This is a genomic window from Bradyrhizobium sp. LB13.1 (assembly GCF_054056815.1).
On the sequence record NZ_JBSRYQ010000001.1, the window covers coordinates 1,483,825 to 2,391,553 of the forward strand.

769 protein-coding genes, 4 tRNA genes, 1 other RNA gene and 103 pseudogenes (2 of these 877 running past the window's edge) are annotated in these 907,729 nt (G+C 63.1%); 495 read left to right on the forward strand and 382 right to left on the reverse strand.

All coding sequences use genetic code 11. The features are described 5' to 3' along the window. The 3 genes from ACVWYI_RS06935 to ACVWYI_RS06945 form a co-directional block, all read right to left on the reverse strand. On the reverse strand, nucleotides 1–240 hold the 5' end (the start) of the coding sequence (locus ACVWYI_RS06935; protein ID WP_247343720.1) for a sulfite exporter TauE/SafE family protein. It extends 585 nt beyond the left edge of the window; the window shows 240 of its 825 coding nt (coding positions 1–240); its start codon is at nucleotides 238–240; its stop codon lies off the left edge, out of view. Between the two features lie 197 nt (nucleotides 241–437). Further along, nucleotides 438–1,805, reverse strand: a complete 1,368-nt coding sequence (locus ACVWYI_RS06940) for a flippase (RefSeq protein WP_456661574.1) — start codon at nucleotides 1,803–1,805, stop codon at nucleotides 438–440. Nucleotides 1,806–1,946: 141 nt separating this feature from the next. After that, the gene (locus ACVWYI_RS06945; protein ID WP_247343715.1) at nucleotides 1,947–2,786 is read right to left on the reverse strand and encodes a protein-disulfide reductase DsbD domain-containing protein; all 840 of its coding nucleotides are present in this window, start codon (nucleotides 2,784–2,786) and stop codon (nucleotides 1,947–1,949) included. 151 nt (nucleotides 2,787–2,937) lie between these two features. On the opposite strand from ACVWYI_RS06945, the gene ACVWYI_RS06950 reads away from it, so the two are divergent. Continuing rightward, the gene (locus tag ACVWYI_RS06950; protein ID WP_247343712.1) at nucleotides 2,938–3,582 is read left to right on the forward strand and encodes a YqgE/AlgH family protein; all 645 of its coding nucleotides are present in this window, start codon (nucleotides 2,938–2,940) and stop codon (nucleotides 3,580–3,582) included. Nucleotides 3,583–3,751: 169 nt separating this feature from the next. On the opposite strand, the gene ACVWYI_RS06955 is transcribed toward ACVWYI_RS06950, so the two are convergent. Both ACVWYI_RS06955 and ACVWYI_RS06960 read right to left on the reverse strand, forming a co-directional pair. After that, nucleotides 3,752–4,639 (reverse strand): TauD/TfdA dioxygenase family protein, encoded by an 888-nt coding sequence (locus ACVWYI_RS06955; protein WP_456661575.1) that lies wholly within the window; start codon nucleotides 4,637–4,639, stop codon nucleotides 3,752–3,754. 141 nt (nucleotides 4,640–4,780) lie between these two features. Further along, nucleotides 4,781–5,560, reverse strand: coding sequence for an SDR family NAD(P)-dependent oxidoreductase (locus ACVWYI_RS06960; protein ID WP_354103025.1), 780 nt, complete (start codon nucleotides 5,558–5,560; stop codon nucleotides 4,781–4,783). A 99-nt stretch (nucleotides 5,561–5,659) separates the two neighbouring features. Here ACVWYI_RS06960 and ACVWYI_RS06965 point away from each other — a divergent pair, with 99 nt between their 5' ends. Beyond that, on the forward strand, nucleotides 5,660–6,397 hold the full coding sequence (locus tag ACVWYI_RS06965; RefSeq protein ID WP_456661576.1) for an SDR family NAD(P)-dependent oxidoreductase: 738 nt from the start codon (nucleotides 5,660–5,662) through the stop codon (nucleotides 6,395–6,397). A gap of 60 nt (nucleotides 6,398–6,457) precedes the next feature. Continuing rightward, complete coding sequence (locus ACVWYI_RS06970) at nucleotides 6,458–6,826, forward strand: CsbD family protein (protein ID WP_247446321.1); 369 nt, start codon at nucleotides 6,458–6,460, stop codon at nucleotides 6,824–6,826. Between the two features lie 123 nt (nucleotides 6,827–6,949). Here the strand turns inward: ACVWYI_RS06970 and ACVWYI_RS06975 are convergent, their stop codons facing one another. Beyond that, complete coding sequence (locus ACVWYI_RS06975) at nucleotides 6,950–8,644, reverse strand: SGNH/GDSL hydrolase family protein (protein ID WP_247446322.1); 1,695 nt, start codon at nucleotides 8,642–8,644, stop codon at nucleotides 6,950–6,952. Nucleotides 8,645–8,824: 180 nt separating this feature from the next. Continuing rightward, nucleotides 8,825–10,222, reverse strand: a complete 1,398-nt coding sequence (locus ACVWYI_RS06980) for a lytic murein transglycosylase (RefSeq protein ID WP_456661577.1) — start codon at nucleotides 10,220–10,222, stop codon at nucleotides 8,825–8,827. Nucleotides 10,223–10,424: 202 nt separating this feature from the next. Between ACVWYI_RS06980 and ACVWYI_RS06985 the strand changes: the two genes are divergently transcribed. Further along, nucleotides 10,425–11,300 (forward strand): UTP--glucose-1-phosphate uridylyltransferase, encoded by an 876-nt coding sequence (locus tag ACVWYI_RS06985; RefSeq protein ID WP_456661578.1) that lies wholly within the window; start codon nucleotides 10,425–10,427, stop codon nucleotides 11,298–11,300. Nucleotides 11,301–11,400: 100 nt separating this feature from the next. On the opposite strand, the pseudogene ACVWYI_RS06990 reads toward ACVWYI_RS06985, so the two are convergent. After that, nucleotides 11,401–12,823, reverse strand: a pseudogene (locus ACVWYI_RS06990) (sensor domain-containing diguanylate cyclase). Between ACVWYI_RS06990 and ACVWYI_RS06995 the strand changes: the two are divergent. Together ACVWYI_RS06995 and ACVWYI_RS07000 are read left to right on the forward strand one after the other, a co-directional pair. Then, on the forward strand, nucleotides 12,795–12,920 hold the full coding sequence (locus ACVWYI_RS06995) for a hypothetical protein (protein WP_456664624.1): 126 nt from the start codon (nucleotides 12,795–12,797) through the stop codon (nucleotides 12,918–12,920). The pseudogene ACVWYI_RS06990 and the gene ACVWYI_RS06995 sit on opposite strands and share 29 nt — an antisense overlap. A 122-nt stretch (nucleotides 12,921–13,042) precedes the next feature. Next, nucleotides 13,043–13,312, forward strand: coding sequence for a DUF7662 domain-containing protein (locus tag ACVWYI_RS07000; RefSeq protein ID WP_456661579.1), 270 nt, complete (start codon nucleotides 13,043–13,045; stop codon nucleotides 13,310–13,312). A 12-nt stretch (nucleotides 13,313–13,324) separates the two neighbouring features. Here the strand turns inward: ACVWYI_RS07000 and ACVWYI_RS07005 are convergent, their stop codons facing one another. Both ACVWYI_RS07005 and ACVWYI_RS07010 read right to left on the reverse strand, forming a co-directional pair. After that, complete coding sequence (locus tag ACVWYI_RS07005) at nucleotides 13,325–16,201, reverse strand: EAL domain-containing protein (RefSeq protein ID WP_247341849.1); 2,877 nt, start codon at nucleotides 16,199–16,201, stop codon at nucleotides 13,325–13,327. Nucleotides 16,202–16,354: 153 nt separating this feature from the next. After that, nucleotides 16,355–17,353 carry an NAD(P)H-quinone oxidoreductase gene (locus ACVWYI_RS07010; RefSeq protein WP_456661580.1) on the reverse strand — a complete coding sequence of 333 codons (999 nt, stop codon included), beginning with the start codon at nucleotides 17,351–17,353 and terminating at the stop codon, nucleotides 16,355–16,357. A 111-nt stretch (nucleotides 17,354–17,464) separates the two neighbouring features. On the opposite strand from ACVWYI_RS07010, the gene ACVWYI_RS07015 reads away from it, so the two are divergent. Continuing rightward, nucleotides 17,465–17,656, forward strand: a complete 192-nt coding sequence (locus ACVWYI_RS07015) for a DUF1192 domain-containing protein (RefSeq protein ID WP_247341843.1) — start codon at nucleotides 17,465–17,467, stop codon at nucleotides 17,654–17,656. A 588-nt stretch (nucleotides 17,657–18,244) separates the two neighbouring features. After that, on the forward strand, nucleotides 18,245–18,754 hold the full coding sequence (gene rcdA, locus ACVWYI_RS07020) for a protease adaptor protein RcdA (RefSeq protein WP_247341840.1): 510 nt from the start codon (nucleotides 18,245–18,247) through the stop codon (nucleotides 18,752–18,754). Between the two features lie 92 nt (nucleotides 18,755–18,846). On the opposite strand, the gene rpmE is transcribed toward rcdA, so the two are convergent. Next, nucleotides 18,847–19,074 carry a 50S ribosomal protein L31 gene (gene rpmE, locus ACVWYI_RS07025; protein WP_247341837.1) on the reverse strand — a complete coding sequence of 76 codons (228 nt, stop codon included), beginning with the start codon at nucleotides 19,072–19,074 and terminating at the stop codon, nucleotides 18,847–18,849. Between the two features lie 248 nt (nucleotides 19,075–19,322). Here rpmE and ACVWYI_RS07030 point away from each other — a divergent pair, with 248 nt between their 5' ends. Beyond that, nucleotides 19,323–21,149: an ABC transporter ATP-binding protein/permease gene (locus ACVWYI_RS07030; protein WP_247341834.1), complete on the forward strand. Its 1,827-nt coding sequence runs from the start codon at nucleotides 19,323–19,325 to the stop codon at nucleotides 21,147–21,149. A gap of 287 nt (nucleotides 21,150–21,436) precedes the next feature. Here ACVWYI_RS07030 and ACVWYI_RS07035 read toward each other — a convergent pair whose 3' ends face one another. The 4 genes from ACVWYI_RS07035 to ACVWYI_RS07050 form a co-directional block, all read right to left on the reverse strand. After that, nucleotides 21,437–21,664 (reverse strand): hypothetical protein, encoded by a 228-nt coding sequence (locus tag ACVWYI_RS07035; RefSeq protein ID WP_456661581.1) that lies wholly within the window; start codon nucleotides 21,662–21,664, stop codon nucleotides 21,437–21,439. Between the two features lie 109 nt (nucleotides 21,665–21,773). Then, entirely contained in the window at nucleotides 21,774–22,220 is a 447-nt protein-coding gene (locus tag ACVWYI_RS07040) for a GNAT family N-acetyltransferase (RefSeq protein ID WP_456661582.1), read from the reverse strand. After that, the gene (locus tag ACVWYI_RS07045; RefSeq protein ID WP_007599914.1) at nucleotides 22,220–23,248 is read right to left on the reverse strand and encodes a peptidoglycan -binding protein; all 1,029 of its coding nucleotides are present in this window, start codon (nucleotides 23,246–23,248) and stop codon (nucleotides 22,220–22,222) included. The genes ACVWYI_RS07040 and ACVWYI_RS07045 overlap by 1 nt, the downstream gene beginning before the upstream one ends. A 4-nt stretch (nucleotides 23,249–23,252) precedes the next feature. Then, nucleotides 23,253–24,272: a flagellar motor protein MotA gene (locus ACVWYI_RS07050; RefSeq protein ID WP_247341821.1), complete on the reverse strand. Its 1,020-nt coding sequence runs from the start codon at nucleotides 24,270–24,272 to the stop codon at nucleotides 23,253–23,255. A 211-nt stretch (nucleotides 24,273–24,483) separates the two neighbouring features. Between ACVWYI_RS07050 and ACVWYI_RS07055 the strand changes: the two genes are divergently transcribed. The 4 genes from ACVWYI_RS07055 (at nucleotide 24,484) to ACVWYI_RS07070 (ending at nucleotide 31,350) form a co-directional block, all read left to right on the forward strand. Continuing rightward, the gene (locus tag ACVWYI_RS07055) at nucleotides 24,484–25,503 is read left to right on the forward strand and encodes an SAM-dependent methyltransferase (protein WP_456661583.1); all 1,020 of its coding nucleotides are present in this window, start codon (nucleotides 24,484–24,486) and stop codon (nucleotides 25,501–25,503) included. Nucleotides 25,504–25,731: 228 nt separating this feature from the next. Further along, nucleotides 25,732–26,925: an efflux RND transporter periplasmic adaptor subunit gene (locus tag ACVWYI_RS07060; protein ID WP_456661584.1), complete on the forward strand. Its 1,194-nt coding sequence runs from the start codon at nucleotides 25,732–25,734 to the stop codon at nucleotides 26,923–26,925. 6 nt (nucleotides 26,926–26,931) lie between these two features. Further along, nucleotides 26,932–30,093, forward strand: a complete 3,162-nt coding sequence (locus ACVWYI_RS07065; protein WP_456661585.1) for a multidrug efflux RND transporter permease subunit — start codon at nucleotides 26,932–26,934, stop codon at nucleotides 30,091–30,093. 129 nt (nucleotides 30,094–30,222) lie between these two features. Further along, a complete protein-coding gene (locus tag ACVWYI_RS07070) occupies nucleotides 30,223–31,350 on the forward strand; it encodes an AAA family ATPase (protein ID WP_456661586.1) in 1,128 nt (375 codons plus the stop codon). A 32-nt stretch (nucleotides 31,351–31,382) separates the two neighbouring features. On the opposite strand, the pseudogene ACVWYI_RS07075 reads toward ACVWYI_RS07070, so the two are convergent. From ACVWYI_RS07075 to tkt (ACVWYI_RS07110), 8 genes and pseudogenes are all read right to left on the reverse strand, one after another. After that, nucleotides 31,383–32,169 (reverse strand): annotated as a pseudogene (locus ACVWYI_RS07075) (inositol monophosphatase family protein). 97 nt (nucleotides 32,170–32,266) lie between these two features. Further along, a pseudogene (locus ACVWYI_RS07080) lies at nucleotides 32,267–33,332 on the reverse strand (tetratricopeptide repeat protein). Between the two features lie 8 nt (nucleotides 33,333–33,340). Next, on the reverse strand, nucleotides 33,341–34,045 hold the full coding sequence (locus tag ACVWYI_RS07085; RefSeq protein ID WP_456661587.1) for a thiamine phosphate synthase: 705 nt from the start codon (nucleotides 34,043–34,045) through the stop codon (nucleotides 33,341–33,343). A gap of 3 nt (nucleotides 34,046–34,048) precedes the next feature. Further along, nucleotides 34,049–35,074, reverse strand: coding sequence for a class I fructose-bisphosphate aldolase (locus ACVWYI_RS07090; protein WP_456661588.1), 1,026 nt, complete (start codon nucleotides 35,072–35,074; stop codon nucleotides 34,049–34,051). Nucleotides 35,075–35,330: 256 nt separating this feature from the next. Next, nucleotides 35,331–36,399 (reverse strand): annotated as a pseudogene (gene fba, locus ACVWYI_RS07095) (class II fructose-bisphosphate aldolase). A gap of 63 nt (nucleotides 36,400–36,462) precedes the next feature. Continuing rightward, nucleotides 36,463–37,659, reverse strand: coding sequence for a phosphoglycerate kinase (locus ACVWYI_RS07100; RefSeq protein WP_456661589.1), 1,197 nt, complete (start codon nucleotides 37,657–37,659; stop codon nucleotides 36,463–36,465). A 141-nt stretch (nucleotides 37,660–37,800) separates the two neighbouring features. Then, a pseudogene (gene gap / locus ACVWYI_RS07105) lies at nucleotides 37,801–38,809 on the reverse strand (type I glyceraldehyde-3-phosphate dehydrogenase). 171 nt (nucleotides 38,810–38,980) lie between these two features. Next, on the reverse strand, nucleotides 38,981–40,966 hold the full coding sequence (tkt, locus tag ACVWYI_RS07110; protein WP_456661590.1) for a transketolase: 1,986 nt from the start codon (nucleotides 40,964–40,966) through the stop codon (nucleotides 38,981–38,983). Between the two features lie 310 nt (nucleotides 40,967–41,276). On the opposite strand from tkt (ACVWYI_RS07110), the gene ACVWYI_RS07115 reads away from it, so the two are divergent. The 6 genes and pseudogenes from ACVWYI_RS07115 (at nucleotide 41,277) to ACVWYI_RS07140 (ending at nucleotide 45,380) form a co-directional block, all read left to right on the forward strand. Then, nucleotides 41,277–41,597 carry a DUF4164 domain-containing protein gene (locus tag ACVWYI_RS07115; protein ID WP_456664490.1) on the forward strand — a complete coding sequence of 107 codons (321 nt, stop codon included), beginning with the start codon at nucleotides 41,277–41,279 and terminating at the stop codon, nucleotides 41,595–41,597. After that, entirely contained in the window at nucleotides 41,594–41,977 is a 384-nt protein-coding gene (locus ACVWYI_RS07120; RefSeq protein WP_247341779.1) for a cell division protein ZapA, read from the forward strand. The genes ACVWYI_RS07115 and ACVWYI_RS07120 overlap by 4 nt, the downstream gene beginning before the upstream one ends. Nucleotides 41,978–42,078: 101 nt before the next feature. Then, nucleotides 42,079–42,239: non-coding RNA, 6S RNA (ssrS, locus tag ACVWYI_RS07125), on the forward strand. Between the two features lie 198 nt (nucleotides 42,240–42,437). After that, the gene (locus ACVWYI_RS07130; RefSeq protein WP_456661591.1) at nucleotides 42,438–43,034 is read left to right on the forward strand and encodes a 5-formyltetrahydrofolate cyclo-ligase; all 597 of its coding nucleotides are present in this window, start codon (nucleotides 42,438–42,440) and stop codon (nucleotides 43,032–43,034) included. After that, nucleotides 43,012–43,838: pseudogene (locus tag ACVWYI_RS07135) on the forward strand (TIGR00282 family metallophosphoesterase). The gene ACVWYI_RS07130 and the pseudogene ACVWYI_RS07135 overlap by 23 nt, the downstream one beginning before the upstream one ends. A 261-nt stretch (nucleotides 43,839–44,099) precedes the next feature. Next, nucleotides 44,100–45,380, forward strand: a complete 1,281-nt coding sequence (locus ACVWYI_RS07140; protein ID WP_456661592.1) for a hypothetical protein — start codon at nucleotides 44,100–44,102, stop codon at nucleotides 45,378–45,380. A gap of 98 nt (nucleotides 45,381–45,478) precedes the next feature. Here the strand turns inward: ACVWYI_RS07140 and ACVWYI_RS07145 are convergent. From ACVWYI_RS07145 to ACVWYI_RS07170, 6 genes and pseudogenes are all read right to left on the reverse strand, one after another. Next, nucleotides 45,479–46,824, reverse strand: a pseudogene (locus ACVWYI_RS07145) (c-type cytochrome). Beyond that, on the reverse strand, nucleotides 46,821–48,998 hold the full coding sequence (locus ACVWYI_RS07150; protein ID WP_456661593.1) for a molybdopterin cofactor-binding domain-containing protein: 2,178 nt from the start codon (nucleotides 48,996–48,998) through the stop codon (nucleotides 46,821–46,823). The pseudogene ACVWYI_RS07145 and the gene ACVWYI_RS07150 overlap by 4 nt, the downstream one beginning before the upstream one ends. A gap of 8 nt (nucleotides 48,999–49,006) precedes the next feature. Continuing rightward, nucleotides 49,007–49,471, reverse strand: coding sequence for a (2Fe-2S)-binding protein (locus ACVWYI_RS07155; RefSeq protein ID WP_456661594.1), 465 nt, complete (start codon nucleotides 49,469–49,471; stop codon nucleotides 49,007–49,009). Nucleotides 49,472–50,040: 569 nt separating this feature from the next. After that, nucleotides 50,041–51,126: an IS5 family transposase gene (locus ACVWYI_RS07160; RefSeq protein ID WP_456661595.1), complete on the reverse strand. Its 1,086-nt coding sequence runs from the start codon at nucleotides 51,124–51,126 to the stop codon at nucleotides 50,041–50,043. A 210-nt stretch (nucleotides 51,127–51,336) separates the two neighbouring features. Next, nucleotides 51,337–52,761 carry a methyl-accepting chemotaxis protein gene (locus ACVWYI_RS07165; RefSeq protein ID WP_456661596.1) on the reverse strand — a complete coding sequence of 475 codons (1,425 nt, stop codon included), beginning with the start codon at nucleotides 52,759–52,761 and terminating at the stop codon, nucleotides 51,337–51,339. Between the two features lie 109 nt (nucleotides 52,762–52,870). Next, entirely contained in the window at nucleotides 52,871–54,616 is a 1,746-nt protein-coding gene (locus ACVWYI_RS07170) for a methyl-accepting chemotaxis protein (protein WP_456661597.1), read from the reverse strand. A 205-nt stretch (nucleotides 54,617–54,821) separates the two neighbouring features. Here ACVWYI_RS07170 and ACVWYI_RS07175 point away from each other — a divergent pair, with 205 nt between their 5' ends. From ACVWYI_RS07175 to ACVWYI_RS07210, 8 genes and pseudogenes are all read left to right on the forward strand, one after another. Beyond that, entirely contained in the window at nucleotides 54,822–55,568 is a 747-nt protein-coding gene (locus ACVWYI_RS07175; RefSeq protein ID WP_247341753.1) for a YebC/PmpR family DNA-binding transcriptional regulator, read from the forward strand. Nucleotides 55,569–55,638: 70 nt separating this feature from the next. Further along, a pseudogene (gene ruvC, locus ACVWYI_RS07180) lies at nucleotides 55,639–56,167 on the forward strand (crossover junction endodeoxyribonuclease RuvC). Beyond that, the gene (gene ruvA / locus ACVWYI_RS07185) at nucleotides 56,164–56,781 is read left to right on the forward strand and encodes a Holliday junction branch migration protein RuvA (protein WP_354102994.1); all 618 of its coding nucleotides are present in this window, start codon (nucleotides 56,164–56,166) and stop codon (nucleotides 56,779–56,781) included. Before ruvC ends, ruvA begins: the two are co-directional and overlap by 4 nt. A 20-nt stretch (nucleotides 56,782–56,801) precedes the next feature. After that, entirely contained in the window at nucleotides 56,802–57,836 is a 1,035-nt protein-coding gene (ruvB, locus tag ACVWYI_RS07190; RefSeq protein WP_456664491.1) for a Holliday junction branch migration DNA helicase RuvB, read from the forward strand. 129 nt (nucleotides 57,837–57,965) lie between these two features. Next, entirely contained in the window at nucleotides 57,966–58,886 is a 921-nt protein-coding gene (locus ACVWYI_RS07195) for a metallophosphoesterase (RefSeq protein ID WP_247341740.1), read from the forward strand. A gap of 111 nt (nucleotides 58,887–58,997) precedes the next feature. Next, nucleotides 58,998–59,402, forward strand: a complete 405-nt coding sequence (ybgC, locus tag ACVWYI_RS07200) for a tol-pal system-associated acyl-CoA thioesterase (RefSeq protein WP_456664492.1) — start codon at nucleotides 58,998–59,000, stop codon at nucleotides 59,400–59,402. Nucleotides 59,403–59,479: 77 nt separating this feature from the next. After that, nucleotides 59,480–59,947, forward strand: a complete 468-nt coding sequence (locus tag ACVWYI_RS07205; RefSeq protein ID WP_456661598.1) for a nuclear transport factor 2 family protein — start codon at nucleotides 59,480–59,482, stop codon at nucleotides 59,945–59,947. A gap of 145 nt (nucleotides 59,948–60,092) precedes the next feature. Then, nucleotides 60,093–60,478 (forward strand): annotated as a pseudogene (locus ACVWYI_RS07210) (amidohydrolase family protein); the annotation flags it as partial. On the opposite strand, the gene ACVWYI_RS07215 reads toward ACVWYI_RS07210, so the two are convergent. Beyond that, nucleotides 60,468–61,385 carry a LysR substrate-binding domain-containing protein gene (locus tag ACVWYI_RS07215; RefSeq protein WP_456661599.1) on the reverse strand — a complete coding sequence of 306 codons (918 nt, stop codon included), beginning with the start codon at nucleotides 61,383–61,385 and terminating at the stop codon, nucleotides 60,468–60,470. The pseudogene ACVWYI_RS07210 and the gene ACVWYI_RS07215 sit on opposite strands and share 11 nt — an antisense overlap. A gap of 275 nt (nucleotides 61,386–61,660) precedes the next feature. Here ACVWYI_RS07215 and ACVWYI_RS07220 point away from each other — a divergent pair, with 275 nt between their 5' ends. From ACVWYI_RS07220 to ACVWYI_RS07265, 10 genes and pseudogenes are all read left to right on the forward strand, one after another. Then, complete coding sequence (locus tag ACVWYI_RS07220) at nucleotides 61,661–62,695, forward strand: ABC transporter substrate-binding protein (RefSeq protein WP_456648408.1); 1,035 nt, start codon at nucleotides 61,661–61,663, stop codon at nucleotides 62,693–62,695. Between the two features lie 23 nt (nucleotides 62,696–62,718). Then, nucleotides 62,719–63,760 (forward strand): annotated as a pseudogene (locus ACVWYI_RS07225) (ABC transporter ATP-binding protein). Continuing rightward, nucleotides 63,757–64,632: an ABC transporter permease gene (locus tag ACVWYI_RS07230; protein ID WP_247447453.1), complete on the forward strand. Its 876-nt coding sequence runs from the start codon at nucleotides 63,757–63,759 to the stop codon at nucleotides 64,630–64,632. Before ACVWYI_RS07225 ends, ACVWYI_RS07230 begins: the two are co-directional and overlap by 4 nt. Then, the gene (locus ACVWYI_RS07235) at nucleotides 64,629–65,435 is read left to right on the forward strand and encodes an ABC transporter permease (RefSeq protein ID WP_456661600.1); all 807 of its coding nucleotides are present in this window, start codon (nucleotides 64,629–64,631) and stop codon (nucleotides 65,433–65,435) included. The genes ACVWYI_RS07230 and ACVWYI_RS07235 overlap by 4 nt, the downstream gene beginning before the upstream one ends. An 8-nt stretch (nucleotides 65,436–65,443) precedes the next feature. Next, a pseudogene (locus ACVWYI_RS07240) lies at nucleotides 65,444–66,581 on the forward strand (NAD(P)/FAD-dependent oxidoreductase). Nucleotides 66,582–66,600: 19 nt separating this feature from the next. After that, nucleotides 66,601–66,897 (forward strand): (2Fe-2S)-binding protein, encoded by a 297-nt coding sequence (locus tag ACVWYI_RS07245; RefSeq protein ID WP_456661601.1) that lies wholly within the window; start codon nucleotides 66,601–66,603, stop codon nucleotides 66,895–66,897. Beyond that, complete coding sequence (locus tag ACVWYI_RS07250; protein WP_456661602.1) at nucleotides 66,894–68,312, forward strand: FAD/NAD(P)-dependent oxidoreductase; 1,419 nt, start codon at nucleotides 66,894–66,896, stop codon at nucleotides 68,310–68,312. Before ACVWYI_RS07245 ends, ACVWYI_RS07250 begins: the two co-directional genes overlap by 4 nt. Further along, nucleotides 68,309–69,430 (forward strand): NAD(P)/FAD-dependent oxidoreductase, encoded by a 1,122-nt coding sequence (locus ACVWYI_RS07255; protein WP_247342918.1) that lies wholly within the window; start codon nucleotides 68,309–68,311, stop codon nucleotides 69,428–69,430. Before ACVWYI_RS07250 ends, ACVWYI_RS07255 begins: the two co-directional genes overlap by 4 nt. 15 nt (nucleotides 69,431–69,445) lie before the next feature. Then, nucleotides 69,446–69,795, forward strand: a pseudogene (locus tag ACVWYI_RS07260) (RidA family protein). Nucleotides 69,796–69,965: 170 nt separating this feature from the next. Next, the gene (locus ACVWYI_RS07265) at nucleotides 69,966–71,549 is read left to right on the forward strand and encodes an ABC-F family ATP-binding cassette domain-containing protein (RefSeq protein ID WP_456661603.1); all 1,584 of its coding nucleotides are present in this window, start codon (nucleotides 69,966–69,968) and stop codon (nucleotides 71,547–71,549) included. 169 nt (nucleotides 71,550–71,718) lie between these two features. On the opposite strand, the gene ACVWYI_RS07270 is transcribed toward ACVWYI_RS07265, so the two are convergent. Continuing rightward, nucleotides 71,719–73,047, reverse strand: coding sequence for a dicarboxylate/amino acid:cation symporter (locus ACVWYI_RS07270; protein WP_247342926.1), 1,329 nt, complete (start codon nucleotides 73,045–73,047; stop codon nucleotides 71,719–71,721). Between the two features lie 126 nt (nucleotides 73,048–73,173). On the opposite strand from ACVWYI_RS07270, the gene ACVWYI_RS07275 reads away from it, so the two are divergent. From ACVWYI_RS07275 to ACVWYI_RS07325, 11 genes and pseudogenes are all read left to right on the forward strand, one after another. Next, nucleotides 73,174–74,493 (forward strand): solute carrier family 23 protein, encoded by a 1,320-nt coding sequence (locus tag ACVWYI_RS07275; RefSeq protein ID WP_456648417.1) that lies wholly within the window; start codon nucleotides 73,174–73,176, stop codon nucleotides 74,491–74,493. A gap of 72 nt (nucleotides 74,494–74,565) precedes the next feature. Continuing rightward, complete coding sequence (locus ACVWYI_RS07280; RefSeq protein WP_456661604.1) at nucleotides 74,566–75,402, forward strand: SDR family oxidoreductase; 837 nt, start codon at nucleotides 74,566–74,568, stop codon at nucleotides 75,400–75,402. Between the two features lie 141 nt (nucleotides 75,403–75,543). Further along, nucleotides 75,544–76,350, forward strand: a complete 807-nt coding sequence (locus ACVWYI_RS07285) for an NAD-dependent protein deacetylase (protein WP_247342936.1) — start codon at nucleotides 75,544–75,546, stop codon at nucleotides 76,348–76,350. Between the two features lie 140 nt (nucleotides 76,351–76,490). Next, on the forward strand, nucleotides 76,491–78,575 hold the full coding sequence (locus ACVWYI_RS07290; RefSeq protein ID WP_456661605.1) for a hydantoinase/oxoprolinase family protein: 2,085 nt from the start codon (nucleotides 76,491–76,493) through the stop codon (nucleotides 78,573–78,575). Between the two features lie 2 nt (nucleotides 78,576–78,577). After that, nucleotides 78,578–80,238 (forward strand): annotated as a pseudogene (locus ACVWYI_RS07295) (hydantoinase B/oxoprolinase family protein). A 39-nt stretch (nucleotides 80,239–80,277) separates the two neighbouring features. After that, nucleotides 80,278–81,276, forward strand: a complete 999-nt coding sequence (locus tag ACVWYI_RS07300; RefSeq protein ID WP_456661606.1) for a TRAP transporter substrate-binding protein — start codon at nucleotides 80,278–80,280, stop codon at nucleotides 81,274–81,276. A 9-nt stretch (nucleotides 81,277–81,285) separates the two neighbouring features. Continuing rightward, entirely contained in the window at nucleotides 81,286–81,879 is a 594-nt protein-coding gene (locus ACVWYI_RS07305) for a TRAP transporter small permease subunit (protein WP_456661607.1), read from the forward strand. Nucleotides 81,880–81,910: 31 nt separating this feature from the next. After that, nucleotides 81,911–83,216 (forward strand): annotated as a pseudogene (locus ACVWYI_RS07310) (TRAP transporter large permease). A 422-nt stretch (nucleotides 83,217–83,638) separates the two neighbouring features. Further along, complete coding sequence (locus ACVWYI_RS07315) at nucleotides 83,639–85,357, forward strand: pyrroloquinoline quinone-dependent dehydrogenase (RefSeq protein ID WP_247342953.1); 1,719 nt, start codon at nucleotides 83,639–83,641, stop codon at nucleotides 85,355–85,357. 88 nt (nucleotides 85,358–85,445) lie between these two features. Next, the gene (locus ACVWYI_RS07320) at nucleotides 85,446–85,796 is read left to right on the forward strand and encodes a c-type cytochrome (protein WP_247447470.1); all 351 of its coding nucleotides are present in this window, start codon (nucleotides 85,446–85,448) and stop codon (nucleotides 85,794–85,796) included. 37 nt (nucleotides 85,797–85,833) lie between these two features. Further along, on the forward strand, nucleotides 85,834–86,601 hold the full coding sequence (locus tag ACVWYI_RS07325) for a substrate-binding periplasmic protein (RefSeq protein WP_456661608.1): 768 nt from the start codon (nucleotides 85,834–85,836) through the stop codon (nucleotides 86,599–86,601). 110 nt (nucleotides 86,602–86,711) lie between these two features. On the opposite strand, the gene ACVWYI_RS07330 is transcribed toward ACVWYI_RS07325, so the two are convergent. Next, the gene (locus ACVWYI_RS07330) at nucleotides 86,712–87,356 is read right to left on the reverse strand and encodes a glutathione binding-like protein (protein WP_247342962.1); all 645 of its coding nucleotides are present in this window, start codon (nucleotides 87,354–87,356) and stop codon (nucleotides 86,712–86,714) included. Nucleotides 87,357–87,461: 105 nt separating this feature from the next. On the opposite strand from ACVWYI_RS07330, the gene ACVWYI_RS07335 reads away from it, so the two are divergent. Beyond that, a complete protein-coding gene (locus ACVWYI_RS07335; protein ID WP_456661609.1) occupies nucleotides 87,462–88,106 on the forward strand; it encodes a TetR/AcrR family transcriptional regulator in 645 nt (214 codons plus the stop codon). Between the two features lie 32 nt (nucleotides 88,107–88,138). On the opposite strand, the gene ACVWYI_RS07340 is transcribed toward ACVWYI_RS07335, so the two are convergent. Beyond that, entirely contained in the window at nucleotides 88,139–90,106 is a 1,968-nt protein-coding gene (locus ACVWYI_RS07340) for a cache domain-containing protein (protein ID WP_456661610.1), read from the reverse strand. A gap of 117 nt (nucleotides 90,107–90,223) precedes the next feature. Beyond that, nucleotides 90,224–91,189, reverse strand: coding sequence for a 2-hydroxyacid dehydrogenase (locus ACVWYI_RS07345; protein ID WP_456661611.1), 966 nt, complete (start codon nucleotides 91,187–91,189; stop codon nucleotides 90,224–90,226). Nucleotides 91,190–91,333: 144 nt separating this feature from the next. Here ACVWYI_RS07345 and ACVWYI_RS07350 point away from each other — a divergent pair, with 144 nt between their 5' ends. The 4 genes from ACVWYI_RS07350 to ACVWYI_RS07365 all read left to right on the forward strand — a co-directional run bounded on the left by ACVWYI_RS07350 (nucleotide 91,334) and on the right by ACVWYI_RS07365 (nucleotide 94,231). Then, nucleotides 91,334–91,702: a YciI family protein gene (locus ACVWYI_RS07350; RefSeq protein ID WP_211394665.1), complete on the forward strand. Its 369-nt coding sequence runs from the start codon at nucleotides 91,334–91,336 to the stop codon at nucleotides 91,700–91,702. Further along, nucleotides 91,699–93,000, forward strand: coding sequence for an RNA polymerase sigma factor (locus ACVWYI_RS07355; protein ID WP_456661612.1), 1,302 nt, complete (start codon nucleotides 91,699–91,701; stop codon nucleotides 92,998–93,000). Before ACVWYI_RS07350 ends, ACVWYI_RS07355 begins: the two co-directional genes overlap by 4 nt. A gap of 220 nt (nucleotides 93,001–93,220) precedes the next feature. After that, nucleotides 93,221–93,757, forward strand: coding sequence for an SRPBCC family protein (locus ACVWYI_RS07360; RefSeq protein ID WP_247447476.1), 537 nt, complete (start codon nucleotides 93,221–93,223; stop codon nucleotides 93,755–93,757). Between the two features lie 60 nt (nucleotides 93,758–93,817). Continuing rightward, on the forward strand, nucleotides 93,818–94,231 hold the full coding sequence (locus tag ACVWYI_RS07365; protein ID WP_456661613.1) for a VOC family protein: 414 nt from the start codon (nucleotides 93,818–93,820) through the stop codon (nucleotides 94,229–94,231). A 109-nt stretch (nucleotides 94,232–94,340) separates the two neighbouring features. Here the strand turns inward: ACVWYI_RS07365 and ACVWYI_RS07370 are convergent, their stop codons facing one another. The 3 genes from ACVWYI_RS07370 to ACVWYI_RS07380 form a co-directional block, all read right to left on the reverse strand. Beyond that, a complete protein-coding gene (locus ACVWYI_RS07370; protein ID WP_456661614.1) occupies nucleotides 94,341–94,694 on the reverse strand; it encodes a hypothetical protein in 354 nt (117 codons plus the stop codon). Nucleotides 94,695–95,206: 512 nt separating this feature from the next. Next, complete coding sequence (locus tag ACVWYI_RS07375; RefSeq protein ID WP_456661615.1) at nucleotides 95,207–95,614, reverse strand: hypothetical protein; 408 nt, start codon at nucleotides 95,612–95,614, stop codon at nucleotides 95,207–95,209. Nucleotides 95,615–95,670: 56 nt separating this feature from the next. After that, entirely contained in the window at nucleotides 95,671–96,459 is a 789-nt protein-coding gene (locus ACVWYI_RS07380; protein ID WP_354044888.1) for an SDR family NAD(P)-dependent oxidoreductase, read from the reverse strand. Nucleotides 96,460–96,552: 93 nt separating this feature from the next. Here ACVWYI_RS07380 and ACVWYI_RS07385 point away from each other — a divergent pair, with 93 nt between their 5' ends. The 6 genes from ACVWYI_RS07385 to ACVWYI_RS07410 all read left to right on the forward strand — a co-directional run bounded on the left by ACVWYI_RS07385 (nucleotide 96,553) and on the right by ACVWYI_RS07410 (nucleotide 99,765). Continuing rightward, a complete protein-coding gene (locus tag ACVWYI_RS07385) occupies nucleotides 96,553–96,933 on the forward strand; it encodes a cupin domain-containing protein (protein WP_247342989.1) in 381 nt (126 codons plus the stop codon). 96 nt (nucleotides 96,934–97,029) lie between these two features. Beyond that, the gene (locus ACVWYI_RS07390; RefSeq protein ID WP_456661616.1) at nucleotides 97,030–97,395 is read left to right on the forward strand and encodes a nuclear transport factor 2 family protein; all 366 of its coding nucleotides are present in this window, start codon (nucleotides 97,030–97,032) and stop codon (nucleotides 97,393–97,395) included. Nucleotides 97,396–97,491: 96 nt separating this feature from the next. Then, a complete protein-coding gene (locus tag ACVWYI_RS07395) occupies nucleotides 97,492–97,899 on the forward strand; it encodes a YciI family protein (protein WP_247447481.1) in 408 nt (135 codons plus the stop codon). A gap of 59 nt (nucleotides 97,900–97,958) precedes the next feature. Continuing rightward, on the forward strand, nucleotides 97,959–98,324 hold the full coding sequence (locus tag ACVWYI_RS07400) for a hypothetical protein (protein ID WP_247342997.1): 366 nt from the start codon (nucleotides 97,959–97,961) through the stop codon (nucleotides 98,322–98,324). 88 nt (nucleotides 98,325–98,412) lie between these two features. Then, on the forward strand, nucleotides 98,413–99,153 hold the full coding sequence (locus tag ACVWYI_RS07405) for a TetR/AcrR family transcriptional regulator (protein ID WP_456661617.1): 741 nt from the start codon (nucleotides 98,413–98,415) through the stop codon (nucleotides 99,151–99,153). 120 nt (nucleotides 99,154–99,273) lie between these two features. Then, nucleotides 99,274–99,765, forward strand: coding sequence for a DUF2852 domain-containing protein (locus tag ACVWYI_RS07410; RefSeq protein WP_354102955.1), 492 nt, complete (start codon nucleotides 99,274–99,276; stop codon nucleotides 99,763–99,765). A gap of 232 nt (nucleotides 99,766–99,997) precedes the next feature. On the opposite strand, the gene ACVWYI_RS07415 is transcribed toward ACVWYI_RS07410, so the two are convergent. Continuing rightward, on the reverse strand, nucleotides 99,998–101,161 hold the full coding sequence (locus ACVWYI_RS07415) for an acyl-CoA desaturase (RefSeq protein ID WP_247447484.1): 1,164 nt from the start codon (nucleotides 101,159–101,161) through the stop codon (nucleotides 99,998–100,000). 303 nt (nucleotides 101,162–101,464) lie between these two features. Between ACVWYI_RS07415 and ACVWYI_RS07420 the strand changes: the two genes are divergently transcribed. Continuing rightward, a complete protein-coding gene (locus ACVWYI_RS07420; RefSeq protein WP_247447583.1) occupies nucleotides 101,465–102,232 on the forward strand; it encodes a serine O-acetyltransferase in 768 nt (255 codons plus the stop codon). A 35-nt stretch (nucleotides 102,233–102,267) separates the two neighbouring features. Here ACVWYI_RS07420 and ACVWYI_RS07425 read toward each other — a convergent pair whose 3' ends face one another. Further along, a complete protein-coding gene (locus ACVWYI_RS07425; protein ID WP_354102954.1) occupies nucleotides 102,268–102,786 on the reverse strand; it encodes a DUF2231 domain-containing protein in 519 nt (172 codons plus the stop codon). A 461-nt stretch (nucleotides 102,787–103,247) separates the two neighbouring features. On the opposite strand from ACVWYI_RS07425, the gene tolQ reads away from it, so the two are divergent. From tolQ to ftsH, 10 genes and pseudogenes are all read left to right on the forward strand, one after another. Continuing rightward, nucleotides 103,248–103,964, forward strand: a complete 717-nt coding sequence (gene tolQ, locus ACVWYI_RS07430; RefSeq protein WP_247343015.1) for a protein TolQ — start codon at nucleotides 103,248–103,250, stop codon at nucleotides 103,962–103,964. A 43-nt stretch (nucleotides 103,965–104,007) separates the two neighbouring features. Beyond that, nucleotides 104,008–104,458, forward strand: a pseudogene (gene tolR / locus ACVWYI_RS07435) (protein TolR). Between the two features lie 3 nt (nucleotides 104,459–104,461). Beyond that, entirely contained in the window at nucleotides 104,462–105,421 is a 960-nt protein-coding gene (locus ACVWYI_RS07440; RefSeq protein ID WP_247343022.1) for a protein TolA, read from the forward strand. A gap of 23 nt (nucleotides 105,422–105,444) precedes the next feature. Beyond that, nucleotides 105,445–106,810: pseudogene (tolB, locus tag ACVWYI_RS07445) on the forward strand (Tol-Pal system beta propeller repeat protein TolB). Between the two features lie 254 nt (nucleotides 106,811–107,064). Beyond that, on the forward strand, nucleotides 107,065–109,395 hold the full coding sequence (locus tag ACVWYI_RS07450) for a putative bifunctional diguanylate cyclase/phosphodiesterase (RefSeq protein WP_247343029.1): 2,331 nt from the start codon (nucleotides 107,065–107,067) through the stop codon (nucleotides 109,393–109,395). A gap of 160 nt (nucleotides 109,396–109,555) precedes the next feature. Further along, the gene (locus ACVWYI_RS07455; protein WP_247343032.1) at nucleotides 109,556–110,320 is read left to right on the forward strand and encodes an N-acyl amino acid synthase FeeM domain-containing protein; all 765 of its coding nucleotides are present in this window, start codon (nucleotides 109,556–109,558) and stop codon (nucleotides 110,318–110,320) included. 262 nt (nucleotides 110,321–110,582) lie between these two features. Beyond that, the gene (gene pal / locus ACVWYI_RS07460) at nucleotides 110,583–111,071 is read left to right on the forward strand and encodes a peptidoglycan-associated lipoprotein Pal (RefSeq protein WP_247319754.1); all 489 of its coding nucleotides are present in this window, start codon (nucleotides 110,583–110,585) and stop codon (nucleotides 111,069–111,071) included. Nucleotides 111,072–111,258: 187 nt separating this feature from the next. Next, nucleotides 111,259–112,305, forward strand: a complete 1,047-nt coding sequence (gene ybgF, locus ACVWYI_RS07465; protein WP_456661618.1) for a tol-pal system protein YbgF — start codon at nucleotides 111,259–111,261, stop codon at nucleotides 112,303–112,305. 76 nt (nucleotides 112,306–112,381) lie between these two features. Continuing rightward, complete coding sequence (gene tilS / locus ACVWYI_RS07470) at nucleotides 112,382–113,467, forward strand: tRNA lysidine(34) synthetase TilS (RefSeq protein WP_247343039.1); 1,086 nt, start codon at nucleotides 112,382–112,384, stop codon at nucleotides 113,465–113,467. 282 nt (nucleotides 113,468–113,749) lie between these two features. Continuing rightward, nucleotides 113,750–115,673 (forward strand): annotated as a pseudogene (gene ftsH / locus ACVWYI_RS07475) (ATP-dependent zinc metalloprotease FtsH). 302 nt (nucleotides 115,674–115,975) lie between these two features. Here the strand turns inward: ftsH and ACVWYI_RS07480 are convergent. From ACVWYI_RS07480 to ACVWYI_RS07490, 3 genes and pseudogenes are all read right to left on the reverse strand, one after another. After that, nucleotides 115,976–116,727 (reverse strand): annotated as a pseudogene (locus ACVWYI_RS07480) (IS5 family transposase). Nucleotides 116,728–116,830: 103 nt separating this feature from the next. Continuing rightward, the gene (locus ACVWYI_RS07485) at nucleotides 116,831–117,937 is read right to left on the reverse strand and encodes an acyltransferase family protein (RefSeq protein WP_247343044.1); all 1,107 of its coding nucleotides are present in this window, start codon (nucleotides 117,935–117,937) and stop codon (nucleotides 116,831–116,833) included. 322 nt (nucleotides 117,938–118,259) lie between these two features. After that, nucleotides 118,260–119,751 (reverse strand): annotated as a pseudogene (locus ACVWYI_RS07490) (hypothetical protein). Nucleotides 119,752–120,133: 382 nt separating this feature from the next. Here ACVWYI_RS07490 and ACVWYI_RS07495 point away from each other — a divergent pair. Beyond that, nucleotides 120,134–120,298 carry a Flp family type IVb pilin gene (locus ACVWYI_RS07495; RefSeq protein WP_247343049.1) on the forward strand — a complete coding sequence of 55 codons (165 nt, stop codon included), beginning with the start codon at nucleotides 120,134–120,136 and terminating at the stop codon, nucleotides 120,296–120,298. A gap of 233 nt (nucleotides 120,299–120,531) precedes the next feature. Here the strand turns inward: ACVWYI_RS07495 and ACVWYI_RS07500 are convergent, their stop codons facing one another. Together ACVWYI_RS07500 and ACVWYI_RS07505 are read right to left on the reverse strand one after the other, a co-directional pair. Continuing rightward, the gene (locus tag ACVWYI_RS07500) at nucleotides 120,532–121,515 is read right to left on the reverse strand and encodes a phosphatase PAP2 family protein (RefSeq protein WP_247343052.1); all 984 of its coding nucleotides are present in this window, start codon (nucleotides 121,513–121,515) and stop codon (nucleotides 120,532–120,534) included. Further along, a complete protein-coding gene (locus tag ACVWYI_RS07505; protein ID WP_247343055.1) occupies nucleotides 121,470–121,787 on the reverse strand; it encodes a hypothetical protein in 318 nt (105 codons plus the stop codon). The genes ACVWYI_RS07500 and ACVWYI_RS07505 overlap by 46 nt, the downstream gene beginning before the upstream one ends. Here ACVWYI_RS07505 and ACVWYI_RS07510 point away from each other — a divergent pair. After that, complete coding sequence (locus tag ACVWYI_RS07510) at nucleotides 121,786–122,466, forward strand: TetR family transcriptional regulator (RefSeq protein ID WP_247343058.1); 681 nt, start codon at nucleotides 121,786–121,788, stop codon at nucleotides 122,464–122,466. The two genes, ACVWYI_RS07505 and ACVWYI_RS07510, sit on opposite strands and share 2 nt — an antisense overlap. A gap of 151 nt (nucleotides 122,467–122,617) precedes the next feature. Here ACVWYI_RS07510 and pyk read toward each other — a convergent pair whose 3' ends face one another. Then, on the reverse strand, nucleotides 122,618–124,054 hold the full coding sequence (gene pyk / locus ACVWYI_RS07515; protein WP_456661619.1) for a pyruvate kinase: 1,437 nt from the start codon (nucleotides 124,052–124,054) through the stop codon (nucleotides 122,618–122,620). After that, nucleotides 124,051–124,645: pseudogene (locus ACVWYI_RS07520) on the reverse strand (DUF1036 domain-containing protein). Before ACVWYI_RS07520 ends, pyk begins: the two are co-directional and overlap by 4 nt. Before the next feature lie 179 nt (nucleotides 124,646–124,824). Here ACVWYI_RS07520 and ACVWYI_RS07525 point away from each other — a divergent pair. From ACVWYI_RS07525 to ACVWYI_RS07540, 4 genes are all read left to right on the forward strand, one after another. Further along, on the forward strand, nucleotides 124,825–125,127 hold the full coding sequence (locus ACVWYI_RS07525) for a DUF1244 domain-containing protein (RefSeq protein ID WP_247343067.1): 303 nt from the start codon (nucleotides 124,825–124,827) through the stop codon (nucleotides 125,125–125,127). A 211-nt stretch (nucleotides 125,128–125,338) separates the two neighbouring features. Then, entirely contained in the window at nucleotides 125,339–125,611 is a 273-nt protein-coding gene (locus ACVWYI_RS07530; RefSeq protein ID WP_247343070.1) for a DUF2312 domain-containing protein, read from the forward strand. Between the two features lie 116 nt (nucleotides 125,612–125,727). After that, nucleotides 125,728–127,491 (forward strand): adenylate/guanylate cyclase domain-containing protein, encoded by a 1,764-nt coding sequence (locus tag ACVWYI_RS07535; RefSeq protein WP_247343074.1) that lies wholly within the window; start codon nucleotides 125,728–125,730, stop codon nucleotides 127,489–127,491. A 47-nt stretch (nucleotides 127,492–127,538) separates the two neighbouring features. Further along, nucleotides 127,539–127,964: a DUF1801 domain-containing protein gene (locus tag ACVWYI_RS07540; protein WP_456661620.1), complete on the forward strand. Its 426-nt coding sequence runs from the start codon at nucleotides 127,539–127,541 to the stop codon at nucleotides 127,962–127,964. Nucleotides 127,965–128,507: 543 nt separating this feature from the next. Here ACVWYI_RS07540 and ACVWYI_RS07545 read toward each other — a convergent pair. The 4 genes from ACVWYI_RS07545 to ACVWYI_RS07560 all read right to left on the reverse strand — a co-directional run bounded on the left by ACVWYI_RS07545 (nucleotide 128,508) and on the right by ACVWYI_RS07560 (nucleotide 135,674). Further along, nucleotides 128,508–129,593 carry an IS5 family transposase gene (locus tag ACVWYI_RS07545; RefSeq protein WP_456661595.1) on the reverse strand — a complete coding sequence of 362 codons (1,086 nt, stop codon included), beginning with the start codon at nucleotides 129,591–129,593 and terminating at the stop codon, nucleotides 128,508–128,510. Between the two features lie 133 nt (nucleotides 129,594–129,726). Continuing rightward, nucleotides 129,727–131,349, reverse strand: coding sequence for a DUF882 domain-containing protein (locus ACVWYI_RS07550; RefSeq protein WP_456661621.1), 1,623 nt, complete (start codon nucleotides 131,347–131,349; stop codon nucleotides 129,727–129,729). A gap of 288 nt (nucleotides 131,350–131,637) precedes the next feature. Beyond that, nucleotides 131,638–133,830, reverse strand: coding sequence for a L,D-transpeptidase family protein (locus ACVWYI_RS07555; RefSeq protein WP_456661622.1), 2,193 nt, complete (start codon nucleotides 133,828–133,830; stop codon nucleotides 131,638–131,640). Between the two features lie 347 nt (nucleotides 133,831–134,177). Further along, complete coding sequence (locus ACVWYI_RS07560) at nucleotides 134,178–135,674, reverse strand: sigma-54-dependent transcriptional regulator (RefSeq protein WP_247343085.1); 1,497 nt, start codon at nucleotides 135,672–135,674, stop codon at nucleotides 134,178–134,180. 127 nt (nucleotides 135,675–135,801) lie between these two features. On the opposite strand from ACVWYI_RS07560, the gene ACVWYI_RS07565 reads away from it, so the two are divergent. From ACVWYI_RS07565 to ACVWYI_RS07620, 12 genes and pseudogenes are all read left to right on the forward strand, one after another. Beyond that, on the forward strand, nucleotides 135,802–137,739 hold the full coding sequence (locus ACVWYI_RS07565) for a M3 family oligoendopeptidase (protein WP_456661623.1): 1,938 nt from the start codon (nucleotides 135,802–135,804) through the stop codon (nucleotides 137,737–137,739). A gap of 95 nt (nucleotides 137,740–137,834) precedes the next feature. Beyond that, nucleotides 137,835–138,059, forward strand: a complete 225-nt coding sequence (locus ACVWYI_RS07570) for an AbrB/MazE/SpoVT family DNA-binding domain-containing protein (RefSeq protein ID WP_247343091.1) — start codon at nucleotides 137,835–137,837, stop codon at nucleotides 138,057–138,059. An 8-nt stretch (nucleotides 138,060–138,067) separates the two neighbouring features. Then, a complete protein-coding gene (locus tag ACVWYI_RS07575) occupies nucleotides 138,068–138,463 on the forward strand; it encodes a type II toxin-antitoxin system death-on-curing family toxin (protein ID WP_247343093.1) in 396 nt (131 codons plus the stop codon). A gap of 96 nt (nucleotides 138,464–138,559) precedes the next feature. Continuing rightward, the gene (locus tag ACVWYI_RS07580) at nucleotides 138,560–138,712 is read left to right on the forward strand and encodes an aa3-type cytochrome c oxidase subunit IV (protein WP_247343096.1); all 153 of its coding nucleotides are present in this window, start codon (nucleotides 138,560–138,562) and stop codon (nucleotides 138,710–138,712) included. Nucleotides 138,713–138,849: 137 nt separating this feature from the next. After that, the gene (locus ACVWYI_RS07585; RefSeq protein WP_247343101.1) at nucleotides 138,850–139,977 is read left to right on the forward strand and encodes a Re/Si-specific NAD(P)(+) transhydrogenase subunit alpha; all 1,128 of its coding nucleotides are present in this window, start codon (nucleotides 138,850–138,852) and stop codon (nucleotides 139,975–139,977) included. 11 nt (nucleotides 139,978–139,988) lie between these two features. Beyond that, nucleotides 139,989–140,306 (forward strand): proton-translocating transhydrogenase family protein, encoded by a 318-nt coding sequence (locus ACVWYI_RS07590; RefSeq protein WP_247343104.1) that lies wholly within the window; start codon nucleotides 139,989–139,991, stop codon nucleotides 140,304–140,306. Between the two features lie 39 nt (nucleotides 140,307–140,345). Next, the gene (locus tag ACVWYI_RS07595) at nucleotides 140,346–141,746 is read left to right on the forward strand and encodes an NAD(P)(+) transhydrogenase (Re/Si-specific) subunit beta (protein ID WP_247343107.1); all 1,401 of its coding nucleotides are present in this window, start codon (nucleotides 140,346–140,348) and stop codon (nucleotides 141,744–141,746) included. 173 nt (nucleotides 141,747–141,919) lie between these two features. Continuing rightward, nucleotides 141,920–142,717, forward strand: coding sequence for an alpha/beta hydrolase (locus ACVWYI_RS07600; protein ID WP_247343110.1), 798 nt, complete (start codon nucleotides 141,920–141,922; stop codon nucleotides 142,715–142,717). Next, a complete protein-coding gene (locus ACVWYI_RS07605) occupies nucleotides 142,671–144,152 on the forward strand; it encodes a sodium:proton antiporter (protein WP_247343112.1) in 1,482 nt (493 codons plus the stop codon). Before ACVWYI_RS07600 ends, ACVWYI_RS07605 begins: the two co-directional genes overlap by 47 nt. Before the next feature lie 139 nt (nucleotides 144,153–144,291). Continuing rightward, nucleotides 144,292–145,389 carry a calcium:proton antiporter gene (locus ACVWYI_RS07610; RefSeq protein WP_247447505.1) on the forward strand — a complete coding sequence of 366 codons (1,098 nt, stop codon included), beginning with the start codon at nucleotides 144,292–144,294 and terminating at the stop codon, nucleotides 145,387–145,389. Between the two features lie 35 nt (nucleotides 145,390–145,424). Beyond that, nucleotides 145,425–145,709, forward strand: a complete 285-nt coding sequence (locus ACVWYI_RS07615; RefSeq protein ID WP_247343119.1) for a cupin domain-containing protein — start codon at nucleotides 145,425–145,427, stop codon at nucleotides 145,707–145,709. Between the two features lie 92 nt (nucleotides 145,710–145,801). Further along, nucleotides 145,802–146,804 (forward strand): annotated as a pseudogene (locus ACVWYI_RS07620) (hypothetical protein). A gap of 27 nt (nucleotides 146,805–146,831) precedes the next feature. Here the strand turns inward: ACVWYI_RS07620 and ACVWYI_RS07625 are convergent. Continuing rightward, nucleotides 146,832–147,482 carry a tetratricopeptide repeat protein gene (locus ACVWYI_RS07625; RefSeq protein WP_247343125.1) on the reverse strand — a complete coding sequence of 217 codons (651 nt, stop codon included), beginning with the start codon at nucleotides 147,480–147,482 and terminating at the stop codon, nucleotides 146,832–146,834. 125 nt (nucleotides 147,483–147,607) lie between these two features. Continuing rightward, on the reverse strand, nucleotides 147,608–147,922 hold the full coding sequence (gene rpsU / locus ACVWYI_RS07630) for a 30S ribosomal protein S21 (RefSeq protein ID WP_007614218.1): 315 nt from the start codon (nucleotides 147,920–147,922) through the stop codon (nucleotides 147,608–147,610). A gap of 259 nt (nucleotides 147,923–148,181) precedes the next feature. Here rpsU and aqpZ point away from each other — a divergent pair, with 259 nt between their 5' ends. Then, the gene (gene aqpZ / locus ACVWYI_RS07635) at nucleotides 148,182–148,904 is read left to right on the forward strand and encodes an aquaporin Z (RefSeq protein ID WP_247343127.1); all 723 of its coding nucleotides are present in this window, start codon (nucleotides 148,182–148,184) and stop codon (nucleotides 148,902–148,904) included. Nucleotides 148,905–148,940: 36 nt separating this feature from the next. Here aqpZ and ACVWYI_RS07640 read toward each other — a convergent pair whose 3' ends face one another. Further along, nucleotides 148,941–150,047, reverse strand: a complete 1,107-nt coding sequence (locus tag ACVWYI_RS07640; RefSeq protein WP_247343130.1) for a 5-(carboxyamino)imidazole ribonucleotide synthase — start codon at nucleotides 150,045–150,047, stop codon at nucleotides 148,941–148,943. Beyond that, nucleotides 150,044–150,532 carry a 5-(carboxyamino)imidazole ribonucleotide mutase gene (purE, locus tag ACVWYI_RS07645; RefSeq protein ID WP_247343133.1) on the reverse strand — a complete coding sequence of 163 codons (489 nt, stop codon included), beginning with the start codon at nucleotides 150,530–150,532 and terminating at the stop codon, nucleotides 150,044–150,046. Before purE ends, ACVWYI_RS07640 begins: the two co-directional genes overlap by 4 nt. Nucleotides 150,533–150,673: 141 nt before the next feature. Between purE and ACVWYI_RS07650 the strand changes: the two genes are divergently transcribed. Further along, nucleotides 150,674–151,411 carry a GGDEF domain-containing protein gene (locus tag ACVWYI_RS07650; protein WP_247343138.1) on the forward strand — a complete coding sequence of 246 codons (738 nt, stop codon included), beginning with the start codon at nucleotides 150,674–150,676 and terminating at the stop codon, nucleotides 151,409–151,411. 2 nt (nucleotides 151,412–151,413) lie between these two features. On the opposite strand, the gene ACVWYI_RS07655 is transcribed toward ACVWYI_RS07650, so the two are convergent. The 3 genes from ACVWYI_RS07655 to ACVWYI_RS07665 form a co-directional block, all read right to left on the reverse strand. Beyond that, nucleotides 151,414–151,665, reverse strand: coding sequence for a hypothetical protein (locus ACVWYI_RS07655; protein WP_247343141.1), 252 nt, complete (start codon nucleotides 151,663–151,665; stop codon nucleotides 151,414–151,416). Nucleotides 151,666–151,688: 23 nt separating this feature from the next. Continuing rightward, the gene (locus ACVWYI_RS07660; protein ID WP_247343144.1) at nucleotides 151,689–151,907 is read right to left on the reverse strand and encodes a hypothetical protein; all 219 of its coding nucleotides are present in this window, start codon (nucleotides 151,905–151,907) and stop codon (nucleotides 151,689–151,691) included. Nucleotides 151,908–152,023: 116 nt separating this feature from the next. After that, nucleotides 152,024–152,230, reverse strand: coding sequence for a YdcH family protein (locus tag ACVWYI_RS07665; RefSeq protein ID WP_247343148.1), 207 nt, complete (start codon nucleotides 152,228–152,230; stop codon nucleotides 152,024–152,026). A gap of 334 nt (nucleotides 152,231–152,564) precedes the next feature. On the opposite strand from ACVWYI_RS07665, the gene ACVWYI_RS07670 reads away from it, so the two are divergent. Beyond that, nucleotides 152,565–152,744 (forward strand): YdcH family protein, encoded by a 180-nt coding sequence (locus ACVWYI_RS07670; RefSeq protein WP_247343151.1) that lies wholly within the window; start codon nucleotides 152,565–152,567, stop codon nucleotides 152,742–152,744. Between the two features lie 92 nt (nucleotides 152,745–152,836). Here the strand turns inward: ACVWYI_RS07670 and ACVWYI_RS07675 are convergent, their stop codons facing one another. Next, complete coding sequence (locus ACVWYI_RS07675; protein ID WP_247343154.1) at nucleotides 152,837–153,952, reverse strand: NAD(P)/FAD-dependent oxidoreductase; 1,116 nt, start codon at nucleotides 153,950–153,952, stop codon at nucleotides 152,837–152,839. 202 nt (nucleotides 153,953–154,154) lie between these two features. Between ACVWYI_RS07675 and ACVWYI_RS07680 the strand changes: the two genes are divergently transcribed. Together ACVWYI_RS07680 and ACVWYI_RS07685 are read left to right on the forward strand one after the other, a co-directional pair. After that, nucleotides 154,155–156,842 (forward strand): sensor domain-containing protein, encoded by a 2,688-nt coding sequence (locus ACVWYI_RS07680; protein WP_456661624.1) that lies wholly within the window; start codon nucleotides 154,155–154,157, stop codon nucleotides 156,840–156,842. Between the two features lie 35 nt (nucleotides 156,843–156,877). Then, nucleotides 156,878–158,338, forward strand: a complete 1,461-nt coding sequence (locus ACVWYI_RS07685; protein WP_247343326.1) for a glycerol-3-phosphate dehydrogenase — start codon at nucleotides 156,878–156,880, stop codon at nucleotides 158,336–158,338. Here the strand turns inward: ACVWYI_RS07685 and ACVWYI_RS07690 are convergent. Then, entirely contained in the window at nucleotides 158,335–158,637 is a 303-nt protein-coding gene (locus ACVWYI_RS07690) for a type II toxin-antitoxin system RelE/ParE family toxin (RefSeq protein WP_247343160.1), read from the reverse strand. The two genes, ACVWYI_RS07685 and ACVWYI_RS07690, sit on opposite strands and share 4 nt — an antisense overlap. Next, complete coding sequence (locus ACVWYI_RS07695) at nucleotides 158,634–158,864, reverse strand: hypothetical protein (protein ID WP_247343162.1); 231 nt, start codon at nucleotides 158,862–158,864, stop codon at nucleotides 158,634–158,636. The genes ACVWYI_RS07690 and ACVWYI_RS07695 overlap by 4 nt, the downstream gene beginning before the upstream one ends. Before the next feature lie 123 nt (nucleotides 158,865–158,987). On the opposite strand from ACVWYI_RS07695, the gene ACVWYI_RS07700 reads away from it, so the two are divergent. Genes ACVWYI_RS07700 through ACVWYI_RS07715 form a run of 4 tightly spaced genes read left to right on the forward strand, consistent with a single transcriptional unit; the run spans nucleotide 158,988 to nucleotide 162,149 of the window. Next, a complete protein-coding gene (locus ACVWYI_RS07700) occupies nucleotides 158,988–160,160 on the forward strand; it encodes an ABC transporter ATP-binding protein (protein ID WP_247343165.1) in 1,173 nt (390 codons plus the stop codon). After that, nucleotides 160,157–161,071, forward strand: coding sequence for an ABC transporter permease (locus ACVWYI_RS07705; RefSeq protein ID WP_247343167.1), 915 nt, complete (start codon nucleotides 160,157–160,159; stop codon nucleotides 161,069–161,071). Before ACVWYI_RS07700 ends, ACVWYI_RS07705 begins: the two co-directional genes overlap by 4 nt. Nucleotides 161,072–161,075: 4 nt before the next feature. Further along, nucleotides 161,076–161,888 carry an ABC transporter permease gene (locus ACVWYI_RS07710; protein ID WP_247343170.1) on the forward strand — a complete coding sequence of 271 codons (813 nt, stop codon included), beginning with the start codon at nucleotides 161,076–161,078 and terminating at the stop codon, nucleotides 161,886–161,888. 18 nt (nucleotides 161,889–161,906) lie between these two features. Next, entirely contained in the window at nucleotides 161,907–162,149 is a 243-nt protein-coding gene (locus ACVWYI_RS07715; protein ID WP_456661625.1) for a hypothetical protein, read from the forward strand. Nucleotides 162,150–162,197: 48 nt separating this feature from the next. Here ACVWYI_RS07715 and ACVWYI_RS07720 read toward each other — a convergent pair whose 3' ends face one another. The 4 genes from ACVWYI_RS07720 to ACVWYI_RS07735 all read right to left on the reverse strand — a co-directional run bounded on the left by ACVWYI_RS07720 (nucleotide 162,198) and on the right by ACVWYI_RS07735 (nucleotide 167,535). Further along, the gene (locus ACVWYI_RS07720; RefSeq protein ID WP_247343175.1) at nucleotides 162,198–163,049 is read right to left on the reverse strand and encodes a carbohydrate ABC transporter permease; all 852 of its coding nucleotides are present in this window, start codon (nucleotides 163,047–163,049) and stop codon (nucleotides 162,198–162,200) included. Further along, the gene (locus tag ACVWYI_RS07725; protein WP_247343177.1) at nucleotides 163,046–163,918 is read right to left on the reverse strand and encodes a carbohydrate ABC transporter permease; all 873 of its coding nucleotides are present in this window, start codon (nucleotides 163,916–163,918) and stop codon (nucleotides 163,046–163,048) included. The genes ACVWYI_RS07720 and ACVWYI_RS07725 overlap by 4 nt, the downstream gene beginning before the upstream one ends. A 95-nt stretch (nucleotides 163,919–164,013) precedes the next feature. After that, on the reverse strand, nucleotides 164,014–165,399 hold the full coding sequence (locus ACVWYI_RS07730; protein WP_247343179.1) for an ABC transporter substrate-binding protein: 1,386 nt from the start codon (nucleotides 165,397–165,399) through the stop codon (nucleotides 164,014–164,016). A 207-nt stretch (nucleotides 165,400–165,606) separates the two neighbouring features. Next, nucleotides 165,607–167,535, reverse strand: a complete 1,929-nt coding sequence (locus ACVWYI_RS07735) for an AsmA family protein (RefSeq protein ID WP_247343181.1) — start codon at nucleotides 167,533–167,535, stop codon at nucleotides 165,607–165,609. 273 nt (nucleotides 167,536–167,808) lie between these two features. On the opposite strand from ACVWYI_RS07735, the gene ACVWYI_RS07740 reads away from it, so the two are divergent. From ACVWYI_RS07740 to ACVWYI_RS07750, 3 genes and pseudogenes are all read left to right on the forward strand, one after another. Continuing rightward, the gene (locus ACVWYI_RS07740) at nucleotides 167,809–168,516 is read left to right on the forward strand and encodes a CoA transferase subunit A (RefSeq protein WP_247343184.1); all 708 of its coding nucleotides are present in this window, start codon (nucleotides 167,809–167,811) and stop codon (nucleotides 168,514–168,516) included. A gap of 18 nt (nucleotides 168,517–168,534) precedes the next feature. After that, nucleotides 168,535–169,186 (forward strand): annotated as a pseudogene (locus ACVWYI_RS07745) (CoA transferase subunit B). A 23-nt stretch (nucleotides 169,187–169,209) separates the two neighbouring features. Next, nucleotides 169,210–169,845, forward strand: a complete 636-nt coding sequence (locus tag ACVWYI_RS07750; protein WP_247343191.1) for a GNAT family N-acetyltransferase — start codon at nucleotides 169,210–169,212, stop codon at nucleotides 169,843–169,845. Between the two features lie 13 nt (nucleotides 169,846–169,858). Here ACVWYI_RS07750 and ACVWYI_RS07755 read toward each other — a convergent pair whose 3' ends face one another. Next, nucleotides 169,859–170,875: an AraC family transcriptional regulator gene (locus tag ACVWYI_RS07755; RefSeq protein ID WP_247343194.1), complete on the reverse strand. Its 1,017-nt coding sequence runs from the start codon at nucleotides 170,873–170,875 to the stop codon at nucleotides 169,859–169,861. Nucleotides 170,876–171,075: 200 nt separating this feature from the next. On the opposite strand from ACVWYI_RS07755, the gene ACVWYI_RS07760 reads away from it, so the two are divergent. Then, the gene (locus ACVWYI_RS07760; protein ID WP_247343196.1) at nucleotides 171,076–171,696 is read left to right on the forward strand and encodes a response regulator transcription factor; all 621 of its coding nucleotides are present in this window, start codon (nucleotides 171,076–171,078) and stop codon (nucleotides 171,694–171,696) included. A 179-nt stretch (nucleotides 171,697–171,875) separates the two neighbouring features. Then, nucleotides 171,876–173,558, forward strand: coding sequence for a mucoidy inhibitor MuiA family protein (locus ACVWYI_RS07765; RefSeq protein ID WP_247343199.1), 1,683 nt, complete (start codon nucleotides 171,876–171,878; stop codon nucleotides 173,556–173,558). Between the two features lie 252 nt (nucleotides 173,559–173,810). On the opposite strand, the gene ACVWYI_RS07770 is transcribed toward ACVWYI_RS07765, so the two are convergent. From ACVWYI_RS07770 to ACVWYI_RS07785, 4 genes are all read right to left on the reverse strand, one after another. Then, on the reverse strand, nucleotides 173,811–174,710 hold the full coding sequence (locus ACVWYI_RS07770) for a carbohydrate ABC transporter permease (RefSeq protein WP_456661626.1): 900 nt from the start codon (nucleotides 174,708–174,710) through the stop codon (nucleotides 173,811–173,813). Further along, nucleotides 174,703–175,659 carry a carbohydrate ABC transporter permease gene (locus ACVWYI_RS07775; RefSeq protein WP_247343201.1) on the reverse strand — a complete coding sequence of 319 codons (957 nt, stop codon included), beginning with the start codon at nucleotides 175,657–175,659 and terminating at the stop codon, nucleotides 174,703–174,705. Before ACVWYI_RS07775 ends, ACVWYI_RS07770 begins: the two co-directional genes overlap by 8 nt. Nucleotides 175,660–175,798: 139 nt before the next feature. Beyond that, complete coding sequence (locus tag ACVWYI_RS07780; protein ID WP_247343205.1) at nucleotides 175,799–177,142, reverse strand: ABC transporter substrate-binding protein; 1,344 nt, start codon at nucleotides 177,140–177,142, stop codon at nucleotides 175,799–175,801. Between the two features lie 86 nt (nucleotides 177,143–177,228). Then, nucleotides 177,229–178,272 (reverse strand): C-terminal binding protein, encoded by a 1,044-nt coding sequence (locus ACVWYI_RS07785; RefSeq protein WP_354044981.1) that lies wholly within the window; start codon nucleotides 178,270–178,272, stop codon nucleotides 177,229–177,231. 251 nt (nucleotides 178,273–178,523) lie between these two features. Between ACVWYI_RS07785 and ACVWYI_RS07790 the strand changes: the two genes are divergently transcribed. Next, nucleotides 178,524–180,209, forward strand: a complete 1,686-nt coding sequence (locus ACVWYI_RS07790; RefSeq protein ID WP_247343211.1) for a methyl-accepting chemotaxis protein — start codon at nucleotides 178,524–178,526, stop codon at nucleotides 180,207–180,209. Nucleotides 180,210–180,351: 142 nt separating this feature from the next. On the opposite strand, the pseudogene ACVWYI_RS07795 reads toward ACVWYI_RS07790, so the two are convergent. Together ACVWYI_RS07795 and ACVWYI_RS07800 are read right to left on the reverse strand one after the other, a co-directional pair. Beyond that, nucleotides 180,352–181,327 (reverse strand): annotated as a pseudogene (locus tag ACVWYI_RS07795) (Bug family tripartite tricarboxylate transporter substrate binding protein). A 98-nt stretch (nucleotides 181,328–181,425) separates the two neighbouring features. Continuing rightward, nucleotides 181,426–182,361: a DMT family transporter gene (locus ACVWYI_RS07800; protein WP_247343218.1), complete on the reverse strand. Its 936-nt coding sequence runs from the start codon at nucleotides 182,359–182,361 to the stop codon at nucleotides 181,426–181,428. Nucleotides 182,362–182,466: 105 nt separating this feature from the next. On the opposite strand from ACVWYI_RS07800, the gene ACVWYI_RS07805 reads away from it, so the two are divergent. Further along, the gene (locus ACVWYI_RS07805) at nucleotides 182,467–182,856 is read left to right on the forward strand and encodes a DUF1330 domain-containing protein (RefSeq protein ID WP_456661627.1); all 390 of its coding nucleotides are present in this window, start codon (nucleotides 182,467–182,469) and stop codon (nucleotides 182,854–182,856) included. Between the two features lie 13 nt (nucleotides 182,857–182,869). Here the strand turns inward: ACVWYI_RS07805 and ACVWYI_RS07810 are convergent, their stop codons facing one another. After that, the gene (locus tag ACVWYI_RS07810) at nucleotides 182,870–183,802 is read right to left on the reverse strand and encodes a DMT family transporter (protein ID WP_456661628.1); all 933 of its coding nucleotides are present in this window, start codon (nucleotides 183,800–183,802) and stop codon (nucleotides 182,870–182,872) included. A 426-nt stretch (nucleotides 183,803–184,228) separates the two neighbouring features. Between ACVWYI_RS07810 and ACVWYI_RS07815 the strand changes: the two genes are divergently transcribed. Together ACVWYI_RS07815 and ACVWYI_RS07820 are read left to right on the forward strand one after the other, a co-directional pair. Continuing rightward, complete coding sequence (locus ACVWYI_RS07815) at nucleotides 184,229–185,521, forward strand: adenylosuccinate synthase (protein ID WP_247343225.1); 1,293 nt, start codon at nucleotides 184,229–184,231, stop codon at nucleotides 185,519–185,521. A 36-nt stretch (nucleotides 185,522–185,557) separates the two neighbouring features. Continuing rightward, nucleotides 185,558–187,177, forward strand: coding sequence for a hypothetical protein (locus tag ACVWYI_RS07820; RefSeq protein WP_247343228.1), 1,620 nt, complete (start codon nucleotides 185,558–185,560; stop codon nucleotides 187,175–187,177). Nucleotides 187,178–187,258: 81 nt separating this feature from the next. Here ACVWYI_RS07820 and ACVWYI_RS07825 read toward each other — a convergent pair whose 3' ends face one another. The 3 genes from ACVWYI_RS07825 to ACVWYI_RS07835 all read right to left on the reverse strand — a co-directional run bounded on the left by ACVWYI_RS07825 (nucleotide 187,259) and on the right by ACVWYI_RS07835 (nucleotide 188,308). Beyond that, nucleotides 187,259–187,534, reverse strand: coding sequence for a hypothetical protein (locus ACVWYI_RS07825; RefSeq protein WP_247343230.1), 276 nt, complete (start codon nucleotides 187,532–187,534; stop codon nucleotides 187,259–187,261). 260 nt (nucleotides 187,535–187,794) lie between these two features. Next, nucleotides 187,795–188,025, reverse strand: coding sequence for a hypothetical protein (locus ACVWYI_RS07830; protein ID WP_247343232.1), 231 nt, complete (start codon nucleotides 188,023–188,025; stop codon nucleotides 187,795–187,797). A 37-nt stretch (nucleotides 188,026–188,062) separates the two neighbouring features. Beyond that, entirely contained in the window at nucleotides 188,063–188,308 is a 246-nt protein-coding gene (locus ACVWYI_RS07835; protein ID WP_247343234.1) for a hypothetical protein, read from the reverse strand. A gap of 143 nt (nucleotides 188,309–188,451) precedes the next feature. On the opposite strand from ACVWYI_RS07835, the gene ACVWYI_RS07840 reads away from it, so the two are divergent. Both ACVWYI_RS07840 and ACVWYI_RS07845 read left to right on the forward strand, forming a co-directional pair. Then, nucleotides 188,452–188,877 (forward strand): DUF5413 family protein, encoded by a 426-nt coding sequence (locus ACVWYI_RS07840; protein WP_247343236.1) that lies wholly within the window; start codon nucleotides 188,452–188,454, stop codon nucleotides 188,875–188,877. A 62-nt stretch (nucleotides 188,878–188,939) separates the two neighbouring features. Next, nucleotides 188,940–189,497, forward strand: coding sequence for a DUF4112 domain-containing protein (locus ACVWYI_RS07845; RefSeq protein WP_247343238.1), 558 nt, complete (start codon nucleotides 188,940–188,942; stop codon nucleotides 189,495–189,497). A 98-nt stretch (nucleotides 189,498–189,595) separates the two neighbouring features. Here ACVWYI_RS07845 and ACVWYI_RS07850 read toward each other — a convergent pair whose 3' ends face one another. From ACVWYI_RS07850 to msrA, 4 genes are all read right to left on the reverse strand, one after another. Beyond that, on the reverse strand, nucleotides 189,596–189,889 hold the full coding sequence (locus tag ACVWYI_RS07850; RefSeq protein WP_247343240.1) for a hypothetical protein: 294 nt from the start codon (nucleotides 189,887–189,889) through the stop codon (nucleotides 189,596–189,598). 213 nt (nucleotides 189,890–190,102) lie between these two features. After that, a complete protein-coding gene (locus tag ACVWYI_RS07855) occupies nucleotides 190,103–190,267 on the reverse strand; it encodes a DUF3309 family protein (protein ID WP_211394774.1) in 165 nt (54 codons plus the stop codon). A 108-nt stretch (nucleotides 190,268–190,375) separates the two neighbouring features. Further along, on the reverse strand, nucleotides 190,376–190,795 hold the full coding sequence (gene msrB, locus ACVWYI_RS07860) for a peptide-methionine (R)-S-oxide reductase MsrB (RefSeq protein ID WP_247343242.1): 420 nt from the start codon (nucleotides 190,793–190,795) through the stop codon (nucleotides 190,376–190,378). A 31-nt stretch (nucleotides 190,796–190,826) separates the two neighbouring features. Further along, nucleotides 190,827–191,531, reverse strand: a complete 705-nt coding sequence (gene msrA / locus ACVWYI_RS07865; RefSeq protein WP_247343245.1) for a peptide-methionine (S)-S-oxide reductase MsrA — start codon at nucleotides 191,529–191,531, stop codon at nucleotides 190,827–190,829. A gap of 244 nt (nucleotides 191,532–191,775) precedes the next feature. Between msrA and ACVWYI_RS07870 the strand changes: the two are divergent. Beyond that, nucleotides 191,776–193,474 (forward strand): annotated as a pseudogene (locus ACVWYI_RS07870) (caspase family protein). A 104-nt stretch (nucleotides 193,475–193,578) separates the two neighbouring features. On the opposite strand, the gene ACVWYI_RS07875 reads toward ACVWYI_RS07870, so the two are convergent. After that, nucleotides 193,579–194,694: an ATP-dependent DNA helicase gene (locus ACVWYI_RS07875; RefSeq protein WP_247343252.1), complete on the reverse strand. Its 1,116-nt coding sequence runs from the start codon at nucleotides 194,692–194,694 to the stop codon at nucleotides 193,579–193,581. A gap of 419 nt (nucleotides 194,695–195,113) precedes the next feature. On the opposite strand from ACVWYI_RS07875, the gene ACVWYI_RS07880 reads away from it, so the two are divergent. The 5 genes from ACVWYI_RS07880 to ACVWYI_RS07900 all read left to right on the forward strand — a co-directional run bounded on the left by ACVWYI_RS07880 (nucleotide 195,114) and on the right by ACVWYI_RS07900 (nucleotide 199,839). Then, a complete protein-coding gene (locus tag ACVWYI_RS07880; protein WP_456661629.1) occupies nucleotides 195,114–196,319 on the forward strand; it encodes an LLM class flavin-dependent oxidoreductase in 1,206 nt (401 codons plus the stop codon). 62 nt (nucleotides 196,320–196,381) lie between these two features. After that, a complete protein-coding gene (locus tag ACVWYI_RS07885; protein ID WP_247343258.1) occupies nucleotides 196,382–197,173 on the forward strand; it encodes a helix-turn-helix transcriptional regulator in 792 nt (263 codons plus the stop codon). 116 nt (nucleotides 197,174–197,289) lie between these two features. Then, nucleotides 197,290–197,565 (forward strand): hypothetical protein, encoded by a 276-nt coding sequence (locus tag ACVWYI_RS07890; protein WP_456661630.1) that lies wholly within the window; start codon nucleotides 197,290–197,292, stop codon nucleotides 197,563–197,565. 154 nt (nucleotides 197,566–197,719) lie between these two features. Then, nucleotides 197,720–198,574 carry a L,D-transpeptidase gene (locus ACVWYI_RS07895; protein ID WP_247343260.1) on the forward strand — a complete coding sequence of 285 codons (855 nt, stop codon included), beginning with the start codon at nucleotides 197,720–197,722 and terminating at the stop codon, nucleotides 198,572–198,574. Between the two features lie 95 nt (nucleotides 198,575–198,669). Next, a complete protein-coding gene (locus ACVWYI_RS07900) occupies nucleotides 198,670–199,839 on the forward strand; it encodes a cytochrome P450 (RefSeq protein ID WP_247343263.1) in 1,170 nt (389 codons plus the stop codon). A gap of 186 nt (nucleotides 199,840–200,025) precedes the next feature. Here the strand turns inward: ACVWYI_RS07900 and ACVWYI_RS07905 are convergent, their stop codons facing one another. Beyond that, nucleotides 200,026–200,190, reverse strand: a complete 165-nt coding sequence (locus tag ACVWYI_RS07905) for a hypothetical protein (RefSeq protein ID WP_456661631.1) — start codon at nucleotides 200,188–200,190, stop codon at nucleotides 200,026–200,028. 19 nt (nucleotides 200,191–200,209) lie between these two features. On the opposite strand from ACVWYI_RS07905, the gene ACVWYI_RS07910 reads away from it, so the two are divergent. The 7 genes from ACVWYI_RS07910 to ACVWYI_RS07940 all read left to right on the forward strand — a co-directional run bounded on the left by ACVWYI_RS07910 (nucleotide 200,210) and on the right by ACVWYI_RS07940 (nucleotide 205,850). Beyond that, the gene (locus ACVWYI_RS07910) at nucleotides 200,210–201,172 is read left to right on the forward strand and encodes a sulfonate ABC transporter substrate-binding protein (protein ID WP_247343266.1); all 963 of its coding nucleotides are present in this window, start codon (nucleotides 200,210–200,212) and stop codon (nucleotides 201,170–201,172) included. Between the two features lie 38 nt (nucleotides 201,173–201,210). After that, entirely contained in the window at nucleotides 201,211–202,164 is a 954-nt protein-coding gene (locus ACVWYI_RS07915; protein ID WP_247343269.1) for a sulfonate ABC transporter substrate-binding protein, read from the forward strand. 8 nt (nucleotides 202,165–202,172) lie between these two features. Next, entirely contained in the window at nucleotides 202,173–203,339 is a 1,167-nt protein-coding gene (ssuD, locus tag ACVWYI_RS07920) for an FMNH2-dependent alkanesulfonate monooxygenase (RefSeq protein WP_247343272.1), read from the forward strand. Continuing rightward, on the forward strand, nucleotides 203,336–204,142 hold the full coding sequence (gene ssuC / locus ACVWYI_RS07925) for an aliphatic sulfonate ABC transporter permease SsuC (protein ID WP_247343275.1): 807 nt from the start codon (nucleotides 203,336–203,338) through the stop codon (nucleotides 204,140–204,142). The genes ssuD and ssuC overlap by 4 nt, the downstream gene beginning before the upstream one ends. Before the next feature lie 7 nt (nucleotides 204,143–204,149). Further along, nucleotides 204,150–204,986 (forward strand): ATP-binding cassette domain-containing protein, encoded by an 837-nt coding sequence (locus ACVWYI_RS07930; RefSeq protein ID WP_247343279.1) that lies wholly within the window; start codon nucleotides 204,150–204,152, stop codon nucleotides 204,984–204,986. 31 nt (nucleotides 204,987–205,017) lie between these two features. Next, a complete protein-coding gene (locus ACVWYI_RS07935; protein ID WP_247343282.1) occupies nucleotides 205,018–205,599 on the forward strand; it encodes a flavin reductase family protein in 582 nt (193 codons plus the stop codon). Between the two features lie 92 nt (nucleotides 205,600–205,691). After that, nucleotides 205,692–205,850, forward strand: coding sequence for a hypothetical protein (locus tag ACVWYI_RS07940; protein WP_247343332.1), 159 nt, complete (start codon nucleotides 205,692–205,694; stop codon nucleotides 205,848–205,850). Between the two features lie 110 nt (nucleotides 205,851–205,960). On the opposite strand, the pseudogene ACVWYI_RS07945 reads toward ACVWYI_RS07940, so the two are convergent. From ACVWYI_RS07945 to ACVWYI_RS07985, 9 genes and pseudogenes are all read right to left on the reverse strand, one after another. Beyond that, nucleotides 205,961–207,112 (reverse strand): annotated as a pseudogene (locus tag ACVWYI_RS07945) (M20 family metallopeptidase). 259 nt (nucleotides 207,113–207,371) lie between these two features. After that, nucleotides 207,372–208,757 (reverse strand): sigma-54-dependent transcriptional regulator FlbD, encoded by a 1,386-nt coding sequence (flbD, locus tag ACVWYI_RS07950; protein WP_247343288.1) that lies wholly within the window; start codon nucleotides 208,755–208,757, stop codon nucleotides 207,372–207,374. Between the two features lie 44 nt (nucleotides 208,758–208,801). Continuing rightward, a pseudogene (gene fliN / locus ACVWYI_RS07955) lies at nucleotides 208,802–209,153 on the reverse strand (flagellar motor switch protein FliN). A gap of 3 nt (nucleotides 209,154–209,156) precedes the next feature. After that, on the reverse strand, nucleotides 209,157–209,777 hold the full coding sequence (locus ACVWYI_RS07960) for a FliH/SctL family protein (protein WP_247343294.1): 621 nt from the start codon (nucleotides 209,775–209,777) through the stop codon (nucleotides 209,157–209,159). Further along, a complete protein-coding gene (gene fliG, locus ACVWYI_RS07965; RefSeq protein ID WP_247343297.1) occupies nucleotides 209,777–210,868 on the reverse strand; it encodes a flagellar motor switch protein FliG in 1,092 nt (363 codons plus the stop codon). Before fliG ends, ACVWYI_RS07960 begins: the two co-directional genes overlap by 1 nt. Nucleotides 210,869–210,900: 32 nt before the next feature. After that, nucleotides 210,901–212,511, reverse strand: coding sequence for a flagellar basal-body MS-ring/collar protein FliF (gene fliF / locus ACVWYI_RS07970; RefSeq protein ID WP_247343301.1), 1,611 nt, complete (start codon nucleotides 212,509–212,511; stop codon nucleotides 210,901–210,903). 182 nt (nucleotides 212,512–212,693) lie between these two features. Continuing rightward, nucleotides 212,694–212,969 carry a CtrA inhibitor SciP gene (sciP, locus tag ACVWYI_RS07975; RefSeq protein WP_002714638.1) on the reverse strand — a complete coding sequence of 92 codons (276 nt, stop codon included), beginning with the start codon at nucleotides 212,967–212,969 and terminating at the stop codon, nucleotides 212,694–212,696. A 236-nt stretch (nucleotides 212,970–213,205) separates the two neighbouring features. Continuing rightward, a pseudogene (locus tag ACVWYI_RS07980) lies at nucleotides 213,206–213,917 on the reverse strand (flagellar hook assembly protein FlgD). Between the two features lie 13 nt (nucleotides 213,918–213,930). Beyond that, nucleotides 213,931–215,517: a flagellar hook-length control protein FliK gene (locus ACVWYI_RS07985; protein ID WP_247343307.1), complete on the reverse strand. Its 1,587-nt coding sequence runs from the start codon at nucleotides 215,515–215,517 to the stop codon at nucleotides 213,931–213,933. 343 nt (nucleotides 215,518–215,860) lie between these two features. Here ACVWYI_RS07985 and mnmA point away from each other — a divergent pair, with 343 nt between their 5' ends. The 5 genes from mnmA (at nucleotide 215,861) to ACVWYI_RS08010 (ending at nucleotide 219,156) form a co-directional block, all read left to right on the forward strand. Beyond that, a complete protein-coding gene (gene mnmA, locus ACVWYI_RS07990) occupies nucleotides 215,861–217,042 on the forward strand; it encodes a tRNA 2-thiouridine(34) synthase MnmA (RefSeq protein WP_247343310.1) in 1,182 nt (393 codons plus the stop codon). Between the two features lie 240 nt (nucleotides 217,043–217,282). Then, nucleotides 217,283–217,921, forward strand: a complete 639-nt coding sequence (locus tag ACVWYI_RS07995) for a class I SAM-dependent methyltransferase (protein ID WP_247343313.1) — start codon at nucleotides 217,283–217,285, stop codon at nucleotides 217,919–217,921. A gap of 45 nt (nucleotides 217,922–217,966) precedes the next feature. Next, on the forward strand, nucleotides 217,967–218,326 hold the full coding sequence (locus ACVWYI_RS08000; RefSeq protein WP_456661632.1) for a hypothetical protein: 360 nt from the start codon (nucleotides 217,967–217,969) through the stop codon (nucleotides 218,324–218,326). A gap of 239 nt (nucleotides 218,327–218,565) precedes the next feature. Further along, nucleotides 218,566–218,642, forward strand: a tRNA-Met gene (locus tag ACVWYI_RS08005). 241 nt (nucleotides 218,643–218,883) lie between these two features. Beyond that, nucleotides 218,884–219,156 carry a hypothetical protein gene (locus tag ACVWYI_RS08010; protein WP_354045037.1) on the forward strand — a complete coding sequence of 91 codons (273 nt, stop codon included), beginning with the start codon at nucleotides 218,884–218,886 and terminating at the stop codon, nucleotides 219,154–219,156. 27 nt (nucleotides 219,157–219,183) lie between these two features. On the opposite strand, the pseudogene ACVWYI_RS08015 reads toward ACVWYI_RS08010, so the two are convergent. Beyond that, nucleotides 219,184–220,269: pseudogene (locus ACVWYI_RS08015) on the reverse strand (recombinase family protein); the annotation flags it as partial. Between ACVWYI_RS08015 and ACVWYI_RS08020 the strand changes: the two are divergent. From ACVWYI_RS08020 to ACVWYI_RS08030, 3 genes are all read left to right on the forward strand, one after another. After that, the gene (locus ACVWYI_RS08020; RefSeq protein WP_456661633.1) at nucleotides 220,232–220,789 is read left to right on the forward strand and encodes a hypothetical protein; all 558 of its coding nucleotides are present in this window, start codon (nucleotides 220,232–220,234) and stop codon (nucleotides 220,787–220,789) included. The pseudogene ACVWYI_RS08015 and the gene ACVWYI_RS08020 sit on opposite strands and share 38 nt — an antisense overlap. A gap of 185 nt (nucleotides 220,790–220,974) precedes the next feature. Continuing rightward, nucleotides 220,975–222,723, forward strand: a complete 1,749-nt coding sequence (locus ACVWYI_RS08025; RefSeq protein ID WP_456661634.1) for a DUF6538 domain-containing protein — start codon at nucleotides 220,975–220,977, stop codon at nucleotides 222,721–222,723. 319 nt (nucleotides 222,724–223,042) lie between these two features. Beyond that, nucleotides 223,043–223,498 carry a YybH family protein gene (locus ACVWYI_RS08030; RefSeq protein WP_456661635.1) on the forward strand — a complete coding sequence of 152 codons (456 nt, stop codon included), beginning with the start codon at nucleotides 223,043–223,045 and terminating at the stop codon, nucleotides 223,496–223,498. 179 nt (nucleotides 223,499–223,677) lie between these two features. Here ACVWYI_RS08030 and ACVWYI_RS08035 read toward each other — a convergent pair whose 3' ends face one another. The 4 genes from ACVWYI_RS08035 to ACVWYI_RS08050 all read right to left on the reverse strand — a co-directional run bounded on the left by ACVWYI_RS08035 (nucleotide 223,678) and on the right by ACVWYI_RS08050 (nucleotide 228,375). Continuing rightward, nucleotides 223,678–225,624, reverse strand: a complete 1,947-nt coding sequence (locus ACVWYI_RS08035; RefSeq protein ID WP_456661636.1) for a hypothetical protein — start codon at nucleotides 225,622–225,624, stop codon at nucleotides 223,678–223,680. 478 nt (nucleotides 225,625–226,102) lie between these two features. Further along, on the reverse strand, nucleotides 226,103–226,684 hold the full coding sequence (locus ACVWYI_RS08040) for a hypothetical protein (RefSeq protein ID WP_456661637.1): 582 nt from the start codon (nucleotides 226,682–226,684) through the stop codon (nucleotides 226,103–226,105). 378 nt (nucleotides 226,685–227,062) lie between these two features. Further along, nucleotides 227,063–227,770: a recombinase family protein gene (locus ACVWYI_RS08045; RefSeq protein ID WP_456661638.1), complete on the reverse strand. Its 708-nt coding sequence runs from the start codon at nucleotides 227,768–227,770 to the stop codon at nucleotides 227,063–227,065. A 356-nt stretch (nucleotides 227,771–228,126) separates the two neighbouring features. Next, nucleotides 228,127–228,375, reverse strand: coding sequence for a hypothetical protein (locus ACVWYI_RS08050; protein WP_456661639.1), 249 nt, complete (start codon nucleotides 228,373–228,375; stop codon nucleotides 228,127–228,129). Nucleotides 228,376–228,513: 138 nt separating this feature from the next. Here ACVWYI_RS08050 and ACVWYI_RS08055 point away from each other — a divergent pair, with 138 nt between their 5' ends. The 7 genes and pseudogenes from ACVWYI_RS08055 to ACVWYI_RS08085 all read left to right on the forward strand — a co-directional run bounded on the left by ACVWYI_RS08055 (nucleotide 228,514) and on the right by ACVWYI_RS08085 (nucleotide 236,897). Further along, on the forward strand, nucleotides 228,514–229,269 hold the full coding sequence (locus ACVWYI_RS08055) for a hypothetical protein (RefSeq protein WP_456661640.1): 756 nt from the start codon (nucleotides 228,514–228,516) through the stop codon (nucleotides 229,267–229,269). A gap of 49 nt (nucleotides 229,270–229,318) precedes the next feature. Then, nucleotides 229,319–230,038 carry a TIR domain-containing protein gene (locus ACVWYI_RS08060; protein WP_456661641.1) on the forward strand — a complete coding sequence of 240 codons (720 nt, stop codon included), beginning with the start codon at nucleotides 229,319–229,321 and terminating at the stop codon, nucleotides 230,036–230,038. Between the two features lie 83 nt (nucleotides 230,039–230,121). Further along, nucleotides 230,122–231,612, forward strand: a pseudogene (gene istA, locus ACVWYI_RS08065) (IS21 family transposase); the annotation flags it as partial. Nucleotides 231,613–231,620: 8 nt separating this feature from the next. Further along, a complete protein-coding gene (istB, locus tag ACVWYI_RS08070; protein WP_456661642.1) occupies nucleotides 231,621–232,484 on the forward strand; it encodes an IS21-like element helper ATPase IstB in 864 nt (287 codons plus the stop codon). A gap of 296 nt (nucleotides 232,485–232,780) precedes the next feature. Beyond that, complete coding sequence (locus ACVWYI_RS08075; protein WP_456661643.1) at nucleotides 232,781–235,018, forward strand: hypothetical protein; 2,238 nt, start codon at nucleotides 232,781–232,783, stop codon at nucleotides 235,016–235,018. A gap of 330 nt (nucleotides 235,019–235,348) precedes the next feature. Beyond that, the gene (locus ACVWYI_RS08080; RefSeq protein WP_456661644.1) at nucleotides 235,349–236,245 is read left to right on the forward strand and encodes a hypothetical protein; all 897 of its coding nucleotides are present in this window, start codon (nucleotides 235,349–235,351) and stop codon (nucleotides 236,243–236,245) included. Then, nucleotides 236,226–236,897, forward strand: coding sequence for a hypothetical protein (locus ACVWYI_RS08085; RefSeq protein WP_456661645.1), 672 nt, complete (start codon nucleotides 236,226–236,228; stop codon nucleotides 236,895–236,897). The genes ACVWYI_RS08080 and ACVWYI_RS08085 overlap by 20 nt, the downstream gene beginning before the upstream one ends. 376 nt (nucleotides 236,898–237,273) lie before the next feature. On the opposite strand, the gene ACVWYI_RS08090 is transcribed toward ACVWYI_RS08085, so the two are convergent. Beyond that, nucleotides 237,274–238,299, reverse strand: a complete 1,026-nt coding sequence (locus tag ACVWYI_RS08090) for an alpha/beta hydrolase (protein WP_354105370.1) — start codon at nucleotides 238,297–238,299, stop codon at nucleotides 237,274–237,276. A gap of 251 nt (nucleotides 238,300–238,550) precedes the next feature. Further along, a complete protein-coding gene (locus ACVWYI_RS08095; RefSeq protein WP_456648332.1) occupies nucleotides 238,551–239,252 on the reverse strand; it encodes an SEC-C metal-binding domain-containing protein in 702 nt (233 codons plus the stop codon). 774 nt (nucleotides 239,253–240,026) lie between these two features. On the opposite strand from ACVWYI_RS08095, the gene ACVWYI_RS08100 reads away from it, so the two are divergent. Together ACVWYI_RS08100 and ACVWYI_RS08105 are read left to right on the forward strand one after the other, a co-directional pair. Then, nucleotides 240,027–241,517, forward strand: a complete 1,491-nt coding sequence (locus ACVWYI_RS08100) for an amidohydrolase family protein (protein ID WP_456661646.1) — start codon at nucleotides 240,027–240,029, stop codon at nucleotides 241,515–241,517. Nucleotides 241,518–241,520: 3 nt separating this feature from the next. Further along, a complete protein-coding gene (locus ACVWYI_RS08105; protein WP_456661647.1) occupies nucleotides 241,521–242,471 on the forward strand; it encodes a CobW family GTP-binding protein in 951 nt (316 codons plus the stop codon). Between the two features lie 10 nt (nucleotides 242,472–242,481). Here ACVWYI_RS08105 and ACVWYI_RS08110 read toward each other — a convergent pair whose 3' ends face one another. Continuing rightward, the gene (locus ACVWYI_RS08110) at nucleotides 242,482–242,859 is read right to left on the reverse strand and encodes a tautomerase family protein (protein WP_247339363.1); all 378 of its coding nucleotides are present in this window, start codon (nucleotides 242,857–242,859) and stop codon (nucleotides 242,482–242,484) included. A 110-nt stretch (nucleotides 242,860–242,969) separates the two neighbouring features. Between ACVWYI_RS08110 and ACVWYI_RS08115 the strand changes: the two genes are divergently transcribed. The 5 genes from ACVWYI_RS08115 to ACVWYI_RS08135 all read left to right on the forward strand — a co-directional run bounded on the left by ACVWYI_RS08115 (nucleotide 242,970) and on the right by ACVWYI_RS08135 (nucleotide 251,659). Next, complete coding sequence (locus tag ACVWYI_RS08115) at nucleotides 242,970–243,569, forward strand: TetR/AcrR family transcriptional regulator (RefSeq protein ID WP_456661648.1); 600 nt, start codon at nucleotides 242,970–242,972, stop codon at nucleotides 243,567–243,569. Nucleotides 243,570–243,756: 187 nt separating this feature from the next. Beyond that, nucleotides 243,757–247,062, forward strand: a complete 3,306-nt coding sequence (locus ACVWYI_RS08120) for a carboxyl transferase domain-containing protein (protein WP_456661649.1) — start codon at nucleotides 243,757–243,759, stop codon at nucleotides 247,060–247,062. Nucleotides 247,063–247,169: 107 nt separating this feature from the next. Further along, entirely contained in the window at nucleotides 247,170–249,041 is a 1,872-nt protein-coding gene (locus ACVWYI_RS08125; RefSeq protein WP_247339366.1) for a sigma-54-dependent Fis family transcriptional regulator, read from the forward strand. 123 nt (nucleotides 249,042–249,164) lie between these two features. Beyond that, a complete protein-coding gene (locus ACVWYI_RS08130) occupies nucleotides 249,165–250,052 on the forward strand; it encodes a LysR family transcriptional regulator (protein WP_247339372.1) in 888 nt (295 codons plus the stop codon). A gap of 176 nt (nucleotides 250,053–250,228) precedes the next feature. Continuing rightward, nucleotides 250,229–251,659 carry an FAD-binding protein gene (locus tag ACVWYI_RS08135; RefSeq protein ID WP_247339373.1) on the forward strand — a complete coding sequence of 477 codons (1,431 nt, stop codon included), beginning with the start codon at nucleotides 250,229–250,231 and terminating at the stop codon, nucleotides 251,657–251,659. Between the two features lie 43 nt (nucleotides 251,660–251,702). On the opposite strand, the gene ACVWYI_RS08140 is transcribed toward ACVWYI_RS08135, so the two are convergent. Genes ACVWYI_RS08140 through ACVWYI_RS08150 form a run of 3 tightly spaced genes read right to left on the reverse strand, consistent with a single transcriptional unit; the run spans nucleotide 251,703 to nucleotide 253,411 of the window. Continuing rightward, nucleotides 251,703–252,257 carry a flavin reductase family protein gene (locus ACVWYI_RS08140; RefSeq protein ID WP_247339374.1) on the reverse strand — a complete coding sequence of 185 codons (555 nt, stop codon included), beginning with the start codon at nucleotides 252,255–252,257 and terminating at the stop codon, nucleotides 251,703–251,705. Nucleotides 252,258–252,312: 55 nt separating this feature from the next. After that, nucleotides 252,313–253,065 (reverse strand): LLM class flavin-dependent oxidoreductase, encoded by a 753-nt coding sequence (locus tag ACVWYI_RS08145; protein ID WP_456661650.1) that lies wholly within the window; start codon nucleotides 253,063–253,065, stop codon nucleotides 252,313–252,315. After that, nucleotides 252,956–253,411, reverse strand: a complete 456-nt coding sequence (locus ACVWYI_RS08150; protein ID WP_456661651.1) for an LLM class flavin-dependent oxidoreductase — start codon at nucleotides 253,409–253,411, stop codon at nucleotides 252,956–252,958. Before ACVWYI_RS08150 ends, ACVWYI_RS08145 begins: the two co-directional genes overlap by 110 nt. A 240-nt stretch (nucleotides 253,412–253,651) precedes the next feature. On the opposite strand from ACVWYI_RS08150, the pseudogene ACVWYI_RS08155 reads away from it, so the two are divergent. The 3 genes and pseudogenes from ACVWYI_RS08155 to poxB (ACVWYI_RS08165) all read left to right on the forward strand — a co-directional run bounded on the left by ACVWYI_RS08155 (nucleotide 253,652) and on the right by poxB (ACVWYI_RS08165) (nucleotide 257,032). Beyond that, nucleotides 253,652–254,568: pseudogene (locus ACVWYI_RS08155) on the forward strand (2-dehydro-3-deoxygalactonokinase). A gap of 13 nt (nucleotides 254,569–254,581) precedes the next feature. Then, a pseudogene (locus tag ACVWYI_RS08160) lies at nucleotides 254,582–255,215 on the forward strand (2-dehydro-3-deoxy-6-phosphogalactonate aldolase). An 80-nt stretch (nucleotides 255,216–255,295) separates the two neighbouring features. Continuing rightward, entirely contained in the window at nucleotides 255,296–257,032 is a 1,737-nt protein-coding gene (gene poxB / locus ACVWYI_RS08165) for a ubiquinone-dependent pyruvate dehydrogenase (RefSeq protein WP_456661652.1), read from the forward strand. On the opposite strand, the gene ACVWYI_RS08170 is transcribed toward poxB (ACVWYI_RS08165), so the two are convergent. Both ACVWYI_RS08170 and ACVWYI_RS08175 read right to left on the reverse strand, forming a co-directional pair. Beyond that, on the reverse strand, nucleotides 257,029–257,394 hold the full coding sequence (locus ACVWYI_RS08170; RefSeq protein WP_247339388.1) for a hypothetical protein: 366 nt from the start codon (nucleotides 257,392–257,394) through the stop codon (nucleotides 257,029–257,031). The genes poxB (ACVWYI_RS08165) and ACVWYI_RS08170 overlap by 4 nt on opposite strands. A 67-nt stretch (nucleotides 257,395–257,461) precedes the next feature. After that, entirely contained in the window at nucleotides 257,462–258,370 is a 909-nt protein-coding gene (locus tag ACVWYI_RS08175; protein ID WP_456661653.1) for a PaaI family thioesterase, read from the reverse strand. A 144-nt stretch (nucleotides 258,371–258,514) separates the two neighbouring features. Between ACVWYI_RS08175 and ACVWYI_RS08180 the strand changes: the two genes are divergently transcribed. From ACVWYI_RS08180 to ACVWYI_RS08190, 3 genes and pseudogenes are all read left to right on the forward strand, one after another. Next, complete coding sequence (locus tag ACVWYI_RS08180; RefSeq protein ID WP_247339390.1) at nucleotides 258,515–258,832, forward strand: hypothetical protein; 318 nt, start codon at nucleotides 258,515–258,517, stop codon at nucleotides 258,830–258,832. Between the two features lie 209 nt (nucleotides 258,833–259,041). Continuing rightward, nucleotides 259,042–259,726: pseudogene (locus tag ACVWYI_RS08185) on the forward strand (LON peptidase substrate-binding domain-containing protein); the annotation flags it as partial. Nucleotides 259,727–259,789: 63 nt separating this feature from the next. Continuing rightward, on the forward strand, nucleotides 259,790–260,248 hold the full coding sequence (locus ACVWYI_RS08190; RefSeq protein ID WP_456664493.1) for a Clp protease N-terminal domain-containing protein: 459 nt from the start codon (nucleotides 259,790–259,792) through the stop codon (nucleotides 260,246–260,248). Nucleotides 260,249–260,277: 29 nt separating this feature from the next. On the opposite strand, the pseudogene ACVWYI_RS08195 reads toward ACVWYI_RS08190, so the two are convergent. Together ACVWYI_RS08195 and atzD are read right to left on the reverse strand one after the other, a co-directional pair. Next, nucleotides 260,278–261,748 (reverse strand): annotated as a pseudogene (locus tag ACVWYI_RS08195) (amidase). Nucleotides 261,749–261,880: 132 nt separating this feature from the next. Then, a pseudogene (gene atzD / locus ACVWYI_RS08200) lies at nucleotides 261,881–262,985 on the reverse strand (cyanuric acid amidohydrolase). A 306-nt stretch (nucleotides 262,986–263,291) separates the two neighbouring features. On the opposite strand from atzD, the gene ACVWYI_RS08205 reads away from it, so the two are divergent. The 4 genes from ACVWYI_RS08205 to ACVWYI_RS08220 all read left to right on the forward strand — a co-directional run bounded on the left by ACVWYI_RS08205 (nucleotide 263,292) and on the right by ACVWYI_RS08220 (nucleotide 268,325). Then, entirely contained in the window at nucleotides 263,292–265,625 is a 2,334-nt protein-coding gene (locus tag ACVWYI_RS08205; protein ID WP_456661654.1) for a Tex family protein, read from the forward strand. 298 nt (nucleotides 265,626–265,923) lie between these two features. Then, nucleotides 265,924–266,472 (forward strand): hypothetical protein, encoded by a 549-nt coding sequence (locus tag ACVWYI_RS08210; RefSeq protein ID WP_456661655.1) that lies wholly within the window; start codon nucleotides 265,924–265,926, stop codon nucleotides 266,470–266,472. Between the two features lie 97 nt (nucleotides 266,473–266,569). Further along, nucleotides 266,570–267,262, forward strand: a complete 693-nt coding sequence (locus ACVWYI_RS08215) for a response regulator transcription factor (protein ID WP_354047650.1) — start codon at nucleotides 266,570–266,572, stop codon at nucleotides 267,260–267,262. Next, nucleotides 267,249–268,325, forward strand: coding sequence for a sensor histidine kinase (locus ACVWYI_RS08220; protein ID WP_247339403.1), 1,077 nt, complete (start codon nucleotides 267,249–267,251; stop codon nucleotides 268,323–268,325). Before ACVWYI_RS08215 ends, ACVWYI_RS08220 begins: the two co-directional genes overlap by 14 nt. 12 nt (nucleotides 268,326–268,337) lie before the next feature. Here ACVWYI_RS08220 and ACVWYI_RS08225 read toward each other — a convergent pair whose 3' ends face one another. Then, nucleotides 268,338–268,709 (reverse strand): response regulator transcription factor, encoded by a 372-nt coding sequence (locus tag ACVWYI_RS08225; protein WP_247339405.1) that lies wholly within the window; start codon nucleotides 268,707–268,709, stop codon nucleotides 268,338–268,340. Next, on the reverse strand, nucleotides 268,706–269,572 hold the full coding sequence (locus tag ACVWYI_RS08230) for a S1C family serine protease (RefSeq protein WP_247339408.1): 867 nt from the start codon (nucleotides 269,570–269,572) through the stop codon (nucleotides 268,706–268,708). Before ACVWYI_RS08230 ends, ACVWYI_RS08225 begins: the two co-directional genes overlap by 4 nt. A gap of 183 nt (nucleotides 269,573–269,755) precedes the next feature. On the opposite strand from ACVWYI_RS08230, the pseudogene ACVWYI_RS08235 reads away from it, so the two are divergent. The 3 genes and pseudogenes from ACVWYI_RS08235 to ACVWYI_RS08245 form a co-directional block, all read left to right on the forward strand. After that, nucleotides 269,756–269,967, forward strand: a pseudogene (locus ACVWYI_RS08235) (VOC family protein); the annotation flags it as partial. Nucleotides 269,968–270,061: 94 nt separating this feature from the next. Beyond that, entirely contained in the window at nucleotides 270,062–270,937 is an 876-nt protein-coding gene (locus ACVWYI_RS08240) for a dihydrodipicolinate synthase family protein (protein ID WP_247339410.1), read from the forward strand. A 115-nt stretch (nucleotides 270,938–271,052) separates the two neighbouring features. Further along, complete coding sequence (locus tag ACVWYI_RS08245; RefSeq protein ID WP_456661656.1) at nucleotides 271,053–273,377, forward strand: xanthine dehydrogenase family protein molybdopterin-binding subunit; 2,325 nt, start codon at nucleotides 271,053–271,055, stop codon at nucleotides 273,375–273,377. Between the two features lie 107 nt (nucleotides 273,378–273,484). Here the strand turns inward: ACVWYI_RS08245 and ACVWYI_RS08250 are convergent, their stop codons facing one another. From ACVWYI_RS08250 to ACVWYI_RS08260, 3 genes are read right to left on the reverse strand one after another with little or no spacing between them, the layout of a single operon-like run. Beyond that, the gene (locus ACVWYI_RS08250; RefSeq protein ID WP_247339414.1) at nucleotides 273,485–274,681 is read right to left on the reverse strand and encodes an acyl-CoA dehydrogenase family protein; all 1,197 of its coding nucleotides are present in this window, start codon (nucleotides 274,679–274,681) and stop codon (nucleotides 273,485–273,487) included. Nucleotides 274,682–274,696: 15 nt separating this feature from the next. Then, nucleotides 274,697–275,845, reverse strand: coding sequence for an acyl-CoA dehydrogenase family protein (locus ACVWYI_RS08255; protein ID WP_247339416.1), 1,149 nt, complete (start codon nucleotides 275,843–275,845; stop codon nucleotides 274,697–274,699). A gap of 5 nt (nucleotides 275,846–275,850) precedes the next feature. Further along, nucleotides 275,851–276,705, reverse strand: coding sequence for an enoyl-CoA hydratase (locus tag ACVWYI_RS08260; RefSeq protein WP_247339418.1), 855 nt, complete (start codon nucleotides 276,703–276,705; stop codon nucleotides 275,851–275,853). A gap of 185 nt (nucleotides 276,706–276,890) precedes the next feature. On the opposite strand from ACVWYI_RS08260, the gene ACVWYI_RS08265 reads away from it, so the two are divergent. Genes ACVWYI_RS08265 through ACVWYI_RS08275 form a run of 3 tightly spaced genes read left to right on the forward strand, consistent with a single transcriptional unit; the run spans nucleotide 276,891 to nucleotide 278,888 of the window. Further along, a complete protein-coding gene (locus tag ACVWYI_RS08265; RefSeq protein WP_247339419.1) occupies nucleotides 276,891–277,493 on the forward strand; it encodes a LemA family protein in 603 nt (200 codons plus the stop codon). Nucleotides 277,494–277,508: 15 nt separating this feature from the next. Then, nucleotides 277,509–278,387 (forward strand): TPM domain-containing protein, encoded by an 879-nt coding sequence (locus tag ACVWYI_RS08270; RefSeq protein WP_247339420.1) that lies wholly within the window; start codon nucleotides 277,509–277,511, stop codon nucleotides 278,385–278,387. 3 nt (nucleotides 278,388–278,390) lie between these two features. Then, on the forward strand, nucleotides 278,391–278,888 hold the full coding sequence (locus tag ACVWYI_RS08275) for a TPM domain-containing protein (RefSeq protein WP_247339421.1): 498 nt from the start codon (nucleotides 278,391–278,393) through the stop codon (nucleotides 278,886–278,888). 157 nt (nucleotides 278,889–279,045) lie between these two features. Here the strand turns inward: ACVWYI_RS08275 and ACVWYI_RS08280 are convergent, their stop codons facing one another. Both ACVWYI_RS08280 and ACVWYI_RS08285 read right to left on the reverse strand, forming a co-directional pair. Continuing rightward, complete coding sequence (locus ACVWYI_RS08280; RefSeq protein ID WP_247348749.1) at nucleotides 279,046–279,858, reverse strand: MBL fold metallo-hydrolase; 813 nt, start codon at nucleotides 279,856–279,858, stop codon at nucleotides 279,046–279,048. Then, the gene (locus ACVWYI_RS08285; RefSeq protein WP_247348750.1) at nucleotides 279,855–280,226 is read right to left on the reverse strand and encodes a Crp/Fnr family transcriptional regulator; all 372 of its coding nucleotides are present in this window, start codon (nucleotides 280,224–280,226) and stop codon (nucleotides 279,855–279,857) included. The genes ACVWYI_RS08280 and ACVWYI_RS08285 overlap by 4 nt, the downstream gene beginning before the upstream one ends. Nucleotides 280,227–280,515: 289 nt before the next feature. Between ACVWYI_RS08285 and ACVWYI_RS08290 the strand changes: the two genes are divergently transcribed. From ACVWYI_RS08290 to ACVWYI_RS08300, 3 genes and pseudogenes are all read left to right on the forward strand, one after another. Continuing rightward, complete coding sequence (locus ACVWYI_RS08290; protein WP_247348857.1) at nucleotides 280,516–281,514, forward strand: hypothetical protein; 999 nt, start codon at nucleotides 280,516–280,518, stop codon at nucleotides 281,512–281,514. Nucleotides 281,515–281,608: 94 nt separating this feature from the next. Next, a pseudogene (locus ACVWYI_RS08295) lies at nucleotides 281,609–283,160 on the forward strand (hypothetical protein). Nucleotides 283,161–283,187: 27 nt separating this feature from the next. Further along, the gene (locus ACVWYI_RS08300; protein WP_354105337.1) at nucleotides 283,188–283,352 is read left to right on the forward strand and encodes a hypothetical protein; all 165 of its coding nucleotides are present in this window, start codon (nucleotides 283,188–283,190) and stop codon (nucleotides 283,350–283,352) included. Nucleotides 283,353–283,361: 9 nt separating this feature from the next. Here the strand turns inward: ACVWYI_RS08300 and ACVWYI_RS08305 are convergent, their stop codons facing one another. The 5 genes and pseudogenes from ACVWYI_RS08305 to ACVWYI_RS08325 form a co-directional block, all read right to left on the reverse strand. Continuing rightward, nucleotides 283,362–284,009 (reverse strand): glutathione S-transferase family protein, encoded by a 648-nt coding sequence (locus ACVWYI_RS08305; protein ID WP_247348754.1) that lies wholly within the window; start codon nucleotides 284,007–284,009, stop codon nucleotides 283,362–283,364. Between the two features lie 144 nt (nucleotides 284,010–284,153). Further along, nucleotides 284,154–285,359, reverse strand: a complete 1,206-nt coding sequence (locus tag ACVWYI_RS08310) for a CaiB/BaiF CoA transferase family protein (RefSeq protein WP_247348755.1) — start codon at nucleotides 285,357–285,359, stop codon at nucleotides 284,154–284,156. Between the two features lie 300 nt (nucleotides 285,360–285,659). Further along, a pseudogene (putA, locus tag ACVWYI_RS08315) lies at nucleotides 285,660–287,556 on the reverse strand (bifunctional proline dehydrogenase/L-glutamate gamma-semialdehyde dehydrogenase PutA). Beyond that, nucleotides 287,553–288,083: a proline dehydrogenase family protein gene (locus tag ACVWYI_RS08320; RefSeq protein WP_456661657.1), complete on the reverse strand. Its 531-nt coding sequence runs from the start codon at nucleotides 288,081–288,083 to the stop codon at nucleotides 287,553–287,555. Before ACVWYI_RS08320 ends, putA begins: the two are co-directional and overlap by 4 nt. Next, a complete protein-coding gene (locus ACVWYI_RS08325; protein WP_456661658.1) occupies nucleotides 288,052–288,663 on the reverse strand; it encodes a hypothetical protein in 612 nt (203 codons plus the stop codon). The genes ACVWYI_RS08320 and ACVWYI_RS08325 overlap by 32 nt, the downstream gene beginning before the upstream one ends. Before the next feature lie 114 nt (nucleotides 288,664–288,777). Between ACVWYI_RS08325 and ACVWYI_RS08330 the strand changes: the two genes are divergently transcribed. After that, a complete protein-coding gene (locus tag ACVWYI_RS08330; RefSeq protein WP_247348759.1) occupies nucleotides 288,778–289,239 on the forward strand; it encodes an Lrp/AsnC ligand binding domain-containing protein in 462 nt (153 codons plus the stop codon). Between the two features lie 171 nt (nucleotides 289,240–289,410). Here ACVWYI_RS08330 and ACVWYI_RS08335 read toward each other — a convergent pair whose 3' ends face one another. From ACVWYI_RS08335 to ACVWYI_RS08350, 4 genes are all read right to left on the reverse strand, one after another. Continuing rightward, the gene (locus tag ACVWYI_RS08335) at nucleotides 289,411–289,611 is read right to left on the reverse strand and encodes a cold-shock protein (protein WP_007596519.1); all 201 of its coding nucleotides are present in this window, start codon (nucleotides 289,609–289,611) and stop codon (nucleotides 289,411–289,413) included. A gap of 208 nt (nucleotides 289,612–289,819) precedes the next feature. Further along, nucleotides 289,820–290,128 (reverse strand): SorB family sulfite dehydrogenase c-type cytochrome subunit, encoded by a 309-nt coding sequence (sorB, locus tag ACVWYI_RS08340; protein WP_247348761.1) that lies wholly within the window; start codon nucleotides 290,126–290,128, stop codon nucleotides 289,820–289,822. Nucleotides 290,129–290,139: 11 nt separating this feature from the next. Beyond that, entirely contained in the window at nucleotides 290,140–291,339 is a 1,200-nt protein-coding gene (gene sorA / locus ACVWYI_RS08345) for a SorA family sulfite dehydrogenase catalytic subunit (RefSeq protein WP_247348762.1), read from the reverse strand. A gap of 327 nt (nucleotides 291,340–291,666) precedes the next feature. Next, nucleotides 291,667–293,400, reverse strand: coding sequence for an adenylate/guanylate cyclase domain-containing protein (locus ACVWYI_RS08350; protein WP_247348763.1), 1,734 nt, complete (start codon nucleotides 293,398–293,400; stop codon nucleotides 291,667–291,669). A gap of 343 nt (nucleotides 293,401–293,743) precedes the next feature. Here ACVWYI_RS08350 and ACVWYI_RS08355 point away from each other — a divergent pair, with 343 nt between their 5' ends. Then, nucleotides 293,744–295,273 (forward strand): glycosyltransferase family 39 protein, encoded by a 1,530-nt coding sequence (locus ACVWYI_RS08355; protein ID WP_247348858.1) that lies wholly within the window; start codon nucleotides 293,744–293,746, stop codon nucleotides 295,271–295,273. A gap of 33 nt (nucleotides 295,274–295,306) precedes the next feature. On the opposite strand, the gene ACVWYI_RS08360 is transcribed toward ACVWYI_RS08355, so the two are convergent. Both ACVWYI_RS08360 and ACVWYI_RS08365 read right to left on the reverse strand, forming a co-directional pair. After that, entirely contained in the window at nucleotides 295,307–296,335 is a 1,029-nt protein-coding gene (locus ACVWYI_RS08360) for a YcjF family protein (protein ID WP_247348764.1), read from the reverse strand. Then, a complete protein-coding gene (locus tag ACVWYI_RS08365; RefSeq protein WP_456661659.1) occupies nucleotides 296,332–297,801 on the reverse strand; it encodes a YcjX family protein in 1,470 nt (489 codons plus the stop codon). Before ACVWYI_RS08365 ends, ACVWYI_RS08360 begins: the two co-directional genes overlap by 4 nt. A 184-nt stretch (nucleotides 297,802–297,985) precedes the next feature. Between ACVWYI_RS08365 and trhA the strand changes: the two genes are divergently transcribed. After that, the gene (gene trhA / locus ACVWYI_RS08370; RefSeq protein ID WP_247348766.1) at nucleotides 297,986–298,681 is read left to right on the forward strand and encodes a PAQR family membrane homeostasis protein TrhA; all 696 of its coding nucleotides are present in this window, start codon (nucleotides 297,986–297,988) and stop codon (nucleotides 298,679–298,681) included. 55 nt (nucleotides 298,682–298,736) lie between these two features. Then, nucleotides 298,737–299,531, forward strand: coding sequence for an SDR family oxidoreductase (locus ACVWYI_RS08375; RefSeq protein ID WP_247348767.1), 795 nt, complete (start codon nucleotides 298,737–298,739; stop codon nucleotides 299,529–299,531). A 172-nt stretch (nucleotides 299,532–299,703) separates the two neighbouring features. Here ACVWYI_RS08375 and mdlC read toward each other — a convergent pair. The 4 genes and pseudogenes from mdlC to ACVWYI_RS08395 all read right to left on the reverse strand — a co-directional run bounded on the left by mdlC (nucleotide 299,704) and on the right by ACVWYI_RS08395 (nucleotide 304,611). Further along, nucleotides 299,704–301,327: pseudogene (mdlC, locus tag ACVWYI_RS08380) on the reverse strand (benzoylformate decarboxylase). A 133-nt stretch (nucleotides 301,328–301,460) separates the two neighbouring features. Further along, the gene (locus ACVWYI_RS08385) at nucleotides 301,461–302,312 is read right to left on the reverse strand and encodes an FAS1-like dehydratase domain-containing protein (RefSeq protein WP_247348770.1); all 852 of its coding nucleotides are present in this window, start codon (nucleotides 302,310–302,312) and stop codon (nucleotides 301,461–301,463) included. Between the two features lie 15 nt (nucleotides 302,313–302,327). After that, nucleotides 302,328–303,431 (reverse strand): CaiB/BaiF CoA transferase family protein, encoded by a 1,104-nt coding sequence (locus tag ACVWYI_RS08390; RefSeq protein ID WP_247348772.1) that lies wholly within the window; start codon nucleotides 303,429–303,431, stop codon nucleotides 302,328–302,330. Nucleotides 303,432–303,440: 9 nt separating this feature from the next. Next, a pseudogene (locus ACVWYI_RS08395) lies at nucleotides 303,441–304,611 on the reverse strand (acyl-CoA dehydrogenase family protein). 125 nt (nucleotides 304,612–304,736) lie between these two features. Between ACVWYI_RS08395 and ACVWYI_RS08400 the strand changes: the two are divergent. Beyond that, nucleotides 304,737–305,657, forward strand: coding sequence for a LysR substrate-binding domain-containing protein (locus tag ACVWYI_RS08400; RefSeq protein WP_247348776.1), 921 nt, complete (start codon nucleotides 304,737–304,739; stop codon nucleotides 305,655–305,657). A gap of 242 nt (nucleotides 305,658–305,899) precedes the next feature. Here ACVWYI_RS08400 and ACVWYI_RS08405 read toward each other — a convergent pair whose 3' ends face one another. Both ACVWYI_RS08405 and ACVWYI_RS08410 read right to left on the reverse strand, forming a co-directional pair. Continuing rightward, nucleotides 305,900–307,174, reverse strand: coding sequence for a cytochrome P450 (locus tag ACVWYI_RS08405; protein ID WP_456661660.1), 1,275 nt, complete (start codon nucleotides 307,172–307,174; stop codon nucleotides 305,900–305,902). Between the two features lie 31 nt (nucleotides 307,175–307,205). After that, entirely contained in the window at nucleotides 307,206–308,471 is a 1,266-nt protein-coding gene (locus tag ACVWYI_RS08410) for a cytochrome P450 (protein WP_247441615.1), read from the reverse strand. A 311-nt stretch (nucleotides 308,472–308,782) separates the two neighbouring features. Between ACVWYI_RS08410 and ACVWYI_RS08415 the strand changes: the two genes are divergently transcribed. Continuing rightward, a complete protein-coding gene (locus ACVWYI_RS08415) occupies nucleotides 308,783–309,928 on the forward strand; it encodes a YjgN family protein (RefSeq protein ID WP_456664494.1) in 1,146 nt (381 codons plus the stop codon). A 3-nt stretch (nucleotides 309,929–309,931) separates the two neighbouring features. After that, nucleotides 309,932–311,041 (forward strand): M48 family metallopeptidase, encoded by a 1,110-nt coding sequence (locus tag ACVWYI_RS08420; protein ID WP_456661661.1) that lies wholly within the window; start codon nucleotides 309,932–309,934, stop codon nucleotides 311,039–311,041. An 8-nt stretch (nucleotides 311,042–311,049) separates the two neighbouring features. On the opposite strand, the gene upp is transcribed toward ACVWYI_RS08420, so the two are convergent. From upp to ACVWYI_RS08440, 4 genes are all read right to left on the reverse strand, one after another. Then, nucleotides 311,050–311,679 carry a uracil phosphoribosyltransferase gene (gene upp, locus ACVWYI_RS08425; RefSeq protein WP_456661662.1) on the reverse strand — a complete coding sequence of 210 codons (630 nt, stop codon included), beginning with the start codon at nucleotides 311,677–311,679 and terminating at the stop codon, nucleotides 311,050–311,052. Nucleotides 311,680–311,778: 99 nt separating this feature from the next. Next, nucleotides 311,779–313,017, reverse strand: a complete 1,239-nt coding sequence (locus ACVWYI_RS08430; RefSeq protein WP_456661663.1) for a URC4/urg3 family protein — start codon at nucleotides 313,015–313,017, stop codon at nucleotides 311,779–311,781. A gap of 7 nt (nucleotides 313,018–313,024) precedes the next feature. After that, nucleotides 313,025–314,281 (reverse strand): GTP cyclohydrolase II, encoded by a 1,257-nt coding sequence (locus tag ACVWYI_RS08435; protein ID WP_456661664.1) that lies wholly within the window; start codon nucleotides 314,279–314,281, stop codon nucleotides 313,025–313,027. A 282-nt stretch (nucleotides 314,282–314,563) separates the two neighbouring features. Next, a complete protein-coding gene (locus ACVWYI_RS08440; RefSeq protein ID WP_456661665.1) occupies nucleotides 314,564–315,199 on the reverse strand; it encodes a VOC family protein in 636 nt (211 codons plus the stop codon). A 110-nt stretch (nucleotides 315,200–315,309) separates the two neighbouring features. On the opposite strand from ACVWYI_RS08440, the gene ACVWYI_RS08445 reads away from it, so the two are divergent. After that, complete coding sequence (locus tag ACVWYI_RS08445) at nucleotides 315,310–316,437, forward strand: threonine synthase (protein WP_456661666.1); 1,128 nt, start codon at nucleotides 315,310–315,312, stop codon at nucleotides 316,435–316,437. Between the two features lie 195 nt (nucleotides 316,438–316,632). Then, nucleotides 316,633–317,334, forward strand: a complete 702-nt coding sequence (locus ACVWYI_RS08450; RefSeq protein ID WP_456661667.1) for a class I SAM-dependent methyltransferase — start codon at nucleotides 316,633–316,635, stop codon at nucleotides 317,332–317,334. A 34-nt stretch (nucleotides 317,335–317,368) separates the two neighbouring features. Here the strand turns inward: ACVWYI_RS08450 and ACVWYI_RS08455 are convergent, their stop codons facing one another. Further along, nucleotides 317,369–318,184, reverse strand: coding sequence for a DUF2927 domain-containing protein (locus ACVWYI_RS08455; RefSeq protein WP_456661668.1), 816 nt, complete (start codon nucleotides 318,182–318,184; stop codon nucleotides 317,369–317,371). Between the two features lie 83 nt (nucleotides 318,185–318,267). Next, nucleotides 318,268–318,846 (reverse strand): L,D-transpeptidase, encoded by a 579-nt coding sequence (locus ACVWYI_RS08460; protein ID WP_456661669.1) that lies wholly within the window; start codon nucleotides 318,844–318,846, stop codon nucleotides 318,268–318,270. A gap of 93 nt (nucleotides 318,847–318,939) precedes the next feature. Here ACVWYI_RS08460 and ACVWYI_RS08465 point away from each other — a divergent pair, with 93 nt between their 5' ends. The 4 genes and pseudogenes from ACVWYI_RS08465 to ACVWYI_RS08480 all read left to right on the forward strand — a co-directional run. Beyond that, the gene (locus ACVWYI_RS08465) at nucleotides 318,940–319,065 is read left to right on the forward strand and encodes a hypothetical protein (protein WP_256467659.1); all 126 of its coding nucleotides are present in this window, start codon (nucleotides 318,940–318,942) and stop codon (nucleotides 319,063–319,065) included. Nucleotides 319,066–319,112: 47 nt separating this feature from the next. Continuing rightward, on the forward strand, nucleotides 319,113–320,660 hold the full coding sequence (locus ACVWYI_RS08470; RefSeq protein WP_456661670.1) for an acetolactate synthase large subunit: 1,548 nt from the start codon (nucleotides 319,113–319,115) through the stop codon (nucleotides 320,658–320,660). A gap of 183 nt (nucleotides 320,661–320,843) precedes the next feature. Then, a complete protein-coding gene (locus ACVWYI_RS08475; RefSeq protein ID WP_456661671.1) occupies nucleotides 320,844–321,362 on the forward strand; it encodes a hypothetical protein in 519 nt (172 codons plus the stop codon). A gap of 43 nt (nucleotides 321,363–321,405) precedes the next feature. Continuing rightward, nucleotides 321,406–321,592, forward strand: a pseudogene (locus ACVWYI_RS08480) (hypothetical protein); the annotation flags it as partial. Between the two features lie 32 nt (nucleotides 321,593–321,624). Here ACVWYI_RS08480 and ACVWYI_RS08485 read toward each other — a convergent pair. The 4 genes from ACVWYI_RS08485 to ACVWYI_RS08500 form a co-directional block, all read right to left on the reverse strand. Further along, nucleotides 321,625–322,152 carry a hypothetical protein gene (locus tag ACVWYI_RS08485; protein WP_247441637.1) on the reverse strand — a complete coding sequence of 176 codons (528 nt, stop codon included), beginning with the start codon at nucleotides 322,150–322,152 and terminating at the stop codon, nucleotides 321,625–321,627. A 106-nt stretch (nucleotides 322,153–322,258) separates the two neighbouring features. After that, the gene (locus tag ACVWYI_RS08490) at nucleotides 322,259–322,753 is read right to left on the reverse strand and encodes a DUF302 domain-containing protein (protein ID WP_247441638.1); all 495 of its coding nucleotides are present in this window, start codon (nucleotides 322,751–322,753) and stop codon (nucleotides 322,259–322,261) included. 51 nt (nucleotides 322,754–322,804) lie between these two features. After that, a complete protein-coding gene (locus ACVWYI_RS08495) occupies nucleotides 322,805–323,680 on the reverse strand; it encodes an alpha/beta fold hydrolase (RefSeq protein ID WP_456661672.1) in 876 nt (291 codons plus the stop codon). Nucleotides 323,681–323,811: 131 nt separating this feature from the next. After that, on the reverse strand, nucleotides 323,812–324,582 hold the full coding sequence (locus ACVWYI_RS08500; RefSeq protein ID WP_247441643.1) for an alpha/beta fold hydrolase: 771 nt from the start codon (nucleotides 324,580–324,582) through the stop codon (nucleotides 323,812–323,814). A gap of 215 nt (nucleotides 324,583–324,797) precedes the next feature. Here ACVWYI_RS08500 and ACVWYI_RS08505 point away from each other — a divergent pair, with 215 nt between their 5' ends. Beyond that, a complete protein-coding gene (locus ACVWYI_RS08505; protein ID WP_456649752.1) occupies nucleotides 324,798–325,757 on the forward strand; it encodes a cupin domain-containing protein in 960 nt (319 codons plus the stop codon). A 90-nt stretch (nucleotides 325,758–325,847) separates the two neighbouring features. Here the strand turns inward: ACVWYI_RS08505 and ACVWYI_RS08510 are convergent, their stop codons facing one another. Both ACVWYI_RS08510 and ACVWYI_RS08515 read right to left on the reverse strand, forming a co-directional pair. Continuing rightward, nucleotides 325,848–327,383, reverse strand: a complete 1,536-nt coding sequence (locus ACVWYI_RS08510; RefSeq protein ID WP_456661673.1) for a peroxidase family protein — start codon at nucleotides 327,381–327,383, stop codon at nucleotides 325,848–325,850. A gap of 317 nt (nucleotides 327,384–327,700) precedes the next feature. After that, the gene (locus tag ACVWYI_RS08515) at nucleotides 327,701–327,934 is read right to left on the reverse strand and encodes a DUF3551 domain-containing protein (RefSeq protein ID WP_247348800.1); all 234 of its coding nucleotides are present in this window, start codon (nucleotides 327,932–327,934) and stop codon (nucleotides 327,701–327,703) included. 245 nt (nucleotides 327,935–328,179) lie between these two features. On the opposite strand from ACVWYI_RS08515, the gene ACVWYI_RS08520 reads away from it, so the two are divergent. From ACVWYI_RS08520 to ACVWYI_RS08550, 7 genes and pseudogenes are all read left to right on the forward strand, one after another. Beyond that, on the forward strand, nucleotides 328,180–328,518 hold the full coding sequence (locus tag ACVWYI_RS08520) for a hypothetical protein (RefSeq protein ID WP_456661674.1): 339 nt from the start codon (nucleotides 328,180–328,182) through the stop codon (nucleotides 328,516–328,518). 159 nt (nucleotides 328,519–328,677) lie between these two features. Then, the gene (locus ACVWYI_RS08525) at nucleotides 328,678–329,166 is read left to right on the forward strand and encodes a hypothetical protein (protein WP_456661675.1); all 489 of its coding nucleotides are present in this window, start codon (nucleotides 328,678–328,680) and stop codon (nucleotides 329,164–329,166) included. Between the two features lie 90 nt (nucleotides 329,167–329,256). Beyond that, complete coding sequence (gene greA / locus ACVWYI_RS08530) at nucleotides 329,257–329,739, forward strand: transcription elongation factor GreA (RefSeq protein ID WP_456661676.1); 483 nt, start codon at nucleotides 329,257–329,259, stop codon at nucleotides 329,737–329,739. A gap of 200 nt (nucleotides 329,740–329,939) precedes the next feature. Further along, nucleotides 329,940–331,526 carry a hypothetical protein gene (locus ACVWYI_RS08535; protein WP_456661677.1) on the forward strand — a complete coding sequence of 529 codons (1,587 nt, stop codon included), beginning with the start codon at nucleotides 329,940–329,942 and terminating at the stop codon, nucleotides 331,524–331,526. 23 nt (nucleotides 331,527–331,549) lie between these two features. Then, complete coding sequence (locus ACVWYI_RS08540; RefSeq protein WP_456661678.1) at nucleotides 331,550–332,110, forward strand: hypothetical protein; 561 nt, start codon at nucleotides 331,550–331,552, stop codon at nucleotides 332,108–332,110. 180 nt (nucleotides 332,111–332,290) lie between these two features. Beyond that, nucleotides 332,291–332,968 carry a hypothetical protein gene (locus ACVWYI_RS08545; RefSeq protein ID WP_354105472.1) on the forward strand — a complete coding sequence of 226 codons (678 nt, stop codon included), beginning with the start codon at nucleotides 332,291–332,293 and terminating at the stop codon, nucleotides 332,966–332,968. Nucleotides 332,969–333,090: 122 nt separating this feature from the next. After that, nucleotides 333,091–334,942, forward strand: a pseudogene (locus ACVWYI_RS08550) (caspase family protein). 506 nt (nucleotides 334,943–335,448) lie between these two features. Here the strand turns inward: ACVWYI_RS08550 and ACVWYI_RS08555 are convergent. From ACVWYI_RS08555 to ACVWYI_RS08565, 3 genes are all read right to left on the reverse strand, one after another. After that, nucleotides 335,449–335,523, reverse strand: a tRNA-Val gene (locus ACVWYI_RS08555). 155 nt (nucleotides 335,524–335,678) lie between these two features. Further along, nucleotides 335,679–336,977, reverse strand: coding sequence for a hypothetical protein (locus ACVWYI_RS08560; protein ID WP_456661679.1), 1,299 nt, complete (start codon nucleotides 336,975–336,977; stop codon nucleotides 335,679–335,681). Between the two features lie 119 nt (nucleotides 336,978–337,096). Further along, nucleotides 337,097–337,702, reverse strand: coding sequence for a DUF1134 domain-containing protein (locus tag ACVWYI_RS08565; protein WP_247344767.1), 606 nt, complete (start codon nucleotides 337,700–337,702; stop codon nucleotides 337,097–337,099). Between the two features lie 139 nt (nucleotides 337,703–337,841). Here ACVWYI_RS08565 and ACVWYI_RS08570 point away from each other — a divergent pair, with 139 nt between their 5' ends. Then, entirely contained in the window at nucleotides 337,842–338,327 is a 486-nt protein-coding gene (locus ACVWYI_RS08570; RefSeq protein ID WP_354047712.1) for a YHS domain-containing (seleno)protein, read from the forward strand. Here ACVWYI_RS08570 and ACVWYI_RS08575 read toward each other — a convergent pair. After that, complete coding sequence (locus ACVWYI_RS08575) at nucleotides 338,317–339,150, reverse strand: 3'(2'),5'-bisphosphate nucleotidase CysQ family protein (RefSeq protein ID WP_456661680.1); 834 nt, start codon at nucleotides 339,148–339,150, stop codon at nucleotides 338,317–338,319. The two genes, ACVWYI_RS08570 and ACVWYI_RS08575, sit on opposite strands and share 11 nt — an antisense overlap. A gap of 171 nt (nucleotides 339,151–339,321) precedes the next feature. Here ACVWYI_RS08575 and chpT point away from each other — a divergent pair, with 171 nt between their 5' ends. The 6 genes from chpT (at nucleotide 339,322) to ACVWYI_RS08605 (ending at nucleotide 346,148) form a co-directional block, all read left to right on the forward strand. Then, nucleotides 339,322–339,975: a histidine phosphotransferase ChpT gene (gene chpT, locus ACVWYI_RS08580; RefSeq protein ID WP_456661681.1), complete on the forward strand. Its 654-nt coding sequence runs from the start codon at nucleotides 339,322–339,324 to the stop codon at nucleotides 339,973–339,975. A gap of 195 nt (nucleotides 339,976–340,170) precedes the next feature. Then, a complete protein-coding gene (locus ACVWYI_RS08585) occupies nucleotides 340,171–342,987 on the forward strand; it encodes a hybrid sensor histidine kinase/response regulator (RefSeq protein ID WP_456661682.1) in 2,817 nt (938 codons plus the stop codon). Nucleotides 342,988–343,095: 108 nt separating this feature from the next. After that, nucleotides 343,096–343,566, forward strand: coding sequence for a chemotaxis protein CheW (locus ACVWYI_RS08590; RefSeq protein WP_354047561.1), 471 nt, complete (start codon nucleotides 343,096–343,098; stop codon nucleotides 343,564–343,566). Nucleotides 343,567–343,638: 72 nt separating this feature from the next. Continuing rightward, entirely contained in the window at nucleotides 343,639–344,004 is a 366-nt protein-coding gene (locus tag ACVWYI_RS08595) for a response regulator (RefSeq protein ID WP_007600538.1), read from the forward strand. A 75-nt stretch (nucleotides 344,005–344,079) separates the two neighbouring features. Then, nucleotides 344,080–345,279 carry a protein-glutamate methylesterase/protein-glutamine glutaminase gene (locus ACVWYI_RS08600; protein WP_456661683.1) on the forward strand — a complete coding sequence of 400 codons (1,200 nt, stop codon included), beginning with the start codon at nucleotides 344,080–344,082 and terminating at the stop codon, nucleotides 345,277–345,279. Then, on the forward strand, nucleotides 345,276–346,148 hold the full coding sequence (locus ACVWYI_RS08605) for a CheR family methyltransferase (protein WP_354047557.1): 873 nt from the start codon (nucleotides 345,276–345,278) through the stop codon (nucleotides 346,146–346,148). Before ACVWYI_RS08600 ends, ACVWYI_RS08605 begins: the two co-directional genes overlap by 4 nt. 43 nt (nucleotides 346,149–346,191) lie before the next feature. On the opposite strand, the gene ACVWYI_RS08610 is transcribed toward ACVWYI_RS08605, so the two are convergent. From ACVWYI_RS08610 to ctrA, 4 genes and pseudogenes are all read right to left on the reverse strand, one after another. Further along, the gene (locus ACVWYI_RS08610) at nucleotides 346,192–347,352 is read right to left on the reverse strand and encodes a glutathionylspermidine synthase family protein (RefSeq protein ID WP_456661684.1); all 1,161 of its coding nucleotides are present in this window, start codon (nucleotides 347,350–347,352) and stop codon (nucleotides 346,192–346,194) included. Between the two features lie 3 nt (nucleotides 347,353–347,355). Then, nucleotides 347,356–347,757 (reverse strand): annotated as a pseudogene (locus ACVWYI_RS08615) (hypothetical protein). 1 nt (nucleotide 347,758) lies between these two features. Then, a complete protein-coding gene (locus ACVWYI_RS08620; RefSeq protein WP_247348967.1) occupies nucleotides 347,759–348,163 on the reverse strand; it encodes a DUF350 domain-containing protein in 405 nt (134 codons plus the stop codon). Between the two features lie 167 nt (nucleotides 348,164–348,330). Further along, entirely contained in the window at nucleotides 348,331–349,032 is a 702-nt protein-coding gene (gene ctrA, locus ACVWYI_RS08625) for a response regulator transcription factor CtrA (protein WP_007600544.1), read from the reverse strand. 450 nt (nucleotides 349,033–349,482) lie between these two features. On the opposite strand from ctrA, the gene fliI reads away from it, so the two are divergent. The 7 genes and pseudogenes from fliI to ACVWYI_RS08660 all read left to right on the forward strand — a co-directional run bounded on the left by fliI (nucleotide 349,483) and on the right by ACVWYI_RS08660 (nucleotide 355,685). After that, nucleotides 349,483–350,808 carry a flagellar protein export ATPase FliI gene (gene fliI, locus ACVWYI_RS08630; RefSeq protein ID WP_247348966.1) on the forward strand — a complete coding sequence of 442 codons (1,326 nt, stop codon included), beginning with the start codon at nucleotides 349,483–349,485 and terminating at the stop codon, nucleotides 350,806–350,808. 121 nt (nucleotides 350,809–350,929) lie between these two features. Beyond that, nucleotides 350,930–351,349, forward strand: coding sequence for a flagellar export protein FliJ (fliJ, locus tag ACVWYI_RS08635; RefSeq protein WP_007606301.1), 420 nt, complete (start codon nucleotides 350,930–350,932; stop codon nucleotides 351,347–351,349). Between the two features lie 180 nt (nucleotides 351,350–351,529). Then, nucleotides 351,530–352,075, forward strand: a complete 546-nt coding sequence (locus ACVWYI_RS08640) for a sigma-70 family RNA polymerase sigma factor (protein ID WP_247348965.1) — start codon at nucleotides 351,530–351,532, stop codon at nucleotides 352,073–352,075. A gap of 66 nt (nucleotides 352,076–352,141) precedes the next feature. Next, complete coding sequence (locus ACVWYI_RS08645; protein ID WP_354106957.1) at nucleotides 352,142–353,206, forward strand: anti-sigma factor; 1,065 nt, start codon at nucleotides 352,142–352,144, stop codon at nucleotides 353,204–353,206. 155 nt (nucleotides 353,207–353,361) lie between these two features. Next, a pseudogene (locus tag ACVWYI_RS08650) lies at nucleotides 353,362–353,892 on the forward strand (AraC-like ligand-binding domain-containing protein); the annotation flags it as partial. Nucleotides 353,893–354,152: 260 nt separating this feature from the next. Beyond that, a complete protein-coding gene (locus ACVWYI_RS08655) occupies nucleotides 354,153–354,323 on the forward strand; it encodes a helix-turn-helix domain-containing protein (RefSeq protein WP_456664495.1) in 171 nt (56 codons plus the stop codon). A gap of 141 nt (nucleotides 354,324–354,464) precedes the next feature. Continuing rightward, nucleotides 354,465–355,685 carry an NAD(P)/FAD-dependent oxidoreductase gene (locus tag ACVWYI_RS08660; protein WP_354047544.1) on the forward strand — a complete coding sequence of 407 codons (1,221 nt, stop codon included), beginning with the start codon at nucleotides 354,465–354,467 and terminating at the stop codon, nucleotides 355,683–355,685. A gap of 986 nt (nucleotides 355,686–356,671) precedes the next feature. Here ACVWYI_RS08660 and ACVWYI_RS08665 read toward each other — a convergent pair. The 8 genes from ACVWYI_RS08665 to ACVWYI_RS08700 form a co-directional block, all read right to left on the reverse strand. Next, on the reverse strand, nucleotides 356,672–356,872 hold the full coding sequence (locus ACVWYI_RS08665; protein WP_247348961.1) for a hypothetical protein: 201 nt from the start codon (nucleotides 356,870–356,872) through the stop codon (nucleotides 356,672–356,674). Nucleotides 356,873–357,167: 295 nt separating this feature from the next. Next, on the reverse strand, nucleotides 357,168–359,309 hold the full coding sequence (flhA, locus tag ACVWYI_RS08670) for a flagellar biosynthesis protein FlhA (protein ID WP_354047542.1): 2,142 nt from the start codon (nucleotides 359,307–359,309) through the stop codon (nucleotides 357,168–357,170). A 299-nt stretch (nucleotides 359,310–359,608) separates the two neighbouring features. Continuing rightward, nucleotides 359,609–359,911: a copper-binding protein gene (locus ACVWYI_RS08675; RefSeq protein WP_456661685.1), complete on the reverse strand. Its 303-nt coding sequence runs from the start codon at nucleotides 359,909–359,911 to the stop codon at nucleotides 359,609–359,611. Nucleotides 359,912–359,922: 11 nt separating this feature from the next. After that, nucleotides 359,923–360,381: a cupredoxin domain-containing protein gene (locus ACVWYI_RS08680; RefSeq protein ID WP_456661686.1), complete on the reverse strand. Its 459-nt coding sequence runs from the start codon at nucleotides 360,379–360,381 to the stop codon at nucleotides 359,923–359,925. 35 nt (nucleotides 360,382–360,416) lie between these two features. Then, a complete protein-coding gene (locus tag ACVWYI_RS08685; protein WP_456661687.1) occupies nucleotides 360,417–361,748 on the reverse strand; it encodes a copper oxidase in 1,332 nt (443 codons plus the stop codon). A gap of 13 nt (nucleotides 361,749–361,761) precedes the next feature. Beyond that, nucleotides 361,762–363,186: a TolC family protein gene (locus ACVWYI_RS08690; protein ID WP_456661688.1), complete on the reverse strand. Its 1,425-nt coding sequence runs from the start codon at nucleotides 363,184–363,186 to the stop codon at nucleotides 361,762–361,764. Between the two features lie 8 nt (nucleotides 363,187–363,194). Then, a complete protein-coding gene (locus ACVWYI_RS08695; RefSeq protein ID WP_456661689.1) occupies nucleotides 363,195–363,479 on the reverse strand; it encodes a hypothetical protein in 285 nt (94 codons plus the stop codon). A 79-nt stretch (nucleotides 363,480–363,558) separates the two neighbouring features. Then, a complete protein-coding gene (locus ACVWYI_RS08700) occupies nucleotides 363,559–363,978 on the reverse strand; it encodes a hypothetical protein (protein ID WP_456661690.1) in 420 nt (139 codons plus the stop codon). A gap of 251 nt (nucleotides 363,979–364,229) precedes the next feature. Between ACVWYI_RS08700 and ACVWYI_RS08705 the strand changes: the two genes are divergently transcribed. Further along, entirely contained in the window at nucleotides 364,230–365,417 is a 1,188-nt protein-coding gene (locus ACVWYI_RS08705; protein ID WP_247348959.1) for an MFS transporter, read from the forward strand. On the opposite strand, the gene ACVWYI_RS08710 is transcribed toward ACVWYI_RS08705, so the two are convergent. Beyond that, nucleotides 365,414–365,821 (reverse strand): DUF4864 domain-containing protein, encoded by a 408-nt coding sequence (locus ACVWYI_RS08710; protein WP_456661691.1) that lies wholly within the window; start codon nucleotides 365,819–365,821, stop codon nucleotides 365,414–365,416. The genes ACVWYI_RS08705 and ACVWYI_RS08710 overlap by 4 nt on opposite strands. A gap of 52 nt (nucleotides 365,822–365,873) precedes the next feature. Continuing rightward, the gene (locus tag ACVWYI_RS08715; RefSeq protein ID WP_456664496.1) at nucleotides 365,874–366,512 is read right to left on the reverse strand and encodes a TetR/AcrR family transcriptional regulator; all 639 of its coding nucleotides are present in this window, start codon (nucleotides 366,510–366,512) and stop codon (nucleotides 365,874–365,876) included. Nucleotides 366,513–366,752: 240 nt separating this feature from the next. On the opposite strand from ACVWYI_RS08715, the gene ACVWYI_RS08720 reads away from it, so the two are divergent. Genes ACVWYI_RS08720 through ACVWYI_RS08730 form a run of 3 tightly spaced genes read left to right on the forward strand, consistent with a single transcriptional unit; the run spans nucleotide 366,753 to nucleotide 370,556 of the window. Continuing rightward, on the forward strand, nucleotides 366,753–367,250 hold the full coding sequence (locus tag ACVWYI_RS08720) for a (2Fe-2S)-binding protein (RefSeq protein WP_456661692.1): 498 nt from the start codon (nucleotides 366,753–366,755) through the stop codon (nucleotides 367,248–367,250). After that, nucleotides 367,247–368,302, forward strand: a complete 1,056-nt coding sequence (locus ACVWYI_RS08725) for an FAD binding domain-containing protein (RefSeq protein WP_456661693.1) — start codon at nucleotides 367,247–367,249, stop codon at nucleotides 368,300–368,302. Before ACVWYI_RS08720 ends, ACVWYI_RS08725 begins: the two co-directional genes overlap by 4 nt. Then, nucleotides 368,295–370,556: a xanthine dehydrogenase family protein molybdopterin-binding subunit gene (locus ACVWYI_RS08730; protein ID WP_456661694.1), complete on the forward strand. Its 2,262-nt coding sequence runs from the start codon at nucleotides 368,295–368,297 to the stop codon at nucleotides 370,554–370,556. Before ACVWYI_RS08725 ends, ACVWYI_RS08730 begins: the two co-directional genes overlap by 8 nt. Nucleotides 370,557–370,578: 22 nt before the next feature. Here the strand turns inward: ACVWYI_RS08730 and ACVWYI_RS08735 are convergent, their stop codons facing one another. After that, nucleotides 370,579–371,127, reverse strand: coding sequence for a cupin domain-containing protein (locus tag ACVWYI_RS08735; RefSeq protein ID WP_135176788.1), 549 nt, complete (start codon nucleotides 371,125–371,127; stop codon nucleotides 370,579–370,581). Between the two features lie 161 nt (nucleotides 371,128–371,288). Between ACVWYI_RS08735 and ACVWYI_RS08740 the strand changes: the two genes are divergently transcribed. After that, a complete protein-coding gene (locus ACVWYI_RS08740) occupies nucleotides 371,289–372,617 on the forward strand; it encodes an aspartate aminotransferase family protein (RefSeq protein WP_247348951.1) in 1,329 nt (442 codons plus the stop codon). 71 nt (nucleotides 372,618–372,688) lie between these two features. Then, nucleotides 372,689–373,954, forward strand: a complete 1,266-nt coding sequence (locus ACVWYI_RS08745) for a D-amino acid dehydrogenase (protein ID WP_456661695.1) — start codon at nucleotides 372,689–372,691, stop codon at nucleotides 373,952–373,954. Between the two features lie 275 nt (nucleotides 373,955–374,229). On the opposite strand, the gene ACVWYI_RS08750 is transcribed toward ACVWYI_RS08745, so the two are convergent. Beyond that, nucleotides 374,230–374,886, reverse strand: a complete 657-nt coding sequence (locus tag ACVWYI_RS08750) for a helix-turn-helix domain-containing protein (RefSeq protein WP_456661696.1) — start codon at nucleotides 374,884–374,886, stop codon at nucleotides 374,230–374,232. A gap of 181 nt (nucleotides 374,887–375,067) precedes the next feature. On the opposite strand from ACVWYI_RS08750, the gene ACVWYI_RS08755 reads away from it, so the two are divergent. Genes ACVWYI_RS08755 through ACVWYI_RS08770 form a run of 4 tightly spaced genes read left to right on the forward strand, consistent with a single transcriptional unit; the run spans nucleotide 375,068 to nucleotide 378,537 of the window. Further along, a complete protein-coding gene (locus ACVWYI_RS08755; protein ID WP_456661697.1) occupies nucleotides 375,068–375,826 on the forward strand; it encodes an ABC transporter substrate-binding protein in 759 nt (252 codons plus the stop codon). A gap of 30 nt (nucleotides 375,827–375,856) precedes the next feature. Then, nucleotides 375,857–376,510, forward strand: a complete 654-nt coding sequence (locus ACVWYI_RS08760; protein WP_247348947.1) for an amino acid ABC transporter permease — start codon at nucleotides 375,857–375,859, stop codon at nucleotides 376,508–376,510. After that, a complete protein-coding gene (locus ACVWYI_RS08765) occupies nucleotides 376,507–377,238 on the forward strand; it encodes an amino acid ABC transporter ATP-binding protein (RefSeq protein ID WP_247441149.1) in 732 nt (243 codons plus the stop codon). The genes ACVWYI_RS08760 and ACVWYI_RS08765 overlap by 4 nt, the downstream gene beginning before the upstream one ends. A gap of 12 nt (nucleotides 377,239–377,250) precedes the next feature. Continuing rightward, entirely contained in the window at nucleotides 377,251–378,537 is a 1,287-nt protein-coding gene (locus ACVWYI_RS08770) for an NAD(P)/FAD-dependent oxidoreductase (protein WP_456661698.1), read from the forward strand. Between the two features lie 2 nt (nucleotides 378,538–378,539). Here the strand turns inward: ACVWYI_RS08770 and ACVWYI_RS08775 are convergent, their stop codons facing one another. From ACVWYI_RS08775 to ACVWYI_RS08785, 3 genes are all read right to left on the reverse strand, one after another. Continuing rightward, complete coding sequence (locus ACVWYI_RS08775) at nucleotides 378,540–380,129, reverse strand: gamma-glutamyltransferase (RefSeq protein ID WP_456661699.1); 1,590 nt, start codon at nucleotides 380,127–380,129, stop codon at nucleotides 378,540–378,542. 268 nt (nucleotides 380,130–380,397) lie between these two features. Next, nucleotides 380,398–380,574: a hypothetical protein gene (locus tag ACVWYI_RS08780; protein ID WP_354047521.1), complete on the reverse strand. Its 177-nt coding sequence runs from the start codon at nucleotides 380,572–380,574 to the stop codon at nucleotides 380,398–380,400. 9 nt (nucleotides 380,575–380,583) lie between these two features. After that, nucleotides 380,584–380,817, reverse strand: coding sequence for a DUF6894 family protein (locus ACVWYI_RS08785; RefSeq protein ID WP_354106946.1), 234 nt, complete (start codon nucleotides 380,815–380,817; stop codon nucleotides 380,584–380,586). Between the two features lie 205 nt (nucleotides 380,818–381,022). Between ACVWYI_RS08785 and ACVWYI_RS08790 the strand changes: the two are divergent. The 3 genes and pseudogenes from ACVWYI_RS08790 to ACVWYI_RS08800 all read left to right on the forward strand — a co-directional run bounded on the left by ACVWYI_RS08790 (nucleotide 381,023) and on the right by ACVWYI_RS08800 (nucleotide 385,144). Then, nucleotides 381,023–383,096, forward strand: a pseudogene (locus ACVWYI_RS08790) (PQQ-dependent sugar dehydrogenase). After that, the gene (locus ACVWYI_RS08795; protein ID WP_456661700.1) at nucleotides 383,053–383,994 is read left to right on the forward strand and encodes an SMP-30/gluconolactonase/LRE family protein; all 942 of its coding nucleotides are present in this window, start codon (nucleotides 383,053–383,055) and stop codon (nucleotides 383,992–383,994) included. Before ACVWYI_RS08790 ends, ACVWYI_RS08795 begins: the two are co-directional and overlap by 44 nt. Nucleotides 383,995–384,118: 124 nt before the next feature. After that, the gene (locus tag ACVWYI_RS08800; RefSeq protein WP_456661701.1) at nucleotides 384,119–385,144 is read left to right on the forward strand and encodes a histone deacetylase family protein; all 1,026 of its coding nucleotides are present in this window, start codon (nucleotides 384,119–384,121) and stop codon (nucleotides 385,142–385,144) included. Between the two features lie 12 nt (nucleotides 385,145–385,156). On the opposite strand, the gene ACVWYI_RS08805 is transcribed toward ACVWYI_RS08800, so the two are convergent. Continuing rightward, a complete protein-coding gene (locus tag ACVWYI_RS08805) occupies nucleotides 385,157–385,996 on the reverse strand; it encodes a Crp/Fnr family transcriptional regulator (protein WP_456661702.1) in 840 nt (279 codons plus the stop codon). A 327-nt stretch (nucleotides 385,997–386,323) separates the two neighbouring features. On the opposite strand from ACVWYI_RS08805, the gene ACVWYI_RS08810 reads away from it, so the two are divergent. Genes ACVWYI_RS08810 through ACVWYI_RS08820 form a run of 3 tightly spaced genes read left to right on the forward strand, consistent with a single transcriptional unit; the run spans nucleotide 386,324 to nucleotide 389,373 of the window. Next, a complete protein-coding gene (locus ACVWYI_RS08810; protein WP_456661703.1) occupies nucleotides 386,324–387,721 on the forward strand; it encodes an ABC transporter substrate-binding protein in 1,398 nt (465 codons plus the stop codon). 4 nt (nucleotides 387,722–387,725) lie between these two features. After that, on the forward strand, nucleotides 387,726–388,526 hold the full coding sequence (locus tag ACVWYI_RS08815; RefSeq protein ID WP_247441134.1) for an ABC transporter permease: 801 nt from the start codon (nucleotides 387,726–387,728) through the stop codon (nucleotides 388,524–388,526). A 13-nt stretch (nucleotides 388,527–388,539) separates the two neighbouring features. Continuing rightward, nucleotides 388,540–389,373, forward strand: coding sequence for an ABC transporter ATP-binding protein (locus ACVWYI_RS08820; protein ID WP_456661704.1), 834 nt, complete (start codon nucleotides 388,540–388,542; stop codon nucleotides 389,371–389,373). A gap of 2 nt (nucleotides 389,374–389,375) precedes the next feature. Here ACVWYI_RS08820 and ACVWYI_RS08825 read toward each other — a convergent pair whose 3' ends face one another. The 4 genes and pseudogenes from ACVWYI_RS08825 to ACVWYI_RS08840 form a co-directional block, all read right to left on the reverse strand. Continuing rightward, nucleotides 389,376–390,356: an LLM class flavin-dependent oxidoreductase gene (locus ACVWYI_RS08825; protein WP_247441132.1), complete on the reverse strand. Its 981-nt coding sequence runs from the start codon at nucleotides 390,354–390,356 to the stop codon at nucleotides 389,376–389,378. Beyond that, nucleotides 390,353–391,087 (reverse strand): 4'-phosphopantetheinyl transferase family protein, encoded by a 735-nt coding sequence (locus tag ACVWYI_RS08830; protein WP_456661705.1) that lies wholly within the window; start codon nucleotides 391,085–391,087, stop codon nucleotides 390,353–390,355. Before ACVWYI_RS08830 ends, ACVWYI_RS08825 begins: the two co-directional genes overlap by 4 nt. A gap of 232 nt (nucleotides 391,088–391,319) precedes the next feature. Beyond that, nucleotides 391,320–391,490, reverse strand: a complete 171-nt coding sequence (locus ACVWYI_RS08835; RefSeq protein ID WP_247348931.1) for a hypothetical protein — start codon at nucleotides 391,488–391,490, stop codon at nucleotides 391,320–391,322. A 142-nt stretch (nucleotides 391,491–391,632) separates the two neighbouring features. Further along, nucleotides 391,633–398,086: pseudogene (locus tag ACVWYI_RS08840) on the reverse strand (amino acid adenylation domain-containing protein). Nucleotides 398,087–398,228: 142 nt separating this feature from the next. Here ACVWYI_RS08840 and ACVWYI_RS08845 point away from each other — a divergent pair. The 5 genes and pseudogenes from ACVWYI_RS08845 (at nucleotide 398,229) to ACVWYI_RS08865 (ending at nucleotide 404,626) form a co-directional block, all read left to right on the forward strand. After that, a pseudogene (locus ACVWYI_RS08845) lies at nucleotides 398,229–401,700 on the forward strand (ATP-binding protein). Next, entirely contained in the window at nucleotides 401,697–402,488 is a 792-nt protein-coding gene (locus ACVWYI_RS08850) for a protein-L-isoaspartate O-methyltransferase family protein (protein ID WP_247441128.1), read from the forward strand. The pseudogene ACVWYI_RS08845 and the gene ACVWYI_RS08850 overlap by 4 nt, the downstream one beginning before the upstream one ends. 92 nt (nucleotides 402,489–402,580) lie before the next feature. Further along, nucleotides 402,581–402,961: a hypothetical protein gene (locus ACVWYI_RS08855; RefSeq protein WP_354106934.1), complete on the forward strand. Its 381-nt coding sequence runs from the start codon at nucleotides 402,581–402,583 to the stop codon at nucleotides 402,959–402,961. Then, nucleotides 402,961–403,563, forward strand: a complete 603-nt coding sequence (locus ACVWYI_RS08860) for a DUF6036 family nucleotidyltransferase (RefSeq protein WP_247441127.1) — start codon at nucleotides 402,961–402,963, stop codon at nucleotides 403,561–403,563. The genes ACVWYI_RS08855 and ACVWYI_RS08860 overlap by 1 nt, the downstream gene beginning before the upstream one ends. Before the next feature lie 109 nt (nucleotides 403,564–403,672). After that, nucleotides 403,673–404,626, forward strand: a complete 954-nt coding sequence (locus ACVWYI_RS08865; RefSeq protein ID WP_456661706.1) for a DUF6492 family protein — start codon at nucleotides 403,673–403,675, stop codon at nucleotides 404,624–404,626. Between the two features lie 12 nt (nucleotides 404,627–404,638). On the opposite strand, the gene ACVWYI_RS08870 is transcribed toward ACVWYI_RS08865, so the two are convergent. Beyond that, entirely contained in the window at nucleotides 404,639–405,706 is a 1,068-nt protein-coding gene (locus tag ACVWYI_RS08870; RefSeq protein ID WP_456661707.1) for an endo-1,4-beta-xylanase, read from the reverse strand. Between the two features lie 306 nt (nucleotides 405,707–406,012). On the opposite strand from ACVWYI_RS08870, the gene ACVWYI_RS08875 reads away from it, so the two are divergent. Continuing rightward, entirely contained in the window at nucleotides 406,013–407,449 is a 1,437-nt protein-coding gene (locus tag ACVWYI_RS08875; RefSeq protein ID WP_456661708.1) for a lipopolysaccharide biosynthesis protein, read from the forward strand. A gap of 283 nt (nucleotides 407,450–407,732) precedes the next feature. After that, nucleotides 407,733–409,296: pseudogene (locus ACVWYI_RS08880) on the forward strand (L,D-transpeptidase family protein). Between the two features lie 25 nt (nucleotides 409,297–409,321). Here ACVWYI_RS08880 and ACVWYI_RS08885 read toward each other — a convergent pair. The 5 genes from ACVWYI_RS08885 to ACVWYI_RS08905 form a co-directional block, all read right to left on the reverse strand. Next, nucleotides 409,322–410,134 carry a class I SAM-dependent methyltransferase gene (locus ACVWYI_RS08885; RefSeq protein ID WP_456661709.1) on the reverse strand — a complete coding sequence of 271 codons (813 nt, stop codon included), beginning with the start codon at nucleotides 410,132–410,134 and terminating at the stop codon, nucleotides 409,322–409,324. 95 nt (nucleotides 410,135–410,229) lie between these two features. Further along, the gene (locus ACVWYI_RS08890; protein WP_456661710.1) at nucleotides 410,230–410,769 is read right to left on the reverse strand and encodes a VOC family protein; all 540 of its coding nucleotides are present in this window, start codon (nucleotides 410,767–410,769) and stop codon (nucleotides 410,230–410,232) included. A 223-nt stretch (nucleotides 410,770–410,992) separates the two neighbouring features. Continuing rightward, nucleotides 410,993–411,961, reverse strand: a complete 969-nt coding sequence (locus ACVWYI_RS08895; RefSeq protein WP_456661711.1) for a Bug family tripartite tricarboxylate transporter substrate binding protein — start codon at nucleotides 411,959–411,961, stop codon at nucleotides 410,993–410,995. Between the two features lie 10 nt (nucleotides 411,962–411,971). Further along, entirely contained in the window at nucleotides 411,972–412,865 is an 894-nt protein-coding gene (locus ACVWYI_RS08900) for an MBL fold metallo-hydrolase (RefSeq protein WP_456661712.1), read from the reverse strand. Between the two features lie 4 nt (nucleotides 412,866–412,869). After that, nucleotides 412,870–414,072 carry an ABC transporter substrate-binding protein gene (locus tag ACVWYI_RS08905; RefSeq protein WP_456661713.1) on the reverse strand — a complete coding sequence of 401 codons (1,203 nt, stop codon included), beginning with the start codon at nucleotides 414,070–414,072 and terminating at the stop codon, nucleotides 412,870–412,872. A gap of 106 nt (nucleotides 414,073–414,178) precedes the next feature. On the opposite strand from ACVWYI_RS08905, the gene ACVWYI_RS08910 reads away from it, so the two are divergent. The 3 genes from ACVWYI_RS08910 to ACVWYI_RS08920 are packed head-to-tail and all read left to right on the forward strand — an operon-like array spanning nucleotide 414,179 to nucleotide 416,265. After that, the gene (locus tag ACVWYI_RS08910) at nucleotides 414,179–414,880 is read left to right on the forward strand and encodes a TetR/AcrR family transcriptional regulator (RefSeq protein WP_456661714.1); all 702 of its coding nucleotides are present in this window, start codon (nucleotides 414,179–414,181) and stop codon (nucleotides 414,878–414,880) included. After that, complete coding sequence (locus tag ACVWYI_RS08915; RefSeq protein ID WP_456661715.1) at nucleotides 414,858–415,418, forward strand: carboxymuconolactone decarboxylase family protein; 561 nt, start codon at nucleotides 414,858–414,860, stop codon at nucleotides 415,416–415,418. Before ACVWYI_RS08910 ends, ACVWYI_RS08915 begins: the two co-directional genes overlap by 23 nt. 1 nt (nucleotide 415,419) lies before the next feature. Then, nucleotides 415,420–416,265, forward strand: coding sequence for an SDR family NAD(P)-dependent oxidoreductase (locus ACVWYI_RS08920; RefSeq protein ID WP_456661716.1), 846 nt, complete (start codon nucleotides 415,420–415,422; stop codon nucleotides 416,263–416,265). Between the two features lie 60 nt (nucleotides 416,266–416,325). Here ACVWYI_RS08920 and ACVWYI_RS08925 read toward each other — a convergent pair whose 3' ends face one another. Then, on the reverse strand, nucleotides 416,326–416,625 hold the full coding sequence (locus tag ACVWYI_RS08925; RefSeq protein WP_354047485.1) for a hypothetical protein: 300 nt from the start codon (nucleotides 416,623–416,625) through the stop codon (nucleotides 416,326–416,328). Between the two features lie 564 nt (nucleotides 416,626–417,189). On the opposite strand from ACVWYI_RS08925, the gene ACVWYI_RS08930 reads away from it, so the two are divergent. From ACVWYI_RS08930 to ACVWYI_RS08960, 7 genes and pseudogenes are all read left to right on the forward strand, one after another. After that, nucleotides 417,190–418,032, forward strand: coding sequence for a shikimate dehydrogenase (locus ACVWYI_RS08930; RefSeq protein WP_456661717.1), 843 nt, complete (start codon nucleotides 417,190–417,192; stop codon nucleotides 418,030–418,032). Between the two features lie 25 nt (nucleotides 418,033–418,057). Then, nucleotides 418,058–418,903, forward strand: coding sequence for an amidohydrolase family protein (locus ACVWYI_RS08935; RefSeq protein ID WP_456661718.1), 846 nt, complete (start codon nucleotides 418,058–418,060; stop codon nucleotides 418,901–418,903). Nucleotides 418,904–418,929: 26 nt separating this feature from the next. Continuing rightward, nucleotides 418,930–420,084, forward strand: coding sequence for an ABC transporter substrate-binding protein (locus ACVWYI_RS08940; RefSeq protein ID WP_456661719.1), 1,155 nt, complete (start codon nucleotides 418,930–418,932; stop codon nucleotides 420,082–420,084). Nucleotides 420,085–420,279: 195 nt separating this feature from the next. Beyond that, nucleotides 420,280–420,795, forward strand: a complete 516-nt coding sequence (locus tag ACVWYI_RS08945; RefSeq protein WP_456661720.1) for a hypothetical protein — start codon at nucleotides 420,280–420,282, stop codon at nucleotides 420,793–420,795. A 45-nt stretch (nucleotides 420,796–420,840) separates the two neighbouring features. Continuing rightward, nucleotides 420,841–421,425, forward strand: a complete 585-nt coding sequence (locus tag ACVWYI_RS08950) for a HutD/Ves family protein (RefSeq protein WP_456661721.1) — start codon at nucleotides 420,841–420,843, stop codon at nucleotides 421,423–421,425. A 114-nt stretch (nucleotides 421,426–421,539) separates the two neighbouring features. Further along, nucleotides 421,540–422,730, forward strand: a complete 1,191-nt coding sequence (locus ACVWYI_RS08955) for an adenylate/guanylate cyclase domain-containing protein (RefSeq protein ID WP_456661722.1) — start codon at nucleotides 421,540–421,542, stop codon at nucleotides 422,728–422,730. Between the two features lie 159 nt (nucleotides 422,731–422,889). Continuing rightward, nucleotides 422,890–423,688, forward strand: a pseudogene (locus ACVWYI_RS08960) (adenylate/guanylate cyclase domain-containing protein). Between the two features lie 362 nt (nucleotides 423,689–424,050). Here ACVWYI_RS08960 and ACVWYI_RS08965 read toward each other — a convergent pair. Together ACVWYI_RS08965 and ACVWYI_RS08970 are read right to left on the reverse strand one after the other, a co-directional pair. Beyond that, nucleotides 424,051–424,179 carry a hypothetical protein gene (locus tag ACVWYI_RS08965; protein WP_007600646.1) on the reverse strand — a complete coding sequence of 43 codons (129 nt, stop codon included), beginning with the start codon at nucleotides 424,177–424,179 and terminating at the stop codon, nucleotides 424,051–424,053. A gap of 72 nt (nucleotides 424,180–424,251) precedes the next feature. Then, nucleotides 424,252–424,719 carry a universal stress protein gene (locus tag ACVWYI_RS08970; protein ID WP_456664497.1) on the reverse strand — a complete coding sequence of 156 codons (468 nt, stop codon included), beginning with the start codon at nucleotides 424,717–424,719 and terminating at the stop codon, nucleotides 424,252–424,254. 314 nt (nucleotides 424,720–425,033) lie between these two features. On the opposite strand from ACVWYI_RS08970, the gene ACVWYI_RS08975 reads away from it, so the two are divergent. After that, a complete protein-coding gene (locus ACVWYI_RS08975) occupies nucleotides 425,034–425,273 on the forward strand; it encodes a DUF3551 domain-containing protein (protein WP_456661723.1) in 240 nt (79 codons plus the stop codon). A 131-nt stretch (nucleotides 425,274–425,404) separates the two neighbouring features. Here ACVWYI_RS08975 and ACVWYI_RS08980 read toward each other — a convergent pair whose 3' ends face one another. Beyond that, a complete protein-coding gene (locus ACVWYI_RS08980) occupies nucleotides 425,405–425,530 on the reverse strand; it encodes a hypothetical protein (protein WP_256467604.1) in 126 nt (41 codons plus the stop codon). A 197-nt stretch (nucleotides 425,531–425,727) separates the two neighbouring features. Between ACVWYI_RS08980 and ACVWYI_RS08985 the strand changes: the two genes are divergently transcribed. Beyond that, on the forward strand, nucleotides 425,728–426,069 hold the full coding sequence (locus tag ACVWYI_RS08985) for a PLDc N-terminal domain-containing protein (protein ID WP_456661724.1): 342 nt from the start codon (nucleotides 425,728–425,730) through the stop codon (nucleotides 426,067–426,069). A gap of 1,021 nt (nucleotides 426,070–427,090) precedes the next feature. Here the strand turns inward: ACVWYI_RS08985 and ACVWYI_RS08990 are convergent. The 5 genes and pseudogenes from ACVWYI_RS08990 to ACVWYI_RS09010 form a co-directional block, all read right to left on the reverse strand. Next, a complete protein-coding gene (locus ACVWYI_RS08990; protein ID WP_456661725.1) occupies nucleotides 427,091–428,689 on the reverse strand; it encodes an AAA family ATPase in 1,599 nt (532 codons plus the stop codon). Further along, nucleotides 428,686–429,240 carry a hypothetical protein gene (locus tag ACVWYI_RS08995; protein WP_456661726.1) on the reverse strand — a complete coding sequence of 185 codons (555 nt, stop codon included), beginning with the start codon at nucleotides 429,238–429,240 and terminating at the stop codon, nucleotides 428,686–428,688. The genes ACVWYI_RS08990 and ACVWYI_RS08995 overlap by 4 nt, the downstream gene beginning before the upstream one ends. Beyond that, the gene (locus ACVWYI_RS09000) at nucleotides 429,237–430,553 is read right to left on the reverse strand and encodes an SIR2 family protein (RefSeq protein ID WP_456661727.1); all 1,317 of its coding nucleotides are present in this window, start codon (nucleotides 430,551–430,553) and stop codon (nucleotides 429,237–429,239) included. Before ACVWYI_RS09000 ends, ACVWYI_RS08995 begins: the two co-directional genes overlap by 4 nt. A gap of 245 nt (nucleotides 430,554–430,798) precedes the next feature. Next, nucleotides 430,799–430,874: transfer RNA gene (locus tag ACVWYI_RS09005), tRNA-Ile, on the reverse strand. Nucleotides 430,875–431,222: 348 nt separating this feature from the next. Then, nucleotides 431,223–432,201 (reverse strand): annotated as a pseudogene (locus ACVWYI_RS09010) (Bug family tripartite tricarboxylate transporter substrate binding protein). Between the two features lie 111 nt (nucleotides 432,202–432,312). On the opposite strand from ACVWYI_RS09010, the gene ACVWYI_RS09015 reads away from it, so the two are divergent. Beyond that, nucleotides 432,313–433,290, forward strand: coding sequence for a TAXI family TRAP transporter solute-binding subunit (locus ACVWYI_RS09015; RefSeq protein WP_456661728.1), 978 nt, complete (start codon nucleotides 432,313–432,315; stop codon nucleotides 433,288–433,290). Between the two features lie 124 nt (nucleotides 433,291–433,414). Here ACVWYI_RS09015 and ACVWYI_RS09020 read toward each other — a convergent pair. Together ACVWYI_RS09020 and ACVWYI_RS09025 are read right to left on the reverse strand one after the other, a co-directional pair. Further along, a pseudogene (locus ACVWYI_RS09020) lies at nucleotides 433,415–434,646 on the reverse strand (ABC transporter substrate-binding protein). 101 nt (nucleotides 434,647–434,747) lie between these two features. Further along, nucleotides 434,748–435,123: pseudogene (locus ACVWYI_RS09025) on the reverse strand (substrate-binding domain-containing protein); the annotation flags it as partial. Nucleotides 435,124–435,216: 93 nt separating this feature from the next. Between ACVWYI_RS09025 and ACVWYI_RS09030 the strand changes: the two are divergent. From ACVWYI_RS09030 to ACVWYI_RS09040, 3 genes and pseudogenes are all read left to right on the forward strand, one after another. After that, nucleotides 435,217–436,050, forward strand: a complete 834-nt coding sequence (locus ACVWYI_RS09030; protein WP_247347360.1) for a substrate-binding domain-containing protein — start codon at nucleotides 435,217–435,219, stop codon at nucleotides 436,048–436,050. Between the two features lie 54 nt (nucleotides 436,051–436,104). After that, nucleotides 436,105–437,212: pseudogene (locus ACVWYI_RS09035) on the forward strand (molybdopterin-binding protein). 13 nt (nucleotides 437,213–437,225) lie between these two features. Further along, on the forward strand, nucleotides 437,226–439,175 hold the full coding sequence (locus ACVWYI_RS09040; protein ID WP_456661729.1) for a molybdopterin biosynthesis protein: 1,950 nt from the start codon (nucleotides 437,226–437,228) through the stop codon (nucleotides 439,173–439,175). A gap of 7 nt (nucleotides 439,176–439,182) precedes the next feature. Here the strand turns inward: ACVWYI_RS09040 and mobA are convergent, their stop codons facing one another. Both mobA and fdhD read right to left on the reverse strand, forming a co-directional pair. Continuing rightward, complete coding sequence (gene mobA / locus ACVWYI_RS09045) at nucleotides 439,183–439,818, reverse strand: molybdenum cofactor guanylyltransferase MobA (RefSeq protein ID WP_354047448.1); 636 nt, start codon at nucleotides 439,816–439,818, stop codon at nucleotides 439,183–439,185. Continuing rightward, nucleotides 439,805–440,695 carry a formate dehydrogenase accessory sulfurtransferase FdhD gene (gene fdhD, locus ACVWYI_RS09050; RefSeq protein ID WP_456661730.1) on the reverse strand — a complete coding sequence of 297 codons (891 nt, stop codon included), beginning with the start codon at nucleotides 440,693–440,695 and terminating at the stop codon, nucleotides 439,805–439,807. Before fdhD ends, mobA begins: the two co-directional genes overlap by 14 nt. A gap of 204 nt (nucleotides 440,696–440,899) precedes the next feature. Between fdhD and mobB the strand changes: the two genes are divergently transcribed. From mobB to ybaK, 8 genes are all read left to right on the forward strand, one after another. Further along, nucleotides 440,900–441,427 (forward strand): molybdopterin-guanine dinucleotide biosynthesis protein B, encoded by a 528-nt coding sequence (mobB, locus tag ACVWYI_RS09055; RefSeq protein ID WP_456664498.1) that lies wholly within the window; start codon nucleotides 440,900–440,902, stop codon nucleotides 441,425–441,427. A 9-nt stretch (nucleotides 441,428–441,436) separates the two neighbouring features. After that, nucleotides 441,437–442,693, forward strand: a complete 1,257-nt coding sequence (locus ACVWYI_RS09060; RefSeq protein ID WP_247441087.1) for a molybdopterin molybdotransferase MoeA — start codon at nucleotides 441,437–441,439, stop codon at nucleotides 442,691–442,693. Nucleotides 442,694–442,759: 66 nt separating this feature from the next. Further along, entirely contained in the window at nucleotides 442,760–443,023 is a 264-nt protein-coding gene (locus ACVWYI_RS09065) for a sulfurtransferase TusA family protein (RefSeq protein WP_247441085.1), read from the forward strand. Between the two features lie 317 nt (nucleotides 443,024–443,340). Further along, nucleotides 443,341–444,993: an OFA family MFS transporter gene (locus ACVWYI_RS09070; RefSeq protein WP_456661731.1), complete on the forward strand. Its 1,653-nt coding sequence runs from the start codon at nucleotides 443,341–443,343 to the stop codon at nucleotides 444,991–444,993. A gap of 91 nt (nucleotides 444,994–445,084) precedes the next feature. Further along, on the forward strand, nucleotides 445,085–445,369 hold the full coding sequence (locus ACVWYI_RS09075) for a hypothetical protein (RefSeq protein WP_456661732.1): 285 nt from the start codon (nucleotides 445,085–445,087) through the stop codon (nucleotides 445,367–445,369). A 236-nt stretch (nucleotides 445,370–445,605) separates the two neighbouring features. After that, on the forward strand, nucleotides 445,606–447,315 hold the full coding sequence (locus tag ACVWYI_RS09080) for an NADH-ubiquinone oxidoreductase-F iron-sulfur binding region domain-containing protein (RefSeq protein ID WP_456661733.1): 1,710 nt from the start codon (nucleotides 445,606–445,608) through the stop codon (nucleotides 447,313–447,315). Continuing rightward, the gene (fdhF, locus tag ACVWYI_RS09085; protein WP_354107371.1) at nucleotides 447,312–450,080 is read left to right on the forward strand and encodes a formate dehydrogenase subunit alpha; all 2,769 of its coding nucleotides are present in this window, start codon (nucleotides 447,312–447,314) and stop codon (nucleotides 450,078–450,080) included. The genes ACVWYI_RS09080 and fdhF overlap by 4 nt, the downstream gene beginning before the upstream one ends. A 139-nt stretch (nucleotides 450,081–450,219) precedes the next feature. Beyond that, entirely contained in the window at nucleotides 450,220–450,693 is a 474-nt protein-coding gene (gene ybaK, locus ACVWYI_RS09090) for a Cys-tRNA(Pro) deacylase (RefSeq protein WP_456661734.1), read from the forward strand. Between the two features lie 11 nt (nucleotides 450,694–450,704). Here ybaK and ACVWYI_RS09095 read toward each other — a convergent pair whose 3' ends face one another. After that, nucleotides 450,705–451,400: a GntR family transcriptional regulator gene (locus ACVWYI_RS09095; protein ID WP_456661735.1), complete on the reverse strand. Its 696-nt coding sequence runs from the start codon at nucleotides 451,398–451,400 to the stop codon at nucleotides 450,705–450,707. Here ACVWYI_RS09095 and ACVWYI_RS09100 point away from each other — a divergent pair. The 3 genes from ACVWYI_RS09100 to tcuB are packed head-to-tail and all read left to right on the forward strand — an operon-like array spanning nucleotide 451,399 to nucleotide 454,038. Continuing rightward, the gene (locus tag ACVWYI_RS09100; RefSeq protein WP_247441071.1) at nucleotides 451,399–451,557 is read left to right on the forward strand and encodes a hypothetical protein; all 159 of its coding nucleotides are present in this window, start codon (nucleotides 451,399–451,401) and stop codon (nucleotides 451,555–451,557) included. The two genes, ACVWYI_RS09095 and ACVWYI_RS09100, sit on opposite strands and share 2 nt — an antisense overlap. Continuing rightward, on the forward strand, nucleotides 451,554–452,945 hold the full coding sequence (tcuA, locus tag ACVWYI_RS09105) for an FAD-dependent tricarballylate dehydrogenase TcuA (RefSeq protein WP_456661736.1): 1,392 nt from the start codon (nucleotides 451,554–451,556) through the stop codon (nucleotides 452,943–452,945). The genes ACVWYI_RS09100 and tcuA overlap by 4 nt, the downstream gene beginning before the upstream one ends. Next, entirely contained in the window at nucleotides 452,932–454,038 is a 1,107-nt protein-coding gene (tcuB, locus tag ACVWYI_RS09110) for a tricarballylate utilization 4Fe-4S protein TcuB (protein WP_456661737.1), read from the forward strand. The genes tcuA and tcuB overlap by 14 nt, the downstream gene beginning before the upstream one ends. A gap of 3 nt (nucleotides 454,039–454,041) precedes the next feature. Here tcuB and ACVWYI_RS09115 read toward each other — a convergent pair whose 3' ends face one another. After that, nucleotides 454,042–454,716, reverse strand: coding sequence for an esterase/lipase family protein (locus tag ACVWYI_RS09115; RefSeq protein ID WP_456661738.1), 675 nt, complete (start codon nucleotides 454,714–454,716; stop codon nucleotides 454,042–454,044). 4 nt (nucleotides 454,717–454,720) lie between these two features. Then, on the reverse strand, nucleotides 454,721–458,125 hold the full coding sequence (locus ACVWYI_RS09120; RefSeq protein ID WP_456661739.1) for an acyl-[ACP]--phospholipid O-acyltransferase: 3,405 nt from the start codon (nucleotides 458,123–458,125) through the stop codon (nucleotides 454,721–454,723). 546 nt (nucleotides 458,126–458,671) lie between these two features. Between ACVWYI_RS09120 and ACVWYI_RS09125 the strand changes: the two genes are divergently transcribed. Continuing rightward, nucleotides 458,672–459,292 carry a TetR/AcrR family transcriptional regulator gene (locus ACVWYI_RS09125; RefSeq protein ID WP_456664499.1) on the forward strand — a complete coding sequence of 207 codons (621 nt, stop codon included), beginning with the start codon at nucleotides 458,672–458,674 and terminating at the stop codon, nucleotides 459,290–459,292. Nucleotides 459,293–459,304: 12 nt separating this feature from the next. On the opposite strand, the gene ACVWYI_RS09130 is transcribed toward ACVWYI_RS09125, so the two are convergent. The 5 genes from ACVWYI_RS09130 to ACVWYI_RS09150 form a co-directional block, all read right to left on the reverse strand. After that, the gene (locus ACVWYI_RS09130; RefSeq protein WP_456661740.1) at nucleotides 459,305–460,591 is read right to left on the reverse strand and encodes a GGDEF domain-containing protein; all 1,287 of its coding nucleotides are present in this window, start codon (nucleotides 460,589–460,591) and stop codon (nucleotides 459,305–459,307) included. Between the two features lie 246 nt (nucleotides 460,592–460,837). After that, nucleotides 460,838–462,142 carry a nicotinate phosphoribosyltransferase gene (gene pncB, locus ACVWYI_RS09135; protein WP_456661741.1) on the reverse strand — a complete coding sequence of 435 codons (1,305 nt, stop codon included), beginning with the start codon at nucleotides 462,140–462,142 and terminating at the stop codon, nucleotides 460,838–460,840. 158 nt (nucleotides 462,143–462,300) lie between these two features. Next, nucleotides 462,301–464,451 (reverse strand): CHASE2 domain-containing protein, encoded by a 2,151-nt coding sequence (locus tag ACVWYI_RS09140; protein WP_456661742.1) that lies wholly within the window; start codon nucleotides 464,449–464,451, stop codon nucleotides 462,301–462,303. A gap of 18 nt (nucleotides 464,452–464,469) precedes the next feature. Next, nucleotides 464,470–465,138: a hypothetical protein gene (locus tag ACVWYI_RS09145; RefSeq protein ID WP_456661743.1), complete on the reverse strand. Its 669-nt coding sequence runs from the start codon at nucleotides 465,136–465,138 to the stop codon at nucleotides 464,470–464,472. A gap of 187 nt (nucleotides 465,139–465,325) precedes the next feature. Next, entirely contained in the window at nucleotides 465,326–465,547 is a 222-nt protein-coding gene (locus ACVWYI_RS09150; RefSeq protein WP_456661744.1) for a hypothetical protein, read from the reverse strand. 213 nt (nucleotides 465,548–465,760) lie between these two features. On the opposite strand from ACVWYI_RS09150, the gene ACVWYI_RS09155 reads away from it, so the two are divergent. Beyond that, nucleotides 465,761–466,213: a hypothetical protein gene (locus ACVWYI_RS09155; RefSeq protein WP_354047408.1), complete on the forward strand. Its 453-nt coding sequence runs from the start codon at nucleotides 465,761–465,763 to the stop codon at nucleotides 466,211–466,213. Nucleotides 466,214–466,266: 53 nt separating this feature from the next. On the opposite strand, the gene galE is transcribed toward ACVWYI_RS09155, so the two are convergent. Further along, nucleotides 466,267–467,259: a UDP-glucose 4-epimerase GalE gene (gene galE, locus ACVWYI_RS09160; protein WP_456661745.1), complete on the reverse strand. Its 993-nt coding sequence runs from the start codon at nucleotides 467,257–467,259 to the stop codon at nucleotides 466,267–466,269. 509 nt (nucleotides 467,260–467,768) lie between these two features. Between galE and ACVWYI_RS09165 the strand changes: the two genes are divergently transcribed. Both ACVWYI_RS09165 and ACVWYI_RS09170 read left to right on the forward strand, forming a co-directional pair. Beyond that, complete coding sequence (locus ACVWYI_RS09165) at nucleotides 467,769–467,984, forward strand: hypothetical protein (protein ID WP_247347300.1); 216 nt, start codon at nucleotides 467,769–467,771, stop codon at nucleotides 467,982–467,984. 156 nt (nucleotides 467,985–468,140) lie between these two features. Beyond that, nucleotides 468,141–468,587 (forward strand): CHRD domain-containing protein, encoded by a 447-nt coding sequence (locus ACVWYI_RS09170; RefSeq protein ID WP_354047404.1) that lies wholly within the window; start codon nucleotides 468,141–468,143, stop codon nucleotides 468,585–468,587. 43 nt (nucleotides 468,588–468,630) lie between these two features. Here the strand turns inward: ACVWYI_RS09170 and ACVWYI_RS09175 are convergent, their stop codons facing one another. From ACVWYI_RS09175 to ACVWYI_RS09185, 3 genes are all read right to left on the reverse strand, one after another. Then, the gene (locus ACVWYI_RS09175) at nucleotides 468,631–468,996 is read right to left on the reverse strand and encodes a VanZ family protein (RefSeq protein WP_345946813.1); all 366 of its coding nucleotides are present in this window, start codon (nucleotides 468,994–468,996) and stop codon (nucleotides 468,631–468,633) included. 157 nt (nucleotides 468,997–469,153) lie between these two features. Continuing rightward, complete coding sequence (locus ACVWYI_RS09180) at nucleotides 469,154–470,746, reverse strand: EAL domain-containing protein (RefSeq protein ID WP_456661746.1); 1,593 nt, start codon at nucleotides 470,744–470,746, stop codon at nucleotides 469,154–469,156. 231 nt (nucleotides 470,747–470,977) lie between these two features. Further along, entirely contained in the window at nucleotides 470,978–471,151 is a 174-nt protein-coding gene (locus ACVWYI_RS09185; RefSeq protein ID WP_354047400.1) for a hypothetical protein, read from the reverse strand. A 479-nt stretch (nucleotides 471,152–471,630) separates the two neighbouring features. Between ACVWYI_RS09185 and ACVWYI_RS09190 the strand changes: the two genes are divergently transcribed. From ACVWYI_RS09190 to ACVWYI_RS09205, 4 genes are all read left to right on the forward strand, one after another. Then, nucleotides 471,631–471,999 (forward strand): hypothetical protein, encoded by a 369-nt coding sequence (locus ACVWYI_RS09190; protein WP_456661747.1) that lies wholly within the window; start codon nucleotides 471,631–471,633, stop codon nucleotides 471,997–471,999. Nucleotides 472,000–472,226: 227 nt separating this feature from the next. Beyond that, nucleotides 472,227–472,514, forward strand: a complete 288-nt coding sequence (locus ACVWYI_RS09195; RefSeq protein ID WP_354107346.1) for a hypothetical protein — start codon at nucleotides 472,227–472,229, stop codon at nucleotides 472,512–472,514. 42 nt (nucleotides 472,515–472,556) lie between these two features. Next, nucleotides 472,557–472,973, forward strand: coding sequence for a hypothetical protein (locus tag ACVWYI_RS09200; protein ID WP_247347289.1), 417 nt, complete (start codon nucleotides 472,557–472,559; stop codon nucleotides 472,971–472,973). 134 nt (nucleotides 472,974–473,107) lie between these two features. Next, nucleotides 473,108–473,458, forward strand: coding sequence for a hypothetical protein (locus ACVWYI_RS09205; RefSeq protein WP_456661748.1), 351 nt, complete (start codon nucleotides 473,108–473,110; stop codon nucleotides 473,456–473,458). A 39-nt stretch (nucleotides 473,459–473,497) separates the two neighbouring features. Here ACVWYI_RS09205 and ACVWYI_RS09210 read toward each other — a convergent pair whose 3' ends face one another. From ACVWYI_RS09210 to ACVWYI_RS09220, 3 genes are all read right to left on the reverse strand, one after another. Then, nucleotides 473,498–474,703 (reverse strand): hypothetical protein, encoded by a 1,206-nt coding sequence (locus ACVWYI_RS09210; protein WP_456661749.1) that lies wholly within the window; start codon nucleotides 474,701–474,703, stop codon nucleotides 473,498–473,500. Further along, nucleotides 474,703–474,930 carry a hypothetical protein gene (locus ACVWYI_RS09215; protein ID WP_456661750.1) on the reverse strand — a complete coding sequence of 76 codons (228 nt, stop codon included), beginning with the start codon at nucleotides 474,928–474,930 and terminating at the stop codon, nucleotides 474,703–474,705. Before ACVWYI_RS09215 ends, ACVWYI_RS09210 begins: the two co-directional genes overlap by 1 nt. Before the next feature lie 814 nt (nucleotides 474,931–475,744). Continuing rightward, the gene (locus tag ACVWYI_RS09220) at nucleotides 475,745–476,137 is read right to left on the reverse strand and encodes a hypothetical protein (protein WP_456661751.1); all 393 of its coding nucleotides are present in this window, start codon (nucleotides 476,135–476,137) and stop codon (nucleotides 475,745–475,747) included. 308 nt (nucleotides 476,138–476,445) lie between these two features. On the opposite strand from ACVWYI_RS09220, the gene ACVWYI_RS09225 reads away from it, so the two are divergent. After that, the gene (locus tag ACVWYI_RS09225; protein ID WP_456661752.1) at nucleotides 476,446–476,700 is read left to right on the forward strand and encodes a hypothetical protein; all 255 of its coding nucleotides are present in this window, start codon (nucleotides 476,446–476,448) and stop codon (nucleotides 476,698–476,700) included. Between the two features lie 46 nt (nucleotides 476,701–476,746). On the opposite strand, the gene ACVWYI_RS09230 is transcribed toward ACVWYI_RS09225, so the two are convergent. Continuing rightward, the gene (locus ACVWYI_RS09230; RefSeq protein ID WP_456661753.1) at nucleotides 476,747–477,409 is read right to left on the reverse strand and encodes a hypothetical protein; all 663 of its coding nucleotides are present in this window, start codon (nucleotides 477,407–477,409) and stop codon (nucleotides 476,747–476,749) included. 60 nt (nucleotides 477,410–477,469) lie between these two features. Next, nucleotides 477,470–478,208, reverse strand: a pseudogene (locus tag ACVWYI_RS09235) (metallophosphoesterase family protein). A 194-nt stretch (nucleotides 478,209–478,402) separates the two neighbouring features. Between ACVWYI_RS09235 and ACVWYI_RS09240 the strand changes: the two are divergent. Then, nucleotides 478,403–479,029: a transglutaminase-like cysteine peptidase gene (locus tag ACVWYI_RS09240; protein WP_456661754.1), complete on the forward strand. Its 627-nt coding sequence runs from the start codon at nucleotides 478,403–478,405 to the stop codon at nucleotides 479,027–479,029. Nucleotides 479,030–479,039: 10 nt separating this feature from the next. On the opposite strand, the gene ACVWYI_RS09245 is transcribed toward ACVWYI_RS09240, so the two are convergent. From ACVWYI_RS09245 to ACVWYI_RS09255, 3 genes are all read right to left on the reverse strand, one after another. Continuing rightward, entirely contained in the window at nucleotides 479,040–480,308 is a 1,269-nt protein-coding gene (locus tag ACVWYI_RS09245) for a hypothetical protein (RefSeq protein ID WP_456661755.1), read from the reverse strand. A gap of 160 nt (nucleotides 480,309–480,468) precedes the next feature. Continuing rightward, complete coding sequence (locus ACVWYI_RS09250; protein WP_456661756.1) at nucleotides 480,469–480,744, reverse strand: hypothetical protein; 276 nt, start codon at nucleotides 480,742–480,744, stop codon at nucleotides 480,469–480,471. 74 nt (nucleotides 480,745–480,818) lie between these two features. Further along, nucleotides 480,819–481,181 carry a hypothetical protein gene (locus ACVWYI_RS09255; RefSeq protein WP_456661757.1) on the reverse strand — a complete coding sequence of 121 codons (363 nt, stop codon included), beginning with the start codon at nucleotides 481,179–481,181 and terminating at the stop codon, nucleotides 480,819–480,821. Between the two features lie 463 nt (nucleotides 481,182–481,644). On the opposite strand from ACVWYI_RS09255, the gene ACVWYI_RS09260 reads away from it, so the two are divergent. The 6 genes from ACVWYI_RS09260 to ACVWYI_RS09285 all read left to right on the forward strand — a co-directional run bounded on the left by ACVWYI_RS09260 (nucleotide 481,645) and on the right by ACVWYI_RS09285 (nucleotide 489,132). Next, nucleotides 481,645–482,868, forward strand: coding sequence for a polysaccharide biosynthesis/export family protein (locus tag ACVWYI_RS09260; RefSeq protein ID WP_456661758.1), 1,224 nt, complete (start codon nucleotides 481,645–481,647; stop codon nucleotides 482,866–482,868). A gap of 155 nt (nucleotides 482,869–483,023) precedes the next feature. Beyond that, a complete protein-coding gene (locus tag ACVWYI_RS09265) occupies nucleotides 483,024–483,551 on the forward strand; it encodes a hypothetical protein (protein WP_456661759.1) in 528 nt (175 codons plus the stop codon). Between the two features lie 38 nt (nucleotides 483,552–483,589). Then, complete coding sequence (locus tag ACVWYI_RS09270; RefSeq protein WP_456661760.1) at nucleotides 483,590–485,059, forward strand: O-antigen ligase family protein; 1,470 nt, start codon at nucleotides 483,590–483,592, stop codon at nucleotides 485,057–485,059. Nucleotides 485,060–485,277: 218 nt separating this feature from the next. After that, nucleotides 485,278–485,838, forward strand: coding sequence for a hypothetical protein (locus tag ACVWYI_RS09275; protein WP_456661761.1), 561 nt, complete (start codon nucleotides 485,278–485,280; stop codon nucleotides 485,836–485,838). A gap of 285 nt (nucleotides 485,839–486,123) precedes the next feature. After that, the gene (locus ACVWYI_RS09280) at nucleotides 486,124–488,376 is read left to right on the forward strand and encodes a polysaccharide biosynthesis tyrosine autokinase (protein WP_456661762.1); all 2,253 of its coding nucleotides are present in this window, start codon (nucleotides 486,124–486,126) and stop codon (nucleotides 488,374–488,376) included. Between the two features lie 30 nt (nucleotides 488,377–488,406). After that, nucleotides 488,407–489,132: a hypothetical protein gene (locus ACVWYI_RS09285; RefSeq protein WP_456661763.1), complete on the forward strand. Its 726-nt coding sequence runs from the start codon at nucleotides 488,407–488,409 to the stop codon at nucleotides 489,130–489,132. A 263-nt stretch (nucleotides 489,133–489,395) separates the two neighbouring features. On the opposite strand, the gene ACVWYI_RS09290 is transcribed toward ACVWYI_RS09285, so the two are convergent. Both ACVWYI_RS09290 and ACVWYI_RS09295 read right to left on the reverse strand, forming a co-directional pair. After that, nucleotides 489,396–490,091: an exopolysaccharide biosynthesis polyprenyl glycosylphosphotransferase gene (locus tag ACVWYI_RS09290; protein WP_456661764.1), complete on the reverse strand. Its 696-nt coding sequence runs from the start codon at nucleotides 490,089–490,091 to the stop codon at nucleotides 489,396–489,398. Beyond that, entirely contained in the window at nucleotides 490,012–490,770 is a 759-nt protein-coding gene (locus tag ACVWYI_RS09295) for a hypothetical protein (protein WP_456661765.1), read from the reverse strand. The genes ACVWYI_RS09290 and ACVWYI_RS09295 overlap by 80 nt, the downstream gene beginning before the upstream one ends. 461 nt (nucleotides 490,771–491,231) lie before the next feature. On the opposite strand from ACVWYI_RS09295, the gene ACVWYI_RS09300 reads away from it, so the two are divergent. From ACVWYI_RS09300 to ACVWYI_RS09310, 3 genes are all read left to right on the forward strand, one after another. Beyond that, a complete protein-coding gene (locus tag ACVWYI_RS09300; RefSeq protein WP_456661766.1) occupies nucleotides 491,232–492,161 on the forward strand; it encodes an ABC transporter substrate-binding protein in 930 nt (309 codons plus the stop codon). 989 nt (nucleotides 492,162–493,150) lie between these two features. Continuing rightward, a complete protein-coding gene (locus tag ACVWYI_RS09305) occupies nucleotides 493,151–493,852 on the forward strand; it encodes a WecB/TagA/CpsF family glycosyltransferase (RefSeq protein ID WP_456661767.1) in 702 nt (233 codons plus the stop codon). Nucleotides 493,853–493,956: 104 nt separating this feature from the next. Beyond that, entirely contained in the window at nucleotides 493,957–495,081 is a 1,125-nt protein-coding gene (locus ACVWYI_RS09310) for a glycosyltransferase family 4 protein (protein WP_456661768.1), read from the forward strand. 380 nt (nucleotides 495,082–495,461) lie between these two features. Here ACVWYI_RS09310 and ACVWYI_RS09315 read toward each other — a convergent pair whose 3' ends face one another. Together ACVWYI_RS09315 and ACVWYI_RS09320 are read right to left on the reverse strand one after the other, a co-directional pair. Then, on the reverse strand, nucleotides 495,462–497,078 hold the full coding sequence (locus tag ACVWYI_RS09315; RefSeq protein WP_456661769.1) for a lipopolysaccharide biosynthesis protein: 1,617 nt from the start codon (nucleotides 497,076–497,078) through the stop codon (nucleotides 495,462–495,464). Continuing rightward, complete coding sequence (locus tag ACVWYI_RS09320) at nucleotides 497,068–498,192, reverse strand: glycosyltransferase family 4 protein (RefSeq protein WP_456664500.1); 1,125 nt, start codon at nucleotides 498,190–498,192, stop codon at nucleotides 497,068–497,070. Before ACVWYI_RS09320 ends, ACVWYI_RS09315 begins: the two co-directional genes overlap by 11 nt. 765 nt (nucleotides 498,193–498,957) lie before the next feature. Here ACVWYI_RS09320 and ACVWYI_RS09325 point away from each other — a divergent pair. The 11 genes and pseudogenes from ACVWYI_RS09325 to ACVWYI_RS09375 form a co-directional block, all read left to right on the forward strand. Then, nucleotides 498,958–499,881, forward strand: a complete 924-nt coding sequence (locus ACVWYI_RS09325; protein ID WP_456661770.1) for an O-antigen ligase family protein — start codon at nucleotides 498,958–498,960, stop codon at nucleotides 499,879–499,881. 172 nt (nucleotides 499,882–500,053) lie between these two features. Continuing rightward, on the forward strand, nucleotides 500,054–502,903 hold the full coding sequence (locus tag ACVWYI_RS09330; protein WP_456661771.1) for an AMP-binding protein: 2,850 nt from the start codon (nucleotides 500,054–500,056) through the stop codon (nucleotides 502,901–502,903). Nucleotides 502,904–502,999: 96 nt separating this feature from the next. Beyond that, nucleotides 503,000–503,986, forward strand: coding sequence for a Gfo/Idh/MocA family protein (locus ACVWYI_RS09335; protein ID WP_456661772.1), 987 nt, complete (start codon nucleotides 503,000–503,002; stop codon nucleotides 503,984–503,986). Nucleotides 503,987–503,995: 9 nt separating this feature from the next. Next, entirely contained in the window at nucleotides 503,996–505,042 is a 1,047-nt protein-coding gene (locus ACVWYI_RS09340) for an NAD-dependent epimerase/dehydratase family protein (RefSeq protein WP_456661773.1), read from the forward strand. Continuing rightward, nucleotides 505,012–506,415: a cellulase family glycosylhydrolase gene (locus ACVWYI_RS09345; protein ID WP_456661774.1), complete on the forward strand. Its 1,404-nt coding sequence runs from the start codon at nucleotides 505,012–505,014 to the stop codon at nucleotides 506,413–506,415. The genes ACVWYI_RS09340 and ACVWYI_RS09345 overlap by 31 nt, the downstream gene beginning before the upstream one ends. 207 nt (nucleotides 506,416–506,622) lie before the next feature. Continuing rightward, complete coding sequence (locus ACVWYI_RS09350; RefSeq protein WP_456661775.1) at nucleotides 506,623–507,633, forward strand: glycoside hydrolase family 5 protein; 1,011 nt, start codon at nucleotides 506,623–506,625, stop codon at nucleotides 507,631–507,633. After that, the gene (locus ACVWYI_RS09355) at nucleotides 507,566–510,493 is read left to right on the forward strand and encodes an Ig-like domain-containing protein (RefSeq protein WP_456661776.1); all 2,928 of its coding nucleotides are present in this window, start codon (nucleotides 507,566–507,568) and stop codon (nucleotides 510,491–510,493) included. The genes ACVWYI_RS09350 and ACVWYI_RS09355 overlap by 68 nt, the downstream gene beginning before the upstream one ends. 556 nt (nucleotides 510,494–511,049) lie before the next feature. Then, a pseudogene (gene gmd / locus ACVWYI_RS09360) lies at nucleotides 511,050–512,121 on the forward strand (GDP-mannose 4,6-dehydratase). Continuing rightward, a complete protein-coding gene (locus ACVWYI_RS09365) occupies nucleotides 512,102–513,043 on the forward strand; it encodes a GDP-L-fucose synthase family protein (RefSeq protein ID WP_456661777.1) in 942 nt (313 codons plus the stop codon). The pseudogene gmd and the gene ACVWYI_RS09365 overlap by 20 nt, the downstream one beginning before the upstream one ends. 1,318 nt (nucleotides 513,044–514,361) lie before the next feature. Then, nucleotides 514,362–514,502, forward strand: a complete 141-nt coding sequence (locus ACVWYI_RS09370) for a hypothetical protein (RefSeq protein WP_456661778.1) — start codon at nucleotides 514,362–514,364, stop codon at nucleotides 514,500–514,502. Between the two features lie 540 nt (nucleotides 514,503–515,042). After that, a pseudogene (locus tag ACVWYI_RS09375) lies at nucleotides 515,043–515,481 on the forward strand (transposase); the annotation flags it as partial. Nucleotides 515,482–516,327: 846 nt separating this feature from the next. Here the strand turns inward: ACVWYI_RS09375 and ACVWYI_RS09380 are convergent. Beyond that, the gene (locus ACVWYI_RS09380) at nucleotides 516,328–516,624 is read right to left on the reverse strand and encodes a hypothetical protein (RefSeq protein ID WP_456661779.1); all 297 of its coding nucleotides are present in this window, start codon (nucleotides 516,622–516,624) and stop codon (nucleotides 516,328–516,330) included. Nucleotides 516,625–517,643: 1,019 nt separating this feature from the next. Here ACVWYI_RS09380 and ACVWYI_RS09385 point away from each other — a divergent pair. After that, a complete protein-coding gene (locus tag ACVWYI_RS09385; protein WP_247448005.1) occupies nucleotides 517,644–517,907 on the forward strand; it encodes a hypothetical protein in 264 nt (87 codons plus the stop codon). 55 nt (nucleotides 517,908–517,962) lie between these two features. On the opposite strand, the gene ACVWYI_RS09390 is transcribed toward ACVWYI_RS09385, so the two are convergent. Together ACVWYI_RS09390 and ACVWYI_RS09395 are read right to left on the reverse strand one after the other, a co-directional pair. Next, on the reverse strand, nucleotides 517,963–518,709 hold the full coding sequence (locus tag ACVWYI_RS09390) for a metallophosphoesterase family protein (protein ID WP_456651145.1): 747 nt from the start codon (nucleotides 518,707–518,709) through the stop codon (nucleotides 517,963–517,965). Nucleotides 518,710–519,107: 398 nt separating this feature from the next. Continuing rightward, complete coding sequence (locus ACVWYI_RS09395; RefSeq protein WP_456661780.1) at nucleotides 519,108–519,236, reverse strand: hypothetical protein; 129 nt, start codon at nucleotides 519,234–519,236, stop codon at nucleotides 519,108–519,110. 40 nt (nucleotides 519,237–519,276) lie between these two features. Here ACVWYI_RS09395 and ACVWYI_RS09400 point away from each other — a divergent pair, with 40 nt between their 5' ends. After that, nucleotides 519,277–520,707, forward strand: a complete 1,431-nt coding sequence (locus tag ACVWYI_RS09400) for an undecaprenyl-phosphate glucose phosphotransferase (RefSeq protein ID WP_456661781.1) — start codon at nucleotides 519,277–519,279, stop codon at nucleotides 520,705–520,707. Nucleotides 520,708–520,743: 36 nt separating this feature from the next. On the opposite strand, the gene ACVWYI_RS09405 is transcribed toward ACVWYI_RS09400, so the two are convergent. The 5 genes from ACVWYI_RS09405 to ACVWYI_RS09425 form a co-directional block, all read right to left on the reverse strand. After that, on the reverse strand, nucleotides 520,744–521,028 hold the full coding sequence (locus tag ACVWYI_RS09405) for a hypothetical protein (RefSeq protein ID WP_456661782.1): 285 nt from the start codon (nucleotides 521,026–521,028) through the stop codon (nucleotides 520,744–520,746). A 497-nt stretch (nucleotides 521,029–521,525) separates the two neighbouring features. Next, entirely contained in the window at nucleotides 521,526–523,007 is a 1,482-nt protein-coding gene (locus ACVWYI_RS09410; protein WP_456661783.1) for an AAA family ATPase, read from the reverse strand. A gap of 79 nt (nucleotides 523,008–523,086) precedes the next feature. Beyond that, entirely contained in the window at nucleotides 523,087–523,758 is a 672-nt protein-coding gene (locus ACVWYI_RS09415) for a Wzz/FepE/Etk N-terminal domain-containing protein (RefSeq protein WP_456661784.1), read from the reverse strand. A 30-nt stretch (nucleotides 523,759–523,788) separates the two neighbouring features. Continuing rightward, nucleotides 523,789–524,547, reverse strand: coding sequence for a hypothetical protein (locus ACVWYI_RS09420; RefSeq protein WP_456661785.1), 759 nt, complete (start codon nucleotides 524,545–524,547; stop codon nucleotides 523,789–523,791). A gap of 108 nt (nucleotides 524,548–524,655) precedes the next feature. Beyond that, nucleotides 524,656–524,829, reverse strand: coding sequence for a hypothetical protein (locus ACVWYI_RS09425; protein ID WP_456661786.1), 174 nt, complete (start codon nucleotides 524,827–524,829; stop codon nucleotides 524,656–524,658). 81 nt (nucleotides 524,830–524,910) lie between these two features. On the opposite strand from ACVWYI_RS09425, the gene ACVWYI_RS09430 reads away from it, so the two are divergent. The 5 genes from ACVWYI_RS09430 to ACVWYI_RS09450 are packed head-to-tail and all read left to right on the forward strand — an operon-like array spanning nucleotide 524,911 to nucleotide 529,682. Next, nucleotides 524,911–526,134, forward strand: a complete 1,224-nt coding sequence (locus ACVWYI_RS09430; protein WP_456661787.1) for an acyltransferase family protein — start codon at nucleotides 524,911–524,913, stop codon at nucleotides 526,132–526,134. Next, entirely contained in the window at nucleotides 526,131–527,474 is a 1,344-nt protein-coding gene (locus ACVWYI_RS09435) for a hypothetical protein (protein ID WP_456661788.1), read from the forward strand. Before ACVWYI_RS09430 ends, ACVWYI_RS09435 begins: the two co-directional genes overlap by 4 nt. A gap of 9 nt (nucleotides 527,475–527,483) precedes the next feature. After that, complete coding sequence (locus ACVWYI_RS09440) at nucleotides 527,484–527,705, forward strand: hypothetical protein (RefSeq protein WP_456661789.1); 222 nt, start codon at nucleotides 527,484–527,486, stop codon at nucleotides 527,703–527,705. Next, entirely contained in the window at nucleotides 527,629–528,591 is a 963-nt protein-coding gene (locus tag ACVWYI_RS09445; protein ID WP_456661790.1) for an acyltransferase family protein, read from the forward strand. The genes ACVWYI_RS09440 and ACVWYI_RS09445 overlap by 77 nt, the downstream gene beginning before the upstream one ends. Beyond that, nucleotides 528,588–529,682: an acyltransferase family protein gene (locus ACVWYI_RS09450; protein WP_456661791.1), complete on the forward strand. Its 1,095-nt coding sequence runs from the start codon at nucleotides 528,588–528,590 to the stop codon at nucleotides 529,680–529,682. The genes ACVWYI_RS09445 and ACVWYI_RS09450 overlap by 4 nt, the downstream gene beginning before the upstream one ends. Nucleotides 529,683–529,704: 22 nt before the next feature. Here ACVWYI_RS09450 and ACVWYI_RS09455 read toward each other — a convergent pair whose 3' ends face one another. Beyond that, nucleotides 529,705–530,850, reverse strand: coding sequence for a glycosyltransferase family 4 protein (locus ACVWYI_RS09455; protein WP_456661792.1), 1,146 nt, complete (start codon nucleotides 530,848–530,850; stop codon nucleotides 529,705–529,707). A gap of 239 nt (nucleotides 530,851–531,089) precedes the next feature. Between ACVWYI_RS09455 and ACVWYI_RS09460 the strand changes: the two genes are divergently transcribed. Both ACVWYI_RS09460 and ACVWYI_RS09465 read left to right on the forward strand, forming a co-directional pair. Further along, nucleotides 531,090–532,547: a lipopolysaccharide biosynthesis protein gene (locus ACVWYI_RS09460; protein ID WP_456661793.1), complete on the forward strand. Its 1,458-nt coding sequence runs from the start codon at nucleotides 531,090–531,092 to the stop codon at nucleotides 532,545–532,547. Between the two features lie 18 nt (nucleotides 532,548–532,565). Further along, the gene (locus tag ACVWYI_RS09465) at nucleotides 532,566–533,927 is read left to right on the forward strand and encodes a polysaccharide pyruvyl transferase family protein (RefSeq protein ID WP_456661794.1); all 1,362 of its coding nucleotides are present in this window, start codon (nucleotides 532,566–532,568) and stop codon (nucleotides 533,925–533,927) included. An 18-nt stretch (nucleotides 533,928–533,945) separates the two neighbouring features. Here the strand turns inward: ACVWYI_RS09465 and ACVWYI_RS09470 are convergent, their stop codons facing one another. The 8 genes from ACVWYI_RS09470 to ACVWYI_RS09505 form a co-directional block, all read right to left on the reverse strand. Continuing rightward, complete coding sequence (locus ACVWYI_RS09470) at nucleotides 533,946–535,070, reverse strand: acyltransferase family protein (RefSeq protein ID WP_456661795.1); 1,125 nt, start codon at nucleotides 535,068–535,070, stop codon at nucleotides 533,946–533,948. Between the two features lie 270 nt (nucleotides 535,071–535,340). After that, on the reverse strand, nucleotides 535,341–539,252 hold the full coding sequence (locus tag ACVWYI_RS09475; protein WP_456661796.1) for an RHS repeat protein: 3,912 nt from the start codon (nucleotides 539,250–539,252) through the stop codon (nucleotides 535,341–535,343). A gap of 360 nt (nucleotides 539,253–539,612) precedes the next feature. After that, nucleotides 539,613–541,004 carry a hypothetical protein gene (locus tag ACVWYI_RS09480; RefSeq protein WP_456661797.1) on the reverse strand — a complete coding sequence of 464 codons (1,392 nt, stop codon included), beginning with the start codon at nucleotides 541,002–541,004 and terminating at the stop codon, nucleotides 539,613–539,615. Beyond that, on the reverse strand, nucleotides 541,001–542,080 hold the full coding sequence (locus ACVWYI_RS09485) for a glycosyltransferase family 4 protein (RefSeq protein ID WP_456661798.1): 1,080 nt from the start codon (nucleotides 542,078–542,080) through the stop codon (nucleotides 541,001–541,003). Before ACVWYI_RS09485 ends, ACVWYI_RS09480 begins: the two co-directional genes overlap by 4 nt. A 34-nt stretch (nucleotides 542,081–542,114) precedes the next feature. Beyond that, nucleotides 542,115–542,276 carry a hypothetical protein gene (locus tag ACVWYI_RS09490; protein ID WP_456661799.1) on the reverse strand — a complete coding sequence of 54 codons (162 nt, stop codon included), beginning with the start codon at nucleotides 542,274–542,276 and terminating at the stop codon, nucleotides 542,115–542,117. A gap of 28 nt (nucleotides 542,277–542,304) precedes the next feature. Next, nucleotides 542,305–543,639, reverse strand: coding sequence for a cellulase family glycosylhydrolase (locus ACVWYI_RS09495; RefSeq protein WP_456661800.1), 1,335 nt, complete (start codon nucleotides 543,637–543,639; stop codon nucleotides 542,305–542,307). 46 nt (nucleotides 543,640–543,685) lie between these two features. Continuing rightward, on the reverse strand, nucleotides 543,686–544,867 hold the full coding sequence (locus tag ACVWYI_RS09500; protein ID WP_456661801.1) for a glycosyltransferase: 1,182 nt from the start codon (nucleotides 544,865–544,867) through the stop codon (nucleotides 543,686–543,688). A gap of 61 nt (nucleotides 544,868–544,928) precedes the next feature. After that, the gene (locus ACVWYI_RS09505) at nucleotides 544,929–546,143 is read right to left on the reverse strand and encodes a glycosyltransferase family 4 protein (RefSeq protein ID WP_456661802.1); all 1,215 of its coding nucleotides are present in this window, start codon (nucleotides 546,141–546,143) and stop codon (nucleotides 544,929–544,931) included. 333 nt (nucleotides 546,144–546,476) lie between these two features. Between ACVWYI_RS09505 and ACVWYI_RS09510 the strand changes: the two are divergent. Both ACVWYI_RS09510 and ACVWYI_RS09515 read left to right on the forward strand, forming a co-directional pair. Further along, nucleotides 546,477–546,611 (forward strand): annotated as a pseudogene (locus ACVWYI_RS09510) (UDP-glucuronate 5-epimerase); the annotation flags it as partial. A gap of 7 nt (nucleotides 546,612–546,618) precedes the next feature. Further along, entirely contained in the window at nucleotides 546,619–548,031 is a 1,413-nt protein-coding gene (locus tag ACVWYI_RS09515) for a mannose-1-phosphate guanylyltransferase/mannose-6-phosphate isomerase (RefSeq protein WP_456661803.1), read from the forward strand. A gap of 675 nt (nucleotides 548,032–548,706) precedes the next feature. Here the strand turns inward: ACVWYI_RS09515 and ACVWYI_RS09520 are convergent. The 7 genes and pseudogenes from ACVWYI_RS09520 to ACVWYI_RS09550 form a co-directional block, all read right to left on the reverse strand. Then, nucleotides 548,707–549,870 (reverse strand): ERF family protein, encoded by a 1,164-nt coding sequence (locus ACVWYI_RS09520; RefSeq protein ID WP_456661804.1) that lies wholly within the window; start codon nucleotides 549,868–549,870, stop codon nucleotides 548,707–548,709. Then, nucleotides 549,854–550,686, reverse strand: a pseudogene (locus ACVWYI_RS09525) (YqaJ viral recombinase family protein). The gene ACVWYI_RS09520 and the pseudogene ACVWYI_RS09525 overlap by 17 nt, the downstream one beginning before the upstream one ends. A gap of 416 nt (nucleotides 550,687–551,102) precedes the next feature. Beyond that, nucleotides 551,103–552,527 (reverse strand): phage terminase large subunit, encoded by a 1,425-nt coding sequence (gene terL, locus ACVWYI_RS09530; protein ID WP_456661805.1) that lies wholly within the window; start codon nucleotides 552,525–552,527, stop codon nucleotides 551,103–551,105. Continuing rightward, nucleotides 552,524–553,078 carry a DUF5681 domain-containing protein gene (locus ACVWYI_RS09535; protein WP_456661806.1) on the reverse strand — a complete coding sequence of 185 codons (555 nt, stop codon included), beginning with the start codon at nucleotides 553,076–553,078 and terminating at the stop codon, nucleotides 552,524–552,526. Before ACVWYI_RS09535 ends, terL begins: the two co-directional genes overlap by 4 nt. 14 nt (nucleotides 553,079–553,092) lie before the next feature. After that, entirely contained in the window at nucleotides 553,093–554,379 is a 1,287-nt protein-coding gene (locus ACVWYI_RS09540; protein WP_456661807.1) for a site-specific DNA-methyltransferase, read from the reverse strand. A 215-nt stretch (nucleotides 554,380–554,594) separates the two neighbouring features. After that, nucleotides 554,595–555,227: a hypothetical protein gene (locus ACVWYI_RS09545; protein WP_456661808.1), complete on the reverse strand. Its 633-nt coding sequence runs from the start codon at nucleotides 555,225–555,227 to the stop codon at nucleotides 554,595–554,597. A gap of 299 nt (nucleotides 555,228–555,526) precedes the next feature. Then, nucleotides 555,527–556,278: pseudogene (locus ACVWYI_RS09550) on the reverse strand (IS5 family transposase). 280 nt (nucleotides 556,279–556,558) lie between these two features. On the opposite strand from ACVWYI_RS09550, the gene ACVWYI_RS09555 reads away from it, so the two are divergent. Next, a complete protein-coding gene (locus ACVWYI_RS09555; RefSeq protein WP_456661809.1) occupies nucleotides 556,559–557,458 on the forward strand; it encodes an aldose 1-epimerase family protein in 900 nt (299 codons plus the stop codon). Nucleotides 557,459–557,503: 45 nt separating this feature from the next. Here the strand turns inward: ACVWYI_RS09555 and ACVWYI_RS09560 are convergent, their stop codons facing one another. Then, nucleotides 557,504–558,121, reverse strand: a complete 618-nt coding sequence (locus ACVWYI_RS09560; RefSeq protein ID WP_456664625.1) for an MBL fold metallo-hydrolase — start codon at nucleotides 558,119–558,121, stop codon at nucleotides 557,504–557,506. Between the two features lie 70 nt (nucleotides 558,122–558,191). Further along, a pseudogene (locus tag ACVWYI_RS09565) lies at nucleotides 558,192–558,353 on the reverse strand (MBL fold metallo-hydrolase); the annotation flags it as partial. Between the two features lie 234 nt (nucleotides 558,354–558,587). Here ACVWYI_RS09565 and ACVWYI_RS09570 point away from each other — a divergent pair. Continuing rightward, nucleotides 558,588–559,403 carry a response regulator gene (locus ACVWYI_RS09570; RefSeq protein ID WP_247440652.1) on the forward strand — a complete coding sequence of 272 codons (816 nt, stop codon included), beginning with the start codon at nucleotides 558,588–558,590 and terminating at the stop codon, nucleotides 559,401–559,403. Nucleotides 559,404–559,616: 213 nt separating this feature from the next. On the opposite strand, the gene ACVWYI_RS09575 is transcribed toward ACVWYI_RS09570, so the two are convergent. Continuing rightward, on the reverse strand, nucleotides 559,617–560,417 hold the full coding sequence (locus ACVWYI_RS09575) for a transglycosylase SLT domain-containing protein (protein ID WP_456661810.1): 801 nt from the start codon (nucleotides 560,415–560,417) through the stop codon (nucleotides 559,617–559,619). A gap of 98 nt (nucleotides 560,418–560,515) precedes the next feature. Further along, nucleotides 560,516–561,659 (reverse strand): annotated as a pseudogene (locus ACVWYI_RS09580) (alpha/beta hydrolase family protein). A 142-nt stretch (nucleotides 561,660–561,801) separates the two neighbouring features. Between ACVWYI_RS09580 and pgm the strand changes: the two are divergent. The 4 genes and pseudogenes from pgm (at nucleotide 561,802) to ACVWYI_RS09600 (ending at nucleotide 566,533) form a co-directional block, all read left to right on the forward strand. Continuing rightward, nucleotides 561,802–563,457 (forward strand): phosphoglucomutase (alpha-D-glucose-1,6-bisphosphate-dependent), encoded by a 1,656-nt coding sequence (gene pgm / locus ACVWYI_RS09585; protein WP_456661811.1) that lies wholly within the window; start codon nucleotides 561,802–561,804, stop codon nucleotides 563,455–563,457. A gap of 264 nt (nucleotides 563,458–563,721) precedes the next feature. Continuing rightward, nucleotides 563,722–564,784 (forward strand): annotated as a pseudogene (locus ACVWYI_RS09590) (aromatic ring-hydroxylating dioxygenase subunit alpha). A 4-nt stretch (nucleotides 564,785–564,788) separates the two neighbouring features. After that, nucleotides 564,789–565,541, forward strand: coding sequence for a GntR family transcriptional regulator (locus ACVWYI_RS09595; RefSeq protein WP_456661812.1), 753 nt, complete (start codon nucleotides 564,789–564,791; stop codon nucleotides 565,539–565,541). Between the two features lie 11 nt (nucleotides 565,542–565,552). Continuing rightward, the gene (locus tag ACVWYI_RS09600; RefSeq protein WP_456661813.1) at nucleotides 565,553–566,533 is read left to right on the forward strand and encodes a PDR/VanB family oxidoreductase; all 981 of its coding nucleotides are present in this window, start codon (nucleotides 565,553–565,555) and stop codon (nucleotides 566,531–566,533) included. A gap of 220 nt (nucleotides 566,534–566,753) precedes the next feature. Here ACVWYI_RS09600 and ACVWYI_RS09605 read toward each other — a convergent pair whose 3' ends face one another. Then, complete coding sequence (locus tag ACVWYI_RS09605) at nucleotides 566,754–568,715, reverse strand: putative bifunctional diguanylate cyclase/phosphodiesterase (RefSeq protein ID WP_456661814.1); 1,962 nt, start codon at nucleotides 568,713–568,715, stop codon at nucleotides 566,754–566,756. Nucleotides 568,716–569,025: 310 nt separating this feature from the next. Continuing rightward, complete coding sequence (locus ACVWYI_RS09610) at nucleotides 569,026–570,519, reverse strand: FAD-dependent oxidoreductase (protein ID WP_456661815.1); 1,494 nt, start codon at nucleotides 570,517–570,519, stop codon at nucleotides 569,026–569,028. A 50-nt stretch (nucleotides 570,520–570,569) separates the two neighbouring features. Here ACVWYI_RS09610 and ACVWYI_RS09615 point away from each other — a divergent pair, with 50 nt between their 5' ends. Beyond that, a complete protein-coding gene (locus ACVWYI_RS09615) occupies nucleotides 570,570–571,049 on the forward strand; it encodes a MarR family winged helix-turn-helix transcriptional regulator (protein WP_456661816.1) in 480 nt (159 codons plus the stop codon). Between the two features lie 24 nt (nucleotides 571,050–571,073). Beyond that, complete coding sequence (locus ACVWYI_RS09620; protein ID WP_456661817.1) at nucleotides 571,074–571,517, forward strand: arsenate-mycothiol transferase ArsC; 444 nt, start codon at nucleotides 571,074–571,076, stop codon at nucleotides 571,515–571,517. 143 nt (nucleotides 571,518–571,660) lie between these two features. Here the strand turns inward: ACVWYI_RS09620 and ACVWYI_RS09625 are convergent, their stop codons facing one another. Next, nucleotides 571,661–572,026 carry a nuclear transport factor 2 family protein gene (locus ACVWYI_RS09625; protein WP_456661818.1) on the reverse strand — a complete coding sequence of 122 codons (366 nt, stop codon included), beginning with the start codon at nucleotides 572,024–572,026 and terminating at the stop codon, nucleotides 571,661–571,663. A 99-nt stretch (nucleotides 572,027–572,125) separates the two neighbouring features. Between ACVWYI_RS09625 and ACVWYI_RS09630 the strand changes: the two genes are divergently transcribed. The 3 genes from ACVWYI_RS09630 to hemC all read left to right on the forward strand — a co-directional run bounded on the left by ACVWYI_RS09630 (nucleotide 572,126) and on the right by hemC (nucleotide 575,464). After that, nucleotides 572,126–572,716: a TetR/AcrR family transcriptional regulator gene (locus ACVWYI_RS09630; protein ID WP_456661819.1), complete on the forward strand. Its 591-nt coding sequence runs from the start codon at nucleotides 572,126–572,128 to the stop codon at nucleotides 572,714–572,716. A 54-nt stretch (nucleotides 572,717–572,770) separates the two neighbouring features. After that, nucleotides 572,771–574,396 carry a GMC family oxidoreductase gene (locus ACVWYI_RS09635; protein WP_456661820.1) on the forward strand — a complete coding sequence of 542 codons (1,626 nt, stop codon included), beginning with the start codon at nucleotides 572,771–572,773 and terminating at the stop codon, nucleotides 574,394–574,396. Between the two features lie 87 nt (nucleotides 574,397–574,483). Next, the gene (hemC, locus tag ACVWYI_RS09640) at nucleotides 574,484–575,464 is read left to right on the forward strand and encodes a hydroxymethylbilane synthase (protein WP_456661821.1); all 981 of its coding nucleotides are present in this window, start codon (nucleotides 574,484–574,486) and stop codon (nucleotides 575,462–575,464) included. A gap of 197 nt (nucleotides 575,465–575,661) precedes the next feature. Here hemC and hemE read toward each other — a convergent pair whose 3' ends face one another. Continuing rightward, nucleotides 575,662–576,696, reverse strand: a complete 1,035-nt coding sequence (gene hemE, locus ACVWYI_RS09645) for a uroporphyrinogen decarboxylase (RefSeq protein ID WP_456661822.1) — start codon at nucleotides 576,694–576,696, stop codon at nucleotides 575,662–575,664. 109 nt (nucleotides 576,697–576,805) lie between these two features. Between hemE and ACVWYI_RS09650 the strand changes: the two genes are divergently transcribed. Both ACVWYI_RS09650 and ACVWYI_RS09655 read left to right on the forward strand, forming a co-directional pair. Next, nucleotides 576,806–577,021, forward strand: coding sequence for a hypothetical protein (locus ACVWYI_RS09650; RefSeq protein ID WP_247340543.1), 216 nt, complete (start codon nucleotides 576,806–576,808; stop codon nucleotides 577,019–577,021). 171 nt (nucleotides 577,022–577,192) lie between these two features. Next, the gene (locus ACVWYI_RS09655) at nucleotides 577,193–579,103 is read left to right on the forward strand and encodes a sensor domain-containing diguanylate cyclase (RefSeq protein ID WP_456661823.1); all 1,911 of its coding nucleotides are present in this window, start codon (nucleotides 577,193–577,195) and stop codon (nucleotides 579,101–579,103) included. 11 nt (nucleotides 579,104–579,114) lie between these two features. Here the strand turns inward: ACVWYI_RS09655 and ACVWYI_RS09660 are convergent, their stop codons facing one another. Together ACVWYI_RS09660 and trhO are read right to left on the reverse strand one after the other, a co-directional pair. Beyond that, on the reverse strand, nucleotides 579,115–579,333 hold the full coding sequence (locus ACVWYI_RS09660) for a SlyX family protein (protein ID WP_247440677.1): 219 nt from the start codon (nucleotides 579,331–579,333) through the stop codon (nucleotides 579,115–579,117). Then, complete coding sequence (trhO, locus tag ACVWYI_RS09665) at nucleotides 579,323–580,135, reverse strand: oxygen-dependent tRNA uridine(34) hydroxylase TrhO (protein ID WP_247440679.1); 813 nt, start codon at nucleotides 580,133–580,135, stop codon at nucleotides 579,323–579,325. The genes ACVWYI_RS09660 and trhO overlap by 11 nt, the downstream gene beginning before the upstream one ends. A 186-nt stretch (nucleotides 580,136–580,321) precedes the next feature. On the opposite strand from trhO, the gene ggt reads away from it, so the two are divergent. From ggt to ACVWYI_RS09690, 5 genes are all read left to right on the forward strand, one after another. Beyond that, nucleotides 580,322–581,908, forward strand: coding sequence for a gamma-glutamyltransferase (gene ggt, locus ACVWYI_RS09670; RefSeq protein ID WP_354045686.1), 1,587 nt, complete (start codon nucleotides 580,322–580,324; stop codon nucleotides 581,906–581,908). Nucleotides 581,909–582,077: 169 nt separating this feature from the next. Further along, nucleotides 582,078–582,692, forward strand: coding sequence for a (2Fe-2S)-binding protein (locus ACVWYI_RS09675; protein WP_247340533.1), 615 nt, complete (start codon nucleotides 582,078–582,080; stop codon nucleotides 582,690–582,692). A 4-nt stretch (nucleotides 582,693–582,696) separates the two neighbouring features. Next, nucleotides 582,697–583,719: an FAD binding domain-containing protein gene (locus ACVWYI_RS09680; RefSeq protein WP_456661824.1), complete on the forward strand. Its 1,023-nt coding sequence runs from the start codon at nucleotides 582,697–582,699 to the stop codon at nucleotides 583,717–583,719. After that, nucleotides 583,716–586,007, forward strand: a complete 2,292-nt coding sequence (locus ACVWYI_RS09685) for a xanthine dehydrogenase family protein molybdopterin-binding subunit (RefSeq protein ID WP_456661825.1) — start codon at nucleotides 583,716–583,718, stop codon at nucleotides 586,005–586,007. The genes ACVWYI_RS09680 and ACVWYI_RS09685 overlap by 4 nt, the downstream gene beginning before the upstream one ends. Nucleotides 586,008–586,067: 60 nt before the next feature. Beyond that, entirely contained in the window at nucleotides 586,068–586,532 is a 465-nt protein-coding gene (locus ACVWYI_RS09690) for an FKBP-type peptidyl-prolyl cis-trans isomerase (protein ID WP_456651104.1), read from the forward strand. A 72-nt stretch (nucleotides 586,533–586,604) separates the two neighbouring features. On the opposite strand, the gene ACVWYI_RS09695 is transcribed toward ACVWYI_RS09690, so the two are convergent. Further along, complete coding sequence (locus ACVWYI_RS09695) at nucleotides 586,605–586,823, reverse strand: CsbD family protein (protein WP_456661826.1); 219 nt, start codon at nucleotides 586,821–586,823, stop codon at nucleotides 586,605–586,607. Between the two features lie 128 nt (nucleotides 586,824–586,951). On the opposite strand from ACVWYI_RS09695, the gene ACVWYI_RS09700 reads away from it, so the two are divergent. From ACVWYI_RS09700 to ACVWYI_RS09710, 3 genes are all read left to right on the forward strand, one after another. Continuing rightward, nucleotides 586,952–587,464, forward strand: a complete 513-nt coding sequence (locus ACVWYI_RS09700; RefSeq protein WP_354105217.1) for a cupin domain-containing protein — start codon at nucleotides 586,952–586,954, stop codon at nucleotides 587,462–587,464. A 132-nt stretch (nucleotides 587,465–587,596) separates the two neighbouring features. Then, nucleotides 587,597–588,025 (forward strand): VOC family protein, encoded by a 429-nt coding sequence (locus tag ACVWYI_RS09705; RefSeq protein WP_456661827.1) that lies wholly within the window; start codon nucleotides 587,597–587,599, stop codon nucleotides 588,023–588,025. Between the two features lie 42 nt (nucleotides 588,026–588,067). Then, a complete protein-coding gene (locus ACVWYI_RS09710) occupies nucleotides 588,068–588,556 on the forward strand; it encodes a VOC family protein (RefSeq protein WP_456661828.1) in 489 nt (162 codons plus the stop codon). 145 nt (nucleotides 588,557–588,701) lie between these two features. On the opposite strand, the gene ACVWYI_RS09715 is transcribed toward ACVWYI_RS09710, so the two are convergent. After that, the gene (locus tag ACVWYI_RS09715) at nucleotides 588,702–589,862 is read right to left on the reverse strand and encodes a hypothetical protein (RefSeq protein ID WP_456661829.1); all 1,161 of its coding nucleotides are present in this window, start codon (nucleotides 589,860–589,862) and stop codon (nucleotides 588,702–588,704) included. A gap of 2 nt (nucleotides 589,863–589,864) precedes the next feature. Then, nucleotides 589,865–590,566: a FecR family protein gene (locus ACVWYI_RS09720; protein WP_247440693.1), complete on the reverse strand. Its 702-nt coding sequence runs from the start codon at nucleotides 590,564–590,566 to the stop codon at nucleotides 589,865–589,867. A 51-nt stretch (nucleotides 590,567–590,617) separates the two neighbouring features. Between ACVWYI_RS09720 and ACVWYI_RS09725 the strand changes: the two genes are divergently transcribed. Then, nucleotides 590,618–592,048, forward strand: coding sequence for a phospholipid carrier-dependent glycosyltransferase (locus ACVWYI_RS09725; RefSeq protein WP_456661830.1), 1,431 nt, complete (start codon nucleotides 590,618–590,620; stop codon nucleotides 592,046–592,048). Nucleotides 592,049–592,105: 57 nt separating this feature from the next. Here ACVWYI_RS09725 and ACVWYI_RS09730 read toward each other — a convergent pair whose 3' ends face one another. After that, complete coding sequence (locus ACVWYI_RS09730; RefSeq protein WP_456661831.1) at nucleotides 592,106–592,747, reverse strand: OmpA family protein; 642 nt, start codon at nucleotides 592,745–592,747, stop codon at nucleotides 592,106–592,108. Between the two features lie 320 nt (nucleotides 592,748–593,067). Between ACVWYI_RS09730 and ACVWYI_RS09735 the strand changes: the two genes are divergently transcribed. Beyond that, nucleotides 593,068–593,313: a hypothetical protein gene (locus ACVWYI_RS09735; protein ID WP_247440700.1), complete on the forward strand. Its 246-nt coding sequence runs from the start codon at nucleotides 593,068–593,070 to the stop codon at nucleotides 593,311–593,313. Nucleotides 593,314–593,574: 261 nt separating this feature from the next. Further along, nucleotides 593,575–594,739 (forward strand): annotated as a pseudogene (locus ACVWYI_RS09740) (winged helix-turn-helix domain-containing protein). Nucleotides 594,740–594,812: 73 nt separating this feature from the next. Here ACVWYI_RS09740 and ACVWYI_RS09745 read toward each other — a convergent pair. After that, the gene (locus ACVWYI_RS09745; RefSeq protein WP_354105222.1) at nucleotides 594,813–595,253 is read right to left on the reverse strand and encodes a ribosomal maturation YjgA family protein; all 441 of its coding nucleotides are present in this window, start codon (nucleotides 595,251–595,253) and stop codon (nucleotides 594,813–594,815) included. A gap of 79 nt (nucleotides 595,254–595,332) precedes the next feature. Here ACVWYI_RS09745 and ACVWYI_RS09750 point away from each other — a divergent pair, with 79 nt between their 5' ends. Next, nucleotides 595,333–596,673, forward strand: coding sequence for an MFS transporter (locus tag ACVWYI_RS09750; protein ID WP_456661832.1), 1,341 nt, complete (start codon nucleotides 595,333–595,335; stop codon nucleotides 596,671–596,673). Between the two features lie 61 nt (nucleotides 596,674–596,734). On the opposite strand, the gene ACVWYI_RS09755 is transcribed toward ACVWYI_RS09750, so the two are convergent. Both ACVWYI_RS09755 and ACVWYI_RS09760 read right to left on the reverse strand, forming a co-directional pair. Then, nucleotides 596,735–597,088 carry a type II toxin-antitoxin system PemK/MazF family toxin gene (locus ACVWYI_RS09755; protein ID WP_456661833.1) on the reverse strand — a complete coding sequence of 118 codons (354 nt, stop codon included), beginning with the start codon at nucleotides 597,086–597,088 and terminating at the stop codon, nucleotides 596,735–596,737. Nucleotides 597,089–597,243: 155 nt separating this feature from the next. Beyond that, nucleotides 597,244–597,546: an antitoxin MazE family protein gene (locus ACVWYI_RS09760; protein ID WP_456661834.1), complete on the reverse strand. Its 303-nt coding sequence runs from the start codon at nucleotides 597,544–597,546 to the stop codon at nucleotides 597,244–597,246. Between the two features lie 98 nt (nucleotides 597,547–597,644). Between ACVWYI_RS09760 and ACVWYI_RS09765 the strand changes: the two genes are divergently transcribed. The 9 genes and pseudogenes from ACVWYI_RS09765 (at nucleotide 597,645) to ACVWYI_RS09805 (ending at nucleotide 610,060) form a co-directional block, all read left to right on the forward strand. Then, complete coding sequence (locus tag ACVWYI_RS09765) at nucleotides 597,645–598,751, forward strand: efflux RND transporter periplasmic adaptor subunit (protein WP_456661835.1); 1,107 nt, start codon at nucleotides 597,645–597,647, stop codon at nucleotides 598,749–598,751. 179 nt (nucleotides 598,752–598,930) lie between these two features. Continuing rightward, a pseudogene (locus ACVWYI_RS09770) lies at nucleotides 598,931–602,069 on the forward strand (efflux RND transporter permease subunit). Between the two features lie 35 nt (nucleotides 602,070–602,104). Then, nucleotides 602,105–602,704, forward strand: coding sequence for a TetR/AcrR family transcriptional regulator (locus tag ACVWYI_RS09775; RefSeq protein WP_456661836.1), 600 nt, complete (start codon nucleotides 602,105–602,107; stop codon nucleotides 602,702–602,704). Nucleotides 602,705–602,793: 89 nt separating this feature from the next. Continuing rightward, nucleotides 602,794–603,417 carry a flavin reductase family protein gene (locus tag ACVWYI_RS09780; protein WP_247340480.1) on the forward strand — a complete coding sequence of 208 codons (624 nt, stop codon included), beginning with the start codon at nucleotides 602,794–602,796 and terminating at the stop codon, nucleotides 603,415–603,417. Between the two features lie 177 nt (nucleotides 603,418–603,594). Next, a pseudogene (locus tag ACVWYI_RS09785) lies at nucleotides 603,595–605,863 on the forward strand (acyl-CoA dehydrogenase). Beyond that, nucleotides 605,863–607,146, forward strand: coding sequence for an acetyl-CoA C-acetyltransferase (locus ACVWYI_RS09790; protein WP_456661837.1), 1,284 nt, complete (start codon nucleotides 605,863–605,865; stop codon nucleotides 607,144–607,146). The pseudogene ACVWYI_RS09785 and the gene ACVWYI_RS09790 overlap by 1 nt, the downstream one beginning before the upstream one ends. A gap of 2 nt (nucleotides 607,147–607,148) precedes the next feature. Then, nucleotides 607,149–609,245 (forward strand): 3-hydroxyacyl-CoA dehydrogenase NAD-binding domain-containing protein, encoded by a 2,097-nt coding sequence (locus ACVWYI_RS09795; RefSeq protein WP_456661838.1) that lies wholly within the window; start codon nucleotides 607,149–607,151, stop codon nucleotides 609,243–609,245. A 22-nt stretch (nucleotides 609,246–609,267) separates the two neighbouring features. Further along, nucleotides 609,268–609,678, forward strand: coding sequence for an acyl-CoA thioesterase (locus tag ACVWYI_RS09800; protein ID WP_247440721.1), 411 nt, complete (start codon nucleotides 609,268–609,270; stop codon nucleotides 609,676–609,678). Nucleotides 609,679–609,868: 190 nt separating this feature from the next. Continuing rightward, on the forward strand, nucleotides 609,869–610,060 hold the full coding sequence (locus tag ACVWYI_RS09805) for a hypothetical protein (protein WP_024341426.1): 192 nt from the start codon (nucleotides 609,869–609,871) through the stop codon (nucleotides 610,058–610,060). Between the two features lie 229 nt (nucleotides 610,061–610,289). Here ACVWYI_RS09805 and ACVWYI_RS09810 read toward each other — a convergent pair whose 3' ends face one another. Next, nucleotides 610,290–610,751 carry a nuclear transport factor 2 family protein gene (locus tag ACVWYI_RS09810; protein WP_247340470.1) on the reverse strand — a complete coding sequence of 154 codons (462 nt, stop codon included), beginning with the start codon at nucleotides 610,749–610,751 and terminating at the stop codon, nucleotides 610,290–610,292. A gap of 154 nt (nucleotides 610,752–610,905) precedes the next feature. On the opposite strand from ACVWYI_RS09810, the gene ACVWYI_RS09815 reads away from it, so the two are divergent. Continuing rightward, a complete protein-coding gene (locus ACVWYI_RS09815) occupies nucleotides 610,906–611,580 on the forward strand; it encodes an HAD family hydrolase (protein WP_456661839.1) in 675 nt (224 codons plus the stop codon). 93 nt (nucleotides 611,581–611,673) lie between these two features. Then, nucleotides 611,674–612,507 (forward strand): DeoR/GlpR family DNA-binding transcription regulator, encoded by an 834-nt coding sequence (locus ACVWYI_RS09820; protein ID WP_456661840.1) that lies wholly within the window; start codon nucleotides 611,674–611,676, stop codon nucleotides 612,505–612,507. A gap of 39 nt (nucleotides 612,508–612,546) precedes the next feature. Here ACVWYI_RS09820 and ACVWYI_RS09825 read toward each other — a convergent pair whose 3' ends face one another. Further along, the gene (locus tag ACVWYI_RS09825) at nucleotides 612,547–613,233 is read right to left on the reverse strand and encodes a glutathione S-transferase family protein (RefSeq protein ID WP_456661841.1); all 687 of its coding nucleotides are present in this window, start codon (nucleotides 613,231–613,233) and stop codon (nucleotides 612,547–612,549) included. A gap of 103 nt (nucleotides 613,234–613,336) precedes the next feature. On the opposite strand from ACVWYI_RS09825, the gene ACVWYI_RS09830 reads away from it, so the two are divergent. Then, nucleotides 613,337–613,897, forward strand: a complete 561-nt coding sequence (locus ACVWYI_RS09830; RefSeq protein WP_456661842.1) for a TetR/AcrR family transcriptional regulator — start codon at nucleotides 613,337–613,339, stop codon at nucleotides 613,895–613,897. 20 nt (nucleotides 613,898–613,917) lie between these two features. On the opposite strand, the gene ACVWYI_RS09835 is transcribed toward ACVWYI_RS09830, so the two are convergent. Both ACVWYI_RS09835 and ACVWYI_RS09840 read right to left on the reverse strand, forming a co-directional pair. Continuing rightward, nucleotides 613,918–614,343, reverse strand: a complete 426-nt coding sequence (locus ACVWYI_RS09835; RefSeq protein WP_456661843.1) for a PIN domain-containing protein — start codon at nucleotides 614,341–614,343, stop codon at nucleotides 613,918–613,920. Next, the gene (locus ACVWYI_RS09840) at nucleotides 614,340–614,624 is read right to left on the reverse strand and encodes a type II toxin-antitoxin system Phd/YefM family antitoxin (RefSeq protein WP_456661844.1); all 285 of its coding nucleotides are present in this window, start codon (nucleotides 614,622–614,624) and stop codon (nucleotides 614,340–614,342) included. Before ACVWYI_RS09840 ends, ACVWYI_RS09835 begins: the two co-directional genes overlap by 4 nt. A gap of 233 nt (nucleotides 614,625–614,857) precedes the next feature. On the opposite strand from ACVWYI_RS09840, the gene glpD reads away from it, so the two are divergent. The 7 genes from glpD to ACVWYI_RS09875 all read left to right on the forward strand — a co-directional run bounded on the left by glpD (nucleotide 614,858) and on the right by ACVWYI_RS09875 (nucleotide 622,499). Further along, the gene (gene glpD, locus ACVWYI_RS09845; RefSeq protein WP_456661845.1) at nucleotides 614,858–616,408 is read left to right on the forward strand and encodes a glycerol-3-phosphate dehydrogenase; all 1,551 of its coding nucleotides are present in this window, start codon (nucleotides 614,858–614,860) and stop codon (nucleotides 616,406–616,408) included. Continuing rightward, entirely contained in the window at nucleotides 616,405–617,484 is a 1,080-nt protein-coding gene (locus ACVWYI_RS09850) for an ABC transporter ATP-binding protein (RefSeq protein WP_456661846.1), read from the forward strand. The genes glpD and ACVWYI_RS09850 overlap by 4 nt, the downstream gene beginning before the upstream one ends. A gap of 12 nt (nucleotides 617,485–617,496) precedes the next feature. After that, the gene (locus tag ACVWYI_RS09855; protein ID WP_456661847.1) at nucleotides 617,497–618,582 is read left to right on the forward strand and encodes an ABC transporter ATP-binding protein; all 1,086 of its coding nucleotides are present in this window, start codon (nucleotides 617,497–617,499) and stop codon (nucleotides 618,580–618,582) included. Beyond that, on the forward strand, nucleotides 618,582–619,484 hold the full coding sequence (locus ACVWYI_RS09860; RefSeq protein WP_247340449.1) for a carbohydrate ABC transporter permease: 903 nt from the start codon (nucleotides 618,582–618,584) through the stop codon (nucleotides 619,482–619,484). Before ACVWYI_RS09855 ends, ACVWYI_RS09860 begins: the two co-directional genes overlap by 1 nt. Then, nucleotides 619,484–620,290 carry a carbohydrate ABC transporter permease gene (locus ACVWYI_RS09865; RefSeq protein WP_007606994.1) on the forward strand — a complete coding sequence of 269 codons (807 nt, stop codon included), beginning with the start codon at nucleotides 619,484–619,486 and terminating at the stop codon, nucleotides 620,288–620,290. The genes ACVWYI_RS09860 and ACVWYI_RS09865 overlap by 1 nt, the downstream gene beginning before the upstream one ends. A 9-nt stretch (nucleotides 620,291–620,299) precedes the next feature. Next, nucleotides 620,300–620,629 (forward strand): DUF2160 domain-containing protein, encoded by a 330-nt coding sequence (locus tag ACVWYI_RS09870; protein ID WP_456661848.1) that lies wholly within the window; start codon nucleotides 620,300–620,302, stop codon nucleotides 620,627–620,629. A 127-nt stretch (nucleotides 620,630–620,756) separates the two neighbouring features. Then, complete coding sequence (locus ACVWYI_RS09875; protein ID WP_247440916.1) at nucleotides 620,757–622,499, forward strand: ABC transporter substrate-binding protein; 1,743 nt, start codon at nucleotides 620,757–620,759, stop codon at nucleotides 622,497–622,499. Nucleotides 622,500–622,686: 187 nt separating this feature from the next. Here ACVWYI_RS09875 and ACVWYI_RS09880 read toward each other — a convergent pair whose 3' ends face one another. The 3 genes from ACVWYI_RS09880 to ACVWYI_RS09890 all read right to left on the reverse strand — a co-directional run bounded on the left by ACVWYI_RS09880 (nucleotide 622,687) and on the right by ACVWYI_RS09890 (nucleotide 626,009). After that, entirely contained in the window at nucleotides 622,687–623,787 is a 1,101-nt protein-coding gene (locus ACVWYI_RS09880; RefSeq protein WP_456661849.1) for an alkene reductase, read from the reverse strand. 170 nt (nucleotides 623,788–623,957) lie between these two features. Beyond that, on the reverse strand, nucleotides 623,958–624,461 hold the full coding sequence (locus ACVWYI_RS09885; RefSeq protein ID WP_247340442.1) for a DUF1993 domain-containing protein: 504 nt from the start codon (nucleotides 624,459–624,461) through the stop codon (nucleotides 623,958–623,960). A 246-nt stretch (nucleotides 624,462–624,707) separates the two neighbouring features. Continuing rightward, entirely contained in the window at nucleotides 624,708–626,009 is a 1,302-nt protein-coding gene (locus tag ACVWYI_RS09890) for a lytic murein transglycosylase (protein WP_456661850.1), read from the reverse strand. A 186-nt stretch (nucleotides 626,010–626,195) separates the two neighbouring features. Here ACVWYI_RS09890 and htpX point away from each other — a divergent pair, with 186 nt between their 5' ends. Together htpX and ACVWYI_RS09900 are read left to right on the forward strand one after the other, a co-directional pair. Next, nucleotides 626,196–627,128 (forward strand): zinc metalloprotease HtpX, encoded by a 933-nt coding sequence (htpX, locus tag ACVWYI_RS09895; protein WP_456661851.1) that lies wholly within the window; start codon nucleotides 626,196–626,198, stop codon nucleotides 627,126–627,128. A gap of 134 nt (nucleotides 627,129–627,262) precedes the next feature. Further along, the gene (locus ACVWYI_RS09900) at nucleotides 627,263–627,907 is read left to right on the forward strand and encodes a tetratricopeptide repeat protein (RefSeq protein ID WP_456651079.1); all 645 of its coding nucleotides are present in this window, start codon (nucleotides 627,263–627,265) and stop codon (nucleotides 627,905–627,907) included. A gap of 5 nt (nucleotides 627,908–627,912) precedes the next feature. Here the strand turns inward: ACVWYI_RS09900 and ACVWYI_RS09905 are convergent, their stop codons facing one another. Both ACVWYI_RS09905 and ACVWYI_RS09910 read right to left on the reverse strand, forming a co-directional pair. Continuing rightward, entirely contained in the window at nucleotides 627,913–628,260 is a 348-nt protein-coding gene (locus ACVWYI_RS09905) for a hypothetical protein (protein WP_247340437.1), read from the reverse strand. A gap of 164 nt (nucleotides 628,261–628,424) precedes the next feature. Next, complete coding sequence (locus ACVWYI_RS09910; RefSeq protein WP_247440749.1) at nucleotides 628,425–629,231, reverse strand: hypothetical protein; 807 nt, start codon at nucleotides 629,229–629,231, stop codon at nucleotides 628,425–628,427. Between the two features lie 229 nt (nucleotides 629,232–629,460). Here ACVWYI_RS09910 and ACVWYI_RS09915 point away from each other — a divergent pair, with 229 nt between their 5' ends. After that, nucleotides 629,461–629,754 carry an antibiotic biosynthesis monooxygenase gene (locus ACVWYI_RS09915; protein WP_027543691.1) on the forward strand — a complete coding sequence of 98 codons (294 nt, stop codon included), beginning with the start codon at nucleotides 629,461–629,463 and terminating at the stop codon, nucleotides 629,752–629,754. A gap of 138 nt (nucleotides 629,755–629,892) precedes the next feature. Here the strand turns inward: ACVWYI_RS09915 and ACVWYI_RS09920 are convergent. Beyond that, a pseudogene (locus tag ACVWYI_RS09920) lies at nucleotides 629,893–631,339 on the reverse strand (helix-turn-helix domain-containing protein). A 229-nt stretch (nucleotides 631,340–631,568) separates the two neighbouring features. On the opposite strand from ACVWYI_RS09920, the gene ACVWYI_RS09925 reads away from it, so the two are divergent. The 3 genes and pseudogenes from ACVWYI_RS09925 (at nucleotide 631,569) to ACVWYI_RS09935 (ending at nucleotide 634,178) form a co-directional block, all read left to right on the forward strand. Further along, on the forward strand, nucleotides 631,569–633,200 hold the full coding sequence (locus tag ACVWYI_RS09925; protein WP_456661852.1) for an isocitrate lyase: 1,632 nt from the start codon (nucleotides 631,569–631,571) through the stop codon (nucleotides 633,198–633,200). Nucleotides 633,201–633,230: 30 nt separating this feature from the next. Further along, nucleotides 633,231–633,437, forward strand: a complete 207-nt coding sequence (locus ACVWYI_RS09930) for a DUF4170 domain-containing protein (RefSeq protein WP_247325711.1) — start codon at nucleotides 633,231–633,233, stop codon at nucleotides 633,435–633,437. A 185-nt stretch (nucleotides 633,438–633,622) separates the two neighbouring features. Next, nucleotides 633,623–634,178, forward strand: a pseudogene (locus ACVWYI_RS09935) (hypothetical protein). 31 nt (nucleotides 634,179–634,209) lie between these two features. On the opposite strand, the gene ACVWYI_RS09940 reads toward ACVWYI_RS09935, so the two are convergent. Then, nucleotides 634,210–635,091 carry a metallophosphoesterase family protein gene (locus ACVWYI_RS09940; protein WP_456661853.1) on the reverse strand — a complete coding sequence of 294 codons (882 nt, stop codon included), beginning with the start codon at nucleotides 635,089–635,091 and terminating at the stop codon, nucleotides 634,210–634,212. Nucleotides 635,092–635,183: 92 nt separating this feature from the next. Between ACVWYI_RS09940 and ACVWYI_RS09945 the strand changes: the two genes are divergently transcribed. The 5 genes from ACVWYI_RS09945 (at nucleotide 635,184) to ACVWYI_RS09965 (ending at nucleotide 639,239) form a co-directional block, all read left to right on the forward strand. Further along, nucleotides 635,184–635,675, forward strand: a complete 492-nt coding sequence (locus ACVWYI_RS09945) for an NUDIX domain-containing protein (protein WP_456651076.1) — start codon at nucleotides 635,184–635,186, stop codon at nucleotides 635,673–635,675. A 59-nt stretch (nucleotides 635,676–635,734) separates the two neighbouring features. Beyond that, complete coding sequence (locus ACVWYI_RS09950) at nucleotides 635,735–636,682, forward strand: glycosyltransferase family 2 protein (protein WP_456661854.1); 948 nt, start codon at nucleotides 635,735–635,737, stop codon at nucleotides 636,680–636,682. 123 nt (nucleotides 636,683–636,805) lie between these two features. Then, nucleotides 636,806–637,321 carry a GNAT family N-acetyltransferase gene (locus tag ACVWYI_RS09955; protein ID WP_456661855.1) on the forward strand — a complete coding sequence of 172 codons (516 nt, stop codon included), beginning with the start codon at nucleotides 636,806–636,808 and terminating at the stop codon, nucleotides 637,319–637,321. Nucleotides 637,322–637,358: 37 nt separating this feature from the next. Then, entirely contained in the window at nucleotides 637,359–638,045 is a 687-nt protein-coding gene (locus tag ACVWYI_RS09960) for a methyltransferase domain-containing protein (protein WP_456661856.1), read from the forward strand. A 36-nt stretch (nucleotides 638,046–638,081) separates the two neighbouring features. After that, nucleotides 638,082–639,239 carry a hypothetical protein gene (locus ACVWYI_RS09965; RefSeq protein WP_247340420.1) on the forward strand — a complete coding sequence of 386 codons (1,158 nt, stop codon included), beginning with the start codon at nucleotides 638,082–638,084 and terminating at the stop codon, nucleotides 639,237–639,239. Between the two features lie 180 nt (nucleotides 639,240–639,419). Here the strand turns inward: ACVWYI_RS09965 and ACVWYI_RS09970 are convergent, their stop codons facing one another. The 6 genes and pseudogenes from ACVWYI_RS09970 to ACVWYI_RS09995 form a co-directional block, all read right to left on the reverse strand. Further along, nucleotides 639,420–641,783, reverse strand: coding sequence for a TonB-dependent receptor (locus ACVWYI_RS09970; RefSeq protein WP_456661857.1), 2,364 nt, complete (start codon nucleotides 641,781–641,783; stop codon nucleotides 639,420–639,422). Nucleotides 641,784–641,931: 148 nt separating this feature from the next. Beyond that, a complete protein-coding gene (locus tag ACVWYI_RS09975; protein WP_247440769.1) occupies nucleotides 641,932–642,336 on the reverse strand; it encodes a DUF2946 domain-containing protein in 405 nt (134 codons plus the stop codon). A gap of 150 nt (nucleotides 642,337–642,486) precedes the next feature. Further along, nucleotides 642,487–644,550, reverse strand: a complete 2,064-nt coding sequence (locus ACVWYI_RS09980; protein ID WP_456661858.1) for a hypothetical protein — start codon at nucleotides 644,548–644,550, stop codon at nucleotides 642,487–642,489. A gap of 67 nt (nucleotides 644,551–644,617) precedes the next feature. Beyond that, a pseudogene (locus tag ACVWYI_RS09985) lies at nucleotides 644,618–647,432 on the reverse strand (DUF4159 domain-containing protein). Next, nucleotides 647,429–648,377 (reverse strand): annotated as a pseudogene (locus ACVWYI_RS09990) (DUF58 domain-containing protein). The pseudogenes ACVWYI_RS09985 and ACVWYI_RS09990 overlap by 4 nt, the downstream one beginning before the upstream one ends. Next, nucleotides 648,377–649,375, reverse strand: a complete 999-nt coding sequence (locus ACVWYI_RS09995) for an AAA family ATPase (protein ID WP_247340414.1) — start codon at nucleotides 649,373–649,375, stop codon at nucleotides 648,377–648,379. Before ACVWYI_RS09995 ends, ACVWYI_RS09990 begins: the two are co-directional and overlap by 1 nt. A gap of 260 nt (nucleotides 649,376–649,635) precedes the next feature. Here ACVWYI_RS09995 and ACVWYI_RS10000 point away from each other — a divergent pair. The 10 genes and pseudogenes from ACVWYI_RS10000 (at nucleotide 649,636) to ACVWYI_RS10045 (ending at nucleotide 656,338) form a co-directional block, all read left to right on the forward strand. Further along, nucleotides 649,636–650,249, forward strand: a pseudogene (locus ACVWYI_RS10000) (DUF1285 domain-containing protein). After that, nucleotides 650,246–650,917, forward strand: coding sequence for a CoA pyrophosphatase (locus tag ACVWYI_RS10005; protein ID WP_456661859.1), 672 nt, complete (start codon nucleotides 650,246–650,248; stop codon nucleotides 650,915–650,917). The pseudogene ACVWYI_RS10000 and the gene ACVWYI_RS10005 overlap by 4 nt, the downstream one beginning before the upstream one ends. Continuing rightward, nucleotides 650,914–651,177 carry a DUF6111 family protein gene (locus ACVWYI_RS10010; protein WP_247340410.1) on the forward strand — a complete coding sequence of 88 codons (264 nt, stop codon included), beginning with the start codon at nucleotides 650,914–650,916 and terminating at the stop codon, nucleotides 651,175–651,177. The genes ACVWYI_RS10005 and ACVWYI_RS10010 overlap by 4 nt, the downstream gene beginning before the upstream one ends. Nucleotides 651,178–651,187: 10 nt before the next feature. Further along, entirely contained in the window at nucleotides 651,188–652,444 is a 1,257-nt protein-coding gene (locus ACVWYI_RS10015) for a CCA tRNA nucleotidyltransferase (protein WP_456661860.1), read from the forward strand. After that, a pseudogene (locus ACVWYI_RS10020) lies at nucleotides 652,441–653,212 on the forward strand (sulfite exporter TauE/SafE family protein). Before ACVWYI_RS10015 ends, ACVWYI_RS10020 begins: the two are co-directional and overlap by 4 nt. A gap of 289 nt (nucleotides 653,213–653,501) precedes the next feature. After that, the gene (locus ACVWYI_RS10025) at nucleotides 653,502–653,849 is read left to right on the forward strand and encodes a DUF6894 family protein (RefSeq protein ID WP_456661861.1); all 348 of its coding nucleotides are present in this window, start codon (nucleotides 653,502–653,504) and stop codon (nucleotides 653,847–653,849) included. Further along, nucleotides 653,734–654,288: a glycosyltransferase family 2 protein gene (locus ACVWYI_RS10030; protein WP_456661862.1), complete on the forward strand. Its 555-nt coding sequence runs from the start codon at nucleotides 653,734–653,736 to the stop codon at nucleotides 654,286–654,288. Before ACVWYI_RS10025 ends, ACVWYI_RS10030 begins: the two co-directional genes overlap by 116 nt. A 1-nt stretch (nucleotide 654,289) precedes the next feature. Then, a complete protein-coding gene (locus tag ACVWYI_RS10035; protein ID WP_456661863.1) occupies nucleotides 654,290–654,736 on the forward strand; it encodes a hypothetical protein in 447 nt (148 codons plus the stop codon). A gap of 117 nt (nucleotides 654,737–654,853) precedes the next feature. Continuing rightward, complete coding sequence (locus ACVWYI_RS10040; RefSeq protein WP_456661864.1) at nucleotides 654,854–655,030, forward strand: hypothetical protein; 177 nt, start codon at nucleotides 654,854–654,856, stop codon at nucleotides 655,028–655,030. Nucleotides 655,031–655,264: 234 nt separating this feature from the next. Next, nucleotides 655,265–656,338 (forward strand): TauD/TfdA family dioxygenase, encoded by a 1,074-nt coding sequence (locus ACVWYI_RS10045; RefSeq protein WP_456661865.1) that lies wholly within the window; start codon nucleotides 655,265–655,267, stop codon nucleotides 656,336–656,338. A 113-nt stretch (nucleotides 656,339–656,451) separates the two neighbouring features. On the opposite strand, the gene ACVWYI_RS10050 is transcribed toward ACVWYI_RS10045, so the two are convergent. The 6 genes and pseudogenes from ACVWYI_RS10050 to ACVWYI_RS10075 all read right to left on the reverse strand — a co-directional run bounded on the left by ACVWYI_RS10050 (nucleotide 656,452) and on the right by ACVWYI_RS10075 (nucleotide 660,163). Then, nucleotides 656,452–656,655 (reverse strand): YodC family protein, encoded by a 204-nt coding sequence (locus ACVWYI_RS10050; RefSeq protein ID WP_247340403.1) that lies wholly within the window; start codon nucleotides 656,653–656,655, stop codon nucleotides 656,452–656,454. A 336-nt stretch (nucleotides 656,656–656,991) separates the two neighbouring features. Continuing rightward, on the reverse strand, nucleotides 656,992–657,744 hold the full coding sequence (locus tag ACVWYI_RS10055; RefSeq protein ID WP_354045788.1) for an HAD family hydrolase: 753 nt from the start codon (nucleotides 657,742–657,744) through the stop codon (nucleotides 656,992–656,994). After that, a complete protein-coding gene (gene hemF, locus ACVWYI_RS10060; protein WP_456661866.1) occupies nucleotides 657,735–658,634 on the reverse strand; it encodes an oxygen-dependent coproporphyrinogen oxidase in 900 nt (299 codons plus the stop codon). Before hemF ends, ACVWYI_RS10055 begins: the two co-directional genes overlap by 10 nt. 4 nt (nucleotides 658,635–658,638) lie before the next feature. After that, on the reverse strand, nucleotides 658,639–659,004 hold the full coding sequence (locus ACVWYI_RS10065) for a 6-pyruvoyl trahydropterin synthase family protein (protein ID WP_247340587.1): 366 nt from the start codon (nucleotides 659,002–659,004) through the stop codon (nucleotides 658,639–658,641). 17 nt (nucleotides 659,005–659,021) lie between these two features. After that, the gene (gene queE / locus ACVWYI_RS10070) at nucleotides 659,022–659,654 is read right to left on the reverse strand and encodes a 7-carboxy-7-deazaguanine synthase (protein ID WP_456661867.1); all 633 of its coding nucleotides are present in this window, start codon (nucleotides 659,652–659,654) and stop codon (nucleotides 659,022–659,024) included. A gap of 39 nt (nucleotides 659,655–659,693) precedes the next feature. Continuing rightward, nucleotides 659,694–660,163: pseudogene (locus tag ACVWYI_RS10075) on the reverse strand (tRNA (cytidine(34)-2'-O)-methyltransferase). A gap of 278 nt (nucleotides 660,164–660,441) precedes the next feature. Here ACVWYI_RS10075 and petA point away from each other — a divergent pair. The 6 genes and pseudogenes from petA to ACVWYI_RS10105 all read left to right on the forward strand — a co-directional run bounded on the left by petA (nucleotide 660,442) and on the right by ACVWYI_RS10105 (nucleotide 668,174). After that, a pseudogene (gene petA, locus ACVWYI_RS10080) lies at nucleotides 660,442–660,973 on the forward strand (ubiquinol-cytochrome c reductase iron-sulfur subunit). Between the two features lie 62 nt (nucleotides 660,974–661,035). After that, nucleotides 661,036–663,108 carry a cytochrome b/c1 gene (gene fbcH, locus ACVWYI_RS10085; RefSeq protein ID WP_456661868.1) on the forward strand — a complete coding sequence of 691 codons (2,073 nt, stop codon included), beginning with the start codon at nucleotides 661,036–661,038 and terminating at the stop codon, nucleotides 663,106–663,108. A gap of 150 nt (nucleotides 663,109–663,258) precedes the next feature. Further along, the gene (locus ACVWYI_RS10090) at nucleotides 663,259–663,933 is read left to right on the forward strand and encodes a dienelactone hydrolase family protein (protein WP_456661869.1); all 675 of its coding nucleotides are present in this window, start codon (nucleotides 663,259–663,261) and stop codon (nucleotides 663,931–663,933) included. 82 nt (nucleotides 663,934–664,015) lie between these two features. Next, nucleotides 664,016–665,344 carry a DMP19 family protein gene (locus ACVWYI_RS10095; RefSeq protein ID WP_456661870.1) on the forward strand — a complete coding sequence of 443 codons (1,329 nt, stop codon included), beginning with the start codon at nucleotides 664,016–664,018 and terminating at the stop codon, nucleotides 665,342–665,344. A 115-nt stretch (nucleotides 665,345–665,459) separates the two neighbouring features. Continuing rightward, nucleotides 665,460–667,625 (forward strand): anthranilate synthase component I, encoded by a 2,166-nt coding sequence (locus ACVWYI_RS10100; RefSeq protein ID WP_456661871.1) that lies wholly within the window; start codon nucleotides 665,460–665,462, stop codon nucleotides 667,623–667,625. Nucleotides 667,626–667,634: 9 nt separating this feature from the next. After that, complete coding sequence (locus tag ACVWYI_RS10105; RefSeq protein ID WP_045005226.1) at nucleotides 667,635–668,174, forward strand: adenine phosphoribosyltransferase; 540 nt, start codon at nucleotides 667,635–667,637, stop codon at nucleotides 668,172–668,174. Nucleotides 668,175–668,199: 25 nt separating this feature from the next. On the opposite strand, the gene ACVWYI_RS10110 is transcribed toward ACVWYI_RS10105, so the two are convergent. From ACVWYI_RS10110 to ACVWYI_RS10150, 9 genes and pseudogenes are all read right to left on the reverse strand, one after another. Then, complete coding sequence (locus ACVWYI_RS10110) at nucleotides 668,200–668,532, reverse strand: GIY-YIG nuclease family protein (RefSeq protein ID WP_456661872.1); 333 nt, start codon at nucleotides 668,530–668,532, stop codon at nucleotides 668,200–668,202. Between the two features lie 85 nt (nucleotides 668,533–668,617). Beyond that, nucleotides 668,618–669,286, reverse strand: coding sequence for a hypothetical protein (locus ACVWYI_RS10115; protein ID WP_247440802.1), 669 nt, complete (start codon nucleotides 669,284–669,286; stop codon nucleotides 668,618–668,620). A gap of 62 nt (nucleotides 669,287–669,348) precedes the next feature. Further along, nucleotides 669,349–670,101 carry a P-loop NTPase family protein gene (locus ACVWYI_RS10120; RefSeq protein WP_247340374.1) on the reverse strand — a complete coding sequence of 251 codons (753 nt, stop codon included), beginning with the start codon at nucleotides 670,099–670,101 and terminating at the stop codon, nucleotides 669,349–669,351. Between the two features lie 205 nt (nucleotides 670,102–670,306). Beyond that, nucleotides 670,307–671,551, reverse strand: a complete 1,245-nt coding sequence (locus ACVWYI_RS10125; RefSeq protein ID WP_456661873.1) for a M48 family metallopeptidase — start codon at nucleotides 671,549–671,551, stop codon at nucleotides 670,307–670,309. A 32-nt stretch (nucleotides 671,552–671,583) separates the two neighbouring features. Then, the gene (locus ACVWYI_RS10130; protein WP_247340369.1) at nucleotides 671,584–672,144 is read right to left on the reverse strand and encodes a LemA family protein; all 561 of its coding nucleotides are present in this window, start codon (nucleotides 672,142–672,144) and stop codon (nucleotides 671,584–671,586) included. A 136-nt stretch (nucleotides 672,145–672,280) separates the two neighbouring features. After that, nucleotides 672,281–673,262, reverse strand: a pseudogene (locus ACVWYI_RS10135) (small ribosomal subunit Rsm22 family protein). A 79-nt stretch (nucleotides 673,263–673,341) separates the two neighbouring features. After that, complete coding sequence (gene smc / locus ACVWYI_RS10140) at nucleotides 673,342–676,806, reverse strand: chromosome segregation protein SMC (protein ID WP_456661874.1); 3,465 nt, start codon at nucleotides 676,804–676,806, stop codon at nucleotides 673,342–673,344. Nucleotides 676,807–677,024: 218 nt separating this feature from the next. Further along, entirely contained in the window at nucleotides 677,025–677,681 is a 657-nt protein-coding gene (locus ACVWYI_RS10145; protein WP_247340362.1) for a DsbA family protein, read from the reverse strand. Nucleotides 677,682–677,808: 127 nt separating this feature from the next. Next, nucleotides 677,809–678,303, reverse strand: coding sequence for a DUF721 domain-containing protein (locus ACVWYI_RS10150; RefSeq protein ID WP_354105265.1), 495 nt, complete (start codon nucleotides 678,301–678,303; stop codon nucleotides 677,809–677,811). Nucleotides 678,304–678,425: 122 nt separating this feature from the next. Between ACVWYI_RS10150 and mutY the strand changes: the two genes are divergently transcribed. Then, entirely contained in the window at nucleotides 678,426–679,526 is a 1,101-nt protein-coding gene (gene mutY, locus ACVWYI_RS10155) for an A/G-specific adenine glycosylase (protein WP_354105266.1), read from the forward strand. A gap of 68 nt (nucleotides 679,527–679,594) precedes the next feature. Next, on the forward strand, nucleotides 679,595–680,023 hold the full coding sequence (locus tag ACVWYI_RS10160) for a PaaI family thioesterase (protein ID WP_456661875.1): 429 nt from the start codon (nucleotides 679,595–679,597) through the stop codon (nucleotides 680,021–680,023). A gap of 206 nt (nucleotides 680,024–680,229) precedes the next feature. Here the strand turns inward: ACVWYI_RS10160 and ACVWYI_RS10165 are convergent, their stop codons facing one another. Continuing rightward, nucleotides 680,230–681,510: a flavin-dependent oxidoreductase gene (locus ACVWYI_RS10165; RefSeq protein WP_456661876.1), complete on the reverse strand. Its 1,281-nt coding sequence runs from the start codon at nucleotides 681,508–681,510 to the stop codon at nucleotides 680,230–680,232. A gap of 128 nt (nucleotides 681,511–681,638) precedes the next feature. Here ACVWYI_RS10165 and ACVWYI_RS10170 point away from each other — a divergent pair, with 128 nt between their 5' ends. Next, nucleotides 681,639–682,259 (forward strand): glutathione S-transferase family protein, encoded by a 621-nt coding sequence (locus ACVWYI_RS10170; RefSeq protein ID WP_354105268.1) that lies wholly within the window; start codon nucleotides 681,639–681,641, stop codon nucleotides 682,257–682,259. Between the two features lie 108 nt (nucleotides 682,260–682,367). Here the strand turns inward: ACVWYI_RS10170 and ACVWYI_RS10175 are convergent. Beyond that, nucleotides 682,368–683,286: pseudogene (locus tag ACVWYI_RS10175) on the reverse strand (LysR family transcriptional regulator). A 90-nt stretch (nucleotides 683,287–683,376) separates the two neighbouring features. Between ACVWYI_RS10175 and ACVWYI_RS10180 the strand changes: the two are divergent. Together ACVWYI_RS10180 and ACVWYI_RS10185 are read left to right on the forward strand one after the other, a co-directional pair. Beyond that, on the forward strand, nucleotides 683,377–683,811 hold the full coding sequence (locus tag ACVWYI_RS10180) for a nuclear transport factor 2 family protein (protein WP_456661877.1): 435 nt from the start codon (nucleotides 683,377–683,379) through the stop codon (nucleotides 683,809–683,811). Nucleotides 683,812–684,151: 340 nt separating this feature from the next. Continuing rightward, complete coding sequence (locus ACVWYI_RS10185; protein WP_456661878.1) at nucleotides 684,152–686,161, forward strand: methyl-accepting chemotaxis protein; 2,010 nt, start codon at nucleotides 684,152–684,154, stop codon at nucleotides 686,159–686,161. A 56-nt stretch (nucleotides 686,162–686,217) separates the two neighbouring features. On the opposite strand, the gene ACVWYI_RS10190 is transcribed toward ACVWYI_RS10185, so the two are convergent. After that, on the reverse strand, nucleotides 686,218–686,904 hold the full coding sequence (locus tag ACVWYI_RS10190) for a glutathione S-transferase family protein (RefSeq protein ID WP_456661879.1): 687 nt from the start codon (nucleotides 686,902–686,904) through the stop codon (nucleotides 686,218–686,220). A gap of 269 nt (nucleotides 686,905–687,173) precedes the next feature. On the opposite strand from ACVWYI_RS10190, the gene ACVWYI_RS10195 reads away from it, so the two are divergent. Beyond that, nucleotides 687,174–687,329, forward strand: a complete 156-nt coding sequence (locus ACVWYI_RS10195) for a hypothetical protein (protein ID WP_456661880.1) — start codon at nucleotides 687,174–687,176, stop codon at nucleotides 687,327–687,329. A gap of 212 nt (nucleotides 687,330–687,541) precedes the next feature. Here ACVWYI_RS10195 and ACVWYI_RS10200 read toward each other — a convergent pair whose 3' ends face one another. Next, nucleotides 687,542–688,672, reverse strand: a complete 1,131-nt coding sequence (locus ACVWYI_RS10200; protein ID WP_456661881.1) for a DNA methyltransferase — start codon at nucleotides 688,670–688,672, stop codon at nucleotides 687,542–687,544. 404 nt (nucleotides 688,673–689,076) lie between these two features. Between ACVWYI_RS10200 and ypfJ the strand changes: the two genes are divergently transcribed. Then, complete coding sequence (gene ypfJ, locus ACVWYI_RS10205) at nucleotides 689,077–690,012, forward strand: KPN_02809 family neutral zinc metallopeptidase (protein WP_354105274.1); 936 nt, start codon at nucleotides 689,077–689,079, stop codon at nucleotides 690,010–690,012. 140 nt (nucleotides 690,013–690,152) lie between these two features. Beyond that, nucleotides 690,153–690,716 carry a molybdenum cofactor biosynthesis protein B gene (gene moaB / locus ACVWYI_RS10210; RefSeq protein WP_247340341.1) on the forward strand — a complete coding sequence of 188 codons (564 nt, stop codon included), beginning with the start codon at nucleotides 690,153–690,155 and terminating at the stop codon, nucleotides 690,714–690,716. 100 nt (nucleotides 690,717–690,816) lie between these two features. Here the strand turns inward: moaB and ACVWYI_RS10215 are convergent. Together ACVWYI_RS10215 and ACVWYI_RS10220 are read right to left on the reverse strand one after the other, a co-directional pair. Further along, a pseudogene (locus ACVWYI_RS10215) lies at nucleotides 690,817–691,747 on the reverse strand (bifunctional helix-turn-helix transcriptional regulator/GNAT family N-acetyltransferase). A 62-nt stretch (nucleotides 691,748–691,809) separates the two neighbouring features. Continuing rightward, entirely contained in the window at nucleotides 691,810–692,385 is a 576-nt protein-coding gene (locus tag ACVWYI_RS10220; RefSeq protein WP_247340335.1) for a glycosyltransferase family protein, read from the reverse strand. A gap of 331 nt (nucleotides 692,386–692,716) precedes the next feature. Here ACVWYI_RS10220 and ACVWYI_RS10225 point away from each other — a divergent pair. Next, nucleotides 692,717–693,557, forward strand: a pseudogene (locus tag ACVWYI_RS10225) (RMD1 family protein). Between the two features lie 166 nt (nucleotides 693,558–693,723). Here the strand turns inward: ACVWYI_RS10225 and ACVWYI_RS10230 are convergent. Together ACVWYI_RS10230 and ACVWYI_RS10235 are read right to left on the reverse strand one after the other, a co-directional pair. Continuing rightward, a complete protein-coding gene (locus tag ACVWYI_RS10230; RefSeq protein WP_456661882.1) occupies nucleotides 693,724–694,914 on the reverse strand; it encodes an acetate/propionate family kinase in 1,191 nt (396 codons plus the stop codon). Nucleotides 694,915–694,922: 8 nt separating this feature from the next. Next, nucleotides 694,923–697,338: pseudogene (locus tag ACVWYI_RS10235) on the reverse strand (phosphoketolase family protein). Between the two features lie 210 nt (nucleotides 697,339–697,548). Here ACVWYI_RS10235 and ACVWYI_RS10240 point away from each other — a divergent pair. From ACVWYI_RS10240 to ACVWYI_RS10255, 4 genes and pseudogenes are all read left to right on the forward strand, one after another. Continuing rightward, nucleotides 697,549–698,712 carry a PA0069 family radical SAM protein gene (locus ACVWYI_RS10240; protein WP_247340329.1) on the forward strand — a complete coding sequence of 388 codons (1,164 nt, stop codon included), beginning with the start codon at nucleotides 697,549–697,551 and terminating at the stop codon, nucleotides 698,710–698,712. A gap of 24 nt (nucleotides 698,713–698,736) precedes the next feature. Then, nucleotides 698,737–699,195, forward strand: a complete 459-nt coding sequence (locus ACVWYI_RS10245) for a VOC family protein (protein ID WP_456661883.1) — start codon at nucleotides 698,737–698,739, stop codon at nucleotides 699,193–699,195. A 77-nt stretch (nucleotides 699,196–699,272) separates the two neighbouring features. Beyond that, nucleotides 699,273–700,109, forward strand: a complete 837-nt coding sequence (locus ACVWYI_RS10250; RefSeq protein ID WP_456661884.1) for a ribonuclease HII — start codon at nucleotides 699,273–699,275, stop codon at nucleotides 700,107–700,109. A gap of 98 nt (nucleotides 700,110–700,207) precedes the next feature. Next, nucleotides 700,208–701,717 (forward strand): annotated as a pseudogene (locus ACVWYI_RS10255) (glycosyltransferase family 39 protein). A gap of 137 nt (nucleotides 701,718–701,854) precedes the next feature. Here the strand turns inward: ACVWYI_RS10255 and ACVWYI_RS10260 are convergent. Beyond that, on the reverse strand, nucleotides 701,855–702,661 hold the full coding sequence (locus ACVWYI_RS10260; RefSeq protein ID WP_247440830.1) for a uracil-DNA glycosylase: 807 nt from the start codon (nucleotides 702,659–702,661) through the stop codon (nucleotides 701,855–701,857). Nucleotides 702,662–702,797: 136 nt separating this feature from the next. Here ACVWYI_RS10260 and ACVWYI_RS10265 point away from each other — a divergent pair. From ACVWYI_RS10265 to ACVWYI_RS10275, 3 genes and pseudogenes are all read left to right on the forward strand, one after another. After that, nucleotides 702,798–704,461, forward strand: a pseudogene (locus ACVWYI_RS10265) (electron transfer flavoprotein-ubiquinone oxidoreductase). Between the two features lie 338 nt (nucleotides 704,462–704,799). Next, nucleotides 704,800–706,605, forward strand: a complete 1,806-nt coding sequence (locus ACVWYI_RS10270) for a tetratricopeptide repeat protein (RefSeq protein ID WP_456661885.1) — start codon at nucleotides 704,800–704,802, stop codon at nucleotides 706,603–706,605. An 87-nt stretch (nucleotides 706,606–706,692) separates the two neighbouring features. Next, on the forward strand, nucleotides 706,693–707,577 hold the full coding sequence (locus tag ACVWYI_RS10275; protein ID WP_247440836.1) for a 4-(cytidine 5'-diphospho)-2-C-methyl-D-erythritol kinase: 885 nt from the start codon (nucleotides 706,693–706,695) through the stop codon (nucleotides 707,575–707,577). Here ACVWYI_RS10275 and ACVWYI_RS10280 read toward each other — a convergent pair. From ACVWYI_RS10280 to ACVWYI_RS10295, 4 genes and pseudogenes are all read right to left on the reverse strand, one after another. Next, the gene (locus ACVWYI_RS10280) at nucleotides 707,574–708,449 is read right to left on the reverse strand and encodes an alpha/beta fold hydrolase (RefSeq protein WP_456661886.1); all 876 of its coding nucleotides are present in this window, start codon (nucleotides 708,447–708,449) and stop codon (nucleotides 707,574–707,576) included. The two genes, ACVWYI_RS10275 and ACVWYI_RS10280, sit on opposite strands and share 4 nt — an antisense overlap. After that, the gene (locus ACVWYI_RS10285; RefSeq protein WP_456661887.1) at nucleotides 708,442–709,074 is read right to left on the reverse strand and encodes a LysE family translocator; all 633 of its coding nucleotides are present in this window, start codon (nucleotides 709,072–709,074) and stop codon (nucleotides 708,442–708,444) included. The genes ACVWYI_RS10280 and ACVWYI_RS10285 overlap by 8 nt, the downstream gene beginning before the upstream one ends. 43 nt (nucleotides 709,075–709,117) lie before the next feature. Further along, nucleotides 709,118–710,381 (reverse strand): annotated as a pseudogene (gene fabF, locus ACVWYI_RS10290) (beta-ketoacyl-ACP synthase II). A 1-nt stretch (nucleotide 710,382) separates the two neighbouring features. After that, entirely contained in the window at nucleotides 710,383–710,898 is a 516-nt protein-coding gene (locus ACVWYI_RS10295; protein WP_456661888.1) for a winged helix-turn-helix transcriptional regulator, read from the reverse strand. Between the two features lie 126 nt (nucleotides 710,899–711,024). Here ACVWYI_RS10295 and tnpC point away from each other — a divergent pair. Further along, a pseudogene (gene tnpC / locus ACVWYI_RS10300) lies at nucleotides 711,025–712,484 on the forward strand (IS66 family transposase). A 171-nt stretch (nucleotides 712,485–712,655) separates the two neighbouring features. Here tnpC and ACVWYI_RS10305 read toward each other — a convergent pair. Beyond that, nucleotides 712,656–713,663 (reverse strand): polyprenyl synthetase family protein, encoded by a 1,008-nt coding sequence (locus ACVWYI_RS10305; RefSeq protein ID WP_247440845.1) that lies wholly within the window; start codon nucleotides 713,661–713,663, stop codon nucleotides 712,656–712,658. Between the two features lie 132 nt (nucleotides 713,664–713,795). On the opposite strand from ACVWYI_RS10305, the gene ACVWYI_RS10310 reads away from it, so the two are divergent. From ACVWYI_RS10310 to glyS, 6 genes are all read left to right on the forward strand, one after another. Next, complete coding sequence (locus ACVWYI_RS10310) at nucleotides 713,796–714,023, forward strand: putative signal transducing protein (protein WP_247340307.1); 228 nt, start codon at nucleotides 713,796–713,798, stop codon at nucleotides 714,021–714,023. Continuing rightward, nucleotides 714,016–714,783 carry a tRNA1(Val) (adenine(37)-N6)-methyltransferase gene (locus ACVWYI_RS10315; protein ID WP_456664501.1) on the forward strand — a complete coding sequence of 256 codons (768 nt, stop codon included), beginning with the start codon at nucleotides 714,016–714,018 and terminating at the stop codon, nucleotides 714,781–714,783. Before ACVWYI_RS10310 ends, ACVWYI_RS10315 begins: the two co-directional genes overlap by 8 nt. Before the next feature lie 214 nt (nucleotides 714,784–714,997). Further along, on the forward strand, nucleotides 714,998–715,906 hold the full coding sequence (locus tag ACVWYI_RS10320) for a S49 family peptidase (protein WP_354045846.1): 909 nt from the start codon (nucleotides 714,998–715,000) through the stop codon (nucleotides 715,904–715,906). A 106-nt stretch (nucleotides 715,907–716,012) separates the two neighbouring features. Continuing rightward, nucleotides 716,013–716,204, forward strand: a complete 192-nt coding sequence (locus ACVWYI_RS10325) for a hypothetical protein (protein ID WP_247440924.1) — start codon at nucleotides 716,013–716,015, stop codon at nucleotides 716,202–716,204. A 257-nt stretch (nucleotides 716,205–716,461) separates the two neighbouring features. Then, complete coding sequence (locus ACVWYI_RS10330) at nucleotides 716,462–717,397, forward strand: glycine--tRNA ligase subunit alpha (protein WP_247340297.1); 936 nt, start codon at nucleotides 716,462–716,464, stop codon at nucleotides 717,395–717,397. Next, nucleotides 717,397–719,496, forward strand: coding sequence for a glycine--tRNA ligase subunit beta (glyS, locus tag ACVWYI_RS10335; RefSeq protein ID WP_456661889.1), 2,100 nt, complete (start codon nucleotides 717,397–717,399; stop codon nucleotides 719,494–719,496). The genes ACVWYI_RS10330 and glyS overlap by 1 nt, the downstream gene beginning before the upstream one ends. 251 nt (nucleotides 719,497–719,747) lie before the next feature. Here the strand turns inward: glyS and ACVWYI_RS10340 are convergent, their stop codons facing one another. Continuing rightward, nucleotides 719,748–720,098: a DUF1236 domain-containing protein gene (locus ACVWYI_RS10340; RefSeq protein ID WP_247340295.1), complete on the reverse strand. Its 351-nt coding sequence runs from the start codon at nucleotides 720,096–720,098 to the stop codon at nucleotides 719,748–719,750. A gap of 221 nt (nucleotides 720,099–720,319) precedes the next feature. On the opposite strand from ACVWYI_RS10340, the gene ACVWYI_RS10345 reads away from it, so the two are divergent. The 3 genes and pseudogenes from ACVWYI_RS10345 (at nucleotide 720,320) to ACVWYI_RS10355 (ending at nucleotide 725,341) form a co-directional block, all read left to right on the forward strand. Next, nucleotides 720,320–720,475 (forward strand): DUF3096 domain-containing protein, encoded by a 156-nt coding sequence (locus ACVWYI_RS10345; protein ID WP_007594951.1) that lies wholly within the window; start codon nucleotides 720,320–720,322, stop codon nucleotides 720,473–720,475. Between the two features lie 96 nt (nucleotides 720,476–720,571). Next, nucleotides 720,572–723,540: pseudogene (gene ppdK / locus ACVWYI_RS10350) on the forward strand (pyruvate, phosphate dikinase). Between the two features lie 345 nt (nucleotides 723,541–723,885). Next, nucleotides 723,886–725,341: pseudogene (locus tag ACVWYI_RS10355) on the forward strand (cell wall hydrolase). Between the two features lie 3 nt (nucleotides 725,342–725,344). Here the strand turns inward: ACVWYI_RS10355 and nadC are convergent. The 3 genes from nadC to nadA are packed head-to-tail and all read right to left on the reverse strand — an operon-like array spanning nucleotide 725,345 to nucleotide 728,952. Further along, nucleotides 725,345–726,223 carry a carboxylating nicotinate-nucleotide diphosphorylase gene (gene nadC / locus ACVWYI_RS10360; RefSeq protein WP_456661890.1) on the reverse strand — a complete coding sequence of 293 codons (879 nt, stop codon included), beginning with the start codon at nucleotides 726,221–726,223 and terminating at the stop codon, nucleotides 725,345–725,347. 11 nt (nucleotides 726,224–726,234) lie between these two features. Further along, on the reverse strand, nucleotides 726,235–727,836 hold the full coding sequence (locus ACVWYI_RS10365) for an L-aspartate oxidase (protein ID WP_456661891.1): 1,602 nt from the start codon (nucleotides 727,834–727,836) through the stop codon (nucleotides 726,235–726,237). Nucleotides 727,837–727,845: 9 nt separating this feature from the next. Next, nucleotides 727,846–728,952 (reverse strand): quinolinate synthase NadA, encoded by a 1,107-nt coding sequence (gene nadA, locus ACVWYI_RS10370; RefSeq protein WP_456661892.1) that lies wholly within the window; start codon nucleotides 728,950–728,952, stop codon nucleotides 727,846–727,848. Nucleotides 728,953–729,280: 328 nt separating this feature from the next. Here nadA and ACVWYI_RS10375 point away from each other — a divergent pair, with 328 nt between their 5' ends. From ACVWYI_RS10375 to ACVWYI_RS10405, 7 genes and pseudogenes are all read left to right on the forward strand, one after another. Next, the gene (locus tag ACVWYI_RS10375; protein ID WP_456661893.1) at nucleotides 729,281–730,534 is read left to right on the forward strand and encodes an MFS transporter; all 1,254 of its coding nucleotides are present in this window, start codon (nucleotides 729,281–729,283) and stop codon (nucleotides 730,532–730,534) included. Between the two features lie 39 nt (nucleotides 730,535–730,573). Next, a complete protein-coding gene (acuI, locus tag ACVWYI_RS10380) occupies nucleotides 730,574–731,560 on the forward strand; it encodes an acrylyl-CoA reductase (NADPH) (protein WP_456661894.1) in 987 nt (328 codons plus the stop codon). Between the two features lie 112 nt (nucleotides 731,561–731,672). Continuing rightward, on the forward strand, nucleotides 731,673–732,272 hold the full coding sequence (locus tag ACVWYI_RS10385) for a hypothetical protein (protein ID WP_456661895.1): 600 nt from the start codon (nucleotides 731,673–731,675) through the stop codon (nucleotides 732,270–732,272). 158 nt (nucleotides 732,273–732,430) lie between these two features. Next, a complete protein-coding gene (locus ACVWYI_RS10390; RefSeq protein WP_247340271.1) occupies nucleotides 732,431–732,682 on the forward strand; it encodes a DUF6894 family protein in 252 nt (83 codons plus the stop codon). A 348-nt stretch (nucleotides 732,683–733,030) separates the two neighbouring features. Next, nucleotides 733,031–734,773: a methyl-accepting chemotaxis protein gene (locus tag ACVWYI_RS10395; protein ID WP_456661896.1), complete on the forward strand. Its 1,743-nt coding sequence runs from the start codon at nucleotides 733,031–733,033 to the stop codon at nucleotides 734,771–734,773. A 193-nt stretch (nucleotides 734,774–734,966) separates the two neighbouring features. Beyond that, nucleotides 734,967–736,938, forward strand: a pseudogene (locus ACVWYI_RS10400) (methyl-accepting chemotaxis protein). Nucleotides 736,939–737,220: 282 nt separating this feature from the next. Next, nucleotides 737,221–738,909, forward strand: a complete 1,689-nt coding sequence (locus tag ACVWYI_RS10405) for a methyl-accepting chemotaxis protein (RefSeq protein ID WP_456661897.1) — start codon at nucleotides 737,221–737,223, stop codon at nucleotides 738,907–738,909. Between the two features lie 3 nt (nucleotides 738,910–738,912). Here ACVWYI_RS10405 and ACVWYI_RS10410 read toward each other — a convergent pair whose 3' ends face one another. The 6 genes from ACVWYI_RS10410 to ygfZ all read right to left on the reverse strand — a co-directional run bounded on the left by ACVWYI_RS10410 (nucleotide 738,913) and on the right by ygfZ (nucleotide 745,621). After that, nucleotides 738,913–741,609 (reverse strand): DUF2339 domain-containing protein, encoded by a 2,697-nt coding sequence (locus ACVWYI_RS10410; protein ID WP_456661898.1) that lies wholly within the window; start codon nucleotides 741,607–741,609, stop codon nucleotides 738,913–738,915. A 49-nt stretch (nucleotides 741,610–741,658) separates the two neighbouring features. Then, the gene (locus ACVWYI_RS10415) at nucleotides 741,659–742,627 is read right to left on the reverse strand and encodes an NUDIX hydrolase (RefSeq protein ID WP_456661899.1); all 969 of its coding nucleotides are present in this window, start codon (nucleotides 742,625–742,627) and stop codon (nucleotides 741,659–741,661) included. 220 nt (nucleotides 742,628–742,847) lie between these two features. Next, entirely contained in the window at nucleotides 742,848–743,354 is a 507-nt protein-coding gene (locus tag ACVWYI_RS10420) for a tyrosine phosphatase family protein (protein WP_456661900.1), read from the reverse strand. Nucleotides 743,355–743,505: 151 nt separating this feature from the next. Next, a complete protein-coding gene (locus ACVWYI_RS10425; protein ID WP_456661901.1) occupies nucleotides 743,506–744,120 on the reverse strand; it encodes a YfbR-like 5'-deoxynucleotidase in 615 nt (204 codons plus the stop codon). After that, a complete protein-coding gene (locus tag ACVWYI_RS10430; RefSeq protein WP_247340249.1) occupies nucleotides 744,117–744,743 on the reverse strand; it encodes a DNA-3-methyladenine glycosylase I in 627 nt (208 codons plus the stop codon). The genes ACVWYI_RS10425 and ACVWYI_RS10430 overlap by 4 nt, the downstream gene beginning before the upstream one ends. After that, nucleotides 744,740–745,621 (reverse strand): CAF17-like 4Fe-4S cluster assembly/insertion protein YgfZ, encoded by an 882-nt coding sequence (gene ygfZ, locus ACVWYI_RS10435; RefSeq protein WP_456661902.1) that lies wholly within the window; start codon nucleotides 745,619–745,621, stop codon nucleotides 744,740–744,742. The genes ACVWYI_RS10430 and ygfZ overlap by 4 nt, the downstream gene beginning before the upstream one ends. Nucleotides 745,622–745,722: 101 nt before the next feature. Between ygfZ and ACVWYI_RS10440 the strand changes: the two genes are divergently transcribed. From ACVWYI_RS10440 to ACVWYI_RS10460, 5 genes are all read left to right on the forward strand, one after another. Then, the gene (locus tag ACVWYI_RS10440; RefSeq protein WP_456651025.1) at nucleotides 745,723–747,057 is read left to right on the forward strand and encodes a dihydroorotase; all 1,335 of its coding nucleotides are present in this window, start codon (nucleotides 745,723–745,725) and stop codon (nucleotides 747,055–747,057) included. Nucleotides 747,058–747,205: 148 nt separating this feature from the next. Then, the gene (locus tag ACVWYI_RS10445) at nucleotides 747,206–748,075 is read left to right on the forward strand and encodes a sulfurtransferase (protein ID WP_456661903.1); all 870 of its coding nucleotides are present in this window, start codon (nucleotides 747,206–747,208) and stop codon (nucleotides 748,073–748,075) included. Between the two features lie 112 nt (nucleotides 748,076–748,187). Further along, nucleotides 748,188–748,892, forward strand: coding sequence for an RNA polymerase sigma factor (locus tag ACVWYI_RS10450; RefSeq protein ID WP_456661904.1), 705 nt, complete (start codon nucleotides 748,188–748,190; stop codon nucleotides 748,890–748,892). Between the two features lie 91 nt (nucleotides 748,893–748,983). Continuing rightward, the gene (locus ACVWYI_RS10455; RefSeq protein ID WP_456661905.1) at nucleotides 748,984–749,517 is read left to right on the forward strand and encodes a DUF4142 domain-containing protein; all 534 of its coding nucleotides are present in this window, start codon (nucleotides 748,984–748,986) and stop codon (nucleotides 749,515–749,517) included. Nucleotides 749,518–749,529: 12 nt separating this feature from the next. Continuing rightward, nucleotides 749,530–749,847: a cupredoxin domain-containing protein gene (locus ACVWYI_RS10460; RefSeq protein WP_354046116.1), complete on the forward strand. Its 318-nt coding sequence runs from the start codon at nucleotides 749,530–749,532 to the stop codon at nucleotides 749,845–749,847. Nucleotides 749,848–750,059: 212 nt separating this feature from the next. On the opposite strand, the gene ACVWYI_RS10465 is transcribed toward ACVWYI_RS10460, so the two are convergent. The 4 genes from ACVWYI_RS10465 to ACVWYI_RS10480 all read right to left on the reverse strand — a co-directional run bounded on the left by ACVWYI_RS10465 (nucleotide 750,060) and on the right by ACVWYI_RS10480 (nucleotide 751,987). Continuing rightward, complete coding sequence (locus tag ACVWYI_RS10465) at nucleotides 750,060–750,326, reverse strand: hypothetical protein (protein WP_007594892.1); 267 nt, start codon at nucleotides 750,324–750,326, stop codon at nucleotides 750,060–750,062. A 285-nt stretch (nucleotides 750,327–750,611) separates the two neighbouring features. Continuing rightward, nucleotides 750,612–750,989: a TIGR02301 family protein gene (locus ACVWYI_RS10470; protein WP_247440890.1), complete on the reverse strand. Its 378-nt coding sequence runs from the start codon at nucleotides 750,987–750,989 to the stop codon at nucleotides 750,612–750,614. 44 nt (nucleotides 750,990–751,033) lie between these two features. Beyond that, nucleotides 751,034–751,468: an NUDIX hydrolase gene (locus tag ACVWYI_RS10475; protein ID WP_247440892.1), complete on the reverse strand. Its 435-nt coding sequence runs from the start codon at nucleotides 751,466–751,468 to the stop codon at nucleotides 751,034–751,036. Between the two features lie 18 nt (nucleotides 751,469–751,486). Beyond that, on the reverse strand, nucleotides 751,487–751,987 hold the full coding sequence (locus tag ACVWYI_RS10480) for a hypothetical protein (protein WP_456661906.1): 501 nt from the start codon (nucleotides 751,985–751,987) through the stop codon (nucleotides 751,487–751,489). A gap of 63 nt (nucleotides 751,988–752,050) precedes the next feature. Here ACVWYI_RS10480 and ACVWYI_RS10485 point away from each other — a divergent pair, with 63 nt between their 5' ends. After that, the gene (locus tag ACVWYI_RS10485; protein ID WP_247340215.1) at nucleotides 752,051–752,806 is read left to right on the forward strand and encodes an SOS response-associated peptidase; all 756 of its coding nucleotides are present in this window, start codon (nucleotides 752,051–752,053) and stop codon (nucleotides 752,804–752,806) included. A gap of 12 nt (nucleotides 752,807–752,818) precedes the next feature. On the opposite strand, the gene ACVWYI_RS10490 is transcribed toward ACVWYI_RS10485, so the two are convergent. The 6 genes and pseudogenes from ACVWYI_RS10490 to ACVWYI_RS10515 all read right to left on the reverse strand — a co-directional run bounded on the left by ACVWYI_RS10490 (nucleotide 752,819) and on the right by ACVWYI_RS10515 (nucleotide 758,619). Then, complete coding sequence (locus ACVWYI_RS10490; protein ID WP_456661907.1) at nucleotides 752,819–754,012, reverse strand: CaiB/BaiF CoA transferase family protein; 1,194 nt, start codon at nucleotides 754,010–754,012, stop codon at nucleotides 752,819–752,821. 36 nt (nucleotides 754,013–754,048) lie between these two features. Then, nucleotides 754,049–754,979 (reverse strand): annotated as a pseudogene (locus ACVWYI_RS10495) (glycine reductase). Between the two features lie 156 nt (nucleotides 754,980–755,135). Then, nucleotides 755,136–755,717, reverse strand: coding sequence for a GDP-mannose pyrophosphatase (locus ACVWYI_RS10500; RefSeq protein WP_456661908.1), 582 nt, complete (start codon nucleotides 755,715–755,717; stop codon nucleotides 755,136–755,138). 21 nt (nucleotides 755,718–755,738) lie between these two features. Beyond that, the gene (locus tag ACVWYI_RS10505; protein ID WP_456661909.1) at nucleotides 755,739–756,182 is read right to left on the reverse strand and encodes a GNAT family acetyltransferase; all 444 of its coding nucleotides are present in this window, start codon (nucleotides 756,180–756,182) and stop codon (nucleotides 755,739–755,741) included. Then, the gene (locus tag ACVWYI_RS10510) at nucleotides 756,179–757,606 is read right to left on the reverse strand and encodes an FAD-binding oxidoreductase (RefSeq protein WP_456661910.1); all 1,428 of its coding nucleotides are present in this window, start codon (nucleotides 757,604–757,606) and stop codon (nucleotides 756,179–756,181) included. The genes ACVWYI_RS10505 and ACVWYI_RS10510 overlap by 4 nt, the downstream gene beginning before the upstream one ends. A 23-nt stretch (nucleotides 757,607–757,629) precedes the next feature. Then, nucleotides 757,630–758,619, reverse strand: a complete 990-nt coding sequence (locus ACVWYI_RS10515; protein ID WP_456661911.1) for an L-threonylcarbamoyladenylate synthase — start codon at nucleotides 758,617–758,619, stop codon at nucleotides 757,630–757,632. 68 nt (nucleotides 758,620–758,687) lie between these two features. Between ACVWYI_RS10515 and ACVWYI_RS10520 the strand changes: the two genes are divergently transcribed. Next, a tRNA-Pro gene (locus ACVWYI_RS10520) sits at nucleotides 758,688–758,764 on the forward strand. A gap of 183 nt (nucleotides 758,765–758,947) precedes the next feature. On the opposite strand, the pseudogene ACVWYI_RS10525 reads toward ACVWYI_RS10520, so the two are convergent. Then, nucleotides 758,948–759,064, reverse strand: a pseudogene (locus tag ACVWYI_RS10525) (tyrosine-type recombinase/integrase); the annotation flags it as partial. A 44-nt stretch (nucleotides 759,065–759,108) separates the two neighbouring features. Next, nucleotides 759,109–759,981 (reverse strand): site-specific integrase, encoded by an 873-nt coding sequence (locus tag ACVWYI_RS10530; protein WP_456661912.1) that lies wholly within the window; start codon nucleotides 759,979–759,981, stop codon nucleotides 759,109–759,111. A gap of 1,023 nt (nucleotides 759,982–761,004) precedes the next feature. On the opposite strand from ACVWYI_RS10530, the gene ACVWYI_RS10535 reads away from it, so the two are divergent. The 5 genes from ACVWYI_RS10535 (at nucleotide 761,005) to ACVWYI_RS10555 (ending at nucleotide 763,769) form a co-directional block, all read left to right on the forward strand. After that, the gene (locus tag ACVWYI_RS10535) at nucleotides 761,005–761,214 is read left to right on the forward strand and encodes a hypothetical protein (RefSeq protein WP_456661913.1); all 210 of its coding nucleotides are present in this window, start codon (nucleotides 761,005–761,007) and stop codon (nucleotides 761,212–761,214) included. Beyond that, complete coding sequence (locus ACVWYI_RS10540; RefSeq protein ID WP_456661914.1) at nucleotides 761,207–761,581, forward strand: hypothetical protein; 375 nt, start codon at nucleotides 761,207–761,209, stop codon at nucleotides 761,579–761,581. The genes ACVWYI_RS10535 and ACVWYI_RS10540 overlap by 8 nt, the downstream gene beginning before the upstream one ends. Then, entirely contained in the window at nucleotides 761,520–761,942 is a 423-nt protein-coding gene (locus tag ACVWYI_RS10545) for a hypothetical protein (protein ID WP_456661915.1), read from the forward strand. Before ACVWYI_RS10540 ends, ACVWYI_RS10545 begins: the two co-directional genes overlap by 62 nt. A gap of 312 nt (nucleotides 761,943–762,254) precedes the next feature. Next, nucleotides 762,255–763,190: a hypothetical protein gene (locus ACVWYI_RS10550; RefSeq protein ID WP_456661916.1), complete on the forward strand. Its 936-nt coding sequence runs from the start codon at nucleotides 762,255–762,257 to the stop codon at nucleotides 763,188–763,190. A gap of 177 nt (nucleotides 763,191–763,367) precedes the next feature. Then, a complete protein-coding gene (locus tag ACVWYI_RS10555) occupies nucleotides 763,368–763,769 on the forward strand; it encodes a hypothetical protein (RefSeq protein ID WP_456661917.1) in 402 nt (133 codons plus the stop codon). 174 nt (nucleotides 763,770–763,943) lie between these two features. On the opposite strand, the gene ACVWYI_RS10560 is transcribed toward ACVWYI_RS10555, so the two are convergent. The 3 genes from ACVWYI_RS10560 to ACVWYI_RS10570 all read right to left on the reverse strand — a co-directional run bounded on the left by ACVWYI_RS10560 (nucleotide 763,944) and on the right by ACVWYI_RS10570 (nucleotide 765,887). After that, nucleotides 763,944–764,483 carry a hypothetical protein gene (locus ACVWYI_RS10560; RefSeq protein WP_456661918.1) on the reverse strand — a complete coding sequence of 180 codons (540 nt, stop codon included), beginning with the start codon at nucleotides 764,481–764,483 and terminating at the stop codon, nucleotides 763,944–763,946. Between the two features lie 137 nt (nucleotides 764,484–764,620). Further along, complete coding sequence (locus ACVWYI_RS10565) at nucleotides 764,621–764,962, reverse strand: hypothetical protein (RefSeq protein WP_456661919.1); 342 nt, start codon at nucleotides 764,960–764,962, stop codon at nucleotides 764,621–764,623. Nucleotides 764,963–764,984: 22 nt separating this feature from the next. After that, entirely contained in the window at nucleotides 764,985–765,887 is a 903-nt protein-coding gene (locus ACVWYI_RS10570; RefSeq protein ID WP_456661920.1) for a dienelactone hydrolase family protein, read from the reverse strand. A gap of 160 nt (nucleotides 765,888–766,047) precedes the next feature. On the opposite strand from ACVWYI_RS10570, the gene ACVWYI_RS10575 reads away from it, so the two are divergent. After that, nucleotides 766,048–766,263: a helix-turn-helix transcriptional regulator gene (locus tag ACVWYI_RS10575; RefSeq protein WP_456661921.1), complete on the forward strand. Its 216-nt coding sequence runs from the start codon at nucleotides 766,048–766,050 to the stop codon at nucleotides 766,261–766,263. Between the two features lie 29 nt (nucleotides 766,264–766,292). On the opposite strand, the gene ACVWYI_RS10580 is transcribed toward ACVWYI_RS10575, so the two are convergent. From ACVWYI_RS10580 to ACVWYI_RS10600, 5 genes and pseudogenes are all read right to left on the reverse strand, one after another. Beyond that, entirely contained in the window at nucleotides 766,293–766,628 is a 336-nt protein-coding gene (locus tag ACVWYI_RS10580; RefSeq protein WP_456661922.1) for a DUF3768 domain-containing protein, read from the reverse strand. A gap of 119 nt (nucleotides 766,629–766,747) precedes the next feature. Continuing rightward, the gene (locus tag ACVWYI_RS10585; protein WP_456661923.1) at nucleotides 766,748–767,317 is read right to left on the reverse strand and encodes a hypothetical protein; all 570 of its coding nucleotides are present in this window, start codon (nucleotides 767,315–767,317) and stop codon (nucleotides 766,748–766,750) included. Nucleotides 767,318–767,560: 243 nt separating this feature from the next. Beyond that, the gene (locus ACVWYI_RS10590; protein ID WP_456661924.1) at nucleotides 767,561–768,490 is read right to left on the reverse strand and encodes a hypothetical protein; all 930 of its coding nucleotides are present in this window, start codon (nucleotides 768,488–768,490) and stop codon (nucleotides 767,561–767,563) included. A 128-nt stretch (nucleotides 768,491–768,618) separates the two neighbouring features. Continuing rightward, nucleotides 768,619–769,194 carry a tyrosine-type recombinase/integrase gene (locus ACVWYI_RS10595; protein ID WP_456661925.1) on the reverse strand — a complete coding sequence of 192 codons (576 nt, stop codon included), beginning with the start codon at nucleotides 769,192–769,194 and terminating at the stop codon, nucleotides 768,619–768,621. 328 nt (nucleotides 769,195–769,522) lie between these two features. Next, a pseudogene (locus ACVWYI_RS10600) lies at nucleotides 769,523–770,710 on the reverse strand (IS3 family transposase). A 126-nt stretch (nucleotides 770,711–770,836) separates the two neighbouring features. Here ACVWYI_RS10600 and ACVWYI_RS10605 point away from each other — a divergent pair. Then, nucleotides 770,837–771,130 carry a hypothetical protein gene (locus ACVWYI_RS10605; protein WP_456661926.1) on the forward strand — a complete coding sequence of 98 codons (294 nt, stop codon included), beginning with the start codon at nucleotides 770,837–770,839 and terminating at the stop codon, nucleotides 771,128–771,130. Between the two features lie 666 nt (nucleotides 771,131–771,796). Further along, on the forward strand, nucleotides 771,797–772,555 hold the full coding sequence (locus ACVWYI_RS10610; protein WP_456661927.1) for a lysozyme inhibitor LprI family protein: 759 nt from the start codon (nucleotides 771,797–771,799) through the stop codon (nucleotides 772,553–772,555). A 6-nt stretch (nucleotides 772,556–772,561) separates the two neighbouring features. Here ACVWYI_RS10610 and ACVWYI_RS10615 read toward each other — a convergent pair whose 3' ends face one another. Next, nucleotides 772,562–773,071, reverse strand: coding sequence for a helix-hairpin-helix domain-containing protein (locus ACVWYI_RS10615; RefSeq protein WP_456661928.1), 510 nt, complete (start codon nucleotides 773,069–773,071; stop codon nucleotides 772,562–772,564). Between the two features lie 258 nt (nucleotides 773,072–773,329). On the opposite strand from ACVWYI_RS10615, the pseudogene istA (ACVWYI_RS10620) reads away from it, so the two are divergent. Then, nucleotides 773,330–774,820, forward strand: a pseudogene (istA, locus tag ACVWYI_RS10620) (IS21 family transposase); the annotation flags it as partial. 8 nt (nucleotides 774,821–774,828) lie between these two features. Then, complete coding sequence (istB, locus tag ACVWYI_RS10625; RefSeq protein WP_456661642.1) at nucleotides 774,829–775,692, forward strand: IS21-like element helper ATPase IstB; 864 nt, start codon at nucleotides 774,829–774,831, stop codon at nucleotides 775,690–775,692. Here the strand turns inward: istB (ACVWYI_RS10625) and ACVWYI_RS10630 are convergent. Next, nucleotides 775,619–776,059, reverse strand: coding sequence for a hypothetical protein (locus ACVWYI_RS10630; protein WP_456661929.1), 441 nt, complete (start codon nucleotides 776,057–776,059; stop codon nucleotides 775,619–775,621). The genes istB (ACVWYI_RS10625) and ACVWYI_RS10630 overlap by 74 nt on opposite strands. A 40-nt stretch (nucleotides 776,060–776,099) precedes the next feature. Then, the gene (locus tag ACVWYI_RS10635) at nucleotides 776,100–776,765 is read right to left on the reverse strand and encodes a hypothetical protein (protein WP_456661930.1); all 666 of its coding nucleotides are present in this window, start codon (nucleotides 776,763–776,765) and stop codon (nucleotides 776,100–776,102) included. A 597-nt stretch (nucleotides 776,766–777,362) separates the two neighbouring features. Here ACVWYI_RS10635 and hxsA2 point away from each other — a divergent pair. From hxsA2 to ACVWYI_RS10665, 6 genes are all read left to right on the forward strand, one after another. Beyond that, on the forward strand, nucleotides 777,363–777,641 hold the full coding sequence (gene hxsA2 / locus ACVWYI_RS10640; protein WP_247288179.1) for a His-Xaa-Ser repeat protein HxsA2: 279 nt from the start codon (nucleotides 777,363–777,365) through the stop codon (nucleotides 777,639–777,641). Between the two features lie 178 nt (nucleotides 777,642–777,819). Continuing rightward, nucleotides 777,820–777,975 carry a hypothetical protein gene (locus tag ACVWYI_RS10645; protein ID WP_456661931.1) on the forward strand — a complete coding sequence of 52 codons (156 nt, stop codon included), beginning with the start codon at nucleotides 777,820–777,822 and terminating at the stop codon, nucleotides 777,973–777,975. A gap of 17 nt (nucleotides 777,976–777,992) precedes the next feature. After that, nucleotides 777,993–779,441: a His-Xaa-Ser system radical SAM maturase HxsB gene (gene hxsB / locus ACVWYI_RS10650; protein ID WP_456661932.1), complete on the forward strand. Its 1,449-nt coding sequence runs from the start codon at nucleotides 777,993–777,995 to the stop codon at nucleotides 779,439–779,441. Nucleotides 779,442–779,630: 189 nt separating this feature from the next. Beyond that, nucleotides 779,631–780,647 (forward strand): His-Xaa-Ser system radical SAM maturase HxsC, encoded by a 1,017-nt coding sequence (hxsC, locus tag ACVWYI_RS10655; protein ID WP_456661933.1) that lies wholly within the window; start codon nucleotides 779,631–779,633, stop codon nucleotides 780,645–780,647. 346 nt (nucleotides 780,648–780,993) lie between these two features. Beyond that, nucleotides 780,994–781,446: a hypothetical protein gene (locus ACVWYI_RS10660; protein WP_456661934.1), complete on the forward strand. Its 453-nt coding sequence runs from the start codon at nucleotides 780,994–780,996 to the stop codon at nucleotides 781,444–781,446. A 1,144-nt stretch (nucleotides 781,447–782,590) separates the two neighbouring features. Then, nucleotides 782,591–786,001, forward strand: coding sequence for a hypothetical protein (locus tag ACVWYI_RS10665; protein ID WP_456661935.1), 3,411 nt, complete (start codon nucleotides 782,591–782,593; stop codon nucleotides 785,999–786,001). Between the two features lie 773 nt (nucleotides 786,002–786,774). Here ACVWYI_RS10665 and ACVWYI_RS10670 read toward each other — a convergent pair. The 4 genes and pseudogenes from ACVWYI_RS10670 to ACVWYI_RS10685 all read right to left on the reverse strand — a co-directional run. Further along, nucleotides 786,775–787,488 carry a class II aldolase/adducin family protein gene (locus ACVWYI_RS10670; RefSeq protein WP_456661936.1) on the reverse strand — a complete coding sequence of 238 codons (714 nt, stop codon included), beginning with the start codon at nucleotides 787,486–787,488 and terminating at the stop codon, nucleotides 786,775–786,777. Nucleotides 787,489–787,578: 90 nt separating this feature from the next. Next, complete coding sequence (locus ACVWYI_RS10675) at nucleotides 787,579–788,904, reverse strand: carbohydrate kinase (protein WP_456661937.1); 1,326 nt, start codon at nucleotides 788,902–788,904, stop codon at nucleotides 787,579–787,581. 6 nt (nucleotides 788,905–788,910) lie between these two features. Continuing rightward, nucleotides 788,911–789,919, reverse strand: a pseudogene (locus ACVWYI_RS10680) (ABC transporter permease). Continuing rightward, nucleotides 789,916–790,113: pseudogene (locus tag ACVWYI_RS10685) on the reverse strand (ABC transporter permease); the annotation flags it as partial. The pseudogenes ACVWYI_RS10680 and ACVWYI_RS10685, both read right to left, overlap by 4 nt. Nucleotides 790,114–790,141: 28 nt before the next feature. Here ACVWYI_RS10685 and ACVWYI_RS10690 point away from each other — a divergent pair. Then, a pseudogene (locus ACVWYI_RS10690) lies at nucleotides 790,142–790,831 on the forward strand (IS3 family transposase); the annotation flags it as partial. Nucleotides 790,832–790,862: 31 nt separating this feature from the next. Here the strand turns inward: ACVWYI_RS10690 and ACVWYI_RS10695 are convergent. From ACVWYI_RS10695 to ACVWYI_RS10720, 6 genes and pseudogenes are all read right to left on the reverse strand, one after another. Then, on the reverse strand, nucleotides 790,863–791,003 hold the full coding sequence (locus ACVWYI_RS10695) for a DUF2474 domain-containing protein (protein ID WP_247343311.1): 141 nt from the start codon (nucleotides 791,001–791,003) through the stop codon (nucleotides 790,863–790,865). After that, nucleotides 791,003–792,010, reverse strand: a complete 1,008-nt coding sequence (cydB, locus tag ACVWYI_RS10700; RefSeq protein WP_247446062.1) for a cytochrome d ubiquinol oxidase subunit II — start codon at nucleotides 792,008–792,010, stop codon at nucleotides 791,003–791,005. Before cydB ends, ACVWYI_RS10695 begins: the two co-directional genes overlap by 1 nt. Nucleotides 792,011–792,020: 10 nt before the next feature. Continuing rightward, nucleotides 792,021–793,451 carry a cytochrome ubiquinol oxidase subunit I gene (locus tag ACVWYI_RS10705; protein WP_456661938.1) on the reverse strand — a complete coding sequence of 477 codons (1,431 nt, stop codon included), beginning with the start codon at nucleotides 793,449–793,451 and terminating at the stop codon, nucleotides 792,021–792,023. Next, the gene (locus ACVWYI_RS10710; protein ID WP_456661939.1) at nucleotides 793,439–794,398 is read right to left on the reverse strand and encodes an RNA polymerase factor sigma-32; all 960 of its coding nucleotides are present in this window, start codon (nucleotides 794,396–794,398) and stop codon (nucleotides 793,439–793,441) included. Before ACVWYI_RS10710 ends, ACVWYI_RS10705 begins: the two co-directional genes overlap by 13 nt. A gap of 190 nt (nucleotides 794,399–794,588) precedes the next feature. Beyond that, a pseudogene (locus ACVWYI_RS10715) lies at nucleotides 794,589–797,691 on the reverse strand (efflux RND transporter permease subunit). Beyond that, the gene (locus tag ACVWYI_RS10720) at nucleotides 797,688–798,857 is read right to left on the reverse strand and encodes an efflux RND transporter periplasmic adaptor subunit (RefSeq protein ID WP_456661940.1); all 1,170 of its coding nucleotides are present in this window, start codon (nucleotides 798,855–798,857) and stop codon (nucleotides 797,688–797,690) included. The pseudogene ACVWYI_RS10715 and the gene ACVWYI_RS10720 overlap by 4 nt, the downstream one beginning before the upstream one ends. Before the next feature lie 45 nt (nucleotides 798,858–798,902). Between ACVWYI_RS10720 and ACVWYI_RS10725 the strand changes: the two genes are divergently transcribed. After that, the gene (locus ACVWYI_RS10725) at nucleotides 798,903–799,412 is read left to right on the forward strand and encodes a hypothetical protein (RefSeq protein ID WP_456661941.1); all 510 of its coding nucleotides are present in this window, start codon (nucleotides 798,903–798,905) and stop codon (nucleotides 799,410–799,412) included. 365 nt (nucleotides 799,413–799,777) lie between these two features. On the opposite strand, the gene ACVWYI_RS10730 is transcribed toward ACVWYI_RS10725, so the two are convergent. The 5 genes and pseudogenes from ACVWYI_RS10730 to poxB (ACVWYI_RS10750) all read right to left on the reverse strand — a co-directional run bounded on the left by ACVWYI_RS10730 (nucleotide 799,778) and on the right by poxB (ACVWYI_RS10750) (nucleotide 806,055). Continuing rightward, a complete protein-coding gene (locus ACVWYI_RS10730; protein WP_456661942.1) occupies nucleotides 799,778–801,151 on the reverse strand; it encodes a sensor histidine kinase in 1,374 nt (457 codons plus the stop codon). Next, nucleotides 801,138–801,815 carry a response regulator transcription factor gene (locus ACVWYI_RS10735; protein ID WP_354049473.1) on the reverse strand — a complete coding sequence of 226 codons (678 nt, stop codon included), beginning with the start codon at nucleotides 801,813–801,815 and terminating at the stop codon, nucleotides 801,138–801,140. The genes ACVWYI_RS10730 and ACVWYI_RS10735 overlap by 14 nt, the downstream gene beginning before the upstream one ends. A gap of 177 nt (nucleotides 801,816–801,992) precedes the next feature. Further along, nucleotides 801,993–803,622: pseudogene (locus tag ACVWYI_RS10740) on the reverse strand (NAD-dependent malic enzyme). A gap of 65 nt (nucleotides 803,623–803,687) precedes the next feature. After that, complete coding sequence (locus ACVWYI_RS10745; RefSeq protein WP_354049471.1) at nucleotides 803,688–804,296, reverse strand: FUSC family protein; 609 nt, start codon at nucleotides 804,294–804,296, stop codon at nucleotides 803,688–803,690. A gap of 25 nt (nucleotides 804,297–804,321) precedes the next feature. Further along, nucleotides 804,322–806,055 carry a ubiquinone-dependent pyruvate dehydrogenase gene (poxB, locus tag ACVWYI_RS10750; RefSeq protein ID WP_354049470.1) on the reverse strand — a complete coding sequence of 578 codons (1,734 nt, stop codon included), beginning with the start codon at nucleotides 806,053–806,055 and terminating at the stop codon, nucleotides 804,322–804,324. Between the two features lie 333 nt (nucleotides 806,056–806,388). Here poxB (ACVWYI_RS10750) and ACVWYI_RS10755 point away from each other — a divergent pair, with 333 nt between their 5' ends. Beyond that, the gene (locus ACVWYI_RS10755) at nucleotides 806,389–806,877 is read left to right on the forward strand and encodes a DUF305 domain-containing protein (RefSeq protein WP_456661943.1); all 489 of its coding nucleotides are present in this window, start codon (nucleotides 806,389–806,391) and stop codon (nucleotides 806,875–806,877) included. 621 nt (nucleotides 806,878–807,498) lie between these two features. On the opposite strand, the gene ACVWYI_RS10760 is transcribed toward ACVWYI_RS10755, so the two are convergent. Next, nucleotides 807,499–807,894, reverse strand: coding sequence for a hypothetical protein (locus tag ACVWYI_RS10760; RefSeq protein ID WP_456661944.1), 396 nt, complete (start codon nucleotides 807,892–807,894; stop codon nucleotides 807,499–807,501). Nucleotides 807,895–808,166: 272 nt separating this feature from the next. Here ACVWYI_RS10760 and ACVWYI_RS10765 point away from each other — a divergent pair, with 272 nt between their 5' ends. From ACVWYI_RS10765 to ACVWYI_RS10820, 12 genes and pseudogenes are all read left to right on the forward strand, one after another. After that, nucleotides 808,167–809,096 carry an HpcH/HpaI aldolase/citrate lyase family protein gene (locus tag ACVWYI_RS10765; RefSeq protein ID WP_354069054.1) on the forward strand — a complete coding sequence of 310 codons (930 nt, stop codon included), beginning with the start codon at nucleotides 808,167–808,169 and terminating at the stop codon, nucleotides 809,094–809,096. 34 nt (nucleotides 809,097–809,130) lie between these two features. Further along, nucleotides 809,131–810,078, forward strand: a complete 948-nt coding sequence (locus tag ACVWYI_RS10770; protein WP_354069056.1) for an AEC family transporter — start codon at nucleotides 809,131–809,133, stop codon at nucleotides 810,076–810,078. A gap of 14 nt (nucleotides 810,079–810,092) precedes the next feature. After that, nucleotides 810,093–811,148 carry a [citrate (pro-3S)-lyase] ligase gene (gene citC / locus ACVWYI_RS10775; RefSeq protein ID WP_456661945.1) on the forward strand — a complete coding sequence of 352 codons (1,056 nt, stop codon included), beginning with the start codon at nucleotides 810,093–810,095 and terminating at the stop codon, nucleotides 811,146–811,148. After that, complete coding sequence (gene citD, locus ACVWYI_RS10780; RefSeq protein ID WP_456661946.1) at nucleotides 811,145–811,441, forward strand: citrate lyase acyl carrier protein; 297 nt, start codon at nucleotides 811,145–811,147, stop codon at nucleotides 811,439–811,441. The genes citC and citD overlap by 4 nt, the downstream gene beginning before the upstream one ends. Further along, a complete protein-coding gene (locus ACVWYI_RS10785) occupies nucleotides 811,438–812,304 on the forward strand; it encodes an aldolase/citrate lyase family protein (RefSeq protein WP_456661947.1) in 867 nt (288 codons plus the stop codon). The genes citD and ACVWYI_RS10785 overlap by 4 nt, the downstream gene beginning before the upstream one ends. A gap of 205 nt (nucleotides 812,305–812,509) precedes the next feature. Continuing rightward, nucleotides 812,510–812,575, forward strand: a pseudogene (locus ACVWYI_RS10790) (citrate lyase subunit alpha); the annotation flags it as partial. Nucleotides 812,576–812,645: 70 nt separating this feature from the next. Then, nucleotides 812,646–813,857 carry a citrate lyase subunit alpha gene (gene citF / locus ACVWYI_RS10795; protein ID WP_456661948.1) on the forward strand — a complete coding sequence of 404 codons (1,212 nt, stop codon included), beginning with the start codon at nucleotides 812,646–812,648 and terminating at the stop codon, nucleotides 813,855–813,857. Between the two features lie 2 nt (nucleotides 813,858–813,859). After that, complete coding sequence (gene citX / locus ACVWYI_RS10800) at nucleotides 813,860–814,411, forward strand: citrate lyase holo-[acyl-carrier protein] synthase (RefSeq protein ID WP_247313984.1); 552 nt, start codon at nucleotides 813,860–813,862, stop codon at nucleotides 814,409–814,411. Nucleotides 814,412–814,502: 91 nt separating this feature from the next. Beyond that, nucleotides 814,503–814,733 (forward strand): triphosphoribosyl-dephospho-CoA synthase, encoded by a 231-nt coding sequence (locus tag ACVWYI_RS10805; protein ID WP_456664502.1) that lies wholly within the window; start codon nucleotides 814,503–814,505, stop codon nucleotides 814,731–814,733. Then, nucleotides 814,639–815,187 carry a triphosphoribosyl-dephospho-CoA synthase gene (locus ACVWYI_RS10810; protein ID WP_456661949.1) on the forward strand — a complete coding sequence of 183 codons (549 nt, stop codon included), beginning with the start codon at nucleotides 814,639–814,641 and terminating at the stop codon, nucleotides 815,185–815,187. The genes ACVWYI_RS10805 and ACVWYI_RS10810 overlap by 95 nt, the downstream gene beginning before the upstream one ends. A gap of 1 nt (nucleotide 815,188) precedes the next feature. Further along, on the forward strand, nucleotides 815,189–815,311 hold the full coding sequence (locus tag ACVWYI_RS10815) for a triphosphoribosyl-dephospho-CoA synthase (protein ID WP_456661950.1): 123 nt from the start codon (nucleotides 815,189–815,191) through the stop codon (nucleotides 815,309–815,311). Nucleotides 815,312–815,384: 73 nt separating this feature from the next. Then, nucleotides 815,385–816,215 (forward strand): N-acyl homoserine lactonase family protein, encoded by an 831-nt coding sequence (locus ACVWYI_RS10820; protein ID WP_456661951.1) that lies wholly within the window; start codon nucleotides 815,385–815,387, stop codon nucleotides 816,213–816,215. 430 nt (nucleotides 816,216–816,645) lie between these two features. On the opposite strand, the gene ACVWYI_RS10825 is transcribed toward ACVWYI_RS10820, so the two are convergent. Beyond that, the gene (locus ACVWYI_RS10825; protein ID WP_456661952.1) at nucleotides 816,646–816,927 is read right to left on the reverse strand and encodes a hypothetical protein; all 282 of its coding nucleotides are present in this window, start codon (nucleotides 816,925–816,927) and stop codon (nucleotides 816,646–816,648) included. 45 nt (nucleotides 816,928–816,972) lie between these two features. Next, complete coding sequence (locus tag ACVWYI_RS10830; protein ID WP_247446038.1) at nucleotides 816,973–817,227, reverse strand: DUF3551 domain-containing protein; 255 nt, start codon at nucleotides 817,225–817,227, stop codon at nucleotides 816,973–816,975. Between the two features lie 887 nt (nucleotides 817,228–818,114). Between ACVWYI_RS10830 and ACVWYI_RS10835 the strand changes: the two genes are divergently transcribed. The 5 genes and pseudogenes from ACVWYI_RS10835 (at nucleotide 818,115) to ACVWYI_RS10855 (ending at nucleotide 824,460) form a co-directional block, all read left to right on the forward strand. Continuing rightward, nucleotides 818,115–818,360, forward strand: coding sequence for a hypothetical protein (locus ACVWYI_RS10835; protein WP_456661953.1), 246 nt, complete (start codon nucleotides 818,115–818,117; stop codon nucleotides 818,358–818,360). A 276-nt stretch (nucleotides 818,361–818,636) separates the two neighbouring features. Continuing rightward, nucleotides 818,637–818,741: a BA14K family protein gene (locus tag ACVWYI_RS10840; RefSeq protein ID WP_456664503.1), complete on the forward strand. Its 105-nt coding sequence runs from the start codon at nucleotides 818,637–818,639 to the stop codon at nucleotides 818,739–818,741. Nucleotides 818,742–819,126: 385 nt separating this feature from the next. Further along, a complete protein-coding gene (locus ACVWYI_RS10845) occupies nucleotides 819,127–819,345 on the forward strand; it encodes a hypothetical protein (RefSeq protein ID WP_456661954.1) in 219 nt (72 codons plus the stop codon). A 647-nt stretch (nucleotides 819,346–819,992) separates the two neighbouring features. Next, a pseudogene (locus ACVWYI_RS10850) lies at nucleotides 819,993–823,183 on the forward strand (efflux RND transporter permease subunit). A gap of 5 nt (nucleotides 823,184–823,188) precedes the next feature. Next, complete coding sequence (locus ACVWYI_RS10855; protein ID WP_456664504.1) at nucleotides 823,189–824,460, forward strand: efflux RND transporter periplasmic adaptor subunit; 1,272 nt, start codon at nucleotides 823,189–823,191, stop codon at nucleotides 824,458–824,460. A gap of 155 nt (nucleotides 824,461–824,615) precedes the next feature. Here the strand turns inward: ACVWYI_RS10855 and ACVWYI_RS10860 are convergent, their stop codons facing one another. Both ACVWYI_RS10860 and ACVWYI_RS10865 read right to left on the reverse strand, forming a co-directional pair. After that, entirely contained in the window at nucleotides 824,616–824,993 is a 378-nt protein-coding gene (locus ACVWYI_RS10860) for a hypothetical protein (protein WP_456661955.1), read from the reverse strand. 96 nt (nucleotides 824,994–825,089) lie between these two features. Then, complete coding sequence (locus ACVWYI_RS10865) at nucleotides 825,090–825,278, reverse strand: hypothetical protein (protein ID WP_247446032.1); 189 nt, start codon at nucleotides 825,276–825,278, stop codon at nucleotides 825,090–825,092. A 290-nt stretch (nucleotides 825,279–825,568) separates the two neighbouring features. Here ACVWYI_RS10865 and ACVWYI_RS10870 point away from each other — a divergent pair, with 290 nt between their 5' ends. From ACVWYI_RS10870 to ACVWYI_RS10880, 3 genes are all read left to right on the forward strand, one after another. Beyond that, the gene (locus ACVWYI_RS10870) at nucleotides 825,569–825,790 is read left to right on the forward strand and encodes a hypothetical protein (RefSeq protein WP_456661956.1); all 222 of its coding nucleotides are present in this window, start codon (nucleotides 825,569–825,571) and stop codon (nucleotides 825,788–825,790) included. Nucleotides 825,791–825,947: 157 nt separating this feature from the next. Next, nucleotides 825,948–826,157, forward strand: a complete 210-nt coding sequence (locus ACVWYI_RS10875; RefSeq protein ID WP_456661957.1) for a hypothetical protein — start codon at nucleotides 825,948–825,950, stop codon at nucleotides 826,155–826,157. 350 nt (nucleotides 826,158–826,507) lie between these two features. Next, on the forward strand, nucleotides 826,508–826,756 hold the full coding sequence (locus ACVWYI_RS10880) for a hypothetical protein (RefSeq protein ID WP_456661958.1): 249 nt from the start codon (nucleotides 826,508–826,510) through the stop codon (nucleotides 826,754–826,756). A 1,144-nt stretch (nucleotides 826,757–827,900) separates the two neighbouring features. Here the strand turns inward: ACVWYI_RS10880 and ACVWYI_RS10885 are convergent. The 3 genes from ACVWYI_RS10885 to ACVWYI_RS10895 form a co-directional block, all read right to left on the reverse strand. Then, nucleotides 827,901–828,341: a molybdopterin-dependent oxidoreductase gene (locus ACVWYI_RS10885; protein WP_456661959.1), complete on the reverse strand. Its 441-nt coding sequence runs from the start codon at nucleotides 828,339–828,341 to the stop codon at nucleotides 827,901–827,903. A gap of 134 nt (nucleotides 828,342–828,475) precedes the next feature. Beyond that, a complete protein-coding gene (locus ACVWYI_RS10890) occupies nucleotides 828,476–828,835 on the reverse strand; it encodes a DUF202 domain-containing protein (RefSeq protein WP_456661960.1) in 360 nt (119 codons plus the stop codon). Nucleotides 828,836–828,844: 9 nt separating this feature from the next. Then, on the reverse strand, nucleotides 828,845–829,249 hold the full coding sequence (locus ACVWYI_RS10895; RefSeq protein WP_456661961.1) for a cupin domain-containing protein: 405 nt from the start codon (nucleotides 829,247–829,249) through the stop codon (nucleotides 828,845–828,847). 721 nt (nucleotides 829,250–829,970) lie between these two features. Here ACVWYI_RS10895 and ACVWYI_RS10900 point away from each other — a divergent pair. Then, complete coding sequence (locus ACVWYI_RS10900) at nucleotides 829,971–831,341, forward strand: sensor histidine kinase (RefSeq protein WP_456661962.1); 1,371 nt, start codon at nucleotides 829,971–829,973, stop codon at nucleotides 831,339–831,341. Nucleotides 831,342–831,675: 334 nt separating this feature from the next. Then, nucleotides 831,676–831,849 (forward strand): helix-turn-helix domain-containing protein, encoded by a 174-nt coding sequence (locus tag ACVWYI_RS10905; RefSeq protein WP_456661963.1) that lies wholly within the window; start codon nucleotides 831,676–831,678, stop codon nucleotides 831,847–831,849. A gap of 32 nt (nucleotides 831,850–831,881) precedes the next feature. Here the strand turns inward: ACVWYI_RS10905 and ACVWYI_RS10910 are convergent, their stop codons facing one another. Then, on the reverse strand, nucleotides 831,882–834,029 hold the full coding sequence (locus ACVWYI_RS10910; protein WP_456661964.1) for a PAS domain S-box protein: 2,148 nt from the start codon (nucleotides 834,027–834,029) through the stop codon (nucleotides 831,882–831,884). A 397-nt stretch (nucleotides 834,030–834,426) separates the two neighbouring features. Between ACVWYI_RS10910 and ACVWYI_RS10915 the strand changes: the two genes are divergently transcribed. The 6 genes and pseudogenes from ACVWYI_RS10915 to ACVWYI_RS10940 all read left to right on the forward strand — a co-directional run bounded on the left by ACVWYI_RS10915 (nucleotide 834,427) and on the right by ACVWYI_RS10940 (nucleotide 838,303). After that, nucleotides 834,427–835,095: a response regulator transcription factor gene (locus tag ACVWYI_RS10915; RefSeq protein ID WP_456661965.1), complete on the forward strand. Its 669-nt coding sequence runs from the start codon at nucleotides 834,427–834,429 to the stop codon at nucleotides 835,093–835,095. 126 nt (nucleotides 835,096–835,221) lie between these two features. After that, nucleotides 835,222–835,614, forward strand: coding sequence for a response regulator transcription factor (locus ACVWYI_RS10920; protein ID WP_456661966.1), 393 nt, complete (start codon nucleotides 835,222–835,224; stop codon nucleotides 835,612–835,614). Between the two features lie 421 nt (nucleotides 835,615–836,035). Further along, nucleotides 836,036–836,113: pseudogene (gene pqqA, locus ACVWYI_RS10925) on the forward strand (pyrroloquinoline quinone precursor peptide PqqA); the annotation flags it as partial. Nucleotides 836,114–836,239: 126 nt separating this feature from the next. After that, on the forward strand, nucleotides 836,240–836,887 hold the full coding sequence (locus tag ACVWYI_RS10930; RefSeq protein WP_456661967.1) for a KUP/HAK/KT family potassium transporter: 648 nt from the start codon (nucleotides 836,240–836,242) through the stop codon (nucleotides 836,885–836,887). After that, on the forward strand, nucleotides 836,776–838,122 hold the full coding sequence (locus ACVWYI_RS10935) for a KUP/HAK/KT family potassium transporter (RefSeq protein ID WP_456661968.1): 1,347 nt from the start codon (nucleotides 836,776–836,778) through the stop codon (nucleotides 838,120–838,122). Before ACVWYI_RS10930 ends, ACVWYI_RS10935 begins: the two co-directional genes overlap by 112 nt. Before the next feature lie 22 nt (nucleotides 838,123–838,144). Continuing rightward, nucleotides 838,145–838,303, forward strand: a complete 159-nt coding sequence (locus tag ACVWYI_RS10940; RefSeq protein ID WP_456661969.1) for a hypothetical protein — start codon at nucleotides 838,145–838,147, stop codon at nucleotides 838,301–838,303. Between the two features lie 129 nt (nucleotides 838,304–838,432). Here ACVWYI_RS10940 and ACVWYI_RS10945 read toward each other — a convergent pair whose 3' ends face one another. Next, nucleotides 838,433–839,446 (reverse strand): malonate decarboxylase subunit epsilon, encoded by a 1,014-nt coding sequence (locus tag ACVWYI_RS10945; RefSeq protein ID WP_456661970.1) that lies wholly within the window; start codon nucleotides 839,444–839,446, stop codon nucleotides 838,433–838,435. Further along, on the reverse strand, nucleotides 839,382–840,371 hold the full coding sequence (locus ACVWYI_RS10950; RefSeq protein ID WP_456661971.1) for an AEC family transporter: 990 nt from the start codon (nucleotides 840,369–840,371) through the stop codon (nucleotides 839,382–839,384). The genes ACVWYI_RS10945 and ACVWYI_RS10950 overlap by 65 nt, the downstream gene beginning before the upstream one ends. Before the next feature lie 201 nt (nucleotides 840,372–840,572). On the opposite strand from ACVWYI_RS10950, the gene ACVWYI_RS10955 reads away from it, so the two are divergent. Both ACVWYI_RS10955 and ACVWYI_RS10960 read left to right on the forward strand, forming a co-directional pair. After that, nucleotides 840,573–840,719 carry a hypothetical protein gene (locus tag ACVWYI_RS10955; RefSeq protein WP_456661972.1) on the forward strand — a complete coding sequence of 49 codons (147 nt, stop codon included), beginning with the start codon at nucleotides 840,573–840,575 and terminating at the stop codon, nucleotides 840,717–840,719. A gap of 39 nt (nucleotides 840,720–840,758) precedes the next feature. Continuing rightward, a complete protein-coding gene (locus tag ACVWYI_RS10960; protein WP_247376741.1) occupies nucleotides 840,759–841,166 on the forward strand; it encodes a thioesterase family protein in 408 nt (135 codons plus the stop codon). Between the two features lie 116 nt (nucleotides 841,167–841,282). Here ACVWYI_RS10960 and ACVWYI_RS10965 read toward each other — a convergent pair whose 3' ends face one another. Both ACVWYI_RS10965 and ACVWYI_RS10970 read right to left on the reverse strand, forming a co-directional pair. After that, complete coding sequence (locus ACVWYI_RS10965) at nucleotides 841,283–841,960, reverse strand: helix-turn-helix transcriptional regulator (protein ID WP_247821126.1); 678 nt, start codon at nucleotides 841,958–841,960, stop codon at nucleotides 841,283–841,285. 59 nt (nucleotides 841,961–842,019) lie between these two features. Beyond that, entirely contained in the window at nucleotides 842,020–842,337 is a 318-nt protein-coding gene (locus ACVWYI_RS10970; RefSeq protein WP_456661973.1) for a DUF305 domain-containing protein, read from the reverse strand. A gap of 361 nt (nucleotides 842,338–842,698) precedes the next feature. On the opposite strand from ACVWYI_RS10970, the gene rpoH reads away from it, so the two are divergent. The 12 genes and pseudogenes from rpoH (at nucleotide 842,699) to ACVWYI_RS11030 (ending at nucleotide 855,022) form a co-directional block, all read left to right on the forward strand. Continuing rightward, nucleotides 842,699–843,604, forward strand: a complete 906-nt coding sequence (gene rpoH / locus ACVWYI_RS10975) for an RNA polymerase sigma factor RpoH (RefSeq protein WP_456661974.1) — start codon at nucleotides 842,699–842,701, stop codon at nucleotides 843,602–843,604. A 229-nt stretch (nucleotides 843,605–843,833) separates the two neighbouring features. Then, nucleotides 843,834–847,014: pseudogene (locus ACVWYI_RS10980) on the forward strand (efflux RND transporter permease subunit). Next, nucleotides 847,011–848,276 carry an efflux RND transporter periplasmic adaptor subunit gene (locus ACVWYI_RS10985; protein ID WP_456661975.1) on the forward strand — a complete coding sequence of 422 codons (1,266 nt, stop codon included), beginning with the start codon at nucleotides 847,011–847,013 and terminating at the stop codon, nucleotides 848,274–848,276. Before ACVWYI_RS10980 ends, ACVWYI_RS10985 begins: the two are co-directional and overlap by 4 nt. Before the next feature lie 300 nt (nucleotides 848,277–848,576). Then, complete coding sequence (locus ACVWYI_RS10990; RefSeq protein ID WP_247376753.1) at nucleotides 848,577–848,798, forward strand: hypothetical protein; 222 nt, start codon at nucleotides 848,577–848,579, stop codon at nucleotides 848,796–848,798. Nucleotides 848,799–849,398: 600 nt separating this feature from the next. After that, complete coding sequence (locus ACVWYI_RS10995; protein WP_456661976.1) at nucleotides 849,399–849,902, forward strand: hypothetical protein; 504 nt, start codon at nucleotides 849,399–849,401, stop codon at nucleotides 849,900–849,902. A 397-nt stretch (nucleotides 849,903–850,299) separates the two neighbouring features. Next, nucleotides 850,300–850,599, forward strand: a complete 300-nt coding sequence (locus tag ACVWYI_RS11000; protein WP_247376757.1) for a hypothetical protein — start codon at nucleotides 850,300–850,302, stop codon at nucleotides 850,597–850,599. A 118-nt stretch (nucleotides 850,600–850,717) separates the two neighbouring features. Further along, entirely contained in the window at nucleotides 850,718–851,008 is a 291-nt protein-coding gene (locus ACVWYI_RS11005; RefSeq protein WP_247376759.1) for a hypothetical protein, read from the forward strand. A 26-nt stretch (nucleotides 851,009–851,034) separates the two neighbouring features. After that, a complete protein-coding gene (locus tag ACVWYI_RS11010; RefSeq protein WP_256474587.1) occupies nucleotides 851,035–851,439 on the forward strand; it encodes a CidA/LrgA family protein in 405 nt (134 codons plus the stop codon). 20 nt (nucleotides 851,440–851,459) lie between these two features. Continuing rightward, entirely contained in the window at nucleotides 851,460–852,179 is a 720-nt protein-coding gene (locus ACVWYI_RS11015; protein ID WP_456661977.1) for an LrgB family protein, read from the forward strand. Between the two features lie 234 nt (nucleotides 852,180–852,413). After that, nucleotides 852,414–852,545 (forward strand): hypothetical protein, encoded by a 132-nt coding sequence (locus tag ACVWYI_RS11020; protein ID WP_456661978.1) that lies wholly within the window; start codon nucleotides 852,414–852,416, stop codon nucleotides 852,543–852,545. A gap of 374 nt (nucleotides 852,546–852,919) precedes the next feature. Further along, nucleotides 852,920–853,213: a hypothetical protein gene (locus ACVWYI_RS11025; protein WP_247376767.1), complete on the forward strand. Its 294-nt coding sequence runs from the start codon at nucleotides 852,920–852,922 to the stop codon at nucleotides 853,211–853,213. Between the two features lie 798 nt (nucleotides 853,214–854,011). Continuing rightward, on the forward strand, nucleotides 854,012–855,022 hold the full coding sequence (locus ACVWYI_RS11030; protein ID WP_456661979.1) for a bile acid:sodium symporter family protein: 1,011 nt from the start codon (nucleotides 854,012–854,014) through the stop codon (nucleotides 855,020–855,022). 41 nt (nucleotides 855,023–855,063) lie between these two features. Here the strand turns inward: ACVWYI_RS11030 and ACVWYI_RS11035 are convergent. Then, a pseudogene (locus ACVWYI_RS11035) lies at nucleotides 855,064–855,815 on the reverse strand (IS5 family transposase). 800 nt (nucleotides 855,816–856,615) lie between these two features. Here ACVWYI_RS11035 and tcmP point away from each other — a divergent pair. Next, complete coding sequence (gene tcmP, locus ACVWYI_RS11040; protein ID WP_456661980.1) at nucleotides 856,616–857,446, forward strand: three-Cys-motif partner protein TcmP; 831 nt, start codon at nucleotides 856,616–856,618, stop codon at nucleotides 857,444–857,446. A 1-nt stretch (nucleotide 857,447) separates the two neighbouring features. Next, entirely contained in the window at nucleotides 857,448–858,212 is a 765-nt protein-coding gene (locus tag ACVWYI_RS11045; RefSeq protein ID WP_456661981.1) for a DUF5131 family protein, read from the forward strand. 11 nt (nucleotides 858,213–858,223) lie between these two features. On the opposite strand, the gene ACVWYI_RS11050 is transcribed toward ACVWYI_RS11045, so the two are convergent. Together ACVWYI_RS11050 and ACVWYI_RS11055 are read right to left on the reverse strand one after the other, a co-directional pair. Then, a complete protein-coding gene (locus ACVWYI_RS11050; RefSeq protein WP_456661982.1) occupies nucleotides 858,224–858,550 on the reverse strand; it encodes a hypothetical protein in 327 nt (108 codons plus the stop codon). 222 nt (nucleotides 858,551–858,772) lie between these two features. Continuing rightward, nucleotides 858,773–858,997: a hypothetical protein gene (locus tag ACVWYI_RS11055; RefSeq protein ID WP_247347940.1), complete on the reverse strand. Its 225-nt coding sequence runs from the start codon at nucleotides 858,995–858,997 to the stop codon at nucleotides 858,773–858,775. A 1,240-nt stretch (nucleotides 858,998–860,237) separates the two neighbouring features. Between ACVWYI_RS11055 and ACVWYI_RS11060 the strand changes: the two genes are divergently transcribed. From ACVWYI_RS11060 to ACVWYI_RS11075, 4 genes are all read left to right on the forward strand, one after another. After that, a complete protein-coding gene (locus ACVWYI_RS11060; protein WP_247347941.1) occupies nucleotides 860,238–860,792 on the forward strand; it encodes a TetR/AcrR family transcriptional regulator in 555 nt (184 codons plus the stop codon). Nucleotides 860,793–860,844: 52 nt separating this feature from the next. Then, nucleotides 860,845–862,038 carry an MFS transporter gene (locus tag ACVWYI_RS11065; RefSeq protein ID WP_456661983.1) on the forward strand — a complete coding sequence of 398 codons (1,194 nt, stop codon included), beginning with the start codon at nucleotides 860,845–860,847 and terminating at the stop codon, nucleotides 862,036–862,038. A gap of 151 nt (nucleotides 862,039–862,189) precedes the next feature. After that, the gene (locus ACVWYI_RS11070) at nucleotides 862,190–862,609 is read left to right on the forward strand and encodes a DUF4118 domain-containing protein (protein WP_354107694.1); all 420 of its coding nucleotides are present in this window, start codon (nucleotides 862,190–862,192) and stop codon (nucleotides 862,607–862,609) included. A 138-nt stretch (nucleotides 862,610–862,747) separates the two neighbouring features. After that, nucleotides 862,748–862,957, forward strand: a complete 210-nt coding sequence (locus ACVWYI_RS11075) for a hypothetical protein (protein WP_247347946.1) — start codon at nucleotides 862,748–862,750, stop codon at nucleotides 862,955–862,957. Between the two features lie 248 nt (nucleotides 862,958–863,205). On the opposite strand, the gene ACVWYI_RS11080 is transcribed toward ACVWYI_RS11075, so the two are convergent. Continuing rightward, the gene (locus ACVWYI_RS11080) at nucleotides 863,206–864,180 is read right to left on the reverse strand and encodes a LysR family transcriptional regulator (protein WP_456661984.1); all 975 of its coding nucleotides are present in this window, start codon (nucleotides 864,178–864,180) and stop codon (nucleotides 863,206–863,208) included. Nucleotides 864,181–864,299: 119 nt separating this feature from the next. On the opposite strand from ACVWYI_RS11080, the gene ACVWYI_RS11085 reads away from it, so the two are divergent. The 12 genes from ACVWYI_RS11085 to ACVWYI_RS11140 all read left to right on the forward strand — a co-directional run bounded on the left by ACVWYI_RS11085 (nucleotide 864,300) and on the right by ACVWYI_RS11140 (nucleotide 877,881). Then, complete coding sequence (locus ACVWYI_RS11085; protein ID WP_456661985.1) at nucleotides 864,300–865,337, forward strand: class 1 fructose-bisphosphatase; 1,038 nt, start codon at nucleotides 864,300–864,302, stop codon at nucleotides 865,335–865,337. A gap of 12 nt (nucleotides 865,338–865,349) precedes the next feature. Beyond that, complete coding sequence (locus tag ACVWYI_RS11090; protein WP_063993396.1) at nucleotides 865,350–866,225, forward strand: phosphoribulokinase; 876 nt, start codon at nucleotides 865,350–865,352, stop codon at nucleotides 866,223–866,225. A gap of 16 nt (nucleotides 866,226–866,241) precedes the next feature. After that, nucleotides 866,242–868,263, forward strand: coding sequence for a transketolase (gene tkt, locus ACVWYI_RS11095; protein WP_456661986.1), 2,022 nt, complete (start codon nucleotides 866,242–866,244; stop codon nucleotides 868,261–868,263). Between the two features lie 14 nt (nucleotides 868,264–868,277). After that, nucleotides 868,278–869,363, forward strand: coding sequence for a class II fructose-bisphosphate aldolase (gene fba / locus ACVWYI_RS11100; protein WP_456661987.1), 1,086 nt, complete (start codon nucleotides 868,278–868,280; stop codon nucleotides 869,361–869,363). A 33-nt stretch (nucleotides 869,364–869,396) separates the two neighbouring features. Continuing rightward, nucleotides 869,397–870,857, forward strand: a complete 1,461-nt coding sequence (locus ACVWYI_RS11105) for a form I ribulose bisphosphate carboxylase large subunit (protein WP_247347957.1) — start codon at nucleotides 869,397–869,399, stop codon at nucleotides 870,855–870,857. Between the two features lie 11 nt (nucleotides 870,858–870,868). After that, on the forward strand, nucleotides 870,869–871,276 hold the full coding sequence (locus ACVWYI_RS11110; protein ID WP_456661988.1) for a ribulose bisphosphate carboxylase small subunit: 408 nt from the start codon (nucleotides 870,869–870,871) through the stop codon (nucleotides 871,274–871,276). Between the two features lie 99 nt (nucleotides 871,277–871,375). Beyond that, nucleotides 871,376–872,311 (forward strand): CbbX protein, encoded by a 936-nt coding sequence (gene cbbX, locus ACVWYI_RS11115; protein ID WP_456661989.1) that lies wholly within the window; start codon nucleotides 871,376–871,378, stop codon nucleotides 872,309–872,311. Continuing rightward, entirely contained in the window at nucleotides 872,308–873,045 is a 738-nt protein-coding gene (gene rpe, locus ACVWYI_RS11120) for a ribulose-phosphate 3-epimerase (protein ID WP_456661990.1), read from the forward strand. Before cbbX ends, rpe begins: the two co-directional genes overlap by 4 nt. A 278-nt stretch (nucleotides 873,046–873,323) precedes the next feature. After that, nucleotides 873,324–875,180: a putative bifunctional diguanylate cyclase/phosphodiesterase gene (locus ACVWYI_RS11125; RefSeq protein ID WP_456661991.1), complete on the forward strand. Its 1,857-nt coding sequence runs from the start codon at nucleotides 873,324–873,326 to the stop codon at nucleotides 875,178–875,180. Nucleotides 875,181–875,362: 182 nt separating this feature from the next. Then, complete coding sequence (locus ACVWYI_RS11130) at nucleotides 875,363–875,575, forward strand: hypothetical protein (RefSeq protein ID WP_354045930.1); 213 nt, start codon at nucleotides 875,363–875,365, stop codon at nucleotides 875,573–875,575. Nucleotides 875,576–875,692: 117 nt separating this feature from the next. Next, a complete protein-coding gene (locus ACVWYI_RS11135) occupies nucleotides 875,693–877,228 on the forward strand; it encodes a Do family serine endopeptidase (RefSeq protein ID WP_354107702.1) in 1,536 nt (511 codons plus the stop codon). Between the two features lie 272 nt (nucleotides 877,229–877,500). Then, the gene (locus tag ACVWYI_RS11140; protein WP_456661992.1) at nucleotides 877,501–877,881 is read left to right on the forward strand and encodes a hypothetical protein; all 381 of its coding nucleotides are present in this window, start codon (nucleotides 877,501–877,503) and stop codon (nucleotides 877,879–877,881) included. Between the two features lie 6 nt (nucleotides 877,882–877,887). Here the strand turns inward: ACVWYI_RS11140 and ACVWYI_RS11145 are convergent, their stop codons facing one another. Further along, nucleotides 877,888–878,214: a DUF6496 domain-containing protein gene (locus tag ACVWYI_RS11145; protein ID WP_456661993.1), complete on the reverse strand. Its 327-nt coding sequence runs from the start codon at nucleotides 878,212–878,214 to the stop codon at nucleotides 877,888–877,890. Between the two features lie 87 nt (nucleotides 878,215–878,301). Next, a complete protein-coding gene (locus ACVWYI_RS11150; protein WP_247327823.1) occupies nucleotides 878,302–878,496 on the reverse strand; it encodes a DUF3072 domain-containing protein in 195 nt (64 codons plus the stop codon). A 116-nt stretch (nucleotides 878,497–878,612) separates the two neighbouring features. Here ACVWYI_RS11150 and ACVWYI_RS11155 point away from each other — a divergent pair, with 116 nt between their 5' ends. Beyond that, nucleotides 878,613–878,834, forward strand: a complete 222-nt coding sequence (locus ACVWYI_RS11155) for a hypothetical protein (protein WP_456664505.1) — start codon at nucleotides 878,613–878,615, stop codon at nucleotides 878,832–878,834. Between the two features lie 18 nt (nucleotides 878,835–878,852). Next, complete coding sequence (locus ACVWYI_RS11160) at nucleotides 878,853–879,059, forward strand: hypothetical protein (protein ID WP_456661994.1); 207 nt, start codon at nucleotides 878,853–878,855, stop codon at nucleotides 879,057–879,059. Between the two features lie 134 nt (nucleotides 879,060–879,193). Here the strand turns inward: ACVWYI_RS11160 and ACVWYI_RS11165 are convergent, their stop codons facing one another. Further along, a complete protein-coding gene (locus tag ACVWYI_RS11165) occupies nucleotides 879,194–879,439 on the reverse strand; it encodes a hypothetical protein (RefSeq protein WP_247347973.1) in 246 nt (81 codons plus the stop codon). Nucleotides 879,440–879,532: 93 nt separating this feature from the next. Beyond that, nucleotides 879,533–879,790: a hypothetical protein gene (locus ACVWYI_RS11170; protein ID WP_247347974.1), complete on the reverse strand. Its 258-nt coding sequence runs from the start codon at nucleotides 879,788–879,790 to the stop codon at nucleotides 879,533–879,535. A 141-nt stretch (nucleotides 879,791–879,931) separates the two neighbouring features. On the opposite strand from ACVWYI_RS11170, the gene ACVWYI_RS11175 reads away from it, so the two are divergent. Then, nucleotides 879,932–880,153, forward strand: coding sequence for a hypothetical protein (locus tag ACVWYI_RS11175; protein WP_247347975.1), 222 nt, complete (start codon nucleotides 879,932–879,934; stop codon nucleotides 880,151–880,153). On the opposite strand, the gene ACVWYI_RS11180 is transcribed toward ACVWYI_RS11175, so the two are convergent. Both ACVWYI_RS11180 and ACVWYI_RS11185 read right to left on the reverse strand, forming a co-directional pair. Further along, entirely contained in the window at nucleotides 880,150–881,640 is a 1,491-nt protein-coding gene (locus tag ACVWYI_RS11180) for an HWE histidine kinase domain-containing protein (RefSeq protein WP_247441916.1), read from the reverse strand. The genes ACVWYI_RS11175 and ACVWYI_RS11180 overlap by 4 nt on opposite strands. 13 nt (nucleotides 881,641–881,653) lie before the next feature. Next, entirely contained in the window at nucleotides 881,654–887,944 is a 6,291-nt protein-coding gene (locus ACVWYI_RS11185; RefSeq protein ID WP_456661995.1) for a HAMP domain-containing protein, read from the reverse strand. A 282-nt stretch (nucleotides 887,945–888,226) separates the two neighbouring features. On the opposite strand from ACVWYI_RS11185, the gene ACVWYI_RS11190 reads away from it, so the two are divergent. Further along, nucleotides 888,227–888,523, forward strand: a complete 297-nt coding sequence (locus tag ACVWYI_RS11190) for a hypothetical protein (RefSeq protein WP_456661996.1) — start codon at nucleotides 888,227–888,229, stop codon at nucleotides 888,521–888,523. Nucleotides 888,524–888,528: 5 nt separating this feature from the next. Here the strand turns inward: ACVWYI_RS11190 and ACVWYI_RS11195 are convergent, their stop codons facing one another. After that, nucleotides 888,529–889,041, reverse strand: a complete 513-nt coding sequence (locus tag ACVWYI_RS11195) for a DUF4142 domain-containing protein (RefSeq protein ID WP_456661997.1) — start codon at nucleotides 889,039–889,041, stop codon at nucleotides 888,529–888,531. A gap of 96 nt (nucleotides 889,042–889,137) precedes the next feature. Between ACVWYI_RS11195 and ACVWYI_RS11200 the strand changes: the two genes are divergently transcribed. Together ACVWYI_RS11200 and ACVWYI_RS11205 are read left to right on the forward strand one after the other, a co-directional pair. Then, a complete protein-coding gene (locus tag ACVWYI_RS11200; protein WP_247347985.1) occupies nucleotides 889,138–889,332 on the forward strand; it encodes a hypothetical protein in 195 nt (64 codons plus the stop codon). Nucleotides 889,333–889,680: 348 nt separating this feature from the next. Continuing rightward, nucleotides 889,681–889,887 (forward strand): hypothetical protein, encoded by a 207-nt coding sequence (locus ACVWYI_RS11205; protein WP_247347987.1) that lies wholly within the window; start codon nucleotides 889,681–889,683, stop codon nucleotides 889,885–889,887. A gap of 138 nt (nucleotides 889,888–890,025) precedes the next feature. On the opposite strand, the pseudogene ACVWYI_RS11210 reads toward ACVWYI_RS11205, so the two are convergent. From ACVWYI_RS11210 to ACVWYI_RS11240, 7 genes and pseudogenes are all read right to left on the reverse strand, one after another. Next, nucleotides 890,026–890,275 (reverse strand): annotated as a pseudogene (locus ACVWYI_RS11210) (hypothetical protein). A 169-nt stretch (nucleotides 890,276–890,444) separates the two neighbouring features. After that, nucleotides 890,445–890,933, reverse strand: coding sequence for a DUF3147 family protein (locus tag ACVWYI_RS11215; protein ID WP_456661998.1), 489 nt, complete (start codon nucleotides 890,931–890,933; stop codon nucleotides 890,445–890,447). Beyond that, complete coding sequence (locus tag ACVWYI_RS11220; RefSeq protein ID WP_456661999.1) at nucleotides 890,933–891,280, reverse strand: DUF3147 family protein; 348 nt, start codon at nucleotides 891,278–891,280, stop codon at nucleotides 890,933–890,935. Before ACVWYI_RS11220 ends, ACVWYI_RS11215 begins: the two co-directional genes overlap by 1 nt. After that, nucleotides 891,277–891,861: a phosphatase PAP2 family protein gene (locus ACVWYI_RS11225; protein WP_456650932.1), complete on the reverse strand. Its 585-nt coding sequence runs from the start codon at nucleotides 891,859–891,861 to the stop codon at nucleotides 891,277–891,279. The genes ACVWYI_RS11220 and ACVWYI_RS11225 overlap by 4 nt, the downstream gene beginning before the upstream one ends. Before the next feature lie 108 nt (nucleotides 891,862–891,969). After that, nucleotides 891,970–892,521: a DUF4142 domain-containing protein gene (locus ACVWYI_RS11230; protein WP_456662000.1), complete on the reverse strand. Its 552-nt coding sequence runs from the start codon at nucleotides 892,519–892,521 to the stop codon at nucleotides 891,970–891,972. Nucleotides 892,522–892,605: 84 nt separating this feature from the next. Continuing rightward, a complete protein-coding gene (locus ACVWYI_RS11235; protein ID WP_456662001.1) occupies nucleotides 892,606–892,833 on the reverse strand; it encodes a hypothetical protein in 228 nt (75 codons plus the stop codon). 8 nt (nucleotides 892,834–892,841) lie between these two features. Beyond that, nucleotides 892,842–894,629: pseudogene (locus ACVWYI_RS11240) on the reverse strand (thiamine pyrophosphate-requiring protein). 155 nt (nucleotides 894,630–894,784) lie between these two features. On the opposite strand from ACVWYI_RS11240, the gene ACVWYI_RS11245 reads away from it, so the two are divergent. The 8 genes and pseudogenes from ACVWYI_RS11245 to ACVWYI_RS11280 all read left to right on the forward strand — a co-directional run bounded on the left by ACVWYI_RS11245 (nucleotide 894,785) and on the right by ACVWYI_RS11280 (nucleotide 901,639). Then, the gene (locus ACVWYI_RS11245) at nucleotides 894,785–895,159 is read left to right on the forward strand and encodes a PRC-barrel domain-containing protein (protein ID WP_456662002.1); all 375 of its coding nucleotides are present in this window, start codon (nucleotides 894,785–894,787) and stop codon (nucleotides 895,157–895,159) included. Between the two features lie 21 nt (nucleotides 895,160–895,180). Continuing rightward, the gene (locus ACVWYI_RS11250) at nucleotides 895,181–895,339 is read left to right on the forward strand and encodes a hypothetical protein (protein ID WP_247348003.1); all 159 of its coding nucleotides are present in this window, start codon (nucleotides 895,181–895,183) and stop codon (nucleotides 895,337–895,339) included. Nucleotides 895,340–895,522: 183 nt separating this feature from the next. Continuing rightward, nucleotides 895,523–896,677: an HlyD family secretion protein gene (locus ACVWYI_RS11255; RefSeq protein ID WP_456662003.1), complete on the forward strand. Its 1,155-nt coding sequence runs from the start codon at nucleotides 895,523–895,525 to the stop codon at nucleotides 896,675–896,677. After that, nucleotides 896,674–898,294, forward strand: a pseudogene (locus ACVWYI_RS11260) (DHA2 family efflux MFS transporter permease subunit). The gene ACVWYI_RS11255 and the pseudogene ACVWYI_RS11260 overlap by 4 nt, the downstream one beginning before the upstream one ends. A gap of 93 nt (nucleotides 898,295–898,387) precedes the next feature. Then, nucleotides 898,388–899,389, forward strand: a complete 1,002-nt coding sequence (locus tag ACVWYI_RS11265; protein WP_456662004.1) for an NAD(P)H-dependent flavin oxidoreductase — start codon at nucleotides 898,388–898,390, stop codon at nucleotides 899,387–899,389. A 106-nt stretch (nucleotides 899,390–899,495) separates the two neighbouring features. Further along, nucleotides 899,496–899,945, forward strand: a complete 450-nt coding sequence (locus ACVWYI_RS11270) for a hypothetical protein (RefSeq protein WP_456662005.1) — start codon at nucleotides 899,496–899,498, stop codon at nucleotides 899,943–899,945. A gap of 118 nt (nucleotides 899,946–900,063) precedes the next feature. Beyond that, nucleotides 900,064–900,668: pseudogene (locus tag ACVWYI_RS11275) on the forward strand (alkaline phosphatase D family protein); the annotation flags it as partial. Between the two features lie 152 nt (nucleotides 900,669–900,820). After that, entirely contained in the window at nucleotides 900,821–901,639 is an 819-nt protein-coding gene (locus ACVWYI_RS11280; RefSeq protein WP_456662006.1) for an aldo/keto reductase, read from the forward strand. 69 nt (nucleotides 901,640–901,708) lie between these two features. Here the strand turns inward: ACVWYI_RS11280 and ACVWYI_RS11285 are convergent, their stop codons facing one another. The 4 genes from ACVWYI_RS11285 to ACVWYI_RS11300 form a co-directional block, all read right to left on the reverse strand. Beyond that, nucleotides 901,709–901,933 carry a hypothetical protein gene (locus ACVWYI_RS11285; RefSeq protein WP_354068475.1) on the reverse strand — a complete coding sequence of 75 codons (225 nt, stop codon included), beginning with the start codon at nucleotides 901,931–901,933 and terminating at the stop codon, nucleotides 901,709–901,711. A 140-nt stretch (nucleotides 901,934–902,073) separates the two neighbouring features. Beyond that, nucleotides 902,074–902,526 carry a hypothetical protein gene (locus tag ACVWYI_RS11290; RefSeq protein WP_456650924.1) on the reverse strand — a complete coding sequence of 151 codons (453 nt, stop codon included), beginning with the start codon at nucleotides 902,524–902,526 and terminating at the stop codon, nucleotides 902,074–902,076. Nucleotides 902,527–902,693: 167 nt separating this feature from the next. Beyond that, nucleotides 902,694–903,926 carry an aminotransferase-like domain-containing protein gene (locus ACVWYI_RS11295; RefSeq protein ID WP_456662007.1) on the reverse strand — a complete coding sequence of 411 codons (1,233 nt, stop codon included), beginning with the start codon at nucleotides 903,924–903,926 and terminating at the stop codon, nucleotides 902,694–902,696. 64 nt (nucleotides 903,927–903,990) lie between these two features. Further along, the gene (locus tag ACVWYI_RS11300) at nucleotides 903,991–904,518 is read right to left on the reverse strand and encodes a DUF3124 domain-containing protein (RefSeq protein WP_456662008.1); all 528 of its coding nucleotides are present in this window, start codon (nucleotides 904,516–904,518) and stop codon (nucleotides 903,991–903,993) included. Between the two features lie 67 nt (nucleotides 904,519–904,585). Between ACVWYI_RS11300 and ACVWYI_RS11305 the strand changes: the two are divergent. The 3 genes and pseudogenes from ACVWYI_RS11305 to ACVWYI_RS11315 form a co-directional block, all read left to right on the forward strand. Further along, nucleotides 904,586–906,318: pseudogene (locus ACVWYI_RS11305) on the forward strand (cation:proton antiporter). Between the two features lie 176 nt (nucleotides 906,319–906,494). After that, nucleotides 906,495–907,571, forward strand: a complete 1,077-nt coding sequence (gene ribB / locus ACVWYI_RS11310) for a 3,4-dihydroxy-2-butanone-4-phosphate synthase (protein WP_247348021.1) — start codon at nucleotides 906,495–906,497, stop codon at nucleotides 907,569–907,571. 136 nt (nucleotides 907,572–907,707) lie between these two features. Next, nucleotides 907,708–907,729, forward strand: partial view of an acyl-CoA dehydrogenase gene (locus ACVWYI_RS11315; RefSeq protein WP_247441882.1) — the 5' portion only. The gene runs 1,193 nt beyond the window's last position; 22 of the gene's 1,215 nt are visible here — the first part of the coding sequence; its start codon is at nucleotides 907,708–907,710; its stop codon lies off the right edge, out of view.

The following is a 907,729-nucleotide window of genomic DNA, read 5'->3' on the forward strand; positions in this document are numbered from 1 at the left end:
GCTGCCGCAGGCGAGCCGCAGCACGGCCGGCCAGTGCACGCTGCGCGACCAGCCATGCACCACGCTGCCGCCGGTCTTGGTGGCGGCCGCATAGAGCAGGTCGGTGCCGACCGCGGTCGATGGATGAATGCCGAACAGCAGGATCAGCAGCGGCGTCATCAACGAACCGCCGCCGACGCCGGTCATCCCGACCAGCAGGCCGACGCCGAAACCGGAGGCGACGTAGAGTGGATCGATCATGTCCGGGGAATCTTAGGTTTATCTCGTCAGTTGGGCAATATGACGTAGAATAAAATTTCCCTGAGGCGCAACCGGTTGGGAGCAATAAGAAAAATCGTGCTGCATGCCGACGATAGGTAGGCATTTCTCTTTGTTCCCGGGCCTGCTGCGAAACAGCCGTTCCCCGAGGGCAGCACGCGAGGGCAGGTGTGAAGCGCCTATTTACCGAACGCCAGCACGTGCAGGCCGAGGCGCTGTCGCACGATCCAGAACAGCAGCACCGTCTCGAAGCAGAGCGAGATCGAGGTCGCGGTGGCGGCGCCATGACCGCCGTAGCGCGGCACCAGCGCGATGCAGAGTACCAAGTTCATCACAAAGGCCAGCGCATAGGCCAGCGCGCAGATCTTCTGCTGCCCGAGCATGTTGAGCAGGCGTTCGACCGGGCCGATCGCGGAGCGCACCACGAGCCCGATCGCGGCGACGAACATGATGTCGTAGCCGACCACGAATTGCGGCCCGAACAGCCAGAGCAGCGGCTTGCCGAGCGCGAGCAGCACGATGGTCGCCGCCAGCGACGGCCAGAACGTCCAGTTGATGGCATGCGCCACGTAAGCCGACAGCCGCACCTTGTCGCCAGCTGCGTTGTATTCAGCGAAGCGATGCGCGGTGGTCGCCGACATCGCGTAGTGGATGAAGGAGACCAGCGCCAGCGTCTTCACCACGGCGAAATAGACGCCGACCTCGTCGGAGGGGCGGAACTGCTGAAGCACCAGCACGTCGGTATAGGACAAGAGCAAGTAGAAGCTTTCGACCAGCAGGATCGGCAGCGAGACGGCGAGCCAGCCGCCGATGTCATAAGCCTTGGGGCCCGGCTCGATGTGATTGGCAAGCTTGCGGTTCAGCACCATCATCTGCCCGGTCATCGCGATCCACACCGCGCCGGCGCTCGCGACCATCGCGGCGACCGCGCCGAGATGATACCCGAGCAGAAAGGCGCAGGCCGTGATGCCGATGATCAGCGCCTGGCGGATGATGAATTGCGGCATCAGGCCGAGCTGCATCCAGTCATGCGAGCGCGCGATGCCGTCCTGGGTGTTGGCGACGACGAAAGCGGGCAGCGTCATGCAGCCGATATAGAGCGGCAGCACCTCGGCCGGATCGATCCAGGGCGACAGCAATTTGACGATACCGGCAAGGCCGAGCGACGCCAGCGCGGAGACGGCAAAGGTCAGCCAGCGGCTGCCGGAGAGAAAGCCGCGCAGCAGCGCCTGCTCGCCGCTGGTGCGGTACTCCGGAATGATTTTTTGTGCGGAGGCCGAGATGCCAAAATCCATCATGCTGCCGAGCAGCAGCACCCAGGTCCAGACATAGACGTAGACGCCGTAGTCGGACGTGCCCATCCAGCGCGCGAGGAGGACCTGCGAGAAATATGCAAGGCCCGCGCTGATCACCCGGATGATGAAGATGGTGCCTGCCAGCCGCCGCGTCAGCGACGCCTCGCTCGATCCGCCCGTCAATTTTTCGCGCAGCCGCGCGATCAGGCCGGCAGGTCCGGTCGTTGCGGGTTCTGCATCCATCACGGCCAATTCGAAGGATCCCCGGGGCGCACGCGCATGCTGCGGCAGCCTTGCTGCAGTAGCCTTGGGGATTAGCAACCATTCGTTAAGATTCGGTTGGGTGTTTCCGTCGTCTCCCCCGTGCGCAATTGCGCACGGGGAGGACGACGACTACTCCAAATTCGTATTGAACTCGTACGACTTCTGCGGCCCGACCAGCGTGAACTTCAGCGCGGCGCCGTCGGGCTTGGCGCCCGGTGGCAGTCCGTCGAGCTCGAAAGAAAATCGCTTCACGCCGGGCGGGCTGGGCTCGACCGGCGCGGGGATCGGCAACGACCAATCCGGCGTCGGGCCTTCCACGAACAAATTGACGTTGCCCGCATCCGGCGTCACCACGTCGACCACCACATTCTTGGGCCCGTCACGCTTGACGTCGCGGATGGTGATCGGGTTGGGATCGCCGATATTGGCGGGCTTGGGCACGGTGTCGAGCGCCGCACGCAGATTGGCGTCCTCGGTCGACGCGACGCTGTTGAAGCCAAGCTCGGCCTTGGCCTCGACCGGAATGCAAAGCTTTTCGCACACGGCGTAATTGATCTCGGCGCGCAGCGTCACCGGCTTGTCGGCCGCCTTGGCGATGATGCGCAGCGGCAGCACGATCTGGTCGTGATAGCCGATCGAATGGCCGCCGGCGCCGTCGTCGAACTTCAGCGGCGCCGGCCACATCACCGTCACCGCTTCGACATTGTCAGACTTCGAGAAATCGAAGCGCGGCGGAACGCCGGAATCGCCCGGCATGCGCCAATAGGTTTTCCAGCCGGGCTGGATCTGGAAGGCGATACCGCCGAGCAGGACGGCGCCGCTGCGCGATCCCGCGAGCAACCGCACCGCGGAATGTCCGTCGCGCTGCCACGGCGATGCGTCGTCGGCATGGGCCGCAAGCGCCAGCGATGACACAAGCAGGGTTGTCGCGACGCCAATCGCCGCATGCAGGGGAACTCTTGTCAGCATGATACGTCTTTACAGGGTCACCCCGGGGCAAACCATTGAATTGCTTGTGATGACTTGAATCAAGTCCTGCAAGTCTTGACCTTGCAAGCCTTGATTTGACAGCGGACCGGCCCGACATCAGGATAGGAATTGAAACCGGAGTGCTTCACCGATGGCTCCCACAGGAAAGAGGATGGGCGAAAGCACCCGCAAGCCCGGCCCCGCGCTCCCCAGTTCGGCGGGTTACCTCGACGGCCGCCTCCTCATCGCGATGCCGGTGATGGGCGATGAGCGCTTCGAGCGCTCGGTGATCTACCTCTGCGCTCACTCCGCCGAAGGCGCCATGGGCATCATCGTCAACCATCCGGCCGGCAGCATCGACTTCCCAGAGCTGTTGCAACAGCTCGGCATCATCAAGAAGGGCGAGCACATCAAGCTGCCGGAGAACGCCGAAAGCATGAAGGTGCTGCGCGGCGGTCCGGTTGATACCGGCCGCGGCTTTGTGCTGCACTCCAGCGATTTCTACATCGAGAACGCGACGCTCCGGATCGACGACGGCGTCTGCCTCACCGCGACCGTCGACATCCTGCGCGCGATCGCCGACGGCTCCGGCCCCAAGCACGCCATCCTCGCGCTCGGCTACGCCGGCTGGGCGCCGGGCCAGCTCGAGACCGAAATCCAGAGCAATGGCTGGCTGCATTGCGACGCGGATTCGGATTTGATCTTCGGCGATGACGTCGATGAAAAATACGGCCGCGCGCTGCGCAAGATCGGCATCGATCCCGGCATGCTCTCGAACGAGGCGGGCCACGCGTAGCTGTTGGTATCGCAACACCCTCCGGTGTCGTCCCGGCGAAGGCCGGGACCCATACCCACAGGAAGTGATTGTTGAAGCGAGCTGACGCCACTAGCCTTCGTCAAACTACATTCAGTGGTTATGGATCCCGGCCTTCGCCGGGACGACGGTGGAATGTGTGGCTGTATCCCTACTCCGCCGCCTGCTGCTGCACCGTCGGCTCGGTCCCCGCCACTGTCGCGCGGCGCATGTCGCGGGGCTGGGACTGGTCGTAGCGGCGGACGCGGTGCATAGTCTGGCGGTTGTCCCACATCACGAGATCATGCAGCTTCCATTTGTGGACGTAGACGAACTCCGCGCTGGTCGCGTGCTCGTTGAGATCGCGCAGCAGTACCCGGCCCTCCGGCACGTTCATGCTGACAATCTTGCCGGCATGCGATGAGAGATAAAGCGACTTGCGACGATGCACGGGATGGGTGCGCACGAGACGTTGCAGCACCGGTTTGAACATCGTCTTCTCGTCGTCGGTGTATTCGGTAAAGCCGAGCGATCCCCGCGAATACATCAGCGAGTGCTCGCACACGAGGTCCTCGATCTCCGCCTTGGTGTCGTCGTCGAGCGCGTCATAGGCCGCGCGCATATCGGCGAATTCGGTGTTGCCGCCCTTCGGGTTGAGCACGCGGGCCGACAGCAGCGAGAATTTTGCCGGGATCGGGCGGAACGAGCTGTCGGAATGCCACAGGCAGTTGCCCAGATTGAACAGATGCGCCCGGCTGTCTTTCGCCAGCGGCTTGCCGTCCTTGCCGAGGTTGGAGACGTCGTTCAGTCCGGACTGGAGCCGGTAGTCCTTCTCCTTCGTCACTGTGCCGCCGCGCGTGTCTTCGCGCCGGCCGAAATTCAGCGCAAAAGCCATCTGCTGCTCGTCGGTGATGTCCTGGTCGTGGAAGACCAGCACCGCATATTTGTCCATGGCAGCCTCGACCTCGCGGGCCTGGTCCTGTGTGAGAGGCTGTCTCAGGTCGAGGCCCGAGACCTCCCCGACAAAATGCTTCTGAAGCTGCCGGATGGCGATCGTCATGACGTTTTCTCCCGCGAACCGCGAGCGGTTGGTCCCGCTCTGTCGCTGAAAAAGCTACTCCCGTAACAGGCGTTGTCAACGCTCGGTGCGCATAGCTGCCCGCAGCCCGGATTGCGCTACGCTCCATCCGGGCCACAGCTCTTACGCGTTGCGCGCCATCAGGCCGCCGTCGACGGGGATGACCGCGCCGGTGAGGAAGGACGCTGCCGGCAGGCACAGGCTCAGCGTCATGTGCGCGACCTCTTCGGGATCGCCGTAGCGGCCCAGTGCGGTGCGGCGCTTGGCGTAGATCGTCTTGTGCTCTTCCGATATCCGGTCGGTGATGGCTGTGCGGATCGGACCCGGGCAGATGCAGTTGACGGTAATGCCTTCGCGGCCGAGCTCCACCGCCAGCGAGCGGGTGAGGCTGGCGACGCCGCCCTTCGCCGCCGAATAAGGGCTGTGCAACGCGGTGGCGCCGAGCGCCTCGGTGGAAGCGATGTTGACGATGCGCGGGCTGTTTGACTTGCGCAAGTGAGGCAGCGCGGCGCGGACGATGCGCGGATGCGCCGTCAGCATCACCGCGATGCCCCTGGCCCAGGCGTCTTCATAGGCCTCGTCGTCGATCGCGACGCGCACGGAGATGCCGGCATTGTTGACGATGATGTCGAGCCCGCCGAAATGCGCGGCGACGTCGCCAACCACGCGCTTGATCTCGGCGCCGTCGGCAACGTCGAGCTTCCAGGCTTTCGCCGATCCGCCGGCTGTCGCGATGTCCCTCGCGACGGCTTGCGCGCCTTGCTCGTCATAATCGGTGACGGCGACGTTCGCGCCCTCAGCGGCGAACACGCGCGCCGTCGCGCGCCCCATGCCGCTGGCCGCGCCGGTGACGAGAACGGTCAGACCCTTCACGGATCGGCTGAGCTGTTTGAACTCGGACATGCTGTTTCCTCAGGGCTTTTTGTTTCTTGTTGTGAGATTGACAAGGCTGGCATCGATCCGCAGACAGGTCAAACAAGCAAAACAAAACGGGAGGACGTGATGACGAACGAGCTCGATTTCTCAGGCAGGCAAGTGCTGGTCGTCGGCGGTTCCAGCGGCATCGGCAACGGCATCGCGCAAGCCTTTCGCATCAGGGGCGCGCAAGTTGCGGTCTGCGGTACGCGTGCTCACGCCAAGGAATATTCGCAGGAGGAAGGCTCGGATCTCACCGGTCTCTCCTACGCGCAGCTCGACGTTGGCAATGCCGGGGCGGTCGAAGCGTTCAAGCCGTCGTTCGACAGGCTCGACGTGCTGGTGCTCGCGCAGGGCGCGGTGCTCTATCGCCGCGGCGAGTTCGAGATGGCCGGCTTCCGCAAGGTCGTCGAGGTCAATCTGATGAGCCTGATGGCCTGCGCCACGCGGTTTCATTCCATGCTGCGGGACTCGCAAGGGTCGCTGATCATGGTGTCCTCGACCGCGGCCTATCATTCCACTATGGGCAATCCCGCTTACAACGCGTCGAAGACCGGCGCGGTCGGATTGACGCGGACGCTGGGCGAGGCCTGGGCCGAGGACGGCATCCGCGTCAACGGCATCGCGCCCGGTCTCGTCGACACCAAGATGACCAAGGTGACGACCGAAAATCCCAAGCGGCTCGAAGGTGCACTTTCACGCATTCCGCTGCGGCGATTGGGCACCCCGGCTGACATGGCGGGCGCGGCGCTGTTTTTGGCATCGCCGCTGTCGTCCTACATCATCGGCCAAACATTGGTCGTCGACGGCGGGCTTATTCTCTAGCGCGAAGGAACCGTGCCGCTCCTGATCGGTTACTTGGGCTGACCCCCGAGGAGGAGCATCATGGATAAGGATCGGATTGTCGGATCGGCCAAGGAATTCGCCGGACGCGCGGAAGGCGCTGTCGGTGATCTCGCAGGCGATGCGCAGACACAGGCGTCGGGCAACGCGCGGGAAGCCGCAGGCACCGTGCAAAATCTCTACGGCCAGGCCAAGGATGCCGTCCGTGACGCTGGTGAAACGGCGGCGGGTTACGCCAAGGACGCCTACGAGAACAGCGGCGACACTTTCCGCGATGGTTCGCAGGCAATTGCCCAGAAGGTGCAGGACAACCCGCTCGGCGCGCTGCTGGTCGCCGGCGGCATCGGCTTTGCACTCGCGCTGTTGATGGCGCGGCCTACGCGCCGCCCGCCGCCGCGCTGGCGCTATTAGGGCTCGGCTAAACGCCATCCAACGTGCCCCGGACGCAATGCGGCGTGTAGCGCCACATTGCGTCCGGGGTCCATTTTTTGGGGATGCCGCGAGAGCCAGGACACGAGGGCTCAGCTCGGTAAACTACCGAGCCACTTCCGCCGACCGCCCGACATTGCCCGGCGGTCGCGGGATCGCGGGGTTCTGATTGGGATTGCGCGGCCCTGGCGCGGGCGTCAATTGACGCGGCGGTGCTTGCGGAGAGCCGAAGCCGAAGAAATCACGAATTGACGGCGTTGCCTGTGCCGGCTGCTGCGGCACCGACGGCTTCTTCGGCGCGAGCTTTTGCGGCGCGATCGCTGCGGCGGCTCCCGGTGAACCCGGAGCAGCATTGCCCTCGGGCGACGTCGCGGCCATCGGCGCATCGCCTTTGGCCTGCTCGCGGCCGACTTCGCGGCGCGGCCAGGCATAATCGTCGGCACGGCCCGCGGGCGCAGCCAATGGCTCGCCCTTCACCATTGTTCTCGCAGCGAGCGCATCGACGGCGGCAGGGCGCGAGCCCGGTCCGCCCAGCAATTGATCGGTCGAGATCGAGGCCGCAACCAGCGGCACGATCGGGCCGGCCAGCGGCCGCGGCGCGGGCTTGCCGGGTTCGGCACTGGTGTCGGGCGTTGCGGGTTCGCTCGGCAGCGCGATCGGGCCGGAGCGCCCGGCGAGCAGGCGCGTGATCTCGCGTTCGACATAGTGAGCGAGCTTGCGCGCGCCGGGTTTTGTGAAATAGACGCCGTCATAGCTGCGGAGCTGACGGATCTGGCCTTCGAAGTCCGGGCCCTTCTGGAGGAAGCGGCCGGCCTCGTCGACAAAGCCGTCCCAGACATCGACGTAAGTTATGCCGGCCTTGGCCGCGCCTTCGCGATAGAGCGAATCCAGGAACAGCATGTCCGCGGTGCCCTTGGGGCCGCGGATCGCGGGCAGGCCGACCCAGAGCACCGGCACGCCCTTGCTCTTGAGCACGTTGGCGAGCTCCTCGATCTTCTTGCCGTAGAGCTCGACCCAGCGCTCGTCGCGGAATTCGTAGAGGCCGTTCGGGTTGCGTGCGCTCTTCTCGGGCGTTGCGACCGCCGGTGTGTCAGCGTTGTCGGCATCATCCTGCGGCAGGTCGGCGTCGTCCGGCTTGGCCGCGCTGTCGTTGGGCTTGGCATCGCCGGGCTTGGCCGGTGGTTTGCCACGCGCGCCCTTGTCGTTCTTCTTGTCCTTGTCCGTCGCCTTGTCCGACTTATCGGGGGCTGCTGCCTCGCGGATGGCGATGCGGTCGTTGAGGCCGAGCATGACCACGATCACGTCGGGCTTTTCGGTTTCGAGGATGCCCTTCGCGGCTGCCGCCCAGTCCGAAGGCTCACCCTTGGGCTGGTACTTGATCAGGCCGGACGTGGTTTTGTGCTTGCGGATCACGCCCATGTCGGGCTGCTCGGTGTAGGCGTCTTCGAGGCCGTAGGCGAGCCAGTCGGCCATGGCGTCGCCGATCACCAGCACGTTCTTGTCAGGCGTCGTGTCGTGCTTGGCCGGCGCCGGTGCGCGCGAAAAATCCTGGCGCGGCGCCTGCTGCTGCTGTTGCTGCTGCTGGAACGGCGCGAAGAAGTCGCCGCCGAACCATCCGCCACGTTCACCGCCGCTTCGCGGTGGCGGGGCCTGGCGCTGCGGCGGGCCGCCGAAGCCAGGGAAATTGAAGAATTGCGCCGAGGCCGGCCCCGCGATCAAGACCAGAATCGCAAGCGCCGTCCCCAGCGCGATCAGCGGGCCGGTCTCGGTCAGCGCCTTGAACAGGGACTTCTTCGACATGCGATCTCGGGCACGCGCAATGGGGATCGGGACTAGTTCAATATAATAACGGAATCAGGCGCCAAACGGGCAGATTCTCTTTTCAGATTCTCTTCAGATACTGGCCCATACACGGGGAACAGCCGCCCCCGTCAAGGCTGCCTGCCAGAATCCTTGTTCAGGGTTACTTTCGGCGCGATTTTACCGCCCGCGCAGCCGGTCCAGCGCGTCTGAGGAGGCAAATCCGTCCGCGGGGACCCCGATCGAGGCCTGGAAGTTGCGCAGGGCTTCCCGGGTCTGGCCGCCGAACTGGCCGTCGGGGGTGCCCTTGTAGAAGCCGCGCTGGGCCAGCAGCTGCTGGAGTTCCAGCCGCTCGGTGCGGGACAGCTCGCGTTCCTGCCGCGGCCAGGGCTGCACGAAGGGCTGGCCGCCGCGCAGGCGGTCGGCGAAATGGCCGATCGCCATCGCATAGGCCTCGGCAGGGTTGTACTTCATGATGACACGGAAGTTCTGCAGCATCAGGAAGCCCGGCCCCTGCGCGCCGGCGGGCGCCAGCAGATAGGCTTTCTCCGCCGGGTGCGGCAACGGCTGGTTGGCCGGGCGCTTGAGCCCGAGCTTCTCCCATTGCGCCATCGTCATCGCCTTGGCGCGATCGGCCAGCATGTAGTTGAATCCCTCCGGCACCACGACCTCGTAGCCCCAGGTCTGGCCGGCCTGCCAACCGTCCTTCTTCAGATTGTTGGCGGTCGAGGCGATCAGGTCGGAGGGATTGTCGACGACGTCGCGCCGTCCGTCACCGTCGCCGTCCACGGCAAAGCGCTTGAACGCGGTCGGCATGAATTGGGTCGGGCCGAAGGCGCCGGCCCAGGAGCCGCGCAACTGTTCGGGCCTGAGGTCGCCGCGGTTCAGGATCTCCAGTGCCGAGAGGAACTCGTCCTTGAAATAGGCCTGGCGGCGGCCGATGCAGGCGAGCGTTGCGGTCGATTGCAGCACGCTGCGGTCGCCCATCTGGGTCGAGTAGTTGGACTCGATGCCCCAGATCGACGCGATGATATAACGATCGACGCCGGTGGCCTTTTCGGTGGCGTCGAACTGCGCCTTGTATTTGGCGAGGACCTCGCGGCCCTTGGCGAGGCGGTTGTCGTTCACGAGGATGTCGAGATAGTCCCAGATCGACTTGGTGAACTCCGGCTGCGAGTCCATGAGGTCCATGATACGCAGGTCGGGCGCAAGGCCTGCCGTGAAGCGCTGGAAATTTTCCTGCGTGATGTTGCGCCGCGCGGCATCGGGCCACATGCCTGCGACGCAATTGTTGAAGTTACCCGCGGCCTCGCGGATCGCGGCGGCCGTCATCAGCGGATGACCGGAGGCGCCGTCCTCGCCGGTCCAAGGTTGAGCTCCCGTTTGAGCGTCCCCGGGGCCGGGCATTGCTTGCGAGGGCGCCGGGTTCGGACCGGAAAAAATGCCGCCGAACAGATTTGACAGACCGTTCTGAGTCTGCGCGCCGGCGGGGAGCGGGAACAGCAGGACGGCCGCAATCATCATCGCACCGGTCACGGACCCGCCCCGTTTTGCCAGCCCTGCCATTGATTGCATCATGTCCTCACCTGTCCGGCCAAATCCGCCCTCAGGAGGCCTGGTTACGGTTGCCAACTGCTTAACAAAGGTGAAATTTTGATGACGGCCTTTTTCTTAACTCTGTGAGGACGAGGCCCCACATCCGCCTTTGTTGGCGGCTGCAAACAAGCTAGCAAGATGCCATTGCTTCCTTCACGTGTTCCTCAGGTATTCGATCAATCCCATGAAAATCCGCAAAGCCGTATTTCCCGTTGCCGGCCTCGGCACCCGCGTCCTGCCCGCCACCAAGGCGATGCCGAAGGAAATGCTGACGATCGTCGACAAGCCGCTGATCCAGTATGTCTATGACGAGGCCAGGGAAGCCGGCATCGAGCACTTCATCTTCGTCACCGGCCGCAACAAAAGTGTCATCGAAGATCATTTCGACCGGATGTTCGAGCTCGATGCGACGCTGGCCGCCCGCGGCAAGAAGACCGAGCAGGACGTTCTGGCGCAGAACCAGCCCGAAGCCGGCGCCGTCAGCTTCACCCGCCAGCAGGCGCCGCTCGGCCTCGGTCATGCGGTCTGGTGCGCGCGCGACATCGTCGGCAACGAACCGTTCGCGGTCGTGCTGCCCGACGAACTCGTGCTCAATTCGCCCGGCTGCCTGAAGCAGATGATCGAGACCGCCAGCAAGCTCGACGAAAAATCCAACATCATCGCGGTCGAGGCGGTGCCCGACCATCTCACCCATCAATACGGCATCTGCGGCGTCGGCAAACGCACCGGCAAGATGTTCGAGGTCGACGGCATGATCGAGAAGCCGGCCAAGGGCACCGCGCCCTCCAACCTCTCGATCACCGGCCGCTACATCCTCCAGCCGGAGATATTCAAGATCCTGGAGACCCAGGAGCGCGGCGCCGGCGGAGAGATCCAGCTCACCGACGCCATGATCGGACTCGCCAAATCGCAAAAATTCTACGGCGTCGAATTCGAGGGCGAGCGCCACGATTGCGGCTCCAAGCCCGGCTTCCTCCGCGCCAACATCGCCTACGGCCTGAAGCGGCCCGAACTGCGCGATGGCCTGATCGCGGAAATGAAGAAGTATCTGGGGGAATAGACGTCGGCTGTTTCTACTCGTCACGGCGAGCGAAGCGAAGCGATCCGGAATGCTTCGTCGCAAGAGCTTCCCGCAATGACGGCGGTAAGCAGCATAGCCCTCACGCCACCAGCGCCAGCTTCGGCAAGCTCGCGACCACCGACTGGTTGCGGCCGCCGGCTTTCGCGGCATAGAGCGCCTTGTCGGCGGCGGCGACCAGGATCGGCCAGTCCATGCCGGTGGTGGGAACGAAGCTCGCGATGCCGCAGGAGACCGTCGAGGCCGTCTGGTCGTCGGACCAGCCCTGCACCTTGATGCGGATCGCCTCGGCGACCTCTAAGGCGTCGGTGACCGAGGTGCCCGGCAGCAGCACGGCGAATTCCTCGCCGCCATAGCGCGCGGCGCAGTCGCCGGCGCGGCTCACCGAGTCGGAAATGCAGATGGCGATGCCGACCAGCACCTGGTCGCCGGCCTGATGGCCGAACGTGTCGTTGTAGGCCTTGAAGTGATCGGCATCGATCATCAGCAGCGCGACCGGCGTCTTCTGGCGCATGGCGCGGCGCCATTCGACGTCGATGACCTGGTCGAACTTGCGGCGGTTCCTCAGGCCGGTGAGCGCATCCGTCGTCGCCATCTCCTCGAGCTTGCGCTCGGCTTCGGCGCGCCGGCCGATCTCGCGCGCGAGCACCAGCGTCGAGGCCAGCATGAACAGGATAAGCGCCAGGACCACGGCGCCGATGCGGTAGGCTTCCTTCTGCCAGAGCTCGAACACGGCGTTCAGCGGCTTGCCTGCCACCACGAACAGCGGACCGCTGTCGGTGCTGCGTACATAGAGCCGCCGGCGTCGGATCGACCGGGCCCTGGCCTGCATAGGAGGCGCCGGCCCGGAGATTGTCGGCGCTCCAGGTCCGGCGATCATTCAGGTTCGTGCCGATCACGTCGAGGTCGAACGGCCGCCGCATCATGATGGTGCGATCGCGCTTGAGCACGGTGATGGTGTCATCGGGGTTGAGGTTCAGCCGCTCGAACAATTCGTGGAAATAGCTGAAGCGGATCGAGCCGGCGACGACGCCGAGGAAGCCGCCGTCAGTGTCGCTGATGCGCCGGCTCAGCACGATCGCGTAGGCGCCGCGGAACAGCATGGGACGGCTGATGTAGAGCCCGGCTCCAGGATTGTCGCGATGAATCCTGAAGTAGTCCTCCTCGCTGCGGTTCTCCGGCAGGGGATCGAGCGTGGAGGCATCGATGGTCAGCCTGCCCTCGGCATCGAACACCTGGATCGCGCCGAAGTTCCTCGCCGTGGTCGCATGGTCGAACAGGATCAGGTGCCGGATCGGCTTTGAGACCGTCGCGATCTCCGGCAGCAGCATGTTGCCGGCGACCGCCTTCAGAGACAAATCGTAGATCTCGATGTTACGGGTGACGTCGGACTCGATGGTCGTTGCGAGGTTTTCCAGGGTCTGGCGGGCGAGCGCCTCCTCGCCGCGGCGCATGTCCAGCATGACGTTGACGCAAATGGCGGAAAAGCCGATCACCGTCACCACGGACGAGATGATCAGCAGCTTCGCCGAAAGCCGCCACGGCCGGCGGGCCATGACTTCGCGCCATCCAGACAACATCATTCGCTCCCGACATCACTGAATGCGCCCGAAAGCTTGAGTAGTGTTTAAGCCGGGACGGCGCTGCCGTAATGAGTTAAAAATTGGTTTCCGCGGCTGACGTTTTTTGGCAAAGCGGGGCTTCGACCAGCGAAGAGGACAGCGGTGAACGATTACGACGCGTTGCGCGATTATCTGATGCGGCACAAGCAGGCGGAATTCGTGCTGACCTATGAGCAGATCGAGGAGATCATCGGCGCGGCCCTGCCGCGCGCGGCGAATCGTGCCTCATGGTGGGACAGCCGGCGCAGCCCCGACATCAAGATGCCGCAGCGCGAAGCCTGCCTCGCCGCGGGCTTCGTGGCAATGCGAATGCCGGATGGCCAGAGCGTGCGGTTCACGAAGCGGAAGAGCGACCGGCGGCGGCCGGGGTGAGGCGAAGGAAAGTCAGCTCGCCGCTTCCAGCCGCACTTCCGTGAGCAGCCGCATCGCGGCGTCGGCGTCCATGGGCTCGCCGAAGGCGAAGCCCTGCGCGTATTCGCAGCCCATCTGGTAGAGCTCGACCGCGTCGGAATCGGTCTCGGCGCCTTCGGCGACCACGTCCATGCCGAGGTCGTGCGCGAGCGCGATGATCGATTTCAGGATCACCGGCCGCGTGCCGCGATTGGTGGTGCGCACGAACGACTGGTCGATCTTGATGGTATCGAACGGGAAGCGCTGGAGATAGGCCAGCGACGAATGGCCGGTGCCGAAATCGTCGAGCGAGAGCCCGGTGCCGAGCTCGCGGATCCGCGTCAGCATCTGCGCCGCGTGCTCCGGATTTTCCATCACCATCGATTCCGTCAATTCCAGCTTGAGCGTGCCGCGGGCGACCGACGAGCGCGACAGCACGGTGCGGATGTCGTGGATGAGGTCGTGGCGCAGCAATTGCCGCGAGGAGACGTTGACGCTGGCGAAGATCGGCTCGCGCGAGCGCATCGCACGCTGCCAGATCGAGAGCTGCTTGGCGGTCTGGTCGAGCACGAACATGCCGAGGTCGATGATGAGACCGGTCTCTTCCGCGATGGCGATGAATTCCGACGGCGCCATGCGCCCGAGCTTCGGATGATCCCAGCGCACCAGCGCCTCGAAACCGGCGATCGAACGATCTTCCAGCCGCACGATCGGCTGGTATAGGATCGTGAGCTCCTGCCGCTCGATGGCGCGGCGCAGCTCGCTCTCCAGCGTCAGCCGGTCGGTTTTTCGCGCGCGCATCGCGGGCTTGTAGACGTCGATGCGGTCGCCGCCGATGCGCTTGGAATGATACATCGCAAGCTCGGCGTCCTTGATGATCTCGTCCGTGAGCTGCACTTGCGGATCGGACAAGGCGAGACCGATCGAGGCGGTGAGAAAAATCTCACGTTCGTTGAAGGCGATCGGCGCGCGGATAGTCTTGCGGATGGTCTCGGCGAAAGCGGTGATGCGCGCAGGGTCTTGCTCCGATAGCAGGATCAGGCCGAACTGATCGCCGGCAAGCCGCGCCAGCGTGTCCTGCGGTTTCAGGATGCGGGTGAGGCGGCGGGCGAGCGTCAGCAGAATCGAGTCGCCGACCGCGATGCCGACGGAATCGTTGACCTGCTTGAAGCGGTCGAGATCGATCACCATTAGCGTCGGCCGTAGCGTCGGCATGGTCTTGGCGAAATGCGCGACTGCGCCGAGCCGGTCCATGAACAGTTTGCGGTTGGGCAGGCCGGTGAGGTTGTCATGCACGGAATCGTGCAGCAGGCGCTCTTCGGCATTGCGCAGTTCGGTGACGTCGGTGAGGGTGCCGACGACGCGCGAGACCTCGCCGTCGGAGCCGACCACCGGGCGCGCCTTCAGCGCAAACCACATGAAGTGACCGTCCGGCGTACGCAGACGGAAATCCTGCACCAGGCGGCCGCGGCGCTGATCCAGCACGCTGTCGAGCGCGGCGCGGAAGCGGTCCTGGTCGAGCGGGTGCAGCACTTCCAGCCAGGACGCGGCCGGGCCTTCCAGCGTGCCGCGTTTGAGACCGAGCAGGGCTTCGGTCTCCGGGCTGGTGAACACCTTGTCGGCGGAAACGTCCCAGTCCCAGATCAGATCGCCGGAGCCGGCCAGTGCCAGCGCGCGCCGCTCAATGTCGGAGACCACGCCGGTGGTGGCGCCGCCGCCCGCGAACGCGTGCTGCATCACCGTGAAGCCGATCAGCATCACGATCAGCACGAGACCGCCGAGCAGCGCCGGGCCGACGATGTCGTTGGTGACGGAGCCCGCGACCGCCATGCCGGCCGCGATCACCCAGATCACCAGCAGGAACCAGGTCGGGATCAACAGCACCGCGCGGTCGAAGCCGTGGGTCGAGAGATAGACGATCAGCGCGAAGCCGGCGAAGGCGATCAGCACCAGCGAGATGCGCGCGATGCCGGAGGCGACCGCAGGGTCGAACAGAGCGAGCGCAACCAGCGAGCCCAGGAACGCGAGCCAGCCCACCGTAATGTGCGAATAGCGCACGTGCCATCGACTGAGGTTGAGATAGGCGAACAGGAACACCAGCAGCGTTGCCGCCAAAATCGCCTCACCCGCCGCGCGCCAGATGCGTTCGGCGTTGTTCGACATGTCGAGCACCTTGCCCCAGAAGCCGAAATCGACGCCGATATAGACCAGCACCGCCCAGGCCAGCGCCGCGGCGGCCGGGAACATGATGCTGCCCTTGACCACGAACAGGATGGTCAGCACCAGTGCGAGCAAGCCGGAGATGCCGATCACGATGCCCTGGTAGAGCGTGAACGAGTTGACCTTGTCCTTGTAGGCCTCCGGCTCCCACAGATAGAGCTGCGGCAGCTTGTCGGTGCGCAGCTCCGCGACGAAGGTGACGACGGCGCCGGGGTCGAGGGTGACGCGGAAGACGTCGGCGGTCGGGCTCTCCTGCCGCTCCGGCCGGTCGCCGGTCGAGGGCGTGATGGTTGCGATGCGCGACAGCCCGAGGTCGGGCCACAACAGCCCCGAGGAGACGATGCGGTAATGCGGGGCGACGATCAGGCGGTCGAGCTGGTCGTCGGTGTTGTTGGCGAGCGCGAACACCACCCAGTTCTGGCCGCCTTCGCGGGCGCGCACCTCGATGCGGCGGACGATGCCGTCGGTTCCGGGCGCGGTAGAGACCTGAATGCGGTCGGCGTCGCTGCGCTGATGCTCGAGCACGCCGGTGAGGTCGATCGCGGGCGCGTCACCGCGGACGCTGACAGCGTCCAGCGCGCGCGCCGGGAACGCGCAGACGAGAATCATGAGGCCCAGCGCTATGGGCGCGAGGCGCCTGATCAGACGCAAGGTCAGTTCTCCGCGTTCGACGCAAACTCTTCAGTGCAGGCTCTTCGGTGCACGGCGTTTTCCGAACGGAACAAGATAGTTCGGTGCGTCGCGATAGATGCCACGAAAGCGAGGAAAATCAAAGGGTTTCCGGCCCGCCTGTGGGTCGCTGGCCTAGACCTCCAACACAATTTTGCCAATATGTGCCGAGGTTTCCATCCGCCGGTGTGCATCGGATGCCTTTTCCAGCGGGAAAGTGCTGTCCATCAGCGGCTTGACCCGGCCTTCGCGCAAAAGCGGCATCACTTTCGCCTCGATCGCGGCCACCATTGCCGCCTTGTCCGCATTACTACGGGGGCGCAGCGTCGAGCCGGTATGGGTGAGGCGTTTGACCATCACCTTGGCGATGTTGACGGTGACCTTGGGCCCGTTGAGGGTCGCGATCTGCACGATGCGTCCGTCGACCGCGGCGGCATCATAGTTGCGGTCGACATAGTCGCCGGCGACCATGTCGAGGATCAGATTGGCGCCGGTATTGTTCGTCTCCGTCTTGACCACGGCGACGAAGTCTTCGTTCTTGTAGTTGATGGCCCGATCCGCGCCGAGCTTGAGGCAGGCGTCGATCTTGTCCTGCGATCCCACGGTGACGATTACCTTCGCGCCGAACGCTTTCGCGAGCTGGATGGCCATGGTGCCGATGCCCGACGAGCCGCCATGGATCAGCAGCGTCTCCCCGGCCTTGAGGCCGCCGCGCTCGAACACATTGTGCCAGACCGTCATCAGGGTTTCCGGCAGCGCGCCGGCTTCCTTCATCGACAGCGACGGCGGCACTCTCATAGCCTGGGCGTCCTGGGCGATGCAGTACTGCGCATAACCGCCACCGGCGACCAGCGACATCACCTTGTCGCCGATCTTGTGCCGCTTGGCATTGCTGCCGACGGCGACCACTTCGCCCGCAATCTCGAGGCCGGGCAGGTCGCTCGCGCCGGGCGGCGGCGGATAGGCGCCGGAGCGCTGCGCGACGTCGGGCCGGTTGACGCCCGCGGCCTGCACCTTGACCAGGATCTCGTCGGGGCCGGGCTGCGGCAGCGCTCGCTGTTCCGGCACCAGCACTTCCGGTCCGCCGGGTTTGGAGATGGCGACCACCGTCATTTGCGCGGGCAGCTTGTCCATGATGTGTCCTTGAGCAAAGGTGCGGGATGGAAACGAGGCCATTGCTTATCCAGCGCGGTCCACGCTGGCAACCTTGGCTTGGCTCGCCGTGCGAACGCAGGAGGAACAAGGATGGCGATGGAAGACGACGACCGTCCGCGCAAGAAGATCAGCCACGAGATCGGACAGGATCTCTCACTGTTGTCGGTCGAGGAACTGACCGAGCGCATCGCGCTGCTCAAGGGCGAGATCACAAGGCTTGAGGAAGCCGCCACCAAGAAGCGCGCCTCGCGCGATGCGGCGAATAGCGTTTTCAAGTCGTAGAGCCCGACGCTGGAGCGGGGTGGCCCCACACGATAGTCCTCATCCTGAGGAGACCGCGCAGCGGTGTTCTCGAAGGATGGCCGCGGGCGAGAGCGGGGCCTTTATGGTTCGAGACGCGCGCGATGCGCGCTCCCTCACCATGAGGGAATAGTCTTTGTCCCTGCCGCTGAGCCTGGATTGTTCCGCAGCACCCTCGGCCACTGACCGACATGGCTAATGAACTCTCAAAATAATCGCTCGTTTACTCCACATTAAGCTTTCGAGTTTATGACTGGAACTGTCCTTGTTTGGACACCGAGTGGCTCCTGTCCACTCTGTTTGACGCCTCCCTGTTATCAACTTTCAAGCCGCCGGTTTTCCGGCGGCTCTTTTTTTGCTTCGAAAGCGTTTCCGAGCGAAGTGGGTACCGGTTCGCGTGAAGAAACCGCGTCAAAAAAGAGACTGGTTTCGGTTGAATTCCGAGGAAAGACCCGCGGAAACCATATCCGCGCTTGCCGCTGGACTCGGCGTCCCGCCCGCGCAATGATTTATTCATCATAAGCCGGCGCCAAGCCGGGCAGTCAGACAGTTGCGTAAGGGGCGTTAACCATGGAACGTTTGCAAGCCGACGGCGCTCTCGTTCAACTCAGCGAGCGGTTCACCAATTCTGCGGCGTTCGGCGTCCTGTTCCGCGAGGGGATGGATCTGGTCGAGGAGACCGCCGCCTATCTCGACGGCGCCGGCCGCACCGAGGCCAAGGCGCTCGATCGCGCCGTCAGCCTCACCTACGCGACCGAGAGCATGCGCCTCACCACCCGCCTGATGCAGCTCGCCTCGTGGCTGCTGCTGCACCGCGCGGTCAAGGAAGGCGAGATGACGCTCGGCCAGGCCAGCCGCGAGAAGACGAAGGTCAAGCTCTCGGCCGCCGATCCCGGCCCCACCGATACGGTCGAGAAGCTGCCCTCGCAGCTCCAGGATCTGATCCATCGCTCGATGAGCCTCCAGACCCGCGTGCGCCGCCTGGACACCACCATCCACACCCCGCCGGTCGATCATCCCTCGATCGGCAACCCGCTGGTGCCGCACCTCAACGCGCTGAAAGCGGCGTTCGAGCGGTAAGGTCCGGCTGGCAGCTACGCGACAGACTCCCACAAACAAAAACGCCCCCGGCTCTCCGGGGGCGTTTTTCATCTCCAGCCTCAAGGGCCGGATCAATCCTTCTTGAGGAAGCCCGAAAACTTCTTCTGGAAGCGCGAGACGCGGCCGCCGCGATCCATCAGCTGGGCGTTGCCGCCGGTCCAGGCCGGGTGCGACTTGGGGTCGATATCGAGGTTCAGCGTGTCGCCTTCCTTGCCCCAGGTCGAGCGGGTCTGATACTCGGTTCCGTCGGTCATCACGACCTTAATCGTATGATAATCCGGATGAATTTCGGCTTTCATGGCAATTCCTAGGGCGCCCCGGCGCCTCGCTTGAGTGGCTATCGAATGACGGATTTGGCCGGGTCTATACCCCACGAGCCCCTGTAAAACAAGCCACCGGACGGTCTTGGGATGGCCTTGGGACCGCTTTGGGAGCGCCTTCGCGGTGCCTGAAGGACCGGCGGTCCTCCTAAGGGACATCCCGGATTTGCCACTCCCGCTCGCCAGGCCTATTTGGAGCGGACTCCTCTCTTTTTTGGTCAGATCTCATGAGCGCAGTAGAACGGCTTGAAACCGGGCCCGCAGAAGCCCCGTCGATCGAAGCCGAATTGATGGAGGCGCCGGCGAAGAGCCGCGCGAAGCTGCGGCCGCTGCTGGCGCTCGCGCCCTATGTGGCCCGCTACCGCGGCCGCGCGGCGCTCGCTTTCGTCGCGCTGACGGTTGCGGCGTTGACCACGCTGCTGGTGCCGGTGGCCGTGCGCCGGATGATCGATTTCGGCCTGACGCCCGAGGGCATCGCGCTGATCAACAGCTACTTCTCGGTGATGATCGCGGTGGTCGCCGTGCTCGCGCTCGCAAGCGCGGCGCGCTACTACCTCGTGATGACGATCGGCGAGCGCATCGTCACCGATCTCAGGCGCGACGTCTTCGCCCATCTCTTGTCGCTCTCGCCGGCCTTCTTCGATTCCGCGCGCAGTGGCGAGCTGGTGTCGCGTCTCACGGCGGATACCACCCAGATCAAATCCGCCGTCGGTGCTTCCGTCTCGATCGCGCTGCGCAATCTGATGATGTTCTTCGGCGCCGCCGCGATGATGGTGTTCACCAGCCCGCGGCTATCGGGCTTCGTGCTGCTTGCCATTCCCCTGATCGTGTTGCCGCTGGTCGCCTTCGGGCGCTGGGTGCGGCGTCTGTCGCGCAACGCGCAGGACACGCTGGCCGAGGCCTCTGCCTATGCGGGCGAGCTGATCGGTGCGATCCGTACCGTGCAGGCCTATACCAGCGAAGGGTTGGCTGCGAAGCGCTTCGGCGGCGAGGTCGAGCAGGCCTATGAAGCTGCGCGCACCTCGACCCAGGCCCGCGCCGTGCTGACCGCCATCATCATCTTCATCGTGTTCGCAAGCGTGGTCGCGATCCTCTGGATCGGCTCGCACGACGTGCTGACCGGCGCCATCTCGCCGGGCCGGCTCGGCCAGTTCGTGCTCTATGCGGCCTTCGCAGCGGCGGGCCTCGGCCAGCTCAGCGAGGTCTGGGGCGAGGTTTCGGCAGCGTCCGGCGCTGCCGAGCGGCTGTTCGAGATCCTGCATGTGCAGCCTGACATCAAGGCGCCCGCGGCGCCGCGCGCGCTGCCGGTGCCGGCACGCGGCGAAGTCGGTTTCGACCAGGTCAGCTTCGCCTATCCGGCGCGGCGCGACGTCAATGTGCTCGATGCCGTGTCGTTCACCGTGCGCCCCGGCGAGAAGGTCGCGATCGTCGGTCCCTCCGGTGCCGGCAAGAGCACGATCTTTCATCTGCTGCTGCGCTTCTACGATCCGCGGAGCGGCGCGATCTCGCTCGACGGCGTGCCGGTCAAATCCGCCGATCCGCGCGATTTCCGCTCCCGTATCGCGCTGGTGCCGCAGGAATCGAACGTGTTCGCGACAAGCGCCCGCGACAACATCCGCTTCGGCCGGCCCGATGCGACCGACGCCGAGGTCGAGCGCGCCGCCGAGCTCGCGCACGCCGCCGAGTTCATCCGCCGCCTGCCCGAAGGTTTCGAGACGCCGCTCGGCGAGCGCGGCGTGACGCTATCAGGCGGCCAGCGTCAGCGCATCGCGATCGCCCGCGCGATCCTGCGCGATGCGCCGCTCCTGCTGCTCGACGAAGCCACCTCCGCGCTCGACGCCGAAAGCGAGACGCTGGTGCAGACCGCGCTGGAAGAGCTGATGCGCCACCGCACCACGCTCGTCATCGCGCATCGCCTCGCCACCGTGCTGTCCTGCGACCGCATCCTGGTGATGGACCAGGGCAAGATCGTCGAGCAGGGCACACATGCCGAGCTCGTCGCTGCGAACGGACTCTATGCGAGGCTGGCGAGATTGCAGTTCGAGGGGGCGTGAGGCAGCGCCTCATGCACAGTGTCATCGCCCGCAAAAGTGTTTAGACTGGACAGATCACTGACAGGTGTTCGGAGACATAGCTGACACATCAAAATGGGCGATCCAGTACGCCGAGACAGCAGTGATTAATCGAGAAGCCCCGGTGTACTGGATGCCGCGGTCAAGCCGGGGCACGACAGCGGAGTTTGTGGGAGGAGCTTCAGGCTCCCACGTAAGCCATTGATTTCACATTCACCGGCTACTGTGCATGGGGTTGTTTTCGACGTTTTTGGTTTTGGAGCGCTCTATCACTTGCACTTCGGTGAGAGCGCCGGCACGTTCGGCCAGGGCCAGTTCTTCCAGCTGCCGTCCTCTTCGACGCAGGCTGATGGCGCGGGGCCGTTCGTCGGAGCAGGAAGGCTCGTCGTCTTGACCGGCGTGGCGAAGCGCTGGTCGACATAATTCGTCGAGACATATCCGGCGACGATGACGCCCAGCAGGACCGAACACCCCTTGGCCAGATCGCTCAGTTTCATCGGCCATCTCCATCCGCTTGCCGGCCCAACTTTCGGGCACAACGAATAGGTGACGTCCTGGATCCCGACGTGACGGGGGTCACGCCCGCCAGAATCAAACCCGCCAGAATCACGCCCGCCATGCCATCTTCAGCACCGGCCGGCCCGAGGTCGGGTTCACCTCGTCGCCGGCATGGGCAAAGCCGTTGCGTTCGTAGAAGCGGATGGCGCGGGTGTTGTCCTTGTTGACGAGGAGCGTCACGCCCGCCGGCGACAGGCGCTTGGCCTCATCCACCAGCAGCCTTGCGGCGTCCGAGCCCCAGTGACCGGGATCGACCACGAGCTGGTCAAGATAGCCGTCGCCGTCGATGGTGACGAAGCCGGCCAGCGCGCCATCCTGCTCCGCCACCACGATCGAGGCTTTTGGCACCAGATCCGTGCGCCAGCGCTCGCGCCACCATTCCAGGCGGGCGGCGAAGTCGATCTGCGGATAGGCCTGCTGCCAGGTGCGATGCCAGAGCTCGATCGAGGCTGCCTCGTCCTCGGGACGGTAAGGGCGGAGGTGGACGGCGCTCACTACCGCTCCGTCAGCTTCAGCTCGATGCGGCGGTTGCGCTTATAGGCTTCTTCCGTGTTGGCGGTGTCGAGCGGCTGGAATTCGCCGAAGCCGGCGGCGACCAGGCGCTGGGCGGGCACGCCGAGCGAGATCAGATACTGCACCACCGAGATGGAGCGGGCGGCCGAGAGGTCCCAGTTCGACTTGAAGTTCGGCCCGTTGACCGGACGCACGTCGGTATGGCCGTCGACGCGCAGCACCCAGGGGATCTCGTTCGGGATCTTCTTGTCGAGGTCGATCAGCGCGGTCGCCAGGGTGTCGAGCTCGGCGCGGCCTTCAGGCAACAGCACCGCCTGTCCGGTGTCGAAGAACACTTCGGACTGGAACACGAAGCGGTCGCCGACGATGCGGATGTCGGGGCGGTTGCCGAGGATGGCGCGCAGGCGGCCGAAGAATTCCGAGCGGTAGCGCGACAATTCCTGCACGCGCTGCGCCAGGGCAACATTCAGGCGAGACCCCAGATCGGCAATTCGATTTTGCGATTCCTTGTCGCGCTTCTCGGAGACGTCGAGCGCTTCTTCCAGCGCCGCCAATTGCCGCCGCAGCGCGCTGATCTGCTGGTTCAGCACCTCGATCTGCGCCAGCGCCCGCGCCGAAACCGCCTTCTCCGAGTCCAGCGCCTTGCCGAGTTCGGAGGACTTGCCTTGCGCGTCGTTGCCGGCGGCGGCTAAGCCCTCATAGAGGCCCTTGATGCGGTCGCGCTCGGACTCGGCCGAAGCAAGGCCGGCTTTCAGTGACGAGACCTGGTCGTCGAGCGTGAGCTTGCCGAGCTTTTCCAGCGACAGCAGCTCGTTGAGCTGCGCGATCTTGGCGTTGAGCAGCTCCAGCGCCTTGTCCTTGCCGGTGACCTCCTGCGACAGGAAGAATTGCACGACCAGGAATACCGACAGCAGGAACACGATCGACAGCACCAGCGTCGACAGCGCGTCGACGAAGCCGGGCCAATAGTTGAAAGAGGTGTCGCCGCGACGGCCGCGCGCCAGAGCCATGTTGCTAGCCCTTCTCGGGTTGACGCGCGATGCGCTCCAGCAGGCGCCGGATCTCGCGGTTCTGCTCGCCCTGGCCGTCGGCCCATTCGCGGATCATCTGCTGCTCGGTCCGCATATGGGAGACCAGCGCCTGGATGGCTTCGGCAAGGCCTGCCATTGACGCGGTGGTGCTGCGGCTGGCCGTGCCCTCCTCGAGCACGATGCGCAGCCGCTCGACCGCGGCCTGAAGTTCGCCGCTGGCAACACCGCCGCCGCCGGAGGCCGCCGCGACCTCACCGCTTCCGTACTCGCGCACGGTGGTGGCGAGCCAGTCTTCGAGGTCGGTGTAGAAGCGGTTCTGCGCCTGGCTCGATTGCAGGTCGAGAAAGCCGAGGATCAGCGAGCCGGCGAGGCCGAACAGCGAGCTCGAGAACGAGATGCCCATGCCGCCGAGCGGCGCGGCGAGACCCTCCTTCAGCGTGTCGAACAGGGCGCCGGAATCGCCACCGACCTTGAGCCCGTCGATCACCTTGCCCACCGAGCCGACCGTCTCGATCAGACCCCAGAAGGTGCCGAGCAGGCCGAGGAACACGAGAAGGCCGGTCATGTAGCGGGAGATGTCGCGGGCCTCGTCGAGGCGGGTCGCGATCGAATCGAGCAGGTGCCGCATGGTGGTCTGGGTGATCGACATCCGCCCGGAGCGCTCGCCGCCGAGGATCATCGCCATCGGCGCCAGCAGCTTGGGGTGGCGGGCGGGCGCCAGGCCGGGATCGGCGATGCGGAAATTGTTGACCCAGGAGACTTCAGGATAGAGCCGGATCACCTGGCGGAAGGCCAGGATGATGCCGATGAACATCACACCTCCGATCAGCGCATTGAGCCCGGGATTGGCGAAGAAGGCCTGGATGATCTGCTTGTAGAGCACCACGCCGACCAGGGTGCAGAGCACCAGGAAGACCAGCATCCGCACCAGGAAAACGCTGGGCGAGGATAGCTTGGTGTATTCGATGTCGATGGGGGAGCGAGGCGAGGCGCCTGACGGCATGGTCGGTATCATCCGTTACGAAACTTGCTTGCGGGCGCACTATGGCACAGCGCCAGCCCAAAAAAAGCGCCGGATGCGGCGATTTCGGGGAGGGTTGTGGAACCCAATGCCGAAACGGGGCTTTGATACCCGCGCATCTTGCAGAACTTCGGTATTCCACAGGCTTAGCTCGGATTTTTGGCCCCCTGCCGCCCAGAGACGGAGTGATCGCATGAGCGTCGTTTCCGCGATCATCGGGACTGCCGAACGGGTGCCGCTGCCCGATGTCGTGATCCGCGCGGCGATCCAGCGCCTGTGTTCGCGCACGGCGACGCGCCTGTCCGCGCTGGACGCGGCCGACGATGCCGCCTTCGCAGGAAGGATGATGCTGCGGCCGATCGCCGAGGACGCGGATGCCGGGCATGACGAGATGCCCGCTTCGTTCCTTGCGAAGGTGCTCGGTCCCAACCGCAAATACTCGTCCTGCTTCTACAAGACCGGCGCGACCACCTTGCGGGAGGCCGAGGAGGAGGCGCTGCGCCAGACCGTCGAGCATGCCGCTCTCGCCGACGGTCAGAACATCCTCGAACTCGGCTGCGGCGGGGGTTCGCTGTCGTTGTGGATGGCGCGTCAGTTTCCGCACGCGAAGGTGACGGCGGTGTCGAGCACGCAGGCGCAGCGCGCCTATGTCGAGGAAGAGGCGCGGCTGCGCGGTCTCCTCAACCTGTGCGTGGTCACTGCGGACATGAACGTGTTCGCGCCCGACGGGCAATTCGACCGCATCGTCTCGGTCGAGACCTTCGAGCACGTGATGAACTGGCGCAAGCTGATGACGCGCCTGCGCGCGTGGCTCGCGCCGGAGGGGCGGTTCTTCATGCACATCGTTGCCCATCGCTCCGGCTCACACCTGTTCGACCGGGCCAATCGCGAAGACTGGATCGCGCAGCATGTCTTCACGGGCGGGCTGATGCCGAGCCATCACCTCGTCAGGCAATTCGGCGACATCTTCACGATCGAGAAGGAATGGTGCTGGAGCGGCACGCATTATCAGCGCACCGCCAGCGACTGGCTCGCCAATTTCGACGCGCATCGCGGTTCCATCGAGACGGCCTTGCGCAACATCCATGGCGAGGAGACCGGCCTATGGCTGCGACGCTGGCGCTGGCTCTTCCTCGCGACGTCGGGCCTGTTCGGCCACGCCGATGGAACCGAGTGGGGTGTCAGCCACTACCGGATGAAGGCCGCCGGGTAATTGCGATCTTCTGTCGCAGCACGCCGCGATGGAACCCGATTCACAATCGGGTGAGGCGTGAAAACCGCCATGACCTCAGCATGATAGGCCGTGTGACATTGAGCCGCCGCAACGTGCGTTGCGTCGCAGCAAGTCCCCTTTATGTTGACGACATCGGCCGCGCGGAATCACCCGGAACAGGCCCCGCGGAGCGTGATCGGTTTCAACAATATCGGGGCACCCCACTTCATGTCAGGACTTCGCGCGCGATCGGCATGCGTTGCAATGATGCTCGCGGCCTTTACGCCGCTGTTGGCAGGCTGCGACGAATCCAGCTCTGCCATTTCAGCCGCCCAGCCCAACGACCCCGACGTCAGCATTGTCATCGTCAAGCCGCAGCCGCGCGCCGTGGTGCGCGAACTGCCGGGCCGCATTGCGCCGACGCGTGTGTCCGACGTGAGGCCGCGCGTCTCCGGCATCGTGGTCGAGCGCCTGTTCCGACAGGGCAGCGAGGTGAAGGCGGGCGATGCACTGTACCGCATCGATCCGCGTCCGTTCGAGGTCGAAGTGATGGCCAACGACGCCGCGCTCGCCAAGGCCGAGGCTGCGTTGATGCAGACCCAGCAGCAGGCGCGCCGCATCGCCACGCTCACCGCCCAGCGCGCCGCGCCCGAAGCCGAGAACGAGAAGGCGATCGCGGCCGAGCGCCAGGCCCATGCCGAGGTCGAGGGCCGCAAGGCCGACCTCGCGCGCGCAAAGCTCAATCTCGACTATGCCACCGTGCGCGCGCCGATCGACGGCGTCGTCGGTGCTGCCCTGGTCAGCGAGGGCGCGCTCGCGGTCCAGAACGAGACCAACCTTGCCACGATCCAGCAGCTCGATCCGATCTATGCCGACTTCACCCAGTCGGTGAACGAGCTCAACCAGCTCCGCCGCGCCTTCGAGAGCGGCGACCTCGAGCGTATCGCGCCTGATGCCGCCAAGGTGCATCTCGTGCTCGACGACAACACCCTCTACTCGCTCGACGGCAAGTTGCTGTTCTCGGACGCCAAGGTCGATGCCAACACCGGTCAGGTGACCTTGCGCGGTGAGTTCCGCAATCCCAAGCGCGAGCTGCTGCCGGGCATGTATGTCCGGGTCCGCATCGACCAGGGCCTCGATAGCGACGCGATCGCGGTGCCGCAACAGGCGATCCAGCGCAACGGCGGCGGCGGCAGCGAGGTGTTCGTCGTCAAGGACGACAACCACATCGCGGTGCAGCCGGTGCGTACCGGCTCGGCACAGGACGGAATCTGGTTCGTTACCGACGGCCTGAAGGCGGGCGACAAGGTCGTGGTCGAAGGTTTCCAGAAATTCGCCGCCGGCGACAGGGTCAAGCCGCAATCCTGGTCGGAAGCGGATGCAACCGCGGACAATCGGCACGCCCAGAAGCTCTCGCGGTAACAGGCCATGGCGAGCTTCTTCATCGACAGGCCGATCTTCGCCTGGGTGGTCGCGCTGTTCATCTGTCTGGTCGGCGCAATTTCGATTCCGCTGTTGCCGATCGCGCAGTATCCGATCATCGCCCCGCCCTCGATCTCGATCTCGACCAGCTATCCCGGCGCCTCGCCCGAAAACCTCTACAACAGCGTCACGCGGCTGATCGAGGAGGAGCTCAACGGCGCTTCCGGCATCCTCAATTTCGAATCCACCAGCGACTCGCTCGGCCAGGTCGAGATCATCGCCAATTTCCAGCCGGGCACCGACACCAGCGCCGCCTCGGTCGAGGTGCAGAACCGCATCAAGCGCGTCGAGGCGCGGCTGCCGCGCGCGGTGATGCAGCAAGGCATCCTGATCGAGGAAGCATCCAGCGCGGTGCTCCAGATCATCACGCTGAACTCGACCGACGGCAGCCTCGACGAGGTGGGCCTGGGCGACTTCATGATCCGCAACGTGCTCGGCGAGATCCGCCGCATCCCCGGCGTCGGCCGCGCCACGCTTTACTCGACCGAGCGTTCTTTGCGCGTCTGGGTCGATCCGGCAAAGCTGGTCGGCTATGGGCTGACGGCGGACGACGTCAACAAGGCGATCACCGCGCAGAACGCGCAGGTGGCATCGGGCAGCATCGGCGCCGAGCCGTCGACGTCGAGCCAGCGCACCTCCGCGCTGGTGCTGGTCAAGGGCCAGCTCTCGTCACCGGACGAATTCGGTTCCATCATCCTGCGCGCCAATGCCGATGGCTCGACCGTGCGTCTGCGCGACGTCGCGCGCATCGAGGTCGGTGGTCTCAGCTATCAGTTCAACACGCGTCTCGACGGCAAGCCGACCGCCGGTCTCTCGGTGCTGATGTCGCCGACCGGCAATGCGCTGGCGACTGCGAGCGCCGTCGAAGAGAAGATGAAGGAGCTGTCGCGCTTCTTCCCGGCCAATATCTCCTACGAGATTCCCTACAACATCACGCCGGTGGTCGAGGCCTCGATCAAGAAGGTGCTGACAACGCTGGTCGAAGCCATCGTGCTGGTGTTCGTGGTGATGTTCGTGTTCCTGCAGAACATCCGCTACACCATCATTCCGACCATCGTGGTGCCGGTGGCGTTGCTGGGCGCCTGTACCACGCTGCTGCTCGCCGGCTACTCCATCAACATGCTCTCGATGTTCGGCATGGTGCTCGCGGTCGGAATCCTCGTCGACGACGCCATCGTCGTGGTCGAGAACGTCGAGCGCATCATGGCCGAGGAAGGGTTGCCGCCGAAGGAGGCGACGCGGAAAGCGATGTCGCAGATCACCGGCGCCATCATCGGCATCACGCTGGTGCTGATGGCGGTGTTCGTGCCGATGGCGTTTTTCCCGGGCTCGGTCGGCATCATCTACCGCCAGTTCTCGGTGACCATGGTCGCCGCGATCGGCTTCTCCGCCTTCCTGGCGCTGTCGCTGACGCCGGCGCTGTGCGCGACCTTGCTCAAGCCCGTCGCGGCCGGCCACGGTCATGCCAAGAAGGGCGTGTTCGGCTGGTTCAACCGCATGCTCGACGGCAGCAAGGAGGGCTATTCGCGCACTGTCGGCTTCTCGCTGAAGCGCACCGGCCGCTTGATGCTGGTTTACGTCGCGCTGCTCGCCGGCCTGTCATGGGCCTTCGTCAACCTGCCCGGCGGCTTCCTGCCCGTCGACGACCAGGGCTTCGTCACCACCGACGTGCAGACACCGTCGGATTCGTCCTATGCCCGCACCGAGGCGGTGATCGAGAAGGTCGAGAAATATCTGGCGGAGCGGCCGGGCGTCGACAACGTCACCTTCCTCACCGGCTTCAGCTTCTCCGGCCAGGGCATGAACACCGCGCAGGCCTTCATCACCCTGAAGGACTGGTCGGAGCGCGGGCCGAAGGATTCGGCAGCGGCGATCGTCACGGACATCAACCGCGATCTGTCGTCGTCAATCCGCGACGCAAAGATCGCCGCGCTGCAGCCACCGCCGATCGACAATCTCGGCAATTCCTCGGGCTTCTCGTTCCGCCTCCAGGACCGTGGCCAGAAGGGCTATCCGGCCCTGATGCGTGCCGCCGACCAGTTGATCGCGGAGGCCAACGCGAGTTCTGTGCTGCAGAAGGTCTATGTCGAGGGCCTGCCCGAGGCCGGCGTGGTCAATCTCGTGGTCGACCGCGAAAAGGCCGGCGCCTTCGGCGTCACCTTCGAGGACATCAACAACACGATCTCGACCAATCTCGGCTCGAACTACATCAACGACTTCCCGAACCGCGGCCGCATGCAGCGCGTCGTGGTGCAGGCCGATGCCCGCGACCGCATGCGGACCGAGGACATCCTCAACTACAACGTCAAGAACAGCCGCGGCCAGCTCGTGCCGTTCTCGTCCTTTACCACCGTGGAATGGGCACGCGGACCAACCCAGATCGCCGGCTTCAACTATTATCCGGCGGTGCGCATCTCGGGCGAGGCCAAGCCCGGCTTCACCTCGGGCGACGCCATCGCCGAGATGGAGCGGCTTTCCGGCAAGCTGCCGCGCGGCTTCGGCTATGAATGGACCGGACAATCGCTGCAGGAAAAGCTGTCCGGCTCGCAGGCGCCGTTCCTGCTGGCGCTGTCGGTGTTCGTGGTGTTCCTGTGTCTGGCCGCGCTGTACGAGAGCTGGACCATTCCGCTCGCGGTGCTGCTCACCGTGCCGCTCGGTATCGTCGGCGCCGTGATCGCGGCGATGCTGCGCGGCCTGCCGAACGACGTCTATTTCACCGTCGGCCTGATCACCATCATCGGACTAGCGGCAAAGGACGCGATCCTGATCATCGAATTCGCCAAGGATCTGCGGAAAGAAGGCAAGCCGCTGGTGGACGCCACCATCGAAGCCTGCCGCCTGCGCTTCCGCCCGATCCTGATGACCGGTCTCGCTTTCATCTGCGGCGTGCTGCCGATGGCCATCGCCCACGGCGCCGGCGGCGCCAGCCAGCAATCGCTCGGCTCCATCGTGATGGGCGGCATGATCGCGGTGGTGATCCTGGCCCTGCTGATGGTGCCGGTGTTCTTCGTCTCCGTGCAGCGCGTGCTGGGCGGGGATCGGGAGCCGAAGGCTGCCAAGGAAGGCGAGGCGTATGGCCCACCGGCCCCGTCAAGAGCCGGCCCCTGAACGCCAGATCGGTTTTGCCTTCGGCTTGCTTTCTTGGGAGCATCAATCCAGACTGCATCCCTGGATTGAAAAAACGTGTATTCGCGCTGCACCGCGAATGCACGGTAGCCTGCCGATTGAGAGCATGCGATGCGTCCGATTGAAATTGCGATCTCGAACTATCGCTCCATTCGGCGGCTCTCCGTACCCATCCACCCCTTATCCGTGTTTGTCGGCGAGAATGGTGTCGGCAAATCCAATCTCTACAAGTCCTTGTCGCTGTTGCGCGACGCGGCGACCGGTCAAATCACCCGCACGATCGCCGATGAAGGCGGATTGAATTCGGTCTGCTGGTCCGGCATTCGCAAGCGAGGCGAAGACGGGCGGCTGCGCCTCTCGGCCACATTCGACAGCATGAGGTATTCCATCGAGCTGGGGTTTCCAAGCCCGGCTCAGGCCGCGTTTTCCGGCGAGCCGATGATCAAGGCCGAAGGTATCGAGGCGACGCACGGCAAACGAACGGTCAAGCTGATGGAGCGGATTAATTCGCTCATCAGCGTCCGCGGCGAGAGCGGCGCCTGGAACGCTCACAAGGATGCGGTGCTGCCGTCAGAGACCGCGCTTGCGGCTTTTTCCAATGGCAAGCAATGCCCGGAAATCGACCTGATCAGAAATGCGATGCTGGGCTGGCGATTCTATCATGACTTTCGCACTGATCCGGCGTCACCGATACGAAAGCCTTGTCTGGCGATCGCAACGCCCTCGCTCAGCGCCGATGGAACCGATTTGGCTGCCGCCCTCGCGACCCTCTATGTCATTCGGGAAGACGCCAACGACCTGCAGGACGCAATCCAGGATGCATTCCCGGGCGCCGAACTCCGCGCATGGGAGGAAAACGGCTTCTGTCAATTTGATCTGCAATTGGCGGATATGCCGCGACCGTTCAGGGCTCATGAACTATCCGATGGCACGCTGAAATACATCTGCCTGCTCGCGGTGTTCATGGGTTACCGGCTTCCGCCCTTCATCGCGCTGAACGAGCCCGAGACCAGCCTGCATCCGTCGCTGCTGGCGCCATTGGCCCGGCTGATCGCCAAGGCATCACGCCGCGCCGACATCTGGATCGTCACCCATTCGGAACAATTGATGGAGGCGTTGCGAAGCGAGAGTTCGGTCCCACTTCGCCGGGTGATCAAGTCGAAAGGCGCCACGGCTATCGAGGGCCTGACCATCGGCGGTGAATATCGCGACGAGGAATCGGAAGACGACGACGCTTAGCCGTTGCAGATCGAGCCGTCGCGATACCGTCCCTACTTCCTTAAAATCTTCACCAGCTCCCCGTGCACGAACTCGTTCCCGCACGCGACATTGCCCGTCACCAGGGCGTCGCCCGGCGTGTCCGTATCGCTCACCGTTCCGCCGGCCTCGCGCACCATGATCATGCCCGCCGCGATGTCCCAGGACTGGAGGTTGCGCTCCCAGTAGCCGTCGAGACGGCCGGCGGCGACGAAGGCGAGATCGAGGGAGGCGGCGCCGAAGCGACGGAAGGCCGGCGACGCGGTCCTGGATCGCCGTCATCTCGCGGCGGAATTCCTCGTGGTCGCCGCGGCCGATATGGGGCAGGCCGCAGGCCACCACGCATTCGTTGAGCTGGCGCCGGCCGGCAACGCGCAGGCGCTGGTCGTTGAGGAAGGCGCCCTTGCCGCGCTCGGCGATATAGAGCTCGTCATTGGCGGGGTTGTAGATCACGCCTGCGATGATCGTGCCCTCGCGCGAAAGCCCGATCGAGATCGCGAATTGCGGGATGCCGTGCAGGAAGTTGGTGGTGCCGTCGAGCGGATCGACGATCCAGGTGTGGCTCTTGTCGGAGCCCTCGCGCATTCCCCCTTCCTCGCCGATGAAGCCGTAGCCGGGGCGGGCCTTGGCGAGGTCCTGGTAGACGATTTCCTCAGCGCGCTTGTCGGCGAGCGAGACGTAATTCGCCGGTCCCTTCAGCGAGACCTGGAGATGCTCGATCTCGCCGAGATCGCGCTTGAGGCTGCGGCCGGCGCGGCGCGCGGCCTTGACCATGACGTTGATAGTTGCGGAATACAGCATGAGCTCTGGTCTTGAACGGGGGAAATGGCGCGAAATCGCGCCTGTTTGAGAGATTGGGTGCCCTGCGAGGGGCCCAACGTCAAGTCATTGCGTCAAGTCATTTGGTCCCGAGCCATTTCCTGGCGGCGGCCTCGACCTTGGCGCGCTCCTCGGCCGGCAAATCGGACAATTGCTTGTCCAGCTCCGGATCGCCTTTGCCGCCGGTCTTGGCCACAAGATGCCATTTAAAGCCTTCGACCTTGTCCACGGATGTACCCATGCCGTTGATCAGGACCCAGGCCAGCCGATTCTGAGCGATCGCGCTGCCCTGGCGGGAGGCCTTGCGCAGCAGGGCCACGGCCGCCGGCTGGTTCTTCGGCGTACCGGTGCCGTTGAACAACGCGATGGCGTATTCGACCTCGGCATCGACATTGTCCGTCAGCGTGGCGGCCTGGAGCAGACGCACCGCTCTTTCGGCGTCCTTGGGCACGCCGGTGCCTTCCTTGTAGAAGGTCGCGAGCGCGTATTGCGCCTCGGGCAGGCCGGCATCGGCGGCCTGGCGCAACAGCTCGGCGGAGCGCTTGACGTCCTGCGGCAGGGTCTGGCCGTCGAGATAGAGCAGCGCGAGGTTATAGGCCGCCTTGGGCTCGCCGAGCTTGGCGGCGGAGGCCATCAGCTTGACCGCCTCACCCTTATCGACCGCGCCGCCGCGGCCGGAAATCCTGAGCATGGCGAGCGCGAACATCGCCTCACGGTCGCCGGCATCGGCGGCGCGCTTGTACCATTGCAGCGCCTTGGCGTAGTCGCGCCGGATGCCCATGGCGTTGGAATAGAGTTCACCCAGCATGGTCATCGCCTTGGCATCGCCGGTCGCGGCTCGGGCGGTGGCGAGATCGAGGGCGGTCTTGTACTGGCCGCGCTGATAGGCGCCGAACACCAGATCGACGTTGGAATTGTCGGTCGGAGGCGCCCGGGATCACGGTTGCTGCCGGGGCCGGCTTGGGGGACGCCGAAGGTTTGGGGGCCGGCGCGGCCTCCTTTTTCTTGGCGACCGGGGGCGGCTTGGGCTTCTGTTTCTCGGCGGGCGGGCTCGGCGTCGCCGCAGGCGGCGTGATCTGGAGCTGCGCGGCCGCAGGCATCGTGAGCAGCAACGTGGCCAGGATGGTGATGCGTGGGAGCTTCATGTCGGGCGCTAGCCGTGCTCTTGACCCGCAGGCTTCCGGCCCGCAGGATCTTGGCCGGCAAGCGCTGTCGCATAGGCCTTCCTGATCGCAGCGTCGATCTCGATCAGCGCGGCCTTGGGTCCGCGCGGATCGGCCCAGATGAACTCGCCGACCAGCACGAAATCGGCGCCGCTGGCGGCGAATTCGTGGGCCTCTTCCAGCGACATGGCAAAGCCGACGCAGGGCGGCTCGAACAACTCGGCCCACCAATCCAGCCGCTCGGCAATCGCCTGGGACGACGGCCGCTGGCCTTTCTCGTCGGGCTCGCCGAACAGCACGTAGTCGGCGCCCAGCTCGCCCGCGCTCATGGAATCGTGGCGCGTCTCAAGCCCGCCGACGCCGGCGATACGATCGGGCTTGAGCGAGGGTGCGGCCTCTTCCAGCGCAGCGAGGCTCGCAAGATGCGCGCCGTCGGCGCCACCGCGCGCGACCAGTTCGGCATGGCCTTCAATGAGCAGCGCGGCGCCCGCTTTCTGAACCGGCGGCGCCAGAGCCTTGATCCGCGAGATCATGGTGCGTTGGTCGGTCTCCTTCAGCCGCAGCAGCACGGCCGCGACGTCGGCGGAAGCAAGCAGGCCGGGCAGCTCGGCCAGAAGCGAAGCGTGATCATCGACGACAGGCGTCGCGAGATAAAGGCGCGGCGCAGGGCGCGGCGGAGGAGATTTGTTCGACAAGATCTAGGCTGCCTTCTGTTCCAGGCTGCTTTGCCATTCGCCTCTGGAGGCGAGCCCATTCATACGCGCGCGGTGACTGAATGCGTTTTGTCCGGCTGCGACGTTCTCGGCCTTGCCCGACCAGGCCTTCTGCGGTGCAGCCTGGAGCGCGCGGCCGTAGGAGAAGGTCAGGCCCCAGGGCAGCGGACCGAGCTTGTGCATGGCGTTGAGATGCGCGGTCGCCTCTTCATCCGACTGGCCGCCGGAGAGGAAGGCGATGCCGGGCACCGCCGCGGGCACGCAGGCCCTGAGCAGCCGTATCGTTTTCTCCGCGACCTCCTCGACGGAAGCCTGCTTCGCGGACTTCTTGCCGGAGACTGCCATGTTCGGCTTCAGCACCATGCCCTCGAGCGCGACCCGCTGCACGCGCAATTCCTGGAAGGTCTTGTTGAGCACGCGGTTCGTCACCTCATAGCAGCGATCGATGTCGTGATCGCCGTCCATCAGCACTTCCGGCTCGACGATCGGTACGATCTGCGCAGCCTGGCACAGCGCCGCATAGCGCGCCAGCCCATGGGCGTTGACGCTGATCGCGGTCATCGAGGGAATACCGCTGCCGATGTCGATCACCGCGCGCCATTTGGCGAAGCGCGCGCCGCGCTCGTAATATTTCTTCAGCCGCTCGGCGAGCTTGTCGAGCCCGACGGTGACGAACTCGCCCGGGCACATCGGCAGGGCTTGGGTGCCTTCGTCGACCTTGATGCCGGGAATGGCGCCGCTGCTCTCGATCAGCTTGACCAGGGGCGTGCCGTCCTTCGCGTCCTGCCAGATCGTCTCGTCATAAAGGATGACGCCGGAGATGTACCGGCTCATGGCTTCCTTCGAGCGGAACAGCATCTCACGATAGTCGCGGCGGTTCTCTTCGGTCGATTCCACGCCGATCGCGTCGAAACGCTTCTTGATGGTGCCGGAGGATTCGTCGGCGGCAAGGATGCCCTTGCCGGGTGCGACCATGGCGGTCGCGATCCTGTTGAGCTCAGTCAGATTCATCGAGAGGTCCTCCCAAAACGATTCTGCCCTTGCCTGTGAAAATAGACCGTTCTCGGGCAAATGCCGAGTTAACGTTCGTCGCAGGGGAAGGGGGGTAGGAGGGGGCGTCTCTTACCTCGCCCCGCTTGCGGGGAGAGGATGGGGTGAGGGGGAGTCTCCGCGAGTCCGTCTGTCACCGTCCACATGGAAGCAGCCCCTCACCCCATCCTCTCCCCGCAAAGGGCGGGGCGAGGGAGGGATAGAGCATGCGCCTTGCTTAGGCCACCTTCGGGGCGAGCTCGCCCTTGGCGTAGCGCTTGGCCATTTCGGCCGTCGTAAGCACCTTCTTGATCTTGGCGGCCTGGCCTGCGGTATTGAATTCCTGGAGCCGCTGCTTGCACAGCCTGGTCATGGCCTCCATCGCGGGCTTCAGGTACTTGCGCGGGTCGAACTCTTCCGGATTGTCCTTGAGCACTTTCCGGATCTGGCCGGTCATCGCCATGCGGTTGTCGGTGTCGATGTTGATCTTGCGAACGCCGTTCTTGATGCCGCGCTGGATCTCGGCGACCGGAACGCCCCAGGTCGGCTTCATCTTGCCGCCATAGGCGTTGATGATGTCCTGGAGGTCCTGCGGCACCGACGAGGAGCCGTGCATGACGAGATGGGTGTTCGGCAGCTTGCGGTGGATCTCCTCGATCACGTTCATGGCGAGGATGTCGCCGTCGGGCTTGCGGGTGAATTTGTAGGCGCCGTGAGAAGTCCCCATCGCGATCGCGAGCGCGTCGACCTGGGTCTCCTGGACGAACTTCACGGCTTCGTCCGGATTGGTCAGGAGCTGGTCGTGGCTTAGCTTGCCCTCGGCGCCGTGGCCGTCTTCCTTGTCGCCCATGCCGGTCTCGAGCGAGCCGAGCACGCCGAGCTCGCCCTCGACCGAGATGCCGCCGAGATGGGCCATGTCGGTCACGATCCTGGTGACGCCGACATTGTAGCCCCAGTCGCCGGGGGTCTTGCCGTCAGCCTTGAGCGAGCCGTCCATCATGACCGAGGTGAAGCCGGCCTGGATCGCGGGTCATGCAGGTTGCGGCTTCATTGCCGTGGTCGAGATGCACGCAGACCGGGATGTGCGGATAGATCTCGGTCACCGCGTCCATCATGTGCTTGAGCATGATGTCGTTGGCGTAGGACCGCGCGCCGCGCGAGGCCTGGATGATGACGGGCGCGTCGACCTGATTGGCCGCGTCCATGATCGCCAGCGCCTGCTCCATATTGTTGATGTTGAAGGCCGGTACGCCGTAATCGTTCTCTGCCGCATGGTCGAGCAATTGACGCAACGTGATCCGAGCCATGTGTCTTCTTCTCCCGTTTGGGCCTGCAAGGCCACTTGAAGGCCGCTAATTATTCGCGACTGATTATTTGGTGCGCAGAACTTCGACGCCGGGCAGGGGCTTGCCTTCCATCCATTCAAGAAATGCGCCACCGGCGGTCGAGACATAGGTGAACTGACCGGCCACATGGGCCTGGTTGAGGGCCGCGACGGTGTCGCCACCGCCCGCGATCGAGATCAGCTTCTTGGCCTTGGTGCGCTCCGCGGCATGCTTGGCGGCTGCCATCGTGCCGCGATCGAAGGGTTGCATCTCGAAGGCACCGAGCGGTCCGTTCCAGACCAGCGTCGCCGCGTCGTCGATAGCGGCATGGACGCGTGCGATCGACTGCGGACCGACGTCGAGGATCATGCCGTCGGCCGGGATCGCGTCGAGGCCATAGGCATGCGACGGCGCGTTGGCGGCGAAATGATAGGCGACGACCGCGTCCACCGGCAGGATGATCGCGCAGTTGGCGGCTTCCGCCTTCTCCATGATGCGCAGCGCAGTCGCGGCGAGATCCTTCTCGGCCAGCGACTTGCCGATCCCGACGCCCTGGGCGTGCATGAAGGTGTTGGCCATGCCGCCGCCGATCACGAGCGCGTCGACCTTGGTCACGAGGTTTTCGAGCAGGTCGATCTTGGTCGAGACCTTGGCACCGCCGATGATCGCGATGACGGGCTTGGCCGGTGAGCCCAGCGCCTTCTCCAGCGCAATCAGTTCGGCCTGCATGGTGCGGCCGGCATAGCCCGGCAGCTTGTGGCCGAGGCCTTCGGTCGAGGCATGGGCGCGGTGCGCGGCCGAGAACGCGTCATTGACCCAGATGTCGCCGAGCTTGGCCAGCTCCGCGACGAAGGCGGGATCGTTCTTTTCCTCTTCCTTGTGGAAGCGGGTGTTTTCCAGGCAGAGGATGTCGCCGTCCTTCAAGCCGGCAACGGCCGTGGCCGCGGGCTCGCCGATGCAGTCGTCGGCGAAGGCGACGGGCTTCTTCACGACCTTGGTGAGCGCCTCGGCGACGGGCTTGAGCGAGTCCTTGGCATCGCGCCCTTTGGGCCGGCCGAAATGCGCGAGCAGGATGACCTTGCCGCCCTTGTCGGAGATTTCGGTGATGGTCGGCGCGACGCGCTCGAGCCGGGTCGCATCAGTGACGCGCCCGTTGTCCATGGGCACGTTGAGATCGACGCGCAGCAGCACGCGTTTGCCCTTCACGTCGACGTCGTCGAGGGTGCGGAATTTGTTGGTCATCTCTGGGCTCTCTTGTCCCGGGCGCACTGCGGCGCGAAGTGCCGCTGTGCAGAACCGGGACCTACGCGGGGAACATGGGTCCCGGCTCTGCGGAGCAGCGCACGCGCGCTGCACCGCGTCCGGGACATGGGACCTACGTTCTTAGATCACCTTCGCCATCGCAACGGCGGTGTCCGCCATGCGGTTCGAGAAACCCCATTCGTTGTCGTACCAGGACATCACGCGTACCAGCGTGCCGTTCTGCACCTTGGTCTGGTCCTCGTGGAAGGTCGAGGAGTGCGGGTCGTGGTTGAAATCGATCGAGACGTTTGGCGCCGTGGTGTAGCCGAGAATGCCCTTGAGCTGCTGCTCGGAGGCGCGCTTCATCGCCGCGTTGATTTCCTTCGGATCGGTGGCGCGCTTGGCGACGATCTTGAGGTCGATGACCGAGACGTTCGGGGTCGGCACGCGGATCGCGACGCCCGTCGAGCTTGCCCTTCAACTCCGGCAGCACGAGACCGATCGCCTTGGCGGCGCCGGTCGAGGTCGGGATCATCGACATCGCAGCCGCGCGGCCGCGGTAGAGATCCTTGTGCATGGTGTCGAGCGTCGGCTGGTCGCCGGTGTAGGCGTGGATCGTGGTCATGAAGCCGGTCTCGATGCCGACGAGGTCGTTCAGCACCTTGACGACCGGAGCGAGGCAGTTGGTCGTGCAAGAGCCGTTGGAGACGACCAGATGATCCCTGGTCAGCGTGTCGTGGTTGACGCCGTAGACGATGGTGGCATCAGCGCCGTCGGCGGGCGCGGAGACCAGCACGCGCTTGGCGCCGGCGGTCAGATGCGCAGAGGCCTTGTCCTTCGAGGCGAAGATGCCGGTGCACTCCATCGCGATGTCGATGCCGAGGTCCTTCCAGGGCAGCTTCGAGGGATCGCGCTCCGCGGTCACCTTGATCTTGTTGCCGCCGAGGCTGATCGTGTCGCCTTCGACGGTCACCGCGCCGGGGAAGCGGCCATGGACGCTGTCGAAGCGAAGCAGATGGGCGTTGGTCTCGACCGGGCCGAGGTCGTTGATGCCGACGACCTCGATGTCCTTGCGGCCGGACTCAGCGATGGCCCGCAGGATGTTGCGGCCGATGCGGCCAAAACCGTTAATTCCGACGCGGACCACCATGTTTCGTCTCCTTATGACCGTTCAATGACGGGTGTTCGATAACGCCGATCTTCCCGCACAACGCGCTTAGCGCGCCTGCGAGGGTTTTTTTAGGGCGGACGCCCGGTTCATCCGGGCGGTGCTTGATCATATGAGAGCTTAGGTAACCCCTTTTTTTGGCAAGCTCAACTCTCACGAAACGCGCTTCAGCACGGCGTTCACCGCAGCCTCGGCGGTAATGCCGAAATGCTTGTAAAGCTCCTTCGCCGGACCGCTTTCGCCGAAGGAATGCATGCCGATGAATTCGCCATCATGGCCGATCACGGCATCCCAGCCCCAGCGTACCGCCGCCTCGATCGCGACCTTCACCGGCGCGTTGCCGATGATGGCGGCACGCTTGGCCTCTGGTTGCGCTAACAACAGCTCGAGCGAGGGCACCGAGACCACCCGCGACGGGATGCCGCGTTCGGCGAGCTGCTTCTGGGCCGCGACCGCGATCTCGACCTCGGAGCCGGAGGCGAACAGCGTTGCCTTGGCTTCGCCCTGGGCGGCCACCAGCTCGTAGGCACCCTGAGCGCAAGGGCTGTCGTTCGGCGCGGTGGTGCGGAGCTGCGGCACGTTCTGCCGTGTCAGCGCCAGCACGGTCGGGCCGTCGAGGCGGTTCAGCGCGAGCTCCCAGCATTCGGCGACCTCGACGGAATCACAGGGGCGGAACACACGCATGTTCGGGATGGCGCGGAGCGCTGCGAGATGCTCGACCGGCTGATGGGTCGGGCCGTCTTCGCCGAGGCCGATGGAGTCGTGCGTCATCACGTAGACGACGCCGGCGCCCATCAACGCGGCAAGGCGCATCGCAGGGCGCGCATAGTCGGTGAACACCAGGAAGGTCGCGCCATTCGGCGCGAAACCGCCGTGCAGGAAGATGCCGTTCATGGCCGCGCACATGCCGTGCTCGCGGATGCCGTAATGGATGAAGCGGCCCTTCGGCGTCTTGGCGGAGAAGGCGGTCGCCGACTTCGCCTTGTTGTTGTTGGAGCCCGTGAGGTCGGCCGAGCCTGCCAAAAATTCCATCGGCATGGCGCCGGCAATGACTTCGATCACCGCTTCCGAGGATTTGCGGGTCGCCGCTGTCATCGGCTTTTCCAGCAGCTCCTTCTTGTAGGCGCGCACTGCCTTCACGAGCGAGGCCGGACGCTCATGGCGCAGGCGGCGCTCGAACTCGGCGCGCTTGCGGCTGCCGAGTTCACCGAGACGGCCTTCCCATTCCTGGCGAGCTGCAGCGCCGCGGCTGCCGGCCGCGCGCCACGCCTTCAGCACGTCGTCGGGCACGGCGAACGGCTCGAGCGAGATGCCGAGATTTTCCTTGGCGGCCTTGAGCTCGTCGGCGCCGAGCGCTTCGCCATGGGCCTTCGCCGTACCGGCCTTATGCGGTGCGCCGAAGCCAATGGTGGTGCGGCAGGCGATCAGCGTCGGCTTGCTCGACTTCTGCGCCCGCGTGATCGCGGCCGATATCGCGGCCTGGTCGTGGCCGTCGATCTTCTCGGCGGCCCAGCCCGCCGACTTGAAACGCTTCACCTGGTCCACGGAATCGGAAATCGAGGTCGGGCCGTCGATCGAGATGCCGTTGTCGTCGTAGAGAACGATCATCTTGCTGAGCTTCCAGTGCCCGGCCATCGCGATCGCTTCCTGCGACACGCCTTCCATCAGGTCGCCGTCCGAGGCGAGCACGTAAGTGTGGTGGTCGACGATCTTCTTGCCGAACTCGGCGGCGAGCATTTTTTCGGCGAGCGCCATACCGACGGCGGTGGAGATGCCCTGGCCCAGCGGGCCTGTGGTGGTCTCGATGCCCTTGGTGCGGAAATTTTCGGGATGTCCGGGGGTCAGCGAGTCGACCTGGCGGAATTGCTTGATCTGGTCCAGCGTCATGTCGGAATTGCCGGTCAGGTACAGCAGCGAATACAGCAGCATCGAGCCGTGGCCGGCCGAGAGCACGAAGCGGTCGCGGTCGGGCCAGGCGGGCGCTGCCGCATCGAATTTCAGGAACTGCGTGAACAGCACCGTGGCCATGTCGGCCGCGCCCATCGGCAAACCGGGATGGCCGGATTTCGCCTTCTCGACGGCGTCCATTGCGAGGCCGCGGATCGCGTTGGCCATGCGGGTGTGATCGACTTGCGTCATGTCTGAAATCCGTCTGAAATGAGGCGCTTGGCGGCGGTGCGGACCGCATGGGAGGAGCCTGGCGGCCACTGAAGGTCGGGGGCTGAAATAGCATCTCGGTTCCGGGAGTCCAAGGCAATCAAACGTCGGTTTGGCCGTAAAAGTTGCTTAGCGGTGCATAGTTTCGCGGCGGCGTTGCGCTTCCCTGGCTTGCCACGTAAATTTCTGCTTCTAACCGCTTGCCGAACCGAGTCTTTTGCCGGGCGGCAAGCCCCAGGAAAAGCCCAAGGAAAAGCCCAAGGGCAAGGCCACAGGTTCCGCCGCTGACTGCATGAACGATCGCGTTTCCAACAGCTCTGCCATGACCGAGTCCTCTGCCGCCGAGATCGAGATCGCGACCCGCAGACTCATGGCGGCGCTCGACTCGCTCGAAAGCGCGGTGGAGCGGCGGCGCGATGCCGACCGCGACGAGAACGAGCTCGCGGCGCGGATCCAGGCGCTGGGCGCGGACCGCTCGCGGCTTGCCGACGAGCTCGACGGCGCGCTGGTGAAGGCGCGCAAGCTCGAACGCTCCAGCCGCGAGATCTCCGATCGGCTGGATTCCGCGATCGTCACGATACGCTCGGTGCTCGATACCGGAGAGGACGGATGAGCCACATCAACGTCACCATCAACGGCCGGCAATACCGCATGGCCTGCGAGGAGGGCCAGGAGGTGCGGCTGCTCAAGCTCGCCGAAAGCCTGGAGACGCGGATCCAGTCCCTGCGCGGAAAGTTCGGCGAGATCGGCGATGCCAGGCTCACGGTGATGGCGGCGCTGACCGTCTGCGACGAGCTGGTCGACGCCGGCAACCGCATCCGTACCATGGAGCAGGAGCTGACCGAGCTGCGGGATTTCCGCAACGCAGCCGTCGAGCGCGCCCGGTTGACCCAGACGGCGGTCGTGACCGCACTGAACTCTGCGGCCGAGCGCATCGAGAAATCGACCCAGGTCCTGAACCGGACCGTCGGCAACGGGATCGCCATCGGGTAGAGGCCCGCGAAGCCGCTGCGCACCCTCTCCCGCAAGCGGGAGAAGTGGAGCAACTGCAAGCGGGGCTGGCGATTCGTCAGCATCGTTGTTACATTGCCCGAGCGAGGCTGCGACGCGCGTCAGGAGCCATAATCCCCGGGGCCCTTATCGATCCTTTAGGGAACTGTCCCTGGCCGGGCCCGTGGGCTCGGACATATGGTGCCCACCTACTTTCGTAGGGAACTCCGGGATCGAGTGCTTCAACGGCGTTCGCGGCTTCGTACTGTTTCTTTCTGGTTGTGCCTGTCGAATTGCGTCCCCGACACGCTTGCGGTTCAATTTCGATGTCATGCCCGCGTAGGCGGGCATCCAGTACTCCGCGGCGTCGAGGTTCTTGCACTGGCGTCTCTGGAATACTCGATCGTCCGCCTTCGCGGACGATGACGGCAGAGCAAGGCTCCGCCTCGGGGAAAGCGCGCGCATGTCGAATTCGAAAGCCGAACTCCGTGCCAAGGCCCTCGCGGCGCGCGATGCGCTGAGCGAAAAGAAGCGCACCGCCGCCGCCGCCAAGCTCGCCAAGCGCGGGCTGCCGTTCCAGCTCCTGCCTGGCAGCATCGTGTCCGGCTATTCGCCGATTCGCAGCGAGATCGATCCGATGCCGCTGATGAAGAAGCTGGCCGAGGAGGGCGCCAGGCTCGCGCTGCCCTGTGTCACCGCGCGCGGCCAGTCGCTGATCTTCCGCATCTTCCATCCGAACGATCGCCTCATGCTCGGCCCGCTCGGCATTCCCGAGCCGTCGCCTGGGGCCGCTGAAGTCATTCCGGATATCATGCTGACGCCGCTCGCTGCCTTCGATCGTCTCGGCCATCGCATCGGCTATGGCGCCGGGCACTACGACCACACCTTCGCGCATCTGCGAAAAGCCAAGAACATCGTCGCTGTCGGGCTCGCTTTTGCAGCGCAGGAGATCAAGGCGATTCCGGCACTATCCCACGACGTGGCGCTGGATTATGTGCTAACGGAATCGGACGTATTCGATTTCCGGAGTTCTGAAGTTGCGCATTCTATTCGTGGGTGATGTCGTCGGCCGTTCCGGGCGCAACGCCATCGCCGAATATCTGCCCGGCATGGTCAAGGACTGGTCGCTCGATTTCGTCGTCGTCAACGGCGAGAATTCCGCCGGCGGCTTCGGCATCACGGAAGCGATCTATCAGGAATTTCTCGACGCCGGCGCCGACGCAGTGACGCTCGGCAATCACTCCTGGGACCAGCGCGAAGCGCTGGTGTTCATCGAGCGCGCGGAGCGTTTGGTGCGGCCGGCGAACTATCCGCGCGGCACGCCCGGCCGCGGCGCAGCGCTGGTCGAGACCAAGAACGGCAAGCACGCGCTCGTCGTCAACGCGCTCGGCCGCGTCTTCATGACCCCGTTCGACGATCCCTTCGCAGCCCTGGAGCGCGAGCTCGGCGCCTGCCCTCTCGGCGTTGCCGCGGACGCCATCGTCGTCGATTTCCATTGCGAGGCGACCAGCGAGAAGCAGGGCATCGGCTTCTTCTGTGACGGCCGCGCCAGCCTCGTCGTCGGCACGCACACCCATGTGCCGACCGCTGACCACCAGATCCTGTCAGGCGGCACTGCCTACATGACCGATGCCGGCATGACCGGCGGGACTACGACTCCATCATCGGCATGCAGAAGGAGGAGCCGTTGCGGAGGTTCACCTCCGGGATCCCGTCAGGCCGCTTCGAGCCGGCAGCGGGCGCTGCGACGCTGAGCGGCGTTGCCGTGGAGACGGATGACGCGACGGGCCTCGCGCTGCGGATTGCACCGGTGCGCGCGGGCGGAAGGCTGGAGCCGACGACGCCGAAATTCTGGCTGAGCTGAGTTTTCGCACGGCGCAGACGGTGCACCCACGCCCCTTGTGGGAGAGGGTAGCTCGCCGCGCAGCGGCGAGACGGGTGAGGGGTCCCCTCCGCACGCGAGTCTCTCACATTGGAATTCGCGGAGACAACCCCTCATCCGGCGCTTCGCGCCACTTCGTGACAGCAAGGTGGCAAAAAATCGCAAGAACCTTTTGGAGGCATTCGATCGGATGGCCCTCATTGATCCGCGTAAGGTCCGAATTTCCAGTTTATTCAAGCAATAATGAGAATCGATTCCAAACTCATCGCTGGACTGCCGATTAAGACGGCCCGCGGCTTGATGCGTGAGCTGCACGAACCCTATCGCGTCAACGTGGAGGCCGTACTCGACTTCCTTAACGACGAGCATTGGCGCAGCACGGTGGATGCCGCTTGCAAGAACGACCTTAGAATCCCGAGAATCCTTCGCCAGCAGTCCGATGCTGATGATCGTAAGCAGTATTGCAAGATTTGGGGCTTCAAGTTCAAGCCGATCAAGATGGCTGAGGCTCAGCACGTCTTCGCACAGCTACTATCGGAAGGGTACTTTGAGCCACATCAACCAGAAAGCGACTGGGACAAGGCTCAATATGAGACTAGCCAGAAGGGTAGGCAGCTTGCGGCAATGAATCTGACGAAGCGCTTTGACCGTGCAAAAGCCGACAAGGAAGTCGCCGCCCTGATCAGGCGCGCCAACGAGATTAACAGACGAGATGAACTGGTCTTCTTCGTAAGTAAGATTAGCGCGTTCGGCTCGTACGTCACTGACAGTGATGATCTTGGCGATATAGATCTCGTCGTCGAGACCGTGCCGCGTCGAGATAATCACACAGGCGAGTCGCACTATCGTGCCAATAACAGCGGTAAGGTGTTGGATTGGTCGTCGAGCCTATACTATGGTCAACGCGAGGTTCTTCAGGTGCTGCGGGCACGCAAGTCTCGTTTGTCTTTCGTATATGCATCGACGGTTGAGCGACTAAATACTAAGACTCGAGTTCTGTTCGAATGGCACCCCGGCGCAGAGCGTCGCGCCGAGATGGAGGCCTTCGATTGGCGACTGCACGAACCGTTGCGCCAAGTAAGCGAATGGTTAGGATCGAATCCTGGGATCAATGCCGATCCTGTCGAGATTGCACGTTGGTGTCAGGACTTTGCTGTCATGTTGTCGAAACCTCGGTCGCACCCGCTGTTTCGCGACTGGGGCGAGAATACCGCACACGATCTTTTGTCTTACTGGGGCGTGACAGCTTCCGAGGCTGCCGCCGAGAAGGCGCACAGAATGGAGTGGGAGGAGTACCGCGAACGCGTCAGCTGCTACATTACTGAATATTACGAAAGATCGGTCAACACCCAGATCGAATCGGAGATCTATGCGGATTTTGTGAGAGGCTCCGGCGAAATGGATGCCGCGATCCTGATCGCCAAGCGCGCACGATGGAATTTGATCAAGGTCAGAAGCGGATGGATCTCGCCGCTGCAACAGCGCATCGGCGAAATCGAGGGGGACGAAACAAACGATGCGTAGGTCTCTCACATTGAAATTCGCGGAGACAACCCCTCATCCGGCGCTTCGCGCCACCTTCTACCACAAGGGGGGAAGTGCTGCAGTCCTCGCCGCGATACCTACTCCGCCGTCTGCTCCCTCAACTCCGCCACATCCTTCGCCGTCAGCTTCGAGCCCTTCGTGCCGAACCGTGCCGTAACGTAATTCGCCACCGCCGCGATCTCGTCGTCGCTATACGCGTTGCCGAACGCGGGCATCGACAGCGCCCCGTCCGGGGTGTGGCGCTTGGTGCCTGACAGCACGATCTGCGCGACGTTGGTGGCGGCGGGATCGTTGACGGCCCAGGTGCCGGTCAGCGTTGCCATCGGCGAGACCGGGCTCTCGCCGCTCCAGCCGTGGCAACTGGCGCAGGCGCTGGCGAACATTTGCTTGCCGCGCGCGTCCGCCGTGACACCGTCCTTGTGCGAGGCGGGCGCGACGGGCGCCGTGGTTGCGGGCAGGTCGGGCGAGGGCACCGGCGGCACGCTACGCAAGTAAGCAACAACGGCGTGGATGTCTTCGGGGGCGAACTGGCTAAAGCTGTGGTCGACCGCTTCACCCATCGGCCCCGACGCCGAGCCGTGACCCGGCGCATGGCCTACGGAAAGATAGGAGATCAAATCCTCATCACGCCAATTGCCGAGGCCGGTGGCCTTGTCCGAGGAGATGTTGAAGGCGCGCCAACCGGCCGTGATCGCGCCTGCAAACTTCTTGCGGTTGTCCAGCGCGCGAAGCCGAGATTGCGCGGGGTGTGGCACTCACCGCAATGCGCGAGCGCCTCCGCGAGATACGCACCCCTGTTCCACTCCGGGCTCTTGGAGGTGTCGGGCGCAAAGCGCGTGTCCGGATTGAACACGGCTGACCAGAAGATCATGGCCCAGCGCTGGTTGAACGGGAACGAAAGCGTGTTCTCCTGCGGCTTCGCGCGCACCGCCGGCAGGCTGAACAGATACGCCTTCACCGCCAGCACGTCCTCGTCGGTCATGGTGGTGTAGGACGTGTACGGCATCGCCGGATAGAGCCGGGCGCCGTCATGGCGCTTGCCGCGCTGGACCGCGTTGAGAAAATCCTGGTCGCTGTAATTGCCGATGCCGGTGTCCTTGTCCGGCGTGATGTTGGTGGAATAGAGGGTGCCGAACGGCAGCTTGAAGCCGAGCCCGCCGGAATAGTCCTTCTCGCCGGGCTTGGAGTGGCAGACCATGCAGTCGGCCGCCTTCGCGAGATATTCGCCGCGCTCGACCAGGCTGGCCTTCTCCAGCCTCGCCGGCACGCCGGTCGGCTTGCCGGCACGGTAGTCCGCCAGCGCCACCTTGGGGCCGCCGGCGAAGTCGAGCGGGCCGGGCCCGCGGATGATCCAGACGCCGAGCGCCACCACGACAATGGAGATCACGACCAGGCTCGTGAGGATACGCATCTTGCCGCTCATGCCTTTTTCCCCGCAGCCAGCAGTTTCCGGTCGATCGGCAGGCGCCGCAGCGCGATGCCGGTTGCCGCATAAATGGCGTTGCGCAGCGCCGGCGGGCCGGCATTGACGCCGGCCTCACCGATGCCCCCGGGCGCCTCGCCGCTCTTGACCACGATGACCTCGATCTTCGGTGTCTCGTTGATGCGCATCATGCGGTAGTCGTGGAAGTTCGACTGCTGCACGCGGCCTTGGTCGATGGTGATCTCGCCATAAAGCGCGGCGGTAAGGCCGAACACCAGGCCGCCCTCGATCTGCGCTTTCACCGTGTCGGGATTGACCGCGATGCCGGTGTCGACCACCGAAATGATGCGGCGTAGCGTGATTTCGCCGATATCGTCGATCTCCGCTTCCACCACGGTCGCAATGAAGCTTGCGAACGACGGCTGCACGCAAACGCCGCGGCCGACGCGTGGTGGCAGTGGTTGCCCCCAGCCCGATTTTTCAGCGACGTGGTTGAGTACCGCAAGCATGCGCGGGTTCTTGGTCAGCATGGACCTTCGGAATTCAATCGGATCCTTGCCGGCCTTGCGCGCGAGCTCGTCCATCGCGCATTCGACCGCGAACACGTTGTTGTTCGGGCCGACGCCGCGCCAGAAACCAGTCGGCACCGACAGCGGTTCGGCGCGGACATATTCAACATGGAAGTTGGCGAAGTCGTACGGCGTATCGATCGCCGCGTCGATGGCGTCTATGTCGACCCCCTTCTGGAACGCCGGCGGAAACCAGCGTGCCATTACCGAGGAGCCCGCGACCTTGTACTTCCAGGCCGCGACCTTGCCGTCGACCAGCGACGCGGTGATCTGGTCGCGATAGACCGGGCGGTAGACGTCGTGCTGGATGTCCTCCTCGCGGGTCCACACCACCTTCACGGGATAGTCGACCTGCTTGGCGATCTTGACCGCCGCGATCACCATGTCCGGCTCGAGCTTGCGGCCGAAGCCGCCGCCGAGCAGATGATTGTTGACGATCACCTTGTCGATGGGAAGGCCCGCGGCCTTCGCCGCTTCGGACTGCACGCGCGTCATGATCTGCGTGCCGGTCCATATCTCGCAAGAGTCTGGCTTGACGTGGACGGTAGCGTTGATCGGCTCCATCGAGGCGTGCGCCAGGAACGGCAACTCGTAGGCCGCCTCGAACTTGTCGCCGCTCGCGAGCGCTTTGACGATATCGCCGTCGGACTTCGCGACCGCACCGTCCTTCTCGCTGGCCTTGCGCAGATCCTCCCAGATGTCCTTGGTGGTGATTTTGGCGTTCGGGCCCTCGTTCCACTCGATCTGGAGCGCTTCGAGGCCCTTCTTCGCCGCCCACATATGATCGCCGATCACGGCGACCATGTCGTCGAGCACGACGACCTTGCGCACGCCGGGGAGTTTGACCGCGGCGCTGTCGTCGACCTTGCCGACCTTGCCGCCGAACACGGGGCAGGCAGCGACGGTTGCGAACTTCATGCCGGGCAGGATCGCGTCAATGCCGTAGACGGCCTTGCCGTTGACCTTGTCAGGCGTGTCGAGCCGCTTCAGGGGCTGGCCGATGATAACGAAGTCCTTGGGGTCCTTGACCGCGACATCCTTCGGCGGCGTCTGGCCCTGCGCGGCGAGCGCCACCGCGCCATAGCCGAGCTTGCGGCCGCTCGCGGCATGCGCGACCTCGCCCTTCGCGGCCGAGCAGCTTGCGGGCTCGACACCCCATTGGCTGGCTGCGGCCTGCACCAGCATCGCGCGCGCGGTGGCGCCGGCCTTGCGCAGCGGCGTCCACCAGGCACGGATCGAGTTGGAGTTGCCGGTCGCCTGCAGGCCGAAAGCCGGATTGCCGTAGAGCTTGTCGTTCGGCGGCGCGTGCTGGACCTCGACCTTGCTCCAGTCGGCGTCGAGCTCTTCGGCGAGCACCGCCGAGATCGAGGTGTAGGTGCCCTGGCCCATCTCGACCTGCGGCATGATCAGGATCGTGCGGCCGGTCTCGTCGATGCGGATGAAGGCGTTCGGTGCGAACTTGCCGTCGGTCGTGTCAACCGGCTGCACCGGCTCGTTGACGGCGGCGCGCAGCGGCAGATGGAAGGCGAGCAGGAAACCGGTGGCGAGACCGCCAGTTAGCAGCGAGCGGCGGGAAACGGCGGGAAGTGTCTTGTCTATCATCATGGCGGACCTCACGACTGCCGGCCGGAGGCGGCCTGCTTGATGGCCTCGCGGATGCGCACATAGGTGCCGCAGCGACAGATATTGCCGGCCATCGCGGCGTCGATGTCGGAGTCGTCGGGGTTTGGCGTTGCCGCCAGCAGCGCCGCGGCCGCCATGATCTGGCCGGACTGGCAGTAACCGCACTGGATCACTTCGGCATCGAGCCAGGCCTTCTGCACCTTTGCGCCCGCTGGCGTGCTTCCGACATGCTCGATCGTGGTGATGGCGCGGTTCGCGACCGCGCTGACCGACAATACGCAGGAGCGCACTGCCTTGCCGTCGACGTGCACGGTGCAGGCGCCGCACTGCGCGATGCCGCAGCCGAACTTGGTGCCGGTCATTCCGAGGACGTCGCGCAGTACCCACAGCAGCGGCATTTCAGGTGGCGCGTCGAACGATTTCGTTTCGCCGTTGATGGTGAGAACAGTTGCCATATGCATCCCCTTGCTCGCTCGATCGCTTACGGCGATCTAGTCAGCGAATTTGCGCGCGACAATAATCATATCGATGCGAAACGATGAAGCGTCGACATTTCCGGCAATGCATATTTGCGCAACGAGCGCGTCAGGCCATGACGTTCACGAATTTGTGCGGCGATCGCTGCAGTGATTTTGGGCTAATTGATATGATAAGCGTCATTTTCTGACGCGTTTTCGTCGCGTGCGTCATCGATCGCCGCAGATGATCGTGCAAATGCGCAAAATCATGCGATGACGAAAGTCGTGCGATTGTGGAAGTCGACCGACGGCGAGCACGGTGCAGTTCTGACGCGATCGATCGCAACGGCCAGCCGCCGGATCAACGATGCGATAGCCAACATGCGCGATGATGCCATCGTGCGCCTGTTTTGCCCGACGAGGCAACCGCTTCGGAGGCGCCTAGCAGTCTGCTGAAAAACCTTGAAATGGAGAATTTTCATTTTTCCGCCGGTCGTTTTGGAACGGCGCGGTAGAGTTGGATGTAATTTCGAGCTTGTTATTGAGTGTGCCCCGGCGCGGGGTGGCTATGCGGCGAGCAGTTTGGGAATTCGGATCAGGTTATAGGCGATCAGATTAAGCAGGAAGTCGGCGGCGACGCGAGCGATGCCCCGATGTTTGGTCTTGCGCATGGTGCCATGCTGCTTGCCCCATCCGAAAATGCACTCGACCATCGCCCGGCGCGATTGCGACATGCCGTATCCCGGATGCCGCGTGGTTCGTTCGTCGATCGCGCTGTTACGGTTCTTGCCGGTTTTGGTGATGGCCTGGTTCTGTGTCACATGCGGCGTCACGCCGATGGCGCGAAGGTTGGCGACATGATCGGCCGTATCGTATGCCTTGTCCTCACCAGCCGTGATGCGGCGACCTGCGGCTTTGCGTCTCGCCTTCAGCATGACCTCCGCAGCCCGGCGTTCGGCGGTGCCATTGGCATGCGTGACCCTGCCGGCCACCGCCAGCCCATGCCGGTTCTCCATGGTGGCGTGGCCCATATAGCAAAGCTTGGCCTCCCGTCCGGCCGCCTTGCGATAAAGCCTGCTGTCCGGGTCACTGGTGCTCGCATGGGTGTCGTTCTTGCGTTTCTGGCCATGGAAGTTGGCGCCGTCATCATCGTCGCCGCTGCCGTCCTTGGGGCGAAAACTCTTCTGCGAAGCCCAGGCTTCGATCAGCGTTCCGTCCACCGAAAAATGCTCGTCCGACAATAGCGGCTTGACCTGAGAATGGTTCAGAAGCCTGGTCATGAACTTCGTGAACACATCGCCGTTCTGCAGCCGCTCCCGGTTCTTGGTAAAGGTGGTCGGGTCCCAGACCGGATCGTCCGGCGACAGTCCCACGAACCAGCGATACAAAAGATTGTAGTCCAGCTGCTCCATCAGCTGGCGTTCCGAGCGGATGCCGTAGAACACCTGCAGCAGCAAGGCGCTCAGCAATTGCTCCGGAGGGATCGAAGGACGTCCCTCGCTGGCGTATAGCTTTCCAAGGCTGCGGTTCAAATCATTCAAAACATCCCGGACAAGTTCCCGGACCTTCCGCAGCGGATGGTTCGCTGGCACACGTTTATCCGGCGCGATGTACGAAAACAGGCCGCCCTGATCCGTAAACCTGCCGCGCATGATCGTCTCCGCCGATTCGAGATGATAAAGTGAATCATCAAGTCCCCTCCCTGGCGAGGGGGTTTTTCAGCAGACTGCTAGATCGACGGATTCATCAGGGGCTTAAGCCATTGATTCTGCTTGCCCCGGCTACTGTGCATGGGGTTGTTTTCGAGGTTTTCGATTCAGGGACGCCAGAGCGCCGTCGCGGCAGGCGCGTCGCGACGACCGTCAGCCCTGCCGAAAGCCCATCCGGAAGGCGCCCCAGTGCTTGCCGCGGATCATGATCGGTGAGGACAGATCCTTCATCAGCACGAACTGCCCGCCGCCCATGTCGCGGCGATAGGTCTGGAGCAGGAACGGCTTGGTGTTGGCCGCGACCTTCTGCACCGCGCGATCGGTGAACAGGCGGCGGTTGCGGCAATTGGCGTTATTCCAGACCGGGTCCTTGCCCTGGGGCAGGCGATAGTTCGGGTTGTGCGTCGGCAGATAGCCGCCCTTGGCCCATGCGACGCAGAACACGATCCGGGAATCGGATTTCTGGATCGGATCCTGGATCGCGGGCAGCAGGCGGTCGGTGAACTCGACATAGCTGGTATTGTACTGCTTGGGATCGCTGCCGGAGATTTCCCGGTAGTTCTCGTCCATGAACCGATCGAGCGTCATCTCGCCGCGGTCGATTGCGGCTTCGAACTCATCCGAGATCCGCTTTGCGGTCTCGACGACGACGCGGATCAGCGGCGCATCCGATGTCTCGACGCCGCTGTCGGCGATCATTGCGATCAGGCCTTCGGACGTGTCGAGCAGTTTGGTCACGCGCTGATCCGCGTTCTTGAGATCGCGCGAGGACAGGTCAACGCCCTTGGCAAGCTCGTTGAGCTCGCTGATGACGGTGTCGCAGTGTCCGAGATTGGAGGTCGCCGCGCGCGTGACGCTGCCGATTTCCGCTTCCACGGAGGCGAAGCCCTGCTGGACCCGCGAGATGATGCCGGAGATCTGCTGGGCGCCTTCGCCGGCAGTCTTTGCGCGCTGCGAGGCGTCGCTGCTCTCCCCGATCAGGCCTTCGATCTGGCCGTCGAGATCACGCACGGTCTCGGAGATCTGGTGCGTGGCCTGGCGGGTGGCTTCCGCGAGGTTCTTCACCTCGCTTGCGACCACCGCGAAGCCGCGGCCGGCATTGCCGGCGCGTGCCGCCTCGATGGTGGCGTTGAGCGCAAGCAGATTGGTCTGCTTCGCGATCGCCTCGATCGAGCCGGACACTTTTGCGACTTGTGCCAGCGCTGAGCCGACCGCGCTGAGCCGCGCCTCGATGCGTTCGACGGCTGCGACGAGCTCGGAAATGTGGTTGACCGCAGTGTCGACGGCATTGCGCGACTGCGCGATCTCGCCGACCGCCGCTGACGTGGTCGTTTGCACCGCCTGTGACGCATTGGCGATGTCGTGGTTGGCCGACACCATCGTCTCGGCGGTTTCCTGGAGGTGATGGAATCGTTCCGACTGGTTCGCGACGCGGTGTGCGACTTCCTGGACGTTGCCGGCAATGTCGGCGAGTTCCACGCCGAGGCCGCCGATGCGGTCGGCGAGCTGATCGATCAGCCGTTCGGCAAGCGTTCGGTTGCAGCCGGTGTCCAGTACTGCAAATTGTACGACGGACATGTCTTGAGAGTCCTCCAGTCAGAGCCGTTCGCCGGCTCTCCGCGGCATTCCCATTCCAGTTTCGATCTTAAGAGGTGATTCGCGCTTTGATGTCTTGCCTGAGCGCGCACTAGAGCTTGTAGGCCGTCCTGAATCCGCCCCAGTGCCGGCCCTGCACGCGGATCGGGACGTCGATCTCGCGCATCATCACCGTATTTCCGTTGCCCATGTCGCGCGCATAGCTCTGGACCAGATACGAGCGCAGGTTGTGCGCGGCGGCCAACCCCGCCGGATCGTTGAACATCCGCCGGTTGCGGCCGTTGGCGGTGTTCCAGGCGACATCGCCCGGTCGCTGCAGATGCGAATAGATTTTGTTGTGGACCGGCAGGAAGCCGTTGCGATCGACCATGGCGCAGAACGCCAGGCGCGGATCCTTCGCCAGAAACGCTTCCTGGAACGGCGGCAACGCGCGGTCGGCCCAGTCCAGATATCTGGTGCGGTATTGCTGCGGATCGGTCCCGGCGATTTCGGCATAATCGGTGTCGAAGAGGTCGTTGATGCCGACATCGCCGCGTGCAACCGCCTGCTCGAAGATTCCGGTCAGCGCGTTACCCGCCGCCATGGCACGGGTGACGAACTCCGTGTTTTCTTCGTGGATCGACCAGAGCCTGTCCTCGATCTTTTCGTTGAGCGCGGCATTGGGAGCAACGAATTGCGCGCGGGCGCCGGCCTTGGATTGCTCGACCACGCGCAGGCGGCAGGCCCCGACGTCCTCGAGAGTACCTTCGATCATTGCTTGCGGTGCAAGGCGGCCCGCGTCCGCGCCGCCGATCAGCACGCCGTCCATCGATATCTCGTAGACCGGCAGCACCCCGCGAGCGGTTTCGAGCTTGAGATGGCAGGGCAGCCGCTCGGTCTTGCGGCGGTCGTCATGCTCGCTCTGGCGGAGCAGCACGGCGCAACGCGATTTCAGTTTCTGTGCGAAGGCGGTCACGGCCTTGCCGGCGCTGGCGACGTTCTCGCCGTGGGTCTCGGCCGCCTTGGTCGCAGCATCGATCTCGGCCGCGCTTTCGCCGACCGAGACGATGAACTCTGACGCACTTGTCGCGTTGCCGGAGACTTCGCTGGTGGTGGCGTTCTGTTCGGCGACCGCGCCGTTGACCGTCTCGAATACCGGGCGGATAGCCTCGATCGCCTGCGAGATGCGGTGCACCGCGTCCGCGGAGCCGGCGGCATCGCGTTGGAGCGCGTCGATCTTCCTGGTGATCTCCTCCGTCGCGCCCTGGGTCTGTACCGCGAGAGCCTTGACCTCGGTGGCGACGACCGCAAAGCCTTTTCCCGCATCACCCGCACGCGCAGCCTCGATGGTCGAGTTGAGGGCGAGCAGCGTCGTCTGCCGCGCGATCTGTGCGATCAGATTGACGACGTTGCCGATGGCGGCCGAGGACTCGCGCAAGCGATCGACATTGGCGCGGGCTTCCTGAGCCGCGGCGCTGGCCTCGTCGGCGAGCTTGCCGGCTTCGCGAACCTGTGCGCCGATTCCGTGCGCAGACTGGGTGAACTTGTCGGCGGCATGGGCGAAGGTCGAGGCGTTCGATTGCGCGGCATTGGTCCGGCCGGTCAGCGCGTCGGTGCGGTCGCGGATGGCGGCAAGCGTCGTGGCGGTCGCCCCGGCGCCGTCGGCCACCGAATTGGCGGCGCGCTCAAGCTGGCGAATCATCGCTCCCAGCTCGAGTTCCAGCAGTTCCAGGATTTCCTTGGCGGAATCGCCCTCGACGGCCGGAGCGGGCTCGGAATTGACCGGCTGCGCAGCCTGCGGGGTTGCCGCAGGCGCAGCCATGTCCGGCAGACGCTTCCGAAATAGTCCGAACACCATCAGGTCTCTCTTGTCGGGGAACGGTCGGACGCGATTTTCGCAGGCTGGAATGAAATCAGGGTTAACGATGCCTGACATCTAGGCAGGGGCCACTACGCTATTACCTTAAAGTCGTAGAGCCTCTTTCATTCCAGTGGGGTGGCGGCCTATAAGGCCGCGCTTCCCACGCTCATCTTGGCGCACGATTCCCTAGAGAAGATCACGCATGGCCGGACATTCCCAATTCAAGAACATCATGCACCGCAAGGGGCGGCAGGATGCCCAGAAGTCGAAATTATTCGGCAAGCTGGCGCGGGAAATCACCGTCGCGGCCAAGCTGGGGACGCCAGACCCCAACATGAACCCGCGCCTGCGTGCGGCCATCATCGCGGCGCGCCAGGAGAACATGCCGAAGGACAATATCGAGCGCGCCGTCAAGAAGGCGCTCGGCAATGACGGCGAGCATTATGACGAGATCCGCTACGAGGGTTACGGCCCCGGCGGCGTCGCCGTCGTCGTGGAGGCGCTGACCGACAACCGCAACCGTGCCGCTTCCGACATCCGCTCCTTCTTCACCAAGTCCGGCGGCAATCTCGGCGAAACCGGCTCGGTGTCCTTCATGTTCGACCGCACCGGCATCATCGAATACGACCGCAGCGTCGCCTCCGACGATGCGGTGCTGGATGCCGCGATCGAAGCCGGCGCCGACGACGTGATATCGAGCGAAGGCGGCCACGAGATTTACGCCTCGACCGAAGGCTATCGCGACGTCGCCAAGGCGCTCGAAGCCAAGTTCGGCGAGCCGCGCAAGGCGGCGCTGATCTGGAAGCCGCAGAACACGATCGCGGTGGACGACGAGACCGGCGAGAAGCTGATCAAGCTGATGGATTTGCTCAACGAGCATGACGACGTCCAGCACGTCTACGCCAATTTCGAGGTGTCGGACGCGCTGCTGGCGAAGATGGGCGGGTAGGGCCCACTTCCCCTGTTACTTCCGTTCTGTTTCTGTTTCCCCCACGGCAGCCAGCCGCTATCAATGGCCCATGACTGCGCTCCCGATTCGCGTCCCCGTTCGCATCATCGGCATCGACCCCGGCCTGCGCCGCACCGGCTGGGGCGTGATCGAGGCCGAGGGCAACCGCCTGATCTACGTCGCCTGCGGCTCGGTGGAACCGCCGGACGATTTGCCGCTCGCAAGCCGGCTGCTCGCGATCCATGAAGGGCTCGCCGCGATCTTGTCCGTTCACAAGCCGATGGAAGCGGCAGTCGAACAGACTTTCATCAACAAGGACGGCGCTGCGACATTGAAGCTTGGTCAGGCCCGCGGCGTCGCCATGCTGGCGCCCGCAATATTCGGCATCAGCGTTGCCGAATACGCGCCGAACCAGGTGAAAAAGACGGTGGTCGGCGCCGGCCATGCCGACAAGCACCAGATCGCGATGATGCTCAAGATCTTGCTGCCCAAGTCCGATCCGCCGTCCGCGGACGCCGCCGACGCGCTCGCCATCGCCATCACCCACGCCCATTCATCGCACGAGCACGGCGCTCAGGCTGAAGGTGGTGGGGTTATGATCGGCAAGCTCAAGGGCCTGATCGATTCCTACGGCGAGGATTTCGTCATTCTCGATGTCGGCGGTGTCGGTTATCAAGTGCATTGCTCGTCGCGCACGCTGCAGCATCTGCCGTCGCCGGGCGAGGCCGCCGTGCTCTCGATCGAGACCTATGTCCGCGAGGACCAGATCAAACTGTTCGGCTTCCGCAGCGACCACGAGCGCGAATGGTTTCGCCTGCTCCAGACCGTGCAGGGCGTCGGCGCCAAGGTCGCGCTTGCCGTGCTCGGCACGCTGCAGCCTTCCGACCTCGCCAACGCGATCGCGTTGCGCGACAAGGCCGCGGTGGTGCGCACGCCCGGCGTCGGCCCCAAGGTTGCCGAGCGCATCGTCACCGAACTGAAGGACAAGGCGCCGGCCTTCGCAACTATTGACCCGGCCGTGGTGCATCTTGCCGGTGCCGTTGACGACCAGCGCGCGCCGCGGCCCGTCGCGGATGCGATCTCCGCGCTGGTCAATCTCGGCTACGGCCAGCCGCAGGCGGCTGCGGCCATTGCATCGGCATCGCGCAGCGCCGGCGAGAGCGCCGAGACCGCGCAGCTCATCCGGCTAGGCCTGAAGGAGCTGTCGAAGTGAGCGACCCGAAGGCCAACCGCATGGTCACGCCCGAGCGCCGCAGCGATGATGTCGGCGATACCGCGCTGCGCCCGCAATCGCTGTCTGACTTCGTCGGCCAGCAGCAGGCGCGCAAGAACCTCTCGATCTTCATCGAGGCGGCACGCAAGCGCGGCGAGGCGCTGGATCATGTGCTGTTCGTCGGCCCGCCCGGCCTCGGCAAGACCACGCTGGCGCAGATCGTGGCCAAGGAGCTCGGCGTCGGCTTTCGCGCGACGTCGGGCCCGGTGATCGCCAAGGCCGGCGATCTCGCAGCACTCCTCACTAATCTCGAAGAGCGCGATGTGCTGTTCATCGACGAGATTCATCGCCTGAGCCCGGCGGTGGAAGAAGTGCTCTATCCCGCGATGGAGGACTTTCAGCTCGACCTCATTATCGGCGAAGGCCCGGCGGCACGCTCGGTGAAGATCGAACTGTCGAAATTCACCCTTGTCGGCGCCACCACGCGTGCCGGCCTTCTAACCAATCCCTTGCGCGACCGCTTCGGCATTCCGATCCGGTTGAATTTCTACACGATCGAAGAGCTCGAGAGCATCGTCACCCGTGGTGCGCGCGTGCTCAATGTCGGCATGAGCGCGGATGGCGCCAACGAGATCGCGCGCCGCGCCCGCGGCACGCCGCGCATCGCCGGCCGGCTGTTGCGCCGCGTACGCGATTTCGCCTCGGCGGTCGATGCCGACAGGATCGATCGCAAGATTGCCGACCACGCGCTGAGCGCGCTCGAGGTCGACGCCGCGGGCCTCGACGCCATGGACCGCCGCTACCTCACGACCATCGCGCAGAACTATGGCGGCGGCCCGGTCGGCGTGGAGACGATGGCAGCCGCTCTGTCCGAGCCGCGCGATGCGATCGAAGACATCATCGAGCCCTATCTGATCCAGTGCGGCTATCTGCAGCGCACCCCGCGCGGCCGCCTGCTCACTTCGCACGCCTTCCGCCATCTCGGCATCAGCGAGCCCTCGCGCGATGCGGCGGCACAGTTCGGCCTGTTCGGCACCGACGAAAGCGACGACTGACCTGCGCAAGTGCTGAGTGCTCGGGCCATCATGAATTTCCGGTAATCTCGTGCAGAGGGTCTGCACAAACGCACCCCATTTTCGCTCCAATCGGATCGCATCAAGAAGCTGCATCACGATCGGTCTTCCATGATCACGCGTCGTCACCTCATCCGTTCCATCGGTGGTCTGTCCGCCCTCGGCCTCTCGACCGCTGCCTATGGCTTTGCCGTCGAACCGGTGGTGCGACTTAGCGTCACCCGCTATCATCCAACCCCGCGGCAATGGCCTGCGGATTTTCCGCTGAAGATCGCCGTGATCGCCGACATCCATGCCTGCGATCCCTGGATGTCGCTGGAGCGGATCGAGGCCATCGTCGATCGCACCAACGCCCTGAACGCGGATATTATCGTGCTGCTCGGCGACTATGTCGCCGGTCTGCACCAGGTCACGCGCATCATTCCGGCGAGCGAATGGGCCAAGGTACTGGCCGGCCTCAGGGCGCCGCTCGGCGTCCATGCCGTCATGGGCAATCATGACTATTGGGCCGACAGGACCGTGCAGCAGGCCGGGCAGGGGCCGACGGTCGCGCATCGCGCGTTGGAGGCGGCCGGCATTCCCGTCTACGAGAACGACGCCGTGCGGATCACCAAGGACGGCCGCGCGTTCTGGCTCGCGGGGCTGGGCGATCAACTCGCTTTTCTGCCGGCGCGACGCTTCCGGAGCACGGGACACTTCGGCGCCGACGATCTCGCCGCGACGCTTGCCAAGGTCACCGACGACGCGCCGATCATCCTGCTCGCGCATGAGCCTAACGTCGCGCTGCGCGTGCCCGCCCGCGTCGCGTTGCAACTGTCCGGCCACACCCATGGCGGCCAGGTCCGTCTGCTCGGCTGGTCGCCGGCCGTTCCGCCGCAGCATGGCCTACGGCTCGCCTATGGTCATGTCCGGCTGAAATGCGACGTCATCATCTCCGGCGGCCTCGGTTGCAGCATCCTGCCGCTCCGCGTCGGCGTGCCGCCTGAGATCGTCGAGGTGACGCTGGGGCGGACGGGCGCGGTTGTGTCCTAGCCGCGCTTGCGTGTCCGGCCGTTTTTGCGCAAAACGGGCCTCTATCTGAAACAAGAGGCTCGCGACGTGACAGCTCATCTCGACGGCGAGATCCGCGACGGCCGCCATCATATGCAGGTCCGGGTCTATTACGAGGACACGGATTTTTCCGGCATCGTCTATCACGCCAATTATTTGCGCTTCATGGAGCGCGGGCGGACCAATCATCTGCGGCTGATGGGTGCCGAGCAGCAGGCGCTGTTCGAGCAAGCCGAGACGGAAGAGGCGAGCTTCGCCTTCGTGGTGCGATCGATGCATCTGGATTTCCTCAAGCCCGCCCGGATGGACGACGTGCTCGACGTCGTGACCTGGCCGGTCGCGGTGAAGGGCGCCTCGATCATGCTGGCGCAGGAGGTGCGGCGCGGGGAGGACGTGCTGGTGAAAGCCGAGGTGCGCGTCGCCTTCATCAGCGGCGGCCGCGCCCAGCCGATCCCGAAGTCGATCCGCGCCATGATGAAGGCTGATCTGATTTCGTGATCGTGCGATAGCGGACGGCCTCTCGACTCCGCGGCATGCAGGCGTAGATTGCGCTCCCGTCAACCGATGAGGCCATCATGTCGCGCCCGCCGCTTCCGCCCTTCACCCGTGAGACCGCCGCGCAGAAGGCCCGCATGGCCGAGGACGCCTGGAATTCGCGCGACCCGGTGCGCGTCTCGCTCGCCTATACCGAGGACAGTCGCTGGCGCAATCGTTCGGAATTGTTTCAGGGCCGCGAGGCCATCGTCGCATTCCTCACCCGCAAATGGGAGAAGGAGCAGGAGTACCGCCTGATTAAGGACCTCTGGGGCTTCGACGGCAACCGTATCGCGGTGCGCTTCCAGTACGAATGGCACGACGCGAGCGGCCAATGGTATCGCTCCTACGGCAACGAACAGTGGGAGTTCGACGAGCACGGGTTGATGAGGCGGCGCGAGGCCTCGATCAACGACATCGCGATTGCGGAGAAGGACCGGCGGTTTCACTGGCCGGCGCCGGGGCCGAGGCCGGCGGATGTGCCGGGGTTAGGGACCGATCCGTTCTGAGATTTCAACCCTCATGGTGAGGAGCCGTGAAGCGGCGTCTCGAACCACGCAGGCCCTGCTGCTGCACCTCGGCCTCTATCCTTCGAGACGCGCGCAACGGGCGCGCTCCTCAGGATGAGGGGTTGGACTTGCGCACCAGAAACCGCTCGGCGAACTCAATGCAGCTTCGCTGATCTCCAAGATCACCTCAGCGCGCGCCGTCGCGAACTCGCCCGAACTGATCGAGGCGAACACGGCGGTCGCCGCTGACGTCATCAAGCGGCCTGACCTCGGCCGCATCGAGCCGGGGGCGACCGCCGATCTCACCGTCGCCGATCTGATCCATCCGGATCTTCAGCCGCTGTTCGATCCGCGCCGCGCGCTGATCGCGCTCGCCAACCGCGCCAATATCGATCAGGTCATGGTCGACGGCCGCATGCTGATCGATGCCGGCCGTTATCTCGGCGCCGACGAGGCGGCGATCATGGCCGCCGGCACCGCTGCGATCGGCAAGATCTGGGACCTGAGGCGCAAGCCGCATTCAACGGCTGAGCGTCGCTTCGTCCTCGAATTCGGCGAGCGACTTGCGCATGGTCTCGACGAGATCCAGTGCCACCGGCGACGGGCTGCGCTGTGCGGGGAAAACGGCTGAGAACTCGAAGTCGATGCGCGGCAGGAAGCGGCGCGCGATGACGCCGCGGGTTGAAAATTCCTGCGCGGTGAAGGGATCGCAGATCGCGACCCCGAGGCCCGACGACACCATGCCGCACATGATTTCCGACAGTGTGGTCTCGACCCTGAGCACGCGGCGGACGTCGCTGCGGTGGAAGACCTGATCGACGAGGTGCCGGCTCGACGACCCCGCCGATAGCGAGATGAACGTCTCGCCCTCGAAATCGCCCGGCTCCAGCACTTCCTTTTCTGCAAGCCGGTGTCCGGTCGGCAGCACCGCGACACGCGCCAGTGACGGTAGCCGCTGGCTCGGCAGGCCGGAATGCGCGATCGGCACCTCGGCAAAGCCGATGTCGCATTGATTGTTCAGCACCCAGTCGACCACGATCGGCGAGATCACACCGAAGAAGGCGAGGTTGAGGTTCGGCCGCTCCTTCAGAAAATGTCCGGCAAGCCGCGGCAGATAGCCATTCGACAGCGCTGGAAGTGCGGCGATCCGCAGCGAGCCGGTGCGGCGGCCACGGATTTCCTCGGCTGCCGCCGTGATGCGTTCGAGGCCGACGAAGGAGCGCTCGACCTCGGTATAAAGCGCCATCGCTGCGGCGGTCGGCACGAGCCCGGTGCCGCGCCGCTCGAACAGCTCCATCTTCAGCAGCGCCTGAAGGTCGCGCAGCAACCGGCTGACCGCCGGCTGCGTCACGGTCATCAGCGCCGCCGCCTCTGTCACGCTGCCCGTCAGCATCGTCGCCCGGAAGGCCTCCACCTGCCGCGAATTGATCCGCGCCATCCCGAATTCCATTCATAACATTTCGGCATGCAAGGGTTGCCATTATTCATTGGACGATGGAAGGCTAGGTTTGCGATCTTTTTCATCAGAGCTGGAGAGAGCCCGCTTTTTCGGCAGATTGGAGGGGTTCAAACCTCCGGATCGCGTCGAAACCTGTCGAGCAGGGGCCGGAGCCCTGATTGGTGTCGGGTTGGCGCGGAAGGGAATGCGGAAGGCGCTTCGGCTCATGAGACTCGTCGGCACGTCACCTCACCTCGGTATGGAGATCGGACCACATGAAGACTTTTCGCCTTCTGACAGCGGTCGGCATCGCGGCTCTCATGGCCGCCCCCTCGGTCGCCTCGGCCCAGCAAAAGACGCTCTATGTCGCCGGCTATGGCGGCTCGTTCGAGAAAACCATCCGTGACGAGGTGATCCCGACGTTCGAGAAGGAGAACGGCGTCAAGGTCGAATACGTCGCTGGCAACTCCACCGACACGCTGGCAAAGCTTCAGGCGCAGAAGGGCAACCAGCAGATCGACGTCGCCATCGTCGACGACGGCCCGATGTACCAGGCGATCCAGCTCGGCTTCTGCGGCAAGCTTGATGGCCTGCCGGCCGATCTCTACGACACCGCCCGCTTCAAGGACGATCGCGCTGTCGCGATCGGCATCGTCGCCACCGGCCTGATGTACAACACCAAGGTGTTTGCGGAGAAGGGCTGGGCGCCGCCGACTTCCTGGAACGATTTGAAGGACACGAAATACGCAAAACAGCTCGTGATCCCGCCGATCAACAACACCTATGGCCTCGAAGCGCTGGTGATGCTGTCGAAGATGAACGGCGGCGGCGAGTCCAATGTCGATTCCGGCTTCAAGATCTTCAAGGAGCAGATCAATCCGAACGTGCTGGCCTATGAGCCGTCGCCGGGCAAGATGACCGAGCTGTTTCAGTCCGGTCAGGCCGTGATCGCGGTATGGGGCACGGGACGCGTGCAGAGCTTTGCCAATACCGGCTTCCCCGTCGACTTCATCTACCCGAAGGAGGGCGCGGCGACGCTGCTGACGACGGCATGTCCAATCACCAAGCCGAACGTCTCGCCGCTCGCCTCGAGCTTCATCAAGAAGCTGCTCGACCCAAAAATCCAGCTCGTGTTGCTGAAGGACTACGGCTACGGCCCGGTGCTGAAATCGCTGGTGGTCCCGCCGGAGCTCGGCAAGATGGCGCCGATCGGCGAGCGCGCGGCAAAGCTCTACAATCCGGACTGGACGGTCATCAACGACAAGCGCGAGGAGTGGACCAAGCGCTGGAATCGCGAAGTCGAGCGCTGATCGGTCATACCGGAGACAGTGCCATGGCCTATCTCGAACTCGAAGGGATCGCCAAGCAATTCGGAGCGCAGACTGTCGTCGACGACTTCAGTCTCGCGGTGGGGAAGGGGGAGTTCATCTCCTTCCTCGGCCCCTCCGGCTGCGGCAAGACAACGACCCTGCAAATGATCGCCGGCTTCCTCGATCCCACCCGCGGCGCGATCCGGCTGGAGGGCAAGGACCTGATCGCGATCCATCCGGCCAAACGCGGGCTCGGCATCGTGTTCCAGAGCTACGCGCTGTTTCCGCACATGACCGCGGCGGAGAATGTCGCCTTCGGCCTCGAGATGCGTAAGGTGGCGCGCTCAGAGCGGGCCGAGCGCGTCCGCGCCGCGCTCGCGATGGTCGGTCTCGCCGGCTACGAGGACCGCCATCCGCGCCGCATGTCCGGCGGCCAGCAGCAGCGCGTGGCGCTGGCGCGCGCGCTGGTGATCAAGCCGAGCGTGCTGCTGCTCGACGAGCCGCTGTCCAATCTCGACGCCAAGCTGCGCGAGGAGATGCAGATCGAGCTGCGCCAGATCCAGCGCACCATCGGCACCACCACGATCCTGGTCACCCACGACCAGAACGAGGCGATGTCGCTGTCCGACCGCATCGTGGTGATGAGCCAGGGCCGCATCGAGCAGATCGGCACGCCGCAGGAGACCTATGAGAAGCCGGCCTCGGCCTTCGTCTCGCAGTTTTTAGGCAAGACCAACGACTTTGCCGCGACGATTGATCGGACGAGTGCGCCTGCGCGATTGATCGCCGGCTCGTGGAGCGCGCCCGCGCCTGCCGGGCTCAGCGGTCCCGTGACCGTCAGCATCCGCCCTGAGCGGATTGGCTTTGGCGATACGGGACTCGGCGCGAAGATCGTTACCCGCATCTTCCAGGGCAATCACTGGCTGATTCCAGTGCGACAGCGAATGCGGCCCGGCGACCGTGATCCGCCAGAATGACGGCGAGAGGCAGCCGGTCGAGGGTGAGGCCGTTCGTCTCGTCTGGCGTCCGGAGGATATGGGTGTGCGCGGAGGAGCCTCCGCATGAGCGTGGCTGCTGAGGAGCGGAACGCACGCGCGCCCTGGGCGCTGACCGCGCCAGCCCTGATGCTGTTCGTCGGCGTGTTGCTGATCCCGCTGGCAATGACCGTGATGCTGTCGTTCCACGACTGGGGTCAGTACAAGGGCATTGAGCCGGTCTTCATCCTCAAGAACTGGCACGAGATCGTAACCGACCCCTATTACGCCGAGATGTTCTGGCGGACGTTTCGCATCGCGATCCTGACCACGCTGCTCACCGCCGTGCTCGGCGCGCCCGAAGCCTACATCCTCAACCGCATGAGCGGACGCTGGAAGAGTGTCTTCCTCCTCGTGATCCTCGGGCCGCTGTTGATTTCCGTGGTGGCGCGAACGCTCGGCTGGGCGCTGCTGTTCGGCGGTAACAACGGCCTCGTCAACAAGCTGCTGATGTCGGCCGGGTTGATCCGCGCACCCATTCCCTTCATGTTCACCGAAACCGGCATGGTGGTTGCGCTCGCGCATGTGATGATGCCGTTCATGGTGCTCTCGGTGTGGGCCGCGCTGCAGCGGCTCGATCCGCAAATCGAGAATGCCGCGCTGTCGCTCGGCGCCGGCCCTGTAACCATCATCCGCCGCATCATCATGCCGCAGATCATGCCGGGCGTGCTGTCGGGCGCAATCATTGTGTTCTCGCTCTCAGCTAGCGCGTTTGCGACGCCCGCGATCATCGGGGGACGCCGGCTCAAGGTCGCGGCGACGCTCGCCTATGACGAGTTCCTCAACACGCTGAACTGGCCGCTGGGCGCGGCGGTCGCCACGTTGCTGCTCGCCGCGCTGGTCTTGATCGTCGTTGGCAGCAACGCGCTGATCGAGCGCCGTTACGCGGAGGTGTTCCGATGAGCCGGAACGGCCCGCTCGCGCTGATCTTCCACACCATCTTCGTCATCGTCATGGTGGCGCCGATCCTCGTGGTCTGCCTCGTCGCGTTCACGCCCGAAGGCTTCCTGTCGCTGCCGACCAACGGGTTTTCGCTGCGCTGGTTCAGGGCGATCGCCAACTATCCCGAATTCATTCACGCCTTCTGGATCAGTCTTGGCCTCGGCGCGCTGTCCTCTTTTGTGGCGCTGTTGTTCGCGGTGCCGGCGGCGCTGGCGATCGCGCGCTATCGCTTCCGCGGCCGCGATGCGCTGGCCGCGCTGTTTCTGTCGCCGCTGATGATCCCGCATGTCGTGCTCGGCATCGCCTTCCTGCGCTTCTTCACCTCGGCCGGCCTCGGCGGCAGCTTCGCGGCGCTGATCATTGCGCATGTCATCATCGTGTTTCCGTTCGCGCTGCGGCTGACGCTTGCGGCCGCAACCGGCATGGATCTCTCGGTCGAGATGGCCGCGGTCTCGCTCGGCGCCGGCGGCTGGACGCTGTTCCGCCGAGTCACCTTGCCGCTGATCCTGCCCGGTGTCATCAGCGGCTGGGCGCTCGCCTTCATCCAGTCCTTCGACGATCTCACCATGACCGTCTTTCTCGCGGCACCCGGCACTGAGACATTGCCGGTGCGCATGTTCCTCTACATCCAGGACAACATCGATCCGCTGGTGACGTCGGTCTCGGCCTGTGTGATCGCGATCACCATGACCGCCCTCATTCTGCTCGACCGCTTCTACGGGCTCGACCGTGTGCTCGCCGGCAAGGGCGATACGGGACGATAGGAGAACTCATGTCAGGGGATTACGACGTCGCCGTTGTCGGCGGCGGATTGCTCGGCTCCGCCATTGCCTGGGGCCTCGGCAGGCTCGGCAAGAGCGTCGCCGTGCTTGACGAGGGCGACATCGCCAAGCGCGCCTCGCGCGCCAACTTTGCCCTGGTCTGGGTTCAGAGCAAGGGCTTGGGCATGCCAGGCGTATACGGTGTGGACTGTGCAGGCGTCACAAGCATGGGGAAGGCTTGCTTCGGAGTTGAAGCAGCAGACCGGTCTCGATGTTTCGCTTCAGCAAAATGGCGGCTTCCATCTGACGCTCGGCGAAGACGAGTTCGGCCAGCGCGCCGAACTGGTCAAGCGCATGCACAACCAGACTGGTGCGGCCGACTACAAGATGGAGATGCTCTCCGCATCCGACGTGAAGAAGTCGCTGCCGCTGATCGGCCCCGAGGTGTCCGGCGGCAGCTATTGCCCGCTCGACGGCCACGTCAATTCGCTGCGAACGTTCCGAGCGTTCCACACCGGCTTCAAGGCGTTCGGCATTGACTATTTTCCGGAGCGCCGGGTTTCGGCTATCAGCAAAAGCGGTGGTGAATTCAAGTTGGCCACGCCGAAGGGCGAGCTTCGCGCCGCCAAGATCGTGCTGGCCGCCGGCAACGCCAACCAGACGCTCGCGCCGATGGTCGGTCTCTACGCCCCGATGGGCCCGACCCGCGGCCAGATCGTGGTGACCGAGCGGACCATGCCGTTCCTGCCGCATCCCCTGACCACGATCCGCCAGACCGACGAGGGCACGGTGATGATTGGCGACAGCAAGGAAGACGAGCTCGACGATCGCGCGCTGAAGCACTCGATCAGCGCCGTGATGACCGATCGCGCCCAACGGATGTTTCCGCATCTGTCGCGGCTCAACGTGGTCAGGAGTTGGGCCGGCATCCGCGTCATGCCGGAGGACGGCTTTCCGATTTACGACCAGTCGGAGACCCATCCCGGCGCTTTCGTCGCCTGCTGCCATTCCGGCGTGACGCTCGCCTCCAACCACGCTTTCGAGATCGCGCGGATGGTCGCTCAAGGTTCGCTCGAGCCGGAGCTGGTCGGCGCGTTCTCGGCCAGCCGTTTTCGTGCCGCCGGCGCTGCGAACAACAGCGGCTACTAGAGATATTGAAGGAGCCAAGATGTTCAAACGATCCGAACAGGACAAACGGCCGCCGGTGCAGATCTTCGTCGACGGCATTGCCGTCGCGGCGCGGCAGGGCGACACCGTCTCGGCGGCGCTGCTGGCCTCGAGCTGCGACGTGCGCCGGTCGACCGCGGTCAGCGGTGCACTGCGTCTTCCCTACTGCATGATGGGCGTGTGCTTCGATTGCCTCGTCACCATCGACGGCGTCGGCAACCGCCAGGGTTGCCTCGTGCCCGTCGCCGAGGGCATGCAGGTCGAGATCCAGAAGGGCAAGCGGGAGATCGGAAAATGACTGTGGCTCCCAAGCGCGAAGACTATGATGTCGTGGTGATCGGCGCCGGGCCTGCGGGCCTCGCGGCCGCTGCGACCTCCGCCGAAGCCGGTCTGTCGACCCTGCTGCTCGACGAGAACATCGGTCCCGGCGGCCAGGTGTTTCGAGCCATCGCCTCGACGCCGGTGACCGAGCGCAATCAGCTCGGCGCGGACTATTGGGTGGGTGCCGATCTCGTGCAAGCGTTGCGCGCGAGCAACGCCGAAGTCATCCATCGTGCCACGGTCTGGAGCCTCGACCGCAACCTGGAGATCGCCGTCTCGATCGGCGGCGCCTCCGCCTTTGTCAAGGCGAAGCGCGTAATCCTTGCGACCGGTGCGCTGGAGCGGCCGTTTCCGATTCCCGGCTGGACGCTGCCGGGTGTGATGACCGCGGGCGCGGCGCAGACCATGCTGAAATCATCGGCCCTGGTGCCCGATGGTCGCACGGTGATCGCGGGGCAAGGGCCTCTGCTCTGGCTGCTCGCCGCGCAGATTTTGCGGCTCGGCGGCCGCATCGATCGCATTCTCGACACCACCGAGCGTGGCAACTACTTCGCCGCTCTGCCTCACGCTTTCGCCTTCCTGGCCTCGCCCTATTTCCGCAAGGGCGTGTCGATGATGCGCGAAGTGAAGGCGAAGGTTCAGGTCGTCTCCGGCGTCACCGAGCTTGTGGCATCCGGCGACGGCCAGCTCGCGGGCGTGAGCTATGTGGCTGGTGGCAAGCGCGAGACCATTCCGGCGGATCTGCTGCTGCTGCATCAGGGCGTCGTGCCCAATGTCAATCTGGCGATGGCGGCCGGCGTCGATCATCGCTGGGACGATCTGCAATTGTGCTGGTCGCCGGTGCTCGACGCGAGCGGAAATTCGTCGGTCGCCGGCATTGCGGTCGCCGGCGACGGTGCCGGCATCGGCGGTGCGAGTGCAGCCGTGGTACGCGGCCGCATCGCGGCGCGGGCAGCGGTGGAAGCATTGGCGCCTGCGGCTGCCGCGAAGCTTCCCGCGATGGCGGCGCTCCGTTCCGATCTCGCCAAGGCCGAGCGTGGTCGCAGCTTCCTCGACACGCTGTTCCGCCCAGCGCCGCAGTTTCGCATTCCCGCAGGCGACACCATCGTCTGTCGCTGCGAGGAGGTGACCGCGAAGGACATTCTCGATGCCGTCGCGATCGGCGCGACCGGGCCCAATCAACTCAAGGCCTATCGCCGCACGGGCATGGGTCCGTGCCAGGGCCGGCTCTGCGGCCTCACCGTCACCGAGCTGATGGCGCAGGCGCGGGCCAAAACCCCGCAGGAGATCGGCTATTACCGGCTGCGCGCGCCGGTCAAGCCGATCACGCTCGCCGAGCTTGCCGCGGTTCCGAAGAGCGAAGACGACATCAAGGCGGTGGTGCGCGGATGACCAAAAACGTGGATGCGATCGTCGTCGGCGGCGGCATCCACGGATGCTCGACCGCGCTGCATCTGTGCCTCGCCGGCCTGAAGCCGGTGCTGATCGAGAAGGACTATGCGGGCCGCCACGCCTCCGGCGTCAATGCCGGCGGTGTGCGCCAGCTCGCGCGGCACATCCCGGAAATCCCCCTCTCGATCCGCTCGATGGGAATCTGGGAGAAGATTTCGGACCTCGTCGACGACGATTGCAGTTTTGAAAACTACGGCCAGGTGCTGGTCGCCGAGAACGAGGAAGAGCTCGCGGTGTGCCGCGCGCGCGTCGCCGAACTGAACACGCTCGGTTTCACCCACGAGGAGCTGATCGACGCGACTGAATTGCGCCGCCTCGTGCCGGCGGTGGCCGAGACCTGTCCCGGCGGCGTGGTCTCGCGCCGCGACGGCGCCGCCAATCCGGCGCAGACCACGACGGCGTTCCGGCGCAAGGCGGAGCAGCTCGGCGCGATAGTGCGCGAGGGCGTCGCCGCCAGCAACATCCGGCAGAGCGAGGGCCTCTGGCATGTCGATGTCGGCGCCGAGAGCTTTGCCGCGCCGGTGCTGGTCAATGCCGCCGGCGCCTGGGCCGGGACCATCGCAGCCACGCTCGGTGAGCCCGTTCCGGTCGAGACTGTGGCGCCGATGCTGATGATCACCTCACGCGTGCCTCACTTCATCGATCCCGTCGTGATCCTGCGCGGCCGAAAGCTCTCCTTCAAGCAATTCAAGAACGGCACCGTGCTGATCGGCGGCGGCCATCTAGCCACGCCCTATCAGGATCGCAACGAGACGGTGCTGGACTGGAAGAGCCTTGCGACCAGCGCCCGCACCGTGTTCGAGTTGTTTCCGGTGATGCGCGACGCGACGATCGTCCGGGCCTGGGCCGGCATCGAGGCGAAGATGAAGGACGACATCCCAGTGTTCGGACCGAGCAGCCGCCACAAGGGCCTCTATCACCAGTTCGGATTTTCGCTGCACGGCTTCCAGCTCGGCCCCGGCGCCGGCGCCGTGATGGCGGAGCTGATTGTCAATGGCGGCACCCAGACCCGCATCGGCGATCTCGGCATCGACCGTTTCTATTCCCCCACGCTCTAGCAACAAGAGGACATCATGAGCATTACCCGCAGCATCCGCACGCCGATTATGCACCGCGCCGTCGAGGCCAACGGCTTCGTCTTCCTTGGCGGCACCATCGCCGACGACACCTCGCTCTCGATGGGCGAGCAGACCCGTAACATCCTCGGCAAGATCGCCGCCTATCTGAAGGAAGCGGGCACCGACAAGTCGAGCGCGTCGTGAGCACCTCGATCTTCGTCACGGACCTTTCCAAAAAGAAAGAGATGGACGCGGTCTGGACCGAGTTCTTCGGCGACAATCTGCCGACCCGCGCCACCGTCGGCGTCGCCGATCTCGGCGGCAGCGCGCTGATCGAGGTGGTGGTGACCGCGCTCAAGGGCTGATCGCGCAGGCCGGCGGGGAACGTCAGCGTTCCCCGCGCTGTCGCCTCTGCGAGCCTCGCCTTGATCTCGCCCTTCAACGGGACTACTTAGACAGTCTCCAATCAGGATATTCGCAGCCTTGGATTTTACCCCGACCGCAAAGCCGACCTGCCTTGCTCACGGGGAATTCCATGCCTGCTTCAATCATCCTGTCGAATCTGACGCTGTCCACGCCTGACGGCCGCCCTCTTTTTTCCAATATCGATCTGACGTTCGGCGCCGAGCGGACCGGCCTTGTCGGCCGCAACGGCGTCGGGAAGACGACGCTGCTTGCGTCGATCTCGCGCGAGCACGTCCCCCAATCGGGGCGCGTTGTCGTCAACGGCACCGTCGGACTGCTACGCCAGGGCGTCCAGCTCCTTGCGGGCGCGAAGGTGATCGACCTGTTCGGCGCGCGACCAGCGCTGGAGTTGCTTCGCCGGGCTGAACGCGGGGAAGCTTCGGCCGATGAGGTCTCCGAGGTCGATTGGACCCTTGAGACACGGCTTGCATCTGCTCTTGCGCTTGTCGGATTCGGCGTCGCTCCGGAGATCGAGCTTGATCGCTTGTCGGGCGGGCAAATCACGCGGGTTCGCCTCGCCGCGCTGATCTTCGCGGAGCCGGACTTCCTGCTGCTCGACGAGCCCACCAACAATCTCGATCGGGAGGGACGCGCGGCCGTGATCGATTTCCTTGCGTCCTGGCGCGGTGGGGCGATTGTCGTCAGCCATGATCGAAGCCTGCTCGAAACGATGGATGCAATTGTCGAGCTGACGTCGCTCGGGGCCACGCGATACGGCGGCAATTGGAGCAGTTACCGCGAGCAGAAGGCCGTCGCGCTTGCGGCTGTCGGGCACGATCTCGCACATGCCGAGAGGCGCCTGTCCGGGATCGACGGGAAGGCGCAGGAAGCTGCGGAGAAGAAAGCGCGCAAGGACAGCGGGGGTAAGAAGAAGCGCGCCAAAGGCGACATGCCGCGCATCCTCGCCGGCGCGCGCAAGGATCGTAGCGAGGACAGCGGCGGCAAGAATGTGCAGATCGCTGAGCGGCGTCGCGCGGAAGCGCTTGAGGCCGTCGATACCGCACGCCGACGCATCGAGATTCTTCAGCCAATGTCGGTGAAACTAACTTCGACCCACCTGCCGGCGGGGAGGGAGGTGGTTTGGCTGGATCGGGTAAGTGCTGGCTATCAGCCGGACCGGATAATCCTGCACGATCTATCGCTCGCGATCGCCGGACCGGAGCGCGTGGCCATTGTCGGGCCCAACGGTTCCGGCAAGACGACGCTGCTGAAACTCATCGCCGGGGAGCTGCATGCGCTCTCCGGCATCGTGCGGGTCAGGCCGGACTTTGCGCTGTTTGACCAGAAGGTCAGCCTGCTCGATCCCGCGATCTCCATCCTGGACAATTTTGGGCGTCTCAATCCGAAAGCGGGTCCGAATGAGTGCCATGCCGCGCTGGCGCGTTTCATGTTTCGCGCCGATGCGGCCTTGCAAATCGTCGGACACCTGAGCGGCGGGCAAATGTTTCGCGCGGGCCTCGCCTGTGTGCTGGGCGGGGCGACGCCGCCGTCCCTGCTGATCCTCGACGAGCCGACCAATCATCTGGACATCGATTCCATCGAAGCCGTCGAGGCAGGTTTGAGGGCTTATGACGGCGCGCTTCTCGTCGTCAGTCATGACGAGGCGTTCTTGCAGGCGATAGGGATCACGCGCAGGGTCGAGCTGGCCGGATAATTCGGCTCGCCAAGGCCTGTCGTCCTAACAACAAAAACCCGACGCTCTGCCCCCAGCGCGTCGGGTGGAAAAAATGAGTATCAATCCGTGATCCCAACACCGGTATTGTGAGGCGTGCCGCATCAATTTTCCACTCCGGGAAACTACCGCGTCGGAACCGGGCGCGGTCTTACGCACCTCCACCGGGCTCCAGCGCTTCGCCCATCTCCAGCGGATGGGCCATGGTCTCGTGCAAGGCGTCGCGGTCGAGTTCGCCTTCCGAGAGGCTGATGACGACGCAGGCAACGCCGTTGCCGATCAGATTGGTCAGCGCGCGGCACTCGCTCATGAACTTGTCGATGCCGACCAGGATCGCGATCGACTGGATCGGAATGTCAGGCACGATCGAGAGCGTCGCCGCGAGCGTGATGAAGCCCGCCCCGGTCACGCCCGATGCCCCCTTCGAGGTGATCATGGCGATGCCGAGAATGCCGAGTTCCTGCCAGATGGTCAGATGGGTGTTGGTCGCCTGCGCCAGAAACAGCGTCGCCAGTGTCATGTAAATGTTAGTGCCGTCGAGGTTGAAGCTGTAGCCGGTCGGAATCACGAGGCCGACCACCGAGCGCGACGCGCCGAGATGCTCCATCTTCTGGATCATCTGCGGCAGCACCGTCTCCGACGACGAGGTACCGAGCACGATCAGCAGTTCGTCCTTGATGTAGGCGATGAAGCGCAGGATCGAGAAGCCGGCAAGCCGTGCGATTGCGCCGAGCACGATCAACACGAACAGGATGCTGGTGAGATAGAACGTGCCGATCAGGGCGGCGAGATTGAGCAGTGAGCCGAGGCCGTAGGCACCGACGGTGAACGCCATCGCGCCGAATGCACCGATAGGGGCGACACGCACGATGATGCGGATGATGCCGAAGAACATCTTCGCGGCCTTGTCGATCGCTTCCGCAATGGGCTCGCCGGCTTTGCCGAGAAAGGCAATGGCAAAGCCCGACAGGATCGAGATCAGCAGCACCTGCAAGAGATCGCCGCGTGCGATGGCGCCAAGATAGCTGTCGGGGATGATCGCCATCAAATGGGCGACGATGCCTTCCTCCTTGGCCTTGGTGACGTAGGTCGCCACCGACTTCGGATCGATCGTGGCGGGATCGATGTTAAAGCCGCTGCCGGGCTGCAGCACCTCGCCGACCAGTAGGCCTATCGCGAGCGCGACAGTCGAGACCGTCTCGAAATAGATCAGTGACTTCAGTCCGACCCGGCCGACGCGCTTGAGGTCGCCCATCGAGGAGATGCCGTGCACCACGGTGCAGAAGATCACAGGCGCGATCATCATCTTGATCAGCGATATGAAGCCGTCGCCGAGCGGCTTCAGGGCCTTGCCGAGATCGGGGTAGAAATAGCCGATGAGCACCCCGAGCACGATCGCGATCAGAACCTGGACGTAGAGGACCTTGTACCAGGGCTGGTGCCGGCGGTGGATGGCTGGCTGGATCGCGACTTGTGTCATAGAGTAGGCCCCGGAACGTATTGATCTTGTTTGATTTGCATCATGTGATGGCCGCCGCAGAAGCGACAATCACATTTTTGTCTGTTCGCACGAAGATTGATAGCTGCACCGCAACTCGGGGGGAACATGTCGACTGCAACGGGCTCCGAAGAGCGAGCGCAAGGCTATTTTCCGCGTTGGACGCTGAAGTCCTCCGGCGTGATCATGCCCGAGGAGCGATTGCCGCTCGGCCAGACCGTCGTCTCCGGTCTCCAGCATTGCGTCGCAATGTCGGGCTCGACGATCATCGCGCCGCTGCTGATGGGGTTCGACCCCAATATTGCGGTCCTGTTCTCCGGCGTCGGCACGCTGATCTTCTTCGTCATTGTCGCGGGGCGCGTGCCGAGCTATCTCGGATCGAGCTTCGCCTTCATCGCGGTCGTCATCGCTGCCACCGGCTATGCCGGGCACGGGCCGAACCCGAACCTGTCGATTGCGCTTGGCGGCATCGTCGGGGCCGGCGTCCTCTACGGCGTGATTGCGCTGATTGTGATGTGGTCGGGGGTTGGCTGGGTCGAGAGGTTGCTGCCGCCGGCCGTCACCGGTGCTGTGGTCGCCGCGATCGGCCTCAACCTCGCGCCCGTGGCGGTCAAGGCGGTGAGCGCGGGCGCGTTCGACACCTGGATCGGGCTCGCGACCGTTCTGATGATCGGCGTGGTTGCCGTTGCCGCTCCGGGCCTGTGGCGCCGCCTGCCGGTCATCCTCGGCGCGATCGGTGGATATCTTTTGTACTTGCTGTTCGCGAACGGCCTCGGTTTCGGCAAGCCGATTGACTTCACCCAGCTTGCGGCTGCGCCGTGGATCGGCCTGCCGAGCTTCACCACGCCGACCTTTCAGGTCGATGCGATCGTCCTGATCGCGCCGGTTGCGATCATCCTCGTCGCCGAGAACCTCGGTCACATCAAGGCCGTCGGCGCCATGACAGGCCGGAGCCTCGATCGCTATCTCGGCCGCGCCTTGCTCGCCGATAGCCTCGCGACCATCGTGGCGGCCTGTGGCGGCGGCACCGGCGTCACCACCTATGCCGAAAACATCGGCGTCATGGCGGCGACGAAGGTCTATTCGACCTTGCTGTTTGCCTTCGCGGCCATTGTGTCGATCGTACTCGGCTTCTCGCCGAAATTCGGCGCGCTGATCCTCTCGATCCCGGGTCCCGTCATCGGTGGGCTCTCGATCGTGCTGTTCGGATTGATCGCCGCGATGGCGGGCCGGATCTGGGTCGAGAACAAGGTCGACTTCTCAAGTCCGGCAAACCTGATCACCGTCGCGGTCGCGCTCACCGCAGGCGCGGGCGATCTGACGCTCAAATTCGGCGCGTTCACGATCGGCGGGATCGGCACCGCAACCTTCGGCGCCATCATCCTCTACCAGATCCTAAGCTCGCCACTGGCCCAGCGCGCTAAATGAATCGCAGCGATGCGCTGAGGGATGGAACAAAAAGCCGGTTCCGTCGATGATCAGGCGTCCCGGAGAGAACCCATGCCACAAACCGATCGTTCGACCTCGTTTCACTCGCGCCTCGTCGGCCAATACGCGCTGATAACAGGCGCCTCGCAAGGCATCGGCCGCGCGGTCGCCATCCGGCTCGCCCAGGAGGGCGCGACCGTCGCCATCAACTATTTCGGTCACCCTGAGGGGGCCGAGGAGACGCTTGCGCTCGCGCGGACGGCATCGGGTGACCGCGGCCATGGCAAGCTCGACCACGTCATCGTCAAGGCCGATGTCGGCAATGAGCCGGACATCGCCGCGATGTTCGAGACGATTTTGGCGCGCTGGAAACGGCTCGATTGCCTCGTCAACAATGCCGGCTTCCAGCGGGAATCCCCGAGCGAGGCGCTCGACATCGAAACCTATCGCCGCATCATCGACGTCAATCTCAACGGCGCCGTGCTTTGCGCGCAGAAGGCGCTCGCCCATTTCGTCGCGCGCGGAGCAGGCGGCAGCATCATCAACTGCTCCAGCGTGCACCAGATCATCCCGAAACCCGGCTATCTCGCTTATTCGATCAGCAAGGGCGGCATGGCCAATCTGACGCGTACGCTGGCGCTCGAATTTGCCGGCCGTGGCATTCGCGTCAATGCGGTCGGGCCCGGCGCGATCGACACGCCGATCAACGCGGCCTGGACCGGCGACCCGGAAAAGCGCGGTGTCGTCTCCAGCCACATTCCGCTCGGTCGCGTGGGCACGCCGGAAGAGATCGCCGCCGTGTTTGCGTTCCTCGCGTCGGATGATGCCAGTTACATCACCGGCCAGACCATCTATGCCTGCGGAGGCCTGACCCTGTTTCCCGAGTTTCGCGAGAACTGGGCGAGCTAGGCGTGCGCCTCCAAGTTTCGGGTGCGGATCAACCGGAGGCGGGCTGGTCGATCAGGTCGAGCACGTGGAGCTGATCGCGATTCGACCTGTCCGATCGGCGGTGATCTGGCAAAAGCCGGCGGAGCGCCCTACATCTGCGCCATGGCAAACCCTCCGCTCCAGGATTTCGTCGGCCGGCACGAAAAACTGTTCGTGCTGACCGGCGCCGGGTGCAGCACGAACTCCGGCATTCCCGACTACCGCGACAGCCACGGCAACTGGAAGCGGACCCAGCCGGTGAACTTCCAGGCCTTCATGTCGGAAGAGCATACGCGCCGGCGCTATTGGGCGCGCAGCCTGATCGGCTGGCGCAGGTTCGGCCAGGCGAGGCCGAACGATGCGCATCACGCACTCGCCCGGCTCGAGGCCAGCGGGCGTTGCGGGATGCTGCTGACCCAGAACGTCGACCGGCTGCATCAATCCGCCGGCCAGCGCCAGGTGATCGACCTGCACGGAAGGCTCGATCTGGTCCGCTGCATGGGCTGCGGCCAAAAGGCGCCGCGGAGCGAATTTCAGGAGACGCTCGGCCGCGCCAATGCGGAATGGCTGACGCTCGATGCCGCCGATGCACCCGATGGCGACGCCGACCTGGAGCATGCGGATTTTTCGTCGTTCAAGGTCCCGGCCTGCGAGGCCTGCGGCGGAATTCTCAAGCCCGACGTCGTGTTCTTCGGCGAGAACGTCCCGCGCGACGTCGTCGCATCCGCGCAGGATCATCTGGCGCAGGCCGACGCCATGCTGATCGTCGGCTCCTCGCTGATGGTCTATTCCGGCTTCCGCTTCGTGCAGGCTGCCGCGCATCGGCAAATCCCAATCGCTGCGGTCAATCTCGGACGCACCCGCGCCGATGATCTCCTGACGCTGAAGGTCGAGGAGCGCTGCGAAGCGGCGCTTGCATTCCTGCTCTGATCGCGCAGGCTGCGAACACGCCTTGCCTATTGCATAGGTGCCAAGCAGAATAGCCGAACGCCGCATGTCCGCGCCATCGATGGCATGGAAATTGCTGCGCTTTTGTCCTCAGTCTTGACGATCAGCACGGAGAATTTGGAATGCTTGAGGGAGCCGAGGTGCGGCTTGCCGTTGATATCGGTGGCACGTTCACCGACATCGTGCTGGACGTGGGGCAGGATCGCAAGACGCGCAAGCTGCTGACGACGCCGCAGCGGCCCGAACAGGCGGTGCTCGATGGCATGCGGCTCATTCTCGCTGATGCGCGCGCGCATATCAGCGACATCGACGTCTTCATTCACGGCACGACGCTCGCGACCAACGCCATCATCGAGCGCCGCGGCGCCAAGACGGCACTGATCGCGACCGACGGCTTTCGCGACGTACTCGATATCGGCACCGAGAGCCGCTACGACCAGTATGACCTCTCCATCGACAAGCCGAAGCCGCTCGCGCCGCGATCCCTGCGCTTCACCGTGCCCGAGCGTATCGACGCCCATGGCGCCGTCCGCCTCCCGCTGGACGAAGCTGCAGTGCGCGCGCTCGCGCCAAGATTGCGCGCGCTGAAGGTCGAGAGTGTCGCGATCGCGTTCCTGCACTCCTACGCCAACCCCGAGCACGAGCGCCGCACGGCTGCGATCATCAGCGAGGAGATGCCCGGTATTTCCGTGACCGTATCGTCCGCGGTGTGTCCGGAGATCCGCGAATATGAGCGCACATCGACTGCGGTGGCCAATGCCTATGTGCAACCGCTGATCGACGGCTATCTTGCCCGCATGTCCGACGCCTTGCAGGTCGAGCAGTACCGCGGCGCGATCTATCTTGTCACCTCCGGCGGCGGTGTCACCTCGATCGAGACGGCGCGGCGCTTTCCGGTGCGTCTCGTCGAATCCGGTCCTGCCGGCGGCGCCATTTTCGCGGCGCAGATCGCGGCGCGTCTCGGCGAGAGCAAGGTGCTGTCCTTCGACATGGGCGGCACCACGGCAAAGATCTGCCTGATCGAAAAATACCAGCCCGAGACCTCGCGCGTGTTCGAGGTCGATCGCGCCGCGCGCTTCCTGAAAGGTTCGGGGCTGCCGGTGCGGATTCCCGTGATCGAGATGGTGGAGATCGGCGCCGGCGGCGGCTCGATCGCCCATGTCGACGCGATGAAGCGCGTCACCGTCGGCCCCGAGAGCGCCTCGTCGGAGCCGGGGCCCGCCTGCTACGGTCGCGGCGGCCTGCGCCCGGCCGTGACGGATGCCGACGTCGCACTCGGCATGATCGATCCCGACGACTTCGCGGGTGGAACGATCAAGCTCGATCCGGAGCTGTCGAAACAGGCGCTGCTGCGCGACGTGGGCGAGCCGCTGGGTCTGTCCGCGGAGACTGCGGCCTATGCCGTGCACGAGGTCGTGTGCGAGAACATGGCGAGTGCGGCGCGCGTGCATGCGGTCGAGCGCGGCGAGATTGTCGGTCAGCACACGCTGATCGCCTTCGGTGGCGCGGCACCGCTGCATGCAGCGCGCGTCGCCGAGAAGATCGGTGTCTCCCGCGTGATCGTCCCTTCCAATGCCGGCGTCGGCTCGGCCGTTGGCTTCCTTGCCGCTCCGATCGCCTATGAGCTGGTGCGCAGCCGTCATGTCCGGCTCGATGATTTCGACACCGATGGTGTTTCCGACCTGCTCCAGGAGATGGTGACCGAAGCGCGTGCGCTGGTCGAGACGGGTGCAGCAGGCGCGCCGGTCCGCGAGCGCCGCGCCGCCTTCATGCGCTATGTCGGCCAGGGCCATGAGATCTCGATCGAGTTGCCGAACCGGCGGTTGGCGACGACCGATCTGGCCGGCCTGCGCCAGAATTTCGAGGCGGATTATGCGGCGATGTTCGAACGGCCGATCCCGGGCGCTGCGATCGAGGTCTTGAGCTGGTCGGTGCTTGCAACCACCGAGGCGCGCAATCCGCCGCGCGTCGCCGATGTGGCGCGCATGCCCGCCGGCAAGGCGTCGGGCATGCGCAAATTCTTCGACGGCCGGGCCGGGGAGCTGATCGAGATTCCGCTCTATCGCCGCGAAGACATGGCGCCCGGCGCGACCATTGCGGGACCCGCCGTGATCGCCGAGGACGAAACGTCCACCTTCGTCTCCACCAGTTTCGACGCCCATATCGACGGTGCCGGCAGCATTGTCATGGAACGGAAGGCAGCCTGATCATGAGCAAGGCAAGCGGCGCGAGCCTGATCGACCTTCAGATCATGTGGCACCGGCTGATCGCCGTGGTCGAGGAGCAGGCGCAGGTGCTGCTCCGCACCGCCTTCAGCCCGATCGTGCGCGAATGCGGCGACCTCTCGGCCGGCGTGTTCGACCTCAAGGGGCGAATGCTGGCGCAGGCGGTGACCGGCACACCCGGCCACGTCAATTCGATGGCGGAATCGGTCAAGCACTTCATCGCCCAGTTCCCGATCGAGACGATGAAGGAGGGTGATGCCTACATCACCAACGATCCCTGGATGGGCACCGGCCATCTCAACGATTTTGTCGTCACCACGCCCTGCTTCAAGGACGGCAAGCCGGTGGCGCTGTTCTCCTGCACCAGCCATCTCATGGACATCGGCGGCATCGGCTTTGGCCCTGATGCCACCGACGTGTTCATGGAGGGGCTCTACATTCCCATGCTGAAGCTGATCGACCAGGGCGTCGTCAACGAGACGCTGATGGCGATGATCCGCACCAACACGCGGCTGCCGATCGACACCGAGAGGGCGACACCTATTCGCTCGCCGGCTGCAACGACGTCGGCTGCGAGCGCCTGGTCGAGATGATGACCGAGTTCGACATCGACACGCTCGACGAGCTCGGCGACTACATTTGCGACCGCTCGCGCGAGGCCGTGCTGGCCGAGATCGCCAAACTGCCGAAGGGCACCTGGCGAAACACCATGGTGGTCGACGGCTATGACGCGCCGGTCACGCTGGCCGCCACGCTGACGATCTCGGACGAAGGCATCCACGTCGATTTCGACGGCACCTCGGCCGCGTCCAGGTTCGGCATCAACGTGCCCTTGTCCTACACCATCGCCTACACCGTGTTCGGTCTCGGCTGCGTCGTCGCCTCGCAGATCCCGAACAATGCCGGCTCGCTCTCGCCGCTGACGGTGTCGGCTCCCCCAGGCGCGATCCTCAATGCGCCGAAGCCGGCGCCGGTCGCCTCGCGCCACATCATCGGCCAGATGCTGCCCGACGTCGTGTTCGGCTGCCTGCGCCAGATCATTCCCGAGCGCGTGCCTGCGGAAGGCACCTCGTGCCTGTGGAATCTCAACGTGCGCGGCCAGACCCGCTCGGGCGCCGGCGGCAATTACGGATTCTCGATGGCCGTGACCTCCAATGGCGGCACCGGCGCGCGCTTCGCGAAGGACGGACTGTCGGCGACCGCCTATCCCAGCGGCGTGCGCGGTACACCGGTCGAGATCGCCGAGACGCAGACGCCGCTGATCTTCTGGCGCAAGGAGCTGCGCCCGGATTCCGGCGGGGCAGGGCGCACCCGCGGCGGGCTCGGCCAGATCATCGAGGTCGGCAGCGGCGTCGATGCGCCGTTCGACATCCTGGCGGCGTTCGACCGCATCGATCATCCGCCACGCGGCCGCGATGGCGGCAAGAACGGCGAGGCCGGCTATGTCGGCCTGAAGTCCGGCAAGAAGCTGCGTGGAAAAGGTTTTCAGCAGGTGCCGCCGGACGACCGGCTGGTGGTGCTGACGCCGGGCGGCGCCGGCATCGGCGATCCCCGGGAGCGCGCGCCGACAGCCGTCAGCGACGACATCGAAAGCGGCCTCGTGTCTGCCGACAACGCGGTTGCAGTTTATGGGTATACGCGATGACGCCTCGGGCGTCGTGCGCGTAGCGAACGGAGGGGCTCAATGATCACGCGACGGAATTTTACTGCGGGCGCGGCGACTCTGGTCGCAGCCGGCCACATCTCGACCCGCGCGCGGGCGGCGACGGTGAGCTGGGACATGTCGACGGTATGGCCCGACGGCAATTTCCACACCCAGAACGCGTTTGCTTTCGCGGAGGAAGTGAAGAAGCAGACCGGCGGTTCGGTCGCGATCACCGTGAAGGCCGGTGGCCAGCTCGGCTTCAAGGGCCCCGAGCATCTGCGCGCCGTGCGTGACGGTCTGGTGCCGCTCGCCGACGTCCTCAACATCCAGCAAGTCGGCGATGAGCCGTTCATGGGCGTCGAGAGCATTCCCTTCCTCTGCGGCTCCATGGACGAATTGAAGGTGCTGCACAAATATGTGCGGCCCGAATACGTGAAGGTCGCCGCGCGCAACAACCAGAAGATCCTCTACATCGTGCCGTGGCCGACGCAGTATCTGCACCTCAAGGTCAAGGTCACCGATGTCTACGGGTTGAAGAACATCAAGATCCGCGTGCCCGACAAGAACGCCGTCGATATGCTGGCTGTTGTCGGTATGGCGCCGGTGATGATCCCCTGGGGCGAGACGATCCCTGCGCTGGCCTCCGGTGCGGTCTCCGGCGTCTCCACTTCGGCGGTGTCGGGCGTCGACGGAAAATTCTGGGAATTCCTGAAATTCATCTACCCGACCAACCACGTCTGGTCGTCGCAGATGCTCACCGTCAACCTCGATTCCTGGAAGGCGCTATCGAGCGACCAGCAACAACAGGTCACCGCAGTTGCCGAGAAGATGGAGCCGGGCTTCTGGGCGAACTCGCTCAAGGCGGACGTTGACAGCCTCAACCGGCTCAAGGAAGGCGGCATGGAGGTGGTGCCGGTCTCGGGGGCCATGATCACGGACATTCGCGCCAAGACCGCGCCGCAGCTCGACGCTTTCCTCAAGCGCGTGCCGGCGGCCGACAAGCCGGTGCGGGCCTATCTCGCTGAAATGAAGCGCTGAGGCCAGGTCATGGTCAGCGTTTCGCCCGCGGCTCCGCATAGTCTCAATGCAGCGGCGCCGGCGCCGCTGCGCATCCTGCTCGACGGCATCGACCGTCTTGGCCGGCTGGACGGCTGGATCGGCGGCGGCTGCCTCTTGATGCTGACGCTGCTGATGCTGTGCGAGGTCGCAACGCGCTTCCTCTCGAACTTCCTGCCGTTCTTTCCGCCCACGATCTCGATCGCGTGGGAGTATTCCTCCTATCTGATGGCCGCGTCCTTCACCTTCGGCGCCGCTATGACCCTCCGCGTCGGCGGCCATATCCGTGTCGTGCTGCTCCTGAAGAATGTCCCGGCCCCCTTTCAGCGCGCGATCGAAATCTTGTCGGCCGCCGCGGGCTTCGCCTTCATGGCCTTCCTGACGTCGTCGATGGCGAAGTTCGCCTTCGGCGCCTATGTGCGCGGCCAGGTTTCGACCTCGAGCGACACTCCGCTGTGGTTTCCGCAGGCTGTCGTCACCTTCGGCATGCTGCTGCTGACCCTCCAGTTCCTGGCGCGCGCGATCCAGGCGGTGCTCGGCTTGCCGCTAGAGGATCACCGCATGAAGGCCTCGCCCGTCGAATGATCGCCTTGCTCGCAATCGGATTCAAGATCGCATGACCATCGAAGTTGTCAGCCTGTTCGTGATCCTGTTCGCGCTTCTGGCATGCGGCGTCTGGATCGGCCTGACGCTAGCGCTCACCGCGACGCTGCTGCTTGCGATGTTCCGCTCGATCCCGCTCGACAAGCTGCTGCCGCAATACGCCTGGAACATTTTGACGACGCAGGAGCTGCTGGCGCTGCCGCTGTTCATTCTGATGGGTGAGCTGCTGTTTCGCACCCGCTTGTCACGTTCGCTGTTCCAGGGGCTTGCGCCGTGGGCGGGGCTTCTGCCCGGCCGGCTGCTGCATGTGAATGTGATCGGCTGCACCATTTTCGCTGCGATCTCCGGCTCGTCGGCGGCGACGACTCAGGTGATCGGTCGCATGTCGCTCAACGAGTTGCTGCGCCGCGGCTATTCGCGCGACATCGCGATCGGCTCGCTCGCCGGCGCCGGCACGCTCGGCTTTTTAATCCCGCCGTCCAACATCATGATCATCTACGGCGTGCTTGGCGATGTTTCGATCCTGAAACTGTTCACGGCGGGCGTGCTGCCCGGCCTGCTGCTGGCCGCCACCTTCATGGGGTGGGTGATGCTGCACACGACCCTCAACCCCGGTATGGTACCGGAGACCGAAGCCAAACTCTCGCAGGTGCCGTGGGGCGAACGTTTTGCGGCGCTGAAGGACCTCGCGCCGGCGCTGTTCCTGATCGCCTGCGTGCTCGGCTCGATGTATGGCGGGCTGGCGACGCCGTCGGAGGCCGCCGCAGTCGGCGTGCTCGGCGCGGCGCTGGTCGCCTGGGCGCAGGGTTCGATGTCGCAGCAGGTGATCCGCGACGTGCTGATCGGCTCGGTCGTGACCTGCTCGATGATCGCGCTGATCGTGCTCGGCGCCTCGATCCTCGGCAATGCGGCCGCCTTCCTCGGCATCCCGCAGGCGGTCGCCGCCTTCGTGAAGGGCCTTGGCCTGTCGCCCTTCATGCTGATCGTCGTGCTGATTATCTTCTACCTGATCCTCGGCTGCTTTCTCGACGGCTTCTCGATGATCGTGATGACGCTGCCGATCGTGCTGCCGATTGTAAAGGGTGCCGGCTTCGACGAGATCTGGTTCGGCATCTTCCTCGTGCTCGCGGTCGAGATGGCGCAAATCACCCCGCCGGTCGGCTTCAACCTCTTCGTCATCCAGGGCCTGACCGAGGACGGCCTCGGCTACATCGCGCGCGTCACTGATGCCCTATCTCCTCATCATGGTGGGCTTCGTGCTGCTGCTGACGCTCTGGCCCGGCATCGTCACGATCCTGCCGAGGGTGCTGTACGGATAAGTCCATCCTCGGGCCCTGGCGCCGGCGCGCAGCGGTCTGCGTCATCCCGGTCGTGCTTGTCCGCGACGACACCCTCCGGCGACAGCTTCGCGCTGTCCGGATAACCGCTTCAGTCTGAGAGTTGGGGGACGAAACGGTCAGCGCAGCTGACGCTTCAAGCGCGCGCTGCGCGTCAAATTCGCGCCGCGCGCGCATTCCATCTTTGCGCTCCCTATCATCCGGCGTACTCTATGAGAGCGAGCAGGAGTGCAACAGCAACCAGTCCAGTGAACGTAGCTCTTTTGGCGATGTCCGCCGAGAGAGCAAGAGCTGTTGGCAACTCATATGCGATGGAGAGAACCGACACATAGCGAGCTGCAAACATCCCTCGCGGCGCCGTCTGTAAGACGCAAGTTCAACAAACACAAAAGCGGGAGGAACGGATGAAGAAGCGTTGGTGTAAGTCTGCTCTACCTCTTGTTGCCGGCGCGACGCTGATCGTGTCGTCGGCGTTGGCCCAAAGCGTGGATACTGGGCGGATCGAGAGCGCCGGTCAGAACGATTGGCTGACCTATCACGGTTCGTACAAATCCTATCACTACAGCCCTCTGGCGCAGATCAATGCAAGCAACGTCGGCAATTTGAGCGTTGCCTGGCTCCATATTCCCGGACGCTCGACCCGTGGCCTGCAATCAATGCCGCTCGTGGCTGATGGCATACTCTACTACACAGGTTCTTACAGCCGGGTTTTCGCGCTTAACGGCGCGACGGGCGAGGTGATCTGGTCGCATTTTCCGGAACTGGACGAGACGCTGATCGCCCGCCAGACCCATTCTCCCTACAATCGCGGCGTCGCGCTCGGCGAGGGAAAGGTCTTCGTCGGTACCATGGATGGCAGGGCGCTTGGCCTGGATATGAAGTCGGGGAAAGTCCTCTGGGAAACCCGGCTGATCGACTCGCAGAAGCTCACAGTCGGTTTCACCGGTGCTCCGCTGTACGCGAAGGGTACGGTGATCATCGGAGCGCAAGGCGGTGAATGGCCGGGCCGCGGCCCGATCTTCGCCCTGGATGCCACCACCGGGAAGAAGAAGTGGGAGTTCCTGACGGTCGCCGGCACCGACGAGGCCATGAAGACGTGGGGCAACGAGTCCTGGCGAACGGGCGGGGGCGGCGGCTGGATGCCGGGCACTTACGACTCCGAGACCAACACCATCCTGTGGGGCACCGCAAACCCGGCGCCGCTCTACGATTGGTCGGGCGCCGATTACAAGACGCAAGGTGCGCGGCCCGGCGACAATCTCCATACGAGTTCAGTGATCGGTCTCGACATCGATACCGGTAAGCTGAAATTCTATCATCAGGAATTGCCGCACGACGCTTGGGACTTCGACAGCGCAGTCGGCGAGTTTGTGATGCTCGAACGCGATGGCCAGAAGTACGTGGTGCATCCGAACAAAGGCGGTTTCGTCTTCGTCTACGACCGCAATCTCGCCGTGAAGAATGTCTGGCGGCTCGTTGAGAACATCAATTTCGTCAAGGATATCGATCCGAAGACGGGTGCTCTGATCGGCCGTCGCGACTTCTCCGCGGGGAAAGTCACCGAACCGCCGCTGTGCCCATTCATTGGTGGCGGGATCAGCTGGAACGCCGGCTCATACAACCCCAAGACGGGGCTCTACTACAAAATCGGCCAGGAATGGTGCATGACGCTCGACGTCCAGAAGACGACGCCGGTCACGGCGCCACAGGTCCAGCTCAACATCGGCGCCGATTTCAAGATGGCACCTCCTCCGGGCGGCGAGATTTATGGACATCTCGACGCGCGCGATCCCATCACCGGGGCCAAGAAGTGGGAGGTTCGTTATCCCGAGCCGCCGCTTGGGAGCGTGCTGTCGACCGCGGGCAATCTCGTGTTCGTGCCCGACTCCCGCGGCATCATTCATGCCTACGATGCTGAAACCGGGACCGAGCTGTGGAATCACAACAACGGCACCGGCCATCAGGGCGGCATCGTCAGCTATTCCGTCAACGGCAAGCAATACATTGCCGTGGCCGCAGGCTTTGGCGGCATGCTGGCAGACGAGTACGCGCCAAACTTCGGCGGCGTCTACAAGAGCATGCCGCGTGACGACGGGGCGCTCGTCGTCTTCAGCCTGAAATAGATCATCGCCGATTGCCGGGGAGCAGGCGCTAGCTTGCTTCCCGTGCATTGAAGTTGCGGGCGCGCTTCAGGACATGGAGCTGGTTACCTTGAAATTGCATTTGAAGAAGATCACCGCGCTGCTATCGGCGGTGCTGGGCGCCTCGTCGCTCTGTGCCGCACCGGTTCACGCGCAGTCTGCCACCCCTGCACCGGACAACGGGACGTTCGACGTCGAGCAGTTGTTCGCGGGGACTTGCGGCTTTTGTCACTCCGACGGCGGCCGGGCTGCCGGCAAGGGACCGCAGTTGATGAATTCGCCACGCGATGACGATTTTCTGCACAGCCGCATCAAGAGCGGCAAGTCTGGCGCGATGCCGGCATTCGGCGGGGCGTTCACCGATGCGCAGATCGACCAGATCGTCAAATATATCCGCGCCCTGAAGCCGCGCGAGGGTTGAATCGCCGAGGCCCGATCCATCGATACGAGAACGCGGAATGAAGTCAATTCTCCCGCTTATGGTCGGCGCCACCATCGGACTGTTGGGTCCGGCCCAGGCGCGAACCCTGGACGCGATCCGCTCGTCCGGCGCGCTCGGGTTATGCGCCCATCCCAACTCGCTTCCCTTCGCGAGCAAGGCCGTCGATCCTCCCGGCTTTCAGGTTGAATTGGGCCAGGCGCTGGCACGCGAACTCGGCGTCTCGCTCCGGCTCGACTGGATCATCACCCAGTACCAGCTGCGGAGCGCCGGCTGCGATATTCTTCTGGATGTGATCGCCGACCACGCGGCGCAAGGCGAAACCCGCTTGAGGATCTCAAAACCGTATTATCGCACGGGAGTCGCACTCGCCGTGCCGTCATCCAGCACGCTCGCTTCGTTCCAGGGCCTCAACGAGCATACCAAGGTGGGGGTGCAGGTCGGATCCGTCGCAGCCATGATCATCGGTCAACGGCACGTGCCTACGTCGACCTTCGGCTTCGAGAGCGACAGCCTCGACGCCCTGTTGAACCATGAGATCGATGCCGCTGCGGTTACACCCACAGCGGCGAGCTATTTCAATCTGACGCATCCAGGCAAGGCACTCCGCATTCTGGATCGCGACGAGAGCGTGGCCGATCTCAACTGGAACGTTGCCGTCGGTATGGTCCGTCCGGATGATGCGTTGCGCGAAGCCATCGATGGAGCGCTTGAACGGTTGCGAAACGACGGAACGATCGATCGGATATACGGCCGCTACGGGGTCGTACTGCAAGCGCCGAAATAGCTACGGGTGCCAGGTCGGGAGCAGACGCAATATATTCGCAAGCATCGCGGCGGGTGCCGCCCCGGCCGAGGTAGCCGGGGCGATCTCTCACTGGTTCATTCCGAGTGCTACTACGCCGCCGCCTTCTTCCGCGCCTGCTCGGCCTTGTACAGCTCGAACTCCTCCGCGATCGCGCGTGCGACCGACGGCCGCTGGCGCAGGCGCTCGTAATAGGCCTTCACGTTCGGCCATTTGGCGAGCTCGATCGGCGGCGTCGCCATGGTCCAGTTGATGACCGTGACCAGATAGGCGTCGGCGACGCTGAAATGGTCGAGCAGGAAGTCGCGCCCCTTCAGGTAATTGTCGAGATAGTCCAGCCGCGATAGGTTCTTCTCCAGCGCATAGGCTTTCATCTCCTGCGGCGCCTTGCGGTCGAGCACCGGGATGAACAGGCCCTTGTGCAGTTCGGTGCCGATGAAGCAGAGCCATTGATGCAGCCGCGTGCGATCGATGCCCGCTGCGGCGCCGAGGCCCGATTGCGGGAAGCGGTCGGCGATATATTGCAGGATCGCCGCGTTCTCGGTCAGCACCACACCCTCGTCGGTACGCAGCGTCGGCACCAGGCCGATCGGGTTCACGGTACGGAAGTCAGTGCCGTCGCTCAGCACTTTCTTGGTCGGCGGATCGACTTCGAGATAATTCGCCTCGGCGCCGGCTTCATACAGCGCGACGCGGCTCGCCATCGAACAGGCGAGCGGCGAGAAATAAAGATCCATCTTGAGCCTCCTTGGGCAATTCCCTGTGGTGTTTGCTCAACCTGGCCAGATTGATTTTTGTACCATCTTGCATATTATATTCGCGGTCAAGGATTAATTTGCGAAATGGTACAAAAATCGAAACCGCCAGCTGCCGCCAGTGAACCCAAACGCCGGGGTCGTCCGCGCGCCTATGTACCCGACGTCGCGCTTGGCAAAGCGCTCGACCTGTTCCGCACGCAGGGTTTCGCCGCCACCTCGCTCGACGATCTCAGCGAAGCCACCGGCATGAATCGCCCGAGCCTCTACGGTGCCTTCGGCGACAAGCGCGAGCTCTACATCAAGAGCTACCAGCGTTACCGCGAGGAGGCGCGCGCATCGATGGTGGAGATCTTTCGCCAGGAGATGCCCGTGCGCCTGCGGCTGGAGCGCATCTTCGCCTCCGCGCTGAACATCTATCTTTCCGGCGAAACCGGCCCGCGTGGCTGCTTCACCGTGGTCACGGCGGCCTCCGAAGCGGTCGGCGACCCTGATATCCGCGCCATGGTGCTCGACGGGCTTAACGAGCTCGACAAGGCATTTGCGAGTTGCTTTCGCCGCGCCAAGGAGAAGGGCGAACTGCCCGAGAGCGCCAATCCCGTCGTGCTGGCACAGATCGCATCCGCAACCGTACACTCAATCGCGATCCGCTCCCGCGCGCGGGTATCGCGGAAAGAGCTGGAGGCGATCGTGAACGGGGCGATCGACGTGATGATCGGAGCTAAAAGTTAAGCCGCCGCCGGGACGACAGTGAGATATTGCGTCTACGCCGCGCGAATATGCGCGAGAAAACGATCCACTTCGTCCCGCAGCCGCTGCGATTGTTTTGACAGCTCGATCGCCGAGCCCAGCACTTCCTCCGCCGCAGTTCCCGTCGCGGCGATGCCGGCGGTGACGCCTGCGATGTTTTGCGACACCTCGCCGGTGCGGGCCGCTGCCTGCTGGACGTTCTGCGCGATCTCCTGCGTCGCCGTGCCCTGCTGGCCGACGGCCGCGGCAATCGCCGCGGAGATCTCGTCGACCTCCTGGATCGTCGCGCAGATCGACTGGATGCCGTCCACTGCGCCGGTGGTCTCTCCTTGTACCGCCGTCACCTGCGCGCCGATCTCCTCGGTCGCCTTGGCGGTCTGGGTTGCCAGCGCCTTCACCTCGGAGGCGACCACCGCAAAGCCGCGGCCGGCTTCGCCCGCGCGTGCCGCCTCGATCGTGGCGTTCAGCGCCAGCAGATTGGTTTGCTCGGCAATGTCGCTGATGAAGGAGACGACGTCGCCGATTTTTTGAGCGGCGTCTGCCAGGCTCTGCACGCGTGCGTTGGACCTCTGTCCATCGCTGGCGGCCTTGCCGACGACTTCGGTCGCGTGCGCAAGGCGTCGGCTGATCTCGGTCATCGACGACGACAGCTCTTCCGCGGCGGCAGCAACTGTCTGCACATTCTCGGAGGCGAGCGCCGAGGCCGACGACACCGTGCCGGTCTGCTGCCGCGATTGGTCGACGATGGCCGACATCGAGCGCGCCGTGTGCTCCATCTCGACCGCGGACGAGGAGACCGTGGTGACGACGTCGCGAATGCTGGCTTCGAAATTGTCGGCGAGCGCGGCGAAGGTGCGCCGTTTCTCCGCTTCGGATTGCGCCTTGGCCTCGATCTGATCCGTCTGGAGCTTGTTGAAGCTCATCGCATTGTCGCGGAACACTGCGACCGCCTTCACCATCGCGCCGACCTCGTCATTCGCTTTGCTGACGGGGACGGCGACGTCCAGGTGTCCGTCTGCCAGCTCGCGCATCACGCTCGTGATGGAGATGATCGGACGCGAGATGCTACGGGCGATGAGATAGCCGACGATCGCGGCGAGCACGAGCCCGAGCGCGGCGATGCCGAATGCCAGCAGCCAGGCACGGTCGGCGGAGGCCACATAGTCGGCATTGTCCATCACCAGCTCGACCGCGCCGAGCGGCTTGCCGGAAAAATCCCTGATCGGTCCGAGCAGCGCCGCTACCGGCATGGTGTCGGGCTTCGCCTGCCGTACCGTGAAGTCGCCGCCCGCAGCGCGGCCGTAATCCGCCGCGTCGAAGAAGCTCTTGCCCTTCAGCGTGCCGCCGAACAACTTGAAGCCGCCGCCGTCCGCGAGATGGAAGGCGATGTCGACATGGCGGTTGCTCTTGAAGTCGTCCAGGAAGGACTGGCCGAAGGTCAGGCCGAACTCCACGGAACCGAGATGCTTGTCGCCTTGCGCGATCGGCACGACGCCGCGGATGCCGAGCCCGGCCACGCCGCCCTCGAGGCCGACCACGACCTTGTGCTCCTGGTTGGCGATGATCACGGTTTTGCGGAAGCCCGAGAGGTCGTCGCCGAATTTAGCAGGCTGGTGCACGCGCAGGAACGAGGTCGCGGGCGCCACGTGGAACTGGAACTGCTCGACGCCGTACTCCGACTTGGTCGCGGCAAACACCGGCCCGAACAGGCCGATTAAAGCGTTGCGATCCTGTCTGGCCATGGCGTCCTGCGTCGCTGGCATCGCGGCCACGACGGCGCTCATGGCGGCGGCGCGCTGGGATTCCTCGGCAATTCGCGACTGGAGCGCGTCGTAGTGACTGCGAAGCTCGCGCTGGTCGGCCCGGTCGATGATGCCGGAAATGATCCACATCGCCCCGAGCACGGCGAACAGGGCGGTCGCCGCCGCGGTCACCGCCAGCGCAACCGTGATCCGCATCCTGAGGCCGAGGCTCGCCCGCATGTCCGACTCGTTCGTTGAGCGTTGATTAACAACGGCTATCAACTTCTCGCTAAGAGAGGGTGAACGGGATATCGGCGGACGATCAGGGATCGTACGGCGCGGGTGGCACGTGAGGTCTCAATACCCCCGCGCCCGGTCCACCACGTTCTCCAGCGCACCACCCGCCTCGAACCGCGCGATCTGCTCGGCGACATAGGCCGAGATCGCGTCTGCGTCGGTGTCGGCGGCGTTGTGCGGCGTCAGCAGCACCTTGGGATGGGTCCAGAACCTGCTGTCCTTTGGCTGCGGCTCCTGCACGAAGACGTCGAGCGAGGCGGCGCCCAGTGTGCCGTCGTCGAGGCAGGCCAGGATATCGGCCTCGTTCTGCAGGCCGCCGCGGCCGGCATTGATCAGCACGGGCGCGCTGAGCGGACTTTTGCGGTTGAGCTTGGTGAAGACGTCGCGGTTCAGGATGCCGTTTGTTTCAGGCGTTAGCGGCAACAGGCTGACGAGGATATCGGTCGTACGCAGGAACGGTTCGATCTGCTCGGCGCCATGGAAGCATTCAACGCCCTCGATCCTGCGCGGGCTGCGGCTCCAGCCGGCGACGCGGAAGCCAAGCCGCCGCAGCATATCGGCCGCGTCAGCGCCGAGCGTGCCCAGTCCCATCACACCGACTGTGACGGCGCTCGCCGGCCATTGATATGTCGGCTCCCAGCGCTTTTCGCGCTGCGACTCGCGCAGATAAAGCTCCTGGCGGTGGTGCATCAGCACGTGCTGCACGACGTATTCGGTCATGCGGCCGGTCAGATCAGGCACGGCCACGCGCACCAGCGGCACGTTCGGCAGGCTCTTGTCCGCCATCAGCGCATCGACGCCGGCGCCGAGATTGAAGATCGCCCGCAGATTGGGGAATGAGCCGAGATCGCCCGGCACCGGCTTCCACACCGCGGCATAGTGCACCTCGGCCGGATCGAGCCCGGCATCGGGCAGCAGCACCACGCGGCGCCCGCCGCAGACCGCGTCGAACCGGGCCTTCCAGCGCTCCGGCAGCCAGTTCTGCTGCGTGCTGTTGATCAGGACGGCCAGTATGCCCACGGTCATTCGAAGTGCCTCACAAGGTTCCGCTTTTGGTGCCTCTCCTTGGCACGATCTGCCGGATTTTTCTTGCAGTTTTTTTCCGCAGCCATGTCGGAGCGGGGCATAGTGGATCGTCTTCAAAACAAGCGTTCAGAGAAGGTGCTGCCCATGCTTTATGCGATCCTTTGCTATCATGACGAGGACTTCGTCGGCTCCTGGAGCAAGGACCAGGACGAGGCCGTGATGAAGAAGCTCGCCGTGGTGCAGGAAGATCTCGCGAAGCAGGGCAGGCTCGGCCCCGTGGCGCGGCTGCTGCCGACCACTGCGGCAGCGACATTGCGCAAGGAAGATCCGCCGTTGGTGCTCGACGGCCCCTATGCGGAGACCAAGGAGCAGTTGCTGGGCTTCTACATCGTCGATTGCAAGAACCTCGACGAGGCTCTCGACGTTGCGCGCGACCTCGGATCGGCCAATCCCGGCGGCGCCTATGAGGTGCGTCCGGTCGGCGTGTTCAGGCCCGGAGGGAATCTGACGTGAGCGAGGCCGATACCGCCTGGATCGAGACCGCGCTGACCTCGGCGCGCCCTCAGGCGGTCGGCGCGCTGCTGCGCTATTTCCGCGACCTCGACACCGCCGAGGAGGCCTTCCAGAACGCCTGCCTGCGCGCGCTCAAGACCTGGCCACAGAACGGACCGCCGCGCGATCCCTCGGCCTGGCTGATCATGGTTGGCCGCAACGTTGCCATCGACGAGGTGCGCCGCACCCGGAAGCAGCAGCCGCTGCCGGAGGACGACCAGGCGATCTCCGATCTCGACGACGCCGAGGGCGCGCTCGCCGAGCGGCTCGACGGCTCGCACTATCGCGACGACATTTTGCGGCTGATGTTCATCTGCTGCCATCCAGGGCTGCCGGCGACGCAGCAGATCGCGCTGGCGCTCCGTATCGTCTCCGGTCTCACGGTGAAGCAGATCGCACGCGCCTTCCTGGTGTCGGACGCGGCGATGGAGCAGCGCATCACGCGCGCCAAGGCGAAGGTCGCCGAGGCCGGGACGCCGTTCGAAACGCCGGGCGCGGTCGAGCGCTCCGAGCGGCTCGCCGGTGTCGCCGCGATGATCTATTTGATCTTCAACGAGGGCTATTCGGCGAGCGGCGACACCGCCGAAATCAGAAAGCCGCTGTGCGAGGAGGCGATCCGGCTGGCGCGGCTGCTGCTACGGCTGTTCCAGAGCGAGCCGGAGATCATGGGGCTCACGGCACTTATCCTGTTGCAGCATGCGCGCAGTGCTTCGCGCTTTGCCGCGAACGGCTCGCTGATCCTGCTGGACGACCAGGACCGTTCGCTGTGGAACCGCTCCTTGATCGCGGAAGGCCTCGCGCTGATCGACAAGGCGATGCGCCATCGTCGCAGCGGGCCCTACCAGATCCAGGCCGCGATCGCCGCGCTGCATGCCCGCGCATCGGCGCCGGAGGAGACTGACTGGGCCCAGATCGACCTGCTCTATGGTGCGCTGGAGGTGGTGCAACCGTCCCCGGTGGTGACACTCAATCGCGCGGTCGCGGTTTCCAAGGTGCGCGGACCGCAAGCCGCGCTCGACCTGATCGAGCCGCTGGCGCCAAAGCTCGCCAATTATTTCCATTTCTTCGGCGTGCGCGGCGCCTTCCTGATGCAGCTCGGCCGCAATGACGAAGCCCGCATCGCCTTCGACCGCGCCATCGCCCTCGCCAACACGTCCGCAGAAGCCGCCCACATCCGCATGCATCTCGATCGCCTGATCCGGGATAGCCAGCCGAAGGGCGCCAATGGCGGCGCCAGGCAGGGTGCGAAGGTCACGTAGGGAGCACCCCCATCTCTCGCCGTCATGCCGGGCTTGCCCCGGGGATGCACGTCCTTCTGATCGGCGCCGAGAACGTGGATGGCCGGGACATAGGCAAGCGGAAGCGACGCCGTCCTTTGGACTGTTATGCCCGGCCATGACGGTCGTCCAAATTATTGATTCCGAATTGTCGGCCCCGGCCATCCCCCTTCGTCCTTAGCGAGCATCCAAGGAGTTCTTTATGCTGAAAGCCATTGCCGTCATCGCCGTCCTGCTCGCGGCCGGAATCGTTGGCGTCCTCGTCTTCGCCCTGACGAAGCCCGACACGTTCCGCGTCGAGCGCAGCCTCGCCGTGAAAGCGCCGGCCAATGCGATCTATCCGCAGGTCGCCGATTTCCATCGCTGGACGGCCTGGTCACCCTACGAGAACCGCGATCCCGCCATGAAGCGGACGTTTGGCGGCACCGCGCAAGGCAAGGGTGCGACCTATGCCTGGGACGGCGACAATAATGTCGGCGCCGGCCATATGGAGATCCTCGAGGCGAATGCGTCGTCAAAACTTCGCATCAAGCTGGATTTCGAGCGCCCCTTCGAAGGCCACAACACCGCCGAGTTCACGTTTGTGCCGCAAGGCGATGCCACAATGGTCACATGGGCGATGTCTGGTCCGGCCCCCTTCATGTCCAAGCTGATGCAGGTGTTCATGAACATGGACAGCATGATCGGCAAGGATTTCGAGGCCGGCCTTGCCAGCCTGAAGAAGCTCACGGAGAAATAACGCCGTCCTCGTCGAAGGAACGGTCAAGCAACGGCTCAAGCAAACGAAGAGGAGAGAAACATGCTCAATGCGTATCTGTTCTATCAGGACACCTGCGAAGCGGCATTCAACTATTACGCCAAGGTCCTCGGCGGCAAGGTCGACGCCATGATGCGTGCATCGGATGCGCCGGCGGACATGGCCGCCGCGCCCGGCCGGGAGAGGACGATCATGCATGCGCGGATGTCGCTGCCCGACGGCAGCGTGTTGATGGCCTCCGATGCACCGGGCGAGCAATTTCACAAGCCGCAGGGCTTTTCGATCTCGCTCACGGTCGCGGACCCTGCGGAGGGTGAGCGCAAGTTCAACGCGCTCGCCGATGGCGGCAGCGTTACCATGCCCTACGGCAAGACGTTCTGGGCCAAGGGCTTTGGCATGTGCGTCGACAAGTTCGGCATTCCCTGGATGGTGAACTGCCCGGCCGATGGAATGTGACAGGCGCGACAGCCTGATGCGCCAAGCGGCGATCCCCTCTTCCTGCCGATGCGGGAGAGGGGACACGCACAAGGACGCCACGTCATATGCAGATCGGCCGCGTGCCCTCTCAGCGGATCGATCCGGTCACGTCGTTGCCCGGTGGTGAGGACGACGGAACGCAGCGAGGGCAGATCACGAGCTTGGTGCCGAGCTGCCTGTCATTCTCCGCTTCGATTTCGTCACGGACGGCCCACCACGCCGCGGAGTACGGGTGCAAGGTACCGAGCACTCTTTCCCGCTCCTGATTCGGATCGCTCTGTGCGGGAGCTTGGTTCGCCACACGACGCCTTGTAGCAGAGGGGCGGTTCGGATCCTGACCGAGGCCGTCCCATGCGATCGGGCGGCGTTCCTGCGCAGGCGCGACAGCGCATCCCATGAGCGTTATGCAAAAAGTGAGCAAGACAAAGCCGTGTCGCATCATGCCGGACCCTCGGTGTCATACGCGACACGCTAGCCCCGCATGCGGAAACTCGCGTCACGCCGCTAAAATGGAACCTAAGGGAAACGTGTGGCCCGCATGGCCGAATATGGACTTTTGCTCTCGCACCACATTGCGAGGGCAGTGAGGCCACTTCGTGAAATGACGCGGACTGCATCGCACAACAACTGGCGCAATATTAGGCTGTAACTCCGTGACAGAATCGCTAATTATTGCTTCATAAAAAGCTACAAATTGGGGCGGGCGGACTTGGAAGGGGAGCGACCGATGGCGACGGCGCTACAGATCAACTTTGCACTCTGGGGTATGCTCATCTGCGCGACCATGGAACTGACGCAGATGATCCAGAGGTTTTACTAGACCTCACGAAGCGCCTGACCGGCGGAATTTTGCCGACGCGGTTGTCCGCCAGCTCACGAGCAAGGCGATGAGCGTGAAGCTGACGCCCGCGATCAGCAGGACAGCGGCGGATTTAACCTGGTCACGCATCATCCTCACCGGCAGCGCGGATAGATCGCGGCGAGGTCGCGGCCCTTCAACAAAAGCAATCTGGACGAGAGACCGCCGCGGCGGCTGATCCAGTCGCGCACCGGGCCGGGATAGGCGGCAAGCACCACGTCGGATGCTTCCGGCTCGGCATAGAAGCGCCCGCGCCGGTCGGCCGAGCGAGCCGCATGGAAGCCGAGCACGGCGCGTCGGGTGACGCAAATGCGCTCGCCCGGAACGATGCTCAGCACCAGCGTGCATGCAGACAGGCAGGGACCGTCGATCACCACGCGCTCGCCGCTCTCGCGCACCTTCTCGAACAAATCGAGGAACGGCCCGACCTGTCCGCCTGGCGACTGAATGATGCGGATTTCAGCCACGGCGGGCGCGGACGCGAGCAGCGCGGATGCGAGCATCAAGGCCCTTGAGGGAGATGACGTGTCGCATGGCACTCTCCGAACTCTTCCCGTGCCTACCCGTTCCTCCGCTCGCCGCGCAGCGTCGGCAGGCCGATACCCGCCGCATCGAAGCCGCCATCGACGGCCAAAATTTGGCCGGTGATGTAGCTCGATCGTTCCGAGCACAGAAAGTAGACCGCTTCGGCGAGTTCCTCTTCCAGGCCGTAGCGGTTGAGCGGGATGGCGTCGTGATAGTCGGCGCGGATCTCCCTGGTGTGCACCTGCTTCGCCATCGCGGTGTCGACCGGCCCCGGCGCGACCGCGTTGACGCGGATGCCGAGCGAGGCGAGTTCGACCGCGAGCTGCTTGGTGAGATGCGCGAGGCCCGCCTTGCTGGTGCCGTAGGCCGAGCGCAGCGTCGAGGCGCGCACCGCCGAGATCGAGGTGATGTTGACGATGGCCCCGCCATTACCATCGCGCATCAGTGGCACCGCCGCCTTGGTGCAGAGAAACGGACCGGTGAGGTTGATCTCGAGCACCCGCCGCCAATCGGTCTCCGACGTCTCCATCAGCGGTGCGAACACGGCAATGCCGGCATTGTTGACGAGCGCGTCGAGCCGGCCGAACCGCCGTTCGATCGTCGTCATCGCGGCGGCGACAGAGACTGCGTCCGAGACATCGCAGGTCAGCGCTAGCGTGGCCTCGTCCTGGCCGATCTCGGCGACCGCGCGGCCGAGCAGCTCGCCCTCGATGTCGAGCAGCGCCACGCGCCAGCCCTCAACCAGGAATTTTTTCGCGGTCGCAAGCCCGATGCCGCGCGCGGCTCCGGTGACGAGGGCGAGTTTTTGCGGAGTTTGCGGCATTTGCTAATCTGTCCTGTGTCCGAAAGTTCGGTCGCGCGCGAGCGCCCGCTCCTTTTACTTCGCTTTCGTCCCGGCAAGAAAGGGCCTCTGTTCATGCCCATCGATCCCAGTGCGATCCCGCTCGAGGAATGGCGGCCAGGTGTGACGACTCGGATGCTGACATCCGCGCGCAACGGCGCCACTGCGCTCTGCATCTTCGAGCAATGGGTCGCGCCCGGCGCCGGGGCGCCGACGCACAGTCATCCGGTCGAGGAGGTGCTGGCCGTGCGTGCGGGCGAGGCCGATATGTGGATCGAGGCCGAGCGCGTCACGGTGACGGCCGGCCAATCGCTGCTGGTTCCCGCCGGCCGCAAGCACGGTTTTCGTAATTCGGGCACGACCGCGCTACACGTCCACGCCGTGCTGGCCTCGCCGGTCTTCGAGGCGCTGCCGGAGGGAGCGAGCGAGGCGACGCGGCGATGGACGGCGGACTAGGACGATTTTGCCGCAGGGAATCGGCGTGCGATGTCGGCAGGCCTGCGCGCGGTTCGTCTTCCATCGGAGCTTCAAATGATTTGAGGAGGAGCGACCGTGCCCGAGCATCACGAGCACCTGATTCGAAGTCTGTTCGCCGCCTATCTCGCCAACGACCGGCAACAAGTCAGCGCCGTGCTAGCCGACGAGTTCCGCTTCACCAGCCCGTTCGACGACGACCTCGACAAGGCGACCTATTTCGAGCGCTGCTGGAAGGACACCGGCTGGATTGCGCGGCACGACATCGAGCGGATTTTCGTCCGGGGCGACGAGGCCTTCGTCACCTATCTCTGCCTGGCGACAGATGGCAGGAGCTTTCGGAACACGGAGTTCTTCACCTTCGCCGGCGGCAAGGTCCGCCGCATCGAAGTCTATTTCGGCGCTGCCCGGCAGGATGGTCGTTTCCTGCCGCAGCCGCGCTAGCGGCCAGCGCAATTACCTCCGGAATAATTTTCGTCACCCTGTCGGTTCGATAAAACCTCGTTCGTCTTGGAAGTGCGCGCAAAGCAAGGAACCTCCATGCGATTCATGATGCTGATGATCCCGCTCGGCTACGAGACTGCTCCGCCCGATGTCCAACTCGATCCCGAACGCGTTACCGCGATGATGCGCTACAACGAGGCGCTAAAGGACGCCGGCGTACTGATCACGCTCGACGGCCTGCATCCGCCGTCGATGGGCGCGCGCGTCTCGTTTGCGACCGGTGAGCCTGTTGTGACCGACGGGCCTTTCACCGAGGCCAAGGAAGTTCTGGGCGGCTACTGGATGATCGAAGTCGCCTCGCGTGCCGAGGCGATCGCCTGGGCCAAGAAGTGTCCGGCCTCGGCCAACGAAATCATCGAAATCCGGCAGGTGCAGGAGATGAGCGACTTTCCGCCCGACGTGCAGGAGGCCGCCGCCGGTTTCGGCGATCTGAAGAAGCGATAGGGGCCTCGCCCGCGGGCAATGCACTGAACTTTCTAACCCACCAACCTGAGGAGATACCCATGAGCACCGAACACAAATTCCTCGCCGTCTATCTCGGCAGCAAGACCAGCCCAAAAATGACGGCCTGGCAAGCGCTGCCCGAGGCCGAACGGAAGGCGAAGGAGCAGGAGGGCATGGCCGCCTGGCACGGCTGGGTCGAGAAGCACAAGGCCGTCATCGTCGAGATGGGTGGCCCGCTCGGCAAGACCCGGAAGATCGATGCCAACGGAATCACCGAGGTGAGCAATGCGCTGACCGGCTTCACGGTGGTGCGCGCCGCCTCGCAAGAGGACGCGGCAAAACTGTTCGAGAACCACCCGCACTTTGCGATCTTCCCGGGCGAGGCCATCGAGGTCATGCCGGTGCTGCCGATCCCCGGCCGCTAGGTCACGGACGACAGTGAGAGTACGGGGTTAATCACGACCGGCTTCCTGCTAGTGACCTTCACGCCGGGCTCATGTAAAGCTCGTTCACATGAGCTGGCGCAAGGAGACGCGCCGCGCCGAGCGCGGCTATCACCACGGCAATCTGAAGGAAGCCCTGTTACAGGCCGCCCTCGGGTTGATCGCCGAGAAGGGCGCGGCCGGCTTCACCTTCGCCGATGCAGCACGCATGGCCGGCGTCAGCGCGGCGGCGCCCTACCGGCATTTCCGCGACCGCGAGGAACTACTGTCCTCGATCGCGCAGCGCGGCTTCGAGCAGTTCGAGGCGCGCCTGACCGCGGCCTGGGACGACGGACGGCCCGATACGGTCACGGCGTTCGAGCGCGTCGGCAAGGCCTATCTCGCCTTCGCCCGCGAGGAGCCCGCGTTCTACAACGCGATGTTCGAATCCGGCGTGCCGGTGGATGTCAATCCGGCGCTGCAGGCCGCCAGCGAGCGCGCTTTCAACGTCATTCGTGCCGCGGCCGAGCGGCTTGCCGCGCTCGCACCGCCTGGCACGCCCCGTCCGCCGGCGATGATGATGGCGCTGCACATCTGGTCGATGGCGCACGGCGTGGCCTCGCTGTTCTCCCGCGGCGACGCTGCGCGGCGCAAACTGCCGATGTCGCCGGATGAGCTGCTCGAAGCCGAGGTGCTGATCTATCTGCGCGGTCTCGGCTTCCCGACCGACCGCCGACCCCCGGCGAAAAGCGCCGAGCCGCCGCCGGTGCCGCCGGAGGCATCCTCCGGTTCCGCCGTGCCGCCCGGCGGTCCCTGGGGCAAGCCGAAATAAAGTTGCGCAAATAATTTGGCCGCCCTGTCTGACGGTCGGCTTGACAAAATCGCGGGATGATCTAGCTATGTAAATGTTATTTACATTCACAACGGCGCTGATGCCGTGACGGAGATGGAAATGGCCTACACAGCTGATGTCAATCGATGGCGCGGCCCGTCGGACCAACAGCAACAATACGAGCGGCCCCGCATGCTCGAGACGCCCTGGCATCCCGGCTGGATCGCCGTAACGATCCTCGGCTTCATCATCTGGTGGCCGATCGGACTTGCCCTTCTCTTTTTCACACTCGGGAGCAGAAGAATGTCGTGCTGGAGCAATCAGGACCGCTGGCAGAACAAGATGGAGCGGATGCAGTACAAGATGGACCGCATGCGCGGCCGCATGGAGCGCCGCGGTTTCGGCTTCGGCTTCGGCCCGCCCTCGAGCGGCAACCGCGCCTTCGACGAGTACCGCACCGAGACACTGCAGCGGCTCGAGGAGGAGCAGGTCGAGTTCAAGAACTTCCTCGACCGTCTGCGTCACGCCAAGGACAAGGAAGAGTTCGACCAGTTCATGTCCCAGCACAAGACGCGCCCGACCCCGCCGCCGGCCGACCAGCAGCAAGGCTGATCTCGGGCAAGGTTGATCTCGGGCAAGGTTGATCTCGGGCAGGGTTGATCTCGGGCAGGGTTGATCTTGGACTGACGCCTCTCAAAGCCTTCAGGCGCAAGCCCCCAAAGTCCTGATGGCCCCGAGCCGCCCGCTTGCGCAACCCGCAGGCGGGCGGTTTGGTTTTTGGGAATGCGCGGCTGGCAGCCGCGACGTGGAGAGCCTTGGTCTGAAGAGCCTTGGTCCGGAGGGTTCAGCGCGCCGTGGCGAGTTGCGCGCGCAGCGACTCCAGGAAGTGTTCGTAGGCGGAGTCCACGATCTCGTTGAGTGATCGCGTTCGCGCGAACATCGCCCTCGCCTCGGCGAGAAACTCGTCGCGGGTCGGAATCTTCGGCAAATGCAGATGCGTCAGCGCATCGACGCCTTCATGGGCGCGATTCAGGATGTCGTGCAGCGTTGGCAGCTGCAACTGGGCAAAATCGGGCCGGCGTAGCGCCGACGAGATCGCGTGCGCCAGAGTCTGCGCATCGAACCGTCCGGCAAGCTCGCGGGCCGCCCGATGGATGACCCGCGCGCCGAGCGGCTGCTCGTTGCGCAGCACCTGTTCGGGCGGCGTCTTCATGTTCCAGACGACGCCGAACCAGGACAGCACCTTCAGGATGTAATAGGTCACGTCGATTTCCCACCAGCGAAAACCTTGTCGCACGCTGCTCTGGTAGGCGTGGTGATTGTTGTGCCAGCCCTCACCGAGGGTGAACAGCGCCAGCAGCCAGTTGTTGCGGGAATCGTCGCCGGTCACGTACCGCTTGCGTCCATGCACATGGGCGAGGGAATTGATGCAGAACGTCGCGTGATAGACCAGCACGGTGCTCCACAGGAAGCCGACGACGAGGCCGGACCATCCGGCAACCAGGAAGCAGAGCCCCGCCAGCGTAACGGCCGGCAGGAGTTCCAGCCGATGCAGCCACATCAGCTCCGGATAGGCGGCGAAATCGCCGACCTTCACGAGGTCGGTCCCGTCGTGCTCCCGGTAAAAAATCCAGCCGAGATGACTGTAGAGAAAGCCCCGGTGACGCGGCGAATGCACGTCGTCTTCGGTGTCGGAATGGAGATGATGGTGTCGATGCTTGGCCGCCCACCACAAAACGCTTTTCTGCGCGGTGCTTTGGGCGAGCCAGGCCAGGACGAACTGAAACACCCGGCCGGTCGCAAAAGCCCGATGGGAGAAATAGCGGTGATAGCCTGCTCCGATGGCAAACATGCGCACGACATACAGTGACGCGCAGATCGCGAGGGCCTGCCAAGTGACGCCTGACCAGATGGCCGCGAAGCAGCCGAGATGGACCAGCAGGAACGGCAGGGCGGACGGATACATGATGTCGTCGTGATGGTCGTCGGCGGGGGCGTTGGGCGACATGTATTAGCGTGACCTTGGATAACGGGATTTCGGCAGCACTGAAAGCCGCCGCGTACCACAAACCCGGGGATGGCGGACCACCGCGGGGTCTTGAACGAGATGCTCGGGCAACCCTGCCCAAGGCGGCAGTACGCGGCAAGGCCAACCTGAGGCCAAAACTTCGGCCGCGAACTCAACCGACTATATGAGTGCGGTTGTCTGGCATGCAAGCTCGTAGCCGCACGGGGGAGCGTGGTGCGCGGGCTGCGGATGGCCTATATCCGGCAGCAAGCAAGACGCGTCAAAACACCGCAGGCGGTAACGATGGCGGAAGCGGCGATCATGACGAGCGAGAACCTTTGGCAGGAGATCCGCGGCGAGGCGCAGCGCGCAGCAGCCGCGGACCCCGTGTTCGGCAGGGCTCTTGTCGGCCTCATCCTCGCACATGACGATTTTACCGCCGCCTTGGCCGACCTGATCGGGCGCCGGCTTGGCGGTCGCGCTATCGAACGTGAGCGCTTCGCGACATTTTCCCGCGACGCCTTTCGCAGGCACCCGGATCTGATCGAGGCGGCTGGCCGCGACTTGCAGGCCATCGTGCGCAGCGATCCCGCCATCGCCGGCTTGCTGCCGCCGCTGCTGCATTTCAAGGGCTACGTCGCGCTGCAAGCCTGGCGCGTCTCGAACTGGCTCTGGCATCATGACCATCGAGACGCGGCGCTGCTGTTTCAGAACGAGGCCTCGAACGTCCTGCAGGTCAGCATTCATCCGACAGCGAGCGTCGGATCGTCGGTGTATCTCGACCACGCCACCGGCATCGTGATCGGTGCCGATGTGGTCATCGGCGGCGGGAGCACCATCCTTCAGAACGTCAGCATCGGCCGCAACAGTGAACTGCCGACGCGCTCGCCGCGCATTGGTCGCGGCGTGTTCATCGGCTCCGGCGCGACAATTCTCGGCGACGTCAGGATCGGCGATTTTGCAAAGATCGGTGCCGGCACGGTCGTGACATCGGACGTGCCCGGCGGCTGCACCGCAATCGGCAATCCCGCGCGGTTGACCAATTGTCCCGAGCCAGCGTCGGCGGCCTGACTCGCCCTCACGTCATCAGGCGACGTGCCCGTCGTTCAGGCCGCACGGCGGTGGCTCTCGCCGCCATGATGCGGGGTGACCGGCTCCGAACTGGTCTGGCCCGGCGCGTCCAGCACCGCGACATGATGCCGGTAGACCATTTCCCAGCCCTTCCATCCCGTGAACAGGAGGATGCCGACCACGATCAGAGAGAGCGCCACGCCCCACGGCTTGATCGCGGCCTCCGCGCCTTGCGCGTAGCGGAGGCAGAAATTGATCACGGCCAGCACGACCGCCGCGAGATTGCCGACCATGTGATACCAGGCATCGTTGAGGCGGCGGATACGAGGCTCGCTGAGGAAGTCGATAAAGCCCGCCACGGCGGCAACGAGCGCCATGACGATGCCGGCGCCGAGTAGCCAGATCGCGGCCCTGGCCCAGAAGCCGTCACCGGTTCCGATGAAGGCGAGATCGGCGATAGGCGCGCCGACCAGGAAGGCGACGGGGAACGGGATGATCATAGGGTGGAGCGGATGATCGCCGATGGCGGCGGTCGTCTTTGGGTTGATGCTCATGGCAAAACCTCGCGAGAAGTGATGCTCGGGACAATTTTGCGGGCGAGGGCTGGTTCCTCCGACGCAGAGCAGGCTCCGCTCTTCACGGCATCTCGACGCCCTAATGGGCGTTGCGGTGCGTAGCGACACGGAACTTTCCCGGCGGCGCCCAACCCTCTGCGCAACCTCCCTTTCCCGCAGCCAAATTCGCCAGCGGTAACCCGGCATTAACCATCGCCGGGCTCTGGTAATTGGGGACAATCGCGCCCGAGGCCCGACGTCAGGACCTTGGGCCAAGGCCCATAGTTTTGACATCTTGGCAGGGAATGCAGGCGGCCGGCTTTGGACGAGCCCTGCACCCCAGAAAGATATGGCTTTGAGCGGGCTTGCCGGCCGCGCCGATCTAGCGCGGCTATTGGGGAACCGGCGGCCATTTGCTGGCCGGGACATTAGGTAATGATCGCCTTGAGAGGATACTGCTTATGAATCCGGCCGACGTGGCTCAGTCAGCCCTTCCGGTTGCCGCTTCCGCGGATGTGTCGCTGATTGCGCTGTTCTGGCAGGCTCACTGGATCGTGAAAGGGGTCATGCTGGGACTTCTGTCCTGCTCGGTCTGGGTCTGGGCAATCGCCATCGACAAGATCTTCCTGTTTGCCCGCACGCGCCGCTCGATGGACCGTTTCGAGCAGGCCTTCTGGTCCGGCGAGTCGATCGAGGACCTCTATCGCACGCTCTCGGCCAAGCCGACCCATTCCATGGCGGCCTGCTTCGTCGCGGCGATGCGCGAGTGGAAGCGTTCGTTCGAGAGCCAGGCGCGCTCGGTCGCGGGGCTTCAGATGCGCATCGACAAGGTCATGAACGTCTCGATCTCGCGCGAGATCGAGCGGCTGGAGCGCCGGTTGCTGGTGCTCGCGACCGTCGGCTCGGCCGGCCCCTTCGTCGGCCTGTTCGGCACGGTCTGGGGCATCATGTCGAGCTTCCAGTCGATCGCGGCGTCGAAAAATACCTCCCTGGCGGTGGTGGCTCCCGGTATCGCGGAGGCGCTGTTTGCGACCGCCGTCGGCCTTATCGCCGCCATTCCTGCCACTATTTTCTACAATAAGTTCACTTCCGAGGTGAACCGGCAGGCCCAGCGGCTCGAGGGCTTCGCCGACGAGTTTTCAGCCATCCTGTCGCGCCAGATCGACGAGCGGGGCTGACGGACGGCATGTATAGTGTGAAGGGCAATTTGGGCACCAGATCATGGGCATGAACGCAGCCAGTTCGTCCGGAGGCGGCGGCCGTCGCAGCCGGCGCAAGCCGGTCATGGCCGAGATCAACGTCACGCCGATGGTCGACGTGATGCTGGTGCCTGCTCATCATCTTCATGGTATCGGCGCCGCTGCTGACCGTTGGCGTGCCGCTCGACCTGCCGCAGACCCAGGCCAAGAGCCTCGAGACCAGCGACCAGAAGCCGATCCAGATGTCGGTCGACATCAACGGCAAGGTATTCATCAACGACGCCGAGATCGCGATCAACGAACTGGTGCCGAAGCTGAAGGCGATCACGGACGCGCGCGGCGGGCTCGAGGAGCGCATCTATCTGCGCGCCGACAAGAAGGCTGATTACGGCACGGTGGCCAGGGTCATGGGCCAGTTGTCCGGTGCAGGCTTCAAGAAGCTGGCCCTCGTCACGGAAGCGGATCAGGGGTAAGCCGTGAAGGTGAAGGTCGACAAGACACTCGTTGCGTCGATTGCCCTCCATGTCCTCGTGCTTGGATGGGGGCTGGTCACCTTTAGCAGCAGGGCCTTCGTCGTGCCGGAAGAGTCGCTGCCGATCGACATCATCTCCACCGACCAGCTCGCGCAGATGACCAACGGGCAGAAGACCGGCGACAAAAAAGAGCCGAAGCCCAAGGTCGAGAAGATCGCCGAGGCCAAGCCAGATGAAGACGCCGTCGGCAAGGTCACCGAGAAAAAAGAGCTGATCAAGACCAACTCGACGCCCGAGCCGCCGCCGAAACCCGTCGAGAAGCCGGTCGAGAAGAAGCCCGAGCCGCCCAAGCCCGTGGCCGAGGCCAAGCCCAAAGAGGAACCGAAGCCGCAGGAAAAGAAACCTGATCCGGCCAAGGAAGATCCGATCGCCGAACTCCAGAAAAAGCTCGAGACCAAGAAGCCGCCGCCCAAGCCTCCCGAGCCCAAGGTCGCGGCGGTACAGCCGCAACAGCAGCCGAAGCCCAAGGAGCGCAGCTTCGATCCCGCGCAGATCCAGCGCGATCTCGACAAGCGCGCTGCGACCCGGCACGAGCTCGCCGGCGCGGCGCTGAATGCGTCGGCCTCGCTGGGTTCGACGACTGGAACTGCCGCCAACAACGTCGCGACCTGGCGAGGTGCGTTCCAGGGCGCAGTCAAGCGCTGCTTCACGCCGACCTATAACGGGCAGGACGCCGACCAGTACGAAGCCGACATCGACATCTCCATGAAAATCGATGGATCGCTGGCGTCTGAGCCGGTCATCGTTGGGGTGAGGGGACCGTCCCGGTCGATTGCTCAGGCAATTGCCGAAAGCGCCAAGCGCGCCATCGTGCAGTGTCAGGTCTATTCGTTCATGCCGAAGCCGCAGTACGAGAGCTGGAAGCTCATTCCGATGACTTTCGGTCTGAAAGATATGTTGTGACATCCGAACAAAAGAATTTTCCGATGAATGACGCTCGCTCGATCACCCGCCGCCGCTTCATGACCGTCACCGGCTCGGCGGTGGCGATGCTCGGAGGCGGACACGCTTTCGCCCAGGGCCAACCGCGCATCCGCATCGATCCGACCGAATTCCAGCCGGTCCCGATCGCGATCACCAATTTCCTGCCAGGCTCGCGCGGCCGACGCCGACGTCGGCAACGGCGTCACGCAGGTCATCACCAACAATCTGAAGCGCTCGGGCCTGTTCGCCCCGATCGACCAGGCCGCCTTCATCGAGCGCATCAACAATATCGACGTCGCGCCGCAATTCCAGAACTGGAAGACCATCAACGCACAGGCGGTGGTCACCGGCCGCATGACGCGGCAGCCGGACGGAAGGCTCAAGGCCGAATTCCGTCTCTGGGACGTGGTCTCCGGCCAGCAGCTCGCGGGCCAGCAATATTTCACCTCGCCGGAATATTGGCGCCGCATCGCCCACATCATCTCCGACCAGATCTACGAGCGGATGACCGGCGAGAAAGGCTATTTCGACAGCCGCGTGGTGTTCGTCGACGAGTCCGGGCCGAAGGAGCGCCGCGTCAAGCGGCTCGCGATGATGGACCAGGACGGTGCCAATGTGCGCTATCTGACCCGCGGCTCCGACCTCGTCCTAACGCCGCGCTTCTCGCCGAACTCGCAAGAGATCACCTATATGGAGTTCGGGCAGGGCGACCCGAAGGTCTATCTCTTCAACATCGAGACCGGGCAGCGCGAGACCGTCGGCAACTTCCCCGGCATGACTTTTGCGCCCAGGTTCTCGCCGGACGGCCAGCGCGTCATCATGAGCTTGCAGCAGGGCGGCAATTCCAACCTGTTCGTGATGGATCTGCGCTCGCGCTCGACCACGCGCCTCACCGACACGCCGGCGATCGACACGTCTCCTTCTTACTCGCCGGATGGCACCCGCATCTGCTTCGAGTCCGATCGCGGCGGCAGGTCGCAGATCTATGTCATGGCGGCGGGCGGCGGAGCGGCGCAACGCATCTCCTTCTCCAAGGACGACACCAACGCCACCTATTCGACGCCGGTGTGGTCGCCGCGCGGCGACTACATCGCCTTCACCAGGCAAGGCGGCGGGCAGTTCTCGATCGGCGTCATGAAGCCGGACGGCTCCGGCGAGCGGCTGCTCACCTCCGGCTATCACAACGAAGGCCCGACCTTCTCGCCGAACGGCCGCGTGTTGATGTTCTTCCGCGATCCCGGCGGCAGCGGCGGGCCGTCGCTGTTCTCCGTCGACATCTCGGGCCGCAACGAGCTGAAGGTGCCGACGCCGGGTTTCGCCTCCGACCCGGCATGGTCGCCGCTATTGTCCTCGACATCGGGCGGCTAAAGATCGTGCGGCTAACATCGCGTGTTGAGGCGCGCGATGTTTCCGAAAAAACGCGCCGATTTTTTTCGTGTTCGGTGGGGAAGGCAAGGTTTCCTTCACCTTGTGCTCGGCAACGCTTGCCTAGTTGCTTGATATTTCAGCGAAAACAGGTTCGCTATTGCCGAAAAACAACTGAACTTTAAGGATGTTCGCTCAGAAAGGCTTCACCTGGGTTGGGTAAAACTGCGCGTCAAACAGGACCCGCGTACAACCCGATGCAGTTCCCAAGCCAGAGCGGAGAGTCGGAACAGCGGCCGCCGAAAACGTCGGCGGCGCAAATCGATTCGCTGTTCGAAGCGCCCGGTCCGCTGCTGGCCGGTCTCATTTTCGTGTCGATCGGCGCTGCCCTCACCGCGCTGAGGACGGGCGAGCCGCTGATCTGGGCGTGCGTGGCGCTTCTTATCCTGGCCGGCACCGCGCGGGCGATCGACCTGCGCCTCTATCAGGCACGTAAGGCGGTCATGACCGTCAAGGCGGCCGAACGCTGGCAGAAGCGTTATCAGATCGGAGCAAAGATCCAGGCGGCTGCGATCGGCATCTGGTGCGCCACCGCGCTGTTGGCCACGGACGACGCCGTGGCTCACATGATAGCCTTGTCGGTCACCACCGGAATCGCGGCGGGCGGCGCCGGCAGGGCGTATGGCCGGCCAGCGATCTTCCACCTCCAGGCCGTGCTGATTTTCGGCCCGGCCGTGCTCGCGTTGGCGCTGCGTGGGACGCCCTACTACATCGCGATGGCGGTGGTCAGCGGGGCGTTCCTGATGGCTATCATGCAGCTCTCGGTGAACCTGCACCGAATCTTCATGGGGGCGGTCGTGGCCCGGGAGCGCGAGGCCGCGCTCGCGGGCCAGTTCGATACGGCACTCAACAACATGCCGCACGGGCTTTGCATGTTCCGCGTCGACGGACAGCTGGCGGTCATGAACCACCGCTTCGGCGCGATGATGAACCTGCCTGCGGATATCGCGCAGAGCGGCACCACCGCGCGCGACATTGTCGCGGCGTGCGTCCGCGCCGGATCCATCTCGACCGCGAGCGGCGAATGGATCGTCGCGGACATCGAAAGTTCGCAGGCAAAAGAGATCATCACCGCCGATCCCGACGCGCAGCGAAACCGCTCGCTGTCCTGGACCGTCCAGCCGATGGCGGACGGTGGCGCGGTGGTGCTGCTCGAGGACATCACCGAGCGACGCAGCGCCGAGGCGAAGATCGCGCATCTGGCGCGCTACGACGATCTCACGGCGCTACCCAACCGCGTACATTTCCGGGACGAGATCGAACACCTGCTGGCGACCTCGCATCATGCGGAGCGCCTTTCGGCGCTGCTGTTCGTCGATCTCGACCAGTTCAAGCAGGTCAACGACACGCTCGGCCATCCCTGTGGCGACCAGCTCCTGTGCGCGGTCGCCAACCGCATGCGCGAGATGCTGCGTCCCGAGGATTTCGTCGCCCGCTTCGGCGGTGACGAATTCGTCGTGTTCCAGCAGAACATCTCTTCGCCCGAGGACGCCGCTGCGCTTGCGCGCCGCATCGTCGAGCGGCTGAGCGAGCGTTACCGCATCGACAGTCATCTGGTCGAGATCGGCGCCAGCGTCGGCATCGCGCTGACCTCGCCGGATGGTGTCAGCGCCGATACGCTGCTCAAGAACGCCGACATGGCGCTGTACCGCGCCAAGGCCGACGGTCGCGGCACCTTCTGCTTCTTCCGCGACGAAATGGCGGCGACCGTCGACGCGCGCCGCATCCTCGAGCTCGATCTGCGTAAGGCGCTCGCCAACGAGGAGTTCGAGCTGTTCTACCAGCCGCTGGTCAATCTGAAGTCCGGCAAGATCAGCACCTGCGAGGCGCTGCTGCGCTGGAATCATCCGGTGCGCGGCACGGTCTCGCCGATCGACATCATCCCGGTCGCCGAGGATATGGGGCTGATCGTCGATCTCGGCCGCTGGATCCTGCGCCGCGCCTGCATGGAATGCATGAAGTGGCCGGACGGCGTCAGCGTCGCCGTCAACTTCTCGCCGCAGCAATTCCACCAGCGCGACGTCTTGAGCGAAATCCGCTACGCGCTGGAGGTCTCAGGGCTCCCGGCCCACCGGCTCGAGATCGAGATCACGGAATCATCGCTGCTGCGGAACACCCAGCTCACGCACGACATTCTGTCGCAATTGCATGCGCTCGGTGTGCGCATCTCGCTCGACGATTTCGGCACCGGCTATTCGAGCCTCAGCTATCTGCACAATTTCCCGATGCAGAAGGTGAAGATCGATCGCTCCTTCCTCGAAGGCATCGACACCGACCGGCCGCTGACGCTGCTGCGCGGCGTGGCCCGGCTGTCCGCCGATCTCGGCATGGCGGTCGTGGTCGAGGGCATCGAGACCAATGATCAGCTCGAGCTGATCAGCGCCGACGGCACCGTGACCGAAGGGCAGGGCTACCTGTTCAGCCGGCCGGTTCCGGCCATCCGAATTCGCCAGTTGCTCAATGCTTCGCACGGCCGTCGCGGGACGGAGGATCAGATCGTCATGGTGTCGTCGCGATCCATCGCTTGATCCTTCTTCGCCTTCTCTTTCAGCAAGCTAAGCTCGGTTTTTGCCCGTATTTTCTCGGGCCCAATGGTTAACCCTAACGATTCTAAGGCTTTGCAATTCCGTTAATGAACCATTAATCTCGCCCCACTCGCAGAAGTTGCTTGGAGTTTAGGGGTACTAGATGAAGTCCGGAGCCGAGCCGCACACGGTGCTCCTTCCGCGCGGAGCCGCGCTGTTTGACCGAATCGATTACCGCCTCATTGAAACTCCAGAGGATAGAGACAACCTCTACTTGATGCGGTACCGGGCTTATCTGCAAGCCGGACTGATCGTGCCGTCAGAGTCGATGCGCGTGACCGATCGCTTCGATGATGCGCCCAATACCTGGAATTTCGGGATCTATGTCGATGGAGATCTGTGCAGCTCCGTCCGTATTCACGTCCTGACGTCGGACTGGCGAATGTCCTATACGACCGAAGTGTTTGGCGATGTCCTGCATCCGCGCCTCGATCGTGGCGAGGTCCTTGTCGATCCATGTCGGTTTGTTGCTGATCCCGAAAAGCATCAGCGTTTTCCGGAGCTGCCCTATCTGACGGTGCGGCTCGCTTTTCTGGCTTGCGACCATTTCAATGCCGACACCGGGCTTGCCATGATCCGGACTGACCATCAGGCATTTTATCGCCGCGTATTTCTGCACGAGACCATTTCACCGGAACCGCGTGGATTTCCGGGCTGGCCCACCAAGAAGGCGGTGTTGATGGCATCCGACTTCCGGAACCAGCGCGACAAGGTTCTGACCCGCTTTCCGATCATGCGCTCCAGCGCCTTTGAGCGGCGCATGTTGTTCGAACGCAGCAGCCCGCGCCAGGCTGCCCCGCGGCCGGTGTTGCTGGCCACTCCGCGGAATCTGGATGCGGTGGCCTCGACGGTCGGGACGCCCCGTTAGCGGCGTTTGTCCTCTCGATCCCTCGCTTGTCCGCCTGGCAGGTCAAAAATTCCGGCAAAAGGCCGCCGTTTGCTTCTCGGCACGGCTTGCCTTCACCCTCGCGCCACATTTACAACCCATTAACCATGACGTTTGCTTTTCGCTGGTTGGGGGCATTTGACCGGCTGTGGCAAGGTTCCATCAAGGTTGACGGAACGTTCGCTTAACCAACCCCCTGTAGACCGGACAGCAGTGGACGAAACGTGAGCGTGGAGGCTCCGGAATGAAACATCCTATGCGTATCCTCCAGGGATTGAAGCTGGTCGCGGTGCTCGCCGTCGCGTTGTCGATGGGCGCCTGCGCCAACAAGAACTCTGCAACTGATGCGATGGCCAACGCGGCGACGCCGGGCAGCCAGCAAGACTTCGTCGTCAACGTCGGCGACCGCGTGTTCTTCGAAAGCGACCAGACCGATCTGACCCCGCAGGCGATCGTGACCTTGGAGAAGCAGGCGCAGTGGCTGCAGAGCTATCCGCGCTACAGCTTCACCGTCGAAGGTCATGCCGACGAACGCGGCACCCGCGAATACAACATCGCGCTCGGTGCCCGCCGCGCCCAGTCGGTGCGCTCGTTCCTCGCCTCGCGCGGCATCGATCCGAACCGCATGCGCACGATCTCCTACGGCAAGGAGCGGCCGGTGGCCGTCTGTAACGACATCTCGTGCTGGTCGCAGAACCGCCGCGCCGTCACCGTGCTGAACGCGAGCTCCTGACTATCAGTCAGGCGCCGTTCATCTTCAGAAACCGATTATGCCGGCGCCCTCTCGGGCGCCGGCTTCGTTTCAGCGATCTGTGACCGAAACCCGTTTGTTCCAGCCACAGTTTTGGCGTACTCCCCTTCAATGTGTGGCGCGTCGAGTGTTCGGTCGCAGGCCATTTCGCTTTCGTCGTCAGGGCAAGATGTCATCCAGATTTAAGGTCTTTACCGGCACCGTGGCGATCGCCGCGCTGCTCTCTTTGTGCTCGCCCGCCCTCGCGCAGTCGGACGATGCAGATCCCGAGATGCGGATCGAGCGGCTGGAGAACCAGCTGCGCCAGCTCACCGGCCAGAACGAAGAGTTGCAATATCGCAATCGCCAGCTTGAGGACCGGCTGCGGGCGCTCGAGGGCGGCGCGCAAGGTGCGCCCGGCCATGCACCGGTCCAGCCCAATGTCGCGGCCATGCCGCCCGCGCAGGCCGCGCCGGCCTATCGCCAGCAGCAGCCGCAACAGCAGCCGGCCCAGCCGAATTATGAGCAGCCGCAGATTGCCTCTCCCGCGCCGATCGTTCAGGAGCAGCCTGCGCCCGGCGCGCCGGGCACGCGCCGCCGCGGCGATGCCTTCGACCCCAACCAGAGCCCGAATGCGCCGGGTGCGCCGCGCGCGCTCGGCGGCGGGCAGCAGCCGATGCCGGCAGGCGCGCCTGGCGGTCGTGGTGCAGGCGAACCGCTCGATCTTGCCAACACCGGCCCTCGTTATCAGCAGCAAGCCGCGCCCCCGGCGGCGCAGCCCGGCTATCCGCCGGCCCAGCAAGGGAATGCCGCGCCATCAGGCGGCGTTGGACTCACGACCCTGCCGCCTTCGGCAACGCCGCGCGACGAGTTCGACCTCGGCATCGGCTACATGCAGCGCAAGGACTATGCGCTTGCCGAGCAGACCATGAAGAACTTCTCGCAGAAATATCCGAGCGACCCGCTGCTCGGCGACGCGCAATATTGGCTCGGCGAGAGCTATTTCCAGCGCCAGCAATATCGCGACTCCGCGGAAGCCTTTCTCGCCGTCACCACCAAATACGACAAGTCCGCCAAGGCGCCGGATGCGCTGCTGCGGCTCGGCCAGTCGCTGGCCGCGCTGAAGGAGAAGGAGGCTGCTTGCGCTGCCTTCGGCGAGATCGGCCGCAAATATCCGCGCGCCTCCGCCGGCGTCAAAGCCACGGTGGACCGCGAGCAGAAGCGGGTGAAGTGCTGAGGCGCGGCGATCGATCCTGACAAGACGGATGGTGCTGCGCTAAACAGTCGGTCCATCCGCGGACGGTTGCAGCGCCATGTCAGACGACGACAATTCTCCGATCTCGGCGCCCGAGGCGAAGCGGTTCTTCGCCGACCTGAAAAGCGCGCCCGCGCTGGTGCTCGCGGTCTCCGGCGGGCCCGACTCGGTCGCGCTGATGTGGCTTGCGGCGCGCTGGCAGCGCAGCCTTGCGCGCGGCCCACGTCTCACCGCCGTCACCATCGACCACGGCTTGCGTCCCGAAGCGGCGCGCGAGGCGCGTGACGTCAAGCGGCTGGCCGCCGGGCTTGGCTTGTCGCACCGCACCCTGCGCTGGCGCGGCGCAAAGCCGAAAACGGGACTGCCGGCCGCTGCGCGCGAAGCCCGCTACCGCCTGCTTGCGCAGGCCGCGCGTGCCGTCGGTGCGAGCCATGTGCTGACCGCCCACACCCGCGACGACCAGGCCGAGACGCTGTTGATGCGTCTTGTCCGCGGCAGCGGACTTGCGGGGCTGTCGGCGATGGCCCGCCTCACGGTACGCGATGGCGTCGTCCTTGCGCGCCCGCTGCTCGATGTCCCGAAGTCGCAGCTGATCGCGACCTTGAAGCGGGCAAAGATCGGCTTTGCCGACGATCCCACCAACCGCGACACCGACTTCACCCGGCCGCGGCTGCGCGCGCTGCTGCCGCAGCTTGCCGTCGAGGGCGGCGATGCCCGCACTCTGGTTCGGCTTGCAGGCAGGCTGGCGCGGGCCAATGCGGCGGTCGAGGTGATGGTCGACGGTGCCGAGCGCTTCCTTCAACTCCGGGCGCGCGGCGATGCGCCGCAGGCGGTCGGTCGAAGCTTCGAAGCATCGCGCTTTGCCCTCCTGCCGGAGGAGGTCCGGCTGCGACTACTGCTGCGGGCGGTCAATGCCTTCGGTCATGAAGGGCCGGCGGAACTCGGCAAGGTCGAAACCCTGATGGCCGCGCTCGATCAGGCCATCGCTGCAGGGGGTGTGGCTGCAGGGCGTATGGCGGCAGGGCGCGCGGCTGCAAATGGCCGGCCGGTGCTGAAGCAGACCCTTGCGGGAGCCTTGATCAGCCTTGCCGGGGGGCGTATCCACATCGCGCCGGCGCCGGCCCGGCGGCGCAAAGGGAGCTAAGCCGCGGCCCATGACACCGGGCGTTTCGGCAGCGCGGCGTCAGGTCACCTTAACCAGGCGGGAAAAACCCCTGTCCGACCGCCATTATTTCAGCGGGAATCGCTCTAAGATGGGATAAATAGTCCCATCTCGTTCCCTTGGCAGCGACCGGGGGGCGGCACCTAAATTGTATGCATCAAACGAAGAGGATTCCTTGGGGATTTCCTCGCACTGCCCAAATAGCTACCCCAAGATACCGCCCAAGGATCAGGCCGCGATCCGCGCGACCACGAAGGAAGATCGATGAACGCCAATCTGCGCAATTTCGCCCTCTGGGTCATCATTGTCTTGCTGCTGTTGGCGTTGTTCACGCTCTTCCAAAATCCGGGTCAGCGCGCCTCCTCGCAGGACATCGCCTTCTCCCAGCTCTTGAGCGAGGTTGACCGCGGCAATGTGCGCGACGTCGTGATCCAGGGGCCGGACATTCACGGCACCTTCACCAACGGCTCGAGCTTCCAGACCTATGCGCCGAGCGATCCGACGCTGGTGAAGCGCCTCTATGACAGCAAGGTGCAGATCACCGCGAAGCCGCCCGGTGACAACGTGCCGTGGTTCGTCTCGTTGCTGGTCTCCTGGTTGCCCTTCATCGCGCTGATCGGCGTGTGGATCTTCCTGTCGCGGCAGATGCAGGGCGGCGCCGGCAAGGCGATGGGCTTCGGCAAGTCGCGCGCAAAAATGCTGACTGAAGCGCATGGCCGCGTCACCTTCGAGGACGTCGCCGGCGTCGACGAAGCCAAGCAGGACCTGCAGGAGATCGTCGAATTCCTGCGCGACCCCGGCAAATTCCAGCGCCTCGGCGGCCGCATTCCGCGCGGCGTGCTGCTGGTCGGCCCTCCCGGCACCGGCAAGACCCTGATCGCACGTGCGGTCGCGGGCGAAGCCAACGTGCCGTTCTTCACCATTTCGGGTTCTGACTTCGTCGAGATGTTCGTCGGCGTCGGCGCAAGCCGCGTCCGCGATATGTTCGAGCAGGCGAAGAAGAACGCGCCCTGCATCATCTTCATCGACGAAATCGACGCCGTCGGTCGTCACCGTGGCGCCGGCCTCGGCGGCGGCAATGACGAGCGCGAGCAGACGCTGAACCAATTGCTGGTCGAGATGGACGGTTTCGAGGCGAACGAGGGCGTGATCCTGATCGCCGCAACCAACCGTCCCGACGTGCTCGATCCCGCGCTGCTGCGTCCCGGCCGCTTCGACCGTCAGGTCGTGGTGCCCAATCCCGACGTCGTCGGCCGCGAGCAGATCCTCAAGGTTCACGTCCGCAAGGTGCCCCTGGCGCCGGATATCAACCTCAAGACCATCGCGCGCGGCACCCCGGGTTTCTCCGGCGCCGACCTGATGAACCTCGTCAACGAAGCCGCGCTCACCGCAGCCCGCCGCAACAAGCGGATGGTGACGCAGTCCGAGTTCGAGGAAGCCAAGGACAAGGTGATGATGGGCGCCGAGCGCAAGTCGCTCGTCATGACCGAGGAAGAGAAGCTGCTGACGGCCTATCACGAAGGCGGCCACGCCATCGTCGGCCTCAACGTCGTCGCGACCGACCCGATCCACAAGGCGACCATCATTCCGCGCGGTCGTGCGCTGGGCATGGTCATGCAGCTGCCCGAGCGCGACAAGCTGTCGATGTCGCTGGAGCAGATGACCTCGCGCCTTGCCATCATGATGGGTGGCCGCGTCGCCGAAGAGCTGATCTTCGGCCGCGAGAAGGTGACTTCGGGTGCGTCGTCCGACATCGAGCAGGCGACGCGTCTGGCGCGCATGATGGTGACGCGCTGGGGCCTGTCCGAGGCGCTCGGCACCGTGTCCTATGGCGAGAACCAGGACGAGGTTTTCCTGGGCATGTCGGTGTCGCGCACCCAGAACGCATCGGAAGCGACGGTTCAGAAGATCGATAACGAGATCCGGCGTTTCGTCGAAGAGGGCTACAACGAAGCGACGCGTATTCTCACCGAGAAGCGCGCCGATCTCGAAGCTCTCGCCAAGGGCCTGCTCGAGTTCGAGACGCTCTCCGGCGATGAGATCATCGACCTGCTCAAGGGCAAAAAGCCGAACCGCGAATCCGTGCTCGAGCCGACCACGCCGCGCGCCTCCGCCGTGCCGCCTGCCGGCAAGCCCCCGCCCGCGGCCCGATCCGGATCCCGGCCTGGAGCCGCAGCCGCAGGCATAAGCGCGAACGGCAGAATGAATTGAAAAACGCGGCGGCGACGCCGCGTTTTTTGTTCTGCGACGGCACGCTTGCGGGCGCTCGCAATGGCGATGTTGTCCAGCTGCGCTTGAAACTCAGCTCTCGTGTGCCTGCCGCAGCGCGTCCGGACACGAGAGGGACGCGTATCGTCACCACACTCCGTCATTGCGAGCGAGGGCGCCAAACATTGTCAGACTGCCTTGTCCTCGATCAGCAGCGGGCAATGCATGTATGCCCGGCCATGAGCGAAACAATTCGAGTTCTAGACTAGGGTCTGTTGGGATTCATCTGGAGTTTATCGCGGCCGCGGCCAGATAGATCATTGAAGTGAAGCTCTGGTCGGTCTTGTCGGCGCGCATTGCGATGCGCTTGAATTCCTTGAGCTTGCCGAAGAAGTTCTCGATGAGATGCCGCCATTTGTACATCTCCTTGTCGATGGCGAGAGGCTGTGCACGGCGCGGATGCTGGGAGATGACGACTTTGGCGCCACGCGCTTCGAGTTCGGCGATGATGGCGTTGCTATCGAAGGCCTTATCAGCGATCAGCGCGTTGAAGGCCAATCCCTCGATGAGCGGCGGCACGCCCACCGTATCGAAACGCTGTCCCGGCAGGAGCACGAAGCGCACGAGATTGCCGAGCGCATCGGTGAGCGCCAGAATTTTGGTGGTCATGCCGCCTTTCGAGCGGCCGATCGCCTGGCTTTGCGTCCCCCTTTTGCGCCCTGACCGTGGCGGTGGACCTTGACGATGGTGGCGTCGACCATGGCGTATTCCATGTCGGGATCGTCGGAGATGGCCTCGAACAGCCGCTTCCAGACATCCGCCTTCACCCAGTCGCGAAAGCGCGTGAATGTGCTATTCCAGTGGCCGAACATCGCCGGCAGATCCCGCCAGGGACTGCCGGTTCGGGCGATCCACAGAACGGCCTCGACAAACAGTCGGTTGTCCTTGCCGCTGCGGCCCGGATCTCCCGGCTTGCCAAGACAATGCGGCTCCATCTTCGCCCATTGGGCGTCAGTCAAAACGAATCGGTCCATCCCAAGCTTGAATCACAACCAAGCCCCGATGAGAATCCTGAATCCCAACAGACCCTAGGCAGCGCTGTCAACCTGATGCGCTACCGCCGGGCGTGGCGGCCAATTAGACCGGCCGGGGTAACCTGCGCCAAAACCCAACAATTGAAATCCGCGAAAGAACCGCCGCCTCAAATCGTTCGAGCTGGTCTCTGAGCCGAAGTGCATGTTTCTCGACGAGGTGCCAGGAAGCGACTGCGACGCCAAAGGCAATCGGCAGGCTGATCAGGACGTTCAGATACCAGTACTGAACCGATGGGCCAACCGTTGCAACGCACTGCTGGATGACAAATCCGTAGAGATACATTCCGTAAGAGTAATCGCCGGACGACACGATCCAGCTTCGCCGCGGATTCATGAGTCCCAGATAACACGCGACATAGGCAGCGGGCACGACAAAAATCGCGTCGCCGCGTCCGCCGGCCATTCCGGCGGCGCAAAGCACAAGCGCAAACAGGCACGCCGCCCGGTTGAACGGTACCTTGTCGCGCCAGAGGTAGAAGCCAACACCTAAAAGGAAAGAGAACACAAGAAGGTGCGGGCGAAGGTGAATGAACAGTTCGTCCGAATGGTAGATATCGTAGCAGACGAGCCCGATCTGGGCGAACACCAGGAACCCGAGGTATAGCACCCTATTGAAGCAAATCGTGGTCGCGGCAAGAAGCGCTAGGATGGCGTAGCACCACAGCTCATACGGCACCGTCCAAAGCTGAGCATTCACCAGATCGGGGGCTGGATTGTGAAGAAATACGCCCGGGAGTTCAAAGTGCATGTCGCCGACGACGTTGAGAAAATAGACATGGAATCTCGAGTCCGCAAAGTATTGGGCCAAGGGTATCGCGGTGAATATCGGGCCGATGATGACGGCCGAGAGCGTCGTCTCGACCACGAGTGCGGGCGCAATGCGAAGCACGCGCAGGCCGATAAACGAAAGCAGGCTCTTGCACCTCAACAAGCTGGCCGTCACCAAAAACCCGCTCAAGGTGAAGAAGAGCGCAAGGATCATTGCGTTTACCGTGCGAAAATGGCCCACTATCTCCATCGCCCGACCGAGCCCAAGAGTGACGTTCGCGCTGTGCAGGCAGATAACGGCCGCCGCCAGCGCAATCCGCATGTAGTCGAAACCTGCGGGCCGATTGCGCGAAAGAGCCAGCTGATCAGCGAGGCTGAACATGATTGCGTTTCCCAGAGACACCTACGTCTCCCGAAACTATCGAATAGTGAACTAAGGCCGTGTAAACGGCGGACGTTGCAATTTCGGCGCGCCCAACGCGGGGCATCGCGCATTTCGCGCGGTACATTCCAGCCATCATCGGAAGCGCCGGTTAAGGTTATTTGTTTGATCAAATAATTCGTCGAATTTTGCCAGACGGTCAACTCCACGAGGCGACGGGCGCATGAATCGAAGCGCAGCGGTGTCAATTGGCTCGCAAGGCCGCTTCACGCTTGGAAGCTGACATCTCATTGTAATACGTACATGGCCTACCGTCCCGTCCTCACCTCGACGGCGTCGCCATTGCATCTTTCGCATCATCCCGCACGTGAATCACCGCGATATTGTCCGCATAGAGCCGCTTCCAGCCCTTGATGTGATCGAGCACTTGCGCTGCGGGCGAGTCCGCGGTCAGCAGGATGGCGTCGATCCGGTGGTCCTCGAGCAGCCGCGTCAGATTGTCGAGCTTCTTGAGCTCCACGGCCTTGAGGAAATCCATGACGAAGGTTTCGCCGTAGAGCTCGGCGCGGCCGTCGATGAAGACCGGGATGTCGCGGGAGATCAGATAGCCGCCGAACTGGTTGGCGTTGAAGATGCGCTGGGCTTTTCGTTGCTCGAGCAGGTCAACGGCGGCAACCGGTGTCGTGGTCCATCGTGAAGGTGAAGCGGTGATGCGACATGTAGAGCGACGTCGAGGTCCAGCCGGCGGCCACGATCATCAGCGCGGCCGTTGCGGTGACATAGCGGGAGGCCCAGCTCTCGCTGCCTTGCGTGCCAGGCCGCGGCAGCGCGGATCGTTCGCCGAGCGGCTTGGCCAGCACCAGCGGCACCAGGAAGGCAAAGGCCTCGATGCTCCTGGCATGGGTGAGCGCCATCCAGGTCAGGAGCAGGATCAGAACAATGCGCGGCGGCGAGAGCGTCAGGCCGCGATACAGCCCGATCGCGATCAGGCCGAACAGCGCGCCTTCGAATGCGTTGAAGGATGCGAAGCTCGCGGGCGACCATTCCGAGATGAGCGTCAGCAGCTCGCCGAGATTGAGGATGTTGGTCGCGCCGAGCAATGTACGCCAGCCGTAGGGGGTGACGCAGCTTGCAGCGAGTGCCGCAACGCCGAACAGGAACCAGCGCGACAGCAGCCTGACCTGCTTGCCGGAGTCCATGCCCCAGAGCGCCACGAAGGACATCGGGCCGATCAGCGCCAGGCCCAGCACGAAGCCGCCATGCAGGTTCGACCACAGCGACATCAGCGGCAGCCAGTACCATGACGGCACGTCCTTGCGGTCGGCCGCGGTCATCAATATGCCGACCCACGCGATCATTACGGGCAGCGCCAGCATGTGCGGCCGCGCCAGGATGTGATGTAGCGACACCACGACCGCGAACATCGCGAACAGGACCGCGCGCGGAATTTCCAGATGGGCCTCGAGCAGATCGACCAGGATTGCCGCCGACAATGCGACCGCAAGCGCGGTGAGGATCACCGGGCCGGCCCAGCCCCATTGCGCATAGGAGAGGGCGAACAGCACCTGCGACAGCCATGAGGTCGAAACCCAGGGCGTCCCCGGCCGGGTGAAGGAATAGAAATCCGTGTAGGGAAGCGCGTGGTGATCGAGGATCCATTGCCCGATCTTGATCTGCCAGAACGAGTCGGAATCCTGAAGCAGCGTGTCGCCGAAATATACGAAGAACAGATAGGTGCCCGCGCCGACGCACAGTGGCACCAGGGCCCGCGCACGACTCTGCGTCGCGATGCTGTTGGCAAAGGAAAGCGACATGCCGCCTCGTCGTCCTGTTGTTCTTGTCGAGTTGCGCGAGGAAATGAGGATGAACCGTCGCGCTTAAGGTTGTTGTTTCAGCATGATCCGGAAAACCGCTTCGCACTTTTCCGGATCATGCCCGGGCAGGCATTGGACCACGGTGGTCATAACTTCGGGTAAACCGGCGGTGCCAAGCCGGTTTCATGTCTCGATAATTTAACGGATTTTTTTGGATTTCGGTTTACCATCGGCGAATCCACGCAAACCGCTCGGTGTTTCCGCAGTCGAATTAACTGCGGCGCAATTTTTTGCCACTACGTTCGGTTCCATGGTCGGGCGGCGCTGGGAAGCCGAAAAGACCAGATCAGTTGTAGCCTCGTGTACCTTTTTTGGAGCAGTCATGAAGAACCTCGTTGCGCGTTTCCTGAACGATGAATCCGGCGCCACCGCTATTGAATACGGCCTGATCGCCGCCGGCATCGCGCTTGCGATCATCACCGTCGTCAACAACCTCGGCAGCACGCTGAACACCAAATTCACCTCGATCTCGACCAGCCTCAAGTAAGGCCGGACGTACCGGGAATCTTAGAGAGCCCCGTCCTCGACGGGGCTCTTTTCATTTGGACGATGATTTTCGTCTCTTGCAGTCCGTGCAGTTATAGGCTGGCAAGGCATCTGCCGCAGTTCGAAGAATGCAAAGACGGAAGCGTGTCCGCCGTCGAGAATATCGGATACTGAGGGTTGCTGGTGGCACGGCGCTACGCGCCTTTGCGAAATCCTGCCGCAATTTGCCGCCTGTCATTCCGCGAGGCTGGTCTGCCAGACCGGCGACGGAGCAGGCGCGACAGACGTTCGCGACGCCCGGCCGTGCCATTGCAGATAGAACTTCGCCGCCCAGATCGACGCTGCGGCGACCGCGATGCCGCCGGCGACGTCGATGATGTAATGCGCGCCGATCACCGGCGTCGCTGCGATCATCAGGAGATTGAGCGCGGCCGCGATGCCGCCGAGGCCACGCACCGGCCACAGCGCCCACATGTAGAGCACGGCCGACGCGGCGTGGAAGCTCGGAAACGAGACGATGCCGGAGAGGAAGAACAGCCGGAGTTCGTGCAGGCTGTCGTCGCGAAGTGCGAGGATGTCGCGCAACTGTCCGGCATAGACCACCGTGCTGATCTCGGGGAAATGCGCAGCGGACAGTTGCAGTCCCCAATAGGTACCGATCGCGGGCACGATGGCGGAGATCGCGATGGTGACCGCGAGCGCGAGGCTCATCGCCAGCATGAACAACTGCAGCCGCACATAGCGCGCCGTCAGCGCCAGCACGACGGGGACGCCGAGCAGCGGCAGTTTGATCAGCCCGTATCCGCGAGCGAGCACGTCCGCGAGCCAGGGATGGTCGTTGACGTATCGCGCGATCGGTTCGGGATCGAGGCCGAGCGCACGGTCGATCGCAAGCAGCGCCTGGTCCTGCAGCGGCCAGTTCAGCTTGCCCGCGACGTAGCTGAGCGGTCCGACGATGGCGCAGGTGAGAATGATCTGTCCGATCGTGCCGAGCGAAAACAGCAGCTTCGGGTCGGCAAGCTCGCCTTTGACGATGCGGTGGCCATAGGCCAGCGCGAGCAGGACCGCAGCGACCGCCAGCGTCACGCCGTAGGCGACAGGCTCGAGGCTCAGGCCAGTCAAGGGGAGGCCGAATGCCAGCAGGCTGCCCATGGCTACGATGGGAAGCCAGTTCAGGTGGAAGAGCTGCCAGGCGGTCCGGGCGTCCGTGTCGACCATGCTGCACCGAGGTGGGATCGCAGTACCGCAGCACAGTCGCGGAGCAGGTTTAAGATGGCGGTAACTTTCGTGGTTACCCCTTCGCCAAACCAGTTGGCGACGTTTTTAGCTGTTTTGAGGTTTTCGCTTTTTTCGCGCGATGCTTCATGCATTTGCACCTTGTCATGCAGTTTGAATAGTTGTTCAGTCCTTGCGGGGCGATTTGCGGCATCAGTGACGAAGCGTTCGGCCGCAGGGCGTGCGGCTGGCGTGTGGGACAGGAAGCGCGCCATGGTTTATCGGCGGACGCATCAAGTAGTGAAGCGCCTTGCGGCAAGGCGCAGTGCGATACTGGCGGCGGCGCGGGAGGCGGCGGCGGAAGGCGGGATGGCGGCGGTGCAGATTGCGCCGGTCGCGATTCGCGCCAGCGTCGCTGCGGGTACGGTCTACCGCTACTTCCCCTCCAAGGCCGAGCTGATCTCCGAATTGATCGCCGAGGTCTCGCGCGACGAGCTCGCGGCGATCCGCCGGGCGGCCGATGCCGCGCCGGGGCCGTCCTCGGCGCTGGCCGCGGCGGTGACCACCGTGGCGGTCCATACCCTGTCGCAGCGCAGGCTGGCCTGGGGCATCCTGGCCGAACCGGTGGATGTCGATGTCAGCGCCTCGCGCCTCGCCAGCCGGCGGGAGATTGCGGGCGAGATGGCCTCGCGGATCGACGCCGCCGTGCGTGCGGGCCACCTGCCGGCGCAGGATACAGGCCTCGCCGCTACTGCGCTGCTCGGCGCGCTGCACGAGGCTCTGGTCGGACCGCTCGCGCCGGATAATCTCGAAGATCCCGCCAGGATGCGCGATGCCGTGCAGACGGTGACGCTGCTGGCGCTGCGCGCGGTCGGCGTCATGGACGCCCGCGCCAGGGGTCTCGTGGTGCAGCAGACGCTGCTACCGACGGCGAAAGCGCTGGTTGGGGCGTAAAACGTCCGCCTGATCGCCGTGGGGACCTGATCGCGCTCAAGCCTTTGTCCCGGCACGTTTTTTCGCGGATCCCCAGCATATCCGCCGGACCGGCCGGCTTACTGTGCATGGGGTTGTTTTCGACTTTTTTGTTGGCCCTGTGCTGGCGGACCTAGATATCCGCTTCGCCCTCGGGGCCGACCGAGGCGATGCGCACCATGTTGGTGGTGCCGGGGATGCCGAGCGGCACGCCGGCGACGATGAGCACGCGCTGGCCGGCGCGGACGAAGCCGTCCCGAAACGCGATCTGGCCGGCGCGGTTCACCATGTCGTCCTGGTCGCGCGCGTCTTCCGCCACCACGCAATGCACGCCCCAGACCACGGCGAGCCGGCGTCCGGCGGAAATGTTGGGCGTGATCGCCACGATCGGCGGCTTCGGCCGCTCTCGCGCCACGCGCGAAGCAGTCGAGCCTGAGCTGGTCCAGCAGATCAGCGCCGGCAGGTCGAGCGTCTCGGCGATCTGCCGCGCGGCGTCCGCGATGGCATCGCCGGCGGTGGATTCCGGAGCGGGGCGCTGTGCGGTGATGACGGAGCGATAGATCGGGTCGCGCTCGACCTCCTCGCCGATGCGGTTCATGGTCGAGACGGCCTCGACCGGGAATTTGCCGGCCGCCGACTCCGCCGACAGCATGATGGCGTCCGCGCCTTCGTAGACGGCAGTGGCGACGTCGGAGACTTCAGCGCGGGTCGGCACCGGCGACTGGATCATTGATTCCAGCATCTGGGTCGCGATCACCACCGGCTTGCCGGCGCGCCGCGCCATGCGCGTCATCTGCTTCTGCAGGCCCGGCACGCGCTCCAGCGGCAGCTCGACACCGAGGTCGCCGCGCGCCACCATCAGCGCGTCGGAGGCGTCGATGATGTCGGCGAGGCGATCGATCGCCTGCGGCTTCTCGATCTTGGCCATCACCGCGGCGCGGCCGCGGATCATTTTCTTGGCCTCGATCACGTCGTCGGCGCGCTGCACGAAGGACAGCGCGATCCAGTCGACGCCGGTGACCAGCGCCGCCTCGAGGTCGGCGCGGTCCTTCGGCGTCATCGCCGAGACCGGCAGGTCGGTGTCGGGCAGGCTGACGCCCTTGCGGTCGGACATCCGGCCGCCGACCACGACGCGGGTCACCGCGTGCTCCTTCGAGGTCTCCTCGGCGATCAGCCGCACCTTGCCGTCGTCAAGCAGCAGCGAATGGCCCGGCCGCAGCGCGGCCAGAATCTCCGGATGCGGAAGCTGGACCCGGGTGGCGTCGCCCGGCGTCTTGTCGGAATCCAGCGTGAAGGTCTGGCCGTTCTGGAGCTGGACCGCGCCTTCGGCGAAGGCGCCGAGCCGAAGCTTCGGCCCCTGGAGGTCGACCAGGATGCCGATCGGCCGGCCATAGCTGCTCTCGACGTTGCGGATCGTCGCCACCAGCTCCCGCATCTTGTCATGCGGGGTGTGGCTCATGTTGATGCGGAAAAGGTCGGCGCCGGCCTCGAACAGGCGGCGGATCATCGCGAGGTCCGAAGACGCGGGTCCCAGGGTCGCGAGTATCTTGATACGGCGAAGACGCCTCATGGCTTATTTCCAGACGGGGGCGAGAGAGCTGGCGGGAGGCCAGGCGCGGCGGGGGGCGTACCACCGGGCGGCCCATTGGGCAAACCCGGAACCCCCGGGCCGACCGGCCCGGGCAGGCCGGGCACACGCTGCTGTTTTGACGGCTGCTCGTTGGTGTCGGTGAGCTGCACCGTCCAGGCGCGCTGCTCGCCGGTATCGACCTCGAAATAGCCGGTCCGGTCATAGCCGCGCGCGAGGCAATCGTCGGTGCCGCGGATGGTGAATTCCTTGTCGCGCGAGCACATGAAGGCTTGGCCCGACCATTCGCCGCCGCGGTCATAGTCGATGGCGTAGATGTAATAGAAACGGGCGACCAGCGTTCCCCGCAGCAGGGTCTCGCAGGAGCGGGACGAGATGTTCCACCAGCCTTCGGTGGTCCAGCCCTCGGCGTCCTTGTAGCCCAGCGCGATGCCGACCCGGCTCGACGTGTTGTTGCAGAGCCGGAAATCGGCGGAGGCCGGGCTGGCGCAGAGGCACAGCAGGGCAACCACCAGCACCGGGACCAACCGGGCGAGCAGGTGAAGGGGGGGAGCGGGGAGATTCGGCGATCATTGTCGCGGAAGCTATATCAGATCATTGACGATTTGGCGTAGGGCCCCGGGAACGGTCCGAAGCCAGCTTGGCGCCCGTTTGCGCCGCGATATGGCAAAATCTGTGACAGGGCCCACCTGATCTCGTAAGGGTGACCCCATCCGGGTCAGAGCCAATTCGCAAGCCGAGGGGATCCAGCCATGGCAATCGACGACAAAACCAGAACGGAGCTCGAGGCCGCCGCTTTCCGGCGCCTGGTCGATCATTTGAAGACGCGGACGGACGTCCAGAACATCGACTTGATGAATCTCGCAGGCTTCTGCCGCAACTGCCTATCCAACTGGCTCAAGGACGCCGCCGACGCCCAAGGCGTCGCCTTGAGCAAGGACGAGAGCCGGGAAGCCGTCTACGGCATGCCCTACGAAACCTGGAAGTCGAAATACCAGGGCGGGGCCACGCCCGAGCAACTCGAGGCCATGAAGAAGGTTCATCCCGGGCACTGAACGGCCGCGTCCTCGGCCGGGCCGACACGCCGCCCCTGAGTCGCATCACACAACAGCTTTCTTCGACACGCCGCAGGAAGGTGTGGGCGCGCTGTGGACGAGCGCGATGCCGCCTTGAACGCGAGAGGTACGGACCCTAAGGGTCTAACCAGCACGCGCGGTGAGGATGCCGGCGTCACCTCGTTTTGCCAGTTCCATTTGGAGTACCAAGATGGCCACCACCGCCGCCGTCCGCGACGACGAACCCGCGACGAAATTTGCCAAGGACCAGCTCAAATCCATCATCGAGCGCATCGAGCGGCTGGAGGAAGAGAAGAAGGCGATCTCCGACGACATCCGCGACGTCTATGCCGAGAGCAAGGGCAATGGCTACGACGTCAAGGCACTGCGCGCCATCGTGCGGATGCGCAAGCAGGACCCGAACGAGCGCGCCGAGGCCGAGACGATCCTTGAGACCTACATGCAGGCGCTGGGGATGATCTGAGCCGATGAGGCCGCGGCACCACCAGTAGGGGTACCTCGTCCCGCCCCAATTCGCAGCGCACCCAGCTTGGGCAAAATCCGCTCGTCTGCTAGAGTGCTCGACGAAGGGACCGAGCAATGGATGTGCCTGGACCTGAGCGCAGACTCGCAGCGGTCCTCGCGGCTGACATGGTCGGCTTTAGTCGGCTCATGGAGGTGGACGAGGCTGGTACGCTCGCACGCCTCAAGACCCACCGGATCGAGCTCATCGATCCGGCCATTGCCAAAAATCACGGCCGCATCATCAAAACGACGGGCGACGGGATGCTCGTCGAATTCCATAGCGTCGTCGACGCCGTGCTGTGCGCTGCTGAGATTCAGAGCCGGATGGGGCGACGCAATGCCGACGTCCCGCCGCCGCGATGGATGCAATTCCGCATCGGTATCAATCTGGGCGACGTGATCGTCGACCAGAACGACATTTTCGGCGACGGCGTCAACGTCGCGGCACGGTTGGAGGCACTGGCCGAGCCCGGAGGTATCTGCATCTCGAGCGCGGTGCGCGACCAGCTCGGCCTGCGCCTTGATGGTGTTGCATTCGAGGATATCGGCGAGCAGAACGTCAAGAACATCGTCCGTCCAATCCGCGTCTACCGGATTCGACTGGAGAGTCCGGCAAGCGCATCAGACGGCACGAAGGGCACTGCAAAGGCGACGGACAAGTCGAAGAAGCCGTCCATTGCCGTGCTGCCCTTCGCCAACATGAGTGGCGACCCGGAGCAGGAGTTCTTTGCGGATGGTCTGACCGAAGACATCATTACCGAGCTTTCACGCTTCCACGACCTGTTGGTGATCTCCCGCAACTCGACCTTCGTGTACAAGGGCAAGGCGGTCAAGGTGCAGGACGTCGGCCGCGAATTCGGCGTCGATTATGTCATCGAGGGCAGTGTGCGAAAGGCCGGAGGTCGCGTCCGCGTCACCGTGCAGCTGATCGATGCGGAAACCGACCGGCACATTTGGGCCGAACGCTACGACGGCGAGCTCATGGACATCTTCGCCATCCAGGACGAGATGACCCGGGCGATCGCCGCCACGTTGCCCGGCCGCGTCGAGGCGGCGACGCACGATCGGGCGAATCGCAAGCCCACGGACAACATGGCGGCTTATGAATGCGTGCTGGCCGCCAAGGTCTTACACCATCGCTCCAATCGCGAAGACAATGCGCGGGCGCAACTTCTGCTCGACCGGGCGCTCGAACTCGATGCAAACTATGCTCACGCACACGCGTGGAAGGCGTGCGTCCTGGGCCAGACTTGGGTCTATAGCTGGTGCGCGGATCGCGACGCCACCTTCCAACAGGTGGCTTCAGAGCTGGAGACCGCGCTGGGCCTCGACGACAATGACAGCGACGTCCACCGCATCCTCGCGGCGCTCAATCTGAACCGCGACGACCATGACAGGGCCACCTACCATCAGGAGCGGGCGCTCGCGCTCAACCCGAACTACGATCTTGTGGTGGTGCAACAGGGCGAACTGCTGACCTGGCTGGGCCGGCCTGAAGAGGGCATCGACTGGATCAAGAAGGCGATGCGGCTCAACCCGTATCACCCGGAACGCTTCTGGAGCCATCTCGGGCGCGCCTATTATTGTGCCGAGAAATACGCCGAAGCCGCCGAGGCCTTCTCACGGATCACACGCCCCGATCACACCCATCACGCGTTCCTTGCGGGGATCTTCGCGCAAATGGGCAACGCGATTGCTGCTGGCGCGCACGCGGTCGAAGTTCTCAAGCGTGAACCGGCATTTTCGGTGGCCAATCATCTCTCTACCCAGCATTATAAGCGAGACGTTGATCGTCAGCGCTATCAGGCGGGCCTTCTCCGGGCAGGCCTGCCGGCTTGATCTGGGGCACAGCGGAGACCGATTGGTGATCCATCGAGGGTGAAACTGTGACTGCTCCGAAGCTGCCGCGCGAGGTGAGCCGTGCCTTCGACGCCTTCCCGGCGCCGATCAGCAAGCGGCTGCTCCAGGTGCGTGCGCTGATCTTCGCGACCGCCGCGGCGCAAGAGGAGGTCGGTCGGCTCAGCGAAACCCTCAAATGGGGAGAGCCTGCTTATCTGACCGACGAGACCGGCAGCGGCAGCACGATCCGGCTCGGGCGCATCAAGGAGTCCGAGCACGCCGCCATCTTGTTCAACTGCAAGACGACGCTGATCGATACGTTCCGCGAGCGCTTTGCCGATCAGTTCGAGTATCGGCAAACCAGGGCTTTGCTGTTGCCGGTGTCGGGCGCGCTGCCGAAGCGGCCGCTATCCGTCTGCCTGTCGCTGGCGTTGACGTATCATCTGGATCGCCGGGCCAGGAAAGCCAGATAGAAACCGCGGACTTGTAGTCCGGATGGACCCAACGGGTCGGCGCGAAGCGGCGCCCGATGACAAGCTCCGCGAAATCCGGGATCTCGCAGCGAGCGTTGCATTCCCGGATTGCGCTGGGGGCAACGCGGTTGCTGCTGGCACGCAGCCTCAATCCGCAGGATTGTCGGTCTCCGTCTCAATTGCCGCGCCTGCGTTGGGAGTCTCGTCGGGCCTGCGCCCGCTTGTTGGCCTGCGAGACTCTTCCGATTGTTTCCGGTGGAAGTTTCTTGATCCGGTGACGGCTTGGGATGGACCGCATGCCGTCATGCGAAGTTGGAGTTGTCTGCGGTCGCACAAGGCAAGCGCGAAGGCCACAATGCGCGGTTGGAATGCGCAGCGATACCGGGTGATTACCCGTTGGAAGTGGAGGAGTCCTCCTTAGCAGTCTGCTGAAAAACCTTGAAATGGAGAATTTTCATTTTTCCGCCGGTCGTTTTTGGAGCGGCGCGGTAGAGTTGGATGTAATTTCTAGCTTGTTATTGAGTGTGCCCCGGCGCGGGGTGGCTATGCGGCGAGCAGTTTGGGAATTCGGATCAGGTTATAGGCGATCAGATTAAGCAGGAAGTCGGCGGCGACGCGAGCGATGCCCCGATGTTTGGTCTTGCGCATGGTGCCATGCTGCTTGCCCCATCCGAAAATGCACTCGACCATCGCCCGGCGCGATTGCGACATGCCGTATCCCGGATGCCGCGTGGTTCGTTCGTCGATCGCGCTGTTACGGTTCTTGCCGGTTTTGGTGATGGCCTGGTTCTGTGTCACATGCGGCGTCACGCCGATGGCGCGAAGGTTGGCGACATGATCGGCCGTATCGTATGCCTTGTCCTCACCAGCCGTGATGCGGCGACCTGCGGCTTTGCGTCTCGCCTTCAGCATGACCTCCGCAGCCCGGCGTTCGGCGGTGCCATTGGCATGCGTGACCCTGCCGGCCACCGCCAGCCCATGCCGGTTCTCCATGGTGGCGTGGCCCATATAGCAAAGCTTGGCCTCCCGTCCGGCCGCCTTGCGATAAAGCCTGCTGTCCGGGTCACTGGTGCTCGCATGGGTGTCGTTCTTGCGTTTCTGGCCATGGAAGTTGGCGCCGTCATCATCGTCGCCGCTGCCGTCCTTGGGGCGAAAACTCTTCTGCGAAGCCCAGGCTTCGATCAGCGTTCCGTCCACCGAAAAATGCTCGTCCGACAATAGCGGCTTGACCTGAGAATGGTTCAGAAGCCTGGTCATGAACTTCGTGAACACATCGCCGTTCTGCAGCCGCTCCCGGTTCTTGGTAAAGGTGGTCGGGTCCCAGACCGGATCGTCCGGCGACAGTCCCACGAACCAGCGATACAAAAGATTGTAGTCCAGTTGCTCCATCAGCTGGCGTTCCGAGCGGATGCCGTAGAACACCTGCAGCAGCAAGGCGCTCAGCAATTGCTCCGGAGGGATCGAAGGACGTCCCTCGCTGGCGTATAGCTTTCCAAGGCTGCGGTTCAAATCATTCAAAACATCCCGGACAAGTTCCCGGACCTTCCGCAGCGGATGGTTCGCTGGCACACGTTTATCCGGCGCGATGTACGAAAACAGGCCGCCCTGATCCGTAAACCTGCCGCGCATGATCGTCTCCGCCGATTCGAGATGATAAAGTGAATCATCAAGTCCCCTTCCTGGCGAGGCGGTTTTTCAGCAGACTGTTAGTGCAGATGCGCACCAAGATTTTGAAAATCCGAACTGTGTGAGGGGAAAGATCTCAGCGCAGCGAGGCGGTGCGGACCACGAATGATGTCGTCTCGAGTTTCGCGGTCGCACTGCCCGTAAAGCTGTCGCAGGACAGGCCTTGCATCGGATCGTCGGCAAAACCCATGGCGATCACGGCCTGCGGCTTGACGAAGTAGGCGCGCATTGCGGCCATGTCGAGCTCGCCCATCAGCGTGACCGACATCGCACGGCTGGCGCTCGGCGACAGCATCACGATCTTGAGCCAGATGCTTTCGCCCTTGGCGGCGGAGAGCCGGGTCGCGGTCGCGACCATGCCATCGATGCGCTTGCCGACAACCGTGTTGATCTCGGTCGCGGGCGCTAGGTTGCGCGCCGCGGAGGCGGGACGGGCGGAGCGCGGGATCGGTGCGGAGGCGGCGACGACGTTGGCGCGGTCGACCGGCGCCGCGGACGCCGGCGCATAGGCCAGCGCCTGATAGGCGGCGTCGGAGACGCTCGCGGTCGGCTGCGGATCGGTGGCAGCGGCAAGTGCCTGGCGGGCTTTCAGCGCAGCCACTTGGGCCGGCGTTGCCTGTTGCGGCGTGGCCGGGGCGTCCCAGAAGCCGCGGGCGTTGATGATGTCGGCCGGGGTCTCGAGCTTTGCGTCGGCAGATTTGCCGGTGGCCGGCTTTTCAACCACGGGCGCGGGCTTCGGCTTGGGCGGCGCCAGGAGCTGCGCATCGGCCGAAGCGAGCTGGAACGTCGCTGCGATCGACGGCTTGGCGCGCGGCGTCGGCACCGGATCGGCCGGCTTGACTGCGGAGGCGACCACGGTCGGCGCGGCGGGCTTCGCGGCCGGGGCGGGCGCGCCCTCGTCATCCTCGTCGCTGCTCGTGGCGGCCGGGGCCGGCTTGCCCTTGAACAATGCGACAAAGAAATTCGGCTTGCTGCCGGCGTCGTCGCCGCTTCCGCGGCGCTCGATGTCGGCCTTGGCGAGCTCATAACCCTTCAGCGGCGTGCCGTCGGTCGGGACATGGACGGTGCGGCCGTCCGGGAAGACGCGGGCGAGCTGGTCATGCGTCATGCGCGGCCAGTGCCGGATGCTGCCGGTGTCCAGATGCACGAAGGGCGAACCGGAGGTCGGATAGAAGCCGACGCCGCCGCGCTGGAGGCGCAGGCCGGCAAAGCGGATTTGCTCCAGCGGCACGCCCGGAATGTGGAAGTCCATCGCATGTCCCAGCATGTGCTGGCTGAAGCGCGCCACCCCGGAGGAGCGGCGGCGGAGCATGGCGTTGGTGGCGGGCGAGCGGTAGGAGGAGATGATCTGGATCGGCTGCTTGGCATCGACGTCGCGATACACTTCCCAGAGGATGTCGAAGAGGTGACGGTCCATGACCGTCTCGTCCTGGGTGCGCCAGTCGCGCAGGAAGTGGTTGAGCTGCTTCAGCGCCGCTTCGTCGTAACGCCCGTCGCGCTTGAAGGTGACGGTAAGGTCTTCGCCGGAATGGGTGTGGTGGAAGGAGAGCGTCTTGGTCTCGTTCAGCGCGGCCGCATTGTGAACTGAACCTGCGGCAGCAAGCAGTAATACGGCAGCGAGGCCGATCCGAGAGCCGGCCTTCACTCCCGCATGGGACAACGACAGCGCAGCGAATTGGCGTGCGATACCAGTCAGCACGTTAGAGCCCACCCAGTCGACCAGCGTTCAAAATGGACTCTCCCGCTAACCCCGTTAGCACGCGAAAGAGGGTGAACGCTTTCTTAAAGCGAGAAGGTTAACTTGAGGTTGACCTTCCTGCCCCCAAACTAAGTCAGACTACAATCCTAACCGGGTGAGTGTGGCAAAAAAACGCCCGCTGCCTGAGGTCGGGTGGAGAATGGTTAACGTTAAGCGACCCCATCCAGAGAATGAGGTCGCTGATTTTGTTGCAGAATTTCAGGAGTTAGGCCCCAGTCTGGGCCGGTCTCAGCGGGTGAATACCCGCTGCTGCTGCGGTCGGCGACCGACCGGAGCCGGCGGCGGAGTCGGAGCTCCGAACAGCCGCTCGAAGAAATTCAGGCCGGACGAGCCGCCATTGTTGGCTGCCAACACGCCGTTCGGCAGCGTCGTTGCCGGGCGTGAATAGCTCGGCTGGGAATGCGCGACGACGTTCTCGAGATCCTTGCCGCGGCCGTTCTTCAGGATGTTGATCATGGTCGCGTCGCGGCCATAGACGTCCTTGCGGAATTGCAGCTTGCCGCCATCGTCCACGAATGCGGTCTGGTAGGTGATGTTGACCGGGATCGGGGTCGGGAATTTCAAGTCGACTTCGCCCTTGCCGTACATGCTGCGCACGCGCTCCGGCGTGTACTTCTCGTTCGGCAGCGCGATGTTGAGCAGGATGGAGGCGTACTGATCCGGGTTCTGCACGCGCATGCAGCCATGGCTGAAGGCACGCTCGTCCCTGGCGAACAGGTTCTTGTCCGGCGTGTCGTGCTGATAGACCAGGAACTTGTTCGGGAAGTTGAAGCGGATGCGGCCGAGCGCGTTGGCTTCACCCGGCGGCTGCGAGATGTGCACCGAGCCGTCGCGGTTCTGTTCGAGCTTGAGGCCCATGCGCTGGAGCACGGTCGGGTCCTGCTGAAGCGCCGGCAAATATTCGTTGTAGACGATCGACGGCGGCACGTTCCAGGTCGGATTGACCGTGATGTACTTCATCGTCTCGGTGAGCAGCGGGGTCGCATGCGTGCCCGGCTTGCCGGTGACGACGCGGGTGGTCCAGACCTGCTGGCCGCGCTGCATCACCTTCAGCGTGTAGTCGGGGATGTTGAGGATGACATAGGCGTCGCCCAGCGCGGGAACGCCGAGGTCGCGCGGCAGCCAGCGCCAGCGCTCCATATTCACCAGCACCACGTCGATCTGCTTGTCGCGCTTCGGTGTGTTGATCGCCTTGACCGTCTTGTCATCGAGGATGCCGGTCGCCTTGATCTCGGCGCCGTTCTGGAATTTGCGCACGGCTTCGGCGACCGCAGCGTCATAGCGCGTGTCGCTGACGTTCTCGGCGAGGCCGAGCTTGGCGCGCAGCTGCGGCACGCGCGGATCTTCAACGACGATTTCAGCCCGCTTCTTGCCGGCCGGGGTGTACTTCAGCGCCGGACCGTCGGCGATCTCGATCACCGGGCCGTTGCCCTGGCCGCGGAGCTCCGCGAGCTTCGCCTTCAGCTCCTTGTAGAGCTTCTGCGGCGGGTTATAGCTGTCGAGGGCCGCGGAGGCATCGGTCGCGGTCGTGACCTTGGCGAGCACGTCGCTCGGATCGGTCGGGTGCTCCGGATAGAGGATGTCGCCGCTGACCTGCGACCAGTGCATGCGGCCGCTCTGGGCCTGGCGCGCATAGTCGAACATGCTGGCGGTGAGCTTGAGCTCGGCATCGGCGAGTGCATCGGGCGTCGTGGCGGCGGCAAAATCCGGCAGCTGGTAATCGGCGGGATTGAGACCGTCGGACGCCGCATCCTTCAGCCGTGCGATCACGCCCTTGGCTGCAGGGGTCAGGCTGCCGCCCTGGGTCCAGACCGGCGCGAAGTCGCGTGCACCGTAAAACTTCTCGATCGCCGCGCGCTCGTTCTTGCGGTCGAAATGGCGCGAGGTCTTGGCCCCGATGATGTCCTTGAGCTTGTCGGCGACCGGCTGATCGGCGGCGGGAACGTTGCTCGCGGCCTTCACCGGCTCTGAGGCCGGGGTTGCTGCGACGGCAGGTGCCGCGGGAGCGGTCGGCGTTGCGGTTGCGGTGTCGGCCTTGACGGGTTCAGTCTTCGCGGGTTCAGACGTCGCGGGTTCAGACTTGGCCGTCTCGCTCTTCGGCGCCTCTGCCGGGGGCGTGGTGGCGACATCGGAAGGCTTGCTCTCAACCTTGTCGGGGGCCGGTGCAGCTTCGGCCTTCACGGCCTCCTTGGCCGGTTCCTGAATAGCGGCGGTGGTGTCGAGCTTGATGTCGGATGCGGTCGGGGGCGGGACGTTTGCGGGTTCGGGGCGCGGGATCGCAGCTTCGATCGCAAGCTCGGCAGCGCTGCTGCGCGCCTGATCCTGCGCCAAGGCTGAGCTGGCCGATACCGTGAGGAAGGTCGCCGCGACCGTCATCAAGACACGGTCAAAGCCTGCACGGTGGTTCAAACAGTCACGCATTGTGTCGCACCCCTCGGGTGAACTGTCCCTCGTGGAACAGCTTTGTTATCGCCTAATGAGCTTCGGCTAAACCGCGCCGGCCTCTCGAAAGTTGCACGCCTGCACGCAACGATTCTTACGCAGACGATATACAGGCCCCGATTTCGCAGCCAGCGCTACCCGGGACAACTCACGACAAACTGACTTCAAGGAAGCCCTTTGGCAACGTATTGTGCGCTTCGGCCACGCGCTTTTCCCTGTGTCTGTCACTTCCAAGTCACGGTTCACCGCGCAGTCGAATTCCATCGTCATGCGAACGGCTTACAGTAGTCTCGCGCCGCCCGCACGAACCCCCCTTCGCGTCAGGCTCAGTGCGTCTCCTCACCGCTTTTGCCGCCATGGCCGGGAACCCCGGCTTCGTCGAGTTTGCGGTAGAGGGTGGACCGGCCGATTTTGAGGCGGCGGGCGACCTCGGACATCTGCCCGCGGTAATGGGAGATCGCGAAGCGGATGATCTCGTTCTCGATGTCCTCCAGCGGTCGGACCTCGCCGGTCGCGGTCAGCATAGAGAGGGCACCCGCCAGGGGCAGCGGCGCGATCGGTATTTCATTACCCGACACGACGGAGGGGACCGCCATCGGCTCCAGCATCAGCGGCGCGGTCGGAATGTCGGTTCCCGGATGCGGCTGCGAGCCGAGCAGGGGGAAGTCGTCAAGGCCAAGCTGGTCGCCCTCGCTCATCACCACGGCGCGGTAAACCGCGTTTTCGAGCTGGCGGATGTTGCCGGGCCAATCGAGCTGGGCGAGGTGCGCAACGGCCTCGCCGCTGATGCCGGTGATGGAGCGGTTTTCCTCGGCGGCAAAGCGCGCCAGGAAATGCCTGAGCAGATGCGGGATGTCCTCGCGCCGGGAGCGCAGCGAGGGGATCGTCAGCGGCAGGACGTGAAGGCGATAGAACAAATCTTCCCGGAAGTGTCCCTGCTTGACCCGCTCCAGCAGCCTGCGGTTGGTCGCCGAGATGATGCGGACGTCGACCTTCACGGGTTTGCGGCCGCCGACCGCCTCGACCGCGCCTTCCTGCAGCGCGCGGAGCAGCTTGACCTGCGCGGTCAGCGGCAGCTCGCTGACCTCGTCCAGAAACAGCGTGCCGCCGTGGGCTTCGACGAACTTGCCGGTGTGACGCTCGGTGGCGCCGGTGAAGGCACCCTTCTCGTGACCGAACAGGATGGACTCAACGAGGTTGTCGGGGATCGCGCCGCAATTGACTGCGACGAACGGTTTTGCCTTGCGCTCGCCGCTGCCATGGATGGCGCGCGCGAACATCTCCTTGCCGACGCCGGACTCGCCTTCGATCAGCACGGGGATCGAGGAGTTTGTTGCTTTCTGCGCTGCGCGCATCACGTCCGCCATCGCCTCGGCGCGGGTGATGATGTCGGAGAAGGTCAGCCGGCCCTCGCGGCTGTGACGGATGCGCTGCAATTCGCCCTTGAGCGCGGACGAATTGAGCGCGTTGCGAAGAGAGACCTGGAGCCGCTCCAGGCCGACCGGCTTGACCACGAAATCAGCCGCCCCCGCGCGCATTGCCGAGATCACATTGTCGATGCCGCCATGGGCGGTCTGCACGATGACGGGGATGCTGAGGCCCGCTTCGCGGATTTTCGCCAGCACGCCCATGCCGTCGAGGCCGGGCATCACGAGATCGAGGATGACGCCGTCGATAACGGGCGCATCGGGGGCGGTGAGGACGGCGATCGCGGCGTCGCCGGAATCCACGACGATCGTCTCATAGCCGCATTTCTGCACCATGTTTTCGACCAGCCGGCGGGCTACAGCGTCGTCGTCGGCGATCAAAATACTGGCAGCCATGGTGTTCCCCGCACGCTACTACTATCTGTCTCGAATCGGGGCACTCTGGCCGAAGCCGATTAACGCACTCTTAAACCTTGATGCCCCCGCCCGCTGTCGCGATTGTTGAACACAGGTTTCCCACACAATGAATTCGCGCTCCAAGTTTGCAGTTAAGAAATCCGCCGCTAGCAAGCCCGCTCTCCGCAAGCCGAACACCAGGAAATCCGCAGCCAAGGTCAAGTCCTCCAAACCGTCGCTTGCCAAGCCCTCGCTCGCCAAGTCTTCACCCGCCAAGCCTGCGAGCAAGACCGGCAAGCTTCCGGAGTGGAACCTCGCCGATCTCTATACCGGGATCGATGCGCCGGAAGTGGCGCGCGATCTCGCAAAGATGGATGCCGATTGCGTCGCGTTCGAGACGGACTACAAGGGCAAGCTCGCAACAGGAACAGCAAAGGAAGATGGCGGAAAATGGCTCACTGAAGCCGTGCGACGCTATGAGGCGATCGACGACCTCGCCGGCCGTCTCGGCTCCTACGCCGGTCTCGTCCATGCCGGCGACAGCGTGGACCCTGCGATTTCAAAGTTTTACGGCGACGTTTCCGAGCGGCTGACGGCTGCATCGACGCATTTGCTGTTCTTCGCGCTCGAGCTCAATCGTGTCGATGACGATATATTGAACCGCGCGATGCAGGCCGCCGAGCTCGCGCACTACCGTCCCTGGATCGAGGATCTGCGCAAGGAGAAGCCGTACCAGCTCGACGACAAGCTCGAGCAGCTCTTTCTGGAGAAGTCGCAGACCGGCTATTCCGCCTTCAACCGGCTGTTCGATCAGACCATCTCGGGCCTGCGTTTCAAGGTCGGGACCAAGGAGCTCGCAATCGAGCCGACGCTCAATCTGCTGCAGGACCGCGACGGCGCCAAGCGCAAGGCCGCGGCCGAGGCGCTCGCAAAGACCTTCAAGGCCAATGAGCGCATCTTTGCGCTGATCACCAACACGCTGGCCAAGGACAAGGACATCTCAGACAGCTGGCGCGGCTTCAAGGACGTCGCGGATTCCCGCCATTTGAACAACCGCGTCGAACGCGAGGTGGTGGATGCGCTGGTCGCCTCGGTGCGCGCGGCCTATCCAAAATTGTCGCATCGCTATTACGCGCTGAAGGCACGCTGGTTCGGCAAGAAGCGCCTGGCTTCCTGGGACCGCAATGCGCCGCTGCCTTTCGCGGCGACCGGCGTCATCGGCTGGCCCGACGCGCGGAACATGGTGCTGACGGCCTATCGTGGCTTCTCGCCTGAAATGGCTGATATCGCCGAGCGCTTCTTCACCGATCGCTGGATCGACGCGCCGGTACGCCCGGGCAAGGCACCGGGCGCGTTCTCGCATCCGACCACGCCGTCGGCGCACCCTTACGTACTGATGAACTACCAGGGCAAGCCGCGCGACGTGATGACGCTCGCCCATGAGCTCGGCCACGGCGTGCATCAGGTGCTGGCGGCCAGGAACGGCGCGCTGATGGCACCGACGCCGCTGACGCTGGCGGAGACCGCAAGCGTGTTCGGCGAGATGCTGACCTTCCGGCGGCTGCTGGCGCAGACCAGGAACCCAAAGCAGCGCCAGGCGCTGCTCGCCGGCAAGGTCGAGGACATGATCAACACCGTGGTGCGGCAGATCGCGTTCTATTCGTTCGAGCGCGCGGTCCACACCGAGCGCAAGAACGGCGAGCTCACCGCGACGCGGCTCGGCGAGATCTGGCTGTCGGTGCAAGGCGAGAGCCTGGGGCCGGCAATCGAGATCAAGGCGGGCTACGAGAACTACTGGATGTACATCCCGCACTTCATCCATTCGCCGTTCTACGTCTACGCCTATGCGTTCGGCGATTGCCTCGTGAACTCGCTCTACGCCGTCTACGAGAACGCGGCCGAGGGCTTTGCCGAGCGCTATCTCGACATGCTCGCCGCCGGCGGCACCAAGCATTATTCCGAGCTGCTGCGGCCGTTCGGGCTCGATGCCAAGGACCCGAAGTTCTGGGACAGCGGCCTCTCGGTCATCGCCGGCATGATCGACGAGCTGGAAGCAATGGGCTGAGGCGTAAGGAGCCTCTAGGGTCGATGTAAAACATTTGTTGAACCGCGACCCGTACTGCGTTATACAATTGTATAACGCAGTACGGTGGGACGACCATGAAGATCGAGATCAAGAAGATCGGTAATTCAGATGGACTGCTGCTTCCGCGCGAGCTGATGCAGCGACTTGACCTCAAGCGCGGACAGCAACTGCACATCGTGGAATTGCCGGGCGGTGGTTTCCAACTGCTGCCCTATGATCCCGATTTCGGGCGGACGATGGAAATCGCCGACGACCTCATGGACAAGTACCGGGACACCCTTGCCGCACTAGCAAAGTAGGGGGGCAAATGAGCGAGCCCGAAGAGCCGCTCTGGATCACCTACGAGCAGGCTGTCGCAATTCACGGCCGGCAACTCCGCCGCTTCGGCGGCGCGCCGGGATTGCGCGATGAAGGTATGCTGCGATCGGCACTCGATCGGCCGATCAACAAGTGGCGCTACGAACAGGCGTCGCTCGATGAACTCGCTGCGGCCTATGCATTCGGTCTCGCGAAAAATCACGCATTTGTCGACGGAAACAAGCGCATCGCGTTCCTGGCGATGATGGTCTTTCTTCACAAGAACGGAGTGACCTTCAGTCCCGATCCCGCGGAAGCGACAACCATCATCCTTGCGCTCGCCGCCGGTGAAGTCAGCCAGCAGAGCCTCGTCCGCTGGATCCGCGATAATCTGGATTCCAAATGACCTGATTTGCCGGAAAACCGCGCCTGCCTGCCGTTGCCCTGCCCGAAAGTTTGCGGTATCCCAACGATGAATTCGACTTTCGACTGGGGACAATTGATGGCTGATCATAGCGAAGTGGCGTACAGCACCGCCGACGGCAACGACTACGTTGCCCACGAGCAGACCTACGAGGGCTTCATCAAGCTGGTGAAGTACGGCACGATCTCGGTCGCGCTCATCGTGATCCTGATGGCGATCTTCCTGACCTGACTATCGCCGGCTGCATCCGCCAGCGCCGGCGGCTGCTCATAAAATTTGCACACAATCCGGTTCCAAAACCGGTATCCAACGTTGCGGGAGTAACGCTAAGTTCGCGTGCGCGCTTTTCCCGCGTCGCCGGAGGGCCTATGAAGATCGCCGTTGCCAAGGAAATCGATCCGTCGGAGCCGCGCGTTGCCGCTTCGCCGGATACGGTGAAGAAGTTCAAGGCGTTGGGTGCCGAGATCGCCGTTGAGCCGGGCGCCGGCCTCAAGTCGGGCCTGCCGGATTCCGAATTCACCGCCGTGGGGGCCATCGTCAGCGCCGACGCGCTGAAGGACGCCGACATCATCATTAAGGTGAGGCGCCCTGAAGCCTCCGAGTTGGCGCAGTACAAGCGCGGCGCGCTCGTCATCGCCATCATGGACCCCTACGGCAATGAGGCCGCGCTGAAGACGATCGCCGATGCCGGCGTCTCTGCCTTCGCGATGGAATTGATGCCGCGCATCACGCGCGCGCAGGTAATGGACGTGTTGTCCTCGCAGGCTAATCTTGCCGGCTACCGTGCCGTGATCGAGGGCGCCGAAGCCTTCGGCCGCGCCTTCCCGATGATGATGACCGCGGCCGGCACCGTGCCTGCCGCCAAGGTGTTCGTGATGGGCGTCGGCGTCGCCGGCCTCCAGGCGATCGCGACCGCGCGCCGGCTCGGCGCCATCGTCACCGCGACCGACGTGCGGCCGGCGACCAAGGAGCAGGTGGAATCGCTCGGCGCGAAATTCCTCGCCGTCGAGGACGAGGAATTCAAGAACGCGCAGACCGCCGGCGGCTACGCCAAGGAAATGTCGAAAGAGTATCAGGCCAAGCAGGCCGCGCTGACCGCCGAGCACATCAAGAAGCAGGACATCGTGATCACGACGGCACTGATTCCGGGCCGGCCGGCGCCGAAGCTGGTCACGGCCGACATGGTCAAGTCGATGAAGCCGGGTTCGGTGCTGGTCGATCTCGCCGTCGAGCGCGGCGGCAATGTCGAGGGTGCAAGGCCGGGCGAAGTCGCCGACGTCGATGGCATCAAGATCGTCGGCTACACCAATGTCGCCGGCCGCGTCGCGGCGTCGGCCTCCAGCCTCTACGCGCGCAATTTGTTCAATTTCATCGAAACGATGTTCGACAAGACCAACAAGGCGCTGGCCGTGAATTGGGACGACGAACTCGTGAAGGCGACCGCGCTGACCAGGGACGGCGCCGTGATTCATCCGAATTTCCAGCCGAAAGCGTAAGGAGAGCCGCCATGGAGCATGTTGCACAGGTCGTTGACCCCTTCGTCTTCCGGCTGTCGATTTTCGTTCTCGCCGTCTTCGTCGGCTATTTCGTGGTGTGGTCGGTGACCCCGGCGCTGCATACGCCGCTGATGAGCGTGACCAACGCGATCTCCTCGGTGATCGTGGTCGGCGCGCTGCTGGCGGTCGGCGTCGGCATGATCTCGATCGGCTCCGGCTGGGCGCGCGGCTTCGGTTTCGTCGCGCTCATCTTTGCCTGCGTGAACATCTTTGGCGGCTTCCTTGTCACCCAGCGCATGCTGGGGATGTACAAGAAGAAGTCGAAGTAAGCGGCCACCTCGGGCTGAAGGGATCAATGGGGACCTGAGATGAACGCCAATCTCTCTGCATTCTTGTATCTCGTGGCGGGGGTGCTGTTCATCCTGTCGCTGCGCGGGCTGTCGAGCCCGGCGTCGTCGCGCCAGGGCAATCTGTTCGGCATGATCGGCATGGGGATCGCGGTCGCAACCACGCTCGCCAGCCATCCGCCGGCGGACGGCGTCGCCTGGATCCTCGTGATATCAGGTATCGCCCTTGGCGGCGCGATCGGCGCGGTGATCGCCCGCCGCGTGCCGATGACCTCGATGCCGGAACTGGTCGCCGCCTTCCACTCTCTGGTCGGCATGGCCGCGGTGCTCGTCGCTGCCGGCGCATTCTACGCGCCCGAAGCCTTCGACATCGGCACCCCCGGCAACATCCATCCACAGAGCCTGGTCGAGATGTCGCTCGGCGTCGCCATCGGCGCGCTGACCTTCACCGGTTCGGTGATCGCGTTCCTGAAGCTGTCCGCGCGGATGAGCGGTGCGCCGATCATCCTGCCGTTCCGCCACATCATCAACATCGCGCTCGCGATCGCGCTCGTCGTCTTCGTCGTCGGCCTGGTGATGTCGGGCAGCGCGCTCGACTTCTGGCTGATCGTCATTATCGCGCTGGCGCTCGGTGTGCTCATGATCATCCCGATCGGCGGCGCCGACATGCCGGTCGTGATCTCGATGCTGAACTCCTACTCCGGCTGGGCGGCTGCCGGCATCGGCTTCACTCTCGGCAATTCCGCACTGATCATCACCGGCGCGCTGGTCGGATCGTCGGGCGCGATCCTGTCCTACATCATGTGCCACGCGATGAACCGGTCCTTCATCTCGGTCATCCTCGGCGGCTTCGGCGGCGAGACCGCTGCGGCCGGCGGTGGCGGCGGCGGCGAGCAGAAGCCGGTCAAGCTCGGCTCGGCCGACGACGCGGCCTTCATCATGAAGAACGCTCAGAAGGTCATCATCGTGCCCGGCTACGGCATGGCGGTGGCGCAGGCCCAGCATGCGCTGCGCGAAATGGGCGACATCCTGAAGAAGGAAGGCGTCGAGGTGAAATACGCCATTCACCCGGTCGCCGGCCGCATGCCCGGCCACATGAACGTGCTGCTTGCCGAAGCCAACGTGCCCTATGACGAGGTGTTCGAGCTCGAGGACATCAACTCCGAGTTCGCGCAGGCCGACATCGCCTTCGTGATCGGCGCCAACGACGTTACCAATCCGGCCGCCGAAGACGACAAGACCTCGCCAATCTACGGCATGCCGGTGCTCCAGGTCTGGAAGGCCGGCACCGTGATGTTCATCAAGCGCTCGCTTGCTTCGGGCTATGCCGGCATCGACAATCCGCTGTTCTACCGGGACAACACCATGATGCTGCTCGGCGACGCCAAGAAGGTCACCGAAAGCATCGTCAAGTCGATGTAGCGCGGAAGGAAACGGGCCGTGGCCAAGCGACGCGCGGGCAGCGCGTCGCTTGGCACGCCGCTCACAAGGCGACGTTGTGGTTGCCGCGACGTTCCGGCGAGCCTCCAGCCCGATGTCATGAAATTGCTGCGGAGCTGTCGCAAAGTCCTGAACGGGGACGGGGCCGCGTCATCATGACCATCGTCAAGTGGATCGCCATCCTGTTCGCGGCCGTTTATCTCGGCTGTGTCCTCGTGCTGTATGTCAGGCAGCGCGAGATGCTGTTTCCGATCCCGCCCGTCGGTCGCACCGCGCCGGATGCCGCAGGCTTGCCCGAGGCTGAAGAGCACGTCCTGACCACCTCCGATGGCGAGAAGGTCATCGTCTGGCACGTGCCGGCGAGGCCCGGCCGCCCCGTGATCCTGTATTTCCCGGGCAACGGCGATTATCTCGCCGGTCGCGTCAGCCGCTTCAAGGCCATGACGGCGGACGGCACCGGTCTCGTCGCGCTGTCCTATCGCGGCTATGCCGGCTCGAGCGGTGCGCCGAGCGAGGAGGGCCTGCTGCAGGATGCAGCGGCCGCCTACGCCTTCACCACTGCACGCTATGCGGCGGAACGAATCGTCGGCTGGGGCTTTTCGCTCGGGACCGGCGTGGCGGTCGCGATCGCCTCGCAGCATCGGGTTGGAAAACTCATCCTGGAAGCTCCCTATACGTCGACGGTCGACATTGCTGCTTCATCATTCTGGTTCGTTCCGGTGCGCCTGCTGATGCGAGATCCATTTCATTCCGATGAGCGCATCCCGCGCGTCACTGTGCCGCTATTGGTGATGCATGGCACCAATGACCTTGCCATTTCGATCGTGTTCGGAGAGCGTCTGTTCGCGCTCGCGCATGAACCGAAGCAGTTCGTTCGCTTTGCGGGCGGCGGACACGATAATCTCGATGCTTTCGGTGCGATCGAAACGGCGAGGCGCTTCATTGCTTCCTAGACGGCTTGTTGTTCGGTGCGGGAGCGGGTTCATCGCCGCGATCCTGGTCGTGTTGTTGCCGCAGCACGCATGGGCGGCGACCGGGCTCGACGGCGCGGCGATGCGCTGGCCCTATGCGCTGCCCTTTTGCGGCCTCCTGCTGTCGATCGCGCTCGGCCCGCTGCTGTTTGCACGGTTTTGGCACCATCATTACGGCAAGATCGCCGCGGCCTGGTCGCTGCTGGCACTCGCCTCGCTCGTCATCTTGGGCGGGAGCATGGCGGCGCTGGCGGCACTCGTCCACGCCATGCTCGCCGAATATCTCGGTTTCATCGTGCTGCTGTTCTCGCTCTATGTCGTGGCCGGGGGCGTTCTCGTCAGGGGCGACATCAAGGCGACGCCGGCGGCGAATGCCGGCATCCTCGCGCTCGGCACGCTGATGGCGAGCGTCGTCGGCACCACGGGGGCAGCCATGATCCTGATCCGGCCTTTGATCCGCGCCAACCGGCCGCGGCGCCACAACGTCCATGTCGTCATCTTTTTCATCATCCTGGTTGCCAATGTCGGCGGCGCGCTGAGCCCGCTCGGCGATCCCCCGCTGTTCGTCGGCTTCCTGCATGGCGTCGACTTCTTCTGGACCACGCGGACCATTTGGCTACAGACGGCGATCGTTGCCGGACTGCTGCTCGCGATTTTCGTTGCCATCGACGTCTGGCGCTTCCGCAGCGAACCCTTGCCCGGCGACGCCGGCGCCGCGAAGCCGGTCCGCATCCGCGGTCTCGTCAACCTGGTGCTGATCGCAGCCATCGTCGCGAGCCTGCTGGCCTCGGCAATGTGGAAGCCCGGCATTGCCTTCGACATTCTCGGAACCAGGCTGGAGCTGGAAGACATCGCCCGCAACGCGGCGCTGCTGGCGATAGCGGCCCTGTCGGTGTGGTTGACGCCGGACGAGCACAGGCAAGCCAACGGCTTCACTTGGGAGCCGATTCGCGAAGTCGCAAAACTGTTCGCCGGCATTTTTGTCGCGATCATCCCGGTCATCGCCATGCTCAATGCCGGCCATCACGGTGCCTTCGCCTGGCTGTTGTCGGCCGTGACGGCGCCGGACGGCACGCCGCGCGAGGTTGCCTATTTCTGGTTCACCGGCCTGATGTCGGCGTTCCTCGATAATGCGCCGACCTATCTGTTGTTCTTTGAACTCGCCGGCGGCGAGCCGCAGGTGCTGATGCATGAGCTGTCGGGCACGCTTGCGTCCATCTCCATGGGCGCGGTCTACATGGGCGCGCTCACCTATATCGGCAATGCGCCGAACTTCATGGTGAGCAGCATCGCCAGCGAGAACGGCATCGCGATGCCGAGCTTCTTCGGTTATTTCGTGCGTGCCAGCGCGGTGCTGATCCCGCTGTTCCTGCTGCTGACGCTGCTGCCGCTCGCGCCGATCCTGCACTTGCTTTGAATCTGCCGACCGATTTGCCACTGCTCGCCCAAGGTGCGATGAATATCGTCGCACCCTGGGCTTTTCGTTTGAGCATGATCCTTTCGGAAAGCCGCGATACATTTTTCCGGATCGTGCGCGAAGCAGTTGGAGCCGATAGATGAGCGCGCATAGTCCGATGCCCCGGTCGGCCTGGATCTTTCCGGCCCTGGCCGTGCTGTTGTATGCAGCCGTCAGCGCGACGGGCTATGTGTTCACGCTGTCGGTTGGCGGGCTCTTCTTCGCCATCGTGCTCCTCGTCATCCTGTTCGGCACCGTCTTTGCCGCGGTTCATCATGCCGAAGTGATCGCCGAACGGGTCGGCGAACCCTATGGCACGCTGGTGCTGACTCTCTCGGTGACCATCATCGAGGTGGCGCTGATCACCACGATCATGCTGGGCGACAAGCCTGCCCCCGAACTGGCGCGCGACACCGTGTTCGCCGTGGTCATGATCGTCTGCAACGGCCTTGTCGGGCTCTGCATCTTCATCGGCGGCCTGCGCTATCGTGAGCAGGGCTTTCAGCTCTCCGGCGCCAACGTCTATCTCAGCGTGCTGTTCGCGCTCGCGACCATCACCCTGATCATGCCGAACTACACGACCACCACGCCGGGCCCGGTCTATTCGGCGATTCAACTCGGCTTCGTCGACGTGGTTACGCTCGCGCTGTATGGGGTGTTTCTCTACACCCAGACCGTGCTGCACAAGGATTACTTCGTTCACGAACGGGAGGATGGCAGGATCGGCGAGGCGCATCTGTCGGGCCGGACCTTGGTGCTCAGCGTCGTGCTGCTGCTGATTGCGCTGCTGGCGGTCGTGCTGCTGTCCAAGAAATTCTCGCTGGTGGTCGACGCCGTTGCGGCCAGGATCGGTGCGCCGCCTGCCTTTGCCGGACTTCTGGTCGCGCTTTTGATCCTGCTGCCGGAAGGCGTCGCGGCCGTCTCGGCGGCCCGCAAGAACGACCTCCAGAAGAGCATCAACCTCGCGCTGGGCTCGTCGCTGGCCACCATCGGGCTGACCTTCCCGGCCGTCGGTGTCGCTACCTATGCGCTCGACAAGGAACTCAAGCTCGGTCTCAGCGCCCAGGGCAGCGTCCTTTTGCTCCTGACCTTCTTCCTGAGTATGCTGACCTTCGGTACGGGTAGGACCAATGTTCTGTTCGGGCTGGTCCATATGGTGGTATTTGCCGTCTACGTGTTCATGGTTTTCGTGCCCTGAACCGGTTTTCGGGATCATGCCCCAGGAGAGTTCCGATGCTTGCCGCCAAGTCCGAGGTTCAGGTCGACAATGAGCAGGTTCGGGTGACGGAGTGGCGGCTCGCTCCAAACAGCGCCACCGGGCATCACACCCACGGCATGGACTACGTCATTGTTCCCATCGTCGCGGGGGAAATGACCATCGTGGCGCCAAATGACGAGCGGTCCAAGGCGCAGCTTGCGGCTGGAAAATCCTACTTTCGCAAGGCGGGCGTCCAACACGACGTGCTTAACGAAACTGCAACCGAGATCGTGTTCCTTGAGATCGAGCTGAAGCCGTAAGTCCGGCGTACTTCTTTGCCATTGATCCGTCGCAGTTGATCCCTCACTATGCCTCAAAGTTCCCGCATCAGATCGCGCGGGGAGTGGCCGGAATGCTGAAATACGTCGCTAAAATCTCGATGGACATCTTCCCCTCGGTGCTCGCAACGATCATCGGGGCATACATCGTTAATCACTACATCAACGCCAAGCCGGCGGCGGATGCCCCTGCGGCCGTGATGGCGCCTGCCGAGGCCGGCAAGAACGGCAAGCCCGCCGATGTGGCCAACCTCCCGGCGCACGGCGTCAAAGCCAAGGGCATCTCCGAGAAGGGCGTGACGGACAAGCCGGCGGCCGAGAAGACTGCCGAGCAGCCGGGCGCTGAGCCCAAGACGACTGAGAAGACCACTGAGAAGGCGACTGCGGACGTAGCGCCGGCCGAGCCCGCCCCGCGCGGTAAGACGTCCGCGCGCGAGAAGGCGGTCGCCAAGTCCAACCCGGCTGTCACGGCACCCGCTCCCTCCGCCCCGGTGGTGGAGGCCAATTCGGCGCCGGCTGCTGCCGCTCCGGCTGCAACCGCCGATGCCAACGATCTTGTGCGCGCTGCGATCGAGCGCCTGCGCAAGTCGCCTGAGGGCAAAGCGATTGAGGCCAAGTCCTTCGAGACCAAGCCTTCCGAAACTAAATCTTCCGAGACCAAGTCTTCCGAGACCAAGTCTTCCGAAACCAAGTCGGTCGAGAGGACCCAGGAGCCTGCCGTGCGGGAAGCCGCCCGCACCCCGGAAGCCCCGCGTATTATCCCCATGGACCCGTCGATGGTACGGCCGTTGCCGCCCCCGATCACGGTCTCGACGACGCCCGCACCCGAGGCCTATGGCAATGGTGGCTCGTCGCAGGCGAGCCCGCCCTACACGGCCTCGGTCGGCAACGAGAAACCCAAATCGGTTGACGCCGCCGGCTGATATTCCGGTCCCGATGATCGCGCCCCCGCTCGACCTGCGCGCCGATGCCGGCGCGTCCATGCCGCGGCCGAAGACCAATGTCGCCGACGACATGCTGTCGGGCGTCAAGTCCATGTTCCATTCCGTTCTACCGAAGAGCGACACCCCGGATTAAGACGGGGCCTGCGCTGCGCCAGAATCGTCAGCCGCCGACGCGGGCGAGGCCGCTGCGGGCGGCATCGTCGCGTGGACGAAGCGAGACCGCCTTGGTGTAGGACGCCGCCGCCTTGGTCCTGTCGCCCAGCCGTTCATAGGCTTGTCCGCGTGTGCTCCAGACCTGGGCATTGTGCGGGTCGGCCTCGGAGGCCTCGTCCAGATCGGCCGCAGCTTCCTTGACCTTGCCGAGGGCGAGATAGCTGATGGCGCGGCCGAGCAGCGGCTCGACCTTCTGCGGGTTGAGTCCGCTCGCGGAGCTGAAATCGGCGATCGCGAAGTCGTGCTGGTTTTTGCTTTGGTAGATCAGGGCGCGGCCATAGAGCGCCTGCGCATTGTAGGGGTCGAGCCCGACCGCGAGATTGAATTCATCGAGCGCGGCCGCCGTCTCGCCGGACTTTGCCAGGCCCTGAGCCTTTGCCGTATGGGCCTGGGCTTCGCTGACGTTGTTGGCGCTGACCACGTTCTCAGCCGACGTGGCAGTCTTGGGCGCCTCCTGCGGCTTCTCCTTCTCCGGCATCAGCGATCCCAGATCGAAGGAGCAGCCGCAGAGTGCAATCCCCGTCAAGGCCAGCGCGAGCGGCTGCTGCCAGATCTGGCGGAACCGCGCCAAGCGGCGCTTGGGGAAAGGAGAGGCCATCTACGGTTCGCTCGCGCCGGTGCCGCATCGGTAGTGCCCGTCCCAGAAAGGCACCGCTCACAAAACAATAACGCGGACCAGGGGCCCGCGTCATCGAAAACTGTAGTCTTTTCAGGTCAGGTAAATCAGCGCGGTCCGCGCGGACCAGCACTTGCACCAGCGCCAGCACCCGGGCCGCCACGACCGCCACGATCACCGCCGGGGCCAGCGCCGAACACCGGCTTCGGCTTCATCGGCAGCAGGCCTTCGCGCTGCAGCTTCTTGCGGGCCAGCTTGCGCGCGCGGCGCACGGCTTCGGCCTTTTCGCGGGCCTTCTTCTCGGAGGGCTTCTCGTAGTGACCGCGGAGCTTCATCTCGCGGAAAATACCCTCGCGCTGCATCTTCTTCTTCAGCGCCTTGAGGGCTTGATCGACATTGTTATCGCGGACGAGAACCTGCACGCGGCATCCTCTTCAGTGGATCGGATTTGAATTCTGGTAAGTCAAAGGGGATGGCGAAGACGCGCAAGCCCTTAACCTTGAGGGCGCGGATGTATCAGACAAAACTGGGGATGTCCACCGACCAACCGCGTTTTCGGGCCAAGTTCAGCCATCAAATGAGGCAAAATACCACTGTGCGGCCCTGATTTGGGAGATTTGACGCCAAGGGCGGGGCCGTTCCGGAGCTTGTTCCGGAATCCTTGAAAGCAGGGGACGACACATGGATATGAAAAAATACGCGGCCGAGGCTATCGGCACCTTTTGGCTCACATTCGCAGGTTGCGGGAGCGCGGTGATCGCAGCCGGCTTTCCGCAGGTTGGTATCGGTCTGGTCGGTGTTTCCCTCGCATTCGGGCTGAGCGTGGTCACCATGGCCTATGCGATCGGCCACATCTCCGGCTGCCATCTCAACCCGGCTGTCACGGTCGGTCTTGCTGCCGGCGGGCGTTTTCCGGCCGGACAGATCCTGCCCTATGTGATCGCGCAGGTGGCCGGCGCGATCGTGGCCGCGTGGCTCCTCTACGTCATCGCAAGTGGAGCTCCCGGCTTCGACGTCAGCAAAGGATTCGCGTCCAACGGTTACGACGCCCATTCGCCCGGCCAGTACAGCATGATCGTGTGCTTCCTCACCGAAGTGGTGATGACCATGATGTTCCTGTTCATCATCATGGGCGCCACCCATGGCCGTGCGCCCGTGGGCTTTGCGCCGCTGGCGATCGGGCTCGCGCTGGTGATGATCCATCTCGTCAGCATCCCCGTCACCAACACCTCGGTGAACCCGGCGCGCAGCACGGGTCCCGCATTGTTCGTCGGCGGCTGGGCGACCGCGCAGCTCTGGTTGTTCTGGGTTGCGCCACTGATCGGCGGCGCGCTGGGCGGGGTGATCTATCGCTGGCTCAGCGACGAGCCCACCGGCGTCGTCGCGGGCGCGAAGACGGCGTAATTGCAAAGCGGGATCGCGGCATGCGCCGCGGTCCCGTTACTTGCCGGTCGTGGGTCGCACTTCGGTGACGTGGCCCATCTTGCGGCCGGCGCGCGGCGCGCCCTTGCCGTAGATGTGCACGGTCGCGCCTGGCACGCTCAGCCACTTGTCGTAGTCTTTGATCTCGTCGCCGATCAGATTGGTCATGGTGACGACCTCGCCGTGGCGCACGGGCTTGCCTAGGGGCCAGCCGGCAATGGCGCGGATATGCTGCTCGAACTGCGAAATTGACGCACCGTCGAGCGTCCAGTGTCCGGAATTGTGCACGCGCGGAGCGATCTCGTTGACCAGCACCTTCGGTCCGGTGCCGTTGGCGAGCACGAACATCTCGACGGCGAGCACGCCGACATAATCGAGCGCGCTCGCGATCTTGCCGGCGATGCTGCGCGCTTCCTCGGCGAGCGCGTCCGGGATCCGGGCGGGCGCACGGGAAATCTTCAGGATGTGATCGCGGTGCTCGTTTTCAGTGACGTCAAAACACTCGACCTGACCTGTGGCCGAACGGGCGGTGATCACGGAAATCTCGCGCTCGTACGGCACGAAGGCTTCCAGGATCGCCGATTTGGTGGCGAGACTGGTCCACACTTTCGCGATGTCGTCGCCCTCGCGGATGATGGCTTGGCCCTTGCCGTCATAGCCGAAGCGGCGGGTCTTCAGCACCGCCGGAAGGCCGATCCTGACGATCGCCTCGCGCAACGACGAGACCGAGGTGACGTCGGCATAGGCTGCGGTGCCGATGCCGAGCCGCGTCACGAAATCCTTCTCGGCGAGCCGGTCCTGGGTGGTCTCGAGGATCTTGCGGTTGGGCAGCACGGGGCGCCGCGCATCCAGCACCATCGCGGCCGCGGACGGCACGTTCTCGAATTCATAGGTGATGACATCGACGTCGTTGGCGAACAGCTCGAGCGCTTCGACGTCGGCATATTCGGCGCAGGTCGCGTTCAGGACGACGTCGAAGGCCGGCGAGTCCGGATCGGGCGAGAACACCTGGCAGCGCAGGCCGAGCCGGGCCGCCGCCATGGCCAGCATCCGCCCCAATTGTCCGCCGCCGAGGATGCCGATGGTGTCGCCGGGCTTCAGCTTCACCTGCTTTGCGTCAGTCACGCCTTGTCCTCCGGACGCTCGGCAACCGCCTCGGTCTGCGCCTTGCGCCAGGCGGCCAAGCGATCGGCCAAGGCCGGGTCGGACAAGGCCAGCACGGCAGCCGCCAGCAGCGCCGCATTGATGGCGCCGGCCTTGCCGATGGCGAGGGTCCCGACCGGGATGCCCGCAGGCATCTGGACGATCGAATAGAGCGAATCAATGCCCCTGAGCGTCCTGGATTCGACGGGAACGCCGAACACGGGCAGTTCCGTCAGCGCCGCCGCCATGCCGGGCAGGTGCGCAGCGCCACCCGCGCCGGCGATGATGACCTTGTAACCGGCCACCTTGGCGCCCTTGGCGAACGCAAACAGCCGGTCGGGGGTGCGGTGGGCCGAAACGATGCGGGTATCGGCGGCAACGCCGAGCGCTGCAAGCGTGTCGGCGGCATGCCGCATCGTGTCCCAGTCCGACTGGCTTCCCATGATAACGGCGATCGGCGCGGTCATGACGTCAATTGTGCTCGAAAAACAGAAAGATAGGCCAGATTAACGGTTCCGGCCGGCGGCTCGCAAGGCGGTGGCAAGGAGAAGCGAATGCACTATCCTGTCTTGGTGAATCCCCGCAAGCCTTCATTGAGCAGGATGCCCATGAAGAAACCAAAAACGGCGAGCGCTGCGAAGGCCAAAAAGGGCCTGAAGACCAGCGCCAGCCGCTCCAAAGCTGCCTCCAAAAGCCCGGCCAAGCGCCCGGCCGGGCGTTCGATCAAACCGTTGCGGCGCGAAGCGTCGGCCGATGACGGTGCCAAGACGGCCATCAAGACGGCCATCCGCAACCTCCGGAGCAAGCTCAAGGGGGCGCTGCGGCGGGTCGCGGAACTCGAAGCCGCCGCCGACACCGACTTCCTGCTCGAGATTCCGAACCGGCGCGGCTTCGAGCGCGAGCTCGCGCGCGCCGTCGCCTACATGAAGCGTTACCGCGCCAGCGGCGCGCTGATCGTGCTCGACGTCGATCGGTTGAAGCCGATCAACGATTCCTTCGGCCATGCCGCCGGCGACGAGGTGCTGAAGGCGATTGCCACAACGCTGGCGCGGCAGATCCGCGCCTCGGACGTGGTCGGCCGGCTCGGCGGCGACGAGTTCGCGCTGCTGCTCTGGAATCTCAGCGAGACCGACGCCAAGGCGAAGGCCGCGGCCTTCGAGGAGGCCATCGACGAATTGTCCTTTGTGTTCCACGGTCAGCACGTGAGCGCGGGCGCCTCTGCCGGCGTCGCCCTGCTTGGCATGCAGTCCGACGCCGCGCGCGCGCTGGAGGAGGCCGATGCCGCCATGTATGTGCGCAAGGCGCACCGGCGGCATGAACCGGGCATCAGGCTCGTCAGCAGCTGATTTCAGAGCGTGCCGAGGTCTTCCGGTACATTGCCGAAGCGGCGGAGCAGTTTGGCGTCACCGAATTCGCCGGTCATGGGATTGCCGCTGCGGCTGAACGCGACCGCGCCGATGTGGCCGGCGCTGTGCGACATAATTTCGGCGCGCCGTAACGCGGCCGCCGAGGTCTGGCATTCTTCGGCCGCACCTGCGACCGGCGATCCGTCGTCGTCGGTCAGGAAGGGTAATGCTACGTAATAGGTGACATCGGACATGGTCGGCTCCGATAGCTGACAGCTCAGGCGGCGCTGCTCTTGCTCCGCATCGTGCTGCGTGAGGACTCCGGAATGCAGCCGGCGGAAATCGCCGCCCGCAATTCTTCGAGCTCGGCCTCCAGATATTCATTGGCCATGATCAGCGCCTTGATGGTGCTGCGCAGATTGCCGTCGCACATGGCGATCGCCTGATCGCAGGCTTGTTCATAATGGCTGTTGTCGAGAAGGGCGGTTGCCGTCATCTGCGTTTTCCTTGGCATTTTCCTGGGGCGCTCGGTGCCAAAATGTTCTTATTTTGTTCCTTTGGAGTCAAGCGGATTCACGTGCGGCGGGCCGCCGCAAAGCCATTCCCTGTGGATCAGGCGATGATGTCCGGCGTGATCTGATCTTCGATGAACGCGATACGGTCGCGCAACAACAGCTTGCGTTTCTTCAGCCGCTGTAACCGCAACAGGTCGGGGGCGGGCGATTGATGCAGTGCATCGATCGCCGCATCGAGATCTCGGTGTTCCTGGTGCAACCGGGCGAGCTCGGATTCGAGTTCGCGCTCGTCTTCATTGGTCATGTTTGCGGTGGCCGAAAAACCGATAGGCGTGAGAGAGATTAAGGCTGTGGATGCCCTGTGGAAATTATCGTCCTTGCGCGGCGTGATCGCAAGCGATCTGCGACCGTCGCTCGCCGATCTCCCGCGACATATTTCTGCGGCTTGCGACGGCGCTGCGCAAGCACGTTGATATCATGGATTTTTCCCGCGTGGTTCCCTTGCTCACGCTTCGTTACATATGAATTTTCAAAAATGACGGTGCGACGACGGATACCCATCGACAGAACGAATCGGTGATGTAGACTTCCTTGTCCGGATCGAATCCTAAAGGTTCAAACTACCGAGGAGGTTTCGAATGACAATTCAGGCACATCTCGTTGAATTGGAGCGGAAGCACAAAGTTCTCGAAAACGAACTGCACGAAGCTCTCGTGCACCTTTCAACAGACGACCTGCAAATTGTTGAGTTGAAGCGCCGGAAGTTGATGGTCAAGGACCAGATCGAGCGTCTCAGGCACGGCGACACGCTCCACTAGTAACCCCGTAATAGCGTAAAATTGATCGTACCCTTTCACGCAGGGGTGAGAGCCTGTGCGCTCATCCTTGCGGCAAGGTGCGCGCCGCGCAATCATTGCGCGAGACCGAGCCCTGCGAGTTCGGCGACGTGATCCGCGATCGCGAGCGATGACGTCAATCCGGGCGACTCGATGCCGAACAGATTGACCAGGCCTTCGACGCCGTGATCGCGCGGGCCCTGCATCAAGAAATCCTGCGTGGCCACCGCCGGCGGCACGATCTTCGGGCGGATGCCCGAATAGCTCGGCATGAGCGCGTCGTCAGGCAGCGTCGGCCAGTATTTGCGGATCGCCGGGTAGAAGCGCTCGGCGCGTGACGGGTCGACCTCGTAGTCGATCGTCTCGATCCATTCGACGTCAGGGCCGAAGCGTGCCTGCCCTGCCATGTCCAGCGTCAGGTGCACCCCTAGCCCGCCGGGCTCGGGCACCGGATAGATCAGGCGCGAGAACGGCGCCATCGCATTGCAGCTGAAGTAGTTTCCCTTGGCGAGATAGGCCCGCGGAATCCGGTCCAGCGGCATGCCGTCGATGTTGCGCGCTACCGTGGTCGCCGAGAGCCCCGCGGCGTTGACGAGGAGGCTGCATTGCAGCGTCATCGGCGCTTCGCCGCCCGCTTCGATCTCGATGACGCCGGCGGTCGCCTTGGCGCGGATCAGCGGGGTGTGAAACGCGAAGGCCGCACCCGCGTCCTCGGCTTCACCGCGTAGCGAGAGCATGTAGGCGTGGCTGTCGATGATGCCGGTCGACGGGGACAGCAGCGCGGCATCGCAGGCAAGCGCCGGCTCCAGCGCGCATGCCGCCTCGCCCGTGAGCAGCTGCATGTCGAGCACGCCATTGGCTTCGGCATGCGCCTTGATCGATTGCAGCTTCTCGGTCTCTTTCGGATTGGTCGCGACGATCAGCTTGCCGCAATTTCTGTGCGGGATGCCGCGCTCGGAGCAGTAGCGGTAGAGCGCGTGCTTGCCGTCGACGCACATGCGCGCCATCCAGCTCCCGGCGCGGTAGTAGATGCCGGCATGGATCACCTCGCTGTTGCGCGAGGAGGTGATGGTGCCGATGGCCTCGGCTTCCTCGAGCACGATCACCTCGCGCCCGGCTTGCGCCAGCTTTCGAGCCACCGCGAGCCCGACCACGCCGGCTCCGATGACGACGCAGTCGACCCTATCCATGGCTGTGCAGGACGTCCGCTCGAAGCGAAGGAGGCCTCAGGCCTGGGGAGGACGGCGCGGGGGCGTTTTCCGTTAAGGAGGCATTTATCATGTCAGGGCAATTGCCGTATTTGGCGTCACATTTTTCCGTTGCACGTACAGGCGTTTACCCGATCCAAACCGGCGAGACCAGACAATCCGACGTTGAAATCGCGGGTGGCTGATGGCTGAGAAGAACTGGCACGTGGGCAGCACGCTTCCGATTGCGGTGCAGGCCGTCGTGTGCCTGGCCGCAGCGGTCGCGCCTGCGCGCGCCTTTGCCCTCTCCGACAGCTTCGCCCCGCCGAGCTATCTCGGCGAGCTCAATCCCAACGTGATCTGGGAAGCCTTGATCGCGGGTGTCGTCATCTGCTCGTTCCTCGCCGCGATCGTGCTGTGGATCCATTCCTCGCTGCGCCGGACCAGGCGTCTGCAGCTGCGGCGCAATGCCTTCATCTCCTCCGCCATGAACAATCTCAACCAGGGCGTGGTGATGACGGATGCGCAGCGGCGCGTCATCTTCTGCAACGACCGCTATCTCGAGATTTACGGCCTCGGCCGCTCAGAGCTCTGGTCGGGCATGACGGGACCCGACATCCTCGCCTTGCGGCGCAAGCGTGGCGTCCTCGGAGTCGCCTCCGACGACGAATTCTACGAAAAGGCGGCAAGCACCAACGGCTTGATCACCGAACTGCCGGACGGGCGGGCCATCCTGGTAAAATATTTCGTGCTGCCCAACGGCGGCTCGGTGGCGACGCATCTGGACGTTAGCGAGCAGCGTAGGCTGTCGCGGCAGCTCGCCTCCACCAAGCAGTTCCTGGAAACGGTGCTGGACAACGTGCCGGCCTGCGTGGCCGCGAAGAGCATCGAGGATGGCCGCTACATCTTCGCCAACAGCGCCTATGAGCGCTTCTGGGGATTTTCGCGGGACCAGGTTGTCGGCAAGAACGCGCGCGAGCTGTTCGGGCCGAATTCGGCGGCCAGCATCGAGGCGACCGATCGGGCGGCGCTCATCGCGCCCGCCGGCCAGTACCGCAACGAATTCGAGGTCGAGCGCGGCGCGACCCAGCGCATGGTGGCCTCGATCCGGATCGTGGTCCGCAACGAGAGCAACAAGCCTGAATTCCTGCTGGTGGTGTTCGAGGACATCACCGACCGCCGCTCGCTGTCGCAGGAGCTGGAGAGCACGAAGAAGTTTTTGGAACTCGTGGTCGACAACATCCCGGTGGCGCTGATCGTCGAGCAGGTCAAGGACGGCCGCTATCTGCTCGCCAACCGCAGCGCGGAGACGATCCTGAACCGCAGACGCGAGGACGCCACGGGCCTGACCGCGTCCGACATCTTCAATCCCAAGGAAGCCAAGCTGATCATCGCGCGCGACGAAGCCGCGATCAAGAAGCGCGGGATGATCACCGAAGAGCATCCGATCTCGACCAAGGACGGCCTGCGACTGTTCCTCACCCGTCGCGCCACCGTGCTGAGCGACGCCGGCGAGCCGCAATATCTGATCAAGACTCACGAGGACGTCACCGATCGCCGGCAGACCGAGTCGCGCATGGCGCACATGGCCTATCATGACGGCCTCACCGATTTGCCGAACCGTGCCGCTTTCTTGCAGGCGCTGACCCAGATGATCGAGGCCTGCGAAGGCACCGGCGAGGAGTTCGCGGTTCTGTGCGTCGACCTCGACGGTCTCAAGGAGGTCAACGACGTCTTCGGTCATGCGCACGGCGACAAGCTTCTGGTCGAGGTGGCCCAGCGGCTCCAGGACTCCGCGCGCGGCGGCGTGGTGGCGCGCCTGTCTGGCGACGAGTTCGGCCTGATCATCGATGGCAAACAACCTGAGGCAGGTCTCGCGCTGGCGCAGCAGATCGGTGATGCCGTCGCCAAGGAATTCCAGATCGACGGCCGCCCGGTCCGCGCCGGTGTCACCACGGGCATGTCGATCTTCCCGCACAACGGCGCCGACGGCGCCTCGCTGCTCGCCAATGCCGGCGCGGCGCTGTTCCGCGCCAAGCAGAAGTCGCGCGGCACGATCAGCCTCTTCCAGCCGGAGATGGACCAGCAGATCCGCGATCGCCGCGTGCTGCATCAGGACCTCTCGATGGCGATCAAGAACGGCGAGCTTTCGCTCGCCTTCCAGCCGCAGGGCGCCACGGGCCACAGCGTCGTCGAGAGCGAGATCATCGGCTTCGAGGCATTGGCGCGCTGGCAGCATCCGGTGCGCGGCCAGGTCTCCCCGGCCGAATTCATCCCGATCGCGGAGGAAAGCGGCCTCATCGTCGAGATGGGCGAGTGGATCCTGCGCGAGGCCTGCCGCGAGGCGGCGTCCTGGCCGAAGCCGCTCCAGGTCGCGGTCAATCTGTCTCCGGCGCAGTTCATGCACGGCGACGTGGTCGGGCTGGTCCATTCGATCCTGATCGAGACGGGTCTCGCACCCGGCCGGCTCGAGCTCGAAATCACCGAGGGCGTGCTGATCGAGGACTTTGATCGCGGACTTGCGCTGCTGCGCCGGCTGAAAGCGCTTGGCGTACGCATCTCGATGGACGATTTCGGCAGCGGTTATTCCTCGCTGAGCTATCTCCAGGCGTTCCCGTTCGACAAGATCAAGATCGATCGCGCCTTCATCATCAATCTCGGCCGCAACCCGCAATCGGCGGCGATCGTGCGCGCGGTGATCGATCTCGGCCATGGCCTGGAAATGTCGATCGTCGCCGAGGGCGTCGAGACGCTCGAACAGCTCGCCTTTCTCGCCGAGGAAGGATGTGACGGCGTGCAGGGCTATCTGCTCGGCAAGCCCCTGCCGATCGGGAAATATGCCGGCCTCGTCGGCCGCGCCGAAGTCATGGAGCTTGCGCTCAAGACCGGCTAGAGATGGCGAGCGTTTCGCTCCTTCTCGACGGCTTCATGGCGGATTACGACCTTGCGATCATCGGTGGCGGCCTGAACGGTGTCAGCCTCGCGCGCGATGCCGCCGGCCGCGGCCTGCGGGTCATCCTGTTGGAGCAGGGCGATCTGGGCGGCGCGGCATCGTCGGCAACGCCGCGGCTGATCCACGGCGATCTGTCGGTCCTGGAACGGCGCGGCTTCCGGCGGGTGCGCCGGGCGCTCGCCGAGCGCCGGACCTGGCTCCGGATCGCGCCGCATCTGGTCCGGCCGATGCGCTTCGTAATACCGGCGCATTCCGATGAGCGTCCGCCATGGCTGCTGCGCGCCGGCCTGTTCCTCTACGACAGCCTCACGAGCCGGAGCGGCCTGCCGGCGGCGACCACGCTCGACATCACGCATCATCCGGTCGGCAACGCGCTGAAACGACCGTTCGGCACGGCCTTCGAATATTCGGACTGCGTCGTCGACGATTCCCGCCTGGTGGTGCTCACGGCCCTGGATGCGGCCGAGCGTGGCGCTGCGATCCGGACCGGGGCACGCTGCGTGCGCGCCGATCGAACCGACACATGGCGGCTCGCGGTGGTCGATCGCGGCCATCGCCGCACGATCACGGCCCGGGCGCTGGCCAACGCCACCGGCGGCTGGACCTCGATGGTCGCGGAGACCGTGCTGCGGCAGCCGCAACCCGCCATGGCGGCGATGCAGATGAGCCAGATCGTCGTCCCGCGGCTGTTTGATTCCGATAACGTCTACGTTTTCCAGAACAGCGATGACCGGCTGATCTTCGCGAGCCCCTTCGAGCGCGACTTCACGCTGATCGGCACGATCACGCACGATTTCACCGGCGATCCCGCGATCGTCGCGATGCCGGGGGCCGACGTCGGCTATCTCTGCGAAGCGGCCAGTCGCTATTTCCGCGAGCAGGTCGCCCCGACCGACGTGGTGCGCGTGGTCTCCGGCGTCAACCTGACGCTGGCGTCCGCGCGCCGGCGTGACGGCACGACGCTGTTCCACGCGCGGCGGCGCAAGGCGCCGCTGATCACGATGTTCGGCGGCGACGTCACCACCTCGCGCCTGCGCGCGGAGCGGGCAGTGACGAAGTTGACGCCGTTCTATCCGATGTCGCCGCCCTGGACCGCAGGCGAGGCGCTGCCGGGCGGAGATTTCGCCTGGGATCGTTTCGATACCGAGGTCGATCTCGCGCGTGACCGCTGGCGCTTTCTCTCGGAGCCGCAGACCCAGCGCCTGGTGGCGGCTTATGGTTCGCGCCTATCAGCGGTGCTCGGCGAAGCGAACAGCCGTGACGATCTCGGCCCGGCTTTCGGCCCTGAGCTGACCGGCGCCGAGGTACGCTATCTCATGACCCACGAATGGGCGCGCTTTCCCGAGGACATCCTGTGGCGCCGCTCCAAGCTCGGCCTGACGATGCCCGCGGCGGACCGCGATGCGCTGGCGGCGTTCATGGCGAACCTGAACTAATCAGAGCCGCGCGTGCCGGGCATCCTGCCGGGATCGCGAGCACCATGGCGGATGGCGTGGATGATGATCTCCTGGCTCCGAATCTCGTAGAAAACGAGAAACGGGTGGGGCGTTGTGGTTAGCCTCCGGATATCCGGATCGTCTGTTCGCAGGCCGATCTCAGGATGCGCCAGCAGCAGGCCGACCACGTCCTGAATGCGCTTTTGGACACGTGCTGCTCCCCGCGGTGACGTCGCTGAGATGTAGGTTAGAATCGAATCGAGATCGGCCAGCGCCGGAAGCGTATAGCGGATATTCACAGGCCGTGTTTGGCCCAGGTCGCGCGGACTTGAGCCTCGGTTGCGAATTCGCCTCGCTTTGCAGCCTCCTTGGACGCGGCAATCGCCGACCGCTCGTCATCCGAGAGGATGACGGGGGCGGCCCCTTCCGCGCCGGCGAGCTGCATCACAATTCGGGCGATGTTATCCTGCGCGTCCGCCGGCAGACTGCGTGCGATTTTCAGGGCTTGATCCAGCAGCTTTGTCATCTCTGTAACCTTACGCCATTTGGGGGCTAGCATGAAGACCAATTCGGGCCGATCCGCCCCGACCCGGTTGAGGTAGGGGTGATCGGCCGCTAGCGTGCGGCGGAATCGGGGTTGGCGGGGACCATGACTGACAAGTTGCCCAGAACGAATGCCACGGCCAAGGCGGCCCGCGGGGACGCGCACCCGGCGGCCGGCGAGCCGCTGCTGCGCATCGAGGGCGTTGCCAAGACATTCGGGACGTTCCGCGCCGTGGACGGCGTGTCGCTCGACATCAAGGCCGGCGAGTTTTTCGCGCTGCTCGGACCCAGCGGCTGCGGCAAGACCACGCTGCTGCGCATGCTCGCCGGCTTCGAGGCCCCGGACGAAGGGCGCATCCTGCTCGGCGGCAAGGACATCGCACAGGCGCTGCCGCATGAGCGGCCGATCAACATGATGTTCCAGAACTACGCGCTGTTTCCGCATCTCGCGGTGCGCGACAACATCGCCTTCGGCCTGAAGCGCGCCGGCATGGCGCGCGGCGAGATCGCCACGCGTGTGGCGGAAATGGTCGCGCTGGTGAAGCTCGAAGGGCTGGAGAAGCGCAAGCCCGATCAGCTCTCGGGCGGCCAGCGCCAGCGCGTGGCGTTGGCGCGTGCACTGGCGCGACGCCCGCAGCTCCTCCTGCTCGACGAGCCGCTCGCGGCGCTCGACAAGAAGCTGCGCGAAAACACGCAAGGCGAGCTGATGGAGCTTCAGCGTCGGCTCGGCATGACCTTCATCATCGTCACCCACGATCAGGAGGAGGCGATGACGATGGCGAGCCGGATCGGCGTGATGAGGGACGGCAAGCTCGCGCAGGTCGCGAGTCCCCGCGAGCTCTACGAGGCTCCGCATTCGCGCTGGATCGCGGAGTTCGTCGGCGACGTCAATCTGTTCGACGGTGAGTTCAAGCTGCGCGACGGTCATCAACTGGTGATCGCCACGCAAGGTGCGGGCACGCTGGTGGTCGCCGAGCCGCGGGAACGGGTGGGCGAGAGCCATTTGTCGGTGGCTATTCGCCCCGAGAAGGTGAAGCTGTCCCGCCGCGGCCCGGTGGGCGAGATCGGCCATGCGGTGGCGATCAACAGTCTGGACGGCGTGATCGCCGACATCTGCTATCTCGGCGGCACCACCACTTACAAGGTGAAGCTGGACGCCGGTGGGATGATGCAGGCTGCAGTCGCCAACAGCGCGCGCCTGGACATCGATGCCTACAGCCTGAACCAGCATGTCGTCGCCTGGTTCACGCCCGACGACTGTGTGGTGCTGCCGTCATGAGCGCGCGCCGCATTTTTGCGCGACCGGCTCGCCTTGCCGCCATCATGCCCTATGTCTGGATGGTGCTGTTCTTCCTGGTGCCGTTCGGCTTCGTGCTGAAGATCAGCCTGTCGCAGACGGCGATCGCGCAGCCGCCTTACGAGCCGGTGTTCGACCTGACGCAAGGATGGGAGGCGCTGAAGGCCGCCTTTGCCGCGCTGTCTGTCGACAATTTCAGGCTGCTCGCCTCCGACGACATCTACATGTTCGCCTATGTGCGTAGCCTCACCGTCGCCGTCACCGCGACCGCGCTGTTGCTCCTGATCGGCTATCCCATCGCCTACGGGATGGCGCGGTTGCCGACGCGCTGGCAGGCGGTGGCGATGGTGCTGGTGATCGTGCCGTTCTGGACCTCGTTCCTGATCCGGATCTATGCCTGGATCAACATCCTCCAGCATGACGGCCTGCTCAACCAGATCCTGCTGGCGCTGCATCTGGTCAGCCAGCCGGTGGTATGGCTCTCCACCGACAGCGCGATGTATATCGGCATCGTCTATTCCTACCTGCCCTTCATGATCCTGCCGCTCTACGCCACGCTCGCCAAGATGGAGCCGGTGCTGGAGGAGGCCGCCTCCGATCTCGGCGCGCCGCCCTGGCAGGTGTTCTGGCTCGTCACCTTCCCGCTGTCGCTCCCTGGCGTCGGTGCCGGCGTGCTGCTGTGCTTCATCCCCATCGTCGGCGAGTTCGTCATCCCTGATCTCTTGGCCGGCTCCAATTCGCTGATGATCGGCCAGACGTTGTGGCTCGAATTCTTTACCAACAAGGACTGGCCGGTCGCCTCCGCCGCAGCCATCGTGCTGCTGGTGGTGCTGCTGGCGCCGCTGCTGCTGTACGAACGGCTCCAGAAGCGGCAGCTGGAACAGGGGAGGTGAGTCGATGCGCAAGATCTCCCGCCTATCCCGTTTCAACATCGCCTCGCTCACACTGGGTCTGGCGTTCCTTTATCTGCCGATTCTCATCCTCGTCATCTATTCCTTCAACGCCTCGCGGCTGGTGACGGTCTGGGGCGGCTGGTCGCTGCGCTGGTATCAGGAGCTCTTCAGCGACCGCGCCATGATCGAGGCGGCCTGGATGAGCCTGCGGGTCGCGATCTCCTCGGCGACCATTGCGACCCTGCTCGGCACGCTCGCGGCTGTGGCGCTGTCACGCGGCGAGCGTTTTCGCGGCCGCACGCTGTTTTCCGGCATGCTCTATGCGCCGCTGGTGATGCCGGAGGTGATCGCCGGGTTGTCGCTGCTGCTGCTGTTCGTGGCGCTGAACGCCGAGCGCGGCTTCTGGACCGTGACGATCGCGCACACCACGCTGACGATGTGCTTCGTCGCCGTCGTCGTGCAGTCCCGGCTCGGCTCACTTGATCGCTCGCTGGAAGAGGCCGCCATGGATCTCGGCTGCGATCCCGTCCGCGCCTTTCTGGCAGTGACGTTGCCGCTGATCGTCCCCGCGATCGTCGCCGGCTGGATGCTGGCCTTTACGCTATCGCTGGACGATCTCGTGATCGCGAGCTTCACCACAGGGCCCGGTTCGGCGACCCTGCCGATCCGGATCTACTCGGAGGTGAGGCTGGGGGTGAAGCCCGAGATCAATGCCATCTGCACGCTGGTGATAGGCCTGATCGCGGTGGTCATCGTCATCGCCTCGCTCGCCTCGAAACTGTCGAGCTCGCAGGGCGAGAGCGCGGCGCCATTGTAGTCTCATAGGAGAGTGACGATGAACCGCGCGGAAAAATGGCGTCAACTTGAGGAGGCTCTGACAAATCTGGTTGGGTCGATATCATCTCAACTCTCTCGCCGAGACCGTGAGCTACTGACTGAGTTTATCGAGAATCGAGAATTTGGCGTCGCGCTGGAATGGCTGCACTCGTCAATCATAGGAAATGATCTTCGGCCCTCTTCGGGCCAGCAACTTGAAATTCAACGATTGACGGCAGCGATGAATATCGACCTGTCGTAGCCGCTGCCCACGACAGGTATTCGGGTCGATGATCGCGCGAGATCGAGATTACGACTTCACCGCGCCCGCCGTGAGCCCGCCCACCATGTAGCGGCGGAAGGCGTAGTAGATCGCGGCCGGTGGCAGCGCGTAGATGAAGCCGGTCGTCATCAACAGCTCCCACGGCGAGTCGTCGGCGGCGAGGAAGTTGCCGAGCGCGACGGGGAGGGTGATCTCGCGGTCGTTCGAGAGCAGCAGGAACGCGTAGAGGTATTCGTTCCAGGCGAGCAGCACCGCATAGGTGCCGATCGCGACCAGCGAGGGCATCATCAACGGCAAATAGACCAGGCGGAAGATCTGGAGGGTGGTCGCGCCGTCCATTACGGCGGCCTCGTCCAACTCGACCGGCAGCTTGTCGGAGGCCTGCTTGAGCACCCAGATCGCGTAAGGGCTGGCGATCGTCACCATGGCCAGGATCAGCGACCAATGATTGTTGAGCAGGCCGTAATTACCCATGGTGCGGTACATCGGCACCGCGAGGAAGGCCGCCGGGATGAAGTAGGTGAACAGCGCGAGGTTCATCACGATGCGCCCGCCGGGCACGCGCAGGCGCGAGATCGAGAACGCCGCCGCGGTCGCGATGACCAGTGTCAGCACGCCGACGGCCGCCGCGATCACCAGCGAATTCCAGAACTGCACGTAGAAGTCGCGCAGGAAATAATGCTGCTGCTTGAACACGATTTCGAAGTTGTGCAGCGTCGGATGATCCGGCCACAGTTTGCCCGAGAACGCGTCCTCCTTCGGCGAGATCGCGAACAGGAACATGTGATAGATCGGTATCATCGTCCACAGGAAGACGGGAATGCCGATCAGGAGCAGCCGCGATTCGGTCGCGACATCGCGTAGAGAGGGAAGCTTCATCGCGACAACCGTTTCATCATGAAATACATCAGCGGGAGGACGAACGGTACCGCGCAGACGATTGAGGCCATCGCGAGCGAGAGCTGGTCGAGCCGGAGATAGCGGATGCCGAGCGTCGACAACACGTGCGTGAGGTCGGCCGGGCCGCCGCCGGTGAGCAGATAGACGCTGTTGAAGTCGCCGAGCGTCCAGATCATCGAGAGCAGTGTGCAGGTGATGTAGAGCGTCTGCAGCGACGGCCAGGTAATGTAACGGAATTTCTGCCACCAGCTCGCGCCGTCGACCTCTGCGGCCTCGAACAGATCTTGCGCGATCGCAAGGCGTCCGGTCATCAGAATCAGCGTCCAGAACGGCAGCGACTTCCAGATGTGGACGCCGATCGCCATGGTCAGCGCCACGGTCGGGTCGTTCAGCCAATTCGGGCCGTCATCGCCAGTCAAGGAGAAGATGAAGTGGTTCACCATGCCCCATTCGGGGTTGAACATGAAGCGCACCGACAGAATGGTCGGGATCGACGGCACTGCCCAGGGCAGGATGAAGATCACCGAGAGCCATTTGATCCAGGTGCGCTGCTGGGCGAAGAAGCCGGACAGGAACAGCGCGATCAGCATCTTGATGTTGATGCCGATGAGCAGGAAGATCAGCGTGTTGACGGCTGCGCGCGCGAAGATCGGGTCGTTGTAGAGCGCGACATAATTGGACGGGGCCCGCGCCAGCCATAGCCCGTAACCGACGGGGTAGACGACGAAGGCGAGGAAAACGAGCAAATAGGGTGCGAGCAGCACGATGCCCCAGATTTGCGGCGGGGTCAGCCGCGACGACAAGGGCGGTGCAGGGATCGACTGATCGCCAGAGAGCGTAATCGCCATTCTTTTCCGACTCTTCAAAGAGTTGCCGGCCGCGAAACGCGGCCGGTGTTATTCTTATACCTTCCCACGCAGAGCGGGGAGAGGGGTGGGATGAATTAACCCGCGACCTGCTTGATGCGGACGATCAGCTCGTCGACGGCCTTGTCGACCGGCACCTTCTCGCTGACCACCCGGTTCATAGCCTTGGCCCAGACGTTCTCGTTGTTCAGAATCGTGAACTTCCAGTTCTTGGTGAAGTCGAACGGCGCGGTGCCGCCCGTGAACTGGGCATAGACCGCCTTGCGGTGCTTGTCGGCCTGCCAGAACGGGCTGGCCTGGCTTTCCTTCGTCACCGGGAACCAGCGGCCGAGCGCGCCCTCGATATAGGGGCGAACGTTCTCTTCCTGGAGCAGGAAGCTGATGAACTGCTTGGCCTCGGCCTTGTTCTTGGCCGCGGTGAAGACCAGCCCGGTCTTGACGTCGGAGCGGTAGCGAATGGTTGAACCATCCGGTGCCTTGGGGAAGGACGCCGTCACGATGTCCTGCTCGTAAGCCTTCTTGCCGGCGTCGCGCTGGTCCTGCGTGAGAGCCTGGTTCTGGGAATCTTCGTACCATTTCGCCGCGATCGAGATCGTGAAGTTGTGGGTCATCACGATGGTCTTGTTGTGGAAGGCGACGTTGTTGTCCGGATCCTTCCAGGTCGTGGAGGACGGCGGCGTGCAACCTTTGATGTAGGTGTCGGTGTAGTCCTTAAGCGCCTTGATCAGGTTCTCGCGAACCTTGGGATCGTCGACCGTGAGCTTGCCGTCGTCGTCGACCAGCTTGACGTGGTAGGCGTCCATGAAGGTGTAGAACGACTGAAAGGCATCGGTGGATTCCACGCCCATCGGCTGGCCGACGCCATAGATGCGCTGGCCGGTGGCTTTACGGATCCCCGGTTGCACCTTGTCGCACCAGAACGTCCAGTAACCTGCCCAGTCGGTCGGGATGTCGGCGAGCTTGAAGCCGGCCTTCTCCAGCATGTCGTTCCAGATCTCGACATGCATGCTCTGCTGCTTCAGCGGGAAGCCGTAATAGGCTTTCTTCTTGGTGACGTCGTTATAGAGGATCGACGCATCCAGCGTGTTCTGCACGAACCGGCCCTTGATCGGCTCCATCACGTCCGTGAGGTCCTCGAGCTTGCCCTCATAGGCCCACTTGCCCTGCGCCTGCACGTCATAGGAATCGGAATAGGCGACATCGGGCACGGTGCCGGCATCGAGCGCGGCGACCGTCTTCGGAATCATGTCCTGGATCGCGTACTGCGACAATTCGACCTTGATGCCAGTCTTGGCTTCGAACTTCTTGATCGTTTCGAGCAGCGCGTCGTCTTCGGAACGGTAGAAGCCCTTGCCCCACCAGACCGTAATCGTCTTCTGCTGCGCAAATGCGGGTGCAGCGGCTGCAAGCAGCCCGGCCGCAGCGACCGCCAATGATACTGCGCCAATAACCTTGGATTTCACGTTTATCTCCCTCAAACGGCCGGTGTTTTTAACCGGTCGTATAAAACACTAGCCCATGGCCGTCAGCCGATCTAGCGGCATCTTGTCAGACATAGGTCGTGGGTGTCGGGCGAGAGAAGATGCTTAATGTGCGCATCAATCCAATCGCCGCATCAATTCGCCCTGATCAATTCGCGCCGATCGGCTGGTGCCGCTTGATCGCTGTTCCTAGTTGGACTTCGCGCCTTGCTTGGCGTTCTCCGCCGTCGGCGATTCGGCCGGTGCGGGACGTTTTCCGCTGCCGGTGATGCGCTCGATCGCGGAGCGCACCGCGTCGCCCGGCTTGCGGTCCTTGAGCATGTCGAGCAGCGGCGCTGAAGCCGGCGAGCGACGGATCAGGCTTTCCGGATCGGGGAAGATCAGGGGATCGTCCCAGGGGCCCTGCACCACGAAGGGCAATTCGAAGCCCGACGCGCTGTTGAGGCTGGCCACGCCCTTCATGTCATATTCACGCGTCGGCACCGAGGCGGTGCCGGTCATCGTGATCTTCGCCGCAGGTCCTTCGACGCGGATGTCCTCGGCGGTGGCGACGCCGTCGGAGAACTTCACCGCGATGGTGAGATTGTCGTAAGGGGTAGTGCCGTTGCGGAAATTGCCGCCGCCGGACAGCGGCCGCCGCTCCAGCCGCTTCAGGAGCTGCTCGGCATTGAAGCCCGAGATCGCGCCGTCATGTCCGATCACGGTGGCGCTGCCGTCGAGCGACTGCACGAGGCCGAACGGGCTCGAGCCGGAAGCGAGGAGCGAGACGTTGATGTTGCCGCGGCCGGACAGCTTGTTGAGACCGAACAGCTCGGAGGCGCAGGCCTGGAGGTCGACGTCGGTGAACTGGAATTGCGCCTTGATGTCGGCGACGGTGTCGGAGCGCGCGATGCCGAACGAGCCCTTGGCGATACCGCCATAGACCTGGGCCTCGCCGACCGAGAGCGCCAGCGTGCCATTGCGCAAATTCGCGCCGATCGCGGTGCGGCCGAGTTTCGACGCGCCGACCGTCAGCTTGGCTGCCGACAGGCGCATGTCGAGGTCGGTGGTCGACAGGGCGTTGAGATCGAACAGCTGCCTGTTCCAGTCGCGCGCGCCGCTCGCGAGCAGGCGGAAGGTCGAGATATAAGGTGTGAAGTCGAGCGCGTCGGCGGCGAGCGTCGCCTGCAGCGTCTGCCGGCCGTTATTGGCGTAGGTCATTACGCCCTCGGCGCTGTTGCCGTCGAGCTCGATATTGACGTTGGTGAGCGCGATCGAGGCGCCGACGACATTGGCGCGCGCCTTCAGCGCGAAGCGGCCGAAGCCGCCGCTGGCAGGCTGCGGCTGGCCGCTCCAGCGCAGCGCGTTGCGCAAGGACGGGCTGTCGATGGTGAGCGTGCCCTCCATCATCGGGCTGGTGCGGTTGGCGACGCTGCCGTCGAAGGCGAGCTTGAGCGGGGCGCTCGCGATCCGCGCCTTCAACCCCGAACGGTCGCCGGAAAGGGCGGCGACGAAATCGGCGAAGCTGATCGAGCCGTCGACGCGCTCGCCGCGCCAGTCGAATTGTCCGGTCGCGGCGAAGGAGCGCGAGATCGAGGGCCACGCCAGCGACAGGTCGATGTCCTCGAACTTCTCGGTGCCGTGCGTGGCAGCGTTCTCGTAATTGAGCACGCCGTCCTGGATCCGGATTTCGGAGAACGACACCTGATTCTCGGCGCCGGGCTTCATGGTGCGCGCGATGGTCTGGATGAAGGGCGTCCAGTTGCTTTCGCCGTCCGGCTTCAGGCTGACATGGATGCGCGGCCGCAGCAGCGTCAGGTCGGCGATCTCGAACCGTTGCAGCAGCAGCGGCAGCAGCCGCAGGTTCGCGGTGAGCACGTCGACATGGAGCGCGGGATCGCTGGTGCCGCCGCCCTTCAGGCCGACGTCATGGAAGGAGATGTAGCTCGCCGGCAGCACCGAAATATCGATCGCGCCGTTGACGCTGAGCTCGAGCCCGGTGACAACGCGGATCTGCGCTTCCACCGCCTTGCGCAGCGCGTCGCGGTTGATGAGCCAGGAAGTCGCGATCAGGGCGATCAGCGCGCCGCCGAGCAGCGCCGCGATCGGCGTCCCGAGGCGCTTTATTCCTTGGGCCATGGTCAATGGCATGTCCTGATCGGGTTGGTCGTTGGAGCCAGAAGGGCGGGCCGGTAAACCTGCGTGCCCACACCCGACCCCCGCCAACTTGATGGGTTTTCTTGTCGCTTTCAAGGCCACGGACGGTTTTGCCCACGGCGTGGGCAGCTTCTACCACCAGGCTACCGGGCGGAGAACCCCGTATCATTGACGGCTTCGGACGATTTCGCCTAATAATCGCCGCCAATAAGGCGCGACGCCTGCAAGCCGAAGGTTCACTCGAAGGTTATTTGCATGAACAAGGTCTATCCCGACGCCAGGTCGGCTCTCGAGGGCGTTCTGAAAGACGGCATGATGATCATGTCGGGCGGCTTCGGCCTCTGCGGCATTGCCGAGACGCTGTCGGACGCGATCCGCGAGTCCGGCGTCAAGGACCTGACGGTCGTCTCCAACAATGCTGGCGTCGACGGCATCGGGCTTAGCCGCCTGCTCGAAACCAGGCAGATCAAGAAGATGATCTCGTCCTATGTCGGCGAGAACAAGCTGTTCGCCCAGCAATTCCTCGCTGGTGAGCTGGAACTCGAATTCAACCCGCAGGGCACGCTGGCCGAGCGCATCCGCGCGGGCGGCGCCGGCATTCCGGCCTTCTACACCAAAACCGGCGTCGGCACGCTGATCGCCGAGGGCAAGGAAGTGAAGGAATTCGACGGACAGAAGTACCTGATGGAGCGCGGCTTGTTCGCCGACCTCGCCATCGTCCACGCCTGGAAGGGCGACACCGCCGGCAACCTCATCTACCGCAAAACCGCGCGCAACTTTAACCCGATGATGGCAACCGCCGCCAAAGTCACGGTGGCCGAGGTCGAGCATCTGGTTCCGGCCGGCGAACTCAATCCCGACCACATCCACACGCCCGGTCTTTTCGTAAAGCGCATCGTCGAGGTCGGAACGGCCAAGAAGCGCATCGAATTCCGCAACACCCGCCCGCGCACCGCCGCTTAAGCGTATCAGGAGATACACATGGCCTGGACCCGTGAACAGATGGCTGCGCGCGCCGCGAAGGAATTGCGTGACGGCTATTACGTCAATCTCGGCATCGGCATCCCCGACGCTGGTCTCGAACTACATCCCTGATGGCGTCGATGTCAGCCTGCAGAGCGAGAACGGCATGCTCGGCATGGGACCGTTCCCGTACGAGGGCGAAGAGGACGCCGATCTCATCAACGCCGGCAAGCAGACCGTGAGCGAGCTGCCCTCGACCTCGTATTTCTCGAGCGCTGACTCTTTCGGCATGATCCGCGGCGGCCACATGGACCTGTCGATCCTCGGCGCAATGCAGGTGGCCCAGAACGGCGATCTCGCCAACTGGATGATCCCCGGCAAGATGGTCAAGGGCATGGGCGGCGCGATGGATCTCGTCGCCGGCGTCAAGCGCGTCGTCGTGGTGATGGAGCATTCGGCCAAGGACGGCTCGAAGCTTCTGAAGCAGTGTAATCTGCCGCTGACCGGCGAGCGCGTGGTCGACATGGTGGTGACTGACCTGGCCGTCTTCACCATCGACAAGCATGGCAACGGCGGCATGGCGTTGATCGAGCTCGCCGACGGCGTCTCGCTCGACGAGGTCAAGGCCAAGACCGAAGCCGAATTCCGCGTCGCGCTGAAGAACACGTAAGATCTTGGCAAAAGGGGGCGCGCATGACGATAAGGTCTGCGCGTCCTGAAGACGCCGATTTTATCGCACAAACCATCCTGTCATCGCAGCGCGGCTACCGGCCGCGCGGCTGGTTCGACGTTGCGCTCGGCTGGCCTGAAACACAGTGCCGCGATTTCATCGCCCGCGTCGCAACCGCCCGCGCGGTGTCGATGTGGCACGTGTCGCAATTTCTGGTCGCCGAGATCGACGGGCGGCCGGGCGCCGCGCTCTGCGCCGTGCCTGCGGCAGGCACGGGACCCGCGGCGTGGCGTGCGATCGAGGAGGTCGGTGCTGCGACCGGGCTCCCCGCTTCGGACCTGGACGCCATCCGCCAACGCGGCGCCTACACGCACGCCTGCTGGGTTCAGGGCGGCGAGGGCGATTGGATGATCGAGTATGTCGCGACCGATCCCGCCTATCGCGGCCGCGGCCTGGTGCAGGCGTTGATCGCGCATGCGCTGGAGAAGGGCCGTGCGGCTGGATTTGCCCGGGCGACAATTTCGTTCCTGATCGGCAACGAGGCCGCCGAGCGCGCCTACGCCAAGGCCGGATTTGTCTTTGCGGAAGAGAAGCGCGATCCCGCCTTCGAGGCGATCATCGGCGCGCCGGGCTTTCGCATGTTCGTGCGGACGATGTGATCGGCCTTGAAATTCAGGCTGCGGCCGCCGCCGGTGGCCGCACGCCCTTGCGCCACGCGGTGATGGTGCAGCCGAAGTGGTCGCGGAACCAGCGCGCCATCGCGCTTTGCGCGGAGAAGCCGAGTTGCGCGGCGATGTCAGCCAGCGGCCGGCCGGGGTCGTCGATCAGCTGGACCGCGAGATCGGCGCGCTGCGCGTCGTGAATGGCCGAGAAACTGGTGCCGGCTTCGGCAAGGTGGCGGTGGATGGTGCGGCGGGTGCAGGCGAGGTGCTCGGCCACGCGCTCGACCGTGCAGTCGCCGCTGGCGAGCAGGAGACGCACGACCTCGTCGACCTTTTCCTCCCAGCTTGCCGGCCGCGTTTCGATCGCCTCGATCCGCTTGCGCAGATAGCTCGCGATCAGCGGATGCGCGCTCGGGATCCGGCGCTCCATATCGTGTGCCGACAACAGGATCGAATCGTCCTCTGCATTGAAAGTCACACGGCAGCCGTAGAACTCGCGGTAGCGTTTGCGGTCGCGCGGTGGCGGATAATGCAGGTGCACTTCCTGCGGCCGCCAATCGCTTCCGAACAATGACTGGACGATGCGGTGAACGCTGCCGAGCGCCATGTCGATCGACTGGCGCGGCGCGGTCGGTTGCCGGCCGCGCAGATGCAGCGTGACGGTCACGGTCTGCTTGTTGCGGGTGACGTCGAGCTTCATGCCGTCGTGATGGATGGGGATGAAGCGGGAGAAGGCTTCGATGGCCTCGCCGACGGTCGCCTGTTCGCGCACGATCAGGCCGACCGCGCCGAAATTGGTCAGCCCGCCGCGCTCGGCGAGCCGCAAGCCGAAATCTTCGGCCCCGGAAGCTTCTGCCGACAATTCGAGCAGGCGGCGGAGACCGGTGACGGCAATGGGCGTGTCGGGCTTTTCGAGGCAGGCCAGCGGCAGCCTGACCTTGCGCATCATCTGTTTGGGGTCGAGCCCGACCGACCGGGCGACCTCCGGGTAATAGCTCAAGCCTGCGCTGCGAATGAGGTCGGTCATGCGACCCGTTCCAGTCAGCCATTCCCGCAGATGTCCCGAAATGTAAAGTTTCTGTCCCGATCCGTCAAATCCGGAAACAGGGTGGAACATACATAAGTGAAACCGAAGCACTGGCGCGGATGCCGTGCTCACGACGCGGGGCGCTATGAGGCCCTCGGCCGTCTCGGATCATTTGAGCAAGACATTATTGGATCGGGATCATGCCGGGAAACATGCTTTCCAAGGGTGAGGTATTCGTCATCGACACCGACGCCGCCTCCCGAGAACAACTTTCCACCGCGCTCCAACACAGCGCCTATGACGTGATCTGCTTCGCCGACGGTGCGTCTCTGCTGTCGGAAGCCAAGGCGCGGATGCCGGCTTGCGTGCTGCTGGAAATGCCACCCGATCGCTCCGGCCTGGACGTGCTCAAGCGCCTGCGTGAGGAAAACTGCATGGCGCCGGTGCTGGTGACTGCGGCTAATGGCAGCATCGCCATGGCGGTTGACGCCATCAAGAGCGGCGCGGCCGATTTTATCGAAAAACCGTTCCGCACCCACGATATCGTCGACCGGATCGATGCCGCCATCGACGAATTCGCACAGCCCGGCTCTCACCGACAGCGCTGGCTGCCCGGCTGCGAACCCCTGGCCGGCCGTGAAGGCGACGTGCTCGAACATCTCGCCGCCGGCCTCACCAACAAGGAGATCGCCCGACGCATGCATTTGAGCGCACGGACGGTCGAGGGCTATCGCGCCGGCATCCTGAAAAAGGCCGGAGCCAAGAACGTCACCGATCTGCTCCGCCGCATCTTCGGCCAGGGTTCGCCCACCCAAGTCTAAAGTCTCAAGTCAAAAGCTTCGCCGCGGGACGGCACGTTCCGCGGCCTTGGTGCCGCCGCGGCCGCGCCCCACGGAAACCCCAATCGAACCAGTTCCTTCCCTGCCGCGTCTCATCACATGGCGCGGCATCTTTTCGCGCGTCCGGCTGCGGCGCGGCGATATCGGCAGGGAGGAAATTTATGCGCATCATCGCAAAATATCTGGCGACGACGAGTCTGGTGCTGGTGACCAGTGCGGCCGCGTTGCCGTCATGGGCCGCAGACGTCGACGCCACATCGGCGATCGACACCGTCACCGTCTATCCCGATGGCGCCACCGTCACCCGTATCATCGCGCTGGACGTTGCCTCCGGCGACAGCACGCTGGTCGCCAAGGATTTTCCGCTCTCGCTCGATCCGTCCTCCCTCCGCGTCGAAGGCGAGGCGGGCGCAAAACTCACCATCGGCACGATCGATGCGCGGCCGCCGCGTGCGGCGCCGCCGGTCAACCTGTCCGAACTCGACAAGCGCATCGAAACGCTCAAGGACGAGCGCTCCGATTTGCAAGGAGCAATCGATGCGGCGGTTGCGCGGCGCAAATTCGCGCAGCGGTTTGCCGAAGCGTCCCCCGCCGGGCTCGGTGAAAAGGGCGAAGCGCGCCCGATCACCGAATGGCGGGCGGCGTTTGGCGCGGTCGGTGAGGAGATCGCGACCGCCGACACCGCGATCCGAGATGCCACGCGGAAACAGCGCGAGATCGATCGCCAGATCGCGCAACTCGAAGCCGAGCGCTCGGCCAAACCGCCGAGCAAGCTCGAGGTGCGCATTGACGTCGCCTCGGCGGCCGCGACCAAGGCAACGCTGCGTGTGACCTATGCCGTGCGCAACGCGCGCTGGCTGCCGCTCTACGACGCCCGGCTCGATACCGGCGCCAAGGACCGCAAGCCGCAACTCGAACTGGTCCGCCGCGCCGAGGTCACGCAATCGACCGGCGAGGATTGGTCGAACGTGACGCTTGGCGTCTCCACGGTTCGCCTCGGTCGTGGCGGCAGCGCGCCGGAGCTGAACTCGCTGGTCGCGCAGTATTTGCAAGTGCCGAAGCCGCGCGCGTTGGGTTCAGTCTCCGATACGGCAATGCCTGCGGCGGCACCGATGCAGCGAAAGGTGGAAGCCCCCGCCTACGCTGGCAGATCCAGGGAAGATCTTGCGGAACGCGCCGAAGAACAGCAGGCCGTTGCCGAAATCGGCGATTTCCAGGCCACCTTCAGGATTCCCGGCCGCGTCAGCCTCGGCGCCGCCGAGGGCGCCAAGAGCCTGCGCGTCGCTTCGATGAACGTGCCCGCCGATCTCATGGTGCGCGCGGCACCGGTGATGGACCCGACCGCCTTCCTCGAAGCGAGCTTCAAGCAGACTGATGACGCGACACTGCTGCCGGGCAAGGTCGCGATCTATCGCGACGGCGTCTTCGTCGGCCGCGGCAAGCTCTCGGCCTCCGCCAAAGACGACATCGTGCGGCTCGGCTTCGGCGCCGACGACAAGATCAAGGTCGAGCGCGCCGTGCTCAAGCGCAACGAAGGTTCGGCCGGTCTCCTGGTGACAACGTCGAAGACCGACGAGCGCGCATTCAAAACCACCGTCCGCAACGGCCACGACTTCCCGATCAGGGTTGCGATCGAGGATCAGCTGCCGGTCAGCGAGAACGAGGACATCGTGGTGGAGATGCTGCCGGCGACCACGCCGCCGACCGCAAGCAATATCCGCGACCGGCGCGGCGTGCTGGAATGGTCGTTCGACGCCAAACCCGCCGAGGTCAAGGACATCAACTTCGTCTGGCGCATCCGCTGGCCAAAGGACAAGAGCATGGTGATCGTGCCGGCTGGCTAGAGTCCGGCCACTGGCGGCGCCGCGCGCATCGACAGGTCACGTCCAGCCGGTTCGGTTTCGAGAGAGCCGAGCCCTGCTTCGCCTTCAGGAAATCCGCGACGTCGAGCAGCATGAACTCGTCGTCGTCGGCCTTGTTGGGATCGCGGCTGGACGAGAACGGCAGATTGTTATGCGTCTCCTGTTAGCGGATGCCGTCTTATGCAGATCGCGTGTTGCAGTTTTGTGAAACCGGGCCCAACGCCGCCGCCGCGGTTACTCCTTCACCGCGCCGGTCAGTGACGACACGTAATAATCCACGAACAGCGAGTAGAAGATCGCGACCGGCAGCGAGCCGAGCAGCGATCCCGCCATCAACGCCCCCCACTGGTAGACGTCGCCGGTGACGAGTTCGGTCAGGATCGCGACCGGCACGGTCTTGTTGGCGCCGCTCTGGATGAAGGCGAGCGCGTAGATGAACTCGTTCCAGGACAGCGTGAAGGAGAAGATGCCGGCCGAGATCAGGCCGGGTACCGCCAGTGGCAGCGTGATCCGGCGCAGGATCTGCAGCCGCGTGGCGCCGTCCACCAGCGCGCATTCCTCGAGCTCGTAGGGGATCGACTTGAAATAGCCGATCAGCAGCCAGGTGCAGAACGGCACCAGAAAGGTCGGATAGACCAGGATCAGGGCAAGCGGGCTGTCGAACAGGCCGAACTGCACGACCACGGTTGCGAGAGGAATGAACAGGATCGACGGCGGCACGAGATAGGCGAGATAGATGCCGAGACCGACATAGGCGCTGCCGCGGAAGCGCAGGCGTTCGATTGCATAGGCGGCAAGCGTGCTCGCGATCAGCGACAGCGTGGTCGAGCCGATCGCGACCAGCATTGTCGTCCACAGCCAGCGTGGATAGGCGGTGTCGAACAAGAGATGCTTGATATGGGCAAGCGTCGGCGAGGAGATCCAGAACGGATTGTGCTCCTTGTAGTTCATCAGTTCGGCGTTCGGCTTGAACGACGTGATCGCCATCCAGTAGAACGGAAACAGCAGGATCAGCACGAAGCAGCCGAGCGGCAGGTAGATCATCATCAGCCGCCGCAGCCCGGAATCCCAGGCCATGGTGTCGGGCGCGGCCTTCGCGTCGGCGGTGGCCGGTTGAGCGACAATATCAGTCATTGTTCTCTCCCTGCTGCCATTTGCGGCGCGCCAGGCCGAAATATGAGAACAGCGTCGCGAACACCAGGAACGGGATCATCGACACCGCGATCGCCGCACCTTCACCGAGTTCGCCGCCGGCAATGCCGCGCTGGAAGGCCAGCGTTGCCAGCAAATGGGTCGAGTTGCCGGGGCCGCCACGGGTGATGGCATAGACGAGCTGGAAGTCGGTGAAGGTGAAGATGATGGAGAAAGTCATGACGATGGCGAGGATCGGCATCATCATCGGGAAGGTGATATAGCGGAAGCGCTGCCAGGCGGTGGCGCCATCGAGCATCGCCGCTTCGTAGAGCGAGGGCGAGATGGTCTGCAGGCCCGCCAGCAGCGAGATCGCGACGAAGGGGATGCCGCGCCAGATGTTGGCGGCGATCAACGAGAATCGCGCCGGCCAGGGCGAGCCGAGGAAGTCGATATTGGTCGTGCGCCAATGCAGCACGTCGACCAGGAGGTAGGAGATGATCGAGAACTGCGGATCGTAGATCCACCAGAACGCCAGCGCCGAGAGCACCGTCGGCACGATCCAGGGCATCAGGATGATCGCACGCAACAGGCTCTTGAGCGGAAAATGGTTGTTGAGCAGCAGCGCGAGCCAGAAGCCGAGCGCGAACTTCCCGAACGTCGCGATCGCCGTGTACACCACGCTGTAGAACACCGCGTTCCACCACAGGGAATCGGTGAGCAGATACTGGAAGTTCTCCAGGCCGACGTAGACGCCTTTTCTGCCGATCGTTGTGTCGGTGAAGGCGAGCCAGATGCCGAGGCCCAGCGGATATGTCAGGAACACCGCGAGCAGCCCGATCGCGGGTGCGAGGCACATCACGATCAGGAACGGCTTGTAGTCGAACAGGCGTACCAGCCAGGATGGCTGCCGCTGTGCGAGTACGGGGGAGGAGAGGGTGGTCACGGACATCGGTCAGGCGTCCTGTTCTAGGCTGTCACCACATCCGTCATTGCGAGCGAAGCGAAGCAATCCAGTCTGTCTGCGCAGTTACAGTCTGGATTGCTTAGTCGCTTCGCTCTCGCAATGACGGTCGCTTTATCGTCGGGCGTTATTTCTGGCGGCGGAAGTACCGCTTGCTGCGCTGCTCGGCTTCCGCGGCCGCGGCTTCCGGCGTGGCAGCGCCGGTCGCAACGGACGCGAACATCTGAATCAGCACGTAGTCGGCGCTGACGGCACCGGTCGCCGTCGAGATCGGGCCCGCGTAGCCGTCATAATAGGTGCTGTTCATTGTGTCCTTGAACAGCTTCACCTTGGGATCCTGCGCCCACACGCTGGCCTCGCCATAGGCGGCGAGCGGCTGGGACCAGTAGCCGGAGTTGGCGTTGAGCCAAGGCTCGTACTGGTCCTTTTCCAGCATGTATTGCAGGAAGGCCTTTGCGGCGTTGGGGTACTGGCTGTGCTTGAACACCATGGCGTTCAGGGTCAGGCCCGCCATCGGAGAGACCTTGGCCAAGCCCTTTGGCAGCAACTGATGCTCGCTGTCGTCGGCGATCGCCTTGGTCGCGGGATCGTTCTTCAGCGAGAAATACAGCGAGACGCCGTTGGCGGTCAGCGCGATCTCCTGCGCGGCGTAGGCGCGGTTGTTGCTGACGTCGTTCCATGACGTCGTGCCGGCGATGAAGGTCGGGTAGAGCTGCTTGACCCAGTTCAGTGCGGCGATCGTCTCCTTGCTGTTGATGACCACGTTGCCCTCTTCGTCGAGCAGGGCCGCGTTGTGCGACCACAGCGCCCAGCTCGCGAAGCCGTTGCCGTCGCCCTTGGCATTGCCGAGCGCGAAGCCTGCCGGCTTGCCGGCCTTCTGGAGCTTCCGGCACAGGTCGAGGATCCCGGCATGGTCTTCCGGCACCTTGTCGAAGCCCACCGATTGCAGGATCGATTTGCGGTAGATCAGGGGCCCCGCGGTGGCGCCAAACGGCAGCCCGATCCAGGTGGGGCTCTTGTTCTTCTTGCCGTAGCGCTGCGCTAGCGGCAGCCAGCCGCCGTAGCGCTTGCCGAGATAGTCGGCGACGTCGGTCAGCTCGACCAGCTTGTCGACATAGATGTGCGGTGCGTCGGAGAAGCCGATGATGATGTCGGGACCGGCGCCGGAATTCGAGGTCACCGCAGTCTGCTGGTTGATGTCTTCCCAGCCGACGAAATCGACCTTGACCTCGACACCCGTCTCCTTGGTGAATTTTGCCGCATTGGCGCGGAACACGTCTTCGTCGGCCTGGACGAAGCGTACCGGTCGCAGCATGCGCAGGGTTGCGCCTTTCTCGATCGGCAGTTTCGGTGCGGGGACGTCGGCGGCCTTGATCGCGGATTGGGCGTTCGCCGGAGCACCGGTTGCGGCGATCGCGGCAGCGGACAGGCCCAGCGCCAAGGCATCACGACGTGTGATGTCGTTCCTCATCGATTTCTCCCTATATGTTTCCCTTCCCGGCGTTGATCGCCGGTGAAGGGTCTTTTCGGTTTCCGGCGCGCCTGGCGGCCGGCCGCCTAGCTGTTCGGACCGCGGTCCATGCTGACAGGCTGCCAGCGGCGGAGCGCGGTGTCTTGCAGCACCGACGGATTGACGCAGCTTACCGGCCACATGCCCTGAAGCACCAGTGACAATTCGTAGCCCACCCGGCGCTTGCGCGCCTCGTCGAACCGTGCCGAGGCCGAGGCGACATGGGCGGTCAGGGTCACGTTCTCCATGCCGAGCAGCGGATTGTTGTGCGAGGGCGGTTCCTTCTCCAGCACGTCGAGGCCGGCATGGGCGATCCAGCCCTCCTGGAGCGCCTTGATCAGGCTCTCCTCGTCCACGGTGGCGCCGCGGCCGGTGTTGATGAAGATCGAGCCCTTCTTCATCTGCCGGAAGTGCTTCTCGGTGAGCATGTGGTGCACCTCCGGCCGGGCGGGGGCGTGCATCGAGACGAAATCGGATTGTGACAACACCTCGTTCAGCGTTGCCGGGATCACGCCGTGGTCGGACATCAGCGTTTCCTGGATGAACGGATCGTAGGCTATCATACGCAGGCCGAACGGCGCCGCGCGCTTCGCAACCGCACGCGCGACGCGGCCGAACGAGACGAAGCCGAGCGTCTGGCCCATCAGCCGCGGAATCTTCGACAGCGCCGGCCGGCCCTCGGCCCAGCGGCCGCTGCGCACCATCCGGTCCTGCTCGACCAGCCGGCGGAAGCCGGCGAGCAGCAGCATCATGGCATGGTCGGCGACCTCCTCGATGAAGGTGTCGGGGATGTTGGTGACGGGAATGCCGCGCGCCGTCGCGGCCTTGATGTCGACGCTGTCGACGCCGACGGAGCCGAGCGTGATGACCTTGCAGGTCTCCAGCGCGTCGATGATGGTCTTGGTGATCGGGATGCCCTTGGCGTAGATGGCGTCGGCGGTCTTCGCGGCGGCGATGAACCCGGCCTCGTCGGCAGGAGCTTCGACGATCTCGGCATCGATCGGATCGAGCGCCTCGCGCTCGTAGGAATAATCGCTGCTCGCGACGGTGAAGCTCGCGCCCTTCGGCGTCACCACCCTGTATTTCGGCATGTCCTGCTCCCGATTTGGTTTCTTGTTGGGACCCGGCCTTCGCGCGGGCCTTCGCGCCTTTTACGCGAAATCGGGCAGGTCGCGTACAATTCCCAGTTGTCGTTGAGGTGATTTATACGACCGGTTCGACGCCTTCTCCGGGCTTCTACGGGGCGTCCCGTAACAGGTTGCTAAGGGGTCCCCACTAAAACTTGATTTAATTTCGACCGACTCACTCGCGCGTCCTTATCCCTTTGTTGCCGGAGCCTCCCGTGAAATTGAGCAATCTGAAGATCGCCCCCAAGCTCGGCATTCTTGTCGGCGTCACCTTGTTTGGCCTGTGTATTTCCGGGGTTCTTGCCGGCTATCTGATGAAGCGCGAGATGGTGAATGCGCGCATCGACCAGGCCAAGGCCATCGTCGAGATGGGTCGCAACTATGCGATTACGCTGAAGAAGCGCATCGACGCCGGCGAGCTGACGAAGGACGCCGCGATGACGGAGCTTCGGCGCTATGGCAACGCGATGACCTACGACAAGGGCGCCGGTTATCTGTTCGGCACCTCCTATGATGGCATCACGCAGCTCGCGCCCGATCCCAAGCAGATCGGTATCGATCGCATGGACGTCGAAACCAACGGCCGCAAGCTGAACCGCGAATTGATGGCAGGCGTGAAGGCCAACGGCGACACGATGCTGTATTATGAATATGTGAAGCCCGGTCAGGACACGCTGATCCGCAAGATCGGCTATGCGATGGCAGTCCCCGGTCTCGACATGTTCATCGGCACGGGCGCCTATCTCGACGATATCGACGCCAAGATGGGCCCGGTCTACTGGCTGCTTGGCTTCGCCATGCTCGGCATCATGATCGTCGCCGGCAGCGTTGCCTGGCTGATCGGCCGCAGCATCAGCCGTCCGCTCGCGCTGCTCGGTACCCGCATGAAGGATCTCGCCGACGGCAAGCTCGAGGGCGACATCCCCGGTGTCGGCCGCAGCGATGAGGTCGGCGCGATGGCTTCGACCGTCCAGATATTCAAGGACAACGCCGTTCGCATTCGCGGTCTGGAAAGGACCGAAGCGGATGCCAAGGATCGCTCCGCGGCGGAACGTCGCAGTACGATGGAGGGCATTGCCAGCGACTTCGAACGCAGCGTCAACGGCATCGTCCGCTCGGTCTCCTCGGCCGCGACAGGCATGCAAGCCACGGCGCAGTCGATGACCGCGACCGCCAGCGACGCCTCTACGCGTGCGGCGACTGTCGGCGCGGCCTCACAGAGAGCGTCGGGCAATGTCGGCACGGTTGCTGCGGCCGCGGAAGAGCTGTCGAGCTCGGTTGCGGAAATCTCCCGCCAGGTGACGCGCTCGACCGAGGTGGCGAGCCGCGCCGTCAACGACGCCGAGCGCACCAACGCCACGGTGCAGGGGCTCTCCACCGGCGCCGAGAAGATCGGCGAGGTGGTCAAGCTGATCCACTCGATCGCCGCGCAGACCAATTTGCTCGCTCTCAACGCCACCATCGAGGCGGCCCGTGCCGGTGAATCCGGTCGCGGCTTCGCCGTCGTCGCCTCCGAGGTTAAGGCGCTTGCCAACCAGACCGCCAAGGCGACCGAGGAAATCTCCGCCCAGGTCGCGGCGATGCAGACCTCGACCAGCGATGCGGTCGCAGCCATCGGCGGTATCACTCAGACCATCGCCGAGATGAGCGAGATCACCGCGGGCATTTCCGCGTCGATCGAGCAGCAGGGCGAGGCCACCCGCGAGATCGCCCGCAACATCCAGTCGGTCGCGGCCGGCTCGAGCGAGATCAACACCCATATTGGCGGCGTCACCTCAGCCGCGGAAGCGACCGGTACGGCAGCCACCGACGTGCTCACCAATGCCCGCGAGCTGGATAACCAGTCCGGCGCACTGCGCAGCGCCGTCGACGGCTTCCTGGCCAAGGTGCGCGCAGCGTAAGACAGATTCTCGTGCCCCGGACGCAGCGCAGCGCTTCTTCAGCGGTGCGTTGCAGAGCCGGGGCCCATGCCTGTCGCATTCTGGGTCCCGGCTCTGCGTCGCACCGCTTCGCGCAGCGCCGTGTCCGGGACACGAGACCGTCCTACTGCTTCTCGATCCCCGCTTCCCGGATCAGCTTCTCCCACAACACCAGCTGTTCGTTCACGAACGTGCCAAGCTGCTCCGGCGTGCCCGAAAATGCGTCCATGCCGAGGGTGGCGAGCTGGGCCTTGATCTCCGGCTTCTCGACGATCTTCCGGATCTCGGCGTTGAGCCGCGTCACGATGTCCTTGGGCAGACCGGCGGGACCGAAATAGCCCTGCCACGACGAGATGTCGAAGTCCGGCACGCCGGCCTCCTGCATCGAGGGCAGGGTCGGCACCAGCGATGAGCGGTCCTTGGTCGTGACAGCGAGCGCACGTAGCGCGTTGCCCTGGACGTGGGGCAGGCCAGTCAGGATATCCAAACATCATCGAGACGCGGCCGCCCATGACGTCGTTGAGCGCCGGCGGCGAGCTCTTGTAGGGCACGTGCAGGAGGTCGAGCCCGGCATTGTGCGCAAAGGTCGCGCCTGACACGATCGCCGAGGACGAGCCCGAGGCGTAGCTCAGCTTGCCGGGATTGGCCTTGCCGTAGGCGACCAGCTCGCCGACGGTCTTGGCCGGCACCTCCGGGTGGATCACCAGCATGAAGGGCAGGTCGCCGGTGCGCGCGATCGGGGTGAAGTCCTTGACCGGATCGTAGGTCAGGCTTTTGAGCAGATAGGGATTGGCCGAATGCGTGGTGTTGGTGGTCACCAGCAGCGTGTAGCCGTCGGGGGCGGCGCGCGCGACATAGGTCGCGGCGATCATGCCGTTGGCGCCCGCCTTGTTCTCGATGACGATGCCGACGCCGAGCGCCTGCGACAAATGCTGCGAGATCAGCCGCGTCGTGGTGTCGGTGCCGCTGCCGGCCGCAAACGGCAGCACCAGCGTGATGTTGCGGCTCGGATAATTGTCGGCCTGCGCAGCGGCTGCGGCGGCGAGACAAAGAGCGGCGATGCCGACGGCACGCAGGTTTCGGATCAACGCTGAAAGCATGTCTGGTCGTTCCCTCTTTTTTCGTTGGCGGGGAACCTAGCGTCTCCTCGTTGAAATCGGAAGGCGCGAGTTTGTCGCCTTGTCTCCGCACCGCGGAATTACTTCACCGCAGAGCCCTGGCGCGAGGCGATCACGACGCCGGCGAGCACCAGCAGGTAGCCGATCAAATGGAAAGGCTGGAGTTTTTCGCCGAGCAGCAGGATCGCCATCGCTGAGCCGAACACCGGCACCAGATGGAAGAACGGCGCGGCGCGATTCGGGCCGATCAGCGCCACGCCGCGGTTGAAGAAGAGATAGGCCAGCGTCGAGGGAAAGATCAGGATGTAACCCAGCGTCGCCAGCGTCACCGTGTCGAATTGCATGACATGGCCGCTCCAGGCCTCCCAGATCGCGGTCGGCAGCAGCATCGTCGCGCCGCAGCAGGTGGTGAAGGAGAGAAACGAGAGCTGGTGGATCTTCGGTCGCCGCGGAATGAAGGCGGAGTAGATCCCGAACGCTACCAGCGAGGAGGCGAACATGATGTCACCCCGGTTGAAGCTGATGCTTGCGAGCGCCGCGAAATCGCCGTGCAGGATGATGACGAGCACGCCGAGCAGCGAGATCGCGATGCCGGCGAGCTGCGCACCCGTCAGCCGGACGCCGAACAGCACCAGCGACCATAGCGCCACGAACAGCGGTCCGGCCGACTGGATCAGCAGCGCGTTCAGCGCTTCCGTGTATTGCATCGCCCAGTACGAAATCGCGTTGTTGAAGGCAAAGCCCACCAGCGACAGGAACAGCATCAGCGGCAGGCTTTTGCGCAAATTCGGCCAATCGCGCTTCAGATGCGGCCAGGCGAACGGCAACAGGATCAGGAACACGCCGAACCAGCGGATCGTGGTCACCGTCAGCGGCGGCACATGCGCGCCGACATGGCGCGCGAGCACGATGTTGCCGGCCCAGAACAGTGAGCTCAGGCTGAGCAGCAGATAAGGCTGGTTGTTGAGCCAACTGGCCGGATTGGGGGGCTTTGGCGCGGGCGAAGCGATCGTCATTGGTGTTGGATACAAGCTTGCGCCGGATTTGCGTCGTGACACAAGTCACGTCGCCGCAATGCTACAATGCAGGCATGACCAGAGGAGGCGGCATTGGCGGTTAATATGTTGAACATCGACGGCCTGGGGCGGCTCGATCAGGATGCCCCGGTGGTGATGCTGAATCTGATGCGCTTCCACGAGCGTTCGCGCGACGGCGACGGATCCGGCTGGGACGCCTACTTGCGCTACAGCGCCGTCACAGTGCCCATGATCAAGGCGTGCGGCGGCACGCTGCTCTGGACCGGCGACGCCAAGGCGGTCGCGCTCGGCGCGCAGCGGGGCAACGATTGGGATTTCGCGGCGCTGGTCTATTATCCCACCGTCGCGGCTTTCCTCGCCATGATGACGTCAGAAGCCTATGAGACGGAGGCCGACCCGCATCGCGTCAACGGCTGCGCGGAGCACGTCATCATTGCGACGAGCGAGGCGTACAGCAAGTTCAAGATCGGCTGACGTTGGGCGTCAGTTATGTCGTCTGCTTCCGCGACGCCACGAACACGCCGGCCAGGACCAGCGCAAAACCGATGAAGTGGAACGCCCGCGGGTTTTCGCCGAGGAACGCCATCGCCATGATCGAGCCGAACACCGGCACGACATGGAAGAACGGTGCGGCGCGGTTGGCGCCGATCAGGCGGACACCACGGTTGAAGCAGAGATAGGCGAGCGTCGACGGGAACACCGCGACATAGAACAGGGTCAGGAGGTTTGGTCCGTCGAGCTTCATCACGGGACGTGCGGACAGCTCCCAGATCTCCAGCGGAATGAGACAGGCCGCACCGCAGCCGAAAGTGAAGGCGAGGAACGACAGGCCGTGCATCGGCGGCCGCTTCAGTGTCAGCACCGAATACAGCGCGAAGATGATTAGCGCGACGATGAAGATGAGGTCGCCCTTGTTGAAATCGATGTTCGACAGCGTGGTGAAATCGCCCTGCAGCAGGATGATCAGCACGCCGCACATCGAGAGCAGCACGCCAAAAGCCTGCGCCGCGGTGAGCCTGATACCGAGGATGGCCAGCGACCACAGCGCCACGACCAGCGGTGCGGCCGATTGCAACAGGAGAGTATTGAGCGCCTGCGTATGCTCCAGCGCCCAATATTGCAGAGTGTTGAAGGCGCCGATGCCCGTGATCGAGAGCGTGACCATCAGGCCGAGCTTGCCGCGGATCGCGGGCCAGTCCTGCGCCAGATGTTTCCAGGCGAACGGCAGCACCAGCAGGAAGGCGAAGAACCAGCGCAGGAAGGACAGCGTGACCGGCGGGATGTGGCCGGCGGCGAGCCGCCCGACGATGGCATTGCCGGCCCAGCACAGCGCGGTGATGCTGAGCAGCAGGTAAGGCTGGTTGGCGATCCAGCCGTGACCGGATGTTTCCGCGCTTGTGGTCTGGCCGGTGGCGGACATTGTGATTGTTATGGCCCCGCGTCATGCGCCGAAGCCTTCCGGCCCGGCGTTGTCCGGGCCGGCGCGTGGCCCGGCTCCTCTCAAAGACACGGAAATCGAGGCTGCATCAACGGGGGGCGGATGCATCGCGACCATGCAGCGGCAGATGCGGCGCCTTACGCTTTGGTCGAAGCTATCGCACGGCCTCGGAATATTTCTGGATTTTCAGGGGATATCAAAGGCTTGGGATGGGCCTCGGGCCTCGAAAAAGCCCCGTTCTTGCTTGCCTAGAGAGGCTGCTTCCTTTATCCGGTTGGGCTGCCTCGCGTGCGAACGGCCTCTGGTCGGGAATCAGGCTGGGCGCAGGCATGGTCCCGGAAAAGTGGGTACCGGTTTTCCGTTTGGATCATGCCGCTTACAGAGAAATCTTCGAAGGATTACCCGCGAATGGCCAATGTAGTCGTCGTCGGCGCCCAATGGGGCGACGAGGGAAAGGGCAAGATCGTCGACTGGTTGTCGGAGCAGGCGGACATCGTGGTCCGCTTCCAGGGCGGCCATAACGCCGGCCATACGCTGGTAATCAACGGCGAGACCTACAAGCTGGCGCTGCTGCCGTCCGGCGTGCTGCGGCCGTCGAAACTCGCCGTCATCGGCAATGGCGTGGTGTTCGATCCGCAGGCTTTCCTCGACGAAGTTGCAAAACTGAAGGGACAGGGCGTCGCCATCAGCCCGGACAACCTGCGCATCGCGGAGAACGTCACACTGATCCTGCCGTTGCATCGCGAGCTCGACGCCCTGCGCGAATCCTCCAACGCCGCGACCGCGATCGGCACCACCCGTCGCGGCATCGGGCCGGCTTACGAAGACAAGGTCGGCCGCCGTGCCATCCGCTTGATGGACCTCGCCGATCTCGACACGCTCCCGCACAAGATCGACCGGCTGCTTGCTCACCACAATGCATTACGCCGCGGCCTCAATCTGCCGGAGTTCGATGGCAAGGCCATCCAGGACGAATTGACCGCGTTCGCGCCGCAGCTGCTGCCCTATGCCGAGACGGTGTGGCGGCTGCTCGACATCAAGCGGCGCGAGGGCAAACGCATCCTGTTCGAGGGTGCGCAGGGCGCGCTGCTCGACGTCGACCACGGCACCTATCCCTATGTGACGTCGTCCAACACGGTGGCGGCGCAAGCGGCGACCGGCACCGGCATGGGCCCGGGCGCGGTCGGCTATGTGCTCGGCATCTGCAAAGCCTACACGACGCGCGTCGGCCAGGGTCCGTTCCCGACCGAACTCAACAACGAGATCGGCGAGGAGATCGGTCGCCGCGGCAAGGAATTCGGCGTCAACACCGGCCGCAAGCGCCGCTGCGGCTGGTTCGATGCCGTCTTGGTCCGGCAGACTGTCCGCACCTGCGGCATCACCGGTCTGGCGCTGACGAAACTCGACATTCTCGACGGCTTCGATTCGATCGACGTCTGCACCGGCTACATGCTGGACGGCAAGGAAATCGACCATCTGCCGGCGGGCGAAGGCGCCCAGGCCCGGGTCGAGCCGATCTACGAGACCATCGAAGGCTGGAAGGAGCCGACCGCAAACGGCCGTTCCTGGGCCGACCTGCCGGCCCAGGCCATCAAATATGTCCGCCGGATCGAGGAATTGGTGGGGTGCCCCGTCGCGCTGCTTTCCACCAGCCCCGAACGCGAGGATACTATTCTGGTGCAAAATCCGTTTGAGGCTTAACGATATCTTACCGGGACGTGCGCTAGTTGAGTTGAAATGGCTGATTACTATCCGCTGATCGCCCGCGCTATTGCAGCCCTGGACCCCAACGCTCCCGGCGAGAGCCGTCGCGCGCTCTACGAGCGGGCGCGCACGGCGCTGATCGCGCAGCTCCGCAGCGTGCAGCCGCCGCTCTCCGAATCCGAGATCACCCGCGAACGGCTGTCCCTGGAAGAGGCCGTCCGCAAGGTCGAATCGGAAGCTGCCCAGCGTGCCCGCGAGGCCTCGCGCCCCGGTGGCGGTGCCCGCAGCAGCGGCAGCGGCGATGCCTTCCGCCGCGCCAGCACCCGCGCCACCGAGGGCAACTCGCCCGCGCCCCAAGCCGCTGCCCCGCCGCGCACCCGTCCGGCTCCGCCGCCGCCGCGCGCCGACCGGCCGTCCTTCAACGTCGATGACCAGGGCGACGCCCCGCGTGCGCCGCGGGCTCCGCGTTTCGACGCGCCGCGCCAGTCGGGTCCGTCGGCACCGCCGCCGATGCCGGAGCCGCCTCCACCGGCCGGACGTGATCGCGCCAGTGGGCGCCGTCAGCCGGACGTCGGGCCGCCGTTGCCGCCTGCACCGGGCGTACGCGGCTTCCGTGACATCACGGCCGACGCCAATGATCTCGGCGGCGCCGCCGCGCAGGCCAACCGTGCCGCGCGCCGCACCTACGCCAACGTGCCTTCGCCCTCTCCGGAATTCGACCGACTCGAGCCGAGCCTGGAAAATCGCGCCGCCGGGGAGGCGCCTTATTCCTACGACGAATCGATCGAGGAAGCGGAGCGCTACGCGCCGCAGTCGCAGTCGCCATCGCAGCGTCCGCACATCCCGGTTCTCGACCGCAATACCAAGAAGAAGCGCGCCCGCACCGGCTCCGTTTTTCCGTTCAAGAGCGCAATCGCCGTCGGCATCGTGCTGATCCTGGTCGGTGCCGGCATCCTCTGGGGCAAGCAGCTGGTCCAGACCGCGAGCGGCCTGTTCAAGTCTTCGCCGACGCAGGTGGTGGAGGCGCCGAGGGATTCGTCGCAGCCGCAGAGCAAGCCGAAGATTCCGGATCGCGTCGGCCAGCCTTCAGCCAGCGACCAGCCGGTCGCGCCGGTGGCGCAGAAGGTCGTGCTCTATGACGAGGATCCGTCCGATCCCAAGGGCAAGCAATATGTCGGCTCGGTGGTGTGGCGGCTCGAGCCGATCAAGGCGTCCGGCAACCAGAAGGCCGACGTCGCCGTGCGCGCCGACATCGAGATCCCCGATCGCAAGTTCAAGATGACGATGTCGTTCCGCCGCAACACCGACTCGTCGCTGCCGGCGAGTCACACCGCGGAATTGACCTTCATCCTGCCGCCGGATTTCCCGGGCGGCAGCGTCTCCAACGTGCCCGGCATTTTGATGAAGTCGAACGAGCAAGCCCGCGGCACGCCGCTCGCAGGTCTCGCGGTCAAGGTCACCGACGGCTTCTTCCTGGTCGGCCTCTCCAACGTCGATGCCGACCGCAGCCGCAACGTCCAGCTCCTGAAGGAGCGCTCCTGGTTCGACGTGCCCCTGGTCTACGCCAACCAGCGCCGCGCAATCATCGCCATCGAGAAGGGTGCTCCCGGCGAGCGCGCCTTCAACGACGCCTTCGCGCAGTGGGGCGACTGAGGTCGCGCCTGACTGTCGTTCACCTTTCCCTCCGGAGAGGTGAACCGGGCATTCAACGATCCAACCGAAATTGAACCGGCGCTATTGAGCAGCAGCTTCTCGTTTGCGCGATCCTGTCGCGGCTGCGTGCTCGCGGTCCATCACGGCACGACAGCCGGGGCTGACCTGCGCCTTTTTGTGAACCATGCAGGCCCTGATCCTGGGGATGTCGGGGATTTCACTCGAGCAGAGCCGCATGGCATCGCCGGAGCACATCTGTTGCGCTTCGGACGAGAAGGCGAGGCCGGGCGATGTCTGGAATGCGACGGCGGTGGTGGCGATGGCGAAGAGAGTTGCGATGGTCTGATAGCGTGTCATGCAGAATGCGTCCCCGAGTTCCGTGGGCTTGAGCCACTTGGTTTTTGGGGCGCCGCACGCGGCTTGATCTGCCGCATGTCACAGCCTTCACGCCGGGACCTCAATCCCGCATGTGGTCGCTCGATCTCTCGTGATGTGCGAATCGAAAAGTGCTGCGCCGCCCGAGCCAAGTATGCGCCATTGTCACGCGGCCGCAATGGGACGCAAAAAGGAATTCGCAATTGTTGCGTGCACGTCACGCACAAAAACGGCGCGCGCGATCAGATCAACCGATCGGAGGATACGCGCGCTTGTTCCGCGTCGCCCGCGCCAAGCCCTGCGGCGTGTTCCTCGACGGCGGTGACACCTCTTGCTGTGAGTTCGAACAAATCGCCATCTTTCATCACGTAACCGTCGGCGATCAGCTGTCCCACCTTGCCTTGCCGATCGTCGGCGAAGGCAACGGACTGACTGATGTCCCTGAGGATCGAGAGCTGTTCGTCGCGCAACATGGCTTCACTCTCCGTTCGAGCGGAATGGTTCCGGTCCTTACATGCCGTGGCTCTGAAACACCTTTTTGCAAGAGCGCGACAGCTTGGCTCTGTTGGCCTGCAAGCAGCCTTGTACCGCCGTGTCGTTGCCGAGCTCTTTTCGGCACAGCCGCGAAGCATCGCGCGAGCAGGCCTGCTGTTCCTGCGGGGTGCCGCCATGACCTTGCGCGCGCGCAGGCAGGCTCGACAGGCCGGTCAGGACCGTCAGCGCGATCGTCGTCAGAAAAAACAGTTCGCGGGACATCTGCGGCTCCAAATCTGACAGGTGACTTTCAAGTCCTGTCTGAACTCGTCGCTATGCCGCTTGTTCCCAAGGGCAGAGCCCGCATCCCGCTATTCAAGGTTCCCGCGGCACTGCTATAACAGGGCGAAGGATGGGGGTGGTTGATGAAACGCTATCTGGTGTTTGCGCTGGTTGGCCCGTTCGTGGGCGGGTTCCTGCTGCTGCTGACGACGACTTATCAGTCCGGCTATTGGGCCCAGACCAACCTCGGCGAGGTCGGCAAGCTGTTCGCAGTGTTCTTCAAATCGCTGCAATACAGTTATCTGTTCGGCTTCCTGCCCTCGCTGATGCTCGGCGCGGTCGACGATATTCTGGTCCACGTCCGCCGGATCGGCCCGGTGCTGCGGATGCTGCTGGTCGGCGTGTTCGCTTTCATCCTGGCCTCCCTGACTTACAGTTCGCGTGGGCCGGATTCGGGCGCGGTGCAGTTGATCCTGTACGGCCTCGTCGGGTTCGTGCCGGCGGTGATTTCATCCTGGCTCGTGCATAAATATGTCGAGGAGCCGCTGCCGGCGGCGGCGCGGAGCTGAGCGCACGACCCCTTGATCAGGCCGCAGCAACCTCAGCCGCGCTGGCGCGTTGCCTTGAGATCATGACCATGTCCGATGACGATATTCTTGCTCCACGCCGATCCCGTTCGGGAAGCCGCTCGGGCGCGGCTTCTTCGGGCGCCGAGGGGCGTGGGCCGATCATCGACCAGGACGGTCGCGAGATCCGGCCCGAAACGCTGGAGCAAGGCTTTCGCGAATTTCGCTTCGAATTCGGCAAAGATAATCCATTTGCTGGCAGCCCGTTCGGCAATCTGACGCGCGAGCAGCGGATCGCGCGGATCGAGGCGATCGCAAAGCTGCTCGACGTCGCTTTCGTCCTGCCCGGCACCAATATCCGCTACGGCATCGACGGGCTGATCGGACTGATCCCCATCGTCGGCGACATCATCACGACCGCGATCTCGCTGTGGCTGGTGCGTGAGGCCCGCGCGCTCGGCGCGCCCTGGTACCTCACCGCGCGCATGCTCGGAAATGTCGCCGTCGACGGCGTCGTCGGCATCGTCCCGTTCGCGGGCGACGCCTTCGACGTCATGTTCCGCGCCAATATGCGCAACGTGCGCCTGTTGCGCCGCTGGCTCGACAAGCAGCCGCGCACCTGACACTCCCCAAAACGCAAAAAGCGCGACGACCTTTCGGCCATCGCGCCTTCAGCGCACATCGGAGACTTGCGATAAAGCAGGCTTGCAATAAAGAAAGCTTACGCCGCGTCGGCGTCGGCGTTCTCGACGGGCTCAGGCTTGCGGTGACGGGGCAGCGGGAAGGCTTCGCTCTCGTAAAGCGAGCGGATCCCGTTCTGGTCGAAGCGCGCTTCCTCGACCTGGAGATAGGCGCCGTTCAGCGAATCCGTCGGCAGCTGCTCCATTGCGAACTGCACGGCTTCGGCCGCGGTACCAAACCGCCGATAGGTGAAGCCCGCGCGCTTCTTCTTGCGGATCGCGGCGGGAAAGAGTTCGGCGGAGGTGTTGAAGTTGAACGGACGCAGTGGACGCATGGTCAAAGACCTCGTGATCGCTCTGGGGCTTTAAGCGCGTGGGATTTGGACGGGCGGAGGCCACGATCAGGTGGGCCCGCCGCACATGTCATTTTCGTTCTCTAATATAGGCCGTTTTGACAAAATTGCGACCCCTGCGATGAGAGATGATGAATCCACGCATGGCAGGTCCGCGACTTGGAAAGTCGAAATAATATCAATGGCTTGATTGGTTTATAGCTTACCGAGGAGCAGCAGCACGAGCAGCACCACCAGCACGAGGCCGCCGATCCCCATGCCGGAATGGCCCATCCCGTAGCCGTAGCCACCGAAGCGGCCCGACAGGCCGCCGAGCAGATAAATGATCACCAGGATGATCAGGATGGTCCCAAGCGTCATGGCATCCTCCCTGGCGGCCGCTGAAACACGATGGTTGGCCGCACCGCCAAAGAAGAAAAGCACATCGCGTCCCCCGGTTCCATGACGGAACCGGAGGACACGCAACGATTATTTCGGCTCGAGCTTCAGCGCCGCCGAGTTGATGCAGTAGCGCAGGCCGGTCGGCCCGGGGCCGTCAGGGAAGACATGGCCGAGATGGCCGCTGCACTTGGAGCACAGCACCTCGGTGCGGATCATGCCGTGGGTGACGTCCCGCTCCTCGTCGACATGGCTTTCGACCGCGGGCTGGGTGAAGCTCGGCCAGCCGCAGCCGGAATCGAACTTCGCATCGGATTCGAACAGCTCGTTGCCGCAGCCGGCGCAGGTATAGGTGCCGGCGCGGTGGTCGTGCTCATATTCGCCGGAGAAGGGACGCTCGGTCGCCTTCTCGCGCAGTACCGCATACTGCATCGGCGACAACTCGCTGCGCCATTGCTCTTCGCTCTTGATGACCTTGTCGTCTGTGGTTTTCGTCTTGGTGTCGGGCATGGGTCTCCCGTCTTTTTTGGTGATCTCGCGATCAGTTGGTAGCCTTGCTGGCACTCACCAGCGTCGGCTTCTCGATGTAGTTATCCGCGAACAGCTTTTTCAGGTTCTCGACCTTCGGGAGATCGTTGTAGGCGATATAGGGCTGGTTCGGGTGCAGCGTCAGATAGTCCTGATGATAGGCCTCCGCCGGATAGAACGCCTCCAGCGCGCCGACCTTGGTCGCGATCGGCTTGCTGAAGACCTTGGCGCCGTTGAGCTGGGCGATATAGGCCTCGGCCACCTTCTTCTGCTCGTCGGAGGTGGTGAAGATCGCCGAGCGATATTGCGTGCCGCTGTCGGGACCCTGCCGGTTGAGCTGGGTCGGGTCGTGCGCCACCGAGAAGTAGATCTGCAGGATCTTGCCGTAGGAGATCTTCTTCGGGTCGTATTTGATCTCGACCGATTCCGCATGGCCGGTCCGGCCGCTCGAGACAGTCTGGTAGTCGGCCGTCGCCTTGGTGCCGCCCGCATAGCCGGAAACCGCGTTGAGGACGCCTGCGGTGTGTTGGAACACGCCCTGCACGCCCCAGAAGCAGCCTCCGGCGATCACGGCGGTTTGGGTCCCGCTTGCGGGGGCCGCATCCACTGCGGGAGTTGGGATCACGACCGCATCCTCGGCGGCCCGGGTCGGCGCGGCAAAAGCCAGCGTCAGGGCGGTGGTTGCGGCGAGCAGGGACAGGATGGCAGGTCGGCGCATGGCGATCCTCTTTCGGAAGGTCTGACAGTCTAGGGCGGTTGGAGCCGGGCGAACAGCCTGCCCGGCATTTACAGACATTCGAGATACGGGCCGGCCGGGCGATTGTTACGGCCGGACTGACACGAGTCTGTGAAAAACGTGCCTTGGGACAGACCGGCTTGGCGAGGACCGGAACTCCGCGCTAGATGAACCCGCGCGATCGGTGATCGACCTAAAGAGTGATGGCTGGAGCTGACCTGACAACATGTTGCGCGTCATATCCCTGACCCTCGTCGTCGTGCTCGCCGGCTTGGCCGCCTGGAGCTCGATCGCGGCGGCCGGTCCGCAATCCGGCGACGACCTCGCCATTTGCCGCGACCGCCAGGCGGATGCGCAGGCCAGGGCGCAGGCCTGCGACAATCTGCTCAACGCCGACCGTGTCACCGGCAAGGACAAGGGCATCGCGCTCTCCGTGCGCGGCAATACGCTGATCAACAAGCGCGACTACATCCACGCGATCGAGACCTTGTCCATGGCCGTCGATCTCGATCCCGACAACGTCGTCACGCTCAATTTGCGCGGCCTCGCCCATGAGCGGACGGGCCAGGACGACCTTGCGATGGCGGACTACAACCTCGCGCTCCAAAAGCGCCCGACCTACGGTGTGCCCTACAACAACCGCGGCATCATCCAGCTGCGCCGGGGTGCGCTGCAAAGCGCGCTCGACGATTTCAACCTGTCGATCAAATACGCGCCCAAGTTCCTGCTCGGCTACACCAACCGCGCCCGCGTGCGCACGCTGATGCAGGATTTTGACGGCGCGATCGCCGATTTCGCGGAGGCCGAGAAGATCGACCCGGCCGCGCAGCAGATCACCGGCAACCGCTGCATCACCTACGGCATGATGGGCAAGTACGACCAGGCCTTCGCCGACTGCAACGGATTGATCGAGAAGCAGCCGAAGAACACCTACGCGATCAACAATCGCGCCGACGTCAACATGTTGAAGGGCGATTTCGACGCCGCGCTGAAGGACTACAACACGGCAATCCAGATCAACCCGAACAATGTCCGGGCACATTCAGGCCGCGGCCAGATCTACGAGCGCAAGAAGGATCTCGCCCAGGCCCGCGCCGACTATCGCGCGGCAGCCTATTCGCTGACGAAGTTCGACGAGCTCGACGTCGCGCGCGCCCGCGCGATCGCGCGGGAACGGCTCGCCGCGCTGACACCGCAGGCGCCGGCCGGATCAACGGGGCGCCGTGTGGCGCTTGTGATCGGCAACGGCGCCTACAAGAACGTCCACGCCTTGCCCAACCCGCCCCGCGACTCGAAAATGATCGCAAGCGTGCTGCGCGATGTCGGCTTCCAGACCGTGATATCCGTCAGCGACCTGACCCGCGACAAATTCTTCGAAGCGTTGCAGACGTTTGCCGCCGAGGCGGAGAAGGCGGATTGGGCGGTGGTCTATTACGCCGGCCACGGTTTCGAGATCGGCGGCGTCAACTATCTCGTTCCTGTCGACGCCAAGCTCGCCGCGGACAGGGACGCCGAGACCCAGGCGGTTGCGCTGGAGCAGGTGATTGCCGCCGTCGGCGCCGCGCGAAAAGGTGCGTCTGGTGATGCTGGATGCCTGCCGTGACAATCCGTTCGCGCCGACCATGCAGCGCACGCTGTCGCTCAAGTTGGTCGACAAGGGCTTTTCTAACATCGAGCCCGGCGCCGGCTTCATGGTGGTCTACGCCGCCAAGCACGGCGAGACCGCGATGGACGGCGATGGCGGCGCCGACAGCCCCTTCGCCACCGCGCTCGCCCGCGAGATCAAGGTGCCGCGCGTCGAGATCCGAAAACTGTTCGACATCGTCCGCGACGACGTCTGGGTTGTGACCAAGCACGAGCAGCAGCCGTTTTCGTACGGCTCGCCGCCGGGGCGCGAGGATTTTTATTTCGTTGCTGGGAAGTGAGAGATCGTACGTGCGTAGCGGGTTAGCGAAGCGTAACCGCGAACTTCGTTCCGCATTCGCTGAAGCATGGTGGGTTACGACTTCGGCTAACCCACCCCACGGTCTCACACCACAATGCTCAGCCGCTTCGCCGCCCGCGTGATCCCCGTGTACAGCCACCGTGCTCGGCTCTCCTGAAACGCAAAGCTCTCGTCGAATAGCACGACGTCGTCCCATTGCGAGCCCTGCGACTTGTGCACGGTCAGCACATAGCCGTAGTCGAACTCGTCATAGGGCTTGCGTTGCTCCCAGGCGATCGCCTCGACGCCGCCTTCGAAGCAGTCGGCGCGCACCGAGACCTTCGTCACCTTGTGGCCAAGATCCTCGTCCGGCGACAGCCGCATGCTGAGAATGCGCGATTTCGAGCGCGTGGTGTTGCGCGATTTCACGCGCCACAGGCCGCCGTTGAACAGGCCCTTCTTGCGGTTGTTGCGCAGGCACACCAGCTTGTCGCCGGCGACCGGAAAGGTGTCCTCGATATTCTGGCGCTGACGCACCCGCATATTGTACGCGCGCCGCGTGTTGTTACGGCCGACCAGGACCTGGTCGGCGGCCATCACGCGATCGGGATCGAGTTCTTTGCGCGACACCACCTCGCTCTCGCCATAGCGGCCGATGTCGAGCTCACGTCCCTCGCGGACGTCCATCGACATTCGCACGATCGGGTCGTCCTGGGCCTGGCGGTGCACCTCGGTCAGCATCGCGTCGGGTTCGGTATTGGTGAAGAAGCCGGCGCCCTGGATCGGCGGCAGCTGCGCGGGATCGCCCAGCACAAGCAGCGGGCAGTCGAACGACATCAGGTCGCGGCCCAATTCGGCATCGACCATCGAGCATTCGTCGATCACGATCAGCTTGGCCTTCGAGGCCGGGGCGTCGTCCCACAGCTCGAAGCTCGGCTGTTCCTCGCCGGATTCGCGGGTGCGGTAGATCAGCGAATGGATGGTGGAGGCCTCGTCGCAACCCTTGTTGCGCATGACCAGCGCCGCCTTGCCGGTGAACGCAGCGAACTTCACCTCGCCGTCGACGCCGTCGGCAATGTGCCGCGCCAGCGTGGTTTTGCCGGTGCCGGCAAAGCCGAACAGGCGGAATACCGGCGGCGTGCCGTTGCGGCCGGGTTTTGCCTTCAGCCAATCGCCAACGGCTTTGAGCGCGGCATCCTGATGCGGGGTGAATGTGGCCATGTCTGTCTTGAGGAGGGGCGAAACGGAGCGATTCGCAATCCCCAAAACTAACCATTCGCACCGCCGGTTCAAGCGCAGGACAATCGCATTTAACTGCCGTTTCCCTGCCGCCCATCCTTCGAGACGCCCGCCTTTGGCGGGCCCTCAGGATGAGGACGGAGTGCGTGGCAGCGCTTTCGACAGGCAAAGATGCCGCTCAGCCTCGTCCTGAGGAGACCGCAAAGTGGTCGTCTCGAAGGACGAGGCGCTCGCTCAGGCCAAGCGGCCCAAACATGCACTTATGGCGCACACTGCTACTTGCGGCCGAGGAATCGTTCTCCCGCACGACGGAATTGCTGCTCCGTAGACAGCGCCGCCTCGCGCATTAAGATGAGCGCAAGAACAATAAGTGGGCAAGAAAACTTGGGAGAGACGGCGTCATGAAGTTCGGCATCTTCTATGAGCTGCAACTGCCAAGGCCCTGGGTGGCCGGCGACGAGCTCAGGCTCTACCAGAATGCGCTGTCGCAGATGGAACTCGCCGACCGGCTCGGCTACGACCATGCGTGGGTTGTCGAGCATCACTTCCTCGAAGAATACTCGCATTCGCCCTCGCCGGAATCCTTCCTCGCGGCGGCCAGCCAGCGCACCAGGAACATCAGGCTTGGCCACGGCATCCTTCAGCTCACCACCAACCATCCCGCCCGCGTTGCCGAGCGCGTCGCCGTGCTCGACCTGCTCTCCAACGGCCGCTGCGAGTTCGGCATGGGCGAGAGCGCGTCCATTACCGAACTCACGCCGTTCGGACGCGACATGGAAACGAAGAAAGAAGTTTTCGAGGAAGCGGTCAGTGCGATCTTCCCGATGTTCAAGGACGCGGGCTCCGAGCATCACGGCAAGTACTTCGACATCCCATTGCGCAATGTCGTGCCGAAACCGGTGCAGAAGCCGCATCCGCCGTTGTGGATGGCCTGCTCGCAGCTGCCGACTATCGAACGTGCCGGCCGTCACGGCTTTGGCGCGCTCGGCTTCCAGTTCGTCAGCGCGGACGCCGCGCATGCCTGGGTGCACGCCTATTACAACGCCATGACCAAGCGTCTGGCAAAGCTCGCCGACTATGAGATCAACCCGAACATGGCGTTGGTGTCGTTCTTCATGTGCGCCAAGACGGACGAGGAGGCCCGCGCCCGCGCCGACGGCGCCACCTTCTTCCAGTTCGCGCTGCGCTTCTACGGCGCCTCGCAGAACCGCCAGCGTCCCGCGCCCTACACCGTCAACATGTGGGACGAGTACAACAAGTGGAAGCGCGACAATCCCGAGGCGCAGGAGGCCGCGCTGCGCGGCGGCCTGATCGGCTCGCCCGAGACCATCCGCAGGAAGCTGAAGCGCTTCCAGAGCTCGCATATCGACCAGGTGATCCTGCTTAATCAAGCGGGCAAGAACAGTCACGAGCATATCTGCGAATCGCTCGAGCTGTTCGGCCGCGAGGTGATGCCGGAGTTCCAGAACGATCCCGCGCAGGAAACCTGGAAGCAGGGCGTGATGAGCGGTGAGATCAAGCTGGAAGAGATCGACACGGAGGCCTTCACCGACCGCTACGGCAAGCTCGCCGTCACCGTCGCGCCAGCGAAGGCGGCGGCGGGGTAGGGCGTCTTCCGGCCCGCGATCTTTGCTGATAGGCTTCGGCAAAACGCGGCAGGGAGAGAACGATGCGGTCCCGCGGGACAGGCTCAGGCTCAAGCTTGGCGGCCGGCGACATCGCGCCCGCGGTGCTCGCGATCGGCCGCCCCGACTTTCCAAATGTCCTAATCGACACGCTGCGTCGGCAGGCCGATGTCGGGCATTGCATGGTGTTCGCGTTGAGCCGTGCCGGCGCCGCACACTGCCTGCTCGATGCCGGCAACATCCCGATCGGCGGCGATCTGGGCGCGGCCTATGCCGGGCAGTTCCACGAATCCGACCCCAACCGCGATGCGCTGTTCGAAGGGAAGGGGCGCGCGCCGATCGTACTGCCGGCCTTCGCGCCCCGCATGTACGGCGCGCGCTACCGAAAAATGTTCTTTGTGGATTCCGGCATCGTGGACAAATGCGCGACCGCGATCTGGGTCGACGACACCTGCTTCTACGTCAATTTCTATCGCATCGCCGCCCAGGGCCGTTTCAGCGCCGCGCAGCATGAGCGGCTCCGAGCCATTGCACCGGCCATCGGCGCGAGCGTGGCGCGCCATTTCCAGCAAGGCGCGGCGACCACCGACCAGACTCTCGCCACGCTGTTTGCGACGTGCACGCCGCTCGCCAGCCTCACCCCGCGCGAGCAGGACGTTTGCCGTCGCATCCTCGCAGGCTTCAGCTCCGAGGCGATATCGCAAGCCCTCGGCATCAGCCTGCATTCGACGCTGACCTACCGCAAACGCGCCTATGAGCGGCTCGGCATCTCCTCGCAGAGCGAGCTGTTTGCCATCGTGCTCCGCCTGCTGGCTGGCCCCCGCAGCCTGAATTGAGGGAGACGCTAAGTCCGCGGTATCTGCTTCCGAGCAAAGCGGCGCGCAGTTCGCCCGCCGGGATCGTCGACTGTTGACCCGAAGTGGACTTGATCGATATTGAAGCGAGTTCTTAAATGCCCGCGAAGGGCCGGGTGTCAAAGCAGAGCATGGAATTCTTGTCGGAATGGATCGCAGCCTATCTAATCGGCGAGTCCGATGATTGGGTACCGCGAACACTATTGGGCTGGACCAGAGTCGGGCTGCTTGCCGGTTTTATCGGGCAGGTTATTTACCTGATCCATGCATGCATCGCGTTGGCGGTCCCGACGATCCTGTGGTTTAGCTTCCCAGCAAATATATTGGCGCTGGTTGTCGTCCGCCGCGCTCTGCGGTGGCGCTACCCCGTCTAGCAAAACCTGGGTGACGGACCGCATATTGTCCGTTCATGGCCCGACAAAAGTTCGGCGTTAACCATCTTCACGGTTCCAGTCTGAGCGAGATCGCTTCGAAGTTTCTTAAATTTTGCTGGGTAACTCTCTTGGGCATGGTGACCTGGGGAGAGACATGAGTAAGCGGGCCAAACGTGGAAAGGCGGAGACGCTCGCACTTCCAATGGCCGGGAGAGTTGCGATTGGCGCCGTGGCCATCGCAGCATTGGGGTACAGTTTGCTGTCTCGCCCGGCGAGCGTACAACCGATCCGAAAACCGTCTGCGAACCAAGCCATGGCGTCGTCAACTCCGGTTTACGTGTCAACTCCAGTTCATGCATCAGCGCCGGCTCCGATTCCGGCCCGGGCGCCTCAAGTCGAACCACCAAAAGCTGCTGACGGTCCCGGAGCATTTGTTCGGCAGGTCATTGACTACACCAGCCACCAGGCGCCGGGCACCGTGATCATCGATACCGGAAACACGTTCCTTTATTTCGTTCTGAACGACAGGCAAGCGATGCGCTACGGCATCGGTGTTGGCCGCGAAGGTTTCACGTGGTCCGGTGAGCAGACTGTGGCCCGTAAAACAGAATGGCCGGATTGGCGTCCGCCTGCGGAGATGGTTGTGCGTCAGCCTTATCTGCCGCGGTTTATGGCGGGCGGCCCCGGCAACCCGCTCGGCGCTCGGGCGATGTATCTAGGCGAAACCGAGTATAGAATTCACGGCACCAACAAGCCCGATACGATCGGGAAGCGGGTTTCGTCCGGCTGCATCCGCCTGACCAATGAAGACGTCGTGGACCTTTTTGAGCGGGTGAAGATCGGAGCGAAAGTGATCGTGCTTCCAACTACCGCTGCCCGTCGACCATCCGAGGGAGCACCGCCCGACGCCGCTTCCCGATCGCCGGACCCGGCATCGCTGTCGAACCGACCCTCGGCAACTAACGCGCAGATGCAGTCATCTGGACCGAAGATTGCCGAGGCCCAGTAACTCCAATTCCGTACGTCCCTATCGCTAGGGACAGACCCGGGCCGCGGAGTTCGCTAGTCTGTCCTGAAGCACAGGAGAATTCAGGGGAGGCCGTCTTGAGCACCGCGCCGCGCATCGACATCGACCCTGTCGCGTTCTGGGCCGACCCCTACCCGATGCTCGCGACAATGCGTAAAGAGGCGCCGATCGCCTTCGTACCGCAGCTCGGCTCGACGCTGCTGACGCGCCGCGACGACATCTCGATCTCCGAGAAGCAGATCGACGTGTTCTCCTCGCACCAGCCCGCAGGCCTGATGAATCGGCTGATGGGCCACAACATGATGCGCAAGGACGGCGAGGCGCACCAGGTCGAGCGCCGCGCGATGTTTCCGACGGTGTCGCCGAAGACAGTGAAGGCGCACTGGACCGCGCAATTCCAGGCGCATGCTGACCGCATCATCGATGCAATCGTTCCGGGCAGCCGGATCGACTTCATGCGCGACTTCGCGCTGCCGTTCTCCGGCGAATGCCTGAAGTCCATTACCGGCCTCACCAATATCGGCTTTGGGGACATGGATGCATGGTCGCAGGGCATGATCGAGGGCATCGCCAACTACAGCGGCGATACGGCCGTCGAGGCGCGCTGCCATGCGGCGACATCAGGCATCGATGCGGCGATCGACGACATCCTGCCGGTGATGCGCAAGCATCCTGACCGGAGCATCCTTGGCGTGCTGCTTGCTTCGGGCATGTCGATGGAGAGCGTGCGCGCCAACGTCAAACTCGCGATATCAGGCGGCCAGAACGAACCGCGCAAGGCGATCGCCGGCACGGTGTGGGCGCTGCTGTCCCATCCCGAGCAGCTCGATCTGGTGCGCAAAGGCGAGGTGACCTGGCTCCAGGCCTTCGAGGAATATGCCCGCTGGATCTCGCCGATCGGCATGTCGCCGCGGCGCATCGCAAAGCCGTGGAGCATCCGCGACGTCTCGTTCGAACTTGATGAGCGTGTGTTCCTGATGTTCGGCTCGGCCAACCGTGACGAGCAGCATTTTGAGCGCGCCGACCAGTTCGACGTGCGGCGTGATACCGCCAAGAGCGTCGCGTTCGGCGCCGGTCCGCATTTTTGCGCCGGCGCCTGGGCCTCGCGCGCCATGATCGCCGATGTCGCGTTGCCGACATTGTTCGCGCGTGCCCAAAAGCTCGAGCTGGCCGACGACGAGCCGGTGCGGGTCGGCGGCTGGGCGTTCCGCGGGCTGCAGAATTTGCCGGTGAGGTGGCTGCATTAGCCCGCCAGAGGCGGGTCCATCCCGAACGCCGCCACGGTCTCATCTTGCCCCCGTTTTGCCCGGCGAGTCAAACGAATTTCGGATATACGTAAGTCATTGTTTTCGCACGCCCCGGCTACTGTGCATGGGGTTGTTTTCGCGGTTTTTGGTCCGGTCACGCGTCGTGAGACCCAACGCGCTCGGGACTCACATCCGCGTGCAGAAAAATTCCATCTTCATTCGCTCCACCGCTTGAAAGATTAATCGTGCGCGCGGCACCGGGCGCAGTGCTCGCATCGCTATTTTCTCGCGCGTCTCGACACCTCCGATAAGTCGCACCATCATTTGTGCAAGACGAATGATGACGGCCACGTGCGGCCGGGAGTGCGGAATGCAGCGTCGCGACTTTCTCAAATTATCCGTTGGAACTGCGGCAGTCGCTGCATTCGCCTCGCGCGCCAAAGCGCAAGGAACGTCACAAAGCGCGGTGAAGGAAATTCGGGTCGGCTACCAGAAGACCGGCGTGCTCGTCATCACGCGCCAGCAGGCGTCCTTGGAAAAACATTTCAATCCGCAAGGCATCGAGGTGAAATGGGTCGAGTTTTCCTCGGGGCCTCCGATGATGGAGGCGATGAATGTCGGCAGCGTCGATTTCGGCTCGGTCGGCGATTCCCCGCCGGTGTTCGCCCAGGCCGCGGGCGCGGCAATCGTCTATGCCGCCGGCCAGCCCATCACCAACGGCCAGGGCATTTTGGTGCCGAAGGGCTCGCCGATACGCACCATCGCTGACTTGAAGGGCAAGCGCATCGGCTTCACCAAGGGCTCCAGTGCCCACAACATCGTGGTGCAGACGCTGGAAAGGGCCGGTCTCACCTACGCCGACATCACGCCGGTCTATTTGACGCCGCCGGATGCCGGGCCTGCCTTTGCCAATGGCAGCATCGAGGCCTGGGCGATCTGGGATCCGTATTTTGCGATCGGCGAGACCAAGCAGGGCGGCCGCATCCTGATCAATGCACGCGAGGTCACCAAGACCAATTCCTTCTACATCGCCAACCGCGATTTCGCGAAGAACCACGGTGCGATCCTGCAACAGATCGTCGACGTGACAACGGCGGCCGGCAAATGGGCCGAACAGAACCGCGACGAGGTCGCGAGATCGCTCGCCGCGATCACCGGCGTCCCGCTGGATATCCAGACCGTCGCAGCCAATCGCGCGAACTTCGTGGTCGGCCCCGTCACCGACGACATCGTCGTCACCCAGCAGGGCGTTGCCGACCGCTTCTACAAGCTCGGCCTGATCCCCAAGCCGATCGTCGTTCGCGACATCGTCTGGCGCAACCCGGCAGCCTGATCGTGCCGACCGATCTTCCCATCCAGAAGGGTTTGAACATGAGACGTATCATTCAGCGTCTGATCGCGGCCATCGTGCTGTCGATCGGCATCGTCGCCGCCGCGGTCGGCACCTCCTACGGTCAAGACAAGGTGGTTCGCATCGGTTATCAGAAATACGGCAAGCTGGTGCTGCTCAAGAGCAAGGGCACGCTGGAGCCGAAGCTCGCGGCCAACGGCTACAAGGTGGTGTGGACCGAATTCCCCTCCGGCCCGCCGCTGCTCGAGGCGCTCAATGTCGGCGCGATCGATTTCGGCAACACCGGCGAAGCCCCGCCGATCTTCGCGCAAGCCGCCGGCGCCCCGATCCAGTATGTCGCCTACGAGCCGCCGGCCCCGAAGGGCGAGGCGATCCTGGTGCCGAAAGACAGCCCGCTGAAGTCTGTCACCGATCTCAAGGGCAAGAAGGTCGCGCTCAACAAGGGCTCCAACGTCCACTATCTCCTGGTCAAGGCACTCGAGAAGGCCGGCGTCAAATATTCCGAGATCGAGCCGGTATTTCTGGCGCCAGCCGATGCGCGCGCCGCCTTCGAGCGCGGCGCGGTCGATGCCTGGGTGATCTGGGATCCGTTCCAGGCCGCCGCGGAAGCGGCGACCGGCGCACGTACGCTCGCCGACGGCACCGACATCGTGGCGAACTACCAGTTCTATTTCTCCTCGAAGAAATTCCTCGAAGCCAATCCTGAGATCGTCGACGCCGTGCTGGCCGAGCTGAGCGCGGTCGACGATTGGGCCGAGGGCGACATCCACGCGGTTGCCGAGCAGCTGGCGCCCGCGATCGGCCTGCCGGTCCCCGTGGTCGAGGTGGCGCTGAAGCGGCAGGCCTACGGCATCAAGCCGATCACCGACGCCGTCGTCGCCGATCAGCAGCAGGTTGCCGACGCGTTCTTCGCGCTCAACCTGATTCCCAAATCCATCAAGATTTCCGACGTGGCGCGGAAGCCAGGATCATGAGCAAGCACATGAGCAAGCAAGCAAACGCCAACATCCTCTGGTTCCTGCCGACCCACGGTGACGGCCGCTATCTCGGCACCGGCGTCGGCGGCCGCGAGGTCAATTTCAACTATCTACGCCAGATCGCGCAGGCCGCCGACCAGCTCGGCTATTTCGGCGTGCTGCTGCCGACCGGGCGATCTTGCGAGGATTCCTGGATCGTCGCCTCCTCGGTCGCGCCGTTCACCGAGCGGCTGCGCTATCTCGTGGCCGTCAGGCCCGGCCTGCAATCGCCGAGCGTGGCCGCGCGCATGACCGCGACGCTCGATCGCATCACAAACGGCCGTCTTCTCGTCAACGTCGTCACCGGTGGCGATCCCGTCGAGAACAAGGGCGACGGCATCTTCCTCGGCCATGACGAGCGCTACGAGGTCACCCGCGAGTTTCTCAACGTCTATAGCGACCTGCTCGCCGGCAAGACCGTCAATGTCGAGGGCAAGCACATCCATGTCGAAGGCGGCAAGCTGCTGTTTCCGCCGGTGCAGTCGCCGCGGCCGCCGCTCTATTTCGGCGGCTCGTCGGATGCCGGCATCGACGTCGCCGTCGACGCCGTCGACAAATATCTCACCTGGGGTGAGCCGCCGGCGCTGGTCGCGGAGAAGATCGCCAAGGTGAGGGAGGTCGCCGCAGCACGTGGCCGAAAATTGTCCTTCGGTATCCGGCTCCACGTGATTGTCCGCGAGACCAATGAAGCGGCCTGGCAGGCTGCCAACGAGCTGATCAAGCATGTCAGCGACGAGACCATCGCCACGGCGCAGAAGAACTTTGAGCGGATGGATTCCGTCGGCCAGCAGCGCATGGCACAGCTGCATGGCGGCAAGCGCGACAAGCTCGAGATCGCTCCGAACCTGTGGGCCGGTGTCGGCCTCGTGCGCGGCGGCGCCGGCACGGCACTGGTCGGCGACGCCCAGACCGTCGCGGCCCGTATCAAGGAGTATCAGGACATCGGCATCGATACCTTCATCATGTCGGGCTACCCGCATCTGGAGGAAGCCTATCGCTTCGCCGAGCTGGTGTTCCCGCTGCTTTCGCTGGAGCAGCCCAGCAACGTGACCAAGCTTCACTTCAACGGCGGCCCCTTTGGTGAAACGGTCGGCAGCGACTTCCGTCCGCAGCACAAGGTGTCGCAGTCATGAGCCTGATCGACAGCGTTTCGTTCCCGCGCAGTTTTCGCCTGCCGCGCCTCGACGGCCTGATCCAGTGGATCGTGCCGCTCGCCATCATCGCGATCTGGCAGGTTGCCAGCGTCACCGGTTTTGTGCCGACGCGGGTGCTGCCGGCGCCGAGCGACGTCATGCTCGCAGGCTGGAAGCTGCTGCTCTCCGGCGAGCTCGTGCGCAACATCTGGGTCTCGTTCTGGCGCGCCTCGATCGGCTTCCTGATCGGCGGCAGTATCGGCTTCGCGTTCGGTCTCGCCAACGGCCTGTCGCAGCTCTCCTCAAAGCTCACCGACACCACGCTCCAGATGGTGCGCAACGTGCCGCATCTGGCACTGATCCCGTTGGTCATTTTGTGGTTCGGCATCGACGAGAGCGCGAAGTTGTTCCTGGTGGCGCTCGGCGTGTTCTTCCCGATCTACCTCAACACGCTGCACGGCATCCGCACTGTCGATCCCCAGTTGATCGAGATGGGCCGCATCTACGGCATGAGCGATGGCGAGCTGTTCCGACGCGTGATCTTCCCGGGCGCGCTGCCCTCGATCTTCGTCGGCATCCGCTTCGCGCTCGGCATCATGTGGCTGACCCTGATCGTCGCCGAGACCATCGCGGCGTCTTCGGGCCTCGGCTACATGGCGATGCAGGCGCGCGAGTTCATGCTGATCGACGTCGTCGTGCTCTCGATCCTGATCTACGCGCTGCTCGGCAAGCTCGCCGACAGCGCCTCCCGCGTGCTGGAGCGCCTGATGCTCTCCTGGCACCCCGCCTTCCAGAAACGTTGAGAGTGACATGCAGACAGCCCTTCGTACCTCCCTTCCGGAAACCGAACTCGCCAGCCGCGCCAATTTCGCGCCTCACGCCCGTGTGCTGCGCGAGGAACGGCCGGCGCAGACCAGCGGCTTGCCGCTCAGCATCCGGGCTTTGCGCAAATCCTACGGCGACAATGAGGTGCTGCGCGGCATTGATTTGCACATCCCGGCCGGCCAGTTCGTTGCGATCGTGGGCAAGAGCGGCTGCGGCAAGAGCACGTTGCTTCGCCTGATCGCCGGCCTGGAAAAGTTTGACGCCGGCAGCATCTCGCTCGGCGACGCGGTGAAACCCGAGGATATCCGCGTGATGTTCCAGGAGCCCCGGCTGTTGCCCTGGGCTCGCGTTCTCTCCAATGTCGAGGTCGGTCTCGGTCGCGATCGTTCATCCAGTGACGCGCACACGCGCGCCGAGAAGGCGCTGACCGAGGTCGGGCTGACCGACAAGCGCGACCAGTGGCCCTCGGTGCTGTCGGGTGGCCAGAAGCAGCGCGTTGCCCTTGCCCGCGCGCTGGTCTCGCGTCCGCGGGTGCTCGCCTTCGACGAGCCGCTCGGCGCGCTGGACGCGCTGACCCGGATCTCGATGCAGCGGTTGCTGGAGCGCGTCTGGCGCGACCAGGGCTTTACCGCGATCCTGGTGACCCACGACGTCGCCGAGGCGGTCGCGCTGGCCGACCGGGTGCTGGTGATCGAGGAGGGACGGATCGCCCATGACGTCGTGGTTAACACGGCCCGGCCCCGCGAACGCGGCTCGGCCGAGCTCGCGGGTCTCGAAGGCTCGATCCTGAGCCACCTTTTGTCGGCGGACGATCGTACCTAAATAGCGAGGGACCCCGTTTGGGGGCGATGCCATGAATGTAGTGCCCCGCGATCTCATGACCGAAATTGCCGTCACGTCCGCCGATTTCCGCGGCGCCATGCGCCACCTCACCGGCGGCGTCAGCGTCATCACCGCCGGGCGAGGCAAGGACATTACCGGCATGACGGTCACTTCCGTCGCCTCGCTGTCGGTCGAGCCGCCGACGCTGATCGTCAGCATCAATCGCGATGCCTCGTCCTTCCCGCTGATCCGGCGCCACGGCGCTTTCGGCGTGAACATCCTCGCGGCCGATCAGCTCGACGTCGCCGAGCGCTTTGCCGGCAAGGGAGGGCTCAAGGGTGTCGATCGTTTCGCGGGCGCCCGGTGGGTAACGGCGGTTTCGGGCGTTCCGCTGCTGGTCGGCGCATTGTCCGCCGTCGATTGCGAGGTCGAGGAGATCGTCGAGCGCCATTCGCATGGCATCGTCATCGGCCGTGTCCGGGATGTCAGGAATTCCACCCGCAACGCTGCGCTGGCCTATTGGCACGGCCAGTACGTGGCGGTCGATCAGGACGAAGACGCGGCCAGGCTTGCGGACGTCAGCGTTCCCACCCACCTCCGGCGCGGCATTTGATCGCCGCCGGACGAGGGACGCACAGGCTGGCCTTTTCGCTTTCATCGCTCTAGAAGCACCTCGGCCTCCCGCCGGGACGGCAATGGAGCGCAATGATGAAACGCGTCGCGACCTGGGCCTTCTACGCCATCGGCGCGCTCGCGATCGCCTATCTCGCGCTCTACGCCTATGCCATGTTCAGCGGCCAACCGATCGTGCCGGGCGACCCCATCCACATCTTCCGCAAGCCGGACGCGCCGAGTTATTCGTGACGGCTCTCTCCTCGTCATGGCCGGGCTTGGTCCATCCACGCGTAGCCGCGATTCCCGGAGAGACGTGGATGCGTGGGACAAGCCCGGCCATGACGGCGGAGTGTGTGCGACTAGCCTCGCAAAATCGCCAGCGCCAGCGCCTGTGCGCGAGGCACGATGCTGTCGAGCTCGAGATATTCCTCCGCCGTGTGCGCGAGCCCGCCGACGGGGCCGAGGCCGCAGATGGTCGGCGTGCCGACCGCGGCGGTGAAGCCGGAATCGGCGCAGGCCGCCGGAGAACTCGCCCTGGAGCGTGGTGAGGCCGGCCTGCTTTGCGGCGGACTGATAAGTTTCGAACAGCGCTTTTGAATCGGCGCTCTGCACCACCGGGACGAACTCGCCCTTGACCGTCAGCGTCGCGCTGGTGCCCGGCACGAAAGACGTCGCGATGATCGTCTCGATCGCGGCCATCACCCTCGCACGATCCGCGGGATCGACGTAGCGCATGTCGATCTGCCCCTCCGCATAAGGCGCCGTCGTGTTGACGGACTGCCCGCCCGAGACGAGACCGACGTTCAGCGTGATGCCCTTGTCGAGATCGGTCAGCGCGTGGATCTGCACGATCTTGTGCGCGAGCTCGCCGATCGCGCTGACGCCGGCGACGAAATTGGCGCCGGAATGCGCGGCTTTGCCAGTGATGGCGACATGCATGAAGATGCCGCCCTTGCGCCCCGTGACGATATTGCCGGTCGGGCGGCCCGGCTCGGAATTGAACACGGCGCGCGCGGCGCGCGTCCTTCGCGCTCGATCACCGGCCGGGAGGAGGGCGAGCCGATCTCCTCGTCCGAGGTGATCAGCACCTTGATCGGGTGCGGGCTGCCGCCGAATTTATGGAAGGCGGTCGCCACGAATATGTTCATGACGACGCCCGACTTCATGTCGGCAACGCCCGGACCATAGGCGCGCTTGTCTTGGATCGTGAACGGACGCCGCCCGGCCTCGCCCTTGCCGAACACGGTGTCGCGATGTCCCATCAACAGCACCGGCTTCTCGTTGCTGCCGGGCTTTGCGACGTCGGCATGGATCGCATCGCCGAAGGTGGCGTTGTTTTCACGCCGGAACGGGATGCCGTGCTCGGCAAAATGCCGCTCGAACCGCGCCCCGACCGCATCGACGCCTTCCTTGTCATAGGACCCGGAATCGATGTTCACGACATCGCGCAGCAGGTCGATCATCGCCTGCCGCTGCGTCGCCAGCCAGTCCGTGATTTGAGCTTCAGACATGTTTACCCTCGCGTGGTTTTCATGCGGGGTTATAGGGCGTTGCCTGCGGATGGCCTAGTCACGTAGCGCGGTCCCGTTATGCGAGAACCGCCCTCAACGCCGTCATTGCGAGCGACGCGAAGCAATCCAGTCTGTCACCGCGGAAAGATCCTGGATTGCTTTACTGCGCTCGCAATGACGAGGGCGGTAGCCTGCATTCAAACAAAAATGCCCGGGACTTGGCCCGGGCATTCGCATTCTCTCGATCAGCGTAGAGCGCCTACGCCCCCACCATCGGCATGCGCGGATATTCACCCGGCGTGCCGGCGGGCGTAATCGGGATGCCGCCGTCGGAATATTCGTTGAGCTTGTTGCGCAGCGTGCGGATCGAGATGCCGAGGATGTTGGCGGCATGGGTCCGGTTGCCGAGGCAGTGCTTCAGCGTCTCCAGGATCAGGTCGCGTTCGACATCGGCGACGGTGCGGCCGACCAGGGCCCGCGTTACCTGCTCGGCGGCCATGGTGGCATGCGCCACGGCCGGCGCGGTCTTGGCGAGGTCGAGGCGGTCGCCGTCCGGCGTGAGGATGGCGTCGGCGCCGATCTCGTCGCCCTGCGCCATCAGGACCGAACGGTGCATGGTGTTTTCGAGTTCGCGGACGTTGCCCTGCCAGCGGTTGGCGGAAAGCACGCGTCGCGCTTCCGCCGAGATCGGGCGCATCGGCACGCCGTTGGCTTCGGCGTATTTCTTGACGAAGTGCTGGGCGAGCTCGAGAATGTCGGCGGGACGCTCGCGCAGTGGCGGGATCTTCAGATTCACGACGTTGAGCCGGAACAGGAGGTCCTCGCGGAACGTACCTTCGCGTACGGCCTCAACCAGATTGCGGTTCGAGGTCGCGATGATGCGAATGTCCACCGGGACAGGCTTGGTGCCGCCGACGCGGTCGATCACGCGCTCCTGGATAGCGCGGAGCAGTTTCGATTGCAGGCGGACGTCCATCTCCGAGATTTCGTCGAGCAGCAGCGTGCCGCCGGTTGCCTCCTCGAACTTGCCGATGCGGCGGGCGATCGCGCCGGTGAAGGCGCCCTTTTCGTGGCCGAACAGTTCGGACTCCAGCAGATGCTCGGGGATCGCGGCGCAGTTGATCGAGATGAACGGGCGCTTGGCGCGGGCCGAGCGGGTATGGACGTAGCGGGCCAGCACTTCCTTGCCGGTGCCGGATTCGCCGGTGACCATCACGGAAGCGTCCGAGCCCGCGATCTGCTGGGCGAGCTTGATCACCTTGGCCATCGCCTCGTCGCGGTAGACCAGCTCGCGGGAATCGTTGGCGACCGCGGCCAGCACGGCTGCGATCAGCTCCGGGTCCGGCGGCAGCGGGATGTATTCCTTGGCGCCGGCGTGGATCGCGGCAACCGCGGCGCGGGCGTCGTTGGTGATGCCGCAGGCGACGATCGGAGCGTGGATGTGCTCGGCTTCGAGCCGCATCACGAGGTCGCGGATGTCGAGGGCGACGTCGACCAGCAGCAGGTCGGCGCCTTTGCCGCCACGCAGCACGCGCATCGCCTGCTCGTGATCCTCGGCGTGGGTCACGGTGGCACCGTTCGCCATCGCGATCTTGGTGGCGGTGGTGAGCTGGCCCTTCAATGTGCCAACGATGAGAAGCCGCATATCAGTCTCCTGTCCGTCTGGTCGCGCTGCCGCGCGTCATCGCTTTAAGCGCGTTCAGCCTTGATGATTTCGGTCATGGTCACGCCGAGCTTGTCCTCCACCAGGACCACTTCGCCGCGGGCGACCAGCTTGTTGTTGACGTAGATGTCGATGGCTTCGCCGACGCGCCGGTCGAGCTCGAGTACGGTCCCGGGCCCGAGCTTCAACAGCTCGCTGACGTCCATCTTGGAGCGGCCGAGCACGGCCGAGACCTGCACCGGTACGTCGAACACGGCCTCGAGGTCGGCGGCGGCGCGCATCGCATATTCGTCCTCGTTGTAGCCGACGTCGGTGCCGGCAGGCGGCATCGGGCCGTTGAGATCGGGGCAGCGGGACCTGTCCGTCAGTGTCGCTCATGGCTTAGCTCCCCCTGCGGGACGCAACATAGCGTCCCACCATTTCGTCGATCTTGGCTGTGATGGCGCCGCGCTCCAGCACGACGCCGCCATCGGCCCATTCGATCCGGCAATCACCGGTAGCAATCTCGGGCTCGGCCAGAATCACCAGCCGGCCTTCGAAGCCGCTCTGCTTGGCCAGCCGCTCCATGTTCTCGCGGGCCGCGTCGTAGAGCGCGTCGTTGATGCGGATGACGAGATGCGGCGTCGCGACCAGATGCGAGAAGCAGTCCTTGATCAGCGCGACGATCTCGCCGAGCGGCTCGGCGGCGACCAGATCGGCGCACAGCTTACGCGCCACCGCCACCGCCACGTCGACCGCCTCGGTCTCCATCTTGGTTTCGATGTTGCCGATGCCCGAGGCAATGCCCCGGATTCCGATGTTGATCTCTTCCATCGCGAGCGCGACGCGGCGGTCGCTCTCGGCCTTGGCCTCGCGCTGGCCGGCGGCAAAGCCGTCCTGATAGGCGCGCGCCTCGGCTTCCGCGACCTTCTGGGCGATCTCGGCCGCAGTTGCGGCCTTCTCGCGCGTCCGGTCGGGCGCGGCGAAGTCGTTGTCGAACAGGAATTTTGCCGGAGCGCCCATCAATACACCAGCTCGTCGTCGGCGCGGTTCTTGGTCAGCATGATCTCGCCCTTGGCGGCGAGGTCCTTGGCGAGGTTGACCAGCAGCGCCTGGGCCTCGTCGACGTCGCGCAGGCGGACCGGACCCATCGCCGCCATGTCGTCCTGGAGCATTTTGGCCGCACGCGAGGACATGTTGCCGAAGAAGAAATTGCGGACGTCCTCGTTGGCGCTCTTGAGCGCGACGCCGAGCTTGTCCTTGTCGACGTTGCGCATCAAGGTCTGGGCCGAGCCGGAATCCAGCTTCACGAGGTCGTCGAAGGTGAACATCAGCGCCTTGATGCGCTCGGCCGATTCGCGATTGTCCTCTTCCAGCGAGGTGATGAAGCGGGTTTCGGTCTGGCGGTCGAAATTGTTGAAGATTTCCGCCATCACTTCGTGGGCGTCACGGCGGCGGGTCTGTGACAGGTTGGACATGAATTCGGTGCGCAGCGTCTTCTCCACGCTCTCGATCACCTCCTTCTGGACCGCCTCCATCTTCAGCATGCGGTTGACGACGTCGAGCGCCAGATCCTCGGGGAAGATGCCGAGCACGCGCGCGGCGTGTTCCGGCTTCAGCTTCGACAGCACGACCGCGATGGTCTGCGGATATTCGTTCTTGAGATAGTTGGCGAGCACCTCTTCCTGCACGTTGGAGAGCTTCTCCCACATGTTACGGCCGGCCGGACCGCGGATTTCGTCCATGATGCCGTTGACGCGCTCGGGTGCAAGATATTGCTGGAGCAGCCGCTCGGTGGCGTCGAAATTGCCCATCAGCGCGCCGGAGGCCGACATCCGCGAGACGAATTCGAGCAGCATGTCCTCAACAGTGTCGACCTCGACGGTTCCGAGCGTCGACATCTCCAGCGAGAGCTGGCGCACTTCGTCGTCGTCGAGCAGCGACCAGATCTTGCCGCCATATTGCTCGCCCAACGCCAGCATCAGGATTGCGGCACGCTTCGGCCCCACCACGGCTTCGACCTTCGCACCTCCACGGCTGCCGGCACGCTGACCAAGCGTGGAGATCACGCTGGTGATGTCGTTGGAGTTGGCATTTTGCAGGGCAGCGGCCATGTCAGATCACTTCTTGATTCACTTGACGCGGATTATTTGGCTGGTTCGGTCAGCCACTGGCGGATGATGGCGACGGTTTCGTTGGGGTTGCGCTCGGCGAGCTCGCCGACGCGATGGACGGACTGGGCATGGACCTGGCCCTGGATGGTAGCGACGTCGATCGCGCTTGCGGCGGCGCCCGGCAGAAGCGGCTGGCTGCTGGGCGCTGCATCGTCGCTCGCGGCGGGGCCGGTCAGAACGCCGGAGATGGCGGCTGCGACTTCGTCGGATGCCAGGATGCGCTTGACCAGCGGCCGGATCACCAGGAACAGCACGATCAGGCCGAGCAGCATCATCACGCCGAGCTCGACGAAGTACATGACGTCGTCCTTGGTGAACTGGAGCATGCCGAGCAGGCCGGAGGGTTCGGCGATCGGGGTGGTCGAGGGGGCGTCGGCAAAGCGCAAATTGACGACCTCGACCTGGTCGCCGCGCTTCTGGTCGAAGCCGATCGCCGAACGCACCAGCGTGGCGATGCGGTCGAGCTGATCCTTGGTGCGGTCCTGGTAGGCCAGATCGCCCTTATCGTTCTTGGAGTAGATGCCGTCGACCAGCACCGCGACCGAGATCCGGTTGACCCGGCCGGCCTCGGTCACTTCGGTCTTGGTGGTGCGGGAGATCTCGTAATTGTTGGTCTCTTCGCTCTTCTTGCTCTGGTCCTTGGCCGCGACGCCGCTGTTCTGCTGGTTGCCCGGCAACTCGTTGTTGACGGTGACCTGGCCGTTGTTGTCGGCGGTCATGCTCTGCTCTTCGCGGGTCTGGCTCGAGCGCAGCACGCGGCCTTCGGGATCGAACTTGTCCGAGGTCTGGGTGATCTTGTTGAAGTCGAAATCGGCGGAGAGCTGGACCCGGGCGCGCCCCGTCCCCACCACGGAGGAGACGATGTCCTCGACCTGCTTGCGCATCCGCTTCTCGAAGGCAGTGCGGCGCTCGTCGCCGATCTGCTGGTCCGGATCGGTCTGGGCGCCGTCGGCGAGCAGCTGCCCGGTCTCGTCGACGATCGAGACCCGCTGCGGCTTCAGGCCGTTCACGGCCGAGGCGACCAGGTGGCGGATGGCGCGGATCTGCTGGGCTTCGAGCGCGCCGCGGACCCGGACCACGATCGAGGCCGACGGCTCCGGCGCCTCGCGCGAGAATAGCGGACGCTCGGGCAGCACCAGATGGACGCGGGCGGCCTGGATGCGGTCGATGGCGCGGATGGTGCGGGCGAGCTCACCTTCCAGCGCGCGGAGATGGTTGATGTTCTGGACGAAAGAGGTGGTGCCGAGCGCGTCCGACTTGTCGAACACCTCGTAGCCGACCCCGCCGCCCTTGGGCAGGCCGCCCTCGGCGAGCTTCATCCGCAGGCGGGTGACCTTGTCCTTGGGCACCATGATGATGGTGCCCTCGTTGCGCAGCTCGAACTGGATGCCCTGGCGCTCCAGGTCCTTGATAATGCCCGAGGAGTCCTCGACGCTGAGGTCGGTGAACAGGGTCGTCATCTGCGGCGTGGTGACGCGCATGATGACGAACGCGAAAAAGCCGACAAGCGCGGCGGTAACCGCGATCATCGCCCCGAACCGGGCGGCTCCGATACCCTTCAGAAAGTCCGCAAGACCTTGCAAGCAACCGCCCCGATAGATTCGGCTGCTTTCACAGGAAAGGCCGACTGGGCAATTATTGCCTAGGTGATGGTTTCGATATGGTTAACGAAGGTTAAGAGCTGCGACAAAAGTAGCGCCATGAAAAAAATCGGCCTCGCGAGGCGAGCCCGATTTTCGTCAAAAGCCGCAGATTTCCGGATTGCCTACTGGCGGTATTGCTGGATGCGGGTGGTGCGAAGCCCCGCCAGACCGTGCTGGTCGATGGAAAACTGCCAGGAAAGGAATTCGTCTACCGTCAGGGTATAACGGCTGCAAGCCTCCTCAAGGGAGAGAAGCCCGCCACGCACAGCGGCAACGACTTCGGCCTTGCGGCGGATAACCCAGCGTTTGGTGCCGGGTGCGGGCAGATCTGCAATCGTCAGCGGACTGCCGTCCGGCCCGATGACGTATTTTACCCTCGGGCGATGGGGTTCTGTCATGGCGTACTCACAAACTCTCAACCACTGAACTCACGCCACAACCATAGGCATCGCGGCTTAAAAATCCGCTAAGCCTAAGGCTTCAATACAATTCTCGTTGAAAATGGCTGGAACGCAGCCGTCTCGACCGGCGGGAAGGGTGCATCCAGGCAGGCCGAGGGGGTATTTTAAATACTTTACTAACGAACGAGGCCTGCGCGGGGTGTCGCAAGGCCTCTCAACCGTGCACCCAGGCCTTAATTGCTGGCCGTGGCGATGATGCTCTTCACCTGGCTCAGGGTGTAGCTGGCGCCGTCGATGGTGAGCAGCGGCGGCGACTGGGTCAGGTCGACGGACGACACCGTGCCCTGCACCTGCGCGGCGATACCGACATTGTTGTTGGCGACATCCTTGCCCGTGGCCGAGATCGTGTACTTGCCGTCGGGCCATTGCGTGCCGTCGTTGCCCATGCCGCTCCAGGTGAACGGAACGTCGGCGCCGGCGCCGGCGGTATATTTGCCGGTGAACACGGTCTGGCCGCTGGCATTGGCGACGGTGATGTCGACCGTCGCGTCGCTGGGCACGTTGAGATGCCAGGTCGCCGACGAATTCGTCATGGACGCCGTAGTGCCGTCAACCAGGGCGGTTTTGCCGACGAAGCCGAGCGCCTTGGGTCGCCTGCGTGGTCTGTTGCAGGGTGACCAGCTGGGAGAGCGAGTCGTTGGTCTTGAGCTGCTGCTCGACGCCGGCGAACTGCACCAGCTGCTGGGTGAACTGGTTGGTGTCGAGCGGATCGAGCGGGTTCTGGTTCTGCAGCTGCGTCGTCAGCAGCGTCAGGAAGGTCTGGAAGTTGCCCGCCAGCGTCGCGCCGGTGGTCGAGCCCAGGCTCGAGCTCGACGTGGAGGATTTCGTCAGATCGGTCGTGCCGGAGACGACCGAAGGAGCGGTGGCGCCAGTCGTGGTGGTCATGTCTCGATACTCCTCACACTCTGATGTCGACGCCGCTGCTCGATCCGAGCATGCGGCCGTAGCTGCGCCCGACCGGGGCTGTGGGAACTGCTTCCTCGTCGCTGATGATCAGCCGGCGGGCATTACCGCCATTGTCGTTGTTCTGGCCGGAGTTCTGGCCCGACGAATTCTGGTCGCGCAGGCTGAAGGACAGCCCATTGCTGCCGGTCTTGAGGCCGGCATCGTCGAGCGCGCGCTGCAATTGCGGCGCGTCCTGCCGCAGCATCTGCAGCGTCTCCGGCTTCTCGACGGTGAGATGCGAGGTGATCTGGCCGTTGCGGTCGACATTGATGCGGACATCGATGCGGCCGAGGTCGAGCGGATCGAGGCTGATGTCGAACCGGGTCTTGCCCGCGCGTGCGGCCGCCGCGATCTCGATCGGCACGCCACTGATCGGAATGGCGTTGGCATTCGCCGCGGTCGCGGTGAGCGTCGCGGTCGTGGCCGAAGTGGTATTGGTCAGCGGCGCCTGCACGGCAGAGGCTGCCAGCGCGCTGGTGTCGGTCGTGGGGACAGCGGCCTGCGTGCCCGCATGGGCATGCGGTGCTGCCGTCGCCGGTGTCGCATCGGCCGTGCGGTCGGAAGTCCCAGCCTTGGCGTCGGCCGCGTTCGCATCGATTGGCGGCTTGTCGGCTTGCGGATGCACCGCGTTGGCGGACGCTGCCGTCGCCGGAGTCTGCGCGGCGTTCGCCTTGCCGGTGTCCTGGCCGATATTGGAGACGTCGCTCCCACCTTGCGCGGTCGCGACGGCCTTGAACGAAGTTTTTGGCGTGCCCTGGTCGACGGCGGCGATCAGGCCGCCATTGGGCTTCGCATCGGTCGCGGTCGCGTCGGTCGTGGCATCGGCCAGCGTCGCCGAGGTAGCGGCATCGACCTTGGCGCCCGCGGTCTTGGCGCTCTTGTCGCCCGGCGTCGCGGTATCGGTCTTGGCGCCGGCAATCTGCGCCGCGGTGGATGCGCTGGCGGCGATGCCGGCGGCGGCGATCGTCAGCGGCGAGGAGGCGGTGCTGGCGGCCTGGTTCGCGGCCGCGTTCGGATCGAGCGGCACGACCGGCGCGGCCACCACGATGCTGGGGTCGGGCACGGCGGCCTGCGTCGGGTCAATCTGCGCGGTTGCGGCGGCATCGACAGCGGCAAGGCCATCGGTGCCGTCGGTCTTCTTATCCTTGGTGTCGTCGGACTTGTCCGCCGATTTGGCGTCGGATGTCTCGGACTTGTCCTTGGTCTTGCTATCCGCCCTGGCCGGATCGGCCGTTGTGTCGTTCTTGGTATCGTTCTTGGCCGGCGCGGAATTGTCGGTGTCGTCACTGGCCTTGCTCTGCGAGGACGGGTCGGTCGCCGAATGATCGCGCGGGCTCTTGTCCGAGGACGACGAGGAATCGGTCCGGCGCGGTGCGGTGTCCGGGGACGACGCGCTGTCGCTGATAGCTTGAGTGTTGCTGTCGACCAGCGAACCGAAGGAGTCGTTGGACGTGTCTTTCGACGCCTGCGACCGGGCAGGCTTTTGCTGCGCGCTCTGGACTTGCGCGCTTGCCGCTACATCTGACGTACGACCGACCACAGGCGACCCCTCGGAAACATCTTCGGCATAAGAGATAGCAAGGAGCGGGCCAGCCCCGCGCCTCGGTGTTTTATCAAGATAAATCAATGATTTGAAGAATCGTCCCCGCTGCTGCAAGGCCTTTCAAAGCCCCGTCATTTCTGCCTCCCCGGCAAGAATTGCCCTAACTGGCCGCCCCCATGATTGCTTCACCGGAAGGCCGCCTATATTAAAGAGACAGCTCTCAGCCGCTTTCGACCGGGCAAGCCGCCCTTCGGGAACCAAAGTTCCCGGGGATCGCTTATGTCCCGCCGGAAGCATCCAGCGGATCGCCCAACGCCGCCGTCACAACGCTTTAAGGCCCATGCTCAACAGTCTGGATCTCGAAGGCCGTCCTGAGGATACCAGGGTCGTCGTTGCCATGTCGGGCGGCGTCGATTCATCGACGACGGCTGCGCTTTTGAAGGCGGAAGGCTATGACGTCATCGGCATCACGCTGCAGCTCTACGACCATGGTGCCGCGACCCACCGCAAGGGCGCCTGCTGCGCCGGCCAGGACATCCACGACGCCCGCGACGTCGCGGCCAAGCTCGGCATTCCCCATTACGTGCTCGACTACGAGGACCGCTTTCGCGAGTCCGTCATCGACAATTTCGCCGACAGCTACGCGCTCGGCGAGACGCCGGTGCCGTGCATCGAGTGCAACCGCTCGGTCAAGTTCCGCGACCTGCTCAAGACCGCGCGCGAGTTAGGGGCGACCGCGCTCGCCACCGGCCATTACGTCGCCTCGCGCCGCCGCGCGGACGGCTCGCGCGCTCTGGTGTGTGCCGCCGATGCCGATCGCGACCAGAGCTACTTCCTGTTCGCGACCACGCAGGAGCAGCTCGATTACTTGCGCTTTCCGCTCGGCGACATGACCAAGCCTGAGACGCGCGAACTGGCGCGGCGCTTCGGTCTCGCGGTCGCCGACAAGCACGACAGCCAGGACATCTGCTTCGTGCCCACAGGGCGCTACACCGACATCATCACCCGACTGCGGCCGAACGCGATGGACCCCGGCGAGATCGTCGATCTCGACGGCCGCGTGCTCGGCCGGCATAACGGCATTGCCAATTTCACCATCGGCCAGCGCCGCGGCCTCGGCATCGCCGCCGCCGCGCCGCTGTTCGTGGTGCGGCTGGAGGCCGCCAACCGCCGCGTCGTCGTCGGCCCGCGCGAGGCGCTGAAGATGCACCGCATCGTGCTGCGCGACGTCAACTGGATCGGCGACGGCGACATCGACCGCGCGATCGGCGCCGGCCTCGAAATGTTCGTGCGCGTGCGCTCGACCCGCAGCCCCCAGCCGGCATGGCTGCGTGGCACGAACGGCCATTACGAGGTCGAGCTCGTCGCAGGCGAAGAGGGTGTCTCGCCGGGCCAGGCCTGCGTGTTTTACGACGCGCCCTCGGGCCAGGCGCGTGTGCTCGGCGGCGGCTTTATTCAAAGCGCCGCCGCGAAGGCTGCGACCGGCACGGCACGTCCGCTCGCCGAAGCCGTGCGCGGCTAATCCATGAAATCGGGCGGCACTCTCGCGACACCGGAAGTGCGCCCCCTCTCCCGCCTGCGGGAGAGGGTTGGGTTGAGTGGGCTCTCTCCACCCGCGATATATCGCGAGCGGATAAAGCCCTCACCCGGCGCTACGCGCCGACTTCTCCCGCAAGCGGGAGAGGTGCCAGACCGCGCGCGGGGCTGACTTCGATCTCACCAATAATCAATTCTCGATAGAGTTTGGCGTAAGGGCAGGGGCATGGCAGCAGACATCTCGCGGGCCGGGGTCGAGAAGGCCTATGGCCGCTGGGCGCCGGTCTACGATCTCGTGTTCGGCAAGGTCTTTGACGCTGGCCGGCAGTCGACCATCATCGAGGCCGACCGCATCGGCGGCCGCATCCTCGACGTCGGCGTCGGCACCGGGCTTTCGCTGTCGGACTATGCGCGCACCACAAAGATCTGCGGAGTCGACATTTCCGAGCCGATGCTGCGCAAGGCGCAATCGCGCGTGCGTGCGCTGCGCTTGAGCAATGTCGAGGTGCTCTCGGTGATGGATGCGAAGAATCTCGCCTTCCCCGAAAACTTCTTCGACGCGGTGGTCGCGCAATATGTCATTACCGCCGTGCCCGATCCCGAAGGCACGCTCGACGAGTTCGTGCGCGTCTTGAAGCCCGGCGGCGAGCTGATCCTCGTCAACCACATCGGGGCGGAAACGGGTTTTCGCAAACTCTCCGAACTCGCGTTTGCCCCGCTCGCCCGCCGTCTCGGCTGGCGTCCGGAATTTCCGTGGCAGCGACTGGTCGACTGGGCCGCAAAACACGGCGGCGTTACGCTGGCCGAGCGCCGCCCGATGCCGCCGATGGGACACTTTTCGCTGATCCGCTACCTCAAATCGTAATGTTCGGGGTGGGAACAGGGCGCACATCCCGCGCGTTTTCCGCCCATGCGCACGACATCAAACATCATTCTGGCCAGCCTCCTGATCGCCGCCTCCGGCAGCGCGATCGCGCAGGCCCCGCCCGCCCCGGCGACGCCGCCGCAAGCGACCGCGCCGCCATCCCCGCAGCACGCCACCAGTTGCACGCCGCAGGATCCCCGCCCCAACCGCCAGGCCGACGGCACCACCACGGGCCAGTCCCGGGAACCGCTCGGCGACAAGCTCGCCAAATCGGACGGCGTGCTCTGCCCGCCCTCCGGCGTCGATCCCGAGATGCACGCGCCGGCGCCCAGCACGAACGGCGCCATGCCTGTCATCCCGCCCCCCGGCAGCCCCGGCGGTGACCCGACGGTAAGGCCGAAATAGGCCAATTCTGTCTCCCGATCTCGTCATGACCGGGCTTGTCCGGACCAGTCCGGCCATCACGGGTGTGGCTGGAAATCTGGTCCCGAAATAGGTCCAATTCGCTCCCCGAAGCGGACTTGTTCCGCCGTAGCTTCAGCAAAGGCGGAAGCTTACGCAAACGCGGATTGACAGCCCGCCGCCCCCTCCCTTATATGCCGCGCGTTCGCGAGATCGGCCGTATCAGGCCCTCGCGACCCTGTGGCGGGGTAGCTCAGCTGGTTAGAGCACGGGAATCATAATCCTGGGGTCGGGGGTTCGAGTCCCTCTCCCGCTACCACGTATCCCCCACTATTGTGGTGGGCCTCCGGAAAGACCTCCCCGCCTATCAGGCTGGCCAGTCTACCTTTGACTTCGACCTCGAAGCCCTTCCAAGGTCCCTTTGGATGGACCGTGACGCTGTGCACGAGGGTCCGAAAATCTTCCACTAGGGAACCGCGGTCGTCCTCTGCCTTCGAATGGCCAGACATTGTCTCGGCAAGCGCGTTCACTGAACTGATGTAGCGATCCAAGGCAGATGGGTGGAGCGCGACGGGAACGGGGACTTCTTCGAGCGCGGTCATTTCGGCCTCGACGCGCAGCCGCTCTTCCTTGAGCTCCCCGATCCGCTGCTTGGCGTCCTCCTCAGATATGACGTACTTGATCACAAGATCAATGTTGCGTTGCCGCTCACCTTCGATCCGGTCACGTTTCGCCGCCAGTCGCGCACGCACCGCGACCGCGTCCCCCGCAAGCCGCTCTCGTTCGCTGTTATAGCCGCGCACATAAGCCTCGATCAGCCGCGGATCTTTTAATTCCTCGGCCATGCCACGAAGCACAAGCCTTTCGATATCGCGCAGATAGATGATCCTGCGATTTGAACAAATGCCGCCCTCGCGAACCGCAGAACAACGAATCCTAGTCTTTCCAGTCTTGTCACGGTCATGAACCGACATTCCGGACCCACAACAACCGCAGCGAAGAAGACCGGAGAGGAGATGCGGCGCCCGTCGCTTCACGTGGCTGGCCAAGTGGCTCTTCTTGGTCTTTAAAGCGTGAGCCTGCTCCCAAATCGACTGTTCGACGATGCGTACCTGAGGCGCCTCGATGCTCTGCCACTCATCACGAGGGTTCGGGCGAGATAATCGCTTGCCCGTATCAGGATCTTTGACCATCCGGACTTTGTTCCAGACGATACGGCCGGCATAGAGTTCGTTGAATATGAGCCCGGCACCACGCTGGGCGTTGCCATTGATCGTCGACGCGTTCCATCGCTGGCCTCGCGGTGGACGAACGTTTTCTCGGTTGAGATCGTGTGCAATGTCCCGGGGCGTTCGTCCCGCGGCATATGACGTGAAAATGCGCCGTACGATCTTAGCTTCGTCTTCGACTATTTCAAGTTCACCGGGTTTGCCGGGAACGGCTCGATATCCGTAGGCACGCCCACCGGCGTGTCGACCGTCTCGTATCACACCGGCCATGCCGCGACGGACCTTCTTCGCTCCGTCTTCGCGCTGCATCTGTCCAACGAGGCCGCGAATTCCAATCAAAATCGAGTCCGCAGTGCCATCATGAACGGCTTGGATTTCGATCCCTTGGAAAGATAGCCTTTTGTGGATGCCGGCCAGGTCTTCCATATCACGTGAAAGCCGATCCAGCGCTTCCACAATGACAACGGTGAAACGTTGTTGGCGCGCCGCATCCATAAGCTGCATCAAGCCATCGCGCCCGAATACAGAGGCCCCAGAACGAGCCTTGTCCGCGAAAGTCGCAACGACGTCGAGTTGATGACGGGCCGCATAGCCCCTGCACAGAGCAATCTGATCTTCAGTCGACTTTTCGTTCTGAAGCTCGGTCGAGAACCGAGCATAAACTGCTGCGGGCTTCATATTGAACACCACCGCTGATGCGCTTCTCGCCGGCGGCATCAAGATGATCTTTCATCAGCCGCTCACTCTCAAACACATGATCGCGCCTCGCGTCGGCTATTGCAAGAGCTTCAACAAACTTGACCAGAGCAGGATCAATGTCACGTGGGGTTACACATCGTGGTGCATGATGAAACACTTCCCTCGTCTTCGTACGTTTCATCCCCGCAAGATGCTGCGTGGAGTCCACGAATGGCAGGCCGCTTACACGTCGGTCGTAGAATTGGATACGATTGAAAGCGGAACGGACACACTCTCAGAAGCGGAAAAATCAGGAGCGGAGCTTTTGTTCTGGCAGCGGTCAGGTCGGGAATTCACTGGCGTCACTTTGTGCAAAGCCCCGCAACCAGACCGATATGAGCGGCGGGCTAAGCGATCGGCTTCGTTGATGTGGCTGTCTTTTGTTTCAATCCGATCGCGTTCGTTGCGCTGCGGTTGGGTCGTTTCTGGTGCGAAACTGGTGCTGTCACCTGCTCGTGCAGATGAGTCGGGATTGACATCGATAGCTCTCTATCGCTGAACTCTCTTCAGGATGATCATCAAGCGGATCGATTTGGCTCCCTCTCAAGGCTGAAACAGGGGTTCGATTCCCCTAGGGAGCGCCAGCGGCTTCAGAACCGCTGAGATATCAAAAACATCACGCAAATCATGGCTTTGACTGCGCTCAGGTGGTAGCACTCGGTCGTAGCTTTGATGCGCGCGTTGATGGGACTGATCAAAGACAGAAACGGGACGTACTACGCCCAGCGGAAGGTGCCTGAGCGCCTCCAAGAGGCTGTTGCGCGTGTGCTCAACACCGGCCGGGACCGACAGGTGTTCCTCAAGAAGTCACTCGGCACCAAGCACCTAAAGGCGGCCAACGTGGCGGCCACACACGTCCTCGCGGATTTCGACCGGACGCTTGCTGATGCTGAGGCGCTGCTGAAGGACCGCCCTGTCATCCCATCGCTCACTGATGCGCAAATAAAGCGCATGGCCGAAACTTACTACGCGGCTCGGTTGGCGAATGACGAGGAGGAACGCCGCGAGGGCACTGACTCCGAGCCCTTGTTTCAAAGCATCGCAGCGCAGCTCAGCGCGGCGGGTATCGAACATCAAACCCCATTTGCCGTTGGCGTGACGCCAGAGGCGGGTTTGTCGGACCGCGAAGTTCTGAAGCGCGCTGGCACACTCGAATACGAGCTAGCCATCGTCCCCCCAGCATTGGCTCGCGGTGACATAAGTGTCATCCGAGAGGAGCTGGACGAGTTGCTGAATGATTTCCAACTCAACGTTGACCGCAAGAGCCAGTCGTACCGAAAGCTCGGCATGGCGGTGCTAACAACTTACGTTCGCGCTCTCAGAAACATTGAGAGACGGAATGCGGGCGAAGCGGTTGAGACACCCCCATCTGCCTACGTGTTCCCTGAGCTTCCTACGGGCGAGCAGGGGGGCACGCTACGCGAAGCCTTCGAGGGCTGGAAGAAAGAGCGCGAGAGGCCCGAGGGTACGGTGCACGAATACGGTCGCGCCGTTGAAATGTTCATCCAACTTCACGGCAACCTTCGGGTCTCGGAGATGAGACGCTCTCACGCGCGCACCTTCCGTGAAGCGCTTCAATTGGTGCCCAAGCAGCGCAAAGGCCCACTCCTGAAGGCATCGTTGCCGGAATTGAGCGAGTACGGGCGTACGCACCCCTCCCTCCCAAAGGTCTCTCCGGGCACCGTGAACAAGCAACTGGGCGCCGTGCAGGCGATTGCTGGGTGGGGTCACCACGCTGGCCTAGTGCCCGAGGATGTCCCGTGGTCTGATCCGTTCAGCGAAATGAGGCTGGAGGAGGAGCAATCCGAACGCGAGCCATTTGCTGCCCGCGACCTGCAGACCATCTTCAACGCTCCTCTGTTCACCGAGCACAAGCTCCCCATCGGCGCGAAGGGAGACGCGGGGACATGGTTGCCATTACTCGCACTATTCGCAGGGGCGCGCCAAGCGGAGTACGCAGGCCTTCGTGTGTCTGACATCCGTGAGGACGAGGAGACAGGAATTCCGCTCATGTGGTTCACGCGCGACACCAAGGCAGGACGGCGGCTCAAGACGAAAACATCAGAGCGCGTCGTACCCGTGCACCCCCAGCTCGCAGGGCTGGGTTTTCTTGATTACGTGGCCGAACAGCGCAAACAAGGTGAGCGGGCTTGGCTATTCCCTACGGTCGCCCCTGATCAGAAGGGCGCGCTTAGTGCTTGGTCGAAATGGTGGGGCCGCTATCTGCGCAACCACGTCGGCATCAACGACCCTAACAAGGTGTACCACAGCTTCCGCCATGGGTTTCAGGACGCTCTCCGGCGCACCACGCCGGATGAGGAGTTGCGGAGACGCCCTGACAGGACGAAGCAGCAGCAAATCAGTTGGCCGGACCTACGGTGCCAAGGAGATGTTGCGACGTTGGGGTGCCCGAACCCTCAAGCGAGCAGTTGATGACATCTCGTATCCCGGTCTGGACCTGTCGGGTCTCCGCACGTCAAAATCCGTAAAGCGCACGCGCGGCACCTAGGTGACCCCGTGATCGGGGAAGGCCACTCTGGCGCACGGCGAGAACTGCGTCCGTTAACGTACGAGGAGCGGACAAGGCCGAAGCAGTTCGGCAGGTCGCGGTTTGACCCAACGCAGACATTCGTGTTCGGAGCTGCCCCGAAGGGCTATGCTTAAAACCGCAGCGGGATAAATCAGTCTGGCGCATCTCAAGTTGTGCTTTAATGCGCCAGATCAACCACAAGCCATCTTAGGGAGAGAGCGAATGACCCGAAACAGGATTGCGATTGGCGTCGCCACTGCCATGTCACTTTGTCTCGCAACTCCAGCATCAACTCAGCAGGCAGAACCAGTCGCCGGAGGCGAACCTTTCGAAAAGATGCAGTCAGAGTTTGCAGAGGCTTATAACCGCAAGGATATCGCCGCCATGGCGGGTTTTTTTAGTGAGAATGGCGTGCGCATCACACCGGCTGGCATTTTCCGTGGCCGGGACGCCATCGGGCGCGAGCTGCGGAGAGTGGTGATCGATCTTGGCCTTCACGATTACAGTGTGCGCCGTACCGTCTCGCGTTTAGAGGGCGATATGGTTTTCAACGCAGGAGAATGGCAGGCGAAACTCGGTGATGGCCAACAGTTTCGCGGTTACTATTCCGCGCTCTTGGTTCGTGAAGGCGATGCGGTGAAAATCTTTGAGGAGACAGTCAACGTGGCAACGCCCTAAATGCGGAACCCGTGAGGTCGCCTCATTCGCACTTCGGCTGTTGGCCCATCGCGATCATTTTAGCGGGTCCGTCCCTCTACCGCTGTTCACCTCTAAGCGGACAACGTGCTGCGCTTCCGCAGGAAAAAAGGCCGCACCTGAGGCTCCAAATGGAAAACCTTGGGCGCGGCCAATGTTGATTAGGCGGCTTTTAGAAGGAAGCTCTTCGATCCCCTGCCTTTGCCTTCCGAACCATACGTGACCCCCAGCTCCCTGAGCTTCAGGGTCGTGCGGTGGTTACCGTCACGCAATGCCTTCTGCAGGTCCTTCCGCTGGTGAGGCTTGAGGCCAAACTCGCGGCCGATGAGGCTCATAGAGGTCCTCCCGGGGCTCCGATTTGACATGAAGGTCACCAGTCGTTCGTAGGGTAGACCACGCGCCACAAATATCTTGGGGCCATCAAGTTCAAAGTCCCAGTCTCGCACTGAGATGTTGGGCAACTCTTGACGGATGTACTCAAGTATCTCGGAGCCCCGCGCCCCGCTCGGCAGTACGATGAATGCGTCCGTGGGGGCACACCGGCCTTGCTCGTCTATGACCTTGCGAAGCCGTACCCGTCCCACCGCTTGTATGATGGATGTCGCGAGATGTCTCCGCTGCAGCAGCTCACGCACGTCGGCATGCTGCCGCCAACATGGGTTGTCGTGCCAGTCGTCATCCTGGACGCCTTTGAACGCAAAGAAGACGTTGGTGCCCCAAATGCGATCCATGAACGGTAGTCCGAAGATCACTACCGTATCAAAGTCCTTGTAGGCATTGCTGCCGTCGATTGCGCCCCAGTGGGCCGAGGCAACCTCGCTGACGCCGACTTCCGCCTGCGCGGGCACCAGATGCTCAACCTTCTTGTGGACGCAAAACAGGACTTTGCGGTCGGCCGATAGCCGTTCGGCGAGATTGGCCTGAAGTTGCGGGAAGCGTTTCGGCGCCAGTTCCTCCATCTTCGTTTTGCCGATGCTTGCGGTCCGGGTGACGTGGAGAGTGACGTTGCTGTAGTCGCGAACACCGGGAGGCGTCGGGATGATGTCTGCGCGGTCTTCCATTAGCTGGTACATCAGATCGACACCTGCCGTTGCGTCGAGCACCACCGGTCCCGGCAGCTCCAATGGGACCGCAAGGGCTGCAGAGTTTAGGGAGTGCTGGTTGCCGGTGAGCGCCATGAAGGCGTACTGATCCAACAGGGCCCCAGCGGCACCGAGTACCTTGTCGTACCGCATAGCGAGACGTTGACGCTCTCTCTCGTCCTCCCTTCCGATTTGCTTGTCGTACCGGAGCTGACGCATAGCGGCTCTTAGAGCGGTCAGGTCCGCTGACACCGGAGCGTCGCCCTGAACCCACGCCAGCGAAGTGCCGACCTGAAACCCGTCATTAAGGCCCGCGTGGACCACCATGCTTTCCCGCAGGGTTTCCAAGGCTGCTACTTCGGCCGCGTGAGCCAACCGAACTTCATGCGGTATCAGACCAATGAGGAATGTGAGGTCATCGAGTTTCACTTGGCTGTGCTCTACGACGTTCGCCAAGGCCTCATCGACGATGGTGAGAAGTCGTTTTCCGCCCCGCCAGTGAGTAAGTCTCTTCCATCGCTCTGCTTTAACACCGGACAGAGTTTTGTTTGCTCTGGTGTAAGCCTCATGTGTGATGACAACGATGTCACTGTCTTCGAGCTGCTCAGAAGTAACTCTATGGTTCGTATGGTCCGCAATTGCGACCTGACGACCGGCATAAGCGTTGATGTCCGACACCACTTCGTCGGCCTGAGCCTTGAGACGTGTTACGATCATGATGCCTATGGGGTTGACGCCGTCAGGCGCGCAGGCGTTCAGCTCGGCTTGGATGCCGGAGTAGACTACAGCACCCATGGTCTTGCCTGAGCCAGTCGGTGGTTGGAGAACACGCCAGCGGGTAAGTTGCCCCTGAGCTGTTGCTAAAATTGATTGTTGATAGGTGTTGGCCATAATGCGCCAGAGTTTCCTTAGGGGCTCACTGGCAGGCATGTTGAACTCTTCGGTCCACCGTTGGGTGAACCTATCGACAAAGGTTTGCGGCGGCACGAGAGCATACTGCTCGTGTAGGCCGATATGGGCTGTCATGGATTTGGAACTTGTCCGAGAATTTAATGGGGGTGGGATCTCTAAAGGATATTTCTCTAGAGGTTGGCCCCCCATTCTTGGGATCGGGGCACTTGGCGCCTTGATGTTGGCGGTGCCCAGCTATGGGCTGTCATCCCTTAAGGGCGCAGCTATGGGTTGGGATAAGTTGATTTGCTATGTGGCTGATCGCCTCTACCGGGGCTTACTCAGCTTGCCGGAGTCACCAAGGCCCCTTAGGCCTCATTAGTAGCAAGGCGCCACGAAAACCTAGGGCTCACCAGTGACGTCCGCAGGGCTTCCTGAAGGTCCCTGATGCGTCGTTGGGCGACAAAGGTTCACCGGTTTCTGGGGGAAGGCGTGGGGGGCCTATTAAAGCCTCTCGGTGCGAAGGTTGGCCTCTAAGCGCGGCGGTCATTTCCCGAGCCACCGCCACGGCCCTCAAAACCAGGCTCTTCACATTGAGAAGGTCAAGCCTGTGTCAATTTTCGTGATTGTCGTTTGAGATTGCGTCAAGAAATTCCGTCACCTCGCCCAGCAGTAGCTTGGCCTTATGGGCGGGCTTGGCGCGTGTGTAAGTGAGGACGATGTTGAGCGCTTTGGCCTTCACCTGAGGAGACGTCGGGCCTACAGCGAGCACGAAGGCCTGTCGTAGCGCCCCCTCCGCCAGCCCGTCATCCGTCGCAGGCACACGGAAGCCTTTGTACAACACGGTTGCTGCATCGGAATCATCAGGTATCTCCCCGGTCTTCTTCAGGGCTACGATGAACTTGTCAGCCAACTCGTCAGCCTGAGTCCATAAGCGCAGAGCCTCGGAACGCTTCATGCCATCGGGAATACCGAGTCTGCTGAAGGCAGCAGAATTGCTCTTCGCTCCTTTGATGCGGTCTTTGTCACGCTGCTTCATGCGCTCGCGAAACTCGGGCGTCGCCCAAAGCTCCTTGAGACGCTCTGAGGTGGCACGGGTGGCCCGAGGGGAGCCCTTGGTACGAAGCGACTTCTTGCGGGGTTTGGGTTTGCGCGTCGTCGCGGATTTCTTCTTGGGATTTTGAGTGTTGGTCAAAGGATCTTCGTATGCGTGTGGAGAACGTTGCTACGCTGGCAGCAGGTTTCAGGAGGGCGCCCTAGGGTCTTTAGATGCGCTTCTCCTAAACGTCCCCCCGCTTACCGACTAAGTAACTGAAGCAACATTACTTTGCGTCCGTTTGATCGAAATAGAACACTGCTGCTGTAAGCTCGGCGGCGGCTGCGCCCTTTAAGCCCGGCCATTTGAAGCCGGGAGGGCCGAGGCGGCGAAAATAGGGTCCGGTGCTCGGGATGGGACCCAAAAAATTTGAGGGGGGGGCGGCGCTTACCCACCGTGTCCGCTTACCGAGAATGCTACCGCGCCGAACACTGCAGCGGGCACAGGCGCCTTAAATGGTCTCTCCTGTACAGCAATTCACTTGGTGGAAGCGTTGAGCCGGATGAGCAGCCGCGACACCGCGGTGGGGTGCCACACCTCCCCCCGAGGAGCCCTGATGCCCCTCGAATGAAGCTCATCAGCAATCCCGCGCACCGTGGTGATGCCTGAGCCGGTGATGTCTTCCACGATGCCCTTGAGGTCCGCTGCACGCTGGACGGCATTCTCTTTGATCTTCGCGACGGCATCCGCATTGCCGATCTGCTTGCCCTGGAGCGCGCGGGCACCGTTGGGGTTGCCGAGCTTCACGCCCCGTGCCTTGGCAGCGGCAAGGGCCGCCTTGGTGCGTTCGCCAATAAGCCCCACCTCTAGCTCAGCCACCGAGGCCATCTGTGTAAGAAGGAATCGCCCCATGGCTCCCGGAGGTACGCTGGGAAGGTCGCAGAACACGAGGTCTACATTGCTTGCCGCGAGCGCCCTCAGAAGATCAACATCACGGGTGAGCCGGTCGAGCTTCGCGAAGACCACCTTGGCGCCTGACACCTTGGCGTGGGCCAAAGCGGCAGTGAGCTTGGGTCGGTCGTTGCGCTTGCCGCTTTCGACCTCAACGTACTCGGCGAGCACCTTCCACTTTCCGCCGTTCAGGTAGCTCTCGACAGCCGCTCGCTGAGCTTCGAGGCCCAGCCCGCTCTTGCCCTGCTTGTCCCGCGACACTCGCAGGTATGAAACAAATTTGCCCTCAGCCATGGTCCGGCCGCTCCACACAAACTGATGTAACGAACGTTAGATCAATTTGTAACATGTCGATCCGACCGCTTTCGTATCTCTTTGGGAATCCCTGCGATTCCGTTTTGCATGGCTCTCACACGTGTCCGCCGAAGCAAGTGCGGCCTGAGGATAAGCGGGATAGCCGAAAGGTATTTAGAACAAAAGGAGGTCGAGGAACCCGAGCATGGTACAATGAGTGCAACCGAGGCGAGTCGCTGGAGAAGGCATGAACGTGCAATCGAAGCCGTCCCGTAAGGTCGGCGCTAGCTACTGGAGTACCCTGACGGAGGAGCAGCTTCTCCGTACCGCCTTCACCACCAATGACCCCAGAGAACTTAGAAGGGCTGATAGAAGACGTACCTGCCACCCATGAGCTGCCGTTTGTCGAGCTTTGGTACGATTTCCGAGGCACCAAGCGAGAGCGACTTCGGTGTGTTCACTGTCGCTACCACAATCATCTCGCCGGATACGTCATCAGGACGACTGAAGGGCAACGTTTTTTGGTCGGCCATGAGTGCGGGGACAAACTCTATGGTGCCGATTTCGAAATCTTGCGAAGCGACTACGACCAAGCTCGTGATCACGCGTCTAACCTCCGTCGCTGGAACAATCTGCAAGCAGTTCTGCCCGCGTTCCTAGAATGGCTTTCCGACCTTCAGTGTTGTTCTGCCGTGCGGACGTACAGGGACACGAAGAGGGTCTTCCGAGAAGAGTTGCCGAGGTTGTTCGGCGCGGTCGCGGTTGCTCTCTTGAAGGACAAAGGCGTGTTGAGCGTAGATGAGCGGCTGCGAGACTTCGAGGGCGAGAACCGAGCGGTGGAGCGCTATGAGCGTGACAAGAAGGAGTGGGATGAACTTGCCCCAGCGGAACGCAAGGACCGCAAACGCAAGTATGGCTTTAGGGCACCGCAACCGCCCCAACTACCAATGTTCAAAGTGATCCCGAAGCCGGTCATGACGGTGCGCGCAGCCAACTTTTTCTCTGATGATCCACTACCGCACCAACGACTTGCCGACGTTCTCACGGGATTTGAAGAACTCGTCTCAGAAATTAGCGCCGCAACCCTTAAGGCAGCGGCCCACGAAGGACGCAAAGATGACCTGCACCGAGAGCGCAGGCTCTTGTTCGCTCATTCGTTCAAGGGTGTTTTTCGTAGGTTTGCCGCCCTTCTAGAAATCATCCGAGCTTGCGTTGAGGACGTGCGAGAGATGGATGCCTTGTTTAGGCCCGACAGTTTGGCAGTGCTCGTGAATTGGGCGAACAGTCACCCGAAGATCAGGGAGCGGTTCAAGATGAGCGGCCGTGGATTGATGGAAGACGACCCTGACAGCTTCGACCCGCTGCCTGTCGTGATGCTTCCGGCCTCGTTTGCCAATCCATCCTTACAGCGAATGGAGGCGTTCGTTACAGCCGTCAATTCGCCTCTGGATGCGACGGTCTCTTTGGCGACGGAGGTTGCCAGCGGTCTTCCTGAATGACGATCATCTTCGAAGGCATGCGGCCGAGGCGATTGAGTAGGATCACGAAATGGCGTTGACCAAGAAGAAGCGATACAAGCGGACCAAGTTCACTCCAGAAGTGTTGCGGGAGGCATTAAGCCGGACAGGCCCAGCCGACAAAATGAGATCGGTTTCGATGGATGTCGAATTGGCAAATGAGGTCGAGTGGTCTTTCGACGAACTCAACGAGTTTCTTGCCGCCTACCGCGCGAGCGACATCCAGAGCGCGCATATGAACTTCCAGGAGTTGGGTGGAATGGCGAATCTCACCGTCTCATTTTCGGGGCATGCCACGCGAGTGAGAGTTCAAAAGACCTTAAGGAGCGAGATTGAGCGCGTCTTTGAGGTCTTTGAGGGTTCGGTAGATGCTTGTGCTCTGCCAAAGGAGACGGAGCAGTCCATAAAAGACAGGCTAGTCATCTTTGTGGGTCACGGTCGAAATCCGGCTTGGCGGGACGTCAAGGATCACTTGCAAGACAAGCATGGTTACCAAGTCACCGCGTATGAGACGGGTCCTCGCGTCGGACTTCACATTGCCGACGTTCTGGAAGCGATGGAGGATGAGGCGAGTTTCGCAATCTTGGTTATGACCGGCGAAAATGAAGACCAGAAGGGCGAACTGCACGCGCGAGAAAACGTCATTCACGAGGTGGGACTGTTTCAGGGACGCTTAGGCTTCCGCCGAGCAATTGTGCTGTTGGAAGATGGTTGCTCTGAGTGTCATTCGGCCTGCAATATTGACCCCTAAGCCGGGGGATCGGCGTCCAAAATTGACCCCCTACAGGTTGGTCTGTTGCGCTGCCTGCTTCGTAACAAAGCAGGTGGTGGGGGATGCTGATCGTGGAGACGATTGCCCGGATCCGGCGCGAGCACTTCATCAAGGGCAAGACGATCAAGGAGATCGCCCGTGACCTGAAGGTGTCGCGGAACACGGTCCGGAAGGTGCTGAGGTCGGGAGAGACCTCATTCGAGTACGAGCGGCAGGTGCAGCCGCGGCCAAAGCTCGGACAATGGGCAGTCGAACTTGACGGGCTGCTTGCGTCGAACGTGACTAAATCCGCTCGTGAACAGTTGACGTTGATCCGGATCTTCGAAGAGCTGCGCGGCCGCGGCTATGACGGCGGTTACGATGCGGTGCGGCGTTACGCCAGGCGCTGGAGCAAAGAACGCGGGCAATCGACCGCAGCCGCTTATGTTCCGCTGAGCTTTGCCCCAGGCGAAGCCTACCAGTTCGACTGGAGCCACGAGGTGGTCTTGCTGAGCGGCACCACGGTGATGGTGAAGGCCGCCCATGTCCGGCTCTGTCACAGCCGCATGCTGTTCGTGCGAGCCTATCCGCGGGAGACGCAGGAGATGGTGTTCGACGCCCACGACCGGGCGTTCGCCCTGTTCAAAGGCACCTGCACTCGCGGCATCTACGACAACATGAAGACCGCGGTAGAGACGATCTTCGTCGGTAAAGGGCGTCTCTACAACCGCCGCTTCTTGCAGATGTGCAGCCACTATCTGGTCGATCCGGTCGCCTGCACGCCAGCGTCGGGCTGGGAGAAGGGGCAGGTCGAGAACCAGGTCGGGCTGGTCAGGGAACGCTTCTTCACGCCGCGGCTGCGGTTCAAAAACCTCGACGAGTTAAACGCCTGGCTGCTCGACAAATGCATCGCCTACGCCAAGGCTCATCGCCATCCGGAGTTGGTTGATCAGACGATCTGGGACGTGTTCGAAGCCGAACGCCCCAAGCTCGTTCCCTATGCCGGCCGCTTCGACGGCTTCCATGCCGTGACGGCGTCGGTCTCGAAGACCTGCCTGGTGCGCTTCGACAACAACAAGTACTCGGTCGCAGCCAGCGCAGTCGGACGACCGGTCGAGGTTCAAGCCTATGCCGATCGCATCGTGATCCGTCAGGATGGACGCATCGTTGCCGAGCACCCGCGATCCTTTAGTCGCGGCGATACCGTCTACGACCCCTGGCATTATGTGCCGGTGCTCGTCCGCAAACCCGGCGCCCTGCGCAACGGTGCTCCCTTCAAGGACTGGGTGCTGCCGGCCGCGATCGAGCGGATCCGGCGCAAGCTTGCCAGCACCGACGATGGCAATCGGCAGATGGTCGACATCCTCAACGCGGTGCTGACTGACGGTCTCCCCGCGGTGGAAGCGGCCTGTGCCGAAGCGCTCAGTCACAGCGTCCATTCCGCAGATGTCGTTCTCAATATCCTGGCCCGGCAACGTGAACTCGCCCCACCGGCCAACATCATGACGCCGGCCGCACTGACGCTCCGTCATGCACCGATCGCCGATTGTGCCCGCTACGACAACCTCCGGAGGACCATCTGATGGAACGAACCCAAATCTTCGACCTCATGGGCGAACTCAAGCTCTATGGCATGAAGGCGGCCTTCGACGAGATCATGGCGATCGCTGTCAAACGCCAGCACGAACCTCAGCGCATTGTCGGCGACCTGCTCAACGCCGAGATCAATGAGAAGCAAGCCAGGTCGATCAAATACCAGCTCACCATTGCCAAGCTGCCACTTGCCAAGGACATCGCCGACTTCCAGTTCGATGGCACGCCAATCAATCAGACTCTCGTCAATGACCTCGCCGGCGGCGGCTTCATCGCCCAGCAACGCAACGTCGTACTGGTTGGCGGCACCGGCACAGGCAAAACCCACCTGGCCATTGCCATCGCCAGAAGCTGCATCCGCGATGGCGCTAGAGGACGCTTCTACAACGTCGTCGACCTCGTCAACCGGCTCGAGACCGAGACCCGCAACGGACGGCAAGGACGGCTCGCCGAGCATCTGACCCGGATGGACTTCATCGTGCTGGATGAACTCGGCTATTTGCCCTTCGCCCAGTCGGGTGGCCAGCTTCTGTTCCACCTCGTCAGCCGGCTCTATGAGCGCGCCTCCGTCATCGTGACGACAAATCTCGCCTTCGGCGAATGGCCGAGCGTGTTCGGCGACGCCAAGATGACCACCGCGCTGCTCGACCGGTTGACCCATCACTGTGACATCGTCGAGACCGGCAACGACAGCTGGCGGTTCAAAAGCCGAGACGACGATCACGCCACCCGCGCTCGTCTCGCCTCCGCTATCCCGGCCAGCTCCGACGAGACGAGCGCTACCAGCAAACATCGCCGCGCAAAGGGGTCAAAATTGGACGCCGATGAGGGGTCAAAGTTGCAAGCCGATTGACACTCTGAGTTTTCCAATCTCTCTGGCGTGCAGTACATTCCATTCGCCAAAGGAAACATTAGAGAGACCTTCGGCGAAATACTTGCAACGATCCGGCGCGAGTTTGATCCTGAGTGAGGATGAGAGCCAGATGCTGCGCTTTCGTTTGAATGTCTCGCGTACTGCGAGAAGCCGGTTTTCGTTATTCGCTGGCGCGCGGAAGCAGACGGCCGGTCAGCTTGGCAGCTAAGATTAATCTGAGAGTGCGAGGCCGAATCACCCGGCTCAGTTACATTGGTTTAGGAAGGGCAGCGATTGTGACTGTGAATCATCAACTCGCGGAACTCGCGTTGCAACGGGCTGGGGGATTCGATTTCGAGGCATTTTGCCAACCGTTTTTCGCGTCCCTCACTGGGGCAAACTTTATTCCTGTGGGTGGTTATCACGATGGTGGCGCTGACGGCTTCGATGCAGACCGCGTGTTTGAGGCGGCCACGGCAGGGCAGTTTTGGCAATTCTCTATCGAGCAAAATCACCGCAGCAAGATTCGCAGGACGGTCAAGGCGCTGACCGAAGGTGGCCGAACCCCCAAACTGCTCACCTACGGCACCACGGCAGTGGTTCAAAAGATCGATCAAGAAGAAGACTTGCTCTCGGAAGAACTGGGGATACGCGTTCGCATACGAGACCTGAAGTACATAGTTGCGCACATCAACAATTCGCCCGCGACCATTGAGGCGTTCAATTCCTACCTTCTGCCGCTGCTGTCCTTTCTGAAGGAGATTGGCGGCGTCTCATTTTTCAGCCACTCCCCGAACCTGCCCGATAGAACGCTGTGCGTTTTCCTCGGACAAGAGGTTGAGCGGAGGCGCGGCAATACAGAATTGCTCGAGTCTGTTACGGATAGTCTTATTCTGTGGTCACTTGGGGGAACTGACCCTGATAAGGGCATCCTTATGGATCGAGCTCAAATTTTGGCCAAGATCCTTGAGGCGTTGCCTGCAGCATCGAAGTTCATTCAGTCTAAGTTCGATCAGCGCATCGAGGCTCTGACGAAGAAGGACCACACAAGCGGTAGAGAATTGCGCTGGTACAAAAAGACAGATCAATTCTGCTTGCCCCACACAACTCGATTGCTGGTTGAGAAGGAAAACTCAGAAGACGAGATTCTGCGCAACAACGTGTCCGACATCTTCCGAAAGCGAGCAGGATTGCGCCTGCAAGACGAGAATGAAGCCATACTGATTCCGCAAGTGGTCTCGTTGTGTCATCGAGTGTTGGAAATTCTGTTTGAGAAGCAGGGTCTGGAGCTGACTTATTTCCTAAATGACTCAGAAGCAGAAACCGGATGGCAGCAGAGCATCGCCGACTTGGTCGACCAGGCGATGAACGAACTTAATGTGGGGCCAGAAGACACTCATGTTTTGAAGGAGGTGGTGTTAGCCATTTTACGTGAGGCCTTCTACAACAGCGAGCCGACAGAGCGAGAGTATCTGCAGAAACTGAGTCGTACGTACACCCTACTGTTCATTCTCAAGAACGAGCCTCGAATTGTTGAGTATTTCCGCCAAATGAGCGCGGATTTCATACTCTACCTAGGAGCGGACCTTATCATCCGTGCTCTTTCCGAAGCTTTGCTCCCTGAGCAGGACCGGATGACATGGAACATGCTGAAAGTTCTTCGCAAGTCTGGGTCCACATTGGTGCTGACCGAGTCGACAGTAGATGAAGTTGTTTTGCACCTGCGCGCGCAAGACCTTGAGTACAACAACCACTATCGAGACATCGAGGCGTATCTCACTCCCGAAATTGCACGTCACTCAGATAGAATTATTATCCGAGCTTACCTCTATGGCAGGCTTGATCCAGTGAAAGCCAAGAGACCGAGGAGCTGGGGGTCATTTATAGGGCGTTTCTGTACTTATGAAGACTTGTTCAATCCCGACGGCGCAGAGTCGCTGATGCGCTACCTCTGTGAAGAGTTTGGGCTGGAATACGAGGACCGCTCGCAAACTGAAAAGGGTGTTGACCCAGATGAATTAGAAGAGCTGAAGCTCAAGTTGATGGCGATACGGTCCCAATCAAGAGTTCGGCCTCGTGAAGATGTGCTCTCTTACAGTGACGCTTTGCAAGTCTTACGAGTTTTTCAGCGCCGCAAGGAAGTGCACGAGATCAACCGTTCCAATCCGTTCGGCCACAGAGTTTGGTGGCTAACCCAAGAAACTTCGGTCTGGCGGGCCACAAAGGACCTAAGCCGCCGCCGGACCCGATACATGATGCGCCCGGAGTTCGTTCTGAACTTCATCGCTCTGGCTCCTTCGGTTGACGATGTCAGAAAAAGCTTCGCTACCATTTTCCCATCAGTGCTCGGGGTGCGCCTATCGAACCGTCTTAGGCCGCAAACCTTTGAGCGAGTGCTGGAGCAGATAAAGGAGGCCAGTGAATTGGGCGAGGCCCGCGCTAAGACGCTAGCGGCGGAGTTGTCCGACAAGCTGAAGGGAGACCAGTACAAGACGTATGAAGTCACTCTGAACGGTGCGCGAGACAATTCATAGCCGTTTGGTGCCTGCGCCATCCGAGCACCGTTGATCGGTGGTAGCAAATAGTGGTAGCAGTCGGGTGCAGCGAAGCCGTTAGGCGGTTGTTTTTGTTGCGTTTCTGAGGTCGCGCTTCGATTCCCCTAGGGAGCGCCATTTTTTATTCCTTCCCCCAAGGCAAGTCCGCGCTGATCATGATCAGAGCGATATATCTACCGCCCGCTGGACTTGACACGACCTGAAAATCGTCTCGATGGCGCTGAGATTCTGATCTCGTGAGGCGCAACTGGACTTAGGCCCCTTCCCAAAGGGCACGTTTGGCAAACTCAGCGTCTAAGGCGGAACACGATGATTGATCCTTCGCTTCGAGCCGTGCTCAGAAGCCGCTACACCATCCGTCGCTTCTTCATCTCGTTCTCGTTGCTCCTGGCAGTATTGGCCCTCTTGCTAGTCGTGATCTCGACATATGTTCCCACGAGTACAGTAAGAGACGCGTTTACAAACGTTTTAGGCAATTTCGCCGCGAATGTCGCGATCTTCTTATGCACATATGCGTTCTACGTGTTCATCACCTCTCCCGAGCTTAGAAATGCCGAAGTCATACCGTTGCGCAATGTAGAAATCGGCGACGAGATCATTGATCTTCCGGCGGGTGCTTCCGACTACTGGTTTTGGGGGCGTACGGGTACCTATTTTCGAAAGAGTGTCCTTCCGCGGCTAGACCGTGTGGCACACGAGGAACGCAAGCGCGTACGGATTAGAGTCGTAATTCCCGATCCAGATCGCGAAGGTAATTCGCAACTCTACATGCATTTTAAGCGTGGACTCGGAGAGCAGGCCAACGAGCATACTCTTGCTGCGAATGTAATCCTCACGATTGCAAAGTTGGTGCACACCTCAATGCGAAACCCATACTTATCGATCGAGATTGGGATGTGCCCGACTGTGCCCGTGCTCCGATATGATCTTTCAAATTCTGGCGCATTGATTACTCGGGATGCAAAGAGTCTTCCGGCGCTCCTGACAAATTCTGGCAATCCCTACTTCGAGATGTTTAAAGATGCAGTAGAAAATGAGCTGGCCCAATGCGCACGAATTACTTGGGATGAGCAGACCGTTAGTCTGCCGGACGATGAATTAGACCCGGGTTTCCTAGGCTTGATAAGTGGATTACCTAAGGTCAACGACCAAATTCTAACTGTGATGCGGTCTCTAAAGGACGAAGATGGTCATCGTTATTCGTGACGAACTGATTGGGCTGCTATCGTCGCAGCCCCTGGTTAGTCCGGTCGGAGCTGATTTCCTTCGACGCGCGCGGAGGTTTTTTGGAGATTCGTTTGCTGCGTTCCTCGGCAGGAGTGTTCGGCGTCATCCCTTAGGATTCGTGTACGCCACCGAAAAGTTAACGGACGGAGTTTTCTTGCGTTACCACTTCTGGCCGGTTGATTGGAGCATGCCAAGCTTAGAGGCTGGACGCGAAGATCACGACCACACCTACGAACTCAATTCACTCGTTGTCGCTGGCGCACTTCGACATCAGACTTTCACCGTCGTCGAATCGGATACGAGCTCGCTCCAAGTACTAAAGGTTACCTATGCCGACGGCGATTCGACCCTGTGGCCAACCGGTCAACGAGTTGAAGTACAACAGCTTGAAACTCAGATTTTCCATGCGGGCGAGAGTTATCGACTGGCTCCAGGTGTGATTCATCGCGCTACCCCGACGCAACGGCCGACGGCGACAATTGCTCTTACCCGAGAAGGTGAGGGGCATCGTGACGCTCGTGTCTTAGGAGACAGCGTTAGAAGTGATCGAGCGACATTCCACCGTCAGGAACTCGACCCCAAGGAAATCGCTTGCTACAGAGCGGCCTTACTCGAGATGTTCCCAGAATAACGGTGTCGTTTTGCCGGATAGCGCCAAGCTATCCGTGAGCTTTTCCCATTCCAGCGCGACATCACTGCACGTCGCTGAAGCGACTGTTGCTCGAGGCCGCCGTAAGTCGATTGCCGTCGTCAACGTCCAACCTTCTAATATGCTACACCTGCAAGTCGATACTCGACGCTTCTGAAAGTGTCTGCTACACAGCGGCCGGGAGGTTGGCCAAAAAGTCCAACACCTTCAATAGCAATTGGTCATGTTTCGCGTTTCCCTAGGGAGCGCCATTCGCCTGCGAGACTGGGTAGAGTCCAACCCGGCCGTTTTTCCCCCTGAAGCTGCAACGAATGGGCGCAGGAGCGAGCTTTTCGCGTGGCTCGGCGCAGGCGCCCTCTCACGCGGTCGTGCCGTCGATCGAGCGGCGGATCACCCGCTGCACTTCCGCATTCGACAGAAACAGATCATGGTTGATGAGGCCCCAGCCTTCCTGCGAGGCATCGACCACGCGCACACCGAGCTGCGCGATGACGGCCTTCTCGGCGGCGCCGACCCTGGTCATTCCACCTGCGATTTGTCCCGACAGCGCGAGGGCGCGATCGTTCGTCGCGGCGATCACGGTGATCTTGCCGGCAAGCGGACCGATGCGGTGGATCGCCGACGAGAACACGTCCATGTCGATATCGGGTGCGGCAAACACCACCGCGCCGATCTTGCCCGTCACCGTGTCGCCGTAGCGCGCATAGAGCTGACGCAGGCTTTCGAGCGCCAGCATGGTTCCCATGCTATGCGCAACGATGTGCACGCGGCCGGCGCCTGAAGCCGACACCAGCGCAGAGAGCACGCGCTCGAAATCGTCGCGGGACCACATCGCGCTGTCGCGGTCATAGGCATAATCGAACAGCCCTGCCTTGGACGGCCAGGCAAACACCATGGTCCGGCCGCGGAACTTGATCCCGTCGGAGAGATGGGCGGCATCGAGCACCGCCGTCTCGAATGTCTGCTTGAAGCCGTGCACATAGATCAGCACGTCGCCGCCGCCGGCCTGCGCGACGAGATCGCCAACGTCGACCGACACCGGTTCGACCCGGTCGAGGCGCCAATCGCCAAGTCCGACAGAGGCGAGAGAAAGTCGGCTCTCGTCCGGCGCCACCAGCTTCGCCCGTGCGACCGTCATGGCGGTCGCGCGCTCCGGGCCGAACCAGGGTTTCGTGCGAGCGCCGTTCGCGGGCTTGCGTGTGGTGGCGACGAGCAAGGTTGGATCAATGGAGAGCGATGACGCGTCGAAGCGCGCGCCGGTCGCACCCAGGCCGGCGCATCCGCCGAGCGCGAGGGCACTTCCCGCCGACACAAATCCGCCGAGCAGAGCGCGGCGCGAAACAGAATGACCGGAGTCGCGTTGCAGGAGACGTTGGATGATCACACGGAACCTTTGGGAACTTCGCCCACCGTAATGCCGCCCCGCCAATTCCCTGGATGACAATGGGGGCGAGAAGACGGCGGAGCCGCTTCGCGGTCGGTTGCACGGTCTCTTACCGCTCCGTTGGATCTGATTTTCCTCATCAGTGGTGCGAGCACTCTCGGCCGTTTCGAGGTCGAAGCGCGGCGTCTGGATGGGACCCGCTGACGCCCGGCAGGGAGCGCCATTCCAGCCCGACTGTATTGACGGGTTGATCAGCCGGACTGAAGCCAATCGTCCGCGGTCAGAGCTTCCAGCTCGGCGAAATACGCCTCGTTCGGATCGGACCTCGTGTCGGGGTCGCTGCCCGATTCGGCTCCGTGGATCAGATCGTGCATGTGGGCGGCAAGCACCGAGCCGATCGCATGAATGGCTTCGTGGCGGTCGAGCCCTTCGGACATCAGCCGCTCGGCCGTGCCGCGCACCGGCAGCTCGGTATCGGCAATCTGGCGCTCGACGATGGCGTGAAAGATGGCATGCGCTTGCTCGCGCGGAAAGCGGATCCCGGCGCGCCGGTGGTACGCGACGACGAGATCAATCTGTTCCTGCTCGTCCAGCGCAAGCCACTGATCCGGGTCCGGCTCCACGAATGGATCATACTCCAGCATCGCTTCATCTTCCTGCGGCCACCCGGCAACGTCCGGGGCCTGCGCATCGACTTGGGGCAATCCGGATGACGGCTCGTCCAGCCTTTGCGAGATGAGGCAGCACTTCTTGAACTTCCTGCCGCTGCCGCAGGGGCAAGGATCGTTTCGTCCCACCTTGTTCGAATTCATCATTACGAACACCAGCGACCGGGTCGGCCGTAAAAATGCTCTGCCGAGCGAAGAGACAATATGCGCGCCGGCGGCGAGCCGAGCAACTCCCCGGCCGATCGCGCAGCAGCCACGCGGCCGCCATTGCGCGGTTGTGATCACGGGACGCTGCCGTCCTGTTCTCCAGGCGCCAACTGCCTGACGGGCAAAACACCCCGATCGCCGTCAACCCCTTCCCACAAAAATATTCCACTTTACCGAAATTCTGATTTGGCGTATCTCTCGCCCATCCCAGCCCAGCAAAGGGGCGGTCGTACGTCGTCACGAACGCGGGCTGGAGTGCGGTGGACGCGGGCGGCGTTAAAGGCGGGCTTGTGCGTGCAGGGCGAGATGAACCTCGTGAGCATGGTACGAACCGCGATAGACGGACGGCGCTCAGGTCTTGCGGACCCTTTGGCGACGCAAGGCAGCTCGCGTACGGCGAAACCGTGTGGTCCTGGCCGTCGTTGCTACGGTCAAGCCTTTGCGAAGGCGTCAGCGCGTCAACCGGCGCGTTGCCCTGGATTTCGCGGGGGTGACGGAGGCAAGAAGGAACTCGTCTCCGGGGAGAGCGCGGCATAGGCCGTCAAACCATCGCGCAGGGAAGGCCTGGTCTTGGCTGCCCTGTGTCTCCCCTGTGCATTGCGTGTGCAATCAGTTCGCATAGGGGTTTTTATGGGTGCCAGCCGGCGCCCGGTCTTCCCTGCGCCCTTTCTTTCGAGAGGGGTGAAGCGAGAAGCATAGCTCGGGCAAACCTGCCGCGAGACTGCGAGCGCGTGTCTGCGACGCGCATGTGAATTGACCTCCCTTGCGAGCATGATGCGTCGGCATCGGTGGAGGTGGTCGGACCTTCCGGAATCTGCCTTGATGCGAATTCAGCGTGGAGGGAGTGACGATATGAGCGGCTTGGTGATCTCTGGCGGCCGGGTGGTGGATCCCGCCAGCGGAATGGACGCCATCGGGGATGTGGCGGTGGTGGACGGCAAGGTCGCCGCGGTCGGCTCCTCGCTCGGCGGCGCCGAGCGGGTGATTGACGCTACCGGGCTCGTGGTCGCACCTGGCTTCATCGATCTGCACGCACATGGCCAGTCGATCCCGGCCGACCGCATGCAGGCGTTCGACGGCGTGACGACGACGCTCGATCTCGAAGCAGGCGTGCTGCCGGTCGGGTCCTGGTATGAGCGCCAGGCGCGGAAGGGACGCGTGCTGAATTATGGCGCCGCCGCCAACTGGGCCTTTGCGCGCATCGGCGCGATGACCGGCTCCAACGCGGAAAGCTCGCTGGAGGCGTTCGGCAACGCCATGCGCGATCGTCGCTGGATCGACAACGTGGCGAGCGATGCGGAGGTCGCCGGCATCCTCGATCGCCTCGCACGCGGCCTGAACGAGGGCGGCATCGGTATCGGCATCCTCAACGCCTACGCGCCGGGCGCCGGCGTGCAGGAGCTGACCGCGGTCTGCCAGCTCGCGGCTGCGCAGGACGTGCCGACCTTCACCCACGTCGCCTACATGTCGCGCGTCGACCCCGAGAGCGCGGCGGAAGCCTACATTCGCCTGATCGGCTATGCCGGCGCCACCGGCGCGCATATGCACATCTGCCATTTCAACTCGTCGAGCAAGACCGATGTCGAGCGCTGCCGCGTGCTGATCGCGAAAGCGCAGGCGCAGGGCCTGCCCATCACGGTCGAGGCCTATCCGTACGGCACCGGCTCGACCGTGCTGGCGGCTGCCTTCTTCAGCGACCCCGAATTCGTCGAGCGCAACGGCACCGGCTACGATTCCGTGCAGCGGGTCACCGACGGTCATCGCTTCAGCGATCGCGAGGAGCTCTTGAAGGCGCAGGCCGACGAACCGTCTTCGCTGGTGCTGTGGCACATCCTCGACACCGAGAACAATGCGCATCATCGCGATCTCCTCGACATGTCGGTGCTCTATCCCGGCGGCGCGATCGCCTCCGACGCGATGCCGTGGACGACCTCGGACGGCAAGACCTACACCGGCGATGCCTGGCCGCTTCCCGATGACGCCACCTCGCATCCGCGCTCGGCGGGCTGCTTCACGAAATTCATCCGCGAATGGGTGCGCGAGCGCAAGACCGTGTCGCTGCTGGAAGGCGTGCGCAAATGCGCGCTGATCCCGGCGGAGATCCTGTCGCAGAGCACGCCGGCGATGCGCGCCAAGGGCAGGCTGGCGAAAGACGCCGATGCCGACATCGTCGTGTTCGATTACGAGAAGCTCAGCGACCGCGCGACGTTCACGGCGATGAACCGTCCCTCGGAAGGTGTGCGGCATCTGATCGTCAGCGGCCAGCCGTTGATCAGTGATGGCGTGCTGGACGTGGCGGCGCGGCCCGGCCGTCCCGTGCGCCGCACCGCCGTCGAGGGCTGACCCATGCCGGTCCCCATTCTCCTGGTGACGGGCTTTTTGGGAGCGGGCAAGACGACTGTCGTCAACCATCTGCTGGCGCATGCGGAGGGGCGGCGGATCGCCGCCGTGGTCAACGATTTCGGTGCGATCAACATCGATGCGGAGCTGATCGCCGGCGCGAGCGACGGCGTGGTCAGCCTCGCCAATGGCTGCATCTGCTGCTCGCTCGAAGGCGACCTCCTGCGCACGCTTTCGACGCTGCTGCGTCGTGATCCGAAACCGGAATACATCGTCATCGAGACCAGCGGCGTCGCCGATCCCACCGACATCGTCCGCAATCTGATGGATCCCGTGATCCTGCGCGAGGCGCCGCTCGAAACGGTGCTCTGCGTGATGGACGCGGCGACACCGCTGGCCGCCCTGGACGATGCGCTTCAGCGTTCGCAATTGCGCGTTGCCGACATCGTGGCGTTGAGCAAGCTGGATCTGGCGGAAGAGGGCGCGGGCGGGCGGATGCGCGAGGCCATCCGCGCGCAGCGCGTCCCTGCCGTGGTGGTCGACGCGCCGCACGGCGAGGTTCCGTCCGCGCTGCTGTTCCCTGCGTCCGTCGATCGCGCGTCCGCGCCGCGCGATCCCGGGCCGCGCCGGCCGGCAGAAGAGCGCTTCGAAACGCTGAGCTGGACCTCGGACCAACCGCTCTCGCTGCCGCGCTTGCAAAAGGCGATCGGCAAGCTGGCGCCAAAACTCGCGCGGGCAAAAGGCCTGTTCGAGACCGTCGAGCAGCCCGGGCGCCAGATGCTGTTTCAATTCGCCGCCGGCCGCGCCGCGCTCGTCCCTGGCGATGCCGCGCTCGCCCTTGGCGATGCGCCGGCCGAAGGCGTGCCGCGCGCGCGGATCGTCTTCATCGCCGAGCTCGGGGTGCTCTCGAAGGCGGAGCTCGATGGAATCATGGAGACGTGCGTTGCGGATCGGTGACGCTGGCGCTTCAAGCGAATTGCGCGACGCCGTGGCCGACGGACCAGTTCTCTGCCGGCGCATCGAGCACGTTGACGAACACGTCTTCGGGACGGATGCCCGGATTTTCGCCGAGCAGGTCCGCGATCCGCCGGTACAGGGCCTTCTTCTGCTCAGGAGTGCGCGAGGCGAATACGGTGATCTGGATCAGCACGGCGTCGTCGCTGCGCTTGACGTCGTAGGCGTTGCCGCAGCGGAAGTTTGCGGCGGCGTGCTCGCTGATGGTCATGAACTCGTCGCCTTCCGGCACGTTCAGTGCCTCGCGCATGGCGCGGTAAAGGCCGTCAAGGATCGCCTGCCGGTAGGCTTCCGGCTTTCCGGCGCGCATCGAGATGTGAAGGAGAGGCATCGCGACTTCCTCATTGACGAAAGGGGGCCGTCGGCCCAATTTGTTTTTGACGCAGCGTCTAGAATGCATATTTTTGACACCGTGTCAAATATACCGGACAGGAGCGAAGCTTGAGGCCGCGCGAGTTCGACCACGCCGATGTCCTGCGCATCGCGTTCGATCAGTTCTGGCGCAACGGCGTGCGCGGCACTTCGCTGTCGGACATCGCGCGCGACGCCGGTGTCCAGCGCGGCAGCCTCTACAACACGTTCGGCAGCAAGGAGGCGCTGTTCCTGCAGGCCTATGAGCGCTATGCGGGCGACTATCTCATTGCCTTGCAAAAGGCGCTCGGTACGGGCTCATTGCGCAAGCGTCTCACCGCGTTCTTTGACTCGACCATCACCAATTTCCGCTCCGGCTCACCGCCGCGGGGATGCCCGACCACGCGCGGATTGATGGAGCTCGGCGCGGCCGAAGGCGAGGGGCTGGATGAGGACGCGCGCCAGGCCTTCGCGAACCTCATCTCGCGCATCACCGCTCTGGTTCAGGATGCGTTGTCGGCGGGCGCAAAGCGCGGCGAATTCAGCGGCAACCCCGCGGCCGCAGCGCTGCACATCATCACCGTGACGCGCGGCCTCGCCGTAATCGAGCGTGCCTTCGATGACGAGCCGCAGCTGCGCAAGATCGCCGCCCACACCATCGATCTCGTGCTCGACAAAATGGGCCGCTAGGTGTCAGCAGAAAGCGAGCGCGATGCAGCAGGCCGCGCAAGGCAGCGCGCGCGACCAACTGATATTCCGGCTCGCGGGAACAGGCATCGCGACCGGCGTCCACCCTTGACGGCCTCGGCTAAAGTGACGAAGCAGAACCATCGGACCTGCCGACCCGCGCTTGGACGCGCGGGCATGGAGACGCTGCATGTCGTTCAAAAAACTCCTGATCGCCAACCGCGGCGAGATCGCCATCCGCATCGCGCGCGCGGCGGCTGATGCGGACATCGCGACGGTCGCGATCCACCCGGCCGACGATGCGCTGTCGCTGCATGTGCGGGTTGCCGATGAGGCGACCGAAATCCCCGGCCGCGGCGCGCGGGCCTATCTCGACATCGAGGCCGTGGTGAAGGCGGCAACGAGCGCAGGCTGCGATGCCGTGCATCCCGGCTATGGCTTCCTCAGCGAGAACGCTGCGTTTGCGAAGGCCTGCGCCGATGCAGGCATCGCCTTCGTCGGACCGAAGGCTGCGGCGCTCGAACTGTTCGGCGACAAGGTCGCGGCACGGCAATTGGCAAGACGTTGCGGCGTGCCGATCATCGCCGGCACCAGCGGGCCGTCCTCGCTGGAGGATATCGCGGCGTTCTTCACCTCGCTCGGCAGCAACGCGGCGATCGTGATCAAGGCAATGGCCGGTGGCGGCGGCCGCGGCATGCGCGTGGTCGAGAACGCATCCGATCTCGCGGAGGCCTATGCGCGCTGCCAGTCCGAGGCGAAGGCCGCGTTCGGCTTCGACGGCGTCTATGCCGAGCGCCTGATCCGGCAGGCGCGCCATATCGAGGTGCAGATCATCGGCGACCGCCACGGCGCAATCTCTCATCTCTGGGAGCGCGAATGCACCATCCAGCGCCGGCACCAGAAGCTGATAGAGGTAGCGCCGAGCCCGTCGCTCGGCGACGGCTTGCGTGGCCGTATCATCGAGGCAGCGAAGCAACTCGCCGCAGCCGCGTCTTACGACAGTCTCGGCACGTTCGAGTTCCTGGTCGACGGCACCGCCGAAGACAGTTTTGCCTTCATCGAAGCCAATCCGCGGCTGCAGGTCGAGCACACCGTGACGGAAGAGGTGCTCGGCCTCGATCTCGTCCGCGCCCAGCTCGCGGTCGCCGCCGGCGCCTCGCTTGCCTCGCTTGGCCTGGCGCAAGGTTCGATCCCGAAGCCGCGCGGCTATGCCATGCAGCTCCGCGTCAACATGGAGACGCTGGACGAGCTAGGCGCGACTCATCCGACCGGCGGCGTGCTTGCCGTGTTCGAACCGCCGTCGGGCCCCGGCGTCCGCGTCGATAGTTTTGGTTATGCCGGCTACAAGACCAGCGCCGCCTTCGACTCGCTCTTGGCGAAGGTCATCGTGCATACGCCGGGAGAGGCTTGGCACGACGTGGTTGCAAAAGCCTCGCGGGCGTTGCGCGAATTTCGGATCGACGGCGTCGTTACCAACATCGCTTTCCTTCAGGCGGTGCTGGCGCATCCCGATTTCAGGACCAACCGCATCGCGACCGACTTCATCGACCGCAATATCGCGAAGCTCGTGGAGGCCGCCGACGGCGCTGCAAAGCCGCTCTATTTTGCAGTGACGGAGCGAAGCAGCGGCCGCGGCACCGAAGCGCATACCGCACAGATCGTGCCGGAAGGCGCGGTGATGGTCGCGGCTCCCTTGCAGGGGACCATCGTCACCATCCAGGTCGGGGAAGGCGAGATCGTGCGCCCCGGCCAGCAGCTCGCCGTGATCGAATCCATGAAGATGGAGCATCTCGTGATGGCCGAGCAGGGCGGCCGGGTCATGAAGCTCGTCGCCGGCGACGGTGTCACGCTGATGCATGGCGAGGCCATTCTCTACCTCGAGCCGCTCGACGTCGCCGCCGATCATTCGGCGCAGGAAGCGGATATCGATCTCGACCACATCCGTCCCGATCTCGCCGAAATGATCGCGCGCCAGGCCAACACGCTCGACGAAAATCGCCCGGCCTCGGTCGAGCGCCGCCGCAACACCAACCAGCGCACCGCACGCGAAAACGTCGCGCAACTCGTCGACGACGGCTCGTTCATGGAGTACGGCAGCCTTGCGATTGCGGCGCAGCGGCGCCGGCGCAAGCTCGACGATCTCGTCAAGAACACACCGGCCGACGGCCTCGTCATGGGTGTCGCGACCGTCAACGCCGAGAAGTTCGGCCCTGAGGGCGGGCGCTGCATCGTCGTGGCCTACGACTACACGGTGCTCGCGGGCACGCAGGGCCACATGAACCACAAGAAGATCGACCGCATGCTGACGCTCGCGGAAGACTGGCGCGTGCCTCTGGTGTTCTACGCCGAAGGCGGCGGCGGCCGGCCCGGCGATACCGACCGGCTCGGCATGACCGGCCTCGACGGTCCGTCGTTCGTGCAGTTCGCAAGGCTCTCCGGCCTCGTGCCGGTCGTCGGAATCGTCTCCGGCTATTGTTTCGCCGGCAACGCCGCGATGCTCGGTTGCTGCGACGTGATCATCGCCACCAAGAACGCCTCGATCGGCATGGGCGGCCCGGCCATGATCGAGGGCGGCGGGCTCGGCGTCTATCACCCGGCCGAAGTCGGCCCGGTCTCGTTCCAGTCGCCGAATGGCGTCATCGACATCCTCGTCGAGGACGAGGAGGAGGCGACGCGCATTGCGCAAAAATACCTGTCCTATTTCCAGGGTGCGGTGACGGAGTGGCAGGCCGCCGACCAGCGGCTGCTGCGCCGCGCGATCCCCGAGAGCCGCCTGCGGGTCTACGACATCCGCAGCGTGATCGACCTCGTCGCGGACAAGGATACCGTGCTGGAGCTGCGCCGCGACTATGGTGTCGGCATGATCACCGCGTTGATCCGCATCGAGGGCAGGCCGTTCGGCCTGATCGCCAACAATCCGCGCCATCTCGGCGGCGCGATCGACGCCGATGCCGGCGACAAGGCCGCGCGCTTCCTCCAGCTCTGCGACGCGTTCGACCTGCCGATCGCCTCGCTGTGCGACACGCCCGGCTTCATGGTCGGCCCGGAAGCCGAGAAGACCGCGATCGTGCGCCACGTCTCGCGCATGTTCGTGACAGGTGCGAGCCTCACCGTGCCGCTGTTCGGCATCGTGCTGCGCAAGGGCTATGGTCTCGGGGCGCAGTCGATGATCGGCGGCGGCTTCCACGCCTCGTTCTTCACCGCGGCCTGGCCGACTGGCGAATTCGGCGGCATGGGCCTGGAGGGTTACGTTCGTCTCGGCTTCCGCAAGGAAATGGAGGCGATCGCCGACCCCGTCGAGCGCGAGACCTATTATCGTAACAAGGTCGCTGAGCTCTATGCCAACGGCAAGGCGGTCTCGATCGCATCCGTGTTCGAAATCGACAACGTCATCGACCCCTCCGAGACGCGACGCTGGATCATGGCGGGCCTGCGGTCGGTGCCGAAGCCGCCTGCGAGGACGGGCAAGAAGCGGCCGTGCATCGATACGTGGTGAGGGCGGTGCAGCAATTTGATTGCGGCACGACCGTTTCCGGTTCCCGATTGACATCCCCGCCTGCGGTGCCAGACTTTGCACAATAATACAGGGTGGAGACGTCCGCGATGGCCAGCCTTTCGGCCTCGAACCATGTCGCCCGTGTCTTGTCCGTCGCCAATCACGTGGCCGAGGTGGATGCCTCGTCGCGCATTGCCGATTCCTGGCGGCGCTGCCTGATCAGCCACAAGCTCGATCCCGCCCGCCAGGGCCCGCCGCAGACGCTGACCGAGGCGGAGGTCCGGCATGTCGCCGAGCCGATGGAGCAGCTGATCCGGCTTGCAACGCCGGAGCTGGAAGATCTCGCCCGCGTGCTGCGCCAGACCGGCTATTGCGTCAATCTCGCCGATCCCAGCGCCACGATGCTGTGGAGCCGAGTGCCCGGCGCGGCCGATGCCGAGATCTTCATGCGCTGGAAGGTCTATACCGGCTCGAATTTTTCCGAGGCCTTCGAAGGCACCAACGGGCTCGGCACGGCGCTTGCGGAGCAGAAGCCGATCCTGGTGCATCGCGACGAGCATTTTCGCGCGCAGTGGCACATGTTCTCGTGTGCCGTGGCGCCGCTGTTCGACCAGGCCGGTCGCCTCGCCGGTGCGGTGAACATCACCTCCTGCCGCGAGGACCTCGAACGCACCGCGCATCAGCTTGCGCTCGCGGTGACGATGGAGGCGACGCGGCGCATGGAGGGTGCGATCTTCCGCGGTCATTTCCGCAACGCCTGGATCGCGACCGTGCCGGGCGACGGCGGCAGCGGCCTGCTCGCCTATGACGACGATCGCCGCATCGTCGGTGCCTGCCGTTCGGCGCGCGCACTGCTGGGTCTCACCGACGGCTTGATCGCATCCGGCATCGATCTGTCGCGCTACGTCAAGTTCGATCATCCTGCCGCGCGCAACGCAGACGACACCGTCGAGCTGCGCCGGGCCGATGGCAGTCCGTTGGGGCATGGCCATGTCGCGCCGCCGCTGCGGGCGAGGTCATCGACCCGTCCGCTCGCGCCGCGCCGCGATGCACCTGCCGATCGCTTCGACGCGCTGCACCGGCTCGCCGGCCGCGACCCCGGCTTGATCAAGAGCGTGAAGCGGCTCAGGAGCATCGGCGATCACAATCTGCCGGTGCTGCTGCACGGCGAGACCGGCGTCGGCAAGGATGTGTTCGCGCGCGCCATTCACGCGGCCGGTAATCGCGCGCGCCACAACTATGTCGCGCTGAACTGCGCGGCGATGCCGGAAAGCCTGATCGATGCCGAGCTGTTCGGCTACGAGGCCGGCGCCTTCACCGGCGCGCGCCGCGACGGCTCGAAGGGCCTGATCGTGCAGGCCGATGGCGGCACGCTGTTCCTCGACGAGATCGGCGACATGCCGATCGCGCTGCAGACGCGGCTCTTGCGCGTGCTGGAGAATCGCGAAGTCTGGCCGCTCGGCGCGCCGAAGCCCGTGCCGGTCGACATTCGCCTGATCAGCGCCACCCATCGCGACCTCGGGCGCATGGCCGAGCAGGGCGCCTTCCGCGCCGATCTCTATTTCCGTCTGCGCGGCATGGAAGTGCGGCTGCCGGCCTTGCGCGAGCGCGCCGACCGCGACGACGTCATCCGGCAGATCGCGCGCGAGGAAGCGCCGAACTGCCGGCTCTCGGACGAGGCGTGGTCGCAGCTCGCGGCCTACCCCTATCCCGGCAACATGCGCCAGCTCCGGCATGTCCTGCGGCTCGCCGGCTGCACGGCGGAGGACGGCGTCATCACCGACGCCGACCTCGATCTGCCGCCGTTTGGTGGAAGGGCGACGGAGCCCGACCTTGCCGTAGCCGAACGCGCGACCATCATTGAGGCGTTGCGCAAGCATGGCGGCCGTGTCACCGATGCGGCGCGTGCGTTGAAACTCAGCCGCGCGACGCTGTATCGCAAGATCAAGCAGTTGAAGATCGACTCGGGTTCATACTAGACCGGTTCGACATCCCGGCTCCGCCGAAAGCAGTCGGAAAATGCTGGCGCGCCTGGGTCTTCGCGCGGCGGACCACGCCGTCGCGAACGTGCATTTCCAGAAATTGCGAGAGGAGAGGATTCGATGGAGGAGATCGAAGTCTTTCTGGCTGTCGTCGAGGCCGGCAGCCAGACCGCGGCCGCGCGACAATTGGGACGGTCGCTGCAGTCCGTCAACCGGGCATTGGCGGCGCTGGAACGCAACGTCGGTGTTGAGCTGGTGCGGCGGACCACGCGGCGATCGCTGGCGACTGAAGCGGGACTTGCGTTCTATCATCGCGTCAAGCCGGCCTTTGCCGAAATCAGCGAGGCGCGCCTGGAAGCGGCCAACCGCCGCGTCGAGCCGTCGGGTCTTCTCAGGGTCGCCGCGCCCGTCCTGTTCGGATCGACCCACGTCGTGCCGGCGATTGCGGATTTCATGGCGCGCTTTCCGCGGATCGAAACCGATCTCCATGTCTCCGATCGGCCCATCGACGTCGTCGCCGATGGATTCGATCTGGCCGTGCGGATCAGGGAATTGCCGGATTCCTCGCTCAAGGCGCGGCGGCTCGGCGAGCTTCGCACGGTTGTCTACGGCGCACCCGGCTATTTCGCGCGCCATGGGCGTCCGCATCATCCCGACGACCTGACAGACTATCAATGTATTCTGCGCAGGACCGGCCCGGGTGACACGGAAGCGTGGCGGTTTCAGATCGGCGGCGAGGTGAAGATGGTGCAGGTGAACGGCCGCTTCCGGACCGATAATACGACGGCGGCGCAGGCGGCTGCCTGCCATGGCATCGGCGTCGGCTATGCGCCGTTCTGGCTGATACGCGATCGCGTCGATGATGGCGCGCTGGAGATCGTGCTGGAGGATTTCGAGGCACCGCGCATGCCGGTGTACGCCGTAGTCCCGCCGAGCGCGGCGCCGCCGGCCAAGACGCGCCTGTTCGTCGATCTGCTGGCGGGGCGATTGAAGCGCGAGCGGCTCTAAGAGCCCCGGCTCTCTTACCCATTGGCCACGTGCATCGCCGGCGTGCGTTCCGTCCGCATTCTCCCGGTTTGCGGGAATGTGTATCCCGCGATGTGCCGGTTGTTCGGAGGCGCGGGCGATCGCAGTTTGCGGGCCACGGGCACTTATCCGCCCGGTCCGGCGTGAAGGACCGCACCATGACCCCCAATCGACGCGCGCTGCTGCATGCAGGTGTCAGCGCCACCGCGACGCTAGCTTCCCTCGCTCTTGCCGGCCAGTCGCGCGGCCCGGCCGATGGACCATTTGCCAGTGCCGCATCGAACTGCAACCCGGAAACTTGCGCGGCCGCGGGTGAGGATTTCGGTCACATCATCCACAAGCAGCCGCGTGCCGTGTTCAGGCCGACGACGATTCCCGGGATTGCGGGGATTCTGCGATGGGCCGCGGAGCAAGGGCTGACGGTTGCCGCGCGCGGGCAGGGCCATAGCATCTATGGTCGTGTCATGACGGAAGGCGGCATTGTGATCGACCTCGGCGCGCTGGCCACCATCCATCGGATCGAGCCGGACCGTGTCGTGGTCGATGCAGGTGCGACCTGGCACGCGGTGCTGGAAGCGACCTTGGCCAAAGGGCTGGTTCCGCCGGTCCTGACCAACTACCTCGGCCTGTCCGTGGGCGGCACCCTCGCCATCGGCGGAATCGGCGGATCGTCGTCGCGACATGGCCTGCTGACGGACCAGGCTATCGAGCTCGATGTGGTGACGGGCGAGGGCCGGCAATTGACCTGCTCGCCAACGTCCAACGCCGAGCTCTATGATGCCATTCGGGCCGGGCTTGCCCAATGCGCGATCATCACGAGGGCGACGCTTCGGCTGGTGCGTGCGCCCGAACGGGTCCGACGCTTCCAACTCTCTTACCCCGATCTCCCCTCGCTGACGGCCGATCAGCGCCGTGTCCTGGCGGAGGCGCGCTTCGATCAGCTGCAGGGAGCCGTCGTGCCAGAGGCGGCCGGTGGCTGGCGATACCTGCTGGAAGCAGGCGTGTTCCATGACGGCGATTCTCATCCCGACGACGAGGCGCTGCTTGCAGGTCTGTCGGATCGCCGCGGGAGCGCCGTCGTCACCGACTTTGCCTTCCGCGACGACGCCAATGCGTTTGCAAAGCTGGAAGCGCTTCTGAGGGCGAACGGTCAATGGTTCAATCCGCATCCGTGGCTTCTCGTGTTCCTGCGCGGCAGCAACGCGCTGGAGATCGCGAGCGAGGTCGTTGCCGGGACGAAGAGTGAGGACATCGGCCCGTTCGGACGGATCACCTGCTATCCCATGATCACGGATGAATGCCGCACGCCACTGGTCCGGTTGCCCGACGAGCGGATCGTGTTCGTGTTCAATCTGATCCGTATCCCGGAATCGGCAGACAAGACGAATGCCGAACGGCTGGTCGCGCAGAACCGCGAGCTGTACGACCGTATTCGCGGCGCCGGCGGCGTGTTGTACCCGGCGAGCGCGTTTCCCATGTCGTCCCAGGATTGGGCCGATCATTTCGGGGTGCAGTGGCCGTTGCTGCGCGATGCCAGGCGTCGCCACGATCCAGGCAACCACCTCACGCCCGGCTACAATCTGCTCTAGCGGGAACGGATCCCGGCGGCCGCATTCGCATGGCGTCGCGAATTCAGGAGAAATCGCTCCAGCTCAGATGTCGCGAATCGAGGTCGCCGACTGAAACTGTGCCGCGGATTTCGTGCGGTACGTGGAAACTGCTGCGGAGATACACGAGCGCTGCGGCTGCGTCGGAATGCGACACGTAGCGCACCTCGCCGACGAAGATCGAGTGCGTCTTCGTTTCAAATTCCTGCGCCAGTACGCAGTCGAATGCGGCGACCGCATCGCTCAGCACCGGCGCGCCGGTCTCGCCGCGCTTCCATTGGCCGAACGCAAAACGGTCGTCGCCGTTGATGCCCTTCTGGCCGCTGAAGGTGAGCGCCAGCAGTGCATGGTCCTCGTGCAGGAAATTGATCGCGAAGGCGCCTTCCTCGCGGATGCGGGCATGCGCGCTGGCGTTGCGGTTGACGCAGACGATTAGCGACGGCGGTGAGTCCGATAGCGAGCAGGCCGAGGTCACCGTCAACCCCGTGCGCTTGCCGTGCTCGGCGCCGACCGTCACCAGCGCGACGGCGCCGGCGCATTGGCGCATCGCCTGCTTGAAATCCTTTGCGTCCACGCTCAAGCGATAATCTCCAGAAAGAACGGGTGCGGCACGATGGCGCCGCACCCGCATCGGGTCAAGCCGCCTTCATCGCGGAGCCGAGATGCTTCAGGCGCGGCATCACCTCGTTCCTCAGCAACGACAGCGAGTGATGCCAGGCTTCAGCCTTGTGCTTGTAGTCGAAGCCGAACACCAGCAGCACGCCGAAGCCGCCGACTTCGTCGTAGATCTTCTCGATCTTCTCGGCGACGGTCGCGGGCGAACCGACGATCCAGTTCCGCTTGGCGCAATATTCGACGGTGACGTCGCTATCGGGCACGTCGGGCGCGTGCTTCAGATAGTCCTTGAAGCCGAAATGGCCGAGCAGCGGCAGGAAGTACTCGCCCATCATCCGGCCCATCATGTCGCCGGTCGAGAGCTTCCAGGCCTCCTCGTCGGTGTCGGCGACGAACACCTCGCGAACCAGCCGCCAATCCGCGCGGTTCGGCTTGCGTCCGGTCTTGGCGGCACCTGCTACGACCGAATCCCAATGGCTGCCGACATAGGCCGGGTTGAGGTTGAGGCTCATCGGGATGAAGCCGCGCTCGCCGGCGAGCTTCAGCGTGTCCGAGTTCTTCGAGAGCCCGGCGACGCCGATCGGCGGATGCGGTGTCTGCAACGGCTTGATGTGAGGCTTGAGGAAGTCGAACATCGTGTCCGGCTTGGTCACCGTCCAGAATTTACCCTTGTAGGTCCAGGGCGCGGGATCGCTCCACATCTTCAGAATGATCTCCAGCGCCTCGCGGGTCATGTCGCGGTTCTGCCCGCTCATGCCGTCGACGTTGAACATCGCCCAGTCGCTCGGCAGGCCGCTGGCCGCGACCCCGAAATTGAGCCCGGCCCTCGGAGAGATGATCGAGCATCGCGACGCGGTTGGCGAGCTCGGCCGGGTGGTGATAGGGCAGCAGGAAGCCGCCCGGTCCGATGCGCAGGCGCTTGGTCTGCATCAGCGCCTGTGCGATCAGCAGATCGGGCGTGGGATTGGGCTCCCAGGGCGCGGTGTGGTGCTCGCCGACCCAAGCCTCCTGATAGCCGAGCTCGTCGAGCCAGCGCATGACTTGCAGGTCCCAGTCGTTCCCTTCCTTCAGGCCGCACTCCGGCGGGTGCGAAGGCATCGTGAAATAGCCGATCTCCATGGGGTTCCTCATCTGATGTTGACGCGTCTTGTTGCGCGGTTCACGGACGTGAGCGGGGACACTTTAGCAAGCGGTGTGCCACCTCTTCGCAAGCCGTGTGCCAGCGCGAGCGGGACCTCAGACCCGCGAGAAAACGCTGGTTTGCAGCCGCAATAGCCGATATCCCGGGGCAGATTTGCGAGGCCTCGTCTCATTGTCGCGAGACGGCGTCTTGGCGGTGAGACGAGGATACGAATTGAGATGACCGAACCTGCCTATGTCGCGGTGGACTGGGGCACCAGCAGCTTCCGGCTCTGGCTGATCGACCGCGCCGGCAAGGTGCTGACCGAGCGCCGCAGCGACGAGGGCATGCTGGCGGCGGCGAAGGCCGGCTTCCCCGCCGTGCTGCAATCGCATCTTGCGGCGGTCGAGGCTCCCAGTCATCTGCCGGTTCTCGTCTGCGGCATGGCCGGTGCGCGTACCGGCTGGGTCGAGGCCGGTTATGTCGACACGCCGGCGCTACTCTCTGCCGTTCTGAAGCAGGCTGCGCGGGTGCCGGGCGAGACGCGCGATATCCGTATCCTGCCGGGCATCGCGCAGCGCGATACAAAAGCGCCGGACGTGATGCGAGGCGAGGAGACGCAACTGCTCGGCGCGCTCGGTCTCGATACCGCCGGCGAGGCGCTGGTCTGTATGCCCGGCACACATTCGAAATGGGTGCGGTGGTGAAGGACGGAACGGTCGCGCATTTCTCCACCTTCATGACCGGCGAGTTGTTCAGCGTCGTGTCGCGCGAAACGATTTTATCGCTCGCGGTTGCAGGCGCCGATGACGCCGAAGATGTCGCGAGCTTCAAGGCGGCGGTGAAGGCCGCGTACGAAGCTCCGGCCTTCACGGCCAATCTTCTGTTCACCGCGCGGTCGCGTCAGCTCCTGTTCGAGGGCACACCGGCCGCGGCGCGCGAAACGGTGTCGGGCACGTTGATTGGTGTCGAGCTGGCAGCAGGGCTCTCCGGCGTGGTGCCGAGAGCAGGCGTCACGCTGATTGCCTCGGGGCGGCTCGCGATGCTGTACAGGCTGGCTTTCGAGGCGCTGTCAGTGACAGCCATGCCGATCGATGCGGATGAAGCCGTTCGCCGCGGTTTGTCGATGGCCGCTGCCGCGATCTGGACGAAATGAGAGGACTATTGAGATGAGCGTTCCCTTTCCGGCGATGAAGCGACCAACTTGTCGCGATCCTGCGCGGCGTGAAGCTTGAGGAGATCCAGGCCATCGTCGGCGTGCTGATCGAAGCCGGCATGACCGCAATCGAGATCCCCCTGAACTCGCCGGATCCGTTCCGTTCGATCGCCACGGCGGTGAAGCAAGCGCCCGCCGGCGTGCTGATCGGCGCCGGCACCGTGCTGACGACGGCAGATGTCGATCGTCTCAACGACGTCGGCGGCAAGCTGATGGTCTCGCCGAACGTCGACACCCAGGTGCTGGCACGCGCGCATCAGTACGGCATGATCACGATGCCCGGCGTGTTCTCGCCGACCGAAGCTCTGCTCGCAGCGCGATCGGGGGCATCGGGCCTCAAATTCTTTCCAGCCAGCGTGCTCGGTGCGTCCGGCATTGCCGCGATTCGCGCCGTGCTTCCGGCCGGCGTAACGATCGCCGCCGTCGGCGGCGTGTCCGATCAGAATTTTGCTGAGTACATCAAGGGTGGCGTGACGGCGTTCGGGCTGGGCTCCAGCCTCTACAAGCCCGGCATGACGGCAACGGACGTTGCCGCTCGCGCAAAATTGACGATCACGGCCTACGATCGGGCGATTGCGAAAGACTGAGCCCGCAATAAACAAGCCGTGATGCCGTCACGGTCGCGCGTTATCCTATCTTGCTGCACCAGCGAGATCAGGAGACCGACATGGCGATCAACAATGTAGCCGATCTGTTCGTGGCAACGCTCGAACAGGCCGGCGTCAAGCGCATCTACGGCATCGTCGGCGACAGCCTGAACGCGCTGACCGAAGCGTTGCGGCGGCGCGGTACGATCGAATGGATTCACGTCCGGCACGAGGAGGTCGCGGCCTTCGCCGCTGCCGGGGAAGCGGAGATGACGGGCAGCCTTGCGGTGTGCGCGGGCTCGTGTGGCCCCGGCAATCTGCATCTGATCAACGGCCTGTTCGACGCCCATCGCAGCCGCGTTCCCGTGCTGGCGATCGCTGCGCAAATCCCGACCGCCGAGATCGGCAGCGGCTATTTCCAGGAGACCCATCCGCAAAACCTGTTCCGCGAGTGCAGCCATTATTGCGAGCTGGTCTCCGATCCGAGTCAGCTACCTTACGTGCTGGAAAACGCCATCCGCGCGGCGGTCGGTATGCGCGGCGTTGCCGTCATCGCCATGCCCGGCGATGTCGCCTTTCGTAGCCCACCCAAGCGCGCGCTGTCGACGGCGCGTGGCCTTACGCTGTCGGCGCCAAAGGTGGTGCCGCACGCTGATGAACTGAAGGCGCTCGCGGACCTCCTCGACGGCGCCGAGCGCGTCACCTTGTTCTGCGGCCGCGGCTGCGCCGGCGCGCATGCGCCGTTGATGCGGCTTGCGGAGGTCTTGAAGAGCCCGATCGTGCATGCGCTTGGCGGCAAGGAGCATGTCGAATACGACAATCCCTACGACGTCGGCATGACCGGCTTCATCGGCTTCTCCTCGGGCTACGCCGCCATGCACGCCTGCGACGCGCTGGTGATGCTCGGCACTGATTTTCCCTACAAGCAATTCTTCCCGACTGATTGCCAAGTCGCGCAGATCGACATTCGTCCGGAAAATCTCGGGCGGCGCTGCAAGATCGATCTCGGTCTCGTCGGCGACGTCAAGCTCACCATCGAGGCGCTGCTGCCGCTGCTCAAGGCCAAGACGCAGCGCAAGCATCTGGACGATACGATCGCGCACTACAAGAAGGCGCGCGAAGGTCTGGATTCTCTCGCCAAGGGCACACCGGGCAGCAAGCCGATCCATCCGCAATATCTCGCAAAGGTCATCAGCGACCATGCGTCTGACGATGCCGTCTTCACCGCCGATGTCGGCACGCCGACGGTGTGGGCCGCGCGCTATCTCGACATGAACGGCCGCCGCCGGCTGATCGGCTCCTTCGTGCACGGCTCGATGGCCAACGCCATGCCGCAGGCGATCGGCGCGCAGGCCGCGCAGTCCGGCCGCCAGGTGATCTCGCTCTCGGGCGACGGCGGCTTCACCATGCTGATGGGCGACCTGATCACGCTGACGCAGATGAAGCTGCCGGTGAAGGTGGTCATCTTCAACAACGGCGTGCTCGGTTTTGTCGCGCTGGAGATGAAGGCGGCCGGCTTCGTCGACACCAATGTCGATCTGGAAAACCCCGACTTCGCGGCGATGGCGCGCGCGATGGGTATCTTCGCGAGGCGCGTCGAGGATCCCGGCGAGCTTCCAGGCGCGGTGAAGGAGATGCTGGCTCACAACGGACCGGCGCTGCTCGACGTCGTCACCGCGAAGCAGGAGCTGTCGATGCCGCCGACCATCACGCCCGAGCAGATCAAGGGTTTCAGCCTTTGGGTGCTGCGCGCCGTGATGAACGGCCGCGGCGATGAGGTGCTCGATCTCGCCAAGACAAATCTGTTACCGCGCTAGCCCCGTTTGACCGACGGCACGGGCAGCCGCTCGTGGCGGCGCTGGAAGCGTTGCCAGTGCAGCACGATGCCGATCAGCAGCGCCGGCACGAAGCCGAGTGCGATCAGGAAATGCGGCAGCTGCGTCGGCGAGATGAACGCGATGCCGATATCGGAGATCAGCCACAATGCGGCGAACATCACCACGAAATCCAGGCGCGGGCAGCGCAGATAATAGAACACGGCGGTAATGACGACGGCGGGTCCGATGGCGATGCCGATCATCACCGCCGTCAGCTCCTTCGGCGTCAGCGCGTCGAGCACCATCGATGCCAGCAGCCAGAGCGCGGCGAACATGGCGACGATGTCGAGCGGATGCCGCAACCCAATACCTCTCGCAGAATCGCGCTATCGTTGTGGCCCGGGCCCCGGCCGTCAAGGGAAAATGCGCCTATTCCTCGTCGTTTCCGGGCGTCGGCCGCAGCATGAAATGGCCGAAGGCGGTGGCGATCGGCTTGTCCGCATCGTCCTGCCAGGCGCGCGCCTCGAAGGCGACGATGCGCCGGCCCTGCTTCACGATCGAAACGTTGCCGTACGTGTCGAGCGCGCGGCCGGAGCGCAGATAGTTGACGGTCAATCCGATCGGCTTGGGCAATGCGGCCGCGCCGAGCTCGCGCGCCACTCCGAAGATCGCGGTGGTCTCGAGGAAGGCGCCGGTCATGCCGCCATGGATCGCAGGCAGGATTGGGTTGCCGATGATCTTTGGCGAGAACGGCATCGTCAGTGTGCCGTCGTCATTGACGCGAATGCCGAGACAGCGCGCGAACGGGCTGTTGGCGAACGGGCCCGCCGGATCGTCCGGCGCTTCCAGCGACGGGATGCTGGGCGAATCCATCCTGCGATCCGCGAGCATGTTGGTGCGGTTGGCGCCGATCATGAAGCAGGCGGTGGCGGTCGCGACCGGATCGTCCTCGGATTCCTGATAGGCGGTGGAGCGCACGAAGGCGATCGAGCGCGTGGTGCGGTAGCAGACCGAATGCGCCTTGATGTCGAGGCCCGGCGTTGCCGGCTTCTGGTAGTCGATGCGCAGATCAAGCGTCGCGATGGCGCTCGTGCCGTCGAGCGCGAGCTGCACCGCCATGCCGCAGCTCTCGTCCAGCATCGCGGTGACGACGCCGCCATGCAGCACGCCGGTCTCGGTGTCGCCGACGAAGACGGGTCGGTAGGGCAGGCTGGACCAGGCCTCGCCAGGCGCGAAGCGGTCGAGCTGGAGCCCGCTGATATGGCCGTAATCGGAGCGGCGCCCCCGGATCGCCTCGGCGAGTTCCTCGAACGGAAGTGTGGTCGGTGAGCTGGACATGACGACGTTCTAGACCAGTGTCGGGTGCGGCGCAAAACCCCGAATGCGCGTCCACGGCAGGTGTGCCGGGTTTGGCCTCGACAGGGCGGGCCGAAGCAACGATGGTGGGCGCTTCGTCCTATCGACTAGCCGTAAGGAGTGCCCATGGCCGATCCCGAAACGCCCGCCACCAGCCAGGGGCCCGTCATCATTTCGACCTCGAGCTCGGAGCGGGCGCCGATCATCTATTTCGACGGCGCATCCTGCTTCGGCCACCACAACGGCGCGATCCAGATCGAGCTAGCGGCGAACCTGTTGATGCCGGTCGGCGCCGCCGTCAGGGTTGACGTCGTTCAGACCGCGCATCTGCGCTGCAGCGTGGCCGCCGCGCTGGCGCTGCGCGAAGCGCTCGAAAAGGCGCTGGCGATGTATCAGCAGGGCCAGCAGCAGCCGGCCGAGGAGATCCCGACGGTGAAGAATTGAACGGCAATTGACTCGACGCACTGTTTGCGTCACCTTTCACGCAGGTTGATACGACCTGCCGGTTGCCCCCTCCGTGGAATGGTGAACGTATCGAGCCCTTGATCGGCCCCCTTTGCCCGAGCGACCGGGTCAGCAACGCAACCAACTGACACTCCTGGATCGCTCATGCAGAGGACGAACCGATGCGCGATTTTCGCGATGCCAAGGCAATGGCGCAGACGCTGCGCGAATCCCTGACCACCAAGGCCGTCACCATCAGTCACAGCGAGAGCCTCGAACTGGTGTCGAGGATGCTCGGCGTCGCCGACTGGAATACGCTGTCGGCGCTGCTTCACGCCGAGCGCCGTGACACGACTGCGCCGGCTGCACGGATGAAAACGACAAGGGCGTTCTATCCAGCCATTCCCTTGCGCGATCTCGTTCCATTTCCGAACGCGACCTACCCGCTGTTCGTGGGACGCGAGAGGACCGTCCAGGCCCTGAACCAGGCGTTCGACGGCGGGCGGGAGGTCGTGGTGGCGATCCAGCGGGAGGCGGCCGTCGATGATCCCGGATTTTCCGATGTCTATGAGATCGGCATCCTGGCCCAGCTGCTCGAACTCGAAACGCTCGGCGATGGCACGCTCAGGGTGTTGACGCGCGGGCTTCGGCGGGTTGCGCTGCGCAGCTTTGCCGCGGAAATGGCTACGTATCAGGCCGAGGTCGCTGACCAGCGAGGGAGCGACCCGCGATGCCCGCGATCTGATACGAAGGATCTATCAGCGCTTCGAGGATTACACGGCGGCTCACGGAATTCTCGTGCCGGACATCTGGCTGTTCTTCGATCAAGCCCGTGATCCCGGACGGATCGCTGACACCGTCGCCGCGCGTATGAAATTGCCCGTCAGAGACAAGTATGAGCTTCTGGCGACGCTCGATCCCGTGAAACGGCTCGAGGCGATTGAAACGTTGCTCGACATGCCTGCACGCCCGGTGTTGGCAAATTACGCGGCCACGAAGCGTCGGGCGCTCGATCACGCTGATCGGCGTCACCATCAATACGCGACCCTCGAGCATCTTTCGCTTGCCTTGATCGAAGACACGGAAGCATCTGCCGTGATGCAGGCCTGCGACGCTGATCTCGGCAGCCTGAGGCAGCGCCTTACGCAATATCTCGACAACGAGCTCAAGCACACCGTGATCGAGGCCGGGAGCGCCGAGCCCACGCCCGCGTTCAAGCGCGTCGATCAACGTGCCGCGCTCCACGCCCAGGAGGTGGGTTACGCCGCGGTGACCGGCGCCAACGCGCTCGTCGCCCTGTTCGCCGAAATGCGAAGCCCCGCGGCACGTCTGCTCGCGGAGCATGGCGTCTCGCGCGGGCGGGCCGATAAAGCGATCGCGCGAGGTTGGCCAGGGCGCGAAGTAGAGCAGAGATGATCGCATCTCAACGCGATCGCCGACTCTCATCAGCCCACATGCACCTTCGGCTTCCTGCCATCGTTCCACTTGCCGTCGAGCGCGCGCTCGATCTGAGCGGCGAGTTGCAGGAGGAGGCCGTCATTGGCCTGCTTCGCAATCGCCTGGATGCCGAGCGGCAGGCCGTGTTCCTGCGTGGCCATCGGCATCGATATCGCCGGCATGCCGCAGAGATTGGCGAGCGGCGTGAAGGCGAAGAAGCGCCAGAGATTGCCGAACCAGTCGAGCACGTCAGGGTTGTCGGAGATGGTGAGATATTCCCTGGTGCCGACCTTCGGCGTCGGCAGCGCGGTGATCGGCGTCAGGATCACATCCCACTGCTCGAAGAAGGCGCCGAAGGCGCGTGAAGTCGTGTTGAACACGCCTTGCATCTTCGCCCGCTCGGCAAAGCTCGTGTTCCGGCCGGCTTCCCAGATCCGGATGTTCATGGGCTCGATGAGATCTGCCGGCGGCTTTTCCAGCCCGCGTGCGGCGAGCATGTTGGAGATCACCACGGCAAAATTCGAGATGTAACAGGTGGTCTGCGCTTCGAACGCGGCGCGGAAGTCGAGCTCGGGCAAGGCGTAATCGACGTGATGGCCGAGGCCTTCGAGGAAGCGGCCAGCTTTCTCCAGCTCGGCGGCGATCTCAGGCGTCGCGGTGTAGTCGCCCCAGGTGTGCGACAGCGCGATGCGAAGTTTTGACGGATCGCGCTTGATCATCTCGGAATAGGGCTGTGCCGTGGTCCAGAACGGCATGAATTCGCCGGGCGCCGCTCCCCTTGCGTGATCGACGAAGGCGGCGGTGTCGCGCACGCTACGCGACTGGCAGCCCTGGATCGAGACCAGCCCGGTGAGGTCCGACATGTGCGGGGCGAGCGAGAACACGCCGCGCGAGACCTTAAGACCGATATTGCCGTTGACCCCGGCGGGAATGCGGATCGAACCGCCGCCATCGGTTGCATGTGCGATCGGCACCACGCCGGCCGCGACCATCGCGGCGCTCCCCGCGGACGAGCCGCAAGTGGTGTAGTCGGTATCCCAGGGATTGCGCGTGACGTAGACGGCCGGATTGTCGGCCGAGCTGCATACGCCGAATTCCGGCGTCGTGGTGCGTCCGATCAGGTTCAGCCCGGCCTGGCGGAATTTGCCGGTCAGGAACGTATCGGCCGCGGCGCGATTGCCGCGCATCAACAGCGAGCCCATTTCCTGGAGCCGGCCCTTCATGGTCGGGCCGAGGTCCTTCATCAGGAAGGGCAGGCCGGCGAACGGCCCGGCGAGATTGGCGCCGTCCTTGGCCGGATCGGCGATCACGTCGTCGAACAGCTCGACCACGCCCGACAGTGCCAGGATTGACCTTGGCGACGCCCGCAGCGGCTTGGCGGGCCAATTCCTTCGCCGTCAGCTCGCCCTTGCGGACGCGCGCCGCCAGTCCCACGCCGTCGTGCTGCGCCCATTCATTCCAGCTCATCGGGAAAGTCATGCGATCCAAACCTCTTCGTGCGGCGCCATCTTAGTTTCGCACAGGAGCACTTTAAACAACTGAGGCGACGCGAAGGGCAGGGTTGCGCCGGATGGAGAGGTCGGCTGCAAACCCGCATTGCATGCGGATGCATCAATTCGAGAGCTTTGCGATCACCGCGACCGGCCCGCCGCCGGCCGGCCCCTGATGCTCGGCGCCGCCCGAGACATAGACCGCGCCGGTGCCGGCGAGGCCGGCAATCAGGCCGCCGACGGCGGCACGGGCGTGGCGCGTCGAGCTGATGTCGGTATCTTCCAGCATGGTGTGGCGGAAGCCGCGCACGCTGCCATCAGGCGAGGCCTCGGCCTTGGCAAAGATGTTGACGAGCTCGCGGCCCGTCGTCGCGACGTCCAGCCCGACGCTCTCCAGCGCGGCAAGCACGGCGGCGGCGTCGATGGCATCGCTCATCACGGCATGCCCGATCTCGAATTCGCTCGTCGATGACATCGCGTTGCCGAGCACGATGACGACGTTGTGCATCAGCTCGATCCCGGACGAAGTCGAGGCGACCCTCGAGAACAGATCGTAACGTTGCAGCACGTCGTCGTCGCGAATGTCGGAGGCGATCTCGCCGAGCGCGACCGCAACCCCGAGCGCGGAGGCGCCGCGCGAATAGGCCATCGAGCTGTAAGCGCTGGTCGTCACCGTCTTGTTGCCGCGCGCGTTCGCCGCCTCGACGCGATCGCTGGTGAGCAGCGGGCACTTGATCTGCACGAAATGGATGTCGGCGGGGTCAGCAATGCCGGCATCCTCCATCGCGGCTTTCACGGCCTTGGCCGTCTCCGTGATCTGCGCGGAGCGGCCGAACTCTTCGGGCAGGAAATCGCGGGGTGTGCGCCATGCCGATGCTCAGGCGTTTGCCGGACAAGCCTGCCGGTCGCTGCGGGATGTCCTGGCGCGTGAACACGGTGATGTGCGGGCTGAGCACGCCCTCGGTGCCGCCGGACATCACGAAAGCGATGCGCTGCTCGACTTCCTGCGGCGACAGGCCGAGCTGCGGCGCCAGCGCCGCGCACAGCGCGGCAACGGCATATTCCCGGGTAAAATCGTTGACGCCGCCATTGCCCTCGGTCTTGCCGAGGATGGCCAGGATGGAAGTCGGATCGATCGCGCCGGAGCCGATCATGTCCAGGAGGCCGGAGACGTCGCCGGGGCCCTTGGTGACGATCCTGATCACGCCGACCGATGTCGTCCGCATTATGGTCCTCACATGGAGTTCAGGAGCCCGGCGGACAAAACAGCCGCTGAACCGGGCCGCCTGTCAAGGTGTCGAGGCAATCCCCATCGTCGTCCTGGCTTTTGCCAGGACGACAGCAGGATGTGCGTCGACTACAACTCTTCGACACCCCCACGATTGTGGCGAGATCGCATCGCTTCGACAAAAAATCCCTTGTCGACGGCCGCTCGCCGCACCTTGATGAATCAGCCCCGGTTGGTCCATAAGCGGCGTCCCGCAGCCGGTGGTTAGCCGCCGCGGTGCGTGCTTGGATAGAGGGGTTCTCGCGTGGCAAATATCAACCAGAAAATTGCGCAGGAGCTTGGGGTTCGGGCGGAGCAGGTCGAGGCGACGGTGACGCTGCTCGATGGCGGCGCCACGGTTCCCTTCATCGCCCGATACCGCAAGGAAGCGACCGGCGCGCTCGACGACGCGCAATTGCGCACTCTGGAAGAGCGCCTGGGTTACCTGCGCGAGCTCGAAGACCGCCGCAAGGCCATCCTCGAATCGGTCCGCGAGCAGGGCAAGCTCGATGCCGCGCTCGAAGCCTCCATTCTCGCTGCCGACAGCAAGGCGCGCCTCGAAGACATCTATCTACCGTTCAAGCCGAAGCGCCGCACCAAGGCGGAGATCGCCAGGGAAGCCGGCCTCGAGCCGCTCGCCAATCAGCTCATGGCAGAGCCCACCAACGATCCGAAGGTGGTGGCGGAAACCTTCGTCAATGCCGAGAAGGGCGTTGCCGACGCCGCTGCGGCGCTCGACGGCGCCCGGGCCATCCTGGTCGAGCGTTTCGACGAAGACGCCGACCTGATCGGGAGCCTGCGCGAGGAGGTGTGGACCAATGCGCGCATGGCCTCCAAGGTGCGTGACGGCAAGAAAACCGAGGGCGAAAAGTTCGCCGACTATTTTGAGTTCTCCGAGCCGCTGACCAAGCTGCCCTCGCACCGTATCCTCGCGATGTTCCGCGGCGAAAAGGAAGAGATCCTCGACCTTCAGATTCAGGCCGAGGCCGAAGCATCGCCGCCGGGCGTGCCGAGTGCCTATGAGCTGAAGATCATGAAGCGGTTCGGCATCGCCGACCTCAAGCGCGCCGGCGACCGCTGGATGATCGACACGGTGCGCTGGGCCTGGCGCACCAAGATCCAGGTGCATCTCAACATCGACCTGCGCATGCGGCTGTGGAATGCGGCCGAGACCGAGGCCGTGCGCGTGTTCGCCTCCAATTTGCGCGATCTATTGCTGGCCGCGCCCGCCGGCACCCGCGTCACCATGGGGCTCGATCCCGGCTTCCGCACCGGCGTCAAGGTCGCCGTCACCGACGCGACCGGCAAGGTGGTCGATACCGCTGTGATCTATCCGCACGAGCCGCAGCGGCAGTGGAACGAGGCGCTGGCGATCCTCGGCAAGCTCGCGCTGAAACATCGCGTCGAGCTGATCGCGATCGGCAACGGCACCGCCTCGCGCGAGACCGACAAGCTCGCGGGCGATCTCGTCAAGGGCCTCGCCGAACTGAAGATGACCAAGATCGTGGTGTCGGAAGCCGGCGCCTCGGTCTATTCGGCCTCGGCCTTCGCCTCCGAGGAATTGCCTGATCTCGACGTCACCCTGCGCGGCGCGGTCTCGATCGGCCGCCGCCTCCAGGATCCGCTCGCTGAGCTGGTCAAGATCGAGCCCAAGGCGATCGGTGTCGGCCAGTATCAGCACGATCTCGGCCAGGCCAAGCTCGCCAAATCGCTCGATGCAGTGGTCGAAGACTGCGTGAACGCGGTCGGTGTCGACGTCAACACCGCCTCGGCGCCGCTTCTTGCCCGCGTGTCGGGCGTGGGCTCCGGCCTTGCCTCGAGCATCGTGGCGTACCGTGACGCCAACGGCCCGTTCAAGTCGCGCAAGGCGCTGAAAGACGTGCCGCGGCTCGGCCCCAAGGCGTTCGAGCAATGCGCGGGCTTCCTGCGCATCGTCGGCGGCGAGGATCCGCTCGATGCCTCTGGCGTGCATCCGGAAGCGTATCCGGTGGTGCGCCGGATTCTCAGCGCCACCAAGAGCGACATCAAGGCGTTGATCGGCAGCAGCGAGATCGTGCGCACGCTGAAGCCGAAGGATTTCGTCGACGAGACGTTTGGTCTGCCGACCGTGACCGACATCCTGCGCGAGCTCGAAAAGCCCGGCCGCGATCCGCGTCCGGCGTTCAAGGCCGCGGTGTTCATGGACGGCGTCGAGGAAATCAAGCATCTCAAGAAGGGCATGATCCTCGAGGGCACCGTGACCAACGTCGCCGCGTTCGGCGCATTCGTCGACATCGGTGTGCACCAGGACGGCCTCGTGCACATCTCGGCGATGTCCAAGTCCTACATCAAGGATCCGCGCGAGGTGGTGAAGCCCGGCGACATCGTCAAGGTGAAGGTGCTGGACTTCGAGGTCGCGCGCAAGCGCATCTCGCTGACATTGCGCCTCGACGACGAGGTCGGCGCCAAGGAGGCGCCCGGCATGCAGCGCGACAACAGCTCGCGCAACCCCTCCCGCATGACCTCGTCCGCACCGCGCCAACAGGAATCTTCCGGCGGCGGCGCCCTCGCCGAAGCGCTGCGCCGTGCCGCCGAGAAGAACGGCGGCAAGCGCGCGTGACGTCTTAACTTCTCTCCCCGTCCTTCTGCGGGAGAGGTGAGCCGCTCGACGTATGGCGAGCTCCATCCGTGTCGTCATTGCGAGCGAAGCGAAGCAATCCAGTCTGCCTGCGTGGAGGCACTCTGGATTGCTTCGTCGCAAGAGCTCCTCGCAATGACGGAGGAGAGCGCGCGCGGGTCCGCCTTTCTAACTCCCGCGTCAGAATCTGGCGCATTTGTAAGTTGAAGGTGAGGGCGGCTTTTCCTCATCTGAGCCTCCGGAGTGGCGAGACCATCGCCGCGACAAGGAGGATACTTAGATGAACAACAGGCTTCTCACAGGCATCGTCGCAGCGGCAGTTGCTGCGACGCTGGCGGTCGCCTCGCCCGTTCTCGCCCGCGGGGGCGGCGGTGGTGGCGGACATGGCGGTGGTGGTTTTGGCGGTGGCGGTTTTGGCGGCGGGCATTTTGGCGGCGGGGGGATGCACGCCGGCGGTATGGGCGGCGGTGGCATGCACTTCGGCGGCATGGGCAGTGCTCACTTCGGTGGCATGGGCGGTGCTCACTTCGGTGGCGCCCGCTTTGCTGGCTCGCCGATGGCGGCCCACGCTGCCTTTGGGCCGCGCTTTGCCGGTGCGCCACTAGCGACCCGCGCCGCCTTCGGGCCGCGTTTCGCCGGCGCCGGCTGGCACGGCAGGCCCTTCATCGGCCGGCACGCATTTTTCTTCCGCCACCATCGCTTCCACCGGTTCGCCTTCGTTGGCGCCCCCTTCTACTACGCCAATTATTATCACGACGGTTGCTGGCGCAGGAACTGGACGCCCTATGGGCGGCAATGGGTCAATGTGTGCGGAGACTCTTGGTACTAGCATCGCCGTACCGCACCATTGTCGCGATCGTCATCGGGCGGTTCCGCTCAGCCCCGGAACGGGATAGTCTGATGGCGATCGTCGCGCGGAGTTTGTCATGACCGGAGGTCACCGCCGCATTCTGGTCGTCGAGGACGATGCGGAAACCGCAGGCCAGCTCGTCGAGGAGCTGACGATTTCTGGCTACGACGTCGATCTCGCCGCCACGGGGCGCGAAGCCCTCAGCCACGGCGCCGCGCGCGACTATGCCGTGATCACCATCGACCGCATGCTGCCCGACATCGACGGCATCACCGTGATGCGCCAATTGCGCGACGACGGCATCGCAGCGCCGTTCCTGATCATCTCGGCGCTGGGCGAGGTCGACGACCGCGTGCGCGGCTTGCGCGCCGGCGGCGACGACTATCTCGTCAAGCCGTTCTCTTTCGTCGAGCTTCTGGCGCGGCTGGAGGCACTCGGCCGCCGCAGCGACACGGTCGCCAAGGAGACGATTTTGCGGGTCGGCGATCTCGCCATCGACCTGATCGCGCGCAACGCCAGCCGCCGCGGCCGGAAGATTCCGCTATTGCCGCGCGAGTTTCAGTTGCTCGAATATCTCGTCCGCAACGCGGGCCGAGTCGTTTCCCGCGCGATGCTGCTCCAGCATGTCTGGGATCTGCACTTCGATCCCTCCACCAACATCATTGACGTCTATGTCGGCCGCGTTCGCCGCAAGGTCGACGATGCCCAGGCCTATCCGCTGATCCACACCATTCGCGGCATCGGATATTGTCTCCGTGCTCCTGGTTAAAACGCTCCGCTCCTCGACCTTCCGCTTGGCACTGATCGCGATCGCGGCATTCGGGCTGATCGTCGCGGCGATCATGGCCTATGTCTATTTCGGCACGATCGCCTATGTGCAGAGCCGTGTCGGCGATGCCGGCGATCACAGCGGCTTCACCGCGATGATCGAGCTCGCAACGGCCGCTGTCGCCGTGCTGATGCTGGTGCTCGCCGGGCTCGCCGCGGTGCTGGTGACACGGCGCACGGTCGGGCGAATCGAGGAGATCAACGCCACCAGCCGCGCCATCATGATGTCCGGCCTCGATCAGCGCATTCCCTTGCGCGGCAGTCACGACGAGTGGGACCGCGTCGCCGAAAACCTCAACCAGATGCTCGACCGCATCGAGACGCTGATGGGCGAGGTCAAGCAGGTCAGCGACAACGTCGCCCATGATTTGCGCACGCCGCTGACGCGCATGCGGGGCCGGCTGGAAAAGGCCTATCACGCCCCTCGCAACGGCGAGGCCGACGCGGCGCTGATCGGTGACACCATCGCCGATCTCGACGCAGTGCTCGGCATGTTCGCCTCCATCACCCGCATTTCGGAGATCGAGACCCGCGCCCGCCGTCGCGCGTTTCGCACCCTCAATCTCGCCGGGATCGCCGGCGAGGTCGTCGAGCTCTACGATGCCGCCGCCGAACAGGTTGCGACCCGGCTCAGCCTGGATGGCGACCGCGAGGTGGCGATCACGGGCGATCGCGACCTGCTGTTCGACGCCATCGCCAATCTCGTCGACAACGCGATCAAGCACGGCTGCAAAGGCGGGCAGGTGAGCGTCACCTGCCGCAGCGCCGACGGCGGTGCGACGATCGCGATCGCCGACGATGGTCCGGGTATTCCCACTGAGGAGCGCGATCATGTGTTCAAGCGCTTCTACCGGCTCGAACAGAGCCGCTACACGCCGGGCAACGGCCTCGGCCTGAGTCTGGTCGCGGCAGTTGCCGGCCTCCATGGCGCCGAGATTGCGCTGCATGACAATGCGCCGGGCCTCACGGTCCGGCTAAGCTTCCCCAAGACGTCGGCGCAATGAAGCCCGATCGTGTCAAAGCTCGATCACGCCGCGCCGTGCCGCATGCGCGACCGCATCGGTGCGGCCGGTGGCATCGAGCTTGTCGAGCAGCGAGCCGACATGGAACTTCACGGTGTGCACGGAGATGTTGAGCTGACGCGCGATCATCTTGTTGGAGCCACCTTCCGCCATCAGCGCCAGCACGTCGAGCTCGCGCTGCGTCAGCGCGATATCGTCGGGCATGATACGCGCATCGCGGGTGACAATCGTCGCCGTGGCCTTCTCGCCGGGTCCGGCGAGGCGAACCCCGGCGATATTGCCGAGCAGAGCCGCCAGGCGATCGGCGAGGGCGGGATCGTCGATCTCCAGGGACAGCACGATCTCGGGCGCGATGTCCTCGCTCACGCCTCGGGCCTCTCGCCGACCGTGACCTTGAAGCTGACCGGCTCGCCGCCGCGGCGCGCGGCCACGTCGACCACCGCTCCGACGCTCGCCGGACCCAGTGTCCGCGACAGCGCACGTACGCCTGACAGTTTCTGGTCGTTGACGGCGACGATGACGTCGCCCTGGCGGATGCCGGCCGCGGCCGAAGGTCCGGCCTTGTCGACGTTCATCACCATCGCGCCGACGCCGTCGTCGAGCCGGACCGGCTGGAGCCCGAGGCCGAGATATCCGCGCGCGATGCGGCCGCGCGCCTCTAATTGTGCTGCGACCCGCTCGATCGTCGCTGTCGGGATCACCAGCACACGCCTCGGGCCGAGCACGGCCATGCCGAAGGCGTCGCCCGATGCATCGAGCGCGAGGCCGCCCTGCTGGCTGGCGCGCAGGCGGACGTCGAGCTCGATCCGCGCGTCGATATCGCCGCCGCGCAGGCTGCGCCAGCTCGTGCCGGACAGCGATACCATCCCCAGCGCGGCGCTCGGCGTATCGCGGTTGGTGGCGATGACGACCGACAGCGCGCCGAGGGGCGGGACCGTTGTGGCCAGCTTGACCGGGGCAAGCGCAGTATCGGCGCGCAGCAGTGCGATATCCGTCGTATGGTCGCGGCCGGCAATCGTGGCGGCCGTGGCGCTGCCGTCGGGGAGGCCGATCTCGACTTCGCCCTCGTCGGCCAGCGCCTCGTCGGCGGTGACGATCAGGCCGGGTTTCCAGACGAAGCCGGTGGCGCGGGCGCGATGCGAACGCACGGCGACGACGGACGGCGCGGTGCGCGCCACCACATCCGCGAGTGCGGACGACAGTGAAGACAGCGGAGTGGGGTCGGTCATGGCAGGCTCCTGTAAGCTGCCCTAATCTGGGATGTCGCGGCGGATTGTGAAACTGGCCGGATGGCCAGGAAAGCTGATCTGGAAAGCTGGTCCGTAAGACCACGGCCGACGAATATGTGACTGGGAGCCGCTCACGCGAACGTGTTGCAATTGCGAAATTGCGCCGCCTCCACGATTTTCAGCGAGCCACGCAACGCCGCCGGCCTTTACCACACCGCATTGCTGATGCCGACACGCAAGGACCTCGCGCGCTGGCTGGTGCACGCCGCCTCGTATCGGGTGCCCGATGTCGGGCTTCGCCGATCACCTCGTCAGCGAGTCGGTCTATCTCGACGACCCCCGAGGGTAACGGCATCGAGGTCTATGCCGACCGCGTGGAGGCCGTCGATCCCTGGGGCACACGGGCGCGGCTGATCAGGGTTTGATCGCCGGCGCGAGCGTTGGTAAGACCGGTCAGGCGTTAGCCAGTTTCCGGGATTCACACCTGCCATGTCCGACTTTCACGGCGTCTTTCCCTATCTCGTCTCGCCTGTCGATGCCGATGGCGCGGTGCGGACGAACGTGCTCAGCAGGCTCTGCGACGATCTGATCGGCGTCGGCGTGCACGGCCTGACGCCGCTGGGCTCGACCGGCGAGTTCGCCTATCTCGACGCCGTGCAGCGCACGGCGATCGTGCGGACCACGATCGAGGCGGCGAAGGGACGTGTGCCGGTCGTCGCGGGCGTCGCCTCCACCTCGACGGCGGACGCGGTGGCGCAGGCGAAAGCGTATCAGAAGCTCGGCGCCGACGGCATTCTGGCGATCCTGGAAGCGTATTTCCCGCTCGCCGATGCGCAGATCGAATCCTATTTCCGCGCCATCGCGGATGCCGTGGACATCCCCGTCGTCATCTACACCAATCCGCAATTCCAGCGCTCCGATCTGACCCTCGATATCATCGCGCGCCTCGCCGAGCATCCGCGCATCGGCTACATCAAGGACGCCTCGACCAATACCGGCCGGCTGCTCTCGATCATGAACCGCTGCGGCGATGCCTTGCGGGTGTTCTCGGCCTCCGCCCACATCCCGGCCGCGGTGATGCTGATCGGCGGGCTCGGCTGGATGGCGGGCCCTGCCTGCATCATCCCGCGCCAGAGCGTGGCGCTCTACGACCTCTGCAAGGCCGGCCGCTGGGACGAGGCGATGGCGCTCCAGCGCAGGCTGTGGCGCATCAACGAGGCTTTTGCCCGCTTCAATCTCGCCGCCTGCATCAAGGCCGGATTGGCCATCCAGGGCTACGACGTTGGCGATCCCGTCCCGCCGCAGGCCGCTCTCACCGAAGATGCGCGCAAAATCGTGGAAGCGGCGTTGCGGGAGCTGGGCTAGCCGCCATACCCGGCATGACGAAATCGTGGATATACCGCTCAAAACCGCGGCTGGCCTCGCATACCTCGATCCGCTAAAAGGCTGCCGCATTTGAGAGATTAAGGGACCCCACGGAATGAACATTCTTCCCGGCAATTTGCGTTTCGGAGCGGGGCAGCCCGTCAAGCGTTTGGAAGATCAGCGGCTTCTCACCGGGAAGGGGCAGTTCATCGACGACAAGCCGGAAGAGGGCGCGCTGTGGCTGTACCTGCTGCGCTCGCCGCACGCCCACGCGAAGATCGTCTCGATCGACACCGGCGCCGCCACTGCGATGCCCGGCGTGACCGCGGTCTATACCGGCGCCGACCTCGTCAAGGACGACATCGGGGTCATCCCGACACTGAGCATCTTCAAGCGCCCCGACGGCAAGCCGATGACGGTGCCGCCACGCCGCCTGCTGGCGCACGAAATCGTGCGCTACGCCGGCGAGGCCGTGGCCGCAGTGGTGGCTGCCTCGCGTGCTGACGCCCAGAACGCGGCCGAAGCGATCGTGGTCGAATATGACGTGCAGCCGGCGGTGGTCGATCCCGTCGAGGCGGTGAAGCCCGGCGCGCCCGTAGTGTGGCCGGAGGCGCCCGACAACATCGTCGGCGCGATGGCTTACGGCGATGCCGCCAAGGTGGGCGAGGCTTTTGCCAAGGCGGCGCATACCGTCGAGCTCGATCTCGTCAGCCAGCGCCTTGTGCCGTCGGCCATGGAGCCGCGCTCGACCATCGCCGAGATCGACAAAAAGACCGGGCGGCTCCTCTTGCACGTGCAGTCGCAGACGCCCGCCTCGACCCGCGACGTGCTGGCCGAGGCCGTGCTGAAGCGTCCCAAGGACAGCGTGCGCGTGCTGGTCGGCGATATCGGCGGTGGCTTTGGCCAGAAGACCAATCTCTATCCGGAAGACGGCATCGTCGCCTATGCCGCGACCAAGCTGAACAAAAAAATCCGCTGGCGCGGCGACCGCACGGACGAATTCGTCGGTGGCACTCATGGCCGCGATCTGACCTCGACCGCTTCCTTCGCGCTCGACGAGAAGGGCAAGGTGCTGGCCTATCGCGTCAGCTCGATCGGCTGTACCGGCGCGTATTCCTCGGGCGCGGCCAACATCATTCCGCTGGTGCTGGGGCCGTTCGTTCAGACCGGCGTCTACGATTTGCCGCTGGTGCATTTCGAAGTGAAGTCGGTGATGACCCACACCGCGCCGGTCGGCGCCTATCGCGGTGCGGGGCGCCCCGAGGCCGTGTTCATCGTCGAGCGCCTGTTCGACGCTGCCGCGCGGAAAATCGGCATGGATCCGCGCGCGATCCGCAAGGCCAATTACATCAAGCCGGCGCAACTGCCCTATACGAATGCTGCGGGGCAGGTTTACGATTCCGGCGCTTTCGCGCACATGCTCGACCGTGCCGTGAAGCTTGCGGACTGGGACGGCTTTGCCGCGCGCAAGAAGGCGGCGAAGAAGAAAGGCCTGCTCTACGGCCGCGGGCTCACCTCCTATATCGAATGGACCGGCGGCCGCGCTCATACCGAGAAGGTCAGTATGCATGCGACCGCGCAGGGCCGCGTCGTCCTGCATTCCGGCACCATGGCGATGGGGCAGGGGTTGCAGACCACCTACACCCAGATGATCTCCGACACGCTCGGCATTGCCATGGACAAGATCGACGTGGTCCAGGGCGACACTGATCTGGCAACAGGCTTTGGCAGCGTCGGCTCGCGTTCGCTGTTCGTCGGTGGCACGGCGGTTGCGGTCTCCTCCAACGATTTGATCCAGAAGGCGCGCGAGAAGGCGGCGAACGTGCTGGAGACCTCGGTCGAGGACATCGAATACCAGGGCGGTATGCTCACCGTGGTCGGCACCGACCGCCGCATCAGCCTGTTCGATATTGCCGAGAAGGAGAGCGGCGCAAAACTCAGCGTCGATTCCGAAGGCGAGGTCGATGGTCCCAGTTGGCCGAACGGCACGCATATCTGCGAGGTCGAGATCGACCCCGAGACCGGCGTCTCCAAGGTCGTGCGCTACACTACGGTTGACGACGTCGGCGTCGCTGTGAACCCGATGCTGGTGACGGGGCAGATCCATGGCGGTGTCGCGCAGGGAATCGGCCAGGCACTGTACGAGGGCGTGTCCTATGATTCCGACGGCCAGCTTCTCACCGCGAGCTACCAGGACTATTGCATCCCGCGCGCCGACGACGTCCCGCCGATCGTGGTGACGCTCGACGATTCCGCGCCCTGCCGCACCAATCCGCTCGGCGCCAAGGGCTGCGGCGAATCCGGCGCCATCGGCGGTCCCCCTTGCGTCACCAACGGCGTGATGGATGCGCTCGCCGAGCTCGGCATCACCCAGCTCAACACGCCCCTGACGCCGCAGAAGATATGGAAGGCGATCAGGGATGCGAAGATGGCGGGTTAATACCGTCATTGCAAGCGCAGCGAACCAATCCAGAATCTCCCCGCGGAGGCAGCCTGGATTGCTTCGTCGCAACGGCTCCTCGCAATGACAGGCGAGAGGGTCGCGCGCTAAATCCCCAGCATCATCTTCGCAATAATATCGCGCTGGATCTCCGAGGTGCCGCCGAAGATCGTGTAGGCGCGGCCGTTGAGATATTCCGGCACCACCGTCAGCATCTCCTCCGGCATCGCCGGCTCGTGGTTGAGCCTGTAGAGCGGGCGCATCGGCTCGACCGCGAGCGCGTCGTGGCCGATCACATCGGCCCCCAGCCGGGTCACCGCCTGGCGGATCTCGCTGTTGCGCAGCTTGAGGATCGACGACACAGCGCCGGGATTCTGCCCGGTCTGCAGCGCCGACAGCACACGCAACTCCGTCATCTCCAGCGCGTCGATGTCGACCTCGACCTCCGAGATGCGCGTCGCGATGTCGGGACTGTCGATCGCGCGTCCCGTCAAATCCGACTCGGCAAGCTCCGCAATCGCCTTCAGCCCTTCGCGCAGCTTCGCCGACGCGATGCCGGAGCCGCGCTCGAATTCGAGCAGGTACTTGCCGTAGGTCCAGCCCTTGCCTTCCTCGCCGACGCGATTGGCAACGGGTACCCGCACGTCGTCGAAGAACACCTGGTTGACCTCGTGGTCGCCGCCGATGGTGAGGATGGGGCGCGTCGTGATGCCTGGCGCATTCATGTCGATCAGGACAAAACTGATGCCGTCCTGCTGCCGCGGGCCGTCGCTGGTGCGCACCAGCGCGAACATGCGGTTGGCGTGATGGGCATGCGTGGTCCAGATTTTTGTGCCGTTGATGATGTAGTCGTCGCCGTCGCGCACCGCCCGCGTCTTCAGCGAGGAGAGGTCGGAACCGGAGCCCGGCTCGGAATAGCCCTGGCACCAATAGTCCTCGCCGGAGAGAATGCGCGGTAGGTAGAAGTTCTTCTGTTCAGGGCTGCCGAAACCGATGATGACGGGCCCGACCATCTTCACGCCCATCACGTTGACGTTCGGCACGCCGGCGCGCGCGCTTTCGGTCTCGAAGATCCAGCGCTGCGCCGGCGTCCAGTCCGGCCCGCCATGCTCGACCGGCCAGCCCGGCGCGCCCCAGCCTTGCTTGTGCAGCGTGCGCTGCCAGGCCATGCCGATATCGGGGTCGGAGAACACCGACGGCGTCAGCGCCGTCGCGCGCTTCATCTCCTCGGTGAGGTTTTTCGCAATGAAGCCGCGCACCTCGTCCTGGAAGGCGCGCTCCTCAGTGTTGAACGACAGGTCCATGATGCGCTCCTTGTGTCAGGCAGGCACGACGTTGCGGCCGAGCTGGGCGTGGCGGCCATAATGGTGAGCGCTGCCGCCGAACAGCGTGTCGAAGGCGACCAGCCGCTTGAAGTAGGCGCCGACCTCGAGCTCCTCGGTGACACCCATGCCGCCGTGGAGCTGGATCGACTGCTCGCCGATAAAGCGCGCACATCTGCCGATCTTCGCCTTCGCGCCCGACGCGGCCCGCGCGCGCTCGACTGGATTGGCATCGACCTTCAGCGCGGCGCGCAGCGCCATCGAGCGCGACTCGTCGACCTGCACCGCCATGTCGGCGAGGCGGTGGCGGATCACCTGGTTGGCCGAAAGGGGCCGGCCGAACTGCTTGCGGATTTTTGTGTACTCCAGCGTGGTCTCCAGGAGCACCTGCATGATGCCGACGGCCTCGGCGTCGAGCGCGGCCATGGCGCGATCGACGGCCCATTCGATCGCGGGGAGCGCGTCGTGTCCGTCACCGAGCAAGGCGGCTTGCGGCAGTTGCACGTCCGACAGTTCGATATTGCAGGCGCGCCCGCCGCCCAGGCGCTCATAGTCGCTGACGGCAACGCTCGGCGTCTTTGCCGGCACCAGGAACAGGCCGATGCGGCCGGAGGGGCCCTGATAATCATGGATATGCGCGGAGACGATGATCTCGCCGGCGGCGTGGCCGTCGAGCACCGCAACCTTGCTGCCGGAGAGTCGCCAGCCTTGCGCCGTCTTGTTGGCAATGGTCGCGACCTTGGCGAGATCGAACCGCGCCGCGCGCTCCGAATGCGCAAAGGCGAGTTTCAGCGATCCGTCGGCGACCTTCGGCAGGATTGCCTGCTTCTGCACCGTGCCGCCGCATCGCTCGACCAGTGCTGCGCCAAGCACCACCGTTGCGATATACGGCTCCGACACCAGCCCGCGGCCAAAGGCTTCCGTCAAAATGCCGATCTCGACCGCGCCGCCGCCGAGCCCGCCAAACTCTTCCGCGATCGGCAACGCCAGCCAGCCCAGCTCGGCGAATTGCTTCCACACCGCCGGGCTGAAGCCGAGCGGATCGTTCGCCATCTTGCGGCGGTGATCGGCATCATAGCTTCCGGCCACGAAGCGCTCCGCGCTCTCGCGCAGCAGACGTTGCTCGTCACTGAGATTGAGATCCATCGTGTCTACTCCGCGGCTGCCGGCGGCTTGCGCACGGAGGGATGCAGGCCGGATGGATCGACCACCATTCCGAATTCCTGAAGATTATGCGCGTGGCAGAGCTGATGCAGCGCAAAGGCCTGGTCGATCGCCGCCGGCTGGCCCATCACATCGACCGAGCGGTTCACGGCTTCCTTGGTCAGCTTCAGCGCAAAGGACGGTTTTGATGCGATTTTGCGCGCCAGCGACAGGACGGCGGATGAAAGCTCTGCGCGCGGCACGACCCGGTTGACCATCCCGAGTTGATGCGCCTCCTGTGCACTCCAGCTATCGGCGGTGAACAGAAACTCCTTGGCCTTGCGCGGGCCGAGCTCCCAGGGATGCACGAACCATTCGACGCCGCAGACGCCCATGGTGACCACGGGATCGCAGAACTGCGCATCGTCGCTGGCGAGGATGAGATCGCAGGCCCATGCCAGCATCAGGCCGCCGGCGATGCACTTGCCGTGCACCTCCGCAATTGTCGGCTTGGCGAGGTTGCGCCAGCGCCGCGTGATCTGGAGATAGATCTCCTGCTCGCGCGCGAAGCGGCCATGGGCGTTTGGTTCAGCGAAGCCGCCCCAATTTCCGATCGGCGGAAAATCGACACCCGCAACATTCTTGCTGCCGGGGCGCAGATCATGCCCTGAGGAGAAGTGCGGACCGTTGCCGGCGAGAATGATCACCTTGACCGCATCGTCCTGCACCGCCTCATCGAACGCGGCGTTGAGATCGTAGGTCATTTGCAGGTTCTGCGCGTTGCGCGCGTCGGGCCGGTTCATCACGATCCTCGAGATCGCCGGCTCCGGCCTCTCCACGAGGATGGTCTCGAACGAGGTCATCGCGTTCCCCCCGGCGTTTCCGTCTTGGTATTATTGTTCTCTTGAGTTGACTATTACAGCCGGGATTAAGCAAGGGGCTTGCGTAAATCGGCTGCTTTTCGCAAGCCTCGGCCTGCTCGCAAGATGTCTGGCGTCTCGCGCGTGCAATCTGATAGTTTGCGCAAGATTCCACCGGGAGAAATTTGATGCGCAAGATCCTGACCGTGCTGGCGGCGCTGGCCTCGCTGAGCCTCACCAATTGCGGCTACAACGCCATCCAGAGCGAGGACGAGCAGATCAAGGCCAACTGGTCCGAGGTCGTGAACCAGTATCAGCGCCGCGCCGATCTGGTGCCCAACCTCGTCAACTCGGTGAAGGGTTTTGCGCAGCAGGAGAAGGACGTGTTGCTCGGCGTCACCAATGCCCGCGCCAAGGTCGGCAGCATCCAGGCGACGCCCGAGGTACTGAACGATCCCGCCGCATTCCAGAAATTTCAGGCCGCCCAAAGCGAGCTCTCCGGCGCGCTGTCGCGACTGCTCGTGGTCACCGAAAACTACCCGCAGCTCAAGTCGGATGCGCTGTTCAAGGATTTGATGTCGCAGCTCGAAGGCACCGAGAACCGCATCACGGTGGCGCGCAATCGCTACATCAAGGCGGTGCAGGATTATAACGTCACCATCCGCTCATTCCCGAACAACCTCACTGCGATGATGTTCAGCTACAAGGAGAAGCCGAACTTCTCGGTCGCAAACGAGAAGGAAATCTCGACCGCACCGAAGGTCGATTTCAATCCGGCGCCCTCGAAGTAAGGGCATTCGACCCCGATGCGTGCCGCCAAGGCCCTCCTGCTCGCGCTTGCGCTGATATGGCCGTTCGCTGCCTCAGCCGATGTCGCCGTGCCGCAACTGACCGGCCGCGTGGTCGATCAGACCGGCACGCTCTCCAGCGGCGACATCGCCGCGCTGTCGCAAAAGCTGCAGGACTTCGAGACGCGCAAGGGCAGCCAGCTCGTCGTCCTGATCGTGCCGACGACGGAGCCGGAGACGATCGAGCAGTTCGCGATCCGCGTTGCGGAGGCCTGGAAGATCGGGCGCAAGAAGGTCGACGACGGCGCGATCCTGGTGGTCGCCAAGGGCGACCGGCATTTGCGCATCGAGGTCGGTTACGGCCTCGAGGGCGCGCTCACCGACGTCACCTCGCGCCGCATCATTGACGAAGACATCACGCCGAAATTCAGGAGTGGCGATTTCGCCGGCGGCATCGCGGCGGGCGTCGATCGCGTGATCCGCGTCATCGACGGCGAGCCGCTGCCGACGCCCTCGCGCAGCGTGAATTTCGGCAACTGGAACGACATCGAGCCGCTTTTCTTCTTCCTGCTGTTCGGCCCGCTGGTCATCGGCGGGATCCTGCGCTCCATGTTCGGGCGGCTATTCGGTTCGGGGATAACTGGAGCGATCGTTGGTGTCCTCGCCTGGTTCGTGATCGGCTCTGCAGTCATCGGGTTGGGCGTCGGTGTGCTTGGCGCTATCCTGACGTTTATCGCCGATCTGTTTGGGGCGGGATCGGGCACGGGGTCCTCGCGCGGCCGCTCCTGGTCGAGCGGCTCGTCATCCGGCGGCTGGAGCAGCGGATCGTCGTCGAGCGGTGGCTTCAGCGGCGGTGGCGGCAGTTTTGGCGGCGGCGGCGCCTCGGGGAGCTGGTAGGTCATGAGCATGAAGCGCATCACCCGGCATCTGCTCCAGCACCATTGGCGTGCAAAGTGGGTGTTTCCAAAAGGGGTGCTCGACCGCATCGAGCAGGCGATCAAGCGCGGCGAAGCCATGCATTCCGGCCAGGTCCGGTTCGTCGTCGAAGGCGCGCTCGACGGCGGGCCGCTGTTTCGCAATCAGCCGGCGCGCGAGCGCGCGCTCGACGTGTTCTCGCATTTGCGGATCTGGGACACTGCGCACAACAACGGGGTCCTGATCTATCTCCTGCTCGCCGACCGCGATGTCGAGATCGTCGCCGATCGCGGCATCGACGCGAAGGTTGATGTGAAGCGCTGGGAACAGATCTGCCGCGCGATGGAAGCCGAGTTCGGATCTAGCCAGTTCGAACGCGGCGTGATCGGCGGCATCGAGGCCGTGTCGCAGGAGCTGGCGCGGCATTTCCCGCCGAGCGGCCAGCTCCCGAACGAACTGCCGGACGCACCGGTGGTGATGTAGCCCCGGCTGATAGCCCCACACTCCGTCATTGCGAGCGCAGCGAAGCAATCCAGACTGTCGCCGCGGAAAGATTCTGGATTGCTTCGCTGCGCTCGCAATGACGATGTTGAAGCCCCGTGCTTCTTTTGCGAAAAGGCACACGTGACCGCACGCCCACCTAATCATCCAGCTTGTTCAAATCGCGCACCGACTGCATGATCGGCTCGAAGTTCGAGCGCGCATCCAGTGCGTCGAACAATTGTGCGGTGTCCTCCAGTAAGCCGTGTGACCTCGCAATCGCAATGCGGACGTCCTCCTGTGGCGTGTCCGACAGCCGCCCGTGTCCCGACAGCAATATCTTCGAATTCAGCCCCTTGAGCCGCTCCAGTGACTGGATGTAGTCGGCGATGCTGCCCGAGCCGAACACGCCGCCCATCACGCCGCCGGGCATGAGCGTATCGGCGGCAAACAGCAGGCCTTTGTCCTGGTCGTACAGCGTGATGCAGGCCGAGGTGTGCCCCGGCGTGTGCATCACGTTGAGACGGAAATTGCCGAGGTCGATCAGATTGCCTTCCTCTAGCCAGATGTCGATATTGATCGGCACGTTCGGCTCGTTGAACATCTTCCGCAGCATCGAGAAGTCGTCGCGCAGCATGATCTTGTTGGCGGCAAGCCGATGGGCGGCGACAAAAGTGCGGCGCTCGTTGAAGTGCCAAGCGGCACCGATGTGGTCGAGATGCTCGTGGCTCAGCACCACCATGTCGATCTTCTCCGGCGGGCAGCCGGCGAAGTTGAGACATTCCACCATCGCAGGGTAATTCGACGACAGCCCGACATCGATCAGGATGGTGCGCGCCGAGCCGCGAACGAGATAGACGTTGGCGGCGCGGTTGGAGAAGCGAATTTGATAGACGTCGTCCGCCGCCTGGATCAGCGAGCAGATGTCGTTCTTCATCAGGATTGGAAACGAAGTGGGCTTGCGCTCGCTCATGACTGCGCTGCCCGGTAGGTGACATCGTTGGACGCGCGCAGGCGTTTGGAGAGTGCATCCATCACCATCAGCGCAAAGGCCGGTTGCTGGCTGACGAGATAGACGAAGCGGGCGTGATTGATTCTCATCACTTTCGTGCTCGGCGCTGCCGCGATTGCGGTCGCCGAGCGCGCCGAGCCGTCAATCACGGCCATCTCGCCAAAGAATTCGCCCCTGCCGAGCTTGACGATGGTGGTCTTGCTGGCGCCGCTCAGCTTGGCGATCTCGACTTCGCCGTCGAGCACGACGAACAGCTCCCGGCCGGTCGAGCCCTCCTCGAAGATGATGTCATCGACGCCAAACTCGTTGATGCACTTCTCGATCGCCATGACACCCCCAAGGGCCTTCTGCAGCCGTTCTGGCTGACAGGACAGTCATGTTAGCCGGGTAACAGGAGCGGGCAAACAGCCCGTTCGGAGAGAGCGTGGCCTGCCGCAGGGCAGCATTCGCTGACGATTTGTTGCACGCCGCCACACCGGTTCCACTTTGCCGGCCAAATTCGGCCCCGGATGAGTTCCTAAAATTTTGGTAAGCGGGTCCGCAGGTAAGGAATTCGCAAGCAATGAAAGTTACCAAAAAGTCAACCGAGACTGGAGTATTTGAGCCGTGAGCGAACCAATGCCCGAGCAGGCCGTCCAGGATACTGGCGCCGTTGAAGCCGCAGCGACCGTGCCGCAGGCCGTCGCGGCTGCTGCCGGTATCGAGGCCCCCTCGATCGCCCCCGACCACGAGACGCCGCCCAAGCCTGATCCAGTGAAGCCTGATCCAGTGAAGCCTGATCCGGTCAGGGTCGAGCTGCCAAAAATCGAGGCATCGAGGCTCGATGTGCCGAAGCTCGAACCCAGGGCAGAGACCAAGCCCGAGCCAAAGCCCGGCAAGCTCATCGTCATGGCGCCCGCGGAGCGGTCCTGGGACCGCGAAGAATTTGCCCCGCATGTGAAGGCCGACGAGCCGCGCGAGGCCGGCGGCAAGCGCCGCCTGTCGGCTATGGCAGCTGTGGTGGCGATCGCGGCCAGCGTCGGCGCGATCAGCGGCGCGCTCGCGACCGCCGGCATGATGCACTTCGCAAGCCCCGCGCCGGCGCAGGTCGCCGACACCAGCGCGCTGGAATCCTCGGTCGCCCGGATCGACGCCGATGTCGTCGCGCTCAAGGCGAATGTCGAGCACACCTCCAAGACCGGTCTGGGTCAGTTCAACCGGACCAACGACCGTCTCGAGAAGCTCGAGAAAGCGCAGGCCGAGCCGATGGCCAAAATCGCAAAGCTGTCCGAGTCCGTCGACAAGCTCCGTGCCACCCCGCCCGCGGCGCCCAACCAGGCCGCGGCCGCCGTGCCCGCCAGGGAGACCACCGGCTCGATCGCGCCGACCCAGGCTGCGACCGCCGCAGCCGCGCCGGCTCCTGCCGCACCCAAGACCGAGATCGGCCGGCTGCCGACGGTTGAGGGCTGGGTGCTGCGCGACGTCTCCAACGGCGGCGCGCTGGTCGAGGGCCACAATGGCCTCTACGAGGTCTATGCCGGTGACCCCATCCCCGGGGTCGGCCGCGTCGATGCGATCCGCCGCCAGGACGGCCGCTGGGTGGTCGTCACCAGCAAGGGGCTGATCGTCGCGCGCTGAGCGACTGATATCCGAATTCCAAAGAGGCGCTTCACCACGATGTGAAGCGCCTTTTTTGCTTGAATAGCCGTCCCCGCGCGGTGTTACCTAAGGCATGAACCGCGCGTTGCGAATTCTCGTTGCTGCCGTCGTATTTTTTGGCGGCGTTGTTTCGCTTTTGGCGGCAGAGACCGCGTCACTCACGCGCGGCACGGCGATCACCGATCCCGATCTCCTGCGCAAGCTCGACCAGCACGATGCACTCACGATCTCGCGCCTGCTGTGGCCGGAGCGGAACGCGAACTTTCCGCTGACGACCGATCTGATGTTTTCGTGGTTGTCGCAGCTCAAGGAAATTCCCCCAGCAATCGACGCGGAACTCGACCGCTACGTGGCCCGGCAAAAGGCGGCCTATCCGACCGAGACCATCGGGGTCGGCGAAGGCTTTGACGTGCAATTGTTCGATCGGGCCAATCTGAAATCCCGCGATACCCGGTTCGTGCTGGCCGGCATCGTCAACCGCATGGACCGTGCCTACGTCGCAGAAGACTCGTGCGGCGAGATCAGGCTGATCTACCGTCTTGCGCGTTTCGAGACCAAACCGGACGGCAGCAGGGCAGCAACGCGGCTGCCGATGACGCTCAATCTGGTGATGAAGGCGCGCGATGCGCGCCAGACGGACGAGAGCGGCAAGCCGGTCACCTGCGCCGAGGTCGCGCGACGGTGGCTGGACAATGGCGACTGGCAGGGGCTGATCGGCAGCAGCTTCTATCCTTACGATGCGATGCTCGACCGCATCGAGACCAACATTCAGATCTCGGTTGCAGCGAAATCGGCGCTGCATGATTTCCGCTCCGACTATCTGCTCAAGGTGTTCAAATACGACGCGACCACAAAGCGGTTCGAGGAATCGACGCTGGAGAACCAGATCGACCGTGACCGCATCCTCGCCGACCACGATCTCTGGCGCGACCTCAGGGATTGGCTGCTCGCGCCCGATCATCTTCGCGACTTCGACCGCGGCACGGTGATGATCCCTGAAAAATTCCTGGCCAAGGCTGCGGTGGTGCCGACGCCCGCCGGCCTCGATGCTTCCTCGTTGCAGCCGGAGTTCGGCATGATGCAGAGGGGAGCGCAAGGAAGAGGGCAAAGGCGAGCCTGTTTTCACCGACAATGACGTGGTCAGTGCGCTGAAGCAGGCGGCTGCGCGCGGCATCGACTTGCAGAACGTCCGCTCGGTCGCAGGCTTCCAGCGCCGCCTCAACGACGTCACCTGTGCCGGCTGCCACCAGACCCGCGGCATCGGCGGCTTCCATTTCCCGGGCGTCGATTTGCTTGCGGACAAGCCGTCCAACTCCGGCATCGTGACGGCCTCGCCGCATTTTCTCGGCGACCAGGTCCGCCGCCGCGACATCCTGACCGCGTTTGCCGCGGGCAAACGTCCTGATTTCTCACGTGGATTTGCCAGCCGGCCGCAAACCCGGGGCAATAGCGAGTTGGCCGGGACCGAGTATCAGGACGGCTGGGGCGCGCATTGTTCCCTGGAAAATGCGGGATCGGGATCGGCCGACAGGAGTTTTACGTCATGGAGCTGTGCTAAAGGTTTGACCTGTCAGGCTGCCGCGGCCTCGCGCCGCATCGGCATGTGTTTCATCAAGACGCGTTAGCGCTATCTCCAGCCGGTTTGGATGACCATGACGGACTCCAGCGAAGCCAACAAGGAGCGCAATCGCGAGATCGCGCGCAATGAGGAAGCCAAGCAGGTCACCGGCAGCGTCCGCGTCAGCATTTCGGCGGTCGCGGTCGTCGTCATCATCGGCGGGATTCTGTTCACGCTCGGCTGGCTGGCGCTGCGATAGCGAGCGCCTTCACTTCGCGTAATTCGTCATCCGCTTGCCGGGCAGCAGCTCGTAGGCCGGCTGCCAGCCGGGGAGTGCGGCCATGCGGTCGAGCCAGGCGTGGATGGCGGGATAGCTCGTCGCGAAATCAAAACCGTGCTCGTCGCTCGGATAGTGCAGATAGGCCATCATCGAGATATCGGCGACCGTGGGCCTGGCGCCGATCGCGAATTCATTGTGTTGAAGATGGCCGTCGAGAATACCGAGGAAATCCTCGAGCCGCCGGCGAAAGTGCTTCAGCACCTGCGGATCGTTGTTTTGCGTGAAGGCGCGCATGAAGCGGTAGGTCGCCATGTAGCCGGTGAGCTTGTGATTGTCCCAGAACAGCCAGCGCAGCAGATCAAATTTTTCCTCCGCCGTCTCCCCGCCGAAACGGCCGTATTGTTCGGCGAGCTTGAGCAGGACCGGCGCGGTCTGCGTCATCTTCACGCCGTCGACTTCGAGCACAGGAATCTCGCCCATCTCGTTCACGCTCTTGCGCCATTCCGGCGTACGCGTGACGCCGCCGCCAAAGTCGGTCCAGACCGGCTCGAATTTCTCGCCGCAAAGCGTCAGCATCAGCGCCAGCTTGTAGCTGTTGCCGGATTCGGGGAAGTAGTGCAGGCGGTAGCTGGGCATGGGACCTCAGGGGATGATGCCGTGAGGTTATAGCGAGATCACTCCACGCCGTCATTGCGAGCGCAGCGAAGCAATCCAGAAATGCATCCGCGGAGGGACTCTGGATTGCTTCGCTGCGCTCGCAATGACGGGCGCCGGCGTCCCTTACCCCACCGCCCCCTTCGACCGCAGCTGCTTGATCGCGGCCTCGTCGTATCCCGCGGCACGCAAAATCTCGTCACTGTGCTCGCCAACGCCGGGCGGCTTGCGCGGCTGCACTTTCTTGGCGCCGTCGATCCAGATCGGGCTGGAGATGGTGAGCATGGTGTCGTTCTCGAACGGCACCAGAACCTCGTTGTCGAGCATCTGCTTGTCGTTCGGAATGTCGTCCAAAATGCCCACGATGCCGAATACAAGGCCGTTGCCATCGAGGAGCTTGCGCCATTCGGCGAGATCCTTGGTCGCAAAGGTCTCGTCAAATATCTTGATCAGCTCGACCGAGCGGGCGTGACGATCGGGTTTGGTGGCGAAACGCGGATCGGTGATGAGGTCTTCACGGCCCAGACACTTGGCCAGCGTCGGAAACTGCTTCTCCTCGCTCAGCAGCGACAGGATCAGCCAGCGGCCATCCTTGCATTGATAGTGGTTGGCGACCGCGTTCAACGCGCGTTCGCGCGGCCGCCGCTCGGCGAACTTGGCGCCGCAGAGCTTTGCCTGCGCCAGCACGCTCGCAGCCCACACGCCATTCGCCATCAGGTTTGAGGCGACATGCGAGCCCTTGCCGGTCTTCTCGCGCTGATACAGCGCGGTGACGATGGCTCCATAGAACGCCATGGCGCAGGGATGGTCGCCCATGCCGGCGACCGAACGGGCCGGCGTCGTGTCGGTATCGGCGCGGACGAGATCCATCAGGCCGGAGCGCGCCCAATAGGCGTTGCTGTCGAAGCCGGGTTTGTTGGCTTCCTCGCCCTTCTCGCCATAGCCGGTGAAGGAGGCGTAGATCAGCCGGTCATTGAGATGGGCGAGGTGATCATAGGTGATGCCGAGCTTTGTCCGCACCGGCGGCGGCATGTTGGTGATGAAGACGTCGGCCTCTTCCACGAGCTTGTAGAGCACGGCCTGCGCTTCCGGCTTGGAGAGGTCGAGCGCGATGCTCTTCTTGTTGCGGGCCTCCAGCAGCCAGGCGAAATTGTGCTCGCTGCTCGGATAGCCCGGAATGTTGGGCAGATTGCGGTAGGGATCGCCGGCGCCGGGCGGCTCGATCTTGACGACATCGGCGCCGAAATCCGACAGCACGGTCGCGGCCGCGGGCGCTGCGATGAAGCTCGCGCAGTCCAGAACCTTGAGCCCTGCAAAAATGCCCTTTTCCATCGCGGCGTTGCTCCCTCACTCTTGTTGTTTCCGCGCGCTGGAATGGCGCGGGGCACGTCATGGGCAGCATTAGACCGATGTTTTGCCGGGATGCAACGGCGCCGGGCGCAGGGCTTTGCTGCGGTGTCCCGTCACCCTGAGGTGGCCGCTTCTTTAGCGGCCCTCGAAGGGCGACGGCCCGGCTGCATCTAGGCCGTCCATCCTTCGAGGCTCCCCATGGTGCACTTCGCGCCCCACGGCTCGCACCTCAGGATGACGGAACTGAGGTCGCGCGTTGTTGTGAGGGCTCCAGAAGCAGCCTCACTCATCCCCTGCGAGCAGGGCGGCGTTGCCGCCGGCTGCTGCGGTGTTGATCGTCACGGTCTGCTCGGTCGCAAAACGCGCGAGGTAGTGCGGGCCACCGGCTTTCGGGCCGGTTCCGGACAGGCCGTTGCCGCCGAACGGCTGCACGCCGACCACGGCGCCGATCATGTTGCGGTTGACGTAGATGTTGCCGATCTGGAGACGATCGATGATCGACTCGATCGTATCGTCGATGCGGGAATGGACGCCGAGCGTCAGCCCGTAGCCGCTGCGCTCGATGGCTTGCAGGACGCGTTCGAGATTTTCGGCTGGGTAGCGCACGACATGCAGGATCGGGCCAAACACCTCCTCGGTGAGCTGGCCGGCATCCCTGAGCTCGAAAATATGCGGCGCGACGAAGCAGCCCTCCGGGGCGGTGCCGGCAAAGTGCAGCCGCGCCGCGGTCTTCATTCGCGCGAATATGCGCATCGAGGCGCTGCTTGGCCTCAACGTCGACTACCGGACCGACATGGGTCGCGACGTCGCTCGCGTCGCCGATCTTCAGCTCGCGCGCCGCACCCGCGATCATCTCGATCATGCGGTCGGCGACGTCCTCCTGCACGAACAGCAGCCGCAGCGCCGAGCAGCGCTGGCCGGCAGAACGAAACGCCGAGGTGACGACGTCGTCTGCGACCTGCTCGGGCAACGCAGTCGCATCCGCGATCATGGTGTTGATGCCGCCGGTCTCCGCGATCAACGGCACGATGGGCCCATCCTTGGCCGCCAGCGCCCGATTGATGCTGCGCGCGACCTCGGTCGAGCCGGTGAAGACGATTCCGGCGATATCAGGGTGCGCGGCCAGCGCGGCGCCGATCCGGCCGTCACCGGTGACGAGCTGCAGCGCGCTTGCGGGGATGCCGGCCTCGTGCAGCAGCCGCACCGCCTCAACCGCGATGCGCGGGGTCTGCTCGGCGGGTTTTGCGACCACGCTGTTGCCGGCGATGAGCGCGGCCGTGACCTGGCCCAGGAAAATCGCCAGCGGAAAATTCCATGGCGAGATGGCCACGAAGACGCCGCGGCCGCGCATGGCGAGCGTGTTGCTCTCGCCGGTTGGGCCCCGCATCGCGACCTCGTTGCCGAACAGCTTGCGGCCCTGCGCGGCATAATAGCGGCAGAAATCGGCGGCCTCGCGCAGCTCCGACAGCGCATCGTCGAGCGTCTTGCCGCCCTCGCGTTGCAGCAGTGCAATGAAATGGGGCGCGCAGTTCTCAAGAAGATGCGCGGCCTGCTCGAGCGCTGCCGCGCGCGCGGCTGCCGGAGTCCGGCTCCAGGCGGCAAAGCCCGCGCGCGCCGCGGCCACTGCCGCGTTGGCCTGATCCGGCGTTGCCTCAGTGACAGGCTTGAGGTCGGCCGTCTCGGCCTCGACGTCCGCCAGCAACCGGTCGAGCGCTGCGCGCGCGCCGAATTCGACGCCGCGCGAATTGCGGCGCTCCGGCGCGTAGAGATCGCAGGGAAGCGGAATTTTTGGATGGGCCGCCTGCTGCGGCCGGACGATGGCGTCGGCCGGGCGTTGCAACAGCGCCGGGAGCGGCACACGATAATCGGCCGCTTGGGCTACGAAGGAGGAATTGGCACCGTTCTCCAACAGGCGCCGCACCAGATAGGCAAGCAGGTCGCGATGGCTGCCGACCGGCGCATAGGTGCGGTAGGCAATGTCGGGGTGATCCTTGGCAAACTGCTCGTAGAGCGCCTCGCCCATGCCGTGCAGGCGCTGGAATTCGAAGCCGCCGCTCTCGCCGGCAAGCTCCAGAACGGTCGCGACGCTCAGCGCGTTGTGGGTGGCGAATTGCGGGAAGATGCGCGGCCGCAGACTCAAAAGCTTTTGAGCACAGGCGACGTAGTTCAGATCCGTCATCGTCTTGCGCGTGAACACGGGATAGCCGTCGAGCCCGCGCTCCTGCGCGCGCTTGATCTCGGTGTGTCCCAATAGGCGCCTTTCACCAGCCGCACCATCAGCTTGCGGTCATGCGCGCGGGCGAGCGCATCGACATAGTCGATCACGGCGCTTGCGCGCTTCTGATAGGCCTGGATCGCGAGTCCGAACCCGTCCCAACCGGCAAGGGAGGGATCGGCGAGCGTTGCCGCGATCACGTCGAGCGACAGCTCCAGCCGGTCGGCTTCCTCGGCATCGACGGTGAAGTTGAGATCATGGGCCCTGGCGCGCTGCGCGAGGTCCAGCAGTTGCGGCACCAGCTCGCGCATCACGCGGTCGCGGCTGATCGCCTCGAAGCGTGGATGCAGCGCCGAGAGTTTGACGGAGATGCCGGGCCGGTCGGGCAGGGGATGGTTACCGGCCGCCTTGCCGATCGTCTCGATGGCACTGGCATAGGCGTCGAAATAGCGCTTGGCGTCAGTGGCCGTGCGCGCGCCTTCGCCGAGCATGTCGAAGGAATAGCGCGGTGTCTCGCCGGAGCGCGGCCCGGCCCCGCTCCAGCGCCTGCTCGATGGTCTCCCCCAGCACGAAATGATTACCCATCAGCCGCATCGCCTGGCGCGTGGCGGTGCGCACGGCCGGCGCGCCCAGCCGCTTCACCAGTCGGCCGATGGTGCCGTCGGGCGTCTCGCCGGGCTGGATCACCCGTGCCGAGAGGCCGAGCGCCCAGGCCGAGGCGTTGACCAGGAAGGCGGTGGACCTGGTCTCGTGATGGATGAAGTCGCCTTCGCCCAGCTTGTCCTCGATGAACTGGTCGGCGGTGCGCGCGTCCGGCACGCGCAGCAGCGCCTCGGCCAACACCATCAAGGCGAGGCCCTCCTTGGTCGAGAGCGCGAACTCCCGCAGCATGTCCTCGACCCCACCAAGCCGGTCGTCACGCTTGCGGATGGCCTCGATCAGCCGCGTCGCGGTGCGATCGATCCGCGCCTCCTGTGGCGGGTTGAGATGTGCAGCCGGCAAAAGCCGCGCGGCGATCTCAGCATCATCGGGCGCGTAAGCGGCGGAGAAGGGAGGCGGAATGTTCGGCATGGCGTGTCCTGTGGCTGGAATCCAGGATAATGCCCGCGCTACCATAGCTCGATAGACAAATTAGCTGATTTGCCTTAGAAAATGAAGCATACCAGCAACTTGGCCTTACAAAAGATGGAACTTGATCGAACCGACCGGAAAATCCTCTATATTTTACAGCAGGATGGGCGCATCGCCAATGTCGAGCTCGCCGAACGCATCGGGCTGTCTCCGACCTCGATCGGCGAACGGCTGAAGCGGTTGCAGCGCGAGGGCTTTATCGAGGGCTATGGCGCGCGGCTCAACCCGCACCGGCTCGGCCTCGGGCTCCTGGTGTTCGTCGAGGTGCTGCTCGACAAGACCACGCCGGATAATTTCGAGCGTTTTGCGCGCGCGGTGAAACTCGCGCCCGAAGTGCTGGAGTGTCACATGGTTGCCGGCGGCTTCGACTATCTTGTGAAGGCGCGGCTGGCGGACATGACCGCGTATCGGCGTTTCCTCGGCGAGACCTTGCTGTCGATGCCGGGCGTGCGCGAGACGCGAACCTATGCGGTGATGGAAGAGATCAAGCGCGACGCACCGTTGCCGGTGGATTAACGAAGTGCTGTCGCGATTGTCATTGCTGCGGCGTTGAACGAGCGGTGTTCGCGGGGAAAATAGTTCTCCGTGTGCAATCGCAACGCCTGTCGTCGAATGCACTGACCGTCTTCTAAAATTCTCTTGGCCCGGCTCCCGGATCGACCCGGGAGGTAGCAAAAGCTGGCGGGCTTATACTTTGAGGTTCTCTGCGGAGCTTTTGCCTCGGTTTGCGATCTCTTCGTATTCCACCGTCTGTCCTTCGTTCAGGGACGACAGACCGGCTTTCTGCACTGCCGAGATATGCACGAACACATCCTTGCCGCCCGACGCAGGCTGGATAAATCCATAACCCTTCGTCGGGTTGAACCACTTGACCGTACCTTTAGCCATCACGACTTCTCCGCGGGTCTTCCTCCGAGATATCGAACCGCCAGTCCCCGCCAACCGGCCGGTTCGGTCCTAATACGATACGCGGAATGTCGTTGGCTTGGTAGCTCAAACCACATCGGCCTTTCGCCGAATTCCGCTCAACTTCGCGGCGTTTTTGCCGGTTTTGCCCGTTTCGCGGTCAATCGGTCCGCGCGCCGCGCGCCATCCGTCAATAAGTCGCGGCCAGGTAATCGACGATCTTGCCGACATCGGCATCGTCGATCGGCGCGCCATAGACCTTGATCATCTTTGTGACCTCGGCCTGCCAAAAACCTTTCTTGTCCTTCATCGGCGGCTGCGTGTTGATGTAGTCGGAGGAGTGGCAGGCCGTGCAATTGCCCTGAACCACTTCAAGATTGGGCCCGGGCTTGAACGCCGCGACCTCATCGGGGGTCTTGTAGTTGACCGGTGCTGCAATTGCCGAACCCACTACGGCGGCGAGGGCGAGCGTGATGGCGGGGAAAACGGTGCGCTGCATGATCATTCCCCTCAGGCCACGGTGACGCGGACGGTTTCGACGACGTTGCGTAGATAGCCCGCCGGATTCCAGCGCGGTGTATCCGGCTGGGTTTCGCCGCCATTGCCGGTGGCGCGCACCTTGAGCTCGTGGGAGCCGGCCGCGAGCTTCACCGGCAGCTTCCATTCACGGAACGAGTATTTGCCAATATCCTTGCCGAGCCTGGCGCTGGTCCAGGTCTTGCCGCCGTCGGTGGAGACCGCGACTTCCTTGATGCCCTTGCCGCCATCGAAGGCGATGCCGCGCAGCGTCGTGCCGCCAGCTTTCAGCTTGGCTCCGTCACTGACGCTGGTGATGAAGGAGCGAAGGGTGAAGCGGTTGATCGGGATCGTCGCCTTCGGCGCGGTGCCGGGCTCGATCGCATTGTTCGGGGTATCCGGAATGCGATAGGCCGACTTCATCCAGAAGCCGTCATAGACATTGTCGATGACGGTGATCTCGTTGAGATGCTTGACCCAGTAGGTGCCGTAATAACCGGGCACGATCAGGCGCAGCGGGAAGCCGTTGAGGAACGGCAGATCCTCGCCGTTCATGCCATAGGCCAGCATCACCTCGCCGTCGGTGGCATGGTCGAGGTCGAGCGCCTTGGCGAAATCCGGAGTCTTATCGCTGACCGGGCCGTCCAAGCCCCCGAACACGACTTGCTTGGCGCCGGCCTGCACGCCCGCCATCTCCAGCACGGCCTTTAGCGGCACGCCGCGCCAGCGCGCATTGCCCATCGCGCCGTTGGCGAGTTGGCCGCCGGCGACGCGCGGCTCGACGAGGCCGCGGCTGTTGCCGGAGCACTGGTTGACGGCGACGATCTCGCTCGCCTTCATTTTCTTGATGTCCTTGAGCGACAGCTTGAGCGGCTTGTCGACCTTGCCCTTGATCTCGAGCGTGAACTTGTCGGGGTCGAGATTGTAGGGCAGGTCGGAAAGGTGATAGCGCACGAAGAACGCGTTGTTCGGCGTGATCGGGCCATCGTTGAACACCGCGAACGGCGTCTCGAGCTGCGGCGGCCGGGCGGTCAGGCCGATCATCGGCCGCTTCTGTGGATATTTCACCAACGGCCGGTCGCCATTGGCGAAGGGCAGGGTGACGGTGTCGAGTGCCAGCGCCTTGCTTGAATTCAGTGCGGCCGTAATAGCGGCAAGGCCCGCTCCTTTGAGCAGGTCGCGTCGATCGAACATGTGGTCTCCTCCCGGAGCTTGTCGTTGGATCGCGGTCATCACCGCGTTCCTGCGCTCATCTGTCGCAACGACTCAGTTGAAGTCAATTCGTGCTTTCGCAGCAGGCCCATGCCGCTGCGTTGCAGCAAGCCGGTGTTACGTTTGTAACGAGATTGAGCCGAGCCGTAGCCGCAGGCGACGGTGCACCTCTCCCGCTTGCGGGAGAGGTCGCGCCGAAGGCGCGGGTGAGGGCTTTCTCCTCTCAGGGATTGTCCCTACGCGGAGACACCCTCTCCCCAACCCTCTTATCTCCCGCAAGCGGGAGAGGGAGCGCACCTCTCGCGCGGCTTACGCGGCCACGCGCTCGCTCCGGTCAACGAGCGCCGACAGCTCCCTGGCGTCCGCGACGACGCGCACGGCCATCGGTTCGTCGCGGCCACGGATCGCGACCTCGTGCTGCGGCAGCGCGTCGTCGGCGAGGCCCGCGGTGCGGCGGACTTCCTCCGAGACGATCGCTTCGCAGGCCAGTGTCTTGGTCATGTCCTGGAGGCGGGCCGCGACGTTGACGGCATCGCCCAGTGCCGTGAAGACGATGTGATCCCGATAGCCGATGTCGCCGACGATGACCTCGCCGCCGTGAATGCCGATGCCGAAGCGGATCGGCTGGCGCAGATCGTGGCCCAGCAGCTCGTTGAGCTCGTCGATTTGCGTGGCGATCCCGGCGGCGGCCTTCAGCGCCTGCCGGCAGGCGTTCTGCGGATCGGCGGAGAGCCCGAACAGCGCCAGCATGCCGTCGCCGACGAACTGGTTCGGCTGGCCGCCGTTCTCGATCACGGCCTGCGAGACGGCGCCGAGGAAGCGGTTGACGATGAACACGGTATCGAACGGCAGCCGCTTCTCGGCCAGCTGCGTCGAGCCGCGCATGTCCACGAACAGGCTGACGAGATAGCGCTCCTGGCCGATTCTGGCGGGCGTCGAGGCCTGCGCGTTCGCCGATAGAGTATGCGAGGTGAAGAGCTGGAAGAAGGAGAGGTCCGATGTCGGCCGCAGCTGGCAGGCCAGCCTGATCGATGGATCGCTGGTGCCGACACGGGTGAGCACGAACGCCTCGCGCTGCGACGGCTCGGGCAGGGCGCCATGATCGCCGATGATGCGGATGCGGCAGGTCGAGCAGCGGGCGCGGCCACCGCAGACGCTCGCATGCGGCAGATTGTGACGCAGGCTCGCTTCCAGCACGGAGAGGCCCTTGGGAACGCGCACCGTCTTGCCGTTGCCGTAGGACAGCGCGATCATGCCACCGCGCCGCTCGCGCAAGGCGCGTGCGCCGCGCGCCAGCAGCGCCAGCCCCAGCAGTCCGAGATAGCCGGCGGTGAGGCCGCCGGTGATGCGGTCGAGCGTCGCGGCCTCGGCGGCGGTGCCGACCTGGCGGTGCGTGAGATTATGCGTCCGCCATTCCCCGTCGTCGGCCTCGACCTCGACGCTGCGGCCACCCTGGTAGACACCAAGCAGCGACAGCGTCGGGATCAGCACAGCCGCCGCGAGCAGATAGGGCGCCGCGCGCGTGAAGAATGATTTGAGGCGGAGCCAGAAAAAGATGCCGATGCAGCCGTGCACCCAGGCAATGATCAGCAGGATCGTCATGGTCCAGATTCGGTTCGACGCGACGAAGAACAGATAGAGTTCCTGCGGATAGAGTTTTTGGTGTCCGTACAGCGTCTGGCCGAGCCGCACGCCGATCACATGCGCCATGACCAGCGCGGGGATGCTTAAGCCCAGCACGAGTTGCAGCGGCTCGACCGTCCGCCAGCGGAACTGCCGGCGCTGATACAGCGCGTAGATGCCGAGCCCCATATGCGTGAGCGCCGCCGCGTAGAACACGATCGCAACCGGCAGGAACTGCCAGAACAGCGTGTGGTAATAGACTCCGATCTCCATGGCATCGACCGAGATGTTGCCGAGCGCATGGTTGAGGAAATGGCTGACCACATAGGCGAACAAAATGACGCCGCAGACCAGCCGCACCTGCCGCAAGCTGATGGCGCGGGAAAGCTCGAAAAATCGTGAGGATGCGGTGGCGGCCATGATTCTGTTCTATCAGTTCATGAAGGAGAACAGCCAGCGTCGCGTTTAATTCCGGGGCTGGACAGCTTGCGGGATCACATACGCGGCACGGTTACGAAATCGTAGGTTGGGCCGAGGCGCCTTGGCGCCGTGCCCACCAATCGGCACTTAGGGTGGCCGCGCTTCGCTTTGCCCACCGGTCTCCTCGTCGGGGCTGGGATCGTCGCTCGCTTGTCCGGCGCGACACCAGGTGCACGGTACCCCCGCATTGACTCCCCGTCCCAGGTTGGCGAAAAGCGCGGCCGTGACGACAGCTCCCGATATCACCGTGCTCCCCAATGGCGCCGCGCGCCGGCCACTCGTCATGGCCGCTGCGATCATTGCCGCGATGACGCTGCTGCGCATCGTCTACGCCTCCGCGATCGAGCTGCGCACGGATGAGGCCTATTACTGGACCTGGTCGCAGGAGACAGCGCTCAGCTTCCTCGATCACCCCCCGGGCATCGCCTGGCTGATCCGGTTCGGCACCGCCATCTTCGGCGACACCACGCTCGGTGTGCGCTTCGGCGGCATCGTCGCGATGCTGGTGACGCAGCTCCTGCTCGCCGATATCGTCCGCCGCCTCACCCATGATGTGCGCGCCGTCGTGCTCGCGGTGCTGATGCCGGAGGCCGCGCTCTACTACGGTCTGCTGATGGCCAAGGTCGCGCCCGATGTCGCCATGATCCCGTTTGCGGTGGCGATGATATGGTCCCTGGTGCGGCTTGCGCAGGGCGGCGACGGCCGCTGGTGGCTTGCGGCCGGCCTGTTCGCCGGGTTGGCGATGCTGTCGAAATTCACCGTGATCATGTTCGCGCCGGCGGTTGCCGCCTTTCTGCTGGTGCCGGATTGGCGCTGGCGCTGGCTGCGCAGCCCCTATCCGTACCTCGCGGTCCTGATCGCAATCGCGGTGTTCTCTCCGGTCCTGATCTGGAACGTGCAGCACGACTGGGCCGCTATCCGCTTTCAGGGCGTGCGCGCCACCACCAGCTACGGCATCTCGCTCCGCACCTTCGGCGATTACATCGGCCTGCAATTCGGGCTGGTCGGTTTCGTCATGCTGCCGGTGGTGCTGACGGGGCTGGTGCTGACGGCTTGGCGCGGCTATCGCACGCGCGAGCCGGTCGCGATTTTGCTGTCGACCGCGGTCTTGGTGCCGTTCTTCTATTTCCTGGCGAAATCGCTGACGCTTCGGGTCGGCGACACCTGGCCGATGTTCATGTGGCCGGTCGGCTTCGCCGCTGCCGCTGTCAACCTCACCATGATGACGCGTGAAAAATGGTCGGCGCGGATGCTCAGATCGTCGCTGTTCTGGGTCAACACGGCGGTGGTGTCGGGCATCGCTTTCGTCGTGGTCGTGTTCCTCTATTACGTCGCCGCGCCCTGGAATTTGCTCGGCAAGATCGATCCGATCGGTGCCGAGTCCGGTTACGAGCAGGTCGCAGCGCGCGCGCAGGCCGCGCTGGATGAGACCGGCGCAACCTGGATCGCAACCACGGACTACCGCACCTACGCCATGATGCGCTGGCTGTTCAGGGGCCGCGTGCCCGTGATCGAGATCAACGAGCGCGGCCGCTTCCAGGATTTCCGCGATCCCGGCATGGACCGGATCAGTGACCACGCGGGCATTTATGTCGGGCGAGAGCCGGACAATCGCTCATCGCTATGGGATTCGATCCCGGCCAAGCGCGAGCAACTCGGCCAGGTCGAACGACGCTGGCGCGGCCTCGTGATGGACAATTATGTGGTGGAGAAGCTGACTGGCTGGACCCCGGAGCTGTCGCCGCCGAAGGACTCGCCGCTATTCCAGTGGCGCGTGCTGGCGGGCGAGTTCGAGAAGCGCGTGTTAGCCTGACGAGGGAAGCGAGCGCGCCGCGCAAGCAATGCGCTACTCCTCGTCGTCCCTCTTCCGCAACAGATCCGTCGCGAGATCCGACAACTTCGGCGGCGGCAGTGCCGCGAACGGCAGCGGCCGTGTGACGTCGATCGCAGCGAGGCCCAGCCGCGCCGTCAGCAATCCATTCAGCACGCCTTCGCCCAGCCGCTGCGACAGCTTCGCCGCAATCCCGTGGCCGAGCATCTGCTGCACCAGGCTGTCGCTAGCGGCCATGCCGCCGGTGATGGCGAGATGAGCGATGACGTGGCGGAGCAGGCGGATCATGCCGAGCGCGCCGGGGCGGCCGCCATAGAGCCGGGCAAGTTGGCGGATCAGGCGCAGCGACGCCACGAACACGAACAGCACATCGATCAGCGCGCGGGGCGAGACCGCTGTGACGATCGAGACTTTTTGCGCAGCCGACGACACCAGCTGCCGTGCCTCGATGTCCAGCGGCGACATCAATTCGCGCTCGGCGAGCCGGATCATGTCGGCGCCGTCGATGATCTCGCCGGCATGGCTCTCCAGCGCGGCGCGGGCGCGCGCGAGCCGCGGGTTCTGATGCGCGATCTTGAGCAGATCCTGCACGATGATGCGGCTCTCCTTGCGGTCGTCGCTGGCGAGCACGGCGGTTGCACGCTCATGAAGCTTCTCGATTGTTGCGAGGCGCGCCAGCCCGAACGCCTCGCGTCCGATCACCACCGCGAGCGCAAGCGCGGTGACAAACGCAAGAGCCAGTCCGACAAAGCCGAGGCTCTCGCTGCGCGCAAACAAATCCTCGATCAGATGCACCACGCCGAGCCCGATGCCGAGCAGCGTCAACCCGGCGACGCCCGACCAGAACAATGCGCCCCAGGGCAGGCCGCGTCGCGCCGGAAGCGCCGGCGCGATCGGCACCGGCAAGTTCGCCGGATCGGGCTCCGGCGTGATCTGGATGGTGGTGCGGCCGAGGCGCGCCGTCTCGTCGCCTTTGGTGATGACGACGCCGGGATCGTCGAGCCGGAACGTCGCCGGCCGCCGTGGCTTCGATCGGTCGTTCATGACAGCTTGTCTCCGATCAGGAACTGCAAGGCACGGTCGAGGCGGATGTGAGGCAGCACCGGCGCGTCGGAACCCTCGCGGTCGAGCTTTGGCGGGCGGAAGCGCAGGAAGCGGAAATCGCTCTTCGCGGCGGCCTCGGTCGAGAGCCCGCGGAACGCATCGATGCCGTTGAACAGCGGCTCGGGGTCGAGCGGCAGGTCGCCCGGAAAGGTCGCGACCTCGGTGTTGCCGTCGAAGAACTCGCCGCCGGTGCTTTCGCCCGCGGCCGGTGTCCCCAAAATCGACGGCAATTTATCACGGCCATGCGCGACCTGCGCCTCGCGCGTGGCGCGGACGGCGGCGAGCGCGACGACGTCGATCTCCGCGCCGGTATTTTCCGCGCGCGCAACGGCACCCGAGACGGCGCGGCGCAGCACCGCCTCAAGCCGGTCGTGGCTGGAATGATGCAGATGGTCGGCCTTGGTCGCCGCGAACAGGATGCGGTCGATGCGCGGCCTGAACAGGCCGGAGAGGAACGTGCTGCGGCCGATGCGAAAGCAGTCGAGAATGCCGGCGAGTGCGGCTTCGAGATCGTGCAGCGCTTCGGGGCCGGAGTTGAATGCCGCGAGCGCATCGGCCAGCACGATCTGGCGATCGAGCCGGGCAAAATGATCCCTGAAGAACGGCCGCACCACGACGTCCTTGTAGGCCTCAAAGCGGCGCACCATCATCGCCCACAGCGATCCCTCCGGCGCCTGGCCGCCAATCGAGACGTCGAGCGGCGCAAAGGTCAGCGCCGGTGTGTCGGCGAGATTGCCCGGCATCAGGAAGCGGCCGGGCGGCAGCAGGCTCATCGCAAACCGCTCGTCGCGGCAACCTTGCAGATAGCCCCTGAAGAGCTTTGCGGCCGTCAGCGTCGCCTGCTCGTCCTCGCAAGCGTCGGGCTTGAGCGTTGCGAGATGCGCGTGCCAATCCGCGGCCAGATGCGCGCGCGGCGCCTCGCGCGACAGCGCCAGGCTTTCGGCCGACCATTGCTCAAAACTCTTGTGGAGCAGCGGCAGGTCGAGCAACCATTCGCCGGGATAATCGACGATGTCGAGCGTCAGCGTGCGATCCGCGCCGTTCTGGCGCTGGTAGTCGATCACGAGCCTGAGCTCGCTGATGTCGACCGTCGAGTTCGGCCAGCGCCGCTCCTCGATCAGCGCGCGCAAATGGCTCTCATAGGCAAAGCGCGGCACGGCATCGTCCGGCTGCGGCGCCAGATGCGCCCGCGCGATCCGGCCCGATGAATAGGCCTCGAACACCGGAAACCGGCCGCCACGGGTGAGGCCGTGGATCAGCGCGGTGATGAACACCGTCTTGCCGGCCCGGGACAGGCCGGTAACCCCCAATCGTACCGTCGGATTGAAGAAATGCTCGCCGTAGTCGATCAGCGCCCGAGTCGACAGGCGCGCCTCCTCGACCATATCCTGGAAACTAAATGCCATATGAACGTCGGGAATCCCGGGCGAGGGCGAATACGCAAAAAGGACTAGTCACAAAAGTGGCAACTGCCTGAGGAAAATCAAGTTTCATACTTTCACCGCCTTTGTCGGCAAATCACCCGTTTGAACGACGCGCCGATCCCGAAACACCCATACAAGAGCGTATTGTCTCGCCTTACGGATTGCCATGACCGTCTTCCAGTTGAAACAGCTCGCATCCACCTCCGTCCATGCCGCCGCCGACGCGATCGGCCGGAATTTTGATCGCGCCGAACTGATTGCCGATGGCGTCGTCCACGCGATCGGCGTGCTCTGCGGCATCATCGCCGCGACCGTGCTGGTGGTGCTGACGGTGCTCTATGCCGACGCGACCGACATCGTGGGGGTCTCGATCTACGTCGCCGGCCTGCTCTCGATGCTGGTGTTTTCGGCGTCCTATAATCTCTGGCCGGTCTCGCCGGCAAAATGGCTGCTGCGGCGGTTCGACCATTCCGCGATCTATCTCCTGATCGCCGCGACCTACACGCCGTTCATCCTGGAGGTGAAGGACAGCGGGTTCGCGCTGGTGCTGCTCGCCGGCGTCTGGTGCGTGGCGATGCTCGGCATCGTGCTGAAACTTCTCTATCCCGGCCGGTTCGACCGCGTGGCGGTCGGCATCTACCTCGCCATGGGCTGGAGCGGCGTGATGCTCTACGATTCCGTGGTCAAGGCGCTGCCTGCGCTGGTGCTGAGCTTCATCCTGGCGGGCGGCCTGCTCTACAGTTTTGGCGTGATCTTCCATACCTGGCGGCGGCTGCGCTTCCAGAATGCGATCTGGCACGGCTTTGTCTTGGCCGGGGCGGCGTGCCATTATACCGCGGTGCTCGACCTCGTGTTGAGCTGAGCAAGATCTGCGAAGCGGAATAAGCGAAGCGGTATAAGACAAGAGGAGACGTCGCATGCAGGTGACCGGCAAGGTCGTGGTCGTCACGGGCGGCGCCAACGGCATCGGCAAGGCGCTGTGCGAGGCGTTTCACAGGGCTGGTGCGGCCAAGGTCGTCGTCGCCGACATGGACGCCGCCAACGCGAGGGCGGTCGCAGCCACAATGGATGGCGCGGCCTTCAAATGCGACGTCGCGCAGGAAAAGGATATTTCCCACGTCATCGAGGAGACCGAGCGGCAGTTCGGCCCGATCGAATTGTTCTGCTCCAATGCCGGGATCGGCGGCGGTTTCGATCCGATGTCGGAAAATGCCGGCGGCGCGTCCGACGAGCCGTGGCAGCGAAGCTGGGCTATCCACGTCATGGCGCATGTCTATGCGGCACGGCATCTGATCCCCCGCATGAAAGCGCGCGGCGGCGGCTATTTCCTCAACACGATCTCGGCCGCAGGCCTGCTGTCGCAGGTCGGCAGTCCCGCTTACTCCACCACCAAGCATGCGGCGGTCGGCTTTGCCGAAAATCTCGCGATCTCGCACAAGGCCCACAACATCCGCGTCTCGATCCTCTGCCCGCAGGGCGTCGACACCAACATGCTGCGCGCGATCCCCAAGGGCCCGCAATCCGGCGACGGCGATCTCACGCCGGAGCAGGTCGCGAAGGACGTGCTCGCCGGCCTCGATCAGGAGACCTTTTTGATCCTGCCGCACCCGCAGGTGCTCGGCTACATGCGCAAGAAGACTGAGAATTACGACCGCTGGATCGGCGGCATGGCCAAGATCCAGGCGAAGATGCGGGACGAGTTCGGGACGTAGGGAGCGCGCACGACAACTTCAGTGTCGTCCTGGCGAAGGCCAGGACCCATACCGCGTGATCTAACTGGAGCGCGCGGTCGCAATACCAAATGAAAAGCCTTCGCCAAGCTACCTCTTGGGGTAATGGGTCCTGGCTTTCGCCAGGACGACGACATGAAATCGCAGCGCGCTGCTAATGCTTCTGCCCGTACAGCACCGGCACCGCCGAATCCACGACCACCTCCACAAGGCTCGTCCCCGCAAACGCCAGCCCGCGCTTCAGCGCCTCGCCAAGCTCCGCCGCCTTGCTTACCCGCACTGCATGGCAACCCATGCCTTCGGCGAGCCGCACGAAATCGATCCCCGGCAGCTCGAGCCCCGGCACGTTGCGCACCTGCATCACCTGGCTGAACGAACGCATCGCGCCGTAGCCGGAATTGTTGATGACGACGATCGTGAGCGGCAGCTTGCGCTGCGCGGCGGTCCACAGCGCCTGGATGGAGTACATCGCCGAGCCGTCGCCGATCAGGCACACCGTGCGGCTGTTCGGCTTGCCGAGCGCCATGCCGACAGCGGCGGGCAGGGAGTGGCCGAGGCCGCCGCTTGCCATGGTGTAAAAAGCTGTCCTGGCCGCGCATCGGCATGAATTTTTGCATCGCCGGCCGGTGCGAGGGCGCTTCCTCGACCAGTGACGCGCCTTCCGGCATCGCCTGCGACAACGAGTGCAACAGAAATTCGACCGGCAGCGGATCGGCAGCCTGTGGCGCCGGCGGCAGCGTGCGGCTCGTCGGCGCGGCGCGTTTGCTCTCCGGCAACAGGTCGAGCAGCATTGCGAGCGCCGGCTTCATCGTCGCGATGATGCTGGTGCCGACCGGCGTCACCGCCGCGGCATCCGGGTCGTCGGTGATCTGGAAAATCGTCGCGCCGCCGTCGAAGATCGCGGCGTGGCCTTCGACGTGGAAGGTGAAAACCGGCGCGCCGATGACGACGACGAGATCGTGCTCGCGCAGCGCGTCGGAAAGTTGCGCCGGCGACGCATGCAGGAAACCTGCGAACTGCGGATGCCGCTCGGGGAACGAGCAGCGCGCCGAGAACGGGCTGACCCACACGCTGGCCTTGGCCTTCTCGGCGACGCGCACCATCAGGTCGACGGCGCCGGCGCGGTCGACGCCGGGGCCGACGACGAGGGCGGGGTGCTTGGCCGAGGCCAGTGCTGCGACCAGCGCCTTCATTGCATCAGGCTCAGGGCCGATCTCGCGGCTGACCTTGCGCGCTTCGACGGCAGCTGCCGCATGGGCCCAGTCGTCGACCGGGATCGACACGAAGGTCGGCCCGCATGGCGGTTGCATCGCTGTGTAATAAGCGCGCGCGATCGCCGCCGGCACGTCCTCGGGCCGCGCCGGCTCGACGCTGTACTTTACGTAGGGCCGCGGAAATTCGGACGCGCGCTCCGCAAACAGGAACGCCTGCAAGGGAAGGATCGAGCGCGCCTGCTGGCCCGCGGTGATCACCAGCGGCGTCTGGTTGCGATGCGCGGTGTAGATGTTGCCGAGCGCGTTGCCGACGCCGGCCGCCGAATGAAGATTGACGAAGCCGGCATTGCGTGTTGCCTGCGCGTAACCGTCGGCCATGCCGACGGCGCTCGCTTCTTGCAGCGCCAGCACGTAGTCGATGTCATCGGGCCAGTCGCTCAGGAACGGCAGCTCGGTCGAGCCGGGATTGCCGAAGACTTTCTTAATGCCAAAGGATCGCAGCAGGTCGAGCGTGGCCTGCTTGACGGTGACGGATTTGTTGCCGGTCTTGCCGCTCTTGGACATTGGTTTCCGTCCCCTGTTATTTATCGACGCTCCCAGCCCCACCGTCATTGCGAGGAGCCCTTGCGACGAAGCAATCCAGACTATCTCCGCGGAAAGATTCTGGATTGCTTCGCTGCGCTCGCAATGACGAGGATTACCACACCGCCGTGCCCTTCATGGTCGACTGTCCCTCCGCGTTCGCGGTCCACAGCTCCATGCCGGCCTCGGTCTCGTTGGCGTTGATGGAAAACTCGCTGCCTTCGAACAGCGGCTGCACGCCGCGATAGGTGAACTTCGTCGGCGCCTTGCCGCCGCGCAGCTTCGCCGCCATCTCGATGATGAACGTGGCCTGCAACGGTCCGTGGAAGATCAGGCCCGGATAGCCCTCGACCGCAGTGACGTAATCGCGGTCGTAATGGATGCGGTGGCCGTTGAAGGTCAGCGCGGAATAACGAAACAGCAGCACGGGATCCGACACATAGGTCTCGCGATGCTGCGCCTGCGGCGACGGAGGCGTTGCCTTTGTGGTCGTGGCCTGCGTGGTTGTCATCTCGCGATAGACGATGTCCTGGCGCTCGCGGATGGCGACGCCGCGCGGCGAGGAGATGTTGTGCTCGACCGAGACGAAGCACAGCGTGCCGGTCGATCCTGTCTTTACCTGCACATCGGCGATGCGCGAGGTCCGCGTCGATTCGTCACCGACGCGCAGGGGCTGAAAAAATTTGATCTCGCCGCCGGCCCACATCCTGCGCGGCAGCGGCACCGGCGGCAGGAAGCCGCCGCGGGTGGGGTGGCCGTCGGGGCCGAGCATCGACATCGGAAACACCGGCTGGGCCAGGCACCAATGCACCGTAAACGGCGCCGCATCGCCAGCCTTGGGCGCGCCGACCTCCTGGAACAGCGTCGCGCGCAAACCCTTCACGAGCTGCGCGGTGACGGTGTCGGTCGCTTCTTCGCTGCGGCCGATCCATTGCCTGAGATGATCGATGTCGAGCTTCCCGGTCATGACGCCTCGCTCTGGTTATTTCCTGGATTGGGGATTTTCGCCGATGCCGGGCACCGCGCCATAGGCGCGCGTCTCGCCGACAATGATCGGCGCCGGCGCGGGATAGCTGACACGTCCCTGCGGCGTGTCGACCTCGATGCGGCGCAGATGCGGATGGTTGGTGAGGTCGGCCATGGTGTTGACCTCGGCAAAGGCGATATCGGCATCGGACAGCCGCTTCAACAGCTCATCGCGCGTCATCTTGCCGAAGGCATCCGCGACCGTCTGGTCGGTGAAGTCGCGGTTGCGCACGCGCTCGACCATGTTGGCGACACGGGGATCGGAGGACAAATCCGGCTGGTCCAGCACTTTTGCGCAAAGCGTCTTCCACTCGCGCTCGCTCTGGATCGAGATCAGAATGTCCTTGCCGTCGCTGGAGGTGAACACGCCGTAGGGTGCGATCGAGGGATGACGCAGGCCCATGCGCTTCGGTGGATTGCCGGCTTCGGAGTTGAGCAGCGGCACGGTGCACCAGTCCGCCATCACGTCGAACATCGAGATACGGATGTCGGCGCCCTTGCCGGTGCGCCCGCGCCCGATCAGCGCTTCCAAAATCGCCGCATGCGCCGTGGCACCAGTCGCGACGTCGACAATCGACATGCCGACGCGCGAGGCGCCGTCGGGATTGCCCGTGATCGAAGCCAGTCCGCTCTCGGCCTGGATCAAGAGATCATAGGCCTTGCGGTGCGCGTAGGGGCCCTCGTCGCCATAGCCGGTGATCGTGCACGAGATCAGTTTTGGATAATCCTTCAGCAGCCGCTCGCGCGAAAAGCCGAGCTTGTCCATCGAGCCCGGCTTGAGGTTCTGGATCAGCACGTCGGCGCTCGCGATCAGCCTCTCGAGCTCAGCGCAGCCTTCCTTGGTGGCGAGATCGACCACCGCCGATTGCTTGCCGCGGTTGAGCCACACAAAGTAGCTGCTTTGCCCCTTGGCCGCCGCGTCATAGCCGCGGGCGAAATCGCCTTCCGGCCGCTCTATCTTGATGACTTCCGCGCCGGCGTCCGCCAGGCGCGACGAGCAGAACGGCGCTGCCACGGCCTGCTCGACCGCAATCACCCTGATCCCGTCAAGAGCTCCCATGATGCGGCCTCAATACGAGCGGGGCATGCCGAGCACGTGCTCGGCGATGAAGGACAGCACGAGGTTGGTCGAGATCGGGGCGACCTGATAGAGCCGCGTCTCGCGGAACTTGCGCTCGACGTCGTACTCCTCGGCGAAGCCAAAGCCGCCATGGGTCTGGACGCAGGCATTCGCTGCTTCCCAGGACGCATCGGCCGCCCAGCATCTTCGCCATGTTGGCTTCAGCGCCGCAGTCGAGCCCGGCTTCGTATTTCCGCGTCGCTTCCTTCACCATCAGCTCGGCCGCACGCATCGCGGCGTAGGCCTTGGCGATCGGAAACTGGACGCCTTGATTCTGGCCGATCGGCCGGCCGAAAACGCTGCGCTCCTTGGCGTAGTTGGTGGCCTTGGCGATGAACCATTTGGCGTCACCGACGCATTCGGCCGCAATCAAAATGCGTTCGGCATTCATGCCGGAGAGGATGTAGCGAAAGCCCTTGCCTTCCTCGCCGATCAGATTTTCCGCCGGCACCTTCATGTCGGTGAAGAACACTTCGGTGGTGGCATGGTTCATCATGGTGCGGATCGGACGGATCTCGAGACCCTTGTCCTTGGCTTCGCGCATGTCGACGATGAACACGGAAAGGCCGTCGGTGCGCTTCTTGACCTGGTCCTTCGGCGTGGTGCGCGCCAGCAGGAGCATCAGGTCGGAATGCTCGGCGCGGCTGGTCCAGATTTTCTGGCCGTTGACGATGTAGCCGGCATTGCCGTCCTTGCGCGCAAAAGTCTTCAGCGAGGTGGTGTCGGTGCCGCTGGTCGGCTCGGTGACGCCGAACGCCTGCAGCCGCAGTTCGCCGCTTGCGACCTTCGGCAGGTATTTTGCCTTCTGCTCGTCATTGCCGTGCCGAAGCACGGTGCCCATCGTGTACATCTGGGCATGACAGCCGCCGCCGTTGCAGCCCGCGCGCTGGATTTCTTCGAGGATTGCGGCGGCCGCAGAAAGCTTGAGCCCTGCGCCGCCATATTCCTCGGGGATCAGCACCGAGAGATAACCGGCCTCGGTCAGCGCATCGACGAACGCCTTGGGGTAGGCCATCTCACGGTCGAGCTTGCGCCAGTATTCGCCGGGAAACTGCGCGCAGAGCTTTGCGACGGCTTCGCGGATGTCGGCATGATCTTCGCTGTGGTGTTCTTCACTCATGGCGTTTTCCGTTGGGTGCGGCAGTTAAGATAACGCCGGCCGATCCTCTGGCGTTGTGAAAACAATGCCAGCCCCCTATGCTCATTTGCTATAGCGTATGGAGTAGCCTTCCAGGATTGGCAAGCATGGATTTCCGTCAGCTCAGGACCTTCAGTTGCGTGGCGGAGCTCGGCAGCCTCTCCAAGGCGTCCGACACGTTGCGCGTGGCGCAGCCGGCGCTCAGCCGGCAGATCAAGCTGCTGGAACACGAGCTGCGCATCGAATTGTTCACTCGCAACGGCCGCGGCATGGTGCTCACGGACGCCGGCCGCCTGTTGCTGGCGCGCACCTCCGGCATCGTGCGGCAGATCGACCAGATCCGCGACGACATCCAGTCGTCCAAGGGGCCGCCATCTGGCCAGGTCGTGCTCGGCCTGGTTCCGACCGTGAGCTGCGTGCTGTCGGCGCGCTTCGCGCGGCGCTGCGTCGAAAAGTTTCCCGGCATTTCGCTGCGCATCGTCGAGAGCTACAGCGGTCATCTGGTCGAATGGCTGCATCGCGGCGAGATGGATCTCGCCATCCTCTACGGCCGCTCCGCCGATCTGCATCTCAACGTCGAAAGCCTCGGCCGCGACAACATCGTTGCGGTCGGGCCGCGCGGTTGTGGTCTCGCGCGCAAGAAGAGCGTCGATGTCGGCTGGCTGCTGCGGCAACGCCTGGTGCTGCCCAGTCATTCCCACGGCCTCCGCGCGCTGATCGAGCACGCGGCCGCCCAGCGCAAGATCAAGCTCAACATCCAGCTCGAGGCGGATTCGTTCCGCGTGCTCACGAGTCTCGTCGAGGAAGGCCTCGGCTTCGCGCTGCTGCCGCCCTCGTCGGTCCACGGCGAGGTCGCGGACGGGCGGCTGGAAACAGCTGTCGTCTCGAAGCCGATGACGCGCGAGCTCATATTCGCCTCTCCGATCGACCGTCCGGTTTCGACGGCCTCGCTCGCTGTCACCGCCCTCCTGCGCGAGGAGGTCGCCGCCTGCCGCAAGGACGGCGTGTGGGACATCAAGTTGAGCTAGATGCTTTCAGTGCGGTTTAGGACAGAAGGCCGTGTGCGACCCATCGCATGTTGTGCGAGCTGTCATGCCGGAATTTTATATCCGCGCGAAAGGTGTTCATCCTCATCCTGAGGAGCGCGCCCTTGCGCGCGTCTCGAAGGATGCAGGCCCCGCTCTCGGCCTCGCCCTTCGAGACGCCCGCTTCGCAGGCTCCTCAGGGTGAGGGGATAGAGTTGAACGCGCCGCAATGACGGCGTAGCCGCCTACCCCGGAATCCTCACCGGCAGCGACTCGTATCCCTTGATGAAGCTCGAATAGATCCGCTTGGGTTCGCCGACCACCTCGATGCGGTCGAAGCGCTTCAGCATCTCCTCCCAGACGATCTTGAGCTGCAGCTCGGCGAGGCGCATGCCGACGCAGCGGTGGATGCCGAAGCCGAAGGAGAGGTGGGTGCGCGGCCGCGGGCGGTCGATGACGAAATCGTTCGGCCTCTCGAACATCTCCTCGTCACGGTTGCCCGAGACGTACCACATCACGACGCGGTCGCCTTTCTTGATGTGCTTGCCGCCGATCTCGGTATCCTCAAGCGCGGTGCGCCGCATATGCGCGAGCGGGGTCTGCCAGCGGATCACCTCGGGCACCATGGAATCGATCAGCGCCGGATTCTGCCGCAGCATGTCGTACTGGTCCGGGTTCTCGTTCAGCGCCAGCACCGAGCCGGTCATGGTATTGCGGGTCGTGTCGTTGCCGCCGACGATGAGTAGGATGATATTGCCCATGAGGTTGTCGGGGTCCATGAAGCGCGTGGCGTCGTTGTGTGCCATCAGCGACAACAAATCGTTGCGCGGCGCGGAGTTGACGCGCTCGTTCCACAGCTTGGACATGTAGGCATAGCATTCGTCCATCTCGCGGCGGCGCTCTTCGGCGGAGGCAACGATGCCGCTCTTGGGCAGGGCGGTCGCGACATCCGACCAGCGCGTCAGCTTGCGCCGTTCTTCCCAGGGGAAATCGAACAGGGTGGCCAGCATCTGCGTCGTCAGCTCGATCGAGACGCGTTCGACGAAATTGAAGGTTTCGTTGCGCGGCAAGTTGTCGAGCACGGTCTGCGCGCGCTGGCGGATCAATTTTGCCAGTTCGTCCAGATGCGTCGGCGTGAACATCGGCGACACCGTCTTGCGCTGCGACGAATGCCGCGGCTGGTCCATCGCGATGAAGCTGGGCCAATCATAGCCCTCAGGCACGTCGCGGATTCCGATACCGCCGAGCGTCGAATCGGAAGAGAACAGGCTGTGGTTGGTGTCGACATGCATGATGTCGTTGTACTTCACCACCGACCAATACGGGTCGATCGGCGCATTGGTGCAGTAGTGCACCGGCTCTTCCTGGCGCAGCCGTTCGAACCACGGCCACAGGGTGTCGTCCTGGAACAGCCTGGGCGCGCCGGGATGGAACTGCGCCAGCGGCGTCGCATAGGCCTCCTCGCGGGCCCTGCGCACGCGTTCGGCCTTGTCCACGTTAACCGGCGCTTGGATGTTCATGGTCGTGGCTCCAGTTGGTTCTTCCTTCGCCTCACGCCGTAATCTTCACCGGCAGCGTCTCGAGTCCCTTCACGAAACTCGAATAGACCCGCTTGGGTTCGCCGACCACGTCGATATGGTCGAATCGCTTGAGGATCTCTTCCCAGATAATCTTGAGCTGGAGTTCGGCAAGCCGCAAGCCGACGCAGCGGTGGATGCCGAAGCCGAACGAGAGATGGGTGCGCGGACGGGCGCGGTCGATGATGAACTCGTAGGGCTTTTCGATCGCGTCGGCGTCGCGGTTGCCCGAGACGTACCACATCACGACCTTGTCACCTTTCTTGATCTGCTTGCCCCGGAACTCGAAGTCCGCAAGCGCGGTGCGGCGCATATGAGCCAGCGGCGTCTGCCAGCGGATCACTTCCGGCACGAAGCTGTCCAGCAGTGCGGGGTTTTCGCGCAGCTTGCGATATTGCTCCGGATGCTGGCTCAGCGCGTGGAGCGAGCCCGACATGGTGTTGCGAGTGGTGTCGTTGCCGCCGACGATCAAAAGGACGAGATTGCCGAGGAAGTTTTTCGCGTCCATGTCGCGCGTCGCGGCACCATGCGCCATCATCGACAGGAGGTCGCTCTTCGGCGGCTGTGCGATGCGCTCCTTCCAGAGCCGCGCGAAATAGCCCGCGCATTCGGTCAGCTCCGCCTGACGCTCGTCCTCTGTGGCGACGAGGCCGTCGGGTCCGGGAATGGTGGTCGCGATGTCCGACCAGCGCGTCAGCTTGCGGCGATCCTCCCAGGGGAAGTCGAACAGCACGGCGAGCATCTGCGTGGTGAGCTCGATCGAGACATGGTCGACCCAGTCGAACACCTCGCCGCGCGGCAGATTGTCCAGGCACTCCGCCGAGCGCTCGCGGATGCTCAGCGCCAGATTGTCCAGATGCGTCGGCGTGAACATCGGCGCCACGGTCTTGCGCTGCGCCGCGTGGCGCGGGGGGTCCATCGAGATGAAGCTCTCGCGGCGCAGTTCCGGATCGATGTCGCGGATGGTGATGCCGCCGAGCGAGGAGGCCGAGGAGAAGACCGAGTGATTGGTCTCGATCTCCATGATGTCGTTGTAGCGCGTCACCGACCAATACGGCCCGAACATCGAGTCCTTGCAGTAGTGCACGGGATCTTCGCGGCGCAGGCGATCGAAATAGGGCCAGAACGTATCGGTCCTGAACAACTCAGGATCGCCCGGGTCGAATTGCTCCAGCGGCAGTGACGTCGCACGCTCGCGCAATGCGTCGAGCTTTGCCGCGCTCTCGATGGTCCCGTGCATGACCGTTCTCCCTGGCGTGAACCGCGCGTTCTCGTTGAATTTTGCGCTGCGGTATTTGATTTGCAATTACAGCCGGTTGTCTGCGTCGGAGCAAGGGAGAGTTTTGCCACCTCCAGCCTTCCCGAAAGCGTCGGACGGCCGTCACGCCGCCCCGCGAACGTGATCTCGCGCACTCCGTTGGGCGGGGAATCGTGCAAGAAATCGACTGGAATCGAGCCAAATCGAACCCGGCCATCTTGGGGATCGACTAATCTCTGATCTATAGTTTGATCGAACCAGGTCCGCATCCCGAGGTTGCTGCCGTGAACGATATGCAATGGGCCCCCATCGGCTCCGAACCCTTACCGCCGCCGCTGCCGCCCACGCGGGTCGATTTCACCGGCAACCGCACCGAGTTTCGCAAATTGGTCACCAAGGGTGCCCTGCTGGAGCTGGTCACCTTTGGTTTCTACCGGTTCTGGCTCGTCACCGACATCCGCCGTCATCTGTGGGCCAACACCGCGGTCGATGGCGATGCCGCGGAATATACCGGCCGGGCTAAGGAGCTCCTCGTCGGCTTCCTGTTCGCGCTCGCGATCCTGGTGCCGATCTATCTCGCCTATTTTCTCGTCGGCATCGAGTTCGAGCGCTGGCAGGGTTTTGCCTCGACGCCGCTGTTCATCAGTTTCTACGCCTTCGGCCAGTTCGCGATCTTTCGCGCGCGGCGCTATCGCCTGACGCGCACGGTCTGGCGCGGCGTGCGGTTTTGGATGGACGGATCGGGCTGGGCCTATTCGTTCCGCGCCATGCTGTGGGGCCTGCTGGTGTTTCTGACGCTTGGTCTCGCATTACCGTGGCGCGAGGCGTCGCTCGAACGCTACAAGATGCGGCACACCCATTTCGGCGATTTGCGCGGCGAATTCGCAGGCGACGGCTGGACGTTCTTCAAGCGGGGCTGGTGGCTGTGGCTGCTCAGCCCGATCGCGGTGGTGATCTTTCCGCTCGCGCCGTTCTTCTATGCCGAGTTCAAGGCGCGCGAATGGCGCTGGTGGCTCGACGGCATCCGCATCGGCGGCGTCAGCCTGTCCTCGGAGTTGCCGCACAACGCATTCTACGGCCTGTACTGGAAGGTGATCGGCTGGTGGACGCTGCTCTCCGCCATCTTCGGCGCCTATATCGGCGGAGCGACCATGCTCGTCGTCACGCTGAGCGGCCTTTCGGTCGAGCAGGCGTTAGGGCCCGGCAATGCCGCCAAGAGCATTCCGACGCTGGTGATGATGGTCGTCGGCTATTTCGCACTCGCCCTTGCCCTTAACATCGTCATGCGCGTCTATCTCCAGCGCGATCTCTGGGCCAAGGTGCTGGAAACCGTCGATGTGCACAACATCGCGGCCGCGGCGGATGTGCGTGGGAGCGGCGAGCTCGCCAGCGCACTCGGCGAAGGTTTTGCCGATGGACTCGATGTCGCGGGATTTTGAGCTGTGAGTGAGTTGCCCACCGATGTCCCGGCGCAGTCCGCAAAGCCGACGATCTTCTTCGACGGCGTGTCGAGCCGCAGGCGGCAGGTGACGCTGGTGCTCGGCGACGCGCTAGAGATCCTCAAGGAGGGCGGGACGCCCGTTGTCTGGCCCTATACCGACATCCGCCGCGCCGACAGCCCGGCCGGCATTTTGCGGCTCGCCTGTGCTTCCGCGCCGACGCTGGCGCGGCTGGAAATCCGCGACGCTTTGCTCGCGTCGGACGTGACCGCCCGCTGCGTACGGCTCGACGAGCACCAGACTTCGCGCCGCAGCGTCGCAAAAATCGTCGGCTGGTCGATGGCTGCCGCCGTCTCCATCGTCTGCGTCGTGCTGTTCGGCGTGCCCCTCGCTGCCGACCGCCTCGCGCCGCTGGTGCCGAAACCAATCGAGCGGCGCATCGGCGATGCGTCAGAGGTCCAGGTGAAGACCATCTTCGGCCGCAGCGTGTGCGAGGATGCGGCGGGGAAAGCGGCCTTCATCAAACTCGTCAATCGGCTGCGCGATGCCGCCGGCCTCGACGACGATTCCATGACGGCCGGCGTGCTGCCGACCCCGGTGCCGAACGCGTTCGCGCTGCCGGGCGGCAAGGTCTTCGTGTTGAAGGGCCTGCTCGACAAGGCCGAAAACCCCGACGAGATCGCCGGTATCCTCGCGCACGAGTTCGGTCATCTCAAGCACCACGACAACATGCGCGGTCTGATCTACAACGGCGGCACCTCGTTCCTGATCGGCCTGTTGTTCGGTGACGTCACCGGCTCGAGCGCCGTGATCTTCGCCTCGCGCAGCGTGGTCGAGGCCTCCTATTCGCGCGAGGCCGAGACCGCTGCGGATACGTTTGCCATCGAGATCATGCACAAGCTCGGCCGCTCGCCGAAGCCCGCGGCCGAACTGATGTTCCGCATCACCGGCAAGGAAGGCGGCGGCCTCACGTCGATCCTCGCGAGCCATCCGCTGACCGAGGACCGCCTCGCCCGCATGACGAAAGAAGACCGCCCCGCCAGCGGCCCGCCGCTTCTCACGGATACGGAGTGGCAGTCGCTGAAGTTGATTTGCGGCAGCGGGAAGATCTGAGCTTCGCGTTATCGCGTCCCATAGGCGCGGTCGCCGGCGTCGCCGAGGCCCGGCAGGATAAAGCCGTTCTCGTCGAGACCTTCATCCACCGCGGCCGTCCAGATCGGGACGTCCGGATGCAATCCGCGCAGCCGTTCCAGTCCCTCCGGCGCGGCGATCAGGCAGGCCAGCCGAATATCCTTGGCGCCACGCTCCTTCAGCCGGTCGATTGCGGCGACGGCCGTGTTGGCGGTCGCAACCACAGGCGTCACCACGATCGCGAGGCGTTCGCCGAGGTCGGACGGCGATTTGAAGAAGTATTCGATCGCTGCAAAACTGTGCGGCTCGCGGTAGAGCCCGATATGCGCGACGCGCGCGGTCGGCACCAAATCCATCATGCCGTCGACGAAAGTCGTGCCGGCGCGCAGCATGGGAACGAACACCAGCTTCTTGCCCGCGATCTTGGCCGAGTGCATCCGTGCCAGCGGCGTGTCGACCACGACGTCGGTGAGCGGCAGGTCGCGCGTCACCTCGTAGCACAGGAGCATGCCGATCTCCTTGATCAGCTCGCGGAATGACTTTGTCGAAATGGACTTGTCCCGCACCAGCGTCAGCTTGTGCTGCACCAGCGGATGATCGACGATCGTGACGCCTTCCATAATGGATGCTCTTGCTTTTTCCCTTCTCCCCTTGTGGCAGAAGGTGGCGCGAAGCGCCGGATGAGAGGTCTGTTTCCGCGAATTCAAACGATCTGGTTATCAGAACACCGTGCCGTCGCTGATCACCTTGAGCGGCGGCGAACCGTCGGGCCGGCGGGAGAACGCGATGGCGCGGCCCGCGGCCCAGGTGCCGCCTTCCAGAATGCTGGCGAGCGGCAATGTATCGGGGGTGCGGCCGAGTTTTGCGCGAACCAGTTCGGCAAGACGGTCGAGCAGCGCCACGGTCAGCGCGCGCCACTCCACGACGAGAGCTGAATCCACCGCATGCGCGCGCTCGGCGTCAGCCGCATCGCGCAGGCGCAGCACCTCGTGATCGACGAACAGGCCGCCATTGCGGTATTCGGCAAGCCCGGTCAGGCCGTCGATGTCGGTGACGTTGAATCCGGCGCGCTGGAGCGGCTCGATTAGCGAGTAGCTCAGCCATTGCGATAGCTTGTGCAAGGGCACAAGGCCCGCAGTCGCATCGTCCGTCTTGATTGCAGGATGGCGCCAGCAATCTCCGAGCGGAATTCCCGCAAGTTCCAGCCGCGAAGGCCAGATCGGTCCGAGCTGGTTCAGCACGGCGGACAGGATCGCGGGTGCGGGAAGCGCGCCGCCATTCGCCTGCGCCGCGATGTGATCGAACAGGCCCCCCGGCCGCGGCGTGTCGTGCGAGCCGAACACGTCCGCTCGCTCCGCCACCAGCTTGCCCAGACGCCGCAGCAGATCGGTGCGTCCTTCGAGCCCGAGCAGCGGATTGGCATCGCTCACCTGAAAGGCGGCTGTGAGCGCGGCGAGCGGCAGTTTTGCGAGCACGTCCGCATCGGTCCTGAACGGTAGGCTGGCATCGCGGGAAAAGAGGCCGCTCGCGAACATGTCGAGGCTTGCGATCGCAAGCCCTTCGGATCGGCCAATGCCCTGTCCCGTCACGGCGTCGCGGTATCGCCACGCCGCACCCGCGCCGGCATCGAGCAGCACGCTGACGATGGCAAGGTCAAACTCCGCACGCGCTCGCGCCGCGCGATCGGACCATGAGGCCGCGTCCGCAAGCCGCGCCCAGCGGTCGATGCCACCGAACACGAAATGCCGCCACCGCGCGTGGAACGGGATCTCAAGCGTCGGGTAGGCTTTTCGCGTGACCGCGAGCACGGTCTCCGCAACGCCGTCCATGCGATCGAGATCGATCGTGAAATGCGTCAGCCCGCCGTTCAGGCCGATCTCGAGCATCTCGCCGGCACGCGCGCGAACAGCTGCTGCGCTGAGCAGCGAACGGGCCTGCAATTCCAAAGCGTCTGCCATCAATTGATCAGTATTTTTCCAGCGAACGCCCGACCACGTCGTCGATGTCCTTCGCCGGCGCGATGTCGTCCGAATAATAGCCGGCGGCCTTCTTCGCGGCGATCTCGACATAGGCGTCGGCCGGAATCAGCTCCGGCGGGATCGGCACGCGCTCGACGATGTCGATTCCCTGCGAGGTCAGCGCGTCGTGCTTCATGTCGCTCATCGAGAGGAAGCGGTCGATGCGCTTCAGGCCGAGCCAATGGATGGTGTCCGGCATCAATTGCTGGAAGCGCGCGTCCTGGACGCCGGCGACGCATTCGGTGCGCTCGAAATAAGCGGCAGCCGCATCGCCGTCCTCCTGGCGCTTGCGCGCATTGTAGACCAGGAATTTCGTGACCTCGCCGAGCGCGCGGCCTTCCTTGCGGTTGTAGATCACGAGCCCGAGCCCGCCCTCTTGCGCGCCGCGCGCGGATTCCTCGATGCCGTGGATGAGATAGGGCCGGCAGGTGCAGATATCGGAGCCGAACACGTCGGAGCCGTTGCACTCGTCATGCACCCGGCAGGTGATCTTGGTGCGATGGTCCGGCAGCTTGGTGACGTCGCCGAACATGTAGATCGTGGTGCCGCCGATCGGCGGCAGAAACACCTTCATGTCCGGCCGCGTCACCAATTCGGGGAACATGCCGGCAGTCTGCTCGAACAGCGTGCGCCGCAGCTCGGTTTCGTTGGTCGCAAAGCGCTCGGCAAGGCCGGGCAGATACCAGACCGGATCGATCGCGATCTTCACCACCGACACGCTGCCATTGGCGTGCACGACATCGCCGTCGGCGCGCAGGCGCTTGGCGGCGAGCGCCTCGCGGATCTCCGGCAGGTCCAGCCGCGCGCGCGTTACCGCGATGCTCGGTCGAATGTCGATGCCCTCGGCGATGTCCTTGCCGAAATTCTCGGCGACGAGATGCCCCCAGGGATCGAGCGCGACGATTTTTGCGGGATCGCTCCATTGCGGAAACGGTCCGATGGTCGCCGCGGGAAAGGTGTTGGTGAGATCGGGACGCCGGATAGGATCGAGCGCGCCGGCGGACACTGCGAGCGCCCGGTACATCGCATAGGAGCCGCCATGGCTGCCGATCACGTTGCGATCCCCTGCGCGCGACACCGTGCCGATGATCGGCCCGCGGGCGCGTGCGCCGGCGGCGCCCCAGTGGATCGGGAAGGCGGCCTTCCGGCCCGGCTCCGGATGAGAGGTCAGGCGGATGTGGTCGGTACGGTTCGCGCGGCTCATGACCAAACTCCCAAAAAGCCAACGGCCCGCCGCTCGGACGGGCCTGGCTCGGTCGCGTTGCCGGTGCGGAGCACCAGCGGCGCAAGATCAATCCAACATATTGTAGCGGTGAGCTGCGACAGACAAGTTAATCGTGCCCGCGCAGGCTCGCCCTTGCCGATGCTGCTCATCCAGGTATTCGCGCGCTATGACCGGCGCGCGACGCCGGCACGGGCCACGGGCTGTGAGCTATATCTATGTAATTGTTTGTATTTTTAAAGGGGCGGGCGCCCCGTGGTGCGCCTAAGCCAATTGCCGCTCGCCCCCGGGCGTCCGGATCACCGCGCGAAACGACGGCTCGGGCTCACGGCTGAAACGGATACGCGGATCGTCCAGAAAGCCCGTCAGCGACGACCGGATCGTGTCGGCTTCAGGGTGCCGTATCTCGAACGCCACCAGCGCGCAGCCGAGGTCGGGCATGCGCGAGGCCGGATGCGGCCCGGCCGGCCACTCGATCACGGTCGGAAACGCGCCATCGAACGGCATCGAGCCGTCGGGCGGGACGGAGATCAGCCATTCGAGATTGCCGCGCGTCACAGGGATCGCCGGCCGGGCGGCTTGCGGGATCTTCGCAAGCGCTGATGCGATATCGGATGTGCTCACGACCCAGGTCATCAGCCGCGGCGAGGATGCGAGCGCTGCATGCGTTCGCGGATCGTCCATCGCGAACCAGCGCGGCCGGGTCGGCGCCGGGGCCGACGGGTTCGGCGCGATGACTTCGAGGAACGCCGTCTCGCTCAGCCGCAGCAGATGATTATGCGTTCCCATCAGCGGATGCGCACCGCCGGCCGGCGGCGCGATGCCGAGCGCCTGCTCGACATAGGCAACGCCCTCGGCAAGGTCGTTGGCGGCGACGGTGATGTGGTCAAGACGAAGCATGGTCAACATCTTGCACAAATTGGCCGCGTCAACACCATCCAAACAGGTGACTGGATAAAACCCGCATATTCGGACATATCGACGGATCGGCTCTGTCCCCGGAGAACGCCATGCCTGCCGCCAGCTACGTCGACCCCCGCAACGCAAAGCTCTATCCGCTGGACCGGCCGCGCTGGTGCTCGGACGAGCGAACGCCGTTGCTGGTGACGCCGGGGGCGGGCATATCGCGCGAGGACATCGAGCTCCGCACCCGATCGCTCTGGCGCTACCGGGCGGCGTTGCCGGTCGAGATCGCAAAGCCGATCACGCTCGGCGAAGGCTGCACGCCGCTGGTGCAGCAGGATTGGGGCGACCTGCGCCCGTTCTTCAAGCTCGAATGGTTCAACCCGACCGGCAGCTTCAAGGACCGTGGCTCGGCGGTGATGCTGTCCTTCCTGCGCCAGATCGGTGTCGACGCCATTCTGGAGGATTCGTCCGGCAATGGCGGCTCGTCGATGGCGGGGTTGGGTGCCGCCGGCGGCATGCGCGTGAAGATTTTGGCGCCGGCATCCACGTCGCCGGCCAAGATCGCGCAGGTGCGTGCCTATGGTGCGGCGGTGCAGCTCGTCGAGGGCCCGCGCGAGGAGTCCGAGGCGGAAGCCATTCGCCAGTCCAGCCAGACCTTTTACGCCAGCCACAATTGGCAGCCGTTCTTTCTCGAAGGCACCAAGTCGCTCGCCTATGAGATCTGGGAAGATTTCGGCTTTCGCGCCCCCGACAACGTCATTGTCCCCGTCGGCGCCGGCAGCTCGCTTCTCGGTTGCGCCTTCGGCTTCCGCGAGCTGCTGAGGGCAGGCCAGATCGCAAAGCTGCCGCGGCTGTTCGCGGCGCAGCCTCAAAATTGCTCGCCGATCGATGCGAGTTTTCAGGCGGGTGTTGACACGCCTGTCGCGCGCGAGGTGAACAAGACCATCGCCGAAGGCACCGCCATCAAGAATCCCTTGCGCCTGCGCGAGATCATCGGCGCCTTACGCGAGAGCGGCGGTGGCACAGTTGCGCTCACGGAGGATGAGATCGTCGCCGCCCTGCGCCGCCTGGCACGGCAGGGCCTGTTCGCCGAGCCGACCAGCGCCAGCGCGGCCGCGGCCCTGGAAAAACTATCCGCCACAGGAGCCATCAAGGAGAACGAGACCACGGTCGCGGTGCTGACCGGCACCGGCCTGAAGGCCGCGACCACAGTTGCCGATCTCGTGCAGTAGGGCTGGCGCGACCGCCTTTGCGGTGCGTTGAACCTTTGGCATCCGTGGTTAGCCTCATGAAAACTGACGTCGAGCGAAGGGAGAGTTCCATGACAGCGCAAGACCCGTTTGCTGGTTTCAAGGCAGTCCAGAAGGAGGCCTGGTCGCTGTTCACGCCAATGGAAGTGTTCACGACGCCCGCGGCGGCCAAGGCTCGTGAGTTTCGCCGGGGTCGCTACCGGCCAAAGGCTGCTGGATGTCGGATGCGGCACCGGCGTTGCCGCGATCACGGCGGCGCGCCGCGGTGCAAAGGTCAGGGGCCTCGACCTGTCTCCGGTCCTGATCGAGCGCGCCCGCGAGCACGCGCAGCTGGCGAACCTCGATCTCGACTTCGCCGAAGGCGACGCCGAAAGCCTGCCCTATGGCAACAACGAGTTCGACGTGGTGCTCAGCCAGTTCGGCCACATGTTCGCGCCGCGCCCCGAGGTCACCATCGGCGAGATGCTGCGCGTGCTGAAGCCCGGCGGCACCATCGCCTTCTCCACCTGGCCGCCGCATCTCTATGTCGGACGGATGTTCGCGCTGATCGGCCGCCATCTGCCGCCGCCCGAGGGCGTGGCCTCACCGGTGTCGTGGGGTGATCCGAAGATCGTCGCCGAACGTCTCGCGGGGAAGGTGAAGGATATTTCGTTCGAGATGGACATCATGAATCCGTCCGCACTCAGCCCGCAGCATTTCCGCCGCACCATGGAAACGACGATCGGGCCTTTGATCAAGCTCGTCGCCCAGTACAAGGACGAGCCGGACAAGCTGCGAAGTTTGCGCAGCGAGTTCGAGGCGCTGATCTCCGAATATTTCGACGGAAGCAACAACGTGATGCGCCAGCAATTCCTGATGACGAAGGCGAGGAAAGTGTGACTGCTTTCTCTTCTCCCTTTGTGGGGAAGGCGCCTCACTCTTTCAGATCATTCACGCGCGTCACCCAGATGCGCACATCGGTGAGCACGTCGGGCAGCACCGCCTTGACCTCCTGTATGGTCATGCCGGCCTTGATGCGGGGATCGTAGAGCAGATTGAGGATGTACTGGTCGTAGACGTCGAAATAGCCCATCGAGACGTTGTCGTTGAACATGGTCCAGGGCACGCTCGCGGTGTCGTTGATCGGGCCGAGCGATTGCAGCAGCTCCTCATAGGCGCAGTCGAGGAAGGTGAAATCGCCGTTGTCGACGGTGAGGATGACGTCGGAATGCTCGATCTCGTAATTGTCGTTCTTGCGAAAGCCGGACAGGCATTGCGGATCGAGCGAGGTGCGGATCTCGCGGGCCTTGGCCGCGCCGTAGAAGCTCGAGATGGTGCGGAACAGATCGCTGTCGCGCACGAGCTTCACCCGCACATTCGCCGCCTCGCTGGTGTCGATCATGGCGATGTCGAGATGCTGCACGCGCTTGCCGATGTCGGCCACGACTTTTGCGAGCTGCGCCTTACGGTCGGCGCGGTCGCTTTCGGCGAACACGCGCACCGGCCCGTCGAACTTGCGGATGCGGTCGACACGGCCGGCAAGGTGGTATTCGGCGCCGAACGCCGTCTTCAGAAAGCCATCGACGATCTCGCCGTCGGTAAAGCTCTTCTTCTCGGCGCGCTGACGCGAGGCGATCGCGGGCAATTCGCTCGCGACGGCGATGGTAGCGGTGTCAGGGACGAACGCGACGGTGGCGAGCGCCAGCAGGGCGATGCGAAAGCCGGACGAAGACGGGGCCAATGCGCTCATTGCCAGGCGACGCTGCCGTATTCGCAAGCGACGCACAAGACCGCATATTCACGCGCTCGCGGTTTCGCGCGATTCGTCGCCCGCTAGTTGTTGAGCACGACCACGGTGGTGCCGACCCCGACGCGGCCGTAGAGGTCGCTGACGTCGTCGTTGGTCATGCGGAAGCAGCCCGAGGACACCGCCTGGCCGATCGTCTCCGGCTCGTTGGAGCCGTGGATGCGGTAGAGCGTCGAGCCCAGATACATCGCGCGCGCGCCAAGCGGATTTTCGATGCCGCCCTTCATGTGACGCGGCAGGTCCGGCCGGCGGGCCAGCATCTGCGACGGCGGCGTCCAATCCGGCCATTCCTTCTTGGCGGTGATCCTGTGCACTCCGCCCCAGCGGAAGCCGTCGCGGCCGACGCCGATGCCGTAGCGCAGTGCCTGGCCGTTCTGGAGCACCAGGTAGAGCCGGCGCTCGCTGGTGTTCACGACGATCGTGCCTGGGGCGTATTTGCCGTTATACATGACGGTGGTCCGGGGGACCGGGCTCGAGCCGCCGCGGAAGAAGTTCGGGCCGCCGCCCATGATGTCGCGCGTGTCGAACTCTTCGGCGAAGGCGCCGCCGGCGGTGGCCGACAGCAGTGCGATGGCGGCGATCGGTGCGGCAAAAAACCGGATCATTGTTTCCCCCCAGCAAAAATCGATTCAACTGAAGTCACAGGCCATATTTGCGGGCTTTCCGCAAGCCACGGCCCTGTGAGGCAGGCATCCTTAATGAAGGAAGTTACCAAATCGGCAACCACGCCAATTTGGCGAAAAGCATTAGCCAAACCGGCGCATCGCCGCGCGGGGCAGGGCGGCGATGCCGGCTATTGCTTTGACGAGACGAGCGAACAATGATTGATCGGACGGATTGTTGGAAAATTGCCGGTTACGGGAGCTGACGGATGAACGGTGCGGAAAGTCTGGTGCGGACGATGGTCAAGGGCGGGGTTGACGTCTGCTTCTCCAACCCCGGCACCTCCGAGATGCATTTTGTCGCAGCGCTCGACCGCGTGCCCGGCATGCGTTGCGTGCTCGGCCTGTTCGAGGGCGTGGTGACCGGCGCTGCCGACGGCTATTTCCGCATGAAGGGCACGCCGGCCTCGACGCTGCTGCATCTCGGTCCCGGTCTCGCCAACGGCCTTGCCAATCTGCACAACGCCAAGAAGGCGAATTCCGGCATCGTCAACATCGTCGGCCAGCACGCCGTCTACCACATCGCCTACAACGCGCCGCTGACCTCCGACATCGAGGGTTTGGCCCGGCCGATGTCGTCCTGGGTCCGGACCTCGCCGAACTCCAAATCGGTCGCCGCCGATGGTGCCGCGGCGATCGCCGCCGCCAGAAGCGCGCCGCCGCAGATCGCGACCCTGATCCTGCCCGCGGACACTGCCTGGAACGAAGCCGACGGCATCGCCGAGGTTCCGGCCGAGCAGCAGCGCGCGAGCTATTCGCCGCAGGCGGTCGAGCAAGCCGCAAAGATCCTGCACGGCGACGGCGAGGGCACGCTGCTGCTGATGACCGGCAGTGCGCTGAGCGAGCAGGGGCTGGCGCTGGCCGAGCGCATCGCCGCCAAAACCGGCTGCACCGTGATGGGCCCGACCTTCCGTCCCAGGATGGCGCGCGGCCGCGGCCGCTTTTCGATTGATCGGATCCATTACGTGATCGACAACGCGCTGCAGATGCTGGCGAAGTTCCGTCACATCGTGCTGGTCGAGTCCGACGATCCCGTGGCGTTCTTCGCCTATCCGAACAGGCCGAGCATACTTAAGCCTGAGGGCTGCGACGTGCATCGCATGACCTCCTGGGGCGAGAATTCGGTCGCAGCGCTGGAAGCACTTGCGGACGCGGTGAAGGCCAGTGCGAAGGACGTCAAGCCGCAGGCCGCGCAGGAGCTGCTCAAGCCGACCGGCGCGCTCACCCACGCCTCGATCGCCCAGTCGATCGCCTACGCGATCCCCGAGAATGCGATCCTGATCGACGAATCGCTGACCACCGGCCGCGCCTTCTTCCCGCCGACGGCGGCCGCCGCTCCGCACGACTGGCTCCAGAACATGGGCGGCTCCATCGGTTTCTCGACGCCGCTCTCGATTGGTGCCGCGATCGCCTGCCCGGACCGCAAGGTGATCTGCATGGTCGGCGACGGCAGCGCGATGTACACGATCCAGTCGCTGTGGACGCAGGCCCGCGAGAATCTCAACATCGTCACCATCGTGTTCGCCAATCGCATCTACCAGATCCTGCGCGGCGAGTTCGACAATGTCGGCGCTGGCGAACCCGGCCAGCGCGCCAACGACATGCTCCGGCTCGACCGTCCGACGCTGGATTTCGTGGCGCTGGCCAAGGGCATGGGCGTGCCCGGCCGCGCCGTCACCAACGCTGACGATTTCAACAAGGCGCTGGCCGAAGCCGTCGCCGAGCCCGGGCCACGGCTGATCGAAGTCCAGATGTAGGATCTGGTCGATCGCGCCGCGAATTCCGGCCTCATCCTGAGGAGCCCGCGTTACGCGGGCGTCTCGAAGGATGGTGACAGGCGGGATACGGGCCTTCATGGGTCGAGACGCGCGTTCCGCGCTCCTCACCATGAGGGTCTGGTGACGGCGCATGGGAATGCGCGTGATGGGCCGGGGAGCACGATGCAGACCGAGCTGAACAAGGTGATCGCGGCGCTACGGGACTTCTACGCCCACGAAGGATTCCTGTTCGAGAAGGACATCGGCGAGCGGGCGGTGACCCACCGCTTCGCCGTCTATCTCGAGCGGCAGTTTTCGGGCTGGGCGGTCGACTGCAACTACGACCGGCTCGGCGAGCGCACGCTGCATCTGCCGCACGGCACCATCATCTCGACCGACGATCATCTGGACAAGTCGATCTATCCTGACGTCGTCGTGCATCAGCGCGAGATCCCGAACAATTTGCTCACCGTGGAGATCCGCAAGGCGAGCAATCACACCTCGCTCGAGCACGACCAGCACAAGCTGATGGCGCTGACCGATGCGCATGTCTGGTTTGCCTACTGGATCGGTGTGCTGCTGGTGCTGGACAGGCACCATGTGACGATCTCTGAGGTCTATGTCAGCGGCGTCGTCGATCAGCCGCTGTCGCGCTGGTTCGCGACGCGCCTCGCGGAGAGCGGCCTCGGGACGGCGCGTTAAGTGGGACGTGACGTGCAACTGCGACGCGATCGGCTGGCGTCGAGCGAAAGTGATCGTGCTTCCGCCAACCGCTGCCCGCCGGCCATTCCAGCCACGACGCCGCTCTCCGATTGCCGGACCCGGCATCGCCGTCGAAACGACTCTCGGCAGCTAACGCGCAGATGCCGTCATCCGGACCGAAGATCGCCGAGGCCCGGTCATTCGGTCCTCCGTCCTCGGTCTGCAGCTGAGGCGTCGGTGCCGAACAATTGAGGCCTCGCGCCTAGCCCTTCGCTGCGGGTACGGGCGGCACCGGCAGAATGATTTCGGAAGCGACCTTCCAGTCCTTCCCGACGCGAAGCCAATTGATGATCATCAGAAACGGCCTCGCTGTTCCATCCTGCCCCGCATAAGAGACCGTGATGTTCGTCGGCACGTAGGACTCGGCGACGTCGCGCGTCAGGCCGACAACCCGCAGCTTCGCATAATCTGGCTCGAGCACGACCGGACCGGAGCTGCCGATATCATGCAGCTTTTGATCAATCGCCTCGTTGCCCCAAAAGCCGGCCCAGTTTCCCTCGGACGGAATCGCGCTCTTGGCCACCAGCAGGGTCGAGGGCGATTGCCAGAACATCTCATGCAGAGCCTTGAAATCATGCTTGTTGGCCAATTCCATCAGCCTGCCGAACTTCGATTTGATCGCGCTGAGGGTCGCAGCATCCAGCGGCTCTTTGCTGACGGCGGGAGCGGACACGACAGGCCCGATGGAAAGAGCCGCGACAGTCAGAGTGACAAGAAGCGTCTTGTACATGCAGGAATTTCCCTTCCAATGTCTGGCCCACGTCATGACAACGTCCATCGCGCCGCGATGGGTATGAGTTACCCACTCCATCGGCCGAAGACGTCATAAGGACGTTTTAGCTTGCACATTCGCTTAGCAAGGTTGTGATCTTCGCATCGAGATTTCGAGCGACGGCCAAGGCGTCCGAGTTGCCATTATGCAGGAGATAACTCTCCATTTTGTCATAGGAGACGTGCACGCCATCGGGACGTTCGTCGATAAGCACGGTGACCGGAGCGTAAGATCCGGCATCTGGCACGTGCTTGACCATCTCTTTCATGATGAGTGGATTGCCGACCACAAGCCGTATGATCCTGGGTGTCCTGGATCCGGTTTCACGACGCAGAATGTCGCCGAGGTCGAATTCCGCGAAGAGCATGAGGTTCGTTCGGCCGAGGCCGCTTTGTACGACGTGCTCCAGGTCCGCGAAGGAATTCGTTGCCCTCGTCTCCTTGAAAAATTCGATCATGTCGGGTTGCCCGACCGCCGACTTGAACGCGGCCACGACAGTGTCGAATGGTTTCGAGCTCGTGAGGCTGAAACGCTCCACCTCGAATTTGGCGATTGTCATCTGTCCTCCGTAACAACTCTCAGGGATGATCGCGTCGGAACGTGCCGGGTGTTACGTAGAAGCGGGCTGTGCATCCAGGAAGGTTCGGACGTGGCTGACAAAGGTCTCGTGGTGCTGAAACAGCGCGCCGTGTCCTGAATCGGGATAGAGGACCAGCTGAGCGTTGCCGAGTTCCCTAGACATGGCATAGGCGTTGTTTGCGGGCAGCATGGTGTCGTGGCTGCCGCTGACCACGAGAGCGGGCTGGCGGATGGCGCGCAGAATGGCGTGCTCGGGATCAGGGGTTGCGCACCAGGTGATCAGCGCCTTGGCCTGCGGATCGGTGACCGCGCTGCCGTTATCGGTGTCGCGGTCGTCCTTCCGCACTTTCGTGCGCTTCAGGAACGCCAGGCCGGACGACCGGCTGGCGGACGAATTCGTGAAGAACAGTGGCAGACGTGGGTCCGGCGCATCGGTCTGGGAAAACGCCTGCTGCAGAACCGCTAACAGGTGTTCTTCCCCGCCTTTCGGCGCGGTGCCGACGAGGATGAGCTTCCGGACCAGCCGTTGGTGCTCGGCGGCGATCTGTTGGGCGACGCAGCCGCCGAGCGAAAAGCCCAGCAGGTCGACTTCGGAGAGGCCGAGCAGGTTGATGAAGGCGACTGCATCTCTCGCCATCGCTGCGATGTTGTCAGGCGTTTGGCCCGTCGAGCGACCGACCCCGGCGTTGTCGAATGCGATAACAGGGCGATCGCTGGCGATGGCGTTGACGACCGCGGGATCCCATGCATCGATGTTGCCCGAGAAATGCTGCAGGAGAACCAGCGGCGTTCCGGTAGTGGGGCCGAGGCGACGATAGGCGAAGCGGATTCCGTGGCCTTCGATGTAACGGGTCGGCGCCGCTTCGAGCGTGGCGGCGTCCTGGCTCGCGATGTCGAGTTGAGTCATGTCATCCTCCGGATGCTTGGCACAAATAATCGAGTGGGGAGACTGGTGTGGCGCAGCGACCGAGGCCTTCCTCTGTAGGCCTCTGAGCGAGCGTGCACGCTCCCGGCGCAAAAGCGCCGGGAGCGGTACCGTCACTTCGCGAGCGCCGCCTTTTCGATGACCTCAGCGACTTGCTTGGCATGGACGACGAGCGAGGCATGGCTGCCGGCGACTTCCGTCGTCTGAGCCTTGATCCTGGCTGCGAACGACTTCTGGGCCTCGGGAGCGAGGACCTTGTCCTTCGTGCTGATGACATAGAACGTCGGCTTGTCATGCCAGGCCGCAACGTCGACGGGGGCTTCGAACGCAACGTGGTTCAGTGGAAGCTGCGAGTTGGCGAGGTGCGTGGCGATCTCCGGAGGAAGGTCAGCCGCGACGGCCGACGGAAACACCTTTGGATCGATGTACAAATTGCCCTTCGCGTCGGGATGGATCGCATTGCCGCCTTCGGTCGGCGGGCCGGCCTTTGCCAGCGACGCCAGGGATTCACCGACCTCCGGCGCGAAGGCGGAGACATAGACCAGCGACGCAACCTTGGGATCGTTGCCGGCTTGCGTGATCACCACGCCGCCCCATGAATGGCCGACCAGAACGGTCCTGCCGTCCTGCTTCGCGAGCGCCTGTTTGGTGGCATCGACGTCGGCGGCGAGCGAAGTGAGCGGATTTTCCACGAGCGTGACGCGGTAGCCTTTCTTTGTGAGAATATCGGCAACGGGCTGCCAGCTGGTCTGGTCCACGAAAGCGCCGTGCACGAGCACGATGTTGTGGGCTGCTCCCTTGGGTAGTTCGGCGGAACGAGCGGAGCCGACGAATGTCGTTCCGGCCAGGAGCACGCTGGCGGCTGAGAGAAGGATATGTCGCATTGATTGTTCCTGTTGGCATGTCGGACGAACAGAGTCCGGAGGAATGGACAGGCGTTTCCAGCAAAAGCGCGGTTCTTCCATCTGCCGTTGGCGAAATGGTTGCCGCACGTAACGTCGGCCCGCCGCGACATGAACTATTCTGCGGTCCTTCCGGACGATAGGGATCAATCGTCCGGATGTTGTGTCCAATCGTCCACCGGTCTAATCTCGGCGGCATGGACATCCTCGCTCAAGTGCTCGATCGCGTTCGTCTCGGCGGGACGCTGCTGTTTCACTTCGAGCTCGGCCATCCCTGGAGTCTGGAGTTGCCGGCGCGCCCCTACGCCCTGTTTCACTATCTCAGCCAGGGCTCGGCAACCCTCGCGCTCGCGGGTCAGGAAATCCAGATGAGCGAGGGCGATTTTGTCGTGATCACACGCGGCGAGCCCCATGTGTTTTATTCGGACCGCCGGGCGAAGCCTTTGCGAATTGCGGATATCGATCGATCGTCGCCGCGTCTTGGCGTCGTTCGACATGGCAGCCGTGCAAAGCCGCTCTCGACCATGATCTGCGGCAATTTCACGGTGTCACGGCCGCTGTTCGGCAGCGTGCTGGAGCTGCTGCCGCCCGTGCTCCTGTTGAAGCCGACGGCGGAGCGTGGCTGGCTTGAAGCAATCCTGAGCCGCATGGTCGGCGAGTCCGCGCATCAGCGTCCCGGCCAAAGCGTCGCGCTCTCACGGCTGACGGAAGTGCTCTTTGTCGAGGTGCTCCGAAGCTGGATTGCGTCTCTCAGTCCCGGACAAGGCGGCTGGCTCGGCGCGATATCGGACCCGCATATCGGACCGGCGCTCAAGCTGATTCACGAGAACCCGGAGCGGCCCTGGACCCTGAGCGACCTTGGCCACCGCGTGGGGCTCGGCCGCTCGGTATTTTCGGCGCGCTTTACCAAGCTCGTCGGCCAGTCCATGCACCGTTATGTGATCGAACGCCGGATGGCGGAAGCGGCGTTCCTGCTCGAAACCAGCGGTGAGCCGATCGCACGGATTGCGAGCCAGGTCGGTTACGAGACGGCCGCGGCGTTTTCAAAACTGTTCCACCGGCATCACGGATTGTCGCCCGGCCGCTACCGGGCCAACCGACACCTTGACGGAAGCCCCCCGCAACCGGACGGCTCGGCGGTAACAGTGTCCGATTGACCTCGACGAGGCGCGCCGGCCGACGCGGCGCGGTGGGCCACGAGGCCGCTCGCATGACACGAGCGGCCTTGCGTCACGTCCGTCACCCGCTCAATGCAGCGGATCGCCCTGGCCGAGCGCGTAGGCGACGATATCCTTCAGCGCGAAGCTGGATCCGGTCACCGGCGTCCATTGCGGGTCGAGCGACAGCAGAGAGGAGTTTGCGCCGAACATCATACCGAGGAAGACCTCGGCGACGATGCGACCGCCGACGGGGCCGAGCTGCGGCGTGTTGATGGGGCCGGGCGCGCCGGTGGCGGGGATCGTGACGGCGGTCTGGAACTGCCGCGCCTCGGCCAGGATGTAGGCCCAGAGCGGGCAATTGCCGGCAAACACGCCGTTCGCGATGGTCGCGATCTTGACTTGCGGATCGCCCGTGCCGGGCTCGTCGACGGCCTTGCCGATGATGATCTCGTCGTCTGTCAGCGGGATCAGATTCATCGCCTTGGCGACGTCCTGGCCGGATGGCAATCCGAGCCGCCAGCTGCGCTCGAGATTGCGCAGCGCGAGCGACGACGGATTGGACGCGACTTCCGGCGGCAGCTTGCGCAGCGGGTCCACCAGCGAGGCATCGATGCGATAGGCGAACTGAAGCCGCCTCTTGTTGTCGGCATTGGTGTCGTCGTCCTCGACGCCATAGGCGCGCGTGTCCAGATCGATGAAGCGGCCCCAGTCCATGGCGCGTCCCGGGCCCATGGAACGGAAACCGGTCAGCGCGTTGTGGTCGGGATTGTTGGGGTCGGGGAAAATCTGCAACAGCATGTTGGCCGCATCGTTCATCCGGTAGCCGGGGCGGATCATTGAGTGCCCGAGCCGATAGGCCGCGACCGAGAACTCGACCGGCATGAACGGATAGGTCTTCCAGTGGTAGTAGGCGAGCTTGCTGCGGTCGTAGCTGCCCGCGGTCTTCAATTCGTCCAGCACGCTGGCATGAACGATGCGTGGCAGGAAGTCGTTCAGCACGACGTACTGATAGTGGAATCGAACGCGCTGCTGCACGTCCTCGAACGACAGGCTGTCATTGTCGTCGACCATGCGGTTGTGAAAGCGCAGCATCAAGGCCTGGAACTGCGAGACGATGCTGTTCTCGTCGTTGCGGGGATCGCCGATCAGCGCGCGGCCCTTGAAGCGCGGCAGGTCGCTGGCATCGGGCACGCCCGCGCCGGTCACCTTCTCGCCGAGGCGGAATTTGATGCCGTCATACATGTAGGGCTGGTCGTTCGGACCGCGGCCGTAGAGATTATCCAGATCGAGCGACGGCGTGCGGAAGTCGACGAGCCCGTCGGGGTCCTGCTGTTTGGTCAGCGAGCTTACCGGATCGAAGGTGATGTCGTGATCGATGAACTGGCCGAAATAGGTGTAGAGCGCGGGAATGCCGCTCTCTTCGGCGTCCGGGCCGTCCTTCGGTCCATCGAAGCCCGCGACCATCTTGTCGGCCAGCGCCGACAGGTTCGCAACATTGTCGGAATCGTTCGGGCCGAATGTCGCCGGTTTGATCTTGCGGAACATGCGGCCGAAGCGGCCTTGCGAAAGCGGCGAACGCGTTGCGTTCAGACCGCGCGGGACAATTGCGTGGCGGCTGCTCATTGAAACACCTCCCTGAAAAATCGAATGAAACGGGCTAGTTTCTTGCGCTGGAATTTGCAGCCTAAGCGCGATCACGCGTGCCACGAGCGAGATGGATCACAATTGCCGGGCATCGGAATTTTCGCAGGAGCCGCCTTGCTCGCAAGCCACGGCCGCGCATCGTGAATTTCTCCGTCACGGCGACGGATAACATTCTCGTCATCGACGGACGCAGGCGGCTTCGCACAGTTTCAATTCGCCGGGGCGTTGGCGAAGCGGATCGGCTTCACGTAAAAATTGTAGCGGCGCGCGCGTGGTGCGCGCACGCCGCGAACCTGTCAGTAGTCGCGCTGCTGCGAGAACGCGTAGCGCGGATTGACGCCGCAATAAGCGGACGTCCCGGAGGCGGTGGCCTGGCACTGCTGATAGCTCGTGAACTGGCAGTTGCCGGGATAGCCCCACATGCGCCCCTGCAGGCAATATCGATCGTTTGCAGGATGTGCCTGGGCGGCCGGGGATGCCACGGCGATCAGGGCCGCGAGCGATGCGAGAGTGAGGATGGTGCGACGCATTTCAGTCTCCTTCGAGAGCGAGTGGATAGGACTATGAGCTCGTCTGATGCAGGATCATGCCTGTGTTGGTGTCGGCGGAACGCCTTGCGTTCGCGACAAGGTACATCATGACGCAGCCGGCCGCCGGCAATGTGATCTCGGCCACAGTTCACGATGGGGTTCCGGCCTATTGTGAGCAGACTTGCACGCGTCGATCCCGGCGAACTACGCTTGCCACATTCGAATCAGGAATTTTGGAGATTATGATGCAAAGGTCATGCTTGCTGGCTGCGACAGCAGCGCTGGCGCTTCTCATGCAAACACCGCTCGCGCTGGCGCAGGGCGCACCGGCCGCCGGCGGAACCGCGGCACCCGCGGCGACAACCGCCGCGCCGGCAGCGACAACGACAGCGCCGGGCGCAACCAATGACGCTTCCAGCCAGCCGACCGACTCCAAGAAGAGTGCGTCGAAGAAGCCGGCGAAGAAGAAGATGACGCGGCAGCAGGAGATCGATCACTCGGTCGACAGCGGCACGGTGCCCGCGCGCTACCGCAGGTCGGTGCCCAAGCAGTACCAGCAATACGTTCCGTTCGATAAACGGTGACGGACCGCACGGCCGCGCGAGGTGATCAGCCGTTGCGCCGCCGCTGCCATCCGCGTGACAGTCTTGAAACCAGGACCTTGGCCGGGCGGAATCCGGTCATACGTCCCCAGTGGCGGTCCGCGCGAGCGGTGCTAGAGTAGGCCGAAGCCTGGGGGAGTAATGAGTGACGACGTGAAGGATGCTGGCCTTGTGGCCATGATCAGCAGCATCCTGGGAGGCAACAAGCGCGCAGCAGACAGTATTGCACCGCCGCCGCTCATTGAGGTTCCGCCGACAGCGCCGACGAACGGGTTTGAACTGGCCGAGCCGACAACTCCCGATCTTGCGCCGGCCAAACCCGCGAACGAGCCCGATGCGGTGCCGGCTGTCACCAAGCCGGCCGAGCCGCCGGCGAAGATCGCCACCACGCTGGACGGCAAGCAGTTGCTGCCGGCCGAAGCGATCGCCGATCTCGTCCTGGGCGAGCTGCGCAAGCTCGAGAATTTTCCGGCGACCGGCGCCTCCGTGACGGTCTACGGTTACAGGCACTGGAACGCGATGATCACCTTCGCGCCGTTCTCGACCACGTTCCGGAATGCAACGCGGTTCCGCCAGGCCATGCCGGACCTCGTCTTCAAGCTGCGCCGGTTCGTCGAACTTGAGATATAGTCCGGGATAATCGCCAGCGGCTGCGGGCGCAATTCCTCGCGGCGGGAAAGCGCAAGCGGTGAGCCCCAACAGTTCGACAGGATTTTCGACTTGAGCGTCGCCTTTACCAAAGAAGAGAGCGCGGAAACCGCCGCCGAGACGCTATTGCCGGATCGGCCGATCTCGCCGCATCCAAATCTCGTGACGGAAGCAGGCTTGCAGGCATTGCAGACGCAGCTTCAGGATGCGCGCGAGGGCTATGAAGCCGCGCAGCGCATCGAGGACGTCAACGAAAAGCGCAGGCAATCGGCGGTGCCCTTGCGTGACGCCCGCTATCTCACCGAACGGCTGCGCACGGCGCAGGTCATTCCCGCCCCGGTGTCGACCGATATCGTCGCCTTCGGCAGCACCGTGACCTTCAGCCGCACCGATGGCCGCGTGCAAACCTATCGCATCGTCGGCGAGGACGAAGCCGATCCCAAGGCCGGCTCGATCTCGTTCGTCGCGCCTGTCGCGAGGTCGCTGATGGGAAAGGCGGTGGGAGACGTCGTGGGATCGGGCGTGCAAGAGATCGAGATTCTGTCGATCGGGTAGGGATGCGATCTGAGGCCTAATGGTAGGCGTATAAGGATCAAACCCCGACAGCTCTGGCTTCGGACCGGTTTCGCCAACTCCGAGGCGCCGCTGGGTCAGTCGCGCTGCCGCGATTCACTTCGCTGTTCAAAAGCCGCGAACGTCATATAGTGAGGGCCATCAAGACCAATACATTGCGTGTCAGGCAAAGGGAGGGATCCATGCGAAAGTCCCTGTTCCTCGTCATCGTAGCCGGTCTCGGCCTATCAGGACCACAGGCTCTGGCCGCGCAAGACGATGTAGATCAGCAGCTCGGCAGCGTTCATTTCCAGACCTCTTGCAACGATGTGGCCCAGCGCCGCTTCGATCGCGGGATGCGCTATCAGCATTCCTACTGGTATCTCAACGCCAAGGAGATCTTCGAGGAAGCCATCAAGGCTGACCCGACATGCGGCATGGCCTATTGGGGCATTGCGCTCACCTACATGGACAATCCGCACAATGCGATTCCAAAGCCGAACCTGGCGCCGGGCCTCGCCGCGATCATGAAGGCCAAGGAGATCGGAGCCGCGACCGAACGCGAACGCGATTACATCGATGCGTTGATGGTGATGTATGCCGATTACGACAACATCCCGCACGCCCAGCGGATGCGCATGCTGCGTGACGCGCAGGCGCGCGTCGCGGCAAAATATCCAGACGACGAGGAAGCCCAGATCGCCTACGCCATTACGCTCAATACGTCCGCGGATCTGAACGACAAGACTTACGCGCAGCAGACCAAGGGCGCGGCGATCCTCGAGCCGATTGCCAGGCGGCTGCCGCAGCATCCGGGCGTGACGCATTATCTGATCCACCTCTACGACTACCCGGCGCTGGCGCAGAAAGGGCTCGATGCAGCCAATCGTTACGCCAAGATCGCACCGGCCGCGCCGCATGCCCAGCACATGCCCTCCCACATCTACACACGCGTCGGCTATTGGAAGGAATCGATCGAGTCCAACACCGCTTCCGTGAAAGCCGCGATGGCCGAAAAGTCGGTCGGCAACTACCTGCACGCGCAAGATTACATGGTTTATGCTCACCTGCAGCTCGGCCAGGACAAGCAGGCCCGCGCCGTCATCGACGACATGATCAAGGAGACCGGCTTCAAGGCGACAGTCGCAGCGGCAGATTACGCGCTGGCGGCTTCGCCGGCGCGTTATGCGATCGACCGTAGCGATTGGGATGATGCATCGCAGCTGCCGGTCAGGCCGAGCGGCCTCAACTTCGCGATGGCAGTATCGCATTTCGCGCGCGCCCTCGGCGCGGCACGGTCCGGCAAGCCGGAAGCCGCCAAGGCCGACATCCAGAAGCTGGCGGAATTGCGCGACAAGCTGCAGGACGCCAAAGACAATTATTGGTCCGGAATCGTCGACGTCCAGCGTCAGGTCGCCGTCGCCTGGGTGCTTTACGCCGAGGCCAAGTATGACGAGGCCCTCAATGCGATGAGTGCCGCGGCGGATGCCGAGGACAAGACGGAAAAGCATGTGATCACGCCCGGACCATTGGCGCCGGCGCGCGAGCTTTACGGCTTCATGCTGCTCGATCGCGGCATGGCCAGGGAGGCGCTTGCTGCATTCGAGGCAACCAAGGCGAAAGAGCCGAACCGCTTGCACGCTTTCGCGGGGGCGGCCAAAGCGGCCGAAGCCCTTGGTGACAAGGAAGCGGCACGACAGAACTGTCAACAGCTCGTAACGCTGACGGCCAGTGCCGATTCGGAGCGCCCCGAGGTTGCGGCGGCGAAGAGATATCTCGCCAGCAACTGAGCCGGAACGAGAACGGTGGAGTGATGAGAAGGGCAGCCGCCATCGCCTTCGCCGCAATCGCGCTGGGAAGCACGCTGGCGGCATCGCTGTTGTGGCTCTATATGCCACGGCATGCCGCCGCAAATTCCGCCACGCCGGTGTGGCAGGAGGTGACGTGGCCCTTCTCGATTGACCAATGGGGCAAAGGAAAGTCGTTCCGCTGCAAGGCGGCCGACTGCGGTGTCGAGGTGACGCTGTACCTGCGCGCCAAGATAGGTTTTTGTAATTGCACGACGGGCGTCGCCGATGATGATGACCTCGATCGTATGGGCGATACCGTTCTCCTGGGCGAAGTCTCTCCACTCGGTTCCGGCCATCCCATCACGATTGCGTGGATGAAAGGTCGCAGCCGCGCCTACACGCTCAACTCACGTGGCGCTCCCGGCAAAACGCTGGTGTCGGTCGTCTACAACGAGCGTTGCGACATGATCGCAGCGACCGCGGTCATTGGCCACGATCGGCCGGAGACCATCGAACCCCGTGTGATCGAGTTTCTGGGCGGCAGCACTGCGATGCACTGGGCCGAAGTCACACTGGGTCTGTGATTGACTGCGCCTTCCCGATCGGCGGGCATTTCAATGCGGCGAATGGCCCGCGCAGCTGAGGCGAGCATTGCTATCGACAGGGGCAATCTCATTCGCCTAAACATAAACCATGCCTTTCCGTTGTCTTGTGCTGATATCGAAGGTCTCCGCCGTGTCCGCGAAGCAAAGCATGGCGGCTGGATGAGACGGTTTCTCTCGGGGGCGTTGCCGTTCTACGCGCTGGCCGGATTCGCCATGTGCATGTACCTCGTCCTGTACAAGACTGACCTCTTCGACTTGAACGCCATCGTCCACGATGCAGCGGCTTCGTCATGGTTTCCGGTCTTCGTGTTCGTCTGCGTGCTCCTGGAGTCGGTCTTCCCGTATTTTGGCTATTTTCCCGGAACCGCCCTCATCCTGATGTCCGTGGCGCTCAATCCGAAGCCCGCTGATGTCTCGGTTTTTATCGTGGCGTGGCTGGCCATCATCGTGGGCGCCGTTCTGAGTTACGGACAGGCTCGTTTTTTCAGACCGCTCCTGCAGCGGGTGGCCTCGAAAGCGGCACTGAGACGGTGCGGGTCCCTCCTCGACGCCTACGGTCCTTACGCGCGCGTTGCCCTGTTCGTTCATCCCAACGCTTGCGCGATGTATTTCACCGCACTCGGACTTCTCGGCCGCGACCTGACGCGGGAGCTCGCCTATCTCGGCGTGGGTGCAGCGGCCTCCGTGGGCGTTCTGTTCGTCGTCGTGACCAGACTTGTATCGTCCGTAGGCACGACCGACGATGGGGAATTGCAGGTCCTGCTGGCGGCAGCGCTGGTCGTCATCGGGACACTAGTCGGTCTCTACGCGGCCTGGCGACCGGCGCGGGCCGCGTAACAGCTTGATGAGTGCGAAGAGGCTTTCGTTCTTTGCGCCCGGAGTGTGATTAGCCTCACGGATTGGATGCTTGCCTTTCGGCAGGCTCCGCATAGGCTGCGCGCTTGCTGTTTGGGGCTACGATGGGCGCTTTTCGCTGGTTTTCAGTGTTCCTTTTGATCTGGCTGACCTGCGGAGCGGCGCAGGCCGAACGTCGGGTTGCGCTCGTCATCGGCAATTCTGCCTACAAGAGCGTTCCCCGGCTCGCCAACCCCGTGAACGATGCGACGCTGGTCGGCGGCATGTTCAAGAAGGCGGGCTTCGACAGCGTCGACATCAAGTTGGATCTGAATGCCGTCGAGATACGAAAAGCTCTGCGCGAGTTTGGCGGTCGAGCGCGCGATGCCGAGGTGGCCGTCATCTACTATGCGGGGCACGGCATCGAGCTGGACGGCACCAATTACCTGATTCCGACCGACGCAGCGCTGGAGACTGACAGTGACGTTCTTGACGAGACGGTGGCGCTTGACCGGGCGCTGTTCGCAGTCGAGCCTGCAAAGCAGCTTCGCCTCGTCATTCTCGATGCCTGCCGCGACAACCCGTTCGCCAAGACCATGAAGCGGACCGTCGCCGCGCGCGCCATCGGTCGCGGCCTCGCCAAGATCGAGCCTACGAGCCCGAACACGATGATCGCGTTTGCCGCGAAGGCGGGGTCGACGGCCTCGGACGGCGACTCCAGGAACAGTCCGTTTGCGGCTGCGCTGGTCGAACGCCTTCCTACGCCGGGACTCGATCTGCGCAAGGCCTTCGGCTTTGTCCGCGACGATGTTCTCAAGAACACCGGCTACAAGCAGGAGCCTTACGTCTACGGCTCGCTCGGCGGCGATGACGTGTCGCTGGTCCCGGCCAAGCCGGTCGCGGCAGGGCCGCAGGCGAGCCCGCAGGACGCGATCCGCCGAGATTACGAACTCGCGCTCCAGATCGCCACCCGAGAGGTCTGGACCGCTTTTCTCGCGCAATATCCCGATGGTTTTTACGCGAGCCTCGCCAAGGGGCAGTTGAACCGGATAGCGGCCGAGGACACCCGCGCTGCTGCTGCCGACAAGGCCCGGCGGGCTGAAGATGAGAAGGCTCGGCTCGTGGCCGAGCGCGCCCAGAAGGCCGAACAGGACAAGGCGGGCCGCCGCAGCCAGGGCTGCCGAGGACGCCAAGCTCGCGGCAGAAAAGGCCAATCGGGCCGAGGAGGCGAAAGCAGCTGCTGCCGAGCACCGGCGCAAGGAGGCCGAAGGCGCTGTCGCAAAGGCGTTGGCCGAAAAGCAAGCCGCCGAGAAGGCGCTCGCCGACAGAATTGCGAATGACAAGGCGGCTACCGAGCTGGCGGCCAGACAGGCCGCGGAGAAGAAGGCGGAGGTGGAGGGCGAACAGAAAGTCGCAGCCGTCGCTCCCGCTTCATCACAGCCCAGCCTGTCTCCTCAGGAGACGGCAAAGCTGCTGCAGTCAGAATTGCGCCGGGTCGGTTGTCTGGCAACGGCAGCCGACGGCGACTGGAACGCTTCGTCGCAGCGCTCGCTGACCTTGTTCAACAAGCACGCCGGGACGAAGTTTGACGCCAAGCTTGCGAGCTTCGACGCGCTGGACGCGATCAAGACCAAGCCCGGCCGCGTCTGCCCGCTGGTGTGCGATCGCGGCTTCAGAGCGGACGGCGATCAATGTTCCAGGATCACATGCAGGGCAGGGTCCCGCGTCAACGACGACAACGAATGTGAAAAGATCCCTGACAGGAAGCCCGCCACCGCGCGTGAGGACTCCAGGAAACGGGACGAGCAACGGAAGCAGGTCGAGTCGGCGCCGGCCAAGCCGCAAGCTACCGGCCAGATGTTTTGCAACGGTGCGGGATGCAGGCCGGTTCGATCAGGTTGTAAGCTAGTCCCGGGTGGCTCCGGTCTCGCTTCCGGAGACGGTAGATCGAAAGCGATGATGGAGATCTGTGGCTGAGCTTCCGGAAGATGCTAGCGCCGGGATGAGCTCAGCTGGCGGGCGGGTACGCAGCTCACGATCGAGAGCACGCTGAACGGAGTGCTTCTAAAACCGTCCTCGCTGTTCCCCGCGGCCAAGGTGGTCGACGTCTTCGCGTCGCTCCGCTATCGGGGCAAGCCAAAGAGCGTGGAAGAGATGGAGGCGGGTATCGCCGCAGAGGCGCGATCGTTGTCAGCTTGGCGGCAGCCATGAGGTATCCTTGGTAAGACCCAAGTAAGATCGGTCGGCTTCCTGCTTCAAGCAAGGGCGAGCAGTCGATCGCCGCGGACGGTCACATCCTGCCCGTGTTTTGCGCGACGAGTCAAACCGGAGTTCGGAAAATACGCAACCCATTGATTCCGCTCGCGTCGGCTACTGTGCATGGGGTTGTTTTCGATTTTTTGAATCGGACGGGTCCGGACAGCCGCCAAGTGGGCGGTCAGGTGGCCGGGATTGATCGAAGCGGGATGGTTCAGGAAGATGGATGGTGGGCGCACAAGGGATCGAACCTTGGACCTCTCCCGTGTGAAGGGAACGCTCTCCCGCTGAGCTATGCACCCGGGACCATCATGCAGGCCGGACTTTCGGCCGGCCGGCGCATTGGAGCCCGCGATTTAGAAGTGCGGGCCGAAGGTGTCAAGTTTTGAGGGCGCCTCAAGGCCCGAAAACCTTCCAGAGACGGCGCAATCCGGCAGTGAGACCGTTTTGGGGCCGCCTACGCGCCCTGCTGGCGGGCGCGGGAGGCGTGGGCCTGGAGCGCGCGGATGCGTTCGGCGAGTGTTCCGCCGCCTTCGGGCAGGGTGCCTGCGGCCGTACCATTGGTGGCGGCGTCATTGGCCGGGCGCGGCGTGGGCCTCGGCGGCTGGCCGGCCTCGGCCGCAAGCAGTGCCTCGATTGGCGAGTTCGGGCCTTCGAGCTGCATCGCGAGCTTTGCGACCTCGGCTGCGATGTCGTTGATGCGCTCGCGCAGCAGCGCGTTCTCCATCCGCTCGGTCGCCCAGGAGCTCTCAGCCTGCTGCTGGATCGCGTTGATGTCGCGCTGGAGCTTGGCGCGCTCGTCGCGGGCGGTGCGGAGCTGCTCCTCCAGCGCGGTCTTTTCCGCGCGGAGCGATTCCATTGCGGCCGACGATTTGCCGCCGCTCAACGCTGCGATCTCGACGCGCAACTCCTTGACGGTGCGCTCGTTGCCCTCATTGGCCTGGCGGAGCTGGTTATTCTCGTAGTCGCGCTCGGCAAGCAGCTTGCCCTGCGTGGCGAGGCGGCCTTCGAGGTCGGTGACGCGGCCCGCCAGCATCTCGGCTTCCTTGACCTGCACGATGAGCTGCCGATCGAGCTCGTTGACGCGCTGGCTCAGATTTTCGACGCGGCCGCGGGCGTCGCCAAGCTCGCGCGAGGCGGTCTCGGATTCGGTGCGTTCCTGCGTCAGCCGCGTCTGCGTTGCGGCAAATTCCTTCTCGGCGTCGCCGACGCGGTTTTTCAGCTCTTCGATCTGCGCACGGACCGCGACCAGCTCGACCTGGCGGCTCTCGGCCATCATCGAGCGGTCGGACAGCTCGGAATTGATTTTTGCCAATTCGCCCCGCTTGTCGGTCAGCGCATTCTCGGCGGCGCGCAGGGCCTCGGTCTTGGTGTTGAATTCCTCTTCGGTGGCGCGGAGCTGCTCCTTCACCGCCTTCTCGCGCGCCTCGAGCGCGAAAATCGTGGCGTTCTTCTCGCCGAGCTCGATCTTCATGCGGTTGATGGCGTCGCTCTTCTTGCCGAGTTCGGCGAGCTGGCTCGTGGTCTTGTTCTTGAGCTGGTCGACGCTCATCTCGAGCCGTCGCGCCGACATGGCGAATTCGGCGCGGAGCTGGTCCTTGTCAGCCTGGATCTCGGCCATCGACAAGGGCGTGGCCGCCTCGAGCCGGCGCGTGGTCAGGCGCACGGCGCGGTTATGCACCAGCGGCACGATCGCAAGCCCGCACAGCATCGAGAGCAGGAAACCGATCGCCAGGTACATGATCGGTTCGACCATGGGCCAGAACTCCGAAAGCTAAGGAAAAATTTACCAACGACATTGCATGCGGGGCCGGCAAAAAGCCAGCCCCGACATGTCGTTAACCTTGATCCGTCGCCGGAGGGGAAAGCGGAACGCTAGAACGGGTTCCAGGTCGCGCGCGGGGTGAATTTCAAATAGCCGATATTGGCTCCCAGCCGCAGGCCGAGGCCCGAGCGGATCGGCACCAGCACGATGTTGTTGGCGGTGAGCGCCGTCATGCCGAAGCCGCCGATGATGTAGGCCGAGCCGTCGAGGCCGGCGAAGCGCTGATAGATCGCATTGGTGGCGGGCAGATTATAGACCAGCGTCATGGTGCGTGCGCCGTCGCCGCCCCAGTCGAAGCCGAGCGAGGGGCCCTGCCAGTAGACGCGCAAATCGCCGGCGTTCTTGGTGTAGAGCGTGCCTTCGCCGTAGCGCAGGCCGGCGACGAAGGCGCCGGAGCCTTCCTCACCGAGGATATAGCCGTTGGGCAGGCCCCATTGGCTGACCGCCTTCTCGATGATCGAGGCAAGACCGCGCGAGACGTTGCCGAAGAAGCGATGGCCGGCGTTCACGAGTTCGTCCGGCCCATAGGTGCTGGGCGTCTGGGTCCGCTGCGGCGGCGGCAAATTGGGTGGCGCCGCCTGCTGGGCGGCGGCCGGCACGATCAAGCCGACCATCGCGGCAAGCGCGAACGCAGCAAGGCGTGATGCGAAAGTCATAAAAGAACCCCTGGTAGCGAAACCGGTCGCCTCCTTAACCTGACGCCAACAGGCGCGGCTCTAGGTTGCGCCGAATGTCCCCTCGACTCGGATGTTATCCGCAGCAACTATGACGGCACAACGGCAGGAAGCCAGCCCTTTGCGCCCCGGAATTGCCTTGATCGGCCTTCTGGTCTGCCTGCTGTCGGGCATCTGGATCATCTGTCCGGGGTTGCCGGCGCGGGCGGCCACCACCGAGCGGATCGTCGTCAATCGTTTCAACGGCGTAGCGATCGAGGGCTTCGACCCCGTGGCCTATTTCGTCGATGGCACGGCCGTGCAGGGCACGGCGGAGTTCGAAGCGAACCTCTGGGACGCTGTCTGGCGGTTCCGGAACGAGGGCAACCGGGCCTCTTTCCTGGCCCACCCCGAGATCTACGGACCGCAGTTCGGCGGCTATGATCCGGTCGATATCGCCCGCGGCGTGACCGTCGCCGGCAATCCGCGCTTGTTCGTGATCGCGGCGCAGCGGCTTTATCTGTTCAGTCGGGAATCCAATCGCGACGCCTTCGCCGCCAATCCCGAGCGCTTCCTCCATGAGGTGGGCAAGCGCTGGCCGGCCCTCCAGGACAAGCTCAGTCAGTAGCAACCACCGCCTGCGGGTCGCCCCAGGCGATGAACGCCGGGATGATGAAGCCGCCATCGTGCCGATCGCCGAAGCGGAGTTCGCCACCCCTGCCGTCGGTCACCCTGCCGCCGGCCGCGGTCACGACCGCGCAGCCGGCCCCGACGTCCCACTCACAAGTTGGCCCGAAGCGGGGATAGATGTCGGCGCTGCCCTCCGCGATCCGGCCGAATTTCACGGCCGAGCCGACCATCTTTCGCACGGCATTGGGCCGGCCATCGATGAATGCCTCGCTTTTGGGATCGCCGTGCGAGCGGCTCACCGCCGCGATCCAGGGCTCGCCCGGCGTCGGCAGCTTGCGGGTATGGATCGGTTCGGCCGCGCCGATGGTCGCGCCGCCAAAACTCACCCGCTCGGCGCCACGGCCGACGATGCCGCGCCAGAGCAGCCCCAGCGCCGGGGCGCTGACGATGCCCAGCAGCGGCACGCCTGATGTCACGAGGGCGAGGTTGACGGTGAACTCGTCGCGCCCGGCGACGAATTCCTTGGTGCCGTCGAGCGGGTCGATCAGGAAGAAACTGTCGCGGAACGGCGGCGAGGCGAGCTGGGTCCGCTCTTCCGAGAGCGTCGGGATATCGCCCGCAAGCTGCGCCAGGCCGTCCGCGATGATGCGGTCAGCGGCAAGATCGGCCTCGGTCACGGGCGAGCCGTCCTGCTTGCCGTCGACCCGCATCGCCGCGCGGTTGACCGCGAGGATGGCCCCGCCCGCCTTCACCACCAGGGCGGTGAGCGGCTCCATCAGCTGGGAGGCGGCCGCGCCATCGATGATCCGCTTCACCTGCATGCCTCATTCATCGGCAATTCCATCCCTCCTCGAGTGATTCGCCGCGGCTTTATGGCCGCTTCGAACCGATCGCAAGCTAGCTGCCACGGGCTTGCGAATGTTAGAACCCGCGGCATTCGTCAAGCATGCGTGATTCGCCGCGTCCGCGCCGTGCAATTCCAGGAACCCTTTATGTCTGACGCTTCGTCACCCGCTACCGCTACCGCTCCAGATGCGCTCGAACTCGCTGCGCTGCTGTGCTCGCGGGTTTGCCACGATCTCATCAGCCCTGTCGGCGCCATCGTCAATGGGCTCGAAGTGCTCGACGACAACCCCAAGCCCGACGACCGCGAGTTCGCGCTCGACCTGATTCGCAAGAGCGCGAAAACCGCCTCCGCCCGCCTCCAGTTCTGTCGCCTCGCCTTCGGGGCAGCCGGCTCGTCCGGCGCGCAGATCGATCTCGGCGATGCCCAGACCATGGCGCGCGGCCACATCGAGGACGGCAAGTGCTCGATCACCTGGAATTTGCCGCGGATCCTGATGCCGAAAAATCGCGTCAAACTGCTGCTCAACATGCTGGTCGTTTCGCAGCACACGATTCCGCGCGGCGGCACGCTGACGATCGACCCGATCGGCGAGGGCGAGACGATGAGCTTCCGCATCACCGCGACCGGACATAATGCGCGCCTGCCGCTGAACATCTCCGAGCTCCTGAGCGGCGAGCGCGGCCCGGCCGCGGATGCGCACGCGATCCAGCCTTATTACACGCGGCTGCTGGCAGAGGCTTGCGGGCTCACCGTGAGGCTTGCGCACGAAGGCGAGGCCATCACCATAATCGCTTCGTAGGCACGAAGACGCTCTCAAACGTTAATCGAATCTTTACAAGGCGCTTCGGCTTGTCCGGAGCGCCTTATCTCTTTGTTGGTTCCGTTCTTTTGCACATACTCAACCATTATTAAACGCTTTGCGGTGAAGCTGGCCTCATTCCGAAATGGCGCATCACGTCACGTGCGCGCCCTCCCTGTATGAAGGCCTGTTTTCATGGATGATCTGTTGCGGGAGTTTTTGACGGAAACCGGCGAGAGCCTGGACACGGTCGACAATCAGCTTGTGAAGTTCGAGCAGGAGCCGAACAACGCCAAGATCCTGGATAACATCTTCCGCCTGGTCCACACCATCAAGGGCACGTGCGGCTTCCTCGGATTGCCGCGCCTGGAAGCGCTGGCGCATGCCGGCGAGACGCTGATGGGCAAATTCCGTGACGGCATGCCGGTGACCGGGCAGGCGGTGACGGTGATCCTGTCCTCGATCGACCGCATCAAGGAAATCCTCGCCGGTCTGGAGGCGACCGAAGCCGAGCCCGAGGGCACCGACCGCGACCTGATCGACAAGCTGGAAGCGATGGTCGAGCACGGCATGGCCGCAGGTGTCGCTGCTGCTCCCGTGGCCGAAGCGCCGCCGCTGGTGCCGGAAGCACCTGTCGCCGTTGAAGCCGCGCCGACCTCCGGCGTGCTGGCCGACCAGACCCTGGAGCGGCCGCTGCGTCTGGGCGAAGTGTCGCTCGACGAGCTCGAGCGCGCCTTCCGCGAGACCGCGATCGAAGCCCCGGCCCCCGCGCCCGTTGCCAAAGCTGAAGTAAAGGCCGCGCCCGCACCGGCCGCTGAAGCGCCGGCGCCTGTGGCCAAGGAAGCTGCCAAGGAAGCTGCCAAGGGCGCGGCGAAGGACGCCAAGGACGCCAAGGCAAAGCCCGCCCCGAAGAAGTCGGGGGCCGACGAGACGGCCTCCGAGGGCGACCGCATCGCCAACCAGTCGATCCGCGTCAACGTGGATACGCTGGAGCATCTGATGACCATGGTCTCCGAGCTGGTGCTGACCCGCAACCAGCTGCTGGAGATCTCCCGCCGCAACGAGGACACCGAGTTCAAGGTGCCGTTGCAGCGGCTGTCCAACGTCACCGCCGAGCTGCAGGAAGGCGTCATGAAGACGCGCATGCAGCCGATCGGCAATGCCTGGCAGAAGCTGCCCCGCATCGTCCGCGACCTCTCGGGCGAACTCGGCAAGCAGATCGAGCTGGAGATGCACGGTGCCGACACCGAGCTCGACCGCCAGGTGCTCGACCTGATCAAGGACCCGCTCACCCACATGGTGCGCAACTCCGCCGACCATGGCCTGGAGACCCCGGCCGAGCGTCTCGCCGGCGGCAAGGGCGAGCAGGGCACCATTCGCCTGTCCGCCTATCACGAGGGCGGCCACATCATCATCTGCATCGCCGACAACGGCCGCGGCCTCAACACCGACAGGATCAAGGCCAAGGCGATCTCCTCGGGTCTGGCCACCGAGGCCGAGCTCGAGAAGATGAGCGAAGCCCAGATCCACAAGTTCATCTTCGCCCCGGGCTTCTCCACGGCGGCCGCCATCACCTCGGTGTCGGGCCGCGGCGTCGGCATGGACGTGGTGCGCACCAATATCGACCAGATCGGCGGCACCATCGACATCAAGTCGGTGGCCGGCGAGGGCTCCTCCGTCACCATCAAGATTCCGCTGACCTTGGCCATCGTCTCCGCGCTGATCGTGGAGGCCGCCGGCGACCGTTTTGCGATCCCGCAGCTCGCCGTGGTCGAACTGGTCCGTGCCCGCGCCAACTCCGAGCACCGCATCGAGCGCATCAAGGACACCGCGGTCCTCAGGTTGCGCAACAAGCTGTTGCCGCTGATCCACCTCAAGAAGCTGCTCAAGATCGACGACGGCGCCGTCTCCGATCCCGAGAACGGTTTTATCGTGGTGACCCAGGTCGGCAGCCAGACCTTCGGCATCGTGGTCGACGGCGTGTTCCACACCGAAGAAATCGTGGTCAAGCCGATGTCGACGAAGCTGCGTCACATCGACATGTTCTCCGGCAACACCATTTTGGGCGACGGCGCGGTCATCATGATCATCGACCCCAACGGCATTGCCAAGGCGCTCGGCGCCGCCGGCGCCTCGGCCCATGACATGGCCAACGAGAACGGGGCCCATCACATCGGAACGGGCGAGCAGACCACCTCGCTGCTGGTCTTCCGCGCCGGCTCGTCCCAGCCCAAGGCGGTCCCGCTCGGGCTGGTCACGCGCCTGGAGGAGCTGCCCGCCGACAAGATCGAGTTCAGCAACGGCCGCTACATGGTGCAGTACCGCGAGCAGCTGATGCCGCTGGTTGCCATGGAGAGCGTCACCATTGCCAGCCAGGGCGCCCAGCCGATCCTGGTGTTCTCCGACGACGGCCGCTCCATGGGCCTCGTCGTCGACGAGATCATCGACATCGTCGAGGAACGGCTCAACATCGAGGTCGGCGGCTCCAGCCAGGGCATTCTCGGCTCGGCCGTGATCAAGGGCCAGGCCACCGAAGTGATCGACGTCGGCCACTTCCTGCCGATGGCGTTCGCCGACTGGTTCACCCGCAAGGAGATGAAGCCGTCGCTGCACTCGCAATCGGTGCTGCTGGTCGACGACAGCGCGTTCTTCCGCAACATGCTGGCTCCGGTGCTCAAGGCCGCCGGCTACCGGGTCCGCACCGCGCCGACCGCGCAGGAGGGCCTCGCGGCTCTGCGCGCGCAGACCTTCGACGTGGTCCTGACCGACATCGAGATGCCCGACATGAACGGGTTCGAGTTCGCGGAAGTTATCCGCTCCGACAGCAATCTGGGCGCGATGCCGATCATCGGCCTCTCGGCGCTGGTGTCGCCGGCGGCGATCGAGCGCGGCCGTCAGGCCGGCTTCCACGACTATGTCGCCAAGTTCGACCGTCCCGGTCTGATCGCGGCGCTGAAGGAACAGACCGCGGGCGCCGCCGGCGCCTCCGAGCTGAGCCGGGCGGCGGCGTAAGAGCATGATCCGGAAAAGTGTGAAGCGGTTTTCCCTCGCGACAAACCCGGAACGCGTTTGCGCGGAGATCATGCTCCAACAAACCGGCATGGATCAGGAGATACGCACATGACCAGGAAGACCCAGTCCGGCGAAGGCGCCATGGTCGAATACGTCACCGCGATGATCGGCGGCCAGCTGTTCGGCCTGCCGATCTCCCGCGTCCAGGACGTGTTCATGCCCGAGCGCGTCACCCGCGTTCCGTTGTCCTCGCGCGAGATCGCGGGCGTATTGAACCTGCGCGGCCGCATCGTCACCGTGGTCGACATGCGCGCCCGGCTCGGCCTGCCCAGGCCCGAGGACGGCAAGCCGCCGATGGCGGTCGGCGTCGACCTGCGCGGTGAATCCTACGGCCTGCTGATCGACCAGATCGGCGAGGTGCTGCGGCTTGCCGAAGACAACATGGAAGAAAACCCCGTCAACCTCGATCCCCGCATGGCCAAGCTCGCCGGCGGCGTCCACCGCCTCGACGGACAGCTCATGGTCGTCCTCGACGTCGATCGCGTCCTCGAGCTCGCGCCCGAGATGATGGCGGCCTGATACGGCGGCACTACCGCCGACGTACCTGCAATTGGAAGTGCCCCCGCAAAGGGGGTAGAAGCAGAGGTTCACATGCGAACTTGTCTCGTCGTTGATGATTCCAGCGTCATCCGCAAGGTTGCGCGCCGGATCCTGGAGGGCCTCGACTTCCAGATCCTCGAAGCGGAAGATGGTGAGAAAGCTCTGGAAGCCTGCAAGCGCGGCCTGCCCGACGCAGTGCTGCTCGACTGGAACATGCCCGTGATGGACGGCTACGAGTTCCTCGGCCATCTCAGGCGCATGCCCGGTGGCGACCAGCCCAAGGTCGTGTTCTGCACTACCGAGAACGACGTCGCGCACATCGCGCGCGCGCTGCACGCCGGCGCCAACGAGTATATCATGAAGCCGTTCGACAAAGACATCGTGACGGCGAAATTCCAGGAAGTCGGGCTTATCTGAGCGACCGCCCGGAGGCTGAACGGATCCTTCGGCGTTTGTTTTCAACTGAACCGTTTCAGTCCGAGTTGGTGAGTAATGAGCGTTGCGTTCGCAGGTAATTCGACCACGGGTTCGTCGCGCGAAGCCGGCCCGTTGCGGGTGATGATCGTCGACGACTCCGTCGTCATCCGCGGTCTGATCTCGCGCTGGATCGGTGCCGAGCACGACATGGAGGTCGCGGCCTCGCTGCGCACCGGGCTCGAGGCGGTCAACCAGATCGAACGCATCAACCCTGATGTTGCCGTGCTCGACATCGAAATGCCCGAGCTGGACGGCATCTCGGCGCTGCCGCAATTGCTGGCGAAGAAGCGCGATCTCGTCATCATCATGGCCTCGACGCTGACCCGCCGTAACGCGGAGATCAGCTTCAAGGCGCTGTCGCTCGGCGCGGCCGACTACATTCCGAAGCCGGAATCGACGCGCGAGGCGTCGGCTGCGGACATCTTCCACCACGATCTGATCCAGAAGATCCGCCACCTCGGCGCACGGCTGCGCCGGAAGCCCGCCGTTGCGAGCCCGCCGCTGGCGCCCGCAAGCCCGGCGTCAGTCGCACGTGGACCGGCTGTCGCGCGGCCTGCTACGCCCGCACCGGCTCCGGCCATACATGCCCTGTCGTCGGGTTCGCTGACCACGCGTCCGTTCTCGACCCAGGCGCCGAAGGTGCTGCTGATCGGCTCATCGACCGGCGGTCCTCAGGCGCTGATGGCGCTCGTCACCGAGCTCGGTCCGGTGATCGACCGCTTCCCGGTGCTGATCACCCAGCACATGCCGCCGACCTTCACGACCATCCTTGCCGAGCATCTGGCACGCACGAGCCGCAAGCCAGCGGCCGAGGCGGTCGATGGCGAGCCGGTAAAGCCGGGCCGCATCTACCTTGCGCCGGGCGGCAAGCACATGCGCGTCGTGCGCAGCGGCGCCGACGTGGCGATCGCGCTCGACGACGGCCCCGCCGTCAATTTCTGCAAGCCCGCGGTCGACCCGCTGTTCACCTCCGCCATCGACATCTGGCATGGCGCCATCCTCTCCGTGATCCTGACGGGCATGGGCTCGGACGGCATGCGCGGCGGCAAGGACATCGTTGCCGCCGGCGGCAGCGTCATCGCGCAGGACGAAGCCACGAGCGTGGTCTGGGGCATGCCGGGCGCTGCGGCCCATGCCGGCATCTGCGCGGCGATCCTGCCGCTCAACCAGATCGGCGCCCGGGTCAATCGCCTGTTCGCAGGAGACCGCTCGTGACGCCGGTCGACTACGACTATCTGCGCAAGTTCCTGAAAGAGCGCTCCGGCCTCGATCTCTCCCCGGACAAGCAGTATCTGGTTGAGAGCCGTCTGCTGCCGCTGGCCCGCAAGGCTAGTCTTCCCGGCATTCCCGATCTCGTGCTGAAGATCAGGAACGGCGACGGGCGGCTTGCGACCGACGTGGTCGAAGCGATGACCACCAACGAGACTTTCTTCTACCGCGACAAGATTCCGTTCGATCACTTACGCGAAACCATCCTGCCGGGTCTGCTTCGGGCGCGCGCGGCGCGCAGATCGCTGCGCATCTGGTCGGCGGCGGCGTCGACGGGGCAGGAGCCCTATTCGATCGCGATGTGCGTGAAGGAGATGGGCGCAGCCTTGGCCGGCTGGCGCATCGAGATCGTCGCCACCGATCTGTCGCAGGAGGTGCTGGAGAAATCCAAGGCCGGCGTCTACAGCCAGTTCGAGGTGCAGCGCGGCCTGCCGATCCAGCACCTGATGAAATACTTCACGCAATCGGGCGACATCTGGCAGCTCAATGCCGACATTCGCGCGATGGTGCAGTTCCGCCAGCTCAATCTGTTGCAGGACTTCTCCCATCTCGGCACGTTCGACGTGATCTTCTGCCGCAACGTCCTGATCTATTTCGACCAGGACACCAAGGCGGTGATCTTCGAGCGCATGGCGAAGGGACTGGAAGTCGACGGCACGCTGCTGCTTGGCGCCGCCGAATCCGTCGTCGGCATCACCGACGCGTTCCGCCCGATCGCCGACCGCCGCGGTCTCTATCAGCTCAACCCGACGCGCTCCGGCCGGCCGATGGGCGGATTGATGCCGCCGTCGTTGAAGGTCGCCGCGGCGCGGTAAACTGTCTTCCTTGTCCCCACAAGGTGAGGGGGAAGAGCGTAACTCACAAAATCGCATGCGGCAGAAACCGCGAGCCGTTGCCGGTGATCGGGCTTTCATCCTCGCGGATCGACAGGCCGCAGGGTTCGTGATTCACCAGCCAGCTTCCCACCACCGGATAGAAGCCGGAAAAATTCGGCAGCGGTGACAATGCCTGCCGCACAAATCCTTCGGCGCCGTAAGGGCCGGCCTGCTCGTCGAGCGGCATGCCGCCAGACACCAGCGTGACATTGGCGCCTTCGCGCGACAGCAGCGGCTTGCGCACATAGGAGCTTCCGAGCTCGGCCGCCCGCGGATCGTCATCGAAGAAGGCCGGCAGCAGATGGGGATGGTTCGGAAACATCTCCCAGAGCAGCGGCAGGATGCCCTTGTTGGAGAGCACCGCCTTCCACGGCGGTTCGATCCAGCGCGTCGTTGCGTCCTTGAGCTTCGCGCCGAAGGCGTCGTGGAACATCCATTCCCAGGGATAGAGCTTGAAGGCGAGCGCTATGTCGCGGCCGTCGATATCGACGAAGCCGCCGGCCTGGTCGCGCCAGCCGATCGCCTCGATGTCGAGCAGTGTGGTCGTCAGTCCCGCCTGGCGCGCCGTGTCTTCGAGATAGGCGAGCGTGCCGGCGTCCTCGTCATTGCCTGTGGTGCCGGCGAGATGGACATGGCGGCCTGCGGCAATCTGCTTCCACGCTTCGATCAGCCGCTCGTGGATGGAGTTGAACTGGTCAGCGCGTGACGGGATGATTTGGCGATCGATCGCCTGTTCGACCCAGGTCCATTGAAACACCGCGGCTTCGAAAACCGAGGTCGGCGTATCCGCGTTGTATTCGAGCAGCTTTGCCGGCCCCTTGCCGTCGAATTTCAGATCGAGCCGGCCATAGAGGCTGCGGTCGTCTCGTGCCCAGCTTTCGGCGATCAAGCTCCAGAACGCGTCCGGTATCTTCAAGCGCTGCAGATGGCGCGCGTCGCCGATCACGCGGCCGGCAAGCTCCAGGCACATCGCGTCGATCTCGCCGGTCGGCGTCTCGATGCCGCGCTCGATCTCGTCGAGCGTGAAGGCGTAGTAGGCGCGCTCGTCCCAATAGCGCTCGCCATCGATGGTGTGGAAGGCGAAGCCGTATTGTTCGGCAGTCTGCCGCCAGTCGTCGCGCTCGGGGCAGACGATGCGTTGCATGGATCAGCCGCCACCCGAAAAGCCGTGACCAAACGAGCCGAAGCCGCCGCGGCTCACGCCGCCGGAGCCTGAATCGGACGACGTTCCCGACGAGGAATGGCTCGAGGAGTCGCTGCTGAAGAAATTCGATCGCGACGACCAGCGCGAGCCGCCGCCTGACGAACCGCTTCTGCTGCTGCACGCGGCGCTTGCCTGCACCGGCGCGCCTCCGGGGACTGTCGCCCCGGGAGCAGAGGGCTCGCAATTCTGCCGCGGCATCAGCGTCTAGGCGGTGGCGCCGACCGCGATCGTGCCCATCACCAGCAGCGCGACATGGCCGGAGCGCTTCACCGGCGGTTGCGGAGCCGGCGGTCCCGCCGCCGGCCGGCGTTTGCCGAACTCCTTTTTGGAGGGCTTGTCGGCCATGTCAGTAGATCATGCAGGCGGCGTTGAGCAGGCCCGCGGCGAGCGACGACAGCCCGAGCCAGATCGCGGGCGCGAGCTCGCCGGCGGCGATCCGCGCCGATAGGTTCGGCACCGGCACCTTCACCAGAAAGAACACGACGATCTGAACGAGCAGCCCGATCATCGCCCATATCAGGCAGTCCAGCACATTGGCCGAATGCGCGATGGCGCTAACCAGCGGCGCCACGAAGCCCAGCAGGCTGAGGCCGAGCGCGATCGCGGCAGCCGGATCGTTGTCGCGGATCAGCTGGAATTCGTTGTGCGCCGTGATGCGGGTGTAGACGAACAGATACGCCACGATCGCGACCAGCCCGGTGCAGAAATAGACCAGGAAGGCGGGCAAGCCGGCCAGTGATTGCAGGATCATCGTTCCCCCATCGTGCAGCGACCATTCGTCGGCGGGGGAAGGATAGCGGTTCAATGGCGGGCGGACGATGAGGCCGCGTTCGTGTCCCCAAAAAACAAAAACCCCGCCATTTGCGGCGGGGTCCAGGCTGGGAGGAGCAAGCCCCTGGGGCTTGCGACGTAAACTGATCAGGCGGGGATGCGCTCTTCGACCTCGTGCGGCTCGCGCAGCACGTAGCCGCGGCCCCACACGGTCTCGATGAAGTTGCGGCCTTCCGAGGCATTCGCGAGCTTCTTGCGGAGCTTGCAGATGAAGACGTCGATGATCTTCAGCTCCGGCTCGTCCATGCCGCCGTAGAGGTGGTTGAGGAACATTTCCTTGGTGAGGGTCGTACCTTTGCGGAGCGAGAGCAGCTCCAGCATCTGGTATTCCTTACCGGTCAGATGCACGCGCTGGCCGCCGACTTCGACCGTCTTGGTGTCGAGGTTGACGACGAGGTCGCCGGTCTGGATGACCGACTGGGCGTGGCCCTTGGAACGGCGCACGATCGCGTGGATGCGGGCAACCAGCTCGTCCTTGTGGAACGGCTTGGTCATGTAGTCGTCGGCGCCGACGCCGAGACCCTTGACCTTGTCCTCGATGCCGGCGAGGCCGGAGAGGATCAGAATTGGTGTCTTGATCTTGGAGACCCGGAGCTGCTTGAGCACGTCGTAGCCGGACATGTCGGGCAGGTTGAGGTCGAGAAGGATAATGTCGTAATCGTATAATTTACCGAGATCGACGCCTTCTTCCCCCAAATCGGTCGTGTAGACGTTGAAGCTCTCAGACTTCAGCATCAGCTCGATCGACTGCGCGACGGCGCTGTCATCTTCAATCAGCAAAACGCGCATGCCAGTTCCCCATAGTCGCCGCTCCTGGGCGTCAGGTCGGCCGCATTCGCGGCACACAACAAAACGCCTTTGAACAACTGATTCGGATCCTGACAACAGATGGTTAACAAATTCTGATTCTGGAACGCAAGCCCTGTAGATGCAATTTTGGTCGAATCGCCCTAAGGTCTTGTGTACGAAGCAGCTTTCGTTATCCGGTTGCGTTCAAGTTCCACTTTAAGAGACGGGCCTAACCGACTCCCGCGACTCAACCTTCTTCTGAAGGGGAGTCACGCTCAGTCACAAAGACAGTGACGCAATGATTAACGATGCGGGTAAACACGAAGTTAAGCGCCGTTCAGAAATATGGCGAAATTTAAGGTTTTCGCCACGAACCCCCGGGATCGCGCAGGCGATCACCCCATCCAGGCCCTCTTATGAAGGCACTCTCTTAATGAAAGCTCTTGCCGAATGAAGGCGCTGGCCGAACAGATCGGCGATATCGACGGCGTCAATATTTATGGCCGTGTGGTCGGCGTGCGCGGCCTGATGGTCGAGGTGGCCGGCCCGATCCACGCGATGTCGGTCGGCGCGCGGCTCGTGATCGAGACCGGCGGCAACCGTTCCATTCCCTGCGAGGTGATCGGCTTCTCCGGCAACAATGCCGTCGTGATGCCGTTCGCCGGCCTCGACGGCGTGCGGCGCGGCTGCAAGGCCGTTATCGCCAATTCCGCAAATCAGGTGCGGCCTTGCGCGGCCTGGCTCGGCCGCGTCGTCAATGCACTGGGCGAGCCGATCGACGGCAAGGGGCCGCTGCCGCAGGGCCCGGCGCCAATGCCGTACCGCAATTCGCCGCCGCCGGCGCACTCGCGCAAGCGCGTCGGCGCGCCGCTCGATCTCGGCGTGCGCGCGATGAACACCTTTCTCACCTGTTGCCGCGGCCAGCGCATGGGCATCTTCGCAGGGTCCGGCGTCGGCAAATCGGTGCTGCTGTCGATGCTCGCGCGCAATGTCGATGCCGCGGTCAGCGTGATCGGGCTGATCGGCGAACGTGGCCGCGAGGTGCAGGAGTTCTTGCAGGACGACCTCGGAGAGGAGGGCCTGGCGCGCTCCGTCGTCGTGGTCGCGACCTCTGACGAGCCGGCGCTGATGCGCCGTCAGGCCGCGTATCTCACGCTCGCGGTCGCCGAATATTTTCGCGACGAGGAGCAGGACGTCCTGTGCCTGATGGACTCGGTGACGCGCTTTGCCATGGCCCAGCGCGAGATCGGCCTGTCCGCCGGCGAACCGCCGACCGCCAAGGGCTATACGCCGACCGTCTTCACCGAGCTGCCGAAGCTTCTGGAGCGCGCCGGACCGGGCCTGGGCGAGGGCGCCATCACCGCGATCTTCACCGTGCTGGTCGACGGCGACGACCATAACGAGCCGATCGCGGATGCTGTCCGCGGCATCCTCGACGGCCACATCGTGATGCAGCGCTCGATCGCCGAGCGCGGCCGCTACCCCGCCATCAACATCCTCAAATCCGTCTCCCGCACCATGCCGAAATCGGCCGACCCGCAATTCTGGCCGACCATCCAGCGGGCGCGCCAGGTGATGGCGACCTATGCCGACATGGAGGAATTGATCCGGCTCGGGGCCTACCGCGCCGGCTCCAGCCCCGAGGTCGACGAGGCGATCCGCCTGCACGAGCCGCTGGAGGCCTTCCTGCGCCAGCGCAAGGACGAAAATGCATCATTGGCGGACGGCTACCGCCAGTTGGCGCTAATCCTCGGCAATTTGGAAACGGAACGCTAACTTTGTCCCGTCATCATCCCATCCCACAGAGTAGCAGAGCCGGTCTTGGCCCCAGTCGGGCCCGTGGGGAGACCGGTGTTGTCCCACGTGCAGCCAAGGGACTTCTGGGGAGTACGAGTCGATGAAGTCACGTGATACCCTCATTCGCCTGAAGAAATTTCAGGTCGACGAGAAGCGCCGCCGGGTCACCCAGATCGAGACCATGATTGCCGACTTCCAGCGGATGTCGACCGATCTCGAACGCGAGATCTCGACCGAGCAGGAGCGTGCCGGGATCAACGATCCCTCGCACTTCGCCTATCCGACCTATGCCAAGGCGGCGATCCAGCGCCGCGAGAACCTGACCCGTTCGGCCGACGAGCTGAAGGGCCAGCTCGACGAAGCCAAGGCCGCTCTGGCCGAAGCCTTCGAGGAACTGAAGAAGGTCGAGCTCCTCGACGAGCGCGACCAGGCCCGCGAACGTGCCGAGGAAAACGCCCGCGAGCAGGCCGACCTCGACAGCATCGGCCTGATGCGTGCCCGCATGGGCGCCGTTGCCTGAGGCACTAGCCGCCAGACCTGCGAGAATTTTGCAGAACCCGGACCCGGAAGGGCCGGGTTTTCGCATGTGCTGTCCACAGCGTGGCGACGCGCCCCCTTGGTGGTCGGCTTTGTCGCGCGCTATGGTGGCGGAGTGCCAGAGCCTGCGCGGAACGCGACGGGCCGCGCATTGGGGGGCTGAATGCTGACGCCAGCAGAGCTGGTCGGGCTGATTGGGGCGGTAGCGCAGGGCGATCAGGCCGCGTTCGAACGCCTCTACGTCGCCACGCGCGCGAAACTCTTTGGCGTCGTGCTCCGTATCTTACGCCGACAGGATATCGCAGAGGAGGTCATTCAGGAGACCTACGTCAAGATCTGGAACAGCGCCGGCCAGTTCAATCCCGCTCTGTCGTCGCCGATCACATGGATGGCGTCGATCGCGCGCAACCGCGCCATCGACATCGTGCGCAAGAAAACGGAAGTCTCCATCGAGGAAGAGCCGCAGGCGATGGAAGTCGCAGGCGACAGCCCCGATCCGCTGGCGCGGAGGGAGATGACCGAGGAATTGAAGCGGCTCCTGGAATGCATCGGCCGGCTCGAGCCGGACCGTCAAAGACTCGTGCTTCTCGCCTATTACAACGGCTGGAGCCGCGAGCAATTGGCGGAGAAATTCGCGGTGCCCGTCAACACGGTGAAGACGTGGCTCCGCCGCAGCATGTTGGATATTCGCGCATGTCTTGGACTATGAGGCTTGGGCTATGAGGGCTTGGGCTATGAGAGCTCATACTGTGAGGGTGGGTCTGGACTGCAAGTGATGGCCTATACGGAGGACCATATCGCGCTCGCCGCGGAATATGCGCTCGGTACGCTCGACGCCGACGAGCGCGCGCAGGTCGAGACCATGATGGCGGTGGACGAGGCGTTCGCCGAGATCGTGCAGGCGTGGGCGTACCGGATCGGCGTGCTCAACCAGATGGTCGGCTCGATCGAGCCGCGTCCGATCGTGTGGGAGAACATCAGGTCCGAGCTCGCGCGGACGGACTTTGCGCAGGAGCCGCCGGCGCTGCAGGACGTCGCGCCGCCGCTACCGCCATCTGTGCCGGAATTATCCTCGCTCGACACCGTGCCTCCGGAGCTGCCGTCGCAGGATATGCAACAACCGGGGCCGCAGCCTCCCGAAGCGGAGCAGGGCGAAGCCGTGCGCTCCGAGCGCGACGCGATTCCCGACGTCGTGCCGATATTCATGCCGCAGGTCCATGCGCCAGACCCGCAGGTCGCGCGTGTGCCGCCGGCGCCGGTCGCCGACAACAGCAATGTGATTCGGCTCGAGGGCCGTGTGAAGCGCTGGCGCACCATCGCATCCGCCGTCGGTGCACTCGCGGCCGCGCTGCTCGTGACGCTGTCGCTTCAGATATTCCGGCCCGAGGCGCTGCCGGGCGGCTTGCGTCCGCCCGTGCGCATCCAGACGGTCGAGGTGAAGACACCGGCGTCGCTTCCGCCTTCGTCGCAATACGTCGCGCTGTTGCAGGGCCAGGGCGGCGGTCCCGCCTTCATCCTCACCATCGACGGTGCGTCCAGGAATTTTACCGTGCGCAAGGTCGGCGCGACGCCGGAGCCCGGCAAGAGTTTCGAGCTCTGGCTGATCTCCGACAGGCTGCCGGGCCCGCGCTCGCTGGGCGTGATCGGCGCAGGCGATTTCACCGCACGACCGGTGCTCGGTTCGTACGATGCCGACGTCGTCAACGGCGCGACCTACGCCGTCACTGTCGAGCAGACGGGCGGCTCGCCCAACGGGCAGCCGACCTCGGCGCCGGTATTTTCCGGCAAGCTGATCGAGACCGTGCCGCCGTCCCAGCCGCAGGCGCCCGCGAAGAAGTAGACGCGCTGTCGCCACGGTCCGTCCCGCCGTCGCATCCCGACAAGTCCCGCCGAATCCGCCCCCGATTTGAACCTCTGCGCATTTCGCCGCGTCAAATGCCCGGAATTTGCAGTCGGCGCCGCCGATCATGGTGCCGGAGAGGGGCGAGAAATCAGATGGATGCAGCGAAAACGTCGGGCATCTTCGTTCACCAATATGCAGGGCTGCCACACGGCCCGGCCTTCGAACATTGGCGCGAGCGGACCTTCGGTTGCTGCGGCCTGGATATCGGGCCGAGCCGGGGCGACAGCATCGATTGCCGGCTCCAGGTCAGCGTCGTCGATAATATCGCGCTCGCCATTCCCGAAGGTGCCTCCGCGCAATATTCACGCACCCAGAGCCACCTTGCCGACGGCAGCGACGATCTCGTCCTGATCGCGGGCCATGCGGGCCTCGTCCGCGTCGGGCAGAACGGCCATGCCGTGGAGCTTGCGCCCGCGCAGATGGTGCTCGTCGACATGGGCATCACCGGCACCGTCGGCCATAGCGACGAAGATCGCTTCACCACCATCCGCATGCCGCGTCGCGCGCTGCTCGAGATCAATCCGCGCGCCGAGGACAAGCTGTCGCAAGTGCTCTCGGACGGCGCGGTCGCCGAGACGATCTTCCGCTACCATTCCCTTGCCGCCCATCAGGCGCCGCATCTCGATGCCGTCGGCCAGCGCCTCACCGCGCAGCACATGGTCGATCTCGTCGGCCTCCTGCTCGGCACCGACGCCGAACATGCAAGTCTCGCGCGCGGCCGCGGGCAGGCGGCGGCCCGCCTCGATCTCATGCGCGCCGACGTGATGGCTGCGCTTGGCCGCAACGATCTCTGCCTGTCCGAGATCGCCACGCGCTCCGGCCTGAGCCCGCGCCAGGCACAGCGCCTGTTCGAGAGCAGGCCGGAACGACCTTTACCGAATTCGTGCTGGAGCAGCGCCTGCTGCAAGCGCGCAAGCTGCTCGGCGATCCTCGCGCCAGGGTCCGCAAGATCAGCGACATCGCGCACTCATCAGGCTTCTCCGATCTGTCCTATTTCAACCGTGCCTTCCGCAAGCGCTTTGGCGCGACGCCGTCGGAACTGCGCGAGGCCTGAGCCGCGCTGAGAATTTGTGCTGCGCGCCGGTGCCACCGCAGTTGGTCCGCCCGGCCGGATGAGCTATACCTGTCTGAATGGTCAGACGGCTTGATCGTTCGTCGCTTCGTCGTCGCTCTCTTGGGAATGCAGTCAACGGACATGGCGCGTATTGTCGTGCTCGGCGCCGGGTTTGCAGGTCTGTGGGCGGCCATCGGTGCCGCACGCAAGCGCGACGAGATCGGTGCGGCCGGTCGTGACATCGAGATCTGTGTCGTCGATCGCAATCCCTATCACAACATCCGCGTTCGCAATTACGAGGCCGACCTCAGCGAGGTCGCGCTTCCGCTATCGCAACTGCTCGATCCGATCGGCGTCCGTCACGGGATCGGCGAGGTCGAAGCCATCGATCCGGCCCGGCGCGAGATTTCGCTGGTCACGGGTAGCGGCGACGAGACGCTGGCTTATGACCGGCTGGTGCTGGCGCTCGGCAGCGAAGTGATGCGTCCCGCCATTCCTGGCCTTGTCGAGCATGCTTTCGATGTCGACACCTATCCTGCGGCGCTCCGCCTCGAGGGTCATCTCACTTCGCTCGGACGCAGCGCGCCTTCGCCGGGGCGCTCGACGGTCGTCGTGGTCGGCGCCGGCTTCACCGGCATCGAGGTCGCGGCCGAGATGCCCGACAGGCTGGCGCGCGCCGGCATCACCGGCAGCCGCCGTATCATCCTCGTCGATCCCAATCCGGCGGTGGGCGCCACCATCGGCGCGCACGCGCGTCCCGTGATCGAGACGGCGTTGGCCTCGCTCGACGTCGAGACACGGCTTGGCGTCCGCGTCGTCTCCGTCGAGGCCGCCGGCCTGCGCCTGAACTCGGGCGAGTTCATTCCGACGCGGACGGTGATCTGGTGTGCCGGGATGCGCGCGAGCCCCCTGGCGGCGAGCTTTCCGGACGCACGCGATCGCCTCGGGCGCCTTCTCGTCGATCCCCTGTTGCGGGTTGCGGATGTCGGCGGTGTGTTCGCCGCCGGCGACGTCGCCTCGAGCGTGGTCGATGGCTTGCATCCGACCGTGATGTCCTGCCAGTTCGCGCGTCCCATGGGCCGCTTTGCCGGCCACAATGTCGTCGCCGATCTCGCAGGCCTGCCGATGCTGCCGCTGCGCATCGACTGGTACGTGACCGTGCTCGATCTCGGCGGCTGGGGCGCACTCTATACGGAAGGATGGGACCGCGAAGTCCGTGCTATCGGCGCGGCCGCGAAGGCAACCAAACAGACCATCAACCGCAAGCGTATCTACCCGCCGCTCTCGGGGCGCAAGGACGAGCTGTTCGCCGCGGCAGCGCCGACAGTGCAGGCGCCGCCGCCGACTTATGGGGCGCGGTAGGCATCTGATCGGTGGCCGGTTAGAGCACGACGGCCGGGCACCTCCGTCATGGCCACCCCGTTACTGCATCTACAAGCCCTTGCGTTGCGCGACGGGCAAAACACGCGAGTGGTGGGTCAACGCGCAGGACCAAAAATATTCCACTTTACCGAAATTCGGAAACGACGTATGTGTCGCGGCAACCCGGCCCAAGGAAGAGGGGCGTATCGCGATCGTCACGAACGCGGGCCGGACGGCGGTGGACGTTGGTTACATCGGCGCGAAGGGTTTCGCAGTGCGGGCAACCGTGAGCGAAGGCGTCGCGCGCACGACCGGTGTGATCGGCGTACGGCAAAATCGTGTGGTCCTGACGCCCGGGGTCTGTGCGTCAAGTCTTGCGGTGATGTGTGTTGCCCGACCGGGCGCGCGCATCAGTCATCTGCAAGGCGACGGGGGCAATAGTGCATCGCTCCCCGGGGAGAGCACGGCATAAGCCGTCAAACCACTGCGCAGGGAAGGCCGGACGTTTTGGCTTCACCTGTATGCCGCTGTGCAGATCTTTGACTGCAACCTTCGCACAGTGGACCGCGGGTGCCAGCCGGCGCCCGGTCTTCCCTGCGCCCTTTTCAATCGAGGGCAAGGCGACGAAGCAAAGCTCGGGCGAAATGCGCCGCGAGAGGGCGAAGGTGTGTCTACTGAAGAGAGGTCTCGTGCCCCGGACGCTGCGCAGCACGAAGTGATGCGCTGCAGAGCCGGGGCCCATGCATCAGCGGTTTGCGTGGCCTTCTGGGTCCCGGCTCCGCGCAGCAGCGTAAGGACGCTGCAGCGCGTCCGGGACATGAGAGATGAATTCAGTCACTCGACGGAGGTACCCCAGACATGAGAAAGCGCCCGTGGGGGGCGGGCGCTTTCTGTAGTCGACTTGGGGTTGGGGTCGTCTACATATCCACGTGGCGACTTTGGGGGGCTGATAAAGAGCCGCGTGAATTCCTGAAACTCAAATCTCCTTAGCGAACGAGCGAAACGTTCGAACTGGTGATAGCGACCGGCTTGCCGGCCTTCATGACGCGAGCGGTCTGGGTCAGGCCTTCGTCTGAACTCGTACGCGCCGTGATGCCGAGACCCGCCACCACGATGCCGGCAACGAGCGCGACGACCACGATCTTGAGGTGGGTCGACCGATCTGCGCTGTAAATCGAGTGGTTCATGGAAGGCTCCTGCCGCCATCTACCGGAAGTGGTCGCCTGCTTGTTTGGACAGGTTCATACTCCCGGTGCCCAACAACCTAGTATTGGGCGGATTCGTTCCCAAGAGGCGATCACAAGAGCGTGACAAGACGTGAAGAGCCGCGATCAAAAACGGCCCTTGTTCGTGCGATTTCGCAATTATTTCAAAGCGGTAATGTATCTGTCCGGTGCCTTGCCAGCCGTTCGTCGACAAGGCCCCCGAAACTGAAAAAACCATTTGCCTGTGGCCAAAAAACACACGGCTTCTTAAGGCAAATCAGATGCTTCCGACTGTTTTCAACCTCGCCCGGGGGTGGATTTCGGCCTGCGACAGCACCGTCGTCTGGGCACGGAACCGCTCGACCAGGGAGCGCACGAAGGGACGAATTGCCGCAGAGGTAACCAGCACCGGGGCCTCGCCTTCGCGCGCGGCCCGCTCGAAGGCCTCGCGCACGCCGGTCATGAACTCCGACAGCTTTGAGGGCTGCATCGCGAGGCTGCGCTCTTCGCCTTGGCCGATAATGGATTCGGCAAAGGCTTGCTCCCAACGGGCCGACAGCGCAATCAGCGGCAGGTAGCCGTTGTAGGAGGTGTTCTGCGCACAGATCTGCCGCGCCAGGCGGGCGCGGACGTGTTCGACCATCGTGGCGGGATTGCGCGAGAAGGCGAGCGAGTCGGCGATGCCTTCGAGGATGGTCGAGAGGTCGCGGATCGAGATGCGCTCGGCGAGCAGCAGCTGCAGCACGCGCTGGATGCCGGAGACCGTGACCTGCCCCGGCACGATATCCTTGACCAGCTCGCCTTGCTCCTTCGGCAGCTCCTTGAGCAGCTTCTGCACCTCGCCATAAGAGAGCAGGTCCGACATGTTGGCTTTGAGCAACTCGGTGAGATGGGTCGAGAGCACGGTCGCGGCGTCGACGACGGTGTAGCCCTTGAGCGAGGCCTCCTCCTTGAGACTGGCATCGACCCAGGTCGCGGGCAGGCCGAAGGTCGGCTCGGTGGTGTGGATGCCGGGCACCTGCACCTGGCTGCCGCCGGGGTCCATGACCATGAACTGGTTCGGCCAGATCTTGCCGGTGCCCGCGTCGACCTCCTTGATCTTGATGATGTAGGTGTTGGCTTCGAGCTGGACGTTGTCGAGGATGCGCACGGCCGGCATCACAAAGCCCATCTCGATCGCGAGCGAGCGGCGCAGCGCCTTGATCTGCTCGGTGAGGCGGTCGGTGCCGTCGGGGCCATTGACCAGCGGCAGCAGGGCATAGCCGAGCTCGATCTTGAGGTCGTCGATCTTCAACGCCGAGGAGATCGGCTCCTCCGCCGCCGCGGAGCCCGATGCGCCCGGCGTTCCCGGCGCGGGCGCAGTCTTGGCGGCTTCGTCGGCCTTGGCGGTCGCCCGCTTGCGGTTGCGCGCGTTCCAGGCAAGGGCGCCGGCGCCGGCGCCGAGCGCCAGGAAGGGGATGGTCGGAATGCCCGGCAGCGCGGCCAGCACCAGCATGACCGCCGAGGACATCGCGAGCGCCTGCGGATAGCCGGAGAACTGCTTCATCAGCGCCTTGTCGGCGGCGCCGGAAACGCCGGCCTTGGAGACGAGCAGGCCCGCAGCGGTCGAAACGATCAGCGCCGGCACCTGGGTGACGAGGCCGTCACCGACGGTCAGCAGCGTGTAGCTGCGGCCGGCGTCGGCAAAGGAGAGGCCCTGCTGCGCCACGCCGATGATCATGCCGCCGACGACGTTGATGAAGACGATCAAGAGGCCGGCGATGGCATCGCCGCGGACGAACTTGGAGGCGCCATCCATAGCACCGAAGAAGCCGCTCTCGTCCTCCAGTTCCTTGCGCCGCTCCTTGGCGACCTTCTCGTCGATCAGGCCGGCGGAGAGATCGGCGTCGATCGCCATCTGCTTGCCGGGCATGGCGTCAAGGTGGAAGCGGGCCGCGACTTCGGCGATACGGCCCGAACCCTTGGTGATGACGACGAAGTTGACGATGATCAGGATGGCGAACACGATGATGCCGATGACGAAATTGCCGCCCATCACGAAGCTGCCGAAGGCCTCGATGACGTGACCGGCCGCGTCCGTGCCCTCATGCCCGTGCGACAGGATCAGGCGGGTCGAGGCCATGTTGAGCGACAGCCGCAACATGGTCGAGATCAGCAGGACAGTCGGGAAGGCGGAGAATTCCAGCGGCGTCTGGATGAACAGCGACGTCATCAGGATCAGGATCGAAAGCGTGATCGAGATCGCCAGGAACAGGTCCAGCACGATCGCGGGCAGCGGCAGGATCAGCACCACCAGGATGGTGAGGACGCCGAGCGCCAGCGCGATGTCGCCGCGCCTGAGGATGTTGCCGATCTCGGCAAGGGTGGGGAAGCCGGCATTCGTGCTGCCTGCGCCCTGTCCCGCGGTGACATCGACCATGGTAGCTGCCTCTCCGCGCGACTGCCGTCCGCGCGCCCCAAACGTCTGCGCGGCGGCCGAAGGGCCGCCGTTCCGAAAGTGAGGCACCGCACTGGCGTCCACAGGGAACTCCCCGTTCTACGCGGCTGACGACACTCGACTCCACTCGGCAATTCTTGCCGGGTGTATGGTTAGCAAACGGTTAATAAACAGTGCGGCAAGGGGGCAGACCGGGGTATTTCGGGGCCGGTCAGGTTGTCATTCCGGGTTCGCGCCAGGAAGCGCGCCCCAGAATGACCATGATGGAATGCCGGCAGGGGCTACTTTGCCTTCTCCATCTTCGTCACCGTGTACCCCGAAGCCGCCTCCTCGGCTTCGAAGGTCACGTTGTCGCCGACCTTCACCTGCTTGAGCAAAGCAGGGTCCTTGACGCGGTAGACCATGGTCATGGGTTCATCCATGCCGAGGCTTTTCGCGGGCCCGTGCTTGAGCGTGATCTTGCCGGCGCCCTCGTCGATCTTCTTCACCTCGCCGCTGATCGCGGCGCCCTGGGCCGCCAAGGCACCTGCGGCAAGGCCGACGGTTAGCGACAGCGCTGCGGCGATACGGATGATGCGGTTCATGGGGGTCTCCTCTATTGCTTCACGGTGACTTGGCCGACCATGCCGTAGTCGCGGTGGTCGGGAATCAGGCAGGAAAATTCGAACGTGCCAGCCTTGCTGAACTTCCAGAGGATTTCGGCCGTCTTGCTCGGCGCGAGCCTGACACCGTTGGGATCGTCGTGCTCCATGTGCGGATGCTTCTTCATCTCCACCGCATGCGCGAGATTCTCCTTGGTGGTGGCGAGCAGGAATTCATGGTCCTCCCTGCCGACATTGCGCAGCACGAAGCGGATCTGTTCGCCGCGTTTGACCTCGATCCGGGCGGGTGCGTAGTCCATCTCGTTCAGCAGGATCTCGATGGTGCGCGCGGGCTTTTTGGGATCGCCGGGCTCGCCGGCCGAAAAGGTGCCGTGCCCGTGCTGGTCGTGAGCAAAGGCCGGCGCGGTCGAAAGCGCAGCCAGCGCGAGACCGAGCTTGATCGTTTTCTTCATTGGTATCTCCAGTTGGTGGTGGTTCATCGAAACGCTCACATCTTCATCTTGTGCATCGGCGTCCCTTGTTGCCGCGTCGGCTCCGGGGCCGGCGCCTCGACCTCGTAGGCGACGCTGCCTTTCGGGAATTGGTAGGGGCCGGGATCGCGATAATCGTCGCGCGCGAGGTCCTCGCGGATCTTCATCACCGTGAACATGCCGCCCATCTCGATCGGGCCGAACTGGCCGGTGCCGGTCATCATCGGCAGCGTGTTGTCGGGCGCGGGCATCTCCATGTTCCCCATCGCCATACCGGTCGAGCCCATCGCCATGCTATCGGGCGCGAGCTTGCCGACGGCCTTGGCAAGATCCTTGCGCGACACGCCGATCAGGTTGCGCATGTCGTGTCCCATCGCATTCATGGTGTGATGCGATTTGTGGCAGTGGAACGCCCAGTCGCCGGGATTGTCGGCGAGCACGTCGAACACGCGCACCGCGCCGACCGGCACGTCCGTCGTCGTCTCGGGATATTGCGCGCTCTCGGGAATCCAGCCGCCGTCGGTGCAGGTCACGGCAAAGCTGTGGCCATGCAAATGGATCGGATGGTTGGTCATGCTGAGATTGCCGATGCGCACGCGCACCTTGTCGCCGAGCCGCACCGGCAGCGGATCGATGCCCGGGAATACCCGCGCATTCCAGGTCCACATGTTGAAGTCGGTCATCTCGTTGACTTGCGGCAGATATGTGCCGGGATCGACCCGATAGGTGCTCATGACGAAGACGAAGTCGCGGTCGACGGGCCGAAAGCTAGGGTCGCGCGGATGCACGACGACCATACCCATCATGCCCATCGCCATCTGCACCATCTCGTCGGAGTGCGGGTGGTACATGAAGGTCCCGCTCTTCCTCATCTCGAATTCGTAGACGAAGGTCTTTCCGGGCTGGATGTGCGGCTGGGTCAGCCCGCCGACACCGTCCATGCCGCTGGGAATGATCATGCCGTGCCAGTGCACGGTGGTGTATTCGGGCAGTCTGTTGGTGACGAAAATACGCAGCTTGTCGCCCTCGACCGCTTCGATCGTCGGGCCCGGCGACTGGCCGTTATAGCCCCACAAATTTACCTTCATACCCTCGGCGAATTCGCGCACCACGGGCTCGGCGACGAGATGGAATTCCTTCCAGTCGCCGTTCATGCGAAACGGCAGCGACCAGCCGTTCAGGGTGACCACGGGGCGATAGTCCGGCCCGCTGATGGGGTACAGCGGCGGCTGCATCACCGCCTTGTCCATGTGCGGGGCTTCCGGAATCGCGGCGGCCTGCGCCCGGCCGCTGACGACGGATGCGCTGGCTAGCGCGGCAGTGCCCAAGAACCGTCGGCGTGAAAACATGTTTGCCTCCATGTCAGTGGCCGCCATCGGCAGGCGCTGCCGCGGCGATGCTGGTTGAATTGTCGCTACCAGAAGCAGGCGCGCCGCCGCCGTTGACGGCGGTCTGCAAGTCGGACTGGGCGAGAAAGAATTTTTGCTTCGCGTCGATCGCGCCGCGCAGCGAAGCCAGGCGCTGCCGCGCTTCGGTGAGCAGTGCGAAGATATCGACCTGCATGCTGGAGAAGCGGAGCTGCATCTCCTCGGTGATGATTTTTCGCAAGGGCAGGATCTCGCGCTGGTAGTGGCCGGCGACGTCGTAGCTGGAGCGATAGACACGATAAGCATCGCGCGCCTCGGAGCGCACATTGACGGCGCGTTCGGTCAGGCGGTTGAAGGCGAGGTTGTAGGTCTCCGCCGCCTGCCGCACCCGTACCTCGCCGCCGTCGAAGATCGGGATCTGGAACTGCACGTCGAAGCCGCGTTCGCGGAACGGCGCGCCCTCCGGATCCTGGGTGCGGCGGGAGATGCCGGCGAGATCGAGCAGTGTCACGAAGCGCGTCGCCTCGGTGATGTCGAGCGATTTTGCCAGCGCCGTCAGCTCCAGCCGTGCGATCTGCAAGTCGATGCGATGGGCGACTGCGTCGGCTTCGATCGAAGGCAAGGCCAGCGGTCGGCGCGGCAGCGGCGGCAGTTGGTTGGGCAGACGGAAATCGAGTCCGCCGTCCCACAGTCCCATCAGGCGCGCCAGCTTTTCGCGCGCGCTCGTTGCGGTCTGCCGCACGGTTGCGAGGTCGGCGGTGGTTTCGGCGTAGAAAACCTGCTCGCGCGCCTGGTCGAGCTTGTTGATCGAACCGGTTTCGCCGAGCTTGACTGCGAGCTGTGCGGTCGATTCCGCCGTCGCCTTTGCGTCTGTCAGCAGCGCCACCATCTCGTTGCCGGCGACCGCGCGAAAATAAGCGCGGCGGACATCGGCGGCGAGCCGCAATGTCGCCAGCGCCGCGCGCAACTGGGCCTGACGAAAGCGGTCGCGTGCGATCTCGGAGCGGAACGGTAGGGTGGCGAGCGCGAGGATGTCGCCGACCACCTGACGTTCGATTTCGCTGGCGCCGTTGCCCGAGATCCGCGAGATCGAGAACACGGGATTGGGCGGCAGGCTTTGCTCGACCAGATCGGTCTCGGCCAGCGCCAGCTCGTTATAGGCGGCCTGCAGTCCCTTGTTGTCGAGCAGCGCGATCTGCACGGCGGTCTCGACGGTCAGTGTGCGCGAGAGCAGGTGGCGAACGCGCGCGTCGACCGCGCCGGCTCCCTCGGTCGTTCGCACGAAGGCGACGTCCTTGTTGATGGTCTGGCTCGTCAGCTCCGAGACGGCATTCATGCCGCCATCGGGCGAAAACGCGGCACAGCCCGACAAGCCGAGCGAGGCAAGAACGAGCAGGCTGCGCGCAAAATGATGTGTCACGGACGCTCCTACCGGTCTTGCTTCGGCTGCGGCGCGACACCGTCGTTGCGCTCGCGCCATGGTGCCGGCGTCGCCGGCCGCAGGCTGTCGTAGGGTGCAATCGTCGAACGATAGAAGGTGCGCGCCACCTTCGCGGAGGGATCGGCGGGATCGGCGCCGGCCATGGGTGCAGTTGCCGGCATACAGCCGGACAGCGCCAATGCCATTGCGGCCACCAGCGGCCACTTGAATCGAAAATGTCGTCCACGCACAGCAAGTGCGGCGGCGGACTTCGCCCCGGAAAGCGTAAGCATAATTCATCCCTGATCTGTCAGAAGACCACAGGCTCGCGCGCGCAGATGCGCGCTCGTCCTGATGTCATCGAATGTCAGATCAGGCGATGGGAGGGCGGTAGAGCAGGGGCGGCGTCGCGCTGTGCAGGCTGGCCACGATCTCGGGCGCGCAGGCGGAAACCGGCTGAAGCGGTTTTGCGACGCTGGGCAGGTCGGCCGGCAGCGCAAACACGCACATCATCGCACAGCACGGTCCTGGCGTACCCTTCCCGTCGTGATGATGCGGAGCGGGCGCGTCCTGCGCGGCGGTCCGTTGATGCGCATGTGCCCCCGCGTGGTCGTGCGAGGAATCGCCATGCGTATGGCTCGTCTGCATCTGATGATGCGCGGGCACGATGTCGGCGAGCAGGACGTCGTCAAGGCATGGTGCCGGACCTTGACCCCAGGCGAGGCTTGCGGCCGGCGCGAGCACGCAAAACAGATAGGCGAGGGCAATGAGGCGCCCCACCCTGATCCGCATCGATCGTGTCAATCGCAGCAACATTCCGCCGACATACGCTCCGCGCGGCGATGTTGCACACGCTGATTGCAGATTAATGGCAAACCGTGCGGTCGCCAAGCTCCTTCTTACCGCAGTGCACCGTGCATGCCCAATATCGCGCCACAATGCTTGACCCTGTGGCGATCCGCGACCATGGTCCACTCGTGCACGCACCAAATCATTCAGGACAAACGCCTGAGACATTCAGCCCTGATTCCCGTCAGGCCTGGATGCGGCTTGTGATTGCGCTTCTGATCGGCTCGATCGGCGGCGTCGGCATGTGGGCCATCGTGGTCATGATTCCCGCGGTGCAGACCGAATTCGCCGCGACGCGCGGCGCGGTGTCGCTGGCGTTCACTCTCATGATGTTCGGCTTCGGGCTTGGCGGCGTGATCGCCGGCAAGATCACGGATCGCTTCGGCATCGTGTGGGCGATGGCGATCAGCATCGCTTTCCTCGGCGTCGCCAATGTGCTCGCGGGTCTGTCGACCCAACTCTGGCAGTTCGTGGCGGCGTATTTCCTGATCGGGCTCGGCACCTCCGCAACCTTCGCGCCCCTGATGGCTGAGGCCTCGCACTGGTTCGAGCGCTATCGCGGCCTTGCCGTGACCATCGTTGCGAGCGGCAATTACGTCGCCGGCACGATGTGGCCGCCGATGGTGAATTGGGGCATGCAGACGATCGGCTGGCGCTACACGCATATCGGCATCGGCCTCGTCTGCGTGAGCTTGATGACCATCCTGGTGCTGGTCCTGCGCACGCAGATGGGCGACGACAAGGTGCGCAATCATGCCAATGCTCCGCCGCCGCGGGTCGATCTCAAGCTTTCGACCAACACGCTGACGGTGCTGCTCTCGATCGCCAGCATCTCCTGCTGCGTGGCGATGGCGATGCCGCAGGTGCATATCGTCGCTTATTGCGGCGATCTCGGCTACGGCGTGGCACGCGGCGCCGAGATGCTGTCGTTGATGATGGCCTGCGGCATCGTCAGCCGGATCGGCTCGGGCTTCCTTGCCGACAAGATCGGCGGCATCCCCACGTTGCTGATCGGGGCATTGGCGCAAGGCTTTGCGCTGGTGTTCTATTTGTTCTTCGACAGCCTCGCCTCTCTCTACCTGATCTCCGCGATGTTCGGCCTGTTCCAGGGCGGCATCGTACCGAGCTACGCCATCATCGTGCGCGAGGCGATGCCGGCGAGCCAGGCCGCAACGCGCGTCGGCATCGTGATCTTCGCCTCGGTGTTCGGCATGTCCTTCGGCGGCTGGGTGTCCGGGATGATCTTCGATGCCACCGGCTCCTACGCCGCAGCGTTCGCGAACGGCGTGGCGTGGAACGCGCTCAATATCGGCATCGTTCTGACGCTCCTGATCCGGTCGCGGATGAACGCGGTCAGGGCGAGACCGGGTTTCGCAACCTAAACCTCTCGCCCTGCCTTCAGCAGCGAGCAGCCGGTGATCTTGTAGCTGCCGTCGCCCTGCTGTTCGAGCGTGTAGAGCGCCTCCCAGGCTTCGCCATCGGCATCGACGATGTGAACGCGCTGGGAAATCGACTTACCTTCGCTCTTGCTGTCACCGAATTCAAAGCTCTTGTGCCGGTAAACCGGCGCGTAGCCGTTTTGCACCATGGACATGAAGATATCGGGCGCGGGGAATAACTCCCTGACCGCCGGTGCGGCGTAGGAATAGGCGGCTGCCGCATCGCGGCGGCCGAACGCCTGCTCCTGGGCGCGAATCACGCCCTGCGCCGTTGCGACATCGTCGGCGCGTGCCGAGACAGAGCTGAAGACGACAATGAGACAGACGAGCAAGGCGGCGATGCGCATGACAGGCTCCGCGTTGATATCCGGCGGCGCCCATCCTAGCACATCTGCGCAGCTATCGCTTCCGTTTCGCGACCGGCTTCGCCGCTTTGGCGGCGGGCTCCTTGGCTTTCGCGACCGGCTGCACGCGCAAGCCGTCGACGAACACGTCGAGCATCCGCAGCACCGAGGATTGCCAGCCGGGCTGGTCGTGCATGTAGCACATGCCGACAAGGGCCCGCAGCAGGTCCTCCGGACTGACGTCGCTGCGCATCTGGCCCGCCGCGACCGCGCGGTCGAGCAGCGAGCCGATTGCCTTGGTCAGACGCTCCATCGAGAAGGCAGCCAGGTCCGACGAACTCTGGAACGTCAGCGCCAGCGCGGCCGACATGCCCTTTTTCGTGGCAACGAATTCGACGTTGGAGCGCAGCCAGCGCCGCAGCGCATCGACCGGGTCCTTCGCATTCTTCAACTGCTCGGCAAGCTCGCTGAGGTGTTCGACCTCGCGCCGGTACACCGCCTCGAACAAATCCTCGCGCGTCGGGAAATGGCGATAGAGCGTGCCGATGCCGACGCCGGCGCGTTTTGCGACGGCCTCCAGGCTCGCCTCGGGGCCGCCCGCATTGAACACGGTTTTCGCCGCCTCGAGCACGCGCTCGCGATTGCGCAGGGCATCGGCGCGGGGCTTCCGGGTCTGGGCGGTGTGCTCGTCCATCCACGCAATGTAGATCACGAATTGGTTAGATTGAACCCTTGGCTAGCTGCATCGCGTTGATGCGCACGGGCTTTTGACGAATTCCAAATATTTCCCGCCGGCCCTTGTTAAGCGGAGGCTGCCTCCGTATCTTCGCTGAAGTCGTTACCCCGGATGATGTTCGGGGGGCGCATGTCGACAGCGGCCACGGCGGTGGCGCGCTGCGCGACGACTCATGTCCATATCTGATCGGAGCCTTGTATGAACCACTCCATCAGCCTCACCGTGAACGGTGCGCGGCGCGACTTCGTCCTCGACGATCCGCGCGTCACGCTGCTCGATCTCCTGCGTGAGCGCCTCCATCTGACCGGAACCAAGAAGGGATGCGACCGCGGCCAATGCGGCGCCTGCACCATTCTCGTCGACGGCAAGCGCATCAACTCCTGCCTCGCGCTCGCCATCAGCCATGATGGCGCCGATATCCTCACCATCGAAGGCGTTGCTCGCGGCGACCAGCTTCATCCCGTGCAGGCCGCCTTCATCGCCCATGACGGTTTTCAGTGCGGCTTCTGCACGCCCGGCCAGATCATGAGCGCCATCGGCATGATGAACGAGGCGCAGGCCGGCAACGATCCCGAGCGCATCCGTGAATGCATGAGCGGCAATCTGTGCCGCTGCGGCGCCTATGCCGGCATCGTCGATGCCGTGCTCGACGCCCAGGCGGGTATGGACGAATCCAATCAGAGGCGCTCCGCATGAAGCAATTTGATTACGTCAGGCCTGTCACGGTTGCCGAGGCCGTCGCTGCCGCCGCGCAGCCGGGTGCGGCCTATCTCGCTGCCGGCACCAATCTGCTCGATCTGATGAAGGGCGGCGTCAGCCGTCCGGATCGTCTGGTCGACGTCACGCATCTCGACGGGCTCGACCGGATCGAGCGCCTCGCCGACGGTGGTGTGCGTATCGGCGCATTGGTGGGCAATGCTGATCTCGCGCATGACGCGGACTTTGCAAGGTCCTATCCGGCCGTCGCTGAAGCGCTGCTCTCCGGCGCATCGGCGCAGCTGCGCAATGCGGCGACCGTCGGCGGCAATCTCCTGCAACGGACGCGCTGCGCTTATTTTTACGACACGGCCAGCCGTTGCAACAAGCGCGAGGCCGGCAGCGGCTGCGACGCGCGCGACGGCGAGAACCGCACCCACGCCGTGCTCGGCTGGAGCGAAAGCTGCATCGCCACGCATCCGTCCGACTTTTGCGTACCGCTGGTCGCGCTTGACGCCGTCGTCGAGATCGAGGGCAGGAACGGGCGGCGCGAGATCGCGCTCGACGAACTGCACCGTCTGCCCGGCAATACGCCCGAGCGTGAATCTGCGCTCGAGCCCGGCGACCTGATCGTCGCGGTGCGTTTGCCGCCCGCGGCACGCAGCTTTGCCGCGCATGCGCGCTATCTCAAGGTCCGCGATAGAACTTCCTACGCCTTCGCCGTCGTCTCCGCTGCGGCTGCGTTGCAGATCGAGAACGGCAAGATCGTGGACGCGCGGCTTGCGCTCGGCAGCGTCGCCGCAAAGCCCTGGCGCGCCCGAGCCGCGGAGGACGTGCTCAGGAACGTCGCGCCAACAGCCGACGCTTTCCAGGAGGCCGCATGGCGCGCGCTCGCCGACGCAAAGCCGTCGGGCGACAACGCCTTCAAGATCGAGCTCGCGCGCCGCATCGTCGTGCGCGCGCTGACCCTCGCCACTGCCGGTACGCCCGCGCGTATCCCCGCGCTGCCGGCCTCTCCCTTTGCCTCGACGTCCGGAGCCATTCATGCCTGAGCTAAATCTCACCAGCGCGCCCGCCCATCTGCGCCACGGCTCGAATATCGGCCAGCCTCTGACCCGCCGCGACGGGGTCCTCAAGGTCAAGGGGCAGGCGACCTACGCCGCCGACAATCATCCGTCCGGCATGCTGTTTGCTGTGATGGCCGTCGCCGGCATTTCGCGCGGCCGTGTGACCTCGCTCGATGTCGCCGCTGCCAAGCGCCATCCCGGCGTCGTCGATGTCATGACATCAGACCACAAGCCTGAGCTCGCGATCGATCCTGAGATCAAGACCAATCCATTCGTATTCCGGATGGAGGTGTTGCAGAGCAATGAGGTCCGCTACGCCAACCAGCCCATCGCCGTCGTGATCGCCGAGACGCTGGAAGCGGCCACGGAAGGCGCGGCGTTGCTGGCGCCGCGCTATGAGACGCTGCCCGCGCTCGTGGGACTCGACGCCGGCGAAGGTTTCGTGCCGCCAGTTGTGGGCGTGGGCAATCCGACCGAAAATCACCGCGGCGATGTCGAGGCCGGCCTTGCCGCTGCAGAGAAGCAGATCGACGCGATTTACGAGACGCCGCCGCAATATCACAACGCGATGGAGCCGCATGCGATCGTGGCAAGCTGGGATGGCGACAGTCTGCAGATCGACATGCCGACCCAGGGTCTCATGCTGTCGCTTGCGCGTGTTGCCGAATTGTTCGGCATCGCGCACGACAAGATCCACATCCGCAGCCCGTTCCTCGGCGGCGGCTTCGGCTCGAAGGGACTCATGGCTGGTCCTCCGGTCCTCGGCATCATGGCGGCAAAGCTCGTCGGCAAACCGGTCAAGCTGGTGCTGCGCCGCGAGCAGATGTACGGCCCGGTCGGTCATCGCGCGCCGACGCGGCAGCGGCTGCGCATCGGCGCCGACGGCGAGGGGCGCCTGACCGCGCTCGATCACCATGCGAGGACCGTGTCGAGCACGTTCGACGATTTTTACGAGCCCGCAGCGGATGCCTCGCACACGCTCTATGCCGCGCCTGCAATCCGCACCTCGCACGACGCCGTGCGCGTCAACACAGGCACGCCGCTATTCATGCGCGCGCCCGGCGAGGCGCCCGGATCGATCGCGCTGGAGAGCGCGATCGACGAGATGGCTTGGGCCTGCGGCATCGATCCGCTCGCCTTCCGCCTGAAGAATTATGCCGAGGTCGAGCCGATCACCGGCAAGCCGTTCTCGTCCAAGGCGCTGCGCGCCTGTTACGAGCAGGGCGCTGCGCGCTTCGGCTGGGCGAAGCGACCGCTCCAGCCGCGGCAGATGCGCGACGATGCCGGCCTCCTGGTCGGCTGGGGCATGGGCACCGCGACCTTCCCGGCGCTGATGTTCCAGGCCGAAGCGCGTGCGGTGCTTCGCCGCGACGGCTCCGGCGCGATGGAGATCGGCGCGCATGACATGGGGCAGGGCGCCTGGACGGCGCTCGCGCAGATCGCGGCCGACGAACTCGGGCTTGATATCGACCGCGTCGAGTTTAAGGCGGGTTCATCCGACCTGCCCGATGCCGGCATTGCCGGTGGCTCCGCGCATACGGCGACCGCAGGTGCCGCAATCCACAGCGCCGGCGCGGCCGTGATCGCAAAGCTCGCCGATCTCGCCACCAACGATGAGCGCTCGCCGCTGTTCGGTGCCGGCAATGCCGGCGTGATCGCGCGCGATGGCAGGCTGATCCGACGCGACGACGAAAGCCGCGGCGAGGGCTATTCCGAGATTCTCGCGCGCGCCGGCGTTGCCGAGGTCGAGGCGCGCGGCACCGGCGCGCCGAATCCGGCGGCGATGGAGGAGTATGCGATGCACGCCCATGGCGCCGTGTTCGCGGAGGTAAAGGTCGATCCCGAACTCGGCCAGGTCCGCGTCACCCGCATGGTCGGCGCCTTCGCCGCGGGGCGTATCGTCAATCCGCGCATGGTGCAGAGCCAGCTGTTCGGCGGGATGATCTGGGGCATGTCGTTCGCGCTGCACGAGGAGGCCATCACCGACCGCCGCAGCGGCCGGATCATGAATGCCAATCTCGGCGAGTACCACATCCCGGTGAATGCCGACGTGCCGCCGCTCGACGTGGTCATGGTCGAGGAGCACGATCCGCATGTGAACGCGCTCGGCATCAAGGGCGTCGGCGAAATCGGCATCACGGGCAGCGCAGGCGCGGTCGCCAACGCGGTCTGGCATGCGACCGGCGTGCGTGTGCGTCGTTTCCCGATCCGGATCGAGGATCTGTTGACGCAGCTTTGAAGGCCTTCGGCCTGCCGCCGCCTCAAAACGTCGGCGGTGTGCAGGCCGAGATCACTTCGCACGGTTTGCCGCCGACGCAGCGGAATCGATGCGGGCGTCGGCTCTCGAAGTAGTAGGCGTCGCCGGGATTGAGGATGCGGCGCTCGTCCTCGACGGTGACTTCGAGCTTTCCGGAGATCACGATGCCGCCTTCCTCGCCGTCATGGACGAGGTGGACGCGCCCGGTGTCGCTGCCGGGCTCGTAGCGCTCCTTCAGGATCTGCAGGCTGCGACCGAACAGATTGTCGCCGATCTGGCGGTAGGAGATCGGCTTCTTGCCGACCTCGGTCAGCTCTTCCGAGCGATAGAAAATCTTGCGCCGGCTCTCCGGCTCCAGCGCAAAGAATTCGGCGAGCCCCATCGGAATGCCGTCGAGGATGCGCTTGAGCGCCCCCACGGACGGGTTCATCTGGTTGGACTCGATCAGCGAGATCGTCGAATTGGTGACGCCCGCACGCTTGGCGAGCTCGCGCTGCGACAGCTTCTGGCGCGCCCGGATAAATCGCAGCCGTCCACCGATATCGACGCTCATGTCCTGGTCCTTGCTCTGGTCCCGTGTTGCAGGTGTTGCGGATCGCGCAAATATGGCCCGGCAGCCCCAGTGAAATCAATGGGTTGCTGGCGTACAGAAAAGGACTTGTTGCGCTTTTAAAGCCGTGGCTCTGGTAGCATGTCAGCAAAGGAGCGTGGCCCGTGACCCTTCATCAGATTCCGAACACCATCAAGACCGACTCGTTCTGGATGCCGTTCACGGCCAACCGGCAGTTCAAGAAGGCGCCGCGCCTGTTTTCCTCGGCCGAGGGCATGCACTACACCACCGTGGACGGCCGCAAGGTGATCGACGCCTCCGCCGGCCTCTGGTGCGTCAATGCCGGCCATGGCCGCAAGCAGATCGCCGCCGCGGTCGAGCGGCAGCTGATGACGCTGGACTTCGCGCCGTCGTTCCAGATGGGCCATCCGCTGGCGTTTGATTTCGCCGAGCGCCTCGCCGAGATCGCGCCCAAGGGCCTCGACCGCATCTTCTTCACCAATTCCGGCTCCGAGTCGGTCGACACCGCGCTGAAGATCGCGCTCGCCTATCACCGGGCCAACGGTCAGGCGAGCCGCACCCGCCTGATCGGCCGTGAGCGCGGCTATCACGGCGTCGGCTTCGGCGGCACCTCGGTCGGCGGCATGGTCGCCAACCGCCGCGCCTTCGCCACCCTGCTGCCGGGCGTCGACCACATCCGCCACACCCACGATCTCACCCGCAACGCTTTCGCCAAGGACCAGCCGGAGCACGGCGCCGAGCTCGCCGACGATCTCGAGCGTCTGGTGGCCTTGCACGGCGCCGAGACCATCGCCGCCGTCATCGTCGAGCCGGTGCCGGGTTCGACCGCGGTGCTGCCGCCGCCGAAGGGCTATCTCCAGCGCCTGCGCGAGATCTGCGACAAGCACGGCATCCTCCTGATCTTCGACGAGGTCATCACCGGGTTCGGTCGCCTCGGCACCCCGTTCGCAGCCAACTTCTTCGGCGTCACGCCAGATATGATGACGACGGCCAAGGGCATCACCAACGGCACCGTTCCCTGCGGCGCGGTGTTCGCAAGCCGCAAGGTGCATGACGGCCTGATGGTCGGCCCGGAGAACGCGATGGAGCTGTTCCACGGCTACACTTATTCGGCGCATCCGGTCGCCTGCGCCGCTGGTATCGCCACGCTCGACATCTACAAGGACGAAGGCCTCCTGACGCGCGGCGCGTCGATCGCCGAATACTGGCGCGATGCGCTGCATTCGCTGAAGGGCCTGCCCAATGTCGTCGACATCCGCAATTGCGGCCTGATGGGTGCGGTCGAGCTGTCGTCGCGTGACGGCACCGTCGGTGCGCGTGGCTACGATGTCATGGTCGACTGCTTCAATCGCGGGCTGTACTTCCGCATGAGCGGCGACTCCTTTGCGCTGTCGCCGCCGCTGATCGTCGAGAAGAGCCACATCGACGATATCGTCTCGATCCTTGGCGACGCCATCAAGCGGGTGGCCTGATAAATTGCTCTCGCCGTTGCGGAGTGTCCTCTTGCAGCGGCGAGCGTAATGCCGCGGGAGTTTGACGAAGCGTGAAAGTTTTGATCCTCGGCAGCGGTGTCATCGGTGTCACCTCTGCCTACTACCTCGCGCGTGCCGGTCATGAGGTAACGGTCGTCGACCGTCAGCCAGAGCCGGCGCTCGAGACCTCCTTTGCCAACGCCGGCGAAGTGTCGCCCGGCTATTCGTCGCCGTGGGCCGGCCCCGGCGTACCGGTGAAGGCAGTCAAATGGCTGCTGATGAAGCACGGCCCGCTGGTGATCCGGCCGAAGCTCGACCCCGTGATGTGGGTCTGGCTGCTTAAAATGCTGCGCAATTGCACAAGCGAGCGCTATGCGATCAACAAGAGCCGGATGATCCCGATCGCGGAGTACAGCCGCGATTGCCTGCGTGACCTGCGCCGCGACATCGGCATCCAGTATGACGAGCGCTCGCAGGGCACGCTGCAGCTGTTCCGCTATCAGGCTCAGCTCGACGGCACTGGCGAGGACATCGCCGTGCTCAAGCAATATGGCGTGCCTTACGAGGTGCTGAGCCGCGAGGGCTGCGTCGCGGTCGAGCCGGCTCTGGCGAGCGTGAAGGAGAAGTTCGCTGGTGGCCTTCGCTTGCCGCAGGACGAGACCGGCGACTGCCACATGTTCGCGCAGGCGCTGGCCAAGCATGCCGAAGCGCTCGGCGTGCGCTTCATGTTCAACACCGGCATCGATCGTATCGTCACCGACGGCGGGCGCGTCAGCGGTGTCGCGACCAGCGCCGGATTGTTGCAGGCAGATAGCTACGTCCTCGCGCTCGGAAGCTGGTCGTCGCGGCTGGTCGCGCCGCTCGGCATTTCGCTGCCGGTCTATCCCGTGAAGGGCTATTCGATCACGGTGCCGATCAAGGACGCCTCCGGCGCACCGGAATCCACCGTGATGGACGAGAGCTACAAAGTGGCCATCACCCGTTTGGGAAATCGCATCCGCGTCGGCGGCACCGCCGAAATCTCCGGCTTCTCGAGCCAGCTCTATGATGCGCGGCGCGCCACGCTCGATCATTCGCTGACCGATCTGTTCCCGCGCGGCGGCGATCTCTCCAAGGCGACGTTCTGGAGCGGTCTGCGGCCGATGACACCGGACGGCCCGCCTGTGATCGGGGCAACGCAATACGCCAACCTCCATCTCAACACGGGCCACGGCACGCTCGGCTGGACCATGTCCTGCGGCTCCGGCCGCGTGCTCGCGGACATGCTGTCGGGCAAGAAGCCGGACGTCGATGTCAGCGCGTTGACGGTGGATCGATACAAATATCGGTTCGGGTAAGACTCTATCCTCTCGTCATTGCGAGGAGCGAAGCGACGAAGCAATCCAGAGTGTCTCCGCGGTGAGAGTCTGGATTTGCTTCGCTTCACTCGCAATGACGGCTTGGAGGCTCCGCGTATTCCATCCATCACCGTCGCCCTGAGGTGGCCGCTTCTTCAGCGGCCCAATCGAAGGGCGACGGCCCGGCTCTATCGGGCCCGTGCATCCTTCGAGGCTCGCTTTGCTCGCACCTCAGGATGACGGGACTGAGATCGTGCTCGCGGAGCGAAAAGAAACTACCCCGCCCCCGTCACGCAATTCACCCACAGCACCACGGCTTTCGCATCCTCAGCCGGATTTGAAAACCGGTGCGGCCGCCGGCTCGCGAATCTAAAACTGTCGCCCGTCTTCAGCGACCATGTCTCGCTGTCCACCGTCAGCATCATCTCGCCTTCGAGCACGAGGCCGGCTTCCTCGCCGTCATGGGCGTAGAGCTCATCACCAGTGGAGCCGCCGGGCTCCAGATGCACCAGGAACAGATTGAGCCGGTTGTCGGCACTGGCCGGACTCAGCAATTGCTTCGACACGCCGGTGCGCCAGAGTTTCAGTTCGGGCCGCTGAAGCCCGCGCGTGACGATTTGGTTGGATGCACCGTCGGCGTTCGGGCTCGCGCCGAACAGCGCGGCGATGCCGACGCCGAGCACGTCGGAAAGCGTCGCCAGCACGCGCAGCGACGGCGACGACAAGCCGCGCTCGATCTGGCTGAGGAAGCCGATCGACAGGTCCGTGCGCGAAGCGATCGTCTCGAGCGAGAATTGCCGGATGCGCCTGAGATCGCGAATACGACGCCCGACCGCGACGTCCATCGCCGGCTCGGCCGCTTTGGCGATAGCCTTGGTGTTGGCTTTGGCCTTCACCTTCTTTGCCGGCTTTGCGGCGGCCGGTCTGCGCATTCTTTTGCCACCGCTCACGTCAAACCGCTTCCTTCATGTGCATGAAAACCGCTTGCATCGCTCGTGAAAGTGTGACCAAATTTTCATATTGGTGAAAATAGGCCGAAACGGCTTGGCCCGCAACGTCTGAGATTATGACACGCGCGAGCGCCGCCATCGGCCGGACCCAAAGGGGAATGCGATGAAGCGTTTTGGTCTGGCCGCGGTCGCGGCACTCGCGATTGCAGCAATGTTGCCGGCTTCGGCGCAGCAAGTGCTGAAGGTCGGCTCGACGCCGACAGGAATTCCTTTCACCTTCCTCGACACCAAGACCAATACCATCCAGGGCATCATGGTCGATCTAGTCACTGAAGTGGGCAAGGATGCCGGCTTCAACGTGCAGATCGAGCCGATGCAATTCTCGACGCTGATCCCGTCGCTGACTTCGAGCAAGATCGACATCATTGCTGCCGCGATGTTCATCACGGCGCCGCGCAAGGAAGTCGTGGACTTCTCCGACCCGATCTACACTTATGGCGAAGGCCTCGTGGTGCCGAAGAGCGACACCAAGGCCTACGCCACGCAGGATGATCTGAAGGGCGAGACGGTCGGCGCCCAGGTCGGCACCGCCTTCGTCGACGCGCTGAAGAAGTCCGGCCTGTTCGCCGACGTCAAGGCCTACGACACCATCCCCGACATCCTGCGCGACGTGAACACCGGCCGCCTCAAGGCCGGCTACGCCGACTATCCGATCCTCGCCTATAATCTCAAGCAGGGCGGTTTCCCCGAGGTGCGTCTCGTCGACGGCTACAAGCCCGTCACTGTCGGTTCGGTCGGCATCGGCGTGCGCAAGGGCGAGACAGCATTGCTCGGCAAGATCAACGCCTCGCTCGCGAAGCTGAAGGCCAACGGCACCATCGACAAGATCCTCGATAAATGGGGCCTGAAGGCACAGGGCTGATCGACAGAGCCAATCGATGAAAGCTGATCGATGAAAGGCTTCTGGCACGACGCGGCTGAATTCTTCCCGATTCTGATGAGCGGCGTCGTGCTGACGATCGTCGTCACCATCGGCTCGCTCCTGCTCTCGACAGTGCTTGGCCTCGTCTGGGCGATGATGCGGGTCTCCGGCATCCGCGTCCTGTCGATGCTCAGCGCCAGCCTGATCAATGTGATCCGCGGCATTCCGATCATCGTGCTCTTGTTCTATCTTTACTTCGTGATGCCCGATCTCGGGGTCACGCTATCCGCATTGCAGGCCGCGATTCTCGGGCTCGGCATCGCATACTCGGCCTACCAGGCCGAGAATTTCCGCGCCGGCATCGAGGCCATCGACAAAGGGCAGATCGAGGCGGCGCAGTCGATCGGCATGGGCTGGTGGCTCACCATGCGCCGCGTGGTGCTGCCGCAGGCGGTGCGCATCGTGCTGCCGCCTTACGGCAACGTCATGATCATGATGCTGAAGGATTCGTCGCAGGCCTCGACCATCACGGTCGCCGAGCTCGCGCTGCAAGGCAAGCTGATCGCGTCCTCGACCTTCAAGAACACCAACGTGTTCACCCTTGTTGCGTTGATGTATCTCACCATGAGTATTCCGCTGATCCTGCTGGTCCGTCACTTCGAGAAACGGGCCGGCAAGAAATGATCGAGCTTACCGACGTCCACAAGAGTTTTGGCGAGAACGAGGTGCTCAAGGGCATCACGGCGTCGGTGCAGAAGGGCGAGGTGGTCTGCATCGTCGGTCCGTCCGGCTCCGGCAAGTCCACCATCTTGCGCTGTATCAACGGGCTCGAAAGCTACGACCGCGGCGAGATCAGCGTCGAGGGATTGAAGGTCGACCGCGACGCGCCGTCGATCGTGAAAATCCGCACCCAGGTCTCGATGGTGTTCCAGCGCTTCAATTTGTTCCCGCACCGGACGGTGCTGGAGAACGTCATCGAAGGTCCGCTCTATGTGAAGAAGGAGCCGCGTGCGCAGGCACTCGAGCGCGGCCGTGCCCTGCTGGTGCAAGTGGGGCTCGCCGAGAAGGCCGACGCACATCCGCCGCAACTCTCCGGCGGCCAGCAGCAGCGCGTCGCGATTGCGCGCGCGCTGGCGATGCAGCCCAAGGCCATCCTGTTCGACGAGCCCACCTCGGCGCTCGATCCTGAATTGGTCGGCGACGTTCTCGGCGTGATGCGCAAGCTCGCCGACGACGGCATGACCATGGTCGTCGTCACCCACGAGATGGGCTTTGCCCGCGACGTCGCCGACCGCGTGCTGTTCATCGACGGCGGCGTCATCGTCGAGCAGGGTCCGGCCAAGGCGCTGCTCAATCAACCCCAGCATCCGCGCACGCAGGACTTTTTGCGCCGCGTGCTGCATCCGCTCTGACCGGTCTTCGCCATGAACGCGCGCCTGCCTCTGCCGCCCTCGCTCTATGCCGATACTGCCGTCGCGCCGGTTGCCACGCCGCCGCTCGACGTCGACAAGACGGTCTCGGTCGCCATCATTGGCGGTGGCTACACCGGTCTGTCCACGGCGTTGCATCTGGCGGAGCAGGGTGTCGAGGCACTGGTGCTGGAGGCGCAGGAGCCGGGCTGGGGCGCCTCCGGCAATAACGGTGGCCACACCAATCCCGGTCTGAAGCACGACCCCGATCAGATCGAGGCCGATTTCGGCGTTGAGCTTGGCCGCCGCATGATCGATTTCTCCTACGGCGCGACGAATTTCACCCACGATTTGATCCGCCGTTACCAGATCCCGTGCGAGGCGCGGCAGAACGGCACGCTGCGCGCGGCCTATAACGAGGCCAGCGCCGCTGCGATCGAGACAACCGCGCAGCAGTGCATCAGCCGGGGCATGCCGGTGTCGTACCTGAATCGCGAGCAGTTGCGCGAGATGACCGGTACCGATCGCTACATTGGCGCCATGCTGGACACCCGCGGCGGCGATCTGCATCCGCTCAGCTATGCCCGCGGGCTTGCGCGCGCCGCGATCTCGGCTGGCGCGAAGGTCCATGGTGAGACACCGGCGCTGTCGCTGCGCCGTGAGGGCAGCCGCTGGCGTATCGAAACGCCGCGTGCGGTGGTGCATGCCGACAAGGTGCTGCTCGCGACCAACGGTTTCACCGACGATCTCTGGCCGGCGCTCCGCCGCACCATCGTGCCGGTGTTTTCCTCGATCGCCGCCACCGCTCCGCTTTCGGATGAGGTCGCGCGTTCGATCATGCCGACGCGTCCCGTCCTCTACGAGAGCGGCCACATCACCGTCTATTACCGCATCGATCAGCAGAATCGGCTGTTGATGGGCGGCCGTGGCCCGATGCGCTGGATCAACTCGCCCTCAGACGTCGCCTATCTCATGCGATATGCCGAGCGGCTATGGCCGCAGCTCAAGGGCGTGGCCTGGACCCACGGCTGGAACAGCCGGCTCGCCATCACCGGGGATCATTACCCGCATGTGCACGAGCCGGCGGACAACGTCCTGATCTCGCTCGGCTGCAATGGTCGCGGCGTCGCGCTCTCGACCGCGATGGGCGCGCAGCTCGCGCGCCGCCTGATCGGCGGCGCCAAGGCCGAGATCGACATGCCCGTCACCGGCATCAAGCCGATCCCGATGCACGCGTTCTGGCCTGTGGGCGTGACGACCGCGGTAATCGCGGGCCGGGTGCGCGACCGGCTGGGGATCTAAGCTCAGCCCTCCGCCACTGCATCGGCCCAGGGCTGGAAAATCTCGACCGCGCCAAAATTCGTGTCGCCGTCGCGCATCACCACGCTCGGGCAGGCGAATTTTTGCGGCAAGGACTGCACCCGCGCTTCTTCATAGTCGAAGCGCGCCGCGAGCGTCTCGCGTATGTCCGCCGACAGTCTGATATCGCCGATCACGATCGCGCCTTCGCTGGCGTCGATGCGCGGCTGATGGATGGCGGTATCGAGGTCCATGCCAAAATCCATCGCAAAGGACACGAGCTGCATCACCGAGGGCAGAATGCGGCGACCGCCGGAAGCGCCGACCGCGAGCCGCGTGCCGTCTTTGGTCTCGGCGATGACGGGCGTGTAGTTGGTGAGGCAGCGCTTGCCTGATGCGAGCGAGTTGGTGGTGCCCGGCGTCGGGTCGAACCACATGATGCCGTTGTTCATGGCGATGCCACTGTGCGGCGTCACGTATTTCGAGCCGAAGGATGACAGCAGCGTCTGCGTCACCGCCGCCATGTTGCCGTGGCGGTCGACCACGGAGAAATGGGTGGTGCAGGCGGGTGCCAGATATTCCGCGCCGAGCGAGCGCTTGCCGTCGGCATCCCCCATGTCCTTGAGCCGCTCGCGATAGGCCGATTGCAGGGCCACGGCATATTCGGCATAGGCGGCCGCATCCGGCGCGCTCGCCGGCTCCAAATTCTGTTGCAACAGGCGCAGCGCATGAGCCATCGTCGGTCCGGCCGTGAGCTCGGGCGTCGCAAAGACCTTGCCGCCGCGATAAGGAACCGCCAGCGGCTCGCGCAGATGGGCCCGGAACGCGGCGAGGTCCTCTACCGACAGCGAGCCACCGTCGGTATTGATGTCGGAAGCGATGCTTTTGGCGAGGTCGCCCTGGTAGAAGTCGCGCGGACCGGCGGCTGCGAGATGCGATAACGTCGCCTTCAGCGTGTCCAGCGGCAGTCGCGTCTCGGACTTGATGCCCCACGGCGCGCTCGGTGGCAGGCCGTCCTTCAGAAATGTTGCTGCGCTCGCGGGATAGCGTCGAAGGTCCGCCGCCGATGCCGTGATCATCAGCGTGGTCCACCAATCGACCAGTAGGCCTTCGCCGGCGAGGGCCGCTGCCGGCGCGACCAGATCTTTCCACGGCAGCGTGGCGTGGCGGCGATGCGCCTCCTCCATGCCGGCGACGACGCCGGGCACGGCAATCGCGCCGGGACCATGGATGTTGCGGTCGTCCTTCACCCGCTGCCAAGGGAACAGATCGGAGGCCGCGCCTTCGCCGCTGAGCGAATAGTCGGCGGCGCGCAGGCTTTGCGGCGCGCACATGCCGTAGTCGATCACCTCATAGCGATTTTCCGCGGCGCGGTAGAGCACCATCGCGCCGCCGCCGCCCATGCCGCTGTTCCAGGGCTCCAGCACGTTGAGCGCGAAGGTGGTCGCGACGATCGCGTCCACGCAATCTCCGCCCGCGGCCAGCACTTGTGCCCCCACTTCGGCCGCCCGCCGGGATTGCGAGGCGACGATGCCGCCTTTGGATGTGACGGCGGGCTTGCGGACGGTTTGGGCGCGGCTGAACTGGTGGGGCATGATGATGTCTGTGTGTCTTGGCTTGAATTGTCTGGGCTTCGTTGCGCTGAGCTCCGCAACTTGGCGGAGTGCGTGGACAATGACACATCACCCCCAACGAGAACATCGAAAGGGAGGCGCGACATGGCTGGTGTGAAGCAGGCGGGGGAGACGCCAAGACGCGAATGGCCGGGGCATAGGCGAGCGGAAGCGACGCCGTCCTTCGGACGGCTATGCCCGGGCATGACCAATTGAGAGACCGGTCAGTGGGGAGCAGAAGCCGCAGCGCTCAGCGGGCGCGATCCAGCCGGCTGGCCTGATACTTGGCGTGCCATTTCGGGCCGGGCCCGCGCATGTAGTGAAGCTCGGGGCGGTAGGGATTGCCCGCGACCCGGATCAACGTCTGCCATTTGGCGGCGACGAAGTTCAGGGGCTGGCGGAGCAGGCTCAATGACGGGAGCAACATGGCATCACCTCAGTGCGGCTTGCCGAGCATGGCAGCGAAGGGGAGGTCGAAGATCTCCTCGCCGTCGTCGCCGCTGATATGGATCACCCAGTCACGCCAATCCTCAGTGCCGGGCGTCAGGATCATCGAGCGCATGATCTGAGCGGCACGGTCGCGGGCCTCGTTCAGATTGGCGACGGGGGTGCCGTACCGATCGACCAGCGTGCCTTCGGCATTGGAACAATGGAAATACATCTGAACCATACACGCCTCCTCGGAAAGCGATTGGGACGGCAAAGCAATACCACCCGAAGCATTCGCGAAACATTCGGGCCGAGCCCGGTAAGGGAAACTACGGAGATTGGTCGGGACGAAGACCCCTGCGGGTTTGATCACAAGGGGGTGTTGATCAACTGGACGGCGTTGCCGCGGCATGGAACAACTTTGGACGGAAAGTCCGGGAGGCGCCGTGAACTACCTCACATTCTGGCGTCAACGCCGAAGCCTGCGCGCATGCGCGGCCGCCTTGGTGGTCCTCCTGACCCTCGCCTCGGTAGGCTCATCAGAACCGGTCCGCATGAGCGGCTATGCGATCGGTCCGGAGACCTGCGGCAGCGCCGATCTCGCTTTTCCAAAAATCCAGATCGACATGAAGGCGGGATTTTGCGCCGGTCTCGTCGCCAGCGAGGAGGATCGGCTGAAATTCCCGCGCTCGATTATCCAGGTACCGGGCCGTGACCTGTTCGTGGTCGCCGACATGGCCGGCTGGGGCCACACCGATGGCCGGCTGCTGCTGCTCGATCCGCATGCACCCCAAGGCCAGCGGTTCAGGGAATTGCTGACCGGTGTTGAGTATCCGTTCGGCCTCGTGATCGGCCCGGACAAGAAGCTCTATGCCTCGACCGCCGAGACGATCTTCCGGTTCGATCCGCTCGCCGACAATCCGCGCGACACGGTCGAGACCGTCATCCGTCACATGCCGGGCCGCCGGATCACGTTGCCCGACGGCACCAGGCTCGACGAGAGCGCGCATCCGTTCAAGCAGTTTGTGTTCGACAGGAACGGCCCGGTTGTTCGTCAATGTCGGCTCGCACAGCGACGACTGCATCACGCCGGCACCGATCACAAAGCCTTGCGCAGCGGCCGAGGGTGCTTCCGCGATGGCATCGATCTGGCTGTTCACGCCGCCCCCGGGCGGCGTCTTCCCGGCGTTGAAGCCTGGCGATACCGACCCGCCGCACAGCGTCTATGCGCGTGGCCTGCGCAATTCGATGGCGCTGGCGCTGCACCCGAACTTTCCCGATGCCGGCTATGCCTTCCTGCAAGCCGAGAACGGCCGCGACCTGCCTGACATCTTCAAGCCGAACGAGGAGATCAACGCGATCGAGCAGGGCCGGCACTATGGCTGGCCCTATTGCTACGATTTGTCGACGCCGAGCCCCGAGTTCAGGATCGTATTGCAGTCGGGGGTCTACAGATCGCTGTGCACCGCCAACGCTCTCTACAAGGCGCCGTTCTCGCTGCTGCCGCCGCATGGCGCGCCGCTCGCGATGCTCTATTATCACGGCGCGAAATTTCCGGAGCTCGAGGGCAAGCTGCTGGTCGGCCTGCATGGCTATCGTCCGACCGGCAGCCGTGTCCTCGTCTACGACGTTGACGACCACGGCTTCCCGAAGTACGCCCCGGCCCCGGTGCGTTACCACGTCAGCTGCGCGGCCGATCCGACCCACAGCTTTCAGACCGACGCCGGCGACGTCGCCGCCGCGCCGTTCGAGGAACTGATCGCCGGCTGGCACCGCGTCAATGGCGCGCGGCCGCAGGGCGCTCCGGTCGGCATGACGGTCGCGGAAGACGGCGCAATCTGGCTGGTCGAGGACAAGAACCAGACCGTGATCCGGATCGACCGTGCCGCGGGTGATGCGACGCCGCCGCTGCCCTGCGACATGCGCAGCCAGGCGCTGATTGATCAACTTGCGAACTTCGTTGCCGGGGACGCGCAGAACGGTGTCCGCCTCACGATGTTGCGCAAGGGCCTCGTCGAGAAGCACTGCGTTGGCTGTCACTCGGATTTCGGGCTGAAGCCCGGCCAATCGGACGCACAGAAGGACGCGACGGTGCTTCGCTTCATGCTGTCGCAGGACGGCTGGATCTATCCGGGTGATCCCGATTCCGGCAAGCTGCGCACGCGGCTTCGTGGGTTAGGCGCGGAGAAGCTGATGCCCCCGGGCGGGGAAAAATTGCCGAAGACCGAGCCCGGCTATGCGGGCCTGCGCGACACGGCGGATCTGCTGGTGGCGAAAATGGTTCCGGGCACCCGGATGCGGATCAAGTCCGGCCCGCCGCAGCGCAAGTTCTTTGGGAAAACGAACAAGGAATGCGGCGAAATACCGGCCGCCAAGGTCGTCGTCGTGACACAAAGGAACGTTGTAGACAAACCCGGCTTCAGCCGCTTCTTTCGGCCGGCCGATCCCTATCTGAATGGCGAGTGCAGCGACGACGATGGCTATTACATCCGGCAGGAATTTCTGGTGCCTGTGCAGTAGCGTTCTTCTCGTCCTTGCGACGGCACCGGCCCGGGCGGAAACAAAGCTGTTCGAAAGCGTGCAAGTGACGCCACCGGGCGAATACACCTTCGGCATCGAAGGGCCGGCCGCCGACCTCGACGGCAATCTCTTTGTCGTCAATTTTGGCAAGCCCGGCACCATCGGCAAGCTGCCCGCGGGCAGGGCGACGTCGGAGCCGTTCACGGTGCTGCCCGAGGGCAGTGTCGGCAACGCCATCCGCTTCGCGCGCGACGGCACCATGTTCATCGCCGACTACAAGAAGCACAACATCTTCGCGATCCCGAAGGGATCAACCGACCCCGCGATCTGGTTTCATTCCGACGAGATGAACCAGCCCAACGACATCACGATCGCCCGCGACGGCACGATCTATGCGAGCGATCCGAACTGGAAGGGCAGGGAAGGTCACATCTGGCGTATTGCGAAAGCTGCCGACGGAACGGTGCAGGGACAGGTCATGTCGGCGCCGCGCGCGATGGGCACCACCAACGGCATCGATCTCAGCCCTGATGGCAAGACGCTCTATGTCGGCGAATCCAGCAACGGCCAAATCTGGTCCTACACCATCAGCGGCAACGAGCTGACAGGCGCAAAACTCGTCAAGGCGTTTCAGCCCGACACCGTCGATGGTTTGCGCACCGACGTGGCCGGCCGCCTCTATGTCGCGCGCATTCTCAAGGGCACGATCACGTTGATGAAGGCCAACGGCGCGGTCGAGCGGGAGATCGCGTTGAGGGCCAAGGAGCCGACCAATCTTGCCTTCGGCGGCAGCGACGGCAAGACCGTCTTCGTCGCCCAGCGTCAGGGCGGCTTCGTCGAGTCCTTCCGCACCGACCAGCAGGGCCGCGAGCACTGTCTTCAGCGCGGGCGCTGCTGAGCATCAGAGGCGATCTGCTTCCGGCGCAGGGCGGTGCGACGGGGGGCATTCTTCTTGCTTGCGTCTGGCCGCCGCAGGGATTTAGACCACTGTGGCACCATCAAAGCGACCACGGAGTGTCTGAGTGAAAGCTGTCCATACCGAACTGCATCGCAGCCACGATCCGCAATTCTTCCTGGTCCGCGGTGTCGTCAAGCGCACCACCGAGCAGCCTGAACGTGCCGACCGCCTGCTCAAGGGGCTGAAGGACGGCAAGCACCAGCTGGTCGAACCGACCACATTCGGGCAGGGGCCCCGCGCGCGCATTCACAGCCCGGAATATCTGTCGTTCCTGAGCGAAGCTTGGGAGGCCTGGACCGCGCTCGGCGATTCCGGTCCGGAGATGATCGGCAACATCCATCCGGTGCGCCATGCCGCGACTTATCCCACTCACATCATAGGCCGGCTCGGCTGGCACACCGCCGACACCGCGGCGCCAATCGGGGCGGGCACATGGGCTGCGGCCTGCGCAGCCGCCGACGTCGCGGTCACCGCGGCACAGATGGTGCTGGACGGCGAGGATGCGACCTATGCTCTCTGCCGTCCGCCCGGCCATCACGCCTATCGCGACATGGCCGGCGGCTTCTGCTTCCTCAACAACAGCGCGATCGCGGCGGCGCATCTGCGGCAGAGGCACGAGCGTGTCGTGATCCTCGACATCGACGTCCATCACGGCAACGGCACGCAAGGCATCTTCTACGCGCGGCCCGATGTCTACACGGTCTCGATCCATGCCGATCCCGTCGCGTATTATCCTTACGTGTGGGGCTACGCCCATGAGCGCGGTGAAGGTCCCGGCCTCGGTACCAACCTCAATATCCCCCTGGCGATCGGCACCGGCGACGACGGTTACATCCAGGCCATGGACGTCGCGCGCAAGGCGATCGAATCCTTTGCGCCCGGCGCCCTCGTCATCGCGCTTGGCCTCGATGCCTCCGAGCACGATCCGCTGAAGGGATTGGCCGTCACCACGCCCGGCTTCCGCCGCATCGGCCAGGCCATCGCGAAGATGGGCCTGCCGACCGTGTTCGTGCAGGAGGGCGGCTATCTCTCGGATATTCTGGGCGCGAACCTGACCTCGGTGCTGGCGGGATTCGAAGAGGCGCGGTGAGGGGGCAGCCTCCTAATCTTTGAACAGGATCTGCTCCAGCAGGTCGACCCGCCTGATCCGGATGCTGTTGCCGTCGATGGCAATGATGCGGCGGTTCTGGAAGCGCTTCAGCATCATCGTGACCCATTGCCGGGTCGAGCCGACCATGGCCGCGATCTGGTCATGGGTGATCTTGCGGTTGATGACGATGCTGTCGCCATCGGCGACGCCATGAAGCTCCGACAAGGTGAGCAGGAACTGCGCCAGCCGTTCGATCACCGAGCGCGTGCCGAGGATCTGCGCCATCAAGGAGTAGCACTTGCCCTTGGCGATCAGGCCGTCGATCAGCGCCAGCGCGAAGCTCGGCATGGCGGTCAACAACTTCTCGAGCGCAGGGCCGGAGAGTGCCGTGATCTCACAGGCCTCGATCGCAATGCCGGACCACATGTGAATGCCGCCGCCAGAAATCTCCGGACCGCCGATGAAATGTCCAGGCGTCCAGTAGGCGAGTGTGATTTCGCGCCCCGAGGGCGCTGTATAATAGACCCGCACCTGACCGCCGCGGATGATGAAGATGCCGTCGTGGCCGTCGCCCTGGCTGAATACCATCCCGCCCTGGGGCACCGTGATCGCGCGGCCGGCCGCGTGAACGCGCGATTGCTCGAGCGGCGACAAACGGCCGAGGAAATGCGCACCGACATTCAATCCGTCGATTGTCTCGCTCATGAACAGCGCCGAGCTCGCCGTCTTCGCACGTGTACCGCGGACGGTATGCGTCTTCTCGCGGTCGGTCCAGTCGAACTGAACGCCTGGGTGAGGCCGGTCGGCGAAAACGGCAGGCTCGATCGCGGCAGCTTCCTTGAGTATGGTCATCGCAATCCGTTTAGGTCTCAGAGGTCTTGCGAACAGGTAAGAGCGGCGGTGGTGCGATGTCCATCTCTTTGCGATCGTTCCAAATCACTTAGCAAAGCTTGATACGCGCGACGATCGACCGCGAAACGTTTCCTCTGCCGATGGCTTTGTCTTGAGAAAATCCTTTGCGCCGCTGCATGACGAAATCACGACGTGAGCGGTCTGCGACAGCGATGCAAGTAATTGCTTCAACCCTGGCGCCACGCCTTCGATAGTCCCAGCTCGCGTCGCCGCCGGCATGGGCCGGCCTCCGAGGACAGTTTGATGATCGATTTGAGCTCTGTGAGAATGAGTGCAGCCGTCATGGCCATCACCGTCGCCATGTTGGGTCCGTCGCAGGCCGAGACGATCCGGGTGGCGGTCGGCACGCAGGATACGACCATCAACTGCGCGACCGGCGGGCTGCTCATTCGCGAGCTGAAGCTGCTGGAGAAATTCCTACCCCGTGACGGCAAGTACAAGGATGTGGCCTACGACATCCAGTGGAAGAACTTTACCAGCGGCGCGCCGCTCACCAACGAGATGGTCGCAGGCAAGCTTGATTTCGGCGCGATGGCGGATTTTCCAGGATCGCTGAACGGCGTTGCGTTCCAGAAGGCGGGGCGCCGCAGCCTCTTCATCAGCGTGCTGTCCGGCAGCACCAAGGGCAGCGGCAACGGAATCGTGGTGCCGTTAAATTCGCCGGTGCAGTCGCTCGACGAGCTCAAAGGCAAGACCATCTCCGTACCCTTTGCCTCGACCTCGCACGGCATGTTGCTCCGCGCCATCGAGGCCAAGGGCTGGAATCCCGAGACCGATGTCAAGATCATCACGCAGGCGCCCGAAGTTGCAGGGCCGGCCTTGCAGACCGGCAAGATCGAGGCGCATGCCGATTTCGTCCCGTTCGCCGAACTGTTTCCGTGGCGCGGCTTTGCGCGCAAGATTTTTGACGGCGCGCAGGCAAACGCGCCGACGTTCCACGGCGGACTGGTCGACGCCGACTATGCCGTAAAATACCCGGAGATCGTCGTCGCCTATTTACGCGCTGCGCTCGAGGCGGATCGCCTGATCGCGGAGGAGCCAGAAAAGTACAGTGAGCTGATCGCGAAGGTGACCGGCATTGACGCCGAGGTCGACTATCTCTTCCACGGCCCGCTCGGTCTTCAGACCCGTGACGTGACCTGGAAGCCGGAATACCGCCAGGCAGTCGCAACCTCGATCAAGACGCTGAAGCTGCTCAAGCGGGCGGATAGCGATCTCGATATCGACCAGTTCGTCACGGACAAGTTCATCCGCGTGGCGGCCGCTCAAGCGGGGCGGGATTACGACTCCGAGCTGACGAATTATGCGCAGCTTCCGCTTCGGGCCATGGACGCGGCGACGGGCGCCGAGATCGGCGACATCACCCGCGTTGCGCAGATCTGGGTCAGGGATGAGGCTCATGTGCGCCATTACGCGTCGCCCGAGAACGCGCTCAAGGCGCTCGCCGGCCTTGAGAAGGACGGCAGGATCATCCGCGTCGTCTACGCTCAGGATCGTGAGAGCGGCATCAAGCTGTTTGCAAACCAGGCCTGGTTCGTGCGATCGTCCAGCGGCGAGCTGAGCGCGTTCCTGCTCAAGGACGCGGCCGAACGCTGGTCGAAGCAGCATGGCGGCGCGGTGCTCGACTTCACGGCGGCGCGTGAGTCGCTCATTGCGAGCCGGTGAAGCGATGGCCATCGTAATCCAGGCGCGGCCCGCTGGCATCCGATGGGTGATCCGCGGCCTGTCGATCCTTGCCTGCATCGCCCTGTGGCAGGTCGCTTCGACGACCCACCTCAATCTGGGGATCGTCACCTTCCGCAACGTGCCGCCGCCGGTCGAGGTCGTTCAATCCGCCGTCGCCTTGTTTCGGTCGCCAAAACTGACAGCGCATATCTCCAATAGTCTCTGGCGCGTGTTCGCGGGCTACGGTGCGGCGGTGGTGATCGGCGTGATCCTGGGTTTTGCGATTGGCCGGTCGCGTGCCGCGAGCGACCTGTTGCTGCCGCCGCTCGAATTGCTGCGGCCGATACCGGCGGTGGCGTGGATACCGCTCTCGATCCTGATGTTCCCGTCGTCCGAGCTGTCGATGATTTACATCACCTTCATCGGCGCCTTGTTTCCGATCGTGCTGAACACGGTCCATGGTGTTGCGAATGTCGACCGCCGGCTGGTCGCCTCCGCCCGGAGCCTCGGTGCAGGCGGTTTTGCGATTCTCACGGAAGTGGTGTTGCCGGACGCCGCGCCGAGCATCGTCACCGGGCTTGCGATCGGTATGGGGACGTCGTGGTTCTGTCTCGTCACCGCGGAAATGATCTCCGGTCAATTCGGGATCGGCTATTATACCTGGGAGGCTTACACGCTGCAGAATTATGCCGACATCATCGTCGGCATGCTGATCATTGGCCTGCTCGGCATGGGCTCCAGCTGGCTGCTGACGACCGCCGGGCGGCTTCTGATGCCCTGGCGCAGCTCAAGAGTTAGACGATGAAAGGCGTGGCGCGATGAACATTCGGGTCGCGGATGTCGACGCGAAGAGCGTCGGTCGCATCGACATTGCTGATGTCTCGATCTCGCTCGGCGAAGGCAGCGATGCGTTCGAGGCGGTGAGTGGTCTCGACTTTGCCATCGCGCCGGGCGAGCTCGTCTGCATCCTCGGTCCCTCCGGCTGCGGCAAGTCCACGCTGCTCGGCGCACTGGCCGGACATCTGCCGATTACGGCCGGCCGACTCGCGATCGATGGGCAGAAGGTCCAGGGACCGAGTCCGGACCGTGGCATGGTGTTTCAACAGCACACGCTGTTTCCCTGGAAGCGGGTGCGCGACAATGTCGCCTTCGGCGCGAAGATGCGGGGCCTGGCGAGAAGAGAGCGCGACCGCGCCGCCGACACCATCCTGAAGCTGGTCGGCCTTTCCGGCTTCGAGGCGTTCTATCCGGCGCAACTGTCGGGCGGCATGCAGCAGCGCGTCGAAATCGCGCGGGTCCTGATCAACCAGCCGCGGGTGCTGCTGATGGACGAACCTTTCAGTGCGCTGGACGCGCAGACGCGCGCCATGATGCAGGAGGTCCTGCTCGACATCTGGGGCAAGATCCCGACCACCACGGTCTTCGTCACCCACGATATCGACGAGGCATTGTTCCTCGCCGATCGCATCGTTGTGATGAGTGCGAGGCCCGGCCGGGTGATTGAGGATGTCGTGCTGCCCTTCGCACGGCCACGCAGCCACGATCTCGTGACCGAGCCCGAGTTCGTGCGCCTGAAGCGGCATGTCATGCAGCTTCTACGGCGGCCGGAAGGCAGCGAGCCGTTGGCACGGCTCAGTCCGCTCGGCGTCTGACCTCAAAACATTCCGCTCGCCGCGAGCGCCTTGCAGACGTGCTGCATCTCGGTCTCGTCTGCGACCATGTCGAGCATGATCGTGGTGAGCCCCTTCGCCGCAAACTCCTTCAGCTTCGCGCCGATCTCGGCGTAGCTGCCGACGAGGTAGGGACAGTCGGCCTGGAAGGTCAGGAACGGCAGCAGCCAGTAGCCATTGTCCGCGAGCTCGCCGCTCTGGCCCTCGAACAGGCGCCGCTTCCACACGGAATCGCTGTTCTCCACGGTGAGCGCGAGCAGCTCACGATCGTCGGGGTTGTCGTGGAAACGCACCTTCGCCGCTTGCCGGGCTTCGTCGCGTCCCTCGCGCGCAAAAATTCCAAAATTCATGCCTGATACATCGAGGCCGCCTTCAAGATCGGGCGGCAGCATCTGCATCTTGATGCAGCCGGTCTCCTTCGCCACGCGCTGTGCCGGCTCGGACTGGCCGGCGACCAGAAATTCCGGCATCAGCTCCGGCGGCAGGCGCGGGCGCAGTTGCAGATTGCTTGCGCGGTAGAACCGGCCCGCGAAAGTCGCTGGCCGCGGGCTTGCCAGCAATTGGCGCATCAGCGCGACGAATTCGCCGAGCCGGACATAGCGGTCGGCATGCGACTGCTCGTCGCCCAGCCCCTGCAGATCGCTGACCGCGGTGCCCGTGATCATGTTGAGATAGACCTTGCGGCCATGGAGCTGCGCAAAGGACGAGACGAATTTCGCCGCCGTGAACGGGTGCATGTAGACCGGATTGACCGCGATCAGCGGCGAGGACCGCGTCGTTTCCGCCATGATGTGCTGGGCCATCGCCCAGGGCTCGACGAACACGTCGTTGCCTTCGAACAGAAGGATGCCTTCAAAGCCGTTGCGGTCGGCAAACTGGGCCACGCGCATCAGCTCGCCGACATATTTCTCGGGATCGCGGTTGCGCGAAATCGCGGGAAAGACGCGCAGCCGCGGCGGCGTCATTCAGCCGCTTCCTGGAGCGGCCAGGCATTGCGGGTGATGGGCAGGCCGCCGGTGGCGCGGGAGCCGTCGGCGATCGCGAGGCGATGCGAGGGCGACGGCGAGAATAGCTGGAATCGCCACCCTTGCGGATCGTCGGCGATATCGGGCTTGAAGCTGATCTCGATCGCCTCTCGCGACACCTGCATCGCGAAGGCGTCGAGCGGCAAATTGAGGCCGAAACCCCTGGCCTTCAAATAAGCCTCCTTGAGCGTCCAGTAGTCGAAGAAGAAGCGCTCGATCGCGGCGGGCTCCGGAAGTCCACGCAGGGTTTCGACTTCTTCCGGCGCGAAGAACCGAAGCGCGGTGGACAGCGGCGCGACGCGCCGTGACACGGTCTCGACGTCGACGCCGACGGTCTCATGCCCTGACACGACGCAGGCAACGCAGCCATCGGCATGGGACAGGCTGAAATGCAGCGCGCTCGAGATCTTGGGCGATGCGACAAACGGCCTCCCGTAACGCCCGTCCGCAAATGACCAGTCGGTGGGCGGGACATTCGGCGCGACGTGCGAGAGCGCAAGCCGCAACATCGCGTGCGCGAAGATATACTGCCGCCGGTGCCGTTCGAACTTGAAGCGGTCGGCTCGTACCCGTTCGTCGACCGAGAGCAAACGCCGGCACGTATCGACCGCACCCGGCGCGTCAAAAGTCTCGATCAGTCCGACAAACAGTTCAATCCTGTCGTCTGCCATCAATTGGGCCCATGGCGTCAGGCCGGGGCCAAATCCCCTGCCATGATGGAAGAATCAACTGAGCAAGAATCAACTGAGCGGACCGCTTCTAGCGGTCCACTCGGGCGAATCCTTGTCGATTGCTGGTCGGTTTACGGGCGCAAGCTTGTGCGAGACACCAACTCGGCAAGCGAGCGGCCCATTTCCGAAACTGAAGCCTGAAGATTTCGAGCGGCGTCCGGGCCGCCGAGCCTTACTTCTTCTTCTTCTTGGCCTTCTTGGAGCTGCCGAGCATCGAAATGCTGGCGTCGACGTCCTTCAGCGCGGACTGCAGCTTCTTCTTCTCGGCGCCGAGCAGCTTCTGCAGGGCCTTGCGGTCCTTGTCGCTCAACGAGGCGCCCTTGGTAAATTTGATGAAACCCATAACTAACGCTCCCGGTTGAAAATAATCGTCCAAATCAAAACGCGAGAATAATCTCGCGCGGTGGCACCAAATAATCAAGATGCAACTTGGTCATTCACAGCTATGGCGAGTGAACCCGTATTCGCCCGTGCTTTGCGGCCGGTCATGCCGCCCTGCGATTGAGCAATCGGCCGAGCGGCGCGTTGGGTTGAGCGACGGCGGCCCCGAGCAGCGCCACGAGATCCTCCATCCACAGGCCGACCGTAGCGCCATCGAGCAGCTCGCTCTTGTAATTGCATGAACCGGTGATTCCGGTCGGCCGCTCCTTGAGCATCAGCGACAGCCAGGTCTGGTCGATCGGCAGCACCGGCTGGCCTTCGCGCGCGATGTTGCCGATCGACGCCGTCGTGAGATCGGGCAGATCGAGCGGCTGGCGCAGCGGATTTTGCAGCGTGAAATAGACCTGGAGCAGCGAGGCCGGATTGACCCCCTCCTGCTCCAGATGATCGGCCAGGATGTTGAACGGCAGCTCCTGGCGCGCATACGCGTCGAGCACGCTCTGACGGACCCGGGCCAGGGCCTGCACGAACGACAGCTCCGGCGTGATTTTGGTGCGAACGATCACCGTGTTCTCGAACGGACCGACGATCCGGTCGGTGTCCGGCTGGGCGCGATTGGCCATGGCGGTGGCGATCGAGATGTCGTTGTGGCCGGTCCGCGCCAGCAGCAGGGCTTTCAGGCCGGTCAGCAGGCACATGAACAGCGTGCAATTGTGCTGGCCGGCGAACGCGGTGAGCCGGCCGATCAGCTCACGTTCGAGACTGACCGGACGGTGCCCCGTGGACGCGCCCGGGCTTGATTCCCGGTCGAAAACGGGTGTCGCCCCGCGCAAATTCTCCGTCCATTCGGTCGCCTGACGGCGGGCGGCATCGGTGCCGCACCACCAGTGCTGCCAGCGCACGACGTCCGAAAAGGCCGGCGGCAGTTTCGGCAGCGGCACCGACGGATAGCCGGCCAGCGCCGCATAGCGGTGGGACAATTCCTCGAACAGCACGCCGATCGACCAGCCGTCGACGATTGCGTGATGCAACGTCAGCAGCAACACATGATCGCCGTCGTGGAGCCGCAACAGCCGGGCGCGCAGCAGCGGCGCGCGCTTGGTGTCGATCGGGGCATAGGTCTCCTGTTCGATCAGGAGATCGATCTTGCGGAGCTCCAGCGCCTTGCGCCGCTTGTTGTTGTGGGGCTGACCATCGCCGATCGTCTCGACAGTCAGAACGCGGCCGAAGGTGCCGGGCGCGGCGATGCAGCTGACGGGCCCCCCGCCGCTCCAGCCGAAACTGGTTCGCAGCGATTCGTGCCGGTGCACGACATCGTCGATCGCCTGCGCCAGGGCGGCCAAATTGAGCGGCCCCTGGAGACGAAAGGCGAAAGGCAGGTTGAACAGCGGCAGTCTGGGAAGATTCTGCTCGATCCGGAGCATCTGGTCCTGCGCGATCGACAGCGCGGGAGGGCCGCTTTCGGCCAGGCTCGCTCTCGCCAATCTTGCTGCGCTTGCAACCGGCTTGCGCGGCTTTGCCGCCGCGGCCTCGTCGACCCGCCGGGCAAGCTCTTCGATCGTCGGTGCCTCGAAGATGGTCTTGATCGGCAGCGACATGCCGAGCGCACGGGCGACGCGCGCCATCGCCTGGCCGGCCAGCAGCGAATGGCCGCCGAGGTCGAAGAAATTGTCGGTGACGCCGAGGCTCTCGACCTTCAGCAGGTCGATCCAGATGTCGGACAGCACCTTTTCGGTGAAGCCCCGCGCCGGCACGGCCGCATCAGGTTCGGGCGCTTCCTGCTGCGCCGGCGCCAGCAGCGCGGTCCGGTCGATTTTGCCATGGGCGTTGAGCGGTACCTGATCCAGGAACAGGAACGCGGACGGGATGGCATGGCCCTGCAGCCGGCTCTTCAGGAATTCGCGCAACTCGCTGGCGCTGCTCCGGCTGCCTAACCTTGCGACGACATGGGCGATCAGCCTGACATCGCCGCTTGCTTCGCGACGCGGCTCGACGATGCCGGCGCGCACACTCGGATGGTCGGCAAGCGCGTTCTCGATCTCCTTGAGTTCGATACGGTAGCCGCGAATCTTGACCTGATGGTCGGCGCGGCCGAGGCATTCGATCGTGCCGTCGGCGCGGCGGCGGGCTAGGTCGCCGGTCCGGTACAGCCGGCTGCTTGCTTTGCGCGAGAACGGATCGGGCAGGAAGCGCTGCCGGTTCTGTGCGGGGTCGTTGACATAGCCGCGGCCGACACCGGCGCCGCCGATGCAGAGCTCGCCGGTCACGCCGACCGGTTGCGGCTGCAGGCCTGCGTCGAGCACGTAGAGCTGGGTGTTCGGCAGCGGCGCGCCGACCGGGACATTGCCCGTCGTGGTCGCCGGCGGCTTGGTCAGGCGATGCAGCGAGACGTCGTCGGAACATTCCGACGCGCCATAGGCATTGATCAAGGGCACTTTCGGAGAGCGCGCGAACCAGGCCTTGCAGAGATCGACCGGCAGCGGCTCGCCGGTCGAGATCAGGAGGCGCAGCCTCGCAAAGGCGCGTCGGATCGGTGCCTCGTCCACGCGATCGAGGATCACGCGCAGCAGCGATGGGACGATCTCGAGCACCGTGATGCCCTCGCGCTCGATCTCCCGCGCGAGCAAAATCGGGTCCCGCACGGTCGCGCTGCCGCAGACATGAACGCGCGCGCCGACCATGGGCCCCGCGAGGAACTGCCACACCGAGATGACAAAGCTCTGCGGCGCGGTCTGCGCGATCACGTCCCGGAACGAGAGGCCGAACTCGGAGATGAGCGAGGCCAGATGGTTCGAAAGCCCGCGCTGCTCGATCATGACGCCCTTCGGCGCGCCGGAGGATCCGGAGGTATAGACGAGATAGGCGAGGCTGGAAGCCTTGCGCCGCGCCGCGCGGGCTGGCTTGGTCAGTCCTGGCGTGATCGCGTCTTCGAGCGCGGCAATCTGGATGCGCTCGACCAGCGGTTCGAGCAGCGCCTCGACCATGGATGACTGCGCGCGTCCGGTCAGCAGCATGCGGGCACAGCTCGATCCGAGGATGGTCGCGATCCGCGCCGGCGGGTGGTCGGGATCGAGATTGAGGAAGGCCGCGCCCACGCGCTGCACGGCGATCATCGCGGCGAGCAGGTCGGGCCCGCGATCCGCAAGCAAGGCGACCACGGCCTCGGCACCTACGCCCTCCCGGGCCAGCCAGCGCACGGCCGCCTGGCTGCGGCGCGCCAACTCGCGATAACTCAGGGATGTGCTGCCGTCCGACACCGCGATCGCGTTCGGCGTTTTCCTGGCCTGACGGTCGAAGCGTTCGCTTAGGTTGTCGCGCGAGGTGACATTGGCCGGCACGCCGCGGCCTTGCGCCAGCAGCTGCCGGCGTTCCGCCGCGGTCAGGAGTGGCAGGTGCGAGATGCGCTGCTCCGGATCGGCGATGACGGATTTGAGAAGCGTCTTGAACTGAGCGGCCATGCCCTCGATCGTCGCTGCGTCGAACAGATCGGTGGCATATTCGAAGAATCCGGTGAAACGACCGTCGGCCTCGACCAGTTCGAGCGTGATGTCGAAGCGCGCCACCTTTGGATCGATCTCGATCCGCCGCGTCGACAGGCCGGAGAAACGTGCCGCCTCGATCGATGCGTTCTGGAGGATGAACATGATCCGGAACAGCGGATTGCCGTCGCTCCGACGCGCGATCTGAAGCGCGCGCAGGACTTCCTCGATCGGGAGGTCCTGGTTGCGGTAGGCATCGAGCGTGACCTGCCGCACCCGTCGCAACATGTCGCCGAAGCTCGGATCGCCGCTGAAATCGTTGCGCAGGATCAGGGTGTTTGCCAACAGCCCGATCAGCCGCTCGCTCTCGATCTGGTTACGGTTGGCGATGAGCGATCCCGTCGCGACATCCTCGTGGCCGGTGTGGCGGAATAGTAGGCACTGGAACACCGCGAGCAGGGTCATGAAGGGCGTGACGCCCTGGTTCTGGCTCAGCGCATGCAGGTCGGCCGACAGCGTCCTGGAGAACTCGAGATAGCGACGGGCACCGTGTCCGCTCCAGACCTCCGGCCTTGACCGGTCGGTCCGCAGCGGCAGCGTGGTGACGCCGTCGAGCTGCGCCCGCCAGTAATCGAGTTGCTCCTTTGCCGCAGGCGTCTGCGCCCAGCTCTGCTGCCAGAGCGCAAAGTCGCGGTACTGGAAGGCGGGCGAAGGCAGTGCCATCACGTCGTTCTTGCGCGCTGCCGAATAATGGGCGGCGAGTTCTTCCCAGAACAGCCGCTGCGACCAGCCGTCGGTGACGAGGTGATGGACGTTGACCACCAGCGCATGGCTGCTTTTGTCGAACGACAGCAGCGTGACCTTCAGCGGCGGCTCGCGCGCAAGGTCGAACGGATATTGCGCGAGCTTGAGGGCCTCGCGCCTGATCACAGCAGCTCGCTTGTGCGCGGAGCAGGGCTTGAGCTTGATCCGCTCGAACCGCGGCGGCGATTGCAGCACAAGCTGCGCCGGCTCACCCTCGCGTTCGACGAAGACCGACCGCAGTGCCTCATTGCGCGCAGCGACCGCAGTGAGGGCGGCAGAAAGCGCGGCGACGTCGACCTGGCCCTTGAGGAGCGCGACTTCGACGACGTTATAATTGTAGCGCGTTGGGTCGAGCCGCGAGAGCACGTACATCCGCTGCTGCTGGAACGACAGCGGCGCGTCTGTTTCCGCGGCTTTGCGCCAGGCCGGCAGCATCGTCTCGCGATGGGTTGTGGCGGTCTCGATCCGGGCCGCCAGGGCTGAGGCCGTGGCGCAATCAAAGATGTCCTCGAGCGAGAAATCGACGTTGAAACTTTCGCGCAGGCGCGAGCGCATCTGTGTGGCCGCGAGCGAGTCCGCGCCGAGCGCAAACACGTCCTGATCGATGCCGACCTGTGGTAGCTCCAGCAGCCCGGCCCAAATCCCCGCGAGCTGGGTCTCCAGTTCGGTTCGTGGCAGCCGCGTCTCGTCGCCGCCGTCCACTGTCACGACCAGCTCGGCGAGCGCATTGCGCTTGACCTTGCCACTGGCGCCTTTCGGCAGCGTGGCGACGCTGCGGATCAGGCTCGGCACCTTGTAGGCCGCGAGTCGTTTTCCGCGCGAACTGGCGCAACTGATCCGAGGTCGCCTCGGAATTCGACCGCAGCACCACGACCGCGGCGACATTCTCGCCGAGCTTCTGGTGCGGGACGGCAAACACGCCGGCCTCCAGCACCGCAGGATGACTGAGCAGGACCTCTTCGACCTCCAGCGGCGAGATCTTCTGCCCGCCGCGGTTGATGACGTCCTTGATACGGCCGACGATGAAGAGATAGCCGTCGGCGTCGAGATAGCCGAGATCGCCGGTCCGGAACCAGCCGTTGCGGAAGGCCACCTGTGTTGCCGCCTCGTCATTATAATAGCCGCGGCTCATATTCGGTCCGCGAAGCATGATTTCGCCGTGCTCGCCGCTCGCGAGCGTACGGCCGGTCTCATCCATGATCGCGATCTCGGGGCCCGCGGCGCGGCCGACCGATCCGACCTTGCGCAGCTCGAACGGATTGGCCGCGATCTGTGAGGCCGCCTCCGTCATGCCGTAGGTTTCGAGCACGGGAACGCCGAACGTCGCCTCCAGCCCCTCGAGGATCGCAGGCGCAAGCGAGGCGGAGGCCGAGCGGATCACGCGCAACGACGACGATCGGGCAAGGTCCGGGTTCGCTTCCGCCGCCGTCAGCAGCGCGCGATGGATGGTCGGCACTGCCGTGTACCAGGTGGGTTGCAGCTGCCGCATCCAGCCGAAGAAGGAGGATGCGTCGAAACCGTCGGTGCAGATCACGCTGGAGCCCGCAGCCAGCGCCGTGAGCAGACCGGAAATCAGACCATGGGCGTGAAACAGAGGTAGCGCGTTCAGCAGGCGATCGTGCGACGTCAGCGACAGCGCGCGGCCGGCGTTGTAAGCGGAGAGGCACACATTGCGGTGCGTCAGCGGCACCATCTTCGGCCGCGCTGCCGTGCCCGATGTCAGCAGGATGAACGCGTCGTCGTCGCCGCGCGAGGCGCCGCCGTTGTTTGCCGGCCCAACCGGCGGTCCGACAAACGTGCAGCCGCCGAGATCGTCTTGCGGCCCCGGCACGAAATCGATCACAGCGATATCGAGCGCTTTCGCGACGTCACGGCTCGCCGAGTTCGTATCAGCCCGGGTGATCAGCGCCGTCAACTTCAATTCGCTGAAATAGCGTTGCAGCTCGTCCGCCGTCAGGTCGGGATTGACGGGAACGCAGGCGCAGCTCGAGGCGACCGCGATCAGGGCCAGTGCGCTGTCGGCGCCACGCGGCAGCGCAACCGCGACCCGGTCGGAAGGGACTATGCCGAGCCCGCGCAGCGTACGGACGAGATCCTGCGTCCGGTCGCCAATCGCGCCGTAGTTGAGGACCGGCCGGCCAGGGGCGAGGAGGGCGGGCGCCGCCGGCGTCTTGCGGGCATGGAAAACGAGAAGGCCGCCGATATCCGCGAATATCTTCGTTTCGGCCGTTATGCTGGCTGACCCCTGCGGCGCTGGGAATGTGACGTCCGACAATTCCGTTCCCTTTTGATCCGATTGGGCTATTCTTCCAAGAAGTAAGGGAACGCGTCCAGTCTGAGGTGAAGTTTTGGTCCCAAAATCTGTGGTTGAGGGGCCCTTAGCGCTTCGACGGAGTGATGGTCGGGCAGAAATCACCATGCTGGAGAATGAGCCGGTCACGGGAAGGGAAGGCGGGCTGAAGCGCTGGCTCGAAGGCGTCGGTCTCGGCCACTATACCGATCTCTTCGCAGAGCACCGTCTCGATCTCGACGTCATGGGAGATCTGACCGAATCCGATCTGGTCGAGCTCGGATTGCCGCTCGGCGATCGGAAGCGGCTCCAGCGGGCCATGACCGCGTTGTTCCGGGCCGAAACAGCGGAGAAGTCCGACGCGGCGGCTCGCCCTCAACCCCGCACGGAAGTCGGGGCCGAGCGGCGTCAGCTCACCACCATGTTCTGCGACATGGTGGATTCCACTTCGCTGTCGGTGCAGTTCGATCCCGAAGACGTGCGCGACATGATCGCGAGCTTCCGCGAAACCTGTGTCCGCGTGGTGAAGCACTACGAGGGTTTTGCCGCTCGCTTCGTCGGCGACGGTATTTTGGTCTATTTCGGCTATCCGACCGCACATGAGGACGACGCCGAGCGCGCGGTGCGCGCGGGGCTCGAGATCGTGCGGGTACTATCGACAGCGCGCGCGGTCGAGCCGCGTGGTGCGCTCAGCCACTCACCCGCCGTCCGCATCGGCATCGCGACCGGTCTCGTCGTGGTTGGCGACCTCGTCGGACAGGGCACCGAAGAGCGCGACTCCGCGGTCGGAGAAACCGTCAATCTCGCCGCGCGCCTCCAAGGTCTGGCGCCGCCCAACGGTGTGGTGATTTCCGCCTCGACCCAGTCGCTGCTGAAGGGGAAGTTCGACTACCGCGATCTCGGCGTCCACGCGCTGAAGGGTATCTCGGACAAGGCGCAGGCCTGGCACGTGATGCGGGCGTCGCGGGTGGAGACCCGCTTCGCCGCTGCCATGGGCACGCGGCTGACCCCGCTCGTCAACCGCGAGGAAGAGATCGCGCTACTGATGGGCCGCTGGCAGCAGGTCAAGGAGGGCGACGGCCAGGTCGTGGTCAAGTTCGGCGAGCCCGGCATCGGCAAGTCGCGCATCATCCAGGAAATCTTCGAGCGGATCGCGGGCGACCGCCATGGACAGGTCTCGTTCCAGTGCTCGCCCTATTACACCTCCACAGCGTTCTATCCGTTCGCCGAGCAGCTCAAATTCTCCCTTGGCCTCGATCGTGAGGATGCGTCCGCGCAGTCGCTGGCGAATCTGGAGATCGCGATCTCCGCCGCTCATGGCGACATCGAGCAGGTTGCGCCGCTGTTTGCCGCGCTATTGTCCATTCCGATCGGTGACCGCTATCCGCCGCTCGAGCTGTCGCCGCAGCAGCAAAAGGATGCGACCGTCGCCGCGCTGGTCAATCATTTCCTCGGCCTTGCGCGCGAGCAGCCGCTGGTGATCGCATTCGAGGATTTGCACTGGATCGACCCGACTTCCCGCGAGGTGATCGATCTCCTGGTCGACCGGGCACAGAACCGGCCGATCCTGGTGATCATGACAGCGCGCACCGAATTCCAGCCGAGCTGGAGCGCCCATTCGCACATTACGACGCTGGTGCTGAACCGGTTGAGCCGGCAGTTGCGCGCGACGCTGGTCGAGCGCGTGGCGGGACGCGAGCTTCCCAAGGAGGTCGTCGAGGAGATCATCGTCAAGACCGACGGCGTGCCGCTGTTTCTGGAAGAGCTGACCAAGACGGTTCTGGAATCCAACCTCCTGACCGAGCGGCACGGGCGCTACGTGCTGTCGGGCCCGTGGCGGCAGCTCGCGATCCCCGCGACGCTGACGGACTCGCTGATGGCGCGACTGGACCGGATGGGGCCGTTCAAGCGGATCGCGCAGATCGGCGCCACCATCGGCCGCGAATTCTCCTACGAGACGCTGCACGCGGTCGCCAATACGCCCGCCGAACAGATCGAGGCCGCGCTCAATCATCTGGAGGAGGCCGGGCTGATCATGCGCCGCGGCCATCCGCCGGACGCGCTCTACTCCTTCAAGCACGTGATGATCCAGAACGCCGCGCATGCGAGCCTGTTGCACAGCGAGCGGCGCAAGCTGCATTCCAGGATCGCCCAGGTGCTCGCCGAGATGTATCCGGAGAAGACCGAGCGCGAACCGGAGCTGCTCGCCCATCATTTGACCGAATCCGGCCAGAGCGAGGGGGCCGCTAGCTTCTGGCTCAAGGCCGGCAAGCAAGCGGCCAAGAGCGGCGCCAATCTGGAGGCGATCGGCCATCTGCGCCGGGGCTTAAGCGTCGTCCAGGCCAATGCGCGCATGCAGGGCGCCGACGAGATGGAGCTCGAGCTGCGCATCGCGCTCGGCAACGCACTGATCGCCGCCAAGGGCTATGCCGTGCAGGAGGTCGAGGAGAACTACATCCGCGCCCTCGAACTCGGCCAGCAGCTCGACGACGACGAAAAGGCCTTCGCCGCCACGCGCGGGCTCTGGGTCTGTCATTTCATCCGCGCCGATCTCACCCGCGCGCACGATCTCAGTGTCGAGCTGTTGAAATTCGCCAAGCGCGAGCGGCTGAACGAGCGGACGCAGCCGGCGCAGCAGACCGGCTATCTGATCGAGGCGCACCGCTCGATCGCGATGACCATGCTCTATCGCGGGCGCTTTGCCGCGTCCCAGCATCATTTGCACCGTTGCATCAACCTCTACAGCCCCGATCTGCACTCCGACCTGATGGAGCGGCACGGCACCGATCCCGGCGTCGTCTCGCTGTCCTATCTCGGCTATCTCCTGTGGTTCCTCGGCCGGCCCGACGCGGCGCGCCAGCACAGCGAGCAGGCGATCGCGAACGCCGAGAAGATCCGCCACCCCTTCACGCTCGCCTTCGCGCTCGTGTTCGGCGCCTATCTGTGCCAGCATTTGCGCGATGTCGAGGGCACGCGCGACCACGCCAACCGCGCCATGATCATCGCCACCGAGCACAACTCTCCTGCACTGGAAGCAGCAGGCGGCGATCCTGCGCGGCTGGGCGCTGACGCAGCTCGGCGAGGCCGACGAAGGCCTCAGCCAGATGCGCTTCGGCCTCGACGAATACGAGGCGATGGATTCCTGGCTCGCCGGTTGCTGGTTCCGCTGCCTGCTCGCGGAGGCCTACGCCAAGGTCGGGATGCGCGACGCCGCGTTGCGCGCGCTGGACGGTGCGCTCGCGACCGCGCGACGGACCGGCGACCATTCCTACCTCGCCGAGGTCTACCGCCTGCAAGGCGAGATCACCCTGTCGGACGGGAATCCGGTCTCGGTGCAGGAGGCCGAGGAGCTGTTCGGCCTGTCGCTGGAGATCGCCCGCAAGCAGGGCGCGCTGTCCTGGGAGCTTCGCACCGCCGTCAGCCTCGCGCGGCTGTCGCACCAAGCCGGCAAGCGCGAGCACGCAAGTCTCCTGCTCGCACCGATCGTCGGCAAGTTCAGCGAGGGCTTTTACACGCCGGACCTGAAACAGGCGATGCAACTGATCAACGAGCTCGGCGCGGACGCGCCTGTTCGTGAACAGGCCGATCCCGTGAGATGAGCGATCTTGCCGCCGCGCGTGCGCGTTACGTGGAGCTGATCGCAAAGCGCGAACGGATCTCCTCACCGCGCCTGCTCGAAGCCCTCGCCACCGTTCCGCGCGAGGAGTTTTTGGCGAAGGGACCCTGGCGCATCAAGAGCGAGGCGGCGCGCAGCTATCGGCTGACGCCGGATGCCGATCCCGTTCATCTCCAGGACAATGTGCTGGTCGCGATCGATGCGCGCCGCAAGCTCGATACCGGACTGCCGAGCCTGTGGGCGCACTTCATCGATTTGCTCGACGTCGGGGAGAAGGACCGCGTGGTCCAGATCGGCTGCGGGCTCGGCTATTTCTCGGCAGTGCTTTCGGAGATCGTGGGCCCCAAGGGCAGGGTGCATGCAATCGAATGCGACGCGCGGCTTGCGGCGCGCGCCGCGACCTATCTTCGCGCCTATCGCAACGTCGTGGTCGTCCATGGTGACGGATGCGAGGACATCGGCGAACCCGCCGACGTGATCATCGTGCATGCCGGATTCTCTCAGCCGCATCCGCTCTGGCTTCAGTCGCTTCGTCCGCGCGGCCGCCTCTTGGTGCCGCTGACCCAGCGGGACCGCGAAGGCGCTGCCCTCAAGATCACCCGCAAGGGCAAGGGGTTCGAAGCCGAGGCGGTGCAGCAGATCCGGATCTTCCCCGGCCAGGGTCGAGGTGTGACCGCGCTCGACGACCGCGTCGCCGATTGGTGGCAGCGGGCCTCCGCCCTGGCGCCGCTACGCTTTTGCGGCATCGAGCAGGGGCTGCCATCGGATTAGGTCCGCCGAGCCAAAGCGGTAACTATCGGGAAGTTGCGCCCTTTTTTGTTCCTGGCAGGTCGTTTATATTCGAGCTGGGTCTGGATGAACGCATGAAGGATGGCTTAAACGAGGGCCTGGTTGGCGACACCGCGAAGCTGATGATGCATCGGCTGATCGTGCGGCGACTTCGTCGCGACCCATCTCTCGTGGAAAAGGCCAAGGCAGCTCACGCGCGTCAGGCCGACCAATTCTACGATTGGCCATTCGTACGCGAATGGCAGGAACTGCTTGCTCTTCCGACCGGGGAACTTGCGTCAAGACTGACCAGTCGCGATCGCGAGATGGTGCGGCTGCGCAACTCGTCCCCGTTCTATCTCGTCGAAGGTGTTCATTTCGGCGACTATGACGCAAGAATTCGATTGAGGAGAGCGGCGAGACGTGTGGCCGAACGAGCCCTAGGCACTCGCGCTCTTTCCTCCAGAGGGCCGTGATGTCCGAGGGCAGCCCGCGGCGTACCTTGGATGATCTGCTTAGGGTCGTAAGGGCTCTAGCCTACGAATTCGAAACCGACACCGTGTTTGTGGTGGGTAGCCAGGCGATTCTGGCTTCTATGCCGGATGCCCCCGAGGCCGCGAGAGAATCGCCGGAAATCGACGCATTTCCCGCAAATGCGAGAATCTGGGAATTGACGGAAGCCAAGCGAACGCGTGACGGAGTGCAGCCGATAGCGTCCGAACATATTGACGGCCTCTTCGGGTCGGAAAGCCCCTTTCATCGCACCTATGGCTTCTACATCGATGGTGTCGACGAGACGACGGCCAAGCTCCCGAGAGGCTGGCAGAGCCGAGCGCTTAGAGTACAAACCGAGGTCGCGGGACGGACGGTGACCGGCGTAGTGCCTGCGCCGGAAGACCTCGTCGTGTCCAAAGTCGCCAGATTGGATGAGAGGGACAAACGGTTCGTCAGCGCGATCCATGGCGCGCGGCCTTTGGACCTGGAGCTGATTGAGCAAAGGATCCGTAAAACGGACCTTGATCCCGCTGTAGCGGAGCGAGCGATCGCCTACATCAGAAGCCTGAAATCTCGAGGCTAGTCTTTTCCGCGGTCGCGCTTTGTTTCACTTTACCTTGATTTGAATCGTGAGTTTCCAGCACCTCGCAATGCAGCTATGACTACGGCCTGATCGCCATTCGAGCGTGCCCATGCATTCCGTTGCCCTGCTGACTGCCAGCTACGCCAAGGATATCGAGCGCTTTTCGCTGCTCAGCGAGAGCATCGACACCTGGTTGACGGGCTACACGCGGCATTATGTTCTCGTTAACGATGAGGATGTGCCGCTGTTCGCGCGGTTCGCTTCCGACAAGCGGGTCATCGTTCCGGCTTCGCATTACTTGCCGAAATGGCTCTGGGCGCTGCCGCCGGCTCTCCAGTTCATCAGCAAACGGCGCGTCTGGCTGTCGCTGCTGTCGTCACCCGTCCATGGCTGGCACATCCAGCAGATCCTGAAGATCGCCGGTGTCCTCAACGCGCCGGAGCAGCGCGTCTGCATCCTGGATTCGGACAATCTGTTCTTCCGCGAATTCGACGTCGGTCAGTACGCCGGCGCCGAGAAGACGCCGCTGTTCGTTACCCCGAAGGCCATCAGCGCCGATGCGCCCCTGCACGGCCTGTGGCTGCGCACGGTCGACCAACTCCTCGGCGTGAAGGACAGGTTCTTCCCCGCGGACGATTATGTCGGCAACGCGCTGGTCTGGGACAAGGACACCGCGCGCGCGATGACCGACGCGATCAAGTCGGCAACGGGATTGAACTGGGTTCTGGCACTGTGCCGGAAGAAGAAGTTCTCGGAATATCTCATGTACGGCCATTTCGTCGCGAACTCGCCCGCGCATCTGGCCGCCCATCGGGTCACCGAAGACAGCATCGCGGTCTCGCATTGGGACGACACGCGCCTCGACCGCCCGGCCATCGAAGCGATGATGCGCGCCGCTTCGCCCGAGCAGGTCGCGCTCTGCATCCAGTCCTATTCGTCGACCTCGATCGACGACATCCGCGATGTGTTCCGGCTGAACTCGCGCGACCGTCGCGGTCCGAGCCTGTCGCCCGATCACATGGGCGATGCGGTTGAATTTGAAGTACCGACCAAGACGCGCTGAAGAACAGCGCGCTTAAGCGTCTCTCGTAAATTTGCTGATCACGTCCATGAATGGCTTCGGCTTGAACTCGCCGTCGAGCGGCAGGGGACGGTTCGGCTGCTTGTCGGCACGGGCGAAGGTGCCGTTGATCCAGCTATAGCGATCCGAGAGTCCCCAGGTCAGGATCGAGCGTACCGGACCGCTGGTCGAGATCGCGGTCAGGAGGTCATTGACGCGCTTGGCGACGACGGCGTCGCGCTCTGCCGGCGTTCCCGTCAGCTTCTGGTCGTCGACATCGAGTTCGGTGACGAGCACCTCAAGGCCCCAGGAGCGCAGCTCGGTGACGAATTCTGCGAGCCCATGGGTGTCGATATCGAGCTCGGCGTGCAGATGCGATTGCAGCCCCACGGCGTGCAACGGCACGCCTTGGTCGAGCAGGTCCATGATGAGATTGCGGTACGCCGCGCGCTTCGCAATGAACGAATCCTTCGCGGACTCGATGTCGTATTCGTTGATCGCGAGCTTGACGAAAGGATCTGCAGCGGCCGCCGTGCGGAACGCCAGCGGAATCCAGCCGTTGCCCAGGTGCTGGGTCCAGAACGTGTCGCGCCGATCTTTTGGACTGCGGGGATTGTCCGGGATCGGCTCGTTGACGACGTCCCACGACGTCAGCTTGTCTTTATAATAGGAGACGACGGTGCCGATGTGATCGACATAGGCGCGCTCGACGCCTTTGGAATCCTTGATCTGCTTGGTCCAGTCCGGAATGTCGTAATACCAGGCGAGCGCGTGGCCGCGCATCGTCAGATCGTTCTGCCGGGCGAAGTCCAGGATCGCGTCGGCGCGCTCGAACGCGAATGTGTGCGCGTCCGGGCGCAGCATCGGCCATTTCAGCTCGAGCACCGGAACCACCTGCGTGCAATAGGTGCTGATGGCTTCTCCAAGCCTCGGATCGGCTTGCAGGTCCCAGAGCGTGGCCGCGGCGCCAAATCCCGGACGACGCTCGGCGAGTTTCGACGCCGGTGCTGCGGACGCCGATGTGCCCGTGGCGAGTGCTGCGGCGCTGCCGAGGAGAAATTCGCGTCTGTCGATCCTGGTCACGGCATTCCTTATCGAGCCCACGCGCCATCGTACCAAGCGGTGCCTTGCAACGCCGGGGTTTTCCCTCGTTGGGTTAACTTTGCCATCTACGAAGCATGGTTCCTCTTGAGATCGCGCGCTCCCGTTCCGGGAAGGGCAAATTTAACGCTACCGCGCGAAAGCGGCCTCAAAGCCTCATTTGCCGCCCGATCTCCAGACTTATGTGACACTCTTGAGAGATGCTGCGGCGCAGTTCGTTCGCCCCGCCAAGGTCCGATTGATTAGCGGCCGTCACATTATCAACATCGTTGCCGGTCCCGTGCTCGCATGCTGAATCGTCATTTCTCGATTTATCTGGTCGCCTACATCCTGCCTGCGGCCGTGGGCTTCTTCGCCGTTACGGCCTACACACGGTTGCTGACGCCGGCGGAGTACGGCGTCTATATCGTCGGCATCAGCCTGGCCGGCATTCTGGGCGCGATCTTCTTTGCCTGGATCAAGCTCTCGGTGTCGCGCTATCAGGCGATGTCGGCCGAGATCGATTTCCGCGGCACGGCGATGGTTGCTTTCGGGCTCACCGTGGCCGTCCTCTGCGCCACGACGCCGCTGGTCTTCCTGTTCCGCAGCGATCTCAGCGTCGGGCTGCTGCTTGCCAGCATGTTCGTCGCGATCATGGCCAATGCCGTCGATGTCGGCCAGGAGTTCGAGCGCGCCAAATTGCGTCCCTACAGGTTTGCGGCGATCTCGATCGTGCGCAGCGTGTCGAGCGTCGGCTTTGGCCTGCTCGGCGTCTGGCTCGGCTGGGGTGGATTGGGGCTGCTCGCTGCATTCGGCCTGGGTTCGCTCACCGGGATCATCCTCAACCTCGTCGGCGACCGCAGCAGGATCGCGCGGTTCCAGCGCAGCCAGTTCATGCTGCTTGCGCGCTACGGTCTGCCGTTGACGCTGGCCGGATTGTCCGTTGCGGTCTATTCGGCCTGCGACCGGCTCATTGTCGCTTATTTGCTCGGCAAGGACGCCGCCGGCATCTTTGGCGTCGCCGCCGATCTGCCGCGCCAGTTTATGGTCATGATTGCCTCCAGCGTCGGCGCGGCGACCGTGCCCCTGGTGTTCCGGTCATTGTCGGAGAAAAACAACGACACGACGCGGGAGCGGCTGAGCGAGAGCCTCGAGCTGCTGCTCGTCGTGGTCGCGCCCGTCGCCGTCTGGCTCGCGCTTGCAGCCGATCAGGTCGCCGGCACGCTCGTCGGCGTCGACTTCCGCGCCGGCGTGTCGGCGCTGCTGCCGACCCTGGTGCTCGCGCGCTTTTTCGGTGTCGCCAATCAATTCTACGTGCAGATCAGCTTCCAGCTCGCCGAACGGCCGTTCATGCTGGCGGCGCAGTCGTTCTTCACGCTGGTCGTCAGCGTGGCGTTGATGTTCGCGCTGGTGGCCGGCTACGGCCTCTACGGCGCGGCACTGGCGACGCTCGCGACCGAGGCGATCGGCCTCCTTGTTGCCGTCGTCCTGATGCATCGCGCCCACCCGCTCCCGTTCGATCTCCACCGCCTCGCCGGTGTTGCCGCCTCCGCTGCGGCGATGGCGGTTGCTATTCTCGTTGCACGATCGCAGGTCGATGGCTCCGGCTTCGTCCCGCTCGTCGTCGTGAGCCTCGCCGGCGGGCTCGCTTATGCGGCTGGCGCCTGGTTGCTGAATGTCGCAAATGTCCGGACGCTGTCGCTGCGTTTCCTGCGAACCTTCAACCGCAAGGCGCTGGGCGTTTAGCATGCGTCCGTCGGGGGCCTCGGCGCCCGACGCCAGGCCTTGGCGGCAGCTGCGTCACCGAACCCCGGACATTCTGCCGCCGAGTTAGACCGCCAGCTTCGGGCCAGCCACGGCTGCACGCCGCCCTTCCGCCTGCGCGAGCCGTCCTATATGAGAGATTTTGTCGCCGGAACGTGCCGAATCTCGCCACAGACGGAACGTAAGGCGGCTGCGATTTCTTAATGTAAAGATCGCAATCTGACACGTGACGGCACAACGGACTGGCATTTCGACCGAGGATGGCATGAAAAACCGACTGACAACGACGCAATCCGCCATGACGATGCGGCGTTGGGGGCCTCCCGGAATTGCGATCTTGGCGGCGATTGTCGCATTGGCGGCGGCGTCCCCGGCGATCGCGGCCAAGCAGGCGCGTCAGCCGGCCGAAGCGGTGGCGCAGCGCGCGGCCGGCGAGCCGATCATGGCAATCGTGTCGATCAAGAGCCAGCAGGTCACCTTCTACGACGCCGACGGGTGGATTTTTCGCGCGCCGGTGTCCACGGGCACCACGGGTCGCGAGACGCCTGCCGGCGTGTTCGCCATCGTCGAGAAGGACAAGGACCACCATTCAACGATGTATGACGATGCCTGGATGCCGAACATGCAGCGCATCACCTGGAATGGCATCGCGCTGCATGGCGGGCCGCTGCCCGGCTATGCCGCTTCGCACGGCTGCGTGCGCATGCCCTTTGGCTTCGCGGAAGGCCTGTTCGAAAAGACGAACATCGGGATGCGGGTGATCATCTCGCCGAACGACGCCGCCCCGGTCGATTTCTCCCACCCCTCGCTGTTCGTACCGAAGCGGGAGGCCATCACGGCCGCGCCCGGCCGGATCGACAAGCTCTCCGGCGAGGCCGAGGAGGCCACCCGCGCCGCCGATGATGCCAAGAAGGCCGCCTCGGCCGCCGCGAAAGACGCCGTCTCGCTCCCGGCATCGCTGCGCAAGCTGGAACAGCAGAAGACCCGCGCCGACGCCGAACTCGCCTTCGCCGACAAGAAGCTCGCGACTGCCAAGACCGATCAGGCGCGGGCGCAGGCCGAGGAGCTGAAGCAGAAGGTTGCCACCAAGGCTGCTGACGCCACGTCGGCGCTTGATGCTGCCAAGGCCGCCGCGCAGCCGAAGCGCGACGCCGTCGCCGCCACCAAGGAAGCCGCGAAGGTCGCGGCGACGAAGAAGGCGGATGCCGTGAAGGCTGCGACCGACGCAAAACTCGCGCTCGAGCCGGTCTCGGTCTACATCAGCCGTGCGACGCAGAAACTCTACGTGCGGCGGAACACGCACAAGCCGGCGCCGGATGGCGGCGGCGAGGTGTTCGACACCAGCATCGAGGTTCCCGTCACCATCCGCAATCCGGACCTGCCGCTCGGCACGCATATTTTCACGGCGATGGCGAAGAACGACACGGGCCTGCGCTGGAGCGTGGTCACGATCGAAAGCGGCGACGACGCCAAGGACGCGCTCGACCGCATCACCATCCCGCAGGAGGTGTGGGATCGCATCGCGCCGACGGCATTGCCGCGCTCGTCGATCGTCATCTCGGACGAGCCGCTGAGCGCCGAGACCAACTACCGAACCGAGTTCGTTGCCGTGCTGAGCGACCATCCGCAGGGCGGCTTCATCACGCGCAATGCCGACTGCGGCGCCGCCGATGGAAATGGCAAGCGACGACGGCTGGGACAATGGCGGCAACGGTTTTGGTTTCTTTTTCCAGCAGCCGGCCCCGCAACCGGTCAATCCGCGCCGCCAGCGCGGCGGGCAATATCAGTATTATCAGCCCGCACAGCCGATGCAGCGGAGTTTTTGGTAAAGGCGCGCCAGACCGAAGCCCGCCGCTACCGGCGCGCTTCGATCACGATAGCCTGGATCTTGCCCTCGACCGCTCCGGACCCATGGCGTGTCCGGATCGCCTCGGCGACGATGGCGGTTGCAGCCTGAAGCTTGCTGGCATCCCTTGCCTCGATTTCGCTGCGCAGCGGCGTGCCCTGGCAGAGAGCGATTGCGACGTACTCGGGCGACGGCGCGCGGCTTATCTCGGATCGCGTTTCGATGGCTATGTCATGGAAGCCTGCGCGTTCGAGGTCGGTTCTGATCACGGCCTTGTCGTAATAGCCGTGCGGCGTCCGGGCCATGAAACGGGGCGGGTCATCGGGAAACAGCTTTTCGAGCGCGACTGTTGCCTCATGCGTCAGCACATTGTCCTCGATGCGGTCCCAGACGTTGAACACGAACGTGCCATCGCCCTTCAGGACGCGCTTCACTTCGCCGTAAGCCTTGATGCGGTCCGGAAAGAACATGGCGCCGAACTGGCAGCAGACCACGTCGAAGGCGGCGTCGTCGAAGGGCAGGGCCGACCCGTCCGCCTGGCGCCATGAGATGCGATCGTCATCTGCCTGACGTTGCGCCGCGACCGCGAGCATCGGCTCGTTGAGGTCGGTCGCGACATAACGGACGCCGCGCGGCAACGCCGCCGCCACGGCGCGCGTCACTGCGCCCGTGCCTGCCGCGATCTCGAGCAGCACGGAGGGAGAGCGGGCCGCGACACGTCTTGCGATGTCCTCCGCGTAGACGGCGAAGATCATCGGTACCAGATATTCGTCGTAGAGTTTTGGGATCGAGCCGGCGAAAACCTTGTCAGTGTTGGACATGCTTGCCTCGCTGAAGGTTCGGACACGAGGCTCATGTTACCATGGATTGCCGTCTACCGCGCCAGCAGCGAGGTGGACCCGGTCGGTGACCTGCCCTACGATTTCGTCCCGCCGACCTCGCGGATCGGCCGCGTGCCGTCCCAGTTCATCGCCGCCTGCCTGACACGCTCGAAGAACGGCCCCTTGGTGCCGCTGATGTCGGAGATCTCGATCACGGTGCCCGGGTGGGCCTGGGTGTCGAAATAGGCAAAGCGCCCCTTGTCGCCGCCGATCTGGCCCTCATGGCCGATCCTGTAGCCGAGCCCGAGCGCTCTGTCGTAGAGCGCCTGGTAGTCGTGACTCCAGTAGGACATGTGCTGGAGGCCTTCATGGCCGGAATCGAGAAACTCCCTGTACAGCGAGGGCGCGTCGTTGCGCTGCTGGATCAATTCGATCTGGAGATCGCCGGAATTGGCCAGCGCAATGCTCATCTCGACGGCGGAATTTTCGCCGCGATGCCGGAACCAGTCGGTCTTGACGCGGTCCATGTAGTACCAGGGACCGACGCCCATCACCTCGATCCAGTGCTTCATCGCGGCGTGGATGTCCCGCACCACATATCCGTTCTGGCGCACGGCGCCGAAGATGCGGCTCATGCCAGCGCTCCCCTTGTCAGTCCAATCACGTCAGCACTATCGCACATGACAGCGGGACGCTGTCGGGCGAGTTCGGCCTGCATGGTTCGAGACGCCCGCTTTGCGGGCTCCTCACCATGAGGGTCTGATACCTTGCCGCGAAACGGGACCTCATCCTGAGGGCCCGCCGCAGGCGGGCGTCTCGAAGGATGGCCGCACGCAAGCTTTCCGCTACGTTCCTTGCTCACTTGACCTCGATGCCCGCATCCTTGGCAACCTGCTTCCAGGCCGCGATATCGCGGGCGTTGATGTCGCGCTGCTCGTCGCCGGGCACGAATTGCGGCGTGATACCGAGGCCGAGAAGCTTCTGCTTCACCTCGGCATCGCCGAGTGCGTCCTTCAACGCCGCGGACAATTTTTGTGCGATCGGCGGAGCAAGGCCCGCGGGGGCATACATCGCCCAGGACAGGCTGCGGTCGAACGGCACGCCCTGCTCCTTGTAGCTTGCGACATCCGGCAGGCTTGGCGAGCGCTCGCCGCAGGCAGCCAGCGCCTTGATCGAGCCGTCCTTCACTAGCGGCGTCGCGGTCGCCATGTCGAGCGTCGCCAGCGAAATGTGGCCGCCGAGCAAATCGCCGGCCAGTTTATCGATGCCGTTGAACGGCACGTGATCCATCTTGATTCCGGTCTGCTGCATCAGGATTTCCGCGCAGAATTGTCCGGTCGAGCCCACGCCCCAGCTTCCGTACTGGATTGGCTCGCCCTTCTTGGCGAGCGCGATCAGGCCCTTGATGTCGTTGGCGGCAAAGTCCTTGGTCGCCACCAGCATGATCGAGGACGTCCCGATGCGCCCGATCGTCGTGAAATCCTTGATCGAATCGTAGGGCAGTTTTGGATAGATCGCCGGCGCCAGCACGTGCGTGGTCATGCCGCCGACAGTGATGGTGTAGCCGTCATTCGCCGACGCCGCGACCATCTGCGTGCCGAGCGTGCCGGCAGCTCCGGTGTGGTTCTCGATATAGACGCTCTGTCCAAGCGTCTTGCCCATCTTATCGCCGAGCAGCCGCCCGATCACGTCGCCGCCGCCACCGGCCGCATAAGGCAGCAGCATCCTGATCTTTTGCGTGGGATAGGCGGCTGGATCCTCGGCGCGCGCAGGCAGCGCCGCCGAGAGCAATGCGAGCAATGAGAGCGTGATCGTGCGCAGCTTCATGGTGTTTCCCCTAATCCTCGAACCGAAACCGGAATGCCTCGCCATGCCGGATCACGCGCCCGGCGGTCGGCGCCGGAAAATGGCCGGTGAGCAGATAGCTCGGCGTATCCGCGAGCTCTTCGAGCAACGCGAGCCGCGTTGCGATCGCAGCGGCCGGATCGACATCGGCGGCGTTCGACAGCCACGGCGCAGCACACTGGATCGGATGATGGATGACATCGCCCGACATCACTGCGTGATCGTGGCCGCCATTGAGATGGATCTGCATGTTGCCGGCGGTGTGGCCCGGCGCCGGCGCGAAGCGCAAGGCGGCATCGTGATCGCTAAACAGGCGATGATCGGTCTCGACGAACTCGGCAAGGCCCGCCGCGACCACCGGCAGCACCGAATCCTCGAACGAGCCGTGGTTCACCGGGTTGTTCGGCGCGGCATTGTGCGCGGCTTCGAAATGCCGGTACTCGTCTCGGCCCATCAGATAGCGCGCGTTGGGGAAGGTCGGCACCCAGCGGCCGTCGAGGAGGCGCGTGTTCCAGCCGACGTGGTCGACATGCAAATGCGTGCACATCACGAAGTCGACTTGTTCGGGCTTGACGCCGAGCGCCTGCATGTTTTCGAGATAGGGCTGGTTGAGGTTGTTCCACGCCAGGACGCGCGGCCGCTGCTTGTGATTGCCGCAGCAGGTGTCGACGATGGCGGTCCAGCGCGGCGTGCGCACGAGATACGAATGGTGGCTGAGGATGAAGCGGCCGGTCTCCGGCTCGATATAGCGACGATCGAGCCAGCTCCGGTTCGCCGCGATCACCTCGTCGGTGACGTTGGCGAACAGCCAGGTCTTGTCGAACGCGAGCGCGGGGATCTCGCTGACGAGATCGACCCGCATGCTGCCGATCCTGACCTGCCGCATTTGCTCAGTTCTTCAGGAGATCGCCGAACGGCACCCAGCGCGTGCCGTCGAAACGGATCAGCTGGAGACTCGTCATCGGCGTGTAATGCTCGGGCGAATTGTTGACCGCGGTGCCGTTGATCAGCATCGGCAGGCGCACGTCCTTCATGGTCGTTGCCTGTTTCATCACATTGGCGCGGGTGAGGTCGTTGCCGGCACTTTTCAGCACGGTGACCAGCGTCTGCGCGATGGTGTAGCCATAGACGTTGAGCCAATCGCTCTTGTTGGCCTCGGGCAGGTATTTGTCCATGAAGGCGAGCCATTCCTTGTAGCCCGCATCGTCCTTTGACGCCGGGTCGGTCGCGTCCTTCAGATATTGGCTGGAGATGACGCCGGCGGAATTGTCCTTGCCCGCCGGCGCCAGCACGCCGCTGATCGAGGCCGAGACGTTGGAGATGATGGTGACAGGCTTCCAGCCGATTTCGCCGATCTTGCGGATCGCCTGCGCGGCAAACTTCGGCGTTGCCGCCACCAGCACCACGGCTGCGCCGGCGGTCTTCAGTTGCAGGATCTGGGTGTCCACCGTCGGCGCGGAGGTCTCGTAGGCCGCGCGCGCCACGATCGCCTCGCCACTGCCGAGCCCTTCCTCCAGCGCCCTCAGATAATCCTTGCCGAGATCGTCGTTCTGATAGAGCACGCCGATCTTCGCGCTGGAATGGCTGGCCTTGATATACTTGGCGTAGGCGATCGCCTCGTCGCGATAGGTCGGCTGCCAGCCGACGGTCCACGGGAAGTTCTTCGGATCGTCCCACTTCGCCGCGCCCGAGCCTAGGAAAAGCTGCGGCACCTTGCGGTCGTTGAGATATCTGTGCACGGCGCTGTTGGTCGGTGTGCCGACGCCGCCGAAGATCAGCAGCACTTCCTCGCTCTCGACCAGCCGCCGCGTCTGCTCCACCGTCTTCGGCGGGCTGTAGGCATCATCCGCGATGATCATCTGGATGCGGCGTCCGTTGACGCCACCGTCGTCGTTCACCTTGCGGAAATACGCCTCCGCCGATTTCGCGATCTGCGCGAAGGCCGACACTGGGCCGCTCAGCGGCGCGGTGGTGCCGATCTTGATGGTCTTGTCGTCGGCGCCGGGATCGTATTTGCTTTGGGCCTGAGCGGTGCTTGTTGCGAGCATCGGCAACAGGATGCAGGCCGCGCGAAGGCGGGCGAAGCGCGCCATGACGTCGTCTCCCCAAATTTGCTCTCCGCTTCTCAAGGCGCGGAGTTGAAACGAACGATCGTTCGTACGGTTGACTAGCGAACGATCGTTCGTTAGTCAAGCGATCATGGCTGTCCACACCACCAGCGCGGCAGAAGCGGCTGCGCCCACCACCCGCGAGCGCATCCTCGCCGAAGCGCTCGATCTGTTTGCGCACAGCGGATATGGCGGCGCCTCGATGCGCGAGCTCGCGCGTCGCGTCGGCATCCGCGAGAGCAGTCTCTACAACCATTTCGCCGGCAAGGCCGCGATCCTGGAGGCGATCGTCAGCGAGCACGGTCCCGCCAGCTCGGCGAGCAGGCTGGAGGAGCCGCGCTACAAGCAGCTCGCGCGTCAGCCCGCCGCGTTTTGCCGGCAGTTTGCATTGGACCTCGTCGAGCAATGGTCCGATCCGCGCGAGCACCAGTTCCAGAAGGTCATCACCGCCGAGCGCAACCGCGTGCCCGGCATCCGCGCCAAATTCGCCGATCATTTTTACGCGCGCGAGCAGAGCATGATGACGGATTATTTTCGCGGCTTTGCGCTCGCCGGCCTGGTCTCGACGCCGGATCCGCGTGAGACCGCGCGGCTGTTCGCGGCCGGGCTCATCTACATCCGTCTCGAACATTACGTGATGGGCGCGGCACCGTCGCCGCGGCCGAAGGTGATCGAGGCGATCGACCGCTATCTCGTCTTCTTCCTGTCGCTGATCGCGGCGGATGGCGGGACAAACGACAACAAGAAACGAAAAGCCAAGGGAGAGAATCGTGGCAAGGCTGCCCCTGATTGATCCGGAGACGACCAGCGGCGACATCCGCGCTTCGTTCGACCGCATGCCGGTCAAGCTGAATATTTTCCGCATGATGGCCCACGCCGAGGCCAACATGATCCCGGCGATGCGGCTCGGCAATTCGATCTTGCACAAGCAGAAGCTCAGCGCTGTCAACCGCGAGCTCCTGATCCTGCAGGCCGCGCAGCTCGAAGGCGGCGCTTATGAATGGCGCCAGCACGTGCCGATCGCGCTTGGCGTCGGCTGCACGCAAGCACAGATCGATGCGGTCGAACGCGCCGACTACGATGCCGCCGGCTTAAGCGATGCCGAGCGCGCGCTGCTGAAGCTCGGCCGCGAGGTGGTCGAGAACGTCCGCGTTCCCGAAGCCATCTTCGCTGCGGCGCGAAAACACCTCAGCGACCAGGAGATCGTCGAATCCATCGTCGCACTTGGCTTCTACATGATGATGGCGCGTCTCACCGAGGCGACCGAGACCGATCTCGATCCTGCCGCCGGCATGAAAGTCTACGACGGCGGCAAGAAGCCGGGCGCCTGAGATGACGGATACCGATAGCAAGCCGGACCGTTACGTCCGCCCGCCAAGCGCCGAGTCATTGGGCGAAGCGCCGGGCAGGGGACGTCTCAAAGGGCGCCGCATCCTGATCGTCGGCGGTGGACAACGCGTGTTCGACGCCGCCACCGATCCGATCGGCAATGGCCGCGCCATGAGCATTCTTTGCGCCCGCGAAGGCGCGAAGGTTGCGGTCGCCGACCTCAACCACACCTCGGCCGAGCAGACGGTGAAGCGCATCACGGACGAAGGCCGCGAAGCTTTTGCGATCGCGGCCGACGTCACGTCCGAAGCCGACGTCGTGCGCATGATCGACGAGGCGCATCGCGCCATGGGCGGCCTCGACGGCATGGTGCTCAATATCGGCACCTTCGGCAAGGTCGGCCTCGATGCCGTCAGCCCCGAGGAGTGGAACAGGATCTACGACGTCAACGTGCGCGGCCCGATGCTGTGCTGCCGCGCCGCGATGCCGAAGTTCGACGATGGCGGTGCCGTCGTGTTCATCTCCTCGATCGCCGCACTGAAGGCCGGCTCGCAGATGGCGGTGTATGATTCATCGAAAGCCGCGCTCGGCGGCTTGATGCGCAACATCGCCCATCTCGGATCGCGCCGCGGCATCCGCGCCAATCTTGTCTATCCCGGCCTCGTCGACACGCCGAACGGCCGCGAGGCCGGCGCCGGCCGACCCAGTCGCGGCAAGGGCCACGTCCCCTTCGGCCGCCAGGCGACAGCCTGGGAAATCGCCTACGCCGTGCTGTTCTTCCTGTCGGACGAGAGCGTCTACGTCACCGCGCAAACGCTCGCGGTGGATAGTGGTTTGAGCGGAATGTAAGACGCAAGCGCAATCCTGCACCGCGGAATTGGACGCACCCGCCGAAGCAGAGGCCTCTCCTCATTGCGGCGGGGCCGCAATCGTCCGGGTTTGCAATGCGTTCATCTGCTCAAGTGCTTTCAGGAGAGCCTCGCACGCCTTCTCGGCTTCAGCGAAGGTATTGAAGGGGGAGCCGCCAAGTTTGATTGCGGACTTGTTCACCTGGACGGGTCGCCATGAGGCGACCAGGCCCGGCTTTCCGTGAAGGCCAGGACCGGTGCGGTTTTCGTTACTGATCACAAACGAAAATCCGCCGCTGCATGCCATCCAGATTTCAAGCTCATTCACCGGAGTATCGATGCGAGCAAAGTGCAGGGCCATATGACTCTCCAGAGTTTGCTCCGCGGAATTGGCCACGGGCGCAAGTCGTCAGTGCTCACCTGTGCGAATCCCGGGCGGCCGCAATGCCCGAGGTCTCTGATCCCTCGGCTCTCCATGCCGTTAAGTCGCCCGGGAGCAGAATGGGATCGCTCTCAACTTGCTTGTTGCGGTTAACCCCTAAGCCAATGAGCCCGCCCAATACCAACGCGGAGCCTGCAATCATCAACCAGTGCGGCAAGTCCAACACGGGCATTGCAATTCTCCCACTGAAAGGAGCGCGTTACGCAATTGCTTAGCCGAAGCGCGAACGGATAACCCAATGTATGGATTATTACGGTACTCCGAACTTCGTGCAAGGCACCAAAAAGGGGTGCATTTCTGACCTAAATTCCGCCGGACAAGGGCAATAGGAGGCGGCCCCTCAGTTGGCCGACGTCAGTTTCCATCCGTACCGCCATCTCGAGATTCAGATTGCGCGCGATAGCCATTCCCTCTAATGATTTGTACAATTGACCAAATAAAATGGTCGCGCGCCGAAGGGCGCGGTTTGGGTGGAAGCGCAGCATGCCGCAGGCGGATGGGTTTGGTTTGGCGGGCGTGATCGGCATGCCGGTCGCGCATTCGCGCTCGCCCGTCATTCACAATTACTGGCTGAAGGCCTACGGCATCCGCGGCGCCTATGTCCCGCTCGCGGTGGGGCCGGAGCTGCTGGAGGATGCGCTCCGCGGACTTGTCGCACTCGGCTTCCGCGGATGCAACGTCACCATGCCGCACAAGCAGACGGCGAGGCCGCTGCTCGACCGCGTCAACGAGACCGCGAAGCGCATCGGTGCCGTCAACACCATCGTCGTCGAAGAAGACGGCACGCTCTCCGGCTTCAACAATGACGGCAACGGTTTTGTCCAGAGCCTGCGCGATGCCAGGCCCGACTGGCGTGGCGACGCCGGGCCGATCCTTTTGTTGGGCGCCGGCGGCGCATCGCGTGCTGTGGTCGTGGCGCTGCTCGAAAACGACGCGCGCGAGATACGCATCGCCAACCGCACGGCGGAGAAGGCGCAGGCCCTTGCAAACGACTTCGGTTCCGCCATCCGCACGGTTGCCTGGGACGATCGCGGCGCGGCGCTCGGCGATGTCGCCCTCCTCGTCAACTGCACCGATCGTGGCATGGTCGGCAAGAGCGCGCTGGAGATCGATCTGTCGCGCTTGAGGCCCGAAACGCTCACCGTCGATCTCATCTACACGCCGCTGGAGACGCCGTTCCTGGCTGACGCCCGTGCGCGCGGCTGCGTGACCGTGAACGGGCTCGGCCTCCTGCTCAACCAGGCCCGGCTCGCCTTCAAGGCCTGGTTCGGAATCTTGCCCGACGTGACGCCCGCGCTGATCAAGGCGATCGAAGCGACGTTCTGACACGCACAATGGGGAGTTCTGCGCCATGACACTGCCGGCGTCCCCCAGGATCGATTGCCACGTCCACGCCATCGATCCCGCTCGCTTTCCCTATTCGGACGACACGCCATACCGTCCGAGCGGGCAGGAGATCGCGCCCGCGTCACAGCTCATCCGCGTGTTCGACGCCTTCGACGTCAGGCATGCGCTGATCGTCGCCACCAACACCGGTTACGGCAGCGACAGCCGCATCCTGCTCGACACCTTGATTCAGGGCGGCGGCCGCTTCAAGGGTGTCGCCGTGGTCGAGAACGACGTCGGTATCAGCGAGCTCGAACGTTTGAAGGCGGCCGGCGTGATCGGCGTCGCCTTCAACGTGCCGTTCCACGGCGCCGATTATTATCGCGACACCGGGCCGCTGCTGGAGAAGCTGACCAGCCTCGGCCTGTTCCTCCAGATCCAGGTCGAGCAGGACCAGCTGCTCGACCTTCTGCCGCTGATCGAAAAATCACATGTGCGCCTGGTGTTCGACCATTGCGGTCGTCCCTCGGTCGCGCAGGGCGTGAGGGGCAAAGCATTCCAGGCGCTGCTGGCGATCGGCCGCGAGCGCGACGCGCATGTCAAGCTGTCCGGCTATTACAAGTTCTCGCAGCAGGCACATCCTTATGAGGACACCTGGCCGTTCATCGCCGCACTGGTCGAAGCCTTCACGCTCGATCGCTGCGTCTGGGGCTCGGACTATCCGTTCCTGCGCGCAGCCGAACGGCTTGACTACGGGCCGCTGCTCGCGGTGCTGACAAAACTGTTTCCGGATCCGGACGACCAGCACCGCCTGCTCTGGCGCACGCCGGCAAGGCTGCTCGGCTTCGACGGCGCGGCAGATCAAGCATAACAAGACAACAAAGGGGAGGAGACATCATGAGGCACCTTGCAGAGACGGCCGTCGTGGCGATCGCGGCAGCGCTAGGCGCAAATGGCGCGCAGGCGCAGAGCACGGTCTACATCCCCGATGTCATCGAGCTCTCCGGCCCCGGCGCGGTGTCAGGCACCAACTGGCGCGACGGGGTCGCACTCGCCGTTGACGAGATCAACACTGCCGGCGGCATCCTGGGCCGAAAGATCCAGACCGAGCATCTGGATACCCAGAGCAACCCCGGCGTCTCGCGTGCGCAGGTGCAGAAGGTTTTGGACAGGGATCCCTATGTCGTGCTCGGGCCGATCTATTCCGGCTCGGTCAAGGTCAACATGGCGCTGACGCAACAAGCCGAGATCCCGCAGATCGTCGGCGCCGAGGCGGCCGACATCACCACGCAAGGAAACCCCTGGGTGTTCCGCACCGCCTTCGGCCAGCAATTCTCGATGCCGAAGATCGCCAACTATCTGCACGACAAGCTCAAGGTGAAGACAGTTGCGCTGGTCTGGGTCAACAATGATTTCGGCAAGGGCGGCCACGACAATTTCGCCAAGGAGATGAAGGCGCGCAACATCGAGATCGCGGCCGACATCTCCACCGAGCAGGGCCAGGTCGATTTCGGCTCCGACGTGATCAAGCTCAAGGGCGCCAAGGCCGACGCCGTCTTCGTCTACACCAACGAGGAGGAGAGCGCCCGCTTCCTGATCGAGGCGAAGCGGCAGGGTCTTTCGACGCCGCTGTTCGGCGAGACCACGCTGCTCAGCCAGAAGGTGGTCGAGCTCGCCGGTCCCGCCGCCAACGGCGTGCGCGGCCATGTCGGCCTTTCCGCCGATGCACCGGTGCCGGCGATTGAGGATTTCACCAGGAAGTTCAGCGAGCGCTACAAATACCGGCCCGACCATAACGGCATCAAGGGCTACACCGCCGTCTATCTCGTCAAATACGTCACCGAGAAAATCGGCAAGTTCGACAGCAAGGCGTTTGCCGCCGCGATGAAGGGCCTGACGCTGGCGCCGGACAAGGCGCCTGGCATGCTGATGGAGGCAAGCTGGGACCAGAACGGCGACATCGACCGCGCCAGTTTTCTCGCCGAGATCGTCGACGGCAAGCAGAAGATCGTCGAGACGCTGCCAAAGCTGAAGAGCGGCAAGGGCGAGTGAGCAGCCCGCTGCAATGACGCAAGCCTCGGGCAATCACGCGGTGGGATCAAACTGCCGGGCATTTTTTGCAGCGTTGCACGACGCGGCAACGTCTGCCCGCCAGCTCCGGAGAAGAAAGTCGAGGCAAATCAACTGATCCTTCGCTGGCACAAAAATTGCTAAATGTTTCCGCGCAATGAACACAGGAATGACGACGTGACCAGCGTCAGCTACACCGTCCCGCCGAACTGGACCGCAGGCTCCGACAAATCAGGCGCGGGCAAGAACAAGAATCCGAACGATCCGAACATGCTGACGACGGGCGCCTATGGCAGCGCGTTCGAGCTGATGCTCGACAGCAAAGCCAATGCCGACGGCACCAGCACGGAGACGCTGACCTACAAGAGCTATTCCGGCAAGACCAACGGCACCTTCTCCGCCACGGCCGAGAGCGGTACGGGAGCCGATCTCGGCAGTGCCTATCAGTCGCTGCTTGCCACGCTTCAGGCCAATGGTGAGGTGGACGACAAGACCTCCGCGCAGCTCAACGACGCTATGGGCCAGCTCGACACCAAGTCAGCAGGCGGCGCCAAGGATGCCGCCATCTCCGGCGGCGGCATGCTGGTGCAAGCCGGCGGCCCCGTGTATTTCAACGGCATCTCGGCCTATCAGAACCAGTTCGTGGATTCGCTCGTCAACGAGCTGAGCAGCAGGCTCGACGCGAAGGTGTGAGACGATTAATGATGTGCGGGTGATCCCCGTCGGACGCCCATACAAATGAAAACCACGCTGCTGAAATCCGAAGACTACGCCCGTTCGCCCTGGAAGAACGGCGGCGGCATCTTTACCGATATTGCGGATGCGCATCGCCCAGGCAGCCCGGTGAAGGATTGGGACAGCCTGCTGTGGCGCTTCGCGTCCACGCCGATCGTGGCGCCCGGGCCGTTCTCCCATATGTCCGGCATCGACCGCTTGCAGATGGTGATCGGCGGGCGCGGGCTGGTGCTCAAAGCCCCGGAGCGGGAGTTCGACGAGCGCGAGCCGTTCACGACCGTGCGCTTCACCGGCGAGATGGAGATCGTCACCGAGCTCGAGGCCGGCCCGGTCGAGGTCGTCAATCTGATGGCGCGGCGCGGTGCGGCGGAGATCGAGCTGTTGGCACTCCGGGAGCCCGGTGAGCGGCAACTGCCCGCCGGCACGCATCTCGTCCATGCGGTGTCCGGCGATTGCAGCATTCGTCTCGACGGCGTGGGTTTTGCGATTTCGCACGAAAACACGTTGAAGGTCGAACTGACCGGGGCATCGACGCTCGTGCTCGTTTCGGGGCTGGCCGTGCTGGGGTCTATCCGGATCGTCGGTTGAACGGCGATCCTGCCCACCGAGCGATGCGCACAATCCGTGCATCTGGCCAGGTTGACGCCGCAGCGTCGGAGCACGATATCTGGCCTGATGCAGACCGCCGCTGAAGGGCAGGATATGACCGCGCCAGACAAAAACTCCGCCACGCTGTCCGACGGCGTCGTCGACTGGCTGACCAACGGCACGCGCGACCAGCGCTTCATCGACAACATCTTTGCCGAGATGTGCATCCGGCTCCAGCAGGCCGGCATTCCGCTGGCGCGGTCGACGCTTCACGTGCTGATCCAGCACCCGCAATGGCTCGGGGCCCGCTTCATGTGGTCCGACGGCATGCGCGAGGCGGAGATCGCGCGGGTCGACTACGACGTTCGCGAGCGGTCCGAATTCATCGGCAGTCCCGCCAACGAAATGTTCGACGGCGCAACCGAGGTGCGCGAGAATCTCGAACGCGACCCCTCGCTCGGCCGCAAGCACGCCCTCTACGACGAGATGCGCGCGAAAGGCCTGACCGAATACGTGGCCTGGCCGCTCTATCACACGCTCGGCAAGCGCCATCTCGTCACCTTCGCGACCGACCGGTCCGGCGGCTTCGACGCCGCGCATATCGCCGCACTCAAGAACATATTGCCGGTGCTGTCGCTGGTCAGCGAAATCCGCATCAAGAACCGCCTGGCGCGGACGCTGCTCGAGACCTATGTCGGCTCCCACGCTGGCGAGCTCATCCTGGCCGGCGCCACCAGGCGCGGCACCGGCACGACGGTACGCGCCGCGATCATGATCTGCGACCTGCGCGAGTTCACGAAAATCTCCGACAACTGGCCGCGCGACGACGTCATCGATCTGCTCAACGACTATTTCGACGCGATGTCGGAGCCGATCGCGCGGCACGGCGGCGAGATCCTGAAATTCATCGGCGACGGCCTGCTCGCCATCTTCCCGCTCAGCGAGCCCAACGCCTGCGCAAACCTGCTGCATGCCGTGACCGAAGCCCGTCGGGCCATGGTCGCCCTGAACGAACGCAACAACGGCACCGGCCGCGCGCCGCTGAATTACGGCATCGGCGTCCATGTCGGCGACGTCATGTACGGCAATATCGGATCGAGCACCCGGCTCGACTTCACCGTGATCGGGCCCGCCGTCAACATGGCCTCGCGCCTCGAAGCGTTGACCAAGCAATTGGGAAAGACGGTGCTGTTGTCACGCGACTTCGCCGATCTGGTCGATCGCCAGTTCGATCTGGAGCGCTTGGGCGAGCACGGGGTGCGCGGCTTCAGTGAACCGATCGAGCTGTTTGCCTATCACGGCTGAGGCGGGATGCCCGCGGCCACGCAGGTGTCCCCAATCCCGGGAAGCAAGATTTGCTGCTCTCGCCTCACGCGTCGAGCGCGTCCTGTTGCCAACGCAGGATTGTGTGACTACGCTTGGTGCCAGGCCCGCCCAAGCGTTTGATCGATCGGCCGCACGTTCATGCCAAAATTCCTTCGCATCGGACTCCATCAGTCGAACATATCCGGATACACGTCGAAGGCGTGGTGTGTCCGGCGCGTGGGCACGGCAATCTTCCTGAAATGGGGCGCCGTCGAGGTCCAGGGCGCAGGCGACGGGCGAAAGGTTTATTGGACGCGTCTGCCGCAGGAGAAAACAATTCGCTGCGGCAGCGCGCAGCGTGCCCAGGATTATGCAAAGGCCGCGATCGCGCGGCGCCGCAACCATCGCTATGAGCCGCTGGTTGGCGCGATCGTGCTCCGGCGCCGACCCGCGGGGGGCAACACCGAACTCAAGCAAGCCCTCGCCACAATCTTGATCGTCGATATCGTCGGTTCCACCGCAAAAGCGGCAAAGCTCGGCGATGTCCGCTGGACCAAGGTGATGGGCCATTATTACGCGGCGGTCCGCAAGGAGCTGAAGAGTTCGCGCGGCAAGGAAGTCGTGACGACGGGTGACGGCGTGCTGGCGACCTTCAAGCAGCCCGCCGCTGGCATCTCTTGCGCGACCGCGATCCGGAAGGCCGTGCGCACGCTCGGCCTCGAGATCAGGGTTGGTCTGCATGCCGGCGAATACTCGGTGAGCGGCACTGAGGCGGTCGGCCTCGCCTTCCACATCGGCACCCGCGTCGCCGCCAAAGCGCGCGCCGGCGAGGTGCTGGTCTCGAGCGCGGTCAAGGAGCTACTGGTGTCGCAGCCCGAGATCCGCTTCCAGGGATCACGGCGTGCACCAGCTCAAGGGCGTGCCGGAAAGGTGGAGGCTCTATAGGGTGGAAGGGTGAGGAGCTTGCGCGAGGGTCGGCGTCAATCCACTTCAACACGATCGCATTCGACGCACTGATACACACGCTGTCCCGTACTCAGCACGGTCGCGAGGCGCAGTTTCCGCACGGCCTGGAGAAAGGAGACCGGAGAAAACCGCTTGTGCAGGACCGTCGTATGGGCGGGCAGGGGACCGGTGAGGCTGCCGGATATGACGACGATATTGAGTTTCGGCACACGAGCGCCAGCTTCAAATCTCCCGTGCAGATGGCGCCCGCCCGGCGCAGGACCAGCCGCAGCATTTCGAGAGAGCCCGGCCGGGGAGCCCAGGCTATTGGTCAATCGACCTCACCTCGACAGTACAGAGGCCAGCAACTCAACATCACCGCACCCCCGTGCCCTTGCAGCGCTGGCACTTCACCACCTTGTCGCCCTTCTTGAGCAAGCCTTTGCCCTCGCAGTTTTTGCATTTCTGCTTCTTCTTGATGTTCGGGCCTTTTTCACTCGTCATGAAATTCTCCTGCCGCCAGAGGGCGGTGTTGTGCGGTCGTTCAGCGGACAGCTGAGCGGGCTCGGATAAGCCCTACACTGATGCCGGCTTCGGCACCACCAGCACGGGTACGCTTCCGTCCACCAGGACCTCGGATGTCTGGCTGCCCAAAAACAGCTTCCTGAGGCCGCGACGCCCATGGGAGGCCATGACGATCAGGTCGCAGCCCCTGGACTTTGCGGTTTCAATGATCGCAGTCGCCGGGTGCGCATTCGGAACATGCAAGAATTCTGCAGGCGTGCCGATCTGCTCCGACATCGCGCGTGCTTCGTCGAGCACCTTGCCCGCACGGGCCTTGCAGGCGGCGTCAAAACTATCGATCTCGTCCCGGCTCGGAATCCATCCCGAGTCGTGCCCGCCGCCATAGTCGACCGGCAGCGCTTCCGTCACGGTGATGATTGTCAGCCTGGCGTTCAAGGCCTTCGCCAGGGTGATGCCATGCTCAACGCCCTTTCTCGCGACGTCCGATCCATCCGTGCTCAAGAGAATGTTGGCGTACATGTGGTGGCTCCCTTGCTCCTCGAACAAAGTGATGCCTGGCCAATATGGTCCGATACGCGCCGTGGGTCCACGCGCGTTTTCTTTGATTTGCGCCGGCGAGGCCGTGCCTGAACTGCTATTGAAACCTTACAGGCTCAACTTCGCTAGCGCCGCCATCATGCGCTTTGCATCGTTCGGGCGCGTCAATTCGCCGGCCGCCGTCGCCCCGAGCACTTTTCGCGCCGGGCAGCATCAATAAACGCCCCAGCGTCTGGCAAGGGGTTTTACTGGCTGGATTGCCCTCGCGTCGCCGGTATATTCATCTTCATCTATCCATGGAGGTCGAGATGCATCGCTTCGTTCCGATGCTGGCGTTACTCATCACCGCTGTATCTCTTGCTTTCTTGGAGCCGGTCCGGGCTGCCGAGGCAGATCGATACTGCCTGCGAGGTCGCAATTGGGGCTTTCCGGGCAATTGTCAGTTCGCCACCCGCTCGCAATGCCTGGCTGCCGCTTCTGGCACGAACGCATATTGCGGCATCAATCCGCGCTATGCCGCTTCGCGGCGACGCTAATCACCCCTCGGAGCTAAGCCATTCGGCGCTACCGCATGGCAGAAGCGGTCAATCAAGGAAAACCCCCGATGCGAAAACTTGCACTGTTCGTCATCCTGCTCTCGTTTGCAGGAATGGTTCCTTCCAGCGAATCATTTGCTCAGAGTGCGCTTCGAGGTGCCGTCATTGGTGGTGCTGTCGGTGGTCGCCGCGGTGCTGCCATAGGAGCTACGGCCGGAGCCATCGCTGGCGCCCACCGGCGACATCAGCATTGGCATCGATATTATTGGAGGAACGGCAGCTGCTGGCATCGCTCGACCAGCGGAAGGTCGCACCGTGTGTCGCATCGGTACTGCCGTTGAGCCGGCGCGGAGTGGGTCGCGCGACTGCCGTGCGGCAAAGATCGAGAACGGCAACTCAATAGGGGATCGCAATGTTCTTCGCTCAGGAAGGATTCACATATCGAAATTTTCTGATGGATATGATTGCCGTATTCGCATTTGTCGTCTGGTTCTGGCTGCTCATCGTCATCTATGGCGACCTGTTCAGGCGCCACGACATTTCCGGATGGGGCAAGGCACTGTGGGTGCTCGCGCTGGTTCTAACCTCCTATCTGGGCATCTTTGCCTATCTCATCACCCAAGGCAGGGGGATGGCGGAACGCAGCGCCGAGCAGGCTCGGCGGGCGCGCGAGGAATTACGGCACGTCGTCGGCTTTAGTGTCGCCGACGAGCTTTCCAAGCTCGATCAGCTCAAACAATCGGGATCCATAACCGATATCGAGTACGGGCGCCTTCGCACCAAGCTGGTCTCTTAACCGTCGGTGCGCGACGCATGCGAAGCGGTGAGGGAAGCACGGAGGCCTATGATGCTCGCAAAGCCTTTTGGCACCGTTGGAGCTTTTATAGCTGGCTTTGCGATTGCGTGGACTGAAAGCGCGCATGCGGAAATATTCATAACAACTGCCACCATATCGCAGGGCGAGCTGGTCATCGTCGGAAGAGTAAGACGACCCCGCGAGCCCAGCGTGGAGATCAGGATCGGTCCAAGCAAAACCGTAAAAGTCGAGAGCACTTCGACCGGAGGGTTTCGGTGGATTGGACCGGAGTTTCCGTCCACTTGTATCGTAAAGATCACGTCCGGACCGGATACGAGGGACGTGGTGATACAGAACTGCGGCCTCCCCGGACCGGCGGGTCCCCCAGGGCCGGCCGGACCTGCAGGCCCGATCGGACCGCCCGGGCCCAAAGGGAATTAGAAGGCAGATTTTCGTCTTCCAGGTTTGCAGGTTGCCCACCGGATCGCTCTCGCATCCCACCTTTGAACCCACGATAACGGCGGAGTCATTGGATGCATTGTCACCGTAATCCCTAGTTCGAAGGGCTAAGCGGGTGGCCGGCAGGAGCGTACCTGCGCCTATACCGCGCTAGGCGGCTAAGACCCTCTTCAACATCGGTGGCTGATTGCGACGCTCAACTATCGATGCGCTTCCGTGTTGATCAATGCCTAGCGTGAGGCGTATCGCTTCGCCCGGGGTATCTACTGGCATCCGTCGCGCGAGCAGTTCTGCGAGCGCCTGATCTTCGACGGCGATGAAAATTTGACGCCCGCTCGCAACTAGTTGCGCAAGCACTTCTGCTAGGTTGACTGTACGGAAATCGTCAATGTGCTGGACGGGATCGTCGAGCAGAACTGTTCGCCAACGGCTCCACGCTAGCGATAGATTGATCGATAGTAGGAATGCCAAGCCAGTAGCGCGCCGCTGACCGCTGGAAAACACAAACTGAGGGTTCAGGCCTTCCCCAACTTGAAGGGACAGGAAGCGTCGAAGTTCCCCTCTAATGATGTACTCTATGTCCTGCCAGGACGGGGTGTGGGCGAAGGCGGCCATAGAGTTCTGACATCAACGGCAAAACGCGTCCAAGACGAAGATCCAGCGTTTCGAATCCGGCTCGGCGTGCAGCATCATGCAAAGCACTCGCTGTAGCTTCCGCTTTTCTGGCTCTTCCTGCCTTGTCTTGAGCCCTAGTGAGCCGAACCCGAGCATCATCGAGTGCGGTAAGACCTGCATCCAACTGTCTGTTCGCCGAAAGAGTACTCAGGATGCGAATGGCATGGTTTGCTCGATCAAGCTGGCTTATGTACTTAGCCAAGAGCGCTTCAACCGTTTCCCGAGATGCTAGGTTATCTAGGCCGCTTCTTCCAAGCAAGATATCCCGAGAATCTAAGGCGCTCCGCTGATCACTCATCTTTTGTGAGAGTTGCATTAACGAACGTTCGGCATCTGCAATCTCTTTATCCGCCGCCGCGATGGCTCCCCGTCGTTCTGCTGCAATCTCCGCGCGCGTAGTTGCATCTGCGTCCATACGTTGGATAATAGCGGACGCAGCTAATAGTCCGCTCTGAAATGATATGGCATCGTGATTTGCGGCGCAAAGGGGACATTTATGATCGATAATCCCAATGTGTTCCCCGATTTGCCTTAGTTCGTGGAGTTGGCGTACGAGCTCTTCGGTTGGTCCTTGAACTCCATCTTCACCTGGCAATTGAGCACGATTTGCCTGCAATTCGGCGATCCGGTCTTCTGTACGAACCAACGTGAACTCGTCCTCGTCGAGAGCTTCGGCGTACCCCTCATATATTTCCCATCGAGAGAGCGCCTCCTGTAGGTCTCGGATTTGGCGCTCGCGTTCCGCCACTAATTCCCTTCCAGGCGAAACGAGCTGGTCAGGCGCAGTCGGAGAAAGGTTCAGGATTTGCGACAATGTTAAACTTGCATCAGAGATTGCTACGTCGGTCGCGAGCGTGGCGCGGGCATCATCGATCTTTCTGCTCGCCTCTGTTACGGCAATATTCGCTGAACTTACTTCCGCCTTTGCGAGCTCGCTCCGCCGCTTAGCGATTTTGACTAATTTTTCTGCGCGATCTGCCCAGCGGTCCGCGTCGCTTGCTCCTATCGCTTGGCGGAGCTTCGCGTAGCGCTGCGTTTCCGATAAGTCGAGACTTAAGCTAGCAATGTTTTCGTCACGAATGATTGACGCTGCGCAGAGTTGGGCAAGTGGCTCCGAAGGAGCCATGCCAATCTTCACCATTCCTGCTTCGACTCTAGCAAGAGATCGCTCGTCCGGCTCATCGATCGGAGTTCGACGCAGTGAGACCGAGCCTTGACTGTCGCTAAATGTAACTTCGACAAGACGCTCCAAGGGTGGCGGGCCGTCCCCTTTCCACCAAATATAATCTTCTATGCTTTCACCCGCGGCTTTCAGTTCCCCATATTTGCTGATCCGACCTGTTAACGCGAACTCTATCGCATCGAAGATTGTACTCTTGCCTACTCCATTTCGGCCGTCGATAATTGTGAAACCGGCGCCGACAGGGATCTCTACTCTGTTGCGGAAGCCGCGGAAGCCGCTAACGATGATGCGCTCGATCCTCATTCCTGGTCCTCCAGCAACTGCATTACGACCAGTTCGTCGGCATTAGACAAGAAAGCGGCAACGACGTCTTCGTTGAGTTCGGACGTGCGAAGGCGAATTTCAGATCGCATGTCGATCTGATCCAGCGATGGAGCGACACGAAAAGAAAGGAGAGGGAGAAGAGCTTCGTGGGCTCCCGTCAATCCGGAAACGCCAGCCTTAGTAATTTTTCGCATCGCTTCTAGGTTCTCTTCAATCTGCCCTAGCACAAGAGCTTCACCAAAGCTGGCTGCTGCTCGGCTAATAAGCACGAGATATGCATTCCATGCCTTTTGTTGCGCGTCGCGAAATGAATCGCGATAACTTCGGACAATTTGATCTCGGTCTTGCTGCCAGCTTTCGATGAGCTGTGTTGAATTGTCGTAGGCGACGACGAAACCGATTACTGTGGCGTCTTCGAAAGACAATAGCGAAAGCTTCCGATCGTCGACACTGCCTGACAGTTCGGCCAAGGCAGTCGAGAATGCAGCTTCGGAAAGCACCGTAGCGCAATCTTGCAAAATGTCGCTCATAGCGTTCCTTCGAAGGCTGTTCTTGTCATCCAGCGGGGGCCGGCGCCGCGCGTGATTGATCCATCAGCTTGTCTGGTCAAGTGCGATGGAAGATAAGCATCATCGGCGCCGACGGCGACGACGATGTCTGGGGTCGAGATTGGAGGCATGTCCCAACGATACTCACCTTCCAGCGTATGAATAAACGAGCCTGATCCTCGGATAATTCGGACTGTGTTGCCATTGAGCTTCCAGAAGGGCCCCTCTGAAGTGCCGCCCGCTTCGCGGATTTGAAGGATGGTGAGCCCGATCGCCGGTTCATCATAAGGTGCTGGCTGACGTGCCGGCTTGTTTGGAGTGCAGCCGAGTAAATCTCTACGCACCCGCCAATAGCTCTCGTTGTCAATGTCCGGCTCTGCCATGCTTGCTGCGCTTGGCGGGAATCCATTCAGAGACTCGAAGGTCTGTACGCCTTTGGCAATTGCGCGACGGACAAAAGCCTTCGAAAAATCGAGTCGGAGTTTATCAAGGAAGTCTGAGCCTGATAGCCTTAGGTGGAATGCCCCCTTGTTGGCCCGACCAGCAAGGGCGGTGAGATCCGGGGCTTTCTTTTCGAAGTCGCTCGTAGTTGAAGGGTCTACGATGAGCACCGAAGCTGGAGACGCTGCCCCCATCGTTTGGGCGATAACGTCGTTAAGATAATCCCAATCAGTCGAGTAGCCGACGATCAGTAGGTCCTTGTCGAGAAGAGCGTTTCTTAGCCATATCTCGCTCCGTTCAATCCGTTCTTTCACAGGAGTGGCAGTGAGTTGCCCCTTCGCCCAGATAGTGTGCTCCCGCTCTTTGAGCCAACACCCGTGTAGCTTTAGCATCGGGGCCGTGCCGACAGCAGGAGCGGCTACCTGAACTCCGTCGATCCCAGTGAATATTTGGCCAAGTAAATCTTGACCGGCGGCTTCGATCAGTATGTCCACATTCGTGGTTACGACCGCCTGGAGCCCCCGTGACAACAGCAGGTCCGCGACCGCATGGTGGCCTGCATTAAAGCGCCCAGCGAATACATCCTGGTCCACATACTCTTTGAGATAAATTCCCAGCTCGTTGTTCTGAAAGAAAAATTCTGCCTGATCTTCAATACCCAGCGGTAATGGCGGCTTGATCCCCAAAAAGCGGCCATCGTATTCCTTTTTGGCATTGGCGGCGATGATGGCCGCACTCGGAAGGTTGCTCGGCGAAGCCATCGAAAGTCCAGCACCTGCAATCAGGATGAGCCGATTGTTAATGATGCCATCGAGGCCAACTTTTCGAGCTTCATCTAAAGTCACTTCTTTCATCGGGCGAGACCGCTGCTGTGTGTCATGTCTGCAATTTCGCATTGCGATCTTGCATCGGCGCGCCCTATGCATGCATCAGATCGGGCATCCTCACAAGGTATCCAAGGCAAAGACATGGCTTGCCGCGATCTGATGAGGCAACGCACCTCCCAAAAGTGCGATTCAAACGAAGGGGTCGCGCGATTGCAGCGGAATGGAGCAAGGATGAAAGCAGATTATGCCGGGCGGTCTGACAATCAACCTGCTGGTGGGCCCGGCAGGACTCGAACCTGCAACCAGACCGTTATGAGCGGCCGGCTCTAACCATTGAGCTACAGGCCCCGCCGCGAGACGGCCGCGAGAAAGCGCGGCCGGCAACGGTGCGCGGTTCGTTTACAGGGATGGAGCCGGGGGTGCAATGCTGGCTCTGGCGGATGGAAACGTTGGCGCAGCATCGCCGGTAATTTTTGAATACCCGAAACTTGCGACGATGCACTTATGCTCCTGTTTTGCCCGACAAGTCAAATTGCCATGCCTAGGGCTCGATTTTTTCGCTGCCATAACTCTTTGTAATCGCTGGCCTATTCTACTGTGCATGGGGTTGTTTTCGGCGTTTTTGATTGGAGGGGGTCTTCCCATCCCCCTCCGATGTCTCGCTGGCGAGCTGCAAGTTCGCGGCTGAGGCTGCCCCTAGTCCACCGAAACCCCGGCGAACTCCACCACCTTGCGCCACTTCTCGGTCTCGTCGGTGACCAACTTGCCGAACTCGGCCGGCGTCATCGGCTTGGGGATGCCGCCGGTCTCGGCGAGACGGGCGATCAGCTTCGGGTCCTTCAGCGCTTCGCCGACGGCCTTGTTGAGGATATCGATCACGTCCGGCGGCGTGCCCTTCGGCGCGGAGATGCCGTAGAAGCCGACCGCTTCGAAGCCCGGCACGGTTTCGGCGATCGCGGGCACATCGGGCACGCTCGGCCAGCGCTGCGGCGAGGTCACGCCGAGTGCGCGGACATTGCCGCCCTTGGCCTGCTCCAGCGCGGACGGAAGATTGTCGAAGATCAGCTGCACCTTGTTGGAGATGATGTCGGGGAAGGCGATCGCCGAGCCGCGATAGGGCACGTGCACCATGTCGCACTTGGTCATCACCTTGAACAGCTCGGCCGACATGTGCACCGAGGTGCCGTTGCCGGAGGAGGCGAAGGAGATTTTTCCGGGATTGGCCTTGCAGTAGTCGATGAACTCCTGAACCGTCTTGGCGGGGAACGCGTTGGAGACGACCAGCATGTTGGTGAGCTGCATGATGCTCGCGACCGGCACGGTGTCGCGCAGGAAGTCGAACGGCAGCTTCTTGTACAGCGAGGTCGAGATCGCGTTGTTGGGCGCGACGAACAGCAGCGTATAGCCGTCCGCCGGCGAGCTGATCGCGGCCGCGGCGGCGATGTTGCCGCCCGAGCCGGTGCGGTTCTCGACGATGAACTGCTGGCCGAGACGGTCCGACAGCCATTGCGCCATGATCCGCGCGACGATATCGACCGGGCCGCCGGCGGAGAAGCCGATGATCCAGTGCACGGGACGATCGGGATATCCGGGCTGCGGAGGCGGGAGGTGCGGCGCTAAAAAGCGTTGAAATGAAAACCAGCCCGAAAATACTGTTACGCAAAATTCGCAACATGAAGTCTCCCATTGTTCTATTGTCGTTGGGCTGCATGCTTTCACAAAATCGGGGCGCTGCCTACATCCATCGTCGCAAGTCGATGTTGACGCGGGCCCGCCGGGACCGACCATGAGATTCGCAATCACCATTGTTCTCGGCGCGGCGCTGCTTTCAAGCCCCGCCGCTGCTCAAACCGGAGGCAAGCCCATTTCGACCACGACAATCAGCTCTACGATCAGCCTGGGCACCGCGACGCCCGGCGGCGGCTTTCCCCTCTATGGCAACGCCTTCGCGCAAGCGATGAATGCGGCCGATCCGCAAGCCATTATCGTCCCGCGCAACACCAAGGGCAGCAACGAGAACATTCCGCTCTTGGAGAAAGGCGAGCTCGATCTCGCTTTGGTCGCGGGCGAGCCGGCCTATGAAGCCTTTGCCGGCATCGGCCGCGGGCCGGTCCGGCTGAAGATTCTCACTGCGATCTATTCCAACCCCGGCTTGTTCGTGGTGCGCGCGGACAGTCCGTACAAGACGATTCGCGATCTCGTCGGTCAGCCCGTCGCATTCGGCGCAAAAGGCTCGGGCCTGCCGATCCTGGCGCGCTACGTGCTGGATGGGCTCGGCCTGAAGCAGGACGAGGATTTCAAGGCTGTTTATCTCGACCGCGCCGGCGACGGTCCCGCGATGGTCGAGGATGGACGTGTCGCCGCACTCTGGGGCGCCGGCATCGGCTGGCCCGGCTTTGCGGCGGTGGCCTCGAGCGCGTCAGGCGCGCGCTTCATCGCGCCCAGTGCCGAAGAGATCGCGCGCATCCGCGCCAAACATGCGTTCCTGAAGCCGCTGACCGTGCCGGCGGGCAGCTATCCAAAACAATCCGAGCCGATCGCCTCGCTCGGCTCCTGGAGTTTTGTCCTGACGCGCGAAGACCTGCCGGACGATGTCGCCTACCGGCTGGCGAAGACGCTGCACGGCGTCGAGGCAAATCTCTGCAAGCAGCTCGCGCAGGCCTGCGAGACCACGGCCGCGAACACGGTCGCGGCCGCGCCGAAGCCGGAGCTGATCCATCCGGGCGTGATGAAGTATTTTCGCGAGATCGGAGTGGTGAAATAGGGCGCGCAGTACACCCACAGCCGTCATGCCCGGGCTTGTCCCGGGCATCCACGTTCTTGGTGCCGTCTGAAAGATCGTGGATGGCCGGGGCAGCCCGGCCATGACGACCTCTCTCACTACACCGTCACTTCTTCACCATCGCACACGCCGGGTCCGGTGGCCCGAACGCCTTGTCGCCGGAGATCGTCGCGAGGATCTTGTAATAGTCCCACGGATATTTGCTCTCCTCCGGCGTCTTCACCTGCACCAGCCAGAGGTCGTGCACCATCAGATTGTCCTCGCGCAGTTTGCCGTTGCGGGCGAAGAAATCCTCGATCGGCTTTTCCCGCGCATCTTCGCGGCGACCTTGAGCGGATCGTCGGTGCCGGTTTCCTTGATGGCGTTGAGATAGTGCATCACGCTCGAATAGACGCCGGCCTGCCACATCGACGGCATCTTGTTCATCTTGGCGAAGTAGCGCTTCGACCATTCGCGGGTCTTGTCGTCCATGTCCCAATAGAACGACGTCGTCAGCAACAGCCCTTGGGCAGCCTGCAAGCCGAGGCCATGGATGTCGGTGATCAGCGCCAGCAGCGCCGCCATCTGCTGGCCGCCCTTGAACACGCCGAACTCCGATCCGGTCTTGATCTCGTTCATATTGTTGGGCGGACCGGCGGCGATGCCGATGATCTTGGCCTTGGAGGCCTGCGCCTGCAGCACGAACGAGGAGAGGTCGGGCGTTGCCAGCGGCGGCTTCACCGAGCCCAGCACCTTGCCGCCGTTGGCGGTCACGACCGCCGAGGCGTCGCGCTCCAGCGAATGGCCGAAGGCGTAGTCGTCGGTGATGAAGAACCAGCTGTCACCGCCGCGCTTGACCACGGCGTCCGCGGTGCCGACCGCGAGCGCGCGGGTGTCGAACACCCACTGGATCGCGTAGGGCGAGCAGAACTTGCCGTGGAAATCGGCGGTGCCGGTGGAGTGGGTGATGAACAGCCGCTTCTTCTCGTTGGCCATGTTCTGCACCGCGAGCCCGACCGCGGAGACCGGCACGTCGACGATCAGATCGACCTGGTCAACGTCGTACCAACGCCGCGCGATGGCGCCGCCGATGTCGGCCTTGAGCTGGTGGTCGCCGACGACGATGCTGATCGGCTTGCCGAGCACGGTGCCGCCGAAATCGTCGATCGCCATCTGCGCCGCCGTCACCGAACCCTGGCCGGTCGGTGCCGAGGCCGGGCCGTTCATGTCGGTGAGCACGCCGATCTTGACGATGTCGTCGGAAACCTGCGCCATTGCGGCGCCCGGCAGCAGCGTTGCCGCCAGGAACGTCGCTGCAAAGCCGGCAGCGACCGGCAGTCCAAATCTCGTTGGCTTCACGCGTGTCCTCCCCTGATCCGGCGCGTTGGCCGGTGTTGCTTCCCGGGTATGGCCCGGCTGAATTGGTTTCTTTTGCAACTATTTGGGGGCGGGCGTCAACGTCAGGCCGCGAAGCGGATTTGTCCGGCCGGCGAGGGATCGTAGCCGGTCAGCTCCTCGGCGCGCTGCCGCAACCGTTTTTCGCTGAGGAACCGGATCAAGGCCTACATGGTGGGGCGGAAATAGCTGCGCTGCCGCATCGCCATTCTGGCACCGAGCGCGAGCACGTCGGAGAGGCCGCGCAGCCGTTTCGGATTGCCCGGCGGCAGCACGAGACCCTGCTCGCGGCGCACGAACGCGACCAGCAATGCATCACGTAGGTCCGGAGCGTCACGCAGCACTGGCGGCAGCGGCAAGATTGCCGTCGGCATCGAGGCTGTGGAAGTGCACTGCCACGGCCGTCACCTCGTCGCGCTGCAGGCGCTCCAGCCCGCGTGCGCGCAGCGATTGCGCCGGAACGAGCAAACGCGTCACGAGTGCGGCGCAATCCATCATCATCATGCTCGCGTCATAGCCAATTGGAACCCGATCATGGCCGTCCGCCGCCTGTCCGTTGCACTCGCGCTTCTCTGCGGCCTCGCCGCGGGCGTTGCGGCCTCATCCGCGGAGGACCGCGCGATCGTGCTGGCCACGACCACGGCGACGCAGGAGTCCGGCCTGCTCGATTATCTGCTGCCGATCTTCCGCGAAAAGACCGGCATCGACGTGACGGTGATCGCGCGGCGCGCCGACGAGGTGCTCGACGGGGCGCGGAGGGGCGAAGTCGACGTCGTGCTGATGCACGCACGGCCGCAGGAGGAGAAATTCGTCGCGGACGGTTTTGCCGTGAAGCGCTTTGACGTGATGTACAACGACTATGTGCTGATCGGGCCGAAGAGCGATCCCGCCGGCGTGAAAGGCAAGGACATCGCAACCGCGCTGAAAGCGATCGAGGCCAAGGGTGCGCCGTTCGTGACGCGCGGCGACCGCTCGGGCACGCATGCCGCAGAGCTCGCGCTCTGGATCGTCGCCGGTATCGACATCGCGAGCGTCAAGGGCGCTTGGTATCGCGAGTTCAAGCAGGGCATGACCTCCGCCCTCGACGCAGCGCGCACGGCGAACGCCTATGTACTGTCCGACCGCGGCAGCTGGATCGCATTTCGGGAGCGCGGCGATCTCGACGTCCTCGTCGAAGGCGACAAGCGGCTGCTCAACCAATACGGCGCGATGCTGGTGAACCCCGCGAAGTTTCCGAACGTGAATAAGGAGCTCGGGCAAGACTTCATCGACTGGCTGACCTCGCCGGAGGGGCAGGCGGCGATCGCCGGATACAAGGTCGACGGACAACAGCTGTTCTTCCCCAATGCGGACAAGTCAGGCGGCTGACGTCCGTATCGCCAACGGTTGCCAAACCTGGCGATGCATGGTCCATCATGGCGCATGACCCAGCGCCTGCCGCCATCGCTGACGCCGCTCGACACCGCGCTCGCTGCGTTGCTGAAGGGGCTTGATCCGCTCGCGCCGGTGCAGTTGCCACTGACTGAAGCGGCCGGCTGTATCGCGGCGGGCACGCCGCTGCTTGCGGCCCATCCGCCTCGCGACGTCGCTGCCGCGGACGGCTGGGCATTATGCGCCAATGATTTGGTCGGCGCGTCCTCCTATTCACCGCTGCCTCTCGCAACGGCGCCCGCCTGGGTCGATGCGGGGGACGCGATGCCGGCGGGGTGCGACTGTGTGCTCGATGCCGACGCAGTCGAACTGTCCGGTCCGCTCGTCCAGGTGCTGGCGGAGGGCGTGCCGGGGCAGGGCATCAGGCGCGCCGGAAGTGACATCGACGGAGGCACGCCTGCCGCGGCAGAGGGGTGTCCGGTCGGTCCTGCCGCTCTGCTGCTCGCGCGCGCCGCCGGACTGGACCGACTGAGCGTGCGCCGTCCGCGGCTGCGCATTGTCAATGTTACCAGGCGCAACGGGGACCATGCATCTGATTGCGGACATCGCGCGCGCCGCAGGGCTGGATGTGCAAACGCACGCGGCCGGTGCGCGAGATGCGGCATCGATCGCGGAGGCGTTCGACGCTCCCACCTGCGATCTCCTGCTGATGGTCGGCGGCAGCGGCGTCGGTAGCAAGGATGCCGCTGTCACGGCGCTGGCCCGGCGTGGTGATGTGATCGCGCATGGTCTTGCGCTCCAGCCCGGACGCACTGCGGCGGCCGGGCGGCTCGGACAGGTTCCCGTCGTCGCCTTGCCCGGCTCGGCCGATCAGGCGCTTGCGGTCTGGCTCGCGCTCGTGCTGCCGCTCGTAGACCGGCTGTCGGCGCGGCTGCCGCGCCGACGGATAACCTTGCCGCTCGCGCGAAAAATCGCATCCAGCGTCGGCATCGCCGAAATTAGCCTGCTGGCCGAGGAACATCATGCGTGGGTGCCGCTTGCGGTAGGCGAATGGCCGCTCCAGGCAATTGCCCGTGCCGACGCATGGCTGCTTGTTCCAGCCAGTCACGAGGGATTTGCAGCGGGCGCGCCGGTCGATGCCTATCTGATGCGGGAATGATACGAGCTTTGGTATGACGATGATCCCGCAATCGCAAGTCCGCAGCGCCCTCGAACAGGAGCAGTTCCTCAAAATTCTGTCCCGCGAGGAGGCACTGGCACGCTTCGAGGCCGCGCTGTTCCCGCGCGCGGTCCCAAGCGAAAGCCGCAAGCTTGCCGATGCGCTCGGTGCGGCACTCGCCGAAGACATCACCGCGCCGATCGACGTGCCGCCGTTCGACCGTTCCAATGTCGACGGCTTTGCGGTGCGCTCGGCGGACCTTGCAGCGGCCGGCGAAGGCGCACCGGTTCGCATCGGGTTGAATGGCGAGATCATCCACTGCGGTACCGCACCGGCGCTGCAAGTGGTGGCGGGAACCGCAACGCCGATTGCCACCGGCGGTCCGCTGCCGCGCGGTGCCGATGCCGTCGTCATGGTCGAGCACACCCAGCCGGCCGGCCTTGATGCGATCGACGTCCGTCGTGCGGTGTCCCCCGGGCAATTCGTATCCTATGCGGGATCCGACATCGCGCGCGGCGAGGCGCTGCTGCGCGCCGGCACGATCATCGGCTCGCGCGAGATCGGCATGCTGGCGGCCTGCGGCATTGCAGACGTGACCGTCGCGCGCAAACCGCGGGTTGCCGTGATCTCCACCGGCGATGAGCTGGTCCAGCCCGGCGAGGTGCTCGCGCCCGCCGCGATCTACGATACCAACGGCGCGATCGTCACCGCTGCGATCGACGAGAACGGCGGCGATGCGGTTTTCCTCGGCGCGATTCCGGACGACGAAGCCAGGCTCGAAGCCGCCATGCGCAGCGCGCTTGCGGATGCTGACATGCTGGTGCTCTCCGGCGGCACGTCGAAAGGCGCGGGCGATCTCTCTCATCGCATCATCGGCCGGCTCGGCCAGCCCGGCATCGTCGCGCATGGTATTGCGCTCAAACCCGGCAAACCGTTGTGCCTTGCGGTCTGCGACGGCAAGCCGGTGGTGATCCTGCCGGGTTTTCCGACCTCGGCGATGTTCACCTTCCACGACATGATCGTGCCGGTGCTGCGCAAGATGGCCGGGCTGCCACCACGCTCCGATGCCAAGGTGAACGCGACTGTGCCGGTGCGCATTGCTTCCGAGCTCGGCCGCACCGAATTCGTCATGGTCTCGCTGGTCGAAGGCAGGGACGGCTTGATTGCCTATCCCTCCGGCAAGGGCTCCGGTGCGATCACGTCGTTCGCGCAGGCCGACGGTTTTTTGCGCATCGACGCGCTCGCCGAGCAGATGCCGGCCGGGACCGAGACCGAGGTGACGCTGTTTACGCCGCATGTGCGGGTGCCCGATCTCGTCATCGTCGGCAGCCATTGCACCGGCCTCGATCTCGTCACCGCGCAACTCGCGCACGCCGGCTTGACCGTGCGCTCGATCGCGGTCGGCAGTCTCGGCGGGCTTGCAGCGGCGCGGCGCGGCGAATGCGATCTGGCGCCGATCCATCTGTTCGACGACAGGAGCGAGACCTACAATACGCCTTACCTCGTCGAAGGACTCGAGCTTGTGCCGGGATGGCGCCGGATGCAGGGCATCGTGTTTCGCCAGGGCGACAAGCGTTTCGAAGGCCTGGACGCGAAGCAGGCCGTCGCCGCCGCGCTCTCCGATCCCGTCTGCATCATGGTCAATCGCAACCAGGGCGCCGGCACGCGCATCCTGATCGACCGGCTGCTCGGTGGTGCGCGCCCGGAAGGGTATTGGAACCAGCCGCGCTCGCACAACGCGGTGGCCGCGGCCGTCGCACAGCACCGCGCCGACTGGGGCATGACCATTGCGCCGGTCGCCCATGCGGTCGGCCTCGGTTTCATTCCGCTCGCGGAAGAGCATTATGATTTCGCGCTGGTGACAGTGCGCAAGCAGCGGCCGGCGGTGCAGGCCTTTCTCGCCGCACTCGGCTCGGACGAGGCGCGCGCCGCGCTGGAGCGGGCCGGTTTCCGGCCAGCTTAGAGCTGGATTAAGACGCCGCATCCAGCGCGGCCAGCCGCTCGGCTTCCGCGATATCCTCGAACGTATTGGCGTTGAAGAACGGATCGAGCGGCTCGGTCGGCCACGTCACCGTCGCGAGCGGGTAGCGCGCGGTCCAGCGGTCGATCTTGCGGAGGTCTTCGACCACCAGCGCGTGACGCAGTTCGTCGCGCAAGCCAACGCGCCACAATCCGATCACCGGATGCGACTGGTCGCCTGACGCCGCAACGGCGAGCTCGGCATTCGCCGCGATGCGCTCTTCATGCAAGCGCGCGACCAGATCGCGCGGCAGGAAGGGGCAGTCGCCGGCGGCGCTGAGCACCCACTCCACCTCAGACCGGTTCGCTGCGGTCCAGTCGAGCGCGGCAAGGATGCCGGCGAGCGGGCCGGGAAAGCCGGGGACATCGTCGGCGACGACCTGCAATCCGAATGAATCAAAGCGGGCGGGATCGCCGTTGGCATTCAGGATCAGTCCGCTGCATTGGGGCGCAAGGCGTGCGATCACCCGCTCCAGGATGGTGCGCCCGCCGATGGTCCGCATCGGCTTGTCGCCGCCGCCCATGCGCCGCGCCAGGCCACCGGCGAGCAGCACGCCTTGCGTCGTCGGAAAGCTAGTCTCCACCACCTTCACCCTTGCGCTTGTGCTTGGCCGATTCCTCCTCGATGTAAGCGAGGTTCTGGTCGTAGACGATGCGCTCTTCGCTCGCGAGTGCGATGAAGCGTTTTCCGCGCGCGCGTCCGACCAGCGTCAGCCCGACCTGGCGTGCGAGATCGACGCCCCAGGCCGTGAAGCCGGAGCGCGACACCAGGATCGGAATTCCCATGCGCACCGTCTTGATCACCATCTCCGAGGTGAGCCGTCCCGTGGTGTAGAGGATCTTGTCGGATGCATCGACACCGTGGCGGTACATCCAGCCCGCGATCTTGTCGACGGCGTTGTGACGGCCGACGTCCTCGGTGTAGCAGAGCGGTTCCCCCTCCCTGCACAGCACGCAGCCATGGATCGCACCGGCTTCCAGATAAAGCGAGGGCATCGTGTTGATGGTCTGGGTCATCTGGTAGAGCCAGGAGGTGCGCAACTCGGCCTTCGGCAACGCAACGCTCTCGACCGCTTCGAGAAGGTCGCCGAAGGCGGTGCCCTGCGCGCAGCCCGAAGTCTGCGTGCGCTTCTTCAGCTTGGCTTCGAAATTGGTGTGGTGTTCGGTGCGCACCACGACCACCTGGAGGTCGTCGTCGTATTCGACCTCGGTGACCTCGTCATTATATTTCAGCATGTTCTGGTTGAGCAAATAGCCCAGCGCCAGATATTCCGGGTAGTCGCCGATCGTCATCATGGTGACGATTTCCTGCGAATTCAGGTAGAGCGTCAGCGGCCGCTCCATCGGCACCTTGATCTCGATCCTGGCGCCGGACTGGTCGGCCCCGGTCACGCTCTGGGTCAGGCGCGGGTCGTCCGGGTTCGGCGCGATCACGGGCACCGGGGCTTTGTCGATCTTCATCATGGCCGCGAGGTTAGCATGACATTGGGGTCAAGCCGATATAAGCATGGCGGTGGAAAGCGAAAATGTCTCTCTTCTCGTCATTGCGAGCGCAGCGAAGCAATCCAGAGTTTATCCGCGGAGGCACTCTGGATTGCTTCGCTGCGCTCGCAATGGCGGAACGGGCGGTTCCAGCCGCGTGATACGGCTGGCGGAGATCACGTTGTGATGAAAGTCATCGGCCTTGCAGGCTGGAGCGGTGCGGGCAAGACCACGCTGTTGACGCGGCTGATCCCGCATTTCAACGCGCGGGGCTTGCGCGTCTCGGTCATCAAGCATGCGCATCACCAGTTCGACGTCGACGTGCCCGGCAAGGACTCTTGGCGCCATCGCGAGGCCGGCGCGGCCGAGGTGCTGGTGGCTTCGTCAAATCGCTGGGTCCTGATGCATGAGTTGCGCGGCGCGGCGGAGCCGCGACTGCCGGAACTGTTGAGCAAGCTGTCCGCGGTCGATCTCGTCGTGGTCGAAGGCTTCAAGCGCGAGCCGCATCGCAAGATCGAGGTGCATCGCGCCGCGAACGACAAGCCGTTGCTGTTTCCCGATGATCCCGGAATTTTCGGGATCGCGGCCGATGTCGCCATTGAAACGCGACTGCCCACCGTCCATCTCGATGATATCGAGGCTGCTGCGGCGCTGCTGCTCCGCGCGGCGATGCCGGTCGAGGAAGCGGTCGCGAAAAGCGCTGCGATGCGTTGACGAGGCACCATGGCGCAATTGTCCGACGATTGTTTTGCCTTCGGTGGACCGATGATGTCGGTCGGCGAGGCCGTTGGCCTGATCACGACGCGCGTCAGCGCGATTGCCGATCTCGAAACCGTGGCGCTGGTCGATGCGGACGGGCGTGTGCTGGCGCGCGACATTGCGGCGCCTCTGCCGCTGCCGCCGTTCACCAACTCGGCCGTCGATGGCTACGCCGTGCGCAACGCAGATGTTCCGGACAGCGCGGAACGGGCGCTCCCGCTCGACGGCCGCATCCAGGCCGGCGGCCTTGCGCAGGCGCAGATCAAGGCCGGCCATACCGCGCGCATCTTTACGGGCGCGCCGATGCCGCCGGATGCCGAAACCGTCTTCATGCAGGAAGATGTGCGCATTGATGATTCCGGCCGGATTGTGCTGCCGCCGGGGCTGAAGCCGGGCGCCAATGTCCGCCCTGCGGGCGAGGATATTCCCGAAGGACACATCGCGCTGCGCGCAGGCCAGCGCTTGCTGCCGCAGCATGTCGCGCTCGCCGCGGCGTTCGGCCTTGTCAGGCTCGACGTCGTCAGGCGCATCCGCGTCGCGGTGTTTTCGACCGGCGACGAACTGGCTTCGCCCGGCGAGCCGCGCGCGACCTCGCAGCTCTTCGACTCCAACCGCTTCATGCTGATGGCGATGCTGCGCCGGCTCGGCTGCGAGGTCAGCGATCTCGGCATATTGCGCGACGAGCGCAACGCGCTCGCAAATGGCTTGAAGCAGGTGGCAAGCAGCCACGACCTGATTCTCACCACCGGCGGCGTCTCGACCGGGGAGGAGGATCACGTCAAGGCGGCGGTCGAAAGCATCGGCTCGCTGGTGTTGTGGCGGATGGCGATCAAACCGGGACGGCCGGTGGCGATGGGCATCATCGAGGGCACGCCGCTGATCGGATTGCCGGGCAATCCCGTCGCGAGTTTCGTGACTTTCGTGCATGTGGTGCGGCCGACGGTGCTGGCGCTCGCGGGCAGCCTGGCCGAGCCGCTGTTGCCGATCCCGGTGCGCGCGGCATTCACCTACAAGAAAAAGATCGGGCGGCGCGAATATGTTCGGGCGTCCTTGCGGCGCGGACAGGACGGCGCACTCGAGGCTATCAAGTTCCCGCGCGAAGGCGCCGGCCTGTTGTCGTCGCTGGTCGAGACCGACGGTCTCATTGAACTGGGCGAAGACATCACCCAGGTCGAGCCGGGGCAGGGTGTAGGTTTCCTATCCTATGCCGATCTGCTCTGAGGCTTGGCGTTGTCTTGGCGTTGTCTTGGCGTTGACGCCATCAACCCAGCCCTCCATGTTGCGCCCATGACCAGAACGACGCTCGATCTCACCGGGTTGAAATGCCCGCTGCCCGCTCTGAAGACGCGCAAGGCGTTGAAACCCTTGCAGCCGGGCGATCAGCTCGAGGTGTACTGCACGGATCCCTTGTCGGTGATCGACATCCCGAACCTGATCCGCGAGACCGGCGGCACGGTGGAGATCACCGAGCGCAACGACACGCGCGTCGTGTTTTTGATAGAGAAGGCCGATAGGCCGATAGAAAAAATCAATGGTGCGCCGCCCACTTAGCCAGCGGTCACTCGGTTGATACCTACCTTTTGTCTATCGACATCGCTCATCACTTCTGCCCCAATTGACTTCCTCCGCCGAGACGCGGAGGTCGAGTCTTGCCCGCGATACGCGGAGCAACGGGACATCGCATGAAGCCTGAACGCGGCGTCGGGCATAGATCTCGGAGTTGAGGGGTTAACGTTTGGATGTGCGTGACAATCCTGGCGCGCATCGTGTGATTGTGCGGAGCAGCAGGGACAGGCTGCACCGCAATGGGCTGAGGAACAGGATCTAGCGGCGGGCCGCTCAGAAGGGCGTCCGCAGGGGAGGAACGCATGACGACAATCGAGAGCGCTGGAACGATTTCAGGCGCCGGCGCGGGTTTTCTTGATCGCGAGCGCACGATCGCCAAGGCAGGCTTCAATCGCTGGCTGGTGCCGCCGGCCGCGCTGTGCATTCATCTCTGCATCGGCATGGCTTACGGCTTCTCGGTGTTCTGGCTGCCGCTGTCGCGCGCGATCGGCATCACGGCGCCGAAAGCCTGTCCGGACATGTCGCTGTGGCAGGAGCTCTTCACCACCAGTTGCGACTGGAAGGTCGCAAGCCTTGGCTGGATGTTCACCCTGTTCTTCGTCGTGCTCGGCGTTTCCGCTGCTGTCTGGGGCGGCTGGCTCGAACGGGCTGGTCCGCGCAAGGCCGGTTTCGTCGCGGCGATCTGCTGGTGCGGCGGCCTGTTCCTCGGTGCGATCGGAATCTACACCCACCAGCTCTGGCTGATGTGGCTAGGGTCCGGCGTGATCGGCGGCATCGGCCTTGGCCTCGGCTACATCTCGCCTGTGTCCACGCTGATCAAATGGTTTCCCGATCGCCGCGGCATGGCGACCGGCATGGCGATCATGGGTTTCGGCGGCGGCGCCATGATCGGCGCACCGTTTGCCAACATCCTGATCAACTACTTCAAGACACCGACCGATGTCGGCGTGTGGAAGTCCTTCCTCGTGATGGGCATCGTCTATTTCGTCTTCATGACAATCGGCGCTTTCGCCTACCGCGTGACGCCGGCCGGCTGGAAGCCTGACGGCTGGACGCCGCCGAGCGAGAAGAAGACAATGATCTCCGAGCATCACGTCCATCTCGACAACGCGCACAAGACGCCGCAGTTCTGGCTGATCTGGTGGGTGCTGTGCCTGAACGTGTCGGCCGGCATTGGCGTGATCGGCATGGCCTCTCCGATGCTGCAGGAGATCTTCGCCGGCAAGCTGATCGGCCATCCGGAGCTCGCCTTTGGTCAGCTCTCGGTCGAGCAGAAGACTGTCATCGCCGGGATCGCGGCGGGCTTCGCGGGCCTACTGTCACTGTTCAACATCGGCGGCCGCTTCGTCTGGGCGTCGTTGTCTGACTATATCGGCCGCAAGAATACGTATTACACGTTCTTTATCCTCGGCATCGTGCTCTACGCATTGGCGCCGACGTTTGCGGCGATGGGCTCGAAGATGCTCTTCGTGCTCGGCTTCGGCATCATCCTGTCGATGTATGGCGGCGGCTTCTCCACGGTGCCGGCCTATCTGGCCGATATGTTCGGCACTCAGTTCGTCGGCGCGATCCACGGCCGGCTGCTGACGGCGTGGTCCACCGCCGGCATCATCGGCCCCGTTGTCGTGAACTACATCCGCGAGTTCCAGCTCGCAGCGGGCGTGCCGCGTGACCAGCTCTACAACACGACCATGTACATTCTCTGTGCCATGCTGATCGCCGGCATCATCTGCAACTACCTGATCAAGCCGGTCGACTCGAAATGGTACATGAGCGAAGCCGAAGTCGCGAAGTTGCAGGCGGCGGGCGCCGGCGCCAATACGGTTCAGACGGGCTCGTTCGGGATCGGAACCGGCGGCCTCGATATCAAGGCTGCATTGTTCTGGCTGTTCGTCGGCGTTCCGCTGGCGTGGGGCGTGTACAAGACGCTCGAGAGCGCGGTTAAGATCCTGTAATCGCAAACCCACATCGTCGCGGGATGCTGACTGCTCAGCATCCCGCGATGCTCGTCTTTCAAGTCAAGAATGGGATCTAGGGGGATTCTTTATGCTCAGCACTCGTATCTGCCTTGTCGCCATGCTGCTGGCCGCAAGCCTTCATACCGCGTCCGCGCAAACCGCCACGACGCCTGCCACCGCGGCACCGGCCGCGACGACCACGGCCAAGCCGCCTGGCAAGATCAAGCTCAGCATGCAGAAGCTGAAAGACATGAAGGCGAAATGGGCAGCCAACAAGCCGAAGCTCAAGGCCTGCCGTGCCGAGGTAAAGTCCAAGGGCCTCGCTGGCGACGACCGCTGGTTCTACATCGAAGAGTGCATGAGCAAGACCTGAGATCGGGTTCCGCCTGGCGCTTGGGTAAAGGGGCATGGCGGGCGACCGCCTGCCTCCTAAATCATTCCAGGGACGTTCTAAATTGTCTTGCATCTGGCATACCAGAGATTAGAGTTGCGTCGAATTTGGCTTGGTCAGCGGGAACTGGTTTCGCTGATCGAGTCGGAAATGAAGGCGGATCGCATTGGCGATCTGGCCTAAACTCATCGCGCATTTGAGGAGAACGCGACGTCTCCATGAGCAGCAACGACGACGTTCACAAGGTTCGCGAGTTCGAACATCCCGGCCAGGGACGGAAGCGCGCTAAATCCACGCCCAAGGGACGGCAGGTCGATCCCACCGCGTCCCATGAGATCGAGCAGCTGCTCGGCGACAAGCCGCGGCGGCGCGACCTGTTGATCGAATATCTGCATCTGATCCAGGACAAGTATCGCCAGATCTCGGCCGCGCATCTCGCCGCGCTCGCCGACGAGATGAAGCTCGCGTTCGCCGAGGTGTTCGAGACCGCAACGTTCTACGCGCATTTCGACGTGGTGAAGGAAGGCGAGCCTGACATCCCGCCGCTGACGGTCCGCGTCTGCGATTCGCTGACCTGCGCGATGCTCGGGGCCGAGAAGCTGCTCGCCGATTTGCAAGACGTGTCGGGTCCCGGCATCCGCGTGGTGCGTGCGCCCTGCGTCGGCCGTTGTGACACCGCACCGGCCGCGGAAGTCGGCCACAACTTCGTCGATCATGCGACCGTCGCCAATGTCATGGCGGCCGCGAAGGCCGGCGACACCCACGCGCATCTGCCCAAATATATCGGCTACGACGCCTATGTTGCGGACGGCGGCTACAAGCTGCTCAACCGCTTGCGCTCGGGCGAACTGCCGACAGACGATCTGTTGAAGGCGCTCGATGACGCCTCGTTGCGCGGTCTCGGCGGCGCCGGCTTCCCGACGGGACGCAAATGGCGCGCAGTGCTCGGCGAGCCCGGTCCGCGGCTGATGGCGATCAACGGGGACGAGGGCGAGCCCGGCACGTTCAAGGATCGCGTCTATCTCGAAAGCGATCCGCATCGCTTCCTCGAGGGCATGCTGATCGGTGCGCATGTGGTGCAGGCCTCGGATATCTACATCTACCTGCGCGACGAATATCCGGCATCGCGCGAGATCATCGAGCGGGAGATCGCAAAGCTCCCGCCGGGCGGCCCGACGCTGCACATGCGCCGCGGCGCCGGCGCCTATATCTGCGGTGAGGAATCCTCGCTGCTAGAAAGCATCGAGGGCAAGCGCGGCCTGCCCAGGCACAAACCGCCGTACCCGTTCCAGGTCGGCCTGTTCGGCCTGCCGACGCTGATCAACAACATCGAGACGTTGTGGTGGGTGCGCGACATCGTCGAGAAGGGCGCCGACTGGTGGAAGGGTAACGGTCGCCATGAGCGGCACGGCCTGCGCAGCTTCTCGGTGTCGGGCCGCGTCAAGAACCCCGGCATGAAGCTCGCGCCCGCTGGCATCACCGTGCGCGAGCTGATCGACGAATATTGCGGCGGCATGGCCGACGGCCATCAGTTCTACGCATACCTGCCGGGCGGTGCGTCCGGTGGCATCCTGCCGGCGGCGATGGACGACATCCCGCTCGACTTCGGCACGCTTGAAAAATACGGGTGCTTCATCGGCTCAGCCGCGATCGTGATCCTGTCGCAAAAGGACAGCGTGCGCGCGGCCGCGTTGAATCTCATGAAATTCTTCGAGGACGAGAGCTGCGGCCAGTGCACGCCGTGCCGCGTCGGAACCCAGAAGGCCGTGCAGCTGATGCAGAAACCGGTCTGGAACCGCGCCCTTCTGGAAGAATTGAGCCAGGCGATGCGCGATGCTTCGATCTGCGGTCTCGGTCAGGCGGCATCGAATCCGCTGTCCACCGTGATCAAATATTTCCCTGACGAGTTCAAGGAAGCGGCCGAATGACGAAGATTACGTTCGAGCTCGACGGCAAGCAGGTCGAGGCCAACGCCGGCGAGACGATCTGGCAGGTCGCGAAACGCGGGGGTCGCGAGATTCCGCATCTGTGCTATACGCCGGCGCCGGATTATCGCCCTGACGGCAATTGCCGCGCCTGCATGGTCGAGATCGAGGGCGAGCGCGTGCTTGCGGCGTCCTGCAAGCGCACGCCATCGGTCGGCATGAAGGTGAAGACTGAGAGCGCGCGCGCGGTTTCCGCGCAAAAAATGGTCATGGAGCTGCTGGTCGCCGATCAGCCGGCGCGCGAGACCTCGCACGATCCGGAGTCCAAATTCTGGCACTGGGCCGAGGCCACCGGCGTCACCGAAAGCCGCTTCCCCGCCGCCGAGCGTTGGGCGACCGATGCCAGCCATCCGGCGATGCGCGTCAATCTCGATGCCTGCATCCAGTGCGGCCTGTGCGTGCGTGCCTGCCGCGAGGTCCAGGTCAACGACGTCATCGGCATGGCCTATCGCAACCATGGTTCGAAAATCGTCTTCGACTTCGACGATCCCATGGGCGAGTCCACTTGCGTCGCCTGCGGCGAATGCGTGCAGGCCTGTCCGACCGGGGCTCTGATGCCGGCCGTAATGCTGGACGAGAAGCAGACCCGCGTCACCTATGCGGACAAGAAGGTGGATTCGCTCTGCCCGTTCTGCGGCGTCGGCTGCCAGGTGACCTATGAGGTCAAGGATGAGAAGGTGATCTATGCCGAAGGCCGCGACGGCCCGGCCAACCGCAACCGTCTTTGCGTCAAGGGCCGCTTCGGCTTCGACTACATCCACCATCCGCATCGGCTGACCAAGCCGCTGGTGCGGCTGCCGAACGCGAAGAAGGATTCCAACGACCAGGTTGATCCGGCCAATCCCTTCACGCATTTCCGCGAAGCGAGTTGGGAAGAAGCGCTCGACATCGCGGCCAAGGGCCTGGTCAAGATCCGCGACGAGAAGGGCGTGAAGGCGCTGGCCGGCTTCGGTTCGGCGAAGGGCTCCAACGAGGAGGCCTATCTGTTCCAGAAGCTGGTGCGCACCGGCTTCGGTTCAAACAATGTCGACCATTGCACGCGTCTGTGCCACGCCTCGTCGGTCGCGGCGCTGTTCGAAGGCCTGAGCTCTGGCGCGGTGTCGGCGCCATTCTCGGCGGCGATGGACGCCGAGGTGATCATCGTGATCGGCGCCAACCCGACTGTGAATCATCCGGTCGCCGCAACCTTCATCAAGAATGCGGTCAAGCAGAATGGCGCAAAGCTGATCGTCATGGACCCGCGCCGGCAGTCGCTGTCGCGCCATGCGACCAAGCATTTGCAGTTCAAGCCGGGCTCCGACGTCGCCATGCTGAACGCGATGATCCACACGATCATCACCGAGGGGCTGACCGACGACCAATACATCGCCGGCTACACTGAGGGTTTTGAGGACCTCAAGGAGAAGATCAAGGAGTTCACGCCGGAGAAAATGGAGGCGATCTGCGGCATCTCTGCGCAGACCCTGCGTGAGGTCGCGCGAACCTATGCGCGAGCGAAATCGTCGATCATCTTCTGGGGCATGGGCATCAGCCAGCATGTCCACGGCACCGACAATGCGCGCTGCCTGATTGCGCTGGCGCTGATCACCGGCCAGGTCGGCCGCCCCGGCACCGGCCTGCATCCGCTGCGCGGCCAGAACAACGTGCAGGGTGCCTCCGACGCCGGTCTGATCCCGATGTTCCTGCCGGATTATCAGCCGGTCGATCGTGACGATCTGCGCGTGAATTTCGAGAAGGTGTGGCAGAAGGAGATCGATCCCGTTCGCGGCCTGACCGTGGTCGAGATCATGAACGCGGTCCATGCCGGCGAGATCACCGGCATGTATATCGAGGGCGAGAACCCCGCGATGTCCGATCCGGATCTGCAGCACGCGCGCGGAGCACTCGCGATGCTCGATCATCTCGTCGTGCAGGATCTCTTCGTCACGGAGACCGCTTTCCACGCCGACGTCATCCTGCCGGCCTCGGCCTTCGCGGAGAAGGACGGCTCCTTCACCAACACCGATCGCCGCGTGCAGCTCGCGCGCCAGGTGATCAAGCCGCCGGGCGATGCGCGGCAGGATCTCTGGATCATCCAGGAGATCGGCAAGCGCATGGGCCTGCCCTGGAATTACGCCGGTCCCGGCGACGTCTACACCGAGATGGCGGAGCTGATGCCGTCGCTCAAGAACATCAGCTGGGAACGGCTGGTGCGTGAAGGTGCCGTCACCTATCCGGCGGACGATCCGAACAAGCCCGGCAACGAGATCATCTTCACCACGGGCTTCCCGACCGCGAGCGGCCGCGGCAAGATCGTGCCGGCCAAGGTGATCCCGCCGGACGAGCTTCCCGACGCGGAATACCCGATGGTGCTCTCGACCGGCCGTGTGCTCGAGCATTGGCACACCGGCTCGATGACCCGCCGCGCGCAGGTGCTCGACCAGATCGAGCCCGAGGCTGTGGCCTTCATGTCGCCGAAGGACATGCACAGGAAGAAGCTTGCGCCCGGCGATTTCATTCGGCTCGAGACCCGCCGCGGCGCGGTCGAGGTCAAGGTCCGCTCGGACCGCGACGTTCCCGAGAACATGGTCTTCATGCCGTTCTGCTACGCGGAAGCGGCAGCGAACTTGTTGACCAACCCGGCGCTCGATCCGTTCGGCAAGATTCCGGAGTTCAAGTTCTGCGCGGCCAGGGCCGAGCGCGCGGAAATGCGCGACGCGGCGGAGTAAAGCTCCGCCGCGTGTGCGGCGCCTCTGCGTACCCGCACCGTCATTGCGAACGTCGCGAAGTAATCCAGGATCTTTCCCCGGAACGCTCGGGATTGCTTCGTCGCTTCGCTCCTCGCAGTGACGGTGGTAAACATGATCTATGTCCAAAATCACCCCAGCCACGCGCGCGCTTGAAACCGCCGGCATTGCCTTCACCGTCCACACCTACGACTACGATCCCGATGCCGAGAGCATCGGACTCCAGGCCGCATTGGCGCTCGGCGAGGACCCCGCGCGCGTCCTGAAGACGCTGATGGCGCTGGTCGACGGCAAGCCGGTCTGTGTCATTGTCCCGTCCGACCGCGAAGTCTCGATGAAGAAGCTCGCCGCGACTGCGAGCGGCAAGTCGGCGCAAATGATGAAGCCGCTCGAAGCCGAGCGAGTCACCGGCTTCAAGGTCGGTGGCATCAGCCCATTCGGGCAGCGGAAGCCCGTGCGCACCGTGATCGAGCAAAGTGCGCTCGTGCATGGTCAGGTCTACATCAACGGCGGTCAGCGCGGATTGCAAGTGCGGCTCAAACCGGATGATGCGCGGGTCGTGTTGAAGGCGGTCGTCGCGGATGTGGTAGCCTGAGCGTCTCGCCGCTACTGCTTTTGCAAAAGCTTCAGCCGGCAGCGCAGCGCTTCGCGGATGTGTGCGCGCGCGAGTTGCTCCGACTTGTCGCCGTCGCGAGCCGCGATGGCGTCGATGATGGCCTGGTGCTCGCCATGGCTGGTCGAGGGGCGGCCCGATACGGAGAAGGTGGTGGGACCGAGCAGTGCGATCCAGTCCTGCAATTCGCCTGACGCGTTGTCGAGATAGCGGTTGCGCGCTGCGCGGCAGATCGCCTCGTGGAACGCGCGGTTCAGCCTTGCCATTTCTCCTGCCATCTCGGCGGCATCGGCCGCAGACGCTTGGACAAAAGCCTGTTCGATATCCCTGAGCGCGTCGACCTCGGTCGCTGAGGCGTGCTCCGCGGCCAGGCGCGCGGCGGCGCCTTCCATGATCTCGCGCATGGCATAGAGTTCGAGCACCTCGGAGATGTCGAGGTTGCGCACGATGAGGCCGCGGCCGCCGGCGGGTTCGACGAACCCGCGCGCCGCGAGCCGGCCCAGAGCCTCCCGCACCGGCGTGCGGCTGACCTTCAGCCGCTTGGCGACCTCCTCTTCGCGCAGGCGGTCGCCGGCGCGGTAGCTGCCGGCCTGCAGCGCCTCGCAGAGCGAGCGGAACACCGCTTCGCCCAGCGCGACACCGCCGCCGCGCGCGATCGATCCGCCTGCCTTTGCCGGGCGTCTGGCCATGTTTTCCCTCGCGGCGCATCCTGCCCATGCAGAGATGCCGCTTGCAACGCTGATGTATATCTTTGTATACAAAGGTACGCAATGGCGGCCGGGATTGACCGAGGCGGCCGGCGGGCAGAATGTCTCTAACTTCGTCGGCATCGGGCAGACGGCATGAGCAGTAAATACGACGTGCTGGTGATCGGCGGCGGCAATGCGGCGCTGTGTGCGGCGATCAGCGCCCGGCGTGGCGGCGCCTCCGTCCTCGTGCTGGAGGGCGCGCCAAAGTTCTATCGCGGCGGCAACACCCGCCATACCCGCAACATGCGCTGCGCCCATGACGCCGCCACCGACATCCTGACCGGCCCCTACACTGAGGAAGAGTTCTGGGAGGATCTGCTGCGCGTTACCGGCGGGCAGACCGACGAGGTGCTCGCCCGTCACATGATCCGGGAATCCAAGGACATTTTGAACTGGATCGTGGAGCAGGGCGTGCGCTGGCAACCCTCGCTCGGCGGCACGCTGAGCCTCGGTCGCACCAACTCCTTTTTCCTTGGCGGCGGGCGGGCGATGCTCAACGCGCTCTATCTCACTGCCGAGCGGCTCGGCGTCGAGGTCCAATACGACGCCGAGGTCACCGACCTCATGATCGAGGACGGCATGTTTCTCGCCGCGCGCCTCAAGCGGCCGATCAATGGCGAGACCGAGATCCGCGCGACGGCGCTGGTCGCCGCGGCCGGCGGGTTCGAGGCCAACATCGAATGGCTGAAGCAATATTGGGGCGAGGCCGCCGACAATTTCCTGATCCGCGGCACGCCCTATAATCGCGGTTCGATCCTGAAGATGCTGCTCGACAAGGGCGTGCAGGAGGTCGGCGACCCCACGCAGTGCCATGCGGTCGCGATCGACGCCCGCGCGCCGAAGTTCGACGGCGGCATCATCACGCGTCACGACTCGGTCGTATTCGGCATCGTCGTCAACAAGCACGCCCAGCGTTTCTACGACGAGGGCGAGGACATCTGGCCGAAGCGCTACGCTATCTGGGGCCGGCTGGTCGCGGCGCAGCCGGACCAGATCGCCTACATCATCTTCGATTCGACCGTCGTCACCTCATTCATGCCGACACTGTTCCCGCCAATCGCCGGGCAGACCGTGGCTGAGCTCGCCGGCAAGCTCGAGCTCGATCCAGTTGCGCTGGACAAGACCATCACGGAGTTCAATGCCGCAGTGCGGCCCGGCACCTTCGACCATACTGTTCTGGACGATTGCCGCACCGAAGGCATCACACCGCAGAAGACGCATTGGGCGCGGCGGATCGAGGCGCCGCCTTATCTCGCTTATCCGGTGCGGCCCGGCATAACCTTCACCTATCTCGGCACGCGCGTGACCAGGGAGGCGCGGATGCTGATGGCTGACGGCAAGCCGTCGGCCAACATGTTCGCAGCCGGTGAGATCATGGCCGGCAACGTGCTCGGCAAGGGCTATGCCGCCGGCGTGGGCATGACCATCGGCAGCGTGTTCGGGCGGATCGCAGGACGGGAAGCGGCGAAACATGCACGGAACTAGGATTCTCGACGAAGCCGACCGCCTGATGACGGTCTGCAATTCCTGCCGCTACTGCGAGGGACTGTGCGCGGTGTTTCCCGCCATGGAAATGCGCCGTGCCTTCTCCGACGGCGACCTCAATTATCTCGCCAATCTCTGCCATTCCTGCGGCGCCTGCTACGTCGACTGCCAGTTCTCGCCGCCGCATGAATTCAACGTCAACGTCCCGCAGACGCTGGCGATCGCGCGCGCCGAATCCTATGCCGCCTATGCCTGGCCACAGGCGCTGTCCGGTGCGTTCGCGCGCAACGGCCTCGTCATCAGTGTCATCGCCGCGCTCAGCATGGCCGCCTTCATTCTCGGCTTCGCCGTCCTGAACGACCGCAGCGTGCTGTTCGGCGTGCACACCGGTCCCGGCGCGTTCTACAGACTGATGCCGCACAATGCGATGGCCGCATTATTCAGCGCCGCCTTCCTCTATGCGATCCTCGCGCTGGTCATGAGCGTGCGTGCGTTCTGGCGCGACATCGGCACGCCGATCGGCGGCCGTGCCGATGGGGGCTCGATCTTCCAGGCGATCCGCGATGCGGGCGAGCTGCGCTATCTCCACGGCGGCGGCGTCGGCTGCTACAACGAGGACGAGAAGCCGACCGACCGGCGCAAACTGTATCATCACCTGACCTTCTACGGTTTCCTGCTCTGCTTCGCCGCGACGTCGGTGGCTACGCTCTATCATTATTTGTGGGGACGCGAGGCTCCGTATCCGTGGTGGGATCTGCCGGTCGTGCTTGGTACGCTTGGCGGCATCGGTCTCATCATCGGGCCGATCGGCCTGTTCGCGGCCAAGATGCGGCGCGATCCGGCGTTGCTCGACGAGAGCCGCTACGGCATGGATGTCGGTTTCATCGCCATGTTGTTCCTGACCGGCTTCACCGGCATGCTGCTTCTGCTCCTGCGCGAGACCGCCGCCATGGGGCCGCTGCTTGCGCTGCATTTGGGCGCAGTGTTCGCGCTGTTCATCACCATGCCCTATGGCAAGTTCGTGCACGGCATCTATCGCTTTGCGGCACTGGTGCGCTATGCGCAGGAGCGGCGCAGCGAAGCCGGCTCTTGAGATTCAGATGGTGCGGAAGCGGCCGTCGCGCAGGAAGGCAATGGTCTGTTCGATCGCAGCGGCGTGACGCGGAACCCCGGCATGGGACGCCTTGACGACGACATGGTCGGCCATTCCGGCCACCATCGCGCTTTGCACTGAGACCCGTCCGTCATTCGGCTTCGGCAGAACGAAGAGACCTGCGGCGGGATCGATGAAGCGGTTTCCCGCGATCACGCCGACGGGATAGTCCACGGCGGGCAGGGCGTCAGACCCGGTCGCAGCCGTGGTGGTGAGCTCGAGCCCGGCGGGGCCGTAGAATGCACGGTAGAGCCGAGATCCACGCAGGAGATCGGCGACTTCGCTACCGCCGTTTGGCGTACCCAGCATTACCACGCCCGCAAGCTGGTCCGGCCGGTACTTTGCGATATAGGCACGCGTCACCAGACCACCCATCGAATGCGCGACGAAATGCAGCGGCGCATCACGTTCGGCGAAGCGGGCGACCTCCGGGTGGATATCGTCCGCGAGCGCTGTGATCGATTTGCGGCGGCTGGCGTAGTCGACGTTGAGCGTTGCGAAGCCGCTTGCCCGGAGCGCCCGATGCAGTCCGGTCAGGGACGCCGAGGTCCGCGCGATGCCGTGAAGCAGAACCACTCCCGGGCATCGCGCCTCGCCTGATTGAGGCGCCTCGTGCATCTCTCTACGCCACCTCGCGCTCCGGCGCGGACGCCTGCTCGCGGGCCATCGTCGTTGCGGTGACGTAGTCGGTCTTGCCGGTGCCGAGCAGCGGCACCTTGTCGACCACCATGATCGCCGCGGGAACGGTCAGCTCGGACGCGCCGATCGTCTTTGCCTGACCCAGCATCGCGCTACGCTCGGCACCCTTCTCCGTCGTTAGCAGCACGATGCGCTCGCCCTTGCGCGGATCCGGGATCGACACGGCAACCGATGCGGCCTGCGGCCACAGCGTCGTCGCGATGCTCTCGACCGCTGATAGCGAGACCATTTCGCCTGCGATCTTGGCAAAGCGCTTGGCGCGGCCCTTGATGGTGATGAAGCCGGCGGCGTCGATCGCCACGATGTCGCCGGTGTCGTGCCAGCCCTCGGCGAGCGGTTCGAGCACGCCGGGATTTTCGGCCCGCAAGTATCCAAGCATCACGTTCGGTCCGCGCACCGAGAGGCGTCCACCTTCCTCGATGCCGGGGACTGGCTCGATGCGGCCTTCCATCAGCGGCGACAGGCGGCCGACGGTGCCGGGGCGATTGGCCATCGGCGTGTTCATCGCCAGCACCGGCGCGGTCTCGGTGACTCCATAGCCTTCGAGGATGCGGATGCCGTAGCGCTCCATGAACACCTGGCGTGTCCGATCCTTGACCGCTTCGGCGCCGGCGATCACCAGGCGCAGCGTACGGAAGTCGTAGGCATGCGCCGAGCGCGCGTAGCCGGTGAGGAACGTGTCGGTGCCGAACAGGATCGTGGCGCCGGTCTGGTAGATCAGCTCGGGCACGATCCGATAGTGCAGCGGCGAGGGGTACATGTAGATCGGAATGCCCGCGAGCAGCGGCATCATCATTCCGCCGGTCAGTCCGAAGGAGTGGAACACCGGCAGCACGTTGAACACCTTGTCATTGGCGTTGGCATCGACCCGCGCCAGCGCCTGCGCGGCGTTGGCAAGAATATTGCGGTGGGACAGCACCACGCCCTTGGGCGTGCCTTCCGAGCCCGATGTGAACAGCACGACGGCTGGATCATTCGCCTGGCGCGTGACGCGCGGCGCGGTGCCGGCGAGCAGGCCCTTGATCTTGTCGGCCGTGCCGATCGAGGCGCGGACATCCTCGAGATAGACGACGCGGACTTCCGCGGAGATCGCCGCCATCAGCTTGTCGAGCTTGCCCTTCTCGATGAAGGCCTTCGACGTCAGCACCGTCTTGACCTGCGCGGCCTTCATGGCGGCGAGCACGTTGACCGGGCCCGCGGAGAAGTTGAGCATCGCCGGCACCCGGCCGATGTTTTGCAGCGCCATGAAGACGACGGCGACGCCTGCGGAATTCGGCAGCAGCACGCCGACATTCTCACCGACGGCGGTGCCGCTCTCCAGCTTCCGACACAAGACCTGCGCGCCCAGGATCAGCTTGCGATAGGTCAGCCTGGTGCCGAGCGCGTCCTCGACGATGACCTTGCCGGTGTCGCGGTCGCGATAGGCGTGCCCGAGCGCTTCGAACAGCGTGTGATCGAGCATGGCGTTCTTCACCATGGCGTCAATCATCACGTCCTGAAGCGCGGCGCCCGCAGCGTTGCGGCGCGCCTTGCCCTTCAGCGACGGATCGACCGGAAGCTTGACCGGCGGCAGGATGGTGACGGTCACCCGCGGAAACCACGAGCGCTTGATCTGGCTGCCGTTGAGATAGCTGAGATGCGAGCGTTGCGCGCCTTCGATGCGGATCGGGACGACGACCGCATCGGCCTTGTCCGCGATCATCGCGGTGCCGTCATAGACCTTCATCAGCGACCCGGAGACGGTGATGCGTCCCTCCGGGAAAATCACGACCGGCTCGCCGGCGGCGACAAGCCTGATCAGGTCGCGCGCGGCCAGCGGCTTGCTGGGATCCATGGTGTAGTGCTTGACCACGCGCAGGAACGGCTTGGCCCACCAGGCCTTGGAGATGCCGGTATCGACCGCGAAGCTCGCGTCGATCGGCAGCACGGCGTGCAGCAGCGGGCCGTCGATCAGGCTGACATGGTTGGGCGCGATCAGCATGCGCGTGCCGGCGGGCGGCAGATTCTCGAGCCCACGGACTTCCGTGCGGAACAGTGCGCGGAACAGCAGCCCACCGAAATCGCGCACGCCTTCCTTGCCCCACTTCGTCAGCACGAACCAGACTGCGCCGAAGCTTGCGATGCCGAGGCCGAAGAAGATCCAGCCGACATGCAATCCGGCCGCCTGCAGCAGCGCGACGAACAGCGAGCCCGCTACCATGAAAGCGGCCTGCAGCACATTGCCGGCGGCGATGATGCGGGCACGCTCGGACGGTGCCGACCAGGCCTGGACGGCAGCGAAGGACGGCACGACGAACAACCCGCCGCCGAATGCGAAGGCGACGAAGTCGATCAACATGCGCAGGCCGGCGAACGACGTCGCGAAGTCGACCGCGGCGATGGCCTGACCCTTGCTGGTCGCGCCGATCGCCCAGGCGAGATCGAGGCCGGCAAACCCCATGATGATGGCGCCGATCGGCACCAGCGCGAGGTTCGGGCGAACGTGGCTCAGGCTAGCGGCGAACAGCGAGCCGATGGCAATGCCGATTGCGAAGACCGCGAGACACAGCGTTACCACGCCCTCGGTGCCACCGACGACGTCCTTGACCAGCGCCGGCAGCAGCGAGAGCACGATGGCGCCCACCAGCCAGAACCAGGAGACGATCACGGTGCCGTCCCACAGCCGGTGGTCGGCGTGCAGCGTCTTCAACAGGCCGAGCGTCGAGGTCCAGGGATTGGCGTTGACGGACAGATCGGGTGCAGAGGGCGTTGTTGCCGGAATGCGGGAGGCGACGGCCCAGGACAGCAGGGCCAGCACGACCACGGCCGATGCGACCCAGCCCATATGCGCGGAGCCGGCCACGAACTGGCCGCCAGCGACGGTGCCGAGCAGGATCGCCATGAAGGTCGCGCCTTCGACCAGCGCGTTGCCCGTCGCGAGCTCGCCGAGCGCGAGCTGGTCCGGCAGCATCGAATATTTCACGGGGCCGAACAGGGCGGCGATGACGCCAAACAGTGCGAGCGCTGCGAACAGCAGCGGCACCGAATGCAGCAAGAAGCCGGCGGCGGCAAAGCCCGCAGCGAAGATCTCGGCGAATTTGAGCCGCCTCGCGACGACGGATTTGACGTATTTGTCGGCGAGCTGCCCGCCGAGCCCGGACAGAATGAAATAGGGGAAGATGAAGACGGCGCCCGCGACCGTCACCAGCGCATCTCCGTGGCCGGTCGCGACACTGTAAAGCAGGATGATGACGAGTGCGTTCTTGAGCACGTTGTCGTTCAGCGCCGAGAAGAATTGCGCCCAGAACAGCGGCGCAAAGCGGCGTGACGACATCAAATCCCTGATCATGACTAGTCCTGTTTTGGAAACGCTGTCTGAGGTTGTTTCATTGTTGGTTGGGCATCGGGACCGGAGGAGACGCGACGGGCAATTGCGGGTTGACGACGATCGTCCCGGCCTGCGCTGCGCCTTGGCCTTCCGATCCTGTTGGTCTCCGCGTGGTGACGTTTGGTTCGCAAATGGTTTGGTCGCGGCCCTATCAAGCTCCGGCAGGGAGGCGTGCCGGCTGCGCCCGCCTCAGGTGAGGTGGGCGAGGCGGCGAAAGGGCGAGAAGCGGCCGAACAGGCTGAAGCGGCGGCCCTCATCACGGGCACGGGCGCGGTTGGCGCGCCACATCCGGAAGGTCGCGCGGCGCTCGGTCAGGACGCCGGCGATGTCGCAGGCATTTGCGATGCGATCGATCGGCGCCATCGCGAACCGCAGGAGCGCCCGGCCAATTCCGGCAACGAGAGCGGTGGCGTCATCGATGAAGGTGGAGGCGATATCAACAGCGAGGGTTTGCATTTTGCAGGTCTCCGAGATAGCGTGAACATTGTTCAAATGAGTATCCTGAAAATGAACAATGTTCAAGACGAATCGCTACGAGATCAAAAAAAAGGTCGCCGACGGTTTCAGATCCTGGAGATCGCCCGTCGTATTATTGCGACTAAGGGTTTGAGATCGCTAAAGGTTCGGGATGTTGCCGAAGCCGCCGGCTGCTCGATCGGAAGTGTCTATAACGAGTTCGGCGACTTCGACGGGGTCATTTTGACCGTGAATCGGGAGACCGTTCAGGCGCTGACCGTGCGCCTTGGCGGAGTTCCCGCCGCGGATCCCGTTCGCCAGCTCTATGGGCTTGCCGCGACCTATCTCGAGTTCTTCGCGGAGCACGCCAACCTGCTGCGCTCGCTGTTCGAGCATCGGATGGAGGATGATCGTCCTTACCCCGATGACATCCTTCAGCTGGTGATGGACGCGTTCGCGCTGATGCATCCACCCCTGGTGCGGCTGCTTCCGAATGCAGACGACGTGCAGATCGCGTTGCTGTCACGCACCCTGTTTTCCGCCGTGCACGGGATCATCTCGCTTGGCCTGGAAGAGCGCATGGTGGCCGTGCCGCCGCAGATGCTGCGCCAGCGGGTCGAACAGTTCCTCGACGCACATCTCGCCGGTCTCGGGATTTTGCCCGTACGCTGACGAGCGCCGTCGTCACGCGCGCGCAGCTTCGCGTTGTCGCGAGGCTACGAGGACGACGTCCGGCCGCACGCTGTCGACCTGAACCCGGTTGCGTCCCTTCTCCTTGGCGCGGTAGCAGGCCGCATCCGCGTGCCGCATCGCGCCTTCGAGCGTGGTGCAGCGATCGGCAATACAGGTCACGCCGATGCTGGCGGTTACCGCGAAGCAACGATCGTCCCAGGTGAAGCTGAACAATTCGAGCGATCGTCGCAGCCGTTCGGCGATATCGACGGCGCCTGAAGGCGAGCATTGCGGCAAGATCAGGCCGAATTCATCGCCGCCGAGCCGCGCCACCAGATCGTGCGGCCGCCGTTCCTGCTGCAACAGTTGTGCGACCTGGCAGAGCAGGCGGTCGCCCGCGAGATGGCCGCAGCTGTCGTTGACGTTCTTGAACTGGTCGAGGTCGAGCAGGATCAGGCCGAGCGAACCTGTCGCGATGTTGTCGAGCTCGCTTTGCAGGCGCGCCTCGAAGGCGCGGCGGTTGGACAAGCCGGTCAGCCAGTCGTGTGATGCCTGCCAGGCCAGGCGCTCCTTCTCGGCATGCAAGGCATCCTCGAACGCCTGTCGTTGCAGCACCAATCGCCGCGTGTGCCAGATCAGGAGCAGGATCAACGTCAAGGCGGTGACGATATTGACGCAAGTCAGCGTCATCTTGATGGCGCGGGAGCCTTCGCCGAGGACAGTGGAGAACCGGTTGGCGTGCACCGTGAACTGAGCGTTGAGCTCCGAGAGCCGCGACGACAATAAATGCAGGCGGTTGCCGTCCTGAACGGGCCCGTTCTCCAGTTCTGACCGGATGACCTCGCCGAACACGTTCAGCTCCAGCAGCATGGGGTCGGTGGCGGCCCACTCGCGGATCGCTTCCTTGAGAAAGCTGACCTGTTTGAAGTAGCGGAACAGCCAGATCAATCCCGGCACGTGCAGAAAGCCGATGCGGGCGACCTCGACGTCGACCGGATCGCGCTCGAGCGCCCAGCGTGCGAACTCGTCGCCGATGGGAACAGCCAGCGAGGTCTGGTATTGCGCGAACTGGCTGGCATCTCCCGAATGCAGATAGAGATTGAGGAAATAGACGGCGTTTTTCTGCGAGCGCGACCACATCGCCTCGCCCGCGACGTAAGCGCGGACCGAGGACATGACCTCCAGGCTGAATCCGGCGATCGCCGCCTGCAGCACGACGACCATGACGAAAGGCGAGACGAGCTTGATGACGTGAAGGAAACTGCGTCCCTTCGTCGACGTCGTTGTTCTGCGAAACACTTTGCGTTCCCCAAGTCACTCGACGACCCCAGCGGAGTGATCCGCTCATAACGCGGATTACGCGTGAGGGGTTCTAAACTCGACTTGAAAATGCCGGGAGACTGCGTCGCAGAGTGAAGACGTTGTGAAACGGATGTTCGCAGATCGTTGCAAATGCCGTCGAACCGGAACTGACGCGGCATCGACGAGCCGATGTCTTGCATTCGACTTGCGCGGTTTACTCGATCGAGAGAGTTTGCTCTGGCGCTACACCAACACCGGCTTGCGTACCCGACCGGCGTCGCCGAAAACGCGCAGGTAACGCTCGATCTCCGAGGGCAGGCCGGTCGCTTTCTCGGGATTGTCAGAGAGCTTGACCGCCGGGCGGCCGTCGACCGACGACACCTTGCAGACGATCGAGATCGGATCGAGATTGAACGAGCCGTCCGGCGGGCAGCCGACGAAATCATTGGTGAGGTTGGTGCCCCAGCCGAAGGAGAGCCGCACGCGGCCGCCGAAGTGGTGATAGGTCTCCTCGATCGAGCCGACGTCCATGGCGTCGGAGAACACGAGCAACTTGTCCCTGGGATTGCGGCCCTTCTTCTCCCACCAGGCGACGATCTCCTCGCCGGCCTCGATCGGCGGCGCGCTGTCGGGACGGAAGCCGGTCCAGTCGGCGACCCATTCCGGCGCATCGCGCAGGAAGGCCTTGGTGCCGAAGGCGTCGGGCAGCGCGATCAGGAGGTTGCCGCCATAGGTCTGGCGCCATTGGTCCAGGATGCGGTAGGGCGCCCAGCGCAATTCCTCGTCGTCCTTGGCGAGCGCGGCGGCGACCATCGGCAGCTCATGGGCGTTGGTGCCGATGGCTTCGAGATCATTGTCCATCGCGAGCAGCACGTTGGAGGTGCCGATGAAGGACGGGCCCAGGCCTTCCTTCACCGCCTCCACGCACCAGCGCTGCCAGAGGAATCCGTGGCGGCGGCGGGTGCCGAAATCGGAGAGCCGGAGGTTCTCCAGCTTGCGCAGCCGCTCCACCTTGGTCCACAGCTTGGCCTTGGCGCGGGCATAGAGCACGTCGAGCTCGAAGCGGCCGCGGCCCTTGATCGCCGCGCGCGAGCGCAATTCGTTGAGGATGGCGAGCGCGGGAATCTCCCACATCGTGGTGTGGCTCCACGGCCCGTGGAAATGCAGCTCGTACTGGCCTTCGACCTTGCGCAGCTCGTATTCGGGCAGCCGGAATTCGGCCAGCCAACGGATGAAGTCCGCCGAGAACATGTGGGTCTTGCCGTAGAAGGTGTTACCGGCAAGCCAGATCAACTCTTTCTTGGTGAAGCGGATGGTGCGGGCGTGGTCGAGCTGGGCGCGCAGCTCGCCCTCGTCGATGATCTCGGCGAGCCGGACATGGCGCGAACGGTTGATGACCGAGAATGTTACCTTCTGAGTCGGGTAAGATTCCCGAATCATTTGTAACATCAATAGCTTGTAGAAATCGGTATCGAGCAGGCTGCGGATGATGGGATCCAGCCGCCAGCTGTGATTGTAGGTCCGGCTCGCAATGTCGGTCACTGTCATGGGGGAATTCTAGCGTGGCTGCGGCGACGCAACCAGTGGATTTGGGGAGGGGCAGGCCACCGCCCGGCACCGGTCGCGGGGCAGCCGCAGGGCGGGTCAAGTCGGGGGAAATAGTCCCTGGTCCAGCGCAGTAGCGCCGGTGCCTTTGGCTGACGCCGCTACTTCCCTTCTAACGTATTGACCGGCGTCCACTCGTTCGGCGGTGGATTTGCCGCGAGCCTTCTGGCGCGTTTCGCGAACAGCGCTGATGCCAGATCGCTCGCTGCCGCGTCCTCGAACGCCTCGACTGCCTTCGCAAAGTCGCGCACCCGCCAACACGCGAGCCCTTCCGCATACGCCGTCGCCGCCTTAGTCTGATCGACGCTCTCCGCGCCCTTATCGGCCAGCGGCTCGAATACCTTGATCGCCTCGCCGCGCCCTAACACCCTGATCGCATCGAGCTCGCGCCAGGCGAAGCTGTCGCCGGTCTGCGTGACCGTCGCTTCCGAGGCCATGATCGCGGTGCCGTAATATTTGTTGGCGCCTTCGAGTCGCGAGGCGACGTTCACGGTGTCGCTCATCACGGTGTAGTTGAAGCGGCGGCGGGAGCCGATATTGCCGACCACGGCTTCACCACTGTTGAGCCCGATGCGATGCGACAGGCCGCGGCCGGCGAAGGCGGCACTGCAGGCGTTGAGCTCTGCCAGCTTTTCGTGGCATTTCAGCGCGGCGTGGACGGCGTTGCGCGCGTGCGCGGGATCGTCGGCTGGCGCACCGAACATCGCGACGATGGAATCGCCGATATATTTGTCGACATAGCCGCGGTGGCTTTCGATGATGTCGGTCATGGCGGAGAGATATTCGTTCATCAGCGTCACCAGCTCGCCCGGCGTCATCGTCTCGGCGATGGAGGAGAAGCCGCTGAGGTCGGAGAAGAACATGGTGACGTTGCGCATCTCGCCGCCGAGTGCCGGCATCTTGCCGGAGGTCACCATGGTGTCGATCACTTCAGGGGCGAGATAGAACGCAAAGCTCTTGCGCAGGAAACGCTCGTCACGATCGGCCAGCACGAAACGGTAGCCGACCGTCATCGCGAGCGCGGCAAGGCTCGCGAGTGCTGGCTCCGTCAAGGGCAGCGCCAGCGCGTGAACGAACGCGCCGACGGTCACGGCGGCATAAGCGGCGGTGAGAATGATCCAGGCGATCACGGCGCCACCCGGTGCGAGCATGCAGGCCGCGCAGGCGATGATCGCTGCGAAGGCGATCGTGAGAATGGTCCGCGCTGGAAAGCCCAGTTCTGTCACGGCATCGTGCTCGATCAGATTGCGGGCGGCGGTGGCATGCACGAAGACACCGGCGATGTCGCTGCGGGCCTTTTGTGCGGTGCTTGCCGGGGCGGGCAGGGCGCATCGTGGTCCGGGCGTTCCGTCATATCCGCCGGACAGTCGCATCGAGGTGAGCTTGCGGTCCTCGAAATTCAGGGCGGTGCCAAGCAGCACGACCTTGCCGTCGAAGGCGCGGCGGAAGAAATCGCGGTCGCCTTTTTCGACGCAGGCGCGCAGATCGGCAAAGGAGAAGGTCGGAACGTCGCGGCCCAGCCCGCGAAAATTGAGCGTCAGTGTATTCGGAACCGCGCTCGGAATTGCATAACCGGACAATTCGGTCGTCCCGGACGGTGCAATCCCGGGCTTTCCGCCGAGCGCGCGCGCGGCGAGCTCGACCGCCATCGTGGCGACCGGCTTGCTGTCGATGGAAAAGCTCAACGGCATCCGCCGGATCACGTCGTCGGTGTCGGTGTGGACGTTGAGGGCGCGGATATTGTTTCTCACCGCCAATTGCTGCGCGCGGTCGGGCCTTTCCTGATGGTCGTTGCTCAGGATCTCGCCGAGCACCAGTTTTCCGTTGTCGGAGAGTTGCCGCAGCGCGATCAGGTAGTCCCGGTCAAACCCCCTCATGCGCGTGCCGAGCGGCGCATCGCCAAACGGGATTTGCGATTGCTCGATCGAGCTTGGAAAGATCACGTCGAAGCCGATCACCTTGGCGCCGCCGTCGGAGATGCTCCCAAGCACCCGGCCGATCTCGCGCGTCCAGGTCTGCGTCGGCGAGCCCTTGAACGGCGGCGTGTCGTAGGTCTCACCGTCGATCGCCACGACGACGACCGGCGATGTCGCGGGATCGCGGTGGTCGCCGACGAGCTTGCCGCGCAGCGCCGTGAGGATGTCGAGTGAAAGGCCTTGCAGCGTACCAAGCGGCGGGGACGTGAAGACCGCGCCCGCAACGAGCGCGATCAGGATCGCTGCAACGATGTCCCGCTTGCCGATCCGCCGCATCGCCCCGTCGCTAGCTGCCTATTCGAGCCGCAGCAGGCGGCCGACGATCGGCGTCGACGACGACGTGGCGCCGGCATCGACCTGGAAGGCGTAGCGCTTGGCGCCGAGAATGGCCAGATAGCTGCCGCCCGGGGTCAGCGACTTTCCGGCCTTGGCGAAGTCGTAGAATTTTCCGCCGATCATGTTGTCATTCCTCAGCGGGATGCTGATCGTGGGCTCCTTGCCGTCGGTGCGTTCGATCACCAGCGTGCTGCCGCTCTTGGCCTGCACCAGCGGCGCGACGCCGTAGAGCGTCGGCAGCTTGGCCGGCGCGCCCTTGGCGTCCGTGCGCATGGTGCGGAAGGTCGTAGCCGCACTTTGGTTCGCCTCGCGCTCGGACAGTTTGGCCGCATTGGTATCGCAGGGTACTTTTTCCCGCTTGACCTCGCCGAGCTGCACGGTGCTCTGCTCGGCGCCGACTAGGACGACGCCTTCGCTGATGGTCTCGCGCTGGCAGGATTTGAGATAGCTGAGCGTAATGCTCGCCTTCGGCCCGAGCTTGATGATCTTGCCTGGCGCGACATAGTCCATGAACGCGATGCCATCGACCTTGCCTTGCACGTCCTCGACGATGGCGGCGGGGGTCTCCGCCAGGGCGGGGGCGGCAAGACAGAACGCGCCGACAAATGCGCCGATGAGGCTTTTCATGGGAATTCTCATTCGCTTCGACCGATGGATGACCGGTCCCATCCTGGGCCGATGCTTAGCAGCGCAGCGCCCAGGCAAGTGTGACCAGAATCACTCTTAGATATTGGTGCCACTTTAGCAGGAACCGGTTCAAACCGGCGACCGGAGAAAGCAGAGCCCAGGCAAGCTGTCGGCCGGATGGATAATGTCAGGCGGCCGGGACCGCCTCAAGTGAACGGTCCTCGACCGGATGGCTCTCCGCCGCAGCCTCTATAATGGGAGCCAGCGTGGCCTCGGTCTTCTGATACGGCGTCGTCTGCTGACCGGCGGCGATCTCCACGACCTCGTCCCAGCGCGACAGGAAGTTAGCTGTCACGAACTGGCTGGAGTTGATCGCGGTTATACGGAAGCTGCCAAACGAGGTCGGCACGCCGATCGTTCTTACCGCGGTATGTAACGAGGTCCAGCTTTCTTGCGCGCTCCCGGCGGGGGGTGCGCCAGCTCGCGTCGCTTCGCGTGTCGGCAGCAATTTGACCGGTTGGCTTTGCAGGGCGTTAACCGTGGCGGAATGCTTGCCGCATCGGTCATTGTCGCGCCCTAGAGTTGGTCGCACATAGGGGTGAATTTCAGGACGGATGTTTTCATGCTGAAGGACGGCAAATACGCTGCTTGGTTCAGGACCCCGCGCGGTCAGGGCACCGGTGTCGTGCATCTGGCGGAGGGACGAATCTCCGGCAGCGACAGCTTCTTCACCTACGACGGCTCTTATCGAATTGAGGAGCAGCGCTTCACGGCGGTTCTGACCACGCGGCGACATGCCGAGGGGCCGCCGACCGTGTTCGGGCCTGACGAGGTCGAGCTCAAGCTCTCGGGCGTGTGCAGCGGTGCGATGGCGACCTGCTCGGGAACGGCCAGAGAAGCGCCCGATGTGACGTTCGAAGCGACGCTGATCTACAGCCGGGAGGATGCTCCGGTTAGCGATGCCCGATGCGCGGTCGTGAAGCTCAATGACAAATTGCCCAAGGGCCTCGACAGCCGTTCCCGGCCGCGCCCGTTCACGCCGGGATCGCACGGATCAGAGCGGAATCGTCCGTAGATTGCCTTTCCACCTGCTGTGACTGGCTTTTGACGGCGGCCGACCGAAGCATGTCAGGACTGTTTAAGCGGATGGGCCTTCTGGTGCCAGGCCCAGGCAGTGCGGATCACGGTGGACAGGTCGGAGTGACGCGGCAAGAAGTTTAGAACTTTTCGCGCAGCAGAGGGGTCCGCGACGAGATAGGTGGGATCGCCAGCGCGGCGCGGCTTGACGGTGTGAGGCACCTCGCGCCCGGTCTCCTGCCTGATCGCAGTCAAGATCTCTCGCACCGAGAATCCGGACCCGGTGCCGAGATTGAAGCTGCTGCCGGCGTGCTCTTCTTCCAGCAGCTTCAGCGCCGCGACATGCGCCGCCGCGAGGTCGGTAACGTGGATGTAGTCGCGGATCGCGGTGCCGTCGGGCGTGTCGTAGTCGTCGCCGAACAATGCGAAGTCGGCATGGCCCTGGAGCGCCATCATGGCGCGCGGAATGAGATGGGTCTCGTTGTCACGCAGCTCGCCGATGCCGCCCGCTGGATCGGCGCCGCTGGCGTTGAAATAGCGCAGGCAGAACGCGCCGAAGCCGTAAGCCGACCGGTAATCGGCGAGCATGCGCTCGATCATCCATTTCGATGCACCGTAGGGATTGATCGGCGCGCAGGGAAAATCCTCCGGCAGCTCCTTGGAATCTGCGTGACCGTAGACGGCGCCGGTCGAGGAGAACACGATGCGGCGGCAGCCTGCGTTGCGCATAGCCTGCAACAGCGACAGCGTGCCCTGGACATTGTTGATGTAATATTTCTGCGGGTCCGTCATGGACTCGCCGACGAGACTCGCGGCCGCGAAGTGCATCACTGCCGCGATCTTATGCTCGGCAAAGGCGCGCGCCAGCGCCGCTCCGTCGAGCAGGTCTCCGATGACCATTGGGCCGGCAACGAAGCTGCGATGACCTGTCGACAGATTGTCATAAACGACGGGTTGATAGCCGGCCGCAGTCAGTGCGCGGCAAGCATGCGAGCCGATATAGCCCGCGCCTCCTGTAACGAGGATGGTCGGTCTGTCGGTCATGCCTGGTACCTCAAAGCGAACTCAACCAACATCCAGGCGACCGTCGCCAGCAACGAATCCGCACAACGCACGAGCAGCGCAATTGTGAGCCATTCGGGGCCTCCCGGCGAAATCGGCCCATACGTCGTCGGCCAAAAGTGGTGGAGAAGACCAGAGGATACCGAGTGGTTCCCCCGGAAATGACGTGACCCAGGGAAGGGCTATCGAAGTGATCTGGCCCAATACCATCGGCCCTCGTTTTGATGGTGGATCAATCAGATGAGCATAGAGCGATATTCGCTGTATGCAACCCGGTGGTAGCTTCGGCATTCTTGCCGTTCTTCGTCTTAGCCTAGCGTTGACTCTATCATTGCGAAATGCGGCCGGTGACCGCAACGCGGCAACATTACTTTTAGGCACGAAAACTAGATTGTTGCTTGTGCAAAAAGACGGACGGAACCATGCCACAAATATGGATGACATATAGCGAACTCGCGGCACTTGGTGGGTGCACGCCCGCGGAAGCCCGAATGCGGGCCATTCATTTGTCGCTCGATCGTCGCAAAAGCCGCGATGGCACAACACGCGTCAAACTCGATCTGGCGCTGACGGCCAAGTTCTTCGCGTCTGTCCGCGAGTCTGATTTTGATCTCGACAGCGCCATTGAGGCGCTCCAGGCCACGCATCGCCAGATGGCCGAGCTCCTGGTGCCGAACGAGGTCCTCGGCAGGCGTGGGGCAGCTTAAACTGCCGGACACTGCCCCCTATCACGATAGGCTATGTGACCGGGAGCCGAGATTCCTGCGATGGTTATCTCGAATCAGGCATAAATCTGCATGCGGAATTTCCGGCTGGGGCCGGTGTTCCAACCGCGACGGGCCAAAGAGCCCGCAGGAGGGGCGATGAGGAAAGTCAACTATCGGCTCTGCGTGACACTGTTGGGGACGGCAATGCTGGGTGGGCTGGTCATCTCGATGGCCACATCGGCAAATGCAGAGGTCGTGAAGCTGCAGGCCGATCTCAAAGGCAGCAATGAGGTGCCTCCGAACACCTCGTCCGGCTCGGGCAAGGCAGAAGCGACCTACGATACCGAGGCGAAAACTCTGACTTATGCGGTCACCTATGCCGGCCTGACGGGTCCGGCGATGGGAGCTCATTTCCACGGTCCCGTGGAGGCGGGCAAGAACGCCGGCATCGTGCTGCCGTTCAAGACGGTGCAAAGCCCCATCCAAGGCAGCGCCACTCTCACCGACGCGCAGGCCGCAGATTTGCTGGCCGGAAGGTGGTACGCCAACATCCACACGGCGGCGAACCCGGGCGGTGAGTTGCGCGGCCAGATGACGAAGTAAGTTCAGCTGGCGCGTCTCGCCGGTCGTCTTGGGTCGAACGATGCTAGGACGGCGGTCTGGGCAAGAACGCCAAGATCATCTGGGCGAGCATAACCCCGACGGTGCCTCCTGCCGCTTTTTGCAGCACGTCAAGGAAGCCGGGATCCCGGTCGGGTGTGAACGCTTGCAAGAGCTCCAGCCCCATGGCGACCGTGATGACCAGAGAGCAGGCCAAAGCGAATCGGCCCGGTAGCAGGAAGGAAAGCAGAAATCCGAGCAGCCCATAGGCGCTGAAGCGCTCGATCACGACGACCCAATAGGCCTCGTGATGCCCCATGAGCGCGGGTCTTCCCGCGAGCCTCGCCAGGGTGGCGTAGACGATGAGCGCAAGGCAGATGCTTGCGGCTGCAAAGAGGTGGTTCCTGCGCATCACGCCAACATACAAGGTTGGTCGCCCGTCTGGTTCGAAAGCCGAAAATATCGTTAAATTCCCTGCCGCATCGAGCCTCGGCTGGCGCAGGAATGTTTAGGGGAGACGCTTGGAAGCCAAACATTATCTCGAGGAAGCAGAAATGCTTCCGCAACAGTCAGGCCACCATAGCCGCGTCGTCGGAGAGCGTCGCGCCTGCCTGCGCCGCGCGACGGGACTCGACCAGGTTGCTGAACCTCGCAAAGGGTAGGGGCGCCGCAACGAGATAACCTTGTCCTTCCTCTACGCCGGCGGAGGTCAACGCGCGGAGCTGCTCCTCCGTCTCGATGCCTTCTGCGACCACGGACATATTGAGGTCCCTCGCGAGCGCTACCAGCATTTCCACGATCGTTGCCGTTGACGCGTCCACGGTGATCGTGTCCACGAAGAACTTGTCGATCTTGATCGTGTTGGCGCCAAGGCCCTTCAGTCGGGACAATCCGCTATGGCCAACGCCGACGTCGTCGATCGCGACGCGAAAGCCGCGCTCCCGCAGTTCGGCTACGACGGCCGCGGCGCGCGCGAGATCGTCAAGCTCGCCGCGTTCGGTGATTTCGACCATGATCTGGCGCGCGGAGACCTTTGCCGTCAGGACCGTACGGCGCAGCGTTTCAACAAAGCCTGTATCCAGGAGGTGCTTGGGCACGACGTTCAGGGACAGCTTGAAATTCTTGTCCGCCGTCAGCAATGGCTGAAGGTCGGCGAGCGCCGATCGCAAGATATGCCAGGTCATCGCCTGGATGCGTCCACTGGATTCGGCGAGTGGAATAAAGTTCATCGGCGGGACCACCGAACCATCTCGGCGCAGCCAGCGAGCCAGGATTTCGCAGCCGTTGATCCGACCGGTCCTGAGGTCGAAGATCGGCTGATAATATGGTGTGAATTCGCCAGCTGCCAGTGCCCGATCGAGATCGGCGACAGGTCCTTCCATGCGGCGGCTTCGTGCCAGTAAGACGCCAAAGATGGCGCCAAGTCCAAGGGCAACAGCGAGGGTCGGCCAGTAAGCCTCGTTGTTCCAGCTCGAAAGGACCGCGTGATCGAGCCGGATCGTGGTATGGAACGGAAATTGGGTGGAATTCCTCTCGAAACTGATCGGTTGCGGCAGGGCGCTGCCGGCGTCGGTCTGGAATTCGCCGAGTTTTTCGCCGTTGCTCAAGGCGAGCACGACTTCGCTGTGCGCGCGCAATTCGGCGGGCATGATGTCGAACAGGCTGGCATTGATGCCGACAATGGCGACCAGGGCGGAGCTGCCATTGATGTCCCTGAGCACGCCCAATGCGTCGCCGCCGAACTGCTCAACGCGGAACAGCATGAGCTTCTTATCGCGGGAAGACAGCATGTCGCGGCGATCCACCCATCCCTTGTCGAACTCTAGCGTCTCGGAATAGGCCGAGCAGATCACCGAGCCATCCGGATTGACGAGCCGGACGTCCTTGATCGCAGAGCGCTGGTAGACGTGGAGCCGGATCGCCTGCAATGCCCCGGATTCGCAGCTGGCAAGCTCCCGCCTCGCGAGCTCGTCCAGGCTGTCAGCGGCAAAATCGACCGCAGCTTCGGAGCGCCGCAGAACGACCTCGGTCAACTCGTTGAGCTGATGCGCTTGCTGGTGGCCAATGACGACCTCAGCAGCGAAATGGCCCGCCAGCCCAAACGTCAACGTGCTCGCAAGCACGAGCGCCGCAAACGGGAGGTTCGGTCGCTGCAATCTCATCCGGTCCAGACGGAATCCAGGAGGGCTAGAGGCTCGATCCTAGCTAGCGCGGGCTAAGATAGGGTTTAACGGTGCTTTGCGGCTCGGGGGTGAATCTAAATGATTAGCTAATGAGCGATCGCGACCAGCAAGGGAACAGCACACCCAGCTACTTGGCGCGAAGACGTAGTCGAGGAGCCAAGCGTGGAGGTCGGCGCGGTCCCGTCGAAAGAACATCGCCTGCTTCCGAGGCTAGGCCTTCTTGCCTGCCTTCGGCTTCAACGAAAGACCAAGCCGCAAGGCCATCCGCTTGACTGCGTCAGGCGTGCGCCCGAGCTGTTTCGCCGCCTCTTCCAGCGAAGTCGAAGACTTAGCCAACTCCATCAACCGGCGGTCCTCTTTGAACGACCAGGGCTTGCGCGCCATAACCGAAATCATCCTCTCGTCGACACAACGACAAAGCCGCCAAGCGGACCCATGTTCGCTCGGCGGCTTTGCTTGGGTGGGGCCGGGCTTGGGGAGCCCGGTGAGGCGATGGATAAGCAATTGGTGAGACTTCGCAACAAACTCTGCGGGTTAAGCTAACCGCTCAACCTTACCGCGATAAAAATCGGCGCGCGCCGCACCGTATAACCACGGGGCTTTCGCTTAACAAAGCCGCGATCGTAAGTAGCGGGCGATATCTTCCAGCGGATCGCAGATGAACCCGATCCACTACAGATGGTCCGTCACTATACTGAAGGCATAGACAGGGCGACGGCGCGATGCGCGAAAGCAGTCCCGGATTGGACTCCCTGAGGTGAACCGGGGTTGACATCATCGTTGCATCAAGTTCGGGCAACATCAGCTATCCTCGCGGCCTGAGCCCGTTTCTCTCACGTGACGATCAATCTTCAAGCAACACGTTGCACAAACTTCATCTTCGTCTGGCAAAACTTTCAGCGGCGCCGATCTTGATGTCGTCACAACGACAAGCTGAAATACTCAGGGAGGAACGTTCCAGAAAAACGTGGGAATATTCCAAATGGCAGCGATCCTGGTTTTGGCTTCGATTTTTGCAGCAGGTTTTTGCTGTGGTTACGGTGTGCGGGCCTGGCGCTCCCGCAAGCGATCAGCGCGGCATCGCCTGTATGCGCCCTATACTCCGGCCGCGATGGGCGTTGGCCGAAGCCAGCGCCGGTCGTGATGGTAAGGACCGGCGCGATATCTCGGCGATGGATGGATCTGGCTTGATCTCGATCACTGTGGCGCACGAAATAATCATGTGCGGTTAGGTTAATTTGTCGCAGTCCTTGTGAGCTTTGGAGCAGTCGCTTAGAAATGGGCCAATTGATTGCGAGAGTTCAGCTGCCGCGATTTGCGGGGTAGGCGTAGATGGCGTATCTGATTGCGTTGCTGGGTATGACAATTTGCGTCCTGCTCTTGATTGCTTTTGTTCGTACCTATAGTCGGCGGCTCAAAAATCTTCGAGGTCCTTGGATCCTCAGTGAGGGCCGTCGCAATGATTGATCAAGGGCGTAATGCGCCACGCAGGTATTTTGTCGATCGGCAAGGGCATCGTGTTCTGATCGGCCTTTCGCTCGACGAGACAGCGGAATTTGAAGCGCTGGACCTTCCATCGATGAATGCTGATCATTCGGTGATCGAGCATGGGAGCGCAGAGGCCGTCGCAACCGGCGAAATCCGATGGCTTGAGCTTTATTCCAAGCACGAAGGGGCCTGGCGGGTGTGGATAGCGCAGAGCCGGGCAGAGCAGGCGGAAAATTCAGCCTTTGTTAACTACGTCTGACCGATGGTAGCGGCTTAGAAAGCCAGAAGTGGGATGGCCCAAATGTTCCAGCTGTTCCTGAGGGCACGCGCACACAATCTTCTCAACCTCCGCCGCGAGGACAAGGGCTTCAAGGCCCGCTCCACCGAGCGTGACGCCGCGACCGATCGCGTGCGGATCGATGCGGTGATAACTGCGCTCGATGCCGCCCTGCAGGAGGCGGAAAGGGAGCAGGCCGGCCTCAACCGGCGCGTCGACGATGCGCTGGCGCGTGCGTCCGTCACCTTCGGCAACGGCACCGATGAATATCTGGAGCGGGAGCCGCTCGACAACTACCATCAGGATCTGTTTGCCGCGGATATCTCGAACGGCCAGCGGCGGCTCAAGGAGCTGGCGAGCACGATCTCGCACCTGAAATTCGTCAAGGCCGCGATGCTCACTCGCTTTCCTGATTTCAAGCCGCCGCAGCTCAACAGCTAGCAACCGGTGGTTCCGCAACGGCATCGTGCCCTGGTTCAGGATCTCGGCGGTACCAAGCCAGGGCAGATTCCTCAGGTCGGCTGCTCTGCGGCCCGGGAAGTGAATCCCAGCATGGGTCCAATCGGCTCTGTTTGATGTTTGGCTCCTCTGTCCTTTTTGATATGGTTCCCACCAGCGTTCTCGGACGGATTGAAGGAGCGAGCCAGGTGCCCCTCGGAAATTTGCAAAAGTTGATCGGATTGGCATTTGTATTGGCTTTTACCGCGCCGGTAACGGCTTCGGCCGTTACCGTTGAAGTGGCGCGCGCATGTGATGCTGCATTGATCAAGGCCTTTCCGCCCAAGCAGATCGGCAATCCCGCTGCAGGCAGCAGCAAGGGGACGGCCAAGGAGCGGCGCGACTACTTCAGCAAATGCGTCGCGAACAATGGCAAAGTCGACGACGGTCCAGCGGACACGCCGAAGGACAACAAAGCCAATAAATAAACGGAGACGCGATGATGATTCATCCAATCCCGTCGCGCTTTAACGTCGTGGCGGGCAAGGTGAGTAGAACGCGCCGTTCGTTGCATTAATGCGTTCGACGCATTGGTTGGGATCAGTCGGCGTCCCGGCCACGGTGAAGTCATAACCCATACCTTTGACCACCACGACGTAGCGACCCGGCGAAAGCGTAAAGCCGTTCTGCTCCGGCTGCAGCGATAGCATTCTCGGCTGATCCTCGACCGGACCTACTTTGTAAGGGTAGGACATGCTGCGAATGACCCAGGTGTCGCCGGCGGTGACCATGGCCGCTTTCCCGGTTGCATCGACGCCCATCGCTCGGGAGACTTTTGCGACCACCCGAACCTCGGTCCCGGTTGCATCGACACCACCGTCGGACCTGAACACAATGAAGCTGACATCTCCGCTTGTCAGCGTCGTCGCGCTCGGCGTGTTGATTGCGGCTGAGATCGCGACACGGCGGTCCGGGATCTTTCCCGGGACCGGCTTGAGCTCCTGGAGCTGGCCGTCGCTCAGGGCGTAGACGCCGAAGGTTGTCGGCAACGGCATCGAGGGTTGCGCAGCCGTCGCCGGCTCCTTCGGTTGATCCGGTGTCCGTTCGACGTTCTCACCGCTAGATGGAGTCACAGCGACGGTGGGTTGAGGCTCGGAGCTTGTCGAGGTGCGCTTGGACAGCGTCGCGGACTGCCACAATGCGACGAATTGTGCCCTCAACCGCGGCCAATAAGTAACTGCAGCGCTGGCGCCGGCAATGATGACCAGGATGGCAGCTAATCGGATGAGGGAGTTGATGATGCCGCTTCGCGAGGACTGGTCGGGCGGTCTTGGCGGTGCGACAGAACCGGGCCATGTTTCCGCAAGCTTCTGAACGGGCGCCAGATTCGTAACGGGAGTCGGGGGACTGAGCGGCGACTGATGCGAAGCGACGTCTAGCGCCGACTCCGGCATTGCGGACAGCGCGTCGCGCTCAGGAGCGCCGCGTTCAAATGAAAGCTCAACCTCCCGAATGGCGCGTTCCAGCACTTGCTGGACCTCGCGGGATTCCCGTGCGTCGCCATGGGTGAATTGTTCCAGGAGCTTGATGCGGGCCTGCTCGTACACGATCTCGCGGATCTGCCGCGGGTCGCGGGATATGTCGCGAATCCGCCCGGACAGTAGACGCACAAACCCGGCCTTGATAGCGTGCGTATTTGGAGCGCCGGCGGCAGTGTCGCTGGGGTCAGTCATCAAGGCCGATCAAGTAACCCGGAATAGGCAGTTTCGCTAGGCTTTTCCGCGTCGATCCCCTCAGCCTGGCCGATCAGCTTTGATTGCGAGGTCTGCAAATGCCTGGTTCGATCGACCAAAGGTGCTTGCTTTCTGGCAAAAACCTGTGACATTTCGCCAAGCCTCTTTCCTTTCCGGTGTTCGACCATGCGCGGCGTTTTGACAGCACTCACGGTTTTGTCCTTCATGGTTCAGTCCTCCTTTGCGCAAGGGATCAAGGACCGGTCCAATGTGACCCACAACAGCATCGTGACGACCCCCACAACGAAGACGCAGACGACCCAGGCCGCCTCACGGCCCGCCGCTGTCCGGAACCTTACCGGCAGCCTGCCCGCCGGAAAGACGGCCCAAGGGGTCTGGAGGGATGGCAAGCTGATTGCCGTGCCTCGGTGAGACCCCAAGCAACCGTGAAGGAACGGTGCTCGCCTCCCAAATGTTCTCATTCGGGAGATATCGCATGAAACGATTAGCCTTGATCGCAATCGCGATTCTTGTGCCGGTACCTGGGCTCAGGAGTCAGTGATTCGTCGACGCCCAATCGCAACGTGATTATCGTCAATCCGTCGCAGGCCTCTCCGAGCACGGCCACACGGAATGTTCCCAGCCAGATTCAGGCGCCGCTGACTCGCGGAGGGCGCGCGCTGCCCTATTATGGAAGCAGAACCCGGAGCGAGCCGGCGACAGTTGTGCTTGCTGCCCCTTACGTCCGCAAGACGGCGGATCATCCGCGTGCGTTTGTCCAGCTCAGGGTGAGAGAATGCATCAACGGACTGTTCAAGCGTGCAATAATTGCGGTCTCAGAGCGCACATCCATCGTGGAAAGGATCGAAACCATAAAGCAGGCTATTGAGGATTCACCTCGACCTCCAGCGTCAATGTGTCGGCATCATGATGGTTTTGCCGGAGATCGGATGACCTACGAGGTCTTAGACCGAACGATTTTGCCAGATGGGCCATCAACCTCGCGTCGGCTGACCGCGGCGATCAGCGGTGGGGCCGCCTCTACTGTCCACCGGGCGTCATCCCGCCGCCGGCGGGGAAGTTGCTGGACTTGAGGGCCATTCCGCTGACGCGGAAGCGGACGTTTCCCGCCAAGTACAAATAGTCCGAGGTCGTACTGCTGACCGTCCGCACCTCGACATAGGTTAGCGTGATCGACCCGACGCTCGGGGTAACCTGGGTGATATCGACAAACCGGGCTCCCGGGAAAAGCTTCTGGTCGAGGCCATAGAAAATCTTTTCACGCTCGGACCACAGAACGAAGTGACCACCGGCTTTCTGATCAACGGCTTCGTATTGAGTATGGATGACTTGCGGGTATTCGATCGGACCTGCAGACTCAGACTGAGTCCCAAACCAGATGACGGGAGCCAAGAAAGCAATGCTGCGGACCACGGGCTGAAATCCTCGCGAGCTAAAGCACTTGCCTGTGAACTGGCTGTCTTGCAATCGGCAAAGGTATAGGCTGCAGGGGAGGAGATGGTCTTTTACCCGGTCTTTGGAGTTATTGGTGTGCGAGCCGTTCGGCGTGACCACTCAGTGACTTACGCGCGGCAGTTTGTGGCGCTGTCTCGAGCGGCCATCATTGCTGGTGGACTCGCCCTTTGCCTAACCTGTGCGCACTCCTGTCTTGCTCAGACAGAGCCGGAGCCCTCACCCAATGACTACCTTCCGCCAAGTGAGCCCGAACTGACGCGCGGCGAATGGCGCCAGCGGATCGAAGACGGACGGCGACGGGCCAAAGAGGTCTCGCGCGACGGCGGGAGCACCCGGAACTGTACAAGCCGGTCCCGGAAGATCCGGAGATCGTCGCAACCGAACGCATCCTCAACGACGAGAGCCTGCAGCGAGGCGACATCATCACCACCAAGAACGGCATGTTCATCTACCAGGGGCGATCGGATCAACCGCGTGGCGAACAGGATTTCGTGCCGGTTAATCCGAAATCGGTGCGCTGAGGAGCATGTGGCAGCCTAAGCCAAGCCGCACAAGGTCGCCCCGAATTTAGTACCGCCGCAAAATCTCGTTGAACTTAGGATCGGTTGCCTGCGTGGCCTCCAGAAGCAGCGACTTGCCCTGTGGCGTTGCCCGCTCGTAGGCCGCGATCAGGAGCGGCTCGTAACTAGAACGGTGGGAAAGCGCCGAGCGAATGTCCGACTGCGCCAGCAGCTTGATCTCATCGTCGGCTGCGGCCGCGCTCGACGTCACGGTTTGGACCCGGGAGAAGGCAACGGCCATCGGCACGGCTCCGGCCAAGTAAGACATTTTCACTGCAGGCGTTACCGGCTCGCCGGATTGAGCTTTCAGCGTGCTTAGCGTGAGCCATAGCGCGGGACGGATGGGCGATACTTTCAAGGCTGCAACCACAGCGCCTTGGGCCGCCTTGTTCTCGGTCACTCGGCCGTTCGCATCGGCTGAGGGATGGTGAAGAATGTCCGCAGCTTTCGCTGCGGCGTAGTTCGCGAGCAAGTCGCCATCGAACGAAAAGGTCGCCAGTACCCCCGACGTCGCTACAATGGCCTTGTCGGGCGGAATCTCGCCCAAGAATAAATCGCTCGCCCGAAAGTTCGGCCGCGTGAGATCGCCGTAAGATCCCAATCCTGCATGAAGCAGCAAAAGCACTGCGGCGCAGAAGCCGATGACGCGAAGCAGGAACATGCGGTTCATGATTGACTTCGAAATATTCGGGTGAGGCGGACCGAGTAGGCCGACAGCTCTACGATCGCCTTAAATTGCTAGCAGACTATCGCCTTGGATCGTGAGGAGCGTCAAGTTGCCGGTCGCATAAGCGCCGGTGTCGATGTTGATCCGGTTGGGGCGGATATCGGGAGCGCTGACTGGGGTATGTCCGTGGACGACATATTTCCCGAAGCGTCGCTCGGACTCGAGAAATTCCTCGCGGATCCAGAGCAGATCCTCTTCCTTTTGACGATCGAGGGCTATGCCCGGCTTGACGCCGGCGTGAACAAAAAAGAAATCACCACACACAAAGGAGGTGCGGAGCTGCTGAAGAAATGAAAGATGCTCCGGCGGGAGCGCACGCCTCAATCCTTCAATCAACTCAATCTGCTCCTCAGCCGTCGGATTCATCGTCGGGTTAATGCCATAGGAAACAAGGGTCAGCAGGCCTCCATAGTGGCGCCACTCCTGCAGGCGTGCCGGATCCTTGAGGACCTCGAGCAGGAAGACCTCGTGGTTGCCTTTGAGGCAAACGGTCTCGTGCGACTTCGAGCGCTCGATCAGGAGGTCAAGCACGGCGCGTGAGTCCGGGCCCCGGTCGACGTAATCGCCAAGAAACACCTGGATGGCTCGTTGGGGAGCAGAGCGCGCAAGGTCGGCGTCGATGACAGTTAAGAGGGACTGAAGCAAGTCGGCCCCGCCCATGCACGTCTCCGATGGCATAGATACGAACGCCATCGGGAAGCCGCGGCTTAATATTTTTACGAAAGCGTTTGGAAAGGCCCATCAGGTCGGTCGAATCGCATCTGCCGTCGCGAGCGGAACGTCGCTATCGCTCTTAGCAGAACAAGTCACATGTCGGTATTCTTAATTGTTTCTGACAGACTCGCGGCTGTTTTGATTAAAGGATCGCTCGGCCCTTGAGCCGTATTTCAAGACGTCTCGCGTAGCGTTTCCCCAACAAGAACGGGGGAGCGCGACATGCGCAAAGTTGTAAAGTTCCTGGCGGCCGTGGCCGCTGTTGTGATGGCTGTTGGGGTCCAGCAGAGCGCGAGGGCCGCCTTCGTCGGTGCGCCGTTGGGGCTGCGCGGTGCCATGCAATACATCAAGTTCGACCAGCCGACGCTGGCGCCAATGGCGTTCACGATCTTTTGCCTGAAGTACAAGGACGAGTGTAAGCCGCGACCGCAGCACATCGTGTTCAGGGGCGGGCGTCTGAAACTCACGGCGGAGCGTATGGCCCAGCTTCAGGAGGTCAATCAGCAGGTCAACAGCGCGATCCGGCCGGAGCCCAATCTGGAAGGGCTGCGCGGAGAGAAATGGCTGCTTCATCCTACGAGCGGCGACTGCAACGACTATGCCGTGACAAAACGCCACGATCTGATCGCCAAGGGCTTTCCTGCGCGTTCGGTGTTGCTCGGCGAGGTCGTGGTGCCTTGGGGTGAGCATCATCTCGTAGTCGTGGTGCGGACCTCCTCCGGCGATCTCGTGCTCGACAACCTGACCGGGCACATCCTGCCGTGGTCGAAGAAGTCCTATCGCTGGGTCCGCATTCAGACGCCCAATAACCCGACCTACTGGGCCTCACTCGGTGATCGCGACGTCTAATTACCAGCGCCTATCGTGAGGACTGGCTGACGCTTTGCGACAATCCCAGTCCCACGATCACCGAAAGGCACAGGATCGCCGCCGGGCGCAGCAGTCCTGGACCGGCGAAGCCCTGAATAAGCGCGAAGAGAAGGCAGGCCGCGGCCGTTGCAGGGAAGAACGAGTCGCGTCCGCGCTGCAAAGCGCCCAAGAAAAGTCGCGCCAGAGCTGTCACGCCCACCAGCAGCGCGGCAGCCAGACCAATCCATCCCGTGTCCGTAAAGATCGCCATCGCGGCTGATGGTGCCGTTAAAGTCGCACCGGAATCGCTCTGGTAGATCCTGCCTACGGCCGAAAAGGTCCCTGCGCCCGCACCGAACCATCGGGTGTCGGCCAACATTCGTTCAAGCGCGGCTCTCGTTTCAGCACCCATATCCGGGACAAGCCGCAAGAGGATGGAGCCGGAACTCTTCTCGAAGAGGAAGGTCAGGACGATGGTGGCTCCGATCAATGCGGCAACGGACAGCGCGCCTGCAGCCAAGGGCGACAGGTCGAGCCGGCGAATGACAAGGATCAGCAAGATCAGCACAACGCCGAAGCTTGCCGCGATCGCGCTGCTCGTGCCGGACAAGCCAAAGATCGCAACAGCCCCTGCCAGAGCGCCCACGAGACCGCAAAGGCCGATCGCAATCGAGCGAACGAGCGAGTGACGCGTTTCGGCCCGCTCAGCGGCCAACTGCATGACCGCCAAATTCAGCATAGTGCCGAGGCCGGCAAAGGTCGTCGTCAAGTCTGAGGGGGCAGTAGCCATAAGTCCCGGCGAGAGCCAATGCAGACCCAAGGCCAGGGCGCAGACTGTGGCTATTCCGCTCAAGACAAAAAGAACCAGCTCGGCGCGGTGGCGGTCGCGAACCACGACAATCGTAACCCCGGCCAGAGAGAGAGCAGCAAGCGCCAAGAACAGCGCGTTCAGCGTCAATCCGATGTCGGCTGTGACCGGCCCAAATGGCAGGCCACCCAAGGCCTCTTGAACACTCGCCCAGATCGGATGCGCCCAGCGGAGCCAAAGGGGCGCCAACTGGGCTGCGATACAAAGCGGAATGGCGATCAGAACCCAGTGGCCCCACCCCGTGGCACGCAGATAGTGCTGGTAGTCGGCCTTTCGTGCGCTGAAGGCTGCTGCCAATAGGCTCAGCGCCGCAGCCATCATCCCGAGCTGCGCGCCGAATTTGGCTCCGGCAATGTCGAGAGCTGAAGCGGAAACAATAGCGACGATGAGGGCAAAATAAGCGAGGGACAAACAGCGCGCTCGAAGGAATCCTGAACCGGTCAGGTCACCATACAAGCCGTCGATCGGTTTTCAAACAGAGGTCTGCTCTCGACGAACGGAAAGTCTCGCACGCAACGAAGCTTTGCCCAGCGGATTCTCAGGCGAGCTCCTGATTGTCCCGCCGAAGAGGTCAGCGAACGGTGTTGACCGGCCGAGCAAACAAGCGAGCGGCACGAGCGGCGGCGAGGACAAAGCGCGCGGCCGAGCCGAAGAGATAACCGGCCTGGAGAGCCATGGCTGCGAGCACCAGGTTCTTCAGACCTTCAAGGAAGCTGACATCGGCCATCAATCCAACCGGGATGGCGGCGAGCATCATGACCAGGGTTGGCGGCAGGAGCACCAAGACCCGAAAGCGTTGGCCCAGCACAGCGCCTGTGAGAAAGCTGAAAATCAAAAACTCGGTCATCCGAAACACTCCGTGCTCCGGACCTTAGGTTCCGCCCCCTGAAAAGACCCTTAAGTCGTATGGCTAAATTTTGTCTATTGGCCGCAATTTGCCAGCAGCGAATGATAGGCCTCCCGCAGGCCGTTCAGGGCCACCATGCCTTTGATCTCGCTGTCGCTTTCCTTCACCACCACCGACAGCGAGGCCATTGTCTGCCACTTGCCCGTGGCAAAGGCGGAGACCTCATCGGGCAACAGCACGGCGGTGCCCGCGGCCGCCATGCTGGCCTCAAAGGTCAAGGCCCCGCCACCGCTCGAGATGATCGTGACCTTGGGGTGGCTCCGGGGTGGGAAGGGCCGGATCAAGGCCAGTAGCACGTCGATCTTGCCCTTCGGCGCGCAGCGGACGATGAGGCCGGCAAAGTCCGGGTCGGATTGGGCGGTATCCGCCGTCTTCATGATGGCCGCGAAGCTCTCGCCCTCCCTGGTCCCCTGGGTTCGGGTGAACTTCCAGACGGAGGAGAGGGCAGGGGTGGCCACCTCAACAAAGGGCGCGCCTTGACACGCGGGTCGCTCGGTGCCTGCGCAAGGGGGGGGCGGTTCCAGGGGGCGATCCGCGCCTCTGAGGAGCGAACCTGCCAGTAGCGTGATCAGAAGGAGGCCAGACACAGGGAGCCCTATCTTGAAATCCTTGCCTTAGCAGACGGAGGCGAGGGCAAGAAAGTCGCGCTTTGCTCGCAAAGGAGTGCACACGAAATACAACAAACAGTCACAAAGGGTTAGTTTGCGTTCCAAAGCGTGACCCGGACGCAACAGTGCGCCGGAGATCGCGGCGTTAACCATCCAGTTGCACCCGGAACCCTTGTCGCAGCGTCCACTAGGCCGTACCAATTCATGTCAATCGGGGACTCGGGCGCGCTTCATGCAATCTATTGCCAAGACTTATGTGTTTAAGCCAGCGTTTCTGGCGGTCGCTTTGGTGCTCGGGGCGTGTTCGACCAACCCTGGCTCAGGCCCGTTGACGGACGACGTTCTCAACAAGATCCAGACAGAAAATGCGCCGGCCTACGAGCTGGTGCCGCTCAACCCGGCCACGGTGAAGATCCTGCACACCCACGAGCCGAAGGGGCTTGCGGGTGCCTTCACCGATAAGCGGCCACCGGCCAGCATCGTCTTCGGCATTGGTGACGTGGTCGCTGTCACCATTTTCGAAGCGGCCGCCGGCGGCCTGTTCATTCCCGCTGAAGCCGGCGTGCGTCCGGGCAACTTCGTGACGATCCCGGACCAGACGGTCGACAACGACGGGTTCATTACTGTCCCCTATGCCGGCCAGGTGAAGGCGGATGGTCTTACGGCGGTGCAAGTTCAGCGAGCCATCATTGAAAAGATTGCCAACCGCGCCATCGAGCCGCAGGTGGTTGTGGCAATGTCGCAGCAGCGCACGCAGCTCATCAGCGTGCAGGGTGAGGTCAATCAACCCGTTCGCTTCCCGGCAAGTGCTGCGGGCGCCAAGGACAGGGTGCTCGACGCGATTACGCGCGCCGGCGGCATCAAGGGCCAGGGCTTCGAGACCTGGGTCATGCTGGAGCGTCAGGGCAAGCGGGCAACCGTGCCATTTGAAAACATGGTCATGGCGCCCGAGAACAACATCTATGTGCGGCCGAACGACAGCATCTACATCTATCGCGAGCAGCAGAAGTTTATCGCGTTGGGTGCGACCGGCGGCGCCGCCAATATCAGCGGCGTGGGCCAAGAGTTCAGTTTCGATGCGTGGCGCATCAACCTATCAGAAGCGGTTGGCAAAGCGGGCGGCCTCGTGGACTCGCTGGCTGATCCGGGCGCTGTATTCCTTTATCGCGCCGAGCCGCGTGAGGTTGCTGCGGAGCTTGGCGTCGACGTGAGCAAGTATACCACTGAGACGATCCCGATCATCTTCCACGTGAATTTCCGCGACCCGGGTGGCTTCTTCCTTGCCACCAAGGTCCTGATGAAGAACCAAGACATCATTTACCTCTCGAACTCGCGCAACGTCGAAGTTACGAAGTTCCTGGCCTACCTGCGGGTCATCATCGGGACCGCCAACGACACGGTTGCCCTCGGCAACAACGCGGTGCTCCTCCGCAACCAAATCAGGAACTCGCCATAAAAGGCGACGTCAAACTGATAAAAGCAAAAATGGCACCGAGGCTTTGTCTCGGTGCCATTTTTTCGTTTAGTGATGGCTTCGCTCATACCTTGGGAGCTTTCATGCATCGTCGGCATCCATGGCCTTGCCGTGCTCGTGTCGTAGCGGCTTCAGTCGTGGTGCTGGCTAGCGGAACGGCATCGGGGCAGACCACGCTGGGCGTGCGACATCGCATCGATGTGGTCCTGTCAACGGAGCCGAACGCGCCGATCCTAGAGCATCTGCGCGGGGCCAGGGGCGCCCTATCGTTCACCGTCCGATTGTCCGCGAACTCGAGGGAGAGCCGGTTCTACGGTATGTTGCACCCCACCTTTGCGGATATCGCAGTGCCTGATAAAGCGGGCGAACCGCTGGTCAGGCAGACCAAAATATGGGAGGAGGAGATCTGCCACCAACGCCGCGGCTTGCCGAAGGTCACGGTCACCCAACTCGGGGGAAGCTTCGGCGAGGGCGGCGACAAAATCGAGATTTCCGCGATCAATCGCCATATCGGGCTCCTGGTCCCACCGGACGAGCTTACGCCCGGGATCAAGCTTGAACCGTCGAGCGATGATGGTGGAGCGTTCTTTGCCTTCCGGGCGCAGACCCGAAACAGCCGTCTGAACGTGGACCTGAAGATCTATCCGATCGATTGTTTTCTTTAGCCACGGGCGGATCGGGAAACGGGAAGCCGCAACAAAACATGAAGGAAAAGCGCTTAGGTCCGTTGCACATCCGGTGGACGAGGAATCTCCCCGCCGCCTTCATTCTCTTCTTCGTCGTCGCCTGCGCGCCGTTTCCGTTCGGCTCCGCGAATGACATTGCTATCGCCTTCTGGTGCCTGTGCTTGAGCGTGGCACTGATCCTGACCTCGACGCGTGCGCTACGGAGCGAACATCTGTGGCTCCTTGCCGGCATTGGCGTCATCATCGTCGGATATGCGTTCGTGCTGCACGAGCAACTCTCCGATCACCCGTGGGTTGCGCCCTTCAATCCGATCTGGAAGAAGGCTTCCGAGCTTCTCGACGTCCCCATCGCGCCGTCGGCCTCGATTGTGAAAAACGAGGCGTTCTTTGCGTTAGGTGCGCCCCTCGCCAATATCCTGGCGATCATCTTAGGGATCATCATCGGTGCCGAGCGCGAACGCGCCCGCCGCACGCTCTGGATCATTGCCATCTCGGGCGCACTGTACGCGCTCTATGGCGTGGCCTCGTTCCTGATCGAGCCCACCATGATCCTGTGGCGCGACAAGACCGCCTATCTTGGCAGCGTCACCGGGACCTTCATCAACCGCAATACGGCGGCCGCCTATTTCGGTTCCTGCGGGGCGATCTGGATGCTCCTGATCCTGGAGGATGTCCGTCGGCGGTTTCCCCAGCGGCATATCGAGTGGAAGCGCCTGTCCCGGGATCTTTCAAAGATGCCGCCGCGCGAGATCCTGCCGCAACTGCTCGCGCTCCTGATCTGCCTGATGGCGATGTTCATGACCGGCTCGCGCGCCGGCGTCGGCCTGTCGCTGCTTGCGATGATTGTCTCATTCACGGTGTTCTTGCGCAGGGATCTGCCGACTAGAACGGGTATCGCCGTCTCGATCGGCGGGGGTGTGGTGGTTGCGCTGGGACTGATGCAGTTGCTTGGCGGGCGGGTCGGCAGCCGCTTCGAGTTACAGGGTCTGGCGGACGGGGGGCGAGTGGAGGGGTGGAAATCCACGCTGCGGATCATCGGAGATAACCCGTGGTTCGGGACGGGGATGGGTACCTTCCAATGGGCTTTTCCACCCTATCGTAGCCCTAACGTTTCGATCTACGGGGTCTGGGATCGCGCGCATTCAACGCCACTTGAGCTGGCTTCCGAAGTCGGTATTCCGCTGGCGTTGCTGGTTGCCCTCGCCTGGTTTGTCATGTTTATCGTCTTGGCCAGGGGGGTATTCACACGGCGGAGAGACGCCATCATCCCGCTTGCGGCGGCGGCCACCGCCAGCCTGTCGCTGCTGCATTCCTCTCTCGACTTCACCCTGCAAATTCCCGGCTATTCCATTCCTTTTTTTGCCGTTTTTGGCGTCGGGCTGGCGCAATCCTTCCGCACCGGGCAGGCGCAAGGGGAGAGGACGAGGTCGCTATCGGCGTCGAGGACCAAGGGAGCGCAAGCCTGGGAGGCCGCCCGGATTGCCTGAACATGCTCTGGAAATCCGCAAAACTGTCCGTCTTTGAAGCACTTGCGGTTTTTACGAAGTTATCGGATTTGGTGGACAGCTGACGGCCGTTTCGATAGGGTTCGCACGGTCATTTTAACAATGGTTCGTTAACTATGGTTTGGAGCCGGCTCATTTCAGGGGGATCTATGAGCGTTATCAGGTTTGCGCTTCGGATGGTTTTCGCCGCGGTATTTGCCATGACGGTTACCGCGGCAGCCAATGCGGCGATTTACCCGCCGAACCGGCAGCTTGCAGCTCAGACGATCTCTGATTTCAAGGCCTCGCCGACGGTCCTTCTGCAACAGTTTACGTCGGGCGGCGCCCAGATGATCTCGCGGGTACGCGATCTCGGGGCCTCCGATCCGACGACGGTGCCGGCCTTGGCCGCGCTCCTCAAGGATCCTGCGACTACGAAGGATCAGATGCGGGCGATCGTGGCCGGACTTGCGCAGGTTGCGCGCATGGCGGCGCAGCAGGATCAGGCGTTCGCCAACGAAATCCAGACCGCGATCGCATCCACTGGAAACCCCGACGTGATCGCTGCCTACCAGGCCGCAACCGGCGACGTCGCGATCGCAGCGACAGGCGGCGGCGGCACAGGCGGCGGCGGCGCGACCGGCGCGAATGGCTTTGCCTTCGGGGGATCGAACCGCGGCGGGGATGGGGGCGGCGGCGGGGGCTCCGGAAAAACGGCGACGAACTTTTTTGCCTCTTCCGGTGGCTCGTCTGTTGGCGGTTCGGTCAGCCCTAGCCGCTGAGGCATTAGTCCTCGGCTTATCTTGGTCTTCATAATGGCGACCGACTGACAAAATGAAACGGCGCAACCGGCGCCGTTTCGGCCTAGGTCCGTTAAGCTTCGCTCCATTTATTGCGTGTGTTAGGGCGTCCCGTGGTCCTCCGGGTTCATTTCCCAGGCGGCGCCATGTTAGAGCTGGTCTGCGTTCAAGATGGCGGACATCACGCCAGCGAAGCTTTGAGTGCGGCACGGCTCATGCCGGCACAGGATCCAGACTTGATAGCGGATTGGTTTTGGAAATTGCTTCATGCTGCAAGTAAATAAACCGACCTCCGAGATCAACCGTGCGATTGGTGACGTTGAGGAGTCGCCGTCCCAGACGCTCAGCACGTTTGTCGGTATGATCAGGCGTCAGCTTCCGACTATGCTGACGATTGTCTTGGCTTGCCTGATTGTCGCATTGCTCTATTTGCTCACCGCTGCCCCGCAGTACAGCTCCACCGCGTCGATAGTAATTGATACTCGCAAGGTGCAGCTGTTTCAGTCGCAATCGGCGCTCGGAGATGTCGCGATCGACTCTGCGACGGTCGAGACACAGGTCGAGATCCTTAAATCTGAAAACATCAGCCTCACCGTCATTCGCGACCTGCATTTGATCGACGATCCCGAGTTCGCCGGCGGCGGTGGTGGGTTTCTTAGTGCAGTTTTCGGTTCGGTATCTGGGCTCTTTTCCGGCGGCCATCTTGCATCAGAGTTCGAATTGACGCGTGGAGCGTTGCAGCGCTTTGCGGGTAACCGCACCGTCAAGCGCGTTGGTCTATCTTATGTCATGGAGATCGGCTTCACCTCTCACGATCCGCAGAAAGCGGCGCGGATCGCCAATGCGATTGCTGATGCCTACATTGTCGACCAGCTCGAGGCAAAATATCAGGCGACGCGTCGTGCCAGCGTCTGGCTACAGGACCGCATCAGGGAGTTGCGCACCCAAGCTTCCACCGCTCAGAAGGCAGTGGTTGACTTCAAGACCGCTAACAACATCGTCGATACCGGCAAGGGGCTGATGAATCAGCAGCAACTGACGGAGGTCAATACTCAGCTCATCTCAGCACATACGGCAACCGCCGAAGCCAAGGCGCGGCTCGATCGCATGAACGACATGCTGAAGCAACAGATCCCGGACGCTTCCGTGGCCGACGCGCTGAGGAATGAGACGATCGTCAAGCTAAGGGGGCAGTATGTCGACATGGCTTCGAAAGAGGCAATCTGGTCGGCCAAATATGGTTCGGATCACCTTGCCGCGGTTAACCTCCGAAGGCAGATGGCGGAGATCAAAAGGAACATCACGGACGAACTGAAGCGCATCCAGGAATCCTACAAGAGCGAGTACGACATCGCGATGACCCGCGAGGAGGCCATCAAGTCGAGCCTTAACAGTATCGTGTCGGAATCTCAGCTTACCAACCAAGCGCAGATTCAATTGCGCGAACTTGAGAGCAACGCGCAGTCCTATCAGGCGATGTACGACAATTTCTTGCAGCGCTACATGGAATCCGTGCAGCAGCAGTCGTTCCCGATCACCGAGGCACGCGTGATCAGTGCGGCAACGACGCCGTTGGGGAAGAGCTCACCCAAGACGTTGATTGTTCTGGCTGCGGCCCTGCTGGGTGGCTTGATTCTAAGTCTCGGCGCCGCCATAGCGCGCGAGCTTACGGATAAGGTGTTCAGAACCGCCGGCCAAATGGAGGAGGCGCTTGGCGCAAACTGCATCGCTATACTGCCTGCATTGGGCGATGCCGCTGGACAGTCCGTGCTCGCTGCCAAGTTCAGCAAGAAGGCTGACAGTCCACAGCCCAATCTATTGCGCTACGTTGTCGACAATCCGCTCTCCCGTTTCGCAGAGGCCGTCCGTTCGCTCAAAGTGGCGGTGGACCTCAATTCGATCGTGCGCGAAAATCGCGTGCTGGCGATCACGTCAACACTGCCGGACGAAGGCAAAAGCACGCTCTCGACCAATTTGGCGCACTTGATGGCGCATGGCGGCGCGCGCGTGATTCTGGTCGACTCCGATCTGCGCAATCCCTCGCTGTCTCGGGCGCTGGTACCGGACGCGAAACGTGGCCTCGTTGACGTCGTCGCGCAGAAGGTGCGGCTGGAGGATGTATTGACGGTCGATCCCGAAACGGGGCTTTCGATCCTGCCCGCGGGCACCACCTCAAAGCTTCTACACACCAACGAGATCCTCGCCTCCAAAGCAATGCGCGACCTCGTTGCGCTGTTGCGCTCGAAGTTCGACTATGTAGTGCTGGACATGCCGCCGATGGCGCCAGTGGTCGATGTGCGCGTCACTGCATCGTTTGTGGATTCCTACGTATTCGTTGTCGAGTGGGCGAAGACTAATATCGACGTCATTGTGCACAATCTACGCGGTGCACCGGCGATTCAAGAAAAGCTGCTGGGGGTTGTGCTGAACAAGGCGGACATCAATGTGCTCGCCCGGTACGAATCCCACCATGGCCGCTATGATCAGAAGTACTACGCCCGTTATGGGTATACGGAATAGTGAGCAAACATGCGACGGGATTGGGCGCGCGTGCCTCTGCTGTTGCTCGGTTTTGCCGGTGTTCTTTGGTACTCCGCTGCCCTGCCATCAATCTGGTCAGCGGCGCCGGTCCGCGACGTGACGGCGCGCATACTATCGGATGATCGGTTCAAGTCGGGTACTCTCAGCAAGGTGGCGGCACAGATTGCGGAACAGCCACGGTTGACAGTCGAGCCAAGTGAGTTCGTTCGGGGAGAGGCTGTTATTCTTCTTCGTGCGGCCGAGGAAGCCATGGGAAGGAAGAGGCCGGGGGAAGCGGACCGAGACGTAAAGGTTGCTATAGACAAGGTGAAGTCTTCGCTTTCAGTCAATCCGACAGATGCTTTTCTCTGGCTGATGCTTTACTCAGTGGTGATTAGCCGCGACGGTCTTGATTTCCGCAATATCAGATACCTTGATCAGTCCTATGTGATTGCACCCTTCGAAGGCTGGATTGCACTGAGGCGCAACAGAGTGGGCCTCGCAGTCTTTCAGATTCTGGCGGAGAAAATTAAGAAGCAGGTTGTTTCCGAGTTCGCTGCGTTGGTCGATAGCGATTTCGTCGAAGATGCGGTGGTGAATTTCGAGAACGTGGGTTGGGCCGAGCGAGAACGGCTTCTAACTTCTTTAGAAGAAGTAAAGAGGATACCGCGGGAGACTTTCGCCAAAAGATTGGCTCGCGATGGGGTAAAGGCGAGCGTGCCTGGCGTTGAGGTTGATGTTCGGCCATGGCAATGATCGAGGAGATTGCAGGTCGGTTTCGCTTGCGATCGCACGCAAATTAGCGAAGGACCGCGGGGGCAAAGTAATGACCGCGTTAGAGATCGGGGCCGTTTCTGCGCATATGGAGGCAAGAAAAGTCTCAGGCGGATCGAGGTCAAGGGTCTGCTACTTAGTTCTGCGAAGTGCAGGAAGCATTCGGTTGGCGGATATTTCTTAGAGTCCTGGCCAGGAATGGCAATATCGCTATTCTGTGTTCCAACGTTGGAGATAACCACGGCTTAATAGGCTGATGGTCGCGCGAAGGTGACTACGATCGTCCGCAGCAGGATTGAAAGATCCAATAACAAGCCCCAGTTATTGATGTACCAGAGATCATACTCCACGCGCTTCTCCATCAGTTCAAGCGCGCTTGTTTCTCCGCGGTAGCCATTCACTTGCGCCCAACCGGTAATGCCCGGCTTCACGTGATGGCGGAAGGCGTATTGGCCGATGATCTGCTCGTATTCGGAATTGTGGGCGGCGGCGTGGGGGCGGGGGCCGACCAGCGACATGTCTCCGAGCAATACGTTGAATATCTGAGGTAGCTCGTCGATCGACGTCTTGCGTAGCCATTTGCCGAAGCCGGTCACGCGTGGGTCATTTTTGCTCGCCTGTACGATCGTCGGGCCGTCCTCTAGGACGCGCATAGTGCGAAATTTGAAGATACGAAAGGCGCTGCCGTTGAAGCCGTTGCGCGTCTGGCGGAAGAGCACCGGCCCGCGAGAGGTTGCCTTGATCAAAATGGCGGTGAGCCCCATTATCGGCGCGAAGGCGATCAGAGCAAGCGCGGCGCCTACGAGATCGAAGGCGCGCTTCACAGCGCGCTCCCTCCAGCTCAGGGCCGCGCGTCTGAGCTCAGCCGTCCACGTGCTGCCCGCGTTGACCAGGGGGTACCTCAGGAAGCGAGAAACGTTCGCATCGGGGACCAGATGCACGGGAATGGGCAGGACTTTCAGCCCGAAAATCCAGGATGGTGTCGATTGCGCGCTGGCTGCCCCAGCCCATCAGCAGGAACACGTGCTCGACCTGATTCTCTCGCGCATACGCGATCAAGTCCTCCACGCGGGGGCCTATCCGTGACATCATGAGCGGCGAGGCGAGCAGGTTGGCGCGAATCTCGAGCGTGCGCATCACGCGGTAGCCGTGCTGGCAAAGCTCCATCATGGCGGCGGAAGAGGCCGGCAGCCCCATCTCGGCGATGACCACGATGCGGCTGTTGGCAAACGCGCCTTCGCGCAGTGCGCGCGCAGTCCAGCGCGAGGCGATCGCTTTCCAGACGAGCAGCACAGTGAGACCGACCAGGTAGAATGATAGTATGGCACCGCGGGAGAACTCGTCGCTTACCTTCATGGTGAAAGCGAGCGCAAGCAGCGCCGCGAACACGCCAGTCCAAGTCGTCGCCGCTATCCGCCATTGCCGGCGCATGTTGGTGATACTCTTTAGCCGGTAGCCCTGCTGGACCGTGACCAGCAGGCCAAAATTAATCGCGACCAACAAGCTTGCCGCGGCATAGACGTCAGCGTTGCCGATCGCAGCAGACCGAGAAAAAAGGTGATATGCTACCGCGCATGCCACGCCGCAGGTCACAATTAGAACTCCATCGGCGACGGTCATCAGCCGCTCGACAATCGCTGGGCGCAGCCAAGTCGGACCTGACGACGTCAAACTCGGTGCGCAGCTCTCTGAAATGTCAATTTCTAAGCTGCTGTCCGCAGTCGGGCTAGACCAGCCGGAGCGGAAGGAAGTAACTGCCATGACTATGAAATCCGCGGTTTCAGGAAATTATTTAGTGAGTAACTGCCACGCATTCGAGCAAAGTTATAGTTGAAACAAGAGTTAGCAAAAAGTAACCCTACCACTACGGGCGTGACGCTGCAAATGCAGCGCAACTAGACATTCCGGGGATCTCTGTGGCTCGAACACGATCGCGGCGAAGGCTAGGGCAGCTGCGCGGAAATCTCCGGATCGGATTAGTCACTTTTGCCACAATCGCTATTGCCGGTGCGCTTATCTGGGTGTTTCGACTTGAACCGTTGCCTGTAGCGGCCCGGCATGAGCCGGCCGCGCTAACGGCAGTGCTGCTGGATGGCTCGTTCGGAGTTCGCTTCGCCGGAGAGATGGTCGCCGAAAAGGAAGGATTCTTCGCTCCAAATGTCGTGCTCCGCGCCAAGCCGAGCGATCCCGATTTCGTCGCGACAGTCGCCCGCGAACACGCCATTGGCGTTACCAGCGGCCAGAAGTTTTTGCTGGGCGCCTGGCGTGGCATCCCGGTGACCGCATTCGCGGCAAGCTTGCTCGACACGCCCATTGCGATCTTTACCCTGGAGAGCTCCGGACTGCGCCGTCCGGCCGACCTGGTCGGCAAGCGAGTCGGCTACCGCAAAGGCAGCGAGGGCGAGGTGGTCTTTGATGCCATGATGGCTCAGCTCGGCCTTCCGCGTAGCCAGATTGTCAAGGTGCCCGACCGCGACAATCTAGATGCGCTGCGCACCGTTGAGGTGGACGCGATCATTGCCGAGGTCGGTCAGGAGCTAACGTCGTCCGACCCTGGCTATGTCCGACTGAATGTGATCAATCCCCAGGATTACGGAATTCACGTGCCGGGAATGGTGTATTTTGCCAGCTCGGATTTGCTGTTCGATCGCCCATCGACCATGGGCCAGATCCTTGAAGGTCTGATCAAGGGCTGGCAGTTCGTCTATGGGGACTATTCACGCAGCGTATTTGCTCTTGTCAGCTATGACCTGGAACGGCTTAACTCGGACCGCGTAAGGTTCGAGCTCCAGCAGCAGCGAACTTTAGTCGTGCCGGCGGCCGGCCGCATAGCCGAGTACGACGAAAGTCGTTGGAAGACGCTGCGTGACATCCTCATTTTCGGGAGGCTCGGGGAGGAGACCGTACCAATTTCCCAAGCGGTTACCTACCAACTCCTGCGGGACGTTTACCGCCGTTCGCCCGACCTCGCTGGCGCGGGAGCTTGGAGCGGAGTGCAGGCAGTCAAATAAGTCACAGCTTCGATCCTTGTCGCCTGGAATCCGAGTTCCAGCAGCTGCATCGGTTGCTTGGCGCCCCACGAATTGATAGCGTCCGAAATGTATTTGTTCTTGGGGGCACCGGTCTCGTTGATCGCTGGGCCAGCGCGCCGCCCGGGGGGCGGCTAATGGTTGACAGATTACTGTAGAGGCAAAGGAAATTTCCGAATGTTGACGACCTTCGCGCGAGTGGGTCTTTTGGCGTTGGCTACGTCCCTTTTTTCTGTATGCGGTGCAAGCGCTATGCAGATACCCACGAGCGCGATTTTGCTGCTGGGCGAGAGCCAAATAGCGCCCGTCACCTTCTGGGGCCAACCCTATCCCTATCGCTACGTGCCTTTGCGCCGGTGCCCGCTGGTCCGTGTTGAGACGCCGTATGGTTGGTACTGGGATCGCGTTTGCGCCGCCCCGGGAGGATCCATTCTGCGCCGCGCCTATTAATTCAATCCAGATCGCGCCGCGGGCGGCCAAGCTGCCGAATTAGTTCAAGTCCCTCTCGGGGTTCTGAGCGGGCCACGCGTGTGCGCTGTGTGCATTCACTATTAACAACACTAGCATGTGACACGGTTCGGCGTATGGTCAACACTGCGCCGGCGAATTCTCTTACAACTCAGACAGTCTACCATTTGTAGTCTACCATTTGCGGGGCACCCGAATGAATTTGTTTGCTCTCACAATTTAGCGAAATAATACGGCGGCCGTTCGCCAGGCTCGCCAAGTGTGATCTTTCGGAAGTACGCCTTCTCGTAACTTATCATCTCGAGGGCGTTGACGGTCGACAGCCTGAAGCGCGTTTTAAAATCCACTTGCACAGGCGACGGATCGCCCAGAGTCCATTTTGTAACTTAGGTTCATTCCTCAATCTGTTATGCAAAAGAATATCGTTCGAACCAGCGTGCTTGGCATTCCCGTGAGCCTGGTAAATCTGATCCCAAGCTACCAAACAAATTTCAGCTTGGGCGGTGGATAGCCGCAAAGCTTACTCCGTATTCGTGCGCGACGTTCCCAGTCTTATGCTGGCGCTGAGACAACCGGAGCTCTGCAATTTGCACCAAACCGCTGATCTTGTCGTTGCTGACGGGGCGCCGCTGGTCTGGGTCGCGAAGATGAAAGGCCATGGAGACGAGATTGGCCGTGTGCCGGGCGCGGATCTCGTGGATGAAGTCTGTAAGTTCTCGTTGTCATCCGGGCAAAGCCACTTCTTCTACGGCGGAAAGCCGGGCGTCGCGCAAAGAATGGCTGACATTCTTACTCGTAGGTATCCTGGGCTGAGGGTTGCGGGCATCATTACTCCCCCGATGCTTGATATTGGTCCCAATTTTGATCTGCTCAAGTCGTGTCGAGAAGACATAGACGAAATTCGAGTGAGCAACGCAGACGTCATCTGGGTAGGGATCTCAAGCCCGAAGCAGGAATACTGGATCGCGAAAGCGACGGCCATAATAGACCGTGGAGTGCTTATCGGTGTAGGGGCCGCTTTCGACTTTCACTCTGGGGCCGTTAAAAGAGCTCCGGCCTGGATGAGAAACCACGGTCTTGAATGGCTGCACAGATTGATGAGCGACCCGCGTCGTCTCTGGCGGAGGTACCTTGTACTTGCGCCGATGTTTGTCGTTAAGGCGATCGGAGAATTACTTGTGTCCGGCAAACGGAGAACTAAATAGTTTTTCGCCAATCAAAATAGGACAAGCAGGCCAACGAGCAGTGATGCGCGCGTTCAACAATGAGTGTGATCTGCCTCGATACCAAGCACAGAAGGGGAATGACGTTGAAGCTCTCCGATGAGAAGAAATTGCGCTCGAGCGAGGTTCGCGTCCTGGTCGCGACCCCTCTTGGTTTCAACGGTCGCGGCGGTATCGATCGGTTGAATGATGCGATCTTCGAAGCTGTCAATGCACCGTCGAAAGGGGAGATCGTTGCAGAGCGGCTAGTCACTCGCGGCCAGCGGGGACTCTTCGCAGCCCAGTTCGTATTCGCATTCGCGTTGATCAAGCTCATCCTGCGTCGTGTCACCGGGAAAATAGATCTGCTTCACATTCATCTATCGGACTGGGGAAGCAGCTATCGCAAGGCGACACTAGGCGCCGTTGCTCGCATGCTAGGAGTTCCTTACATCGTGCATCTGCACGGGGCGGTCTTCGATGAATTCTGGGGCGCTGCCCCTCGACGACTGGCGGCTGCAATTGACAGCCTGTTTCTGCATAGCCGACAGATAATCGTACTGGGGAATTACTGGGCGGAAACGATCAAGAGCAGAATACCCGAGGCGGCCGACAGAATTGTCATTCTGCCAAATGCGACAAGGTCTGCGTCCCGGGCTCAAATTCCGTCGACGGACTCGCACGTAAGAATAACCTCGCTCGGGCAACTCGGCGAACGAAAGGGGACACCGCAGCTGATTGAAGCCCTTAGAAGGCTTTCCTCGAAGCCAGGCTGGGTCGCCACGATCGCCGGCGATGGAAAGGTCGACGAAGCGCGCGCGAGGGTCGTCGAAGTCGGACTCAAAGATCGAGTCAATGTGCCCGGTTGGCTAGGACCGGAGGATACCGCCGAGTTACTCTCGAAAACCGATGTTCTTGTGCTTCCATCATTCGCGGAGAACCTGCCAATGGTCATTCTGGAGGCGTTCGCGCACGGTATTCCCGTTATTTCGACGCCCGTAGGTGCTATTCCCGAGGTGGTGGAATCCGGAAGGAATGGAATTCTGGTCCCAGTCGGAGACGTTGACGCTCTCTGTGCAGCACTGGATCGACTAATTGAATCTCCGAAAATGCGAGGAATGTTAGGAGAGGCGGCGCGAAGAGATCACTCTGACAGGTATGAGATCGGGACTTATGTATCTGAGTTAGTTCAGATCTGGCAGAATTTAGGAAAGGTCCAAGTCCAAGCTTGATGCGCATACGGCCGACCGCTTTGAGCCGAAAATGTGCTCTTCGCGGGCGCCGACTGCGGCGGCGATCATTGGACTGTCATCGGCTTGTCGATCGAGATCTGCAAGCCCATTAGTATCGAGTCGCACGCCTTGCGTCGGCTACGTCGTCGAAAAGATCGTCAACGCCCACCCGAAAATCCGAATCGACGATCTGCTGCCATGGGCCAACCCTCTCTTGCCCCGTCACTCCGGCACATGGCCTGATCGACGCTGTCCCGCCCAACTGCGTGCCGCGCCGTCCCGTGAGCGCGACCTCACGGATCCCCCCAAAAAGTCCGTCGAACAAGCAATCTTGATTCCATGCGATCAGATCATCGACCTGAAACACAAGCTGGACCCAACTATTTCCGAGCAAGAAAGTAGGCAAGTCTCTCTACGATGCTAAGGGAGGACGGCAACAAGGCAGCAAGATTTTCGACCTCTGACGGGCGAAAAGGTCGTATAACGAACAGCGATGTGGAGAATAGGCCTAGGCACGCTGCTGCTATGCCTACGCTAGAACCCGGAACGCGGATCCCCGAGTGGAATACTAACGCTGATGCCAGCAAGACCAACGCGGCGAATGCGACAAGCTGAAGCGACCGCGCAGGGTCGAATGCTCTCCACATTTTCGCACGCCGGTAGATGAAGAGAATGATGCCCACGCGCATTGCGCCTTCGGCGATCGGAACAAGCAAGACGCTCCAAAGGCCCCAAAGGCTGACGCTAAAGTATAGCGACGCAACGGAAAGTACTGATATCGGCCAGAGCGTAAGAAGCAGTCGGTGCTGCAGGTCTACGCTCATCACGATTTCGAATATCCTGTAGAGTGTTTGGAGCACTAGGACGACTAGAAGAAAAGGTAAGACGTAGAAATAAGGTGCGTACGCGTTGCGCGACAGCAATGTGATTAGTTCGGCGCCGATGGTTCCCATAACGATCGCGGTTGACATCACCGCAATTAGCTCAACCTTGAACACGAAAGACATAGTGGCAAACATTCGGTCGCGTTGCGCCGACCAGGCTTGTCCTGCGAGAATCGGCTCCAGGCTTGGAAGGACAAGTAGTCCCGGAAATGCCCTCTGTAGTGAGATGCAGAGTGTTTGGATAAATGAAAAGGCGGCAAAGGCGACGACATCCAAGCCTCCTTTGGAGACAATCCTAACGGCCGCCGGACTCGTGGTGAGCCATCCCAAAGTTGATGCGTACGCCGCCGCTGCAAACATTGGTGCCTCCCGAACGTCGAGGGGGGAAGCTTCGGCCGGTCCCGCTGTTTGTCGTCTTGTTACTCGCCTTCGTGTCATGAGAAGACGCATACCGAGTCCAAGTAGAGCAAAGGTGTTGGTTAGCGCGCTGACAACAATGACTAGGCTCGCGTCGACGGAAAATCCGAACATGGCAAGTAGGGAGATTAAAGTGCATCGCGCAACTATTTCCAGCGTAAGCGCGGCTGCTACCTCGATATGTGCCATCCAGCTCTGCGCAAGTGCGTCCGTGTCGGAGAAGAGTGAGGTGCTTGCGAACCAAAAAGCAAATGCGTAGATCGCGGTAATTGAGACTGAGGTTGGGAGCTGGCTGGCGACAGAAGGAGCGGCTAGACAGATCACCAGCGACATGACGATCAGGGAAAGGGTTCGGACTAGGCCCATTCTGACGAGCAGCCAGCGTAAAGAAGCGAAGTCGCGTCGCGCCGTCAAAGAGGGAACAAACCTCATGATCGTGCGGTCGAGACCAAAAGATAGAAGCCTTTCTGACACTAAAATTGTAGCGAGCAAGATTGCGTACGTTGCGTAATTGTTAGGCGTCAAAACCTTAGCGATGAATATTTGAAAGAAGGATGCGAGGAAAAGATTCCCAAACTTATGCGCGTAATAGAACCCCAGTGTCCGCTGAAGCCCTAGTTTGGTGTTCGAGGGAGTTACCAGAAGGTCGTTGTCCGAAGGAGCAAGCTTGCTGCGATCTGCGATATTAAGCTGCATTGGGTGATTTCGCGCGAGTAGATGTGAGGTCCAGTACTTGCTCGTACATCTGCTCTGCCTGGGCCGAGAGTGTTCGCAGCGAGAGATCCCCCAGCATCAAGTTCTCAATATTCTCGCGAAACGTCTTCGTCGAACTCGGATCGGAGGCGGCCTGAATAACTGCGGACGCTAGCGCGAGCGGATCTCGTGGCTGAACCACAAACCCTATTCTAGCTGAACGTACGATTGTCCCCATTTCTCCTACGTCCGTCGCTAGAATCGGGGTGCCAAATGGCAAAGCCGCAAGGAGAACGCCGCTTTGGGATGCTTCAACATAGGGAAGAGCGATAAGGTCGGCGTCAACAAGCATTTGGGCAGCTTCATGCTCGGAGATAAACCGGTTGTGGATCTCGAAGCAATCTGACTTCGCCAGCAGGCTGCTGTAGTTGAGTAGATGCTCACCGGCACCTGCGATCACGAACCTTGCATTAGGAATTTCGTGCTGAACCAGAGGAGCTGCTTCAATCAAATAGCGCAGACCCTTGTATTCTTGAATGCGTCCAAAGAAGAGAATGCGAAACAGGTGATCGCTCGTCTTCGAAAAACCTGCCTGGCGGGCAAGGTTCCAGTATCGGAGCAGAGGTGGGTGAGGGAAAACGAAAACTCGTTCAGGGCAGATCTGAAAGTTGCGAATCGCATCTCTGCGAAGCCCTTCGCCATGTACTACTATGGCCGTCGCTTGCTTTGAGAGTAGTTTGACGAAGCTTCGCGGAACACGCGCGGTGCTGTCATCGCCTGGATGGACGAAGACGTCGTGAAGCGTTATAATGAACGGAATATTTCTTAGACAAAAAGCCAGTAAGTTGAGCCAGAGGTAATTCGAATCCAGGCAATGGACGACGTCAGGCTGATAAAGGCCTATCTCGCGCGCCATTCTGAACATGAACGGCACATTTTTTAAACTTCGTTGACGGGGCCATGCAGTCCAACGGATCTTGAGCCGGTTGGAATTCTCGAGTTCGGGCTTTCGGAATTTCTCCGGAATGAAAAGAACCACGTCGTGGGCTTCGGCCAGCACTTGTGCGTACTGAAGCGCATAGTCCGGGATTTCAGGCGCAACGAGGGCAATGAGCATGAACACGGGGCTTCGTTAATGTATTGTTGAACTTCTTCTAACCCGGGCTACTCGAGATGACGAGATATCACTTCGTTAGAAGCGTGATTAGATGAACTATCAAGCTTAATACGCTTTGTTTGCCAAGTAGATCTAGCATCAGATGGTATGGCATTCTATAACTCGGCGGCCGCGAGCTGCGCAGCTTCCCGCCGAGTTCCTATTTCACTCAGAGGTTGACGTTGGGGTGGCTATTGGGCAGTGCCAACTCCTGGTATTGCCGCTGCGACCAATCCTTTATCCCCTCGATTTGCAGGAGGGTTATCCGTTCGTTCAGAGAGTTGCGCTGTGCCTGTCGAAGGAGTTGTGCCAACAACAAAATATAGATCATTAGGCAGGTCGGGACCCGCTACCAGAAGCGGCTGGGATTCGTTCGCAATTGGGACCGGTGTGGTCCTAATTTTGCTTTTTCAGCAAAGTGCTTTCGTAGAGATGCCGGCCGTAGTCGGTTCGACTTCGCGCGGTGCGACGCAGGAGGCCAACGCGCTGAACACGGTCGCGATCGCGCTTAGTTCGATACTTGTGGGCGTGCTTGTCTTTGTGAACGGGCGAGGCGTAAGTAGGTTGTTCAGCAGGAACGTAGTCGCAACACTCTACGCCCTATTAACCATTGTATCCACGGTCTGGTCGATCCACCCCGATCTAACGATACGGCGGAGCTTCGGCTACCTAGTTTCAATATCAATTGCGGCTCTTCTCGTTGTGAGATTCAAGAATATCACCAGGATGAATTTTGTTTCGATCAGCTTTGCTGTTTCGGCGATTGGATCGGTTCTCTACGTCATGGCGTTCCCCGAGTGGGGTATCATGAATGCTTCGACGCTTGTTGGAACCTGGAGAGGCGTCTTTACGCATAAGAATGTTCTCGGGCCGATAATGTCGGTCGCTGTCTTTGCTGAACTATACATCATCGTATCATTCTGGGGGGTGGTATCACGTTGGCGCTTCGCGCTACTAACACTCTATTTTGCGCTCGTTGTTCTGTCACAATCGGTTACGGCCATCTCAGTGTCGATCGGCTATTTGCTTGCGACCTCTATCTTTTTGATATGGAAGCGACGACGGCTCGTGGGGGCAGGGATTGGAGCCATGGTGGTGCTCCTTGTCTTGTTCGGCATATTCATTCTCTGGTACGAGCCAGAGTTCGTGTTGGGGATTTTCGGCAAAGATGCGGGATTAACCGGTCGGACCCAGCTTTGGGATCTCGTTGTTAATCTCATCTATGATCGACCCGCGCTGGGCTATGGCTACCGCTCAATGTGGGATGAGTCTGACGTCTTCCGAAAAATTGCCGATGACCAGACTGGTGGGTGGGGTGTGACTCACGCGCAAAATGCGCTGCTTGAGATCGCCTTGGAGCTCGGAATTGTTGGCGCTTGCATTGTGTTAGTCTACCTCGGACTCGCAGCGTGGCGAGCAATTGCATGCTGCAAGCGAGGGCAGCTCGATCATGGCGTTCTTTCGCTGATATACATCTTTGGAACTGTCGCGGTCGGCCAAACTGAGATGACCATCGGTTGGAATCAGAGTCTCTCTTGGCTGATGTTCAATTTACTGTACTTCGGTTCAGGGGAAATCCTTTCTCGTGGCGCGGTTCGATACGGGCCGCCTGCTGCGAGCGACCGTCTGGTTGAAGCTGCAGGCTGCTAAGCCGATGAGCGTAGTCGCGCGAGATAAGGTCGACTTGAACTTTCGCAATTTGCGGACAGGAGCAGGAAGTGCAGGACATTGTTCAGGGCCAGTTATAATTAAGGGCCCTCAACCTGGTCCCACGTCGGGTTTCGACGAGTCAAAATCATCAGAGTAAATCGGAGCATTTGAAATGCGCCAACATTTCGATGGCACTCAGAACATTGCCCTTGAGTTTGTCAACCAAGCTAGAATTAATCCGGAAGCAATTGCGATCGTTTGTGAAAACGAAACTATAAACTACGGAGACCTCTTGGCCCTTGCGAGCACTAATGCCTCGCTGTTGAGGAACTTGGCGCAGTGCAAGTCAGGCCCTGTAGCGATATTAGGTACTAGGAGCGTTGAAACCCCACTCGCAATGCTTTCGTGTCTGTTGGCAAAATTGCCCTTTGTGATCTTGGATACGGCGTATCCGAAAGAAAGAATCCTGGATATCTTGCGGATATCCAGTGCTGCGGTTTGCTTTTATCCGTCATCACTCGCAACGGGACGCGACAGCCAATTTCGCACAAAGGCGGGCGCGATCGCATGGCTCGAAATCGCGAAGATGCGTACCCAAGATCCCACTAATCTCGTCGATCCAGCTGGCCTTTCTGTTACCCCAGATGATGTTGCCTATTTGCTTTTCACGTCCGGAAGTACAGGATTTCCAAAGGGCATCCTTACCGGACACGCTCCAATTGTTCACTTCATCAGATGGTACGAGAACGTATTTGGGCCGCGGCCAGGATCTAAGTTCTCGATGCTCTCTGGCTTAAGTCATGACCCCTTGTTGAGAGATGTCTTGGTTCCTCTTTCATTGGGGGGGGAGCTGCATATCCCAAAGCAGTGCGATCTGCTTGCTCCTGACCGGTTGTTTAACTGGTTGGACTCGTCTCACATCGAATATGCCCATCTCACTCCGCCACTGATAGACTTGCTATCTGCGCGCAAAAGGAAAGATGAGATACAAAGATTGCGATATGTATTTTGTGGTGGCGATGTTCTGCGCGGGGCCACTGTCAAGCATGTGCGGGAGTTGGCGCCTCGAGCTCACTTGGTAAATTTCTACGGAACTTCAGAAACTCCGCAGGCGATGACATACCAAATTATTGGTCCTGAATTGTCAGCCCCATACCCACTAGGAAAGCCTATTTCTGATGTCAAAGTGTGGATCGTAGATGAGGACCTGAATAATCTCGAAGTGGGAACGCAAGGAGAAATTGCCATTGAGACCGAGTATCTCTCCTTCGGGTACATAGGGCACGATCATCGGCAAGACGAGGGTGGGCGCAGAAATGCATTTCTGCAGAGAGGTGCGACCCCTGATAGCCGTGACAGAATGTATCTAACCGGAGATTTGGGTTATGCCGATCAAGAGGGCCGTATCTATTTTTGCGGTCGCAGGGACGATCAAGTCAAGGTAAGAGGATATCGAGTTGATTGCATCGAAATCGCCGCAGTTTTCGAGCGCCATGGGTTGGTGAAGCGCGCCATCGTTTTGCCCGAAGCGAGCGAATCTGGCGATACTATTCTAGTTGCTTATGTCGTTGGAAATGATGGTGGAGTTAGGCGGTTCGCACCCGATCTCCTTCCGTCATATATGATCCCCAGCTTAGTTGTAAGTGTCGACCAACTTCCACTGCTTCCGAATGGGAAGGTGGATCGGTCCGCGTTGCGTTCAATCGGCCAGAGCAGAATCGCCGCTGCGGCAATAAAGAATGTTACTGACAGCCAGTTTCTTAGAGAGGTCTCGGACGCGTGGGGCGGGATTGAGTTCGACGGTGATCAATCGTTCGTAGAACTAGGAGGAGATTCACTTTCGTACGTGAGAATGTCGCTTCTTATCGAAGATCGCCTTGGTTTCCTACCCGTGAACTGGGAGGAGATTCCATTTGTGAAGCTGGCCTCCATGGAGATCATATCAGCAAGCGTGCAACGTGAGGCAGGCCTATTTTCATTGGTGAGCGTAGAAGCCTCCCTGCTATTTCGCGCGATATCGATCACACTTGTTGTGTTAGATCACGCAAGAGTTGGTTTTTTTACCGCGACCTCAACGTTGTTCTTGGTCTCCGGTATGAGTTTTGGCCGCTTTTTGCTGCCGGGAATACTTGAATCCGGGCGTCTTCTTCCAACGCTGGGGTTCATTACAAAATTTGCCGTTCCTGCCGCGATTTGGCAGTTATTTAGAGGGGATCCAGCCCATCATATTTGGCTTCCCGACATATTTCTGATGGGGACTCTTTTCGCGAATCCCGATGAAGGATCGCTACCGTTTTGGTTTTTGGACATTTTGGCCGCGAGTTTGTTGATATTCGCAGCTATAGGTAAAGTCTACTATTGGTCTAAGCATTTGCTGGGTCGAGCGGAGCAAGAGGGCAAGGTAACATTTGCATTTTGCGTTAGCGCCTTCTTCGTAGGGCTCTCTGCGCTTTTTCTCCAAACTCAATTAGATTGGTGGAATGGTGAGATTAATCATACCAGCGTCGGCCCCTTTCGTTGGTTTTGGTTGTTGCCGCTCGGTGCCGCCATATATTTTGCGCGATCAACGTACGAAAAGCTGTTACTCACGGCGATCACTGGAGCGCTTGTTGTAGCAGCCTACGGAAACCTTGTCGTGGCTGGCTCGTTTATGCAGCCGTTCAGCGCATTCTTATTCCTTTCGATCGTGATAATGATCTGGTTTGGCAGAATTGTTCTGCCGAGGATTCTCCGAGGTAGTTTTGCAGTGCTGGCTCAGCATTCGCTTTTTATTTACATGTTGAGCGGTTGGGTTGCGAACAAGTTGATGCCGAAGCTTGCGGTAGTTGGGATTCCCGACTTGCTTGTTCTCCGTGTTTGCCTGGCGGTTGCATGCGGTGTAGCAGCGTCGGTGGTATGGAATGACCTTGCGGACCGGGTACTCGGAGTGATCGGTCGGAAAAGGATCGCCCTGACCGGCTTGCGAGGATGGCCTTTGCGACGACGCGACAGTCGCGAGGCAAGCGGAGAAAGCAATTCGTAAGTTGCGGGCCTTAAAGTAGCACTTCTCATTCCGCTCGGCCTGCTTACAGGCGCTAGCCGCCTCTCAACCAAGCGCTATTCGCGTGGAGAAAACTACATGAAACCCAATATCGCGCTTATCGGCTGCGGAGCGATTGCGCAGAATTTTTATCTTCCGTCTCTAGCTAGGCGACGAGATGAATTTGGCGACATTTGGCTTGTCGATCCGGGTAACAAGGCGACAAAAGCAGCCTCGTCAGCTATTGCCGGACGGCCCGTTTCAGACCTTTCGGACGTTTCGGGCGAGGTAGCCCTTGCAATCATTGCTGTACCAAACCAGTTGCACTGCTCGCTAGCGCAAGCTGCAATAGCTCGGGGTGCGCATGTCCTTATCGAAAAGCCCTTTGCGATCTGGCCAGAAGAAGCAAGTTCGCTCGTTGACTGTGCGGCAACTGCCAAGCGAGTTGTTGCCGTGAACCAGACTAGGCGATTCATGCCCTTGGTGCGTGACCTGCGAACCCGTGTCGCATCGGGAGAATTTGGTACATTTCGATCGGCCACCCACTATGAGGGCCAGAAACTATCGTGGCCCTTTGAGTCGGGTGCAGCGTTCGCTCCAACTGCGCAGCGTACTGGCGTGATCATGGATCTAGGCGCTCATGTTATTGACTTCTATCACTACCTTTTCGAACCCGAGTGGATCGTGATTTCGGCGCATCATGACGGATTTTATGGTCCTGAAGGCTTGGCTGAAATTGACCTTCAGGCCGGGGACGCTCCAATCGCGATTCGACTCAGTCGGTATCAGAAGCAGGAGAACGTTGCTCGATTGGTATTCGACGAAGTCGAGGTGCACATCAACCTCGAAGGTTTGAATTCTTATGCGGTCAAAGAAAGGAGTGGCAGTGTGCGGATTGTTTCAGGTCACCCAATTGTCACGTCATACGAGGATCTGGCTGATAACGTCTTAGAGAATTTTATAGCTGCATCGAAGGGCGCCATTGATCCAACGTCCTCCGGCGCAGGATCCATGTCCGTCATTCGAGTGTTAGATCAGATCTACCATTCGGCGTCGCTGTATCCTACAAACATCGGCGCAATCTGAGGAAGTGTGATGAAAGTTGTCGTGTTCGGGGCAAGTGGGTTTGTTGGAGGGTGGATCTGTGAAGAACTGAACGCCCTAGGTGGCATCGATCTCCACGCCTGCGTAAGAAGGTGGGCGGCATCCGCCAGGATCGCGCGCCGCGGGATAAAGATGAGCCAAGTGGATCTCGATAGTGGCGACGATTTGCTGCCAGTGCTATCGGGCGCGGACGCGGTCATAAATGCCGCTGTTCCATCATCGGCTAGCGAACCAACGCTTGCGCTTCGCCTTTATGAGGCTTGTGCCCAAGCTGGCGTTCCGCGGTTCGTTCAGTTCAGTTCGGCCGCCGTCTACGGGGATCTGGTTGGTGACGTTAATGAGGAAAAGGTTTCGCCTATCGACGAGTACGGTCTAGGAAAGGTGAAGATGGAACGCCTGCTACTGGATGCTGCGGCGAAAGGGGGTCCCCAACTCACCATCTTGCGGCCCAGCATAGTATATGGGCCATTTTCTGAATCTTGGACCGTTCGATATGCTCAGCGGATTGCGAGGGGACGATGGCGAGGCTTGGGGGTTTTTGGCGAGGGGACATGCAATCTAATCCATGCTCATGATGTCGCGCGGGCAGCGATCTTGGCCGCGACATCAAGTGTGACACCTGGATCCCATGTATTGAACATCAATGGGCCTGAGGTCGTGAGTTGGAACGAATACATTGAGCGCTTTGGCGACGCCTTAAACGTTCAGGATCGAGTAACTCCTTCAGCGATGCATCTATCTGCAATGATTTCGGGCACTGAATTTCTTCGCGTGGGTGGAAAGTTTCTGAAAACTCACTTTAATTCACTGTTCAGAAAAATTGGCGCCTCTGGGCGTGCCGGACCGGCGGTTGTCGCTGGAGCCAAGTCCGCTGCCGATCTGTATCCGAATCGATCCGAACTCCAACTCATTCGACGACGCGTGACGTACAATTCGGAACGAGCTGTACACGAGCTAGACTTTCGTCCCTCAATTTCGCTTCTTGATGGCCTGAAGCAAAGCGCAGAGTGGTGCAGAAGCCATGGGGTGGTGAACTAGAGGGCGGCCCGTTGCTGCGCTGGCAGATCTCGGTCGGCCGAGCGATAATGTTTGGCCTGCGTTTGAGGCTTCTCGGAGTTGTCGTTCTTTTCGCTGTCGGCGCCAGCGATGCGGACTCAGCGCCCGCGTTTGTTGGTGCCCATAGTCCATTGCTCTGCATAAATGCGCTCCAGCCGTTTGGTTTTGCTCAATCGTCTGTCGAAGGGGGAGTGTCAGCGTATGACGTCAACCCGTTTCGTAATGGAGGGGCCGACTTAGACGTCATGCCGGATGGGCGCCTACGTTACATTAGCTCATCTGGCTTCAATTGCATTCGAATGGCTGTTGATGTCGGTGCGCTCATGGCTGCGGCCGACGACCTTACCCTGGAGCGTTTGCTCGGAGAGTTGATAGCTGGCGTCGAACGCCGCGTTAGAAGTGGTTTAAAGGTAATCGTCGATATTCATCCGCTCCCGAAAGATGCGCATCCCGTGCACGGCTTTTCGGACGTTGATGTCATCGATGGACCCGACGGTCAAAAATTTCAACGGCTTGTGAACGTTGTGTCGCTGTTAGCGATGAAGCTCGGTTCGAGATTTCCTCCCGAAGACATTTCGTTAGAGCTGTTCAATGAACCGCCAGAGGTCGGCGCCTTTTCGGCAAAGACAACATGGAATGATCAGATTGAGGTCTATTGGCAGCGCATTCGCAATGTGTTGCCGAACCATCTACTGATAGTAGCCGGGATGGGATATGCGGCGATCGATGACACTACGAGTGGAGGGCGTGGCGGTGGCTTGTTAGGTCTTCGTCCTCAGAATTTTGATGAAAACACGGCGTTTGCTTTTCATCCGTATGAGTCGCCACTGTTCACCCACCAGGGAGTGCCAGGGTTTTATGAGCACGTTCATAACCTATCGTTCCCTGCAGACAGCCACCTCGGAGGACAAGAAAAGGCAGAGGCCGATTTCAGAAGTTCAGTCGATTCAGATACGAAGCTCCCTTGGTACGAAAAGCGAAGAATGATCGCGTCGTTCGTTGGTAGTCCTCGGCATGCATATAGCTTCGGGAGGTATTGGCGAGAGTTCGGCAGTCAAGCCGCCCTGGCAGGTCGCCTAGATGTCGCGGCCTCGTGGGCTGATCGTCATGGGATCGACCGTCGACGACTCTTCAATACTGAATTTGGTGTTAACAGAAGCCAGCCATCATGCGGCGACCTTGCACCCGCGAAGAGTGTTTTCGCTTTTGTACGTGCGGTTCGTGAAAACTCTGAAAGGGCCGGAATTGGCGTTGTCACGATCCACGAATTGCAGGGCAGTTGCTTTGCGATATCCGACAAGAGGGCTCCGTTTGAGTTGGATCAGTCGATATTGCGAGCGTTGGGATTGAAATGAAAGCTCTTTCCTGGCTTCGGTAGCTGGACTGCTAATTGTAGAATGGCCAGAAGTTCGGTTCGCCAAAAATAATCCGAACGGTAAGAAGTGAGCGAAAACGCTAAAATCTTAGCGCTGAGAATATCCTGACATTGCGAATTCGTCAGCTACTAACTCGTGGCGTCTGCAGAGTTCAATCTGTCAGGCCCTGAGGGGATGGAGCTGAGGATGGCTACGGTTGGCGTCAATGTGAGCGGTGCAGAATATTCATGGATGCCGTTCGTAGGTGTTACTGATCTTGACTACCTTGCCAACCAAGGTGTCACTTTGATCAGATTGCCAATCAGTTGGGAGCGAATGCAGCCCACGCTGAACGGTCCCCTTGATCCTACCTACCTGTCAGGTCTGGAGAACGTCTTAAGTGAAGCTGCCGCACGCGGCATTCAAGTAGTTATCGACCTTCACAATTATGGTAGATACAATCTTAACTATGCAGCAGATGCTGCTGCGAACTACGGCATTGTCGCCCCTGACGCTCCAGATTCTTCGGTCATCGGATCCTCCGCTGTTCCTGTCTCAGCGTTTGCGAGTTTCTGGAACGCGCTAGCAAGCCAGTTAAACGGCCATGCTGGCTTGGCCGGGTACGACATCATGAACGAGCCCAACAATATGGGGAGTTCGACGATCTGGCCCCAAGCGGCACAGGCGGCGGTCGACGCTATCCGAGCGGCGGATATGAAGACTCCGGTTTACGTCGAGGGCTATCAGTGGGCGAGTGCCGCGAATTGGCTGGTCTACAACGCAAACCTTCACATCACTGATCCCGCCAACAAAATAATCTACGAGGCGCATCAGTATTTCGATTCTAACGGTAGCGGACAATACGCACAAACCTACGCGCAGCAGGGAGCTACTCCAAATGTCGGAGTGCAGGACCTTCAGCCGTTCCTCAGTTGGCTGCAAGCAAATAACTACCAGGGATTTGTGGGCGAACTCGGCGTTCCGAGCAATGATCCAAACTGGACTGCTGTACTAAACAACGCTCTCAGTCAGCTGCAAGCTGCCGGCGTGTCCAGTACTGTGTGGAACTACGTCTACGCCGATCCTTCCGGGAAGAACTCGTGGTGGCCGGTCACTGATTCATTAAGCATTGATCCCAAGGCAGGATGGGGTGCGGCGACGATGGAGGCCATTTTCGCGCATTTGGCGCCCTCCGTCTTGGGAATTTTCGAGCGATAGTAACATTGTTGGAGGCACCACGAGTTCAGGTCATGTCACGATCGTCGGACATGCAGCTTCCAACGCCACCCTTCAGATATTCGATGGCTACGGCCAAGTTGGAACGGCAACGGCAGATGCCTCCGGAAAGTGGACGTTCACGACGGGACCGCTGAGCAATGGAGCTCACAGCTTTGCTGCAATTGAAGTGGATGTGGCAGGCACGAAGAGCCTTCTTTCATCCAGTGTGCCGTTAACTGTCGCAGTATCTCAAGTAGCGCCAGCGATCTTGGGTTTCTCCCCGGACGGCGGAGTGGCGGGCGACGGCATCACCAATGTCAACCACGTCACGCTGACCGGAACGGCGGCAGCCGGGACCACGGTCCAGGTGTTTGATGGCGCGAAGCAGATCGGGACCGCGACCGCGAATGCGAGTGGCGCCTGGAGCCTTGCGACCGGCACGCTGGCCGATGGCAGCCATGCCTTCACCAGCAAGGCGGTGGACGCGGCCGGCAACATCAGCGCGGCATCCGCAGCGCTGACCGTGACGATCGACACCGTGGCACCTTCGGCACCGACGGTTGCCGCGTTCTCCCCGGACAGCGCAGTGGCGGGCGACGGCATCACCAATGTCAACCATGTCGCACTGACGGGAACGGCGGCGGCTGGGACCATGATCCAGGTGTTTGACGGCGCGACGCAGATCGGGACCGCGACCGCGACCGCGAGCGGCGCCTGGAGCCTTGCGACCGGCACGCTGGCCGATGGCAGCCACGCCTTCACCAGCAAGGCGGTGGACGCGGCCGGCAATATCAGTGCGGCGTCCAAAGCGCTGACCGTGACGATCGACACCGTGGCACCTTCGGCACCGACGGTGGCCTCGTTCTCCCCGGACAGCGCAGTGGCGGGCGACGGCATCACCAATGTCAACCATGTCACACTGACGGGAACGGCGGCGGCTGGGACCACGATCCAGGTGTTTGACGGCGCGACGCAGATCGGGACCGCGACCGCGACCGCGAGCGGCGCCTGGAGCCTTGCGACCGGCACGCTGGCCGATGGCAGCCACGCCTTCACCAGCAAGGCGGTGGACGCGGCCGGCAATATCAGTGCGGCGTCCAAAGCGCTGACCGTGACGATCGACACGGCGGCCCCTTCGGCGCCGACGGTGGCCTCGTTCTCCCTGGACAGCGCAGTGGCGGGCGACGGCATCACCAATGTCAACCATGTCACACTGACGGGAACGGCGGCGGCTGGGACCATGATCCAGGTGTTTGACGGCGCGACGCAGATCGGGACCGCGACCGCGACCGCGAGCGGCGCCTGGAGCCTTGCGACCGGCACGCTGGCCGATGGCAGCCACGCCTTCACCAGCAAGGCGGTGGACGCGGCCGGCAATATCAGTGCGGCGTCCAAAGCGCTGACCGTGACGATCGACACGGCGGCGCCTTCGGCGCCGACGGTGGCCTCGTTCTCCCCGGACAGCGCAGTGGCGGGCGACGGCATCACCAATGTCAACCATGTCGCACTGACGGGAACGGCGGCGGCTGGGACCATGATCCAGGTGTTTGACGGCGCGACGCAGATCGGGACCGCGACCGCGACCGCGAGCGGCGCCTGGAGCCTTGCGACCGGCACGCTGGCCGATGGCAGCCACGCCTTCACCAGCAAGGCGGTGGACGCGGCCGGCAATATCAGTGCGGCGTCCAAAGCGCTGACCGTGACGATCGACACGGCGGCCCCTTCGGCGCCGACGGTGGCCTCGTTCTCCCCGGACAGCGCAGTGGCGGGCGACGGCATCACCAATGTCAACCATGTCACACTGACGGGAACGGCGGCGGCTGGGACCATGATCCAGGTTTTTGACGGCGCGACGCAGATCGGGACCGCGACCGCGACCGCGAGCGGCGCCTGGAGCCTTGCGACCGGCACGCTGGCCGATGGGGTTCACGCATTTACCACCAAAGCAACCGACGCTGCCGGCAACGTCAGTGTGGCGTCTGCGGAACTCGACGTTACAGTCAATACAGCTTGGTCGGGTAATCCTTCAGCGGTTTCGGTCGTTCATATCGATAACCTGGGTACAGCGAGATCGACTGATCTTGTCACCATCGACGGAAATACCACCAAGACAATCCACTTAGACACGAGCGGACATATGCTCAGTGCCGAGGTTTCCGCTGCTGATGGAGCGAGCACCACGACGATGTATTTCGATGCCAGTTGGCACCAAACAAAGGCCGACATCGTCACTGTGAATGGCAATGAAGCCAAGACGGTTCATTTGGACGCAAACTGGCAGGTAACTAGCGCCGATATAACGAGCGTGGATGCGAATAGCGCTACAACTATTCAGTTCAACAGCGCGTGGCAGCAGACAGGAGCGGAAATATCGACGATCAACGGCGTCACTACGCAGACCATTTACTTTGACGCAAAGTGGACCGTGACTGGCGCGGAGATCGCTACTGTTGAAGGACACAGCACCACGCTGACCTATTTCGATGCGAACTGGAAAATGACTGGTGCTGCGATTTCAGATCCGCAAGCCGTCACATCTTTTGATGCAAATTGGCACCAGGCACAACCCAACTCAGCTGTCGGGCAACCGGCCCTCAACGTTATGAGCGGTACTGCGGATAACGATGTCTTTGTCTTTCGGGGCAATTTTGGAAGCAACGTGATCACTAACTTCCAGACTGTTGGCGCAAGCCATGATGTCATCCAACTCGATCACACGACTTTCAGCGACTTCAACGCAATAATGGCCAGCGCCGTGCAAAGCGGAGACAATGTTGTCATCACAGCGCATGAGGGCTCTGTCATTCTAGAGGGAATGCAACTTGCTGGCTTGCATCCTTACGATTTTCATCTGGTTTAGGTCGGCGATTGTCAAACGCCGGCTTACAGGGGGCGCGCTCCTCGTTGAGTTCCTCCATGCTAACGATCTGCTCTGGGAACGTTGCACGGGCGCTCGGGTCTTATCGCGTCCGTGCCTGTGCATAGACGGCATCTCCGCCGGCGCACTAGCGCAATGCATCTCGAGGAACTTAAAGTCCATCCAGCCGAGACCTTAGATCCGCCGTTGCTTATATGGTCGGTTCGATCGGATACGCCTCGCGCAGGCGAAAGTCCTTTTCGCCGGGGATACGTCGAGTGACTAATGACGATCGCATTGGCGACGCACCTGAAATCAATAGCTTCGCAAATTAACTACGTTGATCGCAGGTCTCGGTTACGAGGTAATTGAGAGGCAACTAGCGAAACCCGGCTGCCGGCACCGATCAGCGTTGGCGGATTCACCTTTCCGTTGTGCATGGGTTGACCGAGGCATCCGATGTGTCCAAAAGAAGGGCTATTGCAAATCGTGCCAGCGTGCCACTTAGCCAAATATTTGGGTTCCGCGAACGCTGGATTTCTTCGATGAGGATATAGACATGCAAAAGCGCGTCGCTTTGATAACTGGCGTAACCGGACAGGATGGCTCCTATCTCGCCGAATACCTGAATTTCGCTTGGCTATGCCGTGCATGGTATCAAGCGGCGGGCGTCGTCCTTCAATACGTCGCGTGTGGATCATTTGTATAAGGATCCCCATCTCGGCGACGTGCCCTTCCTTATGCACTACGGCGACATGACCGACTCGACCAACCTGATCCGCCTCGTACAGCAGATCAGGCCGACCGAAATCTACAATCTCGCCGCCCAAAGTCATGTCGGCGTCAGCTTCGAAACTCCAGAGTATACGGCGAATGCCGACGCTATCGGCGTGCTGCGGCTGCTTGAAGCCATCCGCATCCTTGGCATGGAGAAGGAGACGCGGTTCTACCAGGCGTCCACCTCGGAACTCTATGGTCTCGTGCAGGAAATCCCGCAGAAGGAGACCACGCCGTTCTATCCGCGCTCGCCTTATGGCGTAGCAAAGCTCTACGGCTACTGGATTACGGTGAACTATCGCGAAGCCTATGGCATGTTTGCCAGCAATGGAATCCTTTTTAACCACGAAAGCCCTATCCGCGGCGAGACCTTCGTCACCCGTAAGATTACGCGCGCGGTTGCACGCATCGAGGTAGGCCTGGAAGACACGCTCTATCTCGGCAATCTTGAGGCCAAGCGGGACTGGGGTCATGCCAGAGACTACGTTGAAGGCATGCACCTGATCCTGCAGGCGGACAAGCCCGACGATTTCGTGCTCGCGACCGGCGAGACCCGCTCCGTGCGCGAGATGGTCGAACTCGCTTTCAACGAGGTCGGCCGTCGCATCGAATGGCGCGGCAACGGAGTCGACGAGACTGGCACCGACAGCAAGAGCGGCAAGACGGTCGTTCGCATCGATCCCACCTATTTCCGTCCCACCGAGGTCGATCTCCTCGTCGGCGATGCCAGCAAGGCGCGCGAACAGCTCGGTTGGGAGCCGAAGCGCACCTTTGGGCAGCTTGTGCGGGAAATGATGGCAAGCGATCTCGCAGCGGCGAAGCGGGAGGTCGTCGGTGGGCGCCACTCCGTTTGAACTGAAGGGTAAGAGCGTCTACGTCGCTGGCCATCGTGGTATGGTTGGAGCGGCGCTGATGCGGCGGCTTGTGCAGGAGGACGTGGGGCTCGTCACCCTCGAACGCGGCGAGGTCGATCTGCGCAACCAGACCGCGGTGTTCGACTGGTTTGCGCAGATGCGGCCGCAGGTGGTCTTTCTGGCGGCGGCCAAGGTGGGCGGCATCGTCGCCAATAATACCCTGCGGGCTGAGTTCATCTACGACAACATCGCTATCGCTGCTAACGTCATCCACGCTGCTCATCTCAACGGCGCGGAAAAGTTGATGTTCCTGGGGTCGTCCTGCATTTATCCAAAATTCGCAGCGCAGCCCTTGCGCGAGGATTCGATGCTGACCGGGCCACTCGAGTCCACTAACGAGCCCTATGCGATTGCCAAAATTGCTGGGATCAAGATGGCGGAAGCTTATCGCAGCCAGTATGGTTCTGACTTCATCAATGTGATGCCAACCAATCTCTATGGTCCCGGCGACAACTATCATCCCGAGTACAGCCACGTCGTGGCCGCCCTGATTCGCCGCTTTCACGAGGCGAAGTTGACAGGTGCAACAAGCGTCGCTGTCTGGGGCACCGGCTCGCCGCGGCGCGAATTCCTTTATGTCGATGACATGGCCGATGCTTGCGTGCATCTGATGAAGACCTATTCTGGTCCTGAGCTCGTCAATATCGGCACGGGCGAGGACATCACCATCGCCGAGTTCGCGCGCGTCGTTGCCGTCACCGTCGGTTATCGCGGCGAGATGACGTTCGATCACTCACGTCCTGACGGTACGCCCCGCAAGCAGCTCGATGTTAGCCGTCTGGCGAAGCTCGGTTGGCGCGCGCGCACCTTACTTGAGGATGGAATTAAGCTTGCCTATGAAGCCTATTTGTCGGGCCGATAACTCGCGCTGCGACCTCGGTTTCGGATCTGACGGCGGGCTCCGCTGTCATGGCAGCGTGCACGTGACATTTTTCTTCGCCGGAGTCCTTTGCGATGGCTATCGGCGATATCTGTATGTCCTTAGCGGTGCAGCGCTTAGTGAGTGCGGCATTGAGGCACGGTATCTGACCCAATTGGCTTCGATGCCAACGAGAATGTTGCGACGACCCGACCGGTCGCAAATTTACTCGTGTGGCTGCTGACACGGTCTCGTTCGCTCGATGGATCGCTGATTCAGGTCGGTTGAAACCTGTCCTGAATGATGCCGATAATCAGATTTATTTGTGCCGCAATCATTTTTTACTATTTAATATTGGGTGTGAATTATTTAAAGTGTGCTGGACGTCCCATCCTCGTGAGTGAAGTGCTCGTGTGAACAGGGGGGAAGCATGACCGCCATTGCGATCCTCGGCAGTGCAATTGTTGGGTCCGTCATTCTTTTCGTGTTCTTCAGCAATGTCTACCTTGAAATAACACGAGAGCGACGGCGGCAGGCGAGACTGAGTGCGCGAAACAGAGTTGGTCTCTCGAGTCTGGATCATCTGGCGGCTAAGTGCGGGAAAAATAAAGCAGACTAGGAAAACGTTGCGCGTTTGATCGGAGACCCCTGCGCTTTTGGGGGTATGTCAAACTTACGCAGCAAGCCGCCCGCTCATCTTTGGTTGCGACGGCCGGCTCAAATGGGCCAGACCAATGGGCCAATGCAGACTATTGTCGCGCGTCTAGTGGTTCGCTGCCTTCTTGGGACGGACGAGCGCGCCGTTTCTCCGCTTCGTACCCCCGTGCGGCGCGCCGGGCGAATCGCAGTTGGAGCCCGTCCCCAAATAGCCTTTGGCTTCGTCTCAACATCTTTGACGTCGAGTGAGCTTTGGATTTCGGAGCAGTGGGCAGTGCGGACAGCGTCGATCAATCCGCATACAACTCGCCGGGGTTATCTGTTAGTTCAACGGGCCTTGCCGTTCTTGAGTCAGTCTCGGAGAGCCAGAGGATACTGCGACAGTGAGGTGACTACAGCCGACCCGCTCTCCGCGCCTAAAGAGCGTGTTTACAACCTTAACCAAGGTCTTGCGGACGAGGTGACGATGCTCCCCAAGGCGAAGTAATGCACCTGTTGACCACTGACCAGAGTAAAGCAAGACCTCGCAATTTGAGCAGATCTCAGAATCGCCGCTTCAGCGGAGCGGCGATATACTGGTCGAAGGTCACCGTAGGAGGCACCCGTGAGATACCTGACTGATCATGGATTACCGCTCGTCCAGCTGAAGGAGCGCCGATGAGAGATGGTGGTTGCGCTTCAGAACCGCATCGGCCCGATTGGTGACGACGAGCTGCAAAAGATTGCAGCCATTCAGCAAACGATCTCCGCATTCGAGGATGTCATTGCAGACCTCGACGCGGAGCTCCTGGATCGGGCGGCCTGATGGTCTTCCTCATGCTGAGGGAGCGAGCTTATCGCCTCAGGTGGTGGCCGAAAGTTAACCGATCGATAACCAACTCTGTTTAGGTTCCCTTTGCGGAACCTAGTGTCTCTTGCCGCTTGCATACAGACAGATGTTCAAGCAGCTCGTAACAACCACGATCGTCGCCGTCCTTCTCGCGGGCTGCGCAAGCGCGCCATTGGCGAAACATCCTTCCCTCGCCTGGGATGGATTAGGCCGAGATCCCAACCTTCTTCCCGCAAAAAGGCTCGTGCGAAGCGCTTCTAAAGAACGACCGGCTGATCCTAATAGCGAACGCCACAAAGTGCTCGCGGCGATCCGACCTTACTCTGACGCCTGGTGGGTCGTCCATGACGAGATTGAAGCCGAAAATGACCGGCGGCTAAGCTCGAGGCTAGTCATTTGTCAGGGCTGCATTGCGAGCACCTCGCCGCAAGACGTGACAGGCTCAATCCCCTGAACTGAGCTGCACCCGGTTCCGAAGACACCAAGTTAGGTGTTTTATGGAGCAGGAGGTGCGTCATGGAGAGAAGGCAGTTTACGCGGGAGTTCAAGCTTGAGGCCGTGCGGCTGATCAAGCAGCGCGGCGTGTCGTATGCGCAGGCGTCCAAAGACCTTGGTATTCATCCGACACAGTTGCGCAGTTGGGTGAAGCAGCTTGCGGACGATCCGCAACATGCATTCCCCGGCCATGGTCAGATGAAGCCAGAGCAACTGGAGATCGCGCAGCTGAAGCGCGAGGTCATCAAGCTTAAAGCCGAACGGGACATCCTAAAAAAGCCGCGGCCTACTTCGCGAAGGAATCGACGTGAAGTTCGGTTTCGTTGCGAAGCACCGAAGGATCTGGCCGGCGGAATGGTTGTGCGAGGCGCTCGGTGTCTCGCGGGGTGGCTTTTATGCCTGGCTGACACGGCCGCGCAGTGAACGCAGCCGGACCGAAGAAGAGCTTGGCGCGAAGGTTCTTCTCATCAACAACTGGGGCCGGAAGCGCCTATCGTTTATCGCCGCGGATGTTGACGATCGCCGCTAGCGAAAGGAACTCCTCCGTCGGTCGTGGATTGCCCCTCAAACCAAGGGAGCTTCTCCATGTTCAAAAAATCCGCACTCGTGGCACTCACATGTTTTGCTCTGTCCGCGCCGGTCTTCGCCCAAGGTGGCGGTGGCGGTGGTGGTGCAGGCGGAGGGGCCGCCGGCGCCGGCTCGGCGGCCAGTTCCGGCGCGGGCACAGGCACCTCGTCGAGCAGCGCCAATTCCGGGCCCTCGGGCCCCTCCGGTATGGGAACGCAAGGCACCACGACAGGCGCCAATCACAGCACCGCCTCGCAGAACAATCCGAACGTCCAGCCCCCGACGGCAAATGGGACGTCTCCATCCGCCGCCCAGGCGCAGCGAAACTCCGGAGCTGGGCATACCTCGAATGGTATGCCTATCGGTAGTCCAGGCACAGGCACCAGCAACGAGGACCAGAAGTAGCGAATAGATAGATCGGACAGCCCGCGGCCACTTGTGCTAGAGCCGGGGATGAAAAAATTCATTTTGGCGATGCTGCTCATTGCGACATCTGGATTGGCGCAGAGCGAGCCGGTCCCTCCGAAGGCACCCATAACCGATCGCGAACAGGTTCAGGCCGATCGTGCGCGGGCGGCTTCGGAGGAGAAGAACGCCCCGACAGCCCGCCCTTGGGACAGGGGCGCGGATGGCAAGCGGCCATGGGAACGAGGGGCACCACCGAAATGGCGGGGCCTTAAGTAACAGGCTTGGACTCGCAGCTTTGCGAGTATCGAAAACTTCTCGCAGCGACATCACGCTACCTGATAGTGACGTCCACGATGATGATCGATGATCCGCGCTGTCTCCGGTTTTCGCCCGACACCGCAATGCGAAACCGGTCAGTTCCCGGGCTCGAGGACGCTTGGTAGCGAAACGACGGGCCGGCGATCGTCGCGACGCCGGCACTCGGCGCATCCACCAGTTTAACTTCATTCAGGAGCTGGGTTTTGCCGCGCAGACCTTGCAGGCACTCCGTCCCGGATGGAATCGAAACAGTCCAATACACGGTGTCGGAAGCAAGCTCGAAGCGCTCGGGCCGGGAGACGCATTTCACCCGCGGTCGCAGCGTAGGCTTGTAGCCAGCAGCCGGCAAAAATACATAAGCTCGTAGCGGCTGCTTTGATTTTCATGCGGCCGCTCATTCAATCATCACTGTTGATCGGCTCACGTGGACGTCCAGCAAAACCGCCGCCACCGGTGGCCCGGTGTTGCGGCGGTTCAGAGTTGAACGCATTTATCAGCTCAACGGCTTTGCCGCTCACCAAGCGTACCGATACCCCCACCAGCGTTGCGACACGGGTCGCGCTTCTGCCTTCATGGCCGCAACTTCCTCGACGGGACGAAGATTGGGACCATAGACCGCAGGCGGGTAGACTCCATCCCAAAACACGTAACCGGTTCGGACGTAGGCCGCCCGATGGTGCGCCGGAGCAAGCGTGAGTTCCGCGGCCGGAGCTGCGGCCGTCATCAAGGTGAGGCCAAGAACAGAAAGAGCAATGGTCGGAGCAAAGGTGCGGACATTCATTGGATGGATCTCTCTCAAAATGGACCAGAAATAATGCGACGGCTTTTGAAAGGTTGCAAGTGTGGATGTCCGTAGAACGGCCGCGAACTCCGTTCTTCGGGTGCGCCGGAGGAAGGAGTGTGTGGTTCGAACCGAACGGACCCGGCAGCAACCACCGGTTTCAGAAGCTATCGGTGCCGCTGGCCGAAGACTGCGCTAAGGCAAGCTTGGATGCTGCTCATGTTGAGATCAGGCGTGAGCAATCTTTCGGCGCCAGATGTCATCGAGAACCATGATGTCGACACACTACTCGCTCTTGATGGGTACCACCATTCAGGACGGCTCGCATGGCATCTGTATCTATCTCCGCTTTGATTTTCTGCGCTGGATTCATTTCAGGATATGCGCTTCGCGCCTGCCGTCTCCAACGAACGAGCACGAACGATCCCTGCGGCACCTCAGGCCGAATTGCCCGACCGAATCCCAGCTCAGCGTTCGGTCATGCTCGACGGGCCTTTTAGGAGCGACACCTCGGCACCTCGATTCTTCCGGCAAAGGAAGCACGCGACATGACCAAGCTTAGAAAGGACGCTCCGCGACGGTACATCGTGGATGGTGCCGGACAGCGCGTCCTTGTCGGTCTGACGATTGCGGAGACGATCGAGTTCGAGACGTTGGACAATCCCGACACCCTTCCAGGCACTGACCGTCGTATCGATCAGGACAAGCCCGGGCAGCGGTGGCTGGAGCTCTACGCCAAGCATGAGCAAGCCTGGAGCGCTTGGATGGCCGAAACGGGACCACGGCGGGAAAAGTCGCTCACGCTCAACTAGGTGAGTCCTCAGCCCGTTACGTACCGTCGATGATCAGCAAACCTTTGCTGGTTGGTCAAACCGCGAGCATCCGGCTGCCTTGTATGCTCATGAGGGTCAGATTGCCCGTCGCGTAGGCACCGGTATCGATATTGACGCGATTCGCCAGGACTTCGGCGGCACGAACCGGCGTGTGACCATGGACAATATACTTGCCGAACTGCTCTTCGCTCCGAAGAAATTCTTCGCGAATCCAGAGCAGATCGTGTTCTCGTTGCTCGGCCAAAGGTACACCCGGGCGAACGCCGGCGTGGACAAAGAAGAAGTCCCCACAGGTATAGCTAAGCCGCAAATCGTCCAGGAATTCGAGATGCTCGCCAGGCATTGCGCGAATCAAATCGCGGAGTATCGACGCGGGATCGTCGCGCGTCAGATCCGGCGCGAGCCCATAGGACATCAGTGTCTGGGAGCCGCCGAGGCGAATCCAATCTTCGAACAAGGACGGGTCTTCGAAAACCTTTACCAGAAACGCCTCGTGATTTCCCTTGAGGAAGACCGCGTTTCCCCGCCGGCTTCGTTCGACCAGGATGTCTAGCGTGGAGCGTGTGTTCGGACCGCGATCGATATAGTCGCCCATGAACACCTCGATCGCATGGGCCGGCCGACTGCGGGTGACGTCGGCGTCGATCACCCCCAGCATGGGCTGCAGCAAATGCGAGCAGCCGTGAATATCTGAGATCGCGTAGATCCGAACGCCGTCCGGCAGTTGCGGCTTGTGAATCGGCGGGCGAGATCGGGCAAGAGATACGGCAAGAGATACCATGGCGCGCGTACTCGCTGGAGTGGTGGGGATAATTTCGTCAAGTCGGTCCGCGGGCAAGGAGCAGAAAAGACAGCCCACCTCTCTGACAGCCCGATTGCGCCGAAGGCGTGGCGTTCGATTGCTGCCTGGTTTGTCGACACGCGCCGCGTAAATCAGGCACCTTCGCCGGGCTGCATTGCTCAAACGCTCGGCTGGAAAGATGCATGCCGGCGGACGACGGCCTCTGCCGATACAGCTTTAAAGCGCAATCTCTAGAATTTCTAGTAATCGATTCAACGGGACGCTTCAAAGATGGGTGAGCTGAGCGGTTGACCATACAACGCGCAACTCGTTCGATGGGAACTTGATTCAAAATAGGGCATCGAGCTCGATCGTATGTCAGCACTGTGACGCGATCTTCAACACGCGACGGGAATCGTGACAAACCGCGACGCATAGTTGCGTCGCAAAAATTGTGCGTGCAGCGCCACAATATCGCTGTGATCACTTAACAGGTTGGCGGCGGGGAAGTGACGGATCTTCAGCATCACGGATCAACGTCAAGTACTCTCGATGACAGAGGTTCGAATGGCTGTTGCAACTTATGGCTCTGAAAATATAGGTGCACTCTCGTCAAGGCGCGCCTCTGCTTTGCAGAGGCCCTTTCAAATCGTCGTCATTGCTGCTGACTTTCTGCTGATCCTGCTCAGCTATGGCGCGGGAGCTGCGATTTATAGCGCTGCGATCGCTTCCACGGTCGACGGAGCATCGATGGGTGCCGGATTGATTGTCGGCGTTGTGTTCGTCTCGGTCGCGTATTTCCAGGATGTCTATGCCACACACCGCTTGCTGGATCTCGTCTGGCAGCTGCGCAAGGCCGTCTTCATATGGTTGGCGTCGCTGACGATCCTCGCTGTCGCTGCATTTCTGCTGAAGTCGACGGACAATCTATCCCGCGGCACGGTGATCATTTTCGCCGCAATCGGCGGCGCTGGATTGATCAGTCTGCGTTTTGTCTGGCAGTTCGTACTGGGGACAAATTATGCCAGGAGCAGGTTGGTCGATCGGAAGGTGATTTTGCTGAGCCTGAAGCCGCTCGACTTCACCTCGAGCCGCTTTAAGGATCTGCGTCGGAACGGCTTCGACGTCATGCGCCACTTCGTGCTTGGGATCGACAACGGCGACGGCAATTGGGAGCGACAGATACGAGACGTCATTCGCCAGTCGCGTCAGGAGGACGTCGACGAATATCTTGTTGCGATCGATTGGAACGAATTGCCGATGGTTCGAAAACTGGGACCTTACCTGCGTGCGGTGCCTCAGCCGGTACGCCTTCTGCCGGACGATTCAATTGCTGACCTCGTGTCGCGCCCGTTCCTGCCGGTCAGCGGAACCGTGGCCGTGGAGATTCAGCGGTCCCCGCTCAGTATCTTCGAGCGTTTGCAAAAGCGCTGTCTCGACATCGGAATCGCCTTGTTGGCGCTCCTCATACTCACACCATTGTTGTTGACAGTTGCCGTACTGGTCAAGCTGGGCTCGCCGGGAACTGCCATCTTCCGGCAGTCGCGCCGCGGTTTCAATGGCAAGCCTTTCGAGATCTGGAAATTCCGGACCATGACGGTCTCCGAAAATGGGCAGACGATTACCCAAGCAACCAAGCGGGATGCGCGGGTCACCAAGCTCGGGCGTTTTCTTCGCATGACAAGCATCGACGAATTGCCACAACTTTGGAACGTCTTGCGCGGCGACATGTCCCTGGTCGGGCCGCGCCCGCATGCGCTCGCGCATGACAATTATTATGACGAGCTCATCAGCAAATACGTCTACCGCCACCACATGAAGCCAGGCCTGACCGGCTGGGCTCAGGTCAATGGCTTCCGGGGCGAAACGCCGACAATCGACCTGATGGAAAAAAGGGTGGAATACGACATCTGGTACGTCAGCAATTGGAGCATCTGGCTGGATCTGAAGATCATGGCGCGTACGGCTTCAGCCGTGATGTTCCAGGAAGCCTATTAGACCCTTAAAGGAAGAGCGCAGGGCCACAGAATGCCCCTAGCTTCCGCTTCCTGGCGTTTTCCCGAAAAGGCGGACGACTGCATCGCGCAACGCGAGCAGCGGCGGCACCAGAACAAAGAATGCCCCCATTGCCACCGAGGCGACGACGTGGCGAAGTGAGAAGGGCTCGTCTTGCTCGAGTTCGCGCCGATTTGGGTCGAGCGGGGCAGGGGCGAGAGTGGTCGCCGGCTGGCGCCGCGGCCTGCGCGGGGGAACCACGATCAATACGAAGAGGATGTTGAGCAATACCCAGACGCTCAAGACGATGAGCACGATCACCATCAGAACCTACCTGAAAAGAACAAAGAGTATGAGCTCACATTAGCCCCAGGGAACTCGGAAGAAAAGGTGCCCAAAAGGCTGGCAGGTCCAAGCTTCGTCAAGGAGAAGCTGGCGACGATACGGTTCTATCTTGTCGCCGTAATCACCCTCGTCAACCCATGCCTTGGGCTATGGCATACCTTGGGCTACGGCAGGGATCGCAATTTGTGGATTCCGGATGAATACGGAGATCAGGCGATCAGGCGGACGGGCAGATCTGTCCGCGGTCCGCATCCCTTTGCGGGTTGGTCCTCGCGGCTTCTGGGAACCCCGAGCCGAATCGAGCCCGCTAACCCATTCGGCGCCCTGAACACGGGTTAACCCTGGAGCGACGCTGTGGCTCGGCCGAGAGGAACGGGGGATCGCAACAGCAGCCGGCCGGCAGCGCGTCTGTCGGGGAACTCGTGGTGAGATGACCGTCTCCGGAGGGGCGCGATCGCTGACCGCGCCCCCTCGCGTCAGGCAGGCTCGACGTAATAGCTGTTGCGGTGCTTACCCTTATACGCCTCGATACGCCCGAGCATCTTCGGGTTGGCGCGATTGAGAACGGCACCCAGCAGCTTTTTCTGAAGGATCTCCGATCCCGAAACCGATTCCTGAAGCGCAGTCCGCGTGGTCGCTCCCCATTCGATCACATAGACCATTGCATCGATCAGGACGCTGAAAGCCTTGGAGTCCGCCACCGGCATCACCGGGGCGAGATCGATGATGATATACTCGTACTGTTCCCGCAGCACCGTAAGCAGGTCGGCCATCGCCCTCGACGCTATGACGTCGGCCGAATTGACCATGCGAGTAGCAACGATGGAGGGCAGGAAATCGAGGCCCGTCTCCTTGCTTCGTTGCACATGATAGCCGAAGGCGGTCGGATCATTGAGGGCTTCGACCAATCCGCTGTTGGCGTTAGGTGCAAGCTCCCGCGTGAGTGAGCGCGTATGCAAGTCGCCGTCGATCAGGATGGTGCGGTGCCCCGTCATGGCAATCAACTGAGCGAAATTGGCCGCGACCGTCGTTTTTCCTTCCTTTGGCAGCGACGATACAATGCCGATGACCTTGATCTCTTTGGTCAGGCGCGCAACGTCGATCGAAACTTTGATATTGCGCAACGTTTCGGCAAACCGGGAGAAAGGATGATCGACGACGTAGCGGGACAGCCCCGCAACGTCGGTCTTCGCGGATGTCGAAAGCAATCCACGTGTCTTTGTCGTGGGCCGAATATCCGGCAGGACGCCAAGGCATTTCACGCCGAGCTCGTCCTCGACCTCTGCGGGGGTGCGCAAGACATCATTGAGCAACTCGCGGGCAAACGCGACCCCGAAGCCGAGGCAGAGGCCACCTACCAGGCCCCCCACCAATGCCAAGAGCGTTCGCGGCGAACTCTTGCGATCGGGCTTGGTCGCGGTACTGATCAGGCGCGCCTCGCTGATCGGGAAGCTCTGATTTTGAGTGGCGCTTTGCAACTTCTCGAGGAAGTTATTGTAGAGATTGCGATAGGTATCCGCCGCGCTTTCGAGGTCGCGTAGCTTGACCTCCGCCTGGCCGGTGTGACCGGCTTGGGCGACGAGCTCTTTCACGTTCTTGTCAAGAGACGACTCTCGGCTTTTTGCGATCTCATAATCGCTGCGATAGGCGTCTCCGATCCGATGAAGTTCATCCGCGATATTCTTGCGCAGCTCTTCCATCTTGTTGGCCAAATTGACCGCCGCAAGATGGGTCTTGCCGTAGCGTCTTGACCAATCGGCATATTGGGCCGCGAGGTCGAGATACTGGGCGCGCAGGCGCGTAATCACCGAGTTGTTGAGGGCGTCCGTCACGGTCGGCTGGGCGAGGTCCTGATCTGAAACCGCTTCGATCCGGTCGAGGCGGGCCTTGGCCTCGGCCGTTGCCGCCCGAGCCTGAACCAGCTGTGTATTCAGATCCGACAACTGCTGCTCGGACATGAGGCCGCGGCTGGTCCCGACAATGTTATGCTCCGCCTTGAAGGTTTGCACCGCGCGGTCGCTGGCCGTCGCCTGCTCGCTAAGCTCGACGCTCCGCTGCTGGAGCCATTCGGGTCGCCCGCTTGGTCGACTGGTATTTGGCTTCGAGTGCGCCCACGATATAGGCATCGGCGATAGCATTTACGACCTTGACCGCTTTGTCCGGGTTGTGCGCGCGATAACTGAGCGACAAGACGTATGTGGTCAGGACGCGCTCGACTCTGAGACCCTTTTGAATCGATTCGACCACGGCGTGTTCGATCCGCTCCTGCGAGGGCGGTTCGCGGGATTCGAATACAGCCATGACCTTGCCGATAACGGTGGTGAGAAGTCCCGGATTGGAGCCGTTGAACTCCGGATCCTCCGTTAGCCGCAGGCGGCGAACGATGGAAAGGATGAGGTCGTCAGAGTTTATAACTTCGACCTGGCTGTCGACAAAGCCCGTGTCGATCAAAGCGCTGTTGGTGCCGCTGTCCTTGTCCAGAACCTGGGTTTGTCGGGTATCCATCATGATGCGGGCGTTCGCCGTATACATCGGCTTCGCCAGGATCAGGTAGACGATCACCAGAGCCAGCGCTGCGCCAACTGTCGCAGCGATGAGGGGCCATTGCCGACGGAGGACGTCGGTCACGCGGTCGAAGCTGAGGACCGCGCCGCCAAACTCGATGCCGAATCGGTGTCCCGATCGGAAGTGTTCTCTGGGCTGATACATTTGCAAATTCGCTGCCTTAACGGTCACTGATCAATTTGGGATGGGAACAGGTTTGAACGGGTTGGCCAGTTTGGTCTTCCACTCGCCGTCCAAGAGAGCTCCGCCCCGAGTCGGAAGGGCCGGTCCATTGTCTCTCGGCTGCAATGGCGCGCTGGATGCATCTTCCCCCGCAGCGGAATAGCCTGCTTGCACGGCGAGATCCCCGACCCGTTGCGTGAAATCCTTGATCTTGCGCGCAGCGTCCGGCTTCGTAGACGTGCATCGCGCTTCTGCGACCCGCAGCGCTGCGCCGATCGCCGAGCGATCGGGGGAAGCCGCCGCGGAAATCAGCGTCTGCACTGACGGCAATACCGAGGGATTGGTCGCGATATATGTGGAAAGCCGCGACCTCAGCTTCTCTTTATCGTTGCGCAGCCGCTCCAGGAGCGAAGAAGGCGACTTTACGAAGGCGTCGAGCTCGACTTGCGAGGCGCGATCCGCGAATTCGACGCATTGAGCTTGGGAAGGACCAACGCTCGATGCGATCAGAGCACACCCCGTCAATATGATCGGTAGCCGTCGCGGCTTCGCACGGCGACGTGTCAATCCGCAGCTCATCCGTGTCCCTTCGTCGTTGCTGCAAAACAAATACCAGCGAGCAGTGACAGCCAACTGTGTCAATTTTTGTGCGATGCAAAAGGCCGTGGTTTCATTCAGGTGAATCTGCCGCCGATTGTGAATGCACCGACTGTCCCTCGTCGGTTGCAGCGGGATTTCCGATGCCCGCGCGATCAGCACGTCGCCGCCCACGAATGTTGCAGTTTGAAGTTTTTCGAGGCGGTGCGAGACGTAGTCGCAAAACCGACACACGCATTTTGTTCCAAAGATATCCCCTGAACGAATGAGAAACGCCTTTAATTAAAGCGAGAATCGCAACATGGCCGGATTTCGCGCATACTTTGTTCGCAAACGCTCGCGAACATTCGGCAGCTCGTCGTGGCGCTCGCGAAAACAAAAACGGCGCAAACTTGTCACGCGCATGTCCGAATGAGAGCGAGCGATGAGTTTATCGCTGGTCGCCATGCGCCACATGCGATTCTCCAATCGTGAAGATTGAAAGCACGCAAAGACCTGATACACACTGCTGCAGTGCAATAGCTACGGAATGTCGATGTGACGGAGCTGGTTCATCGTGAGAAAGCGCATGTCCTGCCGCTTGACAGCATCCGGGGTGTTGCCGCGACATCTGTGGTGATCCACCATCTTCTGCTGATGCCGACTTTTCTGACGGCATTCCCACACAATGCATGGATCAATTGCTCATTCTTCAGAAGCGCGTGGCTATTGGTCGACTTGTTCTTTGTTCTCAGCGGCATGGTGATGTCGCTGGGTTATGTCGACGGCGACTTCGGCCGCTTCTCGTTGCGCGAGTTCATGGTGCGGCGTCTGGCGCGGGTCTATCCGCTGCACATCGTCATGCTGATCGCAAATCTCCTGTTCCGCCTCCTGCGTATCGGCTTGGTCACAGCCGGCGTCGTAGTTGCAGCTCCCGCAGCCTTCGAGGTGAACAATGCCTATTCCTTCGTGCTCAACGTCTTTCTTCTGCATTCGATGGGGTTCATCGACTATCTCAGCTGGAACGCGCCGAGCTGGAGCATCAGCGTCGAATTCTATACTTACCTGGTGTTCGGCCTGATCGTCCTGCTCGCCCAGCGGATGCGTTCGCTGTTATGGTTCTACGTCCTTTGCGGATTGCTGGTGGTCGGAAGCTTCCTTTTCATCGTGTTCGTGGTCGACAAGAGGAGCCTCGGGCTTCAGACCGACTTTGGCATCCTGCGCTGTTTCGTGAGCTTCTTCCTGGGCGTGCTGACGGTGAAGGTCGTTCCATTGCTTGCCGCGCAAGCCGGGTCCGGCCCTGCAGGGCCTGCTGCAATTGGTTGCCATGATTGCCAGTATCGCGCTGGTGTCGCTTGCGGAGACCAATCCGGCGATTACCTTCCTTGCGCCACTGACTTTCGCGATCTTCCTCGGCAGTTTGTTGGCTTTTCCAGATGCGCTGCTGGTGCCGCGGATCTTGGTGGCAAGGCCGTTGGTCTGGCTCGGACGCCGGTCCTACTCAATCTATATGGTGCATGCGCTCGTGGTGCTGTTCGCGGAGTACTTCGTACGGGCGCTCGGGCCGCGGCCGATCGCTGCACTCGATTCGATTTGGGCGGGACTGCCGGCCACGCTGAATCTCGTGGTCTCACTGGCAGCGGTGCTGGTGGTTTCTCACTTCAGCTATCTCTACATCGAAGTCCTCGGCGGCAAGCTGCTTCGGAACGCTCTTGGAAGCCGGCCCGATTTCTCGGCATCTCCTGCGCCATCGGCGCGGCTGACGAACTGAGGCCAGCATGACCGCCCTCGCGCTCCAGCGCCCGCGAGTCACGCTGATCAGCCTTAGCATCGAGGCGATCGCGCTCGGGGTCTATCTGGTCCGGGATGCCTTCGGCGGCGTGATACGCTACTACACCAGCATCCTTCACCTCGACACGCTCTGGTACCTGCCCGACGCCGTTGCGCTGCTGTGTCTGGTCCAGTTCTTCGTCCATTGCATTTTGCGCAATCGCAGCACGCTGGCCCTCCTCGTGTTCGCGCAAATCATGCTGTCGCTGGTTCTCGGCTACTTCATGATGGGCACCGCCACCGCAGCGATCTCGTCATTCAAGATGATGCTGCCCGTGTTTGTCGGATTCTGCTTCTGCGATTCAAGCCTCGGTTCCTACCGAAAGCTGCTGTCGGTGATCGCCGCGACCTTCTATCTCTCCGTGATCGGCGTGCTGCTGACCAAATTCTACGTCATGCCCTGGGTCGGCTACAAATATGAGTCTTTCGGCGCGGTACGCGAGGCGGGCCGGCTGTGGTGGGCCTACGGCGGCGACGATCAGCGCCTTATGGGCTTTGCCGCCGACAATACCATGGCCGCCTTCTTCATCCTGGTGTCGTTTGCGATCACGTCAATTCGCAAGAGCACGATGTGGTGCCTTCTGTACGGCTCCCTTGCGGTTTACGTCATTCGCCTGACCACGAGCAAGACGACCATGATCGTCCTTGTACTGTACCTGGTGCTGCTGGTGATGGTGCGAATGTTGCCGGAGAAGTCCCGCTTCCCCGCGATCCGGGCTATCGCGTTGTGGTCGTTTGCTGCGATCCTGGTCCCGTTCTTCATGATCGTGGTCGCATCGGGAACGGCGGCGGTGCCGCACTCGACCATGTTCAGCATTATCGACCGGATCAACAACAGCTGGCAGTTGCCGTTCGTCTATATGAGCCAACTGATGCCAATCGGTCTGGTAACGGGCTGTGGCGCGGGTTGCTTCAACTATCCGCAGAAGCTGTTCTCGCCGCTCGCGGCGTACTGGGTGCCCGTCGACAACTTCTACATCGGGACATACCTGATGTTCGGGCTCCCGTTCGTTGCATTCATGGTGATGGTGTTTCGTGCGAACTTCGGGGCGACCGACGTATACAAGCTGACGCTCATCTTCGTCGTCAATTTGTTCACGATTACGGTCTTGAACTACGGTCCGGCGTCGGGCCTCCTGATCATCGCATTGAGCTTCAGTGAAGTATTCTCCCGACGCGCCACATCCGCGCGGGCAGTTGATGCCGTCCCGATGGAGGTACCGCGGCCGATACGCTCGCTGGACGGTCTCGGCATAGACGTGCCGAGGACGGCGGCGGGCAGAAGCAGGTGAGAACGAACAATGCATAAGCGGCTCGCATTCATCGATACGCTGCGCGGCATCGCCGTGTTGGCGGTTCTGTTCCAGCACGTGCTTGAGGTGATCGTCCAGAAGCACCCGACGGGCGCCTACTACTGGGTCTTCCACGACGCGATCGGCCTATTACATGAACTTCGGCCGGTTCGGTGTCGTGCTGTTCTTCTTCGTCAGCGGTTTCGTCATCCCGTTCAGTTTTCCGAATAGCGCGACCCCGGTGCGGGATTTTACGATCAGTCGCTTTTTCCGGCTCTATCCGGCCTACTGGACCTCGATGCTGATCGGGCTCGCCACGATGCTGGTGCTGGAGTCCAAAGTCTATCCGCTGTCGCAGATCGTCGCCAACGTGACGATGCTGCAGACCTTCGTGAACATCCCGAACCTCTGGGTCTTCTATTGGACGCTGGCGATCGAGCTGCTGTTCTATTTCGGGTGCACCCTTCTCTTTGCGATGGGATTGCTGAACCGGCCCCTGACCGCAGTTGGGATTGTCATTGCTGCCGCGCTGATTGGGACGGCCGCGGCGCTTCTGATCGAAAGCAGGACGGTTTCGTCTCTGATGGAGGTTGGACTGAACCTTTCGGCGATGTTCCTCGGTAAGGTCGTTCGCGACACGGTCATCGGCGGAAAGCTGCGTTGGTCGCACGTGGGCGTTTGTACGGCGCTCTACGCGATCTTCGCCATCACGTTGTCCGACAGGCGGTTCGGCGGCGTCTATCAGGAGAACTTCTTCTACAGCTATTCGATCGGATCGGCCTATGTCTGCGCTGCGCTCGTCTTCATCGCGTTTGCTGCATTCGGTGAGAGGATGGCTTGGCGCGCGATGGCATTCGTCGGCACGATCAGCTATTCCGTCTACTTGATGTCGCCATTCGTGATCGTCGGGATCCACCGCCTCGCCTGGGTCGGCGATGGACCGTTGGGATGGTCGGCCTTCGCCGTCATGATCGTGATGCTGTCGATCCTGGTCAGCTGGATGACGTATACCTTCGTCGAGAAGCCCAGCATTTCCTTCGGGCAGAGGTTCCGCTCGGCGCGCAGGAAGCCGGTCGTTCTCGATCCTGCTCTCAGCACGCAGGGTGCCGCGGAATGACGAGAGCTGCGCACCAGGCGAGCCCAGGACACGACGGATCGTTCGTTCCGTCCGTCCAGGGGCTGCGGGGCATTGCGGCCCTGAGCGTGCTGATGGATCATTTCTACGACATGCCGAAGGGGGGCATGTACGACATTCCGGATCCCGGCTTCCTGCCGCCGCTCTGGCTCTGGCTGCAGTCGGTGATCAATGTCGGCGGGCACGGTGTCGAACTGTTCTTCATGATCAGCGGCTTCTTGATCCCGGCGAGTCTGGTGCGGCACGGCTCGCTGCCGCGGTTCTTCTTCGACCGTATCCTGCGCATCATGCCGGTATTCGTCGTCCTGCATCTTGCGTTGTTCGCTGTCGGCCCGGTTGTCGGCTACAAGTTCTTCCGCGGAATCGATCTGACCAGCTATCTCGGAATCTTCGCCGCGAATCTGTTCTTCGTGCAGGACGCGCTTGGCTTGCCCATCGCTCAGCAGAACGCCTGGACATTGACCTACGAGTGGGCGTTCTACATCTGGTTCGCGCTGACATTCTCGATGTTGCGCATCGGAGGCAGGATGCTCGCGACGCCTTTGATCTTGCTGGGGGTCGCCTGCCTCATGCATTGGCCGATTACGGCGTTCTTCTGCATCGGGATGCTGTTCAGCGCCACGGGTTGGCGTATCTCCATTCCGGGGCCTCTCGGTCTGATAGCCGGCCTGGCTTGCGGGGTCGCCATGTATGCGAGCCTGGTGCTGTTTCATCCGTTCGTGGGACTGGTTCCCGGTGTCCTGCTGTTCGGCATGGTGCTGTCCCCTGACTCAGGCCTCGCCCGGGCTCTCAGCACGCCGGCCCTGCAATATGTGGGCAAGATAAGTTACAGCCTCTATCTCGTGCATCCTTTTGTGCTGTTTCCGCTGCAGGTGATCGGGCTGAAGCTCGTCGCGGTCGGCGTCGATCGTTGGCTGCTATGGGCGGCATTCATCCTGATCGGCTCGTTGATGTCGCTGGTTGCAAGCGCGATCAGCTACGAGCTGATCGAGGTAAGGCTCAGGCGTCTGCTGGACGGCGCGGTTCGCACAACGTTGTTTCGGCCGTTGAGCAAGATGGAGCAATCCGTCTAGAAGTTCGCGATGTCTGTCACGATCAGCTCACGGTACGGCCCGCGAGCTTGTAATATGATGGCAACAGTCCATCGGCAATGCGATCCCAGTTCAACAGACCAATTGCCGTCTCCCGCGCACCGTCGCTCAATGCTGCGGCGAGTGGCTTCGACGTCAGCACCCGTTCGAGGGCATCGGCCAGCGCGGCAGCATCGCCGGGGGGGACCAGAAGCCCGTTCACGCCGTCCGTCACGACGTCGGGAATGCCTCCAGTGGCGCTGGCGACGACGGGGCGGGAGTTGCCGTAGGCGGATGCAAGTACGCCGCTTTGCGAGGCATCCTTGTAGGGCAGGGCGACCACGGTCGCGGATTGGAACAGCCGTCCCGTCTCCTTGGGGGAGATGTAGGCGTTGATCGCCTTGACTGTCGGCATCGCTTCCATCCGCCCGCCGAGCCGCGTCATCTCGGGACCGCGACCGGCGACGATCGCTTCGTGCGCGACCCCGCGTCGTGCCAACAGGTCGATCGCATCGATGAAGACGTCCAGGCCCTTGTAAGCCCACATTCTTCCAAAAAACAGGATGCGTCCGGATTCCGGCTCAGTGACCGCGCTTTGCGTCGGCGGAACCATGAGCACGCCGTGCATACTGGAGATGACTTTCCCCTTGAAGTGAGGTGAGGCGCGGCGAAAATCGCCGATACAGCTCTCACCATGCGTCGTGATGAGCGACGCGGACGAGCGCATGCGTCCGCGCCAACCATCCTCTCGTGGAGAGGTGCCGGAGCCGCCTTCCGAGTGCGGAATGGCGTCATGAACAGTTAGCGCCAGCGGAATTCCAAGCAGCCGCAGCAGCTGGACCAGCCTGGACGTATAGATCTCCGGAACTTCGTGACAATGAATCACGTCTGGACGAAAGGATATTATATCGAGGAAGGAGGCCGGGATGCCGATCACGCCGCCGCGCCGCAGGCTTAGATCGCGGACCCGGGTATCAAAGGTTTTCGCCACGGCGATGTCGGCCAGTTCCCATTGCTGGTTTGCGTCCTTGCGGTTGAGGACGAGGCGAACGTCGCAATGGCGGGACAATCCTGATGCGAGCCGGTAGGAATATTCTGCAAAATGCGGTGCGTAGATTGCTACGCGCAAGCGCCTGGAGTTGTGCCTGGAAGGCGTGGCGGACGTATTCATCGAGGCATCCATTTTGCATCACATCGTTGAGACCGACTGGAGTGTAGTCCACGATTTGAACTCACTTCCACGCTAAATCGGCTGATCAATGGCGCTCATCTGATTGCCATGAGGTCGTCATACTGTCGCACGATTGCGGCCGTCATCGTGACTGAGACAGCTGCACGCGCGGTCATCGCTTGCCTCGCTTTCTAGCGGGCGATTGTGACTGGATCTGTTGGAATTGGGTCGATTTGTTGATGAACGGCACTCCAGGAAAACAACAGCAGGTTGTGGTCGCGTTGTTGTGGTCGCTGGCCCAGAATTGGGGCGGCCGTGCGCTGTCGTTTGTTCTGTTCCTGATATTGGCGCGGCTGCTCGATCCCACTGATTTCGGTCTCGCTGCGCTGGTTGCCTTCATCCTGCTGCTCCTGAGCTCCCTCTCTGAATTCGGCTTTGGTGACGCGTTGATCCAGCGCCGTACGCTGGAGCCCGAAGACGTGACCCTGCCATTTTTCTGCTCGTTGGCGGCATCGTCGGTCCTTGCGGTCCTGATCGCGCTGCTGGCGACGCATATCGAACATTGGCTCGACGTGAAGGGGCTGGCGCCACTATTGACCGCCGCGAGCCTCTCGCTTCCGATTGGCACCGCGACCTTGTTTCAGGAGGCGCTCTACAAGCGACAAATGGACTTTCGCGTGCTTGCGGTGAGGACCATGGTAGCGACCGCCATCTCCGGCGTGGTGGGAATCGCTTGCGCCTATGCTGGATTTGGTGCGCTCAGCCTTGTCATCCAGGTGGTCGTTCAGAGCGCGGTCAGCGGCCTGTGGCTCTGGAGCCAGCCACGATGGCTGCCGATGCGCCGCCGCAACCTGAAGAGCTTTCGCGAGCTCACCGGTTACAGTATTCACGTCGTGTCGAACAGGCTGCTTGATTTCGCCATCGTGCGTACGATCGATATGATCATCCTCTCGCTCTATGGTGTCGCGGCGCTCGGCATCTACACCGTGGGCGCGAGAGTTTACATTATCCTGATGCAGTTGCTGACCCAGGCAGTCATGGATGTTGCGCTGAGCGCGCTGTCCAAGATCGCCCATGAGCGTGATCGTATTGCCGATGCCTATCTGCGCAGCGTCAGCTTGGGAGCGCTGATCGGCTCTCCGGTCTTTGTGCTCCTTGCAGCCATCGCGCCGGAGGTGTCACTGCTGCTATTTGGTGCAAAATGGAGCGGCAGCGAAGCGGTAATGAGACCGTTGATGCTGATCGGCGCGGTTCAGACCGTGCAATTCGTCAACAGCGCCTATTTCGGCGCCATGGGCAAGCCGAACTACGTCTTCCTGCTGAACATTCTTAAATTCTGCACGGTTGTGCCTGCAATGTTTCTGATTCCGTCGCACGACATAGGGCGGCTGGCGATGATCTTTGCCATCGCTCAGCTCGTGGTGACTCCTGTGACATTCGCGCTGGCGCTCCGGTTGCTGGGGCTGAGCTGGGACCAGTTTCTGCGGCCCGTCGCAGGCTGCCTTTGCGCCATTGTTCTGGCCTACGGCGCAGTTGCGCTGTGCCGCGAAGCGACGTCAGACATGAACCCCTACCTGCGGATGGGGCTGCTGTCGTCGTGCTTTGGGGCGACCTATGTGATGAGCATCCTGCTGTTCTGGCGGAAGCAGCTGTTCTCCCTGATCGCTTTCGTCGTGAAGCGTGGTGCCACCGTTTAGGAAGATAAGGAGGACGTCGTGAAGCAATTGATCCCGGTGCCAATTCGCAGGCGTCTTCGAGGATGGATGATCAGCGCAAAGAATACGCCGCTTGCGCTCGATCTGCTGGAGTTACGCAAGTGGAGGATCGCTCGGCAGAGCGTCGGCGTCAACGTCGCGCCACGCAACAATCCGCGCCGGCTCGTCGTGCTCCCGTCGGATCCTTGGTGCATTCATCAATCGCTGGGCGATGAAGCCATGATTGAGGCGGCTGTCGGCGAGATAAAGGTGACCTATCCGGACCTCGAAATTTACATCGTCACCGCTACCAAAGCGGCCAGCGCCGAAGTGCGCGCAATGGGTTTCAAGCCGCTCGAATTTTGGACAGAGCGATTTTCCTACAGGACGGTGGCAGAGGAGTTTTCTAGAATTCGGCCGGATTTCGGGGTGGTTCTGGGCGCCGATGTGCTCGATGGTTACTATTCTCGCGTGGACGCTGCTCGTATGCTGCTAATTGCTGACCTGATGGTCGCGTTCGGAGCGAAAGTTAGCGTGCTCGGCTTTAGCTTCAACTCTCACCCGGCCAAGGGGCTGCGTGAGGTATTTCGGCTGCTCGACCCGGGCGTGGTCCTGAATCTGCGCGATGCGATCTCTCTTCAGCGCTTTAGCGATTTCGTTCAGGTGCGTGCGCACCTCGTCGCCGATTCGGCTTTCATGCTGGTGCCGCGGGAAGACACTGCGGCGGTGAAGCAGATTGCCGCCAGAATAGAGGAGCAGCGCAGCCAGGGCCGCAACGTCTTTGTATTCAATATCCACCCGATGTTGTTCAGGAAGGTTGAGCCGGCGAAGTTGGAGCAAATGGTCGAACTTGCGGCGGGCGCAATGGGGCGCGTGTCGCGTGAGAACAATGCAAGCTGGCTGTTGCTCGCGCACGACTATCGTCCCGAAATCGCCGACGACAATTGCCTACGGCCGCTGGCTGATCGTTTGCGCGATAGGCTGGGCGAACATGTTCATCATGTCGACCAGGTTCTATCCGCAAGCGAGATCAAGGCCGTCGTCGGTCTGGTGGACGGGGTTGTCACCGGCCGCATGCATCTCGCGATCGCGGCTCTCGGGCAGGGAACGCCCGTTGCGGCGATCACCTATCAGGACAAGTTCCAGGGCCTGTTCGCTCATTTCGGCGTCAGTGAATCGCTCTTGCTCTCACCGGAGCAGCTTCTCACCGGAGACAATCTCGAGAAGTTTCTACGGAGGTTCCTTGATGCCTATAAAACCACGGGCGCGCAGGTCCGCCGCATGCTGCCGGCAGTCATGGAGTTGTCTCGCGCCAATGTCGCACCGCTGCTGGGCGCAGGCTCGACGCGGATTGCCCCGAAATCCGACGGTAAGGTTGCCTGAGCGCCGACGCCATCGGCGTCAATTGACTGCCTGCTCGGGCTTGTCGAAACGCATAGGCGTCTCGGTTGCGGGTTGCGCCTTGGGACGCGACCCGACTCCGCCATCGGCCCAGCGATTGATGACGCGCCGAGCCGGGTTCTCGAAATAGGCGTAAGTGCGGTCCGCGATGACCGTCAGGACCACACAGCACGCCAAGGCGAAAAGGCCAAACTGATCCGGACGTAGTCCGAGCGAAGCCCATAACGGCTTGAACAGGGCAATGAGAACGGCATCGTGCAGCATGTAGATCGCGTATGATGTGTTGCCGAGCCGTCCGAGGAGGCGGGCGCCTGGAAATTTGGAGAAGGCGCTCTCGCCGACGGCGGTGAGCAGGATGGCGCAGGAAAACAGAATAATGGCCAGATCGGGCTTGGCGAAGACGTTCAAGACAAGCACGGAGACCCCGAACAGTGCAATGCCGGCGAAGACGACCCGCTTTTGCCGATAGGGATGCGACAACCTGAACAGGATAGCGAGCAGGATTCCATTCAGGAAACTCGGCAGCGCACGAAGCACCCCGTAATCGTAATTGGCTCCATACATCTGCGATCGTTCTTGCCAGATCGGCAAATGGCCGTGGGCCAGGATCAGATAGAGCGCTGCGACGATTGCGGCCAACACCAGCGGATGGACCTTGCGTGCAAGCAGCATAAGCAGGGGAAAGACCAGATAGCAGAAGAATTCCGCGCTGATCGACCAGGATGGCGAGTTGAAGCTGAGGTGATCGGTAACCCCCCAGGCTTGAAGCAGAACGAGGTTGTACAGGAAGTCCAGCGGCGTCGACCTCGCCGATCGGTCCAGACCGAACCCGATCAGCAACACGAACACCAGTAAAGTCAGAAAATGCAGCGGATAGATCCGCCCAATGCGGCGGATCATGAACCGGGAATATGCCTTGAGACCACGCGCGTCAGACGGATAAGAATAGGAGATCACAAACCCGGACAGAATGAAGAACATGTCCACGAAAAGGCCATAAGAACCGTTCCAGGCCGGTGCAATACCGCTGTCGAGGGTTTTTAGATGGAAAACGAAAACGCCAAGGGCCGCGACGAAGCGATAGAAGTCGAGAACTACAAAACGTCTTGCTTCATTGGCTTCCATCGAGCTTCGAATTCCTTGCGTGGCGTTACTCCTCTCTAGAGATCAATTGTGACGCAAGTTCGCTGCGTCGGTTGGCCGCCGGGGCGCAACCGCAATTAGCTCGCTTCAATTCTTCGCGCTGGACCGTCTATCGCCGCCGGCAGAGCTGCCATCGCGCGACCGGTGCCTGTCGACCAAGCATTCGCCTAATTATTGAACGGAGCCGGGACCTGCCGTAGCTGGTCCCGGCTCCGGGATATTGATGCGCTCCAGTGGACAGTTCCGCTGTGTTCAGACGAACAGGAAGTCGTGGCTGGTCAGGCTGGCGACATTGACGTTCTTCAGGAGGATGGAGTCGCTGGCCGAAAGCGTGACCAGGGCGTTTACGTCGGACTGCGTGATCTGTAGGTGACTGTAATCCGCGGCGAGAAGTTTCGAGATCTGGATCACGTCGTGAGTTGCGGCGTCACCAGACTGGAAGTTGAGGATCTGGTCCTGGCCATGATCGTAAGCGACGGTTGTCGAGCTCGGTGCGGTCGAGAACACGTCGTTGCCGATTCCGCCCTGGATCGTCTGTCCCGCGGCGACGGCGGTGACGTTGTGCGTGCCGTCCGTCTTGGTATCGTCGAAGAATTGGAGCGCGTTGGCACTATTATAGTGCTCGTGCTGTGTCGTTCCGGTCTGGCCGTTGAAATTGAACAGGAAGACATCCTTCGAGCCGTCCGCGTTGTTGGCGGTCTCCTGGGTCTTGGAACCAGAGCCGTCGTAAATGTCCGTCAGCTTGCTACCGTCGTTGTTGATGACCTGAGTGTAATCCAGAGTGCCGTCGGCGTGGGTCCGGGTCACCTCCACGATATGCCCCGAGGCATCGAGATGCTGATGTTGAGTGGTGTAGGACTGACCGGCGATGTTGTAGCCCCAGTTGTCCGAGGTGCCATCGGCGTTGGTAATGTAGGCGGCGCTCTTCACGCCGTTGGTGTACGAGGTCGTGGAGCTGTAGCCGTCCGCCTTGGTCGTCACCTCGCTGGTGTGGACGCCCTTGGCGTCGTACCAGTCCGAAGTCTTGGTGCCGTCTGAGCTCTGTACCAAGGTGAACGCCAGGCTGTTGTCGGCGTGGGTGCGTACGATGTCGGTGAGGAAGCCGGTCGAATCGTAGCTGTCGTGCTCGCTCGTGTAGGTCTGCCCCGCGACGTGGAACTGGAAGACGTCCTTCGAACCGTTGGCGTGGTAATCGGTTTCCGTCATCTTGACGCCGGAGGCGTTGTAGTTGCTCTCCACGCTGCTGCCGTCGCTATTGACGACCTGGGTATAGTCGAGCGATCCGTCGGCATGCGTGCGGACAAGTTCAGTCGTCCTGCCGGCGGCGTCGAGGTGTTGGTGCTGCGTGGTGTAGCTCTGCCCGGTTATGTTGTAGCTGTAATTGTCGTGGCTCTGGTCGGCATTGGTGATGTAGGCGGCGGTCTTTACACCGTCGGTGTAAATCGTCGTTGCGCTGTAACCGCTTGTCTTCTGCAGGACCTCGCTGGTGAGGACGCCGCCGGCGTCATACCAGTCCGATACCTTGGTGCCGTCGGTGGTCTGCGCCAGCTTGAAGGCCAGGCTGCCGTCGGCATGCGTGCGCACCAACGTGGTGAGAAAGCCGGTCGCGTCGTAGATATCGTGCTCGGTCGTGTAGCTCTGGCCTGCCACGTTGAGGAGCCAGAGGTCTTTGCTGCCATCGGCGTTGTAGTCGGTTTCCTTCGTCTTCGTGCCTGCGGCGTCGTAGTTGGTCACGACGCTGCTGCCGTTGCTGTTGATGACCTGCGTATAGTCGAGCGTGCCGTCGGCGTGCTTGCGGGTCACGGCCGTGACTTTGCCGGATGGATCGACGTGCTGGATCAGCGTGCTGTAGCTCTGGCCGGTGACGCCAAAGGCGGAATTGTCCTGGCTGCCATCGGCATTCTTGACATAGGCATTGGTCTTGACGCCGTTGCTGTAGAGCGTCGTCGAGTTGAAGCCGCTGGCCTTCTGTACGACCTCACTGGTGAGGCTGCCGGCGGCATTGTACCAATCGGTCGTCTTGGTGCCGTCGGTCGTCTGGACCAGCTTGAAGGCAAGGCTGCCGTCGGTGTGGAGGCGCGTCAGGGTGGTGAGAAAGCCGCTTGGGTCGTAGACGTCGTGCTCTGTCGCATAGTTCTGGCCCTTGACGTTGTAGGTCCAGACGTCCTTGCTGTGATCGGCATGATAGTCGGTCTCGACCAGCTTGACCCCCGTAGCGCTGTAGGTGGTGATCACGCTGCTGCCGTCGCTGTTGTAGACCTGCGTTGAATCGAGCGAGCCATCCGCATGGCTGCGGACCACGGAAGTGACTTTGCCCGCCGTATCGACATGCTGAACCTGGCTCGTGAAGCTCTGTCCCTTGATGGCGTAGGTGTAGTTGTCCTGGGTGTGATCGGCATTCTTGACATAGACGGCGGTCTTCACGCCGTTGGTATAGATGGTGGTCGAATAATAGCCGCTCGACTTCTGCACGACCTCGTTGAGAAGAGCGCCCGCTGTGTTGTAAGTATCGGTCGTCTTGGTTCCGTCGGTGGCGGTATGGACGGAGGTGGTCTTTACACCGGCGGTGTAGCCGATCGCGTCGTTGGAGCCGTCCACGTAGACGATCGTGGTCGAGATCGGTAGGCCGCTGCTGTTCAGGCCCGAATTAGCAGTCGAGACGAGCTTCCCGCCGGCATCATAGGTCTTGGTGTTGGTCCAGTTCGAGGCCGAATTCGTCACCGAGAACGAATATCCGCCCTGGATCTTGCCCAACGCACTTCCGTAATGGGAGATCATGTAGTCCATCGTCGCTTTCGATGCGACCGGCAGGACGTGCGTGTCGGTGAGCGTGATCGTCTCCAGTGACGTCGATGAGTTCAGATCAGAGAGCTGCGGCACGATCTCGGCGCCGGTACCGGTGATATTGGCCTCAGTGCTCGGCGGAGTCGTCGTGGTCTCCGGTGCGTCGATCTCGATGATGAGCGGGTGATCGCCGACCGGAATGGTGATCGAACTGACGTCGGTATAGGTCGTTATTGGCGATGTTCCGGTCAAAGTGTCATAAACCTTGACGGAATGATGCACGCCGCCGAGATTTACGGTGACGGTCTCGGTCGGATTGGATATCTCGGAATCAGTCGCGTCGTTCCAGAGTTTCGGCTCGGCCCAAACCACGAGTTCGTATGCGCCATTGCTCTTGCCGAGCACCATGCTGTTGCCCGAGGCCGGCATGTTGCTCAGCGAGTAGTTCAACGGATCCGTCGGCTGGTGGCCGCCCTTGCCGTCATCGGCGAGGATGCTCGTCAGGTTGTGGACGGCGGTCGCGGCGAGCTTCGGTGTTCCGTCGGAGTTGAACAGGCCGAAATTGGCCTCCGGATTGGTATTGGCGGCCGAAGAGTCCCGGTCGAACATCTCGTAGAGATAGGTCGCGCTCACGCCGGCCTTGTAGGCGTCGACCAGCGTGTTCAGGATCGATTTGGCCTGCACCGTCTCGTCAACGCCGAGATATTGGGTGTTGGCCTGCGTGGTGTAGCCCGTTTCCGTAATGACGACGGGTTTTCCCGGTGCTGCGGCCGCGACGGCGCTCAGTGTTGCAGCAAGCGAGCTATTCGGGGTCGTGCCGGTGCTGACATAGGCGTGCGCGTTGACGAAGTCGACCGAGCCCGACATGTTGCCGAGCTGGCTGTAGCCTTGGGGGTCGTTGTAGGCGAGCGAGAGGTTGATGACGGGGATGCTGGCGAGCGCGGCGTCTCCCTTCACCGCCTGATAGAGCGCGCTCTGGTAGTGGGCGGCGGCACTGAGGCTCGAGCTGCCGTGGTAACTGAAGGGCTGGTGATTGGCTTCGTTTAACCCCTCGATGGCGCTGATGCTGCCGGGGTGGCTCGTCGTGAATTTCTCGAGCGAGACGATGTAGCTTTGAAGTCCGGCCGCCCCGAGCTGGGGCAAGGCGGACGATACCAGGAAGTCGAATTTGTAGCCGGCCGCCGCCAGACCGTCGACGACGGGCTGCGCAGCTGGGCTCGTCCCCATCGCGTCACGCAGACGGGTGACGCCCAGATATTTCAGGTCGTCGACCATCAGCGCGAGATTGTTGTAGTCGGTCCAGCCGAAGCCGGCATGCGTGTTGACACCGATGGAGTTGACGAAGCCGCTGGCGGACAGGACGGTTTGATCTGACGACATTTCACACTCGAATTTCTGCGCGAACGTAATTGCTCGCAGGGATTGCGTTCAACCTTCTCTGTCGAATGTGAATTTCAGATAAAAATCGGAGCTACAAATCGAAAGCGAACGGCGGTTCCTCAAGGGAACAGGCTAGCTCTGATTCAGCAGAATAATGATGTGATGCCGGCGCAGCATGACGTGAGGAAGGCGCTTTCAAGATTTCCACGGGTCGCACTGCCGAATCTCTGCGCAGCTTGCGCGCGGCGTTCGAATGCCTGATGGCTTTGCAATGCTTCCCGTCCGTGGCGCGCAGCAAACAGATACAATCGTATTGGTTGCAATTGCCTAACTGCTTTGCAGCGGCTCCGTTGCGACATATCAGTCGTGGCGAGCCAACTTCAGAAAGTTTCCGCTCCAGCCGATGACGGCCGTTGCAACCGCGGCGACAATGATCTTGCCGGCGAGCCATGTCGCGGGTTCCGTCGGCATGGACCCGAGCAATCCGATCATGATGGCGGCCGCAACGGCTTGAATGACCAGCGACCCGCGCGGAAATGCCTGGAACCTGAGGGTAGGGCCGAGCGCGGCCAAAATCGCTGCGAGCGTGGCGATCGAGGCCCAGGCGATTGCCCCTTCTGGCGACAGGCCGGCAGACACCGCGACCAGGGAGAACGCCGCAACCATCACGAGCTGGCCCGCAGCGACGACGACCAGCCGGGTTGCGAGCTTTTCGAGATGCGGGACGACCGCGATCGTCGCCTGGAGATGGGTATGCAGGAAATAGAACGCGGCCACTGTCGGCGCCGTCGCCAGGAACCCGTTCAGGCTTTCCTGCGGAACCAGGATCCGGGCCGCGTCTGGAATGAAGGCGACGAGCCCGCCAAGCAGCACGAGGGTTGTGCAGAGCATGAACTCGAACATGCGTCGCGTCGATTGAACCGATCTCGCGACGCTGCCGTGTTCGAAGTCCTTAACCACGTCGGGATAGCTCACGGTGTGGATCGCCGCATTGAGGACCCAGAAGGGACGTTGCAACAGGTCGAGTGCGATCGAAAATCCCGCGCCGGCCCCCGTTGCCCCCAGTCGACCGATGACGATGATGCGGAGCAGCACCGGCACCGACAAATGGATGACGGAAGCGCCGGCCGCAAGCATGCCGTAGCGGGAGAAGTCCTTCCAGTCAGCCAGCATCGTCCGCAGCGTAACGCGCGCGAGTGGCGTGCGATATGCGACAAGGCCGGCGAGGAAGCCGAGCGTGTGACCCGACACAATGCCGAGCAGCGCCGCTTCGGCTGTTTGTGAAATCGCTGCTCCCGCGAGCGCGCCGATCAGAAGCGCCGTCGCACGCAAAGCAAGAAGAAAGGATGCGGTCCCCAGCCGATCGGACAGACGGACCGACAGAAAATAGAGATCGGTCAAGCCCTGAAGAACGGCCACACTCAGGCCCAGGGCGACCAGGCCCGGCCTTGGACCGCTGATCAGCGATGCGCAGCTCCCGACCGCGATCAGCGCGCCGGCGCTCAAGAGGCCCGCTGCAAAGAGCGACGATCTTAGTCGAGCCGCCTCGCTTTCTTTGGCGGCCGCAAGAAAGCGCAGGCCGGAGAGCTGGAGCCACTCGAACATGAAAACGCACAGCAACTGGCTCGACGCCATCGCAAAGGAAAAACCGGTGTAGTCGGCAGCGGGCAACAGGTGACTGATCGCGAAGATCAGGATGACCGCTGCGGCGCTTTGATAGAAATAGCCCGCGATTGCGAACAGACGGATCATCTCGGAAGGAGGCGACTCTTCGCGACAGCGGTTCTCTGCGGCGCCTCGGCCATCGGCGCGCGCACCGATGACATCCGTTGCTCGCGCAATTGCTCATACAGAGTCTTGTACGACGACAATACGTCTGAAAAGATCCACTTGTTCGTATCCGCAATAAGTCGCCGGCTTATCTCATCGATCTTGTGTGGATTCGCAGCGATCTCGAGCATGCTCTCGGCCAAAGACTGTGGATCGGCTTCGGTCAACCAGCCCGTTACGCCGTGCTTGATGACCTCCGGCATGCCACCAAAGCGCGTTCCGAGCAGCGGCCTGCCGGCTGCCTTGGCATCTGCGACGACGAGTGGGCCGGGATCGTGCCAGATGGAGGGGGCGACCACCACGTCGACTTGCCTGTAGAATTCGTCGGGTGACACAAATCCCATGAACTCGATCCGGGCATCCGGCGCCAGCTTCCTCAGGCGCTGCTGTTCCTCATCGCTCACGCGGCCGGCGATCATCATCCGGATCCGATCAGGCGGCAGCATTGCGAGGGTTCGCATGAGGTTGTCGATACCTTTTTCCTCGGTGAGCCGCCCAATGAACCCGAACGTCACCTCGGTCGTGCAGACGGGACGGGGATAAGGCGAGCGCGGCGGCTCAGTGGAGGCATTGCGGATGACAGTGCGGATCGGCGTCTCGGCAAACATGCCCATGTCGGTGTGAATGGAAAGGACGCGCTCGCTGACGCCGACCACGGCGCTGAGCCAACGCGTTGCGCGCTTGCGGTGATACGTCAGGATTCCGCAACTCGTGCACGTGCGCTCGCAGGATCGCCCATTGTTAAAGCGCGAGCAGCGCGGACAGGTCAAATAGTAGTCGTGGAGCGTATGAAGCACTGGGACGCCAAGCCGCGCGGCGACCCGCCAGATCGCGGTGGTCAGGCCTGAAAGATTGTTGGTGTGCAGCACATCCGGCTTGAAGGCCTGAATTCGCTCCGCGATCGTCGGTGCATGGATCTGCCAATCGTCAATCGCATGCCAAATGCTTCGCGTCATGACGTTTTTCTGCTCCGTAAAGGGCAGATAGACGTTTCGCACAGGTGCGGAATAGACGTTGATGCCGTTGCATAGTTCACGCGTCTTGTTCGGGCGCGGATGCGGCTCGGATGACTTCAACCTCATCGCCGCGTTGGGCGAGCCCCTCGGCGAACCGTCGTGCGAAGATCTCTGCGCCGCCGACGATCTTCGGTGCATGTGGTGTCGGATAAAGCGTGGACGTCAAAAGAATTTTCATGGAGTGAACCTCTTGTCGACAATCTCGACTACCGTGCCGGCCGTATCTCCAGTCCGGGAATGGCATCATTGTTGGCGGTGATCAGGACTGGCGTGCTCGAGACCGGCATCCAGACCCCGGAGGCTGGCCTTGCAGCCGTATCGCACGGCGTAGCAAAGGTCGCGCCTCGCAAATCCCCTTTGAGCCGAACCTCGTAATGTCGGTTCGGATCCTCTGACCAGACCGCCACCTTGCCTCCGGTTGTCGACGACGCTTCAATCGACACAACGCCGCTGGCGAGGTTTCTTCGTTCCGCGCTCAGGCTGGAGCGGATGAACGCCCAGGCCCCACGCGCCGCGCAAGCGATGGGCTTGGGTGAATTGTCAAAACGGTAGAGCCCGAAATTGTCCTCCAGTTCGGACGGATTCTGGCCGCTGTCCTTGAGTTCGTAGATCCACATCCCCTTGAGCCATCGCGCCGCGGTCGATGCCCACAGAATGAGCTGTGCCGTGTTGTCGGCTTGAGCCTGCTCGCTGACCCCGCATTTGTTCGTTGCCGTGGTCCAGCCCGTCTCAGTCACGTAGATGGGGAAATCCGGGTTGCCGCTCGCTTGACCGACGAGGCGATGAAACGTCGAAAGCCGCTCGATAATCTCGGTCGACGTGCGCTTCGCCGGCGCCATGCAAAAATTGTAAAGATGAATCGAGGCGCCGTCGGCGTATTGGAGGATACCGGTTTGCAGCATCTTCTCCGTCCACGTCCAGCCGGGGTCGTCGCCGATCGCGCCGACCACGAAAGGCGCATTCGGCGCCGCCCGCCGGACTGCCGGTTGGGTTGCCTTGGCAAGTGCCAGGTAATTGTCGGCCGAGAATGCAGGGTCTTTCTTCGCGGCCAGATTCCACTCGTTCCAGAGCTCGAAAATCGGATGCTGCCGCGCCACCGATTGCGCCGCAGCGGCCGCATAGTCGGCGAATCGCCGCCGGGCTTCGTCGGTCGTCGGCGGGGAGGAGTTGGGAACGAGATGATGTCCGAACGCGAGAATGAGGAGCGGACGGGCAACGCCGGACTGGACCTGTGCATCGAGCCTGGCGAGCCGCGGCGTGAACCCCATCCGGCGGCCGGCCAATTCGAAATCAGACCAGGGAAAATCATCACGAAACGCGTTGAAGCCCAATTGCTTGATCTGGCCAATGTTCACGGAAGGCACGTAGCCTCGCGAGCTCACCGGGCCACCTAGTCCCTGATGGGTACCGGTACCCAACAGGAACCTGTTCTCGAGCGGCTGAGCCTGTTGAGCGCATGCGGGGACGGATAGATAAACGGCCGCGATGAGGCTTGTGATCCAGATAAGCCTATTGCGACCCAAGGTACGGTGGCCTGCCATCGTCTAGATCATGCTCGCAATCGATTCTTGTGTGCCGCGACTCACCTCAAAAATGCTTCGAAAGATCCGATTGCAGTTTTGCCGTCTCCTCGAAGCGGATCTTGTTGTCGTCCAGGAGCTCGACATAGACCTGCTGCAATTGGCGATGGGTCTTCTGGACGTCGTAAAACTGTTTGAACCGGTCATAACCGCGCTGACCCAAAACCTTGAGATCCAGATCGAGCGCTCGTCGGAAGCCGTCGATGAGAGGCTGGACGGCGACCGGCTGGCAAAGCACGCCGGTGACACCGTCGACGACAATTTCAGGCAGCGCACCGCTATGAAACGCCAGGATGGGCTTGGCCGCCCGCATCGCTTCCAGGGCGACGAGGCCAAAGGCCTCCCAACGCGAGGGGATGACGACGAGATCGGCCGCCTCCAAATGCGTCTCGATCTGCTGACGATCGAGCCAGCCAAGCAGAGAGACGTTGGCCGGAACCGTGACGGCTTCGAGTTTGCTGACGACCGAGGCGCCGACAATGCGCACATCCAGGACATCTTCGAGCGAACGGGCCGCTTCAATCAGAAGGTCGTAGCCCTTTTGTCGGTCCAGGCGGCCGATGAACAGCACCTTAGCCCTCTTTGTCGTCCAGTCTGCCGCAACAGCCGCCGGCGACGGGCGGCTCCTTGATATGCCATTGTGCACCAGGGTGAGGCGGTCAGCGGGAATTCCCGCGCGGACTGCTTCATTGAACTCGTCGCCGGAAATGCAAATGATGCGGTCCGATGTGCGAGCCAGAAGTTTCTCTGCCGCTTTCGTCGCCAGATGGCTCAGGCGTCCGGTCTCTCGCGCGAACGCCCAGCCGTGCGGGCAATAGACGACGCGGGGTCCTTCCGAACGAGCTGCCAGCGCGGGACGGAGAACGAGCCCGGCAAACGACGAGTGAAGATGCACCACGTCCGGCTTGAGGGCGTCGAGCGCCTGCATGCTCGCGCGCAACATCTGGAACAGGCCAGAGATGCTGCGGCCAGATCTCTCGAACGTTGTGATCTGGCTCTCATCGACTGCAGGGAGGTCGTGACGATGATCTGACGGCACGACATAATGCACATTGTCGGCGCCGAAGCTCGCTTGCTGCCGCGGATGCAACTCGTTCAGGTAGCTCGCAATCCCGCCCCGGATCGTTTCCGCGACGTGCAGCACTTTCAACGGCTGCCTTGCCGCGGATTGCGTTGGCGAGCTGAACATTATGCATCCTTACCTGAGCATCTACTGATGCGACCACAATCCATCCGATACGTAGCGAGATTTAGGCAGCGATGTGGTCTTGTTGCGCCAAGGCGCTTGCACCATTGCAGCTCGTCAAAGTCAAATCGCGCGGATGGAACCAATCCTGCGACGATTGGTTGTCAGCCCTTGCGCAAATCAACCTTTTGCCCAAGAGCGCCGCGCTCAAAATTTGAGCGCACTCTGCCAACTTAAGCAGCGTTGCTAAGTGTGGCGCCCGCGCGAGAAATTCCAGCAGTGCCCCTGCGGATTTTTGCCACGAGTACAATGCGAGGCGATCTCGCTGTTTTCTTCGCTCGTGATCGGATATTGCGCCAACTGTTAGCCTTTCAAGCATAAGCTGCTTCAGCGCGCCCGCGTCCGTGGCGGAAAAATAAGCAGCGGCCTCGCCGCACGTTTCCATAACCGCATCAGCCGTTGACGCTATGACCGGGCAGCCGAAGACCATGGCTTCAAGCGGTGGTACACCGAAGCCCTCATAAAGAGAGGGAAAAACGAACGCCAGCGCGTGTGCATAGAGAGCGGCAATTTCGCTATCGGTCAGGCGTCCAGCGAGAAGCAGGCCTGAATCGCTTTTGCCCAGATTATCTTGAAATACCTTGCTGTTATCGCCTCCAACGATGACCAGCGGAATGTCGTTTCGTTCGAGCAGCCGTGCCGCCTCGATTGCAACGGAGAGGTTTTTGTTCTTGGTTTTGGAGCCCACAAAGAGAAAATATTTGCGAGGCTGAATCCCCAGCCGGGCGAGAATACCGGGATCGGGCGTTGTCGCCGCGAAGTGTTCTGCGCTATTTGGGAATATCGGCATACCCGCTTTCGACAGACGGAGCGTTGCCGCCAGTTCTTCGCGGGAAAAGGCCGATACGGTAGCGATTGTCGCCCGGCGTGCGAGCAGCCGATCCATCGTCCGATGAACGGCCAAGTAGCGCCAATTGAAGAAGTCGGGCCTGCGGAAGATCTGTGCATCATGGATGACGACGATGTGATCACGATGCAAGACTGGCCCGGAATTGGCCAGACTGATGAGGCGACCGCCGGCGGCGGCGCGCGCAAGTTCAATTTGGTCCCAGGCATGGCCGCTCAAGCGTCCGACCTTGCGAACCTTGATCCGGCTGAGATTGATTGCCTCGCTTGCCTCGCTTGGCGCGAGCAATTGCCACTCGGCTTGCCTGAGCGAGGCAGGCGAGTGCTCTGACGCCAGCAAGGCATCGATCGCCCTTGACCATTTCGGCGGCATAACGCTGAACGCCGGTCAGCTTTTGCGAGAGAAAGCGGCCGTTGATGAAGAGTTTCAATTCTATGCCGTTATGATTCGTTAATGCGACGCAGTCGTGATTTGCATTAATCAAGTCAGCGCATGGGTCCGGAAGAAAAGCAGCCTGAAGGCACGAAATTATGACGATACAAGTCGCTTGATCGCGGTTTGTCCGGTGCCAAGGCATATCCGCGGCATACGGGTGCAGCTGGGCTGTTGACCATGTGGTGGTCATGGCGGAGCTTGCAATGGCGCAATTCCGGAGACGCCGCCTGTTGACGCCCGAAGCCTTGCCCCCGCCCTTCCAGTCTGGCACAGCCGGGAGACGTTTTGGAAACGTTCGCGGATGTCTCGGATCTGATGCGCGACACCGGCTTTGCACCGTCAACGCCGATTGCGCACGGGGTTCGTAATTTTGTCACCTGGTATCGGGACTACTTCAAGGTTTGAAATGACGATGGACAAACGCATTATCCCCCTGATCATGTGCGGCGGTGCCGGCACGCGGCTGTGGCCGGCTTCGCGCGAGGTGCGCCCCAAGCAATTCCTGCCGCTGTTCGGCACGCGCTCGACCTTCCAGGACACGCTTTCGCGCGTCTCGGAGGCCTCGCTGTTCGATCGTCCGATCGTCATCACCAATGCCTCCTATCGCTTCATGGTGCTGGAGCAGCTCGCCGAGATCGGCATCGAGGCCGACGTGATCCTCGAGCCGATGCGGCGCGATTCCGGCCCCGCGATTGCCGCGGGCGCGGTGTTCGCGCAGAACCGCGCCGGTGAAGCCATCGTGCTCGCGCTCGCCGCCGACCATGTGGTGCAGGACAATGCCGCCTTCGTCGCGGCGTGCCGCGAAGGTCTCATCGCTGCGAGCGCCGGGCGGATCGTCACCTTCGGCGTCAAGCCGGAGCGGCCGGCGACCGAATACGGCTATATCAGCCCGGGCGAGGTGATCTCCGGCACGGTGCACGCGGTCGCGCGCTTCGTCGAGAAGCCGGACGCGGTGAAGGCGGCCGACTACGTCAATTCCGGCTATCTCTGGAACAGCGGCAACTTCATGTTCCCGGCCAGCGTGCTGCTCGACGAATACCGCAAGGTCGACGCGGCGAGCGTGGAGGCGATTTCCAATGCCGTCGCCAACGCCGGCCGCGATCTCGGCTTCGTGACGCTGGAGCCCGAGGCGTTCGGCGCGGCCAAGGCGATCTCGATCGACTATGCGGTGATGGAGAAGACCGCGCGTGCAGCGGTGGTGCCGGTGTCCTGCGGCTGGTCCGACGTCGGCTCCTGGCACGCGGTGTGGGAATTGTCCGAGAAGGACGCGCAAGGCAATGCTTCGCACGGCAGCGCCGTGTTCGAAGACTCGCGCAACTGCAACGTCACCACCGATTCCGCGCTGGTCGCGCTCGAAGGCGTCGACGATCTCGTCGTGGTCGCGACCGCGGATGCGGTGCTGGTCTCGCGCCAGAAGGATGCCAACGGCCTGAAGCGGCTCGTGACCAAGCTCAAGGCGGTGGCACCGAAGGTCACCGAGGAGCACCTTAGGGTGCATCGGCCCTGGGGCAGCTACCAGTCGGTCGACAATGGCGAGCGCCATCAGGTCAAGCGCATCGTGGTGAAGCCGGGCGGGCGTCTGTCGCTGCAGAAGCACCATCATCGCGCCGAGCACTGGATCGTGGTCCGCGGCGCCGCCCGCGTCACCGTCAACGAGACCGTCAAGACGGTGCACGAGAACGAGTCGATCTACATCCCGATGGGCGCGGTGCACCGGATGGAGAACCCCGGCAAGATCATGCTGGAGCTGATCGAGGTCCAGACCGGAAGCTATCTCGGCGAAGACGACATCATCCGGATTGAAGACGACTATCAGCGCTCCTGAAGTAGAATACCATGTTGACGACGCCAGCCATTCAGAGCCCGGTGGATCGGCAGCTTCGGTAAGTCTAGACTGCCGCCATGGGGCTGCTCATGACCGAGGACACGCACACGATCCGCAGCGGCCGCTTCGCCGAAGCCATCAAGGCGCCGAGCTGTCCTCGCTGATGGACGAGGACGGAATCGAATTCATCTGGCAGGCGGAGCGGCCTGGCCGCGCGATGCGCCGCTGTTGTTTCCCATCGTCGGACGTCTCGTCGACGACGAGCTGTGGCACCGCGGCTAGACGTACCGGATGACCCAGCACGGTTTTGTTATTCGAATCCAAACGCAAGCGCGGCACACCTACCTAAATCTTGGCGTGCAGTCACTCGGAGATGGGAAGGATCCTGCCAGGCATCCACACGAGTCCCAGAACAGCGAATCCGGCTTAACGAGGTGGTCCGCCGCCTTTCACTTACCGTGCGAGCCTCCAGCACTCTCGTGCAGATCGTGTCCCCGGCAGTTTGGTAACGTCGATCGCCGATAGCTCGTCGAGTCGCAGAGATCGGTGAAGATCGTAAGCTGCACGCGGGGCATAGTCTTAACATTTCTCGCCGGGCAGAAGCGGCGGGCGCACCTCAAAGCGTGTCGGCAATGCTGGTGGGTGAGCTGAGCTGAGGCGCCGCGGAAAGGTCGTTCATGTTGGCGAGCGCTCGGAAACTCCTTGTGCGGGAACGGCCCCACTCAGGACCGCGGCGGTGCGCGGGCCACGGACGGAGCCAGCTACCCACAAATCCAGCGCCACCTGCAACGGCGTGATCTGCAGGTTCGCCCACCAGGCTCGTTCATTGCCGTACCTATGCAGATCTTGGTGATGGGCGCGGCACAGCGGCACCGTGAACTCGTCGCTGACCTTGCGCCCAAGTGTGCTTGGCTGAGCGAATTTTAGATGGTGAGCGTCGCTCGGGGTTTGCTGGCAAACGAGGCAGGGCTGTTCTCGGACAAACAACAGGTGGGCCTTGCTGCGCTTGCGGGACGGCTCCTTGGGATGGGCCAGCCCAGCCTCGTGTAGCGATGCATGCAGCGCCGGCTCGGTCTCACCAACAGCACCCGAGAGAAGCTCCGATGAATTTTCGGGCGCTGGTTCGACATCGCTGTCCGAGGCACGGGTGACATCCTCAAGCTTCTTGTGATAGGCAACCTCGACCAGTCGGGCATCCGACTCGAGAAGAGTGTTCTTGAGCGGTAGGTTGGACTTGGCCCAGGCGAGGAGGGCCTCGTTAGCCTGGAGGGCCTCCAGTTGGCTCAACAGCCGCTCCCGGAGCTCGGCCGACCGCGCTGGCTCCAGAAGCGGCGCACGGGTGAGTACCGCCTTGGCCGCCTTGGCTGTAGGGCTGAGAGGTGCTTGCAGCTTCGCATTCAGCGGGCCGGCCAGCGCGTCGGGAGCATCCAGATCGTCCTCCCCGGCAATCCCGACCAAAGCGAACAGCGCATAGCGCCGTGCATAGGTGAGAGCGGCCCCCATCCGGTGCGGCGCCTCCACATCCTTGGCGGCGCAGACCGGCCACTCCGAGGCGATCCACTCGCCGGAGGAATGGGCAAGCAGGGTGGTGAGTTGGATCTGGGCCGTGGCCGCCTCAACCCGGGTGGTCTGGATGGTGGCAATCTCCTGCTGACTTAACGTCTTGCGAACGATCTCTAGCCCGGCGGCCAGCGAGGCGTAACGAAAGGTACGATCGTCCTCGCGCGGAAACGGCGAGCGGATCACCGCGGTCAGTGTCTTCTCTGGGTTTGTCAGTTCGGCTTGGGCTCGTGCGAGGGCTGCAGCGATGGCGCCGATCCGCTCACTGGCTTGGTGCATGGTCGCCCTCCGTAGGCTGCGCCTCGAAGCTGATCGCGCCCGACTTCGAGCGTTTGGCTTTGATGCCGTGGCCTGCGGCTTCCTTGGCGTCCTCCGGCATGAGCTTCTTCAGTTCGGACTTGGCGAGCTCATGCTGTCCGTGCGCCTCACGGGTTCGAAGATAGGTGGCGGCCAGCTCCGCCCAGTGGTTGGAGGAGGACATGTCTATGACCTTGACCGCCTCAAGCCGAGGTCGTGGCGTTTCGATGTTGAACAGTACAGGCGGCTCGCCGCTCTGAACGCAGCGCCAGAATTTCTTCTCGGCCGTGAGCAGCAGGTGCTGATAGAGCGGATCGGCTTGGACTTTGATCTCGACCCACTTGCCACCGCCGGTGATGATTGAGAGCACGGCCGAGCGGGAGGCAATCACCCACATGTTGTGCTGAAGCTGGGCCATGTGCTTGTCGGCGGCTGCTTCCTCGGAAAAATTCCAGGGCAGCATGAACTTGGCTTCGAACACGGCTCCAGTTTGCGCGACGCGGCCATCCAGTGTCGCGCCCATCCATCTGTGGATCGGGTGTCGGACCTTTCGCTGAACGTCTTCGACCGTATCGCCGCTAATGCGTCGAACCAGGCTCGGTTGAGGTCCTCGGTGATGCTGCCAAGTTGGACAACCAGTTCTTGGCTCAGGTCCTCGGTCTCGATCTCGCCCCGCTTCTCACGCCAAAGACGGACGAGCTTGTCTTCATCCTCTCCCATGATGATCCGGGCGTCGGACCCACCGACAAAGGCGCGGCGGTCCGATGAATCAGCTATTTGTTTGGTGCTAACAAACATGAAGAGCTCTCCTCATGAGTTGTATGAATTATACAATATCATATGAAATAGTCAAGAACAATCATGAAGCTCAGTAGCGCGCAGCTGCGGGCAGCCCGCGCCTTGCTAAGGTGGAGCGCACTAGATCTGGCCATGGCCTCTAAAGTGGGCGTCGCGACCGTCCGCAGGGTGGAAGTTATGGACGGAGAGATCCCGGTGACTGCCGCGAATAAGGAAGCTCTTCGGCGGGCACTTGAGGCGGGCGGCGTCGAATTCATCGATGAGAACGGCGGCGGTCCGGGTGTTCGTCTGAGGAGTTCGGGGAAGTAAAAAAGCAGAAGGTCTGACCACCCCCGGCAGCACCGCCGCCGCCGCCGAGCAGTTCTCACGAAGGCGGAGCCGTGCCGCCCACGAAGGCGCTCCATCGCGCGCTCAACCTAACAGGCTCCCCGGTAAGTGCCGATGAAGGTTCGGCTGCTCCAGTGCTCACGGCCCCACGCGAGGCCTTGGGTGAGCGCGTCAACCTGGTCATCGTGGCGACCTGGGAATGCGAGCAGCTCGGCCACAAATTCCTCCAGCCATCCGGCGCGTCGGGGAAGCCGGACTGATCCGCCGGCGAACAGATCGGTCTGCGCAATCAATCGCGCACGCTTGTCAGTGCCCGGCTTGTAGGGCGTCACATTGATGGATTGCTCGCGCAAACTCTGAATGAGGCCCAGACTGATCGGAGAGTTCTCGATCAAAAGCGTTGAACGACTATATCTCCGTTTGATCTCCATGATCTTTCGCTTCAAGGTTTCGAACGGAAACCGGCCACGCACCACCTCGAGAACAAATACGATCTCCTTTCGAACCAGCAGAACGACGCAGGCGGAATAATCGCCGGATTCGGTTTCACTGAGAGCGATATCCCAGCTCATCACGATGCGATCGCCAGGCTGCGACGAGATCTGATCGTAGGTCACGAGCCATCGTCTCTTGATGATCGTGCCACCAGGCGGGGTTGGACTCTGCTGGTATTGGGCTGAAAAAGCGATCGGTCCCATCTCGCGCTTCAGTTCGCGCAGCACCTCGACCGGCTCATGCGCAGGGTGAAGCAGTTCGCCCCGCTGCCGCATATAGGTGCGGCCACGACCGAGGTCAAAGCTTTGCGAGCGTTGCGCGATCGCTGGAAGATTTAGGACGTCGAAGCCGCCTTGCTCCTGCAGGTAGCCGACAAGGTCGTCTTGATGGACCCGTTGCATGACCACAACGATACGCGTGTTGGTCTTGTCGTCGCCGCGCGAAAGCAGGGTGGAGCGGTACCACTCGATGACGCGTGCCCGCACCGTGTCCGACATGGCGTCGCCAAGTTTAAGGGGATCATCGATGACGATGAGGTTTCCCCCGAGCCCTGTGAGGGTTCCCTCGATCGAGGTCGCGATGCGTTTGCCACGCTTCGTGGTTACGATCTCGCGGTCGGTCTCACGATCAATGCGCATTTTGGCAAAGCTAGCGAGATAGAGCGGATCATTGACCAGGCGGCGGAAGTCGCTCGCGTGGGTGCGCGCAAGAAGATCGGAGTAGCAGATCACGACCACGCGTTCCCAGGGGGAATGTCCGAGAAACCATGCCGGCAATGCCACCGAGGCACACAGCGATTTCAGCGAGCGCGGGGGCAAAGTGATGATGAGACGTCGGATGCGACCTGCAGCGACTTGGGACAGTTTGTAGGTGACGGCCTCGAGATGCCAGTTCGGTCTGAACAGGATTCCCGGCCGCACCACGCCAAAAGCGAATTGCGTAAACGCCGTTAGATCATGGGCAAGTAGTGCTTGCAGGACGAGGTCTGGAGCTGGCTCAATACGTGTCGGCGCGGTCATGTGCGTGACTGTTTGTCGGTTTCGTCTGGTGGCTCGTCATCCAACAACTCAGGTGATGCGAGCACCGGCGACGGTGTTGAGGAGACCGAAGGCTGCGTTTGCCGTGCGACATAAGCGTCTAGGATGGCCTGACGATCTCCGGTGAGAACATCCCCGAGGATTTTTTTTGGTTCCAAAAACTCAGAGCCCAAGCGTTCGGCGATCCAGAAGGCATCGTGACGCGCATGCCGGTCGCCCTTCGCAAACTGAACCGCTAGTTGCTGCATGCCGGCGCCCCACATCGTGATGACGCGCTCCCGCTCGCCCTGCGCCAGCTTCACTTTCTGGTTGAATGCGCGCTCGAATAGCTCCTTGAGATCGGGGATGAGCGATGGCGCCTTCCGCTTGGCGCCCTTGGGGTTGCCGCTCTGCCCGGGTTTGAACTGATGCTGTTTTGGCGGACGGCCTGGCCCAACCTTGTACGGCTCGTCCGCAGGAGGCAAGGAGGGGGAGACACGATTGAAGGCCGGTTTGCCGGGCCGAGAACCTTGCGTGCTTGACTTGCGTGCCATGCAACCTGTTTGGGTTATCGTTGATTTAGGGACTCAAGCCTTCTGCGGTCGGCAAGCCGGTTTTTTTCGACGTCACCGAAAGTCAGACCTTCGCCATCCAGTTCTGCGGCTTGGCCGGTGCAGCGGTGAAAGCGACGGATGATGAGGTCGCAGCAGGCGGGCTCGACCTCAAGCAGATTGGCGCGTCGCCCGGTCTTCTCGGCGGCAATCAGCGTGCTGCCGCTACCCGCGAACGTATCAAGGACAATGGCGCCCTGGCCGCTCACGTCCCGGATGGCGTCGGCGAGAAGCGCAACGGGCCGACAGGTGAGGTGCATCGACGACGTTCCGTCGTGGCCCGCTAAGGAGGCGCCCTCGGCATACTTCCAGAGATTGCTGCGATGACGACCGTGCTGGGCTACCGAGGAGGAGCTGAGATCGGCAGCGCCGCCATTCTTGAGAACGGCGATCAGCTCATGCTGCGATCGATAGAGACCACCCACTCCAGCATCGCGCTTCGCCCAAACCACTACGGTTTCGAGCGGCAGCTGTTCGGCTCTTGCCGCAGTGAACAGCTCGTAATTCAGCCCTCTCAAAAACACGAATATGATCGTCCCCGGCTTGGAGGCCCCTTTTGCAAGCCGCAGGGAGGACGAGAGGACCTCAGTGACCTCCATTTCCGACCTCGCGCTGGCCACAAGATTCCGGCGCGGATCAAGAAAAACCACATCAGCCTGTTGGCCGCCCATGAGACGTCGCACATCGGCGGCGCTGGTGGGATCGCCGCACAGGAGGTAATGACGACCCAGCTTCCAGAGGTCACCCCGGTGCGACACCACACACTTTCCCGGTGTGGGCAGTTCGTCGTCGGGACCGACGGGGTGGCCGTTCTCCTCCACGGGTTGGTCGAGACGGATGTCGATGTCTCCTAGTGAGAATCCCGTCACTTCAATTTGATCGAAGCCGAGATGCTGCAACTGCTCGAGCTGGATCGCGAGTTGCTTACGGTCGTACCGGCCAAACTCCGCCAGCCGGTTGTCCGCGAGAGTGTAGGCCAGTCGTTCCGCGGCAGTGAGACCGGACAGGCGTACGGCAGGAATCAGCTTCAGACCGAGATGCTTTGCGGCCTCGACACGGCCGTGACCCGCGATGATTTCCATTTCATTGGAGATTAGAACGGGGGCGGCGAATCCGAACCGCTGGATTGATTTTGCTATCTTTTCAATCTGCCGCTTAGGATGACCTTTCGCGTTGGTGACGTTCGGCCGCAGGTCCTGAGGGGACAAGTACTCGACCTTTAGCCGGTCCGATTCGGTTTTCATGGGGCACTCCCGTGATTGCGAAGTGCAAAATGCCCGTGGTGGACCGCAAGTGAAGGACGAAACTCGAGACGATTTGCGGCGAGTTTTGTCCCGTCGGCAGCCCTGGCCTCTATCGACGGTCGCCCCAGTGCTGAGTAGGTGCAATCTTCGGCTCGAAGCGCGCGGCGGGACACACCGTCGGTTGCACAGAATGCGAACCAACTAGAAATTGAAGCTCAAGCTTCTTTCGACGGCTTTTCGTGCAGCAATGTCGCGCGCTGCCCTTCAATCGGCAGCCGTCGCAACGCCACTTTGATTTGCCTCTCAATGCCGTGTCCCTTGCCCTCGATCGACAATCCTGTCGCCCGCTCGTAGAACACGCTGGCAAAGTCCACGAACTGGTTTTTCGCGTCGCTGCTCGGTCGCTCGGGCGAGAACCTTGCCCAAAATGCGAGCGCCAGGTCCACAACGTGCTGTTTGCGGTAATCCCGGGGGCGACCCGTTTGGGTCATGCGCGCCCTGCACGCCGCGCGGCGCATGTTTTTCACGGTGGCCATCACGACGGGCGCCTCGAAGTTGGCGTCGCGAACGGGCCCGAGCGTTGCAGATCTCCAGAAATCTCCATGGGCCTGTGGGTGGTGACGCCTCAATGCGATGAGGGCGGTGATTAACCGGTCAGCGGCCCGCTCAATCGCATTAAGCGGAGCATTGCGTTGGGCGGGGGACGGTCGCGGTTCTTGGGCGGCAAGAGCGCGAGAAGCTGCTAACGCACTTTCGATCCAAGCACGGGCCTTGGGATCACCGGTCGAAACACCAGCCAACTTCAGCAGTTCGTTGATCGTCTCATCATCCGATCGCCTGGCCGGCATTTGTATCACCTATTGCTCGAGGCGCGTTCTCTGGCAGGTTAAAGCGCATCCGCCGGCTGCCAGAGGGATTGCCCGATGTTTCTGTTCGGGTTTACGCACCGTCCCTGCTGCCGGTCACGAAGCCTCCCTGCTGTCCCAATTAGGGAGAATGTCACGTAACCAGTTCAGGTATATGCTTGTTTCGGCAGAACAAGATCGCGGTGTCCCTGCATTCTGGCGAAAATCGCGCTGCATATTCAAGAATTGCAGGGATGGGGATGGGAGGGTTCCAAAACACAGCGCCTAGGGTCTGTTGGGATTCATCTGGAGTTTATCGCGGCCGCGGCCAGATAGATCATTGAAGTGAAGCTCTGGTCGGTCTTGTCGGCGCGCATTGCGATGCGCTTGAATTCCTTGAGCTTGCCGAAGAAGTTCTCGATGAGATGCCGCCATTTGTACATCTCCTTGTCGATGGCGAGAGGCTGTGCACGGCGCGGATGCTGGGAGATGACGACTTTGGCGCCACGCGCTTCGAGTTCGGCGATGATGGCGTTGCTATCGAAGGCCTTATCAGCGATCAGCGCGTTGAAGGCCAATCCCTCGATGAGCGGCGGCACGCCCACCGTATCGAAACGCTGTCCCGGCAGGAGCACGAAGCGCACGAGATTGCCGAGCGCATCGGTGAGCGCCAGAATTTTGGTGGTCATGCCGCCTTTCGAGCGGCCGATCGCCTGGCTTTGCGTCCCCCTTTTGCGCCCTGACCGTGGCGGTGGACCTTGACGATGGTGGCGTCGACCATGGCGTATTCCATGTCGGGATCGTCGGAGATGGCCTCGAACAGCCGCTTCCAGACATCCGCCTTCACCCAGTCGCGAAAGCGCGTGAATGTGCTATTCCAGTGGCCGAACATCACCGGCAGATCCCGCCAGGGACTGCCGGTTCGGGCGATCCACAGAACGGCCTCGACAAACAGTCGGTTGTCCTTGCCGCTGCGGCCCGGATCTCCCGGCTTGCCAAGACAATGCGGCTCCATCTTCGCCCATTGGGCGTCAGTCAAAACGAATCGGTCCATCCCAAGCTTGAATCACAACCAAGCCCCGATGAGAATCCTGAATCCCAACAGACCCTAGCTGGTGAATTAAAAATCTGGATCGCCTCCGGTTGCTGAACAGGTACGGCGCCTCCTTCAAGATTCCGGCCCTTCCCATTCCGGCTTTTTTGGCCCACGCTGATCCAAGTGAACTTCCACAACTGGAGCAGGGCGGTCTTCATCTCAGTTGTGACCAGCCGGCGAAAGCCGCCGCGCAGATCTAAATTGTTGACTGTGGATAATTGATCGGACTCTGTTTGATATGTCGCAAGCGAGCGAAAACACCCACGTGATCCGCAGCGGCGGGCTCACCGCGACCATCAAGGCGCAAGGCGCCGAGATGTGTTCGCTGACGAGCGATGCTGGCGTCGAATTCGTCTGGCAGGCGGCGCCGGCCTGGCCGCGCCATGCGCCGCTGCTGTTTCCGATCGTCGGGCGTCTCGCCAATGACGAATTGCGGCATCGGGGCAGGACGTACCGGATGACCCAGCACGGCTTCGCCCGCGACAGCCGCTTTGCGTGGGTGGAACGTGGTGAAAGTCGCTGTGTCCTGGTGCTCGAAGACAGCGAGACGACGCGCGCGCTTTATCCCTTCGCGTTCCGCCTGACGGCAACCTATACGCTCGATGAATCCGGTCTCGATCTTTCACTCGCGATCGCCAACACCGGCAAGGAGACATTGCCCGCCTCGCTCGGCGGCCATCCCGCGTTCAACTGGCCGCTTCAGCCGGGAGTGGCGAAGGAGAGCTACGCGCTGACCTTCGCGAACGCAGAGCCATCTCCCGTCCGACGTCTCGACGGCGGCTTGCTGCGCCCGGCGACGGAGCCAAGTCCCGTCAACGGCACCGTGTTGCCCTTGTCCGAATCCCTGTTCATCGACGATGCAATCATCTTCGACCGGATCGCGAGCAATTCGGTCGGCTATGCCGCGGGGCAGGGCGGGTCGAGCGGGCCTTGGCTGAACATGTCGTGGCGCGGCTTTCGCGAGCTTGGCGTCTGGTCGAAGCCGTCGGGCGCGCCGTTCCTCTGCGTCGAGCCCTGGCGCGGCTATGCCACTCCCGCCGGCTTCGATGGCGAATTCACTGACAAGCCGGGCCTGATGCACATCGCAGCCGGCGCAGAAGAGCAATTGTCATTCCGGATCGACGTCGGATCGTCCTGAAGTCGGGTGGCCTCCGCGCGTATCCCGCTGCGGGTTGACGACAGCCTAGATCTCGATCCGCGTGAGGTCCTCGCCGAGCACGATGGGACCTGCGTAGTCCCGCCTTACGTCCGCGAGCAGTGCGTTCAACATGGAATCGTCGGTGCGCGGCCGGTGATGGGTCAGCGCGAGCTTCTTGACGCCGGCCTTGGCCGCGACCTTGCCGACCGTATCCCCGCAGGCGATGGTGAATTTCGCAAGCCGGCGCAAGTGCTCGTTGTTGATCTCCGGCGTTGCGAGAAAGCAGCACTGGACCAGCAGGTCGGCTCCCTCTGCCAACCGCTCGAGACCGGGGCAAGGCACCGTGTCGCCGGAAATCGCAATGATCTTCCCCTCGGCCTCGAAGCGGTAGCCGAGACACATCCAGCGTGCGAGGAAGGCGGGCGGCATGTCGAGACCGTCGCCATGCGAAACGAGCTCGGCGCTGATCTTCCAGCGACCGGTATCGAGAACGGGGCCCGGTATAATGTCCCTCGCGACGACCGGTTTCCAGCCGCCGAAGCTCGGCTCGCCCTGATCCCTCCAGGTGATGTCCTTGTCGTAGACCTGCGTGACCAGCGTATCGACGAGCCGTTCGGTATCCGGCGGCCCATAGATGCGCAAATCGTCCTTGCGCCCATGCATCCAATGAATTGAGCATCACATCGTAGAGGTCGCCGATGTGGTCGAAATGGTGATGGGTGAGGAAGACCGTGTTGATGGAGCCAAGCGGCACACCGGACTTGCTGAGCTGCACCATGACGCCGCGGCCTGCATCGATCAGGATGTTTTCCTCACCGAGCCTGATCAGCGTGGTCGTCGCCATGCGGCGCGGGTCGGGACGCGGGCCGCCGGTGCCGAGCAGGATGACTTCCATGGCATCTACTCCAGGTGCAGACTTTCGGAGCGTACAGTAGATTTGAAGCTGTTGGCGGGGCAAGCTGCAGCCGGCCGCCGGGGAGAGAGACGCTCAGCGCCAAGGTCCGCACATGATGCGCGGGATGGGAATTGTGGGCCAATTCATACTTAATGCGTCAAGATCGTGACCAATATTGTTTGGGCGTCACAACACGCCTAGTATTCCGGCAGGCAATGGGGGCTCGAACAACTCGTGAATGTACGTTCACAGGACGGCGCATCGCCCGGCGACCTGAATTTCCAGGTCGATTCGCAAGCACACAGGACATCCAAGATCGTGGCTGATTCCGCACTTCGGGAATTGCGTCCCGCTGGCCGCGAGCGGCTGATCGTCGTCGAAGACGATCCGGTGACGCGGACGATGCTGGTCGGCTATTTCAGCGAGAACAATTTTGACGTCGTCGGCGCCGGCTCCTGCGCGGAGTGCCGCCAGGCGCTGCGGGCGCGGACCGATCTTGTCTTCCTCGACGTGCAGTTGCCTGATGGCGACGGCTTCGATCTCGCCAAGGAGATCCAGGCGACCAGCAACGCGGGCATCATCTTCGTGACGCGCCGCGACACCGACGTCGATCGTATCCTCGGCCTCGAGATCGCGGGCGACCATTACGTCACCAAGCCGATCAATTTGCGAGACCTGCTCGCGCGCGCACGCAGTGTGCTGCGGCGGCGCTCGATCGACCGTAAGGCGGCGCGTAACCACAATTCGATCGCCTTCGGCGACTGGATCATCGACCTGACACGGCGCGAGCTGCTCGGCAGCGACGGCAAGCCGGTGGCGCTGACGCGCGCCGAATTCGACTTGCTCGCGGCGCTCGTCGGTGCCGACGGCAGGCCGCTCAGCCGCGACTATCTGATCGAGGTCGTCAGCAACCGCCAGGCCGAGGTCGACATCCGCACCGTCGATGCCCTGGTGGCGAGGCTGCGCCGCAAGCTCGTCGGCAGCGGCACGCCTGTCATCACCACCGTCACCGGCATCGGTTACAAGCTTGCTCTCAGCGAGCGGCTCTAGACGCAAGCGCAGCACAAAATGGTGCCGGCTGCGCCATTGGGTTCAGCCACTGAAACCGACGAGGAACCGAATGGCAAGAAACGCCGACAGCGCCACGGCGCCGGTAGCGACGATTGCAAACAGAACTCTCAAACTATTGTGCATGATCTCTATTCAAGTTCAGTTTCAAAAATGTTGTTCGTCCAACCGCTGCTCGTCTCAAGACAGGCAATTCTATTGACGTGACGCGACCCGTTTCCACTTGGCCTCGACGCGGGCCTTGATGAGGCGGACCCGGGCTTCCTGTGCTGCCCAATATGCTCTGCTCGCTACGGCCGTGCCTTGACGGTAACGCGCGTAAACGTCCTTCGGCTGTGCCGGTCCCTTTTGATTGTGCGCTGACTTCGAGACGGTGCGCGCCGTATTTGGCGCCGGTGCTACATCTGGGACGGTCGCAGCTTGGTGTCCCACCGTCGTCGAGTTCATGGAGACAAGACGATTGCGGGCACGATTACAATAGACCTGCGAGCGCGGAGTCATGGACTCCTCGTCATGACCTGCTCGATATTTCATCAGGGCACGGCAAAGGTCCCCGCCTGCCAGGCGCCATGCGCGGTTCAGATAGAGAACGCCGTAGTGGATGTTGATGTCGGGCTCTGCGAGCTCTGCGTTATTTCCCCGGAATCCGAGCATTGCTGCCGTTTCGGGCCGAATCTGCATGAGGCCGATCTCGCCGACTGTGCCGATGGTGCCCGGATTGTATCCGCTTTCAACGAACACGACGGCTTCCGCTATGTCGGCGGGCAGATTGGTCCTGGCCGTTTCCCTTTCGATAATTTTTCGGATCGCCGCCCGCGACTTCGGCGTCTCTCCAGCGCCGAGATCTGCATTGTGACCGCCAGTCGCCAACGTCGGTTCCACGTCGTTCAGAGCGCTGTCCTGAGCGTGCACGGAGGTGGATGCCAACCAAAGCGCAGCGATCGCAACGTGTTTCCACGTCGCGCGGGCATTGATGCGTGTTCGATCCCGCGGCATGGAGCACGTACTATATCCTTCGAGTTAACAACCGATTTTCTGGCGGCCCGGGGTGCGGCTCGGCTCGGAAGGCGCGAGCGGCCAACGGTGTAATGAGGCTATCGCGACCGCGAGCTCTGGTCGGTTGATGTGCTTTGAGCACCGCCGGCCAATTTGTCGTCGATCGCATAGAGCGCGCAGATGGGCGACCATTTCATGCAGGCGCCAAGCGAATCGCGCTGGGCGTTATCGGTCGTGTCACGCCCCGAACGCCAGCCGTAACCGCCGTTCGGCGACACCGCAAAAGCCTTGTGCGGCATGGTGCTGGCGAGATAGCGCGAGAATTCGGCGCGCGCGGCCTCATTGAGCTGGCCGGGCGGCGGCAGTGGATCGGGCGGGCTCAGGATATCATGGCCGAGGGAGCGCTCGCGCAGGAAGGCGTCGAGATACGGCGTCCACCGCGGGCGGCCCACCACCGAATAGAGATAATGGCCATCGTCGCCGTAAGGCGGCGCCGCACTGAATTTCGCGTTGCCGCCGGCGGCGCGAAATCCGTCATGGAGACGGTGCGCGAGATCGGGACCGAAGAAGGAATCATTGGTGGCATAGACCCACAGCATCGGCACGCGTGAGGTCTTGCCGAAGGTGGCGAAGGCCTGCACCAGCCCATCGGGATTGCAGACGTCGTCGTCATCGCGCGAGCCGCGGCCGCCGGCAAAGCTGATCGCGGCGACGAGGCCGGCCGGCGCCTGCGCGGTCAGCGCGACGGTGGCGAGCCCGCCGGCGGAATGGCCGACCGCGATCATGCCCGACGTCGTCACGTCGGCCCTGCGCGCCATCGCATCGATCGCCGCCCGCAAATCCGCCACCGCGACCGCTGCCGCCGGCAGGTAAGCGGCATTCGCGCAACCGCCGACGATGTCGACGCGGCCGCCCGGCGAGGTGCCGTAGCCGCGCCGCATCACGATCAGCGCGGCAAAGCCGCGCCGGGCATATTCAAGAGCGATGCCGTAATATTTGTGCGCGGACATCGTCGCGCGATCGTCAAAACTGCGCGGCGAGCCGTGGCTGAGCAGCGCAAGCGGATAGCGCTTCGTGCCGGCCGGCCGGACCAGGAACGCCTCCAGCCCCTGCGACCCGGCCTCCGCCATGGGGATGCGCAAATCCTCGGTGTAGAACTCCGCGGCCATCGCATCGGCCACGATGCCGGCCGTCGCAAGCCAGGCAATTCAGAACAACCAAGAGCCTCTGAAACAGCGTCATGCCCCGACTCGAAAAGCCCCGATCGAAAGACCATAGCATGATCTCAGGAACGGCCGCCCCGCCGCGCGTGTTGTGCCCTTGGCGGGCGCCCGGCCGATGCTATGGTATTCCGCAATTTCTACGACAGGACGAGGTATATTCGGTGGCTGATGTTCATCCCGCGGCGGGCAAGCAGGCCTCGCCGGACGCGCTCACCAACATTCCGCAGCTGGTGACCGCCTATTTCGCTGGCAAGCCTGATGTCGCCGATCCCGCGCAGCGGGTGGCGTTCGGCACATCCGGCCATCGCGGCACCTCGTTCAAGAACAGCTTCAACGAGGGCCATATCCTCGCGACGACGCAGGCGATTTGTGATTACCGACGAGAAAAGGGGCTGACCGGTCCGCTGTTCATCGGCATCGACACCCATGCGCTGGCCGAGCCGGCGCTGGTCAGCGCCGTCGAGGTGTTCGCGGCCAACGGCGTCGACATCATGATCGACAAGGACGGCGGCTACACGCCGACGCCGGTGATCTCGCACGCGATTCTGACCTACAACAAGGGCCGCACCTCCGGCCTTGCCGACGGCGTCGTCGTCACGCCGTCACATAATCCGCCGGAGGACGGCGGCTACAAGTACAATCCGCCCCACGGCGGCCCGGCCGACACCGACGCGACCTCGGTGGTCGAGAAGCGCGCCAATGCCTATCTCGCCGATGGCCTCAGGGGCGTGAACCGCATCGACTACGCCAGGGCACGCAAGGCTGCGAACGTCCACGCCTACGACTTCATTACGCCCTACGTCGCCGATCTCGGCAACGTGGTCGATCTCGACCTCGTCAAATCCGCCGGCATCAATATCGGCATCGATCCGCTCGGCGGCGCCGCCGTGCATTACTGGCATCCGATCATCGAGCGCTACGGCCTGAAGGCGAGCGTGGTGAACGAGGCGATCGATCCGACCTTCCGCTTCATGACGGTGGACTGGGACGGCAAGATCCGCATGGATTGCTCCTCACCTTACGCAATGGCCAGCCTGATCGCGATGCGCGACCGCTTCGACGTCGCCTTTGCCAACGACACCGATGCCGATCGGCACGGCATCGTGACGCGCACCGGCGGACTGATGAATCCGAACCATTATCTCGCGACTGCGATCTCCTATCTGTTCGCGCACCGCCCGAACTGGGGCAAGGATGCCGCGATCGGCAAGACCGTGGTGTCGAGCTCGATCATTGATCGCGTCGCCAAGAAGCTCGGCCGCAAGCTGGTCGAAACGCCGGTCGGCTTCAAATGGTTCGTCGATGGCCTCCTCAGCGGCGGTTTTGGCTTCGGCGGCGAGGAGAGTGCAGGCGCCTCGTTCCTGCGCCGTGACGGCACGGTGTGGACCACCGACAAGGACGGCATCATCCTCGGCCTGCTCGCCGCCGAGATCATGGCGAAGACCGGCCGCGATCCGAGCCAGCTCTTCAACGACCTCACCGCCGAGCTGGGCGTGCCCCATTACGCGCGCATCGACGTCGCCGCCACCACGCCGCAGAAAAACATCCTGAAGTCCGTCACGCCCGAGCAGCTCGGCCTGAAGGATCTCGCCGGCGATCCAGTCCGGGCGACGCTGAGCAAGGCGCCCGGCAACGGCCAGCCCTTCGGCGGCATCAAGGTCGAAACCGATTTCGGCTGGTTCGCCGCGAGGCCATCGGGCACCGAGGACGTCTACAAGATCTACGCGGAAAGTTTCCGCAGCACCGAGCACCTGAAGCGGATCCAGGAAGAAGCGCAGGCGGGGTTGACGAAGGTGTTCGGGGCGCAAAAGGCGTAGGACAAGCGCCGGACTTGCCTCCTTCGGAGATGGTGCTTCAGCCGCGGCGATTGTCGCACGTCATGGCCGGGCCTTGTCCCGGCCATCCACGTCCTTGCCGTGCGACGAAAGCTCTCGTGCGCAGCGCCTGTTCTTATAGTTTCCTGCCTCTGTATACCATTAGAGAGACAAAAGGTATTTAGATACGCTGTTTCGCCCCTTGAACGATTTCATTCCTGCACTATTGTATACATAGCGTATTCAACAGCCTTGGGAGTGAGCCCGGTGACAAAACCCTTCCCGATGAACGCCTGGTACGTCGCCGCGTGGGATGCCGACGTGAAGCCGGCGCTACTGCCGCGGACGATCTGCGGCAAGCATGTCGTGATGTACCGCAAGGCCGATGGCTCGGTGGCCGCGCTGGAGGATGCATGCTGGCATCGCCTGGTGCCGCTGTCCAAGGGCCGGCTCGAAGGCGACACCGTCGTCTGCGGCTATCACGGCCTGAAATACAATGCGCAGGGTCGCTGCACCTTCATGCCCTCGCAGGAAACTATCAACCCGTCGGCCTGCGTCCGCGCCTATCCCGTGGTCGAACGTCACCGCTACATCTGGCTCTGGATGGGCGATCCCGCCCTGGCCGATCCCGGGCTGGTGCCCGACCTGCACTGGAATCACGACCCGGCCTGGGGCCGGAGACGGCAAGACCATCCACGTCAATTGCGACTACCGCCTCGTGCTCGACAATCTCATGGACCTCACCCACGAGACTTTCGTGCACGGCTCGTCAATAGGCAACGAGGCGGTCGCAGAGGCGCCGTTCGACGTCACCCATGGCGAGAAGACGGTGACGGTGACGCGCTGGATGCGCGGCATCGAGGCGCCGCCGTTCTGGGCCAAGCAACTCGGCAAGCAGCCCGGCAAGTCCGGTCTCGTCGACCGCTGGCAGATCATCCGCTTCGAAGCGCCGTGCACGATCGCGATCGACGTCGGCGTGGCACCGACCGGCACCGGCGCGCCGGAAGGCGACCGCTCGCAAGGCGTCAACGGCTTCGTGCTCAACACCATCACGCCCGAGACAGAGAAGACCTGCCATTACTTCTGGGCCTTTGTGCGCAACTATCAGCTCGGCGAGCAGCGCATCACCACCGAGATCCGCGAAGGCGTCTCCGGCATCTTCCACGAGGACGAGCTGATCCTCGAGGCGCAGCAGCGCGCGATGGACGAGAACCCCGATCGCATCTTCTACAACCTCAACATCGACGCCGGCGCGATGTGGACGCGTAAGCTGATCGACAGGATGGTGGCGAAGGAAAACCCGCCGCAGCACCTCCAGGCCGCGGAGTAAGCGTATGGCCGAGCGTGAGGTTGACCGCTCTGTCTCGCAGACCGTGAAGGCGCAGCTCGCGCTGCGCGACCAGATCCTCTCGGGCGCGTTGCGGCCCGGCGAGCGCATCTCCGAACTCCAGGCGGTCGAGACGACCGGCGCCTCGCGCACCCCGGTGCGCATGGCGCTGGTGCGGCTGGAGGAGGAGGGGCTGCTGGAGGCGATCCCCTCCGGCGGCTTCATGGTGAAGGCGTTTTCGGAGCGCGACATCTCCGATTCCATCGAGCTGCGCGGCACGCTGGAAGGGCTCGCCGCACGCTTCGCCGCCGAGCGCGGCGTTTCCGCGCGCGAGCTCGTGCCACTGAAGGAATGTCTGGCCGCGATCGACGAGTTGCTGCGCCAGGTCCCGATCTCGGTCGATGCCTTCTCGTCCTATGTCACGCTGAATGCGCGCTTCCACGCACTGCTCACGGAATTGTCGCGCAGTCCGCCGCTGATCCGGCAGATCGACCGCGCCTCGGCGCTGCCGTTTGCATCCCCGAGCGGTTTTGTGATGGCGCAATCGGCGCTGCCGGAAGCGCAGCAGATCCTGATCATCGGGCAGGAGCACCACCGCGTCGTGATCGACGCCATCGAGAATCGCGAAGGCGCGCGCGCTGAAGCGATCATGCGCGAGCATGCGCGGCTCGCGGTGCGCAATTTGCGGCTTGCGCTGCGCAACCGGACCCATCTCGACCTCCTGCCGGCGCTCGCGCTGATCAAGTCCGCAACCGATTGAGGGCAGTCACCATGCGCTTCATCGAAACCTGGATTCCGGCCACGCTCGTGTCGACGCGCGATCTTGCGCCGGGCATCCGCGAATTCCTGATCCTGCCGGATCAGTTCGACGGCGCTGCCTATCCGGTCGGCAGCCACATCAATGTCAGCGTCACCATCGATGGGCAGCCCGAGACGCGGTCCTATTCGCTGGTCGGCGAAGCCTCGTCGCGCGGCTTGAAAATCGCGGTGCGCCGCGCGGAGGATTCGCGCGGCGGCTCGCGCTATATGTGGTCATTGCAGCCGGGCGCGCGGCTCGACATCACGACGCCCGCCTCGCTGCTCGCGGTCGACTGGGCGCGCCAAAACTACTGTCTGATCGCCGGCGGCATCGGCATCACGCCGATCCTCGGCGCCGCGCAGGCGCTGGCGCGGCGCGGCGCCGATGTGGTGTTGCACTATGCCGTGAGTTCGCGCAACGACGCTGCCTATGTCGACGATCTTGCAAGTCTGCTTGGTGATCGTCTGGTGGTTCATGCGAGCAACGAAGGCCGCCGGCTCGATCTCGACGCGCTGTTTGCGTCATTGGCGCCGGGCACGCTGGTGCTGTTCTGCGGCCCGATGCGGATGCTGGATGCCGCGCGACACGCCTGGATCGGCGCGGGCCATCCGCTTCCGGATCTCCGCTACGAGACTTTCGGCTCCAGCGGCACGCTGCCGACCGAGGCATTTCGCGTGCGCTTGAAGGGCTCCAACGTCGAGCTGGAGATCCCGCGCGAACGCTCGATGCTGGACGTGCTCAACGCCAGCGGCCACGACGTGATGTACGATTGCAAGCGCGGCGAATGCGGCCTGTGCGCCATCGACGTAGTCGAGGTCGACGGCGAGATCGACCATCGCGACGTCTTCTTCAGCGACCATCAGAAGCAAAGCAACCAGAAGATCTGCGCCTGCGTCTCCCGCGCGCGAGGGACGATCACCATAGACACGCTGTTGCGCGCGGATGCGATTTGAGGGGGACTGTAGCGGGATCTATTTGGGCGGAATGGACGGGGCCGCGGGCTCACTCGACCTCTCCCGCTTGCGGGAGAGGTCGGCGCGCAGCGCCGGGTGAGGGCTCTCTCCGCTTGGGGGTTGTCCCGTTTCGGAAATACCCTCTCCCCAACCCTCTCCCGCAAGCGGGAGAGGGAGCGCACCTTCTCCGTAGCAGCACCAATCCTACTCCTAACGCGCGCTACGCCGCGTAACTCGCCCGAAGCTTCTTCGGATCCAGCAGCGCTAGAACATGATCCGCCGACACCGGCCGGCTGATCAGATAACCCTGCACTTCGTCGCAACTGATCTGGCGCAGATATTCGAGCTGGTCCGCGGTCTCGACCCCTTCGGCGACCACGTCGATGCGCAGGTCGCGTGCGAGGCCGATGACCGACTTTACGATTGCGGCGCAGTCCGGCTGCACCAGCATGTCGCGGATGAACGATTGGTCGATCTTGATGCGGCTGAACGGCAGCTTGCGCAGGTAAGTCAGCGAGGAGAAGCCGGTGCCGAAATCGTCGAGCGCAACCGTGACGCCGAGCTCCAGCAGCGCGTTCAGGACCGACGCGGCGGAACCGTATTTCGACAGCAGCATCGATTCGGTGATCTCGATCTCGAGCCGGTGCGGCGCGATCTTCGCGTCCGCAAGCGCCTGCACGATGATCTGGAGGATGGCTGTGTTGTGAAACTGCGCGGCCGAAAAATTGACGGCGACCCTGATCTCCTCGGGCCATTCGGCAACCGTCGCGCAGGCGCGGCGGATGACCCATTCGCCGATCTCGTGGATCAGCCCGGTCTCCTCCGCGATCGGTATGAATTCGCTCGGCGGCACCAGTCCACGCTGGGGATGTTGCCAGCGCAGCAGCGCCTCGAAGCCGGTGATGCGGTTGTCGCCGAGGTCGAGGAACGGCTGGAACACCAGGAGCAGCTCGTCTCTGGCGATGGCGCCTTCCAGATCCGATTGCAGCGCCTTGCGGTCGCGAGACACCTTGTCGTCGCTGGCCTCGAAGAAACACACTGTGCCGGGGCCCGCTTTCTTGGCACGGTAGAGCGCGGCATCGGCATTCTTCATGACGTCAAGCGGTGTGTTGCCGTCCCGCGGTGCGAGCACGATGCCGACGCTGGTCGCGCCGACGACCTGGCGGCCCTCGATCTGGAACGGTTCGTCGAACGCCGCGATGAAGCGCTCGGCGATCTCGAGCGCATCCTCCGGCCGTGCCAGATTGGCCATCACCAGCGCGAACTCGTCGCCGCCGATGCGTGCGACATGCTCGGCCGCGCGGGTGCAGCGTTGCAGGCGGCTTGCGATCTGGACCAAAAATTCGTCGCCGGCGGGATGGCCGAACTTGTCGTTGACCTCCTTGAAGCGATCGAGATCGAGCAGAAGCACCGCGAATTCCTCGCCGGACAGAGCGAGCCGCTTCAAGGCAGCATCGAGCGTTTCGTTGAAGGCGACCCGATTGGGCAGATGGGTCAGAGGGTCCTGCCGCACCGTGCGCTCTGCCTCGATCTGCCACATCACGCGCCGTGCGAACGCCAGCGAATTGACGAATACCGCACGCAGCAGCACGCTCCCGTACACCACGACCAGGACGGCCATCAGCATATAGGCGGGATCGCCGTCCCGACCGAGGCAGATCGCGATGCCGATGAAGATCGGTGTCGTAAAAGCGATCGCCGCAATCGGGATCGTGGCGAAGGCCAGCGCGCCGCCGGCCAGCATGCCCGAGCAAAGGCAGGTAATGACGAGCTGGCCGCCGGTCGCTGCGTGGGCGAAGAAGGCGACCGGGACGATGCCCCAGGCAGCGCCAAGCACGAAAGCGTTGCGCACCAGCCGATGCATGGCCCGGCGCGAGACGAATTGCGGTTTGGTGATGCGGCGTGAGGCGTGCGATTGCAGGCCGAACGCGATCGCGGCGCCGGCCACGGCGACCGCCCAGATCAGCGCGAACATCCGGTCGGGCGAATGCCACAGCGCAATAGCGAGTACGGCAGCATTGCAGGCGTTCGCCAACATGATGCCGACCGAATAGCCGAGCACCAGCGACATCTGTTCGGCGCGGATATGGCCGGCGACGGCTTCGTCGGTTACGGGACCGCCAAAGGCCGACAGATCGCCGGCGAACAGCCGCGCGAAATAGCTGGTCGTTTGAGTCCGCATTGCAGAGCCTAGCAGCATGGGCCGGTTGTCCGGCCCGACCCGGAGAATTCGCTGCAAACCTTTGACGAACTATGAATTATCCGAGCTTGCGACGATCACCGCGACCACTTCTGTGTGTTCGTCACGGAGTATCGATAACAAATCGATACAAATGCGCGGCGGTAACGCTCAGCCGAGAGCGGATACTCTTGAACTCGCGCCGCGACCAGGGCGCGCTCCACCCCTGTCGCGGAGCGGGTCAGAGGATCTTGTCGGGCCCGCAAGCGGACTTGCGGCCCGACGTCTCATCATAAGTCCAAGCGGCCTTGAATCAGGCGAGACCCTGTTCGACCAGGAAATGCGTGAGCCTATCGATCTGCCGGAAGTCTACGAGGGCGGCAATGTAGCCGTCAGGACGCACCAGCACCCAATCCCCCGGCGACACGGAATATGCCGCGCGAAAGTGCTCGCTTTCGTCGACGAGCTCCGCACCTGGACCTATGCAGTGGATGTGCAGTCCATTGCACGCCGATAGCGCTCCGCGTTTCACCTGATAGCCAAGCAGCGTCCAATGCGGCCCCTTGAGCAACCCGAACAAGCGTATGGGCTGTCCGGCGGCCCCGCGTAGCGGCGCATCCGGTGCACGGTTTCCCCCGCGGGGACCTTCCAGACGTCCCGGCATTTCCAGCGTCAGCGGTGATCCCGGATAGCCGATGTCGAGTTGCTGCACCTCACGGCCGCGTCTCATGTCGCCGCGTTTGGTGGCTTCCAGCAATACGGTGGCAAGGCCGAGCATGCTTGCAGCCACGGGTCGACGTTCTCTCTCATAGCTGTCGAGCAGAGTTGCGGAAGCGCCACGGATGACCGCCGCGAGCTTCCAGCCGAGGTTGTAGGCATCCTGCACGCTGGTGTTGAGGCCTTGTCCACCCGTCGGCGGATGAATGTGAGCCGCATCACCAATCAGAAATGCACGGCCGTCCCTGTACCGATCGGCGAGGCGCGCGTTCATCTGATAGGCCGATGCCCAGTGCGCGCGCCGGATGCGGATATCGTTGCGCCCCGTGCGCTCAGCGATCATCGCTGATAGCCCGTCGGCCGATAGATCGACTTCGCCTTCGAGCGGAACCGGTGCCTGCAGCTGGAAGAGCTCCGTCCCGGCCAGTGGACACAGCGCGATCTGGCGATCCATTGCACCATCGTTGAAGCGGTGCCACGCCGTGCGGTCCAGCCCCGTCAGGACAATATCGGCGACGACGGCACGCACGCCAAGCGTCTTGCCTTGAAAACCGATATCGAGAGCGTGACGGACGAAGCTGCGGCCTCCATCGGCGCCGACGAGGTAACGCACCCGCACCGTCTCCTCATCGACCGGGCCTGACAGACGCGCAGTCGCGCCGTCCTGATCCTGCTCCAAGCCCACCAATTCGCAGCCGAATTCCACCCGCCCGCCAAATTCGAGCAGGCGTTCGCGCATCACGCTCTCGGTCAGAAATTGCGGGATCATTAGCGCCATGTGGTAGGGCTCTGCGGGTGTCGGGGCGGTTTGCTCAGAAACCTCCGACTCGATGAAGCTGCCATCGTCCCGATATTTCCGCTGTGGCGGGTAGAGACCGCCGGCCGCAACGATACGATCGATGATGCCGAGGTCCTCGAAAATCTCCTGGGTTCGGGGCTGGATTCCCTTGCCGCGAGACCCGTGAAACGGACCGTCGCTCTTCTCGATCAGCCGAAAGGATATGCCCCGCCGGGCGAGATCGATAGCGAGCGTAAGGCCCGCCGCGCCTGCTCCGCATATCAGAACATCCGCCTTGAATTGCTTTGTCATGGCACCCTCAATATGTGTAATATGCACGCATTAAGCAGAGGGCAATCGGGATGTCAAGAAGGGTGCAAAATACACATATTAAAAAACAGGTGCGCTCTCTTCACGAAGCGTTGATCGACATCGCCAGTGTCATGAATCGCCGGCAGGGCGACGACATGATGATTCGCGAAGCGGGCATATCGCTCGATCGCGCGCTGTTTCCGCTGCTCGTGGGCATCGAGCGGCGTGGTCCGATCGGCGTCGTCGATCTCGCCGATCGCATGGGACGGGACTACACGACGGTAAGCCGGCAGGTCGCGAAACTGGAAAGTCTAGGCTTGATCAAGCGCCGCGCCAGCGAAGCGGATCGCCGCGTCAGTGAGGCCACAATCACCCCGAGCGGGAAAGCCATGACGGACGCGATCGACAGGGCACGCGAACGGATCGTCGCGGCGATGTTTGCGACCTGGGACGATCAGGATGTCGAGGACCTGGTGCGTTTGATGCGCAAGCTCGCGGACGCGATGATCGCGCCGGGCGACCCAAGCTGAAATCGATCACGAAAGCGCTGCCTGATGAGCAAGACCAATCGCGTGCTGTTTCTCTGTACCGGCAATTATTATCGAAGCCGCTATGCCGAGGAGGTTTTCAACCATCGTGCCCGGCTGGAGGGACTTGGGTGGCTCTCGTTCTCGCGCGCCGTGGCCGAAAAACTCGCGCCTGAAAATGTCGGGCCGATCTCGCCCTATGCGTTACAGGCGCTGCAAGCGAAGGGCATTGAGGCGGGAGGTGCTGCGCGGATTCCTGTGCTGTGCACGCTCGCCGACTTTGCGGACGCGGAGCTTGTGGTCGCGCTGAAGGAGGCCGAGCATCGTCCCATGATCGAGCAACGCTTTTCCGGGATCGCCAATCGCATCGAGTACTGGGATGTCGACGATATCGAATTCCTCGATCCCCGGACGGCGCTGGGAAAGATCGACGAACTGGTGCGGATGCTGATCCGGCGCATGCAAAGGTAGCGCTTCGCTCATCGCCCCAACTGTCATGCCCCGCGAAGGCGGGGCATCCAGTACGCCGCGGCTTCTCGGTTCCAGCGCGCTGTCTCGGAGTACTGGATCGCCCGGTCAAGCCGGGCGATGACACCGGTGTCCGGGAGGCGCTGTCACCGCCCCAGTTGCTTCGGGTCGTAATAGAACCGTTCTTCGATCAACTGATCGCCCCGCCACGTCTGCCATGCGATCTCATCCAACGTTCGGATGATGCCTTCGGCGCTGGTGAAGCTGAAACTCCAGCGCGTCGCGACATGGTCGCCCTCGATCAGGCTTGGCCCGATGCGGACCGCCTTGACCTCCCTGGAGGCGGACAGCACGCCGCGCTCCTTGGCGACGAGCTTGTCGCGGCCGACCGTTGGTGCTGCGTTGTTCTCGTAGGTCGCAGCCTCGGGCGTATAGAACTGCTCGATCGCGCCGATGAAATCCCCGGTCTCCAATCGCTTGGCAAAAGCTTCGACGACGTCACGGCTCGGCATGGCACACCTCACGAATAACCGACTGATAGTCGGTAAATACCGACTGGTAGTCGAAAAGTCAACTGGCTGCCTGTGCCGAATTGGATTAGACGAAGACTCATGGCGAAACAGGCGGAGCGGCGGGCAGCGACTTCGGAGGCGATCCTGACGGCGGCGCGCCGCTTGTTGGGAGCACAAGGATTTGGCGCGACGACGATGGACGAGATCGCCGAAGCCGCCGGCGTCGCCAAGGGCGCGGTCTATCATCACTTCAAGACCAAGGAGGCGGTGTTCGAAGCGGTGTTCGACCAGGTCTCGCGCGATCTGGTCGCCGAGATCGACAGCGCCGCGCGCGCCGAAAAGGATGTGCTCGCCGCGATGGTCGCCGGCACTCAGCATTATTTCGCGGCGACCGCCAAGGGCTCGACCGGTCAGATCATCCTGCGCGACGGCCCGGCCGTGCTCGGCTGGGAGCGCTGGCGCGAGATCGACGCCAAACATTTCGGCGGCAAGCTGCCGCGTGCGATTGCGGCGGCGATGGAGGCCGGGCTGATCGCACGGCAGCCGGTCGAGCCGCTGGCCCGGCTGCTGCTCGGTGCGGTGACGGAGGCCGCGGTCGCCTGCGCCGGGCGCGCGGATATCGCAAGGGCAGGGGCGGAATACGCCCGTGCGTTCAAGTCGCTGGTCGAGGCGCTGCGCGTCGCTGCATGATCGTGCTAAGTGACGAAACGGAAACGCCCACACCAACAAAAAGAACAGCAGCGCATGAACGCAACTTCCTCCCTCGCGCCCTCCGATCCTGAATTCGACTACATCATCGTCGGTGCCGGCTCCGCCGGCTGCGTTCTCGCCAACCGGCTGTCGGCGAACGGCAAGCATAGCGTTTTGCTGCTTGAAGCAGGCCCGAAGGATTCCAACATCTGGATCCACGTGCCGCTCGGCTACGGAAAGCTGTTCAAGGAAAAGACCGTCAACTGGATGTACCAGACCGAGCCGGAGCCCGAGCTGAAGGGGCGCCAGGTGTTCCAGCCCCGCGGCAAGACGCTGGGGGGATCGAGCTCGATCAACGGCCTGCTCTATGTCCGCGGCCAGCACGAGGACTATGACCGCTGGCGCCAGCGCGGCAACACCGGCTGGGGCTATGACGACGTGCTGCCCTATTTCAAGAAGGCCGAGAACCAGTCGCGTGGCGCCGATCAATATCACGGCAGCGGCGGCCCGCTGCCGGTGTCCAACATGGTCGTGACCGACCCGCTGTCGAAGGCCTTTATCGACGCGGCGGTCGAGAAAGGCTTGCCCTACAATCCTGATTTCAACGGCGCCACACAGGAAGGCGTCGGCCTGTTCCAGACCACGACGCGCAACGGCCGTCGCGCCTCGACGGCGGTGGCCTATCTTGGCCCCGCCAAGACGCGCGGCAATCTCAAGATCGAAACCGGCGCGCTCGGCCAGCGCGTGCTGTTCGAGGGCCGTCGCGCGGTCGGCGTCGAATACCGTCAGGGCGCGACGGTGCGCCGCGCCCGCGCGCGCAGGGAGATCGTGCTGTCGAGCGGCACCTACAACTCGCCGCAGCTGCTCCAGCTCTCCGGCGTCGGTCCCGCCGACCTCCTGCGCAAGCACGGCATCGACATCGTGCTGGACGCGCCGGGCGTCGGTCACGACCTCCAGGACCACATGCAGGTCCGCATCGTGATGCGCTGCTCGCAGAAGATCACGCTGAACGACACCGTCAATCACCCGCTCCGCCGCACGATGGCCGGCGCGCGCTATGCGCTGTTCCGGAAGGGTTGGCTGACGATCGCGGCCGGCACGGCGGGCGCGTTCTTCAAGACCAGTCCGCGGCTGGCCTCGCCCGACATCCAGGTCCACTTCCTGCCGTTCTCGACCGACAAGATGGGCGAGAAGCTGCATGATTTCTCCGGCTTCACGGCGTCGGTGTGCCAGCTCCGTCCCGAAAGCCGGGGGACCTTGCGCATCAGAAGCGCCGACCCGACCGTGCCGCCCGAGATCCGCATCAACTACATGTCGACAGAGACCGACCGCACCACCAATGTCGAAGCTCTGAAGATCCTGCGCAAGATATTGCATGCGCCGGCGATGAAGCCGTTCGTGGCTGGCGAGTACGATCCCGGGGCGAAGGTATCCACGGATGCCGAGCTGCTGGATTATTGCCGTGAGCGGGGCAGCACCATCTACCATCCGACCTCGACCTGTCGTATGGGCAATGATGCGCTCGCGGTGGTCGACCAGCGGCTGAAGGTGAGGGGGCTCGAAGGCCTTCGCGTGGTCGACGGCTCGATCATGCCGGACCTCGTGTCGGGGAACACCAATGCGCCGATCATCATGATCGCCGAAAAGGCTTCCGACATGATATTGGAGGATGCGCCATAAGGCATGATCCGGAAAAGTGGGAACCGGTTTTTCCGATAAGATCATGCCCCAAACAAGGGACCAGCGCATCGAGAAGGAGCATACGGCTTGGCTACGCGACTCAAGATCGGCACACGCAAGAGCGCGATGGCGCTGGCACAGACGGAAGAGATCGCGCGCCGCCTGATCGCTGCCATGCCCGATCTCGACGTCGAGATCGTCAAGTTCGACACCACGGGCGATCTCGACCAGACCAGCAAGCTGTTGCCCCATGGCGGCAAGGGCGGTGCCTTCGTGGCGCAGATCCGCGCCGCCGTGCTGTCGGGCGAACTCCATGCGGCGATGCATTCGCTGAAGGACATGCCCGGCAACGAAGACACGCCGGGCCTCGTGATCGGTGCCACGCTGTCGCGCGATCCCGCCCATGACGCGCTGGTGCTGCGTGACGGCGTGACGGTCGAGGCGCTGCGCCAGTCGGGCGGCAAGGGCTTTAAAGTCGGCACCAACGCCGTGCGCCGTGCCGCCTATGCGCGGCGGCTATTCCCCGACGTCGAGATCATCCATTTCCGCGGCGCCGCGGACACGCGCGTGCGAAAACTCGACAATGGTGAGAAGCAGCGCCTGCCGGATGGCGGAGCGGTGGGACCTGCGGATGCGCTGATCATGGCGCGGTCGGGTCTTGACCGCGTCGGCCTTTGGCAGCGCATCGCCTACGAGTTTACCGCGGCGGAGATGCTGCCCGCGGCGGGCCAGGGCATCGTCGCGGTCGAATGTGCCGCGCAGGACTGGCAGACAAGGCAAATCCTCGCATCGATCGACGATCCCTCCGCACATGCCTCTGCCGATGCCGAGCGCGAGGTGCTGTGGGTGCTCAACGGCCACTGCAACTCGCCGATCGCGGGCTTTTCGACGATTGCGGGCGATCAGATGTCGTTGACCGCGTCCGTGCTCGATCTCTCCGGCGACACCATCATCGAAGCTTTGCGTTCGGGCCCCGCCGATCGCCCACGCGAACTCGGCCGTGCGGTGGGTCTGGATCTGTTGGCCAAGGGCGCCGCGGAGATCATCGAGCGTAGCCGGCCGCGCTAAGCTCTTACCGAAATGCTCATGGGGCGATGATGGTATCATGCGCCTGTTTTGCCCGACGGGTCAAACGGCCTCGTGGCGGCCGCTTGAGCCATGCCCGCCTAATTTTTTCCCAGCCTAACTTTTTCAATGACTTGGCTACTGTGCATGGGGTTGTTTTCGCGTTTTTTGTTTTTCCGCTCCCCCAGGCGCGAAATAAATCAACCCCGCACGCGCTTCAGCATCTGCTCGACATGGGCGATCGGCGTCTCCGGCTGGATGCCGTGGCCGAGATTGAAGATCAGCCGCCCTTGCGCAAAATTCGCCAGCACGTTGTCGACCGCGCGATCGAGCGCGGCGCCGCCCGTGATCAGCGCCAGCGGATCGAGATTCCCCTGCACGGCGACTTTGCTTTGCACGCGCTCGCGGATGAAGGCCGGCTCCGCAGTCCAGTCGATGCTGACGGCGTTGACACCTGTTGCCTCGACGAAACCGGGCAATTGCGCACCGGCGCCGCGCGGAAAGCCGATGATCTTCGCGTCCGGCACCTTGGCGCGCACGCCTTCGACGATGCGCCGCGTCGGCTCGACCGACCAGCGCGCGAACTCGGCGGGCGGCAGCACGCCGGCCCAGGTGTCGAAGATCTGCAAGGCGTTGGCGCCGGCCGCGAGCTGCGCCAGCAGATATTCGATCGAGTTCTCGACCAGCACGTCGATGATCTCTGCGAACGCCTCCGGATGCCGGTAGGCCATCATCCGCGCCGGCGCCTGGTCGGGCGTGCCCTGGCCGGCGACCATGTACGTCGCCACCGTCCACGGCGCGCCGCAGAAGCCGATCAGCGCGATCTTGGGATCGAGCGTACCGCGGACGATCCGCAGCGCCTCGAATACCGGCGCGAGCTTGCTGAAATCGGCGTGCTTCGCCAGTGTCGCGACCTTGGCGGGATCATCCAGCGGTTCGAGCCGTGGACCCTCGCCGATTTCGAAGCGCACGGAACGTCCGAGCGCATAGGGGATCACCAGAATGTCGGAGAAGATGATCGCCGCGTCGAAGCCGAACCTCCGGATCGGTTGCAGCGTCACTTCGGCGGCGAGTTCCGGGTTGAAGCAGAGATCGAGGAAGCCGCCGGCCTTGGCGCGCACCTCGCGATATTCCGGCAAATAACGGCCGGCCTGCCGCATCATCCAGACCGGCGGGATGACTTCCCGCTGGCCGGTGAGGACGTCGATGAACGGTTTTGTCGCAGACTGGGGCACGAACGGTCCTGAAGATGGTTACGGCTCCTGATACACCGCCGCAGCCCCGAGCGGAACAGGGGAACCAGCGCAACTGAGCCGCGTTGACCAGCCAACGGAGGAAGAGATCATGGCTGAGACATTCAACCCCGCCCCGCATGACAAGCATGCCGACGATCTGCACGAAGCGCTCGCTGCCGACCGCCACGCCAAGCTTGACGCCGGGCTGGAAGATACCTTCCCGGCTTCCGATCCCGTGAGCGCCGCCCAGCCGGCGCCCTCGAAGGCCGATGCGGATGCCGACAATCCCTCGCTCTGGAACAAGGTGAAGGCCATCTTCGCCTAGCAGCCGGGACGCCGGATTCCGACAGGTTTGCTAATGCCTTGTTAGCGATGTGCTGATGCCGGCGTCCGTACGACTACGGGAAACCGGAGACGTCAGCGCATATTGCTGCAGGCGTTTCAGAGTTCGATAACAGAAACGGCAGAGTTTCCGATCATCGGAGAATTCTGCCGCATGAACGCTGTGACCCAAAGAGCAAGAGCCGGATGGAGCCGCCTGCCGCTGCGGGCGGCTGCGTTCGTCGCGCTGACCTGCGCGGCCATCCTCGGCGTCAGTGGCTGGCGGGAATGGGCGGCGCGCGACGCGGTGCTCAAGGGCGCCGAGACCGAGATGGCGAACGTTGCGCGCTCGCTGACCCAGCATGCCGAGGACAGCCTCGATCTCCTGGATTCAGGCGTCGTCGGCGTCGTCAGCCGGCTGGAGATGGACGGCACCGAGCCGGCCACGGTCGCCAAGCTCAGAACCTTGCTGGAGGCGCGTAAGAAGGCGATGGAGCGCGTCCACAGCCTCGCCATCATCGACGACCACGGCAATTGGTTGACCTCGCCCGGCACGATCGGCTCGACGTTCAACGACGACGCGTTTTTCCGCTATCACCAGCTCTCGCCGAAACGTGAGCCCCATATCGGCCGCCCGGTGAAGAGCCTGCTGGATGGCGAGTGGGTCGTCACCCTGTCGCGGCGCTTCAACAAGCTCGACGGCAGCTTCGGCGGCGTGGTGCTCGCGACCATCAGCTCGAGTTATCTCTCGCATTTCTACGAGCAGTTCGAGATCGGCCGCAACAGCTCGGTGGCGCTGATGCACGGCGACGGCATGATCATCGCGCGCAATCCCAGCAACGACAGGTTCGTCGGTCGCAGCGTCGGCGACACCCCGCTATTCCGCGACGCCGGCCTGCAGCAGCCGAGCGGTGCCTATCATTTCAAGTCGCCGCTGGACGGCGCCGCACGCGTCAGCTTCTTCAAGCGCAGTAGCCGTTATCCGCTCGTCCTGCTCGCTACCGTCGACAAGGACGAGCTGCTGGCGCCCTGGCGCGCTGCAGCGATCTCCCGCATGCTCTATGTGCTCGCGCTGGTCATGCTGATCGCAATCATCGGTGCGGTGCTGGTGCGGCAGCTGCAGCGGGGCCAGCGCATGGCCGCCGCGCTGGTCGAGAAGGAAGCGCATTTCCGGCTGCTTGCCGAAGGCTCCAGCGACATGGTGACGCGTATCGGGCTCGACGAGCGGCTGCGCTATGTCTCGCCGTCGTCGATCCGCGTCGTCGGCTGGCGCGCCAACCAACTGATTGGAACGCCCGCGCTCGCCGGCGTTCACGCGGATGATCGGCCGCAGGTCCAGGCTCTCGTCGATGCCATGAAGCGCGGCGAGAAGGAGGAGGCGCGCGTCACCTATCGCAACGCGCACCGGCTGAACGGCGAAGTCTGGCTCGAATCGACCATGCGGGTGACCCGCAAGGACAATGGCCGCGCCGACGGCGTGGTCGCGATCTCGCGCGACATCACCGAGCAGAAGAAGCTGGAGACCAGGCTGGAAACCCTCGCGATCGAGGACAGCCTCACCGGGCTTGCCAATCGCCGCCGCTTCGACGAACGGCTGAAGGAGGAGTGGGCGCGCGCTTATCGCGACCGCTCCAGCCTCTCATTGCTGATGATCGACGTCGACCACTTCAAGTCCTACAACGACGAATACGGCCATCCCGCGGGCGATGCCTGCCTGCGGCTGGTGGCGCAGATCTTCGCCGCCGAGATGCAGCATCCCGGCGATCTGGCGGCGCGCTACGGCGGCGAGGAGTTCGCCGTGCTGCTGCCGAACACCGACGCCGCGGGCTGCGCCCGGATCGGCGAGCGGATTCGACGGGCGATCCGCGATGCGGGCCTCGTCCACACCAGCAACCATGCGTCCGGCTGCGTCACCGCTTCGCTCGGCGGTGCAGCCTGCCGGCCGGCGCTGGAGCGCACGGCTGGCGTTGTCTCGCTCGTCGAGGCCGCCGACCAGGCGCTCTATGCCGCGAAGGAGGCCGGGCGCAACCGGCTGATGATGTCGGGCGAGGTGACCAACCTTCTGCGCAAGGCGTCCGGTCAGTAACACCGCTCAATTCAATAATGTGGTGGGGGCTCATTGGCTGCTCCCGGCGCATTCGCCTCGGCCTCCTGCAGCCGCTCGCCGAGCTCCGCGATCTTCCGCGTCAGCGCGTCGATCTGCCTCCACTGCGCGGTGATGGTCTGGTTCAGCGTCTCGATCGTGTCGTCCTGATAGGCGAGGCGCGTTTCCATCGTGTCGATGCGCTCGCCGAGCGTCTTGATCTCATTCGTCACGTGCCGTGTCCTTGTCCCTTTCGCGCAATCCAAGTTCGTGCAATCCAAGTTCTTGCAATCCAAGTTTTTGCGAGCCAAGTTCTCGCAAACCATGGCCGAGCGCGACGCGCTCGTCGAACACGAAGCATTCGCCGCGCCAGCGGCTCTGCGCCTCCGGCACCTCTTCCAGATATTTGAGAATGCCGCCCTTGAGGTGATTGACCTCGGCAAAGCCGCGCGCGAGCAGATGCGCGCTCGCCTTCTCGCAGCGGATTCCGCCGGTGCAGAACATCGCGATCCTGCGGTGTTTGGCGGGATCGAGCTGCTCGGCTGCAAATTCCCTGAACTGGCCGAAGCTCTTGATGCCGGGATCGATCGCGCCGTCGAACGTCCCCATCGCCACCTCGAAGGCGTTTCTGGTGTCGAGCACCAGCGTGTCGGGCGCCGTGATCAGTGCGTTCCATTCGCTCGCCTCGACATAGGTGCCGACTTGGCGCGTCGGATCGGCGGCCTGATCGCCGAGCGTGACGATCTCTTTCTTGAGCCGCACCTTGAGCCGGCCGAATGGCATCGCCTCGGCGGTCGAGAATTTCAGTTCGAGATTGTTTAGCCTGCCGTCGAACATGTCGCTGTGCGCGAACTCATGGGCGAGAGCGTCGATCGCCTCGGCCGTGCCGGCGACTGTGCCGTTGATGCCCTCCTGCGCCAGCAGCACGCTACCCTTTAACGCCAGGCCTGCACAGAATGCGCGCAACGGCTCGCGCAGCTCGCGGTAATCGGGCAGGGCGGCGAATTGGTAGAAGGCGGCGACCTTGTAAATCATGGTGTCCGTTTAGCAGGCGGCCCGCGCCCGGAAAACCCGCAACGCGCAGCTCTATTCCCAGCGGGTAGCAGCCATTTCCCTGGTATGCCAGCATTGCCCCGGCGGGCCGGAATGTGTCATGTAAGCCCGGTTTTTCCGACCCCGGCGCACCATCCGCGCGAGACGCCCAACGAGAGCAAGGATTCGATGAGAAACTTCCATTTCCCCGGCAGGTCCACGGTCCACGCCACCAACGCAATGGTGGCGACCTCGCATCCGCAGGCGTCGCTCGCCGCGATCGAGGTGCTGCGCGAGGGTGGCACGGCGGTGGACGCGGCGGTGGCGGGCTCGGCGCTGCTCGGCGTGATCGAGCCGCAATCGACCGGCATCGGCGGCGACTGCTTTGCGCTGATCCAGCCGCGCGGCGAAGGCAAGATCATCGCCTATAACGGCTCCGGCCGCGCCCCCAAGGCGGCGAACGCCGATTGGTATATCGAGCGCAAGATCAACTCCGTGCCGCTGACTTCGGCGCATGCGGTCTCGGTCCCCGGCGTGATCGACGCCTTTGCGACTGTTTTGCGCGATCACGGCAAGTTCGGCTTCGACCGGCTGCTCCAGCCCGCGATCAAGGCGGCCGAAGAAGGCTACGTCGTCGCCCCTCGCATCGCCTTCGACTGGAAGAACCAGTTCGAGAAGCTGAAGCGCGGCACCAACACCGAGCGCTATCTGCTGCCGCACGGCAAGCCGCCGGTGGCCGGCGATGTCATCCGCCAGGCGGAGCTCGGCAAGACGCTGCGGGCGATCGCCAGGGACGGTCGCGACGCCTTCTACAATGGCCCGATCGCGGAAGACATGGTGGAGACCCTGCGCGGAATCGGCGGCCTGCACACGCTCGACGATTTCGCCGCGCACGCCACCGAGACGACGACGCCGATCGGCACGATGTACAAGGGCTACGACGTCTGGCAGTGCCCGCCGAACGGACCTGGCCTCACCATGCTGCTGATGTTGAACATCCTGTCGCGGTTCGACCTGACAAAATACGCGCCGCTCAGCATCGAGCGTTTCCATCTCGAAGCCGAGGCCGCGCGCATCGCCTACATGCATCGCGAGCTGCATGTCTCCGATCCCGAGCATATGCAGATCGAGGTCGCCAAAATCCTCGCCAAGGAATTCTGCAACGAGCACATCGACAAGATCCGCATGGACGGTATGCTCGACCTGCCGAACGTCGCGCCGCCGATGAATCCCTCGACCATCTACATCACGGTCGTGGACAAGGACCGCAACGTCTGCTCGTTCATCAACTCGATCGCGCATTCATTCGGCTCGGCGATCGTCTCGAACAAGACCGGCGTCCTGCTCCAGAACCGCGCCGGCGGCTTCCGTATCCAGCCCGGTCACCCGAATTGCATCGCCGGCGGCAAGCGTCCGCTGCACACGATCATGCCGAGTCTGCTCACCAAGGACGGCCGGTCCGTGATGCCGTTCGCGGTGATGGGCGGACAGTATCAGCCGGTTGGCCAGACCCATGTGGTGACCAACATTCTCGACTATGGCTGCGACGTACAGGAGGCGATCGATATGCCGCGCGGCCTGCATTACGAGGGCCAGTACCAGCTCGAGGACAGCATGCCGGCCGATATCGTCGAAGGCCTGAAGAAGCTCGGCCACAAGACTACCAGCGTGGTCGGTCCGCTCGGCGGCGCCCAGGCGATCTGGATCGATTGGGAGAAGGGCACACTCACCGGTGGTTCCGATCCGCGCAAGGATGGTTGCGCCCTCGGCTATTGACCACCGCGCACGGGGTTCCCTGCGCACGATCAGGAAAAGTTGACGAAGGGCGACGCGGCATTTGCTGCATCGCCCTTTCTCGTTCGGAACGGAGCTCATTGCTTCAGGTTAAGGGGCGATGAGCGGTGCAGGTGTGCGCTGCTTTTGCTCGAAGCGGCGGAGGCCCTCCATGTCCGAAAAACCAGGTTCCGGACGATCCGGATTCGATCGGCGCGCCTTCATAGCGGGCGCTGCCGGCAGTGCGCTGGTCCCTATGACGGCGCGCGCGGCCACGCAGGATGCGAGCGTGTCAGCCGCGCAGGATCCGGCGCTTCCGGTTGATGTCACGCTGCGGGTCAACGGCAAGGACAAGCGCCTGCACATTGACGCCCGCACCACGGTGCTCGATGCGCTGCGTGAACATCTCAAGCTCACGGGCAGCAAGAAGGGCTGCGACCACGGCCAGTGCGGCGCCTGCACGGTGCTGATCGACGATCGGCGCGTGGTATCGTGCCTGACGCTCGCGCTCGCAGCCGAGGGGCAGGAGATCACGACGATCGAGGGCCTTGCCACCGACGATCATTTGCATCCGATGCAGCAGGCCTTTGTCGACAACGACGCCTTTCAATGCGGCTATTGCACGCCGGGCCAGATCATGTCCGCCGTGGCCTGCGTCAAGGAGGGGCATGCGGGCAGCGAGGCCGACATCCGCGAATATATGAGCGGCAACATCTGCCGCTGCGCCGCCTATCCCAACATCGTCGCCGCCGTGAAGCAGGCCGCGCCCGAGATCATGAAAGGCTAGGCGCATGCGACCGTTTTCGTATCAGAGAGCAACAGATCCTGACTTGGCCGTGCAGGCGCTCAGCGCTGCCGCGGCTGCGAACAATCCGTTGACGCAGGCCGCGGCACAGCCGCTCGCCGGCGGCACCACGCTGATCGACCTGATGAAGCTGGACGTGATGCGTCCCGCCGCGCTCGTCGATATCAATCCGCTTGCTAGCGGCTGGTCCGCGATCGAATCCAAAGGCGACGGCTTGCGGCTCGGCGCGCTTGCGAAGATGTCCGATGTGGCCGCGCATGCCGAGATCCAGCGCAATTATCCTGTGATCGCGAATTCCCTGAATCTCGCCGCCAGCGCCCAGCTGCGCAACATGGCGACGCTCGGGGGCAACGTGATGCAGCGAACGCGTTGCAGCTACTTCCGTGATGTCTCCTATGAGAATTGCAACAAGCGCAATCCTGGCTCGGGCTGTGCCGCCATGGATGGCGTCAATCGCATGCATGCGGTGCTCGGCACGTCCGATCAGTGTATCGCGACCTATCCCGGCGATTTTGCCCAGGCGCTGATCGCGCTGGACGCAATGGTCGAGATCACCGGCAGGTCCGGCACGCGCAACGTGCCGTTCGCAGATCTGCACAAGGCACCCGGCAGCACGCCCGACATCGAGACCACACTTCAGCCCGGTGAGTTGATCTCGGCATTCTCCGTTCCCGGCCGCTGGCCGCGCTCGGTCTATCTCAAGGCGCGCGACCGTCAGTCCTATGAGTTCGCGTTGTCGTCGGCTGCCGTCGCGCTCGACGTGCAGGATGGCACGATCAGGGACGCACGCGTCGCGCTGGGCGGCGTCGCCACCGTGCCGTGGCGGGCGCGCGAGGCGGAGGCGCTGCTGAAGGGACAGAAATTCGACGACGATCTGGCGCAGCGTGTTGCCGCTGCCGCTTTCGCGGACGCGCGGGGACGCCAGCACAACAGCTTCAAGATCGCGCTCGGCAAGCGCGTGGTGGCGCGCGCGCTCCAGCAGGCCGTAACGATGGAGGTCCGATCATGACCGCTGCAGCTCCCGAGCCGAAGGCAAACATGGGCCAGCCGGTGCCGCGCTATGACGCGGCCGCAAAAGTCACGGGACGGGCGACATATGCGTCCGACATGCCGCTCGACAATCCCGCCTACGCATTCCTGGTCACCAGTGCCATCGCCAAGGGCCGCATCGACGGCTTCGATCTCGACGACGCCAGAGGCGTCCGCGGCGTGATCGACATCGTCACGCACGAGAACGCCCCGAAGCTGAAGGAGTCGAAGCTGTTCAGCAATGGCGGCTATGCCGGCACCACGATCCAGCCGCTGAAATCGGCCGACATCGCCCATGACGGCGAGATCATCGCGGTGGTCATCGCCGAGAGCTACGAGGCCGCTCGCGAGGCCGCCAATCGCGTCAAGGTCAGCTACACGGCCGTAGCGCCGAGTGCGAGCTTCGACTCGCCGGGAACGACCACGGCTGCGGCGAAAGGGCAAAACTCGCAGTTCAAGGAAGACCCGGAGGTCGGCGATTTCGCCAAGGCGTTCGACCAGGCTGAGGTCAAGCTCACCGCCTCCTATGACACGCCGACCCAGCACCACAACCCGATGGAGCTGTTTACGACGAGCTGCGCCTGGATGGGCGATAACCTCGTCATCCATGAGGGCAGCCAGTATGTCTATGGCCTGAAGAACGGCGTCGCCGAGCAGCTCGGCATCGACGCCGACAAGGTCCGTGTCGTCAATCCCTATGTCGGCGGCGGCTTTGGTTCGCGCGGCTCGATGACGCCGCGAACCGCCATTATCGCCGGCATCGCCAAGCGCCTGAACCGGCCGATCAAGCTGGTGCCGACCCGCGACCAGGGTTTCACCATCGCGACCTACCGCGCTGAGACGCGCCATGAGATCAGGCTTGGTGCTGGTCGGGACGGCAAGCTGGCGGCTTTGAGGCACGAGGGCTCCGAGGTTTCGTCGCGTCCGGATGCCTATTGCGTCGGCGGCACCAAGACGACGACGCGGCTCTATGCCTGCCCGAACGTCAGCAGTCTGGTGTCGATTGTGCGCGCCGACCGCAACACGCCGGGCTTCATGCGCTCACCGCCGGAGGTGCCATATCTCTTCGCGCTGGAGAGCGCGATGGACGAACTCGCGGTGAAGCTGAACATGGATCCGGTCGAGCTCCGCCGCATCAACGACACCACCGTTGAGCCGATCGGCGGCAAGCCCTATACGTCCCGGTCATTGATGGCGTGCTTCGATGAGGCCGCCAAGGCGTTCGGCTGGTCGCAGCGTTCGCCGCAGCCGAAATCGATGTCGGACGGCGACTGGCTGGTTGGCTATGGCTGTGCCGCCACCTGCTATCCGACGCAGATGGCGCCGTCCGCCGCGCGCGTCCGCCTCCAGCGCGACGGCCGTACCCGGGTCGAGATCGCCGGTCACGAGATCGGTACCGGTGCATACACCGTCATCGCCCAGACCGCGTCCGAGCGGCTCGGCGTGCCCCTGGAAAAGGTCGCGGTCTTCGTGGGTGACAGCGACCTGCCGCCGGCGCCGGTTGCCGGCGGTTCGAACTCGACCGCCAGCACCTGCTCGGCAGTGATGATGGTGTGCGATCAGCTTCGCCAAAGGCTGTTCAAGGCCGTGATGCCGGGCGACAGCCTCGCCGACAAGGCCAAGGAGACTGTCGGCATCAGCCAGACGCCAAGCACGCAGGCGGCGAAGAGCGATCGTCCGCTCGATCTGGACAGGGCCTTCGACGCGCTCGGTGTCGGCGTCGTCGAGGAATACGGCGAGTGGAAGCCGGAAGGCGCGCCGCTGGACTCCTTCGCGGCCATGCACAGCGGGCACGCGCGCCTGGTCGGTGGTCACTCGATGAAGGACAAGATTGCCTATGCCTTCGGTGCCGAGTTCGTCGAGGTCCGCGTCAACCGCTTTACCCATGAAATCCGTGCGCCGCGGCTGGTGGGAGCCTTCGCGGCGGGCCGTATCATGAATCCGCGCACGGCGCGCAGCCAGCTCATGGGCGGCCTGATCTGGGGCATGTCCTCGGCGTTGCTGGAGGCCACCGAGATCGACGAGCGCAATGCGCGATACGTCAACGACAATCTTGCCGACTATCTCGTGCCTGTGAATGCCGACGTGCCCGGTGTCGAGGTGATACTGCTCTCCGAGCAGGACGATCACATCAACCCGGCAGGCGTGAAGGGCCTCGGCGAGCTTGCCAATGTCGGCACCAATGCGGCGATCTGCAATGCGATCTACCACGCCACGGGCCAGCGTATCCGCAAGCTGCCCGTGCGGCTGGAAAATATCGAGGTTTGAGGGGTGGAAACCGCATGCTCGTTGCGCTAGACACCTTCCGCCTCAAACGGAAGGTGTCTTATGCAGCGTTTACAGCGCGTGCTCCTCGCCATCATGTCGGCACTTGCGATCACCGTGATCGGCAGTGTGTCGACGTTCGTTTCCACAACGGCCTCGGCCCAGACCGCAGGAAAGACCATGACCACAGCTTCAGGATTGCAGATCACCGATAGCGTCGTCGGCACCGGCGCTTCGCCGAAGCCCGGACAGATTTGCGTGATGCACTATACCGGCTGGCTTTACGAGAACGGCCAGAAGGGCAAGAAATTCGACTCGTCGGTCGATCGCAACGAGCCGTTCGAATTCCCGATCGGCAAGGGCCGCGTCATCGGCGGCTGGGACGAGGGCGTTGCCTCCATGAAGGTCGGCGGCAAGCGTACGCTGATCATTCCGCCGCAGCTCGGGTATGGCGCCCGCGGCGCAGGCGGCGCGATCCCGCCGAACGCAACGCTGATGTTCGACGTGGAATTGCTCGGGGTGAAGTAAGCCCGCAAACAAAAGACCGGCCTCTCGGCCGGTCTTTCGCTTTCAGTCTTGTTTGTCTCAATGCTGGACGTGTTATTCCGTTCCGCGCTTGGCCGCAGCCGCTGCGCGATCGACCGCGTCTTTCGCGGCGTCCTTGGCGTCGCCCATGGCCCGCTGGCCCTTGCCCTTCACTTCCTGGACTGCGCCTTCACCCTTCATGCGGTCGGACCCGGTGGCTTCGCCGATGCCCTGCTTGGCCTTGCCCATTGCCTCGTTGGCGGTGCCCTTGATCTTGTCGGTCGTGCTACCCATGAAACTCTCCTTGCGGTTTGCTTACCGAGACAACGCCCGATGGCTATGAGGGTTCCGATTTTGGTATGGCTTGCGGGCGCGGCTTTGGGTTAGTTTGCCGCGCACGGAACCAACAGAAAGCAAGTCCCATGACCGGCCATGACCATCCGCATTCCCACCATGACCACGATCATGACGATCGCTGGAAACATGACGGCGTGCGCGTCATTCCCGGCAACCAGCTCGATACCAATGTGCCGTCGACGGCGGGCATGGACCGCGCGGCCGCGATCAATTTCGCGCGCGTCGGTGCGCAGAAATTGTGGGCGGGCACGGTCAGCATCAAGCCCGACGCCAAGACCGGCGCGCATCACCACGGCCATCTCGAAAGCGTCATCTACGTGGTGAAGGGCAAGGCGCGAATGCGCTGGGGCGAGAGCCTGCAATTCACCGCGGAGGCCGGCCCCGGCGACTTCATTTTCGTCCCGCCCTACGTGCCGCATCAGGAGATCAACGCCAGCCGCGACGAAGTGCTGGAATGCGTGCTGGTGCGCAGTGACGGCGAGGCGGTCGCGATCAACCTCGACATCGAGCCGGTCGAGAAGCCCGAGACCGTGCTGTGGGTCGATCCCATTCACCGCGATCCGAACGAGAAGAAGTAAGGCTGCCCAAAACCGCGCGGGGGGCGATGCGACAGAACCCCGCAGGTTAGGGAGCGAAAAATATCCGGAAGCGATGTCGGGTGGCTGCCCAGCCATCCGTCCTTGGGTAGAACCCCGCCCCAGGAGCTTTCGATGCCCAAAATGATTTTCGTCAATCTTCCGGTGACTGACCTCAAGCGCGCCACCGCCTTTTACGAGGCGGTCGGCGCGGTCAGGAACCCGCAATTCAGCGACGATACGGCGAGCTGCATGGTCTTTTCCGAGACCATCTTCGCCATGCTGCTGACCCACGACAAATTCCGCCAGTTCACACCGAAGCCGATCTCGGATGCCAGGACCTCGAACCAGGCGCTGTTCTGCCTGTCCGCGGACAGCCGCAACGAGGTCGACGATATCGTCGGCAGGGCCGCGGCAGCGGGCGGGGCGGCCGATCCCGGCCCGAAGGACGAATACAGTTTCATGTACGGCCGCAGCTTCGAGGATCCGGACGGCCACATGTGGGGTGTGAACTGGATGGACATGGCAGCCTTCGCCGCGCAGTCCGACATGGCGAACGCCTGATCCAAGCCCACAACACCAACAATCTGAAGAGGAGCATTCAAGATGTCAAAGGTCGTGCCCTGCATGTGGTTCAACGGCGATGCCGAGGAAGCCGCGAAATTCTACGTCTCGCTCGTTCCGAATTCGGAGATCACGCACGTTCAGCGCAACGTTTCGGACAACCCGTCCGGCAAGGAAGGTTCCGTGCTGGTGGTCGAGTTCACGGTCGCCGGACAGCCTCTGGTCGCGCTCAACGGCGGCATGAAGATGGAATACACCCACGCGCTCTCGCTCATGATCCATTGCGACGATCAGGTCCAGGTCGACAGCGTCTGGAATGCCTTCCTGGCCCATGGCGGCAAGGAAGAGCAATGCGGCTGGCTGCATGACCGCTACGGCGTGTCCTGGCAGGTGGTGCCGAAGGTGATGTTCGAATTCCTCTCGAGCCCCGACAAGGCCGCCGCCGCACGCGCCATGCAGGCCATGATGAAGATGGTCAAGCTGGATGAGGATGTGCTGCGCCGCGCGTTCGAGGGCAAGTCGGCGGCGTGAGGCGGTGGCGGTTCGGCCTAAGAGCGGACTCCTCATCCTGAGGAGCTTGCGCAGCAAGCGTCTCGAAGGATGAAAGGCCGAGCTGCTAAAGCGGGGCCTGCATGGTTCGAGACGGCGCGCGCGCGCGCCTCCTCACCATGAGGAATTAATAATTGATCCGCAGCCCCACGCCGCCATGGATGGTGTTGCCCACCGGCTGCGGACCCAGCGTGCCGTTGGCGAACAGGTCCACGATCCAGCCTTTCTGCACGCGGAAGCCGAGCCGGCCGCCATATTCGAACCAGCCCTGGTTGCCCATGGTCGGCACCACCGTGCCGTCGCCGGTCACGGTGGCGACGATGCCGCTGTGGCTGGCGAACGACTGCACCCAGCCGCCATTGATGTTGGCCTCGATGTTGCTGCCGTAGAGATGTGTCCACTGACCGCCGATCTTGACCAGGTTGGTGCGGTCGGTGCCGGTCGCGATGCTGGCGTCGAACGGATTGAACGCCACCGCGCTGTCGGTATAGCCCGAGACGCGCTGCCAGAGTTGCCAGACCTCGATCGAGGCGGCGACCTCGTCGCGGGGCGACACACGGCTCATCCAGCCGGCGCGGCCGTAGACGGCGTAGTTCGAGGCGTTGGTCGAACTCGTGACGCTCACCGGGCCGAGGTTGGTGTTGTAGCTGCGGGTGTAGCGCGCCTTCTCCCACGGCGTCAGGATCGTGCCGATGTCGAAGAACGGGCGCGACGAGCCCCAGTCGGTGAAGTCATAGCGCAGCGCGAAAGCGCCGATCGGCGCGCTGGTGATGTTGTAGCCGCCCTCGCTGTACTGCGTGTAGGCGATGCCGGCGAGCAGTGACAGATTGTTGGTCAGCTCCTTGCGGCCGTGGATGCCCGCCGAAAACGAGCCCGCGGAGCCGAACGCGCTGATGCAGTTGCTACAATTGACCTGCTCGTTGACGCCGAGCAGCACCGTGCCGAGCACCCGGTTGGTGATCATCTGGTTGAAGCGCTGATTGGCAAGGCCGCCGATCGAGTTGCCGCTGGAATCCGCGCCGGTCGGCGTCGGCGTCGGGCTCGGCGAGGAGGACGGATAAGGGCTCGGCGACGATGACGGGTAGGGGCTGGGCGAGGGCGAGGGCGAGGGGCTGTAGGTCGGCGTCGGCGAGGATGAATAGCTCGGCGCCGGGGTGGGCGTCGGCCCTCCGCACTCGGACGCGCAATTCGTGGCGGCTGCCGCCGGACGGGCATCGACCGCGACAAACGCAAACGCAGCCGCGGCGGTCAGCACGAGGATGAAGCGCCTGACGTTGAATACCTCCATCGTCAGCGCCCGCACAGCATGCCGTCGTCATGGACGGCGGGCGTGATGGTCGGCGACGCCTCCGCATATTGGTTGACCGCGCACAGCCCGGCGCTAGCGGCGCAGGTCGCGGCAAACGTCCAGGGCGGCGTATTGGTCTTACTGATAGAGACCTTGCCGCCGGTCGAGGTGATGATTGCGGTGTCGCCGGGCTGCGTGAGCTGCACGCACTGCAAGCTCGTCGTGCACACGCTGGCGGCGCCGTCCTGCAGCACGACGACCGAGCGGCCGCGCTGGGACAGGATATCGAGCGTGGTGCCGCGCACGCCGATGGTCGCGAGCGGCGTCGTGATCTTGTAGGCGGTCTTCGCGGAATGTCCCGTAACGAAACGGAATGCGCCGGTGGTCATGCGGATCGCGACGTCGCGATAGCTGTGCTCGTCGTTGAAGACGGTGCGGTCGAGCTTGAGCGTCGCGCTCGGGCCGAGTGACAGATTGGTGCTGTCGGCCATCACGAAGCGCGCCGCGCTGTCGGCGCCGGTGCGCACGGTCTCGTCGCGCAGCATGCCATCACCGACACTGATCGGCGTCGTGGTCGCGGCCACGCGCACGACCTCGTTCTGGATCACGACGGCTTCACCGACGCGCGTCTGCGCTTGCGCGCAAGGCGCTGCGCACAAGGCGGCCGACAACAGCGTGGAGAAAAGCCAGAAACGCAAATTCATTTCGCAATCGATCGATTTGTCCCTGATCGTACCGGATCGCGCGCGCTTGCGATGTGGCGAAATTATCACAAGCGACGCGGGACCTGCGTTATGCTTAGTGACAGTTGCGGCAGAATGCGTTCAATGAAAAGCGCGATCTTTGTTTTTGTCCGCGGTGACGCAAATTTGCCACGCAAAACTTCTCCACAAATGCCGCTCGACTTGCCCGCAGTTCCGAAGGTGTCGCGGAGCGCAGTGATTGCTGTCGTGATTTTCCTGGTCGCGCATCTCGCGCTGCTGATCGGCCTCACGACGCCGGAGAAGTTCGTCTTCGACGAGGTGCACTACGTGCCGGCTGCGCGGCAGATGCTGGCACCGGCGATGTCGCAACCGATGCTCAATCCGATGCATCCGCCGCTGGCCAAGGAGCTGATCGCGGTCTCGATCGCGGGCTTCGGCGACAACGCGCTGGGCTGGCGCTATCCCGCGACATTGTTCGGGGCGCTCGCGATCGTCGCGACCTATCTGTGCGGCCTCGCGCTGTTCGCCGCGCAAGGACCTGCGATCGCCGCCGCGCTGATCGCCGGCTGCAACCAGATGCTGTACGTGCAGGCGCGCATTGCGATGCTCGACATTTTTGCGTTGGGCTTCGGCCTGCTCGCGATGGCCGCCTTCATGCACGGTTTTCGAAGGGATCGCCCGCATGCGTTGTTCGCGCTCGCGGGCAGCCTGTTCGGCTGTGCTGCGGCCTGCAAATGGAGCGGCCTGTTTCCGCTCGGAATCTGCATCGTCATGGTTGCGGTGATCCGCCTGATGCAGGGCTGGCGCACGCTGTTTGCCGACGCGAAGCCGAGTGACTGGTATCGGCCCGATCTGTGGCCCGATTTTCGGATGCAGCATGCCGCGCTGTGCTTTGCCGTGCTGCCGGCGCTGACGTATCTCGCCGCGTTCGTTCCGCTCTATGGATTGTCGCTATCGGATCTGATCGAGGCGCAGCGCCGGATCTTCGCCGACAACACCACGACGGCGATCGCCGGCCACACCTATATGAGCGCGTGGCCATCCTGGCCGTTGCTCGCGCGACCGGTATGGTTCCTGTTCGACAAGACCACGGAGGACAACGTCTCCGCAATCGTCTTCCTCGGAAATCCGCTGGTGCTGTGGCCCGCGTTGCTCGCGCTCGCGGTCGTGCTGCGCGATTTCGTCGTCGCGCGTCGCTGGGATGCGTTCCTGATTGCGGCCTTCTACTTCGGGTCCTGGCTCGCCTGGGCGTTGCTGCCGCGCACGCTCGGCTTCATCTACTATTATCTGCCGGCTGCGACCGTGGCGTCGCTTGCGCTGGTCTACGTGCTGCGCCGGGACGGTCTGCCCCGCTGGATGTTGTGGGCCTATGTCGGCATCGCAGCGGTCGGTTTTGCGGTCATGCTGCCGATCTCCGCGGCGTTTGTCGGCGTGTCGATGCAAACCTTCGGCCGGCTGATGCTGTTCCAGAGCTGGATATGACATCGCCGCCTGCCGGGGGAACGGCGGGCGGCGTCTTCATTGGCAATGACCGGGGAATTACTTCGACGCGGACTTGGTGTCCATGTTGACGACCTGGACGCGGCGGTTGATGGGGTCGGTCCCGTTGGCGGTATCCTTCAGCTTGGTCTTGCCATAGCCGACGGTGACGAGATCGGTGCCGGTGAGGCCGTAGTTCTGCACCAGGTACTTCTTGATGGTGTCGGCGCGACGTTCGGAGAGGCCCTGATTGTATTCTTCGCCGCCGACCGCATCGGTGTGGCCGGCGACCACGAAGGTCGAGCCCTTGAGCGACGGATCGGACAGGGCCTTGCCGAGCGCCTGCACCGACGATACCGAGGTCTTGGCGATGTTGGCCGAGTTGTAGTCGAACTGGATTTCCAGATCGATGTTCGGCTTGGTCGCCGCGAGCTCGGCGATCTGGTCGCGCTCGCCGGTCGAGAGCGACCGGGTCGAGCGGTTGCGCACCGTATTCAGGAAGGTCGATTCCTTGGCCTGCACCGCCGAATCGGCCTGCGGACCGGCGGAGAGGCCGCGGGTCGCCGGCTTCGGCTTCAGTGCATCCAGGATCTGGCCTGTGGAGACGTTGTTGTCGCCGGCCAGGGCGAGGCCCGCTGTCATCGACAGCGCTGCCGAGAGAGCAATCGCCTTCAGTCCAAAAAAATTAACAAAACGGGTCATTGTCGTATCCTCGCTGTTACGCCTGATGGCGATTTGATGCTGCGAGCATAGGGAAGGTTCAAAGCACCTAATGTGATCTTGGTCACGGTGGCTATAGCCGCTCCCGGAGTGATCCTGACGCATTTTGCGGCGTGGACATCGATCGTCGCAAAGCCGTCGCGGCATGGTCAGCTCGCGGACAAGATGTCGGCCAGATGCGCGCCTAGCCCCTTCAACCGACAATCACGAGCGAGGGAGCCGAGTTCCATCCAGTGCCGAGGCCAAGTGACTACCAGACCTATCGCAGTGGCCCGACGGAACGGACAGTGCCCCTGAGCTCAATGCCCGTCTATATCGGCGCGGCCATGATCGCGGTGGCGATCCTTCTATCGACGCTGATCACAGGGATGACCTCCCGCTATGTCGGGCTTGAAGGGTCGACCGACGAGAACATGTGGCTGGTCGATCGTCTCACCGGCAGTGTCTATCGCTGCCAGGCGGAGGGGCGCGGCAGAGCCGCGTGCGAGCCGGACGTCGCCACGGGTAGCGTCGGCGACCGGTCCAAAGCCCCGAAAGATGACCGCTGAGCCTCCACCTTCGCACCGCCGACACGCCGGCCAAGGTGGCGGCCAACAAGGAAATGGCCATGGCTAACACCGACATGAGCAATGGCAAGATGAAGAGCGCCTGCATGCACTACATGAAGTCGCAGAAGGCGATGACGATGAAATAGGCGCGAGGCGCGCCCATCGACCGCGCTGTCAGCAGTTGGCAGCGCGTTTTTTCTTTGGCCGATGCTTTGCCGTCTCCTTTCTCCCGGCGCGAATTCCGCTACATTCCTTCCCGCAATGTCCCGCGCGCCCAAACCGATTCCACTCACCACGACACAGGCCCGGCAGATCTGGCTTCATGCCCAGCGGCTGGATGAGCGCGCGCCGTTCGGAGGCGGGGCGCAGGCCGTCGCCGACGCAGTCGCCCATCTCGGCTATGTACAGATCGACACCATCAACGTGATCGAGCGCTGCCATCACCACATCCTGTTCAGCCGCATCCCGTCCTACCGCCGCGCCGATCTGCGCCACGCCCAGAGCGTGGACAGAAGCGTCTTTGAATATTGGACGCATGCGCTCTCTTACGTGCCGGCCGGCGACTTCCGCTTCTTCCTGCCGGCCATGCGCGAGCACCGCCGCGAGGGGCACAAATGGTTCGCCTCGGTGATGCCTGCCGACATGCGCAAGGTGATGCGGCTGGTGCGCGCCGGCCCGCTGACGATCCGCGACATCGAGGACGACGTGCTCACCGAGAAGGAGCATCTCTGGCAGAGCCGAAAACCCTCGAAGCGGGCGTTGCAACTCGCCTTCTATACGGGGGCCGTGACCATCAGCGAGCGCCAGGGTCATGCTCAAGACCTATGAGCTGATGACGCGCCATTTCGGCTGGGACAAGCTGCCGAAGCCGGCCTCGACCAAGGACATCACGGCCTATCTGCTCGACCGCGCGCTGCGGTCGCAGGGCGTGGTGAGCCTCGATTCGATCTGCCATCTCGACGCGCCGCGCAAGGCGGCGGTGGCGGGCCTGATCGCCTCGCGCGCCCGCCGTGGCGAACTCGTGCCCGTGACGATCGACCGTGCCGGCAAGCAGGAGCACTGGGCACAGCCGGCAGCGCTCGAGCCGGGCGAGCGCGCGTCCTCCGATCTCGTCCACATCCTCTCGCCGTTCGATCCGCTGATCATCCAGCGCAAGCGCACCAATCTCTTCTTCGGCTACAACCATCTGTTCGAGGCCTATGTGCCCAAGGCGAAACGCAAGCTCGGCTATTTCGCGCTCCCCGTGCTGGTCGGCGACGAAATCGTCGCCGCGCTCGATCTGAAGACCGACCGGCAGGCGAAGAAGCTGCTGATGCAGAAATGGACCTGGGTCGGGCAGGGCAAGAAGACGGCGGCGCGCAAGGAGCTGAAGCAGAAGATCGAGGAGGAGCTCGATCGTTTCGAGAAGTTTCAGCTGGCGGAGTGAGGATGTCGTCGTAAGCCGGATTGGCGCAGCGTAATCCTCCACTGTCTATTTCCGCGCAAGCGAAGGTGGTGGGTTACGCCTTCGGCTGACCCACCCTACGCATCGCGATGAATCGATCAATCCAAACGCCGAACGCAATCCCGACACCGTACGCCAGCAAATTCCACAGCGAGAAGATGCGCCCCAAGAGCAGCGCCCCGGCTGTGGTCAGCCTGAACGCATCGAGCCACGGCGTATGCACCTGCCGGGAAAACTCGACGACGACCGCGATCACCATCGCGATGGCCGCGATCTGCGCTGGTGGCAGCCGCGGCAGCAAAACGCCCGCCAGCAGAAACACCATCGTTGCCCACAGCAGCGAGCCGCCGTACTTCACCACGAAGGCGGGCAGGCCGAGCGGAAAACCGTACCAGCGCAGGGACAGCCCGCAGACGATCACCGCCAGCGCCAGCCCGGCGCGGATCAGGGATGTCCGTAACGGCGCAACAGGTTTATCCGGCTGCGCCCCTTGCATTGCTCGCTCCATTGACTCTTGGCCGATCATGCTCAAAACCGCTCTCAGCCAATAAAAGCAACAACCCCGGGGGGAAGCCATGAGCCAGACCACGACCTATGCCGGTTCGACCGGCGGCGCCAAGAGCGAAATCGAGGCCTCGACGATTCGCGCTATCTCCTGGCGCCTGATTCCGTTCCTGGTGCTGGCCTACTTCTTCTCCTATCTCGACCGCGTCAATCTCGGCTTCGCTGCGCTGACCATGAATGCCGAGCTGAAGTTCACGCCGCTGATCTTCTCCTGGGGCGCCGGCATCTTCTTCATCGGCTATTTCATCTTCGAGGTGCCGAGCAATCTGGCGCTGGAGAAATTCGGCGCCAGCCGCTGGATCGCCCGCATCATGGTGACCTGGGGCATCATCTCGGGGCTGATGGCGCTCACGAGCGGTGTCACGAGCTTCTACGTCCTGCGCTTCCTGCTCGGCGTCGCCGAAGCCGGCTTCTTCCCCGGCATCATCCTCTATCTCACCTATTGGTATCCGGCCGAATATCGCGCCCGCTTTCTCGCGGCCTTCGCCATCGCCGTTCCGGTCTCGACCGTGATCGGTGCGCCGGTCTCGGGCCTGCTGCTCGGACTTGACGGTGCGATGGGGCTGAAGGGCTGGCAGTGGCTGTTCATCATCGAGGGCATTCCTTCCGTGCTGCTCGGCATCGTCACCTGGTTCTATCTCACCGACAGGCCGGAAAAGGCGGACTGGCTCTCTGCCGAGCAGAAGACCTGGCTCAAGTCCAGGCTCGATTCGGAAGTCGCGGCCAAGCAGGCGGTGAAGCATCTGTCGCTCGGCGAGGCCTTGTCGTCGCCGAAGGTGATCGCGCTCAGCCTGGTCTATTTCGGCTTCGTCGGCGCGCTCTACGGCATGCAGTTCTGGCTGCCGCAGTTCGTCAAGGCGTTCGGCCTCACCAATGCGCAGACCGGCTTCGTCACCGCGATCCCATATCTGTTCGGCACCATCGCGATGATCCTGTGGGCGCGGCACTCGGACGCCACGCGCGAGCGCGTGATGCATGTCGGCGCGCCGCTGCTGCTTACCGCCGCTGCGCTTGCCGTCTCCTCCTATCTCACCGATCCCACCATGACGATGGTGGTGCTGACTGTCGCCGCGATCGGGGTGTTCTGCTGCTTCGGCGTGTTCTGGACCCTGCCGACCGCCTGGCTCTCCGGCACGGCGGCGGCCGGCGGCATCGCCCTGATCAACTCGATCGGCAACCTCGCCGGCTTCGGCGGTCCCTACCTGATCGGCTGGGTCAAGGAAGCCACCGGCCAGACCTCGACCGGCTTGTTGGTGCTGGCGGTCTTGCCTCTGCTCGCCGGCATCCTGGTGTTCATCGGCGGCCACGACAGCAAGCACGAGTTCGCCGAACAGGGGCGGCGAGGGGGCTGATATTCCGGGGTGGTCCTTCGGACCGTCCTGGAAGGGCGAAGCTGCTCCGGCGCACGGATCGCTAACCTGTGCCGCGGGATTTTTGTGAGCCAGCCAGCCCGAGAAACACCAGCATGGCGCGATTGAGGCGCAACAGATCCTCGTCGTCGAGCCGCCCGATCAGCATGCCCATCTTGGGTTTCGGTACCGTGGTGATCTTGTCGACCATCAGGCGGCATGCCACTCGGAGGCCGTTGCGATCGTTCGGTTCGACCTGCAATCTGAAGAGTGGTGCCTCAGTTTCGAATGTTGTTATTGGGCAAACCGTGATCGATTCCGTTGCGTCAAAATCGTCGTCTTGCACGACGATGACCGGACGCGGTTTCCCTCCGTAGTCCTTTGCGCCTGCTGCTGTCCAAACTTCGCCTCTCTTCATTGGGTTCGTGAACCGCCATGCTGGGCACGCTCAGTTGCTGTACCTTCGTCCGCGCGCAGATGAATTTCAGTGGGAGCGAGTTTGGGCCAAAGCCTGCTGCGAAACTGTTTCGGGCCTGAGGCCCTGCCGACGAGATTCCCTGCGCTGTTCACAGGTTATTCTGTCTCGCCAGGCCAGTCGGAGATCGCATCGACGAAAGCCTGATCCTCAGCCTCATGCGGGGTCGATGCGACCGCCAATGATTGGCGATGGGCTTCCGCCTTGAAAGAGGCTGAACGTACATCCGGAACCCAGATCTGGATCGGACGGAGCCCCTGCGCGCGTAGCCGTTCTCGATGCTCGCGGACCTTCGCTCGCGACGACTTCGGCTTAGAAGAGGACGGCATAGTTCCCTCCGTTCGGTTACATGTAACCATATCAGACGAAGGGAGTTCCGCCAATCCACGGAATCTTACCATCCCTTAACGATCACGCTTTCCTGATGACTGACGATTATTGACTTTCATCAGTGATTAGTCGACATTCCTCTCATTGCAAGCCGCAGGAGTGTTCTCCGATGTTCGTCCGGTCAGTTTTGTCGAGCTATTCCAAGCTGTTGGCGGGTGTGTCGCTGGCGTTGATGGCTGCCGCCCTCGGCGGGTGCAATGACACCGTTGCTGAAAAGGCCGAGCCGCCGCGGCCGGTTCTGGTCGCAACGGTCCATTATGATGCCGAAACGCCGGAGCGCAGCTTCGTCGGCACGGTCAGGCCGCGGATCGAGAGCGATCTCGGTTTTCGCGTCGCCGGCAAGGTTGCCAAGCGCCTGGTCGAGGTCGGCCAGACCGTCGAGATCGGCCAGCCGCTCGCGACCCTCGATGAGATCGACCTGAAGCTCCAGGCTGAGCAAGCGGTAGCCGAGCAAACCGCTGCGACCGGCGTGCTGGCTCAGGCCGCCGCCGCCGAGCAGCGCGCCAAGGATTTGAAGGCCAAGGGCTGGACCACCGACGCCCAACTCGACCAGAGCCGCGCTTCCGCCGATGAGGCGCGCGCGCGCCTGAATCGGGCCGAGCGCTCGGTCGAACTGACCAATAATTCCCTATCCTACGCGACGCTCAACGCCGACGCCCGTGGTGTCGTCACCGCAACGCTGATCGAGCCAGGCCAGGTGGTTGCCGCAGGCCAGACCTCGATCCGTGTCGCCCGCTTTGCCGAAAAGGAAGCGGTCGTCGCGATCCCTGAGACGCTGGTCGGACGTGCCAAGTCGGGCGCCGCCAGCGTCACTCTTTGGTCGGAGCCGGGCAAGAAATATACGGCCAAGCTGCGCGAGATCGCGCCGACCGCGGATTCCGCCACGCGCACCTATCTCGCAAAATTCTCGCTGCCCGAGGCCGACGACAAGGTTTCGCTCGGCATGACCGCGACGCTGACGCTGTCGGATGCCGCGACCGAGCGCGTCGCGCGGTTGCCGCTGTCGGCGCTGTTCAACGAAGGCGGCAAGCCGTCCTTCTTCGTCGTCGACGACAACGGCGCGGTCACGCTGAAGCCGGTCGCGGTGAAGTCCTACGAGAGCAACGACGTCGTCATCAGCGGCGGTGTCGAAGAGAGCGCCAAGATCGTCGCCCTCGGCGTTCAGAAGCTCGATCCGGGCCAGAGGGTGCGGATCGTATCGTCACTGTCCTTTTAAGTCTCGTTTACGAGTTACGTCGTGTGAGGTGAGTTTCGGCCTAAGCGCAAATGCTGGGGCTGAAGCGGCGAAGCGATCCAGAACCTGCCCAGCCCCCTGGATTGCTTCGCTGCCTCGCGACGACGCGTTGAACAGAGTAGCTGCCTTTTTTTGCAACCGGATCATCTTTGGAGAGTGCGATGAAGCGCTTCAACCTTTCGGCCTGGGCCGTCAGCCATCCGACCCTGGTCCTGTTCCTCATGGTCATACTCGGCATCGCCGGGTTCTTCTCCTATCAGAAGCTCGGCCGTGCCGAGGATCCGTTCTTTACGGTGAAGGTGGTCAACGTCTCCGTGATCTGGCCGGGCGCGACCGCGCAGGAAATGCAGGCTCAGGTCGCCGATCCCATCGAGAAGAAGATCCAGGAGCTGCCCTACTTCGAGAAGGTGCAGACCTATTCCAAGCCCGGCTTCACCGCGCTCCAGGTGACCTTCCGCGATTCCACGCCGCCGAAGGATGTGCCGTATCTCTTTTATCTGCTGCGCAAGAAGCTGGTCGACGTGCAGGCCCAATTGCCCGCAGGGATTCTGGGCCCCGTTGTCAACGACGAGTTCTCCGACGTCGATTCGATCCTCTACATGATGACCGGCGACGGCGCCGATTATGCGCAGCTCAAGAAGGTCTCGGAGGGTTTTCGGCAGCGCCTCCTGAAGGTGCCCGGCGTGACCAAGGTCGACGTCTACGGCAACCAGGATGAGCGCATCTTCGTCGAGTTCTCGCACGCCAAGCTCGCCACCCTCGGCATCACGCCGCAGGCGCTGTTCGATTCGCTCGCCAAGCAGAACAACGTGACCCCGGCCGGCACGGTCGAGACCTCGTCGCAGCGCGTGCCGCTGCGCGTCACCGGTGCGCTCGACGGCGCCAAGGCCGTGGCCGAGACCCCGGTCGAGAGCAATGGCCGCGTGTTCCGCCTCGGCGACATCGCTACTGTCACCCATGGCTATGTCGACCCGCCGAGTTTCATCGTGCGCCAGGAAGGCAAGGCCGCGATCGGCATCGGTGTCGTCACCGCCAAGGGCGCCAACATCCTCGATCTCGGCAAGGAGGTCGAGAAGGCGACGGCTGAATTCATGAAGGCGGTGCCGCAGGGCGTCGACGTCAAGCTGATCGCCGACCAGCCCAAGGTGGTCGAGCACGCCGTCGGCGAGTTCGTGCACTCCTTCATGGAAGCCCTCGTCATCGTGCTGTTCGTGTCGTTCCTGGCGCTCGGCTGGCGCACCGGCATCGTGGTCGCGCTGTCGGTGCCCTTGGTGCTCGGCATCGTCTTCGTCGTCATGAACACGATGTCGCTCGACCTGCACCGCATCACGCTGGGAGCGCTGATCATCGCGCTCGGCCTGCTCGTCGATGACGCCATCATCGCGGTCGAGATGATGGTGGTGAAGATGGAGCAGGGTTGGGACCGCATGCGTGCGGCGTCTTTTGCCTGGGAATCCACTGCGTTTCCGATGCTCACGGGAACGCTGGTCACGGCCGCTGGCTTCCTCCCCATCGGCTTTGCCAATTCCGCGGTCGGCGAATATGCCGGCAGCATCTTCTGGATCGTGGCGATTGCGCTGGTCGCGTCCTGGTTCGTGGCGGTGATCTTCACGCCCTATATCGGCGTCATGCTGCTGCCCAACATCAAGGTGCACCATAATCACGATCCGCACGCGGTCTACGAGACCCGCATGTATCGGGGCCTGCGTGCCATCGTGCAATGGTGCGTCAACCACCGCATCACCGTGGTGGTCGCGACCGTCGGCGTTTTCATCGCCTCGATCGTCGGATTCGGCCACGTCCAGCAGCAATTCTTCCCGCTGTCCGAGCGCCCCGAACTGTTCCTCCAGCTTCGCCTGCCCGAGGGCACCGCCTTCAACGTCACGGAAAAGGCGGTGAAGAAGGCCGAGACGCTGCTCAAGGACGACAAGGACATCGAGACCTATACGGCCTATGTCGGGCAGGGCTCGCCGCGCTTCTGGCTCGGCCTCAATCCGCAGCTTCCGAACGAGGCTTTTGCCGAAATCGTTATCGTCGCAAAGGGCGTCGAGGCGCGCGAGCGCATCAAGGCCAAGCTTGAAAACGCCGTCGCCGACGGCGCGCTCAACGAGGCCCGCGTGCGCGTCGACCGCTTCAATTTCGGTCCCCCGGTCGGCTTTCCCGTGCAGTTCCGCGTGATCGGCCCCGACGCCAACAAGGTGCGCGAGATCGCCTACCAGGTCCGCGACGTCATGCGGCAGAACAAGAGCGTCAAGGACGTCCAGCTCGACTGGAACGAGCAGTCGCCTTACCTCAAGCTCGTCGTCGACCAGGATCGCGCCCGCGCCATGGGCCTGACCCCGCAGGACGTGTCGCAGGCACTGTCGATGCTGATCTCGGGCTCACAGGTGACGACCGTGCGCGACGGTATCGAGAAGGTGGCCGTGGTCGCCCGTGCGATCCCGTCCGAACGCCTCGACCTCGGCGGCGTCGGTGATCTCACCATCACCTCGCGTAACGGCGTTGCCGTGCCGCTCCAGCAGATCGCCAAGATCGAATACGGCCACGAGGAGCCGATCATGTGGCGGCGCAATCGCGACATGGCGATCACTGTGCGCTCCGACGTCGTCGACGGCGTGCAGGCGCCTGACGTCACCGGCCAGATCACGCCGAAGCTGAAGGCGATCACGGACAACCTCGAGCCGGCCTACCGCATCGAGGCGGGCGGCGCGTTCGAGGAATCCGCCAAGGGTAACGCCTCGATCTTCGTTCTCTTCCCGCTGATGGTCATGGTGATGCTGACGCTGCTGATGTTCCAGCTTCAGAGCTTCTCCCGCTTGATCCTGGTGTTTTTAACCGCACCCCTCGGTATCGTCGGGCGCCTCCCTCGGGCTCAACATCGCCAACGCTCCGTTCGGCTTCGTGGCGCTGCTCGGCCTGATCGCGCTCGCCGGCATGATCATGCGCAACGCGGTGATCCTGGTCGACCAGATCGAGACCGACGTTTCTCATGGCTTGACCCGTCGCGAGGCGATCGTAGAGGCCACTGTCCGCCGTGCCCGACCGGTGGTGCTGACGGCGCTCGCCGCCATCCTCGCCATGATCCCGCTGTCGCGCTCGGCGTTCTGGGGCCCGATGGCGATCACCATCATGGGCGGACTGTTCGTTGCGACCTTCCTGACGCTGCTGTACCTGCCGGGCCTCTACGCCCTCTGGTTCCGCAAGAGCCTGGATGAGGCAGGCACCCCCGAGCAGCCCGCCGCACCGCAGCATGGGAGCGATGACGAGCACGCAATTCCGCTTGCTGAGGCGGCTGAATAAGTGAAGATGAACTGCTGATTGACGAGTCCTGACAGATGACACTGGTTTCGGAACATATCGAAGGCGACACCCGGGATCGTATTCTCGAGGTGGCCGAACGGCTGTTCCGCCAGATCGGCTATCTCAAGACCACGGTCGGGGACATCGCCAAGGAGCTCAAGATGAGCCCCGCCAACGTCTATCGCTTCTTCGAATCGAAGAAGGCGATTCATCAGGCGGTGGCCCGCTCGCTGATGTGCGAGGTCGAACTGGAAGCGCAGCGGATCGTGGCGAGGCCGGGTCCGGTACTCCCGCGCTTCCGTGAGCTGCTCTCCACCATCCATCGCATGAACACCGAGCGCTATGTCGGCGATTCCAAGTTGCACGAGATGGTCGAGATCGCGATGCAGGAGGACTGGGACGTCTGCGTCAACCACATGGAGTGCATTGCCGGGGTCATCGGCCAGATGATCGCGCAAGGCTCGGCCTCCGGCGAGTTCGAGGCGCCGGACCTGAAACTGGCCGCGCTCTGCGCCTGCACCGCGATGATGCGCTTCTTCCACCCCCAGATGATCGCCCAGTGCGCCACCAAGCCGGGTCCGACCATCGACCAGATGATCGATTTCGTCATCGCGGGATTGTCCCCGCGGCACTGACGCGGCGGCGGATTTCCTCCTATAAGCAGGCCGACGTAGGCCGGATGGGTTCGCTCCATCCGGGCACAAGGACCGGGGGAAAAGCCAGCGTGACCGACAAAGACCTGCACTTCTACGAGCCCGCCAAGGGCCACGGCCTCAAACATGATCCCTTCAACGCGATCGTCGCGCCGCGGCCGATCGGCTGGATTTCGTCGCGCGACACCAACGGCCACGTCAATCTCGCGCCCTACAGCTTCTTCAACGCGTTCTGCTACGTGCCGCCGATCATCGGCTTCTCCTCCACCAACTGGAAGGACACCGTCGCGAACATCCAGCAGACCGGCGAGTTCGTCTGGAATCTCGCCACCATGGACCTGGCCAGGCACATGAACGCGACCGCCGCCCACGTCGGGCCTGAGGTCGACGAGTTCAAGATTGCAGGCCTGACCGCCGTGCCCGGCAAGCTCGTCAACGTGCCACGCGTCGGCGAAAGCCCGGTCGCCTTCGAATGCAAGGTGGCGGATATCGTCCGCCTCAAGGGCGCTGACGGCAAGGAAGCCAATGCCTGGCTGACGCTCGGCGAAGTCGTTGCCGTCCACATCGACAAGGCCATGATCAAGGACGGCGTCTATCAGACCGCCGCCGCCCGCCCGATTGTCCGCGCCGGCCGCAGCGGTGATTATTTCGAGATCAAGCCGGAAAACATGTTCGAGATGGTGCGACCGGATTAGCCCGGCCGACCTCGTCGCCTAGCCCCTCCCGGAACTGCCACCACGCCCCGGCCGTTATAGCCTCTGGGCGGCCGCCCGGCCGCGTCAATTCGCGTATTTTCGCAGGCGAAGTGTCCACCTCCGCCGGCCACTTTCCGCTAAAATGCCCGACAACCGCGCCGATGCACGAGGTCCGCTATGAGTTTCCGCCGTGATACCATCACAAAGCCGATCTTCTCCTGGGCGCGCGGCGTGCTGCCGGCGATGTCGGACACCGAGCGGGAGGCGCTGGAGGCCGGCGACGTCTGGTGGGACGCCGATCTCTTCACCGGCAACCCTGATTGGTCGAAGCTGCTGAAGGTCCCGCAGGCAACGCTGACCGAACAGGAGCGGGCCTTTCTCAACGGCCCCGTCGACGAGCTCTGCGCCATGCTCGACGAGTGGAAGATCTTTTGGGAATTGCGCGACCTGCCGCAGGACGTGTGGGCCTTCATCAAGCGCGAAAAATTCTTCGGCATGATCATTCCGAAAGAGTTTGGCGGTCTCGGTTTTTCGCCCTATGCGCATTCGGAAGTGGTGCGCAAGATCTCGACCCGGTCGATCGCCGCCGCGGTGACGGTGATGGTGCCGAACTCGCTGGGCCCCGGCGAGCTCCTGATGCACTTCGGCACCAAGGAGCAGCAGCAGCGCTGGCTGCCGCGTCTTGCCGACGGCCACGACATTCCCTGCTTCGGTCTCACCAGCCCGGAAGCCGGATCCGATGCGGCCTCGATGATCGACACCGGCATCATCTGCAAGGGCGATTTCGAGGGCCGCGAGGTCATCGGCCTCAGGCTCAACTGGCACAAGCGTTACATCACGCTCGGTCCCGTCGCGACGCTCTTGGGCCTCGCCTTCAAAGCCTATGACCCCGATCATCTCGTCGGCGATCAGGAACAGCTCGGCATCAGCGTCGCGCTGATCCCGACCGATCTGCCCGGCGTCGAAATCGGCCATCGCCATCTGCCGTCGATGCAGGTGTTCCAGAACGGCCCGAACCGGGGCCACGACGTCTTCATCCCGCTCGACTATGTCATCGGCGGCCAGGAGCGGCTGGGGCAGGGCTGGAAGATGCTGATGACGGCGCTCGCCGCCGGCCGCGGCATCTCGCTGCCATCGCTGTCCGCGGCCGGCGCCGCCTATGCCGCCCGCACCACCGGCGCCTATGCCCGCATCCGCGAGCAGTTCGGCATCTCCATCTCCAAGTTCGAGGGCGTCGAGGAGCCGCTCGCCCGCATCGTCGCGACCGCCTATCAGCTCGACGCGGCACGGCGGCTCACTTGCGCCGCGCTGAATGCCGGCATCCACCCCGCCGTCATCTCGGGCATCATGAAGCTGCACGCGACCGAGCGGATGCGCACCGCGGTCGACGACGCCATGGACATCCATGGCGGCAAGGCCGTGATCGACGGTCCGCAAAACTATCTCGGCAATCTCCACCGCGCCGTCCCGGTCGGCATCACCGTCGAGGGTGCCAATATCCTCACCCGCAATCTCATCGTGTTCGGGCAGGGCGCCATCCGTGCGCATCCTTATCTGCTCGACGAGATGAATGCGCTTGCCGATACCGACCGTGAACGCGGGCTCACCGCCTTCGACAAGGCGTTCTGGAAACATGTCGGCCATAGTTTCGAGACGCTGTTGCGCGCCTTCGGCCGGAGCTGGACCTTCGGTGCCTTCGCGCCAGCGCCCGATGCGGGCGACGCCACGCCGTTCTATCGCCAGCTCTCACGCTATTCGGCGGCGTTTGCACTCTGCGCCGACATGGCGCTGCTCACGCTCGGCGGCGCGCTCAAGCGCAAGGAGATGCTGTCGGCGCGCTTCGGCGACATCCTGTCCGAGCTGTATCTGCTCTCTGCCGCGCTCAAACGCTGGCAGGACGAGGGCCGGCAGAAGGAGGATTTTGCCGCGCTCGAATGGTGCATGGCGACGGGCTTCAAGACCATCGAGAACCGGCTCGCGGAGATACTCGCCAATCTGCCGAACCGCTTTGTCGCCGGTTTTCTCAAGCTGGTGGTCCAGCCGTTCGGCGCACGGGTGCTGGGTCCCTCCGACCGCGTCGTGCACCAATGCGCCAGCCTGGTGCTGGAGCCCTCGGCGGCGCGCGAGCGCCTTACGCCGGATCTTGCCCATGTCGATGACGACGGCGGCTTTGCCCGGCTGGAGCGCGCGTTCAAGCTGGTCGCAGGCAACGGACGCCATCGCCAAGCGCATGCGCGCGGCGCATATGAGCGACTGGAAGGATGCGGTCGCCAAGGGCGTGATCACGCAGGCTGAGGGCGAGCAGCTGGCCGCGGCTCGCGAAGCCGTCGCAAAAGTGATCGAGGTCGACGATTTTGCGCCGGAGGCGCTGTCGCCGATTTACAAGAAAACCGGCGACGTGCATCAGTTCTTCCAGGAACTCGGTGACCAAAGGGCGGCGAGCTGATGGCACGACCGGTATTCATCGTCGACGGCAGCCGAACGCCGTTTCTGAAAGCGCGTTCGGGGCCGGGGCCGTTCACGCCGGTCGATCTCGCCGTGCAATGCGGCCGGCCGCTGTTGGCGCGCCAGCCGTTTTCGCCTGATACCTTCGACCAGGTCATCCTCGGCTGCGTCAACGTGATCGCGGACGAGATGAACCCGGCCCGCGTCGCCGCGCTTCGGCTCGGCATGGGCGAGGACATGGTCGCCTTCACCGTGCAGATCAATTGCGGCTCCGGCATGCAGTCGATCGACACCGCCTACCGCTACATCCGCGAAGGTCATGCCGACATGATCCTCGCCGGCGGCACCGAGGCCTTGAGTCATGCGCCGCTGGTCTGGCCGAATTCCGGCGTGCGCTGGTTCGCCGGCCTTGCCACCGCCAAGGGCGTGGCCGCGAAGCTTGCCGCTGCTTTCAAATTGCGGCCGCGCTATCTCAAGCCGATCATCGGGCTTGAGCGTGGGCTGACCGATCCCATTACCGACCTGAACATGGGCCAGACCGCCGAGGTCGTTGGCCATCTCTTCGGCATCACCCGCGCCCAGTCCGACGCTTACGCCGCCGAGAGCCATCGCCGGCTTGCGCATGCGCAGACGTCGGGTTTTCTGAAGGGCGAGGTCGAGACCGCATTCTCCCGCGACGGCAAGTTCTTCGACCATGACGATGGCGTGCGGCCGGACTCGTCGTCCGAGACGCTGGCAAAACTGAGACCGGTGTTCGAGCGTCCCTGGGGCCAGGTCACCGCCGGCAATTCCTCGCAGATCACCGACGGTGCGTCCTGGGTGATCCTGGCTTCCGACGAAGCGGTCGCCAAGTACAAGCTGACGCCGAAGGCGGTTATCGTCGACAGCAACTGGGCCGCGCTCGATCCTTCTATCATGGGGCTCGGCCCCGTGATGTCGACAACGCCGCTACTGAAGCGCAACAACCTCACCATCAAGGATGTCGAGACCTGGGAATTGAACGAGGCCTTCGCCACGCAAGTGCTCGGCTGCCTTGCCGCCTGGAATGACGACAAATTCTGCCGCGAGATTTTGCGGCTCGACGGCGCGGCCGGCGAGATCGACCGCGAAAAGCTAAATGTCGACGGCGGCGCCATCTCGCTGGGGCATCCCGTCGGCACCTCCGGCAACCGCATCGTGCTGCATCTGGTCAATGCGATGAAGCGGCTCGGCACGCGGCGTGGCGTTGCTACTGAGTGCATCGGCGGCGGACTCGGCGGCGCCATGCTGATCGAGGCGGTGTGACCATGGATTCCAGGATCATGACCGCGCTCGGCGATCGCGTCCTCACGCTCGGGCCGAAGCCGGCGTCAGACAGTCCCTACAAGAACTTCAAGCTGACGCGCGATGCCGACGGTGTCGCCTGGCTGCTGTTCGACCGCGCCGATGCCAGCGCCAACACGCTGTCCTCGGATGTGATGGAGGAGTTCGACACCGTGCTCGCGGCGATCGAGACCGAGCGTCCTGCCGGTCTCGTGATCCGCTCCGCAAAACCGTCCGGCTTCATTGCCGGTGCCGACGTCAACGAATTCCGCGGCGCCAACGATCCCGCAATGGTGGAGATACGGATCCGCGCCGCGCATGCGGTGGTCGATCATCTGGAGGCGCTGAGGCTGCCGACCGTCGCTGTCATCCATGGTTTCTGTCTCGGCGGCGGGCTCGAGGTCGCGCTCGCCTGCCAATCGCGTATCGCCATCGACGGCGCGCGCTTCGGCTTTCCGGAGGTGATGCTCGGCCTGCATCCTGGTCTCGGCGGCACAGCGCGTTTCACCGCGCTGGTCAATCCGGCCCAGTCGATGGCCCTAATGCTGACGGGCCGCACCATCGACGCGCGCCGCGCCAAATCGCTCGGCCTCGTCGACACCGTGACGCAGGAGCGCCATGTCAGCAATGCGGTGAAGGATGCGCTGTTTGGCCGGTTGAAGCGGGCGCGCCCGGGGATTCTCAGCCGCGCCGCCAATTTCGGACCGGTGCGGGGGCTCCTTGCCAGGCGCATGCGCGGCGAAGCTGCGAAGGCTGCGTCCCGCGAGCACTATCCCGCGCCTTACGCGCTGATCGATCTCTGGGAGACCCATGGCGGCAGCAAAGCCGCGATGCTCAGGGCAGAGCAGGCCTCATTCGCCAAGCTGATGGTGACACCGACCGCGCAGAATTTGATCCGCGTGTTCTTCCTGCGCGAGCAGATGAAGAAGGCGGCAGGCCCCGGCAACACGGTCAAGCAGGTCCACGTGATCGGCGCTGGCGCCATGGGCGGCGACATCGCGGCCTGGTGTGCGGGGCAGGGGCTGCGCGTCTCGCTTGCCGACATGAAGGCGGAGCCGATCGCGGGCGCGGTCAAGCGCGCCGCCGATCTTTTTGGCAAGATCATCCGGAAACCCACCGATGTCCGCGACGCGCTCGATCGCCTTATCCCCGATCTGGACGGGGAGGGTGTCCGCAACGCCGATCTCATCATCGAGGCGGTGCCGGAAAAGCTGGAGCTCAAGCAGAACGTCTATGCGAGTATCGAGCCGAAGATGAAGCCGGGGGCGATCCTTGCGACCAACACTTCGAGCATTCCGCTCCAGGACCTGCGCACGACGCTGGCGCGGCCGGAACGCCTCGTCGGCCTGCATTTCTTCAACCCGGTGTCGCGGCTGCAACTGGTCGAAATCGTCAGCCATGACGGCAACGATGGGCAGGTGCTCAAGGAAGCGCTCGCCTTCGTCGGCGCCATCGACCGACTGCCGCTGTTCGTGAAAAGCTCGCCCGGCTTCCTCGTCAACCGCGCGCTGACGCCCTACATGCTGGAAGCGATGGTGATGCTGGACGAGAAGACCGACCAGCGCCTGATCGATGCCGCAGCCGAGCAGTTCGGCATGCCGATGGGGCCGATCGAACTGGCCGACCAGGTCGGGCTCGACATCTGCATTGATGTCGGCGACATGCTGCGCACCAAGTTCGGCGATCTGCTGCCGCCGACACCGGCCTGGCTGCGCGAGAAGGTCGCCAAGGGCGAACTCGGCCGCAAGACCGGCAAGGGTTTCTACACCTGGAAGGACGGCAAGGCGGAGAAGGCGCCCTTGCCGGAAACCGGCCCCCGCGTCACCGAGCAGATGATCGACCGGCTGGTGCTGCCGATGTCCAACGTCTGCGTCGCGGCGCTTCGCGAGGGTATCGTCGACGATGCCGACATGGTCGACGGCGCAATGATCTTCGGCACCGGTTATGCACCGTTCCGTGGTGGTCCGTTGAACTATGCGCGCACGCGTGGCGTGGAGAATGTCGTATCCACCTTGCGCGCGCTGGCCGGGAGATTCGGCGAGCGCTTTGCGCCGGATCCGGGCTGGGACAATTTCAAGTGAGCAAATTTCAAGTGAGAGAGGCATGAACGAACAAGCCAATACCGGGCCGAGCGGCGATCTCTGCATCCGCACGCTGGCGATGCCCGCCGACACCAATGCAAACGGCGACATCTTCGGCGGCTGGCTGCTCAGCCAGATGGATGTCGGCGGCGGCGTGTTTGCGTCAAAAGCCGCGAAGTCGCGCACGGTGACCGTCGCAATCGAAGCGATGAATTTTCGCAAAGCGGTCTATGTCGGCGATCTGGTTTCGGTCTATGCCAATCTCGTCCGCGTGGGCCGTACCTCGATGACCGTGCATCTCGAAGCCTGGGCGCTGCGGCGCAGGGAGCTCCAGCCGATCCTGGTGACCGACGGCAATTTCACTTACGTCTCGATCGACGACGACGGCCGTCCGCAAACGATCCAGAGAAACGATCCATCAATCGCGACGTAACCGCGCGCGACGCATGACCGCGCGGCGTTGCGCCTGCCATCGTCGCGTCTTCGCCAAGAACAAGTCATAAAATGGATGAGGTCCCGGCGTACTCAATTTCCCGTCGATTCGGGTGGAAACAGGCTGATTTGCTCAAGGAACCTTTGGGCACCGATGCCGTTATTTGCCCGCACTGAGGAATCTAAGGGCCATGCCGGACAGCTACATCATCGAAGTCAATTCGCAGACCGCAGGTATCGTCGTTCGTTCTCAAGGGGGCTACTGCTTCTTCGCCTCATCCCACCGCTTCAACCGCCTTGAAGGCCAGCTCTTCCGCAACGCCCGCGAAGCCGAGCGCGCCGCGCGCAAGCTGGTTAACGGTGATGTGAAGGAAGCGGCGTAGTAGTCCCGCTGGTCAGGGTCGCGCATAGCGCGAGAGGTAGGAATATTTTGCCGCGAACTCTGCCTTCCCTTCTCCCCTTTATGGGAGAAGGTGGCGCGAAGCGCCGGATGAGGGGACGTTTCAGCAGATTCAGAAGCGAGAGATTCGTTCTCGGAGAGAAACCCCTCACCCGACTTCGCTTCGCGAAGCCCCACCCTCTCCCACAAGGGGGAGAGGGAAGAGCCGTTGTTCACAACTTCGTCGCCGACCTTGAGAGCAGCTTCCAGTCGTCGCCCTGCTTCTGCCAGTTCATCAGGATGTGAAGGTTGGTCGGCACTTTTTTCCCATCGGCCGCCATCTCCTGTTCCGCTACCCAATGGAAGCGCACGATCGCGGCGGGGCCGACCACCTTGATGGTCGGGTCCTTGTACTCGATCGACAGGAATTTCGACTTGCCGTCGGTGGCGTTGGTGACGAAGGTTGCCTTGTCCTCGACCTTGCCGCTGGAATGGCTGTAGCTGACATCGTCCCAGCACAGCGCACCGAGCGCCTTGGGATCGGCGGCGATCTGGGCGAGACGGAAGGCCTCGACCTTCTTCGCCACGGCTTCCTCGTCCGCCGATGCCGCCAGCGCCGGTGTCGTGACAGCTGAGACAGCAAGCGCCGAGACGGCAAGAGTCGAGAGAGCCAGATCGCGTCGGTTGATCGTCATCGTTTCCTCCTTTTTGATCTTGCAGCCAGTGTTGCAGCCGCGCGCGACTTTGTCGAGTGGCGCATCTCCTTCATGTGGATGCGTCATTGCGCGATCGAGAGCGTATTGATACGTCTTTCGCATCAATGCGCTGCGCATTTGGGAAAGTACGGACATGATCGACGCGATGGGCAGGGCGCTGCTGTTCGACATCGACGGCACGTTGGCCGACACGGATTTCCTTCATCGCGAGGCGTTCCATCGCGTGTTTGCTCCGCGCGGCCATATCGTGGATGAGGAGCGCTTCAAGCGCGAGCTCCAGGGTTTTTCCAATGTGTCGATCGGGGAGCGATTTCTGCCGGACGAATCGCCGGAACGTCGCGTTGCAATCCTCGGCGAGAAGGAGGCGATCTTTCGTGACCTGGTGGCTGGACAGATCGTGCCGCTTCCGGGCCTGATGGCGCTGCTCGACCGTGCCGATAGCGCCGGCATTCCCATGGTGGCCGTGACCAACGCGCCGCGTCTCAACGCCGAACTGCTGCTGTCGGGCCTCGGCATTACGGACCGCTTCAAGGCGGTCGTGATCGGCGACGAGCTGCCGCACGGCAAGCCGCATCCGCTGCCCTATCAGGAAGGGCTGCGCTTCGCCGGCGCCAGCGCGGCGGCCTCGATCGCGTTCGAGGATTCCCGCTCCGGCGTGCAATCGGCCGCCGTCGCCGGCATTCCGACCATCGGGATGCGCACCACTCTCGGCCACGCCGACCTTGTTGCCGCCGGCGCGGTCGCTTCCGCCAGCGCTTACGACGATCCGACACTGCTGGCGCGCCTCGCCGCCGCGATGGCGTGGTGAGGACGTTGGTCCGTTAACCGTGATCGGCACGCGCATTGACCGAACGCGCGCGAACCGCCGCACCATGCGGCTTCCTGACTTGAGGCTATTGTCGTGACCGGACTGACTCATCGCCAAGCCGAAATCCTCAACATCGCGCGGGCTTCGGGCCGCGTCATGGTCGAGGAGCTGGCGCGCCGGTTCGAGGTCTCGGCCCAGACCATCCGCAAGGATCTCAACGATCTCTGCGAGCGCCGCTCGCTGACCCGTATCCATGGCGGCGCTATCATCGCCTCCGGCGTCGAAAACCTCGCCTATGAGGCGCGGCGCTTCGTCGCCGCCGACGAGAAGAAGGCGATTGGAGCCGCGGCCGCATCGCTGATCCCGAACGGCTGCTCGCTGTTCATCAACATCGGCACCACGACCGAGGAGGTCGCGAGCGCGCTGACCTCGCACGAGGACCTCCTCGTCATCACCAACAATCTCAACGTCGCCATGCTGCTCTACCGCCATCCCCGCATCGAGGTGGTGGTTGCCGGCGGCACGGTGCGGCGCGCCGACGGTGCGGTGGTCGGCTCGACCGCGACGCAGCTGATCGGCCAGTTCAAGGTCGACTACGCCATCATCGGTGCGTCCGCGATCGACGAGGAAGGCGCGCTGCTCGACTTTGACTATCGCGAGGTCCAGGTGGCGCAAGCCATCATCGCCAACGCCCGCAGCGTCATGCTGGTCGCGGATTCCACAAAACTCCGCCGCAGCGCGCCGGTGCGCATCGCCCATATCAGCCAGATCCAGACCTTCGTGACCGATCAGGAACTCCCCGAGCGCCTCGCCACGATTTGCCATGCCAAGGGCATCGAGGTGATGGCAGCGATGCCGAAGGGGGCGGATATCGATGAGGCGGCCGAACCGGCGCAAGAGGCCACGCCGGTCGTTCGGTTGCGTTAGATGGCTGCGATCGATCCGGAGCTGACATCACGCCGCAGTTCACAGACCAAAACGCTTCAGGTCCTCCGGCAGGAAATCTCGACCTGTCCGGTTCTTGACGCTTGGCAGATTTGATACTCTTTCCCGCCAGGCGATGAGGGATTTGCACGCATCGGGAATCGATATCCCCGCTGCGCCAGCGAAGTCCAGGCTCGCAAAGACTGTGATATCCGCCATCGAGAAGGCGTCGCCGGCAACGAGCGGTGTGTTCTTCAGGACGCCGTCGAAATAATTCATGCCGCGGACGAACCTGGCGCGCTGTCGCTCACCCCATTCCTTCCTGCCGGCCCATTCCGGAGCCACATAGGGCTGCATCGCAGGCCCGAGGCCCGACGTGGCATAGTGAAAGTAGCCGTCGACCGCGCCCATGAGCTCGGCCTCGGCGCGATTCTGCATCATGTGGATCACCGCCTTCTCGCGCGGTGTCCTGCCGGTGAGGACCGGATGGCCATCGAGATGGTCCAGATATTCGGTGATGGCCGTCGACTCCGAGATCAAGGTGCCGTCATCGAGTTCGAGCACCGGGATTTTCCCCGAGGGGTTGATCGCGAGAAACGGCGCCTGCTTGTGCTCTGCCCCGATCAAATCGACGCTGACGAACTCGACCCGGTCGTCGAGTCCCTTTTCGGAAAGGACGATGCGAATGCGCGAGGAATTGGGAAATCCGGGCCGATCGTAGATTTTCATGAGAACATTCCTTTATCTATCGATAGATAGGTGGGTAGCCGATATGGGCCTTTGCAATGGCGGAGTCAAGGGCTATCTATCGGTAGATAGATGGGGGCGAACGATGACGGCCGATACCAAGCAGGTGATCATGGATGCGGCCCGCGCGATGGTGCAGGCGCGCGGCTACAACGGCCTGAGCTTTCGCGACCTGGCGAAGGAGGTGGGCGTCAAGAGCGCCAGCGTCCACTATCATTTTCCGACCAAGGGCGATCTTGGCGCCGCGCTTGCGAGTCGCTATGCCGACGAGGCGATCGAGATCTTCGACGGGTTCCTCGAAGCCTCGCAGGACGTCGGGGCCTGCCTGAGGATGTATACGGACGTCTTCCGTTCCGCGCTGTCGAACGACAACAGGATGTGCCTGTGCGGGATCATGGCCGCCGAGCACGATGACTTGCCGGCCGAAGTCAGAGCTGAGGTCGACAGGTTCACCGACGTCAATATCCGGTGGCTGGTCAAATTGCTGTCGCGTGGAAAGAAGGCGGCAACGGGAGCGATTGAGCAGCGGGCGCTCGCGATCTTCGCGGCCGTCGAGGGCGCACAGCTCGTTGCGCGCGGGCGAGGCGACATCGCGGTCTACGATCAGGCGATCGAGGCTTACAGGGCGGCAGGGCTGCTGCCCTGAGTTTTGGGTCGGCCGACGTCTTATACGTCGTCCCACGGGTTGAGCAGCACGACGCCGAATGCCGCAAAATCCTTCACATTGCGTGTGGCGAGTGTGAGGTCGTTTGCGAGCGCGGTCGCGCCGAAGAATCCATCCATCACGGACAGAGCGATGCCGCTGCGGCGGCTCTGCGCCATCAGATCGCCCCAGCGCTCGGCGACCGCATGGTCGATCGGCAGGATGCGCCCGGCAAAACGCTCCGGCAGATCATGCGTGAGCCAGGCAGTCAGTGCCGCGCGCCGGCCGCCGTCATCCAGCAGTGCGATGCCACGGCGAAGCTCTGCGATCGAAGCGACGCTGATGAAGGCGCGGTCCTCGTCGATCGTATCGAGCCACGCCAAAACACTCGGGGAAGGCGCCGGCCGCCGAACCTCGGAGAGCACCTTGGTGTCGAGCAGCAAGTTCACGGCATCTCGTCGCGCGGCGTGTCGTGCATGCGTTCAGGATCGAGGTCGGCGCCGCGTAATGGCGACGCCAGCAGGAATTCGGCCAGCGTGCCTTTGCGCGCCGTCTTGCGCGCCCACTCGTCGGCGGAAACGACAACGGCATTGGGCCTGCCGTGACGGGTGATGACCTGCGGGCCGGACTGGGCGCGGTCGATCACCTCGGAAAGCCGTGCCTTGGCGTTGGCAAGCGTCCAGATGTCATCGGTTGGAAGCGCATCGGGTGCAGTGTTGGAGTCGGCCATGAGAATATCGACCAATATGACTACTATGACTATAATTCTCTGAAGCTAAGCATTCAAGGGTGCTTTTGCCGCTGGAATTGCCGGCCCAGGCTGCTCAATTCCGCGTCTGTCTGCCCCACTTAAAAGTTCCGCTTTCACTTCCTTTCTTCTCTCTTTCATCTTGCTTTCGTTTTTCGGTGTGATCTAATCAAAAACGAAAGTAACCGCTCGATTGAACGGGCGGTCGCCGGGGGATGCGTCTGTTGGAGCGTATTTTCGACCTCGCCATCATTGGAGGCGGTGTTAACGGCTGCGGCATCGCGCGCGATGCGGTGGGCCGTGGCAACACGGTTTTCCTGTGCGAAATGAACGATCTGGCGAGCGGGACGTCGTCCTGGTCGACCAAGCTGGTGCATGGCGGCCTGCGCTATCTCGAATATTACGAGTTTCGCCTGGTCCGCGAGGCGCTGATCGAGCGCGAGATCCTCTGGGGCATCGCGCCCCACATCATCCGCCCGCTGCGTTTCGTTCTGCCGCACCATGCAGGCCTGCGACCGGCCTGGCTGCTGCGCCTCGGCCTCTTCCTCTATGACCATATCGGCGGCCGCCATCTGTTGCCGGCGACCCGCTCGGTCGATCTCAGGCGTGACGAGGTCGGTCGCCCGCTGATCCCGAACCGCTATACCCGCGCGTTCGAATATTCCGACTGCTTCGTCGATGACGCCCGTCTCGTCGTGCTCAACGCGCGCGACGCCGCCGACAAGGGCGCCGAGATCCGCACCCGCACCCGGGCGACGGATATCAAGCAGTCCGACGGCATCTGGACCGTCAGCATGATCGACACGCTGACCGGCGCGCGCTCGTCGATCCAGGCTCGCGCGCTCGTCAATGCCGGCGGGCCCTGGGTCGAGGACGTGCTCGGCCGTGGCGCCGGCGTCAACGCGAAAGCCAAGGTGCGCCTGGTGCAGGGCTCGCACATCGTTGTGAAAAAACTCTACGACCACGACCGCGCCTACATGTTCCAGAACGCCGACGGCCGCATCATCTTCGTCATTCCCTATCAGGACGATTTTACGCTGATCGGCACCACCGATCGCGACTATGACGGCGATCCGGCCAAGGTGAAGGCGACGCCTGAGGAGATCCAGTATCTCTGCACGGCGGCAAGCGAATATCTGGCCAAGCCTGTCACGCCTGATGACGTGGTCTGGACCTATTCCGGCGTGCGCCCGCTCTATGACGACGGCGCCAGCGAAGCCAAGGCCGCGACGCGCGACTACGTGTTCGAGCTCGACACGCCCGGCGGCGTGCCACTGCTGTCGATCTATGGCGGCAAGATCACGACCTACCGCCGTCTCGCCGAGGAGGCGCTGGAGCGGCTTGCGCCCTATCTTCGCAGTGCGAAAGCGCGCGAGGGCTGGACCGGCAAATGGCCGCTGCCCGGCGGCGACATGGGCGTCTCCGATGTCGACGGCCTGATTGCGGAGCTTCAGCGCGGCTATCCCTTCCTCAGCCACGAGCATGCGCGGCGACTCGCGCGCGCCTATGGCACAAAGGCGATCAAGCTGCTCGGGGATGCGAAATCCGCGGCCGATCTCGGCCAGGCCTTCGGCGCGACGCTGAGCGAGCGCGAGGTCCGCTATCTCATGGCCAACGAATGGGCCGTCACTGCCGAGGACATCGTCTGGCGCCGCTCAAAGCTCGGCCTGCGACTAAGTGCCGACGAAATCGCGGCGCTTGACGACTGGATCAGGACCCACGCCGTGCAGCAAAGTCCCCTGCTGGAAGCCGGAGGACGCTCATGACGGTGACACTCGATCACGTGACCCGGACTGTCGACGGAGTCCCGCATATCCGCGACGTCGCGCTGACGCTCGAGAGCGGTACGCTCAACGTGCTGCTCGGGCCGACGCTGTCGGGCAAGACCTCGATCATGCGGCTGCTCGCAGGCCTCGACAAGCCGACTTCGGGCAAGATCTTGGTCAACGGCAAGGACGTCACCGGCGCCGACGTGCGCAAGCGTTCGGTCGCGATGGTCTACCAGCAGTTCATCAATTATCCCTCGCTTACAGTCTATGAGAACATCGCGTCGCCCTTGCGTGTGCAGGGCAAGCCGCGCGCTGAAATCGAGGCGCGCGTGGCGGAAGCCGCAAGGCTGCTCAGGCTCGAGCCGTTTCTGAAGCGCACGCCGCTCCAGCTTTCCGGTGGCCAGCAGCAGCGCACCGCGATCGCGCGCGCGCTGGTCAAGAGCGCCGATCTCGTGCTGCTCGACGAGCCGCTCGCCAATCTCGACTACAAGCTTCGTGAGGAGCTGCGCGCCGAGCTCCCGCGCATCTTCGAGGCTTCCGGCGCGATCTTCGTCTATGCCACCACCGAGCCAACCGAGGCGTTGCTGCTCGGCGGCAACACGGTGTGCATGTGGCAGGGTCAGGCGCTCCAGATCGACGAGACCGCCAACGTCTACCGCCGGCCGCAGACTTTACGCGTCGCGCAGGTGTTCTCCGACCCGCCGCTCAATCTCGTCGGCATCGAGAAAAAGAACGGCTCTGTGCAATATGCCGGCGGCGCGGCGTCGCCGGCCTCGGGTCTGTATTCGTCGCTGGCCGACGGCGCCTACCGGGTCGGCTTTCGCGCGCATCAGCTCGCGCTCGCCAACGGCCAGGCCGATCGCCACGCCTTCCATGCCACGGTAACGGTGACCGAAATCACCGGTTCGGAGAGTTTCGTGCATCTGACCCGCGACGGATCGAAATGGGTTGCGGTGTTGCACGGCGTGCACGAGTTCGAGCCCGGCCAGACCATCGACGCCGTGCTCGATCCCAATGATGTCTTCGTTTTCGATGCGGCAGGCCGCCTGGTCGCCGCACCCGGCAATACCTGAGGGAGATGCGACATGGCCCGCATTGACCTCGTCGATCTCGCGCACTCCTACGGCGGCAACGATGCGCCGCAGGACAGCTTTGCCCTGAAGCCTGTCACCATGACCTGGCGGCAGGGCGGCGCCTATGCGCTGCTCGGGCCGTCCGGCTGCGGCAAGACCACGCTGCTCAACGTCATTTCCGGAATCATCACGCCGTCGCGGGGGAAAATCCTGTTCGACGAGGTGGACATCACACCGCTGTCAACCCAGAAGCGCAACATCGCCCAGGTGTTCCAGTTTCCGGTGATCTACGACACCATGACGGTGGGGCAGAATCTGGCGTTTCCACTGAAGAACCGCGGCGTGCCAAAGGCCGAGATCGACAAGCGCGTCGCCGAGATCGGCCGCCTGCTCGATCTCGAGCCCTATCTGAACCGAAAGGCGACGCGGCTCACGGCTGACGCCAAGCAGAAGATATCGCTCGGCCGCGGCCTGGTGCGCTCCGACGTCGCCGCCGTGCTGTTCGACGAGCCGCTCACCGTGATCGATCCCGAGCTGAAATGGCAGCTCCGCTCCAAGCTGAAGGCGCTGCATCGCGAGCTCGACCTTACGATGATCTACGTCACCCACGACCAGACCGAGGCGCTGACCTTTGCAGACACCGTCGTCGTCATGCATGACGGCCGCGTGGTGCAAAGCGGCACCCCGGCCGAGCTGTTCGACAAGCCCGCGCACACCTTCGTCGGCTATTTCATCGGCTCGCCCGGCATGAACATCCTGCCGGCCGAGGTGAGGGGCCGCGAGGCCAAGATCGACGGTCACGTCATCGCGCTCAATCGCAGCTACGACAGCCTTCCGGCAAGCGCGAAGATCGAGATCGGCGTGCGTCCCGAATTCGTCGAAACCGTTGCGCCGGCACCGGGCCTGCTCAGCGCAAAAATCGAACGCATCGACGATCTCGGCCGCATCCGCTTTGCGCGTGCGCGCCTCGGTGATGCAAAACTCGCGGCGCGGGCGCCGGCCGGCTTCACCAGCCCGGACGGCACGGCCGGCCTGAAATTCGATCCGTCGCACGTCCACGTTTATGCCGACAGCCTTCTGGTGGAAGGATCCGCCTGATGGACAAGACCGTCAACCAAAAAGCCTGGTTCCTGGTGCTGCCGGTGTTCCTGGTCGTCGCCTTCTCGGCAGTGCTGCCGCTGATGACGGTGGTGAACTATTCGATGCAGGACACCTTCGGCAACAACCAGTTCTTCTGGAACGGTGTCGGCTGGTTCAAGGAATTGCTCGACCCTTCGACCGACCTCGGCGGCCGCTTCCTCGCCTCGCTCGGCCGCAATCTGTTCTTCTCGATGGTGATCCTCGCGATCGAGGTGCCGCTCGGCATCGTCGTTGCGCTGTCGATGCCGCGCCAGGGTTGGACCGTCGCGGCCTGCCTCGTCATCCTCGCGCTGCCGCTGTTGATCCCCTGGAACGTGGTCGGCACGATCTGGCAGATCTTTGGCCGCCCCGATATCGGCCTGCTCGGCTATGTGCTCAACGCGATCGGCATCGACTACAATTACGTCTCCAATGCCGTCGATGCCTGGGTCACCGTGATCGTGATGGACGTCTGGCACTGGACCAGCCTGGTCGCGTTGTTGTGTTATGCCGGCCTGAAGTCGATCCCCGATGCTTATTACCAGGCAGCTCAAATCGACGGCGCCTCGCGCTGGGCGGTGTTCAAGGCGATCCAGCTGCCCAAGATGAACCGCGTGCTGCTGATCGCGGTGCTGCTGCGCTTCATGGACTCGTTCATGATCTACACCGAGCCATTCGTCGTTACCGGCGGCGGGCCCGGCAATTCGACGACCTTCGTGTCGATCGAGCTCGTCAAGATCGCGCTCGGCCAGTTCGACCTCGGCAAGGCCGCCGCGCTGTCGCTGGTCTACAATCTGATCATCCTGATCGTCTGCTGGATCTTCTACACGGTCATGACCAATGCCGGCGCCGAGCGGAAGCCGCAGGAAGGAGCCGCGTGATGCATTCGATCCCCGGCCGTCGCCTCATCATGGCGCTGTTTTTGATCTTCCTGCTGTTGCCGATCTACTGGCTCGTCAACATGAGCTTCAAGACCAACGCCGAAATCGTCTCGACGATGACGCTGTGGCCGCACGCCCCGACGCTCCAGCACTACAAGCGCATCTTCACCGACGAGAGCTGGTATTCCGGCTACATCAACTCGCTGGAATACGTCGTCCTCAACACCATCATCTCGATCTCGGTGGCGTTGCCCGCGGCCTACGCGTTCTCGCGCTACCGTTTTCTCGGTGACAAGCATCTGTTCTTCTGGCTGCTGTCGAACCGCATGGCGCCGGCCGCGGTCTATGCACTGCCGTTCTTCAATCTTTACTCGGCGATCGGGCTGTTCGATACGCCCTGGGCGGTGGCGCTCGCGCACTGCATCTTCAACGTTCCGCTGGCGGTCTGGATCCTCGAAGGCTTCGTCTCCGGCGTGCCGCGCGAGATCGACGAGACCGCCTTCCTCGACGGCTATTCCTTCCCGCGCTTCTTCATCAAGATCCTGGTGCCGCTGATTGCGAGCGGTATCGGCGTCGCCGCCTTCTTCTGCTTCATGTTCTCCTGGGTCGAGCTGTTGCTGGCACGCACGCTGACCTCGGTGCAGGCCAAGCCGATCGCGGCGATCATGACGCGCACAGTGTCGGCCGCCGGCATGGATTGGGGGCTGCTCGCGGCAGCCGGCGTGCTCACCATCATTCCGGGCGCGCTCGTGATCTGGTTCGTCCGCAACTACATCGCGAGCGGTTTCGCGCTCGGCCGGGTCTAGGAGGCATCAATGGAATCTATTGCATGGATGGCCTGGACGCTGCCGACGGCGATCTTCTTTGTCGCGCTCGCCTGCACGCTTGCCGTGATGACCTGGCTCGGGGTGGCCTATCCCGAAACCGAGCGCGTCGGCGTGCTGCGCATCCCCACCACGCGCGGCGACCGCCTGTTCATCTCCCTGATCGTGGCGGCTGTCATCCACTTGCTCTGGATCGCCTTCGCCGGCACCGACGCACTCGCCACGCTGCCGATCGGCGAGGACGGACTTGAAATTTCGCGCCTTTGGCTCGCATCAGGAATTTCGCTGGCCATGGCCGTGCTCATTTTCCGCACGGTCTAGCCCGCGAAGGGACGGCCAGATCCGGGACCAACCCGGGCCTGTAGAAAGTTTGTCGCTGCAACGGAGGAACAACATGCGGCAGTTTAGGAGAAGGGAACGTCCATTGACCAAGAATAGCTTTCTGACGATGTCCAGCGTCGCCGCCATCGTCGCGGTGTCGTTGGCCGTCTCGGCGCCGGTGCGCGCTGCCGACGATGCCGCAATCCAGAAATGGATCGCGGAATTCCAGCCCTCGACCCTGTCGAAGGACGAGCAGAAGAAAGAGCTGGAATGGTTCGTCAAGGCCGCCGAGCCCTTCAAGGGCATGGAGATCAACGTCGTCTCCGAGACCATCACGACCCACGAATACGAGTCGCAGACGCTGGCGAAGGCGTTCTCCGAGCTCACCGGCATCAAGCTCAAGCACGACATTATCCAGGAAGGTGACGTCGTCGAGAAGCTGCAGACCCAGATGCAGTCCGGCAAGAACGTGTACGACGGCTGGATCAACGACTCCGACCTGATCGGCACGCACTTCCGCTACGGCCAGACCATCGCGCTGTCGGACTACATGACCGGCGAGGGCAAGGACGTCACCGATCCCCAGCTGGACGTCAACGACTTCATCGGCAAGTCGTTCGGCACGGCCCCGGATGGCAAGCTCTATCAGCTGCCCGACCAGCAGTTCGCGAACCTCTACTGGTTCCGCTACGACTGGTTCACCAACGCCGACTACAAGGCCAAGTTCAAGGCCAAGTATGGCTACGAACTCGGCGTGCCCGTGAACTGGTCCGCCTACGAGGACATCGCCGAGTTCTTCACGAACGACATCAAGGAGATCAACGGCGTCAAGGTTTACGGCCATATGGACTATGGCAAGAAGGACCCGTCGCTTGGTTGGCGGTTCACCGACGCCTGGCTGTCGATGGCCGGTAACGGCGACAAGGGCATTCCGAACGGTCTCCCGGTCGACGAATGGGGCATCCGCATGGAAGGCTGCCGTCCGGTGGGCTCCTCGGTCGAGCGTGGTGGCGACACCAACGGCCCGGCCGCGGTCTACTCGATCACCAAGTACCTCGAGTGGATGAAGAAGTATGCTCCGCCGCAAGCGCAGGGCATGACCTTCTCCGAGTCGGGTCCGGTGCCGGCGCAGGGCAACATCGCCCAGCAGATGTTCTGGTACACCGCTTTCACCGCCGACATGGTGAAGCCGGGCATCGCCGTGATGAACGCGGACGGTACGCCGAAGTGGCGTATGGCTCCGTCGCCGCACGGTTCGTACTGGAAGGAAGGCATGAAGCTCGGCTATCAGGACGCCGGCTCCGTGACGCTTCTCAAGTCGACCCCGGCGGATCGCCGCAAGGCAGCCTGGCTCTATCTCCAGTTCATCATCTCCAAGACGGTGTCGCTGAAGAAGAGCCATGTCGGTCTCACGTTCATTCGTGAATCCGACATTTGGGACAAGTCGTTCACGGAGCGTGCGCCGAAGCTCGGCGGCCTGATCGAGTTCTACCGCTCGCCCGCGCGCGTGCAGTGGACCCCGACCGGCAACAACGTGCCCGACTATCCGAAGCTGGCGCAGCTGTGGTGGCAGAACATCGGCGATGCGTCGTCGGGTGCGAAGACGCCGCAAGCCGCGATGGACTCGCTTGCCGCTGCCCAGGACTCCGTGATGGAGCGTCTGGAGAAGTCCGGCGTGCAGGGCGCCTGCGGTCCGAAGCTGCACAAGAAGGAAACGGCCGAGTACTGGTTCGCCAAGGCCCAGAAGGACGGCACGATTGCTCCTCAGCGCAAGCTCGCCAACGAAAAGCCGAAGGGCGAGACGGTCGACTACGACACCCTGATCAAGTCGTGGCCGGCACAGCCCCCGAAGCGCGCGGAAGCAAAGTAAGGCACATCAACGTAACGACGAAAGGCCGGGAGCAATCCCGGCCTTTTTCTTTTTATTGTCGTGGATTTTGCTCCACACCGTCATTGCGAGCGAAGCGAAGCAATCCAGAGTCTTTCCACGGAGGTAGTCTGGATTGCTTCGTCGCGTTGCTCCTCGCAATGACGGAGGATGGAGCGACGACGACGCCTTACTCCGCCGGTTCAGTCGTCAGCGCCGGATAATCCGTGTAGCCCTTCGCGCCGCCGCCGTAGAACGTGTTCTTGTCCCAGTCATTGAGCGCCGCGCCCTGCTTCAGCCGCTCGACGAGGTCGGGGTTGGAGATGAACGGCTTGCCGAAGGCGATGAGATCGGCCGCGTTCGCCTCCAGCACCTTGGAGGCGAGGGCGAAATCATAGCCGTTGTTGGCGACGTAAGCGCCGACGAAGCGCCTACGCAGGCCCGCATAGTCGAACGGCGCGATGTCGCGCGGACCGCCGGTGGCGCCTTCGACGACGTGGAGATAGACGAGCTTGAGCGCGCTGAGACCGTCGACGATATGGTCGTACAAGGCTTGCGGGTTCGACTCCGAGATATCGTTGGCCGGTGTTACCGGCGAGACGCGAATGCCGGTGCGCTCGGCGCCAGCCTCGACCACGACGGCCTTGGATACTTCCAGCAACAGCCGCGCGCGGTTCTCGATGGAGCCGCCATAGGCGTCGGTACGCTTGTTGGTGCCGTCCTTGGCGAACTGCTCGAGCAGATAGCCGTTGGCGCCGTGGATCTCGACGCCGTCGAAGCCGGCTTCGAGCGCATTCTTCGTGGCGCGCTTGAAATCGTCGATGATCCCTGGAATTTCGGAGAGCTCGAGCGCGCGGGGCTCGGAGACGTCGGCGAAGGTACCGTTGACGAAAGTCTTGCCCTTGGCGCGGATCGCGCTCGGCGCTACCGGGGCTGCGCCATTGGCCTGGAGATCGACATGCGAGATGCGGCCGACATGCCAGAGCTGGATGAAGACCTTGCCGCCGCGCTCGTGGACTTGATCGGTGACCTTGCGCCAGCCGGCGGCCTGGTCCCTGGAGTAGATGCCGGGTGTGTCCTGGTAGCCCTGGCCCTGCTGCGAGACCTGGCTCGCTTCGGTGATCAGAAGCCCTGCGGAGGCGCGTTGGCCGTAATAGTCGGCGGCGAGCGCACCGGGCACGAACGTGCCGGGAACGGCGCGGTTACGCGTCAGCGGTGCCATCACGAAACGGTTCGCAAGCGTGATCGGGCCGAGCTTGTAGGTGTCAAACAATTTGGTCGAACGGCTCATGGGAATGCTTCCAGGCGGTGAAAGGTCTGCAACACTTGTGCATCGCGGCAATCAGCGCAAGGGAGGAGCCATACGGAAAGTGCAGGCGAGCTACGCAGCAAGGCCCGCGTAGCACAATTCGTATGCAGTTTCGGCCGCGACAGCGGAATTCCGCTGCCGCGGGCCATAACTTAATTCGCGCCGAGGAAATCGCGCTTGCCGATCTCGACGCCGGCGTGGCGCAGAAGGCCGTGGGCGGTTGCGGCGTGGAAATAGAAGTTCGGCAGCGAGAACGCGCTCAGGAATTGCTGGCCCTTCATGGTGATGGATTTGTCGGGGCCGGCCGGGAAGGTGACGTCCTTGGTGTCGGCGCCCTCGAACTGCTCGGGCTTGAACGATTTCACATAGTCGATGGTCTTCGCCAGGCGCTGCTTCAATTCGGCAAAGCTGGTCTCGGTGTCTGCTGTGGAGGGCACTTCGCTATGGGTCAGCCGGGCGCAGCCCTTGGAGGCGAAATCGCTGACGAGCTGGATCTGCTTCGACAGCGGCAGCATGTCCGGAAACAGCCGGGAGCCCAGCAGGACGCTCGGATCGACCTTCTTGGCCGCGCAATGCGCCTCGGCTTTCGTGAGCAGGCCGGTCAGGCTGTTCAGCATTTGCAAATAGGCGGGGACGACGGCGTCGTGGAAGGACATGTGATGCTCGCTCTTGTGGTGGGGAATCTCAGGAGAAACCTGAGCCACTCACATGGGGCCGTCATGGAAAAATACAATCGCGGGAGCGGCTTGTGCAGTGCGAAAATTCTACCGTGCAACGCTCTCCGCTGTCATCGTCCGGCTTGACCGGGCGATCCAGTACGCCGAGACGGCTGTGATTGAGCCGGGACGCCACGGCGTACTGGATGCCCCGCTTTCGCGGAGCATGACAGCGAGCGGGGTCGCTTATCGGATCGTCGCCGCAGGCTGCGCCTGTGCTGTGCCACCGCGCATCCGGGCCAAAAGTTCGGAGGTCGGCCAGGAATCGGCCGGCAGACCGTATTTGACCTGCATCGCCTTCACTGCGGCGCGGCTCTGCTGGCCCAGCACGCCGTCGACCTTGCCGACATTGAAGCCGGCCTGGACCAGAAGCTGCTGCAATTGCTTGAGCTCATTGAACGGCAGCTGCGCGACCGGTGTGGTCGGCTTGCGCATCGGTGCTGCGCCCGCAATGCGCGAGGCGAGATAGCCCGCGGTGGTCGAATAGATCAGCGAGTTATTCCACTCGGTATAGGCCGCGAAATTCGGATACGCCATGAAGGCCGGCCCGTTGCGTCCCATCGGCAGCAGCACGGAGGCCGCGAGATTGTCGCTCGGCAGCGGCCTGCCGTCGGGATAGGTCACCCCCAGCTGCGCCCATTTCGCGCGCGGCTGCTGCACGGTGAGATCGGTCTGATCCCACGGCAGGTTTTGCGGCACCTTGATCTCCTCCAGCCACGGCTCGCCGCGCCGCCACTTCAACCCGTTGGCGATGTAGTTCGCGGTCGAGCCGATCACGTCGTCTTCGCTGCGGAGGAGATCGCGCCGTCCGTCGCCGTCATAGTCGACGGCATAGTTGACGTAATGCACTGGCAGGAATTGGGTCTGGCCGAGTTCGCCGGCCCAGGAGCCGATCATCTCGTCGGGTGTGAGATCACCGCGGTCGATAATCTTCAGCGCGGCGATGGTCTCGTTCACGAACATCTCTGAGCGGCGGCAGTCATAGGCCAGCGACACCAGCGATTTCAGTGTCGGCAGATTTCCCATGTTGACGCCGAAATCGCTCTCCAGTCCCCAGAACGCGGCGATCACCGCCGGCGGCACGCCGTATTCCTTTTCGGCGCGCGCGAACGCGGCCGCATGTCGCTTGATGTGTTGCTGGCCGTTCTGCATGCGATAGGGCGCGGCCATGCGGCCGGCAAACTCAGTGAAGAGCTGGCCGAACACGCGCTGGCCGCGGTCGCGATTGACGATGCCCTGGTCGTAGACGAGGTAGGGCGAGGCCTGCGCCATCGTTCGCTGCGACACGCCGGTCGCCACCGCCTGCTGTTTTACGTCAGCCAGGAAGCGATCGAAGTTCGCGCCATTGTGGCACGACGCCGCGCGTGGGGAGGGCGCAGTGGCCCTGGGGGCCGCTGGCTTTGCGGGCGGTGGCGCGAACTGTGCGGAGGCGGGAAAGGCGAGTGTGAGCAGAGCGGTGGCCGCGATCGCAATTCGGGTCTGGGGCATGAGGTTTCCGCAAGGGGAGGAGACGCTTGGATTCTTGACCAAGCTTAATGGAGCGATTGCCTTCAAACCAGTGCCGCGGCTCCGCGACGCACCTGGAAACCTTGCGGGTGGGGCGGGGTCGTCCCTACCTCATGCTTGCCGGCCTGCAGCGCCTCCAGCGGCGGCGACCGGACCCGGGAGAGGGCCATGAACTATCTTCGTACCGCAATGCTGCTCGCAGGCCTCGCCGCCCTGTTCATGGGCGTCGGCTATCTGATCGGCGGTGCTGGCGGCGCCATGATTGCGCTCGTCATTGCCGCGGCGACCAATCTCTTCACCTACTGGAACTCCGACCGCATGGTGCTGAGCATGTACGGGGCTCATGAGGTCGACCGCAGCAGCGCGCCGGAGCTGGTCGGGCTCGTCGCCGAGCTTGCGCGCCGCGCCGGCTTGCCGATGCCGCGCGTGTTCCTGATGGACGAGCCGCAGCCCAACGCGTTTGCCACCGGGCGCAATCCCGAGAATGCCGCGGTTGCGGTCACCACCGGGTTGATGCAGCAGCTCAGCCGCGAGGAGCTCGCCGGGGTGATCGCGCACGAGCTTGCCCATATCAAGCATCACGACACGCTGCTGATGACTGTTACCGCGACCATTGCCGGTGCGATCTCGATGCTGGCGCAGTTCGGCATGTTCTTCGGAGGCAACCGCGACAACAACGGCCCGGGCATTGTCGGCTCGATCCTGATGATGATCCTCGCCCCGATCGGGGCCATGCTGGTGCAGATGGCGATCAGTCGTACGCGCGAATACGCCGCGGACAATCTCGGCGCACGCATCGCCGGTCAGCCGATTTGGCTCGCATCGGCGCTGGTGAAGATCGAAGACGCTGCGCATCAGGTCCCGAACCTCGAGGCGGAGCGAAATCCCGCCACCGCGCATATGTTCATCATCAATCCGCTGTCGGGCCACGGCGTGGACAATCTGTTCGCCACCCATCCGTCGACGCAGAATCGCATCGCGGCGCTTCAGCAACTCGCAGCCGAGCTTGGCGCGCAGGCGTCGCCGTCGATCGGCGCCAACGAGAACTATCCGCCGCGGGGCCCGTGGGGCCGCTCCTCTTCACGCGGCCCTTGGGGCTGATGCGGACGCGGCTGGAATTTGCATGCTTTGTGACCTGACGCACACAGGCTGGTCCCAGCCGGTGTTAACACCCTGGCGAAACCGTTCCTTCGAAAGGGGATGCGTGGCCGGCCCGCTGCCTGCCACGGTCGAAGATGACCAAAGCTGCAGTACCATTGCTGATCGTCCTGGGCGTGCTCATTGGCCTGTCCACGCACACGGTCGTCAATTGCGGGGACGAGGACGATCCCGACATCTGCTCGGCGGTGATCGGCTTCTCGCCGCTCCGTGGATCGCTGATCGCCTTTGCCTATGAGGGGCGCGGACGGATCGCGCTGCGCCATGGCGACTGGCGGCGGGCGATCGCGGATTTCGACGAGGCCATCCACCTCAATCCCAACCGCGCCTCGCTCTATCGCGACCGCGCTCTGGCGCGCCGGCAGAACGGCGATTTCGAACTTGCCATCGAGGATTACGACGAGGCGATCGCGCATGATCCGAGGCTCGCCGCGCCCTATCACCAGCGCGGTCTCGCGCTCGCCGCCACCGGCGATCTCGATCGCGCGATCCTGAGCTACAACACCGCGGTCCGCCTCGACCCCTCGGATGCGCAGGCCCGGCTCGCCCGCGGCCTCGCATTCCTCGCCCGCGGCCGGGCGGATGAGGCGCGCGCCGATTTCGAGGCCACGCTGGCGCTGCCCGCCGGCAAGGATAATGCCCACACTCGCGATGCGGCGCGCGCAAAACTCGCCGAACTCGCGAGCGCCGAGCCAACCGAAGTGGCCGCGCCAAGACGGTGAGTAGCTTACTTCGACTTCCTGGCTTTGGCCTTCTTCGCCTTCTTCACAGGCTTTTCCTTGGCGGCTTTCTTCTCCACCTTTACTGCGACCGGCGTGCTGGCGGCAATCCGCATCGACCGTGCGTAGCTGTCGGCGACATTGTCGGCGGACATCTGCAGGCGCTTGGCGGCGGTGGTGGCCTGCTCCATGGTGGCCTTCGCCATTATCTTGAAGCGATCGCCGGTCTCCTTGCTCTTGGCCTTGGCCGCAAGGCCATTGAAGCGATCCCGCCGCTCCTTGGCGCGGGTCATCAGGCCCGTATGCAGCTGTCTGGCCAGTTGCCGGATCACGACATCCAGGTCGGCGTCCGCCATGTTGTTCTATCCTCTTCGAAAACAGTATCGATGCGGGCGGGACTATGCAGATCGGGCCCCGCCTTGGCAATTCCCCGCCGGGAGTCATCCGCAGCTTCCGGTTTACAAAACAAAAGAGCCGCGCATTTCGCGCGGCTCTTTTGTTTGGTTTGGCGCTTTCCGCCTCACTTCAGCGAGGCGACCGGGCCACTTGAAGCTGCCGGATCGGGGTCGAAGCCGAACACGCCGACCAGATATTTGTAATAGTCCGGCATCTTCTCCTTGAGCGTCTCGCGCGACTTCGGGTCGTGGAATTCGCTCTTTCCGGCCAGGAAGATGCTGGCGGTCACCGCAAAGAATTCCATGTGATTCTTCATCGCATAGGCTTCCTTGGGCAGGAGGTCCTTGGATTTGGCGTAAGCGTAATAGCCGATCACGCCCTTGTTGGCGTAGCCGTCCGGCAACAGCCGCGCGTGATAGGCGTGCAGGAGTTCGTGCAGCAGCACGGCCTCCTTCTCGTAACGCATCATGTCGGGCCGCAGCATGATTACGCCGAGGCCCGAATCGACCGCGAGGTCGACCGCATTGGGATTGGTCCAGCGCTGCGTGGCATGGTCCCAAACAGTGAGCGTTCGCGGCACGCGGCGCTCGACGTTCGGGGCGACCCGGCCGTAACAGGCAGTCGCGGCGCCGTCGTCGAGGCAGGCGAGCTCGCTCGCAATGATCGGGACGGTGCGGAAGAAGCGCAGGACGCGCGGCGAGAGGCCGGCACCCTCGACCACGTCGATCTGGCTCTTCAGATTCTCGGTGAGCTTGTCGACATCCTTGCGGTCGGAATTCTCCGAGATGTCGAACATGTAGCCGCGGTAGCTCTGGAAACCCGGCGGCAACGCTTGCGCCGCGCCGGCGGACGCATCGAGCGGTCCGGCATTGGATGGATTGGCCATGAGCGCGCCGACAATGGTCGCGGTCAGCAGCAGCGCAATGCGCATGATAAACCCCCTGATGTCACTTGACGCGGCAGACTAGGCCATCGTTGTTTGCGAAAAGTGAGTGGGGCGAGACTAAGGCACCGATGTTGAGGCGTGCTTAACCGTTGGTTGCAGATCGCGGAAGTGGATTAGTGCCGGGTTAACCAACCGTGGATCGCCCGCACGGTTCGGCGTAGCATGCGGTGCGGGCACCGGGCCCGTAGATCAAGACAGCCGGTAGGAGGATGCCATGTATGCCGCCATCCGTCAGGCCAAGGCGAAAAGCGGGAGCGCGGAAGAGCTGGCGCGCCGCATCAAGGACGGCGCCGTTCCGATCATCAGCGACGTCGACGGTTTCCGCGCCTATTACGTCGTCTATGCCGGCGACGACACGGTGACCGCGATCTCGATCTTCGACAAGTTCGAACAGGCGGAGGAGGCGAACCGGCGCGCGATCGCCTGGATCGAGAAGGATCTCGGCCCGCTGCTTGCAGGCGACGCCCGCGCCGCCGCGGGGCCGGTGATCGTGCATACGCTGGCATAGGACTTGGGTGCAGCCGCGCATTCAACTGTCATCGCCCGGCTTGACCGGGCGATCCAGTACTCCGAGACGCAGCGATTGAACCGATAGGCCGCGGCGTACTGGATGCCCCGCCTTCGCGGGGCATGACAGCGGTGTGCTTCACAGCTCCCTCGCATTCGAGAACGCGAAACTCGACACCCGCCGCGTCGTCTCGTCCAGGATCAGCGTGCGCGTGATCGGCGGCTCCGCGCGCTGAGCGCAGTTTTCGCGCTCGCAGAGGCGGCAGTTGACGCCGATCGGCGTGCCCTCTGTTTTCTCCAGATCGATGCCGGCGGCATAGACGAGGCGCGCGGCGTGACGGATCTCGCAGCCGAGGCCGATGGCGAAGCGCGGCTGCGGCAGCGGGTGCGGCGCGACGGGACGGCGCACCATCTGCGCGATCGAGAAATAACGCGTACCGTCGGACAGCTCGATCACCTGCTTGAGCAGGCGATCCGGGGTGTCAAAGGTCGAGTGCACGTTCCACAGCGGACAGGTGCCGCCGAATTTCGAGAACGGGAATGTGCCGGAGGAGAAGCGCTTCGAGACGTTGCCGGCATTGTCGACGCGCAGCAGGAAGAAGGGAATGCCGCGCGCGTTCGGCCGCTGCAGGGTGGTGAGTCGATGGCAGACCTGCTCGAAACCGGAATTGAAGCGCTGCGCCAGCAGATGGATGTCGTAGTTCAGCGCTTCCGCCGCGGCGAGGAACGGCGGGTAGGGCATCATCACGGCGGCCGCAAAGTAGTTGCCGAGCGTGATGCGGAACAGGCGGCGCGGTGTGTCGTCGAGCGGGCCGGCGCGGCCGATGATGGTCTCCAGTTGCTGCGCGCATTCGCTCAAGCCGAGCTGGAAGGCGAGCTGGAACGCGCGGCCGGGCGCGTCGACCAGTTCGGAGATCAGGAGCTGGCGGCGATGGCGGTCGAAGCGCCGCAGCGTCTCGCGCATCACGTCCACCGGCATGATGCGGGTCTGGATCGAATGCTTCTCGCGCAGTCGCGCGGCGAGCGCCGCATAAAGCTCTTCGGCCGGCACGTTCAGTTCGTCGCGCAGAGTTTCCGCGGCTTGCTCGAGTTCCGGAAAATAGTTGCGGTTGGCCTCGATAAGCTCGCGGACGCGTTCGACCGGATTGGCCTCATAGCGCGTGCCGACGTCACGGTCGGCCATTTGCGCCGCGGCCAGGGTCTCGCCCTGGCGCGCCTCGGTATACGCGGCGTAGAGCCGCTGCAGCGCATGGGTGACGCCGGGGCAGAGTTCGGCGAGATCGCGCAGTTCCTGCTTGGGAACGTCGATCTGGCGGAACAGCGGGTCGGAGAAGATCTCGTTGAGCTCGGCGAAAAAGCGATCCTCGTCGGGCGGTGGCGAGGTCGCGCAGGTCGAGGTCATAGGTCTCGGCCAGCCGCAGCAGGATCTGCGCGGTCACTGGACGCTGGTTGCGCTCGATCAGGTTGACATAGCTCGGCGAGATCCCGAGCCCCTCGGCCATCTGGGTCTGCGACAGCCCCAATTGCTGCCGGATCCGCCGAAAGCGCGGGCCGACGAAGAGCTTCTTGCTGGAACCGGCGGGCATTTTCAGGTCTCCCGAGGCATCAAGGACAGTTTGATTGACCTATATCCTTTACAAAATTTACAAAAAAACATCTATTACATGTTCCGATGTTACATGACATCACCATTCAAATACAAGGCCTCTGTACGACCTGAGCTTTCTCGCGTTTAGCTTCTGACACGCATCTCGCAATGCATTGTCAAGAATGTCGATGGCAGAAATCGCCGTCGTCAGCGAAAGGATCAGGCACATGAACTACCAGCCCCGCGGCATCACCACCCTCCAGCGCCCGGCCTCGTATCAGAGCGAGATCGAGGCGGCCCAGTCGCTCCTCGAGACCCAGCCGACCTGGAACGGTGTGTCGGCCGAAGCCGTCGCCCGCATGCGCCTGCAGAATCGCTTCAAGACCGGCCTCGACGTTGCCCGCTACACCGCGGCGCTGATGCGAGCCGACATGGCCGCCTATGACGGCGACCCGACCAAGTACACTCAGTCGCTGGGCTGCTGGCACGGCTTCATCGCCCAGCAGAAGCTGATCTCGGTCAAGAAGCACTTTGGCAAGACCGATCGCACCTATTTGTACCTGTCCGGCTGGATGATCGCGGCGCTGCGCTCCGAGTTCGGTCCGCTGCCCGACCAGTCGATGCACGAGAAGACCTCGGTGCCGGCGCTGATCGAAGAGCTCTACACCTTCCTGCGTCAGGCCGATTCGCGCGAACTGAACGACATCTTCCGCAGTCTGGATACCGCCCGCAAGGAAGGCGACAAGGCGAAGGAAAAGGCGCTGATCGAGAAGATCGACAACTTCAAGACCCATGTCGTGCCCGTCATCGCCGACATCGACGCCGGCTTCGGCAATGCGGAGGCGACCTATCTGCTCGCCAAGAAGATGATCGAGGCGGGTGCCTGCGCGCTCCAGATCGAGAACCAGGTCTCGGACGAGAAGCAGTGCGGCCATCAGGACGGCAAGGTCACCGTGCCGCACGAGGTGTTCCTGGCGAAGATCCGCGCCTGCCGCCACGCCTTCCTCGAGCTCGGCGTCGAAGACGGCGTCGTCGTGACCCGCACCGACTCGCTCGGTGCCGGCCTGACGCAGCAGATCGCCGTCAGCCACAAGCCCGGCGACCTCGGTGACCTCTACAACAGCTTCCTGGATTGCGAGGAAGTAACGGCGGAGAACGCCCGCAACGGCGACGTCATCATCAACCGCAACGGCAAGATGATGCGTCCGAAGCGGCTGCCCTCCAATCTCTATCAGTTCCGCCCGGGCACCGGCGAAGACCGCTGCGTGCTCGACAGCATCACCTCGCTGCAGAATGGTGCGGACCTGCTGTGGATCGAGACCGAGAAGCCGCATATCGAGCAGATCGCCAAGATGGTCGATCGGATCCGCAAGGTCGTTCCAAACGCCAAGCTGGCCTACAACAACTCGCCGTCGTTCAACTGGACGCTCAACTTCCGTTGGCAGGTCTACGACGCGATGAAGGAGGCCGGCAAGGACGTCAGCAAGTACAATCGTGCCGAGCTGATGAAGCAGGAATACGACGATACGCCGCTGGCGAAGGAAGCCGACGAGCGCATCCGCACCTTCCAGGCGGATTCGGCCAAGCGCGCCGGCATCTTCCACCATCTGATCACGTTGCCGACCTACCATACGGCGGCGCTCTCGACCGACAATCTGGCGAAGGAGTATTTCGGCGACCAGGGCATGCTCGGCTATGTCAAGAACGTCCAGCGCGCCGAGATCCGTCAGGGTATCGCCTGCGCCAAGCATCAGAACATGGCCGGCTCCGACATCGGCGACGACCACAAGGAATACTTCGCCGGCGAAGCTGCCCTGAAGGCGGGCGGTGCCCACAACACGATGAACCAGTTCGGCTAACGCATCACGCTATTCGACAGGAGACTGATAATGACCAACAGCAATTTCTGGGTGATCGGCGGCGAGTTCGGTTCGATGAACTTCCACAAGCTGGTGGAAGGTTCTGCCCAGGTGCAGGGTCCCTTCAAGACCCGCAAGGAGGCCGAGGACGCCTGGCGCTCGGTTTCGGAAGAGAACCGCCACAAGGCCGGCGTTCGCTTCTCGATCGTGGAAGAGCCGTCGCGGGTCCCGGCCTGACAATCTGAACTGATAAGAAGACGTCCAAGGACGGATGGTCCCATCCGGCGCAAGCCGGGTGGGATCGTCTGTTTTTGGCACAGGTGAACGGCCTGTGGGCGCCGTAAGTAACTGGAATTGTGGGGCCTTTGCGGACACATTGGTTGCTGATAGGTTAATGGAAGGAAGTCAGGACGAGGCCGACAATGTCAGAGCCCGAAACCAGCGGGATCCACCCCGGCCAGCCACGCCCGGTGCGGCTGCGCGATGCGCTGTTGCGGGCGCGGATCGAGGCCGCCGACCGGACCGGCGTCGTCGTCGATTTGCGCGATGCCGAAGTGGCGCGGCTCGAGATCCTCAACGACGCGCTCGATCCCCTGTTCGCGCAGGTGCCCGAGCGGATCGACCTGTTCGACCGCGGCATCAGCCAGGGCGATACGCCGAGACTCTGGATCGACGTCGTCGCGCACATCGTGATGGGCCGCGACAAGCGGATGTACCGCTTCGTGCAGGACACCCGCTTCGGCCGCATCGTGCTCGCCGAATCCCACGACACCGCTGTCATCGTCGAGGCCGTGACTGATTACGTCGCCCGCCGCATGATCGAGCGCGAGCATGCGATGGTGGTCCCGCCTGAGCCGAAGCCCGAGGTCGCGCCGCCGTCGCGCCGGTCGCGCGTCTGGCCGTTCGTGTTCGGATTTGTGCTCGGGCGCCGCCGCGCTGTTCGGGGTTGCCGTGCTGGCGGCCCTGCGAAACTTGTGAATTTCTCCTCCGTCGCAATGACGGCGTGGCCTCAAATCAACCTGACATGCTTCATCTGTACGATCTGAAGCCCAGCCCCCAGGCTCCGCACCGCCTGCTCGCATCGCCAGCCGGCATTGTCCTTCTCGATCGTGAACAGATTATAGGCCGCGGCCGGGGTGTGCCCGTGCGCGAGCGCGGAGGCCGACGGCGCGCCGATCGCGGGAATGTTGCCGTTGGGGCCCTCGAACCACATCGTCGAATGAACGTGGTCGTGTCCGTGCAAGATCAGCTCGACGCCGTGGCGTTTCAGAAGCGTCAGCAGCCCGGCGGAGTCAGTCATCCGCTTGTGGTACGCGCCGGACTTCAACGGATGATGCACCAGCAGCACGCGAAAGACATCCTCGGCTGCAAGCCGTTCGAGCCCCTCTTCGAGGGCCGCGAGCTGATCGCGTCCGAGCGTGCCCGTCGCCATCAGCGGAAGAGTCGGCACCGCCGTGGACAGGCTGATCAGCGCGAGCGGCCCGCGCCGGCGCACGGAAGGAAAGCCGATACGGCCGTCGTCGCCCGCAAGATAGGGCGCGAAGGTCTCGCCGAAACGATGCGAGGTGGCGCGGACATAAGCGTCGTGATTGCCGGGAATCGTGGTGACGCGGTCGGGCGGGCCGACGCCGTCGAGCCAGGCGCGCGCCGGCGCGAATTCGGCTTCCAGCGCGAGATTGACGAGATCGCCTGTGACCGCGATGTGGTCGGGACCTTGCGTCTTCATGTCGGCGACGAGTGCGTCGAGCACCTCGCGGCGCTGGTACTTGTGACGGTTGCGCGTCCAGTTGATATAGCCGAGCGCGCGCTTTCCGGCGAGCTCGATCAACCGCGGCTTCGGCAGCGGCGGCAGATGCGGGTCGGACAGATGGGCGAGCGTGAAGGGGGCCATGTGGCTGCGATTGCCTCGCTATTCGTCCGCTGTAATGGCAAGGTCGCAGGCAACGCGCAAGCGAAGCCTGAACGGGGCGCCACGGGAGCCTGATGGGAGATCGTCTCAATAGCGTCCGACGGACATTCGAGCCGCTGCTGCGGCGAATCTTCCACGCCTATTTCCTGCTCGTCCGCGGCATGACGCTCGGCGTTCGCGCCGTGGTGCTGGATGCCGAGAGCAGGGTGTTCCTGGTCAGGCACAGCTACGTCATGGGCTGGTATCTGCCCGGCGGCGGCGTCGATCTCGGCGAGACCATGGAGCAGGCGATGCGGCGCGAGCTCAAGGAAGAGGGGGATATCGATCTCACCGGCGCCGCCGTGCTGCACGGCATCTTCCTCAACAGCCACGTCTCCCGCCGCGATCATGTCGCGGTCTACGTTGTCAGGCAGTTCAAGCAGGATCGCCTGCCGCAGCCCAACCGCGAGATCGCCGAATGCGGGTTCTTCGCTGTCACGGCGCTGCCCGAGGGGACCACGCCCGGCACGCGGCTGCGGATCGCCGAAGTCCTTCACGACAGGCCGCGGATTGCGACGTGGCGATGATGGCTGCCTGTGCTAGTAAACTGCGCCTGCGGTCTCGGCGCATGGACGAGGGATGAAGATTGTCTGAATCGACGAGGTCATGGCCATTCCGGGTCGCCGTGCTGGTTCCCTGCTACAATGAGGAAGCCGCCGTTGCGACGGTCGTCGCCGATTTCCGCAAGGCACTGCCTGCGGCCGAGGTCTACGTGTACGACAACAACTCGACCGACCGCACCGCGACGATCGCGCGCGAGGCCGGAGCAATCGTGCGCAGCGAACGGCGCCAGGGCAAAGGCCATGTCGTGCGCCGCATGTTCGCGGACATTGAGGCCGACATCTACGTGCTCGTCGATGGCGATGCGACCTACGACGCGCCGAGCGCGTCGCGCATGATCGACCAGCTCCTCGATGATCATCTGGATATGGTTGTGGGTCTGCGTGTCGATCAATCGCAAGCGGCCTACCGGCGCGGTCATCGCATCGGCAACCGGCTGTTCACCGGTTTCCTGGCTTCGACCTTCGGCCACGCCTTCACGGACATTCTGTCCGGCTACCGCGTGTTCTCGCGCCGCTTCGTCAAATCCTTTCCCGTCCTGTCCGGCGGTTTCGAGATCGAGACCGAGTTTGCGGTCTATGCGCTGGAATTGTCGCTGCCGGTTGCCGAGGTCGAGACGCCCTATTACGCGCGCCCGGAAGGCTCCGTCTCGAAGCTCAATACCTGGCAGGATGGGTTGCGCATCTTCAACACAATGCTGAAGCTCAACCGGTCGGAGCGGCCGCTGCGCTTCTTTTCGACGATCGGCATCGTCCTCGCGCTGCTGTCGATCGCTTTCGGAGTGCCCGTCGTGATCACCTTCTTCGAGACCGGTCTCGTACCGCGCCTGCCGACCGCCGTGCTCTCCATGGGCCTGATGATCATGGCGCTGCTTTCGGCTTCGTCGGGGCTCGTGCTCGACACCGTGACGCGCGGCCGGCGGGAAATGAAGATGCTCGCCTACCTGTCCCAACCGCCGCTCGGGAGGAACTGAAAACCTCCGGGGGCGGGCGCAATCCCATGGACCGTTGCCCTCCAAGGTGATATCCCGCCGACGCCGCCTGACGCGTTTTTCCGACGCGAACCGATGACTCCCGCCTGAAGATGCCGTGACGCGATGAACGATCTCTCCCTCACCATCCGGTCGGAAGCCGCCGGCGATGCTCAGGCGATCGAGCGGCTGCACCAACGCACCTTCGGACCGGGCCGCTTCGTGCTCAGCGCGTACCGCATTCGCGAGCATGTGGATCACGTGCTCGATCTATCCTTCACCGCCCGCGTCGGTACGTTGCTGGTCGGATCCGTACGGCAATTGCCGGTTTGCGTCGGCGACACGCCTGCACTGCTGCTCGGGCCCCTGACGGTCGAGCCTCCGTTCCGCGGCCGCGGCGTCGGCCGGCTGCTGCTCGAGCGCGCGCTGAAGGACGCCAAGGCGCAGGGCCATCGCCTGGTGCTGCTGGTCGGCGACGAGCCCTATTACAGCCGCGTCGGCTTCAAGCCGGTGCCGAAGGGGCGCGTCACCATGCCGGGTCCGGTCGATCACAGCCGGCTCCTCGTCGTCGAGCTCGTCGAGGGCGCGTTCGAAGGCGTGTCGGGGCCGGTCGGTCCCGACTGGAGCAAGACGCGAACCTGACGCGCCATCGCTTCGAAGCTCACATGAAGGTAGGGCAGTGCCGGTCGATCAACAATATTACCGGGAGGTGGCGTCCGGGAGCACGGCGGAAAAGCTGCTGATCGCGGCGCGCGACCGCATCTTCCAGGATTTCATCGCCCAGATGCAGCCATCTGCCTCGGACGAGATCCTGGACGTCGGTGTGTCCGACGTGATCAACGACGGCGCAAACGTGCTGGAAAGAAGCTATCCACATCAGCACAAGATCACGGCCTGCGGGCTCGGCGAAGGAGCCGGGTTCAAGGCGGCTTTTCCGCTTTGCCGTTACGTGCAGATCGAACCGAATACACGGCTGCCGTTTGACGACAATGCGTTCGATGTCGCGACGTCCAATGCTGTGCTCGAGCATGCCGGCAGCCACGGAAAGCAGGTGCTTCTGGTCAAGGAGCTTTGCCGCGTTGCGAGGCGGGTGTTCATCACGGTGCCCAACAGGTTCTTTCCGGTCGAGCACCACACGGCCATCCCGCTGGCGCACTATCTGGACGGCACCTTCAGGATCGCCTGCAGGATCGCCGGCAAGTCGGAATGGACCGACGAGCAGAACCTGATCCTGATGACGCGAAAACGGCTGCTGGGGCTCGCCGCGCTGGTCGTCAAGTCCTCCATCCCTAAGTCCGCGGCAGTGGGCTACACCGGTTTGTCGCTCGGCCCGCTATCGTCCAATCTCTATCTCGCATTCCGCTAAAGCAGCGCCGGCGCCGCCCGCCGCATCATGATCCCGATGAAGAAAATCCATACCAGCAAAGCCGTCTTCGCCGTCTTGTTTCTCGCGGTGCTGGTTGGCCATTTCTGGACGATGTTGCGATGGAATGAGGATCGCGGCGTCTATGACGACATCTGCTACCTGCGGCAGGCGCATCTGTTCCAGAGGTTTGGGCTGGTGGAGGGCTTCGACACCAGCCTCACCCGCGACGATGATGGCTATCAAAAAGCAAAGCTGAAGGCGATCGGCTACCCGAACTGGGCCGATACGACCGCCGCGCCCTGTCACAACTTGATGCCGGCCACGGGGAAGGTCGTCATTCAATACCCGCCGGGTGTCGGCCTCGTGTTGGCGTTGTTTCCGCCAGGGCACCAGGTCGTGCCCATGTACATGCTGGCGACCATCATCGTGCTCGGCTTCGCGCTATTTGCTCTTTCGCTTGCGCGCAGCACGAGATCGGTCCTGATGGCCGGGACGTTCGGCTGTCTTGCGATCTACCTGATGGTCAATCCGGTCAAGGCGAGCTATTCGATGGCCCCGACCGTCGTCGTGTGCGCGCTCGCGGGATGTCTCACGGCGCGATGGCTGGCGAGCCCGCGATCCCAACCGAGGATCTGGCTGCTGGCGCCAATCGGTTTCCTGCTCGGATTGACCGTCGATTTCCGATTGGCCAACCTCTTCCTGGCGTCCGGCTACAGCCTGTTTCTCCTCGTCATGTTCCTTGCGGAACGGACGATGTCCCGGTTTTTGCAGGGGGCCGTGTTCGGCGTCGCGTTGCTGGCCGGCGTGATACCGACCATCCTCTATTACGCCGTCAACGCCGGCAGTCCGTTCGCGTCGACCTACGGCAACAACCCCGATGTCAGGCCGCTGGATTTTTCGTTCGCAGTGGTCCGGGACTATCTTGCCGACCCGCTCCAGAGCTTGCTGATCGTCATCGGAATTGCAGGCTCGATCTGGCTGTTGCGGCAGGCGAATGGCACTCGCCGTGTCGCGCAGCTCACGATGACCAATCTGGCGCTCAATCTCGCCTTCTTCTTCACCTATCCGATCGCGACGCCATATTACACGATCCCCATTTCCCTCCTGACACTGTGGAGCCTGCTGTTTGCCGTCCTGTTCCAGGAAGCGGCAGAGGATGCCCCTGGAGCGGCCGCGTTAGCCAAAGCGCGATGAATTCAGGTTAGCTATCGCGCTTTCGGCGCGGCCACGCCTCATACTCCGTCATTGCGAGCGGCTTGTCCGCCGAAGCTCGAGAGCGAAGGCGGAAGCTAAGCAATCCAGAATCTTACCGCATAGGCAGTCTGGATTGCTTCGTCGCAAGGCTCCTCGCAATGACGGGTTCGAGGCAGCCTTTTAGAACTTGAAGTTGGCGAACGCCCTGACGCCGATGCCGGGCATCAAGACCTCGTCCTTGGTGTAGGATACCGAGTTGCGGATGTTCTCGTTCAACAGATTGTTGCCGACGAGGCCGACCAGCATCTCGCGCGCGCCGAATGCATTCGGGTTGAGCTTGGTCTTGTAGGTGACCTCGGCCTTCAGCAAATTGTAGCCCGATGTCGGCGTCTCCGCGATCACAGCGACGTTGTTCTGCGCGAAAGCGTGCAGCAAATTGACGCGCATCAACCAATTGTCGTCGCGCCAGAACACGCCGCCGCCCAGTCTCAGCGGCGGAATCCGCGGCACGTTGGTGCCGTCGGTGAAGGTGGCACGCACGACGTCGAACTGGTTCTCGATGCCCCAGATGCCGCCCTGGAATGCACCGACATCGAACTGCGACTGGAATTCGCCGCCGCGGAAGTTGGCATTCCGCTGCGAATAGACCGCCAGGTTCAGCTCGGCACCGGGCGTGCCGCAGGAGGCAAAGTCGCCGTCGCACATCACGCCGGTGAGGCGGCGATAGATGAAATTGTCGAAATGCGTGTAAAAGGCGGTCGCCTCGAACCGGAACGGTCCGGTCGCCTTGCGCAAGCCGATTTCGACGGACTTCGCGGTCTCGATCGTGAGGTTCGGATTGCCGATGTCGAAGGTCGCGGTCGCATCATGGCCACCGCGCGAGAACAATTCGGCCGGCTTCGGCGCGCGCTCGACATATTGTGCGGTGATGCTGCCGACCATGCCGCCCGGCAGGTCCTGCAACAGGCCGATGCTGCCGCTCTTCGGCGTGAACGACGGATTGTGGACGATGCTTGTTTGCGGTGACCCGTCGGGCAGGAAGTCTGCGGGGAAATCGGGCGTGGACCCGTGCAGTTCGACATGTTCGATCCGGCCCGCGATCTGCGCCCTGGTCTGTTCGCTGAACTTGAACTCGTTGAAGACGTAACCCGCGACGCGGTAGTTTCGGTTCGGGTCCCACAACCCGTTGAACAGCGCGCCCGGATCGTCCGGACTTGGCGCCGTCAGCTCCTGGTGGCCCGCCTGGAAGCCGAACGCGGTCGTCACCTCGGCAAAACGGGCGTTGAACGGCATCAGCTGCACCTCGGTGCGGATCTCCTGCTCCTTGTTCGTGAAGGTCTGCCGCACGCCGTCGGTGTTGGGGTCGGCGGGATCGGCAAGGCCGATCTCGTTGTGCCGGTAGTCGGTCGCGCCGGCCCAGAAGCGAACGATTTCGATCGCCGCAGCGTCGGGATGGTACTCGCCCTTGACGTTGATCTTGGTCTGGTGAGCGTCGATCCGGGTGTTGTGGTCGGCGCCGTCGATGCCGGGGATGTGGTAGAGCGCGTCGTTCTGCGTGATCGCCGCACCGATATAGCCGCCCTGGAAGAAGTAGGAGCCGCCGATCGAGCCGCCGTCCGAGCGCGTCGCCGAATTGGGCTGGCGCCCGTTGGCGATGGAGCGCGTCTGGTCGGCGAGGTACGGGTAGCTCGGGATGCTGTAATCGGTGGTGTTGCGGCCGTAGACGTCAGCATGGAAGGCGTAATTGCCGCCCCCGGTGTCGAGCAGCACGCCGCTCTCGACGCCGCGATCGACCGAGCTGAACGCGCTGCGCGTTTCGGCGGTGACGCAAGGCGACGTCGCGGCGCCGGCGAGCGGCGCCTTGACCGGCAGGCCGAAACTCTGGAACGGCTGGGCACCGCAGTTCGGCAGCGCATCCGGAATCCGGTTGTTGGTGGCGCTGACGACGCCACCGATCGAGGTCGAGCCATAGCGCAGCGCGGCCGGCCCGCGCACCACCTCGACCTGGTTGGTCGCCAGCGGATCAATCGGGACGAAGTGATCCTCGCCGAGGTCGGAGGCACCACCGGCATTGGTGCCGTTCTCGACGATGCCGACGCGGTTGACGTCGAGACCCCGGATGATCGGACGGCTGGAGGCGCCGGGCGCGAAGCTCGAGCCGGTGATGCCCGGCTTTGAGAACAGGAGATCGCCGAGCTGACCGCCCCCCTCGCGGCGGATCTCCTCGTTTGGCACGACAGTGACGGTGGCGAACTGGTTGGTCACGATCGGCAGCACGCCCTGCTGAGGTGCGGCGGGCGTGGAGGCTGCCGGCGTGGCGTCCGCCGCGCGTTCGTGGCTGCGTGCCCGCGCGGTTCGCGTGGCGCGGCCCGGGTTGCGGGTCGGCACCACCGCCCTGCGCACGATGGGGCTCGGAGCCGTCACGGTGACGGCGGGGATTTCGGTCGACGGCTTGTCCTGAGCCAGCGCCGGGGTGGCGGCGGCGCCGAGCAGGAGCAGGCTTGCTCCGCCAAGGCGCTGCGCGCGCCGCAATTCAAATGACATGGTTCTGATTCCAGTCAGGCGCCGTCCGCATATTCGTGTGTTGATCGGAGGCGGCCTGCCGTCGCTGCGCGACGGAATTCGACTTCAACTGCTCCCGGGCATGCGCCGAATTTCGGCGAGCCCAGACGTGATCACGTGATGTCTGGAGTCAGGACGCGGGAGGGGCGCGCGGCTGGAACGCCGAGCCGGCCGACTTCAGATGGCTGAATTCAGCGTCGGTGGTGCGATAGAGCAGCTCGATCGCCTGCGGCAGCAGCAGCACAGGCGGCGCCGCGAACATGACGGTGCCCGCCATCGCGACCAATGCGCAGATCGCGCAATTGTCCTCGCCCGGCTGCTCCCGGTCGGGACCTGCCGGCGATTGTCTCTCGACCGCGGCACGGTGGATCGAAGCGACACCGTTGGTGCTGTCGGTCTGCTGGAGCGAGGCCTGGGCGAGGGGAGCGGCCTGGGCGAACCAATGGCTGTGGCCGAACGTCAGCGCGAACTGCACCAGCATCGCGAAGATCGCGAGCCGGGCGCCGTGCCTGATATTCGACCGGAACCACTTCATCTGAAAACGCCACCCCACATCGCGGGGGCATCATCCCCTGATCCCGCGACGTTATAATGTAACATCGCCAGATCGGTCAGCGGATGTCAACCGCAGTCGCACCGATCCGCTCGGGCGGATTGCTGATGTGTCGTTCGCGCCACGGGACGTTCACCGCCCTTCGCGGACCCAGGTCGCGACAAAGGCGCCGAGCAGCAGCAACAGCCCGATCAGGCCGGCGAAGATCGGCAGCACGCCGACGCCCTTCACGACGCTGGCGTCGCGCATCCGCACGCCCATCCAGCCGTCGCCATGGAAGACGCTCGCCGAGCGGACCGGCAGGACGCGCGGCAGCTCCACGTTGGCGCCGTCAACCACGCGCACGGCGTTGCCGCCCGTGGCCTGCGTCAGCGGCTTGAGGGTCTCGGTGGTCGAGGTGACTTCCGAAAACTCCTTCGGATTGGTCGGGCCGACATTGATCAGCGCCTTCAGCGTGCCGTCGGTCGCCTGCCACAGGCCGAGCTCGCTCGCCGGCAGGCTGGCGCGCCATTCGCCGGGATCGCCGGGCGCAAGCGTCAGATCGCGCGCTACGCCCGACGGCGAGGTCACGCTGACCGGCTGGACGCTGTCCGCCATGGTCTGGCGCACCACCACGAGATTCTTGCCCTGCACCTGCAGGCGCAATGCTTCCTCGTCCAGATCAGGCTGCTTCATCAGCCAGTGCGACATCCGCCGCAACAGATCGAGATGCGGGCCGCCGCCTTCATAGCCGCGCGCCCAAAGCCAGATGTGGTCGGAGAGCAGCAGCGCGACGCGGCCCTCGCCAAAACGCGACAGGAACAGCAGCGGCTTGCCGTCGGCGCCGGTCATCACCGGCGGGTTGACGGAATTGCGGGTGTCGACAGTGCGGAAGAAGCGGCTCCAGTGCGGCGGCTCGCTGGCGGAGCCTTCGAGGCCGCGCGTGACGGGATGGCGTTTGCCGACGTCGGACAGATGCGCGTAGAACGGCTTTTCCGTCACGCCGACCGGCTCTGCCGGCAGCACCGAATCCAGTGGCGTGCGCCAGATGCTGGTGTTGGAGGCGTAGTCGGGGCCGGCCGAGACCAGCACCGCGCCGCCGCCGCGAACGTAGCGTGCGATGTTGTCGAAATAGGCGATCGGCAGCACGCCCTGGCGGGCATAGCGGTCGAAGATGATCAACTGGAATTCGTTGATCTTCTGCTGGAACAGCTCGCGGGTCGGAAACGCGATCAGCGACAATTCGTTGATCGGTGTGCCGTCCTGCTTCTCCGGCGGACGCAGAATGGTGAAGTGGACGAGATCGACGCTGGCGTCGGACTTGAGCAAATTGCGCCAGGTGCGCTCGCCGGAATGCGGCTCGCCCGAGACCAGCAGCACGCGCAGCTTGTCGCGCACACCGTCGATGGCGACGACGGCGCGGTTGTTCACCGGCGTCAATTCCCGTTCGAGCGGCGAGGCCTCGATCTCGACGATGTTCGGCCCGGCATGCTTGATGTCGACGTCCACGCTTGCGGCCTGGCCGCTTCCCAGCGTGCGCTCGTTGATGACCTCGCCGTCCCTGCGGACCGTGACCTTGGCGCGCTCGCCGCTGACGCCCTGATCGTCGAGGCGGTAGGTGATGGTCTGGGGCTGCCCGACGATGCCGAAGCGCGGCGCCGCCAGGATCGCGATGCGGCGGTCGCGCTCGTCTTTCTGTCCGGTGATCAGCGCGTGTACCGGCGCCTGGAAGCCGAGCCCGGCGGCGTTGGCCGGAATGTCGTGGACGCGGCCGTCGGTGATCAGGAAGGCGCCGGCGACGCGGTCGACCGGCACGTCGGCAAGTGCCGAGGCCAGCGCGCCGAACAGCTTGGTGCCGTCGGTCTCGCCGTCGGCCTGTCCGGCGTCGACGACGCGGACCTCGAGCCCCTTGATCTTCTTCAGGCTGTCGACCAGCGCCTCCTGCGCCTGCGCCGCCTCGCGATTGCGGTTGCCAAAGTTCTGGCTCGGGCTTTTGTCGACGACGACTGCTGCGACCGAGGTGAGGGGATCGCGGTCCTCGCGGGTGAAGGAGGGATTGGCGAGCGCCAGCAGGAACAGCACCAGCGCGGCGACGCGCACGGCAGCGCCGCGCGCACGCGCCAGCAGCAGCACGAGCGCGATGACGACGATCGCGGCCAGTGCGAGCCACAGGACGATTGCCGGAACAAGCGGCGTAAACGCGATGCCGTAATTCATATCGCACTTCTATTCATTGTGAGCATGACCTCTTCGGAAAACCGGTTCCCACTTTTCCGGATCATGCTTATTGCCCCAGCCGTTCAATCAACGCCGGTGCGTGCACCTGGTCGGCCTTGTAGTTGCCGGTCAGCGTGTACATCACGATGTTGGCGCCGGCGCGGTAGGCGAATTCGCGCTGGCGGGGGTCGCCGCCGGTCACCGGCAGCATGGCCTGGCCGTCGGGCCGCACGGCCCAGGCGCCGGCGAGGTCGTTCGAGGTGATGATGATCGGCGAGACGCCGTCGCCGCCGCGTGCCGGCCGCTGCGCGCTGTCGTCGTCGTCATCGCGCGGCAAGGTCTCGACCCAGGTCTGGCCGGTGTTGAAGCGGCCGGGAAAGTCGCGCAGGAGATAGAAGGTCTTGGTCAGCACGTGCTCGCGCGGCACCGGCTCGAGCTCGGGCACGTCGAGCGAGGACAGGATTTCGCGGAGCGTCTGCATGGCGGGGGTCTGCGCCGCGCCGTTTGCGCCGGGCGGTGCTTCGACCGCGTCGCGGGTGTCGAACAGCACGGTGCCGCCCTGCTTCATGTAGGCGTCGATCTTGTTGATGGCGTCCTGCGGCGGCTTGGGCGCACCGGGCACGATCGGCCAGTAGATCAGCGGGAAGAACGCGAGTTCGTCGCGCGCCGGATCGATGCCGACGGGATCGCCGGCCTCGAGCGCGGTGCGTTGCGCCAGAAACAGCGTCAGTCCGGACAGGCCGGCCTTGACGATGGAATCGACGTCGGCATTGCCGGTCACGACATAGGCGAGGCGGGTCTGCGACACCGCCTTCATCGCGAACTCGTCGGACGCGCTGTCCGCGTGCAACGGCGTCGGCACGAGCGCCACGAAGCCTGCGAGCGCCAGTCCGAAGACGATCATCGCGGGCGCGGCGCGGCGGCGCAGCAGCGCGGCGAGGCCGCCGCCGAGCACCGCGACGATGATGGCGTCGATCAGGAACAGCGCGAGCGCCGTCGACAGTAGCCAGCCGCGCAAGTCGCGCGGCTCGGCATTGGTGTAGGTGGCGTGCCGGGCGCGCAGGCTCGCGGTGTTCAGGGCTGCGATACGGTCGGCGCTGGCAAGCGTGTTCACGGCGAGCGGTCCTTCTGCCGGACCATAGAAGCCCGGCGGATGATCGGGTGTGGCGCGGTCGCGATAATCCGCGGGCAGCGGCTTTGCGGCGGCGGGCGGCGGGCCGAAGGCTCCGAAGCCGTCGAGGATGTGCAGCGGCGCCACCGTCTCGGCAGTCGCCTCAGTGGCAACCCCGGCGCCGGGCTTGGCAGTATAGCCGGACATGTCGACGACACGCCGCAGGATTTCGACGAAGGTGCCGGACATCGGCAGATCCGACCAGCGCATGTCGGCGCTGACGTGGAACAGGCTGACCACGCCCTTGCCGCGATGCTCACCGGTCACCAGCGGCGTGCCGTCTTCCAGCGATGCCCAGCTCTTGGTGGCGAGCACGGCGTCGGGCTCGGCCAGCACCTGGCGGTTTATGGTGACGTCCTTGGGGACCACGACGCCGGCAAACGGACCGTCCGCCGCGAACGAGGCCAGATGTTGCGGCTTTTCCCAGGTCAGGCTGCCGCCGAGAGTCCGGCCGCCCTTGCGAAGCTTGACCGGCACGAGATCGTCTTCGGCCTGCGCCAGTCGCGGACCGGCGAACCGCACCAGCACGCCGCCCTGGTTGATCCAAGCATTGAGACGCTCGCGGATTTCAGGGGCGATGGTGCCGACATCGGCAAGGATGATCATCGGCAGCTTCTGGTCGAGGAACTGCGTGATGCCCTGCTGCGGCGCGCCCTTGTCGGCGAGCCGCACGTCGGCGAACGGCGCCAGCGCGCGGGTGAGATAGAAGGTCGGCGCCAGCAGCGGCTGCGCAGTTTCGCTGCTCGCGCCCGAGACGATGCCGATGGCGCGGCGGCGCCAGCGCTTGTCGAGCAGCTGGACCGCGCCGGCGGAGCGCTCACCGGCAATTTCAAGCCGCGTGATGTCGTTGCGCAGCTCGACCGGCAGATCGAACGCCGCTTCGGTTTCCTTGTCCTGCGGGGCCGAACGAATAACGCGCTTCGCCGATCGGCGAGGCCTTCTGGTCCAGTGCGCGCACGGTGCCGATGGCAATGCCGCTGTCGGTGCGCAGTACCTTCACCGTCATCCTGGCGGCGGCGTTCTCGGCCGCGACCAGAGCCAGCGGCGAGGAGGTGCCGCCTTCGAACACGGTCAGGCTGCGGTCACCGATGCTATTGCCGAGGCCAGCCACGAATTCCTCGCCGCGACCGGTGTCGACGCCGTCAGAAAGCCAGGCGATCTCGCAGTCGCCGGTCGCTTTCAGGAAGCGATCGATTGCGGTCAGGGTTTCGACGCGGTCGATCGAATAGGGCTTCGGCGTGAGCTGCCGCAGCGCCACGCGCGCGGCGCCCGCCGGCATCAGGGTGATATCGCGGTTCGGCTCGGACAGCGGCGCCAGCGCAATCGCGCGGCGGTCGTTCTCGGCATTGGCGATCAGCTCGTCGGCGGCCCTGATCCGGATGTCCCAGTTCGATGCCGCGCTCCAGCCGTCGTCGAACATGATCATCAGCGGCGCCTTGCTGGCGGCGATGCCTGTTTGCGGATTCCAGATCGGGCCGGCGGCGGCGAAAATGACGAGGGCCGCAGCCAGGAGCCGCAATGCGGTCAGCCACCACGGCGTCCGTGAGGGCGTCTCTTCGCGCGGTGCGATGTCGAACAACAGGCGCGTCGGCGGAAACTCGATGCGGCGCGGCCGTGGCGGCATCACGCGCAGCAGCCACCACAGCACCGGCAGGCTGACGAGGCCGATCAGGAGCAGCGGTTCGGTGAAGGCGAGCGGCAGTCCCATCATGCGGCGGGCCCCGCCTTGATGGTCGTGGTGCGGGCGCCCGACTTGCTCACCTGCATCCCGGCATGCAGGAACAGCAAGAGCTCGGCCGCGGAGCGGTCGGTCGCGTGCGTCGTGAACAGCCAATCGAGCTTGTTGGTCTCGGCGCGGATCTGGTCGCGGTGCAGCGCGAGCCGCGCGGTGTAATCCTGCGCCCAGCTCTCGGCGCGGCCGGCGGTGATCACGCCGAACCCTTCGGGCTCGACAAACTCGACGCGTCCGGAATAAGGAAACGACTCTTCGGCGGGATCGACGATCTGCACCAGCATGCCATGGGCGCCGGAGCCGGACAGGCCCGCGAGCGTCGTCCCGATCTCGGAGATCGGCGACCAGAAATCCGACAGCACGATCGTCTCGGCCAGCGCCGCGGGCACGAAGGACGGCGGCAGGCTCAGCCGGTCGGCATCGTCATGCAGCATCGCCTGCGCCATCTTGTCGATGACGCTGCGGCTCGCGGTCGGTGTCATCAGCCCGGGAATGCCGACACGTTCGCCGCCGGAGACGAGCAGCTCGGCCAACGCGAAGGCGACGATCAGCGTCCGCTCGAGCTTGGATTCGCGCGCCGTCTTCGAGGCGAAGGCCATTGAGGGGGAGCGGTCGGGCCAGATCCAGACCGTGTGCGAGGCTTCCCATTCAAGCTCGCGGACATAGAGATGCGCGATCGTCACGCGCCGAGCGCCGCCAATCGACGTTCTGCGCCGGCTCGCCCGAGACGAAGCGGCGGTACTGCCAGAAATTTTCGCCGGCGCCGGCGCGCCGTCGGCCGTGCAGACCGTGGATGACGTTGGCGGCGATACGGCGGGCCTCGAGCACCAGGCGCGGCAGCGAAGCGGCGAGCGTGCGGCTTTCGCCATCGGCATGTCGGATCGCGATGATCTCCTTCGCTGCTTGCCCGTTCTCTGCGGCCATCAACCGATCCGTGTTTTCAATTGCCGGATCACGTCCGGAATCGTGCGGCCTTCGGCGCGCGCCTGGAATGTCAGCGCCATGCGGTGCTTCAGCACGGGCTCGGCGAGGTCGAGCACGTCGTCGATCGAGGGCGCGAGGCGTCCGTCGATCAGCGCGCGTGCGCGCACCGCGAGCATCAGCGACTGGCTGGCGCGCGGGCCCGGTCCCCAGGCGATAAACTTGCCGGTCTCGCCGCTCTCCGGACCCGGACGGGCCGAACGGACCAGCGACAGGATCGCCTCGACCACGGAATCGCCGACCGGCAGGCGCCGGATCAGCCGCTGTGCGGTGATCAGCGCGTCCGCGGTCATCGATCCCCTGGCCAGTGTCTCTTCCGCGCCGGTGGTCTCGAACAGGATACGGCGCTCGGCGTCGCGATCGGGATAGTCGACGTCGATCTCCATCAGGAAACGGTCGAGCTGCGCTTCCGGCAGCGGATAGGTTCCTTCCTGCTCCAGCGGGTTTTGCGTGGCGAGTACATGGAACGGCTTCGGCAGATCGTGGCGCGCGCCGGCCACGGTGATGTGCTGCTCCTGCATCGCCTGGAGCAGCGCCGACTGCGTGCGCGGGCTGGCGCGGTTGATCTCGTCGGCCATCAGCAGTTGCGCGAACACAGGGCCGGAGATGAAGCGGAAGGCACGCTTGCCGCTGGTGCTCTCGTCGAGCACTTCGGCGCCGAGAATGTCCGATGGCATCAAATCGGGCGTGAACTGGATGCGCTTGGCATCGAGGCCGAGCGTGATGCCGAGCGTCTCGACCAGCTTGGTCTTGGCGAGACCGGGGACGCCGATCAACAGCGCATGGCCGCCGGAGAGGATGGTGACCAGCGTGTTCTCGATCACGCGGTCCTGGCCGAAGATGACGGACGCGATCGCATCCTTTGCCGCGCGAATCTGGCTCGACACCTGCTCGGCCGAACGGACTACTCCGTCTTCGAGCTTCTCGACACTCTCCGCCATCCGTTAGCTCCTTCAGCCTGCCATGCGGCTCGCTTGCGTCGTCATGTCATCACATGGGCCCTATGCTAGACTTGCAGGAAGGCCATGTATTCGTTGAATTAACCTATCCCCACCTTATCGGCTTAGGGCTATGTAGGGCATCACGAAGTGGAGACCTCCACACCGGACTGATCCGGAGTGGAACCGTGCACCGACAGACGACGTAGACTTACAATTCAGACCTGCACCAAACGTGCCAAATGACAGAGTCAGGGCAAACCATGGCGAACCAAGGGCAGAGCGCCGATCGCGGTCTTGAGGGGCTGACTGCCGCCGCCAAAAGTGCTGCCGATGCCGAAGGCGTCAAAAAGGGCCTGCCTCCGGTGCATCTGTGGAATCCGCCGTTTTGTGGCGATCTCGACATTCGAATCGCTTCCGATGGCACTTGGTACTACATGGGGACGCCAATCGGCCGCCACGCGCTGGTCCGCCTGTTCTCGACCATCCTCAAGCGTGAAGGCGACAAGCATTTCCTCGTCACGCCGGTGGAGAAGGTCGGCATTCGCGTCGACGACGCGCCGTTCATGGCGGTCGAAATGCAGAAGGACGGCGAGGACAACCACCGCGTGCTCCGCTTCCGCACCAATGTCGACGACTGGGTCACCTGCGATGCGGCGCACCGGCTGCGCTTCGAACAGGGCGAGGGCGGCGGACTGACGCCCTATCTGCATGTCCGCGCCGAACTCTGGGCCAAGGTCACCCGCGCGCTCTAGTTTACGATCTGGTTGACATGGGTGAGGAGCGGATGGTCGATGGCCAGCCGATGTTCGGCGTCGAATCGGCCGGCGAATTCTTCGCCATGGCCGATGCGGAGCAGGTGAGGGCCGCGCTTTGAACAAGCCTATCCTGAAGACCGATCCCGCCACGTTCGGAGCGGCCGATTTTTTCGCCCGCTCCAAGGCGCGACTAGGCTTCGACGTGCCGCCCGGCCTGTTCGATCCCAACATCATTCCGGCCTCGGGCGATCCCGGCACCGACAAGATGCTCGAGATCATCGCGCGTGAGCAGCCGGTGCGGCCGGCGGCGGTTTTGATCGCGGTGGTCGATCATCCCGAGCCAACCATCCTGCTGACGCAGCGCTCGGCGCATCTGAACGACCATGCGGGCCAGATTGCCTTTCCCGGCGGCAAGATAGACGCGACCGACTCCTCGCCGCTCGATGCGGCGCTGCGCGAGGCGGAGGAGGAGATCGGGCTGTCGCGCGACTTCGTCGACCCGATCGGCTATCTCGATCTCTACGGCACCGCGTTCGGCTTCCGCATCCTGCCGACGGTAGCCCGGGTGCGGCCGGGTTTTGAGCTGACGATCAACCATTCCGAGGTTGATGATGCGTTCGAAGTGCCGCTATCCTTCCTGATGAACCCGGCCAACCACCAGGTGCACAGCAAGGAATTCCGCGGCATGGAGCGGTCCTACTACGCGATGCCCTTTGCGGAACGCTACATCTGGGGGGCGACGGCCGGAATGCTGCGTGTGCTTTACGAGCGGATCTATTCATCATGATCCGTCCAGTTCTGACCGAGATCGGAATTTTCCTCGTTCCCTTCGCCGTCTATGCGCTGTTCCTGGCCGCCAGCCGTTCCGGGCTGTTCGTGCAATCGTCCTGGCCGATCACCATCGTCGCGCGTCTCATGCTGGCGGCACTCGTGCTGGTGATCGCGGGGCTGATCGGGTTTGCGCATTTCTCCGGCGCGGCTCCGGATTCGACCTATGTCCCCGCCCATGTCGAAAACGGCAAGCTCGTGCCGGGCGTGGAAAGATAGGGGCCGGCCGATGAGCGCGGAGCCCATGCTCGCCGATGCGCCCTGGCTGATTTCGGGAGGAACCGCGCGCGTCCTGGAACTGCTCAACGCCGATGGCGAGGAGGCGCGGGTGGTCGGCGGCGCCGTGCGCAACGCGCTGCTCGGTCTCGTGCCCGGTGATATCGACATCGCGACCACGGCGCTCCCGCACGAGGTGGTGCGGCGCGCCAAGAGTGCCGGCATCAAGAGCGTGCCGACCGGCATCGACCACGGCACCGTCACGCTCGTCATCGACAACCAGCCATACGAAGTCACGACGCTGCGCGAGGACACCGAGACCTTCGGCCGCAAGGCCAAGGTTGCGTTCGGCCGCGACTGGGTGAAGGACGCCGAGCGGCGCGACTTCACGATGAACGGGCTGTCGGTCGATGCTGATGGCGTTGTCTACGATTACGTCGGAGGCGTCGCGGATGCGGCCGCGCGGCGCGTGCGCTTTATCGGTGATCCCGACCAACGGATCGCCGAGGATTTCCTGCGCATCCTGCGTTTCTTCCGCATCCACGCCGCGTTCGGCGCCGGCGATCCCGACCGCGACGGCTATCTCGCCTGCATCCGGGGACGCGCGGGCCTTGCGAGCCTGTCGGCCGAGCGGCTGCGCATGGAGATGCTGAAGCTGCTGGTCGCTCGCGGCGCGTCTGCCGCCGCGCTTGCGATGGCGGATGGCGGATTGCTGCAAGCGCTGACCGGCGGCGTCGCCTACACCGGGCCGCTCTCGGCGATGATCGCGATCGAGCGTGAGCTCGGCCTCGCTGCCAGCGCAACGCGGCGGCTCGCTGCGCTGACGGTCGCCGTGACTGAAGATGCAAAACGCGTCGCCGCGCGCTTGAGGCTCTCCAATGCGGAAACCAAGGCGCTCGATTCGATGGGGCACCGCTGGTGGCGCCTGGCGATCAAGGACGAAGCCGATGCGCGGCGGCTGCTCTATCGGCTCGGTGCGGAGCGCTATCACGATCGCGTGTTGCTTGGCTGGGCGCGAGGCGGCGATCACGTCGGCTCGTCGCGATGGCGTGTGCTCGCCGAGCTGCCGCAGCGCTGGACTGCGCCGAAATTTCCGCTGAAAGCTGCCGACTTCATCGCGCGCGGCATGGCGGAAGGACCCGCGCTCGGGCATGTGTTGACGCTCGCCGAGGACGCTTGGCTTGCGGCGGATTTTCCCCTAGAGGACACCGCACTCGCTTCCATCGCCGATCAAGCAGCGGCACGCGTCAGCCGCGACGAGAAAACGTGACCATCGTCTCAGGCTTCGCCGACATCTCGATTTTTCAGCTTCTGCTGGTCGCGTTGATGGCGTTGTTTGCTTCGATCATCGGTGGTCTCGCCGGCTACGGCACCGGCGCTCTGATGCCGCTGGTGCTGGTCCCTCTCGTTGGCGCCGAGCCGGTAGTGCCGATCATCGCGATCTCCGCGATCTTCCACCAATTCCAGCCGCGCGATTGCCTATCTGCGTTACGCCGACCGCCGCCGCGCGCTGATCGTGCTCGCCTGCGCGGCGCTGACAACGGCGCTCGGCGCCTACGGCTACACCCGGCTGACCAATGCCGGCGCTGCGCTGGTGATCGGCTCCATGCTGATCCTGAGCGTGCCACTGCGCCGGATGCTCCGCCGCCGGCAGGTCAGGATCGGCGACACCGGCCTTGCGGCCGGCTCCGTCGGCTATGGCGTGCTGGTCGGCGGCACCTCGGGCTCCGGCGTGATCCTGCTCTCGCTGCTGATGGCCGCGGGACTCGAGGGCGCCGCCGTGATCGCGACCGACGCGATGATCTCGCTCGGCACGGGTCTGATCAAGATTTCGGTGTTCGGCCTCGCCGGCGCGGTCACCGCGCGGGTGCTCGCCTTTGCGCTGCTGATCGGGGCGATCGCGATCCCCGGCGCGTTCCTCGCCAAAGCCTTCGTCGAGCGGATGCCGGTGCATATCCACACCGCGATCCTCGATGTCGCGGTGATCACCGGCGGGCTGGTGATGATCTCGGCGGCCGCGAGGCAGCTGATCGGGTAGATTATCGCGGAGCGGAACGCGTAGCTTACCTCCTCCCGGGACAGAGCGCATATGGGCGCCGAAGCTTCCACAACGTCATGGCCGGGCTTGTCCGGGACAAGCCCGGGCATGACGACCTTTTGGGTTACGATGACAGTGCACTTAATCATCGCCGTCAGACTGCGCTGGCTTCGGTCCGCGCTTGCCGGGCTTGAAGCGGGTCGGGTCAATTGGGTGTATCGTAATTCCCGCTGCCGTTGCCTTCGCCTTCCGGTATCGCTCCGCCGGCTCTAAGTGTCATATGTGACTTTTGGAACGGAGGCGCTTCGTCGGGCGTTTCCGGAGCAGGCCGAGGTACGTCTTCCGCGTCCACAATGTTGCGTCCAGCAAGGACGAGCAAGGGGAGGAACTGCGAGACGACAAAGCCGCGTGGCGAGAGGCCACGAGCTTCGCTCTATTCAAGGATGTCGACGGCAATTCCGCCCGGCCAAGAGTGGAGCCTAGGCCTCGACCCTCTTTGCGATGGTCTGTGGAGACAAGAAATGAGCTCCGTAGACATTGTTGTTCCCTGCTTCCGGTATGGGCACTTCCTGCGAGAGTGTGTCGAGAGCGTTTTGGCGCAATCCGGCCCCGAGTTGCGCGTGCTCATTATCGATGATGCGTCGCCCGACAATACAGCGGAAGTTGCGGAAGAGTTAGCCCACTCCGATCCCCGGGTGGATTATCGCAGGCACACCTCGAATCAAGGGCTCATTGCTACCGCCAATGAAGGCATCGCCTGGACGAGAGCCGACTATATGCTTCTGCTGTCTGCGGACGATTACCTGTTGCCCGGCGCCCTTGCGAGATCGGTCGAGCTGATGGACGATCATCCGTCTGTCGCTTTCACCTTCGGCGGCGCGGTTGTTCTTGATCAACAGGGGGAGCGTTCGCGGCGTAGAACAGGCGTGGGATCAAGAACCAACATTTTGTCGGGCCTCGATTTCATTACACTTAGCGGCGCAAAAAACATTGTGCTATCACCAACAGTAGTGGTTCGTACGAGCCTGCAGAAAAGATTGGGCGGGTATTTAGCTGATTTACCCCTACGCTTCTGACATGGAAATGTGGTTCCGGCTCGCCGCGCACGGCGACGTCGGGGTCATTGCCGCTGATCAAGCCGTGTATCGAGCGCACTCGGCCAACATGTCAAGCGAGCCTTCGCGGGAGCAAGACCTGCTCCAACGCAAGGCGGCGATTGAACATTTCCTGACTAATGGTGCTGCCAGGTTGACCAACGCTGCTGATCTTCGTGCCTGGATGAACCACATGTTGGCACTTGAAGCGATCGGTTGCGCAAGCACTGCCTTCAACGAAGGAGCGATAGAAAGCTCAGCAGGCCTTTCTAAACTTGCGGTCGGTCTTGATCCGACCGTTCGAAGAACGCGTCGTTGGTGGTTTCTTGCCTGCAAGAAGGTTCTTGGGCTGCGAGGATGGCAGCTCGTGCGGCCTGCAGTTGAATGGTTTAGAGCTATCTTACCGAACGAGCCCCGCGGAGCGGACTGAATGTGCGCAAGTTGAGATCTGAGATTTTGAACCGGAACGGACCTCGTCAAGCGAACGCACCTGTTGCAGACGATCTGTACAACACGTACCGTCGCCGATACCGATGCAAGGAACCCAATGACCGATCGAGAAAAGATTCTAATTGCCCTTCGCGAAAAGCCTCTGAAGACTTTCGAAATCATGAAGCGCGTCAACATAAAGAACCAGGACGACTGCCAATCGCTCCTGTTGAAGATGCGTGACGACGGCGCCGTGAAGTTCGATATTCATAAGGGGCATTGGCTCGTTGCGTGACGACGTTCGCTTGGTCACCAGCGGCTGGTGGAACTGCTTCCAAGTTCCTTTCAGCGGAGAGAACGACTAGCCGCCTTCGGGCGGCTTTTCTCTTGGCGGTAACTTCCGTTGGTCACTTTTCAGAAATGGCCTTGGGCTGCGGGATATCCGTTCGCAGGGGGCGCCAAGTTGCAAACAAGCGATCGGCACAATATCGTCGATGGTCCGCCCCCAATCTTCTCAGGAGCCAACACTATGAATGTGGTCTCAGTGCCCAGCGGGATCAATCGTCCTCCAGGGAGGGTCGATATCCCGTCTGCCTGGCAAGGCGCTGAGATGAAGGCCAATCCTGATCGATGGTTGATATCGCTCTCTGCCGGCGAGATCGCCGAGCTCGAGAACGCAGCTGAAACATATCTCGGCAGAAGCAAAGAAATCGCAGAGATCACGAAGGAAAGCTTTCCGCTTCCTCACTTCGGCGCGCACCTGGAAGATCTCAAGAAGAAGCTGTTGGCCGGCTTGGGCTTCGAAGTCATACGCGGCCTCCCGGTGGCACAATATAGCCAGGAGTTTGCCGCTACGATATTTTGCGGGGTGGGCGCGCATCTTGGATCGGCGCGGTCTCAGAATGCAGCGGGTCACATTCTCGGTCACGTCCGTGACACAGGCGCCGATGCGAAGGATCCGAACACTCGAATTTATCAAACTTCGGAACGTCAGACATTCCATACGGATTCGTCCGACGTGGTCGGATTGTTATGCATTCGCGAGGCGATGGAGGGAGGGGATTCTCTCCTTGTCAGCACGACGGCAATCTACAACGAGATGTTTGACAGACGTCCCGACCTTGCCGCGCTCTTGTTTGATCCGATCGCGACAGACCGGCGAGGCGAGGTGCCGGAGAACGAAAAGCCGTATCTTGAAATCCCGGTGCTGAATTGGCATGCGGGGTTCCTGACCGGGTTCTATCAGCGCCAGTATATCGATAGTGCGCAGCGCTTTCCCGATGCGCCGAGACTGACGCCCGCTCACGTCGAGGCACTCGATCTCTTTGACGCGCTCGCAAACAGCCCCACTCTGCATTTTGGCATGCGGCTTCAGCCGGGTGACATGCAGTTCGTTTACAATCATGCTTTGTTGCATGATCGGACCGGATTCCGTGATTGGCCCATTGCAAACCAAAAGCGTCATTTGTTGCGGCTTTGGCTCAGCATGGAAGGCGACCGGCCGCTGCCCGATTGTTTCAAGCAGCGCTATGGTTCGATTGAGATTGGCAACCGTGGCGGCATTATCACCAAAGGTACCAGTCTGAACGTTCCGTTGGATTGACGTTCGAAGCATCCAGCGATGTCCGCTCTTGCTCCGTTGTTGGCATAGAAGCGGACATCACGTGCGGCGGAGCCGAGCACTCCGACCTAACGAGGACGCGGTCTCAGGCGTGCCTACTCCTCGTCTTCGTCCTCGTCATCCTCGTCCTCGTCCAATTCTTCCAGCTGTTCGAGCACGGCCAGCGGCAGCGTCTCGCGGAACAGGTCGCCTTCCGCGCCCATCCAGAGGCAGAGCACGTCGTCGCCCTTCACTTCCGCAACGGTGAGCGGCTGCCCGCCGGATTTCAGCATTACGATATCGCCGACTTTCAGTTCCATGGATGGTCCTTTCAGGTTGATTGACAGAGAGTTGATTGACGAGAGAAGAGTTAGCAAGCCGTCATGACATGCCGATCACGGCTGCGGGTCCGCGGATGCGCTACGGCTGCGCGTGTCCGCCGCGCAGACTGAAACGTCGATGACGGAGGTTCGAGTGGGGGATCGCTCGATGGGCACGCAAGGGCTCTTCGGTCCTGGGCGCGGCGATGATGCCACCATGCCCGTGTTTTGCCCGGCGAGTCAAAGGGTTTCGTTAAATCCGTAAGTCATTGGTTTTGCAGCGGTCGGCTACTGTGCATGGGGTTGTTTTCGACGTTTTTGTTTTCGTGGCCTTGATCATCCCGGCAAAAGTTCGCCGAGCGAGCGGATGATGCGGTCAGGCTTGACGGGCGACCCTTCGGGCAGGCCGTCGCCATGCACGTCGATCCAGATCGAATAGATGCCGAGACGCTGCGGAGTCACCACTTCCCATTCCAGATTGTCGCCGATCATCCAGGTATCTTTTGCGGTGACGCCGAGCGTGTCCATCGCGTGCAGGTAGGCGCGCTCCTCGGGCTTGCCAAAACCGTGCTCGCCTTCGATCTGGATGTGGTGGAAGCGGTGCGCCAGCTCGAAGCGCTCGACCTTGGCGCGCTGGGTGTCGGCGGCGCCGTTTGTCACCAGCGCGAGCTTGATGCCGAGCGCTTTCAATTTGTCGATGGCCTCATGCGCGCCGGGGAAGACGAACATCTCCTCCTCGCGATAGGTGGTGAAGCGGTCGGCGAGGCGAATGGCGAGGTCGTCGGGCAGGGCGCGGTAGCCGGCGGCGGCGAGCGCGGCAAACCCGCCCTTGACCGTGAGGTGACGAGCTTCGGCAAGCCTGAGCCGCCACGAGGCGTCCGCATTGGCCCAGAAGTTTTTCGCGAAAGCGAGCACCGTGGTTGCGACCTGCTGTGGCGGCAGCGGCGCGAGCTCTTCGGCAAACTCGTTCGCGATCGTGTTCCAGGCGATCTCGGGCCGGCCATAGGCCGACAGGATGGTGTCGTCCATGTCGATCAGCATGGCGCGCGGCAGCGGCCTGATTGCGGGCTTCATCGGAGTCATGGCCATTTCACCTCCGGCGGCAGCGACGACAGGATCGAATCGACATTGCCACCGGTCCTGAGCCCGAAGATGGTGCCGCGATCGTAGAGCAGATTGAATTCGACATAGCGGCCGCGCCGGATCAATTGCTCCTCGCGATCCTCGGCCGTCCAGGCGGTCGCGAAATTGCGCCGCACGATCTCAGGATAGATCTTCAGGAAGGCGCGGCCGACATCCGCGGTGAAGGCGAGGTCGGCGTCCCAGTCGCCGCTGTCGTGCCAGTCGTAGAAGATGCCGCCGACGCCGCGGGCTTCTTTCCGATGCGGCAGGTGGAAATACTCGTCGCACCACTTCTTGTACTTGTCGTAATCGGCGATGCCGTTCGGCTGCGTGCAGGCCTGTTTCATCGCGGCGTGGAAGGCGATGGCGTCGGCATCGTCCTGCGTCCGCCGGCGCTCGAGCACCGGCGTCAGATCGGCGCCGCCGCCGAACCAGGCTTTTGTGGTGACGACAAAGCGCGTGTTCATGTGCACCGCTGGCACGTGCGGATTGCGCAGATGGGCGATCAGCGAGATGCCGGAGGCCCAGAACTTCGGGTCGTCCGCCGCGCCCGGAATTTGCGCGCGAAACTCCGGCGCGAATTCGCCGTGCACGGTCGAGCAATGCACGCCGACCTTCTCGAACAGGCGGCCGGACATCATCGACATCACGCCGCCGCCGCCGGCCGCGCCGGTATGATCGGTGCGCTGCCAGGGCGTGCGTTTGAAGCGGCCCGGCTCGCCCGGATAAAGGCTTCGCGGGGCATCATCCTCCAGCCGCTCGAAGCTCGCGCAGATGTCGTCGCGCAAAGCTTCGAACCAGGCGCGGGCGCGCGTCTTGCGGTCTTCGATCAAGCTCGGGTCCAATGTGGATGTCATTCTTTCAGCCCTGCGGACCGTAATAGGTGCAGCTCTCGCTGCAACTGTCGCGGTGGATGCTGACGCGGGTCAGCTTGCCGATATGCGCCAGCCGGTCCCAGACGAAGAGCGAGAGGTTTTCCAGCGTCGGTGTGCCCAGCGCCTCGATCTTGTTGAGGAACTTGTGGTCCAGCATCACGCGCACATCCTCGATGGCGCGCTGAAGGAGGCCGAGATCGACCACCATGCCGGTCGCAGGGTCCAGCGTGCCGCGCACCGTCACCTCGGCGCGAAAGGAGTGGCCGTGGATCTCTTCGCTGGCCGCGCCGAACGTCGTTCCCGACAATGAGTGCGCCGCCTCGAAGCGAAACGATTTCGTCAATTCCCACATCTGTTCGAAAACCAATCCTATCTGATACCGAGTGACTTGTGCGTCTGCACGCTGAGCCGCCATTGCGGATGATTGAGGCAATAGTCGATCGCGCGCGCGGTGTTTTCGGCGACCTCGGGCCCGTCCATCGGCTGCAGCGAGAAGCGCTCGAAGGCGAGGCCTGCGAAGGCCTCCGGTGCGGCGAGTGGCTGCGGATAGACCAGCTTCAGCTCATGGCCGCGCCGGACCACCAGGTCGCTGCCGCCCTTCGGGCTGACGCAGATCCAGTCGAGCCCCTCGGGCGGGGCGATCGTCCCATTGGTCTCGACGCCGATCTCGAAGCCGCTTGCGTGGAGCGCATCGACCAGCGCGGCATCGACCTGGAGCAGCGGCTCGCCGCCGGTGAGCACCACGTAACGGTTGTCGGTAGAGGCTGTCCATTGCGCGGCGATGGTGCCGGCGAGTTCCGCGGCCGAGGCGTAGCGCCCGCCCAGCGTGCCGTCGGTGCCGACGAAGTCCGTGTCGCAGAATTTGCAGGTGGCGCCCGTGCGGTCGGCCTCTCGCCCGCTCCAGAGGTTGCAGCCCGCAAAACGGCAAAATACGGACGCGCGCCCGGCATGGGCGCCTTCGCCTTGCAGGGTCAGGAAGATTTCCTTGACCGCGTAACTCAACCGTATCTCCTCAATCCTATGGCCCTTCAATCCTGTGGTTCAATCCAATGAGCCGTCAGGGTTCCGGATCTGCCGCAGCGCTTCGCCTGCGGCCATCGCTGCGGTCATGGCGACATTGAGCGACCGTAGCCCCGCCCCGATGGGAATCACCAGCCGCGCGTCCGCGGCCTCGACCACCGCGTCGGTGACGCCGGCGCTCTCGCGCCCGAATAGCAGGATGTCCGTCGTCTGGTAACGGAAATCGCGGTAGTCGGTGGCCCCTTTGGTGGTGAACAGCAGCAGGCGGTAGCCCTCTGCCGCGCGCCATTGCTCGAATTTCGACCAGGAGTCGTGGCGGGTGATGCTGACCTGATCGAGGTAATCCATTCCCGCCCGGCGGAAATGTCGGTCGGAGACGGGAAAGCCTGCCGGTTCGATGATATGGGCGGCCACGCCCAGACAGGCGCAGAGCCTGAGAATCGTGCCGGTGTTCTGGTGGGGATGTCGGGTTGGAAAAGCGCTATCTGCATGGGCTGTGCCGGGTTCGGTGCGGGCCGGAAATGTCTCAATAAAACATCGCTGGCCGCGGAATTCGTGCATTGCACGCTCCCGCGCCGATAGCGGGCTTGCGCTCGCCCGGCAAGGGTGCCAATAGAACGATTCTGGACTGCTGTTTTCGCCTTGTTTTGGTGGGGACACGTGAAGTTCTGCCGCCGCGGGGGGCCGCGGGCGCTAGCAGGCTGTTCTGGGGACCTTGGGGCCCTCTGGAGCGGTTCCGCCGGCAGAATAAGAAGAAAGGGTTGGAATCGTGACGACAGCGTCTTCGGCGGACCATCCGACACGCCGTGATTTCTTATTCGTTGCAACGGGGGCAGCCGCAGCAGTAGGGGGCGCAGCCGCGCTCTGGCCCTTCGTCTCCCAAATGAATCCTGATGCGTCGACCATCGCCGCCGGTGCGCCGATCGAGGTCGATCTCAGCCCGGTCGCCGAGGGACAGGAACATCAAGGTGTTCTGGCGCGGCAAGCCGATCTATATCAGCCACCGCACCAAGAAACAGATCGACGAGGCGCGCGCCGTCAATGTGGCGAGCCTGCCCGACCCGCAGTCCGACGAGGCCCGGGTCAAGTCCGGCCACGACCAGTGGCTGGTTGTGATCGGCATCTGCACCCATCTCGGCTGCATCCCGATCGCACATGAAGGCAATTACGACGGGTTCTTCTGCCCCTGCCATGGTTCGCAGTACGATTCGTCCGGCCGCATCCGCCAGGGGCCCGCGCCCGCGAACCTGCCCGTGCCGCCGTACCAGTTCGTTTCCGACACCAAAATCCAGATCGGCTGAGCTTCGGACCCGCGTCCGAAGCTTCGCGCCGTCTCGTCGTTATATTTCCTCAGGATCGCATCATGAGCGGACCATCCGACTACCAGCCGAGCAATCCGGCCCTGCAATGGATCGAGCGACGTCTGCCGATCATGGGCCTCGTCCACTCGTCCTTCGTTGTCTATCCCACCCCGCGCAACCTGAACTACTGGTGGACCTTCGGCGCCATCCTCTCCTTCATGTTGGGGATCCAGATCCTGACCGGCGTGATCCTGGCGATGCACTACACGCCGCATGCCGATCTCGCCTTCAAGTCGGTCGAGCTATTGGTCCGTGACGTCAATTACGGCTGGCTGCTGCGCAACATGCACGCCGTCGGCGCCTCCATGTTCTTCGTCGCTGTCTACGTCCACATGCTGCGCGGCCTCTATTACGGCTCCTACAAGGAGCCGCGCGAAGTGCTCTGGATCCTCGGCGTCATCATCTACCTCCTGATGATGGCGACCGGTTTCATGGGCTACGTGCTCCCCTGGGGCCAGATGAGCTTCTGGGGCGCCACCGTCATCACCAATCTGTTCTCCGCCATTCCCTATGTCGGCGAGAGCATCGTGACGCTGCTGTGGGGCGGCTATTCGGTCGGTAACCCGACGCTGAACCGCTTCTTCTCGCTGCACTATCTGCTGCCGTTCCTGATCGCGGGCGTCGTCGTGCTCCACGTCTGGGCGCTGCACGTCGCCGGCCAGAACAATCCTGACGGCGTCGAGCCGAAGACGGAAAAGGACACGGTTCCGTTCACGCCGCACGCCACCATCAAGGACGGCTTCGGCGTCGCCTGCTTCATGCTGCTCTACGCCTGGTTCATCTTCTACATGCCGAACTATCTCGGCGACGCCGACAACTACATTCCGGCGAACCCGGGTGTGACCCCGCCGCACATCGTGCCGGAATGGTATTACCTGCCGTTCTACGCGATCCTGCGTTCGATCCCGAACAAGCTCGCGGGCGTGATCGGGATGTTCTCGGCGATCATCATCCTGTGCTTCCTGCCCTGGCTCGACGCCGCCAGGACGAAGTCGTCGAAGTACCGTCCGCTGGCCAAGCAGTTCTTCTGGATCTTCGTCGCGGTCTGCATCCTGCTCGGCTATCTCGGCGCGCAGCCGCCGGAAGGCATCTACGTGATCGCCGGCCGGGTCCTGACGTTCTGCTACTTCGCCTACTTCCTGATCGTGCTGCCGCTGCTCTCGCGCATCGAGACGCCGCGGCCGGTGCCGAATTCGATCGCAGAGGCGGTTCTTGCAAAGACCGGCAGCAAGGCGACGCCGATGGTGTCGACCGTGATCGCTCTTGCGCTGGCGGGCGCGTTGTTTGCGGGCTCAGTCGACAGCGCCCGCGCCGAGGAAGGCGGCACCAGGCCGCCGGGCAACAACTGGTCCTTCTCCGGCCCGTTCGGCACGTTCGACCGCGGCGCACTCCAGCGCGGCCTCAAGGTCTACAAGGAAGTCTGCGCCAATTGCCACGGCCTGTCCTTTATCGCTTTCCGCAATCTCGGAGATCCCGGCGGCCCCGGCTATTCGACCGCGCAGGTGGCAGCCTTCGCCTCCGACTACAAGGTCAAGGACGGTCCGAACGATCAGGGCGACATGTTCGAGCGCCCGGGCCGGCCGGCGGACTATTTCCCCTCGCCGTTCCCGAACGAACAGGCTGCGCGTGCGGCGAACGGCGGTGCGGCGCCGCCAGATCTGTCGCTGATCACGAAGGCGCGGTCCTACGGGCGCGGCTTCCCGATGTTCATCGTCGACTTCTTCACCCAGTTTCAGGAGCAGGGCCCAGACTACGTCTCGGCGGTGCTGCAGGGCTTTGAGGACAAGGCGCCTGAGGGTGTGACCATCCCGGAGGGCTCCTACTACAACAAGTACTTCCCGGGCCACGCCATCAAGATGCCGAAGCCGCTCAGCGACGGCCAGGTCACCTATGACGACGGCTCGCCGACGACCGTCGCGCAGTACGCCAAGGACGTCACCACGTTCCTGATGTGGACCGCGGAGCCGCACATGGAAGCGCGCAAGCGCATGGGCTTTCAGGTCTTCATTTTCCTGATCATCTTCGCCGGCCTGATGTACTTCACCAAGAAGAAGGTCTGGGCCGACTCGCACTGAGCGGTTCGAGGCGAAACGAGAATTTAAGAAGCCCCCGCGAGGGGGCTTTTTTGTTGCACACGAGCGTGTGTTGTTTGGCGCGATTGCCTATCGCGCTCCCAGCGGCCAAAGTACCGCCAACCGCTCCCCAGAAACTCACCGGAGGACATCATGGGAACCGCCATCACCTTCAAGCGCCCGGACGGCAAGGACGGATCGGGCTATCTCGCCAACGCGGCGCGCGGCAACGCGCCGGGCGTGGTCGTGATCCAGGAATGGTGGGGCCTGTCGGACCAGATCAAGGGCCTGTGCGACCGCTTTGCGCTGGCCGGTTTCGACGCGCTCGCGCCCGATCTCTACAAGGGCAAGGTGGTGCCGTATCACGACACGGACGCCGCCGGCAAAGAGATGAACTCGCTGGATTTCATGGACGCCACCACGCAGACCGTGCGCGGCGCCACGCAATATCTGTCGCGCAACGGCGCCAAGGTGGGGCTGACAGGCTTCTGCCTCGGCGGCGCCGTGACCATCATCGGTGCGACCAAGATCCCGGAGCTTGCGGCCGGCGTGGTGTTCTACGGCATTCCGCCGGAGCAGGCGGCCAAGCCCGCCGACGTCAAGATTCCGCTCCAGGCTCATTTCGCCAACAAGGACGACTGGTGCACACCGCAACTGGTCGATGCCTTCGAAAACGGCATGAAGGCCGCCGGCAAGTCGCTGGAGCTGTTCCGCTATGACGCCGAGCACGCCTTCGTCAACGAGCAGCGCCAGGCCGTGCACGACCGCGAAGCCGCCGAACTCGCCTGGGTCAGGGCGACGGAGTTTTTCCGGAAGCATCTGGGGTAGGCCGGGCGGCGGCCCGCCGCGATCAGCGCTATTGCCGCATCGCAATTGAAAATTGATCACTGCAATCATAGGCTGCAGCCGCATGGCATTCGCCATGCGACTGCAGGAGGGCACGATGCTTGTGGATGGCCGCTTGACCATGGTTGTGGTGCCCAGCAAAGCGCTGGAAGCGGCCCGCGACCCCGAGAAAGCCGACCATCTCACTGGCGCTGTGGTCGACTACGTCAACGAAATTCAGAGCGTCGGCGTCTACACGGCAGGTGAGCTGCCGGCCGTGGCCATAGAGGCCTATCATGCCGACTACTATCTCTCTCAGGTCTACAACGGCGGTCACAGGCAGTTCATCGGCAACACAGGGCTCGCGATGCTTCCGACGACATCTGGTGATGCGCTCGCGGGACTGAAGGCCATGGGGGCGAACTCGCAACACCAGATCTTGCAGGAGATGATCGCCTGGGTAGAGGCACATCCCGGCGAGGCTGCGCTGCAGACCGGATTCGAAAACCGCGCCGCGGCGCTCAGCGCGCTTGATAGGCGCTTCTTTGCGGCAGAACAGCAGCAACCAATGACCCAGCTAGCGGCCCGATGGATCGCAAGCTGGCCCGAATTGCACGCCGTCGCGCAGGAGCAATATTCTTCCGAAATCGAGCGGCTTGCGCAGCTTAACCCACATCTGTCCCACCGCCGGATCTGGCGAAGCGTTCGCCACATCCGTTTCCAGATGACTGACGACTTGCAGATCACGGTCGCCGCGGCCTGCGGAGCGGTGAGGCCTGACCCGGAGCTCAAGGTCATGGTGCTTCCAGGATTCGACACGGATGTGGAGGGGCAGCAATGCACGGCATTCGGCGTAAGGACCAACAAGGGCTCGCGGCTATGCGTCTTTGACGAGGCGGGTGGACGACTTTATGAACTTGCCACGCGCCCTACGATAGTGGGCGCGCGGCTGTCGGCTGTGGGGACTGACACGATCCAGAATTTCTTGAGAATTGCCGAGCAAAACTTTGCGGCCGAAGCGATCGACCTGCTGTTGCGGAAGTTAAGTCTGGGTCCCACCGCGGCGATCACGGCCTTGAGCGTGAGCGACGATCGAGCCAGTTGGTGTGCGGTCACAGGAGAGACCAGCGTTTTGGTCGAAACCTTTGGCGACCGCGCCCAGGTCATCGGATCTGACGGCGAGCTCGTGCTCACGGTAGTGCGGGGGGGGGGGGGACGAAGTCGAGCGTCATGCCGCAGACGCGGCCGTTGGGCGCGACAGCCTGCAAGACCGGCCATAACCCTCGTTGCGATTTGCGCCATTTTGCCGGTCGAGCCGGCCCAGCCACCCTTGACGCCGTCCCCGCGCCATGATGAGTATCCGCCCATGAGTACCGCCGTCCGCCCATCCCGTCTTTGGTGGCGCACCTCCTAAGAGGTGGCCGGTGCGATTTATTCTCCCAAAATCGTCTGAGGTCGCCCACGCAGTGCGGCGGCCTGATCGTTTGTCCTGTGTGGCGTTCCCTCGGCAAGTTTCGTAAGAGGACGACATGAACAGGACCGTCTTTGCCCTCCCGGCTCGAAGCGACTATGTGACCCGCGCGGGGCTTGCGATCACGCGCGTGGCCGAGCAGTTCACCGGCGGCGCCAACCGGCTCGACGATCTCGTCAACCTGCTCGACCGTCGCCGCGGCGTGGTGCTGTCCTCGGGCACGACCGTGCCCGGCCGCTACGAGAGTTTCGACCTCGGCTTCTCCGATCCGCCGCTCAAGCTCGAGACAACAGGTTTCAATTTCAATCTGGAAGCATTGAACGAGCGCGGGCAGGTGCTGATCGCCTTCGTCGCCGACGTCTTGCGCGAGCCCTGCGTCGTGATCTCCGAGAAGACGTCCACGCGCCTTGCCGGTCATATCATCCGCGGCGACGCCCCAATCGACGAAGACCAGCGCACGCGGCGTGCCAGCGTGATGTCGCTGGTGCGCGATCTCGTCGCCGCGTTCTCGGCCAATGACGATGGGTTGCTCGGCCTGTTCGGCGCCTTCGCCTACGACCTCGTCTTCCAGATCGAGGATCTCGTGCAGAAGCGCGCGCGCGAGAGCGATCAGCGCGACATCGTGCTCTACGTCCCGGACCGCCTGCTGGCATATGACCGCGCCACCGGCCGCGGCGTCGTGCTCACTTACGATTTCGCGTGGAAGGGCAAGTCCACCGCGGGCCTGCCGCACGAGACCGCCGAGAGCCCGTACCTCAAGACGCCGCGCCAGGGTTTTGCGGATCACGCGCCCGGCGAATATCAGGCCACGGTGGAAACCGCGCGCGCGGCCTTCGCGCGCGGCGATCTCTTCGAAGCCGTACCGGGCCAGCTGTTCGCCGAGCCCTGCGACCGCTCGCCGGCGGAAGTATTCCAGCGGCTCTGCGTCATCAATCCGTCGCCCTATGGCGCGCTGATGAATCTTGGCGAGGGCGAGTTTCTCGTTTCTGCCTCGCCCGAAATGTTCGTGCGCTCGGACGGACGCCGGGTCGAAACCTGCCCGATCTCGGGCACGATCGCGCGCGGCACCGACGCGATCGGCGACGCCGAGCAGATCCGCCAGCTCCTGAACTCGGAGAAGGACGAGTTCGAGCTCAACATGTGCACCGACGTCGATCGCAACGACAAGGCGCGCGTCTGCGTCCCCGGCACGATCAAGGTCCTGGCACGCCGGCAGATCGAGACCTACTCGAAGCTGTTTCACACCGTCGACCATGTCGAAGGCATGCTGCGCCCCGGCTTCGATGCGCTCGATGCGTTCCTCACCCATGCCTGGGCCGTCACCGTCACCGGCGCACCAAAGCTCTGGGCGATGCAGTTCGTCGAGGATCACGAGCGCTCGCCACGGCGCTGGTATGCCGGCGCCATCGGCGCGGTGAATTTTGACGGCAGTATCAACACCGGCCTCACCATCCGTACCATCCGGATGAAGGAAGGCCTCGCGGAGGTGCGTGTCGGGGCGACCTGTTTGTTCGACTCCGATCCCGCCGCCGAAGATCGCGAATGCCAGGTCAAGGCTGCCGCCTTGTTCCAGGCGCTGCGCGGCGATCCGCCGAAGCCGCTGTCGGCCTTTGCGCCCGATGCCACCGGTTCGGGCAAGCGGGTGCTGCTGATCGACCACGACGACAGCTTCGTCCATATGCTGGCCGACTATTTCCGCCAGGTCGGGGCTGACGTCACCGTGGTCCGCCATGTGCATGCGCTCGACATGCTCAGGCAGAAGAGGTGGGATTTGCTGGTGCTGTCGCCCGGCCCCGGCAGGCCTGAGGATTTCGGGATCAAGAAGACCATCGACGCGGCGCTGGACAACAAGCTGCCGGTGTTCGGCGTCTGCCTCGGCGTCCAGGCGATCGGCGAGTATTTCGGCGGCGAACTCGGGCAGCTCACGCATCCCGCCCACGGCCGGCCCTCGCGGGTGCAGGTCCGCGGCGGGAGGTTGATGCGCAATCTGCCGAACGAGATCGTTATCGGCCGCTATCACTCGCTTTATGTCGAGCGCGACAGCATGCCCGAAGTTCTCGATGTCACGGCCAGCACCGAGGACGGCGTGGCCATGGCGCTGGAGCACAAGACCCTGCCGGTCGCCGGCGTGCAATTCCATCCGGAATCGCTGATGTCGCTCAGCGGCGAGGTGGGATTACGAATTGTCGAGAATGCGTTCCGGCTGGAAGCGCGCGTTGATTGAGAGGCACCAATGAATTTCGACCACGATCTGAAGGCGAGCGTTCGCACCATCCCGGACTACCCAAAGCCGGGGATCATGTTCCGCGACATCACCACGCTGCTCGCAGATGCGCGCGCGTTCCGCCGTGCGGTTGACGAACTCGTCAATCCCTGGGCCGGCAACAAGATCGACAAGGTCGCCGGCATGGAGGCGCGCGGCTTCATCATCGGCGGCGCGGTGGCGCATCAGGTGTCCGCCGGGTTCGTGCCGATCCGCAAGAAAGGCAAGCTGCCGCACACCACCGTGCGCATCGCTTACTCCCTCGAATACGGCATCGACGAGATGGAGATGCATGTCGACGCCATCCAGCCCGGCGAACGCGTCATCCTGGTCGACGATCTCATCGCCACCGGCGGCACCGCGGAAGGCGCGGTGAAGCTGCTGCGGCAGATCGGCGCCAATGTGGTGGCCGCCTGCTTCATCATCGACCTGCCCGAGCTCGGCGGTGCCGCCAAGCTGCGCGCGATGGACGTGCCCGTGCGCACGCTGATGACGTTCGAGGGACACTGAACGGCAACGGCGCCGCTGGCGACGTTCAGATCGCCTCGGCCTTTAGCTCCGACAGCCAGTGCAGCATGCGCTCTTTGAGCAGCGCATTCCTGACATAGGCGCTCGCCTCGTCCTCCAGACGCTCGCATTCGCCAAATGTCAGGCCGGGCTCGCCATGCGTGGTCCGCGCAGCCTGGAGGCTGCGGCAGGGGTGGCTGCCGTGGCGCAACGAGAACCAGATGCGGTTCTGGATTGTCTCGAGGTTCGGCGCCTGTCCGACCCATGTCTCGCCCGATGCCGCGCAGCGGACGACGTAGATGCCTGCGACGGTCTTCCGCTCCTTGTAGGCGGCGATGGCGGCTTTCCGGTCGATGGTCACTGTGAGGGGCCTTGCTGAGGGATGCTGGTGCGCAAACTCAGTAACGGCGGGTCCGCCGCAAGTCAATATTATCCGGGTAAAATATTCAGGACCGTTGCAGGATCAGGCTGAGCTCGAGCTCACGGAAGGCGAGGTAATTGCGCCGGGTCCACTGGTGCAGCTCGGTCGAGGCATCCTTCTCCTGGCGCAGATACCCGGTGAAGGAGAAGTTCAGCCGGCCGACATAGGTCTTCAGGAAGCCGGGCAGCGCGGGCAGGCGGAACACCCGACCGGCAGCCATCGCGGCCGGCAGCTCGCCGCGCACGATGTGCTCGTTATCGACCGTGATCAGGTTCATCCGCGGGATCTGTTCGCGCAACATTTCGTAGGCGCGGGCCGAGGCGCGGTCGGTGTCGGCGACGAACAGGATGATCGGCGCGACGTGGCGGCGCGCGGCCTCTTTCAAGAGGCCGATCTCGTCGGCCATCTTGAAGAACTCGTCAAAGGCGTGGAAGCCGAGGTCGATCACCTTGGCAAGCCCGTCATCGACGATGACGCGATCCATCAGCTGCATCTTGCCATAGGTGTCGATCACGTCGGCGGTCTCCGTGATCTTTGGCAGATAGTCGAGCAGCGACGGCTCCTTCAGGTTGACGTCGAAGGCCGCGACGTTGCCGTTCTTGAGCAGCAAAAATTCACTCAAAAGCCGCGCCAGCAAGGTCTTTCCGACCTGCGGGCGGGGCGAGCAAATGATGTAGAGGGGCGTTGCTGGCATCACGAACTATTATCTGAGCGAACTCACCGCCCAATCCAGCCGTATCCGCCCGGGGTCCGCAACTATTTTTCGCTGTTGCGGGCGGCGGGCTTGGAGCCGACGATGTCGGTCAATCGGATCCGGTCGAATTCGCTCCAGACGTTCGCCAGCCAATGCCGGACATAGCCGCGGAGCACGAACGAATAGTTCGCGGCCTCGTCGTTGATGCCCTTGTTGGCGACGAATTTGAGGAACGGGACCGAGGACACCTCGACCTGCTCATAGGCCATTTCGTTGAGTTTTGGGATGGTCAGCTCGGTCGCATCCTTGATGCGGTGGAAGTATGAATTGTAGGTCGCCTGGTCCCATTGGAAGAACTGCGTGTCGTTGATGAAGTTCTTCACCAGGAAATACTTTGCGCCGGTCATGAAGCCGGCTGTCTCGGCGATCTCATCCAGTGAGGCGATCGAGGGTCCGAGGATGTGGAACACTGCGAAGGTGATCTGGCCGGCCTTGGCGGCGTCGAGGAAACCGATGTCGCGCAGCGAGGCCAGCGCCGGCGAGAGCAGGCCGGCGCGGACGTCGATCACGGTCACCGACGGGCTCGTCGCGTTGAGCGTATCGAAGATCTTCATCTGATCGGACGTCGTCGTCATGTCGACGATCTCGGTGATATCAGGGTGGAAGCGCTTCAGGGTTCCGCGCGGCGACTCGGTGTCGAAGGCGCGCGTCGGCACGTTGTTGGCGGAAAAATAATCGAGCAGGGTGCGCGATACCGTGGTCTTGCCGACCCCGCCCTTGTCCGCGCCCACCACAACCACTGCCGGCTTTGCCATTGCTGTCCCCTAACGCGCCCCCGATCGCGAGATCGCAATCGGCCGGGCCCCAAATCGATGTCTCAAGGATGTCCCAAGTCTGCTGTTGGGCGCGAACATGGCAGAAACAAGGGAGAATTCAATTCCTCGGCATGCAGTTACGGCAATTCCCGAGGTTTTTCCCAATCGCGACCAAACCTTCCGCGCGTGGCGTCAGATCACGCGTTTAATGGCGGCCCCAAGGACCCATAGGATTGCCCCAGGGGTTGCCGATGGCATTGCCTATCGGATTGCTGCTTGCGGTTCCAGCAGGGCTGGGTGCGGGCAGAGGCGGCGGACTGGCCGAGCCGCCTGCATCGTTCCAAGAACCCTGGCGCAGCGGCGATGGAGTGCCTTGCTGGCCGGCTTGTGCATCCGATTCTTCCTCCCCATTACCGGGTGGCGGCAGCGGACCGGGATCGTGGCCGCCGGCGAACTTGACCAGCGCGTCGACCCGGGACTGCACCGAGGGGTGAGTGGCAAACAAGTCTGCAAAGCCCTCGCGCGGATTGTCGACGCAGAGCTCCATCACCGCCGAGGTTGCGCCCGGCAGCTCGCCGCGGTTCTCGATCTTGCGCAGCGCCGAGATCATGGCGTCCGGGCTTTTTGTCAGCTCGACCGAGCCCGCATCGGCGAGATATTCGCGCGAGCGCGATAGCGCGAGCTTCACCACTTGCGACAACAGCCATGCCACCACGATCAGAACCACCGCGATGATGATGACGACCACCGCGCCGCCGCCGGAGCTCTTGCTGTCGCTCGACGACGAGGACGATCGCGATGACGAGGAGGAGCCTGACGACCACGAGCCGCCGCCGGAGCTCCAGCTGAAATTCGTGAACAGGCGGAAGAACAATTCGCCGAAGAAGCCGACTACACCCGCGATGATGACGGCGACCACCATGAGCTGCACGTCGCCGTTCTTGATGTGGGTCAGCTCGTGGCCCAGCACCGCCTCGATCTCCTTGTCGTTCAGTGCGTTGAGGAGACCGGTGGTGACGGTGATCGAATATTGCCGCGGGTTGAGGCCGGTCGCGAACGCGTTCAGCGCCGGGTTCTCCATGATCTTCAGCTTCGGCATCGTGATGCCGCGCGAGATACAGAGGTTTTCGAGCAGATTATAGAGCCGCGGCTGTTCCTGCCGGGTGACGTCGTGGCCGCCGGTCACGGCATCGATCATCGACTGGTGGAAGAAATAGGCGATCACGATCCAGGCCGCTGCCACGACGGTCGCAACCGGCGCGGCGACTTTCAGGTCATAGAAGGCGCGGCTCAGATAATAGACGACGGTCTCATTGCCGTTGATGACGACTTCGGCGATCAGCGCGCCGGCATAGATCAGCACATAGACCAGCGCGAACAGGCCGGCGAGCAGCAGCATCGAACGAAACTTGTTCGAGGCGATGTGCGTGTAGAGACCATACGCGGCCATGACGCAATGCCCTGCCGGCCTATCGGCTCAACTCAGAACTTCACCTGCGGCGTGGCCTCGACCTCGGTGCGGCTGGCGCCGAGATCGAAGAAGTCCTTTTTGGTGAAGCCGAACATGCCGGCGAACAAGGCGGCGGGCATCTGCTGGATGCCGGTGTTGTATTCCTGGACCGCGCTGTTGAAGAAGCGCCGGCTGGCCGCGATCTTGTTCTCGAGGTCGGAGAGCTCGCTGGCGAGCTGCTGGAAATTGGCGTTGGCCTTGAGATCGGGATAGGCCTCCGACAGCGCGATCAGCCGGCCGAGCGCGCCGGAGAGCTGGTTCTCGGCTGCGGACACCTGCGCCGGTCCCTGCGCCGACATCGCCGAATTGCGCGCCTTGACGACGTCGTCGAGCGTGCCGCGCTCATGCGATGCATAGCCCTTCACCGTCTCGACCAGGTTCGGGATCAGATCGTGGCGCTGCTTCAGCTGCACGTCGATGTCGGCAAAGGCTTGGCCGACGCGCTGGCCCAGCGCCACCAGACGGTTGTAGGCGCTGAAGGCGAACAGCACGAGGACGACGATGACGCCGAGAACGATCCAGCCGGTCGACATGGAGAACTCCTGAAGGGGATTAAGGCTGGCGCAGCCTAGACCAAATTAGCGCCCGGCGAGAGCCCGCCGCGGAGAGAAGGTAAGACTTGGTCGGATCTGGAACCATCCGAGTTCAAGCCAAAAGCGCCGGACGAGGTTAACTTTCGGACATGACGGCGTCACCCCAGCGCCAGCGACGGGCGCTTGCACAGGCGGCCTTGTCGCGGCGAGGGATCCTGGCAAGTTCAACCCTCTGCTCGGTGCAGAGCTTGGCCGTGATCTCGGCCTTGCCGACATCCGGCGGCGCCAGCACGCGCGCGGCGCGTGCAGCGGGCGGCGTACGGGTCAGCGCCACGTAGATGAAGCGTTCGTCCTCGAACGGCACGTCGGCGCCCTTGATCTGGCGGTGCGCCTGAGAGCGCGGCAGGCGCTGGGAGAAATGGCACCAGTCCGGCGCCATGAGCGGACAGGGCTTTTCGTGGGGGCAGGGCGCGGCGACATAGGCGCCCGCCGTGATCCAGTTGCTGGCGCAAAGCGAGGATGCGCGCGTAGCCGGCGGGCGTGCCGGGTTCGATCACGACCAATGCGTGGCGCGCTTTCGCCCACATCGTTTCCGCGAGCTTGTGTTGATCGCCCTCACGGAGCTCGCCGATGACGTAGCTCGCAACCACGAGATCGGCTTGCGAGACCTCGGCGAGGTTCGCGCCGGCATCGCCCGGCAGATAGCGGCACTGCGCAAGTCGCGAGCTATCACGCGCCAGTTCGAGCGCCAGCCTGCTCAGTGCGCCGTTGGCGTCGAGCAGGGTGAAATCCTGCAGCGAGGAGAACGCCTCTGCGGCGGCCCAGCTCGCGGTGCCCGGGCCTGCGCCGACGTCGAGCAACGTTTCCGGAGCGAGGTCCGGTGCGATCTCGGTCAGCGCATTCAGACTTGCCGCCACAGCCGCGTAGGTCGCGGGCATGCGCGCGAGCGCGTAGGCGAGCGCATCGGCATCCGACTTGATGGTGCCGGAGCTGCCGCCTGCGCGATAGGTGGTCGAGATTTGCGACGATCGTCGCGCCGCATCGGTGCGCGAAAAGCCCTGGAGCTTGCCGTCGAGGGCCGCTTTCAGTTCCGCCGGGAGGTTGGGTGAGATCATCATTCGTGGCCATCATCTGCCCGAGTGCGCAATTGCGCACAAGGCGGATGATGACGTCAATGGGTGCGGCTCGTCCGTAGCCTCACGCAACGTTCTGGTCGAGAATGTCCACTGCCTCTTGCAGATTCACAGACACCAGTTGCGAGACGCCGCGCTCGGCCATGGTGACGCCGAACAGGCGGTTCATCCGCGCCATCGTGATCGGGTTGTGGGTGATGATGATGAAGCGCGTGTCGGTCGAGCTGGTCATCTCGTGCAACAGGTTGCAATAGCGCTCGACGTTGTGGTCGTCGAGCGGCGCGTCGACTTCGTCCAGCACGCAGATCGGCGAGGGGTTGGTGAGGAACACCGCGAAGATCAGCGCCATCGCGGTCAGCGCCTGCTCACCGCCCGAGAGCAGCGACAGCGTCTGCGGCTTCTTGCCCGGCGGCTTGGCGATGATTTCGAGGCCGGCTTCCAGCGGGTCGTCGCTCTCGATCAGATGCAGCGCGGCCTCGCCGCCACCGAACAGCTCGACGAACAGGCGCTTGAAGTGGCTGTTGACGACCTCGAACGAGGTCAGGAGCCGCTCGCGCGCCTCCTTGTTGAGGCTCTGGATGCCCTGGCGCAGCCGCTTGATGGCTTCGACGAGGTCGTCGCGCTCGGTGACCAGACCGTTGTGCTGGGTCTCGACCTCGCGCAGCTCTTCCTCGGCGCGCAGGTTGACCGCGCCCAGGCGCTCGCGATCGCGGCGCATTTTTTCGAGGTCTTCCTCGATGTCGTGCAGCGGCGGCAGCTCCGCGCCGGGTTCGATCTCGGCAAGGCCGGCTACGGCCTGCGGCTCGACTTCCAGCATGTCGCGGATCTCGCGCTCGATGTCCTCGAGCCGGCGCCGCGCGCCTTCCATGCGCTCCTCGGCGCGGGCCGTGGCCTCGCGGGAGCTGGATAGCGCCTCGAGCGTCAGCTTCGCGGCGCGATCGGTTTCGGCCATCGCGGTTTCCGCGCTGGCGAGCGCGTCGGCGGCCATGCGGCGGTCGTTTTCGGCATATTCGATCTCGGTGATCAGCGCGCTGCGCTTCTCCGCGAACACGGCCGGTGCGTTCTCGAGATCGCTGCGCTCGATGGTGACTTCGGAGATACGGGCCTGGATGGTGTCGATGTGGGAGGCCGCGCTCTCCTTGCGGTTCTGCCACTCGGTGCGTTCGGCGAGGATCGCCTGCACGCGGCGGTCGGCAAGCTCGGCCTCGCGCGCCAGCGCCTGCGCCTCGGCACGGACCTGGGCGGCCATGCGGCGATGGCCTTCGATGTCGCTGCGGACGGCGGCGAGACGGGTTTCGGTGTCCTCGCTCGACGGCAGCTCGGAGATTCCGGCTTCGGCGTATTCGTAGGCGGCTTCGGCCTCGGCGCGGTCGGCGGCGAGACGGCTGTGCGCTTCCGACAACGTCGCCTTGCGCGCGGCGTGGCGATTGATCTCGCGCTCGGTGGTGGCGTGGCGCTCGCGCGCGACGTTGAGCTCGCGCTGCGCGGCGCGCCAGGCTTCGCGGCTTGCGCCTTCGGTGCTGGCGGCCATCTGCAGCTCGGACTCGGCGTCTTCCAGCGCCTGACGCTTGATCTGCGCGTCGATGCGGGCCTGCTCCAGATCGTTCTCGATGTCGACGAGGCGGGCGCGCTCGGCAAGGCGCCGCGCGGCGCCGGTCGGCGCGTGGGCCGCGGCAACAAAACCGTCCCAGCGCCAGACGTCGCCTTCGGGCGAGACCAGCCGCTGGCCGGTCTTGAGCTGCGAGACCAGCTCGGCGCCGCGTTCGCGCGGAACCACGCCGATCTGCGCCAGGCGGCGGGCCAGCTCGGTCGGTGCCTGCACGTGGCTGGCGAGCGGCACAACGCCCTCGGGCAACTCCGGATCGCCGTCGGTGACACCGGCATTGGTCCAGCGCATCGGTGCGGACGGATCGACCGGGGCGTCGAGATCGTCGCCGAGGGCTGCGCCGATCGCCTTTTCAAATCCCTTGTCGACGGTGATGCCGTCGATGATCGGCGGCCACAGATTTTTGGTCTCGCCGTTGAGGATCTTGGAGATCGTGCGCGCTTCGGTATCGAGCCGCTGCACGCGCTTGTCGGCTTCGACGAGCGGAGAGCGCGAGGATTCCAGCGTCTGCCGCGCGGCGACGTGGGCGGCTTCGCTGTCCTGAGCGGCGGCTTCCGAGGCCGCAAGCGTCTGCTCGGCGTTCTCGACCGTTGCGGTCAACTCGTCGAGATCGCCGAAGCCGCCGGTCTCCGCAGTGAGCTTCTGCTCTTCCGCCGCGACGTTCGAAATCTCCTGGTCGAGCCGGGCGAGCTTGTCTCGGTGGGTGCGAACGTTGGCTTCGAGCTGATGGCGCTTGGCGGTGAGGTCGGCGAGCGCGGTGGTGAGCTCGGCGAACTGGTGCTCGGTCTCGGTCAGCACCGCCTCGGCTTCGCCGACGCGCTCGTCGACGCCTGAGCGCTTCTCGACGCGCGACTTGATCTCTTCCTTGAGCTCGGAATCTTCGGCGTCGAGGCGCTGCAGCGCCACGTCGGCGTCCATGGTCTGCTGCTGGGCGCGCGAGATGTCGCCTTCGAATTGTGCGAGACGGCGCTCGAGTTCGGCGACGCGCTCCTTGGCGCGCTCTTCCTCGCGGTCGAGCAGCTCGCGGGCGTTGGTCAGGCGCTGCAGCCCGGCTGCCGCGCGCGCTTCGGCATCGCGCAGCGCCGGCATTTCGGAGGCGCGGATCGCCTGGATGCGGGCGGCCTCGGCCTGGTGCTGGGTACGCTCCGCCATCTCGCGGACCGCGAGGTCGTGGGTCTGGCCGGATTCGGTGACGTCGGCGTGGGCGCCGATCCAGCGCAAATGGAACAGGGTTGCCTCGGCCTTGCGGACCTTGGCCGCAACTTCGCGATAGCGCACGGCCTGGCGAGCCTGCTTCTTCAGGCCTTCCACTTGCCCTGCGAGCTGGCCGATCACGTCCTCGACGCGGGTGAGGTTGGTTTCGGCCGCCTTCAGCCGCAGCTCGGCCTCGTGGCGGCGGGCATGCAGACCGGCGACGCCGGCGGCGTCTTCCAGCACGCGGCGGCGCTGCTCGGGCTTGGCCTGAATGATCTCGCCGATCTTGCCCTGGTGGACCAGGGCCGGCGAGCGCGCGCCGGTGGCGGCGTCGGCGAACAGAATCTGCACGTCGCGGGCGCGCACGTCGCGGCCGTTGATGCGATAGACCGAACCGGCCTCGCGCTCGATGCGGCGGGAGATTTCCAGAAGCTGGCTGTCGTTCATCGCCGCCGGCGCGGTGCGATCGGCATTGTCGATCGTCATCGTCACTTCGGCGTGGTTGCGCGCCGGACGATTGCCGGAGCCGGCGAAGATCACCGCGTCCATGTCGGCGGCGCGCAGCGACTTATACGAGGTCTCGCCCATCGCCCAACGCAGCGCCTCGACGAGATTCGACTTGCCGCAGCCGTTGGGGCCGACCACGCCGGTCAGGCCGGGTTCGATGACGAAGTCGGTGGCCTCAACGAAGGACTTGAAGCCGTGAAGGCGCAGGCGGGTGATTTTCATAAGCACGCATCTCTGTTGGCAGGCGCGAATCCCCCTGCCGGGACACTACCATGGAAGGCAATGTCGCTATCCGGGCGAGTCGCGCGAGGCGCCTCATGCGGCTGGACAATGGCCGCGGTGTGCCGCGAGGGCAACCGGCCAAAGCCGCTTTTCCCAAGGGATTTATGCCGGGAAAGATACGGCCATCGAGATGCGAATCAGGCTTTGTATGCGAAGAATCAGCTCTTCAGCAGCGGATTGATCTTCTTGGCGAATTCCTCGAACGTGGTCTCGCCCTTGATCTTCTCACCGTTGATGAAGAAGGTCGGCGTCGAATCGACCTTCAGAACGTCGCTGGCGTATTTCTGGTCGGCGGCGATCTTGTCGAGCAGGGCCTGGTCCTTCAGGCAGGCCTCGACCTGCTGCTGGGTAAGGCCGGCCTGCTTGCCGATCCGCGTCAAGGTCTCCGTGGTGTTCTTCACCACCCAGTCGTTCTGCTGGCGGAACAGCATGTCGGTGACTGCGAAGTATTTCGGCGCGTCGCCATTGGCGATACAGCGCGACAGCATCGAGCCGGCGGCGGCTTTGATGTCGAGCGGGAACTCGCGGAAGATGTAACGCACCTTGCCGGTGTCGATGTATTCCGACTTGATCTTGGGGAACACCTGCTCGTTGAAGGCCGCGCAATGCGGGCAGGTCATCGAGGCGTATTCGGTGATGGTGACGGCGGCGTCCTTCGGGCCCAGCGCCATGTCGGGCAACGACACCGGCTTCGCCACATCGGTGGCAGCCTGCGCCATTGCTTCGGAGATGAACCGCAGCGGCGAGAACCCGGCGACCGCGGCAAGCCCGGTCAGCGACAGCATCGTGGTGAAGGCGCGGCGGGTGATGATCAAGGTCGGCTCCCGGATTGGCGTGGTCTCGCCCGAGATTCCCGTTCGGGCGGCCTGTCGCTAGCTTGAAACCTCGTTTGAGGCAATGGCGAGCGACAAGGACGGGTCCAGATTGGCAGCCGAATGAGGCTCAATTTCGCTTGATGGCGGCCCCGAGCCGGGCCAGCGCCGACTTGAGCTGTTCATCTTCGATGTCACCCAGGCTCTCCGCCACCTTGGCCACCGATTTGGCGTCCGGCGGGGCGGGGCGTGCCGGCCGCCGGGCGCGCGAGAGCGGGGCCTGGCGGAAGGCCAGCTTGCCGACCGCGCTCCAGCCGAAGAAGCGGTTGACCCGCTCCAGGATCACGTCGGCGGAGTGCTGGATCTCCAGCGCTATCGGCCCTTCAACTCGCAGCACCAACGTCGCCGGCTCCTGCGGTTGGCCCTCGACCGGGCGCGGCCACTGCATCTTCAGCGGCTCGGCATGGGCCGCGATCTCCGGCCCGGCAATCTGCGCCCACCGCGTCACCAGCTCGCGCGCGGCAAACCCCTGCTTGGCATAGGCCTCGGCAAAGACGTCGTTGAGCAGGAGCGAAAGCGGCTTTGCGCTGATGGGACCGGGTTTGATGGGACGAAGCTTGGACATGCGCCCTTATAGCACTCCGGGGCGTGACCCATAGGTTCCTCGCTGCGAAGAAAGACGTGGATGCCCGCGACGAGCGTAGGCATGACGTGGAGAGATCGGCCTGACGCCGTTACAGTGAAAGCATGAGCCCAAAATCTGCCCTCAAGGCGAAATCGGAACCAGTCCAGCCGGAGACCTCGTCGCGTCCGCTCGCGCTCCTTGCCTGGTACGACCGCCACCGGCGCCGATTGCCCTGGCGCGCCGCGCCCGGGGAGGCATCCGACCCTTACCGTGTCTGGATGTCCGAGATCATGCTTCAGCAGACCACGGTGAAGGCGGTCGGGCCCTATTTCGAAAAGTTCGTCGCGCGCTGGCCTGATGTCACGGCGCTGGGGCGGGCCTCGCAGGACGACGTGCTGCGGATGTGGGCCGGGCTCGGCTATTACTCACGCGCGCGAAACCTTTATGCCTGCGCGGTTGCGGTGACGCGCGAGCATGGCGGCACCTTTCCCGGCACCGAAGAGGGCTTGCGCGCGCTGCCGGGCATCGGGCCTTACACGGCGGCCGCGATCGCGGCGATCGCCTTCGACCGCCGCACCATGCCGGTCGACGGCAATATCGAGCGGGTGGTGTCGCGGCTCTTTGCAGTTGAAGAAGAGCTCCCGCAGGCAAAACCGCTGATCCAGCAACTGGCGGCGACGCTGCTTGCCGATTCTCGCGCGGGAGACAGTGCACAGGCGCTGATGGACCTCGGCTCTTCGATCTGCACGCCGAAAAAGCCGGCTTGTTCGTTATGCCCCTTGAACGAGGACTGCACGGGGCGCGCGCTGGGAACGCAGGAAACGTTTCCGCGCAAGGCGCCAAAGAAGACCGGCGCGCTACGGCGCGGTGCGGCCTTCGTCGTCACGCGCGGCGACGAGCTTCTCGTCCGCAGCCGTCGCGAAAAGGGCCTGCTCGGCGGCATGACCGAGGTGCCGGGCTCGGACTGGCTGGCCGGGCAGGACGATGCCAAGGCGAAGCAGCAGGCGCCGGAGCTGAAGGGGTTGTCGCTCTGGCAGCGCAAGGTCGGCGTGGTCGCCCACGTCTTCACGCATTTTCCGCTGGAACTGGTGGTCTACACGGCCAGGGCCGAGGCCCGCACGCGCGCGCCCGAGGGGATGCGCTGGGTTCCGATTGCGACCTTGGCCGGCGAAGCGCTGCCCAATGTCATGCGCAAGGTGATTGCGCATGGATTGGGTCGCTAGGACCCATCCTGCTGACACCATGCTGTCAGCAACCCTGGGCTACTCACGCAGGGCAACGGAGGGTTCGCATGGTCAAGACCGCGCTCGACAACTTCAAGAGGCCGCCCTGCGCCGAGCTGCTCGGATGGCGCCTGCTCGATGCTCGCCCGGAGGAGGGCTGGATCAAGCTCGCCTTCGACGGCAAGCCGGAGTTCTGCAATCCGGCCGGTTTCATCCAGGGCGGCATGCTCTCGGCCATGCTCGATGACACCATGGGTCCCGCCGTGCTGGTGATGAGCGAGGGCCGGCTCTACACCACGACGATCAGCATGACCGTGAATTTCCTGGCGCCCGTAAAGCCCGGACCGATCATCGGCGAGGCCAAGGTGACGCAGCTCGGCAAGACGATCGCGTTCGTCGAGGCCCGGCTGACGGCGGAAGACGGCACGCTGCTGGCGACGGCGACCGCGAGTGAGCGGCTGCTGGAGGCGGCGAGGGTGGTGCGGCAAATAATCTAGCCGCGCGTGCGGTACCCCTTCCTCCCTTGCGGGAGAAGGTGGCGCAAAGCGCCGGATGAGGGGTATCTCTCCGCGCGTTCAAATCGTGAGGGACGAACGCGTGGCGATAAACCCCCCACCCAAGTGAGTCTGCGTCTACAGGCGTCGCTGCCCTCTCCCACAAGGGGCGAGGGCACATCAACGCGCATCTCGCCACTTGTGAGGGCTTATCCACCCACGCGCTTCGCACCCGCGCTGACGATCGGTAGCTTCGCATTCAGCGCCTCCACCTGAAACCCAGCGACGCGCTTGTAGTTGACGGCAATATTCTCCAGCTCCTGCTGCGATAGCACGTCGGTGACGACCTTGTAGCCGTCGGGCGCGCGCTCCTCGACGAGTTGCATCACCTGCTCGGGGCCGTTCTTGCGGTTGAGCAGGACCAGGTCGGTGGTCGCAGGCCCCCGCGCGGCCTCGTAGGCCAGCAGCGCCGCCTGCGTCGGGCCATGCGCCAGGATTTCGCGGGTGATGGTGCGCGCATCGAGGATCGCCTGCGAGGCGCCGTTGGAGCCGATCGGGTACATCGGATGCGCGGCATCGCCCATCAGCGTGACGCGGCCGAAGGTCCATTGCGAGACCGGATCGCGGTCGACCAATGGGTATTCGTAGGCATGCGGGCAGTTCTTGATCAGACCGGGCACGTCGAGCCAGTCGAACTGCCAACTCTCGAACCAGGGCAAAAACTCTTCCAGCCGCGCTGTGCGGTTATAGTCCTCGCGCCGCCATTGATAGGTCGGCGGCATGTGGCGCTCGGCAACCCAGTTGATCAAATGGTTGCCCGCCGCGTCCGGCTCTTTCGATATCGGATAGCAGACGAATTTTAGGATCTCATGTCCGGCCATGATCATGGTGCGGCCGGTAAGGAAGGCTTTTGCAGGCGTGACGCCGCGCCAGAGGATGCGGCCGTTCCAGATCGGGGGGCCCTCGTCGGGATAGAGTTTTTCTCGCGCGGCGGAATGGATGCCGTCGGCGGCGATCAGGATCGTGCCGTCGTAAGTCCCCGCGGCCTTGCCGGTCGCCTTGTCGATGAAATCGGCGCGCACGCCGTCAGCGGTTTCGCTCCAGCCGGTCAGATGATGGCTGTTCAGGATGTTGTCGCGTCCGAGGCGTTCGATCGCGGTGTCGAGCAGGAGCTGCTGGAGCGTGCCGCGATGGATCGAAAATTGCGGCCATTGATAACCGGCCTCAAGCCCGCGCGGCTCGCTCCAGATCGGCTTGCCGTGCTTGGAGAAATAGGCAAGCTCGCGGGTGCGCACGCCGCTGGCATCGAGCTTGTCCATCAGGCCGAGCTCGATCAGCTCGCGCACCGCATGCGGCAGCACGTTGATGCCGACGCCGAGCGGCCGCAGTTCGGCGACGCTCTCGAACACTTTCGTGGGAATGCCGATTCCGTGCAGGCTGAGCGCAAGCGTCAGCCCGCCGATGCCGCCACCGGCGATGAGTACGGTCATGAGAAAACCCCTCCAATTGGGGGCGTCTTGGCACAGGCGGGCGCCGGTGGGCAACTGCGAAGAGAACGATGTGCTATGGACCTTAGGGGCGACAGCCGTTATTTTCCAGCTTTCCCATGAGGTCAGACATGCTCAAGCTCTACTACGCCACCGGCACATGCGCGCTCGCCACCTACATCACCCTGGAAGAGGCCGGTGCCGACTATTCGGCCGAGCGGCTGAGCTTCAAGACCAATCAGCAGAACAGCGCGGATTATCTCGCGATCAACCCGAAGGGCCGCGTGCCCGCCCTGGTGACCGATCGCGGCGTCCTGACCGAGACGCCGGCGATGCTGGCCTATCTTGCGCAGACCTTCCCCAAGGCGAAGCTCGCGCCACTGGACGATCCCTTCGACTTCGCCCAGGTGCAGTCGTTCAACTCCTACCTCTGCTCGACCGTACACATCAACCATGCCCACAAGATGCGCGGCGCCCGCTGGGCGAGCGAAGAGAGCTCGTTCGCCGACATGAAGCAGATGATCCCGAAGACCATGGGCGCGTGCTTCTCCCTGATCGAGCAGAAGATGTACAAGGGGCCCTGGGTGATGGGCGAGCAGTACACGATCTGCGACCCCTATCTCTACACCCTGTCGACCTGGCTTGAAGGCGACAGTGTCGACATCAACGCAACGCCGAAGATCGCCGATCACTTTAAGCGCATGTCCGACCGCCCCGCCGTGCGCAAGGTGATGGACGCGCAGAAGGCGTAGGATCTTGTAGGGCAGGCAAAAGCGCAAAGCGCCGTGCCCCACCAACTTCCACGCGACAACAGAAGGGGTGGGCACGCTTCGCTTTGCCCACCCTGTGGGACTGCGACGTTAGGAAGCCTTTCGCTTCTCCAATTCTCGTCCCGTCTCCAGCATCAATCGCCGCAACCAGATCGATCCCGGGTCCATCTGGGACCGCGTCGGGTAGAACATGAACTGCTCGTCGATGCCGGGGTCGAGCGGCGGCGTCACCGTGACGAGGCCGAACTGCTTCGACAGCGCCGCGATCAGCCGGCGCGGCACGAAGGCAACGAGGTCGGTGCGGGCTGTGACGTGCAGCGCCTCGAGATAACCCGGGACCACCAGTGAAATGTGCCGGTCGAGTGCCCTTGCTGCGCAGCCAGGTGTCGATCAGGTCCTCAGCGCTGCCGCGGATGATGACGCCGACATGGCGTGCGGCGAGGAACGTCTCGCGCCGCTTCAGCTTCGCAGCCATGGGATGGCCGCGCCGCACTGCCAGCGCATCGCTGTCGGTGTAGAGCAGCTGCCGATGAAAGCCCTTGAACGCGTTGCCGATCGAGATCACGAGATCGATGGTGCGGGCGAACTCGGTGTTGAAGATCGCAGGTCCCCGCCACGGCACGATGTCGATGCGGACGTTGGGCGCAACGCGCGTCACCTTCTCCATCAACGGCGGCATCAGGAGCTCAACCGCGAGATCCGGCATCATCAGGCGGAATTGCCGTTCGCTGCGGCCGGCGTCGAAGTCGTCAGGCACGAACAGCCCGCGCACCTGGTCAAGCGCCTGCGCCAGCGGCGTGCGCAAGGCTTGCGCCCGTGGCGTCAGCTCCATCCGCGCGCCTGTGCGCACCAGGAGCGGATCGCCAAAGATGTCGCGCAGGCGCTGCAGCGCATGGCTCGCCGCCGGTTGCGAGAGTCCGATCCGCAAGGCGGCGCGGCTGACGCTGGCCTCGCGCAGCAGCGCGTCGAGCGCGGTCAGAAGGTTGAGGTCGAGCGAATTCAAATTCATGAGGCGAATAGATATCATATCCGCTATCGATTTGAAGAATTTAGAGCCGGCGGCGATGATCCCGGTGTTCTCACCAACGGAGATGCCGCCATGAGCGCAAGTGCCAACAAAAAACTGATGCAGGATATTTTCGCCGCCGCCGCCAGTTCCGATCCGGTCGGGCGCGACCGCGCCCTGTTCACCGCAAGTCTTGCCGACGACGCCAGATGGGTCGTGACCGGCCAGTACTCCTGGTCGCGCACCTTCGCTGGGAAAGAGGCGATCCTCAACGATCTGCATGCCTATGTGCGGACCCGTCTGGTCGACCGGACACGGACGGTCGCCCACCGCTTCATTGCCGACGGCGACATCGTCGTCGTGGAGGCCAAGGGCGACAACGTCACGCCCGAGGGGGTGCGCTACGACAACGACTATTGTCTCGTGTTTCGTCTCGAGAACGGCAAGATCAAGGAAATCCGGGAATATTGCGACTCGGTGCTGACGGAGAAGGCACTCGGCCCGTTTCCGCAAACGGCCGGGAGCTGAGCGGGTCGAGCGGCGTCGCGTCCGGCGACCGCTGCCGTCCGCCCCGTCGGCGATGGCCGTGTCGGTCTGGCGCAGTCCGGATAAGCTGCAGCGGCCTGCACGCTGCTGCGGGCTTCGCGCCAAAACCGTGCTCAACCTGCCGATAAAATCAGCAGATGTCGTGCACCCTGACGCATGCGCGCGCGAAAAATTTGAAGGTTCAATTAACGAGTGTCCCCCATTGTGTCGCAGTGCAGCATGAGTCGCGTAAAGCGTGACGCGCGGCTGCCGGGGGTGGCCGTGACGATCGCCGGAGTTGTTCGTCCGCCCGAATTCACATGCATCTGGGTGGACGGTGGGAATGCCGAGTTTTCGTTTGCGGATCAGGGGACGCCTGTACGCAGGTTTCATGGCCTTGGTGGCGGTTGGTCTCGTAATGGCGGTGGTCGCCGTCTGGAATTTACGGACCGTGCAGGATCAGGTCGCAAAGGCCTCGGCGTTTTCGGACAGCACGGCACGGGTTCTGGAGATATCGACCCATCTTCAGGCGATCCAGCGGGCCAATCTGCGATACATTTATGACGCCAACGAGCCTGCAATGCGGGAGGCGGCGGAACGGGAGGCCGCGGCGACCGAGCTGTTGCAGGTCGGGGCGAAGGGCACGCTCTCCGAGGAGCGCCGAAAGCTCTACAATGATCTGATCGCCGACATCGCCAAGATGCGAAGCCTGCGTGACAATCTCGGCGACGCCGTCAACGAGGCGAGAACCGGCAAGGCGACGCTGCTGCCGAGCGGCGATGAGCTCACCGTCAAGATGAACAAGCTGGTCGATGTGGCGCGCGCAGCCGTCGATGAAGACACTGCGTCCCTTGTCGCCGACCTCGAATCCAGGCTTCTTCTCGTTCAGATCGCAAACTGGCGTTTCCTGGCCCTGCGCGACGTGAAGGGGCCCGCGAACTTCAGAACCAATGTAGACAGGGCGTCGCAGCGGCTCGCAGCGATCGAAAAGAGCCCGCAGGCGACCGAATTACGAACCACGCTCGCCCCGGTGAAGACTTCGCTCGGAATCTACAAAACCGCCTTCGAGACGACGTCGGCGGCGATGCTCCAGGCCGACGAGATCTACCACAAGAACCTCGCGCCTCTCATCGTCGACAGTATCGCCAAGCTCAAGGTCGCGGAAACGGCCTTGAAGAAGGACTACAAGGATTCGCGCAGCAGGGCCGAAGCCGTCATTGACGGCACGACGACCGTGCAGGAGATCGCGGGCGGCCTTGCCATCCTGTTTGGATTGATCGTCGCCTTCCTGATCGCCCGCAGCATCGTCGGTCCCCTGACCTCGATGACGCGCGCGATGGGGCTGCTTGCCGGCGGCAATCTCGAGGTCGCGATCCCCGGCCGCGGCAAGGCTGACGAGATCGGCGACATGGCCAAGGCGATCGAGGTGTTCAAGACCAACATGATCGACACCGAGCGCCTGCGCCATGAGCAGACCGAAATCGAGGCGCGCCAGGCCGAGAGTCGCAAAGCCGACATGGTGAAACTGGCCGACCAGTTCGAGCAGGCCGTGGGCGAGATCGTCGACACCGTGTCGTCGGCATCGCACGAGCTCGAGGCGTCCGCAGGCACTTTGACCACGACCGCTTCGCGGGCCCAGGATCTATCGACGGAAGTCGCCTCCGCGTCGCAGGAAGCCACGGCCAACGTGCAGGCGGTCGCCTCGGCGACGGAACAGCTGTCCTCGTCGGTGACGGAGATCGCGCGCCAGGTACAGGAATCGGCCCGCATCGCCGGCGAAGCCGTCGGTCAGGCGAGCAGGACCAACGCGCGTGTCGGCGAGCTTTCCAAGGCCGCGGCCCGCATCGGTGACGTGGTCGAGCTGATCAGCACCATCGCCGGCCAGACCAACCTCCTGGCGCTGAACGCCACCATCGAGGCGGCGCGCGCAGGCGAAGCCGGCCGCGGCTTTGCCGTGGTGGCCTCGGAGGTCAAAGCGCTCGCCGAGCAGACCGCGAAGGCCACTGGCGAGATCGCTCAGCAGGTTTCGGGCATCCAGGCCGCGACGGAGGAGTCGGTTGGCTCGATCAGGGAAATCAGCGGCACCATCCAGCGGCTGTCGGAGATCTCGTCGACCGTCGCCGCTGCCGTGGAAGAGCAGGGTGCGGCCACGCAGGAGATCTCCCGCAACGTCCAGCAGGCTGCCCAAGGCACGCAGCTTGTGTCGTCCAACATCGGCGACGTGCAGCGCGGCGCCTCCGAGACCGGCTCAGCCTCCTCCCAGGTGCTCTCGGCGGCGCGTTCGCTGTCGGCCGACAGCAACCGGTTGAAGCAAGAGGTCACCAAGTTCCTCAACTCGGTCCACGCCGCCTGAGCCCAAAGCAAAAGGCCACGCGCATGCGCGTGGCCTCGCATAGCGGCGTGGCGTAATCACGCCACTTTCGTCGTCATGTGCTTGAACATGTTGCCGCGGGCCTCGTCGTCCATCTCGGCCTTGAAGGTGAACTTGTCCTTCAACGCGATCGCGCGCGCCGCCGCGGGCCGCGCCGAGACCTCGTCCACCAGCCGCTTCACGTTCGGGTATCGTGCAAAGGCGTCATCGCCGAGCTTGAACGGCACCATCCGGGCCCAACCCCATAGCGCCATGTCGACGATCGAATAGCTGTCGCCGACCACATAGCGGCGGCTGGCAAGGTGGCCGTCGAGAATCTTGTAGTGGCGATCGGTCTCGAACTGATAGCGGTTATACGCGTAGTCGTGGTTCTGGTCCTTCGGCGCAAAATGCTTGAAGTGAACGGCCTGACCCGAATAGGGCCCGACGCCGGTGGCGATGAACATCAGCCATGACAGCATCTCGCCGCGAAGATTGGCGGCGGGCAGGAATTTGCCGGTTGTCTCGGCTAGATAGAGCAGGATGGCGTTGGAATCGAACACGATGGTGCCGTTGTCGTCGATCGCCGGCACCTTGCCGTTCGGATTGATCTTCAGATAGTCCGGCGTGAACTGCTCGCCCTTGCGGGTGTCGATCTTCACCGGCTCGAAGGGCAGGCCGGACTCTTCGAGAAAAAGCGCGACCTTGGTCGGGTTCGGCGAACCGTTGAAATAGAATTTGAGCATCGGGCGTCTCCCCAGTGTTTGGTGGTCGAGAGCGGAGGCAGCGTCACTGTCGCTGACGGCCTTCTCTTGCCTGAACCTTGTCGGTGGGAGCAACCGGCGAGTTTGCCGGGCGGTATCTGCGCGCCACGCAGATCAGCCGGCGTAACAAAGGCCAATCGCCGCCGTAATGACCATCGCCGCGCCCACAGCCTCCAGGCGCAGCCCGAGCCGCGTGGCGATATGCATGTCGGAGGCCCGCGCGCCTTGCGCTCAGATCCGCGCGCGTTGCCGTGAACGATGACGTCATGATTGAAATTGTCGTGTGCCTCGTTGCTGCTGGCGAGCCCGACGCAGACCACGAGCACGCCGAACAAGGCGAGGCCGAAGAAGCCCAGCAGCGCGATCAGGAACATCGGAAACATGCCGACCAGGAAGATCGGCAGTAGCGGTAGCAGCAGCAATGTCTCGGACTGTCGTCGCATGGGAGCCGACCGGTCGGGACTGACTTCTCAAATCTAGTCCCGGCCGTCACGTCATTCAAGACGCCCTGGGGTGGGCAAAGGCGCAAAGCGCCGTGCCCACCAGCACTGCTTCGGTCCGGATTGACCGGGATGGTGGGCGCGATTCGCTTTGCCCACCCTTCAAGATCGCGGGAAGCCTACCCGGCCGCCATGCCGGCGCGGATTTCGGCGCGGAGTTCGTCGATCAGCTTGAGACCCTTCTTGGTCTCGATGTGCCAGAAGGTCCAGCCGTTGCAGGCTTGCGCACCTTGCGCCACCGCGCCCATGCGGTGGATGGAGCCGACCTTGTCGCCGAACATGATGGCGCCGTCGGCGCGCACCAGTGCGCCGAGCTTCTTCTTGGCGTCGAACAGTTTCGTGCCGGGCATGATCATGCCGCGCTCGATCAGCTCGGAGAACGCCACCCGCGGCGCTTCGCGCGCGGTCATGAACGGGGCAAGGCTTGCCTCCGGCAGCGGCTCGACCGCGGCGATGCGCGCTTGGGCCGCTTTCGCGTAAGTCTTGTCGCGTTCGAAGCCGATATAGGAGCGCCCGAGGCGCTTTGCGACCGCGCCCGTCGTGCCGGTGCCGTTGAAGGGATCGATCACGAGATCGCCGGGCTTCGATGACGACAGCAGCACGCGCGCGAGCAGGCCTTCCGGCTTCTGCGTCGGATGTACTTTCTTGCCGTCGGCGCCCTTGAGGCGCTCCTCGCCGGTGCAGAGCGGGATCAGCCAGTCGGACCGTGCCTGCACGTCCTCGTTGGCGGCCTTCAGCGCCTCGTAGTTGAACGTGTAGCCCTTGGCCTTTTCGTCGCGCGCGGCCCAGATCATGGTCTCGTGTGCGTTGGTGAAGCGGCGGCCGCGGAAATTCGGCATCGGATTGGTCTTGCGCCAGACGATGTCGTTCAGGAGCCAGAAGCCGAGGTCCTGCATGACCGCGCCGACGCGGAAGATGTTGTGATAGGAGCCGATCACCCAGATCGTCGCCGACGGCTTCATCGCGCGGCGGGCGGCAAGCAGCCAGGCGCGGGTGAAATCGTCATAGGCGGAAAACGAATCGAACTTGTCCCAGTCGTCGTTGACGGCGTCGACATGGGATTCGTCGGGGCGTTTGAGATCGCCCTTGAGCTGGAGATTGTAGGGCGGATCGGCGAACACCAGGTCGACCGAACCAGCCTGAAGCCTCGACATCTCGGCGACGCAATCGCCGAGGACGATGCTGTGCGAAGGAGATTCAAAATTTGTGCGGGGCGCCCTTGCAGACGCCCCGCGACGCGACTCTACCATGACTCAAGAACTCTGACTCAGGCGACGCTGTCGGCGACGCGGGACCAAACAACCGACTGACCGTTACATTGCAGCGGCAAAGTAAAAATCGACTTAACCCGCCGCTTTCGTGAGCAGTCGTCGCGTCGTGCGTCGCGCGTGGTTTGCTGCACGCTTTAGCCGTGTTTTACAGCGCATTTCGCGTTTCTTCGTGTTGCGGGAGCGGCCGGAGTGCCAAAAAACTTCAAATTTCTCTCGGAAAAAATTGCTCGATGCCCGGAAAAAATTGCTGGCATTGCCATGCTGTCGCACTAGGCAATAATTGCCGAGCGGGATATTGATTAACGCAACGGAAATTTTAAGTGTGTGGCGCGTTGAGCTTTCTTGCGCCCAAATGATGCCATCCAGGACCGAGGGAAGCCGCCATGCGCTACGATGATTTCCGCCGCAGCGACGACATCGAGGATCGTCGCGACGATGGTGGCGGGGGCGGTGGAGGAGGCGGATTCGGTCTCCCCATGGGCGGCGGCGGGCTCGGCATCGGTACCATCATCGTGCTCGGCCTGGTCGGCTACGCCTTCGGCATCGATCCGCGCATCCTGATCGGCGGCGCCGAAATCCTCACCGGCGGCGGTCAGGCGCCGTCCTACCAGACCGATCGCCAGTCGTCCTCCAACGCCAAGCGTGGCGCGCCGACCGACGAGATGGGCAGCATGATCTCCGGCATCCTCGGCGAGATCGACGATCGCTGGAGCGAGATCTTCCAGGCTTCGGGCCAGTCCTACACCGGTCCGAAGGTCGTGTTGTTCCGCAACGTCACCAATGGCGGCCGTTGCGGCCGGGCAGAGTCGGCAATGGGACCGTTCTATTGTCCGCCCGACAAGACCATCTTCCTCGATACCGGTTTCTTCCGCGAGGTCGAGACGCGTTTTCGCGGCTGCTCCGGCAAGTCCGCCTGTAACTTCACCACCGCCTACATCATTGCCCATGAGGCGGGCCATCACATCCAGAACCTGCTCGGCATCATTCCGCGCGTGACGCGACTGCAGCAGCAGGCCGGCAGCAAGGCGGAGTCGAATGCGCTCCAGGTGAAGGTTGAATTGCAGGCCGATTGCCTGTCCGGTGTCTGGGTCAATCGCGAGGCGAAGAAGCGGCCGAACTTCCTGGAGCCGGGCGACATTGACGCCGCACTCACCACGGCGAGCGCGATCGGCGACGACACGCTGCAGCGCCAGGCCACGGGCCGCGTCGTGCCCGATTCCTTCACCCACGGCTCGGCGGCGCAACGCAAACAGTGGTTCATGACCGGCTACCAGCAGGGCACGGTCCAGGCCTGCAACACGTTCGGTGGCGGGTCGTAATGAGCTAGTAGTGGCGTCATCCTGAGGTGCTCGCCTCTTCGATGGGCCCTAGAGATGGCGAGCCTCCGGCCATCCTTCGAGGCGCGCAAGTGCGCGCACCTCAGGATGACATCGGTGGTTGGGTAAGGAGATGAGATCCTATGGCGTCCATCGACGAAACAAAACAATTCATCCCGCTCAACATTGCGGTTCTCACTGTGTCCGACACGCGCGCGCTCGCTGACGACAAGTCCGGCCAGACGCTCGCCGACCGGATCCTTGCGGCCGGCCATCATCTCGCCGCGCGCGAGATCGTCACCGACGACGTCGAGGCGATCCGCGCCGTCATCCGCGGCTGGATTGCGGACGCGGGCGTCGACGTCGTCATCACCACCGGCGGCACCGGTTTTACGGGACGCGACGTCACGCCGGAGGCGATCGAGCCCTTGTTCGAGAAGCGCATGGACGGTTTCTCGATCGCATTCCACATGCTGAGCCACGCCAAGATCGGCACCTCGACGATCCAGAGCCGCGCCACCGCCGGCGTGACTGGCGCGACCTACATCTTCTGCTTGCCCGGCTCGCCCGGAGCCTGCCGCGACGGCTGGGACGGTATTCTCAAGGCCCAGCTCGACTACCGCACGCGTCCCTGCAATTTCGTCGAGATCATGCCGCGGCTGGACGAACACCTGCGCCGCCCGAAGGCCCAGGGCGCGACGGTGTAGTCGCGCTCTTCTCCCCCTTGTGGGAGAAGGTGGCGCGAAGCGCCGGATGAGGGTCCATCCGCACGGGCACATTTACTTGCATCTCGCTCGTTGCGAATAATCAGAGATCCCGCTCCCAAGTCTCGCCGATCAGATCGGCACCGAAGCTGTGGTGCTTCTCTGCCTTCACGAGCTTGAAGCCTGCACTTTGATAGATGCCACGCGCGGCGACCAGGATGCTTTGGGTCCACAGCGTCATCCTGCTGTAGCCTCTCTCGCGTGCGCCCTGGATGCATTGCTCGACCAGCGCGCGGCCGACGCCGAGTCCCCGCGCTTTCTTCTCCACCTGCAACAGGCGCAGCTTCGCAATCTCGTCCGTGGCCTTGACCAGGAAGATCGAGCCGACCGGCTCGCCACCCACTTCCGCAATCCAGCAGTGCTCGCGCGCGGCGTCATAGCCCTTGATGAACTGTGCGCAGATCTCGGCGACCAGGGCCTCGTAGCTGATATCCCAGTTGTAGTCGGCCGCATAGGCGGCGGCCTGCCGGGAGATGACCCAGCCCATGTCACCGACGCGATGGCTGCGCAGCATGAAAGCCGCGGGCTGGCTTCGACGTTGCTCCAGCACAGCCTCGATGCTCGCCATGGCCTGCGTGAGCCGCGTTGCATCGCTGGCCGAAAGCTGAGCCAGCATTGCGGCGACCTCATTTTGCGAGCCCAGGTTCAGCTTGGCAAAGGTCTGGCGGCCCTTAGCGGTGAGACTGAGCTGGTATTGCCTGCGATCCGCGGGCAGGGGCCTGCGGGTGATCAGCCCCTTTTCGTCGAAGCTTTGCACGATGCGGCTGAGATAGCCGGGATCGAGGCCAAGCTCGTTGCCGATCTCCTTTGCGGCAAGGTCGTCCCGTTGTGCGAGCTCGTAGAGCACGCGGGCCTCGCTGAGCGAGAACGGGGCTCTTTCCAAGGTGCTGGTCGAGCACGCCAAGCTTGCGAGTGTAGAAGCGGTTGAAGGCGCGGACCGCTGCGATGTGGTCGTCGGTAGCGTTGAACGGCATGGGTCACCTCGATATTTGCCATTGTCAAACAATTATTTGACTTTGGCAAGTATCTGGTGACCTCAGCCGACCATGACGATCCGGCTGCGCAGCATGATCCGGGACGAGCGGCCGAGCCGCCGCAGCAGCCGTGCCTCGGGGCGGCGGGCCTGGGGCGGGTAGCCGCCGATCCGGTCGTAGTGATCACGCGCGATCAAAAGTCCCTGATCGCCGAAGGGGCCGATGAGCTTGCGCGTCACGGCCCGGAAGATGTCGCGGAATCCGGCGTCGGCGTATGGCGAGCGCGCATAGCGGAAGACGGCCGCACGGTCCCGGCCGCTGGACGCGACGGTCTGGATGAACTGGGTGGTTTCCTCGATCCAGCCGGTTTCCAGCACGGCGCCTGCGGGCAGGAACATCAGCCAGGGCGAATGGGCCTGGAGTGCGCCGGCGGCGAGGGCTGCGCCTTGCGAGGATCCCTCGAAGCCGATGAAACGGCAGCCCGCGACGTCGGCAACGCGCTCGATGACGCCGTTGCGGGTGCCATCGACCAGGAGCACTTCCCGGATGATGCCCGCGGCGGCACCGGGTACCAGCGCGGCCAGAGTTGCGACCGCCGTCTGCTCGACGCCTTCGGTCGGAATGATGACGCTTAGCATGATTGAGGCTTCAGTCTCCGCACTTCGGGAGAAGCGCAACTAATTATGATGTTGTCATAAACATGCAGCGTTGCCGAGTGCAACTTTTCGGCCGCGCTTCGGTCTACGATGGTAAACCGCCGGAGCCGTCGTATCCAAATATGTCCCGCGCGGGGTGGCGATATTGCCGAATGGTTCGGCGCGGTCCTTGCTTGACCGTATTAGTGCGGAGGTTGCCGCAACCTTGCGCGATGCCTAGGCCGTTCGCAATCCTGCAAGGAAGGGGATCCGATAGCTGACCAGCGCGGGAACGGGAAAAACGTGCAATCGCGCCGCTGACGAGGGGCTTCGAATGAACGCCGATCAACTTGCTGTTAACACGCCGGCAACTTCTCCCAGGCTGGACGGCGCGCCGATCTTGCGGATCCGCGCCGTGATGCTGGGCGAACGCATCAATCCCTCGGGCCTCGAGATAGGCGCGACCGTCTCCTCGACGCCAGCCGCCTTCCGCGTCCATGCCGGCCTTGCGGTGATCTTCCGCTACGGCGTCGTGGTGCTGATCGGCCTCCTCCCTTCGGAAGAGAAGGTGCTGATCGACAGCTTGAAGCCCCGCGTGACCGGCGAGCTCAGCCCCTATGAGGAGGAGATCGCGCAGGCGCAGCTCTGCAAGGACGAAAGCGCCGAGGCGATCCAGCCGGGCGGCCCGATCTGCCTCGCCAAATTCTCCGACGACCGGCTGCTGCTGATCGCGGATGCGCTCGCCAAGAGTACCTCGCTTGCGGCGCGACGAGCGGCGTGTCGCCGCGGTCTTCGACGTGATCGAGCCGTTTGCGCGCAAGCTCGCCGAGCAGGGCCGCACACCGCCCCGGCGCAAGGGCATCCTGCAACTGATCGGCAATGCGCTTCTGGTCCAGCAGCGCGTCGCCGGCCGTGTTGCGGTGGCCGAGAAGCCGGACGTGCTCTGGGAGAAGCCCGAGCTCGACCGGCTCTATGCCCGCCTGGAAGACGAGTATGAACTGAAGGAGCGCCTCGACACGCTCGAGCGCAAGCTCACCGCCGTGTCCGAGACCGCCAACGCGCTCACCGACATCATCGACACCCAGCGCTCGCTCCGCCTCGAAATCGCGGTGGTGGTTCTGATCGTGATCGAGGTTGCGATCGGCTGTTTCCAGATTTGGTCGGGGACGCACTGACTCTGCGAGCGTCCTTGGCCTTATGGTTCGAGACGCGCCGTAGGGCGGCGCTCCTCACCATGAGGGTCTAAGGTTTCGTCGCGGAGCAGGACCTCATCCTGAGGAGCCCGCCAACGGCGGGCGTCTCGAAGGATGGGCTACGAAAAGATTGCCCTGCCACGTACTCTCAAATGTGATTTTCTTGTCGCAGCACCGCCGCACAATGCCGTGCGATCATCAGTTCCTCGTTCGTTGGAATGACGAAGACATCGACTGTACTATCGCCACTGCTGATACGCTCGCATCCCTCATCATTCGCCGCGGCATCCACGCGCACACCGAGCCAGCCGAGACGCTCGGCGATCGCGCTGCGGATTTTCTTGGCATGCTCGCCGATGCCGCCGGTGAAGACCAGGCAGTCCAGGCCGCCGAGCGTGGTCGCCATCATCGCGACCTGCTGCGCCGCGCGGAACGTGAAGAGCTCGACCGCCTCCCGCGCCGCAGGCTCGCCGCTCGCAAGCAGCACGCGCATGTCCGAGGAGATGCCGGAGACGCCGAGCAGGCCTGATTCGTGATAGAGCAGGCGCTGGACATCTTCGACCGACATCTTCTCGTGCTGTTGCAGATAGAGCAGCATGCCGGGGTCGATCGTGCCGCAGCGCGTGCCCATCACCAGACCGTCGAGCGGCGTCAGGCCCATCGTGGTGTCGATGCTGCGGCCATCGCGCAAGCCGCACAGGCTTGCGCCGTTGCCGAGATGTGCGATGACGGTGCGCTTTGTGATGAGCTGCGGCGCGGTCGCAGCGAGACGCCGCGCGACATATTCGAATGAGAGGCCGTGAAATCCGTAGCGCCGGACGCCGCGCTTTTCATAGCGCCTCGGGATGGCGAACCGGTTCGCGGGCGGCGTCAGGCCGTGATGGAAGGCGGTGTCGAAACAGGCAATCTGCGTCAGCGCCGGCCGGATCGCCTTGATGGTGCGGACCGGCTCCAGACAACGCGGCTGGTGCAGCGGGGCAAGCGGCGTCAGCGCCTCCAGCTTCGCGTAGACATCATCCGTCAGCTCGACCGGACCGGAATAGTCCGGGCCGCCATGGACGATGCGGTGGCCGACGGCGACCAAGCGGCGGTCGCCAAAACGGTCCTCGATGAAGCCCAGCACGTCGACGAAAAGATGATCGCTGTCCGGATCCGATGCTTTCCTCTGCTTCTCGAACAGATCGTCGCCCGCGGGGCTCTTCACGACCAGCCGCGGCCTGGTCTCGTGCTCGTCGAGCAAGCCCTTGCAGAGCAGGGCGGGCTCGGCCGCCGACATGCCGAACAGGCCGAACTTGATGCTCGACGATCCCGAGTTAAGAACGAGAACCGTTTTCGACATGGCTGCTGTCAGTCGCCCGCCTCCGCCGGAGTGTTGCCGCCTGCGCTGTTCGGCCAGACCCAGCCCTGGACATCCGGCATGTCCTCGCCGTGCTCGCGCACATAGCGCGAATGCTCGATCAGCTTGTCACGGAATTGCTGCTTCACCTGCGCCGCCTTGGCGGCGAGCCCAGGCACACGTTCGATCGCCTCGATCGCGAGGTGATAGCGGTCGAGCCCGTTGAGCACGACCATGTCGAACGGCGTGGTGGTGGTGCCTTCCTCGGCAAAGCCGCGCACATGCATGCCGGCATGGTTGGTGCGGTTGTAGGTGAGACGGTGGATCAGGTAAGGATAGCCGTGATAGGCGAAGATCACTGGCTTGTCGCGCGTGAACAGGCTGTCGAAGTCGCGGTCGTCGAGGCCGTGCGGATGCTGCTCCCGAGGCTGCAGGGTCATCAGGTCGACGACATTGACGACGCGCATCTTCAGGTCGGGCAGTGCCTTGCGCAGGAGGTCGACCGCGGCGAGCGTTTCCAGCGTCGGCACGTCACCGGCGCAGGCCATCACCACGTCGGGCTCTTGTCCCACGTCTTCCGTGCCGGCCCAGCTCCAGATGCCGATGCCCGCATCGCAATGCGTGGCCGCTTCCTGCATCGACAGCCATTGCGGCGCCGGCTGCTTGCCGGCGACGATCACGTTGATGCGATCATAGGTGCGCAGGCAATGGTCCGCGATCCACAGCAGCGTGTTGGCGTCCGGCGGGAAGTAGATGCGAACGATGTCGGCCTTCTTGTTGGCGACGAGATCGACGAAGCCGGGATCCTGATGGCTGAAGCCGTTGTGGTCCTGGCGCCAGACATGCGAGGTCAGCAAATAATTGAGCGAGGCGATCGGGCGCCGCCATGCGAGATGCCGCGTCACCTTGAGCCATTTGGCGTGCTGGTTGAACATGGAATCCACGATGTGGATGAAGGCCTCGTAGCAGGAGAACAAGCCGTGCCGTCCGGTGAGCAGATATCCCTCTAACCAACCCTGGCAGAGATGCTCGCTCAGTACCTCCATCACGCGGCCATCCTGCGCGAGATGCACGTCGTAAGATTCGATCGGCTCCATCCAGACGCGTTCGGTCGCCTCGAACACCGCGTCCAACCTGTTTGACGCGGTCTCGTCCGGACCCATGATACGGAAGTTGCGCTCTTGCGCGTTGAGGCGGATGACGTCGCGCAGGAATTTGCCGAGCTCGCGCGTCGCTTCCCCCATGACGCCGCCGGGCTCTCGCACGTCCACCGCGAAGCTGCGGAAGTCCGGCAGCTTCAGCTCCTTCTTCAGGAGGCCGCCATTGGCGTGCGGATTGGCGCCCATGCGGCGATTGCCTTCGGGCGCGAGCGCCTGGAGCTCGGCAATGAGCGCGCCGCTCGCGTCGAACAGCTTTTCCGGCTCGTAGCTGCGCATCCAATCTTCGAGAATCTTCAGATGCGCCGGATTCTCCCGGCAGTTCGCGACCGGCACCTGATGTGCACGCCAAAAACCTTCGACCTTCTTGCCGTCGACCTCCTTGGGGCCGGTCCAGCCCTTCGGGCTGCGCAGCACGATCATCGGCCAACGCGGACGTTCGACGCTCTTGCGGCCGTCGCGGGCGTGCTGCTGGATCGACCGGATGCCGGCGAGCGCGACGTCGAGCGCGTCCGCCATGGCCCGGTGCATCAATTTGGGATCGTCGCCCTCGACGAACAGCGGCTCGTGGCCGAGCCCCGCGGAAGAGATCGCGGATCTCCTCATCGCGCATCCGCCCGAGTACGGTCGGATTGGCTATCTTGTAGCCGTTGAGATGCAGGATCGGCAGCACCGCGCCGTCATGGGCGGGATTGAGGAACTTGTTGGAGTGCCAGGACGCCGCGAGCGGGCCGGTCTCGGCCTCGCCGTCGCCAACGACACAGGCGACGATCAGGTCGGGATTGTCGAAGGCCGCGCCGTAGGCATGCACCAGCGCGTAACCGAGCTCGCCGCCTTCATGGATCGAGCCCGGCGTTTCCGGCGCCGCGTGGCTGGGAATGCCGCCGGGGAAGGAGAACTGTCTGAACAGCTTGCGCAATCCGTCCGTATCGCGTGCGATATCGGGATAGATCTCGCTGTAGCTGCCTTCGAGATAGGTGTTGGCGACCATGCCGGGGCCGCCGTGGCCGGGACCGCAGACATAGATCACGCTCAGGTCCAGCGCGCGGATGACGCGGTTGAGATGGGCATAAATGAAGTTCAAACCCGGCGTCGTGCCCCAATGGCCGAGCAAACGCGGCTTGATGTGCTCGGGCCGCAAGGGCTCGCGCAGCAGCGGGTTGTCGAGCAGGTAGATTTGCCCGACGGAGAGATAGTTCGCAGCGCGCCAGTAGCGATCAAGGAGGCCGAGGTCGCTGCTCGCCGCAGGCGATTGTCTTCGCTTTGTCATGTTCTTGCCGACCTTCACCCAGCGATTGTCACCAACATCGATCTGCGGCGATTGATCCCTGACCGGCATCAAACGAAGTCGTCGGAACGGGCGTGTTGCGCGAGGTCAAAGGCGCCCGCCCGAAATTTGGGCGGCTACTGTGCATGGGGTTGTTTTCCAGTTTTTTGTTTGTGTTCTTGATTTGTTCCTTCGACATGCTATCTTGGCTTCATGAGTCCAGCATCCTCTCATGCTCTCAAGCACCCGCCGGTCACGGCGCCCTCCGAGCCGGCGGGTGCGCCTTCTGCTTTCCCTGAGCTTGCGGTCGCCATCGACAAGCAGCGCAGGCGAGGGCGGGGCGCCCAATCCAATGCCAGCGGCCGGTACGAGGCCGAGGCGCGCGTCGCCTTCGACGATGGCTGGCAGAGCCTGGAAGAGCTGCCGCCGTTCAAGACCACCGTCGGCGTCGACACTTCGCGCAAAGTGATCACCCGCAACGATTCTCCCGACATCGGGTTCGATCGCTCGATCAATCCGTATCGCGGCTGCGAGCACGGCTGCGTCTATTGCTTCGCGCGGCCGACCCATGCCTATCTCGGCCTGTCGCCGGGGCTCGACTTCGAATCGAAGCTGTTCGTGAAGCCTGAGGCACCGGCGCTGCTCGAGAAGGAGCTTGCTGCGCCCGGCTACGAGCCGCGGATGATCGCGATCGGCACCAACACCGATCCCTATCAGCCGATCGAGCGCGACCGCAAGATCATGCGCGGCATTCTGGAGGTGCTGGAACGCGCCGGCCATCCCGTCGGCATCGTCACCAAGTCGGCGCTGGTGACCCGCGACATCGACATTCTCGCGCGCATGGCCAAGCGCAACCTCGCCAAGGTCGGGATTTCGGTGACCTCGCTCGATCCGAAGCTCGCGCGCACCATGGAGCCGCGGGCATCGACGCCGCCGAAGCGGCTGGAGGCGCTGAAGCAGCTCTCGGAGGCCGGCATTCCGACCACCGTCATGGTCGCGCCCGTGATCCCCGCGCTGAACGATTCCGAGATCGAGCGCATCCTGGATGCCGCCGCCCATGCCGGCGTCAAGGAAGCTTCATACGTGCTGCTGCGGTTGCCGCTTGAGGTACGCGATCTCTTTCGTGAATGGCTGATGGCGAACTATCCGGACCGTTATCGCCACGTCTTCACGCTGATCCGCGACATGCGCGGCGGCCGCGACTACGACGCGAAATGGGGCGAGCGCATGAAGGGCACCGGCCCGATGGCCTGGACCATCGGCCGCCGCTTCGAGATCGCATGCGACAGGCTCGGGCTGAACAAGCGGCGCTCCAAGCTGACGACGGATCATTTTGCCAAGCCGAAGCGGAACGGCGATCAGCTCAGCCTGTTCTGAGCGACGAAGTGGAAGAGGTGTCGTATGAGTAAGGAATTGCCGCCGCCGCCGGTGCCGCGGCTCACGGTCATCACGCTGGGCGTCAGCGACATCCGCGCCAGCATCGCTTTCTACGACGCGCTTGGTTTCTCGCGCCGGCTGAAGGTAACCGGTGAGGCCGTTGCGTTCTATGACACCGGCGGTCCGGTGCTTGCGCTGTTTCCCTGGGATCAGCTCGCGGCCGACGCCAAATTGCCCGATACTCCGAGGCCATCGACGTTCCGCGGCATGACGCTCGCCTGGAACTGTCGCGCGCGTGAGGAGGTGGACGCGGTGCTGGCATTCGCCCTCAGCAAGGGAGCCGCGCTGCTGAAGGCCGCGCATCGGACCGACTACGGCGGCTATTCCGGCTATTTCGCCGATCCTGACGGCCATCCCTGGGAGGTCGTGGTCGCGCCAGGCATCGAGGTCGGCGAGGACCGGCGGGTGCATCTGGCGGAATAGGGCGGCTGACCTGAATAACGGGAATTGTCCGAGGTTCCCGGTTGCGCAGGCCACGCCGCTTGCGCACGATCTCGGCCATGATTCGGGATCAATCCGCCAAGAAGCCGGCCAAAGGTGCGCCCAAGAAGGCTGCGCCCGGTAACAAGAAAGCTGCGCCTAAAAAATTGGCCAAGGCGCTGGCCGGCGGAAAAAGCGCCATCATCGTTGCCCCAAGCTTCCGCCGCGAGCGCGCGCTGATCAAGCGCGGGATCTGGCCGGTCGCGGGCTGTGATGAGGCCGGCCGCGGGCCGCTGGCCGGTCCTGTGGTGGCGGCTGCGGTGATTCTCGATCCCGACCGCATCCCGCGCGGCATCGACGATTCCAAGCGCCTGACGCCCGAGGCGCGCGAAAAGCTGTTCGACAAGATCTGCGCCACTGCGCAGGTCTCGGTCGCCGTCGCTTCGCGCTCCCGTATCGACCGCGACAACATCCTGCGCGCCTCGCTGTGGGCACTGAAGCGCGCCGTGGTGGCGCTGCCCGAGCAGCCCCGCCACGTCTTCGTCGACGGCCGCGACCGGCTCGATACCGAATGCGACTGCGAGGCCGTGATCGGCGGCGACGGCATCGTCCTGTCGATCGCGGCGGCCTCGATCGTCGCCAAGGTGACGCGGGACCGCCTGATGTGCGCGCTGGCGCAGGACTGCCCCGGCTACGGTTTCGAGCAGCACAAGGGCTACGCCGTTCCCGAGCACCTCGACGCGCTCAACCGCCTCGGCCCCACCGTCCACCACCGCAGCTTCTTTGCCCCCGTCGTCGCCGCCCGCGCCAAGCACATGCCCTGGACGGTTGAGCCGGCGCAGGACCTGTTTGCGGTGACCGAGATCGAGGTGCAGGTGGACACCAGCCTGGAAGTCGACGCGTCGGCAAATCTCTAGACCAGACTCGGTTGCCACGACGCGCAGCGCCCTCTATCAAAACAGTCGTGAGCGAATAGGGCCGGCTGGACGGGTTGGCTGCATCTTTCGGACGTTGCATGCGGTTTACCTCCCTGGTTATCGAGCTCATTCGCGCCCGGCCGCGGCTGATCGTGTGGATCGCCGTGCTGCTCCAGGCCGCGATGTGGCTGTTCGTGGCGCTGGCGTTCTATCGCAGCCCGCCCGGCAGCCTCGCGACGCTGCTGGCCTTCGGCCGCGAATACCAGGTCGGCACTGATTTGGGCCCGCCCTTGCCGGTCTGGCTCGCCGACATCGCCTATCGCGCCGCCGGCGGCCACGTGTTCGGCGTCTACGTCCTGGCCGAGCTCTGCGGGATCGCAACCTTCATTACGCTCTATCATCTGTCCCGCGCCGTGGTCGGCCCCCAGCAGGCGGTGCTGGCCGTGCTGCTGACCATGACGATGCTGGCCTTCTCGTCGCCCGCACTCGACTTCGGCCCCCTTGTGCTGGCGCGGCCGCTCTGGGCACTGCTGCTGCTGCATTCCTGGCAGATCATCGGCCAGCGCCGCGGCAATGCCTGGTTCGCCTGGTCGATCGAGGCCGGCCTCCTGCTGCTGACGACGCCCGCGGCGATCTTCCTTCTGCTGCTGCTTATCGCCTTCGCGCTCGCAACCGCGGGCGGCCGCCGCACGTTGCGCGCATTCGACCCGCTGTTTGCACTGGTGGTCGTCGCCGTGCTGGCATTGCCCTATGCGGTCTGGCTGATGCGCGCCGAGGCGCTCGTTCTGCCGGCTTTGCCTGAGGTCGCCAAGCTCAGTGCCCGCGCGCTGCACGCGGGCTGGCTGCTCGGGGGACTCCTGCTCGGCGCGGCGGCGATCCCGGCGCTGACGATCCTCAACACCAGCCTGTTCGTTCCCAGGAGCGAGGAGGCGCCGATCATCTACCGGCCGCCGGTCGAGCCGCTCGCGCGCAACTTCGTCTATTTCTTCGCGCTGGCGCCGGCGCTCGGCGCGGTGCTGATCTCCGGCCTGCTGGGGCCTCGATGCGGTCGTCGGCGGCGCCGGCGTCGTGCTGGTCATATCGGGGCTTGCCGTGGTCGTGATGGCCGGTGATCTCATCGCGATGCGCCGGGCGAAGATGCTGCGGATGGTGTGGGCCGGCGCCGTCGTGGCGCCCGCAATCGGCGTCGTGCTCGCCGTCCTGTTCCTGCCCTGGACCGGTGCCAACGAGATCGCGACCTCGATGCCGGCGCGGGCGATTTCGGACTTCTTCGACGAAAGCTTTGCCCGCCGCACCAATCATCGCCTGCGCGCGGTCGCCGGCGAGACCCAGCTTGCGAGCCTGATCACGCTGCATTCCGGCCGGCCGCATCTCTTCATCGATGCCGAGCCCGCGCGTACGCCGTGGATGAATCAGGCCAAATTCAGCGAGACCGGCGGCGTCGTGGTCTGGCGCGCCTCCGATACCGCCGGCACCCCACCGCCGGAAATCCTGGCGCGCTTTCCCGGCATCGTCCCGGAAGTGCCGCGCGCCTTCGAATGGCTGGTGACCGGACGCCAGCAGCTCCTGCGTATCGGCTGGGCCATCGTGCGGCCGAAGGGGAGTTAGACTGCGCTCGTGCCCCGGACGCTGCGCAGCACGAAGTGATGCGCCGCAGAGCCGGGGCCCACGTTGCGGCATGCTGGGTCCCGGCTCTGCAAAGCAGCGCTATGGCGCTGCATCGCGTCCGGGACACGAGAGACCGGCTATCCCGCCAGGATCTTCGCAATCGCCCGCAGATCCTGCCAAGCCAGCCTTTTGTACGAAGGCGAGCGCAACAGATAGGCCGGGTGGAAGGTCGGCAGCGCGCGGATGGTGCGGCCACCCGTCTCGTAGTCGAACCAGCGGCCGCGGGTGCGCATGATGCCTTCGCGGGTCGAGAGCAGCGTCTGCGTCGCGGGATTGCCGAGCGTCACCAGCACATCCGGATTCACCAGCTCGATCTGGCGCTGGATGAAGGGCAGGCAGATTTGGGTCTCCTGCGGCGTCGGCGTGCGGTTGCCGGGCGGCCGCCACGGAATCACGTTGGCGATGTAGGCGGTGGTGCGGTTGAGCCCGATCGCGCCGATCATGAGGTCGAGCAGCTTTCCGCTGCGCCCGACGAAGGGCAGCCCCTCGATGTCCTCGTCGCGGCCCGGTGCCTCGCCGACGAACATGATGCGCGCCTGCGGATTGCCGTCGGCGAACACCAACCGCGTCGCCGTGTGTTTTAGCGCGCAGCCGTCAAAACTTTGCATCAACTCGCGTAGCGCCTCCAGCGTCGGCGCGGTGCGCGCAGCCTCGCGCGCCGAGGCGATCGCGATGTCGGGCGCGGGTGCGGTTTCGCCGCGTATCACCGCGGGGGCGGCCACCGGTCGGGGTGCTTCGACCGGAGGTGGCGCGCGTGGGGCCGGAGGTGGGGCATCCAATTCCGCCAGGCGGTCGGTCGGTTCCTCCGCGAGCGCGCAATCGACTCCAGCCTCCAGATAGAAGGCGAGAAGCTCTCGGACGGTGGGTGCGGGTTCTGGGATCATTTGGAAAGTCTGACTGTTAGTTCAGTTTAGGCCGCCTTGTATCCCAGCGAAACGCATTTCCTAGGTTGTCCTACCCGGAAAAATCGGAAACAAGAGGGCGCAATCGACCAAGGACCGTCTCAAGGGCTGAGATCAGATGAGCACCGAAGAACTTCCCGCGCGCGAATCCATGGAATTCGACGTCGTCATCGTCGGCGCCGGCCCCTCGGGCCTGGCCGCGGCGATCCGGTTGAAGCAGATCAATGCCGATCTCAACGTTGTCGTGGTGGAGAAGGGCTCCGAGGTCGGCGCGCATATTCTCTCCGGCGCCGTGATCGATCCGGCCGGGCTCGACAAACTGATCCCGGACTGGCGCGAGGATTCCGACTGCCCGCTGAAGACGCAGGTCAAGGACGACCGCTTCTACTGGATGACGGGCGGCGGCGCGATCAAGCTGCCGAATTTCATGATGCCGCCGCTGATGGACAACCATCATTGCTATAGATCGGCTCGCTCGGCAATGTCTGCCGTTGGCTCGCGCGCAAGGCCGAGGCGCTCGGTGTCGAGATCTATCCGGGCTTTGCCGCCGCCGAGGTGCTCTATGACGAGCAGGGCGCGGTGAAGGGCATCGCCACCGGCGACATGGGCATCGGCCGGGACGGCAAGCCGAAGGACTCCTTCACCCGCGGCATGGAATTGCTCGGCAAGTACACCCTGTTCGCCGAAGGCGCCCGCGGCAGCCTGACCAAGCAGCTGATCGCGAAGTTCGCGCTGGACTCCAACAGCGAACCGTCGAAGTTCGGCATCGGGCTCAAGGAAGTCTGGCAGATCGATCCCGCCAAGCATCAGAAGGGCATGATCCAGCATTCGTTCGGCTGGCCGCTCGACCTGAAGACCGGCGGCGGCTCGTTCCTCTATCACTACGACGACAATCTCGTTGCCGTCGGCTTTGTCGTGCATCTCAACTACGACGATCCGTATCTGTCGCCGTTCGACGAGTTCCAGCGCTTCAAGACGCACCCCTCGATCCGCGGCACCTTCGAGGGCGCCAAGCGGCTCGCCTATGGCGCGCGGGCCATCACCGAGGGCGGCTATCAGTCGGTGCCGAAACTCAGCTTCCCCGGCGGCGCGCTGATCGGCTGCGCGGCCGGCTTCGTCAACGTTCCCCGCATCAAGGGCGTGCACAATGCGATGGGCACAGGCATGCTTGCCGCCGAGCATGTTGCGGCCGCGCTCGCCGCCAATCGCGCCAATGACGAGATCGTCGATTACGAGAACGCCTGGCGCTCTTCCTCGGTCGGCAAGGATTTGTTCCTGGTCCGCAACGTCAAGCCGATGTGGTCGAAATTCGGCACCGTGCTCGGCGTCGCGCTCGGCGGCTTTGACATGTGGTGCAACACGCTGTTCGGCGGTTCGCTGTTCGGAACCCGGCCGCATGCCAAGCCTGATCGCTCGACACTCGATCCGGCCAAGATCCACGCGCCGAAGAACTACCCGAAGCCGGACGGCAAGATTACCTTCGACAAGCTGTCCTCGGTGTTCCTGTCCAATACCAATCATGAGGAGGACCAGCCGGTCCATCTCAAGGTCACGGACATGAATCTTCAGAAGACCTCGGAGCACGACGTGTTCGCGGGTCCTTCGAATCGCTATTGCCCGGCCGGCGTTTATGAATGGGTCGAGGAGGGTTCGAGCCCGCGCTACCAGATCAACGCCCAGAATTGCGTTCACTGCAAAACCTGCGACGTGAAGGACCCCAACGGCAACATCACCTGGGTTCCTCCGGAGGGCGGCGGCGGCCCGAACTACGAGGCGATGTAAGGGGGGTCACCGAGCCAAGACCCTGGTGATCAAGGCCCAATGTGACCGAAGCGACGTGACCCAGGCCCTGTGACGCACGTTCGCGTGAGAACCCGGCTGCGGTTGCGGCCCGTGGCCACGATAAGGCCATACTAGCAGCGTCTTGGGGCGCACTTGACCGGTCACTTGGCCGATTTGGGACGTGCGGCGGGGATCGCCCGGCCCGAATCCTTGCGGTGAAGCGCCAAAAGCGGCATTGTCGGCCCGACGGTTCCGGGTCCCGATGCCACCGGCCGCGTTCGCTTGCGATACGGCCTTTTGCTGCAGACCCAGGCACTACCAACTCAAGGCGAGCCCTGATGCTTTCAAATCGTTTCAACCGCTGGACTGTTGCCGCCATCGCCCTCATGGGCACAGCGATCGCGACGATCCCCGGCGCGGTCCTGGCGCAGACGCCGGATCATCCGTCCGACACGGCGGTGCAGTTTCCGACCCGAAACGATCTGAAGGCGCTCACCACCTCCGGCAGCTATCTCGCCGCCCGCCACGCCAGCGTCGAGCGCGACGCGGCCTCCGCCGCCGCGTTCTACCGCTCCGCTCTGCGCACCGACCCGAAGAACAACGAGCTGCTCGACCGCGCCTTCATCTCGTCGGTCGCCGACGGTGACATCGACGAAGCCGTCAAGCTCGCCGAGCGCATCCTCACCATCGACAAGACCAACCGCGTCGCGCGCCTCGTCGTCGGCGTGCACGATCTCAAGTTCAAGAAGTACGCGACCGCGCAGACCAACATCAACCAGTCGATCCGCGGTCCGATCACCGATCTCGTCGCCACGCTGCTGTCGGGCTGGGCCGCCTATGGTGCGGGCGATGCCAAGGGCGGTGTCGCGACCATCGACAAGCTGGCCGGTCCGGAATGGTATCCGCTCTTCAAGGACCTCCACGCCGGCATGATCCTCGAGCTCTCCGGCAAGGAGAAGGACGCCGGCACCCGGTTCGAGCGCGCCTACAAACTGGACGATTCCATGCTGCGTGTCACCGAGGCCTATGCGCGCTGGCTGTCGCGCAACAAGGACTCGGCCGCCGCGACCACCGTCTACCAGGCGTTCGACAAGAAGCTCGCCCGCCATCCGCTGATCGTGGAAGGCCTGCGCGAGACCAAGGCCGGCAAGAAGATGCCGCCGCTGGCCGATTCCGCGCAAGCCGGCGCCGCCGAAGCGCTCTACGGCATTGGCGCCACGCTGACCCGCCGCGGCGGCGAGGATCTGGCGCTGGTCTATCTCCAGCTCTCGCTCTACCTCCAGCCCAGCCATCCCCTGGCGCTGCTCTCGCTCGCCGATCTCTATGAATCGGTGAAGCGGCCGCAGATGGCGATCAAGGTCTATGAGCGGGTGCCGTCGTCCTCGCCGCTCAAGCGCAACGCACAGATCCAGCTCGCTATCGATCTGGATTCCGCCGACCGCACCGACGAGGCGATCAAGATCCTCAAGGGTGTCACCACTGAGGATTCCAAGGATCTCGAAGCCGTCATGGCGCTCGGCAACATCGAGCGCGGCCGCAAGAAGTTCGGCGAATGCAGCGCGACTTATTCGCAAGGCGTCGACGTGCTGCCGGCCGGCAACGACAAGGCCAACAGCGTCTGGTACTATTATCGCGGCATCTGCGAGGAGCGCTCCAAGCAGTGGGGCAAGGCCGAAGCCGACATGAAGAAGGCGCTCGAGCTGCAGCCCGACCAGCCGCACGTCCTCAACTATCTCGGCTATTCCTGGATCGACCAGGGCGTCAATCTCGACGAAGGCATGAAGATGATCAAGCGGGCGGTCGAGCAGCGCCCAGACGACGGCTACATCGTCGACTCCCTCGGCTGGGCCTATTACCGCATCGGCAATTACGAGGACGCGGTGAAGAACCTCGAGCGCGCGATCGACCTCAAGCCCGAGGATCCCACCATTAACGACCACCTTGGCGACGCCTATTGGCGCGTCGGCCGCACGCTGGAAGCCAAGTTCCAGTGGGCGCACGCCCGCGATCTCAAGCCCGAGGCGGATGAGCTTCCGAAGATCGAAGCCAAGATCGCAAACGGTATGACCGACGACAATTCGAACTCCTCGGCTGCGCAGGCGGAGAAGGAGAAGAAGAAGGACGACGGCAAGGGCGGCGGCTGAGCTGAGCGCATGGTCCGGAAAAGTGTGTAGCGGCTTTCACGGCAAGATCATGCGAAGGAAAAACTAAGTTCTGGGGGCGTGTCGCCAATGCCGGCGTTCATTGAAGAAGGGCGCGCGAAGGTCAATTTGAGCCTTCGCGTGGTCGGCCGTCGTGCCGACGGCTACCATGATCTCGAAAGCGTCGTCGCGTTTGCCGACTGCGCCGACCGGCTGACGTTGGAGCCCGGCGGCGAGTTGAAGCTCACCACCACGGGGCCGCTCGCGGCGGCCTGCGGTGATATGGCCGACAACCTTGTGTTCAAGGCGGCCAAGCTCCTGGCCGACGCCGTGCCGAACCTGAAGCTGGGCGCCTTCGCGCTCGACAAGGTGCTCCCGGTCGCGGCCGGCATTGGCGGCGGCTCGGCCGACGCCGCGGCGGCGCTGCGGTTGCTGGCACGTCTCAACAATCTGTCGCTCGACGATCCGCGGCTCCAGAAGGTCGCGCTTGCGACCGGCGCCGACGTGCCGGTGTGCCTGTTCTCGCGCGCCTGCGACGTGACCGGTGTCGGCGAGCAGCTGCTGCCCTTGATGCTGCCGAGCATGCCCTGCGTGATGGTCAATCCGCGCGTGCCGGTCGCGACCAAGGATGTGTTCCAGGCGCTGGGCCTGCGCAACGGCGAACTCCTGGTCGGCGCCACCTCCGTCTTCGACGCCCCGGCCTGGCCGGACGAGGGCGCCTCCATTGCCGATTGGGTCGATACTCTCGAGACCGTCGCCAACGATCTCGAAGCGCCGGCGATGCGCATCGAGCCCGTGATCGGCGACGTGCTGGAAGCCTTGCGTGACTCCGCCGGCGTCAAGCTCGCCCGCATGTCCGGCTCGGGTGCGACGTGTTTTGCGATCTATGGCGCGTCCACTGATGCGCATACCGCCGCCGAGAAGATCCGCAGGGATCATTCCCGCTGGTGGGTGCACGCGGGGACATTGAGCTAGGCCAGCCCGAGAAACTTTCGAATCTCACCCGACACCTCTTGCGGCTTGTCATGCTGCAGCCAGTGTCCGGCCTCGGCGATGGTCACGACGCGCGCCTGCGGGAAGTAGCGCTCCAGGCCTGCGGCCCTGGCGCCCGCGAGAAAGCTTTCGCCGGCATTCAAGAGCAGCGTCGGGCAGGTGATGCGCGACCACAGCGCGACGTGGTCGTCCGGCCAGAGCCGGTGCGGCGCAGAGGCGCGCTGATAGGGATCGAACTTCCAGCTATAGGTGCCGTCGTCGTTCTGCCGCGCGCCGTGGGTGGCAAGATGCAGCGCGAGGTCGCGGGACAGCCGCTTGTTGTGAAGCACCATCTGCGCGGCCGCATCCTCAAGGGTCGAATAGCGGCGTGGTGTGCGGTCGTGCAGTCTGTCAAGCTGGCCGACCCATTTGCTGATGCGCTCATGCGTCGGTGACTTCGGTGTATCCGGCAGCATGGTCACACCGTCGAGCACGACCAGCTTCGAGACCAGTTCGGGGAATGATCCTGAAAAAATCAGGCTCACCATGCCGCCCATCGAATGGCCGACGAGAGTGACTTGGCGCGCGGCGATGCTGCGGACGAGTTGGGTGAGATCGTACACATATTCGGTCAGCGCGTAGCTGCCGCCCTTGGCCCATTCGGAATCGCCGTGCCCGCGCAGGTCGGGCGCGAGCACGTGAAAATGCGGCTGCAGCGACCGGGCGATGACGTCCCAGCTCCGGCAGTGATCGCGGCCGCCGTGAACCAGGACGGCTACGGGCGCGTCGTCGTTGCCCCAGTCGGCATAATGCAGCCGCAGGCCGTGCGACTCATAGAATCGGCTTTGCGGGGCGAGCGTCGTGGAGCTATCCATTCACGGGCCGCCGCGCCAGTGCGAGCGACAGGCCGAGGCCCGCGATGAAGACGCCCGAGCCTTGGGTGAGACGTCGCATCAGCTGCGGCCTTCCGATCAACTGCGTGCGTGTCGCGGAGGCCATCAGCACCACCACGATATCGGCGAGCGTGTTCAGCGTCACCGAGATCGCGCCGAGCACGATGAATTGCAGCGTCGGGTTCGATCCCGCCGGGTCAAGGAACTGCGGAATGAAGGCGAGGAAGAACGCGGCGGTCTTCGGGTTCAGCGCCTCGACCAGCACGCCGTCGCGAAAGGCGCGCTTGTCGCCGACGGGCTCGCTGTCGAATGACAGCGCGCGGCTGGCGCTGCGGAAAGTCCTGATGCCGAGCCAGACCAGATAGAGTGCGCCGACTAATTTCACGGCGGCAAACAGCTGGGCGCTGGCAAGGATGATCGCGGAGATGCCGAGGCTGCCCGCGACCACATGAACCAGCCCGCCGAGCGCGGTGCCCGCGGTCGATGCAAAACCGCTAGCGCGCCCTTCCGACATGGTCCGTGCCGCGACGTAGAAAATGCCGGGGCCGGGAACGGCGGCGATGAGGAAAGCTGCGGCCAGGAATAGCCAGAAATTCGTTTCGATCATCCTGTTTCGTAGCGCAGCTTGCCGCGATTGCAAGCCCTCTTGCCTAGCCGATCCGGCGGAAGATCACGCTGGCATTCACCCCGCCGAAGCCGAACCCGTTGGAGATGGCGTTGAGCATCGGCATCGGCCGGGCCGCGCCGGCGACGATGTCGATGCCGTCCGCACCCGGATCAGGGTTTTCGAGATTGAGCGTCGGCGGCGCGATCTGGTCGCGCAGGGCGAGGATGGTGAAGATCGCCTCGAGCCCTCCGGCGGCGCCGAGCAGATGGCCGGTGGCCGATTTGGTCGCGCTCACGGCAATGCCGCGGTGACGGCCGAACAGCGCGGCAATCGCGCCAAGCTCGCTCTCGTCGCCGGCCGGCGTCGACGTCGCGTGCGCGTTCAGGTGCTGCAAGTCCGCGGGCGCAAGCTTCGCCTGTCGGAGCGCGATCTCCATCGCGCGCCGGGCGCCGTCGCCATCAGGCGGACCCGACGTCATGTGATAGGCGTCCGCGGTCGTGCCGTATCCGACGATCTCCGCGATCGGCGTCGCGTCGCGCGCCAATGCATGCTCCAGCTCCTCGATCACCAGGATGCCGGCGCCTTCGCCCATGACAAAACCGTCGCGGTCGCGATCGAACGGGCGCGAGGCGCGTGCGGGCTCGTCGTTGAAGGAGCTCGACAGCGCGCGGGCCGCAGCAAAGCCGCCGAGGCTGACGATGTCGATGCAGGCCTCCGCGCCGCCGCAGATCGCCACATCAATTTCGCCCGCGCGGATCATGCGCGCAGCGTCGCCGATCGCCTGAACGCCGGCGGCGCACGCCGTGACCGGTGTGCCCAGCGCACCCTTGTAGCCGTATTTGATCGAGACGTGGCCGGCCGCGAGATTGGCGAGGAAGGAGGGAATCGTGAACGGCGACAGCCGGCGCGGGCCGCGCTGTTCGGTGATGCGCACCGCCTCCGCCATCGCCGGAAAGCCGCCGACACCGGAGGCGATGATCGTCGCGGTTCGTTCCAGTGCGGTCGCATCCTGCGGCGTCCATTTGGACTGCGCGACCGCTTCCGCGGTGGCGAGCAGCGCGAACAGGATTAAACCGGTCCATCTTGCGCTGGTCTTTCGGCGCGGCGGCCTGCGCAGGATCGAAGCCGCCGTCCGCGTCATCGGCCTTGTCGGGCACGAGGCCGGCAATGCGCGCGGGCAGCGCCAGCGACCATTCGGGCAGCGGGCGCAGCCCGCTTTGACCGGCCAGCAGCCGGCGCCAGGACAGTTCGACACCGCAGCCAAGCGGCGACACCGCGCCCATCCCCGTCACGACGATACGACGCATGTCAGTCTCCAGCCGGCGCGACGGCCGGGTTCATGGCTTTGAGCGAGGTCAGCCGTTTGCGCATGACACCGCTGGCGCGGGGGCCGGCGATGATGACCGCATTGGCGAGCGTGATCTGCCGCATGTCGGCGGCATCGACCACGACCGGATCGAACGGACGACTATCGTCGCGGTTCGCCAGCAAAATGGATTCGCCTTTCGGCGTGAGATGCTTGTTGCCCCAGGCGAGCAGCGCGACGATCACGGGAAAGAAATCCCGCGCCTTGTCCGTCAGCACATATTCGTAACGCGGCGGCCGCTCGTGATAGCGGCGGCGGACGAACATGCCGCTTTCGGTGAGATGGGCCAACCGTCGCGACAGGATGTTTGGCGCGATGCCGAGGCTTTGCGAAAATTCGTCGAACTTCGTCGCGCCCTGGAACGCGTCCCGCAGGATCAAGATGCTCCACCATTCGCCGACCGTCTCCACGGCGCGGCCGACCGGGCATTCCAGGATGGAGGGGGATTTGGGCTGCATAGGGGGAAAGTAGGAGTGTAGCTTGCGAAATGCAAGTTACTCGTCATTGCGAGCGCAGCGGTAACTGCCCAGGTGGCCGTTTGTATTCTCTTGACTGACCACATGTGTTTGTGAGTCAAGGTATGGGTGACGCCGCCAAATTCCTCATTGTCTGTGGATGCCCTGCTGGCCCTGATTGGGGAGTTGCAGGAGCGCAACCTGATGTTGGAGCAGCAGAACGCATTGCTGACGGTGCGTGTGGCCGATCTGGAGCGTCGGCTTGGTCTGGATAGCTCCAATAGCAGCAAGCCGCCTTCGAGCGATGGACCGGGCCAGGCTTCTCGCCGGACACAGAGCCTGCGTGAGCGAGGGTTGAAGAAGCCCGGCGGCCAGCCCGGCCATGCAGGCAAACACTTGAAGCGGTCCGAACGGGTCGATCATACGATCATGCATTGCCCTGTTAGATGCGGGCGCTGCCGAATGGCGCTGGAGGGTGAACTGCTGGAACTTGTCGGCAGCCGTCAGGTGTTCGATCTGCCGGCGCCGGCGCCGCTGCTCGTCACGGAGCATCAGCTCTATCGTTGCAAATGCAGCGGCTGTGGCGCGGTCACGACAGGATCGTTTCCACCCGAGGTAAGGGCGCCGGCGCAATATGGCGTCCGGTTGGCCGCTGTGGTGACCTATCTGTCGGCGGGACAGTTTCTGCCTGAAGATCGGCTCGGGCAAATCCTCTCCGATCTGTTTGGCGTGACCATCTCGGCCGGCACGATCGGACAAATGATCGCCCGGGCTGCCAGCCGGACGCAGGATTTCGCTGCGGCAGTCTGCGAGCAAATCCGCCGGGCACCGGTCAAGCATTTGGATGAGACCGGGTTTTGGGTGGGCGCCACGCCGCAATGGCTGCATGTCGCGGGCACCGCCGGGATCAATGGGCTGGTGCATTATCGCGTCTCACCCAGGCGCGGCGAGGTGCTGACGCAAGCGGCGCATATCGTTGTGCACGACCATTGGACATCCTATTTTCTTTTCAGATGTCCGGTGTCACGCATGCGCTGTGCAATGCGCATCACCTGCGCGAGTTGACGGCGCTGGTGGACATCGATGGCGAGGCCTGGGCCCGGCGCATGCGCGGGTTGCTCCGCTGCCTGTGCCACGAGGTCAATCTGGCGTCAGAGCATCCAACCGACCAGACAGGCGCGCTGCGTCCCAACAGAATCCGCGCCGCCGAGCGACTTTATGACCGCATTATCCGCGCCGGTATCGCCTGGCACGAGGCGCTACCCGCGCTGCCTCGCGACATCAAGCGCGGGCGGATCAGACGGCGCACGGGCCATAATCTCCTGTTGCGCCTCAAGTTACATAAAGCGGCGGTGCTGCTGTTCCTGCACAACTCGGCGGTGCCGTTTACCAACAACGAGGCCGAGCGCGATGCTCGGATGATGAAATTGCGGCAGAAGATCTCTGCCGGCTTCCGCACCTCACAAGGCGCAGACAATTTCGCCACGCTTCGCACCCTGATCGGTACCGCTCGAAAGCGCGGATGGAACATGCTCGAAACATTGTCCCGATGCCCCACACAACTCATCCACAAACTCAGCGTCGCCTAACCGAGCAAACGGACCTGGGCAGTTACGCGCAGCGAAGCAATCCAGCGTCTTTCCGCGGAGGCAGACGGGATTTCTTCGCTGCGCTCGCAATGACGATTGTTGATGCAGTCGGGCGCTGTCTCACCGACCTTCGCCGGCAAGACACCGAAATGTGCGGGTAGCGTGCGGGCCCTAATGCGACCGTGCCAGACAGAACGCCACGACCTGCTCCAGTGCGCTCTTCATCGGCGAGGACGGGAACAGCGCCAGCGCGTCCACGGCCATGGCGCCGTAGTGCTGGGCGCGGCTCCGCGTGTCTTCGAGCGCGCGGTGCTTGTTCATCAACCCGATGGCGTGGTCGAGGTCGGTGTCGCCGATCTCGCCGCGCTCGAGCGCGCGGATCCAGAAGGCGCGCTCGGTGTCGTTGCCGCGGCGGAAGGCGAGCACGACTGGCAGCGTGATCTTGCCCTCGCGAAAATCGTCGCCGGTGTTCTTGCCGAGTTTTGCGCTCTTGCCGCCATAGTCGAGCACGTCGTCGACCAGCTGGAAAGCGATGCCGAGATTCATGCCGACTGATCGGCAGGCGGTCTGTTCCGCCTTGGGGCGGTTGGCGATGACAGGGCCGACCTCGCAGGCAGCGGCGAACAGCTCGGCGGTCTTGCCGCGGATCACGGCGAGATATTCGTCTTCGGTGGTCGCGGTGTTCTTGGCGGCGGCAAGCTGCATCACCTCGCCCTCGGCGATGGTCGCGGCGGCCGCGGAGAGGATGTCGAGCGCGCGGAGCGAGCCGACCTCGACCATCATGCGAAAAGCCTGGCCGAGCAGGAAGTCGCCGACCAGCACGCTCGCTTCGTTGCCCCAGAGCATCCGCGCCGACAGCTTGCCGCGGCGCATCTCGCTCTCGTCGACGACGTCGTCGTGCAGGAGCGTGGCGGTATGCATGAACTCGACGGAGGCGGCGAGCTTGATATGGCCGTCGCCGGCGTAGCCGGCGAGGTTGGCCATGGCGAGCGTCAGCATCGGCCGCAGGCGCTTGCCCCCGGAGGAGATCAAATGGTTGGCGACCTCGGGGATCATGGTCACGTCCGAACCGGTCCGCGACAGGATCGTGGCGTTGACGCGCTCCATGTCACCGGCGACAAGGACAACCAGCTCTTCGATCGACGCGCCGGGAGTTTCGAAAGGTACGATGACGGCCACGCCGGTCTCCAATATTTGCCCCGGAAGGGCTATTCTGATCGAAAGACAATAGAAACTGGACGGGGATGCGGCAAGGGCCCGTGGAACCATTGACATTGCCGCTTAATCCCCGTCAGGCAGGAGGCCTGTGTTTTGCGAGAACTGGTTCGGACCAACGATATGGTGCTGGTGTCGGCGGTCGGCGCGCTGCTCGACGGCGCCAACATCCATCATCTGGTGCTGGACCAGAACATGAGCATCATCGAGGGCTCGCTGGGCATTTTGCCGCGGCGGATCCTGGTCCATGAGGACGACGCCCTCGAGGCCCGGCAGCTCCTGACCGAGGCCGGCCTCAGCCACGAACTCCGCAGCGATAGGTGAAGCGCTGACAGACCTCACCGAAGACGCCTTTCTCGGCGGGCAGTTGCGACTGAAGCAGAAGCGGTCCGGCCATCGCGCCGGGCACGACGCCATTTTGCTCGCGGCGGCGACGCAGGCCCAAGCGGGCGACCGCGTGGTCGATCTCGGCGCCGGCATCGGCACAGCCGGGTTGGCGCTGGCCCGGCGCGTGGCCGGTATCAGGCTCAGCCTGGTCGAGATCGATCCGGAACTGGCAGGGCTTGCGCGCGCCAATGCGGCGGCGAATGCGATTGCCGCCGAGACCATCGTGCTCGACGTCACCGCGGACGCACAGGCGCTTGCGGCGAGCGGGCTGGCGCCCGACAGCGTCGACGTGGTGCTGATGAATCCGCCCTTCAACGATCCCGCTCGCCATCGTGGCTCGCCCGATCAAGCGCGCCACACCGCGCATGTGGCGACCGACGAGACGTTGAATGCGTGGGTGCATGCGGCACGGCGCATCCTCCGATCGGACGGCGCGCTGACATTGATTTGGCGCGCAGATGGGATCGCCGACGTTTTGGCAGCGCTGTCACGCGGCTTCGGAAGTCTCGCGATCCTGCCGGTTCATGGCGAAGCGGGACGCCCCGCGATCCGCGTGCTGGTGCGCGCCGTCAAGGGCGGCCGGGCTCCGACGCGCGTGCTGCCGGGCCTCATGCTCAACGACGGGCCGCGCGTGCCGAACAACGAGGTGAGGGATATTCTGGAGGGAAGGGCGGTGTTGCCGCTGGTTGAGCCGTGACGGCCTACTGCGGAAGCGATTCCGACTGCTGCTCTTGCGGAGTCGTCAGGCGGATCGCCGTGAACAGCGCACCGATCAGCAGCATCAGCAGATAGATTTTCATGGTGTTCTCCGCTGGCCCATTGCAGCCTCTCAACGGAGTTTCCGCAAAACACGTTCCGGGCCCTTCCAATGACAGTCGCGTGATAAGAAATGGTTAATCAGAGGTAACGGCATGGCCGAACAATTGAACGATCGTGAGAGTTCCGGCCTGGCCGACAAGCTCATGCAATATCTGCCGGCGCGCTTCCGTCCCGGCACGGCCGTGGTGCCGGTGGTGCGGCTGTCCGGCGTGATCGGCGCGGTGACGCCGCTGCGCCCGGGCATGACGCTCGCGACCGTTGCGCGGGTGCTGGAGCGGGCGTTTTCGATGCGCAACGCCAAGGCGGTGGCGCTGGTGATCAACTCGCCCGGCGGCTCGCCGGTGCAGTCGCGCCAGATCTATCTGCGCATCAAGCAACTCGCGGCGGAGAAGAAGCTGCCGGTGCTGGTGTTCGTCGAGGACGTCGCCGCATCCGGCGGCTACATGATCGCCTGCGCCGGCGACGAGATCATCTGCGATCCGTCCTCGATCCTCGGCTCGATCGGCGTGGTCGGCGGCAGCTTTGGTTTCCAGGAAGCGATCAGGCGGCTCGGCATCGAGCGGCGCCTCTACACCGCCGGTGCGCACAAGGCGATGCTCGATCCGTTCCTCCCCGAGAATCCCGACGACGTCGCCAAGCTGAAGGCGCTCCAGCGCGAGATCCATCGGATCTTCATCGCGCTGGTGAAGGAGAGCCGCGGCACGCGGTTGAAGGGCGACGACGACACCCTGTTCACGGGCGAATACTGGGCCGGCGAAAGCTCAATCGCGCTGGGGCTCGCCGACAGCATCGGCGATCTCCGCTCAACTCTTCGTGCCCGCTTTGGTGAGAAGGTTCTCACGCCCGTGATTGCCCAGCCGACCGGTCTGCTTTCCAGTCTTTTGGGCCGGAAATCGCCGGGCGCCGGGCAGCTTTCGGCCATGGAATCAGTGGCTGGCCTGCCGGACGATCTGATCTCGGCTGTCGAGACACGGGCGATCTGGGCGAAATTCGGGTTCTAGACCGAGGCCGCCCGCGCCATTTCGCCCGGGGCGTGCCGATTGCGGCGCGGCCCGGTCTGCGCAAGAATGCGCGTGGGGGCTGAGCATTGTGAACAAGGAACGACCAATGCCGCCGTTCGTCGCATTCGCGGGCGTCCTGGGCGGGCTTGCCGTGGTCCGCTGGACCTACAAGACCGCTGTCCGGATCAACCGGGAGCTGGAGGAGATGCGCCTCTCGCGCGTCGCCGAGGCCGCCCATAGAGGGGCCGTCCAGACGCTGAAGCAGGACCCCGTCACCGGAGCCTACCGGCCGGGTTAGCTCTTTTCTCCACGGTCTCGGTGCACTCCCTCTCCCGCTTGCGGGGGAGGGTCGGGGAGGGGGTCTCTCCACAAGCGACACCGCCCGTGAGGATAAAGCCCTCACCCGGCGCTCTCGGGACGATGCTTCGCATCGTCGGCGAGCGCCGACCTCTCCCGCTTCCGGGGGAGGTTAAGAACCCAGCCTGCCTTGATTCCCACCCCTGCCGTCGATACGGTCCCGCGCGATTCAAACCCCCGCGAGAGCCTGATCTGACGATGGACGCCTCATTGCCCGCCCATATGCGCCCGGAACGCTCGTTCCAGGGTTTTATCCTTGCGCTCCAGCGGTTCTGGGCCGAGCAGGGCTGCGTGATCCTGCAGCCCTACGACATGGAGATGGGTGCGGGCACCTTCCATCCGGCCACCACGCTGCGCGCGCTCGGGCCAAAGCCCTGGAACGCGGCCTATGTGCAGCCCTCGCGCCGGCCCAAGGACGGCCGCTATGGCGAGAATCCGAACCGGATGCAGCACTACTACCAGTTCCAGGTGATCATGAAGCCGTCGCCGCCGAACCTTCAGGAGCTGTACCTGAAGTCGCTCGCCGCGATCGGCATCGATTCCGCCGTGCACGACATCCGCTTCGTCGAGGACGATTGGGAGAGCCCGACGCTGGGCGCCTGGGGCCTCGGCTGGGAGTGCTGGTGCGACGGCATGGAAGTGAGCCAGTTCACCTATTTCCAGCAGGTCGCGGGTGTCGAATGCGCGCCGGTCGCGGGCGAGCTCACCTACGGGCTCGAACGCCTCGCGATGTATGTGCAGGGCGTCGATCGCGTCTACGACCTCAACTTCAACGGCCGCGATGGTGACGCCAAGGTCACCTATGGCGACGTCTTCCTGCAGGCCGAGCGGGAATATTCGAAGCACAATTTCGAAGTTGCCGACACCGCGATGCTGTTCGAGCAATTCAAGATGGCCGAGACTGCCTGCAGGAAATATCTCGACGCCGGTTGGAAGGATAGCAAGCGCGAGGCGCATCTGATGGCGCTGCCGGCCTATGACCAGTGCATCAAGGCGAGTCACGTCTTCAACCTGCTCGATGCGCGCGGCGTGATCTCGGTGACCGAGCGGCAGAGCTACATTCTTCGCGTGCGCGAGCTGGCCAAGGCTTGCGGCGAGGCCTGGATCCATACTGAAGCGGGCGGAGCGGCCTGATGCCCGATCTCTTGCTTGAACTGTTCTCGGAAGAAATCCCCGCGCGCATGCAGGCCAAGGCGGCCGACGATCTGCGCCGCATGGTCACCGACAAGCTCGTCGCCGAAGGCCTCGTCTACGAGGGCGCGAAGGCGTTCGCGACGCCACGCCGCCTCGCGCTCACCGTGCACGGCATCCCCGCGCGCCAGCCCGATCTGAAGACCGAACGCCGCGGACCGAAAATGGGCGCGCCCGATGCGGCCGTGCAGGGTTTTCTGAAAGCGACGGGTCTGACATCGCTCGACGAAGCCAAGATCCAGCGCGACCCGAAGGGCGATTTCTACATCGCGCTGATCGAAAAGCCCGGCCGCGACGCGATCGACGTACTCGCAGAAATCCTCCCGGTGATCATCCGCACCTTCCCCTGGCCGAAATCGATGCGCTGGGGCGCGCGCTCGGGGAAACCGGGTTCGCTGAGCTGGGTGCGCCCGCTGCACGCGATCACCGCGACCTTCGGGCCCGAGACCGAAGAGCCCGATGTCGTCAAATTCTCGGTGGACGGCATTGAGACCGGCCAGACCACCTACGGTCATCGCTTCATGGCGCCTGACGCGATAAGCGTGCGCCGGTTCGAGGACTACGAGGCCAAGCTGAAGGCTGCAAAAGTCATCCTCGATCCGCAGACGCGCAAGGATATCATCTTTGCCGATGCCAAGGAGCTGACATTCGCGCAAGGGTTCGAGCTCGTCGAAGATCAGGTGCTGCTGGACGAAGTGTCCGGTCTCGTCGAATGGCCGGTCGTCATGATGGGATCGTTCGAAGCGGAATATCTCGCGATCCCCGAAGAGGTGATCCGCGCCACCATCCGCAACAACCAGAAGTGCTTCGTCGTCAAGGATTCCAAGACCGGCAAGCTGACCAATAAGTTTGTCCTCACCGCCAATATCGAGGCGGCGGACGGCGGCAAGACCATCGTCGCCGGCAACGAACGCGTGATCCGCCCGCGGCTGTCGGATGCGAAATTCTTCTATGAGACCGACCTGAAGACGAAGCTCGAGGATCGGCTTCCGAAGTTCGAGCAGATCGTGTTCCACGAGAAGCTCGGGACGCAGGCCGCGCGCATCAAGCGGATTGAACGCCTCGCCGCCGAGATCGCCCCACTGGTCGGCGCCGATGTCGCCAAAGCGACGCGCGCCGCGCATCTAGCGAAGGCGGATTTGCTGACCGAAGTCGTCGGCGAATTCCCCGAGGTGCAGGGCCTGATGGGCAAGTACTACGCGCTGGCCCAAGGCGAGGACGCTTCCGTCGCCGCCGCCTGCGAAGAGCACTACAAGCCGCAAGGCCCTGCTGATCGCGTGCCGACCGATCCGGTCAGCGTCGCAGTGGCGCTCGCCGACAAGCTCGACACGCTCGTTGGCTTCTGGGCCATCGATGAGAAGCCGACGGGGAGCAAGGACCCGTATGCGCTGCGTCGCGCAGCGCTGGGTGTGATCAGGCTGATCGCCGAGAACGCACTGCGTCTGTCGCTCATGAAGGTGGCGGCGTCCGCACTCGCCGGCTTGTCCGTGAAGCCTGCCGATGCGCAGAAGCTTCCGAGCGACCTGTTGGCTTTCTTCGCCGACCGCTTGAAGGTCCAGCTCCGCGAACAGGGCGCGCGTCACGATCTCGTCGACGCCGTGTTCGCGCTCGGTGGTCAGGACGATCTCCTGATGATCGTTCGCCGCGTCGAGGCGCTGGGCAAATTCCTCGAGTCCGACGACGGCAAGAACCTGCTCGCCGGTATCAAGCGCGCCAGCAATATTCTCGGCATCGAGGAGAAGAAGGACAAGCGCAGCTTCGACGGTGCGCCGGATGCTGCGCTTTACAGCCTCGACGAGGAAAAGGCGTTGGCGAAGGCAATCGGCGAGGTGCAGGCGGAAGCCAGTGCTGCCGTCGCCAAGGAAGATTTTGCCGCTGCGATGAGTGCGATGGCAAAGCTGCGGCCGCCGGTCGATGCGTTCTTCGAGAAAGTTCGGGTCAACGACGACGATGCGAAGGTGCGCGAGAACCGCCTCAAGCTGCTGAACGAAATCCGCAGCGCCACGCGTGCGGTGGCGGATTTCTCGAAGATCCAGGATTGATCTCGTGCCCCGGACGCAGCGCAGCGCATCTTTGCGGTGCGCTGCAGAGCCGGGGCGCGTACCGCGGGGACTTGGAGCTTCTGGGTCCCGGGTCGCGCTTCGCTTGCCCGGGACACGAGCACGCACACGAGATGCACAAAAAAGCCCCGCCCGGCGGGGGGAAGACCGGGCAGGGCCAGATGTCCGATTACACTGCTCGCGTCAGCCTGATTGATGTGACGCGCCGGACATCTAGTTGATCGTTGAAAGCGTTAGTCCATCACCTCGACGATGCGCCGCGAGCGCGGCTCGACCAGCACGGTCTCGCCGTTCACGACGGTGTAGCGATAGGTGGTGGCGCCAAAACGTTGCGGCACGTCATAGTAGGTGACGCCGCTTTCGGGTAAGGTGGCACCGACCACAACGCGATCGGGGATACGGAAAGCCGGCACACGTTGTTCGACGACATAGTCGCGGAAAGCCGGCCGCTGTTCGACCGGAATGGTCGGGCCGCTGTCGACGACGACGGGTGCGCGTCCCACCGTGCCGCTTTGCGCCTGCGCCGCAAGGGGCGAGCCGATCGCGGCCGCGAGCGCTGCAAGAGCAAGAATCCTGTTCCGCATGTGCAACTCCTTCGAGAAGGTTTTCGGGAAGCGCCAGCGGCGCAACCGGTTGCCAATGCGCGCGTCTTCGCGATGTTCCGGAAAACACCTGCCGCATTCGCGGCATTTTCGGGCAGTTTTCGCGGAGCCGGGAACTCCCACGTCGGCCGTGCGTCTCTACCCGCGGAACCCGGTCCGCTATGATCCGGCCGCGATTCGCCCCACCCACGGAAAGACAATTCATGCACATCACCGTCGCCCACATCTCGCCAATCCTGTCGCTGCTTGCGGGCGTGCTCATCCTGATCATGCCGCGCCTCCTGAACCTGATCGTCGCGATTTTTCTCATCATAAATGGTGCGATCGGGCTCGGATTGTTGAAGTGGCTCCATCTCTAGGCCTTCATTCTCCGGAACTCTTCGACTTGCGCGGGCCTGCCCAAAGTGGTGTAAGGCGCGCCATTACCCATTCCTCTCGCAGGTTGTGTGCAAGCTATGGCCAAAGCCGCCTCGAAAATCCCAGCGAAATCAAAGTCCTCCGCCAAGGCGAAAGCCGCGCCGGTGGCCCGCAAGGCACTTGCCAAGAGCGCCCCGAAGCCGGTGGCCAAGGCCGCTGTGAAACCCGCTGCCAAGCCGGCTGTGAAGCCTGCCGCCAAGACCGTTTCCAAGACTGTTTCCAAGCGTGCTTCAAAGGCACCGACCAAACCGGTTGCGCCGAAGGTCGCCGTGAAGCCCGCGCCGAGCAAGGCTGCGCCGGCCAAGGCAGCGCCTGTTACGGCCAAGGCCGGCAAGTGGGTCTATACGTTCGGGGACGGCAAGGCCGAAGGCAAAGCGGAGATGCGCGACCTGCTCGGCGGCAAGGGCGCCAACCTCGCCGAGATGGCCAATCTCGGCCTGCCGGTGCCTCCGGGCTTCACCATCCCAACCTCGGTCTGCACCTATTTCTACGCGCACGACAAATCCTACCCGAAGGAATTGCAGTCGCAGGTTGAGAAGGCGCTCGCGCATGTCGGCAAGTTGACCGGCAAGAGCTTCGGCGATTCCAGGAACCCGCTGCTCGTTTCGGTTCGCTCCGGCGGCCGCGCCTCGATGCCGGGCATGATGGACACCGTGCTCAATCTCGGCCTCAACGACGAGACCGTGGAAGCGCTGTCGGAACTGTCGGGCGACCGCCGCTTCGCCTATGACAGCTATCGCCGCTTCATCACCATGTATTCGGACGTGGTGCTCGGCTTCGAGCATCATCATTTCGAGGAAATCCTCGACACGTTCAAGGACGGCCAGGGCTACACGCTCGACACCGACCTCACCGCCGATGACTGGGTCGATCTGGTCGGCAAATACAAGGACGCAGTCGCGCGCGAGACCGGCAAGAATTTTCCGCAGGATCCGCACGACCAGCTCTGGGGCGCGATCGGCGCGGTGTTTTCTTCCTGGATGAACGCGCGCGCGGTGACCTACCGCAAGCTGCACGACATTCCGGAATCCTGGGGCACCGCCGTCAACGTGCAGGCCATGGTGTTCGGCAACATGGGCGAGACCTCGGCAACCGGCGTTGCCTTCACCCGCAACCCGTCGACCGGCGAGAGCAAGCTTTACGGCGAGTTCCTGATCAACGCGCAAGGTGAGGACGTGGTGGCGGGCATCCGCACGCCGCACGACATCACCGAGGAAGCGCGAAAGGACTCCGGCTCCGACAAGGCGTCGATGGAATCCGCGATGCCGGAGGCCTTCAAGGAGCTGACGCGGATCTACACGCAGCTCGAGAAGCACTACCGCGACATGCAGGACATGGAGTTCACGGTCGAGCAGGGCAAGCTCTGGATGCTCCAGACCCGCGGCGGCAAGCGCACTGCGAAAGCGGCGCTGCGCATCGCGGTCGAGCTCGCCAATGAAGGCCTGATCACCAAGAAGGAAGCGGTGACACGGGTCGACCCCGCCTCGCTCGACCAGCTGCTGCATCCGACCATCGATCCCAACGCCAAGCGCGACGTGATCGCGACCGGCCTGCCGGCCTCGCCGGGTGCGGCTTCCGGCGAGATCGTGTTCTCCTCGGACGAGGCGGCCAACCTTCAGGCCGACGGACGCAAGGTGATTCTGGTCCGCATCGAGACCAGCCCCGAAGACATTCACGGCATGCATGCCGCCGAAGGCATCCTGACGACCCGCGGCGGCATGACCTCGCATGCTGCGGTGGTCGCGCGCGGCATGGGCAAGCCCTGCGTCTCCGGCTGTGGCACCATCCGCGTCGATTACGGCCGCGGCACCATGAGCATCGGCTCGCGTACCTACAAGACCGGCGACGTCATCACCATCGACGGCTCGCTCGGCCAGGTGCTCGCCGGCCGCATGCCGATGATCGAGCCGGAGCTGTCCGGCGAGTTCGGCACGCTGATGAAATGGGCCGACCAGGTCCGCAAGCTCGGCGTGCGCGTCAACGCCGACACGCCGGAGGACGCGCACACCGCGATCAAGTTCGGCGCGGAAGGCATCGGCCTCTGCCGCACCGAGCACATGTTCTTCGAGGAAACGCGCATCCGCACGGTGCGCGAGATGATCCTCTCCGAGAGGACGAGCAGTCGCGCCGCGCCGCGCTGGCAAAACTGCTGCCGATGCAGCGCGCCGACTTCGTCGAGCTGTTCGAGATCATGAAGGGCCTGCCCGTCACGATCCGCTTGCTTGATCCGCCGCTGCACGAGTTCCTGCCGCACACCCATGCCGAGGTCGAGGAAGTGGCGCGCGCCATGAACACCGACCCGCGGCGCCTGGCCGACCGCGCGCGCGAGCTGTCGGAGTTCAATCCGATGCTCGGCTTCCGCGGCTGCCGTATCGCGATCGCCTATCCCGAGATCGCCGAAATGCAGGCGCGCGCGATCTTCGAGGCGGCGGTCGAGGCCGAGAAGCGCACCGGCAAGGCCGTCGGCCTCGAGGTGATGGTGCCGCTGATTGCCACCAAGATGGAGCTCGATCTCGTCAAGGCGCGGATCGATTCCACCGCGAAGGCGGTGATGCGCGACACCAACACCAAGCTAACCTATCAGGTCGGTACCATGATCGAGTTGCCGCGCGCCTGCCTGCTCGCGGGCGAGATCGCGGAGAGTGCCGAGTTCTTCTCGTTCGGCACCAACGACCTCACGCAGACGACGTACGGCATCAGCCGTGACGACGCGGCGAGCTTCCTCGGTCCGTACGTGACGAAGGGCATCCTGTTGGTCGATCCCTTTGTGGCGCTCGACCAGGAAGGCGTCGGCGAGCTCGTCAAGATTGGCGTCGCGCGCGGCCGCAAGACGCGCGCCTCGCTCAAGGTCGGAATCTGCGGTGAGCACGGCGGCGATCCGGCCTCAGTCGCCTTCTGCCACGCGATCGGCCTCGACTATGTCTCCTGCTCGCCCTACCGGGTCCCGATCGCCCGCCTCGCCGCGGCGCAAGCCGCGCTCGGCAAGGCGGTCGCGAGCCAGGCGTAAATCGAAGAGTCGAATATTGACAGCGAAGGAGGCGGGGGCAAAACCCCGCCTCTTTCATTTGAAGCACAACGTCGGGGAGGGAACCGCGCGCCTCGCGTAAGGATACGTGCGCGCAAGAGTTCCTTCACCATTCGCGTTGACCAATTGTTTACCTTGTCGCGTGAGGCCGCATTTACCAATGCGCATCGTCGCTCCGTGAAAACACCTGAGATCGCTTGCGTGTGCCGCATGCGCAACGTCGATTAACGCCCCGGCAACCTAAATTAGATACTCACGATAAAGATCGAATTGCACGGATGTACTGCTGCTCGATTTTTCTAGCGTAAGCGTAGCGTGAGCGTAGCGATGTTTTTGTTGCGTAACCATCCGAAGGGCGCGCGGTTCGCGTCCTTCGGCATCGGTCTCTGCATCTTCGCATTGATGCCGAGAGAGACCGGCTATCAGGACATTGCCTCGCTGCTGGCGCGCCAACCCGGCGTCGCTGAGCGCTGGCAAAAGCAGGTGTTCTCTGCTGCGTCCTCCATACAGCTCGCCACCTACAGCTTTTCGCGGCCGATCGGCACTTCGGTTCCGCAGAGCACGATGGTTCGCCTCGCAAGCCTCGGATGGCCGCGACGTCACCGGCGCGATCAACCGCAATCCGGCGCTTCAGGCGCCGCCCCGCTACCAAGCCTCTGATTTTCCCAAGGTCGATCGCTCCATGAAGGGTGATCGTCTCGCAACGATCACACCGACGCAGGTTCCCGAGGCGAGCGCGCCGACGGCAGCGCCCGCGCAGGAAGATCCCGCGACCTCGAACAGCTCGGTGTTCGGCGCCAAGACCGTCGCGCTGCCACAAGCGATGTCGCCGGAGTCCGCGGCCGCGCTCGATCCCGAGCTCGCGGAAGCACTGCGTGCGCCGCCGCTGCCGCAATACACCATTGCGCCACGAGCCAGTGACGCTGCGCGCTCGCTCGCGCTCCAGCCGCTCGAATCGCTGAAGCAGGCCACCATTCCGGCTGCACCGCCGCGCGATCCATTCCGAGTCAAGACATCGAACCTGTTCTTCGGCAGCTCCTCGCTCGGCGGCAATGTCGAGAGCATCGAGAGCTGGCAGCCCGGTGCCGAGCCGCTGATCGTGATGCCCGACCCTGACATGAAGGTGACGGCCTCGTTGACGCCGCCGACGGAGGAGATTGCGAAGGACATCGAGAGCGGCGAGAGCGTCGCGCCGAAGGGCGAGGTCAACGTCGACAACCAGCGCGCCAGATCGCCGGCGGAGCGGCTCGCACTCGACGACAAGTCGCGCGCGAAGTCCGAGAAGTGCCTCGCGGAGGCTGTCTACTTTGAATCGCGCGGCGAGGCCGTGCGCGGCCAGATGGCGGTTGCGCAGGTGGTGATGAACCGCGTGTTCTCCGGCAAATATCCAGATACCGTGTGCGGCGCGGTCTATCAGAACAAGCATCGCCATCTCGCCTGCCAGTTCACCTTCGCCTGCGACAACAACGCCGACGTGATCCGCGAACCCGAGATGTGGGAGCGTGCGAAGAAAATCTCGAAGGCGATGCTCGACGGCCAGATCTGGCTGCCCGAAGTCGGCAAGTCGACGCACTACCACGCCTATTGGGTGCGCCCGTCCTGGGTCGCCGAGATGAAGAAGATGTACAAGACCGGCGTCCACACCTTCTATCGCCCGCGCGCCTGGGGCGACGGCAGCGAGGAGCCGAGCTGGGGCACCCCGGCGCAAACCGCCGCGCTCTCCGCCGAGCTCACCCAGGAAGCCAAGAGCTCCGCCGAGATGGGCGCGACCGAGCGGCGGTAGCCGCTAAGCTTCGATGTCCAACGCGCAATCGAAATTCGGCGCCGAATGCGTCAACGCGCCTGCCGACGCGTAATCAACGCCGGTCGCTGCGATCGCAGCGATCGAATCCAGCGTGACGCCGCCGGAGGCCTCCAGTTTGAGGCGCCCCTCGTTGAGCCTGACCGCATCGCGCAGCGTCGCATTGTCCATGTTGTCGAGCAGGACGGCATCGGCGAGGCCGGTGTCGAGCACCTCGCGCAGCTGCGACAGCGTATCGACCTCGATCTCGATCTTGACGAGATGGCCGGCATGGGCGCGGGCGCGCTCGAGCACGGGGCGGATGCCGCCGGCGACCGCGATGTGATTGTCCTTGATCAGGATCGCATCGTCGAGGCCGAAGCGGTGATTGAAGCCGCCGCCGCAGCGCACCGCATATTTCTCCAGTGCCCGCAATCCCGGCGTGGTCTTTCGCGTGCAGCAGATCCGCATCCTGGTGCCTTCGGTGCGCGCAACGTAGTCCGCCGTGAGCGTCGCAACGCCCGACAGGCGGCCGACGAAATTCAGCGCGGTCCGCTCCGCCGTGAGAATGGCGCGTGCCGGTCCAGAGATCGTCAGCACCTGCTGACCGCGGGCGACGCGCGCGGCGTCGCGAACATGTGCGCGCACCTCGATGTCGGACGAGAGCTTTTGCAAGGTTGCGAGCGCCAGCGGCAAGCCGGCGATCACGCCGGACTGGCGCGCGACCAGGATCGCCTGCGCCTTGGTTGCTTCGGGAATCGTCGCCACCGAGGTGATATCGCCGGCGCGGCCGAGATCCTCGTCGAGCGCGCGCTGCACGGCCTCGTCGATCGCGAGCGGGGAGAGGAAGGCGTCGGGATAGAGCCGAGAAGTCGGGGCGATCATGGGGTTTTCCTTCAGGCGATTATAGGTTGTGCGGTGCGTGGGGTCGGACGTTCGGTCAAGCTGTCCGAGAGCTCGCGTGTCGCCGAGAGCGTGGTCATGGTGCGTCGTGCCAGCGCAGGTACATCGGCCGGATGGTCGGACCGGAAATGCGCGCCACGGCTCTCGCGCCGGTTCCAGGCGGAAGCCGCCACAAGCAGGGCTGCCGTTGCCATGTTGCAGACTGCGATGCTCGTGGCCTCGCGTTCGAGCGTGGCGAAGCTGCGAACCGCTTCCGCGAGCCCGTCGCCGTCGCGGATCACACCGACATGCGCGCTCATCATCGTCCGCAGCCGCTTCACCGCCGCAGCATCCGGCGCGCCGCCGCGCGGCGTCACCACGTCCGAAAGACGGGCAGGCGAGGGGATCGTGCGCCCGGCGATGTCGTCGGCGATGCGCGCGGCGTAGACCACGGCCTCCAACAGCGAATTCGAGGCGAGGCGATTGGCACCATGCGCGCCGGTGGACGACACTTCGCCGCCGGCCCAGAGCCCGTCGATCGAGCTGCGGCCGCGATCGTCCACCGCGATGCCACCCATGTGATAGTGCGCCGCCGGTGCGATAGGGATGGCCTGCGTGGCGGGATCGATGCCGGCGGCGATGCAGCTCGCATGCACCGTTGGAAATCTTTCGGCGAAGCGCGCGCCCAGCGCTTGCCGCGCATCGAGGAAGGCGCCGCGCCCGCCCGCGATCTCCGCGAATACGCCGCGAGCCACGATGTCGCGCGGTGCGAGCTCGGCAAGCGGATGGCGCGCGGCCATGAAACGCTCGCCATGGCCGTTGATCAGCGTCGCGCCTTCGCCGCGCAGAGCTTCAGTCGCGAGCGGCGCCGGATCGCGTCCGGCCATGATGGCGGTCGGGTGGAATTGCACGAACTCGGGATCTGCAATCACCGCGCCCGCGCGCGCGGCGATCGCAAGACCGGATCCGCTGGCCTCGTGCGGATTGGTGGTGGCGGCATAGAGATGTCCGATGCCGCCGGTGGCGAGCACCACCGTGCGCGCGGCGAGCAGGACCGGCTGGGCGGCGAAATTGCCGGCTTCGCGCAATTGAAGGCCGGTGACGGCGCCATGCTCCGTCAACAATGCTTCGGCGACGAGACCTTCGATCAGTCGGATCGACGGCGTGCGCCGCACGGCATCGCTCAGCGCCGCAATGATGGCCGCCCCCGCACCATCGCCTCGCACGTGCACGATGCGCCGCGCGGAGTGTGCGGCTTCGCGCCCGACTGCGAGCTTGCCTTCGAGATCGCGGTCGAACGGCACGCCATAGGCGAGAAGATCGTGAATCCGCGGCGCGGCCTCGCGCGCGATCCCCAGTGCCACCGCTTTGTCGACGAGGCCGCCGCCGACCGCAATCGTATCCGCAGCATGTGCTTCCGGCGTATCGCCTTCGGCCACTGCCGCCGCGATGCCGCCTTGCGCCCATGCGGACGACGCGCCCTGTCCCAGCGGCGCGGCCGAGATCAATGTCACCGGTCGCGGCGCGAGTTTTAGCGCGCAGAACAATCCGGCAAGCCCGCCACCGACGATGACGACGTCGTCGGAACGGGTGAGGTTATGGATGTTATCTTGCATGTCGTGCTCTCAATTCTTCAGATTGATCATCCGCTCGACCGAACGCCTTGCGCGTTCCGCGAGCGCGGGATCGATCGTCACCTCCTCGCGGAGCGTCAGCAGGCTCTCCAGAATGTTGGCGAGCGTGATGCGCTTCATGTGCGGGCAGATATTGCAGGGGCGCAGCATCTCCACATCGGGGAGCTCGGCGCGCACATTGTCGGCCATCGAGCATTCCGTGATCATCACCAGCCGCCTCGGCCGCTTTTCGCGCACCCAGTTGATCATATGCGCGGTCGAGCCCGTGAAGTCGGCCTCAGCCAGCACGTCCGGCGGGCATTCGGGATGCGCGATGATTTGCACGGAGGGATCGGCCTCGCGGTAACTGCGCAGCTCCGCGCCCGTAAAGCGCTCGTGCACCTCGCAGGCGCCCTTCCAGGCGATGATCTTCACGTCGGTCTTCGAAGCCACGTAGGTGGCGAGATAGCGATCGGGCAGGAAGATCACGCTTGGCACGCCCAGGCTCTCGACCACCTGCACTGCGTTCGACGAGGTGCAGCAGATGTCGACTTCGGCCTTCACCTCCGCGGAGGTGTTGACATAGGCAACGACAGGCACGCCGGGAAATTTTTCGCGCAGCAGGCGAACGTCCGCGCCGGTGATGCTGGCGGCGAGCGAGCAGCCGGCGCGCGTATCAGGGATCAGCACCATCTTGTCCGGATTGAGCAGCTTCGCCGTCTCCGCCATGAAGTGCACGCCGCACTGGACGATGATGTCGGCTTTCACCTTGGTGGCTTCGACCGCGAGCTGGAGTGAATCGCCGCCGATGTCGGCGACGCAGTGGAAGATCTCCGGCGCCTGGTAATTGTGCGCGAGGATCACCGCGCCCCGCGCGCGCTTCAGCTCGTTGATCGCCTTGATGGTCGGCGCCATCAGCGGCCACTCGATTGGCGCGATCACGTGCTTGACGCGCTCATAGAGCGGCGCGGTGGCGCGCTCGACCTCCGGCGTCCATTCCAGCGAAGGCATCGGCAGCGGAGGTCCAGTTCGCGCCGGCGCGGCCCGGGGCGAGGTGGTGACCTGGCCCTGCGGCCGGTTGGCAAAGTCGTCGGGGCCGTAAATTCCAGTTAGCGGCATCGAAGCCTCCCGTGCATGTCATTTATACTCAGTATGAGTATATATAGAGCCCGAGAAATCCGGCCGAGAGGCCGGGTGGAGCATCCGATATGCTCAGTCTGAGTAAATCGAAGATAACACGTCGTGGAGAGGGTCGCTAGGTCCCGCCGCACACATTCTCGTCAAGGCGTGGCGCGACTCGCCCAAGAGGTCTCGGCGAACGCAATGCTCCCGCGTCAGCCCTTCGTGGAACGCAATCATTTTTGACTTGGGATTTTCATGCATCTGCATTAAACGCCTCTCTCGCGGCTGACTATTCCGGATCCGCCAACAACAGACGAGGAACACCATGTCGACGCAGATGGGCAAGCTCGGTCCGGTTTCGCGTTCCTCCTCCTGGCGCACGCCGGCGATCATCATTCTCTGCGGCTGCGCGATCGGCATGCTCGGCTTCGGCCCGCGCTCGGCGCTCGGCTTCTTCGTGCAGCCGATGAGCCACGAGTTCGCCTGGGGCCGCGACGTGTTCGGCCTCGCCATCGCTTTTCAGAATTTGCTGTGGGGACTGGGCCAGCCCGTCGCCGGCGCAGTCGCCGATCGCTTCGGCCTGTTCCGGGTGATGTGCGTCGGCGCTCTGCTCTATGCCGGCGGCCTGCTCCTGATGCGCTATTCCTCGACGCCACTGTCGCTCAACATCGGTGCGGGCGTCATGGTTGGCTTCGGCCTTGCCGGCTGCTCGTTCAATCTGGTGCTGTCGGCGTTCACCAAGCTGCTGCCGGCGGAAAAGCGCGGCCTTGCGCTTGGCGCCGGCACCGCGGCGGGCTCGTTCGGGCAGTTTCTGTTCGCGCCGATCGGCGTGGCGCTGATCGACAATTTCGGCTGGCAGCAGGCGCTCACCGTGTTCAGCTTCCTGATGCTGCTGATCATCCCGCTGTCGCTGGCGCTCTCGACTCCACCGGTCGCAAGCACCGCCACCGCGGCGCCAGCGGACGAGCAGACCTTCACCAAAGCACTTGCGGAGGCCTTCGGCCATCGCTCCTACGTGCTGCTGGTGCTCGGCTTCTTCACCTGCGGCTTCCAGCTCGCCTTCATCACCGTGCATCTGCCGGCCTTCCTGGTCGATAGCGGCATCTCCACGCAAACCGGCGGCTGGGTGATCGCGGCGATCGGCCTGTTCAACATCATGGGATCGCTGAGCGTCGGCTATCTCCAGAACTCACTACCCAAGCGCTACATCCTCTCGACCATCTATTTTACCCGCGCGCTTGCGACGCTTGCCTTCATCTCGTTCCCGATCACGCCGTTCTCGGCGATCGCGTTCGGTGCGGTCTCGGGCCTGACGTGGCTGTCGACGGTGCCGCCGACCTCGGCGCTGGTCGCATTGATGTTCGGCACGCGCTGGTTCGCCACCCTCTATGGCTTTGCCTTCGTCAGCCATCAGGTCGGCGGCTTCCTCGGCGTCTGGCTCGGCGGCATCGTATTCGAGCGGTTCGGTTCCTACACGCCGATCTGGTGGCTCTCGATCCTGTTTGGCGTGCTCTCCGCGCTGATCAATCTTCCGATCGTGGAGAAACCTGTCGTCCGAGCGGTTGCGCAGCCTGCCTGATCGGCTAAACATCCCCGAAACAAGTCAGGGAGTTTTGCTATGGCCAATTTCAAGGCGATCCGGATCGACAAGGCGGACAAGGGCACCATCGCGCAGCTTACGCAGTTCGACGAAGCTGAGCTGATGGAGGGCGACGTCACCATTCGTGTGGAATGGTCGACGCTGAACTACAAGGACGGCCTCGCGCTCACCGGCAAGGCGCCGGTGGTGCGCCGCTTCCCGATGATTGCCGGCATCGATTTCGCCGGCACGGTCGAGCAGTCCTCGCATCCGCAGTGGAAGGCGGGCGACAAGGTTGTCTGCACCGGCTGGGGCATGGGCGAGACCCATCTCGGCGCCTATGCCGAGAGGGCGCGGGTGAAGGGCGACTGGCTGGTCGCCTTGCCGCAGGGCCTGTCGGCGCGCGACGCCATGGCGATCGGCACCGCCGGCTTCACCGCGATGCTGTCCGTGCTGGCGCTGGAGAAGCACGGGCTGTCGCCGAAGAGTGGTCCGGTCGTGGTGACGGGCGCGGCCGGCGGCGTCGGCTCGGTTGCGACCGCCGTGCTCTCGAAGCTCGGTTATCACGTCATCGCGTCCACCGGCCGTGCGTCCGAAGCCGACTATCTGAAGGAGATCGGCGCAACTGAGGTGATCGACCGCAACGAATTGTCGGCAGCGGCCAAGCCCATTGGCAAGGAACGCTGGGCGGGTGGCGTCGACAGTGTCGGCTCGACCACGCTCGCGAATCTGCTGTCGATGACGAAGTACGGCGGCGCGATCGCGGCGTGCGGCCTGGCTGCCGGCATGGACCTGCCGTCTTCTGTCGCACCCTTCATTTTGCGCGGGGTGTGCCTTCTCGGCATCGATTCCGTGATGTGCCCGATCGAGCCGCGGAAAGCCGCCTGGCAACGCCTGGCGTCCGATCTGGATCGGACAAAACTAGCTGAAATCACTCACGAAATTTCGCTTTCCGAAGTTTCCGAGTGGGGCGCGAAAATCCTCGCCGGCCAGGTCCGCGGTCGCATCGTGGTAAAAATTGTCTAACGACGTTCAGACTTTACCAACCAAGCTGCTTCAATGTCGCCATGGTTAGTATGGTAAGCAGCAGGTAAAGGGACAAGGCATAGCCCGCTGCGGGGTTGGTTCGGAGTTGAGCATGCTTGCGCGTATTGTGTTGGGGGCGGTCACGGCGGTAGCGACATTTGCGCCGGCCATTGCTGGAAGCATGAACGCCGACGAGGCGCGCCGCTTCGTCGCCGGCAAGGTGTTTGCTTTCACCTGTTTTGACGGCACCCGCGGCGCGGGCCGCATCATGGACGACCTCGGCGCCGCCGGCGCCGTGCAGTTCTCGGGCGCAGGTCCGGTGAAGCATCTCCGCCTGCCCGGCAACACGCTTCAGATCCGCGGCCAGAACGTCTGCGCCTCGATCAAGGGCATTCCGTTCGAGCCCTGTTTCAACCTTGAAAAGACCGACGATCGCAGTTTCCGCGGCTCGGTGTCGGGGATGGGCTTCGCCTATTGCGACTTCCATCACCAGGGCGGCAACCAAATGCTGATGGCGCGCGCCGCGGCGCGGCCGCGCTCGCTGCGCACCTCGGAACACGCGGGTTCGGTCGGTGCGTCCAATACCGAAGTCGCCGCGCGCGTCGAGACCCCGCGCGTCGAGAGCAGCCGGCTCGAGCCGGTGAAGCCGGAAGCCAGATCAGAGCCCGCCAAGAACGACGCCCCGCTGGAGCTGCGCCGCTCGACCCAGTGAGTTTGCTGACAGTCCGCGCACTTTGTCGTTGAGAGCTGCCGTCGGACACGAAGCCGCCGCGCCGTAGTCATACGGGCGGCGGCTTTTATGCGTTGGTAGCTGTTCGCGCCCCAATTTGCCTACGGCCGGGAGGCGCGGCCCGATAAAAGGGTTCGACGATGTCGCTGTATTTCTTCCGTATCAGCACGGGCCGCTATTCCGGCGCTGCCGACCAGCCATACGAGTTCGAGGATCGTGCCGCGGCCTGGACCGAGATGACCGAGGTCTGCGCCAATTTGCTCGGCGGCATCTCGCGCAGCCTGAAGCCGAACGCCGAGTGGCGCATGGAGCTGCTCGACGAGAACAAGAAGCCGGTGTTTCGTATCAGTCTCGTCGGTGAGAGCCATCCGCTTCCCAACCGCATCGACTGACCTGCGGGGCGAGCGGGTGACCATCGCGGCGGTTGTCCCCGACACCGTGCGCGCCGCCTGACGGCGGCATCGCGCCCAGATGCAAGCCGAACGCGAAATCCGCTCCGTCAGCGATGACGCGCTCGCGCAAGGGATCGATGTTAACGCACGTGACCTCCGTAAATTCGCGAAGCATGTTTCGATTGCGCGGAATGGTTGCGATAATCCTGCAATTGGAGCTGCATATTCAGTATTTCTACCCAAGCGGTGTCGCCTCCCGCTTAACGTTAATGGAAAGCTCGCAGACTAGTCTCCCACGCTATTCACGCGCTTCGTCGCGGCGACAATGCGTATCCCGGGGATTTTTCGATGATGTTCATTCAGAACCTGCGAATCGGCACCAAGCTCGCCATCACCTCGGCGCTGACCCTCGCGCTCGTCGCGCTGATGATCCTGCTCCAGATGAGCGGAGGCGCCGAGGTCCAGAAGCTCAGCAATGGCGCATCGGGACAGCAGGCGGTCGCGCAAAACGCCGCGGAAGCGAAGGCGTCGGTGCGGGGAATGCAGATCGGCATTCGCGACATCCTGACGTCCGGCTCGCCGACCGAGATGCAGAAGGCCACCAGCTATTTCAACGACCGGCAGACCGCGGCCCTGAAGTTCTCCGGTGAAATGGCAAGGCTCTCGCAATCGCCGGAGAACCACAAGCGTATCGACCGCCTGACCGTGTTGATCGGCAGTTTCCAGAAGGGCGCGCAGCAGATCGAGGCGATCCGCAAGCAGGAGCTCGCGCTTGAGTCAAAGAAGGACGGCGAAGCGGCGACGCAATTGGCAAAGCTGACTGCTGAGGTCGACCACATCCGCAAGGAAGTGCTGGCTCCGATCAACGCGGAAATATCGGAACTCGCCGACCAGATCACGAATTTTGCCAAGCAGAAAAGTGCAGAGGCGCGCACGGCGGCGGAAGCAGAGGCTGCGTCCGTTGCGCGGACGTCGTTCATCGCCGCTGTGGTGGTCGCGTTCGTCCTGATCGGCGCCTGCGTCTTCTCGATCTTCAGCATTGCCCGTCCCATGCGCGCCCTGACTGCCGCGATGGAGAAGCTCGCCGGCGGCGACTTCGCCGTGGTGCTGCCTGGCCTCGGCCGCAAGGACGAGGTCGGCGGCGTTGCCGGCGCGGTCGAAAAGTTCAAGTTGGTATCCGAGCAGAAAGCGCGCGAGGAAGCGGAAGCCAAGATGCGGCAGGACCAGATGGCGGCCGAGCAGCGCAAGGCCGAGATGCGCAAGCTTGCCGACAGTTTCGAAGGCGCCGTCGGCGAGATCGTCGGAACGGTGTCGTCGGCCTCGACCGAGCTCGAAGCGTCCGCCACGACGCTGACCTCGACCGCCGAGCGCACGCAACGGCTCACGACCGTGGTTGCGGCAGCCTCGGAGGAAGCCTCGACCAACGTGCAGTCGGTGGCGTCGGCAACGGAAGAGCTGTCGTCTTCGATTACGGAGATCAGCCGGCAAGTCCAGGAATCCGCGCGTGTGGCAAGCGAGGCCGTCGGCCAGGCCCGCACCACGACCGAGCGCGTCAGCGAACTGTCCAAGGCCGCGACGCGGATCGGCGACGTGGTCGAGCTGATCAACACCATCGCCGGCCAGACCAACCTGCTGGCGCTCAATGCGACCATCGAGGCGGCACGTGCCGGCGAGGCCGGCCGCGGCTTTGCCGTGGTCGCTTCCGAGGTCAAGGCGCTGGCCGAGCAGACCGCGAAGGCGACCGGCGAGATTGGCCAGCAGATCGCCAGCATCCAGACCGCGACCGAGCATTCGGTCGGCGCCATCAGGGACATCAGCGACACCATCGAAAAGCTGTCGGAGATTTCCTCGACCATCGCGGCGGCTGTCGAGGAGCAGGGCGCGGCGACGCAGGAGATTTCCCGCAACGTGCAGCAGGCGGCGGAAGGCACCCATCAAGTCTCGTCCAACATCACCGACGTGCAGCGCGGCGCGAGCGAGACCGGTTCGGCATCGTCGCAGGTGCTGGCAGCCGCACAGTCATTGTCCGGCGACAGCAACCGGCTCAAGCTCGAGGTCGGCAAGTTCCTCGATACCGTCCGCGCAGCTTGACGGGGCATGTCCTGAGAGAACTGCAACCGCCGCGCGTACAAGCGCGGCGTTTGCGCGGGGGCACATTGCGGCGCCGTGACGAAGACCGCGCAGGGTTAACCTTCCGGAAAACCGATGCAGTCATGATCCCCGCAATATTCCGGGCGCTGAGTCGCCCTCCTTGTATTGCGTATCGACGTATTGGAGCACATTCATGAGCGGCCTTTCCATCCGTCTCACTCACAAGGTCATGGCCATCGGACTCTTCGGCCTGGTCGGTCTCGCCGCCTTCGGCGCAATCTACCAGATCGGCAGCCTCTCCCAGGACGCCTCCCGGGCCGTCGCCAACCGTGCTCGTGCGATCGCCGATCTGAACAAGCAGCTCTCGATCGAGATGCTGGAGGCCCGGCGCAACGAGAAGAACTTTCAGCAGCGCCGAAACGAGAGCTACGCCAAGGTGCATGCCGAGCTGATCGGCCCGATCAACCGCGATTTCGACGAGGTCGAGCGGCTGATGACGGCCGGCGGCATGAGTACGCTCTCCGAGAGGATGAAGGAAGCGCAGGGCGGCTTCAAGCGCTATGCGTCGGACTTCAATGCGCTGGTCGGCGCCGAGGCCCGGCTCGGCCTGAATGAGACCCTGGGCCTGTCCGGCTCGCTCCGCGCCGCGGTGCACGACATCGAGGCCAAGCTCAAGGAGATCGACGATCCGCGAACCACGAGCTGGATGCTGATGATGCGCCGGCACGAGAAGGACTTCATGCTGCGGCGCGACCCAAAATACATCGTCGAGATGAAGAAGGCCGCAGCCGAATTCTCCAAGGCGATAGAGCTCGTCGCAATCCCTACGGAGGCGATGAACGAGGTCACGGCCGAGCTGCAGAAATATCAGTCCGAGTTCGCGTCCTGGGCGGAGACGGCGCAGCAAACCGCGGCACTCGACGCCAGCATGATGAAGACGTTCCGTGGGTTAGAACCGGGTATGATCGAGGTGCGCAACACAGTCGAAGACCTGTATAAGCAGGCCGAGGCGGCGGAAGCTGCGACCCGCGATTCCGTACGCCTGTGGATGGCCGTCGCCTTCGGGGTCACCGTTGTGGTACTCGCCGCGGTCGGCTTCCTCCTGGGACGCTCGATCTCGAAAGCGCTTGCCGGCATGGTCGGTGCGATGACGCGGCTTGCGCGCGGCGAGCTTTCGACTTCCGTTCCCGGCATCGGGCGCAGGGACGAGATCGGTGAGATGGCTGGTGCCGTCGAGGTGTTCAGGACCAACATGGCGGAGACCGAGCGGCTGCGCACTGAGCAGGTCGCAGCCGATGTGCGCGGTCGCCAGCAGCGCAAGGCCGACATGCAGGAGCTCGCCGACAATTTCGAAGGCGCGGTCGGCGAGATCATCGAGACCGTGTCGTCGGCGGCAACCGAGCTTGAGGCATCCTCGAACACGCTGACGCAGGCCGCCGAGCGCGGCAGCGGGCTTGCCACCGTCGTGGCGGCGGCCTCCGAAGAGGCCTCCGCCAACGTACAGTCGGTGTCTTCCGCAAGCGAGGAAATGACCTCCTCGATCTCCGAGATCAGCCGTCAGGTGCAGGAATCGGCGCGTGTCGCCGACGTCGCCGTCGAGCAGGCCCAGCGCACCAATGGGCGCGTCGCCGAGCTGACCAAGGCCGCCTCCCGCATTGGCGACGTGGTCGAGCTGATCAACACCATCGCCAGCCAGACCAATCTGCTGGCGCTCAACGCGACGATCGAGGCGGCACGGGCGGGCGAAGCCGGCAAGGGCTTTGCCGTGGTCGCAACCGAGGTGAAGGCGCTCGCCGAGCAGACTGCGAAAGCCACCGGCGAAATCAGCCAGCACATCGGTGCGATCCAGACCGCGACGCAAGACTCAGTCGGGTGCGATCAAGGAGATCGGCGACACCATCGCGCGGATGTCGGAAATCTCGTCGGCCATCGCCGCCGCGGTCGAGGAGCAGGGCGCCGCCACGCAGGAGATCTCCCGCAACATTCAGCACGCCGCGCACGGCACCTCCCAAGTCTCGGCGAATATCGGCGACGTCCAGCGCGGCGCAGGCGAAACCGGCGCTGCCTCGGCGCAGGTGCATTCGGCCGCGCAATCGCTGTCGCAGGAGAGCAACCGGCTGAAGAGCGAGGTCGCGCGCTTCCTGGAGTCGGTGCGGGCTGCATGACGGCGGCCACTTCGGTTGAATGTTGCGACGCAAGCGTAGCGCTGCGCGTCGCAGCATGAGGCGCCGTTGCAGTTGCAACAGATGGTTGCAGGAGAAATAGTGACGGTTAGGCCCATCCCGTAGTTTTACGTAGGCTCCTGTTAACGGCTGTTTGCAACTATGGGAGCAATCTCACGGGATAAGAACCAGCCAGCATTGTTGAACTGACCTCCGTCTCGCCACCGTCGTGGCGATTACGGCAGGTGATCTGCGCGTTGCTAGGTATCATCGGGATTTGTCGTGATGTCGAAATTGTCGATCGTCTTCAAGCTTTTGGCCGTGCTGTCTGTCCTGGTTCTTTCGCTCGCCGGTGTCGGCGTGACGGCGATCGGCACCATGCAGAACATCAATTCCCATACGGTCGAGATCGCGGAGAGCTGGCTGCCCGGCGTGCGCGCGCTCGGCTCGCTTCGCGCCGACATCAACGAGCTGCGCGTCGCGCTCCGCCTGCATCTGATGCAGGACACCATTGAGGGCAAGGACGCCGCCGAGAAGCGCCTCGCCTCGCTGCAGGCACGCATCGACCAGACGCGCAAGGTCTACGAGCCGCTGATCACCACCGCGGAGGAGCGCTCGCTCTATGGACAATGGAGCAAGGCGTGGGCCGAGTATCTGAACGGCGTGCAGGACGTGATGGCGCTGTCGCGCAAGGGCGTTGGCCATTTCCCGACTGATGCCAACGAGTTGTTGCAGACCAAGGTGGCGAAGATGGCCCAGGCTGCAGATCCGCTGCTCCAAAAGGGCATCGAGCTCAACAACCGGGGCGCCGAGCTGGAGACGAAGCAGGCGGCCGACAGTTATGCCATGATCTTCCGCGTGCTGGTCGGCATCATCGTGCTCTCGGTCGTGATCGCGATCGGCGCCGCCTATTATCTCGTGCGCGACGTTTCCCGTGGCATCGCTTCAATCATCCGCCCGATGCAGTCGCTCGGCGAAGGCGATCTCTCGGCCGATGTACCGCATCGCGGCGAGCGGACCGAGATCGGCTCGATGGCGGATGCGCTCCAGATCTTCAAGGAGGCGCTGATCGCCAAGAAGGCCGCCGACGAGGCCGCCGCGCACGACGCCGAAGCCAAGATCGAGCGCGGCCGCCGCGTCGACGCCATCACCCGCAAATTCGAAGCCATGATCGGCGAGGTCGTCGGCACCGTCTCCTCCGCCTCGACCGAGCTCGAGGCCTCCGCGTCGACGCTGACCAACACCGCGCAGCGCGGACAGGAGCTGGCGACCGTCGTCGCAGCCGCGTCCGAGGAAGCCTCCACCAACGTGCAGGCGGTGGCATCCGCTTCGGAGGAGCTGTCGTCCTCCATCACCGAGATCAGCCGTCGCGTGCAGGATTCGGCACGAATGGCAGCGGAAGCCGTCGAACAGGCGACGCGGACCAACGACCGCGTCAACGCGCTGTCGCAGGCGGCGTCCCGTATCGGGGACGTCGTCGAGCTCATCAACACCATCGCGGGCCAGACCAATTTGCTGGCGCTGAACGCGACCATCGAGGCCGCGCGTGCCGGCGAGGCTGGCCGCGGCTTCGCGGTCGTGGCCTCCGAAGTCAAGGCGCTGGCCGAGCAGACCGCGAAAGCAACCGGTGAGATCGGGGCGCAGGTCTCCGGCATCCAGGCGGCGACGCAGGAATCGGTCAGTGCCATCCAGGAGATCGGCGGCACCATCGAGCGGCTGTCCGAGGTGGCCGCGGCCATCGCTGCCGCCGTCGAGCAGCAGGGCGCGGCCACGCAGGAAATCTCGCGTAACGTGCAGCAGGCCTCGGTCGGCACGCAGGAGGTCTCGTCGAACATCACCGACGTGCAGCGCGGTGCGATCGAGACCGGCGAGGCTTCGAACGAGGTGCTGTCGGCGGCGAAATCGCTGGCGACCGACAGCACGCGGCTCAAGGTCGAGGTCGCGCAGTTCCTGGAATCGGTCCGCGCGGCCTGATCCTCAAATGCTTGTCTGCGGAGCCGGCGGCGGTGCGACCTGCCGCCGGAACAGGATGCGCTGGTAGAGCCAGCCGATCGCGACCAGCACGATGCCGAGGCACATGAATGACAACGCGCGGTAGACGCCCGTCAGCGTCGACATGTCGATGACGAAGGCCTTCAGGATCGTCAGCGCGATTACGGCGGCCGAGGCCAGCCGCGCCCGCTCCGAATTGACGAGAATGCCGACGCCAAGCAGCACCACGCCGAAGCCGAGCCAGCCGATCGAATAGGTGTATTGCTCGGCGCCCGTCGTCGCCCCGGTGGAGAGGATCGGGCCGTGATAGAAGCGGCGGATCTCCAGCGTGACATAGGTGAGCGCGAACAGCAGCGCGCCGCCCGCGATCGTGTTGGCGTAGGTCTTGCCGCGTTGGCCGACCACGGCATAGGAGAGCAGCAGCATCAGCACCGCCGGCAGCGCGTAGCCGAGCAGCAGCAGGTTGAACACGGCGCCGCCGACATCGGTGCGCCACAGCATCGGGTTCTCCAGGATCAACAGGCCAAACACGCTGACGAGCCCGCCGATCGCCGTGAGCACGACCGCGCCGACATTGTGCACGATACTGCGGCTGCGCAGTCGCAAGCGCTCCAGCCCGATCGCCATGGCCAGCGCAACGCAGACCTGCAGCGCGCATTCGAGCAGCGACGGTGCGTTCGTCATGTTGCCGCCGGTCGCAAAATGGCGGATCTCCATGAAGGCGAGCAGCGCGGTGAACAGGATCGCGGCGCTCTCGACCATGCGCAGCGGGCCGTCGTCGCCGCGGCGGCGCAGGAACAGGCTCGCTGCCCAGAACGATGCCGCCGGCAAGCCGTAGCCCCACAACAGCCAGTTGAAGATCGGCGTGGTCCCGACGGCGTCGCCGACAATGCGGGGATCATAGCCGATCCGTGCGGTGACCAGCCCAGCGAAGATCGCGGCCAGCCAGCGCAGGAACGGGATAGGCCGCTGCATCGAGATCCAGGCGGTGCCGAGCGACATCAGCGCCAGTGCGATCGTGAGCCAGCCCTTCTCCAGCGCAAACGTCAGCGCCAGCGCCAGCGCACCGAGCGTGCCGGTCGCAAACAAGGCCGTGGAGATCTTGCCGCCCGGCCGGGTCTCGCGGCGCGCTAGCGTTTCGGTGGCTGCGCCAAAGGCGGCGGCGAGCAGCACTGCGAGGATGGCGAACGGGATCGAGCGGTCGAGATGCGCGATGCGTGCGTAGAGCGCGACCAGGATCGCGATCGGGGTCGCGACAGCCGCGGCCGACCACACCACCGGAATGATCGCCGAGTTCGAGCGTCCCTGCGCGAGGAAGCCCGCGATGCCGAAGCCGGCGGCGAAGACCGCCGCCATCACCAGATGCAGCGTCACCGCGCTGTCGGTCGCTGTCGGTGCGATGCCGGCCAGGGGGCCGCCCGGCAGCACCAGCATGTCGGGATTGGCGCGCACCGCCCATTCGGCGAATACGATGAAGACGGTCGCGGCGGCCGCGCCCAGCGCACCCGTAGCCGCCGGCGCGCGCCAGGCGACGAGCAGCGTCGCGCCGACGAGCAGCGTGAAGGCGATCAGCGCCAGATCCGCATGCGCGCTCGACAGCACGATCAGCATCGCGCCGAACAGATAGGCGCCGAGCGAGTTCGACGAGACCGGCTCGATCTCTCCGTCCTCGATCGTCGGGCCGAACATGAAGCCGCAGACGACGAGAAGTGCGGCAAGAACAAAGCCTGCGATCACATGGAAAGCGTGCGGCGCGACCTGCAAGTCGCTGGTATCGAGGCCCGGGAAGATCCAGAGCACGGCGAAGGCGATCGTGGTGACCGCAAGCCAGCGCCACAGCCGGATACGGGCGAGGCCGAAGCTCGCGGCGGTGACGATGGCGAGATAGATGTAGAGCGCCCAATAGTCCGGCTTGCCGCTGGAGACGAGGATCGGCGTCACGAACGCGCCGACCACGCCGAGGCCCGCGAGCGCGGGCCCGTGCAGGAGCGCTGCGGCCAGCGTGCCGAGCGCGACAAGGCCGAGCAGCACGAAAGCGGTCGCGGGCACCAGGAAGCCATAGAGCGCGTAAGCCGCGTAGATGGTCGCAAATGCCACCGCCGTGCCGGCCGCGGTGAGGATCGCGGGAATGTTGGCGATCGGCAGCGCGGCGATGTTGGAGATGCTCTCCTTGCGCCGCGACCACTCGCCGGCACCAAGCAGCGCCAGCGCGAACACGCCGCCAAGGAACACGCGCACGCCGGGGCCGACCAGGCCGGCCTCGATCGAATAGCGCACCATGAAGAAGCCGCCGAGCGCAAGCGCAAGGCCGCCGATCCACACCACCCAGCGGGTGCCGAGCCGTTCCTCGAAGCCGGGCGCCGGCGCGGGCAGCGGCGGCGGCGCATCGGTGCTCGCCTCGAGTGGGGGCGGTGAAACGTCCTGGGTAACGCGCGGGGGCGGCGCATCGGCGTCGGGCGCAAGCGGCGGCGGCGCTTCGGAGGTTGCTGCGGGCGCTTCGGCCCGCATCGGCGGCGCGGGCATCAGTGGCGGCGGCTGCACTTGCCGCTGCGCGCAAAACATCTCTTCGAGCGAGCTCAGCCGGCGGCGCAGCCCGGCCGCCTGGCTGGAGGCCTTGATCGCGATTATGAAAGCGATGATCGCAATGATCAGCGCGAAGACGTCGAACGGGCCGTCTGACATAAAGCCTCCAGGCAATCGGCGGGCAGGGGCCGATCACGCATTTCTCGGGTTAGCGCCGGGAGCGAACGCGCAAGCCCGGCGCGGGCCGCTCCTGGAGCACGTCGCGACGGAAGCGGTAGAGCGCCGCCGGACGTCCGCCCGTCTGTGTCGACATCACTCCAGTCGGTTCGACCAGGGCTTCCATTTCGACCAGGCGGCGGAAATTTTGTTTGTGCAGGTGGCGGCCGGAGATCGCCTCCACCGTGTGCTGCAATTCGGTGAGTGTGAATTCGGCGGGCAAAAGTTCAAAGACCACAGGACGATACTTCAGTTTTGCGCGTAGCCGCGCGATCGCTGTCGCAAGAATCCGGCGGTGGTCGAAGCGCATGGATGTGCCGAGCGCGGGAAGCGTCTTGCGCGCTAATGCCGCGGGGCGGCCGTCGCGCCGTGCCTCCTCGATCAGTCCGGCCTCGTACAGGAGCTCGTAGCGGTCGAGCACACGCTCCTCGTCCCAGGACGCGCCGTCGAGACCGAAATAGAACCGTACGCGATCCCGGCGCGGCAGCGCCCGCGTCGTCTCCGGCGTCTCCTCTTCGGCCCATGTTGTCAGTGCCGGGATGATGTCGCGCGCGATGATCGCCGGCGGCTCCTCGCGCCAGTCTTCCCAGGGCAGGAAGCGATACCACGGCGCGAAGCTCGCACTCGTGGCTGCGAGTTCGCCGCCGACGGCGCGCGTCAGTGCGAGATAGCCGATCGACACCATGTGCGCGCCGGTATCGCCGGCCTCGGCATGCCGGCCGCGATCGCCAAACGTGTAGAGTTGTTCGACATAGCCGAGCCTCAGGCCCGTCTGTTGCTCGACCCAGGCCCGCAGGCCGATCTCGAAAGTGCGATGGCTCGGCGCATCGAACGGGCCGAACGGCAGTCCGGCCAGTCCGTCACTGCCGCGCGCGGTGAGGATCAGCGGCTCATGATCTTCGATCGCGACGATCGCAGCAGTCAGGCCGATCTCGATCGGCGTCAGGAGCTTGTCGCTCATGCGGTGGCGATCGCCGATGTTGTGAGAAGGTTGATTGAGCCGGTCTCGCCGCGGGCTCGCTGCAACCTCTCCCGCTTGCGGGAGAGGTCGGCGCGCAGCGCCGGGTGAGGGCTTTCTCCTCTGGGGGACTGTCCCGATGCGGAGATACCCTCTCCCCACCCCTGTCCCGCAAGCGGGAGAGGAAGCGCAGTCCCGTTGGGGCTGCTATTCGACTCTCTTCTCATTCGAGCTCGATCGCGAAGGGGCGGCCCTCGACCATCATCGCGCCCGGGCCCATCTCGTCGAGTGCGCGCAGCATGCGGCCGTTGCGCCCCAGCGCACGGTCGGCGAGGCCGACGATGCGCCGGTTCGGCGAGGCGATCGGGGAAGCCGCGCGGATCTTCTTCGCGATCTCGGTCTCGTCGCGATCCGGATTGAGCGCGCAGACGGCGGCAAAGGCGCTCGCGGTGGAGCGGCTGATTCCGGCATAGCAGTGCACCACCAGCGCTGCGCCGCGGTCCCAGCCGCGCACGAAGTTCAGCACCTGCTCGATATGGTTCTCGGACGGCGCGACAAAACCGTCCATCTCCTCGGTGATGTCGTCCATCGACACCTTGAGATGATTGGCCGGCAGCACCGACACCGGCCGTGGCACCTGTTCGACATTGGCCATCACGGTCAGCACATGGCTGGCCTTGGTGAGGCGGACGGTTTCGGGAAGGGCGGCGAGGGAACAGACATGAATCATGGCGGACCTTTTTTCCGCAGATTATAGCGGGCGTTCGTAGGGTGGGCAAAGCGAAGCGTGCCCACCACTTTCGTCGCATTTGGGAAAAACTGGTGGGCACGGCGCAAGGGTGCCTTTGGTCACCCTACAGGACTCTAACCCACGACAATGATCACGCAAACACCGCGCCAAAGCGCTCCAGGAACTGCTTCTCCGCCCGCGCCGCCGTCCAGGGCGTGAGATAGTCGCGCCGGACGCTGTCGGACAGGCCCGGATCGCGGCCGAACAGGCGCCTGGCCTCGCTCTCGCTGAAACCGGCGAGCTCGGTCGCCTCCAGATAGGCCGCGCCGCGATCGGCGGCCTTGATCGCCAGCGTGATCTCGTCAGCCAGCACCGGCGGTAGCCCGAACCGGATGTGGATGGCGCCGAGCAGGCGTTTTTCGACCGCCTTGTAATGGCCATCGAGCACGGCCTTGAACGGCGAGATCATGTCGCCGATGACGTATTCGGGCGCGTCATGCAGCAGCGCGGCAAGCCGCATGCGCTGATCCACGCGCGGCATCTCGTGCCGCATCACGGTTTCCACCAGCAGCGTGTGCTGCGCGACCGAGAAGATGTGCGCGCCGATGGTCTGGCCGTTCCAGCGGGCGACACGCGCCAGCCCATGCGCGATGTCGGCGATCTCGACGTCGAGCGGGGAGGGATCGAGCAAATCGAGCCGCCGGCCCGACAGCATGCGCTGCCAGGCGCGGGACGCCACATCGCGTGACGACTTCTTGGCCGTCATTTGGATTTGAGGCGAGGCTTGCGCTGCGTCTTGCCGCAGCTCGCGTGACAATGGCAGTCGACGAGATGATCGTTGACCAGGCCGGTCGCCTCCATGAAGGCATAAACGATGGTCGGGCCGACGAACTTGAACCCACGCGAGGACAGCTCCTTGGAGATCTGCATGGAGAGCGGCGTCGAGGCCGGCACGCTCGCGGTGGTCTTGAAATGATTGACCTTGGGGCTACCGTCCATGAAGTCCCACAGCAGTTTTGAGAAGCCGGGGCCCTTCTCCATGATATCGAGATAGGATTTCGCGCTTGCTATCGCGCCGTCGATCTTGGCCTTGTTGCGCACGATGCCGGCATCGTTCATCAGCGCGTGGACTTTCTTCTCGTTGTAGCGCGCGATCTTCTCCGGCTGGAAATCGTCGAAGGCTTTGCGGAAATTGTCGCGTTTGCGCAAAATCGTGATCCAGGACAGGCCGGCCTGGAAACCGTCGAGGATCAGCTTTTCATAGAGCGCGCGGTCGTCATATTCCGGCACGCCCCATTCGGTGTCGTGATAGGCGACGTAGACCGGATCTTCGCCGGGCCAGGGGCAGCGCGTGATTCCGTCGGGATGCAGGCGAGGGGCACGGCTCATGCGATGGGCTGCTTGGCTGGAATGCGGACAACGTCAGGCTCCGCTAGCCTCACAGCGAGGCCACCGGCAGTCAGCGCCTGTCCCGCATCGAGCGCATCGGCGACACGGTCGATGCGCACCAGCGCGATACCCTTGCCCTGCGCCGACGAGCCCATCGTGCCGACCGGCTTGTCGCCGGCGAGAACGCTGACGCCGAGCTCAGGCGAGAGATCCTCGAGCAGCACCTTGACGCTGCGGGTGCGCGCGGTGCCGCGATGCTGCATGCGCGAGACGACCTCCTGGCCGACATAGCAGCCCTTGTCGAAATCGACGCCGGAAAGGCGGTCCATGTTGGTCTCGTGCGGGAACGCATCGCTGTACATGAAATCGAGCCCGCCGCGCGGCACGCCGAGCGCGATGCGGCGGGCCTCGTATGCGGCGGCGTCGACCAGCTCGGCGCCGATCAGATCGGAGAGCTTCTGTTTGAGATCTTCAGGGATCAGGATGCGGTAACCGAGTTCGCCATTGCGCGGATCGGCGAAGGCGAGGTCGGGCTGGGCCGCGGGCTTGCCGTCCCAGGCCGCGAGCACGCCGAGATCGTCGGACAGGTTTTCCACCGTGACCTTGGCGCGCAGCTTGTAGAATTTCAGTTTGGTGGCGAGGCTGTCGGCGAGCGGCTTCGGGCAATCGATCAGGAACCCGCCGCCATGGCCGGCAGGCGCCTCCGTGATCAGGAAATCGACGGTGATCTTGCCCTGCGGCGTCAGCAACGCGCCGAATCGCCCCAGGCCCGGCTTGAGCTTGTCGACATCGGTCGTGACGAGGCCATTGAGGAAGTTGCGCGCGTCCTCGCCCGCGACCTTCACCACGCCCCGGTCGGGAAGAAACGCTGATTTCATACGAAAATCTCTTGCGACATGTTGCTCCGGAACGTAAGCCCGCAAGGCAAAAACGACAAGACCTCAAGCCCTGCGCTTGGGGACGAGAGAGGCCTCCAGCCATGACCCAGCGTTTCGACCTGATCCTCAAGGGCGGCACTGTCGTCAACCAGGACGGCGAGGGAGCCCGCGATATCGGCGTCGTCAACGGCCGCATTGCCGATATCGGCGCGCTGTCGCAGGCTTCCGCCGCCGAAATGATCGACTGCAAGGGCCTGCACATCCTGCCCGGCGTCATGGACACGCAGGTGCATTTCCGCGAGCCCGGGCTGGAGCAGAAGGAAGACCTTGAGACCGGCTCGCGCAGCGCAGTGATGGGCGGCGTCACCGCCGTGTTCGAGATGCCGAACACCTCGCCATTGACCGTGACGGAGGCCACCTTCACCGACAAGGTGAAGCGCGCCCATCATCGCATGCATTGCGATTTTGCTTTCTTCATCGGCGGCACCCGCGAAAACGTGCAGGACCTGCCGGTGCTGGAGCGTTCGCCGGGTTGCGCCGGCGTCAAAGTCTTTATCGGCTCCTCGACCGGCGCGCTGCTGGTGGAGGACGACGAAAGCCTGCGCCGCATCTTTCAGGTGATCCGCCGCCGTGCCGCGTTCCACGCCGAGGACGAGTACCGCCTCAACGACCGCAAATCGCTGCGCATCGAGGGTGATCCGCGCTCGCATCCGGTGTGGCGCGACGAGACCGCGGCGCTGATGGCGACGCAGCGCCTGGTCAAGCTGGCGCACGAGACGGGCAAGCGCATCCATGTACTGCACATCTCGACCAAGGAAGAGATCGAGTTTTTGCGCGACCACAAGGACGTCGCCTCCTGCGAGGCGACGCCGCATCATCTCACGCTGGTTGCGCCCGAATGCTACGAGCGGCTCGGCACGCTGGCGCAGATGAATCCGCCGGTGCGCGGCGCCGAACATCGCGCCGGGATCTGGCGCGGCATCGAGCAGGGCATCATCGACGTGCTCGGCTCCGACCACGCCCCGCATACGCTGGAAGAGAAGCAGAAGACCTATCCGGCCTCGCCCTCCGGCATGACCGGCGTGCAGACGCTGGTGCCGCTCATGCTTGATCACGTCAATGCCGGCCGCCTGTCGCTGGCAAGGTTCGTCGATCTCACCAGCGCCGGCCCCGCGCGCCTCTACAACATGGCCTGCAAGGGCCGCATTGCCGCCGGCTATGACGCCGACTTCACCGTCGTCGATCTCAAGCGCAGCGAGATCATCACCAACAAATGGGTGGCCTCCAAAGCAGGCTGGACCCCCTATGACGGCGTGCGCGTTACAGGCTGGCCCGTCGGCACCTTCATCCGCGGTCGCCGGGTGATGTGGCAGGGTGACCTCGTGACGGCCTCGCAGGGCGAGCCGGTGCGGTTTCTGGAGACGTTGAAGGCGTAGCCGCGGTGTTGCCACACATTCGTCATTGCGAGCGCAGCGGCGCAGCGAAGCAATCCAGGGTCTTTCCGCGGAGGCAGACGGGATTGCTTCGCTGCGCTCGCAATGACAAGTGGAGAGAGCTACACTCCCTCGATAGGGAGAGTAGTCAATGCCCCAACCGACCCCCCTCATCACCACCGAGCAACTCGCAGCCCAGCTCGGCGACCCCAATCTCCGCCTCTACGACTGCACGACCTACAACGAGCCGGTGCCGCCGGGCAGCGACGTGCCCTATCGCGCCGTCCCCGGCGACAAGACGTTCGAGGCCGGCCACATCCCGGGCGCCGATTTTCTCGACCTGCAGGGCGAGTTCTCCGACGCCTCCGCGCAACAATTCTTCATGATGCCTGGCGTAGCCCAGCTGGAGGCCGCCTTCGGCCGCCACGGCCTCGATGCTAGCAAGACCATCGTGCTCTACAGCATCGGCACCATGATGTGGTCCACGCGGTTCTGGTGGATGCTGCGCTCACTCGGCGTCGATGCGCAGGTGCTCGATGGCGGGCTCGACAAATGGAAAGCCGAGGGGCGGCCGCTCGAGATGGGCGCCTCAAAGGGATATCCGCCCACGACCTTCAAGGCCACGCCGCGCGCAGGCTTGTTCGTCGACAAGACCGCCGTGAAGGCGCGGCTTGGCGATCCCGCGACTGTTATCGTCAACGCGCTCGGTCCGCAATTTCATCGCGGGCTCGAGCCGAGCCGCTACGGCCGGCCGGGTCGCGTTCCCGGCAGCGTCAACGTATCAGCGGCAACGCTCGCCAATGCCGACAAGACGCTGACGACGCTTGCCGATGCCGAGGCCAAATTCGCCGCGGCAGGCGTCACCCGCGACAAGAATGTGATCCTTTATTGCGGCGGCGGCATCTCGGCGACGATCGACCTGCTGCTGCTGACGCAACTCGGCTACGACGAACTGACGCTCTACGACGCCTCGATGGGCGAGTGGGCAAGGGATCCGGCGCTGCCGATCGAGACGGACTAGGATATCCCTTAACCCTTCCCCCAAGGGAACCCCGAGGAGAGGCAGAAAGTTGGGAACCTTTCCCTGGGCCTGCATCCAATGCCCAACGAAGCGAAACGAGCAGGTGACCGCCATGCAACGGACCGCAGCCGGCCTGTCCGCCGGTGCCAAGACATCAGAAATCCGGGCATTGGAAGCCGAACTGGTCGACCGGGTGCGGGGCCGGGACGAGGCCGCGCTCCGTGAGATCATGCAGGCCAACAACCGCAGGCTCTATCGGCTGGCGCGCGGGATTTTGCGCAGCGACAGCGAAGCCGAGGATGTGGTTCAGGAAACCTACGTCCGCGCCTTCACCCATCTCGACGGCTTCCGCGGCGAGTCCAGACTGTCGACCTGGCTGTCGCGCATTGCCATCAACGAGGCGCTTGGCCGGGCGCGAAGCGCCAAGCCACATGTCGAGCTCGGCTCGGTGCCCGAAGCGATGCTCGAGGCGCAGATCATAAAATTTCCCGTTTCTCCCGCAGGCGATCCGGAAAGGACCATGGCCCAACGTGAAATCCAGCGCGTCGTCGAGCGCGCCATCGACGAGTTGCCGGATGTCTTCCGCATGGTCTTCGTCGCACGCGTCATGGAAGGCATGAACATCGAGGAGACCGCCGAGCTGCTCGGCGTCAAGCCCGAGACCGTGAAGACGCGGCTGCACCGTGCCCGCACCATGCTGCGCGAGAACGTGGAGAAGGAGATCGGTCCGTTGGTGATGGATGCGTTTCCGTTCGCCGGGTGGCGCTGCGAGCGGCTGACCGTGTCAGTGCTGAAGCGGCTCGGCATCGGCGGCTGAAGTTTTTCGGGAACGTTCGCGCGAAAATTCCATCCAACGCCTGTGAAGCAAAGCGCCGGCAATCCGCCCGGCAGCACAGGAGTGTCAAACCATGTTCGTTCGTTGGAGTGCGGCGATCGCCGCAGCAATTTTGTTGTCGAGTCCCGCGCTGCTGCAAGGCGCCAGAGCAGCCGACAAGCCGACCGATCCGCAGATCGCCCACATCGCCTACACCGCGGGCGTGATCGACATCAACGCGGCCAAGCAGGCGCAGAAGAAGGCCAGGAACAAGGATGTGAAGGCATTTGCAGAGGACATGCTGCGCGACCACGAGGCCGTCAACAAGCAGGCGCTGGCGCTGGTCAAGAAGTTGAACGTTACGCCTGAAGACAACGACACCAGCAAGGCGCTGTCGAAGCAGGCGAGCGATAAGCTGGCCGAGCTCGGCAAGCTGGACGGTGCGGCCTTCGACAAGGCTTATGTCGCGAACGAGGTCGCCTACCACAAGGCGGTCAACGGCGCGCTGGAGACCCAGCTCATTCCGTCCGCCAACAATGCCGAGCTGAAGAGCTTGCTGCAGACCGGCCTGAAAATCTTCCAGGGGCATCAGCAGCACGCCGAGCACGTCGCGGCCGAACTGAAATAGGGAGAGGTGATGATGCCGGGACGATTGTCTGCGATCGCGACAGCGGTCGTGCTCGTGGCGATGGCCGTCCCGGCGCACGCCGCGACCATACAAATCACGATGGAGAATCTCGAAATGTCGCCGAAAGACGCTTCGGCGAAGGTCGGCGACACCGTGGAATGGATCAACAAGGACGTCTTCGCCCACACCGCGACCGCTGGGAACGGGGATTTCGACGTGAACCTGCCGGCGAAAAAATCGGCGACGTTCGTTTTGAAGAAAGCGGGCACGGTCGATTATTACTGCCGCTATCATCCCAACATGAAAGCGACGCTCAAGATCGAGCCGTGACGGGCTGGGGCGCGCATTCCCGATGGCTGCGGGAACAACTCCCGGCCCTGACGAGACTAATGCTTGGCCGGGGGAGGCCGCTTCCGTGCGATAAACACGGCAGACTTCGCGACGTCTTCGCCGAGACTTCGTCGTAAAGTCATTCATCCGTAGACTGGCCCCGCCCGTGCGGCGGGGTCATTTTCGGCAAGGCTTACTGCCTGGAGCAAGGCTTACTGTCTGGAGATGTCGACCGAGAATTCGCCGTTGCGGATGCGGCCGGGAAAGCCCTCGACGAATTTCGCCACCGCGTCCTCGCCATAGGTGCCGACGAGTTCGGCCAGGGCCGCGAACAGGCTCGCCTGCGCCAGGCAGTCGCCGTCGACGCCATCATGGCGCGCTTCGGCCCAGGCCTCGTTGAGATAGCTCAGTGCGGCCTGTTTCTGCTCGTGATCGGGCAGCGGCGCGCGGGCGGGGGCGTAGGACACTGGATGGCTCATGAAACTCGACAGGGCTGGAGGCGCGTCCACGGCGATGCGCTGTGCGAGAGGTGTAGCACGCGCGTTAACGCCCGCTAGGCCACATCTTTAGGAACGGTTAACGGCTGTGTACAAAGACGATGACAGAGTTCCCCGATGCCCAACCCTCATGGTGAGGAGCGTGCGAAGCACGCGTCTCGAACCATAGAGGCCCTGCTGCAGCAGCAGGGCCTTTCATCCTTCGAGACGCGCGTTCCGCGCTCCTCAGGATGAGGAGTTCACGGTCTGGATGCGGTTGGCAGTAAATCAGTTCGCGTAGCGTGCCGTGAGATCGCGCGAGATCTTCGAGCCTTCCTCGATGTAGCGGCGGATCGCCACCGTCGCGGCCGGCGTGCAGCTGCGGTAGGTCTGCTGAAAACCGTTATAGCCGCGGTTGAAGCCGGCGATCATGCGGGTGCGGCGCTCGCCCGCGGGGGTTTCGGCATCGATCAGCGCCTGCATCTCGCTGCGCCATTTGTTGCCCTCGTTAGACCCGCAGATGCCGCGCAGATAGTGCAGCCCGCCGAGGATTTCCGCCAGCCGCTGCAAATCGCCGTCAAACGGCGCTGCCCCGTCCTGGGCCCGGGCGGGCGCGGAGGCGCAGGCGAGAAGCAGGGCAAAAATGGCCAGAAATCGCGTGGACATCGGCGGGGTGTATGCCTCCTCGGGGCGGTAGACGCAAGGCGGGGTCAGGGGCCGATCAGCCGGTGGGCCGACTGGATGACCTCTTCCAGCCCTCCGGTCAGCTTGAGGTCGCCGAGGCTCGCCAGGGCTTCTGGGGCGACCCAGCGGTAATCGTCGAGCTCGTCGTTGAGAACAGGCTCCCGCGCCACCCAGCGGGCGGCAAAGGACATGATCAAATAGTGGCCGGCGCCGCCCGGGGGCGGCAGCACTTCACGCCAGCCGGCCAGGCCAATGATGTCGATATCGAGCGCCGTCTCCTCGTCGACCTCGCGCGCCAGCGCCTGGTGCAGCGATTCGCCGAACTCGACCCGGCCGCCGGGCAGCGAATAGAACCCTTTTGCGGGCGAGCGCGCGCGGCGGGTCAGGAGCACCTTGCCGTCGCGAAAAATCGCGGCACTGACCGCGAGCTGGGGATGGGTGGGCTGGACGACCGCGGCCATGACTTCACCTGCTCGGGCTCAGTTCGCCATGATGGTGTCGACCTCGGCTTCCGCACCGCCATTGATGATGCCGCCGCAGGCCGCGATCAGCGGCCTGACCCAGACTGCGGCTTGCTCGGCGAGGCGGACGCGGGTCGTGTCCTTCTCGACCTCGCGCATGGCCGAGCCGACCGCTGACAGAATCGAGGTCATGGTGTCAGTGAGATGGTCGAACTGGGCGCGCACGTTCGGGTCGGCCTTGTCATAGGCCTCGATCGCCAGATCCCGGGCCTTGAAATTCGAGGCGGTGAAATGCTCGGCGTAGGACAGCGGCGACCAGGTCAAGAAATCTTCCGCGCATTCTGGCATGTCCGGGACCATTTCCAGCAGCATCACGGCTTCATTGAAATGGTTGAGATAGTCGGTGGCAAGCCCGGTCCGCGGGTTGATGTTGGCGACGCGCAGCCGCTCGGCCCAGGCCGCGGCCTCGGGCCCCGTCTGTCCATGCATTCGCGCCGGCTGGGAGACCGTTGAGCTCATCTGCCGCAGTGTTAACGTTCGGGGTTAAAAGGACCTGAACGGACCCTATATAGGCGCTCAAGGATGTGTGGACGCTTCGTCATAACTTCAGCCCCGGCGGCTTTGCGGCAACTGTTTGGCTATATCGAGCAGCCGAATTTCCCGCCCCGGTTCAACGTGGCCCCGACACAACCGATTCCGGTCGTGCTGGCCGAGAATGGCGCGCGCCATTTCCGCCTGATGCGCTGGGGCCTGTTGCCGGGCTGGCTCAAGGATCCCAAAGGATTTACGCTGCTGATCAACGCCCGCTCCGAGACGGTGCTGGAGAAGCCCGCGTTCAAACGCGCGATCCGCCGGCGGCGCGGCCTGATTCCGGCCGACGGCTATTACGAATGGAAGTCGATCGACGGCCGCAAGCAGCCCTTCTTCATCCACCGCGCCGACGGCGAGCCGCTCGGCTTTGCCGCATTGTTCGAGACCTGGGTCGGGCCGAACGGCGAAGAGCTCGACACGGCCGCGATCGTCACGGCGGCGGCGAGCGAGGATCTCGCCACGTTGCATGACCGCGTGCCCGTCACCATCGGCCCGCGCGATTTCGAGCGCTGGCTGGACAGCCGCAGCGATGACGTCGACACCGTGTTGCCGCTGATGACCGCCCCGCGCATCGGCGAATTCGCCTGGCACCCGGTCACCACCCGCGTCAACCGCGTCGCCAATGATGACGAGCAGTTGCTATTGCCGATCAGCGCGGAGGAGATCGAGGCGGAGGCGGTGAAGCCGAAGAAGGTCGTGCGGAAGGCGGTTGGATCGGAGGATGGCGGGCAGGGGTCGTTGTTTTAGGCGGCGGCGCCCTCAAACAATCTCCCGCGCCTTCAACTCCGCAATCGCCGCCGCGTCAAAACCTAGCTCGCCCAGCACCGCATCCGTATCCGCGCCGAGCTCCGGCGCCATCCGGTCGAGCTTGCCGCCGCCATGGGCGAGCTTGAACCCGCTGCCGGCGAAGCGCAGGCGCCCGTAGGGCGTATCCAGCTCCTGGATCGCGCCGCGCGCCTTGATCTGCGGATGGTCGATCACCTCCTCGACCTTCCAGATGCTGGCGCAGGGCGCGCCGGCATCTTCCAAAATCGTCTCCCATTCGCGCGCAGGCCTCGCCGCGAGCGCCTCCTCGATGATGGAGCGCAGCGCCGGCTCGTTGTCGTTGCGCGCAAACCAATCGGCGAAGCGCGGATCGGTCAGCGTGTCCTCGCGGCCGAGCGCAGACATCAGCGCGCGACATTGTTTCTCGTTGTTGACGGCGAGCAGAATGTGGCCGTCGCCACATCGAAACAAATTCGCCGTGGTCCGGCGGCTCACGGCCTGATTGCCCGACAGTGTTTGCCGGTGGCCGGCGACCGACCAGTCCGCGATCTGCCCCGACAGAAACGCCATCGTCGCCTCCAGCATGGAGACGTCGATGAGCTGGCCCTTGCCGGTGCGGTCGCGCTGGTACAGCGCGCTCGACACGCCGAACGCAGCGGTCGCGCCCGAGAGCACGTCGCAGACCGCAAAGCCCGCGCGCGTCGGGCCGGTCTCCGGATGGCCCGTGATCGCCATGATGCCCGACAGCGCCTGCATCTTGCCGTCATAACCGGGGCGCAGCCGATCCGGGCCGGTCTGGCCGAAGCCGGATACCGCGCAGTAGATCAGCTTTGGATTGATCGCGGACAGCGCCTCATAACCGATGCCGAGCTTGTCCATCACGCCCGGCCGGAAATTTTCCATGACGACGTCGACATTTGCCGCGAGCTTCTTCACGATCGCGATCGCATCGGGCTTTTGCAGATCGAGGGTCAGGCTGCGCTTGTTGCCGTTGATGGCCTGGAACGCCGGCGCGAGACCGCGGTCGGCCCATTCGCGCGACAGCGGCGTGCGGCGCATGTCCTCGCCCTCGCGCCGCTCGACCTTGATCACGTCGGCGCCCAGCAGCGCGAGCTGGTAGCTCGCATAAGGGCCGGCCAGCACCTGCGTGAAGTCCAGGATCTTCACGCCTTCGAACGGTCGCGTCACGTCGCTCTCCCTTTTTGTTTTGGTTGTCGGAGGACGTCAGGCGGCGCGGTTGCCGCGCGCGAGCTCCTTCTGCTTGTCGAATTCGGCACGGCGGCGCGCCAGCTCTTCAGGTGAGAGCTGCGCAACGTTGTTTGTAGTCGAGCTTCCAGGAGGCGTCCTCGCTCCAGCGCAGCGGCGACTGCATGGTGGTCTGCGGGCCGCTCGCGGTCTCCAGCAGTTTCAGCGCCAGCTCGAGCGTCTGCGCCTGCGAGGCGATGTCGTGCGGCTTGCCGGCGGAATTGCCGAGCGGGAAATCCGAGAACAAAAAGCGCGGCACGGCGGCGTGTTCGATGATGTCCTTGGCGCAGCCCATGATCACGGTCGGAATGCCGTTCGCCTCGAGATGCCGCGCCACCAGCGCGGTGGTCTGATGGCAGACCGGGCAGTTCGGCACCAGCACGGCGACATCGACCTTGTCGGCAACGGCCCGCGCCAGAATTTCCGGCGCGTCGGTGTCGAGGGTGACGCGATGACTGCGGTTGGTCGGCGCGCCGAAGAAGCGCGGGGCCACCTCGCCGATGCGCCCGGCGGCGCTCGCCTTCAAAAGCTGCGGCAGCGAAAACCAGGTGCCGTTGTCGGTGGCCGAGGTGTGCTTGCGGTCGTAGCCGATATGGGAGATGCGCAGGTCGTGCGGCTTCGCGGTGTCGCCGTCATAGACCTGGTAGAACTTTGCGCTGCCATTATACGCCGCGCCCGGCCCCTGGTCGCCCTTGGTGGGATCATACGGCGCGGCCGTGGTGATGATGGTGACGCGCGATTGCGCCAGCGGCTTCTTCAGCGGCTGGAACGGCGCCTCGGTGTAGTGGGCCCAGCGATACGCCGTGGTGTAGCCGATCGCGGTGTAATAGTCCCGCGTGCGCTGCATATAGGGGACGGGTGCATCATAGTCGGGCGCAAAGCCGAATTCGTCGTCGCGCGAAGCGGTCATGGGGCGCGTCTCCTGTGGTTCTTGTTGGCAACAGACTAAAGATAGTCGGCGACGAGCTCAACGGGGGGCGGGGTGATGCAGGTCAGAATTGCAGCGCTGATAGAGCGAGTGCTGCTTTTTCCCCTCTCCGGCAAGGGAAGAAGGAAGGAAGACAACCTACCGAAACAGATGCAGCGCCGCGTATTGCAGCAGCATGATCGCCTTGGCGTCGATGATGCGCCCGTCCGCGATCATCGCCAGCGCCTCGTCGATGCCGAGCTCCAGCACCTCGATGTCCTCGCCTTCATGCTCGAGGCCGCCGCCGTCGCTGACCCGCATCTCCGGCTCGTACTCGGCGACGAAGAAATGCAGCTTCTCGGTGATGGCGCCGGGGCTCATGAACGCCTCGAACACCTTGTGGACGTGGTGCAGGCGATAGCCGGTTTCCTCCTCGGCCTCGGCGCGGATGCGCACCTCGGGCGAGGCATCGTCCAGCACGCCGGCGGCCGCCTCGATCAGCAAATCGTCGTAGCCGCGGATGAAGGCCGGCAGGCGGAATTGCTTCACCAGGATCACCGTGCGCCGTGCGAGATTATACGGCAGCACGGCGGCGGCGTTGTCGCGCTCGTAGGTCTCCCGGTGCTGCGTCTGCCATTCGCCATTGGCGCGCCGGTACTCCAACGTGGTGTTCTTGAGGGTGGTCCAGTTGTCCGAGAGCACGCGGACGTCCTTGATGCGGACGCGGTCGGAAATGGTCATGGCTCGATCTCAGTTGCTTGCTCAGTTGCTTGGAGTCGTGTCGCGGCCGTCGAGCCACTTCTGGAACATCACCGAGGTCGATTCCTCAAAACCCAGCGACTGATAGAACGCACTGGCCTGCGCGTTCTCGCGCCGGACCAGGAGCTGGAGCTTTGCAATGCCGGCCTGGCGCAGCCAGTCCTCGGCGGCGGCCATGATCACCCGGCCATGGCCGCGCTTGCGGCCATCGGGGTCGACCGCGACGTAATAGACCCAGCCGCGATGGCCGTCATGGCCGACCATGACGGTCGCGACGATCGCGCCGCCGTCGCGACCGATCAGGATGGTGGAATTGTCGCGCCGTCGCGCCAGCGCGATGTCCGAGTGCGGATCATTCCACGGCCGCGTCAGGCCGCAGCGCTGCCACAGCGCGACCACAGGCTCGACATCGGCGTCATTGATCGCATCGATCCTGAGAGCACTCACAGCACTTTTCCCGGGTTCATGATTCCAAGCGGATCGAGCATCGCCTTGATGGACCGCATCAGCTCGATCGCGGTCTTGTCCTTCACGTCAGGCAGCTCGTCGCGCTTGAGCACGCCGATGCCGTGCTCGGCCGAGATCGAGCCGCCCATGCGCAACACGATCGCGAACACCACTGCGTTCATCTCGTGCCAGCGTGCCAGGTAATCCGCGGTGTTGGCGCCGATCGGCTGGCTGACATTGTAGTGCAGATTGCCGTCGCCGAGATGGCCGAACGGCACCGGCCGCGCGCCGGGAATCAGCTTCACTACGGCGGCATTGGCCTCCGTGATGAAGGCGGGAACGGTGGCCACCGGCACGGAAATGTCGTGCTTGATCGAGCCGCCCTCCGGCTTCTGCGCCGACGACATCTCGTCGCGCAGCTTCCAGAAGCCGGCGCGCTGGGTGAGATTGGCCGCGATCACGGCGTCGTCGACGATCTCGTCCTCCATGGCGCGGCCGAGGATCGTCTCCAGCGGCGTGCGGGCATCGTCGCCCGGAGAGGACAATTCCATCAGCACGTACCAGGGATGTTTCTGCGCGAGCGGGTCGCGCACGTCGATGCCGTGGCGGATCGAGAAATCGACCGCCATCTCCGACAGCAACTCAAAGCTCGTCAGCGCATTGGCGGCCTCGCTTTGCGCGATCGTCAGGAGTTTCAGCGCCGCATCTGGCGATTTCAGCCCGACGAAGGCGGTCTCGATCGCCCGCGGCTTTGGAAACAGTTTCAGCGTCGCGGCCGTGATGATGCCGAGCGTGCCTTCGGCGCCGATGAAGAGATTGTGCAGATTGTAGCCGGTGTTGTCCTTCTTCAGCTTCGACAGCACGCCCAGCACGCGCCCGTCGGCCAGCACCACCTCGAGCCCGAGCGCCATCTCGCGCGCGACGCCATAGGCGAGCGCGGCCGTGCCGCCGGCATTGGTCGAGAGATTGCCGCCGATGGTGCAGCTTCCTTCGGCGCCGAGCGAGAGCGGGAACAGCCGGTCCATTTCAGCGGCCTTCTGCTGCGCGATCTGCAGCACCACGCCGGCCTCGCAAGTCATGGTGTTGGAGGCGACGTCGACCTCGCGGATCTTGTCGAGCCGCCGCAGCGACACCACCACCTCGCCATTGTGTGGCGTCTGTCCGCCGACGAGGCCGGTGTTGCCGCCCTGCGGCACCAGCGAAATTTTGTGCTCGGAAGCCAGCTTGCAGATCGCGGAGACCTCCGCGGTCGAGCCCGGGCGCAGCACCAGCGGCGAGCGGCCGTGAAACAGATTGCGCTCCTCGGTGACGTACGCCTCGATGTCGGCCGCATCGGTGATGGCATGGCGATCGCCGACGATCTTGCGGAATTGTTCGAACAACTCGGGCGCAAGCGGAGGGGTGGCGGATTGATTGACGTTCATGGTCGTGTCTCTTCTCAAGCTTCTTATCGGGCGACCGCGGCCCGGCGCAGCCGGTCGTTGATCGCTTCGCCCAAATCGTCTTCGGGGATCGCCATCACGGCGATTGCGCGCGGCCTCCTGGCATCGAGGGCGCGAAGATAGCCGAACAGATTGGCGGCGGCTTCATCGAGATCACCGGTGGGCGACAAATTCATGACAGCGGCGGCGGCGTCAACGCCCGGCAGGCGCGCGGGGCCGAACGCCAGCAGCGCTTCTCCGGGCGCAACGTCCTGCGCATTGAGCCGCACATTGGCGCGCGGCGCGTAATGCGAGGCCATCATGCCCGGCGCCAGTGGCTGGCTGTCGTCGCTCCCGGCCTCCGTGGGCAGTCGCGCCAGCGGTGCGCCGAGCACGGCTTCGATCCGCTCACGTGACAGCCCGCCGGGCCGCAGCAGCATCGGCGCATTGAGGCAGCCGACAATGGTCGATTCGACGCCGACCGTAACAGGCCCGCCGTCCACGATCAGGTCGATCCGCCCCGCAAGGTCGCTTTCGACATGGGCGGCCAGCGTCGGCGAGACGTGGCCGGAGAGGTTGGCGGAGGGCGCCACCACCGCCCCGCCAAAGGCGCGCAGGATCGCCTGCGCCACCGGATGGGCCGGAATGCGGATTGCGACCGTGTCGAGGCCCGCGGTGGCGAGATCGGCCACCGGGCAGTTTTCCGTCTTCGGCACCACCAGCGTCAGCGGCCCCGGCCAGAACGCCTCCGCAAGGCTCAAGGCGCAGGCGTCGAATTGCCCGATCCGCCGCGCGGCCGCGAGGTCGGCGACATGCGCGATCAGTGGGTTGAAGGCCGGCCGCCCCTTGGCGGCGTAAAGATGGGCGATCGCGGCGGCATTTCCGGCATCTGCTCCGAGCCCGTAGACCGTCTCGGTCGGGAACGCGACCAACCCGCCGGCAGCCAATGTCCGGGCGGCAGCTTCCGCTCCGGCCTCGCCGGCCGGTAAAATCAGCGTTTCAAGACCCGTTTTCACAGGGATAAAATTCCTCGGCTCGGCCGCTTGCGGTGCGCCACACCCGACGCTATAAGCCGGCCTCTTGTCGGAGTGTGGCTCAGCCCGGTAGAGCACTGCGTTCGGGACGCAGGGGTCGCAGGTTCGAATCCTGCCACTCCGACCAGATATCATTAGGTTTTTTCTTCTGATCTTTGGTCCTTCCCGAGTCAACCACCGTTTCAACCACGGAAACATACCGGCCTTTTTTGCCAATAGCCGTGGCCGCCCCCTGAAGAAAGTCTGGGTGGTGATGTCCGTAGGTGTTCTGCAGGACCTCGGGAGACATGCCCAGGAACCCTGCAGCCTCCCAGATTGGCACGCCACCCTGCATGAGCCATGTCGCAGCCGTATGGCGCAGGGTGTGGGGTGTAACCCTCCCGGGTAGCCGGGCAAGCCCTACGGCGGTCTTGAAGCCCTTTTTCACCGAGGCGACCGGCTTGCCGTTGAACTCAACGAAGCACTCTGCGATCAGCTTATGGTTCCACCAACGCCGAAGGTGGGGGCGAGCAGACGAGGCGGTATAGGGGCTGGCGTCTGACGCTTTTTTGTCGCGCGCTTGCCAATGGCCTTACGATAAAAAATGCCGCGCTCGAGATCCACGTAAGAGCGCCCACTTATCGCATATGGCGACGCCGATGCGATCGCGCCTGCCCGAGTGCCGGTGTACAGGCCGATCAGGATGAACCGAGCGATATGACGCAGAGGTCTTCGGTTCGTGGCGACCGGCCCGCCTTTCGATGATCCTGAGTGTATCGTCTGCTTCTCACGATACCTCCAACAATGCCAAAGCAACCCTGCGGCCTCTTTGCGAGTCAGCCATCGGTCGCGCGCCTCACCTTTGGGAGGGAGCGATACCCGCACCACGCCGCGGTGAAAGCCTTCCTTTCCGTGGTGGTTGATCGCAGCCCGCAGTGTCTCAAGATCGCGGCGAGCGCCCCCCGGACCGCCGCGATGCTTTGTGTACCCCGCACAACTCTGGGCATTGATCTGCGCCAGCTTCTTGCCGCCCCAATACTCGTTGAGACGTTCGATCCTCGGCTCAATCTCGTGTTGCTCGCCTGGCTCGCCAATGTCCGTTAGGTAGATTGAGAGAACATCGGCGCAGTCGATGTCTTCTATGTCCCGTCTACCTCGCTCCGGTTGGTACTTGCGTGCAATGTAGTCCGCGAGCGCCTGCTCTGCTTGTTGAGGCGGCTTTGTTCCAGACGCGTTCGCAAGGCATCCTGTGGCGATATGCCGGTCACCGTCCTTGATGATCCAGACGGCTTGGGCGACGAGTTTGCCGTCTCTATATCTGGGCTTACGTTTGTAGAGCCGAGCTCCCTTGCTTGGACGCGGCATAATTTCCTCATTTCATTGATGGCTTCCATGGTGGTGTAGTCTTTGCCTGCAATACGCTCCACTTGCAGCCGGCCGCGCAGGACTTCGCGCCGCAGGCCCGATGCCGTCATCGAACCGTCGGGAAAAGCCAACTTTGCAGCGATGGAAAGACGGAGTGGCGCGTCAGGAGCGAGCCGGCCAGCAACAAGACTGTCGTCCATACCCAAATGTCTTCCGAAGTCTGAAGGACTTCAGTTGAAGACTGGACAGCGAACAGTCGAATACGGGGCTGTCATTGGGTTTCGAGTGCTGGTGCAGAAAGAAGCAGCGAGTCTAAAACGACCACTGCAACTCTTAATCTATACAATGACCAAGCAAAATTCAAGTTTCTATGCTCGTGTCGACCTGTCAACGAACCGGCGCAAACCCAGATCGCTTCGGTCTCGTCGCAGGACCATCCAGCGGGCTATTGTTGCGGAAATCTCAGCGCCGTCCTTGTTTGCATGCCTCCTTGAGCTTCTTAGCGCCGCATTACGATGGTCGTGTACGACCATTCGCGGACGGCAACGAACAACTACAGCCGTTAGCGCGATGCTACGGCCCGGTCATCCTTTGCTATCGCAATTTTGGTTGCAACTGCTGCGTCTTCGACTAATATGGTGCTCACGGATCATCGCTGAGCGCTCAAGATCTTTTGCGCAAATCGCTGACCCTAGACTCAGCCACGTTAGTGGACAGGTGGTTGGAGTCTCTGCCGGCGGGCCGCCATGCTCCGCCCTGCAGACAACGAGCGCCCGCGAAGACGTTCCTGAATGGTACTTCGCGGCTCGACGCGGCAGGCAACGGGCCTGCAACTCGCGGCCGACCGTTGAATCCACTGAAAATTTCAGCCCCACCGAAACTGATTTTTGAATGGTACGCCGCGGCTCGACGCGGCATGCAGCAGGCTGTAACTCGCGTCGGCTGTTCAATCCACCCAAATTTCAGCTTCACCCGAAACCGATCTTTGCCGCTCTCGATTGAGCGGTGTGGAGAACTATGCCCATGAGCAAGTCGGAATACACGGAACGAAATTGCTTTAGTTTGGAGGAGTTCTGTTTTCGCAACAGAATTGGACGCACCACCGCATACAAGGAGATCAAGGAGGGCCGTCTTCATCCGAAGAAGGTTGGAAAACGCACCTTGATTTCAAGCGAAGAAGAGGCACGCTGGTTTGGTAGTGCGCCCGCTCTTGGGGAGACTCATAATGTTTAAAGTCAAGGGCCACCAATCATCTAAAAACTCAGCAATCAAGGCACTCTCATACGAGGAAGCACTCGCTGAACTGGAATCTCTGAAACAGGAGCACAAAGAGTTTCTAAAAGGCCATCGGAAGACCTTGTACCAGTTTCTGCAGCGGGCGGCCGAAACGGCATTGTCGGTAGAGGCCGATGAAACCACCACGTCTCGGCTTCGCAAAAAGATAGGCGAGAAGGACGTTCTGCGCGGCGCTTTGATCTTTATTTTCGACGCAAACTCTGAGTCCGACAAGAAGGAAAGCTTCGAAAAGGGCACAAGCGTTGAGATATCTGATCGACAAACTCCAGGTCGCAGTCGAGGACATTGCGACGGCAATCCTTAAAAATGGAGGGATCGAGAAGCTTGCAAGACTGGCTGCTAAAACCCGCCAAGACGAGCCCAACGAAGATCAGGAGGATCAGGATGGCGACAACCAAGATGAAGAAGCAGTAGAAAGCCTTGATGCCGAACGCAAGTTCGGCCGGCAGATCCGCGTGGGCCTTTCGCCTAAACTATCGGAAAAGCTAACTCGGTTTGCCGAAAATGCTAGGATCAAAATCATCGGTTATGTCCGTATGTCCTCCGATGAATTGCCGACCGTCAAGGTGGAAAAAATCATCGCGATCCAGGCCAAAGGGAAAACCACCAAAGCCGGCAATGCAAAGACGGCTGGCAAAAAGCATGATGATGGATCGTGGGGATAGGGATCGCTTTAAGCGAAATCAGCCCCTCCTGAATCACGAGGCGCTCGAGCGCCTCGTGATAGTCAGGTGGCTTATGGTTTGTTCTGCATCCTCGCGTGAGGTTCTTTCAGCCCCGGGAATAGAGGCGCATGGAATGTTCTCTGCTGCGCCACCGGCTACTTAAGAGCTCCCTTGCTTGCTGCTTGCTTGAACACACCAATGAACGAATAGACGTTCTATAGCACCTAGATGGGCTGTTTGATCCGCCTACGACCGAATCTGCGTGACGCGACAACCTTGTAAAGCATCTCCAGTATTGGACTGGAGATGGACATGACATTCTATCGAAAAACGCGGATTGAGTATTGGCAGTCGCGAGAGCATTCCGCGCTGCGAAGGGCATTCGATGAATCGAAGAAGCGTCACACCTTATCGCGTGGTGATCGAGAGCTGCCGAAGGGTAGATTTCGACATGATCTGCTGGCCGTAAATTCCTTTTCACGTCGGATCTGGGGGCAAGCTGTTAGCAATGAACTGTCGGGCTTCTTCTGTGACGGAGGGGATGGTTCAACGCACAACCAGGATGTATTTTTTATTTCCCTCATGGACGTGCGGTGCGCGAGACCGCCCGAAGATCGCATGACTGTTGGGGACCTGGAATTCATCAAGAACCGGCTGAGGTATGGCTTACGGGGGTTCTCGTATTTTGGCGTGGTCGAGCCAGCCTATTACGTCAATTTGCAGCACGGCGTGCGATATGCGGGCAAGCTTTGCATGTTCTGGCACCTGCATGCTCTGGTCTGGGGCGTTGCGCGTAAGGAGCTGAAGAAGCAGCTCCGAAAGCTTGTGCGCTCGGGCCACTATAGCGCAATCGCCGATGGTTTGCGCGCTACTCACATCCGAAAAATCAAACACGGTAGATTACCCAAGCATGTAGCCTATCTACTGAAATCGCCATGCAAAGGCTATCGACTCTCGGTGCGAGATCGAGAAGATGAGTTGGGGCGGCCGATCACCGACGTTGATGGTGTGGTATTGCGGCAATTCAAACAAGGTAAGGAGGATCTTCGACATGGAGAGAGGATCGTAATCTTCCACGCCATGAAGCACCTCCACCTTGACAAGCTCGCTGTCGCTGGCGGCGACGGTGCAAAGCTTCTCAAGACTGCCAAGCGCATCGCTTTGAGGGGCGATACTACGACACTCAGAAGCCGCATTCCCGGTCCGATCCGAAGGAGGCACAGGCAAATCACAATGGCGCGGCGCTGAATTGGCCCTACCTCTCGGCACGATACCGCCCTTGTACCCTCGCTGGGTGTCCGAGATCCGGATCGTGAATTTTCACTGAGTGGCGGGGCGATTAGAGCACTACGACAGAGGCGCTCAGGCGAACTTGTAAAAGATCCTTGTCCAGCCGCGACGTTGCGGCCAACAAGGAGGAATTCAATGGACGTTAAGCTTGACGCCATCATCGCCGAAATCGCCCGAACTCTCGATCTCAGTCTACTATTGCACGATCCCGAGTTCGCGGACTTGCCGAAACCTCAAAGGTTGCACTTCATCACGAGGAGCTTGGCAACACGCGGAATCGCCAAAGGCGAAAAGTACGGCGGGAGAAAGGTTCGGCGCTGGCGACAGTCGCGGCATTTCGAAAAAAACTTCGGTCTGAAGAACCATGGAATACCGGATGAGATCGAACGGATCGAAGCGCCAGTAGCCATATCGACGCTTGTCGATGAATTTTCCAAACTTCTGGATTTCAATGATGAACCGATCAACGCGGTGACCGACTACGCTTCTCGGAGCATCAACGGTATGACGTGGAAGATCACGCCGACGGAATGGTAGCCCAAACCGCCGTATCCTAAAGACTGACCACGTACTGCTGATCTGTCGGGCAACATTCAAGGAGCTGAGTGGCGCTGCGCGAATGAAGGCTTCGAGCTCCGCTGAACCGGTGGGGCTCGTAGCTTTTGATACCGGCGTGAAAAGGGCCAATGCGTCGAACGTCATTTTTTCGGCTCAATCGCCCCAATCGCCTTCTGGAAAATCGCGAAGCGACCGCCTCCGCTTCCTTTTAATCTCCACGGCTGCCCGCGCGCATCCGGCCAATCCATCGTGTAATCGTGCGAACTGCCGTAGCCTAGTGGCCGGGACATCTTGTGAGTAGATGTATTCCAGGGCTCTTACCCAGCGGCTCTTTTGCTTGTGGTTCGCCTCAGGCAAGACTGCCTCGATCAAAATGCGGATCGAGGTCATGTCTTTGCGCTGTGCGATTCCTAGCTGGCCGGCGAGGGCGCGAGCTGACCGCTTTGCGATCTTGCGACGTTTCCAATCGATGTACAAGGAATAGACCGCTTCCATGACGTTGTAGATTTCGAACCGGCCTCGACGCAGCCTCAGTCTTGTTGCTGCTTCCATTGCAGGGCGAATGGCCGCTGCGAGTTCGGGTGACAAGCGCGACGCCCGCCTTTTGCCTTGTTGGGTGGTCTGCATGATGATTTTTTCCCATTTTTTCTCAGGCGATATGTCTGAGAAATTAGGGTCGCCTGAGGCGATCATTCGTGCGGAAAAGCGGGTGCTATCTCACCTAGAAAAGATTGCCGATTCAGATCGGCTAAATTTCGCAAAAACAGTCGAGAACGCGTTGTTGAGCGGCATTCTGAACGACAGCAAAGATATGCGGCCACCGGGCACGCTCAATGAATCGTACAAAGAAGCGCTCCCGCGACCCGGAGGTTGTCTTGATGGGCAGCAAGTCGTTCCGCCGCCAATATCGCCACATAGAGCTCGCGGCGGATGTTCGGCAGGAACAACGTTACCGCCTTGCCCGAGCCAAAAACGTGTCCTATCGGAAGTTTTCTGGCCACTGCGCACACCTTGCTGGGCTGTCGGATCAGAACGCGGCAGTTCATGTCCATGGCGGCAGAAACGATGCTGTCCCTCAGAATAGTGAACCGAGCGCCCCGCGGTCTTCCATTGGCGTCGAGACCTAAGACATAGACTTGGTAGACCCCTGGCGGTTCCGATTTCTGGCCCATAACAAGGTCCTTGTACAATGAGTCATCGGAGCTCGATGCCTTTGACGAACTTCTTTGTTTTGACCGTGGAGACAATGGTCTGCATCATGTCCTTTTCCGCGGTCGGTTCGTAGCTGAGGTGCCAGCCCATGAATTCGTGTGCAGGTGCATTCACCGGGAAGCCGTGGTTGGCACCGTGGTACTCGATCATCCGCACGGGAACCGACCGTTTCCTCTTCACGAGTTCTTCGCACCATTTTGGATTGTTCGCGTCATCCTGGTCCCCCATGAAGAGGATGATGGGACCTGTGTAGAGCGCGGAATGCTGCAATGACGGACTACAACCCGGCGCAATCGCGAACGCTGCTGCAAAGTGGCGTGAATGATCTGCTTCCTGCGTTGTCATTGACACCAACGTCGTTGTGCCGCCGTTACTATAGCCCATGAGGTAGACTCCATCGGCCTTTGCGAGCTTCTTCTCAATCAGGTAGTCGAGAGCAGAGTAGGCGTCGTCGGCGCGGCGGCGGCCCCAATGCAGATCGGCGAGGCCGCACGACTTGTCCACATACCGCGTGGTGAAGCTGTCGAGCACCAGCACACCGACGCCTTCCTTGTTGAGAAGATCGGCAACGTGCGCCGCCCACTCTTTGGCCTCGGTGCCTAGACCGCCGCAACCATGCAACAGAATGACGAATGGTGTCGGACCCTTCTTCGCGTCCTTGGGAGAGTAGATGAAAGCGTTCAACTCGCCGTCCTTCTGCACTTCGCCGAACTCCTCCGGCGCGCCGTTCTTGAAGTTCTTTGAGAACCCGGAATCGTAGGGGTTTTCCTTCGACCAGTGCTTCCCCGAGTTGTGAGCGTAGTCACCTTTCCACGAAATTCTCACCTGTTCGGCCGAAGCTGCTGTGGTCGAGAGTACCAGCATCAAAAGGAATATACGTTTCATTTCTTTGGCTCGCTTCGTTTGCCGTCTTGGATGAAGCATAACGGGAATTGCAGGCTGATCGTCAGGGGGAAGCCGCTGCACGCGGGGAGGTAGGGCCGGGCTCGGGGTGGAGCCCGGCACTGTAGTTGAGACCATATGCCCGATGAGACTCCATCCAGCAATGCAGGACTGGCGCGTCAGTGTTGGCAAGAACTCGGCGTATTCGTCAGCACAGCAGCATCGAATGACCCAAGAGCAGCTGGCGTTCGAAGCTGATCTGGATTTGACCTACATCGGCGGGATTGAGCGAGGGCGGCGAAACCCCAGCCTTTTGGCAATAGCGCGAATTGCTGCGGCGTTGTCGGTGTCGTTCGTCAAACTCGTCAGCGAGCAGTGAGGGGTAGGCTTTGGTCGATCAGGAGGACGTTAGTACTCGTCCGGCCTCATAATCGTGATGATTCGCTCGGTGACGGCAGGGTCTGCCGGATTGGGTGAATGAAAGTTGAGGGATTTGTCGTAGTAGTCAATTCTGAACATCACGGCGGTCCCTTCGAAATCAAAGACGCCAAAGTCGTGCTCCTCGTGGGGATCGTTGGCATGGCAAAAATCGTCGAAGACGGCGATGCTCTTGACTAAGCGTTCGACGGTTTCGGGACCCAGCTCGGCGATACCGGCCGTGATGACGGCGCCGCCGCCGAGAAGGTGCTTCCGAAGCTCGTCGTTGAGCGTGCGTATCCGGTCCGTGTCCGTGTGCAGGGACATGGTTGGTCTCCCCATGGTGCGTGTTGATTGATGTGTCTGGCTGGCGTCCGCTCAGTATCAGGCGGGGGCAGATTGTAGGTGCCCGGGCCGTGGTCCGGGCTTGGTGCTAGGCTTGCAGGTTATTCTGGACCGGGGTTTACGAGTCCTACTTGGGCGACGTGCCGGACGTAGGTCCCCTTGTCCGGGTAGTCGCGAAGCTGAAGGGTCAAAACCTGGTCCTCGCGCTTGATCACCAGGCAGGGCCACCAGCCAAATCCGGGGTCGTCGTCCTCGACGAGCACCAGTTGGCCAACAGCGATGCTCTCCCACGTTCGCGGTAAGCCAGCAGCAACGACGCCGCCTTCCTTTGCCTTTTCGGCGGATGGCGCTGGCGCGGGTTGGTGAACGTGGCTTTCATCGTCGGGTGCCTCCAGCGCTGCTCTGAGCTTGCTCAGGAGATCCCGCCGGATCGGCGGCACGAAAGCCTTGCCGCTCGCGTACAGCCTTCCCACGGGCAGCTTCATCGCGATCTCGGTGACTCCCGGAGAGGCCGGGTGGACCGCCGCCAAGTTCATTTGACTCGCGGCGCCAACGATTTTCTCGTTGAACTCCGGAAACCGGGCGCCCCGTGGCTTTCCATCCCCGTCAAGTCCGAAGACAAAGAGCTTGTCTGTAGCGTTGGCATTCTTCTTCTCTTGCTGCTTTCCCATCTTCTCCTCCTCAAAAGCAGACGGGGCCCGATAGGGCCCCGTGATCTGCGGTTTCAGCGATGTCGTGGCTTGGCCACGGTGGCGGGCCAGGTGCCCGCCGGGGCAAATCAATCACAGATGGTTCTCCACTATAAATTGCAAAGTCGTTATAGACCTTGTAGAGCGAGTATAGGCTAGCAGTGGTGCTGTCTCAAGCGAAATCTGTGCCAAAACGCGTTCTAACTAATTGTTTTTACGCCGATTTTAGCCATTTTTCAGCGGTATTCGGCCGCACCTTTGGTGCAGGTGGCAGTAGCCGATTTGGCAGGCTTGCCGGTCGTCAATTCGGTTACCATTACACAGGTTGAGGCCGTCCAGAGAGCACAGCCTCCAAATGGCATTTTGCACGTACCTGGCGAACCTCTTCGGGAATACAGGGTTCAACGTGCGCGTATCGATACGGCCGGCCACGGTCCTGATGATCTCGGCACAGCCACCCGGGCCGTAACAAGCGGCGCCATAAGCGTGAGAGCTACCGCAGTCTTGTAAAATGCCCGTGCGATGCAGAAAATTATGAACCAGCGTGTCCACCGCGATCATCGCGGTACCGGTTTCAAGCCAGAGCGGCCGGTGCTCGCGTACGCCGATCAGCAGCGTCGAAAGCGTCATCATCAATATCTTGTCGGAGACGCCGTAGACGTTTCGGAGGGGGCCGATCAATGCCTCCTGACGTGCCGCTTCCAACTCGGCGATTGTAGCGCCTTTCGCGCCGTCGAGTTGGGCGTCGATCCAGCCCACCAGATCGCCGTTGGCGAGGTCGCGGACGAACAAGAAGAGCGAGTACGCGGTTTGGTTCAATCGGCCATTGCGAAGGCGCGGCCGGGGAAGGGCGCACGCATCGATGTGATCGGGCTCCGCGCAGGTAAAGCTGGTCTTGTCGTATCGGCAGCCTTCGAAATGCCAGTAGCTGCGCAGCTTGGGGCAAGAGGGCGCATTCTTCTGGCTCGCTGCCATTGCTGACCAGGATGCGGTGCCATGCTTGTGGATGTAGTCGCGCGCGACGCGGTCGGAGATGCCTTGGAAGCTAAACGTCGTGACGAGCCAATCAAAAAGCGGCGGCGTGTCAGCGAGGGCGACAGCTCGAATTAGGCCGGCGTCCTGAGCCTCGTCGTCGATCTCGTCAAGGAACGACATCGAACCAGCGACCGCACAGACCGTCCGGATCAAGCTCTCAGCGCGGCTCAGCGGATCGGAGGTTCTTGCCGCGACCGATTTCCTGCTGGTCGGGTTCTTTGCCGAGCGTCGACCCGGAACGCTGGTTACTAGATGAGGGATACCAGCCTCCGTTGAGCGTCACTATCGCCGTCGATGTAGCGTTGCGTTGTCTGAATGGATCGATGGCCGGCCAGCAGTTGAACGTCGCGCAGCGAGCCGCCTGCCTTGTGAACCGAGCGCGCCGCTCGCGTGATAAAAGTCCGACGCCCCGAGTGCGACGAGCATCCCTTGAACCCGAGCTCTTCGTAAGCGCGGTTGAACCAGACAACGATGCTCATTGGCGTCATTGCGCCGCCGCGCTCGGATCGAATAAGTGGGCCATGCCCCGGAGACTGCTGCCGCGCCTCGACGAGGGCCTGACGAAGCTCAGGATGAATTGGAATTGAGCGGCCGCTGCGTTTCTTGGCGATCTCGTCGCGAACTTCAAGCGTGCCGCCAACTTCGCCGCTTGGGTTCAGCAGCATCGCCCATGTCAATTTGGCGATCTCGGCGGCGCGAAGACCTGCTTTGACCGAGAGCAGGACGATGAGGCGGTTGCGAAGCGGGTGGCGAGAGCGCGCGGCGAAAAACAAGAGATCGTCGATATGATCAGTTGAAAGTGTCTTGGCTTGCTTGCCGGCCATCGTACTTAAACCAGTTACAGCGAGATTCTAGAGAATCTGGCTGTGCGTGCAAGGGAAAATCTCGCGTGTCGCTGACTGATAAGGTTTTCAGAATTTTCTTATCAGTCATGAAGCGGATGGTTCAATTCGTACGCCCCGGGCAAGCTCGATACCTGGTCGGACGCATAGGTCAAAATCAATCTTGTAAAGTAGTTCGCGACGACAAAGACCGTTGTGAATCTCAACCTCATCATAGATTGGAATGTCAAAATGAAATCGAAGAAGAAGCAGAAAAAGTTGCGTGGTCACTTTCTAGCTAGGCATGCGCTGTTGACCTGCCCCTGAAGTTTCACCCAGTAGCGGTTAGAGTCTCGGGGGATGTTACGCCGTTTGGCGCGGTGTGAGCAACGTGCGATCGGCGGAGCTGGTCGGGGTTGCGCAGCCGATCGCACGTTGCGGTGAGGTAGGCGGCATAGGCCGCAGGAGTCAGATAGCCGAGCGAGGAATGCGGGCGTTGGCCGTTGTAGTCGCCGACCCAATCCGCAATCTTGGCGCGGGCGTGATCGAGGCCGAAGAACAAGGTTTCGTTGAGAAGCTCGTCCCGCATCCGGCCGTTGAAGCTTTCACAGAAGCCGTTCTGCATCGGCTTGCCCGGCGCAATGAAGTGCCAGTCGATCTTGTTCTCCTCCGACCAGGCCAGCATGGCATTGCAGGTGAACTCGGTGCCGTTGTCGGAGACGATCATGCCCGGCTTGCCGCGCTGATTGATCAGCGCCGTCAGTTCGCGTGCCACCCGCCGCCCCGGGATCGAGGTGTCGGGGATGGCCGCCAGACATTCCCGGGTCACGTCATCGACGATATTCAGGACCCGGAAGCGACGGCCGCTGGCGAACTGGTCGTGGACAAAATCCAGCGACCACCGGGCGTTCGGCCGAGCCTCGACCAGTATCGGCGCTCGGGTGCCCAGCGGCGCGGCGGCGGGCTCGGCGCTTGCGCACGCTGAGGCCTTCCTCTCGATACAGACGGTAGATCCGGTTCCGCCCGGACGGCTCGCCCTGCTGGCGAAGCAGCACGAACAGCCGGCGGTAGCCGAACCGCCGACGGGCATTAGCAAGCTCGCGCAAGTGGCCGCGTAGTTCGGTGTCCGGCGGTCGGCACGATCGGTACCGAACCATCTTGCGGTCAGCGCCGACGATGCCGCAGGCCCGCCGCTCCGACAGACCCATGACGGCCTGCAGGTGCGCGACGGCTTCGCGCTTGGCGACGGGCCCTACCATTTTTTTGACAAAAGCTCGCGTAGCGCTGCAGCATCCAGCATCTGCTCGGCCAGCAGCTTCTTCAGCTTGGCGTTCTCGTCCTCGAGTTGCCGCAACCGCTTGGCATCGGAGACGTCCAGACCGCCGAACTTCGCCTTCCAATTGTACAGCGTCGCTTCAGAGACGCCATGCTTCCGCGCCAAATCGGCAGCCTTCGCACCTGCCTCATGCTCACGCAGCACGCCAATAATCTGCTCTTCCGTAAACCTGGCTCGCTTCATCTGTCCGTCCTTCAGAAGGCCGGACTCTAACTTCAACTGGAGGAAATCGGCAGGGGCAGGTCACTGTGGGCTGAAGTTAAGCATGCTTCGGAGTTGTTGCAACAATCGCATTTCAGGGCCTTTAGCTTGTACGAAGACATTTCCGCCCTTCAAGTTTCGATATCGGACGCTGTGGTCCACTTGGAAGAATTAGTTAGGGCCACTGACGAAGAGGATATGAATTTAGAACAGCAGAAAAAAATACGCGCGATGTTGGAGCGGATCCGGAAACATTATCGCCAAATGGATAGCGCCAGTGAACCTCTCTCGTTTATGCGAATCGCTGAAGATCTACTACGAGTGATGGATGAGCTAGCGCAAGAGCTTGATGTACCGTTGCGGGCGGTAAAAAAGTTGGTCCACTATTGTGAAGCAGTGTAGTCGCTAGTGTGGGGACGTTGGACATTCGTTGCTCACGTCGGCTATAGTTGGCGAAGTGGTATCAACCCAGGCTAAGCCGAGTTTCGGCTCGGCCTGCTTTTCGACCGTTCTTACAATTGCTCGTGCCGATAAGGGTTTCGCAGAACCTTATCAGTTCTGAAACTGGATAGGATTTGAGAGAAAGCTTATCAGTAGAGACGGAGTTGATGCTTCAGCCTAGCGTTCGTGTTGCGGCCCAATTTGCCGACGCGGTACCTTTTAGTGACCATGAAACCTATCAGGATTGGTGGTAAATCTGGGCACTCCTCCCTACACGCCAAGATTGACGTATCGGTCTGGCTGCGCAAAATCGTATTTCCGCGTTTGCGATTTCCAAGACGTTCCGGGTTAAGGTCGCCCAAGTTGTTCTTTTCGGCTGTCGATTTGAATATTGAGAAAGTTGTACTTCCGCTGAGGGCGTTTCACGGCGGTAGTATGGCTATTATTGCCTGTTTCGCCCTAACAGCGGTGGCTGCCGCTCAAGACGCGGGGCGGGTCGCCCGATGCGTAGCTATCCAGGACGTCGATGAACGAATTGAATGCCTTGAGGGAAGGAGCAGCGCTCCCGACGTGTCCACACCTGGCCGGTCAAGAGCCCCACAGGTTGGGCCGAGCTTCGACTGCCGAATGGCGACATCGTCAATCGAGCGGGCGATCTGCGGAGACGCGGTTCTTTCGGATTGGGATCTGCGGATGGGCCAGCAGTATCAGCAAGCTCTCCGGCTCAGGAAGGTAGCTGATCGCCAATCACTCATCGAAAGTCAGCGGTCGTGGATCCAACAAAGAAACATGGGGTGTGGCGCGGTAGCCGGCAATGCTGTCTGGTCATGCGTCCTAGAAGCGACGAAACAGCGCATCGCCGTTCTATCCGAGGCGCCACCCTTAAGCCTCGACCCTACGCCAACAGCCCCACCCTTGCCATCGCCCCAGCCGCAAGCCAAAGCGCAGAATCTTCCTCCTGTCGCCCCACCGACTGTTCCGTCAAAGAGCGCCGGTGCTTCGCCAGCATCGAATCCGCCACCTGAGTCGACGAGCGGCACGAATCCGCTGCTCGTGCTCATCTTCATCGTCGGCGCGATCGGTGGCGCGATCGCCGTCTACAACAACATTCGACGCCGAGAGGAGGAGCGACGACGCGCGGCCGAACGCCAGCGGCTGGTCGCAAAATACGGCGACGAGATCGCCGACCGTATCCTGGCGCGTGTCGTTTGGCAGGGAATGACCGAGGAGCAGTTGCTTGAGTCCCGCGGCCATCCTGCCGACAAGGATTACGAGGTCAGGAAGTCCGTCAGCAAAGAGACCTGGAAGTACGGGCAAACCGGTAAGAACCGTTTCAGCAACCGTATCTTCCTCGAGAATGGCATCGTTACCGGCTGGAAAGAGTAAGCTGCCTCACCTCGAAACGGCTTTGTAGTTTTCGTCAGCCTGGAGGTACTCGGCGTACGCGGTCTCGACCGGGGCGTGCAGCTGCGTTCTGGCATTGAGCACACGCGCATGAAGCTGTTTCAGCTCCTCGTAACCGTTCCGGATCGCCTGTTCGAGCTTGCGCCGTTCCACCGCGATCTCGTGCTCGATTTTATCGATGTCACGCTTATCAACGCCGGTGGCGGCGTTGAACTTGAAACCGGCCTCAATCGATTGCCGCCACGCGTAGAGGGCCCCGCAGAGTTTAGGCCCGAATCCGGGCACGTTCTCGACCGCCGTGCTCAACAGGTCGGCCGCCGTCTCGATTCCATACGATTGCAAGGTGCGCTTGCGGCCGTTGCCAATGCCCTCGATGCTGGCCTTATCGATCTCGAACTGGTCGAGGTAACGCGACAGCTGCGCCTGCCTCACCGAAGTCCTGAGTTGGTCAAGCTTCGATTTCCTTAACGTCGGAAGATGATCTACCAAGGCCTTCAACCTCAGCACCTCTTGTTTCTTGCCGTCGAACGCGCCAGACCCGGCCCGTTCGGTCCATTCCTGTTGGGCGCGCAGCCAAGTGTTCCGCGCCTTGGCCTCGGCATCCCGGAATTTATAGACGTCGCTGGACTTGTCGAGCCATCTGTGTCATTCGGCCTGCAATATTGACCCCTAAGCCGGGGGATCGGCGTCCAAAATTGACCCCCTACAGGTTGGTCTGTTGCGCTGCCTGCTTCGTAACAAAGCAGGTGGTGGGGGATGCTGATCGTGGAGACGATTGCCCGGATCCGGCGCGAGCACTTCATCAAGGGCAAGACGATCAAGGAGATCGCCCGTGACCTGAAGGTGTCGCGGAACACGGTCCGGAAGGTGCTGAGGTCGGGAGAGACCTCATTCGAGTACGAGCGGCAGGTGCAGCCGCGGCCAAAGCTCGGACAATGGGCAGTCGAACTTGACGGGCTGCTTGCGTCGAACGTGACTAAATCCGCTCGTGAACAGTTGACGTTGATCCGGATCTTCGAAGAGCTGCGCGGCCGCGGCTATGACGGCGGTTACGATGCGGTGCGGCGTTACGCCAGGCGCTGGAGCAAAGAACGCGGGCAATCGACCGCAGCCGCTTATGTTCCGCTGAGCTTTGCCCCAGGCGAAGCCTACCAGTTCGACTGGAGCCACGAGGTGGTCTTGCTGAGCGGCACCACGGTGATGGTGAAGGCCGCCCATGTCCGGCTCTGTCACAGCCGCATGCTGTTCGTGCGAGCCTATCCGCGGGAGACGCAGGAGATGGTGTTCGACGCCCACGACCGGGCGTTCGCCCTGTTCAAAGGCACCTGCACTCGCGGCATCTACGACAACATGAAGACCGCGGTAGAGACGATCTTCGTCGGTAAAGGGCGTCTCTACAACCGCCGCTTCTTGCAGATGTGCAGCCACTATCTGGTCGATCCGGTCGCCTGCACGCCAGCGTCGGGCTGGGAGAAGGGGCAGGTCGAGAACCAGGTCGGGCTGGTCAGGGAACGCTTCTTCACGCCGCGGCTGCGGTTCAAAAACCTCGACGAGTTAAACGCCTGGCTGCTCGACAAATGCATCGCCTACGCCAAGGCTCATCGCCATCCGGAGTTGGTTGATCAGACGATCTGGGACGTGTTCGAAGCCGAACGCCCCAAGCTCGTTCCCTATGCCGGCCGCTTCGACGGCTTCCATGCCGTGACGGCGTCGGTCTCGAAGACCTGCCTGGTGCGCTTCGACAACAACAAGTACTCGGTCGCAGCCAGCGCAGTCGGACGACCGGTCGAGGTTCAAGCCTATGCCGATCGCATCGTGATCCGTCAGGATGGACGCATCGTTGCCGAGCACCCGCGATCCTTTAGTCGCGGCGATACCGTCTACGACCCCTGGCATTATGTGCCGGTGCTCGTCCGCAAACCCGGCGCCCTGCGCAACGGTGCTCCCTTCAAGGACTGGGTGCTGCCGGCCGCGATCGAGCGGATCCGGCGCAAGCTTGCCAGCACCGACGATGGCAATCGGCAGATGGTCGACATCCTCAACGCGGTGCTGACTGACGGTCTCCCCGCGGTGGAAGCGGCCTGTGCCGAAGCGCTCAGTCACAGCGTCCATTCCGCAGATGTCGTTCTCAATATCCTGGCCCGGCAACGTGAACTCGCCCCACCGGCCAACATCATGACGCCGGCCGCACTGACGCTCCGTCATGCACCGATCGCCGATTGTGCCCGCTACGACAACCTCCGGAGGACCATCTGATGGAACGAACCCAAATCTTCGACCTCATGGGCGAACTCAAGCTCTATGGCATGAAGGCGGCCTTCGACGAGATCATGGCGATCGCTGTCAAACGCCAGCACGAACCTCAGCGCATTGTCGGCGACCTGCTCAACGCCGAGATCAATGAGAAGCAAGCCAGGTCGATCAAATACCAGCTCACCATTGCCAAGCTGCCACTTGCCAAGGACATCGCCGACTTCCAGTTCGATGGCACGCCAATCAATCAGACTCTCGTCAATGACCTCGCCGGCGGCGGCTTCATCGCCCAGCAACGCAACGTCGTACTGGTTGGCGGCACCGGCACAGGCAAAACCCACCTGGCCATTGCCATCGCCAGAAGCTGCATCCGCGATGGCGCTAGAGGACGCTTCTACAACGTCGTCGACCTCGTCAACCGGCTCGAGACCGAGACCCGCAACGGACGGCAAGGACGGCTCGCCGAGCATCTGACCCGGATGGACTTCATCGTGCTGGATGAACTCGGCTATTTGCCCTTCGCCCAGTCGGGTGGCCAGCTTCTGTTCCACCTCGTCAGCCGGCTCTATGAGCGCGCCTCCGTCATCGTGACGACAAATCTCGCCTTCGGCGAATGGCCGAGCGTGTTCGGCGACGCCAAGATGACCACCGCGCTGCTCGACCGGTTGACCCATCACTGTGACATCGTCGAGACCGGCAACGACAGCTGGCGGTTCAAAAGCCGAGACGACGATCACGCCACCCGCGCTCGTCTCGCCTCCGCTATCCCGGCCAGCTCCGACGAGACGAGCGCTACCAGCAAACATCGCCGCGCAAAGGGGTCAAAATTGGACGCCGATGAGGGGTCAAAGTTGCAAGCCGATTGACAATTAGGTTCTTGTTCTGGTTATCGACCATCCATGGGTAGAAAGAGAAATAGTCGCCGTAGAGCGGTCCCATGTTGCGCTGGTGCTTGAGCGTCAGCGCCCACGCCATAGGTATGACGCACATCGCTATTGCATCGCGGAAGCCCGAGATGGCCGCTATGGTCCGATAGGTGTCGGGCTTGTCGTTCCGCCAGAGGATGACGGCCGGCTCGACTGGAACGCCGAACTCCGTCTTAAATCGACCAAGGAAGCTCCGGAATCGCCGGTTGCGCGACATCTCTTGAACGCGCTGGTCCGTGACAGGAGCAACGGCGAAACCATCAACCTCGATTGCTTCCTGAAGCCTGATGTTCGGCAGCGCAAACATCGGCTGCCATGGCTGAACTCTTCGGGTTGATCTCGCCATTTCACCCAAGCTCAGTCGAGTCAGTGATAGCGTCGAGGCTCGTCTCCATCTTGTCCAGCTCACTGTAGACGGTGAGGAACAGGACAGCAGCGCCAGTTAGGGACTCCATTGCTCTCTCAGGGATGGCGCCTTGCGGGTAGAACGTCAGAACCTGGCCCTCGTGCTTGCCGAAGTAGACAACCGCTCCGAGCCCGTTTGGATGAACGATCTCGCACAGGTGGTCGTACGCCTCCCGGTACGTCTCAACCTTCTTATTCATCTTGTCGATTTGGCCGAGAATTTGCGGCGCTTTGTATTCCGGACCTTCCTCCAGGAAGGCAGGTAACCGCGTGGCGAAGGCGTACTTGTTTGTCAGGTCGGCCAATCCGGCGTAGTCCCCAGCTTCGCAGAGAGCCTGAAGCTTGGTCGAGTAATCGCAGAAGGCGGCAACGTTCTCGTAGATCGCCCTTGTGGCCATCTCGGTCATCAGCGGGCGTCCGGCGCGGAATTCAGCAACGCCGCCTTCCACAAACATGAGCATGCGGCGCAGATGGGCTTGGATGAAGCAACGCGCCAAGGCTGGCGCATACAGCCCCTTTGGCGGTGAGCCAATCACCATGGTATCGAGCAGCTTCGCCTGCAAGCGCTCGATCGCCTGGTTGGTGAGCGACAAGAGGCTGCCGGGCATCTCTGGCGGGCAGTCAGATATGAGGAATAGCGGCATGTCTTGCCAACCCAGCGCGCCCTGTGTGCATAACTACGGGGTGAAAAGCGGAAAAGCTGCGACGAAAAAACGAGCGGACGGTAAGCCGGTTGGCAAGCCGATTCAACCCGGCGCGAGCGGCAATAAGGGCGGCCGACCATCCGATTACAAAACCTGAGTACGCAGATCAGGCCGCGAAGCTAGTTCGCAGACTGATAAGCTTTCTAACAAAACGGAGTCAGTTGCCGACTGATAAGGAAAGGCCGCAAAGCTTATCAGTCTGCAAGATTCCATAACGTCTCATATACGACGGACGGAGGGAGCGACGCTTTGGCCAAACCTCGGCGTCGTGTAGCCGAAAATGTCTTCAAGGCTCCCGATGGAAAGCGGCGACTGCCCACCCGGGAATGCGGAGGAATCGGCCACTGCAACAACGGTTTCTTGACAGAAATCCATCCCTGCTGCCGGGGCCTGGCAGATTTAGACTAAAATAGTGTGCCTGGGCGCAATGGAGCTGTGGACTAAGTGCCCTCAGAAGTTGTAGTAGTGCATATTGATTAGGCAGAATTTGACGGGGTCGATATGGCTGAGAAATCAAAAATTGTGCTTTCGCTTGGCGCAGCGCTCGCATCTCTAACCGGAATGTCGGTTCAGGGGGCCGAGGCCAAAGCAGTAGCCAACGACGCGAGCGCGGCTGCGGCCGAAAACACCGCCATCAAGCCTGAGCCGAACGCTCACTATCAGGTTGGCAAAGACCTTCTTGGGTTCGTAATGACGAAGCAGGCCGACGGCACCATTGTCGCCCAGCATTCCTCCCACGCGTCGCATGCTTCACATGCGTCCCATGCCTCAAGCCGCTAAACTTCCTCCGGCGTCTCCCGTCGAGGTAGCTGTCGATTTTGATTCAAGCGTCCAAAGCCTCAGTGCTTTGGACGCGGCAGCCTATCGTCTGATCGGAACGGCGACCTGTCGGATTGACCGGGCTGGAGACCGTTACGTCTGCCGCCTAACTCCTTCCGTCAGCCCACAAAGGGGCGCTGTGCTGACTTCGGACGATCTGAAGGAACGATTCCTGAATGTGGTCGCCGATGAAAATCTGCGGGCTCGTGTCGCTGAGAAAACGGATGGCGTTCGGAACGTCATTCTTGCTCTTGCTTTTGGAAGTCTGGCCGCCACCCAGAATGATGCTGAATAAAGTCCGGCCGGAGTATCATGGCGCGCTTTTTACCTCCTGAAGTCTTCAGTGCGGCAACAGAAACTATTTCGTTGCTGCCGTTCAATCTTGAGCGCACCGGAACAAGCCAGTATCTCGTCGCTAACATGGTGGGTGATTTCATTCGCCTATCGGAAGATGAGCTAAATAGGCTGGTCGACCTTCGGCTACGGCCCGGCGACGGCCTTTACGAAAAGGCCTATGCCGCTCATCTGGTCACCGGGATCGACCAGAAAGGTCAACGGCAACTTTTGGCGGCTCGGCTGAGAAGCCGGATGTCGTTCTTGCAGCAGACAACGCCACTCCATATTTTTGTCGTAACGTTGCGGTGCGAACACTCTTGCCCTTATTGCCAGGTCTCGCGTCAGAGTACCGACCGCTCGCGCTTCGACATGAGCGAAGCAACGGCGATGCATGCGCTGGACATAGCCTTCGCTAGCCCGGCGGCACGAATCAAGATTGAGTTCCAGGGCGGGGAGCCGCTTCTCAATTTTCCGATGATCAAGACGATTGTCGCCGCCGCAAAGGCGCGGTCCAGCAAGAAGGTCGATTTCGTCATCGCGTCAAATCTGGCGCTTTTGGACGATGCCGTTCTCGCATTTTGCAAGGCGAACAACATCTTGCTTTCGACCTCCCTCGATGGTCCTGCGGATCTACACAATAAGAACCGCCCGAGATCCGGTGCAAATAGCCACGAACTAGCCGTGGCGGGAATCAAGCGGGCGAAGGAAATCTTAGGCCCTGACAGGGTTGGAGCCTTGATGACCACCACCGAGGCGAGCCTCGACCGCGTCGACAATATCATCGGGGAATATCTGCAGTTGGGGCTGGACGGGATTTTCCTGCGGCCGCTGTCGCCGTTTGGTTTTGCCATTAAGACAAAGCAGTTCGCCAAGTACGACGCGCAAAAGTGGCTTGCCTTCTACGAGCGCGGGTTACGCCGAGTTCTAGAGATCAACCGACAGGGCACCCCGTTCCGGGAGTTCTATGCGGCGCTCCTCCTCACACGAATGCTCTCGGACCGCCCCATTGGCTACGTTGACCTGCGCAGCCCGGCGGGCGCCGGGCTTGGTGCACTGGTCTACAATTACGACGGCAGCGTTTTCGCGTCGGATGAAGGCAGGATGCTCGCCGAAACGGGAGACGACGCGTTCCGACTCGGTCACGTCGATCACGACAGCTACAATTCTCTCATCCTGTCGGACAAACTGATCGCCGCAATATCGTCATCGCTCACTCAGTGCGCACCAGAATGCTCGACCTGTGTGTATGAGAGCCACTGCGGGGCGGATCCCGTTTACCACCATGCCACGCAGGGAGACGCCCTGGGTATCAAGCCCCTTTCGGCCTTTTGCGCCCGGCAGAAAGGTATCATGGGCCTGCTGCTCGAAATTTTAGAAAACTCTCCGGAAGACGCGGCGATCTTGCGACGGTGGGCTACCGCATGACCCTCCCTCTCTATGGCACAGCCTCGCGGAGCGCTGGGTTTTGCTCAGATAAAGCTCGCTCGGTCATTAGGCTCCGGTCAATCGACAGCACCGGCGAGCGCGGCATGGCGGATTTCGCACTTGCCAGAACGCGAGACGAAATTTGTCACGCGATAGAAGCGGACTGGGCGTCAATTCTTGTCATTTCCGATGGCTCGATCCGATTTCTCCGGCACGTTCAAAGGACGGTTAGTCGCGGTGTCGTCGAAATATGATTATTTCGCGGACGGCGACGTCATCGGGTTCGATCATGGGTCGAAGAAATTTCGTACGATGTACCGGCGGAATTCGGCGCACAATTCGTTTTTGGTCACGGAGCGGTGCAACAATTACTGCTTAATGTGCTCGCAACCGCCGAAAGACGTCGATGACCGGTGGATCCTCAACGAAATCAAAGAAAGCCTGCCTCTCATCGACCCGGAAACTCCCGCCCTGACGTTCACCGGCGGAGAGACGCTGTCGGACTGGAAGGATTTCATCGCTATCCTGAAGGAGTGTCGCGACCGGCTTCCGGCGACCGCTATCCAGGTGTTGACGAATGGCCGGGCGTTCGCCAACTCAGAGATTGTAGATGCCTGGAAAGACGTTGGGCACCCTAAACTGATGGCCGCCATCCCAGTCTATGCCTCGGTCGATCGTATCCACGATCACGTTGTGCAGGCCAAGGGCGCTTTCGACGAAACCGTGCTAGGCATTCTCAAGCTCAAAGACCGGGGCCAGCGCGTCGAAATACGTGTCGTGCTGCATGCGCTGACCGCGCCGATCATCGAGGACACGGGCCGGTGGATTGCCCGCAATCTGCCGTTTGTCGATCACGTCGCATTGATGGGCCTCGAAAACACAGGCTTTGCCGTTGCAAACGATGCGATGCTTTGGATGGATCCTATGGACTACGGCGACGGCCTCGCCCTGGCCGTTGATCACCTGAGTGCCGCTGGCGTCAACGTGTCGGTTTATAACCTGCCGAAATGCGTCCTTCCGAAGTCAGTATGGCCCCATGCACTCCAGTCGATCTCGGACTGGAAGAACGGCTTTGTCGACGAATGCGATCGGTGTGACGAGAAAAGTACGTGCAGCGGCTTCTTTACGACCGGACGTCCGCGGTTCAGCCGCGGCGTACGCGCAATTATTTCACGAAGGCATAAATTGAGCCCCGCAGCGGATTAGCAGGCACGGAATCAGGAGAATTGACATGAAGATTCATAATGGTTTGCTTATCGCCGTTGCTGCTGCATGCAGCATCTCCGTAACGCCGGCCCTCGCCAAGACCGCAAAAGAGTGTACTGCCGAATGGCGTGCCGATAAGGCCGGGATGCAAGCCCGCGGCGTAACGGAAAAAGCGTACGTTGAACAATGCAAGGCGGGTGCGGCGCCAGCGGCTTCCGTCCCTCCGCCAAAGCCGACCGCTGCAACGCCTTCGACCCCAGCAACGCCGCCACCCTCAACCAGCACCTCGTCTTCCTCAAAAACTGCCAAGGAGTGCATCGCCGAATGGCGGGCCGACAAGGCGGGCATGCAAGCCCGTGGCGTCACCGAAAAGGCCTATGTCGAGCAGTGCAGGGCTGGCGGCGCTATGCCGGGCGCGACCGCTCCCGAACCAAAGCCAACCGCCGCTGCGCCCTCGCCGCCGGCGAGCCGCCCCGCACCAACCGCGACGCAGGCTGCGCCAGCCCAAGCGCCGCAAAAGCCGGCGCCCACGACGACTGCAGCACCGGTTCCGTCTCCGGCACAGCAACCATCTCCATCCAGAGACAACGCAACGCTGGAGGCGGGACAGTTCGCCGACGAGGCGTCTGCCAAGGCCCGCTGCCCGGCCGACACAGTCGTGTGGGTCAATCTGCCGTCAAAGGTCTATCACTTCGCCGGAACCAAGAGCTACGGCGCCACCAAGCGCGGCGCCTATATGTGCGAAAAGGAAGCGATCGCCGCTGAAGATCGGGCCTCGAAGACCGAGAAACATCCCTGAGGTGAAATCCAAAAGGGGTTGCACAGGGAGACATCCTGCATGTTTCGGTTTGCTGTTCTCGTTAGCGCATGTCTCGCTAGCGCAAGCTGGGCCGCTGCGGAGACGATCGACGTAAAATATTATGGCAAGCTGGATCTAGCGCCCTTCGCCTGCGCCGATATCTCGCGGAGCAGCTTCATCAACCGAGCATGCTACGACAAAACCCAGCAGTTTATGGTCGTGCAACCAAGATCGATCTATTATCCCCATTGCGAGATGCGCGCAGCGACCTTTGAGGCCTTTCTGACGGCCCCATCGATGGGCAATACTATAATGCCAACGTCAAAGGCTCTGGCTCAGACGGTCCTTTTGATTGTCGGACGCATCGCGTTCCAAAATATTAGATGCTCTCTGGAGGTCCAGAGGCCGACTCTTTCCATACCAACGCATACGCGAATGCTGCTCGTCAAAAATGCTTGGCAGCAAGAAAGCCCGAGCAGAACCAGTAGGGGGCCTTCTTGCCAAGGAATAAACCAAAGGTTTAATCGGGCATCTTTAGTACTTGACGTGCCGCACAAGTGCTGCAATTTGCTTTAGTTTTCTTCTTTGATGAGTTTGGGTGAACGAAATGCGCAGAAGTCTCCGCGCCTTCGGGTTTTGTCTTGTTTCCTGTCTTGGGTATGCGGCTGCAATTTCGTCGTGTCACGCCCAAGGGGCTCGAGACATGATCAATGTTTTCGGTGCGATCATGCAGTCTGCGATTGTCGAGGCTACGCAAGCAGAGTGGCGTAAGATTGGATCAGCGAGCCAAGCGTGCGTGGATGGTACTCTTCGACAACGAGGCCTCAACCTTCAGACACTCGTGAGCAACGGCGTAACGCCTTCGGATAGCCGGATCGCGAACATTGTCACGAATTGCCGATCTCAGGCAGACGCGCAGCAATTTGCCAACGTTAGACTTCAGCCGCCCAACGATGCCGTTCGGACTGATGCGCCACGATCCATGCAGCCTTCCAAATACCGCGTCGACAAAGTTGCCCTGGGTAGCATTGTAGAATTCGAGTCGGCAAACTATCGAGAGTATCAGTGTAAGCCGAGTGACCAATTTTCGGGATTTACGTGGTGTCAGAAGCAACGAAACGAACGAGCACCGCGAGGGGATTACTTGTCGTCCTACAGCCTCTTGCATAGCCAAGATGGGCGCCTTTCATATCTAAATCGATATCTTGAGCCGGCTTTCTTCGACCCTGGCGAGGTCAGTGGGGACATTGAGCGGTTGACGCGCGCGTTCGGAGAGCAACCACGAACCATCGAGATGCCGCGAAACATCCCCAATGTATCGGGCGTCATCGCGTATTGGGGCGCAGCCTCGCTTGATCCGTTGGATGCGAGTGCTATCGCTGCGTTGGCAGGCGGCCGCAGCCCGGGTGGAATTCTGATAGACTTCGTCGGCGACTTCCAGCAATCAATCCGTCAGAAGCTTCCGATCTATCGCGTGTCCGGCGGCGCGGGCTTTGTTTGGGCCGAAAGCCACGATTCCGACGGGCGCGGCCGGCTGCGATTCTTTGCGATAGACGCGTCAAGCCTTTCAAATAGCCCAACTTCAGAGGCCACGCAGGAGGCATCAACAGCGACGCCAACCGATCCGTGGAAGGATTGTCAGTCTTCAAGACCTGAAATGCGGCTTACAGGCTGTACTAAGGTAATTGGGGCGAAAGGCCTTGACCGCGTCCGACTAGCTGATGCTTTCGACGGCCGCTGTTCCGCCTACAATCAGACACAGCAGTATCAGTCTGCGCTAGCGGACTGCAAAGCCGCGATTGATTCGAATCCGAGGTATTCGTACGCGTATGCCAACCTCGGCGCCAGCTATCTAGGTCTCAATGACACGGCGAATGCCCTGACGTCGCTGGACAAGGCCATCGCCCTCAAGAGCAACTTTGTGTGGTCTCGTCTTAGCCGTGCTAAAGCTCGCGCTGCCGCGGGTTCAACTCAAGAGGCACTCCAAGACTACCAATACGCCCTGCTAATAGAACCATCTAACCAAGCCGCTAAAGACGGCCTGCTGAGCTTAGTGGCGCCGGATACTGCGACACAGACGGCCGAACCGTGCCTTTCGGCACCAATAGACGGCAACTTGGCCGCCACGGGATCTGATGTCTCGCCACTTCGAAAGTTCGACGTGACGATCAGAGAAATATCATCGGTCGTCCAAAATTATCGAGAGCAATTGACTCGCTCGCAGGCCAAGGTCGATCGGTTGTCGCGGGACAAGGACGCCGGCGAACGAAAGCAGCAAGCTCTCGCGGGTTCGGCAGAAGATCGCAAAAAGTTGCTCAACGATGTCCAGCGAATGACGGAGGCCGTAGCAGAGAGCCAATCGAGATTCGACGATGTTGCACAGCGGTTTTCCGAACAGGAAGACAAGTTGCATCGGCTCGAGGCAACCGGGGGCAATAGGCCGCTATTGAAGGAACTTCAGCAATCATTCGCAAAGTTGCGCGCGGCCCGCGCAGATGCCGAGCGAGAGCTCCACCGGAAAATCGGCGACCGCGATGAAGCGGTTTCGAACGCTCAGCGACGAGCAGCGGAGATGGCGGCGCCGTTGGCCGACATCAGGAAGATCGACGTCGCCAAGGACGATGCTGAAAGCTGCATAAGACAAATCAAAGCCGGTATTGACGCCCTCGATCAGAAGGCCGACGACCTTCGGCAGAAGGAGCGGGGTCAGGCTGCTGCAGCATTGCGGCTGAACGGGGAACATCTACTCACCGACCTGACTGAATTCGCGCAGAAAAATTCGAGCCTTGTTCCGCTGGAGATCGGTCCGCTTGTTGCCACGTTGAAAGGGGCGTTGTCCGGTCCGGACAACGAAAAAATATCGAGTGCGTTTGACAATCTCCAAAAGCGCCTCGATGAAGTTCCCGAGTTCAAGCGGTACCGCACGTCCAGGGAGGAGGCTAGACAGCAGGCCGCCAAATCCGAGCTGGACCAACTTCAAGACACCGCTCGGACCATATCGGAGTTCATCGCGAGCTACGTGCGAGCAAATATAACGTCGGATGCCGCACAGGATTTGCTCAAAGTCCGTTCGCGAATGCTTGATGCGCTCGCTGAACCTGACGCTGAGTCGTTGAAGGCCGCCATTGCACAAGCCGAAAAGGATCTCGAGAGGCTTCACGTCGAAGTAGCATATCGCGAATATCGCGGAAAACATCCAATACAAAGCCGCAAGGAGTTGCCTGCCGCGACGGACCGAAATCGCTATCTTGTGCTGGGCCCGCTCGATGAAACGCTCGTCCTGGTCAACGAGAGTGGACGCGCAGGGGTCGTTCGCAACCTGCGGGGTGACCTTGTGTTTGACAACGGTAAGGCAGCGATGTGCTTTGCACACGACGACAATCTTGACGCTTTCGCCACTTTAGAGCTGAAAAAGAAGATTACTGACCAGGGTGCGCGAACACTTAACGTACTCGCCGGAGTTTGCCAGCCGGCTGATCTCGACAAGTATGATCTGATTGGGGTTAACCGGGGCCTCCTCGCTACGGCCTCTCCCGAAATCGCTGCTTCGATCCTCGCCGCATCCGATAAGGGCGACTTTACCTTGCTCACGAGTATTAGCGAACGAGAGCTTCAAGTCGCCCGAAACGGCGATAGCATTAGAAGCTTGCAGTTAGAAAATGACTTGTTGAACAAGGCTATTGACGGCTTCGGCGTGGTCGTCGTGAAGAACAGCAACTCCGTGGTCTGCCAAACGGTTGCAAGTCAGCAAAAGGCTCATGAATCATTACTGTCACGCAACGCGGACCGCTTTCAATTGGAGTTTGGTGCGCCAGCGTCGACGATTTCGACCTCGATCGACAGTGCATTCGTGGCTGCGAAGAGAGGTCAGTGCGGTGCGATCTATGGAGCAGCTAAAGACCTACGAGAGCTAATTACGAGTTTGCAACGAGACAAACTCAGCTATCATGTCGTGCCGATTTGGTTTTCAGCCGGAGACGTTGACACCGAGCAGACTAAGATTGCGGATCGCGTGGCCGGCGAGATGCGCGCGCAGGCGGCGCTAGAGCAAAAGAAGCGCGATGATCAGGTGCGCCGCGAGGCCGAAAGGAAGCAAACTGACTCTGAGAAAACTGAGCGCGAGGCGCAGCTGAGGCAACAAAATGGGTCTCTCGCTCGCGGCATGACCGACTCAATCCTCTCAAGGATGAAGACGTTTTCGTCAGGTACCGGCGATGGAACGCGGGTCGCGCAAGAGTGGCCTACCTTGGCAAGGTGGTTTGGTGATCAGAGACGCCAAGAGTGGGAGCTTGAATCCGTTAGTGGAGATCTCCTGGACTTTGGCGTCGTTGAATGGAAGAATCGGGTGCTGGAGGCAGGATTTGTTGCTGTGCGCTTCAAGATGAAGCAGCGAGGGCTGGGAGAGTACCAGGAGAAGTGCTTTTCCGTTGGCTATACAGCCGACCATGAGTTTGATGTTGAGCGCGACCCGATAGCAGTCCCTTGCGAGGACGAGAGCTCTGTGAACAGGTATAAGGTAGCACACAGTTTCACGAGCAAATGGTTTGCGCACTAAGACGGTTGGCAACCGGCAAGCAATTGATCGGGGAGTCAGTTGGGGGCTGAAAGTTTGCCCGCGAATGGCATCAGTTCGCGGACTGATAAGGAAACTAACAAAACGGAGTCAGTTGGCGCACTGATAAGGTAATTGTACAAAGCTTATCAGTCTGGCGCGAAGCTCGCATCCGCGACCGCAAGCCGCCATCAGCCGAACGACGGTCCTGGCGAGAGCCTAACCCATCCGTCCTACATGGCTGGGAGGCGGAATGGCCTCGTATCTCAGGACATCGGTTTACTGTCTCCCGACCGATCGTCGCTCACTGTGTCTACGGCCCGGGCGTGGTCCGTCCATGCTGCCCGTGGGCGGTACGACCTCTATTCGAGATACACTGGCTCGTTATCGCTCGTCAGGTCGACGATTCGCAGTGCTTCTGAGGCCCGGTTTAGACTGCTGGAGTCTTGAATTGCGTACGCTGAACCCTCCATTCAACGGCTCGACTAGTCGTTCCGATCCACTTCCTGTTGCGCCTCCTATAGCCCATTCGGCAAATCAAGTCTCATCTGCGCCACATCCGACACTGGATCGAAGCGCTCGCAATGATGTTTCAGGCAATGGTTTGTCCATTCGGGTGGATAGGTCGAGATCAGTTCTGCGGAGCCGATTGTTCGTTCACGTCTTCTGTCCAAGGACCGCGACAGTCGGTTCAACCCGCACATCCGGACACGGCCTTCGTTCTGCGTGGGCCGGTTCTGAGCGAACTCGGCGGCAGCTGTCCATCAAATCCAGCATCAATGTGCTGCCCCTTTCGACTCAGGTAAGGCGCGCGGAACATCGCCGACATCGTCAAGGTCAGGCGCCTGGCCGTATCCCATGCGTTTCATCTGCTCATGTACCTGCGCCATGTCAGCGTCACTGAGGCGCGGCGGCTCGCCGATAGCCAACGCATGGACATACATTTTCGCCAGCGTCTCCACTTCCACTGCAAGCCAAAGAGCCTTTTCAAACGTCTCGGCCGCCACGAGCAAGCCGTGATGGCCAAGCAGGCAAGCGTTGCGATCTTCGAGTGCCCTGAGGGCGTAGTCTGATAGTGCCTGCGTGCCGAAACAAGCATAGGGCGCACAACGGACATCGTTGCCACCCGCAACTGCGACCATATAGTGGAAGCAGGGGATGCCACGCTCGTGAACGGCGAGAGTTGTGCTGAAGGTCGAATGCGTATGGAGCACGACGTTGACGTCTTCGCGCGCTCGCAGAATATCGCGGTGAAAGCGCCATTCGGATGAAGGCCGATGGTTGCCCTGGTAATTCGCGGCAAAATCCATCGCAATAATATCTTCTGGCTGCATCCGATCATAGGGCAGACTGGTAGGCGTGATCAGCATGCCGCTTGGGATCCGGTGCGAAAGATTGCCGGATGTGCCCTGATTCAGTCCGTTTCGATTCATCTGCCTGCAGGTATCGACAATGCCTTGCCGGAGATCAGCATGAGTGTGGCCCGTCATAAGGCGGGCTCCGAGAAAGCGATCCAGGACTGATAGGCGGTGGAAAGGCCGCGCGGGTCGACCCCATCGTTGCTAAGCGATGTGACAGCTTCAAGTACTACGCTCGAAACCGGCAGAGTACGCGAGAATCGCCGCCACAGCAGCGCGGCAGCCAAGCGCCGTTCCGTGCGGGGATTGACTGACCCAGACGCCCTGCGAGGGACGCAAGGTTGCAAGGCAGCGGGCGAAGGGCAAGTTTGCGGCAAAACCACCATCGATGACTATGCATTTTGAGCTCTCAAGCGCATCAAGGCAGCGGTTTGCGCTGAACGCCGCATACAGCACTGCCAATGCCTGCCGTTCGGCAGGCGTTTCGGGAGGCGGTCCTATGACCCGTCCGCGGTGAGCCGCGCCCTGAAATAATCCATCATCGCCAATGAATGAGGGGAGCGCGAGGGTCCCCCTCGACAGCACGGTGGGCAATGCGGCAAGAACGGCCGCATCGGTAGCACGATCTTCCCCGCGGATCAGGTCGTATTCGCGGCCGGTGGCGATCAATGTCGAAGGTGCGTTCTCACCATCGACATCGATATTGAGAACCATCGCGCGCGCGCAATCGATTTTGTCCAACGAGAGGCCGCGCTGAAAGCCGATCATCCAGGTACCAGTCGACAGGATCGAGGCATCTGCCATGCCGGCGGCCTTGTAGCGAAACAGGTTGGCATTGGAATCATGCACGCCACAGAGGATTTCGGTCGATTGCGCCAGGCCGGTGCGCTTGGCCGCGGACTCCGAAACGGTCCCCAGCACCGCACCGGCGGGTACGCGTTCGGGCAGCAGATGGCTCCAGCCGCGCTTGCGCATAAGAGAAGAAGGCTGATGGTATATGAGGTCCCAGATATGGCTCTGGGCCGCGAGCTGCGAGCTTTCACTGGCCGCACGTCCGCCAAGCCGCAAGGCGAAAAACTGCGCGGTGGTCAGGTAGGCTTTTGCGCGGGCGAATTCCACGGGATATGCGCTTTCCTGCCACAGCAGCTGCTTTCCGAGCCGCATCGCGCCTCCGATTCCGCAGAACACCTCATCGTAACCGGGCGCGATCCGGGCATATGCTTCATCAATTGCCGGCGGAGAGACAGCATCATAGTCCATCATCGGCAGCACTGGCGTATCACCGTCGACAAGAACTGCGCCGCATCCATGTGCAGCCACGATCACGGCGCCAATGGCATGGCGTCGAGACACCACGGCAAGGGTATCGAGAAGCCAATCTTCTAGCCCGGCAAGATCATAGGCGAGGTACGAGCCCTGAGTCATCGACACATTCGGAATCGCAAGTGTTTCGAGCGGCCAGCCGTCATCGCTCGCCACTAGCAGCTTGATATTGGTCTTGCCAATGTCGAGAACCGCGATGGGGGGCGAGCCGATCGAACTCATCATCGCTGGCTACCGCGGCGCCTTGCCAGCGAAATGAGGAACCGCCGCGACGGCAATCAAGATTCCACCCCAGATCGCCAGCGTGAGGAATTGGCTGAGGTTCAAAAGGTTGAATGCCGAGGAGATCACTTGAAGGATGATCAGCGCAAGCAATAGCCCGCCGACTTTTCCGAAGCCACCAAACGGATCGATGCCGCCGAGGACGGCCGCGAGAATGGTGACCAGCAGATAGCTCTCGCCGTATGCCGCGTTGGCCGAATTGAAACGTGCCAACATGACCACCGCTGCTGCGCCCGCGAGCAGGCTGGAAAGCACATAGAGTTTGAGGAGAACGGCGCGGGTATCGACCCCGGAGTAGCGGGTTGCTTTCTCGTTCGAGCCGATCATGTAAACCTTTGCCCCGAACGGCGTCGCGTTCAGCATCAGCGCGACGGGCAAGGCGCAGAGCGCAAGTACGATCAGAGCAAAGGGTACCCCAAAAACCGTTCCATTGCCGATAAACACGATGGGCTCCGGAAATCCGGAGATGACGTTACCGCGCGACAGGCCGATCGCGACGCCCTTGCATAGTGTCATCGTGCCGAGCGTGGCGAGGATCGGCGAAACGCCGAGATAGGCGATGACGAAACCGTTGAGGAGGCCGACCAATGCGGCCACTGCAAACCCTGCAGCGATCGCCAGCACTTGAATGCCGACCCAGGCAAAGCCCTGACTCCCTGGGATGTAGTGCGTCAGCAGGGAAGGCGATGGTCAGTCCGGACAGATTGGCGGTCGCGATGATGGAGAGGTTGAGCCCACCGGATAGCAAGGCCAGCATCATTGCAAGCGAGAGGATGCCGAGTTCTGGCATCTGGAAAGCCATCGATTGCAGCGTGTTGACCGAGAAGAACCGGTCGCCGATCATGATCGCGAACGCCACCCAGAGCGCGAGCAACAGCAGGGTGAGGGTGGCGACAGTGCCGCTGCCAGCGAGGCCTACCATGCGCCGGCGAAGTGAGAGGGCGGGCGCATTGCTCATCGGCGCGCGCTCCGGGTTCGCCGCTCTCGCTGCGACCAGGCGGTTGCTGAGACCGAAATGAGGATAACCAAACCGATGAAGAACGGCGACCAGTAGGACGATACGCCCAGCAAAATGATTCCATTTTGGAGCACCGCGAGCAATGTCAGGCCCAAAAACGTGCCGAGGACGGTGCCGACGCCCCCCATCAGGCTGAAGCGCGTCTTCTGAGGTGGCTGCGGCCGGACCTACGGGGCCCGGCGCGTCTGGAGAGACCTTCTGGCAGACGGCGTCGAGTGCGGTCTGCATCGGATCGAGCGGCTGATGCGCCTGCAGGCCTTGCGGGCGCGGCCACGCCGCCGGCGCCTGCCGAAAGACGAGGGCGACCGCCAGATCGCGAACGTGCCGGCGAACCTTCTTGATCGTCAGTTTGTGGCCGAGCGGCCGAACCAGAAGTGGATCGCCGACTTCACCTACATCTGGACCGCCGAGGGCTGGCTCTACGTGTCGGCCGTGATCGATCTGTTCTCGCGACGGGTGGTCGGCTGGTCGATGAGCACAAGCATGACAGCCCAGCTGGTTGCGGACGCACTGCTGATGGCCGTCTGGCGGCGCGGCAAGCCGGACGCCCTGATGCATCACTCCGATCGCGGCAGCCAATACGTCAGCGAACAGTTTCAGCGCCTGATGGCCGACAGCGGTATCGTTTGCAGCATGAGCCGGTCCGGCAACGTCTGGGACAACGCGGCGATGGAGAGCTTCTTCTCGTCGTTGAAGACAGAGCGCACAGAGCGCAAGACCTATCGCACCAGGAACGAGGCAAGAGCGGATGTGTTCGACTACATCGAGCGGTTCTACAATGCCGTCCGCCGTCACTCGACGATCGGATACCTCAGCCCTGTTGAGTTCGAGCGCAAGGTAGGATTAGCTTAACCGGGTGTCCATCAAACCGGCAGCAGCTCAGTCATCCCGTTAGCCCGGCAAGGTTCATCAACATGCGAAATGCGATCGACAAGATCGCCAAGCTTACGACACTCGCCGTCCAGATCAGGACCAGCCAGCCGATCCGCCACGGCCAGGTTGGCAAGGAAGTTCGCCGCTCCATCAGTGATAACCCTCGCCGATCCTCACCTTGCCGCGGAACACGTAGTAGGCCCAAGCCGTGTACCCGAGGATGAAGGGAATAACGAACAGCGCACCTAGCAGGGCGAAACCCATGCTTTGGGGCGGCGATGCGGCGTCCCAGATGGAAATCGCCGGCGGGATGATGTGCGGCCACAGACTGATGGCGAGCCCGCTGTAGCCGAGAAAGAGCAGGAGCAGCGCCAGCAGAAAGGGCGTAGCATGAGTGTCGCGTTTCAGCGTATGGAAGATCGCCCACGCCACAAGCAACACGAGGAGCGGAACGGGTGAGAAGAACAGGAAGTTCGGTAGCTTGAACCATCGCGCCGCCACATCAGGATGTGAGAGCGGCGTCCAAAGGCTGACGATGGCTATCGTGAGCAACAGGACGAGTGTTGCGGCTCTAGCGAGAACCTTCATGCGACGCTGTAACGCGCCTTCGGTTTTCATGATCAGCCAGGTCGAGCCAAGCAGCGCGTAGGCCACCAGGAGGCCAAACCCGGTGAACAGGCTGAATGGTGTGACCCAATCGAACGTGCCGCCGGCATACGAGCCGTCCGTGACGGCAATGCCGTTGATGAAGGCGCCCAACGCAACGCCTTGGCAGAAGGTGGCGAGGTACGAGCCAAAGGCGAAAGCCTTGTCCCAAAACGGTCGATGGGATGCGTCCGCCTTGAAGCGGAATTCGAACCCGACTCCACGCCAGATTAGGCCAGCGAGCATGAACATCAGTGGAAGGTAGAGGGCACTCAGGATGACCGAATAGGCGAGCGGGAAGGCCGCCATCATCGCCGCGCCGCCCAGAACCAGCCACGTCTCGTTGCCGTCCCAGACTGGCGCGACCGTATTGACCATCACGTCGCGATGCTCGCGATCAGGAATGAACGGAAAGAGAATGCCGATACCCAGATCGAATCCGTCCATCACGACATACATCATCAGGCCAAAGCCGATAATCAGTGCCCAAAGAAGGGGAAGATCGATGCCCATCTCGCTAGACCTATTTCTGTTTAGGGGGTTCAATCGCAAGATCGACATCGTCGGGAGCCGCCGAGAGGGGCCGTGCTGGACGCAGCGACTGCCCGCGCCGGTGCGGCGCACCTCCGGCTTCCGCTTCGTCAGGCCCCTTAGCGACCAGCTTCAGCATGTAGCTGATGCCTGCGCCGAACACGGCGAAGTACATGACGACGAAGACGATCAAAATTAGTGAAAGGGCCACGACGGAATGATTCGAAACGGCATCTTTCGTGCGCAGCAGTCCGTAGACGACCCAGGGCTGGCGCCCGATTTCCGTCGTCATCCAGCCGGCAAGAATCGCAATCAGCCCTGTCGGTCCCATGAGCAAGGCAAAGCGCAGGAACAAGCTCGACTTGAACAGGCGCCGGCGCCAACGCAGCCACAGGCTCCAGACGCCGAGCAGGACCATTAGCAGGCCGAGTCCGACCATAACGCGGAAGGTCCAGAACACGATTGTCGAATTGGGGCGGTCTTCCGGCGCGAACTGCTTCAAGCCCGGCACCTGCCCATGCAGGCTATGGGTAAGAATGAGACTTCCGAGATAGGGTACCTGTACGGCGTAGCGGGTCGTCTCGGCCTTCATGTCCGGCAACCCGAACAGGGTAAGTGGAACGCTCTGGCCGGGGGTGTTTTCCCAATGACCTTCCAACGCCGCGATCTTGGCAGGCTGGTATTTCAGCGTGTTGAGCCCGTGCGCATCGCCAAGCACGATCTGGAGGGGCGCCACGATCAGCACCATCCACATCGCCATCGACAGCATGGTGCGGATAGCCCGGCTCGAACGGCCCTGCAGCACGTGCCATGCGCCGGCCGCGCCTACGAAGAGGGCGGTGGCGAGATAAGCGGCCACGGTCATGTGGGCGAGCCGGAAAGGAAACGACGGATTGAAAATGATTTTCAGCCAATCGACAGGCACGAACCGGCCGTTGACGATCTCAAAGCCCTGAGGCGTCTGCATCCAGCTGTTCGATGCAAGAATCCAGGTCGCCGAGATGAGCGTGCCGATCGCCACCATGAGACTTGCGAAGAAATGCAGGCCGGGTCCCACCTTGTTCCAGCCAAACAACATGACGCCGAGAAATCCGGCTTCCAGAAAGAAGGCGGTGAGCACTTCATAGGCGAGCAGCGGACCGGTAATGCTGCCGGCTGCAGCCGAAAAATGGCTCCAGTTCGTACCAAACTCGTAGGCCATGACGAGGCCGGAAACCACGCCCATCGCGAAGTTCACCGCGAAGATTCTAGACCAGAAATGATAGAGCGTGCGGTACACCTCGTCCTTCCGCCATAACCATAGCGCCTCGAGAACAACGAGATAGCTCGCAAGCCCGATGGTGATCGCCGGAAAGATGATGTGGAAGGAAACCGTGAACCCGAACTGGATGCGCGCAAGCTGCAGTGGAGTTATCGCGAACATGCGAGCACTCCCTCCGCAACTCGCAGGGCGGGCCGCGGGCGATAGCTCGGAGCCGGGTTCTCCGCTTTGAAACATATCCTGGCTGCGCTCCTGACCTTGGTAAATGCACTGGCCTCAATTTGGCGCACGCGCTCGCTAGAAATCGATAATTCCCGCGCGAGCTCTTCGAGGGTCGGAGGATTCTCCGTCAGGCGCCGCGCCTCAAATATCCGCCGCTCGCGTTTCGTCAGGAGATCCAGCGCCGCCTGAAGCGCGCCGACCTGCCGGGCGCTTTCGTCATGCTCCGCGAGGATCAGCTCCGCGTTCGACGAATGATCGACCAGAAGATCCTGCCATTCCGCGCTGCCCTCGCCATCATTGACAGGCGAGTTCAACGACAGGTCACCGCGCAGGCGACGGTCCATCTCGATCACGTCGGTGGCATTGACGGTCAACCGCTGAGCGATAACTTCAGCTGTCAGCGGAGATAGTTCGGTTGTCCCGCTGGCAAGTCTGTTCATTTCACGTCGGAGGCGGAAGAACAGCTTCTTCTGCGCAGCAGTTGTTCCAATCTTGACCAGCGACCAGGAGCGCAGAATGTAGTCGTGTATGCTGGCTTTTATCCACCAGAGCGCATAGGTCGAAAAGCGCGAGCCGCGGCCAGGCCTGAAACGCAGCGCGGCCAGAACTAAACCGAGGTTCGCTTCTGAGGTGATATCCGCGAGCGGAAGACCATATCGCTTGTAGCGCCATGCCACGCTTGCCGCCAGCCTCAGGTGACTGGTGACGAGAGCGTCGGCAGCCGCGCGATCGCCGAGCTCCAGCCAGCGACGTGCAAGCTGTTGCTCTTGCTCCTCTTCGAGCAGGTCGTATCGCTTGATCGCCGAGGTGTATCCGTGCGAGTTGCTGCGCGCTGCTCCGTTGATTTCAAACTCATTAGGCGCGATAGCTGTGCTGCTGTCCTGCATATTCAGCTCCGATAGTTTTAGCCCGGCAAATGGACTGTAGGAGCGAGCGCAGGGGCAGAGACACTAAATAGGAATTTGGCAGATTAAATTTGCCTTTAATGTCGGCCAGATTGTCTGGCGTCGTCACAATCGTCGAGGTTCGCTGCGCCTCATTGCGAGGCGCAGTCGGTGCTCGTAACACTCTACGATTTCACGTGATGTTGACGGTCGGAGTAGCCTGCGGCTCGCGGCTGCGCCTGCTGGCGAAGAACTTCTGCAACCGATCAAGGTAGAGGTACACGACCGGGGTCGTGAACAGCGTCAGGACCTGAGAAAGAATGAGGCCGCCAACGATCGTATAGCCGAGCGGCTGTCGTATTTCGGATCCGGCGCCGGTGCCGAGCATCAATGGTACGCCGCCCAAGATTGCTGCCATCGTCGTCATCAAGATCGGCCTGAAGCGGAGCACGCAGGCCCGGTAGATGGATTCCTCTGAACTTGCACCTTCGTTGCGTTCGACCTCGAGCGCGAAGTCAACCAGCATGATGCCGTTCTTTTTCACGATGCCGATCAGTAGAATGATCCCGATGATAGCGATCACGCTCAGATCCATATGCACGGCAATCAACAAGAGCAGTGCTCCGATTCCGGCCGAGGGTAGGGTGGAGAGGATCGTGATCGGATGAATAAGGCTTTCATACAGCACACCCAGGATGATGTAGATCACCACCAACGCCGCCAGCACCAGAACCAGCTCGCCACCCAACGCCGCCTGGAATGCGTTCGCGTTGCCTTGGAATGTAGTGGTTAGCGAAGCCGGCTTGCCGCTCTGTTGCTCGAACTTCTGGATGGCAGCCACCGCGTCTCCGAGCGCCACGCCAGGCTTCAGGTTGAACGAGATAGTGGTCGATGGAAACATCCCCTGGTGATTGATGACGATCGGCGCTGCGGTGATCGTGCTGTTGGTAAGCGTGCTCAGCGGGACCTGCTGTCCGCTAGAAGAGTTGAGATAGATCTGCTGAAGCGCGGAGGGGCTGGTTTGGAAGCGCGGGAGCACCTCCAACACGACATGGTACTGATTAAGCGCGGTGAACATCGTGGAGACGATACGTTGACCGAAGGCATCATCGAGCGTGTTATCCACGCTCGCGGGTAAGATGCCAAAGCTCGACGCGACCTGACGGTTGACGGTTGCATTCAGGCGTGGTCCAGCGTTCTGCTGGTCGGTAGTTACGTCGGCAACTCCGGGAATGCTCCTGATTTTTTCCAGGAAAATGGCTGACCAGTGATTGAGCTCGTTGGAGTCGGCATCGGTCAAAGTATATTGATACTGGGTCTTGGACAGTCGCGCGCCCACGGTGATGTCCTGTGCGGCCTGCATGTACAGGGTGATGCCCTGCACGGCCGCAAGCTTGGTGCGGAGCCGGGCGATCACCTGGTCTGCATTGGCACTGCGCTGGTCCTGGGGCTTGAGTGCGATGAACATCCGCCCCTGGTTGAGAGTGGTGGTGCCTCCGATCTGGGCGCCGACAGAGGCGATGGCGGGATCCTTCAGAACGGTGTCGATCACAGCCTGCATGCGCTCCACCATTGCCGGATAGGAGATGTCCTGTGCCGCTTCCGCAATCCCCGTGATCATGCCGGTATCCTGCTGCGGGAAAAAACCCTTGGGAATGACCGGGTAGAGATAGCCGGTCAGGCCAATGGTGAGAAACAGCGTCATCAGCGTGATGAAGCGATGCCGCAGCGCTACCTTTAGTCCCGCGCTCGTACACCGAGAGCAGGCCATCGAAGCCGCGCTCGGATAGTCTGTAGAGCCAACCGTGCTCATGGCTCTCCGGCTTGAGGAGGTATGCGCACATCATCGGCGTGAGCGTCCGCGAGATCACCAGCGAGAGAACGAGAGAAACGCTTACCGTCATCGCGAACTCGCGGAACAGCAATCCGACATAGCCGCCCATCAGGAACAGAGGAATGAACACGGCGATGAGCGAGAACGTGATCGCCATCACAGTGAAGCCGATCTCGCCGGATCCCTTCATCGCCGCGTCGTACGGCGAGAGACCCTCCTCGATATGGCGTGTGATGTTCTCGATTTCGACGACAGCGTCATCCACCACGAAGCCAATCGCGATCGAGAGCGCCATCAAGGAGAGGTTGTCGAGACTGTAGCCCATTTCATAGAGCATCGCGAAGGTGCCAATCAGCGAGAGCGGCACGGTGACGGCCGGGATGATGGTTGCCCAGAAATTGCGCAGGAATACGAAGATCACCATTACGACGAGCGCCACCGTCAGCAGCAGAGTGAATTGCACGTCGGCAACCGACGCACGGATCGTCTGCGTCCGATCGGAGATGACATTCACCTTGATTGCGGGCGGGAGCGATGCCTGCAGCTGCGGCAAAAGCGATTTGATGCGGTCGACTGTCGCGATGACGTTGGCGCCGGGCTGTCGTTGAACAGACAGGATGATCGCGCGCTTCTTGTTGAACCAGCCGGCGACCAGATTGTTCTCTGCTGCCTCAATGACGTTGCCGATGTCACGTATAAATACCGGCGAGCCGTTCCGATAGGCGACGATGAGATCCTTGTAAGCGTCTGGCTTGAGTAGCTGATCGTTGGTGCCGAGCGTAAAGCTTTGCCGCGGACCAGTCAGCGTGCCCTTTGGCTGATCGACATTTGCTTGCGTGAGGACGTTACGGACGTCTTCCAGGCCGATGCCGCGATCGGCGAGCGCCTGGGGGTCCACTTGAACACGGATGGCGGGTTTCTGCTGGCCGCCGATGCCTACGATGCCCACGCCTGCGATTTGCGAAATCTTCGGCAATAGAATGTTTTCGGCATAGGCATCGACGGTCGTTAGCGGCAAGGTATCGGATGTCAGGCCTAGAACCAGGATTGGCGTCTCCGCGGGGTTCACTTTCCGGATCGTCGGTGGGTAGGGAATGCCTTGCGGCAGATACGGACTTGCGGCATTGATCGCCGCAAGAACGTCGGTAGCAGCGCTGTCTATGTCGCGACTAAGGTCAAACTGCACAGTAAGTTGAGTGGACCCGAGCACGCTCGCGGAGGCGAGCTGGATCACGCCCGGAATCTGCGAGAATTGCTGCTCAAGCGGCGTGGCGACGGAGGACGCCATGGTTTGCGGATCAGCGCCCGACAGCTGTGCCTGTACCTGAATCGTCGGAAAATTGACGTTCGGCAGAGAAGCGACAGGAAGCAGTCGGTAGGTGACAAGGCCACTGAGCAAGAGGGCGATCATGAGCAGCGCGGTCGCGATCGGCCGCTGAATGAACGGAGCGGAAATATTCATGGGATTTCCTGCTCGACGGAACTCTGGAGATTGGCTCCTTGCGCAGCCGCTCCGACCAGCTCCTTCACATGTGCACCGGGCTGAAGACGGTATTGACCGTCAACCACGACCTTCTCATTGGCTTGAAGCCCTGAATCGATCAGCGCGTCGCCATCGCTGTTGTAAGCAACCTTCACCGGACGCGTTGTCACGGTTTCGTCGGGTCTGATAACCCAGACAAAGGAGCCCTGCGGTCCCTGCTGAATTGCGGAGGCTGGGATGGTCAACCCATTTTGGCGAGTCTCAAGAAGCAGCCGCGCGTTGATGAGCTCGCCTGGCCAGAGCAAGCGCTTGGCGTTGGGGAAGCTCGCCCGCAGCCTTATCGTGCCGGTGGTCTGAACGATCTGGTTGTCGATCAGGTCGAGCTTGCCTTCGTCAAGCTGGGTCTTGTCGTCCTGGCTGTAGGCAAGCACCATGAGCGGCCGGTTCGCCATTTGGCGCTGGATTTCTACGAAATCCGTCTGAGGGAGCGAGAAGATCAGCGAGATCGGCTGGATTCGCGTGACATCGACGAGGCCATTCGCGTCAGTTGGATGGATGATGTTTCCGTTGTCGATTTGGCGAATGCCGGTCACGCCATCGATCGGCGAAGTCAATTGCGTGTAGCTCAAGTTCGTTTTTGCCTGCGCAATAACTCCCTCATCCGACTTTACCATCGCCTGAAGCTGGGCCAACTGTGCCTTTGTGGTATCGACCAGTTGGCTACTTGCCCAGCCTTTCTGAGCAAGCGGTTCGTATCGGTTCAGGTTGGCTTGGGCATTGACGACCTGTGCCTGATCGCGGTCGCAATTTGCGATCGCCTGATCAAGCTGCGCCTGGTACGGGCGCGGGTCGATCTCGGCGAGTACGTCGCCCTTCTTGACGGTCTGGCCTTGCTTGAAGCTGATCTTGACGAGCTGTCCGGTGATCTGGCTGCGCATGATTACGTTGTTGTGGGCAATCACCGTACCTACGCCACGCAGGTAAATCGGCACGTCGTGGCTGAGCACCGTTGCCGCAACGACCGGCACAGCTTGCGGCATGGCGTTCAGCTGCGTTGTCGCAGGTTGACGGAATTGTCGCGCGGCGAAAGCGGCGCTCCCGGCACCAATCAAGCCAACGACAAGTGCGATCCATAGTTTGCGCATGCTCCCCTCCGATTCCTTTAGCAGCCGGATGCCGATGTAACCGCGTTGGCGCTGGTGCCCGCGGTCGAAGAGGAGTCACTCGTCGTCGAGCTCAAACATGGCGAAGTCGTCCCCGATATGGTTGAGCCGTACGTCATTGTGGAGGTGCTGGGCAGCGGGACCGTAACCAACGGGCTCACGCCGGTGCTACCTGTCTCCGTGGCGCCGAGTGGGATCGAGCTTCCTATGACCGACCCGCTCGAACTCGCTCCCGGTGTTGACGAACCAGTCGCGCCCGCGGACGACGAAGTGCAGCCGGAGGTCATATCCAATCCACCGCCGTCGAAGGTCGTGCCGGCAGCTGTCATTGATGTCGTATTGTTCGTTCCAGAGGCCTGCGAACCGGTCGAGCCACTGGCGCCGCAGGCCGGAGTAGGCGCGGGGCTAAGGCCGCCCGGGTCGATCTCTGTTGATCCAAGCGGGATCGCAGAGACAGTTGGTGCGCTTGTTCCGTTCGTGCCCAACACACCGAGTGGAGAAGTCGCTCCCATCGCCGAGGGGCTGATGGAGGTTTGAGCTTGAACAGCGCAGCTCCAGAGCATCGCGAGCGCCGCTATCACCAATCCTGTTCGCATGGAATCTCCCGCTGTCGTCCGGCAGCCGGTTCCTCTCGCTGCCAAGGCTTCTCCAGGAGTATCGGTGCGAAATCCTGATTCTTGAATTTCGAGAGACGTGGCCGACCCTATTCTTCGTATCAAACATACAGGCCCGGCCCTCCGAGGCCATTAAATTGGCCCGGCGCGACTCTAAATTTGAATTTATGGAACCGGACGGCGGTTAGGTAACAAGCCACCCGCGCTAAGCAACGAGAGCCGATGTCTCGTCGGAAAGCAGCAAGCATTTAAATAGGAATGCCGGCCGGCCCATTGCCGCGCAGTCAATCAGAACGCGATTTGCGCAACGCAGCCCGGGCCGCCCGGCGCGGGAGAGAGGGTGAAGCGAAAGCCGTGCAGCTTTACAATTGCGGTAACCAGGCTGAGCCCCAATCCCAGTCCGGGCTCTCCGCGGCTCTTGTCTGACCGATAGAAACGCCGGGTGACGAGATCGCGTTCGCTTGCCGGGATTCCGCGCCCGGTATCGCTCACGCGTACGGCGCCGCCGTCCTCGGTCCGGTTCAGCTTAAGTTCGACCCGGCCGCACTCAGGGGTGAACTTCACGGCGTTATCGACCAGATTTGCCACCGCCTCGAACAGGAGGTCACGGTCTCCCCGTGTGACGATTTCCTCCTTGGCTTCCACCGTCAAAGCCACGCCCTTGTCTTTGGCGATTGGCTCATAAAGCTCGGCGACGTCGCGTACGAGCTCCGCCAGCTCGACATCGCGGAAGCCAACGAGCCGACGGCTGTGCTCGATCTCGGCGATACGGAGTAGCGCCGTAATCATTGTCAACGATTGGTCAAGGCCCATGATCGCCTGATCCACGGACGCCTGCAGTTGATCGAATTTGGTCGCATTGTGCCGGCCACGCTCGAGCGTCATCCTGACGTTGGTTAGCGGAGTTCGTAAGTCGTGGGCAATATCGTCTCCGACGCCAGCCACGCTCCGGAGGAGAACTTCTATCTCGTCCAGCATTCCGTTGATGAGCGTTGCGAGTTCGTCGAAGGGGGCATTGGTGCCTTGCACCGGCAGGCGTTCGCGCAATTCACCCGCGACGATCCGCTGAACCAGCTCGTTTACCTCGTCGATCCGTCGTTGTGTCCTGATGCTCAAATAGGCTCCGACGGCAAGCCCGAGGCACAGGGCCGGAATGATGCCCCACGCCAGGACTCGTTCCACCGAATTTCCCATCTGCGCCACCTCATCGACATTCCGCCCTACGACAAGGATTTGTCCGTCAGCAAGCCGGCGTGCTGTAGCACGAACGCTCTCCTTCTCCCGTCCGAGGGCATCAATTCGCACGATTGATGTTTCGCGCGGACGAGCGCCCAACTCAAGACCATGCGGCAGGCTCTCGATATTGCCCATGATCCGATTGCCATGCGGATCGAACAAGGCAACGAGCTTTACACGACGGGGATCCTGGTCGATATGCCACTGAAGCGCCTGCAGCCGCTGTTCCGATGGAAGAGCGGAGAAGGTGTCGGCGCGATCGGTAATCAGGCGGTCCACGCTGTCGATCACATAGGTCGAGTTCGGCCAATAGATAAAGCCGATCATCAATCCCACGCAGATTGCGAACGCGCCCGCTGCAACGACGATGCCGCGAAGGAGTGTCCAGCGAAACGTTCTCGTACGGGCAAACTCAGGAAGGCGCACGCAAGATAAATCCTTCTCCACGAATGTTTAGAAGCATCGGCGGCTCACCGGGCGCGTCAACCTTTCGACGCAGGCGTCCCATATGCACATCGACGAGATTGCTCTGTGGCACGAACTTGTAGTTCCAGACTTCCTCGAACAACATTGCTCGCGTGAGCAACTGGTCCTCCCGACGCATCATGTATTCGAGTAGACGAAACTCGCGCGGAAGCAACTCGAGGGTGCGCTTGTCGCGTTTGGCAGTCCGCTGAAGGAGGTCGAGTTCTAGGGGGCCCACGTGCAACACGGTTTCGCGGCTGTCACCGGGCCTGCGCAGCAGAGCTTCGATCCTTGCAATCAGCTCGACGATCGCGAACGGTTTCGTAAGATAATCGTCGCCGCCGGCCCGCAATCCGCGCACCCTGTCATCCACCGCGCCAAGAGCGCTCAACACCAGAACGGGAGTCTGAACCTGCTCCTGGCGGGCAACCTCAATGATGGTCAGACCATCAATGCCGGGCAAAAGCCGGTCTACGATCATCACGTCGGCCTCGCACGTGCGTGCCTTGTCGAGACCCTCGACCCCCGTGGCCGCCCAGTCAACGTCGAATCCGCGATTGACCAGCTCGGCCATGATCTGGCTGGCCGTCTCGTTATGATCCTCAATCAGCAGCACCTTCGGCATCGCAGGTTTCCTGGCGCTCTAAGCGTATTGCGTTGCCGTCGGGAGGCAGGAGCCATCCTGCCTGAGGCCTCTCGCAGGCATTCGCTACAAGACGAAGTACTTCTACCACATGGCAGGCCGCCATTAAATTACCGTTTAATCTGGGAATTTGGCTATAGCGTGCCGCAGCTCTTAACTTCAAGCCGCATAGACCGGCCGATAGACTTGCGAACGGACCAGCGCGCCGACGTCCTTGGGACGCTCTTTTCGCGTAAGATTGTTTTCGAAAATGTACTCGGCGATACGCGTCGCGACGTGAAGAGAGGCGGCGAAGATCTGGCCGCGCGGCGGATAGATCAGCCCGGTTGCAAGGTTCTCATCGGTCACTTGCTCTGCGACGGCCTTCGCTGCGACGATGAACATTTCATCGTTCACGCGGGTCGCTTCGGTTGCGAATATGGCCATGCCGACTGCAGGGAAGATGTAGACATTATTGCCTTGGCCCGGAACGAAGGTCTTTCCGTCAATGTCGACCGGCTGAAACGGGCTTCCGCTCGCGAAAATCGCTCGACCTTCGCTCCAGCGGTAAGCTTCCTCCGCCGTGCACTCCGAGCGCGAAGTCGGATTGGAATAAGGGAAGATGATCGGCCGTTCATTGATGGCGGCCATGGTTTCGATGACCTGCTGATTGAACAGTTTCGGCATAGTGCTGACGCCGATGATGCCAGTCGGCCGCGCCGCCTTCACCGCCTCGGCGAAGCCCGAGATCGGCGCATGATCCAAGGCGAACGGCTTCTGGAAATCAGCGAGATCGCTGCGTGCTGTGACCAAAAGACCGTTGACGTCGAACAGCCCATTGCGGGATCGGGCCTCGGCGATGGTCATGCCCTCACACACCATCGCCTGGCTGATCAGTTCGGCAATCCCCGTTGCCGCCGAGCCGGCGCCAAGAAATAGAAAGCGCTGTTCTCGAAGGGGCCGCCCGGATATGCGCAGTGCTGCGTAGATGCCGGCAAGGGCAACCGCTGCCGTGCCCTGGATGTCATCGTTGAAGGTACAAATTGAGTTGCGATAGCGAGTAAGTAGCGGGACTGCGTTGATGTTCGCGAAATCCTCCCATTGAATGCAGCACCTCGGATAGAGAGCCCGTACAGCCTCCACGAATTCATCGACGAAAGCTGTGTAGTCTTCGCCGCGTATACGGGGCTGACGCAGCCCAAGGTAAAGCGGGTCATCAAGCAAATCCTGGTTGTTGGTGCCGACGTCGAGCGTCACCGGGAGGCAATATTGCGGCGGGACGCCGGCGCAGGCGGTGTAAAGCGCGAGCTTGCCAACCGGGATGCCCAATGCCGCCGACTCCGAGATCTCCGAGACCCAGGATGCGCTCGCCGTCGGTTACAACGATAAAGCGGACATCCTTCTCCGGCCAGTTGGCAAGCAGTCGCTTCAACCGACCCCGGGCGGTGATGGGGAGATAGACGCCTCTTGATGCCCTGAAGATGTGGTCGAACTTCTGGCAGGCCTCTCCGACCGTCGGCGTATAGACGACCGGCATGAAGCTTGCTGGATCCGACATCAGCACGGCATAGAACAATGTCTCGTTTCGAGACTGCAGGTCTGACAGCAGAAGGTATTTCTGCAGGTCGTCATCGAGGCTTGCGAGTTCGGAATGGATGCGCGCGACCTGCAGCTCAAGCGTGCTCGGCACCGGCGGCAGTAGTCCTTCCAGGCGATGCTCGTGCCGGTCGGCGAGTGTGAAGGCCGTACCCTTGTTCAAATGCGGGTTGCGAAGAAGTTCGTAACCGATATTGGCGACTTCGAAGGACATGATGCTAACCTTGGTTGAACTGTCTGAAGAAACGAAGCGGGGAGGCGAGGGCGAATGCGCAGAATTCAGGGATCCGATCCCTCGTCAGGCTCTGTTTCCGGCTTGCCGGGTGCGCGTGCGTTGGCAGCGGTTCCGATCCTCTCCTCGACGATGTGCGTCACGCCGCCGACCAGGGCGCCCAGCACCACTTCCGATGCCCTCATCACCGCAACAAGTGCCGGGGCGGGACCGGTGGCCGCTGCCACGAGGATGAGTGGGCAGGTCCACAGGCAGACCCGGATCAGCGGCCGACCCATTGCCGCGCTCGCGCACAGGGCCACGCCGATGCCGATCTGTAGCACCAGAGGAATTCCGATCCTGCGGCCGACCGAGTTGATCAGCAGCGCAACGGCAAGGCCGATGAACGTACCGACGAAGCGCCCATGGATCGAGTCAAGCGTTGCCGTCACGCTCTCCTGGGAGACGATCAGGGCCGAGATCGGTGCCCACACCGGATGTTGCAGCCCGACAAGCCTCGCCAATTCGTAGGCGAGTGAGGCGGCCGTCGCGCAGCGGATGACGAAGCGACTTCGGTCGGCCGCAAAAATGGCACCCTGCGTGAAGGCGCCGTCGCTGCTGAACCATCGGTCAAACACCCGTGTTCCCAAGGCGAGAAACCGTATCGAGACGGCCATAGCTGGTCTCCTCTTTTCGGCGCAATCATCGCCACAGGTTAGTACGCGCGAGCTCGACGACCTCATCCGTTCGGCCGCTGAGCACAGCCTTGACCATGTAGAGGGTGAACCCCTTCGCCATTTCGGCCGTGATCTTGGGTGGGATCGCCAATTCCTGGCGGTTCACCACGGCATCCACCAGGACCGGGCCGTTATGCGCAAGAGCAGCACGGAGGGCGGGCTCGACATCGGCAGGATCTTCGATCCGGAGGCCAACTATGCCCGCCGCTTTCGCCATCGCGGCGAAGTTGGGATTTTTCAGCTCCGTCCCAAAGTCGAGGATGCCGGTCGATTTCTGTTCAAGCTCAATGAAGCCGAGCGAGCCATTATTGAAGACGACGACCTTTACCGGCATGCCGAGCTGCGCCAGGGTCAGAAAGTCGCCCATCAGCATGGTGAAACCGCCGTCGCCCGACAGCGAAATAACCTGGCGTTTTGGAAATGCCGCCTGCGCGCCAATCGCCTGCGCCATCGCGTTGGCCATCGAGCCATGCCAGAACGATCCCAACAGGCGCCGCTTGCCGTTCATCGTGAGATAGCGCGCCGCCCAAACCGTCGGCAGGCCGACGTCGCAGGTGAAAATAGCATCCTCAGCGGCCAGATCGCTCAGCGCCTTCGCGATTTGCTGCGGATGCACCGGCGTGCGCCCGGGCGTGCCGGTCGCAAGCTCATCGAGCGAGGTGCGGCTTTTGGCATAATGCGTCAGCGACCGATCGAGATGACGGCGGTCCTCCTTGTCCTCAAGCAGCGGAAGCAGGGCGCGCAAAGTCGTGCCGACGTCGCCGACCAGACCGAGTTCGATCGGCGTGCGGCGGCCTAGATTCTCAGCGCGAATATCAATTTGGGCGATGCGCGCCCCTCCTTGCGGGTAAAACTGACGATAGGGGAAATCGGCGCCGAGCAGCAGCAGCGCATCGCAATCATTCATCGCGTAATAGCCCGAAGCGAAGCCGATCAGCCCGGTCATTCCGACGTCATAGGGATTGTTCCATTCGACGTGCTCCTTACCGCGCATGGTGTGTACCATCGGCGATTTCAGCCTCTCGCCGAGCGCGATCAGTTCGTCATGGGCTTTGGCGCAGCCCGAGCCGCAAAGCAGCGTGACGCGCTTTGCACCGTTTAGAAGGTCCGCCAGCGCCCGGATGTCATCGGGCCTGGGCACCACCGTGGGCTGCCGCGGCACGAGATCGAGCTGGGGGACTTTGGTCGTCTCTGCCGCAGGCTGAAGCGCGACGTCACCGGGGATCACGATGACGGAAACCCCGCGCTTGCCCAGGGCTTCACGGATCCCGATCTCTACAGCGCGCGGCATCTGGTTCGCATTGGAGACGAGCTCGCAGTAATGGCTGCATTCGCGAAATAGGTTCTCCGGATGGGTCTCCTGGAAATAGCCGAAACCGATTTCGGCCGAGGGAATATGAGCCGCGATCGCCAGCACCGGCACGCGCGAGCGGTGGCAGTCGAAGAGACCATTGATGAGATGCAGGTTGCCGGGTCCGCAGCTCCCGGCACAAACCGCGATACTTTCGGTAAGATGCGCCTCGGCACCGGCCGCAAAAGCGGCGACTTCCTCGTGGCGCACGTGCACCCATTCAATCTTGCCCTGGCGGCGGATTGCGTCGGTCAATCCGTTCAGGCTGTCGCCAACGATTCCGTAAATTCGTTTTACGCCTGACGCCGCCAGCGTCTCGGCGAATTGATCAGCGACGGTAGTCGGCATGGTCCGCTCCTTCAAGTGACGACATCACGTCGTCGTTTCTGAGCTTGGACCTAGGAATGGAGTGGGTACTTTCCCAATATATTATTTGTCAGAATTCAGGATGTTTTGGATAGGCCGCCACGCTTGGATCTAAGGCCAAGCAGCGCGCGGGCCAAAACGTACTCAGGAAAGCAATCTGGGTTCAGGACAAAGAGATATCTGCTCGCAAGATGGTTATTCAATCCTAACTTTATTTTTAGTTGAGAACGTCACCTAGCCTCACCAGTTCGAAGGAAATCGCCGCTTCGCTGCGGCAGCAATCCACCTGCGCAATCGATTCCGTTGGAGGTCAATATGGCTCTGTTGTCGCGCTCATTTGTTCGTACGCGAGTCATCTCGTTGGCGGCGGCGTTAACGGTATCGGCGACCTCGTTTGCCTTCGCACGGGATACAGCAAGTTCTCAACATGTCGACGCAGCAGCCTCCGATGTCAACGAACAACGGTTCATGTTCGAGAATGATCTGGCGATGAGCAACATTACCAGGGAGATGCTCGTCAAGCCGACGGGGGATATCGATCGAGATTTCGTGGTGATTATGATACCTCTCCATCAAGGTGCGATCGACATGGCGCGCGCCGAGCTCAAATACGGTCACAACGATGAGCTCAGGCGCCTCGCGGAGAACATCATCACGCAACAGCAGCATGAGATTGCGGTGATGCGTCATGCAGTCGGAGAAGCGCCGGCCGCGCAGTCCGGCGAACCGCCGGCGTCGCAACCCAGCGCGGAGTCAGATTCGAAGCGCTCGTCGGCTGCGACAAATACAACGAAACTGAACTGACACTGCCAGAGGCGCCCGCCTCCAGATGTTTCCGATAGTGTTGATGGAGCAAATCGAATGCGATCCAGTCTCATCATCGTCGCGGGTCTCAGCGCGGCGTTGATCTGGAGCGGAGAAGCCGCGCTCGGTAGTCCTCCTGGAGATCGCGGGATCACCGCGTTTGGCAATGCCCCGATCGGCCACTTGCAACCTCATGCGCCGCAGTTTTCCCCTGGTTCGTCCGCAGATGAGGCCGAGCAGACAAGTATTACGAGTTTCAATCCAAGCAACAGGGATTGGACAGAGAACTCGATAGAAGTCTCAATATCTTCCGTTGCTGACCTTGCCGGGTGCCGCGCCAAATCATCTCGTTGCTCAGGGCGCTCTTTAAGGACAATTCGGCTGACGTGGTCGTCTCAAGCTGAGGTGAGCTTTGTGAATGGCAATTTACTGGGTCCGTGCCGCTGCCATCCTACATCCGGCTCGAAGCATCCGAAGAGTTCGGATGCGACCGAAAGCAAGAAGTTCGTGTCGCCCGACAATGCGCGCGTTGACCGGAGCGTGACTGAGCTTCGGGTGCTCTCCACGAACCCTCGCTTCGGTCGTGATCGGAGAACATCATCATGACCTTATTCAAAACTCTCACCGCAGCCGTCCTTTTGTTCGGGGCAGCAACACCTGTCTTCGCACAGGGCCGCAATTCAAGAGCCGGGCGCTTTCGCCTTCTACCATCTGAACGCCGACGTCCTGAACGGAGGCGCGCCCACCCCGGAAGCCGCCTTGGCGTCGCAGCCCCCAGCCGTTTGCGAAACCTATGCGGCGATGGGAAACGGTGAAGCCCCCGCGCAGCATCGTCGCACCCACCGCTGTGAGCGTCTCGGCACAATGAAACGTGAGCGCCGGCGAACGTGCATCACCGAAAAAGATAAAGAAGATCTGTGTTTGAGTAACGGCGCTCGCGATGAATGGCGCGATGCCCGAAATAGACTGCCGCGGCGCGCGGTTCTGGTGGGCGCGGGGCTTGTAAGTCGGCGGCAAGACGCCGGATTGGTGACTTGCGTGTCGGTCGCCCGTTCGCCTTTATCCCGCGAGACCGCAAACCGCCGTGGCGCAATATGCCGGCGTCTCCGAATGCATACTCGCGTGGTTCTCAGCCTTAAACGCAAATTTAGTCACCTGAGCAGCCATTTTAATCGTCCAAATCCGTGCGCAGCTTACCTTCATCCTATCGATCGCTGAGTGAACCGGGCCGCGCCCTCGAGCCTGCCCCAGCAGTCGGAAAAGGAGCCTATATGACAATCAACGTTGTTGTGCCAACCACGCAGAAATCCACCGCTTCGCTTCGCAGCCAGGTCCGGGCATGCCGCAGCTTCCTGCTCACGCCCGGCTCTCGGCCCGACTCCCTTCACGGCGCCCGCGCCGCCGGTGCCGACTCCATCATCGTGGATCTCGAGTCGACCGTCGCTCCCGACAACAAGCGGCAGGCGCGAGAGGCCGCATTTGCCTTTCTGGGTCAGCCAGCCGAAGCGGACTTCGTACGTATCCTGCGTATTAACAGCCCGCGCTCGGTGACCGGGCTTCATGACTTGCTTGCGCTAAAGGAAGCCAACGCCAGACCCGACGCGCTTATCATCCCGAAGTGCCAGTCCGCCGACGAGACCGGACTCGTGATCGACATCCTGGATGGTCCGCTGTCGAGCGTCGGCGTCATCCCGATGATCGAGCTAGCGCAGGCTGTATTCGTCGCCGATCGGATAGCGCAGGCGCACGACCGTGTCTGCGGGCTTTTTCTGGGCGGGGGTGACTTGGCGGCCGACCTTGGCGCGGAGGGTTCCTGGCAGAGTCTCCTGTTCGCGAGATCCGTGGTCGTCGCGGCCGCCGCGACGGCGGGCATCGCGGCCATCGACGTACCTTATTTCAAAGGGGATGCCGCCGGCTTGCGGCGAGAAGCGATGGCGAGCCGGAAGCTCGGCATGACAGGAAAGTCGGCTCTCCAGGCAGAACAGCTCGCCGCCATCAACACCATCTTTACGCCTTCAGCGGATGCCGTGACCCGCGCTCGCTCCGTCGCCGCCGCTCGGGCCGCAGCCGGCACGAGCACGCCCGTGATCGCCGGACATGTCGTCGAGCCGGCGATGGAGCGAGAGGCCGAGCGGGTGCTCGCGATCGCAAACAGGTTCGGCATCGGCGCGCAGGCATCCGAACGAGAACGATCACGCGAAGACGGCGCGATTGCGTGAGGGTCGGCGCTCAGTCTAATTATCGGAGCAGCGCATGCTAAACACCATCGCCGCCACCCTCGTACCCGTCGCTTTCGTCATCTATCTCGGCTACCGCGCCGGTCGACTGAAGTTCTTCGGGAGTACTGACCGGGCCTTGCTGACGCGGCTGGTTCTCGCTTGGCTGTTGCCGCCGTTGCTGCTCGCTGGGATTCTGCAAACGCCCCGAGCCGACCTGGTTGACTACCGAATACCGTTGCTGTTCGTCGTGGGACTCATGGTCCCATACCTCGTAGTGCTGCTCGGCTGCCGGTTCGTCTGGCGTTACGACCTGCGTACGTCGACATTGAAGGCGAGCCTGCTCGCTTTCCCCGATATGGTATTCATGGGCGTTCCGATCCTCGGGCAGTTGTTTGGCCCATCGAGCCTGTATCCGATCCTCATCGCAAACCTCGTTCCGTCGCTGATCATCCTTCCCCTCACAACGGTATTGCTCGAGCTTGGTTCGGACAACGGGAAGAGCCGCGGTCTGGCGGCATTCACGAAAACGCTCGTCAAGGCAATGCGTGAACCGCGTGTTTGGGTGCCTTTCCTTGGGATCGTGGCGGTCATTCTAGATTTTCACATGCCCAAGTTCGTCATCAGCTCGTTGCACCTCATTGGCAGTGCAACGACAGGAATTTCGCTCTTCGTGGCAGGCCTCATCATTGCTGAGGAGAAAGTTGAGCTCACGACGACGGTGGCAGTAGACGCTCTCATCAAGAACCTCGTGCACCCCGTCGCCATGCTCCTGACTGTCCTGGCGTTCGGGGTCACTGGCGTGGTCGCGCAGGAAGCAATTCTGCTTGCGGCTCTTCCCTCAGCCGTGATCACGACCATGTTTGCTGAAGAATACGGCCTTCTCCAATCCGAATCTTCCACCACGATCCTGGTGACGAGGGTGCTCGCCTTCGCAACCATCCCGATCATGATCGTGGCGACCCACCATCTGATGACCGCGTGAAAGAGGCTGCACCTATGAATATCGAAGCGGACTTCTACACGGTAGACCCGACGGATGCGCCTCACGAGATGAAAGAGGTCCAAACGCTGCTTGCTGCAAACAATCTCGAACTGGATGGCCAGGTCGAGCTATTCGTCGTGTATCGACGAGAAGGACATGTTGTCGCCTGTGCCGGTCTGGACCACTATACGATCAAGTGTGTCGCCATCGCCCAACATTTTCGCGGGGAGTCACTCAGCCTGCGGCTCGGCAGTGCGGTTGTAAAACTGGCAGCTGAGCGAGGACAGTTTCATCTCTTCCTGTACTCTCCGCCTCACAATCTGCCGTTTTTTCGCGGTTGGGGCTTTTATCCGCTGGTCGAGGTGCCGCGGCTGGTCATCCTGATGGAGAACAGTCCAGTCGCGATTCAAAGATATTGCGACGGATTACGTGAGCGGCGTCGGCCGGGGCGCAGGATCGGCGCCATCGTCCTGAACGCCAACCCCTTTACGCTCGGCCATCGCTATTTGGTCGAGCAGACCGCGCACGCGTGTGATTGGCTCCATGTGTTCGTGGTCGGAGAAGACGCGTCGCTATTGTCTTATGACGATCGCTTCGCGCTCGTGGCGGCAGGCGTAAGGCACATCGACAACCTGACGCTCCATCCCGGCTCCGACTACATCATCTCCCGCGCTACCTTCCCCGGCTATTTTCTGAAGGAAAAGGCGTTGATCGACAGCAGCTGGGCCGCGATCGACGTGCTCATGTTCCGTGAATATATCGCGCCGGCGCTGAACATCACGCACCGTTACGTGGGAACCGAGCCCTTCGATCCCGTTACCAGCAGCTACAACGCCGAGATGAAGCATTGGCTGCAGTATGCAGCCTCTGCGGCCCCGCCGATCGCGGTCGCCGAGCTGCCCAGGGCGTCCATCCGCGGCGTCCCGATTTCCGCATCCGAGGTCAGACGATTGCTGGCTCGGCGAGATTTTTCACTCATCGAGGAGCTCGTTCCCCTGACTACCCTACAGTTTCTGAAGCAGAAATCGTCTGTCGAGAAGGCCACTCAGTTGGAGGTTGAAGCGCGATGAAAGTCATCAAGGAAGCGATCGCCGGCACCTTGGAATCTAGCGACGTGCTGGTCAAGGTTGCGCCAAGCGACAAGGGAACTCGCGAGGTTGTGCTCAAGAGCGAGGTGATGAAGCAGTTCGGTAAGCAGATCAGGCTGGTCGTGGCAGATACGCTCGATAGCCTTTCGGTGAGCGCCGTAGCGATCGTCATCGAGGACAAGGGCGCGCTCGATTGCGTGATCCGTGCACGAGTTCAAGCGGCGGTATTGCGCGGCTGTGAGGCGTCAGAACTGGATTGGCGGAGGCTGTCATGAAACTACGTCGTAGCATGCTCTTCGTCCCCGGCGACAACGCGGCGATGCTGAGCACTTCATTCGTGTACAAGCCCGATTCGATCATGTTCGATCTGGAAGACGCCGTCTCGCCGCGAGAGAAGGACTCTGCGCGACTGTTGGTGTTTCAGGCGCTGCATCATCCGGCCTATCGCGACATTGAAACTGTCGTACGTGTCAATTCGCTTGCCACCGAGTTCGGCCTCAAGGATCTGGAGGCCGCGGTCAGAGGTGGCGCGGATGTCGTGCGCCTGCCCAAGACGGAGAATGCAAAGGAGATTCACGATCTCGAGGCTCACGTGGCGCGGATTGAGAGTACCTGTGGCCGCCCGGTCGGGGATACCAAGATCGTGGCAGCCATCGAGTCGGCCTCCGGCGTCGTCAACGCCGTATCGATTGCGACGGCTTCGCCGCGCATGATCGCAATCGCCCTTGCCGGATTCGATTACCTGGTCGACATGCACACGAAGCGCAGCAAGGGTTGGCAGCCCGAGTTGTTCTACGCTCGGGCCGCGGTGCTGCACGCTGCGCGAGCAGCACGGATCGATGCGTTTGATGTCGTGTACGGCAATGTGAACGATGACGCTGGCTTCCTGCGCGAGGTCAAGATTGCGAAACGGCTCGGGTTCAACGGGAAATCCCTGATCCATCCGAAGCAAATCGAGCTTCTGCACCGAGCTTACGCGCCGACCGCGGAGGAAGTGAGCCATGCAAAGCGCGTCATTGCCGCGGCGGAGGAAGCGCGGCGCAAAGGGCTTGGTGTCGTGTCACTCGACGGCAAGATGGTCGATCCGCCCGTGATCGAGGAAGCCGAAATGGCGCTGCAACTTGCCGAGGCATCCTGACTAAAACCACAATAATACGAAGGACGATGTCATGAACACCGCATCAAAGAACCTGGCTACACAGGACGCCTCGCTCGCGAAATTGGCGCCGTTTGCAGGAGCGAACGCCCAGACTCCCTATCTCTCAACCCTCGACACCAAGTTGCACCGCAAGCTCTGCGGCTCGCTCGAAGAATCCATCCAGCGATCTGGACTCAAGGACGGGATGACAATCTCGTTCCATCACGCCTTCAGGGAAGGCGACAAGGTGGTGAACAAGGTTGTCGAGACTCTGGCCCGGCTCGGCTTCAAGAACCTCACACTCGCCTCGAGCTCGCTTCTGAATTGCCACGACCCCTCTGGTGGAGCACATCAAGAACGGCGTCATCACAGAAATCTATACGTCCGGGATGCGCGGCCGGCTTGCCGAAGCGGTTTCGAACGGGTTGATGCAGCGACCGGTGCAGATCCACTCGCACGGGGGCCGAGTTCATCTTCTGCAGACAGGGGAATTGAAGATCGATGTCGCGTTCCTGGGCGTGGCCAGCTGTGATGAGTTCGGCAACGCCAACGGCTCGCACGGCAGTTTGAGCTGCGGTTCGCTCGGTTATGCGAAGGTCGATGCCGAATATGCTCGACAGGTGGTGCTGCTGACCCAGGAATTGGTCGAGTTTCCGAACCATCCGGCGAGCATTTCGCAGGATCGGGTCGATCTCATCGTCAAGGTCGATCAAGTCGGCGATCCCGCGCTGATCAGTGTCGGCGCGGCGCGCGTCACCAATAATCCGCGGGATCTGCTGATCGCACGCCACGCCGCGGACGTCATCGAGCACTCCGGTTACTTCACGGATGGCTTTTCCCTTCAGACGGGCTCTGGAGCATCATCCACCGCCGCCACCCGCTTTCTCGAAGAGCGCATGACAGGCAGGGACATCAAGGCCAGCTTTGCACTGGGCGGGATCACCGGAAGCATTGCCGAGTTGCACAAGAAGGGGCTGATCAAGGCGCTGGTCGATGTCCAGTCATTCGACGCTGATGCCGCGGAATCGCTGCGTAGCTCGAACGCGCATATCGAAATCTCGGCCAACGAATATGCCAATCCCACGTCGAAGGCAGCCTACGTCGACCGGGTCAATGTGGTTATTCTAAGTGCGCTGGAGATCGATGTCGACTTCAACGTCAACGTGATCACTGGCTCCGACGGCGTGATGCGCGGCGCATCCGGAGGACACTGCGACGTCGCGGCGGCGGCCGATTTGACCATCGTCGTTGCCCCACTCGTGCGCAGTCGTATCCCGACGGTGGTGCGCCGGGTCACCACGCTTCTGACACCAGGTGAATCGGTCGACGTCCTGGTGACCGATCATGGCATCGCAGTCAACCCCAAGCGTCCGGAAGTCGAGCAGCGGCTGCGTGACGCCCGCTTGCCCGTCATGAAAATCGAGGAGCTGCGCCAGAAAGCTGTGGCGCTAACGGGCGAGCCCGAGCCCCTCGAATTCACCGAGCGCGTTGTCGGTGTCATCCGCTATCGTGACGGTAGCGTGATCGATGTCGTGCGGCAGGTGAGGAACTGATCATGTGTGCGCTGGCCGAGACCGCCGTCGCGCGCGCCGTCAGCCTCGAACAGATGCTGGCGGCTCGAGAGCAGCGAGCCGCGCGTCAAGCCGCTGCCTTGGCGTGCTTTAGCAAACCCCTCGTATCCATGACTGTGGTGATGCCCGGCCCGGTGAAGGATGGCTGGTTGCCCCGACGGGTACTGAGCGAGGCGCTCAAGCAGTTGGAGGCCATCTCAGATAAGCGCGGGTGGCACGTATTGTCGCGCGAGGTCTTGTGGCGGGAGACCGGTCCCGAAGCGCTCTACGTCATTGATGCGGAAGCGCGGATCGTCAAGTCGGTCACCGCCGCTCTGGAAGACTGTCACCCGATCGGGCGTCTTTGGGATCTCGACGTTATCGCGCCTGGAAGTGGCCCGCTGTCCCGTCGGGAGCTGAGCTTTTCGCCGCGCCGCTGCCTGTTATGCGGGCAGCCTGCCCATGCCTGCGGCCGCTCGCGCTTGCATCCGCTCGAAGAACTACTGAGCACGATAGCCAGGATCGTTCATGACTATGATCTGCGCTCAGTCAATTAGTCCGCTGACATCATCGGCGGGGTACGAGCCTCTGGAGAGGACTGCCAGCGCGCTCGCCGCGTATGCGGATCGGGCATTGCTCACAGAGTTGATGCTCACGCCCAAACCCGGATTGGTCGATCGACGAAATTGCGGCGCTCACCATGACATGGACATGCACACGTTCCTGGCCAGCGCGCGCGCCATTGCACCTTGGTGGCCGCGTTTTGTGGAGATCGGCAATTCTTGTGGCCTATATCGCCGCGAGTGCATCGCTCTCGCTGGTACGTCCGGTCGGCGTGCTCTGCGAACAAGCGATGCTGCGGGCGACCGACGGCGTTAACACGCACAAGGGCGGCATCTTTTCGCTTGGCTTGCTCTGTTTCGGGGCTGGTCGTCTTTTAGGGCGTGGGATCTCCATAACGCGCGAGCGTCTGTGCGATGAGGTTGCCAGTATCTGCGTCGGGCTAGTGGATCGCGAGCTGAAGGCCAGGGGAGAGGCGCGTACGGCGGGCGAACGCGTCTTCCGGCGCTATGGGGTCGTCGGCGCAAGGGGCGAGGCCGCTTCGGGATATGCGACGGTGCGCGAGGCCGCGCTACCGGTCTACGACCAATTGCGGTCGAGCGGTATCAACGAGGAGCTGATGCTCCTGCAAGTGCTATTGAATCTGCTCGCCGTCAATAATGACACCAATCTTCTGTCACGCGGCGGTGGCGCCGGCCGGGACTATGTCCGCGCCTACGCCAGAAGGGCTCCTCGAGGAGGGTGGCGTTCTGGCGCCGGACGGATTGCGTAAGATGGCCGCGTTTGATGATGCGCTGATCGCGCGCCACTTAAGTCCGGGAGGGACAGCAGATTTGATAGGGATCACCTGGTTCTTGGCGCGGTTTCCCATCCATGAAGCGCTGGAAGCACAATGATACAGAACGAAACAGAAGCCACGACAAATCACATCGGACAATTGTTTTGATGACACGGAGGGCGGAAGCAGCCATGCGTATTCATGCAATCCAAACCGGCTTCGTTAAAATAAAACGTGCGCAGGTCGAAGGACACGGACACGGGTTGGCACGACGGCTTGCCATTTTCAGCGACCGGAACTGGACCGAGTGGTTGCCGACGTACGCTTGGGCGATCGAGCACAAGGAAGGTGTTATCGTAGTCGATACTGGCCAGGGAGCGCATTTGCTCGAAACCGGAGCGTCGTATCATCCCTTTGCCCGATGGGAAGTCGTTTTTCGAATCGATAGGGAAGAAGAAATCGGTCCGCAATTGCGTGCGCTGGGCATTGGACCACGTGATGTAAAAAAGGTCGTTCTCACTCATTTGCACATGGACCATGATGGCGGCCTGGCACATTTCCAAAATAGTGAAATCCTTGTTGCCTCCGGCGAACTTCGCACGGCAAGTGGATGGGCGGGGCGAATACGCGGATACCTTCCTCATCGTTGGCCCTCCTGGTTTGATCCAACAGCGCTTGAACTCGCCGCGGAACCGTTTGGGCCCTTCGCTCGCAGCCGACGATTGACACATGCCGGGGACATTGTCGCGGTGGCCACTCCAGGTCACACTGCGGATCATGCCTCCGTACTAGTACGCCAGGAGGACGGCACAACGCATTTTCTTGCTGGCGATACCTCCTACAATGAGCGCTTGATGCTCGCCGGCAGGGTGGACGGCGTCAGTGCGCACGAGGGCATTTCCTGCGCAACGTTGGACTCGATTAGAGTTTTCGCCCAAGTCCATCCGACGGTATATCTGCCGACGCACGATCCTCAATCCGCTGTTCGCCTCGCAAACAGACAGCTGGTAGGTCTTTCGTAAGCATCAGGCCGCGCGGAGCGACTGAACTTGGGGAGAGACCGCGCCGGATGACACGCTGAGCATATTAACTCGCGGTGGTTCGTTGTACTGCACGCAACGCCAGCGGATGAAGCCAAACAAATTTCAGCCCAAAACTCCAGCGCGAAATCGTTCGGGCCGGCATCATTTTGGCAGGTGACCGCAGTAACCTATGCCGGGGGGTGAAGGGGATACTGCTTCGGCGCGCTTTCGGTCGTGCCGAACACGCCAAGGAAAGCGCAAGGAAAGCGGCTGAATCGGTCGCGACGAGTTCGCCACTGTGCTTTCACCCGCGAGTTATCGCGCTTAAGCAGTTGACGTGGATTTCCCATGCCGAAGTACCGGAGGGACGACGGATCACTCAAGCACCGACTTTCGAATCTGCGCCGTCAAAGCCCGCTGCACCAGAGGATCAACCGCAGTAGGGCGGCCGGTGATATGGCGGATATTGGTAGTGGGGATTGTAACAGTCCAGGCCATAGTCAAACAGGCCACCATAGCCAGGCCAGATACCCCCGAAACGGTGCGTTGCGGAGTGACGGAAGCCTGAGCCGTCGGCCACGTGGTCACCGAAGCTGACGCGGCCCCCACCGAAGCCGCCGATGTGGGCACCGCCACCACGCGCTTCTGCTCTAGCCGCAAGCATGCTTGCGGCGAGCATGGTGGTCACCAGCATTGTCATAATTCGTCTCATCGTGACGTTCCTTCTCTTGTGAAGCGTTGTCGGAAAATAGGACCGCTACCAATGCGGGATATAAGCCCGATCATTTTCGTCGTCGCGAGCGGTCTTGCCATAGCATTCCGCGGCAATTCCAGACGCTGTCTCCAGGCACTGTGCATAGCTCGTGAAGCTGCAATCCGTGCCGCCTTCGTCATAGGATATGCAGTAGTGTCCGGGCGGGACAATGGGCCCCGCCGTCGCGGCGGAGCCGGACAAGGCAAGTGCGGACAGCGCAGTTGCCGAGACGAGTACGAGTATTGGAATCGATTTCATATTGAACCTCCATCATCAGTTGCCTTCATTGAAGTGAGATCTGACGTGGATGAAATCGATTATAAAAACCTTCATGTTTGCTGGGAGTGGCGTCGCACCTGGGCCAATGCAGAAGTGATGTTCATGCAAGAAGTCGGGCCGGAGCATTGTTCTCCGGCCCAACATTTTCGCGGTCGCGGCTGCCGGCCTCGGGCCCACACAACATCAGTCTGCTTCGTTGTTGCGCCGGCGCTCTGCGATCAGGACAGATCAAAACCTGTCTCGGGTTCACAAGGCGGGCCGTTGTCCCAGGGCTCGCCCGCAAATGAGCCGACGCGGGGAGCTAGTTGACAGACGCGTCCGTCAGCGTAATGCCCAGTGGCAGCAACGTCGACGTTATCCCGGTGCGAAGTGATATGATTCTCGCGAGCCATGGCCGGACTTGCCAGCATAGCGGCGGTGATCAATCCAGCCGATAAGAGCTTAAATTTGGTCATTTCAGTTTCTCCATTGGATACGAGAGACCAACGTTTTGGCCTCGCTATCGAAGTGGGAAGGGTTACGAGTCCTCACAGCCAAACCTTTCTCACGTCTTTTCAAGATAGCGCGAGTTCGCGCATCGCATGATGATAACGCGTGAGAATGAGGATTGTCTGCCAATCCGTGGCCGATGCAAAACGACTCCGCTGATCGGCAACTAGTGCGCATTCCAAAACGCGGTCCATAGCTCCAAAATTCGAGCCAGTCATTCTGGCCGTCTCTCAATCGAGTGGCTGATCATCGTGCAAGAGGCTCACGGCGCGTTGACCGATTGTGAGCTAGTGTTGCGTTCAGAAATTCGTATCTGCCCACATGTCACTTGGAGAAGCCAAACGACTTTGGCTTGCTGCATCCAAAGGAGAAGTTCAATGACCACAATCAAGCTCTTTTCGGCTGGATTGATCGCTGCCGCCATGCTCGCAACGCCCGCCAAGGCTCGCACGAGCCATGTAACCTCGCGGCACCTCGCAGAGGACGCCAATGCGAACGCCTCCCCGACCGCCCGCTATAATGACGGCCGTGTCGGCATTACAGCACCGCGCATCGGTGCATTTTCTACGGCGCCCCCGGACGGGGACAATTGCGGCGTCGGCGATAACCCGCGTGTATGCTGAAAAAGCTGCGCAGAGAATGGATCGGCCCGGCTAAATTAGGCGCATCTCTGGGGAACTTTTTGCGCATTCGGCGAACAGTGATCTTCATGCTGCATGTGTTTTCACCTGCAATGCCGAGATAGTCGTTGTGTAGACAAATCTGGAGGGAGCGCCCGCGAGAGCAGCAGTCGTTAGCGCGAATTTTCGCGCAGAAGAGGAAAATGGAGAATCGCTATGGGCTCGGAGCTACCTGGTGGCGCGGCCAGTGTTTATCCGGCAAACAGTGCTTATGCGGGAATGGGCCGCGCTAGTCCCACATTCCGCGCCCAGCGCTACCACTCGTACGACTCCGCACCGGACACCTTCCTCGGCTATTATGGTCGCCACCCTCCATGTCGGTGAATGAGAGTCACAAGGTGAACCAGAACACAGGACGAGCGACTGACCCTTTTCGCTCGGGGTCAAAGGCTGACCATGGGAGAACGTCCGCTATAACATCGCACGTTTCAGCGTCGGCCACGGGTCAAAACATCGTAACTCCCGAATTTACGTTTTGCACGGATTGCTGCGCGGCTGGCGACGCTTGGTTCGCCGCTGCCCGTACGACGATGGAGACCAAGTCAGAATTGCCATGACGCAGCGCGATCAAATATACCGCTGACGTGAACCGCTTTGCCCTTCGTGGATGGCCAACCCAGCGCAACATTGGCGATGCAGCGTGGCAATAAAGCGCGCGGCATGAGATGGCCTGCGGAAGTCACGGTCACGAGCCGCGAGGTACCTAAACATGATAGATCCATCAGACCTGACCCGACGCGCTTCCGAATTGACCGAACTTGCTGACCACGAAGACGACCCAGGAACGCGTCAGCGCTTGCTGAGGATGGCCAAGTACTATCTGGAGATCGCGGAAATCGAACAATGGGCGGCAACCCATCCAACGTCGATAGCGTCCATCGGCGAAATCTTCGTCAAGAAACAAGTACGTCTATCGGGACACTGGTAAGCGCAGCGCGCCTACCGAAGCCCGCCCATCGAATTTCGAGTGCTGCGCCGGTGGGAGGAGTAAATGCTCCAGCGCTGGAGGGCGGTCGTGGCCGCGCGATTAATCGCCCAAACGCAGCGGGCGCCTAGGTGCGCAAGCCGGCGAGGATCTGTTGCTTTCGGAGCCTGGTATTTGCGTCCATCCCGTCGGATATCCCACCGAACCGCGCTTGCAGCGGTGCCTGCTGCTCACGAGCTGGTTGTTCCAATGCCGCGTGAGTGGATGACAGGGTGCCTATCTCGTTTTGGTCCCCAACATGCGTTCATTGATGACTGGGATCAATTCAGAAAGATAAATTGGAGTTTAATTGGGATCGTTGCGCATGGCGGTCATGTTTCGGGTAACCGGAGCTTTCACTGCTCTGATGAGAGCTTTGTTGGATGAACCTTGCACGAAGGTATTTCGAAAACGAGACAGGCACGGACATCGAAGAGTCTGCGCACGCAACGGCCAGCTATCTCGGAGGTAAAATATGATCTTGTTCCTCACGCGCCTTTACCCGACAGAGTGGCATGCCGACATGCTCGGTCCGGTTGTGCAGGTACAATCAAAATAGCGGACGCAGCCGGTTGGCAATGGAATAACCGGGCACGCAGCAAGGAAAGATAATGGGCATCGTTCGTTTCGCTCTCCGATTTCCGCACACCTTCTATGTGCTGGCAGCGCTGATTTTGTTTCTTGGCGTCGCCGCCGTCAGGTCAATGCCGACGGATATCTTTCCAGAAATCCGCATCCCCGTGGTGACGGTCATTTGGCAATACACCGGTCTCACCACGCCGGAAATGGAGCAGCGCGTCACCACCTACAGCCAATATTCCATCAGCTCTAGCGTCAACGGCATCAAGAACATGGAAGCGCAGACCCTCAATGGTCTGTCGATCCAAAAGATCTACTTTCAGCCGAATGTCAATGTTGACCTCGCTATCGCGCAGATCGTTTCCGCCACCAATTCGATTCGCGCTCTGATGCCCCCTGGCATCCAGCCGCCGATTGTCGTGCAGTTCAATGCGTCGAGCGTCCCGGTCCTGCAGCTCAGTCTCAGTTCGGACAGCCTGAACGAGCAACAGCTTTACGATTTCGGCATGTACCGCATTCGGCAACAATTGGCGCCGGTACCTGGCGTCACTCTGCCGACGCCGGCCGGCGGCAAATATCGTCAGATTATGGTGGATATCGACCCGGACAAGCTGCTGTCGCGGGGGCTGACCCCCCTCGACATCGTGAACGCAGTCAATACGCAGAACCTGACGCTGCCATCGGGAACGGCGAAGATCGGAGACACCCAGTATACGGTGCGAACGAATGCGACGCCGGCGACGATCAATGATCTCGACATGATCCCGGTCAAGTTCGCCAACGGCGCCACCATCCTCTTGAAGGACGTGGCACAGGTCCGTGACGGATCACTAGTACAACAGAACATCGTGCGCGAGGATGGCCGCCGCTCGGTTTTGCTTAGCGTGATCAAGAACGGCAATGCCTCGACGCTGGCGGTCGTCAACGGCGTGAAGAACGCCCTACAGGCGATCCGCGCCGCCGCGCCGGCCGGACTTAAGGTCAGCCAGCTGTTCGACCAGTCGGTGTTCGTCACGAACTCTGTCAATGGGGTACTGCGCGAAGGCGCCATCGCGGCAGCTCTCACCGCGCTGATGATCCTGATTTTCTTAGGCTCCTGGCGGTCGACCCTGGTGGTAATGATTTCGATTCCGCTGGCGATCCTGTCGTCGCTCATCGTGCTGTACTTTCTGGGCGAAACGCTGAACACCATGACGCTGGGCGGTCTTGCGCTGGCGGTCGGCATATTGGTGGATGATTCGACCGTGACCATCGAGAACACCCACCGTCTATGGACCGAAGAGGGTATGCCGCTTTCCGAGGCGACCTTGCACGGTGCTGCGGAAATCGCGGTCCCGACGCTGGTTTCGACGCTTGCTATCAGTTGCGTGTTCACATCGGTGGTGTTCCTCGACGGACCGGCCAAGTACTTGTTCACGCCGCTCGGACTTGCCGTCGTATTTGCGATGCTGGCTTCCTATGGATTGTCGCGGACCCTGACTCCGATCACGATCGGGTTGCTGCTCAGGAGCGAACGTCATCACACGGACGAAGGCACTCCCACCGGGGGCATTTTCTCGCGGATTTCCGCCGCATTCGAGCGCGGCTTCGAGCGCCTGCGTGACGGATACTCGACATTCCTGGCGACTCTGCTTCGCCGGCGATTCATCGTGCCGATCGTCGCCGTGTTGATGCTCGGTCTCGGTGCGCTGATGTTGGTGTTCGTTGGCCGGGACTTTTTCCCGCTCATCGACGGTGGCCAGATCCAGCTTCACGTTCGCGCTCCCGCCGGCACCCGCATCGAAAGCACCGAGGCGATCTTCCAGGCGGTTGAGGACAAGATTCGCGAGATCGTTCCGGAAAACGATCGGTCCCTTATCGTCGACAATATCGGACTGCCGGCGCGAGCCTATAATCTGGCATTCGCCGACGGTTCGACGATCGGAATCAATGATGGTGTCATCCAGGTGGCGCTCAAGGAGGGCCACAAGCCGACCGCTGATTACGTCAAAAAATTGCGTGAGGTACTGCCGGCCGCATTCCCGGAGGACACATTCTATTTCCAGGCGGCCGATATGGTAACGCAGATTCTGAACTTCGGACTGCCGGCTCAGATCGACGTTCGGACGGTGGGCTACGACAAGAACAATCTTTCGGTTGCAAGGGAGCTCCGGCAGCGGCTTGCGGCCATACCCGGTATCGTCGACGCCCATCTGCAGCAAGAAGTCGACGCGCCGGCGTTCTTCGCCCACATCGACCGGACCCGCGCGGCGCAGCTTGGCCTCAATGCAAGCACGGTGGCCACCAATATCAATGTCAGCCTCAGTTCGTCGGAGCAGGTATCGCCCAACTTCTGGACCGATCCGACCTCGGGGATTCCGTATTATCTTGCCGTGCAAACACCGGAATACAAAGTCAACTCGCTGAATGCGCTAGGAAACACGCCGGTTTCCGCGTCTCTGGCGACGAGACTCAGCCAAACGGTTCCGGGCATGCTCACCAATGTTGCGACGTTCAAGCGGGACAAGGGCGCCACCAATTCTAACCAGACCAATATCCAGCCGGTGTTTGACATCTATGCCAGTGTGCAGGGTCGCGATCTCGGCAGCGTGGCGGCCGACATCAACAAGGTCACAAAGGAGCTGCAGAAGAAGCTGAAACCAGGCAATTCAATTCAGGTGATTGGCCAGATTCAGAGCATGAGAACGCCGCGTTCAGGAATCTGGGCATCGGCCTGCTGTTCGCCGCGGTCTTCGTCTATCTGCTGATGGTCGTGAACTATCAGACCTTCGGCGATCCGTTCGTGGTGATCCTGGCCCTGCCGGCGACGCTCTGCGGCATCGTCACGATGCTGTTCATCACCGGTACCACATTGAACGTACCCTCGCTGATGGGGGCGATCATGGCGGTCGGCGTTGCTTCGGCGAACTCGATTCTGCTCGTGACCTTCGCGCGCGAGCAGCAGTTGAAAGGTCACTCCGCCTTTGAGGCCGCGCTGAGCGCCGGTCACACCCGAATCCGCCCCGTGCTGATGACGGCGGCCGCGATGATCGTCGGTATGATCCCGATGGCGATCGGCGGCGCCGGCGAGGAACAGAACGCTGCGCTCGCGCGCGCCGTGATCGGCGGCCTGCTGTTCGCGACGCCGACAACATTGCTGATCGTGCCTTACCTGTTCGCCATGCTGCGCAAGGGTAACGATGGAAAGCCTCACCATGGCGTATTCGAGGAGATTCCGGAGTGACCGAGATTCGTGTGCAGCCGAAAAGTGAGAATGTCGAGGATCGCGTTGATCCGGAAACCTATCGGGTTGTCGAGCTGCCCGATGGGGGTCGCGAGGGGCGACGTCGTTACGGAGGAGTGCTGTTCGGCGGAAGCGCGCTGCTGCTATTGCTGGGCGCCCTTGGAATAGGGGGCTTGCGCCACTACCAGGCCGGCCTCGAGGTCGCGGCCACCACGCAACAGAGCAGGACTTTTGTCCCCAACGTTCGCGTCGCGGCGGTCCGCGCCAGCGACAGCAAGATTACGGTCAGTTTGCCGGCGACCACCACGGCATTCGAGGCGGCCAATATTTTTGCGCGCACCAGCGGCTATATTGAAAAGCGCTACGTCGACATCGGTGATAGGGTCAAGGCCGGCGCCCCGTTGGCGGACATTACCGCCCCCGAGCTTGACCACCAGATTGCGCAGGCCAAGGCGACGTTGGCCCAAGATCAGGCGACATTGCGGCAGACCCAGGCAAGTCGCGATCTCGCCCAGCTCACCAATGCGCGCGACAGCAATCTGGTCAAGCAGGGATGGCTCACGCTTCAGCAGGGCGACAACGATCGCCTGACCCTGCAGGCGCAGCAAGCAGCGATGGGAGTGGCTCAGTCGAATATTGCCGCGCAGGAAGCCCAGATTCGAATACTCGAGCAGGAGAAGGCCTACCAGCGCGTCGTGGCGCCGTTCGACGGCGTCATCACACAGCGCAACATAGACAACGGGAGCCTGGTGCAGTCCGGATCGACCTTCATGTTCACGCTAATGCACCCCAATGTGATCCGGACGCAGGTGTTCGTTCCCCAAGACGAGGCTTTCGGGCTTGGGCCCGGCGTCGAGGCAGTGGTCCGTGTCCCCGAGATTCCGGATCGCACCTTTCCCGGCAAAGTCACGCGAATCGCTACCGCGTTGCAACCCGGCAGTCGGACGCTACTGACCGAGATCGACATTCTCAATCCGGACGGCGCGCTCAGTCCCGGGATTTATTGCACGGTCGAATTATTTATTCCGCGCAGGACGCCTTCGATGATCGTACCGGCCGACGCGGTTGTATTCGATCAGAATGGCCTGCATGTCGCGGTGGTCGAGAACGGCACCGCCCGTCTGCAGAAGATCACGATCGCGCGTGACTTCGGCACGGAAGTCGAAGTGCACGACGGCGTCAAGCCGGGCGATCAGGTCATCCTCAATCCGATGGTGAACCTGGCGGAGGGCAGCAAGGTCGCGGTGCGCACAGTACGCAAAGCGCAAACAAGCTAAACCGCCGCGGAGGAAGGAATTGCGATGCGACGCTTGCTATTCACAACGGCCATCCTGCTAGCAGGCTGCAACGCCTGCCTGGCGCAGATCTCCACCATGGGCACCACAGCCATGGGCCTTCCATCGACACCGGCTACGATCGTGACGTCCCCGCTCTATGGCCCGAGCCCGTTTTCGGCGACGACCGAGCCGGGCGCTCCTGACACGACGCTGGCGCCGGTGCCTCTGGCTTCTGATCCTGCAACGCCGGGAACCGTCGTCATCTGCTCCACACCAATAGGGCAAATCGCGCCTGGAACTCCGTCGGTGCCAGTTACTTCCATGTTGGCAATTGGCAGCACAACCGGAACGACGCCATCAGTTTCCACGCCATCGACCATATCGACAGTACCGCCTACCTCTTCCACGTCCACAACTGGTAACGCAACCGCAGAAATGCCCGCGAACCCGTTGGGGACCATTCCAACGTCAATCACCGGCAGCACGACCGGGACCATTTCGCCGGTGTCCCCGCTCGGCAGCTCATCGACCACCGTATGCAGCTCGACGCCGGGAGGTCCGCCGACCAATGGTGCGGCTTTGCCGCTCTCGACCCCCGAAGTGCCGAGCAGCCCCCCGCTTGGCACGATTCAATCCACGGTCGCGGAGCTTGCCGGCACCAGCATCGATCCGACGATGATCGTAGTGCCGACGCCGAATACGTCGGCTTGCGCCGAGAGCACGACGATGAATCTGGCAACGCCGGGAACGATGGCACCAGCCTCCGCGGCAACGCCGGGCGTATCGCCTGCATCGCCACCAGGTTGCTGACCTGGCAAAACGGGGCTTTCCCGAATTGGAACTCAGATTGGCTTTGCAACTGATAGCAATTCAGGAAAGTTGGGGGTGGACCTTGAGGTCACGTCATGTTTGGTTACGGCGACTTGTCAATCGGATTGCAGTCCGTTCTGGGTCTATCCGACATTCCCACGATCCCGGCGTTTTCTGTCCCTTACAAAGCCCAGGCCACGTTGGCGCAGAGCCGGGGAAGCCTGCAGCAGACACAGGCGAGCCGCAAGCTCGCAGAGGTCACCAGTGCGCGCGACAGCGGCTGGTCAAGCAGGGATGGTTGACCGCCCAGCAGGGCGACAATGACCTCCTGACACTGCGCGCGCAGCAGGCGGCGGAGGCAGTGGCGAAGTTGAACATCGCGGTCCAGCAAACTCAGATCAAGGTTCTGGAGCAGGACAAGGCCTACCAGCGCGTGGTGGCTCCATTCGACGGCGTGACAACCCAGCGCAACATCGATAACGGCAGCCTGGTGCAGGCCGGTTCGACATGTTCACGCTGATGCATGCGGATGTCATCCGCGCACAGGTATTCGTGCCCCAGGACGAGGCGTTGGGTGTTCAGCCGGTATCGATGCAGTCGTCCGGGTCCCGGAGATTCCCGGGCGAGCGTTCCAGGAAAGGTCACGCGGATCGCCACCGCGTTGCAGCCCGGCAGTCGTGACCGAGATCGACGTGCCCAATCCGGATGGTGCGTTTCAGCCGGGTATCTATTGCACTGTTGAGCTATTCATTCCACGCAAGTCGCCGTCAATGGTGATACCTGCGGACGCCGCCGTGTTCGATGAGAATGGCCTGCATGTCGCAGTCGTGGAGAACGGTGTGGTTCACATGCACAAGCTCTCGATTGCGCGTGATTTTGGCACGTAGGTCGAGGTGCACCAGGGAGTCAAGCCGGGCGATCAGGTGATCCTCAACCCGATGCTGAACCTGGTCGCAGGAAACCGGGTCTCTGTTCGCGGGCCGCAGACGAGCTAATCGATGCGGTCGGCCCCGGGTGCTCCGAGCTCGAGGAGAGGCCGATCAGCGGCGCGGCTTGGTGAATAGCCGTCTCCAATTTGGGCTCGCGAGCACGCGGCTGCGGATCAGATAGTATCCTAAGCGGGTCACAGCGGATTGACGGGCTGTGAACAAGTCTTGCATTCGGATCTCCCGCATCAATCCGCACCTCATTCACAGAGTAAATGCTCCTTGTGTTTGAATGGAGAAGGTTGATGACAATGTTGAAGATCTTGTCGGCGGCACTGATCGCCACCACGATGTTGACGACGGCTGCGAGTGCATATGAGAACCCCATGCATAAACGGCACGCCGTGGAGCACGCCCATCCTGGGAGCATCTTGCCCTTCGCCGATGAATTCGACCGCCATCCCTGGATGTCCGGACCCCCCGTCGGCGCCTATTCCACGACGCCCTCGGAGCAGCCGGGCGGCATCTGCGACCATGGCGACAATCCGCAGATATGCTGAGGAGCTTGTCGCTCGATGCGCGATCGACCCGGCATGCGTTCAGGGCCGCACTAGCGAACCTGAAGGCCTGCCCGGGTCGGCGGGCGCGTCGATGATCAGCAGGAAGACGGCTGAGCGAGCTGTCCCAAAACGTTCGTTCGAGCGAGAACAGTCTCCTTAACATCCCGTAGGCGGCGACGCGACCTGCATGGCGGCAGCACTGCCACTCGTGTTGAACTCCGCCGCTGCCGGATTGGCGAGGTCCATCGAAAATGCTTTCGCTACATGCAGCCGTGTTCGGAGTCGGCATCACGCTCGGCGCGGGGCTGATGCTGGTGTTGAGCGTGTCGGCGTCGACCGCCGGCGACTGAATGGTTCCGGGTGGAGGGCCCTGCGGGACATCGGGCGTGGAGGCCGGCAAGGCCGCAGCATTGGCCAGCGTGTTTCCAGGTGCCGACGTGCATGAGCTTCCCGGTGTCGAGCTGCCGAGCACGGCGCCGGTGCGATCGTGCCTGTCGTGCTGCCGGTGACCGTGCCCACGATGGTCAAGGGCATGGCCGTCGGCAAGGTCTGCGACAGGCTTGTACTCGTCGGCGCGGCCGGCACTGGTGGTTGTGGAGGTGATGCTCTCCACGGAAGGCGAAAGCTCCACCTCGGTCGGCGCGCAACTCAGGCTCGTTCCTGGAAGTGTCGGGTCTTGCGCCAGCGGAGGTGAAGCCAGAGTGATTGCTGGCGCACCTGGAACGGTTGTGGCCGAGAAAAGGCTCGTAAACGGCTCGGTCCGGCCAGTGGAGACGACACAACAGCGCCGGGTGCTATCGGTATCGCCATGGCCGTCGTGCCCATGGTCGAGACTTGCGCCGGACAGGCGCCACTGCTCAGCAGGAGCGCGGCCGCCGCACAGACAGTGTATACGCATTCAAATCTCCGACGTTCGATCGTCGAGGTGAAACGTAAGCCGTGGGCCGGCAAGTCCAATTCACTTTCGAGAGTCGAGCTTGATTGCGCCAGGCGGCCTGGCGTCAATGGCGCACGTGATCCGCGGATGGATCCTGAGTTTAGAATTTTGTGGCATCGCAGGCTCTTGATGCAGTGATTGTCAATTCGTTGTCACTATAGCGGCTGGAGCGCTCGCAAAGCCTAGATTCAGGCTACGCCGATCCAATCAAAATCTGTGATCGCCGGGAATGCCTCCTGGAGGAGCTGCTGTCTGAAGAGGTACAAGATGTGACGAACCACATTCGCCGCGATCGGCGCCTTCCAAAATAATGTTGCACACATCATCAGCAAGTCCGGCGATTTCCAGCAGCAGCGAAAGCGAAACACCCGTCCATTCAGCATTGCCGACCGCGCCAAGTTGCCATTGCGCGCCTGGTACCGGTGGTACCAGAAATACGCGGCCGTTGCCCGCGCACTCCAACGTGGCGACGCACGTGCGTGAAGGCATCGCGCGGATATCGGCGTAGCTCGGCCTTAGTTCCCTACGCACTGCGCCGCTTATCACCGGCCGGTAGGCGACCCGATCCAGTTGCGGGGTGGAGAAATGACTGCGTATGTAGAACAGCTCGGCTGGTGGGATGAAGTCGTCGAGCTGATCGAATGGCATTTCGAGATTGTTCGGGTCCTTTTGCCGAATGATCAGGCCAAACGCACGCCGAAGCTGTGGCGGAGCAATTGTCGATTCTTACGTCCATAGAGGGCTACCATCGTGATTCTGATTGGCTTTGTGTGCCGCGAATCTCACTGCATTGTGAGATAGATGCAGAAAATGACCACGGTGACTGCAAGCGTCACCGAGAGGGGCGGCACTACGCGGGACTGCGGGATGTGGACCACCGCGTCGCGATCGATCGCGCGTCGCGTACGCTCAAAGGCGGCGCCGCTTCGTGCCATAATGGCTATTCCATTCAGCACCGTGACCAGTCCGGCAGAGCGGGCCGCGGCCGCGACCAAAGTGCTGTCGTCAGCAGGAACATGGCTTTCAGTGCTCACCGCTTCGAGGACGTTCAGCTTGACCATAAACAAACCAAATGCGGCCACTGCCATCCAGGCAAGGAAAGTACGCTCGTTCGCCGCATGATTTGTGTAGTTAGCGATCATCGAAATCTCTTACGGCCAGGTATCGTCCGGCAGGTTGACAACAATGGGCGTCGCTGTGCTGCGCACGACTACCCATCGAAACGGTTCCAGCTTCGAAGGGTTGATTTCCATATGCGGCAAGAAAGCCGGAACATGAATGAAATCGCCGGCCTTCGCGCGTGCCGAGAATTCCCCTCTTTCACCCCAACGAACTTCGCAGATGCCGGAGAGGACGTAGGCGATCGTCTCCTGCTGTCCGTGATGGTGAATTCCCGTCCGCGATCCCGGATCGACCTCGAACAAACCGCCCCAGATAGCCGACGCGATGCCCAGCGCGGGTGCGATAGCCGCACGGCGTTCGGAGCCTGGCGTCTGGGTTGTTCCGGCATCGAATTGCACCGGGCTGACGATATGGATGGCAGCAGCTGCACTCATTTATTTCCAGCTTACCGTTGATGAGGATGCCAAGAAGTTAGATCGGCGCCGGACAGAGAACCATTAAATTGGGGTTTAAGAACAAATTGGGGTCTAAGAACTCATTTGAAACTGAGTCTCGGATGACCGAGCGCGCGGTAGCTTTCAGGCCCACTCCATGCGTTCCACGTGACCTCACTTCGCTAACGACAACAGTTGCTACCCGAGACAAAAAGTAGGCCGGTGGCGGAAGCCACCGGCCTGATGTCTAAGCCAACAAGGGAGGAGGTCTGGTTTCGTGATGATTGACGAAGGAAGCATAGCTTCCAAATAGCTACATCGATCGGGCGTCGACAAATCGACTATGCGCGTCCTCAGATAAAAATGCTTACCGGAGATTGCGGTGTTTGGTCCGAATTTGCGCCGATCCCGGATTGGCGCCCGCGTTGCACAGCTAAACCAAGGTATCGAGGCCCCCAACTATTGGGTAGCCAAACTAAGCTCGGTGGCAATTGAGCAATTCGCCACGGGCGCACTAGGCTGAAGACATAGCGAGCTAACCGACTCGAGCTAGAGATGGAAAGCCTTGTTCGCAAACTCTCGGCGCTCAACCATTCCATCCCAAAGGTCATTCGGTTGGGGTCCGTCGACCAGACGTCGACCGTATGCCATCGAAGTCTCGCAAAGTTCCAAGCAAGCGGAAAAAATCAGCGCTTGCGTAATCTTTCGGCGAGATAATCATATGCAACTACCTGAGTTCGCGCGTTCAACAACGCTGCGGTGCACGTTGCTGGTGGCCGGTATATTTGCGGCTTTCATCGTTGCGCTGCTCGGGTTTGTCTACTTGAAAACGAAGGACGACTTGACGGTGCGATCCGACCGTGTGATCGCCACCCGACTCGGCGTGCTTGTGGACTTTCCGCCCGCGCAGAGGCTGGACGCAATCAATGTCGATCTGAAGTTGGATCCCGCTCGCGTTCGGCTCACAGGATTGTTCGAGTCGAACGGCCGCCGTATCGCAGGTAATCTAGAAAGCCTGCCACCCGATCTTAAAATCGATGAGACGATACAAGGCGCCGTGGTCGACCGGATAGTCGAGAATGGTCGAGTGAAGCAGGCGGTCCGCTTAATCGCGCGAAGTGTGCCGAACGGCGACGTGCTGGTGATTGGACGAAATGCCGATGACGTAGAGGAGATCACGCGCATCGTAGGTCGGGCGCTCGCGCTTGGTCTGGTTTCCGCTGTGCTTCTTTGCCTTGCGGTCGGTGTGGCGTTGAGCGTTCGCACCCGGAGTCGTATCGTGGAGATCAATAAGCGTGTCGAGCGCATCATTGCCGGTGACCTGCGTGAGCGCCTCCCGCATGGGAGAGCCGATGATGCCTTCTCCAAGCTTGCAGCGATAGTCAACGGCATGCTCGATGAGATGGAAACCCTCATTCATTCCCTGGCAGGCGTCGGCAATGACATAGCTCATGATCTGCGGACGCCACTTGCTCATGCGCGTTTGACGCTCGAGCGCGGTCGCACCAACGCCAAGAGCCTGGAGCAGCTTCAGAACATCGCAGACAAGGCGATAGGGGGGATCGACCAATCACTCTCAATCATCACCGCCATTTTGCGGCTTGCGGAAATCGAGAATGGCAAGCGATTTGCAGCCTTTGGTAAAGTTGCGCTGGCGGATCTCGTGCGCGAAGTCGCCGATATGTACGAGCCGATAGCGGAAGACAAAGGGATCACTCTTCTGATCCACTCGCGGGACGAAGTAAGCGTACGTGGTGACCGGGACCTGCTGGTCGAAGCGGTCGTCAACCTCGTCGACAACGCGGTGAAATTTACCCCGGCGGGCGGGCAAGTGGAAATCGGGCTATTTCGCGGCAACGGCGAAAACATTGTGCGCGTTAAAGATACTGGTTGCGGCATAAGCGATCATGAGCGTGAGGCCGTCTTAAGACGTTTCTATCGGTCGGACAAAATGAGGCACACATCCGGCTTTGGCCTTGGCCTGAACCTGGTAACCGCGATTGTGAAACTACACGGCTTCCGTTTCAATGTCGTTCCGGGAACCGGATGCGTGGTCGAGATCGCATGTCCGCAGGTAGCCTGGAGCAAGTAGGGCGCCATCGCCGTCGGCGTCTTCCATCTGGCCTCTACTTGACAATCGTCGTCTGTACGCAACAGCGCTCGGGGTGATCGTCGGCCATGAGCTACTCCGAATCCAGGGTCATGTTTCACGCCGCGAACCACCGGCGCGGGGTGGCCTTGCCGTTTGGCAGCAGCGCATCGTCGCCAGCTATATCGAGAAACATCTGGCCGAGCCCGTGCCGCTCGCTACGCTGGCGACGCTTGTCCGTCTAAGCTCGCTACTACTTCTGCCGTGCGTTTAAACAATCGTTCGGTATTCGACCCCACCGCTACCACATCGTTCGGCGTATCCACGAGCCAAGGCATTGTTGGCGAATCCGGCGCAGTCGGTGACCGAGATTGGACTAGCGCTCGGTTTCAGCGAAACGAGCGCGTTCTCGTCAGCGTTTCGGCATACGACGGGGATGACTCCGACCGAGTATCGGCGCACCTGGGATAAGCCGCGAGCATGGAGGACGTGTTGCCAGTCGAGAACATAGGTCTGCGGTCGAGGGCTCTCGGACCGGGCGCTTCAAGACGCGTCTTCGTGCAACGCAGGTAGGACGATGTGAAGCGTGGCACCTCGAGGTTCGTTCCCGGCTGCCCAAATTCGTCCGTCGTGCGCCTCGACGATTGAACGACAGATCGACAGTCCGATACCCATGCCGGTGGTTTTGGTAGAGTGGAATGGCTCAAAGAACCGGTCGAGAGATTCCGATTTCAGTATCGGACCTGAGTCTCTGACCGTGAGCAAGATGGTGGTCTCTTGGTCTCTGCCAGTGCTGATCCGCAATCCCCGCGTTCCTTCGTCGACATTGCTCATTGCCTCGACGGCATTCATCATTAGGTTCATGACGACTTGCTGCAGCTGAACCCGATCTCCGCGGATCGGCGGCAAATCGTCCACGAGGTCTGTTTCAATCGCAACCCCGTTCTTCAGGATCTCGCCACGAGTCAGGGCGATGGTCTCCCTGATCAGTTCGTTGATATCCAGCACTTCCGTTCGCGTTGGCTGTTTCTTGACCAATGCACGGATCCGCTCGATCACCTGGCTGACCCGCCGCCCGTCCTTGATGATGTCGTCTAGCGCCTGTGACGAGCGCTCCAGATCAGGAGGCTCAGCCCTGAGCAGGCGCAACGCGGCATGCGCGTTCGTGACCAGCGCCCCAACGGGCTGGTTGACTTCATGCGCGATCGACGCTGTCAATTGACCGATGGTCGCGACGCGGTTTGCGTGCGCGAGCTCGGCCTGGGCATCACGCAACCTTTCGGAAGCCAGCATGTGATCTGTGAGGTCGCGGGCCAGCACGAGCACGCTCTCCACACGCTCCGTTTCCAGCCGCAGCGGTGAGTAGGTCGCGACCCAATATCTGCGGCCTCCCGGACTGTCGATCCATTCTGCAAAGCGGACCTCCTCGCCGGTAAAACAGCGATCCAGGTATGATTTGGCTTCTCGTTCAAACGCCTCCCATCCTATGACGTCACCGACGTGCCCCCCGATGATCTTCTCCACTGATATTTTCCAAAACCGCTCATGTGCCGGATTGACGCGCCGATACCGGTAATCCCGGCCGACGATGGATCCCATGTCAGGTATCGTCTCGAAGACATGTTGGGTGAGATATTCGGCTCGCTTGCGATCGGTAATGTCCTCACAGACGATCAGGAGGACCTGCTGCTGCCTGACCAGCATGCCTCTCGCTGTTTCGCGGACCCACATCATCGTTCCGTCTTTGCGCCGCTTGCGCGCCTCCCAGCTCGTCGACTGGCCGAGCTGTTCAAGACAAATGGCCGTGTTGCGCAGAACTGCGGGCCGATCGGCTTCGTAAAACACGTCGAGTGCCGAACGGCCCACCAGCTCGCCCGCCGAGTAGCCCAATTGGCTGGCGCCATGCGGATTCACGGACAGCACGGTACCGACAGCATCCAGCATGAAATACATAGTGGGATTGTGCTCGAACACTGCCCGCCACCGTTCCTCGCTGTCGCGCAACGCCTCCAGTGTCCGCTTTCGTTCCTCGACGTCGCTGGCGGTGCCGCTCCATTTCAAAATTGTTCCTCGCTCGTCTGGCAGCGGCATCATGCGAAGGGTGAACCAACGATAGTCCCCGGTGGCGCTTCGAAGGCGTCCTTCCCTCTCAAACGGCTGTCCAGCCGCCAGGCCGGCGCGCCACGCTTCTCGCGCGCGATCTTCCGGATGCAACGCATTCATCCAGCCGAGGCCGCGCAGTTGCTCCGCAGACAAGCCGGTATAGTCCCGGAACCGTTGATTGGAGAAATCGGCGGAGCCGTCCGATGCCATGTTCCAGACCAGGGCCGGAAGCCCGTCGAGAATATGTGTCAGCGCATCTCTGCTGGCCTTTGTCTTTGCCGTCAGGCCAGTGATGACCAATGCGGTGAGCAAGAACGCGGCCACTGTGATGATGTCTTCTGGATAATCGACACGGAAATCAAAAAGGGGAGCGGCAAAAAAATAGTTCAGGCACGCAACGGCGATGAAGGACAAAGCAATCAGCGAAATGAAGCCAGTCGAGAGAGACAGCAGAACAATCACAATCAAGAATATGAAAGAGGTTGAAACGAGACTGAGGTTCAGCCAAAAGCACAGCGCCGTTAGCGCTGCCAGGGCGATGAGGCCTAGAAAGAACCGTACTGCCTCATAGGTTGCACTGAGCGTCATTCCCATCACTCCGTTCCGGTAGAATGCTCGATCATAACTCCCGTGGGAGGGGCGGAAAGAGCAGGAAGCCTATACTGTCGGCAAAATCCGGAACGGGCGGGATTTGCCTATCTTGCGGTTTCCGTTAGAATATTGCGGTCAGATTAGGCCGCTCCCTTGAGGTATTTGTGACTTGCCTCCAACCTGGGACTGGTTGCTTATCATATCGGATGGTCGTGGCTGCATCGGATAGCGTCCAGTACGGCAGAACTGCCACGGGTCTGGCCGGTGGACCCAAACCCGGAGCGGCGCGGTGGCGCGCGGCCGGTAGGCCTCTTGGCGGCGTTGCGGCGGCCCCGCTCCGGCCTGGCGGCTGCAATTGCCTCAAAGGATCAGCCGGTCTGCAGTGTGAGGCGGCATGATAAGGCAGCACAGTTCCTCAGCAAAGCCCGCCGGGAGCACGGACCAGCCGACCGTCTTGGTCGTCGACGACGACGCCTCGATGCGCGAGGCGCTTGCGCTGCTTTTTTACTCGGTGCAATTGCGGGTCGAAGTATTTGCATCGGCACAGGAGTTCTTGCAGAGCGAGCGCCCGGATGTTCCAGGCTGCCTGGTACTCGACATTCGATTGCCCGGATTGAGTGGTCTCGACTTCCAGGCAGGATTGATGGACGCGAATGTTCGGATTCCAATCGTGTTTATTACGGGACATGGCGATATTCCGATGTCGGTGCGGGCCATGAAAGCCGGCGCCGTCGATTTCCTCACCAAGCCGTTTCGTGACCAGGATCTTCTTGACGCTGTCGCGGCTGCGATCCAGCGCGACCGGAAGCGGCGCGAACAGGAACATGCGATCGCAGACCTCAAGACGCATTTCGCATCCCTTACGCCTCGCGAGCGCGAAATCATGGCGCTCGTCGCGAGTGGCCTGATGAGCAAACAAATCGCAGCCCAAATCAATCTCAGCGAAATCACCGTGAAAGTACATCGCAGCCACATTATGAAGAAGATGGTAGCCAGGTCGGTGGCGGATTTGGTCAGAATGGCCGAAGCGCTCGGAGTGAAACCCGCCAATCTCCAAAACTGAGATACGGTCCCTATCGATACCCGAGTATAGTTCTCATCCGGAAATTCCGTCGTATCATAAGTTAGGCGGCGCCACATATCGGGGGTGCGATCTTGGCCGTTTGCCCTCGAACAAAAGGAAAGTCGCGTGGAGGAAGTCCCGATAATCTCGGTCATTGACGATGATGCTTCGGTGCGTACCGCGACTGCACGGTTGCTGGAATCACTGGGATTCTCGGCGCATGCATTTGCTTCAGCACGAGAATTCCTGTTGTCGCCTCGATTGCGCGAAACATCGTGCCTTATTGCGGATGTGGAAATGCCCGGCATGAGCGGCGTTGAGTTGCAAGAGTACTTGATTGCTCACGGCCATCGCACGCCGATGATCTTCATTACGGCGTTCCCGGAGGTTCGGATTCGAGAGCGAGTGATGAGGGCAGGGGCCGTCGATTTCTTGAGCAAGCCATTCGATGAGCCGCGATTGCGCGAATGTGTTGAGCGCGCTCTGATGAGGCGCCAGGACGGCCCGAGCGACACTTGATCAGGCCCTTGGCCACCGCTGGAGGCTCGCGCTAGGCGCTGAGGGCAAAAGGAGTCTACAGGTCCTGTGGCAGGACGGCGAACTCGTGTTCTGCAGAGAATGGCGCCCGGGCGATGACGGCAACGGCAGCGCCGTGTTGGCGGTGATGCTCACTGGGAAGCAGCCGTCAACCACCATCCTCGACAGCTCCGCCCATAAGTACGCATTGAAGGATCTTCGAGCGACCGTCAGCAGACCGGCGGATAACGTCTCTTGCGACACTGCGCCGTGCTGTGGCGTCTGATAACCTCATTTTTCTCTCTCTCTCTCTCTCTCTCTCTCTCCTTAACAACAGTAAACTCTAATTTAGTTGGAAGCCCGCAGCGCATCACTACATAAAAAGTAGCCGCGGCAATCGAGCCACCAGCTTGAGAGTCCTTTCATGTCCTGGAAGATACCAAAGATTGTCGAAGTGCGGGTCGGCATGGAAATCAACATGTACGCGTGTGCTGTGCGCAAACAGCGGCAATCGCTTGCAGCCGCCGTCAGGCCGACAAGCGCGCAATGACCGAAAGATCACTACGTCAGTCGGGGGATACGAAATTTCCAACAATAGCGATCGCCGCCGCGGGCAGCGAGGTCCCGAATGACGTCAATTGAAAAGACGGAAGAGCGGACGCCGATATCCCGTCTGTCAATTTCAAGTCTGTCCGCGCTCGGAATCGTATTCGGCGATATCGGCACAAGTCCGCTTTACACTTTCAAGACTATCCTTGACACGGTCGGAAAAGTGCCTGACGCGAGCAGCATTCTTGGCGTGCTTTCGCTAGTGCTCTGGACGCTCTTCATCATCACTACGATAAAATATGTGTCCTTGGCGATGCGCGTCGATAATGACGGCGAAGGTGGGATCCTGGCGCTGATGTCGCTGCTGGGCGTCAAGATGCAGCAGCGGGCGTGGATCGTCGCCGTCGGTCTGTTTGGAGCGGCTTTGATATACGGCGACGGAGCCATTACGCCAGCGATCTCCGTTCTCTCCGCGCTGGAAGGGCTGAATATGGCAGCGCCAGCCTTCCAGCCCTACGTGGTTTCGGCGACGGTCGCAATTTTAGTTGTTTTATTTGCCATCCAGTCCCAGGGAACCGCCACGATAGGACGAGCTTTTGGACCGGTGATGTTCGTATGGTTCATCGCCATGGCTTTCACAGGACGTTGGGTATCGTCCGGCACCCCACCATACTTGCCGCTCTCGATCCGAGGTACGGACTTACCTTTCTGTTCTCAAACGGCATGAAAGGATTTCTGATGCTCGGCGGCGCCTTTCTTTGCGTCACAGGCGCCGAAGCCCTGTACGCCGATATGGGGCATTTCGGCCGCGGGCCGATCCGGCTCGCATGGTTCGCAATCGTGTTTCCGAGTTTGACTTTGAACTACGCCGGACAAGCGGCACTCGTCCTCGAAGGCGTGCCGGCCGACGGGAACATTTTCTATCACCTGTGCCCACAGCCCCTGCTGCTGCCACTCATCGTTCTCGCGACCTTGGCCACCATTATTGCCAGCCAATCCATCATCACCGGCGCATTTTCGATGACGAGGCAGGCAATCCAGCTCGGCTGGCTGCCGAAGCTCCGAATCAAACAGACCTCGTCGGAGGGCTTCGGCCAGATTTATGTCGGCGTCGTCAACTTCCTCCTGATGATTGTAACGATCGGGCTGACCGTCGGATTTGGCAAGTCCGACAACCTGGCGGCCGCCTACGGCATCGCGGTGTCGTTGACGATGTTGATGACTTCAGCGCTGCTGTTCATCGCGATGCGGGAGGTTTGGCAATGGAGCCTGATCGCTGCCGGAACAGTTGCAGGAATCTTCCTGCTTATCGACGGCGCGTTCGTCATGGCAAATCTCACCAAGGTGGCCGAGGGGGGATATGTGCCTTTGCTTCTGGCAATCACCGTCTATGGCATAATGTGGATTTGGCATCGCGGAGCAACGGCCATCGTCGCCCGTGTACATGAGTCCCTCGTGCCGATCCCCGACTTCATGGCGGGGATAGAAGCGCGCAAGATTCCACGCGTGCCGGGTACCGCCGTGTTTTTGACCCGGACGACTCGCGACACACCGCCCGTGCTGGTTTGGCACGTCAAGCACAACCGGGTGCTGCACGAGAAAGTCTTTGTCTTGCGGGTCGAGATTTTGCCGGTCCCATGGCTTGCAGGGAGTGAGAGAACTACGGTTTCGGAACTGGCGCCGAATTTCTGGCGCGCAGAAGCGCGCTACGGGTTCATGGAGCGCCCGGAAATCCCTGCTGTCCTGTTGTTGAGCAAATCGCATGGATGCGCGGTCGACCTCAGTGATGTGACCTACTATGTCGGTCACGAGACCGTCGTGCGACGAGATGACGGGAAGGGACTGCCCGGTTGGCAAGAAAGGCTGTTTTCCTTGATGGAACGCAACGCCGCTCATGTCAGCGAGTTTTTTAGTCTGCCGAGCGATCAGGTCATTGAGATCGGACGCCAGATTTCGATTTAACCGTTTGCTACTTGGGCACAGCGTGACCCCAGCCATTTACCCCCAATCGGCTTCCAGCGCTGACCCACCGCTGGCGCTTGATGATCGTGCGGTGAACGGAAATGACGGTGGCGAAACTGATCTCATCAATGGCATGGTCGACCTGGGCGGCGGGGTAGCCAAGCGCACGCACTGCCTTTGACCGTCGAGACGGTGTGAGGATCGGCTTGCAATTTGCCGCATGCCTGTCCGCCTGCCGGACGGTTTCGAAACACTTGCTTCCCGACAATGTTCAAGATACGCATTCCCACTTCCTTTCTCCTATCTTAGTTCAGTTGACGACGCGCGCGAGCCACGCGCGCGCGCCTTGCAGAGTTCTGAAGTCGTCCAGGCTGCGAGCCGAGATATCGGGATAAGCGCCGGCTGCCATTTCGTTGAGTGCCCGGCCAGGGCCGAGTTCGAAGAAAGCGCTCGCTCCTGCTTCCACGCAGCCTTCCAGGCAGTGCGCCCACTGGACCGTGTGGGAGATCTGTTTGGCCAACTTGTTCAAGCCGGCTGAGATGCTGACAACGGGAGAGCCATCGATTCCGCTAAAGAGACGCACATTCGGGTTCGGCGAAAGTGTCGTCGGAGTTTGGTCTAGAACTTTGCGGAACTCCGACGAGGCCGCAGCAAGGCGTGCGGTGTGAGAGGCCACGTGCACCGCTAACCGAACGACGCGTACGGCGCCCATCCGTTTTGCGACATCTGCAATGATCTCCAGCGCGACACCGGCGCCGCCGAGAACGTAGGCGTCGCCGGGATTGACGATGGCGATCGCTGCATCGTGGCGATTGCACAGATCTTCAACAGCGCCGTAAGACAAGCCGCGGACGAACAGCAAGCCATCGCCAGGCCTGCTGGGCGCGTCCATGGCGTTGGCGCGTCGCGCCACAAGGTCGAGGGTCATCGTGGCGTCCATCAAGCCCGCGACACTCCAGGCCGCCACTTCGCCCACGCTGTAACCAGCAATAATCAGCCTGCGAGGCCACGCATCACGTAGGGCCGCCGTCGCAGCCAGCGCCTGCAACGTACAGAGAAGTTGTCCGACGCGGTTCTGGTGCAGAGTGCCTTCGCTATCGGTTTGAACCATTTCGCGTGGGTCGCGTCCGCCGAGCAGGGTCGCTGCGTGAGCAAAGAGGTTCGCGGCTTCCGGTGCGTCGCCGGTCAAGGCGAACATATTGGAGTGCTGCGGCCCCTGTCCGGAGCATAAGATGGCAAGGGTCATCGACAGCACCTCGTTAGGGAAAGGTATGCCGATGGTTATCGCCAGCGTTAAGATGCTGAACACCGTGCTGGCGATCACTATGGAGCCCACTTCCGCGGAGCCCAGGTGGATAGTTCACCCCGAACAGGATGCCGAAGAAACCCGACGGCGCAGCCGCCAGCAGAATGGATACCTTGGCAATCTCTGAGGGGACCGGAAGGGCGTGAACGATCGCGGCGACCAGCTGGGGCCGGACCACGTTGGCCGTCCCGATCGCGGCCACGACCTGCCGGTCCAGGCGGAGCGACTGGGCCGACAAGATCAGGCCCGTCAGGAACAGCGCCACGCCGCCCGCTGCCTGTCCGATAAGATCGAGGGAGGCTCCCGCGACGGCACCGAGATTCAATCCGGACAGCGAGAGCAGGATCCCCAGCGCGGGGGCAAGGACGCCGGGCTTGGTCAACGCGTGCCGCAGAGCCCGGCGCACCCGTGTGGCCGAGGTCTCGGCATCGTTCTGTCCTTTGCCAACGGACAGCGCGAGCAGCATCATCGAGGTGTCTATGGCCAGCGCGACATCGTGTTCCTCAATCAGTTCGAGCTGGACAAGCGCGGGCTTGCGGACGGCGATCGCGTCGATCTGGTGACCGTATCGACGGATGGAAGAGAGCGGCGGGTGCGCAACTTCCGCGTCGTCGGATATTCGTTCCCGAACGGCTGCTGCGCGGCCTACTACCCCGAGACCAATCCGCTGGTGCCGCTCTATGCGCACGATCCTCTCAGCTTCACACCGTCTTCCAAGGGCATCCCGGTCCGGATCGAGCGGACCGGCGCCGACGTGACGGACGAGTCCCCGCATCAGGATTAGAGCACAATGCAAAATGAGCTGCACAAGGCGTCGGTCTGGATCCTCGGGAAATGGCTCGGTGGGATCATACGCTACGACGATCGCGCGGATGCGCGAACCGATCTCGCCGAGTTTGGTGCGTTCGAGGCCAATCTCGCTGAAGTCACTGTGGTCGACCATGGTGCTGATTTCCTCATCTCCAGATGGGGCGCAGAGATTGGCATGCTTTGCGGAGGCAACCAGCGAAACCGGCTTCTGTCAGAGCTGCCGCGGCCGAGCCGCGGTCAGCTGCGACGGATCTGCGTGAGGGCAATGACGTCGAGGGCACCGGCCGCTGAAAACGCGATCTGGGCTGTTCGCGGCGGCATTTGGGAGTGTGTGATGCTGGCGTTGCCGGCCGCCGGCAGCGAAGACGGCGTTTCGCGCCTGCTGATCGGGTTGCTCTTCGCGCCTCATCCGCTGTTCCCTGATCCGTTCCAGCACGAAGATGCGGCGCGCGCGATTGCAACGCCATCGATCGACAGCTGAAGCGCCAGTTAGCGAATTGCGATCAGAGGAGTTGAAACGATGGAACCGAGCACAAACCTCGCCATCGGCATGGCTGCTGCCGTTTCGATTGTGGTCACTCCCGACATGACGGTCGGGTATTTCGTGCCGGGTATGCCACAGGTCTATGCGACCCCGATGATGATCCTGCACATGGAAATGGCCGCTGGCGTCGCGGTCGCTGCCGCTCTGCCCCTGGGCTACGTCAGTGTCGGCATGTCAGTTGATATCCGGCATCTGGCGGCCACGCCGATCGGCGGGCGAGTACGCGCCGTTGCGCGTGTCAAAAGCATCGACTCAAAGAGCGTACTCTTCGAGATCGAGGCGTGGAATGATCTAAGAAAGATCGGTGCCGGAACCCACCGCCGAGGGATCGTGAATGTCCCTGAGTTCGAGAGGCGGGCCGGCGTTCACCAGGCCGTGAGCTGACGCACGCCCCTTGCCGGGCAGCAAAGCGGTCATCTCGCAGGGCGCGCAGTGTCGAAGTCGACGGCGCCGCTTTCGCTGCCGTCGACCGGTTCATATCTGCAGATCGGGGACTGCCGTCACAGAAGCTCTGCGGCGGCCTCCTCGAGTTCGGATCGCGGGAGAATGTGGTTGCCGACGCGCCAGTTCCGGGGAGTGCATCCCGTGAACTGTTTGAAGACGGTGGTAAAGTGCGCTTGGGTCTGGAAACCGACCGAGAGCGCGATCTCTATGATTGGCATCGTGGTGTCCCGCATTAGCTCCGCGGCTCGCCGAATACGTCGCTGCAGCAGGAATTCGTGCGGGCGAAGGCCTGTGGCCACGCGGAATTGAGAGGCGAAGTGCATGCGGCTAAGTCCTGCGACCGCAGCCAGATCACGCGAGTTGATCTTCGAGGACATGTCGGCATCGATGTAGTCAATGACCCGTTTGAGTCGCCATCTCTGCAGCCCTTGGACGTGGCGGCCGCGAACGGAGGGTCGATCGGTCCCCTCAACGGCAATCCGTAGACCAAACTTCCTGACCGCAATCGCGAGCCGAAGCGACTCCATACATTGACGATCATTGTTGTGCGTGGCGACCTTTAGGGCCTCAAACAGCGACTGAACGACTTCATCTCCGGACCCCATCTCAGCGTGGACCGACGGCGGAGTCGACAGGTGACCACTTGCAATGGAAGCTGAACGTGCCGCCTCGTTCCCGCTTGGGGCGGAATGCGCGAACAACTGCCGAAGGGGATCGTGGGTCTGGACGGACATCTTGCGTCGCTCCGGAATAGAGAAGTGCTGTCAGGTCTTCATGATGTGGCGAGATGCCATCAATTCGGTGCGTGCGAGGCGATCTGGGCGCCGGTCGATGGCGTCAAACTGGCGGCGGCCGGCAGCGCGTGACGAAGGGAGGAGATTTCGTCCTCCTGCTGGCTCACCATTCGCCTTGCGAGCTGCCGAAGTTCGTCGTTGCGCCCGTACTTGATCTCCGCACGCGCCATGTCGACCGCGCCCTGGTGGTGAGGGACCATCACGTTGACGAAATCGCGGTCGATGTCGCCGGTCGGCGTCATCAGCATGCTGCGGTTCATGTTGCTCATCGCAAGATCGATTTCGAACAGAAACTGCTGCTCGTCCGCATCCGTCACCCTACGGGCCTCAGAACCGTGCTTTGGATCCTGCGCGAGGGCGAAGGATGTCGCCATGACCGATAGGCTGGTTGCCAGCGAGATAGCGCGTCTGCGTACGAAACCGCGGGAAAACAAGGGCACATCGAACTCCATGGCAAGCTAATGTGATCGGTGTCACGCGGACCAGTGCGTGTTGCTTCGCCTGAAGATGCCAAGGGGAATCGATCAGCTCAATTAAAACTGGATTTAAGGTTCGGCGAGCGAGCGAGCGCGCGCCGGCCGGTTAAACCCAAATTCAGATTTCTTAAGCCCAATTTAGTGGCCGCTCACCCGCGGTCTTCCTACAGTCGAGGTGCCGGACTCAACGTAGGAGCAGGAAATGCAGGCTCAGAATGCCACCGCCAATGTCACCGGAGTGCCAGTTCTGCAAACAGCTGGCATTCTCGCCTATTCGGCAGCCATCAAGCGCTTCGATTTCCTCGAGCGCAGCCGAGAGCAGCAGCTCGCGCAGCGTTGGCAGGAGCGGCGCGACAAGAGCGCGACTGACGAGTTGGTCACGAGCCACCTCCGTCTCGCTGCCAAGGTGGCACGAGGCTACAAGGGCTATGGTCTTCCGATCGCCGACCTGATCGCGGAAGCCAATTTAGGGCTGGTGATTGCCGCCTCCCGTTTCGAACCGGGACACGGTGCGCGGTTTTCGAGCTATGCGATCTGGTGGATCAAAGCGACTGTCCACGAATACATCTTGCGCTCATGGTCTCTGGTCAAGATCGGCACGACGGCCGCGCAAAAGAAGCTCTTTTTCCGGCTGCGCGGTGAAATAAGGAAGCTCGCGGGCGAGACGGCAGCCCTGACGCCCGAAATGGCGCAGGTCATTGCGGAAAAGCTTGAGGTGACCGTTCGCGACGTGACTGAAATGGATAGCCGGCTCTGTGGCGATCTTTCCCTGCATACCCGGGTTGGTGACGGCGATGGGTCGGCGGAATGGGAAGCTACGCTCGTCGATGAATCTCCGGACGCAGAGGAGATCGTGGTGGAGCACGACGAAGCGACACGCAGGTCAAGGGCCCTGCGCGCTGCGCTGGAGGTCTTGACGGGGCGCGAGCGGCGCGTGTTCGAAGCGAGACAGCTTGCGGAGCAACCGTTGACGCTCGAGCAGCTCAGCTGCGAGCTATCGATCTCCAGCGAACGGGTGCGGCAGATCGAGGCAAGCGCGTTCGCCAAGGTCAAGCGCGCGACGATACTAGCGGCCAGCAGGGCAGGCAGCGAAGCAATGGCTGCGTGAGGCGCACGGACATCGCGTGCCGAGCTCTGGTGCGCGCATGCTCATCTCGAAGTGAATAGGGATCGGCAGCCGATCACGGCTGCTCGAAACCTGACAAAAATGTGAAGTCGCGCGATAGCTTCGTCATTTCATGTTGCTACGCTCAAATCCCAACCTGGTTCAGCGGGCTGCCTGGCGACTTCGTGTCTCGTCGCGTTTTTCAGAACCGGCAACGGCGCAGGGATCTAGAATGGGAATTGTTCGATTTGCACTGCGGTTCCCGCACACCTTCTACGTGGTGGCGGCACTGATCCTGTTTCTGGGCGGTGCAGCGCTGTGGTCGATGCCGACGGACATCTTCCCGGAGATCCGTATCCCTGTGGTGACGGTCATCTGGCAGTACACTGGTCTATCCACCCCGGAGATGGAGCAGCGCGTCAGTACCTATAGCCAGTATTCCATCAGCGCCAACGTCAACGGCATCAAGAACATGGAGTCTCAGACCCTCAACGGTCTATCGGTAGAGAAGATCTATTTCCAGCCCGATGTCAATCTCGACCTGGCAATCGCGCAGATCGTCTCCGCAACCAACTCCATTCGTCGTTGATGCCGCCGGGCATCCAGCCGCCGATCGTCGTGCAGTTCAATGCGTCGAGCGTTCCCGTGCTGCAGCTCAGCCTGAATTCGGACAATCTCAATGAGCAGCAACTCTATGACTTCGGCATCTATCGTGTCCGGCAGCAGCTTGCGCCCGTTCCCGGTGTCACCTTGCCCACGCCTGCCGGCGGAAAGTACCGCCAGATCATGGTGGACATCGATCCCGACAAGCTCCTGTCCCGAGGTTTGACGCCGCTGGACATCGTCAACGCGGTCAACACCCAGAATCTCACGCTGCCCTCCGGCACCGCGAAGATGGGAGACATACAGTACACGGTACGCACCAACGCGACGCCGGCGACCATCGACGATCTCAATAAGATTCCGGTCAAGTTCACGAACGGCGCCACCATCCTGCTGAAGGACGTTGCCCAGGTGCGCGACGGTTCGATGGTGCAGCAGAACATTGTCCGCGAGGACGGCCGTCGCTCGGTCCTTCTCAACATCATCAAAAACGGTAACGCCTCCACCCTGGCAGTCGTCAACGGCGTGAAGAAGGCGCTGACTGCTGTTCGCGCTGCCGCACCTCCCGGACTCAAGATCACCGAGCTATTCGACCAGTCGGTCTTCGTCACGAATTCAGTGAATGGCGTGCTCCGGGAGGGGGCGATCGCGGCGGGGTTGACCGCCATGATGATTCTCCTGTTCCTGGGCTCGTGGCGCTCGACCTTGGTGGTGATGATTTCGATCCCGCTGGCGATCCTGTCGTCACTTGTCGTGCTCTACTTTCTCGGGGAAACGCTGAACACGATGACGCTGGGCGGCCTTGCCCTGGCGGTCGGCATCCTGGTCGACGATTCGACCGTCACGATCGAGAACACTCATCGGCTGTGGACAGAGGAGGGGATGTCGCTCGCGGACGCGACCTTGCATGGAGCGGCCGAGATCGCGGTACCCCACACTGGTGCACCCTTGCCATCAGCTGCGTGTTCACGTCGGTGGTGTTCCTGGAGGGGCCAGCCAAATACCTGTTTACGCCGCTGGGACTCGCCGTCGTATTTGCGATGCTTGCCTCCTACGGATTGTCGCGAACGCTGACACCGATCACGATTGGGCTGCTGCTGAAGGGCGAGCGCCGGCATGTCCACGGCGAGGTCCCAGGCGGGCTGTTCTCGCGCCTGTCCGGCGCCTTCGATCGCAGCTTCGAGCGGTTGCGTGAGAGCTATTCCCGGCTTCTCGGGGTACTGCTTCGACGCCGCGCCGTCGTGCCGATTGTCGCGATCCTGATGCTCAGCCTGGGCGCGGTGATGCTGAGCCTCGTGGGAAGGGACTTCTTCCCGTTGATCGACGGAGGCCAGATCCAGCTCCATGTCCGCGCGCCGGCGGGTACCCGGATCGAGAGCACCGAAGCCATATTTCAGAAGGTCGAGGACAAGATCCGCGAAGTCATTCCCGAGAAGGATCGCTCGCTCGTCGTAGACAATATCGGGCTGCCCGCGCGGGCGTATAATTTGGCCTTCGCCGACGGCTCGACGATCGGCATCAATGACGGTGTCGTCCTGGTCTCTCTCCGGGACGGCCACAAGCCGACAGCGGAGTATATCAAGAAGCTGCGTCAGGTCCTGCCGGCGTCGTTCCCCGAGGACACTTTCTATTTCCAGGCCGCCGACATCGTCACGCAGATCCTGAATTTCGGACTGCCGGCGCAGATCGACGTGCGAACCGTCGGCTATGGAGCCGACAATCTGGCCATTGCCAAGAAGCTGCAGAAGCGGCTGGCCGCCATTCCTGGCGTCGTGGATGCCCATCTCCAGCAGGAGATCGACGGTCCGGCGTTCTATGCGGATATCGACAGGACCCGTGCCGCCCAACTCGGCCTGAACGCCAGCACTGTTGCGACCAACATCAATGTCAGCCTCAGCTCGTCGGTACAGGTCTCGCCGAATTTCTGGACCGATCTGAGCTCCGGCATCCCCTACTATCTCGCCGTGCAGACGCCGGAATACAAGATCGATTCGCTGAATGCGCTGGCCAATACGCCCGTGTCCACGTCACTCGCTGCGAGTGGTCAGACGGTGCCGGGCATGCTCGGAAACATCGCAACCTTCAAGCGCGATACAGTGCCGACCAACGCCAATCAGAGCAACGTCCAGCCGGTTTACGAGGTCTATGCCAGCGTGCAGGGTCGCGATCTCGGCAGCGTCGCAGCCGATCTCGGCAAGGTCACCGCCGATCTTCAAACGCAACTCAAGCCCGGCAATTCCATCCAGGTTCTGGGCCAGATCCAGAGCATGAACGACTCATTCCGGGACCTCGGCATCGGCCTCGTATTCGCGGCAGTGCTCGTCTATCTGCTGATGGTCGTGAACTACCAAGGCTTTGGTGAGCCTTTCGTCGTTATCCTGGCGTTGCCCGCGACGCTGTGCGGCATCGTGACCATGCTGTTCATCACCGGGACCACGCTCAATGTCCCATCGCTGATGGGGGCAATCATGTCCGTGGGTGTCGCATCGGCGAACTCAATCCTGCTGGTGACGTTTGCGCGCGAGCAGCAGTTGAAGGGCCATTCCGCCTTTGAGGCTGCATTGAGCGCCGGCCGCACCCGCATCCGGCCAGTGCTGATGACGGCTGCCGCGATGATCGTCGGTATGATCTCAATGGCGATCGGCGGTGCCGGCGAGGAGCAGAACGCGGCACTCGCTCGCGCCGTAATAGGCGGACTGCTGTTTGCAACGCCGACGACCCTGCTCATCGTCCCCTATCTGTTTGCCATGCTGCGCAAGGGCAATGACGGAAAGCCGCAGCATGGCGTGTTCGAGGAAACGCAGGCATGACTGAGATCGATGTGAGTCCCGATCGCCCGCTCCACGACCTCGATCTTCCGGACGATGCGGATAGGCCTCTGCTGCGGGCCGAAGGCCGGCTCAAGCGGCGATTCAGAGCGGCCGTGTTTGGGTCAGCGGCGCTGCTCTTGCTTGCTGGAGGGCTCGCTGTGGGTGGCTGGCGCCACTATCAGGCCGAGCGCGCGCTGGCCGCGACGTCCGAACAAGCGCGTATGCTTGTGCCGGAGGTCCGCGTCGCGACCGTCCGCGCCGGTGACCGCAAGATAATCGTCACCTTGCCGGCGACAACGGCAGCCTTCGAAGCTGCCAACATATTTGCCAGGACCAACGGTTACATCGAAAAGCGCTACGTCGATATCGGCGATCGCGTCAAGGCGGGAGCGTTGCTGGCCGAGATCGTAGCGCCCGAGTTGGACCACCAGATCGCGCAGGCCCAGGCTACCCTGGCGCAGACCCAGGGAACTCTTCAGCAGACGCAGGCGAGCCGTGAACTCGCCGAGGTCACCAACGCGCGCGACAGCGGTCTCGTCAAGCAGGGATGGCTGACCGCCCAGCAGGGCGATAATGACCGTCTGACCCTGCGCGCACAGCAGGCGGCCGAAGCCGTGGCGAAGTCGAACATCGCTGCTCAGCAAGCTCAGATCAAGGTTCTGGAGCAGGACAAGGCCTATCAGCGCGTAGTGGCTCCGTTCGACGGCGTGATCACCCAGCGCAACATCGACAATGGCAGCCTCGTGCAGGCCGGTTCGACATTCATGTTCACGTTGATGTATGCGAATGTCATCCGCACGCAGGTGTTTGTGCCGCAGGACGAGGCGGTCGGAGTTCAGCCGGGTGTCGATGCGGTCATCCGGGTCCCGGAACTGCCTGAGCAGGCGTTTCCGGGAAAGGTTACGCGGATTGCCACCGCGCTTCAGCCCGGGAGCCGAACGTTGCTGACGGAGATCGACGTCCCCAATCCGGAGGGCGCGCTTCAGCCGGGCATCTATTGTACTGTCGAGCTGTCCATTCCGCGCAAGACGCCGTCGTTGATCGTGCCGGCCGACGCCGTTGTCTTCGACGAGAACGGCCTGCATGTTGCGGTCGTGGAAAATGGGGTCGTTCACATGCAGAAGATCTCGATCGCACGCGATTTCGGCACGCGGGTCGAGGTGCACGATGGCGTCAAGCCGGGCGATCAGGTGATCCTCAACCCGATGCTGAGCCTGACGGAGGGTAGCCGAGTTTCTGCTCACGGGTCGCAGACGAGCTGACTGCCAAACCCCGACGAGGCGACGATCGACAGCATGGCGTGCTGGATCGCAGCCTGATACTCCGCGAGCATGTTTCCGCGAATTGTCGACGGTGACCGCCAGGCGATCTGGTGAGAGCGCCTCCGTATCCAATGTCAGCGAGGCAATGCGCGCCTTGGCCCGGTTCGCGCAATTAAGTAATCGTAAGCGACTCACGGCTCATTGAGCGCCTGTGAGCAAGTCTTGCATTCGCTTCCGCTACATCGATCCGCACCTCCTTCATAGGGCAACACGTTCGTTGCATTTGAATGGAGAAGGTTGATGACGATGTTGAAGATTCTATCGGCGGGGCTGATCGCGACTGCGATGTTCACGACGGCCGCCAATGCACGCGAGACTTACGCGAACAAAGGCCACATCACCGAGCGCGCTCATCACCCGAGCGTGTCTCGGTTTGCAGAACCTTTTGGCGCCAATGAGGCCGTGCCCTCGGAGCCGCCTGGTGGCATCTGCGATCACGGTGACAATCCGCAGGTTTGCTGATGGGCAAACCAAGGAGGAAGGCGGCATAAGCCGACTGCGCAGCCGCGGGCGGTGCGATCGTCTCTTGCCCGCGTCCACATGTTCAGGTCGCGCCCGATTCTCATCCTCGAGGATGAGATTAGCCGCTAAGAATCCAAGAATGCTGACTCACTCTGCGGGACACGGCCCGGCGCAGCGTCCCGGACCGCGCCCGCGAGCCCGACCAGTGGGTTCAGTCGACCGAGTTATCGAGATTGCGCTTAGCAGCCAGCAGGCGGGGATGCTCCCGCCGCCGCAGCAGTGCCGCTGGTGAGGGGACTAGCTGGACCCGGATTAGCGAGGTCCATCGATATGCTTTCGGAACATGCGCTCGTGTTCGGGGTGGGCATCACGCTCCGGGCGGGGCTAATGCTGGTGTCGGCGGTGTCGGCTTCGATCGCCGGCGGTTGAATGGTGCCGGGGGCAGGGGTTGACGGGATATCAGACGTTGACGCCGGCAGAGCCGCTGCATTGGTCAAGGTGCTTCCGGGTGCCGACGTGCACGAGCTTCCGGGAGTTGAGCTGCCGAGTAGGGACGCTGGCGCCACAGTGCCTGTTGTGCTGCCGGTGACCGTGCCGACGATGGTCACGGGCATGGCCGCCGGCAAGGTCGGCGGCAGGCTTGTAGCGGTCATCGGCGCAGCCAGCCCCGTCATGCCAGTGATGGTCCCCATTGCGCCCATCGGGCTCGTTGCACTCATCGCCGCGGTGGGGCTCGCAGAAACGCCGCTGCTCGTGGCGGTGACGCTCTCCACGGATGGTGAAAGCTCCACCGCGGTCGGCGCACAATTCACGCTTGTTCCTGGAAGTGTGGGGTCTTGTGCCAGTGGGGGCGAAGCCAGCGTGGTTGCTGGCGCACCGGGAATGGTCGAGGCCGAGAAAAGGCTCGTGAACGGGCTTGGCCCAGCCAGCGGGGACGACACGATCGCGCCCGGTGTTGTCGGAATGGCCATGGCGGTCGTTCCCATGGTCGAGACTTGTGCCAAGCAGCCGCTGCCGCTCAGCAGGAGGGCAGTCGTCGCGCAGATGAGCGTACGCATTCAAAATTCCAGAGGTTCGATTGTCGAGATGAGACGTAAGTGCTGAGGCCTGTAGATCCAATTCACGTTCGAGAGCGGAGATTGATGGCTCCAAGTAGTCGGCTGCCGGCAGCGCCGGTGATGCGGGCCCCTATGCGCGGCGCTCGATCACGATGTCCGGGAAATCCTGACGGCCGGCCGAGAGACGGCGAATCCAAATGTAATTGCTGCGCAAGATGGCCACGCGAATGACAAAGCAGCTGGTGCAGTAGTTTCGAACAGCAAACAGGGTGCGCCGCAGGTTGCGGCAGCACCCCGTATGACGCTTCGCGATGCCTTGCGCTCAGCGGTATCTCGGCCCGATAGGGACGTTGCGGCCCGCGAACACGGGAGCCGCGCCGCCGGCGCGCTCGAGGCCCATCCTGCCTGCCGGCGTCAAGGCGCCGCCGTTCAGGACATCCCGGTTGGGATACATCGATGCGTACGCCGCTGGCTCCTGGTCCGCGAAGGACCACGCTGCAAATGCGGATGGGATTGTCGCCGTCGAGATCAACGCCGCAGCAATCAGTGTCTTGAACATAGTCATCATCATTCTCCATTGTTTCATTCGTGCGGAGAATTCGCGGCCCGCGATCACTGCTGCTCTCCTTGTTGCGTTTCCCGAACCGAATGTTCTTGATGTGTCTGATGTAGGCATTTCCATCGACGACCGAGCATCGTCGCAATCACTCTTCCGAGAAGGCGAAATACGCTTGCAGCTGTGAACGCGCCGATGTCGAATCTGTATTCTTTGTCATGATCGCTCTCGCCATCGTGCTCGGCGACTGGCGTGCCTGAGGCCTACTTCGAATTCAGTTCACCTCAACCCCCGGAGTATGAATCATGAGGCTGTTCTCCCCGCTTTGCGTCGCACTTTGTCTCGTCCTCTCCGCCACCACAGCATTCGCCCGCGGCGGCATGGGATCGATGGGATCGCACATGTCCATGGGTGGCGGCGCGCTCGGCACGAGCGCTGCGGCGCCGGGAACGAATTCACTAGGTACCGCGCTGCCCTCATCCGGGACAATCGGTCATGCCATGAAAGGCCCGCTGCTCGGTACGAACGCTGCCATCGACAAGGAGGATGCGCGAGTTGAGAAGATGCTGGAGGGGTCGATCTGTCGCGGATGTTGAACCCATGCATCTCTCAGGCCAAATTGATGATACCCGCTCTTCTCGTTCTGCTGGGGTGTGAGCTCGCCGGCAACGCGCTCCACCAAATGATTGGGCTTCCCGTACCGGGGCCTGTGATCGGCATGTCAATTCTGGCCGCCGCGCTGGCTTTCAGAAAAGGAGGCGCGAGCTCCGGGTCGCCGATCACGTGCAGCCTGCAGCAGACCGCCGAAACCCTGATCCGTCACATGGGACTTCTGTTCGTGCCGGCGGGTGTCGGCCTGATCGCGGAGATCGGCGTGTTGCGGTCGGCATGGTTGCCGATTGCGGCCGGCCTGATCGGTTCGACGTTGCTGAGCCTGGCCGTCACTGGCCTCGTGATGCACTGGAGCATTCGCCGCCGCGCCGCGCGGCGATCGCCAGACACCGTGCACGGTCTGGAGCAGGGTTGATCCAAATCGGACCGCTGCCAATGATTGCAATTGACCATCTCTGGAATTCGCTTGCCACGACGCCGTTGGTTTGGCTCGTCGTAACGCTGGCCGCTTATACGGCCGGCAACGCGCTGCAGCGGGCTTGCCGAGGGGCGACGTTGGCGAATCCGGTGCTGATAGCCATCACTATCGTGGCTGCCATCGTCTTCGTGACCCGCACCGACTACACGGTCTATTTTAAGGCGACCCAGTTCATCAATTTCCTGCTCGGACCAGCAACCGTCGCCCTGGCCATTCCGCTGGCGCGAAGCGCCCGGCTCGTGAGGGAGAATCTTGCGGGCGTCGGACTGGCGCTGTTGGCGGGCTCCGTGACATCGACGATCAGCGGCATTGGCCTGGTGTGGTTGTTCGGAGGTTCACGCACGGTTGCGCTTTCCATGGCGCCGAAGGCCGCGACCACTCCCATCGCTGCCGCGGTGTCGAGCCAGATCGGCGGTATTCCGGCCCTGACGGCCGCGCTCGCGATCGTCGGCGGCATCGTGGCGGCCGTTGTTGGTCGGACGATGCTGACCAGGCTGAACGTCAACGACTGGCGGGCCCGTGGCCTCGCAGCAGGAGTTGCCGGAAGCGGCATTGCGGCCGCCCAAGTAGCCGAGCGCAACGAGCTTGGAGCCGCATTTGCCGCGCTTGGCATCGGGCTCAACGGCGTACTGGTTGGTATCGTCGTGCCGCTCGTTGCGCAGTATTGGAGGTCATGAGATCGATCGTTCGCGCCACCCGAGGCGATGCCGGCAACGTGATACGCGGCGCGACTGCCCGGATTGGGATGATCAACGGCACGTCCTACCTCCGGGAATGAGCAATTGGAGAAAAGTTCGATGCGTTCTCTCTTGACTGTTGGCTTTCTGATTTCGCTGACCGCCTGCGCAAGCGCGGCCCCCATCCATGGTACGCACGCATGGCATCGGGCCGTGGCTCATCATGGGCCGGTCGTGTCACTGGGTGACTTCGTCATCCCGAGGGGAGCCTATGCAGGCCCTCGGCCGCCGATCTATTACAACGATACGCCCAGCTACAACGATCCGTCCAAGTTCGGCGGCCAAGCGCTCGGGATGGACCCGTAGAGCCCGGCCCGTTCGCCCGCTGTGCCCGGTCTGATGCTGAAGGAAGATGCTCGGAGCGACTCAATGCGTTGTCTACTAGTGTTTGGTCTTTTGCTGGCTTCGTGTGCGACTGCTTCCGCTGCAACGCACCGTCCAATTCGTCCGGCAGCGCGTCTGCACGTGCAGAAACATCGACCGGCAAATCCAAGCGCGGCATTGCCTGCCGGGCCACGGTTCGCCGTCCCCGGCTGGAGCAATGAAGACACCGAGCGCTGGCTGGACAACGCCAGTTCATCCTGGTCGCAGGCCTGACGTTAGTTGGGTCCTTCGTGCTGCGAGCTAGTCGACGTGTAGAAGCGCGTTGCCGCCTATGTCTTACGAGAGAGGACCTTATCATGACGACCAGCCACTTCATGACCGCCGCCTGCCTAACCTTGGGGCTCGCGGTCGCGCCCCTTGCTGCGGAAGGGAAGAACTACACGTCTTTGAGGCACGATGTCTCGACAATGCAATCTGCTGCCTATGGGACGTCCGGGCTGTCGACACCGCCGTCCGAGACCTATGGGACGTCCGGAACGTCTGTCGGGACTGTCACCGCACCCTCGGTGGGATCGTACAACTGGCCTTCGGTGGGCGTGACAAACGCAGTGCCCACTTGGCGCAATACCAATCCTCCTGTTCGCAGGTAGCGAGAACTGCCGCCACATCTCGAAGCTCGTTGCGGAACAGGCGCTCCGTCGATGAGCGCGAATCGGTCTTGAGCGATGGTCTGGCCGAAACGCGACGACTCGCATGCCTTGTGGTGTCATCATCGTGAGCTGAGTCCTCACGCGAGGTCGGCCGCCGTGCGAGCGAATGAATTCGTATTTAATCGAAATCTGAGCGCGGACTCTTACTTCCACTCTATTGGCACCGTTGCGCGCGGTTCCTAAACCACGTTGCGCGGCCCGTGATTTATTGTCGAGTGGCCGCCAAAAGTCGATCGTCGGAAGTGTCGCGCCCCCGTGCTGTAAGCAGCCTAGGAGTTCTGGCAATGTGCTCTCTTCATCAATTGAACGCCTTTGCGGCATCATCGAGAGGCGAAGGTCTTCACCCGAAGTTGCGCGCACTGCTCGAGCGGGCGGCCGCATCGCCGTTTCGGAGGTCTCGCTGCGCCATGATGGTCCGGTTCAGGCTGGGCCAGATCCGGTCCCGGAAATCTTAACGTCGCGCGCCAAGATAGTTTTGCTCTCGCGACAGCCGGCCAACCGGTAAGCGCGCCTAAATCGAGTTTTAGTGGTGACGGGTTTGTCGCTCCCTACTTCTAGATCGTTCCTACAATGTAAGGAGACGACCATGAACGCCACCACACCGACATCTGCGTTCGCGACAAACCACGACGAATGGATCAGTTGTTCTCACTGGGGCATGTTTCCGCCGCCCCGAAAACAGCGCTGACTTCGCGATCGCGCTAGTTCAAAGCCGGTCCCCGCGAACAAATCATCAGCATGTCTCGACCCAAGTTCCTGCCTCAGAATTTCACCCTGGCGCTGATCGCGATTGTCGTCGCGGCAAGCGAGCTGCCATGCCGAGGCGCGGCGGCGCTGGTGGTGGATCACCTCACCGACTTCGCCATCGCATTGCTGTTCTTCCTGCATGGAGCAAAGCTGTCGCGCGAAGCCGTGCTCGCTGCGGCAGGTCACTGGCGGCTGCATGCCCTGGTGCTGCTGACGACATTCGTGCTGTTTCCGCTGTTCGGTCTGGCCTTCAGGCCGATACTGTCTCCGCTTGTGACGCCGGCGCTTTACGTCGGCATCCTGTTCCTCTGCAGCCTGCCGTCCACGGTGCAATCCTCGATCGCGTTCACCGCCATCGCAAAGGGTAACGTTCCCGCCGCGATTTGTAGTGCCTCGGCCTCAAGCATCGTCGGCATCTACGTGACGCCGCTCGTGGCAGGTCTCGTACTCTCAAATCACGGCGGAGCTGCCTCGGGCTGGGACGCTATCGGACAGATCACCTTGCAGTTGTTCGTGCCGTTTGTCTGCGGACAACTGCTCCAGCCGTTCATCGGCGGATGGATTGGACGTCATGATGGCATTGTCGGCGCGGTCGACCAGGGATCAATCTTGCTCATTGTCTATTCCGCCTTCAGCGCGGCCATCAGCGAGGGCTTGTGGCATCAGGTTCCGCCGGCTGCGCTCGAGGGGCTGGTCGTCGCCGATGGCATCCTTCTTGGCGCCGCCCTGATCACGACCGGACTTCTCGGCAAATGGCTGGGCTTCGATCGTGCCGATCGAGTGGCCATTATCTTCTGTGGCTCGAAGAAGAGCCTCTCCCAGGGCGTTACCATGGCGAAAGTTATCTTTGCTTCCCATGGGGCGGGTGCAGTGATCCTCCCGCTGATGGTCTTCCATCAGATTCAATTGATGGTCTGCGCCGCGCTGGCCCAGCGATGGGGTCGTCGTGCAGAGCTCTCTGCACCCGCCTCGACCGAGGCCAGGTCCGTTGTGATGCGCTGACGAAAGTCGTCTCGACGGTTTTGACTAGGGTCTGTTGGGATTCATCTGGAGTTTATCGCGGCCGCGGCCAGATAGATCATTGAAGTGAAGCTCTGGTCGGTCTTGTCGGCGCGCATTGCGATGCGCTTGAATTCCTTGAGCTTGCCGAAGAAGTTCTCGATGAGATGCCGCCATTTGTACATCTCCTTGTCGATGGCGAGAGGCTGTGCACGGCGCGGATGCTGGGAGATGACGACTTTGGCGCCACGCGCTTCGAGTTCGGCGATGATGGCGTTGCTATCGAAGGCCTTATCAGCGATCAGCGCGTTGAAGGCCAATCCCTCGATGAGCGGCGGCACGCCCACCGTATCGAAACGCTGTCCCGGCAGGAGCACGAAGCGCACGAGATTGCCGAGCGCATCGGTGAGCGCCAGAATTTTGGTGGTCATGCCGCCTTTCGAGCGGCCGATCGCCTGGCTTTGCGTCCCCCTTTTGCGCCCTGACCGTGGCGGTGGACCTTGACGATGGTGGCGTCGACCATGGCGTATTCCATGTCGGGATCGTCGGAGATGGCCTCGAACAGCCGCTTCCAGACATCCGCCTTCACCCAGTCGCGAAAGCGCGTGAATGTGCTATTCCAGTGGCCGAACATCGCCGGCAGATCCCGCCAGGGACTGCCGGTTCGGGCGATCCACAGAACGGCCTCGACAAACAGTCGGTTGTCCTTGCCGCTGCGGCCCGGATCTCCCGGCTTGCCAAGACAATGCGGCTCCATCTTCGCCCATTGGGCGTCAGTCAAAACGAATCGGTCCATCCCAAGCTTGAATCACAACCAAGCCCCGATGAGAATCCTGAATCCCAACAGACCCTAAGCAGTGCTGAACCTGTGCCCCGGCTCCAAGGAACCGGAGGCATTCAACGTCGATCGTGTGCGCGGCTACCTCGAGGGAATCTCGGCCCCAAGACAGGCCGGTGATCGACGCCGCTGTGGGGCAAGCAAGGTCGACATATGCACATTTGAGTGGTACAAGCAGCATAACCGTTGTCGCGGTAGGTAATTGATTTTACTTAGCTTTGATTGATCGATGTCCAGCCCGCCCCTGGGCACCGCGAGGAGTGGGGCTTCCTGAAATCCAGCTCCTTTTGGGAACGAACGGTGGACGCGGATCCGCCGATCTCCGCCCTTCTCGGGCCGGCCGCCAGGGTTAGTTGATGCAGCAGACCACCGATTGACCACCGAAACCCCGTGAACAAATGGCGATAAAGGTGGTCAATGCCGCGCAAAGCTCACTGTTGTCGTTGATCTTTTCGATCGCTACTTACGTTCGGGACGCAGGGGTCGCAGGTTCGAATCCTGCCACTCCGACCATTCTTCCAAAAGTTGACGTTTTCCTGAAGGCTTGGCGGACCGGCCGCCAGCGCCTTGGGAGCGCCTTATTGCAACGATTTTCAGGGCGGGTCCACGGCCGATTTGGCCGGGCAGGGCTGCTTGTTGCGGCGGCATGGCTCAGCATTCGCAGGTAACAGCGCCCGGACTGAGTTAGCCTTTCATCTATGTTGTTTTTCAACCCGCGGTAGTGCGAAGCTGCCATCTCTTCTGGGGGGAGTGATGTCGTGGCAAAAGTGGAGATTGATCCCATCGATGGCCTGATGGTTGATGTCGTCGGCCCTTGGGCGTCTGGGAAGCACCAGCGGTTGAGTGAATACATCAAGCTAGCACGAGGCGCTCGGGCCAGCTTTGTGCCGCCGAGAGGGACAGGCGGGGCCTCTTACATCGAATTGTTCTCAGCATCTGGTCGATCACTAATCGAAGGGACTTCGACATATATCGATGGTAGTCCGCTCGTCGCATATAAGGCTGCTCAAGCCAGCGGCGTAAGATTTTCCGATCTTCACTTCAACGATATCCAACCTACAAAGACACAAGCTTTAGATACTCGAATTCGCGCTTTGGGAGGCGCTGCTGTCGTCCACAATAAGCCTGCTCAGGAAGCAATTGACGATATCGTTTTCGCGCTCAATCCGTCAGGATTGCACTTCGCATTCCTAGATCCCTACAATCTCGAGTATCTCTCCTTTGAGATCATTGAGAAGTTGGCGCGATTCAAACACATGGATATGCTGGTGCACGTGAGTGTACAGGACCTTCAGAGAAATCTTGATCGCTACAGTGTGCAAGGCGGCGCGCTCGACAAATTCGCGCCGGGTTGGCGCAGTCGAGTGAATCCCAACCAAGCGAACAATGCTTTTCGGGCTGCATTGATGGAATACTGGTTGGACGAAATTCGCAAGCTTGGAACTATGCCTGCACACGGAGTCGAACTCGTCGTTGGATCGAAGGGGCAACGCCTGTATTGGCTTATGTTCGTTGCAGCCCACGATCTCGCACAAAAGCTTTGGAATGCCGTCCGCGATCCAGGTGGGCAGAGAGAGATGGGTTTTTGATATGGCTGACACGTCAATCGAATGGACGGATGTTACGTGGAATCCTGTCGCCGGCTGTACAGTGCTCTCGCCGGGCTGCACCAACTGTTATGCTATGCGAATGGCGGCAAGACTCGACGCTATGGGTATGGAGAAGTATCGCGGTCTGACCCGCAAAAGCGGAGGGCGCGCGAAGTGGAACGGAAAAATTAGGCTTGATCGAGAAGTGCTCGCAGCGCCAGCGAGATGGAAGCGGCCGCGCCGCATCTTCGTCAATTCGATGTCGGATCTATTTCACCAATCTGTGCCGGCGACATTCATTGCAGATGTTTGGGAAGTCATGGCATCGACCCCTCGGCACACCTATCAGATACTCACAAAGCGTCCCAGCCGAATGGCAGAGATCACCGCAAAGTTGGGAGCTTTGCCCAATGTCTGGCTTGGGACGAGTGTTGAGAGTTCTGCGTATCTCGATCGCGTCGATGATCTGCGCAGGGTAACCGCTGCCGTTCGCTTTATTTCATTTGAGCCACTATTGGGGTCGGTAGCTGGCGCCAACCTTGCAGGGATCCAGTGGGTGATTGTGGGGGGCGAGAGCGGACCTCATGCGAGGCCTATGGCCGAGGAATGGGTGGACGAGATCCAGGCTGCGTGTCGTAAGGCCAACACAGCATTCTTCTTCAAGCAATGGGGAGGCGTTCGAAAGAAGGCTACTGGGAGGACCTATCGGGACTCCACGTTCGATGAAATGCCTGTCGTGGAGTTAGGCGCAGGCGTTCAAGCTTGAGGGGCTTGGCCTTACCGCCTCGCCACCAGCACACCGAGCATGAACGCCACCACCAGCGACGGCAACGGGGCTTCGCGCACCATGCCACGGACGATCTCCGGCCAGTGCTGATCCGGGGCGAGTCTCGGCGATCGCAAATCACCGGTCGGCTCGATCCCCCAATTCGACGCGAGTTCGGCGATCTCGCTCGAGGCCAGCCGCACGCCATCACGAACGCGGAAGATGGCGGCGTCGGCTCGCTCTCGTGGCGCAAGCAACATCATCGTCGCGATGGCCGTGCGCAACGTCATCTCTCCGTAGCCTTGCAGCCTTACCGATTCTTCGGGATCGGACGTCATGCGAAAACCCTCACAGCGCCAAATTCCTCACATTGCAAAGTGGCGCGCGATGGTGAATGCCGCCGTCGCGCACAGGACCAGCGTGGACACCGCGCCGGCCACGCCGCGTGCGAGATGGGCTCGCGTCAGGTGCCTGGTCATGATCTTGCTCCATGCTCGGCATGGCAATGGCGGGGAGGCGGCGTTGGTTCCTTGCGCGACGGGGCCAATCGCGAACTCCCGCTATTTCCGCAGCAGCTCGCTCAGCGCCGCGGTCGCCTCGGCGCAGCGGATGTCGTCGATCTCGCGCGACAGGCTGAGTGCGCTCGATTTCAGTTCTTCGACCTTCCAGCTATCCGGATGCTGGTTTTCGAGATGACCGAGACGCTTGTTGAGATCGTCCAGTCTCGATTGGAGCTGCCCGGCGCTGGCGGCCCCGTTCACTTTCCAAACGCGTTGTGCACGCATCGTAGTTCCCCTGCTAATCTCACGGCGTTGTGAGAGCGGTTCGTGGCCGGAATGGGAATTTGTCTGGGCCGGCTTTAGATCGCGGGGAACCGTTGCAGATTAGCCACGAAAGTTCCTGGATTTCAGCGGCGACCGCGCCTGTGTCGCCCCTGTCAATCCGCCCGTGCGAAAATATTCCGCTTTACCGAAATTCGGAAATGGCGTATGTGTCGCGCATCCCGGCTCGACCAAGAGGGGCGATCTTGCGTCGTCACGTTTCGCGAGCCGGGCTTGCGGTGGACGCGACAGCGTCGGGCGCGAAAGTGCGGGCAGGGCGGATTGCTCTCCGTGAGCCCGAGGCTTCGTGTCGACGAGCGGCGCTGTCAGGTTCGTCTCGCCAGTATTCTTCCGGCAATGTCGACAACGCCGGGAGATAATGCGGTGAGCAGCGAACCGTGCGTACGGCAAAACCGTGTGGTCCTGGCCGTCGTTGCTACGGTCAAGCCTTTGCGGATGCGGCACTTGCGTCAACCGGCGCTGTGTCCGCGACTTTCGTGAAGGCGAGGGAGGCCAAAACGAACTCGGCTCCCGGGAGAGCACGGCATAAGCCGTAAAGCCACTGCGCAGGGAAGGCCGAGTGATTTGGCTACACCTGTATGCTGCTGTGCGGTTTCCTTGCGCTACATCTTCGCGCAGCGGACCGCGGGTGCCAGCCGGCACCCGGCCTTCCCTGCGCCCTCCTGGACAAGAGGGTGGAGAGATCAAGCAAAGCTCGGGCGAAATGCGCCGCGAGGGTGCGAAGCTGTGTCTGGAATCAAGATGCGAGCTGGAAGAGTGGCGCTGCCGCCTCATACTCCGTCATTGCGAGCGCAGCGAAGCAATCCAGAGTCTTACCGCGGAGGGATTCTGGATTGCTTCGCTGCGCTCGCAATGACGATGCGGAGAGAGTGCGGCAAACTCCGCTCTCGTGCCCCGGACGCTGCGCAGCGCTCTTGCGGTGCGCTGCTGAGCCGGGGCCCATGTCGCCGCATTGTACCGTGTCGCCTTCCGGGTCCCGGCTCTGCGCAGCAACGCTGCGCGTTGCAGCGCGTCCGGGACACGGACGTGAGTGGTACCGTTGCTCCCCATCACAAGTCCGCCCCGCATCACAACCAAGTGTCTTTATTCGGGAACAATCATTCCCTATTATTTCGCAATGCAAAAGACCGCCAGAAGATCCCAACCCGCCGTCCGTCCGCCCGGCCGTCCCCGGGAGTTCGACATGGACACTGCGCTTGACCGCGCCGTGCGCGTGTTTTGCGAGCGCGGTTATCATGCGACCTCGATCGGCGATCTCACCGCGGCGATGCGGCTGGCGACGGGGAGCGTCTACAAGGCGTTTCGCGACAAGCATGCGGTGTTTCTCGCCGCCTTCGAGCGCTACGCCGCGCTGCGCCAGGAGCAGACGCGCAGCGCCGCGGCGCAAGGCGCCAATGGCCGCGAGCGGTTGCGCAACATGCTTCTCTCGTACGTAGAGCACTCCCAGGGCAGCGAGGGGCGGCGCGGCTGCCTCGTGGTCGGCAGCGCGGTCGAATTGTCGGCGGTCGACCCGGTGGTCGCCGCCCTCGTCAGCGCGCGGCTCGAGACCAACGAAAACTTCATCGCCGGCCTCATTCGCGAGGGGCAGGCCGACGGCTCGATTCCCCGCCATGTCGCCGCCGACGACACCGCGCGGCTGATGATCTGCATCACGCAGGGTCTGCGCGTCGTCGGCAAGGCGCGCCTTTCGCTCGACGGCAAGCGCCTGGTCGCCGTCGCGATGAAACTGCTCGCCTGAATTTTTTGTCATATTAGGAAACGAGCGTTTCCTATATCTGGAGACTGCGTGAATGACGATGAATGCCACGATCGAGACCGCGCCCGGGCCGGATGCGGTGTCGCAACGACTGACCTTCGTGCTTGCCGCGGCCTGTGGCATGGTCGCCGCCAACATCTATTACGCCCAGCCGCTGATCGCCCCGATCAGCGCCGCGCTCGGCCTGTCGCATGAAGCGGCGGGGCTGATCGTCACCATGACGCAGATCGGCTACGGCGTGGGGCTTCTCTTCATCGTGCCGCTCGGCGATCTCGTCGAGAACCGCACCTTGATCTGCTCCGTCATCACGCTCGGCGCCGCAGCGCTGCTCGCCGCGGGGTTCGCCTCCCACGCGCTGCCGTTCCTGATCGCCGCATTGTTCATCGGGCTCGGCTCGGTCGCGGTGCAGATCATCATTCCCTATGCGGCGCATCTGGCGCCGGAAGCCATCCGCGGCCGCGTCGTCGGCAATGTCTCGACCGGCCTCATGCTGGGCATCATGCTGGCGCGCCCGGTGTCGAGCTTCGTCACGGCAGTGCTGTCGTGGCACGCGGTGTTCTTCTTGTCCGCCGCGCTGATGATCGTGCTCGCAGCCGTGCTCTGGATGACGCTGCCGAAGCGCAAGCCGGTCGCGCGCATGCACTATGGCGAATTGCTGCTGTCGATGCCGCATCTGGTGCGGACCACGCCGCTGCTGCGGCGTCGCGCGCTCTACCAGGCCAGCCTGTTCGGCGCGTTCAGCCTGTTCTGGACCGTGACGCCGCTGCTGCTCGCGAACGAGTTCGGCTTCACCCAGCGCGGCATTGCGCTGTTCGCGCTCGCCGGCGTCGCCGGCGTGTTCGCGGCCCCGATCGCGGGACGGCTTGCCGATCGCGGCCATAGCCGTGTCGCGACCTTGGTCGCGATGCTGCTGGTTGCCGTGGGCTTCCTGATCACGCAGATCGGCGCGGCCGGTTCGACGCTCAATCTGGCCTGCCTTGTCGTCGCCGCCATCGCGATCGATTTCGGCGTGCAGGGCAACGTCGTGCTCGGCTTCCGCGCCATCTTCGTGCTGGGGCATGAGCATCGCAGCCGCCTCAACGGCCTCTATATGGCGACGTTCTTCAGCGCGGCTGCCGCAGGCTCGGCACTTGGCGCCTGGGCCTTTGCGCAAGGCGGCTGGACGCTGGCATCGGCCATTGGCCTCGCGCTGCCCGTCGCGGGCCTGGCCTATGCGGCCACCGAGTAGCCGCCGGCGTGGCCGGAAATTGTGCAATGCGGCCCGTTTACCAAGGCCGTCTGCAAGCAACCTGGATGGCAATTTCCACCTCGCGGTTTCCCTGCCGCTGTAGTACTTTGGTCGCAAGCGGGCCTGGTTAACGGGCGGCAGGGGGAGGCTGATGAGGAGTGCGGGGCTGTTTGGCGTACCGCGAGTACGGCCTTGGTCGTGGCAGGCGTTTCTGCTTGGATTCGTCGTTGTCGCAATGTCGGCTGCGCTCCAGGGCATCTGTGTCGCGCTCGGCGCAAAACTCTATTTCGCGGCGTTCCTGCCCAGCCTGTTCGTGCTCGGCATTGTCGCGGGCGCGCCGGCGGCGGGGTTCGCCGCGCTGCTCACCATTCCCGTGGTGTGGTGGGCGTTCATGCCGCCCTTCTTCAAGTTCAATTCGCTGACCGGCGCGCATGCCGATTCCATCAATCTGTTCTGCCTGCTCGCAGTGCTGGTGATCGGCCTTGCCGACCTCTGCCGCGAGACGATGGCGATCATCAGCCGCGGCGGGTTGAAGCCGCGGGGCGAGAGCGCGGCAACGAATTCGCAATAGGTCGGCATTGTACGGCCGCGGGCGTTGCGCGCGCGCAACAGTCCGGAAACCATTCGGACGCTTGCCGCGCGGCGCTAACTTTTCGAAAAAGATTTGGCGGCAATTTCTCCCCCGGGAATGACGACGGAGTTTTCGGACATGAACGGGCAAATAACCGGTCACGCCATCTTGGAGAACGTGCGCCGCTACCGCGGGATCGCATCGCTCTATCGCCAGACCGCTGCATTCCGCCCGGGCCAGAGCTGGTCGCTGCTCGAGCAGGCGAGGGATTGGGAAGCGCGGGCGCTGACGGAGCTGGAAACCTATTTCGCCGCGCGGATGGACTACGCTACGCAGCTCGCGGCCTGATCGTTAACGTCCTGAAAGTTCCGGCGCTGACGTCTGTTGGCGCGCCGACAGGACTGGTGGCGACAGGACTCGTGGCGATTACGGAGTTATCTCGATGCCGGCATATGCTAGCAACGTCCGCACAGAGATATTCCGGGGCAAGCGATGACCACCTTCAACCGCATCTTCACGACCGAGCGCCTGCTCCAGATCATCGTCATTCTGGCCGCGACGGTCGCAATGAAGCTGATGGGCTGAATTTCGGCGGGCTATCGCGCGCCGAGTTCGGGCACGTCGGGCAGATAGTTCGACCCCTCCGAGCCCAGAAAATCGAACATCGCCTGCGCCGGCGGCAACAGCACCTTGTCGCTGCGTCGTATCACGTACCATTGCCGCACGATCGGCAGGCCCGCGACGTCGAGCACGATGAGCCGGCCCTCGGTGAGCTCGTGCGCCACGGTGTGCGCCGAGATGAAGGCGATGCCGAGCCCGGCGATGACCGCCTGCTTGATGGTCTCATTGCTGCTCATCTCCATGCCGATGACTGGCTCGAGATCCGACCTCTGGAACATGCCTTCCATCAGCGTCCGCGTGCCCGAGCCGGGCTCGCGGGTGAGGAAGGTCTCGTGCACGAGGTCCGTCAGGTTGAGGCCGGAATCCTTCTCCAGCCAGTGTCCCTTGCGCGCGACGATGATATGCGGATTGCGCCCGAGCTGACGCACGTCGACGCTGACGTCGGCCGGTGGCCGACCCATCACCGCGAAGTCGAGGTCGTAGCCGTGCATGGCCTCGCGGATCTCCTCGCGGTTGCCGACGGTCAGCTTGATCTCGATCTTCGGATACCGTTTCGAGAATGCCGCGATCGCATGCGGCACGAAATATTTGGCGGTCGAGACAGCGCCGAGATGGACGGTGCCGCCGGTTCGCCCCGCAAGCAGGTCGAGCGCGCCCTGGCAGTCGGCGATCGCGGCTTCGACGCGCTCGGCCAGCGTCAGCACCTCCTTGCCCGCCTCCGTCAGCAACATGCCGTCGCCGGTCCGCTGCACCAGCGGCAGGCCGGCGAGATCCTGAAGCTGGCGCAGCTGCTGGGTCACCGCCGGCTGCGTCAGCCCGAGCTGGCTCGAGGCTGCCGTCACGCTGCCCTTGGCCGAGAGCGCCGCAAGCGAGCGGAGCTGCCGGATCGTCAGATGCCGGAGCTGAGCCGCCGCCGAATGGGCATTATAAGATAATTCTTTGGCACTCATTATGAATAGAAATTTTCCTTATTAAGCCGCCCCTGTCAATCTCCTCATTGTTGGGACCGACCGCACCGACCTCCAGCGGGGAGGGACTGGATGCGGCACCGGCAAAGGGATGGACGCAGATGACAGGGCAACTCAGGCTGGACGACCACCTTCAACGGTACTGCGAGACCGCACCCCATGCGCTGGCCGTGGCGGCCGCAGTCGATGCCATTGCCGCGGCCGCGATCGAGATAGCCGATCTGATCGCCACCGGCGATCTCGCGGACGCCTCCGGCCTGACGACCGGACGCAACAGCGACGGCGACGTCCAGCGCGATCTCGACGTCCAGGCCGACGCGATCCTGCGCCGCTGCCTCGGCAAGCTGCCGATCGCGGCACTGGCGTCGGAAGAGATGCGCGAACCGCAGATCGGCGATCGCGAGGCCAAGATCTGCGTCGCGATCGATCCGCTCGACGGCTCCTCCAATATCGACGTCAACATGACCGTCGGCACGATCTTCTCGATCCTGCCCGCGCCCGACGATCTCGCGCTCGCCTTCCATCAGCGCGGCTCGGCGCAGCTTGCGGCGGGGTTCGTCACCTACGGTCCGCAGACCTCGCTGGTGCTGACACTCGGCGAGGGCGTCGAGATCTTCACGCTCGACCGCAAGTCCGGTTGCTTCCGTCTCGCGCGCAGCGCCGTGCAGATTTCCGAGACGTGCGAGGAGTTCGCGATCAACGCCTCGAACCGCCGGCATTGGGAACAGCCGGTGCGCGCCTTCGTCGACGAATGCCTCGCCGGTGTGGAAGGGCCGGCCAACCACAATTTCAACATGCGCTGGATCGGTTCGCTGGTCGCCGAGGCCTACCGTATCCTCACCCGCGGCGGCGTGTTCCTCTATCCCTCCGATGCACGGCCCGGCTATGGCGACGGCCGCCTGCGCCTCGTCTACGAGGCGCACCCGATGGCTTACATCATCGAGCAGGCCGGCGGCTCTGCTTCGACCGGGCGCGAGCGCATCCTCGAGCTCTCAGCACAGAGCCTGCACCAGCGCGTGCCGCTGATCATGGGCTCGAGCAACGAGGTGCAGCGCGTCGAGGAACTGCATTGCGATCCGTTGCTGGTCGCCAGCGTCTCCGCACCGCTGTTCGCGCGGCGCGGCTTCTTCCGACTGTGAGCGAGGCATCCCATGTCCAGGAAGCATCCGATCATCTCCATCACCGGCTCCTCCGGCGCCGGCACAACCTCGGTCAAGAAGACCTTCGAACAGATATTCTTCCGCGAGAAGGTCAACGCCGCCTACATCGAAGGCGACGCCTTCCATCGCTACGATCGCGCGGAGATGCGCACGCAGATGGCCAAGGAGGCCGATCGCGGCAACAGGCATTTCAGCCATTTCAGTCCCGAGACCAATCTGTTCGAGGAGCTGGAGCGGGCGTTCCGCGACTATGGCGAGACCGGCACGGCGACGACGCGGCACTATGTCCACGACGCCGAGGAATCCGCGCTGCATGGCGCCGCACCAGGCACCTTCACCGAATGGAAACGGCTGCCGGAGAGCTCCGATCTGCTGTTCTACGAGGGCCTGCATGGCGCCGTCGTCACCGACAAGGTCAATGTCGCGCGTTATGCCGACCTCAAGATCGGTGTCGTGCCCGTCATCAATCTCGAATGGATCCAGAAGCTGCACCGCGACCGTAGTGCGCGAGGCTATTCGACCGAGGCCGTCACCGACACCGTTCTGCGGCGGATGCCTGACTACATCCACTATATCTGCCCGCAATTTTCCGAGACCGACATCAACTTCCAGCGCGTGCCGACGGTGGACACCTCCAATCCGTTCATCGCGCGCTGGATCCCGACGCCGGACGAATCGATGGTCGTGATCCGCTTCAAGAACCCGCGCGGCATCGACTTCCCCTATCTGCTCTCGATGCTGCCGCAAAGCTGGATGTCTCGCGCCAATTCGATCGTGTGCCCCGGCGCGAAGCTCGACCTCGCGATGCAGCTGATCCTGACGCCGCTGATCATGCAGCTCATCGAGCGCAAACGAAACCTGAAGTGAACAAGGGGAGAATCCGATGAACATCTCCGTCCACGCCGAAGCCGACCTCTCGGCGGTCGCGCACAACGATCTCGCCAACGCGGTTCGCTTCCTTGCGGTCGACGCCATCGAGACCTCGCAGTCCGGTCATCCCGGCCTGCCCATGGGGATGGCCGATGTCGCGACCGTGCTGTTCTCGCGCTTCCTGAAATTCGACTCGGCTCACCCCAATTGGCCGGACCGCGATCGCTTCGTGTTGTCGGCGGGCCATGGCTCGATGCTGCTCTATGCACTGCTCCATCTTACCGGCGGCGACGTCAGCCTCGACGACATCAAGGCGTTCCGGCAATGGGGCTCCAAGACGCCGGGCCATCCGGAATATGGCCACACGCCGGGCGTCGAGACGACGACGGGACCGCTGGGGCAGGGGATCGCGACTGCCGTCGGCATGGCGCTCGCCGAGCGCATGGCAAATGCGCGGCACGGCGAAGGCCTCGTCGATCACTTCACCTATGTGATCGCGGGTGACGGCTGTCTGATGGAGGGCATCAGCCAGGAAGCGATCTCGCTCGCCGGCCATCTGCAATTGTCTCGCCTGATCGTGCTATTCGACGACAACGGCATATCCATTGACGGTCCGACCTCGCTCGCGACCTCCGACGACCAGCTCGCGCGCTTCGCCGCCTCCGGCTGGTCGGTGCGCCGTGTCGACGGGCACGATCCCGAAGCAGTTGCGCAGGCGATTGCGGAGGAGCGTGAGAGCGCAAAGCCTTCGCTGATCGCCTGCCGCACCATCATCGGCTATGGCGCGCCGGATCGTCAGGGCACCGAGAAGGCGCATGGCGCTCCGCTCGGTGCTGAACAGACGGCGGCAGCACGGCGAACGCTCGGCTGGGACTATCAACCGTTCGTGGTGCCTGTCACGATCATGAAAGCATGGCGGATGATCGGGCAGCGCGGGCAGGTCGAGCGTCTCGCCTGGCTCGATCGCTATGAACGCGCGACGCCCGAGCAGCGCGACGTGTTTGTCGCGGGCAAGGCGGTTGCCCTGCCGAACGCCTATGCCCAGGCCTTGGCGAAATTACGCGAACGCTTTGCCAGCGAGCGTCCCAAGCTCGCGACGCGGCAGGCCTCGCAACAAGTGCTCGACGGCATCGCCGGGACGATCCCCGGGTTGGTCGGCGGCTCCGCAGACCTGACGCATTCGAACCTGACGCATGCCAAGGCGCAGGCTCCGGTGAAGCGCGATGCGTTCGCCGGCGATTACATCCATTACGGCATTCGCGAGCATGGCATGGCGGCCGCAATGAACGGCCTCGCGCTGCACGGCGGCTTCATTCCCTATGGTGGCACCTTCCTCGCCTTCTCCGATTACAGCCGTCCGGCGATCCGCCTTGCGGCCTTGATGCGGATCCGCGTCATTCATGTGATGACCCACGATTCCATCGGCCTGGGTGAGGACGGCCCCACGCACCAACCGGTCGAGCATCTCGCAGCGCTCCGCGTCATTCCGAACTTGCTCGTGTTCCGTCCGGCCGACGCGGTGGAGACTCTGGAAGCATGGGATTGCGCGCTCGAATCCAAAAATCGCCCCTCCGTGCTGTGCCTGTCGCGTCAGGCGCTGCCGACCTTCCGCAGCGATGTCCGCGGTAGAAACCGCGTCGCACGGGGCGCCTATCTCATCGTTTCGCCCGACGGCGGCCGCGACGTGACGCTCATCGCAACAGGTTCGGAAGTGTCCATCGCGCTGGAAGCGGCTCGCCTGCTGGCCACCGAGCACGTCCGCGCGGCCGTGGTCTCCGCTCCCTGCTTCGCGTTGTTCGAGGAGCAGCCGGAGGACTACCGCGCTGCCGTGCTCGGCACTGTGCCACGAGTGGGCATCGAGGCGGCAGTCGCCGGCGAGTGGCATCGCTGGATCGGCTCTGAGGGCGAGTTCGTCGGCATGCGCGGCTTCGGTGCTTCGGCGCCGGCCCCGGTGCTCTACCGCGAGTTCGGCATCACGCCGCAAAGCATTGCGGAAGCCGCCCGGCGGGCGATTGCCCGCACAGGCAAGCAATAACAGGAGGAACTGTCGTGGCCCGTATCACCCTTCGCCAACTGCTCGATCACGCCGCCAACCACGGTTACGCCGTGCCGGCATTCAACATCAACAACATGGAGCAGGGCATTGCGATCATGCAGGCGGCGGCCGAGGTCGATGCGCCGGTCATCATCCAGGCTTCGCGCGGCGCGCGCAGCTATGCCGGCGACATCATGCTCTCGCACATGATCGACGCGCTGGAGCGAACCTATCCAGACATCCCGCTCTGCATGCACCAGGACCATGGCAACGACGAGGCGACCTGTGCATCCGCGATCGCCCATGGTTTCACCTCGGTGATGATGGACGGCTCGCTCGAGGCCGACGCCAAGACCGCGGCCGATTACGACTACAACGTCGCGATCACCCGCCGCGTCGTCGATCTCGCGCATTGGATCGGTGCCTCCGTCGAAGGCGAGCTCGGCGTGCTCGGCTCGCTCGAGCATGGCGGCGGCGAGCAGGAGGATGGTCACGGCGTCGAGGGCAAAGTCAGCCACGACCAGTTGCTGACCGATCCCGACCAGGCGGTCGACTTCGTCCGCGCCACCAAGGTCGATGCGCTCGCGATCGCGATGGGCACCTCGCACGGCGCCTACAAGTTCAGCCGCAAGCCGGACGGTGACATCCTGGCGATGCGGGTGGTCGAGGAGATTCATCGCCGGCTGCCGAACACGCATCTCGTGATGCACGGCTCTTCCTCGGTGCCGCAGCCGCTCCAGGACATGTTCAACGAGTTCGGCGGCGAGATGCCGCAGACCTGGGGCGTGCCGGTTGAGGAGATCGTCCGCGGCATCAAGAGCGGCGTGCGCAAGGTCAATATCGACACCGACTGCCGGCTGGCGATGACCGCGGTGTTTCGCAAAGTTGCAGCGCAAACACGATCCGAGTTCGATCCACGCAAATTCCTCAAGCCCGCGATGGACGCGATGCGCGAGCTCTGCCGCGACCGCTTCGAGCAGTTCGGCACCGCGGGACACGCGAGCCAGATCAAGGTCATTCCCTTGAGCGAGATGGCGCGGCGCTACCGCGCCGGCGAACTCGATCCGAGCGTCGACGCCCGCGAGCCCGTCGCGGCCTAATCATTCAGAGAGAGAGAAGAGCAGGAGAGAGCCATGAATGCACACGCAGGAACCGTCCGCGGCAAGGAAAGATATCGCTCTGGCGTGATGGAATACAAGCGCATGGGCTATTGGGAGCCCGACTATGTGCCGAAGGACACCGATGTCATCGCGCTGTTCCGCGTCACGCCGCAGGAGGGCGTCGACCCGATCGAGGCTTCGGCCGCAGTCGCCGGTGAATCCTCGACCGCGACCTGGACGGTGGTGTGGACCGATCGCCTGACCGCCGCCGAAAAGTATCGCGCAAAATGTTACCGCGTCGATCCGGTGCCGGGCACGCCGGGCTCGTATTTCGCCTACATCGCCTATGACCTCGACCTGTTCGAGCCGGGCTCGATCGCCAACCTCTCGGCATCGATCATCGGCAATGTGTTCGGCTTCAAGCCGCTGAAGGCGTTGCGGCTGGAGGACATGCGTTTCCCAGTCGCTTATGTGAAGACGTTCCAGGGACCGGCGACGGGTATCGTGGTCGAGCGGGAGCGGCTCGACAAGTTCGGCCGGCCGCTGCTGGGCGCGACCGTCAAGCCCAAGCTCGGCCTCTCGGGCCGCAATTACGGCCGCGTGGTCTACGAAGCGCTGAAGGGCGGGCTCGACTTCACCAAGGATGACGAGAACATCAACTCGCAGCCCTTCATGCACTGGCGCGACCGTTTCCTCTACTGCATGGAAGCGGTGAACCGGGCACAGGCGGCCTCCGGTGAGGCGAAGGGCACCTACCTGAACATCACCGCGGGAACGATGGAGGACATGTACGAGCGCGCCGAGTTCGCGAAGGAACTCGGGTCGTGCATCGTCATGATCGACCTCGTGATCGGCTACACCGCGATCCAGTCCATGGCGAAATGGGCGCGGCGCAATGACATGATCCTGCATCTGCATCGCGCCGGTCACTCGACCTATACGCGGCAGAAGAGCCACGGCGTGTCGTTCCGCGTCATCGCCAAATGGATGCGGCTCGCGGGCGTCGACCACATCCATGCCGGCACCGTGGTCGGCAAGCTCGAAGGCGATCCGAACACCACGCGTGGCTATTACGATGTCTGCCGCGAAGACTTCAACCCGACCAAGCTCGAACACGGCCTGTTCTTTGACCAGTCCTGGGCGAGCCTGAACAAGATGATGCCGGTCGCCTCCGGCGGCATCCATGCCGGCCAGATGCACCAGCTGCTCGATCTCCTCGGCGAGGATGTCGTGCTGCAATTCGGCGGCGGTACCATCGGCCATCCCATGGGCATCGCGGCCGGCGCGATCGCTAACCGCGTGGCGCTGGAAGCGATGATCCTCGCCCGCAACGAGGGTCGCGACTACGTCCATGAAGGTCCGGAGATCCTGGCCAGGGCGGCCGAGACTTGCACGCCGCTGAAAGCTGCGCTCGAGGTCTGGAAGGACGTCTCCTTCAATTATCAATCCACCGACACGCCGGACTTCGTGCCGACCGCGCTCGAAACCGTTTGAGGAGACTTGACATGAAGCTGACCCAAGGCTGCTTCTCATTCCTGCCCGATCTGACCGACGACCAGATCACCAAGCAGGTGCAATATTGCCTGACCAAAGGCTGGGCGGTGAACATCGAGTTCACCGACGATCCGCATCCCCGCAACACCTATTGGGAGATGTGGGGTCTGCCCATGTTCGATCTCCAGGACGCCGCCGGCGTGATGATGGAGCTCGCCGAATGCCGCAGAGTGTATGGCGACCGTTACATCCGCCTCAGCGGCTTCGACTCCAGCCCTGGTTGGGAATCGGTGCGGATCTCGTTCCTCGTCAACCGCCCGCCGCAGGAGGCCGAGTTCGAGCTGGTGCGGCAGGAGGTGGGGGGACGCGCGATCCGCTACACCACCGTGCGCCGGCCGGCCGCGCACGCGCAAACCTAAATCATTCTCCTCCGCGCGGAGCACTCCCTGCTCCGTTTCCTTGGCGGACCACTGCTTCGCCGCTCCCCCCGCGGCGAAGCCCTTTTCTTCGAGGTGCCGATGCTGGATGTTCCCCACGTAATGACCACTGAGCCCGGCGAGACCAATTTCGATCTCCGCAAGGAGGCCGAAGCAGCCGGCATCACCGGCACGCTGCAACAGCTCGAGCAGGAGCTGATCGGATTGAAACCGGTGAAGAACCGGGTGCGCCAGATCGCGTCGCTCCTGCTGATCGAACGCATCCGGCAGCGTGCGGGACTGGCTTCGTCGCCGCCGACGCTGCACATGTCGTTCACAGGCAATCCCGGCACCGGCAAGACGACGGTCGCGCTTCGCATGGCCAAGATCCTCCACGGCCTCGGCTTCGTGCGGCGCGGGCAGGTGATCTCGGTGACGCGCGACGATCTCGTTGGCCAGTATATCGGCCACACCGCGCCGAAGACCAAGGAGATCCTGAAGAAGGCGATGGGCGGCGTGCTGTTCATCGACGAGGCCTATTATCTGCATCGCCCCGACAACGAACGCGACTACGGCCAGGAGGCGATCGAGATTCTGCTCCAGGTGATGGAGAACCAGCGCGAGGACCTCGTCGTCATCCTTGCCGGCTATGGCGAGCGTATGACGAGCTTCTTTGCCTCCAATCCCGGCTTCCGCTCGCGCATTGCGCACCACATCGATTTCCCGGACTATGCGGAGGAAGAGCTTCTCGTCATTGCCGAGTTGATGCTGAGGGAGCGCGGCTATCGCTTCTCGGCGGCGGCGCGTGAAGCTTTCGAGAAGTACATCGCGCTGCGCCGGACCCAGCCGTTCTTCTCCAATGCGCGCTCGATCCGCAACGCCGTCGACCGCATCCGGCTGCGGCAGGCGGATCGCCTGGTGTCCGATCTCGACCGCATGCTCGATATCGCCGACCTCGAAACGATCGATCCCATGGACGTCCTGGCGAGCCGCGTCTTCAGCGGCGGTGCGGACGCGCAGAGGAGTGCGAAGTCATGACGAGAGAAATCCTCATCGCGCCTTCGATCCTGGCCGCGGATTTCGCGCGCCTCGGCGAGGAGATCGCTGCGATCGACGCGGCGGGCGCCGACTGGATTCATTGCGACGTCATGGACGGGCATTTCGTCCCGAACATCAGTTACGGCGCCGACGTCATCAAGGCGATCCGGCCGCTGACGGCGAAGATTTTTGACGTTCATCTGATGATCGCGCCGGCCGATCCCTATCTCGAAGCGTTCGCGAAGGCCGGTGCGGATGTCATCACGGTGCATGCCGAAGCCGGCGTCCATCTCGACCGCTCGCTCCAGGCCATCCGCGCGCTCGGCAAGAAAGCCGGCGTCAGCCTCTGTCCGGCGACGCCGGAAGCCGTGATCGAATACGTGATCGATCGTGTCGATCTCGTGCTGGTGATGACTGTCAATCCGGGCTTTGGCGGCCAGTCCTTCCTCGAGTCCCAGTTCGAGAAGATCAGGCGCATTCGAAGCATGATCGGCGACCGTCCGATCCGGCTCGAGGTTGACGGCGGCATCACGCGCGACAATGCCGCTGCCGTGACCGCTGCGGGCGCCGATACGCTTGTGGCGGGTTCTGCTGTGTTTCGCGGCAAGAGCAGCGCGGACTATGCCGCGAACATCGCGGCCATTCGCGGCGCGGCGGAGGGCGGCAGAGTTCCGAAGTTGCAGGATGTCTCCGGAAGGCCGGCTCGTCTCCGCGAGACGGCGCTCATCCGGTAGAATACGGTATACAGGCGGGGCCGAGCCGGCGCCGGCCTGGGCGCCGGCCTGGTTGTACCAAGGCGTGCCACTTTCTTTCGGAGAAATACGGAGGATGACGCACAAAATGATCAGCTCGTTTCAGGTTGGGGTAACCAACGCGCCTGAGACAAATGTTCGATTAACGCCCGTGCAATGCTATGGGTCGCAATCTGCGGTTGGAAACGCTGAGAGAGCGCGGGGATGCGGATCGAAGATACCTGCGGGCATGAGGCCTGCACGCGGCGGGGAGCAATGGCATGAGCATGCATCGCTTGTTCGCCGAGCAGCTCCACTGCGCCACCCACGCGACCGGACAGGTCGATCTTGCCAAGCTGGGCGAACTCGTCAGCGCTGCCTATGAGGCGAGCGACCGCGAACGCCAGCGAATGACCGACGCGCGAGCACACACGCATGACGAGGTCGAGCAGGATTTGTTGCGGACCCAGGAGTTCCTCGACACCATCGTCGAGAATATCCCGATCGCCGTGTTTGCGAAGTGCGCCAGGGATTCGCGCTATATCCTGCTCAACCGCGCCGGCGAGGACTATTACGGCGTGCCGCGCGAACAGATGCTGGGCCGGACGCCTGAGGAGATTTTTCCGGCCGACGTCGCCCGAATGGTCAACGAGCAGGATCGTCGCGTCGTCGCTAGCGGCATGCCGATGTTCCTCGAGGAGCATCTGCTCGAAGTCGGCGTCAAGGGCCACGATCGCGTCGTCAATTCGCGCAAGATGCTGATCACGGACCGCGCGGGCGATCCGCAATATCTGGTTGGCGTCATCGAGGACGTCACCGAGCACATCACCACTCAGGAACGGATCAGCCATCTCGCGCGTCACGATGCCTTGACCGATCTGCCGAACCGCAGCGCGTTCAATGCGGCGCTGAGCGAGCGGCTGGAACGGGCGCAGGAGGCGTCGACCAGTTTTGCGGTGCTCAGCCTCGATCTCGACCGCTTCAAGGAAGTCAACGACGTGTTCGGCCATCCCGTCGGCGACATGTTGATGCGCGCGGCGGCCGAGCGTCTTGCAGCGGAAGCCGATGGCGCCTTCGTCGCCCGCATCGGCGGCGACGAATTCATGATCCTGGTGCCGGACGATGTCTGCCGCGAAGAGGTGCTGACGCTCGGCGAGCGCCTCGTCGAGGCGATCGGTAACGAGCTCGAGGTCGACGATTATCTCTCCCATGTCGGCTTAAGTGTCGGCATCGCGCTCTACCCGGATGACGGCGTGGATGCGGCCACGCTGCTCGCAAATGCCGATTCCGCGCTCTATCGCGCCAAGCGCGAGGGCAGGGGTACGGTCCGCTTCTTCGAGTCCGAGATGGACCGGGAGCTGCGCGACCGCAGGTTGCTGTTGCACGACCTGCGGCAGGCGGTGGAGCAGAACCAGCTCTTCGTCTATTTCCAACCGCAGGCGCGGATCAACGGCGAGGTCATCGGCTTCGAGGCGCTGCTGCGCTGGAACCACCCAACGCGGGGCTTTGTGCCGCCCGACCAGTTCATTCCACTTGCCGAGGAGAATGGTCTGATCATCCAGATCGGCGAGTGGGTCTTGCGCGAAGCGTGCCGCGAGGCGGCGTCGTGGCCGCGGCCGTTGCAGGTGGCGGTCAATCTGTCGCCGGTCCAGTTCCAGGCCGGCGACCTCGAAGGCTCGATCCATCAGATCCTGCTTGAGACCGGGCTCTCGCCGATGCGGCTCGAGGTCGAGATCACCGAGGGGGTGCTGATCGGCGATTTCACCCGCGCGCTCAATCTGCTGCGGCGGTTGAAGGCGCTCGGCATCCGCATCGCGATGGACGATTTCGGCACCGGCTACTCCTCACTGTCCTATCTCCAGTCATTCCCGTTCGACAAGATCAAGATCGATCGCAGCTTCATCTCCAATCTCGAGGCGAGCCCGCAATCGGCCGAGATCGTCCGCGCGGTTGTGAGCCTCGCGCACGCCCTGCATATCCCGGTCGTCGCCGAGGGGGTGGAAACGGAAGCGCAGCGCGCCTTCCTGGCGCGCGAGGCCTGCGAGGAGATGCAGGGCTATCTCATCGGCCGGCCCGAATTGATCGAGCGCTATCTCGACGTCGTCGGCGTGACCGTGGAGCGGCGCCTCTACGCCTAGCCGTTGGCCTGCGACAGGATTTCGAGCGTCAAGTCCGCGCTGATTGGAACTTTCGCTCGAATACGTATTTCCTAGACGCAACCGAGCCGGGCGCGCTGCGGGCGCAGCAAATGTTTTGCACGACCGCCATCGCCCTGACGCAAATAAGGGCCATAACCCCTGTGAACGCGAGGGAGGCTCTCATGGAGAACGTACGTCGTTACCGCGCGCTGGCGTCCCTCTGTCGTCAGCAGGCCGCCTACCGGCCGCTCCAGAACTGGGAACTGCTCGGCCAGGCTGAACATTTTGAATATCTCGCCGAAGTCGAGCTCAAGGCACATTACGATGCGTGCAATGCGCAACATGACGAGGACGCTGTCGCGGCCACGGCGTGGGAGAGGCCTGCCGCGGCGTGACATTTCGTCCGGCCTCCGTGTCTTCTTTGCCAAGATTTAATCGCGTGGACGGGACGCCGTAAGGTGGCGACCACCATGTTGGGTGCAAGGCGACTTACCCAACATGGACATATCGACATGAACGATCGCGTCAATTCCGACACCACCACGTCCCGCAAGATACTGAGGCCGCGCCGGCTCGCGCTGCTCGGCACCGTGGCCGCGCTTGGCCTGGCCGTGCTGGCGACTGCTCCCGGCTCTTCGCCGTTCAGCGCGACCTCCTTCATTGCGCCCGCCCAGGCCGCGGAGACCGCCACGACACCGCAGGGCTTCGGCGATCTCGTCAGCAAGGTCAAATCCGCCGTCATCTCGGTGCGGGTCAAAATCGACCAGGACAGCGAGAAGAGCGCGATGCTGCAACAGAACCGGATGGATTCGGACGAGGCGACGCCGTTCGACCAATTCTCACGGCAATTCGGCTTCGGTGGTCCGGGTGGCATGAACGGCATGCCGCGCCAGCGCCACCAGACTATCACGGGTGAGGGCTCCGGCTTCTTCATCTCCGCCGACGGCTATGCCGTGACCAACAACCACGTCGTCGACCACGCTGAGTCGGTGCAGGTGACGATGGATGACGGCCAGACCTATACCGCGAAGGTGGTCGGCACCGATCCGAAGACCGATCTCGCGCTGATCAAGGTCGAGGGCAAGAAGGATTTTCCGTTCGTCAAATTCTCCGACCAGAAGCCGCGCATCGGCGACTGGGTGGTCGCGGTCGGCAATCCCTTCGGCCTCGGCGGCACCGTGACCGCCGGCATCGTCTCGGCCAGCGGCCGCGACATCGGCAACGGTCCCTATGACGATTTCATCCAGATCGATGCACCGATCAACAAGGGCAATTCCGGCGGTCCGGCGTTCGACATGAACGGCAACGTGATTGGCGTGAACACCGCGATCTTCTCGCCCTCCGGCGGCTCGGTCGGCATCGGCTTCGACATTCCGGCTTCGACCGCAAAGCTCGTCGTCGCACAGTTGAAGGACAAGGGTGCGGTGACACGCGGCTGGCTCGGCGTGCAGGTGCAGCCGGTGACATCGGATATCGCCGACAGCCTCGGCCTCAAGGAGGCGCGCGGCGCGATCGTGGACAATCCGCAGGACGCTAGCCCGGCAGCGAAGGCGGGCATCGAGGCGGGCGACGTCATCACCGCCGTCAACGGCACCGCGATCAAGGACTCCCGCGATCTCGCCCGCACTATCGCTACGCTTGCACCGGGCACGTCCGTGAAGCTCGATGTCGTCCACAAGGGCGACAGCAAGACGGTGACGCTGGTGCTCGGCGAATTGCCGAACGAGCGGCAGGCTAAGGCCGACGAGGGCAAGGCGCAGCCGGATGCCGGCACGCCGCGTCTCGGGCTCAGCCTGGCTCCGGCCGGCGACGTCCAGGGCGCCGGCCAGAAGGGCGTCGTCGTCACTGAAGTCGATCCGCAAGGGCCGGCCGCGCAGCGCGGCATCCAGACCGGCGACGTCATCCTCAACGTCGGCGGCAAGGCCGTCGCCAATATCGGTGATGTCCGTTCGGAGCTGGCGCAGGCGAAATCGTCCGGCAAGCGCAGCGTGCTGCTGCAGATCAGAAACGCGCAGGCGACCCGATTCGTCGCGGTGCCGCTCGCATAAGTCGAACGGCGATCCGCGCAAATCCAAAAAGGCGGCCCACGGGCCGCCTTTCCTGTTTGCCTTCAGGATTCCGGATGGCCGCCGATAACATTCTCGTTAACGGCAGAGAGGATGACCCGGTTCGTCCGAAAAAGCCGTGTTCGCTCATCACAATTGCGGATCTCGTATGGAGTCGGCGGCAATGAAGCCGCCGGGACGATTGCAAGCGTGGAACTTCGAACTTGCCGCCGCTGAGCTAGCTGGCCGGCAGTTCGCATTTGATCGGTGCCGACATGGATCGATTGAAGCTCTCGGATCGATTGAAGCTCTCGCTGAGGACTGCGCTGCTCGTGGCGCCATTCGTGCTGTGGGGTGGAAACGCTCTCGGGCGCGACGACGGCCGCTACGCGGACTCACCCCTCAAGCCGTGGTTCGACGGCCTGCGCAGCCATCTCGGTCCGTGCTGCTCGGATGCGGATGGGTTTGCCGTCGCCGATCCCGACTGGGACTCGCACAACGGGCATTATCGGGTGCGGCTCGACGGGGAGTGGGTGGAGGTCCCGGACGAAGCCGTGATCACCGAGCCGAACCGGGCCGGCCGAACCATGGTGTGGCCGGTGAAGACCGCGTTTGGCGTTTCGATCCGCTGCTTCATGCCGGGCAGCATGACCTGACAGAGTTCAGCGCGACCGTTTGGAGGATTTGCGCTTCGACGTTTTCTTCGACGTTTTCTTCGACGTTTTCCTGGACGTTTTCTTCGAAGTCTTCTTCGTCTTCTTGGAGGTCTTCTTCTTGGAGGTCTTTTTCGCGGCCTTCTTCGGGACCTTCTTGCCCTTCTTGCGTGCCTTCGACAGGCCGATCGCGATTGCCTGCTTGCGGCTCTTCACGCGTCCGCCTCGACCGCCAGGTCCGCTCTTCGCGCTGCCCTTCTTGTAGCGTTTCATCTCGCGTTCGACATCGCTGCCGGAGCTGCGCGAGTAGCGGCGCTTCTTTGCCTTGCGTGCCATGCATGTTCTCCCTTGGCCGGGGAGAACCATCCGCGACAGGCATGGTTCCGAAAGCGGGCACGCAACGTCCTGGATTGAGCGGGTAGCCTAGAACGAATTCGCCAGCTCGATCTCCGCTTCCAGCACCTGGATGCGCCGTGCTGCCTCACTGGAGGACAGGTCCCGCGCATATTGCGCGGGTTGATAGGCCTCTTCGCTGAGCCGTTTCAGCCTGAGGCCCTGTGTCCGGGTCATCTGCTCGGTGAGGAAAGCCCTGGCATCGTATTTACCCTGAACCTGCATGTCGCTTCTCCGGACCTGAAATCGTGACTTGACTATATGTTCTTATTTTGTTCTAACAAGTCATGGACAACAGAATTAATGAAATTCGACGCAAAATCAGTGTGTTGAGGCTAGAAATGGCCGATGTCGAGGCGTCCGTGCGCGAGTTCGTCGACCGTGATCGCGACTGCACGGAGAAGGCCCTGGCGCAGATGGATCTGCGCTGGAAAATCAATCTTCTGATCGGCGAATGGAAGGCTGCAGGTGGCGGCGATGTCCTGCCGGATGTCCGCGACAGGATGCGCCTTCGTTCCGCGAAGAAAGCCGGCAATCCCGTGCGTGCTATCGCGCGCCATTGAGAGCTTTGGGAGTGTGCCGTGGAAGAAGACCCGGCGACGTACCGGATCTTGAGACTGCGCGCCGAGATTCTCGAACTGGGCTCGGCCATCCGGCAGCTGCAACGCGAGGGGCTCGACGACGCCGCGGCCCAGCTCCTGATCGTGCGCAAGAGCGAACAGCTCGATCATCTCGTGAAATCAGATCGTGCGGGCTGTCATCCCGACCTCACCGGCGGCCGTCGTTGAAGCGTACGCGCGCAGGGCGACATGCGGGCTTGTCGATGCCGGAGGTTGGCGAAGCGGCCTGAGAAGGGTTCAGCCGAACCCGCAAAGCAAAAAGGCCCCGCGATGGCGGGGCCTCCTTGAATTTCGCCGAGCAGCTACTTGGTGTTGCTCATGCCACCCTTGTTGTGCGTCATGGTGCCGCCCTGGTCGGAGCCGGGGCCGGAGCCGCCCTGACCGGAGGGATCGGCGCCCTTGGAGGATTTGGTGTTGGCGCCCGTGGTCTGCGACGACGACATGGAGGATCCATGTTTCGCCTTGTGCGACTTTGCCTGCACGGCGAACGGCGCGGCGGCGAGGCCGGTTGCCAACATCACGGCGAGGGCGAGCTTGGTTGTCTTCATGGGGGAACTCCCTGAGTTGAATTGACGCAGGCAGCCAACCGCGCTCGGTCACAGGAGTTCCGAACACAGGAGCTCCGCTGCATCACGCACACTTCAAGATTCCTTGTCCTCTGCGAGGATGAAGACGACGCCGGTGAGTGTCGCGCCGATCGCGAATGTCGTCGCCAATGTGAGGGCGAAAGCGACAGCGGCCTGGCTTCCGCCGTGGCTGAGCAGGTTGGCGACGGCTGGATTGGTCAGAACGAGCACGAGGCTGAAAGCGAGGCCGAGGGCTGCGCCCATCATCGCATGCGTCATCAGCTTGACGAGGCCGCTGGGAGAGATCAGGTCCGACGACTTTTTCGTGCGCATGGAACTCTATCCCGATCTCGCATGCAACGCCTGCGACGCTCGCCGGTTCCATCCGAATGAAGGAATTGTCATTGCCCGCTTCATCCGACGTTCATGCCGGCTTTGCGAGGATGAAGACGTCACACCACGGGAACATTCGATATGGGTAAGGTGGTCTTTCTTTACCGCTCGCTGGCCTATCGCAACGCCGCCGCGGACATCCTGGGCAAAGCGCGCAAGCTGCCCCGCGGCGCGGAGCGAAGTGCTGCTCGCCGCTATGCAAAAGCGCTGCGCGAGCTCGCCCGAACGGAAGCCTGGCTCGAAGGACGCGTCGCGCGCGAACCGCGTCCGGCGCAGCGCATGACGAATGCGTCCTCCGGCTAGCCGGATGCGCGCTGCAATTCGGCGGAGCTGGCGTCTTCGAATTTGCCTGGTGTCGTTGTCGCGGCAGTCTTGCGAATCAACGGCACCTCCAGGCGGCACAGCAGGCCCTCGGCGCGCCAATCGAAATGCGCTTGTCCACCGAGCTGGGACTCGACGCTCGCAAGCAGGCTCCGCGTGCCGAAGCCGCGGGACTTCGGGGGCCTGACAAGCGGGCCGCCGGTCTCCTCCCAGGTCAGCGTGAGCAACTCGTCCTCGGCCTGCCAGCCGATCGCGAGCCGTCCCGACCGCGTCGAGAGCGCGCCATACTTTGCCGAGTTGGTGAAAAGCTCATGCAGCGCCAGTGCCAGCGTCTGGGCGGTCGCCGGCAGCAACTGAACTTCGGGGCCTGCCAATTTGATCTGGCCGCCGAGGGAATAGGGCGCAAGCTCCTCGTCGATCAGCTTCGAGAGTTCGGCGCCCTGCCAACTCGACAGCGACAGGATCGTATGCACGCGCGCCAGTGCATTGATCCGCCCCTCGACGGCGTTGACATAGGCCTTGACCTCGTCCGCGCGGGTGAGGCGCACGATCGATTGCGCCAGTGCCAGCGCGTTCTTGGCGCGATGATCGACTTCCCGCGCCAGGAGATTCTGCCGCTCCTCGGCGCGCTTGCGTTCAGTGATGTCCACCGTCACGCCGCTGACGCGCAGAACCCGGCCGCTATCGTCGGCCGTGGCGGCGGCCGTGCCGACACACCAGCGCACATCGCCGTCAGGCCGCACGATGCGGAACTCCGTTTCATAGGCGCGCGTGCCCTTGTTGAATTCGCCGATCGCCTTGCGCAACTGATCGACCTCATCGGGATGCAACAGCGCCTGAACGTTGGCCGGGTTCACCTCGAAGCTCTCCGGGCCAACGCCAAAGATGCGATACTGCCCCTCGTCCCAGATCCAGTCGCCGGTAATCCAGTCCCAGTCCCAGGAGCCCATCTTGCCGGCGGCGATCGCCATGCTACGCCGCTCTTCGCTCTCGCGCAGCTTTGCGGTGGAATTCTCAAGCTCGGCGGTACGTGCACGTACGCGGTCCTCGAGATCCTGATTCAGCCGTTCGAGCTCGCGCGTCTTGCGGTAGAGTTCGGCAAACACCTTGACCTTGGCGCGCAGCACCTCCGGCACGACAGGCACCGGGACGTAGTCGACCGCGCCCATCTCGTAGCCGCGCAGGCGGTCGATGTCGCTGACTTGAATGGCCGAGATGAAGATCATCGCGGTCTTCTGGAAGCGCGGATGCTCGCGGATCATCGCGGCAAGTTCGAAGCCGTCGAGTTCGGGCATGCAGACGTCGACCAGGATCACCGCGATCTCGGTCTTGAGCAGCACCTCCAGAGCCTCGCGACCCGACGAGGCAATCACGAGATTCTCGCCCAGATCCTTCAGGATCACCTCATAGGCGAGCAGCTTGGCCGGCTGATCGTCGACGAGAAGGATGTTGACCTTTTGGTGGTCCATACGGGCATCCCACTCAGCGGTGCAGCCACATGCGGATTGCAAGCAGCAATTGATCGGTGTTGACGGGTTTGGCCAGGTAGTCGGACGCGCCGGCTTCGAGGCATTTCTCGCGGTCGCCCTTCATGGCCTTGGCCGTCAACGCGATGATCGGAACACGGGCGAAGGCCGGATCTTCACGAATAACGCCGATGGTCTGATAGCCATCCATCTGCGGCATCATGATGTCCATCAGCACGATGGCGATCTCCGGATTGGATTCGACCAGCGTCACCGCCTCCTTGCCGGTGGTCGCCGTCAGCACCTTCATGCCGCGCCGTTCCAGCACGCTCGACAGCGCGAAAATGTTGCGGGCGTCGTCGTCGACGAGGAGGGCGGTCTTGCCGATCAGGTCGTCGTCGGAACTGTTCAGCTTCTCCAGCATGCGCTGTTTCTCGACCGGCAATTCCGTGATCACGCGGTGCAGGAACAGCGCGGTCTCGTCGAGCAGGCGCTCCGGTGATTCCACGCCCTTGACCACGATGCTGCGCGCCATGGTGTGGAGTTCCGCATCTTCCTCGGCGGACAGCTCGCGGCCGGTGAAGACGACGACCGGGACGTTCGACAGCGCCTCGTCGTTGCGGATCTGGTCCAGCACCTCGAAGCCGCTCATGTCGGGCAGCCGCAGGTCGAGCACGACGCAATCGCAGGGGGACTCACGCAGCATCGAGAGCGCGTCGGCGCCGGTGCCGGCCGTCACGATCTCGATATCGTCGTGATGCAGGAGCTCCCGGATCGAGAGCTGTTCGGCTTCGTTGTCCTCGACGATCAGCAGCCGCTTGCGCCGCGGCCGCGCATATTCCTTGATCTGCGTCAGCGCGGCCGAGACGCCCTCGGTCGTCGTCGGCTTGTTGACGAAGGAGAAGGCGCCGCGCGCGAGCGCATGCTGGCGGTCCTCGTCGAGCGTGATGACCTGCACGGGGATGTGGCGGGTCAGCGGGTTGTGCTTGAGCTGGCTCAGCACTGTCCAGCCGAGCATATCAGGCAGGAACACGTCGAGCGAGACGGCGCGCGGCTGGTACTGCTTTGCAAGCTCCAGCGCCTCCGCGCCGCGTGCGGCGACCAGCACCTTGAAACCCTTGTCCCGGGCAAGGTCAATCAGAATACGCGCATAATGCGGATCGTCCTCGACGATCAGCAGGATGCTGTCGCCGGGTTCGAGGTTGAGCCGGTCGTCGGCGAGCTGCTCGATGACGCGCTGCTGTTCGGGCGTGGCGGGCTGCAGCGCCGGCGGCTGACTGTGTTGCTGGGGCGCAGGGCGCGGCGCGAGCGTCGGACCGGAATATTTCAGCGGCAGGTATAGCGTGAAGCACGACCCCTTGCCCGGCAAGCTGCGCAGGTGGATCTCACCGCCAAGGAGGCTTGCGAGCTCGCGGCTGATCGCAAGGCCGAGACCGGTGCCGCCATATTTGCGGCTGGTGCCGGCATCGGCTTGCTGGAACGCCTCGAAGATCAGCTTCTGCTTCTCCAGGGGAATGCCGATGCCGGTGTCGGACACTTCGAATGCGATCACGGCCGGCGCCGAGTTCAGCACGGGATGATCCGTCCCCCAGCCGCCGACCGCGGCGGCGACCTTCAGGCGCACTTCGCCCTCGGCGGTGAACTTGAAGGCGTTGGAGAGCAGGTTCTTCAAAACCTGCTGCAGGCGCTTGGAGTCGGTGACGAGGCTGCGCGCGAGATTCGGATCGAGGTCGATCTTGAACGAAAGGTTGCGGTTTTCCGCCTCGTGACGGAACGGCCGCCCGACGGTATCGAGCAGGTTCGCGGTCAAAATTTCCTCGGCGTCGACCGTCACGGTGCCGGACTCGATCTTGGAGAGATCGAGAATGTCGCTGATGAGATTGAGCAGGTCGGTGCCGGCGCCGTGGATGGTACGGGCGAATTCGACTTGCTTGCCGGTGAGATTGCCGTCCGGATTGTCGGTGAGCTGCTGTCCGAGGATCAGGATCGAGTTCAGCGGCGTGCGCAGCTCGTGACTCATGTTGGCGAGGAATTCGGACTTGTACTTCGAGGTGAGTGCCAGCTCGGTCGCCTTTTCCTCCAGTGCGCGGCGGGCCTGCTCGATCTCCTGATTCTTGCGCTCGACCTCGACGTTGCGCTCGGCGAGCTGCTGCGCCTTCTGTTCGAGCTGGTCGTTGGTCTGCTGCAACTCGCGCTGCTGGGTCTGGAGTTCGCCGGCGAGCTGTTGCGACTGCTTGAGCAAACCTTCGGTCTGCATCGTCGCTTCGATCGAGTTGAGCACGATGCCGATCGAGTCGGTGAGCTGCTCCAGGAACGTCATCTGCGAGGTCGTGAACGAGGTGAGCGAGGCCAGCTCGATCACCGCCTTGACCTGGCCTTCGAACAGCACCGGCAGCACCACGAGGTTCTTCGGCGCGACCCGGAGCAGTGCCGAATTGATCGGCACCACGTCGGCCGGAATGTCCGCGATCACGCGCGGACGCTTGTCGATCGCGCATTGGCCGATCAGGCCGTCGCCGAGCGGCAGCACGCGCTGATACGGATAGATGCCGTCGCCGGCATAGGAAGCGAGCAGCAGAAGCTGCGGACTATCCTCGTTTTCGACCTGATAGATCACGCCGGTATGCGCGTTCACCAGCGGCGACAATTCGGTGAGCAGCAGCCGGCCGACGGTGGTGAGGTCGCGCTGGCCCTGGAGCATGTTGGTGAATTTCGCAAGATTGGTCTTCAACCAGTCCTGCTCGGTGTTCACGTCCGTCGTCAGACGGAGGTTCGTGATCATCGTGTTGATGTTGTCTTTGAGCTCCGAGACCTCTCCGCGGGCGTCGACCTGGATCGACCGTGTCAGGTCGCCCTTGGTCACCGCGGTTGCGACCTCCGCGATCGCGCGCACCTGCGAGGTGAGGTTGGCCGCCAGGAGATTGACGTTACCGGTGAGATCCTTCCAGGTGCCGGCGGCGCCGGGCACGTCGGCCTGACCGCCCAGCCGCCCCTCGACGCCGACCTCGCGCGCCACCGACGTCACCTGGTCGGCGAAGGTCGCGAGCGTCTCGGTCATGTTGTTGATGGTGTCGGCGAGCGCCGCGACCTCGCCCTTCGATTTCACCGTCAGGTTCTGCTTGAGGTCGCCGTTGGCGACCGCGGTCACCACCTTGACGATGCCGCGGACCTGCTCGGTCAGGTTCGCCGCCATGAAGTTGACGGTGTCGGTGAGGTCCTTCCAGGTGCCGGCGACGCCGGGCACCTGGGCCTGGCCGCCGAGTTCGCCTTCGGTGCCGACCTCGCGCGCGACGCGCGTCACTTCGCCGGCGAAGGCATTGAGCTGGTCCACCATGGTGTTGATGGTGTTTTTCAGCTCGAGGATTTCGCCCTTCACGTCCACGGTGATCTTGCGCGACAAGTCGCCGCGCGCCACCGCAGTGGTGACCTCGGCGATATTGCGGACCTGCGTGGTGAGGTTCGCGGCCAAAAGGTTGACGTTGTCGGTGAGGTCCTTCCAGGTGCCGCCGACGCCGGGGACCACGGCTTGGCCGCCGAGCCGGCCTTCGGTGCCGACCTCGCGCGCGACGCGCGTCACTTCGGCCGCGAAGGAGCGGAGCTGCTCGACCATGGTGTTCAAGGTGTCCTTGAGCAGCAAGATCTCGCCGCGCACGTCCACCGTGATCTTTTTCGAGAGGTCGCCGCCCGCGATCGCGGTTGCGACCTCGGCGATGTTGCGGACCTGGGCCGTCAGGTTCGAGGCCATGAAGTTGACGTTGTCGGTGAGGTCCTTCCAGGTGCCGGCAACCCCGGGCACCTCGGCCTGGCCGCCGAGCTTGCCTTCGGTGCCGACCTCGCGCGCGACGCGCGTGACTTCGCCGGCAAAGGCGTTGAGCTGGTCCACCATGGTATTGATGGTGTTCTTCAGCTCCAGGATTTCGCCGCGCACGTCGACGGTGATCTTGCGCGAGAGGTCGCCGCGCGCCACGGCAGTGGTGACCTCGGCGATGTTGCGGACCTGGGCGGTGAGGTTGCCCGCCATCGAGTTGACGCTGTCGGTGAGATCCTTCCAGGTGCCGGCGACGCCGGGCACGTTGGCCTGGCCGCCGAGGCGCCCTTCGGTGCCGACCTCGCGCGCCACGCGCGTCACCTCGCCCGCGAAGCGGTTGAGCTGGTCGACCATCGTGTTCAAGGTGTCCTTGAGCTGAAGGATCTCGCCGCGCACGTCCACCGTGATCTTGCGGGACAAGTCGCCGCCGGCGATCGCGGTCGCCACTTCGGCGATGTTACGGACCTGGGCGGTGAGGTTGCCAGCCATCGAGTTGACGCTGTCGGTGAGGTCCTTCCAGGTGCCGGCGACGCCGGGCACTTCGGCTTGTCCACCGAGCTTGCCTTCGGTGCCGACTTCGCGCGCAACGCGCGTGACTTCGCCGGCGAAGGCGTTGAGCTGGTCCACCATGGTGTTGAGCGTTTCCTTCAACTGAAGGATTTCGCCGGACACGTTGACGGTGATCTTCTTCGACAAATCGCCCTTGGCCACCGCGGTCGCGACTTCGGCGATGTTGCGGACCTGCCCGGTCAGGTTCGACGCCATCGAGTTGACGCTGTCGGTGAGGTCCTTCCAGGTGCCGGCGACGCCGCGCACCTGGGCCTGGCCGCCGAGTTTGCCTTCGGTGCCGACTTCGCGCGCGACGCGCGTCACTTCACCGGCAAAGGCGTTGAGCTGGTCCACCATGGTGTTGATGGTGTCCTTCAGCTCCAGGATTTCGCCGCGCACGTCCACGGTGATCTTCTTCGACAAGTCGCCGCCGGCAACCGCCGTCGTCACCTCGGCGATGTTGCGGACCTGCGCGGTCAGGTTCGACGCCATCGAGTTGACGCTCTCGGTGAGATCCTTCCAGGTGCCGGCGACGCCGAGCACGTTGGCCTGGCCGCCGAGGCGGCCTTCGGTGCCGACCTCGCGCGCCACACGCGTCACTTCGCCGGCGAAGGCGTTGAGCTGGTCCACGCAGGTGTTCAGCGTTTCCTTCAGCTGAAGGATCTCGCCCGACACGTTCACCGTGATCTTCTTCGAGAGGTCGCCGCCGGCGATGGCGGTCGCGACGTCGGCGATGTTGCGGACCTGGGCCGTCAGGTTCGACGCCATGAAGTTGACGTTGTCGGTGAGGTCCTTCCAGGTGCCGGCGACACCAGGCACCTGGGCCTGGCCGCCGAGCTTGCCCTCGGTGCCGACCTCGCGCGCCACGCGCGTCACTTCGGAGGCGAAGGAGTTGAGCTGGTCCACCATGGTGTTGATGGTGTCCTTCAGCTCCAGGATCTCGCCGCGCACGTCCACCGTGATCTTGCGCGACAAGTCGCCGCGCGCAACGGCGGTGGTGACGTTGGCGATGTTGCGCACCTGGGCGGTGAGGTTGCCGCACATCGCGTTCACGGAATCGGTCAGGTCCTTCCAGGTACCGGCGACGCCGGGCACGATGGCCTGGCCGCCGAGCTTGCCGTCGGTGCCGACCTCGCGCGCCACGCGCGTCACTTCGGAAGCGAAGGAGCGGAGCTGGTCCACCATCGTGTTGATGGCTTCCTTGAGCTGAAGGATCTCGCCGCGGACGTCCACCGTGATCTTCTTGGACAAGTCGCCGTTGGCCACAGCGATCGTCACCTCGGCAATGTTGCGAACCTGGTTGGTCAGGTTGTTCGCCATCGAGTTGACGCTCTCGGTCAAATCCTTCCAGACGCCAGTCATTTCCGGCACCTGGGCCTGGCCGCCGAGCTTGCCCTCGGTGCCGACCTCACGCGCGACGCGCGTCACCTCGGAGGTGAACACGCCGAGCTGCTTGATCATGGTGTTGACGATGGTCGCGGACTGCAGGAATTCTCCGCGGAGCGGACGGCCGTCGACATCGAGCTTGACGGTCTGGATCAGGTCGCCTTGCGCCACGGCTGCGACCGCGCGCGTCACCTCGCGGGTTGGCCACAACAAATCGTCGATCAATGTGTTGACCGAGCCTTCCATGTCGGCCCAGGAGCCGGAGGCGAGGCCGAACTTCACGCGCTGCCGCGTCTTGCCCTCGCGGCCCACCACCTGGCCGACCAGCTCGAGCTGCTGCGCCATGCGCTGATTGGCGGCGATGATTTCATTGAAAGTGTCGGCGAGCTTGCCGTCAATGCCGAGATGGTCGCCGCTCATGCGCACCGAGAAATCGCCGTTGCGCATGGCCTGGAGGGCAAGCAGCAATTCTGCCCGGGAATCCGGCTCCGACATACCGTTGTTCTTTGGCTTTGGGCCGCGACGACCGGAGCGTGATGCAGTTCCGGTTTCGACGTCGCTCATACTCATTCCCCCGCAGGCGCCGGCCGAATCCCAGGCAAGACGCGATTGATCAAAATAGAGCTTCAGCTCAATTCGAAATCAAGCGCCAACGTACGGCACCAGGAAATGGAACCTGCGTTGCTCAGCCCAACGGAAACAATCGCGACGGACCGAAATGGTTCCATCGAGTTCCAAAATTTTCGGGCCGAAGGTCCCCCTTCAACGCGCCATTGCAAGGGACAGTTGGCTTCAGGAACGGAGTGGCGGCCCTCCCGTTAGCCCGCAAATGCAGGGAGAGCGCATATGAAAGCCGGATTTGCCGTCGTCGTGACTGTGATGGTGTTTGCCGGATCGGCTTTGGCGCAGAGCGGTGCGCCCAGCGGTCGCGGCGCCGTGACCGGCGATCCCGCCGCAAGCTCCGCCACGCCACGGGCGGATACGCCGACCACGGGCACGTCGAACCGGTCGAACCCCAGCGGTAGCGGCACCTCGAGCTCGGGCGGCAAGGATGACAATGGGGATGCCGGCCGGGACAGAATGCCGGAGAGCGACCGTACGGTGCGGCCGGAGAGCCAGCAACATCATCCGAACGACAAGTAAAGGGGCTACTTGTCCGCCATGGTGCGCTCGGCGTCCTTGACCTGCGAGCGCAACATGGGGAGCTGCTCGCGCGCGAACGCCGCAAGCGCGGCATCATCGGGTGCCTTGAGATAGCGTTCGAGCAGGTCGATCACCGATTCATATTCGGGAATCTGCGCGGCATAGAAGCTTTTGACGAAAGTTGGCCCGTCCGAGGTTTCGGGCTCGACCAGGCTCGCGCCCGCCGGAGTCGTCTTGGCGACGCGCGGTTCAGTGCCGAGCGCCTCCTGGATCGGCTTCAGGGCCTTGTCGCGCTGGGCTGCTTCTTCGGCACGCAAAGCGGCGAGGTTCTTGACCTCGGCATTGCCCTTCAGATCGGTGCTCTCCAGCAGACCCTGCTGGAAGCGGCTGAACGTGTAGAGGTCGCTGATGACCTCGGTCGCGGTCGGCGTGCGGCCGGCCGGACTGTGCTCGGCGGTGCTATCGGCAAGCGCTGCAGTGCTGATGGAGGCGAGGACTATCGCGACAAGAATCCGCATGTATAGCCAATAGTGGATGGTGACCAAAGTTCCGCAAATGTTACGATCCCGTAAGGGCCGTTGCAGCGCCCAGGTTCCGTCCCCAATTTTACCCTCATGAAACGATCCGACACTTTCAGAGACAACGCCGACAACTGCCTCCAGCTCGCTGAACGGTCCCAAGGACAGCCGGCTCACAATCGCTTCTTGCGCATGGCGGAGGCGTGGACGGCACTCGCGAACGAGCAGGACTGGCTCGACGGCGAGGTGCCGCCCGTTGCGGCCCGCAGCCGTCAAAGGCAGGAGGCGTGACGCTCTCGTTTCCGTGAATCTGCGTGTGAGACGGCTCACGGAACGCAAGCCACCAATTCATTATTCGGGAGCAGTCGATCGCGTTATTTTTTGATTCCAGGAATTTAATTCCAGAAGGAGGTTTGCGATGGCTACACGCCCACGTCTGGCTCTTCTTTCTCTCATTTTCGCCTTTGGCGTCTCGGTCGCATTTGCGACGGTGACGACGGTGCGGCAGGTGCATCATGAAAATGCATCGGCCGCAGTCCACGCGGCCCATAGTTAGCCACAGCCTCTCTTGCTCTCGGAACCTTCGAGGCTCAGGCGCGTAAGCGCTTCGAGACGACACGAGAGAGGCGAGAGCATATCATGGCCCATTCCGACCAAGGCATCATCAGAGATCAGCGCGGTGAACAGCAGCCGCGGGACAAGCAGCGCGCGCAAACGGTGCACAAGTCGAAGCGAGAGGGCTCGCCCTCTCGCGAGGCCACGCGCGATCCCAAGTTGAACGACAACAGCAAGACACCCGGCTCCGGCATGGTGCCGGATGATTCCGGCGACGCGCCGAGCGGCTAATTCCACGAGGAACGAATCCCCGCGCGAAGAGTCGAGGGATTGCTTCCGGTTGTCATGCCCCCGGTGATCCGGAAGCAATCTCCAAGGACGGCCCTGGCACCCCCGTGCCGGGGCCGTTTGCTTGAGCATCAGGCCGGGCTAATCTTCCGACTCGCGCTGCGGATGCGGGTGCGTGTGGCCGTCCGGGCCGCGCCCGAAAACCCCGAACCTGCTCGATTTGACATTAGCCCCTGCATCGACCCCGGCGGGCGGCCAGTCCGAGCTTGAGGAGTTCGCGCACCGCCGCGGCTCGCGTCGGCATGCGATGTTTGAACCGGAAGTCGTCCACCGCGGCCAGTTCTTCTGGTGACAGCATGACCTGGAGCCGCTCGGCGCGAAGGTCGTTCATGGTCAATCACCCAAAATGAGTATGTTGAGTAATCCACTCAACAAACTCATTCCACGAGGGTTCCACAAAATCCGAGCCACCAGATGGTCATCGAGCAGATAGAGCGCTGGGCCAACAGCCCGGGCCTTCAACCGCCGAGATTGCAGCCTTCGACGCAAGCGAAAGCGAGCTAACGCTTCGCGAGGGGAGGGCTCTTTGCCGACAGCGAATGGGCTGATCGGTGCGGTTTCCGGGAGACGATGCGAAGCTTGCGCCTGAGCCACCAGGCCAGTACCGAGACGACCGCCCAGACTATCAACGCTGCAGCGAAAGCGCCCGGAACGCTCGAAGCCACGGTGAGATGGAAGACGGCGGCGAATGCCAGGAGACCGACACTTCCCCAAGCGGCGCCAGCCGCGTCGAGCGCGGCGGCCTCTTGCCCGCGGCGCGTGCCGCTGAGGCCGGCCTTCTCCTTGGTGCGGCGCTCATGGCTTTCGACCAGCGTGGCGCTCGCGCAGAAGATGGCGGGAAGCGCAAGGAATAGTCCGCCGACGGACACACCGAAGCGCGCTCCCAGTATCCCCGTGAGCACGGTCGCCAGGCCACCGAGCAGGAAACGAATGCCGTATTCGTACCAGCGTGTCTGCTTTAGCGCGGAGAGTGACAGCTTGACCGGCATCAGGCCGCACCTCCGAAGCCGGCGAGCAGGCCGAAGGCGACCGCAAGCCACACGACAACAGCGAAGACGGTCGCGGGCAGCGCGGACAAACGGTATCCGATCAGCAGATGGCAGACGACAACGCTGTAGCAGCCGAGCGCGACCGCGCCATAGATCATCGTCCAGCTTTCGGCCGCAGCATATTGCGGGCCGTGCTGGACGACGGCGATGCCGAGCGTCGCCAGTGCGACTGACGGCGCTGCGCCAAGCAGTCCCGCAAAGCTTTTGGGTTTAAGCATATCGCCGAAGATCGCAAAGGCGGAGACGATGATGCCACCGGCAATGAATCGCAGGACATATTCGGTCACGGCCGTTCCCGCCGATTGACCTGCTCGCGGAACGATCGCGTCAGTGTCCATGGCCGCAACAGTCTCTCTACGGCCGCGCCAAGCGCAAATCCTGCGACCACGTCGCTTGCCCAATGCGCGAGCACCGCGATCCGTGTCAGCGAAAGCGCGACCGCAACCGTGCGCACCAATCGACGCGGCGCTTCGGGCAGCAAGCCCGCCGCCGAGGCAAGTGCGCCCATATGGACTGCGTGACCGGACGGGAAGGCGTCGCGCGCCTGTCCTGAGACGGGTACTCCATGTCGGTGTCCGCGTATGGTCAGCCGGTCAGGCCTGATCTGATCGAACACGGATTTCAGGACATGAGGCAGAACGGCCGTCGCTAGCGACACAGCCAGAACGTGATTTGCCACGGGCCGCTGTTGCGGCTGCCAAATATGAGCATAGAGCCACCCCGCTGCGGCCAGCGCGAGCAGCACGTGCTCGTCGGCGGCCCAGGTTAATGTCTGCGCGGTGTGCTCGACGCCTGAATTGGTGTGATCAGCGATCTCGTTCGCGATCGCGACGTCGATCCGGTTAGGTTTGACGTTGACTAAGGCCATCGATCTGCAAGCGTGATGTCTCCATGACGGTCTTGCAAAGCCCGGAGACAAAGAAGGTTCCTGAGCTCTGCCTCGTAGCATATGCAAGCCGGCGTCCTCGGAAACTCGTTACTTGGACTGGCCGACGCTCGGTGCCTTGCCGAGCTCCTTGGCCATGTCGAGGTGGTGCTTGAGCGTCGGCAGCGTCTTGCCGGCCCAATCCTTCAGGTCGGAATTGTCCCCGCCTTTGGCGTAACGCTCGAACAGCGAGACTGCGTCCTCATGGGCGCTGACCTGGTAGGAATTGTAATCCGCGCTGAAGTCCTTGCCATTCGCGCTCTTGAGCTTGTCGAGCTTGCTCTGGTGCGAGCTGTCGAGCGCCATCGGCAGGGTTGCCTGCACCTTGCCGCCGCTAACGAGGCCCTTCAGTTCACCGCTGGTCTTGGTGTGGTCGGTCACCATCTGTTGCGCAAAACTCTTCTCCTGCGCGTTGCCCTTCTGCTCGGCGAGCTTGCTCGATTCGATCTCGAACATGTCGCTGATGGCGACCTCCTTGACGAAGTCGGCGGTCGCAGGCGCGACGCCGAGCACCGAGTTGACGCCGGTCTTCTCACCGAGCGACTGGGCGAGCGTGGGGCCTGCGAGAAGCACGCAAGCAAAGGCGATGACGGTACGTTTCATGGTCCGGTCCCTCCGGTTGAGCGCGCAGCCTCCCGCGCGACATTGCGCCGACCAACACGCCGCAGGGGCCGAGGTTCCTAACGGCTAATCCGTGGGATGCCGTCCTGTGCGCGGATTGATGGGATCGGTCGGCTTGCGCCGAAGCCGTTCAGGCAGAAACGGCTCGGTCGGCGTGGCGGTGGCCTCGGCACGTACGTCTGCATGGCGTTGCGCCCGTTCATGCGGCGTCCAGTTGTCGTTGATCTGCCGCTTCACGTCGAGGCCATCGACGGGATCGTTGACGCCGTGCTGGATATCGCGGAAATCGCTCATGCTTCACCTCATTCCTTTCCAGGCAGGATCTTTTCCAACATCTGCCGCGCCGCCCCCTTGATCACTCCGCTCTCGTTGGGATCGCCCTTCATCAAGGCGAGCTAGAAATTCTTCGCCTGCTGCAAGGTGACGTGCGGCGGCAGCGGCGGCACTTCGGGGTCGGTCTTCACCTCCAGCACGACCGGCATCTCGCTCGCCAGCGCCTGCTCCCAGGCCGAGCCCAGCAGCTGCGGGCTGTCGACGTAGATGCCGGAGAGGCCGATCAACTCGGCAAAGCGCGAATAGGACACGTTTGGGATGCGCTGCGATGCCTCGAATTTTGGATCGCCGTTGATGATGCGCTGCTCCCAGGTCACCTGGTTGAGATCTTCGTTATTGAACACACAGACGATGAAGCGCGGATCCTTCCAGTCGCGCCGATATTTCGCGGCGGTGATCAGCTCGGCCATGTTGTTCATCTGCATCGCGCCGTCGCCGACGAGTGCAATCACGGGGCGGTCGGGATGGGCATATTTCGCGGCGAGCGCATAGGGCACCGCGGCACCCATGGAGGCGAGGCCGCCGGAGAGCGAGGCCGTCATGCCGCGGCGCATCTTCAGGTCGCGCGCGAACCAATTGGCGCAGGAGCCGGAATCACTGGTGATGATGGCCCGGTCCGGCAGGCGCGGCGACAATTCCCAGGCGACGAGCTGCGGATTGACCGGTGCTGCTGGCTGATGTGCGCGGTCATCCAGCGTCTTCCACCATTTCGCGACGTCGGCTTCGATACCCTGGCGCCAGGCGCCGTCGCTCTTGGGTTTCAGTCGCGGCAGCAGTGCGCGCAGCGTCTCGGCGGCGTCGCCGATGAGACCGACCTCCATGGGAAAGCGAATCGACATCATGCTGGCGTCGATGTCGATCTGCACGCCGCGCGTCGCGCCTTCTTTCGGCAGGAATTCGGCATAGGGAAAAGCGGAGCCGACCATCAGCAGCGTGTCGCATTCCATCATCATGTTGTAGCTGGGCTCGGTGCCGAGCAGGCCGATCGAGCCGGTGACCCAGGGCAGGTCGTCGGGCAGCACAGCCTTGCCGAGCAGCGCTTTGGCACAGCCGGCCGACAGCCGGTCGGCGACCGCGATCGCCTCTTCGGTGGCATGCAGCGCGCCGGCGCCGACGAGCATCGCGACCTTCTTGCCGGCGTTGAGCACTTCGGCGGCACGGTCGAGATCAGCGTCACGAGGCTTGATGCTGGGAGCGCTATAGCCGATGCCAGAATGCAGGGTGCCGTGAGCGCGCGGCGGATCCTCGTACGGCTCCTCCTGGATATCGTTGGGCAAGATGATCACGGTTGGCGTCCGCCGGGCCAGCGCGATCCGGATCGATCGATCAATCAGATGCCGAATCTGCGCCGGCGAGGATACCTGCATGACGTAGGCGCCAGCCACATCCTTGAACATCGAGACGAGATCAAGTTCCTGCTGATAATGTCCGCCCAGCGCATTGCGTGCCTGCTGACCGACGATCGCAAGCACCGGCTGGTGATCGAGCAGGGCATCGTAGAGACCGGTAATCAAATGCGAGGCGCCGGGGCCCGAAGTTGCGATGCAGACGCCGAGCTGGTCGGAGAACTTCGCATAGGCGGTCGCCATGAAGGCGGCCATCTCCTCATGCCGGGCTTGGACAAAGCCGATCTTGCCCTCAGCACGCTGAAGGGCACCGAACACGCCGTTGATTCCGTCGCCGGGATAGCCAAAGAGGTGGCGCACTCCCCATTGATGCAGACGCTGAACGATGAAGTCGGAGACGGTCTGGGACATCGGGGGAGGCTCTTCGTTCCAGGAACTTTGATTCGGGGACTTGAAGTCGAGAGAACTGCCTGTTTCAGGCGATGTTCCTCAACTCACGCGGAACAAGCTGGAACGATCGCTCACTCATTCGGGTTGTCTCAATACTGGCTGAGTGGAGAATTGAGATGTTGAATCAAGGCGAACTGGACCAAAACGAGATGGGCCGCTTGATCGGCAGCGACAAGGTCGAGGGAACATCGGTCTATGGCGCCGATCGCAACAAGATCGGCTCGATCGAACGCGTGATGATCGACAAGGTCAGCGGCAAAGTGTCCTACGCCGTGCTCGGTTTCGGCGGTTTCCTGGGCCTCGGCAACGACCACTATCCGCTACCGTGGCAGTCGCTGAAATACGACACGGAGCTTGGCGGCTACCTCACCGGCATTACCACCAAGGAGCTGGAAGGCGCGCCGAAATACGGCGAACGGAGTGATTGGAACTGGGGTGATGACGCCGCAGTTCGCGGTATCAACTCCTACTACGGCGTCCCCTTCGCTTAGGATTCACGGAAAGGGAGTTCGATGAGCAAGGAACGGCCGAACGACGATCCCCGGCAGCAGAGCGACTGGGGTTCGCACAAGCAAACGGACAAGCCCTGGAAAGGCAATCCGGAAAAGGAGCAGGGATCGGGCGAGGTGAAACCCGATCTCGAAAAATGGCATGAGACCAATACGCACTGAGCAAGCTGTTAATAATGAATTCGCAGCAAGCGCGGCGTGCACGATGCCGCGCTTGTTCTTTGAGCAGTCACATTGACGTATGACACCGTCGCTTGCGCAGGCCGGAACCATGCCTTCGCACTGCGGTTAGGCCTCCGGTGCGAGCCGGACTGAGGCGGCTTAGTACCGACAGAGGTGTTCACCGTGGATGCTCAAACCCGGGAGCATGGGCCGTCCGCGGAGCCGCCGCAGAGGGCGAAGGAAGCTCCGGAGACATCTCCTGATCAGGCCCGCGACGCCAAAGATCAGAAGCCGGCGAAGATGCCATCGCTGCGAGATCGGATGCGCGAGCATTGGCTGCTCGCCACGGTCGGCGCCATTGTGTTGCTCGCGGCCCTGATCGCTGGCCTGCTCTACTGGCTCCAGGTGCGTCACTATGAATCCACCGACGACGCCTTCGTCGCGGCGCGCAGCTTTTCGGTGGCCGCGAAGGTCGGCGGCTACGTGACCGATATTCCGGTCACGGACAACCAGCATGCCAACGCCGGCGATCTCCTTGCCAAGATCGACGAGCGCGACTATCGCATCGCCATACAGCAGGCCGCGGCTCAAGTTGCGATCTCAACGGCGAACATCGCCAACGTCGGGGCCCAGATCGTTTCACAACAGGAACAGATCAAGCAGGCCCAGGCGCAGCTCGAACAAGCGCAGGCGCAGCTCCAGTTCTCGCAGGAGGAGTTCAAGCGCGCGGAAGATCTCGTCGAGAAGGGCGCCGGCACCGTGCAGCGCCAGCAACAGACCCGCTCCGATCTTCAGGCGCAGCAGGCCAACACTGAACGTGCGAAGACCGCGGTGACCGCCGCGCAAGTCGGCATCAAGACGCTGCAAGCGCAGCTCGAGGGCGCCCGCGCGCAGCTCGCGCAGTCGCAGACGCAGCTCGATCAGGCCAAGCTGAACCTGCAATATACCAGCGTCGTTGCGGCGCAGTCCGGCCGCGTCGTCAAGCTCAGTGGTGCCAAGGGTACTTTTGTCACTGCGGGACAAAGCCTGATGATGTTCGTGCCCGACGAGGTCTGGATCGTCGCCAACTACAAGGAGACGCAGCTCAACGACATGCGGCCGGGCCAGCCGGTCGAGATCCGCATCGACGCCTATCCCGGGCGTAAGCTGACCGGTCATGTCGATTCCGTGCAGCCGGGCTCCGGCACCGCCTTCAGCCTGTTGCCGGCGGAGAACGCCACCGGCAATTACGTCAAGGTGGTGCAGCGCGTGCCGGTGAAGATCGTGGTCGACAGCTGGCCGGCCGATTTGCCCGTTGGCCCCGGCATGTCGGTCGTGCCGTGGACCAGGGTGCGATGACGGACACAGCGCCGGGAGGCGCGTCCGCTGCAGGTTGGTCGCCGGAGCGCTCGGCGGCGGGCGGTCATAATCCTTATCTCATCGCCTTCGTCGTCTCGATTGCGACCTTCATGGAGGTGCTCGACACCACCATTGCCAACGTCGCCTTGCGCCACATCGCTGGTGGGCTTGCCGTCGGCATCGACGAGAGCACCTACGTCATCACCAGCTATCTCGTAGCCAACGCCATCGTGCTCTCGATCTCGGGCTGGCTGTCGACCGTGATCGGCCGCAAGCGCTTCTACATGATCTGCGTTGCGATCTTCACGCTCTCCTCGCTTTTGTGTGGCTTTGCCTGGAATTTGCAGGCTCTGGTGCTGTTCCGCATCGTTCAGGGCCTTGGCGGCGGCGGCATGGCGACCAGCGAGCAAGCGATCCTCGCCGACTCCTTTCCGCCACACAAGCGCGGTCAGGCCTTTGCGATCTATGGCGTCGCTGTCGTGGTCGCGCCCGTGATCGGACCGACGCTCGGCGGCTGGATCACCGACACCTATACCTGGCACTGGGTGTTCCTGATCAACGTTCCCATGGGGATGCTGTCGCTCTTACTGGTCGGCACACTGGTCAAGGAGCCGTCGGGTGCCGAGGAAGAGAGGGAGAAGCTGCTGAGCAAGGGGCTGCGGGTCGACTATATCGGCTTCCTGCTGGTCGCAATCGGGCTGGGCTCGCTCGAATACGTGCTCGACGAAGGCCAGCGCAATGACTGGTTCGGCTCGAACATGATCGTGTTCTTCGCGGTGCTTTCGGCCGTGTCACTGCTTGCGCTGATCCCGTGGGAGCTGACGCGTGAGGATCCCATCGTCGATCTCCGCCTGCTCGGCCGCCGCCAGTTCGCCGCCTGCTTTCTGGTCATGCTCGGCACCGGCGCGGTGTTGATATCCACGACGCAACTCCTGCCGCAACTGCTCCAGACCGAGCTGAACTACACAGCCATGCTGGCCGGTCTCGCGCTGTCACCGGGCGGAATCGCGACCCTGGTGCTGATGCCGGTGGTGGGCCGTCTCGTCAGTAGCGTGCAGCCGAAATACCTCATCATGTTCGGCGCTGCCATCGTCGCCTTCTCGATGTGGCATCTCACCGGGCTCACCGGCGACATCACCTACGGCTATGCCGCGATGTCGCGCATCTTCCTCGCCATCGGTCTGCCTTTCCTGTTCCTGCCGGTCACGACCGCGTCCTATGACGGCGTGCCGCCCGACAAGACCAACCAGGCTTCAGCGCTGATCAACGTCGCCCGCAACATCGGTGGCTCCATGGGTGTCGCACTGGCGCAGACTATTCTGGCGCAACGCCAGCAATTCCATCAGAGCCGCCTGATCGAGCACGCCGCGCCATCCGATCTCGGCTACCAGCAAACCATCGAGACGATGACCCGCTTCTTCCAGGCCCAGGGCTCGAACGCGAGCGATGCGGCCTCGCAGGGCGGTCGCCTGGGTCGGCCGCACCTTGCAGCAGCAGGTCGATTTGCTGGCCTACATCGATGTGTTCTGGACGCTCGCGATCATCGCGTTGCTGATGATCCCGACCGCCGCAGTGCTGCGCCCGATCAAGCTGGGCGCCCCTGCGCGGGGGCATTGAGCCAACGGTCGTTCGGAGAGAAATGGTGACCGCGGCGCAAAAGTCCGGCTAGACTGGTCCGAACACCAAGCAAAAGTCCGGGAGGTAATTTAAGTGAAGACCGCGATCACCGAACTGTTCGGCATCGAGCACCCCATCATCCAGGGCGGCATGCATTTCGTCGGCTTTGCCGAGCTGGCGGCCGCCGTCTCCAATGCGGGCGGGCTCGGCATCATCACCGGTCTCACTCAGAAGACGCCGGAGCTGCTGGCAAAAGAGATCGCGCGCTGCCGCGACATGACCGACAAGCCGTTCGGCGTGAACCTCACCTTCCTGCCGGCCTTCGCCGCGCCGCCTTACCCTGAATATATCGCCGCGATCGTCGAGGGCGGGGTCAAATCCGTGGAGACCGCGGGCCGCAGCCCGGAAGCCTACATGCCGGCGCTGAAGGCGGCCGGCATTAAGGTCATCCACAAATGCACTTCGGTGCGCCACTCCCTGAAGGCGGAGCGCATCGGCTGCGACGCCGTCAGCGTTGACGGTTTTGAGTGCGGCGGCCATCCCGGCGAGGACGACATTCCCAACATGATCCTGCTGCCGCGCGCGGCGGAGGAATTGAAGATCCCGTTCGTCGCTTCCGGCGGCATGGCCGACGGACGCAGCCTCGTCGCGGCGCTGTCGCTGGGTGCGGCCGGCATGAACATGGGCACGCGCTTCATTGCCACCAAGGAAGCGCCGGTGCATCAGAACGTGAAGAACGCGCTGGTCGCGGCGACCGAGCTCGACACCCGCCTGATCATGCGGAGCCTGCGCAACACAGAGCGCGTGCTGAAGAACGCCAATGTCGACCGTCTGCTCGAGATCGAACGCGAGAAGGGCGACAAGCTCAAGATCGACGACATCCACGACCAGGTCGCGGGCGTCTATCCCAGGATCATGCTGGACGGGAAGATGGATGCAGGCGCCTGGAGCTGCGGCATGGTCGCAGGGCTCATCCACGACATCCCCACCTGCAAGGAACTCGTCGACAGGATCATGGCTGAGGCGGACATCATCGTTCGCAACCGTCTGATGGGGTTCCTTGAAGGGACCGGTGCACCGCAAAGGGTCGCCTGACACCGCCAACTTCTTAACCACGGCGGCAGTTGACCGCTGGAATTGCGCGCGACGCCTCCTAAATAGAGGTAAATTACCTCTTAACAATCAATTTCAGGAGGCGTCCGTGGTCCTGAAGAGCGTTCATTTTGCAGTTGCCATTGCCCTCGTGCTCGCATGGGGCGGCATCGCGCGCGCTGACGACTACAAGCCGAGTGAGTATCTAGGCCTCGATCTTTCGAAGGCCGTATTGTCGCCGAAGCGGCTCGGGCCCGAAACCCAATTCGCGCCGCTCGCGCTGGAGGCGCGCGGCGGCAACGAGGCGCAGGCGCGCGCCGAGCCGTTCGGCGTGCCGAAGAAAGTCGCGGCCGAACGCGTGCATGTGTCGGAGCCGAAGGTCGCGCACGCCAAAGTAGCGCACCCCAAGGTTGCGCACGCCAAGTCCGCGCAGCCACGCGGCGCGGCGCGCACCAAGCTCGCGCATCGCCACGGCAATCCGCTCGACGCGCAGGCGAGGGATACCCGCATCCAGACCTGGCCCTGCCGCTCCGGCGGCATCTGTAACTGGCAGCGCTAGGTCAGTTCCGAGCCGTCATCCGTACCTCGCAGAACCGTAGGCCCGGGGTCAAGAAACCGTAAGCCGGGAGTCAAACGACGCAGGCACCTTCCGTCGCGATTCGACGAAGGTTTCCTGAATGGCATCGCTCCGCGCCTGGACCCGGCGGCAATTCCTGGTCCGCTCCACTTCCAGCCTGGCCGTCGCGACGCTCGCAAAGCCACATCTCAGCCGCGCCGCCGCCCGTCCGCAGATCGCAGGCGGCATCCAGTCCGGCGACGTCTCGGATGGCTCCGCCGTGATCTGGGCGCGCGCCGACCGGCCGGCGCGGATGCAGGTGGAGTGCTCGACAAAGCTGCTGCTGAACGATCTGCCCCTCGGGCAGGACATCTTCTATCGTGTGCGCTTCGACGACATCGCGATCGGCACCGCCGGCGAAAGCCGCATCGGCCATTTCCGCACCGCGCCGGCTGCGGGCCGGTCGATCTCCTTCCTGTGGTCCAGCGACACCGCGGGGCAGGGCTGGACATCGACACATCGCGCGGCGGCTATCGCAGCTATCGCACCATGCTCGACAATCGTCCGGACTTCTTCATCCATTCCGGCGATCACACTTACGCCGACTGCACGATTCCCTCGGAGCGGAAGCTGCCGAACGGCGAGACCTGGCGGAATGCCGTGACCGAGGAGAAATCCGAGATCGCGCACACGCTGGCGCAGTTCCGCGGCAATTACAAATACAACCTCGTAGGTCGCTAACCCGATCTTGATTGGCGCTCCTGCGGCTCCCACGCTATGCTGTACCTTCCCGCCACCTCTTTTCCATCACCGAAGAGTCTGCTCACGCGGCATCGCCGCGCGCATCCGGTGGGTTGAAATATCTTAGGAGCCTTTTCATGGACAATCTGAAGACACAGGGCATCAGCATGCCCAAGCTCGGCCTCGGCACCTTCCGCATGCAGGGCGATGCCTGCCGCGCGGCGGTCGAGAGCGCGCTATCGATCGGCTATCGCCATATCGACACCGCCGAGATGTACGGCAACGAAGAGCCGATCGGCGCGGCGCTCGCAGCGGCCGGCGTGCGGCGTGGCGAGCTGCATATCACGACCAAGGTCTGGCACGAGAACCTCGCACCCGAAGCGATCCGCCGCGCCTTCGACGCCAGCCTGAAAAAACTCCGGCTCGACCATGTCGACCTTTATCTCGTGCACTGGCCGTCCAAGGCCGCGAACTGGGGTGCTGTGTTCGAGATTTTGATGAAGCTGAAGGAGGAGGGGCGCACCCGGGCGATTGGCGTCGCCAACTTCACCACCGCGCTGCTCAAGATCGCCGTCGAGGACATCAGAGCGCCGATCGCCTGCAATCAGATCGAATATCACGCCATGCTCGATCAATCGAAGGTGCTGGCCTATCTCAACGCCAAGTCGATCCCGCTGGTCGCCTATTGTCCGCTGGCGCAGGGGCGTGTCGCATCCGATCCGGTGCTGGCCGAGATCGGCGCCAAGCACGACGCGACCGGCGCGCAGGTCGCGCTGAAATGGCTGCTCGACCAGGATGGCGTCGCCGCGATTCCGAAGGCCTCACGCCTCGAGAGCCAACAGGCCAATCTCGACGCGCTGAAGATCACGCTCGACGATGCCGACCGCAACAAGATCGCCGCGCTGCCGAAAGACAGCCGCTGCGTCAATCCCGGCTTCGCGCCGGCGTGGGACTAACCTCGCCGAACGTTTCGAACACGCAAAGAAATGGCCCCGTGAGGGGCCATTTCCGTATTGCGTTGCGCATTAGTCCCAGTGGCGATGACCGCCACGCTTGATCACGACGACCTTGTCGCGATGGTGCCAGCCGCGATGCCAGCCGTGATCGCGATGCATGCCGTATTCGGCGCGGGCGCCGTACGGGCCGTGATGATGACCGCGCTTGATCACCACCGTCTCCGCGCTCGCGAGCGTCGGCAATGCAACCGCGAGTGCGCCGATAGCAGCAATCACATAACCAAGTTTCTTCAAGATGTCCTCCTCCAATAGAATGCCAATCTAAACGGCGCATTCGCGTGAACGTTCCGGAGGAATCACCAGAGAATTCTGAACAGCTGTTCAGACAGAAAAGTGTGGAGCAGTTTTCGAGAGATCAAGCTCGAGGGTAATAGTCAATCGCAGCGTTGCTGTGCCGGTGTTGGCGCGCCTGTCGCGACGTATTTGCCGTCCCTGATCGTGTACTCGCCGTGCTCACTGCGATTGTAGATCGCGCGCAAGCTATCTTGCTTTGAGAGTAGCAGACCGAACTCGCGCGTCTGATGCAGCGAGGGGAAGTACACCATCACATTGAGCAGGCCCTCGGCACCGACCGTGGCGGACACCACTTCGTTCTCGTCCTTGGCCTCGCCGAAATTGCGCCGGTACATCACCCTTCCGTCCTTCCGGATCTCGTAAGTCAGCGCCGCGCCCTTGTCGCGGTCAGGGCGAGCCGCGCAATCGACCGCCCAGGAGCCGAGCAGGCCCCATTGCTCGACCGTCGCCGCAAGCGTCTCGGCGCCGGCCGCTGGCGTGAATGCAAGCCACAGCAGCGCCGCCGTGATCCAGCGGCTCGGACAACGCGTCATGTCCTGAAAAGCCCCACTTCTAATAATGCCAAAGTGTAGCATCCTGCTCGCATCGGTCCACGGCAGCCGCCATTCGCGCGCGAATTTGATCCGCGTCGATGAGGCCGGCTGCTTCCGGGGTAGGATGGCGCGGCCTCCGCGATCCACGGCAGCCAGCCCCAGGTGGCTTAGGGCCGCTTCTCCACATTGGCGCTGCGGGCCGGCACGCCGAACTCCTTGCGGCACACTTCGGCCAGCACGGCGACGCCTTCGCGGATCTGCTGATGCGAAGGGCTCGCGAAGCACAGCCGCAGCCGCGAGCTGGAATGGCTTTTGTCGGTCGACCATTCCGGCCCTGGATTGATCGATACGCCGGCCGCGAGTGCGGCCTGATACAGTTTTAGCGTATCGACCTGATGGGGCAGCTTCACCCACAGGAAGATGCCGCCCTTCGGCTCCTCGAATTCGGCTGTCGTCCCGAATTGCTCGTTGAGAGCTTCCATCAGCGTATCGAGCTTGGTGCGCAGCGCCTTTGTCAGCGCCGGGACGTGGGTCGAAAAATGCGGCTTGCAGTAGGCGGCGAGCACCATCTGCTCCAGTGCGCCGGAGCCGGCGTCCGTCTTCAGCGCCAGCATCCGCGACATCACATCCCATGGCGCAACGATGAAGCCAACGCGCAGCGCAGGCGCGATCGACTTCGAGAACGAGCCGATATGGATCACGCCGCCGTTCGGGCTCATCGCATAGATCGCCGGCGGCCGCTGTCCTGACCAGACCAGATCGGCGTAGCAATCGTCCTCGAATACAGGCACACCGTATTCTGCCGATAGCCGCAACAACTCCGCGCGGCGGCCTTCCGGCATGATGCTGCCGGTCGGGTTCTGTACCGTCGGAATGGTGTAGATGTATTTTGGCCGGATGCCGCGTCTCTTGAGGTCTGCCAGCGTCGTGGCCAGCACGTCCATGCGCATGCCGTCCTTGTCGAGGGGGATGCCTGTTACGTTGACCCCGAGCCGTGCCAGGCGGGTCAGCGAGCCCTGATAGCTGTCCTGCTCAAAGATCACGGTGTCGCCGCGCGTCAGCAGGGTCGCGTTGACGAGGTCGAGCGCCTGCAGCGAGCCGGAGACGATCATGAGATCGTCGACCGTGCAGCTGATGCCGGCATCGCGCTTGAGTTTTGCGACGAGAAATTCGCGCAGGGGCAAATAACCCTGCGGGCCATGCGCCAGGCCATAAGTGGAAAGGGATCGGCCCTCGCTCCGAAGTACAGTGTTGGCAGCCTCGACCAAATCGTCGAGCGGCACCTGCTCGGAATCGTTGTTGCCGCCGACGAAGCTATATTTGGCGAGGCCCGTCCAGCGCGCGGAAGGGGCCGGCAGCCCTGCGGGAAACAGGGGCGCGAAATCGAAGCTGGATGTCATGGGGCATTCCTCGTTCTATTCTTGTCAGGCTGCCGGCTTTGCGCCGGTCAGTCGTGTTTCTTGCTTACTTCTTGCCGACAGTCCGGGTTGGACGGCCCTGGCTAATGAAGGCGTAATGCGCATTGGCGACGCCGCCAACCATCAAGGCCTCGACAACAGGCTCGGCGATCTCGCTTGTTGCGGCCCAGTCGACGAGGAAATTGGCTCCGGTCCCGCCGCGCACGTCGTCGGTCGGAACGAAGATCGAGACGGTGGCGAGCGGTTTGAGCGCGACCGGCGCCTTCAGATAGCTCTCGACCTGCTTGCCTGCGGTGTCGAAATAGGCAATGCGCTTGACCACCAGCGCCTGGGTCTCCGAGGCGTTGTGGATGCTTAGCGTCACCGAAAAATCAACGCGCAGCTTGCCCTGGCTCATTGCCACGCTGGAATAGGCCGGCACGTAGAAGCCGCCGGAGACGGCGGGCTCCTCCTTCGGCGTGGCGGTGAGCGAATCGGCAGAACTCTGCTCGATATTGACTTTGGGCTGGGCAAGCGCGGGCGGGGCGAACGCGAGCGGACATAACAGCATTGCAACGGCGAGCCTCATCCGCATGTGACGAATTGCTCGCTTGCCGCGCCGCACTCGATCATTAGGGTGCGGCAGAACGGACCAATCTGGCATGCACGAGCTCATTCGCGACATCACTCTCTGTATCCTGTTTGCCTGGATGCTGGGCCTGCTTGCCCACTTCTCCAGGCAGCCGCTGATCCTGGCCTACCTTATCGCCGGCTTCTGCATAGGTCCATTCGGCGCCGGCTGGGTCAAGTCGCAGGAATCGATCAGCGTCATCTCTGAGCTCGGCCTGATCTTCATGCTGTTCATGATCGGCCTGGAGATCGACCTGAAGAAGATCGTGCGGGCGGGAAAGGTGATCCTGTTCGCGGCGGGCGGCCAGCTCATCGGCGGCTGCCTGCTCGGGGTGCTGTTCTTCGCCGGCATCGGCCTGTCGCTCGGCGGGGGGCAGTTCGATGCGGTTTATCTCTGCGTCGCCTGCGCGCTGTCGAGCACCGTCATCATCGTCAAGGTGCTCTACGAGAAGCGCGAGCTCGACACGCTGCCCGGCCGCATCACGCTCGGCGTGCTGGTGCTCCAGGACATCTTCGCCATCCTGTTCCTGGCGGTGCAGCCAAGCCTTGCCAATCTGGAAGTCAGCGTCATCCTGCTCTCGATCGGCCGCGTCGCGGTGCTGGTCGCCGCCGCGCTGCTGGTCAGCCGCTACGTGCTGCCGCGCCTGTTTCACCAGATCGCCCGCCGCCCCGAGCTGATCCTGCTCGGCGCGCTCGCCTGGTGCTTCCTGGTCGCCGAGACCGCCGAGCGGCTGTCGCTGTCGCGCGAGATGGGCGCCCTGATCGCCGGCGTCTCGCTCTCGACCTTTCCTTATGCGCTCGACGTCACGGCCAAGGTCACCACGCTGCGGGACTTCTTCATCACGCTGTTCTTCGTCGCTCTCGGCATGACCATTCCCGTGCCCGGCCTCTCCGTGATCGGCCTTGCCTTGCTGATCGCGGTGTTCACGGTGGCGAGCCGCCTCGTCACCACTTTCGCGCCGCTCTATCTGATGAAGCAGGGCTTGCGCGCCAGCCTGTTGCCGGCCCTGAACCTCGCGCAAATCTCCGAGTTCTCGCTGGTGGTGATCCAGACCGGCGTCGCCGACCACCACATCGCAGCCGAGACGGCGAATGCGGCCTCTTTCGCCTTCGTGGTGCTGGCTGTGGTCTCGACCTTCGCGATGACCCGCAGCGACGAGATCACCCGCTGGGCGATCGGGCCCCTGAAGCGGATCGGCCTGCGCGACCTCGACCATGGCAACGGCCACGGCGAGGAAGGCCACGAGGGCGGCCATGGCGAGGCCCGCCGCATCGTCATCCTTGGCTTTTTCCGTGCGGCGAGCGCGCTGCTGGCCGAGATCGAGCGGCAGACGCCGGTGCTGCTGGAGCAGATCACCGTGGTCGACTTCAACCCCAATGTGTACCAGACCCTGCTTTCGCGCGGCCTGCACGTGATCTATGGCGACATCAGCAGCGCCGATACGCTGCTCCATGCCGGGATCGGCAAGTCTGAGATGATCATCCTCAGCGTGCCGGATTCGCTGCTCAAGGGCGCTACCAACGAGAAGCTGGTCCGCCACGTCCGTGCGCTCAATCCGACCGCCCTGATCGTGGCGAGCGCCGATATCTGCTGGCCGATGTCGGCGAGCTCTACGAGGCCGGCGCCAGCTACGTCACCGTGACCCGGCTCAGCGATGCCCACGAGCTGTTCACCGTGATCGAGGCCGCCCAGGCCGGGCTTCTGGCCGACAAACGTGCCGAGCTCGATCAGCGCCTCGGCGAGCGGCGCGAAGTGCTGCCCTGACGGTGCCTGGCGGCCTTCTTCCTGGACCATTTCTTGCTAAATCCCCGGTATCTTCGGTGCAAGCCTGAAATCCGTTGATCGGCCCGCCACCCGGAATATGCGGTTGCGTCCAGGACACTAGCGCCCCGGCCCAAGTCCGGCTAAGCCTCCGGGCTATAACCGATAGAGATTGGGAAATGCCCGATAACGTTCAGGAAGTCTTGCAGGCCTTTGCCCGCGGTGAGCTCGTGGTCGTCACCGACGACGATGACCGCGAGGGCGAGGGCGATCTGATCGTCGCCGCCTCGCTCTGCACCTCCGAGAAGATGGCGTTCATCATCCGCCACACCTCCGGCATCGTTTGCGCGCCGATCACCACCGAAGATGCGCGCCGCCTGCGGCTCGATCCGATGGTGGCCCACAACGATTCCGCGCACACCACCGCATTCACGGTCTCGATCGACTACAAGCCCGACGGCGGCACCGGCATCTCGGCCGAAGAGCGCGCCTCGTGCTGCCGCGCGCTGTCCAATCCCAACGCCGGCGCCAACGACTTCGCCCGTCCCGGCCACATCTTCCCGCTGATTGCCAAGGACGGCGGCGTGCTCCTGCGCTCCGGCCATACCGAGGCCGCAGTCGATCTGTGCAAGCTCTCCGGCCTGCCACCGGTCGGCGTCATCAGCGAGTTGATGAACGACGACGGCAGCGTGATGAAGGGCGAGCAGGTCGCCCGCTTTGCCGCCGAGCACAAGCTCAAGCACGTCACCATCGCCGACATGATCGCCTACCGCCAGGTGCGCGAGAAGCTGATCGAGCGGGTCTCGACCTTCGTCACCGAGAGCCCGATCGGGCCGCTTCAGGGCTATGCCTACCGCTCGCCGTTCGATTCCATCGCCCACGTCGCCTTCGTCTACAACGGCGTCGGCGACGGCAAGAACGTCCTGACGCGCTTCCACAAGCCGAACATCGTCAAGGACATCTTCACCGGCCACAAGCGCATGGCGGTGGTGCTCGAGCACTTCAAGAAGTCCGGCCGTGGCGTGCTGGTCTATCTGCGCGACGGCGCGGCCGGTGTCCCCGTGGCGCCGCTGCCCGATGAGAGCGCGACCGAGGCTGACCGCAACCGCCAGTGGCGCGAAGTCGGCGTCGGCGCGCAGATCCTGCGCGATCTCGGCGTCACCTCGATCCGGCATCTCACCTCTTCGGTGCACGACTACAAGGGCCTGTCGGGCTTCGGTATCGAGATCGTCGCCAACGAGCAGCTCGAAAGCTAGCGCTGTCATTCCGGGCGCGCGACGCGCGTCCCCGGGATTCAAGCAGACCCATACATCTGCAACGCAATTGCACTTGTTGCCGCGGCGCTTTAGTTTGTCGGGCAAATTTTGACGGAACCAGACGAAAGGACGTTTCATGACCGCGCGCCCTCAGGCCA

Bases quoted from the DNA above. Each gene is read 5' to 3' on its own strand.
- ACVWYI_RS06945 (WP_247343715.1), bottom strand. From the start codon at position 2,786: ATGCTGACAAGAGTTCCCCTGCATGCGGCGATTGGCGTCGCGACAACC.
- ACVWYI_RS06950 (WP_247343712.1), top strand. From the start codon at position 2,938: ATGGCTCCCACAGGAAAGAGGATGGGCGAAAGCACCCGCAAGCCCGGC.
- ACVWYI_RS06955 (WP_456661575.1), bottom strand. From the start codon at position 4,639: ATGACGATCGCCATCCGGCAGCTTCAGAAGCATTTTGTCGGGGAGGTC.
- ACVWYI_RS06960 (WP_354103025.1), bottom strand. From the start codon at position 5,560: ATGTCCGAGTTCAAACAGCTCAGCCGATCCGTGAAGGGTCTGACCGTT.
- ACVWYI_RS06965 (WP_456661576.1), top strand. From the start codon at position 5,660: ATGACGAACGAGCTCGATTTCTCAGGCAGGCAAGTGCTGGTCGTCGGC.
- ACVWYI_RS06970 (WP_247446321.1), top strand. From the start codon at position 6,458: ATGGATAAGGATCGGATTGTCGGATCGGCCAAGGAATTCGCCGGACGC.
- ACVWYI_RS06975 (WP_247446322.1), bottom strand. From the start codon at position 8,644: ATGTCGAAGAAGTCCCTGTTCAAGGCGCTGACCGAGACCGGCCCGCTG.
- ACVWYI_RS06980 (WP_456661577.1), bottom strand. From the start codon at position 10,222: ATGATGCAATCAATGGCAGGGCTGGCAAAACGGGGCGGGTCCGTGACC.
- ACVWYI_RS06985 (WP_456661578.1), top strand. From the start codon at position 10,425: ATGAAAATCCGCAAAGCCGTATTTCCCGTTGCCGGCCTCGGCACCCGC.
- ACVWYI_RS06995 (WP_456664624.1), top strand. From the start codon at position 12,795: ATGGCGGAAAAGCCGATCACCGTCACCACGGACGAGATGATCAGCAGC.
- ACVWYI_RS07010 (WP_456661580.1), bottom strand. From the start codon at position 17,353: ATGGACAAGCTGCCCGCGCAAATGACGGTGGTCGCCATCTCCAAACCC.
- ACVWYI_RS07015 (WP_247341843.1), top strand. From the start codon at position 17,465: ATGGCGATGGAAGACGACGACCGTCCGCGCAAGAAGATCAGCCACGAG.
- rcdA (WP_247341840.1), top strand. From the start codon at position 18,245: ATGGAACGTTTGCAAGCCGACGGCGCTCTCGTTCAACTCAGCGAGCGG.
- rpmE (WP_247341837.1), bottom strand. From the start codon at position 19,074: ATGAAAGCCGAAATTCATCCGGATTATCATACGATTAAGGTCGTGATG.
- ACVWYI_RS07030 (WP_247341834.1), top strand. From the start codon at position 19,323: ATGAGCGCAGTAGAACGGCTTGAAACCGGGCCCGCAGAAGCCCCGTCG.
- ACVWYI_RS07035 (WP_456661581.1), bottom strand. From the start codon at position 21,664: ATGAAACTGAGCGATCTGGCCAAGGGGTGTTCGGTCCTGCTGGGCGTC.
- ACVWYI_RS07045 (WP_007599914.1), bottom strand. From the start codon at position 23,248: ATGGCTCTGGCGCGCGGCCGTCGCGGCGACACCTCTTTCAACTATTGG.
- ACVWYI_RS07050 (WP_247341821.1), bottom strand. From the start codon at position 24,272: ATGCCGTCAGGCGCCTCGCCTCGCTCCCCCATCGACATCGAATACACC.
- ACVWYI_RS07055 (WP_456661583.1), top strand. From the start codon at position 24,484: ATGAGCGTCGTTTCCGCGATCATCGGGACTGCCGAACGGGTGCCGCTG.
- ACVWYI_RS07060 (WP_456661584.1), top strand. From the start codon at position 25,732: ATGTCAGGACTTCGCGCGCGATCGGCATGCGTTGCAATGATGCTCGCG.
- ACVWYI_RS07065 (WP_456661585.1), top strand. From the start codon at position 26,932: ATGGCGAGCTTCTTCATCGACAGGCCGATCTTCGCCTGGGTGGTCGCG.
- ACVWYI_RS07070 (WP_456661586.1), top strand. From the start codon at position 30,223: ATGCGTCCGATTGAAATTGCGATCTCGAACTATCGCTCCATTCGGCGG.
- ACVWYI_RS07090 (WP_456661588.1), bottom strand. From the start codon at position 35,074: ATGAATCTGACTGAGCTCAACAGGATCGCGACCGCCATGGTCGCACCC.
- ACVWYI_RS07100 (WP_456661589.1), bottom strand. From the start codon at position 37,659: ATGACCAACAAATTCCGCACCCTCGACGACGTCGACGTGAAGGGCAAA.
- tkt (WP_456661590.1), bottom strand. From the start codon at position 40,966: ATGACGCAAGTCGATCACACCCGCATGGCCAACGCGATCCGCGGCCTC.
- ACVWYI_RS07115 (WP_456664490.1), top strand. From the start codon at position 41,277: ATGAACGATCGCGTTTCCAACAGCTCTGCCATGACCGAGTCCTCTGCC.
- ACVWYI_RS07120 (WP_247341779.1), top strand. From the start codon at position 41,594: ATGAGCCACATCAACGTCACCATCAACGGCCGGCAATACCGCATGGCC.
- ACVWYI_RS07130 (WP_456661591.1), top strand. From the start codon at position 42,438: ATGTCGAATTCGAAAGCCGAACTCCGTGCCAAGGCCCTCGCGGCGCGC.
- ACVWYI_RS07140 (WP_456661592.1), top strand. From the start codon at position 44,100: ATGAGAATCGATTCCAAACTCATCGCTGGACTGCCGATTAAGACGGCC.
- ACVWYI_RS07150 (WP_456661593.1), bottom strand. From the start codon at position 48,998: ATGATGATAGACAAGACACTTCCCGCCGTTTCCCGCCGCTCGCTGCTA.
- ACVWYI_RS07155 (WP_456661594.1), bottom strand. From the start codon at position 49,471: ATGGCAACTGTTCTCACCATCAACGGCGAAACGAAATCGTTCGACGCG.
- ACVWYI_RS07160 (WP_456661595.1), bottom strand. From the start codon at position 51,126: ATGCGCGGCAGGTTTACGGATCAGGGCGGCCTGTTTTCGTACATCGCG.
- ACVWYI_RS07165 (WP_456661596.1), bottom strand. From the start codon at position 52,761: ATGTCCGTCGTACAATTTGCAGTACTGGACACCGGCTGCAACCGAACG.
- ACVWYI_RS07170 (WP_456661597.1), bottom strand. From the start codon at position 54,616: ATGGTGTTCGGACTATTTCGGAAGCGTCTGCCGGACATGGCTGCGCCT.
- ACVWYI_RS07175 (WP_247341753.1), top strand. From the start codon at position 54,822: ATGGCCGGACATTCCCAATTCAAGAACATCATGCACCGCAAGGGGCGG.
- ruvA (WP_354102994.1), top strand. From the start codon at position 56,164: ATGATCGGCAAGCTCAAGGGCCTGATCGATTCCTACGGCGAGGATTTC.
- ruvB (WP_456664491.1), top strand. From the start codon at position 56,802: ATGGTCACGCCCGAGCGCCGCAGCGATGATGTCGGCGATACCGCGCTG.
- ACVWYI_RS07195 (WP_247341740.1), top strand. From the start codon at position 57,966: ATGATCACGCGTCGTCACCTCATCCGTTCCATCGGTGGTCTGTCCGCC.
- ybgC (WP_456664492.1), top strand. From the start codon at position 58,998: ATGCAGGTCCGGGTCTATTACGAGGACACGGATTTTTCCGGCATCGTC.
- ACVWYI_RS07205 (WP_456661598.1), top strand. From the start codon at position 59,480: ATGTCGCGCCCGCCGCTTCCGCCCTTCACCCGTGAGACCGCCGCGCAG.
- ACVWYI_RS07215 (WP_456661599.1), bottom strand. From the start codon at position 61,385: ATGGCGCGGATCAATTCGCGGCAGGTGGAGGCCTTCCGGGCGACGATG.
- ACVWYI_RS07220 (WP_456648408.1), top strand. From the start codon at position 61,661: ATGAAGACTTTTCGCCTTCTGACAGCGGTCGGCATCGCGGCTCTCATG.
- ACVWYI_RS07230 (WP_247447453.1), top strand. From the start codon at position 63,757: ATGAGCGTGGCTGCTGAGGAGCGGAACGCACGCGCGCCCTGGGCGCTG.
- ACVWYI_RS07235 (WP_456661600.1), top strand. From the start codon at position 64,629: ATGAGCCGGAACGGCCCGCTCGCGCTGATCTTCCACACCATCTTCGTC.
- ACVWYI_RS07245 (WP_456661601.1), top strand. From the start codon at position 66,601: ATGTTCAAACGATCCGAACAGGACAAACGGCCGCCGGTGCAGATCTTC.
- ACVWYI_RS07250 (WP_456661602.1), top strand. From the start codon at position 66,894: ATGACTGTGGCTCCCAAGCGCGAAGACTATGATGTCGTGGTGATCGGC.
- ACVWYI_RS07255 (WP_247342918.1), top strand. From the start codon at position 68,309: ATGACCAAAAACGTGGATGCGATCGTCGTCGGCGGCGGCATCCACGGA.
- ACVWYI_RS07265 (WP_456661603.1), top strand. From the start codon at position 69,966: ATGCCTGCTTCAATCATCCTGTCGAATCTGACGCTGTCCACGCCTGAC.
- ACVWYI_RS07270 (WP_247342926.1), bottom strand. From the start codon at position 73,047: ATGACACAAGTCGCGATCCAGCCAGCCATCCACCGCCGGCACCAGCCC.
- ACVWYI_RS07275 (WP_456648417.1), top strand. From the start codon at position 73,174: ATGTCGACTGCAACGGGCTCCGAAGAGCGAGCGCAAGGCTATTTTCCG.
- ACVWYI_RS07280 (WP_456661604.1), top strand. From the start codon at position 74,566: ATGCCACAAACCGATCGTTCGACCTCGTTTCACTCGCGCCTCGTCGGC.
- ACVWYI_RS07285 (WP_247342936.1), top strand. From the start codon at position 75,544: ATGGCAAACCCTCCGCTCCAGGATTTCGTCGGCCGGCACGAAAAACTG.
- ACVWYI_RS07290 (WP_456661605.1), top strand. From the start codon at position 76,491: ATGCTTGAGGGAGCCGAGGTGCGGCTTGCCGTTGATATCGGTGGCACG.
- ACVWYI_RS07300 (WP_456661606.1), top strand. From the start codon at position 80,278: ATGATCACGCGACGGAATTTTACTGCGGGCGCGGCGACTCTGGTCGCA.
- ACVWYI_RS07305 (WP_456661607.1), top strand. From the start codon at position 81,286: ATGGTCAGCGTTTCGCCCGCGGCTCCGCATAGTCTCAATGCAGCGGCG.
- ACVWYI_RS07315 (WP_247342953.1), top strand. From the start codon at position 83,639: ATGAAGAAGCGTTGGTGTAAGTCTGCTCTACCTCTTGTTGCCGGCGCG.
- ACVWYI_RS07325 (WP_456661608.1), top strand. From the start codon at position 85,834: ATGAAGTCAATTCTCCCGCTTATGGTCGGCGCCACCATCGGACTGTTG.
- ACVWYI_RS07330 (WP_247342962.1), bottom strand. From the start codon at position 87,356: ATGGATCTTTATTTCTCGCCGCTCGCCTGTTCGATGGCGAGCCGCGTC.
- ACVWYI_RS07335 (WP_456661609.1), top strand. From the start codon at position 87,462: ATGGTACAAAAATCGAAACCGCCAGCTGCCGCCAGTGAACCCAAACGC.
- ACVWYI_RS07340 (WP_456661610.1), bottom strand. From the start codon at position 90,106: ATGCGGGCGAGCCTCGGCCTCAGGATGCGGATCACGGTTGCGCTGGCG.
- ACVWYI_RS07345 (WP_456661611.1), bottom strand. From the start codon at position 91,189: ATGACCGTGGGCATACTGGCCGTCCTGATCAACAGCACGCAGCAGAAC.
- ACVWYI_RS07350 (WP_211394665.1), top strand. From the start codon at position 91,334: ATGCTTTATGCGATCCTTTGCTATCATGACGAGGACTTCGTCGGCTCC.
- ACVWYI_RS07360 (WP_247447476.1), top strand. From the start codon at position 93,221: ATGCTGAAAGCCATTGCCGTCATCGCCGTCCTGCTCGCGGCCGGAATC.
- ACVWYI_RS07365 (WP_456661613.1), top strand. From the start codon at position 93,818: ATGCTCAATGCGTATCTGTTCTATCAGGACACCTGCGAAGCGGCATTC.
- ACVWYI_RS07370 (WP_456661614.1), bottom strand. From the start codon at position 94,694: ATGATGCGACACGGCTTTGTCTTGCTCACTTTTTGCATAACGCTCATG.
- ACVWYI_RS07375 (WP_456661615.1), bottom strand. From the start codon at position 95,614: ATGCTCGCATCCGCGCTGCTCGCGTCCGCGCCCGCCGTGGCTGAAATC.
- ACVWYI_RS07380 (WP_354044888.1), bottom strand. From the start codon at position 96,459: ATGCCGCAAACTCCGCAAAAACTCGCCCTCGTCACCGGAGCCGCGCGC.
- ACVWYI_RS07385 (WP_247342989.1), top strand. From the start codon at position 96,553: ATGCCCATCGATCCCAGTGCGATCCCGCTCGAGGAATGGCGGCCAGGT.
- ACVWYI_RS07395 (WP_247447481.1), top strand. From the start codon at position 97,492: ATGCGATTCATGATGCTGATGATCCCGCTCGGCTACGAGACTGCTCCG.
- ACVWYI_RS07400 (WP_247342997.1), top strand. From the start codon at position 97,959: ATGAGCACCGAACACAAATTCCTCGCCGTCTATCTCGGCAGCAAGACC.
- ACVWYI_RS07405 (WP_456661617.1), top strand. From the start codon at position 98,413: ATGAGCTGGCGCAAGGAGACGCGCCGCGCCGAGCGCGGCTATCACCAC.
- ACVWYI_RS07410 (WP_354102955.1), top strand. From the start codon at position 99,274: ATGGCCTACACAGCTGATGTCAATCGATGGCGCGGCCCGTCGGACCAA.
- ACVWYI_RS07415 (WP_247447484.1), bottom strand. From the start codon at position 101,161: ATGTCGCCCAACGCCCCCGCCGACGACCATCACGACGACATCATGTAT.
- ACVWYI_RS07420 (WP_247447583.1), top strand. From the start codon at position 101,465: ATGGCGGAAGCGGCGATCATGACGAGCGAGAACCTTTGGCAGGAGATC.
- ACVWYI_RS07425 (WP_354102954.1), bottom strand. From the start codon at position 102,786: ATGAGCATCAACCCAAAGACGACCGCCGCCATCGGCGATCATCCGCTC.
- tolQ (WP_247343015.1), top strand. From the start codon at position 103,248: ATGAATCCGGCCGACGTGGCTCAGTCAGCCCTTCCGGTTGCCGCTTCC.
- ACVWYI_RS07450 (WP_247343029.1), top strand. From the start codon at position 107,065: ATGCAGTTCCCAAGCCAGAGCGGAGAGTCGGAACAGCGGCCGCCGAAA.
- ACVWYI_RS07455 (WP_247343032.1), top strand. From the start codon at position 109,556: ATGAAGTCCGGAGCCGAGCCGCACACGGTGCTCCTTCCGCGCGGAGCC.
- pal (WP_247319754.1), top strand. From the start codon at position 110,583: ATGAAACATCCTATGCGTATCCTCCAGGGATTGAAGCTGGTCGCGGTG.
- ybgF (WP_456661618.1), top strand. From the start codon at position 111,259: ATGTCATCCAGATTTAAGGTCTTTACCGGCACCGTGGCGATCGCCGCG.
- tilS (WP_247343039.1), top strand. From the start codon at position 112,382: ATGTCAGACGACGACAATTCTCCGATCTCGGCGCCCGAGGCGAAGCGG.
- ACVWYI_RS07485 (WP_247343044.1), bottom strand. From the start codon at position 117,937: ATGTTCAGCCTCGCTGATCAGCTGGCTCTTTCGCGCAATCGGCCCGCA.
- ACVWYI_RS07495 (WP_247343049.1), top strand. From the start codon at position 120,134: ATGAAGAACCTCGTTGCGCGTTTCCTGAACGATGAATCCGGCGCCACC.
- ACVWYI_RS07500 (WP_247343052.1), bottom strand. From the start codon at position 121,515: ATGGTCGACACGGACGCCCGGACCGCCTGGCAGCTCTTCCACCTGAAC.
- ACVWYI_RS07510 (WP_247343058.1), top strand. From the start codon at position 121,786: ATGGTTTATCGGCGGACGCATCAAGTAGTGAAGCGCCTTGCGGCAAGG.
- ACVWYI_RS07505 (WP_247343055.1), bottom strand. From the start codon at position 121,787: ATGGCGCGCTTCCTGTCCCACACGCCAGCCGCACGCCCTGCGGCCGAA.
- pyk (WP_456661619.1), bottom strand. From the start codon at position 124,054: ATGAGGCGTCTTCGCCGTATCAAGATACTCGCGACCCTGGGACCCGCG.
- ACVWYI_RS07525 (WP_247343067.1), top strand. From the start codon at position 124,825: ATGGCAATCGACGACAAAACCAGAACGGAGCTCGAGGCCGCCGCTTTC.
- ACVWYI_RS07530 (WP_247343070.1), top strand. From the start codon at position 125,339: ATGGCCACCACCGCCGCCGTCCGCGACGACGAACCCGCGACGAAATTT.
- ACVWYI_RS07535 (WP_247343074.1), top strand. From the start codon at position 125,728: ATGGATGTGCCTGGACCTGAGCGCAGACTCGCAGCGGTCCTCGCGGCT.
- ACVWYI_RS07545 (WP_456661595.1), bottom strand. From the start codon at position 129,593: ATGCGCGGCAGGTTTACGGATCAGGGCGGCCTGTTTTCGTACATCGCG.
- ACVWYI_RS07555 (WP_456661622.1), bottom strand. From the start codon at position 133,830: ATGCGTGACTGTTTGAACCACCGTGCAGGCTTTGACCGTGTCTTGATG.
- ACVWYI_RS07560 (WP_247343085.1), bottom strand. From the start codon at position 135,674: ATGGCTGCCAGTATTTTGATCGCCGACGACGACGCTGTAGCCCGCCGG.
- ACVWYI_RS07565 (WP_456661623.1), top strand. From the start codon at position 135,802: ATGAATTCGCGCTCCAAGTTTGCAGTTAAGAAATCCGCCGCTAGCAAG.
- ACVWYI_RS07570 (WP_247343091.1), top strand. From the start codon at position 137,835: ATGAAGATCGAGATCAAGAAGATCGGTAATTCAGATGGACTGCTGCTT.
- ACVWYI_RS07575 (WP_247343093.1), top strand. From the start codon at position 138,068: ATGAGCGAGCCCGAAGAGCCGCTCTGGATCACCTACGAGCAGGCTGTC.
- ACVWYI_RS07580 (WP_247343096.1), top strand. From the start codon at position 138,560: ATGGCTGATCATAGCGAAGTGGCGTACAGCACCGCCGACGGCAACGAC.
- ACVWYI_RS07585 (WP_247343101.1), top strand. From the start codon at position 138,850: ATGAAGATCGCCGTTGCCAAGGAAATCGATCCGTCGGAGCCGCGCGTT.
- ACVWYI_RS07590 (WP_247343104.1), top strand. From the start codon at position 139,989: ATGGAGCATGTTGCACAGGTCGTTGACCCCTTCGTCTTCCGGCTGTCG.
- ACVWYI_RS07595 (WP_247343107.1), top strand. From the start codon at position 140,346: ATGAACGCCAATCTCTCTGCATTCTTGTATCTCGTGGCGGGGGTGCTG.
- ACVWYI_RS07600 (WP_247343110.1), top strand. From the start codon at position 141,920: ATGACCATCGTCAAGTGGATCGCCATCCTGTTCGCGGCCGTTTATCTC.
- ACVWYI_RS07605 (WP_247343112.1), top strand. From the start codon at position 142,671: ATGCTTTCGGTGCGATCGAAACGGCGAGGCGCTTCATTGCTTCCTAGA.
- ACVWYI_RS07610 (WP_247447505.1), top strand. From the start codon at position 144,292: ATGAGCGCGCATAGTCCGATGCCCCGGTCGGCCTGGATCTTTCCGGCC.
- ACVWYI_RS07615 (WP_247343119.1), top strand. From the start codon at position 145,425: ATGCTTGCCGCCAAGTCCGAGGTTCAGGTCGACAATGAGCAGGTTCGG.
- ACVWYI_RS07625 (WP_247343125.1), bottom strand. From the start codon at position 147,482: ATGGCCTCTCCTTTCCCCAAGCGCCGCTTGGCGCGGTTCCGCCAGATC.
- aqpZ (WP_247343127.1), top strand. From the start codon at position 148,182: ATGGATATGAAAAAATACGCGGCCGAGGCTATCGGCACCTTTTGGCTC.
- purE (WP_247343133.1), bottom strand. From the start codon at position 150,532: ATGACCGCGCCGATCGCCGTTATCATGGGAAGCCAGTCGGACTGGGAC.
- ACVWYI_RS07650 (WP_247343138.1), top strand. From the start codon at position 150,674: ATGAAGAAACCAAAAACGGCGAGCGCTGCGAAGGCCAAAAAGGGCCTG.
- ACVWYI_RS07655 (WP_247343141.1), bottom strand. From the start codon at position 151,665: ATGTCCGATGTCACCTATTACGTAGCATTACCCTTCCTGACCGACGAC.
- ACVWYI_RS07660 (WP_247343144.1), bottom strand. From the start codon at position 151,907: ATGACGGCAACCGCCCTTCTCGACAACAGCCATTATGAACAAGCCTGC.
- ACVWYI_RS07665 (WP_247343148.1), bottom strand. From the start codon at position 152,230: ATGACCAATGAAGACGAGCGCGAACTCGAATCCGAGCTCGCCCGGTTG.
- ACVWYI_RS07670 (WP_247343151.1), top strand. From the start codon at position 152,565: ATGACAATTCAGGCACATCTCGTTGAATTGGAGCGGAAGCACAAAGTT.
- ACVWYI_RS07675 (WP_247343154.1), bottom strand. From the start codon at position 153,952: ATGGATAGGGTCGACTGCGTCGTCATCGGAGCCGGCGTGGTCGGGCTC.
- ACVWYI_RS07680 (WP_456661624.1), top strand. From the start codon at position 154,155: ATGGCTGAGAAGAACTGGCACGTGGGCAGCACGCTTCCGATTGCGGTG.
- ACVWYI_RS07685 (WP_247343326.1), top strand. From the start codon at position 156,878: ATGGCGGATTACGACCTTGCGATCATCGGTGGCGGCCTGAACGGTGTC.
- ACVWYI_RS07695 (WP_247343162.1), bottom strand. From the start codon at position 158,864: ATGACAAAGCTGCTGGATCAAGCCCTGAAAATCGCACGCAGTCTGCCG.
- ACVWYI_RS07700 (WP_247343165.1), top strand. From the start codon at position 158,988: ATGACTGACAAGTTGCCCAGAACGAATGCCACGGCCAAGGCGGCCCGC.
- ACVWYI_RS07705 (WP_247343167.1), top strand. From the start codon at position 160,157: ATGAGCGCGCGCCGCATTTTTGCGCGACCGGCTCGCCTTGCCGCCATC.
- ACVWYI_RS07710 (WP_247343170.1), top strand. From the start codon at position 161,076: ATGCGCAAGATCTCCCGCCTATCCCGTTTCAACATCGCCTCGCTCACA.
- ACVWYI_RS07715 (WP_456661625.1), top strand. From the start codon at position 161,907: ATGAACCGCGCGGAAAAATGGCGTCAACTTGAGGAGGCTCTGACAAAT.
- ACVWYI_RS07720 (WP_247343175.1), bottom strand. From the start codon at position 163,049: ATGAAGCTTCCCTCTCTACGCGATGTCGCGACCGAATCGCGGCTGCTC.
- ACVWYI_RS07725 (WP_247343177.1), bottom strand. From the start codon at position 163,918: ATGGCGATTACGCTCTCTGGCGATCAGTCGATCCCTGCACCGCCCTTG.
- ACVWYI_RS07735 (WP_247343181.1), bottom strand. From the start codon at position 167,535: ATGGCCCAAGGAATAAAGCGCCTCGGGACGCCGATCGCGGCGCTGCTC.
- ACVWYI_RS07740 (WP_247343184.1), top strand. From the start codon at position 167,809: ATGAACAAGGTCTATCCCGACGCCAGGTCGGCTCTCGAGGGCGTTCTG.
- ACVWYI_RS07750 (WP_247343191.1), top strand. From the start codon at position 169,210: ATGACGATAAGGTCTGCGCGTCCTGAAGACGCCGATTTTATCGCACAA.
- ACVWYI_RS07755 (WP_247343194.1), bottom strand. From the start codon at position 170,875: ATGACCGACCTCATTCGCAGCGCAGGCTTGAGCTATTACCCGGAGGTC.
- ACVWYI_RS07760 (WP_247343196.1), top strand. From the start codon at position 171,076: ATGCCGGGAAACATGCTTTCCAAGGGTGAGGTATTCGTCATCGACACC.
- ACVWYI_RS07765 (WP_247343199.1), top strand. From the start codon at position 171,876: ATGCGCATCATCGCAAAATATCTGGCGACGACGAGTCTGGTGCTGGTG.
- ACVWYI_RS07770 (WP_456661626.1), bottom strand. From the start codon at position 174,710: ATGACTGATATTGTCGCTCAACCGGCCACCGCCGACGCGAAGGCCGCG.
- ACVWYI_RS07775 (WP_247343201.1), bottom strand. From the start codon at position 175,659: ATGTCCGTGACCACCCTCTCCTCCCCCGTACTCGCACAGCGGCAGCCA.
- ACVWYI_RS07780 (WP_247343205.1), bottom strand. From the start codon at position 177,142: ATGAGGAACGACATCACACGTCGTGATGCCTTGGCGCTGGGCCTGTCC.
- ACVWYI_RS07785 (WP_354044981.1), bottom strand. From the start codon at position 178,272: ATGCCGAAATACAGGGTGGTGACGCCGAAGGGCGCGAGCTTCACCGTC.
- ACVWYI_RS07800 (WP_247343218.1), bottom strand. From the start codon at position 182,361: ATGACGATCGCTTCGCCCGCGCCAAAGCCCCCCAATCCGGCCAGTTGG.
- ACVWYI_RS07805 (WP_456661627.1), top strand. From the start codon at position 182,467: ATGTTGAACATCGACGGCCTGGGGCGGCTCGATCAGGATGCCCCGGTG.
- ACVWYI_RS07810 (WP_456661628.1), bottom strand. From the start codon at position 183,802: ATGTCCGCCACCGGCCAGACCACAAGCGCGGAAACATCCGGTCACGGC.
- ACVWYI_RS07815 (WP_247343225.1), top strand. From the start codon at position 184,229: ATGGCCAATGTAGTCGTCGTCGGCGCCCAATGGGGCGACGAGGGAAAG.
- ACVWYI_RS07820 (WP_247343228.1), top strand. From the start codon at position 185,558: ATGGCTGATTACTATCCGCTGATCGCCCGCGCTATTGCAGCCCTGGAC.
- ACVWYI_RS07825 (WP_247343230.1), bottom strand. From the start codon at position 187,534: ATGACACGCTATCAGACCATCGCAACTCTCTTCGCCATCGCCACCACC.
- ACVWYI_RS07830 (WP_247343232.1), bottom strand. From the start codon at position 188,025: ATGTTGCGCGACGAACAGCTCTCGATCCTCAGGGACATCAGTCAGTCC.
- ACVWYI_RS07835 (WP_247343234.1), bottom strand. From the start codon at position 188,308: ATGTCCCGCGAACTGTTTTTTCTGACGACGATCGCGCTGACGGTCCTG.
- ACVWYI_RS07840 (WP_247343236.1), top strand. From the start codon at position 188,452: ATGAAACGCTATCTGGTGTTTGCGCTGGTTGGCCCGTTCGTGGGCGGG.
- ACVWYI_RS07845 (WP_247343238.1), top strand. From the start codon at position 188,940: ATGACCATGTCCGATGACGATATTCTTGCTCCACGCCGATCCCGTTCG.
- ACVWYI_RS07850 (WP_247343240.1), bottom strand. From the start codon at position 189,889: ATGCGTCCACTGCGTCCGTTCAACTTCAACACCTCCGCCGAACTCTTT.
- ACVWYI_RS07855 (WP_211394774.1), bottom strand. From the start codon at position 190,267: ATGACGCTTGGGACCATCCTGATCATCCTGGTGATCATTTATCTGCTC.
- msrB (WP_247343242.1), bottom strand. From the start codon at position 190,795: ATGCCCGACACCAAGACGAAAACCACAGACGACAAGGTCATCAAGAGC.
- msrA (WP_247343245.1), bottom strand. From the start codon at position 191,531: ATGCGCCGACCTGCCATCCTGTCCCTGCTCGCCGCAACCACCGCCCTG.
- ACVWYI_RS07875 (WP_247343252.1), bottom strand. From the start codon at position 194,694: ATGGCCACATTCACCCCGCATCAGGATGCCGCGCTCAAAGCCGTTGGC.
- ACVWYI_RS07880 (WP_456661629.1), top strand. From the start codon at position 195,114: ATGAAGTTCGGCATCTTCTATGAGCTGCAACTGCCAAGGCCCTGGGTG.
- ACVWYI_RS07885 (WP_247343258.1), top strand. From the start codon at position 196,382: ATGCGGTCCCGCGGGACAGGCTCAGGCTCAAGCTTGGCGGCCGGCGAC.
- ACVWYI_RS07890 (WP_456661630.1), top strand. From the start codon at position 197,290: ATGCCCGCGAAGGGCCGGGTGTCAAAGCAGAGCATGGAATTCTTGTCG.
- ACVWYI_RS07895 (WP_247343260.1), top strand. From the start codon at position 197,720: ATGAGTAAGCGGGCCAAACGTGGAAAGGCGGAGACGCTCGCACTTCCA.
- ACVWYI_RS07910 (WP_247343266.1), top strand. From the start codon at position 200,210: ATGCAGCGTCGCGACTTTCTCAAATTATCCGTTGGAACTGCGGCAGTC.
- ACVWYI_RS07915 (WP_247343269.1), top strand. From the start codon at position 201,211: ATGAGACGTATCATTCAGCGTCTGATCGCGGCCATCGTGCTGTCGATC.
- ssuD (WP_247343272.1), top strand. From the start codon at position 202,173: ATGAGCAAGCAAGCAAACGCCAACATCCTCTGGTTCCTGCCGACCCAC.
- ssuC (WP_247343275.1), top strand. From the start codon at position 203,336: ATGAGCCTGATCGACAGCGTTTCGTTCCCGCGCAGTTTTCGCCTGCCG.
- ACVWYI_RS07930 (WP_247343279.1), top strand. From the start codon at position 204,150: ATGCAGACAGCCCTTCGTACCTCCCTTCCGGAAACCGAACTCGCCAGC.
- ACVWYI_RS07935 (WP_247343282.1), top strand. From the start codon at position 205,018: ATGAATGTAGTGCCCCGCGATCTCATGACCGAAATTGCCGTCACGTCC.
- ACVWYI_RS07940 (WP_247343332.1), top strand. From the start codon at position 205,692: ATGATGAAACGCGTCGCGACCTGGGCCTTCTACGCCATCGGCGCGCTC.
- flbD (WP_247343288.1), bottom strand. From the start codon at position 208,757: ATGCGGCTTCTCATCGTTGGCACATTGAAGGGCCAGCTCACCACCGCC.
- ACVWYI_RS07960 (WP_247343294.1), bottom strand. From the start codon at position 209,777: ATGGGCGCTCCGGCAAAATTCCTGTTCGACAACGACTTCGCCGCGCCC.
- fliG (WP_247343297.1), bottom strand. From the start codon at position 210,868: ATGGCCGCTGCCCTGCAAAATGCCAACTCCAACGACATCACCAGCGTG.
- sciP (WP_002714638.1), bottom strand. From the start codon at position 212,969: ATGACAGAACCCCATCGCCCGAGGGTAAAATACGTCATCGGGCCGGAC.
- mnmA (WP_247343310.1), top strand. From the start codon at position 215,861: ATGCTCAACAGTCTGGATCTCGAAGGCCGTCCTGAGGATACCAGGGTC.
- ACVWYI_RS07995 (WP_247343313.1), top strand. From the start codon at position 217,283: ATGGCAGCAGACATCTCGCGGGCCGGGGTCGAGAAGGCCTATGGCCGC.
- ACVWYI_RS08000 (WP_456661632.1), top strand. From the start codon at position 217,967: ATGCGCACGACATCAAACATCATTCTGGCCAGCCTCCTGATCGCCGCC.
- ACVWYI_RS08025 (WP_456661634.1), top strand. From the start codon at position 220,975: ATGGGACTGATCAAAGACAGAAACGGGACGTACTACGCCCAGCGGAAG.
- ACVWYI_RS08030 (WP_456661635.1), top strand. From the start codon at position 223,043: ATGACCCGAAACAGGATTGCGATTGGCGTCGCCACTGCCATGTCACTT.
- ACVWYI_RS08035 (WP_456661636.1), bottom strand. From the start codon at position 225,624: ATGACAGCCCATATCGGCCTACACGAGCAGTATGCTCTCGTGCCGCCG.
- ACVWYI_RS08045 (WP_456661638.1), bottom strand. From the start codon at position 227,770: ATGGCTGAGGGCAAATTTGTTTCATACCTGCGAGTGTCGCGGGACAAG.
- ACVWYI_RS08060 (WP_456661641.1), top strand. From the start codon at position 229,319: ATGGCGTTGACCAAGAAGAAGCGATACAAGCGGACCAAGTTCACTCCA.
- istB (WP_456661642.1), top strand. From the start codon at position 231,621: ATGGAACGAACCCAAATCTTCGACCTCATGGGCGAACTCAAGCTCTAT.
- ACVWYI_RS08080 (WP_456661644.1), top strand. From the start codon at position 235,349: ATGATTGATCCTTCGCTTCGAGCCGTGCTCAGAAGCCGCTACACCATC.
- ACVWYI_RS08085 (WP_456661645.1), top strand. From the start codon at position 236,226: ATGGTCATCGTTATTCGTGACGAACTGATTGGGCTGCTATCGTCGCAG.
- ACVWYI_RS08100 (WP_456661646.1), top strand. From the start codon at position 240,027: ATGAGCGGCTTGGTGATCTCTGGCGGCCGGGTGGTGGATCCCGCCAGC.
- ACVWYI_RS08105 (WP_456661647.1), top strand. From the start codon at position 241,521: ATGCCGGTCCCCATTCTCCTGGTGACGGGCTTTTTGGGAGCGGGCAAG.
- ACVWYI_RS08110 (WP_247339363.1), bottom strand. From the start codon at position 242,859: ATGCCTCTCCTTCACATCTCGATGCGCGCCGGAAAGCCGGAAGCCTAC.
- ACVWYI_RS08120 (WP_456661649.1), top strand. From the start codon at position 243,757: ATGTCGTTCAAAAAACTCCTGATCGCCAACCGCGGCGAGATCGCCATC.
- ACVWYI_RS08125 (WP_247339366.1), top strand. From the start codon at position 247,170: ATGGCCAGCCTTTCGGCCTCGAACCATGTCGCCCGTGTCTTGTCCGTC.
- ACVWYI_RS08130 (WP_247339372.1), top strand. From the start codon at position 249,165: ATGGAGGAGATCGAAGTCTTTCTGGCTGTCGTCGAGGCCGGCAGCCAG.
- ACVWYI_RS08135 (WP_247339373.1), top strand. From the start codon at position 250,229: ATGACCCCCAATCGACGCGCGCTGCTGCATGCAGGTGTCAGCGCCACC.
- ACVWYI_RS08145 (WP_456661650.1), bottom strand. From the start codon at position 253,065: ATGTTCAACGTCGACGGCATGAGCGGGCAGAACCGCGACATGACCCGC.
- ACVWYI_RS08150 (WP_456661651.1), bottom strand. From the start codon at position 253,411: ATGGAGATCGGCTATTTCACGATGCCTTCGCACCCGCCGGAGTGCGGC.
- poxB (WP_456661652.1), top strand. From the start codon at position 255,296: ATGGCGATCAACAATGTAGCCGATCTGTTCGTGGCAACGCTCGAACAG.
- ACVWYI_RS08175 (WP_456661653.1), bottom strand. From the start codon at position 258,370: ATGTCCAGCTCACCGACCACACTTCCGTTCGAGGAACTCGCCGAGGCG.
- ACVWYI_RS08180 (WP_247339390.1), top strand. From the start codon at position 258,515: ATGGCCGATCCCGAAACGCCCGCCACCAGCCAGGGGCCCGTCATCATT.
- ACVWYI_RS08190 (WP_456664493.1), top strand. From the start codon at position 259,790: ATGCCTGCACGCCCGGTGTTGGCAAATTACGCGGCCACGAAGCGTCGG.
- ACVWYI_RS08210 (WP_456661655.1), top strand. From the start codon at position 265,924: ATGAACAACAGGCTTCTCACAGGCATCGTCGCAGCGGCAGTTGCTGCG.
- ACVWYI_RS08215 (WP_354047650.1), top strand. From the start codon at position 266,570: ATGACCGGAGGTCACCGCCGCATTCTGGTCGTCGAGGACGATGCGGAA.
- ACVWYI_RS08230 (WP_247339408.1), bottom strand. From the start codon at position 269,572: ATGACCGACCCCACTCCGCTGTCTTCACTGTCGTCCGCACTCGCGGAT.
- ACVWYI_RS08240 (WP_247339410.1), top strand. From the start codon at position 270,062: ATGTCCGACTTTCACGGCGTCTTTCCCTATCTCGTCTCGCCTGTCGAT.
- ACVWYI_RS08245 (WP_456661656.1), top strand. From the start codon at position 271,053: ATGAACATTCTTCCCGGCAATTTGCGTTTCGGAGCGGGGCAGCCCGTC.
- ACVWYI_RS08250 (WP_247339414.1), bottom strand. From the start codon at position 274,681: ATGGACCTGTCGTTCAACACTGAGGAGCGCGCCTTCCAGGACGAGGTG.
- ACVWYI_RS08255 (WP_247339416.1), bottom strand. From the start codon at position 275,845: ATGGATCTCAATCTCAGTGACGAGCAACGTCTGCTGCGCGAGAGCGCG.
- ACVWYI_RS08260 (WP_247339418.1), bottom strand. From the start codon at position 276,705: ATGACCTCGTTCGAGACCATCCTCGTGGAGAGGCCGGAGCCGGCGATC.
- ACVWYI_RS08265 (WP_247339419.1), top strand. From the start codon at position 276,891: ATGCGCAAGATCCTGACCGTGCTGGCGGCGCTGGCCTCGCTGAGCCTC.
- ACVWYI_RS08270 (WP_247339420.1), top strand. From the start codon at position 277,509: ATGCGTGCCGCCAAGGCCCTCCTGCTCGCGCTTGCGCTGATATGGCCG.
- ACVWYI_RS08275 (WP_247339421.1), top strand. From the start codon at position 278,391: ATGAGCATGAAGCGCATCACCCGGCATCTGCTCCAGCACCATTGGCGT.
- ACVWYI_RS08280 (WP_247348749.1), bottom strand. From the start codon at position 279,858: ATGAGCGAGCGCAAGCCCACTTCGTTTCCAATCCTGATGAAGAACGAC.
- ACVWYI_RS08285 (WP_247348750.1), bottom strand. From the start codon at position 280,226: ATGGCGATCGAGAAGTGCATCAACGAGTTTGGCGTCGATGACATCATC.
- ACVWYI_RS08290 (WP_247348857.1), top strand. From the start codon at position 280,516: ATGCCCGAGCAGGCCGTCCAGGATACTGGCGCCGTTGAAGCCGCAGCG.
- ACVWYI_RS08300 (WP_354105337.1), top strand. From the start codon at position 283,188: ATGACGGACTCCAGCGAAGCCAACAAGGAGCGCAATCGCGAGATCGCG.
- ACVWYI_RS08305 (WP_247348754.1), bottom strand. From the start codon at position 284,009: ATGCCCAGCTACCGCCTGCACTACTTCCCCGAATCCGGCAACAGCTAC.
- ACVWYI_RS08310 (WP_247348755.1), bottom strand. From the start codon at position 285,359: ATGGAAAAGGGCATTTTTGCAGGGCTCAAGGTTCTGGACTGCGCGAGC.
- ACVWYI_RS08320 (WP_456661657.1), bottom strand. From the start codon at position 288,083: ATGCTCGGCGAAGGCGCGCGCACGGCCACTGACGCCAAGCGCTATTTC.
- ACVWYI_RS08325 (WP_456661658.1), bottom strand. From the start codon at position 288,663: ATGCCGAACATTCCGCCTCCCTTCTCCGCCGCTTACGCGCCCGATGAT.
- ACVWYI_RS08330 (WP_247348759.1), top strand. From the start codon at position 288,778: ATGGAACTTGATCGAACCGACCGGAAAATCCTCTATATTTTACAGCAG.
- ACVWYI_RS08335 (WP_007596519.1), bottom strand. From the start codon at position 289,611: ATGGCTAAAGGTACGGTCAAGTGGTTCAACCCGACGAAGGGTTATGGA.
- sorB (WP_247348761.1), bottom strand. From the start codon at position 290,128: ATGCAGCGCACCGTTTTCCCCGCCATCACGCTCGCCCTCGCCGCCGTA.
- sorA (WP_247348762.1), bottom strand. From the start codon at position 291,339: ATGTTCGATCGACGCGACCTGCTCAAAGGAGCGGGCCTTGCCGCTATT.
- ACVWYI_RS08350 (WP_247348763.1), bottom strand. From the start codon at position 293,400: ATGGCCGCCACCGCATCCTCACGATTTTTCGAGCTTTCCCGCGCCATC.
- ACVWYI_RS08355 (WP_247348858.1), top strand. From the start codon at position 293,744: ATGGCCGCTGCGATCATTGCCGCGATGACGCTGCTGCGCATCGTCTAC.
- ACVWYI_RS08360 (WP_247348764.1), bottom strand. From the start codon at position 296,335: ATGAACGACCGATCGAAGCCACGGCGGCCGGCGACGTTCCGGCTCGAC.
- ACVWYI_RS08365 (WP_456661659.1), bottom strand. From the start codon at position 297,801: ATGGCATTTAGTTTCCAGGATATGGTCGAGGAGGCGCGCCTGTCGACT.
- trhA (WP_247348766.1), top strand. From the start codon at position 297,986: ATGACCGTCTTCCAGTTGAAACAGCTCGCATCCACCTCCGTCCATGCC.
- ACVWYI_RS08375 (WP_247348767.1), top strand. From the start codon at position 298,737: ATGCAGGTGACCGGCAAGGTCGTGGTCGTCACGGGCGGCGCCAACGGC.
- ACVWYI_RS08385 (WP_247348770.1), bottom strand. From the start codon at position 302,312: ATGACCGGGAAGCTCGACATCGATCATCTCAGGCAATGGATCGGCCGC.
- ACVWYI_RS08390 (WP_247348772.1), bottom strand. From the start codon at position 303,431: ATGGGAGCTCTTGACGGGATCAGGGTGATTGCGGTCGAGCAGGCCGTG.
- ACVWYI_RS08400 (WP_247348776.1), top strand. From the start codon at position 304,737: ATGGATTTCCGTCAGCTCAGGACCTTCAGTTGCGTGGCGGAGCTCGGC.
- ACVWYI_RS08405 (WP_456661660.1), bottom strand. From the start codon at position 307,174: ATGAACATCCAAGCGCCGGTTAACGTGGACAAGGCCGAACGCGTGCGC.
- ACVWYI_RS08410 (WP_247441615.1), bottom strand. From the start codon at position 308,471: ATGCACGGGACCATCGAGAGCGCGGCAAAGCTCGACGCATTGCGCGAG.
- ACVWYI_RS08415 (WP_456664494.1), top strand. From the start codon at position 308,783: ATGCAATGGGCCCCCATCGGCTCCGAACCCTTACCGCCGCCGCTGCCG.
- upp (WP_456661662.1), bottom strand. From the start codon at position 311,679: ATGGAAGGCGTCACGATCGTCGATCATCCGCTGGTGCAGCACAAGCTG.
- ACVWYI_RS08430 (WP_456661663.1), bottom strand. From the start codon at position 313,017: ATGGCAGACGCTTTGGAATTGCAGGCCCGTTCGCTGCTCAGCGCAGCA.
- ACVWYI_RS08435 (WP_456661664.1), bottom strand. From the start codon at position 314,281: ATGAGCCGCGCGAACCGTACCGACCACATCCGCCTGACCTCTCATCCG.
- ACVWYI_RS08440 (WP_456661665.1), bottom strand. From the start codon at position 315,199: ATGCTTCGTCTTGACCACATCACCGTCGCCGCCAACGACCTTGCCGAG.
- ACVWYI_RS08445 (WP_456661666.1), top strand. From the start codon at position 315,310: ATGCCTGCCGCCAGCTACGTCGACCCCCGCAACGCAAAGCTCTATCCG.
- ACVWYI_RS08455 (WP_456661668.1), bottom strand. From the start codon at position 318,184: ATGAGCGCATTGGCCCCGTCTTCGTCCGGCTTTCGCATCGCCCTGCTG.
- ACVWYI_RS08460 (WP_456661669.1), bottom strand. From the start codon at position 318,846: ATGATCCGGTTTTTTGCCGCACCGATCGCCGCCATCGCACTGCTGTCG.
- ACVWYI_RS08465 (WP_256467659.1), top strand. From the start codon at position 318,940: ATGAAGGAAGTTACCAAATCGGCAACCACGCCAATTTGGCGAAAAGCA.
- ACVWYI_RS08470 (WP_456661670.1), top strand. From the start codon at position 319,113: ATGAACGGTGCGGAAAGTCTGGTGCGGACGATGGTCAAGGGCGGGGTT.
- ACVWYI_RS08475 (WP_456661671.1), top strand. From the start codon at position 320,844: ATGCAGACCGAGCTGAACAAGGTGATCGCGGCGCTACGGGACTTCTAC.
- ACVWYI_RS08485 (WP_247441637.1), bottom strand. From the start codon at position 322,152: ATGTACAAGACGCTTCTTGTCACTCTGACTGTCGCGGCTCTTTCCATC.
- ACVWYI_RS08490 (WP_247441638.1), bottom strand. From the start codon at position 322,753: ATGACAATCGCCAAATTCGAGGTGGAGCGTTTCAGCCTCACGAGCTCG.
- ACVWYI_RS08495 (WP_456661672.1), bottom strand. From the start codon at position 323,680: ATGACTCAACTCGACATCGCGAGCCAGGACGCCGCCACGCTCGAAGCG.
- ACVWYI_RS08500 (WP_247441643.1), bottom strand. From the start codon at position 324,582: ATGCGACATATCCTTCTCTCAGCCGCCAGCGTGCTCCTGGCCGGAACG.
- ACVWYI_RS08505 (WP_456649752.1), top strand. From the start codon at position 324,798: ATGGACATCCTCGCTCAAGTGCTCGATCGCGTTCGTCTCGGCGGGACG.
- ACVWYI_RS08510 (WP_456661673.1), bottom strand. From the start codon at position 327,383: ATGAGCAGCCGCCACGCAATTGTCCCGCGCGGTCTGAACGCAACGCGT.
- ACVWYI_RS08515 (WP_247348800.1), bottom strand. From the start codon at position 327,934: ATGCGTCGCACCATCCTCACTCTCGCATCGCTCGCGGCCCTGATCGCC.
- ACVWYI_RS08520 (WP_456661674.1), top strand. From the start codon at position 328,180: ATGCAAAGGTCATGCTTGCTGGCTGCGACAGCAGCGCTGGCGCTTCTC.
- ACVWYI_RS08525 (WP_456661675.1), top strand. From the start codon at position 328,678: ATGAGTGACGACGTGAAGGATGCTGGCCTTGTGGCCATGATCAGCAGC.
- ACVWYI_RS08535 (WP_456661677.1), top strand. From the start codon at position 329,940: ATGCGAAAGTCCCTGTTCCTCGTCATCGTAGCCGGTCTCGGCCTATCA.
- ACVWYI_RS08540 (WP_456661678.1), top strand. From the start codon at position 331,550: ATGAGAAGGGCAGCCGCCATCGCCTTCGCCGCAATCGCGCTGGGAAGC.
- ACVWYI_RS08545 (WP_354105472.1), top strand. From the start codon at position 332,291: ATGAGACGGTTTCTCTCGGGGGCGTTGCCGTTCTACGCGCTGGCCGGA.
- ACVWYI_RS08560 (WP_456661679.1), bottom strand. From the start codon at position 336,977: ATGGTCGAACCGATCATGTACCTGGCGATCGGTTTCCTGCTCTCGATG.
- ACVWYI_RS08565 (WP_247344767.1), bottom strand. From the start codon at position 337,702: ATGACTTTCGCATCACGCCTTGCTGCGTTCGCGCTTGCCGCGATGGTC.
- ACVWYI_RS08575 (WP_456661680.1), bottom strand. From the start codon at position 339,150: ATGCAGGTGAAGCGGATCATCGATGGCGCGGCCGCCTCCCAGCTGATG.
- chpT (WP_456661681.1), top strand. From the start codon at position 339,322: ATGTCTGACGCTTCGTCACCCGCTACCGCTACCGCTCCAGATGCGCTC.
- ACVWYI_RS08585 (WP_456661682.1), top strand. From the start codon at position 340,171: ATGGATGATCTGTTGCGGGAGTTTTTGACGGAAACCGGCGAGAGCCTG.
- ACVWYI_RS08590 (WP_354047561.1), top strand. From the start codon at position 343,096: ATGACCAGGAAGACCCAGTCCGGCGAAGGCGCCATGGTCGAATACGTC.
- ACVWYI_RS08595 (WP_007600538.1), top strand. From the start codon at position 343,639: ATGCGAACTTGTCTCGTCGTTGATGATTCCAGCGTCATCCGCAAGGTT.
- ACVWYI_RS08600 (WP_456661683.1), top strand. From the start codon at position 344,080: ATGAGCGTTGCGTTCGCAGGTAATTCGACCACGGGTTCGTCGCGCGAA.
- ACVWYI_RS08610 (WP_456661684.1), bottom strand. From the start codon at position 347,352: ATGCAACGCATCGTCTGCCCCGAGCGCGACGACTGGCGGCAGACTGCC.
- ACVWYI_RS08620 (WP_247348967.1), bottom strand. From the start codon at position 348,163: ATGATCCTGCAATCACTGGCCGGCTTGCCCGCCTTCCTGGTCTATTTC.
- ctrA (WP_007600544.1), bottom strand. From the start codon at position 349,032: ATGCGCGTTTTGCTGATTGAAGATGACAGCGCCGTCGCGCAGTCGATC.
- fliI (WP_247348966.1), top strand. From the start codon at position 349,483: ATGAAGGCGCTGGCCGAACAGATCGGCGATATCGACGGCGTCAATATT.
- fliJ (WP_007606301.1), top strand. From the start codon at position 350,930: ATGAAGTCACGTGATACCCTCATTCGCCTGAAGAAATTTCAGGTCGAC.
- ACVWYI_RS08640 (WP_247348965.1), top strand. From the start codon at position 351,530: ATGCTGACGCCAGCAGAGCTGGTCGGGCTGATTGGGGCGGTAGCGCAG.
- ACVWYI_RS08645 (WP_354106957.1), top strand. From the start codon at position 352,142: ATGGCCTATACGGAGGACCATATCGCGCTCGCCGCGGAATATGCGCTC.
- ACVWYI_RS08660 (WP_354047544.1), top strand. From the start codon at position 354,465: ATGGCGCGTATTGTCGTGCTCGGCGCCGGGTTTGCAGGTCTGTGGGCG.
- ACVWYI_RS08665 (WP_247348961.1), bottom strand. From the start codon at position 356,872: ATGAACCACTCGATTTACAGCGCAGATCGGTCGACCCACCTCAAGATC.
- flhA (WP_354047542.1), bottom strand. From the start codon at position 359,309: ATGGTCGATGTCACCGCGGGACAGGGCGCAGGCAGCACGAATGCCGGC.
- ACVWYI_RS08675 (WP_456661685.1), bottom strand. From the start codon at position 359,911: ATGAACCGCATCATCCGTATCGCCGCAGCGCTGTCGCTAACCGTCGGC.
- ACVWYI_RS08680 (WP_456661686.1), bottom strand. From the start codon at position 360,381: ATGAAGAAAACGATCAAGCTCGGTCTCGCGCTGGCTGCGCTTTCGACC.
- ACVWYI_RS08685 (WP_456661687.1), bottom strand. From the start codon at position 361,748: ATGTTTTCACGCCGACGGTTCTTGGGCACTGCCGCGCTAGCCAGCGCA.
- ACVWYI_RS08695 (WP_456661689.1), bottom strand. From the start codon at position 363,479: ATGCTTACGCTTTCCGGGGCGAAGTCCGCCGCCGCACTTGCTGTGCGT.
- ACVWYI_RS08700 (WP_456661690.1), bottom strand. From the start codon at position 363,978: ATGCGGATCAGGGTGGGGCGCCTCATTGCCCTCGCCTATCTGTTTTGC.
- ACVWYI_RS08705 (WP_247348959.1), top strand. From the start codon at position 364,230: ATGCGGCTTGTGATTGCGCTTCTGATCGGCTCGATCGGCGGCGTCGGC.
- ACVWYI_RS08710 (WP_456661691.1), bottom strand. From the start codon at position 365,821: ATGCGCATCGCCGCCTTGCTCGTCTGTCTCATTGTCGTCTTCAGCTCT.
- ACVWYI_RS08715 (WP_456664496.1), bottom strand. From the start codon at position 366,512: ATGGACGAGCACACCGCCCAGACCCGGAAGCCCCGCGCCGATGCCCTG.
- ACVWYI_RS08720 (WP_456661692.1), top strand. From the start codon at position 366,753: ATGAACCACTCCATCAGCCTCACCGTGAACGGTGCGCGGCGCGACTTC.
- ACVWYI_RS08725 (WP_456661693.1), top strand. From the start codon at position 367,247: ATGAAGCAATTTGATTACGTCAGGCCTGTCACGGTTGCCGAGGCCGTC.
- ACVWYI_RS08730 (WP_456661694.1), top strand. From the start codon at position 368,295: ATGCCTGAGCTAAATCTCACCAGCGCGCCCGCCCATCTGCGCCACGGC.
- ACVWYI_RS08735 (WP_135176788.1), bottom strand. From the start codon at position 371,127: ATGAGCGTCGATATCGGTGGACGGCTGCGATTTATCCGGGCGCGCCAG.
- ACVWYI_RS08750 (WP_456661696.1), bottom strand. From the start codon at position 374,886: ATGCGCAGACCGGCCGCCGCAAAGCCGGCAAAGAAGGTGAAGGCCAAA.
- ACVWYI_RS08755 (WP_456661697.1), top strand. From the start codon at position 375,068: ATGAAGCGTTTTGGTCTGGCCGCGGTCGCGGCACTCGCGATTGCAGCA.
- ACVWYI_RS08760 (WP_247348947.1), top strand. From the start codon at position 375,857: ATGAAAGGCTTCTGGCACGACGCGGCTGAATTCTTCCCGATTCTGATG.
- ACVWYI_RS08765 (WP_247441149.1), top strand. From the start codon at position 376,507: ATGATCGAGCTTACCGACGTCCACAAGAGTTTTGGCGAGAACGAGGTG.
- ACVWYI_RS08770 (WP_456661698.1), top strand. From the start codon at position 377,251: ATGAACGCGCGCCTGCCTCTGCCGCCCTCGCTCTATGCCGATACTGCC.
- ACVWYI_RS08775 (WP_456661699.1), bottom strand. From the start codon at position 380,129: ATGCCCCACCAGTTCAGCCGCGCCCAAACCGTCCGCAAGCCCGCCGTC.
- ACVWYI_RS08780 (WP_354047521.1), bottom strand. From the start codon at position 380,574: ATGTTGCTCCCGTCATTGAGCCTGCTCCGCCAGCCCCTGAACTTCGTC.
- ACVWYI_RS08785 (WP_354106946.1), bottom strand. From the start codon at position 380,817: ATGGTTCAGATGTATTTCCATTGTTCCAATGCCGAAGGCACGCTGGTC.
- ACVWYI_RS08795 (WP_456661700.1), top strand. From the start codon at position 383,053: ATGGCTATTACATCCGGCAGGAATTTCTGGTGCCTGTGCAGTAGCGTT.
- ACVWYI_RS08805 (WP_456661702.1), bottom strand. From the start codon at position 385,996: ATGACCATACTCAAGGAAGCTGCCGCGATCGAGCCTGCCGTTTTCGCC.
- ACVWYI_RS08810 (WP_456661703.1), top strand. From the start codon at position 386,324: ATGAGTGCAGCCGTCATGGCCATCACCGTCGCCATGTTGGGTCCGTCG.
- ACVWYI_RS08815 (WP_247441134.1), top strand. From the start codon at position 387,726: ATGGCCATCGTAATCCAGGCGCGGCCCGCTGGCATCCGATGGGTGATC.
- ACVWYI_RS08820 (WP_456661704.1), top strand. From the start codon at position 388,540: ATGAACATTCGGGTCGCGGATGTCGACGCGAAGAGCGTCGGTCGCATC.
- ACVWYI_RS08825 (WP_247441132.1), bottom strand. From the start codon at position 390,356: ATGACGCCGCCGCGGCTGCGCGTCTTTCCCGCGATTTCGCGCAACCGC.
- ACVWYI_RS08830 (WP_456661705.1), bottom strand. From the start codon at position 391,087: ATGGCAGACGACAGGATTGAACTGTTTGTCGGACTGATCGAGACTTTT.
- ACVWYI_RS08835 (WP_247348931.1), bottom strand. From the start codon at position 391,490: ATGGGTTTCATCAAATTTACCAAGGGCGCCTCGTTGAGCGACAAGGAC.
- ACVWYI_RS08850 (WP_247441128.1), top strand. From the start codon at position 401,697: ATGAGCGATCTTGCCGCCGCGCGTGCGCGTTACGTGGAGCTGATCGCA.
- ACVWYI_RS08855 (WP_354106934.1), top strand. From the start codon at position 402,581: ATGAAGGATGGCTTAAACGAGGGCCTGGTTGGCGACACCGCGAAGCTG.
- ACVWYI_RS08860 (WP_247441127.1), top strand. From the start codon at position 402,961: ATGTCCGAGGGCAGCCCGCGGCGTACCTTGGATGATCTGCTTAGGGTC.
- ACVWYI_RS08865 (WP_456661706.1), top strand. From the start codon at position 403,673: ATGCATTCCGTTGCCCTGCTGACTGCCAGCTACGCCAAGGATATCGAG.
- ACVWYI_RS08875 (WP_456661708.1), top strand. From the start codon at position 406,013: ATGCTGAATCGTCATTTCTCGATTTATCTGGTCGCCTACATCCTGCCT.
- ACVWYI_RS08885 (WP_456661709.1), bottom strand. From the start codon at position 410,134: ATGTCCAACACTGACAAGGTTTTCGCCGGCTCGATCCCAAAACTCTAC.
- ACVWYI_RS08890 (WP_456661710.1), bottom strand. From the start codon at position 410,769: ATGAGCCGCATCTTCGGCGCCGTGCGCCAGAACGGATATGTGGTGCGG.
- ACVWYI_RS08895 (WP_456661711.1), bottom strand. From the start codon at position 411,961: ATGAAGCTGCGCACGATCACGCTCTCATTGCTCGCATTGCTCTCGGCG.
- ACVWYI_RS08900 (WP_456661712.1), bottom strand. From the start codon at position 412,865: ATGCGGCAGGTCAGGATCGGCAGCATGCGGGTCGATCTCGTCAGCGAG.
- ACVWYI_RS08905 (WP_456661713.1), bottom strand. From the start codon at position 414,072: ATGGCGCGCTTCGCCCGCCTTCGCGCGGCCTGCATCCTGTTGCCGATG.
- ACVWYI_RS08910 (WP_456661714.1), top strand. From the start codon at position 414,179: ATGGCTGTCCACACCACCAGCGCGGCAGAAGCGGCTGCGCCCACCACC.
- ACVWYI_RS08920 (WP_456661716.1), top strand. From the start codon at position 415,420: ATGACGGATACCGATAGCAAGCCGGACCGTTACGTCCGCCCGCCAAGC.
- ACVWYI_RS08925 (WP_354047485.1), bottom strand. From the start codon at position 416,625: ATGGCCCTGCACTTTGCTCGCATCGATACTCCGGTGAATGAGCTTGAA.
- ACVWYI_RS08930 (WP_456661717.1), top strand. From the start codon at position 417,190: ATGCCGCAGGCGGATGGGTTTGGTTTGGCGGGCGTGATCGGCATGCCG.
- ACVWYI_RS08935 (WP_456661718.1), top strand. From the start codon at position 418,058: ATGACACTGCCGGCGTCCCCCAGGATCGATTGCCACGTCCACGCCATC.
- ACVWYI_RS08940 (WP_456661719.1), top strand. From the start codon at position 418,930: ATGAGGCACCTTGCAGAGACGGCCGTCGTGGCGATCGCGGCAGCGCTA.
- ACVWYI_RS08950 (WP_456661721.1), top strand. From the start codon at position 420,841: ATGAAAACCACGCTGCTGAAATCCGAAGACTACGCCCGTTCGCCCTGG.
- ACVWYI_RS08955 (WP_456661722.1), top strand. From the start codon at position 421,540: ATGACCGCGCCAGACAAAAACTCCGCCACGCTGTCCGACGGCGTCGTC.
- ACVWYI_RS08965 (WP_007600646.1), bottom strand. From the start codon at position 424,179: ATGACGAGTGAAAAAGGCCCGAACATCAAGAAGAAGCAGAAATGCAAA.
- ACVWYI_RS08970 (WP_456664497.1), bottom strand. From the start codon at position 424,719: ATGTACGCCAACATTCTCTTGAGCACGGATGGATCGGACGTCGCGAGA.
- ACVWYI_RS08975 (WP_456661723.1), top strand. From the start codon at position 425,034: ATGGAGGTCGAGATGCATCGCTTCGTTCCGATGCTGGCGTTACTCATC.
- ACVWYI_RS08980 (WP_256467604.1), bottom strand. From the start codon at position 425,530: ATGCCAATGCTGATGTCGCCGGTGGGCGCCAGCGATGGCTCCGGCCGT.
- ACVWYI_RS08985 (WP_456661724.1), top strand. From the start codon at position 425,728: ATGGATATGATTGCCGTATTCGCATTTGTCGTCTGGTTCTGGCTGCTC.
- ACVWYI_RS08990 (WP_456661725.1), bottom strand. From the start codon at position 428,689: ATGAGGATCGAGCGCATCATCGTTAGCGGCTTCCGCGGCTTCCGCAAC.
- ACVWYI_RS08995 (WP_456661726.1), bottom strand. From the start codon at position 429,240: ATGAGCGACATTTTGCAAGATTGCGCTACGGTGCTTTCCGAAGCTGCA.
- ACVWYI_RS09000 (WP_456661727.1), bottom strand. From the start codon at position 430,553: ATGAAAGAAGTGACTTTAGATGAAGCTCGAAAAGTTGGCCTCGATGGC.
- ACVWYI_RS09015 (WP_456661728.1), top strand. From the start codon at position 432,313: ATGAGATTCGCAATCACCATTGTTCTCGGCGCGGCGCTGCTTTCAAGC.
- ACVWYI_RS09030 (WP_247347360.1), top strand. From the start codon at position 435,217: ATGGCCGTCCGCCGCCTGTCCGTTGCACTCGCGCTTCTCTGCGGCCTC.
- ACVWYI_RS09040 (WP_456661729.1), top strand. From the start codon at position 437,226: ATGACGATGATCCCGCAATCGCAAGTCCGCAGCGCCCTCGAACAGGAG.
- fdhD (WP_456661730.1), bottom strand. From the start codon at position 440,695: ATGATGAAGATCGACAAAGCCCCGGTGCCCGTGATCGCGCCGAACCCG.
- mobB (WP_456664498.1), top strand. From the start codon at position 440,900: ATGAAAGTCATCGGCCTTGCAGGCTGGAGCGGTGCGGGCAAGACCACG.
- ACVWYI_RS09060 (WP_247441087.1), top strand. From the start codon at position 441,437: ATGGCGCAATTGTCCGACGATTGTTTTGCCTTCGGTGGACCGATGATG.
- ACVWYI_RS09065 (WP_247441085.1), top strand. From the start codon at position 442,760: ATGACCAGAACGACGCTCGATCTCACCGGGTTGAAATGCCCGCTGCCC.
- ACVWYI_RS09070 (WP_456661731.1), top strand. From the start codon at position 443,341: ATGACGACAATCGAGAGCGCTGGAACGATTTCAGGCGCCGGCGCGGGT.
- ACVWYI_RS09075 (WP_456661732.1), top strand. From the start codon at position 445,085: ATGCTCAGCACTCGTATCTGCCTTGTCGCCATGCTGCTGGCCGCAAGC.
- ACVWYI_RS09080 (WP_456661733.1), top strand. From the start codon at position 445,606: ATGAGCAGCAACGACGACGTTCACAAGGTTCGCGAGTTCGAACATCCC.
- fdhF (WP_354107371.1), top strand. From the start codon at position 447,312: ATGACGAAGATTACGTTCGAGCTCGACGGCAAGCAGGTCGAGGCCAAC.
- ybaK (WP_456661734.1), top strand. From the start codon at position 450,220: ATGTCCAAAATCACCCCAGCCACGCGCGCGCTTGAAACCGCCGGCATT.
- ACVWYI_RS09100 (WP_247441071.1), top strand. From the start codon at position 451,399: ATGTTTTCCCTCGCGGCGCATCCTGCCCATGCAGAGATGCCGCTTGCA.
- ACVWYI_RS09095 (WP_456661735.1), bottom strand. From the start codon at position 451,400: ATGGCCAGACGCCCGGCAAAGGCAGGCGGATCGATCGCGCGCGGCGGC.
- tcuA (WP_456661736.1), top strand. From the start codon at position 451,554: ATGAGCAGTAAATACGACGTGCTGGTGATCGGCGGCGGCAATGCGGCG.
- tcuB (WP_456661737.1), top strand. From the start codon at position 452,932: ATGCACGGAACTAGGATTCTCGACGAAGCCGACCGCCTGATGACGGTC.
- ACVWYI_RS09115 (WP_456661738.1), bottom strand. From the start codon at position 454,716: ATGCACGAGGCGCCTCAATCAGGCGAGGCGCGATGCCCGGGAGTGGTT.
- ACVWYI_RS09120 (WP_456661739.1), bottom strand. From the start codon at position 458,125: ATGATCAGGGATTTGATGTCGTCACGCCGCTTTGCGCCGCTGTTCTGG.
- ACVWYI_RS09125 (WP_456664499.1), top strand. From the start codon at position 458,672: ATGAACAATGTTCAAGACGAATCGCTACGAGATCAAAAAAAAGGTCGC.
- pncB (WP_456661741.1), bottom strand. From the start codon at position 462,142: ATGACAGTGACCGACATTGCGAGCCGGACCTACAATCACAGCTGGCGG.
- ACVWYI_RS09140 (WP_456661742.1), bottom strand. From the start codon at position 464,451: ATGCGGCGGATCGGCAAGCGGGACATCGTTGCAGCGATCCTGATCGCG.
- ACVWYI_RS09145 (WP_456661743.1), bottom strand. From the start codon at position 465,138: ATGAAAAGCCTCATCGGCGCATTTGTCGGCGCGTTCTGTCTTGCCGCC.
- ACVWYI_RS09155 (WP_354047408.1), top strand. From the start codon at position 465,761: ATGCTGAAGGACGGCAAATACGCTGCTTGGTTCAGGACCCCGCGCGGT.
- galE (WP_456661745.1), bottom strand. From the start codon at position 467,259: ATGACCGACAGACCGACCATCCTCGTTACAGGAGGCGCGGGCTATATC.
- ACVWYI_RS09165 (WP_247347300.1), top strand. From the start codon at position 467,769: ATGCGGGCCATTCATTTGTCGCTCGATCGTCGCAAAAGCCGCGATGGC.
- ACVWYI_RS09170 (WP_354047404.1), top strand. From the start codon at position 468,141: ATGAGGAAAGTCAACTATCGGCTCTGCGTGACACTGTTGGGGACGGCA.
- ACVWYI_RS09175 (WP_345946813.1), bottom strand. From the start codon at position 468,996: ATGCGCAGGAACCACCTCTTTGCAGCCGCAAGCATCTGCCTTGCGCTC.
- ACVWYI_RS09180 (WP_456661746.1), bottom strand. From the start codon at position 470,746: ATGAGATTGCAGCGACCGAACCTCCCGTTTGCGGCGCTCGTGCTTGCG.
- ACVWYI_RS09185 (WP_354047400.1), bottom strand. From the start codon at position 471,151: ATGGCGCGCAAGCCCTGGTCGTTCAAAGAGGACCGCCGGTTGATGGAG.
- ACVWYI_RS09195 (WP_354107346.1), top strand. From the start codon at position 472,227: ATGATTGATCAAGGGCGTAATGCGCCACGCAGGTATTTTGTCGATCGG.
- ACVWYI_RS09200 (WP_247347289.1), top strand. From the start codon at position 472,557: ATGTTCCAGCTGTTCCTGAGGGCACGCGCACACAATCTTCTCAACCTC.
- ACVWYI_RS09205 (WP_456661748.1), top strand. From the start codon at position 473,108: ATGTTTGGCTCCTCTGTCCTTTTTGATATGGTTCCCACCAGCGTTCTC.
- ACVWYI_RS09210 (WP_456661749.1), bottom strand. From the start codon at position 474,703: ATGACTGACCCCAGCGACACTGCCGCCGGCGCTCCAAATACGCACGCT.
- ACVWYI_RS09215 (WP_456661750.1), bottom strand. From the start codon at position 474,930: ATGAAGGACAAAACCGTGAGTGCTGTCAAAACGCCGCGCATGGTCGAA.
- ACVWYI_RS09225 (WP_456661752.1), top strand. From the start codon at position 476,446: ATGGCGCCAGCGGATCGAAGACGGACGGCGACGGGCCAAAGAGGTCTC.
- ACVWYI_RS09230 (WP_456661753.1), bottom strand. From the start codon at position 477,409: ATGAACCGCATGTTCCTGCTTCGCGTCATCGGCTTCTGCGCCGCAGTG.
- ACVWYI_RS09240 (WP_456661754.1), top strand. From the start codon at position 478,403: ATGCGCAAAGTTGTAAAGTTCCTGGCGGCCGTGGCCGCTGTTGTGATG.
- ACVWYI_RS09250 (WP_456661756.1), bottom strand. From the start codon at position 480,744: ATGACCGAGTTTTTGATTTTCAGCTTTCTCACAGGCGCTGTGCTGGGC.
- ACVWYI_RS09255 (WP_456661757.1), bottom strand. From the start codon at position 481,181: ATGAAGACGGCGGATACCGCCCAATCCGACCCGGACTTTGCCGGCCTC.
- ACVWYI_RS09260 (WP_456661758.1), top strand. From the start codon at position 481,645: ATGCAATCTATTGCCAAGACTTATGTGTTTAAGCCAGCGTTTCTGGCG.
- ACVWYI_RS09270 (WP_456661760.1), top strand. From the start codon at position 483,590: ATGAAGGAAAAGCGCTTAGGTCCGTTGCACATCCGGTGGACGAGGAAT.
- ACVWYI_RS09275 (WP_456661761.1), top strand. From the start codon at position 485,278: ATGACGGTTACCGCGGCAGCCAATGCGGCGATTTACCCGCCGAACCGG.
- ACVWYI_RS09280 (WP_456661762.1), top strand. From the start codon at position 486,124: ATGCTGCAAGTAAATAAACCGACCTCCGAGATCAACCGTGCGATTGGT.
- ACVWYI_RS09295 (WP_456661765.1), bottom strand. From the start codon at position 490,770: ATGACCGTCGCCGATGGAGTTCTAATTGTGACCTGCGGCGTGGCATGC.
- ACVWYI_RS09315 (WP_456661769.1), bottom strand. From the start codon at position 497,078: ATGCAGCTTAATATCGCAGATCGCAGCAAGCTTGCTCCTTCGGACAAC.
- ACVWYI_RS09320 (WP_456664500.1), bottom strand. From the start codon at position 498,192: ATGCTCATTGCCCTCGTTGCGCCTGAAATCCCGGACTATGCGCTTCAG.
- ACVWYI_RS09325 (WP_456661770.1), top strand. From the start codon at position 498,958: ATGAATTTTGTTTCGATCAGCTTTGCTGTTTCGGCGATTGGATCGGTT.
- ACVWYI_RS09330 (WP_456661771.1), top strand. From the start codon at position 500,054: ATGCGCCAACATTTCGATGGCACTCAGAACATTGCCCTTGAGTTTGTC.
- ACVWYI_RS09335 (WP_456661772.1), top strand. From the start codon at position 503,000: ATGAAACCCAATATCGCGCTTATCGGCTGCGGAGCGATTGCGCAGAAT.
- ACVWYI_RS09340 (WP_456661773.1), top strand. From the start codon at position 503,996: ATGAAAGTTGTCGTGTTCGGGGCAAGTGGGTTTGTTGGAGGGTGGATC.
- ACVWYI_RS09350 (WP_456661775.1), top strand. From the start codon at position 506,623: ATGGCTACGGTTGGCGTCAATGTGAGCGGTGCAGAATATTCATGGATG.
- ACVWYI_RS09370 (WP_456661778.1), top strand. From the start codon at position 514,362: ATGGTGGTTGCGCTTCAGAACCGCATCGGCCCGATTGGTGACGACGAG.
- ACVWYI_RS09385 (WP_247448005.1), top strand. From the start codon at position 517,644: ATGACCAAGCTTAGAAAGGACGCTCCGCGACGGTACATCGTGGATGGT.
- ACVWYI_RS09390 (WP_456651145.1), bottom strand. From the start codon at position 518,709: ATGGTATCTCTTGCCGTATCTCTTGCCCGATCTCGCCCGCCGATTCAC.
- ACVWYI_RS09395 (WP_456661780.1), bottom strand. From the start codon at position 519,236: ATGCTGAAGATCCGTCACTTCCCCGCCGCCAACCTGTTAAGTGATCAC.
- ACVWYI_RS09400 (WP_456661781.1), top strand. From the start codon at position 519,277: ATGGCTGTTGCAACTTATGGCTCTGAAAATATAGGTGCACTCTCGTCA.
- ACVWYI_RS09405 (WP_456661782.1), bottom strand. From the start codon at position 521,028: ATGGTGATCGTGCTCATCGTCTTGAGCGTCTGGGTATTGCTCAACATC.
- ACVWYI_RS09410 (WP_456661783.1), bottom strand. From the start codon at position 523,007: ATGTCCGAGCAGCAGTTGTCGGATCTGAATACACAGCTGGTTCAGGCT.
- ACVWYI_RS09415 (WP_456661784.1), bottom strand. From the start codon at position 523,758: ATGTATCAGCCCAGAGAACACTTCCGATCGGGACACCGATTCGGCATC.
- ACVWYI_RS09425 (WP_456661786.1), bottom strand. From the start codon at position 524,829: ATGTGGCGCATGGCGACCAGCGATAAACTCATCGCTCGCTCTCATTCG.
- ACVWYI_RS09435 (WP_456661788.1), top strand. From the start codon at position 526,131: ATGACCGCCCTCGCGCTCCAGCGCCCGCGAGTCACGCTGATCAGCCTT.
- ACVWYI_RS09440 (WP_456661789.1), top strand. From the start codon at position 527,484: ATGCATAAGCGGCTCGCATTCATCGATACGCTGCGCGGCATCGCCGTG.
- ACVWYI_RS09445 (WP_456661790.1), top strand. From the start codon at position 527,629: ATGAACTTCGGCCGGTTCGGTGTCGTGCTGTTCTTCTTCGTCAGCGGT.
- ACVWYI_RS09450 (WP_456661791.1), top strand. From the start codon at position 528,588: ATGACGAGAGCTGCGCACCAGGCGAGCCCAGGACACGACGGATCGTTC.
- ACVWYI_RS09455 (WP_456661792.1), bottom strand. From the start codon at position 530,850: ATGAATACGTCCGCCACGCCTTCCAGGCACAACTCCAGGCGCTTGCGC.
- ACVWYI_RS09460 (WP_456661793.1), top strand. From the start codon at position 531,090: ATGAACGGCACTCCAGGAAAACAACAGCAGGTTGTGGTCGCGTTGTTG.
- ACVWYI_RS09470 (WP_456661795.1), bottom strand. From the start codon at position 535,070: ATGGAAGCCAATGAAGCAAGACGTTTTGTAGTTCTCGACTTCTATCGC.
- ACVWYI_RS09475 (WP_456661796.1), bottom strand. From the start codon at position 539,252: ATGTCGTCAGATCAAACCGTCCTGTCCGCCAGCGGCTTCGTCAACTCC.
- ACVWYI_RS09480 (WP_456661797.1), bottom strand. From the start codon at position 541,004: ATGATCCGTCTGTTCGCAATCGCGGGCTATTTCTATCAAAGCGCCGCA.
- ACVWYI_RS09490 (WP_456661799.1), bottom strand. From the start codon at position 542,276: ATGAAAATTCTTTTGACGTCCACGCTTTATCCGACACCACATGCACCG.
- ACVWYI_RS09495 (WP_456661800.1), bottom strand. From the start codon at position 543,639: ATGGCAGGCCACCGTACCTTGGGTCGCAATAGGCTTATCTGGATCACA.
- ACVWYI_RS09500 (WP_456661801.1), bottom strand. From the start codon at position 544,867: ATGTTCAGCTCGCCAACGCAATCCGCGGCAAGGCAGCCGTTGAAAGTG.
- ACVWYI_RS09505 (WP_456661802.1), bottom strand. From the start codon at position 546,143: ATGCCGCCGAAATGGTCAAGGGCGATCGATGCCTTGCTGGCGTCAGAG.
- ACVWYI_RS09515 (WP_456661803.1), top strand. From the start codon at position 546,619: ATGGACAAACGCATTATCCCCCTGATCATGTGCGGCGGTGCCGGCACG.
- ACVWYI_RS09520 (WP_456661804.1), bottom strand. From the start codon at position 549,870: ATGCACCAAGCCAGTGAGCGGATCGGCGCCATCGCTGCAGCCCTCGCA.
- terL (WP_456661805.1), bottom strand. From the start codon at position 552,527: ATGACCGCGCCGACACGTATTGAGCCAGCTCCAGACCTCGTCCTGCAA.
- ACVWYI_RS09535 (WP_456661806.1), bottom strand. From the start codon at position 553,078: ATGGCACGCAAGTCAAGCACGCAAGGTTCTCGGCCCGGCAAACCGGCC.
- ACVWYI_RS09540 (WP_456661807.1), bottom strand. From the start codon at position 554,379: ATGAAAACCGAATCGGACCGGCTAAAGGTCGAGTACTTGTCCCCTCAG.
- ACVWYI_RS09545 (WP_456661808.1), bottom strand. From the start codon at position 555,227: ATGCCGGCCAGGCGATCGGATGATGAGACGATCAACGAACTGCTGAAG.
- ACVWYI_RS09555 (WP_456661809.1), top strand. From the start codon at position 556,559: ATGTCGCAAGCGAGCGAAAACACCCACGTGATCCGCAGCGGCGGGCTC.
- ACVWYI_RS09560 (WP_456664625.1), bottom strand. From the start codon at position 558,121: ATGCATGGGCGCAAGGACGATTTGCGCATCTATGGGCCGCCGGATACC.
- ACVWYI_RS09575 (WP_456661810.1), bottom strand. From the start codon at position 560,417: ATGCCGCGGGATCGAACACGCATCAATGCCCGCGCGACGTGGAAACAC.
- ACVWYI_RS09595 (WP_456661812.1), top strand. From the start codon at position 564,789: ATGGCCGAGCGTGAGGTTGACCGCTCTGTCTCGCAGACCGTGAAGGCG.
- ACVWYI_RS09600 (WP_456661813.1), top strand. From the start codon at position 565,553: ATGCGCTTCATCGAAACCTGGATTCCGGCCACGCTCGTGTCGACGCGC.
- ACVWYI_RS09605 (WP_456661814.1), bottom strand. From the start codon at position 568,715: ATGCGGACTCAAACGACCAGCTATTTCGCGCGGCTGTTCGCCGGCGAT.
- ACVWYI_RS09610 (WP_456661815.1), bottom strand. From the start codon at position 570,519: ATGACAAAGCAATTCAAGGCGGATGTTCTGATATGCGGAGCAGGCGCG.
- ACVWYI_RS09615 (WP_456661816.1), top strand. From the start codon at position 570,570: ATGTCAAGAAGGGTGCAAAATACACATATTAAAAAACAGGTGCGCTCT.
- ACVWYI_RS09620 (WP_456661817.1), top strand. From the start codon at position 571,074: ATGAGCAAGACCAATCGCGTGCTGTTTCTCTGTACCGGCAATTATTAT.
- ACVWYI_RS09625 (WP_456661818.1), bottom strand. From the start codon at position 572,026: ATGCCGAGCCGTGACGTCGTCGAAGCTTTTGCCAAGCGATTGGAGACC.
- ACVWYI_RS09630 (WP_456661819.1), top strand. From the start codon at position 572,126: ATGGCGAAACAGGCGGAGCGGCGGGCAGCGACTTCGGAGGCGATCCTG.
- ACVWYI_RS09635 (WP_456661820.1), top strand. From the start codon at position 572,771: ATGAACGCAACTTCCTCCCTCGCGCCCTCCGATCCTGAATTCGACTAC.
- ACVWYI_RS09650 (WP_247340543.1), top strand. From the start codon at position 576,806: ATGGCTGAGACATTCAACCCCGCCCCGCATGACAAGCATGCCGACGAT.
- ACVWYI_RS09655 (WP_456661823.1), top strand. From the start codon at position 577,193: ATGAACGCTGTGACCCAAAGAGCAAGAGCCGGATGGAGCCGCCTGCCG.
- trhO (WP_247440679.1), bottom strand. From the start codon at position 580,135: ATGATTTACAAGGTCGCCGCCTTCTACCAATTCGCCGCCCTGCCCGAT.
- ggt (WP_354045686.1), top strand. From the start codon at position 580,322: ATGAGAAACTTCCATTTCCCCGGCAGGTCCACGGTCCACGCCACCAAC.
- ACVWYI_RS09675 (WP_247340533.1), top strand. From the start codon at position 582,078: ATGTCCGAAAAACCAGGTTCCGGACGATCCGGATTCGATCGGCGCGCC.
- ACVWYI_RS09680 (WP_456661824.1), top strand. From the start codon at position 582,697: ATGCGACCGTTTTCGTATCAGAGAGCAACAGATCCTGACTTGGCCGTG.
- ACVWYI_RS09685 (WP_456661825.1), top strand. From the start codon at position 583,716: ATGACCGCTGCAGCTCCCGAGCCGAAGGCAAACATGGGCCAGCCGGTG.
- ACVWYI_RS09690 (WP_456651104.1), top strand. From the start codon at position 586,068: ATGCAGCGTTTACAGCGCGTGCTCCTCGCCATCATGTCGGCACTTGCG.
- ACVWYI_RS09695 (WP_456661826.1), bottom strand. From the start codon at position 586,823: ATGGGTAGCACGACCGACAAGATCAAGGGCACCGCCAACGAGGCAATG.
- ACVWYI_RS09700 (WP_354105217.1), top strand. From the start codon at position 586,952: ATGACCGGCCATGACCATCCGCATTCCCACCATGACCACGATCATGAC.
- ACVWYI_RS09705 (WP_456661827.1), top strand. From the start codon at position 587,597: ATGCCCAAAATGATTTTCGTCAATCTTCCGGTGACTGACCTCAAGCGC.
- ACVWYI_RS09710 (WP_456661828.1), top strand. From the start codon at position 588,068: ATGTCAAAGGTCGTGCCCTGCATGTGGTTCAACGGCGATGCCGAGGAA.
- ACVWYI_RS09715 (WP_456661829.1), bottom strand. From the start codon at position 589,862: ATGGAGGTATTCAACGTCAGGCGCTTCATCCTCGTGCTGACCGCCGCG.
- ACVWYI_RS09720 (WP_247440693.1), bottom strand. From the start codon at position 590,566: ATGAATTTGCGTTTCTGGCTTTTCTCCACGCTGTTGTCGGCCGCCTTG.
- ACVWYI_RS09725 (WP_456661830.1), top strand. From the start codon at position 590,618: ATGTGGCGAAATTATCACAAGCGACGCGGGACCTGCGTTATGCTTAGT.
- ACVWYI_RS09730 (WP_456661831.1), bottom strand. From the start codon at position 592,747: ATGACCCGTTTTGTTAATTTTTTTGGACTGAAGGCGATTGCTCTCTCG.
- ACVWYI_RS09735 (WP_247440700.1), top strand. From the start codon at position 593,068: ATGCCCGTCTATATCGGCGCGGCCATGATCGCGGTGGCGATCCTTCTA.
- ACVWYI_RS09745 (WP_354105222.1), bottom strand. From the start codon at position 595,253: ATGCAAGGGGCGCAGCCGGATAAACCTGTTGCGCCGTTACGGACATCC.
- ACVWYI_RS09750 (WP_456661832.1), top strand. From the start codon at position 595,333: ATGAGCCAGACCACGACCTATGCCGGTTCGACCGGCGGCGCCAAGAGC.
- ACVWYI_RS09755 (WP_456661833.1), bottom strand. From the start codon at position 597,088: ATGAAGAGAGGCGAAGTTTGGACAGCAGCAGGCGCAAAGGACTACGGA.
- ACVWYI_RS09760 (WP_456661834.1), bottom strand. From the start codon at position 597,546: ATGGTAAGATTCCGTGGATTGGCGGAACTCCCTTCGTCTGATATGGTT.
- ACVWYI_RS09765 (WP_456661835.1), top strand. From the start codon at position 597,645: ATGTTCGTCCGGTCAGTTTTGTCGAGCTATTCCAAGCTGTTGGCGGGT.
- ACVWYI_RS09775 (WP_456661836.1), top strand. From the start codon at position 602,105: ATGACACTGGTTTCGGAACATATCGAAGGCGACACCCGGGATCGTATT.
- ACVWYI_RS09790 (WP_456661837.1), top strand. From the start codon at position 605,863: ATGGCACGACCGGTATTCATCGTCGACGGCAGCCGAACGCCGTTTCTG.
- ACVWYI_RS09795 (WP_456661838.1), top strand. From the start codon at position 607,149: ATGGATTCCAGGATCATGACCGCGCTCGGCGATCGCGTCCTCACGCTC.
- ACVWYI_RS09800 (WP_247440721.1), top strand. From the start codon at position 609,268: ATGAACGAACAAGCCAATACCGGGCCGAGCGGCGATCTCTGCATCCGC.
- ACVWYI_RS09805 (WP_024341426.1), top strand. From the start codon at position 609,869: ATGCCGGACAGCTACATCATCGAAGTCAATTCGCAGACCGCAGGTATC.
- ACVWYI_RS09810 (WP_247340470.1), bottom strand. From the start codon at position 610,751: ATGACGATCAACCGACGCGATCTGGCTCTCTCGACTCTTGCCGTCTCG.
- ACVWYI_RS09815 (WP_456661839.1), top strand. From the start codon at position 610,906: ATGATCGACGCGATGGGCAGGGCGCTGCTGTTCGACATCGACGGCACG.
- ACVWYI_RS09825 (WP_456661841.1), bottom strand. From the start codon at position 613,233: ATGAAAATCTACGATCGGCCCGGATTTCCCAATTCCTCGCGCATTCGC.
- ACVWYI_RS09830 (WP_456661842.1), top strand. From the start codon at position 613,337: ATGACGGCCGATACCAAGCAGGTGATCATGGATGCGGCCCGCGCGATG.
- ACVWYI_RS09840 (WP_456661844.1), bottom strand. From the start codon at position 614,624: ATGGCCGACTCCAACACTGCACCCGATGCGCTTCCAACCGATGACATC.
- glpD (WP_456661845.1), top strand. From the start codon at position 614,858: ATGCGTCTGTTGGAGCGTATTTTCGACCTCGCCATCATTGGAGGCGGT.
- ACVWYI_RS09850 (WP_456661846.1), top strand. From the start codon at position 616,405: ATGACGGTGACACTCGATCACGTGACCCGGACTGTCGACGGAGTCCCG.
- ACVWYI_RS09855 (WP_456661847.1), top strand. From the start codon at position 617,497: ATGGCCCGCATTGACCTCGTCGATCTCGCGCACTCCTACGGCGGCAAC.
- ACVWYI_RS09860 (WP_247340449.1), top strand. From the start codon at position 618,582: ATGGACAAGACCGTCAACCAAAAAGCCTGGTTCCTGGTGCTGCCGGTG.
- ACVWYI_RS09865 (WP_007606994.1), top strand. From the start codon at position 619,484: ATGCATTCGATCCCCGGCCGTCGCCTCATCATGGCGCTGTTTTTGATC.
- ACVWYI_RS09870 (WP_456661848.1), top strand. From the start codon at position 620,300: ATGGAATCTATTGCATGGATGGCCTGGACGCTGCCGACGGCGATCTTC.
- ACVWYI_RS09875 (WP_247440916.1), top strand. From the start codon at position 620,757: ATGTCCAGCGTCGCCGCCATCGTCGCGGTGTCGTTGGCCGTCTCGGCG.
- ACVWYI_RS09880 (WP_456661849.1), bottom strand. From the start codon at position 623,787: ATGAGCCGTTCGACCAAATTGTTTGACACCTACAAGCTCGGCCCGATC.
- ACVWYI_RS09885 (WP_247340442.1), bottom strand. From the start codon at position 624,461: ATGTCCTTCCACGACGCCGTCGTCCCCGCCTATTTGCAAATGCTGAAC.
- ACVWYI_RS09890 (WP_456661850.1), bottom strand. From the start codon at position 626,009: ATGCCCCAGACCCGAATTGCGATCGCGGCCACCGCTCTGCTCACACTC.
- htpX (WP_456661851.1), top strand. From the start codon at position 626,196: ATGAACTATCTTCGTACCGCAATGCTGCTCGCAGGCCTCGCCGCCCTG.
- ACVWYI_RS09900 (WP_456651079.1), top strand. From the start codon at position 627,263: ATGACCAAAGCTGCAGTACCATTGCTGATCGTCCTGGGCGTGCTCATT.
- ACVWYI_RS09905 (WP_247340437.1), bottom strand. From the start codon at position 628,260: ATGGCGGACGCCGACCTGGATGTCGTGATCCGGCAACTGGCCAGACAG.
- ACVWYI_RS09910 (WP_247440749.1), bottom strand. From the start codon at position 629,231: ATGCGCATTGCGCTGCTGCTGACCGCGACCATTGTCGGCGCGCTCATG.
- ACVWYI_RS09915 (WP_027543691.1), top strand. From the start codon at position 629,461: ATGTATGCCGCCATCCGTCAGGCCAAGGCGAAAAGCGGGAGCGCGGAA.
- ACVWYI_RS09925 (WP_456661852.1), top strand. From the start codon at position 631,569: ATGAACTACCAGCCCCGCGGCATCACCACCCTCCAGCGCCCGGCCTCG.
- ACVWYI_RS09930 (WP_247325711.1), top strand. From the start codon at position 633,231: ATGACCAACAGCAATTTCTGGGTGATCGGCGGCGAGTTCGGTTCGATG.
- ACVWYI_RS09940 (WP_456661853.1), bottom strand. From the start codon at position 635,091: ATGGCCCCCTTCACGCTCGCCCATCTGTCCGACCCGCATCTGCCGCCG.
- ACVWYI_RS09945 (WP_456651076.1), top strand. From the start codon at position 635,184: ATGGGAGATCGTCTCAATAGCGTCCGACGGACATTCGAGCCGCTGCTG.
- ACVWYI_RS09955 (WP_456661855.1), top strand. From the start codon at position 636,806: ATGAACGATCTCTCCCTCACCATCCGGTCGGAAGCCGCCGGCGATGCT.
- ACVWYI_RS09965 (WP_247340420.1), top strand. From the start codon at position 638,082: ATGAAGAAAATCCATACCAGCAAAGCCGTCTTCGCCGTCTTGTTTCTC.
- ACVWYI_RS09970 (WP_456661857.1), bottom strand. From the start codon at position 641,783: ATGTCATTTGAATTGCGGCGCGCGCAGCGCCTTGGCGGAGCAAGCCTG.
- ACVWYI_RS09975 (WP_247440769.1), bottom strand. From the start codon at position 642,336: ATGAAGTGGTTCCGGTCGAATATCAGGCACGGCGCCCGGCTCGCGATC.
- ACVWYI_RS09980 (WP_456661858.1), bottom strand. From the start codon at position 644,550: ATGAATTACGGCATCGCGTTTACGCCGCTTGTTCCGGCAATCGTCCTG.
- ACVWYI_RS09995 (WP_247340414.1), bottom strand. From the start codon at position 649,375: ATGGCGGAGAGTGTCGAGAAGCTCGAAGACGGAGTAGTCCGTTCGGCC.
- ACVWYI_RS10010 (WP_247340410.1), top strand. From the start codon at position 650,914: ATGATCCGTCCAGTTCTGACCGAGATCGGAATTTTCCTCGTTCCCTTC.
- ACVWYI_RS10015 (WP_456661860.1), top strand. From the start codon at position 651,188: ATGAGCGCGGAGCCCATGCTCGCCGATGCGCCCTGGCTGATTTCGGGA.
- ACVWYI_RS10030 (WP_456661862.1), top strand. From the start codon at position 653,734: ATGAGCTCCGTAGACATTGTTGTTCCCTGCTTCCGGTATGGGCACTTC.
- ACVWYI_RS10035 (WP_456661863.1), top strand. From the start codon at position 654,290: ATGGAAATGTGGTTCCGGCTCGCCGCGCACGGCGACGTCGGGGTCATT.
- ACVWYI_RS10040 (WP_456661864.1), top strand. From the start codon at position 654,854: ATGACCGATCGAGAAAAGATTCTAATTGCCCTTCGCGAAAAGCCTCTG.
- ACVWYI_RS10045 (WP_456661865.1), top strand. From the start codon at position 655,265: ATGAATGTGGTCTCAGTGCCCAGCGGGATCAATCGTCCTCCAGGGAGG.
- ACVWYI_RS10050 (WP_247340403.1), bottom strand. From the start codon at position 656,655: ATGGAACTGAAAGTCGGCGATATCGTAATGCTGAAATCCGGCGGGCAG.
- ACVWYI_RS10055 (WP_354045788.1), bottom strand. From the start codon at position 657,744: ATGGCCATGACTCCGATGAAGCCCGCAATCAGGCCGCTGCCGCGCGCC.
- hemF (WP_456661866.1), bottom strand. From the start codon at position 658,634: ATGACATCCACATTGGACCCGAGCTTGATCGAAGACCGCAAGACGCGC.
- ACVWYI_RS10065 (WP_247340587.1), bottom strand. From the start codon at position 659,004: ATGTGGGAATTGACGAAATCGTTTCGCTTCGAGGCGGCGCACTCATTG.
- fbcH (WP_456661868.1), top strand. From the start codon at position 661,036: ATGAGCGGACCATCCGACTACCAGCCGAGCAATCCGGCCCTGCAATGG.
- ACVWYI_RS10090 (WP_456661869.1), top strand. From the start codon at position 663,259: ATGGGAACCGCCATCACCTTCAAGCGCCCGGACGGCAAGGACGGATCG.
- ACVWYI_RS10095 (WP_456661870.1), top strand. From the start codon at position 664,016: ATGGCATTCGCCATGCGACTGCAGGAGGGCACGATGCTTGTGGATGGC.
- ACVWYI_RS10100 (WP_456661871.1), top strand. From the start codon at position 665,460: ATGAACAGGACCGTCTTTGCCCTCCCGGCTCGAAGCGACTATGTGACC.
- ACVWYI_RS10105 (WP_045005226.1), top strand. From the start codon at position 667,635: ATGAATTTCGACCACGATCTGAAGGCGAGCGTTCGCACCATCCCGGAC.
- ACVWYI_RS10115 (WP_247440802.1), bottom strand. From the start codon at position 669,286: ATGCCAGCAACGCCCCTCTACATCATTTGCTCGCCCCGCCCGCAGGTC.
- ACVWYI_RS10120 (WP_247340374.1), bottom strand. From the start codon at position 670,101: ATGGCAAAGCCGGCAGTGGTTGTGGTGGGCGCGGACAAGGGCGGGGTC.
- ACVWYI_RS10125 (WP_456661873.1), bottom strand. From the start codon at position 671,551: ATGGCCGCGTATGGTCTCTACACGCACATCGCCTCGAACAAGTTTCGT.
- ACVWYI_RS10130 (WP_247340369.1), bottom strand. From the start codon at position 672,144: ATGTCGACCGGCTGGATCGTTCTCGGCGTCATCGTCGTCCTCGTGCTG.
- smc (WP_456661874.1), bottom strand. From the start codon at position 676,806: ATGAAAATCACCCGCCTGCGCCTTCACGGCTTCAAGTCCTTCGTTGAG.
- ACVWYI_RS10150 (WP_354105265.1), bottom strand. From the start codon at position 678,303: ATGTCCAAGCTTCGTCCCATCAAACCCGGTCCCATCAGCGCAAAGCCG.
- mutY (WP_354105266.1), top strand. From the start codon at position 678,426: ATGAGCCCAAAATCTGCCCTCAAGGCGAAATCGGAACCAGTCCAGCCG.
- ACVWYI_RS10160 (WP_456661875.1), top strand. From the start codon at position 679,595: ATGGTCAAGACCGCGCTCGACAACTTCAAGAGGCCGCCCTGCGCCGAG.
- ACVWYI_RS10165 (WP_456661876.1), bottom strand. From the start codon at position 681,510: ATGACCGTACTCATCGCCGGTGGCGGCATCGGCGGGCTGACGCTTGCG.
- ACVWYI_RS10170 (WP_354105268.1), top strand. From the start codon at position 681,639: ATGCTCAAGCTCTACTACGCCACCGGCACATGCGCGCTCGCCACCTAC.
- ACVWYI_RS10180 (WP_456661877.1), top strand. From the start codon at position 683,377: ATGAGCGCAAGTGCCAACAAAAAACTGATGCAGGATATTTTCGCCGCC.
- ACVWYI_RS10185 (WP_456661878.1), top strand. From the start codon at position 684,152: ATGCCGAGTTTTCGTTTGCGGATCAGGGGACGCCTGTACGCAGGTTTC.
- ACVWYI_RS10190 (WP_456661879.1), bottom strand. From the start codon at position 686,904: ATGCTCAAATTCTATTTCAACGGTTCGCCGAACCCGACCAAGGTCGCG.
- ACVWYI_RS10200 (WP_456661881.1), bottom strand. From the start codon at position 688,672: ATGGTAGAGTCGCGTCGCGGGGCGTCTGCAAGGGCGCCCCGCACAAAT.
- ypfJ (WP_354105274.1), top strand. From the start codon at position 689,077: ATGCGCTACGATGATTTCCGCCGCAGCGACGACATCGAGGATCGTCGC.
- moaB (WP_247340341.1), top strand. From the start codon at position 690,153: ATGGCGTCCATCGACGAAACAAAACAATTCATCCCGCTCAACATTGCG.
- ACVWYI_RS10220 (WP_247340335.1), bottom strand. From the start codon at position 692,385: ATGCTAAGCGTCATCATTCCGACCGAAGGCGTCGAGCAGACGGCGGTC.
- ACVWYI_RS10230 (WP_456661882.1), bottom strand. From the start codon at position 694,914: ATGTCGAAAACGGTTCTCGTTCTTAACTCGGGATCGTCGAGCATCAAG.
- ACVWYI_RS10240 (WP_247340329.1), top strand. From the start codon at position 697,549: ATGAGTCCAGCATCCTCTCATGCTCTCAAGCACCCGCCGGTCACGGCG.
- ACVWYI_RS10245 (WP_456661883.1), top strand. From the start codon at position 698,737: ATGAGTAAGGAATTGCCGCCGCCGCCGGTGCCGCGGCTCACGGTCATC.
- ACVWYI_RS10250 (WP_456661884.1), top strand. From the start codon at position 699,273: ATGATTCGGGATCAATCCGCCAAGAAGCCGGCCAAAGGTGCGCCCAAG.
- ACVWYI_RS10260 (WP_247440830.1), bottom strand. From the start codon at position 702,661: ATGATCCCAGAACCCGCACCCACCGTCCGAGAGCTTCTCGCCTTCTAT.
- ACVWYI_RS10270 (WP_456661885.1), top strand. From the start codon at position 704,800: ATGCTTTCAAATCGTTTCAACCGCTGGACTGTTGCCGCCATCGCCCTC.
- ACVWYI_RS10275 (WP_247440836.1), top strand. From the start codon at position 706,693: ATGCCGGCGTTCATTGAAGAAGGGCGCGCGAAGGTCAATTTGAGCCTT.
- ACVWYI_RS10280 (WP_456661886.1), bottom strand. From the start codon at position 708,449: ATGGATAGCTCCACGACGCTCGCCCCGCAAAGCCGATTCTATGAGTCG.
- ACVWYI_RS10285 (WP_456661887.1), bottom strand. From the start codon at position 709,074: ATGATCGAAACGAATTTCTGGCTATTCCTGGCCGCAGCTTTCCTCATC.
- ACVWYI_RS10295 (WP_456661888.1), bottom strand. From the start codon at position 710,898: ATGCAGCCCAAATCCCCCTCCATCCTGGAATGCCCGGTCGGCCGCGCC.
- ACVWYI_RS10320 (WP_354045846.1), top strand. From the start codon at position 714,998: ATGGCCGAACAATTGAACGATCGTGAGAGTTCCGGCCTGGCCGACAAG.
- ACVWYI_RS10325 (WP_247440924.1), top strand. From the start codon at position 716,013: ATGCCGCCGTTCGTCGCATTCGCGGGCGTCCTGGGCGGGCTTGCCGTG.
- ACVWYI_RS10330 (WP_247340297.1), top strand. From the start codon at position 716,462: ATGGACGCCTCATTGCCCGCCCATATGCGCCCGGAACGCTCGTTCCAG.
- glyS (WP_456661889.1), top strand. From the start codon at position 717,397: ATGCCCGATCTCTTGCTTGAACTGTTCTCGGAAGAAATCCCCGCGCGC.
- ACVWYI_RS10340 (WP_247340295.1), bottom strand. From the start codon at position 720,098: ATGCGGAACAGGATTCTTGCTCTTGCAGCGCTCGCGGCCGCGATCGGC.
- ACVWYI_RS10345 (WP_007594951.1), top strand. From the start codon at position 720,320: ATGCACATCACCGTCGCCCACATCTCGCCAATCCTGTCGCTGCTTGCG.
- nadC (WP_456661890.1), bottom strand. From the start codon at position 726,223: ATGATCGCCCCGACTTCTCGGCTCTATCCCGACGCCTTCCTCTCCCCG.
- ACVWYI_RS10365 (WP_456661891.1), bottom strand. From the start codon at position 727,836: ATGCAAGATAACATCCATAACCTCACCCGTTCCGACGACGTCGTCATC.
- nadA (WP_456661892.1), bottom strand. From the start codon at position 728,952: ATGCCGCTAACTGGAATTTACGGCCCCGACGACTTTGCCAACCGGCCG.
- ACVWYI_RS10375 (WP_456661893.1), top strand. From the start codon at position 729,281: ATGTCGACGCAGATGGGCAAGCTCGGTCCGGTTTCGCGTTCCTCCTCC.
- acuI (WP_456661894.1), top strand. From the start codon at position 730,574: ATGGCCAATTTCAAGGCGATCCGGATCGACAAGGCGGACAAGGGCACC.
- ACVWYI_RS10385 (WP_456661895.1), top strand. From the start codon at position 731,673: ATGCTTGCGCGTATTGTGTTGGGGGCGGTCACGGCGGTAGCGACATTT.
- ACVWYI_RS10390 (WP_247340271.1), top strand. From the start codon at position 732,431: ATGTCGCTGTATTTCTTCCGTATCAGCACGGGCCGCTATTCCGGCGCT.
- ACVWYI_RS10395 (WP_456661896.1), top strand. From the start codon at position 733,031: ATGATGTTCATTCAGAACCTGCGAATCGGCACCAAGCTCGCCATCACC.
- ACVWYI_RS10405 (WP_456661897.1), top strand. From the start codon at position 737,221: ATGTCGAAATTGTCGATCGTCTTCAAGCTTTTGGCCGTGCTGTCTGTC.
- ACVWYI_RS10410 (WP_456661898.1), bottom strand. From the start codon at position 741,609: ATGTCAGACGGCCCGTTCGACGTCTTCGCGCTGATCATTGCGATCATC.
- ACVWYI_RS10415 (WP_456661899.1), bottom strand. From the start codon at position 742,627: ATGAGCGACAAGCTCCTGACGCCGATCGAGATCGGCCTGACTGCTGCG.
- ACVWYI_RS10420 (WP_456661900.1), bottom strand. From the start codon at position 743,354: ATGATTCATGTCTGTTCCCTCGCCGCCCTTCCCGAAACCGTCCGCCTC.
- ACVWYI_RS10425 (WP_456661901.1), bottom strand. From the start codon at position 744,120: ATGACGGCCAAGAAGTCGTCACGCGATGTGGCGTCCCGCGCCTGGCAG.
- ACVWYI_RS10430 (WP_247340249.1), bottom strand. From the start codon at position 744,743: ATGAGCCGTGCCCCTCGCCTGCATCCCGACGGAATCACGCGCTGCCCC.
- ygfZ (WP_456661902.1), bottom strand. From the start codon at position 745,621: ATGAAATCAGCGTTTCTTCCCGACCGGGGCGTGGTGAAGGTCGCGGGC.
- ACVWYI_RS10440 (WP_456651025.1), top strand. From the start codon at position 745,723: ATGACCCAGCGTTTCGACCTGATCCTCAAGGGCGGCACTGTCGTCAAC.
- ACVWYI_RS10445 (WP_456661903.1), top strand. From the start codon at position 747,206: ATGCCCCAACCGACCCCCCTCATCACCACCGAGCAACTCGCAGCCCAG.
- ACVWYI_RS10450 (WP_456661904.1), top strand. From the start codon at position 748,188: ATGCAACGGACCGCAGCCGGCCTGTCCGCCGGTGCCAAGACATCAGAA.
- ACVWYI_RS10455 (WP_456661905.1), top strand. From the start codon at position 748,984: ATGTTCGTTCGTTGGAGTGCGGCGATCGCCGCAGCAATTTTGTTGTCG.
- ACVWYI_RS10460 (WP_354046116.1), top strand. From the start codon at position 749,530: ATGCCGGGACGATTGTCTGCGATCGCGACAGCGGTCGTGCTCGTGGCG.
- ACVWYI_RS10465 (WP_007594892.1), bottom strand. From the start codon at position 750,326: ATGAGCCATCCAGTGTCCTACGCCCCCGCCCGCGCGCCGCTGCCCGAT.
- ACVWYI_RS10470 (WP_247440890.1), bottom strand. From the start codon at position 750,989: ATGTCCACGCGATTTCTGGCCATTTTTGCCCTGCTTCTCGCCTGCGCC.
- ACVWYI_RS10475 (WP_247440892.1), bottom strand. From the start codon at position 751,468: ATGGCCGCGGTCGTCCAGCCCACCCATCCCCAGCTCGCGGTCAGTGCC.
- ACVWYI_RS10480 (WP_456661906.1), bottom strand. From the start codon at position 751,987: ATGAGCTCAACGGTCTCCCAGCCGGCGCGAATGCATGGACAGACGGGG.
- ACVWYI_RS10485 (WP_247340215.1), top strand. From the start codon at position 752,051: ATGTGTGGACGCTTCGTCATAACTTCAGCCCCGGCGGCTTTGCGGCAA.
- ACVWYI_RS10500 (WP_456661908.1), bottom strand. From the start codon at position 755,717: ATGACCATTTCCGACCGCGTCCGCATCAAGGACGTCCGCGTGCTCTCG.
- ACVWYI_RS10510 (WP_456661910.1), bottom strand. From the start codon at position 757,606: ATGAACGTCAATCAATCCGCCACCCCTCCGCTTGCGCCCGAGTTGTTC.
- ACVWYI_RS10530 (WP_456661912.1), bottom strand. From the start codon at position 759,981: ATGCCGCGTCCAAGCAAGGGAGCTCGGCTCTACAAACGTAAGCCCAGA.
- ACVWYI_RS10535 (WP_456661913.1), top strand. From the start codon at position 761,005: ATGAGCAAGTCGGAATACACGGAACGAAATTGCTTTAGTTTGGAGGAG.
- ACVWYI_RS10540 (WP_456661914.1), top strand. From the start codon at position 761,207: ATGTTTAAAGTCAAGGGCCACCAATCATCTAAAAACTCAGCAATCAAG.
- ACVWYI_RS10550 (WP_456661916.1), top strand. From the start codon at position 762,255: ATGACATTCTATCGAAAAACGCGGATTGAGTATTGGCAGTCGCGAGAG.
- ACVWYI_RS10555 (WP_456661917.1), top strand. From the start codon at position 763,368: ATGGACGTTAAGCTTGACGCCATCATCGCCGAAATCGCCCGAACTCTC.
- ACVWYI_RS10560 (WP_456661918.1), bottom strand. From the start codon at position 764,483: ATGATCGCCTCAGGCGACCCTAATTTCTCAGACATATCGCCTGAGAAA.
- ACVWYI_RS10565 (WP_456661919.1), bottom strand. From the start codon at position 764,962: ATGGGCCAGAAATCGGAACCGCCAGGGGTCTACCAAGTCTATGTCTTA.
- ACVWYI_RS10570 (WP_456661920.1), bottom strand. From the start codon at position 765,887: ATGAAACGTATATTCCTTTTGATGCTGGTACTCTCGACCACAGCAGCT.
- ACVWYI_RS10575 (WP_456661921.1), top strand. From the start codon at position 766,048: ATGCAGGACTGGCGCGTCAGTGTTGGCAAGAACTCGGCGTATTCGTCA.
- ACVWYI_RS10580 (WP_456661922.1), bottom strand. From the start codon at position 766,628: ATGTCCCTGCACACGGACACGGACCGGATACGCACGCTCAACGACGAG.
- ACVWYI_RS10585 (WP_456661923.1), bottom strand. From the start codon at position 767,317: ATGGGAAAGCAGCAAGAGAAGAAGAATGCCAACGCTACAGACAAGCTC.
- ACVWYI_RS10590 (WP_456661924.1), bottom strand. From the start codon at position 768,490: ATGTCGTTCCTTGACGAGATCGACGACGAGGCTCAGGACGCCGGCCTA.
- ACVWYI_RS10595 (WP_456661925.1), bottom strand. From the start codon at position 769,194: ATGGCCGGCAAGCAAGCCAAGACACTTTCAACTGATCATATCGACGAT.
- ACVWYI_RS10610 (WP_456661927.1), top strand. From the start codon at position 771,797: ATGGCGACATCGTCAATCGAGCGGGCGATCTGCGGAGACGCGGTTCTT.
- istB (WP_456661642.1), top strand. From the start codon at position 774,829: ATGGAACGAACCCAAATCTTCGACCTCATGGGCGAACTCAAGCTCTAT.
- ACVWYI_RS10630 (WP_456661929.1), bottom strand. From the start codon at position 776,059: ATGTTTGCGCTGCCGAACATCAGGCTTCAGGAAGCAATCGAGGTTGAT.
- ACVWYI_RS10635 (WP_456661930.1), bottom strand. From the start codon at position 776,765: ATGCCCGGCAGCCTCTTGTCGCTCACCAACCAGGCGATCGAGCGCTTG.
- hxsA2 (WP_247288179.1), top strand. From the start codon at position 777,363: ATGGCTGAGAAATCAAAAATTGTGCTTTCGCTTGGCGCAGCGCTCGCA.
- hxsB (WP_456661932.1), top strand. From the start codon at position 777,993: ATGGCGCGCTTTTTACCTCCTGAAGTCTTCAGTGCGGCAACAGAAACT.
- hxsC (WP_456661933.1), top strand. From the start codon at position 779,631: ATGGCTCGATCCGATTTCTCCGGCACGTTCAAAGGACGGTTAGTCGCG.
- ACVWYI_RS10660 (WP_456661934.1), top strand. From the start codon at position 780,994: ATGCAAGCCCGTGGCGTCACCGAAAAGGCCTATGTCGAGCAGTGCAGG.
- ACVWYI_RS10670 (WP_456661936.1), bottom strand. From the start codon at position 787,488: ATGACGGGCCACACTCATGCTGATCTCCGGCAAGGCATTGTCGATACC.
- ACVWYI_RS10675 (WP_456661937.1), bottom strand. From the start codon at position 788,904: ATGATGAGTTCGATCGGCTCGCCCCCCATCGCGGTTCTCGACATTGGC.
- ACVWYI_RS10695 (WP_247343311.1), bottom strand. From the start codon at position 791,003: ATGGAGCGGCGAACTTCCTTGCCAACCTGGCCGTGGCGGATCGGCTGG.
- cydB (WP_247446062.1), bottom strand. From the start codon at position 792,010: ATGGGCATCGATCTTCCCCTTCTTTGGGCACTGATTATCGGCTTTGGC.
- ACVWYI_RS10705 (WP_456661938.1), bottom strand. From the start codon at position 793,451: ATGTTCGCGATAACTCCACTGCAGCTTGCGCGCATCCAGTTCGGGTTC.
- ACVWYI_RS10710 (WP_456661939.1), bottom strand. From the start codon at position 794,398: ATGCAGGACAGCAGCACAGCTATCGCGCCTAATGAGTTTGAAATCAAC.
- ACVWYI_RS10720 (WP_456661940.1), bottom strand. From the start codon at position 798,857: ATGCGCAAACTATGGATCGCACTTGTCGTTGGCTTGATTGGTGCCGGG.
- ACVWYI_RS10735 (WP_354049473.1), bottom strand. From the start codon at position 801,815: ATGCCGAAGGTGCTGCTGATTGAGGATCATAACGAGACGGCCAGCCAG.
- ACVWYI_RS10745 (WP_354049471.1), bottom strand. From the start codon at position 804,296: ATGGCCGTCTCGATACGGTTTCTCGCCTTGGGAACACGGGTGTTTGAC.
- poxB (WP_354049470.1), bottom strand. From the start codon at position 806,055: ATGCCGACTACCGTCGCTGATCAATTCGCCGAGACGCTGGCGGCGTCA.
- ACVWYI_RS10755 (WP_456661943.1), top strand. From the start codon at position 806,389: ATGGCTCTGTTGTCGCGCTCATTTGTTCGTACGCGAGTCATCTCGTTG.
- ACVWYI_RS10770 (WP_354069056.1), top strand. From the start codon at position 809,131: ATGCTAAACACCATCGCCGCCACCCTCGTACCCGTCGCTTTCGTCATC.
- citC (WP_456661945.1), top strand. From the start codon at position 810,093: ATGAATATCGAAGCGGACTTCTACACGGTAGACCCGACGGATGCGCCT.
- citD (WP_456661946.1), top strand. From the start codon at position 811,145: ATGAAAGTCATCAAGGAAGCGATCGCCGGCACCTTGGAATCTAGCGAC.
- ACVWYI_RS10785 (WP_456661947.1), top strand. From the start codon at position 811,438: ATGAAACTACGTCGTAGCATGCTCTTCGTCCCCGGCGACAACGCGGCG.
- citX (WP_247313984.1), top strand. From the start codon at position 813,860: ATGTGTGCGCTGGCCGAGACCGCCGTCGCGCGCGCCGTCAGCCTCGAA.
- ACVWYI_RS10805 (WP_456664502.1), top strand. From the start codon at position 814,503: ATGCTCACGCCCAAACCCGGATTGGTCGATCGACGAAATTGCGGCGCT.
- ACVWYI_RS10815 (WP_456661950.1), top strand. From the start codon at position 815,189: ATGGCCGCGTTTGATGATGCGCTGATCGCGCGCCACTTAAGTCCGGGA.
- ACVWYI_RS10820 (WP_456661951.1), top strand. From the start codon at position 815,385: ATGCGTATTCATGCAATCCAAACCGGCTTCGTTAAAATAAAACGTGCG.
- ACVWYI_RS10825 (WP_456661952.1), bottom strand. From the start codon at position 816,927: ATGAGACGAATTATGACAATGCTGGTGACCACCATGCTCGCCGCAAGC.
- ACVWYI_RS10830 (WP_247446038.1), bottom strand. From the start codon at position 817,227: ATGAAATCGATTCCAATACTCGTACTCGTCTCGGCAACTGCGCTGTCC.
- ACVWYI_RS10835 (WP_456661953.1), top strand. From the start codon at position 818,115: ATGACCACAATCAAGCTCTTTTCGGCTGGATTGATCGCTGCCGCCATG.
- ACVWYI_RS10840 (WP_456664503.1), top strand. From the start codon at position 818,637: ATGGGCCGCGCTAGTCCCACATTCCGCGCCCAGCGCTACCACTCGTAC.
- ACVWYI_RS10845 (WP_456661954.1), top strand. From the start codon at position 819,127: ATGATAGATCCATCAGACCTGACCCGACGCGCTTCCGAATTGACCGAA.
- ACVWYI_RS10880 (WP_456661958.1), top strand. From the start codon at position 826,508: ATGTTGAAGATCTTGTCGGCGGCACTGATCGCCACCACGATGTTGACG.
- ACVWYI_RS10885 (WP_456661959.1), bottom strand. From the start codon at position 828,341: ATGCCATTCGATCAGCTCGACGACTTCATCCCACCAGCCGAGCTGTTC.
- ACVWYI_RS10890 (WP_456661960.1), bottom strand. From the start codon at position 828,835: ATGATCGCTAACTACACAAATCATGCGGCGAACGAGCGTACTTTCCTT.
- ACVWYI_RS10895 (WP_456661961.1), bottom strand. From the start codon at position 829,249: ATGAGTGCAGCTGCTGCCATCCATATCGTCAGCCCGGTGCAATTCGAT.
- ACVWYI_RS10900 (WP_456661962.1), top strand. From the start codon at position 829,971: ATGCAACTACCTGAGTTCGCGCGTTCAACAACGCTGCGGTGCACGTTG.
- ACVWYI_RS10910 (WP_456661964.1), bottom strand. From the start codon at position 834,029: ATGACGCTCAGTGCAACCTATGAGGCAGTACGGTTCTTTCTAGGCCTC.
- ACVWYI_RS10915 (WP_456661965.1), top strand. From the start codon at position 834,427: ATGATAAGGCAGCACAGTTCCTCAGCAAAGCCCGCCGGGAGCACGGAC.
- ACVWYI_RS10930 (WP_456661967.1), top strand. From the start codon at position 836,240: ATGACGTCAATTGAAAAGACGGAAGAGCGGACGCCGATATCCCGTCTG.
- ACVWYI_RS10935 (WP_456661968.1), top strand. From the start codon at position 836,776: ATGGTTCATCGCCATGGCTTTCACAGGACGTTGGGTATCGTCCGGCAC.
- ACVWYI_RS10950 (WP_456661971.1), bottom strand. From the start codon at position 840,371: ATGGTCGACCACAGTGACTTCAGCGAGATTGGCCTCGAACGCACCAAA.
- ACVWYI_RS10955 (WP_456661972.1), top strand. From the start codon at position 840,573: ATGCTGGCGTTGCCGGCCGCCGGCAGCGAAGACGGCGTTTCGCGCCTG.
- ACVWYI_RS10960 (WP_247376741.1), top strand. From the start codon at position 840,759: ATGGAACCGAGCACAAACCTCGCCATCGGCATGGCTGCTGCCGTTTCG.
- ACVWYI_RS10965 (WP_247821126.1), bottom strand. From the start codon at position 841,960: ATGTCCGTCCAGACCCACGATCCCCTTCGGCAGTTGTTCGCGCATTCC.
- rpoH (WP_456661974.1), top strand. From the start codon at position 842,699: ATGCAGGCTCAGAATGCCACCGCCAATGTCACCGGAGTGCCAGTTCTG.
- ACVWYI_RS10985 (WP_456661975.1), top strand. From the start codon at position 847,011: ATGACTGAGATCGATGTGAGTCCCGATCGCCCGCTCCACGACCTCGAT.
- ACVWYI_RS10990 (WP_247376753.1), top strand. From the start codon at position 848,577: ATGACGATGTTGAAGATTCTATCGGCGGGGCTGATCGCGACTGCGATG.
- ACVWYI_RS10995 (WP_456661976.1), top strand. From the start codon at position 849,399: ATGGTCACGGGCATGGCCGCCGGCAAGGTCGGCGGCAGGCTTGTAGCG.
- ACVWYI_RS11005 (WP_247376759.1), top strand. From the start codon at position 850,718: ATGAGGCTGTTCTCCCCGCTTTGCGTCGCACTTTGTCTCGTCCTCTCC.
- ACVWYI_RS11010 (WP_256474587.1), top strand. From the start codon at position 851,035: ATGATACCCGCTCTTCTCGTTCTGCTGGGGTGTGAGCTCGCCGGCAAC.
- ACVWYI_RS11015 (WP_456661977.1), top strand. From the start codon at position 851,460: ATGATTGCAATTGACCATCTCTGGAATTCGCTTGCCACGACGCCGTTG.
- ACVWYI_RS11025 (WP_247376767.1), top strand. From the start codon at position 852,920: ATGACGACCAGCCACTTCATGACCGCCGCCTGCCTAACCTTGGGGCTC.
- ACVWYI_RS11030 (WP_456661979.1), top strand. From the start codon at position 854,012: ATGTCTCGACCCAAGTTCCTGCCTCAGAATTTCACCCTGGCGCTGATC.
- ACVWYI_RS11045 (WP_456661981.1), top strand. From the start codon at position 857,448: ATGGCTGACACGTCAATCGAATGGACGGATGTTACGTGGAATCCTGTC.
- ACVWYI_RS11050 (WP_456661982.1), bottom strand. From the start codon at position 858,550: ATGACGTCCGATCCCGAAGAATCGGTAAGGCTGCAAGGCTACGGAGAG.
- ACVWYI_RS11055 (WP_247347940.1), bottom strand. From the start codon at position 858,997: ATGCGTGCACAACGCGTTTGGAAAGTGAACGGGGCCGCCAGCGCCGGG.
- ACVWYI_RS11060 (WP_247347941.1), top strand. From the start codon at position 860,238: ATGGACACTGCGCTTGACCGCGCCGTGCGCGTGTTTTGCGAGCGCGGT.
- ACVWYI_RS11065 (WP_456661983.1), top strand. From the start codon at position 860,845: ATGACGATGAATGCCACGATCGAGACCGCGCCCGGGCCGGATGCGGTG.
- ACVWYI_RS11070 (WP_354107694.1), top strand. From the start codon at position 862,190: ATGAGGAGTGCGGGGCTGTTTGGCGTACCGCGAGTACGGCCTTGGTCG.
- ACVWYI_RS11075 (WP_247347946.1), top strand. From the start codon at position 862,748: ATGAACGGGCAAATAACCGGTCACGCCATCTTGGAGAACGTGCGCCGC.
- ACVWYI_RS11080 (WP_456661984.1), bottom strand. From the start codon at position 864,180: ATGAGTGCCAAAGAATTATCTTATAATGCCCATTCGGCGGCGGCTCAG.
- ACVWYI_RS11085 (WP_456661985.1), top strand. From the start codon at position 864,300: ATGACAGGGCAACTCAGGCTGGACGACCACCTTCAACGGTACTGCGAG.
- ACVWYI_RS11090 (WP_063993396.1), top strand. From the start codon at position 865,350: ATGTCCAGGAAGCATCCGATCATCTCCATCACCGGCTCCTCCGGCGCC.
- tkt (WP_456661986.1), top strand. From the start codon at position 866,242: ATGAACATCTCCGTCCACGCCGAAGCCGACCTCTCGGCGGTCGCGCAC.
- ACVWYI_RS11105 (WP_247347957.1), top strand. From the start codon at position 869,397: ATGAATGCACACGCAGGAACCGTCCGCGGCAAGGAAAGATATCGCTCT.
- ACVWYI_RS11110 (WP_456661988.1), top strand. From the start codon at position 870,869: ATGAAGCTGACCCAAGGCTGCTTCTCATTCCTGCCCGATCTGACCGAC.
- cbbX (WP_456661989.1), top strand. From the start codon at position 871,376: ATGCTGGATGTTCCCCACGTAATGACCACTGAGCCCGGCGAGACCAAT.
- rpe (WP_456661990.1), top strand. From the start codon at position 872,308: ATGACGAGAGAAATCCTCATCGCGCCTTCGATCCTGGCCGCGGATTTC.
- ACVWYI_RS11125 (WP_456661991.1), top strand. From the start codon at position 873,324: ATGAGCATGCATCGCTTGTTCGCCGAGCAGCTCCACTGCGCCACCCAC.
- ACVWYI_RS11130 (WP_354045930.1), top strand. From the start codon at position 875,363: ATGGAGAACGTACGTCGTTACCGCGCGCTGGCGTCCCTCTGTCGTCAG.
- ACVWYI_RS11135 (WP_354107702.1), top strand. From the start codon at position 875,693: ATGAACGATCGCGTCAATTCCGACACCACCACGTCCCGCAAGATACTG.
- ACVWYI_RS11140 (WP_456661992.1), top strand. From the start codon at position 877,501: ATGGATCGATTGAAGCTCTCGGATCGATTGAAGCTCTCGCTGAGGACT.
- ACVWYI_RS11145 (WP_456661993.1), bottom strand. From the start codon at position 878,214: ATGGCACGCAAGGCAAAGAAGCGCCGCTACTCGCGCAGCTCCGGCAGC.
- ACVWYI_RS11150 (WP_247327823.1), bottom strand. From the start codon at position 878,496: ATGCAGGTTCAGGGTAAATACGATGCCAGGGCTTTCCTCACCGAGCAG.
- ACVWYI_RS11155 (WP_456664505.1), top strand. From the start codon at position 878,613: ATGGCCGATGTCGAGGCGTCCGTGCGCGAGTTCGTCGACCGTGATCGC.
- ACVWYI_RS11165 (WP_247347973.1), bottom strand. From the start codon at position 879,439: ATGAAGACAACCAAGCTCGCCCTCGCCGTGATGTTGGCAACCGGCCTC.
- ACVWYI_RS11170 (WP_247347974.1), bottom strand. From the start codon at position 879,790: ATGCGCACGAAAAAGTCGTCGGACCTGATCTCTCCCAGCGGCCTCGTC.
- ACVWYI_RS11175 (WP_247347975.1), top strand. From the start codon at position 879,932: ATGGGTAAGGTGGTCTTTCTTTACCGCTCGCTGGCCTATCGCAACGCC.
- ACVWYI_RS11180 (WP_247441916.1), bottom strand. From the start codon at position 881,640: ATGGACCACCAAAAGGTCAACATCCTTCTCGTCGACGATCAGCCGGCC.
- ACVWYI_RS11185 (WP_456661995.1), bottom strand. From the start codon at position 887,944: ATGAGCGACGTCGAAACCGGAACTGCATCACGCTCCGGTCGTCGCGGC.
- ACVWYI_RS11190 (WP_456661996.1), top strand. From the start codon at position 888,227: ATGAAAGCCGGATTTGCCGTCGTCGTGACTGTGATGGTGTTTGCCGGA.
- ACVWYI_RS11195 (WP_456661997.1), bottom strand. From the start codon at position 889,041: ATGCGGATTCTTGTCGCGATAGTCCTCGCCTCCATCAGCACTGCAGCG.
- ACVWYI_RS11200 (WP_247347985.1), top strand. From the start codon at position 889,138: ATGAAACGATCCGACACTTTCAGAGACAACGCCGACAACTGCCTCCAG.
- ACVWYI_RS11205 (WP_247347987.1), top strand. From the start codon at position 889,681: ATGGCCCATTCCGACCAAGGCATCATCAGAGATCAGCGCGGTGAACAG.
- ACVWYI_RS11215 (WP_456661998.1), bottom strand. From the start codon at position 890,933: ATGCCGGTCAAGCTGTCACTCTCCGCGCTAAAGCAGACACGCTGGTAC.
- ACVWYI_RS11225 (WP_456650932.1), bottom strand. From the start codon at position 891,861: ATGGCCTTAGTCAACGTCAAACCTAACCGGATCGACGTCGCGATCGCG.
- ACVWYI_RS11230 (WP_456662000.1), bottom strand. From the start codon at position 892,521: ATGAAACGTACCGTCATCGCCTTTGCTTGCGTGCTTCTCGCAGGCCCC.
- ACVWYI_RS11235 (WP_456662001.1), bottom strand. From the start codon at position 892,833: ATGAGCGATTTCCGCGATATCCAGCACGGCGTCAACGATCCCGTCGAT.
- ACVWYI_RS11245 (WP_456662002.1), top strand. From the start codon at position 894,785: ATGTTGAATCAAGGCGAACTGGACCAAAACGAGATGGGCCGCTTGATC.
- ACVWYI_RS11250 (WP_247348003.1), top strand. From the start codon at position 895,181: ATGAGCAAGGAACGGCCGAACGACGATCCCCGGCAGCAGAGCGACTGG.
- ACVWYI_RS11280 (WP_456662006.1), top strand. From the start codon at position 900,821: ATGGACAATCTGAAGACACAGGGCATCAGCATGCCCAAGCTCGGCCTC.
- ACVWYI_RS11290 (WP_456650924.1), bottom strand. From the start codon at position 902,526: ATGACGCGTTGTCCGAGCCGCTGGATCACGGCGGCGCTGCTGTGGCTT.
- ACVWYI_RS11295 (WP_456662007.1), bottom strand. From the start codon at position 903,926: ATGACATCCAGCTTCGATTTCGCGCCCCTGTTTCCCGCAGGGCTGCCG.
- ACVWYI_RS11300 (WP_456662008.1), bottom strand. From the start codon at position 904,518: ATGCGGATGAGGCTCGCCGTTGCAATGCTGTTATGTCCGCTCGCGTTC.
- ribB (WP_247348021.1), top strand. From the start codon at position 906,495: ATGCCCGATAACGTTCAGGAAGTCTTGCAGGCCTTTGCCCGCGGTGAG.